This is a genomic window from Micromonospora sediminicola (assembly GCF_900089585.1).
Taxonomy (GTDB): Bacteria; Actinomycetota; Actinomycetes; order Mycobacteriales; family Micromonosporaceae; genus Micromonospora; species Micromonospora sediminicola.
This window is the reverse complement of record NZ_FLRH01000004.1, coordinates 225,367-1,131,310: the sequence shown is the minus strand read 5'-3', so window position 1 is coordinate 1,131,310 and position 905,944 is coordinate 225,367. Positions and strand designations below refer to the sequence as shown.

Sequence of the window (905,944 nt, the reverse complement as noted above, 5' to 3'; positions counted from 1 at the left end):
CGCGATGTACCACCTGTTGCAGGGCGGCCGGTTCGACGGTTACGGGATCATGGCCGGCAGCGTCGAGGGGTTCGCGCTGGTGGCCCGGCAGTACCTGGCCCTCAACGACGTCCGCGGCTACGCCGTCCGGCTGGCCGAGCGGGAGGCGCACTTCCGCGAGCTGGCGCACACCGACCCGCTCACCGGCCTGGCCAACCGGCGCGGGCTGCTGCGCGCCCTGCACCGCTGCGCCGAGGCGGGCACGCCCTGCGTGCTGCTCGGGCTCGACCTGGACGGCTTCAAGAACGTCAACGACATGCGCGGGCACGACGTCGGCGACGCGGTGCTGGCCGAGGTGGGCCGGCGGCTGCGCGGCAACCTGCGCCCGGGTGATCTGGCCGCCCGGCTCGGCGGGGACGAGTTCGCGGTGCTGATGCACGGGTCGGCCGAGCCCGGGCCGGTGGCGGACCGCCTGCTCGGGGTGCTCGGCCGGCCGTACGAGGAGGCGGACGGGCCGGTCTTCCTGTCGGTCAGCATCGGTGTGGCCGGCAGTCGCGGCGACCACGACGTCGAGCTGCTGCTGCGCAACGCCGACCTGGCGCTGCGCTACGCCAAGCAGCGCGGCAAGAACCGGATCGAGCGCTACGACGCCACGTACGACCAGTTGCTGAGCCGGCGCACCCGGCTGGAGCACGAGTTGCGTGGCGCGATCGAGCGCGACGAGCTGCGGCTGGTCTTCCAGCCGGTGGCCTCGCTGCCCTCGGTGCGCCCGGTCGGCGCCGAGGCGCTGCTGCGCTGGCACCACCCGGAGCTGGGCAACGTGCGGCCGGACGAGTTCATCCCGCTCGCCGAGGAGTGCGGGATGATCGCCAAGCTCGGCGCCTGGGTGCTGCACCAGGCCTGCTACCAGCTCTCCCGGTGGCTGGCCGACGGGCACGACGTCTGGGTGTCGGTGAACGTCTCGCCGCGCGAGCTGCACGCCCCGGAATATGTCGTCCAGGTCGCCGACGCGCTGCGCGCGCACCACGTGCCGCCGCAGCGGCTGGTGCTGGAGGTGACCGAGCACGCGGTCGCCACCGACCTGGACGAGTTGATCCGGCGGCTGACCGCGCTGCGGCTGACCGGCGTACGGATCGCGTTGGACGACTTCGGCGCGGGCTACTCCTCGCTCGGGCAACTCCGCCGGCTGCCGATCGACATCCTCAAGATCGACCACAGTCTGGTCGCCGAGCACGAGCCGGTCCGGCCGATCGGCCGGGACGGGCCGGCGTTCGCCCCGATGGTCGACATCGTCATGCGCCTCGGCCACCAGCTCGGGTTGGAGGTGATCGCCGAGGGCGTCACCAACCCGACGGAGCTGGCCGCCGTGGTGGCCGCCGGCTGCCGGTTCGGCCAGGGCGCGCTCTTCGGCTGGGGCGTGCCCGCCGAGCACCTGGAGGCGATGCTGGAGGCGGCCACCGCGCCCGGCAACCGGCCCACCTCGGTCCCGCCCGCGCCGCCGCCCCCGCCGGTGCGGACCCCGTCGCCGTTGCTGCCCCGGCTGCGCAACAACCCGCCCGCCCCGCGTCCCTCGATGGAGGGATCACCGCAGGTGGCGAGCGGCGTGGAAGGGGTGCCGGCGGGCGACACGCCCACGTCCGTGAACCAGAATGTGGGATCAGTTGACTCATCGCGTGAGATGCGTCAGGCTTGACCGCATGTCGTCGAACCGGTCGCTGCGAGTACTTACCTGAGCGCACTCTCCCCCCGAGAGTGCGCTGGCCCCGTGCATCCTGCACGTGGGCTTTTTTGTTGCCGTCGGACCATCGCCGGGACGTCCGCGTCCCATCCTGACAACCGCGTCACCCACTCACAGCCGAAGGCCTGAACCGCCATGACGAGACCCACGCCAGAGACCCTCGCCCACTCCGCCCGACGAGCCCGCCCGGGCGCCGGCGCGGCCGGCGACCCCGACCACGCTCCCGCCCCGCGCGGTGCCGCCCCCGCCGGCAGCCGGGCCGTCCCGGCCGGCGCGGACACCCCCGCCGCGCCCGTACGGCAGCCCGCCACCGCGCAGGTCTCCGGCGCCGGCTCGCTGGTGCGGTCGCTGGAGGCGCTCGGCGTCGACGTGGTCTTCGGCATCCCCGGCGGCGCGATCCTGCCCGCGTACGACCCGCTCTACGACTCGACGGTCCGGCACATCCTGGTCCGCCACGAGCAGGGCGCCGGGCACGCGGCCACCGGCTACGCGCAGGCCACCGGCCGGGTCGGCGTCTGCATCGCCACCTCCGGTCCGGGCGCGACCAACCTGGTCACCCCGATCGCCGACGCCTACATGGACTCGGTGCCGATGGTGGCGATCACCGGTCAGGTGGCCCGGCCGTCGATCGGCACGGACGCCTTCCAGGAGGCCGACATCCAGGGCATCACGCTGCCGATCACCAAGCACAACTTCCTGGTGCAGACCCCGGACGAGATCCCCCGGGTGCTGGCCGAGGCGTTCCACCTGGCCTCGACCGGCCGGCCCGGCCCGGTGCTGGTCGACATCCCGAAGGACGTGCTCCAGGCGCCGGCCACCTTCGCCTGGCCGCCCACCCTGGACCTGCCCGGCTACCGGCCCACGCTGCACCCGCACGGCAAGCAGATCCGCGAGGCGGCCCGGCTGATGACCTCGGCCCGCCGCCCGGTGCTCTACGTCGGCGGCGGCGTGCTCAAGGCCGGCGCCACCGAGGGGCTGCGCCGGCTGGCCGAGCTGACCGGGATCCCGGTGGTCACCACGCTGATGGCGCTCGGCGCGTTCCCCGACTCGCACCGCCAGCACCTGGGCATGCCCGGCATGCACGGCACCGTCGCCGCGGTCTACGGCCTGCAGAAGGCGGACCTGATCGTGGCGCTGGGCGCGCGCTTCGACGACCGGGTGACCGGCAAGCTGGACTCGTTCGCGCCGGACGCCGCGGTGGTGCACGCCGACATCGACCCGGCCGAGATCGGCAAGAACCGGCACGCCGACGTCCCGATCGTGGGCGACGCGCGGCACGTCATCGACGAGCTGATCGCGGCCGTCACCGCCGAGCACGCCGCCCACCCGGCCGCCGACCTGGCGGACTGGTGGACCCAGCTCGACGACCTGCGCGAGCGCTACCCGCTCGGGTTCGAGGAGCCGGCCGACGGCACGCTCTCCCCGCAGTACGTGATCAAGCGGCTGGGGGAGATCGTCGGCCCGGACGCGGTCTACGTGGCCGGCGTCGGCCAGCACCAGATGTGGGCCAGCCAGTTCATCTCGTACGAGAAGCCGAACACCTGGCTCAACTCCGGCGGCCTGGGCACCATGGGCTACGCCGTCCCGGCGGCGATGGGGGCGAAGGTCGGCCGACCCGACACCACGGTGTGGGCGGTGGACGGTGACGGCTGCTTCCAGATGACCAACCAGGAGTTGGCGACCTGCGCGCTGGAGGGCATCCCAATCAAGATCGCCGTGATCAACAACGGCAACCTCGGCATGGTGCGGCAGTGGCAGACCCTGTTCTACGGGGAGCGCTACTCCAACACCGAGCTGGGCACCCACAAGCACCGCATCCCGGACTTCGTCAAGCTCGCCGAGGCGCTCGGCTGCGTCGGGCTGCGCTGCGAGAACGCCGCCGACGTGGACAAGACCATCGAGGCGGCCATGGCGATCACCGACGCGCCGGTGGTCGTCGACTTCGTGGTCGGCAAGGACGCGATGGTCTGGCCGATGGTGGCCGCCGGCACGAGCAACGACGAGATCATGTTCGCTCGGGGTGTTCGCCCCGCGTTCGACGAGGACGAACTCTGATGACGATGCACACCCTGTCCGTGCTGGTGGAGAACAAGCCGGGTGTCCTGGCGCGGGTCTCCGGGCTGTTCTCCCGGCGCGGCTTCAACATCGACAGCCTCGCCGTGGGCGAGACCGAGAACCCGGACGTCTCCCGCATCACCATCGTGGTCAACGCCGAGTCCTCGCCGCTGGAGCAGGTGACCAAGCAGCTCAACAAGCTGGTCAACGTCCTCAAGATCGTGGAGCTGGACCCGCAGGTCTCGGTGGCCCGGGAGCTGCTGCTGGTCAAGGTCCGCGCGGACCGCTCCGCCCGGGCCCAGGTGCTGGAGACGGTCGGCCTGTTCCGCGCCCGGGTGGTCGACGTCGCGCCGGACACGCTGACCATCGAGGCCACCGGCACGCCGGACAAGCTCGACGCGCTGCTGCGCGACCTGGAGCCGTTCGGCATCAAGGAGATGGTCCAGTCCGGCACCGTCGCGATCGGGCGCGGCTCCCGCTCCATCACCGCCGGCCCGGCGCTGCGCGCCGCCTGATCCGTACCCACCAGTTTTTCGACGGGCCGACGGGCACCGCCGTACGAAAGGGAAGTCAATGAGCGTTGAGGTGTTCTACGACGACGACGCCGACCTGGGCCTGATCCAGGGCCGCAAGGTCGCCGTGATCGGGTACGGCAGCCAGGGGCACGCGCACGCGCTGTCGCTGCGCGACTCCGGCGTCGACGTGGTGATCGGCCTGCCCGCCGGGTCGAAGAGCCGGCCCAAGGCCGAGGAGCAGGGCCTGCGGGTGCTCAGCCCGGCCGAGGCGGCGGCCGAGGCCGACGTGATCATGATCCTGGCGCCGGACACCGCCCAGCGTGGTCTCTACGCCGACGCCATCGCGCCGAACCTGGCGCCGGGCAAGGCGCTGTTCTTCGGCCACGGCTTCAACATCCGGTACGGCCTGATCACGCCGCCGGCCGACGTGGACGTGGCGATGGTCGCCCCGAAGGGCCCCGGCCACCTGGTCCGCCGCCAGTACGTCGACGGCAAGGGCGTGCCCTGCCTGGTCGCCGTCGAGCAGGACGCCAGCGGCAACGCCTTCGCCCTGGCGCTGGCGTACGCCAAGGCGATCGGCGGCACCCGGGCCGGCGCGATCCGGACCACGTTCACCGAGGAGACCGAGACCGACCTCTTCGGCGAGCAGGCGGTGCTCTGCGGCGGCGCGGCGGCGCTGGTGCAGACCGGTTTCGAGGTGCTCACCGAGGCCGGCTACGCGCCCGAGGTGGCCTACTTCGAGTGCCTGCACGAGCTGAAGCTCATCGTCGACCTGATGTACGAGGGCGGCATCGCCCGGATGCGCTACAGCATCTCCGACACCGCCGAGTACGGCGACCTGTCCCGCGGCCCGCGCGTCGTCGACTCCCGGGTCAAGGAGGAGATGCGCAAGATCCTCGGCGAGATCCAGTCCGGCGAGTTCGCCCGCGAGTGGGTGGCCGAGGACGAGGCCGGCCGGCCGAACTTCGCCAAGTGGCGGGCCGAGGGTGCGGCGCACCCGATCGAGGAGACCGGCCAGAAGCTGCGGGCCATGATGAGCTGGGTCGACCGGCCCATCACCGAGACCGCCTGAGCCAACTCTCCACGCGGCCCGCGACCCGACGCTCTCCCCGGCGTCGGGCCGCGGGCCGCAGCCGTTCACGTGCTGGGACGCGGTGAGCAACGCCTCGTCCCGTCCCGCCCCGGTGAACGGCGGATGTCGGGCGTGCGACGGGCCTGTGTGAGGGCGCTCACCCCGCGGTCCGGGACGCGGAGGGCGGGCCGCCCCCTACCATCCTTGGTGTGGTGCCCCGGCGCACCCGACGGCCATGGCACGGCTCGGCGCAGGGCGCAGCGCGGCGTCCCGACGCCCCCAGGCCGAACCGATACCGAGCGTCTACGAGGACCGATGAATCCTGTCGTACTGATCGCCGAAGAACTCGCACCCGCCGCCATCGAGGTGCTCGCGCACGACTTCGACGTGCGTCACGTGGACGGCACCGACCGACCGGCACTGCTCTCCGCCCTCTCCGAGGCCGACGCGGTGATCGTACGCAGCGCCACCCAGATCGACGCCGAGGCGATCGCCGCCGCGCCGCGCCTGAAGGTGGTCGCCCGGGCCGGCGTCGGCCTGGACAACGTCGAGGTGCCCGCCGCCACCGCGCGGGGCGTCATGGTGGTCAACGCTCCCACCTCCAACATCGTCTCCGCCGCCGAGCAGGCCGTCGCGCTGCTGCTCGCGGTCGCCCGCAACACCGCCAGCGCCAGCGCCGCGCTCAAGGCCGGCGAGTGGAAGCGGTCCAAGTACACCGGCGTGGAGATCCAGGGCAAGACCGTGGGCGTGGTCGGGCTCGGCCGCATCGGCGTCCTCTTCGCCCAGCGCATCGCCGCCTTCGGGACCCGGATGATCGCGTACGACCCGTACATCCAGCCGGCCCGCGCCGCGCAGCTCGGCGTCCGCCTGGTCGGGCTGGAGGAGCTGCTGCGCGAGAGCGACTTCATCTCGATCCACCTGCCGAAGACGCCGGAGACGGTCGGCCTGATCGGCGAGAAGGAGCTGGCGATCGTCAAGCCGGGCGTCCGGATCGTCAACGCGGCCCGCGGCGGTCTGGTCGACGAGCAGGCCCTGGCCGACGCGATCGCGGAGGGCCGGGTCGCCGGCGCCGGCGTCGACGTGTACGCGAAGGAGCCGTGCACCTCCTCGCCGCTGTTCGCCTTCGACAACGTGGTCGCCACCCCGCACCTGGGCGCCTCCACCAACGAGGCGCAGGACAAGGCCGGCCTGGCGGTGGCGAAGAGCGTCAAGCTGGCGCTCCAGGGCGAGTTCGTGCCGGACGCGGTCAACGTGCAGGCCGGCGGCGTGGTCGCCGAGGACGTCCGCCCGCTGCTGCCGCTGGCCGAGAAGCTGGGCCGGGCCTTCACCGCCCTGGCCGGCGGCGTGGCCGCCAGCGTCACCGTCGAGGTGCGCGGCGAGATCGCCACCCACGACGTGTCGGTGCTCAAGCTCGCCGCCACCAAGGGACTGTTCAGCTCCGTGGTGGAGGAGCAGGTCACCTACGTCAACGCGCCGCACCTGGCCGCCGAGCGGGGTGTCGAGGTCACGCTCGCCACGCCGGCCGAGACGATCGACCACCCGAACCTGGTGACCGTGCGCGGCGCGCTGCCGGACGGGCGGACCGTGCGGGTCTCCGGCACGGTGACCCACACCGGCGCCCGCGACGTGCTCAAGCTGACCGAGGTGGACGGCTTCGACGTCGAGATCGGCGCGGAGGGCATCCTGGTCTTCCTGCGCTATGTCGACCGGCCCGGCGTGGTCGGCACGGTCGGCACGCTGCTCGGCGAGGCCGGCGTCAACATCGCCGCCATGCAGGTGGCCCGGCGGGAGGCCGGCGGTGAGACGCTGATGACGCTCACCGTCGACCAGGCGCTCGGCGCCGACCTGCTCACCTCCGCGGCCGACTCGATCGGTGCGGTCGCGGCCAGCGCCGCCGACCTGCGCGACGAGTAGTCCGGACGCAGACGGAACGGGGCCCGGCCGAAACGGCCGGGCCCTTCGTCGTTCCCGGGATCAGGAGCGGACGCGGGCCGGGGGCGGGTAGACCGAGCCGTCCTGCGCGTCGAACAGCATCAGGTCGTGCTCACCGGCCAGCCGCTCGATGTCCAGCAGCACCTGATCCGGGCAGGTGGGGTACAGGTTCATCTCGACGTGGTCGGCGGCCGCGTGCAGCGGCGCGACCTCCCACGGCGTGCCCGGCCGGGCGGGACGGTCGGGATAGCTCGCCGTGATCGCCCGGTAGAAGCCGACCACCCGCGGGTCCGGGTGCTGCTCGCCGTGCCGGCCCTCGCGGCACCGCTGCACCGCCGCCCGCACCTGCTCCGGTGTCGCCCCGTTCGGCAGGGCCCACACGCTCAGATCGAAACTCACGGCGGACAGCGTGCCATCCCGGGCGGCCCACGTCACTTCTGCCCCGCCCCGCCGGTCCACCTGCTGATTGCCGACACGGTGACGGAGGGTCCGCTGTGGAGACTCTTGCGTCGAGTTGCGTCGATTCGCTAGCGTACCGGTGCGGTTTCCGGCTGAGTCGATTTCCGGCCCGTCTTCGGGTGGCGTGGTCGGGCGTCCGGCCTGTCGGCCCGCACCCCTCGAATGCGCGAGCCACGCGCACTCGTCGCTGACCGGCCCCCACGGTCGTTGCCGAGACCGTGGGGGCCGATCGCGGCCCGCACCCCGGATGCGAGAACGGGGCGCGGTGGCGCCTCAGCGCCGGTGGTGCGCGAAGAGCGGGCGGTAGTCCGATCCGGTGCGGAACCAGGCCAGGCCGGCCGGGCCGGCGGCGTACAGGGCGGTGGCGTAGGCGTCGGCGACGGCCAGGTCCGGGCCCACCACGGTGGCCGCCGCGAGGCGGTCGGTCGGCTCGCCGGTGTGCGGGTCGACGACGTGCCCGCGCCGGCCGGTGACCCCGGACGTGCCGACCGCGCCGGCGGTCATCTCCAGCACCAGCGGCGCCCGGCGGGTGTCCGTGGGGTGGTGCACCGCGACCCGCCACGGTCCGCCGTGCGCGGCGTGACCGCGTACCGTCAGGTCGGCGCCGCTGAGCACGGCGTAGTCGTGGATGCCGGCGGCGCGCAACCGCGCCGCGGCCCGCTCCACCGCCCAGCCGCCGAGCAGGCCGCCGGGATCGAAGCCGCCCGGCACCGCCCAGGCGTCGAACCAGCCGTCGGTCGCCGCCCGCATCGCGGCGCAGCGGTCCACCAGATCGGCCAACGGCGGGTACGAGTCGGGGCTGATCTCGTCCCGGCGCAGCCGCGAGACCAGGCTGTCCGGCTGGTTCGGACCGTAGGTGAGGTCGACGGCGCGCAGTTCCGCGACGGCGTCCCGGAGCGCCTCGCCGACGATCCGGTGGCCCAGCCAGTCGGGCGCGTTGAGCAGCAGGGTGTACTCGGCGGTGGAGGTGTGCACGGTGTGCCGGACGCTGATCCGGTCGTACGCGCCGCCGCCGGCCCGCTCCACCCGGTGGCGGCGCGCCCCCAGGCGCAGGTCCGGGCGGGGGTGGTGGAACGCGGTCTGGTCGACCCAGCGGGTCCGGGGTTGCTCGTCCGCCCAGTGGGCCCGCCGCTGGTCGATCCGCATGACACCCGCCCCCTCGCTGGCCGCCGCCGCGGTGCGGCGATGCCGGTCCCGGACCCCCGTCGACCCGGTCGACCTGACCATAGGTAGTGGAGATGACCGCACCATGAATGCCGGCTGGGAGCCTGCTGTGCATCGGCTCGTCCCGGATGGTGGAAGACTCGTACCGGGGGCCGGGACGCCGACGTACGGTTGCGCAGAACGTCGAGGTGAGGAGCGTCAGGTGGCACGCATCGCGGTGGTGGCCGGCGACGGCATCGGTCCCGAGGTGGTCGGGCAGGCCCGCAAGGTCCTCGACGCGGTGCTGCCCGGGATCGAGGCGACCGAGTACGACCTGGGCGCCGCCCGCTGGCACCGCACCGGCGAGGTGCTCCCCGACGCGGTCCTCGACGAGTTGGCCGGGCACGACGCCATCCTGCTCGGCGCGGTCGGCGACCCGACCGTGCCGCCGGGCGTGCTGGAGCGGGGGCTGCTGCTCAAGCTCCGCTTCGCCTTCGACCAGTACGTCAACCTCCGCCCGTCCCGGCTCTGGCCCGGCGTGACCGGCCCGCTGGCCGCGGTCAAGCCCGGCGAGGTCGACCTCGTGGTGGTCCGCGAGGGCACCGAGGGGCTGTACGCGGGCGCCGGCGGCACGCTGCACCGGGACACCCCCGCCGAGGTGGCCACCGAGGAGAGCCTGAACACCCGGCACGGCGTCGAGCGGGTGATCCGGGACGCGTTCGCCCGGGCCGGCCGTCGCGAGCGCCGCAAGGTCACCCTGGTGCACAAGACCAACGTGCTCACCCACGCCGGCTCGCTCTGGTCGCGGGCCTTCGCCCAGGTGGCCGCCGAGCACCCCGACGTGGCCACGGAGTACCAGCACGTCGACGCCGCCGCGATGTTCCTGGTGACCAACCCGTCCCGCTACGACGTGGTGGTGACCGACAACCTGTTCGGCGACATCCTCACCGACATCGCCGCCGCCGTGACCGGCGGCATCGGGCTGGCCGCCAGCGGCTGCATCAACCCGGAGGGGCGCTACCCGTCGATGTTCGAGCCGGTGCACGGCTCCGCGCCGGACATCGCCGGCAAGGGTGTCGCCGACCCGGTGGCCGCCGTGCTCTCCGCCGCGCTGCTGCTCGACCAGCTCGGCCACGCCGACGCCGCCGCGCGGGTCACCGCCGCCGTCGCCACCGAGCTGGCCGGGCGCACGCCCGGCGCGCCACTGCGCACCGAGGAGGTCGGCGACCGGCTCGCCGGGTACGCCGTAGCCTGACCGGGCCGTTCCCGTGGCGGCCCGGTTCCGGGCCGCCAGACCCGTTTCCGGGCCAGCTCCGGCCGATTGGCATCGTCGATGTGCCGGGGCGGAACTATCCGCTGAACGACCGTTCGGGGTAAGTTTCTGGCACCAGTGACGGCGGCGTGCGATCCCGTACGCCGTGGGACCCGCAGGGAGGTCAGCGCGATGAGCGGTGGTGACAAGCTCGATTTCGAGATCCGTCCGAATCCCGCGCCGGTATCCGCCGCCGACCGGGCCGCCCTGCTGGCGAACCCGGGCTTCGGCCGGGTGTTCACCGACCACATGGTGATCGTGCGCTACGCCGAGGGCAAGGGCTGGTACGACGCCCGCATCGAGGCGCGGGCGCCGATCCCCATGGACCCGGCCGCCGCGGTGCTGCACTACGCGCAGGAGATCTTCGAGGGCCTGAAGGCCTACCGGACCGGCGACGGCGCGGTGACGATGTTCCGTCCGGAGGCCAACGCGGCCCGGTTCGCCGCCTCCGCCCGCCGCCTCGCCATGCCGGAACTGCCGCCGGAGACGTTCGTCGAGTCGCTGCGCCGGCTGGTCGAGATCGACCAGGAGTGGATCCCGGAGCACGAGGACGCCAGCCTCTACCTGCGCCCGTTCATGTTCGCCAGCGAGGTCTTCCTCGGGGTGCGCCCGGCCAACGAATACCTCTACTGCGTCATCGCCTCGCCGGCCGGCGCCTACTTCGCCGGCGGGGTGAAGCCGGTGACGGTGTGGGTTTCCCCGGACTACACCCGGGCGGCGCCCGGTGGCACCGGCGCGGCCAAGTGCGGCGGCAACTACGCCGCCTCGCTGGCGGCCCAGGCCGAGGCGATCGAGGCCGGCTGCGACCAGGTGGTCTTCCTGGACGCGGTGGAGCGGCGGTTCGTCGACGAGCTGGGCGGCATGAACGTCTTCTTCGTCTACGACGACGGCACGCTGGTCACGCCGCCGCTGGGCGGCACGATCCTGCCGGGCATCACCCGCGACGCGGTCCTGACCCTGGCCGCCGAGGCCGGGCACGAGGTGCGGGAGCAGCCGGTCAGCTTCGCCGACTGGCAGGCGGACGCCGCCAGCGGCCGGCTGCGCGAGGTCTTCGCCTGCGGCACCGCCGCGGTGATCACCCCGATCGGTGGCGTGCGCTTCCCGGACGGCGAGTTCCTCATCGGCGGCGGTGAGCCGGGCCGGACCACCATGGCGCTGCGGCAGAAGCTTGTCGACATCCAGCGCGGCCGCGCCGAGGACCGCCACGGCTGGGTCACCCGGGTCCTCTGACCCACCCACCGCCCGACCCACCACCACGGCCGGCCCCGTCCCCCGACGGGTGCCGGCCGTTCCCCTTCCTACCGGGCGGGGAGGGTCACTCCAGGAGGTGGGTGCGGAGGGCGGCCAGTTGGGCCTCGGTGACGCCGGCGTGGGTCAGGTAGCCCTCGATCGAGCCGTAGCCGGCGCGCAGCTCGGCCAGGAACAGCTCCATCGCCTCGGCCGGGGAGGCCAGGAACGGCGGCGGGACCTCCTCCGCGTCCGGCAGGGTGGCCCGCACCCAGGCGCTGAACCGCTCGGACGCGGCGGTGCTCAACGCGTAGTCCGCGACGACGTCGTCGTCCGGCACGCCCAGCACGGCGAGCGTCAGCGCGCAGACGATGCCGGTGCGGTCCTTGCCGGCGACGCAGTGCACCACCACCGGCGCGTTGGCGCTGTCGGCGATCAGGCCGATCGCCTCGGCCAGCCCGGCGGTGCCGGTGCGGGCCAGGTCGGCGTAGCGGTCGGCCAGGTAGCGGGCCAGGCTGACGCCGGAGGACTCGAACTGCCGCGCGGCCCAGTCCTCGTGCTCGGGGTGGATGTGCCGGTAGGCGAGCCCGTCGTAGGCCGGCACCCGGCCGTCGCGTTCCACCTCCGTCGGGCGGCGCAGGTCGATCACCGTGCGGATGCCGAGCGCGGTGAACGCGGCCCGGTCGGTCTCGTCGATGCGGTGCAGCGAGTCGGAGCGGTAGAGCCGGCGGCGCCGGACGGTGCGACCGTCGCGGGCGCGGTAGCCGCCGACGTCGCGGAAGTTGAACAACGCGGGGAAGGGTGTCTCCGGGGCATCCACCCCTGACACGGTAACGGCCGGCGGGGCGTCTGGGAGCCCCCGCCGGCCGTGCACCGGATGTCAGATCCGGGCCGGGCCGTCCGGCGGCAGCGCGGAGTGGTTCTCGCCGTAGTAGCCGCCGAGCCTGTCCCGGTAGGCGGGGTCGGCGTGGTTGGTCTCGTCGTACTCCGGGGCGGCCTTGATCTGGTCCTTGTCCCGGTCGACGTGGACCTTCCGCTCGTCGTGGTCGACGTGGTTCACGGTGCCGGCCGGCAGCATGACCTTCTTGCCGAAGATCCACGGGCCGGTGTCGACCACCAGGTAGCTGTCGTCCACCTCGTGGCTGGCCTTGTCGATCTTGCCGATGCTGCCGTCGGTGGCCTCCACCTTGTAGCCGGTGAGGTCCGCGCTGGCCACCCCGGCCTCGTCGCGGTAGCGCCACGGGTCGAACGCGCCGGCGGGCGCGCCGCCGGCGTGGGCGCCCTGGCCGCCGTCGAGGACCGGGTCGGTGGCGCCGTGCGTGGTGTGCGGGTCGAGCCTGTCCATAGGGGTAACTCCTGTCCCGACTGTCCCAGTCGTCAAGGGAGTGAAAGTCACGGTGTCCCGCGAATTCCTACCCGTTGGCCGGCTTGCCAACCCTCCGGAACCGCCGAGGGCCGGCGCCGCGGCTCGCGGCACCGGCCCGCTCGCGGCGGTCGTACGGCCGGTCAGGCCAGCGCGGCCTCCGCGTCGAGGGTCACCGCGGCGGCGTGCACGACGGCGGCGATCCGCAGCCCCTCGTGCACCTGGTCGCGGCTGAAGCCGGCCGCGCGCAGCGTCTTCTCGTGCGACTCCAGGCAGACGCCGCAGCCGGTGATCGCGGAGACGGCCAGGCACCACAGCTCGAAGTCGGTCTTCTCCACGCCCGGGCGGGCGATGATCTGCATCCGCAGCCGGGCCGGCAGCGACGCGTACTGGTCGTCGCCGATCAGGTGCTTGGCCCGGTAGTAGACGTTGTTCATGGCCATGACCGCCGCCGCGCCCTTGGCGGCCTCGACCGCCTCGGGCGTGAGGTGACCGGCCGCCTCGGCGGCGATCTCCCGCAGCACCACCGGGTTGCGGGACGCCACCGCGCAGGCCAGGGCCGTGCCCCAGGCCTGTTCCGGCTTGAGCGTCGAGGTGGTGATGGTGGAGCTCAGGTTGAGCCGGATGTCCTTGGCGTAGTCGGGCAGGGCCGCCTTGACCGCGTCCAGACCCATCGTCAGGCCCCGGCGCCGGCGAGGAGCGCGTTGGCGTCCAGCGTCGCGCCGCCGGAGTTCCAGTTGCACGGGCACAGCTCGTCGGTCTGCAGCGCGTCGAGCACCCGCAGCACCTCGGAGACGTTGCGGCCGACCGAACCGGCGGTCACCATGGCGAACTGGATCTCGTTGTTCGGGTCCACGATGAAGGTGGCCCGCTGCGCGACGCCGTCGGCGCCGAGCACGCCGCAGGCCTCGGTCAGCTCGCGCTTGATGTCGCTCACCATCGGGAAGGGCAGCTCGCGCAGGTCCGGGTGGTCCTTGCGCCACGCGTAGTGGACGAACTCGTTGTCCACGGAGACGCCGAGCACCTGGGCGTCCCGGTCGGCGAACTCGCCGTTGAGGCGGCCGAACTCGGCGATCTCGGTCGGGCAGATGAAGGTGAAGTCCTTCGGCCAGAAGAAGACGACGCGCCACTGGCCCTCGTGGGACTTGTGGTGGATCGTCTCGAACGCCTTGTCGGCGTCGAGCGAGACGCAGGCGGTGAGTTCGTACTCGGGGAAGTGGTCACCGACAGTGAGCACGGGTCCTCCTTGACAGCGGCCGGGTACGGGTGGCCCGGCCAGTAACTGGATCAGTTCCAGATACTTCCGTAGCGCCGTTTCCGCTCGTGGGCGGTGGTCACCCGTGTGAAGACGATCACCAGCGACGCGGCCGTCCCGGGATGTGGATTTCGCCTCCCAAAAACCGGCGGAGGTGGCAGAGTGCTCGTCGTGACCAGCTCTGTCCTGATCATTGGCAGCTAGCGCGCCGGCCTTCCCCTCCGCCGAGCGCGCAGACCTCCCGCATCCGCGGGGGGTCTTTTTGTTGCTCCCCCAGGCACGAGAAGAGGACTCCGATGACCTTCCAGGTGTACGACACGACGCTGCGCGACGGCGCCCAGCGTGAAGGGCTCAGCTACTCGGTGGTCGACAAGCTGGCGGTGGCCCGCCTGCTCGACGACCTCGGGGTCGGCTTCATCGAGGGCGGCTGGCCGGGGGCGGTACCCAAGGACACCGAGTTCTTCCGCCGGGCCCGCACCGAGCTGGACCTGCGGCACGCGGTCCTGGTCGCCTTCGGCGCCACCCGCAAGGCCGGCCTGGCGGTCGAGGACGACCCGCAGGTGCGCGGGCTGCTCGACGCCCGGACCCCGGCCGTGGCGCTGGTCGCCAAGGCGGACCTGCGGCACGTCGAGCGGGCGCTGCGCACCACCGCCGAGGAGAACCTGGCGATGGTCCGCGACACCGTGGCGTACCTGGTGGCGCAGGGACGGCGCGTCTTCGTCGACGGGGAGCACACGTTCGACGGCTTCCGCCACGACCCCGGCTACACCGCCGCGGTGGTGCAGGCCGCGCTGGCCGCCGGCGCCGAGCGGTTCGTGCTGTGCGACACCAACGGCGGCATGCTGCCCTCCCAGGTCACCGCCGCGATCGAGGAGTTGGTCGCGCGCACCGGCGTCGCGCCCGAGCAGCTCGGCATGCACGCCCAGAACGACACCGCGTGCGCGGTGGCGAACACCATCGCGGCGGTCGAGGCCGGCGTCCGGCACGTGCAGGGCACCGCCAACGGTTACGGCGAGCGCCCCGGCAACGCGGACCTGTTCGCGATCGTCGCCAACCTCCAGCTCAAGCTCGGCATGCCCGTCCTACCCGAGGGCTGCCTGGAACAGATGGTGCGGGTCTCGCACGCCATCGCCGAGATCGCCAACATCGCCCCCGACACCCACCAGGCCTACGTCGGGGCCGCCGCCTTCGCCCACAAGGCGGGGCTGCACGCGAGCGCGATCAAGGTCGACCCGTTGCTCTACAACCACGTCGACCCGGCCGTGGTGGGCAACGACATGCGGATCCTGGTGACCGAGATGGCCGGCCGGGCCAGCATCGAGCTCAAGAGTCGCGAGCTCGGCCTGGACCTGGCCGGCCATCCGGACGCGCTGTCGTCGGTCACCGCCCGGGTCAAGGAACTGGAGGCGGGCGGCTGGTCGTTCGAAGCCGCCGACGCGTCGTTCGAGCTGCTGGTCCGCTCGGAGCTGCCGGACGCCGCGCCGGCCCGGCCGTTCGCGCTGGAGTCGTACCGGGTGCTGGTCGAGCACCGCGAGGACGGGGCGGTGGTCTCCGAGGCAACCGTCAAGATCCGGGTACGCGGTGAGCGCGTGATCGCCACCGCCGAGGGCAACGGCCCGGTCAACGCGCTGGACGAGGCGCTGCGGGTGGGGCTGGCCCGGCACTACCCGGAGCTGCGCGAGTTCGAGCTGGCCGACTACAAGGTCCGCATCCTGGAGGGCAGCCACGGCACCGGCGCGGTGACCCGGGTGCTGGTGGAGACCGCCGGCGCCGGCCGCGACTGGACCACCGTCGGCGTGCACCCCAACGTGGTCGAGGCCAGCTGGCACGCCCTGGTCGACGCGCTCACCTACGGCCTGGACCGGGCCCGGGCGCAGGACGGGGCACCCGCCTGAGACGGAGGGCTCACGCCGCCGGCAGGCGCAGCTCGGCCAGCAGCGCCCGGTGGTCGCTGCCGGGCACCGGCCAGGTGCCGGCGGCGCGGACCGCGATCCGCCGGTCGACCAGCACGTGGTCGATGGTGACCGGTGGGATCGGATCCCCGTCGTACGGGCCCCACGTGCCACCGAGGCCGGTGCCGGTCGCATCGGCCGCGTCGGTGTAGCCGGTCGCGATCAGGTCGCGCAGCGCCGCGTGGTCCAGGGTGGCGTTGAAGTCCCCGGCCAGCACGGTGAGCCCGCCGGTCGGCGTGGCCGGCGGCTGCGCCCGCTGGTCGGTCCACCAGTCCGGCACCACGTCGACCGCGTACGGCGCGGCCGGATGCGCCGACTCCACCCGCAGCGGCGGCGCGCCCGGCACCGCCACCGTCCCGTACGCCTGGGTGAAGAAGAAGCCCCGGTTGCGCCGGTGGCCGGTGTCGCTCAGCGGCTCGCGGGCGTACAGGCCGGATCCGGTGGCGCCCACCTCAGGGCTCAGCGACCGGTGCGGCAGCAGCGTGGCCAGGCCGAGCCGGTCCAGGTCGGCGGCGAGCCGCGGGGTCAGTTCCTGCACGGTGAGCACGTCCACCCGCCGGGCGCGGACCAGCTCCACCAGGCCCGCCGGGTCGGCGGAGCCTAGGCGCAGGTTGGCGGTGAGCAGCCGCAGCGTCGGGCCGGCGGCCGGGGGCCGGTCGTCGGGCAGCACGCGCGGGGCCACCGCGCCGAGCAGCGCCAGCGCGGCGAGCGCCGCCACCGCCGCGGGCGCCCGGCGCCGCAGCGCGAGCGCCGGCACCACCACGACCCAGGCCAGGGCCGCGACGTACGGCGTGAAGGCGGTGGTCAGCACCAGCGGACCCCGCTCCAGCCCGGCCAGGCGCAGCACCGCCCAGGCGGCCACCGGCGCGGCGGCCGACCAGCACGCCGCCGTCACCCATCGCCCGCCCCGGGCGTCACCGCGTGTCGGCGCTTCCGTCGTGATCACGACGGTCAGGCTACCGGCCGCCGTGCCGCATCCCGTGAAGCAATTTCGTGAATGGTCGAGCGCTACTCACTCACAATTTAGGCGGGTCGCGGACACGCAATGAGAACTATTGACCCGTCGCATTTTCCGGTGCTAGGTTCCAACCTGGTTGAGACGTCGCGACTCTCTGTAGTAAGGCCAGTTCAGCAGCGGTGCGCTCCCGACGCGGACACCCGATGGTCCGCAATTGTTCGCGCCCGATCGCCCGTGCTCGAAAGCATCCGTCCCGCGCGGCAATTCGCGGGTCGGCCGTATCACCACGGTCCACAAAAGGGAGATCTGTCATGGCCACATTCTTCAAGCGAAAGGCGACGGTGGTGGCACTCGCCGCCCTGTCCCTCACCGTGGCGGGCGGAGGCGTCGCGATCGCCGCCCAGCCGCAGGCGAAGGCCCCGCAGCCCGCCGTCCGGCACGCCACGCAGCAGCCGCCGGTGACCGCCGCCGAGCAGCGGGCCGCCAAGGCGGCCCTGCGGGCCACCCTGGCCCCGCCGGCGCCGGGCACGGTGGCCTGGGCGGTCGTCGCCCAGAACGGGACGCTGCTCCAGCACTCCGGCAACGTCGTCTCCTCGTCCAAGTTCGCGCCCGGGCCGGGTGTCTTCGCCGGCCAGTACCTGGTGCTGCTGGACTACAACGTGTCCGCGAAGTCGTACCACGTGTCCCTCGGCACGAACGACTCGGCGAACGTGCCCCCGGCCGGTGAGGTCGCGGCCGCGCCGCGGACGCTGACGCCCACCGGGGTCTTCGTGCAGACCCGCAGCTCCTCCGGCGGCTACTCGGACCGGCCGTTCCACATCGTGATCGCCAACTGACCCACCCGCCCGCGCGTCGACCCCCGCTCCGGCGGGGGTCGATGTCGTGTTCCGTGTCGATCCGGGCGTCCCACCGCCGGTTCGCGCCGTTGCCGCCCGATCGGGGAGGTCCTCCCGGTCCGGCCCGCCGACGGCCGGACAGGGGCCGATAATCCGACGTTTGTCGCGCGTCCGGCCCGGGAAGCAAGCACCGTGACGGACATCTCGGACACCCTGGCCAGCGTGCCCAGCCCGGTCGATGCCGATGCGAGCGGCGTCGAGCTGGAACAGACCCTCTTCGAGGTCAAACGCGTGATCGTCGGGCAGGATCGGCTCGTCGACCGCCTGCTCACCGCCCTGATCGCCGACGGTCACTGCCTGCTGGAGGGCGTGCCGGGGGTGGCCAAGACGCTGGCCGCGCAGACGCTGGCCACGGTGGTCGGCGGGACCTTCGCCCGGATCCAGTTCACGCCCGACCTGGTCCCGTCGGACATCGTCGGCACCCGGATCTACCGCGCCTCCACCGAGACGTTCGACGTGGAGCTGGGACCGATCATGTCGAACCTGGTCCTCGCCGACGAGATCAACCGGGCCCCGGCCAAGGTCCAGTCGGCCCTGCTGGAGGCGATGGCCGACCGGCAGGTCTCGATCGCCGGGCGGAGCTGGCCGGTGCCCGACCCGTTCCTGGTGCTGGCCACCCAGAACCCGATCGAGTCGGAGGGGGTCTACCAACTCCCCGAGGCGCAGCGCGACCGGTTCCTCATGAAGGTCGTGGTCGACTACCCCAGCGACGCCGACGAGCTGGCCATCCTCTACCGGATGAGCACCGAGCGGCCCACCCCGCGCCCGGTCCTCGACCCGGCCCGGCTGCGCGAACTCCAGCGCCGCGCGACCGACGTCTTCGTCCACCACGCGCTGGCCGAGTACGTGGTCCGGCTCATCCTCGCCACCCGCGACCCCGGGCGGTTCGGGCTGCCCGACGTCGCCCCGCTGCTGGCGTACGGCGCGAGTCCCCGGGCCACGCTCGGTCTGGTCGCGGCGGCCCGGGCACAGGCCCTGATCCACGGCCGGGACTACGTGCTGCCCGAGGACATCCGGGACCTGGCGGTGGACGTCCTGGCACACCGGCTGGTGCTCTCCTTCGACGCGGTCGCCGACGGCATCTCCGGCGAGGACGTGGTGCGCCGGCTGGTCGAGGCGGTGCCCCCGCCCCGGCTGGTGACCGGGCCCGCGGAGGCGGCGCCGGACCTGGCGGCGGCATGACCCGCCGGGCCGTCCCCGCCCCGCCCACGCCCGCCCGGCCCGATCTCGGCGCCGCCGCTCCCGGCCTCGCCGACCTCGCTCCCGACCAGCGGGTACGCCGACTGGAGCTGACCGTGACCCGGCGGCTGGACGGTCTGCTGCACGGCCGGTACCGGGGGCTGCTGCCCGGGCCCGGCAGTGAGGCGGCCGGCAGTCGCGAGTACCGCCCCGGCGAGGACGAGGTCCGGCGGATGGACTGGGCGGTCACCGCGCGCACCACCGTCCCGCACGTGCGTGAGGTCGACGCCGACCGGGAGCTGACCACCTGGATGGTCGTCGACGCCAGCGCCAGCATGGAGTACGGAACCGCCGCGCTGGACAAGCGGGAACTCGCGGTGGCGGCGGTGGCCTGCGTCGGCTTCCTCACCGCCGGGGTCGGCAACCGGCTCGGCGCCCAGGTGCTCGCCCCGGACGGGCTGCGCCGGTTCCCAGCCCGCAGCGGGCGTACCCATCTGCTCGGGCTGCTCCGCGCGCTGCTCGGCGCCCCGCGTACCGACGACGGGCCGGACCCGCGCGCGGCCGGTCCGGCCGGCGCCCGGGCGGACGCCGCGCCGGGCCTCGCCGACGGGCTGGACGGCCTGCACCGGGTCGCCACCGGCCGGGGCCTCGTGGTGGTCGTCTCCGACTTCCTCGACGAACTGCCCGAGGACCCGGACGGCCCGCCGCCGCCCTGGGCCGCCGCGCTGCGCCGGCTGGCGGTCCGGCACCAGGTGCTCGCCGTGGAGGTGACCGACCCGCGCGAGCTGGAGCTGCCCGACGTCGGGTTGATCACCCTGGTCGACCCGGAGAGCGGTCGCCACCGCGAGGTATGGACCGGCGACCCGGCCCTGCGCGAGCGGTTCGCGCGGGCCGCCGCCGAGCAGCGCGACCAGGTCCGCCGCACGCTGCGCCGGGCCGGCGCGACCCACCTGGAGCTGCGCACCGACCGGGACTGGTGCGCGGACGTCGTCCGGCACGTACACGAGCAGCGCCGGCTGGCGACGGCGCCGGCCGGCGCCCGGGGAGGTGCCGCATGACCTGGCAGTCGCCCGCCCGCCTGTGGCTGCTGCTCGCCGTCGCCGCGTTGGTCGCCGGCTATCTCGTGCTGCAACGCCGGCAGAGCCGCTACGCGGTCCGGTTCACCAACCTGCGCCTGCTGGACCGGGTGGCCCCGCGCCGGCCGGCCTGGCGACGACACGTCCCGGCCGGACTCTTCCTCGCCATGCTGGCGCTGCTGGTGGTCGGCTTCGCCCGGCCGGAGGCGGAGGTGCGGGTGCCCCGGGAGCGGGCCACCGTGATGGTCGCGGTGGACGTCTCCACCTCGATGCTCGCCTCCGACGTGGACCCGGACCGGCTGACCGCGGCCAAGGAGGCCGGCCGGAAGTTCGTCGACGGGCTGCCCGACGAGTTCAACGTCGGCCTGGTCGCGTTCGCCGGCAGCGCGGCGGTGCTGGTGCCCCCGAGCACCGACCGGGAGGCGCTGCACGAGGGGATCGAACGGCTCGCCGAGGGGATCACCGGCGTGCAGGGGACCGCGATCGGCGAGGCGATCAGCACGTCGCTGGGCGCGGTGAAGAGCCTGGACGCCACCGCCGCGAAGGACCCGCCGCCGGCCCGGATCATCATCCTCTCCGACGGCGCCAACACCTCCGGGATGGACCCGATGGAGGCCGCCGACCAGGCGGTCGCCGCGAAGGTGCCGGTGCACACCATCTCCTTCGGCACACCCGGCGGCTCGGTCGACCGGGGCGGCCGGGCGATCCAGGTGCCGGTGGACGGGCAGACGCTCAAGGCGGTGGCCGACCAGACCGGCGGCGGTTTCCACGAGGCGTCCACCAGCGCCGAGCTGAAGGACGTCTACGAGGACATCGGCACGTCGGTCGGCTACCGCACGGAACGGCAGGACGTCTCGGCCCGCTTCATCGGGCTCGGGCTGGTCCTGGCCATGGGCGCCGCCGCCGGGTCGCTGCGGTGGTTCTCCCGGCTGCCCTGATCCGCACACCACGACCGGACGACGGCACGACACGTGAGGAGCCAGGCATGGCAGTGCAGACCGGACTCGGCGAGCCGCGCGGTCCGTGGTTCGTCTCGCCGGAGCTGGACCCGGACGGGCGCGGGCGCCGGGACGGGGCCGGCCCCGACCAGGGGGCGGGGCGGCGGAGCTGGCAGAGCCGGCTGCTGGGCGCGGCGGCGGTGGTGGCGCTCTCCACCGTCTCCGGCGCGGCGGCCGGCACCTGGGCCGCCGACCGGGGCGCGCCCGGCCCGTCCGCGGCCTCGGCCGCGCCGGTGCCGGCGGAGCTGGTCACCGCCGCCGGGCGGACGGTGCCCGGGGTGGTGTCGGTGATGGTCGCCGGGAAGTCCGGCGCCGGGGCCTCCGGGTCCGGCTTCGCCATCGACAACGAACAGCACATCGTCACCAACGACCACATCCTCGCCCGGGGTGGCTCCGGGCCGGTGACGGTGGAGACCTCGGACGGGCGTCGGTTCCCCGCCGAGGTGGTGGGCCGGGAGCCGGGCAGCGACCTCGCGGTGCTCAAGGTGCCGGCGTCCGCCGGGCTGCCCCCGCTGCCGCTGGCGAAGGCGAACTCGACCCGGGTGGGGGAGCCGGTGCTCGCGGTCGGCTCGCCGCTCGGGCTGGCCGGCACCGTCACCGCCGGTATCGTCAGCGCGCTCAACCGGCAGGTGCGGATCGGCAACGGCCGGCACACGGCGGTGCAGACCGACGCCTCGATCAACCCGGGCAACTCCGGTGGGCCGCTGGTGAACGCGCGCGGCGAGGTGGTCGGGGTCAACACCGCCATCGCCACCATCGACGGGAACGGCTCGATCGGCATCGGCTTCGCCATCCCGATCGACCAGGTCCAGCAGACCGCCGACACCATCATCGGTCGGGGCGGCTGAGCTGCGCAGACGCCGCGGAACTGTCGGATATCCGGCGTGGGAGCATCGGACAATGGAAATATTACGCTGAGTATGGATACTGGCGGAGGTGGAGCAAGCTGTCATCGCGGCCCTCCTCGTGGTGGGCCTGGTCATCGGCGCCGGTGTCGGCGCGTCGTACGCCCGTGCCCAGCGCGGCTGGAAGGACTACCAGACGATCCGGACCAGCGTGCCCGGCGCCCGGCGCAACGCCTGGACCGCGATCCGTGGCGTGATCGTCAAGATCGCTGTGATCGCCCTGCTGACGGTCGGCGCGGCGGCGTACGCGGCGTCCGGCTCGGACGAGGAGCGGGCCAGTCCCACCCCGACCGGAACCCCCACCCCGAGCCACCGTCCGGGGCGCTAGCCTCGGGGGCGTGGACGACGGACTGCGGGTGACCGACCGGCTCGTGGTGCCCGCCGCCGAGCTGCGGGAGCGGTTCTCCCGGTCGTCCGGGCCGGGCGGGCAGGGGGTCAACACCACCGACTCGCGGGTCGAGCTGAGCTTCGACCTGGCCGGCTCGCCGAGCGTGCCCGAGTCGCTGCGGGAACGGGCCCTGACCCGGCTCGCCGGGCGGCTGGTCGACGGCGTGCTGACCGTCGCGGCCAGCGAGCACCGCGCGCAACTGGCCAACCGGGAGGCGGCCCGGGAGCGGATGGCCGCCCTGCTGCGCGAGGCGGTCGCCCCGCCGCCGAAGCCGCGCCGCCCGACCCGACCGTCACGGGGCGCCAAGGAGCGCCGGTTGGCCGAGAAGAAGCGGCAGTCGCAGCGCAAGCGCGACCGTCGGGTCGACGGTGACTGACCCGAAACCCGGTTGATCAGCCGGCCGGCCGGCCAGGAGAATTTCCCGCGTGCCGACCGGTTTCTCCGTCAAGCCCACGCTCACCGGCGAGCGTGTGCTGCTGCGCCCGTTCCACGACGACGACCTGCCCGCGCTGGCGGAGATCCTGGCCGACCCGGAGGTGGCCCGGCTGACCGGGAGCCCGCCCGGGGAGGACTTCCCCGACACCCGGCTGCGGGCCTGGTACGGCACCCGCAACAGCCAGACCGACCGGCTCGACCTGGCCGTGGTCGACCGCGCCAGTGGGCGCTGCGTCGGCGAGGTGGTGCTGAACGAGTGGGACCGCGCCAACGCGAGCTGCAACTTCCGCACCCTGATCGGGCCGGCCGGCCGGGACCGGGGCCTCGGCACCGAGGCGGTCCGGCTGATCGTCGGCTACGGCTTCGAGCAGCTCGGCCTGCACCGCGTCGGGCTGGAGGTGTTCGCGTTCAACCCGCGCGCCCGGCGGGCCTACGAGAAGGTCGGCTTCGTGGCCGAGGGGACGCTGCGGCAGGTGCTGCGCGACGGCGACGGCTGGGTGGACGCCACCGTCATGTCGATCCTCGCGCCGGAGTGGGCCCGACACCGGGGGCATCCGGAGGGTTGAGTCCGAGGCGTCGAAGCGCCGGCGCCGCCCCGACCCCGGCGGGTGCCGCCCGGTCCAGCGCGGCCAGCAGGCGGGACCGCAGCCCGGCGGCCCGCTCGGCGAAGCCGCGCTGGGCGGCGGCGTACTCGGACCGGCCCTCCGGGGTCTCCACCGGCACCGGCGGGTGGCCCAGGTCCGCCAGGTCGTACGGGCTGGCCCGCATGTCCAGCACGCGGATCTCCCGGGCCAGCGCGAACGCGTCCGCGACCAGCTCCGACGGCACCAGCGGCGAGAGCTTGTACGCCCACTTGTAGAGATCCATGTTGGCGTGCAGGCAGCCCGGCTGCTCCAGCGCGTGCTGACTCTCCCGGGTCGGTTGGAGCACGTTGAGCGGCCGGGCCGGGCCGGTGAAGAACCGGAACGCGTCGAAGTGGCTGCACCGCACGCCACGCTCCTCGACCACCGCCGCGGTCGCCTCCGGGCTCAGCCGCAACGGCCAGGCGTTGTGCCGCACCTGCTCCTGCGTCTGCCGGTAGACCATCGCCCACTCGTGCATGCCGAAGCAGCCCAGGTGCGCCGGGCGACCGGCGGTCGCCGCCAGCAGCGTACGGATCCAGTCGATCGACTCGGCGCGCCGCGCGCGTACCCGCTCGGTGTCGAGGGTGAGCCCGGCGGCGCCGGCGGTGTAGTCCGGGCCGAACCCGGCCGGGTCGGCGTCGCGCAGCGCCACGCCCGCACCCGGGTGCCAGCGGCGCAACTGCGCCGGGCGGTGCGAGTAGTAGGTGAACAGGAAGTCCTCCACCGGATGCTTCACCCCGGTGCGGCGGCGCGCCAGGTGCGGCGCCAGCCAGGCGTCGACCCGCTCCTCGTGGGCGCGCCGGCGGGCCTGCCAGTCGGCCGCGTCGAGCACGGCGGCGGGGGCGAGGGCGGCGGTCACGGACCCCAGGGTACGACCGCCGCCCGCACCCCGGTCAGTCCACGTCCACCCGCACGCCGGCGGAGAACACCCCGCTGCGCAGCTCCAACTGCTTCGGCGGCTCGCCGCCGTGCACGGTGAACACCAGCGGCAGCAGCACCCGCCGCCCGGCGGCCACCGGTTGGGCGAACACGTCCCGGCCGAGGTTCGCCACCCGCGTGGCGTTCTCGTCCGCGGCCACCCAGTTGCCGCCGGGCAGGTACGCGCGCTGCAACTGACCGTGCCACGTCTGCTGCTCGGACGTGAGGTTGCGCACGCCCACGGTGGCCAGGCACGGCCGCCCGCCGCCGGGCGCCGCCGGGAGCACCCCCGTGCCGCAGCTCATCCGGTAGACGGTGAACTCGAACGCGGTCTCCCGCAACGGCACCCCCAGCGCGCCGGTGACGCTGCTGCCCACCCAGGCGCCGCTGGTCGGCTGCTTGGTGGTGTCCATCGCGGCGACCCGCTGCGTGGCCGTCCACGCCGCCGCCCCGACCACGCCGGCCAGCACCGCGGCGGCCACGCCGACCACCAGCCAGACCGGCGGCCGGCGACGTCGGACGGCGGGCGTGGGCAGCGCCGGGCGCGGGTAGACGGTGCCCCGGTCCTCCGGGCCGCCCGCCCCGACCGGTTCGGCCGGTCGGGGCCCGGTCGTGCCCGACGCCCCGACCGTGCCCTCGCTCGTCGCGGCGGGCCGGCGGCGTCGCCGGGCCGCCACCCACCAGAGCAGGCCGCCGGTGAGCACCAGCAGCGCCGCGAACGCGGCGAGCAGCACCGGCGGACGACGCCAGGCCGGGGCCGCCGTCACCTGCGCCGCCGGCGCCGTGGCCGCGCCCACCCAGGTCGCCGTGGCGCAGTCGTACGGGCGGGTGCCGTCGGTGCCGTAGACGCAGGTGGGGGCCGTCACCGAACGGCCCGGACCGGTGACCGTGAGCGCGGTGTGCAGCGTGGTGGTGCTCCGCGCCGGCAGCCGCAGCCGCCAGGTGACCTCGCCGGCGGTCGCCCCGACCGGTCCGGTGGCCCGGCCCCCGCCGGTCACGGTGGTGGCGCGGGAGCCGGTCGGCAGCTCCTGCCGCACCAGCGTCTCGACCGGTGTCGTAGCGGCGTTGCGCACCTCGATCCGGTAACCCGGCGTCGGCGTGCCGGCCGCGCCCACCGCCACGCTCACCGGTGGCATCGACGCCGGGACCGGAGCCGGGCCGGTGGTCGGCACCGCGGGCGGCACCGCCGGGACGCCGGTCGGGATCGGGGTGGCCGCCGCGGCCGGGCGGGCCGGCGCCGCGACCGCGGCCGGCGGTGGGGCCGGTCGGGCGGGAGCGGCGGTCGCCCGGGGCGCCGCCGGGGGCAGCGCGGGCACGGCGGCGATGACGCCGAGGCAGTTCACCAGCACTGCCAGGGTCCTGTGGTGTCGTCTCGATGCAGGCATACCAACGAACCTCCGGACCCGAAGCTATGGTCCGGGGCCCGCCGGGCGGGTACGAAGCCGGCAATCCCGCCCCGGCCGGTGTGATCCGGCGTACCCTGGCCGGCCGCGCCGGGCCGGACCGGCCGCCACCCGCCGGTGTCGGGGATAGATTGGCCAGGTGCGTATCGCTCGTTTCGCTCATGCCAAGGGAATGTCGTTCGGAGTCGTCGAGGGCGAACCGGAGGCCGGGCCGCAGGGCCTGACCATCGCCGAGATCGAGGGCCACCCGTTCGGGCAGATCCAGTTCTCCGGCGCCCGCTGGGCGCTCTCCGACGTCCGGCTCCTGTCGCCGATCCTGCCCAGCAAGGTGGTCTGTGTCGGCCGTAACTACGCCGAGCACGCCGCCGAGCACGGCAGCGAGGTGCCCAAGGAGCCGCTGCTCTTCCTCAAGCCGTCCACCTCGGTGATCGGTCCGCGGGACGCCATCCGCCTGCCGATCTTCTCGAAGCAGGTGGAGCACGAGGCGGAGCTGGCCGTGGTGATCGGGGCGCCGGGCGCCCGCCGGGCCGACCGGGCCGCCGCCGAGCGGGCCATCTTCGGCTACACCTGCGCCAACGACGTCACCGCGCGGGACCTCCAGCGGTCCGACGGCCAGTGGACCCGGGCCAAGGGCTTCGACTCGTTCTGCCCCATCGGTCCGTGGATCACCACCGGGCTGGACGTGGCCGACCTGGAGATCCGGTGCGAGGTGGGCCGCAACCCGGAGGAGATGGAGGTACGCCAGCTCGGCCGGACCAAGGACATGGTCTTCGACGTGCCGGGCCTGGTGTCCTACATCTCGCACGTGATGACGCTGCTTCCCGGCGACGTGGTGCTCACCGGCACGCCGGCGGGGGTTAGCCCGCTCACCGACGGGGATACGGTCACCGTGCGGATCGAGGGGATCGGGGAACTCAGCAACCCCGTGGTCCCCGTCGCCTGATCCGTCCGACGCCCCGTTTCCGCAGGTCAAGGGTGGTTCGGGGGGTTGGATTTGGCCTGTCGGCACCGGGAGGGTAAAGTTCATTCCCGGCGCCGCAAGGGGCCAATGGGGTATGGGGTAATTGGCAGCCCGACTGATTCTGGTTCAGTTAGTCTAGGTTCGAGTCCTGGTACCCCAGCGCAGCCGCGGGTTCGCAAGAACCCCGGTCGCTGGATTCCGGCAGTTCACCACTGCCGGAGTGCAAGAAGGTTCTGGCCCCGTCGTCTAGCGGCCCAGGACGCCGCCCTCTCAAGGCGGTAGCGCCGGTTCGAATCCGGTCGGGGCTACAGCACCGTCAGCCCGTCCCACTTCCCGGGGGCGGGCTGTTCTGCTGTTCGGTGCGCAGCGCAGGGGGTGACCCCCCGCGGCGGTGCCGAACGCGGTGCGGCTAGACTACTGCCACACCGCCCGGCAGGGTGGTGAAGCAGGAAAAGTGCCTGGCCCCGTCGTCTAGCGGCCCAGGACGCCGCCCTCTCAAGGCGGTAGCGCCGGTTCGAATCCGGTCGGGGCTACGTCATCGAACGGCCCGTCTCGCTCCCGCGAGACGGGCCGTTCGCCATTCTGTCTACCCTCCGGCCCGGTCCCTCCTCGTTGATCAAGGAGTTTGCGTCACCCGGGCTGCCCCGATCCGAAGCAAACTCCTTGATCGACGGGCGGGACGGCTGCCGCCGCCGGGAACAGCGAAGATCTTGGTAGGAAACGGCCCCTCCAGGGGCCCTTTCGTGCCAAGATCTTGCAGCCGGGCAGCCGGGCAGCCGGGCAGCCGGGCAGCCGGGCAGCCGGGCAGCCGGGCAGCCGGGCAGCCGGGCAGCCGGGCAGCCGGGCAGCCGGGCAGCCGGGCAGCCGGGCAGCCGGGCAGCCGGGCAGCCGGGCAGCCGGGCAGCCGGGCAGCCGGGCAGCCGGGGGTCAGAGGCCGGAGAGGCGTTGGCCGGCGCGGACGACGGCCATGGCGTGGCGTTCGCCGGGGCGGCGGCCGAGGCGTTCGATCGGGCCGGAGATGCTGATCGCGGCGATCACCCGTCCGGTGCGGTCCCGGATCGGGGCGGAGACGCTCGCCACGCCGGCCTCCCGCTCCGCGACGCTCTGCGCCCAGCCGCGCCGGCGCACCTCGGCCAGCGTGCGGCCGGTGAACTTGGAGCGGGGGAGCAGCGGCATGACCGCTTCCGGTGGCTCCCAGGCGAGCAGGATCTGGGCCGCCGAGCCGGCGGTCATCGGCAGCACCGAGCCGACCGGGACGGTGTCCCGCAGGCCGCTGGCGCGCTCGGCGGCGGCCACGCAGATGCGCTCGTCGGCGCGGCGCAGGTAGAGCTGGGCGCTCTCGCCGGTGGCGTCGCGCAGCGCCGCGAGCAGCGGCTCGGCGGCGGTGAGCAGCACGTCCGGGGCCGCGTTGGCCAGCTCGCCCAGGCGCGGACCCGGGCGCCATCGGCCCTGGGTGTCCCGGACCAGCATCCGGTGGATCTCCAGCGCCTGTGCCAGCCGGTGCGCGGTGGCCCGGGGCAGCTTGGTGCGTTCAACGAGTTCGGCCAGGCTGGCGCCGTCGACACAGGCGGCCAGGATGACCACCGCCTTGTCGAGAACGCCGACACCGCTCATACTGTGTCCCACAAGCCGAAATTTACCTCCCAGAATTTAGGATGTCCAGATGGTGGGAGTCACTCAACCGAGGACCCTGGCCGAGAAGGTCTGGGACGCGCACGTGGTCCGCTCCGCCGCCGGCGAGCCGGACCTGCTCTTCATCGACCTGCACCTGCTGCACGAGGTGACCAGCCCGCAGGCGTTCGACGGGCTGCGCCTGGCCGGGCGCGGGGTGCGCCGGACCGATCTGACGATCGCGACCGAGGACCACAACACCCCGACCGGGTACGACGACCCGGCCTTCCGCTCCCGGCGCGGCGACCTGCTCACGATCGCGGACCCCACCTCCCGCACCCAGATCGAGACGCTGCGCCGCAACTGCGCCGAGTTCGGGGTGCGGCTGCACCCGCTGGGCGACGAGAACCAGGGCATCGTGCACGTCATCGGCCCGCAGCTGGGTCTCACCCAGCCCGGTATGACGATCGTCTGCGGCGACTCGCACACCGCCACCCACGGCGCGTTCGGCGCGCTCGCGTTCGGCATCGGCACCAGCGAGGTCGAGCACGTGCTCGCCACCCAGACGTTGCCGCAGGCCCGCCCGCGCACCATGGCGGTCAACGTGGTCGGCGAACTGGCGCCCGGCGTCACCGCCAAGGACCTGGTGCTCGCGCTGATCGCGCAGGTGGGCACCGGCGGCGGTCGCGGCCACATCGTCGAGTACCGGGGCGAGGCCATCCGCGACCTCTCGATGGAGGGGCGGATGACGATCGCCAACATGTCCATCGAGTGGGGCGCCAAGGCCGGCATGATCGCGCCGGACGAGACCACGTTCGCGTACCTGAAGGGGCGGCCGAACGCGCCCCAGGGGGCCGACTGGGACGCGGCGCTGGAATACTGGCGGACGTTGCCCACCGACGAGGGCGCGACGTTCGACACCGAGGTCACGCTGGACGCGAGCCGGATCACGCCGTTCGTCACCTGGGGCACCAACCCCGGTCAGGGCGTGCCGCTGGGCGCGACCGTGCCGGACCCGGAGGCGTTCGACACCGAGCCGGAGCGGGTCGCCGCCCGGCGGGCGTTGGAATACATGGACCTCACCCCCGGCACCCCGCTGCGCGACCTCGCCGTCGACGTGGTCTTCGTCGGCTCCTGCACCAACGGCCGGTTGGAGGACCTGCGGGCCGCCGCCGACGTGCTGCGCGGGCGGCGGGTCGCCGACGGCGTACGCATGCTCGTGGTCCCCGGCTCCGCCGCGGTCCGGGAGGCGGCCGAGATCGAGGGGCTGGACCAGGTCTTCACCGACGCGGGAGCCGAGTGGCGGTTCGCCGGCTGCTCCATGTGTCTGGGGATGAACCCCGACACGCTCAGGCCCGGGGAGCGCTCCGCCTCGACCTCCAACCGCAACTTCGAGGGCCGCCAGGGCCGGGGCGGGCGTACCCACCTGGTGTCCCCGCCGGTCGCCGCCGCCACCGCCGTGGTCGGCCGGCTGGCCGCCCCCGCCGACCTGTAGAAGGGCAGCCGAGAGATGGACAAGTTCACCACCCACACCGGCACCGTGGTGCCGCTGCGGCGGTCCAATGTGGACACCGACCAGATCATCCCCGCCGTGTACCTCAAGCGGGTGACCCGGACCGGTTTCGCCGACGGCCTGTTCAATGCGTGGCGGGAGGACCCGTCATTCGTTCTCAACGATCCCGCTTATTCGGGAGCGTCGATTCTTGTGGCCGGTCCGGAGTTCGGCACCGGATCGTCCCGGGAGCATGCCGTCTGGGCGCTGCGGGACTGGGGCTTCCGGGCCGTCGTGTCGCCCCGCTTCGGCGACATCTTCCGCGGCAACGCGCTGAAGGAAGGGCTCCTTCCGGTCGAGCTGGAATTGAGTGCCGTGGAGCAACTCTGGGCGCTCGCGGAATCCGATCCGACCACTCCGGTCACCGTTGATCTCGACGCCCGCGAGGTCCGCGCCGGGGATGCCACCTGGGCCTTCCCGCTGGACGACCACAGTCGGTGGCGGCTGATGGAGGGCTTGGACGACATTGGACTCACCCTCCGGCACGAGGCCGACATCGCCACGTACGAGGCCTCCCGGCCGGTGTTCCTGCCCTCGATCGCCTGACCCGTACCCCCTTTTCGCCCCCACCGGCCCGGCCGGTGGGGGCGAATCCGTTGCGACACAAGGGCTTTTTTCCACCGAATGTTTGTGTCCAGGCAGCACAGGGCATACCGTGCGCGCAGAATGGCTCGCGTCGAGTCAGTTGCACAATCGGGAGGAAGTCGTGAACAAGGCCGAGCTCATCGAGGCGCTCGCCGTTCGCCTGGGGGACCGGAAGACGGCGACGGCCGCGCTCGACGCGGTTCTCGCTGAGGTCCAGGCGGCGGTCACCAAGGGCGAGAAGGTGGCGATCACCGGTTTCGGAGCGTTCGAGAAGCGCGTCCGGGGAGCCCGAACAGCGCGCAACCCGCGGACCGGCGAGGCGGTGAAGGTCAAGAAGACCTCCGTCCCGACCTTCCGGGCGGGCGCGGGCTTCAAGGAGATGGTGGCCAGCGGCAAGGTGCCGAAGGACACCGCCGCCGCGAAGAAGACCACCGGGGCCGCCAAGACCACGGCGGCGGCGAAGAAGACCACGGCGGCGAAGACCACCGGGGCCGCGAAGAAGACCACGGCGGCGAAGGCCACCAAGACCACCGCCGCGAGCAAGAAGGCCGCACCGGCCAAGAAGGCCACCGCGACCAAGACCGCGGCGGCGAAGAAGACGACCGCGGCGAAGTCCGCCACGGCCAAGAAGACCACCGCGGCCAAGAAGACGACCGCGGCCAAGTCGGCCACGGCCAAGAAGACCGCGGCGGCGAAGAAGGCGCCCGCGAAGAAGGCGCCGGCCAAGAAGGCCGCCACCCGGCGCTGACCGGACCGTCCCACCGAGGGCGCCCACCGTTCGCGGTGGGCGCCCTCGTCCGTGGGTACGCGTTGACCGCCCGCCGCGCCGCCGCGCAGAATCGCCGTGCCGAAACCCCCGTCGGTCACGAGAAGAGGCGCCCGTGCGGCACCGTCACCTCTGCACCCTCGCGCTCGCCCTGGGCGTCACGGTCCTGCTGGACGTGCTTCGGGTCTGGCTCCCGTCGGTCATCACGCTCTTCGGCCGCGCCGCCGAGACGCCCGCCGAGCTGCTCGGCGCGTTCGCGCTCGGCTGGTTCGTGCTCGCGCTGGCCGCGCCCGGCCTGGTACGCCGGCTCGGCGTCCGCCCGGTCGGCCTCGCGGCGGCCGGCGTGCTGGCCGTCGTGCGCCTGCTCCTGACCGCCGGTCCCGGTGGCACGGCCCAGCTCTGGCTGGCGTGCGCCGGGCTGCTCGCCGGACTGGTCTGGCTCGCCGCGGCCGCCGCGCTCGTCGACCGGCCGGTCGCCGGGCTGGCGCTCGGCCTGGCCGGCAACGCGGTCGGGCACGCCCTGCTCGGCACCGAGGACCTGGTCTGGCGCGGCGGTGTGCTCGGGTGGAGCCTGAGCGTCCCGCTGGTGCTGGCGTTCCTCGCCGCGGCCGGGCTCGCCGCGGCACGACGGCCGGGGATGCCGTCCGCCGCGCCGACGCCCGGGCCGGTGTCGCCGGACCGGTTCGGGGCGGCATCGGAACCGGTGCGGGAGACGCCACCGGTGGCGGCCGGGCGGCGGGCCTGGTTGCTCTGCGGTCCGGCGCTGCTGCTGGCCAACCAGATCGCGCTCGCCCCGGCGGTCTGGAGCGCCGCCGCCGGCACCGGTTCCCCCGACTTCCCCGGCCTCGCCCGTCCCGCCGTCCCGGTGCTGGGCGGGTACGCGGTCCTGCTGTTCCTGGCGGGCGTGCTGCTCCGGATGCCGACCCGACTCGCCCGGGTGCTCTGGCCGGTCGCGCTGGTCGCCGGCGCGGTGCTGTTCGCGACCGGGCGGTTGGTCCCGGCGTACCTGCTCACCGCCGCCGGGCTCGGCGGTTGCCTGGCGCTGACCGACTCGGCGACCGACGACGCGGTGGCCGGCGCCGACCCGGACGGACGGGCGGCGGCGCGGCGCGGTCGGGCCGCCGTCGTCGGAATGCTGGTCTTCGCGGTGGCCACGGTGGCCTACTACGCCGCCTACGACCTCGGGTACCCCAACGGGTGGGTGCCGGTCGCCGCGGCCGTCCTGGTCGCTCTGGTGGCGTTCACCGGGCCACCGTGGTCCGCCCCGACCCTGCCCGATCCGGCGCGGACCTGGCTCCTCCTCGGCCTGACGGCGTCGGCCGGGCTCGGCACCCACCTGCACGTCCCGCCGTCGGACCCCCGGCCGGGCGGCCCGCCGGGGACGGTGCGGGTCACCGCCTACAACATCCGGATGGGCTTCGGCATCGACGGCCGGCTGGACCTCGACGCGGTCGCCCGACAGCTGCGCGGGGCGGACGTGGTGCTGCTCAGCGAGGTGGACCGGGGCTGGTGGCTCAACGGCGGGCACGACACGGTGGCGCTGCTGGCCGGTCGGCTGGGGATGCCGTACGTCTTCGCGCCCGCCGCCGACCCGGTGTGGGGCGACGCGGTGCTCACCCGATTCCCGGTGCGCACGGGCCGGACCCGGCCGTTGACCGCGCACGGCGCGCCGACCGGGGCGCAGGCGCTCGGCGTGACGCTCGACCTCGGTGGCCGCGAGCTGGCCGTGGTCGCCACCCACCTGCAACCGCCGCCCGGCCGGGATCCGGTGGAACAGGCCCGCGAGGTGGCCGCGTTCGCCAGCGAATACGCGGCCGGCCGGCCGCTGGTGCTCGGCGGCGACCTCAACACCGAGCCGGACGATCCGGCGTTCGCCGAGTTCACCCGGGCCGGTCTGGTGGACGCGCTGGCCGCCGCCCGGCCGCTGCGGACCAGCCCCGCCGACGACCCGCGCGCCCAGATCGACCACGTCCTCGTCTCGCCGGGGCTGACCGCCGCCGAGGTGCGCGCCCCCCGAACCGAGGCCAGCGACCACCTCCCGGTGACGCTCACCGTCACGCTGCCCTGAGCCGGGAGCCGACTCACAATCGGTCGGGGGCCACCAGGCGGTCGCCGGCGAACGGAAGGAGCCAGCCGCCGCCCTTGGCGGTGGTGAAGTCGTCGGCGCGACCGGTGAGCCGTTCCAGCGCGCCCGGGATCACCTTGCCCTGGCTGCACACCGCGACCGGCTCGCCGGCCCCGGCCAGCGCGGTCAGCCGCGCCGCGGCGGCCAACGCGCACTCCTCGGCCTGCTGCCCCGGCACCGGCTCGTCGAGGTCGCCGCAGATCTCGATCGGCAGGTCCAGCCGGGCCGCCGCCGGGTCCAGCGTCTGCACGCAGCGGCGGGCCGAGGCGGAGAGCAGGCGCACCGGGCGGACCAGGGACACCAGCGGGACCAGCGCCTGCGCCTGGGCCCACCCCTCGGCGTCCAGCGGGCGGCCGGTGTCCGGGCCGGTCCACGTGCCCCGCTTGCCGGCGTGCGCGTGCCGGACCAGCAGCAGCGTCGCGGTGACCGGCGGCAACGCCGCGAACGCGGCGATCACCTCGGCGTCGTGCGGATAGCTGACCCGGCGGGCGGCGTCGTCCACCGCGTACCAGGCCACCTCGTCGACCTCGGTGCCGGGCTGGAAGCCGCCGGCGCCGACGGCCCGCATCGACCACCAGTCGACCGCCTTGGCCCGGCCCTCGCTGCGGTAGCGGACCGTGGGCAGGCGGACCTGCGGCACGGCCCGCACGTCGGTCTCCTCGGCCACCTCCCGCACGGCGGCGACCAGCGGGTGCTCGCCGGCGTCCAGCTTGCCCTTGGGCAGTGACCAGTCGCCGTAGCGGGGGCGGTGCACCAGGCAGATCTCGACGCCGGTGGGACCCGGACGCCAGACGACGCCACCCGCCGCCCGGATCCGCACCGGTTCGTCGTCGCTCATCCGCTCACCGTATGCCCGCCCGTCGCCCGGCACGGCCCGCTCAGTCCGCCCGACCGCCGACCCGGCGCAACAGCAGGTCCTGCAGGTGGGTCAGCGGCGCGTCGTCGGTGCCGGTACGCCGGTGCCAGGTGCCGTCCGCGGCCAGCTCGAACGCGTCCACGTCGCTGTCGAACGCGGTGGCCAGGACGTGGTCCAGCTCGGCCCGGGCCACCGGGTCGCTCACCTGCACCAGCGCCTCCACCCGGCGGTCCAGGTTGCGGTGCATCAGGTCGGCCGAGCCCATCCAGAACTCCGCGTCGCCGTTGTTGCCGAACCGGAAGACGCGCGAGTGCTCCAGGAACCGGCCGAGGATCGAGCGGACCCGGATGTTCTCCGACAGCCCGGGCACGCCCGGGCGCAGCGTGCACATTCCCCGGATCAGCAGGTCGACGTGGACGCCGGCCCGCGACGCCCGGTAGAGCGCGTCGGTGATCTCCTCGTCGACGAGGGAGTTCACCTTGAACTGCACCAGCCCCGGCATGCCGAGCCGGACGTGCTCGATCTCCCGGTCGATCCGCTCGATCAGGCCGCTGCGGATGCCCTGCGGGGCGACCAGCAGCCGGCGGAACGCGGTCTGCCGGCTGTAGCCGGTGAGCACGTTGAACAGGTCGGTCAGGTCGGCGCCGATCTCGGGGTCGGCGGTGAGCATGCCGAAGTCCTCGTAGAGCCGGGCGGTCTTCGGGTGGTAGTTGCCGGTGCCGATGTGGCAGTAGCGCCGGATCTGGTTGCCCTCCTGGCGCACCACCAGCGCGGTCTTGCAGTGCGTCTTGAGCCCCACCAGGCCGTAGACCACGTGGCAGCCGGCCCGCTCCAGGGTGCGCGCCCAGCCGATGTTGGCCACCTCGTCGAAGCGCGCCTTCAGCTCCACCAGCACCACCACCTGCTTGCCGGCGGCGGCCGCGTCGACCAGCGCGTCGACGATCGGGGAGTCGCCGCTGGTGCGGTAGAGCGTCTGCTTGATGGCCAGCACGTTCGGGTCGGCCGCGGCCTGCTCCACGAAGCGCTGCACGCTGGTCGCGAACGAGTGGTAGGGGTGGTGCACCAGCACGTCGCCGTCGCGCAGCGTGGCGAACACGCTGCGCGGCACCTCGCCCTCGGCCAGGCGCGGGTGGGTGGCCGGCACGAACGGCGGGTCCTTGAGGTCGGGTCGGTCGGCCTCGCCGTAGACCTGCCACAGGGCGGACAGGTCGAGCAGACCGCGGACCCGCAGCACGTCGTGCCCGTCCATGTCCAGCTCGCGGACGAGCAGCTCCAGCATGTGGTCGGAGATGGAGGCGGCCACCTCCAGCCGCACCGGCGGGCCGAACCGGCGCCGGGCCAGCTCCCGTTCGAGGGCCTGGAGCAGGTCCTCGTCGCGGTCCTCGTCGACCTCCACCTCGGCGTTGCGGGTGACCCGGAACAGGTGGCACTCGACCACCTGCATGCCGGAGAAGAGCTGGCCGAGGTGGACGGAGATGAGGTCCTCCACCGGCAGGAAACGCACCCCGGGCCGGTCCTTCGCCACCCGGACGAACCGGGGGACGTTGTTCGGCACCTTGACCCGGGCGAACAGCTCCGAACCGCCGTCCGGGTCGCGGACCGAGACGGCCAGGTTCAGCGACCGGCCGGAGATGTAGGGGAACGGGTGCGCCGGGTCGACCGCGAGCGGCGTGAGCACCGGGAAGATGTGCTCGCGGAACCAGGTGCGCAGCCGCTCCCGCTCGGCGTCGTCCAGGTCGCTCCACCGCAGGACCCGGATGTCCTCCTCGGCGAGCCGGGGCAGCACGTCGTCGACGAAGCAGGCGGCGTGCCGGGCGACCAGGTCGGCGGTCTTCTCGGTGATCAGTTCGAGCTGGGTGCGCAGCGGCAGCCGGTCACCGCCGCGCACCGGCAGGCCGGCGGAGAGCCGGCGCTTGAGCCCGGCCACCCGGACCATGAAGAACTCGTCCAGGTTGCTGGCGAAGATCGCCAGGAACTTCGCGCGCTCCAGCAGCGGCGTGCGCGGGTCCTCGGCGAGCGCCAGCACCCGGGCGTTGAAGTCGAGCCAGGACAGCTCGCGGTTGAGGAAGCGGTCCTCGGGCAGCGGCTGCGCGGTCGGCGGGCCGGCGTCGGGGTCGGTCCCGTCGGCCGGGCCGGGCCCCTCCACCGGGTCGAGCGGCTCGTCCAGCCCGGTCGCGCCGGCCGCGTCCGGGTCGGCGCCGAGACGCTCCTCGGGCGGCCGGGTCTGCCGGAACCGCCCGTCGGGGCCGCGCGTGGGGCGGCCGTTGCGGGGCGTGCCGGGGTCGAGGAGGGGCGGCGGGTCGGAGTGCTCGCGAGGGGTGCTCACCACCTCATGATTCCCTGACGAGGGTGAACAGAAAATGAACTCCGGCCAGGTTGTTCACGCCATGGTCGGCAAGGTCACCCGGACCACCTCGCCGGCCGCGTCGCGTTCCACGCGCACCCGCTGGCCGAGCCGCAGCAGCCGCAGCCCGGACGCGTCGAACGCGCGGGCCGGGAAGGCCAGCTCGGTGCCGTCGTCGAGCAGCAGCACCCCGCTGCGGGTCGACGCGTCGTAGGTGGCCACCGTGCCCTGCATGCCAGCACCGTACCGGACCGGACCGGCGACCCGGGCCAGCAGCGCCCCGGTGCGGGGGCCCACGCCCAGGCCGGCGGCGGCGGCCAGGTCGGGCGGGGTGTCCACGTCCCGGCGCAGGCTGGGCCAGTCGCCGACCAGCGGCAGCGCGCCGCCGGCGGCGTGCGCGCCGGCCGAGCCGGGGCCGAAGCGGGGGGCCAGCGGCACCCCGGCCGGCACGGCGAGCAGCACCGTGCCCCCGCCCGGGGCGTCGGCCACGAACCCGCGTACCCCCTCGGTCGCGCGCAGGGCCGCGGCCAGCTCGGCCGGGCGCAGCGCCGGCAGGTCGGCGGTGAGGGCGGCCACCGCCTCCCCGGGCCCGGCGAGGGCCGCGCCGTGCCGGAAGGCCGCGTTCAGCCCGCCGCCCGGGTCGGCAACGACCCGGGCGCCCGCGGCGGTCGCCGCCGCGCCCACCCGGGGATCGTCGGTGACCACCAGCACCCGGGCGACCGCCGGGCACGCCCGCACCGCGCGCAGCGTGTCGGCCGCCAGGGCCAGCGCCAGCTCCTCGTGGGGTACGCCGGGCAGCGCGCCCCGCAACCGGCTCTTCGCGGCGCCGAGGCGCTTCACCGGCATCACCACGGTCCAGCTCGGCTCAGGCACGCCGACCATCCTGCCAGCGCCGGTGGCGGTACCCGCACTGGCCGGACCGGGGGCGAGCAGGCATGATTCTCTCCCGGGGCGCGTGGGGCGGAACGAGGAGGCACTGTGGCACCGCGGAGGCTGGGATTCTGGCAACGGTTCGCCGTGGTGCTGGTGAAGCCGGTGTTGACGGTGTGGACCAGGCGCACCTGGCGGGGGATGGAGCACCTGCGCCGCGACGGCGGGATCATCATCGTGCCCAACCACATCTCGCACGCCGACCCGCTGGTCTCCGCGCACTTCATCTACGACGCCGGGCGCTGGCCGCAGTTCCTGGGCAAGGCCAGCGTCTTCCGGGTCCCGGTGATCGGCTGGATCCTGCACCGGTGCAGGCAGATCCCGGTCGAGCGGGGCAGCGTCGAGGCGGTCAAGTCGCTGGACAAGCTGATCGCCGCGCTGGACGAGGGGGGCGCCGTGGTGATCTACCCGGAGGGCACCACGACCCGGGAGCCGCAGCTGTGGCCGATGAAGGGCAAGACCGGCGCGGCCCGGCTGGCGTTGGCCACCGGCGCCCCGGTGATCCCGGTGGCCATGGTCGGCCCGGAGCGGATGTTCGACCCCCGGACGGCGCGGATCGGGCTGCGCCCGCGTACCCCGGTGACGGTGGTGGCCGGGCCGCCGGTCGACCTGAGCCGGTGGGCCGGCGCCACGCCGACCCGGGCGATCCTGGAGGAGATGACGGACACCATCATGCTGCGGATCCGTGACCTGGTCGCCGAGATCCGCGGTGGCACCCCGCCACCGCTCTGGCAGCGGCCGGCCCGCAGCGGCACCCCGGAGGTCTCCGAATGAGCGGGCACGTCGCGGTCCTCGGCGCCGGGTCCTGGGGAACCGCGTTCGCCAAGATCCTCGCCGACGCCGGGCGGGACGTCACCGTCCTGGCCCGCCGCGCCGCCGTGGCCGAGGCGATCCGGACCGGACGGCACAACCCGGACTACCTGCCGGACGTGCGCCTGCCCGAGCGGGTCACCGCCACCGGCGACGCCGCCGAGGCGATCGAGGGCGCCGAGGTGGTGGTGCTCTCGGTGCCGTCGCAGACGCTGCGCGGAAACCTGGCCGACTGGACGCCCCACCTGGCCCCCGACGCCACGCTGGTGTCCCTGATGAAGGGCATCGAGCTGGGCACCACCAAGCGGATGAGCCAGGTGATCACCGAGACGGCCGGGGTGCCGGCCGACCGGGTGGTGGTCGTCTCCGGGCCCAACCTGGCCCCGGAGATCGCCGCCGAGCAGCCGGCCGCCACCGTGGTCGCCGGCACCGACAGCCGCCGCACCGCGCTGGTGCAGGCCTCGATCCGGACGCCCTACTTCCGCCCGTACACCAACGACGACGTGATCGGGTGCGAGCTGGGCGGGGCGGTGAAGAACGTGATCGCGCTGGCGTACGGGATCGCCACCGCGATGGGCTTCGGCGACAACACCAGGGCCATGCTGATGACCCGTGGCCTGGCCGAGACCGCCCGGCTGGGCGTGGCGCTCGGCGCCGACCCGATCACCTTCGCCGGCCTGGCCGGCATGGGTGACCTGGTCGCCTCCTGCTCGTCCCCGCTGGCCCGCAACCGCACCTTCGGCGAGCACCTGGGCCGGGGCGAGACGCTGGAGCAGGCGCAGGCGGCCACCCGGCAGACCGCCGAGGGCGTGAAGAGCTGCCTGGCCATCCGCGACCTGGCCCGGGCGCACGGGGTGGAGATGCCGATCACCGAGCAGATCGAGCGGATCTGTCACGAGGGGATGGACCCCCGCCTCGCCGTGGACGCGCTGATGAGCCGGACCGCCAAGCCGGAGTCGTACGAGTGAGCGGGTGGGCATGACGTCGCCGCACTGGGGAGACGGCACGCGCAGCGTGCACGCCGGGCTGCCGGACGCCGTACCCGGGCAGCCGTTCCTGCCCGGTCCGGTGTTCGCCGCGCCGTACCACCTCGACCCGTCGCGCGGCCCGTCGGCCGCCCGGGACGGGTACGGGCGGCCGGACAACCCCACCCGGCGGCTGCTGGAGACGGCGATCGGCGAGTTGGAGGGCGGCGACTGCCTGGTCTTCGCCAGCGGTCAGGCGGCCATCACCGGGCTGCTGCTGACCGTGCTGCGTCCCGGGGACACCGTGGCGCTGCCGGCCGACGGCTACTTCTCGGTGCGGGCGTTCGCCACCGACACCCTGGAGCAGCTCGGGGTGCGGGTGGTGCTCGTGCCGACCGCCGGGCCGTACCCGTCGTTCGACGGTGTCCGGCTGGTCCTGCTGGAAACCCCGGCGAACCCCGGCCTCGACGTCGCCGACGTGCGGGCGGTGGCCGCCGCCGCGCGTGCCGCCGGGGCGCTGGTGGCGGTGGACAACACCACCGCCACGCCGCTCGGGCAGCGCCCGCTGGACCTCGGCGCGGACGTGGTGGTCGCCTCCGGCACCAAGGCGCTGACCGGCCACTCCGACCTGCTGCTGGGCTACCTGGCGACGCGCGACGCCGGGCTGCGGGACGCGGCGACCACCTGGCGCAACGCCACCGGCGGGGTGCCGGGCGCCTTCGACTGCTGGTTGGCCCACCGCTCGCTGGCCACCGTCGACCTGCGACTGGCGCGGCAGAGCGCCAACGCCGAGGCGCTCGTCGCCCTGCTCGCCGGCCGGGCGGACGTCACCGGCCTGCGCTGGCCCGGGTGGCCGGAGGACCCGGCGTACCCGGTCGCGTCGGCGCAGATGCGGCGCATCCCGGGGGTGCTCTCGTTCGACCTCGGCGACGCCGACCGGGTGGCCCGGTTCCTCGACGCGTCCCGCCTGGTGGCCGCCGCCACCTCGTTCGGCGGGGTGCACACCACGGCCGACCGGCGGGCCCAGTGGGGCGACGACACGGCGCCGGGCTTCGTCCGGTTCTCCTGCGGCATCGAGGACAGCGCCGACCTGGTCGCCGACGTGGCCTCGGCCCTGGACGCCGCGGGCTGACGGCGCACCGGCCGCTGGGCTATCGTGACGGCAGCCACGGCCCGTGCGGCCCCGACCCGAGGAGGTGAGTCCGATCCACCAGCAGAGGACCGGCGCTCCCTCCGAGTCCGTGTCGCCCCGGGGCTGAGGCGACGCCGGGGGCGCCGACGAGCGTTCCCCGAAAGGCTTGCCATGGCACCCACCGTGTTCACTCCCGACCGTCCCGCCCTCGTCCGCCGGCTGCGTGCCGCCGGTTGCGTCTTCGCCGAGGACGAGGCGGACCTGTTGATCGCCGCCGCCGACTCGGCCGACGCGCTGACCCGCCTGGTCGACCGCCGTGTCGCCGGTCTGCCGTTGGAGCACCTGCTCGGCTGGGCCGAGTTCTGCGGCCGGCGGGTCGCCGTGCACCCGGGCGTCTTCGTGCCCCGGGCGCGTACCGCGCTGCTGGTCGACGTCGCGGCGTCGGTGGCCGGGCCGACCCCGGCCGTGCTCGACCTGTGTTGCGGCTCCGGCGCCGCCGCGCTGGTGCTGCACGACCGGTTGTCGCCCCGCTGGCTGGCCGCCGCCGACATCGACCCGGTCGCGGTGGCCTGCGCCCGGCGCAACCTCGACCCGCTGGGGGTGCCGGTCTACCAGGGCGACCTGTTCGATGCGGTGCCCGCCGGCTGGCGCGGCCGGCTGGACCTGGTGGTGGCGAACGCTCCGTACGTGCCGAGCGGTGCGGTGGCCATGCTGCCGGCCGAGGCCCGGTTGCACGAGGCGCCGGTGGCGCTGGACGGTGGCGCGGACGGGCTCGCGGTGCTGCGCCGGGTGGCCGCCGGGGCGGCCGAGTGGCTGGCGCCGGGCGGACACGTCGCGGTCGAGGTGAGCGCCGCGCAGGCGCCGGTGCTCTGCGCGGTGTTCGCCGCCGCCGGCCTCGACCCGACAGCGGTGCGGGACGAGGAGTGGGAGGCGACCGCGGTGACCGCCCGCCGTCCCGGCTGACACGCGTGGCGGGTGGGCCCGCCGAGAACTAACCTCAGGTCAGGCTCGGCGGGAGGCGGTGGCGGGTGGGCAGCGCAGGGGTGCCGGTGGTGGTGGGGCTGGACAACGGCGGCACGAGCAACAACGCCACCGTGCTGACCGTCGACGGCCGGTTCCTGGTGGACGGGCTGCTGGAGATCCCCAGTGAGGTCGGCGCCGGCCCGGAGGCGGCGGTCGAGGCGCTCGCCCGGGCGTTCGACGGCGTGCTGGCGCACACCGGGGCGCCCCGGGAGTCGGTGCGCGCGGTCGGGCTGGACACGCCCGGCCCGGCCAGCGCCACCGGGGTGATCTCCTCGCGCGGCTCGACCAACTTCTCCCAGCCGGCCTGGCGGGGCTTCGACGTGCGCGGCGCGCTGGAACGACGGCTCGGCCTGCCGGTGGTCTACGCCAACGACGGCAACGCCGCCGCGCTCTACGCCCACCACGTGCACTTCGGCGCGGACGCGGCGGCCCGGTCGTCGGTGTCCGCCATCGTCGGCACCGGTCTCGGCGGGGGTGTGGTGGAGAGCGGCCGGGTGGTGGGCGGCGCGGCCGGCATGGCGGGGGAGTTCGGGCACGTGCACATCCCGCTGGACGGGCTGGTCGAGCCGGACCAGCCCGCGCCGGTCTGCGCCTGCGGCTTCACCGGCGACGCCGAGAGTCTCGCCTCGCTCACCGCCATCCGGCGCAACCTGCTGCCCTACTGGCTGGCCCGCTATCCGGGGCACCCGCTGGCCGCCGAGGAGCCGGCCCGGGCGGCGAAGCTGGTCCGCGGCTACGGCGAGCGGGGCGACCCGTTGGCCCGTCAGGTGTTCGGCCAGCAGGCGGCGGCGTTGGGACGGCTGTTCACCATCGCGGCCAACTTCACCGACCCGCACGCGTACTTCGTCGGTGGCGGCGTGGTGGAGGCCGCGCCGGAGTTCCGGGACTGGTTCCTCGCCACCGTCGCCGGGCACACGGTGCTCCGCGACGAGCAGCGCGCGGTGGCCACCTTCGCGCTGGTGCCGGACCGGGACATGGCCGGCGCCCGCGGGGTGGCCATCGCGGCGCTGGAGGCGGTCCGCGGCGCCACCGCGCCACTCGCGCGGGGCGGGGCCCCCGCCTGACGTCTTCGGCAGAGCGGGGGCCCCTGCTCGACGCTTCCGGCGCGTGCGGTCAGGCGCGCGGCGGCGCGGCGGTGAAGGCGGCCCAGGCGGCCGGCGGGAAGACCAGCACCGGGCCGGCCGGGTCCTTGGAGTCGCGGACCGCGACCGCCTCCGGCAGCGGGGCCATCTCCACGCACGCGCCCTCGTCGCCGCTGTGGCTGCTCTTGCGCCAGCCGGCCGGCGTCGGGTGGGGGCGGTTCGTGCCGTTCATGCGGTCACCTCTCGTTCAGCAGATTGAGGAGCTGGTCCCGACTGGCCGCCGGGCTCAGCGCCACGGTCCGCAGGTGCTCCATGATCTTGGTGCAGGTACGCAGGTCGCCCGGCCGGTCGAGGACCATCTGCCCGGCGACCGTCTCCACCGAGGCGATGATCGGGTCCTCGGGGTCGGCGAACTCCAGGATGTGCAGCGATCCCCGGGTGCCCCGGTGGTAGCCGGCGGCGAGCGGGATGACCTGCACGGTGATGTTCGGCAGCTCGGCCATCTTGAGCAGGTGCTGAAGCTGGCCGGCCATCACCGAACGGTCACCGACGGGGCGCAGCAGCGCGCCCTCGTCGATGATGGCGTCGAGGATCGGCGGGTCCTGCCCGGAGATCCGCTGCTGGCGGTCCAGCCGTAGCTGGACGCGTTGCTCCACCTGCTCGTCGCTGAGCGTGTGCGGCCCTCCGCGCATGACGCCGCGGATGTAGTCGGCGGTCTGCAGCAGCCCGGGCACCACCGACGGCTCGAAGTTCGCGATGCCGGTGGCCTCGGCCTCCAACGCGATGAAGTCGATGGTGCGCCGGTCCAGCAGGTAGGAGTAGGACACCCACCAGCCCGGCTTGCGCGCGTCCTTGGCCAGCTGGACCGCCGCCGCGATCTCGTCGGGACCCACGCCGTAGCTGGTCAGCAACGCGCGCACGGTGGCCGGGTTGATCAGCGTCTGCGCGTTCTCGTAACGGGACAGGGTGCTGCGGGTGCTGTTGATCTCGTCGGCCGCGGTCTCCAGGGTGAAGCCGGCGGCCTCCCGGTGGGTCCGCAGGGCGATGCCGAGCCGTCGGGCCCGGGCGGTCTTCGGCGCCATGCATCGATGGTCGCACATCGAGTGGGAGAATGGGCATGAGAGAAAGTCGATGAGAGTTGCATTCACGCGTGTCCACCTGTCAATCTGTGACGGCGTCCTCACCGCCGGTTGTCGTGGCGACGGTGGTGGTGAGCGACCGGAGGGGATGGGGCGCGCGGCGATCGGGTTTTTCTCCCCCACGACCCGATCGCCGCGTGCCCGTACCGGTCCACCAGACGGGGAGGGATCTCGCGATGACGGTGACGACCTGCCACTCCGGGAACGGGGGTGGCCGGGAATGACCCGGTTCCTCGTGGTCCTCACCGACGTGCGCCCGGGCGACGGCGCCGAGCGCGACGAGCGGACCAGCCCCGAGCGGCGCCGGCAAGTCGTCGGCGCGAGCAGCCGGGAGGCGGCCGACCGGATCGCCGGCGCCTTCATGGCGCTGGGCATGGTGCGGGCCGGCCGGCAACGGGTCAAGGTCATCGCGGTCGGTCGCCGACCCCGGCACCCGGCCTTCTGAGCCATACCGGGCCCGACCTCGCGGACGCGGCGGCGAGGGCGGGGAGCCGGGCGGCCGGCGGCAGGTCCCGCCGCCGGCCGCCCGGGCTCGACCCTGGCACGCCGCGCCGTTACTCCCCGTATATGTCACCTTGACCGGTTGCCATGCTCCGCCGCGTCTCCCCGGGTATCGGCCACCCCCGCCGACGACGCACAGTAAGGTCAACCGGGTGAGCGCCACCGGCGAGCACGGCCAGCCGCAGTCGCGAACGATGAGGTGACCATGACCACCCCAGGCAAGACCCGTGTGGCGATCGTCTTCGGCGGCCGCAGCCCCGAGCACGGCATCTCCTGCGTCAGCGCCGGCAGCGTGCTCGGCGCGCTCGACCCCGACGAGTTCGAGGTCGTCCCGGTCGGCATCACCCGACAGGGCCAGTGGGTGCTCGCCAGCGGCGACCCGAGCGGGCTCGCCATCGCCGACCGCAAGCTGCCGGAGATCACCGCCGGCTCCGGCGCCGAGCTGGTGCTGCGCGCCGACCCGGCCGTCGGCGGCCTGATGGTGCTCGACCCGGCCCAGGGCCCGGTGGCGCTGGCCGACGTGGACGTGGTCTTCCCGGTCCTGCACGGCGCGTACGGGGAGGACGGCACCATCCAGGGGATGCTGGAGATGGCCGACATCCCCTACGTCGGAGCCAACGTGTTCGCCTCCGCGGCGGCCATGGACAAGGAGTTCACCAAGAAGCTCTGCGCGGCCGAGGGCATCCCGGTCGGCCCGTACGCGGTGCTGCGCGCCGGCATGTCGCTGAGCGAGGAGGACAAGGAGCGCCTCGGGCTGCCCGTCTTCGTCAAGCCGTCGCGGGCCGGCTCCTCGTTCGGCATCACCAAGGTCGACGACTGGGCCCAGCTGGACGCCGCCCTCGCCACCGCGCGCGAGATCGACAGCAAGGTGCTCGTCGAGGGCGCCGTGGTCGGGCGCGAGATCGAGTGCGGCGTGCTGGAGGGCGAGGCCGGCGGCGCGCCGGAGGCCTCGGTGCTCGCCGAGGTGCGGATGATCGGCGACCGCGACTGGTACGACTTCGAGGCCAAGTACATCTTCGCCGACGAGGTCTGCGAGTACGACGTCCCGGCGAACCTGCCCGAGACGGTGACCCGGCAGGTGCGCGACTACGCCACCCGCGCGTTCACCGCGCTGGACTGCTCCGGCCTGGCCCGGGTCGACTTCTTCGTCACCCCGCAGATGGACGTCTACCTCAACGAGATCAACACGATGCCGGGCTTCACCCCGACCTCGATGTTCCCGCGCATGTGGGCGGCCAGCGGGCTGGAGTATCCGAAGCTGGTCAACCGCCTGATCCGGACCGCCCTGCACCGCGGCGCCGGCCGCTGACCGGCCGGCGCGGACGTCACGCGGAGCAGCCCGAGGGCGCCGTCTTCGCCGAGGGCACCGCGCTGACGATCGCGTCGGAGATCGGCGTCACCCACTGCAACGGCTGCTCGTAGGTCCGCGGCACGCGGACCCGCACCGGGGTCTCCCGGTCGACCGTGGTCAACACCGTGGCGTCGGCCTCCTGCACCGGGTGCCAGCAGACCTTGTTCACCGTCCACACCTCGTCGGTGGGCTGCACCAGCGGGGCGCTCCCACCGCAGGACACGGTCAGGGCCGGGTGGCCGTACGCGGCGTTCTGCTCCGGGCCCGCGGTGACCGGGCGCTGCCGCAGGTCACGCACGCTGTCCGGGAGCTGCGACACCAGCGCGCGGCAGAGCACCGCCGGGCGCTCGGCCAGGGCCGGGGCCGGCAGCTCGACCGGCGCGCTCGACTGCGCCCGGGGGCTGGCCGACGCGCTCGGCGCGGCCTCGGGGGAGTCCGGGGCGAGCTTGGCGAACGTGAACCCGGCCACGGCCAGCGTCACCGGCACCGCGATCAGTGTCGCCCAGAGCGCGGCGCGCCGGGTGGAGCCGTCCGCGCGCGGGGAGCTGTCCTTCTCTTCCACTTACAGCCGCACCACCGAACACGTGAGGGTGCGGGTGATGCCGGGCACCATCTGCACCTTGCTGACGATGAGTTTGCCGAGCTCGTCGACGGTGTTCGCCTCGGTGAGCACGACCACGTCGTACGGCCCGGTGACGGCGTCGACCCGTACCACGCCGGCAAGGTCCGCGATCAGACCGGCCACGTCACGCGCCCGGCCGACCTCGGTCTGGATGAGGATGTACGCCTGTACCACGACTCGACCTCCGTCCGTCGCCGCCTGGGGCGGCCCGAAGGGTGAAACTACCGTACTGAGCGGCCGTGATCCCTATCGGTCGCCGGGCGGACGCGGTGAGCGAGCACACGTGGGCGCGGGGAGGGGTCGGGACGTGCGGGACGACGGAGCGGGACGAGGGGACGGCATGACGGTCGCGGGTGTCGGGGAGTTCGGGCTGATCGACCGGGTGACCGCCCGGCTGTCGTACGGGGAGAGCTGCCTGCTCGGCCCCGGCGACGACGCCGCGGTGGTGGCGGCGCCGGACCGGCGGGTGGTCGCCTCCACCGACGTGCTGGTCGAGGGACGGCACTTCCGGCGGGACTGGTCCGGGGCGCGGGACGTGGGACACCGGGCGGCGGCGGCCAACCTGGCCGACATCGCCGCCATGGGCGCCACGCCGACCGCCCTGCTGGTGGCCCTGTGCATGCCGACCGAGCTGGACCCGGCCTGGGCCGAGGAACTGGCCGACGGGCTGGGCGCGGAGGCGGCGCTGGTCGGCGCGAGCGTGGTCGGTGGGGACATGTCGGCCAGCCCGACGCTGACCGTCGCGGTGACCGCGCTCGGCGACCTGGCCGGGCGGGCCCCGGTGGTCCGGTCGGGCGCCCGCCCGGGCGACGTGGTGGCGCTCGCCGGGCGCACCGGCTGGGCGGCGGCCGGCTACACGGTCCTGTCCCGGGGCTTCCGGACGCCCCGCCTGCTGGTCGAGGCGTTCCGTCGCCCCGAGGTGCCGTACGCGGCGGGGCCGGCGGCCGCCCAGGCCGGCGCGACCGCCATGATCGACGTGTCGGACGGGCTGCTCGCCGACCTCGGACACGTGGCGGCGGCCAGCGGGGTGGCGATCGACCTGACCCGGGACGCGTTCGAGGTGCCCCGACAGATGCGCGACGCGGCGCAGGCGCTCGGCGTGGACCCGTACTCGTGGATCCTGGCCGGCGGGGACGACCACGCGTTGGCGGCCACGTTCCCGGACGGGGTCGCGCTGCCCGCCGGCTGGCGTCCGGTGGGGCGGGTGGGCGACGGCGCCGGGGTCACCGTCGACGGCGCCGACCACGAGGGCCCGCGCGGGTGGGACCACTTCCGCTGACCTCGCCGGACCGACGGAGTGATCTGCGTCCGACCCCGGCCGCCGGGGCGGGGCGGGGTCGGGCCCGGTCGTAACCTGGGCACCGTGAGCGAGATCGAGATCCGGGAACGGCGCTTCGACGCGCCCGAGTCACAGGCGTTGATCCGGGCGGCGCTGGCCGACCTCGGGCAGCGGTACGGCGGCAGTGGCGACGAGACGCCCGTCGACGCGGCCGAGTTCGCCCCGCCGGCCGGCGCCTTCCTGGTCGCCTACCTGGACGGGCGGCCGGTGGGCTGCGGCGGCTGGCGCAGTCACGGCGAGGACGGCGACACGGCGGAGCTGAAGCGGATGTACACCGCGCCGGCCGCCCGCGGGCGGGGCGTGGCCCGCTCGGTGCTCGCCGCCGTCGAGCGGTCCGCCCGCGACCACGGCCGCAAGCGGATCGTGCTGGAGTGCGGCGACAGGCAGCCCGAGGCGATCGCCATGTACACCTCGGCCGGCTACGAGCCGATCCCGAACTTCGGCTTCTACAAGGACGAGCCCGGCTGCCTGTCGTTCGGCCGTACCCTCTGAGCGCCGGTCACCGCCGCCGGCCCGCGCGGGCCGGCGGGCACGACAGAAGCCGGCGGACCCGATGGGTCCGCCGGCGACCGACGATGTTCCGGTGGCGCTGCCGCGTCAGGCGCGGGTGACCTTGCCGGCCTTGATGCACGAGGTGCAGACCTGCAACTTCTTGGTGGTGCCGCCACCGGCCGGGGTCCGCACCGACTGGATGTTCGGGTTCCAGCGGCGGTTGGTCCGCCGGTGCGAGTGGGACACGTTGTGGCCGAAGCCCGGTCCCTTGCCACAGACGTCGCACACGCTAGCCACGGGATACTCCTGGGATTGAAACGTTCATGAGGTCGCCGCCAGGCGCTGCCCGGGCAACCTGGTCAGGTTACCCGATGACGGCCGGGCATGCCCAACCGGCCCTTCGCGGGCCGGGCCAGCGTACCGGCCGCGCCGGGCCGGGGACACGCCGGGCGGACCCGGACGACCCCGGCGCGTGTCGGTGTGCGCCAGTAGGCTTCCCGACGTGCTGGACACCCTCGACGCCGCCGCGGTGCGCCGCTGGTGCGCGAGCGGCCTCGCCACGCTCCAGCGGCACCAGGGCGAGATCGACGGCCTCAACGTCTACCCGGTGCCCGACGGCGACACCGGCACCAACCTGGTGCTGACGCTCACCTCGGCCCAGCAGGCCCTGGCCATGGACCTCGGCACCCTGCCCGACGACGGGCACACCCCGCACGGGCACGCGCTGCGGTTGATGGCCCGGGGTGCCCTGCTCGGCGCGCGGGGCAACTCCGGGGTGATCGTGTCGCAGATCCTGCGCGGCCTCGCCGACGCGCTCGCCGCCGCGCCGGCGGTCCGGGGCCGGCAGCTCGCCGCCGGGCTGGCCGACGCCACCGCCGCCGCCTACGCCGCGGTCGCCCGGCCGGTCGAGGGCACCCTGCTCAGCGTGGTCTCGGCGGCGGCCCGGGCGGCCGAGCGGGCGGACAGCGACGACCTGCGCACGGTGGCCCGGGCCGCCGCCGAGGCCGCCGCCCGCGCGCTGGCCCGCACCCCGGAGCAACTGCCGGAGCTGGCCCGCGCCGGCGTGGTCGACGCCGGCGGGCGCGGGCTGTGCCTGCTGCTCGACGCGCTGGTCGAGGTGATCACCGGGGAGAGCCCCGGCCAGCCGGCGCCCGCGCCGCCCGTCCGCCGCCCGACCGCCACCGCCGCGCGGGAGACCGGCTCCGACGCGTACGCCTACGAGGTGCAGTACCTGCTCGACGCCACCGACGAGGCGGTGACCCGGCTGCGCGCCGAGCTGGCCGCGCTCGGCGACTCGCTGGCGGTCGTCGGCGACGGCTCGGGCACCTGGAACGTGCACGTGCACGTCAACGACGTCGGAGCGGCGGTCGAGGCGGGCGTCGTCGCCGGCCGGCCGCACCGGATCACCGTGACCCGGTTCGCCGACCAGACCGCCCCGGCGCCCGCGCCGGCGGTGGCCCTGCCCGACGGCCGGGCCGCCGTGGTGGTGGCCACCGGCGCCGGCATCGCCGAGCTGTTCGCCGCCGAGGGCGCCGTCGTCGTGCCGGCCAACCCGTCCACCGGCGAGCTGCTCGACGCGATCCGGGCCACCGGCGCGGCCCGGGTGGTGGTGCTGCCGAACGACCCCAACACCCAGTCGGTGGCGAGCGCGGCGGCCAAGGAGGCGCACGGCCTCGGCGTCAAGGTCAGCGTGGTGCCCACCCGCTCCCCGGTGCAGGCGCTCGCGGCGCTCGCCGTCCGCGACCCGAAGCGGCGCTTCGAGGACGACGTGATCGCGATGGCCGAGGCGGCCGGCGCGTGCCGCTACGCCGAGGTCTGCCACGCCGGCCGGGAGGCGCTCACCGTCGCCGGTCCGTGCCGCCCGGGTGACGTGCTGGCCCTGGTCGAGGGCGAGGTGCACCTGATCGGGCAGGATCTCACCGACACCTGCACCGCCGTGGTCGACCGGATGCTCGGTGGCGGCGGGGAGCTGGTCACCCTGCTCTGCGGGGCGGACGCCCCGGCCGGGCTGGCCGACCGGGTGCGCGCGCACGTCGAGCGGTCGTGGCCGTTCGTCGAGGTGCAGGCGTACGAGGGCGGGCAGCCGCACTATCCGCTCCTGGTGGGGGTCGAATGACGAGCGAACCGACCACGGTGGACACGCCGCTGAAGAAGCTGGTCGGCGAGCGCACCGCGAAGGCGCTGGTCGGCCACCTCGACCTGCACACCGCCGGCGACCTGATCTACCACTTCCCGCGCCGCTACGACGAGCGTGGCGAGCACACCGACATCCGCTCGCTGGACGTGGGGGAGCAGGTCACCGTGCTCGCCCAGGTGCAGCGCACCGCCGTGCGGCCGATGCGGCAGCGCCGGGGCAACCTGCTGGAGGTCACCGTCGGCGACGGCTCCGGCGGCGTGCTCACCTGCACCTTCTTCGGCAACCAGGCGTGGCGGGAGCGGGAGCTGCGCCCGGGGCGGTGGGGGCTGTTCGCCGGCAAGGTGACCGAGTTCCGGGGCAAGCGGCAGCTCAACGGCCCGGAATACGTCCTGCTCGGCGAGGGCGGTGAGGGCGAGGCGGCGGCCAACGAGGAGGTCGAGGAGTTCGCCGGGGCGCTGATCCCGGTCTACCCGGCCGCGGCGGCGGTGCCGACCTGGGTGATCGCCCGCTGCGTCCGGGTGGTGCTGGACACGTTCACCCCGCCGGAGGACCCGCTGCCGGCCACCGTGCGGGCCACCCGCAACCTGGCCGACATCGGCACCGCCCTGCGGGAGATCCACCGTCCGTCCAGCAAGGAGGCGCTCTACCGGGCCCGCCGGCGGCTGAAGTGGGACGAGGCCTTCGCCGTGCAGCTCACCCTGGTGCAGCGCAAGCACCGGGCGGCGGCGTCGCCGGCCCGGGCCCGGCCGGCGAAGGCCGGTGGCCTGCTCGACGCGTTCGACGCCCGGCTGCCCTACGAGCTGACCCCCGGCCAGCAGGTCGTCGGGCGGGAGATCGCCGCCGACCTGGCCACCGCGCACCCGATGCACCGGCTGCTCCAGGGCGAGGTGGGCTCCGGCAAGACCGTGGTGGCGCTGCGCGCCATGCTCCAGGTGGTCGACGCCGGCGGGCAGGCCGCGTTGCTCGCGCCGACCGAGGTGCTCGCCGCGCAGCACCACCGGGGCATCCTCGACCTGCTCGGCCCGCTCGGCCGGGCCGGTGAGCTGGACGCCGCCGACGACGCCACCCGGGTGGAGCTGGTCACCGGCTCGCTGGGCGCGGCGGCGCGGCGACGGGCGCTGGCCGAGGTGGCGCAGGGGCGGGCCGGCATCGTGCTGGGCACCCACGCGTTGCTCTACGAAGGGGTCGACTTCGCCGACCTGGGCCTGGTGGTCGTCGACGAGCAGCACCGCTTCGGGGTGGAGCAGCGGGACGCGCTGCGGGCCAAGGCCGAGCAGCCGCCGCACGTGCTGGTGATGACGGCCACCCCGATCCCGCGCACGGTCGCCATGACGGTCTACGGCGACCTGGAGACCTCCACGCTGTCCCAGTTGCCGCAGGGTCGGTCGCCGATCGCCTCGCACGTGGTCCCGGCCGCCGAGAAGCCGGCCTTCCTCGACCGGGCCTGGCGCCGGCTGCGCGAGGAGGTCACCAAGGGCCACCAGGCGTACGTGGTGTGCCCGCGGATCGGTGAGGGCCCGGTGTCGGACGAGGAGGCGCCGCGGGAGGACGACAACGGCCGCCGGCCGCCGCTGGCGGTGACCGAGGTGGCCCCGCTGCTCGCCGAGGGGCCGTTGCACGGGCTGCGGATCGGGGTGCTGCACGGCCGGTTGCCGGCCGACGAGAAGGACGCGGTGATGCGCGCGTTCGCCGACGGCGACCTGGACGTGCTGGTCGCGACCACGGTGGTGGAGGTGGGCGTCAACGTGCCCAACGCGACCGTGATGATCGTGCTGGACGCCGACCGGTTCGGTGTCTCCCAGCTGCACCAGCTGCGCGGCCGGGTGGGTCGGGGTTCGGCGGCCGGGCTGTGCCTGCTGGTCAGCGAGGCGGCCGAGGGGTCGTCGGCGCGGGAGCGACTGGACGCGGTCGCCTCCACCACCGACGGGTTCAAGCTGGCCGAGCTCGACCTGGAGCAGCGCCGGGAGGGCGACGTGCTCGGCGCCACCCAGTCCGGCCGGCGCTCCCACCTGCGGCTGCTCTCGCTGCTGCGGGACACCGACCTGATCCGGGACGCGCGGGCCGAGGCGATCGAGCTGGTCGGGGACGACCCGGAGCTGGCCCGGCACCCGGCGCTGGCCGCCTCGGTCGCCGCCCTGGTCGACGAGGAACGGGCCGAATATCTGGAGAAGGGCTGACGCCCGCGCGGGTCGCGGGGCTGCGGCACGCGGGTCGCGTGCCTAGGCTCGCGCAGATGTCGACACCATCACTCGAACGCGGTGTGCTGCTGCTGACCCGGGGTGACGAACTCCTGGTGGACCGGGTCGTCGGGGCTGCCGACGAGACGTCCGGCCGACCGTGCACCCCGGCGACGCGGTTCCAGATCGCCTCGATCAGCAAGCAGATGGCGGCCGCGGCGGTGCTGCTGCTCGCCGAGCGCGGCGTGCTGCGCCTGACCGACCCCGTCAGCCGGTGGCTGCCCGACCCGCCGCCACAGTGGTCCGGCATCACGCTGCACCACCTGCTCACCCACACCTCGGGCCTGGGCCACTGGGAGGAGTATCCAGCGGTCGACATCTGCGGGCCGGCCGAGCCGGACGATCTGCTCGGCCGGTTCGCCGCGGTGCCGCCGCTGTTCCCGCCCGGGGCCGGGTGGCACTACAGCAGCCCGGGCTACGTGCTGCTGGCCCGCGCGGTCGAGCGGGCCGCCGACCGGCCGTACGCCGGGTTCCTCGCCGAGGAGGTCTTCGCGCCGCTGGGCATGACCGGCAGTTTCGCCGGCGCGGGCGACGGGCGGCCGGACCTGGCGGTCGGACACGAGGGCAGCCGGACCGTGCCGTCCTGGGACCTGGCGACGGTGAGCATGGGCGCGGGTGACATCTGGTGCACCGCGGCGGACCTGCTGACCTGGCTGGACGTGCCGCGCCGCAGCCGGTTGCTCACCCCGGCCTCGGTGGCGGCCATGACCGCGCCGCACGCGCCCACCGGCCGGCCCGGCGAGGCGTACGGGTACGGGTGGTTCGTCGGCCCGCTGGCCGGCCGGCGGGCGGTCCACCACTCCGGGGACAACGGGGGCTACAAGGCGTTCGCGGCCTGGCTGCCCGACTCCGACCAGCGGCTCGTGCTGTTGGCCAACCAGGCCGAGGTCGACCCGGTCGCCGTCACGTCGCTGCTCGGGAGCGACCGCGCCGTCTGATCCGCACCAGCTCGGCGAGGTGGTGCGTTCCGGGTGGGACGATCCCGTCCCGGCGGCGTGCCGGAGTGGACCACGAGCGGCGAGGGCGCGCCGACCGGCTGGTCGACGCGCCCTCGGGCGATCAGCGGGATCAGGCGGTGAAGCTGATCCGGCGACGGCGGGCCACCACGTAGAGCACCGCGCCCGCGGCCAGCAGCAGCACCGCGCCGCCGGCGATGGCGCCCGCTGCCGGACCGGTCACCGGCAGGCCGCCGCCCTGGCCGGAGCAGTCCTCGGGCTGGGTGTACGGGATGGTCTCGGAGTCCTCGACCACGTCGTACTTCACGGTGACCTTGAGGCCCTCGTAGGCGTCGAAGGTGACCGAGGCGGTCTTGCCCGGCTCGGAGACGAGCTTCTTGGTGACGCCCTTCTCGGTGGTCATCGTGGCGGTGAAGGGGACGCCCTTCGCCGGGTTCTCCACCGTGAAGGTCATCGAGTCGCAGTCCTGGTCCAGCTTGAAGATCGGCTCGGCCGGCTCCGCCGGGGCGGACGGCGTCGCGGACGGGCTCGGCGGCGTGGAGGCGGACGGCGTCGGGGTGGGCGTGGCCGGCTGGCTCGGCTCCGGCGTCGCGCTCGGCGTCGGCGTGGGGGAGCTCGGCGACGGCGACGGGCTCGACTCCACCTCGCAGTTCCGGCTGGGCTGGGCCACGACGGTGCGCTCACCGTCGTGCGACTGCCGGCCCCGCTCCCAGTGCGCCCCGACGGTGAGCTTCAGCTCGGGGACGGCTCCGGTGAAGGTGTGGGTCTGCGAGCCGGTCAGCGGGCCCTGACCCGCCGGCTTCAGCTCCGCGCCGACGGAGAGGCCACCGGTGATGTCACCGGGCACGGTGGACTCGAGCTTGGTGATCCGGCCGGAGATGTCGGTCTCGCTGCTGATGACCGACCAGGTGACGGTGACCTTGCCGTCCTTGGTGGCGCAGTAGCTGCCGGAGGGCTCGGGGTGGTGGGCCGCGGCCGGGCCGGCCACGGTGGCCACGCCGGCGAGGCCGATCAGCGCGCCGGCGGTGAGGACGGCGGCGCGCCGGAGGTGGAGACGGTTCACGTCTTCTCCTGGTGAGGGGAGGATGGGAGAGGGATGCGGCGGACGGACCGGAGCCACGCGTCCGCACGACAATCGGGCAGACCCTAGCGAGATCGACACGACGGGCGTTACCGCGATCGACGGGTCGTAAAGGGTCCGTTATGAACTTGAGATCATTGATGTACGTCGGGTCATGGGGCGGTGCACCGGGTGCTCCGCCGGGCCGTTCCGGGCGTCGCGTAGCGTCGGGGCATGCGCAGGGAGCGACGGTGACCCGGATCGTGGCGGGCACGCTCGGCGGGCGGCGGATCGCCGCGCCGCCCGGCGCCGGCACCCGGCCGACCTCGGACCGGGTGCGGGAGGCGCTGTTCAGCGCGGTGCAGGCCGATCTCGACCTGGACGGGGCGCGCTTCGCGGACCTCTACGCCGGCTCCGGCGCGGTCGGTCTGGAGGCGCTGTCCCGGGGGGCGGCGCACGTGTTGCTGGTGGAGTCCGACGCCCGGGCCGCCCGGGTCGTCCGGGAGAACATCGCCGCCCTGCGGGCCGCCCCGGCCGCCCGGCTGGTCACCGGCAGGGTGGCCACCGTGCTCGCCGCCGGGCCGGACGACGGGCCGTACGACGTGGTCTTCGCCGATCCCCCGTACGCGGTGCCGGGCGCGGAGATCACCGCGATGCTGGCCGCGCTGGTCGACGGCGGCTGGCTGGCCCCGGACGCGCTGGTGATCGTCGAGCGGTCCAGCCGTTCCGGCCCGGTCGAGTGGGTGGAGGGCGTCACGCCGGAGCGCAGTCGGCGCTACGGCGAGACCACCCTTTGGTACGGTCGCCGATCATGAGACGTGCGGTCTGCCCGGGCTCGTTCGACCCGGTCACCAACGGTCACCTCGACATCATCGGCCGGGCCAGCCGGCTCTTCGACGAGGTGATCGTCGGCGTGCTGGTCAACCAGTCGAAGCAGGGGTTGTTCACGGTCGAGGAGCGGATCACGATGCTCCGCGAGGTGACCTCCTCGTACGACAACGTGCGGGTGGAGTCGTTCCGCGGCCTGCTCGTCGACTTCTGCCGGGACCAGCAGGCGAGCGTGCTGATCAAGGGCCTGCGCGCGGTCAGCGACTTCGACTACGAGCTGCAGATGGCCCAGATGAACATCGGCCTGGCCGGGGTGGAGACGCTCTTCATGCCGACCAATCCGCTCTACTCGTTCCTCTCCTCCAGCCTGGTCAAGGACGTGGCGAAGTGGGGTGGCGACATCTCCGCCCACGTCCCCGACCTCGTCCGCGACCAACTCCAGACCCGCCTCCGCCCCTAACCCCCACCCCACCCCCCCAGCCCGCCGATCTTGCGGTTGCGGCCCGGTTCTCGTCCTTTCCGCGAGGAATGCCGGGGCGGAAAGTGCAAGATCGACGGGCGTCGAGGGGTGGGGCGACGCGCCGGGTGGGGGCGGGTGGGGCGGCGGTGGCCGGCGCGCGACATGATGTGTGCAGCGCCGAAACCGGGCGCAGGCCGCATCATGGAGGGCGGCCGACGAAGACAGGAGTGAGGTACCGGTGGACCCGCTCGATCGCATCGACGAACTGATCGCCATGGTGGAGCAGGCCCGCTCCGTCCCGATGTCGCGCAACAACTGCATGGTCGACCGGGGCGAGATGATCGCCGCGCTGGACGAGTTGCGCGTCGAGCTTCCCGCGGACCTGCGTCGGGCCGCCGCGCTCCTGGAGGAGCGGGACAAGATCATGGAGGCCGGCAAGCGGGAGGCCGACCGGATCATCAGCGAGGGTGAGGCGGAACACGCCCGGCTGGTCTCGGTGAACGAGATCACCGTCTCGGCGGAGCACGAGGGCGCCCGGATCATCGCCGAGGCGCGGGCCGAGGCGCAGCGCCTCCGCGAGGAGGTGGACGACTACGTCGACACCGCGCTGGCCAACTTCGAGCAGTTCCTCACCCGGGCGCTGGCCTCGATAGAGCGTGGCCGGGACAAGATGCACGCGCTGCGCGAGATCGGCACCTTCGCGGGGGACGAGGCGGAGCGCCCGCTACCCTTCTAGGACCACGCGCGGGCCGGTCGCCGACAGCCGGCCGCCGTCGGGTGCGCCCCCGGTTCGACGGTCCGCCCGTCTCCCAGGTAACCTTTTTTGTCGGCCTCTCACCGGCCGGAGTCTGACTATGCCCAAACACTCGCCACGCTCACTCGACCCCAGGTCGCCGCTGGTCCTCGACACGAGGGACCTGCCGCGCCGGCCTGGCGCGTTGCGTACGCACAAGCGGGTCGTGCCGGCACCGGCGGACCTCGGCGTGGAGTTGATCGGCGTGCCGGAGGGTGCGGACCTCGACCTCGACCTGAGGTTGGAGTCGGTGTCCGAGGGCGTGCTCGTCTCCGGGACCATCTCCGGTCCCGTCAAGGGCGAGTGCGGCCGCTGCCTGCGCGAGATCGACGACTCGGTGGTCGTGAACGTCCAGGAGCTGTACGCGTACGAGAACAGCGCCACGGACACCACGACCGACGAGGACGAGGTGGGCCGGATGCAGGACGATCTGATCGACCTGGAGCCGGCGCTGCGGGACGCGGTGGTGCTCATGCTGCCGACGAACCCGCTCTGCCGGGAGGACTGCCCAGGCCTGTGCCCCGAGTGTGGGGTGCACTGGGACGATCTGCCGGCCGACCACAGTCACCAGCAGATCGACCCGCGTTGGGCGGGCCTGTCGCAACTGACCCGTACAGAGGAGTAAGAACCGTGGCCGTCCCCAAGCGCAAGATGTCGCGCAGCAACACCCGCGCCCGCCGGGCGAACTGGAAGGCCTCGGTGGTCGCGACCGTGGCCTGCCCGCAGTGCAAGTCGCCGAAGCTGCCGCACGCCGCCTGCTCCGTCTGCGGCACCTACAACGGCCGTCAGGTCCTCGAGGTCTGACCCGGACGCCGAGTGACGCCCTCGACCACCGGTCGGGCGGCGCGCGCACCAAGGCTCTCGCCCGGTGCCCCGGCTCCCTCCCACGCCGGCCGCTCATCGGCCGGCGTGCCGTCGGAGCCGGGCACCGCGCGGATCGCCGTCGACCTCCTCGGCGGGGACGATGCTCCCGCCGTCGTGGTTGACGGCGCTCTGCGGGCGTTGCGCGCCGACCCTGACCTGCACCTGCTGCTCGTCGGTCCGACCGAGGTCGCCGACGGGCTGACCGGTGCCCTCGACCCGGCGCAGCGCGCCCGGGTCACGGTCCGCCCGGTGCGGGCCGCCGTCGGCATGGCCGACCATCCCACCGCCGCCCGCGGCGACAGCACCGTGCGCACCGCGGTGCAGGCCGTCCACGACGGGCTCGCCGACGCGGTCGTCTCCGCCGGCTCCACCGGCGCCACCGTCACCGCCGCCGCGCTCGGCCTCGGTCGCTGGACCGGGGTACGCCGACCCGCGCTGGTCGCCACGATCCCCGCCGTCGAGGGACCGGTGGTACTGCTGGACGTCGGCGGCACGCTCGAACCCGGCCCCGCCACGCTGGCCCGGCACGCCGTCCTCGGCGCCGCCTACGCGGCCGTGGCCCACGCCGTCCACGCCCCCCGGGTGGGGCTGCTCTCCGTCGGCCACGAAGCGGGCAAGGGCGACCGGCTGCGCCGCTCCGCCGACCCCGCGCTCGCCGCCGTGCCGCTGCCCTGCGGTGCCCGCTACGTCGGTCTGGTCGAGGGCTACGACATCTCCCTCGGCGCCCGCGCCGACGTGGTGGTCACCGACGGCTTCACCGGCAATGTCCTGCTCAAGGCCATCGAGGGCGCGTACGCCATGGCCGGTGGACCCCCGGCCAACGGCGGGGCGCCCCGCGCGGCCGCGCTGCTCGGGGTGGCCGGCACCGTGGTGGTGTGCCACGGCGCGGCCGGGCCGGACGACGTGGCCTCGGGCATCGCCCTGGCCGCCCACCTCTGGCGTCGCGACGCCGCCGGGACGGTCCGCGCCCTGCTCGCCGAGATCCCGCACGAACCCGCACCTGACCGCAACGACACCGAGGTAGCACCATGACCAACGACAAGCGGCGGCGCGCTCCCGTCGGCCACCTCGAGACGGCCTTCGGGGTGTCGCTCGACCCGGAGCTGCTGGAACGCGCGTTGACCCACCGCTCGTACGCGTACGAGAACGGCGGGCTGCCCACCAACGAGCGGCTGGAGTTCCTGGGCGACTCGGTCCTCGGCGTGGTGATCACCACGGCGCTCTTCCACAACCACCCGGACCTGCCCGAGGGGCAGTTGGCCAAGCTGCGGGCCAGTGTGGTCAACATGCGCGCCCTGGCCGACGTGGCGCGCGGCCTGGGCCCGGACGGGCTGGGCGCCTACCTGCTGCTCGGCAAGGGCGAGGAGGCCACCGGCGGGCGGGACAAGGCGAGCATTCTCGCCGACACCCTGGAGGCGCTGCTCGGCGCCATCTACCTCCAGTACGGCCTGGACACCGCGGCCATCGTGATCCACCGGCTCTTCGACCCGCTGATGGCCGAGTCGGCCGGGCGGGGCGCGGCGCTGGACTGGAAGACCAGCCTCCAGGAGCTGACCGCCGCGCTGGGGCTGGGCGTGCCGGAGTACCGGATCGAGGGCACCGGGCCGGACCACCTCAAGACGTTCACCGCCTGGGTCGTGGTGGCCGGCAACCGCTACGGCGGCGCGGAGGGGCGCAGCAAGAAGGAGGCCGAGCAGCGGGCCGCCGAGTCGGCCTGGCGGACGCTGACCGAGCAGGCCGAGGCGCGGGCCGCGGCCGAGGCGGAGGTCGCCGAGGCGGAGGTCGCCGACCCGGCGGACGCCGAGGCGGGCGCCGGCCGTGCCTGAGCTGCCCGAGGTGGAGACGGTCCGGCAGGGGCTGGCCCAGTGGGTCGTCGGCCGCCGGATCGCCGCCGTCGAGGTGCGCCACCCCCGCGCGGTACGCCGGCACGCGCCCGGCGGCGCGCACTTCGCCGACGTGCTGGCCGGCCGCACGATCACCGACGTCCGCCGCCGGGGCAAATACCTCTGGTTGCCGCTGGACAGCGGCGACGCGGTGATCGGCCACCTCGGCATGTCCGGGCAGCTGCTGCTGCAACCGCCCGGCGCGGCCGACGAGCTGCACCTGCGGGTGCGGTTCCGGTTCGCCGACGACGGGCCGGAGCTGCGCTTCGTCGACCAGCGCACGTTCGGCGGGCTGTCGGTGTCCGACGGCGGGGCGGAGCTGCCGGCCGAGATCGCGCACATCGCCCGTGACCCGATGGACCCGGAGTTCTCCGACGAGGCGTTCGTGGCGGCGCTGCGCCGCAAGCGCACGGAGGTCAAACGGGCGCTGCTGGACCAGACGCTGATCTCCGGGGTGGGCAACATCTACGCCGACGAGGCGCTCTGGCGGGCGAAGCTGCACGGCGCCCGCCCGGCGGACGCGCTGACCCGTCCGGCGGCGCTGCGGCTGCTCGGCCACGTGCGGGACGTGCTCGGCGAGGCGATCAAGCAGGGTGGCACCAGCTTCGACGAGCTGTACGTCAACGTCAACGGCGAGAGCGGCTACTTCGACCGGTCGCTGAACGCGTACGGCCGGGAGGGGGAGCCCTGCCCGCGCTGCGGCGCGCCGATCCGGCGTGAGGGATTCATGAACCGCTCCTCCTACAGTTGCCCGCGGTGCCAGCCGCGGCCCCGGGGCAGCCTCCGGGGATGACCCCGAGTCGGCTCGGGGTTGCGCCGGTGTGCATCGCCGGCGGGCGCCCGGGGGCGCGCCGGACCGTACCCTGAAATGCCCTTTCCGCCCGATCGGCGCGGCCGGTTCCGGCCGTCCGGCCCCACCTTCGGCGATCGGGGAGGAGCCGGGGCCGTTCCCCGATGTCCGGGCCGCGCCCGCTGCCTAGCGTCACCAGAGGTCGGCACGGGGCCGACGTCTGGAGGGGGACCCGGATATGGGCAGGCGACCGGTGACCGTGCGGTTGGCGCGGTGGAGTGCGGAGCATCCGTGGCGGGCCATCGCGCTGTGGGTGGTCTTCGTGGCGGTGTGCTTCGTCGGCGGCACCGCCGCCGGGTTGAACGAGGCCACCGACGCCGACCAGGCGATCGGTGAGTTCGGGCAGGCCGAGCTGATCGTGGACAGCGGCGGGTTCCACCAGCCGGCCACCGAGAACGTGCTGATCACGGCCCGCTCGGGCGCGCTCGACCCGGCCGCCGCGAAGGCCGCCGCGCAGGACGCGACGGACCGGCTGCGGCAGGTCGACGGCGTCGCCTCGGTCGGTACGCCGCTGCCGTCGCGCGACGGCGGCGCGTTGCTGGTGCCGATCACCATGGCCGGCGACCCGGAGACCGCGGGGGACCGGGTCCAGCCGCTGCGGGACACCACCGCGCGGGTGCAGGAGGCGCACCCGCAGCTACGGGTGGAGCAGGTCGGCGGCCCGTCCATCGACAAGGCGCTCGACGACACCCTCGGCAAGGACTTCAAGCGGGCGGAGCTGCTCAGCCTGCCGGTTACCCTGGCGATCCTGATCATCGCGTTCGGCGCGCTGATCGCCGCCGGCGTGCCGGTGCTGCTCGCGCTCTCCTCGGTGGCCGCCGCGATGGGGCTCTCCACGCTCGCCTCGCACCTGGTGCCCGCCACCGACACCACGGCCAGCGTCATCCTGCTCATCGGCATGGCGGTCGGCGTGGACTACTCGCTGTTCTACGTGCGGCGGGAACGGGAGGAACGGGCCAAGGGGCGGTCCGGCCTGGACGCGGTGGAGATCGCGGCGGAGACCTCCGGGCACGCCGTGGTGGTCTCCGGCACCGCCGTGATCATCTCCATGGGCGGCCTGCTGCTGGCCCAGGACGCGATCTTCTCGTCGCTGGCCGTCGGCTCGATCCTTGTGGTGGCGGTCGCGGTGATCGGCTCGCTGACCGTGCTGCCGGCGCTGCTGGCCAAGCTCGGCCGCTGGGTGGACCGGCCCCGGGTGCCGCTGCTGTGGCGGCTCACCGCCCCGCGTACCGGGCGGCACGGGCAGCCGGCCGCGCCCCGGTTCTGGCCGGCCGTGCTCCGGCCCGCGCTGCGCGCGCCGGTGGCCACCCTGCTGGTCTCGGTCGCCCTGCTGCTCGCCCTGGCCGCGCCGGCGCTCGGCATGAAGCTGAAGTTCCCCGGCGCCGAGGACGTGCCCCGCACCACCGCCGCGATGCAGGCGTACGACCGGCTGACCGCCGCGTACCCGAGCAACGGCACCAACCACACGGTGGCCGTGCGCGCGCCCGCCGACCAGGCCGACCGGGTGCGCGCCGCGCTGACCGGCCTCGCCGGCCGGACCGCCACCGACCCGCTCTTCGCGCCGGCCGAGGGGGACGGCCCGGAGATCAGGGTGTCGGCGGACCGGCGGGTGTCGGTGCTGGACGTGGCCACTCCGTACGCCAGCCGGTCCGCCGAGGCGTCCCGGTCCCTGCACGAGCTGCGCGACGACCTGGTCCCGGCCGCGCTGGGCGGCATCCCCGGCGTGGAGTACGCGGTCGGCGGCGGGGTGGCCGCCAGCGAGGACTACGCCGACCACATCTGGGCGAAGCTGCCGGTGGTCGCGGCGTTCGTGCTGGCGCTGACGTTCCTGGTGATGGCGTGGACGTTCCGGTCGGTGGTGGTGGCGCTCACCTCGATCCTGCTGAACCTGCTCTCCGCCGGCGCCGCGTACGGGCTGCTGGTGCTGGTCTTCCAGGGCGAGTGGGCGGAGGGGCTGCTCGGCTTCACCTCGATGGACGCGATCGTCACCTGGCTGCCGCTGTTCCTGTTCGTGGTGCTGTTCGGGTTGTCGATGGACTACCACGTCTTCGTGGTCAGCCGGATCCGTGAGGCGGTCGACCGCGGGATGCCCAACCGGGAGGCGGTCGCACACGGGATCACCTCCTCGGCCGGGGTGGTGACCAGTGCGGCGGTCGTGATGGTCGGGGTCTTCTCGATCTTCGCGACGCTCAGCATGATCGACTTCAAGCAGCTCGGCATCGGGCTGGCGGCGGCGATCCTGCTGGACGCCACGATCATCCGGGCGGTGGTGCTGCCGTCGCTGATGACGCTGCTGGGCGACGCGAACTGGTGGGCGCCGCGCTTCCTGCGCCGCAGGCCGACCGTCCCGCCGGCCGAGCCGCCGCCCGCGCCGGCCCCGGAACTGGTCGGCGCCCGCTGAGCCGACCAACCCAGCGCCCCGGCCGGTCTCGGCCGGGGCGCTGTCCCTGGGCCTGCCCCTGCCCCCGTCGTGGCTCCGCCCCCGTCGTGCCTCCAGCCCTTGTCCTGCCTCCCCGTCCTCCGCCCCCAGCCCTTGGCTTCGCGGCCCTTGGCTTCGCGGCCCTTGGCTTCGCGGCCCTTGGCTCCCCGGCCCTTGGCTCCCCGAACCCAGCCCTCGGCCCAGGCCCTCAGCCCCCTGCCCAGGCCCTCAGCCCAGCCCTCTGCCCCCAGCCCTCTGCCCCCAGCCCCCAGCCAAGCCCCCAGCCCCCAGCCAAGCCCTCAGTCTTCGGCCCTGGCCCTCAGTCTTCGGCCCTGGCCCTCAGTCTTCGGCCCTGGCCTCTGGCCCTTAGCTCCTGGCCCTCGGCTGGCGGCTCGCGGTCCTGGCCTTGATCCGGCCGTGGTCCTGATCGGCTCCGGTCGTTTGCCGACTCGATCTCCGCTTCTCCGGTGCCAGCCACGAAGGCACATCGGCTTTGGGTGATATACCTCAGAGTCATAATTATGACTCTGAGGTATATCGCTCTCTTCTTCCCTCTTGTCGGGAGGTCACGGCGAGTGCCGGTGGCCTCATGACTTCGGCGGCGGTCGGCCGGGACGACTGCCGGGAAGCTGTGGAGAGTGTCGACCGCCTCGTGATCGTGCCAGGCGCCCGTGAGCCGGGACGACTGCCGGGAAGTTGCGGAGAGTGTCGGCGGCGAACCGTGCCGGGGGTCCGTCGGTCGGGACGACTGCCGGGGAGTCGCGCAGAGCCGTCTCGCGACCGTGCCGGCCGTCCGTCGCCGGGACGACTGCCGGGAGGTCACGGCGCCGGGCGGCGGCCGGCCGGGACGACTGCCGGGGAGCTGCGGAGAGCGTTGGCCGCCTCGTGATCCCGTCGGCCGTCGGACGGCCGGGACCAGCTGCGGGAGTCGTGACCGAGGGCGGGAGCGGACAGGATTAACGCCGCGGGCAGCGGGGCATGTGGGCCGCCATGGACGAACAGCTCACGCCGGCGGCCCGTCGTCGCGCCCCGGCTTCCTCCTCCTCCCGGAGCGCGTCATGAGCACCGACGTGTCGACCGGCACCGTACGGACCAACGTCCCGGCCCGCCTCGACCGGCTGCCGTGGTCCCGCTGGCACTGGATGATCGTGATCGGTCTGGGCACGGTGTGGATCCTCGACGGCCTCGAGGTGACCATCGTCGGCAACCTCTCCGGCAAGCTGGCCGAGCCCGGCAGCGGCCTGAGCATCACGCAGAGTCAGGTCACCGGCCTCGCCGCCGCCCTCTACGTGGCCGGCGCCTGCACCGGTGCGCTGTTCTTCGGGTGGCTCACCGACCGGTTCGGCCGCAAGAAGCTGTTCCTGCTGACCCTCGGGCTCTACCTGGTCGCCACCGCGCTGACCGCGCTCTCGTTCGACACCTGGTGGTTCTTCCTGTTCCGGTTCCTCACCGGCATGGGCATCGGCGGTGAGTACGCCGCCATCAACTCGGCGATCGACGAGCTGATCCCGGCCCGTCACCGCGGCCGGATCGACATCATCATCAACGGCACGTTCTGGCTCGGCGCCGCGCTCGGCGCGCTGCTGACCGTACCGCTGCTCAACGGCCTGCCGACCAACCTCGGCTGGCGGGTGGCGTTCGGCCTGGGCGCGGTGCTCGGCGTGGTGATCCTGCTGGTCCGCCGGCACGTGCCGGAGAGTCCGCGCTGGTTGTTCATCCACGGCCGGGCGGACGAGGCGAACCACCTCGTCGACTCGGTCGAGGCCGAGGTGAAGCGGGAGACCGGCAAGGACCTCGCCGAGGCCGACAACTACATCGAGATCCGGCAGCGGAAGAGCACGAACTTCCTGGAGATCGCCAAGACGCTGTTCCGTCGCTATCCGAAGCGGGCCACGCTGGGCTTCTCGCTCTTCATCGGCCAGGCGTTCCTCTACAACGCGATCACGTTCGGCTTCGCCCAGATCCTGCAGACCTTCTTCGACGTCCCGCCGGGCAACAGCGGCTACTACTTCGCGGTGATCGCGGTCGGCAACCTGCTCGGGCCGCTGCTGCTGGGCCGACTCTTCGACACCGTCGGTCGGGTGCCGATGATCGCCGGCTCGTACATCGGCTCGGGCGTGCTGCTGCTCGGCACCGCCTGGCTGTTCCACTCCGGTGTGCTCACCGCGGTGACCATGACCGCCTGCTGGTGCGTGGTGCTCTTCTTCGCCTCGGCCGGCGCCAGCGCCGCCTACCTGACGGTCAGCGAGATCTTCCCGATGGAGACCCGGGCCATGGCGATCGCGTTCTTCTACGCGATCGGCACCGCCGCCGGCGGCATCACCGGTCCGCTGCTCTTCGCCAAGCTGGTCGGCAGTGGCCAGGTCGGCGACACCGTGCTGGCCTTCGTCATCGGCGCCAGCATCATGATCATCGGTGGTCTGGTGGAGCTGGGCCTCGGCGTCAAGGCCGAGGGCAGGTCCCTGGAGGACCTGGCCACCCCGCTCAGCGCCGAACACCCCGATCTGCCGTCGCAGCGCGGCGCGGGCACGCCCACCCCGGCCACCGGCGCGACCGCCGGCTGACCCCGTCACGGCAGACGCCGCCCCCGCCCACCTTGGCGGGGGCGGCGTCGTGTCACGGCAGCGGGCAGGGCTCGCGCCAGGCGTCGAGCGTGCGGTCCTTGCGGATCGAGGCGAAGCCGTAGCCGACCGTGGTCACGCAGAAGTCGACCGGGTCGCCGGTGTACTCGACGTGGAACACCGGCTTGTGCGCGTCGGCGAACGGCAGCAGCTTCGCGCACTCGCGGCGGCGTACGCACTCCTGGTTGACCGCGAAGTCGAAGTCGGGGGCCAGCGCGGCCACCTGCGCCAGATCGTCGACCAGGCCGGGGGAGAGGTCGAGCTGCCGGGCCAGCCCGGCCAGGCGGCGGTTGAACAGCAACTGGTCGTCGAAGCCGAGCGGGAAGCCGCTGCGGTGCCGGTAGCCGTCCGCGTCCGCAAGCGCCACCGCGCCGAAGCCCTTGCCCCGGCAGAGGCGGAACCGGTCGGCCAGCACGGGCGCGAGCGAGTCCCACCGCCGGACGTCCAGGAACCGGCTCCCGGCCCGCCCCGGCACCGCCGCGCCGCGCACGGCGGCGGGGAAGCGGGTGGCGTCCGGGTCGCCGGTCGCGTACGTGCCGACGCGGACCTGGCAGACGAGCCGGCGACCCTTGGCCCGCAGCGCGGCGGTCTCGGTCGAGGTGGTGGCGACCGGGTCGAGGAGGAAGACGTCGGCGTCCACGGTCACGTCCACCGGCGCGGTGAGCTGCCACTGCCACCGCCACCGGTCGGCCAGCGCGGCCGGCCAGGGGGTGGGGGCGCCGGGCGGGACGGTGACCGCCTCGCGGCACGCCGGGACCGGGGCGAGGAGCAGCGCGGTCAGCGCCAGCGCCACGCCCCGGCGCGGTCCACGTCGGCGGACGCGGGCCGGCCGGGAGCGCGGCACGGCACACACCGGCCGGATCCGCATCGACAGCTCCCCGGACGCGGGCGGCCCGACGCCGCCCCCGACCGGTCAACGAGCGCCGACCCGGTCACGACGCGACCGCTCAACGCGGGGTGCCGAAGTCCTGCGTCCAGTACGGTCCGTTGCTGCGCGCCACGCCCACCCCGATCTCGGTGAACGAGCAGTTCAGGATGTTCGCCCGGTGGCCCGGGGAGTTCATCCAGGCGTCCATCACCGCGGCCGGGCTCTGCTGGTTCCAGGCCACGTTCTCGCCGTACGCCCGCCAGGCGTAGCCGGCCCGGTCGAGCCGGGCGCCCACGTCGCTGCCGTCGCTGCCGTCGTGCGACATCTTCTTGTGGTCGGCCTGGTCCTGGCTGTGCCGCTGGGCGGCGAGCGTCAGCTTGGAGTCGACGCTCAGCGCCTTGCAGCCGGCCTTGGCCCGCTCCTGGTTGACCAGGGTGACGACCTGCTGGAGCTCGGCACTGAGGTTGCCCGAGGAAGTGGTGCGGGCGGTGGTGCCGCTCGGCGTGCTGCTGCGCTCCAGCTGCCGCGACGGGGCAGTGGACCGGTTCGGCTTCGGCGTGACCTTCTTCGTCGGACTCGGCTTGACCGTGGTCGGCGAGGCCGAAGGGCTGGCCGAGGGCACGAGCGCGTCAGCCGAGGGCGCGCCCTCGGTCTCCTCGGTCAGCGAGGGGGCCGCGGCCACCGGCGCGTCCGCGGAGGTCCGCTCGGCCGGCCCGTCGCCGCCGGGCAGCAGGACCGCGCCCACGCCCAGGCTCACCACGAGGGTCGCCGCGGCGGCGGCCCCACCGATCACGAACGGACGGCTCAGCCGCCGCCTCGGGCGGTGCCGGCCGTCGTCGTCGGCGGGGGTGTCGGTGACCGGCTGCCAGGCAGCGGTGGGCTGCTCCCAGGCGCCGGCCGGCTGCTCCTCGCCGTTCCACCGGTCGCGGGGTGCGGCGTACGGGCCGGTCGGCTCGAACGGCGTGCCCGGGTGGGCCTCCGTGCCGTACCCGGGCTGCGCGGCGGGGCCGTACCCGGGCTGGGCGGTGGGGCCGTACCCGGGCTGGGCCGCGGGGCCGTACCCGGGCTGGGCCGCGGGGCCGTATCCGGCATGGGCGGCGGTGCCGTAGCCGGGCTGGGTGGCGGGGCCGTACCCGGGCTGGGCCTGGTCGGCGTGTCCCGGCTGCACGGCGGGGCCGTAGCCGGGTCGCACGGTGGTGGGGTCGGCGTCGCCGGGGAAGCCGGTCGGGCCGTGGCCGGGCCGGGCGGTGTCGCCGTAGCGGCCGGCGTCGAGGGTGGGCGGCAGGTGGCCGGCGGGCGGCTGCCCCGGCTCGTCCCCGAAGAGGTACGACGACCGCGGCTCGGGCCGGTCGGAGAGCCACGCCGGACCCTCGTCGGTCGGCGGCTCGGGGCGCCGGGAGGCGTCCTCCGGTTCGATCGGGTCGGTCCAGCGATACACGCCTGTCCCCTCCACGGGTCGGGTTGCGGGCCGGGGTGACGCTACGGGGGCGGTGCGAGCTGCGGCAACGTGGCTAAGAAAGAGTTAAGGCGAACCCGACGCCAAGGGTGAGCCGTTCACACATTCCCGGGCGTACAGTAAAGGCGTCCGGACAGAGCGTGTCCGCGCCTTCTGGCAGCCCCCCGGCGAGTGGACCGGCCGACGTGGAGATGATCTACGGCCTGCGTCAACTTGACGAAGGAGGGGGGTTCGGCTCAATATATAGGTGTCGCCAGTCGCGCCCAGCCATGCCCCGATACACCGGGAATGGCAGCCGCGAACATCATGGGCGCGCGTTGGCCGGCCTTTCCGGCAGCGCATATCAAGGAGTCAGCATGGCGAAGGCCCTCTACGGCCACGTAGGTGCAGCGCCCGACCGGCGTCTGCTCGACGAGGTCACCCGACTGCGGTCCAGGGTTCAGGCACTGGAGTTCGAGATCACGCGTCTGCGCGCCGAGAACGATCGGCTTGCGGCGGCCGCGGCGGAGGCGGACGACCTCCTCCGTCTGGCCGAGCCCGCACTGACCTGATCTCCAGTTGTCGAAAAACTGAATCGCACCACACCGAAAAGCGCGCCGACACACCTGTGCCGGCGCGCAGCCATGTGCGTACCCCTTTTGCCGTTCCCCGCAATTATCGATCTTGCGGATCCGGCCCGGAATTGCGTCCGGGCATATGATCTTGCCGTTTCCGCCGCATCGTGCCCGCGGGCCGGAAAGCGGACACCCCGGCCGCCGGGTGGGTCGCGTGCCGGCCGCGTCCCGGCGGCGGGTTAGTCTGCGGGTTCACCAGGTCCGCGCAGCCGGCGACGGTACGGCGGCCACCGGACGAGGATCGAGAAGGTGCATCTCAAGAGCCTGACGGTGAAGGGCTTCAAGTCCTTCGCCTCCGCCACGACGCTGAAGCTGGAGCCCGGGATCACCTGTGTGGTGGGCCCGAACGGCTCCGGCAAGTCCAACGTCGTCGACGCGATCGCCTGGGTGCTCGGCGAGCAGGGCGCGAAGGCGCTGCGCGGCGGCAAGATGGAGGACGTCATCTTCGCCGGCACCGCCGGGCGGGCACCGCTCGGCCGGGCCGAGGTCACCCTCACCATCGACAACACCGACGGCGCGCTGCCGATCGAGTACACCGAGGTCTCCATCACCCGCCGGATGTTCCGTTCCGGCGAGAGCGAGTACGAGATCAACGGCGACTCCTGCCGCCTGCTCGACATCCAGGAGCTGCTCTCCGACTCCGGCATCGGCCGGGAGATGCACATCATCGTCGGGCAGGGCCGGCTCGACGGCATGCTGCACGCCAAGCCGGAGGACCGGCGGTCCTTCATCGAGGAGGCGGCCGGCGTCCTCAAGCACCGCAAGCGCAAGGAGAAGGCGCTGCGGAAGCTCGACGCGATGCAGACCAATCTCAACCGCCTCACCGACCTCACCGCCGAGCTGCGCCGCCAGCTCAAGCCGCTGGGTCGGCAGGCCGAGGTGGCCCGGCGCGCCGCCGCCATCCAGGCCAACCTGCGCGACGCCCGGCTCCGGCTGCTCGCCGACGACCTGCACACGCTGCGGACCACCCTGGACCGGGAGATCGCCGACGAGACCGCGCTGCGGGAGCGGCGGGAGCAGATCGAGGCCGAGCACGGCGAGGTGCAGGGCCGGCTCGGTGAGCTGGAGGCGGCCCTGGCCGAGGACGCCCCGCTGCTCGCGGCGGCCCAGGACACCTGGTACCGCCTCTCCGCCCTGCAGGAGCGGTTCCGCTCCATCGAGCAGCTCGCCCGGGAGCGGCTGCGCCACCTCAGCGCCAGCGGTGACGACGAGCGCCCCGGCCGCGACCCCGAGCAGTTGGAGGCGGAGTCGCGGCGGGTCCGCGAGCAGGAGGAGGAGCTGCGCGCCGCGCTCACCGACGACCAGGTCCGCCTGGCCGAGGCGGTCGAGCACCGGCAGGAGCTGGAACGGCAGCTCGCCGCCGCCGAGCGGGAGCTGGTCACCGCCGCCAAGGCCATCGCCGACCGGCGCGAGGGGCTGGCCCGGCTGACCGGTCAGGTCAACTCCGCCCGGGCGCGGACCACCAGTGCCGGCGAGGAGATCGAGCGGCTCGCCGCCGCGCACACCGACGCGCTGGGCCGCGCCGAGAAGGCGCAGGCCGACCTGGACGCGGTCGCCGAGCAGTCCACCGAGGCCGACCGGGACAACGCCGACCTGGACGCCCGGCACGCCGAGGCGGTGGCGGTGCACGAGCAGGCCCAGGCCGCCGTGCGCAGCCTCGCCGACGGCGAGCGCGCGGCGGAGAAGGACGCGGCCACCTGGAAGGCCCGCGAGGAGGCCCTCTCGCTCGGCCTGCGCCGCAAGGACGGCGCCGGCGCGCTGCTGGCCCGCGCCGACCAGGTGCCCGGCCTGCTCGGCAGCCTCGCCGGGCTGCTCACCGTCGCCCCCGGTGACGAGGCGGCCCTCGCCGCCGCGCTGGGCGGGCTGGCCGACGCGGTGGCGGTCAGCGGCGTGGACGAGGCCGTCGAGGCGATGCGGCTGCTCAAGATCTCCGACGCCGGACGGGCCGGACTGCTGGTCGGCAGCCCCGCCGGTCCGGGCATGGACGGCTCCGCCGACGCGCTGCGCCCGAAGCTGCCCGAGGGCGCCCGGTGGGCGCCCGACCTGGTGGAGTGCGCCGCCGGGATCCGGCCCGCCGTGCACCGGGCGCTGCGCGACGTGGCGCTGGTCGACGACCTCGCCGCCGCGGCCGAGCTGGTCGCGGTGAACCCGGAGCTGCGCGCGGTCACCCCGGACGGCGACGTCGTCGGGGCGTACGCGGCGGCCGGCGGGTCGGCCAAGGCGCCCAGCTTCATCGAGGTGCAGGCCGCGGTCGAGGAGGCCCGGACCAACCGGGCCACCGCCGAACGCGCCGCCGCCGAGCTGCGCGAGCAGCTGGCCGAGGCGCGGGCCGAGGTGGCCGCCGCCAAGGAGGCCGTGCAGCACGCCGCCGCCGCCAAGCGGGAGGCGGAGAGCCACCGCAACGCCGCCGCGCGCCGCCTCGCCGAGCTGGGCGCGGCCGCCCGCTCGGCGAAGGCCGAGACCGACCGGCTCGGCGAGTCCCGGGCGCGCGCCGAGGCGGCCCGGGAGCGGGACCTGACGGCGCTGGCCGAGTTGGCGGAGCGGCTGCGGCTGGCCGAGGCCACGCCGATCGACGCCGAACCGTCCACCGAGGAGCGCGACCAGCTCGCCGCCATGGTGCCGCCGGCCCGGCAGAACGAGATGGAGGTACGGCTCGCCGTCCGTACCGCCGAGGAACGGGTGGCGTCGATCGCCGGCCGGGCCGACTCGCTGGCCCGGCAGGCCACCGCCGAGCGGGCCGCGCGGGAGCGCGCGGCCGCCCGGCGCGCGGCCCGCACCCGGGGTGCGGAGATCGCCCGGGCCGTGGTCGGCGGCGCCCGGGAGGCGCTCACCCGCCTCGCCGTCTCCATCGCGCGGGCCGAGGAGCACCGCGACGCCGTCGCCCGCGAGCGCGCCGCGCGCGAGGCCGAGCTGTCCGAGGTACGCGGCGCGGCCAAGCGCCTCGCCGCCGAACTGGAGCGGCTCACCAGCCAGGTGCACCGGGACGAGGTGGCCCGCGCCGAGCAGCGGATGCGGATCGAGCAGCTGGAGGCGAAGGCCGCCGAGGACTTCGGCCTGGACGTGTCCACCCTGGTCGCCGAGTACGGCCCGGACCAGCTCGTCCCGCCCACCGACGCGGACGTCGCGCTGGCCGAGAAGGACGGCCGGCCGGTGCCGGAACCGGTCCGCTACGAGCGGCCGGTGCAGGAGAAGCGGGCCGCCAAGGCCGAGCGGGAGCTGACCCTGCTGGGCAAGGTGAACCCGCTCGCGCTGGAGGAGTTCGCCGCGCTGGAGGAGCGTTTCAAGTTCCTCTCCGAGCAGCTGGAGGACCTCAAGGCCACCCGGCGGGACCTGCTCACCGTGGTCAAGGACGTGGACGACCGGATCCTGGAGGTCTTCGCCAGCGCGTTCGCCGACACCGCGCGGGAGTTCGAGCAGGTCTTCACCGTGCTCTTCCCCGGCGGCGAGGGCCGGCTGGTGCTCACCGACCCGGAGGACCTGCTCACCACCGGTGTCGAGGTGGAGGCCCGGCCGCCGGGCAAGAAGATCAAGCGGCTCTCGCTGCTCTCCGGCGGCGAGCGGTCGCTGACCGCGGTGGCCATGCTGGTGGCGATCTTCCGCGCCCGGCCCAGCCCGTTCTACATCATGGACGAGGTCGAGGCGGCGCTCGACGACGTGAACCTGGGCCGCCTGATCACGTTGCTGGCACAGTTGCGGGAGAAGAGCCAGCTGATCGTGATCACCCACCAGAAGCGGACCATGGAGATCGCCGACGCGCTCTACGGCGTGACCATGCGCAGCGGCGTGACCCAGGTGATCAGCCAGCGGCTCAACCGGGCCGACGACGAGGAACAGGTGACAGACGAGTGAGTCGGGAACGCGCCACGGCGCTCCTGGTGGACTTCGACGGCGTGCTGCGCCGCTGGGACCCGGCGGTCGCCGCCGGCGTCGAGCGGGAGTACGGGCTGCCCGAGGGCGTCCTCGGTGAGATCGCGATGTCGTGGGGGCTGCTCCAGCCGGTGCTCACCGGCCAGGTCAGCCACGCCCGGTGGATGGCGAGCGTCGCCGACGCGCTGATCCCGACGATCGGTGACCCCGAGCGGGCCCGGGCGGCCGTGGAGCAGTGGCAGAGCTACCGCGGCGAGGTCGACCCGGAGGTGCTGGCGTTCGTCCGCGAGGTGCGGGCGGCCGGCATCCGGGTCGGGCTGGGCACCAACGCCACCGACCTGCTCGACGCCGACCTGGCCGCGCTGGACCTGACCGACGAGCTGGACGTGGTGGTCAACTCGTCGGTCGTCGGCGTGCACAAGCCGGCCAAGGAATACTTCCAGGCCGCCTGCGCGGCGTTGGACACCCCGCCGGCCCGGGTGCTCTTCGTCGACGACCAGGACCGCGCGGTGGCGGGCGCCCGGGTGGCCGGCCTGTCCGCGCACCGGTGGAGCGGGCCGGCCGACCTGCGTTACCTGCGCGCGGCGCTGGCGTGCTGAGCCGGACGGGCCCCGTGTCCCGCCCGGCTCGTGCGCCGCTCACCGCAGGCCCGGCACCTCGGCGACCGTGAACGGCGGGGTGGGCACGGTCGCGAAGAGCTGGCTGTCCACCCAGAGCAGTCGCCCGGCGTCGCGTGCCACCGAGGTCGGCGACCGCTGGATGCCGACCGGACGGGACCGGTCGACCACCCGGGCGGTCCGCAACCCGGCGTCGAGCCGGGCCAGGTTCACCAGGAAACGGGTGCCGCCGACGCCGTCCGGTTCGTTGACCACCCCGTAGAGCCGGTTCCCCTCCAGCAGCAGACCGTCCGCGCCCATCCGGCCGCCGCTCACCTCGACCTCGGTCACCGACCGGTCGGCCAGGTCGACCCGGAACAGGCGCTCGCCACCCTGCTCCGCGACCAGGGCGACCCGGCCCGACGGGTCGACCACGACGCCGTTGAGGAAGACCGGCGCGGCCGGGAAGTCGTCCGGGCCCACCCAGGGGACCAGGGCGCCGACGCGCCCGCCGTCGAGTGCGGCGCGCCACAGGGTGCCGGTGGCGGAGTCCGTGACGTAGACGGCGTCGCCGGTGACCGCCAGGTCGTTGAGGGCCGCGCCGGGTGCGGCGGCGCGGCGGGCCAGCAGGGCGCCGTCCGGCGCGTACACGAAGAGGGTGCCGGTGGTCCAGCCGGCGACGAGGACGCGCCCCCGGTGGTCCACCCGGACCCCGGCGGCGCTGGTCCGGCCGTCGGCGCCGGGGGCGAGGAACGGGCGCAGCCCGGCCCGTCGGGTGTCGCCCCGGTAGACCGCGCCGGTGGCCGAACTCGTGACGTACATCGTGCCGGCGGGGGTGACCGCGAGCCCTTCGGGCAGCACGCCCGGCGCGCGGGAGACGACGTAGGTGTCGGGACGAACGCTGGTGGGGGCGGGCCGGTGTGCGCCGACGGTCACCGCCGTCAGGACCGCGGTGGCCGCCGCGAGGAGTGTCTTCATGCGACGCAGCGTCCGGCGGCGCCGACCCGCCCGGTAGCCCCTTTCGGTACGGGCCGAAAGGTGGCTACCGTGCGCCGGTGACCACAGTGCGGCTCAACGCCACCGACCTGAGCCGCACGGTCCTGCGGTCCGATCCGGCGGTGCTGGTCGAGCTGGCGATGGCCGCCCAGCGGCTGGTCCTGGCGGACGTGCCGGAGCATCTCGCCGGCTGGCGGTCCCGGACCCGGGCGGCGTTGCGCCCCGAGATGCGGCCCTACCTGGACCTGTGCCGGACGCCCCATCTGGTGCCGGACCTGGTGACCCCGCCGGTGTTCGACGGCGACCTCGACGCCCTGCTGGATCGGGTCGCCGGCGTCCCGGACGAGGTGCTCGCCGCCGAACTGGGCCCGCTGGTGGCGTCCGGCGCGCTGCCCGCCCGGGTGGCGCCGCTGGCCGCCGGGGAGCCCGCCGCCCGGGCCCGGCTGCGGGCCGCGATGCGCGCCTTCCACGGCGTGGCGCTCGCGCCCTACTGGGCGGAGATCGAGGCGGCGGTACGCGCCGACCGGGCGGTACGCGGCCACACGCTGGCGGCCGGCGGCCTCGACCGGGTGCTGCGCGACCTCAGCCCGTACCTGGCCTGGGCCGAGACGGGCGAGCGGTACGCGTTGTCCTACCGGTGCGCGGTCGCCGACGACGTCGAGGTGGCCGCGGGCGGCCGGGGCCTGACCCTGCTGCCCTGCCACCTCGCCCCGCAGCCCTACCTGCTGGCGGACCCGGGCGGCCCGCTGGTGCTGGTGTATCCGATCCGGCCGGGGCGGCGTGAGCTGGGGCCCGGGGCGCCGCTGGCGGACCTGCTCGGGCGCACCCGGGCGGCCGTGTTGGCGGCGACCGCCGACGCACCGGGCACCTCCCAGCTCGCCCGTCGCGTCGGCGTCTCCGCCGCCACGGCCAGCGAGCACGCGGCGACCCTGCGGGCCGCCGGGCTGATCACCACGCGGCGGGACGGCTCTGCGGTGCGGCACTGCCTCACCCCGCTGGGCGAGCAGGTGCTGCGGGCGGGCGCCCCGGCCGGGGTCAGGCCCCGGTGACGCCGTCGATGCGCTCGCGGATCAGGTCGGCGTGGCCGTTGTGCCGGGCGTACTCCTCGATCATGTGCACATAGACCCAGCGGAGGTTCATCTCGTCGCTGCCGCCGTCGCGCCGGGCGCGCCGGAACGTGTGCTCCAGCGGCAGGTCGGCCACCGCCCGGTCGGCCGCGTCGATCTCGGCCTCCAGCGTGGCGAGCGCCTCGGCCGGGTCGGCGTCGGCGATGTCGTTGAGGTCGGCGTCCGGGTCCTTGTCGTAGTCGTACATGTCGGGCAGCTCCAGGCCGGCGGCGCGGACGCGGAACCACCAGCGCTCCACGTCGGCCATGTGCCGCACCAGGCCGAGCAGGGTCAGCCCGGAGGGCTCGACGCTGCGGGTGCGCAGTTGCTCGGCGGTGAGCCCGGCGCACTTGTGCCGCAGGGTGTCGCGGTGCAGGTCCAGCCAGCCTTGCAGCATGGCGCGCTCGTCGGCGACGTAGGGCTCGTGGCGGCGGTCGACATCAGGTGCGGTCCAGGTTGTCATCCCGGCGATGGTAAGAGGGGGCCCCGGTACAGCGCGAGGCGTTAAAAGGGGGCCCTTCCTTACCCCTCAGGGCACCACGACGACCGGCCACCGTCCGGCGCGCACCAGCCGGGTGGCGACCGAGCCGACCAACCGGTGGCCGGCCTGCTCGGAGGAGCCGACCACGACCAGGTCCGCGCGGTGCTCGTCGGCCGCCCGGCACAGCTCGGTGTACGCGTCGCCGCGCCGGCTCAGGAACGTCACCGGCAGGTCCAGCTCCTCGGCCCCGCGCCGGCACTCGGCCCGCAGCTCGTCGGCCAGTTCGTCGTGGGTCTGCTGGACCGCGCCGGCCACCACGCCGGACATGATCCCGCTGTACGGCGCGGGCGAGCTGACGAACACCACCACCAGTCCGGCGCCCTGCCGGCGGGCCAGCCCGGCGGCGTAGGAGGCGGCCCGCAGTGAGGTGCGGCTGCCGTCCACGCCGACGAGCACCACCCGGGGCCCGTCGGTGCCCCGCTCGAAGGGCAGCGGACGGGTCTGCGGCCCGTACCGCTCACGCTCCGGTGCGTCCATCGTCAGTCCCGTCCTCCGGTGCGGACCACCGCGGCGGCGCCGGCGGCGACCGTCGACTCCCGGTCGACAGCGGTCGCGACCGGGTCGTTGCTGCGGCGCAGCGGCACCTCCCGGATCAGCACCACGGCGATCAGGGCGAGCAGCCCGAACGGGGCGGCGGCCAGGAAGATGTCGCCCGCGCCGTGCCCGTACGCGGACTCGACCACGGCGCGGATCGGGGCGGGCAGGGTGTGCACGTCCGGCAGCGCGCCGCCGCTGCCCGAGCCGGAGGCCGGCACGCCCAGCCGGCTCAGGCCGTCGGCCAGGTAGTCCTTGACCCGGTGGCCGAGCACCGCGCCGAGCGCACTCACGCCGACCGCGCCGCCGAGGCTGCGGAAGAAGGCCACCACCGAGCTGGCCGCGCCGAGTTCGTGCGCGCCGACCGTGTTCTGCACGGCCAGCACCAGGTTCTGCATGGTCATGCCGAGCCCCAGCCCGATCAGCGCCATGAAGACCGCGAGCCGCCAGTACGGCGTGTCCGCGCGCATGCTGCCCATCAGCGCGAAGCCGGCGGTGAGCAGCACCGAGCCGGTCACCAGCCAGCGCTTCCAGCGGCCGGTGCTGGTGATGATCCGGCCGACCACGGTCGAGGCGACCAGCAGGCCGCCGATCATCGGCAGCGTCATCAGGCCGGACATGGTCGGGCTCTCGCCGCGGGCGATCTGGAAGTACTGGCCGAGGAAGACCGAGGCGCCGAACATGCCGACGCCGACCGCGACGCTGGCGACCACGGCGAGGGTGATGGTGCGGTTGCGGAACAGCCGGGGCGGGATCATCGGCTCGGCGGCGCGCTGTTCGACCCGGACGGCGAGCGCCCCGAGCAGCACCGCTCCGGCCACCAGGACCGCGCTCTGCCAGGAGATCCAGTCGTACCGGTCGCCGGCCAGGGTGATCCAGACGAGCAGCAGCGAGACGGCGGCGGTGATCAGGGTGGCGCCCCACCAGTCGATGGTGACCTTGCGCTTGACCACTGGTAGGTGCAGCGTCTTCTGGAGCACGACCAGCGCGAGTACGGCGAAGGGCACGCCGACGTAGAAGCACCAGCGCCAGCCGAGCCAGTCGGTGTCGACGATCACGCCGCCGATCAGCGGGCCGCCGATGGTGCCGACGGCCATGACCGCGCCGAGGTAGCCGCTGTACCGGCCGCGCTCCCGCGGGGCGATCATCGTCGCCATGATCACCTGGGCCAGCGCGGTGAGGCCGCCGGCGCCGACGCCCTGCACCACGCGGCAGGCGATCAGCTCGCCGGTGGTCTGGGCCTGTCCGGCGAGCACCGAGCCGAGCACGAACACCGTCAGGGCGAGCTGGACCAGGACCTTCTTGCTGGTCAGGTCCGCGAGCTTGCCCCAGATCGGGGTGGTGGCGGTGGTGGCCAGCAGGGTGGAGGTGACCACCCAGGTGTACGCGGACTGGCTGCCGTGCAGGTCGGTGATGATCCGCGGCAGCGCGTTCGAGACGACCGTGGAGGAGAGGATCGCGACGAACATGCCCAGCAGCAGGCCGGAGAGGGCCTCCAGGATCTGCCGGTGGGACATGTCGACGGCGGTCGCCGGGCGGGGCGCTGTCGCCTGCGTCATCGTGGAGTGCCTCCGGGGAAGGAGAGGGAACGGGGGGTTGCCTCGGGCAACCGTATGGCTTGGTTGCCTCAAGCAACAACCGCGAGTGGCGCGGCTCCTATTCCCCGGACGGGCGGGTCAGAACGTCTCGTTGAACCGGTGCATCAACCGGGCGAAGTCCGCCACATCCTCTTTCGGCCAGTTCTCCAGCGAACGCCGGATCTGCCCGAGTCGGGCCGCCCGGGCCGCGTCGAACCGCCGGGTGCCCTCCTCGGTGAGGCTGAGCTGGGCGGCCCGCCGATCGGTCGGGTCCGGGTCGCGGCGGACCAGGCCCAACGCCTCCAGGCCACCGATCTGCCGGCTCAACGTGCCCTTGCCGATGCCCAGCTTCACCGCCAGGTCGGTGAGCCGGATCGAGCCCGAGCGGCGCAACCAGAGCAGCAGGCCGTAGGCGTTCGGCTCCAGGTTCGGGTGGACCTCGCGGGCGATCTCCCAGGACAGCGCCCGGCCCCGACGCAGCAACGCGGTCAACTCGTGTTCCACGGCGCGCAGCGTCTCGTCCACGCTCAGAGGGTACTCACTCGCCGTCGCTGAGCTGTTGGCGTGCCACCGGTCGCAACTCGCCCTCGCTGGTGGTGCCCTCGATCACCACGGCGGCCGACCGGCCCGAGTGGGTGAGCGTGGCCACCGCGTTGCCGAAGTAGGGCCCGGCCAGCTTCCGCCACCGCACCAGCGGCCGGCGTACCCCGGCCGAGCGGGCCAGCGCCCGGGCCGCCCCGGACGGCCCCGGGTTCCAGCCGAGCGTCATCAGCGGACGCATCGCGGCCGGCACCTGGTTGTGGATCGGTGAGCAGGTGAGCTGGTGCACCGGCGTCTTCACCGACCGGTCGGCGAACCGGGCCCGGGCCACGTACGAGTGGTGCACGTCGCCGGAGAGCACGCTGATCGAGGCCGGTCGGGCGTACGCCGGCCCGGCGCCCACCCGCGCCCCGGTGCGCGGCGCGGTGCCGCTGCCCAGCCGGGCGAACAGCTCGCCGAGCGCCTCGAAGGAGCGCCGGAACGCGCCCCAGTGCTCCAGGTCCCAGGCCCGGCGCATCTGCTCGGCCAGCCGGGCCACCCAGGGACGGCCGGAGTCGGCCAGACGCTCGTTCCACGTCTCCACGTGGTGGATGCCCGGCGGCAGCAGCCAGGGCAGGGAGCTGCCCACCACCAGGTGGTCGTAGACGCCGTGCGCCTGGTCGAGGAACCACGACCACTCGCCCGGCGGCAGCATCGCCCGGTTGCCCGGCTGGAGCACCCGGCTGGACCGGTTGTCCAGCATGACCAGCCGGGTCCGGCCCAGGTCCAGCGCGTAGCTCCACTGGTACTGCACGGCCCGCCAGCGCTCGGTGTCGTGCGCCAGGTCGGCCTCCTTGTCGACCCGCTCGCCGAACTCGTGCAGCACGCTCGTGGCGTCCTCGGCGGCGACCACCTTCGCGTACACCGGGTCGGCGGCGATCTCGTCCGGGCTGAGGTTGCCCAGGTGCTGGTAGACCCAGTAGGAGGCGAGGCCGCTGCGGATCCGCTCGGCCCACCACGGCTCCTCGCGCATGTCCGCGCGCCAGGACTGCGAGGTGTTCCAGTCGTCGATCACCTCGTGGTCGTCGAAGATCATCACGCTCGGCACGGTGGAGAGCAGCCAGCGGATCTCCGGGTCGCGCCACGACTCCAGGTAGAGCTTGGTGTACTCGTCGAAGCTGACCACCTGGGTAGCCGGGGCGTCCTTCGGCCGCCGCCGGCGCCGCTTGAGCAGCTTGCGCACCGTCGGCGACGTCTCGTCGGCGTAGACCTGGTCGCCGAGCAGCACCAGCAGGTCGGGCAGCGCGGCCTCGTCGGGCGCGGCCATCACCCGCCGGGCGTACGCGTCCAGCGCGTCCGGCGGCAGCTTGCGCGCGGTGGAGTGCTGGGTGGTCTCCCGGCAGGAGCCGAAGAGCAGACTGACCGGCTGGTCGGCGTCGTCGGCCGCGCGGGTGCGGATCACGCTGGGCGGGAACGCGTCACCCGGCAGCGGCCAGGCCACCTCGTCGTCGACGAGCACCTCATACTCCGTGACGCTGTCCGGGGTGAGCCCGGTCACCACGACGATCGCGTAGTGGTGGTCGTACGCGGAGAAGGTGGGGGCGCTGCCGGTGGCGCCGTCGCCCGTGCGGACGGTGACCACCGCGGGCGCGCTCGTCTCCACCCAGATCGTCGCCCGCGTGTCCACGACCCGTCGCAGCAGTGGGCCGATGAGCAGGCGGGAACCGGGCACGACGTTACCTCCGACAAGATCGTTTCGCTCTTCCTACCCGGCCGGCGGTTGCGGTACGCCTTCCAGCCGCGAGCGTACCCGCAGGTTGTTCGCGTGCCGAGGCGGTGAGTGGGACGCCGTCGCCGGCATCTGACAGGATTTCGGGCATGAAGGAATACCTCCTCGTCGCTCTCGCCCTGCTCGGCGTGCTGATCATCGGCGGCCTGAGCCTCGTGGTGCCCCGGTTGCGCCGGCGCCCGCAGCCGCCGCTGCCCGAGACGGAGGTCGACACCCGCGCCGAGGAGGATCTGGCCGGCCCGCCGGTCGAGGCCCCGGAGTCGGAACTCACCACCGGTGTGGTGGTCGAGGCCCCGCCGGTGCAGGCGCCCCCGGTCGAGGTGCCCGAACCCACCGCCGGCCGGCTGGTCCGGCTGCGCTCCCGGCTGTCCCGCTCGCAGAACGCCTTCGGCAAGGGCCTGCTCGGCCTGCTCAGCCGGGACCGGCTCGACGAGGACACCTGGGAGGAGATCGAGGACAGCCTGATCACCGCCGACGTCGGCGTCGACTCCACCCGCGAGATCGTCGACCGGCTGCGGGAGCGGACCCGGGTGCTCGGCACCCGCACCACCGACGAACTGCGGACGCTGCTCGCCGCCGAGCTGGTCAACGCGCTCGACCCGAGCCTGGACCGGTCGCTGCGCACCGCGCCGAAGGAGGGCGTCCCGGCGGTCGTGCTGGTGGTCGGCGTGAACGGCGCCGGCAAGACCACCACCTGCGGCAAGATCGCCCGGGTGCTGGTGGCGGACGGCCGCACCGTGCTGCTCGGCGCCGCCGACACGTTCCGGGCCGCCGCCGCCGACCAGCTGGAGACCTGGGGCGGCCGGGTCGGCGCCGAGACGGTCCGCGGCCCGGAGGCCGCCGACCCGGCGAGCGTCGCGTTCGACGCGGTCAGGCGCGGCATCGACACCGGCGTGGACACGGTGCTCATCGACACCGCCGGCCGGCTGCAGAACAAGGTCGGCCTGATGGACGAGCTGGGCAAGGTCAAGCGGGTGGTGGAGAAGCACGGCCCGATCGACGAGACGCTGCTGATCCTCGACGCCACCACCGGCCAGAACGGCCTGGAGCAGGCGCGGGTCTTCACCGAGGCGGTGAACGTCACGGGCGTGGTGCTGACCAAGCTCGACGGCACCGCCAAGGGCGGCATCGTGATCGCCGTGCAGCGCAAGCTCGGCATCCCGGTCAAGCTCGTCGGCCTCGGCGAGGGCAAGGACGACCTGGCCCCGTTCGACCCGGCGCAGTTCGTCGACGCGCTGCTCGGGACCGAGCCGCTCGCCCGGGACGCGTAGCCTCTCCCGTGACGACTGACGATCGCGCCTACGCGGGGTGGCGCGACCCCAGCCACCCGTCGCCACGCCTCGGGAGACCGTACGTGACTTCGCAGGAGATCCCGCTGCACGGCGGGAACGTGAGCACCGTGGTCCGCGTGGGCGACACGGTCCGGCGCAACGCGGGCCCGTGGACCCCCTCGGTGCACGCGTTGCTGCGCCACCTGGAATACGTCGGCTTCACCGGCGCGCCCCGCGCGCTCGGCATGGACGAGCGCAACCGGGAGGTCCTGTCGTACCTGGAGGGGGAGTGCGGGGAATACCCGCTCGCCCCGCACTGGGTCACCGACGAGGCCCTGGTCACCGTGGCCACCATGCTGCGGATGTTCCACGACGCCCAGTACGGCTTCACCCCGCCGCCCGGCGCGGTCTGGCGCTCGTTCGGGCCGCCCCCGCCGGACACCGAGGTCATCTGCCACCACGACGCCGCGCCGCACAACGTGATCTGGCGGCCCGACGGCACGCTCGGGCTGATCGACTTCGACCTGGCCTCGCCCGGCGCCCGGATCTACGACGTGGCGTACGCGGCGTGGACCTGGGTGCCGATCTTCTCCGACCGCGACTCGATCACGCTCGGCTGGAAGCGCCCGGACCGGCCGCGCCGGCTGCGTCTGTTCGCCGACGCGTACGGGCTGATCCCGCGCGACCGGCACCGGCTCATCCGCACCATCCGCAAGCGCATCGTCGACCACGTCGAGGGCATCCGGCGGATGGCCGCCGCCGGTGAACCGGCGTTCGTCCGGATCGTGCACAAGGGCCACCTGCGCCGGCCGATGCGGGACCTGCGCCTGCTCGACTACGAGCGGCACCACCTGGAGTACGCGCTGCGCTGAGCAAGATCGGCGTTCGTCACACGCCGGAAACAACCCGTCACGTGTCGGAAATCGAGCGGTGTCGGTGAAGGAAACAGCGGCCGACAAAGCTTCCGCGCAACCGGCGTACGGGCGACGCTGCCCCGGAAGCCGCGAAGGAGGGAACTTCACCTTTAGGAGGCCAGCGTGCCTGAAGCACCGACGATCGACGGCGGCAACACCGTTTGGCTGCTGGTTTCGACCGCTCTCGTGCTGCTCATGACCCCCGGGCTGGCGCTGTTCTATGGCGGTCTGAACCGGTCCAAGGGCGTGCTCAACATGATGATGATGAGCTTCTCGGCCATCGGGCTCATCTCTGTTCTGTGGTGGTTCTACGGTTTCAGCGTCGCGTTCGGCAGCGACGTCAACGGGCTCTGGGGTGACCCCGGCGCCTACCTCGGCACCAAGACGTTCCTGGCCGAGACCGACCTCTGGGGCGCCACGGCGGAGAACCCCAGCGGCATCGGCGTTCCGCTCTACGTGTTCATGGCGTTCCAGATGGTCTTCGCGGTGATCACCGTCGCGCTGATCAGCGGCGCGATCTCCGACCGGGCCAAGTTCGCCGGCTGGCTGCTCTTCGCGTTCGGCTGGGCCACCCTGGTCTACTTCCCGGTCGCGCACTGGGTGTGGGGCGGCGGCATCATCGGCGCCAAGCTGCACGCGCTGGACTTCGCCGGCGGCACCGCGGTGCACATCAACGCCGGTGCGGCGGCGCTCGGCGTGGCCCTGGTGCTCGGCAAGCGGATCGGCTGGCCCCGCGAGGGCATGAAGCCGCACAACATCCCGCTGGTCGCGCTCGGCGCCGGTCTGCTCTGGTTCGGCTGGTTCGGCTTCAACGCCGGCTCCGAGCTGACCGTCGACTCGGTGGCCGGCCTGGCGTTCCTCAACACCCAGCTCGCCACCGCCGCGGCGGTGCTCGGCTGGCTGCTGGTCGAGCGGATCAAGGACGGCCGCCCGACCATGGTCGGCGCTTCGTCCGGCGCGGTCGCCGGCCTGGTCGCCATCACCCCGGCCTGCGGCTTCATCGCCCCCTGGGCGGCGGTCCTGCTGGGTCTCGTCGCCGGCGCGGTCTGCGCGCTCGCGATCAGCCTGAAGTACAAGCTCGGCTACGACGACTCCCTCGACGTGGTCGGCGTGCACTTCGTCGGCGGCTGGATCGGGTCGCTCTGGCTCGGCCTCTTCGCCACCAACTCCGTCAACGGCGCGATCAGCGACGTGGTCGGCGCCTCCGACGGCCTGTTCTACGGCGGCGGCCTGACCCAGCTCGGCCGGCAGGCGCTGGCCGGTCTGATCGTCACCGTCTGGTCGGCCGGGGTCGCCTGGCTGCTCGCCTTCGCCATCGAGAAGACGATCGGCTTCCGGGTGTCGGCCGAGGCCGAGGTCGACGGCATCGACGTCGCCGAGCACGCGGAGAGCGCGTACGACCTGTCGCCCACCACGGGCAGCAGCGGCGGCGCGTTCGCCATGGCCGGGATCGGCGGCGCCAAGCCGACCCCGGAGCCCGCCGACGAGGCGGACGAGTCCGCCGCGCCGGTCAGCGAGAAGGTCGCCGGTTAACGTTCCTGGGATGGAGGGGTTGGACATGAAGCTGGTGACCGCGGTCATCAAGCCGTACCAGCTGGACGCGGTGAAGGAAGCCCTGCACGCCCTCGGCGTGGCCGGGCTGACCGTCAGCGAGGTCCAGGGCTACGGCCGGCAGAAGGGGCACACCGAGGTCTACCGGGGTGCCGAGTACACGGTCGAGTTCCTGCCCAAGATCCGGGTCGAGGTGCTCACCGACGAGATGGACGTCGACAAGATCGTGGACGCGATCGTCGGCGCCGCCCGGACCGGCAAGATCGGCGACGGCAAGGTCTGGGTGACCGGCGTCGAGGAGGTCGTCCGGGTGCGTACCGGCGAGCGCGGGCTCGACGCCCTCTGACGACGGGACCCACCGACGTGACCTCGTTGACCACGGAGACCGGCCCCACCGGGGGCGGCCCGCCCGTGGTCAACGAGGTCGCCGGCGTACCCGCAGGCATCGGCGCGGCGGCCCGGTCCGCCCGCGCCGACGCGCTCGACACCTGGCTGCGCCGGATCTTCCCGGAGCGGCCCGGCGTCGCGCTGGTCGCGGTGGGCGGGCTGGGCCGCCGCCAGTGCGCCCCCTACGGCGACCTCGACCTGGTGCTGCTGCACGCCGGGGTGCCCGGCATCGACGAGCTGGCCGCCTCGCTCTGGTATCCGGTCTGGGACGCCGGGCTGCGGCTGGACCACTCGGTGCGCACGGTCGCCGAGGCGCTGTCGGTGGCCCAGGACGACGTCAAGGTCGCCCTCGGCCTGCTCGACGCCCGACACGTGGCCGGCGACCCGGCGCTGACCGACCAGCTCGCCCGCACCGCCACCGACCACTGGCGGCGCACCGCGATCCGACACCTGCCCGGCCTGCGGGAGATCACCACGGCCCGCTGGGAGGCCCACGGCGAGCTGGCGTTCCTGCTGGAGGGCGACCTCAAGGAGGCCGCCGGCGGGCTGCGCGACGTCGGCATCCTGCGGGCCATCGCCACCGCCGGCGTCACCGACGCGCTCCGCCCGGCCGTGCACGCCGCGCACCGGCGACTGCTGGACACCCGCGACGCCCTGCACCACCAGGTCGGCCGCCGGGTCGACCGCCTGGTCGCCCAGGAACGGGACGGCGTGGCGAAGCTCCTCGGCGTCGACGAGGGCGACGCGCTGCTGCGGCTGGTCGCCGGCGACGCGCGGACCGTCAGCCACGCGCTCGACGACGCCTGGCGGGCCGCCGACCGGCTCCGGTCCGGCCGGCACCGGGCCGCGCCCGGCCGACCGCTGCGCCGCCCGGTCGCCCGCGACGTGGTGGAGCAGGACGGCGAGCTGGTGCTGGCCCGCACCGCGATCGGCGCCCGCCCCGACCCGAGCCTGTCGCTGCGGGTCGCCGCCGCGGCGGCCACCACCCGGCTGCCCATCGCCCGGGCCACCTGCGAGTGGCTGGCGGCGTACTGCCCGCCGCTGCCCGCGCCCTGGCCGCCGGCCGCCCGGGCCGCGCTGATCACCCTGCTCGGCGCCGGTCCCGGCCTGGTGCCCACCTGGGAGACCTGCGACCGGTACGGGCTGGTCGACGGTTGGCTGCCCGAGTGGACCCGGCTGCGCAGCCTGCCCCAGCACAACCCGGTGCACCGGTTCACCCTGGACCGGCACCTGGTGCAGGCCGCGTACGAGGCGAGCCGGCACACCCGCGACGTGGAGCGCCCCGATCTGCTGCTGCTCGGCGCGTTCCTGCACGACATCGGCAAGGGACTGCCCGGAGACCACTCGACCGTCGGGGCGCCGCTCGCGGAGGCGGTGGCCACCCGGATCGGGCTGCCCGCGCCCGAGGCGGCGCTGATCGGCACCCTGGTCCGGCTGCACCTGCTGCTGCCCGACGTGGCCACCCGACGGGACCTGTCCGACCCGAAGACAGTCGCCGGGGTCGCCGAGCGGGTCGGCGACACCACCACCCTGGAGTTGCTGCACGCGCTGGTGCGGGCGGACGCCGCCGCCACCGGCCCGGCCGCCTGGTCCGGCTGGAAGGGCCGGCTGATCGCGGAGCTGGTCGCCCGGGTGCGGACCACCCTGGACACCGGGGTGGTGCCGGCCCCGCCGGCCCCCGACCCGGCGCTGCTGGCGGGGCCGCTGCCGGTCGTACACCTGGGGGAGGACCGGGTGTCGGTGGCCGCGGCCGACCGGCGGGGGCTGCTCGCCACGGTGGCCGGATGCCTGGCCCTGCACCGGCTGGAGGTGATCTCGGCGGACGCCGCCACGGTCGACGACCGCGCGCTGGTCGAGTGCCGGGTGCAGCCGCGCTACGGGCTGGCCCCCGACCCGATCGCGCTCAGCGCCGACCTGCGCCGCGCGGTCACCGGCGACGTCTCGGTCACCCAACGGCTACGCGGCCGGGCCCTGGCGGCGCGGAGCCGGGGGGCGGCGCCCCGGGTCGTCTGGCACCGGGAGGCGGCCACCGACGCGGTGCTGCTGGAGCTGCGCGCCGCCGACGCGGCCGGGCTGCTCTACCGGGTCGCCTGCGCGCTGGACGAGGCCGGGGCCCAGGTGCGCGCCGCCCGGATCTCCACCCTGGGCGGCGACGTGGTGGACGTGTTCTATCTGGTCGGCGGCTGGCCACCGGACGAGGAACGGGCCCGCGTCGAGGCCGCGGTGCTGGCCGCCGTCTGAGCGGCTACGTCCGCTGACGTACGCGGGGATCGGCCCGGTGGCCGACGCGTCGCGCCCGGGCGGGGGACACTCTGGTCAGCATGCACCTGGCACCGGACCGTGACGCGTGGCGCAGGCTCGTCGCCGACGGGCTCGTCGCGGCGGTCCTGTTGGCGATCGGGCTGGTCGGGACCGCGGCGGCCGGCGCGGTCCAGGGCGTCGATCCCGGCCCGGCCGCGTACCCGCTGGTCGTGGTGGCGGCGGTCGCGGTGGCGGGCCGCCGTCGTTGGCCGCTCACGACGTTGGCCGTGGTCACCGCCGTGACCACGGCGTATCTGGTGCTCGGGTACCCGTACGGCCCGGTCCTGCTGTCGTTGTTCGTCGCGGTCTACACGGTGGCCGCGCACCGCGCGACCCGGACCGCGGCGGTGGCCGGCGGGGCCGCGTTGCTGGCGCTGCTCGCCGACGCGCTGGTCGGCGCCCACCGGGCCGGCCCGCTCGGGGTGATGCCCGCCGCCGCCTGGGTGGTGGTGCCGTTCGCGGTCGGGGTCACCGTGCGGTTGAGCCGGGAGGCCACCGCGCGCGCCCGGGGCGACGAGGCCCGCCGGCTGGCCGACGCGGAGCGGCTGCGGGTGGCCCGCGAGGTGCACGACGTGGTGGGCCACGGGCTCGCCGCGATCCACCTCCAGGCCGAGATCGCGCTGCACCTGCTGGGCCGCAGGCCGGAACAGGCCGAGGCGGCGCTCACCGCGATCAGCCGGACCAGCAAGGAGGCGCTGGACGAGCTGCGGGTCACGCTCACCGTGGTCCGGCGCGAGGAGAGCGCCGACCCGCGCGCGCCGGCGCCGGGGCTGGGTCAGCTACCGCAGCTGCGCGATCGGCTGGCCGGCGCCGGGGTGCCGGTCACCGTCGAGGTGAGCGGGACGCCGCGCCCGCTGTCGGTGGCGGTGGACCTGGCCGCGTACCGGGTGGTGCAGGAGGCGCTGACGAACGTCCTGCGGCACGCGGGCCCGGCCACCGCCGCAGTCCGCGTCGGGTACGCCTCGGACGAGGTCACCGTGGAGGTCACCGACACCGGCCGGGGCGGAACGACTCCGCCCGAGCGGTCGGGCGGCTTCGGCCTGGCCGGGATGCGCGAGCGGGTCACCGCGCTGGGCGGTACCTTCAGCGCCGGGCCGGCCCCGCCCGGTGGCTTCCGGGTGCACGCCAGGCTGCCGCTCCGGGAGGTCGCATGATCCGCGTACTGCTCGCCGACGACCAGGACCTGGTCCGGATCGGCCTGCGGGCCCTGGTGGAGAGCGAGGACGACCTGTCCGTGGTCGGCGAGGCCGCCGACGGGCTCGCCGCCGTGGAGGCGGCCCGTCGGGAACGCCCCGACGTGGTGCTGATGGACGTGCGGATGCCCGGCGTCGACGGCATCGAGGCCACCCGCCGGATCGTCGGCGACCCGGCCCTGGCCGGCACCCGGGTGATCGTGCTGACCACGTTCGAGTTGGACGAGTACGTCTTCGACGCGCTCCGGCACGGCGCCAGCGGCTTCCTCACCAAGGACACCCGCCCGGTCGACCTGCTGCGGGCGATCCGCCTGGTCGCCGAGGGGGAGGCGCTGCTGTCCCCGTCGGTGACCCGCCGGGTGGTCCGAGAGTTCGCCACCCGCCCGGCCCGGGTGCCGCGCCCGCACCCCCGGCTCGGGTCGCTCACCGACCGGGAACGGGAGGTGGTGGCCCTGGTCGGCGAGGGGTTGAGCAACGCCGAGATCGCCGACCGGTTGGTGGTCAGCCCGGCGACGGCGCGGACCCACGTCAGCCGGGCCATGGTCAAGCTCGGCGCCCGTGACCGGGCCCAGTTGGTGGTCTTCGCGTACCAGTCGGGCCTGGTCGTCTCCTGACCCGGCCCTGCGGCCCTGCGGTCCTGCGGCCCTGCGGCCCTGCGGCCGAAGGCCGCCGGCGGTGGGCGGATCTCGTCGTCACCCTGCTGGGCGCGGGGCGGGTGTGGGGTTCCCGGTGCCTTTGGAGCTGATAGCAGGAACGACTCAGTAGCGGGGCGACGGCGAGTGGGCGTGAGTCGTTCCCGCTATCAGCTCGACAGGGTGTTGGGGTTGTCGTGCCCCGGGCGGGTGCTCCTCGGGCGCTGTGGTCGACGGCTGTCGGCGGGGTCCGGACGGGGTCGGCGGTTGGCAGGTCCCGTCGTGCCCGCCCGCTTCGGCGGTGGGCGGATCTCGTCGTCGTCACTTTGTTGAGTGCGGTGCGGGTGTGGGGTTCTCGGTGCCTTTGGAGCTGATAGCAGGAACGACTCAGTGGCGGGGTGACGGCGAGTGGACGTGAGTTGTTGGTGTTATCAGCTCGACAGGGTGTGCGGGGGCTTATCGTCCGTCGGCGCGGGGCGCGGGGCGCGGGGCGCGGGGCGCGGGGCGCGGGGCGCGGGGCGCGGGGCGCGGGGCGCGGGGCGCGGGGCGCGGGGCGCGGGGCGGCCGGGTCGGAGCGGGGGTGCGGGCGGCGGGCTACCCTAACGGTGGGCTGGACAGCCGGCCCGGCCGCTGTGCCCGCCGAAAACGACAAACGGGATGTTCGCGTGTTTGACACCTTGAGTGACCGCCTGTCCGGGATCTTCACCAAGCTCCGCGGCAAGGGTCGGCTCACCGACGCCGACATCGACGCCACCGCGCGCGAGATCCGGATGGCGCTGCTGGAGGCCGACGTCGCCCTGCCGGTGGTCAAGGGCTTCATCGCGAACGTCAAGGAGCGGGCCCGCGGGGCCGAGGTCTCCCAGGCGCTCAACCCGGCCCAGCAGATCGTCAAGATCGTCAACGAAGAGCTGATCAACATCCTCGGTGGCGAGGGCCGGCGGCTGCAGTTCGCCAAGAACCCGCCGACCGTGATCATGCTGGCCGGCCTCCAGGGTTCCGGCAAGACCACTCTCGCCGGCAAGCTGGCCCGCTGGCTCAAGGCCCAGGGGCACCAGCCGTTGCTGGTCGCCGCCGACCTCCAGCGCCCGAACGCCGTCGGGCAGCTCCAGGTGCTCGGTGGCCGGGCCGGCGTCGAGGTGTACGCCCCGGCGCCCGGCAACGGCGTCGGCGACCCGGTGCAGGTGGCCCGCGACTCGATCGAGCACGCCCGCCGGGCCGCCCGCGACATCGTCATCGTGGACACCGCCGGCCGGCTCGGCATCGACGCCGAGATGATGCAGCAGGCCGCGGACATCCGGGACGCGGTCCAGCCCGACGAGGTCGTCTTCGTCATCGACGCCATGGTCGGTCAGGACGCGGTCCGCACCGCCGAGGCGTTCCGCGACGGCGTCGGCATCACCGGCGTGGTGCTCTCCAAGCTCGACGGTGACGCCCGCGGTGGCGCCGCGCTCTCCGTCCGGGAGGTCACCGGCCAGCCGATCCTCTTCGCCTCCACCGGCGAGAAGCTGGAGGACTTCGACGTCTTCCACCCCGACCGGATGGCCAGCCGGATCCTCGGCATGGGCGACGTCCTCACTCTGATCGAGCAGGCCGAGGCGGCCTTCGACTCCGATCAGAAGGAGAAGATGACCGCCAAGCTGATGGGTGGGGAGACCTTCACGCTGGAGGACTTCCTCGATCAGCTCATCGCGGTCCGGCGGATGGGTCCGATCGCCAACGTGCTGGCCATGATGCCCGGCATGGGGCAGATGAAGGACCAGATCGCCGAGCTGGACGACAAGCACTTCGACCGGGTCACCGCGATCATCCGGTCGATGACCCCGACCGAGCGCACCAACCCGAAGATCATCAACGGTTCCCGGCGCGCCCGCATCGCCAGCGGCTCCGGCGTCACCGTGATGGACGTCAACCAGCTGCTCAACCGCTTCGCCGACGCGCAGAAGATGATGAAGCAGATGGGCGGCATGATGGGCCTGCCCGGCGGCGGCCGGCGCAAGGCGACCAAGTCGCCGAAGAACAAGCGCAAGGGCACCAAGGGCGGCGGTCGGCCGCGTACCGGCGCCGGTGTGCCGGGCGGTTTCCCGGGCGGCATGCCGCAGCTGCCGCCGGGCCTGGACCCGGGCGACCTGGCCGGTGGGCAGGGCCTGCCGCCCGGCTTCAAGCTGCCGAAGATCGACTTCAACAAGCTCGGCAAGGGCGGCGACAACGGCCCGCGCTGACGTGTGTCGGTGACGGTGGGCGACGTCATCCTTTCCTAGGGTGATGTCGCCCCCCTGGAAGGAGATGTCAATGACCGCGGCCCCGATCCTGCCGGAGCGGCCCGAGTGGACGGTCGACGACCTGGGCGACCTGCCCAAGGACCTTCCGTACGAACTGATCAACGGAAGGTTGATCGTGCCGTCGCCCACCGCCATGCACCAGGACCTGTGCGTCCGCCTGCTGCTCGCGCTCGAAGTCAACTGCCCGCCGGAGTTCCTGGCGACCATCGACCTGTCCATGCGGGTCGACCGCCGCAACGAGCCGCGCCCGGACGTGGTGGTGATCCGGCGCAAGCACGCCGGCCGCTCGCCCGTCCCGGTGGAGGACGCGTTGCTCGCCGTGGAGGTCGTCTCGCCGACCTCGCACTTCCGCGACCTGTACGACAAGGCGAAGGTCTACGCGCACTCCGGGGTCCGCTCCTACTGGGTGGTGGACCCGCAGCACGAGCGGATCGCGCTCACCGAATACACGCTCGGCGGCGGCACCCGCGAGTACGAGCAGGTGACCCACACCGAGGACCTGTTCGTCACGGAGCGGCCGTGGAAGGTCTCGGTCGACCTGCCGGCGCTGACCGCGCGGCGCAACGACCTGCTCGCGGCCGAGGAGGGCTGATCGGGTAGGACTGTGCACATGGCTCTGCACGTGCGCGGTGTGTTCCTTCCCGACGACGAGGTCCGGGACGTCTGGCTGGTCGACGACCGGGTCACCTTCGAACCGGTGCCGGGCGCCGAGACGGTGGCCGACGGCGGCTACGTGCTGCCCGGCCTGACCGACGCGCACTGCCACATCGGCATCGCCCGGGGCGGCGCCCCGATCACCTCCCTCGACCAGGCGCGGGAGCTGGCCCGGATCGACCGGGACGCCGGCGTGCTGGCGATCCGCGACGCCGGCTCGCCGTACCCGTATCCCGAGTTGGAGGACGAGCCGGGACTGCCGCGACTGGCCCGCGCCGGTCGGCACGTCGCGCCGCCGAAGCGCTACCTGCGCGACATCGGCGTGGAGGTCGGCGCCGCCGAGGTGGCCGCGACCGTGGCCGCGCAGGCCGCCGCCGGCAACGGCTGGGTCAAGCTGGTCGGCGACTGGATCGACCGGGGGGTGGGCGACCTCGCCCCGGCCTGGGACGCCGACACGATGACCGCGGCGGTCGCCGCCGCGCACGCCGCCGGGGTACGCGCAGCGGTGCACACGTTCTCCGAGTCGGCCGTGGAGATCATGGTGCGGGCCGGGGTGGACTCGGTGGAGCACGGCACCGGGCTGAGCGTCGACCTGATCGACCTGATGGCCCGGCAGGGCACCGCGCTGGTCCCCACCATGATCAACATTCGGACGTTCGGCCACATCGCGGAGCAGGCCCGACCGAAGTTCCCCGGGTACGCCGACCACATGCTCGCCCTGCGCGACCGCTTCCCCGACGTGGTCCGCGCCGCACACGAGGCCGGGGTACCGATCTACGTGGGCACCGACGCGGGCGGCGGCATCGACCACGGGCTGGCGGCCGAGGAGATGCTGCTGCTGCACGAGCAGGCCGGTATGGCGGCCGAGGACGTGCTCGCCGCCGCCTCCTGGCGGGCCCGGGAGTGGCTCGGCTTCCCCGGCCTGGTCGAGGGCGGCCTCGCCGACCTGGTGGTCTATCCCGAGGACCCGCGCCGCGACCTGCGCGTGGTCCGGTCGCCCAGCCGCATCGTGCTGCGCGGCCGGGTGGTCCGCTGACCGCGACGGCTCAGCGTGGCGAGGCGGCGGCGAGGAAGAGGAGCACGGCCAGGTCGGCCAACTTCCCGGCGGTCTCGTCCACCGGCGCCTGGGGCAGCACGATGTGGCTCACAACCAGGCGGACGATGCTGTCGGCCGCGAAGGTCAGCGCCGCCGGGTCGGCGTCGGGCAGGTGGCACCCCGCCCACTCCAGCAGCGCGGTGGTCGACTCGGTGAGGACCAGCTCGGAGCGGGTGGTCAGGTAGGGCAGCAGCTCGTCCGAACCGCCCCGGGCGCTGGTCAGGATCGCCTTGACCAGGGGATTGTCGGCGGCGGAGGCGAGTGTGCGGCGGATCGCGGCGTACGCGGCGGCGTGGACGTCGGCGCCGTGCTCGGCGAGCGCGGCCCGCACCTCACCGACGAACCGGTCCACCTCGCGCCGGGCCAGTGCCTCGGCCAGACCCGCCTTGGTGCCGAACTCGTTGTAGACCGTCTGCCGGCTGACCCCGGCGGCCTCGGCCACCGCGCCCATCCGCACGCCGTCCCAGCCGCAGGCCACGGTCTGGGCCCGGGCGGCGTCGACGATCGCGTCCCGTGCCTCACCCATCGTCGTCGAAGTCTACGGCCGGCGGGCCCGACACGGCGCCCGCCGGCTCCCCGACGCAGCGGCGGCTCGCCCGGCGCATAGGATGTGCGGTCATGGCACGCGTGCTCACTCCCCGTGCGGAGGACTTTCCCCGCTGGTACCAGGACCTGATCGCCAAGGCGAAGCTGGCCGACAACGGACCGGTGCGGGGCACCATGGTCATCCGGCCGGCCGGCTACGCCATCTGGGAGCGGATGCAGGCCGAGATGGACGCCCGGATCAAGGCGGCCGGCGCGGAGAACGCCTACTTCCCGCTCTTCATCCCGGAGAGCTACCTCAAGCGGGAGGCCGAGCACGTCGAGGGCTTCTCGCCGGAGCTGGCCGTGGTCACCCACGGCGGCGGCAAGCAGCTCGCCGAGCCGGTGGTGGTGCGTCCCACCAGCGAGACGGTCATCGGCGAGTTCATGGCCAAGTGGATCGACTCCTACCGGGACCTGCCGCTGCTGCTCAACCAGTGGGCCAACGTGGTCCGCTGGGAGCTGCGCCCGCGGATCTTCCTGCGCACCAGCGAGTTCCTCTGGCAGGAGGGGCACACCGCGCACGCCACCCGGGAGGACGCGCGGGCCTACGCCCGGCGGATCCTGCACGAGGCGTACGAGGACCTGATGGTCAACGTGCTGGGCATCCCGGTGGTGGTCGGCCTGAAGACCGCCCGGGAACGCTTCGCCGGCGCCACCGCCACGTACACGTGCGAGGGCATGATGGGCGACGGCAAGGCGCTCCAGCTCGGCACCAGCCACGAGCTGGGCCAGAACTTCGCCAAGGCGTTCGACATCAGCTACTCCTCGGCCGAGGGCGGCCGGGAGCACGCCTGGACCACCTCCTGGGGCACCTCCACCCGGATGCTCGGCGGCCTGATCATGTGCCACGGCGACGACAACGGGCTGCGGGTGCCGCCGAAGCTGGCGCCGGTCCAGGCGTACGTGATGATCGTCAAGGACGGCGAGGGCGTGAGCGAGGCGGCGGCCAAGCTGCGCGACGCGCTGCGCGACGCCGGGGTCCGGGTCGCGCTGGACGACCGGACCGACACCGCGTTCGGCCGCCGCGCCGTCGACGCCGAGCTGCGCGGCTACCCCGTCCGTGTCGAGGTCGGCCCCCGTGACCTGGCCGCCGGCAACGCGGTGGTGGTCCGGCGCACGGACGGCTCGAAGGCCCCGACGCCGGTGGCCGACGTGGTCGGCGCGGTCCTGGCCGCGCTGGAGGCCGACCAGCGGGCGCTGCACGACCAGGCGCTGGAGTTCCGCCGGTCCCGCACCGTCGAGGTGTCGACGCTGGCCGAGGCGATCGAGGCGTCCGCCACCGGCTGGGCCATGGTGCCGTGGTCGGCGGTCGGCGTGCCCGGTGAGGCCGAGGCGAACGCGCAGGGTGTGACGGTCCGCTGCCTGCTGCGGGCCGACGGCTCGGTGCCCGACTCCGAGGACGAGCCCGACCTGGTCGCCATCCTGGCCCGCGCCTACTGAGATGCAAGGAAGGGCCCCTTGTTAACGCCTCCGGTAGAGCAAGGGGCCCCTCTTAACACGTCAGGGATGGTGAGCGTGCGCTTCGAACCCGGCCGCCTGGTTCTGCACCGCAACGTGCGGCGTGGGCGGATCGGATGGGTCCGCGCGGCGCGTGTGGTCTCCGACGACGAGCGAGGGCTGCTGCTGTGGGTGGCGCGGCAGGCGCCCGTCGCGCACGAGGTGACCGCCGCCGGGCTCGGGATGCGTGCGGTGCCGTTCACCGAGTGGATCACCTCCGGGTACGCCCTGGCGCGCGGTACGTGGAACGGCCCGCCGGTGCTGAAGTTCCTGCCCACCGGCGCCGCCCACTCGGTCTGGTGGTTCCGCGACGCCGGGGACCGGTTCCAGAGCTGGTACGTCAACCTGGAGGAGCCCGGGGTCCGCTGGGACGACGGGGCGGTGGCCGGGGTCGACGTGGTGGACCAGGACCTCGACGTGGTGGTGCGTCCCGACCTGAGCTGGGAGTGGAAGGACGAGGACGAGTTCGCAGAGCGGCTCGCCTTCCCGGAGCACTACTGGGTGGCCGACGAGAAGGCGGTCCGCGCGGAGGGGGAGCGGGTGATCCGCCTGGCCGAGGCGGGGGCGTTCCCGTTCGACGGCACGTGGTGCGACTTCACCCCACCCGCCGAGTGGGACGTACCGGACGAACTGCCGCCCGGATGGGACCGGCCACCGGTCCGCTGAGCACGTGTCGTTCGTCACGGACGACCGCTGGAGGGCGTACGGTCCGGGTCCGGTGCGAGAGATCCGGTACGGATCTGGCAGAATGGTCCGCTGGTATCCGGCGCGCGTCCGGCGCCCTCTAACCCGGGCGCGTCGTCAGTTCACCGAGCAGTCTCCGGCCCAAACCCCACTGTGCCGGTCGGCGCTCACCCGCCACACCGCCCGTACGGGCCGGTGAGATCGCAACAGGAGCGAAACAACTGTGGCCGTAAAGATCCGGCTCCTGCGGATGGGCAAGATCCGCAACCCGCAGTACCGCATCGTCATCGCCGACTCGCGCACCAAGCGTGACGGTCGCGCGATCGAGTTCGTCGGTGTGTACCAGCCGAAGGAAGACCCTTCGGTGATCGAGGTCAAGTCGGAGCGGGTCCAGTACTGGCTGTCGGTCGGCGCTCAGCCGAGCGAGGCCGTGCAGCGCCTGCTGGAGCTGACCGGTGACTGGCAGAAGTTCAAGGGCCTGCCGGCCCCGCCGCCGCTGAAGGTCGCCCCGGAGCGGGCCGACCGCAAGGCGGCGTACGAGGCCGAGGCGAAGGCCGCCGCCGGCGTGGCGGAGACCCCGGCCAAGCCGGCCAAGAAGGCCGCCAAGGCCGAGGAGCCGAAGGCCGCCGAGCCCAAGGCCGAGGAGCAGACCGGTGCAGAGTCCGGCGAGCAGGCCTGACATGGCGCTGCGTCCCGCCCTGGAGCACCTGGTCAAGGGGATCGTCGACCACCCGGACGACGTCCGGGTGCGGATGGTCGATTCCCGTCGGGGCAAGCGGCTCGAGGTCCGCGTGCACCCGGAGGATCTCGGCACGGTGATCGGGCGGTCCGGCCGGACCGCCAAGGCGCTGCGCCAGGTGATCGGCTCCATCGGCGGGCGTGGGGTACGCGTCGACATCGTCGACTCGTACTGATGCTTCTCGTCGTCGGCCGGATCGGCAAACCGCACGGCATCCGCGGAGAGGTCACCGTGGAGGTGCGGACCGATGAGCCCGAAGCACGGTTCGCGCCCGGTTCAGTGCTGCGCACTGAACCGGGCGCGGTTCCGGCCGAGCCCGGCGCCTGGCGGGTGCCGCCGGAGCTGACCGTCGAGTCGGCCCGTTGGCACCAGGGTCGGCTGCTGGTCGTCTTCGAGGGCGTGCTCGGCCGCGACGTGGCCGAGGCGCTGCGTAACACGCTGGTCGGTGTCGACAGCGCCGACGTGGCCCCGCCGGAGGACCCGGAGGAGTTCCACGACCACCAGCTGGTCGGGCTCGCCGTGGTCACCCGGGACGGCGAGCGGCTCGGCGAGGTGGCCCGGATCGACCACGCCCCCGCCTCCGACCTGCTGGTACTGCGGCGGCCCGAAGGGCCGCCCGCGCTCATCCCGTTCGTCAAGGCGATCGTGCCCGAGGTGGACCTCGCCGGCGGTCGCGTCGTCGTCGACCTGCCCAGTGGCCTGCTCGACCTGTAGCTGGAGCCACCGCATGCGCGTCGACATCGTGTCGATCTTCCCGGAGTACTTCGCCCCGCTGGACCTGTCGTTGATCGGCAAGGCCCGCGCGAACGGGCTGCTGCGGCTGGCCGTACACGATCTGCGGACCTGGACCCACGACGTGCACCGCACGGTCGACGACACGCCGTACGGCGGCGGTCCGGGCATGGTCATGCGGCCGGAACCGTGGGGTGAGGCGCTGGACTCGCTGGCCCCCGACGAGCTGAGCCCGGACGGGCACACCCTGCCCCGGCTGCTCGTCCCGTCGCCGGCCGGCGTCCCGTTCACCCAGGCCGTGGCGCACGAGCTGGCCGCCGAGTCGCATCTGCTCTTCGCCTGCGGCCGGTACGAGGGCATCGACCAGCGGGTGCTGGAGCACGCGGCGACCCGGATGCGGGTGACCGAGGTCTCCCTCGGTGACTACGTGCTCTTCGGCGGCGAGGTGGCCGTGCTGGTGATCCTGGAGGCGGTCACCCGGCTGCTGCCCGGGGTGCTCGGCAACGCCGGCTCGCTGGACGAGGAGTCGCACGCCCACGGGCTGCTGGAGGCCCCGCTCTACACCAAGCCGGCGACCTGGCGCGGGCTGGACGTGCCCGAGGTGCTCCGCTCCGGCGACCACGCCCGGATCGCCCGCTGGCGGCGCGACGAGGCGCTGCGGCGGACCGCGACCCGCCGCCCCGACATGATCGACGCGCTGCCCCCGGAGACGCTCGACGAGCGCGACCGGGCGGCGCTGGACCGGGGCGGATTTTCCTCGTCGTCGGGGGATGTGGCAAAGTAGAGGGGTTGCCGCATCCGTCCACGCCGTGGGCGGCTGCGAGGACCTCCGACCGGGACCGGTTCACGCCGGCCGCCACCCGGGGGTCAGAATCACCCGTTCGCGCATCGACTGACGATGCGCCGTGAGCCTCACGAGGACGCAGCGATGAACATCCTGGACGCCCTTGACGCCCAGTCGAAGCGCACCGACCTGCCCGACTTCCGCGCCGGTGACACCGTCAAGGTGCACGCGCGAGTCGTCGAGGGCAACCGGTCCCGGGTCCAGATCTTCCAGGGCGTCGTCATCCGCCGCCAGGGTGACGGTCTGCGCGAGACCTTCTCGGTCCGCAAGGTCAGCTTCGGTGTCGGCGTGGAGCGCACCTACCCGCTCAACGGCCCGGGCATCGACCGGATCGAGGTCGTGACCCGCGGTGACGTGCGGCGCGCCAAGCTCTACTACCTGCGCGAGCTGCGCGGCAAGAAGGCCAAGATCAAGGAGCTGCGGGAGAAGCAGCCGGCGAGCTGAATTCCCGCTCGCCACGCCGCCCGAACTGCGCGGATGTCGTATCGACCGGATCGCATTACCCTGGTCGGTACGGGCGCAGCCGGACGGCGGGAAGCAGTCCACTGCCGCCCGTGGGGTCTCCGAGGAGACTCCCGGGCGGTAGTGTCGTTTCGGCGGACCGGAGAGTGGCATGGTGCAGATGCTGGACGAGGACGGCACCGTCGATCCCTGGCGCCGGCGAGCCCGGCGCGGCCGCCGGCAGATGCCGCTCTGGCAGGAACTGCCGCTGCTGCTCATCGTGGCGTTCTGCCTGGCGGTGCTGATCCGCACGTTCCTGCTCCAGGCCTTCTTCATCCCCTCCGGGTCGATGGAGAACACGCTGCTCATCGGCGACCGGGTGCTGGTCAACAAGGTCGTCTACGACGTCCGTGACCCGGTCCGGGGCGAGGTCGTGGTGTTCCGGGGCACCGACCGCTGGGTCGCCCAGGAGGCGCCCGCGCCGCCGACCAACCTCGCCGGCAAGGTCGGCCGGACGCTCGGTGACCTCGTCGGCGTCAGCCGGCCCGGCGAGAAGGACTTCATCAAGCGCGTCATCGGCGTGCCCGGCGACAAGGTCTGGTGCTGCGACGACGGCCGCGTGGTGGTCAACGGCGTGCCGCTGGACGAGCAGGCCTACGTCTCAGAGGACTCCCCGGTCGAGCTTCCGCCCAATCCCAAGGAGTGCCGCTCCCGGCAGTTCACCGAGGTGGTGGTGCCACCGGGGCAGATCTTCGTGATGGGCGACCACCGGCTGGTGTCGCAGGACGCCCGCTGTCAGGGCCCGGTGCCGATCGACAACGTCGTCGGCCGGGCGTTCATGATCGTCTGGCCGTCCCAGCGCTGGACCTCGTTGCCCGTGCCGAAGACGTTCTCCGACCTGCCCCGTCCGGACGCCGCGCCGGCGCGCCCGGCCCCGGTCGACCCGGATCCGGTGGGTGGGGTCGTCCTGATTCTCCCGGTCGCGGCGGCGCTGACTGTTCTCGCGGGTTCGGGGCGACCGCGCCGTACCGGGGGACGTAGGCTCCTCCCGTGATTGACGAGCAGACCGAGAAGCCGCGCAGCTCCTTCTGGAAGGAACTGCCCATCCTCCTGGGCGTGGCGATCCTGGTCGCAGTGCTGGTTCGTGCCTTCGTGCTGCAGACCTTCTTCATCCCGTCCCCGTCCATGGAGAACACTCTCAAGATCGACGATCGGGTGCTGGTCAACAAGCTGGTCTACGACTTCCGCTCGCCGCACCGGGGCGAGGTGATCGTGTTCAAGGCGCCCACCGAGTGGAGCGGCAACCCCAACGGTGAGGACTTCATCAAGCGCGTGATCGGGGTCGGCGGCGACCACGTGGTCTGCTGCGACCGCACCGGCCCGCAGGAGCGGCTGATCATCAACGGCAAGCCGATCGACGAGCCGTTCATCTTCCCCGGCAACAAGCCGGCCGACCAGGACTTCGACATCACCGTGCCGAAGGGCCGGCTCTGGGTGATGGGCGACCACCGGGAGGCCTCCGGCGACTCGCTGGAGCACTGGCAGCAGTCCGGCGAGGACATCACCGAGGCCACCATCCCGGAGGGCGAGGTCGTCGGCCGGGCCTTCACCATCTTCTGGCCGGTCGGGCGGGCGACCTGGCTCACCGTGCCCGAGCAGTTCGACGGCATCCCCAACCCCTGACCCGCCACGGGTGGGAGGGCGTGGTCGTTCGTCACAGGCGTCTGGCAGGCTGGTCCGGTGACCGTCTACACCCCTCGTCGCGCCGCCCGGGTCCTCCTGGTCGACGCGTCCGACCGGGTGCTGCTCTTCCAGGGCAGTGATCCGGCCCGGCCGGACCACCGCTACTGGTTCACCCCGGGCGGCGGGCTCGATCCCGGCGAGACCCCGGCCGAGGGCGCGGCGCGCGAGTTGGCCGAGGAGACCGGCCTGCGGCTCGCCCCGGCCGAGCTGGGCGCGCCGGTCTGGTCCGAGACGGTCGAGTTCCCGTTCGACGGGGTCTGGTACCGCCAGGAGCAGGAGTTCTTTCTCGCCCGGGTGTCCGGCTGGGAGGTCGACACCGCCGGTTTCGACGCGGTCGAGCGCGCCAGTGTGCACGGGCACCGCTGGTGGACCGTCGGCGAGCTGACCGCGACCGCCGACCGCTACTACCCGCCGGACCTGGCCGACCGCCTCGGCCGGGTGCTGACCGGGAGCGGCCCGTGCTGACCCCGCCGCGCACCGTGGTGCGCCGCGACGGCGGGCTCTACGCGCTGGAGCGGGCGCTGCAACGGCGGGGCTTCCGGCACGTGGCGGGCGCCGACGAGGCGGGCCGGGGCGCCTGCGCGGGTCCGCTGGTGGCCGCCGCCGCGGTGCTGCCCGAGGGGCGGCGTGGCGAGATCGACGAGCTGGCCGACTCGAAGCTGCTCACCCCGGCGGCCCGTGAGCGGGTCTACGACGAGGTGGTGGCGCGCGCTGTGGCGTACGCCGTGGTGGTCATCCCGGCCGAGGAGGTCGACGCCCGCGGTCTGCACGTGTGCAACCTGGCCGCGATGCGCCGGGCCCTGGCCTCGCTCACCACCCGGCCGGAATACGTGTTGACCGACGGCTTCGGCGTCGACGGGCTCGACGTGCCGGGGCTGGCGGTCTGGAAGGGCGACCGGGTGGCCGCCTGCGTCGCGGCGGCGAGCGTGCTGGCCAAGGTCACCCGGGACCGGATCATGGTGGAACTGGACGGGCGGTTCCCCGGCTACGGCTTCGCCGAGCACAAGGGCTACATCACCGCGGAGCACAGCGCCGCGCTGCGCGAGCGGGGGCCGTGCCGGGAACACCGTTTCTCGTACGTGAACGTCGCCGCCGTGTCCGGGCGGGACGGGCGGCCGCCCCGGGCCCGGCGTCCGGCCGCCGGGGGGCCGGACCCGGTGCTTCCCGGCCGGGTGGGTGGACGGCCGGACGAGCCGATGGAGCGCTCCGGCGCGCCAGGGGGTACCGTCGGCGTGGCGTTGGGCGAGCAGCCGCGACCTCCGGCGTCGGTGGGGGAAGATGTGGTCATGGAAGGCGGAGTGCGATGAGCGCGGAAGATCTCGAGAAGTACGAGACCGAGATGGAGCTGCAGCTCTACCGGGAGTACCGCGACATTGTCCGCCAGTTCTCCTACGTGGTGGAGACCGAGCGCCGGTTCTACCTGGCCAACCAGGTTGACCTGCACGTCCGCAACTCGGACGGCGAGGTCTACTTCGAGGTCGAGATGCACGACGCCTGGGTGTGGGACATGTACCGTCCTGCCCGTTTCGTCAAGAACGTCCGAGTAATGACGTTCAAGGACGTCAATGTGGAAGAGCTCGAAAAGCCCGACATCTCGCTTCCCGCAGATTCCGGTTTCGGCAGCTGACCGCGGCGGGCCCGGACGGCCCGCCGCGAGCGCGGATCACTCCGCCGGCACGACCACCTCGACCCGCTGCACCAGGTTGTTCGCGAACCCGCCCCGGTTCCACGGCTGCTCGACCGGCTGGGTCCGCCCCGAGGCGTCCGTGGCCCGGGCGCCCAGCACGTACCGGCCCGGCGTCGCCGTCCAGCGCACCGACCACCGGCGCCACGCCCACTCGCCCCCGGAGGGCGCGTCCAGGTCCGCCGGCGTCCACGTCTGGCCACCGTCGACGGTCACCTCGACCGACGTCACCGGCGCATGCCCCGACCAGGCCCGACCGTCCACCGTGCACGGCCCCGGGCGCAGGACCCGGGTGCGGGACATGAAGTCCGGGAAGCCGGGCGGGCGCACCAGCGCGCGGGGTTCGATCCGGGTCACCGGCACCCCCGGGTCGTCGGCGTCGCGCCGCAGCCGGTAGGCCACCGCGTTCTGATAGCCGTCGAACGGCTCGGTCGTCACCCGGATGTCGCGCAGCCACTTGACGTGCGCCATGCCGTACCAGCCCGGCACGATCAGTCGCACCGGCGCGCCGTGCTGCGGCAGCAGGGGAGCGCCGTTCATCTCGTACGCCAGCAGCACCTCCTCGCGCAGCGCGTCGGCCAGCGGCAGCGCCCGCTGGTAGTCCTGCTCGACGCCACGCTCCACCCCGTGGTCGGCGCCGGTGAACACCACGTCCACCGCGTCGTCCGCCAGGCCGGCCTCGCGCAGCAGCGGGGCCAGCGGGGTGCCCGTCCACTCGGCGTTGCCCACGGCCTCCACCAGCCACGGCTGGCTGACCGGACGGGGGTGCAGCAGCGCCCGGCCGTTGCCCGCGCACTCCAGCGTGACCCGGTGGGTGACCCGGGGGAGCGCCCGCAGTGCCGCCAGGTCGAGCCGCAGCGGCCGCCGTACCGCCCCGGACACGGTGAGCGCGTGCGTGTCCGGGTCGACGTCCGGGATGTCGTAGTGGATGAGCAGGTAGTGCAGGCCGGCCGGGGTCACGTCGTAGCGCAACGCCTCCAGCGGGATGCCGTGATTGCGCGCCGCCAGCTGGAGTTCCTCGGCGCTGATCGCCTCGTCCGGCCCGGCGACCCGGGACGGCCGGCTCACGTCGTCCACTGTGGTCATGACTGCTCCAGCCGGTCGTAGCCGACGAACTCGAACATCCGCGCGCCGGCCGCCAGCGGGCGGGGAGCGCCGGTGAAGCGGTGCGCGCCGACGCCCACGCCGTCGGCCGGGCTGCTCACCGCGACCGGTTCAAAGCCCTCCTCGGCGAACCAGTCGCAGATCGTGGGCACCAGGTCCGGCTCCCGCCGGTGCCGCGTCCACAGCACCGTGCCGCCGGTGGCGCAGAGCGACGCGCAGTGCCGCACGGTCGCCCGGATGTCGTCGTCGCCGATGTTGCCGAAGATGCCGCAGACCAGCACCAGGTCCGCCGGCGCCAGGTCGGCGTAGCGGTCGGTCACCGCCGCGTCCCCGGTGACCACCTCCACGCCGGTCAGCCCCGCGTCGGCGGCGGCCCGGCGGGCCAGCTCGGTGTTGCGCGGGTCCAGCTCGACCAGGCGGGCGGTCACATCCCCGCCCCGGGGGTGGGTGGCGAGCACGGGGATCAGGTCGCGTCCCTGGCCGGCGCAGAGGCTGACCGCGCGCAGCGGACCGGGCGGCGCCGCGTCCAACGCCTCGGTGACCCGGCGGCGCACCTCGACGAGTCGTCTCGACAGCGCCGAGTCGGGCTGGTCGTAGTCGCGGTGCCAGGCGTACCAGTCCTTCGTCACGCGGTCAGCATAGGCGGCCCGGCGCTAACAGATCCGCCCCGAGATCGGGCGGCCGTCCACAACCCCGGCGTTGTCCACAGCGGCGACCACGCCGAGGTGACGACGGCCGCGCGGGGCGGGCAGAGTGCGCGGTGTGTGGACCTCGACCGGTCGCGTCGGCGCGGCCCTGCTGCTGACGCTGATCCTCACCCCGACCGTGCCGACGGGTGCGCCAGGGGCCGTGCCGGCGGGCTCGGAACCGGTGGCGGCGGGAGGCCGGACCGGCGCCCGCGCCGCCGGGCCGTTCGGGTGGCCGCTGGCCGGCCGGGCCCTGGTGGTCCGCCGGTTCGATCCGCCGCCGCAGCCGTGGCGGGCCGGGCACCGCGGCGTGGACCTGGCCGGGGACCCGGGCGCCGAGGTACGCGCGGCCGGCCCCGGGACGGTCCTGTTCGCCGGTCCGGTCGCCGGCCGACCGGTGGTCACCGTCGGGCACCGCGACGGGCTGCGCACCACCTACGAGCCGGTCCGGTCCCGCCTCGCCGCCGGCGCCGCCGTCGACGCCGGCACGCCGATCGGTGAGCTGCGCGGCGGCCACCCGGGCTGCCCCGTCACGGCCTGCCTGCACTGGGGGCTGCGCCGGGGTGCCGACTACCTGGACCCGCTCGCGCTGCTCGGCTTCGGTCGCGCCCGGCTGCTCCCGCTCGACCCGACCCCGCCCGGCCCGTGAGCGGGCCGCCCGGTCAGCCCTGGGCGAGCAGCGTGGGCAGGCGCACGGCCAGCCGGTCGTACTCCTCCGGGGTGTTGTAGACCTGGCCGCACAGGCGCAGGTAACCCCGCCCGTTCCAGCCGGCGACCGACACCTCCGCGCCGATCCGGTCCGCGATCCGGGCCCGCAGCTCCCGGGCCGTGTCCAGGGTGGTCGCGACGCCGGGCGGCAACGGGACGAGCCGCATGGCGACCGCCGGTCCGCCGGGCTCCGGCAGCCGTTCCGGCGCCACCCCGAGCGCGTCCCCGACGACCCGTTGCCCGTACGCGGCCAGTGCCGCGTTGTGCGCCCGGACCCGGTCCACGCCGAGGCTGCGCAGCGTGAACAGGCCGACCGGGGCGGCCAGCCAGCCGGTGTAGTCGAGGGTGGCCTGCCACTCGACCCGGGTCGGGAACCCGGCGTCCTGCTCCCACGAGACCACGAGCGGCTGGATGCGCTCACGCCACCGCTCGGCGACCACCAGCGCGGCGGTGCCGCGCGGCGCGTACGCCCACTTGTGCAGGTTGCCGACCCAGAAGTCGGCGCCGACCGAGGCGACCGTGGTGGGCAGCATGCCCGGCGCGTGCGCCGCGTCCACCAGCACGGGCACGCCCTGCTCCCGGGCCACCGCGACCAGCGCCGAGGTCGGGAACAGCCGGGCGGTCGGCGAGGTGAGCTGGTCGACGATCAGCAGCCGGGTGCGCCCGGGGCGCAGCCCGTCGCGGACGATCTCGACCAGTTCCTCGTCGGTGGCCGACAACGGCACCGGCAGGGTCCGGGACACCGCACCGGTCCGCGCGCACTCCCGCGCCACCGACAGGGCCACCGCCCCGTACCCGTGGTCGGTGGTCACCACCTCGTCGCCCGGGCGCAGCGCGAGCGACTGGAGCACGACGGCCGCGCCGGCGGTGACGTTGCCGACCAGGGTGGTGCCGTCGGGGTCGGCCCCGATGAAGGTGGCCAGGTGCCGCCGGGCGTGCGCGATCCGGTCCACCAGGCCCTGGGTGAAGAACCGCAGCGGGTTCGACTCCATCTCGTCGCGCAGCCGTTGCTGGGCGCGCTGCACAGGGATCGGCACGGCGCCGAACGCGCCGTGGTTGAGGTGGCTGACGGACGGGTCGAGGGAGAAGAGCAGCCGAGCCCCCGGGATCGGCTCGGGTGGCCGCGGCACCGTCATCCGTCGATCGTAGCCCGTGGTGGATCATCGCCCGACCGCTTCCGCGTCCGCGGGCCCGGCGGGCGGCGGCCGGTGCGGTGCGACGGCGGGTCAGGCCCGGGGGTGTGCCTGCCGGTAGGCCGCCCGCAGCCGCTCGACCGAGACGTGGGTGTAGATCTGGGTGCTGGCGAGCGACGAGTGCCCCAGCAGCTCCTGCACGGCCCGCAGGTCGGCGCCCCCTTCGAGCAGGTGGGTGGCGGCCGAGTGGCGCAGCCCGTGCGGGGTCACCCTCGGTAGCCCGGCCGCGCCGGACCAGCCGGCCACGATCCGCCGGGCGGTGGTCGGGTTGAGCCGCCCGCCCCGGGCGCCGAGCAGCAGCGCGCGGCCCGATCCCGGTGTCGCCAGACGCGGGCGGCCGTGCCGCAGCCATGCGTCCAGAGCCCGCTGCGCCGGCACGCCGTACGGCACCGCGCGCTCGCGGCCGCCCTTGCCGAGCACGCGCACCACGCGGCGGGCCTGGTCGACGTCGGCCACGTCCAGACCGCAGGCTTCGCTGACGCGTACCCCCGTGCCGTAGAGCAGTTCGAGCAACAGCCGGTCCCGCAGCAGCGCCGCACCGGTCGCGCCCTCCGGGGCCGCCGCCTCGCTTTGCTCGGCCGTGTCGCCCGGGTCCGCCGTGTTGCCGGCGGGAGCCGGGGTGGCCGTGCGACCGTCGGCAGGAGCCGTGTCGGCCGGGGTGGGGGCGTCCGCCGCGCGCAGCGGGGCGTCCATCAGGGCGGCTGCCTGGTCGGCGCGCAGGACGGTGGGCAGCTCCCGGCCGGCCCGGGGGCTGGCGAGCGGCGCGGCGACGTCGTGGGGGAGCAGCCCGGCCCGGTGCGCCCAGGCGCTGAAGGTGCGCGCGGCCGCCACCCGCCGGGCCATGGTCGTCCGGGCGGCCCCCATGGTCCGCTGCTTGGCCAGCCAGCTGCGCAGCATCGCGAGATCCAGCCCCGCCAGGTCGGCACAACCCATCCGGACCGCGTGGTCGAGCAGCGAGACGAGATCGGTCACGTAGGCCCGGACGGTGTGCGCCGAACGGTCACGGACCCGCGACAGGTGGTCGGCGAAGTCGTCCACCGCCTCGCGCATCGGCGCCGGCAGCTCCTCGTGCGTGGCCCGGGTGCCGCGCCGCCGCTCACCCACCGACGGCCCCGGCCGCTTCGGACCGGCGGTCGTGGTCGGAGTCGGATCCGATCGTGCGGGTGCGGACGGCCAACACCACCCCAGCGTACGGCCGGCACGCCCCGGCCCGCCGCCTCGGTCCCGCCCCACGACGATCGACTCCACCCCGCCCGGGTGGCGGTGTCGGTGCCCGGGACACCGCCACCTCGGCGAGACGGCCCGCGCCGGCGACACCTGGTCGTGGCGGCGCGCCGGGCGGGGTGGCAGAAGCGGCGCTGGACAGGGGAAACTCGTGTGGCGAGAAGGTGGTGCGGGGAACCGGCCACCGGTTCCCCGCCGTCGCCGACGGGTGGGGCGGGCCCTCCCTGGCGTCGGCGGGCGGCGGGGGTGGTGGGCGCCGGGCGGCAGGGTCGGGTCGGCGGCGATCGGCAGGGCGTCCCGCGACGGTGACGCCGGCACGAGGAGGGACCGGGCGTGGGAGTGGATGCCGTCCTCTACCGGCGGGTGCGGGCCGGCGCGGCCCGCCGCCCGCCCGCGTACGTCTCGATCGAGGTCGTCGCGGATCCGCGGGACGTGCTGCTCGACCTGCTCAAGCGGGTACGCGGCGGCGGTCGCACCCCGCTGCTGGACCGGGTCGACCCGCTCGGTGAGCTGGTCGTCGACGCCGGCCAGGTGCCGCAGCTGCTCACCGAGCTGCGTGGTCTGGCCGAGGCGGCCGCGGCGCCGGCGGAGGTCGACCAGGTCCGCCGGCTGGCCCGGCTCGCCCGCCGCTGCCAGGAGAGCCGCGACGTCGAGATCCGGTTCGAGGGCGACTGACGTCACGACGGCCGCCGTCCCCGCTCGGCGGCGTCGGGGGGCGTGAGCGCGTATCCGCCGTCGCTCCGGCGCACCACCAGCTCCAGCTCCTCCAGCATGGACAGTTTTCGCATCGCGGTGCGCAGGTCCACGCCGGCCCGCGCCGCGACGCTCTCCAGGTCGAGGGCCCGGCGGCGGGGCAGCGCCTCCAACACCTGGGTGGCCTCGTCGTCGAGCCGGTCCCTCGGCCGCTCGGCCGCCCGGGCCGGCGGCGCCAGGTCGTACCCGATCCGCCCGACCTCCTCCAGCACGTGCGCGACACCGGTGACCAGCCGGGCGTACGGCCGTTCCCGGAGCACCTCGTGCCCGCCCACCGACATGGCCGAGGTGACCGGCCCCGGCACCACCATGGCAGGTCGGCCGAGCCCGAGCGCCCGGTTGAGCGTCTGGGTGGCGCCGCTGCGGGCGGCGGCCTCGACCAGCACCGTGCCCCTGGTGGCCGCCGCGATGACCCGGTTGCGGATGAGGAACCGGGGACGCAACGGTTCGGCGCCGGGCATCCACTCGCTCACCAGGAGGCCGGTCTCGGCGATCCGGTCGAAGAGCGCCGCGTTGCCCATCGGGTACGGGCGGTCCAGGCCGCAGGCCAGCACCGCGACGGTGCGCCCGCCGGCGGTCAACGCCCCGCGGTGGGCCGCCGAGTCGATGCCGAACGCCCCGCCGGAGACGACCGTCCACTCCCGGTCGGCCAGTCCGTAGCCCAGCTCCGTGGCGACGTGCGAGCCGTAGGGGGTGGCCGCCCGCGCGCCGACCACGGCCACCGAACGCGCCAGTGTCTCGTCGAGCGGCCAGCCGCCGCGTACCCAGAAGCAGAGCGGCGGATCGGTTTCCACGTCGACCCGCCGGGCGGCGTCGGGCAGCACCAGCCGGCGCAGCTCGCCGACCGGCGCCGGCCACTCGTCGTCCTCCGGCGTGACCAGCCGCGCCCCGAGCCGTTCGGCCCGGGCCAGGGCCTCGGCGGCCACCCGGCGCGCGTCACCGGCCGCCGTGCGGGCCGCGACGGCCGACCGGAGCGTCCGCTCCGGCGCGTCGCCGGCCAGCAGCAGGTCGAGCGTCGCCGCCGGGCCGATCCGCTCGACCAGGGCGTGGACCGACCGCGTGCCGGGCTCGGCGAGCCAGGTCAGCGCGACCCGGGCCAGCCGCTGCTCGTCGGTGGCGGTCACGCGCCCTCTCCCGTCCTGAGGTGGATGGCCTCCGCGACGTCCCCCTGGTCGGGGCGGTCCCGGCCGTCCAGGTCGGCGACCGTCCACGCGAGCCGGAGCACCCGGTCGTACCCGCGCGCCGAGAGCGAGCCGGTGTCGAGGCGGCGACGCAGCTCGCGGGTCACCCGCGCCGGCAGGTGCCACGGCGGCCGGCGCAGGTAGGGGCCGGGAACCTCGGCGTTCACCCGGTGCCCGGTGGCCGCCCAGCGATCGGCGGCGGCTCGCCGGGCCACGGCCACCCGGGCGGCCACGGTCGCCGAGGACTCGTGCGGCGTGTCGGTGTGCAACAGCTCCGCCGCGCGCATCGCCGGCAGCGTGACCAGCACGTCGACGCGGTCGAGCAGCGGGCCGGAGAGCCGTCCCAGGTAGCGTCGCCGGGCCAGCGGCGCGCACTCGCAGTCGACGTCGCCGGACGGTTTCGCGCAGGGGCAGGGGTTGGCGGCCAGCACCAGCTGCGTCCGGGCCGGGTATTCGACGACGCCCCGGGTGCGTGCCACCCGGACCAGACCACTCTCCAGCGGCTGGCGCAACGCCTCCAGGGCGCCCTTGCCGAACTCGGGCGCCTCGTCAAGAAATTCCGACGCACACCAACGGAATAGCCCCGGCAGCGCTGCAACGCTCCGGGGCACGGACGGGAGAGGACCCCGCCATGCGCCAGCCTACCGCCTATATCGCCGCCCCGGCCCGTTCCGCCGCGCTCGCCGCCGCGACCGCCGCCCTGATCGCCGCCGGCTTCCTGGTCACCTCGGCGACCGCCGCCGACACGATCGACGCTGACGACCTGGTCTCGGTCGTCGCGGACGACCTGGACGCCGTCGCCGCCGCCGACGCGCTGGTGACCGTCGGCGACTGCTCGGCGTTGTTCGAGCCGGTCATTGCCGACCTGTACGGCGTTCCGGTCGTGACCCTCGCCGCCGCCCTGGCCGGTGCCCGATGAGCATCGAAGCCGTCTCCTGGGCGCTGAACGACGCCCCCGACGTTCCGCCGACTGCCCTCGTGACCCTCCTTGGCCTGGCGAATCACGCTCACCCGGACGGCCGGGCCGCGTGGCCGTCTCAGGGCCGCCTCGCGCACTACGGCCGCAAGGGCATCCGGGCCGTTCAGCGCGACCTCGCCGAGCTGGAGCGCCGGGGGCTGATCCGGCGTGGCAACCAGCGGCACGTGCAGCACATGCCGACTGATCGGCGGCCCGTCGTGTGGGACCTGGCGGTCGAGCGCCGCCGGGAGACGCCAGCCGAGTTGAGCAACCTCGCCGAGCCGCAGTCGGGCCGCCCGGCCGAGCTTGTCGAGCCTGTGGATAACCGTGGCGTCGTGAGCGTCGCCCCGGTCGACCGGGGCGTCGTCGGCGACCGACCGGGGCGTCGTCTACGACCGACCGGGGCGTCGCCCACGACGTACGAACCGTCCTTAACCATCAAAGAACCGTCCCCGCGCGCCCGCTCCCTTCGGGGCGGCGTCGCGCTACCGACCGACCCCCGCGCCGGTCAGTGCCCGAAGCATCGGGGAAGCCCTGCCGGCAACTGCGGCCCCTGCCGCGCCGAGGCCCTGGGCGGTGTCGCGTGAACGCCCGCCGGGTTGCGTCTCTGGCTGGCACGGTCGCCGTGACCGTCATCGCGGCCGTTGCTTCGTATGACCACATGCGGGAGCTGGCCGAGCGCGCGGGACAGCCGCCGCTACTGGCCGCGCTGCTGCCGCTGTCCGTGGACGGCATGATCCTTGTTGCGACGCTGGCGCTCGGCGACGGCCGCCGGTCGCGCTGGTCGGCATGGCTGGCGTTCGTGCTCGGCGTGGCGGCGTCGCTTGCCGCGAACGTGATCGTCGCACCGCCGGACGCGACCGCCCGTGTCGTGTCGGCGTGGCCCGCCGTCGCGCTGCTGCTGACGGTCGAGGTACTGGCTAGGTCGGGGCGTGCGCCCGAGGCTGTCGCCGACGCGGCCCCGGTGTCGCCCGTCCTCGCCCCTGTGCTGGTCGCTCCGTCTGTCGCCGACGACGGCCGGGCGGACGCCGGGCGGGGCGACGTGTCGGCCGCCCCGGTTGCCGACGTCACGGCCGAGCCTGTCGTGACGCCCCGGGCGAAGGCGACGCCTCGCCCGCCGTCGCGTCAGTCGGCCGCCGCCGCGATCCGAGCCGCCGCCCGTGACGCTGGCGCGACTCCCGGCAGTGTCGCCGCCGCCCTGGGCGTAAGTGTCAGGACCGCTCAGCGACACTGGCCCCGGCCCGCTACCGCGACGGCCGCCGCTGCCGCCTGAGCAACCCTCTGGGGCCGCCGGCCGTGTCGCTGGCGGCCCCCGCCGTACCCGAACCCGCTACCGAAGGAGGCCGCGCCGTGCCTTGGCGACCCGCCCCGATGGACCCCGTTTACACGCCTGCGAGCTACCCCGGCCACGACTACCTCGGTCCCGGCGAAATCGTCACCGTCCGCGCCGGCCGCGAGGTCGTTGGGCACCTGACCCGGCAGGGCGCCAGGCTCGGTTGGCTTCCGCGTCCGGCGCTGTCCGAGGCCGCGGGAGCGGTCCGGCTGATCGTGGAGGACGTCCTATGTAGCTTCGCCCGCGACGGTCGGCCGCTGGTCGACGCCTGGGCGGAATGCCTGCGGCTGACACAGCATGACTCGCCCGTTGTCGCCCCGCTGGACGGCTTCCGGCATCCGCTCGCCGACGACTGAGCTACAACGCGAAGCGCCCGCCCCAACTGAGGGACGGGCGCTTTCGCGTGTCTGCGGTCAGTCGCGCTCGGCGACCTGGGCGAGGAAGGCCCGCCAGGACTCCGGGGCGAAAACCAGCGCCGGCCCGGTCGGGTCCTTGGAGTCCCGGACGCCGACGACGCCGGGAAGGTTGTCGGCGACCTCTACGCAGTCGCCGCCGTTGCTGCCGCTCTTCGTGCTCTTGCGCCAACGCGCACCGATCATGTCCATGATCTTGCCGCTTCTCTCAGAAAGTCCATCGATCGCCCCCGGGGTAGAGCCTCACTCCGGATGCGTTCCCACCGTCGTTCGAGCGTAGCAAGCTCCGATGCCTGCTCAACGATCTGCGCGCGGGCTTGACTGTCGACATGCGCCACCCGCGCCCCGTCCGGAAGATCGGCGATGGTGAACGGCCCGTTCAACCCGGGGTACGCTCTCGTCTCGCCGGGCACGATGTGCAGCTCAACACTCGGCAGTTCGGCCCACCGTACGAGGTGCGCGAGCTGGGCACCCATTACCGCGGGGTCCGCCGTGATGGGACGCTCAAGTACGGCTTGGTCCATGACCGCCACGAACAGTGGCCCCCGTTCCTTCGAGAGGACGGCTTGCCGAGCGATACGAGCGGAAACCAGCTCCTCGACTTCCGCCGGCGTCAGCGCCTCCCACGCGAGGGTTGCCCGCGCGTACTCCTCGGTCTGTAGCAAGCCGGGTACCCACGCGAGCTGAAACGCTCGTAGCGCGACCGCTTCCCGCTCGACATCGACCCACCGCCGGAACCACGCCGGTTCCCGCCGCTTCAGTACGTCTGGCCATAGGTGCTCTGCCTCGCGGCCGAGAAGTTCCGCGACCCGGTTCCGATGGCGAGTCTGAGGGATCCGTCCGGGGTTCGCCCACTTGGCCGCGGTTTTCGGATCAACACCGATTTGAGCTGCGAGGCTGTCAGCCGTCTCACCCGAAGCGGCCATCGCCTCAATTACTGCGTGGTTCATTCCTTGCTCCCTCGGAACGTCCCGAACGTCTACAGACGATAGTGCAACGCTGTGTGATGGTTCCGCAACGGGGCGCAGGGTGAGGGTAGACGGCGCGGCCGGTGGAGGCGAATAGCCCGGCGGTCGTGTACGTGCCGGGGCCGTTCCGAGGGTGAGCGGAGCGGCCCCACATAAGGCCACCGCGAAGGAGACACCACCATGCGACTTCGGTTCTGGCGCTGTGACCCCGATTCGCCGAAGCCCGGCCCGCGTTCGGTACCGCAACGCCCGGCGTGGGCGACCGCCCCCACCGATGTTTTCCCGACAACCAACCCCGGCCGCGCGGGCAACCTGACGCCGGCTCAGACGTTCCGCGCGAACGGGGGCCGGTGGTGATCTCGTCCATGCTCCCGGTCCCGTCCGCAGGCCCCACGCCGGATCGACCCCGCTACCGCACCGAGACGGTCCCGCCGCACACGCCGCTACGCCCGACGTGGGCCTGCCGAGCCTGCGGCCAGCCGTGGCCGTGCTCTCACGCCCGGATGCTGCTGAAGGTCGACTACGAGACCAACATGCCTGGCCTGACGATCTACCTCGCCGGCCTCATGTACGAGGCGATGCGCGACCTCTATCACCTGAACCCGCACGACGGGCTGAGCCCGCCCGAGATGTTCGACCGCTTCGTTGCTTGGGGCCCGTTCCGGCGTTCGATCGTGAGCCGGTCCTGATGGCGCAACCGATTCTTCCGAGGGAGCGCGGTCCGCCTGCCTCAGCCTCGCACGCCGGGCTCCCAGGCCAACACTCACGCATCGCGAACAAGAATCCTCCATACGCAGCGAGAGCACAGAAGGGCTTTCTATGCACCCCCACAGCACACCCCGCACGTTCGCGCGACTGATGCGAGCCGCCGTCACCGGCATGGCCGTCTGCATCGCCGCACTGGCGCTGATGACCGGATCGGCCGGGGCCGCCGTCAAGCCGTCGCCGTTCTCCACCTGGCCGCCGCCGGCTGCCGGGAACGTGCGAGGCACGATCTACCAGGGCACGCCCTCTTGCGCCATCCAGAGCGGCGTGAAGATCTGCGACGCCACGGTCTACACCACCGGCCTGATGAGCGGGTGGGCGACCAGCAACCAGGCGTACCGGAAGCTCAACCTGGAGTGGAAGATCCGCGACAACGGCGGATCGGTCGTCAAGACCGGCAGCAACTCGTGCACGGGCGCAACGGGCGCGATCAGCAGTTGCGACCGGACCGGCCCTAGCTACGGCGTGCGGTGGCCCGCCACCAGCACCGTGAAGTACTGCGTGGACACGATCGGCTTCGCCTACTACTACGTCTCGTCCAACGGCAACACCGCGAAGGTGACCGCCAGTCACTACGCCTGCGTCACCCTGTCCGCCTCGGGCGGCGGCGGAGGACTCCGCCAGCGGTAACCCCCGCCAGCGCGCAGCGAGGCCCGGTCACGTCAGCGGCCGGGCCTCGTCGGGGTGCACCATCTCCCCCAGCGCCAGCCGCAAGCGGGGGCCCAAGCGCTCTAGCCCCTGAATCAACCGGGCAGAGTCCGATTCCGCCGACGACAGCTCATCGAAGCCGTCAAAGGAGTTGGCCAGGTGGCGGACGGACTCGTCCCCCAGAAGCTTCAGCATCACCTCACCTTGAAGTCTCACCACCAGTTGAAGCAGCGTAAGCAGCTCTTCCCGGGTTAGCTCGCTCATACCGCCAGCATGGCACCCGGCCCCGCGCCACGTCGACACTGACCCACGCCCCCCTGTCGCCCGCCCTGGCGCCCTTCTCCTTCCCCCGTGGGAGACGGCCCGGGGCGGGTCTCTTTGCGTGCTGAGACAGCGCGGGGAAGCGCCGCGAAGGGCAGAGCGAGTTACGGAAGGCGTCACGAGTGACGTTCCGAGGTCTCTTCCCATAGTCCTGTTAGACGACGACGCCGCCGCCTTGAAGAAGTAATAAGAGGTGACGTCAGAACGTCACGTGTGACGCCTTCCGTAACTCGCGCGCGAGCCGCCTCCGGCCGCGCCCTGGCCGCCGCCGGCTGCCCGGCGAAGGGCACGCCGGCCCGCTGAACACTGCGGGGCCCGCTGGCCGACTTACCTAGTGAACACCTAGAAGCGCTGAGGCCCACTAACACGAAGCCACCACCACGAACACCGCCCCGCGGAGGCCAGAGATGGACGAAATCCGAGGCCCACCAACGAATTCCGCCGTCCGCCGGCTGCGCCATCCCCGGCGCTGACCATGAGGAGTTGACCGTGTCCGAAGGCCCACCGCCCCCACCAGGTAGCCCAGGCGACGCCTTGGCCGCTCTTCGCGACGGGGGCCGTGCACCATCCCGCGCTGACGCCCCGCGCCGGAAGAGAGTTGCCGCCGGCTACTGGCTTGAGTTTCCCTCGCCTCGGGTTCTGGCGCGTGTGTTCGCCGCGCCGGTCCTGGCTGACGGCTGCGAGGTGTACGCCGACGGGGCCGCTATACGCCGCCGCCGTGTGGGCGATCCCCGCGACCCGGGCCCTGAGAGTTTCGACGTCCTGGCCGAGGAGCTACGTGCCGCGCTGGACGTCCTTCCCGACCGTGCCGACGCTGGCCGCCCGTATGTCGACCTGCGGCGGTATCTGCTAGACGGTGATCATGGCGAGGTAATCGGGTACCTCCGTGACGCCGTCCGCGCCGTCCGGGTCGCTGCGCCTCGCTGGCGGCCCCGGGTTGAGCGCCGGGAGCGTCCGGTCCCGACGTCCGCGACCGAACGTCAGCGCGTGAGCCGAGAGCGCCGCCAGGCCGCCGAGGTCGAGTCCGCTCGCGTCTGGGTGGCCCAGTGGTCCGAGGAAACCGAGCCCGGAACCTACGTGCCCGCGCCGGAGCTGCACGCCCTGGCCGCCGCCGACATCGGCGAATGGGTGGAGACCTACCGCGACGATCCCGCGAGCTGGGCCGAGTGCGAAGCCGAGGACGGCTTCCCCGCTATCCCGGCGGTGCCCGGTCCGCGCAGGTTCTACGCCGTCGCTGACGCTGCCCTCGGGGGCCGGAGACGCGGCACCGGAAACGTTCGCCTGTACGTGGCCCGTGCGACCGCCGCCGAGCTACTGAACCGCGTCGCCGAGCTGTACGACCTGGAGGGACGGAGAGCCGCATGACTCAGGACCAGGCCGACAGGTTCGCGGACGCTGTTGTCCAACGAGCCGCAGAGATGCTGCTTGCCGAGCTGCGCCCGAAAATCGACGCCGCTTCCGCTTTTCATCAACGGCGCCGCAAGTCCGCAGCGACGCCCCGTCCGGCAGCCCGACCTTCCGGCGGGACCGTCGTCAGCCTGAACGCCTGGCGGATCCGCAAAAGCGCTGCCTGAGTCCTACCCCCTTCGCGCACGCCCCCGGGCCGTGCGTCTTCCCCGCGTCGGCCCCTTGGGCGGTTCAGCCGACGCGGCCAGCGCGCCCGGAGTCACCCGGGCCGTGCTCCCCGCGGCTGGGGCCCGTCGCGTCTCTCCCGGCGGGCCCTGGCCCGGGTCGACCCGCCCTATCCGCCCGCCCTACCCGACCGGAGACCGCCTGTGACCCGACGTCTTCGCCCCCGCCCACAACCCCACCCGCGCGCCGTCGCCCGCGTCCTCAGCCCCGTGCCCTCACCTTTCGACGGTCCGACCGTCGCCCAGGTGATCGCCGAGGCGGTCCTAGACGGGCGGGGCTACTTCACCGCGACGCCCGCCGCTCTGTTGGCCCTCTTCCGCGAGCGGAACCCGGACAGCCGCGCCACCGAGGACGAAGCCGCCGCCGTTTCGCATGTCGGCCGAGCCCGAGCCGAGCTGTGGAACTCCTTTGGGATCGCCATTTACCCACCGCGCGTCGGCCGGCGCGAGTGGAGCTTCCGCCTGGTCGCCGTTCCCGGCGAGGAGGCCGCGTGATCGAGGCGAATTGGGAGGTCATCTACCAGCGCATGACTGGCCGTGACCGCCGTGACGAGGACCCGATTTTGGGCGCGCTTCGCCGCCGGGACCGCGAGGCCGTCGCCCGGCATCACGCCGAAGAGGCCGCCCGCCAGGCCGCCGAAGAGACCCCGGAGACAAGCCCCGAGAGCGCCTGATCCGTCTACCCCCAACCGATCTACCAACCCGCCCCGATCGCCCGGCAGAGCCCGTCTGCCAGGGGTCGCAACCGCCCAAGGAGAGCACATGCCCACCTCTACCGGTGACCTGGTCCACCCCGACTGGGGCGTTCCCGCCTGGGTCCTCGGCCACCCCGACTGCCCGACCGCCGTCCGGTCCGCTTACGACGCGCTGGAAACCGCGAACGCTGCGACGAGCGCTGAGCGGGACGAGGTCGACGCGATCCGCGACGCCTTCGAGGACAACCGCGCTGCGATCACCGCCGCGATCCGGGCGGGTAAGAACCCTCCCGCCCCGGTCAGCCAGGAGATCACCGACGAGCATATCCGCCAAGGTGAGATCAAGATCCGAACTGCGATGAGCCGCGCGTACGCCGCTGCGAGGGCATACGAGAACAGCGTCCCGGCGAATCACGAGGGGCTGCGGCCGATCCTCGCGGCGCGTCTGCCCGAGCTGGCCGCGACCTCGGCCCGCGCGATCCGCGAGGCCCGCGCGGCCTACGAGGAGGCCGAGGGCGTGTCGTCTGCGATCGCCGGGCTGGACAACCTCCGGGCCGCGCGCCGGCCGACCACCGTCGAGCAACACGCCGCCCTGGCCCTGCACTACAAGGCCGTACACCAGGCCAACCCCCGGAACTTCCCCGGTCGCCTGGCACGACTGGGCATGGCCTGGGAGGACCTGACCGTCTGCGCGACCGGCATCCCGGCCGACCTGATCGCCGCCGACCCCTTCGAGGAGGTCTGATCGTGGCGGGCATGGACCACATCAGCGACAAGGTGAGTCGCGCCCTGGCCGCCGCCGAGGAGGCCCAGCGGGCGAGGGACGCGCAGCGAGCGCAGCGCGCCGACCGGGCTTACCTCGTTCGAGACGCCGCGGATCGGTATGGCCTGTCGGACGCCCTGGCTGCCCGGATTACGGCGGACGGGCCGACTGCGATTCAGGACGAGGCTCGCCGCCTGGCCGTTTGAGTACGCCCAGCTCATCGCCGCCGAGGCCAAGGCGGAAACCACCGCCACCGACTGACAACGCTGCAACGGCCCTCGGGGGAACTCGGGGGCCGTCGCCGTATCCAATCCCCAGCGAAGGGCACCCGCGTGACTGACGTCCTCACCGTGACGAGCCAGCCCGACCCCCGCGCCCGCCGAGCCGTCCGGCTGGCCCTGCACACCGCTGGGTACCGCTGCCACGCCGCAACCATGCTCGGCGTTGAGTGCGGCGCACTCACGGACACCGCCGTCCGCAGCGCCCGCGGCCCGGCCACCGACCCGACCGGATGGGAACCGCTGTGCGATCGGTGCGCAGCGCGGCGTGCGGCGACCCGGCTACGCCACGCAGGCGGCCCAGGCACGCCGGCCACGGCCACGCCGAGAGCGTGAGTCCGAGCGTCATCCTGGCTCGCTGTGACTCAGCGTGAATGTGACTGAGTGTCACGGCCCCTGGGGGGTGGCCCCCTCCCCGACCCGCCCCGTCACCTAAGCGGCATAGCGCCTCGCCCTCTGTACGGGCATAGAGGTCGCGGAGTGAGGGTCGCGAGCGCTCACGCGTCACGCTGAGTGACGTCCGGCCGAGCGTGTTGGAGAGTGCCGCCGATCACTGCGCAAACCGGTAGCTCGCGCTGAAGTTGGAAGCCCCCGGCCATCGGAGTTCGTCTCTTGGTCGGGGGCTTCTGTGCGTTCGCATCCGGGCTGATCAGTCCTCGTCCCGGTCCCGGCTCACAAGCTGGTTGAGCACCGTGAGCGCCCCGATCCCCACAAGCGCCGGAGGGGCTGCCTGGGGGTGCTGAAAGGCTAGGTAGACCACGAAGGCGGTTGCGACCAGGAGCGCGAGGCCCCGAGGCGACATGTCGCGGTTTCCCAGGGGCTTCTTACCTCGGCCTGCCGGCCGTCGTACAGTGGCCATAGCGAGTGGCTTCCTTTCACTTGTCGCAGAGGGTCTGGAGATTGCTCGTTCGTTGCACCCGCGCCAACGGGTGTTGTTCGCGACGGCACCCGCGCCAACGGGTGCCGTCGTTGTTTTTGCCGGCCTCGGCGAGCGAACGAGGCGTACGCCTGGCCGCCGTCGGCGTCCATGGACCCCCGCGCGTACGTCTGCGCCTGGAACTAGGTCCACGCATCAGCTTGACCTGGGGCTGTACCTGAATAAGCACGCTTCGAATGTAGTGGCCGATTAACCGGTGGGGAAATCGGCCGCGCGAAGGCGGCGCGCCGCGAAGCTCATCGAACATGTGTTCGACTGGCGCGCGTCTGGGATCCCTCCCGCTCAGCCCGCCGCGGGCCGCAGGTGGCAGGCTTACATCTCCGCACACGAAGGCCCCTCACTCCGGTCCGCGCCCGGGGTGAGGGGCCTTTCTGTGTTCGGGGCGTTTACACGCCTACGCCGTCGCCTCCTCGGCCGCGATCTCGGCGAGGCGCTGGGCCTCGGGGTCGTCAAACTCGCCCATAGTGAAGCGGACGTCTGCCGGGGTTCCTCGCCGACGAGGCTCGCGGGACACGAAGGCCCGCACGCCGGCCGTGCGAAGGAGGTCGTTCCGGCCCTCGGGGTCCCGGTCCCAGACCTGGCGGAAGGTCTCGCCCGTCGGGACGTCCTCCCACCGGTCCGGCGTCTCGGGCAACGCGGCGAGCTTTGCTAGGTGCTCTTCGTGCTCCCTCATCCGAGCCAGGACGGCACGCTCTGACGCGCCGCCGCTCGGGATCTTCTCCAGCCGCTCGACAAGGCGGCCGAGCGCGGCTTCCGTCTCGGCGCGCTCCTCGGCGTGCGACTCGCCGGGTACGAAGACCCGGTGCATGACCTCGAAGTGACCGGCCCGGCTCAGGAACTCCTCTGCGACCCGAGCCTCTAGCCAATCGGCGGGCGTGCTGCCGTTCCCGCAACCCGTCCCGCCGACTGACTTCGAGGAACACCGGTAGTAGTTCCGTCCGCGACCTGGGTAGACGTACATCGGCCGCAGGTCTTCGCACACGCCGCAGAACGCGACCCGGCGCAGCACCGAGGCGTTTACACGCGGGCGGGGCTTCCTGTTGTTCGCCCGGTCGCTGATCTCACTCTGAAGCTTGCGCCACACGCCGTCGTCTAGAAGGGCATCGGCCCGGCGGACGCGCCGCCCGGCGTCGTTCACGATCGGTGACCCGTCAGCGGTTACGAGGTAGCCGCGGAGGGTCTCAGACCGTAGGAGGTTCGCTAGATTGCCGACGCGCCAGGTAGTCCCGCGCGGTTCCTTCCCTGCCCGAATCCGCTGGACGTCGAGTGAAGTCGGCACGCCGCGCCGGTTGAGGTCCGAGACGATCGCGTTGATGGACTCGCCGCCGATGACCCGCGCCGCGACGTCGCGGAGGATGGCCGCCGGCTCGGGGTCGATCTCCAACACGTAGCCGCGTCCGTCGAGGGCAGGGATAGGCCGGTACCCGTAGGGCACGAAACCGCCCCGGTGCCGGCCCACCTTCGTCAGGTGGTCGTAACTGCCCTTCGTCCGCTCCTTGATTGCGGCAAGCTCACCTTGGGCGAGCGCCGCGATGATCGTTGCGATGGTCTCGCCCATCGGCGTTGAGAGGTCGAAGCCCTCGGTGACGCTGACCAGCGTCCGGCCGTTGCCGCGAAGGTGCTCGATCAGCTTCGAGAAGTGGAGCACTCGCCGCGCAACCCGGTCCGTTCGCCAGCAAGTGAGGATGTCAAACGACCCCCGCTCGCCGCGCAGCCACGGGCCCAGGCCGGGCCGGTCCCACGGGTCTACGCTGGCCGACACGCCCAGGTCTTCGGCCCATCCCACGATGCGATGCCCGTTGGCCGAGGCCCAGCCTTCTTGAATCTCTTTCTGCCGCGCCGGGCTGGTTGTCGCCTCAGTCTCGCGGGAGAGCCTGACCGCTCCTAGAACGTCCATGGGTTGAGCGTAGCCGTTGGCGTGTTATCGTCCTACTCGCGTCGTCGAGGAAGAGCACGCCCCGGTGGGCCAGCGAGACCGCTCCGGGCCTCGCCAGCGGCGAACCGCCGCCGACCAGCGCGGGCACCGTGGCGGTGTGGTGCGGCGCCTGGAACGGGGGACGGCGCAGCAGGCCACCGCCGGGCGGCAGCAGCCCGGCGATCGAGTGCAGCGCGGTCACCTCCAGGGCGGCCTCGTCGTCCAGCTCGGGCAGGACCGACGGCAGCCGCTCGGCCAGCATGGTCTTGCCGGCGCCGGGCGGGCCGAGCAGGGCGAGGTGGTGGCCACCGGCGGCGGCGATCTCCAGGGCCCGGCGGCCGAGGGGCTGCCCGGCGACGTCGCTGAGGTCGGGCCCGACCGGGACGTCGGCCGGTGGCCGCGCGGCCGGGGCGAGCAGTGGCGTGCCGTTGCGGACGTGGGCGACGAGCCGGTGCAGGGTGTCGACCGCGTGGACCAGGACGCCGGGGATGACGGCCGCCTCGGCGGCGTTGCCGGCGGGCACGACCACGCGGGTGTATCCGGCCCGGGCGGCGGCGGCGACCATGGGCAGGGTGCCGCGCACCGGACGGACCGTGCCGTCGAGCCCGAGTTCGCCGAGGACGACGGTGCCGTCGAGGGCGACCGGGGGCAGCTCGCCGGAGCCGGCGAGGACCGCCACGGCGATGGCCAGGTCGAAGGCGGAGCCGTACTTGGGCAGCGTGGCGGGCAGCAGGTTGAGGGTGATCCGCCGGTTGGGCCACTTCTGGCCGGAGTTGACGATGGCGGCGCGGACCCGGTCGCGGGCCTCGTGCAACGCGGTGTCGGGCAGGCCGGAGATGACCACGGCGGGCAGGCCGGGGGCGAGGTCGGCCTCGACCGCCACGACGTGCCCGGCGACCCCGGCGAGGCCGACGCTGAGAATCTTTGCGTAGCCCATGTCAGAACGCGCCCCGCAGGTGTTCGACCTGGGCCCGGCCGGTGACCGGCAGCCGGACCGAGAGCACGTCGAAGCGGACCTCGTCGGCGGTGGTGCCGGTCTCGGCGAGCCAGCGGACGGCCAGGCCACGCAGCCGGCGGGCCTTGGCCCGGACCACGGCCTCGACGGGGGCGCCGTACCGCTCGGTGCGCCGGGTCTTCACCTCGCAGAAGGCGAGGACCGGCCCCTCCCAGGCGATGATGTCGATCTCCCCGTCGGGGCGGCGCCAGTTGCGGGCGACCGGCCGCAGGCCGCTCTCGATCAGGTGCCGCAACGCGCACCGCTCGCCGTACGCCCCGACGGCCTGGTTCCGGTTCGTCATGCCGGTCAGGTTGCGACCGGCGGCCGGGCGGCGCGTGCCGCCGGCGTCCGACCTGTGGACGAGATCCGACTTGTGGACGGGACCACGATCTTCCGGCCGATGTGCCACCGAATCACCCCACGGCGGCTCGGAGCCGGCCGGGGCCGCCCCGAGCTGGCGCGATGTTCCGGTCGGCCCGAATGGCGCGGCTGGTGCCGGTCGCATACCGTGCCCGTCGTGGACGGACGACGGAGCTATCCCGAGGATCAGCAGGGGTCGCGTTGGGGCGAGCGCGGGTACGAGTCGGAGTGGCGCGCCGCGGGCGAGCCGCGCTACCGCGACGACGACTACCGCGCCCCGGAGCAGCGCGCCGGTGAGAGCCGGTACGGGGGTTACTCCACCGCCGACCCGCTGGTCGACGACACCAGCGGCTGGCGGTCGCAGCGTCCGGACGACCCGGAGGTCTCCGGCGAGCTGCCCGGCCGGGCCGGCCGGCGGGCGGCGCGCGAGGCGCAGGGCGGTGAGGATGCGCTCTCCCGCAGCGGCGTCGACGCGCTCGGCACCGCGTCGCACGGCACGTCGACCCCGCTCGGCGGCGCCTCGGCCCCGGTCGCCGACCCGCTCGGCGGCGGGTCGCGCGGCGCCGACGCGTTCGGCGCGCGCGGCGGTGACGGTCTCGTGGGCGGGGTCGACCCGGCGCGACCCGGGCCGCTGGGCGGCTACCCGATCGTCGACACCGGCGCGACCGGCGGCACCCAGATGTCGCTGGGCGGCCGGCCGGGTCCGGGCTCGGCCACCCCGCTGACCATCGGTGAGCGTCCCGGCGGGCCGGCGGAGTCGGCGGCGCCGCCGAACCCGCTGGAGATGCCGACCGGCCCGATGCCGTCGGTGGTGCCCCGGACGGACGGGCCGCCGCCGGGTGACGGCGTCTACCGGACCCGGCGCCCGGCGCTCGCGGTGCTGCTGGCGGCGCTGGTGCTGGTGCTGGAGGTGCCGGCGTTGCGGGTGCTGCTGCACGGGCTGGTGGGCGACCCGGTGTCCACGTCGCACGTGGTGGTGGGGACGTTCCTGGTGGTCGGGCTGCCGATCTTCGGCGCCGGCCTGTACGGGCTGCGCACCGGCGGGCTGGCGCTCGCCGACGGCAGTCGGGGTTGGCTCCGCCCGCCGACGGCGTACCTGACCGTCGGCCTGGTGCTCTTCCTGGCCGCGGCCCTCGCCGCCCGCTGACCCGGGCGGGGAGGAAACGCACCCCGGGGCCGGGGTGCGGAGAAGGCGCGTACACTGGTCGACTGGCGACCGCCTCGCGCGGTCGACCTCGCGCGCCCTCTCCACGGTCCTCCCGTGGGGCGACGGCCTCCCTGGTCCCGGTTCCGCACCGGGCCCACCCTGGCCGGCGACCGGGCGCCAGGCGTCCGGTCGCCGACCGGACGGACAACCAGGGACAAAGTAGGAGTACCCACCATGGCCGTCGTGACCATGCGTCAGCTGCTGGAGAGCGGTGTGCACTTCGGGCACCAGACCCGGCGCTGGAACCCGAAGATGAAGCGCTTCATCTTCACCGAGCGCAACGGTATCTACATCATCGACCTGCGCCAGACGCTCGACTACATCGAGAAGGCGTACGAGTTCGTGCGCACCACCGTCGCGGGCGGCGGCAGCATCCTGTTCGTCGGCACCAAGAAGCAGGCCCAGGAGGCCATCGCCGAGCAGGCGACCCGGGTCGGCCAGCCGTACGTCAACCACCGCTGGCTCGGTGGCATGCTGACCAACTTCCAGACCGTGTACAAGCGGCTGCAGCGGATGAAGGAGCTCGAGGCCCTGGGTGACCTGAGCGGCACCGCCGCCGGTTACACCAAGAAGGAGACCCTCCAGCTCTCCCGCGAGAAGATCAAGCTCACCAAGACCCTCGGTGGTCTGCGGGACATGCAGAAGCTCCCGGCCGCGGTCTGGATCGTCGACACCAAGAAGGAGCACATCGCCGTCGACGAGGCCCGCAAGCTGGGCATCCCGGTGATCGCGGTGCTCGACACCAACTGCGACCCGGACGAGGTCGACTTCCCGATCCCGGGCAACGACGACGCCATCCGCTCGGCCGAGCTGCTGACCAAGGTCGTCGCCGCCGCCGTCGCCGACGGTCTGATCGCCCGCTCCGGCCGCAACCGGGGCGCCGACGAGAAGCCCGAGGCGGGCCAGGTCGGCGCCGACGAGCCGCTGGCCGAGTGGGAGCGCGAGCTGCTCGAGGAGCCGAAGAAGGCCGACGAGCAGCCCGCCGCCGCCGAGCCGGCCGCGCCGGCCGCCGAGCAGCCGGCGACCGCCGCCGCGGAGTGATCTCGCCGTCGCGTCCCCGCCGTCCGGTTTCCCGGGCGGTTGGGGACGCGACGGGTACGCCGGGCAGAACCGGCCCGGATCCGGGTAACCGGGCACCCAGACCATCTCACTGACACCGAAGAGAGAGTCATGTCCAACTTCACCGCCGCGGACGTCAAGAAGCTCCGCGACCTCACCGGCGCCGGCATGATGGACTCCAAGAAGGCGCTGACCGAGGCCGAGGGCGACTTCGACAAGGCCGTCGAGATCCTGCGCGTCAAGGGCGCGAAGGACGTCGGCAAGCGGGCCGGCCGCACCGCCGCCAACGGTCTCATCGCCCACTCCGGCCAGGCGCTGCTGGAGCTCAACTGCGAGACCGACTTCGTCGCCAAGAACGACGCCTTCATCGCGCTGGCCCAGCAGCTGGTCGAGCACGGTGTGGCCAGCGGCGCCACCAACGCCGAGGAGCTGCTCGCCAGCACCATCGACGGCAAGAGCGTGGCCGACCTGATCCAGGAGCAGTCCGCCAAGATCGGCGAGAAGCTGGTGCTGAACCGCTTCGCCAAGCTCGACGGCACCACCGCGGTCTACCTGCACCGCAAGAGCCAGGACCTGCCCCCGGCGGTCGGCGTGCTGGTGCAGTTCTCCGGCAAGACCGACGAGGCGGCCGACGCCGACGCGCGTGGCGTGGCCATGCAGATCGCCGCGATGCGGCCGAAGTACCTCACCCGCGACGAGGTGCCGGCCGAGACCGTCGAGTCCGAGCGGCGGATCGCCGAGCAGACCGCCCGCGAGGAGAACAAGCCCGAGGCGGCGCTGCCGAAGATCGTCGAGGGTCGGGTCAACGCCTTCTTCAAGGACTTCGTCCTGCTGGAGCAGGCCGCGGTCGCCGACAACAAGAAGACCGTCAAGCAGGTGCTGGCCGACGCCGGCATCGAGGTGACCCGCTTCGTGCGGTTCGAGGTCGGCCAGGCCTGAGCCGCCGCTCCGGGCCGCTGAGCCCGGGCGCAGGGAGAACGTCGACGAGGAGGCCGCCGGTGTACGCGACAGGCACCGCGGCCTCCTCGTCACATAGGGTCTGCAGGGGCACGTACGCGAGGCCCGCGCGGCGCGCGGGGAGAAGGGGCGGGGCGGATGACGCAGGTTGTGAGTGACCGGAGCCTGGCGGCGGACGATCCGACCGCCCCTCCGCCCGGTCGGTCCCGTCGGGTGGTGCTGAAGCTCTCCGGTGAGGTCTTCGGCGGCGGCGCGATCGGCGTCGACCCGGACGTCGTGCAGGGCATCGCCCGGCAGATCGCCACCGTGGTCCGCCGCGGCGTGCAGGTCTCCGTGGTGGTCGGCGGCGGCAACTTCTTCCGCGGCGCCGAGCTGCAGAAGCGGGGCATGGACCGGGCCCGCGCCGACTACATGGGCATGCTCGGCACGGTGATGAACTGCCTCGCGCTCCAGGACTTCCTGGAGAAGGAGGGCATCGAGACCCGGGTGCAGAGCGCCATCACCATGGCCCAGGTCGCCGAGCCGTACATCCCGCTGCGCGCGATCCGGCACCTGGAGAAGGGCCGCGTGGTGATCTTCGGCGCGGGCGCCGGGATGCCCTACTTCTCCACCGACACGGTGGCCGCCCAGCGGGCGCTGGAGATCCGCGCGGACGTGGTGCTGATGAGCAAGAACGGCGTGGACGCGGTCTACACCGCCGACCCCCGGATCGACCCGACGGCGAGCAAGCTCGACTCGATCACCTTCTCCGAGGTGCTGCGCCGTAACCTGCGGGTGGCCGACGCCGCCGCGTTCAGCCTCTGCATGGAGAACGGCCTGCCGATGCTGGTCTTCGGCGCCCAGGGCGACGACACGATCGTCCGTGCCGTCGGCGGTGAGAAGATCGGCACGCTGATCACCGCCTGACCGGCCCGCCGGACCGGCAGCGGTCCTCTGCCACTGCAGCACCAGCACAGCCCACGACGAGCGACAGAAGGAGGCGAGGAGACCGGTGATCGACGACACCCTCCTCGAGGCGGAGGAGAAGATGGAGCGTGCGATCGAGCACGCCAAGGAGGAGTTCGGCGGGATCCGCACCGGTCGCGCCAACGCCGCCATGTTCTCCCGGATCCTCATCGACTACTACGGCAGCCCCACCCCGCTGCCGCAGATGGCGTCCATCGCGGTGCCCGAGCCGCGCATGGTGATCATCAAGCCGTACGACAACTCGCAGACCAACGCGATGGAAAAGGCGATCCGCGACTCGGACCTCGGGGTCAACCCGAACAACGAGGGCAACCAGCTGCGCATCGTGCTCCCGCAGATGACCGAGGAGCGCCGCCGCGAGATGATCAAGGTCGCCCGGCACAAGGGCGAGGAGGCCAAGGTGGCCGTCCGCAACACCCGCCGCAAGGCCAAGGAGGAGCTGGACCGCCTGGTCAAGGACGGCGAGGTCGGCGAGGACGAGGGCCGGCGCGCGGAGAAGGAGCTGGACGACCTGACCCAGCGCTTCGTCGGCACCGTCGACGAACTGGTCAAGCACAAGGAGAGCGAGCTGCTCGAGGTCTGAGCGGCCCGCGTACCGTGACGGCACCGCGCCGCCGCCGCCCGACCCCGGGCGGCGGCCCGGTGCCGTCGTCGTGCCCGGCGGCGTCCACCCTCGGCGCTTCCCGGGTGCAGTAGGCTCGGCACGATTCCCGACCACCACCGGGTGAACGGCGGGAGTCGCCCGGCCGTCGGTCGGTCAACAGGAAGTCTCACGCCGGTAGGGGATGGTTTTGGTCTTGCGTCATGTGGTGGCTTTCGTACCGTCTGCCGGTGCGTGATGTCCCACCCCGACCCCTACGGCGGCGCCGAGCCGCGCGGCTGGGACCGCCCGGCGCCCGCGCTGCCCTGGCCGGAGACCGATCTCGAACCCGGCCCGTGGCAGCGCCCCGGCCCGGGCACCCGTCCGCACCCCGCCGACGCGGGCGCCTACGCGCGCCCGGAGACGTACGCGCGCCCGGTCGCCGACCCGTACCCGGGGACGACCCGACGCCACGACGCCGCGCCGCCGTACGACGAACCCCGGGCCGCGGGGCGCGACCGCCGGGACGAGCCGGCGCCCGGCGGGCGCGGCGCGTGGGGTGGGGACCGGCCGGACGACGAGTACCCGACCGCCCAGATCCCCCCGGTGCGTGACGAGCCGGTACGCGACGAGACGGCGCCCGAGCCACCGGCCGGCCGCCGGGCCCGGGGCCGTCGACGGGCGAGCGCGGAGCGGCCCCCGACCGCCGTGCCCGGGGCGTCGCGGGCCGGCCGTAACCTGCCGGCCGCGATCGGCGTCGGGGTGGCCCTCGGCGCGGCGATCGTGGTGCCGCTGTTCTTCTTCCTGCCGGCGTTCCTCGCCGTGCTGGCCGCCGCCGTGGCCATCGGCATCGGGGAGATGGCCCGGGCGGTCCGCCGCAGCGGCGCCCACCCGCCGCTGGTGCCGCTGGTCGCCGGCGGCGTGCTCACGGTCGGGCTGGCCTGGTTCGCCGGCCCGGACGCGCTCTGCCTCGGGCTGCTGGTCACCGTGCTGGGCACGATGATCTGGCGGTTGGGTGACGGGCCCGGCAACTACCAGCGCGACCTGACCGCGGCCACCCTGATCGCGGTGTACGTGCCCTTCCTGGCCGGCTTCGCGGCCCTGCTCGCGGCGGCGCCCGACGACGGGCACCTGCGGGTGCTGGTCACGCTGGTGGCGGTGGTGCTCTCCGACACCGGCGGGTACGCCGCCGGGGTGGCGTTCGGCAAGCACCCGATGGCGCCGACGATCAGCCCGAAGAAGTCCTGGGAGGGCTTCGCCGGCTCGGTCACGGCCGCGGCGGCGGGCAGCGCCGTGCTGCTGTGGCTGCTGTTCGACGTGGCCCCCTGGTGGGGCGCCCTGTTCGGAATGGCGATCTCCTGCGCGGCGGTGCTCGGCGACCTCGCCGAGTCGATGATCAAGCGGGATCTCGGGGTCAAGGACATGAGCAACCTGCTGCCCGGGCACGGCGGCCTGATGGACCGGCTCGACTCGATCCTGTTCGCGGTGCCGACGGCGTATCTGCTGCTGGCGGTCTTCGTGCCGGTGGTGGGCTGAGGGATGGATCACGGCGGCGTCGCGGGCCGGACCGGCCGGACGGGGACGATTCGGCACCCACGGACGGGTGCGTCCGGTCGGACGCGTGTCAGACTGGACGCGCCATGACGAGCCTCCCGCTGATCTCCGTAGACCCCGACGCCCGCGGCCGCAAGCCCGCGATGCCTCCCCGCCACCTCGCCGACCTGGACCTGCCGGGCCGGCAGGCGCTCGTCACCGAGCTGGGCGAACCGGCGTTCCGCGCCAAGCAGGTCTCCAACCACTACTTCGGGCGCCTGGTGCGCGACCCGGAGCGGATGACCGACCTGCCGGCGGCGACCCGCGAGCGGCTGGCCGGCACGCTGCTGCCCACGCTGCTCACCCCGGTCCGCGAGCTGGCCTGCGACGACGGCGCGACCCGCAAGGCGCTCTGGCGGCTGCACGACGGCTCGCTGGTGGAGAGCGTGCTGATGGGTTACCCGGACCGGGTCACCGTCTGCATCTCCAGCCAGGCCGGCTGCGGCATGGCCTGCCCGTTCTGCGCCACCGGCCAGGCCGGGCTGACCCGCAACCTGTCCACCGCGGAGATCGTCGACCAGGCCGTCTACCTGGCCGGGGTGGCCGCCTCCGGGGTGGTGGCCGGCTCACCGCCGCGGCTGTCGCACGTGGTGTTCATGGGCATGGGCGAGCCGCTGGCCAACTACGCGCGGGTGGTCGCGGCGATCCGCCGCCTGGTCGCGCCGGCGCCCGAGGGGCTCGGCCTGTCCCAGCGGCACATCACCGTTTCCACGGTCGGGCTGGTCCCGGCCATCCGCCGACTGGCCAGCGAAGACCTCTCGGTGACCCTTGCGTTGTCGCTGCACGCCCCCGATGATGAGCTGCGCGACGAACTCGTCCCGGTCAACCAGCGCTGGAAGGTGTCCGAGGTGCTGGACGCGGCGTGGGACTACGCGGCCACGACGGGGCGTCGCGTGTCCATCGAGTACGCGATGATCAAGGACGTGAACGACCAGCCGTGGAGAGCCGATCTGCTCGGGCGGCTGCTGGCCGGCAAGTTGGCCCACGTGAACCTGATCCCGCTCAACCCGACTCCGGGCAGCCGCTGGGACGCCAGCCCGAAGCCGGTCGAGCGGGAGTTCGTCCGGCGGTTGCGCGACGCCGGGGTGTCCACGACGGTGCGGGACACCCGGGGGCGCGAGATCGACGGGGCGTGTGGGCAGCTCGCCGCCGCCGAGGACACGGACAGCGACTCACGCGCGGCAACGGCGTAGCGGTACGAGACCAGGAGACATAGTGGCGAGTCAGGGTCAGCGTTTCCGGCGTAAGGCGCTCCGCCGGGGATACAAGGTCGACGAGGTGGACGCCTTCCTGGACCGGGTCGAGGCGACCCTCGCCGGCCAGCCGGTGGGCGCGCCCGTGGCCTCCCAGGAGGTCCACGACGTCGTCTTCCGGGTCCGGTTCAACGGCTACGACGAGTGGCAGGTCGACCTGCACCTCGACCGGGTGGAGCGGCAGCTCGCCGAGCTGGAGGAGCGCTCCGGCGTCCCCGGCGGGCGCGGTGGCGACCCCCGGATGGCCGACCGGCTCGGCCCGCCGATGCGCGACGACCGCGGCCTGTCCCCGGTGCCCCAGCCGCCGATGCCGCCCCGGCAGATGCCGGCCCAGGCCGGCCCGCCCGCCGACCGCTACGGCAACCGGTACGACGAGCCGACCGGCGCGTTCGCCGGCGGGTACGACGCCCCGCGCGGCGGCTACGACGCGCCTCGCGGCCCGGGTGGCCCCGGTCCGATGGGCCCGGGTGCCCCGCTCGGCCACGGTGGCCCGCCGCCGCGTGGCCTCCCGCCCGGCCCCGGTGGCTACGGCGGCCCGGACAACGGCCCGGGTGGCTACGGCGCTCCGGACAACGGTCCGGGTGGCTACGGCGGCCCGGACAACGGTCCGGGTGGCTACGGCGGCCCGGACAACGGTCCGGGTGGCTACGGCGGCCCGGACGAGCGGTTCGACGGTTTCGAGGCGGGGCGGCACGGCCGCGCCGACATGACCGCCGAGATCCGCATGCCCGAGCGTGACCTGCGTGACCTGCGCGGTCGCGGACCGGCCGGTCCGCCGGCGCTGCCGCAGCAGGGCTACGGCGCCCCCGAGCCGGGCTACGGCCCGCCGGACCAGGGCTACGGTCCGGGCCCGTCGATGACCGGCCCGCCGCTGGTCGGCCCGCCGGCCGCCGGTCCGCCGATGGTGGGTCCGCCGATGGCCGGCCCGCCCGGCAGCGACCTCTACCGCGTCGACCAGATCCGGCGCAGCTTCCAGGTCCGCCGGTTCGGCAGTGGGTACGACCCGGACCAGGTCGACCGGTTCTTCGAGACGCTGCTCGGCGGCATGCAGGGGCGCAACCCGATGCCGGTGAACCCGAAGGACCTCGACACGCTGCGCTTCGGGCTGGTGCCCGGCGGCTACTTCGAGGCCGAGGTCGACGCCGCGCTCAAGGACGTGCAGGACATCCTGCTCGGCCGCTGAGCCGTCCACGACGACGAAAGGGCCCGCCCCCGACGAGGGGCGGGCCCTTTCGCGTACCGCTGGCGCCGCGCGTCAGGACCGCAGGCCGTTGCGGCGCAGCACGGCGTCGCCGATGACGATGGCGAGCAGCAGCGCGGCGATCCCGAACAGCCAGATGTCCTCCACCCGGCCCTCCTCGGTGCCGCAGAACGCCATCAACACCAGGGCCACCGCCGACACCACCGCACCGATCCGCCCGGACTTGCGGTGCCCGGGCTTGTGCTGATCTGGCGCGGTTACCGGCTCGTCTCCTGCCACTGTCGGTCCTTCCCTCGCGATCGGATCTCCGATCAGTCTGGCACGCGCCCCGCCGGGCCCGGCGCAGGGTCCGACCTCACGGTGCCGGGATGACCCGCGTGGGCGACCGGCGGCCCGGACGCCGCCGACCGGCCCGGGCCGTTGGACCCGATCCGACCGGGGCGCAACGGCACTACCGGCGTCGCGGAACGGCGACCACACTGCCTCCGGTAGCGTTCCTGACGTACGCCTGATGTCTTGTCGAGGGGGATTGCGGTGCGAGTGACCGGTACGGGCCATGCCAGCATGCGGATCGACACGCCCGCGGGCAGCATCCTGTGCGACCCGTGGGTCAATCCCGCCTACTTCGCCTCGTGGTTCCCGTTCCCCGACAACTCCCAGCTCGACTGGGCGACCCTGGGCCAGGTCGACTACCTGTACGTGTCGCACCTGCACCGGGACCACTTCGACGCCAAGCACCTGCGTGACGTCATCTCCAAGGACGCCACCGTCCTGCTGCCCGAGTTCCCCACCTCGGAGATGGAGGACGAGCTGCGGGCGCTGGGCTTCACGAAGTTCCTCAAGGCGCCGAACGAGCAGGTGGTGGAGCTGCCCGGCGGGCTGAAGATCATGATCCAGGCGTTGACCAGCCCGACCGACGGCCCGATCGGCGACTCGTCGCTGTGGGTGGAGTACGACGGCGTCCGGCTGCTCAACCAGAACGACGCCCGCCCGACCGACCTGACCGTCTTCGCCGAGCTGGGCCACGTGCACGCGCACATGCTCCAGTTCTCCGGCGCGATCTGGTACCCGATGGTCTACGAGCTGCCGCAGGCGGCGAAGACCGCGTTCGGCAAGCAGAAGCGGGACCGGCAGTTCGACCGCACCTGGCGCTACATCGACGACCTGAAGGCCGACCACGTCTTCCCGATCGCCGGCCCGCCCTGCTTCCTCGACGACGAGCTGTGGCAGTTCAACGACATCTTCGGCGACGAGGGCAACATCTTCCCCGACCAGTCGGTCTTCCTGGCCGAGTACGCCAAGGTCGGCGGCACCAACGGCATCGTGCTCCTGCCGGGCAGCGTCACGGAGATCACCACCGAGGGCGCGACCACCACCCACCCGGTGCCGGTGGAGGAGTTCTTCGCGAACAAGGTCGCGCACCTGGAGGAGATGCGGGAGCGCAAGCGCCCGATCATCGAGGCCGAGAAGGCGTCCTGGCGGCATCCCGAGATCGACGTGCTCGGCCAGATGAAGCGCCGGATCGAGCCGCTGCTGGACGAGTCGATCTATCTGGCCAAGGGCGTCGGCGGTCCGGTCCGCTTCGACCTGGTCGGCTACGACGGTGCCGAGGTCGAGTCGATCGTGGTGGACTTCCCGGGCAAGGAGGTCCGGCCGTACGCGGACGAGAAGGTCCGCTACCGGTTCCGCACCGAGCGCGCCCTGATCGAGCACCTGCTGCACATCGACGAGGTGGACTGGGTCAACTCGCTCTTCCTGTCCTGCCGGTTCTCGGCGGCCCGGATCGGCCAGTACAACGAGTTCGTCTACGCCTTCTTCAAGTGCCTCTCCGAGGAACGCCTCCAGTACGCCGAGGGCTGGTACGACGAGCACGAGCGGGCGGTCGACGCCGAGGACATCACGCTCGACGGCTGGGTGGTGCAGCGGCGCTGCCCGCACCTGAAGGCGGACCTGAGCCGGTTCGGCATCGTCGACGGCGACCAGCTCACCTGTCAGCTGCACGGCTGGAAGTTCGACCTGGCCAGCGGCCGCTGCCTGACCAGCGTCGGGCACAAGATCCGCGCGCACCGCGCCGACGCGGAGACCCCGGCGCCGGCCGGGGAAGCGGTCATCTGACGCTTTCCGCCCCGCCCGCCGCCCCGGCACGCGACCATCGTGGTGTGGGGGCGGCGTGACGGGCGCGGACCGGGAACCGGGGTACCGGTTCGGGCGCAGCAGCGAGATGGCACGGGACGCCTCGCGGGTGGAGGCGTTCAGCGACGCGGTCATCGCCATCGTGCTCACCCTGATGGCGGTCGAACTGCTCCAGTTCGGTCCGGACACGCCGGGTGACCGGGGACTGCCGGCCGCGTTGGCGCACGAGTGGCGGGCCTACCTGGCGTACGTGATCACGTTCGCCGTGGTCGGCCAGGTCTGGCTGACCCACCACAACATGTGGCGCTACGTCTGCCGGGTCGACCAGATGCTGCTGGTGCTCAACCTGCTGCTGCTGATGTTCGTGGCGGCCATCCCGTTCACCGCGAACCTGCTCGCGGACCACCTGCGCGGCACCACCGGCGACCAGCGGCTCACCGCCGCCCTGTACGTGGGCACGGTGCTCGGCGAGGCGCTGTTCTTCAACCTGAGCTGGTGGTGGGCCCGCCCGCCGGGGTCTGCTGCACCCGGACCTCGACCCGCGGCTGGCCCGGGCGGTGGCCCGCCGGTTCCGGCTCGGCCCGCTGCTCTACCTGGTCGCGTTCGCGGTCGTGTTCGTCGACCCGATCCTCAGCCTGCTGGCCTACCTGCTGCTGGTCGGCCTCTACGTGATCCGCGGCCCCGGCGACCTCCCGCGCGCCGGGCAGGAGGCCGCCGAGACGCCGTGAGGTGTTAAGAGGGGACCCCTGCTCTACCGGAGGCGTTAACAGGGGGCCCCTCCTTACAGGTCGGCGAGGATGCGGCGGGCCGCGTTGTGGCCGGCGGCGCCGATCACGCTGCCCGCCGGGTGGCAGCCGGCGCTGCCCGCGTAGACGCCGTCCACGCCGGTCGCGTACGGCATCCGGTCGGTGAACGAGACCGTGTTGTCGACGTGGTGGATGTGCCCACCGGTGATGCCGAAGTGGGCCTCGATGCCGGGCGGGGGCAGTGGCACCGCGTCCGCGATCAGGTCACCGGCGCCCGGGGCGTACCGCTCGCAGATCGCGATCAGCCGCTCCACATAGCCGGGCAGCGCCGCGTCCCAGGTGGTGCCGGCCAGCTCGTAGGGGACCGACTGGACGAACAGCGCCGACGAGTGGTGCCCGGCCCCGTCGGACAGCGACGGGTCGACCGTCGTGTGCAGGTACCACTCGATGGTCGGCTCGTCCGGCAGCCGCCCCGCCCGGACGTCCGCCCACATGCCGCGCAGCGCGGCCATCGGCGACTCGCCGCCCGCGCCGACCAGCGAGGCCGAGCCGGGGAGCAGGTGGATGGTCGACCCGAACGGGCTCGGCGCGTCCGCCGGCAGGCAGGAGAAACGGGGCAGCCCGGTGAGCGCCAGGTTGAGCTTGAGCGTGGTGCCGGGGCGGCGGACCGCCGCCATCCGCGCGCCCAGCTCCGCCGGGAGCGCGCCGTCGGGCAGCAGCTCCATCAGCCGGTACGGGTCACAGGCCCCCAGCACCACGGACGCGCCGACCTCCCGACCGTCGGCCAGCACCACCCCGGAGGCGGCGCCGGCGTCGAGCGTGATCGCGGTGACCGGCGTACCGGTGACGATCCGCGCCCCGGCGCGCCGGGCGGCCTCGGCGAAGGTACGCGAGACGGTGCCCATGCCGCCCTCGGCGATCATCCAGGTGCCGTCCGACCCGGGAAGTCGGCACATGTTGTGCACCAGGAAGTTGTGCCCGGTGCCGGGGTCGTCCGGGCCGGCGTTGAGCCCGGAGAGGCCGTCGGTGACCGCGTACATGCTGACCAGCAGCTCGGAGCGGAAGTCGAAGCGGGCCAGGTGGTCGGCGACCGAGCCGCGCACCAGGTCGACGAAGACCTGCCGCAGGGCCGGCCGGACGTAGCGCTCGGCGGTCTCCTCGACCGGCAGCGGCTCGGCCAGCCAGGCCGGCGCGAGGTCCTCCCGCAACTGGGCCAGCTCGGCCTGGAGCGCGTCGTCGGCGGCCACGTCGGCCGCCGAGAACATGTCGGTGAGCTGCCGCCGGGTGGCCGCGGTGTCGCTGCCGAACAGCAGGTACGGCGAGCCGAGCCCGCCCGGGGTGGGCAGGAAGTAGTGCGGGTCGCGGCGCAGCACCGGAATGGTCACGTCCAGCGTGGCCAGCAGCTCCGGCGGCATCAGCCCCAGCAGGTAGGACCCGGTGGAGTGACGCAGGCCGGGCACCTTGGGGAACGGATTCTCGGTACGGGTGGCCCCGCCGATCACCTCGGCGGCCTCCAGCACCAGCACGTCGAGGCCGGCGCGGGCCAGCAGGATCGCCGAGACCAGGCCGTTGTGCCCGGAGCCGACCACGACGACGTCGGCGCGGGACGGCAGCTCACTCGCTTCGCTCATGCCGTGCCGGCTGGGCATGCGCTCATGGCCCTCGCTGCGCTCGGTGCGTTCGCTCATGCCGTGCCGGCTCGGCATGTGCTCATGGCCCTCGCTGCGCTCGGTGCGTTCGCTCATGCCCGGGCAGCCTAGTGCGGGCACGTCACCGGTGGGAGGGTTCGCGGCGGGCGGCTACCGTGGCGGCCATGTCCGAGGCTGTCCCGGTCGCCCTCGTGGTGGCGCTGGTCGTGGTGGTGCTGGTACTGCTCGTGGTGCGGCGCGGCCGTCCCCGGGACCTGGTCGCCCCGGACCGCCCCGCCGCTGACGGGCAGGCCGAGGTGCTTCGGCTGGCCCGCGCCGGGCGCACGGTCGAGGCGGTCAAGGTGCTGCGTGCGCAGACCGGGCTGTCGCTGCTGGACGCGAAGCGCGTGGTGGACCTGCTGGCGGCGGGCGGGACCTGGTCACCGGGCGTCCCGGTGCCGGGCGCGAACGTCGACGACGCGGTGCGGGCCGAGGCCGCGCGGCTGCTGCACCGGGGCAGGAAGATCCAGGCGATCAAGGTGGTGCGGGAGCACACGAACCTGTCGCTCGCCGACGCCAAGCGGTACGTCGAACGCCTCTGACGCCGAGCGGCCGTCACCCCGCGTTCACCGGACAGCGGCAGCGGTCGATGGATTCGTGTTCTACCGTCGACAGGACACCCACCGCCTCCGGGAAGGTCACCCCGATGGATCGTCGTACCGTCCTGCGTGCCACCGCCGTCGGCGGCGCGGCCGCCTTCGCCGGCAGTCTCTGGGCCGGCGCCGCGCCCGCCGACCCCGCCCAACCCGGCCCCGGCCCGTACGGGGACCTGCTGCCCGCCGACGCCAACGGCCTCCAGTTGCCGGCCGGCTTCACCAGCCGGGTGATCGCCCGCTCGGGGCAGCGGGTCGCCGGCACCTCGTACTCCTGGCACTGGGCGCCGGACGGCGGCGCCTGCTTCCCGGCCGGCGACGGCTGGATCTACGTCTCCAACTCGGAGGTCCCGCTGGTCGGCGGCGCCTCGGCGGTGCGGTTCGCGGCCGACGGCGCGGTCGTCGCCGCGTACCGGATCCTCGGCGGCACCAACACCAACTGCGCCGGCGGGGCGACCCCGTGGGGCACGTGGCTCTCCTGCGAGGAGGTGCCGCTGGGCCGGGTCTTCGAGACCTGGCCCGACGGCGGCCGGGGTGGCGAGGAGCGGACCCGGATGGGTCGGTTCAAGCACGAGGCGGCGGCCTGCGACCCGGTGCGGCGGGTGGTCTACCTGACCGAGGACGAACCGGACGGCTGCTTCTACCGGTTCGTGCCGGACACCTGGGGCGACCTGCGCACCGGCCGGGTGCAGGTGCTCTGCGCCCCGGACGGCCAGGTCACCGGCCCGGTCACCTGGCGGGACCTGCCGGACCGGGACGGGTTCCCGGTCCCGACCCGCTACCAGGTGGGCGCGGCGCAGTCGTTCACCGGCGGCGAGGGCTGCTGGTACGCCGACGACACCTGCTGGTTCACCACCAAGGGCGACAACCGGGTGTGGGCGTACGACGCGGTGCACCAGCGGCTCGACCTCGCGTACGACGACTCGCTGGTGCCGGCCGGCGCCGCGCCGCTGACCGGTGTCGACAACCTCACCGGCACGCCGGGCGGCGACCTCTACGTGGCCGAGGACGGCGGCAACATGGAGATCAACGTGATCACGCCGGCCGGCGTGGTCTCGCCGTTCCTGCGGCTCCTCGGGCAGGCGAAGTCGGAGATCACCGGGCCGGCGTTCGCCCCGGACGGCAGCCGGCTCTACTTCTCCTCGCAGCGCGGCACCAGCGGTGCCACCGCCGGCAGCGGCGGCATCACCTACGAGGTGCGCGGCCCGTTCCGGCGCTGACGCGGCTCACCGGTCAGGCGCGGGCCGCCACCCGGGCGGCCCGCCACCGGCTCAGCGCCAGGGTGGCCGAGTATCCGGCCAGCACGATCACGTGGAACAGGTAGAGCCAGAGCAGCACCGCCACCCCGCCGCCGATCTCGTCGAACCCGCCGAACGGCACGCCCAGATTCAGCGGCAGCGAGCAGAACAGCACGAAGCCGTGCAGGAAGCCGGAGAGGTTCGCGGCGGTGAACGAGCCCATGCCGAGCGTGGAGAGCCAGTCCGGGGAGGCCGGTCCGACCACCCGGAACACCCACACCAGCACCGGCGTGAGCACCAGCCACACGGCCAGGAACGACAGCACCACGCCCAGCGCGCCGATCCAGCCGCCCTGGCGGACCAGCCGGGTGGTCAGCGGCAGCGCCAGCAGGATCGACAGCAGCAGCGCCGGGGCCGGCGCGAGCAGCGGGAGCAGCAGCAGCCGGCCGCGCCAGCCGACCAGCGCGCCGGACTCGCCGCGCGGCTCGGCCACCGAGACGAACGCCCGGCGCAGCCCTTCGCCGTAGAGCGAGGCCGGCAGCAGCGAGGCCAGGGCCAGCAGCGGCGTCAGCGTCACCCCGGCCTCGACCAGCGCGGCCACCGCCCGGTCCGCGCCGATCTGGGTGGGCAGGGTGTCGATCGCGTACCCGGTGAGCCGGCGCACCCGGTCGGCCCCGGCGACCAGCCCGGTGAGCCAGATCGCCAGCAGCGCCACCGGCACCACGGCGATCGCGCCGTAGAAGGTGATCGCGGCGGCGTGCAGCGACAGATCCCGGCCCCGGACCGGCCGGAACGCCGCAGCCGTGATCCGCTTGGTCCGCTCCCACCCGTCGCCCATCGCCCCCTCGTTCCCCGTACGCCCGTCCGGCACGCATTACGATCCGGCGTCATGATGATCGCCTCGACCCAGCGGCTCGTGGTCCGGGACTGGACGGAATCACCGCACGACCTGGCCCGCGTCTACGACATCTACTCCCGCGAGGAGGTCATGCGCTGGCTCGGGGGCGGGGCGGGGCGGATGACCGACCCGGCGGAGGCGCGCGACCGGGTGCGTCTGTGGCGCGACCGCTGGGCGCCGTACGCCGGCAGGTGGGGCCTGTGGGCGATCGAACCCCGAGACCGGTGGTGATGGCCGGCAACGAGCCGTCCATGGCGGTGGCCCGGCGGCTCGGGATGACCCACGTCGGCGTGCGCGGCGACTGGTACGGCGGCGCCGCCCTGGAGACGTTCGTCCTGGACCGCCCCGCCTAGCGGTGTTCCTCGTCTCGCCCGCGCCCGCACGTTGGCAGTTCGTCGCCGGCCTCCTACGGTGGTGGGGACACGGGGGGAGGTGGTGGTGTGGTCGACGGTGGCGACGCGGCGCGTTGGCTGCACCTCAACGCCCCCCGAGGTGGGCCGGACGAGCTGTCGCTCCTGGTGAGCGGGGCCGCGCCCGCGATCGGGGCCACCGACATCGTGATCTACCTGGCCGACTACACGCAGTCCTCGCTCGTACCCCTGGTCGGCGCCGGCGGGCCTCGGGACGAGCTGACGATCGAGACGACGCTGGCCGGCCGGGCGTTCACCGGCCTCCAGGTGCAGCGCGCCCCCGACCACCCGGACCGGCTCTGGGTGCCGCTGCTGCTCGGCTGTGAGCGGCTGGGGTGCTGGAGATCGTGTCGCCCGGGGCCGGCGATCCCGCGCTGGACCGGCCGGCCTGGGAGGTGGCGGTCGCCGTCGCCCAGGTCCTGGTGAACCGCCGGCTCTACGGCGACGTCGTGGAACGGATCCGCCGCCGCCTTCCGATGCAGGTCGCCGCCGAGACCGTGTGGGGGCTGCTGCCGCCGCTGACCTTCGCGACCGACGACCTGGTGATCACCGCCATTCTCGAACCGTGTTACGACGTCGGCGGGGACATCTTCGACTACGCGCTCAACGGCGATGTGCTCAGCGTCGGGCTCTTCGACACCTGCGGGCACGGGATCAAGGCGAGCGCGCTGGCCTCGCTCGTGGTCAGCGCGTACCGCAACGCCCGGCGCACCGGCCTCGACCTGGTCGACACGGCGATCAGCATCGACCGGTGGGTCCGCTCCGAGCATCCCGGCCTGTTCGCGACCGCGCTGCTCGCCGAGCTGGACCGGCGGACCGGCCTGCTGAGGATCATCAACGCCGGCCACCCCGGGGCCATGCTGCTGCGCGACGGCAAGGCCGTCCGGGCGCTGCCCGGGCCGACCGCGCTGCCGCTCGGGCTGGGCAACCTGTCGGCCAGGCGCCCCCGGGTGCACGAGGAGGCGCTGCACCCGGGCGACCGCGTCCTCGCCTACACCGACGGCATCACCGACGCGCGCGGCGACGACGGGGAACGGTTCGGGCTGGACCGGCTGGTCGACTTCGTCGAGCGTGCCCTCAACGACCGGCTGCCCAGCCCGGAGACGATGCGCCGGCTGGTCCGCGCCGTCCTCGCCTACCAGCGGGACCAGCTCGACGACGACGCCACCGCGCTGTTCCTGGAGTGGCAGCCACCGCATCTGCCGTTGGGGCACCTGGAGCACCTCACCGCGCGGGTTGAGGGATCTCGGTAGCGACGGACACCGTGTGCGAGCAGGGCTCGGCGGGGCAGCGCCGCTAGGGTGGGCGGTAGCACGATTACCCGCGGAGGGGGTGAGCCCGATGGCCCAGGCCGCATTCGCGCCCGAGCCGGCGCCGCAGCCCGCCGAGCCGTCGTTCGACGTGCTCCGCTGGCACGACGAACCGTGGACCGCGCAGCTCGCTCTCGATCTCCTACCGGAGACCAACGGCCCGAAGGTCGAGGTCCTGAGCGGAAGCGTGATCGTGACACCACATGCCGGCATCGACCACCAGTCGGTCGAACGCGAATTGCCCTACCTCCTGCACCGGGCCGCCCGCCGGGAGGGACTCTGGGTCTATCCGGAGATCAACCTGGTCTGCGGCAAGGACATGTTCATCCCTGACATCGCCGTGCTCCGCTCCTCGGGCGGCGGCCGGTCCGCGGTCGACATCGGTGAGGCCGTCCTCCTCGGCGAGATCGTGTCGCCCGGCAACCGGCGCAAGGACGTGATCGACCGGCCGCGGGAGTACGCCGCCGCCGGCGTGCCGTATTTCCTCCGGGTCGACCTGCGTAACCGGGTGCCGGCGCTCGCGCTCTACGAGCTGGTCGACGGTGAGTACCGGCCGCTGTCCGCCGCGGCTGCGGGAACCACGTTCGTGATGCGGCAGCCGTTCGACTTCAGCGTCGATCCGGCCGACCTGCTCGACGAGGAGGCCCCCGGGTCCGGGACCTCGGTGTGATCCACACCGGTTCGGCGAGGTGGCGGCATCGGTCGGGCCGGGAGGGCGCCACCTCGGGGAAGCGGAGTCGATCAAGCAGTGGGGGGACGCCGGGGCGGGACGGGTGAGGCGCTGGGGAACAATGGGTGGGTGACCACTCCCCGAGACCTCGTGCTGCTCGGCTCGACCGGCTCCATCGGCACCCAGGCCATCGACATCGTCAAGCGCAACCCGGACCGGTTCCGGGTGGTCGCGCTCGGCGCCGGCGGCGGCAACGTGGAGCTGCTCGCGACCCAGGCGCTGGAGCTGGGCGTGGAGGCGGTCGGCGTGGCCCGCGCCTCCACCGCGCAGGACCTCCAGTTGGCGTTCTACGCCGAGGCGAGCCGGCGCGGCTGGGCCACCGGCGACTTCAAGCTGCCCAAGATCGTGGCCGGTCCGGACGCGATGACCGAGCTGGCGCAGTGGCCGTGCGACGTGGTGCTCAACGGCGTGGTCGGCTCGCTCGGGCTCGCGCCGACCCTGGCCGCGCTGCGCGCCGGGCGCACCCTCGCGCTGGCCAACAAGGAGTCCCTGGTCGCCGGTGGTTCGCTGGTGCGGGCCGCGGTGACGCGCCCGGAGCAGATCGTGCCCGTCGACTCGGAGCACTCGGCGCTGGCCCAGTGCCTGCGCGGCGGTGCCCGCGACGAGGTGCGGCGGCTGGTGGTCACCGCCAGCGGCGGCCCGTTCCGGGGCCGGCGGCGCGACGAGTTGACCCAGGTCACACCGGAGCAGGCCCTCGCGCACCCGACCTGGAACATGGGGCCGGTCGTGACGATCAACTCGGCCACGATGGTCAACAAGGCGCTGGAGGTGATCGAGGCGCACGAGCTGTTCGACGTGCCGTACGCCGACATCACGGTCATGGTCCACCCGCAGTCGGTGATCCACTCGATGGTCGAGTTCGTCGACGGCTCCACCCTCGCCCAGGCCAGCCCGCCGGACATGCGGCTGCCCATCGCGCTCGGGATCGGCTGGCCGGACCGGGTCCCCGGGGCCGCCGCGGCGGTCGACTGGACCTCGGCGCACACCTGGGAGTTCTTCCCGCTCGACGACACCGCGTTCCCGGCGGTCGCGCTGGCCAAGGCGGCCGGCGAGGCCGGGCGGTGCCGGCCGGCGATCTACAACGCGGCGAACGAGGAGTGCGTGGCGGCGTTCGTGGCCGGGCGGCTGCCCTTCCTCGGCATCGTCGACACCCTCCAGCGGGTGCTGGAGGACGCTCCCGACTTCGACGAACCAGGTACCGTCGAGGACGTGCTCGCCGCCGAGTCGTGGGCACGGGCGCACGCCCAGGAGATCATCGTCGGGTCGGTGGAAGGAGCTCGATGAGCTATCTGCTCGGGGTGGTGCTGTTCGCCCTGGCGATCCTCATCTCGGTGAGCCTGCACGAGGCGGGGCACATGCTGACCGCCAAGGCGTTCGGGATGAAGGTCACCCGCTACTTCGTCGGCTTCGGCCCGACGCTCTGGTCGTTCAAGCGGGGCGAGACGGAGTACGGCGTCAAGGGCATCCCGCTCGGCGGCTTCTGCAAGATCGTCGGCATGACGCCGCAGGACGACGACGTGGAGCCGGGGGACGAGAAGCGCGCCATGTGGCGCTACCCGGTGTGGAAGCGGACGATCGTGATGTCCGCCGGCTCCGCGATGCACTTCGCCATCGCGCTGGTGGCGCTCTGGATCATCGCGGTCTCCGCCGGCCTGCCGAACCCGAAGTTCCCCACCACCGAGGCCGGCTTCCGGGCCGAGCCGGCGGTGGTCGCCATCGCCCCGTGCGTGGTCGTGGAGAACGCGGCCCGCGCCTGCCAGAGCGGCGACCCGGCCAGCCCGGCCGCCCAGGCCCAGCTCAAGGACGGCGACCGGATCACCGCGGTGAACGGCCGTCCGGTCTCCACCTGGGGCGACATGCTCGACGTGGTCCGGGGCACCAAGCCCGGCACCGCCACCGTCTCCTACCTGCGCGACGGCACCCCCGCCACGGCCACGGTCGACCTGGCCGCGGTGCAGCGACCGCCGCTGGGCGACCCGAAGGGCGCCACCTCGGCGGTCTCCGCGCTCGGCGTGGCGCTCCAGCCGAGCACCCCCACCCGGGTGGAGTACGGCCCGGTCGCCGCATTCGGCGCCACCGCCGACTTCACCGGCAACATGGCGGTGCAGACCGCGCACGCCATGCAGCGCATCCCGCAGAAGGTCCCGGCGCTCTGGAACGCGATCACCGGTGAAGAGCGCGACATGGACACCCCGATCAGCGTGGTCGGCGCCAGCCGGCTCGGCGGCGAGGCCGTGGAGAACAACGCCTGGCTGGTGTTCTTCATGCTCTTCGTGTCGCTCAACTTCTTCATCGGCGTGTTCAACCTGCTCCCGCTGCTCCCGCTGGACGGCGGCCACATCGCCATCGCCTGGTTCGAGCGCGCCCGCTCCTGGCTCTACGCCCGGATCGGCCGCAGCGACCCGGGGCGCGTCGACTACCTGAAGCTCATGCCCCTCACGTACGCGGTGATCCTGGTCGGTGGCGTGTTCACGCTGCTGACCGTCACCGCGGACGTCGTCAACCCGATCACGCTCTTCTCAAGGTGAGTGCCTGAAGTGACCGCTGTCAGTCTCGGTATGCCCCCCGTACCGCCGCCGCCGCTGGCCCCGCGCCGGGCCAGCCGCCAGATCATGGTCGGCTCGGTGCCGGTCGGTGGGGGCGCGCCGGTCTCGGTGCAGTCCATGACCACCACCCTCACCGCCGACGTCAACGCCACGCTCCAGCAGATCGCCGAGCTGACCGCGTCCGGCTGTCAGATCGTCCGGGTCGCCGTTCCCTCGCAGGACGACGTCGAGGCGCTGCCGGCGATCGCGCGCAAGTCGCAGATCCCGGTGATCGCCGACATCCACTTCCAGCCGAAGTACGTCTTCGCCGCGATCGACGCCGGCTGCGCCGCGGTCCGGGTGAACCCGGGCAACATCCGGCAGTTCGACGACAAGGTCAAGGAGATCGCCAAGGCGGCCGGCGACGCCGGTGTGCCGATCCGGATCGGCGTGAACGCCGGCTCGCTGGACAAGCGCCTGCTGGCCAAGTACGGCCGGGCCACCGCCGAGGCGCTCGTCGAGTCGGCGCTCTGGGAGTGCTCGCTGTTCGAGGAGCACGGCTTCCGGGACATCAAGATCTCGGTCAAGCACAACGACCCGGTGGTGATGATTCGCGCCTACCGGCTGCTCGCCGAGAAGTGCGACTACCCGCTGCACCTGGGCGTCACCGAGGCCGGCCCGGCGTTCCAGGGCACGATCAAGTCGGCGGTGGCGTTCGGCGCGCTGCTGGCCGAGGGCATCGGCGACACCATCCGGGTCTCCCTCTCCGCCCCGCCGGTCGAGGAGATCAAGGTCGGCGCCGCGATCCTGGAGTCGCTGGGCCTGCGCGAGCGCGGCCTGGAGATCGTCTCCTGCCCGTCCTGCGGTCGGGCCCAGGTCGACGTCTACAAGCTCGCCGAGGAGGTCACCGCCGGCCTGGAGGGGCTGCCGGTGCCGCTGCGCGTCGCGGTCATGGGCTGCGTGGTGAACGGTCCGGGCGAGGCCCGCGAGGCCGACCTGGGTGTCGCCTCCGGCAACGGCAAGGGCCAGATCTTCGTCAAGGGCAAGGTCGTCAAGACCGTGCCGGAGGCGCAGATCGTGGAGACGCTGATCGAGGAGGCGCTGCGGATCGCCGACGAGATGGGCGCCGAGATCCCCGAGGAGCTGCGGGACCTGGTGCCGGGTGGCGCCACGGTCACCGTGCACTGACCCGCTTTCCGCGTCGCCGTGCGGCCGTCCCCTCCCGGGGGCGGCCGCACGCGCCGTCTCAGGGCCGGGGCACGGCGGCGAAGGGGGAGAGGGTGAACCAGCCGGGCGCGGCGCGCCGTAGCGCCTCCGGTCCGGCGACCTCCACCGCGCCGCCGCGCAGCGCCGCGGCCCACTCCAGGTCGCCCAGCCAGACCTGGACCAGGGCGCCCAGGTCCGCGGTGACGGTCACCGCCACGTCGTGCCCGGGGTCGATGTCGCAGACGTCGGCTTCGCCCGCGGCGATCACCATCCACCAGTCGCGCTGCGTCGTGGGCACGTCCCGGAAGCGGAACCGCACGACGGTACGCCCCGGCGGAACCGCGTCGTGGTCGACGTGCCGGTGCATGTCCCACAGCAGCAGCTTCGGGTCGAGGTCGGCGTCGCCCAGCTCGCCGATCCAGCGCACGCCCCAGGCGCCGAGCGCCTCCAGCACGGGCCGCAGCTCGCGCCCGGCGGCGGTCGGGACGTAGCGCACGTCGCCGCCCTCGACGCGCCGCTCCACGACGCCGGCCCGGACGAGCTGGTGCAGTCGGCGGGACAGCAGCGTGGGCGACATCCGGGGCAGGCCGCGGCGCAGCTCGTTGAAGCGTTCCGAGCCGCTGACCAACTCCCGGACGACGAGCAGCGTCCACCGCTCGTCGAGCAGCTCCATGGCCTTCGCCACGGGGCAGAACTGGTGGTAGGAGGCCCCCATGGCGGGCACGCTACGCCCGGCCCGGCAGCCCGGACAGCGACCTGTCGGGAGCGGTACAGATCTCGTACTGGGGGCCGGGTCGCCCGATGCCTAGCGTCGCTGGCAGGGACGACAGGTGAGGAGCGAGGCGATGATCGAGGAACAGGAGCGGGACGCGGCCGTGAAGGCCGGGCACCGCCGGATGTGGGCGCTGGGTGACTACGCCGCCGTGGCCGCGCAGGTGATCCCGCAGTTGGGGGCGACGCTGGTCCGGGCGGCCCGGGTGGGGCCGGGCGACCGGGTGCTGGACGTGGCCGCCGGCACCGGCAACGCGGCCCTGCCGGCGGCCCGGACCGGGGCGGAGGTGGTGGCCGGCGACCTGACCCCGGAGCTGCTGGCGATCGGCCGGGCGTCGGCCGAGCGGGAGGGATTGACGCTGACCTGGCAGGAGGCCGACGTCGAGGCGCTGCCGTACGCCGACGGCGAGTTCGACGCCGTGCTCTCCTGCGTCGGCGTGATGTTCGCACCCCGGCACCGGGTCGCCGCCGACGAGCTGCTGCGGGTCTGCCGGCCGGGCGGGACGATCGGACTGGTCAACTGGACGCCGCAGGGCTTCGTGGGCCAGTTGTTCGCGGCCATGCGGCCGTACGCGCCCCCGCCGCCGCCGGGCGCGCAGCCGCCCCCGCTCTGGGGCGACGAGGACCACGTCCGGGAGTTGTTCGGCGACCGGGTCTCCTCGCTCACGCTGGGACGGGACGCGGTGGTCGTGAACCGGTTCGCCTCGCCGGAGCAGTTCCGGGACTTCTTCGCCACCCACTACGGGCCGACGGTGGCGGTCTACCGGGCGAACGCCGGCGACCCGGAGCGGACCGCCGGGCTCGACCGCGCGTTGACCGACCTGGCCGCCCGGCACCTGGAGGGCGGCGTGATGCGGTGGGAGTACCTGCTGGTCACCGCGCGCCGCGCCTGACGGCACGCCGGTCGTCGCCCGGCCGGCGTGCCGTCCCGGCGGCGGTGTTCACTCGGACTCGGCGAGGATGGCGTACAGCTTGCGCCGGGTCTCGTCGAGCACCTGGGCGGCCCGGGCGCGCTGGTCGTCGGTGCCGGTGGTCATAACCTGGCGCAACGCGTTCATGGCCTGCGCGCCGGCGTCGCGGATGTCGTGCCAGCTGTTGACGGTCTGCTCGGCGAACTCCGCCCAGGGCGGGGTCTGCGCCGCCTCGGTCGCCTCGGCCTGTCCCTGCTCGGTGAGGGCGAACCGCTTGCGCCCGCCGTCCGAGTCGGCGGCCGTGGCGATGACGCCCTCGTCCTCCAGCAGTTGCAGGGTCGGATAGATCGAGCCGGGGCTGGGCCGCCAGGCCCCGCCGGTGCGGGAGTCGATCTCCTGGATCATCTCGTAGCCGTGCATCGGCCGCTCGGTGAGCAGCGCCAGCACGGCGCCGCGCACGTTCGGCCGCCGGCCGCGTCCGCGGCCCCGGCCACCCCGGCCCCGCCCGTGACCGTGCGGTCCGGGCGGGAACGGCGGCGGTCCCGGGGGTACGGGCGGGAAGCCGAAGCCGCCGTGGCGGTGCATCTCGTCGTGCATGGTGTGCGCGTGTCGACGGAAACCCATCGGGCTCTCCTTCTGTCGTCATATCACTGATGCATCAACGATATATCGGCAATGCATCGGCGACAAGACGCTGAAGCAAATCGGGGCTGCAAACCGTACGTACGTCTTGTTAAAGTGCCGGAGTGCGCCTGCTACCCGAACCCGGGCCGTCCCGGACCCTCGCCCTGTCCATGCTGATCAACACCGTCGGTCGAGGCACCTGGCTCACCGCCAGCGCGCTCTTCCTCACCCGCTCGGTCGGGCTCACCGTGGCCCAGGTCGGCGTGGCGCTCACGCTCACCGCACTGGTCAGCCTGGTGGCCAGCGCACCGATGGGCTACCTGGCCGACCGGCTCGGCCCGCGCGGTCTCCAGCTGGCGGCGCTGATCGCCTCGGCCGGCTGCACCGCCGCCCTGGTCGCGGTGCGCTCGTTCGCCGGGTTCCTGGTGGTCGGCGTGCTCATGGCCGTCGCCGACTCGGCCAGCCGGGGCGCGCGGGGGGCGCTGATCGCCGGCGTCGTCCCCGCCGACCAGCGGGTCCGCACGCGGGCCTACCTGCGCGCGGTCACCAACGTCGGGATCTCGGTGGGCGCCGTCCTGGCCGGGTTCGCGCTGGCCGCCGACACCCGCGGCGCGTACGTGACACTGATCCTGCTCGACTGCCTCACCTACCTGCTGGCGGCGGCGGTGCTGCTCCGGCTGCCGGCCGTGCCGCCGGTGCCGGCGCCCACGCACGGACCCCGGCTGATCGCCCTGCGGGACCGGCCGTTCCTGGCCTTCACCGTTCTCGACGGGCTGATGTCCATGCACTTCTCGCTGACCAACATCGCCCTGCCGCTCTGGATCGCCGGGCACACTAACGCGCCGCGCTGGCTGGTCTCCGCCTGCCTGCTGGTCAACACCGTGGTGGTGGTGCTCTTCCAGGTCCGCGCCTCGCGGGGCACCGAGGAGCTGACCGGCGCCGGCCGGGCCGCCCGCCGGGCGGGCGCGTTCATCGGGGTGGCCTGCGTGCTGTTCGCGGCCGCGGGTGGCGTACCGGCGGCGGTGGCGGTGCCGCTGCTGCTGGTCGGCGCGCTGGTGCACGTGGTGGGGGAGCTGTGGCACGCGGCGGCCGGCTGGGGCGTCTCGTTCGGCCTCGCCCCGGCCCACGCCCACGGTCAGTACCAGGGGGCGTACGGGATGGGCATGCAGCTCGGGTCGATGGTCGCCCCGGTGGTGGTGACCACGCTCGCGATCGGCTGGGGCGTGCCCGGCTGGCTGCTGCTCGGCGGGTCGTTCCTGCTGCTCGGCGTGCTGGTACCGCCGGTGGTGCGGTGGGCCGCGCGCACCCGGCCGCCGGCGGCGGCGCCGGAACCGGTTCCGGCCGGCTGAGCCGCCGCTCACCGGCCGGTCGCCGGGGTGTCCGGTCGGCCCGCGCGCTCCCGGGTCCATCTGGCAGGCTGGTAACCGTGCTCACGGTGCCGGTACGCCAACTGGGGGAGTCGGAGCGCCGCGCGGTCGAGCGGCTGCTCGACCTCGACCCGTACGCGGGCGCGCAGGTCGCCGAGCGGGTGGCGGCGCGCGGGCTGGCCTGGTGGCGGGCCGAGGCGCGGATCCTCGGCTACGGCTCCCGCCGCAACCTGGAGTCGATCTGCTGGTTGGGCGGCAACCTCACCCCGGTGCTCGCGTCGGAGCCGGCGGTGGCCGCGTTCGCCGAGCAGTTGGGCGCGGAGGAGCGGCTCTGCTCCTCGATCGTGGGGCGCGCCGACGCGGTGCTCGGGCTCTGGGACCGCCTCTCCGCGCACTGGGGGCCGGCCCGGGACGTACGCCCGAACCAGCCGCTGCTGGCCACGGACGCCCTGCCCGCCGTGGGGCCCGACCCGCAGGTGCGCCGGGTGCGCAGCAGCGAGGTCGACCGGCTCTTCCCGGCGGCGGTGGCGATGTACACCGAGGAGGTCGGGGTCTCGCCGCTGGCCGAGGACGGCGGGCGCGGCTACCGGCGGCGGGTGACCGAGCTGGTGCGCGCCGGCCGGGCCTACGCCCGCTTCGTCGACGGCCGGGTGGTCTTCAAGGCCGAGTTGGCCGTGGTGACCCGCCGCACCGCGCAGGTGCAGGGCGTCTGGGTGGCGCCCGAGTGGCGGGGCCGGGGCATCGCCGCCGCCGCCATGGCCGCGGTGGTGCGCGACACGTTGGAGCGGGTCGCGCCGACGGTCAGCCTCTACGTCAACGACTTCAACCTGCCGGCCCGGCGGGTCTACGAGCGCTGCGGCTTCCGCCCGGTCGGCACGCTCGCCACCGTGCTGTTCTGAGGATCACCCTCTCCTCGCGTTGCGTCGAACCGGACACCCGGCGCTATGCTGGTCATGTTTTTGTACTGACCAGTCAGTTTAGTTTCGGGAACGGGTGTCATGACGATCGTCGAGGCCAGCGGGCTCGGGCTGCGGACCCGCCGCGGATGGGTCTACCGGGACGTCGACCTCACCGCCGCCGCCGGTGAGCTGCACGCGGTGACCGGGCCGCCCGGCAGCGGGCGCACCTCGCTGCTGCTCGCCCTGGCCGGACGCTTCCCGCACAGCCACGGCGAGCTGCGCCGCCGGGGACCGGCCGCGCTCGGCCAGGTGGCCGGCGTGCACGAGCCCGACCCGACGCTCACCGTCGCCGAGCACATCACCGAACGGCTGCTGCTGCTCGGCCCGGTCCCGCGCCGCCGCCGCCAGCTCGTCCCGGTCGCCGCCGTGCGGGCGCGCCGGGCCTACCGCCGCGACGCCTACGCCGCCGCCATCGCCGGCGCCGGCTTCACCGACGCCCCGCTCGACCCCGACCGGTACGGCCGCGACCTCACCCCGGTCGAGCGGCAGGTGCTCGGGCTGGTGCTGGCCAGCCTCGGCGGCCCCCGCCTGATCGTCGCCGACGACGTGGACGCCGGCGCCGACCGCCCCGAACGGGAGTGGATGTGGGCCGCCCTGGAACGCCTCGCCGACCAGGGGTACGCGGTGGTCGTCAGCGCCCGCGCCGTCGAACCCGGGGTGTCCGCCACCGCGCACCGCATCGGTGACCCCGCGCTGCCCGCGCCCGCCCTGACCGGTCCCGCCCCGGCCGGTTCCGCCCCGACCGCTTCCGTTCCGACCGCCGAGGTGCCCGCATGAGCGTGCTGCGACTGGCCCTGTTCGAGCTGCGCCGGATGACCCGCGGCCGGCTGCCGCGCGCCGCGCTCGCCGTGCTCACCGTGGTGCCGCTGCTCTACGGCGCGCTCTACCTCTACGCCTTCTGGGACCCGTACGGGAACCTCGACCGGATCCCGGTCGCCCTGGTCAACGCCGACCGGCCGGCCCGGGCCGGCGACGGCACCGAGGTGCACGCCGGGCGGGACCTCGCTGACGAACTGTTCGACCGCAAGGTCTTCGGCTGGACCGTGACCGACCAGGCCGACGCCACGAAGGGCCTGCGCGACGGCCGCTACCACCTGGTCTTCTCCATCCCCGCCGACTTCTCCGCCACGCTGGCCGCCAGCCCCGAGCCGGACCGCCCGGCCCGGCAGGGCGAGCTGAAGGTGGTGAACGACGACGCCACCAACTACCTCTCCGGGCTGCTCGCCCGCTCGGCGTTCAGCGAGATCCGGGCCGCCGCCGCGGAGAGCACCGCCGCCTCGTACTTCGACAAGATGCTCATCGGCTTCACCGACGCCAAGGCCGAGACCGGCCGGGCCGCCGACGGGGCGGGGAAGATCTCCGACGGGCTCGGCACGTCGCAGCGCGGCGCCGGTCAGCTCGCCGACGGGCTGGGGAGCGCCGAGAACGGGGCCGGGCAGCTCGCCGGCGGCCTGAACCAGGCGGTGCAGGGCGCCGACAAGCTGGCCCGGGGCCTCGACCAGTTGCAGACCGGCGCGGCCCAGCTCGCCGACGGCGCCGGCCGGGCCGCCACCGAGACGAGGGCCGCCGCCGCGAAGGTCGACGCCGCGGCCGACCGGTACGAACCGGTGCTGCGCCGCAACGCCGAGAAGATCCAGCGGGCGGCCACCGCCGTCGCCACCGGCGCGCAGCAGCTCGCCGACGGCCTGGACGCGCTACCCGCCAAGGCCGACGAGGTGGTGCGGACGGCGCAGGAGATCTCCGACCGGCTCGACGCGGTCGCGAAGGAACACCCCGAACTCGCCGACGACAGCGACTTCGCCGCCGCCCGCACGGCCGCCGACCGGGCCGTCACCCAGGCGAAGGCGTTGGGTTCCGCGCTGGACCGGACCGACCTGGCCGCGTTGAGGAAGCAGATGACCGACGTCGCGAAGACCGCCCGCGAGGTGGCCGCCGCCGCGCCGCACCTGGCCGACGACGTCGCCTCCGCCCGGGCCAAGGTCGACGAGCTGGCCGGCGGGCTCACCACGCTGGCCCAGGGCAGCGCCAAGCTCCGCGACGGGCTCGGCGACGCGTCCACCGGCGCCGACCAGTTGCGCGGCGGGCTCTACCGGCTCGCCACCGGCGCCCGGGCGCTCGACGGCGGCCTGGCCCAGCTCGGCACCGGCAGCACCAAGCTGGTCGACGGGCTGACCCGGCTGGAGGGCGGCGCCGGCGACCTCGCCGACGGGCTCGCCGCCGGGGAGAAGAAACTGCCCGGGTACGACGACGCGAGCAGTCGCGCCGACGTGCTCGGCGACCCCGTCGGCCTGATCCGCGACTCGCGACACCCGGCCGGCTCCTACGGCGTGGGCTTCGCGCCCTACTTCCTGGCGCTGGCGCTCTGGGTCGGCGCGATGATCACGTACATGCTGTTGCGGCCGGTCAACCGGCGACACGTGATGTCCGGCGCGCCCGGCTGGCGGGTCGTGCTCGCCGGCTGGCTGCCGGCCGCCGCGATCGGCCTGGCCCAGGTCGCGGTGCTCTACACGGTGGTGACGCTCGCGCTCGGACTGCACCCGGAGCACGGCGCGGCGACGTTCGGGCTGCTCGCGCTCACCTCGCTGGCGTTCACCGCGATCATGCAGCTGGTCGGCGTCGCGCTCGGCCCGGCCGGCCGGCTGGCCGCGCTGGCCCTGCTGATGCTCCAGCTCACCTCCTCCGGCGGCACCTACCCGGTGCAGACCTCACCCGGCTTCTTCCAGGCGATCCACCCCTGGCTGCCGATGACGTACGTGGTGGCCGGCCTGCGGCACACCATCAACGGCGGGCCGGCCGGCCCGGTGGTCAACGGGGCGCTGGTCCTGCTCGCCTTCGGACTCGGCGCCATGGTGCTCACCGTCGGGGCGGCGCGCCGGTCCCGCCGGCTGACCCCGGCCAAACTGCACCCCGAACTGACCATGTGAGGATGGGCCGGTGACGGACGGTCGGTCGCGCCGGCGGGAGGACACCCGCCAGCGTCTCTTCGTGGCGGCGGTGGAGCTCATCGCCGAGCAGGGTTTCTCGGCCACCACGGTGGACGACATCGCGGCCCGGGCCGGGGTGGCCAAGGGGACCGTCTACTACAACTTCGAGTCCAAGACGGTCCTCTTCGAGGAGCTGCTGCGGCACGGCATCGGCCTGCTCACCGCCGAGTTCCGGGCCGCCGTCGACGGGCTGCCGCCGCGCGAGGCGCTCGCCGCCCTGGTCCGGGCCGAGCTGGACTACATCCGCCGCTACCGGGCCTTCGCCCAGCTCCTGCTCTCGGAGATGTGGCGCACCAACCGGGAGTGGCAGCAGACGCTGCGGCTGCTGCGCGGCGAGGCCATCGAGGTGATCGCCGAGACGGTCCGGGCCGGCGTGGACAGCGGCGACCTCCCCGCCGACCTGGACGTGCGGACCGCCAGCTCGGCGCTGTTCGGCGTCGGGCTCGTGGTGGCCGTGGACTGGCTGGTCTTCCAGCCCGATCGGCCGATCGCCGACGTGCAGGAGGCACTGCTCGGCATCGTCCGCCGGGTCGCCCACACCTGACCGGAACGCGGTAATTCGTTTGATCCGCACCGGCCGGACGGGAAGGCTGGGTTCACCGCCCCCACCCGTCCGAGTCCGGAGGACTGTCCTATGCGCCTGCTCCGAGATCTCTGGACCACCGCACCCCGGCGGATGGCGGCCGTCCTGCTGCTGATCGTGCTGGGCGCCGGTGGTCAGGCCGCCGCCTCCGCGCTCGCCGGGCCGGTGCTGGTGCACCGCTCGTCCGGCTGGTTCGTCGCGCTCGCCGTGGCGCTCGTCGCCGCCGTCGTGACCGACCTGCTGATCGGGCTGATCATGGCCCGGCTCACCGCCGACTGGTCCGCCGACGTCCGCCGCCGGCTCTGCCGCGTCGCGCTCGGGCAGGACCTGCCGGCCCTGGAGACCACCCCGGTCGGCGAGCTGCTCGACCGGATCGACAACGACGTCTACCAGGTCGCCGCCGAGATGCGGAACACCGGCGTACGCCTGGCGCAGGGCCTCGCCGTGTGCGCGCTCGCCACGGTCAGCGCGCTGGTCGTCTGGTGGCCCGCCGGCGTCGGGATGGTGCTGCTGACCGTGCTGCTCGCGGCCACGCTGCGCCGCCCCACCGCCCGGATCGCCCCGGCCCGGATGGCCGAGGAGGAGGCGTGGTCCGACCTCGCCGCCGTGATGGAGGAGGCGGTGCACGGCCAGGACGACGTGCGCACCAGCCTCGCCCGCCCGTACGTGCTGCGCCTGTACGCCCGCCGGGCGGCCGAGGTGATCGCCCGCTGCGGCCGGGTCTTCCGGCTCTCCGCCCGGGTCACCGCGGTGGCCACCGGCGGGGTCCGGGTCGGCATCGCGGCGGTGGTGCTGGCCGGCGCGTGGGCGCTCGCCACCGGCCGGGTGGACGCCGCCCGGCTCACCGCCATCTGGCTGCTGGCGATCGCGTTCGGCGCGACCGTCGAGCACATCGCCCGCTGGGTGCCGCACCTGCAACAGGCGTTCGGCGCCTGGGGGCGGGTGCAACTGCTGGCCGGCGCGCCGCAGGAACCGGTCGGCGGCGTCGCCCCGGCCGACGGCGACCTGACCGTCCGCGGGCTCACCTTCCGCTACCCGGCCGCCGGGGACGAGCGCGGCCCGGCGCTGCGCGACGTGCGGCTCGACTTCGCCCGCGGCCGCTCGTACGCGCTGGTCGGCCGCACCGGATCGGGCAAGTCGACGCTGGCCAAGGTGCTCACCCGGGCCGTGGAGGTGCCGCGCGGCACCGTCTTCCTGGGCGACACCGACGTGGTCGACCTGGACGTCGAGGAGCTGCGCCGGTGGATCGCCGTGGTGCCCCAGCGCACCGAGATCCTGGCCGGCACGCTCGCCGAGAACGTCGCCCTCTTCGACCCGGAACTGCTCGGCGCCGCCGAGCGGGCGCTCGCCGAACTCGGCCTTGCCGGGTGGATCGCCGAGCTGCCCGACGGCGTGCACACCCGCCTAGGAGATGGCGGCCACGTGCTCTCCGCCGGGCAGGAGCAACTGGTGGCGTTCGCCCGGATCCTGGTCCGGGACCCGCACGTGGTGATCCTCGACGAGGCCACCGCGCGGCTCGACCCGGTCACCGAGAACCGGGTGCGCCAGGCCACCGAGCGGCTGCTCACCGACCGCATCGGCATCGTCATCGCGCACCGGCTCTCCTCGGTGCGGCGCTGCGACGAGGTCGTGGTGATGGCCGACGGCGCGGTGCTGGAGGCCGGTCCGCTGCGCGAGTCCGCCCGCTTCGCCGAGCTGCTCGCCACCAGCCACGCCGGCGCGTACGCGGGCGCCGGCGCCCGCCGCGGCGGCGTGGACCTGCTCGACGCGCCCGACGAGTGGGTCGACGACGCGCCGGTGCTGCCGGCCGACGAGCCGCGCCGCGTCGCCGTGCCGCGCGCCGAACCGCCGCCGGCGCCGCCCGCGCCGCCCGCCCGGACCATGCGGGAGATCCTGCGGCTGGGCATCAACGACCCCCGGTACGGCCTGGTGTCGGTCGCCCTGTTCGTGGTGATGACCCTGCTCGGGCTGGACGGCGCGGTGCTGCCCTGGCTCTGGGCCGACCTGGTCGCCGGCGGCGACCCGTGGCTGCCGGCGCTCGGCATCGCCGCCGCGCTGCTGCTGGTGCTGCCGCTGCCCTACCTGACCAACCTGTGGTTCCCGCAGTGGTGGATCCGCCAGATGCTGCGGATCAGCGCCCGGCTGGTGCACGGGCAGACCGGCGCGCGCCGGGTCAGCGGGCACACCCCGGCCGAGGTGGTGGCCCAGGGCGGCGACACCGACCGGGTGGTGCAGCTCGCCGACAACCTGATGGACCAGTTCATCTCGGTGGCCATCGTGCTCACCATGACGCTGGTCACCGGCAGTGTCGTACCGGCGCTGTTCTTCGTCGGCACGATGGTGGCCTCCGGCCTGGCGGCCACGCTGTTCGGGCCGAAGCTGGAACGCACCGCCGCCGGCACCGTCAAGGCGCGGGCCGCGTTCGCCACCGCGTTGGTCTCCGCGCTCTCCGCCGCCCGGACGGTGAAGCTGGCCGGCGCCACCCGCCCGGTGCTGCGCCACCTCGCCGGGCTGGACGCGGTGCGCAGCGAGCGGCAGCGGCGGGAGATCGCCATGCAGGTGTGGGCCCGGTCCACCCCGTCCGTCGCCAGTGGACTGCTGCCGATCGGGGCCTGGGCGCTCTACCTGGCCGGTGAGTTGTCCGCCGGCGCCACGCTGGTCGCCGTCTCCACCCTCGGCGCGGCCCGCTGGTTCGCCTGGACCACCGCGGCGCTGGTCTCGCAGTACCCGTCGGCGCGGGTGTGGACCCGGCGCACGGTGGCGATGACCGGGACGGCCACCTACTCCGCGGAGGTGCCCGGGCTCGACCTCGCCGCCGGCACCGCGCCGGCGCCCGAGCCGCCGCCCCGGCACCCGCTGCGTCGGCTGGAGCTGGCCGGCTTCGGCGCGCTGCACTCCGACGGCACGCTGGCCGTCCGCGACGTCGACCTGGTGGTCGAGCGCGGGCAGCTGGTGCTGGTGGTCGGGCCGGTCGGCGCCGGCAAGTCCTCGCTGCTGCGCGCGCTCGCCGGCATCGTGCACCACGTCGGCGCGCTGCGCTGGAACGGCGAGCCGGTCACCGAGCCGGAGATGTTCCTGCGCCCCAACCAGGTCGGCTACGTGGGGCAGCTGCCCCGGGTGCTCTCCGGCACCGTGGCCGAGAACATCGCGCTCGGCCACCAGGTCGACGCCGCCGGCGCGGTCTCCACCGCCCAGCTGGAACACGACCTGGCCGCCGCCGGGGGCGGGCTCGGGCTGCTCATCGGGCACAAGGGGACCCGGCTCTCCGGCGGGCAGCTCCAGCGGCTGGCGCTGGCCCGGGCGCTCGCCCCGCGTACCGAGCTGCTGGTCGCCGACGACGTGTCGTCGGCGCTGGACGTGACCACGGAGCTGGCGCTCTGGGCGGCGTTGCGCGAGCACGGGGTGACAGTGGTCGGCTCGACCGCCAAGCGGGCCGCGCTGGTCCGCGCGGACCACGTGGTGGTGCTGGTCGACGGCGTGGTCGCGGCCCAGGGCGCCTGGTCCGACCTGGAGGCCCGCTGGTCGCACCTGGCCGGCTGACCACCGTCCGCCCCGCCCGTCGCGGCGGGGCGGACGGGTGGCGTCAGAAGGCCCGGGCGTACTGGTCGGGCCAGGCCGGGGTGGCGCCCAGTTTGGCGGCGGCGCGGCGCGGCCAGTACGGGTCGCGGAGCAGTTCCCGGCCCAGCAGCACCAGGTCCGCCTCACCGCCGGCGACGATCTGCTCGGCCTGCTCGGGCTCCACGATCAGGCCCACCGCGCCGGTGGGCACGCCGGCGTCGCGGCGGATCCGGGCGGCCAGCGGCACCTGGTAGCCGGGGCCGACGGGCACGGACGCCCGGGCCGCCGCGCCACCGGAGGAGGTGTCGACCAGGTCCACGCCGGCCGCCGCCAGCTCGCCGGCGAGCACCACGCTGTCCTCGACGGTCCAGCCGCCGTCGGTCCAGTCGGTGGCGGAGATTCGGGTCAGCACCGGCACGGCCTCGCCGACCTCGGCGCGGACCGCGCGGGCCACCTCCAGGGTGAACCGCATCCGGGCGGCCCGGTCTCCGCCGTAGCCGTCGGCGCGCCGGTTGGTCAGCGGGGAGAGGAACTCGTGCAGCAGGTAGCCGTGCGCCGCGTGGATCTCCACCGCGGCGAAGCCGGCGTCCAGCGCCCGCCTCGCGGCGGCGGCGAAGGCGGCCACCACGGCGGCGATGCCGGCCTCGTCGAGCGCGGCCGGTGTGCGGTAGTCGGGGACGAACGGGTCGCCGCCCGGGCCGACCGGCGTCCAACCGCCCTCGGCGTCCGGCACGCCGCCGTGGCGCGGGGCCCACGGCCGGTACGTGGAGGCCTTGAACCCTGCGTGTGCGAGCTGCACCGCCGGCACCGCGCCCTGGCCGGCGACGAACGCGGTGACCGGCCGCCACGCGTCGACGTGCGCGTCGGACCAGAGCCCGACGTCCTGCGGGGTGATCCGCCCCTCGGGGACCACGGCGGTCGCCTCGCTGAGCACCAGCCCGGCGCCGCCGACGGCCCGGGAGCCGAGGTGGACGCGGTGCCAGTCGGTGGGCAGCCCGTCCGGGCCGGCGCTGTACTGGCACATCGGCGCCATCGCGATCCGGTTGGGCAGCGTGACGCCGCGCAGGGCGAGCGGCGTGAACAGGGTGCTCATGCGGTTCTCCTCGGGTCATGGAACCGGGTGCGTCCCTCGTCGCCGCGGCGACCAGGAACGCACCCGGATCAGGATGCTCAGGCGGGTACGGGGGCGAGGCGCTCGGCGGCCGGCTCGACGGGCTCGACCAGGTCCCGCTTGCCGGCGGAGTCGTACGCGGCCCGGTCGAGCGTGCCCTCGCGGGCGGCCACGATGGTCGGCACCACGGCCTGCCCGGCCACGTTGGTGGCGGTCCGCATCATGTCCAGGATCGGGTCGATGGCCAGCAGCAGGCCGGCGCCAGCCAGCGGCAGGCCCAGCGTGCTCAGGGTCAGCGTGAGCATGACGATCGCACCGGTCAGGCCGGCGGTGGCGGCCGAGCCGACCACCGAGACGAACGCGATCAGCAGGTAGTCGGTGACGCCGAGGTCGACGCCGAACACCTGCGCCACGAAGATCGCGGCCAGCGCCGGGTAGATGGCGGCGCAGCCGTCCATCTTCGTGGTGGCGCCGAACGGCACGGCGAAGGAGGCGTACTCGCGGGGGACGCCGAGGCGCTCGACCGAGCGCTGGGTCACCGGCATGGTGCCCACCGAGGAGCGGGACACGAAGGCCAGCTGGATGGCGGGCCAGGCGCCGGCGAAGAAGCGCAGCGGGTTGAGTCGGCCGGCCGCGGCGAGCAGCGCCGGGTAGACGACGAACAGCACCAAGGCGCAGCCGACGTAGACGGCGGTGGTGAACTTCGCGAGCGGGGCCAGCAGGTCCCAGCCGTACGAGGCGACGGCGTTGCCGATCAGGCCGAGGGTGCCGAGCGGGGCGAGCCGGATGACCCACCAGAGCGCCTTCTGCACGATGGTGAGCACCGCGCGGTTGAGCGACACGAACGGCTCGGCGGCGTCCCCGACGAGCAACGCGGCCGCGCCCACCACCAGGGCGAGGAAGACGATCTGCAGGACGTTGCCCTCGACGAAGGCGCCGACCGGGTTGGTCGGCACGATGCCGGTGAGGAAGTCGATCCAGGAGCCGGTGGTCTTCGGCGCGCTGGCGCCGGCCGGGTCCAGGTTGACGCCCCGGCCGGGGTTGGTGAGCAGGCCGAGGCCGATGCCGAGGCTCACCGCGATCAGCGCGGTGACGCCGAACCAGAGCAGCGTCTTGACGGCCAGCCGGGCGGCGTTGGCCACACCGCGCAGGCTGACCACGCTGACCACGATGGCGGTGAAGACCAGCGGCGGCACGGCCAGCTTGAGGAGCTGGACGAAGAGGCCGCCGACGGTGTCGAGGGTGCTGGTCAGCCAGGCGAGGTCGTTGGCGCGGGCGAGGAAGCCGAGCGCCACGCCGAGGACGAGGCCGAGCAGGATCTGCACGGAGAAGGGAATTTTGCGCAGGGCGGAAGCCATGAGATGCGTCCAAGGAGTCCGGGGCGGGTAGGGGGTCGTCGCGGGAGCGGAGCTACGCCGGACAGACGCCGCTGGCCTGCCGTCGGAGGTCGACGTACAGGCGCTCGGTGAGGCACCAGACATTGGTCATCGCCGGCCGACGTTACTCCCGTCGCGCCGTGGATGGAAGGACCGCTCCCCGTGAGGCCCCTTACACACGCAGAGGATCGCGGTGCCCAGACCCCACGCCGCGACCACCCCCAGCAGCACCCGCTCCAGCACCCCCACCAGCGCGCCCCGCCCGACCAGGAGCATGGCCAGCCCGACCGCGCCGGACAGCGGCAGCGCCAGCGCCGCGCCGAGCGCCGCGACCCGCCGCAACGCCGTACCGGCCGCCGGGGAGAGCAGCACCGCCAGCATGGCGAAGACCACCGCGGCGGTCGCCGCGATGCTGGCCCCGCCGTGCACCAGGTCGGCCACCGTGGCGGCCTCGAACGGTGGTAGCGGGCAGCCGGTGCTGCACGTGACCGCGCCGGAGAGCACCGTGGCGACGGCGCCGGTGCCGAGCAGCCCGGGCGCCGCGCGCACCGCCGGCGGCAGCGCCGCGGCGAGCAGCAGCAGCGCCGCGGCCAGGGCGAAGACCCCGATCCGGTACGTCCCGGCGTACCCGCTGTCGGTGACACCGGCCTCGCTGACGTACCCGGTCAGGCCCGGACCGGGGCCGGCGACCAGCGCGACCGTGACCGCGACCACGCCGGCCACCAGGCAGGCGGCGGCGGACCCGGCGGCGACCCGGCGCGAGGTGCGGTCAGCCACGCCCGTGCGGCGTGGTCCAGCCGGACAGGTCGGGACCGAGCGGCACGATCCGGGTGGGGTTGATCATGTCGTGGGTGGCGTAGTAGTGCCGCTTGATGTGGTCGAAGTCCACCGTCTCGCCGAAGCCGGGGGTCTGGAACAGGTCCCGGGCGTAGGCCCAGAGCACCGGCATCTCGGTCAGCTTCTGCCGGTTGCACTTGAAGTGCCCGTGGTAGGCCACGTCGAAGCGGACCAGCGTGGTGAACAGCCGGACGTCCGCCTCGGTGATCGCGTCCCCCATCAGGTAGCGCCGCCCGGCCAGCCGCTCGCCCAACGCGTCCAGCCGGGCGAACAGGGCCGTGAACGCCTCGTCGTACGCCTCCTGCGAGGTGGCGAAGCCGCACCGGTAGACGCCGTTGTTGACGTCCCGGTGGATCTCCGCCATCAGCGCGTCCATCTCCGGGCGCAGCTCGACCGGGTAGAGGTCCGGCGCGTCCGGGGCGTGGAACCGTCGCCACTCGGTGGAGAGGTCGAGCGTGAGCTGCGGGTAGTCGTTGGTGACGATCCGCCCGGTGAGCGTGTCGACCAGCGCCGGCACGGTCACCCGGCCGGTGTAGTCGGGATCGGTGGCGAGGTAGGCGTCGGAGAGGAAACCGATGCCCAGCACCGGGTCGAAGCCGTCCGGGTCGAGGGCGAACCGCCACCCGCGCTCGTCCCGGATCGGGTCGACGGTGCCCAGCGAGATCACCTCGTCCAGGCCGAGCAGGCTGCGCACGATCCGGGCCCGGTGCGCCCACGGGCAGGCCCGGCACCAGACCAGCCGGTACCGGCCGGCCTCCAGCGGCCACCGCCCCTGCTCGTCCGGCCCGCCGCCCTCCGGCGAGGTGGAGTGCGGAGTGACCCGCCCGGTGAACCGGTTGGGTTGGCGGACGAACGCGCCGCCGCCGCTGGTCTCTGCGCTGAACTGGGCCCCGGCCATGCCGCCAACCTATCCGCTGCGGGCGCGGATATCCTGGCGCCGGGTGCCCCCGTGACCCGGCGGGCGACCCGCCGACCGACCCCTTCCCACCCCCGAAGGACGTGCGCGCGATGACCGTGGCCTACCTCGTTGCCGGAGTTCGCACCCCGATCGGCCGGTACGCCGGCGCCCTCGCCGGGGTCCGCCCCGACGACCTGGCCGCGCACGTCATCCGCGAGCTGGTGACGCGCCACCCGTCCGTCGACTGGGCCCGCACCGACGACGTGATCCTCGGCTGCGCCAACCAGGCCGGCGAGGACAACCGCAACGTGGCCCGGATGGCCGCGCTGCTCGGCGGCCTGCCGCCGGAGGTGCCGGGCAGCACCGTGAACCGGCTCTGCGGGTCCGGCCTGGACGCGCTCGCCACCGCCGCCCGGGCGATCGTGGCCGGCGAGGCCGACCTGCTGGTGGCCGGCGGCGTGGAGAGCATGAGCCGCGCGCCGTTCGTGATGCCGAAGGCGGCCACGCCGTTCGCCCGCACCGCCGAGGTCTACGACACCACCATCGGCTGGCGGCTGGTGAACCCGCTGATGGAACGCGGCTGGGGCATCGACTCGATGCCGGAGACGGCGGAGAACGTGGCCGCCGAGTACGGCGTGGACCGGGCGGCGCAGGACGCGTTCGCGTACCGCTCGCAGCAGCGGGCCGCGAAGGCGCAGGCCGACGGCCGGCTGGCCGAGGAGATCGTGCCGGTGACCGTGCCGGCCGGCAGGCGGGAGACGAAGCTGGTCGAGGTCGACGAGCACCCGCGGGAGACGTCGCTGGAGAAGCTGGCCGCGCTGCCCACCCCGTTCCGGTCCGGTGGCACGGTGACCGCCGGCAACTCCTCCGGCGTCAACGACGGCGCGGTCGCGCTGCTGGTCGCCTCCGCGGCCGCCGTCGAGCGCTACGGCCTCACCCCGCTGGCCCGGGTACGCGGCGCGGCGGCGGCCGGCGTGCCGCCGCGGATCATGGGGATCGGCCCGGTCCCGGCCACCCGGAAGCTGCTCGACCGCCACGGCGTGGACCTCGCCGACGTCGACGTGGTGGAACTGAACGAGGCGTTCGCCGCGCAGTCCGTGGCCGTGCTGCGGGAGCTGGGCCTGCCCGAGGACGCCGAGCACGTCAACCCGAACGGCGGGGCGATCGCGCTGGGTCACCCGCTGGGCGCCAGCGGCGCCCGGCTGGCGTTGACCGCCGCGCTGGAGCTGCGGCGTCGGGGTGGCCGGCGGGCGCTGGCGACCATGTGCGTCGGCGTCGGGCAGGGCATCTCGATGCTGCTGGAGTCGGCCGACTGAGCCCGACCGGCGGCATCGCCGCCGGTGGATCTCCCGTTGCTGGTCGTCCGCGCCTAGAGTGGGCTGGACCACATGATCCGCCTCGTGGCGGCGAACGACCTGGGGGACCGAGCGATGCAGACGCCGGACGGACTTCCCGCCGAGATCGACCTGACCCGGCCGAGCGCCGCCCGGGTCTACGACTACTTCCTCGGCGGCGCGCACAACTTCGAGATCGACCGGCAGCTCGCCGAGCAGATCGCGGCCATGACGCCCAACCTGGCGGCCACCATGCGCTCCGGGCGGGAGTTCCTGCGCCGGGCCGTCCGGGTGCTGCTCGACGCCGGCATCGACCAGTTCCTCGACATCGGTTCCGGCATTCCCACCGTGGGCAACGTGCACGAGGTCGCCCAGGCCGCCAACACGCAGGCCCGCATCGTCTACGTGGACATCGACCCGGTCGCGGTGGCGCACAGCCACGAGCTGCTGGCCGGCAACGACCGGGCCACCGCGATCCTGGCCGACCTGCGGGAGCCGAAGCTGATCCTGGACCAGGCCCGGGCCAGCGGCCTGATCGACTTCGACCGGCCGCTGGGCATCCTGCTCGCCGGCGTGGTGCACTTCATCCCGGACGCGGACCGTCCGGCCGACATCCTGGCCACCCTGCGGGCCGCCGCCGCACCGGGCAGCTTCCTGGTCGTGTCGCACTCCACCTTCGAGGACCAGCCGCAGGAGATGCTGGACGCGCAGCGGCTGTCGGCGCGTACCGCCACCGAGATCACGCTCCGCTCGCGGGCCGAGATCACCGGCTTCTTCGGCGACTGGACGATCCTCGAACCGGGCGTGGTGCACATGCCGCTGTGGCGGCCCGACTCGCCGTCCGACGTGGACGAGCACCCGGAACGCTTCGGGGCGTTCGGTGGCGTGGCCCGGCACGACCGCGCTGCCGGCTGAGCCGACATGCGCACCCCGGAGAACGACGGGGGTGACGTCAGCCGTCCCGGCGCCGCCGCGTACGCCGCGGAATGGGCCCGGGCGGTGCGACGCATCGGGTTCGTGCCGCTGAGCGCGGTCGAGACCGAGCGTCTGCTGGTGCCGCTCACCGAGCGGCTGGGCCGGGCGTTGCTCGCCCCGACCTTCTCCGCCCGGCCGGCGGAGGAGGTCGGGCGTGCCCTGGTCGAGGCGCACCTCACCGAGCCCGGCGTGCTCGACTGGTCGGTGCAGGCCCTCGGCGACCGGTTCCTGCCCTGGGTGCTGCCGGCCCGGGAGGAGTCGCCCGAGCTGCGGGAACGGGTCGCGCTGTTGCAGGGCGCGCTCGCCGCCGGGTTCGCCCGGGCCCTGCGCGACCGGGTGTTCAGCCAGCAGGAGCGGATCGCCCGTTCCGCCTGGCAGGCCCGGGACACCGTGGAGCAGGCGCTGCGCGACAGCGAGGCACGCTTCCGGGCGGTCTTCACCGGCGCGGCCATCGGCATCGGCATCGCCGGCGTCGACGGGCAGATCATCGAGGTGAACCAGTCCTTCGCGGACATGCTCGGCTACACCGTCGGCGAGCTGCGGCGGATCAACGTGGCCGCGTTGTTCCACGCCGACGACGCGGCCGGCATGTGGGAGGTCTACCAGGAGCTGATCGAGGGCAAGCGGGACAGCGCCCGGGTGGAGAAGCGCTACTACCGCAAGGACGGCAGCGTGGTCTGGACCGACCTGGCCGTCTCGCTCATCCGCTACGACGACGGCCGTCCCCGCTTCACCGTCGCCATGATCGAGGACATCACCCAGCGGTACGAGCTGCAGCAACGACTGCGCTTCCAGGCGTTGCACGACCCGCTGACCGGGCTGCCCAACCGGACGCTGTTCTTCGAGACGTTGGGCGACGTCTTCGACGCGGCCGGGCCGGAGCAGCGCGTCGGGCTCTGCTTCATCGACCTGGACGGCTTCAAGGCGGTCAACGACAGCCTCGGCCACGACCTGGGCGACCGGCTGCTCAAGGTGATCGCCCGGCGGCTGAGCGACTGCGTGGCCGGTCGGGGGCACCTGGTGGCCCGGATGGGCGGGGACGAGTTCGTCATCCTGGTCGACTCCGACGGCGGCATCGACGACGCGGTGGAGGTGGCCGAGCTGGCCCTGGCCGCGGTCTCCGCGCCGGTGCACGTGGGTGACCAGCAGCTCGCCGTCTCGGCCAGCATCGGCATCGTGGAGTGCCCGGCGGCGGAGACCAGCGTCGCGGAGCTGATGAAGGCCGCGGACACCACGCTCTACTGGGCCAAGGCCGAGGGGCGGGGCCGCTGGGCGGTGTACGACCCGGAGCGCAGCGCCGCCGACATCGCCCGCTCCTCGCTGGCGTCGAACCTGCCGGCCGCGCTGGACCGGGGCGAGTTCGTGCTGCACTACCAGCCGATCGTGTCCCTGCTGGACGGCACGATGGTGGCGGTCGAGGCGCTGGTCCGCTGGCAGCACCCGGAGCTGGGGCTGCTCGGGCCGGACCGGTTCATCGGGCTGGCCGAGGAGACCGGCCTGATCGTCCGGCTCGGCGCCTGGGTGCTGCGCCAGGCCTGCCGGGACGCGGAGGGCTGGCGGCGGGCGTTCCCGTCGACCACGCCGGTGGTGAGCGTCAACCTGGCCGCCCGGCAGGCCGACGACCCGGCCATCGTGGAGACCGTGGCCGAGGCGTTGCAGCACACCGGGCTGCCCGCCGCGCTGCTCCAGCTGGAGCTGACCGAGAGCGCGGTGATGGGCAGCGCGGGCGAGCCGCTGCGTGCCCTGCACCAGCTCGCCGACCTCGGGCTGCGGCTGGCCATCGACGACTTCGGCACCGGCTACTCGAACCTGGCGTACCTGCGCCGGCTGCCGATCCACTGCGTGAAGCTGGCCGGCCCGTTCGTCGAGGGGATCCGGGGCGACGGCGCGGACGCGGTCGCCGACCACCGGGACGAGCGGATCGTCGACGCGCTGGTCCGGCTGGCCCACGCGCTGGAGCTGTCGGTGACGGCCGAGGCGGTGGAGACCGAGGTGCAGGCCGAACGGTTGCGGGCGCTGCGCTGCGACACCGGGCAGGGCCGCCTGTTCGGCGCCCCCATGCCCGCCGACGGCATCCGCGCCCGCCTGGAGGGGTAAGGAAGGGCCCCCTGTTAACGCTTCCGGTAGAGGCGGGGGCCCCGCTTAACACCTCGATCACGCAGCGCCTGTGCAGAGAAGAGAGAGAACTCGTGAGTCTGAGCGATTCGCAGGCAGTGGTGTCGGTGGTGGCCGCGCTGGCGATCCTGGCCGGCCTGGCCGGGGTGGTGGTGCCGGGGCTGCCGGCGCTGCCGCTGTGCTGGGGCGGCGTGCTGGTCTGGGCGATCTTCGCCGACGCCGGCCCGGGCCGCTGGGCGGTGCTCGCCGCCGCCACCGTGGTCGCCGCCGGCGGCACCGTGGTCAAGTACCTCTGGCCGGGGCGGAACCTCAAGCGCACCGGCGTACCCACGTCGTCGCTGCTGGCCGGGGGACTGCTCGGCCTGGTCGGGTTCTTCGTGATCCCGGTGGTCGGTCTGCCGATCGGCTTCATCGGCGGCATCTGGGGCGCGGAGCGGCTGCGGCTGGGCAGCAACCAGCTGGCCTGGCCGGCGACGGTGCAGGCGCTCAAGGCGGCCGGGTTGTCCATGCTCGTCGAGTTCTCCGCCGGCCTGGTGATCGCCGCGCTCTGGGTGGCGGGCCTGCTGTTCGCCTGACCCGCGGTTCCCCGTCGCGGGGGAGCGCCCTGGCTCGCCGGCGGGAGGCCGTCGGCCGGGCGGATTCCTAGCGTCGGTGGCATGGTTCTCCTCCGCCCCGCCGCCGACGCGCGGACGGCCCGGGTCCGGGCGCTGCTGCTCCTGTCGCGTCCGTGGTTCTGGCCGCTCGGCTGGGCCGCCGCGTACGCCGGCTCGGTGCTCGCCACCCACCGCTGGCTGCCGCCGGCGGCGACGCTGCCGCGCTCGCTGGCCGCCCTGGTGGTGCTCGGGCCGTTGCTCTGGACCGCCGTGCTCGCCGTCAACGACCGGTACGACCTGCCCAGCGACCGGCGGAACCGGCGCAAGGCCAGCGCCCCACTGGTCACCGGCCTGCTCACCGCGGCCGATCTGATGCGCTGGCACCACGGGGCCGCCCTCGCGGCGCTCGTGCTCGCCGCCACGGCGGTCGGACCGGCCTTCGCCCTCGGCACGGCGGTCGTGCTGCTGCTCGGGTGGCTCTACAGCGCGCCGCCGGTGCGACTGAAGACCCGGCCGGGCCTGGACGTCGCCGCCAACGCCCTCGCCGTCGGGGTCCTCGCGCCACTGGCCGGCTGGTCCCTGCACCGGCCGGTCACCGGCTACCCGCTCCTCGTGGCGCTGCTGGGCCTGTTCCTGGTCGCCGCGCTCTACCTGCCGACGACCGTGCTGGACGTCGCCGCCGACCGCGTCGCCGGGGACGTCACCGCGGCGGTGCGCTGGGGTACGCGGGCGTGTCGACGCGCCGGCCTGGTCCTCTGGTCGGCGGCGACCGTGGTGTGGCTCGCGGTCTGCCACCTCGACCTGCTGGTCCGGCGGGAGTCGTGGCTGCTTCAGGACCTGTGGGCGCCGGTGCTGGTCGCCGGCTACGCCGTCGCCGTCCGTCGGCCCACCATCGCCCGGCTGGCCGGGGTCTGCCTGCTCTTCGCGGTGCCGGCCGCCGACTTCCTCACCGCCTGGATCACCGTCGGCCGGACGTGAGAGTGCGGCGGCGCGGGGCGTCCGGGGGTACGGCGGATCGCCGTACATCAGTGAGAGAGAGGTGGACGCCGCGCGCCGCCGCGGACCGGGCGTTGCCGAGCGCCCGGCGCCGGCCCGTCGGGTCGGGCCTGGTCACGGCTTCAAGCATGCCCCGGGCGGGAAGCGGGGACAACGCAATTACCCGGGACGCGTATTGACCACCTTGATCGGCGGGAGCAGACTGCGAGCACTCGTACGGGGACTTCGCCTCGAGGAGGTGTGCAGTGGCCACGACGCCCGCGCCGACCGCCGAGCAGCCGATGGACGACGACGCCCGACGACTCGCCGAACTCGGCTACAAGCAGGAGTTGCGCCGCAAGTGGAGCGGCTTCTCCAACTTCGCCATCTCGTTCTCCATCATCTCGATCCTGGCCGGCTGCTTCACCACGTTCGGCCAGGCGTGGAACAACGGCGGCCCGGTGGCGATCTCCTGGGGCTGGCCGCTGATCTCGCTGTTCATCCTGATCATCGGGTTCTGCCTGGCCGAGCTGGTCTCGGCGTATCCCACGGCGGGCGGGATCTACTGGTGGGCGGCGACCATGGGCCGGCCGGTGCACGGCTGGTTCACCGGCTGGCTCAACCTGATCGGGCTGGTCGCGGTGACCGCGTCGGTCGACTACGGCTGCGCCACGTTCCTCAACCTGACGCTGTCGGCGCTGTTCGACGGCTGGGCCGGCACCGGCCACCAGACGTTCGGGCTGTTCGTGGTGATCCTCGCCCTGCACGGGCTGATCAACATCTACGGGCACCGGATCATCGACGTACTCCAGAACGTCTCGGTCTGGTGGCACGTGGCCGGCGCGGCCGCGGTGGTGCTGATCCTGGTCCTGGTCCCGGACGACCACCAGAGCTTCCGCTTCGTGTTCACCGAGCGGTTCAACAACTCCGGCTTCGGCGACGGGGACACCGGCGGGCTGGCGTTCTGGTTCTACATCCTGCCGCTGGGCTTCCTGCTCACGCAGTACACGATCACCGGCTTCGACGCCTGCGCGCACGTCTCCGAGGAGACCCGGGGCGCGTCCAAGGCCGCCGCGCAGGGGCTGTGGCGGTCGATCTTCTATTCCGCCGTCGGCGGCTGGATCCTGCTGCTCGCGTTCCTGTTCGCGGCCACCGACGTGGACGCGATCAACTCCGCGGGCGGGTTCTCCGGGGCGATCTTCGAGACCGCGCTGACGCCGTTCTTCTTCAAGGCCGTCATCATCATCTCCACCATCGGGCAGTTCTTCTGCGGGATGAGCTGCGTGACCTCGATGTCGCGGATGGCGTACGCGTTCAGCCGGGACCGGGCGGTGCCCGGCTGGCGGCTGTGGTCGAAGGTCAACCGCAACGGCACGCCGGTCAACGCCATCATCGGCGCCACGCTGGCCGGGCTGGTGCTCACCCTGCCCGCGCTCTACCAGCGCGGCGGCATCCCGGTCGCGTTCTACGCGGTGGTGTCGGTGGCGGTGATCGGGCTCTACCTCTCCTTCATCATCCCGATCTTCCTGCGGCTGCGGATGGGGGACCGGTTCACCCCGGGGCCGTGGACGCTCGGCCGGCGCTACCGGCTGCTCGGCTGGATCGCGGTGGTGGAGATCGCGATCATCTCGGTCTACTTCGTCCTGCCGATCGTCCCGGCCGGCGTGCCGGGTCACCCCGACTTCTCCTGGACCGCGGTGAACTACGCCCCACTGGCGATCGGTGGCGTGCTGCTCGGCGTCGCGATCTGGTGGTACGCCTCGGCCCGCAGGTGGTTCACCGGCCCCCGTCGTACGGTCGAGGAGCAGGCTCCCACCCCGCCGGCCTGACCCCGACGCGCGCGGGTCGTGCGGCGGCGGTCGGTGGACGGGACCGCCGGGCCGACAGGTTGCCTTCGAGTGCGCTCGAACTCGTAACGTCGGGTTCGACGACCGGAGCCGGAGGCGGCCCGCACCGACCGGGGCGTGAACCTGAGGAGAGACGGATGACCACCGACACCATTCCCACCCGGCAGCTCTGGACCGACGGGCCCACCGTCGGCGCCGTCGGACTCGGCTGCATGGGTATGACCTGGGCCTACGGTGACGACCCCGGGGCGGAGGACCCGGACCAGGTCATCGGCCACGCTCTCGACCTCGGGGTCACCTTCCTCGACACCGCCGACATGTACGGCCCCTTCACCAACGAGGAGGTCGTCGGCAGGGCCGTCGCCGGCCGGCGCGACGAGGTCGTCCTCGCCACCAAGGGCGGCAACGTCGTCACCGACACCGACGGGGACAACTTCCCCATCGTGCAGGACGGCCGGCCCGAACACCTGCGGCAGGCCATCGACGCGTCCCTGCGCCGGCTCGGAGTCGACCACGTCGACCTGTACTACCTGCACCGGCCCGACCCGAACGTCCCCGTCGAGGACAGCATCGGCGCCATGGCCGAGATGGTCGCCGCCGGCAAGGCCCGTGCCCTCGGGGTTTCCGAGTTCACCGTCGACCAGCTCGACCGCGCCCACGCCGTACACCCGATCAGCGCCGTCCAGTCGGAACTGTCCCTGTGGACCCGCGACCACCTCACCACCAGCCTCGACTGGTGCGTCCGCCACGGTGCCGCGTTCGTGCCGTTCTCCCCGCTCGGCCGCGGATTCCTCACCGGCCGATACCGGGACACCGTCTTCGCCGCCGACGACTTCCGCGGCCGCCTGCCCCGTTTCCACCAGGACAACCGCGCCGCCAACCTCGCCCTCGTCGACCGGGTCGAAGCCATCGCCGCCCGGCACCACGCCACCGCCGGACAGGTGGCCCTCGCCTGGACCCTGGCCCAGGGCGACCACGTCGTGCCGATCCCCGGTACCCGTCGCCGCGCCCGGCTCGACGAGAACGCCGCCGCCGCCCGGCTCCGGCTCACCGACACCGACCTGGCGGAACTCGACGCTCTGCCGGCACCCGCCGGCACCCGCTACTGACCTGGGCGCCACCGGCGACCGACGGGCTGTCCGCGTACCCCAGGGGTCTCAGGCCGAGGGCTGGCGGTGGGTGGGCGGGAAGCGGAGGACGCGGTCGTCGTCGGCCGCCGGCGGGACGCCGCGCGGCTCGCGGTTGCTGGTGGTCACCCAGAGCGCGCCGTCCGGGGCGACCGCCACGGTACGCAGGCGGCCGTACGTCCCGACCAGTTCCGCCACCGGTACGCCGACGTTGCCGGCGGCGTCGACCGGGATCGCCCAGAGCCGGGTGCCGCGCAGCGCGGCCACATAGAGCGTGCCCCGGCTGAACGCGGCGCCGCTCGGTGAGGCCTGGGCGGGCGGCCAGACGACCACCGGGTCCCGGAACCGGGGGTCGCCGGCGACGCCCTCCACGATCGGCCAGCCGTAGTTGCCGCCCGGCACGATCCGGTTCACCTCGTCCCAGGTGCTCTGGCCGAACTCGGTGGCGAACAGCCGGCCGCCGCGGTCCCAGGCGAGCCCCTGCACGTTGCGGTGGCCGTAGCTGTAGACCGGCGAGCCGGGGAACGGGTTGTCCGCCGGCACGCCGCCGTCCGGGCGGATCCGCAGGATCTTGCCGTTGCGGCTGGTCAGGTCCTGGGAGCGGGCGGGCACCCCGGCGTCGCCGACACCGGCGTAGAGCATGCCGTCGGGGCCGAACGCGATCCGCCCGCCGTCGTGGGAGGTGGCCCGAGGGATGCCACTGACCAGCACCTGCGGGGCCCGGTCCGACCGGAGCCGGAACCGGACGACCCGGATGTCGGTGGCGGTGGTGTAGCAGGCGTAGACCCAGCGGTCCCGGCGGTAGGTGGGGGAGACCGCGAGCCCGAGCAGGCCCGCCTCGCCGCCGGCCACCACGTCGGGGATCCGGGCGACCTGCCGGGCCGGGCGGCCGGGACGGATCCGCAGGATCGTGCCCTGGTTCCGCTGCGCCACCAGCGCGCTGCCGTCGGGCAGGAAGCCCAGGCCCCACGGCACCTCCAGCCCGGTGGCGACCACCCGGGGACGGGTCAGGTCGGGCCCGGATCCGACGGTCCGCCGACCGACGGCGCGCAGGTCGAACGGGACCGGCCGCCGGTCGACCGCGCCGGCGGCGGTGGCGGAGCGCTCAGGTGCGGCGGCGGGTTGCCGGTCGGCTCGGGCGTCGGTGGCGCCCAGTGCGATCACGAGGACGGCGGCGACGGCCGCGACGATCCGACGACGCATGTGCACTCCTGGCGTTTCGCCCCCGACCTCGTCGGGGCATTGACGGTGATCCGGTTTGCCAGTAGACCTTGGTGATGGAGGCCCCCTGATGAAGAGAACGCCGCTCTCGCTGGAACAGTTGCGGGTCGCCGTCACTGAGGGTGAGATCGACACGGTGGTGCTCGCCCTCACCGACATGCAGGGCCGGTTGCAGGGCAAGCGGTTCCACGCGCCGTTCTTCCTCGACCAGGTGGTCACGAACGGCAGCGAGGGATGCAACTACCTGCTCGCCGTGGACGTGGACATGAACACCGTCGACGGGTACGCGATGTCGAGCTGGGAACGCGGCTACGGCGACTTCGCCATGCGCCCCGACCTGGACACGCTGCGCCGGATGCCCTGGCAGCCCGGCTCCGCGCTGCTGCTGGCCGACCTGGAGTGGCTGGACGGCTCCGGCCCGGTGGTCGCCTCGCCCCGGCAGATCCTGCGCCGGCAGCTCGACCGGCTGGCCGCGCACGGGCTGACCGCGTACGCCGGCACCGAGCTGGAGTTCGTGCTCTACCGCGACTCGTACGAGCAGGCGTGGTCGCGCGGCTACCGCGACCTGACCCCGGCCAACCAGTACAACGTGGACTACTCGCTGCTCGGCACCGCGCGGGTGGAGCCGCTGCTGCGCCGCATCCGCACCGAGATGGCCGCCGCCGGGCTCACCCCGGAGAGCGCCAAGGGCGAGTGCAACCTCGGCCAGCACGAGATCGCCTTCCGCTACGACGAGGCGGTGCGCTGCGCCGACCACCATGTCATCTACAAGAACGGCGCCAAGGAGATCGCCGCCCAGGAGGGCATGGCGATCACGTTCATGGCCAAGCCGAACGAGCGGGAGGGCAACTCCTGCCACATCCACTTCTCGCTGCGCGACGCCGCCGGCAAGTCGGCGATGCTGGGCGACGGGCCGGCACACCTGAGTGTGACCGGGCAGCGGGTGCTGGCCGGGCTGCTCGCCACCATGCGCGAGTTCAGCCTGCTGTTCGCGCCGAACATCAACTCCTACAAGCGTTACCAGCCGGGCTCCTTCGCGCCGACCGCGCTGCGCTGGGGCACCGACAACCGCACCTGCGCGCTGCGGCTGGTCGGGCACGGGCAGGGGATGCGGGTGGAGAACCGGGTGCCGGGGGCGGACGTCAACCCGTACCTGGCGATCGCCGCGCTGGTGGCCGGCGCGGTGCACGGCATCGAGAACGAGCTGGAGCTGGCGGACGAGTGCACCGGCAACGCGTACGACGACCCGGAGGCCGAGCGGGTCCCCGGCACGCTGCGCGACGCGCTCGACCTGTGGCAGCGCTCGGAGGTGGCCCGGGCGGCGTTCGGCGACGAGGTGGCAGACCACTACGCCAACCAGGCGAAGGTCGAGCTGACCGCCTTCGACGCCGCCGTCACGGACTGGGAGCTGCGGCGTGGCTTCGAACGCCTCTGACCCCGCCGCCCCGCTCTCCGCGATCTTGCACTTGTGGCCCGTAACTCGCGGCATGGGTGGCTTTTGTCCGGGCACCAACTGCAAGATCGCCGAAGAGGGGGGCGGGCGTGGGTGAGGTGATTTCGCCGGTTGACGGGGGGCGGATCGGGGAGGTCGCGTCCGCGACCGTGGCGGACGTGGATGCCGCCATCGCGCGGGCGGCTGCCGCGTTCGAGACGTGGCGTCGGGTGGCGCCGGGCGACCGGGGGCGGCTGCTGCGGAGGTTCGCCGCCCAGGTCGACGCGCATCTGGAGGAGTTGGCCCTCCTGGAGGTGCGCAACGCCGGGCACACCATCGGCAACGCGCGTTGGGAGGCCGGCAACGTCCGTGACGTGCTCGACTACTACGCGGGCGCGCCGGAACGGCTGACCGGCCAGCAGATCCCGGTGCCCGGCGGGCTCGACGTCACGTTCCACGAGCCGCTCGGCGTGGTCGGCGTGATCGTGCCGTGGAACTTCCCGATGCCGATCGCCGGCTGGGGATTCGCCCCCGCGCTCGCGGCCGGCAACACGGTGGTGCTCAAGCCGGCCGAGCTGACCCCGCTGACCGCGCTGCGCCTGGCCGAGCTGGCCCGCGACGCCGGGCTGCCCGACGGCGTGTTCACCGTGCTGCCCGGGCCGGGCGGCGTGGTCGGCGAACGGTTCGTCACCCACCCGGCCGTCCGCAAGATCTGCTTCACCGGCTCCACCGAGGTCGGCACCCGGATCATGGCCGGCTGCGCCGCCCAGGTGAAGCGGGTGACGCTGGAACTGGGCGGCAAGTCGGCGAACATCGTCTTCGCCGACGCCGACCTGGCGAAGGCGGCGGCCACCGCCCCGTCCGCGGTCTTCGACAACGCCGGCCAGGACTGCTGCGCCCGCTCCCGGATCCTGGTCCAACGCCCGGTGTACGACCGCTTCCTGGAACTGCTCGAACCGGCCGTGCGGGCGTTCCGGGTGGAGGACCCGGCCCGCGAGACCGCCGAGATGGGCCCGCTGATCTCCGCCGGGCACCGGGACCGGGTCGCCGGGTACGTCGACGACGCGGACGTGGCCTTCACCGGCTCGTGCCCCGACGGCCCCGGCTTCTGGCACGCCCCGACCGTGCTGCTCGCCGGCTCCCCGGCGGACCGGCACTGGCGGGAGGAGATCTTCGGCCCGGTCGTCTCGGTGCTCCCGTTCGACGACGAGGCGGACGCGATCCGGCTCGCCAACGACACCGAGTACGGCCTCTCCGGCTCGATCTGGACCCGGGACGTGGGCCGTGCCGTCCGGGTGGCCCGGGCGGTGGAGTCGGGCAATCTGAGCGTCAACTCGCACTCCTCGGTGCGTTACTGGACCCCGTTCGGCGGGATGAAACGCTCCGGCCTCGGCCGCGAGCTGGGCCCGGACGCGCTGCACGCCTTCACCGACGTCAAGAACGTGTTCATCGGCACCGAGGAGTGATCACAGTGCAGGGACGGCTTCAGGACCGGGTGGCCGTGGTGACCGGCGCGGGCAGCGGCATCGGGCTGGCCACCGTGCGGCGCTTCGCCGCCGAGGGGGCCCGGGTGGTCTGCGTGGACATCGACGCCGACGCCGGCACCCGGGCGGCGCGGGAGGTGAACGGGGAGTTCGTCGCCGCGGACGTGGCCGACGAGACGGCGGTCCGTGACCTCTTCGACGGCGTGGTGGACCGGCACGGCCGGGTGGACGTCGCCTTCAACAACGCCGGCATCTCCCCGCCCGACGACGACTCCATCCTGGAGACCGGGCTGGACGCCTGGGAGCGGGTGCTGCGGGTCAACACCACGAGCGTCTACCTGTGCTGCAAGCACGTCATCCCGCACATGCGCCGGCAGGGCAAGGGCTCGATCATCAACACCGCCTCGTTCGTGGCGCTGATGGGCGCCGCCACGTCGCAGATCGCGTACACGGCGAGCAAGGGCGGGGTGCTGGCGATGACCAGGGAGTTGGGCGTGCAGTTCGCCCGCGAGGGCATCCGGGTCAACGCGCTCTGCCCCGGGCCGGTGGCCACCCCGCTGCTGCTGGACCTGTTCGCCAAGGACCCGGAGCGGGCCGCCCGGCGTCTCGTGCACGTGCCGATGGGCCGGTTCGGGGACCCGACCGAGATCGCCGCCGCGGTGGCGTTCCTGGCCAGCGACGACGCCTCGTTCATGACCGCCGCGCAGTTCGTGGTCGACGGCGGCATCACCGGCGCGTACGTGACGCCACTGTGAGCGCGAGGAGTGAGCCGGGGTTGCGAGCCCCGCAGTCGCGATCCGGGCCAGCGCTGTGAGCGCGAGGAGTGAGCCGGGGTTGCGAGCCCCGCAGTCGCGATCCGGGCCAGCGCTGTGAGCGCGAGGAGTGAGCCGGGGTTGCGAGCCCCGCAGTCGCGATCCGGGCCAGCGCTGTGAGCGCGAGGAGTGAGCCGGGGTTGCGAGCCCCGCAGTCGCGAACCGGGCCAGCACTGTGAGGCGACGGCCGGTCATCGGCGTCACCGCGTACGTCGAGCCGGCCGGCTGGGCGGTGTGGCGGGACGTGCCGGCGACGCTGGTGCCGCACGCGTACGTACGGGCGGTGACCGCGGCGGGCGGCCGGGCGGTGGTGCTGCCCCCGGACGACGTCGACGCCGACGTGCTCGGGCTGCTGGACGGGCTGCTGCTGGCCGGCGGCGCGGACGTCGGCCCGGAGCGCTACGGGCAGCCGCCCGACCCGCGCACCGAGAGCCGGCCGGACCGCGACGCCGGCGAGGTGGCGCTGCTGACCGCCGCGCTCGCCGCCGACCTGCCGGTGCTGGGCGTGTGCCGGGGGATGCAGCTGCTGGCCGTCGCGTACGGCGGCAGCCTGCACCAGCACCTGCCGGACGTGGTCGGGCACGACGGGCACCGGCCGGCCCCCGGGGTCTACGGGTCGCACCCGGTGCGCTTCGCCCCGGGCAGCCGGGCCGGGACGGTGATGGCCGGTGTGGACCGGGTCAACTCGTACCATCACCAGGCGGTGGCCGACCCCGGCGGCCTGGCGGTCACCGGCTGGGCCGACGACGGGGTGGTGGAGGCGCTGGAGGATCCGGCGCGGCGCTTCGTGCTCGGCGTGCAGTGGCATCCGGAGAACGAGGCCGATCCTCGGCCGGTCACGGCGCTGGTCCAGGCCGCGGTGTCGCGCAGATCACAGCCGGCCGGCCCGGGGCCCCGCCCGACTCGCCCCCGCCCGCCGGTTACGTCAGGATGAGGCGGAGGTAACCAGCGTCCGCCGGTGCCGGTGCGTTACGTTGCTCCTCCGCCGGGGTAGTAGGCGGGGACGGTCGGCGTAACCACGCCGGCCGTCGTGGACATGGCCGGAGCGGGAGGCTGCATGGGCTCGGCCCAGGGGGGCGGGGACGTCGGTCGATCGTCCCCGGCGGCCGGCGAGGCGTCTTTCCCACCGTTGCTGACCGCGGCGTTCGCCGCCGGCGGCGAGATGGGCGAGCGGCTGCGCGGCTTCGACTGGGCCACCACCCCGCTCGGCACCCCGGACCGCTGGCCGGCCGCGCTCTGCCACGCGGTGAGCACCATGCTGGCGTCCCGCGCCCAGATGGTGGTCTTCTGGGGTGCGGAGCACCGGGCCTTCTACAACGACGCCTACCGGCCCACCATCGGCGACAAGCACCCGGCGGTGATCGGGCAGTCCGCCCGGCTGCACTGGGCCGAGACCTGGGACGTCCTCGGCCCGCTGCTCGACGGGGTGCGCGGCACCGGCGTGCCCTACCGGGGCGAGAACCATCCCTTCGTGATCAACCGGCACGGCTTCCTGGAGGACGTCTACTTCGACGTCTCGTACGACCCGATCCGGGACGCCGACGGCACCGTCGAGGGGATCTTCTGCTTCGTCAACGAGACCACCGGCCGGGTGCTCGGCGAGCGCCGGCTGCGGGCCCTGGCCGAGCTGGGCAACGAGCTGGGCGACGTGCCGAGCACGCTCGAACTGGGCCGGGCCGTCGCCCGGGTGCTCGACGCCCACCGGGACGACGTGCCGTTCAGCGCGCTCTGGCTCACTGAGCCCGGCGGCGCCGCCGTGCTCGCCGGCTGCACCGGCATGGACCCGGCCACGGTCGCCGGGCCGCCCCCGGGAATGAGCGCCGGCGAGGAGCTGACCGCGCCGCGCTGGATCGCCACCGCCGACCTGCCCGCCGCCGTCCCGGCCGACGCCGCCGACCAGGCGCTGCTGCTGCCGCTGACCGCCACCAACGAGCCGGCCGGAGTGCTGCTGCTCGGGGTGTCCCGCCGGCTCCCGTTCACCGACGACTACCGCGACTTCGTCGACCTGGTCGCCGCGCAGGTCTCCCGGGCGGTCGGCAAGCAGCGGGCGTACGAGCAGGAGCGGGCCCGGGCCGCCGAGCTGGCCGCGCTCGACCGCGCCAAGACCAACTTCTTCGCCAACGTGAGCCACGAGTTCCGCACCCCGCTCACCCTGGTCCTCGGTCCGCTGGAGGACATGCTCGCCGACCGGGAGCTGCCCGACCGCTACCTCGATCGCCTGACCATGATGCACCGCAACGGGCTGCGCCTGCTCAAGCTGGTCAACACCGTGCTCGACTTCTCCCGGCTGGAGTCCGGCCGGCTGGCCGCCCGCTACCAGCCCACCGACCTGGCCGACTACACGTCAAGGCTGGCCAGCACGTTCCGCTCGGCCACCGAACGGGCCGGACTGCGCCTGGTGGTCGACTGCCCGCCGCTGCGCGCGCCGGTCTACGTGGACCGGGACATGTGGGAGAAGATCGTCCTCAACCTGATCTCGAACGCGGTCAAGTTCACCTTCGACGGCGAGATCCGGGTCCGGGTCCGTTCCGGCGACGGGGCCGCCGTGCTGGAGGTGACCGACACCGGCGTCGGCATCGCGCCGCAGGAGCTGCCGCAGGTCTTCGAGCGGTTCCACCGGGTGGCGGGTGCCCGCTCCCGTACCCACGAGGGCACCGGCATCGGGCTCGCCCTGGTCCGTGAGCTGGTCGAGATGCACGGCGGCACGGTGACCGCGAGCAGCGTCGTCGACCGGGGCACCACCTTCACGGTGACCGTGCCGTTCGGCTACGCGCACCTGCCCGCCGACCGGGTGTCCGCGCTGTCCCCGGTGCCGCTGAGCGAGCCGGAGCAGGCCCGGCTCCACGTCGCCGAGACGGCGCTCTGGACCGACGAGGTGGCCCGACCGGCCGGGCTGCCCGAGCCGTCCGGGACGCCGGGCGCCGCCGGCCGGATCCTGGTCGCCGACGACAACCCCGACCTGCGCGAGCACGTCGGCCGGCTGCTCTCCCCGGCCTACGGGGTGGTGGCCGTGCCGGACGGCGTGGAGGCGCTGCGACTGGCCGTCGACACCCCGTTCGACCTGGTGCTCAGCGACGTGATGATGCCCCGGCTGGACGGCTTCGGGCTGGTCGCCGCGCTGCGCGCCAACCCGGTCACCCGGCACGTGCCGATTGTGCTGCTCTCCGCGCGGGCCGGCGCCGCCGAGGAGGTCGCCGGCCTCTCGGCCGGCGCGGACGACTACCTGACCAAGCCCTTCTCCAGCCAGGAACTGGTCGCCCGGGTCCGGGCCAACGTCGAGCTGGGACAGTTGCGCGGGCAGATCATCCGCCGGCTGCGGGCGCTCGCCGACGCCGCGGTGGCGATCAACACCGCCCGGTCCACCGCCGAGGTGGTCCGGGTCGCCGCCCGGCACGCGCTCACCCTGGCCGAGGCGGACCGGGTGCTGGTCACCGCGACGGGCGCCCGCCACGAGGAGGACGCCGGCGGCGACCTGCCCGCCGAGCCGTCAGTGGTGCTGCCGCTGACCGGGACCACCGGCGAGCAGCTCGGCGAGCTGCGGGTGTGGCGGGGCGAGGGCGGCGGCGCCGAGCAGGCGGCGCTGACCGAGCTGGCCCGGCTGGTCGGCGTACGGCTGGAGAACGCCCAGCTCTACGAGGCCGAGCACCGGATCGCCACCACGCTCCAGCACAGCCTGCTGCCGCGTACGCTGCCGCAGCTGCCCGGCGCGGTGGTGGCCAGCCGTTACCTGCCCGGCAGCGCGGACGTCGAGGTCGGCGGCGACTGGTACGACGTGATGGGCGCGCCCGACGACGAGATGGTGCTCGTCATCGGCGACGTGGTCGGCAAGGGCGTGCGGGCCGCCGCCGCGATGGGCCAGCTCCGCAACGCGCTGCGGGCGTACGTCCTGGAGGGCTACGACCCGGGCGAGGCGCTGACCCGGCTCAACCAGCTGGTCCACTCCACCGGCAGCGGCTCCTTCGCCACGGTGGTCTGCCTCAGCTTCTCCCCGCGCGACGGCCGGCTGCGGTACGCCAGCGCGGGTCACCCCTCGCCCCTGCTGATCCGAGGAGACGACGTGGCGTTCCTGCACGATCGGGCCCTCGGACCGCCGGTCGGGGCGATCCCCGGCACCACCTACCGGACCGTCGAGGGCGAACTCGCCCCCGGCGGCCGGTTGCTGCTCTACACCGACGGTCTGATCGAGGACCGGACGGCCGGCATCGACGCCGGGCTCGGGCAGCTGCGGCGCGACGCGACCGCGCGCGGCGAGCACGTAGCCGACCTGGTGGACGCGGTGGTGGAACGGGTCGCGGGGCGGACCCGGCACGACGACGTGGCGGTGCTCGCGCTGGAGGCGGCCGAGTTGAACCGCTTCGCGCTGCGCCTGCCCGCCGACCCGACCCGACTCAGCGTGCTGCGCAAGCGGCTGGAGGACTTCCTCGTCGCCCACCAGGTCGGCGAGACGGACCTGTTCGACCTCACCGTGGCGATCTCCGAGGCCGCGGCGAACGCGATCGAGCACCCGATCGACCCGGTCGACCCGTCGATCGAGGTGGAGGTGACCATCGCGGACCGCACGGTCACGGCGACGATCCGGGACAGCGGGCGGTGGCGCGAGTCCAGCGGGTCGAGCTTCCGCGGGCGCGGGCTGGCGCTGATCCAGGCGCTCGGGGAGATGAGCGTGACCCGCACCGAGGACGGCACCGAGCTGACGCTGCGCCGCCGGCTGACCGGGACGGACTGAGCGTCGGCCTCCCCGTCGGTCACCTTCGGGGCAGGCGGGTGGCGAGATCCCGCACCGCCGCGCGGTACGTCTCGTCGAACCGGAACAGGTGGCGTTCGATCGGTGGAGGCACGGTGTCGCCGGGCGCGATGGTCAGCGCCGCCGGGTCGCGTACCAGTCGATCGACGCCGGCGGCGGGATCGTCCGACGCCCTCCGGTCCGAGGGGAAGACCGGACCGCCGACCGGGTCGGTGCGGCGCCACAGGTTGGTCCAGCGCCAGTCGAGGTCGGCGCCGATCCGCCGCAGCATCACGTCGTTGATGTAGGCGGGGAACACGCGGGCGTAGAGCCGCTGCAGCGGGGACGCGAAGGTGAGCAGCGCGAGCCGGGAGCGCGTGGCCGGGGGAAGTTGCAGGGCGGTCACGGCCGCGAGGACGCTGCCGTGACTCTGCCCGGCGAGGACGACGGTGTCCCCGGTGGCGATCAGGTGGCGGACCCGGCGGGTCAGGTCGGGCACGGCCCGTTCGGAGTAGCAGGGCGCGGCGAGCGGGTGGGCGCCCCGCGGCCAGAAGGTCGCCAGTTCCCACAGGATGCCGATCAGGCGGATGCCCCTGGACCGGTAGGCGAACAGGCCGAGAACGCCCAGCAGGAGGGCGAAGGTGCCGATCAGGTAGGCGCCGACGTCGGTGACGAAGACGACCGGCCGCGCCAGTGGTTCACCGCCGAGCAGACGGGCCAGGTCACCGGGGCCGTCGTGCACGATCGCCGATCCCGCGGCACCGAGCGCGATGGTCGCCAGCGCGGCGTACGCGGCCGGCGCCAGCGGCCCGAGCTTGTCCGCCAACTGTGCCGAGACGACCGCGTCGCGTACGGCGTGCACGCGTGCGGGAGGCACCCGGTCCAGGTCGGCGTACTCGGCCCGCAGGGTCCGCATGACCGCGGCCCGGCGCGCCGACCGTCGCCAGAGTCTGCGGGTCAGGACGACGACCGCCGCGAGGACCACCGCCAGGAAGAACCCCAGGGCAGCCCAGCGGAAGGCCACGGGTGGAGTGAGCGGCGGAGCCCCTGGTGGAGTGGGACGCGCCGGAGTGGGGCTGGATCCGCGGTCGAGGTAGTCGGCGGAGAGATAGACCAGGCCGGAGGAGTAGGAGACGGCGAACCCGATCGCGACGAGGATGAGCACCGGCGCCGCGAGCCCGCGCAGCACGGCGGACCCGTTGACATGGTGCCGCCGGGCCGAGACGACCAGGGCGGCCAGCGCGGTCAGCAGCGCCATCTGACTGACGTACACGGTCGCCACGAGCACGTCGTAGCCGGGCAGGTTGTCCGCGGCGTTCCAGGAGTCCCGCGGGACGAGCGAGTAGGCGAGAACGGCTGCGGTCAGGATGCCCGAGGTGCGAGCCAGCGCCCGGGTCACGGCGGTGGTGCGGGCGGTGCTGGTGCGACGCTCGATGCCCGGCAGGCAGCAGATGGCCATCGCCGCCGCGGTGACGAGCAGCACGGCGGCGAACAGGAGGTAACCGGCGAACCGTCGGTCGTGCGGCACCAGCGCGCTGAGGACGGCAGTGTCGAGCGTGCCCAGGGCCGCCACCAGGTGAACGGCGCGGAGATGTCGGACCAGACTGCGGTTGTCCCAGAACGCGGGGTCGTCCAGGCCCTCGATCTCGGTGTCCCCGCCGTCGGGCGCCCCGGTCTCGGGCAGTTGCCAGGTCCGGCTACCCAGGCGCCACAGCGCGGTGATCGCCGCCAGCGGGAGCAGGGCGAGGATGGCGAGTTCCCAGCCGGCGGGCAGCCCGGCCAGCCAGGAGACGAAACGGCGGTCCTGGTAGCAGCGCGGATAACTCAGGCACTGCCAGGCGAGCAGATCGAGAGCCACGCCGACGACCGCCAGCACGTACATCATGGTCAGCGAGACGCACAGGAGCCGGACCACCGCACGGGCCGGCGCTCCGGCACGACCGGTCAACGGCAGGGCCCAGAGCGCGATGTTGCCGAGCATGAAGGGCAGCAGCAACACCAGGGAGAACGTCCGACCCGCCGTTCCGCCGGTCAGGCCGTTCCACCGGTAGGCCTCCAGACGCACGTTCCCGGCCGGCTGCTGGTCCTCCGGGCCGGCGCCAGGACGGTAGAAGCCCGCCTCCACGTCACCGGCGACGAGATGGGCGGGCCGCTCGCCCAGGATCCGGTCGGAGCTGTAACCACCCACGCCGTGCACCCGCAACTCGATCAGACCCACCCAGCCACCGCTTCCGCGTCGAGGACGCGGGTGCCTACCCCTTCACCACCGGGACATGCGCGGGTGATCCCGCCGTCCAGCCTCGGTTTCCGCCCGGACCGGAGTGACGGAAGCCGTAGCGTGGTGGTGGTGAGACGAGGGGATCCGGCGGGCCCGCGCGCGACCCACGACCCGGTCGTAGCGGCGTGGGGCGCGGTGCGGCGGACCGGCTCCGCCACGGCCCGCGACCGACTGGTACGGCTGCGACTGAGCCTGCTCGTGGCGGTCCAGTCGGGCGTGGCCGCGGCCGGCGCGTGGTGGATCGCCAACGACGTGTTGGACAATCCCCAGCCCCTGTTCGCGCCCGCCGTGGCGGTGGGCACCATCGCCAGTTCGGTGGGTCAGCGCTTCCGCCGGACCCTGTTCCTGGTCGCCGGTGTCGCGGTCGGCATCACCCTCGGCGACCTGTTGGTCTCCTGGGTGGGGCAGGGCCACGTGCAGATCGGTGTCATCGTGGCGGCATCGATCCTGTTCGCCGTGCTGCTGAGCGGCGAGGGGTCGTTCGTGACCCAGGTCGGTGGCAGCGCCATGGTGATCGCGGTGCTGGCCCCGGCCAACACGAATTTGGCGGTGCCGCGCTTCGTCGACGGCATCGTCGGCGGGGTGGTGGGCATCCTCGTCGCGCTGGTGGTGCTCCCCCTGCACCCGATCCACCGGATCCGGCGCGCCGGTCGACCGTTGCTCGACCGCATCGCCACCGAACTGGACCGGGTGGCCGAGGCCGCCCGGAATCGGGACGCCGAGCTGGCCAAGCGGGCCCTCGACACACTGCGCGGCGTCGACACCTCGGACCTGGACACGGCGCTGTCGGCGGCCGTCGAGGTCGTCCGCATCTCACCGCTGCGGTGGCACAACCACAACTCGCTGGAGGGCTGGAGGCACGGCGCCGCACTGATGATGCGCTCCCTGCTGCAGAGTCGTGACCTCGCGCTCAACCTGGAGAGCGCGCTCCGTAGCGACGAGCCGGTACCGCCCCGGCTCGCGGACGCCGTCGACAGCCTCGCCGAGGCCGTCCGGCACGTGGCCGTGGAGTGGTCGCCGTCGGCCAACCGGCCGTCCCGGTCCCAACGAGCCGCGATGACGGCCATCCGTCAGGCTCAGGAGGCACTCACCAGCGGGCTGCGGATCGGTGGCGTCAACCTGGCTAACGACATCAGCATCATCGCCGTGAACACCATCCGCGCGAGCGGTGTGAGCAAGCACGACGCCGAGACGCTACGGCGCGACCTCGCCCCCGACACCGCCACGGACCCCGGCGAGCGGAAGCCGGCAGCGGATCGCCCGCAGGCCGGGCCGGCCGGCCCGCTGACGCACGGTGCGGAAGATCCGCCCTGAACCGGCAGCCGGCTCAGGTGTCCGCCAGCCAGTCCTGATCGCCCAGGCCGGAGATCTCCAGCACGCGTCGGACCTGCCGGGACGGCAGGACGACGAGCGCGCCCGGGAAGCGCTGGGACAGCCGCACCACCGCGTGGATGGCGGCCGAGTCGAAGAAGGTGACCGCGCGCAGGTCGAGCGTGAGCAGCTTGGCGGGCTCGCGGAGCGCGCTCTGGAACATGGTGTCCGCGGTCGCCATGTCGACCTCGCCGGTCACCAGGACACGGAGGTGGTCGCCCTCGCCCTCCGCCGTCACGGTGAAGACGGGCGGTGCACCCCCTTGATCCACGCAGCAACAATGGCACAGCGTTTGCGGCACGGCAACAACCTGGTGGGCGGGGCCGTGGCGGGGGTCACGGGGGTGCCGGCGATAGTCTGAGGACATGACCGTCCGTGCGCCGCTGACCCCCGGCACGCTCTCCCCGTGGCGAGCGGTCCCCGCCCACATTCCGCGCCCCGAGTACGTGGGGAAGAAGCGCCCGCAGGAGTGGCGCGGGTCCCACGTGCAGACGCCGGAGACCATCGAGAAGATGCGGGTGGCCGGTCGGCTCGCGGCCCGGGCCACCCAGCTCGCGGGTGAGCACTGCAAGCCGGGGGTGACCACCGATGAGATCGACCAGGTGGTGCACGAGTTCCTCTGCGACCACGGCGCCTACCCGTCGACGCTGGGCTACAAGGGCTTTCCCAAGTCCTGCTGCACCAGCGTCAACGAGGTGATCTGCCACGGCATCCCCGACTCGACGGTGCTCCAGGACGGCGACATCGTCAACGTCGACGTCACGGCCTACCTGAACGGGGTGCACGGCGACACCGACGCGACCTTCTGCGTCGGTGAGGTGGGCGAGGAGGCCCGCCTGCTGGTCGAGCGGACCCACGCGGCGATGATGCGCGGCATCAAGGCGGTCGCGCCGGGCCGGCAGATCAACGTCATCGGCCGGGTGATCGAGTCCTACGCCAAGCGCTTCGGCTACGGCGTGGTGCGCGACTTCACCGGCCACGGCATCGGCGAGGCCTTCCACAGCGGCCTCTACGTCCCGCACTACGACAGCCCGCGCCCCACCGACCTGATGGAACCTGGGATGACCTTCACCATCGAGCCGATGATCACCCTCGGCACCCACCAGTACGACATGTGGGACGACGGCTGGACGGTGGTCACCAAGGACCGGAGGTGGACGGCGCAGTTCGAGCACACCATCGTCGTGACCGACGACGGCTACGAGATCCTGACCCTGCCGTGACCGACACCCCGGCGGCGCTGCGCGAGGCGCACCACGCGGACGTGTCCGGCGGCTGGCTGCGGCCGGCGGTCTTCGGCGCCATGGACGGTCTGGTCACCAACATCGCGCTGATCGCCGGTGTCGGTGGCGGCGGGGTGTCCCCGCGCAGCGTCGTGCTCACCGGCACGGCCGGCCTGGTGGCCGGCGCCATCTCGATGGGTCTGGGCGAGTACACGAGCGTCCGGTCCGCCAACGAGCAGGTGGCCGCCGAGGTGGCCAAGGAGCGGCGGGAGCTGGAACGGCACCCGGAGGCGGAGGCCCGCGAGCTGGCCGACGCGTGGGTGGCCCGCGGGCTGCCCCGCGACCTGGCCACCCAGGTCGCCGAGGCGGTGCGCGCCAACCCGGAGGAGGCGCTGCGCGTCCACGTCCGGGAGGAGTTGGGCGTCGACCCCGACGACCAGCCCAGCCCGTGGGCGGCGGCGATCTCGTCGTTCATCTGCTTCTCGATCGGCGCCCTGGTGCCGCTGCTGCCGTACCTGCTCGGCTTCACCAGCCTGTGGCTGGCCCTCGGCGTCGGCGGCGTGGGGCTCTTCCTCGCCGGGGCGATCGTGGCCCGGTTCACCTACCGCGCCTGGTGGAGCGGCGGCCTGCGGCAGCTGCTGCTCGGCGCGCTGGCAGCCGGCGCGACCTATCTGATCGGCGCGCTGATCGGGGTTGGTGGCGGTATCGGCTGACGGCCCCGCGCTCAGCCGTCCAGCAGGTCGTCGACGGTGCCGTCGACCGGCCGGCCCCGGGCGGCCAGTTCCTCGGCCTGCCGGGTCAACACCGCGCCCACCTCGGTCATGTCCGCCCCGGCCAGCCCGGTCCGCCGCACCGCGTCCCCCGGATCGCGGAAGTAGGTGCGACTGAACAGCCCCTGCACGGTCGCGGCGGCCAGCCGGGCCTCACCGAGCACGAGCAGCGCCTGGTCGGTCTCGTACCACTCGGCCAGCCGCAGCGCGCGGGCGTGCGCCGCGCTGCCCCGGTACCAGGCCTGCCGCGCGGCGGTGGTGAACTCGGCCGGTCGGGCCCGGGCCAGCCGGGCGAGGTGCTCGTCGCGCAGCTTCGGCAGCCAGCCGGTCGGATCGTGCAGGGCGCGGGTGGTGACGTACCGGTCAGCCGCCAGCGGCCAGCCCGCCGTGATCGTGGTCGCCCGCCGCAGGTAGTCGTCCGCCCCGGCCACGGTCAGGTCGACCAGCACCCCGTCGACGCGGCGGGTGGACGGCCTCGGCCCGGCACCCGGTCGGTAGGTGGCGACGAGCAGCCCCACCTCGCTGTCCCCGCCGCCGTCGTCGTCGCCGTGCGCGAGCGGGCCGTGCACCGCGACCGCGAGCACGTCGGCCGGGAAGCGGCGGAGGACGGCGTCCCCTACCCGCTCGGCCACCCGCCACCGCGGGTCGTCCAGACTCCGTTCGGCGGTCAACGTCCACCTCCATCCGGCGAACAACGCGGCGGCCTCCAGCCACCCCAGTCAGGTCGGCCCGCGCACCCACCTCGCCGCGACCCCGGTGGCAAGGGGGCACCGCGAGGAGGCTCAGACCCGTGCCGTCCGCCGGACCCCTAGGACCGGTTGGCGGTTGGGGCCAGGCGGAAGACCTTGATCTCGCGGCCACCGGCCCGCTCGACGTACGTGCGGTACGCGGGCCACTCCTGCACCAGCCGCTGGAACAGCCGTTCCCGTTCCTCGCCGGTGACCTGCTCGGCGGTGACCGGGATCCGGCGGCCCTTGACGTCCACCTCGGCGCCCGGGTGGGCCATCAGGTTGAACGTCCAGGACGGTTGGTGTCGTTGCCCCCAGTTCGAGCCGATCACCACGTAGGCGTCGCCGTCGGGGACGTAGACCAGGGGGTTGCTGCGGGGCTTGCCGGAGCGGCGGCCGGTGGAGGTGAGCACCAGTGTGGGCACCAGCCCGAAGGCGACCACGCGACCCTTCGTCAGCCGGCCGACGAGCCGGTCGGCGGGGACGAGCAGACGCATGGTGGTGGCGAACCACTGCTGGTGACCGAGGCGGCGGGTGAGGGATCCCAGAGCGGTCACCCGTCCAGTCTGCCGCCCCCGCCGCGCCCCGTCACCCCCCTGCGGACCCCGGTCAGTCGAGGCGACGTTCGACCGGCAGGCGGGAGCGGGTGAGCAGCGCCGCGCCCAGCATCGCCACCACCGGCACCACCACCAGCACCGTCATGGTCTGGCCGGGCACGGTCAGCGGGTACGGCGGCTGCACCGGCCAGGACTGCGCGTACCGCTGGTTGAGCGCGGCCAGGATGACGGCGGCCGAGCCGAGCCCCGCCACGATGCCCAGCGCCGAGCCGATGCCCGCGATCACCCCGGCCTGCCAGAGCGACAGCACCCGGCGTACCCGGGGGTCGGCGCCGACCGCGGCGAGCGTGGACAGGTCCCGGCGGCCCTCGGCGGCGGCCAGGCCGGTGGCGACCGCGGCGGCGCCGAGCGTGATCACCCCCGACGCGGCGGCCAGCAGGAGCAGCAACGGCCGCTGGTTCGACGGCGGTTGTGCGGTCGCCATCTGGGCGGACAGCTCGACGACCGCGGCCAGTTCCTCGGTCAGCCGCTCACGCTGCCGCTCGGTGGGCGGGCCGGTGGTGTCCACCAGGTAGCCCAGCGGCTCGGCGGCCAGGCCGAGCGTGGTCGCGGCGGCGGGGGAGAGCACCAGCCGGTCGACCGGGAGGCCGCCGCGCAGGACGTACCCGGGCAGGTGCCGGACCGTCGTCCGGCTGTCCGAGGTGCGGTTGACCTCCAGTCGCACCTGCCCGTCCACCAGGTGCCGGGGGTCGGTGACCACGACGCCACCGGCGGCCAGGGCGCGGCGCGCGGCGGCCAGCTCGTCGGCCGGGGCGCCGGTGAGCGCGGCCAGCGCGCCGCCGTCGTCCACCAGCGTCGGCAGCGAGACGTCGTCCGGCTCCCGGAACGGCTGGACGCAGCGGGGGTCGTGCCGGGTCGAGGCGGGACCCTCCTCGTACGGCCCGTACGGGCACCGTTCCGTCGGCGGACGCACGGCGACGGCCATGCAGTAGTCGTCCGGGCCGGCGGGGCGGGCGCACACCGCGCCGGCCACCGTGCTGACGGTGGCGCCCGGCAGCACCGTCCGCACCCGCTCGGCGACCGCGCCGGCCGCCGGCGGCGAACCGGTCACCGGCCCGCCGGCGGGCATGAGGATCATGTTGCCCGGTGGCAGGCCGGGCTGCCAGAGCGCCTGGCTGCGGGCGTCGTCGCTGGCCAGGTAGACGCCGAGCGCCACGCTGCCGGCGACCGCCGCCATCACGGCCGAGATGGCCGGCGCGGCCGACGACCGGTTGCGGCTGGCGTCGCGCAGCGCGAGCCGGGGCGTCAGCGGCAGCAGTCGCCCGGCCCGGGCGAGCAACCCGACCAGCATGGGCGTGCAGAAGACCAGCCCCAGCTCGCCGAGGGCCACGCCGGCCAGCACCCCGGTGGGCGAGGTCCGGGAGGCGGCGTACGCGGCCAGCGCGGTGCCGGCGGCGGTCAGCAGGAGACCGATCAGCAACCACCGGCGGCCCGGCCGGGGTGGTTCGCGCCGCCCGGCCAGGCCGGCCACCACGTCCTGCCGGGACGCGGCCCAGGCCGGCGCGAGCGCCGCGAGCACCCCGGCCAGCACCGCCACCGCGGCGATCGCGGCCAGCGCGGTCGGGAAGACCCGGTACGCGGCCATCCGCTCCTGGAGCAGGTACTGCTCGACCAGCGGTCGCGCGGCGATCGCCGTCCCGACGCCGAGCAGCAGGCCGAGGGCGGCCCCGCCGGCGCCGAGCACCACCCCGTCGGCGAGCACGATCCGGCGCAGGTGCGCGGCGTCGCCACCGGCCACCGCGACCAGCGCGAGGTCCCGTCGCCGGCGGCGGACGCCGACCGCGAAGGCCGGTCCGACGAGCAGCACCACCTCCAGCAGGCCCAGCCCGCCGACCAGCGCCACGCTGCCGGTCTGCTCGACGTCGGGGATGGACGGACCGCGGGCCAGTTCCTGCCGCCCCGGCAGCCTGGTACGGGTGGTCACCTGGACGCCCTGCGCGTTCAGCCGGTCGACGAGCGCGGGGTCCACCGAGCCGGGCAGGTCCACCAGCCAGCTCGACTCGGCCGGTGGACTGTCCGGGGCAAGGTCGGCCAGCGTGACCATCTCGCGCAGGTTGTCGGGGAACTCGACCACGCCGACCACCCGGTAGGTGGTGCCGTCGGTCGTGCGCACCGGCGCGCCGACGCGGGTGTCCAGCCGGCGCAGCGCGGCCGCGTTGACCGCGATCTCGTCCGGGCGCGTCGGGGGGCGGCCCTCGCGTACCCGGGCCAGCGGCCGGGCGAGCGGATCGGTCAAGTCGACGGCCCGGGCGTCCATCGACCTGACCTTGCGCCCGATCCGGGTCTCGAACGACAGCCACCAGCGGACCCGGGTGACCCGGCTGCCGGCGGGCAGGAGCGCCCGCAACTCGTCGGCGGTGACCGGGCGGGTCCGGGGGACCGGGTCGTCCCCGACCGACCAGGCCGACTCGCCCCAGGCATCCTGCGTGACCGGGGACAGGTCGGTCCAGCGCAGCTCGGCGTCGGCGCCGCCGAGCCGGCGGTCGAGCCGTTCCGCCCGGGTCAGGTCCGACATGTCGTAGCTGGCGGCGGTGAAGCTGAGGCCGAGGACCGGCAGCGCGATCATCGCCAGCACCAGCAGCGTGCGCCGCCGGGACCGCAGCGCCTCGCGCCGGGCGATCCGCAGCGCGGGCCGCCACGACCGGAGCGCGGCGGCGAACCGCCCGCGGTTCACCGGCTGCTGCCGCTGAGCAGGTGCTCGACCCCGACCAGCGGGGCGGTCGAGTCGACCAGCACCCCGTCGCGCAGGAACACCACCCGGTCGGCCCAGCCGGCGTGGCGGGCCTCGTGCGTGACCAGCACGCCGGCCGCGCCGGCGTCCACCCGGCGGCGCAGCAGGTGCAGCACCGCCTCGCCGGCCTGGGAGTCCAGCGCCCCGGTCGGTTCGTCGGCCAGCACCAGCCGGCGCTCGCCGACCAGCGCCCGGGCGATCGCCACCCGCTGCTGCTGGCCGCCGGACATCTGGTCCGGGAAGCGGTCGGCCAGGCCGGCGACGTCCACCTCGCGCAGCGCGGCCAGGGCGAGCCGGCGGGCCGCCCGCACCCCGGTGCCGTCCAGCTCCAGGGGGAGGGCCACGTTCTCCACCGCGGTCAGGCTGCCGAGCAGGTTCAGGTCCTGGAAGACGTACCCGATCCGGCGCCGGCGCAGGCGGGCCAGCTCGCGGGCGGCGAGCCCGCCGAGCGCCTCGCCCTCGACCAGCACCTCACCGGCCGTGGGCCGGTCCAGGCCGCCGGCCAGCGCCAGCAGGGTGGACTTGCCGGAGCCGGAGGGGCCCATCACGGCCACCATCTCGCCGGCGGCCACGGTGAGGCTGACGCCGCGCAGCGCGTGCACGGCGGCCTCGCCGCCACCGTGCGTGCGGTGCACCGCACGCAGCTCCAGCACCCCGTCGGTCGGGTTCATCCGCGCCTCCCGTGCCGCCTCACCGGCGGGCTTCGTCGCCGGCCCGGTCCACCGCCTCGGGGTGGTCCGCCGGTCGGGCCGGCGCCGGGCGGTGCCGGACCAGGCTGGTCTCGCAGTGGTCGAGCCAGCGCACCTCGGCCTCGGCCTGGAAGATCATCGCGTCCAGCACCAACCGCCAGGGCAGATCCTCCGGCTTGTCGCTGGCGTACTTCAACCGGGTGAACTCCTGCAGGGCACGCATGGTGGCGCTGCGCTGGGTCTGCACCACCGCGCGGACGTCCACCCCGGGGGTGGTCAGCGCCAACGCCAGCTTGATCGACAGCTCGTCCCGGGGCCGGTCCGCGCGGCTGATCGGCGTGGCGAACCAGAGCGCCAGGTCCGCGCGCCCGGCGTCGGTGATCTCGTACGGCCGCTGCCCGCCCTCGTTCTCCGGCAGTGGGCGGACCAGTCCGTCGCGTTCCAGCCGCGCGAGCGTGGTGTAGACCTGCCCGATGTTCAGCGGCCAGGTCGACCCGGTCGACTCCTCGAACGCGGCGCGCAGCTGGTAGCCGTACATCTGGCCGCGTTCGAGCAGGGCGAGCAGGCCGTGACGGATGGACATGGCGTGGAGTATGCATACCTGGTATGCGGCCCGCAACCGCAGGGCTCCGCCGGGTGACCGGGCCCGCGCTCAGGCCGTGCGGCCCGGGAAGGCGACGGTGACCGGAGTCACCCCCGCCGTACGCCGCCAGCGGGTGGCCCGCAACGCGCAGTCGGTGAGCGCGGCGAGTGCGGTGTTGCGGTCGGGGCCGGTGGTGTGCGGCAGCGCGGCCCGCCAGTGCCCGGCGGTCCGCTCCTCGATCTCCACCGCCAGCCGCAGCGCGCCGGCCCGGTCGGTCACCGGGAAGGGCAGCGCGTAGCCGGCCCGGTCGGCGGGCACCTGGCCGGAGCCCTCGGCGAGTTGGAGGAGCAACGCGTCGCGGCGGGACCGGTGGGCCGCCTCGGCGGCGCGGGCGGCCGTGCGGGCCGCGTCGGTGAGGTGCACGCCGATCACCCCGTACGCCCAGATCGCCGCGTACTCGGCGGCGAGCGCGTCGGCGAGGGCCTGGGTCGGGCCGCTGGTCGGGCTCGGGGCGTACCGGCCGGGCAGGGCCTGGCGGCCCTCGCTGCGCTCGGTGCGTTCGCTCACGCTGTGCAAGCCGGGCGTGCGCTCACGGCCCTCGCTGCGCTCGGTGCGTTCGCTCACGCTGTGCAAGCCGGGCGTGCGCTCACGGCCCTCGCTGCGCTCGGTGCGTTCGCTCACTTCAGGGCCTCCACGTGGGTGGCCCGGGCGGCGGCGATCGAGCCGAGCAGCGCGGCCCGCTCGGCCGGCGCGGCGGCGCACGCCTTCGCGGCGTTGGTCCGGCCCTGCTGCTCGGCCCGGCGCAGGTCGGTCAGCACCCCGTCCGGCTCGGTGACCGGCGCGCCCGACGGGTCGGCCGCCGGCGTGCCGGAGGGCGCCGGCCGACCGATCACCCGGCGCAGTTCGTCGGCGTGCGCCCGGTGCGCGTCGGCGATCGGGGTCAGCCGCGCGGCGAGCGCTGGCGCGGCGGTCGCCGCCGCCCGGTAGCGGGCCTCCAGGGCGAGCGCCTCGGCCGCCAACGGCTCCAACGCGTCCGGCGGCGACGGCTCGTCGTCACGGTCGAAAAGATCACAACCAGTCAGCGGCGCGGTCGCGCCACCCAGCGCCACGAGCGCGCCCGCGCGCAGCAGGCGACGCCGGGAATGCCCCGCTCTGACCTGGTCGGATGGTGTTCTGCCGGTCCCCACCGCACAAGTCAACACCATCTCCGCCGCCCCGTGGGGCAGGGTCGTCGGTGCGCCGCCCGGGCCGCCGCCGCGCCCAAGCGTTACGCTCTGCGCAGCCACCGGGCGCGGACGCCCCGGTGGCGTACCGGCATGGCGGGACGACCGCCCGCGCCGGCGCGGGACCAACACGGCCCGGTGGGCCGTGGCAACAGCAGAGAGGTACGCGGAATGACGCAGCGTGGCCGTGCCACCCGGCCGACGGGGCCCAGCGGACGGCCTCGCCGGTCCGACGGCCCCCGCGGCGCGGACCGGGGCGGCGCACCCCGCGGCGACCTCGCCGCGCGCCGGACCCGGCTGCGCGAGGTGATCGAGCCGGTGGTCACCGCTGCCGGCTACGACCTGGAGGACCTCTCCGTCTCCCGGGCCGGCCGGCGGCACGTGGTCCGGGTGATCGTGGACGCCGACGGCGGGATCAACCTGGACGCCGTCGCGGACGTGTCCCGGGCGGTCTCCGCGGCGCTGGACGCGGCCGAGGAGGCCGGCGGCGACATCGTCGCCGGCGAGTACCAGCTGGAGGTCAGCTCCCCCGGTGTGGACCGTCCGCTCACCCTGCCCCGGCACTGGCGACGCAACGTCGGCCGGCTGGTCAAGGTCACCGTGCGCGGCGGGGCCGGCGACCGGCAGCTCACCGGCCGGGTGACGGCCGCCGACGACGAGCGGGTGGAGCTGGAGAGCGACGCCGGGCCCGTCACGCACGCGTACGCCGAACTGGGCCCCGGCCGGGTCCAGGTGGAGTTCTCCCGCCTGGACGACGAGGACCTCGGTGACGACACCGACATCGACGACGACGACGAAGATCTGGAGGACGAGGAGAGGTGAACATCGACCTCGCGGCGCTGCGCGCCCTGGAGCGCGAGCGGGAGATCCCGTTCGACACGATCCTCGCGGCGATCGAGACCGCGCTGCTGACCGCCTACCGGCACACCGACGGCGCCGAGGCGCACGCCCGGGTGGAGATCGACCGCAAGAGCGGGGCCGCCTCGGTCTACGCGCAGGAGCTGGACGCCGACGGCACGGTGACCCGGGAGTGGGACGACACCCCGCACGACTTCGGTCGGATCGCCGCCATGACCGCGAAGCAGGTGATCCTCCAGCGGCTGCGGGAGGCCACCGACGAGGTGCACTTCGGCGAGTACGTCGGCCGCGACGGTGACCTGGTCACCGGCGTGGTGCAGGCGCACGAGACCCGCCGGGAGAAGGGCATCGTCAGCGTCGACCTGGGCAAGCTGGAGGGCGTCCTGCCCCAGTCCGAGCAGGTCCCCGGCGAGCGGTACGAGCACGGCGAGCGGATCCGCTGCGTCGTGGTGCACGTCGCCAAGGGAATGCGCGGGCCGCAGATCACGCTGTCCCGTTCGCACCCGGCGCTGGTGAAGAAGCTGTTCGCGCTGGAGGTGCCGGAGATCGCCGACGGTACGGTGGAGATCGGCGCGATCGCCCGTGAGGCAGGTCACCGCACGAAGATCGCCGTCCGGTCGACCGCTTCCGGCGTCAACGCCAAGGGCGCCTGCATCGGCCCGATGGGCCAGCGGGTCCGCGCGGTGATGAGCGAGCTGCACGGCGAGAAGATCGACATCATCGACTGGTCGGACGACCCGGCCACCTTCGTCGGCAACGCCCTCTCGCCGGCCAAGGCCCTGCGGGTCGAGGTGGTCGACCTGGCCAGCCGTACCGCCCGGGTCACCGTTCCGGACTTCCAGCTCTCGCTCGCGATCGGCCGGGAAGGGCAGAACGCCCGCCTCGCGGCCCGCCTGACCGGTTGGCGGATCGACATCCGCTCCGACGCGGAGACCGCCGGCCCGTCCGCGCGGGGCGGAGCTGATCACGTCCCGGAGCCGGGCGGCGCGATCTCGAGCAGCTAGGGGTAGACTTGCTCAGTGGCACGACGCGCGCTGCCGGAGCGCACCTGTGTGGGCTGCCGGAAACGAGCGCCGGCCAGCGAGTTGCTGCGGGTCGTCGCGGTCGGTGACAAGGCTGGTCAGACCAGTCTTCGGCCCGATCCGGTCCGCAGACTGCCGGGTCGGGGAGCGAACATGCACCCCAATCCGGCCTGCTTCGCGCAAGCGGTGCGGCGCCGCGCCTTCGGGCGGGCGCTGCGCGTCACCGGGGTCCCCGACCACGGTGCGCTCGCGGAGCACGTCGACGCGCAACCCCCGACGACCGGTCAAGCCCGTCCGGTCGAGGGTCGCTAGCAAGGTAGGACGACCGACATGAGCACACGATGAAGTCCCTGAAATGACCAGGCTTCAAGTGCACGAGTGAGGTCGCTGCGGGTGCTGCCCGCACGACCTCGGAGTGAGGAGTGCAGTGGCAGGAAAGGCCCGCGTACACGAGCTTGCCAAGGAGCTCGGGGTCGAAAGCAAGACCGTTCTCGCCAAACTCAAGGAGATGGGCGAGTTCGTGAAGTCCGCGTCCAGCACCGTCGAGGCGCCTGTCGCCCGACGGCTGCGGAGCGCGTTCGTAGCCGGTTCCTCGGCGCCCGCCGCCCCGCCGGCGGCCGCGCCCAGCGGACCGGCACCGACCCCGACGCCCACCCCGACCCCGGGCGCTCCCCGGGTCTCGGCCCGGCCGACGCCGCCCCGGCGTCCGGCCGCGCCGGCTCCAGGACCGAAGCCCAAGGGCCCGGTCCCCGGCCCGCCGCAGCCGGCGACCCCGGTCGCCAAGCCGGCGAGCGCGCACGACATCGAAGTGGCGGCCGCCGAGGCGCGTGCCGCCGCGCTGAAGGCTGAGCAGGAGGCCGCGGTCAAGGCCGCGCAGGCCGCCCGCCAGCAGCAGCGTGAGACCGTTCGCCGGGAGCCTCCGGCCGAGGGCGGTCCCCGCCCCGGTCCGCGTCCCGGCCCGAACGCCATGCCGCCGCGTCCGGGTTCCCCGGCCGCCGGTCGGCCCGGTGGCCCGGGCCAGGGTCCGGGTGCCCGGCCCGGTGGTCGTCCGCCGGCGCGGGGCGCCGGTAACAACCCGTTCGGCATCCAGGGTGGCCAGCAGCAGCGGCCGCCGGCCGCGGGTGCGGGCGGTCCCCGTCCCAGCCCGGCCGGGATGCCGCCGCGGCCGAGCCCGGCGTCCATGCCGCCGCGGCCCAGCCCGGCGTCCATGCCGAGCCAGCGCCCGACCACGGGTCGCCCCGGCGGCCCCGGTGGCGGTCGTGGCGGTCCCGGTGGCGGCGCGGGTCGTCCCGGTGGCGGCGGCGGTGGCTACCGCGGCGGTCCCGGTGGCGGCGGCGGTGGCGGTGGCTACCGCGGCGGTCCCGGTGGCGGCGGCGGTGGCGGTGGCTACCGCGGTGGCCCCGGTGGCGGTGGCGGCGCACCCGGTGGCGGTTTCCGTCCGCCGGCCGGCGGCGGTGGCCGTCCGGGTGGCGGCGGTCGTGGCCGTGGCGGCGGCGCCGCGGGTGCCTTCGGGCGTCCGGGTGGTCGGCCGACCCGTGGTCGCAAGTCCAAGAAGCAGCGCAGACAGGAGTTCGACAACCTGTCGGCCCCGACCATGTCCTCGGGTGCTCCCCGTGGCCAGGGTCAGGTCGTCCGGCTGTCCCGTGGCGCCTCGCTGTCGGACTTCGCCGACAAGATCAACGCCAACCCGGGTTCGCTGGTCCAGGAGATGTTCAACCTGGGCGAGATGGTGACCGCGACGCAGTCGTGTTCCGACGAGACCCTGCTGCTGCTGGGTGAGCACCTCGGCTTCGACGTGCAGATCGTCAGCCCGGAGGACGAGGACCGCGAGCTGCTCGCGCAGTTCAACATCGACCTCGACGCCGAGGTCGCGGCGGACCGCCTGGTCAGCCGTGCGCCGGTGGTGACCGTCATGGGTCACGTCGACCACGGTAAGACCAAGCTGCTCGACGCGATCCGCAAGGCGAACGTGGTGGCCGGCGAGGCGGGTGGCATCACCCAGCACATCGGCGCCTACCAGGTGCACGTCCCGCACGAGGGCGAGGACCGCGCGGTGACCTTCATCGACACCCCGGGTCACGAGGCGTTCACCGCCATGCGTGCCCGTGGTGCGCAGGTCACCGACATCGTGATCCTCGTGGTCGCGGCGGACGACGGCGTGATGCCGCAGACCATCGAGGCGCTCAACCACGCCAAGGCGGCGGACGTGCCGATCGTGGTCGCGGTCAACAAGGTCGACAAGCCCGAGGCGAACCCGGACAAGGTCCGCCAGCAGCTGACCGAGTACGGCCTGGTCGCCGAGGAGTACGGCGGCGACACGATGTTCGTCAACGTGGCCGCGAAGCCCGGTATCGGCATCGAGGAGCTGCTCGAGGCCGTCCTGCTGACCGCCGACGCGTCACTGGAGCTGACCGCTCCGATCGACGGGCCGGCGCAGGGTGTGGCCATCGAGGCGCACCTGGACAAGGGCCGGGGCGCGGTGGCGACCGTGCTCGTGCAGAAGGGCACCCTGCGTGCCGGCGACTCCATCGTCGCCGGTGGGGCGCACGGCCGGGTCCGGGCCATGCTGGACGAGAACGGCAAGCCGGTCGACGAGGCCGGGCCGGCGCGTCCGGTCATGGTGCTCGGTCTGACCACGGTGCCGGGTGCGGGTGACACCTTCCTGGCCGCCGAGGACGACCGGACCGTTCGGCAGATCGCCGAGCAGCGGCAGGCGCGGCGGCGGGCGGCGTCGTTCGCCAACTCCCGTGGCCGGGCCACTCTCGAGACGCTCATGGAGCAGCTCAAGGAGGGCGAGAAGACCTCGCTCAACCTGGTGCTCAAGGGCGACGGCTCCGGTTCCGTGGAGGCGCTCGAGGACGCGCTGTTCAACCTCGACATCCCCGAGGAGGTCCAGCTCCGGATCATCCACCGGGGCGTGGGCGCGATCACCGAGAGCGACGTCATGCTCGCGAGCGCCTCGAACGAGGCGGTCACGATCATCGGCTTCAACGTGCGGGCCGCCAACAAGGTCCGCGAGATCGCCGACCGCGAGGGCGTGGAGATCCGGTACTACACGGTCATCTACCAGGCCATCGAGGAGATCGACGCCGCGCTCAAGGGTCTGCTCAAGCCGGAGTACGAGGAGGTCGAGCTGGGCACCGCGGAGATCCGCGACGTCTTCCGCTCGTCCAAGATCGGCAACATCTCCGGCTGTATCGTCCGGTCCGGTCTCATCCGCCGCAACGCCAAGGCGCGGCTGCTGCGGGACGGGGCGGTCGTGGCGGACAACCTCACGATCAGCTCCTTGAAGCGGTTCAAGGACGACGCGACCGAGGTCCGCGAAGGCTTCGAGTGTGGTCTGACGCTGGGCGGTTACAACAACGTCCAGGTCGGCGACATCATCGAGACCTTCGAGATGCGGGAGAAGCCGCGCGCCTGAGCGGTGTGACATGACGACGGCCGGGGCCCCAGGGCCCCGGCCGTCGCCGTTTCCGCAGGCTGGAACAATCTCCGGCGTGCCCAGGTACGCGCTGCTGCTCGCCCCGTCCGCCAACCGCGTCTACGCCGACGCCGCCGGCCGGCTGACCCGCGCCGAATTGGAGATCTTCGCCGGCTCCGGGATGCTCGACGCGGCCCCCGCCGACGTCGCGGCGGAGCGGATCGGCGGGGTGGAGTACCTGACCTTCACCGCCCCCGAGCCCGGGCTCGGCACCCGCGACCTGGCCCACCTGGCGAACCTGTCGGCGGCGTACGCGCTCTTCGAGCGGGTCGGCGACGACCTGCTCCGGCCGGTGCCGCTGCACCCGCTGGCGCACTACGACTCCGACCTGATCACCATCCAGAAGTACGCCGGCAAGACCAACGAGCAGTTCACCCGGCTGCTGCTCAACGTCACGCTGCTCGCCTCGGCCGCCGCGCCCCGGATGCTCGACGGCGGGCTGGTGGTGCTGGACCCGCTCTGCGGCCGGGGCACCACGCTCAACCAGGCGCTCATGTACGGCCACGACGGCATCGGGGTCGAACGCGACCTCCAGGACGTGGAGGCGTACACGGCGTTCCTGCGTACCTGGTTGCGCCGCAAGCGGCTCAAGCACACGGCGGAGACCACGTCGGTGCGCCGGGACCGCAAGCTGGTCGCCCGCCGCTTCGAGGCGGTGCTCTCCCCGTCCCGGGACGCGCACCGGGCCGGCGTCACCCAGCGGGTCGTCGTGCTGAACACCGACACCACCCGGTCCCGCGAGGTGCTGCGGCCCCGCTGCGCCGACGTGATCGTTACCGACGCGCCGTACGGGGTGGCCCACGGCAGCCGCACCGGGCAAGGGTTGTCCCGCAGCCCGCTGGAACTGCTCAGCGCCGCCGTACCGGTGTGGCGGGAGCTGCTGCGGCCGGGCGGCGCGGTGGGGTTGTCCTGGAACACCCACGTGGCGCCGCGCGCGGCGGCGGAGGCGGTGCTGACCGACGCCGGTCTGCGGGTGGTCGACGGGCCCGGCTGGCGGGACCTCGCCCACCGGGTCGACCAGGCGATCGAGCGGGACGTGCTGGTGGCGGTCGCCCCTTAATCGCGTGCCGGGCGGTGCCCGCCCGCGTACCGTTGCTCGCCGTGTATACCGGAACCGCGCTGTTCGACCTGTTGCTCTCGGGCGACTCCCGCTCCCTGAAGGCCAAGCGGTCCTACGTCCGGCCGATCGTCGCCGCGCTGCGCAAGTTCGAGGTCTCCGCCGCCGAGGTGGGCGCGCTCGACCTGCACGGCCGGGCCGAGATCGGGGTGGCCGTGGTGGCCGCCGAGCCGGCCCACGTCCGCGAGGTGCTCGACTCCTGCGAGCGGCTGGTCGCCGCCCGTCCGGAGACCGAACTGCTGTCGGTACGCCGCCGCCTGCACGGCGCGGACGACTGACGCCGTCGGCGCGTCGCGCGGCAGCCCGGCCGTGCCGCGCGACGCCCGACCGGACGCGGGTAATGTTCTTCGACGTTGGGCGGTCGGACCCGGCGGCGCCCGGCGTCGTCCGTCTCCGGCCGACGGCTCCCGATCACGGCACGGCGCCCGACGCGCCGGGCACGGGGTCGGGGCCGGTGAACCGTGATCGTGGAGGTGGGGACATGTCGGATCCGGCCAAGGTACGCCGGCACGCGGAGCGCATCCGTGAACTGGTCGCGTCGCTGGTGCGGAGCCAGATCAAGGACCCCCGGCTCGGCATGATCACGATCACCGACGCCCGGATCACCGCCGACCTGCGCGACGCCACCGTCTTCTACACCGTGCTCGGCGACGCGGCGGCCCAGGCGAGCACCGCCGCCGCGCTGGAGAGCGCCAAGGGCATGCTGCGCAGCACCGTCGGCAAGGCCCTCGGGCTGCGACACTCGCCGACGCTGACCTTCGTCCTCGACGACGTGCAGGACCAGGTCAAGCACATCGACGACCTGCTCGCGGCCGCGCGCAACGCCGACGCCGAGGTGCAGCGGCTGGCCGCCACGTCCTCCTACGCGGGCGAGGCCCAGCCGTACCGGGTCGAGGACGAGGACGAGGACTCGCCGGCCGGGAACGCCGCGGCCGGGGACGAGCCGACCGGGGACGACGAACCGCGCGGCGGCGACCGCCGGTGACCGGGGCCGGCCCTGGTCCCACCGACGCCGAGTGGGCGGCCGCCGTCGAGGCGGTACGCGGGCTCCCCGCCGACGCGCGGGTGCTCCTGATCTGCCACGTCAACCCGGACGGGGACGCGCTCGGCAGCATGCTCGGCTTCGGGCTGGGGCTGCGCCGGCTCGGCGTACGCCATCTCCAGGCGACCTTCCCCGGCCCACCCGGCGTCCCCGAGCCGTTCCGCTGGCTGCCCGGCGTCGAGCTGCTGGTGCCGCAGGACGACGCGTACCCGGATCCGGACCTGGTGATCTGTTTCGACGCGGCCGGCGACTCCCGGCTGGGCGACCTGGTCGACCGGCTGGGCCGGGCGGGCACGTCGCTGGTGCTCGACCACCACGCCTCGAACACCGGCTTCGGCCGGATCAACCTGGTCGACCCGCACGCCGCGGCCACCTCCGTGGTCGCGCTGGGCCTGCTGGACCGGCTCGGCGTCCCGCTGGACGCGGAGATGGCGACCGGGCTCTACGTGGCGCTGACCACCGACACCGGCTCGTTCCGCTTCGAGGCGACCACCCCGGCGGTGCACGAGATGGCCGCCCGCCTGCTCGCCACCGGCATCCGCCCCGGCGACATCTCCCGGCGGATCTTCGACACCCGCCCGTTCGGCGCCGTGCGGCTCTTCGGCGAGGTGCTCGGCCGGGCCACGCTGGAACCCGCCGCCGCCGCCGGGCACGGCCTGGTCTGGACGTACGCGACCCACGACGACCTGGCCCGCCACGACCAGCCGGCGTACGTGCTGGAGGCGCTGATCGACTCGGTGCGCTGCACCGCCGAGGCGGACGTGAGCTGCGTGGTCAAGCAGTCCGGCGACGCCGAGTGGGCGGTCTCGCTGCGCAGCAAGGGCGCGGTGGACGTGAGCCGGGTGGCGGTGGCGCTCGGCGGCGGCGGGCACCGGTTCGCGGCCGGCTTCACCGGCCGGGGCCCGCTCGACGAGGTGGTCGGGAACATCCGCGCCGCGCTCGGCGCCGAGGTGCTCACCCCGCACTCCTGACCGGCCCGCCTCCCGCCTGCTTCTCCGACACCGTCGCCCGGTCCTGCCGTGTTTGTCGTGGCGGCGTCTCCGCCCGCCGGATGCCGCCGCCATGCCGCTCCCGGTCCTGGCGTGTGTTTCGTGGCGGCGTCTCCGCCCGCCGGATGCCGCCGCCACCTGCCGCTCCCGGTCCTGGCGTCGGGTTGATCGGCCCCCGTCGCGGGCTCGGCCCCGACCCCGCCAGCTCCCCGACGTCGTGGCTTTCAGTCGGGCGTAAGCGCGGATTGCGTCGGCTGTCCGCTTCTGGGGGAGATCTTGGAAGTTCGGGGTCCCTCTGGGGGCCGTTTGCTTCCAAGATCTCGGCGAGCGGGCGAGCGGGCGAGCGGGCGGGCGAGCGGGCGAGCGGGCGAGCGGTGGGGAGGGAAGGGAGCGCACAGGCAGTGCGTCCGTGTTCCGGAGACGTCCCGGCGCCGGTGGTACGTGAGGGGTGTCTGCGAGGTCGGGAGGCACCCATGGCGTTCCACTGACGGGGTTGGCGGGCGCTGGGTGGAACGTGGTGGGTGTCTCCGCGGCCGGGAGGCACCCATGGTGTTCCACTCGCGGGGTTGGCGGCCGGTGGGTGGAACGTCATGGGTGTCTGCGGGGTCGGGATGCGCGCGGTCTCCACCCGCCCGGGTGCGTGGACTGGGGTGGCTTGTCCGGTTCAGCGGTGGTGGGCGGCACCCCGGGCGTGGAATCGGCGGCGGGTCGGCGGCGTTGTAGACGGGTGAACGACCGAGCAGGCAGCGAACCCCTGAGCCGCCACCCCCGTCCCCGGGGAATGACGGCAGGCCGCCGGTCGTTACACATCATCCCGGCGCCGCGTGCAGGCCCCCCGCCCCGCGAGCCAGCCGGACATCCCCGGCCCCGTGAGCTGGCCCCCCGGCTCCACGAGCGTGCCGGATCCCCCTTCAAGGCTTTTCGCGCGCCTGACGGTGCCCGCACCCCCCCGGGTGTGTTGACCCCCGAATGGAGCCCCCTCATGAACACGATCCTGCGCAAGAGCATTCTCGGTATCGCTGGTCTGGCCTTCACCGGTGGCGTGTTCGCCGGTCCGGTCGCCGCCCACGCCGACACCCCCGCCCACGCCGCCGCCAAGCCCGTCGCGGTCGCGTCCGTGCAGGGCGAGCAGTCGCGCATCACCCTGAACGACGAGCAGACCGCCAACGCCAAGGCGATCATCGCCGTCACGAAGAAGGCCGGCCTGCCGGAGCGGGCCGCGGTCATCTCGATCGCCACCGCCCTGCAGGAGTCGAAGCTGGAGAACCTCGGCCACCTCGGCGACAAGAATGACCACGACTCGCTGGGCCTGTTCCAGCAGCGCCCCTCCTCCGGTTGGGGCACGCCGGAGCAGATCACCGACCCCGAGTACTCCACCCTGGCCTTCCTCAAGGGCCTGAAGCAGGTCGACGGCTGGGACAAGATGCCCCTGACCGACGCCGCCCAGACCGTCCAGGTCTCCGCCTACCCCGACGCCTACGCCCAGTGGGAGAAGCAGGCCACCGACATCGTGAACCAGCACTGGACCAAGTGACACCGAAGGCCGGCACCCCGAAACCGGGGTGCCGGCCTTCGTCGTATTCGACGGAATCACGAGGCGTGCCGGTCTTCCCGCGTTACGTCACGCTGGGGACAATCGGGTGATGGATCATCCCCGCGAGCTCACCGTCGATGCGCCCCGGGTCTGGGACCGGCCGGTCGTCTCCGTACCGGTGCTGATCTGCCTCTCCCTGGTCGGTGGTCAACTGCCGTCGTTCTCGACCGCGGCGAACCTCTACATCCTCGGTACGGGCGGGGGGTTGATCTGGGTCGGGCTGAACAACCGGGTGCCGAGGCGTCCGGCCCCACGTCGGTTGCCGTCCGGCGCGCTGTGGTGGCTGCTGCCGGTCACCGTCTTCGGGGTCTTCGAGGGGGCGACGTTCGTGCTGTCCGTGGGCGACGACTTCCCGACGTTCTCCCGCCTGGCCGATCCGCTGCTGGAGGATCACCTGGCCCGCTCGGCCGCCTGGTTCGCCTGGCTGGCCGCGTTCTGGGGACTGGTCCGCCGATGATGCGCGCTCTGGCGATCGGCGGGTTCCTGGCCGCGCTGCTGCTGTTCGCGGCCGTCGAGTGGGCGGCCCGTCGGGAGGGTTCCCGGATCCCGTCGCTGGCCGACGTGTGCGCCTTCGTCATGCGGTACGAGGTGGGCCCGGTCCCGGTCGGCCGGATCGGCCTGTTCGGCTTCTGGTGGTGGCTCGGCTGGCACTTCCTGGCCCGCTGACGGGTGTCCGCATTGCGGGAACAGTGGGCAACATCTGGAAAGTGAACGTTAATTTGGGTGAGGGCCGGCGCTTCGCGGCGCTGGTCACGGGCGGTGGTGCCACACCCGGCATCGCCTCCCTCCAGGGTCAGACCGACCCGGGCTCACGCTGCCAGGCGAGCCGCTCCGGTGATCCCGGACCGCTGCCGGCGCTCAGCAGGCCGACGACTCCCGGTCGCGGCGCGACGGTCGTCGCGTCCGGTCGGAGCGCCGGACGCCCGTAGGGCCGCCGCGCCTCGGTGGTCCGCACCCTGGAAGGACTCGATTCCATGCCGAGCAAGCGCAAGCCGCAGACCGAGACCACCACCGACGAGGCGCGCGAGCAGATGCGCCGCGCGCTGCAGACCTCGATGGACACCCGTCAGTGACGCAGGTCGTCCGGCGGTGACGTCGGCCGGGCCGGGCACCCGCACCGTTCGCCCGGGCCGAGGCCGACGTCACCGCCGTACGCGACCGGAGGCCCGCGGGCCGCGACGGCGCCGCACCGGTCAGCGGATACCGCACGGCGGCGCTACCGTCTCCCGGTGCGCCGCATCCTCGTCGTCGGCAGTTCCGGCGCCGGCAAGAGCACGCTCGCCGGTGAGTTGGCCCGGCGTCTCGACCTGCCCCTGATCCACCTCGACCGGCACTACTGGCGGCCCGGCTGGACCGCGCCGGCACCGGCCGACTTCCGTGCCGAGGTGGCGTCGCTGGCCGCCCGCCCCGCCTGGGTGATGGACGGCAACTACGCGGGCACCCTCGACCTCCGGCTGCCCCGCGCCGACGCCCTGATGCTCTGCGACCCCTCCCGCATCCTCTGCCTGACCCGGGTGCTGCGCCGCCGCTGGACCGGCCGCGCGGTCTCCGACCCCCGCGCCGACCTTCCCGACGGCTGCCCGGAGCGGATCGACCTCGACCTCCTGCGCCACGTCTGGCGCTATCCCCGTGACTCCCGCCCCCGGGTGCTCGCGGCCGTCGCCGCGTACGCGCCCACGATCCCGGTGCACCGGCTGCGCGGGCCGCGCGACGTCGCGCGCCTCCTGGACCGCCTCGCGTAAGTGATCGCTTGCCTTGCACACCTTACCGAAGGCGTGCCAGGATCGGCGGCGATGAGCACCACCGCCGCCCTCGCCACCGCCGCCTCGCCCCGGCGGATCGCCGCCCTCGCGCTGCCCGCCCTGGTGGTGCTGGCCGCCGAGCCGCTCTACGTCCTGGTCGACACCGCCGTGGTGGGTCACCTGGGCCGGGTGCCGCTCGCCGCGCTCGCCGTGGGCGGCACCGTGATGACCCTGACCGCCTGGATCGGCACGGTCGTCGCGTACGGCACCACGGGCCGCTCGGCCCGCCGGTTCGGGGCGGGGGACCGGGCCGCGGCGGTGGCCGAGGGCGTCCAGGCGTCGTGGCTCGCGCTCGCCACCGGAGTGCTGGTGGCGGTCGCCATCGGCATCGGCGGCGGCGCGCTGGCGCGTACCCTCGTCGGCGGCCCGGGCGAGGTGGCCGACGCCGCCGCCGGATGGCTGCGGATCGCGGCGCTCGGCGCGCCCGGCCTGCTGCTCGCCGCCGCCGGCAACGGCTGGCTGCGCGGCATCCAGGACACCCGGCGCCCGCTGCTGTTCGTGCTCGGCCCGAACCTGCTCTCCGCGGTGCTCTGCCCGCTGCTGGTCTATCCGGCCGGGCTGGGCCTGGTCGGCTCCGCGGTGGCGAACGCGATCGCGCAGACGCTCTCCGGGGTGCTGTTCGCGGCGGCGCTCGTGCGCGAGCGGGTCTCGCTGCGGCCCCGGCCCCGGGTGATCGGGCAGCAGCTCGTGCTCAGCCGGGACCTGCTCGTGCGGGGCGTCGCGTTCCAGGCCAGCTTCCTGTCCGCCACAGCCGTCGCGGCCCGCTTCGGCGCCGCCGCGGTCGGCGCGCACCAGATCGCCGTACAGCTGTGGTTCTTCACCGCGCTGGTGCTCGACGCGCTGGCCATCGCCGCGCAGTCACTGGTCGGCGCCGCGCTCGGCGCCGGCGACGCGGCGGGCGCGCGGTTCCTGGCCCGCCGCGTCGCGCTGCTCGGCGGCCTGTGCGGCGTGGCCTTCGCGGTGCTGATCGCCGCCGGCGCCGGCGTGGTGCCGTCGTGGTTCAGCTCCGATCCGCAGGTACGCGAGCAGGCCATGACGGCCTGGCCCTGGTTCGTCGCGCTCCAGCCGATCGGCGGCGTGGTGTTCGCGCTCGACGGGGTGCTGATCGGCGCGGGCGACGTGCGCTACCTGCGCAACCTCACGATCGTGTGTGCGTTCGGCGGGTTCCTGCCGGCGATCTGGCTGGCCTACGGGTTCGACCTCGGGCTGGGCGGGATCTGGGCCGGGCTGACGCTGTTCGTGGTGCTGCGGCTGGTCGGCCTGCTGCTGCGGATGCGCTCGGGCGCGTGGGCGGTGGTCGGCGCGGTCCGCTGACGCCGGTCAGCAGGAGACCGGCAGCTCGATCGGGTGCTCCGGGTCGTACAGCGCGTCGGGGTCCTCGGGGGAGCCGATGCCGGCCGGGTCCAGGCCGCCGGGGCGGATCAGCCCGAGCTTCACGGCGTCGCAGTCCACGCCCGACCCGTAGCTCGACATCCGGTGCAACCAGAGCCCCCGGTCCGCCCGTGCCACCTCGCCGGCGTGCGGCAGCCGCCAGACGATCTCGTCGTGCAGCACGACCACCGAGTGACCGGATCGGGAGGCGAGGTCGCGGAACCCGTAGACCCAGACGAAGTTGCTGGTCACCTCCAGCATCCGTACGCCGTCGGCCTGCCGGACGGCGCGGTAGGTGAACCGGCCCTTCGTCCGCGGCTGGTCCGGGGTGAGCCGGGCGTCCGGGGCCAGCCGGGTCGCGTACGTGCCGATCGTCTCGGTCGACCAGTCCTTGCGCACCGACTCGCGGGCGGCCGGGGCGAAGTGGCGCAGCAGCGGGGTCGGGTTGTCGCCGGTCATGAACGCGCGGTCCAGGCGGGCGGTCAGCATCGCGGCGCGGACCCGGTCGAGCCCGGCGGCCACCTCGGCGGCGGTGAGGCCGCCGGTCGGGCGGGCCGGGGGCAGCACGATCCCCGCCGCCCCCGCCGGCCAGTGCGCCGCCGGGGTGTCGGCGAAGACGTCCGGTGGCGTCGTCGGTCCCGCCGTGGCCGCAGCCCCGGTGGCCGCAGGCGGCGGCGTGGACGCCGGACGTCGGAGCTGTCGGTAGCCGTAACCGGCGGCGCCGGCGGTCGCGGCGAGCAGCAGCACCACGCCGAGCGCCGCCGCGAGCCGGCGGGCGCGCCGCCGGCACCAGATCCGCAGGCGTACGAGGAGACTCGGCCGGATCTCCCGCTCCAACCGGTCCAGCCAGTCGGGGTGGCCGTCGCGCTCGGAGCCCGGTCGGCTCAGCACTGTTCCGCGACCTTGAGCGAGCGGTCCAGGTCGTACGCGGCGTCCGGGTGCTCCCCGTCGCCGGAGCCGCCGTAGCTCGGCGTGATCTCCAGCTCGAGCAGGCCCTTGTTTAGGCTGGCGCACTCCACGTTCGTCGCGTAGGACTCCGCGTCCTGCATCCACAGGCCACGGGAGGCGGCGATGACGTCGCCCGGGTGAGGCACCTGCCAGACCACGGTGTCGTGCACCAGGATGACCTCGGGGTCCGCCAGGGTGCGCACGCTCTGGACGGCGTAGACCCAGACGAAGTTGGTGGTGACCTCCAGCACCCGGATGCCGTCGGAGTCCCGCGTGGCGCGGTACGAGATCCGCCCCCGCACCCGGGGTTGGTCGGTCGTCAACCGGGTGCTCGGCCCGAACCGGGTGGCGTAGTTGGCGGCGCCGCCGCTGGCGAAGTCCGCCCGCACGGTGGCGCGGTCGTCCGGGGCGAACTGTCGCACCAGCCGCTCCGGATCCTTCGCGGTGAGGAACGCGCGGTCCAGCCGGCCGGTGACCAGCGCCTTGCGGACCTTGGCCAGCGCGTCGGTCACCTGCTTCTCGGTGAACGCGCCGGTTCGTCGGGCGCGGGGCAGGGCGATGCCGGCCGCGCCCTCGGCGAAGTCGGCGGCGGGGGTGCCGTCGAACGGCCCGGCGGCCGGCGGGGGCGACGCCGAGCTGACCGCCTGCTCGCCGCTCGGCGGGCTGACCGTGGGGTACGCCACCGGGACCTCGCGCCAACGCTGGAGTCCCTGGTAGCCGGCCGCCGCGACCGAGCCCGCGCAGACCAGCAGGAGCAGCGCGGCCGCGCCGCCGAGCAGCTTCGCGGAGTGCCGGCTCAGGCCGATCCGCCACCGGTCGGCCCGGCCCGGCGCGACCTCCGGGGTGGGTTGGCGGAGCCAGTCGGGAACCGGCCCCAGGGCCTCGTGGGAAGGGTGGGGGTCGGGTGCGGAACGGGGATCGGTCATCGGGCTTCCCGGGCAGGCGCGGCGGACGGCGGCTGATCTTGACACCCCCGGTGACCCGGGCGGTATCCCCCGCGGGGCCGATCACCGCCGTCTGGCAGGCTTGGCGGTCGTGAGCGCAGACGGTCTGATCGTGGTCGACAAGCCCGGCGGCATGACGTCGCACGACGTGGTGGCCCGCGTGCGGCGACTGGCCCGCACCCGCCGGGTGGGCCACGGCGGCACCCTGGACCCGATGGCCACCGGCGTGCTGGTGATCGGGGTGGGCCGGGCGACCCGGCTGCTGACCTACGTGATCGGCGCCGGCAAGAGCTACACCGCGACGATCCGGCTGGGGCAGTCCACGGTCACCGACGACGCCGAGGGCGAGGTGGTCGCGAGCACCCCGGCCGGCGCGGTCACCGACGAGGCGGTACGCGCCGCGCTGGCCGTGCTCACCGGCGAGATCGACCAGGTGCCCAGCGCGGTCAGCGCCATCAAGATCGACGGACAGCGGGCGTACAAGCGGGTCCGCGACGGGGAGACCGTCGAGCTGCCCGCCCGCCGGGTGACCGTCTCCCGGCTGGACGTGCGGGCGATCCGCCGGGACACCCCGGACGTGGTCGACGTGGACGTCGACGTCACCTGCTCGTCCGGGACGTACATCCGGGCCCTGGCCCGCGACGCGGGCGTGGCGCTCGGGGTCGGCGGGCACCTCACCGCGCTGCGCCGCACCTCGGTCGGCGCGTTCACGCTGGCCGAGGCGGCCACGCTCGACCAGCTGGAGGAGCGCGCCCCGGAGGTGGTGAACCTGTCGCTGGACGCGGCGGCCGACCGCTACTTCCCGCGCCGGGACGCCACCGCCGAGGAGGCCCGGGTGCTCTCCCACGGCGGGCCGCTGGCCCCGGTGGGGATCGCCGGGCCGTACGCGGTCTTCGGCCCGGCCGGCGGGCTGATCGCTATCGTCAGCGAGCGGGACGGACGGGCCCGCGCGGAGATCGTGCTGGCCCCGGCCTGACGGCGCGCGGGCGGACAGGGGAGGAGCGGCATGCAGCGGTGGCGGGGGTACGAGGCGGCGCCCGGCGGCTGGGGGCGCTCGGTGGTGACCATCGGCGTCTTCGACGGCGTGCACAAGGGGCACCAGGCCACCATCGGTCATGCCGTGGCGCGCGCCCGTGAGCTGGGCGTCAAGTCGGTGGTGGTGACGTTCGACCCGCACCCGGCCGAGGTGGTCCGCCCCGGCTCGCACCCGGCGGTGCTCACCGAGCCGGCCCGCAAGGCGGAGCTGATCGAGGCGCTCGGCGCGGACGTGCTCTGCGTGGTGCCGTTCACCCCGGAGTTCTCCCGGCTGCCGGCCGAGGCGTTCGTGCACGACATCCTGGTCGAGCACCTGCACGCCGCGCTGGTGGTGGTCGGCGACAACTTCCGGTTCGGGCACCGGGCGGCCGGCGACGTGGCCCTGCTGGAGCGGTTGGGCCGCACCTTCGGCTTCGCCGTGGAGGGGGCGCCGCTGGTCGCCGAGGCGGGCACGGTCTTCTCCTCCACGTACATCCGGTCCTGCGTCGACGCGGGCGACGTGCGCGCGGCGGCGGCGGCGCTGGGCCGTCCGCACCGGGTCGAGGGCGTGGTGGTCCGCGGCGACCAGCGCGGGCGTGAGCTGGGTTACCCGACCGCCAACCTGCTGACCCACCGGTACGCGGCGGTGCCCGCCGACGGGGTGTACGCGGCCCGGCTGGTGCGCCGCGGCGGCGACCCGCTCGCGGCGGCGGTCTCGATCGGCACGAACCCGACGTTCTCCGGGCGGGAGCGTCGGGTCGAGGCGTACGCGCTGGACTTCAGCGGCGACCTGTACGGCGAGCGGCTGGCGCTGGACTTCGTGGCCCACCTGCGCGAGCAACGGACGTACGACGCGATCGAGCCGTTGGTCGCCCAGATCGCCGAGGACGTGGAGCGGACCCGCCGGGCGGTGTCCTGACCCGCTCGGCGGACCTTGACCGGCCGGTCCGGGTCGGGGCTGGTAAGGTGGGGAAGACGTCGGCTGACCGACGGGGGCCTCGCGTGCCTGCACGACGCCGCGGGTGCGAGGAACCGGGCCGTCGCACCGGTCACCACGACCGCTCCGACGGACCTCATCGAACGACCCACGAAACAGGGAGAACATGGCGCTCGACCAGGAAGCCAAGGCCAAGATCCGCCAGGAGTACGCGACCGCCGAGGGCGACACCGGTTCGCCGGAGGTGCAGGTCGCGGTCCTGACCAAGCGGATCGCGGAGCTGACCGAGCACCTGAAGGTGCACAAGCACGACCACCACAGCCGCCGCGGGCTGCTGCTGCTGGTCGGCCGGCGCCGTCGGCTGCTCAACTACGTCCAGAAGAAGGACATCAACCGCTACCGGTCGCTCATCGAGCGGCTCGGCCTGCGCCGATGACGTGACGGGGGAGTGGCCGCTCGGCCGCTCCCCCGTTCCCGTACCACCAGAAGAAACCGGCCGCGCGACGACCCGAGAGGGAGCCGGTCAGCACCGGTCTCCGGTAGTGGCCCCCGGGAGCCCCGGCACCAAGCCGGCCCACCCGGGCGCTTCGATCGAAGACCGGCCGCCTGAGCAGTTCCCGTGTCGTCGGCCGACGACGCGAAGGAGCACCACAGCACATGACCGAGACCAACCTCGGCACCGAATCCCGCACCGCCGTGATCGACAACGGGTCCTTCGGCACCCGTGAGATCACCTTCTCCACCGGCCGGCTGGCCCGGCAGGCCGCCGGCTCCGTCGTCGCCCAGCTCGGCGAGACGGTCGTCCTCTCCGCCACCACGGCGGGCAAGCAGCCGCGTGAGTCGTTCGACTTCTTCCCGCTGACCGTCGACGTCGAGGAGCGGATGTACGCCGCGGGCCGGATCCCCGGCTCGTTCTTCCGCCGTGAGGGTCGGCCCAGCGAGGACGCGATCCTCACCTGCCGCCTGATCGACCGGCCGCTGCGCCCCTCGTTCGTCAAGGGCCTGCGCAACGAGGTCCAGGTCGTCGAGACCGTGCTCGCGCTCGACCCGCAGCACCCGTACGACGTGGTGGCCATCAACGCCGCCTCCATGTCGACCAAGCTCTCCGGCCTGCCGTTCTCCGGCCCGATCGGCGCGACCCGGGTCGCGCACGTCGAGGGCCAGTGGGTCGCCTTCCCGACCCTGGAGGAGCTGGAGCGCGCCACCTTCGACATGGTCGTCGCCGGTCGCACCCTGCCCGACGGCGAGGTCGCGATCATGATGGTCGAGGCCGAGGCCACCCCGCACGCGGTGACCCTGATCTCGGGCGGCGCCACCGCGCCGACCGAGGAGATCGTGGCCAGTGGCCTGGAGGCCGCCAAGCCGGCCATCCGCGAGCTGTGCCGCGCGCAGAGCGAGCTGGCCGAGGTGGCCGCCAAGCCGGTCAGCGAGTTCCCGGTGTTCCTGGACTACCAGGACGACGTGTACGACGCGGTGGCCGACGTGGCCCGCGCCGACGTCACCGAGGCCCTGAAGATCGCCGGCAAGGCCGACCGCGAGGAGGCCCTGGACCGGATCAAGGCCAAGGTCGCCGAGGAGCTGGGCGGTCGGTTCGAGGGCCGCGAGAAGGAGCTGTCCGCCGCGTTCCGCTCGCTGACCAAGTCCGAGGTCCGCAACCGGGTGCTGCGTGAGCAGGTCCGCATCGACGGCCGCGGCCCGCGCGACATCCGCCCGCTGACCGCCGAGGTCGGCGTGCTGCCGCGGGTGCACGGCTCGGCGCTGTTCGAGCGCGGCGAGACCCAGATCCTGGGTGTCACCACGCTGAACATGCTGCGCATGGAGCAGATGGTGGACACGCTGTCCCCCGAGAACCGCAAGCGCTACATGCACAACTACAACTTCCCGCCCTACTCCACCGGTGAGACCGGCCGGGTGGGCTCGCCGAAGCGCCGCGAGATCGGCCACGGCGCGCTGGCCGAGCGGGCGCTGATCCCGGTGCTGCCGTCGCGCGAGGAGTTCCCGTACGCCATCCGGCAGGTCTCCGAGGCGCTCGGCTCCAACGGCTCCACCTCGATGGGTTCGGTCTGCGCCTCGACGCTGGGCCTGCTCTCGGCCGGTGTGCCGCTGAAGGCGCCGGTCGCCGGCATCGCCATGGGCCTCATCTCCGACGAGGTCGACGGCAAGACCCAGTACGTGACGCTGACCGACATCCTCGGCGCCGAGGACGCGTTCGGTGACATGGACTTCAAGGTCGCCGGCACGCGTGACTTCGTCACCGCGCTGCAGCTCGACACCAAGCTCGACGGCATCCCGTCGGACGTGCTGGCCGCCGCGCTCCAGCAGGCGCACGAGGCCCGGCAGACCATCCTCGACGTGATGCAGCGGGCCATCGAGGCCCCGGCCGAGATGTCGGACTACGCGCCGCGCGTCACCACCGTCAAGATCCCGGTCGACAAGATCGGCATGGTGATCGGCCCGAAGGGCCAGACCATCAACGCGATCCAGGACGAGACCGGCGCCGAGATCTCCATCGAGGACGACGGCACGATCTACGTCGGCGCGACCAACGGCCCGTCGGCCCAGGCCGCGGTGGACCGGATCAACGGCATCGCCAACCCGACCCTGCCGAAGGTGGGGGAGCGGTTCCTCGGCACCGTGGTGAAGACGGCCGCGTTCGGCGCCTTCATCTCGCTCCTGCCGGGCCGCGACGGCCTGCTGCACATCTCCAAGGTGGGCGACGGCAAGCGGGTCGAGAAGGTCGAGGACTTCCTCAACGTCGGCGACAAGGTCGAGGTCGAGATCGCCGACATCGACGCGCGCGGCAAGATCTACCTGGACAAGATCCGTCCGGAGGGCGCCGAGGCGCCGGCCGCCGGTGAGGCCGCCGGTGGCGAGCGTCCGGCCGGCCGGGACCGTGGCGGCGACCGCGGCCCGCGTGACCGGGGCGACCGCGGCGGCGAGCGCGGCGGTGACCGGGGCGGCGAGCGTCGCTCCGAGGGTGGCGAGGGCGGCGACCGTCCGCGTCGCCGGACCCGGCACAGCTGATCGACCGACCGGCCCGGGCGACGTGCGTCGCCCGGGCCGGCCCACGGCTCCAGGTCGCGCACGCGGGCTGGAGCCGTCGTTCGTTCCCCACCCCTCGTGGTACGGAGAGCAGGTTCCCGTGAGTTCGTCTTCCCCCGCGCCGGGACGGGCGGTCACCCGCACCCTCAGCGACGACCCACTCGGCGGCACCGTCCGGCGTACCGTGCTGCCCAGCGGGCTGCGCGTGCTCACCGAGGCGATCCCGGCGATGCGCAGCGTCTCGTTCGGCATCTGGGTGGCGGTCGGCTCACGGGACGAGACCGGCCCGCAGGCCGGCGCCGCGCACTTCCTGGAGCACCTGCTCTTCAAGGGCACCCGCAAGCGCACCGCGCTGGAGATCTCGTCCGAGATCGAGGCGGTGGGCGGCGAGACCAACGCCTTCACCACGAAGGAATACACCTGCTACTACGCCCGCGTGCTGGACGAGGACCTGCCGCTGGCCATCGACGTGATGTGCGACGCGGTGGCCGACTCGGTGCTGGCCGAGCCGGACGTGGAGACCGAACGCGGGGTCATCCTCGAAGAGATCGCCATGCACGACGACGAGCCCGGCGACGAGGTGCACGACCTGTTCGCCCGCGCGATCTACGGCGATCACCCGCTCGGCCGGCTCATCTCCGGCACCGAGGAGACGGTCACCCCGATGACCCGCCGGCAGATCCAGGGCTTCTACCGCAAGCGGTACGTCCCGCCGCAGATCGTGATCGCCGCCGCCGGGAACCTCGACCACGCCGCCGTGGTCAAGCTGGTCCGGCAGGCGCTGCGCGACACGCCGCTGGACACCGACCCGGCCGCGCCGGCGACGCACCGGTCGACCTCCCCGGCGGTACGCACGAAGCCGGCCACCACGCTCGTCGAGCCGAAGGAGACCGAGCAGGCCCACGTCATCCTGGGCTGCCCCGCCATCGACCGCACCGACGACCGGCGGTTCGCGCTCGGCGTGCTCAACAACGTGCTCGGCGGCGGCATGTCCAGCCGGCTGTTCCAGGAGATCCGGGAGCAGCGCGGCCTCGCGTACTCGGTCTACTCCTACGCCAGCCAGTACGCCGACAGCGGCGTCTTCGCCGTCTACGCCGGCTGCGCGCCCGGCAAGGTGGACGAGGTGCTCGACCTGACCCGGGCCGAGCTGGCCCGGGTGGCCGCCGAGGGCATCACCGAGGCGGAACTGGCCCGGGGCAAGGGGATGAGCAAGGGCTCGTTCGTGCTCGGGCTGGAGGACACCGGCTCCCGGATGAGCCGGCTGGCCAAGGGCGAGCTGCTCTACGGCAACCTGATGCCGGTGGACGAACTGCTGGCCCGGGTGGACGCGGTCAGCCTGGCCGACGTGAACGAGCTCGCCGCCGAGCTGCTCGCCCGGCCGATGTCGCTGGCCGTGGTCGGCCCGTTCGACGAGGGCGCCTTCACGCGCTGACCGGCGTCCCGCTGGTCGGTCCGCGGCGTGGGCGGCGTCCCGATTGGGATAGGTTGTGCCCCGTGACTGACGTGCGGGAGAAGGGCCCGGCCGAGGCGGCCCGGGTCGGCGTGCTGGGTGCCCGGGGCCGGATGGGCATGGAGGTCTGCAAGGCGGTCGACTCCGCCCCCGACCTGGACCTGGTCGCGGCCGTCGACCAGGGTGACGACCTGATCGCGGTCGCGGACGCCGGGGCCGGGGTGGTCGTCGACTTCACCACCCCCGACGCGGTCATGGACAACCTGCGCTTCTGCGTCGAGCGCGGCATCCACGCCGTGGTCGGCACCACCGGCTTCACCGAGCAGCGCCTGGCGCAGGTGCGCGACTGGCTCGCCGACCGGCCCGGGGTGGGCGTGGTGATCGCCCCGAACTTCGGCATCGGCGCGGTCCTGATGATGCAGTTCGCGGCGCGCGCCGCCCGGCACTTCGAGTCGGTCGAGATCGTCGAGCAGCACCACCCGCGCAAGCTGGACGCGCCCAGCGGCACCGCCACCCACACCGCCCGGCTGATCGCGGCGGCCCGCGCCGAGGCCGGCCTCGGCCCGGCCCCGGACGCCACCCGCGACGAGGTGGCCGGGGCCCGCGGCGCCGACATCGACGGGGTACGCGTCCACGCGGTCCGCGCCACCGGCCTGGTCGCCCACCAGGAGGTGCTGTTCGGCACCACCGGGGAGACGCTGACCATCCGGCACGACTCGTACGACCGGGCCTCGTTCATGCCCGGCGTGCTGCTGGCCGTACGCGAGGTGGTCCGCCGGCCGGGCCTCACCGTCGGCCTGGACGCCCTGCTGGACTGAGCGCGCGCCGCGCCGGCGTCGGCCGCCGGCCCGCGGGTGCGCAACGGCGATCAAGCGGTGCCGCGCGCGGCGGGTGCAGGCTGAGCGCATGAACCGGAACGACGGACTCACCGGCCTCCTGGACGTCCTCCAGGCCGCGCTCGACGATCCGGCGGCGAGCCCGGGCGGCCTGGCCGCTCGGGCCCACCTGTCCCGGTTCCACTTCGACCGGCTGGTCGCCGCGGCCACCGGGGAACCGCCGGGCGCGCTGCGCCGCCGGCTGCTCCTGGAACGCGCGGCGCACCGACTCACCACCAGCGGCCGGACCGTCCTCGACATCGCCGTCGAGGCCGGGTACGGCTCGCACGAGGCGTTCACCCGCGCCTTCCAGCGGTCGTACGGCCTCGCCCCGACCGCCGTCCGGCGGCGCCCGCCGCTGACCTTCCGCGAGCTGGAGCTGCCCTGCCCCAGCGGCGTCCACTTCCAACCGCCCGGCGGCCTGCGGCTGCCGGCGGCACGTCAGGAGACCCCGATGAACGTTTTCCAACACCTGGTCGACCACCACGTCGAGACACTCGGCGCCATCATCGACCGCGCCGGCCGCCTGGACGACCGGGTGCTCGACCGCCCCGTCACCGTGTCCGTGGAGACCATCGACGAGCAGCCGACGCTCCGCTCGCTGATCAACGCGATGGTCACCCAGGAGGAGCACTGGCTCTCGGCGCTGCGCGGCGGCGAGTGGCCCGACGAGAGCGACACGTCGGTGAGCGGCCTGGCCGCCCGGCACGCGGTCGCCGGGCGGGACTGGCGGGACTTCGTTGCCCGGACACTGGCCGCCGGCACCCTGGCGGACACCTTCGTCGACACCACCTGCACGCCCCCGACCACCCACACGCTGGGCGGCACCATCGGCCACGTGATCACCTTCGCCGCGGTACGCCGCACCCTGGCCATCGGCGCCCTGCACAGCGCCGGCGTCACCGAACTCGGCGCCGGCGACCCGCGACCGTACCTCGACCGCGCCGCACTCGCCCCGACCGACTGACCGTCCCGACCCGGGGCCGGTGGGTCGACCGCCGCCGGTCCCCCGGCATGCCGGTCGGGGCGTGATATCGGCGAAACCGATGGCCGGCGGGTGGGACCGACCCTAGGCTGACCGCCATGATCGACTCTGGAGAGCACGACCGGCTCGGCCGCCGGGTGAGCCTGCGACCGGTGGACGACGACAACTGGCGGGCGGTGGCGGACGTGGCGCCCCGTGACGACCAGCGCGCCTTCGTCGCGGCGTTGGCCGCCCGCTACCTGCTGCTCACCATGCACTCGGACGTGTGGAACTCGCTCGCCGTGTGTGCCGACGACGTCGTGGTGGGACACGTCATGTGGGGCGTGGACGACGACGGCTCGCGGTGGATCGGCGGCATGGTGATCGACGCCGCCGAGCAGGGCCGGGGGCTGGGCCGCGCCACGGTGCGGACGCTCACGGCCTGGTTGGCCGAGGCCGGCCAGCCGATCCGCCTCAGTTACCACCCGGACAACGCCCCCGCCGCCGCCCTCTACACCTCCCTGGGCTTCCACCCCACCGGCGACATGGAGGACGACGAACTGGTAGCCGAACTCCCCACCCCCTGACCTCCCCGAACCCACCCCACCCCACACCGCCCGACGCAAACCCCTTGATCACCGCCCCTCCCTGCCGGGCGGGCGGGGCGAGCCGGTTGATCATGAAGTTGGCGGCGGTGAGGGAGATCGAAACTGCCGCCAACTTCATGATCAACGAAGTGAGGTGGGCGCGGCGCGGCGCGGTTGCTGGGGGATCAGGGGCGGGGGAGAGGGGTTTCGGCGGGTGGGCGGGGGGTGGGGATGTGCAGGGCGGCGGGGAGGTCGGTCAGGGTGGGGTGGCCGGTGTGGTCGACCGAGACTGTGACCGGGGAGCCGGCGATCCGCAGGCCGGCCGCGCTCAGCGCGCCCAGCTCGGGCCCGGCCAACGGGCGCAGGTCGACGCGGCCGTTCGGCACGTCCGGGTAGACGCCCAGGCCGGCTTGGAGCAGCAGCACGGCCGCCGCCGCCGACCAGGCCTGCGGACGGCAGGCCGCCGGGTACGGCACGGGCCGACCGAGGGCCGACCGGTCGTCCCCGCCGTACAGCTCGGGGAGGCGGTAGTCGAACGCCTCGGCGGCGGCGAGCAGACCGTCGGCGAGCCGCAGCGCGGCCGCGCGGTGCCCGGCGCGGGCCAGCCCGGCGAGCACGATCGCGGTGTCGTGGGCCCAGATCGACCCGCAGTGGTAGGACAGCGGGCTGAACCCGGCGTCGTCGGTGGACATGGTGCGCAGGCCGAAGCCGCCGGCCAGCGCCTCGGTGGAGAGCAGCGCCGCGACCTGCGTCGACTCGGCGTCCGACAGCAGGCCGGTGCCGAGCAGGTGCCCGATGTTGCTGGTCAGTGAGTCCACCGGGCGCTTGTCCCGGTCCAGCGCCAGCGCCGGCTGCGGACCGTGGCGACCGTCCACCCAGAACGCGGCGCGGAACCGCTCGGCGAGCCGGTCGGCGTAGGCGCGCCAGCGGTCCGCGCCCGGGCGGCCGAACGCGTCCAGCAGGTCGGCGCCGTTGGTCGCGGCCTGGTGCGCGTACCCCTGCACCTCGGCCAGCACGATCGGCGGCGCGGCGAGTCGGGCGTCCCGGAAGCGCACCGCGTCGCCGGAGTCCTTCCAGCCCTGGTTGGCCAGGCCGTGGCCGGTGGTGTCGATGTACTCGACGAAGCCGTCGCCGTCGGCGTCTGCGTGTTCGTCGAGCCAGCGCAGCGCCGCCTCCAGATGCGGCAGCAGCGGCTCGACCTGGTCGGCGGGCAGGCCCCAGCGCCAGGCGTCGTGCAGCAGCCCGACCCAGAGCATGGTCGCGTCGACGGTGCCGTAGTAGGCGGGCGGCAGCCGCATCCCGTTGTCGAAGGACAGCTCGTGGCGGCGCAGCTCGTGCAGGATCTTGCCGGGCTGCTCGCCGGTGGCCGGGTCGACCCGGGTGCCCTGCCGTCGGGCCAGCACCCGCAGCGTGCCGGCGGCCAGGTCGGTGCCGAGCGGCAGCATCATCCGGGCGGCCCAGAGGCTGTCCCGGCCGAACAGGGTGAGGAACCAGGGCACGCCGGCGCCGAGGAAGACGTCCTCCGGGTGTGCCGGCTCGGCCAGCCGCAGCCCGCGCAGGTCGGCCAGGGACCGGTCGAGCAGCCGCAGCAGGCGGCGGTCGTCGGCGTCGACCCGTGGCTCGGCCCAGCTCGCGGCGGCCGGCGCGGCGCTCACCACGGCCCGTGGGTCGGCGACGTCGAGCCGCCAGCGCAGCGTGACCGAGGCGCCCGGGTCGACGGTGACCGGCCAGCTCAGGCGCGGCGCGACGGCGCGTTCGCCGGCGGCGTCCACGGTGGCGTCCGCGCCGGTCACGGTCACGGTGAGGCCGTCGGCGGCCCACTGCACCCGGCCCGGCTCCCCGGCCTTGGCCTCCAGCGGCTGGCCGGCGTGGCCGGCCTTGACCTGCTCGACCGGGGCGAGGTCGCAGGCCAGGTCGACGGTGACCGTGGTGCGCACCGGCTCGGCGGCGGTGGACGTCACGACGATCTCCTCGGTCAGCCCGCGCGCGCCGGCCTGCCGGATGCGGTCGACACGGACGGTGGGGTCGGGGGTGGGGTCGCCGAGCCAGCGGGCCAGGCCGACGAAGCGGGCGCCGTGCGGGCCGACCGCGCCGCCGCCGATCGACTCCGGCTCGCGGTCGTCGAGGCGCAGCTCGGCGCGGGAGAGCACCCGGGCGTCGGCGTGGAAGACGCCCTGGACGCCGTGCGGCCGGAGCTGACCGGCCGCGTCGCCGAGCGCGCTCGTGGGGGCGTGCACCACGCCGACCAGGTCGTGCAGCAGCGGTTGGAGGTGGCGTTCGGTCACGAGGGGACTCCTGGTGCTGATCGGTGGCGACGGACGTCTTGACAGATGACCGCGGCCGGTGCAAAGTGCGAAACATTCCAGAAACTTTGAACGTTCTAATCCTGCCCCATCGGGATTGGATCGTTCAAGGCGGCGAGAGGGATTTCGTGGGAGAAAAGGTAACCATCGCGACGGTGGCCCGGCACGCCCAGGTCAGCCGGCAGACCGTCTCCAACGTGCTCAACGCGCCGCACATCGTCCGCGAGGACACCCGGCAGCGGGTACGGGAGGCGATCACGGCGCTCGGCTACCGGGCCAACCAGGCCGCCCGGCAGATGCGGACCGGCCGGTCCCGGCTCATCGCCGTCCGCATCGAACCCACCCGGGACGGCATCAACGGCTCGGTGCTCGACCGCTTCCTGCACGGCCTCACCGAGACCGCCGACGCCGGCGGCTACCGGGTCCTGCTCTACACCGCCCGCGACGACGACCAGGAGATCGCCACCTACGACGCCCTGCTCGGCGCGTACGACCTGGACGCGTTCGTGCTCACCGGCACCAAGCACGGTGACCCGCGCACCGCGTGGCTGGCCGAGCGCGAGGTGCCGTTCGTGACCTTCGGCCGGCCCTGGGACGCACCGGACGCCCACCCCTGGGTCGACGTGGACGGCGCCGCCGGCACCGCCCAGGCCACCCGGCACCTGCTCACCGCCGGTCACCGCCGGATCGCCTTCCTCGGCTGGCCCGCCGGCTCCGGCGTCGGCGACGACCGGCGCGCCGGCTGGCGTACCACGATGGCGGAGGTCGGCCTGGACGGCGCCGCGGCGGACCGCGCCACCGAGGACGGCATCGCCGAGGGGGCGCGCGAGTTGCGCGCGTTGCTCGCCCTCGACGCGCCGCCGACCGCCGTGGTCTGCGCCAGCGACTCGCTGGCGCTCGGCGCGTGGCAGGCCGCGCGCGAGACGGCGACCGACGTCGCCGTCGTCGGCTTCGACGACACCCCGGTGGCCGCCGCGGTCGGGCTGAGCAGCGTCAGCCAACCGCTCGGTGAGGCCGCCGCCCGCTGCGTCGAGCTGCTCACCGGGCTGCTCGACGGGCAGCAGCGCGACCCCCAGCTGCTGCTGAGTCCCTCGCTGGTGCTGCGGCACTCGGCGTGATCCCATCCCCCACCAGGAGAATCAGATGACACCTCGCACGATCACCCGGGCCGCGTTGGCGGGCGTCGCCGCCGTCGCGCTGCTCGGCTCCGCCGCCTGCGGCAGCGGCTTCGACGACTCGGCCGGCGACACCAAGCAGTCCAGCGGCCCGGCCAGCCTGCAGATCCTGATCGGCTCCTCCGGCGACGCCGAGACCAAGGCCGTGCAGGAGGCCGCCGCGAAGTGGGCCGGCTCCTCCGGCAACACCGCCACCGTCACCCCGGCCCAGGACCTCACCCAGCAGCTCGGCCAGGCGCTGGCCGGCGGCACCCCGCCGGACGTCTTCTACGTCGACGCGGCCCGGTTCGCGGACTTCGCCAGCGTCGGGGCGCTGGAGCCGTACGGCGACAAGGTGAGCAACACCGGTGACTTCTACGAGAGCCTGCGCACCGCGTTCACCTACGACGGCAAGCTCTACTGCGCGCCCAAGGACTTCTCCACCCTGGCGCTCCAGATCAACACCGACCTGTGGACCAAGGCCGGCCTGACCGACGCGGACGTGCCGACCACCTGGGACCAGCTCACCGCCGTCAGCCAGAAGATCAAGGCGAAGGGCCAGGTGGCGCTCGCGCTCGGCGACACCCGGGACCGCATCGGCGCGTTCCTGGTGCAGAACGGCGGCTGGCTGATGAGCGCCGACGGCAAGCAGCCGACCGCCGACACCCCGGAGAACCTCCAGGCCCTCCAGTACGTCAAGTCGCTGCTCACCAACGGCTACGCGAAGTTCCCCAAGCAGCTCGACTCCGGCTGGTCCGGTGAGGCGTTCGGCAAGGGCAAGGCCGTGATGACCATCGAGGGCAACTGGATCAAGGGCGCCCTGCAGAACGACTTCCCGAAGGTGAAGTACAAGGTCGTCCCGCTGCCGGCCGGTCCCAAGGGCCAGGGGACGCTCTCCTTCACCCAGTGCTGGGGCATCGCCGCCAAGTCCAAGTACAAGGAGCAGGCGATCAAGTTCGTCGAGGCGATGACCGCCGGCGAGCAGCAGATGGCGTTCGCCAAGGCGTTCGGCGTGATGCCGTCCCGCCAGTCCGTCAGCGGCCAGTACACCAGCGCCTTCCCGGCCGACAAGCCGTTCATCGACGGCGCCGCGTACGCCCAGGGTCCGGTGAACGCGCCGAAGATGGACAGCGTGCTGCGTGACCTGGAGGCCGGCCTCCAGGGCCTGGCCACCGGCGACCCGAAGACCATCCTGGCCAACTTCGACAAGAACGCCAAGGCGGCGCTCGGCGGCTGAGGTGTAAGGAGGGGCCCCTTGTTAACAGACGGGTGTTAAGAGGGGGCCCTTCCTTTCACCTCCCCCGGGAAGGGAGAGGGAGTGGCAACGGACACGCTCGCCGCGCCGGGCACCGCCTCGGCCGGCCCGCCGCGCCGCCGCCGCGGCGGTATCCGCGGCAACGAGAACCTCGCCGGCTGGCTCTTCGTCGCGCCGGTGATCGTGATCCTCGGGCTCTTCCTGCTGCTGCCGATCCTGATGGCGCTCTGGGTGAGCCTCACCGACTGGAACGGCCAGGGCAGCCCGTTCACCGGCGACGTGCCGTTCGTCGGCGGCGACAACTACTCGCGGCTGTTCACCGAGGACGGACTCGCCCGCCGCGACTTCATGACCGCCATCCGCAACAACATCTACTACGTCGGGATCGTCGTGCCGGTGCAGACCGTGCTCGCTCTCGGTCTCGCCCTGGTGGTGAACAACCGGCTGCTCAAGGGGAAGGGCTTCTTCCGCAGCGCCTTCTACTTCCCGTCGGTCACCAGCTCGGTGGCGATCAGCGTGGTGTTCCTCTTCCTGTTCGCCAACTCCGGCGCGGTCAACCGGCTGCTCGGCCTGCTCGGTCTCGACGGCCCCGAGTGGTTCGCCGACGGTCGGGGCGTGCTGCACCTGCTGTTCGGCGCGTTCGGGATGAACGAGCCGCCGGCCGCGCTCACCTCCGGCGGCCCGCTCGGGCTGACCTGGTGGGACTGGCTCTCCGGGCCGAGCGTCGCCATGACGTCGATCATCTGCCTGGTCATCTGGACCACCTCGGGCACGTTCATGCTGATGTACCTGGCCGCCCTGCAGAACGTGCCAGTGGCGCTGGACGAGGCCAGCACGCTCGACGGCGCCAGCCGCTGGCAGCGCTTCCGCTACGTCACCCTGCCGCTGATCAAGCCCACCACGTTCCTCGTGGTCACCCTGGGACTGATCGGCTCCTGGCAGGTCTTCGACCAGGTGTACGTGATGAGCCAGGGCGACCCGGCCAAGACCACGCTCACCCCGGCGTACCTTTCGTACCGGACCGCGTTCCGGGACTTCGACTACGGGTCCGGCGCGGCCATCTCGTTCGTGCTGTTCCTGATCATCATCCTGCTCACCCTGTTCCAGCGCCGGCTGATGGCCGACCGGGACGGTCCCCGGCGCGGCCGGTGGTGGCGTCGACGCGTACCGGAGGGGTCCTGACATGGCCGTGCTGACCGACCGGCCGGCGCCCGTCGCCCGCCGCGGCGACCGCGGGACGCGCGCCCGGGTCAATCGCGTCCTCGGGTACGCGGTTCTGATCTTCTTCGGGCTGGTCTTCCTCTACCCGTTCGTGATCCAGCTCGGCAACTCGCTCAAGACCGAGCCGGACGCGGCGGCCAACCCGCTGTCGCCGTTCCCCGACCCGCTCACGCTGGCCGGCTTCGAGCGGATCTTCTCCGGCACCAACTTCCCGCTCTGGCTCGGCAACTCGCTGCTGGTCACCGTGCTGGTCACGCTCGGCCGGGTGTTCTTCGACTCGCTCGCCGGCTACGCGCTGGCCCGGCTGCGGTTCCGGGGCCGGGCCGGGCTGTTCGCCGCCGTCATCGCGGTGATGGCGGTGCCGGGCGTGGTGCTGCTGATCCCGAAGTTCCTGGTGCTCAAGCAGATCGGCCTCTACGACAGTTACGCCGGCCTGATCGTGCCGCTGCTCGCCGACGCGGCGGGCGTGTTCATCATGAAGCAGTTCTTCGAGTCGATCCCGGTCAGCGTCGAGGAGGCGGCCCGGATCGACGGCGCCGGGGTCTTCCGCACGTTCTGGTCGGTGGTGCTGCCGATGGCCCGGCCGGCGCTGATCACGCTGACCATCCTGTCGTTCCAGGGATCCTGGAACGAGTTCCCGCACAGCCTCGTCTCGGTCCAGGACCCGGATCTGTTCACGCTGCCGCGCGGACTGGCCGACCTGGTCAGCGGCTCGCTCGGCAAGGGCACCCAGTATCCGCTGAAGCTCGGCGCGGCGCTGCTGGCCACCATCCCGGTGGCGGTGCTCTTCGTCATCTTCCAGCGCTACTTCGTGCGCGGCGCCAACGAGGGCGCGGACAAGGGCTGATCCGCGCTGGCGGTCCCGCCCCGTGCCGGGACCGCCAGCGCGCCGGCTCAGCTCTCCTCGATGACCGACATGACGTTGCCGGCGGGATCGGTGAACCAGGCGATGGTTGGCCCGTTGCCGCGCATGATCCCCTTGTCGTCCTGCGGCATGCCGTCGTACCGCTCCAGCCGTACGCCGCGCGCGACCAACCCGTCGACCGCCCGGTCGACGTCCGGGACGGGGAAGTTGAGCACGGTGTAGCTCGCCGGGCGGTGGTCGGGCTTCGGGTAGACGAGCACCGGCCGGTCGCCGGCCAGATGCAGCGTCAGGATCCCGCCCATGTCGTCGTCCCGGGAGACCCGCAGCCCCAGCACGTCGGCGTAGAAGCGCTGCGCCCGGTCCGGGTCGTCCACCGAGAACCCGCTGAACGCCTTCGTGTCGCCGAACATGATCCGCTCCTCACTCTGGCCTGTGTCGTGCCTACCAGGGTCGGACCGGTGCCGGGGCGGAAACTCATCGGTCGGCGGGAGACCCCTCCGGGTCCGTCGCCGCCTCGTCGGGAACGGCCACGTGCAGCCGGAGCTGGGGAACCAGCATGTCGTCCACGTCCAGCGCCCGGGTCGCGCCGTCCGGCTCCCAGCCGGTCGAGCCGAGGAACGCCCGGGTCGCCGCGTCGGCGTCGAACGCCCAGGCCACCGCCCGGGTGAAGCGGTCGGTACGCCAGTGCTCGACGGCGGCGGCGAGCAGCCGGCTGCCGTGCCCCCGCCGGCCCCATCGGGGCTCGACCAGCAGGTCGGTCACCGCCACCACGCCCGAGGCGAGGGCGTCGGCCGGCTCGCCCGGGGCGAGCGCCTCGGCGTCGGCCGGACCGGAGGCGGCGAACCCCACCAGATAGGATTGCGCGGCCTGTTCGACGGCGACCAGCACCCGGTGCGCGCCCGAGGGCGGCTCCTGCACCGCCGCGCTCCACCGCCGGGCCAGGTAGGCCTCGTCCAGGTTGTCGAGCACGTGCCGGGGCAGGATCCGGCGGTACGCGACCCGCCAGGTCGCGAGCTGGATGCGTGCGATCTCGGCGACGTCCTCGGGACGCGCGGGGCGGACGTAGCCTGCAGCCATGGCACGTGAGCCTACGCAGGGCGAGGAGGGTGACGGTGGCGCAGGGTGCCGGGCGGACGATCGCGCAGGTCGCCGCCGTGGCGGCGCTCGCCGCGGCGGTCACCGTGTTCCTCTCCGTGGCGGCGGTGCGGCACGGCTTCTTCGACCTCAACGTCTACTACGGGGCGTTGACCTTCTGGGTGCACGACGGCGGGGAGATCTACGACTTCCTCAAGGCCGGCACCCAGTACGGCTTCACCTACCCGCCGTTCGCCGCGCTGGTCATGCTGCCCATGGCGTACCTGCCGTGGAACGCCGCGATCGTGGTGAGCGTGACCGCGACGGTGCTGGTCAGCGCCGTGGTCATCTGGTGGCTGCTGGACCCGGTGGCCCGCCGGTCCGGCTGGACCCGCTGGTTCACCCTCGCGGTGGCGCTCTGCCTGGCCGCCGCGTACGAGCCGATGCGCGAGACGGTCAACTTCGGCCAGGTCAACATGCTGCTGCTCTTCCTGGTGGCGGTGGACCTGCTGTGGCTGTTGCCGGCGCGCAACCGCTGGGCCGGCGTGGGCATCGGACTGGCCACCGCGATCAAGCTGACGCCGGGCATCTTCATCGTCTACCTGCTGGTCACCGGCCGCTGGCGGGCCGCCGCGACCGCGGTGGGCACCGCCGCCGTGGCCACGCTGGTGGCCGCCGGTCTGTTCCCGGACGCCTCCCGGGAGTTCTGGACCGAGGCGCTGTGGAACACCGACCGGGTCGGTGAGCTGGCCTTCGTCTCCAACCAGTCGCTGCGTGGGGTGGTCGCCCGGCTGGACCCGCAGCACCCGAGCACGATCGCCTGGCTGCTGCTCGTACTCGTGACGCTGGTGATCTGGGGTTGGCGGTGCCGGCGGGCGGTGGCCGCCGGCGACGAGGCCACCGGGCTGGCCCTGACCGGCGCGGTGATGTGCCTGGTCAGCCCGGTGACCTGGGTGCACCACCTGGTCTGGCTGCTGCCGGGGCTGATCCTGCTGGTCGACAACGGCATGGCCGCGCGCGGCCGACGCCGCCGTCTGCTGCTGGCCGCCGCCCTGGTCGGCTACGCGCTGCTGTGCAGCCGGATCGTCTGGTCCTGGGAGAAGGACTTCACCGGGGTGGACGGCTTCCTGGGCAGCAACACGTACGTCTGGATCAGCCTGGCGCTGCTGCTCGGCCTGCCGATCCGGCGTTGGGCGACGCCGGTGCGTTCCGACGGGCCGGCGGGGTCAGTCGTCGAGCCGGGCGGTGTAGCGCAGCTCGCGGAGCAGGACCGGGGTGCGTCCGCCGGCCAGCGGCACCGGATAGGCGGACTCCTCGCCGTCCGGTGAGTGCCCGGCCCGCTCGTAGAAGCGGCGGGCCCGCGCGTTGTCGGCGAGCACCCAGAGCCGGTAGCCGGTCCAGCCCCGCTCGGCCAGGCCGGCGCGTGCCGCGGTGAGCAGCGTCCGACCGACGCCCGAACCCCAGTACGCCGGCTCCAGGTAGATCGCCAGCAGCTCGCCGTGCGCCGGGTCCAGGTCGCCGCGGTCCTGGTTGTTCCGGTACGGCCCGAACGTGGTGAACCCGGCGACCAGGCCGTCGTCCTCGGCGACCAGCGTGGTGAACGGGTGGTCCGGGTCGGCGGTGCCGAGGTCGCGACGCCGCTGCGCCCAGGCGCGCGGGTTGAGTCGGTTCAGCACCTCGTCGGGCATGATCCCGGCGTAGCCGGCCTGCCAGCCGTGGATGTGCACCCGGGCGATCGCCTCGGCGTCGTCCGGCTCCTCCCGGCGAATGGTGAGCACCTGTCCGTTCTATGCCCCGACGGGCGAACAGTCCAGCCGCCGCTCCCGGGTGATGTCGGAGGGCTGGATTAGGGTCGCCCACGATGGCCGTACCGGAATCGCTCTCCCTCGCCCAGGCCCGGCGGATCGCCCTGGCCGCCCAGGGCTTCGCCGACCCGGCGCCCGCCGGCGTGCCCACCCGACGACACCTGCGCCGGGTGCTCGACCGGGTCGGGTTGATCCAGATGGACTCGGTCAACGTGCTGCAACGCGCGCACTACCTGCCGCTCTACAGTCGCCTCGGCCCCTACCCGACCGCCCTGCTCGACACCGCGGCCTACCGCCGTCCGCGGGAGCTGTTCGAATACTGGGCGCACGAGGCGTCGCTGGTCCCGGTGCGGCTGCACCCGGCGCTGCGCTGGCGGATGGCCAAGGCGCGCGACGAGGCCTGGGGCGGCATGCGCCGGATCGCCGAGGAGCAGCCCGAGCTGGTGGCATGGGTGCGCGACGAGGTGGCCGCCCGAGGGCCGCTCACCGCCGCCGAGATCGAGCACGACGCGCCGCGTGAGACCGGCAACTGGGGCTGGAACTGGTCCGCCGTGAAACGGGCGTTGGAGTTTCTCTTCTGGGCCGGCGAGGTCACCGCGGCCGACCGCACCAACTCCTTCGCCCGCCGCTACGACCTGCCCGAGCGGGTGTTGCCGGCCGCCGTGCTGGACGCGCCCACCCCCGCCGACGCCGACGCGCACCGCACCCTGGTGTCGATCGCGGCCCGGTCGCTCGGCGTCGCCGCCGAGCCGGAGCTGCGCGACTACTTCCGGCTGCCGGTCGCCGGCGCCCGGCGCGCGGTCGCCGAGCTGGTCGAGGCGGGCGAGCTGACCCCGGTCACGGTCCAGGGCTGGCGGCAGCCGGCCTACCTGCACGCCGACGCCCGGCTGCCCCGCTGGGTGCGGGGCAACACGCTGGTCAGCCCGTTCGACCCGCTGGTCTGGGAGCGGGGCCGCACCGAGCGGCTGTTCGGCTTCACCTACCGGATCGAGATCTACGTGCCGGCGCCGCAGCGGGTCCACGGCTACTACGTGCTGCCGTTCCGCCAGGGTGAGCGCTTCACCGCACGGGTCGACCTCAAGGCCGACCGGAAGGCCGGCGCGCTGCTGGTGCCGGCCGCCTGGGTGGAGCCGGGCGCCGACCCGGGGGAGACGGCGGTGGCGCTCGCCGCCGAGCTCTACCGGCTCGCCGGCTGGCTCGGCCTGGACGCGGTCGCCCCGCCGGCCGCCGGTGACCTGGCCGCGCCGCTGGCCGCCGCGTTGGTGGGCGTGGCGGGTGTACGGTGAGCGCGTGACGAGCGTTGACCGGCCTGCCACCGTGACCGACCCGCACCCGGAGACGCACCCGCACCACCCCTATCCGCCGGTCGAGCCCGACCGGTTCACCCGGATGGTGCTGCGCCTGCACGCCCGCGCCCCGCGCTGGGCGGTGCCGCTGGCGGCGCTGGGCTGCGTCGGCCTCGGCATGGCATACGCGCTGATCAGTGACCCGACCCAGAGCGACCCGGACGCCCGGCCGACCTGCCTGCTCAAGCTCACCACCGGGCTGGACTGCCCGGGGTGCGGCGGCACCCGCGCCCTCTGGTACGTGCTGCACGGCGACCTGCCGGCCGCCGCCCGGCACCACTTCCTCTTCGTCTTCGCGCTGCCGTTCCTGGCCTGGCTCTTCGCCGCCTGGGCCGGCAACCGGGCGTTCGGGTGGCGGCTGCCCGAGCCGCGCTTCAGCCCCAAGGTGATCGGTGGTTTCCTGGCCGCCTGGGCGGTCTTCTCGGTGGTCCGCAACCTGCCGTGGGCGCCGTTCCCCTCGCTCTACGTCTGACGGGCTCGCCCGCGCGGCCGGCTCGCGCGGTGCCGCCGAGCCACCTGGGCCGCCGGGCGCGCACCCGGGGCGACGGCGGTGGCTGGGTTGGCGACGGCGGTGGCTGGGGTGACGGCGGTGCCGGGGTGACGGCGGTGCTGGGGGCGACGGCGGTGCTGTGGGGGACGGCGGTGCTGTGGGGGACGGCGGTGCTGGGATGACAGCGATGCTGGCTCCGGAGTGCCTTTCGAGCTGAGTCGTTGGTGATATCGCCGATGCCGATGCCGATGCCGATGCCGATGCCGATGCCGATGCCGCGCCGGGAGGTGCAACGTTGCAACGGGCCGTGCCTAACTTGCGCCGGACCCGTGCCGACGTTACGCCGGGCCTACGTTGCGCCGGGCCCTACGTTGCGCCGGGCCGTGCCGACGTCGCGCGTCGCGATGCCGATGTCGGGGTCGGCCATTCCCGAGGTCGCGCTCGGCGGTGCCGATGTCGTGGTCGGCCGTTCGTCCGTCGTGCTCCGCCGTACCGACGTCGGTGCTGTCGTCCGGTGCCCGACCTTCCGGAGGGAGCGGCGCCGGGCCCGGCGGAGCGGTGGAGACAACGGTCCGGACAGGCCGCCGCCGCGTAACGGGGGCGGGCCGGCGATATCACCGACGACTCAGCTCGAAAGGCACTCTGCCGAGGAGTCCGGCCCGGGCGGGACGCCGGGGCGAGAGCTTGGACACGCGTGGGCGGAGTGCCTCCTGGTCGACCGCGTGGCCGATTTCCCCCGCCGGGCCGGGGGCAACTACAGTCCTCGGCATGCCGGAGATGGTGCAGCCCCAGGTCAAGCTGATCGCGTGGACCCAGTTCCAGGCGCCGGACGACGTGCCGTGGTCGACCGACGCCGACGGCGGTCAGGCCCTCGCCGAGTTCGCCGGCCGGGCCTGCTACCAGAGCTGGAAGAAGCCAAACCCGGCGACCGCGACGAACGCCGGCTACCTGGCACACATCCTGGACGTCGGCCACCTGAGCGTGCTGGAGCACGGCTCGGTGAGCTTCTACTTCAGCGGCGTCTCCCGCTCGTTCACCCACGAGCTGATCCGGCACCGGCACTTCTCCTACTCGCAGCTCTCCCAGCGCTACGTCCCCGAGCGGGACGCGGCGATGGTCGAGCCGGCGGTGATCGCCGACGACCCCGAGCTGCACAAGAAGTTCGTCGAGGCGTCCGAGGCGGCGGTGCGGGCGTACACCGAGTTGCTGGAGGGGCTGGAGGCCCGCTTCACCGACGAGCCCAACCCGACGCTGCGCCGTAAGCAGGCCCGCCAGGCGGCCCGGGCCGTGCTGCCGAACGCGACCGAGACCCGGATCGTGGTGACCGGCAACTACCGGGCCTGGCGGCACTTCGTCAAGATGCGCGCCACCGAGCACGCCGACGTGGAGATCCGCGAGCTGGCGGTCGAGTGCCTGCGGCAGCTCCAGGGCGTCGCGCCGAACGTCTTCGCCGACTTCGTGATCTCCACGCTGCCGGACGGCACCGAGGTGGCGGCGTCGCCGCACGCCGAGTGACTCGTCGCCCTTCGCCGCCGGGCCACCGGTGGTCGTCCGCTAGGTTGTGAACATGACGCACGACCACCCTGCCGCCCCGGAGCGGGGCCCGTCGCGCCCGTTCGGGCGAGTGATCACGGCCATGGTGACCCCGTTCACCCCGGACGGGGCGCTCGACCTCGACGGCGCCGCCCGGCTGGCCCGCTATCTCGTCGACGAGCAGGGCAACGACGCGCTGGTGCTCAACGGCACCACGGGCGAGTCCCCGACCACGACCGACGCGGAGAAGGAGACGCTGATCCGCGCGGTCGTCGAGGCGGTCGGTGACCGGGCCCGCATCGTCGCCGGGGTGGGCACCAACGACACCCGGCACACCGTCGAGCTGGCCGCGCAGGCCGAGAAGGCCGGCGCGCACGGTCTGCTCGTGGTCACGCCCTACTACAACAAGCCGCCGCAGGCCGGGCTGCTGCGCCACTTCACCACCGTCGCGGACGCCATCGGGCTCCCGGTCATGCTCTACGACATCCCGCACCGCTCCGGTGTCGCGATCGCCACCGACACGCTGGTGAAGCTGTCCGAACACGGCCGGATCGTGGCGGTCAAGGACGCCAAGGGCGACCTCACCGCCACCTCCTGGGTGCTGGCCCGCAGCGACCTCGCGTTCTACAGCGGCGAGGACGCGCTCACCCTGCCGATGCTGTCGATCGGCGCGGTCGGCGTGGTCGGCACCTCCACCCACTTCACCGGGGTGGGGACGAAGCAGATGATCGAGGCGTTCGAGGCCGGCGACACGGCCGGGGCGCTCGCCCTGCACCGGCGGCTCCTGCCGCTCTACACCGGCATCTTCCGCACCCAGGGCACCATCCTGGTCAAGGCCGGACTGGCGACCCAGGGTCTGCCGTCCGGCCCGGTACGACCGCCGCTGGTCGAGGCCACCGGCGACGAACTGGCCCAGCTGCGCGCCGACTGCGCCGCGGCGGGCCTGCCCCTGCCCGAATGATTCAACGACACGACGGACGCCGCGCGACGGCGTCGCAGAATGAGGTGACGCGTGACCGAGGCGCACATCGAGGGTGAGCTGCCCCCGCCGCTGCCGGAGGGCGGCCTGCGGATCATCCCGCTCGGCGGACTCGGCGCCATCGGCCGGAACATGACCGTCTTCGAGTACGACGGCAAGCTGCTCATCGTCGACTGCGGGGTGCTCTTCCCCGACGTCGAGCAGCCCGGCGTGGACCTGATCCTGCCCGACTTCGGGCCGATCCTGGACCGGCTGGCCGACGTGCAGGCGATCGTGCTCACGCACGGCCACGAGGACCACATCGGCGCGGTGCCGTACCTGCTCGCCCACAAGCCGGACATCCCGCTGGTGGGTTCCCAGTTCACCCTCGCGCTGGTCGAGGCGAAGCTGGCCGAGCGGCGGATCCAGCCGTACACGCTGACCGTGCGGGAGGGCGGCCGGGAACGGCTGGGCCCGTTCGAGTGCGAGTTCTTCGCGGTGAACCACTCGATCCCGGACGCGCTGGCGGTGGCCATCCGCACCCCGGCCGGCCTGGTGCTGCACACCGGCGACTTCAAGATGGACCAGCTCCCGCTGGACGGGCGGATCACCGACCTGGCCGGTTTCGCCCGGCTCGGCGCCGAGGGCGTCGACCTGCTGCTCTCCGACTCGACGAACGCGGAGATCCCGGGGTTCGTCACGCCGGAGCGGGAGATCGGGCCGGTGCTCGACTCGATCTTCGCGAAGGCCAAGGGGCGGATCATCGTCGCCTCGTTCGCCTCGCACGTGCACCGGGTGCAGCAGGTCTTCGACTCGGCCATCGAGCACGGCCGCAAGGTCGCGCTGATCGGCCGGTCCATGGTCCGCAACATGGGCATCGCCCGCGACCTGGGCCTGCTCAACATCCCGCCCGGCCTGGTGGTCGGCATCGAGGAGGCCACCAACCTGCCGCCCGAGCAGATCGTGCTCATGTCCACCGGCTCGCAGGGCGAGCCGATGAGCGCGCTGGGCCGGATGGCCAGCGGCGACCACCGGCACATCACCATCGCGCCCGGCGACACCGTGGTGCTGGCCTCGTCGCTGGTGCCGGGCAACGAGACCTCGGTCTACCGGGTGATCAACCGGCTGGCCCGGGCCGGCGCCGTGGTGGTGCACAAGGACGTGGCCAAGGTGCACGTCTCCGGCCACGCCCCGGCGGGCGAGCTGCTCTACCTGCTCAACGTCGTCCGCCCGAGCAACCTGATGCCGGTGCACGGCGAGTGGCGGCACCTGCGCGCGCACGCCCGGCTCGGCATCGAGTCCGGCGTCGCGCCGGACCGGGTCGTGCTCTGCGAGGACGGCGACGTGGTCGACCTGGTCGAGGGTCGGGCCAGCCTGGTCGGGCGGGTGAAGAGCCGCTACGTCTACGTCGACGGCCTCGCCGTGGGCGACGTCAGCGAGTCGCTGCTGACCGAGCGGCGGATCCTCGGCGACGGCGGCTTCATCGCCACCACCGTGGTGGTCGACTCGGTCACCGGCAAGGTGGTCGCCGGGCCGACCGTCTCGGCGAAGGGCTTCTCCGAGGACCCGGCCGCGTTCAACCCGGTGATCCCGCTGGTCACCGAGGCGCTGAACCGGGCCGCCGCGGACGGCATCACCGACCCGCACCAGCTCCAGCAGATCGTCCGCCGCACGGTGGGCCGCTGGGTCAACGACGCGTACCGGCGCCGCCCGATGATCGTCCCGACCGTCGTCGAGGTCTGACCGACCGCGCCCGAGCGCCGGCCCACCGTCCGCGGTGGGCCGGCGTCGTCGCTTTCCGGGTACGCCCGGACACGCTGCGTCGAAACCGCTTGCCCCTGCTCAACCGATCGGCGTCCGTCTCCGTACTCCCGGTCGGCCGGCGTGCCCCTGCGCCGGTCGGGAGGAGCGTGGCGGATGGACCGCAGACGGATGACAGCCATCGGCGTACTGGTGGCGGCGGCCGGGTTGACGGCGGCGGTGACCCTGCCGTCGTTCGCCGGTGAGGGACCCCGGAGGGCCGCCCCGGCCGCCGACGGCGTGGCCCCGGAGGTCCTGGACGCGCTGGGCCGCGACCTCTCGCTCACCCGCGACCAGGCGGTACGCCGGCTGCGCACCGAACGCTGGGCGGCCGGCACGGTCACCCGGCTGCGCACCGAACTCGGCGCTGACTACGGCGGTAGCTGGCTCAGCGCCGACGGCGCCACGCTCACCGTGGCGGTGGCCGACCCGGCCGCCGAGGCCCGGGTGACGGCGGCCGGCGCGGTGCCGAAGCGGGTCGCGCGTGGCGTCGCCGAGCTGGACGCGGTGAAGACCCGCCTCGACGCGGCCGGCGCGGACGCCGGCCCGGACATCGCCGGCTGGTACGTCGACGTGGCCAGCAACTCCGTCGTGGTGGTCGCCCGACCGGGCGCGGAGGCGGCCGGCCGCCGGCTCGCCGCCGCCGGCGGGGCGGACGGCGGCACGGTCCGGGTGCGGACCGCCGACGAGGCCCCCCGGCCGTTGTTCGACGTGCGGGGCGGCGACGCGTTCTTCATCAACAACGCCGGCCGCTGCTCGGTCGGGTTCTCGGTGGTCGGCGGTTTCGTCACCGCCGGGCACTGCGGCCGGCCGGGGGACCGCACCACCGGGTCGAACCGGGTCGCCCAGGGCACGTTCGCGGCGTCCTCGTTCCCGGGTGACGACTGGGCGGTGGTCGAGGTCAACGGCGACTGGACGCCGCAGGGCGTGGTGAACGACTTCAACGGCGGCACGGTGGCGGTGAACGGCTCCACCGAGGCCCCGGTCGGCGCCTCGATCTGCCGGTCCGGCTCCACCACCGGCACCCGCTGCGGTGTGGTCCAGGCCAAGAACGCCACGGTCAACTACCCGGAGGGGACGGTCACCGGGCTGACCCGGACGAACGTCTGCGCCGAACCGGGCGACTCCGGGGGCGCGTGGCTCTCCGGAGACCAGGCGCAGGGCGTCACCTCCGGGGGGTCCGGCGACTGCACCCGGGGCGGGGTCACGTTCTTCCAGCCGGTCAACGAGATCCTCCAGCGCAACAACCTGACCCTGGTCACCGCCGGCGGCCAGCAGGCGCCCGCCGAGCCGCCGGCCGGTGGCGGGCAGACCGCGCCGCCGGTGAGCACGCCGCCCGCGCCGCCGGCCGCCGACACCGAGTGCACCGGCCAGGTGAGCCGGACCGGCCGGATCACCGCCGGGCGCGCCCAGGTGCAGCCGGACGGCCGCTTCTTCCGGGTGGCCGGTGGCGCGCAGGAGGCCTGCGTCGCCGCGCCGGACGGCGCCCGGGTGGTGTTGGAGCTGCAACGCTTCACCGGCGGCGCGTTCCGCACCGTGGCCCGCGCGGACGGCGCGGACGGGATCGCCCGGCTGACCGCCGACACCCCGGCCGGCGCCTACCGCTACCGGGTCGTCGGGTTGTCCGGCTCCGGCGCGTACACCCTGGCGTTCTCCGCCCGCTGACGCCGCCGTCGGCCCCGGGACCGCGACCCCCGACCACCACCGCCCGGTGGTCGGGGGTCGCGCCGCGTCAGGGGCGCAACGCGGCGACCGCGTCGGCGTACGCGGCGCCGGTGCGGATCGTGGCGGCCACCAGCACGGCGAGCTGGGCCGGGGCCACGCCGCAGGACAGGTCGGTGGAGACGCCGGCGGCCAGCACCAGCGTCCCGTCGCCGGGCTCGTGCACGTAGGCGGCGGGCAGCAGCCGGTCGTGGTTCCAGGCGTTGCAGAACGCGTACGCCTCGGCCCGACGGTCGGCCGGCAGCCGGCGGGCCGCCACCACCCGGGCGTGCAGCACGTCGCCGAGCCGGCGGAACTGGATCGTCGCCTCACCCCAGCGTCCGGCCAGGGCGCCGTCCGGTTCCACCGTGTACGGCTCGCCCCGCGCGTCGAGCGCGCCGGTCAGCAGCGCCGCGTCCAGCGGGGCCGGCTCCTCGGGCCCGGGCGGCCCCGGCTCGGCCGGGTCGGTCTCCGGGTCCTCGTCGAACTCGCTCTCGGCGGGCAGCGGCACCGGCGCGGCGAGCGGCCGCTCGGCCAGCCAGGAGGCGATCCGGCCGGACTGGTGCCCGGTGCCGTTGCGGGCGTCGAAGCTGCCGGCCAACGCGGTGGCCAACGCCTGGAGTTGCCCGCCCAACGTCGCCACGTCCACCTCGGCGGCCGGTCGGGAACCGTGCCCGGGGCGGTGGATCCGCCGCCCGCCGAGGCCGGCCTCGGCGGCCAGCCCGCAGAGCAACGCGCCGGCCGCCGCGAACTCCATCGCGGACAGGTCGTCCGCGGGCCGGTCCAGCCGGGGCAGCTGCTCGGCCAGCACCTCCAGTCCCCGGTGCAGGTGCCCGCCGAGCGCGCAGAACCGCAGGTGCGTGGCGAGCAGCGGGAACGCGGCCCGCTCCCGGCGGTGCCGACGGTAGGAGCGCACGTGCGCCCGGCCCGCCCGCACCTGCGCGCCGGTGCGCAGCCACGGCAACAGGCCCGCGACGAGACCCCGTTCGGGCTGGTCGGTGCAGTCCGGCGCGAAGGCCGGACCGAGCGCCGCGAGAGCCGCGTCCGGCTCGCCCCAACCGGCCAGCAGCTCGGCCCGCCGGGCCGGGGCGCAGCCGGGGCAGCCAGCCACCGGGTCCGCGCCGTCACCGGCCGACCAGCGTGCGTAGGCGCGTCGGGCGGCCGGCTCGTCGCCGAGGTGGTCGGCGAGCCGGCAGCGCAGCTCGGCGACCGCCTCCGCGTCCTCACCCACCTCGGCGGCGAGCGTGTCCAGCAGGGACCGGGCCTGGTCCAGGCCGACCCGGGGGGTGCCGAAGAGCGCCTCCACCGCCTGCCGCTGGTGCCGGCGCAACCGGGTCGCCTCGTCCGGGCGGGCGTCGAGCAGCCCGGGGTGCCGGGCCAGCGTGGCCCGCATGCGGCGCACCGGCTCCACCGTCCGCCACCGCTCGCCCAGGTGCAGGTACGCCTCGACCAGCGCGAACCGGGCCGACAGGGCGGTACGCGGGTCGCCGGTGGCGTCGGCCCGGGCGGCGATCCGCTCCAGCTCGGCGCAGCGTTCCGCACCGTCGGGCCGGTCCCGGGCGTCGGCGAGCGCGGCGGCCAGCCCCCGGTCGCGGGCGGTCGTCACCGGACCGACCCGCCGGGCAGCGCGGCGACCGCGTCGGCGAGCTGGCAGCCGGTGGTGACGCCGCACTCGACGAGCCGGTCGAGCTGGTGCGGGGTGACCCCGCGTTCCAGGTCGGTGGTGACCTCGCCGCAGACCTGGGCCGACCCGTCGTCGGCGACGTGCACGTACGCCTTCGGCCACAGCCGGTCGTGGTTCCAGGTGTTGCAGAACGCGTGCAGGTCGGGCACCCGCTCGATGCCGAACCGGTACGCGGCCACGGTGCGGACCTGGAGCAGCTCACCGGCCCCGCCCCGGCGGTGGAACCAGATCAGGGCCCGCTCCCAGCGACCGGCCAGCGCGCCGTCGGGCTCCTCGGCCACCGCGTACCCCCGGTGGGTCAGCACGGCGGCGATCAGTTCGCCGGTCAACGGCCGCAACGCCTGCGGGTGTCCGGCCAGGGGACCGTCCGGACCGTCCTCGATCTCCGGCGACGCCATCGGGCATCCCTTCTGAGGCGAATAACACAAACGACGGTCCGATCCGTGCTGCGACGCGCGGACACGACCCGGAAAAGCGGCGTTCCGCCGGGTACCGCCGTTACCGTGACTCTATGGCGGGCCGTACCTCTCAGGCGAGCCGGCGGCGCGGCGCGTCGCCGCGCGGCACCACGAACAACCGTGCGCGCCAACCGGCGAAGAAGACGGCGCGCAAGCCCGTGCGCCGGCGCCCGGCGTCCGGGCCGAGCCCGGCCGCGTTCGTCGGCCGCGCCGTCAACGCGATGTGGATGGGGCTGGCGCACACGGTCGGCTGGGGCTTCCGGGCGGCCGGCCGGCAGGCCGCGTCCACCCGGGACCTGGACCCGGAGCACCGCCGCGACGGCGGCGGCCTGCTCCTGTTCGGCCTGGCCATCCTCAGCGCGGTGGGGATCTGGGGCGGTGGCGCCGGGCCGGTCGGCCGGCACCTGGCCGACACCGTGCGTCTCTTCGTCGGGGCCATCTCCATCGTGCTGCCGGTGCTGTTCATGGTCGGCGCGTGGCGGCTGATGCGCACGCCCGCCGACCCGGAGCACCGCGGCCGTGGCCTGGTCGGCTGGGGTTCGATGCTGCTGGCCACCGCCGCGATGCTGCACATCGGCCAGAACCCGGTGGACGAGGTGCAGCGCGACTTCGCCGGCGGCCTGCTCGGCGCCGGCGTGGGCGACCTGCTGAAGTCGGCGGTGACCGCCTGGGTGGCCATGCCGCTGCTGCTCCTGCTGCTGGTGTTCGGCCTGCTGGTGGTCACCGCGACCCCGATCAACAAGATCCCGGAGCGGCTGGGGCTGCGCGCCGACCCGGACGCGCCCGTAGTCGAGGAGGAGGCCGAGGTCGAGGCGCCGGCGAAGCCGGCCCGCAGGCGGCCGGCGAAGCGGCTCCCGCCGCCGACGGACCCGCTGGACCCGGACGACGAGCTGGCCGGCGTGGACCTCCAGGACACCATCGTGCTGCCGCGCAAGATGAAGGTGCCGGCGAACCGCAAGCCGGTGGAGCCGCCGGAGCACTCCCCGCTGCCGACCCGCGCCGAGCAGCTCGCGCTCACCGGGCTGGCCGGCGACTACACGCTGCCGCCGGCCAACATGCTCGGCAGCGGCGCCGCGCCGAAGACCCGGAGCAAGGCCAACGACGAGGTGATCGCCGCGTTGACCGGCGTCTTCGAGCAGTTCGACGTGGACGCCGCGGTCACCGGCTTCACCCGCGGCCCGACCGTCACCCGCTACGAGGTGGAGCTGGGCCCGGGCGTCAAGGTCGAGCGGATCACCCAGCTGTCCCGCAACATCGCGTACGCGGTGAAATCGCCGGACGTGCGGATCCTCAGCCCGATCCCGGGCAAGAGCGCGGTCGGCGTGGAGATCCCGAACACCGACCCGGAGAACGTGTCGCTCGGCGACGTGCTGCGGTCGCGGGCCGCGACCAGCGACCACCACCCGATGGTGGTGGCGCTCGGCAAGGACATCGAGGGCGGCTACGTGGTGGCCAACCTGGCGAAGATGCCGCACATCCTGATCGCGGGCGCCACCGGCGCCGGGAAGTCGAGCTGCCTGAACAGTCTGCTTGTGTCCATCTTGACCAGAGCCACGCCCGACGAGGTGCGGCTGCTGCTGATCGACCCGAAGCGGGTCGAGATGACCGGCTACGAGGGCATCCCGCACCTGGTCACGCCGATCGTGACCAACCCGAAGAAGGCGGCCGACTCGCTGGAGTGGGTCGTGCGTGAGATGGACATGCGCTACGACGACCTCGCCGCCAACGGGGTCCGGCACATCGACGACTTCAACCGTAAGGTGCGCAACGGCGAGATCAAGGCGCCGCCGGGCAGCGAGCGGGAGATGCGGCCGTACCCGTACCTGCTGGTCATCGTGGACGAGTTGGCCGACCTGATGATGGTCGCGCCCCGCGACGTGGAGGATTCGGTCGTCCGGATCACCCAGCTGGCCCGGGCCGCCGGCATCCACCTGGTGCTGGCCACCCAGCGGCCCTCGGTGGACGTGGTCACCGGTCTGATCAAGGCGAACGTGCCGTCCCGGCTCGCGTTCGCCACGTCCTCGCTGGCCGACTCCCGGGTCATCCTCGACCAGCCGGGCGCGGAGAAGCTGCTCGGCCGGGGTGACGGCCTGTTCCTGCCGATGGGCGCGTCGAAGCCGGTGCGCATCCAGGGCGCCTGGGTGACCGAGCGCGAGATCGCCGACGTGGTCAAGTTCTGCAAGGACCAGCGGGAGCCGGAGTTCCGCCCGGACGTGCTGGCCCCGGCGCAGGACAGCAAGAAGAAGATCGACGAGGACATCGGCGACGACCTCGACCTGCTGGTGCAGGCGGTCGAGCTGGTGGTCACCTCGCAGTTCGGCTCGACCTCGATGCTCCAGCGCAAGCTGCGGGTCGGCTTCGCCAAGGCGGGCCGGCTGATGGACCTCATGGAGACCCGGGGCGTGGTCGGCCCGTCCGAGGGCTCCAAGGCCCGCGACGTGCTGGTCAAACCGGACGAGTTGGAGGAGGTCCTGGTCGGCCTGCGCGGCGGCGAGGAGTAGACGGGTCCACGACGAGGGCCCGCCGGATCACCGGCGGGCCCTCGTGGTGCTGACGGACGTGCTCAGGCGTTCAGGATGGCGGCGGCGAGGATGAAGCCGAGGACGGCGCCGGCGACGCTCGCCGCGGCGGCGTACCAGCCCAGCGGCTTGTCGCCGAGCACCGCGCCGACGATGCCGAGGATCAGACCGACCAGGCCGAGGAACGGCACGAAGATCGCGATGGCCGCGAAGACGAACGCGATGATGGTGCAGATCCGGGCGGCGTTGCTGCGCGGGCGGGCGGTGGCGTGGATGTCGGCCATGGTGTCCTCCGTGGGTGATCTCTGCCGGTGAGCTGGGGATCACCTACCCCGCCGCCACCGCCGTCCAAACCGGATCACCCATCGATCAGTGGAAGAGCTTCAGTCCGACCACGCCGGCCACCACGAGCAGCAGGCAGGCGATCCGGGGCAGGTTGGCCGGCTCGCCGAGCGCGAACATGCCGACGAGCGCGGTGCCCACCGCGCCGATGCCGACCCACACCGCGTAGCCGGTGCCGACCGGGATGTCGCGCAGCGCGTACGCCAGGCCGGCCATGCTGCCGACCAGCGTGACGGCGAAGACGGCGGAGGGGAGCGGGCGGGTGAAGCCGGCGCTGCGGTCCAGCGCGATCGCCCACGCGGTCTCCAGCAGTCCGGAGAGCACCAACACGATCCAGGCCATGACGATTCACCTCTGACGGGCGGGCCCGGCGCGGTCGGCCGGGCGGCGGTCGGTTCACGCGGGGCGTCTTGGCCTGACCGGGTACGCCCACCACTCGTCCGGGACGGCCCACGGGCCGTCGTGGCCGACGCTAGCACCGCCCGGGGCGAACCGGAGGCGGGGTGAGAAAGCCCACCATCGCTGGAGTTCACGCGAACTTCAGGTTGCAGGATGGCTGCCATGACCGTGCTCTTCTCCGACGAGGACGTCGCGGCGGCCGTGGACGCCCCGCTCACCGTGGCCGCCATGCGCGACGCGCTGCTGGCCGCGTACGCCGGGCGGCTGATCGCCCCGCCCCGGGCGTCCGCGCCGCTGGGCGGGGGCCGGATGGTGCTCACCGCCGGCCACCTCACCGGCGAGTGGTACGGCTTCCGCTCCTACGACACGTTCGGGCACCCGGAGAGCGGGCAGCTCGTCGTGCTGCACGACGCCACCACCGGCGCGGTGCGCGCCATCGCCGTCGGCGAGGAGCTGGGCTCCCGGCGTACCGGCGGGCTGGGCGGCGTGGCCGTGGACGCACTCGCCCGCGCGGACGCCGCCACGCTCGGCGTGGTGGGTTCCGGCCGCCAGGCGTGGACCCAGGTGTGGGCCGCCGCGGCGGTCCGGCCACTGCGCGAGGTGACCGTGCACAGCCGCTCGGCCGCCCGGCGGGAGGCGTTCGCCGCCCGGGTCCGGGCCGAGCTGGGCGTGCCGGCCCGGGCCGTCGGATCGGCCGCCGCCGCGGTCCGTGACCGGGATCTAGTGGTGCTCGCCACCACCAGCACCACCCCGGTGCTGGCCGCCGCCGACCTGGCCCCGGGCACGCACGTCAACACCGTCGGCTTCAAGCAGGTCGACCGGCACGAGTTCGGCCCGGACCTGCTCGACGCCGCCGACCTGCTGGTCACCGACTCGCCCGGGCAGGCCGCCGCGTACGCGCCGCCGATGCTCGCCGCGGTCGAGCCGTACGCCGGCCGGCTGCGCGACCTGGGCGCGGTGCTGGCCGGCGCGGTCCCCGGCCGGACCGGCGCGGACCAGATCTCGGTGTTCTGCTCCACCGGCCTGGCCGGCACCGAGGTGTTCCTGCTGGACCGCCTGGCCCGGGTGGCCGTCCCGACCCGTTGACCGCCCGGGCGGGTGGCGTGGCGGTCCGGAACCGGCCCGGTACCCTCGGATGGTGTCTGCCACCTCCTCCTCCCCGCAATCCGACGGGCGCCGGGTCGCCCTGCTGACCCTGGGCTGCGCCCGCAACGAGGTCGACTCGGAGGAGTTGGCCGCCCGGCTGCATGCCGACGGATGGCAGGTGACCACCGACGGCGAGGGTGCCGACGTGGTGGTGGTGAACACCTGCGGCTTCGTGGAGAAGGCCAAGCAGGACTCGATCCAGACGCTGCTGGCCGCCGCCGACACCGGCGCCAAGGTGGTCGCCGCCGGCTGCATGGCCGAGCGCTACGGCCGTGAGCTTGCCGACAGCCTGCCCGAGGCGCAGGCGGTGCTGAGCTTCGACGACTACCCGGACATCGCGGCCCGGCTCGACGCGGTGGTGGCCGGGCAGGCGATCGACGCGCACACCCCGCGCGACCGGCGCGAGCTGCTCCCGCTCACCCCGGTCAAGCGCCGCGAGGCGGCGGTGTCGCTGCCCGGGCACGGCACCCCGACCCGGGTCGCCCCGGAGACCGACGCGCACACCCCGGCGCACCTGCGCCAGGTGCTGCGGCACCGGCTCGACACCGGCCCGGTGGCCTCGCTGAAGCTGGCCAGCGGCTGCGACCGCCGGTGCGCGTTCTGTGCCATCCCGGCGTTCCGTGGGGCGTTCGTCTCGCGTACCCCGGACGAGCTGCTCGCCGAGGCCGAGTGGCTGGCCAAGACCGGCGTCCGCGAGCTGGTGCTGGTGAGCGAGAACTCGACCTCCTACGGCAAGGACCTGGGCGACCCGCGCGCGCTGGAGAAGCTGCTGCCGCAGCTCGCCGCGATCGACGGGATCGTCCGGGTCCGGGCCAGCTACCTCCAGCCCGCCGAGACCCGGCCCGGGCTGGTCGAGGTGATCGCCACCACGCCCGGCGTGGCCGCCTACTTCGACCTGTCGTTCCAGCACTCCAGCGAGCCGGTGCTGCGCCGGATGCGCCGGTTCGGCTCCACCGACCGGTTCCTGGAGCTGCTGGCGTCGGCCCGCGCGCTGGCCCCGGAGGCGGGCGCGCGGAGCAACTTCATCGTCGGCTTCCCCGGCGAGACGAAGCAGGACGTGGCCGAGCTGGTCCGGTTCCTGACCGAGGCCCGACTGGACGCGATCGGCATGTTCGACTACAGCGACGAGGACGGCACCGAGGCCGCCGGCCTGCCCGGCAAGGTCTCCGCGGCCACGGTCAAGCGGCGGTACGACCGGCTCAGCGCGCTCGCCGACGAGCTGTGCTCGCAGCGGGCCGAGGAGCGGCTCGGCTCGACGGTGGAGGTGCTGGTGGACTCGGTCGCCGACGGCGTGGTGGAGGGACGGGCCGCGCACCAGGCGCCCGAGGTCGACGGCTCGACCACCCTGGTCGCGCCGGACGCCGGCGGGGTCGACCTGACCGCGCTGCGCCCGGGCGACCTGGTCCGGGCCACGGTGACCGCGACCGAGGGCGTCGATCTCGTCGCCGTGCCGGATGAGATGATCTCGGCGGCGCCCGGCGCGGCACGGTGACGGCGGGCCCGGACGGAGCGGGGAAGCCACGGGGGGCGGTGCCGGACATGACCGGGGCGGAGTCGACGGTGGCGGCACCCGTACCGCTGCTCAACGCGGCGAACCTGCTGACCGGCGCGCGGCTGGTGCTGGTGCCGGTCTTCGCGGCCACCGTGGTGGCGTCCGGGATGACCCACGCCGGCTGGCGGACGGTGGCCTGTCTGATCTTCGTGGTGGCCTCCGCGACCGACCTGGTCGACGGGTGGATCGCCCGCCGGTTCCAGCTGGTCACCTCGCTGGGCAAGGTCGCCGACCCGATCGCCGACAAGGCGCTCACCGGCGCCGCGCTGGTGCTGCTCTCCTGGTACGACCGGCTGCCCTGGTGGGTGACGGTGGTGATCCTGGCCCGGGAGCTGGGCATCACCGCGCTGCGCTTCTGGGTGATCCGGCACGGGGTGATCGCGGCAAGCCGGGGCGGGAAGATCAAGACGGCGCTGCAGATCCTCGCGATCACCTGGTACCTCTGGCCGATGCCGGACGCGCTGGCCCCGGTCGGCCCGTGGATCATGGGTGCCGCCGTCGTCGTCACCGTGGTCACCGGGTTCGACTACATCGCCCAGGCGTTGCGGCTGCGGCGTCCCACCCGTTGATCCGGACGGCCGACGAGTAAGCCGGCGCCGGGCGGGAAGAAGGGGCGGTCATGGACACCGACGCGAGACACCAGCGACCCGCCGGCAGCCCGGCGGCCGCCGTCGTGCACCGCCTGCACGAGTGCGGCGAGACGCTGGCCACCGTCGAGTCGCTGACCGGCGGCCTGCTCGCCGCCGCGATCGTGGAGATCGCCGGCGTCAGTTCGATCTACCGGGGCGGTCTGGTGGTCTACGCCACCGAGCTCAAGGCGACGCTGGCCGGCGTACCCGAGGATCTGCTGGCCGCGCGCGGGCCGGTCGACCCGGACGTGGCCGCCGCCCTCGCCGAGGGCGGGCGGCGGCGCTGCGGCGCGGTCTGGGGGCTGGCCACCACCGGCGTCGCCGGGCCGGAACCCCAGGACGGCAAGCCGGTCGGGCTGGTCTACGTGGCGGTCGCCGGCCCCGCCGGCACCGAGGTCCGCCGGCTCGACCTCGACGGTGGCCGCGACCACATCCGCTCGGCCGCGGTGATCGAGGCGCTGCGCCTGCTCGCCGAGCGGATCCAGGTCGCCACCGACGTCGACCCGGCCGGCGCCGGCCGGCGATGACCGCCCCGCCCGGATGCGCCGGCCCGTCGCCGGACGGGATTGGACAGGCGGGGTGGGATGTCGTCGTGGCGGTCAACGGGTACGGTTGCGGGAAGGCTCCGGCGGACGACGTCGGCGCCCCGGGTGGTCCGCCGCCCCGGGCGCGGCAGGGTCGGTCGGGGAAGGTGGTTCCCGTTCAGGGGGAGGTGCGATGGTCCTGCTACGCCGGGTGATCGGTGACGCGCTGCGGGCACGCCGGCAGGGGCAGCACCGCACCCTCCGCGAGGTGTCGTCCGCCGCCAACGTCAGCCTCGGTTACCTCTCCGAGATCGAGCGCGGCCAGAAGGAGCCCTCCAGCGAGCTGCTGGCCGCCATCTGCGACGCGCTCGGCGCCCGCCTGTCGGAGCTGCTGCGCGAGGTCAGCGACACGGTCGCACTGGCCGAGCAGATGCCCGGCGTGCTGGTGCCGGTGGTCGACGAGCCGGTCGAGCCGACGCCGGTGGCCGCGGCCGCGGTGCGCAAGGCGACCAACCGGGGGGTCCGTCAGGTCACCTCCGACGGCTCGGTGGCCGTCCAGGTCCGCCAGGACTCGCCGCTCAAGGCGACGCTGCGCAGCACCCGGGTCCGCCCCGCCGAGCGGGACGTGGTCTGCGCCGCCTGACCCCGCCGTCGCGCCGTGGGCACCGGTGGCGCCCGCGTCGTAATGTTGATCAGGAGCGTACGGGTGCCGGAGTGGCGTCCGGCTGGGACGATGTAGGCGCGACGCTACTGAGGGGACGAGGCGGAGATGGCTAACCCGTTCGTCAAGGGTTGGAAATACCTGATGGCGCTCTTCGGCGCGAAGATCGACGAGCACGCCGATCCGAAGGTGCAGATCCAGCAGGCCGTCGAGGAGGCCCAGCGGCAGCACCAGGCGCTGGTCCAGCAGGCGGCGGCGGTGATCGGCAACCAGCGCCAGCTGGAGATGAAGCTGTCCCGGCAGATGACCGAGGTGGAACAGCTCCAGGGCAACGCCCGGCAGGCGCTCGCGCTGGCCGACCAGGCCCGGGGCCGGGGCGACGAGACCGAGGCCGGGCGCTACGAACAGTCCGCCCAGCTGCTCGCCACCCAGCTCGTCTCCGGCGAGCAGGCGCTGGAGGACCTCAAGACGCTGCACGACCAGGCGCTCGGCGCGGCCGCGCAGGCACGCAAGGCGGTCGAGAACAACTCGATGATCCTCCAGCAGAAGCTGGCCGAGCGCACCAAGCTGCTCAGCCAGCTGGAGCAGGCGAAGATGCAGGAGAGCGTCGCCAAGTCGCTGGAGTCGATGTCGTCGCTCACCGCGCCCGCCAGCACCCCGTCGCTGGACGAGGTGCGCGATCGGATCGAGCGCCGCTACGCCACCGCCATGGGCCGGGCCGAGCTGGCCGGCAACTCGGTCGAGGGCCGGATGCTGGAGATCCAGAAGGCGACGCTCGACTCGGCCGGATCGGCGAGACTGGAGCAGATCCGGTCGAGCATGGCCGGTGAGCAGCTCGGCGGTCGGCAGGAGCGCCCCGCCGTGGGGCAGCCGACCGACCCGGCGGCCGCCGCCCGGCTGGACGAGATCCGGGCCAGCATGAGCCGGGAGCGGAGCACCGGGGAGAGCACCACCGGCTGACGGACGGGGAGGGACCCATGGTGGACGAGCGGGCGCGACACTTCCGCCGACTGCGCAGACTGCGAGGCTCGGCGCGCCGGTGGAGCGTCCTGGCCGGAGGGCTCGGCGGTGCCGCCGCGGTGCTCACCCCGTACGCCGGGCTGGGCCTGGCGGACGCGGCCTGGGCCGGCGCCGCGGGCAGCGCGATCGCGGTGGCCGCCTGGCGCTGGGTCGACCACCGGGCCCTCGCCGCCGTGCCGCCACCACCCGCCCTCGACCCGGCCGAGGCCGCCGCCCGCTCCCGCGCCCGGCTGGTCGCCGCCGTGGAGCGGCTGCCCGTCGGGCCGGGCGTCCTGGCCGAGGTACGCCGCGTCCGCTCCCGCCTCGCGCTGCGCGGCACCGCCGCGGCCGAGCCGTGGGCCCGCCTCGATCGGGCCGCGCTCACCCTGGCCGGGCTGACCGGCCGGATGACCGGGCTGGCCGAGCCGGCGGTCCGGGAGGCGGCCGAGGCCGACCGGTCCCTGCGGGAGCTGGCGACCCGGGTGGCCGGGGTGGAACGCGCGCTGAACATGGCTCCGCGCGGCCCGCTCGCCGAGGTGCACGCCACGCTGGTCACCCAGTTGACGGACGGGGTGGCCGCCTACGAGCGGCTGGTGGTGGCCGCCGCCGGTTACGTGGCCGAGGACGCCCGACCGAACACCGAGCACCCGGCCGCCGCCCGCCTCACCGAGGCCACCGACCTCCTGCACGGCGTGGCCTCCGCCCTCGCCGAACTCCGCACCCCCCTGCGCACCCCCTGACGGGCCCGCCCCGGGCCGACCATTCCTCGTTGACCATGAAGTTGGCGGCGGTGTTGATCTCGGATTCCGCCGCTAACCTCATGATCGACCGATGCTGACTTCATCAGCGGGGGGGGGTCAGGTGGGGGTGGTGATCTGGATCGGGGGGGTCCAGGGGGAGGTGCCGACGACGTTCGTCGCGCGTACCCGGTAGTGGTAGGTGACGCCTCGGGCCAGGCCGGTGTTGGTGAAGCCGCGACCGGTCACGCTGAACGTGGCCGGCTCCCGGGTGAAGGCGGGGTCGGTCGCGCGCTGCACCACGAACCCGGCCCCCGGTCCGGCCATGCTCTCCGCCGACCAGGTCAGGGTGACCGTGGCGGTGTCCGGGGCGGGCGCGCCGGCGGTGGCGGACACCGTGGTGGGCGTGGCGGGCCGGGGTGGCGTGGTCACCGCCGCCACCGTGGACCAGGGTGACGCCGCGCCCAGGTAGGTGGTGCGGACCCGGTAGTAGTACGTGGTGTCCGGCGCGACCGCCGGGTCCAGGTGGGCCTCGCCGACGGCGATGGCGGTGGTGCCCGGCCCGCTGGTGAACGTCGGGTTGGTGGCCCGCTGCACGTCCACCCCGGTGGCGAACGAGCGGTTCGTCCAGCGCAGCGACACCCGCAGCGGCGCGGCCGGCGGCACCACCGCGGCCAGCCGCTCCGGGGCGGCCAGCCGGACCGTGGCCGGCACGCTGTTCGACCAGGCCGAGCAGCTCACCGCGTTCTCGGCGCGGATGCGGTAGTGGTAGGAGACGCCGGGGGTGACGGTGGCGTCGGTGTAGCGGGTCGCGGTGGCGGCCACGGTGATCTCGGTCAGCCCGGCCGTGAAGGCGCTGTCGGTGGCGCGTTGCAACCGGTGTCTGGTGGCCGGCGGGCGACTGCCGTTGCCGGTCCAGGCCAGCGCGATGGCGGGCAGCGCGGTGGCCGAGCCGGGCGCCGGGGTCGCGGTCAGCCCGGTCGGTGCCGTCGGCGCCACGCGCAGCACCAGGGGACGGCTCATGCCCTGGTCGCGCAGCCCCGCCGAGCGGGTCTGCCAGCGATACTCCCAACCCAGGTTGACCAGCTGGTTGACCACCACCGCGGGTCGGCCGTCGACCGGGCTGACCGGGCTGGCGTCGAGCCGCGCGCCGGCCGGCCGGGTCGGGTCGAGCAGCCGTACGCTGTCGCCGATCGTGAACGGCAGGGCGGGCACGACGGGGCGCAGCGCCACCACCACGTCCTCGTGCGGGTCGACCCGGACGGTGTCCTTCCAGCCCAGCTCGCCCGGGTCCGGTGGGCGGACGGTGCCGTCCCAGCCGACCCGGTTGACCAGCTGCATGTCGCAGCCCTCGACGTGCACCGGGTGGGTGCGCTCGGCGTCGCCGACGATCCGCCACAGCTGGGTGCCGTCGGCCGCCGCGCCGATCGGCACGGCCGGGTCGGTCACGTGCAGCACCTCGGTGGCCGGGTCGACCGGGCCGAGCGGCAGTGTGGCCGGGGTGAGCGGCCCGGCGACCGGGTGGCCGACCCCGAGCCGCCCGACCGCCCGACCGTGCCGGGGCTCGAACACCTGCCCCACCGACTTGACCGCCAGCGGCAGCGTGACCGGCGCGGACGCGCCGGTCGGGGTGAACGTGACCGTGTCGGCCCGCGCCGGGACCAGCGTCGGCCGGGCGGTCCGGGTGCCCGTCGCCGCGTCGTACGCCGGTTGCGGCACGATCGGCGGCGGCTGGCTCTGCGCGTACGCGCCGGGCAGCCGCGCGGCGAGTCGGCGCACGTCGTACCGCTCGGCCGGGTCGCCGGTCACCCGGATCTGGAGCAGGGTACGGGTGTTCGGGCCGTAGCCGGGGCGGGCCGGGGGCAGGCCGCCGGCGGCGGCGTGGTCCGGCGCGCCGGTGTGGTGGTCGTAGCGGGGGTCGAACCGGGGCAGCGGCGCCGGGCAGTCGTTGTAGAGGATCAGCGTGCTGCCCGGTGGCACGGTGGAGAAGTCGACCACCACGTCGGCGCGCTCCCCGGGGGCGAGCAGGAGCGTGTGCCCGTCCACGTTGAGCACGGTGGGGTCCTGCCGGTCGTAGCGGTAGCCGACCGGGCGGTTGGGCCGCACCACGGGGGCCGGGAGCAGGCCGCCCTCGTTGCCGATCTGGATCATCTCCGGCCCGGCCGCCGCCGGGTCGGGCACGCCGCCGTCGCGTCCGTCCACCGGCCAGTACGCGGGGCGGCCGGGCGCCCGGACCGCCTCGACCATCGGCACCTCCCCGGACCGGGGGTCGGCCGGCGTGCCGTCGTCGGTCCACATCGGCCCGTCCGAGGCGGCCCGGTAGAGCTGGAGGTTGAGCGTCCGGTCCGCGCAGGCGTTGAGGATCCGGAACCGGTAGGCCCGCGGGGCCACCTCCAGGTACGGGTAGGCCACGCCGTTGACCAGCGGGGTGTCCCCGTACGCCTCCGGCACGGCCGACGGGTGCGGCACGCCCGGGACCAGCGGCGGCTCGTCCGGGTCGGTGACCGGGTCGTGGTGCGGGTTCGGCACCGGGGCGACCCACGGGCTGGCCCCGCCGTCCGGGTCGTGGGTCCACGGTCCGTAGTCCCAGCGGCCGGTGGGGTTGCCGCCGCCGAGCCGGTACGGGTTCTGTCGTGGTTGGTAGACGTGCGGGTGCCACAGGCTGCCCTTGGCGCCCCAGCGCTCCCGGTCCCAGGTCGGGTCCTGGGCGGCGAGCTGGGCGTCGTCGGGCACGAACGTCTTGTCCTCGATCACCAGCGGGAGCTGGTCGGCGGGGAGCACGCCGTCGTCGACGAGCCGTTCCTCGGCCGGGTCGGTGAGCAGGTAGAGCGCGAGCTGCCCGGAGTAGACGGTGAGCCGGGACAGGCCGAGCGTGTTGTCGTGCAGCCACATCAGCCGGCCGCTCTGCTCGTTCGGGAAGTAGAGCGTGGTGGCGCCGGCGCCCGGGGGTGGCATGTCCGGCACCGGGACGACGCCCACCCCGACCGGGTACGGGGTGATCTCGCCGGCCGGGGTGACCCACTGCCACGGGTTGCCGGCGCTGATCCAGGCGGTCTGCGCGCCGGCCAGGTGCGGCACCGCCCGGTTCTGCGGGTAGGGCGCGGGACCGTCCAGCGGGCCGGGGCCGGCCCCGTCGACGGTCTCGTCGACCGGCAGGAACAGTTCGCCGGCCCGCCCGGTGGGGAGCTGGTTGATGAACTTGATCCGTACCGGCCGGCCCCGTCGGGCCACGATCATCGGGCCGAGGTGCCACGGCCGGTCCGGCGGGCTCACCGTGTTGTGGCCGGTGGCGTCGGTGCCGAGGTTGAGCTGGCGGTAGCCGCGTAGCCGGGTGGCGGGCAGGTCCCGGTGCAGGCGTTGCGCGTACTCCTGGAGGCCGATCTCGTAGTAGTCGCAGCCCGGCCAGGTGATGGTGTCGGGCACCGCGACCGGCAGCCGGGCGCCGAGCCCGGCGGTGGCCGGCCGGCCGGGGACCGGCAGCGGGTCGACGAACTTGCGGATGCCGGTGCCGGGCACCGGTCGGCCGTCGGCGTCGAGCGTGGGCAGCGGGCTGCCGGCGGTGTTCGGCACCGGGCCGAACAGGCGCGGCACGGCGGCCGGGTCCAGGCTGGCCGGCGCCGGTCCGGCCGGTTCCGGCTCGGCGCCGCGGGCGGTCGGGACGGTGGGCGCGGTCTCCTCGGCTACCGTGGCGGCCCGGTCCGGCCGGCCGGGCCGGAGTCTGCGGAACAGCACCATGGCTCTCCCCGGGATCGGGGCGCGCCGGCCGTCACCCCGGCGTGGCGGGCGTACGCGCTGCTGACGATCGGTGAGCGGTCCACCGCAGCATGCGATGCCGAAGGTGCGGGAGGGAAGTACCCAATCGTCCGTATCTCGGGGGATCTTCGACGGTTCGTGGAAGTTCCACGTCACTCGCGTTCAGGTTGGCAGGCCGGACACCAGTAGGTGACCCGGTCGCCCAGCTCCTCCTTGCGGATCGCGGTCCCGCAGCGCCGGCACGGCTGGGCCCGCCGGCCGTAGACGTAACTGGTCCCGCCCCGGCGCAGCACGCCGGTGGTGCTCTGCGTCCAGCGCCCCCGGTTGGCGGCCAGCAGTCGCTGGGCCAGCGTGACCGCGCCGGCCAGGTCCGGCACCGCGCGCACCGGCGTCCACGGGGACACGCCGCGCAGGAACAGCACCTCGCACTTGTAGAGGTTGCCCACCCCGGCCAGGTTGCGCTGGTCGAGCAGCGCCTCGCCGATGCTGAGGTCCGGGTGCGCGGACAGCCGGCGGACCGCCTCGTCCGGGTCCCAGTCCGCCCCGAGCAGGTCCGGCCCGAGGTGACCGACCAGCGACTCCTCCTCGCCGGTCGGCACGAGCGCCAGCTCGTGCAGGTGGTAGCCGACCGCCACCGCGCCGGGGGAGCGGAGCACCACCCGGATCAGGTGGGCCGGCCGGGCCGCCCAGCGTTCGCCCGGCGCGTACGCCCGCCACGCGCCGTCCATCCGCAGGTGCGAGTGCAGCGTCCAGGGCGTGGCGTCGGTGTCGTCGAGACGCAGCAGCAGGTGCTTGCCGCGGCTCGCCGACTCGCGCACGGTCCAGCCGGTCAGGTCGGTGGCGGCCAGCTGCGGCACGCGGAAGTCGGACCCGGTGAGCCGGGCCCCGGCCAGCGCGCGTTGCAGGACGCGCGCGGTGTTCCAGACGGTGTCGCCTTCGGGCACCCGCCCATTGTCCCCCGGCCGAGTGGAATTCGCATGTGTCGCTATTTGTACTGAGGTTCCACTTGATCTGCGGAAACGCAACGATCAGGAGGTTCTGAGGAGAATGACATGGCCTGTGCCCGACGACGTACCCTCGTCGCCCTGACCACCCTGCTCACCGTCACCGCCGGACTGCCCGGCGCCCCCGCGACGGCCGCGCCGCCACCCGCCGCCGCCCCGGACCGCCCCGCCGCCGAGCGCTGGACCGTCGACCTCGCCGTGCGCGGCGGCGACGACGTCAACGTCGCCTGGCGGTCCGGCCGCCTGCGGCTGGCCGACCCCCGGCCCGGCGCCCGCACCCGACCCGCCGCGGCGGGCGGCCCGGTCGCCGAGGGCATCCTGCTCGTCGCGCCGCGCGCGCTGGACCGGCCCGCCACCCGGGTCCGCGCCCGGCTCGCCGCCCGCACCGCCGACGGCGGCGGCGCGACGGCCCAGGTACGCGGCTGGCGCGCCCGGGGCTGGACCGAGTGGCGCGACGCCACCGAGGCGGTCTTCGACCAGCCGGTCACCCGGGTGCAGGCACGCGTGGTGCTGACCACCCGCGACGCCGCCTCCGAGGCCGCCGTGACCGGCCTGACCCTCACCGCCGACCAGGTCGCGGCCACCGCGGCCCAGCCGGCCGCCGCGCGCACCTACCGGGTGTACGCGACCCGGATCGGTCTCGTCGGCGGCGTCACCGCCAACGGGCACACCGTCGCCACCCGGGACCACTTCGCGGCACTGCCCACCCGGCGGGGTCTCTCCCCCCGGGACACCGGCGACTACACGGTCAAGGTCTGCACCACCACCGGCAGCCGCTGCGAGTACGCCCCGGTCTGGGACGTCGGCCCGTGGAACACCCGGGACGACTGGTGGAACCCGGCGGCGGTCCGGGAGAACTGGAAGGACCTGCCGCAGGGGCTGCCCGAGGCGCAGGCCGCCTACCAGAACGGCTACAACGGCGGACGCGACCAGTTCGGGCGGACCGTGCGCAACCCCGCCGGGCTGGACCTGGCCGACGGCACGTTCTGGGACGGGCTGCGGCTGCGCGACAACGCGTGGGTGGACGTGACGCTGCTGTGGACCGGCGGCGGCGCGCGGGCGGTGGTCGGCTCCGGGCCGCTGAACCTGCGCACCGGCGCGAGCACCACGTACGCCAGCCGGGGCCTGGCCGCCACCCACGCCCACGTGCCGGTCCAGTGCTACGTGACCGGCCAGCGGATCGCCGGCACCTACCGCACCACGACGAGGTGGTACCGCCTGGTCGGCGGCACCTACGTCAGCCACGCGTACCTGTCCTCGGTCTACGGCGGCACCGTCCCCCGCTGCTGACCCTCCGACCCCCCGTCGATCTTGCAGTTACGGCCCTCTCTCCGGGGCTTTCGTCCCTTGTGTCGGGGCGTCAACCGCACGATCGCCGGGGCGGGGGGTGGTGATGGTGAGCACGTCGCCCGGGGTGGCGCGGAGGGCGTCGGCGGCTCGGCCGGTGTTCACCGCGACGGCCACCCGGGCGGCCGAGTCGACGTGGACCACCAGGGCGCCGGGCGGGGCGTCGCCGAACGTGCGGCCGTGCACGGCCTCGTGCCCGTTCACCAGCACCCGGGACGGCAGGCCGTCGAGCAGCGCGCCGGGCGCAGCGAGCTGCACGTTGCCGAAGTGGTCGACGGTCAGCACCTCGGCGCTGAGGCCGCCGGGCTCGGCGCGGACCACCGGTTCCGGCAGCCGGACCAGGGTGCCCGGATCCACGGCCGGCCCGGCCTCGGCGAGCGGCGCGCCGAGCGCCAGCCGGGCGGCCACCGGCGCGAACACGTCCCGCCCGTGGAACGTGCGGAAGACGACCGGGCCCAACCAGTCGGGGTTGGTCAGCTCCACCGCGTCGGTCACCCCGCCGAGCGCCTCCGCCGCCGGAACCAGCAGCCCGTTGTCCGGCCCGACCAGCAACCCGCCGGGCGTGGCCAGCGCGATCCCACGCCGCTCGGTGCCGACCCCCGGGTCGACCACCGCGACGTGCACCCCCCACGGCAGGTACGGCACGGTCTGCGCGAGCACCGCCGCGCCCCGGCGTACGTCGGCCGGCGGCACCAGGTGCGTCACGTCGATCACCCGGGCGGTGGGCGCGAGCCGGGCCAGCACGCCGTGGCAGGCCGCCACGAACCCGTCGGCGAGCCCGTAGTCGGTGGTCAGCGAGACGCAGGGCAGGGTGCCGACGCCGTCCGCGTCAGGGCCACCCGGTGTGGTGGGCCGGATCATCGCCGGCCCGCCGGTGCGGGGCACCGGGAGCGGTGTCGTCGGGTGTACGACGTGATGTCGTCGGGTTGGGCGGGAGTCGCCATCTGCCCTCCTCGTGATCTCCGAACGGGTCTCGACGGGTTCCACCTTTAGAACGGGGGCGGACAGGGCAGGTCAGCCGCGCAGGCGCAGGCCGCGGGGGGTGGCCCGGAAACCGGCGGCGGTGAGCGCGTCGCGCAGCGGGGAGGTGTGCACCGCCTCGCCGTCCGCGCGCTCCACCGAGATCGCGCCGAGCGCGCCGGAGTGCACCGCGTCGGCGAGTGCCTTGCCCGCCGCGCCGAGCGTGTCGGTGTCGTCGGTGAACGACAGGATCGTGCGCCCGCCCCGCTCGACGTAGAGCACCAGGTCGCCGCCGACCAGCACGACCAGCGCACCCGCCTTGCGGCCGGCCCGGTGGCCGGTGGCCGGGGCCGTCCCGTCGCCGGAGTCGACCACGCGTTCCGGCCAGGGCAGCGCCGCGCCGTACGGGTTCGCCGGGTCGGTGGCGGCCAGCACCACGGCCGGGCCGCCCCGGTCCCGGGTGTCGTCGGTCAGCGCGCGGATGCGGTCGACCGCGCCGGGGACCGCGAACTGGGCCGCGCCCAGGCCCTCGACGAAGTAGCCGCGCCGGGCGGCCCCGCGCTCCTCCAGCGCGGACAGCACCGGGTAGACCGCGGCGAAACCGCCGGTCACCTGCTCCGCCACGACCGCGCCCCGGGTCACCACGCCGTGCCGTTCGAGCAGCAGGTCGGCCAGGGCGGCGGCCCGCCGGGTCGGGTCGAGGTCGCGTTCGGGCAGTCGGGACCAGCGGCCGGCCATGGTGGGCGGGCCGCCGCGGCTGGGCAGCGCGACCCGGCCGGGGCGGCGGTAGCGGGTGCGCGGCGCCGACGGCCGGGACCGGTGCGCCCCGCCGGCGCCCAGGGCGGCCCGCAGCGGGGCGAGCGTGTCGTTGGTGAGGTGACCGGCCCAGACCAGGTCCCACACCGCGCCCGACAGCGCGGCGTCGTCGGTGGAGCCGACCCGGTCGGCGAGCGAGCGGAAGAAGAGCGCCTGCCCGTCGCCGAGCGCGTCCAGCACGGACTCGTGCAGCGGGGTGAGCGTCAGCGCCTCGTCCGGCGGCGGCAGCAGCAGCGGCGCGACGTCGGCGTACGCGAGCGCCACCCACCCGTCGCCGCCGGAGATGGCACCCGCGCCGGCCCACACCACCTCGCCGCTCGCGCACAGCTCGTCGAGCTGGGCGGGGGAGTAGTCGGCCACCCGGGCGGGCAGCACCAGACGCTCCAGCGCGGACGCCGGCACCGTCGCGCCCTGCAACTGCTCGACGGTCGCGGCGAGCGCCTCGACCCCTCGGGCCGACGAGCCGACCTGCTGCCAGCGGGGCAGGAACGCGGCCAGTGCCCGGGGCGGCACCGGCTCGATCTCCCGCCGCAGCGCCGCGAGGGAGCGGCGGCGCAGCAGCCGCAGCACCTCGGCGTCGCACCACTGCGTGCCGACGCTGTCCGGCGCGAACTCGCCGGAGACCACCCGGCCGTTGCCGGCGAGCCGGCGCAGCGCCTGCTCGACCACGAACACGCCGAGGCCGAACCGGGCCGCGCAGGTGGCCGCCGCGAACGGGCCGTGGGTGCGGGCGTACCGGGCGACCAGGTCGCCGAGCGGGTCGGCCACCGGGGTCAGGTAGGCCTCGGCCACGCCGACGGGCAGCGCCACACCCAACGCGTCGCGAAGCCGGGCCGCGTCCTCGACGACCACCCAGCGGTCCTCGCCGGCGATCCGGACGCGCAGCACGCGGCGGGCCGCGGCCAGCTCCTCGGGCCAGGCGTCCGGCACCCCCCGCTCGGCCAGCTCGGCGGTGCTCAGGTCACCGACCACGCGGAGCAGTTCGACCACGTCCTCGGCGTCGCGGGGCCGGCGCTGCTCGGTGCGCCACCGCAGCTGGCGTTCGGTCTCGGCGAGCACCGCCGGGTCGAGCAGCTCCCGCAGGTCGACGCGGCCGAGCAGCTCCCCGAGCAGCCCGGAGTCGAGGGCCAGCGCGGCGGCACGCCGCTCGGCCAGGGGCGCGTCGCCCTCGTAGAGGAACGCCCCGACGTAGCCGAAGAGCAGCGACCGCGCGAAGGGGGACGGGCGCTCGGACTCCACCTCGACCAGGCGCACCTTGCGGGCGGCCAGGTCACGCATCAGCTCGGCCAGCGCCGGCTGGTCGAAGACGTCCTGGAGGCACTCCCGGGCCGCCTCCAGGGTGACCGGGAAGTCGGCGTACTCGCGGGCCACGTCGAGCAGTTGCGCGGCGCGCTGACGCTGCTGCCAGAGCGGCTGACGGCGACGCGGGTCGCGGCGGGGCAGCAGCAGCGACCGGGCCGCGCACTCGCGGAACCGGGAGGCGAACAGCGCCGAGGTGCCGACGGACTCCTCGACCAGCTGGGCGATCTCGTCCGGCTCGAAGACCACCACGTCGGCGCCGGGCGGCTCGTCGGCGGTGTCCGGCAGCCGGACCACGATGCCGTCGTCGGAGGGCATGACCTGGGCGTCCACGCCGTAGCGCTCGGCCAGGCGGCGGCCGATGGCCAGCGCCCACGGGCCGTTGACCCGGGCGCCGAGCACCGAGTGCACGGCGAACCGCCAGTCGCCCAGCTCGTCGCGGAAGCGCTCGACCACCACCGTCCGGTCGTCGGGCAGCGAGCGGGTGGCCGCCTTCTGCTCGCGCAGGTAGGTCATCAGGTTGCCGGCGGCCCAGTCGTCCAGCCCGCCGGCGCGCAGCGCCGCCATCGCGTCGGTGTCGGACTGCCGCAGCAGCGCGCGGACCCGGGCGCCGATCGCCCGCCCCAGCTCCACCGGGCGGCCGAGCTGGTCGCCCTTCCAGAACGGCATCCGGGCGGCCTGGCCGGGCGCGGGGGAGACCAGCACCCGGTCGGGGGTGATCTCCTCGATCCGCCAGGACGACGAGCCGAGCAGGAACACATCGCCGACCCGGGACTCGTAGACCATCTCCTCGTCCAGCTCGCCCACCCGGGCCGCCCGTTCGGCGCCGGCCAGGAAGACGCCGAACAGACCCCGGTCGGGGATGGTGCCGCCGCTGGTCACGGCGAGCCGCTGGGCGCCGGGCCGGCCGGTCAGCACGTCGGTGGCCCGGTCCCAGACCAGGCGGGGTCGCAGCTCGGCGAACGCGGTCGACGGGTAGCGCCCGGAGAGCATGTCGAGCACCGCGTGCAGCGCCGAGTCGGGCAGCTCGGCGAAGGGCGCCGCGCGGCGCACCAGCACGGCCAGGTCACCGAGCTGCCACGGCTCCAGCGCCACCATGGCGACGATCTGCTGGGCCAGCACGTCGAGCGGGTTGCGCGGGTAGTGCAACTCCTCGATCGCGCCCTCGCCCATCCGCTCGGCCACGACGGTGCAGGAGAGCAGGTCGCCGCGGTGCTTGGGGAAGACCACGCCGCGCGACACCGCGCCGACCTGGTGCCCGGCCCGGCCCACCCGTTGCAGGCCGGCGGCGACGCTCGGCGGCGCCTCGATCTGCACCACCAGGTCGACCGCGCCCATGTCGATGCCCAGCTCCAGGCTGGAGGTGGCGACCACGGCGGGGAGCTGGCCGGACTTGAGCGCCTCCTCGATGTGCTTGCGCTCCTCCCGGGAGACGCTGCCGTGGTGCGCCCGAGCGATCACCGGGGGCGCGCCGGCCGCCGCGCCGGACTGCGCCATCACCTCCGGCGGCTGCCGCGGCGCGCGCACCGGCCCGACCGGCCCGCCGAACGCCTCGGCCCCGCTCCGGCCGCCGGCCCTGTCGGCCGCGTCCCGGCCACCGGCCGCGGCGGCCCCGTCCCGGCCGCCTGCCGCGTCCGCCGGACCGTCGCCGTCCGCCGGCCCGCCGGCACCGGCCGGCGGGCCGTCGCCGGTCGGCAACAGATCGGATACGCGCACCGGCTCACCGCCCCGGGCCACGCGGCTGCCCCCGGGCGGGGTCGACGCCTCCAACTCCTCGGCGGCCAGCTCGTTGAGGCGGGCGCAGAGCCGCTCGGCGCTGCGCCGGGAGTTGGTGAAGACGATGGTGGACCGGTGCGCCCGGATCAGCCCGAGCACGCGCTCCTCCACGGCCGGCCAGATCGAGGGCCGGCGCGGGCCGAGGCCGCCGAGCTCGTCCTCCGGGGGCTCCTGCTCGTCGAGGCGGGTCATGTCCTCCACCGGAACCTGGACACTGACCTCGATGGTCTTGTCGGCCGGCGGCTGCACCACGTCGACCGGGCGGGCGCCGCCGAGGAACCGGGCGCACACGTCGATCGGGCGGACCGTGGCGGACAACCCGATCCGCTGGGCCGGGCGTTCCAGCAGCGCGTCGAGGCGCTCCAGGGAGAGCGCCAGGTGCGCGCCGCGCTTGGTGCCGGCCACCGCGTGCACCTCGTCGACGATCACCGTGTCCACCCCGCGCAGCGAGTCGCGGGCGGCAGAGGTGAGCAGTAGGAACAGTGACTCGGGGTGGTGATGAGGATGTCCGGCGGGGTGCGGGCGAAGGCCCGCCGTTCGTCGGCCGGGGTGTCGCCGGTGCGCATGCCGACGGTGATGTCGGGCGGGACGAGGTCGAGCCGGGTGGCGGCCTGGCGGATGCCGGTGAGCGGGGCGCGCAGGTTGCGCTCCACGTCGACGGCGAGCGCCTTGAGCGGGCTGACGTAGAGCACCCGGCAGCGCCGCCTCGGGTCGGCGGGTGGTGGTTCCTTGGCCAGCCGGTCGAGCGACCAGAGGAACGCCGCCAGGGTCTTGCCGGAACCGGTGGGCGCGACGACCAGGGCGTTGCGCCCGGCGGCCACCGAGTGCCAGGCGCCCCGCTGGGCGGGCGTGGGCGCGGCGAAGGCCGCGGCGAACCAGTCCCGCGTCGCCGCGCCGAATTCCGCCAGCACCCCGTCGGCCGGGGCCACGTCGTCCGCCACGCCCACCATCCTGCCGCGCCGGTGTGACATCCGGCCGGACGTGGGACCGGTTCTGTCCCGGGCACACATTCCACGCGAGTAATGGGCGGTTAATCCGTTAAGTCTTACTTAACTGCTTGCTTGCAGGGTGCAACATAAAGTAACTTCACTCGCAACGCGGCGTGGCTGGAGGCGTGGATGACCGTCGAGGAACGAGGCTCCAGGCCCGGCACCGACGTGCTCATCCGCAAGGTCGACAGCCGGCTCGCCGCGCTCCGCGCCAACCTGCGCGGCTCCGACCTGGAGCTGGCCGAGGAACTGGCCCGGCGCCTGCGCGAGCTGGTCGTCGCCACCGCCTTCTCCAGCGCAGCCGACCGGGCCCTGGTCCGGGCCGCGGTGCACTACTTCGTCCTGCGTCGGGAGACCCGCGACGCCCGGCTGCCGGTCCGCTCCCTCGCGGCCGCGCAACGCGTCGTCGACAAGGCGGCCCGCCAGCTCGGCCACCCGGCTGCCTCGGCGGACCTCCGCCCCACCCCCACCCCGGCCCCCCTCCCCTGAACCCGGTTCCACAGCACCCCTCGGGGGTGGGTGGGTTTTCGGAAAACGGCGCGGGTGGGTGCGGAAGTGGCGTCTGATCGGTCGTACCCGCAGCGTGCCCCCGCGCGCTGTCGCCTCGACCGGGAGTGCGTGTGCTCGTCCTGCTGATCCTGCACCTGGTGGCGGCGCTGCTCGCCCCGCTGCTGGTTCGCACCTGGGGGCCGCGCGCCTGCCTGCTGCTCGCGCTCGCCCCGGCCGCCACGGCCGGCTGGGCGGTGGCCCACACCGGGGCGGTACGCGACGGCGGCGCGGTGGTCGAGACCTACCCCTGGATCGCGCAACTCAACCTCGACCTGGCGCTGCGGGTGACCACGCTGTCCTGGGTGATGCTGCTGCTGGTCGGCGGCGTCGGCGCGCTGGTGCTGGTCTACTCCGCCCGCTACTTCGAGGCCGGCTCCGTCGGGCTGGCCCGGTTCGCCGCCGTCATGGTCGCCTTCGCCGGGGCGATGGTCGGTCTGGTCGTCTCCGACGACCTGCTGCTGCTCTACGTGTTCTGGGAGCTGACCACGGTCTTCTCCTACCTGCTGATCGGGCACAGCACCGAGCGCCGGTCCAGCCGGTGGGCCGCCGCCCAGGCGCTCACCGTCACCACGCTCGGCGGGCTGGCCATGCTGGTCGGGTTCCTGCTGCTCGGCCACCACGCCGGGGGCTACCGCTGGTCGGTGGTGGCCGCCGCGCCGCTGCCCGGCGGCGGCTACCTGGTCACGGCGGTGCTGCTCGTCCTCGCCGGCGCGCTGGCCAAGTCCGCGATCTTCCCGTTCAACGCCTGGCTGCCGGTGGCGATGGCCGCGCCCACGCCGGTGAGCGCGTACCTGCACGCCGCCGCGATGGTGAAGGCCGGCGTCTTCCTCCTGGGGCTGCTCGGCCCGGCGCTCGCGCCGGCCGGGCCGTGGCGGCCGGTCACCGTGGTCGCCGGGCTGGTCACGCTGGCGATCGGCGGGTGGGCGGCGTTGCGGCAGACCGACCTCAAGCTGCTGCTGGCGTACGGGACGGTCAGCCAGCTCGGCCTGCTCGCGGTGATGTTCGGGGCGGGTACCCCGAAGGCGGCGCTGGCCGGCGTGGCGATGCTGGCGGCGCACGCGTTGTTCAAGGCTGCGCTCTTCCTCGTCGTGGGCATCCTCGACCACGAGGCCGGCACCCGGGACCTGCGGGACCTGTCCGGGGTGGGCAGGGCCGCCCCGGTGCTGGCCACGGTCGCCGGGCTGGCCGCCGCCTCGATGGCCGGGCTGCCGCCGCTGCTCGGGTTCGTGGGCAAGGAGGCGGTGCTCGCCGCGTTCACCGGAGACCCGCTGGTGCTGGCCGTGCTGGTGGCCGGCAGCGCGCTGACCGTCGCCTACAGCATCCGCTTCCTGTGGGGCGCGTTCGGCACCCGGCCGGGCGTGCCGGACACCGAGATGGCGCGGCCCCCGGCCGCGATGCTCGTGCCGCCCGCGGTGCTCGCCGTGGCCGGGTTCGTCGCCGGCCCGGCCGCCGGCTGGTTGAGCGACCTGTTCGAGCCGTACGCGGAGCTGTTCGGCCCGGTCGAGGAGCACCTGGCGCTGTGGCACGGGCCCACCGCGGCGCTCGGCCTCTCCGCCCTGGTGCTGGCCGGCGGCGTGGTGCTGCAACTGGTCCGCGGCCCGCTCACCCCGGTGCTGGCCCGGCTGCGGTCGCCGGTCGGCGGCAACCAGGGGTACGAGTGGGTGACGCACCGGTTCGACCTGCTCGCCATCGAGGTCACCGGCGCCACCCAGCGCGGCTCGCTGCCGCAGTACCTCGGCACCGTGCTGGTCGCCCTGGTGCTCGTGCCGGGCACGGCGATGCTGGCCACCGCGCCCTGGCGGGTCCACCTGGCGCCCTGGGACAACCCCGCCCAGTTGGTGGTCTGCGTGGTGATCGCGGTCGCCGCGGTGCTCGCGGTGGGCGCGCGTCGCCGGCTCACCGCGATGCTGCTGGTCGGCGTGACCGGCTACGGCACCGCGATGATGTTCGTCCTCTACGGCGCGCCGGACCTGGCCCTCACCCAGTTCCTGGTGGAGACCGCCACCATCGCCGTGTTCGTGCTGGTGCTGCGCCGGCTGCCGGAACGCTTCTCGGCCCGGCCGCTGCGCCGCAGCCGCTGGGTACGCCGGTGCGTCGGGCTCGCCGCCGGCCTGGTGATGGCCGGCCTGGCGCTGGCCGCGTCCGGCGCGCGGCGGGCGCCGTCTATCTCCGCGGCGTTCCCGGACCTCAGCGTCGCCGAGGGGTACGGCCGCAACGTGGTCAACGTGACCCTGGTCGACATCCGGGCCTGGGACACGATGGGGGAGCTGGCGGTGCTCGTGGTGACCGCGACCGGGGTGGCCAGCCTGATCTTCGAGCGCTCCCGCACCGGGCCCCGGCCACGCCGGCCCCAGCCGGCCGGGCTGCGCCCCGGTGACCGGCGCACGGTCTGGTTGCGCGGCGGGCAGACGCTGCGCGAGCGGCGACGCTCGATCGTGTTCGAGGTGGTCACCCGGCTGATCTTCCACACCATGCTGCTCTTCTCGCTGTTCCTGCTCTTCTCCGGGCACAACGCGCCGGGCGGCGGGTTCTCCGGCGGGCTCGTCGCCGGCCTCGCGCTGGCCCTGCGTTACCTGGCCGGCGGGCGGTACGAGCTGGCCGAGGCCGCGCCGGTCGGCGCCGGGATGGTGCTCGGCGCCGGGCTGGCCGTCTCGGTCGGCAGCGGGGTGGTCGGCCTGGCGCTGACCGGCGACGTGCTGCAGAGCGTGAAGGTGGACCTGTGGCTGCCCCTGGTCGGCCACTTCTACCTGGTCACGTCGCTCTTCTTCGACATCGGCGTCTACCTGGTGGTGGTGGGGCTGGTACTGGACATCCTGCGCAGCCTGGGCGCCGAGGTGGACCGGCACGTGGAGGCCGCCGGCGAACCGGGTCGCGGCCTGACCGTCCAGCGCGAGGGCGGGACCCCGTGAGCGCGAGGAGTGAGCCGGGGTTGCGAGCCCCGCAGTCGCGATCATGGGAGGTTCCGTGACGCGGGGGGCGGCCGGGCCGACGTTGGTGCTGGTGCTGGCGGTCGGGGTGCTCGTGGCCACCGGCGTCACGCTGCTGCTGGAGCGCAGCCTGACCCGGATCCTGCTCGGCGTGATCCTGCTCGGCAACGGGGTGAACCTGCTCATCCTGCTGGGCGGGCGGTCCGGCGAGGCGCCGCTGGTCGGCAGCGCGCCGGCCGGTGCGATGAGCGACGCGCTGCCGCAGGCGATGGTGTTGACCGCCGTGGTGATCACGTTCGGGTTGACCGCGTTCCTGCTCGCGGTCGCGTACCGCAGCTGGTACACCAGCGGCGACGACGAGGTGCAGGACGACCTGGAGGACCGGCAGATCGTCCGGCTCGCCGAGCGCAACGAGGTGTCCACCGCCGACCTGGGGGGCGAGGGCCCGGACGACGACCCGGAGCAGGTCGACCCGGAGCCCGCCCGCCGCCGCCTGCGCCGGGACGGCACATGAGCGCGCTGGTGCCGCTGCCGGTGGTGGTGCCGCTGCTCGGCGCCGCGCTCACCCTGATCCTGGCCGGACGGCCCCGGTTGCAGCGGTCGATCAGCGTGCTGTGCCTGAGCAGCGTGCTGGTGGTCGCGGCGGTGCTGCTCGTGCAGGCGTACCGGCAGGGGCCGGTGGTGGTGCGGGTGGGCGGCTGGCCGCCGCCGGTCGGCATCGTGCTGGTGGCCGACCAGTTGGCGGCGCTGATGCTGGTGGTCTCCTCGGCGGTCACGCTCTGCGTGCTGCTCTACTCGATCGGCCAGGGGCGGGGGGAGACCAGCGAGACGGCGCCGGTGAGCATCTTCCACCCCACCTATCTGGTGCTCACCGCGGGCGTGACGAACGCCTTCCTGGCCGGCGACCTGTTCAACCTGTTCGTCGGCTTCGAGATCCTGCTCGCCGCGAGCTTCGTGCTGATCACGCTCGGCGGCACCGAGGCCCGACTGCGCACCGGCTCCACGTACGTGGTGGTCAGCATCCTGTCGTCGATGCTGTTCCTGTCCGCCGTGGGGCTGGTCTACGCGGCCACCGGCACCCTGAACATGGCGCAGCTCGCCGGCCGGCTGGACGCGCTGCCCTCCGGCGTACGCCTGACTTTGCAGCTCATGCTGCTGCTCGCGTTCGGCATCAAGGCGGCGGTCTTCCCGGTCTCCGCCTGGCTGCCGGACAGCTACCCGACCGCGCCCGCGCCGGTCACCGCCGTCTTCGCCGGCCTGCTCACCAAGGTCGGCGTGTACGCGATCATCCGCACCGAGACGCTGCTGTTCCCGGGCGGCCAGGTGGACGGCCTGCTGATGGTGGTGGCCGGCCTGACCATGGTGGTCGGCATCCTCGGCGCGGTCGCCCAGTCGGACATGAAGCGGCTCTTCTCCTTCACCCTGGTCAGCCACATCGGCTACATGATCTTCGGGGTGGCGCTGAGCAGCGTCGCCGGCCTGTCCGGGGCGATCTTCTACGTGGTGCACCACATCACCATCCAGACCACGCTCTTCCTGGTCGCCGGCCTGGTCGAGGAGCGGGCCGGCAGCACCGACCTGCGCCGGCTGGGCGGGCTGGCCCGGATCACCCCGCTGCTCGCCGTGCTCTTCTTCGTGCCGGCGATGAACCTCGCCGGCATCCCGCCGTTCTCCGGCTTCCTGGGCAAGCTGGGCCTGCTCCAGGCCGGCGTGTCGGCCGGCGGTCCGCTGCCCTTCGTGCTGGTCGTGGCCGGGACGGCGACCAGCCTGCTCACCCTCTACGCCGCGTCCCGGGTGTGGAACATCGCGTTCTGGCGGGCGCCCCGGCTGGCCACCGACACGCCGATCGTGCGGCTGCCCGGCCTGATGGTCGGGGCCACCACCGCGCTGGTCGCGATCGGCGTGCTGCTCACCCTGGCGGCCGGGCCGCTGTTCCAGGTCACCGCCGACGCCGCCACCGACCTGCGCCAGCGCACCCCGTACGTGCGGGCCGTGCTGCCCCGGGACGTGCCGTGACCGACGACCTGCCCCCGGGTCGGGGCCCCGTGGGGGAGCCGACCGGCGACGTACCCCAGGCCACGCCGCGGCCGGACCCGCCCGCGCCGGCGGTGGGCCGGGGCGGGCGGCGGCGCGACCAGGCGCTGGCGCTCGGCTGGCTGGTCGTCGCCTGGCTGCTGCTCTGGGGCGACGTGTCCTGGGGCAACCTGCTCGCCGGCCTGGTGCTCGGCACGGCCGTGCTGGTCTTCTTCCCGCTGCCGCCGGTCACGTTCGGCGGCCGGCTGCGCCCGGGCGCGCTGCTGGTGCTGGCCGGCACGTTCGTGGCGGAGCTGGTCAGCGCCAGCCTGCACGTCGCCGCCGTCGCGGTACGCCCCGGCTACCGCCCGCGCGGTGGGATCATCGCGGTGCCGCTGCGGGTCCGCACCGACCTCAACCTGGCGCTCACCGCCGAGGTGATCTCGCTGGTGCCGGGCACCCTGATCCTCGACATCGACCGCGCGCGGGGCGTGCTCTACGTGCACGTGCTCGACGTCCGCGGCCCCGAAGACCTGGCCGGCAGCCGCGAGCGCGTGCTCTCCGTCGAACGGCGCATCGTCCGCGCCGTCGGCTCTCCCACCGAGGTACGGCAGCTCGACCTCGAACCCGTCGAACGGAGGAACCACCCGTGACCGTTCTGCTCGCCGTCGCGCTGACCGTGCTGCTCTCGGCCACCGCGCTGCTCGCCCTGGCCCGGATCTACCGCGGCCCGTCCCTGCTCGACCGGGTCGTCGGCGCCGACCTGCTGCTGGCGGCCATGCTCGGCGCGGTGGGGGCGGAGGCGGCGGTCAACCGGCACGCCAGCACGCTGCCGATCCTGGTGGTGCTCTCCCTGCTCGGGTTCGTCGGGTCGGTGTCGCTGGTCCGCTTCGCCGTCCGGGCCGAATCGTGAGCGCGAGGAGTGAGCCGGGCCTGCGAGCCCCGCAGTCGCGAACAGACGGGGGGTCAGCGTGAGCGTGAGCGGGGTCGCGGACTGGGCCGGGGGGATCCTGCTGCTGGCCGGGGCGCTGCTCAGCCTGGTCGCCGGGATCGGGCTGGTGCGCTTCCCGGACACGCTGGACCGGATGCACGCGGCCACCAAGCCGCAGGTGCTCGGCGTGCTGCTGCTCCTGGCCGGCCTGGCGCTGCGCCTGCGTACGCCGTCGGACCTGGGCATGCTGGCGCTGGTGGCGATCTTCCAGCTCTCCACCGCGCCGGTCGCCGCGCAGATGATCGGCCGGGCCGCCTACCGGTCAGGGCGGGTCGACCGGACGCTGCTGGACGTCGACGAGCTGGCCGAACGGTGAGGAACCGGACGTGGGGGAGGCTTTTCGGCACCTTCAGCGGGCGTCCAGCGAGCACCGATAAAATGGCGGCATGATCGACTCTCCTGCCCCGGAGGGCAGCAGTAGCCGGCCGGGTCGTACCCGGCATCTTCCCGACCCGACGACCCCGGGAGCCCTGAACCTCCCGTGCTGATCCTCGTCGGCCTTCTTCTCATCATCGTGCTCACCGCCGCCACCGGTTACTTCGTGGCCCAGGAGTTCGGTTACGTCGCCGTGGACCGGGGCAAGCTCAAGCAGCTCGCCGACGGTGGCGACCGTGCCGCGGCCCGGGCCCTGGAGGTCACCGGGCGGCTCTCCTTCATGCTCTCCGGCGCCCAGCTCGGCATCACCGTGACCGCCCTGCTGGTCGGTTACGTCGCCGAGCCGTTCCTGGGCGCCGGGCTGGCCGAGCTGCTCGGCCTCACCGGCGTGTCCAGCGCCGTGGCGCTGCCGCTGTCGGTGGTGCTCGCCCTGGTCATCGCCACCGTGGTGCAGATGGTCCTGGGCGAGCTGGCCCCGAAGAACCTGGCCATCGCCCGGGCCGAGCCGCTGGCCCGGGCGCTGTCCCGCTCCACCCTGATGTACCTGCGGATCGCCGGACCGCTGATCACGCTCTTCGACCGGGCCGCCGTACGGCTGCTCCGGCGGGTCGGCATCGAGCCGATCGAGGAGCTGCCCAGCGGCGCGACCCCGGAGGACCTGGAACAGATCATCGCCGAGTCCCGGGAGGAGGGGCACCTCGACGCGACCATGTCCGACCTGCTCGACCGGGGCCTCGACTTCCGGGAGCTGACCGCGGGTGAGGCCATGGTGCCCCGGGTGGACGTGCACACCGTCCGCGCCGACGAGCCGGTCAGCCGGATCGTGGAGATGCTCGACACCGGCCACTCCCGGTTCCCGGTGCGCGGCGCCGAGGGCGTCGACGACCTGGTCGGCATCGTCGGCATCGCCGACGTGCTGGGGGTGCCCCCGGCCGAGCGCGCGACCACCCGGGTCGACGCGGTGGCCGTACCCCCGTTGTTGGTGCCCGAGACGCTGCCCCTGCCGACGGTGCTGGACCGGCTCCGGTCCGGGCACCGGCAGCTCGCCTGCGTGGTCGACGAGTACGGCGGCTTCGCCGGCGTGATCACGCTGGAGGACCTGGCGGAGGAGCTGGTCGGGCCGATCCGGGACGAGGACGACCCGCCGGAGCGCGCTCCGGCGAGGCAGGAGGACGGCTCGTGGGTGGTGCCGGCGCGTTGGCGGATCGACGAGGTCGCCGACAGCACCGGCATCGAGCTGCCCGAGGCGCCGGAGTACGACACGCTCTCCGGGCTGGTCATGCGGGAGCTGGGCCGGGTGCCCGAGGTCGGTGACCGGTTGGAGATCGCGCAGGTGGTCGACGGCGACGAGTCGGCGTCCGGGCCCCGGGTGCTGGTCGAGGTGCTGGCCGTGGACCGGCACGTGGCCGACTCGGTGCGGCTGCGCCCGACCGCCGACGTGCCCGGGGAGGGAGCGGCATGACCCCCGGTTTCGCGCTCATCTTCTCCGGAGTGCTGCTGGCGCTCAACGGGTTCTTCGTGGCGGCCGAGTTCGCGCTGGTCGCCTCCAAGCGGTACCGGCTGGAACAGTCGGCGGCCGGTGGTGGCCGGGCGGCCCGCGCGGCGCTGGACGGCGTCCGCGAGCTGAGCCTGATGCTGGCCGGCGCCCAGCTCGGCATCACGCTGTGCACGCTGGGCCTCGGTGCGCTGGCCGAGCCGGCCATCGAGCACCTGCTCAGTCCGCTGCTGCACGCGGTCGGCCTGCCGGACGCGGCCAGCCACGTGGTGGCCCTGGTGTTCGCGCTGGGGCTCGTCACGTTCCTGCACCTGGTGGTCGGCGAGATGGCCCCGAAGTCCTGGGCGATCACCGACGCGGAGCGCTCGGCGATGCTGCTGGCGCTGCCGTTCCGGGCCTTCGCCCGGATCGCCCGCCCGGTCCTCTCCCTGCTCAACGGGCTGGCCAACGCGATGCTGCGACTGGTCGGCGTGCAGCAGCAGGACCAGCTCGCCCAGGTGCACGGCCCGGACGAGCTGCGCATCCTGCTGGAGCAGTCCCGGGAGCACGGCCTGCTCGGCGCCGAGCAGCACCAGCTGCTGACCAGCATGCTGGAGTTGCAGGGCACCACCGTGGCCCAGGTGATGGAACCGTTCGACCGGATCGTCACGGTCCGCCGGGACGACACCGCCGAGCGGATCGAGCACGTCTCCCGGGACAGCGGCCGGTCCCGCCTGGCCGTGGTCGACGCCGGCGGCGAGGTGTGCGGCCTGGTCCACGTGCGGGAGGCGGTGCGCGCGGTCACCACCGGGCGCCCGGCGACCGCCGAGGAGCTGATGACGAACGCGTTCACGCTGCCCGCCGAGGCATCGGTTACCGAGGCGGTGGCCGCGATGCGCGGCCGGCAGGCCCAGCTCGCGCTGGTGCGCAACGGCGGCGGGCCGACCCGGCCGATCGGCTTCGTCGCGCTGGAGGACCTGCTGGAGGAGGTCATCGGCGAGTTCGACGACGAGACCGACCCGGTGCCGCGGGGCCGACGGATGCGCTGATCCCCACCCTCGTGTCGAGGTGGCGGTGTCCGGGTCGCCCGGATGCCGCCACCTCGCCGATCCGGCCCCGGCGGAGGGCGCATGCGGGGGCGGGCAGCGGGAATGCCACCGCATGCGGCTGACCGGGGTGTCGCGGGGGTCGGCCTGGACCGGGCTCTCGGTGAGCACCACGCTGCCGAACCCGAGCACCCGGCCGGGACTGCGCCTGCCGGGGCGGGTGATCCTGCGCGCCGACGGCGAGGACGTCCCGGTCCGGCACATCCGGCTGGGGCTGGTCACATCCGTCGAACCGGAGGACCCGGGGTCGCCGCGCCGGCTCGTGCAGTACCACCGGTGGCCGATCGCCGGGCGGTTCGTGGTGCCGGCCGGCAGACGGCGGGCGGTCGACTTCGCGGTGCCGCTGCCGTGGGAGACGCCGGTCACCATGTTCGGCGGGGTGCCGCTGCTGAGTCTGCGTACCGGGCTGCGCACCGAGGTGTCCGTCGACCCGGACCTGGACCAGGGCGAGATGGTGCCGGTGCTGATCCATCCGCTGCCCACCCAGCAGCACCTGCTCGCCGCGCTGGACACGCTCGGCTTCGTGATGCGCCAGGCCGGGTTCCAGCAGGGCCGGCTGCCCGGGGTGGAGCAGACGTTGCCGTTCCAGCAGCGGCTGGGCTTCTGGGCCGCTCCGCTCTACGCCGGCCCGATGACCGAACTCGAAGTGATCATGGTGACCACCTCGGTCGGCATGGAGGTGTTGTTCTGGCTGGACCGGCGGCTCTCCCTGGCCGGCGTCACCCACCAGAGCATCAGCCGGTTCCGGGTCTGGCACGCCGGCGCCGACCAGCGGGACTGGGTGGCGACAGTGGACGGCTGGCTGCGGCAGGCCATCGACCGGCACGCGGCGGCCGCCTCGCACGCCGACTGGTCGGCCACGATCCGCGAGTCGGCGCACGTCAGCCGCCACCCCGACCAGCCCGTCGCCCCCGGCTACGGCCTGGGCGGCACGGCCGGCGGCGCCGGCGTCGGTGGCGGCGGGAGCGGCGGCGACGGCACCTGAGCGCCGTCCCCGCCCCGCGCGCGGGTGTTAAGAAGGGGCCCTTCCTCTACCGATCGCGTTAAGAGGGGGCCCTTCCTTTCAACCCGCCGCGAGCTTGAGGCTGAACCCGAGGAACAGCATCGCCACGGCGGTGGTGCCGGTCGCGGCGAGTCGCCGACGCCGCTGGAACTGGGCGGCCAGGAACGTGCCGGTGAAGATCAACGCGGTCAGGTAGAGCACGCTGGTCACCTGCGCGATCAACCCGAGCAGCAGGAACGACAGCGCCGGCCACGCGTAGCCGGGGTCGACGAACTGGATGAAGAACGACACGAAGAAGAGGATCGCCTTCGGGTTGAGCAGGCTGATCGTCAGTGCCCGCCGGAACGGGTCGTGCCGCCGGCTCGACCTCGTCGATCAGGCGCGGCGTGGCCGGGTCGTTGCGGTCGCGCCAGCGCCGCCACGCGCCGCGCAGCATGGCCAGCCCCAACCACCCGAGGTACGCCGCGCCGGCGTACTTGATCACGAGGAACAGCGGCGGGTACGCCCGGAGCAGCGAGGCCACCCCGGCGGCGGAGAGGACCATCAGCGCGGCGTCGCCGACGAGGACCCCGGCCGCGGCCCGGTAGCCGGTGGCCACGCCGCGGCGGGCGGCGGTGGCGAGCACGAAGAGCGAGTTCGGGCCGGGCAGCAGCACGATCGCCACCGTGCCCAGCACGTACGTCCCGATGTCGGTGATCCCCAGCACGCCGGACATCATGACCCGGCCGGCACCGCCGGGCGAAGCCGTTCCCGCAGCCTGAGCTGTGCGTTCGGCCACTCCTGCGCGAGCATCGAGTACTGCACGGTGTCCCGCCAGGAGCCGTCGGGCCGCTGCTTGTGCTGCCGCAGCACACCCTCGCGCGCAGCGCCGAGCCGTTCGATCGCGCGCTGCGAGCGCTCGTTGCGGATGTCGGTGTGCCAGACCACGCGGACCGCGTCCAGCTCCTCGAACGCCCGGGTGAGCAGCAGCAGCTTCGCCTCGGTGTTGACGCCGGTCCGCCACCAGGGCCGGCCCAGCCAGGTGTAGCCGATCGCCAGCGACCGGCGGGCCGGGTCGATCTCGTACCAGGAGGTGGTGCCGACCACGGCGCCCGTCGGGGCGCACCGCTGCACCCAGCACACCTGCTCGCCGCGCTGCTGCGCGTCCAGGTAGGCGGCGAGCACCCGACGCATCTCGGCGACGTCGGCCGGCTGCGGACCGCCGAGGTGCCGCCACACCTCGGGATCCTCGGTGGCGGCGTGCAGCTCCTCGGCGTGGGAGAGGTCCAGCGGCTCCAGCACCACGTGCTCGCCGCGCAGCACCACCGGGTCCCGCCACGGCGACCCCGCCGGTCGCAGGTAGGCCGGAACCGGCGCGGTGACGCCCGGGGCCGGCTCGGGCCGCCCGGGCGTGAGGCGCAGCGGCAGCACGCCGGCCCAGTACGGCAGGCTCTCGTCCGCCGGCTCGTCGTTGACCCCACCGGTGCGGGTGCGCACCGACACCTCGCGCAGCGGCAGCGCGAGCACCGCCGTCTCGGCCAGCTCGCGCCGGTTCGGCGGCCGGCTCTCGGCGGACCGGCCGGTCGCCACCTTCTCCACCAGCGCGGTCAGCACGGCGGCCTTCTCGGCGGCGTCATCGACCAGCCGGGCGGTGCCGTGCACGACCACGGACCGGTAGTTGGCGCTGTGGTGGAACTGGGAGCGGGCGTAGACCAGCCCGTCGAGGTGGGTGACCGCGACGCAGACCGGCAGCCCGGCGTCGCCCCGGGCGGCCAGCAGCGGCCGGCTGCCGGTCGAGCCGTGCAGGTAGAGGGTGTCGTCGACGCGGACGTGCAGGGTCGGCAGGACCCGCGGCTCACCGTCCACGGTGAACGCCAGCGCGCAGTGGTACGCCTCGTCCAGCAGCGCGTGGGCGGTGTTCCGGTCGTAGCGCATCCGGTCCCGCGTGCGGGTGGCGGTGGTGCGTGCGGTCGGGGGGTACATGCGGCATCCCACCTTTTGTTCTAGTACAATGCTCGAACTGTGGCAGCACGTTATCAGATCAGCGGTTCCACGTCGGCGGCCATTTCGGCGAGCGTGGAATCCGGCATCCGCGCCGGCGCGCTCGCCCCGGGCGACGCCCTGCCGGCGGTCCGCACGCTCGCCGGCGAGCTGGGCGTCAGCCCGGCCACGGTCGCGAAGGCCTACCAGGACCTGCGGCAGCGCGGCCTGGTCGCCACCGCAGGCCGGCACGGCACGACGGTCCGGCCCCGCCCGCCGGTGGCCACCCGCCGGGCCGCGCTGGCACCGCCTCCGCGACCCGGCACCCGGAACCTCTCCGCCGGGCACCCCGACCCCCGGCTGCTGCCCCCGCTCGGGCCGCACCTGGCCGCGCTCGCCGCCGAGGCCGGGACCCCGACCGGGTACGCGGACGCCGCCGTCCTGCCCGAACTGGCCGCCGTCGCCCGGGACCGGTTCGCGGCCGACGGGGTGCCGGCCGCCGACCTGACCGTCACCGGGGGCGCGCTGGACGGCATCGAACGGCTGCTCGCCGCGCACCTGCGCCCCGGCGACGCGGTGGCGGTGGAGGACCCGGGCTGGGCCAACCTGCTCGACCTGGTCGCCGCGCTCGGGCTGCGCACCGTCGGGGTGCCGGTGGACGACGAGGGCCCGACCGAGCCCGGGGTGCGGGCCGCGCTGGCCGCCGGGGTGCGCGCGCTGGTCGTCACCAGCCGGGCCCAGAACCCGACCGGTGCGGCGGTCTCCGCCGACCGGGCGGCGGCCCTGCGGACGCTGCTCGCCGGCCGGGTCGACCTGCTGCTGATCGAGGACGACCACGCGGCCGAGCTGGCCCGCGTACCCCTGCACCCGCTCGCCGGGGCGACAGCGACGTGGGCCTTCGTCCGGTCGGTGAGCAAGCCCTACGGACCCGACCTGCGGCTCGCCGTGCTGGCCGGGGACGAGGCCACCGTCGCCCGGGTGGCCGGCCGGACGCGGGTCGGCGCCGGCTGGGTCTCCACCGTGCTGCAACGCCTGGTCCTGTCGCTCTGGCGCGACCCGGCCACCGCCGACCTGGTGCGACGCGCGGCGGACAGCTACGACCGCCGGCGCGACGGGCTGGTGGCCGCGCTCGCCGCGCGTGGGGTGGCCGCGCACGGACGCACCGGGATCAACGTCTGGGTGACGGTGCCCGACGAGACGGTCGCGGTCACCGCCCTGCGCGACGCCGGCTGGTCGGTCGCCCCCGGCAGCCCCTACCGGATCGCCGCCGCCCCCGCCGTCCGCGTCACCGTCAGCTCCCTCGACGAGGGTGAGCTCTCCGTGCTGGCCGACGCGCTCGTCGGCGCGTTGCGTCCCGGCCCCACCTTCACCACCTGACCGGCGGGGGCCCCGCTCGGCGACCTCGCGGCAGGGCGGTCGCGTGGGGCGCGGCGGACGGGGTAGAACGGTCGGCATGGCCGAGACCGACAGCGCGCCCGGAGCGCAGGAGTTCATCCCGCCACGGGCGGACACCATCGACGAGCTGCGCGCCGCGGCGGCCGGCTGCCGGGGCTGCGAGCTGTACCGGGACGCGTCGCAGACCGTCTTCGGGCGCGGTGACGAGCACGCCCGGGTGGTCTTCGTCGGCGAGCAGCCCGGCGACGTCGAGGACCAGAAGGGACTGCCGTTCGTCGGCCCCGCCGGCCGCCTGCTGCGCCGGGCCGTCGACGACGCCGGCCTCGACCCCGGCCAGATCTACCTGACCAACGCGGTGAAGCACTTCCGCTTCGAGCGGCGCGGCACGCGACGCGTCCACCAGACGCCGGACCGGGTGCACATCACCGCCTGCCGGCCCTGGCTGGTCGCCGAGTTCGCCCGGCTGCACCCGGACGTCGTGGTGGTGCTCGGCGCCACCGCCGCCAAGGCGCTGCTCGGCCCCACGTTCCGGGTGACCCGGCAACGCGGCGAGCTGCTGCCGTGGCCGGCGGCCGCCCAGCACCCGGAGGACTTCGCCCGGGTGCCGGTGGACCGGACCGGAGCGGTCGCCGACGCGCCGGCGACCCGGCTGCTGGCGACCATCCACCCCTCCGCCGTGCTGCGCGCCGACAACCAGGACGTCGCGTACGAAGGGCTGGTCGCCGACCTGAGGGTGGCCGCCGGGGCGCTCAAGAAGTGATCTTGCCGAACACGTCCTTGGCGACGATCCGCCCGTCGCGGACCCGGTAGACGTCCAGCCCACGCAGCACCGTGCCGTCCTCGGCCGGAGGCCACGCCCACTCGCAGACCGCACGGTCGTCGGTGGCCCAGACCGCGCCGAGCGCCGGACCCTCGCCCGAACCCGACTGCCCGGCGAGGACGGCGACGACGGCGGCCCGCCCGCGTACCGTGCCGGCCGGCCCGTCCCAGGCGTTCGGGCAGTAGCTCACGTCCTCGGCCAGGCAGCCGGACATCGCCGCCAGGTCACCCCGCGACCAGGCGGCGTTGAACTCCTCGATCAGCGCGCGTGCGTCCACACCGGCACGCTAGCGTCGCCTCGCCCGGCCGTCGCCCCGGTTTCTCAGTCGCGTCCCTGCCAGGTGCAGAGACAGACCCGGTTGCCGTCCGGGTCCGCCAGCACCCAGAAGTGCGGGGCCTCCGCGTCGCTGACCAGCGTGCCGCCCGCCGCCAGCGCGGCCTCCATCCGCGGCCGGACCTCGGCCGGGTCGACCCAGACGTCCGGGTGCCAGCGCTGCCGGGGCTCGTCGCGCCCGGAGGACTGGAACCAGACGGTGGGCAGCGCGCCGGCCGGGTCGCGCACCTCGTCGTCGGCAGGACCGCTTGGGCGCTCCCCGGCCAGGACCGCCCGCCAGAACGGCAGCACGGCCGCGTACTCCGGGCTGTCCAGCGCGAGTTCCAGCCGGGACAGCCCGGCGTACGACACCGACAGGCCGGCGTCCGCGGCGAGCGCCGAGATCGTCCGGGCCAGCCGCAGGTCACGGCCCGTCACCCCGCCCGCGTCGTGCGACCACAGCCGCACGTCGACGTGGGTGTAGCGCAGGTCCAGGTCGGGATGGTGGTCGACCCGCTCGGCCTCCGCGCCGACGGCGGCCACCAGCGCCAGGCCGGCGGCGAAGTCCGGGGTACGGATGCGGGTGTGCAGCGCGCCCAGCAGGAAGGTCCACCCGTCCAGCCCCGCGTCGGCGACCTGCTTCCCGGTCAGTGTGCTCATCCGGGCATCCTAGGCACGTCGGACCCGCCGCCGGATGTCCACAAGGGATTGCCGGATGCCGCGCGCGGGTAGGGCCCCGTCATGTCCGTCACCCCCCGCCGTGGGTCACCGGTCCGGCTCGGCCCGCCCGGCTCGTACGTGATGTTCATGCTGATCGCCGGGCTGTGCTGGCTGCCGCTGCGACTCTGGGACGAGCGTGACGGCTCCGCGCTGGTCGCCGTGGTCCGAGCCGGCCTGGGCGGGGTGATCTGGGGTTTCCTGTTCCTCTTCATCCTCGGTCGCTGGGGGGAGCCGCGCACCCCCGCCGAGGCGGAGCGGAACGCCGGCTGGCGGCTGACCATGGCCGCGCTGCGCCGGGGCGAGCCGCCGACCGACGAGGCGGATCTCGCGGCGGTCACCGACAACCTGCCCGCCGTGCGCCGGGGCGCGCTGCTCGGCGCCGTCGGGGGCACCGTGCTGCTCGGCGTGCTGATCGTGATCGCGCTGCACGTGGGGTGGACGGGCAGCGCGATCGGGTTCGGGGTGGTGCTGGTCGCGGTGCTGGCCCAGGCCGCCCGGACCAGGCACCGGGAACGCCGGCTGCGAGCGCGGCTCGCCTCTGTCCAGGGCGGGTGAGCGGTGCCAGACTGGCCGCCATGGAGCAGCATCTCTACGAGCCCGTCCACGAGGAGTTCCGGGACCTGTGCCGCCGGTTCCTGACCCGGGAGGCGGTGCCGCACCACGAGCGCTGGGAGGCCGACGGGATCGTCGACCGGGAGGTGTGGCGGGCCGCCGGCGCGGCCGGGCTGCTCGGCCCCGACGTCGACCCCGAGTACGGCGGCGGCGGGCAGCGCGACTTCCGGTTCAACGCGGTGCTGGACGAGGAGATCGTCGCGTCCGGGTGCTCGGGCCTCGGGTTCGGGTTGCACAACGACGTGGTCGCGCCGTACCTGACCGAGCTGACCACCGACGACCAGCGCAAGCGCTGGCTGCCCGGCTTCTGCTCCGGCGACCTGGTCACCGCGATCGCGATGAGCGAGCCGGGCGCGGGCAGCGACCTGGCCGGCATCCGCACCAGCGCGGTGCGCGACGGCGACAGCCTGGTCCTCAACGGGCAGAAGACGTTCATCACCAACGGCGAGCTGGCCGACCTGGTGGTCGTGGTGGTCAAGACCGCGCCGGAGCAGGGCGCGCACGGGGTCAGCCTGGTCGTGGTGGAGAGCGGCACGCCGGGCTTCGGTCGGGGCCGGCGGCTGGCCAAGGTCGGCCTGAAGGCCAACGACACCGCCGAGTTGTTCTTCGACGACTGCCGGGTGCCGGCGGAGAACCTGATCGGCACCGAGAACCACGGCTTCTACCACCTGATGGCCAACCTGCCCCGGGAGCGGCTGAGCATCGCCGTCGCCGCGGTGGCCGCCTGCGAGAAGCTGCTCGCGCTCACGCTGGAACACGCCCGGTCCCGGGAGGCGTTCGGTCGCCCGATCGGCCGGTTCCAGCACAACCGGTTCCTCCTGGCCGAGCTGGACACCGAGATCACCATCGCGCGCACCTTCGTGAACCACTGCGTCGCCGAGTTCAACGCGGGCCGGCTCTCGGTGACCGACGCGGCCAAGGCCAAGTGGTGGACCACCGAGCTGCAGACGAAGGTCGCCGACCGGTGCGTGCAGCTGCACGGCGGCTACGGCTTCATGCTGGAGTACCCGGTGGCGAAGGCCTGGCTGGACAGCCGGGTGCAGACGATCTACGGCGGCACCACCGAGATCATGAAGGAGATCATCGGCCGCGGCCTCGGTCTCTAGGGCCGGGCCAAACCGGGTGCCGGTCGGCCGGTCCGGTGCGGGAGGATGGGGGCCCGTCACCTCCAGGAGCGTCCGCCATGGCCACCGACCTGACCGCGCCGGCCCCACCCCGGACCGACGTCGCCGGCATTCAGCGACGTACCCTCCGCCTGCTCTTCCTCACCCAGATCATCGGCGGCACCGGCGTCGCCATCGGCATCTCGGTCGGCGCGCTGCTCGCCGCCCGGGTCGCCGGCACCGCCCTGGCCGGGGTGGCGCAGAGCGCCGGGGTGGTCGGGGCCGCGCTGCTCGCCGTACCGGTCACCCGGCTCATGACCGCCCGTGGACGCCGGCCCGGCCTGGTCGCCGCGTACCTGGTCGGCGCGGTCGGTGGTGTGCTGGTGGTGGTCGCGACCGCGACCCGGGTGGTGCCGTTGCTCTTCGTCGGCATGCTGCTGTTCGGCGGCGGCACGGCGGCCAACCTCCAGGCCCGCTACACGGCGGTCGACCTGGCCGAGCCGCAGCGCCGGGGTCGCCAGCTCTCGCTGGTCGTCTGGGCCACCACCATCGGCTCGGTGGCCGCGCCGAACTTCGCCGCGCTCGCCGACGACACCACCCAGGGCTGGGGGCTGCCGACACTGGCCGGCCCGTTCGCCTTCAGCGCCGTCGCGTTCACGCTGGCCGCCGCCGTGCTCCTGGTCCTGCTCCGGCCGGACCCGCTGCTCACCGCGCGCCGGCTGGCGGCGCCCGAGGCCGGCGCCGCCCCGCCGGTCGCCCGTCGCGGTGGCATGGTCGCCGCGTGGCGCACGGTACGCCGACGGCCGGCCGCCCGCCTCGGCATCGCCGCGGTCGCGGTGGGGCACCTGGTGATGGTCGCGGTGATGTCGATGACCCCGGTGCACCTCGGTGAGTGGCACTCCGACGCGGACGTGCTGTCGGTGGTCGGCATCGTGCTCAGCCTGCACATCGCCGGGATGTACGCGCTCTCGCCGGTGACGGGCTGGCTCACCGACCGGCTGGGTCGGCGGCCGGTGATCCTCGGCGGGGTCGCGCTGCTGCTGGCGGCGTGCGCGGTCGCCGGCACCGCCGGGCACCACACGCCGCCGCTCGCGGTGGGGCTGGCGCTGCTCGGGCTGGGCTGGTCGGGCACCATGGTGGCGGGCTCGACGCTGCTGTCGGAGTCGGTGCCCACCGCCGACCGGCCCGGCGTGCAGGGCCTGTCCGACCTGCTCATGGGGCTGGCCGGGGCGGGCGCGGCGGCGGTCAGCGGGTTCGTCATGCAGGCGGTGGGGTACCCGACGCTCACCGTGCTGGCAGCCATCGCGGTGGTGCCGCTGGCGGCGCTGGCGCTGCGGGGCACCGGCGGGGACGACACACTCGACGAGGGGGACTGAACAGGTGCGGCTGACCGACTTCTGGGCGCGGCTGGAGGAGGCGTTCGGGCCGGGGTACGCGGCCAGCCTCGCCAGCGACCAGGTGCTGTCCCAGCTCGGCGGGCGGACCGTCGAGCAGGCCCTCGCCGCCGGTGAGGAAACGCACGTGGTGTGGCGCGCCGTGGTGGCCGCCTATCCCGACCGGGTGCCCGCGCGACTACGCTGAGCAGCCTTTTCGTCGGTTCCGCGTGTCGCTTGCCCAGTCGTACACCTGTTCGGCTATTGTCCACAGCGGGGTGCTCGTCCACAGCTCACGGCCCGTCGGCTGGTTTTCTGTCGGACCCAGCGCCTAGCGTGTCCCGCGTGACGCGAAGCTCAGGAAAGACGCCGGCGAAGGCAGGGGTGGCAACCATGGCAGCAGGGCCTGACCGGGAGAAGGCGCTCGACCTTGCTCTCGCTCAGATCGACAAGCAGTTCGGCAAGGGTTCGGTGATGCGGCTGGGGGAGCGGCCCGTCGTGCAGACGGCCGTCATCCCGACCGGCTCCATCGCGCTCGACGTGGCGCTCGGCGTGGGCGGTCTACCGCGCGGCCGGGTCGTCGAGATCTACGGTCCGGAGTCCAGCGGTAAGACCACGGTCGCGCTGCACGCGGTGGCCAACGCCCAGCGGGCCGGCGGCATCGCCGCGTTCATCGACGCCGAGCACGCGCTCGACCCGGAGTACGCACGCGCCCTCGGCGTCGACACCGACGCCCTGCTGGTCTCCCAGCCGGACACCGGCGAGCAGGCGCTGGAGATCGCCGACATGCTGGTCCGCTCCGGCGCGATCGACATCATCGTGATCGACTCGGTCGCCGCCCTGGTGCCGCGCGCCGAGATCGAGGGCGAGATGGGCGACAGCCACGTCGGCCTCCAGGCCCGGCTGATGAGCCAGGCGCTGCGGAAGATCACCGGTGTGCTCAACAACACCGGCACCACCGCGATCTTCATCAACCAGCTCCGCGAGAAGATCGGCGTGATGTTCGGCAGCCCGGAGACCACCACCGGTGGTCGGGCGCTGAAGTTCTACGCCTCGGTCCGGCTCGACGTGCGCCGCATCGAGAGCCTCAAGGACGGCACCGACGTGGTCGGCAACCGCACCCGCGTCAAGGTCGTGAAGAACAAGGTCGCGGCGCCGTTCAAGCAGGCCGAGTTCGACATCATGTACGGCAAGGGCATCTCCCGCGAGGGCTCGCTGATCGACGTCGGCGTGGAGCAGGCGATCATCCGCAAGTCCGGCGCCTGGTACACCTACGACGGTGACCAGCTGGGCCAGGGCAAGGAGAAGGCTCGCGAGTTCCTCCGCGAGAACCCGGACGTGGCGGCCGAGATCGAGAAGAAGATCCTGGAGAAGCTCGGCGTCGGCACCGGTGGTGCGGGCGACGCCGCCGGCGGCCCGGAGCTGCCGCCGGTCGACTTCTGATCCGCTGACCCGTGGCAGGACGACGCGCCCGCACGGGGCGGGGCTGGGATGCCAGCCCACCCCGTGCGGGTGACGACACCGGCACGCCCCGGCCGCGCCGTGGGCGCCGTGGTCGCACGGCGGAGCCCGAATCCGGGGAGGCTCCGGCTCCGCCGCGCGACGAGGCGGAGCTGGCCCGCGAGATCTGCCTGCGGCAGCTCGCGGTGCGGCCCCGCACCCGGGCCGAGCTGGCCGGCGCGCTGGCCCGCAAGGGCATCTCCGAGGAGACCGCCGAGCAGGTGCTCGACCGCTACGACGAGGTCGGCATCGTGGACGACGCCGCCTTCGCCCGGGCCTGGGTGAGCAGTCGGCACGCCGGGCGGGGGCTGGCCCGCCGGGCGCTCGCCAACGAGCTGCGGCAGCGAGGCGTCGACGGCGAGGTGGCCGGCGAGGCGCTCGACGGGATCGACGAGGAGACCGAGGCGGACACCGCCCGTGCCCTCGTCGATCGGAAGCTGCGTACCGCCCGGGGCGAGCCCGACGCGGTGTTCCGGCGCCTGGTCGGGATGCTGGCCCGCAAGGGTTACCCGGCGGGGGTGGCGATCCGGGCGGTGAAGGACGCGCTCGCCGCGCAGAGCGCCGAGGCGGCCGAGTTCGCCGAGCACATCGACGCCGACGCGCTGGCCGACGCCGAGAACGACCTCGACACCCGCCGGCCCGACTGAGGGCACTGCGGCCCTCGGGGGAAGGGAGCGTGCGCCGTGCTGAAGGCGTGTCTGAACGGCGGACGGCGGCGGGACGAGCACCCGGCGGTGCCGCTCACCCCCACCGAGCTGGCGGACGACGCCGTCCGCTGCGCGAGCGCGGGGGTGGCGGCGGTGCACATCCATCCTCGGGACGACGCCGGTGCCGAGTCGCTCGATCCGGCCGTGATCGGCGCGGCGGTCAGCGCCGTCCGGGCGGCCCGGCCCGGCCTGCCGGTCGGGGTGAGCACCGGCGCGTGGATCGTTCCCGACCCGGTGGAACGGGTGGCCGCCGTCCGGGCCTGGACGGTTCTGCCCGACTTCGCCTCGGTCAACGCCCACGAGCCCGGCGCGGCGGAGGTCGCGGCGGCCCTGCACGAGCGCGGCGTGATGGTCGAGGCCGGGATCTGGACGCAGGAGGCGGTCGACGCCTGGCGCCGCTGGCCGACGCCGACCGGGCGGATCCTGGTCGAGTGCATGGCCGAACGGGTGGAGAGGGCACTCGCCGACGCGGCCGCGATCCTCGCCGCCCTGCCCGGCGAGGGTCCGCCGGTGCTGCTGCACGGCGAGGGGCCGGCGACCTGGCCGGTGTTCGGCGAGGCCGTGCGCCGGGGTCTGCACACCCGGATCGGCCTGGAGGACACGCTCCTGCTGCCCGACGGCAGCCCCGCCCCGGACAACGCGGCCCTGGTCGCCACCGCCCGGTCGCTCACCCGCTGACCTCTGCGCTACCCCCGACCCCTCCCGGCCCGCTCCTCCCGCCGGGCCGGCTCGCCCCGTCCCCTCCCGTCCCGGGCCGGAACCTGTCGTTTCTGATCAAGGAGTTGGCGTCGCCGGGGCAGACGCCAACTCCTTGGTCACCGAAGTGGAGCGTGGGCTCGGGAGGCGGCCGGCCGGATGCGGGTTGAGCAGGACGGGAAGGTCACGGTGAGGTGACGGGGGGCGGGTTTTGTCCGCGCGTGTCCGGCATCTGATCGACGCCGCGTGACCAGGCAACTTCTCTCCGTCCGGGTGGTTTGATCATGACTTCTTGACCGGAGGGCCCCTCGCGACCTAGCCTCGCCATACAGGCTCACTTTGCCCGACCAGCGCAGGCTAAGCGCACAACATAGATCGCGTAACAGAACAGCATCACTTTGGCCAGCTTCACCGGCCCCTTGACGGCCGCTCCGGACCCGGTCCGGAGCGTCCGACAACTGCAACCGGCCGCCGGCGGTTCCCGTGAGGGGCACCGCCGACGGAAAGCTACCCACAGCCAGCCGCTCCGGTCGGGCGTCCAGAGCCGCAGGTGCGTGCCCCTTCGCGCGCGTCCTGCGGCGCCGACGTTCAGGGGAGGCGGCCATGGCGGGGCGGCACAGGTTCACCGGCGGTCTGCCACACGGTCCCGGCCGTTCCTCGCCGGGCGACCGCGCACGACAGGCTGGTGAGCCACCCCAGGCTGGTGAGCCACCCCAGGCCGGTGAGCCACGACAGGCCGGTGAGCCACGACGCGCCGGTGAACCACGGCCTGTGGGCGAGGCGCGGCGGGTCGGCGGCGGGGCGACGTACCGGTGCGGAGCGACGGCATGAGCGCCTTCGACGTCGTCCTGCTCGTGGTGGTCCTGCTGCTCGTCGTGGTGGTGGTCGGCGCCGTGCTGTTCGGCGTGCGTACGCTCCAGCGGCTCAGCCTGGCCCCGGCGCCGGAGGACCCGGCGTTCATCGCGGAGAAGGACCGGCAGGAGCAGTCCCTGGCGGCGTTGCGCAGCGCGGCCGACGAGGCGAACAGCACCATCGACGTGGCGAAGTCCGCCGCCGCGGCGGCGCGTACCGAGGCGGCGGCGGCGAACGCCGAGGCGAAGGCGGCGCGGGCCGAGGCGCGGCGGGTGCTCGACGACGCCCGGGCCGAGGCCGACACCGTGCTGGAGCGGGCCCACAAGCAGGCCGAGGCGGACGCCGAGCAGTTGCGCGCCACGGCGCGACGCAGCGGTGAGCGCGAGGTGGCGGTGCTCGCCGCCACCACCCGGGAGCAGGCGGCCGAGGTCGAGCGGCGGGCCGCCCGGATGGACGAGCGGGAGCGGCTGCACACCGAGGAGGTGGAGCGGCTGGCCGAGCGGGAGCGGCAGCTCACCGCGGCCACCGCGGCGCTCGCCGCCCGGGAGGCGGCGCTGGCGGAGCGCGAGCGGGCGCTGACCGAGGTGGAGGAGCAGCGTCGCCGCGAGCTGGAGCGGGTGGCCGGGCTGACCGCGGAGTCGGCCCGCGCCGAGCTGGTCGAGTCGATCGAGGGGCAGGCGAAGCGGGAGGCGGCGCTGCTGGTCCGGGAGATCGAGTCGGACGCCCGGGGCACCGCCGAGCAGCGCGCGCGGCACATCGTCGTGGACGCCATCCAGCGGGTCGCCAGCGAGCAGACCGCGGAGAGCGTGGTCAGTGTCCTGCACCTGCCCGGGGACGAGATGAAGGGGCGCATCATCGGCCGGGAGGGGCGCAACATCCGCGCCTTCGAGTCGGTCACGGGCGTCAACCTGATCATCGACGACACGCCCGAGGCGGTGCTGCTCTCCTGCTTCGACCCGGTCCGCCGGGAGGTCGGCCGGCTCACCCTGGAGAAGCTGGTGCTGGACGGGCGCATCCACCCGCACCGGATCGAGGAGGTCTACGACCTGGCCCGGCAGGAGGTGGAGGAGCTGTGCCACCGGGCCGCCGAGGACGCGCTGGTCGAGGTCGGGATCACCGAGATCCACCCGGAGCTGGTCACCCTCCTGGGCCGGTTGCGCTACCGGACCTCGTACGGGCAGAACGTGCTCAAGCACCTGGTCGAGACCGCGCACATCGCCGGCATCATGGCCGCCGAGCTGCGGCTGGACGTCCCGACGATCAAGCGCTGCGCGTTCCTGCACGACATCGGCAAGGCGCTCACCCACGAGGTGGAGGGCAGCCACGCCATCATCGGCGCGGACCTGGCCCGCAAGTACGGCGAGACCGAGGACGTGGTGCACGCCATCGAGGCGCACCACAACGAGGTGCCGCCGCAGACCATCGAGGCGGTCCTCACCCAGGCCTCCGACGCCTGCTCGGGCGGGCGGCCCGGGGCGCGGCGGGAGAGCCTGGAGGCGTACGTCAAGCGCCTGGAGCGGATCGAGGAGATCGCGGCCGGCAAGCTCGGCGTGGAGAAGGTCTTCGCCATGCAGGCGGGCCGGGAGATCCGGGTGATGGTCAAGCCGGACGACGTGGACGACATCGGCGCGGCGGTGCTGGCCCGGGACGTGGCCAAGCAGATCGAGGAGGAGCTGACCTACCCGGGTCAGATCCGGGTGACGGTGGTGCGCGAGTCCCGGGTCACCGAGATCGCCCGCTGAGCGGCAGGGCAACGGAGAGCGGGCGGGTGGGGGAGTCCCCCACCCGCCCGCTTCGGGTCCGCCGGTCTCAGACCAGCTGGGTGGCGCCGGTGCCGCCGTCGGTCTGCGTCGACGGGAGCGGCTTGGCCGCGCTGCGCGGCAGCCGGGTCAGCCGCTTCTGCAGCCACCAGGCCAGGACCGACAGCAGGCCACAGATGCTGATGTAGATGGCCGCGACGATCAGGTACGTCGGGACGTACGGCAGGCCGAACGCCAGCCGGCCGCCGATCTGCTTGCCCGCGAAGAGCAGCTCCGGGTACGTGATGATGAAGCCGAGCGCGGTGTCCTTGAGCAGCACGACGAGCTGGCTCACGATCGCCGGCAGCATCGCGCGGAACGCCTGCGGCAGCAGGATCAGCCGCAGCACCTGGTTCTTGCGCAGGCCCACCGCGTACGCGCCCTCGGTCTGCCCGTACGGCACGGCGTTGATGCCGGCGCGGAAGATCTCCGCGAGCACCGAGCCGTTGTAGAGCGTCAGGCCGATGACCAGCGCCCAGAACTTGTCGATCGGCCAGCCGTACTGCAACGGCACGTAGTAGCCGAAGAAGATCAGGATCAGCAGCGGGATGGCCCGGAACAGCTCCACCACGAAGGTGGCCGGCGCCCGGAACGCCCACTTGTCACTGAGCCGGGCGCTGGCGAAGAACGCACCGAACAGCAGTGCCAGCACGGTGGCGACGGCGGCGGCCTTCAGCGTGGCCAACAGGCCGTTGAGCAGTTCCCGCTGCACCGCGGCGTACTGGAACTGCTCCCACCTGCGGGCCTCGAACTGGCCGGTCTGGTCGAACTTGTAGATCACGAACGCGATCAGGGCGAGGATCGCGGCGATCGAGACGACGCCGAGGATCCGGTTGCGCAGCCGGGCCTTCGGGCCGGGAAGGTCGTAGAGGACGCTGCTGCTGCTCATCGGGCCACCGCCCACTTACGCTCGAGGAACCGCTGGAGCACCACCAGCGGGATGATCAGGATGAGGAAGCCGATCACGATCCAGGTGAGCACGGCGAACTGCGGCTCACCCCGTTCGGCCATGTACGCCGGGATGGCGCCGGCCTCCAGCACGGAGAAACCGGCGGCGATCGTGGTGTTCTTCAACATGGCGATGAGCACGCTCATCAGCGGCGGGACCATGGCCCGCAGCGCCTGCGGCAGCACGATCAGCGTGAGCACCTGCCCGAACGTCATGCCCAGCGCCCGGGCGGCCTCGGCCTGGCCGGTCGCGACCGTGTTGACGCCCGAGCGGACCACCTCGCAGATGAACGCCGAGGTGTAGGCGATCAGCGCGATGCAGGCGCTCGGGAAGTAGTCGATGTTGACGTCCAGCTTCGGCACCGCGAAGACGAGGAACGCGAACACCAGCGTCAGCGGGGTGTTGCGGATCAGGTTGACGTAGGTGGCGCCGAAGGCCCGTAGGGCGGGGACCGGCGACACCCGCATCGCGCCGAGCAGCGTGCCGAGGACGAGGCTGCCGACGGCGGCGATCAGGAACAGCTCGACGGTGGTGAGGAACCCGTCGCGGAACAGGCTCGCGTTGTCCGTGAGGACGCGGAAGAACTCGCCCATGCCTCGCTCTCAGACTGTCAGACGGGGCCGGGCGGGGAGGAGGACCTCCCCGCCCGGCGCGACGTCGGGTGGCGGACCGTCAGTACCGCTCGAGCTGCGGCGGGGTGGCCGGCGAGCCGGACTTGCCCAGCGTGCCGTCGTAGATCTTCTTCCAGGTGCCGTCGGTGAACGCCGCCTCGATCTGGTCGTTCACGTAGTCGCGCATCGCCTTGTCGTCCTTGGGCAGGCCGATGCCGTACTTCTCGGTGCTGAACGGCTGGCCGACGACCTTGAGCTCGTCCGGGTTCTGCGCGGCGTAGCCCTTGAGGATGGCGTCGTCGGTGGTGACCGCGTCGACCTTCTTGTCGAGCAGCTGGGAGACGCACTCGGAGTAGGTCTTGAACTCGACGATGTTCTCCGGCTCGGTCATGCCCTCGTCCCGGACCTTCTGGATCGGGGTGGAGCCGGTGGCCGAGCAGACCTTCTTGCCCTTGAGCGCGTCCTTGCCGGTGATCGAGGAGTCGTCCTTGCGGACCAGCAGGTCCTGGCCGGCGACGAAGTACGGGCCGGCGAAGGAGACGTCGTTCTTGCGCTTGTCGGTGATCGAGTAGGTGCCGACGTAGTAGTCGATCTCGCCGCCCTTGATCGCGGTCTCCCGGTTGGCGGAGGCGATCTCCTTGTACTCGATCTTCGCCGGGTCGACGCCGAGCGTGCTGGCGACGTACTGGGCGATCTCGATGTCGAAGCCGCAGCGCTTGCCCTGGGCGTCCTTGTAGCCGAGGTTCGGCTGGTCGAACTTGACGCCGACGACGACCTTGCCGGCCGTCTTGATCTTCTGGAAGGCCGGGCTGCCGGCGACGTTGGCGTCCGTCTTGGGGGTGAAGGTGGCGCCCGAGGTGGTGCAGTTGTCGGACTGCGCACCGCCGCTGGCGTTGCCGCCGCCGCTCGGGGTGGGGTTCCCCTCCTTGCCGCAGGCGGCCGCGGACAGGGCGAGCGAGGCCATCATGGCCACCGCCGCCACGCGCTTGTAACGCATACTCATCTCCTTCTTCGACGGAGCCGCCCGGGGACGACTCCACTACGGACGCTCAGTGCGTGAGGATCTTGGAGAGGAAGTCCTTGGCCCGCTCGCTGCGCGGGTTCGCGAAGAACTCGGCCGGCGGGGCGTCCTCGACCAGCTTGCCGTCGGCCATGAAGATGACCCGGTTCGCCGCGTGCCGGGCGAAGCCCATCTCGTGGGTGACCACGACCATGGTCATGCCGTCGCGGGCCAACGACGTCATCACGTCGAGAACCTCGCCGACCATCTCCGGGTCCAGCGCGCTGGTCGGCTCGTCGAAGAGCATCGCCTTGGGCTGCATGGCCAGCGCGCGGGCGATGGCCGCCCGCTGCTGCTGGCCGCCGGAGAGCTGGGCCGGGTACTTGTCCGCCTGGTTGGCGATGCCGACGCGGTCGAGCAGGGCCAGCCCGCGCTCGCGGGCGGCGGCCGGCTTCTCCTTGCGCACCTTGACCGGTCCGAGCGTGACGTTCTCCAGGATGGTCTTGTGCGCGAAGAGGTTGAACGACTGGAACACCATGCCGACCTCGCTGCGCAGCTTGGCCAGGGGCTTGCCCTCGGCCGGCAGCGGCTGCCCGTCGAACGTGATGGTGCCCTCGTTGATCGGCTCCAGCCGGTTGATGGCGCGGCACAGCGTCGACTTGCCGGAGCCGGACGGGCCGATCACGACGACCACCTCGCCCCGGCCGACGGAGAGGGACACGTCGTCGAGCACGTGCAGCGGCCCGAACCACTTGTTGACCCCGTCGAGCACGATCAGCGGGTCGCCCGTCGTCACGTCGTCCACCGTCCCTGTCGTCCGTGCCGGAACGGGGGGTCGGTCGACCCCCCGGTTGGGCAACTGTAGGCGGCCTGATGTGGCAGAACGCAACCCAGATGGTCACGGAGCGGTAACACCGGTCACCGGCGTGCCGGCGCGTCCGAATTCCGTCACCGACCGGTGCGTCCGAGTGGCGGCGGTGCCGTGTCGCGGAGATCATGAGGCGATGACCGATGCGATCCGGCTGACCGACTACGCCCGCGGCGGCGGCTGCGCCTGCAAGATCCCGCCGGGGGAGCTGGAGGCGATGGTCGCCGGGCTCGGCGCCACCGGCGGCTCGACCGACCTGCTGGTCGGCCTGGAGAACGGCGACGACGCCGCGGTGGTCCGGCTGGACGAGCGGACCGGCCTGGTCAGCACCGCCGACTTCTTCACCCCGGTGGTCGACGACGCGTACGACTGGGGGCGGATCGCCGCGGCCAACGCGCTCTCCGACGTGTACGCGATGGGCGGCACCCCGCTCGTCGCGCTCAACCTGCTCTGCTGGCCGCGTGGCGTGCTCCCGCCGGAGCTGGCGCGCGAGGTGCTGCGTGGCGGCCTGGACGTGGCCCGGGAGGCGAACTGCCACCTGGCCGGCGGGCACAGCGTGGACGACGACGGCCCGAAGTACGGCCTGGCGGTCACCGGTGTGGTCCGGCCGGAGCAGCTGATCACGCTGGACGCGGGCCGGGCCGGCCTGCCGCTGTCGTTGACCAAGCCGCTCGGCGTCGGCGTGCTCAACACCCGGCACAAGCAGACCGGCGAACGGTTCGCTGAGGCGGTGGCGTCGATGGCCCGGCTGAACCGGGACGCGGCCCGGGCGGCGGTGGACGCCGGCATCCGCTGCGGCACCGACGTGACCGGCTTCGGCCTGCTCGGGCACGCCTCGAAGCTGGCCCGCGCCAGTCGGCTCACGGTGGCGATCGACATGGCGGCCGTGCCGTACCTGGCGGGCGCGCGGGAGGCGCTGCGGGACGGTTACGTCAGCGGCGGCACCCGGCGCAACCTGGACTGGGTCACCCCGTGGACCGATTTCGGCGCCGCCGGCGAGTCCGAGCGGCTGCTGCTGGCCGACGCGCAGACCTCCGGCGGCCTGCTGGTCGCGGGGGAGGTGCCGGGCGGCACGGTGATCGGCGAGCTGCTGCCGGCCTCGGACCACCTGGTCCGGCTCCGCTGAGCGTCGCCGCCTCGGCGCGGCAGGACGCGAACGCGGCACGATACCCGATAAACTGTCATCTTCCCGCTACTCAGGGCAACGTCGCCCGGGGAAATTTTGCCCGGAATGGTCACAGACCGGTAACTTGCCCCCGGCTGAGGTCAAATGCACCCCACCATCGATACAGAGGCCCGATCCGGAGGCCGGTGGAACGAGCGCAGCGAGGAGGCGGCATGACCGAGCTGTGGAACTGGAGAATCGACGGCGGTACGCCGGTGGAGGTCTACCCGGCGTTGGCCGAGGCACTCGGCCGGGTGGTGATGCCCCTGGCCGTCGCCGACCCGGTCCGGCTCCCCGCGTACGCGGTGGTCTGCGACGTGTGGGAGGCGCCCGGGGTGTACGGCACCGTGGTCGACTGTTACGGCGTGCCCGAGCGCCTGCCCGAGCTGCCCGCCCTCGCGGCGCTGGCCCGGGTGCTGGGCCGCAACTGCCTGATGCGCGACGACACGCTCGACGCCGGCCGGCACCTGCTCGTCGCCCCGGACGGCACGATTCGCCCGGTGCACTTCGACGTGGCCGACACCGACGACGGGGAGGTGCTCAGCCACCACCGGCTCTGCACGGTCGCCGACGCGCGCTGCCGGGGCTGGTCGCAGTGCCACCGCTCCCGCTGGGCCCCCGACTCGATTGCCCCGGCGCTCGCCGCCGCCTGAACCCGGCCGCTCGCCGCCGCGTGGACCGGCGGCGAGCGACACCCCCATCCGGGCTCAGCCCCGGGCCGCCGGCTGCTGGCCGCGGACCACGAGCTGGTCGAGCAGGGTGGCGGTCGCGGCGGCCACGGCGTCCACCGCGGCGTCGAACGCGGCCGCGTTGTGGGCCGCCGGGGTGCGGAAACCGGAGATCTTCCGGACGTACTGCAACGCGGCCGCCCGCACGTCCTCCTCGGTCACCACCGGGACGTACGGCTCACGCAGGGTCTTGATGCTCCGGCACACGGCTCCTCCTCGTTCGATCCGACCAGCTCCACCCGGATAGTCTGTCCGGGTCATGACTACCGCAGCCGCGGGCAGCCCGCGCACCTACCAGGTGCGCACGTACGGCTGCCAGATGAACGTGCACGACTCCGAGCGCATCTCCGGCCTCCTCGAGGATGCCGGCTACGTGCGTGCCGCCGAGGCCGACGAGCAGCCCGACGTGGTGGTGTTCAACACCTGCGCGGTCCGGGAGAACGCCGACAACCGGCTCTACGGCAACCTGGGTCATCTGCGCCCCGTGAAGGCGAAGCACCCCGGGATGCAGATCGCCGTCGGCGGCTGCCTGGCCCAGAAGGACCGCGGCGAGATCGTCCGCAGGGCGCCCTGGGTGGACGTGGTCTTCGGCACGCACAACATCGGCTCGCTGCCGGTGCTGTTGGACCGGGCCCGGCACAACACCACCGCCGAGGTGGAGATCCTGGAGTCGCTGGAGGTCTTCCCCTCCACGCTGCCGACCCGGCGCGAGTCGACGTACGCCGGGTGGGTCTCCATCTCCGTCGGCTGCAACAACACCTGCACGTTCTGCATCGTGCCCTCCCTGCGCGGCAAGGAGAAGGACCGCCGCCCCGGCGACGTGCTCTCCGAGGTGCGCGCGCTGGTCGACGAGGGCGTGCTGGAGGTGACCCTGCTCGGGCAGAACGTCAACTCCTACGGCGTCGAGTTCGGCGACCGGTACGCCTTCGGCAAGCTGCTGCGCGCCTGCGGCGACATCGACGGGCTGGAGCGGGTCCGGTTCACCAGCCCGCACCCGAAGGACTTCACCGACGACGTGATCGCCGCGATGGCCGAGACGCCGAACGTCTGCCACTCGCTGCACATGCCGTTGCAGTCCGGCTCCGACGACGTGCTGCGGGCCATGCGCCGCTCGTACCGGTCGGAGCGCTACCTGGGGATCATCGAGAAGGTCCGGGCGGCGATGCCGGACGCGGCGATCACCACCGACATCATCGTCGGCTTCCCCGGCGAGACCGAGGCCGACTTCGCGCGCACGCTCGACGTGGTCCGCGAGGCGCGGTTCTCCTCGGCGTTCACGTTCCAGTACTCCAAGCGCCCCGGCACCCCGGCCGCGACCATGGACGACCAACTGCCCAAGCAGGTCGTGCAGGAGCGGTACGAGCGGTTGATCGCCTGCGTCGAGGAGATCACCTGGGCGGAGAACAGGAAGCTGGTCGGGGAGACCGTCGAGGTGCTGGTCGCCGTCGGCGAGGGGCGCAAGGACGAGCGCACCGGCCGGATGTCCGGCCGGGCCCGCGACGGCCGGCTGGTGCACTTCGCCACCGGTGAGCTGGCCGGGCAGATCCGCCCCGGCGACATCGTGCACACCACCGTCACGTACGCGGCCCCGCACCACCTCAACGCCGACGGGGCGCCGCTGGCGCACCGGCGTACCCGGGCCGGCGACGCGGCCGAGGCGGGACGTGCCCCGCGTACGCCGGGGGTGCTGCTCGGGCTGCCGACGATCGGCGCGCCGGCCGCGGCGCCCGCCCCCACCGGCGGCTGCGCCGCAACCTGACCCCCGCCTGTGTAAGGAAGGGCCCCCTTTTAACACTTGGTGTTAAGAGGGGGCCCTTCCTCTACCTGAGGCGTTAAGAAGGGGCCCTTCCTTACACCCTCAGCAGGCGGTGCCGTTGAGCTTCACGGTGGCGGGGGTGGCGGCGGTGCCGTTGGCGGTGAAGCCGACGGTCACCGAGGCCCCCGGCGCCAGCGACGACGCCCACGCGGGCGCGGCGGCCGTGACCGTGGTGCCGGACTGCGTGACGGTCGCGTTCCAGCCGCTGGCGAGAGTCACCCCGGACGGCCAGGTCCAGGTGGCCGACCACGGGTTCACCGCGGCGGTGCCGGTGTTCTTCACGGTCAGCTCGCCCTGGAAGCCGCCCGCCCAGGCGTTGACCTGCTTGTAGCTGGCCGTGCAGCCACCGCTGGGCGCCGGCGTGGTCGGCGTCGGGGTGGGCGTGCCGGTGGGCGTCGGCGTGGGGGAGCCGGTGCCGGTCGGCGTCGGGGTCGGGTTGCCGCCCCCACCGGTCGGTGGGATCAGGTAGGGCTGGAGGATGTCCTGCTTCGGCTGGTTGATGGTGGTCCAGTCGTCGTTGGCGATGCCGCCGGTGTCACCCGAGTTCGGGTTCCACGACCAGTACGTGAACGACATGCCGTTCACGCCGGTGCCGGTGTACGCCATCAGGTTCTGCAGCCAGATCTTGTCCTTGGGGTCCTGGAGCGTGGTGCCGAACTCGCCCATCATGATCGGCGCGATGTTCTGCTTGTAGAGGTAGCCCCAGTACTTGTCCCAGATGGCCGGCATGTTCGCCGGGTAGGTCGGGTCGTCGAACCAGGCCTGGCGGTAGACCGAGGTGGCGTACTCGTGCGGCGAGTAGACCAGCCGGTTCGCCACGTTCAGCCGCACCGGGAACTGCCCGGCCTTGGACAGGTTGCCGCCCCACCAGCCGCAGTCCTCGTCGTTGCTGGGGTCGTTGTCCCAGACGTTCGACAGGCCGCCGCTGGGGCAGCTCACCCCCTCCACGAAGATCAGCCAGTTCGGCTGCACCCCGAGGATCGCGTTGCCGGCCCGCTCGGCGGCGAGCCGCCAGTCCCGGGCGGTGTCGCCGCAGCCCCAGCAGGCGCCGGTGGCGGCCGGGTTGGTCCCCTCGGCGTGCGGCTCGTTGTGCAGGTCCGCGCCGATCACCGTGGGGTTGTTCGCGTACCGCTGGGCCAGCGTCTTCCAGTCGTTGATCCAGGTCGCCTCGGAGACCGTCGAGGTGTACCAGAGCGGCGACTGCCCGGCCGAGGTCGGCCGGTGCCGGTCCAGGATGACCCGCATCCCCTTGCTGCCCGCGTAGTCGATGACCTTGTCCAGGATCTGCAACGGGGAGAGCCCGACCAGGTCCGGGTTGACGAAGTCGTTGATCCCGGTCGCCGTCGCACCGGGCTTGAGCGCGTCGTTCGAGTACGGGATGCGCAGCGTGTTGTAGCCCAGCCGGGCCATGGTGTCGAGCTGGGACCGCCACGGGTTGCTCGACCACAGGCCGTGGAAGGTCTTGTTGTCGGTCTCCATGCCGAACCAGTTGATACCGGTCAGCCGGACGGTCGTACCCGTACTGTCGACGATCTTGTTGCCGCTGGTGTGCAGGTAACCGGTGCCGGTGCCACCGGCCGCCGCGGCGGCCGGGGTGGTGGCGACGGCGGCGGCGACGAGAACGCCGGCCGCGGCGGTGGCGAGCGCCGTCAGGGCGCCGCCGAGGGCGGTGCGTCGGTGCATGGAAGCTCCACTTCGGATGCCCGCGCCGCGCAGGCGCCGCGGGCGGCAGGACCAGGAGGCACGTCCCGCTCGTCATCGAGTACGCGCGCAGCGCGCGCCGGGCCGTGTCGTGTGGACGGCCACCCGCGAGATGTCACACCGGCGATCGTCGACGGCGAGATCAGCCGTCGGTGCCCTCGTGCCGGTGCCTGAACCTGGCTCCGCCGCTCATTCTGATCAGCCCGCCTCGATGCGTCAACCCGGCCCGGACGCAGGTGAGCCCCCGGCCGACCCGGCCGGGGGCTCACCTGATGTGTCTGTCCGCCGGCCTGCCGGGCCGGGTGCTTGCGTCAGCCGGCCTGCTCGGCCAGCTGGAGGAACTGCCGCTTCGAGGCGAGCGCCTGCTCGGCCTCCTTGACCCGGCGGGCGTCGCCGGCGGCCTGGGCCCGGGCCAGCCGGTCCTCGGCCTCGGCGACCTGCGCGCGCATCTGGGCGAGCAGCGGGTTGTCCTCCTTGGAGGTACGCCGCCACGCCGAGTCCATGACCTCGCGGACCTTGTCGTCCACCGCCCGCAGCCGGCGCTCCAGCCCGGCGGCGGCCTCGCGGGGCACCCGGCCGGCCTCGTGCCACTGCGCCTGGATCTCCCGCAGCTTCGCCTGGGCGCCCTTCGGGTCACCGTCGACGTCGAGCGCCTCGGCCTCGGCCAGCAGCGCCTGCTTGCGCTCCAGGTTGGCGCGCTGCTCGTTGTCCCGCGCGGAGAAGACCTCGCTGCGCCGGGTGAAGAACTCGTCCTGCGCGGCCCGGAACCGCTCCCAGAGCTTCTGCTCGGCCTCCTTGGCGGCGCGCGGCGCGGCCTTCCACTGGGCCATCAGGTCCTTGAGCTGGCCGGCGGTGGCGCCCCAGTCGGTCGACTCCTTGAGCTTCTCGGCCTCGGCGACCAGCTCCTCCTTGACCGTCTGAGCCTGCTTGCGCTGCTGGTCGAGGGAGGCGAAGTGGGCGCCCCGGCGGCGGGTGAAGCCGTCCCGCGCCGCGGCGAACCGCTTCCACAGCTCACCGTCGGCCTTCTTGTCGACGCCGCGGATGGTCTTCCACTCGTCGAGGATCTCCTTGAGCCGGTCGCCGGCGGTCTTCCAGCCGGTCGACTCGGCGGCCAGCTTCTCGGCCTCCTCGACCAGGGCGGTCTTGCGCGCCAGGGCCTCGCCCCGGGCCGCCTCGCGAGCGGCCTTGGCCTCGCCGGCCTTCTCCTCGGCGACCGCGGCCAGCTTGTCTAGGCGGGCGGCCAGGGCGTCGATGTCCCCGACCACGTGCGCCTCGGCCAGCGACCCACGGATCCGCCGGATCGTGGTCAGCGAGTGGCCGGCGTCCGCCGCGCCCGAGTTGAGCCGGGCCTCGGTCAGGTCCACCTCGGTCACCAGGTCGGCGAAGCGGCGGGCGAAGTGGGCGAGCCCTTCCTCCGGGGCTCCCGCCTGCCAGGATCCGACCACCCGCTCGCCCTCGGCGGTCTTGACGTAGACGGTGCCGTCCTCGTCCACCCGTCCGAAGGCAGTCCAGTCGCTCATGTGCCCATCCTCGTTCTCCCGGCGTCGAGGGACCGGCCCCCGGTCGCCGCCACGGCGCAGCAAACTTTCTCCCGGCATTGTCACAGGTCCGCCCCCGTCCGTGTCGAGCGCCTGTCGTCGACCGTGACCATACGGTGTCGTACGCCCTCGATGACCGGATCGGCGCGGGGACGCACCGGGGGATCCCGATAGGTTTGGGGGCGTGCCCCTGGTCGCCGCCGCCGTCTGCCCCCACCCGCCGCTGATCGTGCCCGAGCTGGCCGGCGCCGCCGCGCCCGAGCTGGACGACCTGCGCGCCGCCGCCGACGCCGCGGTCGCCCGGCTGCTCGCCTCTGGAGCGCGCACCGTCGTGGTGGTCGGTGGTGGGAACCGGACCGCCGAGCTGTCCTACCCGTATCGCGGGAGCTTCGCGCCCTGGGGAGCGCCGTTGGAGGTGCGACTGGGACGGCACCCCGACGGGATCGTCGGCACCGACGGACTGCCGCTGAGCCTCCTCGTCGGTGCCTGGCTGCTGAACCGGGTGCGGCCGCAGGCCCCGACGACCTGGCGGATGATCTCCGTGTCGGCCGACGAGCCGGTCGAGCGGTGCGCCGCCGGTGGCGGCCGGCTGGGTTCCCGGGCGCAGCCGTGGGCGCTGCTGGCGATGGGGGACGGGTCGGCGTGCCACGGCGTCGGGGCGCCCGGCTACGACGACCCGCGCGCCGAGGCGTACGACGAGGGGGTCGCCTCGGCCCTGGCCTGCGCGGACGCCGACGCCCTGCTCGGCCTGGACCCGGGGCTGTCGGCGGAGCTGAGGGTCGCGGGGCGGGCGCCGTGGCAGGTGCTGGCCGGTGCGGCCCGGGCGGCGGGCGGCGACTGGCGCGGCGAGGTCAGCTACCAGGAGGCCCCGTACGGCGTTGCCTACTTCGTGGCGAACTGGGAGCGGTCATGACCGTGGTGGCGGTGGTGGGGCCGACCGCGGCCGGCAAGTCGGCGTTGAGCATCGCGTTGGCGCACGCGCTGGGCGGCGAGGTGGTCAACGCCGACTCGATGCAGCTCTACCGGGGGATGGACGTCGGCACCGCCAAGCTGACCCCGGCCGAGCGGGAGGGCGTGCCGCACCACCTGCTCGACATCTGGCCGGTGACCGAGCCGGCCAGCGTCGCGGAATACCAGAAGCTGGCCCGCGCGGCGGTCGACGACATCCTGGCCCGGGGGCGGGTGCCGCTGCTGGTGGGCGGCTCCGGGCTCTACGTGCGGGCGGTGCTGGAGCAGTTCGAGTTCCCCGGCACCGATCCGGCGCTGCGGGAACGGCTGGAGGCCGAGTTGGCCGAGCGCGGGCCGGCCCCGCTGCACGCCCGGCTGGCCGAGGCCGACCCGCAGGCCGCGGCCGGCATCCTGCCCACCAACGGCCGGCGGATCGTCCGGGCGCTGGAGGTGGTCGAGCTGACCGGCGCGCCGTTCACCGCGTCGCTGCCGGCGCCCACGCCCTACTACCCGTCGGTGCAGCTCGGGGTGGACCTGGACACCGCGCTCCTGGACGAGCGGATCGCGCTGCGGGTGGACCGGATGTGGGCCGACGGCCTGGTCGACGAGGTGCGCACGCTCGTCGACGCGGGGCTGCCCGGGGGGCGTACGGCCAGCCGGGCGCTCGGCTACCAGCAGGTGCTGCGCTTCCTGGCCGGCGAGCTGACCGAGACGCAGGCGTACGAGGAGACGATCCGGGCGACCCGCCGCTTCGTCCGCCGGCAACGTTCGTGGTTCCGGCGCGACCCGCGCGTCCACTGGCTGGACTCGGCCTCGCCCGCGTTTCTCGACACTGCCCTTCGGGTGGTCGCCGAGCATCGGCGATGATGGGACCGTGGAGTTCACCAAAGGCCACGGCACCGGCAACGACTTCGTCATCCTGCCCGACCCGGACGGCGCGCTCGACCTGACACCCGGTCTGGTCGCCGCGCTCTGCGACCGGCGGCGCGGGCTCGGCGGCGACGGCGTGCTGCGCGTGGTACGCGCCGCCAAGCACCCGGAGGGTGTCGCGCTGGCCGGCGAGGCCGAGTGGTTCATGGACTACTGGAACTCCGACGGCTCGTTCGCCGAGATGTGCGGCAACGGCGCCCGGGTGTTCGTGCGCTATCTGCTGGAGCGGTCGCTTGCCGTCGCCCCGTCGGGCGGGACGCTGCCGATCGCGACCCGCGCCGGTCTGGTGCGGGCCCGGGTCGAGGGCGCCGACGTGGCGGTCGAGATGCGCCGCCCCCGCCTGTACGACACCGCCACCGCCACCCTCGGCGGGTTGACCCTGCCCGGCGCGGCAGTGGACGTCGGCAACCCGCACCTGGTGTGCGCGCTGCCCGCCGCGCTGGACCTCACCGGCCTCGACCTGACCCGCGCGCCCGAGGTCGACGCCGCGGTCTTCCCGTCCGGGGTGAACGTCGAGTTCACCACGCCCGGTGAGCCGGTCGACGGCGCCGACGGGCACGTGCTGATGCGGGTCTACGAGCGAGGTTCGGCCGAGACGCTCTCCTGCGGCACCGGCGCCTGCGCGGTGGCGGCGGTGGCGCTGCGGGACGGCGACCGGGAGACCGGCACGGTGGCGGTGGACGTGCCGGGTGGCCGGCTCACCGTCACGGTCACCGCCGACTCGTGCTGGCTGGCCGGCCCAGCCGTTCTGGTCGCCACCGGCACGCTGGCCTCCGCAGCCCTGCTTCCCTGAGCTTCGACGCCCCGCTTCCCCGGACGCCCGCCGCCCTGCTTGCCGGCTCGGGGCTCGCCGGGCTCGCGGCGCGGGCTCGGGCTTGCCTGGCTCGAGGCTCGCCGGGCCGCGGCTTGCCGGGCCGCGGCTTGCCGGGCTCGCGGCGTGCCGGGCCCGCGGCTTGCCGGGCTCGCGGCTTGCCGGGCCCGCGGCTTGCCGGGCTCGGGCTCGCCGGGCCCGCGGCTTGCCTGGCCGTGGCGCTCCTGGACTCACCTTCCGGGCCTCGGGGAGCTGCCACCTTTCCTACCTGCCCCTCGGCCCGGCACGGCTCGTCCCGGGCGTCGCCGCTTCGGGCGCGGTGGTGACGTCGTGTAACGGCCGGCGGGGGAGGGATGACTGAGAAGCGATATACCGCCTGGTCATATTCATGACTCAGCGGTATATCGCTCCTCGGTCTTCACCTCTCTCGACCGCGACACGCCGGGTGGGGTGCGCCGGGCGAGGGCGAGGGCGAGGTGCGGGCCGACCCGCCGGGCAGGGGCAGGGTGCGGCCGACACGCCGGGTGGGGTGCGCCGGGCGGGGGCGGGGTGCGGACCGACCCGCCGGGCGGGGGCGGGGTGCGGCCGACACGCCCGGGCGGGGAGGGCGGAGCGGGTGCGGCGGGGGGCGGGGGCGACTCCGTCAGGGGGTGGCGCTGGCGTTGGCGGCGATCTCGGGGAGGTCGGCCGGACCGGGGTCGGCCGCCGGCGGCGGCGTCACGGCCGGGTTCTGCGCGGCGGCGCGTACCGCTGCGGCCACGGCCGGGGCGACCCGCGAGTCGAAGACGCTGGGCACGATCACGGTGGGGTTGATCTTGTCCTCGCCGACCACGTCGGCGATGGCCCGGGCGGCCGCGATCGCCATCTCCTCGGTGAACTCCTCGGCGTGCGCGTCGAGCATGCCGCGGAACACGCCGGGGAAGGCGAGCACGTTGTTGATCTGGTTCGGCTGGTCGGAGCGGCCGGTGGCGACCACGGCGGCGTGCTTGCGCGCCTCCCGCGGGTCGACCTCCGGGTCCGGGTTGGCCAGCGCGAACACGATCGCGTCCTTCGCCATCGCGGCGACGTCGTCGCCGGTGAGCAGGTTCGGCGCGCTCACCCCGATGAACACGTCCGCGCCGCGCACCGCCCCGGCCAGGTCGCCGGAGTAGTTCTCCTTGTTGGTGTTCTCGGCCAGCCACTGCCAGGCCGGGTTGAGGTCGGGCAGCCCGCGGTGCAGGGCGCCCTGCCGGTCGTACGCGATGATGTCGCCCACGCCCTGGCGCAGCAGCAGCTTCATGATCGCGGTGCCGGCCGCGCCGGCGCCGGAGACCACGACCCGCACGTCCGCGAGCTGCTTGCCCACGACGCGCAGCGCGTTGGTGAGCGCGGCCAGCACGCAGATCGCGGTGCCGTGCTGGTCGTCGTGGAAGACCGGGATGTCCAGGGCCTCGCGCAGCCGGGCCTCGATCTCGAAGCAGCGCGGCGCGGCGATGTCCTCCAGGTTGATCCCGCCGTACGCCGGCGCGATGGCCTTGACGATGGCCACGATCTCGTCGGTGTCCTGGGTGTCCAGCACCACCGGCCAGGCGTCCACCCCGCCGAAGCGCTTGAACAGCGCGGCCTTGCCCTCCATCACCGGCAGCGAGGCGGCCGGGCCGAGGTTGCCCAGGCCGAGCACCGCGGAGCCGTCGCTGACCACGGCGACCGTGTTGCGCTTGATGGTGAGCCGGCGGGCGTCGGCCGGGTTCTCCGCGATCGCCATGCAGACCCGGGCCACCCCAGGGGTGTACGCGCGGGACAGCTCGTCCCGGGTGCGCAGCGCGACCTTCGGGGTGACCTCGATCTTGCCGCCGAGGTGCAGCAGGAACGTGCGGTCGGAGACCTTGCGCACGTCCACCCCGTCGAGCGCGGTGAGCGCGTCGACGACCTGGTCGGCGTGGCCGGCGTCGGCGGTGTCGCAGGTGAGGTCGACGATCACGTTGGTCGGGTCGGAGTCGACCACGTCCAGCGCGGTGACGATGGCGCCGGCCTCGCCCGCCGCGGTGGTCAGGCGGCCGATGGAGGAGGCGTCGGCGGGCACCGCGATCCGGATGGTGATGGAGAATCCCGCACTCGGCAGTCGGGTGATGGCCACGAGAAAACACTCCTCCGTCGACGCTGAGCGGCTCGACTGGCATTTCTACCCGCCCGGCCAGGTCGGCCGGCATCCGGCCCCGCTACCGGTGGGTAGCGCCACGGGCATAACACGGGTGCGTCCCGCGTTGTCACATGTCAGGATTGCTGTCACGCGCCGAAAATTCTCGGCGATGCACATAACGGACAGGAGACGCAGTTTGCGCGAGCAGCAGGAGACCTTCCACCCCTACGAGGACGACGCGCTCGACGCCACCACCGGCGAGTACGAGCTGTCGGAGCGGCAGGCGCTGCGGCGGGTCCCCGGCCTCTCCACCGAGCTGACCGACATCACCGAGGTCGAATACCGCCAGCTGCGGCTGGAGCGGGTCGTCCTGGTGGGGGTCTGGACCGAGGGCACCCAGTCCGACGCCGACAACAGCCTCACCGAGCTGGCGGCGCTGGCCGAGACGGCCGGCTCGCAGGTGCTCGAGGGGCTGATCCAGCGCCGCAACCGACCCGACCCGGCGACCTACATCGGTCGGGGCAAGGTCGACGACCTGGGCGCGGTGGTGCTCGCCACCGGCGCCGACACGGTCATCTGCGACGGTGAGCTGTCCCCGTCGCAGCTTCGTAACCTCGAGCAGCGCACCAAGGTCAAGGTGGTCGACCGCACCGCCCTGATCCTCGACATCTTCGCCCAGCACGCCAAGAGCAAGGAGGGCAAGGCGCAGGTCGAGCTGGCCCAGCTCGAATACCTGCTGCCGCGCCTGCGTGGTTGGGGTGAGACGCTCTCCCGGCAGACCGGTGGTAGCGGTCGCGGCGGCGGCGCCGGCGGCGGCGTGGGCCTGCGTGGTCCCGGTGAGACCAAGCTGGAGACCGACCGGCGTCGGATCCGGCACCGCATCGCGCGGCTGCGCCGCGAGATCAAGAGCATGACCACCGTACGCCAGACCAAGCGCGCCCGGCGGTCCCGTAACGCGGTGCCGGCGGTGGCCATCGCCGGCTACACCAACGCCGGCAAGTCCAGCCTGCTCAACCGCCTCACCGGGGCGGGCGTGCTGGTGGAGAACGCGCTGTTCGCCACGCTGGACCCGACCACCCGCCGGGCGACCACCTCCGACGGGCGGCTCTACACGCTCTCCGACACGGTCGGGTTCGTCCGGCACCTGCCGCACCAGATCGTCGAGGCGTTCCGCTCGACGCTGGAGGAGGTCGGCGACGCCGACCTGGTGGTGCACGTGGTCGACGGCACCCACCCGGATCCGGAGGAGCAGGTCCGGGCGGTCCGCGAGGTGCTCGCCGAGGTGGGCGCCGACCGGCTGCCGGAACTGCTGGCGGTCAACAAGACCGACGCCACCGACGAGGAGACGATGCTGCGGCTCAAGCGGCTCTGGCCGGAGGCGGTGTTCGTCTCGGCGCACACCGGGCGCGGGGTCGACGAGCTGCGCGAGGCGATCGAGCGCCGCCTGCCCCGGCCGGCCGTCGAGGTCCGGGCGGTGCTCCCGTACGACCGGGGTGACCTGGTTGCCCGGGTGCACCGGCAGGGTGAGGTGCTGAGCACCGCGCACCTGCCCGAGGGCACGCTGCTGCACGTGCGGGTGGGGCAGGCGCTCGCCGCCGAGCTGGCCCCGTACCGCGCGGGGGACCGGCTCACCAGCGAGGAGCGGGTGGGCGCCGGGCGGTGAGCCGTCCGGCGTCACCCGCCCGAAACCCGGGTCGTGCGACACTGAGCGCCATGCGGCACGTTGTCTCCTCGGTCACGCTCGCGCTCGGCCTGGTCGGCGCGGTAGTGGCGCCGGCCGGGCCGGCCCCGGCGGCCCCCGCCGCGGCCCCGGTGCTGGCCGCGGCTCCCAAGAAGAAGTGCACGGTCACCGACGAGCGTCTGCGCGAGCTGTCCGGCCTGGTCGCCACCGCCAACGGCTACGTCGTCGTCAACGACGGCACCGAGGACGACAGTCGCAAGCGGGTCTTCTACCTCGACGCCAAGTGCAAGATCGACAAGGATCCGGTCCGCTACTCCGGCGACGGCCCCTTCGACACCGAGGACCTGGCCCTCGGGCCGGACCGCAAGACGCTCTGGATCGCCGACACCGGCGACAACGTCGAGAAGAAGACCCGGCGGGAGCGCGTCGCGGTCTGGACGATGCCGATCAGCGGCGCCAAGCAGCCGGTGCTGCACCGACTCAGCTACCCGGGCAAGGAGCCGCACGACGCCGAGGCGCTGCTCATCGGCGACGACAACCTGCCGCTGGTGATCACGAAGGAACTCTCCGGCAAGTCGGAGATCTTCACGCCGACGGTGAAACTGAAGGCGGGCCCCGACACCGAACCGATCCCGATGAAGAAGGTCGGCGAGGTCACGCTCCCCCGGACGAACACCGAGAACAAGCTCGGTTCGCCGGGGCGCGCGCTGGTCACCGGCGCGGCCCGGTCGCCGGACGGCGCCCGGGTGGTGCTGCGCACGTACGCCGACGCGTTCGAGTTCGACGTGACCGGCGGTGACATCGTCAAGGCGCTCACCTCCGGCAAGCCCCGGGTCACCCCGCTCGCCGACCCGTTCGGCGAGGCCATCTCCTACACCCCCGACGGGAAGTCGTTCGTCACCGTCTCCGACGGCGGGTCGCTGGACCCGTCCGACCCGATCGACATCCTCGGCTACACGCCGGCCACCACCGGCGTGGAGGCGCTGCCCAACGGCGGCAAGGTCGAGACCAAGGCGGCCGCCCAGAAGTCCTGGCTCGAAGGGCTCTCGCTCGACGAGATCACGTACCTGATCGCCGCGGTCGGGGTGCTCGGCGCGCTGCTGGTCGGCGCGGGTGTCTTCGGCATCCTGCGGGCGCGGCGCAAGCCGGCGCCCGCCGAGGCGGCCGACGAGCCCGAGCGCAGCGGCGAGTTCCCGGTGAACAACGGCTTCCCGTCCGGCAGCCGGCCCGACGCGCCGCCGCGCGGCGGCGTCTACGGCGGTGGCCAGGGCGGTGGCGTCTACGGCGGCGCCGCGAACGGCGAACGCCCACCGGCCGGCGGGGTCTACGGCGGTGGCCGGCCCCCGGGCGGCGGCGTCTACGGCGGGCAGCAGGGTGGCCGTCCGCAGGGCGGCGGGGTCTACGGCGGTGGCGGCCGGCCGGCCGGTGGCGCCAACGGGGCCCGGCCCGGCCCCGGCGGTGGGGTCTACGGCGGTGGCGGGCCCGGCGGCCCGGGTCAGGGCGGCGGCCGGGGCGGCTACGGCCCCGGGCCGGACAGCGCGGGGCGCCGCGGGCAGCCGCCGGGCGGTGGGGGTCGGCCGGGTGGCCGGGCCGAGCCGCCGCGTCGTGAGCCGGACCCGCGGGATCCGCGCGGCGGCCGTCGCGACGACCGGGGCGGCCAGTACGGGCCCGTCTCGGGCAGCCGGGACTACCGGGGCGACCGCTACTGAGACGACGGACGTGAGAGGAGGGGGTGACCGGTGCCGGTCGCCCCCTCCTCTCGTCGGCGCGTCAGATCCGGCGCAGCACCGCGACCACGCGGCCCATGATGGTGGCGTCGTCACCGGGGATCGGGTCGAACGCGGGGTTCTGCGGCATCAGCCAGACGTGGCCGTCCCGTCGCCGGTAGGTCTTCACCGTCGCCTCGCCGTCGAGCATGGCCGCCACGATGTCACCCACCTCGGCGTTGGGCTGCTGGCGGACGACCACCCAGTCGCCGTCGCAGATCGCCGCGTCGAGCATCGAGTCGCCCTTGACCTGGAGCATGAAGACCTCGCCCTCACCGACCAGCTCGCGGGGGAGGGGGAAGATGTCCTCCACCGCCTGCTCGGCGAGGATCGGCCCACCGGCGGCGATCCGGCCCAGCATCGGCACGTACGCCGGGGCGGGGCGCTGGGCGCGGGCGGCCTCGTCGTCGGCGTCGCTCGGCGCGCGGACGTCGACGGCGCGCGGCCGGTTCGGGTCGCGGCGCAGGAAGCCCTTCTTCTCCAGCTCCTTGAGCTGGTACGCGACGCTGGACGGGGAGACCAGGCCGACCGCCTCGCCGATCTCACGCACGCTCGGCGGGTAGCCGTGGCGCTCCACCCAGGTGCGGATGAACTCCAGGATCCGGCGCTGCCGGGCGGTCAGGTCGACCGTCGCCGGGTCGGGGAAGCTGCTGACCACCGGCGTCACCGGTCGCACCGCCGGCTGGGCGGCGCGGCTGCGAGCGGTGCGGGGGCGACGGGTCGCCGGCGGCCCCGCCCCGTCGATCGGCTGCGGGTTCTTCTGCCGGCTGGCCCGGTCCTCGGTCACGTCCGTCCTCCCTGGTCGGCGCTGGGTGCCTCGTCGGCTCGTGGTGCGTGTGGATCTGACCGTATAGGTGAGATCGGCCATTTTCAAACATCTGTACGACGTGGTGTCGGCGTGTCGCGTCGAAATCCTGGATTTCCGAACGGCTGTTCTGATAAATGGTACGTCGCACTCGAACGGATGTTCTATCCCGGCGGCCCGTGACCGGGGGCGGGTGCCCGCCGTTGGGCTCCTCGGCGAGGTCGCGGCGGACGTGATCCTGATGACGCGCCGAACACGCCGGCCAACTTGACCTCGCTAGTGGGACGACATACGGTCAACCCCTAGATGTAGTAGTCACATGGGCGTAAGTTGCCTACAGGTTGGGTTCAACTACCGAACGCACTCCCGCATCGCGCACCCGGCGACGGTCATCGACCGATGGCTCCGCCGTGTCGACGCGTGCCCGGGGGTCGGTGGGTGCGCCCGTGGTCGATGGAGGAGGTCGGGCGATGCGGTGTCCGTACTGCCGGCACGCCGACTCCCGGGTGGTCGACTCGCGGGAGGCCGACGACGGCCAGCTCATCCGGCGGCGGCGGTCCTGCCCGGAGTGCGGCAAGCGGTTCACCACCGTCGAGGAGGCGGTGCTCGCGGTGGTCAAGCGCAGCGGGGTGACCGAGCCGTTCAGCCGCACGAAGATCATCGGCGGGGTGCGCAAGGCGTGCCAGGGGCGGCCGGTCGACGACGACTCGATCGCGCTGCTGGCACAGAAGGTCGAGGAGACCGTCCGCGCCAGGGGGGCCGCCGAGATCCCCAGCCACGACGTGGGCCTTGCCATCCTCGGCCCGTTGCGTGACCTGGACGAGGTGGCCTACCTGCGGTTCGCCAGCGTCTACCGGTCCTTCGACTCGCTCGCCGACTTCGAGCGGGAGATCGAGACGCTGCGGTCCGCCGCGCGCGCCCGGGAGGGCGCCGGTGCCGGAGCGGCCGAGGCCGCCGGCGCGATCAGCTGACATTTTCGAGTTTCTGACAGGTTGTAGACGAGGCGCGGTGGGTGACCGTGCCGACGAGGGGGGCGAGGGCGTGACGACCAGCAAGTCACGGAACAAGGCCGGGGCGGGGCTGAAGATCGAGCGCGTCTGGACGACCGAGGGGGTGCATCCCTACGACGAGGTCGCCTGGGAGCGCCGCGACGTCGTGATGACGAACTGGCGGGACGGCTCGATCAACTTCGAGCAGCGTGGGGTGGAGTTCCCCGAGTCCTGGTCGGTCAACGCGGCCAACATCGTGACCACCAAGTACTTCCGGGGCGCGGTGGGGACTCCGGAGCGCGAGTGGTCGCTGCGGCAGCTCATCGACCGGGTGGTCGACACCTACCGCACCGCCGGCGAGGAGTACGGCTACTTCGCCGGCCCGGCCGACGCCGAGGTGTTCGCACACGAGCTGACCTGGATGCTGCTGCACCAGGTGTTCAGCTTCAACTCGCCGGTCTGGTTCAACGTCGGCACGCCGTCGCCGCAGCAGGTCAGCGCCTGCTTCATCCTGGCCGTCGACGACTCGATGGACTCCATCCTCGACTGGTACAAGGAGGAGGGGCGGATCTTCCAGGGCGGCTCGGGCGCCGGGGTCAACCTCTCCCGGATCCGGTCCTCGAAGGAGCTGCTCTCCTCCGGCGGCACCGCCTCCGGCCCGGTCAGCTTCATGCGCGGCGCGGACGCCTCCGCCGGCACCATCAAGTCCGGTGGCGCCACCCGGCGCGCGGCCAAGATGGTCATCCTCGACGTCGACCACCCGGACATCGAGGAGTTCGTGGCGACCAAGGCGCGCGAGGAGGACAAGATCCGCGCGCTGCGCGACGCCGGCTTCGACATGGACCTGGGCGGCGCGGACATCGTCAGCGTGCAGTACCAGAACGCCAACAACTCGGTCCGCGTCTCCGACGAGTTCATGACCGCGGTGGAGAACGGCGGCGGCTTCGACCTGCGCGGCCGGCTCGACGGGCAGACCATCGAGACGATCGACGCGAAGAAGCTGTTCCACACCATCTCCCAGGCCGCCTGGGAGTGCGCCGACCCGGGTCTGCAGTACGACGACACGATCAACGACTGGCACACCTGCCCGGAGACCGGGCGGATCACCGCGTCGAACCCGTGCTCGGAATACCTGCACCTGGACAACTCCTCGTGCAACCTGGCCTCGCTGAACCTGATGAAGTTCCTCCGCGCCGACGGCGGCTTCGAGGTGGAGAAGTTCGTCAAGTCGGTCGAGTTCGTCATCACCGCGATGGACATCTCGATCTGCTTCGCCGACTTCCCGACCGAGAAGATCGGTGAGACCACCCGCGCCTACCGGCAGCTCGGCATCGGGTACGCCAACCTGGGCGCCCTGCTGATGGCCTCCGGCCTGCCCTACGACTCGGAGCAGGGGCGGGAGGTGTCCGCGGCGATCACCTCGCTGATGACCGGCACCGCCTACCGCCGTTCCGCCGAGCTGGCCGGCATCGTCGGCGCGTACGACGGCTACGCCCGCAACGCCGAGCCGCACAAGCGGGTCATGCGCAAGCACGCCGCCGCCAACGACGCGATCAAGCCGACCGGCACCGTGGCCACCGCCCTGCAGCGCGAGGCGACCAAGCAGTGGACGCTGGGCAACAAGCTCGGTGACAAGTTCGGTTGGCGCAACTCGCAGGCCAGCGTGCTCGCCCCGACCGGCACCATCGGCCTGATGATGGACTGCGACACCACCGGCGTCGAGCCGGACCTGGCGCTGGTGAAGTTCAAGAAGCTGGTCGGCGGCGGCTCGATGCAGATCGTCAACCAGACCGTCCCGCGCGCCCTGCGCAGCCTCGGCTACCCCGAGGAGCAGGTCGAGGCGATCGTCGAGCACATCGCCGACCACGGGCACGTGGTGGACGCCCCCGGTCTGAAGCCGGAGCACTACCCGGTCTTCGACTGCGCCATGGGCGAGCGTTCGATCGCGCCGATGGGCCACGTGCGGATGATGGCGGCGGTCCAGCCGTTCATCTCCGGCGCCATCTCCAAGACGGTCAACATGCCGGAGCAGGCGACCGTCGAGGACGTCGAGAAGATCTACTTCGAGGGCTGGAAGCTCGGCCTGAAGGCGCTGGCGATCTACCGGGACAACTGCAAGGTGGGACAGCCGCTGTCGGTCGCCAAGCCGAACAAGGCCACCGCCGACACGCAGGCCCCGGCCGCCGAGGTCGAGAAGGTCGTGGAGAAGGTCGTCGAGTACCGCCCGGTGCGCAAGCGGCTGCCGAAGAAGCGCCCGTCGCAGACGGTCTCCTTCTCGGTCGGCGGCGCGGAGGGCTACCTCACCGCCTCGTCCTACCCGGACGACGGCCTCGGCGAGGTCTTCCTCAAGATGTCGAAGCAGGGCTCGACCCTGGCCGGTGTGATGGACGCCTTCTCGGTGGCCATCTCCATCGGTCTCCAGTACGGCGTTCCGCTGGAGACGTACGTCAGCAAGTTCACCAACATGCGCTTCGAGCCGGCCGGCATGACCGACGACCCGGACGTGCGGATGGCCGCCTCGGTGATGGACTACATCTTCCGTCGCCTGGCGCTGGACTTCCTGCCGTACGACCGCCGTGCGGAGCTGGGCATCTTCACCGCCAAGGAGCGGGCCGCCCAGCTCCGGGCCGAGGCGGAGGCGGAGGCGAGCGGTGCGGACCTCACCGCGATGGCCGCCTCCGCCCCGGTCGAGGCGCCCGAGCCGAAGACCGGCCCGGTCGCCCAGCCGGCGCAGGAGTTGGCCGACGCCGCGGCCGTCAAGCCCGCCCCGGCGGTGGGTTCCAGCACCGAGCTGCTGGAGGCCGTGATCGGCAAGGCCGCCGACGCGCCGCTCTGCTTCACCTGCGGCACGAAGATGCGGCCGGCCGGTAGCTGCTACGTCTGCGAGGGCTGCGGCTCCACCAGCGGTTGCAGCTGACGCTCCACCGTGGCGCGAGCGCGGCAGGGATCTCCCTGCCGCGCTCGCGGCGTCTCACGGTCCGCCCCGTGGTCCGGCCCATCGTCCGGCCCATCGTCCGCCGGTTCCCGGGACCGGCACGATGGCCCGGGGTTCGTCCGGCCGAGGCGGATGGTGACCCGTGGTCGCCTGTCGAGCTGATATCAGAAACGACTCAGGTGCCCGGACACCGACGAACCGGCCCGGTCGTTCGGCACCGACGAACGTGATGACGCGGACGAACGTGATGACGCGGACGGGTCGCGGGCCGGAGCCGATCGTGCGTGGTCGACCCGGCAGCTGGCGTACGCGGACGGGTCGCGGCCCGATCGTGCGCCTGGCCGACCCGGGACGGGGGCGCACCGCGCGGAGGGGTTCCTGCCGCGGCTGCCGGTCGACGCGGAGAACCGCGCCGACGCGTCCCGGCCGTCGTGCCGGAGGGCTTCGGCCCCACGGCCGGAGCGGCAACAGGTGTGGACGGTCACAGACCACGACGCCCGGGAACTGGAATGCTCGCGGGATGACCACGGCCGACATCTATCTGGCATTCGCCGACCGCGAGGCGCGCGGCGTGTCCCCGGCGTACGAACGCCTGTCCCGTGCGGTGGCCCGCGACGCGGAGCTGCTCGCCCTGCTCGACACGCTGCCGCCGGCCAAGCGCCAGCCGAATCTGCTGTTCGGCGTGGTACGGCTGGGCGGCGGGCCGGTGGACGACCCGGCGGCGTTCCGGGCGTACGTGTCGGCGGGCTGGCCGGAGATCGCGGCGCAGATGCGGGTCCGGGCGACGCAGACGAACGAGGCCGGCCGGTGCGCCGCGCTGCTACCGGTGCTCGCCGCACTGCCGCAGCCGTTGGCGCTGCTGGAGGTGGGCGCCTCCGCCGGCCTGTGCCTCTACCCCGACCGGTACGCCTACCGCTACGGCGACCGGCTGGTCGGCGACGGGGAGCCTGTGCTCGACTGCGTGCTCACCGGGGTCGCCCCGCCCGCGCGACGACCGGAGGTGGTGTGGCGGGCCGGGCTGGACGTGAACCCGCTCGACGTCACCGACCCGGCGGACCTGGCCTGGCTGGACGCGTTGATCTGGCCGGAGCACCGGCACCGCCGGGAGCGGCTGCGCGCCGCGGCGGCGGTCGCCGGGTCCGATCCGCCGCTGCTGCTCCGGGGCGACCTGGTCGACGACCTGCCGGCGCTGGCGGCGCGCGCCCCGGCGGACGCGACGCTCGTCGTCTTCCACAGCTCGGTGCTCTACCAGGTGCCGCCGGCGCGCCGGGCGGCCTTCACCGCGCTGGTCGGGACGCTGCCCGGGCACTGGGTCGCCAACGAGGACCCGGCCGTGCTGCCGCACACCACGCTGCCCGAGCCGCCGGCCGGCGGGTTCCACAACGTCCTCGCCCTGGACGGCCGCCCGCTCGCCTGGACCCGCGGCCACGGCCAGGCAGCCACCTGGTTCGCCTGACCCACCACCCCGTCGATCACGAAGGTGGCGGCACGACACACGGACGGATCGGCCGGCCAACTTCATGATCGACGGGGTGGCGGGGTCAGTCGGGGAGGGACCGGATCGCCTGGTCGAGCACCTCGCGCAGGTCCGCCTCGGCGTCGGGGGGCAGCGTCTGGGGCTGCACCACCTGGTAGGCGACCCGCACCTGGTAGCGGTCGCCGCGCCAGGCCCAGGCGTCGAACCGGGTCTCGCCGCCGTCCCAGGGGCGCACCGCCGCGCACGACCTGTCGCCGGGGCCCGCCGTGGTCTCCTCGGCGGCGATCCGCGCGCACCGGTCCTGCCGCCACGCGTCGTCGTACATGCCCTCGGCGTCGACGGACACGGTGACCACCAGATCACCCCGCATCGAGGTGCCGCTGGTCAGGTCGACCGCGCACTCCCGGGAGCCGCTGCGGTCGCCGAGGTTCGCCGACGCGCTGGGCCGGGCGCCGGGCGCGAGCCGGCCCAGCAGGTCGGCGGGGAGCAGCGCGCACGGATCGCGGAGCTGGTCCGGCAGGGCGGTCTCGTCGGCGGAACAGCCGCTCGTGGCCATCACGAGCGCACCGGCGCACAGGATCATCGCGGTCGATCTCACCATGGGTCCTCTCTGGACGGTCGCGGGAGACCGTAGCAACGACGGTCAATATCAACTCCGGGTGGTCGGGGGCCTACCGAAAGGCGGGAACTAGGGTTGACCGTCGTGACCGAACCGCACTGGCTGACCGAGACCCGGGCCGCCTACGACACCGTCGCCGAGGACTACGCGCGGCTGCTGCCCGACGTGGTCGAGCCGCCGCTGGACCGGGCCGTGCTGGCCGCGTTCGCCGAGACGGTCGGGCCGGACCGGCCGGTGCTGGAGGTCGGCTGCGGCACCGGCCGGGTCACCGCCCACCTGCGTCGCCTCGGGGTCGACGTGAGCGGCGTCGACCTCTCGCCCGGCATGGTGGCGGTGGCCCGCCGGGCGTACCCGGAGCTGCGCTTCGCGGTCGGCTCGATGACCGAACCGATCGCCGCGGACGGGTCGCTGGCCGGGCTGGTCGCCTGGTACTCGGTGATCCACCTGCCGCCGGAGCTGCTGCCCGAGGTGTTCGCCGGCTTCCACCGGGCGCTCGCGCCCGGCGGGCACCTGCTGCTCGCCGTCAAGGCCGGCGACCGGCTCGACCGGCGGGAGCGGGCGTACGGCCACCGGGTCAGCTACGACGTGCACTGGCTGCCGCCGCAGCGGTTGTCCGCGCAGCTCGCCGCCGCCGGGTTCGTCGTCACGGCCACGGTCCTGCGTGAGCCGGTCGACGGCGAGCGGCAGCCCCAGGCGTTCCTGCTCGCGCGGCGGGGCGTCCGGTGACCGTCGCGCTGTTCACCCTCGGCGGGACCATCGCGATGGCCGGCGCCGGCGCCGGTGGAGTGGTCGCCCGGCTCACCGGCGCCGACCTCACCGCCGCCGTACCCGGGCTCGCCGACATCCCGCTCGACGTGCGCGACGTCGAGGCGGTGCCCAGCGCCGCGCTCGCGTACCGACAGATCCTCGACCTGGTGGACGCGGCGGCCGGGGCGGTCGCCGGCGGGGCGACCGGCGTGGTGGTCACCCAGGGCACCGACACGCTGGAGGAGACCGCGTGGCTGGCCGATCTGGTCTGGCCGCACGCCGCGCCGCTGGTGTTCACCGGCGCCATGCGCAACCCCACGCTGGCCGGCCCGGACGGGCCGGCGAACCTGCTCGCGGCCGTCCGGGTGGCGGCCGCACCGGCCGCGCGGGACCTCGGCGTCCTGGTCGCGTTCGCCGACGAGATCCACGCCGCGCGGTTCGTCCGCAAGACCCACAGCACGAGTACGGGCACCTTCGTCTCGCCCAACGCCGGGCCGCTCGGGCACGTGGTCGAGGGGCGGGTACGGGTGCTGACCCGGCCGCCCCGCCACGCGCCCCTGCCCGCGGTGGACCGCGAGCGGCTGGCCGCCACCCGGGTCGCGCTGCACACCGTGACGCTCGACGACGACGTGGCGGTGCTCGACGCCGTGGCCGCCGGCCGGGACGGGCTGGTGGTGGCCGGCTTCGGGGTGGGACACGTGCCGCCCGCGTTCGCCCCGGCGCTGGGCGCGCTCGCCGGGCGGATGCCGGTGGTGCTGACCTCGCGCACCGGCGCCGGGTCGGTGCTGCGGGACACCTACGGCGCGGTCGGCTCGGAACGGGACCTGCGGCGGCGCGGGCTGGTCGACGGCGGGCTGCTCGACCCGTACAAGGCGAAGGTGCTGCTGCGGCTGCTGCTCGCCACCGACGTCGACCCCACCGCCATCACGGAGGCGTTCACGCGCCACGGGTGAGCGTGTTAAAAGGGGGCCCCGCCTATGCGCGAGACGTTAAGAAGGGGCCCTTCCTTACACTCCAGCGGTGAGTGACGAGCTGGCGGACCGCCCGCTGACCGAGCCGCACCCGTCGCGCCTGTCGCCGACGCACCCCGACCGGCAGCGGATCCTGGCCGCGCACGCCGCCGCGCTGGCCGCCGGGGAAGCCGGCTACCTGGACCCGGAGACGGGGCTGTTCGTGCTCAGCGCCGGCTTCCTGGCCCGGCGCGGCACGTGCTGCGGGCGAGGGTGCCGGCACTGTCCGTACGTGGCCGATTAGGGGGCTTCCGTCCCCGCCGGGCGGCCCGTACGGTGTCCGACGGAACTCCGGCGGGTCCGACCCGCCGCCGACCGCGGAGGTCTCCCGTGCGCGCCCGTACCTGGCTGGCCGCCTCGGCCGTCCTGCTCGCCACCGGCTGCGCCGACGAGGCCCCGGAGGTCGCCGTGCCGGCGGACCGGCCCCCGGTGGCGGTCGCCGCGGCGTCCTCCGGCGGGGCGTGCCGGCTGCTCGACTTCGCGGTGATCGCCGAGCACACCGGCGCCACCTTCGACGTGGCCGCCGCCACCGAGCGGGGGGACACCCACACCTGCGTGCTCCGCGCCCAGGCGGCCGTGCTGCCGGAACTGACGCTCTCGGTGACCGACACGTCGATCGACACGTCGACGTTCACGCTGGACGTGCAGCCGCGCGGGGCGGCCAAGGTCACCAAGCTCGGGAAGATCGCCTACCGGCGGACGCTGCCGAAGAGCGCGAAGGCCGGACCGGTCGCCGAGGTGGGCTGGCTGGCCGACGAGGGCCGGCTGGCCAGCCTGCGCTGGGCGACGCCGAAGGGCACCGCCACGGCCGAGGTCGAGAAGACCACCGGCAAGCTGGTCGCGCTGGCGAAGGTCCTCGACACCCGGAAGCTCTGAGCGCCGGGCGTCAGCGGGCCGCCACGAACACCCGGGAGGCCACCTCGCGGGGCAGCCGCACCCGGTCGCCGGAACGGTCGATGGAGACGCCGTCGCGTTCCTGCGCCACCGTCACGGTCGCACCCGGGTCGACACCCGCGGCGTGCAGCTGCCGCAGCACGTCGGCGTCGGTCTGCACGCTCTCGCAGATCCGCCGCACCACGACCGGGCCGGACAGGCCCGGGAACGCCAGGTTCCGCTCGCCCTCGACCGTCTCGACCGCCGGCTGGCCCGGGTCGCCCAGCTCCTCCAGGCCCGGGATCGGGTTGCCGTAGGGCGAGCGGGTCGGCCGGTTGAGCAGGTCGTAGACCCGCTTCTCCACCGCGTCGCTCATCACGTGCTCCCACCGGCAGGCCTCCTCGTGGGCCTCCTCGTAGGGCATCCCGATCACGTTGACCAGCAGCAGCTCGGCCAGCCGGTGCTTGCGCATCACGGACACGGCGGTGTTGCGGCCCAGCGGGGTGAGGGCCAGGTGCCGGTCGCCCTCGACGGTGAGCAGACCGTCGCGCTCCATCCGGGCGACGGTCTGGCTGACGGTCGGTCCGCTCTGCCTCAACCGCTCGGCGATGCGGGCACGCAGCGGCGGCACACCCTCCTCCTCCAGTTCGAGGATGGTGCGCAGGTACATCTCGGTCGTGTCAACCAGGTCGTGCTTCACGTCAGCGGCCTCCCGGCGTCCGATGCTACCCGTAACCACCGACCGTCGACCGCAGGCGAACCCGGAGGTCGCGGCCCGGATGGTGTTGACTGGACCGCATGTCCGGAACCGCAGAGCTTTTGGTCGAGCCGGACCGGCTCGCCGCCGAGATCGACCGCGCCGACCCACCCACCGTGCTCGACGTCCGCTGGCGGCTGGCCGGCCCGCCCGGCCGCGACGACTACGCCCTCGGCCACCTCCCCGGCGCCGTCTTCGTCGACCTGGACACCGAGCTGTGCGGGCGGCCCGGGGCCGCGGGCCGGCACCCGCTGCCCGACCCGGCCGCGTTGCAGGCGGCGCTGCGGGCCGCCGGCGTCCGCGCCGGTCACCCCGTGGTGGTGTACGACGGCGGCGACGGGATGTCCGCCGCGCGGGCCTGGTGGACGCTGCGCTGGGCGGGTCACCGGGAGGTGCGGGTGCTGCACGGCGGCTGGCCGGCCTGGACCGCCGCCGGCCTGCCGGTGGACACCGGGACGCCGGAGCCGACGCCCGGCGACGTGACGGTCGCCCCGGGCGGGCTGCCGGTGCTCGACGCCGCGGGGGCCGCCCGGCTCGCCGCCGCCGACTCCGGCGTGCTGCTCGACGTGCGGGCCGCGCCGCGTTACCTCGGCGAGCACGAGCCGGTCGACCCGGTCGCCGGGCACGTGCCCGGCGCGGTCAACCTGCCCGCCCCGGACTACGTCACGCGGGGCAGGTTCCCCGCCGCCGAGGCGCTGCGCGAGCGCTTCGCGGCCGCCGGGGTCGGCGGGGACGCGCCGGTCGGGGCCTACTGCGGCTCGGGGGTGACCGCCGCGCAGGCGGTGCTGGCGCTGCACCTGGCCGGCCGGCCGGACGCCGCCCTCTACGTCGGCTCGTGGAGCGAGTGGGTGGCCGACCCGGACCGTCCGGTGGCGACGGGCGGCACGTCCGGTCGGTGAACGGGCGGCTGGTGGGCGTGCCCGGGCCCGCGTGCGACGATGGCCGCATGGCCGACGACACGGTGGTGGTGTGGGACGAGGCCCTCCTCGCCTACGACATGGGCGACCATCCGCTCGACCCGGTCCGGGTCGAGCTGACCATGGCGCTCGCCCGGGAGCTGGGCGTGCTGGACCGGCCCGGGGTGCGGCTGGTCAAGCCCGAGCCGGCCGACGACGCGCTGCTGACCCGGGTGCACGAGCCGGCCTATCTGGACGCGGTCCGCGCCGCGCCGCGCGACCCGCTCTTCGCCGGCTTCGGCCTGGGCACCTCCGACAATCCGGTCTTCGACGGGATGCACGAGTCGAGTGCGCTGATCGCGGGCGCGACCGTGGCCGCGGCCGAGGCGGTGTGGCGTGGCGACGCCCGGCGCGCGGTCAACGTGGCCGGTGGGCTGCACCACGCCATGCCGGCGCGGGCGGCCGGGTTCTGCGTCTACAACGACCCGGCGGTGGCCATCGCCCGTCTGCTCGACCTCGGCGCGGAGCGGATCGCGTACGTGGACGTGGACGTGCACCACGGCGACGGGGTGCAGGAGATCTTCTACCACGACCCGCGGGTGCTCACGGTCAGCCTGCACGAGACGCCGCTCGCGTTGTTCCCCGGCACCGGGTTCCCGGACGAGACCGGCGGGCCGGGCGCGGAGGGCACCGCGGTCAACGTGCCGCTGCCGCCCGGGGTCGGTGACGCCGGCTGGCAGCGGGCGTTCCACGCGGTGGTGCCGTCGGTGCTGCGGGCGTACCGGCCCCAGCTGCTGGTCACCCAGTGCGGCGCGGACGGGCACCGCAGCGATCCGCTGGCCGACCTGCACCTGTCCGTGGACGGGCAGCGGGCCACCTACCGGGCGTTGCGGGCGCTCGCCGACGAGCTGTGCGACGGCCGCTGGGTGGCCACCGGCGGCGGCGGGTACGCGCTGGTCGAGGTGGTGCCCCGGGCCTGGACGCACCTGCTCGCGATCGCCACCGGCGAGCCGATCGACCCGGCCACGCTCACCCCGCCCGGCTGGCGGGAGCTGGCCGCGCGCCGGCGGCCCGGCCACGACGTCCCGCTGCGGATGACCGACGACGTGGACCCGGACTATCAGCCGTGGCAGCCGAGCGGCGAGCCGAACGCGGTGGACCGGGCGGTCGCGGCCACCCGCAAGGCGGTCTTCCCGCTGCTCGGGCTCGACCCGCACGATCCGCGCGACTGATCCGGTGACCACCGTCGAGCAACCGGTGGACGTGCTGCTCAGCGACGGCACGACCGTCCAGCTGCGACAGATCCGCCCGGACGACGCGCCGGAGATCGTGGCGATGCACGCGCGCTTCTCCGAGCGCACCCGCTACCTGCGCTACTTCTCGCCGTACCCGCGCATCCCGGAGCGGGACCTGAAGCGCTTCGTCACCGTCGACCACCGCGACCGGGAGGCGTTCGTGGTGCTGGCCGGCGAGCGGATCGTCGCGGTCGGCCGGTACGAGCGGCTCGGTCCCGCCTCGCCGGAGGCCGAGGTGGCGTTCGTGGTGGAGGACGCCTACCAGGGTCGGGGCATCGGCTCCGTGCTGTTGGAGCACCTGGCCGACGCGGCCGGTCGGCACGGCATCGTGCACTTCGTCGCCGAGGTGCTCCCGGCGAACGGGACCATGCTGCGGGTCTTCGCCGACTTCGGCTACCAGGTGCAGCGCCAGTACGCCGACGGCGTGGTGCACCTGACCTTCCCGATCGCGGCGACCGAGGCGACGCTCGCGGTGCAGCGTGGCCGGGAGCACCGCACCGAGGCGCGTTCGATCGCCCGGTTGCTCGCCCCGCGCGGCATCGCCGTCTACGGCGCCAGCGCCACCGGCCAGGGTGTCGGCGCGGCGCTGCTCGGTCATCTGCGCGACGGCGGGTTCGCCGGCGCGATCGTGCCGGTGCACCCGAGCGCGGCGACGGTGGCCGGGTTGCCCGCGTACCCGTCGGCCGCCGACGCCGGCCTGGACGTCGACCTGGCCGTGGTGGCGGTCGCGCCGGAGGCGGTGACGGAGGTGGTCCAGGACGCGGCCCGGGCGGGCGCGCACGGGCTGGTGGTGGTCTCGGCCGGGTTCGCCGAGTCCGGTCCGGCCGGGGCGGCGGCGCAGCGGGCCCTGGTCCGTGCCGCGCACCTGGCCGGCATGCGGGTGGTCGGCCCGAACTGCCTCGGCGTCGCCAACACCGACCCGGCGGTACGCCTCAACGCCACGCTCGCCCCGGTGTTGCCGGCGCCCGGGCGGGTCGGCGTGTTCAGCCAGTCCGGCGCGTTCGGGGTGGCCCTGCTGGCCGAGGCGTCGCGGCGCGGGCTGGGGCTGTCCAGTTTCGTGTCGGCCGGCAACCGGGCCGATGTCTCCGGCAACGACCTGTTGCAGTACTGGCAGGACGATCCGGCCACCGACGTCATCACGCTCTATCTGGAGACGTTCGGCAACCCGCGCAAGTTCGCCCGGTTGGCCCGGCGCATCGGCCGGAGCAAGCCGGTGGTGGCACTGGCGTCCCTGGCCCGGCCGCCGGGGGTGGGCGAGGCGCCCGCGCTGGACACCGCCGCGGTCAGCGCGCTCTTCGCCCAGTCCGGCGTGATCCGGGTGGACACCGTCGCCGAGCTGCTCGACGTGGGTGTGCTCCTGGCCCACCAGCCGCTGCCGGCCGGTCGGCGGGTGGCCGTGGTGGGTAACTCCTCGGCGCTGACCGGGCTGGCCGCGACCGCGTGCGCCGGGCAGGGGCTGGTCGTGGCGGACGGGTACCCGGAGGACGTCGGGCCGACCGGCGGCGCCGCCGCGTACGCCGCCGCGCTCGCCGCCGCCGTGGCCGACGAGCGGGTGGACGCCGTGGTGGCGGTCTTCGCCCCGCCGCTGCCCGGTCAGCTCACCGATCCGGAGGCCGACTTCGCCGCGGCGCTGCCCGACGCGCGGGCCACCGGCAAGCCGGTGGTGGCGACGTTCCTGGCCGGGCGGGTGCCGGCCGGGGTGCCGGCGTATCCGAGCGTGGAGGAGGCGGTGCGGGCGTTGGCCCGGGTCACCACGTACGCGGACTGGCTGCGCCGGCCGCCCGGCGTGCTGCCCGAGCTGCCCCGGGTCGACCGGGTGGCGGGGCAGGCCGCGATGCGGCCCGACGGGGCGGATCCGGCGGCGCTGCTGGGCGCGTACGGGATCGACGTGGTGCGGTCCGTGCCGGCCGGTTCGGCCGACGAGGTGGTGGCGGCGGGGGAGCGGCTCGGCTGGCCGGTGGCGTTGAAGGCGGCCGCGCCGGGGCTGCGGCACCGGCTCGACCTGGGCGCGGTCCGGCTCGACCTGGCCGACGCCGGCGCGTTGCGCCGCGCGTACGCCGAGATGGCCCCGGTGTTCGGTCCGGAGGTGCTGGTGCAGCCGATGGTCGCGCCGGGGGTGGCGTGCGTGGTGGAGCTGGTGGAGGATCCGGCGTTCGGGCCGGTGGTCGGGTTCGGCCTGGGTGGCGTGGCGACCGAGCTGCTCGGCGACCGGGCCTGGCGGGCGGTGCCGTTGACCGACCGGGACGCCGCCGAGCTGGTGGACGAGCCGCGGGCCGCGCCGCTGCTGCGGGGGCACCGGGGTGCCGCGCCGGTGGACCGGGCGGCCCTGGTGGACCTGCTGCTGCGGGTGGGCCGGCTCGCGGACGAGCAGCCCCGGGTGCGGTCGCTCACGCTCAACCCGGTGCTGGCCCGCCCGGACGGCATCTCGGTGTTGCACGCCACGGTGCGTACCGGCGCCGAGGCGGCGCGCCCCGACACCGGCCCGCGCCGGTTGTAAGGAAGGGCCCCTTCTTAACGCCTCCGGTAGAGAAAGGGCCCCTTCTTAACACCGTCAGGCGCGGGAGGAGATCTGCTGCACCGACCACTCGTTGCCGTCGGGGTCGCGGAAGAAGACGAAGCCGACGTTGTCCAGCGGGTGCGGCACCGGTCGGGGGTTCCGGCCGACGACCTGGATGTCGCCGACCTCCACACCCCGCTCGACCAGCTCCGCCCGGGCCTTCTCCAGGTCGGACACGACCAGTTGCAGCCCCTTGAGCGAGCCGGGCGGCATCTCCGGCACGACGCCTTGGCCGAGGACGATCGAGCATCCGGAGCCCGGGGGCGTGAGTTGCACGATGCGTCCGACCCCGCCCAGGTCGGTGTCGTGGTCGACGTTGAAGCCAACCCGCTCGGCGTAGAACTCCTTGGCCCGGTCGATGTCGGAGACCGGCACGATGATCACTTCCAGGGTCCAGTTCACGGGGTCACTCCCTCTGTCGTCGGGTGCAGCAGGTCCGTGAGCCGGTCGAACGCCTCGGCCAGGCCACGGGTCATGGGATAGCGCAGCGCGGTGTCGCGGCCCCGCCGGGTGGCGAACCGCAGGGTGGTGACGACCGTGGTCCGTCCCACCGACTCGGTGAAGTCGTGGCGGACCAGCGTCTCGCCCGGGTAGGACTGGTCGTCGAAGAGTTCGGTGCACACCAGCCGGGCCGGCGGGTCGATCTCCCGGTAGGTGCCGCCCTGACCCATCAGCGTGCCGTCGGGGCCCCGGGAGACGAAGCGCCAGCGCCCGTCCACCCGCAGGTCCACCTCGCACTCGATCAGGTGCCAGCCCCGCGCGCCCCACCAGCGGACCAGCAGGTCGGGGCGGGTGAAGGCGGCGAACACCAGGTGTCGGGGGGCGGCGAAGTCGCGACTCAGCCGGATCTCCCGGTCACCGTGGAGGGTCACGGTCAGGTCCGGCGGAGCGGCGCTCACCGCTGGTCCCCGGCGGTCAGTTCGGCGAGCACCTCGTCGAGGCGCGCGTAGCTCTCGGCCCAGTAGTCCCGGTAGTCGGCCAGCCACGCGACGGCCGCCCGCAGCGGCCGCGCGTCCAGCCGGCAGGGGCGTCGCTGGGCGTCGCGGCCCCGGGTGACCAGGCCGGCGCGTTCGAGCACCCGGAGGTGCTTGGAGACGGCCGGTTGGCTCATCGCGAACGGCGCGGCCAGCTCGGTGACGGTCGCCTCGCCGGCGGCCAGCCGGGTGAGGATGGCCCGTCGGGTGGGGTCGGCCAGTGCGGCGAAGGTCGCGTCGAGCAGGTCGGCGGTCACGTTCATAACCTCCCGGTTTGATAACCAGTTGGTTTTATCCGCTGCGAGCGGCCGCGTCAAGCACCGGACACGCGACAGGCCCCGGCGAACCGCCGGGGCCTGTCGGTGGGGCGTCGGGTCAGCAGGCGTACGCCTCCAGCCGGTTCGCCCGCTCCGGGTCACGCAGCTTGAGCAGCGTCACCTTCTCGATCTGCCGGATCCGCTCCCGGGACAGCCCGAACTCGCGGCCCACCTCGTCCAGCGTGCGCTGGCGGCCGTCGTCCAGGCCGAAGCGCAGCCGGATCACCGCCTGCTCCCGCTGGGACAGCGTGGCCAGCACGATCCGCACCTCGTTGCGCAGCTCGCCGTTGGTGGCGGCGTCGCCCGGCTCCGCGCGCGGGTCCACCGCGGCGACGAAGTCGCCGAGGGCGCTCTCCCCGTCCTCGCCGACCGCCTGGTCCAGGCTCACCGGCTCCCGGTCGTACGAGATCAGCTCGATCACCTGGAACTCGGGGATCTCCAGCGCGGTGGCCACCTCGGCCACGGTGGGCTCGCGACCCAGCGCCACGGACAGCTCGCGGCGCACCCGGACCATCCGGTTGACCTGCTCGACCATGTGCACCGGGATGCGGATGGTGCGGGCCTGGTCGGCCATGGCGCGGGTGATGGCCTGGCGGATCCACCAGGTGGCGTACGTGGAGAACTTGTAGCCCTTGGTGTAGTCGAACTTCTCGACCGCGCGGATCAGGCCGAGGTTGCCCTCCTGGATCAGGTCGAGGAACGCCATGCCGCGTCCGGTGTAGCGCTTGGCGATGCTCACCACCAGCCGCAGGTTCGCCTCCAGCAGGTGGTCCTTGGCGGCGCGCCCCTCGGCGGCGACCAGCGCCAGGTCCGCGCGCAGCTCGGCGGAGACCGGCGTGCAGGTGGCCAGCTTCTCCTCGGCGAAGAGCCCGGCCTCGATCCGCTTGCTCAGCTCCACCTCCTGCGCCGCGGTGAGCAGCTTGGTGCGGCCGATCCCGTTCAGGTACGCCCGGACCAGGTCGGTGGAGACGCCGCGCTCGTCGGTGGCGTCCAGGTCGGTGAGGGTGACGTCCATGTCCTGGTGCTCGATCATTCGCTGGGTCATCTCTGTTCTCCCCGTGTCCTACGTGCCGTACCGGTCCCCGTGCCGCCGGCGCGGTGGGCCGGTGACAACAAGCTTGGCGGTCGGGGCGTGAGACGGGAGTGAGGCGATCGGGGACCCGACACGAATCCGGGCGGAAGTCCGGCTGTCGCTTGCCCGACCCGGATACCGTGCCAGCGTCCGGCCGGTGGGGCCGGGAACGAACCGGCGATCGGAGAACGTGGTGGTCTTCAAGCGGCTCATGCAGGCGATGGGTGTGGGCGGTCCGTCGGTGGAGACGGTGCTGGCCAACCCGAACTGCCGCCCGGGCGGTCAGCTGGAGGGCCGCGTCCACGTGGTCGGCGGCGACCACCCGGTGGATGTGAGCTGGGTCGCGCTCGGCCTGGTGACCCGGGTCGAGGTGGAGAGCGGCGACTCGGAGTACGACACCACCCAGGAGTTCGGCCGGGCCCAGGTGACCGGCCCGTTCCGCCTGGACCCGGGGCAGCGCTACGACGTGCCGTTCCGTTTCCAGGTGCCCTGGGAGACCCCGCTCACCGACCTCTACGGCCAGCACCTGCACGGGATGACGATGGGTCTGCGGACCGAGCTGGAGGTGGCCCGGGCGGTGGACAAGGGCGACCTGGACGCGGTCGCGGTGCACCCGCTGCCCGCCCAGGAGCGCCTGCTGGAGGCGTTGCTGCGGCTGGGCTTCCGGTTCGCCCGCGCCGACGTCGAGCGCGGCCACATCTACGGCGTACGCCAGCAGCTGCCGTTCTACCAGGAGATCGAGTTCTACCCGGCGCCCCAGTACGCCGGCGCGATGAACCAGCTGGAGGTCACCTTCGTCACCGACCCGCAGCAGGTGCAGGTGGTGCTGGAGATGGACAAGCGGGGCGGCCTGTTCACCGAGGGGCGGGACGCGTTCGGCCGGTTCACTGTGGACCACGCCACCGCCGATCGCACCGACTGGGCCGCCCAGCTCGACGGCTGGCTGCGCCAGTCGCTGTCCCGTCGGGGTCTGTTCTTCTAGGCCGTCAGAGGTCCAGCAGGAGGGTGCGGGGACCGACGTTGACGCTCTCCACCAGCATGTGGGTGCGGAAGCGGCCGGTCTCCACCTTCGCGCCCCGGGCGCGCAGCTCCTCGACGACGGTGTCCACCAGGGGTTCGGCCACCTCGGCCGGGGCGGCGGCGGTCCAGCTCGGCCGCCGCCCCTTGCGGGCGTCGCCGTAGAGCGTGAACTGACTGACCACGAGCAGCGGCGCGCCGGTGTCGGCGGCGCTGCGGTCGTCGTCGAGGATGCGCAGCTCGTGCAGCTTGCGGGCCATGGTGGCGGCGACCTGCGGGGTGTCGGTGTGGGTGACGCCGAGCAGCACCAGCAGCCCGTCGGCGATCTCGCCGACCACCGCGCCGTCGACGGTGACCGACGCCCGGCCGACGGTCTGCACCAGCGCCCGCATCAGTCGGTCACCGGTTCGACGAGGCCACGCTCGACCAGGTGCGCCACGATCGGTCCGGCCGCCTCGGCCAGCTCGTCCGGTGCCACGTCGTGCGCGGCGGCGAGCAGGGCGAGCTGGTCGCGCAGCGGCAGCCGGCCGTCCGCGCCGCCGACCAGGGCGAGCACCAGCGGGTCGACCTCCTCCGACCAGCGCAGGCCGCGCGGCATGGCCAGGACCTGCCGGTCCACCGCCCAGCCGTCGTCGCCCATGGTGGCCTCCTGGCGCAGCTGGAGCCCGTCGGCGGCCCGGTAGCGGGCGGCGAGCAGGCCGTCGGTGTCCCGGGCGCGCAGCCAGTCCTGCCGGTCGAACCACTCGCCGATCCGGTCGCCGAGCGGCGGTTCGACCCGCTGGCGCAGGTCCTCGACCCGGACGATCGGCTGGTCGTGCCCGGCCCGGCGCAGCGAGACGATGCCGAACCCGATCGCCTCGACCTTGTGCGCGTCGAACCAGTCCAGCCAGGCCTCCATCCGCGCCGGGTCGGCGCGCTCGCCGACGTCGGTCAGCCAGAGGTTCACGTACGCCATCGGGTCGGCCACCTCGCGCTGGATCACCCAGGCGTCCAGGCCGGTGCCGGCGAACCAGCCGGTGACCCGCTCGGCCCAGTCCTCGCCGGTGACGTGCACCCAGTTCGCCAGGTACTGCATGGTGCCGCCCTCGGTGAGCAGGTCCGGCGCGGCGGCGGCCAGCTCGGCGCCGATCGCGTCGCCGACCCGGCCGGAGTCGCGGTAGACGTGCGTGGTGGTGCCGGGGCCGACCACGAACGGCGGGTTGCTGACCACCAGGTCGAAGCGGCGTCCGGCCACCGGGGCGACCATGTCCCCGCGCAGCAGCTCCCAGTCCTGTCCGTTGAGCGCGGCGGTGGTGGCGGCGAAGCGCAGCGCCCGCTCGGAGACGTCGGTGGCGGTGACGTGGCGGGCGTGGGTGCCCAGGTGCAGCGCCTGCACGCCGGAGCCGGTGCCGAGGTCGAGCGCGGTGTCGACCGTGCGGCGCACGGCGGCGCCGATCAGCGTCTGGGTGGCGCCGCCGACGCCCAGCACGTGCTCGGCGTGCAGCGGCCGGCCCGGCCGGGCGCTGGCCGGCACGTCGGCGAGCACCCACCAGTCGTCGCCGTACGGCTCCAGGTCGACGCCGGCGCGCAGCCCGTCGCCGTGGCGCTCGACGATGCCCCCGGCCAGCGCCTCGTCCACGGTCAGCGGGGCGAGCGCCTCGGCCACGACCGGCTCGGGCTCGGTCTGGTCGCAGATGAAGACCCGGATCAGGGTGGCCAGCCGGTCGCGGTCCTCGGTGGCGCGCAGCGCGGCCCGGTGGTCGTTGCGGGCCACGCCGCCGGTGGCCTGCGGACCGAGCCGGTCGGCGATTCCGTTCGCGGTGAAGCGGGCCAGCGTCAGCGCGGTGCGCAGCGCGTCCACCCCGGCGGGGGAGAGCAGCATGTCGTGACGGTTCACACCGGCCATCCTGCCTCGCCCGGCGGCCGGCGTGGCGCGCACCCGCCGGAACCGGACCGCAGACCGTATCAATCGGCCACTATCTCTTTCACGAGCATCGATGTATGGCTAGCATTCCCTCCAACATCCGTCGATGGGCGGTCCGCCGGCCACGAACCGGCCCGCCCGGTAGGGAGCCAGACGATGCCCGACGTGTCCGTTCCCCGGCGGCGTGCGCTGCGCGCGCTCGCCGTCACGGCCGCCGCCGCGGCCCTCACCGCCGCCGCCTCCACCCCGGCCCTCGCCGCGCCGACCGGCGAGATCCGGTACGCCGGCGCCGCCGACGCCGTCAGCGGCAGCTACGTGGTCGTGCTCAAGGGCGACGCGGTCGGCACCGCGAACAGCCGCACCGCCCGCACCGCCGTGCCGGACCGGGCCGCCGGCCTGGCCAAGCGCTACGGCGGCGCCGTCGGCACGGTGTGGAGCGCCGCCCTCACCGGCTACAACGCCACGATGAGCGCCGCGCAGGCCCGTCGGCTGGCCGCCGACCCGGCCGTCGCCTACGTCGAGCAGGACCGCCGGGTGACCGTCCAGGGCACCCAGACCGGCGCCACCTGGGGCCTGGACCGGATCGACCAGCGCAACCTGCCGCTCAACAGCACCTACACCTACCCGAACACGGCCAGCAACGTGCGGGCCTACATCATCGACACCGGCATCCGGACCACCCACACCGACTTCGGCGGCCGGGCGACCTGGGGCACCAACACGGTGGACAGCAACAACACCGACTGCAACGGCCACGGCACGCACGTCGCCGGCACGGTCGGCGGCACCCGGTACGGCGTGGCCAAGGGCGTCCGCCTGGTCGCCGTGAAGGTGCTCAACTGCTCCGGCAGCGGCACCACCGCCGGCGTGATCAGCGGCGTCAACTGGGTCACCTCGAACGCGGTGAAGCCGGCCGTGGCCAACATGAGCCTCGGTGGCGGCGCCAGCAGCACGCTGGACAACGCGGTGGCCAACTCGATCAGCTCCGGCATCACGTACGCCGTCGCGGCCGGCAACTCCAGCGCCAACGCCTGCAACTCCTCGCCGGCCCGGGTCGCCTCGGCGCTCACCGTCGGCTCCACCACCAGCAGCGACGCGCGGTCGTCCTTCTCCAACTACGGCTCCTGCGTGGACATCTTCGCCCCGGGCTCGTCGATCACCTCGGCCTGGCGCACCAGCGACACCGCGACCAACACGATCAGCGGCACGTCGATGGCGTCCCCGCACGTGGCCGGCGCCGCGGCGCTCGTGCTCGGCGCCAACCCGTCCTACACCCCCTCCCAGGTGGCCAGCTACCTGACCAGCAACGCCACCACCGGCAAGGTGACCAACCCGGGCTCGGGCTCGCCGAACCGGCTGCTCTTCGTGGTGAACTGACCGCACCGTGAGCCGCGCGGCCCGGTGGACCCCAGCCCGGTCCACCGGGCCGCGTCGCGCTCGTCGGGGAGTCGCCCCCGCGACCGGTGGCCGGGGCGGCAGGATGGGGGCATGACGCTCTCCCTGCCCATCGACCCGCAGGCCAACGAGCTGCTCGGGCGCAGCCCGCTGGCGTTGCTCCTCGGCATGGTGCTGGACCAGCAGGTGCCGATGGAGAAGGCGTTCTCCTCGCCGTACGTGCTGACCCAGCGGCTCGGCCACGAGCCGGACGCCCGGGAACTGGCCGGGTACGACCCGGAGGCTCTGGTGGAGCTGTTCGCCCGGCCCCCGGCGCTGCACCGCTTCCCCAAGGCGATGGCCGCCCGCACCCAGGAGGTCTGCCGGGCGCTGGTCGAGCGCTACGACGGCGACCCGGCCCGGCTCTGGTCCGACGCGGCCGACGGCCGGGAGCTGCTGCGCCGGGTGGGTGAGCTGCCCGGCTTCGGCCGGCAGAAGGCGCAGATCTTCGTCGCCCTGCTCGGCAAGCGGTTCGGGGTCACCCCGGCGGGCTGGCGCGAGGCGGCCGGCGACTACGGCGACCCGGCGGCGCACCGGTCGGTGGCCGACGTGACCGACCCCGAGTCGCTGCGCCGGGTACGCGAGTTCAAGCAGCGGATGAAGGCGGAGGCGAAGGCCGCGAAGGGCTGACCATGAGCGAGCAGCGGGGCGGGGCGCTGCTGCGCACCATGGCCAGTTCGGAGCGGGCGACGTTCCTGGAGCTCTTCTTCGACCTGGTCTTCGTCTTCGCGCTGACCCGGGTGTCGCAGCGACTGATCACCGACCTCGACGGCTCCGGCGAGACGATGGTCGCCGGTGTCGGCCGGACGCTGCTGCTCTTCCTGGTCCTCTGGCACGTCTGGACCATCACCACCTGGGTGACCAGCCGCTACGAGCCGGAGCGGATCGTGATCCAGGCGCTCGTGGTCGGCACCGCGTTCGGCAGCCTGGTGCTCGGGGTGACGCTGCCCCGCGCGCTGGAGGAGCGGGCGCTGCCGTTCGTGCTCGCGTACGTGGTGATGATGGTCGGCCGGCCACTGGTGATCGTGGCGGCGCTGCGCGGCCACCCGCGGCGGACGGTTCCGCTGCGGCTCGCCGCCTGGGCCGGCACCAGCGCGCCGCTCTGGCTGGCCGGCGCGCTGCTGCCCGGGGCGCGCCTGCCGCTGTGGGTGGTGGCGCTGGCGGTGGACTACCTCGGCACGTACCTGGGGTGGCCGCTGCCCCGGCTCGGGCGGTCCCGCATCCGGAGCTGGCTGGTGGCCGGGGAACACCTGGCCGAGCGCTACCAGCAGATCTTCCTCATCGCGCTCGGCGAGTCGGTCCTGGTGATCGGGGTGGCCTACAGCGGCGAGCGGTTCTCCCGGCAGGGCGCGGCGGCGTTCACGCTCGCGTTCCTGGTCACCGCGCTGCTCTGGCGGATCTACTTCCACCGGGCCGGGTTCCTGCTCGCCGAGGCGCTGCGCCGGGCCGGCTCCCCGGGGCGGCTGGCCGAGTCGGCCGCGCAGACGCACCTGTTCATGGTGCTCGGGGTGCTCGCCGCCGCGGTCGGCTACGAGCTGGTCATCGCCCACCCGTTCGACCCGGCCGAGCCGCGCTGGCTCGTCTTCGTGGCCGGCGGCCCGGTCCTGTTCCTGGCCGCCCGGTCCCGCTTCGAGTACGAGATCTTCGGCCGGATCTCCCGCTCCCGGCTGGCCGGTCTGCTGGCCCTGGTGCTGCTCGCGCCCGTGCTGACGGCCGGCCCGGCGCTGCTGGCGCTGGGCACGGTGGCCGGCGTGCTGGCGCTGGTCGCGCTCGCCGACGCCCGGCACGCCCGGGGTCGGCCGCCGGAGTCCTCCGCCTCGCCCCTGGGCCGGGAGATGCGCGGTGAGGCCGGCCCCGAGGCGTGAGGGCTCAGGCGGCGGTCGGGCGGGACAGCGAGGCCAACGCGCGGCGTACGTCGGCCAGCGAGACGGTGGCCGAGTCGTCCAGGTCGGCCAGGCCGGCCTCGATCCACTGCCGCATCAGGGTGGTCACGCCGATGCCGCGCGCCTCGGCGGCGGCCCGGACCCGGTCGTAGGTCTCCAACGGCAGCCGCACCGAGCGGCTCACCATCGGCACGTCGCTGTCGGGGGTGGGTAGCTGCGCCGGCGACGTCTCGTCGATCAGGTCGGCGAACGCGTCGCCGCCGGCGTGGAACCGCTTGGTCGCCTCGTCACGGTGCATGGTGACCGCCTCCTCGTCGGCGTGACCTCCGCACCGCCTCGTCGTAGCGCTTGGCCTCGACGTCGCTCAGCTCGCGGGCGGAGAGGATGTCCCAGTCGTTGTCGGTGCCGTCGGCCTCGGCCAGCAGCACGGCGAGTCGTCGGCCCCGGTGGTCGGTGGCGTAGACCACCATGACGTCGTCGCCGAGGTGCCGGATGACCCGACGGGTGCTGTGCAGGGCCTCCCAGACTTCCCCGGGTGTGACGTCGTAGACCCGCAGGTTCGCCAGCGCCTCGTCGGTGAAGCTGAACCGGTTGGCCACGAATCGGAGCGTACCACGCACGTAACACGAGCCGGGTCGGTCGAAGTTCGCCGATCATCCGCCCCGAGTGACAGGATGGGCCGTATCCCCTCGTAGGAGGTCCGTGGTGAAGCGTCAGGCTTACCAGCCGATCCTGATCACCGACGCCCCGCGCAGCCAGGACGACCAGCTCACCAGTCGGCAGAAGCGCTACGTGCTGATGATGGGCGTCCGGGTCGCGTGCCTGGTCGCGGGCGCGATCCTGGTCGGCGTCAAGGCCCCGCTGCTCTGGCTCTGGCTGCCGCTGTGCGGGCTCGGCATGGTGCTCATCCCGTGGCTCGCGGTGCTCCTGGCGAACGACCGCCCGCCCAAGGAGGAGCACCGCCTGTCCACCAGGTTCCAGCAGCGCCACCGCGACGAGACGCCGCCGATGGCGCTCCCGGCCGAGGAGCGCCCGCACAGGGTCATCGACGCCGAACCCTGACCGGCCCGGGCCGACGCGCCCGGGCCGGCCCGCGGATCAGCGGGTGGGACGGGCGCCCACCGTGGTCACGGCCAGCGCGCCGAGGTCGCCCGCGCGGGCCAGGGCCGCGCGCGGGTCGGCGCCGGCCAGCCAGGCGGTGAGCAGACCGGCGGCGAACGCGTCCCCGGCCCCGGTGACGTCCACCACGGCCACCCCGGGCGCCGGCGCCGTCTCCACCCGGCCCCCGCGCTCCACCCAGACCGCGCCGGCCGCGCCGCGCTTGACCACCACCCGGTGCGCCACCGACGTCAGCGCCCGCGCCTGGGCCGCCGGATCCAGGCCGCCGGTCAGCACGGTCGCCTCATCCGTGTTGACCAGCAGCAGGTCGACGTCGCGTACCCAGGTCAGGAACGACCCGCCGACGCGCCGCAACGGCGCCGCGGAGGCCGCGTCGACGCTGACGGTCAGCCCGCGCTCGCGGGCCGCGGCCAGCGCGCGCAGGCCCGCTCCGCGCGACCCGACGTCCAACAGGGTGTACGCGGACAGGTGCAGGTGCCCGACGTCGGGCGCCGCCGCCAGGGCCGCGTCCACGTGGCCGGCGGTCAGACGCAGGTTGGCGCCCCGCTGGCTGACCATGGTCCGCTCGCCGCCGTGGGTGAGCACGATGACGGTGCCGGTGGGGTAGCCCTCGTGCCGCTCCACCACGCAGTCCACGCCGGCCCGGGTCAGCTCGGCCACCCGCTCCCGGCCGGTCTCGTCGTCGCCGACGGCGGCGACCAGCGTCACGGCCGCGCCCTGCCCGGCGAGCCAGGCCGCCGTGTTGGCCGCCTGGCCGCCGCCGCTGAAGCGGATCCCGGCCGCCGTGTCCGAGCCGGTGGCCAGCGGGCCGGACAGCACCGCGAGCACGTCCGTGATCACGTCGCCCACGACGACGACGCGCGGCACCCCGCTCATGCCGTGCTGGCCGGTCATGTTCTCCCGGCCCTCGCTGCGCTCGGTGCGTTCGCTCATGCTGTGCTGGCCGGTCATGTTCTCCCGGCCCTCGCTGCGCTCGGTGCGTTCGCTCATGCTGTGCTGGCTGGGCATGTTCTCACGGCCCTCGCTGCGCTCGGTGCATTCGCTCATGCTGTGCTGGCTGGGCATGTTCTCACGGCCCTCGCTGCGCTCGGTGCATTCGCTCATGCTGTGCTGGCTGGGCATGTTCTCACGGCCCTCGCTGCGCTCGGTGCGTTCGCTCATGCCGGGCGACGCTTCGCGGCGGCGACCGCGATCCGGGCCGCCAGGTCGGCGTTGCGCAGGATGATGCGGACGTTCACCGCCAGGCTGGCGCCCTCGGTGGCGGCGTGGAAGTGGGCCAGCAGGAACGGCGTCACCGCCTTGCCGGTGATCCCCTCGCGGGCCAGCGCGGCCAGGCCCTCGGCCAGTGTCCGGTCGTGCAGCGCCGGGTCGAGCTGCTCGTCGACCGGCAGCGGGTTGGCCACGACCAGCCCTCCGTGGTGCACGCCCTGCGCCGCGCGGGCGGCCAGCACGTCGGCCACCTGCTCCGGGGACTCCACCGACCAGTCCAGGTCGAACCCGGCGTCGGTCAGGTAGAACCCGGGGAAGCGGCGGGTGTGGTAGCCCACCACGCCCACCCCGAGCGTCTCCAGCCGTTCCAGCGTCGCGCCCACGTCGAGGATCGACTTCACCCCGGCGCAGACCACGGCGATCGGCGTACGGGCCAGGGTGACCAGGTCCGCCGACTCGTCGAACGTCTGCGCCGCCTCGCGGTGCACGCCGCCGAGCCCGCCGGTGGCGAACACCCCGATCCCGGCGGCCGCCGCGACCGCGCTGGTGGCCGCCACCGTGGTGGCCCCGTCCGCGCCGGTCGCCGCGGCCGGCGCCAGGTCGCGGACCGAGAGCTTGCTCACGCCGTCGACGGTGGCGAGCCGGGTGAGCTGGGCGTCGTCCAGCCCGACCCGCAGCTCACCGGCGACCATGCCGATGGTGGCCGGCACCGCGCCCGCGTCCCGGACCGCCTGCTCGATCTCGCGCGCCACACGCAGGTTGTCCGGCCGGGGGAGGCCGTGCGAGACGATCGTGCTCTCCAGCGCCACGACCGGGCGCCCGTCGCGCAGGGCGTCGGCCACGTCACTGCCGAGGCTGATGTGAAAGTTGGTCACTTCGGCTACGGTACGGGCCGCTCCCGGGGCGGGCCCAGCTGGACCGGCCCGGGCGGACCTGCAAAACTGGAAGGTCGGAGGTGCAGACGTGAGCACAGAGGTTCTCGAGCGTCCCGAGCTGAAGGACGCCGACACTGGTCCCGAGATGTTCCACTACGTCCGCAAGGAGAAGATCGCCGAGAGTGCCGTCATGGGCACCTACGTGGTCGCGCTCTGCGGTGAGACGTTCCCGGTCACCAAGGCCGCCAAGCCCGGCTCCCCGGTGTGCCCGAAGTGCAAGGAGATCTACGACTCCTACTCGGAGTGATCGCGGGCGGCGCCGCCGCCCGCCCACGTAACCTGCGGCGGTGACCACCTCCACCGCGCTGCTCCTCGCCGACCTCACCGGCGTGGCGGTGTTCGCCGCCTCCGGCGCCTCCGCGGCGGTGGCGAAGCGACTCGACCTGTTCGGGGTGGTCTTCGTCGGTGTGGTCGCCGCCCTCGGCGGCGGCATCTTCCGCGACCTCGTGATCGACGAGGTCCCCCCGCTGGCGTTCGCCGACTGGCGGTACGCGGTCACCGCCGCCGTCACCGCCGCCGCGGTGTTCCGGCTGCACCCGCAGCTCGCCCGGCTGCGCACCACCGTGCTGGTGCTCGACGCGGCCGGCCTCGCCCTGTTCACCGTCACCGGCACGCTCAAGGCGCTCGACGCGCACGTGCCCGCTGTCGGCGCCTGCATGATCGGCATGCTCACCGCGATCGGCGGTGGGCTGGGCCGCGACCTGCTCACCGGCGAGATCCCGGTGGTGCTGCGTTCGGAGATCTACGCGGTCGCCGCGCTCGCCGGCTCGGTCGTGGTGGCGTTGCTGTCGACCTACGGACACGCCACCGCACTGCCGCTGACCGGCGCGGCGGTCTTCGTGTTCGGGCTGCGCCTGATCGCGCTGCGGCGACGCTGGTCGGCGCCGGTGCCCACGCTGCGCCCGCCCCGCACCGGGACCCGCTGGCCGTAGCCGCGACCGTCGCGCACCGGGGTGGGCGGATGTGACCAGCGTGGCGTCGAGTGGGGCGGGACGCCCCCGCTGGTTATGCTGAGTCGGCCTTCGCGGCACCGGATGCGCGAGGGCCTTTTCATGGGCGGCGGCTCCCGTGGCCCCCGGTCGGGCCCGCCGCCGTCCGCGGCGGAGAGGAGCCACGCGTGCCACCGCGGATGCCCGCGCTCGACACGTTCCCGCCCCTGCGTGCCTGGCAACGCAAGGCGATGGTGGAGTACCTGCGCCGGCGGGCCGAGGACTTCACCGCGGTCGCCACGCCCGGCGCCGGAAAGACCACCTTCGCGCTGCGGATCGCCGCCGAACTGCTCGCCGACGGCACCGTCGAGGCGGTCACCGTGGTCGCGCCGACCGAGCACCTGAAGACCCAGTGGGCGCAGGCCGCGGCCCGGGTCGGCATCCAGCTCGACGCCGCGTTCCGCAACGCCGACCTGCACTCCGCCGCCGACTTCCACGGCGCCGTGGTCACCTACGCCCAGGTCGGCATGGCGCCGCAGGTGCACCGGCGGCGCACCATGACCCGGCGGACGCTGGTGATCCTCGACGAGATCCACCACGCCGGCGACGCGCGCACCTGGGGCGACGGCGTCAAGGCCGCGTTCGAGCCCGCCGTACGCCGGCTGATGCTCACCGGCACGCCGTTCCGCTCCGACGACAACCCGATCCCGTTCATCAGCTACGAACGCGGCGGGGACGGGCTGCTGCGCTCCCGCGCCGACTCGGTCTACGGCTACTCCGACGCGCTGCGCGACGGCGTGGTCCGGCCGGTGCTGTTCCTGGCCTACTCGGGGGAGACCCGGTGGCGCACCAATGCCGGCGACGAGTTGGCCGCGCGGCTGGGCGAGCCGATGACGCAGGACCTGATCGCCCAGGCGTGGCGGACCGCGCTGGACCCGGCCGGCGACTGGATGCCGCAGGTGCTGCGCGCCGCCGACGCCCGGCTCAGCGTGCTGCGGGCCAACGGCATGCCCGACGCGGGCGGCCTGGTCATCGCCAGCGACCAGCAGGTGGCCCGCGCGTACGCGAAGCTGCTGGAGCAGGTGACCGGTGAGAAGGCCGCCGTGGTGCTCTCCGACGACCAGGGCGCCTCGGCGCGGATCGCGACGTTCGCGGCCTCCGAGCAGCGGTGGCTGGTCGCGGTGCGGATGGTCTCCGAGGGCGTGGACATCCCCCGGCTGGCCGTCGGGGTGTACGCGACCAGCGCCAGCACCCCGCTCTACTTCGCGCAGGCGATCGGCCGGTTCGTCCGGGCCCGCCGGTCCGGCGAGACCGCGTCGGTCTTCCTGCCCAGCGTGCCGCACCTGCTCGGGCTGGCCAGCGAGATGGAGGCCGAGCGGGACCACGTGCTCGGCAAGCCGAAGGACCGCGAGGGCTTCGAGGACGACCTGTTGGAGCGCGCCCAGCGCGACGACGGAGCCAGCGGCGAGCTGGAGAAGCGGTTCGCGGCGCTCTCCGCCACCGCCGAGCTGGACCAGGTGATCTTCGACGGCGCCTCCTTCGGCACCGCCGCCCAGGCCGGCACCCCGGAGGAGGAGGAATACCTCGGCCTGCCCGGGTTGCTCACCGCCGACCAGGTCTCGCTGCTGCTGACCAAGCGGCAGGCCGAGCAGCTCGCCGCGCAGAAGCTTCGAGCCGCCCTACGGACCGCTGAGCCGGCCGCTGCCGCCCCGGCGGCGGTGCCCCCACCGATGAGTGCGGCCCAGCGTCGGGTGGCGCTACGGCGGCAGCTGAACGCCCTGGTGGCCGCGCGGCACCACCGCACCGGCCAGCCGCACGGCAAGATCCACGCCGAGTTGCGCCGGATCTGCGGTGGCCCGCCCAGCGCCCAGGCCACGATCGAGCAGCTCGAGGAGCGCATCGCCACCGTGCAGACCCTGTAAGGAAGGGCCCCTTCTTAACGCCTCCGGTAGTGCAGGGGCCCCTTGTTAACACCTTGCGCGCGCGGGTACGAAAAACCGACCGGAGGCGACCCGTGTGGGTGCCTCCGGTCGGTTATGTCGAGTTGCGGATTTCCTGTCGGACCTCAGTTCGCCATCAGATCGGCGCCACGCCAGCTGAACTCCGGGTCCGACGCGTAGCGCACGGTGATCTTCACGAGATCCTCCGCGTACTTGTTCGCGTGGTGCCCACAGAACACCAGCTCGCTCCCACCCGCCAGAGTGATCCGGAGCTTGCCGGCAGCATTGCAGCGGTCGCACCGTTCATCGGCGGCCGGGGGGCTCACCGTCTCGGGCGGCGGCGTGAGGGTCGGGGTCATCGCCTTCCTCCTCTGGTCGTCACCGATGAACACTCTCTTCGGTTGCTCACCTATCGTGCAACACCCATCTCGGGCCCTGCCTTCCCTGTGTGCCCGCGGGGGACCGAGGTCACACCTGGCGTGGAAGACAGTGTGCCGTGCACCAAGGGTGCCACGTCAACGATCACAAACAGGCAACCGACCGATCACCGATGAGTGTTCTACGGCTGGTGATCAAACCGGCACGACGAGTTGACGTGCGGTGGTCAGTCCAGGTAGTCGCGGAGCACCTGGGAACGCGAGGGGTGCCGCAACTTGGACATCGTCTTGGATTCGATCTGCCGGATGCGTTCCCGGGTCACGCCGTACACCTGGCCGATCTCGTCCAGGGTGCGCGGCTGACCGTCGGTCAGGCCGAACCGCAGGCGTACCACGCCCGCCTCGCGCTCGGACAGCGTCTGCAGGACCTGCTGGAGCTGGTCCTGCAGCAGCGAGAACGACACCGCGTCGACCGCCACCACGGCCTCGGAGTCCTCGATGAAGTCGCCGAGCTGGCTGTCACCCTCGTCACCGATGGTCTGGTCGAGCGAGATGGGCTCCCGGGCGTACTGCTGGATCTCCAGCACCTTCTCCGGTGTGATGTCCATCTCCTTGGCCAGCTCCTCCGGAGTGGGCTCGCGGCCCAGGTCCTGGAGCAGCTCGCGCTGGATCCGGCCGAGCTTGTTGATCACCTCGACCATGTGCACCGGGATGCGGATGGTGCGGGCCTGGTCGGCCATGGCGCGGGTGATGGCCTGGCGGATCCACCAGGTGGCGTACGTGGAGAACTTGTAGCCCTTGGTGTAGTCGAACTTCTCGACCGCGCGGATCAGGCCGAGGTTGCCCTCCTGGATCAGGTCGAGGAAGGCCATGCCGCGTCCGGTGTAGCGCTTGGCCAGCGAGACCACCAGGCGGAGGTTGGCCTCCAGCAGGTGGTTCTTGGCCCGCTCACCGTCCCGGGAGATCCACATCAGGTCGCGCTGCAGGTCGCGGACCAGCTTCTCCTCGCCCTCGTCGGCGGCGCGCAGCCGCTCGGCGGCGTAGAGGCCGGCCTCGATCCGCTTGGCGAGCTCGACCTCCTGCTCGGCGTTGAGCAGCGGCACCTTGCCGATCTGCTTGAGGTAGGCCCGGACCGAGTCGGCGGAGGCGGTCAGCTCGGCGTCCCGGCGCGCCTGCTTGAGCGCCTCGGACTCCTCGTCGTCCCACTCGAAGTCGTTGTCGGTGGCGGAGCTGGCGGCGTCGGCCTCGGCGGCCTGGGTCAGCTCGGCCGGCTCCTCGACCACGACGTCCTCGATCTCGGCGGCCAGCTCCTCCGGGTCGATCTCGCCCTCGGCGCCCTCGCCCTTGGCGCCGGCCTTGCCGGACTTCGCCGCGGCGGTCTTGGCGGCCACGGTGGCCTTGGTGGCCCGGGTCGCCTTGGTGGCCTTCGCCGGGGCGGCGGCCTTGGCGGCCACGTCGGCGGTGGTGCCGGCGGCCTTGCGCGCCGTCGCCTTCCGCGGGGCCGGCGCCGGGGACTCCTCGGCGGCGGGCGCCTGCTTCGGGGCGGGCGCGGCGGCCTTCTTGGTGGTCTTGGCGGTGGTCGCCCGGGAGGCCGGGGTGGCGGACCGGGCCGCGGCGACCCGCGGGCGGCGGGTGCTCGCCGAGCCGTCCACGACCACCGTCACGCCCGCCTCGGAGAGCGCACGGAGAATCTTCTTGGCCTGGGCCGGGGTCACCTCAGCGGACTCGACGGTGCGCGCGAGCTGGGCCGACGTGAGCTGGCCGCCGGCGCTCTGCGCGTGGGCGATCAGGGTGTCGGTGAGCGAGCGAACGTCGGCGCCGGTCTGGCGGGGTTCTGTCACGAATGACCTTCCGGAGGCGAAAGAGCGAGCACGGCCGGGTCGTCCGGCGCAGCACGAACGGCCGTGCCGGGCGAGTCGTTGAGGGACCCCCGTGTCCCGGGCCGTCCGGTCGGTGGCGGTCCGTGGCGCGTGGGCAGGGTGAATTGTAACGCCGTCTGCCGCGATCATCCTGCGCCGCACGGCTACCGGTGGTCCGGGACCGCCGAATCAGCGCAGATGTGGACTTTGTAAGGATGATACCCACGCGCGACGCGGGCGGTCCCGATCGTGCGGGAAGGGGACCAACATGATCACCTCGGCGCCCACGCCGCGGGAGTTGCTCACGATCGCCGTCGAGGTGGCCCGCGACGCCGCCGCCACCGCGCACCGGATGCGGGCCGAGGGCGTGTCGGTGGCCGCGACCAAGAGCACGGCGACCGACGTGGTCACCGCCGCCGACCGCGCGGTCGAGCGGCAGGTGCTGGCGGCGCTGCGGGAGCGCCGCCCCGGCGACGCGGTGCTCGGTGAGGAGTACGGCACGGGGGACACCGGCCCGGCCGCCGAGGACGGCGTGCGCTGGGTCGTCGACCCGATCGACGGCACCGTCAACTACCTCTACGGGCTGCCCTACTGCGCGGTGTCGCTCGCCGCCGAGGTGGCCGGCGAGGTCGTGGCCGGGGTGGTGCGCAACGTGGCCACCGGCGAGGAGTGGACCGCCACCGCCGGCGGCGGGGCCTGGCGCGACGGCGAGCGGCTGCGCTGCTCCGCCGAGACCGACCTGGGGCAGGCGCTGGTCGCCACCGGATTCGGGTACGACGCCGGCCGCCGGGCGCACCAGGCCCGCGTGGTCGCCGAGCTGATCCCGCACGTGCGGGACATCCGCCGGATGGGCGCGGCCGCGCTCGACCTCTGCCTGGCCGCCGAGGGGCGGGTGGACGCCTACTACGAGAAGGGGCTCGCCGCCTGGGACCTCGCCGCCGGCGGGCTGGTCGCCCGCGAGGCCGGGCTGCTGGTGACCGGGCTGTCCGGTCGGGCGGCCGGGCCGGACCTGGTGCTCGCCGCGCCGCCGGCGCTGCACGGGCCGCTGCACACCCGCCTCGCCGACCTGGACGCCTCCGGCGGGCCGTGACCGGCACGCGCCCTCGTACGCGTCAGGGCGGCCTCCCGAACCGCGGAGGCCGCCCTGCGTCGTCGTCGGGTCGGGCCGGGTGACCGGCCCACCGGTCACTTGTCGAACGGCATCGGGCACGTCTCCGGCGGCGCCTCGGGCGCGCCCAGGTCGCCGAGCGACTGGTTCACCTCGGTGGTGGTGGCCAACTGCTGGAAGCCGTTGCCCAGGACCACGTCGACGCTGTCGTCCTTGCGGTTCGGGTCGAACTTCCGCTCGGCCTCGTTGAGGAAGTACGCCCGCAGCAGGTGCGCCGAGCCGACGCCCTTCGGGCCGTAGCGCAGCACGGCCACGCCGTCGAACGCCTTCTTCTCGTTGCCGACCTTCTTGACCTGGAACTTGCGGTTGCGGAAGTCGTCCGCGACCAGGCCGGCCCGGCCGGCCTCGTCGGTGGCGTTGTAGACGTTGAGCTTCACGTCCTTCTGCTCCCGCAGCCGCAGGTCGACCAGCTGCCAGCCGTCCGGGCACCCGGCGGCCGTGCCCGCCTTGCTCTGGGTGTCGCGCACCACGGCGACGACCACGATGACCAGGGCGATGACCGCCAGCAGTCCGACGACAACGAGTGCCCGCACTCGCGCAAAACTCATCCTGGGCGCTCCCCCGGACAGTGATTGGGTGGCGGCGGCCGCCGCGGTCGGGCCGCGTCTGTGGCCGTCCAGTACGCCGCTGAGGTTAACCCTTGTCCGGCTCCCGCGTGGAAACAGTCCGACATGCCGGCGCGCCACCGGGGGAACGGGTAGGACTACCCCTATCTTCGTGTCGCCTGAGTCACATTGGGAACAACTTCGGGCGCAGGGGCGTACATCTCTCCCGCGAGGGCGGTATACATGCCTCGCCCAAAGGGGGGGTAAGGTTCCGCGCTCGCCGGGGGGTTCCGCTCCGGCGAGCCCGACCCAACGGTCGTCGGGTCGGGTGCCCGACACAGATGGTGGCCGACCAGGGGAACCGAAACGGCGTCGTCCGGCGTTACAACCGGCAGCGACCATATCGATATTGGAGAGTGAAACCGATGGCCACCGACTACGACGCCCCGCGTCGCGACGAGGTCGACCTCGGCGAGGACAGCCTGGAAGAGCTCAAGGCCCGGCGGGTCGACTCACAGTCGGGCGCCGTGGACGTCGACGAGGCCGAGGTGGCCGAGAGCTTCGAGCTGCCCGGCGCCGATCTGGCCGACGAGGAGCTCACGGTCAAGGTCCTCCCGATGCAGCAGGACGAGTTCCGGTGCGCGCGCTGCTTCCTGGTCCACCACCGCAGCCAGCTGGCGGTCGAGCGCAACGGCGACCTGATCTGCCGCGAGTGCGTCTGATCCCGTCCGGGGAAACCGGCGGCGGCCCCGGTGCGGGGCCGCCGCTGTTCGAGCCGCCGTGCGCGGGTGGCCGGAAGCTGCTTGACTCGTAGCGGCGGCTGCCACGCCGCACGGAGCAGGAGGGCGGACGGGTGAGCGAGCGCAGCGAGCGTGCGGACGGGACCGACCGGACGCCGGCCCCGGAGCCGGGACCGGCGCCGACCACCCCCGACGCGGCCACCGCTCCGGCGGAGCCGGGCCGGGCGCCGTCCGGTGCGGACGGTGACGAGCTGGGCGCGACCGTCGCCGCCCTGACCGCCGACGACATCGCGCCGGCCCGCCGCCGGCAACTGCTGGTCCGGATGGTCGGCCAGGCCCGGGCCCGCGGCATCACCGACCTGTTCAAGCCGAAGGCGGCGCTGCGCTGGATGACGGACACCGTCGCCGAGGTCGCCCCGCACGTGCCGATCCGGGACCTGGCCACGCTCCGGCGGCACTTCCCGGGGCTGGACGACGACGCGCTGGCCGACCGGCTGGTCCGCAACGCCTCCCGGGCCACGGCCGGGGTGGGCGCGGCCGGCGGCGGGGTCGCCGCGGTCGAGTGGGCGGTCACGCCCACGCTGCTCTCCGCCCCCGTCCTGCTGGCCGCCGAGACGGTCGCGGTGGTGGCGATCGAACTGAAGCTGATCGGCGAGCTGCACGAGATCCACCGGATGCCGCTGCCCACCGGCGGCACCGCCCGCGCCGTGGCGCTGGTGCAGTCCTGGGCCGGGCAGCGGGGGATCAACCCGATGATGCCGGGCGTCGGGGTGAGCGCGGTGCTGGGCACCGCCGCCCGCCGCGAGCTGCGCGACAGCCTGCTGCGCCGGTTCGGTCGCAACCTCACCACGCTCGGGCCGTTCCTGACCGGCGCCGCGGTGGCCGGCTACCTCAACCGGCGGGCCACCCGCGCGCTCGGCGAGCAGCTCCGCAAGGATCTCCGGCACACGGCCCGCGGCCTGCCGCACAAGCGGGGCTGAGGGCCCGGCGGGGGACGGTCAGGCCGCGTCGCGGGCGGCCAGCAGGGCCGCCGCCAGCTCCACCGGACGCCGGGTGCTGACCACCCAGAACGGGGTCGGGTCCGCCGGGTCGTCCAGCACCACCTGGACCGCGCCGCCGACCCAGGGACGCTGGACCACGAAGGCGAGCGGGTCGGCGCCGACGCCGAGCACCTCGCGCCGGCCGGCCGCGTCCAGCGGCACCACGTCCGCGACGTGCCGCACCGGCAGGTGGGCGTCGTCGACCCGCAGTTCGCCGTCGCGCACCTCGACCCGGATCCGGCCCAGCCACCACAGGGCGGCCACCGTGCCGGGGATCAGCAGCACGAACGGCAGCCAGGCGCGGACCCCGGTCGCGCCCAGCCACAGCTCGGCGGCGAGCAGCCCGGCCACCGCCAGGCCCACCGGCCAGGCCCACCAGGGCAGCCCGAGGCGCTCCGCGTACGACGCGGGGGTGGCCGTCGGGGCGGCCGGGGATGACGACTGACGCACACTGCGAGGGTACGGCGCGCGGCGGGTCGGCCAACCGGCAGGATGGCAGGGTCACCCCGCGAGGACCGGACGGAAGAGGATGACCGTGACAGACGTCGTACCCGTGCCCGTACGGCAGCTCGACCCGGAGCTGCCGCTGCCGGCGTACGCCCATCCCGGCGACGCCGGCGCGGACCTGGTGTCCGCCGTGGACGTGGAGCTGCCGCCCGGCGGCCGGGCCCTGGTGCCCACCGGCGTCGCGGTGGCGCTGCCGGAGGGGTACGTGGGACTGGTCCACCCCCGATCGGGGTTGGCCGCGAGGCTCGGCGTGACGGTGCTCAACGCGCCCGGTACGGTCGACGCCGGCTACCGGGGTGAGATCCTGGTCAACCTGATCAACCATGATCGGGACACGCCGGCCACGATCAGCCGGGGCGACCGGATCGCCCAGCTGGTGGTGCAGCGGGTCGCCCGGGCCGAGTTCCGGCCGGTCGCCGAGCTGCCCGGGTCGCGGCGCGGTACCGGTGGGCACGGATCCACCGGCGGGCACGCCGGGCTGGTTCCGGCTCCGGCCGGTGGGCAGGACGAAGAGGTGGCAGGGTGAGTGCGAACAGCGGAGGGTGGGCGCAGTGATCTTCTCCCGGAAGCGGGCCGACGAGACGCGTGACGACGCGGTCCTCGACGTCGAGGAGGCCGCCGGGCCGTCCCGCGGCCCGTACGACGTCAGTGAGGCGCCCGACGCGCCCCGGCTGGACCTGGGCAGCCTCCAGATCCCGGCGGTGCCGGACGTGGAGGTGCGGGTGCAGGCCGACCCGCAGGGGGTGATCCAGCAGGTGGTGCTGGTGCACGGGCAGAACGCGCTCCAGCTCGGCGTCTTCGCCGCGCCCCGGTCCGACGGCATCTGGGACGAGGTGCGCGAGGAGATCCGCCAGTCGCTGTTCAACGACGGCGCCGCGGCCCAGGAGGTCGAGGGCGAGTACGGCACCGAGCTGCGCGCCCGGCTGCGCACCCCGGACGGCATGACCGACCTGCGGTTCGTCGGCATCGACGGGCCGCGCTGGATGGTCCGCGGCGTCTTCCAGGGCCAGGCGGCCACCGACCCGACCGCCGCCGGCCCGCTGGCGGCCTGCCTGGACGGCCTGGTGGTCGACCGCGGGCAGGAGGCCAAGCCGGTGCGGGAGCCGCTGCCGCTGCGGCTGCCCCGCGAGGTCGCCGAGCAGCAGGCCGCCCAGGAGCAGGCCGCCGCCGGTCCGCAGGAGGTCTGACGCACCGTGCCGGGCCCGGTCCCGTCGGCCTCCGGGCCGGCGGCGCCGGGCCCGTCGCGTGCGCGCCCACGCCGGTCCCGCCGGCGCGCCGGATCGGCGTACGCTGGCGGGACGGTTCCGCCGTCCGCGGAGCCCCGGCGTGGAGAGGGTGACGCGGAGGTCATGACGACCGACCAGGGCCGGGTGTCGCTGCGGCGGCTCCTGCAACGGCTCACCGCGAGCGAGGCCGAGATCGAGGCGCAGGAGCTGCGCCGCGAGAGCGCCGAGTCCGGCGGCACGCCGACCCACCAGTGCAACCGGGGCCAGGTCGTCTCGGTGGCCGGGCGGCTGCGCACGGTGGTCTACACGCCGCGCACCAACCTGCCCACGCTGGAGGCCGACCTCTACGACGGCAACGACGTGGTCACCCTGGTGTGGCTGGGCCGGCGGCACATCGCCGGGATCGAGCCGGGCCGGCACCTCACCGCCCGCGGCCGGGTGGCCGTGCGGGACGACCGCAAGGTGATCTACAACCCGTACTACGAGCTGGAGTCGCCGAAGTGACGACCGGACAGCAGCACACCCCGTCGGGGCTCGACCCGCAGGACGACGAGCGGCTGCCCAGCATCGCCGAGCAGATGGCCGACCAGCTGGGCGGCTGGCGCGGCCTGGTCGAGTCGAGCATCCCGGTGGTGGTCTTCGTGATCGCCAATGTGGTGGGCGAGCTGCGTCCCGCGGTGATCGCCTCGGTCGCGGTGGCGCTGCTGATCGCCGTGCTCCGGCTGGTGCAGCGGCGGCCGGTGCGGCACGCGGTGAACGGGCTCTTCGGCGTCGGCATCGGCGCGGCCATCGCCTGGCGCACCGGCAACGAGCGCGACTTCTACCTGCCCGGCATCCTCTACGGGATCGGCTACGGGCTGGCGCTGCTGCTGTCGGCCGCGATCCGGCAGCCGCTGGTCGGCTGGATCTGGTCGGTGCTGGTGGCCAAGGGCCGCTCCGAGTGGCGCGACGACCCGAGGCTGGTGCGCACCTTCACCCAGCTCACCGTGCTCTGGGGCGTGGTGTGGCTGGCCAAGGTCGGCGTGCAGGCCGGGCTCTACCTGGCCCACCAGGACACCGCGCTCGGCGTGGCCCGGCTCGCCCTGGGTTACCCGCCGTACGCGCTGCTGCTGCTGATCACGGTCTGGGTGGTGCGCCGGGTCACCCGGGAGGGCGCACCCGCCCCGCTGCCCGGCGCCTGAGGGTCCTCCCGCCCGTCAGGGGCGGCCGCGGTGCCGCTCGGTGCTCTCCGGGCCCAGGATGACGCCGCGCACCTCGTCCTCCACCTCCGCCGTGCACACGAACACCAGCTCGTCGCCGGCCTCGATCGGGTCGTCCGGGGTGGGCACCAGCACCCGCTTGCCGCGCAGGATCGCCACCAGCGCCGCGTCCCGGGGGAGCGGCACCGCGTGGATCGGCTGCCCGACGTAGGGCGCGGTCGGCGGCAGCGTGATCTCGACCAGGTTCGCCTCGCCCTGCCGGAACGTCATCAGCCGGACCAGGTCGCCGACGGTGACCGCCTCCTCGACCAGCGCCGCCATCACCCGCGGCTTGCTGACCGCGACGTCCACGCCCCACTGGTCGGTGAAGAGCCACTCGTTCTCCGCCCGGTTGACCCGGGCGACCACGCGGGGCACCGCGAACTCGGTCTTGGCCAGCAGCGAGACCACCAGGTTGACCTTGTCGTCGCCGGTGGCCGCCACCACCACGTCGCAGCCGGCCACGTTGGCCTCCTCGAGGCTGGCCAGCTCGCACGCGTCGGCGAGCACCCAGTCGGCGGCCGGGACGCGGTCCGGCCGCAGCATCTTGGGCTGCCGCTCGATCAGCATCACCTGGTGGCCGTTGTCGATCAGCTCCTGGGCGATCGAGCGGCCCACGTTGCCGGCGCCGGCGATGGCGATCCGCATGGCTCAGTGCCCCCCTTCCGGCGGCGTCGCCGCCACCGACGTGACCGACGCGGTGATGTCGTCGGTCACCAACATGAAGACCTGGTCGCCCTCCTGCACCACGGTGGAGGCGGTGGGCAGGGTGCCGATCCCGAACCGGGTCAGGTAGGCCACCCGGGCGCCGACGGCCTCCTCCAGCTGCCGCAGCGACCGGCCGATCCAGTCCTTGTGCACCGGCACCTCGATGATCGACACGGTGCTGGTCGGGTCGCGGAAGATCTCCACGTTGCCCTCGGGGACCAGGTGCCGCAGCATCCGGTCGGCGGTCCACCGGACCGTCGCCACGGTGGGGATGCCGAGGCGCTCGTAGACCTGGGCGCGGCGCTGGTCGTAGATCCGGGCCGCGACCCGGGAGACGCCGAACGTCTCCCGGGCCAGCCGGGCCGAGATGATGTTGGAGTTGTCGCCGCTGGAGACCGCGGCGAACGCGTCGGCCCGCTCGATGCCGGCCTGACGCAGCACCTCGCCGTCGAAGCCGGCGCCGGTGACCGTGATGCCCGCGAAGTCCGGCCCGAGCCGGCGGAACGCGTCCGCGTCCTGGTCGATCACCGCCACCGAGTGCCCCCGGGACTCCAGGCTGTGTGCCAGGGTCGACCCGACCCGGCCGCAGCCCATGATCACGACATGCACGGTGTCCGCTCCTCCCACGGTGCCGCCCGCCGACCCGTCGTCTGCGAGCCTGCCACGTCCCCGCCCGCGACGGGGCACCGAACCGTACCGCGCGGTCGCGCGCGGGGGTGATCAGCCACCCCACCGTCCCGAGCCGGCTGGCCGTACGCTTGGCGGTTGTGGCCCGACCCACCTCGCTGCTGAAGCGACTCCTCCTCGGTCGACCGTTCCGGTCCGACCGCCTGCAGCACACCCTGCTGCCGAAGCGCATCGCGCTGCCGGTCTTCGCGTCCGACGCGCTCTCCTCCGTGGCGTACGCCCCGGACGAGATCCTGCTGACGCTCTCCATCGCGGGCGCCTCGGCGTTCTTCTTCTCGCCGTGGATCGCGCTCGCCGTCGTCGTGGTGATGCTCACCGTGGTGGCGAGCTACCGGCAGAACGTGCACGCGTACCCCTCGGGCGGCGGCGACTACGAGGTGGCCACCGTCAACCTGGGGCCGCGCGCCGGCCTCGCGGTGGCCAGCGCGCTGCTCGTCGACTACGTGCTCACGGTCGCCGTGTCGGTCTCCTCCGGCGTGGCCAACCTCGGCTCGGTGGTGCCGTTCGTGGCCACCCACAAGGTGCTCATCGCGGTCAGCGCGGTCGTGCTGCTCACCGCGATGAACCTGCGCGGCCTGCGCGAGTCCGGCACCGCGTTCGCGATCCCCACCTACGGCTTCGTCATCGTCATCGGCGGCATGCTGCTGACCGGGTTCGTGCGGATCTTCGTGCTCGGCGACGACCTGCAGGCTCCCAGCGCCGGCCTGGAGATCCACGCCGAGCACAGCGTGACCGGCTTCGCGCTGATCTTCCTGCTGCTGCGCACGTTCTCCTCCGGCTGCGCCGCGCTCACCGGCGTCGAGGCCATCTCCAACGGCGTACCGGCGTTCAAGTCGCCCAAGTCCAAGAACGCGGCGACCACGTTGCTGCTGCTCGGCACCATCGCGGTCACCATGCTGGTCGGCATCATCCTGCTGGCCCGCAAGACCGGCCTGCAGTTCGTCGAGGACCCGACCACGCAGATCGTCGGCGGCCCGGCCGGGTACGTGCAGAAGACGGTCACCGCGCAGCTCGGCGAGACCGTGTTCGGCAGCGGTTCGGTGCTGCTCTACGTGGTCGCCGGCATGACCGCGCTGATCCTGTTCCTGGCCGCCAACACCGCGTTCAACGGCTTCCCGGTGCTCGGCTCGATCCTGGCCCAGGACCGCTACCTGCCGCGCCAGCTGCACACCCGGGGCGACCGGCTGGCGTTCTCCAACGGCATCGTCTTCCTCGCCGTCTTCGCGGTGGTGCTGATCGTCGGCTTCCAGGCCGAGGTGACCCGGCTCATCCAGCTCTACATCGTCGGCGTCTTCGTCTCGTTCACGCTCTCCCAGGCCGGCATGATCCGACACTGGAACCGGCACCTGCGCACCGAGCGCGACCCGGAGGCGCGGCGGCGGATGATCCGCTCCCGGGCGATCAACACGTTCGGCATGGCCATGACCGGCATCGTGCTGATCATCGTGCTGGTCACGAAGTTCCTGCTCGGCGCGTGGATCGCGATCGTCGCCATGGCGGTGATGTACGTGGTCATGCTCGCCATCCGCCGGCACTACGACCGGGTCGCGGCCGAGCTGGAGCCGACCGAGCAACGGGCCGTGCTGCCCGCCCGCAACCACGCCATCGTGCTGGTCAGCAAGCTGCACCAGCCGACCCTGCGGGCCGTCGCGTACGCCCGGGCGACCCGGCCGGACACGCTGACCGCGGTGACCGTCAACGTGGACGAGAAGGACACCCGGGACCTCCAGGCCGACTGGGAGCGCCGGGAGCTGCCGGTGCCGCTGACCGTGATCGACTCGCCGTACCGGGAGATCACCCGGCCGATCCTCAACTTCGTCGCCTCGGTCCGCCGCGAGTCGCCCCGCGACGTGGTCACCGTCTTCATCCCCGAGTACGTGGTCGGGCGCTGGTGGGAGAACCTGCTGCACAACCAGAGCGCGCTGCGGCTCAAGGGCCGGCTGCTGTTCGAGCCGGGCGTGATGGTGACCAGCGTGCCCTGGCAGCTCGCCTCCACCGCCAGCAAGAACCTGGACCGCCTCGACGCCACGCTCAGCCGTGGTCCGGCCCGCGGCCCCCGGGTGGCGCCGCAGAGCACGCTGCCGCCGACCGTGCCACCGGTCGCTCCGGCGCCCTCCGACGAGCCGGGAGGCCGCTCGTGAGCGCGAGGAGTGAGCCGGTGTTGCGAGCCTCGCAGTCGCGAACGAAGGAGGACGCCGTGAGCGCGAGGAGTGAGCCGGTGTTGCGAGCCTCGCAGTCGCGAACGAAGGAGGACGCCGTGAGCGCGAGGAGTGAGCCGGTGTTGCGAGCCTCGCAGTCGCGAACGAAGGAGGACGCCGTGAGCGCCGCGCCGGAACGCCCCGGGCTGGAGGAGGCCGACCGGGTCGAGCTGACCGTCGACGCGGTCGCGCCGGGCGGGCACTGCGTGGCCCGGGTCGGCGGCCAGGTGGTCTTCGTCCGGCACGCGCTGCCCGGCGAGCGGGTGGTGGCCGAGGTGACCGAGCTGCACCGTGGCTTCGCCCGCGCCGACGCGGTGGAGATCCTCGACGCCTCCCCGGACCGGGTCGTCCCGCCCTGCCCGTACGCCCGGCCCGGCGCGTGCGGCGGCTGCGACCTCCAGCACGTCGCCCCGGCGGCCCAGCTCGACTGGAAGGTCGCCGTGGTGCGCGAGCAGCTCACCCGGCTGGGTCGGCTCACCGACGCCCAGGTGGACGCGCTCGGCGTCCGGGTCGAGGCGCTGCCCGGCGGGCCGCTGGGCTGGCGCTCCCGGGTCCGCTACGCGGTCGACGCGACCGGCCGGGCCGGGCTGCTCAAGCACCGCTCGCACGAGGTGGTGCCGATCGACAGGTGCCTGATCGCCCACCCGGCGATCCAGGAGCTGCCGGTGCTGCCGCCCACCGGGGCGCGCTGGCCGCACGCCGACGCCGTGGAGACGGTCGCCAGCACCGGCGGGGACGTCGCCGTGGTCGCGTACGCCGAGGGGGTCGCCACGGCCGTGAGCGGGCCGGAGCGGGTCCGGGAGACGGCGGCCGGGCGGTCCTTCACGCTGCCCGCCTCCGGCTTCTGGCAGGTGCACCCGGCGGCGGCGGATGCCCTGGTCGGCGCCGTGCTCGATCTGCTCGACCCGCGTCCGGGCGAGAGCGCCTGGGACCTGTACGGCGGGGCCGGGCTGTTCGCCGCCGCGCTCGCCGGCCGGGTCGACGGGGCCCGGGTGACGGTGGTCGAGTCGGCGCCCGACGGGGTGGCCGCCGCCCGCACCAACCTGGCCGACCTGCCCGCCGTCGAGGTGGTCGCGGCCCGGGTCGAGACCGCGCTGGCCCGGCGCCGGATCACCGGCCCGGTCGACCTGGTGGTGCTCGACCCGCCGCGCTCCGGCGCGGGCGCCCCGGTGGTACGCGGCGTGGTGGCCGCCGGGCCGCGCGCGGTCGCGTACGTGGCCTGCGACCCGGCCGCCTTCGCCCGGGACGTGCGCACGTTCGCCGAGGCGGGCTGGCGGCTGGCCGCGCTGCGCGGGTTCGACCTGTTCCCGATGACCCAGCACGTCGAGCTGGTCGGCCTGTTCCTGCCCCCGGCGCGTTAAGCGGGGGCCCTTCCTCTACCGGATCCGTTAAAAGGGGGCCCTTCCTTGCGCATCGTCGGGCTGATGTCGGGCACCTCGTACGACGGGGTGGACGTGGCGGCGGGCGAGTTCACCCTCGACGGGGACACGTTGCGGCTGCGTCCGCTCGGGCACCGCGAGCTGGCCTACCCGGACGACCTGCGGGCGCAGATCGGCGCGCTGCTGCCGCCGGCCGCGACCACGATCGAGGCGGTGTGCCGGCTGGACAACCGGCTCGGTGAGGTGTTCGCCGAGGCGGCGGCCGTCGGTGTCGAGCTGGCCGGGGGCGCCGTCGACGCGGTCGTCTCCCACGGCCAGACCGTCTTCCACTGGGTCGAGGCCGGCCGGGTGCGCGGCACCCTCCAGCTCGGCGCGCCGGCCCGGGTCGCCGCCCGGGTGGGCGTGCCGGTGCTGCACGACCTGCGCTCGGCGGACGTGGCGGCCGGCGGGCAGGGCGCGCCGCTGGTCCCGGCGTTCGACGCGTTGCTGCTCGACGGGAGCGCCGGGGCCCGCGCGGCGCTGAACCTGGGCGGCATCGCGAACCTCACCGTGGTCGCGCCCGGGGCGCCGGTCCTCGGGTACGACGTGGGCCCGGCCAACGCGCTGCTGGACGCCGCCGCCCGCCGCTTCCTCGACCGCCCCTGCGACGTCGACGGGGCGCGGGCCGCCGCCGGCCGGGTGCACGGCGCGCTGCTGGCCCGGCTGCTCGCCGAGCCCTACTACGCCGCGCCGCCGCCCAGGTCGACGGGCAAGGAGCTGTTCCACGGCGGCTACCTGGACGCCGCGCTGGCCGCCCTGGGCGAGCCGGTGGCCGCCGACGACGTGCTGGCCACGCTCACCGAGCTGACCGCCCGCACGGTCGCCGACGCCTGCGACCGGCACGGGGTGACCGAGGTGGTCGCCGCCGGCGGGGGAGTGCGCAATCCCACACTCCGGGCCCGGCTGGCCGCGCTTGGCGCCGGGCGGTGGCGGCTGCGCACCACCGACGAGCTGGGCGTGCCGGCCCAGGCCAAGGAGGCGTACGCGTTCGCGCTGCTGGGGTGGCTGAGCTGGCACGGGCTGCCCGGCGCGGTCCCGTCGGTCACCGGCGCCTCCCGGGCCGCCGTGCTCGGCTCCTGGACCCCCGCCGGCCCGCCGTTCGGGGCGGCCCGGGCGACGCCGCCGCGCCGGCTGGTGGTCGCCGCCTGATCCACGGCTCGGCTGCGGACTGTGGCGCGGCCGATAGACTCTCCGGTCATGAGTGTTGAAGAGGGCACGGCCAACCACGGTCGGCTGCTGGGCACCGTCCGCGGCCCGCAGGACGTGAAGCGGATGACCGCCGAGCAGCTGGACATCCTCGCCGCCGAGATCCGTGACTTCCTGATCGCGAAGGTCTCCCGCACCGGCGGGCACATCGGTCCCAACCTCGGTGTGGTCGAGCTGACCCTGGCGATGCACCGGGTCTTCGACTCCCCCCGCGACCGGCTCCTCTTCGACACCGGCCACCAGGCGTACGTACACAAGATCCTCACCGGCCGGCAGGAGGGCTTCGACAAGCTCCGCCAGCGCGGTGGCCTCTCCGGCTACCCCAGCCAGGCGGAGAGCGAGCACGACCTGATCGAGAACTCGCACGCCTCCACCGCCCTGTCCTACGCCGACGGCCTGGCCAAGGCGTACGCGCTGCGCGGCGAGAAGCGGGCCGTGGTGGCCGTGGTCGGCGACGGCGCGCTCACCGGCGGCATGTGCTGGGAGGCGCTGAACAACATCGCCACCGCCGGCAACCCGCTGGTCATCGTGGTCAACGACAACGGCCGGTCCTACTCGCCGACCATCGGCGGCCTCGCCGACCACCTGTCGTCGCTGCGGCTCAACCCCGGCTACGAGAAGGTGCTCGACACGGTCAAGGACGCGCTGGGCAACACCCCGTTCGTCGGCAAGCCGATGTTCGAGGTGCTGCACGCGGTCAAGAAGGGCATCAAGGACGCGGTCGCCCCGCAGGCGATGTTCGAGGACCTGGGCATCAAGTACGTCGGCCCGGTCGACGGCCACGACGTGCCGGCGGTCGAGGCGGCGCTGCGCGCGGCGAAGAACTTCGGCGGCCCGGTGATCGTGCACGCGGTCACCCGCAAGGGCTACGGCTACCGTCCGGCCGAGGACGACGAGGCGGACTGCCTGCACGGCCCCGGCGGCGCCTTCGACGTCGAGACCGGCCAGCTGGTCGCCGCGCCGTCGGTGAAGTGGACCCACGTCTTCGCCAACGAGCTGGTGAGCATCGCCGACGAGCGTCCGGACGTGGTCGGCATCACCGCCGCCATGGCCGAGCCCACCGGCATCGCCACGCTGGCCCGCAAGTACCCGGAGCGGGTCTACGACGTGGGCATCGCCGAGCAGCACGCGGCCACCTCCGCCGCCGGCCTGGCCATGGGCGGCCTGCACCCGGTGGTCGCGGTCTACGCCACCTTCCTCAACCGGGCGTTCGACCAGGTCCTGCTGGACGTGGCCATGCACAAGCTGCCGGTCACGTTCGTGCTGGACCGGGCCGGCATCACCGGCCCCGACGGGCCGAGCCACTACGGCGTCTGGGACATGTCGGTCTTCGGCGTGGTGCCCGGTCTGCGGATCGCCGCGCCCCGCGACTCGGCGACGCTGCGCGAGGAGCTGCGCGAGGCGATCGCCGTGGACGACGGCCCGACCATCCTGCGCTTCCCGACCGGCACCGTCGCCGCTGACCTGCCGGCCGTGCGCCGGGTCGGCCCGGTGGACGTGCTGGCCGAATCGGCGCGTACCGACGTGCTGCTGGTCGCGGTCGGCTCCTTCGGCGCCCTGGGCATGGAGGTCGCCACCCGGGTCGCCGAGCAGGGCTACGGCGTCACCGTGGTCGACCCGCGCTGGGTCCGCCCGGTCCCGGCCGAGCTGGTCGAGCTGGCCGCCGGGCACCGCCTCGTGGTCACCGTCGAGGACGGCGTCCGGGTCGGTGGCGTCGGCTCCGCGCTGGCCCAGGCGATGCGCGACGCCGACGTCCGGGTGCCGGTCAAGGACCTGGGCGTACCGGCCGACTGGCACCCGCACGGCACCCGCGCGCAGATCCTGGCCGACCTGCGGCTGACCGCGCAGGACGTGGCGCGTGACGTCACCGGCTGGATCTCCGGCCTGGACGCCGCGCCGGTCGACCCGGCCACCGACGGGGCCACGGCGCAGAACTGATCCGGATACGGTGCTCGGGCGGTCCCGCTTTCCCGCGGGGCCGCCCGAGCGCTGTTCCGTAGGTGTCCCGGCCGCGGCGTGCCGCCAGTTCGCCGTAGTGGCGGCGTCGAGGTAGCCGGGACGCCACCACGTCGGCGACGTGGAGTGGATCATGGGAGGCTGCGCGATGGACGTGCGTGCCGCCACGCCGGCCGACCTCGATGACATCGTCGACCTGCACACCCGGGCCCGGATCACCTACTACGGCGCTGGTGGGCTGCCCCTCGGCGAGATCGTCGACCCGGAACTCGCCCGGGAACAACGGGACGGCTGGACGGCGGCGATCGCCGCGCCGCACAAGCACGTGCGCGTGGCCGTCATCGAGGGGCGGGTGGTCGGCCTGCTGGCCATGGGCCCGCCGCACTCGTCCGAGGTGAATGCCGCGCAGCTCTACCAGATCCACGTGGACCCGGAGTGCTGGGGCCGTGGCGTCGGCAGCACGTTGCACGGGCTCTTCCTGCGCCACCTGGAGGCCGAAGGGCTGGCGGTGGGGGTGCTGGAGGTGTGGGAGCGCAACACCCGGGCCCGCGCCTTCTACACCCGGCACGGCTGGCGCCCCGACGGCACCACCCGCCCCGGCCCCGCCGCCGCCCCCTACCTGGGCATGCGCCTCCACCACCCCTGATTTCCGCCCGGCCCGGCTCGCCCTCGCGCCGCTCGCACTGCCCCGCCGCCCCGGCGATCTTGCGATTGTGGCCCAGAATTCGCCCTTTATGCCCTGATTGCGTGGGCCGAAACTGCAAGATCGACGGTGGGGAGGGGTGGGGGCGAGGGGAGGCGGGAACGGTGGCTAGTGGGGGCGGGCGGTGCGGGTGGCGTAGGTGCGCAGGGCCCGGAGGAAGTCGACCTCGCGGAAGCCGGGCCAGTACACGTCGCAGAAGTACAGCTCCGAGTGGACGGCCTGCCAGAGCAGGAAGCCGGACATCCGCCGTTCCCCGCTGGTCCGGATGACGAGGTCGGGGGCCGGTCGGTCCCCGGTGTAGAGGTGCGCGCCGATCGCCTCGGCGGTGAGGCGGGCCGCCGCCTCGGTGAGGGTGGCCCCGGCCTCCGCCTCATGGTGCAGCAGGCGCCGGACCGCGTCGGCGATCTCGGTGCGACCGTCGTAGCCGATCGCGACGGTGAGGTCGAAGCCGCCGGCCCGGTCCTGGGTGTCCTCCTCGGCCAGCTTCAACGCGTGCCGGGTCGAGTCGGGCAGGACGTCGGTCCGGCCGGCCACGTGCAGCCGCCACGGGCTGTCCGGTCGCCGCAGCGGCTCGGCGATGACCTCCTCGACCAGCCGCATCAGGTGCGCCACCTCGGCGGAGCCGCGCTTACGCACGTTGTCGACCGAGGCGACGAACAGGGTGATCTGCCGGATGCCCAGCTCGGCGCACCAGCCGGCCACCTCGTGCAGGTGCGCGGCGCCGTACCGGTGGCCCACCGAGGGATCGTCGAACCCCATCTGCCGCGCCCAGCGACGGTTGCCGTCCATCACCATCGCGACGTGCCGGGGCAGCGTCGCGTCGACGAGTCCGGCCCGCAGGCGACGGGCGTAGAGCCGACGGATCATCTCGACCATGGCGTCTCCTCCGACGCGGCGCGCGGGTGCTCGCCGTCAGCGGGGGGCGGACAGGGAGCGGTACCAGGTCTTCTCGGTGCCGGCCAGGCTGAACGTCTGCTTGGCGTCGGTCTGTTCGACCACCACCAGGCCGGGCCGGTCGACCAGGCGGGTGGTGCCGGGCGGGGCGGCGAACGACGCGTCCCGGGTACGCCAGGTCAGCACCGCGAGCGGCTGCCCGGGCACCGGCAGGTGGTAGGCCTGCAGCGTGGTGGACCGGTCGGCGGGGGAGACCACCGGGGTGCCGCCGCCGGCCGGGCGGTAGACCACCGCGGTCATGGTGCCGGTGGCCGTCTCCCAGCTGAGCTGCTCCAGGTCGCCCGGCTCCCCACCGCCCAGGGCCACCTCGCCCAGCGACCGGGTCGCGATCTTCGCCATCGGCCAGGACTCGGGCGCCGAACGGGGCGCCTCGCGGTCGCCGAGGCGGCGGGGGAGGCTGCCGAACGGGCCCCGCTCACCGGCCAGCGCGCAGGTGTCCAGCCCGGTCAGGGCCCGCTTGCCGGCGCCGGTCTCGTCGCGCACCAGCGGGTAGCGGGGCGCCTCGGTGGCCGTACCCAGGTCGAGGACGCGGTCCGCGGCCCGGCCGCGCGGCAGCGACGGGGTGGGCCGCAGCGTCGCGGTCAGCTCGACGGCCCGGCAGGCCGGCACGGCGACCGGGTCGGTCACGCCGTCGGCGCCGCCCAGTACCCGGCCGTCGGGGCCGAGCAGGCGTTCCACCCGGGCGGAGGTGAGGTAGCGGCGGCCCTCGGGCTGGCGCACCGGCAGCACGTCGGAGTAGACCAGGTAGCCGGGGTCGGTGTACTCGGTGGCGTGCGCCACCCGCCAGCGCTGCCCGTCCCGGTCGAGTTGCAGCAGCCAGGAGGCGGCCTCGCCGGGCACGTCCGCGGCGACCAGCGCCAGCGCGGAACCGGCGACCTGGCCGGAGAAGAGAATGCCGGAGGAGGGCACGTGCACCCGGTCGTCCACCGGGGACCGCCAGTCCCGTACCGCCTCGGTGATCCCGGCGGTGGCGGCGGCGTCGCGGGCCAGGCTGCCGCGCGGCGGCCAGACCGCCAGGGTGCCGTCCAGGCTGTCGTAGCCGACCCGCAGGTCCTTCGGCTGCCGGTCGGCGACCGGTCCGCAACCGACCGTGACCAGCAGCAGCGCGGCCAGCGCGGTGCCCGTCGTAGCGCCTCGGCGGGCTGAAACCACCCTGATCCCCTCGCCGGTCGTCGGTCGGAAGCCCACATGGTACGAGACGACCGGTCGCCCGGCCGAGCCCGGCTCACCCGTTCGTCGCGGAACGTGACGCGCGATTCGTGCGCCAATATCCGGCTCCGGTAGACTCCGCCGACTGTGACGCCTGCCGAGACCCGCGGCGCCTCGACGCCGGCCGCCGACGCCCCGACGGGACCCCGCTCCGTCACCCTCGACCGGCCTCCGGTCACCCGGCCGGCCCCGCCGGCCCCCGCCGATGTGCCGCCCCCCGCCGACCCGGCGGACGAGGCCGCGCCCGCCGCGCGTCGCCGGTGGCGGTGGCGCTGGACGCGCCGCCGGATCGACCTCGTCGTGTACGGCGGTTTCCTGCTCGCCGCGATCTGGGTGACCAGCGGCATCTGGGCCGACCCCGCCGGCCGGGTGGCCGCGCTCTACAGCAGCGACCCGGCGCAGGTGCAGTTCTTCCTCGCCCACTCGGTGCGGGTGGTGCTGCACGGCGAGTTCCCGTTCTTCACCGAGCAGTTCAACTACCCCGACGGGGTCAACCTGATGGCGAACACCGCCATCCTGGCGCTCGGCATCCCGATGGTGCCGGTGACCCTCCTGTTCGGACCGGCGGTCTCCTTCGTCACGCTGGTCACGCTCGGCCTGGCCGGCACCGCCGCCGCCTGGTACCGGGTGCTCTCCCGGCACCTGGTGCGCCACCGGCCGGCCGCCGCCGTCGGCGCCTGGTTCTGCGGGTTCTCACCGGCCATGCTGTCGCACGCCAACTGGCACCCGAACATCATCAGCCAGTTCCTGCTGCCGTTCATCGTCTGGCGGGTGCTGGTGCTGACCCGGTCGACCCGCCCGGTCCGCGACGGCGCGCTGCTCGCGCTCCTGGTCACCGCGCAGGCGTTCATCAACGAGGAGATCCTGCTCTTCACCGCCATGGCGCTGGGCGTGTTCCTGCTCGCCGTGCTGGCGCAGCAGCGTGCGCGGTGGGCCGCCGCCTGGCGACCGCTCGGCGCCGGGCTCGCGGTCTGCGCGCTGCTCGCCGGCGCGCTGCTGGCGTACCCGCTCTGGGTGCAGTTCGCCGGGCCGATGGCGTACCACGGGCTCAGCGACACGGTGCGTGACTACGGCAACGACATCGCCGCGTTCTTCGCCCCCGGCTCGCCCACCTTCGGCGGCAACGAGCGGGCCAACGTCAACCTCGCCCCGAACTACTCGGAGGAGAACGCCTTCTTCGGCTGGAGCCTGTCGCTGCTCGCCGTGGGCATCGTGGTCTGGCTGCGCCGGGACGTGGTGGTCCGGGCGCTGGCCGCGACCGGGCTGTTCTTCGCCGTGCTCTCGCTCGGCGAGCGGATCTCCTGGTGGGACCGGGAGCTGGTCACCGGGCCGTGGGAGCTGCTGGTGCGGCTGCCGCTGCTGGACGCCGTGGTGCCGACCCGGTTCGGCATGATCACCGGCGTGACGGTCGCGGTGCTGCTCGCGTACGCGGTGCGCAGCGCCTGGGTGCTGCGGGGCGTGGACCGGCGTACCGCCCGCACGCTGACCGCCGCCGGCCTGGTCTTCGCGCTGCTGCCGATCGCGCCGATGCCGCTGCGGGTCACCACCCGGCCGCCGGTGCCGGAGTTCATCACCGCCGACCGGTGGCGGCAGTACGTCGGGCCGGACCAGACACTGGTCTCCGTGCCGGTGCCGGCGATGGGCAACACCGACCCGATGCGCTGGGCCGCCAGCACCGACCTCGACTTCAAGATCCCCGGCGGCTACTTCCTCGCCCCGCGCAACGGCGTCACCGGCGACCCGGGCCGCTTCGGCGGCCGGCCCAGCGGCATCGGGGAGATGCTGGAGGAGGTGGCGTCCACCGGGCGTACGCCGAAGCTCGACGACCGGCAGCGCCGCCGCTTCCTCGACGAGCTGCGGCACTGGAACGCGGCGGTGGTGGTGCTGCCGCTCAACGAGCAGAACGCCGAGCCGCTGCGCCGGACCGTGGAGCAGCTGGTCGGCCCCGGCCGGCAGGAGCTGGACGTGTGGTTGTGGGACGTCCGGACACTGACCAGCCGCTCCGTCTGACCGGGGCGGACCGCCCCGGCCGCGCGCCCCGGCGCCGGTGGCGGCCCCGCCCGGTCGACGCGCTCGTGGTGGCCGGCTACCTCGGTCTGGCCGTGCTGCTCACCACCGACCAGTGGCGCCGGCCGGAACGGCTGTTCCACCAGGCCGGCGACCAGATGCTGTTCGAGTGGATGCTGGCCCGGGCGGCCCGCGCGGTGACCGGCGGGGAGAACCCGCTTTGGAGCGCCGCGCTGAACGCCCCGGACGGCGTGAACCTGATGGCGAACACCTCGGTGCTGGGGCTGGGCGTGCCGCTCACCCCGGTCACCGTGGCGTTCGGCTCGCAGGTGGCGTTCCTCGTCGCGGTGACGCTCAGCCTCGCCGGCACGGCCACCGCCTGGTACGCGCTGCTCGCCCGCCGGCTGGTCCGCTCCCGGTCCGCCGCCGCGGTGGGCGGCCTGGTCTGCGGCTTCGCCCCCGGCATGGTGGCCCAGGCCGGCGCGCACCTGCACATGGCCGCCCAGTTCCTGGTGCCGGTGATCCTGGCGCTGGTGTTCCGGCCGGCCACCGACCGGGTCCGCCGCGACGGCGTGCTGCTCGGGCTGGCGGTCGCCTACCAGGTCTTCCTCGGCGAGGAGGTGCTGGTCTTCCTGGCCCTCGCGGCCGGGGTGCTGGCCGGGGCGTACGCGCTGGCCGACCGGGCCGCCGCCCGCCGGCTGGTCCCGGTGGTGGCCCGTCGGCTGGGTATCGGCGCGCTGGTCGCCGGCGTGCTGCTGGCGTACCCGTTGTGGTTCCAGTTCTTCGGGCCGGGCCACTACAGCGGGATGCCGTTCCACACCCTGGGGTACCGGCTGGACCTGGCCTCGTTCACCGCCACCGCGCGGCAGACCGTCGCCGGGGACGCCCACCGCGCCGGGCTGCTGTCGCCGAACCCGACCGAGCAGAACTCGTTCTTCGGGCCGTTCCTGCCGCTGCTGGCGCTGCTCGTGGTGGTGCGGCTGTGGCGCCGGCCGCTGGTGCGCGCGCTCGCCGCGTGCGGGCTGCTGTTCGCGCTGCTGTCGCTCGGCGCGAGCGTGGTGCTGAACCGGCACGACACCGGGGTGCCCGGCCCCTACCGCCTGCTCGCCGGGGTGCCGCTGCTCGACCTGGTCGTGCCGGCGCGGTTCGCCCTGGTGTGCGTACCGGTGTGCGGGGTGCTGCTGGCGTTGGCCCTGGACCGGGTCCGGCGCTCCGGCACGCGCGCCTGGGCGCCGTGGGCCGGCGCGGTCGCCGCCGCGCTGCTGCCGCTCACCCCGACGCCGATCCGCACGGTGCCGGTGACGCCGGTGCCGGCCGTGGTGTCCGGCGGCGGCTGGCAGGCGTACGTCCCGCCGGGCCGGACGCTGGTGCCGGTGCCGCCGGTGACCGGGGCGGCGGTCAGCCCGGCCATGTTCTGGTCGGCGCGCACCGGGCTGGCGTTCGACGCGCCCGGCGGCTACTTCATCGGCCCGCACTCGGCGACCGACCCGACCGCCCGCTGGGGCGCGCCGGACCGGCCCACCTCGCTGCTGCTGCGCCGGGCCGCCGAGACCGGCCAGGTGCCGCCGGTCGGCGACGTGGAGCGCCGGCAGGCGGTCGAGGACCTGCGACACTGGCGGGCGGCGGCGCTGGTGCAGGCCGACTCGTCGCCGGCCGACCCGGTACGCGCCACCGTGGACGCCCTGGTCGGCCCGGGCCGGGACGTGCCCGGCGGGCACCTGTGGGACGTCCGCCCCCTGCTCGGCTGACGCACCCGGTGCCGTGCAAGGAGGGGCCCCCTTTTAACGCCCCGTGTTAAAAGGGGGCCCCTCCTCTACCGAATACGTTAAGAAGGGGCCCTTCCTTACACGCGGTCGCGCACGTCCCAGAGCCAGACGTCGTCGACCCGCTGGGCGGGGCCGAGCAGCGCCGTCATCAGGTCGCGCAGTACCGCCTCGCGCGGGTTCGCCCCGAGCACCACCACCGACGCCCGCCAGAAGCGCAGGTCCTCGACGGCCTGCCGGCGGTTCTCCTCGGTGATCTCCGGGACCCGGTCGGCGTCCATGGTGGAGTAGATCAACGTGCTGGTGGGGCGGTTCGGGGCGCCGAAGACGCCCTCACCCCGCTCGTTCGGGCCGATGAAGTAGCCACCCGGGATCGGGAACTCCTGCCCGGTCAGCGCGCTCCAGCGCAGCGTCGGCAGCCCGTGCACGTTGCTCGGGATCGGCACCGGCACCAGCGTCCGGCCGTCCGGCACGTAGGGGCGCCAGCCGCCCGAGGTGACGAAGTGCGGCGGCGGGTCGATCTGCTGCGCCGGCAGCGGGCGCGGGAACAGCGGCAGCAGGGCGGCCGCGATCGCGGCGTACCCGACCAGGCGCAGCCCGCGCCGCCGACGGGGCCCGGCGCCCGGCGCGGAGGCGCCGTCGCCGGCGCGCGGGGCGGGCACCGGGGCCCGGCCGTCGCGGGCCAGGGCGTCCCAGGCCAGCGCCAGCAGCACGCCGACCGCGCCGACCACCACCAGGCTCAGCCGGGTCGGCATCATCATCTCGACCAGTGGCAGGTCGTCCGGCACGTACGCCCACGGGCCGTCGACCCCGGTCTCCACCCCGTCGAAGCGCACCTTCGGCCCGATCGAGGCGACCGTGAACACGACCACCAGCACGGCCAGGATCCGGGCCGGCACCGACCGGCGCGCCAGCAGGACCAGCGCGACCAGCCCGACCAGCACCAGCGGCCAGCCGAACCAGGTGTTCTGCTCGGTCAGCCCGATGGTCTTCTCCACCGCCTCGTCGCCGGCCACGGTGTCCCGGGCGAAGGTGACGAAGGCCATCAGGTCCTCGCCCCAGTTGTGGAAGACCCCGCCCTGCAGGCCGCGGTAGGACTGCGGGCCGTTGAACTGGAACCAGATCGGGTACGCGGTGAGCAGCAGCGCCACCCCGCCACCGACCCCGATCGCGGCCAGGAACGCGCCCGCCCGCTCCCGCGTGGCGCGCGGGCGTTGCACCGCGTACGCCACCACGACGACCAGGCAGGCCAGCGCGGTGAGCAGCAGCATCTCCTCGTTGATGAAGATCTGGTACGCCACCAGCAGCCCGAGCGCCACGCCGTTGCGCCGCCAGCGGCCCGGCTCGCCGAGGCGCAGCACGCGGGAGACGATCAGCGGGAGCAGGAAGTTCGACACGAAGTTGGGCTGCCCGTTGGCGTGGTGCACGATGCCCGGGGCGAAGCCGAGGAACGCCCCGCCGACGAAGGCCGCGCCGCGGGAGCGGACCAGGTGCCGCGACAGCACCCAGTACGACGTGGCGGCGGTCGCCGACAGCGCCGCGCCGAGGTAGAGCGCGTACATCACCTGCGGGCCGAGCAGCATGGTCAGCGGCGCCAGCGGCAGCGTCACCCCGAGCAGCGAGGTATTCGCCATCATGTTCACCCCGTCCGGCGCGTTCTGCCGGGCGGTGAACAGCGGGTTCTCCAGGTGTCGCACCGAGTAGGCGCCGTGCGCGAAAAGCCACTCGAACCAGCTGTGGTCGGTCGGCAGGTGCGAGGAGACCCGGTGCTGCACGTCGCCCCAGTAGTTGAGGCAGACGAGAACACCGAGCAGCGCATAGGCTCCGATGGCCAGCACGTCGGCACGGGCCGGTCGGCGACGCGGCCGACGCGGCGGGTCGGACACGCCGGTGTCGACCTCGACGGACGAGGAGTTCAGCGAGGGGTCCACCACCGGCACGGCCACGACGGGCCATCGTACAGGCGGTCCGGGCGCGGTCCGGTCACGACCGGGCGACGGTCCGGCGGCGCGGAGAGGGGTGCTCGTGACCGTCATCGACCTGGGTGAGCTGCGGGACGGCGCGGTGTCCGACGTGCCGGGCCGGGCGCCGCGTGCGGTCGGCCGGCCGTTCCGCGTGCTGGTGGTGCTGCTGGTGGCGCTGGTCACGCTCGCGTCCGCGACGCCACCGGCGCGTCCCGCGCAGTGGACGGTGCCGGGTGGCACCGGGGCGTCCGCGTTCGTCGCCGGTGACCGGGTGTACGTGGTCCGGCCGTTGGACTGGCGGCCCGGCGCGCTCCGGGAGGTGGTCGCCTACCGGGACGGGCGGGAACGCTGGCGCAGCCGGCTGCCGACCCCGGGCGAGGTGGTCTCGGTGTGGGAGATGGGCGACCGGGTGCTGGCCGCCGGGCCGAACGGGCCCGACCAGGCGTGGCAGACGGTGGCCCTGGAGGCGGCCACCGGCCGGCTCAGCTGGCGGCAGCCCGCGCTCGGCTACCCGGCCGGTGACGCGCTCCTGCTCCAACCGACGACCGCGTCGGGCCCGCAGGAGGTACGCAGGGTGGCGGTCGCCGACGGCCGCACGTTGTGGACCGCCCCCGCGACGCCGGATCTGCGTTTCGTCCTCGGGCCGGCGGGGGTCGAGGGGCTGCTGGTGGTGCCGGAGAGCGGCGAGACCGTGGTGCTGGACGCGGTCACCGGTGAGCGGCTGGCCGCCCGTGACCTGCATCCGGGGGAGCTGCCCACCCAGCGGCGGGTGCTGACCGCCGGCGACCTGGTGCTGGAGATCCGGGAGGACGGCGTCGCGGCCTACCAGCGGGAGACGCTGCGCTCGCGGTGGACCGCCGACCTGCCGCTGCTGGACTACGTGGACACCTGCGGCGACGTGCTCTGCGCCAGCCGGCAGACCGGCGGCATGTGGGGGCTCGACCCGGCCACCGGCGCGGTCCGGTGGGCCACCGACCGGTGGTTCGGCGTGATCCGGGTGGACGGCGGGCGGCTGCTCGTCGGGGCCGGCGACGGCGACGGCGGTGGCGGTGGCGGGGACCGCCTGGCGATGCTGGACGCCGACGACGGGCGGCTGGTCGCTGACCTTCCCGGTTGGGCGGTGGTCGCTCCGAACGAGTTCGGCGACCGGCTGTTCCTGACCCGGCCGCTGGGCGGCGGGCGGCTGCTCCTCGCCGAGCTGGACCTGCCCGCCGGCCGGCTCCCGGTCCGGGGCGTGCTGTCCGGCGTCGACTGCTCGGCCGGGCGCGTGCTGGTGGTGTGCCGGGACCGCGACGGCGACTTCACGGTGCGGCGGCTGCCATGAGCGCGCTCATCGACCTGGGTGAGATGCGGCACGGCGGGGACGGCGACGAGCCGCTTCCCGCGTCGCCCCGGCGTCCTCCGGGTCGGGTCGCGCGGGTGGTGGCGCTGGGCTGCCTGGCGCTGCTCGCGGTGACCGGCGCGGTCGCGCCGGCCCGGCGCCCGGCGCCGGTGCGGGTGCCCGCACCGCAGGGGGCCGCGTTCGTGGTCCTCGCCGACCGGCTGATGGTGGCCGACGGGCCGGGGACGGTCGGCCGGGGCGGCCGGGTGGTCACCGGGCACCGGCTGCCCGGCGGGGAGCCGCTCTGGCGGTTCAGCCTGCCCGCCGGCGACCACGTGCTCGGGCTGGGCGTCGCCGCCGGTGGGCTCCTGGTCACGAGCAGCCCGGCCGGCGCCGGCGACACGCTCTCCACGCTGCTCGACCCGGCCACCGGCGCGTCGCGCTGGCGGCAGCCCGGCTACCCGGTCGCGACCGCGTCCGGCGGCCTGCTGCTGGAGAGTCCCCGGGCGGCCGGCGCGGGCAGCGTGCTGGCCGTCGACCCGGGCTCCGGGGCGGTGCGGTGGACGCTGCCGATACCGGCCCAGGGGGTGGCGTACCGGACGGACGGCCACGGGGTGACCCAGCTCGTGCTGGTGACGCCGGACGGGCGGGTGGCCGTGCACGACGCGGACACCGGCGCGCTGGCGCACACCGGGCGGGTGCCGGCCGCGCCGGACGGCGTCTCCTACCGGTACGCGCAGGTGGTGGCCGATCTGCTGCTGGTCGACGGCGGTCCGGGCACGGTCACCGCGTACGGGCTGGACCGGCTCGACGCCCGCTGGACCGTGCCGGTGCAGGAACGCGCCGGGCTCTGGTTCACCGACTGCGCCGGCATGGTCTGCCTGCGTGACCAGGTCGGCGGCGCCCGGACGCTCGACCCGGCGACCGGGCGGCCGGCGTGGACCGACGAGCGGTGGCTCGGGGTGTACCCGGTCGGCGGCCGCCTGCTCGCGGCCACGCCCGGGATCGGCCTGGAGCTGGACCGGTGGGTGCTGGAGCCGACCACCGGACGGGTGCTCGGCCGGCTCGGGCGCTGGCGGATCACCGGCACGGACCGGGAGGCCGGCCGGCTGCTCGGGCTGCGTCACCTCAGCGCGGACCGGACGCTCGTCGGCGTGCTGGACGTCCCGGCCGCGGAGGCGCGGATCCGGGCGGTGCTGCCCGGCTCGTGGGACGAGTGCGCCGACTCGGGCACCGTGCTGGTGTGCCTGCGCCCGGACGGCGGGCTGACGCTCTGGCCGGTCGGCCGCTGATCACCAGTTGCGCTGCGCGGGCGGCGCCGGCAGCGGCACCGACTCCGGGCGCACCACGTACGCGATCCCGCCGCTGCCGCCCTGCCAGGCCGCCTCGAACGGCGCCCGGGGCACGGTCCGGCGGACCCGCTCGTCGTCCGGCGCGTACGGGTCGTTGAGGACCGGGTCGCCGTCGTCGGTGAAGCCGACCAGCACGACGAGGTGCCCGCGGGTGTCGTAGTCCAGCCCGGGGACCTGCCCGGCGGTGAACGCCGCCGAGACGATCAGCGGGATGCCGGCGGCGACGAACCGTTCCGCCTCGGCCAGCGACCGCAGCCGGGTGACGAACGCGTCCACCCCGTGCGTCGCCGCGTACGCGGTGTTGAACGGCCAGTTCCCCGCCCCGGCGTACGCGTGGTCGTAACAGTGCCGGGCGGCGTGCACCACCACCGGGCGCGGGCCGGGCGGGTCGACCCAGGCGTAGCGCTCCGGGGCGGGGCCGGCGCCCCAGAAGTCGAGCACCATCGACACACAGGTGGGGCTGCACCAGGAGTCCCCGCCGCCGCCCCAGCGGGTCTCCCCGCCGGCGTGCAGCCGCTGCGCGTACCGCGGCACGTCCAGCACCCGACCCCGGGCGCCGGTCTCCTCCGCCGCGCCACCGTCGACCCCGGTGTCGGTGTCGGCGTCGGCGGACGCGACCACGCCGACCGTGCGCAGCACCGGGCCGGCGGGCGCGTCGGGCCGCCGGAACAGGGTCACCCGGGCCTGCCAGCCGGTCACCGTCGCGTCGGTGACGCGGAGCGTGTCGGCCAGCACCCGGGCGTGGCCGTCGGCCTGGCCGGGCACGGACGAGCGGTGCACCGCGCTGTCGTCGGCCGCCCAGCGGCCCAGCTCGTACCAGCCGGTGGTGGCGGCGTCACCGGCCCAGCCGCGCAGCTCCACCCGCAGCCAGCAGCCGGGGGGCGTGTCCGCGGTCCAGGAGGGCACCAGCTCGGCGGCGGCGAAGCCGACCGGCACCACCGGGGAGGTCCACGTCCCCGCGGCGTAGTCGACCGTGGTGCCGGAGTGCGGATCGGTGTGCGTGACCGGCTCCGCGGTCCCGTCGGGAGTCAGCCCGCCCGGCTCGGCGCGCAGCCCGTCCACGCGGCCCCGGTCCCGGTCCGCCGGGAAGCGGAACCGGTGGTGTGCCACGTCGCGGCCGGGGTGGACGGCGGTCATCGGGGCTCCGCTCGGCTCGGGTCCGGCCGTCGGCCGGCGCGCTGGTCGATTCTTGTCGGGGAGCATCGCGTACCCGAAGGTTTTCTGCAACGGCGGCGCGTGCCGGCCGTTTGGTCCCCGCCAGTAGGTTGTGGGAGGTCACGAGGCGGGAGGCCGGGATGCGGGTACTGGTGGTCGAGGACGAGCGGAACCTCGCCGACGCGATCGCGCGCGGGCTGCGCAAGCGCGGGATGGCGGTGGACGTCGCCTACGACGGGAACGCCGGACACGAGGCGGCGTTCGTGACCCGCTACGACGTGGTGATCCTGGACCGCGACCTGCCCGGCGTGCACGGCGACCGGATCTGCGCGGACCTGGCCGCCTCCGGCGCGCTGACCCGGGTGCTCATGCTCACCGCCAGCGGGACCGTCGCCGACCGGGTCGAGGGGTTGCAGCTCGGCGCCGACGACTACCTGGCCAAGCCGTTCGCCTTCGACGAGCTGGTGGCCCGGGTGCAGGCGCTGGGCCGGCGCGCCACCCCGGCCGCGCCCCCGGTGCTGGCCGTCGCCGACCTGGAACTCGACCCGGCGCGCCGGGTGGTGAGCCGCGGCGGGATGCCGCTGGAACTCACCAACAAGGAGTTCGGCGTGCTCGCCGAGCTGCTCAAGGCGCGCGGCGCGGTGGTGTCCAGCGAGGAACTGCTGGAACGGGTCTGGGACGCCAACACCGACCCGTTCACCACCATCGTCCGGGTCACCGTGATGACCCTGCGCAAGAAGCTCGGCGACCCGCCGCTGATCGACACCGTGGTCGGCGCCGGCTACCGCGTCGGCGGGGTCTCCTGACATGGGTACGCGGCGGGTGCGACCCACGCTGCGGCTGCGACTGACCCTGCTCAACGGCGTGCTGCTGGTCGGCGCCGGGGCGATCCTGGTCCTGCTGGCCTGGCTGCTGGTCCGGGACGCGTTGCGTCCCACCGACGAGCTGCTGCCCGGCACCACCGTGGTGCTCACCGACGGCCGCACCCTCAACGCCGGGCAGTGGCAGCGGCAACTGGTCGACGCCGCCTCCCGGGAGCTGCTGGTCAAGGGGCTGCTGGCGCTGCTGGCCGTCGGCGTGGTCGGGGTGGCCGGGGCGTACCTGGTGGCCGGGCGCGCGCTGCGCCCGCTGCACCAGGTCACGGCCACCGCCCGCCGGCTCGGCGAGACCACGCTGGACGAGCGGATCGGCTGGTCCGGCGCGGACGACGAGGTGGCCGAGCTGGCCGAGACGTTCGACGCGATGCTGGACCGGATCACCGCCGCGTTCGAGGCGCAGAAGCGGTTCGTCGCGAACGCCTCGCACGAGCTGCGCACACCGCTCGCGGTGATGCGTACCGAGATCGACGTGACGCTCAGCGACGACGACGCCGACCTGGCCGAGTACCGGCGGATGGCCGGCGTGGTGCGGGAGGCGTCGGAACGGGCCAACGGCCTGGTCGACGCGCTGCTGGTGCTGGCCCGCAGCGAGGCGCAGACCGGCCGGCGGCTGGCCCGGCGCGCGGAGAGCGACCTCGCCGTGGGCGCCGCCAACGCGCTCTCCGCGGTCGCCCGGGAGGTCGAGCGGATCGGCCTGCGGGTGCAGACCTCGCTGCGGCCGGCGCCGGTGGTCGGCGACCCGGGGCTGCTCGACCGGCTGGCCGGGAACCTGGTGGAGAACGCGGTCCGCTACAACCACCTGCACGGGCGGATGTGGGTGCGCACCGGCACCGACGGGCAGCGGTCCTGGCTGGTGGTGGGGAACACCGGCTTCGAGGTCGCCCCGGCCGAGGTGCCCGGGCTGTTCGAGCCGTTCCGGCGGGGCGGCCAGGAACGCACCGGCGCCCGTGGCTCCGGCCTCGGCCTGTCCATCGTGCGGGCCGTCTGCGACGCGCACGGCGGCACGGTGACGGCGGTCGCCCAGTCCGGCGGCGGCCTGGAGGTGACGGTCACCCTTCCGTCGGCCGACCCGCCCGCGGCCACCTGACCGCCGATCCCGCGCCGCCCGGCCGGCCACGGGTCCCCACCTTTTCGTGCGGCCCGGCCCGGCTGTCCCGCCCGCCCGCGACGGGTGCTCGGCCGTGGCGACGCGGTGGTCGGTCAGAAAGCTTGCCCGGCGCTGGACGGCGGCTGAGCGGTGGCCCAGGGTGAGCGGAGCGACACGCCTCACCCCGCTCACCTCACGGAGCTGCCAGTGACCCACCCCTCCGCCCCGCGCCGCCGGGCCCTCGCGGCCCTCGCCGCGGTCGCGCTCACCGCCGCCGGCCTGGCCCCGTCCGCCCCCGCGAACGCCGCGCCCGACCACACCGCCGTGGTCAAGGCCGTCCCCTCCACCGCCTCGCCGGACATCGTGGACGGCAGCGTCGACGCGATCCACGACGCCGGTACGAAGATCATCGCGGCCGGCTCGTTCACCACGGTGCAGAACCGCGGGTCCGACGTCGACATCACCCGCAACTACCTGCTCGCCTTCGACAAGGCCACCGGCGCCGTGGACACCGCGTTCGTACCCGTGGTCGACAACGAGGTGTACGCGGTCGTCGCCGGCCCGACCGCCGGCACGGTCTACGTCGCCGGCAAGTTCAACACCGTCAACGGCGTCACCCGGCGCAAGGTGGCCCTGCTCGACGTGGCCACCGGCGCGCTGGTCACCAGCTTCACCGGCCCGGCGTTCAACGGGTTGGTCAACGACATCGCCCTGGTCGGAAACCGGCTGCTGGTCGGCGGCATCTTCACCACGGCCGGCAACAGCAACCCGCGCGGCGGCCTGGCCTCGCTCAACGCCACCACCGGCGCGCTCGACAGCTACCTCACCACCGCGCTGACCGAGCACCACAACTACGACGGGGTCAGCGGGTCCAACGCCGGGGTCGGCCCGGAGAAGCTGGCGGTCTCCCCGGACGGCACGACGCTCGTGGTGATCGGCAACTTCAAGAAGGCCGACGGGGTGCTGCACGACCAGATCGTCAAGCTGGACCTGGGCGCCACCGCCGCCACCGTGGCCGACTGGAACACCAGCCGCTACACGCCGCGCTGCAAGTGGCAGGCGTTCGACTCGTACATGCGGGACATCGCGTTCGCCCCGGACAGCAGCTACTTCGTGGTGGTCACCACCGGCTCGCCGTACGCCGGCACGCTCTGTGACGCCGCGGCGCGGTGGGAGGCCGCCGCGACCGGCCCGGACCAGCAACCGACCTGGGTGGACTACACCGGCGGCGACACGTTCCTGTCGGTCGGCGTCAGCGAGCAGGCGGTCTACGTCGGCGGGCACTTCCGCTGGCTGAACAACAGCACCGGCGCCGACAACGCCCGGGCCGGCGCGGTCGGCCGGGCCAGCATCGCCGCGCTGGACCCGCGTACCGGCCTGCCGCTGTCCTGGAACCCGGGCCGGCACCCGCGCGGCGTCGGGGCCACCGAGATGCTGGTGACCCCGACCGGGCTCTGGATCGGCGGGGACACCTCGTGGATCGGCAACTTCCAGTACCGACGGGAGCGGATCGCGTTCTTCCCGCTGGCCGGCGGCGCGGCCCCGCACCCGACCACCTCGGCTACCCTGCCGGGCCGGGTCTACCAGGCCGGCGTGCCGAAGCCGACGAACGTGCTCTACCGAATCAACGCCGGCGGCCCCGCGGTCGCCGCCACCGACGGTGGACCGGACTGGGCGGCCGACGACGGCGGCAACCCGAGCCCGTACCACAACAGTGGCAGCGCCACCGCCGGCTTCGCGCCGGTCGGCACGCTGGACGCGACCGTGCCGGCCGGTACCCCGGCCGCGCTCTACAGCGACGAGCGGTACGACCCGGCCGGCGCACCGGAGATGACCTGGCAGTTCCCGGTGCCCGCCGGAACCGAGGTAAAGGTACGGCTCTACCTGGCCAACCGGTACGACGGCACCGGCACCGCCGGCAAGCGCGTGTTCGACGTGGCGCTGGATGGCGCCACCGTCCTCGACGACCTGGACCTGTCCGCGAGCGTCGGGCACAACGTCGGCACCATGCGTGAGTTCACCGTGGTCAGCGACGGCACGGTGGACCTGGAGTTCCGGCACGTGGTGGAGAACCCGCTGGTCGACGGCGTCGAGATCGTCAAGACCGGGGCGCCGCCGGCCGGCACCGGCGACGAGGTCCAGGCCCGGCCGTACGACGGCGCCACCACCGTCGGTGCGGCGACGCCGGTGACGAACCCGGACGGCACCGCCTGGTCCACCGTGAAGGGCGCGTTCTGGGTCGGCGGCACGCTCTTCTACGGCCTGAACGGCGCGCTCTGGCGACGCACGTTCGACGGGACCACGTTCGGCGCGCCGGCGCTGGTCGACCCGTACCACGACGCCTACTGGGACGCGGTGGAGACCGACTCCGGCCCGGCCGGGCAGACGTACGTCGGGGTGACCACCGGCTTCTACGCGGAGATCCCCAACGTGACCGGGATGTTCCACCTCGACGGGCGGCTCTACTACACGCTCGCCGGGCAGAGCGGCCTGTTCTGGCGCTGGTTTACCCCGGACAGCGGCGTGGTCGGCGCGGACCGGTTCACGGTGGCCGGGTCGGGCGGCCTCGCCGACGCCGGCGCGGTCTTCGTCTCGGGCAGCACCCTCTACAAGGTCAACCGCAACACCGGCGACCTGTCGGCCACCGACTGGGCGAACGGTGCGCCGACCGCGACGTTCACGGTGCGCAGCGGTCCGGCGGTCGACGGCGTCGACTGGCGGGCCAAGGCGGTCTTCGTCGGCCCGTAAGGAAGGGCCCCCTGTTAACGCCTCCGGTAGAGGAGGGGCCCCTTGTTAACACCCGGGTGTTAACAAGGGGCCCCTCCTTGTCAGGGGGCGGTGGAGGGTGGAAGGATCATGGCGTCAGCCGAGTGTGGAAGGGGGTGTGGTGATGTCCGTTCCGAACCGTCCCGCGCCCCGCGTTCCCCGCTGACCTCGCACTCCGGCGGGGCGCACTCCCCATTGGAGGATGCACCGTGAGCGCACGGATGCACTGCATGACCGTCGAATCCGACGACCCGTACACGCTGGCCAGCTGGTGGGGCCGCGTGCTCGACCGCGAGCTGCACGACGACGACCACCCCGGCGACCCGGAGGCGGTCCTCGTGGCGCCCGACGGGCACGGCACCGACCTGCTCTTCGTCCGGGCCGAGGAGCGCCACGGCAAGGGCGCGTTCCACCTCGACCTGCACGCGGCCGAGGGCACCCGGGACGAGGAGGTCGTGCGGCTGCGCGACCTCGGCGCCACGGTGGTCGCCGACCGCCGGCGACCGGACGGCACCGGCTGGGTCGTGCTCGCCGACCCGGAGGGCAACGAGTTCTGCGTCTGCCGCAGCCCGGCGGAGCGGGCCGCGTCGGCCTGACCCGGAAACGGCACCGGGCCCCCGCCGTCGGCGGGGGCCCGGTGTGCGAGCGGTGTCAGTCCTGCTTCTCGATCTCGCCGCGCAGCGAGACGAACTCCGACTGGAGTTCGGCGGCGGACTTGAAGTAGATCACCACCATGCCCAGGCTGCCCTTGTCGACCCAGATGCAGACGCCGACCGGGATGCCCTCGGTCTTGCCGTCGCCGCACTTGGCGTCGCCGCCCAGCGGGCCGGCGTCGACCGTCTTGAACTCCTTGGCGCCCAGCTCGGGGGTGATCGCCGTGATGGCGTCCGCCATCTCCTTCTTCGGGTCGGCGATGACGCCGGAGACGCCGGCGATCATGACCAGGTCCTTCTTGGCCGGGTCGCCGTAGAACGCGCCGGCCGTGCTGGTCGCGTTCGGCACGTCCTTGCTGAACTCGGACTTCATCTGCAGCGCGGCGCTCTGCAGCTCGGGCTGGCTCACCTTCGGCCGGCCGCCCAGCGTCGTCGGCTCGACGACCCGGGTCTTGGTGGCGGTGACGACGTCCTTGACGTCGTCACCCGCGGCGAGCCAGAAGGCGACGCCACCGCCGACGCAGAGCACCAGGACGACGGCGAGGACGATCAGCAGGATCTTGCCGACCCCGGACTTCTTCTTCGGCGGCACCGGGGCGCCGAGCTGGTCGCCGCCGTACTGCGGCTGCTGCGGGACCTGCGGGTAGTCACCGCCGTACTGCGGCTGCTGCTGCGGAGCAGGCGGGTAGCCGCCGCCGTACTGCTGCTGCTGCTGCTGCGGCTGGTAGCCGCCGGGCTGCTGCGGGGAAGGGGGGTAGTTGCCGGGGTAGGGATTGGACGGCGGCTGGGACATGAAGGCAGCTCCTGTGAAGATTCTGGACGCGTGATGGTAGCCATGACCACCGACGTGCCGCTGTCCGCCCAAGGCCGGTGTGACAAAACCGGGACCCAGCCGTGACCGGGCCCGCAACGCCGATCGCGGTGGCCGGAGCCGCCCCGAGGGGCGGACCGACCACCGCGATCGATGTCCCGGTCGGTCAGCGCAGGCTGGCCGCGCCGCGCGGCAGGAACCGCTTGCCGGTCACCCGCTCGGAGGTGCCGGTCCGGTCCAGGTACGGCGTGACGCCGCCCAGGTGGAACGGCCAGCCGGCGCCGAGGATCATGCACAGGTCGATGTCCTGCGCCTCGGCGACGACGCCCTCGTCGAGCATGAGCCGGATCTCCTGCGCCAGCGCGTCGAGCGCGTTCTGCCGGACCTGCTCGGCGGTGAGCGGCTGGTCGCCGACCACCAGCAGCTTCGCCACCTCGTCGTTGATCTGGTCGTCGACCACGATCGGCTGGCCCGAGTCGGCGATCCGCTTGAGGTTCTCGCTGACACCGAACCGGTCCGGGAACGCCGCGTGCAGCGTGCCGCCCACGTGGTAGGCCACGGCCGGGCCGACCAGCTGGAGCAGCGCCAGCGGACGCATCGGCAGACCCAACGGGTCCAGCGCGCTGTTGGCCACGTCCAGCGGGGTGCCGGCGTCGACGGCGGCGAAGACGGTGCCGAGGAAGCGGGTCAGCAGCCGGTTGACCACGAACGCCGGGGCGTCCTTGACCAGCACGCTGGACTTCTTCAGCTGCTTGCCGACCGCGAACGCGGTCGCGAGGGTGGCGTCGTCGGTCCGCTCGCCGCGGACGATCTCCAGCAGCGGCAGCACCGCGACCGGGTTGAAGAAGTGGAAGCCGACGACCCGCTCCGGGTGCTCCAGCTCGGCGGCCATCTCCGTGATCGACAGCGAGCTGGTGTTGGTGGCGAGCACCGCCTCCGGCTTGACGATCTTCTCCAGCTCGGCCCAGACCTGCTTCTTGACGCCCAGGTCCTCGAACACGGCCTCGATGACGAAGTCGGCGTCGGCGAACACCGACTTGTCGACCGAGCCGCTGACCAGGCCGTAGAGCTTGGCGGCCGTGCCCTTGTCCATCCGGCCCTTGCTCGCGGCCTTCTCGATCTGGCTGTGCACGTAGCCGACACCCTTGTCCACCCGGGACTGGTCCAGGTCGGTCAGCACGACCGGCACCTGGAGCCGCCGGGCGAACAGCAGCGCGAGCTGGCTGGCCATCAGGCCGGCGCCGACGATGCCCACCTTGGTGACCGGCCGGGCCAGGCCCTTGTCCGGCGCGCCGGCCGGGCGCTTGGCCCGCCGCTGCACCAGGTCGAAGGCGTACAGGCCGCTGCGCAGCTCCTCGGAGAAGACCAGGTCCGCGAGGGCCTCGTCCTCGGCGGCGGTGCCGGTGGCGAAGTCGGCGTCCTTCGCGGTCTCCAGCAGGTCCAGCGCCTTGTACGCGGCCGGGACCGCGCCGTGCAGCCGCTGGTCGAGGGTCTGCCGGGCGAAGTAGAGCACGCCCGCCCACATGTCCTTGTCGACCTCGGGCCGGGTGACGGTGACCTCGCCCCGGACCACGCCGGCGGCCCACTCCAGGGACCGCTCCAGGAAGTCGGCCGGCTCCAGCAGCACGTCCGCGATGCCCATCTCGGCCGCCTGCTTCGGCTTGAGCATCTTGTTCTGCATCAGCGGGTTCTGCAGGATCACCTGCGTGGCGGCCGGGATGCCGATCAGGTTCGGCAGCAGCTGGGTGCCGCCCCAGCCGGGCACCAGGCCGAGCGAGACCTCGGGCAGCGCCAGCGCCGCCGCGCCCGCGGACAGCGTCCGGTAGTGGCAGTGCAGCGCCAGCTCCAGGCCACCGCCCATCGCCGCGCCGTTGACGAACGCGAAGGTGGGCACGGCGCTGTCCTTGAGCCGGGCGAAGACCCGGTGGCCGAGCCGGCCGACCTCCAGCGCCTGCTCGCGGTCCGCCAGCTGGGGGAGGCTGGTGATGTCCGCGCCGACACAGAAGATGTACGGCTTGCCGGTGACCGCGATGAACGACGGCTCCGCCGCGAGCGCGGCGGTGATCGCCTCGTCCAGGCTGGTCAGGCCGCCCGGGCCGAAGCTGTTCGGCTTGGTGTGGTCGAACCCGTTGTCCAGGGTGATCAGGGCGGCGGGCCGGTCCAGTCCCGGTACGTTCACCGCGCGCAGCAGCGCCTTGGTGACGACCTCGTTCGGTGCGGCGAGGCTCACTTGTCTCCACCCTCCCAGTTCGGGTTCTCCCAGATCACGGTGCCGCCCATGCCGATGCCGATGCACATGGCGGTGAGGCCGTAGCGGACCTCGGGGTGCTCGGCGAACTGGCGGGCGAGCTGGGTCATCAGCCGGACGCCGGAGGACGCGAGCGGGTGACCGATGGCGATCGCGCCGCCCCACGGGTTGACCCGTGGGTCGTCGTCGGCGATGCCGAAGTGGTCGAGGAACGCGAGCACCTGCACCGCGAACGCCTCGTTCAGCTCGAACAGGCCGATGTCGTCGATGCTCAGGCCGGCGATGCGCAGCGCCTTCTCGGTCGACGGGATCGGGCCGACGCCCATCACCTCCGGCTCCACGCCGACGAAGCCGTACGACACCAGCCGCATGCCGATCGGCAGGCCCAGCTCGCGGGCGGTCTCCTCGGCGACCAGCAGCGCGGCGGTGGCGCCGTCGTTCAGGCCGGCCGCGTTGCCCGCGGTGACCTTGCCGTGCGGCCGGAACGGGGTCTTCAGGCCGGCCAGCTTCTCCAGCGAGGTGTCCCGGGGCGCCTCGTCCACGGTGGCCAGGCCCCAGCCGCCCTCGGCGTCGCGCACGGCCACCGGCACCAGGTCGCCCTGGAGCTTGCCGTTGGCGTACGCCTTGGCGGTCTTCTGCTGGGAGGCGAGCGCGAACGCGTCGGTGCGCTCCTTGGTGATGTGCGGGACCCGGTCGTGCAGGTTCTCCGCGGTGGAGCCCATCACCAGGGCGGACGGGTCGACCAGCTTCTCCGCGACGATCCGCGGGTTCGGGTCGACGCCCTCGCCCATCGGGTGGCGGCCCATGTGCTCGACGCCGCCGGCGATGGCCACGTCGTAGGCGCCCATGGCGATGCCGCCGGCCACCGTGGTGACGGCGGTCATCGCGCCGGCACACATGCGGTCGATGGCGAAGCCGGGCACGGTCTTGGGCAGGCCGGACAGCAGGGCGGCGGTGCGGCCGATGGTCAGGCCCTGGTCGCCGATCTGGGTGGTGGCGGCGATGGCCACCTCCTCGACCTTCTCCGGCGGCAGCTGCGGGTTGCGGCGCATCAGCTCACGGATGCATCGGATCACCAGGTCGTCGGCGCGGGTGTTGGTGTACATCCCACCCGCCTTGCCGAACGGGGTACGGACGCCGTCGACGAAGACGACATCCCGAACTTCACGGGGCACTTGGAGCCTCCTGACCGGCACTGGCATTTCCCCGGATGCTACTCGCCAGTAACCAAGCGCGTCACCACCCCCCGTGTGGCCCGTCCCACACCCGGCCGGGCCGCACGGGGGGTGAACGTCAGGACGACGGGACGCGCAGCGCCTCGGTCAGCGCGGGCAGAAGCAGGCCGAGCTGCCACTCCCGGGCGCCGAACGTCCGCAGCGTCTCCGCCACGGTCGCGTCGGTGATCTCCTCCGGCGGCTGCCACGCCAACCGGCGGATCGAGTCGGGCGCGACCAGGTTCTCCGCCGGCAGCCGATGCGCCGACGCGGTGCCGACCACCACCTCCCGGCAGCGGGCCAACCGGCCCGCCGCGACCGGGTCGCGCTCCGCCCACCGGTGGGGCGGGGGCGGGCCCTCGACCGCCGGGCTCACCGGCAACGCGTCGTCCGGCAGCTGGCGTGCGTCGTCCAACGCCGCCAACCAGGTACGCGCCAGCCGGCGCACCGACCGCCCGCCGAAGCCGGGGAGCGTCAGCAGCGTCTTCTCGTCCTTCGGGTCCAGTTCGGCGGCGGCCACGATGGCCGAGTCGGGGAGCACCCGGCCCGGGGCGGCGTCCCGCCGGGCGGCGATCTGGTCCCGGGCGTACCAGAGGGACCGCACCCGCGCCTGGGCGCGGGCGCCGCGGACCCGGTGGATGCCCGACGTGCGGCGCCACGGTTCGGCGCGGACCCGGGCCGGGCGGGCGCCGCCCCGCACCAGCGCGGCGAACTCCTCCGCCGCCCAGCCGGACTTGCCCTGTCGGTCCAGTTCCGCGTCGAGCGCGTCGCGCAGGTCGACCAGCAGCTCCACGTCCAACGCCGCGTACGTCAACCAGGACTCCGGCAGCGGCCGGCTGGACCAGTCCGCGGCGGAGTGGTGCTTCTCCAGGCTGAAACCGAGCAGCTGTTCGGTCAGCGCGGCCAGGCCGACCCGCTCGAACCCGGCCAGCCGGGCGGCCAGTTCCGTGTCGAACAACCGGCGCGGGCGCAGCCCCACCTCGGCCAGGCAGGCGAGGTCCTGGCTGGCCGCGTGCAACACCCACTCGGCCTCGGCGATGGCCGCGTCGAGCGCGGACAGGTCGGGCAGCGGCAGCGGGTCGACCAGCGCGGTGCCGGCCCCCTCGCGGCGCAACTGCACCAGGTAGGCCCGCTGGCTGTAGCGGTATCCGGAGGCGCGCTCGGCGTCCAGGGCCACCGGGCCGGTGCCCGCCGCGAAGCGGGCCACGACCTCGTCGAGCTCGGCCGGGGTGGCCACCGGGGCGGGCGTGCCCTCACGCGGGGCGGTCAGCGGGACGGCTGCGCCCGTGTCGGTCTCGGTCCCCGCGTCCGCCGGCTCCGGCACGGCCGACGACGGATGTGGGGACACCTCTCCCGTACGGCTTTCGGCGGCCCGACGGCGCAGGGGTGGTTCGTCGGTCACCTGACAACCCTAGTGGGCCGGACGATCCGGTGTGCGCAGCCGGTCGGGCGCGTGTCGGCGGGATGTCCGTCAGGTGTCCGGAACGGGCCGCCTTGCGCGCACGTGAGAGGGTCGGACAACGGGGGAGACAAACCCCGTTCCCGCCGGTACGGTCCATCGGGCCGTGAGCGGCGCATGGCCGCCGGACGGGCGGTCGGGGGTCGTCGGCGGAGCCGACGGGGAGGACGGACGATCATGGCAGGCGGGTACGGAACCGGCGAGCCGGGGTGGGACGGTGACGGCACGGCCGACCGGCCGGGGCCGCTGCCCCCGCGGATGGCCCCGCCCGGCGCGGCGGCCCCGTTCCCCGGACCTCCGGCCCCGCATCCCGCGCCCGCCGGTCCCGATCCGGCCCGGGACGCGGCCGCCGGATACCGGCCGGCGTCCGGCGCCACCTACCCGGACCCGGCGGGCCAGCCCGGACACGACGCCGGTCACCGGCCCGCCGGCGGGACGTATCCCGGCCGGCCCGACCTGATGGGTCCGGCCCACCCGTCGGCCCGCGCGGCGGCCTCCGTCGTGCCGGTCCAACCGACCCCGGCCTCGCCCCACCCGACCGCCGGCGCCTCCTACCCGGGGCAGCCGACGTCGGGCCCGGTGTATCCGGGGCAGTCGGGGTCGGGTTCGGCGTATCCGGCGCAGCCGACCTCGGGCCCGGCGTATCCGGGCCAGCCCGCCTCCGGGCCGGCGTATCCGGGGCAGCCGGCGTCGGGGCCGGGGTACGCGGCGTACCCGGGTCAGGCGCCCGGCGGGTTCGGCGTGCCGCCCGTCGCGCACCCGGACCGGTCCGGCCGGCGCGGCCGGCTGCCGGTGGTGGCGCTGGTCCTGGCCGGCGTGCTGGCCGTGGTCACCGGCGTGCAGGCGTACCAGATCCACCGGCTCGACGACCGGCTCGCCGCCGCCGACCGGCGGACGGCCGAGGCGCAGGGGGCCGACGCCCGCCGGCTGGACGGGCTGGAGCAGCGCGCCGGAAGCCTGGAGAAGCAGGCCGGCGCCGCCTTCAACCCGGAGGCGGTGGCGAGCGCTGTGCTGCCCAGCGTGTTCCGGGTCCGGGCCGGGCAGTTCACCGGCACCGCGTTCGCGGTCGGCAAGGCGCCGGCCGGCGGCGGCACCACGCTGCTCACCAACTTCCACGTGGTGGAGGCCGTCTTCACCGCCGGCGAGCGCAAGGTGTTCCTGGAGCGCACCGACCAGCGGTTCGAGGCGACCATCGTCGCCACGGACAAGGAGAAGGACCTGGCGCAGCTGCGGACCACCGCGAAGTTCAGCGGTCTGGTCGCGGCGCGGACGCCGGTCAAGTCCGGCCAGCAGATCGTCGTGGTCGGCGCGCCGCTCGGTCTGCAGGACAGCGTCACCACCGGCGTGGTGAGCGCGTTCCGCAAGGACGAGGGCGGCTCCGGTCCGGTGATCCAGTTCGACGCGCCGATCAACCCCGGCAACTCCGGCGGTCCGGTGATCAACGGCTCCAAGGAGGTCGTGGGCATCGCCACGGCCAAGGCCCGCGACGCCGAGGGCATCGGTCTGGCGGTGCCGATCAAGACCGCCTGCGACCGGTTCAAGCTCTGCTGACCGATCGGTCCGGGTCGCCCCACGGGGGGCTCAGCACATCTGGAGGAACGACATGTCCCAGCCACCGATCGGAGCGGGGGACAACCCGCCCCCGCCGCCGGGCGGCACGGTCTACGGCAACCCGTACGGGGGCCAGGCCACGCCCCCGTCGTACGGGCCGGCCCAGCCCGACCCGACCCGACCCCAGCCGCCCGTGCCGGGCCAGTACGCGCCGGAGGTCGCGCCGGGCCGGTACGCGCCGGGCGCCGCCCCGGTCCCGGCCCCCGGCCAGCCGATGTCGGCGCCGCCGGTCTCGGGCCCCGGATACGGGCCGCAGCCGATGTCCGCGCCGCCGGTCTCCGGCCCGGGCTACCCGCCGATGTCGGCCCCGCCGGTCTCCGGACCCGGGTACGGGCCGCAGCCGATGTCCGGGCCGCCCGGCGCCGTGCCGCCGTACGCCCCGACCGGGTTCGGTCCGCCGGCGGGCGCGCCGGCCGGCGGGGGCCGGGGACGGACGGCGCTGATCCTGGGGATCGTCGCCGGCCTGCTTCTGGTCCTCGGCGGCGTGATGACCGGCCTCTACGTCACCACCAACGGCAAGCTGGACAAGGCCGAGCGGCAGGTCAGCCAGCGCGACGGCACGATCGCGGCCAACTCGCAGGAGATCGAGAAGCTCAAGGGTGAGCTGAAGACGGTGCAGGAGCGCCTCGCCGACACCGAGCAGGACCTCACCGGCACCAAGAACGACCGGGACGAGCAGGCCCGGCAGAAGAAGGTCATCGCCAACTGCCTGGACAAGCTGACCACCGCGATCACGGCGGCGTCCCGCGGCGACAAGGCCGGCTTCGAGGCGGCCAACAAGGGCCTCGACAAGGTCTGCGACGAGGCCGAGAACTACCTCTGACAGCGCTTCACCCGGTCGACCACGAGGTGGGCGGCGTTCCGGATCTCCGGGACCGCCGTCGACCCCGCGGTCGACGGGTCAGGCGGCGCCGGCGCGGCGGGGCAGCGCCGTGACGCCGGGCGGCGGCAGGCCGGCGGTGGAGGCCAGCAGGGTGCACCAGCCGAGCAGGTGCGGGGCCAGGTCGGCGCGCAGCGGCGTCCAGGAGGCGCGGATCTCGATGTCGCCGGCGGCGGGCGGCCCGGCCAGCTCGCCGAACCGGGTGGAGAGCGTCTGCGTGACCGTGCCGCCGATCGCCCGGTGGCCGGCGCCCTGCGCGTCCAGCGCGTCGGTCAGCCAGGTCCAGCCCACGCTCGGCAGCAGCGGGTCGCTGGCCAGGTCGACCTCCAACTCGGCGGTGACGTAGGTGACCAGCCGCAGCGTGCCCTGCCAGGCCTCATGCCCGGCCGGGTCGTGCAGCAGGATCAGCCGGCCGGTGGCCACCTCGTCGTCGTCGCGCAGCACCGCGGCGGAGAGCGCGAACGCGTACGGGGCCAGGCGCTGCGGGGCGCCGACCTCCTCCAGCACGATCTCCGGGCGGGGTGTCGCCGACCGCAGCCCCGCGACCGCGCGAGCGAACGTTTCCGGGAGCGCGATCGGGGGGGCCATGCGGGCAGCCTATGCCGCCCCCGCCGTGCCGCGCGTGACGGCGCGCCGGGTGATCGACGGTTAAGAAGGGGCCCTTCCTCTACCGCAGGCGTTAAGCGGGGGCCCTTCCTTCTACGTCACAAATGCGGACGGTGAGCGTGGGCGCCGACGGGGCGCGTGGCACGATTGCCGCGATGACCACCGACACCACGGGCACTGCCGCCCGAGACGGAGAACCCCGCCGCGGCGGGCCGGCCGACTCGCCCTTCGTGCGCGCCTGCCGGCGCGAGCCGGGCCCGCACACCCCGGTCTGGTTCATGCGCCAGGCCGGCCGGTCGTTGCCGGAGTACCGGGAGATCCGGGCCAGCGTGCCGATGCTGGAGTCGTGCCGCCGGCCCGAACTGGTCACCGAGATCACGCTCCAGCCGGTCCGCCGGCACGGGGTGGACGCGGCGATCCTGTTCAGCGACATCGTGGTGCCGGTGGCGGCGGCCGGGATCGACCTGGACATCGTGCCCGGAACCGGGCCGGTGGTGGCCGAGCCGGTGCGGACCGCCGCCGACGTCGAACGGATCTCCCCGATCGGCCGCGACGAGGTGTCCTACGTGGACGAGGCGGTCCGGCAACTCGTCGTCGAGCTGGGCGACACCCCGTTGATCGGCTTCGCCGGGGCGCCGTTCACGCTGGCCAGCTACCTGGTCGAGGGCGGGCCGTCGCGGACCCACGCGAAGACCAAGGCGCTGATGTACGGCGACCCGGAGCTGTGGCACGCGCTCTGCGCCCGGCTGGCCGAGGTGACGCTGTCGTTCCTGCGGGTCCAGATCGACGCCGGCGTCTCCGCGGTGCAGCTCTTCGACTCCTGGGCCGGCGCGCTGTCCGAGGCCGACTACCGCCGCTTCGTGCTGCCGCACTCGACGTACGTGCTGGGCGGGCTCGCCGACGCCGGCGTGCCCCGGATCCACTTCGGGGTGGGCACCGGCGAGCTGCTCGGCGCCATGGGCGAGGCCGGCGCCGACGTGGTCGGCGTGGACTGGCGTACCCCGCTGGACGTGGCCACCCGCCGGATCGGGTCGGACAAGGCGGTGCAGGGCAACCTCGACCCGACCGTGCTGCTCGCCCCGTGGCCGGTGGTGGAGGCCGAGGTGCGGCGCATCGTCGAGCAGGGCCGGGCCGCCCCCGGCCACGTGTTCAACCTCGGCCACGGCGTCCTGCCGGAGACCGACCCCGACGTGCTGACCCGGGTGGTCGCGCTGGTGCACGAGCTGTCCGCGCGACCGGCCCGCTAGGAGGAGTCGTGGCGCGACCGTGGCGGGTGGCGATCGTCGGTGGCGGGATCACCGGGTTGGCCGCCGCCGTCCGGTTGCGCGACCGCGCGCCCGCCGGCACCGAGATCACCGTGTACGAGCAGTCCGGTCGGCTCGGCGGCAAGCTGCGCACCGGTGAGCTGGCCGGTGGTCCGGTCGAGTTCGGGGCCGAGTCGTTCCTGATGCGGGACCCGGCCGGCGGCGAGTCGGCGGCGGTCACCCTGGCCCGCCGGCTCGGGCTGGACGCCTCGATCGTGCACCCGACCGTCGGGCAGGCCGCCCTGCTGGTCGACGGCGGGCTGCGCCCGGTGCCGGGCGGCACGCTGGTCGGCGTACCCGGGGATCTGGAGAAGGTGGCGGCGGTGGCGCGGCCGGCGGACGCCGACCGCGACGCGGGCTGCCCGCTGCTGGCGCCGGACGAGGACGTCGCGGTCGGGGCGCTGGTCCGCCAGCGGCTCGGCGACGCGGTGGTGGACCGGCTGGTCGACCCGATGCTCGGCGGCGTCTACGCCGGCCGGGCCGACGACCTCTCCCTGGTCACCACCATGCCGGCGCTGGCCCGCGCGGCCCGCGCCGAGCACACGCTCGTCGGTGCGGTACGCGCGGCGCAGGCCGCCGCGCCACGCGCCCCCGGCGCTCCCGTCTTCGGCACCCTCGCCGGCGGGCTGAGCACGCTGGTCGAGGCCGCGGCGCGGGCGAGCGGGGCGACGATCCGCCGGGACGCGGCGGTACGCGAGCTGCGCCGCACCCCGACCGGCTGGCAACTCACCGTCGGGCCGACCCGCGACGCCGAACAGGTGGACGCCGACGCGGTGCTGCTCGCGGTGCCGGCCCGACCGGCCGCCCGGCTGCTCGCCGGCGCGGCGCCGGCGGAGGCGGACACCGTCGGCGCGTTGGACTACGCCAGCGTCGCCCTGGTCACCCTCGCGCTGCCCGGCCCGGACCTGCCGGAGCTGTCCGGCTTCCTGGTGCCGGCCGCCGAGGGCCTGCTGATCAAGGCGTCCACGTTCTTCACCACCAAGTGGGGGCACCTGCGCCGGCCGGACGGGCTGGCGCTGGTGCGCGCCTCGGTGGGCCGCTACGGCGACGAGACGTCGCTCCAGCTCACCGACGACGACCTGGCCGCGACCGTGCACCGGGAGCTGTCGGCGGTGCTGGGCGCGCCGCTGCCCACCCCGGTGGCCCGGCACGTGCAGCGGTGGGGCGGGGCGCTGCCGCAGTACACCCCCGGGCACGCCGACCGGGTGGCGGCGGTCCGGACGGCGCTGCGCGGCGCCCACCCGACGTTGGCAGTGGCCGGCGCCGGTTACGACGGCGTCGGCATCCCGGTCTGCGTCCGCTCCGGCGAGACGGCGGCCGAAGAGATCATCACGGCACTGGGAGGATCGGCAGCATGACCGAGCAGACCAACGCGGCGCGGCTGCGGGAGCTCAACGAGACCATCCGCTACACCATGTGGTCGGTGTACCGGGCCACCAGCCCGCTGCCCTCGTTGCGGGAGAACGTCGTCGACGAGGTCGAGTCGCTCTTCGCGGAGCTGGCCGGCAAGGACGTGACGATCCGGGGCACCTACGACGTCGCCGGCCTGCGCGCCGACGCGGACCTGATGATCTGGTGGCATTCGTCGTCCAGCGACGCGCTCCAGGACGCGTACCTGCGGTTCCGTCGCACCACGCTGGGGCGGGCGCTCACCCCGGTCTGGTCGCAGATGGCGCTGCACCGGCCCGCCGAGTTCAACAAGAGCCACATCCCGGCGTTCCTGGCCGACGAGGAGCCCCGCGCCTACCTGTGCGTCTACCCGTTCGTCCGCTCCTACGAGTGGTACCTGCTGCCCGACGCCGAGCGGCGCGAGCTGCTGGCCGAGCACGGCAAGATGGCCCGGGGCTACCCGGACGTGCGGGCCAACACGGTCGCGTCGTTCGCGCTCGGCGACTACGAGTGGATGCTCGCGTTCGAGGCCGACGAGCTGCACCGGATCGTGGACCTGATGCGCGACCTGCGGGCCTCGGGGGCCCGCCGGCACGTGCGGGAGGAGATTCCCTTCTACACCGGCCGGCGCCGCCCGGTCGCCGACATCGTCACCTGCCTGGTGTGAAAGGAAGGGCCCCCTTTTAACGCCTCCGGTAGAGGAAGGGCCCCCTCTTAACACCGACGTGTTAAGAGGGGGCCCTTCCTTACTGCGGGGTGGTCAGGCGGCCGTGGTGCAGGAGAGGATGCCCGGCACCGGGTTGGTGCCGGTCGTGGTGCCGGTGAAGCCGAACGAGGTGCTCGCCCCCGGCGCCAGCGCACCGTTGTAGGACACGTTGCGGGCCGTGACCAGGGTCCCGCTCGTGGTCACCGTGGCGTTCCACGCCGAGCTGACCTGCTGCCCGTTCTGGTAGTTCCAGCTCACCGACCAGCCGCGGATCGGCGACCCGCCGCCGTTGGTCACCTTCACCTCGGCCTGGAAGCCGCCGCCCCACTGACCGGTGATCTGGTAGGTCGCGGTGCAGCCCCCGGCCGGGTTCGGCGTGCTCGGCGGCGTGGTCGGGCCGCCCGTCGGCGAGGTGGTCGGCGATGCGGTGGGCGATGCGGTCGGCGTGGTGGTCGGCGACGGGCCGGCCCCGCCGAAGTCCACGTCACTGCAGAGGTAGTAGGACTGGTCCAGGTGGCTGGCCTGCCAGATGGTGTAGACGATGTGCCGGCCGGTGCGGCCCGGCGCGTTCGCCGGCACCTGGATGGACACGCCCGAGGTCTCGGGCGTCCACTGGCTGGCCGGGGTGTTGCCGATCTGGCCGACCTGCTCCAGGTCGCTCCAGCGCAGCGGCGTGGTCAACGCGTTGAAGCCCTGCTTGGTCACGTACACCCGGATGTAGTCGGCGCCGTGGCTGGCCTGGTCGAACAGCTTGATCCGGAAGTTGTTGGAGATGGACGTGGTCTTCCAGGCGCCGACCGTGTCGAGCGCGTTGTAGCGGCCGGCGGAGGTGCGCCCGCCGCTGCACAGCTGGCCGTCCGGGATGGCGCCCTGGTGGTTGCCGGCGACGCCCTCGCGGAACAGGCCGTTCCAGTTCCACATGGCGCTCGGGTCGGCCTGCCAGGCCTGCCAGCACATCGGGTCCTGGGTGGCCATCGCCGGGTTCTGGAAGTCGCCGCCCCAGCGCTGCCAGCAGCCGTAGTTGCGCGACGCCGGGTCGACCACCGACCCGTGCGCCGAGGCCGGGCCGGAGAACGCGGTGGTGAGCAGCGCCGCGACGACCGCGCAGACGCCGAGGATCGCCGCCGCGAGCGGGACGCGACGGCGGTACGGAGTGGACATGTGAAGCCTCCGGGGTGGGGATGTCGGTGCACGACGCCCGGACTGTCGGGAGTTGCCCTCTCCCGCGTGGCGGCTCCGTCCGCACGCTGCCACAGAAAGCGACAGGCGTCAATTAGTTGGGATTCCGGCGCATCGGGGTGTGCGGGATGCCGTCCTCCACGTAGCCGGGGCCGTCGACCGCGAAGCCGTGCCCGGCGTAGAACGCCACCAGGTGCGTCTGCGCCTCCAGCACGCACGGCCGCTCGCCCACCTCGGCCAGCGCCTCGGTCATCAGCGCGCCGGCCAGGCCCGCGCCGCGGGCGGCCGGCGCCACCACCACCCGCCCGATCCGGGCCACGCCGTCGGGGTCGGCCAGGATCCGCAGGTACGCCAGCACGGCGCCGTCGCGGGTCAGCCAGAGGTGGCGGGTGCCGGGCTCGACGTCCCGGCCGTCGAGTTCCGGGTACGGGCAGGACTGCTCGACCACGAACACGTCGATGCGCAGCCGGAGCAGGTCGTGGAAGGTGCGGGCGTCCAGTTCGGTGAACGCCGCGACGTGTGAGTCGACGGACGGCGGCATCCCGCGATGTTAGGACGCGTCCACCTCGGCGGTGGACTCGACGTCGGGCCGCGCCGGCGCGGCGACCCCGGCGGAGCGCGCGGCGCCGACGCGGCGGGCCACCGTGCCGACCACGCCCACCGCCACCAGGGCGGCGACCACGGTGGCCACCCCCCACGGTCCGAGGCGGGCCAACCCGTCGCTCACCCAACCCTGCACCCGGCCGGCCACGGCGATCACCGGGTCGTCCGCGCCGCCGCCGGCGAACAGGCGCACCTCGTACCAGCCGTACCAGGCCACGTAGCCGCCGGTGAGCACGAGCAGCACGCCGGCGAGCCGGCCGAGCAGCGGCGCCGCGCGGCGGGTGCGCCGGACCAGCGACTCCCGGGCCAGCGCCACGGCGAGCGCGGCGGCGCCGACCGCCAACCCCATGCCCAGGGCGTACGCCACGAAGAGGCCCATGCCGGCGAGCGGACTGCCGGCCCGGAAGCCGGCGACCACCACGGCCAGGAACGGGCCGATCGTGCACCCGAGCGACGCGACCGCGTACGCCGCGCCGAAGAGGGCCATCGGGCCGAACCGGGCCCGTACCGCGGGACCGGCCGCCGGGCGCGGGGTGAACGCCGGCAGTTGCCGGCCCGTGACCAGCCAGACGCCGGCCGCCACCAGCGCCACCCCGATCAGCACCGACACCCAGGGCAGGCGACGCGCCACCGCGTCCGCGGCCGGGCCGGCGAGCAGGCCGAACGTGCCGAAGACCGCGACGAAGCCGACGGTCATCGCGGCGGTCAGGGCCAGCGCCCGGCCCACCGGCGCGAGCGGCCCCCGGGCGGCCGCCGGGCCCTCGCCCGACACCAGCACCGACAGGTACGCGGGCAGCAGCGCGAAGCCGCACGGGTTCACCGCGGCGAGCAGGCCGGCGGCCAGGGCCAGGCCGTACGGGGCGTCGGGCATGTCAGGTCAGCCCGGCGACGCGACGGCGCAGCTCCGCCTGGGACAGGGCGCCGGAGTGCGTCACCCGGCCGGCGGAGTCCAGCAGCACGTACCACTCCTGGCTGCGGACGCCGAACCGGCGCCACACCTCGCCCTCGTCGTCGGCCAGGTTGGGGAACTCCGCGATGCCGGTGTCGCCGGCGAACCGCCGCATCGCCTCGTCGCCGCTGCCCAGCCCGGCCACCCCGATGAGGTTGACCCGGTCGGCGTGGTCCCGGCGCAGCGCGGCCACGTCCCCGGCGACGCCCCGGCAGCGGCCGCACCAGGCCGCCCAGAACCACAGCACGGCCGGCTTCCCGGCCAGGGCGCTGCCGGCGAAGGGCTTCCCGTCGATCGTGCGTACCGTGAAGTCCAGCACGGCGGGGACCGGCGCGGCGGCGGAGCCGGTGGGCGCGGCGGTCGTCCCGGCGGGTGTCGTGGGCGCCGACGTCGGGGTGCCCGGGGCCGACTCGGCGGCCGGGCGGTCGGCCCCGGCGCAGCCGGCGAGGGCGAGCACGGCGGTCAGTGTCAGTGTCAGTGGCAGCAGCGACGATCCGGTGGCGGGCATGGCCGGATGCTAACCAGGCCCGACCGGCGGCAACCCTTACTGCTCACTTACGGTTCGTCTAGGCGGGGCGGGCGCCGACCGCGTCGCGGATCTCGGCGCCCTGGTCGCCCTCGACCGCCCGCGCGCAGTGGGCGCAGCAGAAGAAGCGGCCGGAGACCTCGACGCCGTGCCCGACGATCTTGATCTGGCAGTGCTCGCACACCGGCGCCATCTTGTGCACCGCGCACTCGAAGCAGTCGAACGTGTGCCGGGACCCGTCGACCGTGCGCACCTCGAACGCCATCCAGTAGTCGTTGCCGCAAACTTCACAGGTAGCCATGCGAAACCCCCCGAAAACGGACCTGTCACCCCAGGGTCGCGTGCTCGACACACCAGGGCAACCGGAACGGGCGAACCTGGTCCGGCCCGACGGCGAGTCGCTCCCGGCGTGTCGTGCGTTGACTGTGGTGACCGCTGCAAATCCGGAGGATCCGTGATCAAGCGCAACAAGCTCTTCGGCAACCAGACCCGGGTGACCTTCTCCCTCCCGCGGGACGCCCCGGCCGGCACCGTCAGCGTGGTCGGCTGCTTCAACGGGTGGGAGCCGGGCCGGCACGAGCTGGTGCCGCGCCGCGACGGCACCCGGACCGTGACCGTACGGCTCGGCCCGGGGGAGTACCGCTTCCGCTACCTCGCCACCGGTGGCGTCTGGCTCGACGACGAGGCCGCCGACCAGGTGGACGAGGCCGGCGGCCTGCTGCGGCTCTGAGCGCGGTCAGCCGCCGGTCGGCTCCAACCGCACCGAGATCGAGTTGACGCAGTGCCGGGTGTCCTTCGGGGTGAAGCCCTCACCCTCGAAGACGTGCCCCAGGTGACTGTCGCACCGGGCGCAGCGGATCTCCGTGCGCCGCATGCCGAGCGTGTTGTCGGGGATCTCCTTGACCGCACCCGGGATGGCGTCGTCGAAGCTCGGCCAGCCGCAGTGCGAGTCGAACTTGTCCTGGCTGCGGAACAGCTCCAGCCCGCAGGCCCGGCAGTGGTAGACGCCGGGGGTCTTGGTGTCGACGTACTCGCCGGTCCAGGGCGCCTCGGTGCCGGCCTCCCGGAGCACCCGGAACTCCTCCGGGCTCAGGCGGACGCGCCACTCGTCCTCGGTGCGGGGCAGTTCGTTGTCGGAAAGACTCACCCGTCAACGGTACGTCGGCCGTCGGTGCCATCGCATAGGGTCGCCTGATGGCGGGCAGCAGAAGCGCCGTCGAGGAGATCGAGGTCGCCGGGCGGGCCGTGCGGCTCAGCAGCCCCGACCGGGTGATCTTCCCGCAGCGCGGCTTCACCAAGGCGGACGTCTTCCACTACTACCTGGCGGTCGGCGACGGGATCACCCGGGCCCTGCGGGACCGGCCCACCACCCTGCAACGCTTCCCCGAGGGCGTCGAGGGGGAGATGTTCTTCCAGAAGCGGGTGCCGACGCGCGGCGTACCCCCGTGGATCCGCACCGCGGAGATCAGCTTCCCCAGCGGCCGCAAGGCCGACGAGCTCTGCCCGGCCGACCTCGCGCACGTCGCCTGGGCGGCGCAGATGGGCACGGTCGTGTTCCACCCGTGGCCGGTGCGCGCCGCCGACACCGACCGGCCGGACGAGCTGCGCGTCGACCTCGACCCGCAGCCCGGCACCGACTTCGCCGACGCGGTGACCGCCGCCGGGGAGCTGCGCGGGCTGCTCGACGAGCTGGGGGTGCCCGGCTGGCCGAAGACCTCCGGTGGTCGGGGCGTGCACGTCTACCTGCGCATCCAGCCGCGCTGGACGTTCGTGGAGGTGCGCCGGGCCACCATCGCGCTGGCCCGCGAGCTGGAACGACGCCGACCCGAGCTGGTCACCACCGCCTGGTGGAAGGAGGAGCGGGGCCGGCGCGTCTTCGTCGACTTCAACCAGACCGCCCGCGACCGCACCATCGCCTGCGCGTACTCGCTGCGGGCCAACGCCCGCGCCACCGTCTCCACCCCGGTCGAGTGGGACGAACTGCCCGAGGTCGACCCGGACGACTTCCACCTGGGCACCGTGCCGGCCCGGTTCGCCGAGCGGGGCGACCCGCACGCCGGCATCGACGACGCGCCGTGGGACATCACCCCGCTGCTGGAGTGGGCCGAGCGGGACGCCGCCGACGGCCTCGGCGACCTGCCCTACCCTCCGGAATACCCCAAGATGCCCGGCGAGCCGAAACGGGTCCAGCCCTCCAAGGACCGCGACCGCCCGCGCCCCTGAGCCGCCCGTCGACGAGGGAGGCCGCCGATGAGAGCCGTGGGACCGCGAGCGCCGGGCCGACGACGGCGACGCTGGCCGTGGGCCCTGGCCGGGGTGGTCGTCCTGCTGCTCGTCGCGGGCGCGGTGCTGGTCCGGGCCTACCCCTCGGTCGCCGCGACGACCTGCCCCCGCTGCTACGGGATGGTGCCGGTGCGGGACCGCCTCTATGTCGAACCCGGCCGGTCGGACGCCGACCGGCAGCGGCTCGTCGACGTGTACGACGCGGCGACCCGGCGGGTCGACGACTTCTACCGGGGGCGCCGGAGCGACCCGACGGTGCTCGCCTGCTTCACCCCCGGTTGCTACGAGCGGATCGGTGGCGGTGGCGAGCGGGGGGGTCGCCATCCTCGACCAGGCGCTGATGCTCTCCCCCCGCGGCATCGATCCGGTGATCGCCGCGCACGAACTGTCACACGTCGAGTTCCACGTACGGCTCGGCGCCCGTGCCGGCGACGTTCCCCAGTGGTTCGACGAGGGTCTCGCCGTCCTCGTCGCCGACGACCGGCGCTACCTGTTGCCGCCCACCGAGCCGGACCGCTGCCGCGACGCCTCGCCGGGGCCGCTGCCGGAGACGCTGGACGCCTGGTTGCGGGCCGCCGGGGCGGACGAGCAGGTGTACGCCCGAGCCGCCTGCCGGGTCCACCGGTGGGTGGACGGGCACGGCGGGCCGCGGGCCGTGCTCGACCTGATCGACCGGGTCCGCGCCGGGGACGACATCGCCACGCTCGTCACCGACTGACCGGACCCGACCGACCGGCGGCCCACCCGTACGACGGGTGACCCGCCTTCCCCGCCCCGGTCGTCGATCTTGGAGTTGTGGCGCCTTTAATGCCCCTTCTACGACTTTTCTGAGGTGCCATAACTCCAAGGTCGACAAAGGGGCGGGAGCGGATCGAGTGCGACCGGCGGGGTTGTCCACAGGGGCGGACGGGGGCGGGGCCGGGGCGGGACAGTGTCCGTGTGTGGGGGTACGGGGAGTTGCTGGCGGGTGGGCTGAGTCGGGGCGCGATCCGCCACCGGGTGGAGGCTGAGCGGCTGAGCCGGCTCGCGCGGGGTGTCTACGGCTACGCCGACGACGAGACGAGCCGGCTGCGGGCGCTGTTCCGGCGGTTGCCCCCGGACGCCGTGGCGGGTTTCCACACCGGCGCCGGGCTGCACCGCTTCGGGGCGGTGCGCAGCGAGCGGGTGCACGTCATCGTGCCGGCGGGCGGTGCGGTGCCGACCATCCGGGGCGTGGCGGTGCACCAGAGCGTCCTGCCGATCGGCGAGGTCGTGGAGATGGCCGGGATACCGTGCGCGTCGGCCGCCCGCTGCGCCGTCGATCTGGCCCGGGTGACGCGCCGGGCGGACGCGCTACCGACGCTGGATCTCTGCCTGCGGGTGGGCGCCTGCGGTCGTGACGAGCTGCGGAGGGAGGTGGCGTCCCATGTCGGCCTGCGCGGGGTGCGCCAGGCGGGCCGACTGGTCGAGTTGGCCGATCCGCGCGCGGAGTGCCGGCAGGAGAGCCAGTTGCGGCTGCTGCTGATCGACGGCGGGCTCCCGCCGCCGGAGCCGCAACTCTGGGTACCCGACGACGTCATGGGGATCTACCGTCTGGACCTGGGCTACCGCAGGCAGCGGGTCGGCGTGGAGTACGACGGTCGCTCCCACTTCGACCCGGACCGCCTGCACCACGACCGCGCCCGTCTCAACTGGCTGGCCGAGCAGGGCTGGCGCATGCGCGTCTACACCGCCGCCGACCTCTACCGTCGACCGGAGCGGATCCTGGGCGCCGTCCGCACCCTCCTTCTCGCCGCTCCGTGATCCGCCCCGCACTGCCGCACGCCCTAGGCGACGGAAGGGGCTGGGACGGCGGGAGGTGGCGGGGATAACGATCATGTAACGGGCGCGAACCTTTTCCGGCCCTTCACCGCTCTTCCTGGTCATCGGCCCGTCGGGGGCCACGGGAGGGGTCGGATGAGACTGGTATGGAGGCGGGCCAGGGCGGCGCGAGGGCTGCTGGTGGCCGCGATCGCCGCGGCGCTGGTCGCGATCGCCCTGGTGGCCGGTCTCACCGAGTACAACCGCAGGGCGGTCGAGGCCGGCCAGCAGGCGTTGCTCAACGGCGCCCCGCTGGAGGAGCGCAGCCTGCTGCTGACCGGCCCCGCCGGAGGCGACGCCGCGGAGGCGGCGGAGCGCGACCGGAAGGTCCGTGACGGCTTCGCCGACGGTTTCGGTGGCGCCCGGGTCGACGTGTACGGGGCCCGGTACGGCTCGGGGCGGCAACTCACCGGCGATCTCGGGCCGAGGCCCCAGGACGACGATCTCGTCTTCGCCAACCTGGCCACCCTCGACGACCTCGCGGCGCACGCCGAGCTGACCGCCGGGGCCTGGCCGGTGGCCGGCGCCCGCCCGCTCCAGGTCACGCTGCCGGAGAAGGTCGCCGGCGCGCTCGGCATGGCCGTCGGTGACCGGGTGCCGATGCTCGACCGGAGCACCGACCGGGCCGGCGAGGTGGTGCTCGTCGGCACCTGGCGGCCCCGCGACGCCACGGAGGCCTACTGGCAGTTGGCGCCCGGTGTCGGCGCCGGCAGCGCCCCGGCCTCGGACACCTCGTACGGCCCGTTCGTGCTGGACCCGGCGGACTTCAGCAGGACCTTTCCGAGCCTGGTGTCCGCGTGGTGGGTGGTGCGGCCCGACCTCCCCGCGGTGGCCGGACAGGGCCGGCTGCTGGACGTCCGGGACGCGCTACCGGCGGCCGTCACCGGAGTGCCGGCGGCGGCCGGGCTCGGCGACTCCGCCCAGGTCGTTACCGCGATGGACCGGCTGCTCGGGCGGGCGGCCGGCGCCGACCTGGTGGGCCGGTCCTCGCTGGCCACGCCGGTCCTGCTGATCGTGGTGCTCGGCGGGTACGCCTTGATCCTGGTGGCCGCGCTCCTGCACGCCGACCGGCGCAACCAGACCGCCCTGCTCCGGGCCCGTGGCGCCGCCCGACACCAGTTGGCCGGCTTCGCGGCCCGGGAGGCGGCGCTCGTCGTGCTGCCGGCGGCCGTGGTCGGCCCGTTGGTCGCCGACGCCGCCCTGCGGCGGGTCGGCGCGTCCGCCGACGGCGGCCTCACGGCGCTCTGGCTGGCGGCCGCGCTGACCGGGGCCGGATGCCTGGTCGCGATGGTCGCCCCGACGCTGCGGAGCACCGGCACCTACGTCGCCGACATGGCGGCCCGGTCGCGGCCCACCCGGTCCGCCGCCGTGCAGCGGGCCAGCCTCGATCTGGTGCTGGTGGGCTTCGCGGTGCTCGCCTGGACCCAGCTGCGGCAGTACTCCTCGCCGATCTCGGGCGCGGCCGGCCGGCTGGGCATGGATCCGCTGCTGGTCGCCGCGCCGACGCTCGGCGTCCTGGCCGGCGCCGTGGTGGCGCTGCGGCTGCTGCCACCCGCGACCCGCTTCGCCGAACGGTTCGTCGACCGCCGGCTGTGGACCGCGACGATCCTGGGCATGTGGCAGGCGGGCCGCCGCCCGCACGCCGGTCCGGTGCTGCTGCTCGCCCTCGCGGTCGGCGGCAGCACACTGGCCTGGTCGCTGGTGGCCACCGGCGAGCGTTCCCAGGTCGACCAGGCCGACCACGTGGTCGGCGCCGATCTGCGGCTGACCGAGCGCGGCGGGGTCGCTCCGCCCGGTCGGCCGGCGGAGGTCGCGGCGCTGCCGGGCGTGCGGGCGGCCCTTCCCGGGTGGCGGGACGAGATCCGGGTCGGCCGGGCGGACCTGCCCGCCACGGTGGTCAGCCTCGACGCGGCGGGCGCCGCGGGCGTGGTGCGCCTGGACGACCGGCTGGCCACCGAGCCGGGGCCGGCGTTGTTCGACCGGATGGTCCGGTCGCGCGGCCCGGCTGCCGGCGTCGTGCTGCCCGAGGGCGCGCGGTCGATCACCGGCTCCGTCCGCACCTGGGTACGCGACGCGGTCGCCCCCCAGCGGGTGCAGGTCTGGCTGCTCGTGACCCGCGCGGACGGACTCGCCCTGCGGCTGCCGGTGGGCACCGGGGACGAGTCGGGTCGACGGGTGCCGTTCCGCATCCCGCTCCCCGTCGCCGGTGAGCTGCGGCTGGCCGGTTTCGAGGTCGACGGCGGGGACGTGGCCGGGACCGCGTACCGACTCGGGGTGAACGACCTGCGCGTGGTCGACGCCGCCGGCACGGCCCGGCCGCTGTCCCTGGGCGCCGACTGGAAGGCGATCGGGGCGGCGGCCGGCCCGAGGACCAGGGTCGACGCCACGGCTACCGGCCTCACCGTCGAGAACGACGTCGTGCTGGTGGCCGGCGGACAGTTCGCGTACCAGGAGTCCTCACGCTTCGCCGTGGTGCCGACGGGTGAGGCTCGTCCGGTTCCCGCGCTGTTGACCCCCGGGGTGCGCGAGGCACTCAGCCTACGCCCCGGAGAGACGGTCACCCTCTCGCTGTCGGGGGTGTCGCTGCCGGTGACCGTGGCCGGCGAGGTGGACGCCGTGCCGTCCGCCACCGGCGAGGGCGTGCTGCTGGACATGCCGGCGGCGACCGACTGGCTGATCCGCGAGAGCGGCGCCGTGCGGCCGGTGCAGGAGTGGTGGCTCGGCGCCGCCGACGACGGCGCCCGGCAGGCGGCCGGGGAACTGGACGGCGTGAGCGTCCTCGACCGGCGCCAGACGGCCGACCGGGCCGCGGCCGATCCGTACTGGCAGGGGGCCCGCACGGGGTTGCTCGTCGCGGCGCTGGGCGCGGTGCTGCTGGCGCTCGTCGGGCTGCTCGTGGACGTGTGGGCCACCGCCCGGCGTCGCCTGGGCGAGTTCGCCGTCCTGCACACGCTCGGCGCCACGCCCCGCCTGCTGGCCCGGGCGCTGCTGGCCGAGCAGACCTTCCTGGCGGGCATCGGGGTGGGCGTCGGGCTGCTGCTCGGGGCCGGTGTCGGCGTGACGATGGCCCCGCTGGTCATCCTCACCCCGTCGGCCACCCGGCCGGTGCCCGAGGCGGCCTTCGTCCTGCCGTGGCTGCCGGTCGGGCTCACCGCGGCGGGCCTCCTGCTCGCGGCGCTGGCCTTCAGCGCGTTCATCGCCTTCGGCATCCGGCAGCGGGTGGCGGCGGCACAGCTGCGAATCGGGGGAGACCAGTGACCGGTTGGAGCAGGGCGGCCCGCGACGTGGAGGAGGCACGATGAGCATCGGCGCGGTCGCCCGCCGGGTCCGTGCGTACGGCGGACAGTTCCTGTTGCTCGCCGCCCTGGCGGCGGTCACGTTGGCGCTGATCGCCGGCGTGCCGCGGTTGGTGAACGGACGCACCGAGGCGGGCCTGCAGAGTTTCCTGCGGAGCCAGCCGGCCACCGTCCGCGACGTGACGTACGCGACCGACACGATCTTCAACGCGGGTAACGGCACGTCCCTGATGGAGGCGTTCGCGGCCGACCTGCCGCGCCTGCAGGACGAGATGCCGCCGCCGGTGCGGGCGCTGGTCGACCAGCGGTGGTTCACCGCGGAGACCGATCCGGGCCGGCTGACCGGACCGGACCTCGCCGCGCGGAACCTCCTGGTCGATCTGGGCCTGCGGAGCATGCCGGGCGTCGCCGAGGCGGGCCGCCTGACCGGCGGGCGCTGGCCGGACCCGACGGCGACCGCCGAGGACCCGGTGGAGATCGCGCTGGCCGCCGAGGTGGCCGGCAAGCTGAACCTGCGGGTCGGCAGCAAACTCACCCTCGCCGGGCCCCAGTCGGCGACCCCCGAGGGCGCCCCGGATCCGGTCCGGGCGCTCGTGGTGGGCGTCTTCGAGCCCCGCGACCGCGCCGGGGGGTTCTGGGACGGGCTGCCCCAGGCACTTCGCGTCATCGAGCCGATCGGCGACGCGCAACCGTTCGTCGCGCTCGGCGTGGTCGACCCGGCGACGCTGGACCGGCTCTCCGCCGACGGGTGGGGCCTGCGGTTCGCCTGGCGCTACCGGATGGGCGCGAGCGGGATCCACGCCGTGGACGCGGACCGGCTCATCGGCGACGTCGACCGGATGGGCCGGCAGGCCCAGGGCCGCGCGTTCACCCAGGGGCTCGACATCCCGCTGCGGCAGTTCCAGGACCAGGTGGCCTCCGTCCGTACGGTCCTCGCGGTGTCCGCCACCGGCGCGCTGGGTGCGCTGGCCGGCCTGGTGATCCTGGCGGCCGGGCTGACCGTACGCCGCCGGCGTACCGAGTTCACCCTGCTGCGGGCGCGCGGCGGCGCCGCCCTCGTCGGAGCCCGGCGCAGTCTGTCCGAGTCGTTGCTGGTGCTGCTGCCGGCAGCCGGCGCCGGTTTCGCGCTCGGGAACCTCGCGCCCGGCCCGGCCGCGGAGTCGGCGTCCGCCGCCGCCGTGGCCGCCACCCTGCTGATCGTCCTGGCGCTGCCGCTGGCGACCCTCGCCCTGCCGACCGGCGTCGCGCAGCGGCGGGACCTGGTGACGATGCGTCCGTCGGCGCGACGGATCACCATGGAGGCCGGGCTGGTGCTGCTCGCCGTGATCGGCGTGCTGCTGCTGCGCCGGCGTGGTCTGGTGCCCGGCGTGGTGGACCCGCTCCTGGTGTCGGTTCCGGTGCTGCTCGCGGTCGCCGCGGCGGTGCTGACGATCCGGCTGTACCCGTGGCCGCTGCGACTGCTCGGCCGACTGGCCGCCCGGACCCGGGGCAGCGTCGCCTTCCTCGGCTCCGCGCGCGGCGCCCGCGCCGTGGTCACCACACCGCTGGTGGTCGTGGTGCTGGCGGTCGCCAGCGCCGCGTTCTGCGGTGTGGTCGCCGCCGGGGTGGAGGCGAGCCGGGACCGGGTGGCCGCGCGGCAGGTGCCGGCCGACGGGCTGATCCGGGGTGAGCGGCTCGCCCCGGACACCGGTGCGGAGCTGGCGCGGCTGCCGGGCGTACGGCGGGCCTCGCCGTTCCTGCAGGAGGCGGGCCAGCGGCTCGCCACCGACGAGGACGGCACCGACCTGCGGGTCGGTGAGGTGAGCGTGCTGCTGGTGAACGGGCCGGAGCTGGACGCCCTGGTCCGGGACGCCGACGTGCCGGTCGGGGTGCCGGACGCGCTGCTCGGCAGCGGCGACGCGGGACCGCTGCCGGCGGTCGTGTCGCCGGCGGTCGCGGCGGATCTGGCCGCCGCCGGCCGCGACGGCTCCGCCTTCGTCGGTGTGCAGGGGCAGCGGTACGAGTTCCGGGTGGCCGCGCGGGCGGACAGCTTCCCGCTGCTGCGCGGCGAGACGACCCGGTTCGTCGTCCTGCCGTGGCAGCAGCTGCCCCGCCGGACGACCGACGTGACACCGACCGGCTTCCTGGTGGCCGGCGACCGGCTCGACGTGTCGGAGCTGCGCCGGGTCGGCAACGAGGGGCAGCGCCGCTTCGCGCGGGGCGGGACGATCGTCGGACGGGAACAACCGCTCGACGTCGAGGTGACCACCTGGACGCAGGCGCGTCGGCAGGTCGGCGAGGGCGGGGTGAACGCGGTCCTCGGCTTCGGCTTCACCGCCGGCGCCGTCGTCGGAACGGCGTTGGGCCTGCTGGCCGTCGCGTTCGTGGTGCTGGCCGGCGCCCGCGCCCGGGGGCAGGCGCTGTCCCAGCTGCGCACGCTGGGCCTGTCCCGGGGCCAGTCGCGTGGGCTGCTGCTGGTGGAGCTCGGTCCGTTGGTCGGCGTGGCGGTGGTCACCGGCGCGGTGGTCGGGGCGCTGCTGCCGCTCCTGCTCAATCCGGTGCTCGGCCTGTCCGCCTTCACCGGCGGCGCACCCGTCGAGGTGGCGTTCGAACCACGCCTGGTCGTCGGCGTCGTCGTGCTCGGTGCGGTCGCCCTCGGCTTCGCGATCGTCGTCGAGGCCCTGAACAACCGTCGGACCCGCCTCGGCGAGGCGCTCCGGCTCGGAGAGGAGAGCTGATGACCACTACCGCGAGCACCGCGGCGGTGCCGGACCTGGCCGCGCTCCAGCGGCAGGCCGCCCGCCGGGCGGCCGAGCGAGCCGGCGGAGAGGACCGCCTGCGCGGGCACATCGTCTGCGACGGCCTGGTCCGCATCTTCAAGACCGAGGGCGTGGAGGTCGTCGCCCTGCAGGGACTCGACCTGGTCATCGACCGGGGTGAGCTGGTCGCGATCGTCGGCGCCTCCGGCTCCGGCAAGTCCACCCTGCTGAACATCCTGTCCGGGTTGGACACGCCGACCGCCGGCATCGCCCGGGTCGCCGACTACGACCTGCTCGCGCTGTCGCACAAGAAGCGGCTGGCGTACCGGCGGGAGATGGTCGGCTTCATCTGGCAGCAGACCGGCCGCAACCTGCTGCCGTACCTGAGCGCGGTGGAGAACGTGGAACTGCCGATGAAGCTGGCCGGGCGGCACGGCGGCCGGCGGGAGCGGCGGGAGCGGGCACGCCGGCTGCTCGACTTGGTCGGGGTCGGCTACTGCGCGGACCGTCGACCGGGTCAGATGAGCGGCGGCGAGCAGCAGCGGTGCGCGGTGGCCGTGGCGGTGGCCAACGACCCGGAGATCCTCTTCGCCGACGAGCCGACCGGCGAGCTGGACGAGGCCACCGGCGCGGAGGTGTTCGCCGCGCTGCGCACCATCAACGCCGAGCTGGGGGTGACCATCGTGGTGGTCACCCACGACCACGCCGTGGCCGGGCAGGTCCGCCGGACCGTCGCCATCCGCGACGGGCGGACCGCCTCCGAGGTACGCCGGACCGCGCGGGCCACCGCCGACGGCGGCACCGAGCTGGTCAGCGAGGAGTACGCGGTGCTCGACCGGACCGGCCGGATGCAGTTGCCGGCGCCGTTCGTGGAGGCGCTGTCGCTGCGGGACCGGGTCCGGCTCAACCTGGAACCCGACCACGTCGAGGTGCGGCCCGGCGACCGGACGCACGCCGAGGAGAGTGAGTGATGACCGAGCGGACCGTGGTGCTGCCGGCGACGGGTGTCGAGGACGTGGTGCGGGTCGAGGGGGTGAGTCGCACCTTCGGCCGGGGCGAGCACGCGGTGCACGCCGTGCGGGACGTGTCGTTCACCGCCCGGCGCGGCGAGCTGGTCGCGGTGCGCGGCCGCTCCGGCGCCGGCAAGACCACGCTGCTGAACCTGATCGGTGGCCTGGACCGGCCGGACGCCGGGCGGATCGAGGTGGCCGGGCACGAGGTCACCGCCGCCGGGGAGAAGGAGCTGCTGGCGCTGCGCCGGGGCACCGTCGGCTTCGTCTTCCAGACGTTCGGGCTGGTGCCGATCCTGTCCGCGGCCGAGAACGTCGGGGTGCCGTTGCGGCTGGCCAAGGTGCCGGCGGCCGAGCGGGAGCAGCGGGTGGCGGTGCTGCTGGAGCTGGTCGGGCTGGGCGGGCACGCCGCGCAGCGCCCGTACGAGCTGTCCGGCGGGCAGCAGCAGCGGGTGGCGGTCGCCCGGGCGCTGGCCAACGAGCCGGACCTGCTCATCGCCGACGAGCCGACCGGCCAGCTCGACTCCGAGACCGGCCGATCGATCATGGACCTGCTCCGGGCCGTGGTGCACGCCCGGGGCATGACCGCGCTGGTCGCCACGCACGACCCGGCGCTGATCGAGATGGCCGACCGGACCCTCACGCTGCGCGACGGCCAGCTGGTGGTCGACTGATCCGTCCCGCCGGGCGGGTCAGAGCGCCAGCTTCATGCCCTCGTGGCTGGCGACGAAGCCGAGGCCGCGATAGAACCGGTGCGCGTCGGCGCGCTGCTTGTCGGTGGTGAGCTGCACCAACGCGCAGCCGCGCGCCCGAGCCTGGTCGATCGCCCAGCGCATCATGTCCCGGCCCAGCCCCCGGCCGCGCAGGTCGGAGCGGACCCGCACGGACTCGATCAGGCACCGTTCCGCGCCGTGCCGGCCCAGCCCGGGGATGTACGTGAGCTGGAAACAGCCGGCCGGCTCGCCGTCGACCTCGGCGACGACCAGGTGGTTGCGGGGGTCGGCGTCGAGGTCGGCGAAGGCCCGCTCGTAGGCGGCGTCCACCTCGGGCAGGTCGCGGTCGCGGCCCAGCACGTCGTCGGCGAGCAGGGCGAGCACGGCCGGCAGGTCGGCCCGGGTGGCCTCCCGGAAGATCACATCGGTCACCCCGGCAGCCTGGCACAGCGACACCGGGCGATGGGAATGCGGCGCTTGCCGGCACCGGGCAGCATGACGCCATGGACCTCCTGCTGCCGTTCCGCTGGATCTACCGAGGCCTGGTCTGGTTCGCCAACTCGCCGCGCACGCTGATCACGTCGTACCTGCTGATGATCGTGGTGGCGGGCGTGCTCTACAGCCACTTCGAGCACAAGAGCGCCCCGGACTCGGTCTGGTGGGCGGTGGTGACCGCGTCGACCGTCGGGTACGGCGACATCTCCCCGACCACGTTCGGCGGCCGGCTCCTGGCCGCGCTGCTCATCTCCACCATGGTGCTGCTGGTGATCCCGCTGATCACCGCGCACTTCGCCAGCCGGCTGATCGTCGACGACGACGCGTTCGAGCACGCCGAGCAGGAGGAGCTGAAGGCGGACGTGCGGCGGCTGCGGGTCCTGGTCGAGGAGATGGCCGCCCGGCAGGGCGTCGTGCTGCCCGAACCGCCCCGTCCGGTGCCCGAGGTCGCGCCCGGCGACCGCCGCCGGCGCCGCCGCCGGTGAGGCGGGGTCCTCAGCACCCGTCCAGCCAGCTGCGCAGCGCCCACCACCAGTGCACGGTCTGCGGCACCGTGCACCGCGCCCCCTCCTCGACCGGTGGTCCACCGGTCACCTCCCGGAGCCGGCGCAACCGGTAGCGCACCGTGTTCGGGTGCACGTGCAGCGCGGCGGCGGTCTGGTCCAGCCGCTGGCCGTGGTCCAGCCAGGCGAGCGCGGTGGTGGCCAGCTCCCGGTGGAACTCGTCGGCCGGGTCGAGCGGGCCGAGCAGCGTCGCCCGCAGCAGCTCGGCCAGGGCCGGCTGGGCGGCCAGGGCGGTCTCCCCGGCCAGGTCGGTCACCTGGCGCAGCCCGCGAAGCCGCCGGTGCGTGGCGGTGCGCAGCGCCGCCCGGCAGAGCGCGTACATCGCCGGGGCGCGGGCCAGCGGCTGCGCCGGCGTCACCAGCGCGAGCAGATCGGCCGGCGCGTCGCCGGGCAGGCGGGGGAGCAGGCCGGCCAGCCGGTCCTCGACGGCGCCGAGCAGACCGCCGTGCCGGGCGAGCTGCCGGTGCAACGTGTGCGCGCGGACCGGATCCGGCGCGGCGGCGACGAGGCAGTGGTAGCGCCCGTCCGGTCGTAGCCCGAACCGGGCCAGCTCCGCCGCCGGCGTGTCGTCGGGTCCGTCGATCAGCAACCGGCGCAGCAGGTGCGCCCGGGCGGCCGGGCCGCTGCGGACCAGCTCCCGTTCGGCCTCCCGGTGCCCGTCGACCACGGCCCGCTCCACCGCGGCGGCGTACCGGCCGATGGTGAGCAGCCCCTCGACGAGCACCTCGTCGGGGATGCCGGCGTCGCGGCCGTGCCGGACCACGAGTTCCACCGCCCGGTCCCGCCCGGCCTGCACGCCGCGCAGCAGGCCGGCGACGGAGACGCCCTGCGCCGCCCGGTCGGCGCCGAGCCGGCGGGCCTCGGTGAAGTCCCGGCCGGCGGGGTCCTCGCGGCGCTCCAACGCGCCCAATCCGCTGGTCAGCAGCAGCACGACCTGCCGGCGGACCTCGGCGGCCGGGAGGCGGGCCACCTCCGGGGAGTTCGCCCGGGCGGCCCGGGCCACCTCGTCCACGGCGGCGGCGTCGGCGGCCAGGTGGCGCAGGAGCGCGCCGAACGCGGGGGCGCTTCCGGTCCGGGTCATCGGCGCCCGCCGCCCTCCCGTTGTCGTCGCGGCACAACCGGGCCGGTCGGGCGTTGGCGTCCGGTGCCTAGCCGGGCCGGCCGTCCGGTTGCTCTCCTGGTTGTTACCGAAAGGTAACACCGATCGAGCCGTTGAGAAACGTCGATGTCGCACCGGCTGCCAGGAGGCGTCCATGACCCCCGCGTCACCCCGCCCGTCCCGATCCCGCCGCCGCGCCGCCCTCGCCGCGCTGGCCGTCCTCGCCCTCGTCGCGCCCACCCCGCTGGTGGCGTCGCCCACGCCCGCCGCCGCTGCCGCCGCGCTCCAGGAGGTGATGTTCGTCGGCAACAACTGGGACGGCACCGCCGACGTCATCCGGTCCCGGGGCGACTACGCCAGGCTCGGCCGGATCAACGTGATCCCGGACCGGGCCGCGCGGCTGCGCGAGATCTACCTCAACCCGATCCGGCTGGCGTTCTTCCTCGGCATCCGGCAGGGACCGGGGGAGGGGCACGACCAGTTCGTCGACGACATGTACACCACCCCGGACGGCACCGCCCTGGTGGTGTCCCGGCCCAGCTTCGCCGACGTGGTCTCGATCGACCTGGCCACGGGCGCGATCCGCTGGCGGTTCCCGGTCTCCGGCTACCGCGCCGACCACATGGCCGTCTCGCCCGACGGCACCCGGGTCGCGGTCTCCGCCTCCACCTCGAACACGGTGCACGTGCTGGACATCCGCACCGGGGCGCAGCTCGGCTCGTTCGGCACCGGCGACAAGCCGCACGAGAACGTCTTCACCCGCGACGGGCGGCTGTGGAACATGTCCATCGGCGAGGTCAACACCGACCTGGACGCGCCCTGGCTCGACTGGACCAAGGGCGACCGGCGGATCACCGTCGCCGACGCCACCACGTACCAGGTGGTCAAGGTGATCGACATGCGTGACCGGCTGGACGCCGCGGGCCGCCGGGACCTCTCCGACGCGGTCCGCCCGGCGGTGTTCACCCCGGACGGCGGCACGCTCTACTTCCAGGTCTCGTTCTTCAACGGCCTGGTCGAGTACGACGTTGCCACCGACCGGATCACCCGGGTCACCACGCTGCCGAAGAACCCGGCGACCAGCGACGACCGCACCACCTGGGTGAACGACTCGCGGCACCACGGCCTGTCGGTCAGCCCCGACGGCACGCGGCTCTGCGTCGCCGGCACCATGGACGACTACGCGATGGTGGTGGACCGGGCCACGCTGCGGGAGGGCCCGCTGGTGCCGGCCAGCAAGCCGTACTGGGCCACGGTCAGCGGCGACGGCCGGGACTGCGTGATCTCCGAGTCCGGCGCGGACCGGGTCACCGCGATCACCTTCGCCACCGGGCAGAAGGTGGCCAGCGTCCCGGTCGGCGACCACCCGCAGCGGGTCCGCATCGGGCACCTGCCGGAGGGCTGGACCCCGCCGGTGACCGGCTGACCGGCCGCCACGCCGTCACCGGGCGGGGCAGCGCAGCCCCTCCCGGGGGACGGTGAGCGAGATCAGGTACGCGTCGACGGCCGCGGTCACGCACGAGGTCTGCGGGTAGGCGGTGTGCCCCTCGCCCTCCCAGGTGAGCACCCGACCGACGCCCAGCATCGAGGCCAGCGCGGCGGTCTGCTCATAGGGCGTGGCCGGGTCGCCGGTGGTGCCGACCACCAGGATCGGCGGCGCGCCGGTCGCCCGCCCGGTCGGGTAGGGGTCGCGCCCGCCGGGCCACTCCACACAGCCGAGCATCCCCACGGCCAGCGCCGGACCGAACAGCGGGTATTTCTGCCGCCACTGCGACTGCAACGACCGCACCTGCTCCCGGGTCGGCTTCTCGGTCTCGTCCGCGCAGTTGACCGCCATGTTGGCGTCGAACAGGTTGGAGTAGTGGCCGTCGTCCTCGCGACCCGCGTACGCGTCGGCCAGCTTGAACACCCCGTCCGGGTCGCCGCCCTGCAGGTCGTCGATCGCCCGGGCCAGCTCCTGCCAACCCTGCTCCGTGTAGAGGGAGGAGATCACCGCGTAGAACACCCAGCCGGCGGTGGCCTCCCGGCCGCCCTGGCCGCGTACCGGGGAGGTGGTGGCCTTGTCGATCGCGGCGGTGACCGCGCCGCGGGCGTCCGGCGCGATCGGGCAGCGGCCGGCGTTCGCCGCGCACCACCGGGAGAAGTTGTCGAACGCCCGCTCGAAGCCCTTCGCCTGGCTCTCCGACCCGGCGATCAGCTTCTGCCGGGGGTCGACCGCGCCGTCGAGCACCAGGGCCCGGACCCGCTGCGGGTAGAGCTGGGCGTAGGTGGCGCCGAGCAGGGTGCCGTAGGAGTAGCCGAGGTAGGTGAGCTTGTCGTCGCCGACCGCCGCGCGCACCGCGTCCATGTCCCGCGCGGCCTGCTCGGTGCCGTAGAGCGGGAGCTGGTCGCCGTACTTGGCGCCGCACCGCTGACCGATGCGCCGGTTGAGGTCGACGAAGCCGTCGAAGGACGCCTGGCTCTCCGGATCGGGGTCGTAGCCGAAGCTGGCGTCCAGGTCGGCGTCGGGGATGCACTTCACCGGGCTGGACCGGGCCACCCCGCGCGGGTCGAAGCCGACGATGTCGAACCGGTCGGTGACCGCCGCCGGCAGACCGCCGAACGCCGGGCCGAAGGAGAGGTAGACCGCCGTGTCGACGCCGGACGCGCCGGGGCCGCCCGGGTTCACCACCAGCGACCCGATCCGGTCGCGCTGCTTGGTGGAGCGGATCCGGATCAGCGCGATCTCGAACGTCTCGCCGGTGCCCGGCCCGGCGGTGGCGCCGGTCGTCGCCCCGGTGCCCCAGTTGCGGGGCACGGCGATCCGGGCGCACTCGTAGCGCATGTCGGCCGCGCCCCGGCCGACCAGCTCGTCGGGCACCTCCGGGCAGGACCGCCAGGTGGGCGTGCTGCCCGGCGGGGCCGCCTCGCCCTCGCTCTCGGCGCGCGGGGCGAACGCCGGCAGCGTGCAGCCGGCGGTGAGGACGACCGCAGCCACGAACGCGGCCACTGTGGGCCGGAACCGGCGGGTCCGGTCGGGGAAGCCTGTCACGTGGGCGCCTTCCATGATCGTGTCGACCGCCAGGCTACGCCCGGCCGTGGGCGTCGCTGACCGTCGCCGCCGGATCCCCGCGCAGCACCTCGTCGACGTCGTAGCGGATCGGCCGGTCGAGCTGGCCGTAGTCGCAGGAGCGCGGGTCGCGGTCGGGCCGCCAGCGCAGGAACCGCGCGGTGTGCCGCAGCCGATCGCCCTCCATCGCGTCGTAGGCCACCTCCACCACCAGCTCGGGGCGCAACGGCTCCCACTCCAGGTTCTTGCCGCCGGTCCACCGGCTCACCCCGCCCGGGATGCGTTGCCCCCGCTCGTGGTCGCCGTGCACCCAAGGGTGGCCGCCGCCCACCTCGCGGTAGGGCTCCAACTCGTCGAGCAGCTCCTGGCGGCGGGCCATGGTGAACGAGGAGCTGACGCCGATGTGGTGCAGCACCCCGTCGTCGTCGTGGAGGCCGAGCAGCAGCGAGCCCACCACCGGACCGGACTTGTGCCAGCGGAAGCCGGCCACCACCGCGTCCATGGTGCGCGCGTGCTTGACCTTGGCCATCAACCGCTTGCCCGGCTCGTAGGGCAGGTCGGCCGGTTTGACGATGAGACCGTCCAGCCCGGCGCCCTCGAACACCTCGAACCAGCGCCGGGCCGTCTCCGGGTCGGTGGTCACCTGCGTCACGTGCACCGGCGGGCGGACCCCGGCCAGGGCCCGCTCCAACCGCTCCCGGCGCCGCGGGTAGGGCCGGTCGGTGAGCAGCTCGTCGTCCAGGGCGAGCAGGTCGAACGCGACGAAGTCGGCCGGGGTGGTCTCGGCGAGCAGCTTCACCCGGGAGGCGGCGGGGTGGATCCGCTGGGCCAGCAGCTCGAAGTCGAGCCGTGGCTGCCCGCCGGGGCCGTCCCGGCGGATCACGATCAGCTCGCCGTCGACCGCGCACCGGGGCGGGAGCTGACGGAGCGCCTGCTCGACCACCTCGGGGAAGTAGCGGGTCATCGACTTCCCGCCCCGGCTGGCCAGCTCGACCTCGTCGCCGTCGCGGAAGATGATGCAGCGGAAGCCGTCCCACTTCGGCTCGTACGTCAGACCGGGATCGGTGGGCAGCTCGGCCACGCTCTTGGCCAGCATCGGCTCGACCGGCGGGTTGATCGGCAGGTCCACGGCGACCAGTCAACCAGACCCCACCGACGCTGGTGAGCCAGATCACCGCCCGGGCCGGGCGGCGTGTCCCGCCCCGGCCCCCTTCGTCCCCGCCGACCGGATGATGAAACCGCAGGTCAGAGCTACCGTCGCGGCGTGCCGGAGTGGAGTTGCGGATGCTGCGGGCGCTGGCGGGTCAGCGTCGAGCTGGTGCGCGGGCGCTACCGCTACCGGCTGGCGCACCGCTACCCGCCGGAGCACGGCGGCGGCGCGAACGTCGTCGGCGAGGTCGGCTCGGTGGCCGAGCTGGAACGGCTGCTCCGCCGGTACGCCCCGGTCGGCCTGGCCGACCTCCACGAGGCCGCCTGACCCGCCCGCCGCCCCGGGCTGTCGCCGCGCGCTCCCGCCGTCGGCCGTGCGGGATACGTCGTGCGAGTGGGCGGCGTAGGGTGGGGTGGACTGTCCATGGGGGAGGGACGCCATGCGGTTCGTCGAGTCCGTCGAGATCGCCGCCGACGTCGACCAGGTCTGGGCGGTGCAGAGCGACGTCGAGCGCTGGCCGGAGTGGACGCCCTCGGTCACCGCCGCCCGGCGCCTGGAGCCCGGCCCGCTCGCCCTCGGTGCGACCGCCCGGTTGACCCAGCCCCGGCTGCGGCCGGCGGTCTGGCGGGTCACCGAGATCGACCCGCCGTACGCGTTCGTCTGGGAGTCCGCGAGCCCGGGCGTGCGCAGTCGGGGCGAGCACCGCCTGGTGCGCCTCGACGACGGACGGACCCGGGCCGAGCTGACGCTGACGCAGAGCGGCCCGCTGGCCGCGCTGGTCGGGCTGCTCGGCGGCTCGACGATGCGCCGCTACCTGCGGCAGGAGGCGGACGGGCTCAGGCGTCGCTGCGAGCGGGGCTGAGCTTCTCCAGCACCGCCAGGCGGTTGCCGTTCTCGTCCGGGCGGTGCGTCACCACCCGGTAGCCGCGCCGGGTGTACAGCCCCAGGTTCTCCGCGCTCTGCGCGCCGGTGAACAGCGCGAACCGGGCCACCCGGCCGGCGCAGGCCTGCTCGACCGCGGCGAGCAGCCGGCCGCCGACGCCGTGCCCCTGCTGGTCCGGGGCCACCGAGAGGCGGCCGACGTGGGCGGTGTCCCCGTCGATGCGGGCCCGCACCGAGCCGACCAGGCGCGGGCCGCGGCGGGCGGCGAGCACCACGTCCGGGCCGGTCAGCGCCGCCCGGACCTCGTCCAGCGTCTCGGTGAGCGGGGGCAGGAACACGTCCCGGTAGCGCTGCGCCTCGACCAGGTAGGCGGCGCGTTGCACGGTGAGGATCTCGCCGGCGTCGGCGACGACGGCGGGGGCGATGGTCACGTCGGTCACCGGCTCAGCTCACCACAACCGGCCCGGACGGTCGTACCCTGGCGGGTGTGCAGAGGCCCGAACTGACGTACGCCGAGGTGGGTGCGACCCGCGGCGGCGACCTGCCGGCCGGTTACCACCACCTGCGCCACCGGGTCCGGCTGCCCGATGGCGGCTTCCCGCTCGCGGCGGACGCGGTGCTCGGCTGGCGGCTGCACCGCGCCGCCGGCGTGGTGATGCGCACCGACGCCCCGCGCGCCGCCCCCGGCGTCCGGGTCACCCCGGGGCTGGGCGTCGGCCCGGCGCGGGTCTGGGGGCCGACCGAGGTGGTCTGGACGGTGGACGAGCCGGACCGGGCCGGGTTCGGCTACGGCACCCTGCCCGGGCACCCGGAGGTCGGCGAGGAGGCGTTCGTGGTCACCCGGGGCCCCGACGGCACTTGGTTCGAGGTGACCGCGTTCAGCCGGCCGGCCCGGTGGTACGTGCGCGCCGCCGGCCCGGTCACCCGGGGCTTCCAGCTGGGGTACGCCTGGTGGCTGGGGCGCACGCTGCGCCGGCTGTGCGCCCGCCGGTGAGCGGTCAGTAGCGGGCGAAGGAGCGGATCGGGGCGCGTGGGCCGTACTTCGGCGCCTGGATCCCGGCCGCCTCCAGCAGCACGCACACCCGACCCCGGTGCCCCCGGAACGGCTCCAGCAGCGCCAGCATCCGGGCGTCGTCGCCGCGCGGTTCCCCGGCCAGCGCCCAGGCCACCGTGTTCGGCACGTGGTAGTCGCCGACGCTGACCGCGTCCGGGTCCCCGTACGCGATCCGCACCACCTCGGCGGCGGTCCACGGGCCGATGCCGGGGACGGCGGTGAGCCGGCGGGTGGCCTCGGCCGCGTCGGCGCAGCGTTCGAGCCGGTCCGCGACGGCGGCGGCGCGGCGCAGCGTGTCCGCCCGCCGCTGCTCCACCCCGAACGGGTGGAAGACCCAGTACGGCGTGGCCGCCACCGCGGCCGGCTCGGGCGGCAGCAGCAGTGGTTGCAGCGGGCCGGGCGCCGCCTCGCGGAAGTGCCGCACGGTCGCCGCGTACGCCCGGTAGGCCTCCTTGCCGGTGACCTTCTGCTCGAACACCGCCCGCAGCAGCCGGGGGAAGACCTGGCCGGTGGCGGGCATCCGCAGCCCGTGGTGCTCGTGGGCCAGCCGGGCGACCAGCGGGTGCGCGGCGGCCAGCGCGGCGAACCCGGTCAGGTCGTCGCGCAGCCCGGCCACCCGGTCGGCCCGCTCGAGGACCCACGCCGCGCCCGGCCCGTACCCCTCGGCGACCAGGTCGCCGGCCTCCGGACGCAGCGCCAGGGTGGCCGGCCCGTCCGGGGTGCGGGTGGCCCACCAGAAGCTCCCGGCGGCGATCCGCGCGCACGGGTCGTACGGGCTGAAGGTCAGCGCGCGCACCGAGGCGGCCAGTCGGTAGCCGGCCGGAGGGCGCAGCGTCCGGCGGGCGGCGGGCGAGGTCACTACGCCACTCTGCCACGCGGCCCCGTCGTGACGGCCGACACCGCCGCGCGGGGCGCGGCGGTGCTCGTGCCGGAAGGCGGGGCGATGCCGGTACGCCCCACCTTCCGGGTCCACGACGGTGACCGGCCGCGCCCTCCCCGGCGGCGACCGGTCACCGTGACCAGGTGCGTCAGTACGAGTAGGTCGACCCGCCGCCCGAGTCGCCGCCGCCCGACGCCGGCGGGGCGACCGCCTTCGGCGTGCCGGTCGGCAGGCAGGTCAGGTTCTTCTTGCCGTTCGGGTCGACCACGAACCAGGTGCCACCGACGCCCTGACCCTTCCACTGGCCCGGCTTCTTGTCCCCGATGTAGCGGTAGACCGGCCAGCCCCCGATGGTGATCTGCCGGGTGCCGTCCTGCCGGGTGACCGTGCCGACCTTGTCGTCCGAGACGCCCTGCAGCTGCGGGTTGCCGTCGGTCAGCGCCGGCGGCCACACCTCGGCGCACTTGTCCACGCAGTTGGACTGCGGCGGGGTGGCCGTGTCCTTGTCGAACCGGTACAGCACCCAGCCGTCCTGGTCGGTGACGACCTTGCCCATCCGGGGCAGCTTCTTGCCGACCAGCTCGTCGGTGAGCTTCACGTCGGACGGGGGCGCCTGGTCGGCGGTGGGCTCCTCCGGTGCCGCCGACGCCTCCGGTTCGGCCGCCGCGGTCGGTTCGGCCGCGGCGACGGCCACCGGCTCCGCCGCGCCCGAGTTCGCGCCGTTGTAGCCCGCGGGGGCGCAGGCCGTCAGTGCGACCATCGCGCTCGCGACGATGACGGTCGTCCGCTTGTGGTGTGCCACGTGCCCTCCTCGATTCTGGCAGTTCGTCGAGTAGTACGGGCGGCGGCGCTGTCAAGGTTGAAGTCGAAAGGGTGGTCCATTTCACAGTGGACCGGTTGAACCGTTCCGCGCCGCCGCGCGTGCGGCACCGCGAGGGCCGGTGGCGGAAACGACGCGACGGCGCCGGGCGGCCAGGCCGCCCGGCGCCGTCGGCGCGGTCACCTCAGAGGTCGGAGACGGTCACCAGCGGGCTCGCCACCCCGTTGACGTCGACCGACTGCACCTGGACCTTCTCGATGTCGCCGAGCGGGGCCGAGGTGGACGCGCTCAGCTGCAGCGTGAGCGGGTTCTGGTTGGTGCCGTAGCCGTTGCCCGGCACCGACCAGGTGCTCACCACCTCACTGGTGGCGTTCTTGCGCCACACCACCAGCCGGCAGGTGCGCGGCCCGGGCAGGCGGCCGAGCTGCACCGCGATCTGCGTGCCGTACTCCTTCTTCGCCAGCCACATGGTGGTCTGCACGCCGGTGCCGGGGTCGGTCGCGCGGTGCTCGTCGCCCTCGATCTCCTTGTCGCCGCCGACGCCCGGGGCGTTCGGGTCGGCCGGACCGCTGCTCGGCGCCGAGGTCGGCACGGGCGGCGTCGGCTCGGCCTGCGGCACGGACGGCGAGTCGTCGCCGAGCATCCCGGCCGCGACACCGCTCAGGCCGCCGAACACCACCACGGCCGCCGCCGTGGCCAGCAACTGCCGGACCCGGGTACGCCGGCGGTCCCGTCGCACCGCGACCAGCGTCCGGTCCAGCAGCGCCGGGTCGGTGTGGGTCTGCTCCAACGCGGCCATCGCCTCGCCGTCGATGCCGGAGAGCAGCCCCACCACGGGGACCATCGTCTCCAGCTCCGCCGCGCACGCCCAGCAGGTGGCCAGGTGCTCCTCGAACCGCTCCGTGTCCTGCGGGTCCAGCACGCCGAGCGCGTACGCGGCGACGTCCATGTGGTCGGCCCGGCTCATTCCGTCACCCCCCTCTCCTGCAGAGCCGTGCGCAGCGCGCGCAGCGCGTAGTAGACCCGTGACTTCGCGGTGCCGAGCGGAAGGCCCAGCTCCTCGGCCGCCTCGGGCACGGTACGACCCCGGAAGTACGTCGCCACCAGGATCTCCCGGTGGGACTGGCTCAGCGTACGCAGCGCGTCCGCCACGGTCATCGTGCGCAACACCCGGTCGGTGCTGTCCGCCTCCGCGAACGCGGTCAGGTCCCGGTCGTACGTCTCCGCCGGCCGGGCCTGCTCGCTGCGGTGCTCGTCGATCGCGATCCGCCGGGCCACCGTCACCAGCCACGGCCGCAGCGAGCCCTGACCACCCTGCACGCCGAGGCGGTGCGCGTTGCGCCAGGCCCGCAGCAGCGTCTCCTGCACGATGTCCTCGGCGCGCTGCCGGTCCCCGCCGGTCAGCCGCATCACGAACATCAGCAGCGGCCCGGCGTGCTCCGCGTAGAGCAGCCGGATCAGCTGGTCCGAGTGGCTGGCCTCGGCGGAGGTCGCCTGGTGGCGTCCGGGGGCGGGTCGCGGCGGCACCGGGTCATTCTGGCGATCCGCGGGGCGGGCGTCGACCCCCCGTCCCGAGCGCGACGCGCGCGAGTGTGGCTGCGCCCGGGCGAACATCCACTCGGGCCTCGCCACCTCGCCGTGCCAGCCGGCCGCCACCGCATGCATGCAGACCTCCGGTGTCCAATGACATCAGCCGGCCCCCCACGGGCATGGCCGCCCGGTGATACGCAGCGACCCGCCGATCGGATCAACGATCGACCGAAAAAATTCCCGGCGGGGGCGGAGTGGAGTCGACGGCGTCCGCGTCGCGCACCACCGCGACACCGCCGGCGAACCGGTCCAGGTCCGCGCCGGCCACCACCCGACCGGGGAACCAGTCGCCGGCCGCGCGTCGGGTCAGCTCCGGCACCGGCGGCTCCACCCGGGACGCCACCAGCACCAGGTTGCCGTACCTCCGGCCGCGCAGCACCGCCGCGTCGGCCACCAGGCAGGCCCGGGGCAACACGGTACGCACGGTGGCGACCTGGCCACGGGCGTGCCGCAGCGGCGGCCCGTCGGCGATGTTCGCCAGGTAGCAGCCGTCGGGCGCGAGCACCCGGGCCACCTGCGCGGCGAACTCGACGGAGGTCAGGTGCGCCGGGGTGCGGGCGCCGGCGAACACGTCCGCCACGATCACGTCGTACGCCCCGTCCCGGCTGGACGTCAGCGTCGCGCGGGCGTCCGCCACCCGCACCTTCAGGCGGGGGTCGGACGGCCAGGGCAGGGCGCGGCGGACCAGGTCCACCAACGCGCCGTCCACCTCGGACACACGTTGCGTCGAGCCGGGCCGGGTGGCCTGCACGTACCGGGGCAGGGTGAGCGCGCCGCCGCCCAGGTGCAGCACCCGCAGCGGCGCGCCCGCCGGCGCCACCACGTCGAGCGCGGCGGCCAGTCGCCGGACGTACTCGAACTCCAGGTGGGTCGGGTCACCCAGGTCCACGTGGGACTGCGGCGCGCCGTCCAGCAGCAGCGTCCAGGAGCCCGGGCGGTCCCGGTCCGGCACCAGGTCGGCCCGGCCGGTGTCGACGTCGGCCACCACCCGGTCGTCGTCGCGTCGCCGGCCCATCAGCGCCGGATCCCGCGCGCCGCCGCGGTGAGCACCCGGTGCAGCAGCCGGGCGTCGCCGAGCATCCCGCGCAGCCGGCGCTCCAGCCCGGCGATCGGCACCAGGTTCTGCGGGGCGCGCGGGTCCTTGTACGGGGTGGACGCGAACCGGGGCAGCGTGACCAGCGACAGGTCGGCCAGCGCGACCGCCTCCGGGACGGTCAGGTCGGCCGAGCACTCCATCCGCACGATGCCCGCCCACGGTGCCCCGGCGGACACCGGCAGTCGCAGGTACCAGGACCAGCCGCCCCACGCCGTGCCCAGCCGGAACACCGGGCAGCGCTGGCCCGGCGCCAGCCCGGTCACCACCGCGGTGAGCCGGGCGTCCAGGTACTGGCTGTGCTGGGTCTTGATGTAGCCGAGCGTGCGCGGCAGGTTGCGCCGGCTGCGCAGCGGGCCGTCCACCACCAGCAGGTCGCCGTCGGTGCGGACCGCGTCCGAGACGGCCACCTCCAGCGCGGTGAGCGGGGCCTGCACCGCCGCGGGCAACTTGCTCAGCTCGCCGGTGCCGGAGACCCGGTGCACCGGGTAGCGGATCGCCCCGGCCACCACGTCCTGCGCCGACGGGCTGGCCGTGAACAGCCCTCGGCCCACCCGGGCGCCGGCCAGCTCGGCGGCGCCCCGGTCCAGGTCGCAGCGGACCACCCCGGCGGCGTACGAGGCGGCGATGCCGGGGAACGAGCCGCCGTCCTCCTCGGCGGTCCACACGCTGGCGTCGATCCGGCGCACGCCGTCGACCAGCAGCACCACGTCCGGCGCGCGCACGTCCGGGCGGGCGTCGATCGCCCGCCAGTCCGTCGCCGGCAGCTCGACCTCCGCGTCGACCTGGGCGCTGCTCGGCGCGGCCGGACCGGACCCACCCGCCGCCTCGAACGACGCGCCGTACGCCGGGTCCCACGTGTCGACGAAGAACTTCGGGGTCACAGGCCGGTCCGCTCGACGCGGGCCGTGCGCGCGTCCTTGCGGACCTCGAAGCGGACCGGGATCCGCTCCGCCAGGGCCGGCACGTGGGTGACCACACCCACCATCCGGTCACCCCGGGCGGCCAGGTTCTCCAGCGTGGCCGCGACCGTGTCCAGCGTCGCCGCGTCCAACGTGCCGAAGCCCTCGTCCAGGACGATGGACTCCAGGCTCGCGGCGCTCGTCGACATGCCGGCCAGTTGCTCCGACAGCGCCAGCGCCAGGGCCAGCGACGCCTGGAACGTCTCCCCGCCGGACAGCGTCCGCACGCCCCGGCGCAGCCCGGCGTCGTGATGGTCGACCACGAAGAACTCGCCCTTGTCGTGGACCAGGTCGTACTGCCCGCCGGACAGCTCCCGCAGGATCCGCGACGCGCCGTCGACCAGCAGGTCCAGCGCCTCGGTGAGCAGCCACCGCTCGAAGTTGTTGGCCCGCAGGTGCCCGGCGAGCGCGCGGGCCACCCGCGCCTGGCGCTCGTGGCCGGCCCGCTGCTCCCGCAGGTCGGCGGCCTGCTCGCGGCGCTCGTCGAGGCGGCGCAGCTCCGCCTCGGCCCGCTCCACGGCCACCGCCACGTCGCGCGGCGCGTCCTGCGGCGCGTCCAGCCCGGCGGCGGTGAACAACGCGGCGATCCCGTCGGCGACCTCGGTCGCGGCCCGCTGCGCCGCCTCCACCGAGTCGGCCAGCCCGTCGCGGTCCGCGCGCCGCGCCTGCGCCTGCTCACCCGCCCAGCCGGCCAGCGCTGCCCAGGCCGCCGCCACGTCGTCCCGGTCGGCGGCCGGCGGACCGAACCGGGCCAGCCCGTCGCGTACCGCGTCGAAGTCACGCCAGGCCCGACGCAGCCGCTCCTGCGCGGCGTCGAGTGCGCCCCGCGCCCGCCGGGCCGCCTCCCGGCCGGCCCGCACCGCACCGGCCGCCTCCTCCAACGCGGTCCGCAGCCGCGCGTGCTCGGCCAGCGACTCGCGCAGCCGCTCCGGCGCCGGCGCGTCCGCGAGCTGCTCGTCCAGCTCGGCCAGGCGCGCGCCGAGCTGGTCGTGCTGGGTCCGGGCACGCAGCAGCACCCGATCCAGATCACGCGCCGTGGTGTCGCGGTCCTGCACGACCCGCTTGGCCACCTCGCTCGCCGCCCGCGCCGCCTTGCCCGCCTCGATCGCCCGGCTCACCGCCGAACCCTTCGGCACCGCCGGCACCGTGGTGACCGTCTGCTCGCACACCGGGCACGGCGCGCCGCCGACCAGGTGCGCTCGCAGCGCCACCGCCTGGTCGGCGGCCTTCGCCTCCTCGTGCGCGCGGAACGCCGACTCCAGCTCCGTCTCGGCCCGCTGCGCGTCCGCCCGCGCCGCCGCCAGCGCCGCCACCGCCGCGTCGTGCTCGGTCCGCGCCGCGTCCACCGCCGCGCGGACCGTCGCCGCCTCCGCGGTCAGCCGGTCCCGGTCCGCGTACGCCTTCAGGTGCAGCCGCAGCGCGCTCTCGTCACCGGCGGCGGCCAGCTCCCCGCGCAGCTTCTCCTCGCGCTCCTCGGCCAGCCCGACCGCGGTTGCCGCCTCGTCGGCGGCGACCCGGGCCTGCGCCACCGCCCGCGCCAGCTCGGCGGTGCCCTCCGGCGGCCGCACCCCGGCCAGCACACCCAGCTCGGCGTCGAGGTCGGCCAGCGCCGCGGCCCGCTCACCCGCCGTGGCCCGGGCCTGCTCCCATTCGGGTACGGCGGCAGCGACCGCGGCGGCCAGCTCCCGCATCGCGTCCACCCGCTCCCGGGCGGCGGTCAGACTCTCGTCGTCGACGTCGGCGAGCCCGCCGAGCATCTTGTCGACCGCCTCCAGCTTCGCCTCGGCCTGCCCGGCGCGTTCGACCGCCTTCTTCTGGACCTCCTCGTAGACGCCCAGGCCCAGCAGGTTGACCAGGATCTGCTGACGGGTGGCCGGCTTGGCGTGCAGGAAGTCGGCGAACTGCCCCTGCGGCAGCACCACGCAGGAGGTGAACTGCTCGTACGGCAGCCCGACCGCGTCCAGCACCGCCTGCTCCATCTCGGCCGGGGTGCCGGCCACCACCTCGCCCAGGTCCTCCGGGCTGAGCCCGGTGTCGAGCTTGGTGACGTCGAACCCCGGCGGCATGAGCTGGAGCCCGGCGTTGGCCGTCTTCACCGTGCCCCGGCCGTCGCGACGGACCACCCGGGTGGCGACGTAACGGTCGCCGGCGGACTCGAAGACCAGCCGGACCCGCGCCTCGGTCGCCGACGGCGCCAGCGCGTTGGCCAGCCCTCGCGCGCCGCCCCAGCGGGGGACCGTGCCGTAGAGGGCGAAACAGATCGCGTCGAGCACCGTGGACTTGCCGGAGCCGGTCGGGCCGACCAGCGCGAAGAAGTCGGCGTCGGTGAAGTCGACGGTGGTCTCGTCGCGGAAGACGGTGAAGCCGGCCATGTCCAGTCGCATCGGCCGCATCAGTGGTCGACCTCCTCGAGCAGCTCGTCGAAGAGTTCCCGGACGTCCTCGTCGGCGTGCCCGCGGCTGCCCAGGTAGTCGGCGAACAGGTCGCGCGGCGAGCGGCCGGCCCGCTGGGCGGTGCGGGTGCCGCTGCCCGGCGTCGGCACCAGCTCCGGGTCGATCCGGATCTCCAGCGCCCGGGGCAGCAGCTCCTGCACCTCCTCGCGCAGCCCGGCCCGGGGCTGCTCCCGGACGTAGACGCGCAGCCAGCCCTCCGGCGGCTCGATCTCGGCGAGCTGGGCGAGGGTGCCGCGCACCGTGCGCAGCGGCACCGCGCCGGGCACCGGCACCTCCCGGATCCGGGCGGCCGTCGTCGCGGTCACCTCCACGATCGTCACCGAGCCGACGTTCTCCTGCTCACCGAAGTCGACAGCGAGCGGGCTGCCGCTGTAGCGGATCGGGCAGGGCCCGACGACCCGCTGCGAGCGGTGCAGGTGGCCCAGGGCCACGTAGTGCGCGTTGCCGGGGAACACGGTGGCCGGCACCGCGTAGCCGAGCACGGTGTGCGCGTCCCGCTCGCCACCGCCGGTGCTCGCCCCGACCACGGTGAGGTGGGCGGTGACCAGGTGCACCCGGTCCGGCTCGGTGAACCCCTCGGCCAGCTTGCCGAGCACCCGGCCGAGGTGGTCGGCGTAGGTCTGGTTGGCCTCGGCGGGGGTGAGCGAGTACATCTCCACCGCGCGGACGGCGTAGCGCTGGGACAGGAACGGCAGCGCGGCGACCTGCCACCGCTCGCCGTCGCGGGTCACCCCGTCGACGACGTGCTCGGCCGGGTTCTCCCGGACGCTGCCGCGCAGCGTGATGCCGGCGGCGTCGGCCCACGGCCGCAACGCGTCCAGCGCCGCGCCGTTGTCGTGGTTGCCGCCGATCACCACCACGTCGGCCCCGGTGCGCCGCAGCGCGGTCAGCGCCCGGGTCACCAGTCGGGTCGCCTCCGGCGTCGGCGCGGCGGTGTCGTAGAGGTCACCGGCGACGATGACCAGGTCGGGCCGCTCGTCCCGGGCGATGTCGATCACCTGGGCGAGGACCTGTGTGTGCTCCTCGGTCCGGGACTGCCCCTTCAGGACCTTGCCGACGTGCCAGTCCGAGGTGTGCAGGATCTTCATGGTGGGTGCCGCCTAGAACGGGATGTCGTCGTCGGAGGAGCCGGAACCGACCACCGCGAACGGGTCGGCGGCCTGGGTGATCGACCGTAGCGTCTCCGACGGCGCGCGGCCCGCCTCGGAGACCCGGGTGGCCCAGGCCGGGAACGGGAACTCCAGGCAGAGCGGCACCGGGATGTCGGGCTGGTTGACGAACATTGTGCCCGGCTTGGCCAGCAGCGCCCGCTGCCGCTGGGCGGGCGGGAGGAAGCCGTATTCCGGGCGGGACGCCTCGGCCGGGTCGAGCCGACCGACCACCCGGATCGCCGAGTTGGTGACGATCCGCCGCTCGACCTCGCTGGCGGTCTGCTGCGCGCCGACCAGGATCACGCCCAGCGAGCGGCCCCGCTCGGCGATGTCGAGCAGCACCTCCTTGATCGGTGACGAGCCCTCGCGCGGGGCGTACTTGTTCAGCTCGTCGAGCACGACGAAGAGCAACGGCTTGGCGGTGCCGGCCTTCTCCTTGCGCTCGAACTCACTCTTGAGCGTCACGCCGACCACGAAGCGCTGCGCGCGGTCCGGCAGGTTGTGCAGGTCGACCACGGTGACCTGGGCGCTCTCCGCGGTGTTGATCGAGTGCGGGCGGCGGGTGGCCAGATCGCCCCGGATCAGCCGGCCCAGGTCCTTCTTGCTGCCGATCAACCGGCGGGCGAACGCGTTGACGGTGCCCAGCCCGACCGCGCTGCCGGCCCAGTCGCCCCGGGTCTCGTCGTCGTTGAGCTGCTCGACCACGTGGTCGACCAGATCCGCGTAGGAGCCGAGCCGCACCCCGTCGATGCTCACCCCGCCGTCGGCCGGCTGGGCGTACCGGGCCAGGTGGGCGGCGACCGAGTGGACCACCATCGTGTACTGCTGGCGCTCGTCGTCGGCGTCGGCGAACACGTAGGGCAGCAGGCGGTCGGCGCAGAACTCGGTCAGCGTCCAGTAGAAGCTGTCCACCCCGGTGAGCCGGCTGCTCACGTCGGGGGTGCCGGAGGAGTCGCCGACCCGGGGCGGCGCGTAGACCCGCACGTCCGGGAACGCGCCGGCGTCGAGGCCGAGCTTCGCGTACGCCGCCCGGGTCGGGTCGTCGAGCCGGCTGTTCGGGTGGTCGAGGAAGAGCAGGTCCTCGCCCTTGACGTTGAAGATCAGCGCCTTGGCGTTGACCGCGTCGCCGCCGAGCACACCGGAGCGGAACACCGAGTAGAGCAGGAAGGTGGCGAAGCTGGTCTTGGTGGCGACACCGGAGATGCCGGAGATCGAGACGTGCGCGCCCCGGGTGCCGTCGAGGAAGTCGGCGTTGAGGTAGACCGGCACCCCGTCGCGGCCCATCCCCATCGGGATCCGCCGCTCCATCCGGTCGAAGTGCAGCGCCCGGGCCCGGGCGTCACCCTCGGCCCGGTGCACCACCGCGCCGGGGGTCGGCGGGACGTAGAACTCGGGGTCGACCCGGGTGGTGGTGACCTCGGCGGCCTCCTGCACCTGGGCCGGCAGCGTGCCGTCGGCGATGGCGAAGACGTCGGAGTCGAACTGCGCGCCCTCGTGCCGGGCGCGCACCTGGGTCACCACGCCGGCGATGGTCACCGGCTCGCGGTCGGGCAGCTCGCGGCGGGTCACCACCACGTCGTCGAGTTGCAGGTAGCTGCCGGGGGCGACGGCCGTCCAGAAGGTGAGCGGGGTGGCGTCGGCGGTGCCGAGCACCCGGCCGACCCCCTCGCCGGGCCCGTCGAGCTGGTCGTCGGTCATCGGCTGTCTCCGGTCGGCTGGTCGTACCGTTGGCGGTGCACGTCGTGCATCCTGCCCGAGGGATGCGACAGGTTGCCACGCGACGCGGCGGACGCCACGCCGGTCGTGCGCCCGGCGGTCGCCCCCCGGATCCGACCGACCACGGTGCGTGCCGTCTGGTCCGCCTCGGCGGCGTCCCGGGCGAACGGGCTCGACTGTTCTCCGCCCGGTCGGGTCGCTGCGGTGGCTACCCGCCCTGGACGTGCCCGGCCGCTCATCGACGTGGTCGACGGGGCCGCCTGCCACGGGTGGCGTTGGCCACGGAGGTCATCAGTTGCGGCGGTCCCGCCATGGCGACCACGTGCCCCGCAGGCGCCCGGGGCTGCGCCTGTCGAACCGCCCGGTCCGGGATTGCCGTTTCGTCGGCGAGAGGTTTCCGAACTTCGAGAAGAATGTCCCGCCTATTGGGAAGCGCGGAGATCTTGGTACGAAACGGCCCTCAGAGGGGCCCTTTCGTACCAAGATCTCGCCAGCCGCCAGCCGCCAGCCGCCAGCCGCCAGCCGCCAGCCGCCAGCCGCCAGCCGCCAGCCGCCAGCCGCCAGCCGCCAGCCGCCAGCCGCCAGCCGCCAGCCGGCGGAGGGCTGCTCAGGCGGCGGGTGCGGCCCCGGCGGGCGGCGGGTCGCCCGGGTCGCGGGCGTAGCGCAGCATCAGCGTGCCGTCGCCGGCGGCCAACACGTGGCGCAGCGGCAGGTGGCGCGGGACGCTGCCGTCCCCGGCGGTGATCCGCCCGGGCCCGGCGCCGGCGAGCAGCGGCGCCACGGTCAGGCACAGCTCGTCGACCAGGTCGGCCGCGGTGAGCGCGCCGAACAGGTGCGGGCCGCCCTCGCAGAGCACCTGCCCCAGCCCGCGACGGCGCAGCTCGGCCAGGCCGGCGGCCAGGTCGACGCGCTCGTCGCCGTACCGGAGCAGGTCGGCCACCTCGGTCAGTCCGGCCGGTGCCTCCGCGCCGGAGCGGGTGAGCACCAGCGGCCGGACCGGGGCGTCGGCGAAGCAGGCCTGGGCCGGGTCGAGGTCGAGCGACCCGGAGACCACCACCAGGGTGGGGAACTCGGCCAGCCCCCGCTCGCGACGCCAGGCCCGTCGCTCGGCGCTCAGCCGGACCGCGCGGTAGCCCTCGTGGCGCAGCGTGCCGGCGGCCACCAGGAGGCCGTCGCAGAGCATCCGCAGCAGCCCGAACACGCGCTTGTCCGGCTCGCCGGAGAGCCCGGCCGAGTAGCCCTCCAGGGTGACCGCTCCGTCCGCGCTGGCGACGAAGTTGACCCGCAGGCGCGGGTGGTCGGCGCGGCCGTAGAGCGCGGTGAGCTGTGGGTCGGTCAGCGCGCCGGTGACGGGTGCGGGCCAGATCCGTTCGATCGGGCTTCCGACGCTCATTCGCCGGCCGGACCGGTGACCGGAGGGGTGGGTTCGGCGGTACGGTGCTGGCAGTCGCACCACTTCCGGCCAGGACAGTCGTCGTGCCGCCGCTCCCGGCAGGCTCGGCAGATCATGCCGGCAGCCTATGCCGAGGAAGGATGGGACCGCGTGTCGCGTCAGATCTTCCAGCTGATGGTGTCGCTGGCCGGGGTCCGGCCGCGGGTGTGGCGGCGGGTGCTGGTGCCCGGCGGCTACACCCTGGACCGGCTGCACCGGGTGCTCCAGCACGCGATGGGCTGGCGCGACTGCCACCTGCACTCGTTCGACGTCGACGGGCGGCAGTACGGCGAGCCCGATCCGGACGGCGAGCTGGCGCTGCGCGACGAGTTGGACGTCCGGCTGGACGCGGTGGTGGGCAAGGGCGACCGGTTCCGCTACACCTACGACTTCGGCGACTGGTGGGAGCACGACCTGGTGGTGGAGGACGTCTGCGCCGCCGACCCGGACGAGCGTTACCCGCTGTGCCTGGACGGCGAGCGGGCCTGCCCGCCGGAGGACGTGGGCGGCCCGGGCGGATACGCCGTCCTGCTGGCCGCGCTCGCCGACCCGGCGCACCCCGAGCACGCGGCCATGCGCGAATGGGCCGGTCCGGCGTTCGACCCGGCCGGGTTCGACCCGGACCGCGCGACCGTCCTGCTGCGCCGCTGCTGCTGACCGCGCGCCCCCTGGGATTCCCGTCCCGGGAGATGGCGCGGTAACGAAATGGGAACGCTCCCACCGGTCTATTGACACCCCTGACACCTGCCGGCAATCTCATGGGAGCGCTCCCGAGAGTGGCGTCGGTCTCATCCCTGCCTCCTCCGGTTCGCGCGACACGCACCCCCCACCACACAGATATCGCCTCACCACCGAAAGAGGGGTCTCGGATGAGCGTCCCAATCCGCCGTCGGCAGCTCGCGGCCATCGCGCTCGCGTCCGCCATGGTGCTCGCCACCGCCACCGCCTGCGGCAGCGACGACGACTCGTCGGGCAGCGGCGACAGCAGCGGTCCGGTGACCCTGGTCGTCGACGTCTTCGGCGACCAGGGCTTCGGCTACGAAGAGCTGTACAAGCAGTACGAAGCCGACCACCCGAACGTCAAGATCCAGGAGCGCGGCAAGGGTCTCGGCCTGGGTGACTACAACACCCGCCTGACCCAGCAGATCACCGCCGGGTCGGGCGCCGGCGACGTGGTGGCCCTGGAGGAGGGCACCATCGTCCAGTTCTACGCGCAGGCCGACAAGTTCGTGAACCTCGCCGACCACGGCGCGAACGACCTCAAGGGCAACTTCCTGCCGTGGAAGTGGGAGCAGGGCACCACCCCCGACGGCAAGGTGCTGGGCCTCGGCACCGACGTCGGCTCGATGGCGCTGTGCTACCGCAGCGACCTGTTCAAGGCCGCCGGCCTGCCCACCGACCGCGAGCAGGTCGGCGCGCTCTGGCCCACCTGGGACCAGTTCATCGCCACCGGCCAGAAGTTCGCCGCCGCCGACAAGAAGCACAAGTTCGTCGACTCGGCGACCAACTTCTACAACGTGGTGCTGATGCAGATCGCGGGCCAGGGCACCGGCTACACGTACTACGACAAGAGCAACAAGATGGTCATCGACCAGAACCCGGACGTGCAGGCGGCCTACCAGCTGACCACCAAGATGATCGCCGCCGGGCTGTCGAACAACCTGCAGTCCTTCTCCAACGAGTGGAACGCCGGGTTCAAGAACGGCACCTTCGCCACCATCGCCTGCCCGGCGTGGATGACCGGTGTCATCAAGGGCCAGGCCGGTGACGCGGCGGCCGGCAAGTGGGACGTCGCCAAGGCCCCGGGCAACGGCGGCAACTGGGGCGGTTCGTTCCTCGGCGTGCCGAAGTCGAGCAAGCACCAGAAGGAGGCCGCCGAGCTGGCCAAGTTCCTGACCAGCGCGCAGGGCCAGATCGGCGCGTTCAAGGCGGTCGGCAACCTGCCGTCGAACCCGCAGGCGCTGACCGACCCGGCCGTGGCCGACTCGACCAACGACTACTTCAGCAAGGCCCCGGTCGGCAAGATCTTCGCCGCCGGCGCCACCGACCTGAAGCCGGTCTACCTCGGCCCGAAGAACAACGCGGTCCGCACCGCCGTGGAGAACACGCTGCGCGCCGTCGAGCAGGGCAAGTCGGCCGACGAGCAGTGGCAGGCGGCCCTGAAGAACGGTGCGGCCGCCGGTAAGTGACCCGGCTGAGCCGCCCGCGGGTGGCGCCGGCAGCCCCGCGCTGCCGGCGCCACCCGCGGTGCCCGCAGAGCCCGGCGTCGCCCGTGTGGCGGGTGACGCCGGCCGAGGAGAAGGACTCCCCATGAGCCTCGACCTGCACGCCACGGCGCCGCCCGAGCCCGGTCCGCCGCGCGCCGCCCGTCCCGCGCACCGTCGCGCCGCCTCCGCGACCAAGCTGGACCTGAAGTACTCGCCCTACCTGTACGTCCTGCCGTTCTTCCTGATCTTCGCGGTGTTCAGCGCGTATCCCATCGCGTACACGGTCTGGATCGCGTTGACCGACCGGTCCCCGCTGAACCCGACGATCTCGTTCGTCGGGCTGGACAACTTCGTCGAACTGATCACCGACGACCCGCAGTTCTGGAACGCGGTGGTGAACACGTTCGGCATGTTCGTGCTCTCCACCGTGCCCCAGCTGCTGCTGGCGCTGATGCTGGCCAACGCGCTGAACCGGAAGCTGCGCGCGCAGACGTTCTTCCGGATGGCCATCGCGATGCCGATCATCACCTCGACCGCGGTGGTGGCGCTGATCTTCTCGATGATCTACGCCAAGGACTTCGGCCTGGTCAACTGGCTGCTCGACAGCATCGGCCTGGACCCGATCGACTGGCGGGCGAACCGCTTCGCCTCCTGGTTCGCCATCTCCACCATGGTCGACTGGCGCTGGGTCGGCTACAACGCGCTGATCTACCTGGCCGCCATGCAGTCGATCAGCAAGGACATGTACGAGGCCGCGGCGCTGGACGGGGCCTCCCGGCGGCGCCAGTTCTGGTCGATCACCGTCCCGCAGCTGCGTCCGACGATCATCTTCACGCTGATCATCTCGACCATCGGCGGGCTCCAGCTCTTCACCGAGCCGTTGCTGTTCACCAGCGGCTCGGGCGGCCTCTCCGGCGGCTCGGAGGGGCAGTTCCAGACCATCACGATGTACCTGCTCGACGTGATGAACCAGCGCTTCCGGTGGGGGTACGCCGGGGCGGTCGCGCTCGTGCTCTTCGTGCTCATCGCGCTGATGTCGACGGTCAACTACCTGCTGGCCCGCCGCATCAGCTCCGACAAGTGAGGTGACGAGATGACGACCACCACGCTTCGCCCACCCACCCGGCCGACCGCGCCGGCGAAGGCCACCCACCAGGCCGAGCGGCTCTGGAAGGCCAGCCCGCTCACCTGGTTCGGCCTGGTCCTCGGCGTGATCCTGTCGCTGTTCCCGTTCTACTGGATGATCGTGATCGCCTCCCGGACGAACGACGCGGCCAACTCCTGGCCGCCGCCGTTCCTGCCCGGCGGAAAGCTCGGCGAGAACGTCGAGCGGGTGCTCGCCAACGGCGACGCCAACATCGTCAAGGGGCTGCTGAACTCGTTCCTGGTCTCCGGGACGATCACCGTCGCCACGGTCTTCTTCGGCTCGCTGGCCGGCTTCGCGTTCGCCAAGCTCCGCTTCCGGGGCAAGAACGCGCTGCTGCTGATCATCCTCGCCTCGATGATGGTGCCGATCCAGCTCGGCGTGCTCCCGCTCTACATCCTGATGGCCAAGCTCGAGTGGCTGAACACCATGCCGTCGGTGACCGTGCCGTTCCTCATCGGCGGCTTCGGGATCTTCATGATGCGCCAGTACGCCGAACAGGCGGTCCCGAACGAGCTGATCGAGGCCGCCCGGGTGGACGGCTGCTCCACCTGGCGGGTCTACTGGCACGTGGTGGCGCCCGCGCTGCGGCCCGCCGCCGCGGTGCTCGGCCTGCTCACCTTCATGGAACAGTGGAACCAGTTCTTCTGGCCGTTCGTGGTGTTGGCCGACCCGTCCAACCCCACCGTCCAGATCTCGCTGCGCAGCCTCAACACCGCCTACTTCGCCGACAACTCGCAGATCTTCGCCGGTACGTTGATCGCGACCCTGCCCCTGTTCGTCGTGTTCGTTCTGTTCGGCCGCCAGATCATCGGCGGCATCATGGAAGGCGCCGTCAAGTCGTGAGCAACCCAGCCAGCCCGCCCGCCGTCGGCGTCCTCGACGGGGGCCCGGCCCTGACCTTCCCGCCCGGTTTCCTCTGGGGCGCGGCCACCGCCGCGTACCAGATCGAGGGCGCCGCGGCGGAGGGTGGCCGTACGCCGTCGATCTGGGACACCTTCAGCCACACCGAGGGCCGGACGGTGGCCGGGCACACCGGCGACGTGGCCTGCGACCACTACCACCGGATGCCGGACGACGTGCGGCTGATGGCCGACCTGGGGCTGCGGTCCTACCGCTTCTCCGTGTCCTGGCCCCGGGTGCAGCCGGGCGGCGTCGGCGGGGTCAACCAGGAGGGGATGGACTTCTACCACCGCCTGGTCGACGAGCTGCTCGGCCACGGCATCGAGCCGTGGGTGACGCTCTACCACTGGGACCTGCCCCAGCCGCTGGAGGACGCCGGCGGCTGGCCGGCCCGCGACACCGCCGGCCGGTTCGCCGAGTACGCGCAGCTGGTCGCCGACGCGCTCGGCGACCGGGTGACGTACTTCACCACGCTGAACGAGCCGTGGTGCTCGGCGTTCCTCGGCTACGGCTCCGGCGTGCACGCGCCGGGCCGCAGCGACGGCGCGGACGCGGTCCGGGCCGGGCACCACCTGATGCTCGGGCACGGCCTGGCCGTGCAGGCGGTGCGGGCGTCCCGCCCGCAGGCGCAGCTCGGCATCACGGTGAACCTCTACCCGGTCACCCCGGCCTCCGGGTCGGCGGCGGACGCCGACGCGGCCCGCCGGATCGACGCGCTGGCGAACCGGTTCTTCCTGGACCCGGTGCTGCGCGGCGCGTACCCGGCGGACCTGGTCGCCGACCTGCGCGGGATCACCGACCTCGGGCACGTCCGCGACGGCGACCTGGCGACCATCTCGACCCCGCTGGACATGGTCGGCGTCAACTACTACAGCCGGCACGTGGTCGCCGCGCCGGTCGAGGGCGCGGAGCCGGAGCCCTACTGGCGGGCGCCGTCCTGCTGGCCGGGCAGCGAGGACGTGCGGTTCGTCACCCGCGGCGTGCCGGTCACCGACATGGACTGGGAGATCGACGCCCCGGGCCTGGTGGAGACGTTGGAGCGGGTGCACCGGGAATACACCGACCTGCCGCTCTACGTCACCGAGAACGGGTCGGCGTTCGTCGACACGGTGGTCGACGGCCGGGTGGACGACCCGGACCGGCTGGCCTACTTCGCCTCGCACCTGCGCGCGGCGCACGCCGCGATCGAGGCCGGGGTGCCGCTCAAGGGCTACTTCGCCTGGTCACTGATGGACAACTTCGAGTGGGCCTGGGGCTACACGAAGCGGTTCGGCATGGTCTACGTCGACTACGACAACCAGGCCCGGATCGCGAAGTCCAGCGCCAGGTGGTACGCCGACGTGATCCGACGCAACGGCCTGGCCGCACAATAAGCTGGGCCAGCCAGTAACGGGCGGCCCGGCACCGACGCCTCAATCGGTGCCGGGCCCGCCCGACCGTCGGAGGAGCACAGACGATGACAACGCAGCGCACCCGCTCGCTCGGGCGCCCGACCCTCGACGCGGTCGCGGCCCGCGCCGGCGTCGGGCGCGGCACGGTATCCCGCGTGGTCAACGGCTCGCCGCAGGTCAGCCCGGAGGCCCGGGCCGCCGTCCAGCAGGCCATCGCCGAGCTGGGATACGTGCCCAACCGGGCCGCCCGGGCGTTGGTCACCCAGCGGACCGACTCGGTGGCGCTGGTGGTCTCCGAGTCCGGGGAGCGGGTCTTCACCGAGCCGTTCTTCGCGGCCATCGTCCGGGGCGTCAGCTCCGGGCTGGTGGAGACGCCCATGCAGCTCTGGCTGGCCATGGTGCAGTCGCCGATCGAGCGGGAGCGGGTCGAGCACCACCTCACCAACCAGCACGTCGACGGCGTGCTGCTGCTCTCCCTGCACGACTCCGACCCGCTGCCCACGCTGCTGGAGGAGCGTGGCCTGCCCGCGGTGCTCGGCGGCCGGCCGGCCCGGATGCTGCACCCGAACGCGCAGCCGGCGTGGTTCGTCGACGTGGACAACGTCGGCGGGGCCCGGCAGGCGGTGGAGCACCTGTTCGCCCAGGGGCGCCGCCGGGTCGCCACCATCGCCGGCCCGCAGGACATGGGCGCCGGCCTGGCGCGGCTCTCCGGCTACCAGGAGGCGGTGCGGGCCGCCGGGGGCACCGTCGACCCCGGCCTGATCGGGTACGGGGACTTCAGCGAGGGCAGCGGCACCGCCGCCATGCGCCGGCTGCTGGAGACGTGCCCGGATCTGGACGCCGTCTTCGTCGCCTCCGACCTGATGGCGTTCGGCGCGTTGCGCGCGCTGCGCGAGGCCGGCCGGCGGGTCCCCGAGGACGTGGCGGTGATCGGCTTCGACGACGCCCCGATCGCGCGCCAGGCCGAGCCGCCGCTGACCACGGTGTTCCAGCCGGTGGAGGAGATGGGCCGGCAGATGGCCCGCCTGCTGGTCTCCCGCATCCGGGGCGACGAGGTGCCCTCGCCGCACGTGCTGCTGGACACCAAGCTCATCCACCGCGCCTCCGCCTGACCCCGACCGCCGCGCGGGCGGCCGGCGTGGTCAGGACCAGCGACGCAGTTCGCGGCGGGCCAGGGACGCCCGGTGGACCTCGTCGGGGCCGTCGGCCAGGCGCAGCGTCCGGGCCTGGGCCCAGAGCGCGGCGAGCGGGGTGTCCTGGCTGACGCCGGCCCCGCCGTACGCCTGGATCGCCTTGTCGATCACCCACTCGGCCATGGCCGGGGTGGCGATCTTGATGGCCTGGATCTCGGTGTGCGCGCCCTTGTTGCCGACGGTGTCCATCAGCCAGGCGGTCTTGAGCACCAGCAGGCGGGCCTGCTCGATCCGGACCCGGGACTCGGCGATCCACTCCCGCACCACGCCCTGCTCGGCGAGCGGACGGCCGAACGCCACCCGGTCGAGAGCGCGCCGGCAGAGCAGCTCCAGGGCCCGCTCGGCCATGCCGACCAGCCGCATGCAGTGGTGGATCCGGCCGGGACCGAGGCGGGCCTGGGCGATGGCGAAACCGGCGCCCTCGGCCCCGACCAGGTTCTCCGCCGGCACCCGGACGCCGGAAAAGTCGATCTCGGCGTGCCCGCCGTGCGGGGCGTCGCTGTAGCCGAAGACCGTCATCCCGCGCCGTACCGTCACGCCCGGGGTGTCCCGGGGGACCAGGATCATGCTCTGCTGGCGGTGCCGGTCGGCGTCCGGGTCGGTCTTGCCCATCACGATGAAGATCTCGCAGCGCGGGTCCATCGCACCGGAGGACCACCACTTGCGGCCGTCGACCACGTAGTCGTCGCCGTCGCGGGTGATCCGGGTGGCGATGTTCGTCGCGTCCGAGGAGGCGACCTCCGGCTCGGTCATGCAGAACGCGGAGCGGATCTCGCCGGCCAGCAGCGGCGCGAGCCAGCGTTCCCGCTGCGCGTCCGAGCCGAACTCGGCGAGCAGCTCCATGTTGCCGGTGTCCGGCGCGGCGCAGTTGAGCGCCTCCGGGGCCAGGTGCGGGCTGCGGCCGGTCAGTTCGGCCAGCGGCGCGTACTGGAGGTTGGTCAGGCCGGCGCCGTAGCGGGCGTCGGGCAGGAACAGGTTCCACAGGCCCCGGGCCCGCGCCTCGGCCTTCAGCTCGTCCATCACCGGCGGGCGGGCCCACGGGTCGCCGGCCGCGAGCACCTGCTCGTGGTGCACCGGCTCGGCCGGGTGGACGCACTCGGTGAGGAACGCCTCCAGCCGCTGCCGCAGCTCGACCGTCCGGTCGTCGTACGCGAACTCCATCTACTTCTCCCTCACCGCGTGCAGACCGTGCGCGACCAGCGGCGCCACCATCTCGCCGATCCGGTCGAACCCCTCGCCGAGCGTCTGCCCGAGGGTGTGCCGGTAGTGGATGCCCTCGCAGATCACCGCCAGCTTGAAACAGCCGAGCGCCACGTGCCAGTGCAGCGGGCCGACGTCCACGTCGCTGCGCCCGGCGTAGCGTTCGATCAGCTCGGCGCCGGTGGGGAAGCCAGCCCGGGGGCCGATGCCGTCGGCCACCGGGTTGCCCTCGGCCTGGTCGCTGTCGCCGAGCACCTCCCAGTAGGTCAGCAGCAGGCCGAGGTCGGCGAGCGGGTCGCCGAGCGTGGCCATCTCCCAGTCGAGCACGGCCCGCACCGCCACCGGGTCGACCGTGGCGAGCAGGTTGTCCAGCCGGTAGTCGCCGTGCACGATCCGACCCGCGTTCGCGCCCTCCGGCACGCTGCCGGCCAGCGCGTCGCGCAGCTCGTCGATGCCGGGCAGCGGGCGGCTGCGGGAGCGGTCGAGCTGGCCGGCCCAGCGGCGCACCTGCCGGGCCAGGTAGCCCTCCGGTCGGCCGAAGTCGGCCAGCCCGACCTCGGCCGGCTCCACCCGGTGCAGGGTGGCGAGCGTGTCCATCATCGCCATGGCCAGGTCACGCCGCTGGTCGGCGGTGAGCGCGTCGGTCTGCTCCCGCCGCCGGTAGACCTCACCGTCGACCTTCGCCATCAGGTAGAACGGCGCGCCGATCACGCTGTCGTCCGGGCAGAGCAGCAGCGCCTCGGGGACCGGCACCCCGGTCGGGGCGAGCGCCGAGATCACCCGGTGCTCGCGGGCCATGTCGTGCGCGGTGGCCAGCACGTGCCCGAGTGGCGGCCGGCGCAGCACGACCTCGCGGTCACCGGCGCGCAGCAGGTAGGTGAGGTTGGACTTGCCACCGGCGATCAGCCGCGCCGACAGCGGCCCGGCCAGATCCGGCCGGTGCGTGGCGAGGTGGGTGGCGAGCCGGTCGAGGTCGAGCCCGCGTGGGGCCGGACCGGTCGGGGGCCGGGCAGCGTCGACGGCCGGATCGGTCATCCGAATAGTTGATGGCAGCTCAGCTTTCTTGTCAAGGTCGGATTTTCCCGCCGGGACATGCCGCTGCAACGGGGGCGAAATGGTCAGCCGGCAGGCTGGGCCCCAGCCTGCCGGCCGTCGGGCCGGCCCGCCGAGCGGAGGGGATCAGACATGCTGCTGAGAGTTCGGGTGACCCTGCCGGACCGACCGGGCACGCTCGGCCAGGTGGCCCGGACGCTCGGCGTCTCCGGCGCCGACATCGTGCAGGTGGTGGTCCTGGAACGGCTCGGCGGGCGGGCGGTCGACGACTTCACCGTGGTCTGGCCGGGCGCGGCGCGGGTGGAGCGGCTGCTCGCCGGGCTGGCCGCGATCCCCGGTGTCCGGGTGGACGGGGTGTGGCGGGCGATCGGCGCGCCCACCACCACCGGCCAGGACGCCGAGCTGCTCGCCCAGGTGGCGGCCAACCCGACCGACGGGGTGGCCACGCTCGTCGACGCCGTGCCCGGGCTGCTCGCGGCGGACTGGGCGGTGGCCGCCGTGGTCCCGCTGGACTGGGCCTCGCGCAGCGGCGGGTGCGGCACGGCCGCGGTCGGGCACGCGAGCTGGCGGGCCCCGAGCCCGCCCCGGCTGCCCGAGGTGACCCCGCTGCGGGCCCGCGCCCTGACCGCGCCGGACGGGCACCACTACGCGGTCGCGCCGTTCGGTCGGGCCGGCCTGGTGCTGGTGGTCGCCCGCGACCACAGCGAACCGCTCGCGGCCGCCGGGTTCCACTCCACCGAGGTGGACCGGCTCGCCCAGCTGGTCCGGGCCAGCGCGGTGATCCTCGGCGACCGGCTGGACCTGGTCGGCGCGCCACCGGTGACCACCATCACCTGACCGGTCGCGCCGCGTCACCCCGGGGCAACGGGGGCGCAACAGGCGGCCGGCATGGTCGGGGGTGAGGAAGGGAGACAACCATGGCGCTCTGGCGGATCCGAGCCACCGTGGACGACCGGCCGGGTTACCTGTCGGTGCTCACGGCGAGCCTCGCGTTGCGCGGGGTCAACATCCTCACCGTGCAGGTGCACACCACCGAGGTCGGCGCGGTCGACGACTTCCTGGTCGACGCGCCCGAGCAGGTCACCGAGGCCGAGCTGCGGGCCGCCGTGGCGCGCGGGCGGGGCCGGGACTGCTGGGTGGCGCGCAGCGAGGCGCGCGGGCTGGCCGACGAGCCGACCCGGGTGCTCGGCCTGGCCGGCCGGCTGGTGCGCGACCCGGAGGCGGCCGGCGCGACACTGCGGACGCTGCTCGGCGCCGACGCGGTGACCTGGCGCCCGACCCCGGCCGCCGCGCCCGGCGGCGTGGGCGGCACCACCATGCTGCTCACCGACCCGGCCGGCGGCGGCTACGAGCTGCGCCGGCGGGAGCCGAGCTTCACCCCGGCCGAGTACGCCCGGGCGCAGGCCCTGGTCGAGCTGGCGGCGACGCTGGCCCGCCGGGACGTCGACCGGGTCACGCTGGTGCTGCCGGACGGCGCGGAGGTGACGGTGCGGCCGGCCACCGTCGAGGACGTGCCGGCCGTACGCGAGCTGCACGTGGCCTGCTCGGCGCGAAGCCGGCAGCGGCGCTACCTGAGCGGGGCGGCGGACCCGTCGCCGGCGCGGCTGCGCCGACTGCTGGAGCCGGCCCGGGGGGTGACAGTGCTCGCCACGGCGGGCTCCGGCGGGGCGGCGGAGCCGGTCGTGGCCATGGCCAACCTGCTCGGCGAGGGGGACGAGGCCGAGGCGGCGCTGCTGGTCCGCGACGACTGGCAGCGCCGGGGTCTCGGCTCGGCGCTGCTGCGCCGCCTGGTCGGGCACGCCGACCGGGCCGGCTACGCCGCCGTGCTGCTGCACGTGCAGGCGGAGAACACCCCGATGCTGCGGACGCTGCGCCGGCTGGACCGGCCGGTGGCGGTGGAGCGCGACGGCGCGGTGCTGACCGCGACGCTCCCGCTGGTCCCGGCGACGGCCGGGTGGCCGGCGGCCGGCGGTGCGGCGGGCGCGGTGACCGGCGGACCGGCGACGGCCGGTCGCGGCGCGGGTGCCGGCGCGGTCGTGCCGGCGCAGCGGTCGGATTGAGCTGACGGTCGTCCGGTCCGACCACGGAGGTGAGCCGCAACGGCGCGGCGCGCCCGAGGGGCACGACCGGACGGCCGCAACCGGCGCCCGGCGCGCCACCCGGACCGACTCCCGATGCGGGGGGCGGTGACACGGCGGGGCCCCCCGGTGCGGGGGCCCCGTTCGTGTGTCGGGACGGTTCAGGTGGCCGGGTAGCTGCTGTAGTCCGGGAAGTTGCCGTAGAGGCGTCGGTCGCCGCCCACGGTGACCGCCTGGACCAGCAGGTCGCCGCCGACGAACGCGCCCTTCCAGGACGCGCCCCGGCCGCCGAACGCCTCGTCCCGGTCGCCCCGGGAGCGGGGCTTGTTGATGCCCACCTTGAAGGCCTGCAGGTCGACCGCCAGCTTGCCGGCCAGCTCCTCGTCGTCGCAGGCCAGCGACGCGACCAGCGCGCCGTTGGAGGCGTTCATCTGGGCCAGCAGCTCGTCGGTGGTGTCCACCACGACGATGGTGTCCACCGGGCCGAACGGCTCGGCGTGCATCAGGCGGGACCGGCCGGGCGGGGCCAGCAGCACGGCGGGGGCCACGTACGCCGAGGTGTCCTGCCCGTCGAGGAACGGCGCCCCGTCGAGCTTGCCCCGGTGCAGCGGCACGGCGCCGCCGCGTACCGCCTCGTCGACCTTGCGCCGCAGCTCGTCGGCCTTGGCCGCGCTGATCAGCGGGCCGAAGTCCAACTCCGGCAGCGGGTCGCCGGCCGACCAGTCGTCGCCGACGGCGAGCGGGTGGCCGAAGCGGACCGAGCGGACGACCGGCAGGTACATGTCGAGGAACTCGTCGACCAGGTCCCGCTGGACCACGAACCGGGGGTACGCGGTGCAGCGCTGCTTGCCGTACTCGAAGCCCTTCTTCAGGTGCGCCGCGAGCGTGTCCCACTGGGAGAAGTTCCAGATGCCCCAGGCGTTGAGGCCCTCCTGCTCGATGAAGTGCCGCTTGTCGGAGTCGAGCAGTGCCGCGGCGACCTTGCCGCCGTTGGAGCGCCCGCCGACGAACGCCACCGCGCCGATCTCGGGCGCGCGGACCAGCACCTCGGACAGTTCCTCGCCGCTGCCGGAGACCAGCGTGGCGGGCAGCCCGGCCCGGCGCATCAGCGCGTGCGCGACGGTGAGGCAGACCGCGCCGCCCTGGGACGGGGTCTTGGCGATGACCGCGTTGCCGGCCAGGAGCTGCACCAGTTCGGCGTGCACGAGCACGCTCATCGGGTAGTTCCAGGAGGCGATGTTGCTGACCGGGCCGGGCAGCGGCTCGCGGCCGTCGGCGAGCATCCGCTCTATCTCACCGACGTACCAGCGCACGCCGTCGAGCGCCCGGTCCACGTCGGCGCAGGCGAGCCGCCACGGCTTGCCGATCTCCCAGACCAGCAGCAGGGCGAGCAGGTCGCGGTGCGCGGTGAGCGCGTCCAGCGCGTCGGTGACCCGGGCGGTGCGCTCGGCCAGCGGGGTCCGGGCCCACTCCCGGTGCGCGGCGGCGGCGTGGGCGACCGCGGCCCGGGCGGCGTCGGCGTCGAGCCGGGCCAGGTTCACCAGCGTGGTGTTGTCGACCGGGCTGCGGACCGCGGTGGGCGTGCCGAGCGCCCGCCACTGGCCCTCCACGAGGTTGTGCAGCGTGGCGCCGCCGTCGGCGCTCGTGTCGAAGGCCTCGGGGGTGGCGGCCACGGCCCGGGCGAGGGTGTCGGACCAGGAGGTGCCGTCGGCGAGTCGAAGGGCCATCGCGATCTCCTCAGGTTGTCCGGGGGAGCGGCGGCGTCGATGGCACCGCTGGTGACGCGTACTGTCCCGCGGGGCCGATCGGACGGGCAACCGTACGCTCGTATGCCAGGACGCGAGGCCCCTTCCCGTCGGCCTCCCCGCGCGGCGCGGGCGTTGCCGGCCCGGGCCTGAGCTGCGGATACGCTTCATTTGTATTAATGAACATCGATGATGTGATTCATCTCCATCGGGGTTACCGATGGGTAGGGCGACCCGGGTGCGCCGCCGCCGTCTTCCCAAACCGTCGCGCGCGCCGTTACATTGTCGCTTATCCATGGGAGCGCTCCCGCGCCTCCGCGGTCCACCCCACCACCACCGCCGCGTCGGCGGCCCGGGCGGCGCGTCCCCGCCGGTCCGGGCCGCCACGCGGCACCCTCCACAGGAGCTCGCCATGCTTCGACCGACCCCGCCGCCGCGCGGTCGCCCGTCCCGCCGGTGGCTCGCCGCCGGCGCCGCGCTGGTGGCCGCGCTGGCCACCGTCGCCCCGCTCCCGGCCGCCGCCGCGCCCGCCGCCGCGCAGGCCGCGCCCGCGTTCAACTACGCCGAGGCGTTGCAGAAGTCGCTGTTCTTCTACGAGGCGCAGCAGTCCGGCCGCAAGCCCTCCTGGAACCGGGTGTCCTGGCGGGGCGACTCGGCGCTCACCGACGGCGCCGACGTCGGCGTCGACCTGACCGGCGGCTGGTACGACGCCGGCGACCACGTGAAGTTCGGCTTCCCGATGGCGTTCAGCGCCACCATGCTCGCCTGGGGCGCGGTCGAGTACCGCGACGGGTACGTCGCCTCGGGCCAGCTGACGCACCTGCTCAACAACCTGCGCTTCGTCAACGACTACTTCGTCAAGGCGCACCCCGCGCCGAACGTCCTCTACGGACAGGTGGGCAAGGGCGACGACGACCACAAGTGGTGGGGTCCGGCCGAGGTGATGCCGATGGCGCGGCCCGCGTACAAGATCGACGCGAGCTGCGGCGGCGCGGACCTGGCGGGGGAGACGGCGGCCGCGATGGCCGCCTCGTCCCTGGTGTTCCGCCCCACCGACGCGGCCTACGCGGACAAGCTGCTCGGCCACGCCAAGCAGCTCTACACGTTCGCCGACACGGTGCGGAAGAGCTACCACGAGTGCATCACCGACGCGACGAGCTTCTACCGGTCGTGGAGCGGCTACCAGGACGAGCTGGTCTGGGGCGCGATCTGGCTCTACCGGGCCTCCGGTGACGCCACCTACCTGGCCAAGGCGGAGAGCGAGTACGACAAGCTCGGCACCGAGCCGCAGTCCACCACCCGCTCCTACAAGTGGACCATCGCCTGGGACAACAAGCAGTTCGGCGCGTACGTGCTGCTGGCGAACCTGACCGGCAAGCAGAAGTACGTCGACGACGCCAACCGGTGGCTCGACTACTGGACCGTCGGCGTCAACGGGCAGAAGGTGCCGTACTCGCCGGGCGGGATGGCGGTGCTCGACTCCTGGGGCGCGCTGCGCTACGCCGCCAACACCGCGTTCGCCGCGCTGGTCTACAGCGACCGGACCACCGACACCACGCGCAAGGCGCGCTACCACGACTTCGCCGTCCGGCAGGTCGACTACGCGCTCGGCGCCAACCCGCGCAACTCCAGCTACATGATCGGGTTCGGGGCGAACTCGCCGAAGAACCCGCACCACCGCACCGCGCACGGCTCCTGGTGGGACAGCCAGACCGTGCCCGCCGAGACCCGGCACGTGCTCTACGGCGCGCTGGTCGGCGGCCCGTCGGCGGCCAACGACGCGTACACCGACAGCCGGTCGGACTACGTGATGAACGAGGTGGCCACCGACTACAACGCCGGCTTCACCTCCGCGCTGGCCCGGCTCACCAACGAGTACGGCGGCAGCCCGCGCGCCGGCTTCCCGGTCGCCGAGACACCCGACATGGACGAGCTGACCGTGGAGACCACGGTGATGCAGGCCGAGCCGCGGGCCACCGGGCTGAAGGCGATCGTCTACAACAAGTCGGCGTTCCCGGCCCGGGCGCTGACCACCGGAAAGTTCCGCTACTACTTCCGGCCCGACGGCACCGGTCCGGTGACCGTGACGCCCGGCTACACCCAGGGCTGCCCGTCGCCGTCGACCGCGAAGCAGTTCTCCGGCGCCATCTGGTACGTCGAGGTCGACTGCACCGGCTGGACCATCGCGCCGGCCGGGCAGTCGCAGCACCGGATGGAGGTCCAGTTCAAGATCGGCGTGCCGGAGGGCGGCACCTGGGACCCGACGAACGACCCGTCGTACCAGGCCAGCGCCGGGCCGAACCGCAAGGTGCCGCTCTGGTCCGGCGGCGTGCGGGTCTGGGGTGACGAGCCCGGCCCGGCCACTCCGGACACCACCGCGCCGAGCGTCCCCGGCACCCCGGTCGCCTCCGCCGTCACGTCCACCGGCCTCACCCTGACCTGGCCCGCCTCCACCGACACCGGTGGCAGCGGCCTGGCCGGCTACGAGGTCACCCAGGCCCAGACCGGCAGCGACGCGCTGGTGCTGCGCACCGCCACCACGAACACCCTGGCCGTGACCGGGCTGCTGCCGGAGCGGACGTACCAGTTCACCGTGCGGGCCCTCGACGGCGCCGGCAACCGGTCCGCGTCGTCGGCGGCGCTGGCCGTCACCACGCCGGCCGCCCCGGCGCCGGACACCACCCCGCCGACCGCGCCCGGCACGCCCACCGCCTCCGCGGTCGGCCCGACCGGCCTGACGCTGACCTGGGGCCCGGCCACCGACGCCGTCGGCGTCACCGGCTACCGCGTCTACCGGGGCGGGACCGTCCTGGTCGGCTCCGCCACCGGCACCACGCTGGCGGTGACCGGGTTGACCGCCTCCACCGCGTACACCTTCACCGTGGTCGCGGTGGACGCGGCGGGCAACGTCTCGCCGGCCTCGCCACCGGTCACGGTCACCACCACGGCGCCGCCGACCGGCGGCGGCTGCGCGGTGACCTGGACGGCGAACACCTGGGACACCGGGTTCACCGCGAACATCACCGTTGCCAACACCGGCACCACCGCGATCAACGGCTGGACGCTGGCCTTCACGTTCCCGAGCGCCGGGCAGAAGGTCGGGCAGGCCTGGTCGGCGAACGTCACCCAGACCGGGGCGGCCGTGACGGCGTCGAACCTGTCCTACAACGGAACCCTCGCGCCGGGTGCGTCGACGAGCTTCGGCTTCAACGGCACCCACACCGGCACCAACCCGAGGCCGTCGGCCTTCACCCTGAACGGGGTCGCCTGCGCCGTGTCCTGAGCGCCGGCCCGGCGGGCGTGGTCGGTCACCGTACCCGGGTGGCCGACCACGCCACGCCGCCTCTTCCGCAGCGCGGGACGGGAGGCTCGGCGCACACGTTTCCGAAACTTTTCCGAAACCTGTTGTCCCGGACCGGGACTCGATGTAAGCATCGACAATGATCGATTTTTAACCAGGGCGTCCGGTCGTAGGCACTCCGACGGCCCGGGTGCGGGCCAGTGAGGAGGCCAAGGTGGCAATCAGCCCATCCGTTCCCCGTGGCGGGAACAGGCGGCGGCGGTCGCCCGCCGTCAGAGCGCTGCTCGCCGGCGTGGTCGGCGTCGTGACAACCGCCGCGGTCGCGGTCGTGATGCCGTCGGCGAACGCCGCGGCGAGCACGCTGGGCGCGGCGGCGGCGCAGTCGGGCCGCTACTTCGGCACCGCGATCGCGGCGGGCCGGCTCGGTGACTCGACGTACAGCACGATCGCGGGTCGTGAGTTCAACATGATCACGGCCGAGAACGAGATGAAGCCGGACGCGACGCAGCCCCAGCGGGGTCAGTTCAACTTCAACTCCGGGGACCAGATCTACAACTGGGCGACCCAGCGTGGCCTGAAGGTCCGTGGTCACACCCTCGCATGGCACGCGCAGCAGCCGGGTTGGATGCAGAGCCTGAGCGGTGGCAACCTGCGTCAGGCGATGATCGACCACATCAACGGGGTGATGGCCCACTACAAGGGCAAGCTCGCCGCGTGGGACGTGGTCAACGAGGCGTTCAACGAGGACGGCAGTCGGCGTAACTCGAACCTGCAGGGCACCGGCAACGACTGGATCGAGGTGGCGTTCCGCACCGCGCGGGCGGCCGATCCGTCGGCGAAGCTGTGTTACAACGACTACAACATCGAGAACTGGTCGTACGGCAAGACGCAGGGTGTCTACCGGATGGTCCAGGACTTCAAGTCCCGGGGTGTGCCGATCGACTGTGTGGGGTTGCAGACCCACTTCACCGGCGGTAGTTCCCTGCCGGGCAACTTCCAGACCACGCTGTCGAGCTTCGCCGCGCTCGGTGTGGACGTGGCGTTGACCGAGGTGGACGTCACCAACGCCTCCACCTCGCAGTACGCCGGGTTGACCCAGGCGTGTCTGAACGTGCCGCGCTGCATCGGCATCACCGTGTGGGGCGTGCGGGACAGCGATTCCTGGCGCTCGGGCGAGAACCCGCTGCTGTTCGACGGCGGGGGCAACAAGAAGGCCGCGTACACCTCGGTCCTCAACGCCCTCAACGCCGCCGCCCCGACCTCGGGGCCGACCACGACCCCGACCACCGGGCCACCGCCCAGCGGTGGCGCCGGCCGGATCGTCGGAGCGCAGTCGGGCCGGTGCGTCGACGTGCCCAACGCCACCCAGACCAACGGCACCCGCGTCCAGCTCTGGGACTGCAACGGTCAGTCCAACCAGCAGTGGACGTACACCTCCGGCAAGCAGCTGATGGTCTACGGCAGCAAGTGCCTCGACGCGAACGGCGCGGCCACCGGGAACGGCACCGCCATCATCATCTGGGACTGCAACGGCCAGTCGAACCAGCAGTGGAACGTCAACGCCAACGGCACCATCAGCGGGGTGCAGTCCGGCCGGTGTCTGGACGTCTGGGGCACCGGCAACGGCCAGCAGATCCAGCTCTACGACTGCCACGGGCAGGCCAACCAGCAGTGGCGGACCGACTTCGGCGGCACCACGCCGCCGCCGTCCTCGCCGCCGCCGTCCTCGCCCCCGCCGGGCGGCTGCGCGCTCCCGTCGACCTACCGGTGGTCGTCGACCGGCGCGCTGACCAACCCGCAGAACGGCTGGGTCTCGCTCAAGGACTTCACCAACGTGGTCTACAACGGCAAGCACCTGGTCTACGGGTCGAACGTCAACAGCAGCGGCCAGTACGGCTCGATGAACTTCAGCCTGTTCACGAACTGGTCCGACATGGCCTCGGCCAGCCAGACCGGAATGAGCCAGGGCACGGTGGCGCCCACGCTGCTCTACTTCGCGCCGAAGAACATCTGGGTGCTGGCGTACCAGTGGGGACCGACCTCGTTCAGCTACAGGACGTCGAGCGACCCGACCAACGCCAACGGCTGGTCCTCGGCGCAGACGCTCTCCACCGCCACCCTCTCCGACGCCCCGTACGGCGTGATCGACCAGACGCTCATCGGCGACGACCAGAACATGTACCTGTTCTTCGCCGGGGACAACGGCAAGATCTACCGGTCGAGCATGCCGCTCGGTAACTTCCCGGGCAGCTTCGGTTCGAGCTACACGACGATCATGACCGACTCGACGAACAACCTGTTCGAGGGCGTCGAGGTCTACAAGGTGGCGGGCCAGAACCAGTACCTCATGATCGTCGAGGCGATCGGGAGCCAGGGACGCTACTTCCGGTCGTTCACGTCCAGCAGCCTGAACGGCACGTGGACCCCGCAGGCGGCCAGCGAGAGCAACCCCTTCGCCGGCAAGGCCAACAGCGGCGCGACGTGGACCAACGACATCAGCCACGGTGACCTGGTCCGCACCAACCCCGACCAGACCAAGACCGTCGACGCCTGCAACCTGCAGTTCCTGTACCAGGGCAAGAACCCGAGTGCGGGAGGCGACTACAACCTGCTGCCGTGGCGGCCGGCGGTGCTGACCCTCCAGCGCTAGGCGCCACACCGTTCGAGGACAGCGTGCCCGGCACCCGTGCGGTGCCGGGCACGCCTGGCGACGAGTGACGTCCCGGCCGGACGGCCGAATTCGGGGCGACCGCCGACCGGCCACCCCGGTAGCCTCCCGGCATGCCCGAGCTGATCACCCCGACCACCCGCCTGCACCGGTCCTGGCTGGCCGCCCGGGACGAGTGGGGGCGTGGCGTGCACCAGGACGGCGCGGGGCTGCGCCCCACCGACGACGTCGACACCCCGGCCGGCTTCGCCGCCTGGGTGGACGGGCTGCGCGCCGGGGAGGACGAGTCCCGACTGCCCGAGGGCATGGTGCCGGCGCTGTACTGGTGGATCGTCGAGGAGGACGAGGTGCTCGGGGCGATCTCGCTGCGGCTGCGCCTCAACGACTTCCTGCGCGAGGCCGGCGGCCACATCGGCTACGGGGTGCGCCCCTCGGCCCGGCGGCGTGGGCTGGCCACCTTCGCGCTCGGCGCCGCGCTCGCCGAGGCGGCCCGGCGCGGCATCGACCCGGTGCTGGTCACCTGCGACGTGGAGAACACCGCCTCGGCGCGGACCATCGAGCGGCACGGCGGGGTGCTGGAGGACGTCCGCGACACCGAACTGGGCCGGCTGCGCCGGTACTGGATCGCCACCCGCTGACTCAGCCGGGCAGGTCCTCCGCGAGCAGGTCCATCAGCAGCGCGTCGTGCCAGCGCCCGTCCGCCCCGCGCTCGTAGCGGCGCATGATGCCCACCGGACGGAACCCCACCTTCGCGTACGCCCGGATCGCCGCCGTGTTCGCCGCCGCCGGGTCGATGGTGAACCGGTGGTGGCCGTACTCGTCGACCAGGTGCCGGGCCAGCGTGCGCACGGCGTCCCCGCCCAGCCCGGCGCCGCGCGCCGCCGGGTCGAGGAAGATGTCCAGGCTGGCGTGGCGGTAGTCCGGGTCGGTCTCGGCGTACCACTGGATCGCGCCGACCAGCCGGCCGGAGTGCTCGATCGCGTAGACGGTCAGCGCCTCGTCGGCCAGGTCGGCGCGGACCGCCTCGACCAGGTCGTCCCCGCCGCGCCACCAGCGGCGCACCTCCGGGGTGGCCCGGATCGCGGCCAGCGCGGGCACGTCGTCGTCCGTCGCCGGTCGCAGCGTCACCGCCCGTCCCCGCAGCACGCCTCAGCCCCGCCGCTCGCCGTGCTCGACGCAGACCGCCGACCAGCCGGTCGGCACGACCTGCACCTTCATCCGCCGCCGGCAGGACGCGCACCAGCGCGGCGGCTCCAGCGCCCGGGCCGCCGCGCACGCCGGGTGCGGGCCGGCCGCCACCGACTCGCCGCACCTGTCGCACCAGAGCGCGGCGGGGAGGGCCGTGGCGGGGGAGAGTTCGGTCACCGCTGCCTCACAGGGTCGCCGAGAGCGCCTTCACCGGCATCTTCAGGTCTTCCAGCAGCTTCAGGTCGTCGGTCGCCGGCCGACCGAGCGTGGTCAGGTAGTTGCCGACGATGACCGCGTTGATGCCGCCGAGCAGGCCCTCGCGGGTGCCGAGGTCACCGAGGGTCAGTTCGCGGCCGCCCGCGTAGCGCAGGATGGTGCGGGGCATGGCCAGCCGGAACGCGGCGATGGCCCGCAGCGCGTCCTTGCCCTCGACCGTCGGGCGGTCACCCAGCGGCGTGCCCGGACGCGGGTTGAGGAAGTTCAGCGGCACCTCGTGCGGGTCCAGCTCGGCGAGCTGGGCGGCGAACTCGGCGCGCTGCTCGACCGTCTCGCCGAGCCCGAGGATGCCGCCGCAGCAGACCTCCATGCCGGACTCGCGGACCATCCGCAGCGTCTCCCAGCGCTCCTCCCAGGAGTGCGTGGTGACCACGTTGGGGAAGTAGGAGCGGCAGGTCTCCAGGTTGTGGTTGTAGCGGTGCACGCCCATCTCGACCAGCTCGTCGACCTGCTCCTGGGTGAGCATGCCGAGCGAGGCGGCGACCTGGATGTCGACGGCGGCGCGGATGGCGGCCACGCCCTCGCGCATCTGGGTCATCAGCCGGGCGTCGGGGCCCCGCACGGCGGCCACGATGCAGAACTCGGTCGCCCCGGTCGCCGCGGTCTGCTTCGCGGCCTCGACCAGTGCCGGGATGTCCAGCCAGACCGAGCGCACCGGCGAGGTGAACAGGCCGGACTGGGAGCAGAAGTGGCAGTCCTCCGGGCAGCCGCCGGTCTTGAGCGAGACGATGCCCTCGACCTCGACCTCCGGGCCGCACCACCGCATCCGGACCTCGTGGGCGAGCTGGAGGGCGGCGGGCAGGTGCTCGTCGGGCAGGTTCAGCACGGCGAGGATGCCGGCCTCGTCGAGGCCGACGCCGTTCTCCAGCACCCGGGTCCGGGCCTGGTCGAGGATCTCTGGCATGGCTCGTAACCTAACAGGCCGCCGAGACACCGGGAAACCGCTGGCGAGCCGGGACCGCGCCACGCCGGGGCGGTCCGCCCGGGTGGTAACTTCGCCCCGCGGAAGCGCCCGGCGGGGCGGGGAGTCGGCGGGAGGGGACGGCAGGTGGCGGACTGGCTGGCGGCCCTGGACCGCCGGGCCGAGCTGCGGGCCCGGGCCGGTCTGACCCGCACGCTGCGCCCGCGGGCCGCCGACGACGCCGTGGTCGACCTGGCCGGCAACGACTACCTCGGCCTGGCCACCCACCCGCAGGTCACCGCCGCCGCCGCGCGGGCCCTGTCCGGGTACGGGCTGGGCGCCACCGGGTCGCGCCTGGTGCGCGGCTCCACCGACCTGCACCACGCGCTGGAGGACGACCTGGCCGGCTGGCTCGGTGTCGACCGGGCGCTGGTGTTCTCCTCCGGCTACCTGGCCAACCTCGCCGCGGTCCGGGGCCTGACGCAGCCGCGCACGCTGCTCGTCTCCGACGCCCACAACCACGCCTCGCTGATCGACGGCTGCCGCATCTCCGGCGCGGAGACCGTGGTGACGCCGCACGCGGACGTGGCGGCGGTGGAGGCGGCGCTGGCCGCCGCGCCGGGTCGGCCGGCGGTGGTGGTGACCGAGTCGGTCTTCTCGGTCGACGGCGACCTGGCCCCGCTCGCGCGGCTGCACGCGGTGGCCCGCCGGCACGGCGCGCTGCTGCTGGTCGACGACGCGCACGCGCTGGGCGTCACCGGTCCGGCGGGGGCCGGTGGGGTGGCCGCCGCCGGGCTGGCCGGCGCGCCGGACGTGGTGGTCACGGCGACGCTGTCCAAGGCGCTCGGCGGGGCGGGCGGCGTGGTCGCCGGGCCGGCCGAGTTCGTCCGGCACCTGGTGGAGACCGGGCGCACGTTCATCTTCGACACCGCGTTGCCGCCGGCGGTGGCGGCCGGGGTACGCGCCGCGGTGCGGCTGGCCCGCGCCGGGGACGCGCTCCGCGCCGAGCTGGCCGACCGGGCCGCGCTCGCGGTGCGGGTGCTGGGCGAGGCGGGGCTGTCGGTCTCCGCCCCGGACGCGGCGGTGGTGTCGGTGACCGCGCCCGGCCCGGAGGCGGCCACCGCCTGGGCCGCCGCCTGCCGCGCCCGGGGGGTGGCGGTCGGCTGCTTCCGACCCCCGTCCACGCCGGACAGCCGGTCCCGGCTGCGGCTGACCATCGGCGCCGGGGTGGACCGGGCCGAATTCGCCCGGGCCCTGGACGTGATCGTGGCGTGTGCGCGGGAGGTCTCATGAGCGACGGCTGGACCGGACCGGTGCTGGTGACCGGCACGGACACCGAGATCGGCAAGACCGTGGTGACCGCGGCCGTCGCCGCCGCCGCGCAGGCGGCCGGCCTGCGGGTCGCGGTGGTCAAACCCGGCCAGACCGGTACGGCCACCGGTGAGCCCGGCGACGTCGACTCGGTGACCCGGCTGGCCGCCCCGCTCACCGGCCGGACGCTGGCCAGCTACCCGGACCCGCTCGCCCCGCTCGCCGCCGCCCGGGTCGCCGAGCTGCCGCCGCTGGAGCTCTACACCGCCGTCGACGCGATCCGCGAGGAGGCCGACAAGCACGACCTGGTGCTGGTCGAGGGCGCCGGCGGGCTGCTCGTACCGATGGGGTTGCGTCCGTCCGGCGAGCCCTGGACGGTGGCCGACCTGGCCGTGTCCCTGGGCGCGCCGGCGGTGGTGGTGACCCGGGCCGGGCTGGGCACGCTCAACCACACCGCGTTGACGCTGGAGGCGCTGGAGCGACGGGCGGTCCCGGCCGGCGTGGTGATCGGCGCCTGGCCGGCGGAGCCGGAGCTGGTGCACTGGCTCAACCTGTCCGAGCTGGTGCCGAACCTGCTCGGCGCGGTCCCGGCCGGCGCCGGCGGCATGGACCCGGGCGTGTTCCGCCGGTCCGCCCCCGGGTGGCTCACGCCCGCCCTCTACGGGGTGCTCGACGACTGGCGGGCGTGGGCCGAGGAGACCTGACCTTCGTCGGTGTCCGGGCCTCCCGCCGGTGGGTAGCGTGACCGCCGTGGAACCGCGCCCGCTGTCGCCCGTGGCCCGACGCCGGGCCGGTGACCTGCTGCTCCTGGCCGTTCTCGCCGCGCCGGCGACGTCGGCCCGGCTCAGCCCGCCATGGCAGCCGTACGACGTGCCGCTGTTGGCCGTCGTGCTGGCGCTGCTCGGCGGCTCGGTCGTGGTGGCTCGCCGGTGGCCGCTCGTGGCGGTGCTGGCGGTGGTGGCCGGCTCGCTGGTCGACGGCAACATGGTGTTCGCCATCCCGGTCTTCGGCTACCTGGCCGGGCTGCGCAGCGCCCGGGCGGCCCCGGCGGCGGTCGTGTTCGCCGCCATCGCGGTCACCGGCACCGGGCTCAACCTCGGGCTGCTCGGCACCGAGCCGGCGGTCTGGTTCCAGCTCGCCTCGGTGCTGCTCTTCGCCGGCGTGTTCCCCTGGCTGCTGGGTCGGCTGCGACGGCAGCACCGGGCGCTCGCCGACGCCGGGCGGCGGCACGCCGAGGCCGAGCGGCGCAGCGTGGTGGAGCGGGTACGCCTGCGCGAGCGGGCCCGGATCGCCCAGGACATGCACGACTCGCTCGGGCACGACCTGAGCCTCATCGCGCTGCGGGCCGGCGCGTTGGAACTGGCGCCCGAGCTGTCCCCGGCCCACCGCACGGCGGCCGGGGAGCTACGGGCCAGCGTCGCCGCCGCCACCGAGCGACTGCACGAGGTGATCGGCGTGCTGCGCGAGGAACGCCCCCGGCGACCGCCGGGGGAGACGGTCGCCGACCTGGTCTCCGGCGCCCGCGACGCCGGCATGGCGATCGACCTGCGTCCCGGGGACGCGGGCACGGAGGCCGGTCTGCCGCCGCTCGTCGCGCACGCCGTGCACCGAGTGGTGCGGGAGGCGCTGACCAACGCCGCCCGCTACGCCCCGGGCGCCCCGGTCACGGTCGCGGTGCGGCGGGCGGCCGGCGCGGTCACCGTCACGGTGGTCAACCCGCCGTCCCCGGCCGGCCCGCTGCCCGGCCCGGTGTCGCACGGCTCGGGGCTGCTGGCGCTGCGCGAGCGGGTACGCCTGGCCGGCGGCACCCTGGACGCCGGCGCCCGGGACGGCGGCGGCTGGGCGGTCACGGCCCACCTGCCGCTGACCGGCGTCGCTGCCGCTCCGGCCCTCGGCCGCCGCCCGACGGCGGCCGTTCCGCCGGACGGCGCTCGGCGCGACAGCGGAACGGACGCGGCCCTGGTGCCGGTCGGCGGGGAAACGGACGCCGCCCCGGTGCCGGTCGACGGCATCGGCGAGCCGCACGACGCCGACCGGTCCGGCGTCGAGGCGCGGCGGCTGCGGGAGGCGCGCCGGCGGCTGCGGCGCAGCCTGCTCGTCGCGTTCGGCGCGCCGGCCGGGCTGGCCCTGGCGCTCGCGCTGGTCTACTACCCGATGGCCACGGCCGGCGCGGTGCTGGACCGGTCCGGCTACGACCGGCTGCGGCTGGGCGAGCAGCGCGACACGCTCGGGCTGCCCCGCCGGCAGGCCGACCCGCCGGCGTCCGGCGCCGCACCGGGCTGCGAGTTCTACACCGACGGTAACTTCCCGTTCGCCGAGGCGACCTGGCGGCTCTGCTTCACCGACGGACGGTTGACCAGCAAGGAGCGGATCGAGGAATGAGCGACGACCACGGGCGCCCGCTGCGGGTGGTGCTCGCCGACGACGAGGCGATGGTCCGGGCCGGGGTCCGGGCGATCCTGGCCGCCGACCCGGGCATCGAGGTGGTCGGCGAGGCGGGCGACGGCCACGCCGCGGTCGAGCTGGTCCGCGCGCACCGCCCCCGGGTGGCGCTGCTGGACGTCCGGATGCCCCGCTGTGACGGGCTGAGCGCGGCGGCGCAGATCCGCCGGCTGGTGCCGGAGACCGCCGCGGTCATGCTCACCACGTTCGGCGACGACGACCTGATCGCCCGGGCGCTCGGCCACGGCGCCGCCGGGTTCCTGCTGAAGTCCGGCGACCCGAGGGAGCTGCTGGCCGGCGTCCGGGCGGTCGCCGACGGCGGGGCGTACCTGTCGCCGCGGGTGGCCCGCCGGGTGATCGAGCTGAGCGGCGGCCGGCTCGCCCGCGGCCCGTACGCGCGGGACCGCCTGGCCGGGTTGACCGACCGGGAACGGGAGGTGCTCGCGCTGGTCGGGGCGGGGCTGTCCAACGCCGAGATCGCCCGTCGGCTGCACCTGGTCGAGGGCACCGTGAAGAGCTACCTGACCAGCGTCTTCACCCGGCTGGACGTGCGCAACCGGGTGCAGGCGGCGATCCTCGCGTACGAGGCGGGGCTGGTCCCGCCGTCCGGCTGACCAGCCCCGCCCCGCTCAGGCGTCGCGCCGGGCCAGTGCCCACCGGCCCAGCGCCAGCGCGGCGGCGGCCCAGCCGGCGAGCAGCAGCAGCCCCACGGCCGCCGGGTAGGGCTCGGTGTCCCCGGCCAGGAAGTGGTTGCCCGCGACGCCGGGGAACGCGTCGGCGATCCGGGTGAGCACGGTGATGTCCGGCTCCTGCAACGACAGCGGCACGATCATCAGCGCGGCGAACAGCACGGTCAGGGTCAGCACCGCGCCGCGCAGCGCCGCGGCCAGCCCGAGCGCCAGCACGCCCAGCAGCGCCAGGTACGCGGCGCAGGCGAACACGTCCGCCACGGTGCCGCCCAGCGGGGCCCGGCCCCATCCGCCCAGCACCGGCCGGGCCACCACCGCGCCCAGGGCACCGAGCAGCAGCCCCACCCCGAACGTCACCGCGCCGACCACGAGCGCCTTGGCCGCGAGCACCCGGCCCCGGGACGGGGTGCAGCGCAGCGTGGTGCGGATGGTGCCGGTGGCGAACTCGCTGGTGATCGTGAACAGGCCCAGGGCCAGCACGACGTACTGGGTCAGCTCCAGCGAGCCGGCCACCACCTCGCCGACGTCGAGCACCCCCGGGTTCACCGTCGGGTCGTCGTCGGTGTTGGCGTTGACCGCGTAGATGGCGAGCTGGGCGCTGGTGGCCGCCATGGTCAGCGCCGCCGCGAGCAGGGTCCACCAGGTGGAGCGGACCGACCAGAGCTTCGTCCACTCGGCGGCCACCGCGCCGGCGAGCGGGTGGCCGGCCGGGGCCGGTCGGGACGCCGGGCGGGTCGGGTCGAGCGTGGGCAGCGTGGTCATCGGGTTCCGCCTTCGGTCGGGCCGGCGGCGTACTCGACGCTGTCGGCGGTCAGCTCCAGGAACGCCTCCTCCAGGGAGGGCGCGATCGGGGTCAGCTCGTGCAGCCGCACCCCCCGCTCGTACGCGAGGTCGCCGACCCGGCCGGCGGTGCTGCCGACCACGGTCAGCGTGTCCCCGTCGGCGGTGACCGTGGCGCCCTCGGCGGCCAGCCGGTCGCCCAGCGCGGCGAGCGCGGCCGGCTCGGGCCCGCGTACCCGGACCGAGGCGGCGGGTCGCGCGGCGATCAGCTCGGCCAGCGGCGCGTCCGCGACCAGCCGGCCCCGGCCGAGCACCACCACCCGGTCGGCGGTCTGCTGCATCTCGCTCATCAGGTGGCTGGAGATCAGCACGGTGCGTCCCTCGTCGGCGAGGCGCCGGGTGAACCCGCGGATCCACCGCACGCCGTCCGGGTCGAGCCCGTTGACCGGCTCGTCGAGCAGCAGCACCGGCGGGTCGCCGAGCAACGCGCCGGCGATGCCGAGCCGCTGGCCCATGCCCAGCGACAGCGCCCGTCCCGGCTTGCCGGCGGCGCGGTCGTCCAGGCCCACCAGGTCGAGCACCTCGGCCACCCGCCGGGCCGGTACGCCGTTGCTGCGCGCCATCGCCCGCAGGTGCGCCACCCCGGAACGGGCCGGGTGCACGCCGGTGGCGTCGAGCAGCGCGCCGACCTCGTACAGCGGGTGCCGCAGGGTGCGGTAGTCCCGGCCGTTCACCAGCGCCGTCCCGGCGGTGGGCCGGTCCAGGCCGAGCACCATCCGCATGGTGGTGGACTTGCCGGCGCCGTTCGGGCCGAGGAACCCGGTGACCTGGCCGGGGCGGATCTCGACGGTCAGGTCGTCGACGGCGGTCACCCCGCCGAACCGTTTCGTCAACCCACGAAGTGTGATCATGCGGGGACGCTATGCGGCGGCGGCGGAGCGGCGCCGCTGCCGAAGGGCGGGCGCCCACCCTGACTTTTGTAAGGAAGGGCCCCTTCTTAACGCCTCCGGTAGAGGAAGGGCCCCCTCTTAACGCCGCAGGGTCAGGCGCGGAACGCCGCGGGGTCAGGCGCGGAACGCCGCGCGGTCAGGCGCGGCGGACCACGAACGCGTCCGGCATCCGGAAGGTGAGGTTGTCCGGGCACCACGGTGGACGGACCACTGTCACGCCGTCGAGCAGCGGCGTGGCCTCGGCGACCACCACGGCGGCCTCCATCCGGGCGAGTTGCGCGCCGACGCAGCGGTGCGGGCCGGCGCCGAAGGCCAGGTGCCGGCGGGAACCGGGCTGTCCCGGGCGGAACTCGCCCGGCGCGGCGACCACGGCCGGGTCCCGGCCGGCGCGGGCCAGCCAGGCCACCACGCTGGTGCCCGCCGCCACCGGCGTCTCGCCCAGCGAGGTGTCGACGGCGGCCACCCGCCGCCAGGTGACGATCGGCGGCTCCAGCCGCAGCCCCTCCTCGACCACGTCGTCCACGCCGATCTCGCCGGCGCGCAGCCCGGCCCGTACCGCCGGTTCGCCGGCGAGCCGGTGCAGCAGCAGGGTGAGGAACTGCGAGGTGGTCTCCTGGCCGGCGACGAGCAGGAAGAACAGCGCGCCGACCACCACGTCGGGGGAGTGCCCGGCGGTACGCAGCCGCGCGGCGAGCCCGCCTCCGGTGGCGGCGAACCCGCGCAGCACGGTGTGGAACCGGCCCACCTCGGCGGCCAGCGCGAGCTGCCGGGAGGCGTCCAGCGGCGCCCAGAACAGCTCCAGCGCGGCCCGGGCGAAGTCCTTGACCGCGCCGACCGGCGCGTCCGGCAGCTCGACCAGCCGGGCCAGCACCAGCAGCGGCAGGTCGGCGGCGAGGTCGGCGTACAGGTCGACCGGCCGGCCGGCGTCGAGCGCGGCCGTCAGCCCGGCCACCCGCTCGCGGACCAGCGCGGTCAGCCACTGACGTTGGGCGGCCACCCGGTGCGGGTGCAGCGCGTCGGCGACGATGCCCCGGATCTCCGGATGGCTGGCGCCGCCGTTGTTCGCCAGCGTCGGCGGCAACCGGAACCGGTGCCCGGCGAGCACCCGCAGCGCGGCCACCGGGATCGGGGTCACCGCGTCGAGCGCGTTGTCCGGCCGGAACGTCACCGGGTCGGCGAGCACCCGGCGCACCAGCGCGTGCCGGGTCACCACCAGGTGCGGCACGCCGACGTGGTCGACCACCGTGGCCAGGTCCGGCCACGGTCCGTCGACGGACCTCCCCCAGCCCCGGAACAGCACGCGCCGACGCTACCGGCGCGCTCCCGGCGGGTTCGGGTCCAGCTCCCAGACGGTGGTGCGCTTCACCCGCACGCTCTCCAGCGCCTCCGACACCGGCACGTCGTACGCGGCCAGTTCGTGGAAACGCTCGCGGGGCAGGACCGCCCGGCCCGGGTCGCCCACCAGCACCCGCGCTCCGGCCCGGGCGGCCCGGAGCAGGAAGCGCAGCATCCGACGGGCCATCGCCTCGCTGTAGAAGACGTCCCCGGCCAGCACCACCTCGGCGTCGCCGGCGTCGGAGTCGAGGATGTCGCCGAGTTCGGCGTCGACGCGTACCCCGTTGGCCTCGGCGTTGAGCGCGACCGCCGCGACGGCCCGCTCGTCCACCTCGACCGCCCGGACGGCGGCCGCGCCGGCCCGGGCGGCGGCGATGGCGACCAGGCCGGAGCCGGAGGCCAGGTCGAGGACCCGGCGGCCGGCGACCAGCTCGGGGTGGTCGGTCACATAGCGGGCCAGGCCCTGGCCGCCGGCCCAGGCGAAGGCCCAGAACGGCGGCGGCTGGGCGCTGCGGAACTCGCCCTCGGTCAGCTCCCAGAGGCCGATCGGCTCGTCGGCCTGGTGCAACCGCACCTCGGGGACGAAGGCGACCGGGGCCAGGCGGGCGTGCAGCCGGACGAACGCGGCGGACAGTTCGGACACCGACCGATTGTGTCCCACCGCGGTCGACGCGCCGATCCCGGGCGTGTCGCCGGTCGGCGGTGACCGGTTCACCACCCTCGGTGAAAGGGACCCCCGATGTTGCCGACCGGTGCGAACACGCCCGTCTACCGGCCGGCCGGGGCCGCTCCTAGCGTTGCGGGTGGATACGACCGAGGTGAGGGAGGCGTGGTGAGCGGGTGGCGGCACGCGCTGCGGATCGGGCTGGTGCTGACCTGTCTGGCGGGAGCCGGCTACGGCGGGGCGGCGCCGGCACGGGCGGCGGCCGCGTTCTCCACGGAGTTGAGCGGCCTGCCCGACGAGTTCACCGCCGGCGACCGGGTGGAGACGCTCTCCGCGGTGGTGTCCCGGTCCGACCGGGGCGCCCGCTCGGAGTGCGTCAAGGTGCGCTGGTCGATGCTGCTGCGGGTGGACGGCCTGCGGCTGGACCAGGTGAAGGTGGACCGGGTCGAGGAGACCGGCTCGTTCCCGCTGGAGATCCGCGCCGACGGTGACACCGCCCGGCTGACCGACCGGGAGCTGGACCCGGGGGTGCTCTGTCCGGGGCGCACGGTGACCGCCCGCTACCGGGTGGCCTTCGCCGAGGACGTCGGGCGCGGCCGGGTCAGCTTCGCCGCGGAGGCGTACGACCCGCAGTCGCGGCTGCTGGCCCGGCGGACCGCCTCGCGCCAGGTGGTGGGCGAGGCGGCCGAGCCGACGCCGGAGCCGACCCCGACGAGCGCCGAGCCGACCGACCCGCCCAGCGAGGAACCGGCCACCGAGGACCCGGTGACGGAGGAGCCGACCGACGCGGCGGTGGTCGAGCCGCCACCGCCGGGCGCGGCCGGCCGTCCGGTCGCCGCCACCGGAGGGTTCGGCGTGGTGCAGGCCGCCTTCCTGCTCGGTGGCCTGCTGCTCTTCCTCGGGGCCGGACTCCTGCTGCGGATGCGCCGCCTGCTGCGTACCGCCGACGGGGTGGAGGAGGACCTGCCGCCGTCGTTCGAGCGGCGGCGGACCCGGCGACGCTGGCGCTGACCGGCCTCAGCCGGACGCCGCCGCCCCGGCGTACGCGGGCGCGCCGACGGTCGCCGCCGGCCGCAGCGACAGCACCGTGCCCAGCCCTTCGACCTCCTGCCGCTCGACGGCGAACTCCGCGGCCAGCGACCGACCGAGGTACGCCAGGGTGTCCGCGTCGGTGGCGCACATCTGCGGCGCGCTCGCGTCGGTGGCGACCAGGTGCACCTCGCCGGCCAGCAGCAGCGACGAGTTGACGAACTGGCACAGCTCCGGCCAGAGCAGGTAGCGCCAGAAGTCCACGCTGACCACCGCGTCGAGGCTGCCCGGCGCGAGCGGCGGCGCGAGGCCGATCAGGTGGAAGTTGGTCGGGCCGACCGGCGCGGCGTAGTCGAAGGTCACCGCGGACGCGCTCAGTCCGGCGTCGGCGGACCCGGTGCCCACCCAGAGCACCCGGGGGCCGGGGAGCCGGTCGGCGAGCCGGGCCACGGCGGGTCCGATCGCGCAGGTCGACCGTTCGACGCAGGCGCGCACCAGCGAGCGGAAGAGCAGGATCCGCTTGACCGCCTCGGGGCCGACGATGACGCTGAGGAACTCCCACTCCAGGCACGGGTAGAGCGCGGTGATCGAGCGCGTGTTCGCCATCATCTCGGCCCAGTTGCGACCCATGTTGCGGTGGTGCGGCAGGTGGACGACGCGGGCGTCGTCGTCGTACCCGAAGCTCGCCCCGGCCCGGTCCACCCGGTAGAACAGCTCGATGTCCTCCATGCCGTAGCTCAGCGCGAACTCCTCGCGGAAGCCGCCGACCCGGTCGAACAGCTCCCGGCTCAGCGAGATGTTGTGGGTGTACGCGACGGTCCAGCCCACCTCCAGCCAGTCCCGCCGCTGGTCCGGCACGCCGTCGGGAGGGAACCGCATGTCGCCGCCGTGCGGGGAGAGGCGGGGGATCGCGGCCGGGTCGTCGCGCAACACGGCGGGCAGGTGCGCCAGCCCGATGTCGTCCCGGCGTCCGATCAGCACCTCCGGGTGGCCCGGCTCCCGGTGGTGGGTCAGGTGCCGTTCCAGCAGGTCGGGCAGGGACCAGGAGTCGGCGTCGAGGAAGACGAGCAGCGGCGCGGCGGCGTGCCGGACGCCCTCGTTGCGCACGCCCGCGCGGCCGCGTCGCTCGGCGAGTTCCACCAGCCGCAGGCGCAGGCCCGCGCCGGCGGCCAGCGCCTCCGGGTAGCCGTCGGGGGATCCGCCGTCGCGCACCACGACGACCTCGAAGCGGTCCGGCGGAAGGGTCTGGCGGGCCAGCGCCCGCAGGGTCAGCTCCAGGCAGTGCGGGTCCTGGAAGGTCGGCATCACCACGCTCAGCTCGGGGGTGCCGGTGGTCTGCAGCGACATGCGTTCGGTCTCCGTTCGTCGGACCGCGGCGGGCGTGCGCCGCCGGGCCACGGGCGCGGCGGGTACGTTGCGGGCCGCCGGCGCGGGCGTGCGGGAAGGGCCGGCCGTGGGGTGGGGCCGGGAGCGCTCTCCGGGATGGTCCGACGATAACCGTACGCATAGTTAACCGTCACTGAAGGTAGGGGTCGCTAGGGGTGATCCGCTTTACAAAAAACTCGCCCTTGTAAAAATGCGTGACGGCTGCCACAGTCGGTTCAGGAGTCGACCGATCGGAGTCCGTTGATGCGCACCGACACCGTTCCGTGGCGGGACACCCGCAAACCGCTCTGGCCGCTCGCCCTGCTCGTCCCGGTGCTGCCGTTCGTGGCCTGGTCGGTCTGGCGCGCCACGGACGCGGGGTGGGCCTGGTGGCTAACCCCCGCCGTGGTCTTCGGCCTCATCCCCGTGATCGACCTGCTGATCGGCGACGACCGGGAGAACCCGCCGGACGAGGCGGTGCCGGCGTTGCAGGCGGACGGCTACTACCGCTGGCTCACCTACCTCTACCTGCCCGCCCAGTACGCCGCCCTGGTGCTGTGCTGCGCCGTGTGGGCCGCCGGCGGGCTCTCCTGGTGGGCGGCCGCCGGACTCGTCGCCACCGTCGGGGTGGTGGACGGCATCGCCATCAACACCGCGCACGAGCTGGGCCACAAGCGGGAGCGGGCGGAACGCTGGCTGTCCAAGATCGCCCTGGCGCCGACCGGGTACGGGCACTTCTACGTCGAGCACAACCGCGGCCACCACACCCGGGTCGCCACCCCCGAGGACCCGGCCAGCTCACGGCTGGGCGAGACGTTCTGGAGGTTCTGGCCGCGGACGGTCTGGGGCAGCCTGCGCTCGGCCTGGCGGCTGGAGACCGGGCGGTTTCGCCTGCGCGGCCGCAACCCGTGGACGTGGCGCAACGACGTGCTCAACGCCTGGGCCATGACCGTGCTGCTCTACGCCGCGCTGGCGGTGGCGTTCGGCCCCGGCGTGCTGGTGTTCCTCGTCCTCCAGGCGGTGGTCGGCTTCTCCCTGCTGGAGGTGGTCAACTACCTGGAGCACTACGGGCTGGCCCGACAGCGCACCGCCGCGGGTCGCTACGAGAAGGTGGATCCCCGGCACAGCTGGAACAGCGACCGGACGGTCACCAACGTCTTCCTCTTCCAGCTCCAGCGGCACAGCGACCACCACGCCAACCCGCTGCGCCGCTACCAGACGCTGCGCAGCTTCGACGCCTCGCCGCAGCTGCCCGCCGGCTACGCCACCATGGTGGTCGCCGCGCTGGTGCCCCCGGTCTGGCGTCGGATCATGGACCACCGCGTGCTGGCCCACTACGACGGCGACCTCTCCGCCGCCAACGTCCACCCGCCGGCCCGCGCCCGTCTCTCCCGGTCCCCGGCCCGCCCCGCGTTCCCCGAACCCCCCGCGCCCGCCCCGCGCTCCCAGGGGTGACCGGGGAGTTCGCGTCCGCGTTCCGGTGCGACGCGGACGCGGACTCGGGGTCGGGGCGGTTCAATCGAGCTGGCTGGGTTCCAGGCCCAGCTCGCGGGCGGCGACCAGGCGGATCCACTCGGCGATCTGCCGGCGGGTGATCACCCGCTCGTGCACCGCGAGCTGCACCGCCAGGCCGTCCATCACCGCGCTGATCCGCCAGGCGGCGCCGGCCGGGTCGGGGCAGTCGAAGGTGCCGTCGGCGACCCCGTCGCTGATCACCGACGCCAGGTCCTGCCGCCACCGCAGGTCCAGCCGGCGGGAGAGCTTCTCCAGCTCCGGCGTCCGCAGCGACTCGGACCAGCCGTCGATCCACATGGACCAGGAGGTGGAGCGGCCGGTCGGCGCGTAGAGCCGGAGCATCCGCCGCAGCTTCGCCAACGGCGGGGCGGAGGAGCGAAGCACCGCGTCCAGCCGGGCCAGGTCCTGCTCCACCGCGTACGCGAAGGCCTGCGCGAGCAGCCGGTCCTTCGTCGCGAAGTGGTAGAACACCAGCGCCTGGCTCACCCCGGCGGCCTCGGCCACGTCGGCGGTGCGGGTGTTGGCGAGCCCTCGTTCCGCGATCACCTCGCAGGCCGTGCGCAGCAGCGCGTCCAGGCGGATCTCGGCGGCACGTCTCGTCACGCGGTTACCGTAACCCATCCGAATGACCACGAGGAGTTACCGGAGCGGCCGGTCGGCGGTGGGACAGTCGGATGCCGGACACTCCACCCGCCGGTCTGGATCCGCAGGTGGACGCGCTTCCCGGCCGACTCGGCGGCGGCTTGCCCAGGCTCCTAGGAAGCCCTACGGGAGGTTCGACGTCACCGCCCCGGACGCGCCGGGAGGGGACCCGATTTGGCAACCGTTCCCGGGCTCGGCTAAAGTTCTCATCCGTCACCGGAAAACAACCGGGGGCGTGCGGACGTAGCGCAGCTGGTAGCGCATCACCTTGCCAAGGTGAGGGTCGCGGGTTCGAATCCCGTCGTCCGCTCGGAGATGCCGCCACGCATGTCGGGGGCAACCTCGGTGGAGTGGCCGAGAGGCGAGGCAACGGCCTGCAAAGCCGTGTACACGGGTTCAAATCCCGTCTCCACCTCGGCAGTTGACGAGGGCGATTGGCGCAGTGGGAGCGCGCTTCCTTGACACGGAAGAGGTCACTGGTTCAAACCCAGTATCGCCCACCATCGGAAAGGCCGTGTCGAACACTCGACACGGCCTTTCTCGTTCCCTCGGTCAGGCCGACGCGCCCAGCAACGCCTCCGCCACCGGGGTCCGACTGCTCAGCAGCGACCGGCCCTGGCGCCGGGTCACCACCAGGCCGGCGGCCCGCAGCGCGGTGAGGTGCTGCGACACCCCGGCCGGGGAGAGCCCGGTCCGTCGGGCCAGCTCCGTCGTCGACCGGGGCGCGTCCAGCGCCGCCAGCAGCCGCGCCCGGCCCCGGCCCAGCACCGCGCCCAGCGCGTCCGGCGCGCGCACCGGGGTCTCCCACAGCGTGCCGACACCGCGCGCCGGATAGGCCAGCTGGGAGACGTCCCCGGCCGCGATGCTCAGCACCGACGGCCAGACGAACACCGAGGGCACCAGGACCAGACCACCCCCCTCGGGTACGTCCGGCGCCGGGCAGTGCCGCTGGCTGACCAGCAGCGCGTCGCCCTCCCAGCGGACCAACTCGTGCAGGTCGTTGAGAAGGCCGGCGGTGCCGTCCTCGGCCATCCGGCGGGCCCGGTGGAAGACCTCCGCGTCGAGCACCGCCCGGATCCGGGGCCAGTCGTCGGCGACGGCCAGCCGCCAGTAGGCGTCGATCTCGGCGGCCAGCCGGGCCAGCCCGGCGACCGGATCGGCGTACAGGGCGGCCACCACCGCCGGGCGGGGACCGGGCAGCAGGTCCAGGTGGGCGCGGACCACCTCGGGGCGGGTGGCGCGCAGCGTGGCCAGTTCCTCGGCCAGGTCCGGGTCCAGGCCGGCCGGCGGCGGGGTGAGAAAGTCCGGCAGGTAGCCCGGGGCCGCCGGCACCAGACGCCACAGCAGGCCGGCCTCCGGGTCGAGCAGCCCCGCGTCGGCCAACCGCGGCCGGACCCGGGCGGCCCAGGGCAGGTGGATCGCGTGCCGGCCGGGATCGCGGAGCACCCGGACGCCGGCCATCACCTCCCACAGGCCGGACAGCGCGAACCGGACCCGCGCCACGGCGCCCGCCGACAGGCCGATCGCGACCACACCGCCCCCTTCGTTTCAGCCAGGACTGAAACAATACGGCGACCGGCCGACCCCCACCGAGACTGACCGGGTGAACGAACAGCACATCCGAGCCCGACAGTTCCGCGGCCTGCACGTGCCCGGCGAGCCGCTGGTCCTGGTCAACTCCTGGGACGCGGCGAGCGCCCGGATCGTGGCCGACGCCGGCGCCCGCGCGGTCGCCACCACCAGCGCCGGCGTGGCGTGGAGTCGCGGCGCGCCCGACGGCGACGCGCTCGCCCGGGAGACCGCCGTCGACGTGATCCGCCGGGTCGCCGCCGCGGTACGCCTGCCCGTCACCGCCGACATCGAGTCCGGCTACGGCGCCCGCCCCGACGACGTCGCCGAGACCGTCACCGCGGTGCTCGCGGCCGGCGCCGTCGGCGTCAACGTCGAGGACGCCCGACACGACGGCGGTGGGCCGCTGCGCCCGGTCGACGAGCAGTGCGCCCGGCTCGCCGCGGTCCGCGCCGCGGCCGACCGCGCCGGCGTTCCGCTGTACCTGAACGCGCGGGTGGACACCTTCCTCCGGGGCGTCGGCGGGGTGCCGGAGACCGTGGCGCGGGCCGACGCCTACCTGGCCGCCGGCGCGGACGGTGTCTTCGTGCCGGGGACGGTCGACCCGCAGACCGTGGCGGCGCTGGTGGCGGCGATCCCCGCGCCCCTGAACGTGCTGGCCGGGCCGGGCGCGCCGCCGGTGGCGGAGTTGGCGCGTCTCGGGGTGGCCCGGGTCAGCCTCGGCTCGGCGGTGGCCGAGGCGGCGTACGCGGTGGCCCGGCGCGCGGCCGTGGAGGCCCTCGGCGACGGCACGTACGGGGCGCTGGCCGACGCGCTCGACTACGGGACGATCAACGAGCTGATGCGGGACTGATCCCGGCACGCGGACGGGGGCGCCATCTGGCGCCCCCGTCCGGGCCGGTCCGGGGACCGATCAGCTCCGTCGGCCCCCGGCTCGCCTCACATCGGCGGGGCGACGTCCCGGCGCTCCTCGACCCGGCGGTACTCGACCGGCTGCTCGGTGGTGGTGACCACCTGGCGGCGCCGGCCCCAGACCAGCGTGGTCATGATGAGGCCGAGCACGCCGGCCGCCATCAGGATCCAACCGACGACGTCGAGGTCGACCCCGCCGACGTTGGCGTTGAGCGCGAAGGTGAGGATCGCGCCGACCGCGATCAGGAAGATGCTCGTACCGATACCCATGACAGCCTCCTTCGGGGGGATGGTTGTGCTGTCGCATCGCCCAGTACCCCGGGGTCGAGCAGCGCAATCACCGTGGCCGGGGGGCTGCCGCAGGGCGATCTTGGCATCGGGTAGAGTTTCCCCCGTCGCCGGCGCAGCCGGTGACGACGCGGACGTAGCGCAGCTGGTAGCGCATCACCTTGCCAAGGTGAGGGTCGCGGGTTCGAATCCCGTCGTCCGCTCGCGAACCGCCCGGGCGATTGGCGCAGTGGGAGCGCGCTTCCTTGACACGGAAGAGGTCACTGGTTCAAACCCAGTATCGCCCACTCGTTCTCCCCGACCGCCGCTCGACCGGCGGACATCTCCCACCGGCCGGACAAGACCGGCCACATCGGTCAGCCCAACCCACCGAGGACCCGGTACGGGTCCACCGTGCGGATTATGGAGCGCTCGACCGCCGCGTGTCAGGGTGAGGCCCGATACGCAGGGAGGCGGTCACATGGGGACGATCGGGCAGGGACGATGGCGGCGCACGGCCGCCCGGCTGGGCGTGGCGGTGGTCGTCGCGGCGGCCGGGGTGACGGTGGGGGCCGCGCCGGCGCAGGCCACCGCGACCCGCACCGTGGCGTTCTGGAGCATGGACGAGCCGGCGTCGTCGACCGTGCTGAGGGACAGCAGCGGCAACGGCCGGCACGGCGCGGTGGGCGGCGAGGTGGTCACCGGCGCGCTCTACGCCGGCGCCACCGCCCACCGGTTCGCCACCCACCTGCCGCCCGACCAGGAGTACGTGCCGGAGCACGTGGACCTGGTGCCGCACAGCACCGACTTCAACCCCGACGCCGGGGACTTCTCGGTGACCATCCGCTACCGCACCACCCACTCCTTCGGCAACATCCTCCAGAAGGGACAGGGCAACGCGGTCGGCGGCTACTGGAAGTTCGAGGCGCCCAGCGGCAAGCCGAGGTGCCTGTTCCGGGGCGGTGACGGCGCCTCGCGCGCCGGCTACACCGGAGTGTCGATCGCCGACGGCCAGTGGCACACGGTGACCTGCAACCGCACGTCCACGTACGTGGAGATGTACGTCGACGGTGTCCGGACCAGCCGGCTGACCGGGCCGACCGGCACCATCGCCAACACGTGGCAGGTCTCCGTCGGTGGCAAGAGCCAGTGCGACGGTACGAAGGTCACCTGCGACTACTTCGCCGGCGACATCGACTACATCAAGATCCTGAAGGGTTCCGGCGGTCCGGCCAACCAGGCGCCGGTGGCCGACCTGGCGCCGTCCTGCTCCGGGCTGGTGTGCACGTTCTCCGGCGCGGGCTCCACCGACGCAGACGGCGCGATCCAGGACCACCGCTGGGACTTCGGCGACGGCGGGACCGCCGACACCGTCTCCGTGCCGACCACCTCCCACACGTACGCGACGGCCGGCACCTACCCGGTCACGCTCACGGTCACCGACGACCGGGGCGCCACCGGCACGGCGACCGTCGATGTCACCGTCGCGCCGGTCGCCGAGCGGATCTCCTTCGTCGGCCAGGCCACCGCGAACACCAACTGGACCAGCCACACGGTGACCGTCCCGGCGTCCGTGCAGCCGGGTGACACGCTGCTGCTCCTGCTCAGCCAGAACACCCACACCGGCACCGGCGAGCCGACCGGCGTGACCGGCTGGACCCGTCTGGACCGGCTCGACGGCGGTTTCGCCACCACGACCGCCTGGTCGAAGACCGCGGTCGCCGGGGACGCGGGGACACCGGTCAAGGTGACCCTCGACGGCCAGGCGAAGGGCAACCTGGTGGTGGCCGCCTACCGGGGCGTCCGGCCGGGCGCGCCGGTCTTCGCCCGGGCCACCGACCCGGCCAGCAGCGCCAGCCGGATCACCCCGTACGCGCCGGTGACCGTCGCGCAGAGCTGGGCCGTGTCGTACTGGCTGCACGGTGACGGCACCTCCACCAGCCTCACCCCGCCGGCCGGCGTCGCGGTCCGCAGCAACAGCTCGCAGAGCGGCGGGGGCCGGGTGACCGGGCTGCTCGCCGACTCGGGCAGCAGCGTGCCGGTGGGCAGCTACGGCGGTCTGACCGCCACGGCCGCCGCCGCCAGCACGACCACCACCACGTGGACGTTCGTCCTGCCGCCGGCCTGACCCCTTTCCGGTACGCGTGAAGGCCGGCACCCCCGTTCGGGGTGCCGGCCTTTCGCGTTGGTCTTACTTGGTCCAGTGCTGGTTCACGATGTCGGTGGCCTGCTTCTCCCACTGCGCGTAGGCGTCGGGGTAGGCGGAGACCTGGACGGTCTGGGCGGCGTCGGTCAGGGGCATCTTCTCCCAGCCGTCGACCTGCTTCAGGCCCTTGAGGAACGCCAGGGTGGAGTACTCGGGGTCGGTGATCTGCTCCGGCGTGCCCCAACCGGAGGAGGGGCGCTGCTGGAACAGGCCCAGCGAGTCGTGGTCGTTGCGGTCGCCGAGGTGGCCGAGGTTTTCCAGCTTCGACTCCTGCAGGGCGGTGGCGATCGAGATGACCGCGGCCCGCTCGGGCAGGCCGGCCTTCTTCGTCGCGGCGATGATCGCCTTCGCGTTGGCCAGCTGCTCGTCGTTCAGGGTGATGCGCGACTGCTCACCCTGCACGGTGGCGACCGCGACGGGCTTGGCGGCGGCGTGGGCGGGGGTGTCGGTGTGGGCGGCGACCGGACCGGCGAACACGCCACCGGTGAAGGCCAGACCAGCGATACCGAGGATGCTCTTGCGCAGGATCGTGTTCATGAGGGGCTCCATTCGGGGGTCAACACACCCGGGGGGGTGTGGGCACCGTCAGGCGCGCGAAAAGTCTTGAAGGGGGATCCGGCACGCTCGTGAGGGCTGGGGGCCAGCTCACGGGGCCGGGGATGTCCGGCTGGCTCGCGGGGCGGGGGGCCTGCACGCGGCGCCGGGATGATGTGTAACGACCGGCGGCCTGCCGTCATTCCGCCGGGGACGGGGGTGGCGGCTCAGGGGTTCGCTGCCTGCTCGGTCGTTCACCCGTCTACAACGCCGCCGACCCGCCGCCAATTCCGCGCCCGGGGTGCCGCCCACCACCGCTGAACCGGACAAGCCACCCCAGTCCACGCACCCGGGCGGGTGGAGACCGCGCGCATCCCGACCCCGCAGACACCCATGACGTTCCACCCACCGGCCGCCAACCCCGCGAGTGGAACACCATGGGTGCCTCCCGGCCGCGGAGACACCCACCACGTTCCACCCAGCGCCCGCCAACCCCGTCAGTGGAACGCCATGGGTGCCTCCCGACCTGGCAGACACCCCTCACCTACCACCGGCGCCGGGACATCTCCGGAACACGGACGCACTGCCTGTGCGCTCCCTTCCCTCCCCACCGCTCGCCCGCTCGCCCGCTCGCCCGCTCGCCTGCCCGCTCGCCGAGATCTTGGAAGAAAACGGCCCCCAGAGGGACCCCGAACTTCCAAGATCTCCCACAGAAACGGACAGCCGCACACAAAATCTGCGCCCGCAGGCACGGATGGACCGCCAGGTCGGGGAGGTGGCGGGTCGGGCGGGGCCTTGATGTCGCCACCTCCCCGCGATGAAGTCGATCAACCCAACACCGGGCCCGGAAAGGGGCGTCGTCAGGAGACGGCAGGTCCCGGTGCCGCAGGTCCCCGGGATGCACGCCGCCCGGACAGGGAAGGTCACCGCCCGGTGGGCGTGGGTGGTGGGCGTGATCTCGTGTTCTGCCGTTGGCAGACGCGACTGTCCGGAACGGGGGACCGGCGGGCAGGCTGGGACGCATGCGACTGCTGATGCTGGGTGGTACGGGATTCGTCGGTGGAGCGGTGGTGGCCGAGGCGGTGCGCCGGGGCTGGTCGGTGACCGTGTTCAACCGGGGGATCCACGGGGACGTGCCGGCCGGCGTGCACCGGTTGCGGGGTGACCGCACCGCGCCGGACGGTCTGGCCGCGCTCGCCGGCGGCGAGTGGGACCTGGTGGTGGACACCTGGGACGGCGCGCCCCGGGCGGTCGGGGACGCGGCGCGGGCCCTGGTCGGGGCGGTGCCGCACTACGTCTACGTCTCCAGCGGCTCGGTGTACGCGCCGCCGGTCGGACTCGGCACCGGTGAGGAGGCGCCGACCGTCGCGGCCGAGCCGGACGCGGACGACGGTGACTACCCGCGGAACAAGGCCGGCGGGGAGCGGGCCGCGGTGCGGGTGTTCGGGGACCGGGCGCTGTTGGTGCGGGCCGGCCTGATCCTCGGGCCGGGGGAGGACATCGGGCGGCTGCCGTGGTGGCTGCACCGGGTGGCGCGGGGCGGCGACGTGCTGGCGCCGGGGCCGCGGGACCTCCCGGTGCAGTACGTCGACGTCCGCGACCTGGCGGTGTGGATGCTGGATCGGGGGGTCGAGGGCGTCGGCGGGGCGTACAACGTGGTCGGTCGCACCGGGCACGCGACGATGGGTGAGCTGCTCGACGCGGCGGTGGCGGTGACCGGGTCGGGGGCGACGTTGCGCTGGACGCAGCCGGAGCCGATCCTCGCGGCGGGCGTGGAGCCGTGGAACGACCTGCCGATCTGGGTGCCGCGCGGGCACGAGTACCGCTGGTTGCAGGAGCGCGACGTCGAGCGGTCGTACGCGGCGGGTCTGGTCTGCCGGCCGGTCACCGAGACCGTCGCCGACACCTGGCGGTGGCTGCGCGAGGTCGGCCGGGTCCCGGCTCGGGCGGGCCGGCCGGCGCGCGCACCGGTGGGTCTGGCACCCGAGCGGGAGGCGGCACTGCTGGCCACCCCGGCGGCCTGACGCACGCCTGCCGGTCACCTGGGTCGAGGGGCCGGGTGCGGCGGGGCCGGGTCCCGGCGGCCCCGCCGCTTCCCCGCACGCCGCCGTCGCACCCGGCGGCGCGCCCCGGGGTCCGTGTCATCGGATCCGGCCGGTCTGCGGCGCGGCCCGTGACACGGCCGCTAGGGGTGGGTGCCGATCTGGCTGGCCTCGGCCTCCCAGATGCCGTACTCCCGTTCGGCCGGGGGCAGGCCGTAGAAGCAGACGCTGTCCACCTGCCCGGACGTCTCGTTCGCCACGGACGAGCCGAAGTTGACGTAGCGGTAGCCGCGGTCGGACTTCGCCCCGTCGATGCCGGCCTCGGTGATCTTCATGCTGATGCCCGGGTTCCAGCCCCGGACGTAGTCGATCATCTTGTACGGGTTGCGTTCGCCGCCGCCGTCCGCGCCCCGGGTCAGATAGCTGGAGCTGTAGCAGTGCACGGTGGCCACGTCCGGGCGGTACGGGCCGGTGAGCAGCGCGCCCAGCCCGTCGCCGGTGTCCCGGACGAACGCGTCGAACCAGCGTCCGGAACTGCCGAAGGTGAACCCGGAGCCGTCGCCGTTCCAGCGCCCGGCCGGCATGTTGATCGCCCAGAGCAGGTTGCCCCGGTCCTGGGCCGGCTTGTTGTCGCGGATGGTCGCCAGCCGGTTCCACCGGGCCAGCCACGGGTTGTCCGGCTGGTGCCAGTCCGGCTCGTTGCCGATCTCCCAGACGAAGAGCGTGTCCGGGTGCGCGTCCACGTAGGGCAGCAGCAGGTCCAGCTGGCGGCGCGCCAGGCCCGGGTCGGGATCCTCCGAGGACTGGATGATCATTTCGGTGAGGCCGGTGCCCCGCAGCGCGTCGAGCTGCCCGTCGCTGAACTGGCGGCGGTTCGGGTCGCCCCAGAACATCGAGATCCGGGCGGTCTGGGGGCGCATCCGGCGCAGCAGGTCCACCTTGCGGGCGAAGTCGATGTTGTTGGTCGCGCTGCCCGGCGAGACCACCGCGCCCCACTTCATGTAGTAGGCGGCGGACGCCGGCGTGGCGGCGCCGAGCACGCCGCCGGCGCTCAGCGCGGCGGCGGACGCCCCGACGCCGCCGAGGAACCGACGACGGGACATCCCGGTCGCGTCGGCCGGTGCTGTGGTGGTGCGGTCGGTCATCGGGAGCCTCCCCTGGTCCGATGCGGTTCGGCCCTCACCGTGCCGTCCGCCGGCCGCCGGGTCCTCTCACCCCGCTCTCACCGCGCTCGCGCTCCGCTCCGCCTCGCCGTCCCCGGTTCGGGCCCCGGCCTCACCGAGCAGCCGCAGCGCCCGCTCGCGTTCCTGGTCCTCGCCGTGCTCGCAGCACAGGGCCAGGCAGCCGTGCAGCGCCGACCGGGCCGCCGGAAGCCGGCCCAGGGCGAGGTGGGCCGCCCCGAGGCGGCGCAGCGCGATCAGCTCGCCGATGCCGTCGCCGACCTCCCGGCTGCCGGCGACCGCCTCGGTCAGCTCGGTCACCGCGCGGTCGTACTCGCCGGTGCGCAGGTGCAGGTCGCCGAGGTGGCCCAGGGAGATGGCCGCGCCCCGCCGGTAGCCCAGCTCCCGGCAGAGCGCCAGCGCGCGGCGCAGCAGGCGGGCCGCGTCCGCGTCCGCGCCGTCGCGACCCAGGACCAGGGCCAGGCTGGTGGAGGTGTACGCCTCACCGAACCGGTCGTCGAGCCGGCGGAACAGCGCCAGCGCGGCACGGAAGGCGCTCTCGGCCGCGCCGGCGCGCCCGGCGACCCGGTGCGCGGCGCCGAGTCCGAACAGGACCTGCGCCTGCCCGGTCAGGTCGCCCAGCTCGACGGTGACCGTCTCGGCCCGGCCCAGCGCGGTCATCGCCGCCGCGTCGTCGTGACGCAGCCGGTGCGCGGTGCCGGCGGCGCGGAGCGCCAACGCCTGCCCGGCCCGTTCGTTGAGCCGTTCGAAGCCGGTCAGCGCCGCGTCGAGGCAGTCCAGCGCGTCGTCCAGCCGGTCGAGGTTGAGATGTCGCTCGCCGCGGGCGCGGAGCAGCCAGGCCCGTCCGGTCTCGTTGCCGGCGGCCTCGCACGCGTCGAGGGCCAGGCGGGTGGTGACGTCCCAGTCGTCCAGGTGCTCCCGCAGTTCGTGGAAGCGGCCGAGGGTGTTCGCCAGGTTCCAGGCGGCCTCGTCGAGCCCGGCGGACGCGGCCCGGCGGACCGCGCCGGTGAGGTGGCCGCGCGCCGCCTCGAACCAGGCCACCGGGTCGGCGAGCAACACCTCCAGGTCGGCCGGCGTCCATCCGGACCAGCGCGGGGCGGTGCCGGCCGCGCCGCGCCGGAAACCGCCAGGGGTACGCCGGTACGCCTCGTCGGTCAGCGTGAGCCAGCCGCCGACCAGCCGGCCCAGCGCCGCCCGGCGGGCCTCGGCCGGCTCCTCCACGGCGCCGAGTTCCCCGGCGTACGCCCGGACCAGGTCGTGCAGCCGGTAGCCGGTCGGGTCGACGTCGACCACCCGCGCCTCGACCAGCCGTTCGGTGAGTTCCTCGGCGGCGGCCGGCGGCAGGTCGAGCAGGGCGGCGGCGGCCCACGGTGGCACCCGGGGCAGGTTGACCGCGCCGAGCAGGCGCAGCAGCCGGCGTTCCTCGGCGGTCAGCTCCTGGTAGCTGGTGGCCAGGCTGGACCGGACGGCCAGGTCGCCGGTGCGCAGCACGTCCAGCCGGGCGCGTTCGTCGGCGAGCTGGTCGGCGAGCCGCCGTACCGGCCAGTGCGGGCGGGCGGCGAGCCGGGCGGCGGCGATGCGGATGGCCAGCGGCAGGTGGCCGCAGCGTTCGGCGACGCGCAGGCAGTCGGCGTGCTCGCCGGCCACCCGGGCCGGGCCGAGGGCGTGCCGGAGCAGGTCCACGGCCTGTTCGGGGGTGAAGATGCCCAGGTCGACGTGGACGGCGCCGGGCAGGGCGGTGAGCCGGCGCCGTGCGGTGATCAGCACCGCGCAGGCGGGTTCGGCGGGCAGCAGGTGGCGGACCTGGTTCTCGCCGGCCGCGTTGTCCAGCACCACCAGCAGTCGTCGCCCGGCGGTGCGGGCGCGGAACAGCGCGGCCCGGTCGTCCGTGCCGGCGGGCACGGCGCGGGGTTCCTCGCCGAGGGCCTGGAGGAACCGGCCGAGCACCGCGCCCGGGTCGAGAGGCTCGCCGCCGCCCCGCAGGTCGACGAAGAGCTGCCCGTCGGGGAAGGCCGCCCGGGCCCGGTGTCCCACGTGGACGGCGAGGGTGGTCTTGCCGCCGCCGGCGACGCCGGACACGGCGACGACCCGCGGCGCGGTGCCCGGCTCGGCGGTCAGCCGGGCCACCAGGCCGGCGGCCACCTCGCCCCGGTCGACGAAGTCGGGGGCGTCCATCGGCAGCTGGGCGGCGGGGGGTGGGGGCGGGCGGGCGTCGTCGAGCAGCGGGTCCCCGTCGAGGATGCGCCCGTGCAGCGCCCGCAACGACGGGCCGGGTTCCAGGCCCAGGGCGGCGACACCGGCGGCGCGACCCTGCCGGTAGACCTCCAGCGCCTCGGCCCGCCGACCGGCCAGGTGCAGCGCCCGCATCAGTCGTTCCCGCAGCTCCTCCCGGAGTGGTTCGTCGCGCACCATGCGGTACAGCCGGGGGATCAGCTCGACGTGCCGGCCGAGGCCGAACTCGACGTCGATCCGGTCCCGCTCGACGGCGAGTCGCTGCTCGGTCAGCTCGGCCACGGCGGCGTGGAAGCCCGCGACCCCCGGGTGGGCGGGCAGTCGCACGTCGGCCAGCACCGGCCCGCGCCAGGCGTCGAGCGCGTCGCCGTAGCGGCGGGACGCCTCGGCCGGTTGCCCGGCGGCGGCCAGCGCGGCGGCCTCGGCGGCGGTGGCGGTGAACACGGTGGCGTCGAGGTCGGCGGGGGCGACGGTGAGGCGGTAGCCGCCGGGTCGGGTGTCGATGGCGTCGCCGAGCGCGCCGCGTAACCGCCAGATCAGCGTCTGCACCTGGCCGACGGCGGTCTCCGGCGGGTCGTCGCCCCAGAGCGCGGCGAGCAGCACGTCCAACGAGGCGACGCGGCCGGCGTGCACCAGCAGGACGGCCAGGACCGCCCGCTGTCGGGGGCTGCGCAGCGGGACCGGCTGCCCGGCCCGGGTCACCTCGAGCGGGCCCAGGATCCGATAACTGACCATGCCGGCGTCACCGTACCACCGGATCGACCGCTGTCGCTGCGGTCGGGTGGCGCGGGTCAGGCCGGCACGACCGGCAGGTCGAGCACCTCCTCGACCGGGCGGCGCGGGGTGGCGCGGCCCGGCTGGCCGTACCCGACCCGCATCACCATCTGCGGGGTGCCGAAGCGGCCCAGGGACAGCCGCAGCGCCTCCCGCGCCGCCGGGACCTCGATCGGCTGGGAGAGCATCGAGGCGCTGAGCCCGGCGTCGGTGGCGGTGAGCAGCACCCGTTGCAACGCCTGCCCGGCGACGACCTGGTCGGTGGCGGTGTTGCCGGCGGTGCCGAGCACGGCGACCAGCGGCTCCGGCTCGAAGTCCCGCCCCGGGGCGCGGTTGCGGCCGCCGAATCCGCGTTGCGGCAGCAGGTCCTGCGGCTCGCTCTGCGGCCCGCCGGCCACGGCGGGCACCCCGTCGGGCGAGGGCTCCGAGCGGATCCACTCCACCCGCTCGGCGACGTACGCCGGGTCGCGTTCCAGCACCCGGTGCGCGCTGCGGGCCACCTCGGCGAGCGCGTTGACCGCGCTGGTGCCGATGACCAGTTCCAGCCAGCACTGCTCGGCCCGGGCCGCCTCGCCGAGGCGCCAGCGGGCCTCGGCCGGCACCGGGTCGGGCCAGAACGGGGCCCGGTTGCTGAACCGGCGGCCGATCGCCGCGTACAGGCTCTGCTCGGTCGGGGTGGGCCGGCGCGGCACGTCGGGCACCAGCCGGGCCACCACGTCCGGGTCGGCCGGGTACGGGCGCAGCCGGACCGTGGCCGGGGTGCCCGCCACGGCGAGCGCCAGCCGCAGGTTGAACAGGGCCGCCCCGCAGGCGATCCGCGCGCCCCAGCCGCTGGGGTCGGTGGCCGGCAGCCCGCGCAGCGGGTCGACCGCGACCTCGATGCCGCCGTCGTGCAGCCGGAACCGCCACGGCTGGGTGTTGTGCAGCGACGGCGCGCGTACCGCGTCGGCGACCGCGGCCCGCAGCTGCGGGACGGTGTATCCGGTCGTCATGGTCGTGCTCCCTCCGTGCGGTGCCCGGCCGGCCGGTCGGTCCACCCCCACGGTGCGTCACCGGCGTGCGCCGTGAGCAGGGCCGGAGGTCCCCACCTGGGGAGGTCCGACCGGCCCGGCGACGCGGGACGGTCGGGACCTTCGACCCGTGCGCCGCTGCGGGGGAGCCGGTAGAAAGGACGGATGATCCGGGTGTTCCTGCTCGACGACCACGAGGTCGTCCGTCGTGGCCTTGCCGACCTGCTGCAGAGCAGCGGCGACATCGAGGTGGTCGGCGAGTCCGGCCTCGCCCAGGAGGCGGCGCGGCGCATCCCCGCGCTCCGCCCCGACGTGGCGATCCTCGACGCCCGGCTGCCCGACGGCAACGGCATCGACGTCTGCCGGGACGTGCGGGCCGTCGACTCGTCGATCAAGGGGCTGATCCTCACCTCGTACGAGGACGACGAGGCGCTGTTCGCGGCGATCATGGCCGGTGCCGCCGGCTACGTGCTCAAGCAGATCCGCGGCACCGACCTGGTGGACGCCGTCCGCCGGGTGGCGGCCGGGCAGTCCCTGCTCGACCCGGCGATCACCACCCGGGTGCTGGAGCGCATCCGCAGCGGCGTGGAGCAGCCCCGGGAGCTGAAGTCGCTCACCGAGCAGGAGCGGCGGATCCTGGAGTACGTGGCGGAGGGGCTCACCAACCGGGAGATCGCCGGCAAGATGTTCCTGGCCGAGAAGACGGTGAAGAACTACGTCTCCAGCGTGCTGGCGAAGCTGGGTCTGGAGCGGCGCACCCAGGCGGCGGTGCTGGCCACCCGGCTGCTCGGCAAGACCCACTGACCCCCGGTCAGTCCAGCGGGACGCGCCAGCGCAGCTCGGTGCCGTGCGGCTCCACCCGGCGCAGCGTGAACTCCCCGCCCAGCCGCTCGGCCCGCTCCCGCAGGTTGACCAGGCCGCTGCGGGCCGCCTCCGGGTCGCAGCCGACCCCGTCGTCGGTGACCGTGACGTCGACCCGGCCGGCGTCCACCGCCACCCGCACCGCCACCCGGTCGGCGTGCGCGTGGCGTACGGCGTTGGACAGCGCCTCGCGCAGCACGGCGGTGAGTTCGGGGCGCAGCTCGTCCGGGACGGCGCTGTCGATCGGGCCGACCAGCTCCAGCTCGGGTCGCCACCCCAGCGACTCGGCGGCCACCTCGATCGCCTCGCGGATCTCGGTGCGCAGCGCCGCGCTCATCGGGGTCCGCAGCTCGAAGATGGTGCGGCGGATGTCGCGGATGGTGGCGTCCAGGTCGTCGACCGCCTGGTTGATCCGCTTGGCCGCCTCGGGGCGGGCGTTCATCGCCCCGCTCTGCAGTTGCAGGCCGGTGGCGAACAGCCGCTGGATGACCACGTCGTGCAGGTCACGGGCGATCCGCTCGCGGTCCTCCAGGACCACCAGCAGTTCCCGTTCCTCCTGCCCGCGGGCCCGTTCCATGGCCAGCGCGGCCTGCCCGGCGAAGCTGGCCAGCAGGGCGAGGTCGTCGTCGGCGGCCGGGCCGTGGTCGGGCCGGTGGGCGATCACCAGCACGCCGTGCAGCGTGTCGGCGGCGGCCAGCGGGGACACCACCGCCGGGCCGGCGATCACCGGTCGGGGCCAGGGCGCCGCGGCGGCCAGGTCGTCGACCTGCTCGTGCCGGCCCTCGGTGACCGCCCCGGCGAAGCTGGTCTCGTCGGCCGGCAGCACCGTGCCGACCAGTTCCCGGGCGACCGGGTCGGTGCCGTCGACCACCTCGACGGTGAACTGCGCCTCGTCCTCGTCGTAGAGCAGCACCAGGGCCAGCTCGGCCTCGGCGACCTCGCGGGCCCGCCGGGCGACCAGCGTCAGCGCGTCGGTGCGGCGCACCTCGCCGAGCAGCACCGAGGTGATCTCGGCGGCGGCGGCGAGCCAGCGTTCGCGGCGGTGCGCCAGCGCGTAGAGGCGGGCGTTCTCGATCGCCACGCCGGCCGCGGCGGCGAGCGCGACCACGATCTCCTCGTCGTCGTCGGTGAACTCGGCGGCGCCCTGCTTCTCGGCCAGGTAGAGGTTGCCCCAGACGTGGTCGCGGATGCGCACCGGGACGCCGAGGAAGCTGTGCATCGGCGGGTGGTGCGGGGGGAAGCCGTACGAGTTCGGGTGCTGGGTGATGTCCGGCATGCGCACCGGCTTCGGGTGGTCGATGAGCAGGCCCAGCACGCCCCGGCCGTGCGGCAGCTCGCCGATCTTCGCGTGCAGCTCGGGGCTGATCCCGTGGACGATGAAGTCGTGCAGCATCCGGTCGGGGCCGATCACCCCGAGCGCGCCGTAGCGGGCGCCGGCCAGGTCGCACGCGGACTGCACGATCCGTTGCAGGGTGCTGCGCAGGTCGAGGTCGGAGCCGATGCCGACCACCGCGTCGAGCAGCGCACGCAGGCGTTCCCGGCTGGTCATCACCTCGCCGACGCGGTCGAGCATCTCCTGGAGCAGCTCGTCGAGGCGGACCCGGGACAGCGGAGTCAGCCCGAGCGACGGCGTGACGTGCTCGTGCCGGGGGTTCGGTGCGGCGGTCACCGGGCGATGCTATCGCCCGGTGACGTACGCCGACGAGCCCGTCAGGACAGCTGGTCGCGTACCGCCGAGGTGTCGACGGTCTGCGCGGCCTCCAGGCGCGGGGTGTGCGGCGGGCCGGCGTGCGTCGGGTCGGCCACGCCGAGCCGCATGCTCAGGTAGGGGAAGCCGAGCCCGGCCAGCATCTGCCGGAGCACCTCGCGGGTGCCGTCGACCTCCACCACGCCGGACAGCGGCACCAGGGACACCCCGTGGCGGGTGGCGGCCAGCCAGGCGGCGGAGAGCGCCTCGCCGGCGCGCAACCAGCTCAGCGGCTCGTCCTCGGCGCCCCAGAGGATGGCGTAGACGGCGGCCTTGTCGTGGCCGGGGCCGATCGGCAGCGATCCGGGGTGGCCGAAGTCGCGGCCCGGCACGGTGGTCTGCGCCGGCTGGTCGGGCAGCACCTCCGGCGGCAGCCCGGTGCCGGTGCCGGCCCGGTTGACCCAGTAGGCCAGTTCCTCGCGCAGCTCCGGGCTGTCCGCCTCGACGGTGGCGGCCTGCTGGGCGGCGCCGGCCAGCTCGATCTTCTGCATGTCGTCGAGGAGTTGCAGGTTGACGCCCTCGGCGGTGGCGGCCCGGTCGATGTCGCCGAGCGCGGCGGTGGGGATCTGCTCGTCGCTGACCGGCCGCCGGTCGGTGTGCCGCACCCGCATGCACTGCACGAGGTGCATGGCGTCGGGGTCGGCGCCGGTGTGCCGCAGCCCGGTGATCCGGGCCAGCAGGTCGGGCTGGTTCGGGTCGGGCAGCCGCTCCACCACCGGGGTCCAGCCCTCGGCGGCCAGCGCCGTCCGGGCGTGGTGCAGCGCCGCGCCGCAGCTGACCACCAGCAGGCGGCCCTCCGGGTCCATGGCGCTGAGGTGCCGTTCCCGGACCACCCGCAACTCCAGCGCGTCGGGCAGGACCGTCCAGTGCCACGGCTGCGTGTTGTGCACCGAGGGGGCGTGGCCGGCCATTCCGGCGGCCTCCGCGAGCGCGGTGGTCAGCGGGCGATCGGTAGCCGGCGTCTCGTGGCTCATCGTCACGACCTTTCCTGTCTCTCCCCATCGTGCCTGACACCCGGGACGCCCGGGTGGGGTTGCCCGCTCCATCCTCGGTCATGCCCGGTCGGCCCGCACGGGGCCCTTCGACCTGTCGGATCGCCCGGTTCGCCCTACCTGGCCCGCGCCGACGCTGAGACGATCGGCACGTGGGGACCGAAGCGCCCGAGTGCGTACCCGAACGGCCGGCCCGGGCCCGGCGGCGGGCCTGGGTGCAGTGGGCCCCGCTGGCCCTGCTGACAGTGGCCGTGCTGGCCGGCGTCGCGCTCTGGTTCGCCGGGGCGCCCGGCGCGGCCCGGCTGGTGTGGGCGGCGGTCACCGTGGTCGCCCTGGTGCCGGCCGTCTGGACCACGCTGCGGCAGCTGTGGCGCCGGCAGTTCGGCGTCGACGTCATCGCCGTGCTGGCGCTGCTGGGCGCGTTGCTGGTGCGGGAGTACCTGGCCGGCGCGGTGATCGCCGTGATGGTCGCCACCGGGCAGGCGCTGGAGGAGTACGCCCGGCGCCGGGCCACCCGCGACCTGCGGGCGCTGCTGGAACGCGCGCCCCGGCAGGCCCGCCGCCGCACCGCCGACGGCGGGATCGAGGTGGTCCCGCTGGACGCGGTACGGGCCGGTGACCGCCTGGTGGTCGGCCCCGGCGACGTGGTGCCGGTGGACGGCACCGTGGAGGAGCCCGCCACGCTCGACGAGTCCGTGGTGACCGGCGAGTCGCGGCTGGTCGGTCGGGCGGCGGGCGAGCAGGTGGCCAGCGGCGTGGTCAACGCGGGCGCCGGCTTCGGGCTGCGGGCCCGTCGGAACGCGGCGGAGAGCACGTACGCCGGCATCGTCCGCCTGGCCGGTGAGGCGACCGCCCGCAAGGCTCCGATGGTGCGCCTCGCCGACCGGTACGCGGCGGCGTTCGTTCCGTTCACCCTGCTGCTGGCCGGCGCGGCGTGGCTGCTCTCCGGCGAGTTCGTCCGGGCGGTGGCGGTGCTGGTGGTGGCCACCCCGTGCCCCCTGCTGCTGGCCACCCCGATCGCGGTGGTCTCCGGGCTGTCCCGGGTGGCCCGCCGGGGCGTGCTGGTGCGCGACGGCGGCTCGCTGGAGCAGCTCGGTCGTGCCCGTACCCTGCTGCTGGACAAGACCGGCACGCTGACCGCGGGGCGGCCCCGGGCCGCGGAGACGGTGGTGGCGCCCGGCGGCGACCGGGACGAGGTGCTGCGGCTGGCCGCCTCGGTCGAGCAGCTCTCCCCGCACGTGCTGGCCGCCGCGCTGGTGCGGCAGGCCCGCGAGCGGGGGGTGCCGCTGGCCGAGCCGACCGGGGTGACCGAGGAACCGGGGCGCGGGGTGACCGGGCACGTCGACGGCCGCCTGGTCCGGGTGGGCCAGCTCGCCGGCGAGCCGCCGGAGTGGGCGGACCGGGCTCGGGAGCGGGCCGAGCGGGCCGGCCTGTCCACCGTCTGGGTCAGTGACGAGCACGGTCCGCTCGGCGCGATCCTGCTGGAGGACCCGGTCCGCCCGGACGCCCGGCGGACCGTGCGGCGGCTGCGCGAGGCGGGGCTGAGCCGGCTGGTCATGGTGACCGGCGACCGGCCGCGCACCGCGGCGCAGGTGGCGCAGGTCGTGGGCGTCGACGACGTGATCGCGCGCTGCTCGCCGGGGGAGAAGGCCCAACGGGTACGCGAGGAGTCCGCCCGGGCGGTGACCGTGATGGTCGGCGACGGCGTGAACGACGCCCCGGCGCTGGCCGAGGCGCACGTCGGGGTGGCGATGGGCGCGACCGGGGCCACCGCCTCCGCCGACGTGGCCGACGCGGTGCTCACCGTGGACCGGCTGGACCGGCTCGCCGACGCCGTGGAGATCGCCCGGTACGCCCGCCGCATCGCGGTGCAGAGCGCCACCGTCGGGATGGGGTTGGCCGTGCTGGCCATGCTGGTGGCCGCCGCCGGCCGGTTGCCCCCGGTCGCCGGCGCGTTCCTCCAGGAGGGCATCGACGTGCTGGTGATCCTCAACGCGCTGCGCGCCCTCGGTGGCGGCCTGCGGCGGCGCGAGGTCCCCCCGCACACCCGGGAGCTGCTCGACCGGTACTCCGGCGAGCACGGCGGCGTCCGGGACGTGCTGGCCCGGCTGCGGGACACCGCCGACCTGGTCGCCACCCGCCCGGACGACCCGGGGTGCGTGCCGGCGCTGCGGGACGTGCACCGGCGCCTGGTCGACGAGGTGCTGCCGCACGAGGCGGCGGAGGAACGGCAGCTCTACCCGGCCCTGGCCGGGCCGCTGGGCAGCGACGAGGCGACCTCGACGATGAGCCGCGCGCACGTCGAGATCGCCCGGCTGGTGGAGCGGATCGGCGGGCACCTCGCGGCGTCGCCGGACGGCCGGCTGCGCCGCGAGGAGGTGACCGACCTGCTGGCCGCGCTCTACGGCCTGGACGCGGTGCTGCGCCTGCACCTGGCCCAGGAGGAGGAGGACTACTTCTCCCTCAACCCGTCCGACGGTGAGGCGTCTCCCGACCGCTGACGGTCACCCCGGCGGTGCGGCGTGGTCGTCCCGGCACGCGGCCGTCCGCGCGGAGAGGGCACGCCCCGAGAGCGATATGACTGCTGGTCATATTTATGCCTCACAGTCATATCGCTGAGGACGGCCATCCCCCCGCTCGGGCCGCACGCACGGTGAGGACGGTGCCCACGGGCACCGTCCCGGGTCCGAGCACCGGCGGATCAGGGCTCGCGGACCACCGCCACCGGGCAGTGCGCGTGCTGGATGAGCTGCTGACTGACCGAGCCGAGCAGCATGCCGCGCAGCCCGCCCCGGCCCCGGCTGCCGACCACCACCAGCTGCGCCGACCGGCTCGCCTCCACCAGCAGCGCGGCCGCGCTGCCGGGCACCGCCTCGATCTCCACCGGCACGTCGGGGAAGCTCTCCCGCCACGGGGCCAGCTCCGCCTCGGCGGCGGCCCGTTCGGTCGCGGCGGTCTCCTGCGGGTCGAAGTCCGGCGGCACCCAGCGGTCGCCGGGCGGCTCCCAGGCCCGCAGCACCCGCAGCGGCACGTCGCGCTGGGCGGCCCGCTCGACGGCGAAGCCGAGCGCCCGCAGCGCCGAGGGGGAGCCGTCCGAGCCGACCACCACCGGCCCCGACGTGGCGGCCTGGCCGTCGCGCACCACCACCACCGGGCAGTGGGCGTGCGCGGTCACCGACACCGCGGTGGAGCCGGCGAGCAGCCCGCCGAATCCGCCGTGCCCCCGGCTGCCGAGCACCAGCATCCCCGCCCCGGCGGAGCGTTCCTGGAGCACCAGCGCGGGCGGCCCGTCGAAGACCTCGCCGTGCACGGTGAGGCCGGGCCGCTCGGCGGCGGCGTCCGCCGCCGCCTTGCGGACCAGTTCCTCGACCTGCCGGCGGGCCGTTTCGTCCGGCCAGACCCCGGGGGCCACGCCCGGACCGATCCACCCGGCCACGGTCAACCACTCGAAGACGTACGCCAACCGCACCGGCCGACCGGAGCGGCCCGCCTCGTCCAGCGCCCAGTCCAGCGCCACCGACGCGTCGGTGGACCCGTCGTAGCCGACCAGGATCTCGTCGTCACTCACTCGCTGTACCTGCCTTCGTTCGCGACTGCGGCTCTCGCAAGCTCACTCCTCGCGCTCACCGGTCCGGACAGCGGGATCGGTCTCGCGGATCCAGCGCCACTCGGCGACCCGCGGGTCGTCCTCGCCGTGCTCGCGGGTGTAGTCGCGGCAGGCCTGGCGGGTGTCCACCATCTCCTGGCGCAGGTGCGCGGCGCGCGAACGCAGCCCGGGCACCCGGTCGATGACGTCGATGACCAGGTGGAAGCGGTCCAGGTCGTTGAGCATCACCATGTCGAACGGGGTGGTGGTGGTGCCCTCCTCCTTGTAGCCGCGTACGTGCAGGTTCTCGTGGTTGGTCCGGCGGTAGGTGAGCCGGTGGATCAGCCACGGGTAGCCGTGGTAGGCGAAGATGACCGGCCGTTCGCGGGTGAAGATGGTGTCGAACTCGTTGTCGGGCAGCCCGTGCGGGTGCTCCGACGGCGGTTGCAGGCGCATCAGGTCGACCACGTTGACCACCCGGACCTTCAGGTCGGGCAGGTGGCGGCGCAGCAGGTCGGCCGCCGCGAGGGTCTCCAGCGTGGGCACGTCGCCGGCGCAGGCGAGCACCACGTCCGGCTCGGCGTCGTCGTCGGTGCTGGCCCAGTCCCAGATGCCCAGGCCCCGGCGGCAGTGCTGCACCGCCTCGTCCATGGTGAGCCAGTTCGGTGCCGGCTGCTTCCCGGCCACCACCACGTTGATGTAGTGCCGGCTGCGCAGGCAGTGGTCCATGGTGGAGAGCAGCGTGTTGGCGTCCGGCGGCAGGTAGACCCGGACCACCTCGGCCTTCTTGTTGACCACGTGGTCGATGAAGCCCGGGTCCTGGTGCGAGAAGCCGTTGTGGTCCTGCCGCCAGACGTGGCTGGAGAGCAGGTAGTTCAGCGATGCGATCGGCTCCCGCCAGGGGATGTGCCGGGTCACCTTGAGCCACTTGGCGTGCTGGTTGACCATCGAGTCGACGATGTGGATGAACGCCTCGTAGCTGGTGAACAGACCGTGCCGGCCGGTCAGCAGGTAGCCCTCCAGCCAACCCTCGCAGAGGTGCTCGGAGAGCACCTCCATCACCCGGCCGTCGGGGGAGAGGTGGTCGTCGGACGGCAGCCGCCGGCCGACGAACGCGCGGTCGGTGACCTCGAACGCGGCGCCGAGCCGGTTCGAGGCGACCTCGTCCGGGCCGAACAGGCGGAAGGTCTGCGGGTTGCGGACGATCACGTCGCGAACCCACGGGCCGAGCGCGCCGGCCGCCCCGGCCACCGTGCCGCCGGGCTCCTCGACCTCGACCGCGTAGTCCCGGAAGTCGGGCAGGTCCAGGTCGCGCAGCAGCTTGCCGCCGTTGGCCACCGGATTGGCGCTCATCCGCCGGTCACCGGTCGGGGGCAGCGCGGCCAGCTCGGCGACCGGGCCGCCGGTGGCGTCGAACAGCTCCTCCGGCCGGTAGCTGCGCAGCCAGCGCTCCAGCTCGGCCAGGTGCGCCGGGTTGTCGCGCACCTCCGCGATCGGCACCTGGTGGGCGCGGAACGTGCCCTCGACCTGCTTGCCGTCGACGTCCGTCGGGCCGGTCCAGCCCTTCGGCGTCCGCAGCACGATCATCGGCCAGCGGGGACGCTCGACCTCGCCGCCGGAGCGGGCCCGGCGCTGGATCTTGGCGATCTCGTCGACCGCCCGGTCCAGTGTCGCGGCGAGCAACTGGTGCACCGCCACCGGGTCGTCGCCCTCCACCACGTACGGCTGGTGGCCGTAGCCGCGCATCAGGTCGAGCAGGTCGTCGGTGGGGATCCGGTCCAGCACCGTCGGGTTGGCGATCTTGTAGCCGTTGAGGTGCAGGATCGGCAGCACCGCCCCGTCCCGGGCCGGGTTGAGGAACACGGTGGACAGCCAGCTGCCGGCGAGCGGGCCGGTCTCCGCCTCGCCGTCGCCGATCACGCAGGCGACCAGCAGGTCCGGGTTGTCGAACGCGGCGCCGTAGGCGTGGCTCAGCGCGTATCCCAGCTCGCCGCCCTCGTGGATCGAACCCGGCACCTCCGGCGCCACGTGGCTGGGGATGCCGCCGGGGAACGAGAACTGCCGGAACAGCCGCTGCATGCCGGCCTCGTCCCGGGGGATGTGGTGGTACAGCTCGCTGTAGGTGCCCTCCAGCCAGGTGTTGGCGACCAGCGCCGGGCCGCCGTGGCCGGGGCCGGTGACGAAGATGGCGGACAGGTCCCGGTCGACGATGACCCGGTTGAGGTGCGTGTAGAGCAGGTTGAGACCGGGGCTGGTGCCCCAGTGGCCCAGCAGGCGCGGCTTGATGTGCTCGGGCTTGAGCGGCTCGCGGAGCAGCGGGTTGTCGAGCAGGTAGATCTGCCCGACGGTGAGGTAGTTGGCCGCCCGCCAGTAGGCGTCGAGCCGGCGCAGCTCGTCTTCGGTCAGGGGGCTGTGCAGGTCGAGAGCGGTGTCCATGCTGCGTTAGCCTCTCGTGGCTCGGGGTCGTCTGCCACTCGGGGACGGGATCGTCGTCCCCGGCGGATCCAGCCTGGCCCTCCGCCGGGGTGGACGGTCAGGGCCGTTGGTCCCGCCTCGCGCGGGCGTCATGGCCCGTCCCCGGCGTCGTCACCGACGCCCCGTACGACGATCAGCGGGGCCGGCGAGTGGTAGAGCAGGGCCTGGCTGACCGCGCCCAGTGTGGACCGTACCGGCCCGTCGCCGCGCGCGCCGACCAGCGCGAGCTGCGCCGACCGGGACCGGTCGAGCAGGACCTCGCCCGGATCGCCGCGGACGGTCTGGCAGGCGGCGGCCACCCGGGGGTGCCGTACGGCGTGCCGGTTGACCGCCTCCTCCAGCAGGCCGTCGTCGCCGTCGTGCCGGTCCGTCTCGACCACCCGCACGGCGAGCAGCCGGGCCCCCCGGCGTTCGGCGCAGTCGAAGGCGTAGCGGAGCGTGGCCCGCGAGCCGGGGGAGCCGTCGTAGCCGACCAGCAGCGGCCCGGGCGGCGCCGCCCCGGTGCGCCCGACCAGCACCGGGCAGCCGGCCCGGGAGGCCAGTTCCACCGCCGGGGCGTCGGCCGGGACGCAGGTGGGGCAGCTGGCCATGCCGCCGTCACCGAGCGCCACCAGGAACGCGGCGTCGGCGGCCCGCAGCAGCGCCTCGACCGGCGAGCCCTCGACGATCTCGCCGCTGACCGGCACGTCCGGCGCGGCGTCCGCGGCCACCTGCCCGGCCTTCTCCAGCAGGTTCTCCGCGTCGACGCGGGTGCCGCCGGCCGGCGCCGGTCCAGGGGACGCGGCCCAGTTGAACGCGTGCACGAGGTGCAGCGGCCGGCCGTGGGCCGCGGCCTCGCCGGCGGCCGTCCGGACCACCGTCAGGTCCTCCGCCGACCGGCCGACGCCGACCACCACCGCGCCGTGGCTCGGTGCGGCCATCCCGGCTCACCTCCCGACCGCGCTTTTCACCCACCGTAGTCGCGGGGCCGGGTCGGCCGGACCGGGTCAGCGGAACTGGAGCCGGTTGACCGCGTCGAAGAGCCGGGCGCCGAGCAGCCGGCGGGTGTGCACCATCGCCCACGCGGCGGCGGTGACCAGGTAGCGGGTGCGCGGGCGGCGGGCGACGACGGACCGCTCGATCACCCGGGCCACCGCCTCCGGCGGCGCGGCGAGCAGCGGGTTGCGGTAGGACTTCGCCATCGCCGCGTCCACCGCGGCGACCATCCGACCGTACGGGCCGGTCGGGTCGGCGCCGGCGCCGAGCGAGGACGCGGCCACCGCGCCGAAGCCGGTGCGGATCAGACCCGGCTCGATGATCGCCACGTCCACGCCGAACGGGCGCACCTCCTGCCGCAGGGCGTCGGAGAGCGCCTCCACCGCGTACTTGCTGGCGTGGTAGTAGCCGCCGCCGGGGAAGACCAGCCGGCCGCCCATGGAGCTGACGTTGACGATCCGGCCCCGGCCGGCCCGGCGCATGCCGGGCAGCACGAGCTGGGTGAGCCGGGCGAGCCCGAAGACGTTGGTCTCGAACTGGGCGCGCACCCGGTCCATCGGGGTCTCCTCGACCGGGCCGTACTCGCCGTAGCCGGCGTTGTTGATCAGCACGTCGACCTGGCCGTGCGCGGCCTCCACCGCGGCCACGGCGGCGCGCATGGAGGCCTCGTCGGTGACGTCGAGGGGGAGGAGCCGGGCGCCGGCGTCGGCCAGGTCGGCGATCGCGTCGACCTTGCGCGCGGTCGCGTACACGGTGAGGTCGGGGCGGCGGGCGAGCCGGCGGACGGTGGCCCGGCCGATGCCGGAGGAGGTGCCGGTGATCAGGACGGCGGTCATCTGTGGTCTCCCTGAGGTCGGGGCAGGCCCGCGACGACCAGCGCGACGCCGTCGCGCAGCCGCCGTCGGGGCAGGTCGGGGTCGGTGAGGTCGGCCTCCAGGCCGCGGGTGAGCGCGACGAGCACGTCGGCCACCGCGCGGGCCCGCGGCCCGGCGGCGTCCGCCAGCGTGGCGGTCACCAGGTCGGTCAGCTCGGTGGTGTACGCGTCGACGAGGTCGCCGGTGAGCTTGCCGCTGGCGTCGAGCAGCTCGGTGGCGTGCCGGCTCTCCCGGTGCAGCGTGAGGGTGAGTTCCAGCTTGGCGGCGAGCACGTCGTGCACCCGCCCGGCCAGGTCCCCGCCGGGCGCGTCGGCCACCCGCCGGGCCCGGTCGAGCGAGTCGGCGAAGAGCCGCTCGGCCAGCCGCCGGTAGGCGTCGTCCTTGTTGCGCACGTACTGGTAGACCGCCGGCCGGGACATCCCGGCGGCCGCCGCGATGTCGTCCATGGTGGTGCGCCGCATCCCGTGCCGGGTGAAGCACTCGTACGCGGCGGTCAGGATCGTCTCCAGCCGGTCGTTCGACATGCTCACAAGTCTTGCACAGAATGTCAGGCCGTCACACGTGTCCCCGGTCACGCGGGGGTGCGGAGGCTCAGCGCGGCGCGGGCAGGGCGGGGTGGACGCGCAGCACCACGGCGGTGGCGTTGTCGTCGCCACCCGCGTCGAGGGTGGCGGCGAGCAGGGCGCGCACGGTCCGCGCCGGGTCCCGGCGGGCGGCGAGCAGGTCGCGCAGCCGGTGGTAGCCGAGCTGGTCGCTCACCCCGTCGGTGCAGAGCAACCAGGTGTCCCCCCGCCGCAGCGGCACGGCGAGCAGGTCCGGCTCCGGCCGGTCCGGGTGACCGACGTAGCGCAGAAGCTGGTAGCGGGCCCGCGCCGCCTCGGGGGAGTCCGCCGGCCACCACCCGTGCAGCAGGCCCAGCCAGGCCATCGTGTGGTCCACCGTGACCAGCTCCAGCAGCCCGTCGCGCAGCCGGTACGCCCGGGAGTCGCCGAGCTGCGCCAGCCAGCCCTGGTCGCCGTCCGGCTCGACCACCAGCGCGGTGAGCGTGCACCCGGTCAGCCCGGGTTGACCGGCCCCGGCCCGGCGTACCTGCCGCTGGGTCTCGGCGACGGCGGCGCGCAGCCCGGCGGCGTCGACGGCGGGCCACCCGGCGCGGACCTGGGCCACGAACGTCTCCGCCGCGGTCGTGCCGGCCACCCGGCTGCCCTCGCCCTCGCCCATGCCGTCGCAGACCACGGCCAGCGGCAGCTCCGGGTCGAGGTGCAGCACGTCGTAGTTCTCCGGGTAGCGGTGCCCGACCACGCTGCCCCCGGCGATCTCCAGGGTGAGCCGTCCGGCGGTGAGCCGGCGGGCGGCCTCGACCGGCCGGTCCAGTGGGCGGCGGCGGAACACCAGCGGACGGTAGCACCGGCCCGGGTCACGGATCGGCAGGTCGCGGCCGTGTCATCTGTCAACCGGGGTTGACGGGCGGCCGGTTGTCAACCTACATTGACAGCATGAGTCAGGCGACGGAACTCGCGGCGGCAGCCGGCAGCACCGACCCCAAGGTCGGTCTGCGGGCCGTGCTCGCCCTGCGCCGGCTGCTCGAGCGGCTCGAGGTGGTCCAGGTCGACAACGCCCGGCGACAGGGCTGGTCCTGGCAGGAGATCGCCGACGCCCTCGAGGTCAGCCGGCAGGCGGTCCACAAGAAGCACGCCGGTCGACCGGCGGTGCCCGGAAGCTGGGAGGCGTGATGTTCGAACGATTCACCGACCGGGCCCGCGCGGTCGTGCACCACGCGGTCGACGAGGCCCGGACCGAGGGCCGGCGCCCCGTCGGCACCGAGCACCTGCTGCTCGGGGTGTTGGCCGACCGCGACAACCTGGCGGTCCGGTTGCTCGCCGCCGCCGGCGTCACGGCCGACGACCTGCGCGCGGCCGTGGCCCGCCACGCGGCGCAGGGCGTCGACGGCCTCGGCGCGGCGGACGCGGCGGCGCTGCGCGAGATCGGCATCGACCTCGCCGCGATCGTGGCCCGGATCGAGGAGTCCTTCGGGCCCGACGCGCTGCGTGAGGCGGCCCCGCGCCCGCGCCGCTGGTGGCGGCGCCGGCCCCACGTCGGCACGTTCTCGCCCCGGGCGAAGAAGGTGCTGGAGCTGTCGTTGCGCGAGGCGCTGCGACTGCGCCACCGGCACATCGGCACCGAGCACATCCTGCTCGGCCTGCTCCGGGAGGGCGACGGACTGGCCGCGCTGACCCTGACCGAGGCCGGGGTCGACCTCGACGACCTGCGGCGACGGGTCGAGGCGGCGCTGCGCGAGGCGGCCTGAGGCCGGGCCGGATCCCAAACCTGTTTGCGGTCCTCGCAACGTCCGCCTCCGCCGGCTCGCCGCCGCGCCCCGCGTCCTGCACACTGACGCCGTGGACGGTGCAGACGACAAGCGCCCGGTGACCGCGGAGAACCGCACCCCGCGCTCGGCCGTGGTGGTCAACCCGGTGAAGGTGGCCGACCTGGACGAGTTCCGGCGGATCGTGGACGGCGCGCTCGACGCCGCCGGCTGGCCGGCGCCGACCTGGTACGAGACCACGGTCGAGGACCCGGGCCGGGGCCAGGCGGAGGAGGCGGTCAAGGCCGGGGCGGAGGTCGTCTTCGCCTGCGGCGGCGACGGCACCGTGATGGCCTGCGTGACCGCGCTCGCCGGCACCGACGTGGCGCTGGCCGTGCTGCCCCAGGGCACCGGCAACCTGCTCGCCGCCAACCTCGGGCTCTCCAACGACCTGGGCGCCGGGCTGGAGGTCGCCGTCGAGCGCGGGATGCGCCGCCTCGACGTCGGCGTGGTCGGCGACCAGTGCTTCGCGGTGATGGCCGGGATGGGCTTCGACGCCCAGATGCTCGACTCCACCTCCGAGACCACCAAGAAGCGGATCGGCTGGCCGGCCTACCTGGTCGGCGCCGCCCGACACCTGCGGGACCGGCCGATGCGGGTCTCCGTGCGCATCGACGGCCGCCCGCCGCTGCGCCGCCGGGCCCGCTCGGTCCTGGTCGCCAACGTCGGCCGCCTCCAGGGCGGCGTACGCCTGCTCACCGACGCCGAGCCGGACGACGGCTGGCTCGACGTGGCGGTGCTGACGCCGCGCACGCTCGGCCACTGGCTCGCCATGGGCTGGGCGCTGGTGCGCCGGCGGGGCAGCGTGCCCCGGATGGAGGTGTTCCGGGCCCGCACCGTCGAGATCGCCAGCAACCGTCCGCAGCCCCGGCAGCTCGACGGCGACCTGATCGAGCCGGGCCGTTCGCTGACGGCCACCATCCGGCCCGAGTCGCTCTGGCTCTGCGTGCCGCGCCCGGCGGACGACCCCGACCTGGCGGTGGACGCCGACGCGGCCGCGGAGCGCGGTGAGCAGCTGATCGAGGAGGCGCGCCGTGAGTAGCACCAAGCTCGTCCCCGAGACCCGGTTGATGACCGAGAACGAACTCTCCGCCGACGACGCCTGGCACACGCTGCGCCGGCACGGCGGCTGGTGCCTGCTGCGCGACGCCTTCATCCGGTTTCGCTACGGCGACGGCTTCAGCCACTCCCGCGCCCTGGGCCTGCAACTGTGTCTGGCCGTGGTGCCGTTCCTGATCGCGCTCACCGGCCTGATCACCGACCTGGGCGCGGACGAGGGCGGCAAGGTCGTCGCGGACACGGTCCTGGCGATCACGCCCGGCCAGAGCGAGTCGATGGTGCAGGAGCTGCTCTCCGACACCGACCGCACCGAGGACGCCGGCGAGCTGGCGCTGACGCTCGGTCTGATCACCGGGCTGGTCGCGTTGACCACCACCATGGCGCAGATCGAGCGCGGCGCGAACCGGATCTACGGCGTCGAGCGGGACCGCCCGGCCCTCCCCAAGTACGTGCGCGCCACGGTGCTCGCACTGCTCGCCGGCGTACCCGCGCTGTTCGGCTTCCTGATCCTGGTCGGCGGCGGTGCGTTGGGCGACTCCGTGCGCCGCCACTACGAGTGGGGCGACGTCGCCACCGTGGTGTGGGACGTGGTCCGGTGGCCGCTCAGCCTCGGCCTGACCGTGCTCGCCGTGGCGGTGCTGTTCCGGCACGCGCCCCGGCGCAAGCAGCCCGGCCTGTCCTGGCTCCTCTTCGGTGCCGGCATCGCCATCGCGCTGTGGTGGCTGGCCAGCCTGCTCCTCGCCGCCTACGTGAAGTACAGCGGCGGATTCGGCCAGACCTACGGTGCGTTGACCGGCATGATGGCTCTGCTGCTCTGGGCCAACCTCACCGGGATGGCGCTGTTCGGCGGGCTGGCCTTCGCCGCCCAGCTGGAGGCGATGCGGATCGGGGTCGAGGAGCCGGCCCAGCCGGACCTGTGGGAGCCGGAGGCGCAGCGTGAGGAGCTGCTCGACACCGGTGAGATGACCGCGCTCTGACGCCGCGCCGGTGCGGCGTGTACGAGACACGCGGATCGGGTACAGCGCGCCTCGCAGAAGAACGAGGGAGGTGCGGTGTGACCGCGGTCAAGGAAACCGGGCGCCGGCCGCTCGGCCACTTCGCCGAGCGGAGCCTGGTGGGCCTGCTCGCGGTGGCCGGCGCGGGAGTCGCATTCGGTGTGCTGCTCATGCTCGTCCGGTTCCGCTGGAGCCCGCTCCAGCAGGGCGACCACGAGGCGGCCGAGTGGTTCAACAACCTGGTGGCGCAGCACGGCCCGCTGGTCACCGTGCTCCAGGCGATCACCGACCTGGGCGGCCGGCCGGTGCTCATCTGGCTGATCACCATCGCCGTGGTGGGCCTGCTGATCCGTCGCCAGTCACGGCTGGCGGTCTACCTGATCGTCACCGGCGTGGGCGGCCTGATCCTCGACCCGTCGCTCAAGGCGCTGGTCGGGCGGCTGCGCCCGGTGGTGGACGTGCCGGTGGCCAGCGCCCCCGGCAACAGCTTCCCCAGCGGTCACGCGCTCGGCTCGTTCGTCGCGTACGGCGCGCTGCTGCTGGTGTTCCTGCCGGCCATGTCGCCGCGGTGGCGCAAGCCGGCCATCGCCATCGCCGCCGTGCTGATCTTCCTGGTCGGGCTGACCCGGATCGCGCTGGGCGTGCACTTCGTCTCGGACGTGCTCGGCGGCTGGCTGCTCGGCGCGGCCTGGCTGGGCGTCACCGCGTACGCGTTCCGGCTCTGGCGGCGCGAGCGCGGCCGGCCGGTCCCGCCGCTGACCGAGGGCCTGGAGCCGGAGGCCGGCGAGGAGATCGCGCCCGCCCCGGCCGAGGAGAAGGTGCTGGAGCACCCCCGCTCGGCGGTGGCCGAGCTGCTGGTCGGCTGGGTGATCGTCTTCGGCGCGCTGTACGCGTTCGGGATGTACGTCAGCTACCACGCCAAGGGCACCTTCTTCGCCACCCTCGACACCGAGGTGCCGCGCTGGTTCGCCGCCCGGCACACCGATGCGCTCACCGGGCTGAGCTGGTGGTGGAGCAAGTTCGGCGACACCCACGCCATCCTGCTGGTCTCGCTGGTGTTCTGCCCGATCGTGCTGGCCGTGTGGCGGCGCTGGCGACCGGTGCTCTTCGTGGTGCTGGCGATGTTCGGCGAGCTGAGCCTCTTCCTGGCCACCGCCCGGGTGGTCGAGCGCCCGCGCCCACCGGTGGAGAACCTGGACGGTCAGATGCCCACCTCGTCGTTCCCGTCCGGGCACATCGCGGCGACCATCTGTCTGTGGGCCGCCATGGCGATCATCGTGTTCCCGCGCACCGACCGGTGGTGGCGGTGGCTGTTCGTAGCGATGGCCGTGATCATGCCGGTCGGGGTGGCCACCTCCCGGATGTACCGGGGGATGCACCACCCGACGGACTTCATGGGCGCGATCCTGCTCGGCACGCTCTGGCTGTCGCTGCTCTACTGGGTGATCCGGCCGAACGCCGACGTGCACGAGGGCAACCGGCCGGCGATCGAGTCCGAGCAGGTGGACGAGCTGGACGACGAGCTGGCCAAGGCCAGCCGGCCGGACTGACCCGATGCTGCGGGTGATGACCTGGAACATCCGGACCGGTGGTCGGGACCGCGACGGCACCGACCGCCGGGACCGGATCGTCTCGGTCGTCACCGCGCAACGCCCGGACGTGCTGGCGTTGCAGGAGCTGCGCGGCATGGACGCCAGACTGGGCGGCCTGGCCGACCGGCTCGGGATGGAGGCGCACCTGGCCCGGTCCTGCTTCGGCCAGCCGGTGGCGGTGCTGGTCCGCCCGCCCCTGCGGGTGCTGCGCGCCGGGCGGGTCCGACGCCCGTTCCACCACGCCGCCGCCCGGGTCCAGATCGCCACCGGCGCGGGACCGCTGACCGTGTTCAGCACCCACCTGAACCCGTACTCGGGTGGGCGACGACGGATGGAGGCGGACTGGCTCGCCGCCGCGCTCCGGCGTACCGGGGGAGCGCTGGCCCTGCTGGCCGGTGACCTGAACACGTTGGAGCCCACCGCCGACCACACCGCACGGCTGGCCGGGCTCGCCACCCCGTACCGGCGGCGGCACCTGCGCCGCGACGGCCGGACGGTCGACACCCGGGCGGTGGGCCGGCTGCTCGACGGCGGTCTGGTCGACCTCTGGCCGCGATCCGGCGGCGACGAGCCGGGCGGGTGGACCGTGCCGACGCGCCACGGCGGCGCGGAGTTCGCCGGGATGCGGTTGGACTACCTGCTCGCCACGCCGGCGCTGGCCGGGCGCGTGCACGCGGTGCGGGTGGTGCGCGGCGGGGACGCCGACGCCGCCTCCGACCACTACCCGGTGGTGGTCGAGCTGGACCTCGACTCCTAGGCCAGGTCGGACCCGACGATCGCCACGAAGATCAGGATGACCAGCTCGCTGATGATCCAGGAGTGGGCGTCGGACCAGTCGCGGACCTTCGGCAGCATCCGTTCGGCGCGGCCGCCGAGCAGCACCAGCGCCAGCAGCGGCAGCGCCAGCAGCAGCACGGTCAGCACCAGGAACGGCAGCAGGTGCCACCACGGCCTGTCGTGCCCGGCCAGGCTGCCCGCTACCGAGGCCATGGTGACCTCGTCGCTGGGCATGGCGAGGAAGAGCACCACGCCCAGGCCGAACGCGAACGCGGGCTTCGGGTCCTCCAGCCTGCGCATCCAGCCGGGTGGCTGGTTCCGTTTCCGCCTGAGGAACGTGATCACCATGAGGACGAGCAGCAGCGCCAGCACGATCCAGTCGATGAGGTGCCGGCTGCCGTTGTCCCTGGTCCCGTTGCCGGCGCTGTGCCGCACCAGCCGGAACACGCCGTACCAGACGGTCAGCGCGACCAGCATGCCCAGCGTGGCGCCCGCCAGGTAGGCCACCGAGCTGCGGCGTGGGTCGCGGCTGGCGGCCAGGAAGATCGCGCTCACCACCTGCGGCCCGGCGACCATCACGAAGGCCAGCGGCAGCACGCTCAGCAGGTTCATGACCACATTCTGTGGCCGCCGCCGGAGCGGTGCGGGAGCTTCTACAGGACCAGGTTGAGCAGGACGGTGAGCACCACCGACGCGACGATCGAGAAGAGGATCATCAGGAGGCAGCCGAACCCGCCGCCGGCGGGTCGGATCTCGGTGTTTCCGATACGCATGACATCAGCTCCTCGCAGCAGGCTCGGGCGTTGCCGCGAGTGCCGCGGCAACGCCCGAGCGGGTCACAGCTCGCGCAGCCGGGGCAGCAGTTCCTCCTGCGCCCAGTCGAGGAACATCGGCTGGCTCTCGCCGCCCACCTGGACCAGCGCCACGTGGGTGAACCCGGCGTCGACGAACTTCTTGAACGCCTCGACGTGCCGGTCGACGTCCGGGCCGCAGGAGATGCCCTCGGCCACGTCCTCCTCGCGGACGAACTGGGTGGCCGCGGCGAACGCGTCCGGGCCGGGCAGGTCGGCGTTGACCTTCCAGCCCATGCCGAACCAGCGGAACTGGTCGTGCACGATCTTGCGGCACTCGGCTTCGTCCGGGCCGTAGCAGATGGCGACCTGTCCGTAGCGGGGACGGCCCGCGCCGCCGGCCTCGTCGTACATGTCGACGAGGTGGGACAGCGGGTCGGTGGCGATCATGGCGTCCGCGTACTCCGCGGCCAGCGTCGCCGACTGCCGACCGGACGCGGCCACCGCCATCGGCACCGGTCGCTCCGGCCGGTCCCAGACGTACGCGTCGGGCACGTCGAAGTGGTTGCCGGAGAACGTCAGCGTCTCGCCGTTGAGCAACGGCCGGATGATCTGGAGCGCCTCCTCGAACATCTCGTGCCGCTGCTGCACGTGCGGCCACCCGCCCACCACGTGCTCGTTGAGGTTCTCCCCGGCGCCGAGGCCGAGCGTGAACCGACCGTCCGAGAGCACCCCGATGGTGCTGGCCTTCTGCGCCACCACCGCCGGGTGGTAGCGCCGGATCGGGCAGGTGACGAACGACAGCAGCTCGGGTCGGCTGGTGGCGTGCGCGACCGCGCCGAGCACCGACCAGGCGTACGGCGAGTGGCCCTGCGACTCCAGCCAGGGGTAGTAGTGGTCGGACATGACCAGGTGGTCGAAGCCGGCGGCCTCGGCGCGGATGGCGTGGTCCACCAGCTCCTTCGGGCCGGCCTGCTCGCACATCAGGGTGTAGCCGACGTTCACCATGGCGCATCTCCTTCCGGGTGGATCGTCTCCGGATACCCCGCCTCAGGCGGATCAACCCGGGTGTCCGCTTCCCGGGCGATCGTCTTGACGCCGCGCCGGATGCTGCCTACAGTCCGGCTTAACCGGTTCAGACCGGGACGGCGCACCATCCTGTGGTGGGGATGACCGCCCCTGCGGCGGCCCGTGACGGCACGGGTCGCCGCAGGACTTAACCGGTTGCCTTCCGCGTCCCATCGGCCTACGCTGATGCCGGCGTCCGCCGGGAGTCACGGGCGCGGCTGTCGGGCTCAGCCGCCACCGCCTCGTCACCATCACCGCACCCCCGCTCGGGCACGGGGTGACACCTTCCCCTGAGGACAGCCATGAAGAAGATGCTCTCCGTCGCGGGCGCCGCCCTGCTGACGGCCCTCGCCGCCGTCTTCGCCTTCGGGCAGCCGGCGCACGCCGCCGCCGGTTTCTCCGTCTCGAACGGGCGGCTCTACGACGCCAACGGCACCGAGTTCGTCATGCGCGGGGTCAACCACGCGCACACCTGGTACCCGCAGCAGACCAGCTCGTTCGCCAACATCAAGGCGCTCGGCGCCAACACGGTCCGGGTGGTGCTGGGCAGCGGCGACCGCTGGACCAAGAACAGCGCCGCCGACGTGGCCAACGTGATCTCGCTGTGCAAGGCCAACCGGCTGATCTGCGTGCTGGAGGTGCACGACACCACCGGCTACGGCGAGGACGGCGCCGCCACCACGCTGGCCCGGGCCACCGACTACTGGCTGAGCATCGCCGACGTGCTTAAGGGCCAGGAGAAGTACGTCATCGTCAACATCGGCAACGAGCCGTTCGGCAACCAGGGCTACAGCGCCTGGACCACCGACACCTCGAACGCGATCAAGCGGCTGCGCGCCGGCGGCCTCACCCACACGATCATGGTGGACGGGCCGAACTGGGGCCAGGACTGGTCGTTCACCATGCGCGACAACGCCGGCACCGTGTTCAACGCCGACCCGCAGCGCAACACCGTCTTCTCCATCCACATGTACGGCGTCTTCGACACCGCCGCCGAGATCAGCGACTACCTGGGGCGGTTCCGCTCCGCCGGGCTGCCGATCGTGGTCGGTGAGTTCGGGTTCAACCACTCCGACGGCAACCCCGACGAGGACGCGATCATGTCCTACAGCCAGGCCAACGGCATCGGCTACCTGGGCTGGTCGTGGAGCGGCAACGGCGGCGGCGTCGAATACCTCGACATGACCACCGGCTTCAACCCGGCCCAGCTCACCAGCTGGGGCCAGCGCATCTTCAACGGGGCCAACGGCATCGCCGCGACCGCCCGGGAGGCGTCCGTCTTCGCCGGCAGCTCGCCCAGCCCCACCACCAGCCCGACCCCGACCACGAGCCCCAGCCCGACCACCAGCCCCAGCCCGACCACGCCGCCGACCACCACGCCCCCGCCGGCCGGTGGCTGCACCGCCACGTACACCGTCGTCAACTCGTGGCAGGGCGGTTTCCAGGGCGAGGTCAAGGTGACCGCGGGGTCCGCCGCGATCACCGGCTGGACCACGAAGTGGACGTTCACCAACGGCCAGGCCGTCAGCCAGTCGTGGAACGCCACGGTCAGCAACAGCGGGTCGGCGTACACCGCCCGCAACGTGGACTACAACGGCCGGCTGGGCGCCGGCGCCAGCACCAGCTTCGGCTTCATCGCCAGCTGGAACGGCACCAACGCCGTGCCGGCGGTGACCTGCGCCGCGAGCTGACCGACCGGGTACGCCGGTGGCCGGGTCCGCACGGGCCCGGCCACCGGTCCGGTCGGCGAGGGCGGCGCTAACGTCGCCCCAACCGGGTGAGCCGGCGACGAACCGTGCCGGTCAGGGGGTGGTCGTGTCCCAGGACGCGCTCGCAGTGCGCGAGCGTCTGCGCGTACAGGGCGACGGCGCGATCCACCTGGCCCGCCTTCTGGCAGGCGCTGGCGAGATTGCTGCGGGACTTCAGCGTGTCCGGGTGATCGGGTCCGAGGACCCGGACGCGGTCCGCGAGGGTCTGCTCGTGCAGGACGATCGCCTCCTCGGCGCGGCCCGCCGCCCGGTAGGCGTTGGCGAGGTTGTTGCGGGACTTCAGGGTGTCCGGGTGATCGGGTCCGAGGATCCGCTCGGCCTCGGCGAGGTTCCGCTCGTGCATCGCGACGGCCTGTTCGATGCGACCTGCCGATCCGTAGGCGTTGGCGAGGTTGCCCCGGGCCTTCAGGGTGTTCGGATGGTCGGGTCCGAGGATCCGGTCGAATTCGTCGAGAGTCTGTTCGAGCAGGGTGACGGCCTGTTCGGCGCGGCCGGCCAGGCGGTAGCTGACGGCGAGGTTGTTGCGGGAAGCCCAGGCCTCGGGGTGGTCCCGGCCGAGGATCCGCTCGACCTCGTCGAGGCTCCGCTCGTGCGCGGCGACGGCCAGGTCGATGCGGCCGGCCACCCGGTAGGCGATCGCGAGGCTGTTGCGGGACCTCAGGGTGTCCGGGTGTTCCGCGCCCAGAACGCGCTCGTGGTCGGCGAGCAGCTGCTCCGACAGCGTCACGGCGCGGACCAGGTCGCCGGCGGCCTGCAACGCACCGGCCGCCCAGCCGAGTTGACTCAGCGGCGGCACGTCGGTGGCGTGCTCGCGCAGCGCCAGGGTGTGCGCGACGAGCTCGTCGACCTCGGCCCGGCGGCGCGCGACCTGCACCGAGGGCAGGGCGCCGGTGAGCCGGTCCAGCAGGCCGGTCGCGGCGGCGACCGCGTCCGCCAGCGGTGGTGTGGCATCCGCCCTGCTGGCCAGCTCGCGGATCACCCGGGCGGTCAACCGGTGGACCGTCACGACCACGCGGTCGCGACCCCGCTCGTCCTCCACCACACCGCCGAGCGTGACGAGTGACGCGCCGGCGAGCAGGTCCAGGGCCCGCCCCACCCCTCCGGTCAGGCCCAGCCCGTCGGCGCCGGCGACGAGCATCTCCCGGCTGACGCCGTCCGGCGACAGCAGCGCCAGTACGGTCAACAGGCGTACCGCGTCTCCGTCGGGATCGTCGGCGGTCAGCCCGGCCACGCTCAACCGCGTGGCCTTGAGCACCCCGGGATGGTCGGTGCCAGCCTGACGGCGCAGCGTGGCGTCGAGGTTCTGCCCGTCCAACGCCGCCAGATAGCGGCGGTACGAGAGCCGGTTGCGCACGACGTACGCGGCGGCCTGCGCGAGGCCCAACGGCAGCCAGCCCAACTGCTCGCCGACCTCGCCGGCGTCCCCGCCGTCCGGCAGCCCGGTCGCCTCGTGCAGGAAACGCCGCCCCTGCTCCGGGCTGAACAGTCCCACCGGGACGACGGTCACGCCGGGCATGGCCGCGAACTCCTGCCGGTTGCTCGTGATCAACACCGTGGCACCGCCCGGTCCGGGCAGGAACGGCGCGACCGCGTCCGGGTCGTCGACGTTGTCGAACACCACGAGCCGGCGGGCCCGGCCGCCATCGCTGAGCCACCGGGTCACCGCCGTGGCCAACTCGGGCGGCGTCTGCTCGGCCCCGGTCCGGAGCCCGAGATGTTCGGCCAGCAGGGCCAGCTCGACCGTCGCGCCGCCCTCGGCGTTGAGCCACGCCACCAGGTCGTAGCCGTCCGCGACGCACTGCCGCGCGTACTCGGCGGCCAACTGGGACTTGCCCGCGCCGCGCTGCCCGGCCAACGCCACCAACGCGGCCCGGCCCTGGCTCTTCAGCGCCCGCCGCAACGCTTTGACCTCCGCCGGCCGGGGCTGGAAGTGCCACGCCACCCGAGGCACCGCGCCGAACACGCGCGCCGGCACGGGACCACTCCGGTGCGACGTCCTGCCCGGCCTCAGCGCCGTCACCACGGGCGGCACGAACATCGTCGCCAGCGCGGCCAGCGCACCGGAGACCACCGCGACCGGCGTCTTGCCGTCGGCCACCAGCGACCAGCCGATGAGCGCCGCCGTCGACCCGACCACCACGACCAGCAGCCCTCGCCGCAACCACCGTCCCCAGTGCATGGACACCACCGCACCGTACCCACCGCCCCCAAGCGGTGTGATCGAGGAGTTCGGGTCGCGGATGCGGGTGCGGGGCACGGCCTGCCGTACGATCTGCCGCGCGCCGGGCCGACCGGACGGCGCGATCGTCGGGAGGGGACACGATGAGCACGCCGGGGACCAGGGGACGACCGTCGGGGCTCGTGATCGGCTCGCTGGTGGCGATCTCGTTCGGGACCGTCTTCGTCCTGGTCAACAGCGGTGGTCTGCCCGCGCCGTGGCCGCTCGTGGTGCGGGTGGCCGGCCTGCTGGTGGCCGCGCTGCTCCTGGTCGGCCTGTTCCGGGTCGCCCGCCGGGAGACGCCCGCACCGGAGCGGGAGGCGGCGGCCTTCATGGACCGCCGCTACTGGCTCGTGGTGGCGCTGGAGGCGGTCGCCCTCTTCGGCGGCCTGTCCGTGATCAACAACGTGCTGGACCGGCCCGAGGTGGCGGTCGCGTGGGTCGCGGTGGTGGTGGGTGTGCACTTCTTCGGCCTCGCCGCGGTCTGGCGGATGCCGCGCTACCACTGGCTCGGCGCCGTGATGACCGCGCTCGGCATCGCCGGCTTCCTGGTCCACGCGCTCGGCGGCAGCGCCGCCACGGTCGCCCTGGTCTCCGGCGTCGGCTGCGGCGCGGCCCTGTTCGCCACCGTCGCCCTGGCCCTGCGCGGCGCCACCACCCCCCGCCCCACCGCCTGACGACTCAGGAGTCCGACGCAAACTCCTGGCTCAGGGCCGAGGGGGTGGTGTGGCCAGGTGGGCGGCGCGGAGCTGGAGATACTCCTGCTCGGGGCGGCTGGTGGTGCGCGCGGCGGCGGCCCGGTAGTGGGTCACCGCGGCGTCGCGATCGCCGGCCATCTCGTGGAGATGCGCGCGGGCCGCGTCGAGCCGGTGCGAGCCGGCCAGCCGGGAGTCACCGGCCAGGCCGGCGAGCGCGTCCAGGCCGGCGGCCGGGCCGTGCACCATGGCGGTGGCGACGGCCCGGTTGAGCGCCACCACCGGGCTTCCGGTGAGGCGCTCCAGCACGCCGTACAGCGCGAGGATCTGCGGCCAGTCGGTGTCCGCCGCGCTCGGCGCCTCGTCGTGCAGCGCGGCGACCGCGGCCTGGATCTGGTACGGCCCGACCGGCCCCCGGGCCATCGCGGCGGTGACCAGCGCCGTCCCCTCGGCGATCGCGGCGGCGTCCCAGCGGGAGCGGTCCTGCTCGGCCAGCGGGATCAACTCGCCCGACGGGCCGGTCCGGGCGGCGGCGCGCGCGTCGGTGAGCAGCATCAGGGCGAGCAGCCCGGCCACCTCGCTGTCGTCGGGCAGCAGCCGGCGCATCTCCCGGGTCAGTCGGACCGCCTCCTCGGAGAGGTCGACCCGGCGCAGGTCGTCGCCGAGGCTGGCGGTGTGCCCCTCGGTGAAGATCAGGTAGAGCACGTGCAGCACGGCGGCCAGGCGTGCCTGCCGGTCCGCCGGCTCGGGCATCCGGAAGGGCAGCCCGGAGTCGTGGATGCGCTGCTTGGCCCGGCTGATCCGCTGCGCCATGGTGGCCTCGGGGACGAGGAACGCACGAGCGATCTCGGCGGTGCTCAGGCCGCCCACCGCGCGCAGGGTCAACGCGATCGCCGACGGGGTGCTCAGCGTCGGGTGGCAGCAGAGGAACAGCAGCACCAGCGTGTCGTCCCGCTCGCCGGTCAGCGGCTCGTCGGCGGCCGGCGCGGTCCGCCGGTCGTCGCCGGAGCGCCGGGCCGCGCGTTCCTCCCGGTCGCGCCGGGCCGTCTCGGCCCGCACCAGCTCGATCATCCGCCGGTACGCGACCTGCGTGAGCCAGCCGCGCGGATGCTCCGGCACCCCCTCGGCGGGCCACTGCCGGGTCGCCGCCAGCAACGCCTCCTGCACCGCGTCCTCGGCGGTGGCGAAGTCACCGAAGCGGCGGGCGAGCACGCCGAGGACCTGCGGCGCCAGCTCGCGCAGCAGGTCCTCGACGGTGTGGTCGGTCAGCGTCACATCTCCTGCGGCGGGCCGGACATGACCGGGTGCACCTCGATCGGCATGTTCAGCGGCCGTCGGCCCGGGCCGGGCGCGGTGGAGATGAACGCGGCGATCTCGGCCGCCCGCTGCGGGGTCTCGCAGTCGACGATCCAGAAGCCGGCCAGGAACTCCTTGGTCTCCGCGAACGGGCCCTCGGTGACCACCGGCGCGCCGTTCGCGCCGGCCCGCACGATCCGGGCCTGCTGCGGCCCGCCCAGCCCCTCGCCCTGCACGAACTCCCCGTCGGCCACGAGCTTGGCGTTGACCTCGCCCATGAAGTCGATGTGGGCGCGGAACTCCTCCGGCGTCCAGGTGTCGACGGACGGGAACTCGGCCCCGGCGGCGCTGAACTGCATCAGCAGCATGTACTTCACGATTCGCTCCTCACGCCCGAGCACCGATTGTCGGTGCCTGCACCCTCCGGTAGAAGCCGCCACCCCGGTTCTCGACATCCGCCGGCGAAGAAAGTTCGGGGAGGTCCGGTCACCCCGTGATCGCGGTCGCCTCCAGTTCGACGAGCACGTCGGGCTCGAAGAGGTGCTCCACGCCGATCAGTGAGGCCGGCGGCAGCGGGCGGGGCAGACCCAGCTCCTCGGCGACCGACTCGATCCCGGCCATGAACGGCTCGATCCGCTCGGGCTTCCACCCGGTGACGTAGAAGGTCAGCCGCACCACGTCGTCGAAGGAGGCGTCGGCGCCGGCGAGGGCGAGGGCGGTGTTGCGCAGCACCTGCGCGACCTGTCCGCTCAGGTCGCCCGGCGCGACGGGCGTGCCGTCGCCGCGTCGGGCGATCTGGCCGCTGACATGGATGTGGCGTGACCCGGTGGACACCGCCACGTGGTCGTAGGGCGTGTGCGGCTGAAGGCCGTCGGGGCTGAAGCGGATGACCGGCATCATGTCTCCTCTGGTGGACGTGCTGAGGTTTACCATTGATACCTAGTTGACGAAGGACACTTCAAGGAGACCTGGTTTCATGCGCGATACCACCGCCCCTCGCGCCGGTGAGCTGCGGATCGACGCGCCCCACCGCGACCTGCTCGACCAGGTGCTGGACAAGTGGTCGCTCAGCATCCTCAACGAGCTGTGCGAGCGGCCGTGCCGCTTCAACGAGCTGCGCCGCGCCGTTCCGGCCGTGACCCAGAAGTCGCTGACCGCGACGCTGCGCCGACTCGAACGCAACGGCATCGTCGAACGCCGCGTCGTGGCCACCCGCCCGGTCGCGGTGGAATACCGGATCACCCCGCTGGGCAAGACGCTGCGCGGTCCCGTCGACGCCCTCCTCGAGTGGGCCGACGCGCACATGCCGCAGATCGAGAGGGCCCGTAAGGCGTTCGACGCCGCGGAGGACTGACGCTCAGGTTGCGACGGCCTCCAACAGCAGCGCCTGCTCCGGGTGCAGGGCGGGCAGTTGCAGACCGACCGACGCCAGCACCGACCCGCTCAGCGTCACCCCCGTCCCGGACGCCAGCCAGGCCGGGGGCGTCAGCTCCAGCAGCGCCGGCTCCGGCACCCCGGCCGGCGGGCGGACCCGGTAGCGCCGGTGCGGGTCCAGCCCCGGCAACCGCACCGCGCCCGGCACCTGGGCCGCGGAGGTGGCCACCCGGCTGACCGCGTACACCGCCGCGGAGCGGTCGTGGGCGACCACGCCGTGGGCCTGCACGGCCGGGTCGGGGTGGTCGACCCGGACCACCCGGCCGCCGTGCAGCAGCGGACGCAGCCGCTTGTGCAGCGCCACCCAGGCGGTGAGTTCGGCGCGGGTGGTCGCGTCGATCGCGGTGATGTCCCACTCGATGCCGTGGTGGCCGAAGAGTGCGGTGACCGCCCGGAAGCCCAGGTCGTGGACCCGGTGCGTGGTGTGCGAGCGCTCCGGCCCGATGTGCGTGCCGATCAGCTCCGGCGGGAGCAGCAGGCCGGTCCAGCGCTGGATGGACAGCCGTTCCAGCGCGTCGTTGCAGTCACTCGCCCAGACCCGGTCGGTGCGGCGCAGGATCTCCAGGTCGACCCGGGCGCCACCGGACGAACAGCTCTCGATCTCCAGGCCCGGATGACGGGCGCGCAGCTCGTCGAGCAGCCGGTAGACGGCCACGGTCTGCGCGTGCACCCCGGGCCGGCCGGCGTGCCCGGCCTCGGTGAGGTCCCGGTTGTGGTCCCACTTCAGGTACGCGATGCCGTCGTGCTCGCCCAGCACCGCGTCGAGCCGGCCGAGCACGTACGCGTACGCGTCCGGGTTGACCAGGTCGAGCACCTGCTGGTGCCGCCACTCCGGCGGCAGCCGGCCGGGCGTCTGGAGCAGCCAGTCCGGGTGGGCCCGGAACAGGTCGGAGTCGGGGTTGACCATCTCCGGCTCGACCCAGAGCCCGAACTGCATGCCGTGCACGCGGACGTGGTCGATCAGCGGTTGCAGCCCGTCCGGCCAGACCTCGCCGTCGACCCACCAGTCGCCGAGCCCGGCGAGGTCGTGGCGCCGGCCGCGGAACCAGCCGTCGTCGAGCACGAAGCGTTCCACCCCCACCTCGGCGGCCCGGTCGGCGAGCGTCCGCAGCCGGTCCAGGTCGTGGTCGAAGTAGACCGCCTCCCACACGTTCAACGTCACCGGTCGCGGCGTGCGCGGATGCTCCGGCCGGGCCCGCAGGTGCGTGTGCAGCACGTCGCTGAGCCCGTCCAGCCCGTCGGCCGAGTGCGCGGCGTGGAGCAGGGGAGAGGCGTACTCCTCGCCCGGCCCCAGCACGATCTCGCCGGGGGCCAGCAGCTCGCCGCCGCCGAGCGTGGCCTCACCGGTCGGGCGACGCTCGGCCACGGTGACGTGGTCGCCGCTCCAGGCGGTGTGCACCGCCCACACCTCGCCGTGCCCGAAGCCGAAGCCGGGAGTGCCGGCGACCAGCAGCAGCGTGGCGTCGTGCCCGGTACGTCCGTGCCGTCCCTCGCGGACCCAGGCGCCCATCGGCCACGGGTGCCGCTGCGGCGCGCGTTCCCGGCACCAGCGGCCGGTCAGGTCGAGCAGTTCGGTGGCGACCGCCGGCACCGGCAGCACCGGCGTCAGCTCGCGCAGCTCGTAGCGTCCGTCGCCGTCGTTGCGCAGCCGGTGTCGCAGCGTCAGCAGTCCCGCCGCGTCCAGCGCGATCTCGACGGTCAGGCGCAACCCCGCCCCCGGGTCCACCGCCCGCACCTCGACAGTGGAAAGGAAGGGCCACCTGTTAACGCCTGGTGCAGGTAAAGGGGCCCCTCCTAACAGCTCGGGCCCGACGGCCGCGGTGCCGTCGGGGGGTGACGTCGCGCGTTCGTCGCGTACGTCGAGGTCGACCAGGCGGAAGGAGGTGGACCAGTCCCGGCCGTCGCGGTGACCGGCCAGGCCGGGTCGGCCGCTCCAACCGGCGCTCGCCTCGGGCAGCAGCGACAGCACGGTGGGCGCGTCGAAGCTGCTCGGGACCACCGGTGGCACGGTGGCGTCGACCAGCGCGGGCAGGTCCTCGGCGGGCAGCGGCCCGAGGTCGGCGCCCCAGTGCACGACCCGGGGCAGGCCCGGTCCGCGCGCGTCGAGCACCAGGCTGGTCCGCGCGCGGCGCAGGTGGACGATCGTCATCCCTTGGAGGCTCCCAGTGTCAGGCCCCGGACGAACTGCCTCTGGAGCAGGAAGAAGATCACCAGGGTGGGGACCGCGACCAGCACCGAGCCGGCCGAGACCAGGTTGTTGTCGGTGAAGAACTCGCCGCGCAGGTTGTTCAGCGAACTGGTCACCGGGAACTTGTCGCCGGTACGCATGAGCACGGTGGCCCAGAAGAATTCGTTGTAGATCCAGGTCACCTCCAGCGTGGCCAACGCGGCCAGGGCCGGCCGGCACAGCGGCATGGTCACCTGCCAGTACTGCCGCCACACGCTCGCCCCGTCGACCATCGCGGCCTCGTACAGCTCGTGCGGCAGCGCCTTCATGTAGTTGCTCAGCACGAACACGCAGAAGCCGCACTGGAACGCGACGTTGACCAGGATCAGCCCCCAGTAGCTGTCGTAGAGCAGCTCCGAGTCGCTCATCCAGGCCGGCAGCGGGATCTCGGTGAACATCCGGAACAGCGGGATGAGCAGGGCCTGCTGCGGCAGCAGGTTCGCGGCGGTGAACAGGCCGAGCAGCGCGATGTTGAGCTTCCAGCTGAACCGGGCGATCACGAACGCCACGCACGAGGCGAGGAAGAGCGTGAGCAGCACCGCCGGGACGGTGATGTAGACCGAGTTGAGGAAGTGCTTGCCGAACTCGGCGGTCCGCCACGCGGTGACGTAGTTGTCGATCGTCCACCCGCCGAGCGAGACGTAGCCGTTGGCGGCGGTGTACTCGTAGGAACGGAACGACGTGAGCACCGCCCAGAGGATCGGGAACAGCCAGCCGATCGCGACCGTACCCAGGAAGAGGTGCAGGACTACCCGGGCCGGCCGCAGTGGCCGGCGGCGCCCGGTGGAGACGGCGGCGGTCATCGCTTGTCCTCCCGCATCACGGTCCAGAGGTAGATGGTGATGAAGACCAGGGAGACCATCAGCATGATCGTCGCCAGCGCGGAGCCGAAGCCGATCCGGCTCGCCTCGCCGACCACGTTCTGGGTGACCAGCGCGGAGATCAGCTCCAGCCCGTTGCGGCCCTTGTTGATGACCCAGACCAGGTCGAACGCGCGCAGCGACTCGATCACGGTGACCACCAGCACGATGATGTTGATCGGGCGCATCACCGGGAACACCACCCGGAAGAACGTGCTGGTCTCGGAGGAGCCGTCCACCGCGGCGGCCTCGCGCAGCGACGGGTCGACGCCCTTGAGCCCGGCCAGGTAGAGCAGCATGATGTAGCCGACGTGCCGCCAGCCGGCGGCCACCAGCACCGCCCAGATGTTGACGTTCGGGTCGCCGTACCAGTCGGTGTCGCCGCCGAACACGCCGTTGAGCAGGCCCTGGTCCCGGCTGTAGATGAGCTGCCAGACGAAGCCGATCAGCGCCAGCGACAGCACCACCGGCAGGTAGAGCGCGGTCTGGTAGAACCGGCTGCCGCGCAGCTCCTTGTCCAGCAGCACGGCGAGGAACATGCCGAACGGGGTGGCCACCACGAACAGCGCGGCCAGCCAGAGCAGGTTGTTCTGCACCGCGGGGACGAACGGCGGGTAGATGTTCACCACGTCGTCGTAGTTCTTCCACCCGACCCAGTCGATCTCGCCGATCGGGCCGATGCCGTCCCAGTCCGTGCCGGAGAGCAGCACGGTCGCCACGGCCGGCAGCCAGACCAGGGCGGTGACGAGCAGCAGGGGCACCAACACCATCAGCGTGATCACCACGCGGTCGGTGCGGGACAGGAGCCGTAGCCGGCGACCGCGACCACCGGTGGTGGTCGCGGCCGGCGGCGGCACGGCGCGATCCGCTTGGATCAGGGGCAGGTCGGACATGATGTCCTTCCCCCTTCCGCCGTCAGCTGGTGAAGATCGACTTTTTCTGGTTCTCGACGCTGGTGAGCAGCCCGCTGATGTCCTTCGGGTCCTTGATGAACTGCTGCAACGCCGGGATGATCACGGTGGAGGCGAAGTCCGGCCGGGTGTCCCGGTCGAGGAACTGGGCGATCTCGGTGGCCGAGCCGACCAGTTCGGCGGCCTTCTTCTGCAGCGCGGTGTAGCCGGCGGTGTCCGCGCCGCTGTTGGCGACCAGCGTGCTCGGGTCGTTCTTCACGGTGATGTTCGCGGCGTCCTTCGAACCCAGGTACGTCAGCAGCTTCTCCGCCGCGTCCTTGGACTTCGGCTTGCGCGCCATCATGTAGCCGTCGATCGGCGCGTCCAGGGCCTTCGCGCCGATCGTGGAGTCGATCTCGGGGAAGGTGAAGAAGTCCAGGTCCTCCAGGTCGGCGCCGCTGAACTGCTGGCCGACGAAGAGACCGAGCAGGTACATGCCGCTCTTCTTCTGCTGCAGCGACTGGGCGGCCTCCTGCCAGGTGCGGCCGAGCGAGTCCGGCTGGTGCAGGGGGAGCAGGCCGGCCCAGGTGTCGAAGACCTTCTTGACCCTGTCGGAGGTCCACGCCTCCTTGCCGGCCATCAGGTCGATGTGGAACTGGTAGCCGTTGATCCGCAGGTTGAGGACGTCGAACGTGCCCATCGCCGGCCAGCCGTCCTTGTCGGCGAAGGCGATCGGGTTCAGCCCGTCCTTCTTCATCTGCGCGCCGAGCGTGTTCAGGTCGTCCAGCGTCTTGGGCACCTGGTAACCGCGCTGCTGCCAGACCGACTTGCGGTAGAAGACCGCCCACGGGTAGTAGGACGCCGGCACGAAGTACTGCTTGCCGTCGTCGCCGGTCGACGCCTTCTTGAACGCGTCGGAGTAGCCGTCGAGCTTGCCCCACACGTCGCTGAGGTCACCGGCCAGGCCCTTGGCCGCGAAGAACCGCATCCGGTAGCCGGCGAACCAGGTGAAGACGTCGTCCGGCTTGCCCTGCAGATAGTTGTTGATGTTCTCCTGGAACGTGTTGTGGTCGACCGTGTTGACGGCGACGGTCACCCCGGAGGACGTCTTGAAGCCGTCCATCACCTTGGCGACGACGTCCTTGGGCTTCGGGTCCGACTGGTTCGAGCCGAGCGAGACGCTCTTGGCGTCCCCGCCGGAACCGGAGTCGGAGTCGCCGCAGCCGGCGAGCAGGCCGGTGCCGAGCAGCGCGCCCGCGCCGGCCGCGCCGGCCAGCAGGGAGCGCCGGTTCAGGCCGGCGACGGAGGGGGGTACGAGCCGGGCGAGGTACTCGGCCTGCGAGCGGGGACGGGACACTGTGCCTCCTGCGTGGAAGAGGTGCGCTACGAGATTCACCGAGAATCCACATGTCCGAACAGAAATAGCCGGTGGCGGTTGAAGCTACCCCTTGGTTCGGCGCTGTCAAGAGGGCGAACGGCCGGCGATAACCGAGCTGTGGCAGGGGAAAGGGCAGGTAAACGTTGTAACTTTTGTCGATGTTGGAAAGTGTTGACTTGAGTCGCGGCCGGGGGCACGCTCTGCTGTCATGCGGAACTGGCACGGCGAGGGCATCTGGTACGGCGCCGACTACAACCCGGAGCAGTGGCCCGAGGAGGTGTGGGCCGAGGACGTCGCGCTGATGCGCCAGGCCGGGGTCAACCTGGTGTCGGTCGGCATCTTCTCCTGGGCCCTGCTGGAGCCCGCCCCGGACCGGTACGAGTTCGGCTGGCTGGACCGCGCGCTCGACCTGCTGCACGCCGGCGGGATCCGCGTCGACCTGGCCACCGCCACCGCCAGCCCGCCACCGTGGCTGGCCCACCGGCACCCGGAGACGCTGCCCCGGCGTGCCGACGGCGCCGTGCTGTGGCCCGGCGGCCGGCAGGCGTACTGCCCCAGCTCACCGGTGTTCCGGGACCGCTCGCTCCGCCTGGTCGAGGCGGTGGCGCGGCGCTACGCGGCACACCCGTCGGTCGTCCTCTGGCACGTCTCCAACGAACTGGGCTGTCACAACGTGCACTGCTACTGCGACGTCAGCGCCGAGGCGTTCCGGCGCTGGCTGCGCGAGCGCTACGGCGACCTGGACGCGCTCAACGCCGCCTGGGGCACCGCGTTCTGGAGCCAGCGCTACCACGACTGGGCCGAGGTGAACCCGCCGCGCGCCGCGCCGACGTTCGCCAACCCGACGCAGCAACTGGACTTCCTGCGCTTCTCCTCCGACGAGCAACGCGCCCAGCTGCGCGCCGAGCGGGAGCTGCTGAACCGGCTCGTCCCGCAGCCGGTGACCACCAACTTCATGATCGGCACCGGCATCAAGTATCTGGACTACCACTCGTGGGCGTCGGACGTGGACGTGGTCGCCAACGACCACTACCTCACCGCCGCCGACCCGCGACCGCAGGTGAACCTCGCGCTCGCCGCCGACCAGACCCGGGGCGTGGCGGGCGGCGCGCCGTGGCTGCTGATGGAGCACTCCACCAGCGCGGTCAACTGGCAGCCCCGCAACATCGCCAAGACGCCCGGTCAGATGCGGCGCAACAGCCTCGCCCACGTGGCCCGTGGCGCCGACGGGGTGCTCTTCTTCCAGTGGCGCGCCTCCCGGGCCGGCGCGGAGAAGTTCCACTCCGCGCTGGTCCCGCACGCCGGGCCGGACACCAAGGTGTTCCGCGAGGTCCGCCGGCTCGGCGCCGACCTGCGGGCGCTGGCCGAGGTACGCGGCAGCCGGGTCGCCGCCGACGTCGCGCTGCTGTTCGACTACGAGGCCTGGTGGGGCGCGGAACTCGACTCCCACCCGAGCGTCGACGTCACCTACACCGACCGGCTCGCCGCGCTGCACGGCGCGCTCTGGCGGGCCGGGGTCACCGCCGACGTGGTGCACCCGTCGGCGGATCTGTCCCGCTACCGGCTCGTCCTGGCGCCCACGCTCTACCTGACCCGCGACGCCGACGCCGACGCGCTGCGCCGCTTCGTCGAGGCGGGCGGCACCGCGCTGGTCACCTACTTCAGCGGCATCGTCGACGAGCACGACCACATCCGGCTCGGCGGCTACCCCGGCGCGTTCCGCGACCTGCTCGGCGTACGCACCGAGGAGTTCTTCCCCCTGCGCGCCGGCGAGACGGTCCGCCTCGACGACGGCGCCCGCGCCGACGTGTGGACCGAGTGGCTGCACGCCGAGGGCGCCGAGGTGCTCGCCGCGTACGCCGACGGGCCCTTGCCCGGCGTGCCGGCGCTGACCCGCCACGCGGTCGGCGCGGGCGCCGCCTGGTACGTCGGTACCCGGCTCGACGACGCGGCCACCGACCGGCTGGTGGCCCGGCTGCTCGCCGAGGCCGGCGTGCGGCCGCCGGTGGCCGCGCCGGCCGGGGTGGAGGTGGTCCGCCGCCGCTCGGCCGAGCGGAGCTGGCTGTTCGTGGTCAACCACACCGACGGGTCGGCCCGGCTGCCGGCCACCGGCGTCGAGCTGCTCAGCGGCGAGCGGTGCGACGGCGAGCTGGTGGTGCCGGCGGGGGAGGTGGCGGTGGTCCGCGAGGTGGAGGTCTGATGCTGGCCCAGCAACGGCAGAGCGCCATCCTGGAACTGATCCGCCAGCGCGGCGGCGTCCGGGTCAGCCACCTGGTCAGCCGCTTCGGCGTGTCGGACATGACCATCCGGCGGGACCTGGAGGTGCTCGCCGAACGCGGCCTGGTCGACAAGGTGCACGGCGGGGCGACGCTGGCCGGCCCCGGCTCGACCGAGGAGCCCGGCTTCGCGGCCAAGTCGGCCCGGCAGCGGGCCGAGAAGCAGGCGATCGTGGAGCGGGCCGCCGGGCTGGTCGAGCCGGGCATGGCCGTGGCGCTCTCCGCCGGCACCACCACCGCCGCGCTGGCCGCCCGGCTCGCCGAGGTACGCGGGCTGACCGTGGTCACCAACTCGATCCCGGTCGCCGACGCGCTCTACCAGAATCCCCGCGCCGACCAGACCGTCGTGCTCACCGGCGGCATCCGGACCCCGTCGGACGCGCTGACCGGCCCGGTCGCCGAGGCCGCCATCGCCGCGCTCAACGTCGACCTGCTCTTCCTCGGCGTGCACGGGATGAGCCAGCGCACCGGCTTCACCACCCCCAACCTGTTGGAGGCGGCGGTGAACCGCCGTCTGATCGGGGCCGCCCGCCGGCTGGTCGTGCTCGCCGACCACACGAAGTGGGAGACCATCGGTATCGCCACCATCGCCCCGCTGGAGGAGGCCGACGTGCTCATCACCGACGGCGGCCTTCCGGTCGAGGCCCGCCGCCAGCTCGGCGAGCAGGTGGGCGAACTGATCGTCGTCCCCACCGACTGAGCGTCCCGTCCGCTTTCAGGCACTTCTCAGCCGTCCCATTTAGGGTGCCCTCACGGCCCGCGTGCTCCAGGGTGGAGCGCGCCTACGGCGGAAGCGGAGTTGCGATGGTCTTCAAGAAGATGCTCAGCGCGTTCGGCGTGGGTGGCCCGAGCGTCGACACCGTGCTGACCAACCCGAACACCCGGCCGGGCCTGGCCCTGGACGGGCACGTCAACCTGGTCGGCGGCGACGCTCCGGCGCGGATCGAGCAGATCACCCTCGGCCTGGTCACCCGGGTCGAGATCGAGGGCGGCGACACCGAGTACGCCGGCGTCATGGAGTTCCACCGGATGCCGGTCAGCGGCGCGTTCGAGCTGGCCCCGAAGCAGCAGCTCGCCATCCCGTTCCAGATGCCGGTGCCGTGGGAGACCCCGGTCACCGACGTCTACGGGCAGCGGCTGCGCGGCATGACCATGGGCCTGCGCACCGAGCTGGCGGTGGCCCGGGCGGTGGACAAGTCCGACCTGGACCAGGTGTCGGTGCACCCGCTGCCGATCCACGAGCGGATCCTGGACGCCTTCCAGGCGCTGGGCTTCCGGTTCAAGCACGCCGACCTGGAGCGCGGCCACATCTACGGGGTCCCGCAGACGTTGCCGTTCTACCAGGAGATCGAGTTCTTCGCCGCGCCGCAGTACGCGCAGACGGTCAACGAGGTCGAGCTGACGTTCGTGACCAGCCAGCAGGGTGTCGAGGTGATCCTGGAGTGCGACAAGCGCGGCGGCTTCCTCAGCGCCGGGCACGACGCCTTCGGCCGGTACTCCATCCCGCACAGCGACGCCGCGCGCACCGACTGGACCCAGGTGGTCGACGGCTGGCTGCGCGAGACCACGTCCCGCTACGGCGGCCTGCGCGCCCAGGGCTTCGGCGCGCCGCACGGCCACCCCGGCTACCCGGGACACCACGGTCACCGGGGCTCCGGGATGGGCGGCATGATGGCCGGCGCCGCGCTCGGTGTGGCCGGCGGTCTGGTCGCCGGCGAGATGCTCGAGGACGCCTTCGAGGGCGACGACGGCGGGGACTTCGGCGAGGAGTGACGGCACGCGACGACGCCCCCGGGACGCAGGTCCCGGGGGCGTCGCCGTTGGCGTGACCGTGAGGGTCAGTGCCGGCCTCGACGCTCCTTGCCGGAGCGACGCGCGCTGCCCGCCTTCGACAGGCCCCGGCTGACCAGGTACGCGCCGGTCAGCGCGGTCAGGTACCACCAGGCCTGGTTCGGGTTGTTGATGTTCAGGCCGTTGGTGGCGGCACCCCGCCAGAACGCGGCGATCACGACGACCGCGACGGCCGCGGCGTACACCCAGAACTCGGTGGTGAGGAACGCCTGCTTCGTCTCGGTGCCGGGGCTGGGCATCTGCTCCCGGTGGCCGTCGTGCATCGACGGCATCTGACGGGTCGACGTGTCCTGCATGCTCGCCCGGTTCTGGACGTCGGACATCGGCCGGTTCATCGGCCTGGTGGATGCAGCCTGCGTGCTCATCTGGTCCTCCTCAGGATTTGATGAGTCGTTACCTGCACACCCTCGCCCCGCTACCGCAGGTCGGCCACGGCACGGTTCGCGCTCTGTGGCGGGGGCACCCTCCGACTACCCGACCCCGGAGACAAGCTAACCGCCGGATGCCCGGCCGTCGCCGCCCCTGCGGGGAACCGGACAGCGGGGCGTATATCAGGCGTCACCGGGGGTGGGCCGGTTTCAGCCACCGGCCCTCGGGCACGCATCACTGACACCCGACACCGGAGCGACGAGGTGGTTGACGTGCGTGAGGACGACATGCGGCAGGACGCCGCCCGGCAGGCCGAGCAGCGGGTCGCCGGCGGCGTGTACGGCGAGGGCGCGCTCGACGAGGTCACCGTGCCGCAGACCGACGTGGAGCGGATGATCCAGGAGTCGGATCCGGACGACCCCGCGCACGTTCCGGTCGACCCGACCGTGCTGCGCGACGGCGGCCCCACCCGGGGCCAGGGCGCGGTCACCACGACCGGTGGCACCGCCGGCCCGGCCAGCGTGCGGCGGGTGGCCCGGCAGCCGGAGCGGCACCCGGGCAAGGTGGCGCCGACCACCACCGGGGACGCCACGACCGGTGGGATGAGCACCCCGTCCGGCGGTTCAACCAGTGACGCCTCGGCGAGCGGCGCCCAGGTCGGCAACTTCACCGACGAGGGCGCCAACCCGGGCTGACAGTGGTTAAGAAGGGGCCCCTCCTCTACCGGATGCGTTAAGGAGGGGCCCTTCCTTACACGCGGAGGATCCCGAGGCGCTGGGTGGCGCGGGTGAGCGCGACGTAGAGGTCGCTGTGCCCGCGCGGCGACTCGGACACGATCCGTTCCGGCTCCACCACCAGCACCGAGTCGAACTCCAGCCCCTTGGCCTGCTCGGTGGTCAGCACCACCACCCGGTTCGCCAGCTCCGGCTGCTCACCGACGGTCGCCTCGGGCAGCGCCGCGACGACGGCGGCGCCCAGCTCGGTCACCCGGCCGGTCGGCACGATCACGCCGAGCCGCCCGTCGCCGAGCCCGGCGGCCTCCCGCGCGGTCGCCTCGACCAGCGCGTCGACCAGCGAGGCCGCCGCGACGGTGCGGTCCCACGGCGGTACGCCGGTGGCGCGCACCGAGCGGGGCGGGCGCAGGGCCGGGTCGATCTCGGCGAGCACGTCGGCGGCGACCGCCATGATCTCGGCGGGGGTGCGGTAGCTGACGGTCAGCTCCTCCAACCGCCACCGGTCCGCCACGTACGGCGCCAGCGCCTCCCCCCAGGACGGGGTGCCGGCCAGCGCGCCGGTCTGCGCGACGTCCCCGACGACGGTCATCGACCGGCTCGGGCAGCGGCGCATCAGCAGCCGCCAGGCCATCGGCGAGAGCTCCTGCGCCTCGTCGACGATGACGTGCCCGAACGCCCACGTCCGGTCCGCGGCGGCGCGTTGCGCGGTGGTGAGCCGGTCGGACTCCTCCTGCCGCTCGGAGAGCCGGGCGGCGTCGATCAGGTCGGTCACGCCGAGGATCTCACCGCCGTCGGCCTCGTCCTCCACGTCGATCGAGCGGGAACCGCGCCAGATCTCCAGCACGCCCTCGGCGTACTCGCGCTCCATCGCGCGGATCCGTTCCCGGCGGGCGGCGGCGGCGCGTTCGTCCTCGCCGAGCAGTTCGGCGGCCTCGTCCAGCAGCGGCACGTCGGCCGGCGTCCAGCCACCGGGCTCCCGGTGCAGGGCGGCCCGCTCGGCGTCGGTGAGCATCGGCGCGGCGGCGGCGATCCGCTCCGGCGACGCGAACAGGTCGGCGAGCAGGCGCTGCGGGGTGAGCACCGGCCACAGCTCGTCCAGCGCGGCCCGGATCTCCGGCTCCTCGCGCAGCTCGCGGCGGATCTCGGCCCGGTCCGCCTCGGAGAGCAGGTTCTCCCCGCCCAGCGGGTCCGCGCCGATGCGCTCGGCCACCTGGTCGGCGAGCGCGTGCACGATCTCGATGTCGAACAGCGCGCGGGCCAGGTTGTGCGCCCGGCCGGTGCGGCGGACCCGGTCGCGGGCCTGGCGGACCGTCTCCGGGTCGAGCGTGAGCACCTCCCGCTGGGGCAGCTCGATCGCGATCGGTTCGGCCGGCACCCACTGCCGGTCCCGGACCGCCGCGGCGAGCACCTCGGTCAGCACGGCGCGGCCCTTGAGCGCGGCGGTGGTGGCCGGCTCGATGCGCCGGGCGTGCACCCCGGGAAAGAGGTCGGCCTGGGTACGCAGCAGCACGCCGGTCTCGGCCAGCGCCGGCAGCACCTGGGAGATGTAGCGCAGGAACGTGGCGTTCGGGCCGACCAGCAGCACGCCCCGGGTGGAGAGCTGCTGCCGGTGCGTGTAGAGCAGGTAGGCGGCCCGGTGCAGCGCCACCGCCGTCTTGCCGGTGCCCGGCCCGCCCTGCACCACCATCACGCCCGGCAGGTCGGCGCGGATGATCCGGTCCTGCTCGGCCTGGATCGTCTCGACGATGTCGCGCATCCGGCCGGTACGCCCGGCGTTGAGCGCGGCGAGCAGCGACGCCTCGCCGGTGACCTCCTCGTGGGCGGTGGGGGAGGCGGCGGTGATGTCCAGCACCTCGTCGTTGAGCCCGGTGACCTTGCGCTCGCGGGTACGCAGGTGCCGCCGCCGGCGTACGCCCTGCGGGTTGGCGGCGGTGGCCAGGTAGAACGGGCGGGCGGCGGGGGCGCGCCAGTCCATCAGCAGCGGGTCGTAGTCGCCGGAGGTGTCGAAGATGCCGATCCGCCCGATGTAGCGGGCGACGCCCTCGTCGCCGTCGAGGCGGCCGAAGCAGAGGCCGGACTCGACCGCGGAGAACTGCTCGACCTGGTCGGCGTACATCGCGACGGTGGCGTCGCGCTGCGACCGCGCCTGCTGGGTGCCGCCGGTGTGGCGCAACTCCTCGTCGAGTCGGCGGGCGGCCTGGTCCCGCATGCCGTCCAGCCGGTCGTAGAGCATCGAGACGTACTCCTGCTCGCGACCGATCTCGTCGTCCTGGTGCAGGTCACCCGCCACGTCGGAGTGCATTGACAAGCCGGCTCCTCATTGACTAAAATTGCCGCAGGAATGGCATTCAAAAGCCATTCCTTTTTTGTGCCTGAACTGAGAAAGATAGCGCGTCGCCCGCCACCCGACCAAGCCCGGACACGGCTCGGGGCCCGGTCGACGTCCGTCGACCGGGCCCCGAGCGCGGCGGTTCAGCCCTTGGCCGCCTGGTAGAGCCGCTCCGGCGTGACCAGCCCGGCGAGCACCCGGCCGTCGTCGGTCAGCAGCACGCTGAACAGCTTGCCGCTGAGCAGCCGGCCGCTTCCCCAGTCGCCGCTGACCTTCGGCAGGTCACCGAGCACCCGGCTCAGCATCTCCGCGTCCGGCGCGTCCTTGCCGGCCTTCGCGCCGCCGGCGCCCGCGCCGAGCGCCTCGTCGAGCTTGGCGACCACCACGGTGGTCCAGCCGGTGCCGACGGTACGCACGTCGGGGCGGTCGGCGTCCGCCCCGCCGGTGGCCTTGCCGGCGCCCGGCGCACCGGGCATCCGGCCGGCCGGCCCGGGCCGCTCGTCGGCCGGCGCCTCGGTGACCCTGACGCCGGGCGGCGGGTTGAAGCGGAACTGGTCGGCGTCCGGGGTCCGGAAGTCGACCTGGGTGAAGGCCACCTCGAACGCCGGCTCGTCGGCGCCGTCGGCGAGCACCTCGAAGCGCAGCGGCACGTGCTCCTTCGCGTCCAGCGCGATCCGCACCTGGTGCACCAGCGACGCCTTGTCGCGCGGCGTGAGCACCAGCTCGTACACGTCCCGACCGGCCACCGTGGCCGAGCGGCCCACGGTCACCGCCGTGGTCGGGTCGATCGCGGCCAGCGCCTGCTCGGTGGCGTCGGCCGGGGTGGCCGGCGCGGACGCCAGGTCCTTGCCGTCGGCCGGCAGCTTCCGGTGGACGGCGGTGTTCTCCCGGCTGTTCCAGGTCCAGACGTCGCGCCCGTTGCGCAGCACGTCCTGTTCGCCGAGCGTGTCGACCAGGGCGAGCCGCTGCCGGTCCTCGCCGCCGTACCAGACGCGCAGCGTGTGCGTGCCGGAGACCAGGCCGGCGAGCTGGTTGCCGGTGGCCTGGCCGGCGAGCGCGGCGATCGGCGGCAGACCGAGGTCGGCGCGCTGCACCACGGTGCCGGAGAGCCCGTCCAGGCGGGACGTACGCAGGTCTTCCAACAGCTGGGCCGCGCTGCGCGGCGGCAGGGCCGGGTCGGCGCCGGCGGCGAACGTGCCGACGGCGGCGCCACCACCGATCACGGCGACCCCCGCGGTCACCGGGACCAGCCAGCGCAGCACGGCGCGGTTCTTCATCACGGACATAGTGTGCACCTCCTGCGCTCCATGCTGCGCGATCGTCGCTGTGACGACGCTGAGGAGATCCCCTACGGGTGACCCCATGGTGGCACCCTGGACCGGTGCGGTTGCTGGTGGTGGAGGACGAGACGCGGCTCGCCGCGGCGCTGCGGCGGGGCCTGTCGGCGGAGGGCTTCGTGGTCGACGTGGCCGGCACCGGCCCGGAGGGGCTGGACGCGGCCCGGCACGGCGAGTACGACGCGATGATCCTCGACGTGATGCTGCCCGGCCTCTCCGGTTACGAGGTGGTGCGCCGGCTGCGCGCCGAGCAGCGCTGGCTGCCGGTGCTGATGCTCTCGGCCAAGGACGGCGAGTACGACCAGGCCGACGGGCTGGACTGCGGCGCCGACGACTACCTGACCAAGCCCTTCTCGTACGTGGTGCTGCTGGCCCGGCTGCGGGCGCTGCTGCGCCGCGGCGCGCCCCGGCGGCCGGCCGTGCTGACGGTCGGCGACCTGCGCCTGGACCCGGCCCGGCGACGGGTCACCCGGGACGACGTCGAGGTGGTGCTGACCAGCCGCGAGTACGCGCTGCTCGACTACCTGATGCGCCGGGCCGGCGAGGTGGTGTCGAAGACCGAGCTGCTGGACCACGTCTGGGACGCCTCGGTCGACACCGCGCCGAACGCGGTGGAGGTCTACGTCGGCTACCTGCGCCGCAAGATCGGCCGGGAGCGGCTGGAGACGGTCCGCGGCGCCGGCTACCGGTTGGCCACGTGATCCGCCCGCTGCGCCGCCTGGGGCTGCGGGCCCGGCTGCTGGCGCTGGGCGTGCTCGGGCTGGTGCTCGGCTTCGCGCTCGGTGGCGCGCTGCTGCTCGGCGCGCTCGGCTGGACGCTGCAACGGTCGGTGGACGAGGAGGCGCTGCGCACCGCCGACGCGGTCGCCCTGCTCACCGCCGAGGACGCGCTGCCGGACCCGTTGCCGGTGGCCGGCGGGCAGCTGCGGGTGCAGGTGGTCGACGGGCAGGCCCGGATCCGGGCCGCGTCGATCGACGCGGACCGCCTGGTGCCGATGCTCGGCCCGGACGAGCTGCGGCCCGGGCAGCGGCAGCGGCTGGTGGTGGACGGGCAGCGGGTCGGCATGTCCGGGCCGGTGCGGGTGGTGACGGTGCCGGCCGGCACGCCCCAGGAGCCGCGCACGGTGCTGGTGGCCAAGTCGCTCTCCGACGTCCGGCACAGCCTGCACGTGGTGCGCAACCTGCTGCTGGTCGGCTTCCCGCTGCTGGTGGCCGGGCTGGCGGTGGTGGCGTGGCGGGTGGTCGGCGCGACGCTGCGCCCGGTGGAGGAGCTGCGCAGCGGCGCCGCCGAGATCACCGGCCGGGCCGGCGCGGAACGCCTGCCGGTGCCGGCCGGGCAGGACGAGATCCACCGGCTCGCGGTGACGCTCAACGACATGCTGGACCGGTTGGCCGCGTCCCGGGACCGGCAGCGGGCGTTCGTCGCCGATGCCGCGCACGAGTTGCGCAGCCCGCTGACCAACATGCGGACCGAGCTGGAGGTGGCCCGCCGGCTCGGCGGCGACACCGACTGGCCGGCGGTGGCCGACGACCTGCTGGCCGACACCGAGCGGCTGGGCCGCCTGGTCGACGACCTGCTGCTGCTGGCCCGCCTGGACGAGCAGGCGGCGCGACCGTCGCCGGTGGGTCCGGTGGAGCTGGGTGGGCTGCTGCGCGCGGTGGCCGCCCGCTACCCGTCCCCGCCCGTGCGGCTGGTCGTGCCGAGCGGGGCGTGGTGGGTCGAGGGGGATCCGGGGGAGCTGCGCCGGGTGCTGGTCAACCTGGTGGACAACGCGCTGCGGCACGCGCACGGCGCGGTGGAGCTGGCCGTGACCGGCCCGGCCGGGGCGTACCACCTGGTCACCGTGACCGACGACGGGCCGGGCGTCCCGGCGGCGGATCGGGAGCGGGTGTTCGCCCGGTTCACCCGGCTGGACGACGCCCGGGCCCGGGACGCCGGCGGCGCGGGCCTCGGCCTGGCCATCGTGCGCGAGTTGGTGCGCCGGGCCGGTGGCACGGTGGAGCTGGCGGACGCGACGCCGGGCGCCGTCGCGCCCGGGCTGCGGGCGACGGTACGCCTGCCGGCGCTGGCCGAGCCGGACCCGGAGTGAGGTGTCAGCGGCGCCGTTTCGTGCAGACCGGCCCGGTCCGCGCGACGCTGTCGGTGGACCAGACGAGCGCCACGGTGAAGCAGTAGTCGGTGGTGCGGTCGAGGCCGTAGGCGATGTAGTCGGTGGAGCCGGCCGGCAGCGTGGCGAACGTGCCCTGCGGCTGGCCCGAGCGGCCCCCGGCGATCACCACCGGGCCCTCCGCGCCGGTCGGGTAGGTCCAGCTCAGCACGATGCTGTCGCGCCGGTCGGTCAGCGCGAGCCGCCCGGGCGGGGTGCCCGGGGAGGCGGCCGGCGGCGTGGTCGGGGCGGGACGCGTCGAGGCCGGCGGGCCGCTCGACGCCGGCGGCGGCGTGTCGCGGGCGTCGTCCACCCGGGACACCCCGGCGATCACCGCGATGGTGCCGAGCAGCAGCGCCACCACCACCCCGAGCACCGCCAGCGGCAGCCAGGGCCGGGCGCGCGGCTCGGCGGCGGGCGGCCGGGGCACGTGCACCGGCAGGTAGCGCGACGGTGGCCCGGGCGGGTCGGCCGGCGGCACCCGGCGTACGCCCGGCGGCGGGTCGTCGGTGAGCCCGACCACGGTCGGGGGCAGCGCGTCCTCGCCGGGCCGCCACGGCTGGTCGACCGGGTCGTCCGGCGGCCACGGGTAGTCGTCGAACGCGTCGCCGTCGGCCTCGGGCGGGGTGCGGGGCGTGGGCACGTGCGCCGCGTCGGTGCCCCGGCCCGGTGGGTGGTAGAGCGGCGTCCGGACCGGGTCGTCGAGCGCGGGTGGGGTGTAGGGCGGCAGGTCGGGGGGACCCTCGGCGGGCGGGGGGACGCGGGCGGCGGGCACCACCGGCGGCTCCGGGGCGGGCGGCTCGGGCGCGGGGCAGACGTGGTCCGGGTCGGCGGCGGCCCGGGCCAGCCCGGCCACCTGCACGGCGAGCGGGTCGTCGGAGTCCAGGTGGGCCCGGCACAGGTCCTCGGCGAGCGCCAGGTGCTCGTGCGCGTCGGCGTACCGGCCGCAGTCGCGTTCCATCGCGCCGAGCTTGGCCAGCATCTTGATGCCGCTGGGGTGGCCGTCGCCGTAGACCTCGCGGTGCAGCTCCCACGCGTCCTGGAGCCGGTCACGGGCCACCTCGCACTGGCCGCGCGCGTATTCCACCGTGGCCAGGTCGGCGTGGGCGGCCAGCACCCGCTGGGACTCCGGCCCGTCGCGGGCGGTCAGCTCGATGATGACGTCGGAGTAGAGCCGGGCCGCCCGGGCGTCGCTGCCGACCCGGTGCAGCACCGCGGCCAGGGTGGCGGCGGCGGTGACGGTGCGCTCGTCGGAGCGGCCGAACAGCCGGGTGGTCGCCGCGTACGCGAACGCGGCCCAGCCCCGGGCGGAGTGCGGCTCGCCGAGCGCGACCAGCAGCCGGGCCTGCAACCCGGCGGCCTCGGCCAGCTCGGGGGAGGCGTTGGCGGGGCGGGGGTCGGCGTCGCTGAGCGCGTCGGCGAGCAGCCGTTGCGCGCCGGTCAGGTCGCCTTCGGACACCAGGTGGTGCGCCTGGACGGTCAGGTCAGCGAAGCCGGAGGACACGCCCCATCGTGCTCATCCGGCGACGGTAAGTACAACCCCCGGAGTGGATCAGTTTGGTCCCGATCCGGTCAGGTGCGCGGCGAGCGTCTCGCTGATCCGACGCAGCTGGTCGACCTGGGCCGGGCTGAGCGCGTCGAACAGGTGCCTGCGTACCCCCTCGACGTGGCCGGGGGCGGCGGCGGCCAGGGTGGCGAAGCCGTCGTCGGTGAGCACGGCGAGCTGGCCGCGCCGGTCGGTGGGGCAGTCCTCCCGGCGGATCCAGCCGGCGGCCTCCAGGCGGGCGGCGGCGTGCGAGAGCCGGCTGCGCGAGGAGCCGGTGGCGTCGGCCAGGTCGCTCATCCGCAGCCGCCGGTCGGGGGCCTCGGAGAGCCTTACCAGGATCTCGTAGTAGGCGTGCGGCATGCCGGCGTCGCGTTGCAGCTCGCGGTCGAGCGTCTCCATCAGCGCCCGGGAGGCGGTGAGGAAGGCGCGCCAGGTCCGCTGCTCGTCGGGTTCCAGCCACCGGGTCATGACGACCATCATAACGCCGGTTGTTGAACGCTCAACCAAACCGGGGTACCGTCGGAGCCATGGGAATCCACCGGCTCAACCACGCCGTCCTCTACGTCAGTGACCTGGAGCGCAGCGTCGCCTTCTACCGCGACGTGCTGGGCTTCCGCCGGGTCCCGATGACGCCGGACGGCTTCCGCGGCGCCGCCTTCCTCCAGGCGCCCGACTCCACCAACGACCACGACCTCGGGCTGTTCGAGATCGGCGCGGCGGCCGGGGCGTCGCAGGCCGGCCGGGCCACCGTCGGCCTCTACCACCTGGCCTGGGAGCTGGACACGCTCGACGAGCTGGGCGCCACCGCCGAGCGGCTGGCCGCCGCCGGCGCGCTGGTCGGCACGTCGGACCACGGCACCACCAAGAGCCTCTACGGTCGCGACCCGGACGGGCTGGAGTTCGAGATCGTCTGGATCGTCCCGGCCGCCCTGCTCGACGACGCCGCGCTCGCCGCCCGCAAGCGGATCGGCCGGCTCGACCTGGACCGCGAGAGGCAGCGCTACGGCGGCCAGACCCGCGGCGGCGTGGGCATCTCCGTCCCGGCCTGACCGGGGTACGCGGCCACGACGCCGCCCGGGTGCGGTAGAAACGGCACCATGTCGACCGACGCCGTCCTGCGCGAGCTGCTCGTCCGCCAGCTCGACCACTGGCTCCCCGCGGCGCTGCACCGGGCCCGGCGGGCCACGCTCGCGCTCGCGTACGCCGGGGGCGCCGCCGTCGGCGCGGAGGCGGCGCTGCGGGTGGTGGCCGAGTTCGCCGACCGGCTGCGCGGGCGGCGGCTGACCGTGCTGGTGCTGGCGGACGCCGACCCGGACCTGCCGGCGCGCCTCGGCGCGGCCGAGGCCGACCTGCCGGGCGACGTCGCCGTGCACGTGGTGCCCGGCTCGCCGGACCGGCTGCCGGTGGCGCTCAAGGCGGCCGGGGCGGCCGGCGCGCCGCTGTTCACCCTCGTCGACGGCGCCGAGCCGGACCCGGCCCTGCTGGCCGCCGCCGCGTCCGGCCGCCCGGCCGAGCTGCTGCTGGTCACCGCGCCCGGCCGGTCGCTGCGCCCGGCGCTGGCCGCGGCCGGCTTCCCGCTGGTCACCGAGGTCGAGCTGGTGGGGGACGGGCCGGCCCGGCTGCTCGGCTACGCCACCGGCTCCGACCGGGGTCTGGAGGCGGTCAAGGAGGCGCTCTGGGCGGTCGACGAATACGCCGGGGTGCGCTACCGCGACCCGGCCGATCCGCAGGGCCGGCTGCTCGACATCTCGCTGGAGCCCGAGCCCGGCCCGCTGCGGCGCGAGCTGCTGGCCGAGCTGGAGCGCTCCGGCCCGCGGACGGTCAGCGAGCTGCGCCGCTTCGCCGCGACGGACACGGTCTACCGGCCCGCCGACGCCAACCGCGCGCTGGCCTCGATGCTCGCCGCCGGCGCGGTGACCCGCGACCCGGAGCACGGCCGGCTCGGCGGCGACGTGCGGATCAGCGTCGCCCCGACCGCTGGGTCATCTGCCTGACCACCACGGACGCGCCGGTGGCGACCACGCCGATGCTGAAGACCATCTGGGCGCAGACGGCCACCCGGGCGATCTGCCCCTGGGCGTGCACGTCGCCGTAGCCGATCGTGGTGAGCGTCGCCAGGGCGAAGTAGAGCGCGTCGATCCGGGTGTGCAGCCCGACGAACTCACCGGGCCGGGTGTCCGCCACCACGTAGTCGGCCAACGCGAAGACCAGCAGCCCGGCGATCAGCGCGACGGCGAGCCGGGTGAGCGCCCGGTCCTCCTCCCGGCCGGTCGGCTGCTCGCGGGTGAGCTGGCGGCGGACCTGGCCGGTGACCAGGAACGCGACCACGGCGACCAGCAGCAGCGTGCCGGCGGACCGCAGGGCCAGCCGCAGCCCGTTCGGGTCCGCCTCGACCGGCACCAGGAAGTAGCCGACCAGCATCAGCACGCAGGCCGCGACGGCCCGCCGCCGCATCCGCCGCAGGGTCAGATCCGCCATGTCGAGATTGTTCCGTCGGGGGGGTCCTCGTCGGCGGCCGAACGGCGAACCCGGCCCGGACGACGAAGGGGACGACCGGCGAACCGCCGGCGTCCCCTTCGTCGTAACGGTCCGCGGACCGTCAGGCCTTGTCCTGCTTCCAGGAGAGCGGCCCCGGAAGGTCCACGCGGTGGGCGCGGGTGTTCGAGTTCCAGGACCAACGGCCGATCTTGATGCTCCACGAGGAGAACCCGTTCTGGGTGAAGTGGAGGATCAGCGGCCCGTACTTCTTGCGCTTGCGGAACTGGACGCCCATCGGGGGTGCCTCCTTCTTCGTCTCCCTGCCTCTGCGGCATCGAACATGCCCGGATCGACGTTTCGCGAAACCCGGTCGGATCCGCTCTGGACGGTGGGCCTACCGCCCGGCACAATCTCTATTCAACGGGTAGGTGTTAAGGGGTGGTAAATGCTGGTGGCGACGGCTCGTAACAAAGCCAGCGATGAAAGTCTCACTGATTGGAAGGGCGTTGACCGGCGGAGAGAACGGCCGGCAGCATGAGGACATGTCGCAGCGGAACGAGCTTCTCCTCACCGCTCGCGTGCACGTCGACCTGGTCCGGCACGCGAGCGCGCTCTGTTGAGCCGAGCGCTCGTCGTTCCCCCTCCGCCCGTCCGTTCCCCCCGCCGGCGCACCGTGGCCCGGCGCGGTACGGCGTGCGCTCCCGGCCCCCGTGGGCCCCCTCCACCGCATCGTGGACAGATCAGGAGACTCCGCCATGCCCTCCCTCCGAACGTTCCGGCGTGCCCTCGCCGCCGCCGTCGCCCTGCTCACCCTCGCCACCGCCGCCGGATGCGGCGCCGACGCCGCCGCCGACGGCGCCCGGACCACCGAACTGCGCTACCAGGGTTCGGTCGGCCAGGTGACGCTCCCCGAACTCGCCGCCGACCTCGGCTACCTCGGCGACGTGAAGCTCAACTGGATCGGCAACGTCACCGGCGGGCCGGCCGACATCCAGGCCACCGCCACCGGCCAGAGCGACTTCGGCGGCGCCTTCAACGGCGCGATCGTCAAGCTCCAGGCCGCCAACGCCCCGATCACCGCCGTGGTCAGCTACTACGGCTCCGACGCGCAGACCTTCCAGGGCTACTACGTGCTCGACGGCAGCCCGATCCGTGCCCCCCGCGACCTGATCGGCAAGCGGGTCGGCATGAACACGCTCGGCGCGCACGCCGAGGCCGTGCTGCGGACCTGGCTGGCCCGGGGCGGCCTCACCCCGGCCGAGATCGCCCGGGTCGAGCTGGTCGCGCTGCCCCCGGTCAACACCGAACAGTCGCTGCGCGCCCAGCAGATCGACGTGGCGGTGCTCGGCGGCGTGATCCGCGACAAGGCGGTCGCGGCCGGCGGCATCCGCACCGTCTTCACCGACTACGAGCTGCTCGGGGCGTTCAGCGCCGGCAGCTACGTCTTCCGCGACGACTTCATCGCCCGCAACCCGGACACCGTCCGCGCGTTCGTCACCGGTGTGGGCAAGGCCATCGAGTGGGCCCGGACCCAACCACGGGAGACGGTGGTGGCCCGGCTGAGGTCCATCATCGACAAGCGCGGCCGCAACGAGGACGCCACGCTGGTCGACTACTGGAAGTCCAGCGGCGTGGCGGAGACCGGCGGCGTCATCACCGACCGGGAGTTCGCCACCTGGATCGACTGGCTGGCCGACGCCGGCGAGCTCAAGGGCGCCCGGCCGAAGCCGGCCGACCTCTACACCAACCGGTTCAACGCGTTCGCCAACCCGGGCGGTGGCGCGTGAGCACCGACAAGATCCTCTTCGACCGGGTGCGCAAGGTCTTCCCCGGCCGGCGTGGCGGCGGCGGCGCGGTCATCGCGCTCGACGGCCTCACCCTCGGCGTACGCCCCGGTGAGTTCCTGGTCGTCGTCGGTCCCAGCGGCTGCGGCAAGTCCACCCTGCTCGACCTGCTCGGCGGGCTGGCCACCCCGACCGATGGGCAGGTGCTGGTCGACGGCCGCCCGGTCACCGGGCCCGGCCTGGACCGGGGCATCGTCTTCCAGCAGTACGCGCTGCTGCCCTGGCGCACCGCCGCCGGCAACGTGGCGTTCGGGCTGGAGGCCAAGGGCCTGCCCCGCACCGAGCGCGCCGACCTGGTCGCCCACCACCTCGACCTGGTCGGGCTCACCGGCTTCGCCGACCGCTACCCGCACGAGCTGTCCGGCGGCATGAAGCAGCGCGTCGCCATCGCCCGCAGCCTCGCGTACGACCCGGACGTGCTGCTCATGGACGAGCCGTTCGCCGCGCTCGACGCCCAGACCCGCGACTCGCTCCAGGACGAGCTGGTGCGGATCTGGCAGGCCACCGGCAAGACCGTCGTGTTCATCACGCACGGCATCGACGAGGCCGTGCACCTCGGCCAGCGGGTCGCCGTGATGACGTCGCGGCCCGGCCGGATCAAGCAGGTCATCGACATCGAGCTGGGCGACCGGGACGCGGAGGAGGACGTCCGGTCCACCGACGCGTTCCGGCACCACCGGCACCGGATCTGGACGCTGCTGCGCGACGAGGTACGGGCCGCGCAGTCCGCCGTACGCGAGGAGGCCCCCGTTGGTTGACGTCGCCGCGCCCCCGGCCCGCCCGACCGCGGCGCCCGCCGTCGCCCCGGCCGCCGTCGTGCGCCGGCCCGGCCGGCTGCTCGCCACCGGCGGCCGGGTCCTGCACCGCAGCGCCGCGCTGCTGGCGCTCGCCGCGATCTGGGAGGTCGTGCCCCGCACCGGCCTGGTCGACCGGGTCTTCCTGCCGCCGCTGTCCGAGGTGCTCGTCGCCTGGTGGGAGCTGCTGCGCAGCGGCCAGCTGGCCGAGCACGTGGGCGCCAGCCTGACCCGGTCGCTGACCGGCCTGGCGCTCGCCGTGGTCACCGCCATCCCGCTGGGCCTGCTGATCGGCTGGTACCGGCCCCTCGCCGACCTGCTCAGTCCGCTGCTGGAGGTGTTCCGCAACACCGCCGCGCTCGCGCTGCTGCCGGTCTTCGTGCTCATCCTCGGCCTCGGCGAGACCTCCAAGATCGCCCTGGTGGTCTACGCCTGCTCCTGGCCGATCCTGCTGAACACGATCGCCGGGGTGAAGGGGGTCGACCCGCTGCTGGTCCGCTCGGCCCGCTCGATGGGCCTGAACCACCTGCGGCTGTTCCAGAAGGTGATCCTGCCGGCGTCCGTGCCGACCCTGTTCACCGGCGTCCGGCTCGCCGGGGCGTACTCGATCCTGGTGCTGGTCGCCGCCGAGATGGTGGGTGCCAAGGCCGGGCTCGGCTACCTCGTGAACTACGCGCAGTACAACTTCGCGATACCCGACATGTACGCCGGGATCATCACCATCTCCGCCATCGGGCTGGTGGTCAACCAGCTCCTCGTCGCCGGGGAACGTCGCTTCTCCACCTGGCGCGTCGACGTCACCACCGCCTGAGAGGAACCGCCATGTCCCGGACCCTGCACCTCAACGCCTTCCTGATGGGTGTCGGCCACCACGAGGCCGCCTGGCGGCACCCGCGCACCGACCCGAGCCGCCTCGCCGACGTGCGGCACTTCCAGGAGCTGGCCCGCATCGCCGAGCGGGGCACGCTCGACTCGGTGTTCCTCGCCGACGGGCTGGCCGTCGGCCCGGCCGTGCGGCACAACATCCAGGCCGTCTTCGAACCGATCACGCTGCTCGCCGCGCTGGCCACGGCCACCGAGCACATCGGCCTGATCGCCACCGCCTCGACCACCTACACCGAGCCGTTCAACCTGGCCCGCGCCTTCGCCTCGCTCGACCACCTCAGCGGCGGCCGGGCCGGGTGGAACATCGTCACCTCCGCGCAGGCCCGCGAGGCCCGCAACTTCAACCTCGACGACCACCCCGCGCACGCCGACCGCTACCGCCGCGCCGCCGAGTACGTCGACGTGGCGATCAAGCTCTGGGACAGCTGGGAGGACGACGCGCTGGTGCTCGACACCGCGGCCGGCGTCTTCGCCGACACCGACCGGGTGCACGAGATCGCGCACACGGGCGAGCGGTTCCGGGTGCACGGGCCGCTCAACACGCCCCGCCCGCCGCAGGGCCGCCCGCTGCTGGTGCAGGCCGGCTCGTCCGCCGACGGCATCGCGTTCGCCGCCCGCTACGCCGAGGCCGTCTTCACCGCCCAGCAGACACTCGCCGACGGCCAGGCCTTCCACACCGCGCTGAAGCGGGCCACCGCCGACGCCGGCCGCGACCCGGATCTGGTGAAGGTCCTGCCGGGTATCGCGCCGGTGATCGGGGGTACGGAGTCCGAAGCCCGTGCCCTCGCCGACGAACTGGAGGCGCTGATCGTGCCCGAGCACGCCCTCGCCCAACTCTCCGGCATGACCGGGCTCGACCTGACCGGCCTGCCCCTGGACGGGCCGCTGCCGGACCTGCCCGACGCCGACGCGGTGCAGTCGCACCAGAGCCGCTACCAGCTCGTGGTCGACCTGGCCCGCCGGGAACGGCTCACCCTGCGCCAGCTCATCGGCCGGCTCGGCGGCGGGCGCGGGCACCGCGTCGTGGTCGGCACCCCGGAGCAGATCGCCGACCAGATCGAGCTCTGGTTCACCCAGGGCGCCGCCGACGGCTTCAACGTCATGCCACCGCTGCTACCTCACGGACTGGAGGCCTTCGTGGACCACGTCGTACCACTGCTGCGCCGACGCGGGCTGTTCCGGTCGGAATACACCGGGCGCACCCTGCGCGAGCACTACGGCCTGCCCCGACCGGCCAGCGTCTACGCCACCCGAGAGCTGGTGGCGTCGTGACCACCGTGGACCGCCCCGACGCCGGCACCGTCGAGCTGCGCCCGGTCGACGTCGACTCGTTCCGCGGCCTGCTGCGCCGGCAGGCGTCCACGGTCACCGTGGTCACCACGCCCGGCCTGCGTGGCAACCGGATGCGGGCGGACCTGCCGCCGGCCGGCTTCACCGCCACCTCGTTCACCTCGGTGTCGCTGGACCCGCCGCTGGTGTCGGTCTGCCTCGGCCGCGCCTCGTCGAGCTGGCCCACCGTCGAGCAGGCCGAGCACGTGGCCGTGCACCTGCTCGCCTCCGGGCAGCAGGAGATCGCGCAGATCTTCGCCACCAGCGGCATCGACCGGTTCACCGCCCACCCGGGCTGGACCACCGGGCCGTTCGGCGTGCCGCTGATCGGCGACGCGCTCGCCGTGCTGCTGTGCCGGGTGGTCCGCCGGATCGAGGCCGGCGACCACACCATCCTGCTCGGCGAACCGCTCGCGCTGGGCGCCGGCGAGGACGGCGACCCGCTGCTGCACCACCGGGGCCGCTACACCACCACGCTCGGCGACTGGCCCGGGTCCTGGTGACCACCGCCGCCGACGAACTGCTCGCGCTCGACCGGGCCGCCCAGGACCTGCTGTTCCGGGCGGCCCGGACGGCCAACGCGTTCACCGCCGAACCGGTCGACGACGCGCAGCTGCGCGCCGTCCACGACCTGGTCCGGTACGGCCCGACCGCGATGAACGCCCAACCGCTGCGGGTGCTGCTGCTGCGCTCCGCGGCGGCCCGGGCGCGGCTGCTGCCGTACGTCAGCGCCGGCAACCGGGACAAGACGGCGACCGCACCGCTGACCGCGGTGCTCGCCGCCGACGTGGACTGGCACGACCGGCTGCCCGAGCTGTTCCCGCACCGCCCCGGCGCCCGCGACTGGTTCACCGGCGACCCGGCCGGCCGGGAGGCGCAGGCCCGGTTCAACGCCGCGCTCCAGATCGGCTACCTGGTGGTCGGGGTCCGCGCCGCCGGGCTGGCCGCCGGCCCGATGGCCGGGTTCGACCCGGCCGGGGTGGAGCGCGAGTTCTTCCCGGATGGGCGGCACCGGGTGCTGCTGCTGATGAACATCGGCCGCCCGGCGCCGGACGCCTGGCGGGAACGGCTGCCCCGGCTGCCCTACGAGGAGGTGGTCAGCACGCTGTGATCAGCGGGGCTCCCACGCGTCCGGCTGGGCGGTCAGCTTGCGCACGTGCGCCGGCAGCCGGCCGCTGACCAGCTCGTTCAGGCTCACCTCGTCGACCACCCGGCGCACCGAGGCGCGCACCGCCACCCAGAGCCGGGGCAGGTTCTCCGCCGCTCCCTCGTACCGCGTCTCCTCCGGGCGCAGCCCGCGGACCCCGGCGAGCGGGCCGTCGACGGCGCGCAACACCTGCCCGATGGTGGTCTCGCGCGGCGGGCGGGCGAGGGTGTAGCCGCCCTCGGCGCCGCGCTGGGCTCGGACGATCCCGGCCCGGCGCAGGTCGGCCAGGACCGCCTCGAGGAACTTGCGGGGCATGTCCTGCTCCGCCGCGATGGCCTGGGTGGACAGCAGGGTGGGGTACGCGGTGGCCAGGCTCAGGGCTGCCCGGACCGCGTAGTCGCCGCGCGCGGAGATCTGCACAGTGCCATCATGCCCGGCCGGCCGGCGCGGGGGAGTCGGCGGGCGGGCGGGGACGCACCAGACGGACGGGCAGCGGCCGTTCCCGGCCGGCCCGGAACGCGCCCGGGCTCACCCCGACCTCGCGGGTGAAGAAGCGCCCGAAGTTGGTCGGCTCGGGAAAACCGAGCCGCCGGCCGATCCGGGCGATCGGCTCGTCGGTGGCGGCGAGCAGCCGGCAGGCCTGCAACGCGACCCGCTCGTCCACCACCTGCTTCGCGCTGCGGCCGGTCACCGCCAGGCAGGCCCGGGTCAGGGTACGCACCGAGCAGCCGATCCGGGCGGCGTAGTCCTCGACCCGGCGGGTGTCCCGGTAGCCGCTTTCCACCTCCCGACACAGCCGCCGGAACGTCTCCGCCTCGGCCCGTGGCGCGGGCGACCGGTCGGGGTGCGGCAGCAGGCTCAGCCGCAGCAGCAGCACGGCGAGCTGGTGGCGCAGCAGCGCCGCGGCGGCGGGCACCAGCGCGTGCCGGTCGGCGTCCACGGCCAGCTGGCTCACCTCGCCGATCACCGCGTCCTCGTCCTCGCCGGCGAGCTGCCGGTGGGTCGGCACCGCGTCCGGGTCGACGTCGAGGCCGCGCAGCGCGTCCGGCCCCCAGCTCACCACCGTCGCGTCCAGCTGCGTGCCGACGCAGCGCAGCGCCTGGCCGGGGTGGGCGCGCAGCAGCGTGCCCGGCCGGCAGGGCACGGCCCGGAAGTCCAGCTCGGCGGTGCCGTGTCCGTGGGTGACCAGGATCAACACGTCCCGGTCGAGCAGGACCGGCCGGGACCAGCCGCGGTCGGCCGTGAGGTCGTCGAGCGCGCCGGTGACGATCTCGTCGGTGCCGAGGCGGGGCTCCGACAGGCCGGTGCGGGTGGCCGGGGAGGGCTGACCGGTAGTGACCATCATCCCGACGGTAACCGGCCCGGCGGCACGTTGCATCTCGACGCTTTCGCCCCGCTCGGGCCGCTCTTGTCGGCGCGTACGCCCGGCGGTTAGGTTACCGATCGGTAAGGCCCGGGCCGGGGGACCGGTCCGCGGCCCGGGCGACGGCGATGGGATGCGCATGACGGATCTGTTCTCGGTCGACGGCAAGACGGTGGTGGTCACCGGCGGCTCGCGGGGGATCGGGCTGATGATCGCCCGCGGTTTCGTCCGGGCCGGCGCCCGGGTCGTCATCTCCTCGCGCAAGGCCGACGTGTGCGAGTCGGTGGCCAAGGAACTCTCCGCCGAGGGCCACTGCGAGGCCATCCCGGCGGACCTGGGCAGCGACGAGGGCGCGCTCGCCCTCGCCGAGGCAGTGCGGCAGCGCCACGACCGGGTGCACGTGCTGGTCAACAACGCCGGCGCCACCTGGGGCGCGCCGCTGGAGGAATACCCGGAGGGCGCGTTCGACAAGCTCTGGGCGGTCAACGTCAAGGCCGTCTTCCGGCTCACCACCGCGCTGCTGCCCGAACTGCGCGCCGCCGCCGCCGACGACGACCCGGCCCGCGTGATCAACATCGGGTCCATCGACGGCATCCGGGTGCCGTTCATGGAGGTGTACGCCTACTCGGCCACCAAGGCGGCCGTGCACATGCTCACCCGCAGCCTGGCCCACCAACTCGCCGGCGAGCGGATCACCGTCAACGCGATCGCGCCCGGCCCGTTCGAGAGCAAGATGATGGCGTTCGCGCTGGACGACCCGCAGTCGCGCGCGGCCATCGAGCAGCAGGTGCCGCTGGGCCGGATCGGGCGCCCCGAGGACATGGCCGGCACCGCGATCTACCTCGCGTCGCGCGCCGGCGCCTACCTGACCGGCGCGGTCATCCCGGTCGACGGCGGGATCACCACGCACGGCTGAGCGCGCGGCGGCGTACCCCCGGGGTGAGACGGCCCGGGGCCGCGCGGACTCGGCAGATCCGCGCGGCCCCGGGTGGTTGCCGTGTCAGCGCCCGGCGAGCAGCCGGGTCACCGCGGTGTCGACGTCCAGGTGCTCGGCCTCACGGCCGCGCGGGACGACGACGTAGGTCCGGCGCAGGAAGCGCACCAGCACGCTGCGCGGGACCTCGAACAGGGCGTTGCCGTCCGGGGACGACAGCGCGAGCGCGACGAAGTCGCCGCGCGGGGTGGCCCACGGCCAGACCCGGACGTCGCCGATGCCGGCCGGCTCGTCGAGCCCGGTGACCAGCAGTTCGCGGGCGAACGACCAGCTCACCGCCTCGCCGCCGGCGGACTCGGCATGGAACAGGACATGGACCGCATACGGGTCAGCAGGGTCGTAACGCAGGCTGGCACGCACCGGCAAGGCGGTGGCGTCAGGCGCGACGAGCCTTAGCGACGTCTCGACCTCTACGGTCGTCGGTCGGATGACACTCATGGACGTTCTCCCCCCGGCACCGCTGCGGAACGCGCGTGTCCCGCTTTTCCCATACTCAGGTGCTGCTCCTGGCTACGCTCCGCCATACGCTGACTTCACCCAGTGGTGGGAAGGGGGTCGGAAAGCCTTCGGGAACGTGAGAACCCTTGTAGGATTTCCGGTTCCGCCCACTCCGTCGTCCCGCCCGGCAACGGGTGGTTCAGTCGTCGACTTACTCCGGTAACGTCCAGTCGTCAGCAGGGGTGACGGTCCCGGGCGACACTGGGGGTGGAAATGGTCACGAGGGGATCCTCGGTGACGGCGCGGACCAGGGCCGAATCGCCGAAAGGTGCGGCCCGAGCAGCCAAAAGGCGGGGGTACGAGGTGCCGGTCGACGGGCGTTCGCGAGGCGCTCTGCTGGAGCGCAGGCGGGGCTGGCGAGGTCGCCTGCACACCACCCTGGACCTGATCCGCGCCAACCCCACCGGCCGCGTCGCCCTCAAGATCTTCATCGGCATCCTCGGCGCCCTCGTGGTCACCGTCGGTATCGCGCTCATCCCGCTGCCCGGCCCCGGCTGGCTGCTGGTCATCGCCGGCCTCGGCGTCTGGGCGGTCGAGTTCCACTGGGCCCGCCGGCTGCTCGCGTTCACCCGCCGACACGTCAACTCCTGGACGCGCTGGGTGACCAGCAGGTCGCTCGGCGTGCGCTTCGTGCTCGGTGCCGTCGGCCTGGTCTTCGTGTCGGTGGTGGTGTGGCTGTCGCTCAAGTACAGCCTCGGCATCGACGTGGTGGCGCGGGCGATGCACTACCTCGCGACGCACTGAGACCCGGTTTTTGGTCCGGGCCCTCGATCGGGTAGAGTCATGCGCGCTGAGGGCGATTAGCTCAGCGGGAGAGCGCTTCGTTCACACCGAAGAGGTCACTGGTTCGATCCCAGTATCGCCCACGCAGGTCAAAGGCCACTTCCCGGCTTCGGGAAGTGGCCTTTCTGCTGTCGTACAGCAGCTTTGTGCGGCAACGGTCGGCGGGCGGGTGACGACCGGACGAGGAGTTGTCCGGCTGGGCTGTTACCTTGCCGCCCGTGACTGATCAGCTGACGTGGATCGACCGGATCATCGATGTGACCGGATGGCGTCAGGAGCCTGAGGATGGTGTCGGCTGGGAGCAGGTGGAAGCCCAGCTGGGCGTTACGCTGCCGACGGACTTCAAGGAACTGTGCCGCCGGTTCGTTCCTGGGGCGTTCTACGCCTACCTGGACCTTTTCCGGCCGACCGACGATCATGCGCAACCGCTGTTCCGCGCGTGGGCCCATTCTCGGCAGTGGCCGAGTGAGCCTGACTTCGCGCGGTTGTGGGCCCCCTACGAGTTGTACGAGTCCGACAAGGGGACGGGGCTGATCCAATGGGGCAGCGATCAGACCGAAGGGGAGTACTACTGGCTGGCGGACCGCTCCGTGGAGCCCGACCGGTGGCCTGTGGTCGCGCGGTGGGACGGCATCGAGCCGTGGCACCAACTCGACATGTCGACGGCCGAGTTCGTCTACCGGGTGATCGCGGATCCGGAGTTCAAGCCGTTCACGGTGGCCGACCCGCCACGGCGGCCGTTCTACCTGCCGCACTGGGGGCCGTTCCCGATGAGCGCTGAGGACTGGAACGCCCTCACCGACCCGAACCGCGAGGGCTGAACCACCCCTTCCGGTGGCGGCCAGTCAGGGACGAGAGAGTCGCCAAGACGTTCGAGGGCTTCCCTTGTCGGCTTCGACGAGACCGGTACTGACACGTCAACCGCCGTGACCCCTGGCGCCAGGGCTGGGCGGACCGTAGGACCCTTGACGTCAGGACTGTGAGCCACGCACTGAACGCCACCAGGCGGTGTCGATGAGGATCTCTTCTGTCTCGAGGACATCACGCTCGAACGCTTCCACGTCAACGGGCGCCGGCGGCTGATCCATCAGTTCGGTGATCTCATCCGGTAGTCGCACGCCGTGCGCGTCGATGTAGTGCGCGAGTCCTTCTGGCCACACGAAGTACCTGCCGTCGGTCAGCTCAGTGGATCCGTTCCGGGTACCGCACAGTCGACACAATGAGTGGCCCGCTGTAGCCACGAACCACGTGCCACCACGCAGGTAGTCGCTCACCCGTCGCTGGACCACCGCATCGGCCTCGTGGTCCACGAACAGTGCGGGGTCGGGCCAGTGCTCCTCGCCTGGCGCACACCAGTAGCCAATCAGCCGCAAAGTCCGGGTGTTGTCTGCCTCGCTGCTCGACACGGGGATCATCATCGCAGGATCGGTGATGGCCCGGCCTTGCGTGTCCGCCTCAACCGGCGCGGGGTAGTCGGCCGCCGGCTTGTCCAGTCCCACCACATGCTTGACGAATCCGTCCCAGGACATGTTTGACGTTGGGTCTAGGTTGTTGACACGACTTTGCGGGGTCGCTGTTGCGGTGAGAGAAGACCTTTGATGGTTTCTGGCCCCCTGAAGGCCGCCACGCGGGAACTTCGCCGGGTGCGCTCGATGCGCCCTGCTGATCCTGCGGATCCCAGTGACCTGGCCGAGTGGCGGGAAGCCATGGCTGAGGCGTTGGACGGTCTGTCCCGGGTGCTGCTGTTCGAGGGGGATCGCGGTGATGCTCGCGCGGAGGCGGAAGCTGCCCGTGCTGAGGCAGCCCAGCTGCGCGCGGCGTGCGTGTTGCATCGCTGTTGATCTAGACATGGGATGCGGCCGTTCGGGGGCGGTGGGCATTGATGCGGGTGACGGGGCGCTGGTTAATGCGGCGGACGGTGCGTATGCCGTCGTCGCACTCGATCGCCAGCTCGGTGTCCGAGACGGTGATGGTGACGGTCCTGCCGGCGTGGACGCGCCCGAGGGCGATCTTCTGCCAGGCGACCATGACCACGCCGCTGCTGGAGGCACGGCAGTCAAGATCACCCTCATCGTTCTTGAGGCTGTGGAGGCAGGATCGATAACAGTTCCTCATCACCGTGAGACTGCGCTTCCGGCTGGGTGCCGGCGTCGTCGATAGTGTTAAGGCGTGCCTGCTCATGCGCGCCTTTCCCTCGTGATCGAAGCCGCGGAGTCGCTTGCTGCGGGACTGACGAACCCGACGCTGCTCGTCACACTGCACCGCGACATCGATGAGCTGAGCGGCCGCGACGGTCGCAGGCTGGGGCGTTCCACCAAGCAGTATGCGCTCCGCTGGGCGATCTTCACCATGTCCTATGCGGCCGTCGAAGCGTTCTTCAACGACGTCCTCCGCGATCCCACGAGTCCGCGCGCACTGCCGCTGAATCCGGACAAGCTTCACCAAGCTGGCGAACTATATGGCGTCAAGCTCTTCACGAACGACTGGGGTGTGCGGACGCGGGTCCAGGGAACCGGAGCTGGCAATCGATCCAGGTGGGCCGTGTTCGCCGGCAAGCAGTCCCTCGGTGCTTACCTGACGGACATGAAGAAACTCCGCGACCTGCTCAGCCACGGTCAGGATCCGCGGGCGGCGTCGAACGCTTCGGGCGCACTGTGGACGTTGGCGAACGGGGGCCATTCGATGCGGCTCATGGGCGCAGAAGGTTTCATCCAAGCCGCCTGCGATCTAGCTGCCCAGACGGTGTTGGCCTTCGGTGGTGACCTGAACGACCTCCCGGAGTGGCCCGAGCCAGCTCGATCAGGGCTCTCGGCGGAACCGCGCCCGGCGCTGAAGCTCTTGCCTGCCGACGCATAGACTTGCCCCCACGGCCGGCAGGTTGGACACCCTGACCGGCATGGGGTCCGGCGCGCCATGGGGGCGGATCGGGCGTTTGCCCATGCCCGGCCGCACGAGTTCAAGGTCATGCATCGCCGAACGTGGATTAGCGACTTTACATTGGCGGTATGAGAGGAAGCAGGCGGCCGGTTGAGTTGATGTTTGCCACGCTGGCTGTTGTGGTCGGCTTCAACATCGACTTCAACGCGTACGTCGGCAACGCGGCTGACTACCTGGGGCTCGCGCCTGATTCAGTGGGCCGGAAGATGCTGCTGGGTTTGAGCGTGCCAATTGCCGTGGTGGCGTTGACTTGGCTATCGATCTTCTTGTTCCACCGCCTGGTATGGCCCTTCTCGCCGAGGTCCGAGTGTCGCCGGGGCCTCTGGCTCTACTTCCTCCTTGCTCGCACCGATCAAGGGGATCTTCCTGTCACGGGTTGGTTTCGCATCCATCACACGCCCGATGAAATCAAGATCAACGAGGCTTTGGCTTACTACGTAGATGGATCAAAGCTGGTGTTTCGGGGGGAATGGCACAGTGAGACCGTTTGGACGAGTAACCGACGGCTTTCATTGATCTTTACGATGATTGCGCAAGGTGTGACACGTGAACCGCTACCCTCTCAATACCAAGGGCACATCCAACTGACGTCAAGATCTCGCGGTACTAACGGCGAGCGAGACCTCTGGACGGGGTATTTCCACGACCTCGGCGACCGTCGGGGCATCCACGGACCGGTCGCAGCCTTCCGGCTCCCTCTGTGGCAGATGTTCCAGCCACCGAGCCGTCTACTTGCCAAGAAAGTCGAAAGACTGCGTATCTCGGCGTACGAACTCGTCGGAGAGGTAGTTGACTTTCAGCGCAGCCGACAAGATCCGGAACATGCGCGGAACGATCGAGCGCGTCGCCAGGATGTCGCCTGGTGATCGTCCTGCTAGGAGATGAGCTGCACCAGCAGGCGCAACACCCTTCCTCAACCGTGTGTGCTAACGCCGGGGCGGCGGGTTCTGGCAGGCCAGTCTGGGGGACGCTGGGGGCACGAGACACCGTCAAACGTCGGCAAGCAGCCAGCAGCTACGGCAACCCAAGCCGGCGCGCGACCAGCGTGCTGACCAGGCCGCCGCAGGTCACGAGTGAGCCGGTCTAAGTTCCACTTCAACGTCTGAGTCAGGTTCTCCTGGCTCGGACGAAGTCCGCATAGTCCTCTCCGGCAACCCCGTGGTTGACCCAACGGTGCGGCGACGCCCCGGTCGTGCGCTCTGCCAGTTCCAGCGCGTCGGCCGGGTCCTGCACGTGCCCGATGACGTGGCCAGGTCCGGGGTCGTCTTCGCCTTCTGGGTCAAGCGGCGGGAACACCGACAGGTCCCGGGAGTCTTCGTCGTCTAGGTCCTGCACGTCATGGACTGACAGGTTGTAGCCGCCTTGCCACGGCCAGATCGAGACCCAGCGGATGCCTTCGATGCCCTTCAGCGTGGCGGGTCCGAGAAACTGCTCGACCTCCTTCCTGCGCTGGAGCGTGCCAAGGAGGACGGACCGGCTGAGGTATCGCACGCTCGGAGGCTACCGGCCGCAACAGCGGATGCCTTGTCGCGCTCGACAGCAACGGCGACAGCAACCGGGCCGGACGCAAAAGGGACTCAGCCGGACAGCGGCAGACTTCTGCCCGAGGTCACACACACGGACCAGCCCGGACGATGCGCCCGGAACTTACAAGCGAGGGGTCAACGGCTTCCGGACCAGCAGCGACCTACGCCGCCGACGTGTTGTAGCGATCAAGCGTCGCCTTGGACGTTGAGGCGTCGCGGAAGACGAGTTCCCATGGGCCGGTGTTCACGTCCATGTCCTTGCCGAAGCCGATCCATTTTCCGGCCATCCGTCGGCCGGTCGGCTCGGCGATGAGTTGGATTGCGCCGTGATATCGCGCGCCCCGGTAGTAGCCGGTGGGGTCGGTCTGCTCCACCCAGGTGCCGGTGACGACGGCACCGTCCACGGTCAGGTCCAGCGAGAGAGACGATGACGCCGAGCCAGGAAGGCTGCGTGCGGTGAGTCGATCGCCGTGCTGGAGCAGCACCACGAAGTGTTGTCCGGCGAAGGAGTCTCCCCGCCCGCTGGAGTAGTACTGGTAGCGGCTGAGCCACACGCCTTCGTATGACTGGTGAACCGCGGTGGGCTTGGACGTCGGTGTCGGTGTGGCCAGGTCGGACACGGGCGAGGTCAGATCGTGGCCGCCGTGTTCGTCGTCGGCGACATGCCCGCCGGGTACCGCGTCGAAGCCGAGCAGTGAGATGGGTAGCCCGGTGACCACCTCCAGGGCGCGGGCGTAGACGGGGCGGGGCGCGGCGATTGCGCCGGACTCCCATCGCTGGACGAGCCTCTTGTTGGCGTCGTTGGGTTCGCCGACGCGGTGGCCGGCGGCCTGGAGAGCGCGAGCGAAGTCGTCCTGGCTCATGCGCATTCCGGTGCGGACGGCCCGCAGGGCGGTGTTGGGGGCGGCCATGACTGCCACCATAGCGCTGTGTCGCCCTAATGTCGCCGGCTAAGTGACCTGATTGTCGGCCCTTGTGCCGTCGCAGTAGATGACATTCCGACGTCACTGTGGATCCGCGACGGTCCACGTGCCGCCGCTTCTACTGGCGGAGGTGTGGGGATGCCGCGTAAGGGCGATGAGTCGGCAGTGAGCCGCGGTGAGCAGATCCAGGCGGCCGAGCGCGAGGCGGCGAAGCGGCGGCTACTGGCTGAGGCGGAGGCGGACCGCACTCCGGTGGAGGAGACCACGGGAGCCGTACCGGATCGGCGGTGGCGTCGTGGGCAGCGGTGAGGTGTTGCCGGTCGGTCGGCGGGTGGCGTACTGGCGGAGTCGGCGGAAGTTGTCGCAGCAGGTGTTCGCCGACCGGCTTGGCAAGTCGAAGAGCTGGGTCGACAAGGTCGAGCGCGGCGTCCGGTCACTGGACAAGCTGTCCACGCTCCAGGAGATCGCCCGCGTGCTCCGCATCGACACCGCCGCGCTTGTCGGCCAGGACGCCGCCCCGGTCCAGGCAACGGGTCGCGGTGACGGCGTCGAGCGGATCAGGGCGGCGTTGTCCCGCTACGAGATCCCGTTGGGCAGGCCAGCGGGCGGCCCGGTGGTGGCGGTGGATCGGATGCTGCGGGATGTGGGATACGCGTGGACGACGTTTCAGTACGCCCGGTACCCGCAGGTGATCGACCTGGCGCCCACCTTGCTTGTCACCGCGCAGCGCACCCACGCCGAGGCCCCGGAAGCGGGCCGGGCATCGTTGGTGGAGGCGTATCGGGTCACCGCCGCGCTGCTGGTCAAACTCGGCGACGCTGAGCTGGCGTGGTTGGCCGTGGATCGGGCGATGCTTGCCGCCACCGGCGACCGGGAACTGGTAGCCGCCGCAGCCGTCCAGCTCGGCCAGGTGCTACGCGCGCTCGGTCGGGCGCGGGAGGCGAGGTCGGTGATGCTCACTGCCGCATACCGGATCGCTCCACCCGTAATCGAGTACGGCCCGCCAGCGGAGTTGTCCCTGTGCGGGACGCTGCTCATCCAGGCCAGTCTGGCGGCGGCGCAGGACGGCAACGAGTCCGCCGCCGGCGAACTGCTCGACGAGGCCGCCGGCATGGCGGAACAGGCCGGCGACGGGTACGACCATCACCGCACCGGGTTCGGGCCCACCGCCGTCGACCTGGCCCGCGCCGCCGTAGCTGTCGAGGTCGGCGACGCTCATGCAGCGATTGCCTGGCACGAGAAGGCCACCACGCGCTCCGGCTGGCGGTGGCTACCCGCCGAACACCGCGCCGCGCATCTGCTCGACGTCGCTCGCGCCCACCTGCATGCCGGGGACGTGGGCAACGCGGCTCGCATGCTGACCGAGGCCGAGCGCATCGCACCGGCCGAGGTCACGCTCCGACCTGTCGCTCGGGACATCCTTGCCGAGGTCGCCCGCGACCCGCGCGCTCCGACCATGATCGCCAAGCTCGCCGCCACGCTCGGAGTCGGCTGAGCGCCACACGCGGATGAGAAGTACAGCAGTGAAGTACAGCAACCGTGCCAGCCGAACCAGGCCGAGAAGTGCGCCACCAGGTGCTCTGACCTCGCACCGAGCCCGATCCGACCGCCTCGCCGAGAGTTCACACCGAAGAGATCACTGGTTCGATCCAAGTACCTGCTGTCATCGATGTAGGTAGGTAGCAAGCCCGTCTCCGTGATCACCGGTAACGGGCTTCTCCGCCCGACCCTCAATTGGTGGGTGCGCCGGCGCGTAGGCGTTCGATGGAGAGGTCGAGCGCGGCTTCGAGGTGGTCGGTCTTCCCGGTGTTGAGCAGCAGCAGTACACCGCCCTGGATGCCGGCGAGCAACGCTGCGGCGGACCGTTCGGCGTCGAGGTCCGGGGAGATGTCGCCGGTCGACTGCATGTGCCGGATGCCGTCGGTGATCGCCTTCTGCCAGCGCCACATGAGCCCGGTCACGATCGCCTGCGCGCCGGGCGCCCGCCGGCCGGTCTGGCCGAGCAGGCCGTTGAGGGGGCACTTCACCCCCTGCGCCTGGTACCGCTCGATGAGCCGGTCACGCCAGGCGAGCCAGGCCGGCCAGCTCGTCAGGTTGCTCAGCATCGGCTCCTGGTCGGTGAGGACCTGGTCGGCCTCGTGCTGCGCCACCGCGAGCAGCAGCTCCTCCTTCCCGTCCGGGAAGTAGTGGAAGAGCTGCCCCTTGCTGGTGCCGGTGTGGGCCATCACGTCTTCGAGGCGTACCTCGTCGACGCCGCGCTCCCGGATCTCGGCGGCCGCGCCGGCGACGATGCGGGCCCGGGTCGCCTCGCCCTTGCGGGTCAACGCCCGTGTCATGGGACCTCCTGATCTGGGTCTGCGGTCCGACCCTAGCTCAGTTTCTGGACTTGCAGGTCCATTTTTGGCGAGCAAAGGTCTGCGACACGCGGCTCGCACCGGGCCGAAAGATGATCGGGAGGACGCGACGATGAACCACTACTACCTGCTCGGGCGGTCCGGCCTGCGGGTGAGTCGGCTGGCGTTGGGCACCATGAACTTCGGCGTCGGCGGGTTCCACGCCGCCTACGGCCGGACCGAGGAGGAGGCGGAGCCGATCTTCCGCCGGTATCTCGAGGCGGGCGGGAATCTCATCGACACGGCGGACTTCTACACCGCCGGGGAGAGCGAGAAGATCCTCGGCCGCCTGATCGACCGGGCCGGCGTCCGCGAACGGCTCGTGCTCACCAGCAAGGCCACCAACACCGTCGACCCGAGCGACCCCAACGCCAGTGGAAACGGGCGCAAGCACCTCATGCGGGCGGTGGAGGCGTCACTGCGCCGGCTCGGCACCGACTACATCGACCTGTACCTGCTGCACACCTGGGACCGCATCACCCCGGTCGAGGAGGTCGTGCACACCCTCGACGACCTGGTGCGCTCCGGCAAGATCCGGTACGCCGGGCTTTCCGACGTGCCGGCCTGGTACGCGGCCCGGGCGCAGAGCTACGCCGAGGCGCACGGCCTCGCCCCGATGATCAACGTACAGCTTCCGTACTCCCTGGTCAGCCGGGGCATCGAGGCGGAGTTCGTGTCGATGTCGCAGACCCTGGGCATGGGGCTCACCGCATGGAGCCCGATCGGTGGCGGCCTGCTCAGCGGGAAGTACCGACGGACCGACGAGGGCGTGAGCGGGACGGGCCGGTTGACCAACCCCGACGCCGCGGGCCGGGCGATCAGCCCCAGCGACTGGCGGGTCATCGACGCCCTGGAGAGCGTGGCGGCCGACCTGGGCCGCAGCATGGCGCAGGTGGCGATCAACTGGGTGGCCACCCAGCCCGGCGTCGCCTCGGTGATCATCGGGGCGAGCAGCCCCGAACAGCTCGCCAGCAATGTCGGCGCGCTCGACTTCGAGATTCCGGCCGACGCCCGCCGTCGGCTCGACGAGGCCAGCGCCCCGGACCTGGGGATGCCGTACGGCATGTTCACCGCTCAGTACCAGTCCTGGGTGGTGAGCCCCGGCCTCGGTATCGGCGACAAGCCCGCCGGCTACGCCCCGCCGGTGTTCAACGGCGCCACCCACCCCACCAAGTAGCCAGCAAGCTCGTCAGCGGCTGACCCACCCACGTGCCCGTGGCCACGAACCCGCCGCCCGGGTCTCGTGGCCACGGGCCGGAACCTTCTGGGGGACGGACACGCGCAGGCTATGCCGTCGGCCTGGCGTCGTGCAGGATCTGGGCCAGCTCGGCCGGTCGGCTGAGCATCGGCCAGTGCCACGTCGGCAGTTCCTCGTAGCGCCACGAGTCGCCGGCCATGTGCCGGCACAGCGGCACGGTGGCGGCCATCCCGCGTGCCTGCTCGGCGGTGAAGCTCGACAGCACGCCGAGGCGGGGCAGCTTCTCCCACGCCCCGGTGAGCCGCACCGGGGTGGTGGCGGTCGCCCACGGTTGGGCCACCGACCGCTCGTCGAGCAGCGCGACGACCGAGTCGTCGACATCTGCTGCCGCCGCCAGTTCGGCCCACGGCGGGGGTGGCAGCCGCCAGCCGTCGCCGTGCTCGGCGACCAGCGCCGCGTTGCGGTCACGCTCCTGAGGTGGGTTGAAGTCGTCGTTCGTCGCCCCGTCGGGTAGCGGGCCGGTGTCGACGAAGACCAGTTGGGCGATGCGGTCGGTCATGCGGTCGGCGGCGGCGGTCGTCACGACCGCGCCGGCGTAGCTGTGCCCGACGAGGACCACGTCGTGCAGGTCCTCGTATCGCAGCAGGTTGACCACGTCGGTGACGTGGACGTCGAGGTCGGTGTCCGGGCGGGCCAGGTGGGCGCGCTCGCCCAGGCCGGTCAGGCTCAGCGGATACACCTCGTGGCCCTGCCCACGCAGGGCGGCGGCGACCGGGCGCCATGCCCACGCGCCGAGCCAGAACCCGGGAACCAGTACGAATGTCGTCATGCGTCCCACGCTACGATCAATACCGGACAGATTCCGCCCGGATGAGGAGTCGAACTTTGGCCCGGCCCACCGCGCGGGTGCTCGCGTTGCTGGAGATCCTCCAGGCCGGCGGCGGCTTCACCGTCGCTGACCTGGCCGGTCGGCTGGGCGTCGACGAGCGCACGGTCCGCCGCTACGCCGCGCACCTCGCCGACCTCGGCATCCCGGTCGAGGCCCGGCGCGGTCGCTACGGCGGGTACCGGCTCGCGCCCGGATACAAGCTGCCGCCCCTGATGCTCACCGACGAGGAGGCGGTCGCCGTCATGCTCGGGCTCGTCGCCGCCACCCGGGCGGGGCTGGTCACCACCGAGGGCGCGGCCGCCGAGAGCGCGACCGCGAAGATCCGCCGGGTGCTGCCGGCCGTCCTCGCCCGGCGGATCGATTCGCTGCTGGGCACCGTGGACTTCACCGCACCGATCCGCAAGTCCGCCCCGCCCGGCATCGAGGTGCTGCTGGTGCTCGCCGAAGCGGCCCGACACCAGCAACCGGTGAGCATCACCTACACCAGCTGGCGCGGCCGGTCCGGCGAGCGGCAGCTCGACCCGTACGGGCTGGTCTTCCACGCCGGCCGGTGGTACGTCACCGGTCACGACCACCACCGCGGGGCCGTGCGGACGTTCCGGCTCGACCGGATCGGGACGGCCCGCCCCACCCAGGGCAGGTTCGACATCCCGGCCGGCTTCGATCCCACCACCCAGGTACTCGCCGGTCTGGCGGCCGTGCCGTACGCACACGACATCTCCGTGGTCCTGCACACCAGCCTGGAGGAGGCGCGGCGACGGATCCCGCCGTCGGTCGGCGCGCTGACCGAGGTGCCCGGCGGAGTGCGCCTCACCACCCGGGCCGAACGGCTCGACGGGGCAGCACAGATGCTCGCCGGGCTCGGCTGGCCGTTCACGATCGACCGGCCGCAGGAACTCAGGGACGAGGTACGCGCCCTGGCCACCCGACTGCTCACCGACGCCGACAATGTGCGGGCCGGGGGCCGTTAGGCTGCCCATATGGTCCGGGATGAACTGCTGCGGCTGCGCGCCAGGGCGGAGGCCGAGGCGGCGACGCTGGCCCAGGACCTGCAGGCGCTGTTCCTGGCGTCGCGGGATTCGAATGCCGACGACGAGCACGACCCGGAGGGCGCCACCATCGGCTTCGAACGCGCCCAGTTGACCGCGCTGCTGGCCGGGGCGCGGAAGCGGATCGCCGACGTCGACGACGCGCTGCGTCGGGTGGACGCGGCGACCTACGGCGTCTGCGAACGATGCGGGCAGCCGATCGGCGAGGAACGGCTCGCCGCCCGGCCGTTCGCCCGCTTCTGCATCAAATGCGCGTAAGCCGTCAAGGGTCCGCGGATGCTGTCCGGCCTACAGGAAGCGCTCCGGGTCGAAGCTGTCCAGGTCGATAATGCGAACCCGGGGAAGGACGTTGGTGAAGCAGCCCGCGTCCTCCTCGATGTCGAACACCTGCAGGCCCGGCAGGTCGGCGAAGCCGGCGTTGAGGAACTCCTTGAACCCGACGACCGCGACCTGGTGATCACCTCGTAGGAGATCGTCGATCTGCGGCAGGAAGTCGCCGTCGTGGCTGGCGAGCATCACGTTGCCCGGGCGCCGGGCGATAGCCTCCAACGTCCGCTGGATGCCGATGTCCACCACCTTCTGATCCGCGGATCCCGCGAGCGGAACGGGCCGGTAGTCCAGGCTCAGGAGGGCCCGGACGAAGGGCATCGGCAGACCGCCGCCCGAGGCGTTGAGGAAGAACAGCGCCTTCACCGGTTGCTGCCACGTGTCCCGCGCGAAGTCCCGCAGACGCTCCCACCGGGGTCGCTCCGCCGGGGCCGGCCGGCGCTCCAGAACACTGTTGCCGAGAGTGGCATCGATGTTCTCCCCGTCCACGATGAGGTACGTGACGGGTGCGGTGGTGCCGGGCATGGTGTGCCTTTCGAGTCGAGCAACGAGCGCGGACCGGTCGAGCCCGAGCGTCTGACGTGCCGGAGGATGCCGTGCTCGTGGTCAAGGGTATGGCCTGCCGATCCGGCCGGCAGACAGCATCCGCCGATCCACTCGTTGCGCGCCGCAGGTTCGGCCCTCCTGGTCCGCGGTGCGGGTACGTTGCCTCCCCTTGACCTGCCATTTGCTGCTTTACTATGGTGCTAGTAAAGCAGTAGGGGGCTCCGTGTTCGTCTTCCGGCTCGACACCCACTCCGGCGTGCCGCCGTACCTGCAACTCGTCCAGCAGGTCCGCCAGGCGGTGCTGCTGGGCTTCCTCCAACCCGGTGACCGCCTCCCGCTCATCCGCGAGGTGGTCGAGGACCTGGCGATCAATCCGAACACCGTCGCCAAGGCCTACCGGCAGATGGAGCAGGAGAACCTGGTCACCGGCCGGCCCGGCCAGGGCACGTTCGTCAACGAGCAGCAGTCCGCCGCGATGCCCGCGTCGACGTACACGTCGTTGCGCCGTGGCCTGGCGGCCTGGCTGCGCCGCGCCTACGCCGCCGGCCTCGACGAACAGGCGGTCAACGCGATCTTCACCTCCGTCCACCAGCAGACCAGGAATGAGGACGTGGCGTGACGGCGACCGAGTTCGCGCTGCGCACCGACGGCGTGGGCAAGCGGTACCGGAAGGGCTGGGCGCTGCGCGACTGCACCCTGGACCTGCCGGCGGGTGGCGTGATCGCCCTGGTCGGGCCGAACGGCGCGGGCAAGACCACGCTGCTGCGCCTGGTCGTCGGGCTGCTGGCGCCGAGCACCGGCACGGTGGAGGTCCTCGGCCACGACGTCACCGCCAGCACCCCGCAGACGCTGTCCCGGGTCGGGTTCCTGGCCCAGGACCACCCGCTGTACAGGCGCTTCACCGTCGCCGAGCTGCTCCGCTTCGGCCGGGCCTGCAACCTGCGGTTCGACCAGGGGCTGGCCGAGCGCCGGCTGGCGAAGCTGGGCATCCCGCTCGACCGCCGGGCCGGCACGCTCTCCGGTGGGCAGCAGGCCCAGGTCGCGTTGGCCCTGGCCCTGGCGAAGCGGCCGGACCTGCTCGTCCTCGACGAGCCGGTGGCCAGCCTCGACCCGCTGGCCCGGCACGAGTTCCTCCAGGTCCTCATGGGCGCGGTGGCCGAAGGCGGGGTGACCGTCCTGTTCTCCTCCCACGTCGTGCACGAGCTGGAGCGCGTCTGCGACCACCTGGTGGTGCTCAACCAGGGTCGGGTCACGCTCACCGGTGACATCGACACCCTCCTCGCCGAGCACCGGCTGCTCGTCGGCCCCCGCACGGCCACCGACCCCGACCGGGCCGGCGCCGTCGTGGAGGCCGTCCACAGCGACCGGCACACGACCCTGCTGGTACGCGACGGCGGGCTCCCGACCGCGCCCGGGTGGCAGGCCCGACCGGTCGCGCTGGAGGACCTGGTGCTGGCGTACCTGCGCCGGCCGTCCGGGCCGAGCGCCGCGGTCACGTCGGAGGTGGCGGCGTGACGTGGTTGATCTGGCGCCAGCACCGGACCGAGGTCTGCGTCCTGGGTCTGCTCGTCGGCGTGTTCGGCATCGCCCTGCTCGTGCTCGGCACCCAGGCCCACGACCTGTTCCCCGGCGGTGCCGCCCGGTGTGCGGGACAGGCCGGTGGCACCGACGCCTGCGCGGCCTCCTTCCGCCGACTCGACGAGGAGTACGGCTACGTCGAGAACCTCCTGGCGGCGTTCTACCTGGTCCCCGTCGTCATCGGCGCGTTCCTCGGTGCGCCGCTGCTCGCGCGCGAGCTGGAGGACGGCACCTGGCAGCTCGCCTGGACGCAGGCCGTGCCGCGGATGCTCTGGCTGGCGGCCAAGCTCGCGGCACTGGCCGGCGTCACCGTCGCGCTCACCGGGATGTTCACCGCGGTGCTCACCTGGTTCCGTCAGCCGTTCGACGCGTGGGAAGGGCGGTTCCAGTACGACGCCTTCGACCTGGAGGGACTCGTCCCGGTGGCGTACGCGCTGTTCGCGTTCGGCGTCGCCACCGCCGCCGGGGCGATCCTGCGGCGCAGCCTGCCCGCGTTCGGCGTCGCGCTCGGAGCGTTCCTCGCCGCCCGGATGTCGGTGGCGCTGCTGGCCCGTCCCGCGTACGCCACACCGCTGACCAGCATGCAGCCGGTCCCCGTCGGCGGTTCACCGGACCAGGCGGGGCACCTGCCGAGCTTCGCCGACTGGACGATCGACCACGGCTACGCGGACGCGACCGGGCGCAGGCTGAGCGGCACCGAGTACGCCGAGCTGGAGGCGGCCGCCGACCGGGCCGGCACCAACCTCAACCAGTTCCTGCACGCGCGGGGCATCCAGCAGTTCGGGGTCTACCACCCGGCCGACCGGTTCTGGACGTTCCAGCTCATCGAGGCGGCCCTGTTTGTCGCCGTCGCCGCGGTCCTGATCGGGGTGGTGGTGTGGCGGGTGCGGCGCCGCATGGTCTAGTGCCCTGACCGAGGGTGGCTCCGGGGCAGCCTGATCCAGCGTCCGGGTGTCACGCCCGGCTCAGACCGAGCGCCTCGTCCACCCGGTCCAGCACCGTCGTGTCGTCGTGGCCGACGCCGCGCAGCAGGTCGATCGCGGTCGCCCGGATCTGCCCGACGATCATGGTGACCGGCAGCGGCGGGTCGGTCCGCAGCAGGCGCGCGGCGATCCGGACCGCCTCCAGGGCCGCCGCGTCGGCCTGCTGCGCGTGCCGGTCCGCGTCGGCGCCGCTGAGGTCGCGGGCCAGGGCCTCCCCGGCCGACCGTACGGCGGCGGTCAGCGCGCCGATCGCGGCGGCCAGCTCCGGCGGCGTGGCGGTGTGCCGGCGGGTCAGGGTCACGCCGGCCCGCGCCAGCACCCGGATGTTGCGGGCGGCGTAGTCGAGCTGCCGCAGCGTCGCCTCCACGTCGGCGAGCTTGCCCAGGTGCCGGCGGCGCAGTCCCAGCCGCAGCGTCTCACCGGTGGCGAGCACGGCGGACTGCAGGTGGGCGACGCAGTCGTCCACCTGCCGGGCCTGGTCCAGCGCGTCCCGGGCGGCTTCCTCGTCGCAGCTCCGCAGCGCCGCGTTCACCTGGTCGAGCAGGTCGGCCAGGTCGGTGTAGCTGCGCCGGGCCTGCGCCACCAGCGGCTCCAGCGGGTCACGGGCGGCCATCACCTGGCTGGCGGCCAGCGCCACCGCGCCGCCGATGAGCGCGTCGACGAAGCGGAACGGCATCAGCGTCCCGCTGGGCGCGGCGACCACGACCAGGTACATGGCCGAGACGCTGGCCTGCACGACCAGGGCACGTCGGGCCCCGATCACCACGAGCGTCGTGGTGGTCAGCACCAGCACCAGCAGGACCGTGCCGGTGCCCGGGCCCAGCGCGTACACCAGCAGCTCCGCGGCGAGTACGGCGGCGGCCACGGCGAGCAGGATCTCGACGGTCTGCCGCAGCCGTCGCCCGCGGGACTCGCCGAGCACGACGAGCGCGGCGGTCGGGGCGAAGAACGGGTCCGGGTGACGGATCACCACCGCCGCCACGATCCAGGCGACCACCGCGGCGCTGGTCAGCTCGATCACGGTCATCCCGTCGCCCCGCAACCGCGCGACGGCGTCGCGCCCCCACGTCCGCACCGGTGGTGGTCCTCTCGCCGGGCGGACCGGGACCGGCCGCCGATTGATCTTCTGCGAGGAAGGCCACTACCCCGCCCGTGACCTGCTCAATCGCTCCGGTGGCGGGCGGCCGACCGGCCGCGCACGCCGTGGTGGCGAACGCGCCGTGTTCGATCATGACGCGGTGGCGTTCTGCCGCGAGCGAACCCGCTTGTCCCGGCGCGGGGCGCTGGAGAGGATCGCTGGATGGATCTCCATGCTGCGGAACGGCAGCTGCAAGCCGCTCAGCGCGGCGGCGATGTCGAGTCCCTCGACGCGCTTCTGCACCCCCGGGTCGTGGCTGCGGGACCGGACGGGTCGATCTTCTCGAAGGAAGATGACCTGGAGAGCTATCGCTCGGGGGCCCTGCGCATCACCAACCTGGTGGAGGAGTCGCTCGACGTCCAGGAAGACGGTGAGACCGGGGTGACCCGCACGGTCGCTGTGGTCGATGCGGTGCAGGGCGGCGCCGTGGTGTCCGCGCGCTTGCTCTACACCCGGCTGTGGGTGCGTGAGGACGGCAACTGGCGGGTGCTGGCCGCCACCCTCGCCCCGGTCCGGTGAGCCTGTTCGGCAGGTATCCGGTGTGGCCACGGCGTTGCCCTCACCGGGCAGCGAATCACCCGAGGAGCGGTACCGTACGGCGGTGAGCTTTGCCGGGGAGCTTCGTCGAGTTCGAGACGAGTCGCAGCCGTCCGGCGAAAGCCGGGCACCCGCTTCCGGTCGGCCGGGGACCTGTGGAAGACGTGGCGATGACGGTTGACTGGAGTCGGCTCGGGCACGCGTACGGCCGAGCGACCGACACGCCGGGGCACGTGGCCGCGCTGGAGTTCGGTGACGCCGACGCCCGGCAGGCCGCGCTGGATCACCTCGACATCGCGGTACTGCATCAGGGTTTCCCGAGGACGGCGACCGCGCCGACGGTTCGGGCCGTGACCGCGCTGCTGGCCGAGGGGCGAGCACACCCGGACACCATCGAACCGCTTCTGGAGTTCCTCGGCGATGCGGCTACGAGCGTGACCGACCTCGCTGACAATCGCTACTTCGCCGGGATACTGCCGGATCTCGCCGATGCCGTGGCCCAGGCGTACCCGGTGGTGCTTCCGCTGCTCGCGGCGTCACCGCCGGACCGGGCGCTGCTCCGCGCGGAGAATCTCGTGGCGATCGCGCGGTTGCGGTCCGTCGCGGACCGACGCGAGGAACTGGCGGCGCTCGTCCTGGAGTGGTCGGAACGAGGCGCCGGGCCGCGGGCGGAGTGGCTGCGCTGCCTCGGCCAGCTCGGCGTCGACCTCCGCGACCGGCTCACCGACCCGGACCCGGCGATCCGGCTGCGGGCCGCGCTGGCTCACGAGGACGCCCCGGGTGCCCGTGAGCTGATCCTGGCCGCGCTGGCTGGGCCACCACCTCCGGGAGTGCACCAGTTCGCGCTCGTCGCCGCGGCGATCCGCGTCGCCGCCGACTTCGACGAGATCGCCACGGCCGCCTGCCAGGTGGCCGGTCGGGACAGTTGGGCCGGCTTCGATGACGGCTGGGGTGCGTTGGTGCGATTCGCGTTCCCCAAGCCGTACGCGCCGCACCGGCCCCTTACCGAACCGCAACGCGCGCTGGTTCGGGCGCTGGTGACCAACGACCAACTCTGGGACTCGACGAACGGGAGCTGCCGGCTCGTCTTCACGCGGGCCGGACTACCGAGCACCCGGAGTGCGTGCGGCCGGCTCGCGGGATGAGCGCCCGTGAAGATCCGACATCCGGATCTGCCGCCGTCCGACCGTCGCCTGGCCGCGTCCGGCGAAAAATCCCGCTTCAGCGGACTGGTCAGCCGCCTCGACCGCGCCGGATTCGGCCATCTCCTGCGCCCCGACGTCATCGACGCCGCCCGTCGGCGCCCCTGACACCGGCCGGCTAGCCGGTTGGCGGGTCAGTGGTCCGGCGGAAGCCGGTCGGTCCGCGCGAGCGCCCGTCGACGGGCCCACCGGGCGAACAGGTTCAACCCCAGGGCGTACGCGGCGGCGCTCACCAGCAGCGCGACGCCGGCGCCGCGCCCCCAGTCGCCCACCGCCACGGGCGGTACGGCCCAGACATCCGTTGACAGTCCGGCCAGTGCGACCGCCGTGCCGGCCGCGATCGGCGGGACGACCCACAACAGCCCGGACGGCGCGTCGAACCGGTCGTCCTGCAGCAGCCCCGTCAGGGTGGCGGCGAACCAGCCGAGCAGGAACAGGAGCACGAGCGGCCAGCGCGTCGCGGATCGCCGCAGGCGCGCCCCGAGCAGCGTGCCGAGGCCGACGCCGGCGGCGGCGTAGAGCGGGTACGCGGCCACCTCGCTCAGGAGGACCCGCACCAGGACCGGGTCGTCGAGCGCACCGGTCGTGAAGAAGATGCCCTCGCGGGCCCGGGCGAGCGGGTACGCGACCGCGACGGCCACCCCGGCCAGGAGCACCGCGAGCGGGACCGCCACCACCAGCGCTCTCGCCTGCGTGTTCCGGACGGCGAGGGCGGCGCCGGCCAGTAACGCCAACGCCTGCCCACACAGGACGCCGGAGGTGTATCGGAAGATGCGCGTGGTGTGGAGCAGCTCGTACTGCTGTGCGTCGCCCTGCGCGTCGTAGTTGACCCAGAAACTGTAGAACCCGTCGTTGAACGGCATCGCCACGAACACCAGCAGCGCCATCGCCGGCACCGACCAGACAGCCGGGTGCGTCACGGTGCGCCGGAGGGTCGGCAGACGGCGGCCTGCCATCACGGCGGACATCTGCCAAGCCTGCCGTCCCGGCCGGCGTGGGGCAAGGCGGTCGCCACGGTCGGGTCGGCTCCGTCGTCCGGACGGCTGCTGACGGACCTATCCGAGCATTGACGCCGCCGCGGCCAGGGTGGCCAGCGACAGCGTCGTGGTCACCACCACCGCCCGGTTGGCCACCGCCTCGCCGACGCCGTACTCCTGGCTGTAGATGAACGTGTTCTGCGCTGTCGGCAGGCCGGCGCACACCACGACGGCGAGCATCTGCGGCGCGGACAGGTGCAGGGCCAGTCCGGCCGCGTACGCGATGACCGGCTGGGCGACGAGCTTCAGCGCGGCGATCACGGCCAGCTCGGCCGGTTCGGCCGGCTCGGCTCGGCTCGCCGCCGGGCGGTGCAGCGACGCGCCGAGCGCGACCAGGGCAGCCGGGACCGCGGCGCCCGACAGCAGGGTCAGCGACGCGTCGGCCGCCGACGGCAGGCGCAGGCCGGCAGCCGAGCACACGACGCCGAGCAGCGACGCCAGGATCACCGGGTTGCGTACCGGCAGGGAGGCGATATGACGGACCCGTACCCGCCCGGCCGGGTCGCTGTGCCGGTCCAGGGCGACCAGGATCACCGGCGTCACCACCAGCACCTGCAGCAGCACCACCTCCGCCAGGAACGACACGCTGCCGACAACCTGCGTGGCGATCGGGATGCCGAGGTTCGCCGAGTTCACGTACCCGGCGGCCATGCCCCAGATCGGCCGTTCGCCGGGCGTGCGATCGAACAGCCGGCTCGCGCCGACCCACCCCAGCCCGACGACTGCGGCCGTGCTCACCGCGAAAGCGAGCAGCGAGCGGTTGGCGAACCCGGAGAGCGGCATCCGGGACAGCGCCAGGAACAGGGCGGACGGCATCGCCAGATGGAACACGAACCGGCCGAGCACCGACGCGGCCGCCTCGCCCAGCAGGCCCCACCGACAGGCCGCCCAGCCGATCGCGGTGAGGACCCAGATCGGTACGAACGCCGACACCAGGCTCATGCGGCGGTCACCGTCGGGCGCGCGACACGCGAGATGTCTCAGCGGTTCCGGTCGGGACGCCGTGCGCGGAGGAACGCCGTGGCCGCCGTGCGCCGCATCGGCGTGCCGGCCGCCGCCAGGGCGGTCATGCACGCGTCGAGGCGCTCGCGCTCGTCGTCGGTCAACGCGGCGGCAATGGCCTCGCCGTACGTCGGGGCCAGGGGGTTGGGGGCCGTCCGCTTGAGCGCCTCCCAGTCGCTGATCGGCTCGGCGGGAGCGTCGAGCCGGGCGCGGTAGTCCAGCTCGATCGCCTCGAAACCCGAAGCCTCCGCCCAGGCCATGAGGTCGCGTTCGTCGAAGTCGACCATCGGCCGCTCGACAGCTTCGGTTCGGTCCCGGTAGACGTCGCTGACCTTGGCCACCAGGTCGTCGACCGGCGTGCCTGCCCAGCCGAACAGATCGTCGGGGCGGTGCCGCAGCGCAAAGCGGTTGATCGGCTCGAAGAGCGAGAGCCTTCCGCCCGGCCGCAGCACCCGGAAGAACTCCGCGAACGCGGTGGCCTTGCGGTCGGAGTAGATGAGCACCGACCGGGTGGTGACGACGTCGACGGAGGCGTCGGCGACGCCGGCGAGGTCTTCGGCCGGCGCCCGGACGAAGCGGCACCGCTCGTCGCCGTCGGCGGTCCGCCGGCACTGGTCGAGCAGGTCCGGCGAGACGTCGCTGAAGATGACCCGGCCGTCCGGGCCGAGACGGTCGAGCGCGCCGAACCCGATCAGTCCGGTGCCGCATCCGACATCGAGGAGGACGTCGTCGGGCTTCAGATCGGCCCGGTCGAGAACGCCGTCGCGGAACCCGGCGAGGTCGGTGGCGTGCCGGGCGCGCAGGGTGGCGTCGCCGCCGTCTCGGCGCGCCGACAACCACCGGGCCCACCTGTCGGTCGTCATCGGGTCACGATAGTGCCGCGCCGCGTGTCGCACCGGCCCGTGCCCACCCGGCTGGCCGGGCGTGCGGACCGTTCTGGTGGGTCTCGGCCGCGACCTGGCGGTTGTGCCGATGACAGGGTGCCGGGCGCGTCGTCACGCGTCGGGATCGAGGCCGGCCAGACCCTGACCTGTCTCCGGGTCCCACGGAATCGACTCGTGGTCGTGGACGACGACCCACCGCCCGTCGCGCCTGTGGCACACGAGCGTGGCGCGTACCCACATGGAGACGTCCATGCCCGACCGCAACCGTCCCGTGACGTGGTAGAGGAAGGCGCAGTAGCCGAGGTCGCCGTCGGCGTCGACCTGGAGGTCCCGGACCTCGTAGCCCGGGCCGCTGGCGTACGCGTCGAACCACGCCCGGGTCTGGGGTGCCACCTGGTCGGCACCTCGTAGTCGCAGCGGGGGCAGGACGTTGAAGGCGAGCACGTCCGCGGCCTGGTGGGCGGCAAGCGTCTCGGCGTCGCGGCGCGCCACTGCCGCCACGCGCTCCTCGATCAGCTCCCGCAGCTCCTGCTTCGCCTGGTCGGTCGTCATTGATCCGTCCTACCCGGGCCGTGAGCGGCGCTAACGCGGTTCACGCGATCGTGGACGCAGCAGTCGATGTCGATCTCCGCCGGCCGCTCCCGGGGTGCTCGCGGCCGGGGCGCTGGACCTGTCCGACTCTGCTCCGCCGGTCCGTCCGGCGGAGCAGAGTCGTTTCAGGTCAGCCGCACCGTTGACCGTTGAGGGTGAAGGCGGCGGGCGCCGGGTTGGTGCCGCTCCAGGTGCCGTTGACGCCGATGCTGGTGGTGGCGCCGGGGGCGAGCCTGCCGTTCCAGGTCATGCTCTCGGCGGTGACGCTGGTGCCGTTCTGTTTCCAGGTGGCCGACCAGCCCTGGCCGATCTTCTGGCCGGCGGTGGGGAAGTCGAAGGCGAGTTTCCAGCCGTCGATGGCGGTGGCGCCGGTGTTTCTGATGGTGACGGTGGCGGTGAAGCCGCCGGGCCAGCTGTTCGCCGTCCAGCCGACCGTGCAGCGGCCGGTCGGGGCGGTGGGCGCGGTCCGCACGGTCAGGCCGGGCGAGGCCGTCGAGACGTTGCCCGCCGCGTCACGCGCGGTGACCACGAAGGTGTACGAGGTGTCCGGGGTCAACCCGCTCACGGTGTACGAGGTGCCGGTGGCGCCACCCACCTTCACCGTGCCGGTGGCGTCGACCCGGTGCACGTCGTAGCCGGTCACGCCGGTGTCGTCGGTGGACGGCGTCCAGGTCAGTGCGACGCTGTCGGCGGTGACCGTGCCGGCGGTCGGCCTGCCGGGGGCGGTCGGCGCCGTGGTGTCGCCGGGCGTGGTGCCGCGCGGCAGCACCAGGTGGGTGATCGAGTTGGCCGGGAAGGTGGCGGTGAGGCCGCCGGCGGTCACCGGCTGGTCGGCCTCCCGGACGACGCCGGCGAGGTTCGCCCCGCTGTAGCGGTAGACCTGGGCGGTGTCGGCGGAGACACCGGTGAGCGTGAGCGGGCTCGTCAGGTCGTCGCCGGTCTTGTTGACCACGACCAGGGTCAGTGCCTTGTCGGCGGCGCGCTCGGCGGCGTACACGGCCAGCTTGCCCTGGTCGGCGCTGGTCGCCTTGACGGAGGTCTCACCGAACGCGCCGCCCTTGCCGTCGTAGTCGCGGTAGATGCGGAAGGCGTTGGCCACCGGCTGGTCGGCCTGGGGTGCGGTCCAGAGGGTGGCCAGGTCGAGCCCTTCGCGGCCGAAGATGCCGAGCACGTCGGCCTGGGCCAGCGCGCCGTTGAGCGACCCGTGGCCGCCCCAGTTGTACTCGGTCATCGCGATCTTCGTGCCCGGGTAGTGCTGGTCGACCAGTTCCCGCATCCGGGGGATGAAGCGGACCGGCTGGTTGATCCAACTCTCGTCCACGTACGTCGGGTCCCAGAGCTGGCGGGTCGAGCGCAGCCGCAGCGCCTGGGTGTCGGCGTCGCCGGCGGCGTCACCGAACACACCCGACTGCTGCGGGTAGAGGTGAATGTCGAAGTAGTCGAGGATCCGGGTGCCGTGCTGCTGCTCGTACTCGCGCATCCGGTCCAGGTACCACGGGCCGAGGTCCTGGCCGCCGTGCGCGGCCTTGTCCGGCGGGTTCGACCAGCATCCGGTGCGCGAGCAGGTGTCCTGGTCCAGCCCCGAGTAGAAGATCGAGTTCAGGCCCCAACCGACCGGACCGAGTGTCTTCGCGCCGGGGTCGGCGGCCTTGATCGCGGCGGCGTACGCGTAGGTGCGGTCGCGCAGCTCGTCGTAGCCCAGGCCCGTCGGGCGGACGTCGCGGTGGGTGGAGTGCCACAGGTCCGGCTCGTTGTCCAGGTTGTAGAACTGGACGCCGCCGTCGGCGGCGGCGCCGAACTGCCCCTTGAGGTGGTTGACGAAGTCGGTCGCGTATTCCGGGCCGACCGCGACGCTGGTGTCCTCCGGGTCGTTGCCGGTGACCAGGCTCCCGTCGGGCTTCCTGCCGTTGCCGCAGTCCGGCGCCCAGGGGTCGGTGGACTGCTGCGGCCCGTACGTGGCCACGCTGAAGCCGCACGCCTTCGCCCGGTCCTTGGCGATCCACCCGAGCATCGGCACGGTCATGACCGTGGCGGCGCCGGTGGCCTTGTTCCGCTGCACGAACCGGTCGCTCTCCGAGCCCTTGGGCAGACTGCCCGGGTCCGGGTTGTCGTTCGGGATGTTCTCGAAGTACCAGTCCGAGGCCCGGTTGGTGGTGTCGTTGCGGAAGTTGTAGCGGGTGGTGGCGTTGCCGCCGTACCGGTGCACCGGCAGCCGCAGCTCCCGGGCGAGGGCCTCGTCGGCGAAGTTCATGCCGTAGACGTACGGACTGATCGGGTGCCGGTTGGCGGTGGTGTCGACGGCCAGTGCCGGGCCGGCCGCGGCCAGGGCGGGCTCCGGCAGGGCCAGGCCGCCGAGGGCCGTGGCCAGCACGACCGGGAGCAGTGCGGTGGTGGGACGCACGAGCATTCCTTCCCTCACGCGAATAGAAGCTCGACGATGGGAGCGCTTCCATAGGCTTGCGCCTTCCCGGCTCCGAGTCAATGCCGTGATCGAGCGCCCGGTCAGCTGGCTCGGGGCTGTCCCTGGTGGAGTGTCGTCAGAGCCCTGGTGAGCCACTCGCCCATCAACGCCCGCTCGGCGTCGGTGAGGCCGGGCAGGCCGGGTAGCGCGGTGGCGAAGGTGACCGCGATGGCGCCCACGTCGTTCGCCGGAGCCGCCGGGGCGGTGGTCAGGATGCCGGCGGCGACGGCGTCGAACATCTGGTCGGCCAGGCCGAGGTCGCGTCGGTCCGCTGGCATGCCGAGCAGTGCGCGTACGGTGCCGGTGCCCGCTGCGTGGATCATCGCGACCGCTCGCGGCTCGTCCACGCGCAGCAGCCCGGCTGCGGCGAGCCGGCGCACCTTCGCGCGCAGCACCTCGATGCCTTCCGTGGTGGCCGGGGACTGCTCCGCCCGCGCGGGGCTGGTCATCAGCTCGTACAGCCAGGGGTTGGCCAGCCCGAACTCGATCTGTGCCCGCCAGCCCGCGCGCAGGTCGACCACCGGGTCGGGGTGCGGCCCGCCGGTCGCCTTCGCCGCCACCCAGGTGGCCATCACGTGTTCGGCCACGGCATCGATCAGGCCGTCCTTGTCGCCGAACAGGCGGTAGATGGTCGGCGCCTGCACCTGCGCCGCCTGCGCGACGGCGCGCGTGGTCACGGCGCGGGCGCCCTGCTCCCGCAGGATCCGTGCGGCTGCGGTGACGATCCGGGACCGGGCGTCGGTCCTCTCGGCAAGCTCCACGTACCAATGGTAACAGCGACCTGTTAGCGATGAAGTTATCTCTGCTACCGTCATCATTGTTAGCAACGGAAACCCCTCCTGGGAGCAAGCATGATCGTCATCACGGGCGCCACCGGCCACCTGGGCTCACGAATCGTGGCGGAGGTCCTGCGGCGGGTTCCCGCCGCCGCCGTCGGGGTCAGCGTCACCGACGTCGCGAAGGCCACCGCGCTGCAGGCCCGCGGCGTCCGGGTGCGCCGCGGCGACTTCACCGACCCCGCCACCCTCGCGGACGCCTTCGAGGGCGCTGACCAGGTCCTGATCGTCAGTGCCGCGATCCGGGGGGCCGCCGCGACCGGGGCCAACATCGCCGCGATCGACGCCGCGACGGCGGCCGGAGCGCAGCGCATCCTCTACACCAGCCACCAGGGCGCGTCGACCGACTCGCTGTTCCCGCCGATGATCACCCACGCGCGCACCGAGGAGCACCTGGCCGCCACCGGCATCCCCCACGTCGCCCTGCGCAACGGCTTCTACTCCAGCACCCTCCGCTATTACCTCGACGAGGCGGCGGCCACCGGCCGACTGGCCCTCCCGGCCGACGGGCCCGTCTCCTGGACCGGCCACGACGACCTCGCGGCGGCGGCCGCCGTCCTGCTCACCGACGGCTCCGTCGCGGCCAGCCCCACCGCGCCGCTGACGGCCCCGTCGACGCTCGACTCCGCGGCGGTCGCCGCCGTCGCGAGCGAGGTCACCGGCCGGGAGGTGACCCGCGTCGTCGTGGACGACGAGGAATGGGTACGGGCGGCGGTCTCTCGGGGCATGCCGCGCGCCGCCGCCGAGTTCAACCTCGGCATGTTCCGGGCGGCGCGACGTGGCGAGTTCATGGTCACCGATCCCACGCTGGAGACGCTGATCGGCCGCCCGGCCGAGTCCGTCCGGACCGCGCTGCGGCGCATGCTCGCCGCTCGCCCCTGAGGGTTGGACGACCGGTCGGGTAGCGTTGGTGAACGGCGCCCGGGTGCCGTTGGCGCGTGCGCGCGACGAGGAGGTCCAGGATGGAATCCTTGCCGGAACTGACCTTCGGGCAGCGGTTGAAGGTCTACCGGGAGCGGTCCGGGAAGACCCGCGCGGTGCTCGGCGGCCTGGTGGGCCGCAGCGCCGAGTGGGTCAAGGCGGTGGAGACCGATCGCATCCTGCCGCCTCGCATCCACATGCTGGATCGCATCGCGCGCGCCCTGAAGGTCGAGGTGTCGGTGCTGGCCGGTGAGTTGAGCGACCGGTCCGCCGTGGTCAACGGGCCGGAGCATCCGGCGTTGGCCTCCGTTCGGGACGCGGTGAACCGCTTCGTGCTCTCCGGCGAGACGTCCGCGGAGTCGTTGACGAGCCTGCGGGACCGGCTTGCGACGGCATGGCGGGCCCGCCACCAGGCGTCCGATCACCGTACGGTGCTGGGCGGGTTGCTGCCGGGGCTGCTGCGCGACGTGCAGCGCGCCGCCCTGGCGTACGAGGGGGAGGAGCGTCGGCAGGCGCAGGCCCTGGTGGCGGAGACATTCGGGCTGACGCAGATGTTCCTCGCCTACCAGCCCGCTGCCGAGTTGCTGTGGCGGGTCGCGGACCGGTCGATGGTGGCGGCGCAGGAGTCCGGCGACCCGGAGGCGTTGGCTGTCGCGGGGTGGTTCCTGTGCCAGGTGCATCGGGACGCCGGGGACTGGGACACCGCGACGGCGGTGACGCTGGACGTCCTGTCGGCCCTGGAGCCGCGCATCGCCGACGGGAACACGAACCTGCTGGCTCTGTGGGGAGCGCTGAACTTCGAGGCGGCCTACACCGCCGCCCGAGCCGGCGAGGAGGGTCGGGCCTGGCGGTACTGGGATCGCGCCGACCGTGTGGCGCAACGCCTGCCGCAGGAGTTCTACCAGCCGCAGACCTCGTTCTCCCGGGTCATCATGGGCGCCCACGCGGTGACGGTCGCGGTGGAGCTGCAGAAGTCAGGCGAGGCGGTGCGGCAGGCCCGCCGCCATGACTCGTCGGCCATCCCGTCGCGGCCGCGACGGGCTCGCCACCTCATTGAGGTCGCGCGGGCGCACTACGGCAAGGGCGACCGGGAGACGGCCGTCGCGACGCTGCGGCGGGCGTACGAGTCGGCCCCGGAGACGATCCGCTTCAACGGGTACGCCCGCCAGATCACCGTGGACCTGCTCGACGGCCCGCGCCCTACCCGCGACGAGGCCCGCGATCTCGCAGTGAAGGTCGGGCTCCTGTCCTGACACAGGGGTACGAACCCTACCCGTTCCGCCCCGCCACACACCGTAGCTTGCTGCTCACGGGATGCGGCGGGCGGTGCGGGTGTCGCCTGGTCGCCGCGTCCCTCTCAGCTTCGAGGGCGGAGGGCCGCCCTCGTGACGACGGGGGAGGCTACGTGCGGCGCGTCTCGTACGACGAGTACCTCTCGGCAACGGCGTTGACCCTCGCGCGACGGCATCGGCCGGCGTGGTCGTGGCGGCGGTGGCGGTGGGTATGCCGCTGTGGCGGCGAGCTGCCGTGTCGAGTCCGGCACCGCGTTCCGATCGGTGTCGCGCACTGGCCGGGGGAGGAGCGGTGAGGGGTCAGGAGCAGCGCATCCTGCGCGTACACCTGCAGGGCCTGGAAATGACCAGCCGGCAGGCGCGGCTGCTCACCGCGACCCTGCTCGGAGGTCGCGGGTGAGCACCCACGGGCCGGTCCTGCCGGTGTGGAGTTGTGATGGGTGCGCGGCTCCCTGGCCGTGCGAGACGCGGCGGCGGGAACTGCGGGCGGAGTTCGCGGGCGCGCGGGTGTCGCTGGCGTTGTACATGGGTGCGCAGTTGGCCCGGGCGGCGCAGGACCTGCACTGGATGCCGGCCGGGCTGCTGCACCGCCGCTTCCTGGGGTGGCTGCGGTGAGCATCCTGGAAGTTGCCACGGGCGCGATCGTCCACGGCTCCGCCGACACCGGAGGCGCGGCACGCGGACAATGGCGACATGGCGATGCCCTTTCCCGCACCGACGACTCCCGCATCGGGACGCGACGAGGTCTTCCTGGGATACCTGGACTTCTTCCGGGAGACCCTCCTGTCCAAGGTGGACGCACTACCCGACGACGAGGTGCGGCGCAGCCGGCTTCCCTCCGGGTGGACCCCCCTCGAACTGCTCAAACACTTGCGCTACGTCGAGCTTCGCTGGATCGAGTGGGGCTTCGAGGGCACCCAGATCGCCGAACCCTGGGGCGACCGGCGCGGGGACCGGTGGCACGTGGCGCCCGACGAGACACGCGACAGCCTGACGGCGGCGCTCCGCGCCCAGGGCGCACACACCGCCTCCGTGGTCGCGAACAACGACCTGACGACGGTGGGCGCTCCCGGCCCGAGGTGGGACGAGGCGGCGCCGGCGACGCTGGAACGCGTGTTGTTCCACCTCGTGCAGGAGTACGCCCGTCACCTCGGGCACCTCGACGTCGTAGCCGAGCTCGCCGCTGGGCCGCTCGGCGAGTAGCGCGCTCAGTCGCCCCTGCTCGTGCCGGCGGCTGCATAGACTGCCGCGCCATGGGAGAGATTGTCACGCTCGGCGAGGTTCGGTGCCCGTCCGGCCAACTCGTCATCATCGACGGCGGGATGCTGGGCATGTGGTCGGGAAGCAGGCCGCCGAACGAGCTCGACCCGCGCGGTCTGGGATTCGAGGATCCGGACCTGCTGGCTGAGGTCGCCGGTTCCGCCGACTACGCGGTGGTCGGCCCGGACGCCGAGCCGGCGGGGGCGTCGTTCCCGGTACGGCCCGGGCGGTACCACTACGACATTCCCGCCTCACACGGCGACAGCTGGGCGCAACGGTTCGGCGATCACTGCCGGGAGCACGGGTGGACGGCTGCGGTGGAGCGCGCGCAACAGCAGGTGCCGCACCGGGAGCGGGCGCGGCGGTGCGCGGTGGAACGCCAGCCGGGGTTCAGGGTCTTCGGGATGCCCGCGGTGGCGGTGGACGGTCTTCCCGCCGGGACCGTCGCGGTGCAGGCGGAACGTTCCGACGGGCCGTGGGACGGCTGGTCCCAGATCATCGTCCGGGTCCGTGACGCGCCCGTCGCCACCACTGTCGACGTGGGCATGGTGGGTGTCGACGCGGCTCGGCCGGCCTTCGCCGACGCCGACGCACTCGCGTCGTGGCGCCACGAGGAGCCGTTGGACGGTCTCGCCGACGTCGCGTTCTGGGGTGTCGACGCCCCGACGGCGGCCCGGGAGTTCACCGCCGAACCGCTGGCCGCACCGGGTGACGAGGGGAGCTACGGCTGGACGGACCTGCCGCTGCGCTCGGCTCTGCGGCGGGCGACGACCGTGCAGGCCTGGCGCGACGCCGAGCCCGGTCGCAAGCTGGCCGTGGACTTCCGGCCGCACTCGCACCACTGGGAGGTGATGCGCCAGGTGCGGGCCAGCGACACGGAGAGCGGGACCCTGGCCCTCGGCGACGCGCAGATCCTGTTCGCGATGACCAGCTGGGGTGACGGGGTCTTCCCGGTCCAGGTCGATCGCGACGCCGCCGGGGACCTGCTCGCCGTCCGGGTCACCCTCGCCGAGAGGTGATCCACCGTCCGCGGCCCGCGACGACGTGCCCCGGCGGCGGCGCGGCTGGACCGCCCCGGCGCGCGATGTCGGCGATGCTGTGGGCGTGGAGTACGTGTCCCGAGTGCCGCGACCGCCGCTGAACGGGCTGATCGACGACCTCTACTACCTGGAGGGTGCGCCGCCGTACGCCCGGTTGACACTGCCGCCGATGCCGGCGGCGTTGCTCATCGTCAACCTCGGTGCGCCGTTCCGCATCCGCGCCGGCGCCGACCTCGGCGCGGCCGAGTACGCCGACGGCTGCGTGGTCACCACGCCCACCCGGGCGCTGGAGTTCAGCTATCCGCCGCGGACCCGGTCCGTCGGCGCGCACGTCAAGCCGTGGGGGTTGGCGCCGTTCCTGCCGATGCCCGCCGTCGAGCTGTGCGACCGGCCGGTGACGATCGAGCAGGTCTGGGGCCGGCCCGCCGTCGCGGAGCTGCGAGACCGGCTGGCCACGGCGGCCGGGCCGCAGCAGATGCTGACGCTGCTCGAGGAGGAGCTGACGCGACGGCTGGGCGAGACCGCCGGGCTGGGGCTGGTGCGCCGGACGAGCGGCGTCATCGCGGCGGCCGGCGGAGCGGTCGCCATCGGCGACCTGAGCGTGGCAGCCGGTGTCAGCAGCACCCATCTGGCGCAGCGGTTCAAGCACCTCGTCGGCGTCACGCCGAAGCGGCTGGCCCGCGCCCACCGTTTCGCCACCGCCGTGTTCTCGATCGACCCCGCCGAACCGGTCGACTGGGGCGACCTCGCCGGTCGCGCCGGCTACTTCGACCAGGCCCACTTCGGCCACGAGTTCCGAGCGTTCACCGGGCTCACGCCGACCCGGTACGTCGAGGTCCGGCGGCGGTTCCTGCGCGAACATCCCGGTCACGTGCTGGACGGCTGGCCGCTGCCGGCCGATTGATTTCCTACAAGAGCGGCAGCCCTCGACACGCTAGCTTGAGGCGTCCCCGAGCAGAGGAGACCCCCGTGGGCACAGTCGTCATGTACAGCTCGGTGTCGGTCGACGGCTTCGTCGCGGACGAGAACGACCAGCCCGGGCCGCTGTTCGAGTGGCTGACCAGTGGTGACGTCCCGTTGGACGCCGGCGGCGGGCTGACGGTGTCGCAGACGTCCTACGACTACACCCGGCCGTACTGGGACCGGATCGGGGTGACGGTCGTCGGCCGGCACGTCTTCGACCTGACGGACGGCTGGGACGGGAAGCCTCCGGGCGGGATCGACCACGTGGTCGTCGTGACGCACCGGCCGGCACCCGAGGGCTGGGACCGCGACGCGCCGTTCCACTTCGTCGACGGCGTGGAGGCGGCCGTAGCCAGGGCGCAGGAGCTGGCGGGGGAGCGCACGGTCGAGGTCGCCGCCGGTGACGTCGGTGGCCAGGTGCTCGCCGCGGGCCTGGTCGACGAGGTACGCATGGACGTCGTACCCGTCGTGTTCGGGTCCGGCAAACGCTTCTTCGGGTCGGTGGACGCGCAGCACCTGTTGGAAGGGCCGGACGAGGTGGTGCAGGGCAGCCGGGTGCTTCACCTGCGCTACCGGGTCCGCCGCTGACGACCCGAGCGGGTGGATCCTGACGGCAGCCACCGCAGATATGCGCGTAGCGAATATCCTTTGCCTTCCGCGGACGTCGGCCTTACCGTAAAACGGCAAGGTCAACCGGATCGAACCAGGGAGTTTCCCGTGCGGCAGTACGTCTCCACCGAAACCATGCGGCTCATGCCGCGCGGCGGTGTCGTGCTGCGTGCGATCGGGCGAGCCCACGATCTGTGCGCGAGCGAGCAGAACTGGAAGCCGGGGTGGCGGCGCGAATAGCGCCAGCGGAAGCTGACAAGCCGCCCACCCCGACCGGGACAGGGCGGCTTTTTCGTTACCCGGACAACCGCATAGGGGCGTAGCTCAACTGGTAGAGCACCGGTCTCCAAAACCGAAGGTCGCAGGTTCGAATCCTGTCGCCCCTGCTTTCGTCCCGGCCCCGGCCGGAGGCGTCGTTGGTTCTCAATTCCACAGTGGATGGCATGGAAAGACCCCGGCCGGCGCCCGCACGGGCCGGCCGGGGGCGATACCCTCCGGGACGAGGGAGACGGTAACCCGCCCGCTTTGGGAGCGGGAGAAACAGCGTTCGACTCGCTGGTCCCGGACCATGGGGTTGTAGCTCAGCTGGTAGAGCGCCGCCTCGGCAGGGCGGAGGTCAGGGGTTCGATTCCCCTCTTCTCCACGTTCGGATGCCCTTCTGACAACCGGGGAGGGCGTCTTCACGGGCCGTTGGAGCAATTGGCAGCTCATCCGGTTCTCAGCCGGACGGTTACGGGTTCGAGTCCCGTACGGCCTACGCAGGACATGCCATGCGGTCGTGGTGAAGTCGGCGGACACGTCGGTCTTCCAAACCGAAAAGCGGGTTCGATGCCCGCCGGCCGCTCGCCTTCCCGGGTCGTCTAGTCGGCAAGACGCCGCACTCTGGATGCGGAGAGCTGGGTTCGAATCCTGGCCCGGGAGCGCCACGCCCTCGTAGCCCAACGGCAGAGGCCCGACGTTGAGGACGTCGCCAGTGCGCGTTCGACTCGCGCCGAGGGCACCGCGCCGACGTAGCTCAGATGGCCAGAGCGCTCCGCTCATGACGGAGAGGCCCCCGGTTCGAGGCCGGGCGTCGGCACGCAGTACATGCCCGGGTAGCCCAACGGCAGGAGGCACCCCGTTCAGGGCGGGGACAGTGCGCGTTCGAATCGCGCTCCGGGTACGCATGGGGTCGTAGCTCAGGTGGTAGCAGCGCTTCGTTCGCACCGAAGAGGCCGGCGGTTCGACTCCGCCCGACTCCACCAGGTCCCGTTGGCTCAGTGGGAGAGCATCCGCCTGTCGAGCGGAGGGTCGCCGGTTCGATCCCGGCACGGGGCGCGCACGCAGAGGTGGCCGAGCCGCCAGGTCGTCGTAGCTCAGCTGGTCAGAGCGCTTCCCTGATGAGGAAGGGGCGGTTCGGGCCCGCCCGACGACACCATGCCCCCGTGGCTCAGCGGACAGAGCACTGGATTACGAATCCAGGGGTCGCGCGTTCGAATCGCGCCGGGGGCACGCATCGAGACGAGGCGCGGTCGGCGGCGTCCGGCTCCCTCCCTCACCGCACGCCTCCGTAGCTCAGAGGAAGAGCAGCCGGCTCTTAACCGGCGGGTCGGGATGTCGGAATTCCCCGGAGGCACGAAGTCGTGGTCCACGCCGCCCGGCCGTCGGTCGTGGGCCGGACATCCCGCCTCGCCCCGGTAGCTCAGCGGGAGAGCGTCGGCTCGACAAGCCGAAGGCCGCTGGTTCGACACCAGCTCGGGGCACACGGACGCGCGTTCGGTCATGGGTAGGCCCCCAGCCTTTCACGCTGGTGAAGCGGGTTCGAGTCCCGCACGCGCGACCATTCCGGCGTCGCCCAAACGGTAGGGCAGCGGATTGTTGATCCGTACAGGTACTGGTTCGAGTCCAGTCGCCGGAGCGATGGAGGGGGCTCGTCGGTTCGAATCCCACCCCTTCCGCGTACGCCCGCGTAGCTCAACGGAAGAGCACCTGGTTCACATCCAGGGGGTCGGAGGTTCGACACCTTCCGCGGGCACCGGCCTTCGGCCGAGGGAGCGCGCCACCGACGGTGAGGTGGGCCGGCCTGTAAAGCCGGTGCGTTCGCGCTGAGTGAGTTCGAATCTCTCCGCTCCCACGCCTTCGCGGGTGCTTCCACCCGGCCATCCACTGTTGGCACAACGACGCGCCACCTCCACGACGAGCGGCCGAAGCGCCGTATCCGGCGCCGACGGCTAGTCCGGCGGTGACGGCGGCTCGGGTGGTAGTCCGCGGGCACGGTGCGCGTCCGACAGGGCGATCCCGGTCAGCACGACGGCGGCGGCGGCCGCGACCACGACCGGCGGCACGAGGAGCATCGCCGGTGCCAGGACGGCCAGCGCGAGCACGCCGATCGGGCGGGATCGGGACACCCGGCCGAACACCGCGTGTTCGAAGCGGGCGCGCCCGGCCAGGTACAGCGCGGGTCCGCCGAGGAGGACGGCGATCCAGGCCGGTGGAGTGTGTCCCAGCGGATGCGCGATGACGAGTTCACCGCCGACGGCGGTGACGACCACGCCGGCCACCATGGTCAGGTGGGTGTAGGACGCCGACCGGGCGAGGCGGACCGGGTCGGCGGACGCGACGATCGCCTCCGCCAGGACCTCACCGGCGCGGTAGATGTAGATCCGCCACAGCAGCACGGTGGTCGCGATCGACACGGCGAACGCGGCAGCCCCGGCGGGTGCGAAGCCGCTGCCGTTCAGCGCCAGTCCGGTGACCAGGATCAGCTCGCCGAGAGCGATGATGAAGAACTGCCGGTAGCGCTCCGACAGGTGCTCGCCGGAGGTGACCAGGTCACGGCCGGGGATACGCCCCGCGCCGGGGGTGGGGAAGCCGATTCTGCCGGCCGTGTGGTCGAGGACCACCGCGAGTGCCCAGAGCGCGCCCCGCGCCGTGCCGTGCGTCAGCGCCCCCGCGATCCACGGCAGCGCCGACAGGCCGTACCAGAACAGCCCGCGCATGGCGTTGCGTTGCAGCTCGTGGCCGCGCAGCACGGCGGTGAGGACGATCCCGCGGCTGAGCTGGACGGCGACGTAGGCGCCCGCGAAGATCAGGCCGGTGTCGCCGAACGCCTCGGGGACCGCGGCCGCCATGACCAGGCTGCCGACCATGGTCGCGATGACCAGCGCCTGGATGACCGGTCGTTGCGGGTCGGTCCGGTCGGTCAGCCACGCGGTGCTCGACCAGACCCACCACATGGCGCCCAGCAGCACCAGTGCCCGGAAGGCGCCGCTCCACCCGAGATCCTCGCCCAGGCTGCGGGAGAGCAGGGCGAGCGCGAGCACGAACACCAGGTCGAAGAAGAGTTCCAGGAATGTGGCCCGCTGCGGACCCCCGGGTCTACGCAGCAGCTCGGCCGCCCTGCCTGTCGTCATCGGCTCGCCCGTTCTGCAGCTCTGCTCCAGTTTTGGGGGCATTCTGACATGCGGCAGCGGCCGCTGAGGGACTCCCGCCGGGTCGGGTGCGATCGGGCGATGGCTTCCGAGACGTGCCGGGCGGCGTCAGCCGATGCCGTCGACCGCCGCCCGGAGCGCGTTGATCGACGGATCCCAGGTGAAGTTCAGGACGGGGAGGCCGGAGGCGGCGGCGTTGCTGTCGCCACCGAGGACCACCGCCCGTGGCTTGGCGGTGCCCTGGGGGACGACGAGGTACCAGTTGCCTCGCACATTCGCGATGAACACGTCATCTACCTCCTGGTCGGGGGAACTCGGGTTGGCGGCGTCGCCGACGTGGTTCTCGAAATCCACCGTCGCGCCGAAGTTCGTCGGGCTGCCGGTGTTCAGCCAGAGACTGGTGTGCACGTGCGGGCCGACACCCGAGTCGCTGCCGTTGGCCGAGGCGCCGGAGTAGGCGATCGTCTGGCCTCGCGACACGCGTTGGCCGGGGGAGACGGCGATCGTCGACAGGTGCAGATGCCGGGTGTAGTTGCCGTCGTCGTGGGCCATCCCCACGACGCGCCCGGTCGCGGTGGAGGTGTCGGTCTTCACCAGGCGGATCGTGCCGTTCGCCGCGGCCCGGACGGGAGTGCCGGTGCCGACCGCGTAGTCGGTGCCCGGCTCACCCGAGGGCGGCGTCCGGTTCCGGTGGTCCTGCCATGAGCTCGATATCCGCACGTTGCCGCAGGGTCGCAGGTAGCTGCCGGCGGCCCGAGCGGAGTCGGGCAGCAGGACGAAGGCGGCCGACACCCCGGACGCCGCCAACGCGGCGCCGGTGAGGAAGCCCCGCCTCGACAGCCCGCGCAGGTAGGCGATGCCGCCGAGGTCCTCGGGCCGCAGATCGTCGTGACCGGCCTCTGGAGGAGGGCCGTGCGGTTGACTACCGATGACCATCAATGGAAGGTAAGGCTCCTCCCGACGAGGGGCAAGGGCTTCTCCCGGATCACTCCCGAAGCGGTCCCGACGCTCCACGGTGGCCCGAGCGGTGGAGGTGACGAGGGTGACGGCGACGCCCGGATCGGGGATCGTGGTGGCGTGACGAGCGCGGACGACATGAGTGACGACGAGAACTGGACGGGTGGCTTCTACGAACTCTGCCTGGTCCTCGGCGCGGCCGACGACGCCACCGTGGACCGGGCCCTCCGGTCGCTGTGGCGTGTCGCCGGCGTCCACGGCTGCCACGTCCGCCGGGCCGACGGGTCCGGGTTCGCGGCGGCCGAACCCGGCGTGGCCGCCCTCCACGAGCACGGTCACCTCCTCGCCACGCTGACGCTGCCCTCGGGTGCCCGGGTCGTCTGCGGCGGCTTCCTGTTCCGGTACGAGGACGTGGACACGCTGGAGTTCTACCTGCCGCTGGGCGCGTTGGCGCGCGTCGACGACCGCATCGGCGGCTACCCCTTCGACGAGTCCAGCGGCGCGGAGTCGTTGTCGTGGCGCGGTGCGCTCGACCGGTGGTTGGCGGCCGTGGCCGTGGCCGTGCACGGCGAGGTGCCGATCCACCGGGCGCTCATCGGCTTCGAGGTCGACGAGGGCCACGACGTCACCGCCGGCAGGCGGTACGCCGCGGTCGTCACGCCGGGAGTGGACGGCGTGGAGTACCGCCCGGCCGACGCCTGACGCGGGGCGGGTCCCGACGGTTACCGTGCCGGAATGGCCATGTCTCCGTATCTCGCCCGGCTGCGCGCCGTGATCGGCCATGAGCTGATCCAGATGCCGTCGGTGTCGGTCGTCGTCGTAGACGACGACGCACGGATCCTGCTGGTGCGTCATGCCGGGCACCACGACGGGTGGGCGGTGCCCGGCGGCGCGGTCGACGTCGGCGAACCGCCCGTCGAAGCGGCCGTGCGGGAGAGATCCGTGAGGAGATCAGCGAGCTGCGGTGGTTCGCCCCGGACGAGTTGCCCGGCGTGGAGCTCAGCCGGTTCACCAAGGCGCTGCTGAGGGCGACCGGCCACCTCGCCGGGTGACGGCCGCCCACGTCAGGGGTGCGGCGGGGCGAGCAGCAGGCGGGCGCCGTGGCGGACCGCCGCCCAGTCGGTCGTCGGGCGGCGCTCGAGGTTGCGGGAGAGCCAGTGCCGCCGGTCCTCGTGCTCGCGTCGTAACTGGACGGGGTCGAGGTCGACGCCCGGTAGCCCACCGCGGCGTTCCAGCTCCTCGACCCGCTGTCCCATGGCGTCCATCAGCTCGCGGTCGAGGGTGTGCACGGCGTCGAGGTACGCGGTGGTCGGAACGCGGAGCCGGACGGCGGGCCCTGCGCTGAAGCCGATCTCACCGTCGTCCTCGTGCCGCCAGTCCACGGTGACCTCGTCGCGGTCGTCCCGGAGGGTGCGCCAGAACCGGAGCCGGGGTGGGTTGCGCAGGTATCCGAGGTCCAGGTGGCGCTCGCCGTGCCAGATCGCCGCCGTGACGGCGGGGTGGTCGGGTCGGTCCAGGTCGCCGCCGATGGTCCGGTGGTCCTCCGGCTCGAACTCGAACGGGTCGCGGGTCCACTGCCCGCGACGGGACTCGACGAAGGACACCAGATCCGCGGGCACCGGCTCCCGTACCTCGGGGGTGAGGGCGATGACGTCCTCCCAGAGCCGGGCCAGGTAGTGGTCGACGTAGGGGAGCGGTCCCGGGTGCCGGGTGCGGCGCAGCAGCTCCCGTCCGCCGGCTTCGAGCCAGTACCAGCCCTCGGTGAGCCCGAACCAGTGGAGTGTCGGCCGGTCGCCGCCCCACGGCGACACCTCGTCCAGGGGGCACAGCGCGAACCGGAACCTGATCACCGAGGCAGTATGCACCGGCCGGCGTCGCGTCAGCCGCGACCGCGTACCAGGGGCAGGAACACCTCGTCGACGATGTCGACGAGCACCTCGTCGGGGACCGAGGGGATGCCCCGTATCGCGTACTCGGCGCGGAGCAGCATCATCGGCGTGGTCGCCACCCGGGGGCGGACGGCCGCCGCCGGCGCCTCGCCCCGGGCCACGGCCCGTTCGAGCATGGCGATCCAGGCCAGGTCCATGGCGTCGGCGCCGGACCGGGCGCGCATGAGGGTGAGCAGTTCCGGGTCGTCGGCCGCGGCGGCGAGCAGGCCGCGCAGGATGGCTCCGTGCGGCGACGACCACGTCTCGTTGGCCCGCCGCAGCATCTCCAGCGCGTCGCCGCGCAGCGTGCCGGTGTCCGGGTTCGGCAGGGCGGCGTCGGACAGGTGGCGGTACGCCGCGATGCCCAGCGCCGCCCGGTGCGGCCACCGGCGGTAGATGGCGTTCTTGTTGGTTCCGGCGCGGGCGGCGACGCGGTCCATCGTCATGCCCGCGTATCCGGACTCGCGCATCACCTCCGCGGCGGCCCGCAGGATCGCCTGTTCCAGTTCCTCACCCCGACGCCGCCTGCTCATGTCTTGTAGGGTACTCGCCGTACCTTGTAGGGTACGCAGCGTACCTTGGAGAGGGGTTGGCTGATGCGCGTCTTCGGCATGAACTACGACACCGGCTTCGTGAGCGCCGGGTCCACCACCCACGAGCCGTTCGACCCCGAGACCGTCCGGAGCGACCTGCGGGTCATCCGCGACGAGCTGCACTGCGACGCGGTACGGATCACCGGCGGCGTCCAGGACCGGCTGGAGCTGACCGCCCGGCTGGCGGCCGAGGCGGGGCTCGAGGTGTGGTACTGCCCGTTCACCAACGGGCTCGACCGCGACCAGCTCCTGGAGTTCCTGCTCGACGGCGCCGAGCGCGCCGAGCGGCTGCGGCGCGGCGGCGCCTCGGTCGTGTACCTCACCGGCTCCGAGATCTCCATGTTCACCGACGGCTTCCTCCCCGGCCGTGATCTGGCCGAGCGGATGGCGCTGTTCACCGACCCGATGCGGATGCGGGAGGCGGTCCCGGCCGCCCGGGCCGCGGTACGCCACTTCCTCGCGCGAGCGGTACCCGCGGTCCGCGAGCGCTTCGGCGGCCCCGTCGGCTACGCCTCGATCCCGCTGGAGGACGTCGACTGGGCGCCGTTCGACATCATCGCCAGCGACGCCGGCTACCGCGACGCGACCAACGCCGAGGCATTCCCGCAGAGCCTGGCGGCGGCCGTGGGGCAGGGCAAGCCGTACGCCGCGACGGAGTTCGGCTGCTGCACGTACCGGGGCGCGGCCGAGGTCGCGGGCGCGACGGAGCCGGTGACCTACGACGACCGCGGCCGAGCGGCGACGCTCACCCGGAAGCTGGAGCGCGACGAGGAGGGCCAGGCCCGCTACGTCGTCGACCTGCTGCGCGACTACGAGGCCGGCGGGGCGGAGGCGGCGTTCGTGTACACGTTCGCGAACCGGCACCTGCCGACGACCGGCGACCCCGAGCACGACTACGACCTGGCCGCGCGGGGGATCGTGCGGGTGCTGCCGGACGGCTCGTGGACCCCCAAGGCCGCGTTCCACGCCCTCGCCGAGTACGGACGCTCCCGTCGGGCGGCATGAGCGCGAGGGCACCCACCGGCCGCGGCGGTCGGTGAGCTGACCGAGGGGAGACTGCGGCAGGTGCTCGACCGCCCAACCCGCACGCACATCGTGGTCGTCCAGGCGCTGTGACGTATCGCCCACGCTCCGGGCCGGTGCATCCGACGGCCGGTGCCTACAGTCGGGCCATGAGCACCGACAGGGACGTGCGGGACTGGCTGCGCCGGCGCGGCGCCGACCGGATCGCGCATCCCGGGGGCACCCTCTATGCCCACCTGTGCCGGGTCGGCGAACGACTCGCCGTGCTCGGTTGCGGCAGTGAGGTCCAGGCCGCGGGCCTCACCCACGCCGCCTACGGCACCGACGGGTTCGACCTCGCCCTGCTCGATCGGGCCGACCGCGCGGTGCTGCGGGACCTGGTCGGCCCGGGTGCCGAGGAACTCGTCCACCTGTACGGCGCCTGTGACCGCAGCCGCAGCTGGCGGACGTTGGCCGAGACCGGCCAGGTGGTCGACCGCTTCACCGGGCAGGTGCGGACGCCGGCTCCGGATCGGCTCCGGGCGCTCGTGGATTTGAGCATCGTCAACGAACTGGACGTGATCGAGCAGGATCCGGGGATCGGCGAGCGGCACGGCGCCTACTTCCGCGACCTGTTCGCCTCCTGGGCTCCGCTGGCCTCGGCGCGGGTCATCGACGACGCGCGGCGGGTGCTGGGGTCGTGACGGCCGAACCGCATCCGGCGGCACCCGGCGTCGGTAGCGTACGGGTGCGTGCTGTCTACCCGGGCAGCTTCGATCCGGTCACCCCCGGGCATCTGGACGTGGTGCGCCGGGCGCGGGACCTCTTCGACGAGCTGGTGGTGCTCGTCGCGGTCAACAGCGCCAAGCAGCCGGGCCGGAGCGAGGAGGAACGCGCGGCCGCAGTCCGGGCCGCCCTGCCGGCCGGCTGGACCTCGGTCACCGTGGCGGCCTGGAGCGGGTTGACCGCCACCTACTGCCGGCGCCACGAGGTAGGGGTGATCGTTCGCGGCCTGCGCAACACCACCGACCTCCAGGCCGAGTACCGGCTCGCCGCGATGAACCAGTCGCTCGGCGTCCCCACGGTGTTCCTGCCCGCGCTGCCCGAACTGGTCGCGGTCTCGTCGACAGCGGTGCGGACGGTCGGCTGACCCGTGCGTGACCTGGGGGCGAGGGGTCGTCGGGGCCGCGAGCATGTCTGACTGATCCACTACGCTCGCGGAGCCAGGACACGCGAACGAAGGACGCATATGGCCCGCCCCTACAGTCCCGGACCGAAGCAGTTCGTCTTCGCCGCCGGTGACGGCGCCAGTCAACAGGTCTCGGTGGGCGACGCTCAGGAGGCCTACGAGGCGTTCGCCGCGTTCGTCCGGGAACGAGAGTCAGAGACCTACACCATCACTGACGAACCGGCGGGGCAGAGTCTGATACTCATGCCCGGACAGGGGGTGATCTCCCGGATCGAGGATGGACACCCACCTCGGTCGGAACACCTCCGGGAGGACAGGGGCAACCGTTACCTTTCGGGCGCGATGCTGTTCTTCGAGAACGGATACGCCGGCCTCGACTACTTCGGCCAGTGGCTCTCCGACCTCTCCGACCTCGACGCGTCACCCGAGGCCCGCGGCGCCGCCCGCGCTGCCATGATCACGACGGAAGCAGCAGCGATGGACGAGGTCTTCCGGATCTGGGCGGATTCGGGCTACGTCGACCCGACCGACCAGTTCTACATCTTCTTCGACTCGCACGGTCTCGACGAAGACCGCGCCGAACGGGCCGAACTGCTCCAGCTGATCGATTTCCTCGGTCTCGAACGGGTCGAGGCCCCGGCCGGGGCCACCGGCGGCGAGGTCTGGGTACGCGCCGAACCACGCCTCGACGCCGAATGCGCCCGGTGGGCGTGAACGGATCATGAGGGACATCGTCTTCACGCGCAGCAGCGGGTGGATCCCGAAGGTGATCCACGAGAACGGCCAGCTGAAGCTGATGCTCGCCGCCGGGGCCGACGCCAACCATGAACCTCGCGAGTTCACCTTCCCGATCGCCGAGGCCCATCTTGCGGTGATCCGCGAGGACCTGGCCCGGCACCTGCTGCTGTGGAGCGCGGTCCTTCCGCTGTGCGACACCGCCGGGACCCGCGGCCGGCTCGACGAGGACGCTGCCGTCGCCCTGTTGGACCCGGTCCTGCTCGCCCCGCCGGCGGACGTCGACGCGCTGTTCCGGCGTATCCCGTGGGACCGGAGTCGGCCGGTGGCCCATGGCGCCGACATCGCCCTGCTGGAACGCGGTCAGGTCTGCCAGGCGATGCGCGCGGCGACCGAGGAATCGAACGAGAGACGTGCCCAGGAATACCACGCGAACCGCCGTCGCGCCGCGCGCGGCACGGTCCTCGGGCCGCTCGACGCGGCGATCCTGAGATACACGGGCCAGTACCTGCACGGCGCGACGGTTCCACGGCGGATGCCCGATGCCGTCGACCCCGCACTGCTGCCCCAGGTCATGCGTGTGATCGCCACGGCTGAGCAGGCGTGCGCCGGGATGCGGATCGGCCTCGATCCGAGGCGGGGACACCGGGCCACGGACAAGCGCGACTGGGATCGGATGGCGGCGACGGTCGACGCGGCCGTGCGCCGGGCGCATCCCGGACTCGTCGACGACGCGGTGCGTACGGTGAGTTTTCTGATGTGCTCGGAGGCCGCGGACCGCTCCAGGAGCACCCCGGCGGACGACCCCGAGGAGCACACCGACCTCGGTGACGGCGCCAAGACGGCCCTGACGTTCACCGACGACAAGGGCGGCGAGCGGACGTGGCGACGGGACGGCCAGGGCACCGCCTCCGGCGAGTTCTGGGAGTTCGTCGCCGACCGCTCCGCGGGTGACAACGAGGTGTTCACCATCGAGGACGAGGAGATGGGCGAGGGGATCCAGCTGCACTTCTACGCGGACTCCGTCGCCCGGATCACGACCGTGCGACCCGGAGAGGCCGGGTCCGATCCGCAGTACCGGGTCGAGTACAGCCTGGTCGACGGGATCGGCGGATACCGGAACATGGTGAGCGCCTTCGTCCGCGGCGGCTGCGCCGCGCTCGACCAGCACGGGCCCTGGATGGCGGACGTCGCCGAGTTCGAGCGCGCGCGTCGTCGGCGCGACGCCCGGTAGCCCCGGAGACCGGCCGTCGCCACCGGTTGACCACCAGCACACCCCCACCGCCCGCCGGTGGGGCACTAGGCTACGGCCCTGACGCCGTGAGCCATTGGGGGAGAACGACATGTCGCAGGGGCGAGCCGACCAGCCCGTCGAGGAGCTGGCCTCCAAGCTGGACACGACGGTGCCCCACTCGGCGCGGGTGTGGAACTACTGGCTCGGCGGCAAGGACAACTTCGCGCCGGACCGGGCCGTCGGCGACCAGGTCCGAGCGGTCTTCCCCGAGATCGTGGAGGCGGCGCAATACTCGCGGGCGTTCCTGCGCCGCGCGGTGACGTACCTCGCCGGCGAGGCGGGGGTCCGCCAGTTCCTCGACGTCGGCACCGGTCTGCCCACGGCCGACAACACCCACCAGGTCGCCCAGGGAATCACGCCGCAGGCGCGCATCGTGTACGTCGACAACGACCCGATGGTCCTCGCCCATGCCCGGGTGTTGCTGACCAGCAGCCAGGAAGGCGCCACGCGGTACGTCGACGCCGACCTGCGCGACCCGGAGAAGATCGTCCAGGGCGCCTCCGAGACGCTGGACTTCACCGAGCCGATCGCGTTGATGATGCTCGGTGTCATGGGCCACGTGCGGGAACCGGCCGAGGCGCGGGCCATCGTCGACGCCCTGGTCTCCACCCTGCCGTCCGGCAGCTTCCTGGCGATGTCCGACGGCACGGCCACCAGCGAGCGGGTGATCGAGTCGCACCGGCAGTACAACGAGAGCGGCGCCGTGCCGTACCACCTGCGTGAGGTGACCGACTTCGCCGCGTTCTTCGACGGCCTCGACCTCGTCGAGCCGGGTGTCGTTCCGCTCGGCCGGTGGCGACCGGACAGCGAGCCGACCGCCGTCGTGGACGGCTACTGCGGGGTCGCCCGCAAGCCATGACCCCCGGACGACCGGTTCGCCGCAGCGGGAGGCCCACCGGGTCCGCGCGATGGCATGCGGCCGTGAACCTCGACGAGTCCCTCGATCTGGCCGAGGAAGTGGTTCGGCGGGACTATCCGTCGGCGCGGGTGGTACGGCACGTGGGGCAGGGCATTGATGTCGGCGGCCCCGGCTACCACATCGTGTCCGTGGCGGTGAGCGACGTGTTCTGGGACGAGCCGGCCGAGCGGTGGAACGAGGTGTGGGCGGAGCTTCCAGGCCGACCTGGAGCCGGGCCGTCCAGGGCGAGCGGCTACCTCCCGTCGCTGACGTCCCGGCCGAGTTCGTAGCGGAGGCAGACGGCTGGCACCGCCACGGTCGAAGCGTTTGCGTCGGTGTGGGCCAGTGGACAAGGAGTTCCCGGTCCAACTGGTCCTGGCCGTCGGCGAGATCTAGCGGGCCTGGGCTTGCCGTGCGGCGAGGCGACGGCCGACCGCGAACCCGAGCGCCGCGCCGAGGCAGGCCGGGACAGCGGCGACGGTCAGCACGACGACGTCCCCGGCGACGCTGTGGTGGGAAGAGCTCAGCCATGTGCCGGCGTGGAAGGAGCAGAGCAGCACCAGCACCGCGGGCCAGATCCGGTGGTTCCGGAGACCCGCTGCCGAGCCGACCAGCAGGCCGGCGACGGTGAGCCCGACCGCCATGACGAGAAGAGCGGTGGGGGCGCGTTGGACCGAACCGCCGGCGCTCGCCGCGAGCAAACCCGCCGGCACACCGAGCCCGATCGCGAGGATGCCGGCCTTTGGCGGGCCGCCGATTCGCACCACCGGACCCTAGAGCATCCGGCGGCCAGCCGTCGCCGTGTGCGCCGACCATCCGGCAGCACTCTGACCGTCCGAGGGCCCCGGGGGCGAAGGGGAGGTACGGTTCATCGCCATGAGCTATGACCTGATCTTCGTGCCCCGGGGCGATGACCAGTCCTGGGACGACGCGCTGGAGGCGGCCGAGGAGGCCGACGACGACGAGCGTCCGAGCGGGGAGACATGGGCCCGACTGGTGGCGGCGGTGCGGCAGGTGCTCGGCGAGGTGTCCGTCTTCGACGGCGCCCACAACTACGAGTTGACCCATGAGCCGACCGGCATCCAGGTCAGCTACTTCGCTGGCGAAGCGGCGATCACGGTCCCCTTCTGGTACCGGGGCGCGGACGCCCAAGCGGTCGTCACGGCGATGTACCGGCTCGGCGAGGCCGTCCAGATGGTCACGGGCCTCTCCGGGTACGACCCCCAGATGGAGCTGCCGATAGCGGATGCCGCCGCGCGGGCGGAGGATGCGGTCCGGATGTTCGACGAGGTGGCATCGTCCTTTGCGGCTCGAGGGATCTCCAGCCCCACGAACGGCTGAGCGAATGGCCTCCGACGGTCAGCTCGCCGGGTCGGGAACAACGGGCTGCCGGAGGATGGTGCGCTGCCTGTCGGGTGCGACCCTGCGGAAGTCGCTGAGATAGATCTCGTGGTGCTTCCCGGTCATGCGGAACCGGTTGCCGGGGACGTACTCGTGGTGCAGTCGGTCGAGCACCTCGGCCTCGTCGTCGAAGGACCCGACGTGCAGCGTCTGCACGCACCGTCCCTCGGACAGCGTCTCGAGGCGGACGTCGTCGAGACGGGCCGGTGGGTTCCTGGCGCCGGCCTGCTCGACGGCGTCGGTGACCATCTGTGGCGCGATCCAGTCGGGGACCATCAGCATCAGCGTCCAGTTCCACTGTGACTTCTGCCGTGCGGTGGTGAACGACGCCATGTCCTCGGCCCACCACAGACCTTCCAGGGGCGGGACGACGTAGTCGCGCCCGAGGCCGCGCCTGCTGGCGAACTTCAGCTTGTACGCCGTCGGGTAGAGCGCCTCGATCGCCTCGGTGAAGGCGGGTGACGTGTTGGGGTCGCCGTGGCCGTCGATCATGAGGTAGCGCATGTCCGGCACCTCGACCAGCCGGAACCGGCCCTGCTGTGCGCGGTAGGCGTCGAGCGTCTTCTTGAAGTCGATCTTCTCAGCGGTCGGGTTCGTCATGGGGCACCTGGACTCGGTGGGCGAGCCACTGCCTCTCTGCCTGCATCAGGCTCAGGGAGTAGGAGAAGACCTCGCGGGCCGCGTGCGGGAGGGAGCCTTGCGCGTGCTGCGCCGCCCGGATCGCGGCGATCCGGCCGTCGAGCTGCGTCAGCCGGGTGCGCAGCGCCTGCTCGTACTGCTGCGGGGTGAGCAGGGCCAGGTTGGCGACGCCGACCAGCAGGGGCTGCGGGTGCGGGCGTGCCTCGGCGATGACCGCCAGCGTGTTCTGCGCGGCGACCCGGCGGCCCTCGTCGGTGGGGTGGAAGACGCGGCGGGACCTGGCGGCGGCCGGTGCCTGCGGGACGTGGAGCAGACCGCGCTGTTCCAGCTTGGCGAGCAGGTAGTAGATCGAGGAGAACCCGATGTCGGTCCACTGCCGGATGCCCCGCTGCTCGATGACCCGCTCCAGGTCGTAGCCGTGCTGCGGCCGTTCGACCACCAGGCCCAGGACGGTCAGCTCGGCGGGGGTCAGCTCCACGCCTTACTCTAGCACTGGAATAAAGGTTCGCGTGCCACTCCAGGGGCATCGTCCGGAGTGGACGAGGGCGGAGAGGTCGGCCGGCGTCGTCAGTCGGTCGGGCGGCTCACGAGGTCCCGCACTGTGAGGAAGTCGGCGGTGTGGTCGGTCTGGGGCCTCGACGAGGTGAAGCTCACCACGCCGACGGTTTCCCGGTCCGCCCAGCCGCACGTGGTCAGGTAACTGCCATCCTCGGTTCGTCCGCGCCCACAGCGCGCCTCACCCCCGAGGGCGCCGGCATCGACGCTGGCGACCTTGGTGATGCGGTACGGCCTGAGCGCCCTTTCCAGGACGCCGGCCGGATCGGCGATCGATCCTGACGCCCCGCTGACAAAGACGACGTCTCCATCGGGCGTGCCGTCCTCGTATGCCTCGCCGATCGCGCTGGTCGCCTGGCCGACCTCGCGCTTGAGCTGCTCCAACTGCTGGATCGCAGCGCCGTACAGAACCCTGCTCGTCGTCTTGGGGAAACCGAGGAGCGTGGTCGGCGCGGACAGCTTCCGAGAGGGCGGGGCGCTCGCCGAGGCCGGTGGAGCGGAAGCCGACGACCCGACGTCCGTACCGGGCGCCGGCGACGTGCAGGCGGCGGCCAGCAGGAGTGCGGCGGCGAGCAGGGAGATGGTCACACCGGCGGCTCGCGCCGTCCCGGTTCGGTGAGTCGTCACGATGGTGCCCTCTCAGGAGGTGATCAAGGCGGAGCCTAGACGGGAGGATCGGTCGACATCGGAGCGGCCCGGGCCCGGAGGCGGGCAGCCGTCACGGGTCAGCGGGCGAGTGGCACGGGACGGCAGAATTCCGGAATGCGCCGAGACGCCAAGGGCCGGGACCATGCGGCCGGACGCCGTGTCGGCGGTGCCTCGGCGCCAGGTCCGGCGACCGGAGGGGGAAGCCCGGGCCGTCGCCTCGGCCACGCGTCGGCCGCGGTCGTCGCAGTCCTCGTCGTGGTGGGGCTGGTGATCCTGTCGCCCGTCGCGCTGAGAGCGGTGAGCAGGGGGACGGACGAGGACTGGAGCCGGTTGAGCGACATCGGGCAGACCTACGGGGCCACGTCGGCGGTCCTGTCGGCGCTCGCGCTCGGCGGCGTCGCGGTGTCGCTGCTGCTCCAGGCCCGCCAGGGCAGGGCGGACCGGATCCAGGCCATCTGCGGCTTCCACACCGACCTGATCACGATGCAGCTCGACGACCTGCCGGTCTACCTGCCCTGCTGGGGACCACTGGACCTGCCCGACGACACCGCCAAGCGGCAGCACATCTACACCAACCTCCTGGTGCAGTACGCCTGGATGGGCTACGAGATCGGCACCATCCCCGAACCGCTGCTGCGGGACATGCTGGCCGGCATGTTCCGGGCCGACGTCGCTCGGCGCTTCTGGCCGATGGCGCGGGCGTCCTGGGCGGCGGGCACGGCGGGGACGAGACGAGGACGGCGCTTCCTTCTCGTCGTCGACGAGGAGTACGCGAGATCGACGCCGGCCGAACCGGCGGCGCGCAGGGCGGTGTCCGACGAGCGTCCCGGTGCCGTCCGAGGTCCCGCTCCGGTGCTGAGCTACGTCGTCCTCGGAATGGCGGCGGGTTTCTCGGCGGGGCTGATGTGGCGCCGGCGACGATCAGCCCGTACCCGGGAGAATCGGCCGGGCACGTGACGACCGCGCGCTCTCCCGGGGCTGTCCGCGCGCGGGGAAGTGTTCCACGGCGAGCGGGATGCGCACCCCGAGGACTAAGGCGTGTGTCACAAGCTGGTCAGAGCCACTCGGTGATGATCGTGATGGTCAGGACGGCTTGAGAGCGGACCGCCAGATTGTGGTAGCGGGTGGCGACGCCGCGGTGGCGTTTGAGCCTGTTGATGCGGTTCTCGACGGCGTGGCGTAGCCGGTGGAGGTCCTTGTCGAACGCGGGTTGGTCACCGGGTCCACGCTCACTCTCCAGCCGATCCGGCCGGTCGCATCGCCATCCCCCTGCAACGCCGACAGGATCCTGTCCCAGGTCCCGTCGCGCTGCCAGCGACGGAACAGGCCGTAGACGGTAGGCCAGGAGCCAGAACAGCCCACTGCCCGTCGGTCAGGTCATGCCGCCTCGTCAGCCGACCTGGCGGCCTGCTCGATCTTCGCGCAGTAGGCCGCACGGGCTTCCTCGTCGATCTGGTTCTCGTGTTCGGCCCGCAACCCGGTCCGGCCGTCGAGGCCCTCGCGCAGGATGTCGGCGTGCCCGGCATGCCGGATGGATTCGCCGAGGACATGGACCATGATGGCGAACAGGTTCGTGTCGGCATGAGGCTCCGGCCACCACGGCACGTGGCCGGGGGCGTCGAGGGGAAGCGCGTTGATCGTCGCGTCCGAGTGTTCCCAGATACGCCGGTAGAACGCGATGATCTGATCGCGGGTCTCGTGCTCGGTCGCCCACAGATCGCTGCCGTTGGAGTCCTGCCACCGGGGCAGCGGTTCCGGGGAAGGGCGGTCGAAGACCTCGCCGAAGTACCTGGCCTCGACGGTGGCCACGTGTTTGACCAGGCCGAGGAGGTTGGTCCCGGTCGCTGTCAAAGGTCGGCGGGCGTCGTATTCGGACAAGCCGTCGAGTTTCCAGAGCAGCGCCTTGCGGTCCCGCCGCAGTCTCCCGTGCAGGTTGGCTTTCGCGAAATCATCGATCATGCGGCATGAGCCTGCCATGGGCCACTCGTGGTCTCAAGATCCCGTACGTGGTCCGCAACGACCGGCAGAGCCGTTGCCTGGCCATGGCCACCGCCCTGACCTGCTACAAGAAGTTCGCGAGACTTGCCACGTGAGACAACCTCGTACGAAACACGCCTTAGACGTCGGCCCGGCCGACGGGCTCACCCCGCAGCTCGGCGTGCGCCTCGGCGAGGAACCGGTCCCGGTCGTCCCCGTGGGCGATCGCCGCGTTGTAGAGGGCGTCGATCGCGGCGGCCAGCGGGTCGTCGTCGGCCAGGGCGGTCAGGGCGGGCAGCGCGGCGGCCTGCTGGAGCATCTCGGTGACACCCTGTGCGCCGAACGCCTTCGGGTTCGGCCGGAGCGGGACGGTGGTGCGGGGCGCCGCGGGGTCGGACAGCATGCGCCGGAACGCGGCGGCGCCGTGCTGCTCGGTGAACGCCGGGGGGAGCGGACGGCCGGCTTCGGCGGCGGCGAGCGCGTCGGCGATCCAGTCGAGCTGCTCCAGCCCGGCCACCCGCATCGCCCGGCGGGCCGCCCAGCAGGCCGCCCCCCGCTGGCGGGCGGCGGGCAGCGCGTCGAGGCGGTCGAGCAACCGGCGGTCCATCCGCGCCAGGGACTGCGTATGGCCGCGGAGCCGGCGGATTCGATCGGACGGCGGCGGCCCGCCCCACCGCTCGGCCTCCTGCGCGGCCCGCAACCGGCGGTGCTTCTCGGCGCGCGCGGTCGCCTCGGCGGCCCGCGCCCGCAGCGTCCCGACCCACGGATACGTCCCGTCGCCGTCGAGCAGGTGGTCCCAGATCAGGCCGAGGGCGGCGGCGTGCCGGCCCCGCACTCCCTCGTGCCGCAGCGTCACGCCGTCGGGGCCGGTCGTCAGCCGTACGGTGGTGGGCTCGTCGTCCGGCACCGTGGTCAGCGGTTCGGGGAAGATCGGCTCGTCGGCGGTCGCCCACGACCAGCGGAGGGTCTCCGCGTCGATCCGCTCCAGGCGCACCTCCAGGTCACCGACGGGGAGCACGCCGACCGGCAGGTCCACCGGGCCGGGGCGGTGGCGGACCACCGTCACCCGGGCCAGGCCGGTGTCGTCCTCGTAGGGGTCGGGTGGGAGCGTGGGCAGGATCGCCGGCCGGGTGGACGGGCGCGGCACCAGGGACAGCATCGCCCACTCGGCGGCCTTCGCCGGCTTCTGCTCCCAGGCGCGTCCCTCCGGGTCGGCCCGCACGGTGCGCCACGGGGTCTCCTCGCGCACCGCCCAGACGTGCAGTTCGTGCTGCTCGGGCGGGTCGTCGTCGGTGCGTACCGTCTCGTGCAGGCGGTGGCGGGCGTGTATGCGCACCCGGATCAGCCCGCGCGGAACGGCGACGTCGACGAGGGCGTCCGCGACACCGCCCATCAGGCCGACGACCGACAACCGGCCGCTCGGGCTCCAGAGCGTCGCCTCACTGACCGCGTCCCAACCGGCGTCGACCTGTGTCGGCGGCCCGGACAGGACACGCAGGCGTGCCTCGATCGGTGCGGTGTGGACGCCGCAGAAGCCGGTGACCTGATGCGGCCCGCCCACGTGCAGGAGATCGTCGCCGACGGTGTAGATCGGCGTACCGGGCGCACCCGGCACGGTGATCACCTGGTACTGGCAGTAGTCGACGTGCAGTCGCGCCCAGGCGGTCATGCGGCGAGCTGCCGCAGCACGGTGGGGTCGGTGATCGAGTCGTCGGCGGCGAGCATGATCGCCTTCGACAGGATCGTCGACAGCATCGGATCGTCCTCGAACGGCAGGTGCAGCCGCCCGGTCCCCCCGCGCGCGGGGACGATGCACAGGTAGGCGTCGTTCGGCTCCATCATGATGTTGCCCGAGCCGAGGTGGATCCGGTAGCCGCGCAGGTTCCCGCGTACGTGCAGGTAGCGGTCGGCGAGGGTGACCCGGCCGGCGATGGCCATGCGGGGGAGCAGTCGGGCCAGGGCGTCCCGGCGCACCTGTGCCGACGGGGTCAGTTCCCCGACGACGGTGCGGTGCCAGTAGTCCCGGAACCGGTCCGCGCCGCGGTCGGCCCACTGCGGGTCGGTGGCGATCGAGGTGACGCCGACGAACAGGTCCACGTCCCGCATCGCCTCGGTGAACACCAGCGGCGGAACGTCCGTGACCGGCGCGGGCTGCCAGGTCGTGCCGTCGTGGCGGGCGAAGCGCACCTGGTCGGTGGAGCAGTGGTGCACGTCGTGGTCGCGCGGACCGTCCGTCTCGACCAGCTGGTGGTGGAAGGACGCCCGCCACGCGCCGCCGCCGAAGGGCTTGGTGGCCTCGCTGTCGTAGCCGCCGTCCCACGTGCCCAGGTAGCCGGCCTGCCAGCCGCGGGCGCGCAACCGCACCAGCTCCCGCGCGGAGATGCGCTCCGGCAGGCCGGTCAACGGCCACTGGTCGATCGCCCTGCCCGTCGCTGTCTCGTCCCGAACCGTCACCGTGGCCATCGCGCCGTGCTCCTCGCCCTGGGGTGAGCGGCATCATGGCACGCCGGTCCGACGGAAACAGACGGTCAGCCGCCCGGGCAGCGGGTGTCGCCGCCGCTGTGTTCCACGCAGTGCCCGGGCGGGCCGGGCGTCGTCGCCGGGGCCGGATCGAGGTCCCGGCCGGCGAGCACGGCGAACGGTACGGCGGGCACGGCGATCACGAGCGTCAGCACCAGGAAGACGACAGCGGTGCGGACCAGCCGCAGGTGGTACGCGACGAGCGCGACGAGGGCCGGCCCGGCGGTCGCCACCAGCGCGCCGACCAGCAGGGCGAGGCTCGCCCGGCGCTGCAGGGCCTGGAACTCGCCGGGCTGGTCGCCGTAGCTGACGCTCCACTGCTCCAGGCCGATGCCCACCCACCACACGGCCGTCGCGATCAGCGCGCAGACCCAGAGCAGGACCAGGAACGCCACGACCGGACCACCACGTCGGCCCGTGCCGACCGCCTGCGAGGACATGCGGTCCAGCCTGGACGGTTCGGGTGCGACGGGCATGAGTCGGCGTACTCAGGACCGCCGGGCGAGGAAGCGCAGATACTCCACCCGGTCGAACGGGTTGCCGTCGGTGCGGGGCCGGCACGGCGGATCGCCGGACACCGGACGGTCGCCGCCGGACGTCGACGACCACAGTCCTTCCCCGCGGGACAGGTCCGGCAGCCGCCGCTGCGCCTCCGGTTCGAGCCGGGCCGGCAGCACCCCGCCGATCCGCCAGCCGGCCGCGGTCTCCTCGGCGCCGTCGACCCGGGCGCCGAGCCGACCCAGGTACGACGTGACCGGGCCGAGCCGGTCGGCCGGCACCTCCGCCTCGAACCGACGGCACGGCTCGAAGACCCGGGTGCCGGCCTCGGTCAGCGCCTGCATCAGGACGTACGGCGCGAGGTCCCGGAAGTGCCCGGCCGTGGTGATCGGCGACCAGTAGCCGCTGTGCGTGAGGGTGACCCGGACGTCGGTGACCGGCCAGCCGTACCGGCCCTGGTCGAGGGCGGCCCGGGTGGCCTCCTCGATGGCCTTGTGGAACGACAGCGGCAGCGAGCCGAGTTCCACCTCCAGCCGGTAGTCGACCCCGGCGCCCGGCTCGACCCGGAAGCCGACGGTGCCGAAGAAGCCGTTCCCGATGATCTCCACCGCCGTTCCGGTGCCGGTCGGCCGCTCGACGTGCACGATCCGGCCCGGTCCGAACTCCGCCTCGATCCCGTACGTCTCGGCCAGCGTGGCCTCCAGCACCTCGCGCTGCACCTCGCCGTAGAGGAGCACGCTCGTGCCGCCCTCCGGGGCCACCCGGGTGCGCAGGAACGGGTCGGTGTCCGCGAGGTCCAGCAACGCGGCGTGCAGTGCCACCGACCGGGCCGGGTCACGGGGTCGGACCACCGCCTCCACTGTCGGCGCGGGGAAGTGCGACCGGCCGTCCAGGCCGGCCGGGCTGCCGAGCTGGTCGCCGAGGCGTACCCCGGTCAGGCCGGTGACCCGGGCGATGTGCCCGGCGGTCAGCGTGGCCGGCCCGCTGTGGTCGGCGGTCGCGCCGGCCACGTCGAGCCGGGTGATCCGGGCGCGGGTCGCGGTGGTCCGGCCGTCCGGCTCCCGGCGGTACGCGACGACGCGCTGCCGCGCCCGCAGCTGCCCGCCGTAGGAGCGCAGGTAGGCCACCCGCTCACCGCCCGCGTCGTGTTCCACCGCGAAGACCCGGGCCCTCGGCGCGGGCTCGGCCGGCGGTGACGCCGGGAGCAGGGACGCGACGGCGTCCAGCAGCTCCGGTACGCCGGCGCCGGACAGCGCCGAGCCGAACAGCAGCGGGTGGACGAGCCCGGCGGCGGTCTGCGCCCGCAGCGCCTCGTCGATCCGGCCCGGGTCGGGTGGCAGGTCGTCCACCAGGGCGGCCAGCAGCTCGTCGTCGTGCTCGGCGAGGACCTCGGCGACGCGGTCGGCGTACCCCGGATCGTCGGGCCGGACGGTGGCCCCGGGAGTGCCGGGCGCGCGGACCGTGCCCAGCGGGGCGACGGCCGGGGTGAGCAGCCGGCGCACGTCCGCGACCAGCTCGTCGGTGCGCGCGCCCACCCGGTCGATCTTGTTCACGAAGATCAGCGTGGGCAGCCGGAGCGATCGAAGGATGCGCATGATCCGCCGGCTGTGCGGCTGCACCCCCTCCACGGCCGACAGCACCAGCACGGCCGCGTCGAGCACCCCGAGCGCGCGTTCGACCTCGGCGACGAAGTCGCTGTGCCCGGGGGTGTCGAGCAGGTTGACCTGGCGGTCGCGTACCCGGAAGGGGGCGACCGCGCTGCGGATGGTGATGCCCCGGCGGCGCTCGATCTCGCCGGTGTCGGTCCGGGTTGTGCCGGCATCGACGCTGCCGAGCCGGTCGACGGCGCCGGTGGCGTGCAGCAGGCGTTCGGTCAGGCTGGTCTTACCGGCGTCGACATGGGCGACGATGCCGAGGTTGACGGTCTGCATGGGTCGACGGGTCCTCGAAAGCTCGCGTCCGGATGGGCGGGAAGGTTTCGAGTCCTCGCATCGCCGTGCTCCCGTCGGTCGGTTCGGCCCGTCTCCGGGTCAGGCTGGCACGGCCGGACGGCGCCGGTCCACCGAAATAGCCGACCGCTTGATTCGATAGGTGTCGGTCAATAGATTGTGGGTGGGCGCCGCCGATGCCCGGGTGACCGGGCCGTCGGCGGCTGACAGGTCCACCCCGAGCCGGGCACGTCGGTCGCACGCACCGACCAGTCGCCGTGGCGCATCGCCGCGCCGCACCCAGGGCACGTCGTCGCGCCGCGTCCCCGCCGGACGCGCGCCGCCGCGCCGCCTCCGCCCGCTCGACGCAGAAGGACTTCCCATGACGATTCTCCGCGCCCGCCCCGCCCCGACCCTGGCGGTCGTCGCCGCACTGGCCGCCGCCGTGGCCGCGACCGGAACGGCGGTGCTCACCGGCCCGGCCTCGGCCGCGCCGGGCTGCCGGGTCGACTACACCCCCAACCGGTGGCCCGGTGGATTCACCGCCACCGTCAAGGTCTCCCCGGGCGACACCGCCGTGTCCGGGTGGACCGTCACCTGGACGTACGCCGGGGACGACCGGGTCACCAACGGCTGGAACGCCACGGTCAGCCAGTCCGGCGCCACGGTGACCGCCCGCAACCTGTCGTACAACGGCAGCATCCCGGCCGGCGGCTCCACCGAGTTCGGCGTGCAGGGCACGTACGGCACCGGCGGCGGCACGCCGACCGGGTTCACCCTCAACGGCGTGGCGTGCAACGGCGTCGGGCCCACGCCGACCGGAGCGCCCACCACGACGCTGCCCACCACCGCCCCGCCCACCAGCGCGCCGCCCACCAGCGCACCGCCCACGACCGTCCCGCCCACGACCGAGCCGCCCCCGCCGCCGACCGGGTGCGCCGGGGCGGTGCTCTGCGACGGATTCGAGACCCAGACCGGCTCGACGCCGTCCGGCGACTGGACCGTGGTCAACCCGGACTGCTCCGGCGCCGGCACGGCCACAGTCGACACGAGCACCACGCACAGCGGCAGCCGGGCGATCCGGATCACCGGCGCCGCGGGGTACTGCAACCACGTCTTCATCCGGTCGACGCGGAACCTCGCCGGCCTGGGCAGCGTGCGCTACGGCCGGATCTGGGTCCGGCACACCACCGCCCAACCCACCGACCACACCACGATGATCGCGATGACCGACGCCGCCGACGGCAACAAGGACCTGCGGATGGGCGGCCAGAACGGGGCCCTGCAGTGGAACCGCGCGTCCGATGACGCGACGCTGCCCGAGCAGAGCCCGGCCGGGGTGGCGCAGAGCGTGCCGCTGCCCACCAATCGGTGGGCCTGCCTGGAGTTCATGGTGGACGGCGCGGCCGGGCAGCTCCGTACCTGGCTGGACGGGGCCGCCGTCGCGGGGCTGACCGCCGACGGCGTACCGACGCACGACATCGACGGCCAGTGGTACGACCGCACCTGGCGGCCGCAGCTCACCGACCTGAAGCTGGGCTGGGAGAGCTACGGCGGCGGGGCCGACACCCTCTGGTACGACGACGTCGCGGTCGGGTCCAGCCGGATCGGCTGCTGAGGTGTCCGGGGTGTGGCCCGGTCACCCGGGTCACACCCCGGGCGAAGACGCCACCGGTTCCGGCGGGACGTTGTCAGGCGAGGCCGGGCAGGTATGCCACGGCCACGAACCTCGCCGCGCGACCGGCCAGGCAGATCGCGGTGAAGACGGTCACCCGCATCGCCGTCGCGCCGAAGTAGACCGTGGTGGCCAGCAGGGGAGGCAGGCCGGTGGTGGCGCTCACCGCGAGAAGGGCCGCGGCGGGCCACGGCCGGTCCGGTGGTGGGCGGCGGTGCCGACCGGTCCGGCGTACCGAAGCCAGCTTGCGTCGCAGCCAGGCGGACCGCACGGTGCCCCGGGAGGCCAGGAAGAGCGCGACCTTGCCGATCGTCTGACCGGCTGCGGCGGCCACTCCCAGGGGTATCGGGTGACCGTGCCCGGCGGCCGTGCTGGCGATCAGGTAGGGCTCGATCGGGACGAGCGGCAGGACGGCCGAGACGATCCCCACGCCCGCGGCCGCCAGGATCGCGATCACGGCGAGCCGCTGACCGGGGTGGGGAAGGCCGGCATCGGGGTCGTCAGCCGGGTCACGGCGACCAGCGACGCGACCTTGACGGCGGTGATCGTCAGCGCGAAGGTCAGTGGTAACCACGGTGACGGGCTGAGCACGACCAGGACGATGAGGGCGCCGGTGTTGGCGGCCTTGGCCGGCGGCGACCAGTTCCACCACCAGATCCGCCGGTCGACACGCGCGAAGTGGTTGGGGCTGAGCAGCGGCCAGCGCAGGAACGCCAAACTCAGCAGTTGGTCGACGACCATGAACTGGAAGAGGAACACGCCCACCGGCAGCGCGGTCTCCGGCCGCAGGACGATCAGGGCGGCGGCGCACGTGGCCGTGCAGGCGCGGTCGGCGACGATGTCGAAGACGGCGCCCACCCGGGTCTCCTGCCCGAGTGCGCGGGCGGCCGCGCCGTCGGCGATGTCGCCCACCCAGTAGGTCGCGTACGCGGCCACCAGCAGGGCCGGGCTGTGCTGTGCGAGGGCCGTCACCGCCAGCCCGACCGCGACCATGGTGCGAATCGCGGTGATCGTGTTGGGCACGTTCCTCATTCGGCGTCCTTGAGGATGCGTTCCACCTCGGCGGTGCGCCGGTTGAGCTCGGCGAGCTGGTCGCGGACCTCGCTCAAGGTGCGCTCGGTGCGCTCGGTGCGCTCGGTCAGGTCGACGTGACGCCGCTGCTGCTCGGTCATGGTGCGGGTGCCGAAAAGCCAGATGACCGCGATGGCCAGCGCGCCGGCGACGATGAGGAAGACGGAGGCGATGTCCATCACTGCTCCTTCGGATCGGTGGTCAGGGAGGCCGCCGCAGCGGCGATGATCTCGGGGGTGAGCACCAGTGAGAACGGTGCGGCCCGGTAGAACTTGAGTGCCTTGCCGTCGGGTGACAGCTCGAGGTCGGCGATCACCAGTCCGGCCCGTTCCAGCTTCTTCAGATGCACCTGGAGCAGTGCCCGGCTGATGCCGAGGTCGCGCGCGAGCTGCGACACGTACGCCCGGCCACCGGCCAGCGCCGCCACGACCCGCAGCCGGTGCGGGCTGGCGAGGGCGCCCAGGATGCCCATGAGCGCGTCTCCCGTCAGCTCCTGCTTGCTCATGCCAACAATTATTAGCAGGTGCCAACGAGATCGTCAAAGCAGTCAGGTGGACCCGCCGTGCCGTCACTGACCTCAGCGAGGGGATCTGGGGCGGCGTACTAGCCTCGGCTGATGGACGACGGGCTGCTTCGCCGGCTCCGGGTCGAACAGGCCCGCGCCCTGGTCCGGGACGCGGACCCGCGTCAGGCGGTGATGCTGGCCTGCGACCTCCTCGTGGTCGGGGTCGGCGGCGACGCCGTGGCGGCGCTCGCGGCGGAGTCGACCCGGACGCTGTCGGTGCACGAGGCGAACCGGCATCTGGCGGAGGTCGTCGCCGAGGTCGGGTTGCCGGAGCCCGACCTGCCGACCGCGGTGGAGCTGGTCACGGTCGACACCTGCGAGCGGATCCTCGAGGGCGGCATCCCCGTCGAGCGGGGGATCCACGATCTCCATCTGGTGGGCCACGACGGCAGTCGGCTGCGCGACCTGCTCCCGGCGGTCGCCGCCCTCGTCGAGCGTCTCGAGGGGAACCTCGGCGGACAGGCCGACGACGACCTGCGGACCGACCTCGCCGCCCTGGCCCGGACCGTCCTCGACCGCCGGTCAGCCGCAGCCGCCGGTTCCGCCCCGGCCATCGGCTGGGCGGACTGGACCGAGGAGGAGTACGTCCGGTACCTGCACGAGGAACGCCGGTGCTTCGCGTGGGTGATGCGGCGCTACGGCGACCTCGACGCCGATCAGGCGGAGGCGGCGGCGCTGCGGCGGTATCCGTTCGAGGAGCGAGACGCCCCCTACCGAGGGCTAGTCTTCCACGACGAGGCGTGGCACTGGGCGATGGTGGAGATCCACGGCCAGGGCTACTGGACGTCCCACCCGGAGCTGGTGCGCCCGCCGGCCGAGTACGAGGCGCTCGACGGGAACGCTCCGTGACGGGCGCGCGGGCTCTGTCGCCGGCGGACGAGTCGCGCTGTCGGATTGGCGACCGGCAGATCTGCGGCCGGATTGATCGATGGGCCTCCCGCTCCCGTTGAGGACGGAGATGGGCGCGGACACGCCCGCCCCGAACGGAGGAACGGCATGCTCAGTACGTCTCGTCCCCGCCTGCGGGCGCTCTCGGCCGTCGGCCTGGCCGGCGTCCTGGCGACGACCGGCGCGGTGGCCCCCCAGACCGCCGCCGCCGCGGCGACCCCGACGGCCACGGTCGCCGAGGCCCCCCTCATCGCCCCGGCGATCCGGCCGCCGGCGGGATCGCTCCTGGTCGGCGCGTACGTTGTCACGCAGGGAACGCAGACCTACACATGCGCCGGCGGCGTGTTCACCGGCGTGTCCGTGCCGGAGGCGCGGTTGCTCGGCACCGGCGGTCGGGTGCACCACTTCAGGGGCCCGAGCTGGCAGTCCGAGCGCGACGGTTCCCTGATCACCGCGAAGAAGACGGCCGAGAGCCCGCGTGCGGGCACCATCCCCGAACTGCTGCTCACCGTGGACTCGCACAGCGGCGCGGGTGTCCTCGGCGGCGTCGCGTACATCAACCGGTTGCTGACCTCGGGGGGTGTGGCGCCGGCCGGCAGCTGCGTCGACGGCACGACGGCGGCCGTGCCGTACGGCGCGGTCTACGTCTTCTGGGCGGCGAAGCCGTAGGTGACCCGTCCCCGGTGCCCGCAGGGCACCGGGGACGGCTCACGTTCAGGGGCTGGTGCAGGTCAGGCCGCTCGGCGCGGTGGCGCCGTCACCGGTTGCGGTGAATCCGAACGTCGTCGAGGCGTTCGGAGCGAGCGTGCCGTTGTAGGGCGCGTTCCGGACGGCGACGGTGCCGGTGGTGCCGGTGTTGACGCCGCTCCAGAGGCTGCTGATGGCCTGGCCGCCGGCCAGGTTCAGCCGGACCGTCCAGCCGTTGAGGGTGGCGGTACCGGTGTTGGCCACGGTGACCTCGCCCTGGAAGCCGCCCGGCCAGGTGTTGACGCTGCGGTACGTGGCCGCGCAGGGGCCGCCGGTCGGCGGGGGCGTCGTGGGCGGCGTGGTGGTCGGGGGAGTGGTGGTCGGCGGGGTGGTCGTCGGCGGGGTGGTGGTGGGCGGGGTGGTGGACTCGAACTGGGAGAAGAACCGCCAGATCTCCGCCGACGTCCAGGTCCGGGAGTCGTTCGGGCTGGACGAGCCGTCGACCGGGCTGGGCGTGTGGTCGCCGTCGAAGGCGGCCCACTGCACGGGGTATCCGGCCCGGCAGCCGGCGTAGGTGGTGGTGACGTGGGTGAGGCTGCCGCGGCTCGGCTCGCGCGGGCTCTGCGCGGTGCAGCCGTTGTTGCGGACGAACGTGTCGCGCAGGGACCGGCCCATCGAGATGTTCAGCACGCTGTCGTAGATGCCGTGGATGCCGAAGTAGGCGACGGGCTGGGTGCCGCCGTTGCAGCCGCTGAGGTTGGCGCCGGACAGCACGGTGACCGCGCGGACGACCGTCGGTCGGGCGCAGGCGACCGCGTAGCTCATCGCCCCGCCGTAGCTCCAGCCGAGCGCGAAGCGCTGGGTCGTGTCGACGCAGAGGTCGTTCTCGACCTGGCGGGAGATGTCGTCGAAGAGCGTCAGGTCCCGGCCGTTGGTGTTGGCCCAGCCGTTGTCGATGCCCTGCGGCGCCACGAAGATCGTGCTGTTGTTCGACAGCGGCAGGAGCCCGTAGTAGCCGGCGGAGGCGACGTTGTTCGCCGAGCCGTTCAGCCAGTGGAAACCGAAGATCAGCCGGTAGGGGCGGTTCCGGTCGTACCCGTCCGGGATCCGCAGGATGTAGCTGCGGTTCTGTCCGCTGCTGGTGATGGTGCGGGTGCCGCTGGTGAGCGTGGGGGCCTTGCCGCAGCCCGCGGTCGCCGCGAGCGTGCCGTTCGTCGCGGCCTCCGCCGCTCCGCCGAGGCCGCCGCTCAGCGCGCCGGCGGTCGCCGCGAGGAGGACGGCCGCCGCGGCCAGGGATGAGAGGAGCTGTGTACGTTTCACCATTGCTTGCCTCCGTGCCGTGGGTGGTGTGGTGCCGGCGGTGCGCGCAGGGGTGTCCGTCGCTGCCGGGATCGCCCGCGAGGTGGCGTGGAGGCGTGGGCGTGCGGCCGGGGCCTGACGCGTCCGGCGGTCACCTGTGGCGGCTGGCAACGGCGGATCGGCCCGGACTGGTCACCGGCCGGTCGGTCGGGCGGCGAGAGCAGGTGCCTCGAAGCGCCGTGCCGAATGGCGGGTGACCGGGAGCGTGCCCTGGCGCTCCCGCGCCAAAAGATAGCAGGTTATCGATAACATACTCAACCGCAGGGGCAGCGAGCAGTGCAGGTGTGAGCGATAACAGGGTGCGCCTGGCGGCCGGCGCGGCCCGCCGGGCGGTTATCGTTCGGGCGTGCACATTCGCTTCGCCGTCCCGGCCGACCCCGCCTATCCGGGCCGCGTGGCCGCCGTGCTCAGCGGCGTCCGGCTGCGCCGGTTCGGCTGGATCGGCGCCGTGCTGGCGGCGGTCGGGGCGCTCGGTCTCGTCGTCGCCCGGACGTCCGGGTGGGGCGGCCGGTTCACGACGCTCTGGCTGGCGCTGCTCGTCGGCGGCGTGCTGTCGATGCTCTACGCGCCGTGGGTGCGGTGGCGGGCCCGACGCCGCTCCGCCGGCTACGCCGTCGAGGGCGGCTACGACATCACCGACGACAACATCATGATGCGCAGCGGCTCGGAGTCCGGCGGCATCGCCTGGGACGGCGTGGCCCGGGTCGAGGAGACGCCGGAGTTCTGGATCGTCTACGTCGGCCGGATGCCGGCCACCGTGATCCCGCGCCGGCTGATGTCCGCCGGCGACGACGAGACGTTGCGCGCCTTCATGGCCGGACGAGGGCTCCTGACACCCCGCTGAGCGCGGGCGGGCACGGCCGGCGTGCCGGGCGGCCCGTCCCGCCGTAGAGGTGCACGCGGTGGTCGAGGTCGCGCTCCGGCTGGCCCCGCTCGAAGTGGTCACGGTGCACCCAGCCGTGGCTGACGTGCACGACCCAGTCCTCGAAGTACCAGCTCGGGCTGCACGAGCAGCCGGTGAACCGGAAGTTGGCCCGGTAGCGGCCCACCTGACCCGGCGCGAGCGCGAACAGGTGGGTCGACGCGCGGGGGTGCGGGTAGGCCGCCCAGGTGGGCAGCCGGTCGACGCCGACCGTCACCTCCCGGCGGCTGAGCCACAGACCGACGGCGTGCGCGCGACCCGGGCTGCCGGCCAGCACCTCGTGCCGGGGTGCGTAGCCGTCCGCCTCGTCGAGAAGGACGTCGTGGATCACCACCTCGGCCTCCGGCAGCTCCCGGGGCAGTGCCACCGGCTGGTTGAGGCCGCGCCGGGCGTTCGCGGCCGGCGCGCCGCGCGCCGCGGCCGGCCACCGGACCCGAACCCGCTGGATGAGGATCACCCCGCCAGAGTGACCCAGCCCCGCCGGGCACGCCAGCCGATTTCCTAGGCGAACCGGTCCGCCAGGGTGGTCAACCTGCCGACGTACGCGGGCCAGTCGTACTCGTCGGGGACGTTGGTGTTGGCCTCCCGCAGGCCGATCGCCGTGTCGAGCTGCTCCCGCAGGATGTCGGCGTGGCCGGCGTGCCGGGCGAGGTCCACGGTGACGTGGGTGATGATCCGGTGCAGCGTCACGGCCTGCCGGCCGGGTCGCCACCACGGCACCTGCCCCGGCGCGTCCAGCGGGAGCTGGCCGATCGTCTCGTCGGCGAACGCCGCGACCCGGCGGTAGAGGTCGATCAGACCGTCCTTGGTCTCGTCCTCCCGCGCGTACCAGTCGGCCTGCGGATCCGCGTCGTACGCCTCCATCGGGACCAGCTCGCCGGGGGTGGGGAACTGCCGGCCGAAGGTCGGCCCGAAGTAGCCGGCCTCCACGTTGAGGCAGTGCTTCACGATGCCCAGCAGGTTGTTGCCGGTCGCGGTGCGGGGGAGCCGGGCGTCGCGTTCGCTCAGCCCGTCGAGCTTCCAGATCAGATCCTCGCGGGTCTCCCGCAGGTAGAGGTGCAGTGCGTCCTTCACGTCGCCCAGGTCAGCCATGCCCGCCAGTGTTCCGCACCGGTCGGACATCCGGGGCTCAGCCGACCTGGCTGTTGTCCTTCAGCTCACCCCACCCGTGCCAGCGGTCGACCTCGATCAGCGCGCTGACCCGGGCCCGCTCACGACGCGGGTAGGGGTTGCCGGTGTAGTGCCGGGCGAGTCGGTCGATGTCCGCCAGGTCCGCGTCGTCGCGCAGCTCGGCCACGTGCCCGATGATGCTCAGGTGGGTGTACCAGCCCTGCTCGTCCAGCACGGTCAGGGTGACCCGGGGGTCGTTGCGCAGGTGGCCCAGCCGGCGACGGCCCTCGTCCATGTTCACCAGGATCCGGCCGTCGTCCCACAGGTACCAGGTGGCCGCGGAGACCGGTTGACCGTCGGGGCGCAGGGTGGCGATGACGGCGGGGTTCGGCTTGCGCAGCATGGCGACGGCGGGCTCGGGCAGCGGCGGCTTGGACATGGCTCTCCTCTTCGCGACGGTGCTGTCTTCGCACTGTACGGACCGGCCGGGCCCGCCGCCGGGGATGCGCGGCAGCCGCCCGTCCTGGCTCCGCCCATCCTGGGATCGGTGGTGCCTGGTTGCGCCGGCCGCCGGCGGGCACCGTTCGGGGTGCGGCCGGAGACTCCGGCGCGCGGAAGGGAACCCATGACCGGCGACAAGCTCCCCGGCGGCACCTACCAGGTCGGGGACCTCACCCTCACCCGGGTCGGCTACGGCGCCATGCAGTTGGCGGGCCCGGGCGTGTTCGGGCCACCCCGCGACCGCGACGCCGCCGTCGCCGTCCTGCGGACCGCCGTCGAGCTGGGCATCCGGCACATCGACACGGCGGACTTCTACGGCCCGCACGTCACCAACGAGATCATCCGGGAGGCGCTCGCGCCGTACCCCGACGACCTGCACATCGTCACCAAGGTCGGCGCCCGCCGGGACGAGCAGGGCGGATGGCCGCACGCCCGCACCCCGGCCGAGCTGACCCAACAGGTGCACGACAACCTGCGTCGCCTCGGCCTGCCGGCGCTGGACGTGGTGAACCTGCGGGTCGGTGGCCTCGACGCACCCGAGCCCGGCTCGATCGCCGAACAGTTCGGCGCGCTCGTCGAGCTGCGCGACCAGGGGCTGATCCGGCACCTGGGGTTGAGCACGGTCACCGCGGAGCAGCTGGCCGAGGCGCAGTCGATCGCCCCGGTGGTGTGCGTGCAGAACTTCTACAACCTGGCCCACCGCGACGACGACGAGGTGGTCGACAGCACCGCCCGGCAGGGCATCGCGTACGTGCCGTACTTCCCGCTGGGCGGCTTCTCGCCCTTGCAGTCGGATGTCCTGGACCGGGTCGCGAAGCGGTTGGGGAGCACGCCGATGGCCGTCGCGCTCGCCTGGCTGCTGCACCGGTCGCCGAACATCCTGCTCATCCCCGGCACGTCCTCGGTCGCGCACCTGCGCGAGAACGTCGCCGGCGCGGCGTTGGACCTGCCCGCCGACGCGCTCGCCGAGCTGGACGCGATCGGCGCACCGGCGGGCTGACCACCTCGGCGGCGCCGCGTGTCCGGTGCGCCACCCAGGGTAGACATTCATCGATAGAGTCGGGGCGGCCGCAGCGAGGTGACCGACCGGAGGAGGAGCCGTGAGATTCCTGCCGTCCCGATCTCGACCGATCCCCGCCGACCTGGAGCGGCGCGCGCGTTCCGGCCTGGCCCTCTTCGAGGCCGGCCAGTACGCGGCCGCCGAGCGCGCCTGGCGCACACTGTTCGCCGACTGCGAGCGGCAGCTCGGCCCGGCCCACCCCGAGACGCTGCGCACCCTGGACCGGTGGGGGTCGGCGCTGTTCCGCCTGCGTCGGCTCGGCGAGTCGGCGCAGCGGCACCGGGAGGCTCACCACCGGGCCGCGGCCGGCCTGGGCGCAGGCGACCCGGTCACGCTGGTCTACGCCTACAACCTCGGGTGCGCGCTGGTGGTCATGCACCAGTGGGGCGAGGGCCTGCCGGTGCTGGAGGACACGCTGCGCCGCCAGCGGCGCAGGCTCGGCCAGGACCACCCGCAGACCCTCGCCACCGCCAAGACGCTCGGCGTCTCGCTGTTCATGGCCGGCGACGCCGCAGCCGCGCTGGACCTGCTGCGGTCCAGCTACGAGCGGGCCGCCCGGGCGTTCGGCCCGGACGACCCGCTGACCCGCGACATCGGCGAGAACCTGCGGGTGGCGCTGCGCAACACCCAGCGGTTCTGACGCGTCAGGCGCGGATGCTCCACTGCTGGTTGGCGCCGCCGTGACAGTCCCAGAGGTTGATCCGCGTGCCGTTGGCGGTGCCGTAGTTGGCGGCGTCCAGGCAGCGCCCCGACTGGACCCCGCTGATCGTGCCGTTCGCGTTCAGGTTCCACTGCTGGTTGGCCTGACCGGTGCAGTCCCAGACGATCACGCTGGTGCCGTTGGCGGTGCCCCGCCCGCTGGCGTCCAGGCACTTGCCGCCCAGCACCTGCAACTGCTTGGCGGAGGTGTAGGTCCAGCGCTGCGGGGTGCCGCCCCAGCAGTCGTAGAGCTGCACCGCGGTGCCGTTGGTGGTGCTGCCGTTCGGCACGTCCAGACACCGGCCCGAGCCGGTGTTCACCACCTGCACGTTCTGGTAGGTGCTCCCGCCGCTGCCCGGCGTACCGATGCTGCCGGACACCGACTGGAGCGCGCGGTACCAGACGGCGGCCATCTTGTCGTAGCCGGTGGCGGTCGGGTGGACGCCGTCGATCAGGTCGGCGGTGGTCAGCGCCGAGTGCTGGTCGACCAGGTGGACGCGCCGGCCGGCGTTCACCTTGGCCTGGACGATGCCGGGGACGGCGGCGTTGAACGTGCGTACCGCCGACTCCTGGCCCGGGTTGGCCAGCGGGATGATCTGGGCCACGAAAACGTCGGCGTCGGGCGCGGTCGTGGTGATGCGGTCGATCAGCGCGGAGAGCCGGTTCGGCGCGCCGGCGACGTTGTAGTTCTGGAGGATGTCGTTGGTGCCGATGTGCAGCAACACGGTGCGCGGCCGGTAGTTGTTCAGCCAGCCGGTGATGTTCGCGTCGATCTGGTCGATCCGCCAGCCGGGGTGACCCTCGTGGTCGTGGTCGCCGAGGTTGCCCGGCCCGTTGAACTGGGAACCGACCAGGTCGACCCGGTAGCCGGCACCGGCGAGCCGCTGCCACAGTCCGATCCGGTAGCCGCCGGGGACCTGGGTGCCCTCGGTGATCGAGTCACCCAGCGGCATCACCCGGACCCCACCGTTGGACTCCGCGCCCGCCGGACCGGCCGGGACCAGCAGGCCGGCGACCATCATGGCCAGCGCGGCGAGCCACGCTCCTGCCCTCGTTCGCATGACTGTTCCTCCTCAGGGACTGGTGCAGGTCAGGGACGGCGTCGACGGGGAGCCGTTCGCCAGGAAGCCGAACGTGGTCGAGCCGGCGGCGGGCACGGAGCCGTTGTAGGACACGTTGCGCACGGTTGCGGCGGAGCCGCTGGTGCTCAACGTGCCGCCCCAGATCTGACTGACGCTCTGCCCGGCGGCCAGGCTCCAGCCCACGGTCCAACCGTTGATCGCCGCGGCGCCGGCCGTGACGGTCACCTCGCCCTGGAAGCCACCGGACCAGGTGCTGGTGGTGCGGTAGCTCGCGGTGCAGGCGTCGGTGGTCGGCGGCGGGGTGGTGGGCGGCGGGGTCGTCGGCGGTGGGCTGGTCGGCGTGCCGCCGCCGGTCGGGGTGAACCGCCAGTGGTCGAGGTTGAACAGCGAGCCGCTGCCGCCGGTGAACCGCAGGTAGAGGTCGTGGGTGCCGGTGGCGCCGCTGACCGCGCACGTGGTGTCGGTCCAGGTCTGCCACCCCCCGGTGCCGGACACCCGGCAGGTGCCCACCACGGTGCCGGTGGCGCTGTCGAGGCGGACCTCGATGGTGCCCCCGCCGGCGGCCGAGGCCACCCGGGCGGTGTACGAGGCCGCGCCGGTGCCGAAAGCCACGCCCTTGACCTTGATGTAGTCCCCGTTGTCGATCCACCCGACGTTCATCCCGCCGGCGCTGCTCGGCTCGGTCTCCACCCCGGAGCCCCAGGCGATCGTCTCGGCCTCCTGCCGGACGTACGGGTTCAGCGTGCCGACCTGCGGGGCACCGGCGGTGGACATGCTGATCGTCGGGATGGAACCGTCCGCGCCGTAGGAGAACTTCTCCACCGCCACGGAGCGGGTGAAGCCGCCCCCGCCCGGTAGTGCCCCGTTGTGGTAGAAGAAGTACGAACCGCCCTTGAAGTCGACGATCCCGGGGTGGTTGGTGAAGCTGCTGCCCTGGGTGGGCATCACCGTTCCGCGGTAGGTCCACGGCCCCAACGGGCCGGGCGCGGTGGAATAGGCGATGAACTCCGAGCAGCACTTGGCCGCGTAGACCAGGTAGTAGAGGCCGTTGCGCTTGTAGACCCAGGGCCCCTCCTCGAAGAGGGTCGGCCGGTTCGCGTCCCCGGTCCGGGTGCCGAAGCCCGCCGTGGTCAGCGGGATCTGCGTGGGGCTGCCCGAGTACGAGGTCATGTCCGCGTTCAGCTTCACGTACCACAGGCGCGGGTTGCCCCAGTAGAGGTACGCCTGGCCGTCGTCGTCGATGAACACGGTGGGGTCGATCTCGCCGTTGCTCACCAGCGGGCGTCCGATCGCGTCCCGGAACGGGCCGGTCGGGCTGTCCGAGACCGCCACGCCGATGCCCATCTGGCCGGTCGCCCGCACCGTCATCGGCACGTACCAGTAGAACTTGCCGTTGCGGTAGACCGCCTGGCCGGCCCACGCGTCGGACTTGGCCCAGCTGAAGCTGGCGATGTTGAGCGGGGAGCCGTGGTCGGTCCAGTTCACCATGTCGTCGGACGAGAAGACCCGCCACTCCTTCATGGTGAACCAGGTCGAGTTGTCCTCGTCGTGGCCGGTGTAGAGGTAGACCCGGCCGTTGTGGACCAGCGGTGCCGGATCGGCCGTGTAGATCGTCTGCACGATGGGGTTGTCGGCCCGGGCGATCGCCGGGAACAACCCCACCAGGGCGAGCAGGCTGGCGACCAGGGCGATCCGGCGCCTGGTCCGATGCCGGGACCGGGCTGACGTGGCTCTCCGTCGCCCCGGACCGCCGGCGGCCGGGTCGGCCGCGGCGGGCGCGGCGAGCGGATGGGAGCGTCCGGCCCGGCCGGGCCGGAGACGGGAGATGACCATGACGGCTCCTCGGGTACGCGGGGCTCCCGGACCGTCCGTGCCGGCGAGAAGCCTCGCGGGTGGTGGATTGCCGTCGATGGAAACGCTAACAGTCGCGGCGTCGACTCAACCGCTGGAACCACGATCTCGGGACGGAGATCGTGCAGGCGGTGGGGTCGGAAGTGCCGACGGTGGTGGCCTGCCGGTCACCGATGTTATCGCAAACATCGACGCCGGTAATTAGAGCACACTCCGGGAGGGACGGGGAGCCCTGACGGGCGGCGGCGCATGGCCGGGCGGGCCGGCCACCGGCCTGCGGCGGCCGGCGCACCGGCCGTCGAAGCGACCGCTGACCAGCGGTTTCGCTCAGCGCGCCTTTTTCGTCGCCCGCTTGCGGGGCGGAGTCAACAGGTCGGCGATCGCGGCGACCGCGGCGGGGACCACCCGGTAGTAGGCCCACACCCCGCGCTTCTCGCGCTCCAGCAGGCCGGCCTCGGTGAGGATCCGGAGGTGATGACTCACCGTCGGCTGGGACAGCCCGAGCGGGGCGGTCAGGTCACTCACCGACGCCTCGCCCTGCGGGGCGGACTGGATGAGGCTGAGCAGCCGCAGTCGGGCCGGGTCGGCGAACGCCTTCAGCACCCCCGCGAGCCGTTCGGCGTCGGCGCGCTTGATCGGCTCGCCGGACAGCGGCGAGATGGAAGGCATGGCGGTCTTGGCGGTTCCCACGCCGTCCATCGTCGCACCTGAACATCGACGACGCGGTGGAAACCGGGATCGGATCGACGTAACGGGCACATTCCTCGCCGGAGGTGAGCCGGCCTCAGGCGCGGCGCAGGACCAGGGTGGCGAAGCCCAACACGTCGCGGTATCCGCGCAGCCACTGGTCCCGGTGTTCGCGCGCGACCGCCAGCGCCTGCGCGGCGTCCGGGTGGCCCGGGTTGTCGAGCGCCCACTCGGTGAGCGACCCAACCCAGGACCACTCGTAGTGGTCCCACTCGGCGGCGTCGCTGACGTGCGCGTACACCGGGGTCCACCCGACCTCCTCGGCGACGTCCACCAGACCGGCGAGATCGGTGAAGTCCTCCGGCTTCGCGTCCAGTGCCGCCAGCGCCTGCGGGGTCGGCGGGGCCTGCCAGAAGCCCTCGCCGACCAGGAGGATCCCGTCCGGGTGCACGTGTCGCCCGGCCAGCCGCAGCGTCCCCGCGAATCCGTCGAAGACGTGCGTCGACCCGACACACATCACCAGGTCGTGGTCGCCGTCCGGCACGTACGCGCGGGCGTCGCGCTCGTGCAGCGTGAGCCGGTCGGCGAGGCCACGTTCGGCGGCGGCGGTCGCGGCGCGCTCCAGGGCGTACGGGTTGATGTCGACGCCGTCGGCGTGCCCGTCGGGGTGGTGGGCGAGGGCCTGCAGCGCCCAGGCCGCCTCGCCGCAGCCGAGGTCGAGGACGCGGGCGGACGGCCCCCGGCCGGCCCGGCGCAGGAGCCGGTTGACATTGACGCCGGAGATCGGCGCCGCGATCGGGTGGTGCGAGTGCGCGATGCTGCTGAGCCGTTGACGATCCACGGGGAGACAGTGAACACCACGACGGGACGGGCGGCATCCGGCTTTGCCCGCCGCCCGGTGGCCCTACCGCTTCACCAGGTTGCGCAGCGCGGCGAGCAGCGACCGGTCGCTGACCTCGGCGTAGATCTTCTTGTCCGCGCCGACCAGCACGACGTACGGGCAGGCCTGGTCGTCGCCGCCCAGGGTCTTGTCGAGCAGCCTCCGGCCGGTCGCCACCTCGTGGACCCGGAGGCGGTAGGTGGCCTTCAGCAGCGTCAACGTGTCCGGCTTCGGGTCGTCGTAGCGGCACTTGCGGATCGTCGCGCCGGTGCTCACCCGGTCGAGACAGGCGACCATCTGCACGGTCTTCGGATCCTCCGCCGCCCAGATCCGTTCCACCTGCTTGGACAGGCCCTCGTCGTAGTAGTAGCCGTTGTCCTGGCGGCGTTGCCCGCCCGGGGTGTCACCGATGAGCAGCGCCACCGGGTGCGGGGCCTTCCCGGCCCGCTTCGGCGACTGCGGGTAGTAGAGGACGCCGTCGCACACGTTGTTCAGGTCGGTGATCTCGGCGGCGGCGAAGTCGCTGGCCTGGGGTCCCTGCGGCGCCGGCTCCGCGCTCCCGGTCGGGTCGGGCGCCGGCGGACTGCCGGTCGTGGTCGACGGCCAGGTGGCCGGCACGGGCTCGGCCGGATCGTCGGCGCCGGCGCGCAGCAGGAAGGCGCCGCCGACCAGGCCGGTGCACGCCAGCAACAGCAGGACGCCCAGCGTGACCACGGCGATGATCAGGCCACGATGGGCCCGACCCGGTCCCGGCGGGCCGGCCCCGAACGGCGGCCCGTACGCAGGACCGCCATCGGCGGCCCGTACGGCTGGCCGGCCGGGGGTGGCGCGTGTGGTGGTGGCGCCGGCGGCGCCGTCGATGGCTCGGGTTGCTCCTCCGTCGATCCGAATTCCGATCCGGCCCCCGTGTCGGACATGCTCGATCCTCTTGTCGACGCTCGGCGAAGCGCGAATGTATCAACATCTCATCGACCGGGCGGCCCGTCGTCGTCCCGATTCCGATGACCCGCTTCACCCGCCGGTCGCGTGCTCCCGACGGTGATGACGACCTTCGCCCGCGCGTGCTCGCCCTCCAGGTAGCGGATGGCCTCCGGCACCTCGTCGAGCGGATAGGTGCGGTCGACCACCGGGGTGAGCCGGCCGGCCTCGACGTGGGCGCGCAGCAGGTCGAGATGGGGCCGGCTCGGCGTCGCGGTGAGCACGGCGACGCGGTGCCGGACCAGCGGCGCCGACAGGCGTCCGCGCGCGATCAGCCACACCGGGCCGACGATGGTGCCGCCGCGGTAGACGCCGCCACCGGAGAGCACCAGCGTCCCGGTGGGGGTCAGCGCCCGGCGGAGCGCACGGAGCGAGCGGTTGCCGACCAGATCGAGCAGGACGTCGTGGCGGCGCCCCTGGCGGGTGAAGTCCTCCCGGGTGTAGTCGACGACGTGATCGGCGCCGAGGGAGCGGACCAGGTCGACGTTGCGGGTGCTGCACACGCCGGTGACGGTGGCGCCGAACGCCTTGGCCAGCTGGACCGCCAGGGTGCCGACGCCGCCGGACGCTCCGTTGACGAGGACGCGGTGGCCCGGCTCGACCCGCCCGACGTCGCGCAGCCCCATCAGCGCGGTGGTGCCGGCCAGCGGCAGGGCGGCCGCCTGTGGCGGGGTGAGGTTCGTCGGCGACGGCGCGACCACGTCCTCGGGCACGCACGCGTACTCGGCGAACGCGCCGTTGGCGTCACCCAGGTCGGCGAAGACGGCGTCGCCCGGGCGGAACCTGCGCACCCGCGCGCCGACCGCCTCGACCCGGCCGGCGACGTCGCGGCCACGGATGCGGGCCCGGGGTCGGGCCGGTCCCATCGCCAGGCGTGCCAGCCACGGGTCGCCCCGCACGGCGTGCCAGTCGTAGGCGTTGAGCGCGGCGGCCTCGACCCGCACCAGCACCTCGTCGGGTGCGGGCGTCGGCGTGTCGACCTCCGCGAGCGTGAGGGTCTCCGGTGGGCCGTACCGGTCCTGGACGATCGCCTTCATCGTGACTCCTCCCCTGGTGTACGGCGTACACCTGCCTTGTCAGGATGGGTGTACGGCGTACACCTGTCAAGACGGTTAGGGTGCAGACACCGCCACCGGAGGACGGGGACGAGATGGCCGAGCAGGCAGAGGTGCTGCGCCGCACGCCGCTGAGCAGGGACCGGATCCTGCGCGCCGCCGTCGCGCTCGCCGACGGGGCCGGGATCGAGTCGCTCAGCATGCGCAACCTCGCCCAGGACCTGGGCGTCGTGCCGATGGCGCTCTACAAGCACGTGGCCAACAAGGATGAACTGCTCGACGGCATGATCGACGTCGTGGTCGGCGAGATCGCGCCGCCGGAGCCCGACACCGACTGGAAGCCCGCGCTGCGCCGCCGCGTCCTCGCGGCGCGGCAGGTGATGCGGCGCCACCCCTGGGCGCCCCTCGCGATCGAGGCACGGAACATGGCGACGGTCGCCGTCCTCGCGTACCTCGACTCGGTGGTCGGGACGCTGCGGGCCGGCGGCCTCTCGGTCGACCTCACCCACCACGTGATGCACGCGATGGGCAGCCGGGTCCTGGGCTTCAGCCAGGAACTGTTCGACGACGCCCGGCGCGCCGGGCGGTCCGGCGCCGTCGAGTCCGGCCCGCCGGCCGCCCTGCCCCCGGAGGCCGCCGCCCGCTTCCCGCACCTCGCCGCGGTCGCGGCGGCGGCGTCGCACGACGACGACTCCGTCGTGGGGTCGGGTTGCGACGACCAGTTCGAGTTCGAGTTCGCGCTGGACCTGCTGTTGGACGGCGTCGAACGGCTGCACCGGCGAGGATGGACGTCGCACGGCCACCGTTGAGCGACCCGGGGAGGGTGTGGTGACGCAGCCACGGCAGATCCTGTTCGTCCAGGGCGCCGGTGCCGGCACGCACGACGAGTGGGACGACAAGCTGGTCGACAGCCTGCGGCGGGAGCTGGGTCGGGGCTACGAGATCCGCTACCCCCGCATGCCCGACGAGGACGACCCGACGTACGCCGCGTGGAGCGCGGCCGTCCGGCGGGAGCTGACCACCCTGGACGACGGCGTGATCGTCGTCGGGCACTCGGTGGGCGGGACGATCCTGGTCAACACGCTCGCCGAGCGGGCGCCGGAGCGGGCACTCGGGGGAGTCGTGCTGATCGCCGCCCCGTTCGTCGGCCCGGGCGGCTGGCCCGGCGACGAGTTCACGCTGCCACCCGACCTCGGCGCGCGACTGCCACGCGACGTGCCGGTGCACGTCTTCCACGGGCTGCGCGACGAGACCGCCCCACCGTCGCACGCCGACCTCTGGGCCGGTGCCGTCCCGCAGGCCCGGGTGCACCTGCTGCCCGGGGCGGACCACCAGATGAACGACGACCTCGGCGCGGTGGCGGCGACGATCCGACGGTCCGACGTGGCCTGACGGGCGCCCGACGGGGCATCACCGACCGCCCCGGATCGCTAGCATCTGCGGCCATGCGCACCCCCAGGAGAACCCGGGCCTGCCTGGCCACCGCCGGCCTTGCCGTCCTGATCCTCACGCCCGTGCCGGCGTACGCGGCCGAGCCCGGCACGCTCACCCTGATCGACGTCGCGCCGGACGGCGCACCCGGCAACGGCGGGGTCGGCGGCTCCGACGTCTCCGACGATGGCCGATACGTGGCGTTCGCCTCCACCTCGGACAACCTGGTCCCCGGCGACGTCAACGACGCCACCGACATCTTCGTCCGGGACACGCTCTCCGGCACGACCACGCTGGTGAGCGGGGGTATGGGTGGGCAGCCGGCCGACGACTGGGCCGAGTACACGGCCGCCGTCTCCGGCAACGGCCGGTACGTGGCCTTCACCTCGTACGCGTCCAACCTGGTGCCCGGCGACACCAACAACCAGCGCGACGTCTTCGTCCACGACCGCGACACCGGCGTCACCACCCGGGCCAGCGTCTTCGCGGGCGGCCGGCAGATCCGGGGCCTGAGCAGCGCCGCCACGATCTCCGACAACGGTCGCTGGGTCGCGTTCACCACGACCGCGTACGGCGAGGTCGACGACGCGGGCGCCCCGCTGAACGGCCAGGCGGCGTTCGTCCACGACACGCGGACCGGCCGGACCACCCGGGTCAGCGTCCAGGCGGACGGCGGGACGGACCTGTCGGCGTTCCAGGTCGCCATCTCGGGCAGCGGCACCAGAGTCGTGTTCAGCGGCGCCGGTGACTGGGTCGGCGACGGCGGCACCAGCACCGGCGTCTTCGTCCACGACCTCGTCTCGGGTGCCACCGTCCGGGCGAACCGACCGGCCACGGGCGACGGCCTCCTGGACGCGACGAATCCGAGCATCAACCGGGACGGCACCCGGGTCTCCTGGGAGTCGTCCTCGCCGTACGTCGCGGCGGACACCAACGACCGGGGCGACGTCTACGTCCGCGACCTGATCGCCGACACCACCACGCTGGTGACCGCCAACCGCAGGGGCACCGGCGCGGGCGACAGCTTCAGCTACTCCGGTCGGCTCACCGCCGGCGGCCGGTACGTGACGTTCTACTCCGAGGCCACGGACCTGGTCGCCCGGGACGTCAACGGCAACACCAACGACGTGTTCGTGCGGGACCTCAGCACCGGCCGGACCACCGCGGTCAGCGCCGGCGCCGACGGCACGACCGGCAACCGCGCGAGCTTCGACGGGGTCGCCTCGGCCAACGGCAGCCGCGTGGTCTTCCGGTCCAGCGCCACCGACCTGGGCGTCGACCCGGGCGACGGTCACGAGCACCTCTTCGTGCGCTGCCTGCGAAACTGCTGAACCGGAACGCCGTCCGAGCGGCCCGTCACCCCGTGGTGGCGGGCCGCTCGGCGTCCACCGGCGTTCCGGTCACCGGCCGGCCCGTCAGGCGAGACGGTCGGCCTCCGCCCGCGGGTGGTCGACGAAACGCGTGACCGCCCGCTCGCCCCGTGGCTTCCCGCGACGGTGGTACGTGCCGCCGGACCAGGTCACCGCCACCGGCCGGCGTGGGCCTCCCGAACGGGTCGGCGGCGGCTCGTCGTCGGGCAGGCCGAGTAGCGCCAGCGCCGCACCGAGCCGCTCGCGCAGGGACGCCGGAGTGGCCGGGTCCAGCGATTTCGGCTCGCTCGCCGCTGTGCCGCAGGGGGCGGTGGACCCGTCGACCCGGGGAATCGTCTCCCGCAATTCCTATGGAAATTGCGGATTTTCAGCCGACTCCCAGGTTGTCGGGATTGACATTAATTGGACGGTCGGGGATATTCCTAGCGGCGCGTCGGGGCGCAGGCGGAGCAGGCGGGGACTGCGGATCCCACCTGCGCGACGCGCGCGGAAAACGCCGTGTTGCCCCTGCGCCGCAGGGTGCGGATTGGGTTTGGAAAAGTGATCAATCGCGCCGTCGAATTTGCCAAGCACAATACGCCGAATTCCATGCGCGTCGCGGCCCGGCGGGCGCAGATGGACGCGCGCAACGCGCGCATGCGGCTTTCCGTTCCGGTGGTCGCCCGAAATGAATTCGACAACATCTTCCACTGCACCGTGCGGAAGACCGGCAGTCAGTGGATCAAGGCGTTGTTCAGCGATCCGACCGTCTACCGGCACTCCGGTCTGCTGCCCTACGACCCGCGCTTCTACAAGGGCGGCGCGACCGCGCCCGTCCCGGCCGGCCGGGTGGGCCTGGCCATCTTCCTCTCCCACAAGCGTTTCGAGGCCGTCCCGAAGGCCGGCACGTACCGGGCGTTCTTCGTGATCCGCGACCCGCGCGACGTGGTGGTGTCGAGCTACTTCTCGCTGCGGAACTCGCACGCCCCGATGGGTGACATCCCGCAGGCCCGCAAGGCCCTGCAGGAACTGCCGAAGAAGGAGGGGATGCTGTACGTCATCGACCGCCTCCGGGACAAGAAGCAGTTCGGGCAGATGCGGTCCTGGGCGGTGGCGCCGCCGTCCGAGACGTTCCGTCTGTTCCGCTACGAGGACCTGACCGGCGAGGGGCAGGCGGAGGAGGTCGACCGCCTGATGCGCCACTGCGGGATCGTCCTACCGCCGTCCGAGCTGGAGGCGCTCCTCGCCCGCTACAGCTTCACGAAGATGAAGAAGGACAAGGAGACCCCCGGGCGCATCTCCCACTACCGCAAGGGCGCGGCCGGGGACTGGCGCAACCACTTCGACGACGACATCCACGCCGCCTACCTGCGGGCGGCGGGTGACCTCGCCGAGGTGCTCGGCTACCCGTCCCGGGACGGGGCGACCGACCGGCGCAACGGTCAGGAGTCGGCCGCCCGGTAGGGCGACGGCCGCCGTATCCTCCTGCCGTGGAGCTGCGGTTCACCACCCGGGCGTCCGACTCCGCGTGGGTCGACACCGTCTGGACCTGCGCGAGCGACCGGGTCGCGGAGATGACCTCGGTGGCGACCCCGTGCTGGGGGTTGGTCTTCTGGCAGCGCGACGGGCAGGCGTACGCGAGCGTCTCCGGCCCGGAGACCGGCACCGGCACGGCGCCGGTGCCGGAGGGGGCGACCTTCGTCGGCATCGAGTTCGCCGTGGGCACGGCGCTGCGGATCGTTCCCACGCCGGCCCTGGTGGACCGCGGCGCCGAGCTGCCCGACGTCACCCGCCACACGTTCCGGCTCGACGGCGTCCGGTGGGAGACGCCCGGCCCGGATGACGCGGAAGCCCTGGTCGACCGGCTCGTGCGCGCCGGCGCGGTGGTCCGGGACCCGCTGGTGGCCGAGGTGCGTCGGGGCGACCCGCCGTACGCCTCCCCGCGCACGGTGGAGCGCCGGTTCCGGGCCGCGACCGGACTGACCCAGGGCGCGGTCCGGCAGATCGAGCGGGCCCGCGCGGCCGCCGCGCTGCTGGCCGCCGGCATCCCGGTCGCCGAGGCGGTGGTGCGGCTCGCGTACGTCGACGAGCCGCACCTGGCCCGCGCGCTGCGCCGCTACGTGGGGCGCACGGCACGGCAGTTACGCGCGGGCGACGGCGGCGCGATCGCCCTGGACCTGGGTCAGCGGGTGACGTCGTAGATCAGCTTGACGATGCCGTTCGGGTAGGTGGCGGAGTCCCGCAGCCGCAGCAGCTGCTTGTCCCGGTCGGCCTGGTCGAACAGGCTCTTGCCGGCGCCGAGGAGCACCGGGAAGACGAGCAGGTGGTAGCGGTCGATCAGGCCGGCCTCGGACAGGCGGCGGGCGAGTTCCGCGCTGCCGTGGATGAAGATGGCGCCGCCCTCACCCCGCTTCAGCGCGGCGACGTCGTCGGTCGAGCGCAGGACCGTCGTCGGGCCCCAGCCGTCGACCAGGGCGTCCTCGGCCAGGCCGGTGGAGACCACGTACTTCGGCAGGTCCCGGTAGGGGGCGTGGTCCTCCGAGTCGCGCCAGGTCGGCGCGAACGCCTCGTAGCTGCGCCGGCCGAACATCAGCGCCGTGGTGTCCGCGAGCTCCTCACCCTTGAGCGAGAAGGCCTCCGGCGAGAACTCGATGTCCTTGACCACCCATCCGCCGCTGCGGTGGTCCTCGCCCGGCCCGCCGCCGGGGGAGTCCACGACGCCGTCCAGGGACATGAAACCGGTATACACAAGATCACGCATGCGGCCATGCTAGGAATCCGCGCACGCCCCTGTCTTGTACGGAAACGACAGTCGCGTGCCAGGATCCGTGGCGTGAAACGTGACCATCTCGCGCGTCAGGTCGTGGCCACCGCCCGACTCACCGGTGACTTCACCCTGCGGTCCGGCCGGATCGCCCACGAATACTTCGACAAGTATCAGTTCGAGGCGGACCCGGTGCTGCTCGACGCGCTCGCGGAGCAGATGGCCGACCTGGTGCCGGACGGGACCGAGGTGCTGGCCGGCCTGGAGATGGGCGGCATAGCGGTGGTGACCGCGCTGGGCCGCCACACCGGCCTGCCCTGCGCGTTCGTGCGCAAGACGGCGAAGTCCTACGGGACGGCCCGCCTGGCCGAGGGCGCGGCGGTGAACGGCCGGACGGTGCTCGTGGTGGAGGACGTGGTGACCTCGGGCGGGCAGGTCGTGCTCTCCACCCGGGACCTGCGCGACCTGGGCGCCCGGGTCGACGCCGCCGTCTGCGTGATCGATCGCCAGGAGGGCGGAGCGGAGGCGTTGGCCGCCGAGGGCGTCACGCTGCACGCGTTGTTCACCCGCGTGGATCTCGACCGGAGCGGGCGGACACCGGCGTCGTGACCACGGGCGGACGGTCGGGAGCGCCCGGCGAGGGGGGTGGCGGCCGGCGGCCGGCGTGGGCCGGTGGCTTCCGGGCGCTGGCCGGGGGTGGCATCGCTGTCGCGATCACGCTGGCGATCCTCGACCCGGTCCTCGACGCGCGGGACTGCCCCAACTACGGCGGGAGCGGGAACGCGAGCGCTTTCGGCGACGAGCGGTACGACCTCGCGTTCCTGCTGGTCCTCCTCGCCTGGCTGGCGGCGGTGCTGGTGGAGCAGGCGTTACCGGTGGCCTGGCGGAACCGGGGCGCGGGGGAGGTGGCGCTGCGGGCCGTCGCCGCCGTGCTGCTGGGCCTGACCGTTGCCTGTTGCCTCGCCGCGAGGCTGCTCACGGTCTGCCACTGAGGCGGCCCCGAACAGCCGGGCCGATGTGTCAGGGCAGCGGGACGACGTAGGAGTCGACGCGGGCGATGAGGCCGTCGCGGAAGGTGAACAGGTCGTTGAAGGCGAAGCGGAACGGTCCGTGGTCGACGCTGACCCCCCGACCCTCGCCGGTGGCCACGACGACCGGACCGTCCTCGTGCACCCGCTGCACGTCGAGTCGTGGGCTGCCGGTGAAGGCCGGGTTCTCGATCTCACCGTCGAACTCGGCCCGGCCCCGGGTGGTGCGGTGGCCGTGGATGACCCACTCCACGTCCTCGGTGAGCGTGGCGAGGATGCGTCGGTGGTCGCTCGCCCGGAAGCCGGCGAAATACTCGGCGACCAGGTCACGCTGGCTCGGTCGGGACATTCTCGTCACCTTTCTCGGATGGCTCGTCGTCGCGCAGGTGGGCGGCGAGGGCGTCCAGGATCGCGGCGAGCCCGCCGGCCGCCTGGTCGGTGCGGAGTGCGGGAGGTAGCCGTCGCTGGTGGACGGTGAGCTCCGTGCCGTCGCCGGCGGGCCGGATTGCGACCGTCGTGCGCAGGCCGGTGACCGGCTCGTCGAAGACGAGTTCGTGCGGTGCGGTGACGCTCACGTAGACGAAGCGGAGCCGTCGGGTCCGGCCGTCCGGCGCGCGGGTGTCCAGCGCGAACTCCCCGCCGGGACGCAGGTCGACGGTCACCGACCCGGGCGGCACGGTGGCGTGCGAGCCGCCCCAGAACGCCGCGATGCTCGCCGGCGAGGTGAAGGCCGCCCAGACCCGGTCGGGCCCGGCCGTGAGGCGGCGGTGGGCGATCAGCTCGTCGCCGTGCCGCTCGGCGCGGGCGGTCATCGCGGGTCCGTCCGTCCGCCCAGGTGGGCGTCGAGGGCGTCGAGCCGGTCGTTCCACGTCCGGCGCTGGTCGTCGATCCAGGTGCCGAGCAGCGTGAGCTGGTCGACCCGGAGCCGACACGGCCGCCGGGTGCCGTCGCGTCGTTGCTCGACCAGGCCGCAGCGCCGTAGCACCCCGACGTGGTGCGAGATCGCCTGCGGGGTCAGGTCGAACGGCTCGGCCAGCTCGCCCACGGTGGCCTCGCCGCGGGCGAGCCGGGTGACCAAGGCGCGACGCACCGGGTCGCCGAGGGCGGCGAAGGCGTGGTCGAGGTACGGATCCGAGGTGGCGGGGGAGGGCATGCCGTCACCGTACAGCAAGCGCCCGTTTGTGCAAGCATATGTTTTCCTATCGAGTTCGGCGTGGCGCCAGGTGCCGCCGGCGCGTTGGGACAGCAGGTGCCGGTTTCGCGCGCAGCGGCATCGGGCAGGTCGAGGGGACGGCGCGACACGGAGGTCGATGTGACGGAACCGGGACGGCGCAACCGACGACTGCTGGGTCTGCCGCTGCTCGCCACCGCGATGCTGGTCGGCGCGTGTGCCGACGGCGGGGGCGACGCGGGGCAGGGCCCGACCTCCACGCCTGCCCCGACACCGACGACCTCCGGCACGCCCTCGCCCTCGTCATCCGGCCGCGGGCCCGTGACGATTCCGCGGTCCGCGTTCGTCGACCTTCCCGGCGAACTGCGCAAGAGCGCCTCGCAGCCGATGGAGGTGACCGACGCCCTGCCCCGGTTGTGCGCCGAGGAGTTCGCCAGCGGCGGGCGTTCGGTCACCGCGAGCGCCGCCATGACCGCCATCTACAAGCAGCCGAAGGACCGGCCCGAGAACGTCCCCTACGGCACGCTCAACCAGACCGTCTTCGCGTTCGAGGACACCGGCGCCACGGACTATCTCCGCCGCGTCCGTGCGGCGGTGACGTCGTGCCGCAGCTTCCCGCAGTCGGAGATCACCGTCACCGTCCGGTCGGAGCCGATGGCGGGCGTGGGCGACGACGCCCTGCTGGTGACGCTGACCCGGCCGGCGACCGGCCTGGACGGCACCCGCACCGGCGGCACCACCACCAGCCAGATCACGGTGGTCCAGGTGGCGGACGCGGTGTCCGTCGTGCACGACCAGGGCTGGGAGGGCACCAGCAACAACCCCGACCTCACCGACGACTTCGCCCGCGCCACCGTCCGGAGCCTCGACTCCTGGCAGCGGTGAGACCGACCGGGCCCCAGCGACGCCGGCGCCGGCCACCCGGCGTACGAGCAGATACACGACGCCACCGGCGACCCCGACCGGAGGAGGGCCCACCGCGAGGATCGGGGGACAGACGGGTGGGCTCGCACCGGACAGAATGGGCGTCGCGGCCCGTGCCGCCGAGTGGATGGAGGACCGCCATGACCGTACGTCCGGACGTCGTCGTCCTCGGCTCCGGCGTGATCGGCCTCAGCACCGGCATCCGGCTGGCGGAGGGCGGCGCCCGGGTCCTCGTGCGCACCGCCGCGCCGCCCGCGCGGACGACCTCGGCGCTGGCCTCGGCGATGGTCGGGCCGAACCTGTCGCCGCCCGACGACCCGCAGCACGCGTGGACCGACGAGACGCTGCGGGTGCTGCGCGCCGAGCCGATGCCGGGTGTGGCGGTGCGGGACGGCACGCTCGCCGCCCGGCCCGCCGGGGCCACGCCCCCGTTCGCCGAGCGGACGCCGGGTTTCCGGCCGCTCGCCGACGACGAGCGGCCGGCCGGGTTCGGCACCGCGTTCGCCGTCCGGCTGCCCCTGGTCGACATGCCGGTCTACCTGGCATACCTCCTGGGCCGCCTCCGGGAGGCGGGCGGTGCGGTCCGCGAGGAGCCGGTCGGCTCGCTCGACGAGGCGGCGGCCCTGGCCCCGGTGGTGGTCAACTGCACCGGGCTGGCGGCGCGGGCCCTGACCGGCGATCCCGACCTGCACCCGGTGCGGGGCCCCCGGATCGTGGTGCGCAACCCCGGACTCGACCGGTTCTTCATGGAGGCGCCGATGGCGCCGACCTGGGCGTCGATCTTCCCGCACGGCGACCACGTGGTGCTCGGCGGCGCGCAGCGGCGCAGCGACGACACCACGCCCGACCCGGCCGAGGCGGCCGACATCCTCGCGCGGTGCGCCGCGATCGAGCCCGCCCTGGCCGGCGCCGAGGTGCTGGAGCACACGGTCGGGCTGCGCCCCGGCCGCGCGGCGCCCCGGGTGGAGGCGGAGCGGCGCGGCGGTGCGCTCGTCGTGCACAACTACGGTCACGCGGGCAACGGCGTGATGCTGTCCTGGGGCTGTGCCCGCGACGCCGCGGCGCTGGCCCTGGGCGCGCCGCCGGCCTAGCGGGGCGGCGGCGTCAGGAGACCGCCGCCCGCACCAGCTCCGCGAGCTTCTTCTCCACCTCCGGGCTCCACCTGGTCAGGGCGTACGCCACCGGCCAGAGGTCACCTTCGTCGAGGTTGGCCGCGTCCTGGAAACCCACGGTCGAGTAGCGGTAGTTGAACTTCCCCGAGTCCTGGAAGAAGACGACGATCTTGCCGGCCGCGTTGGCGTACGCGGGCATGCCGTACCAGGTCTTCGGCGACAGCTCCGGGGCGGCGGCGGTGATCGTCACGTGCACGCGCTCGGCCAGCTCGCGGTCGTCCGGCGCCATCTGCGCGATCCGGTCGAGCAGCGCCTGCAACTCGTCCGCCTTCTTGGCGCCCTTCTTCCCCTCGGCGCGCAGCTCGGCGGCGCGCTCCTTCATCGCGGCGCGCTCCTCGGCGCTGAAGCCCTCGGACATGTCGATTCCCCCTCGTCAACCGCGGTCCGCGTGGTGCCGACCGCTCGAGGGAAACGGTATGGCGTGGCGCCGGCCGGCCGCTTCTCGATTCCTGATCAGCTGCCCGCCCGCTGTGTCCAGCGGGCCCGCCAGGCCGGCGCGGGATCCGAACCCGGACAGGTCCAGTATTCCCGGCCGTCGATCACCCGGCCGGCCCGCACCGTCCAGAACGACGCCACGCGGTGCAGCCCCACGGCATCGTGCGGGACCTCGACCTCGGAGACCACCGAGCCCCCGTCGGCCACGATCCGGAGCACCCGGATCGACCAGCCCTCCGGATATTCCGCGTTGATCCGGACGTAGTTGTCCCGCCCCACGATCCGCTCGGCGCTGACCGGCCACTCCACCACCAGATCGTCGGCCAGCAACTCGCCGAGCCCGACCCAGTCACGGGCCTGCATCCGATCCCACAACTCCTGAACGACCTCCGTCGGCTCCATGCCGGCATCGTGGCAGGCCCCACCGACAGGCCCGCGTGCCGTCACCCGGCCGCGCGGGCCCGGGCGTGCGGCCACGGCGGCATCTCGCCCACGTCGTCGCCGTCCTCCGCGCGTACCCACCAGCCGGTGTCCTCCACGTAGTGGTCGAGCCACTGCGCCAGGCTCGGCGAATCCACCCACCAGGCCAGGTCCGGATCGCCGGGATTCGGCTCGAAGAGCAGCACCGTGCCCTCCTCGGTGCGGCAGTCGACGCACGCGTACATACCGCAACCCCAGTCGAGGATCGGCAGGACTCCCTCGGGCCAGGCCCAGTCGCTGCCCCCGTCAGCCGCGCGGGCCTCCAGATAGGAGTCGACCGCCTGCTCGTCGGTCGGTCCGTCGACGAGGCTCAGCAGCTGGTAGTCGGGCCCGAACCCGCCGTTGGCGAACTCCCGGTAGATCAGGGCCAGCAAGGGGTGCAGCGGAAATCCCAGCCTGCGCTCGGCCTCGGCGATCCGGGCGGCGGAGAGCGGCGGGGGCAGCGGCGACTCGGGCTCGTCCGCGCGAACCCGACGGGTCAGGCGGTCCAGCAGGAGCGAAGGGTCGGTCATGGTCGTCGATCATGCCGGACCGGTCCGACGGCTCGGGGCGGCACCCGGCGCCGACGTCCCCCATCGCGGGCGATGAGTTTGGCATGCTGCGGCGGTCTACCCGTCGACATCCCTGACGCGAAGGAGCACTGCGATGGCCAAGGTCATCTCCACGCTGTTCATCTCGGCCGACGGCGTCGCCGAGATCGACCCCGAGTGGCACTTCCCCTACTTCGACGACAACATGGGCCGCGCCGTGACGGAGGACTACGACACCTCCGACGTGCTGCTCATCGGGCGCGAAACCTACGACAGCTTCGCCGGCGCGTGGCCCGACCGGGAGGCCGCCGGCGGCGAGGACGCGCCGTTCGCCAAGCAGCTCGGCGACATGCGCAAGGTCGTCGTCTCCCGCCAGCCGCTGGAGTTCTCCTGGCGCAACTCGGAGCTGGTCGACGGCGACCTCGTCGACGCCGTGACCGCGCTGAAGGCCGACGCCGGCGTCAAGGGCATCCTGATCCCCGGCTCGATCTCGGTGGTGCAGCAGCTGCTCGCCGCCGGTCTGGTCGACGAACTGCGGCTGCTGATCCACCCGGTCGCGGCGCGCAAGGGCCGTCGGCTGTTCGACGAGGGCGACGGCGCCTACCACCTGCGGGTGACCGCGACCGAGGTGTTCCCGACCGGCGTGATCCGGGTGATCTACGCGCCGGCCGAGGCGCCCGGCGCGGTCGGCTACGACGACATCAAGGACCAGGTGCCGGCCGGCAGCTGACGGGTCGAGGGGGCAGCGGCCGACCGTCCCCTGTGACAAGATCCGCCGGGTGCGTCGCGGACCCCTGCTCCTGAGCGCCGCCGTGGTGTGCGTGGCCCTGCACGTCGTCGGTGTGCTGGTGGCCCGGCCGGTCTGGCGCGGCGCCGAGGTACTCGCCCTGGTGCTGCTCCTCGCGTACGCGGTCGTCGGCGGGCCCCCGGCCGGTCGGTGGCCGACGCGGACGGCGCTCGTGACGCCGGCGGCGCTGGCCCTGCTTGCCGCGGATGCGCTGCGGACCATGCCGCCGGAACCGGGTTCGGCCGACATCGGCTGGCAGGTGCTCCGGCCGGACGAGGTCCGGGTGGAGCTGACGGCCGGCTTCGACGCCGGGCTCACCGCCTGCTGGGCGATGCTTGGCGCGCTGGCCGTGCTGCTGCTCCGGTGGCGCGGCCCGGTCCCGCCCCGCTGGGTGGTCGCGGCCGGCGCGGCGGCCGCACCAGTCGTCGGGTACGCGGTCGTCCGGGTCGTCGACATCTGGCGCGACCTGGCCCCCGGCGACCCGGCCCACGCCCCCGACGTCGACGGTGCCGAACCGGTGTCCGCCGTGATCCTCGCGGTGGTGCCGTCGGTGGCCCTGGCCACCCTCGCGCTGACCCTGGCCGCCCTGCTGGCCGGGCACGGCCGGCTGTTGGCGGCGGCTGGCGCGGCCCTGCTGGCGGTGATCGCGCTGCCGTTGACCGACAGCAGCATCGGTGCCGTGCCGCTGTCCGGCTTCGCGGGCGAGGGAACCGAACTGTTCGCCTGGCACGCCATCACACCCACGTCGGCCATGCCGCAACCGGTGCCGGCGCTGACCGTGGCGGTGGAACTTACCGCGTACCTGCTGCTCGTCGTCGGCCTCCGCGGTGCGGACCGCGGCGAGCCGGCGGCGCCCTCCCTGCTGGTCGGACAGGCGGATTAGCACTGGCGGTCAGGCGGGCGCGCGGTTACGCTCCACCGCGATGACTCTCTCGTGCAGATTGGGGGCCCGGTTCGCGCAAGGTGAGTGCTGATGCGCTCCCCGGCCGCGAACGCGGAATCCCGTCTCTCCCTCTGGCTGCGGGTGCGTGAGTACGCCGTCCCGCCGTCGATGATCCAGACCGCGACCGAGCGTCGGCGGGTCGGTGACTGGGCCGGCGCCTGTGCGGCGGCGCGCGTCGACGTCGACCTGAGCCTGCACGCGGTGACCGACCGGCACGGTCGGGAGGTGGCCGCCCGGCTCCGTTCCGACCTGCGACATCTGGCGCCCGACCTGCTGCGCTGGCACCTGCCGAGGGTCGCCCCGGACGGGCTGTTGCGTCCCGGGCTGACCGTCTCGCTGGCGCGGTACGGTCCCGCCGGCGGGGCCGGCGCCGTCCACCTGGTCGCGCGGACACCGCCGTCCTGGGCGGACGCCGGGCAGCGGATCAGCCTGGCGGTGTGGAGCGGGCCCGGCGACGACGTCCGTGCCCACCCGCACCCCCGCCCCGACCGCCGCTACCGGCTGGACCTGCACCGCCACCTGTGGGACGCGCGCCGCGCCCCCGAGTTGCGGGCCCGGTCCGGCGCCGACCGGCCGGCCGACGAGGCGCCGGCGTTCGGCCCGCCGGTGCCGCCGCCGGGGTACGCGGTGCACCGGTGGCCGGACGAGGCGGCGAGGCTGCTGCGGACGGAGGACCCGGCGGGTCGGGCGGTGTCGGTGCGGCTCGGACCGCGTCGTCGGCTGCTCCTTGCCGCCGACGGAACCGGCGGATGGACCGCCCGACCGGTCCGGCCGGGCCGGGTCGCCGAGGTGCCGGCGCTGCCCGACGCGGCGACCTGGACGTCGCCCGACCTGGACCTGCTACGCCACGGGCTGATCGAGGCGGAGCGGCTGCACCCGTTGGTCGCGTCGGCGCTGGCCCCGGAGAGCCGACCCGTCCCCGCGGTCGCCGGTCCGCCCGCGGACCCGCCCGGCCTGGTGACCTGCCGAGGTGCCCGGCATCGGATAGCCCTGGTCGACGGGGTCCTCACGGCACTGGACCACGACCCGGCGGAGATCCGCCGGGAGGAACTGCTCGCCGCGCTGACCGGCACGCCGCTGCCCTGCCTGCGGGCCGTCGACGAGGCGCACCGCCGTCCCGGGTCCCTCCCGGAGATCCGGGCGCGCCTGGACCACGGCGACCTGGCCGGCGCGGTGGCGACCGTCGAGGCGCTGCTCGGGCCGGACGCGCTGCTGCGCCCCGGCGAGCTGAGGACCGAACTGGAGACCGCCGCGCTGCGGCGGATCACGCACGGGCTGTTCCGGGCCGGACTGGCCGGGCACTGCCCGCCGCCCTCCGCGCGGGACCGGCGGCGGACCGCCCCGGCGCGACGCTCCCGCCCCCGCCACGCCCACGCCCGCTGACCCCGGCCGCGACCCGGCCCCGACGACCCCGGTGATGCCCATGCCTGCTCGCTCCACCCTGCCCGCCCGTCCACAGTCGACGCAGCTCGACGTCGCCGCCGACCTGCTCACCCTGCTCGGTGACACCGCCACCGAGCCGCGCCCCGATCCGCAACTGGAGGCGCTGACCCTCGCCGTGGCGGCCGACCTGCCGGTGCTGCTCTGGGGCGCCCCCGGCATCGGCAAGACGGCCGCGCTGACCCAGCTCGCCGCCGCGCTGGACCTGCCGCTGACCACCGTCATCGCCAGCGTGCACGAGCCGTCCGACTTCGCCGGACTGCCGGTGGTCGGCGACGACCCGGCGACCCAGGGCGTGCCGATGGCGCCACCGGACTGGGCGGTCCGCCTGGTCCGCGCCGGCCGGGGGCTGCTGTTCCTGGACGAGCTGTCCACCGCCCCGCCGGCGGTGCAGGCGGCCCTGCTCCGCCTCGTCCTCGAACGGCGCGTCGGCAGCCTGCGCCTGCCACCGGAGGTCCGGATCGTGGCCGCCGCCAACCCCCGCAGCGCGGCCGCGGACGGCTGGGAACTGAGCCCGCCGCTGGCCAACCGCTTCGTGCACCTGCAGTGGAGCCACGACCACGAGGTCGTCGTCCGGGGTCTCGGCGGGACGTGGCCCCGCGCCACGATGCCCCGGCTCGACCCGGCGCGGCTGACCGACGCCGTCGGGTACGCCCGGCGGGCGGTGTGCGGTCTGTTGTCGACGCGCCCCACGCTGGTGCACCGGCTGCCCACCAGCGAGGCCGGGCGCGGCGGCGCGTGGCCGTCGCCGCGCAGTTGGGAGATGGCGCTGCGGTTGATCGCCTTCGCGGAGGCCGCGGGCACCTCCCGGGACGTGCTGTCCACCCTGGTCCGGGGTGCCGTCGGGGACGGTCCGGGGCTGGAGCTGCTGGCCAGCCTGGACCGGATGGACCTGCCCGACCCCGAGGAACTGCTGGCCGACCCCGCCGCCGCCGTCCTGCCCGAGCGGGGAGACCTGCGCCAGGCGGTGCTGGACGCCGTGGTGGAGGCGGTCCGCCGACGCCCGGACCGGTCCCGCTGGGACGCGGCCTGGACGGTGCTCGGCCGGGCGGTGGAGACCGGCGCGCCGGACCTGGTGGTCGTCCCGGCGACCACGCTGGCCAGGCTGCGCCGTGAGGACTGGGACGTGCCGGCGGTGATCGACCGGGTCATGCCCGTGGCGTCGCTGGCCCGACGGGCCGACGAGACGGCCGAGCGGGTCGCGGCGACCACCGGAGCCAGCCGATGACCGCCACGGCGACGGTCCTGGACCGGGACAAGCTGCTCACCGCGCGCCTCTACGCCGCGCGGGCCCGCCCCTACCTCGCGACGGCGCTGTTCGCGCTGCACGTGGTCGAGTCCCGACGCGTCCCCACCATGGCCGTGGACCGGCACTGGCGGTGCTACGTCTCACCGCTGTTCGTGGACCGGACGCCGGTCGAGGACCTCGCCGGCGTGTGGGTGCACGAGGTGTCCCACCTGCTGCGGGACCACCACGGTCGAGGCGACCGGGTGGTCCGGGAGCAGGGGCTGACCGGGCCGGCGGAGCGGCTGCGGATCAACATCGCCGCGGACTGCGAGATCAACGACGACGCGTACGGCGACGGGCTGGTCAAGCCCGAGGGCGCCGTCGAACCCCGCAGCCTGCGGCTGCCCGACGGCGAGCTGATGGAGGAGTACCTGCGGCAGTTCCGGCTCGGGCCGCTCACCCAGCACCTGGCCTGGTTGGACTGCGGCAGCGGCGCCGACGGTCTCGACCGGGAGTGGGACCTGGGGCCGGACGGCGCGCACGGGCTGACCGAGCAGGAACGGGACGCCGTGCGGTTTCGCGTCGCCGAGGGCATCACCGGCCGCCCCGGGACCGCGCCCCGGGGGTGGCGACGGTGGGCGGAGGAGGTGTTCCATCCGCCGCAGCCCTGGCGGGAGCTTCTGGGCGCCGCCGTCCGGTCGGCGGTCTCCGCCTCCGGCGCGGGCGACGACTACACCTACGGCCGCCCGTCGCGGCGGTCCACCGGCGTCAGCGGAGTTGTCCTGCCGGCGCTGCGCCGCCGACCGCCACGCGTCTGCGTCGTCGTCGACACCTCCGGTTCGGTCAGCGACAGCGAGCTGGGCAGCGCGCTGCTGGAGGTCACCGCGATCGCGCGCGCCGTCGGCGGCCGGCGGGACCTGGTGAGCGTGCTGCCCTGTGACGCCGCCGCCGACCGGGTGCTGGCGCTGTGCCGGGCCGAGGACCTTCCGCTGGTCGGTGGCGGGGGCACGGACCTGCGTGCCGGTTTCGCCCGGGCGCTGCGGGACAGCCGCCGCCCCGACGTCGTCGTCGTGCTGACCGACGGGCAGACGCCGTGGCCCGCCGCGCGGCCGGCCTGCCGGACGGTCGTGGGCCTGTTTCCCCGGCAGACGCGGTGGAGCGAACACACCGACCGGGTGCCGACGTCGCCGCCGGACTGGGCCCGGGTGGTCACCATCGGCGCGACGTCGCGGTGACGGCGCCGGTCAGGCGGTGGACTCCAGCTCGTCGAAGGCCATGTTCCACCAGGACTCCGGGTCGGCGAACGCCGCCGGGTCGACCGTGCGCAGGTCCTCCCGGATCGCCGCCGCCCGGGCGGCCCGCTCCCGCCCGCCCGGGTCGGTCGCGATGAGCTGCCCCAACCGGTAGAGGAACTCCACGAACGCGGCGAAGGTGCGGTTCACCGTCTCCAGGTTGGGCGTGTCCAGGTCGAGCAGGAGCACCTCGCCGGTGCCCGCGTCCAGGCAGAACAGCAGCGCGGGATCCTCCGGGGAGCAGCCCAGCACGACGTACGGGCGGGGGCCCTGGTCGCCCAGCTCGATCGCCAGGGTGGAGAACAGCTCGACGTCGGGGACCGTGACGTCCACGGTGAACAGGATCGGCACCTCGACCGGGAGCGCGCCGTCGGGCGGGAAGACCTCCGGGCCGAGCGGCCCGAGGACGGCGTCGAAGCGCTGGTCGGGGAAGTAGACGACGCCCCGCTCACCCCAGAGCGCGGTGAGCTGCTCGCGGGTGACGGTCACGGCTGTGCCCCGTCGTCCTCGTCCGCCTCGTCGAGCAGGCCCTGCCGGTGCAGGAACGCGTACCACTGGTCGTCGTCGGTGACCAGCTCGGCGTAGCCGGGGCCGAGGACGTAGTAGTGCACGAACGAGTCGAGGTCGGGGGCCAGCTCCGCGAAGGCGTCGCCCATGAACCACTCGGTGCCGGTCGGGGGGAAGTACCAGACCGCGCCGGTGGCGCGCTCCAGGAAGATCGGCTCGTCGCTGCGGGTGCCGACGACCAGCCAGCCGGCCTTGTCCTGGGGGATGGGGGAGAAGTCGGGCGCGTAGTCGAGGAAGTATTGCACCGCGGCCAGCCGGCCGGACGACGCCAGCTCGATCGCGCCGGCCCGCAGGCCGTCGGCGACGAGCAGGAACTCGCGCAGGCCGGTCGGCAGCTCCGCCGGCACCTCACCCTCGTCGGCCGGGTCGCCGATCTGCGCGTACGCGAGACTGGCCGGCTCCTCCTCGGCCAGGTCGGCGCGGAGTTCGTCGAGCAGCTGCGCAAGATCGGGAGTCAATCCACTACCTCTATTCGGATCGGGGTCCCGTCCGGCAGATTCTGGATCTGCCCCCAGATCTGGGAGCCGATGTCTGTGTTGGTTCTACCATGCAGCAGCTTGAGGTTGTCGACGGTGTCCGGCCCGCCGAGCTGCAGTTCCCACACGTGGTCGGGGTGGTAGTCGCTGAGTCGTTGGCTGAGCCGGTTGGCGAGGTCCTTGTCGTGCGGCCAGTACTTGTCCCAGATCTTCTGCCGGATCCGCTCCTTGTAGCCGTCGGTGATGCTCTTGTCCCGCTGGACCGGGTTGGTGGCCTTGTAGAGCTTGCCCTCGTCGCTGAGCTTCTTGAGCGCCGCCATCTTGCGCCGGAACTGGGCGGTGGCGTGGAAGTCGCGGCGCTCCACGCGCACGACCCTGGTGGGCAGGTTGTGGTTCGGCCCGGTGACCCGGACGATCGGCTTCTCCAGCTTCTCGACCGCCTTGCGGACGATCCTGCCGGCAGCCGGCTTCGCGGCGGCGCCCCGGCCGCGTCTCGGGCTAGGCATCGAGCAGCCGGCCGATGACCTGGTCGATCAGCGCGCCGACGATCTCCCGGGTGATCACCTGGAAGATCGGGATCTCGGCCAGCGACGCCCCGAACGTGACCACGGCGGTGGCGATCGCCTGGGCCACCTCGAAGGCGAGGATCGCCAGCTGCACGATCACCGCGATCTTCAACGCCAGCACGATCGCCGCGCAGATGATCAGCCCGGCGCCGAGCAGCACGGCCGCCGGCATGCTGTCGTGCAGCACCAGCGGCCCGTTCTGCTCGCCGCCCCACCACTTCTGGAACGCGGCCACCGCCGGCCCCACGTTCTGCGTCCACACCTGTGCCGCCGCCGCGTCCGCCTCACCGGCCGCCGCCCCGATCCGGCCGGCGAACTCGATCCACGCCTGGCCCATCTCGAAGAGCTTCACCTCGTCGGCCTCCGGCCAGGTGTAGCCGATCCAGCCGAGCGCGGTGATCAGCTCACCGGGCAGTTGCAGTCCCACCGGTCACCCCAACCCGTCGGCCAGCGACCGCATGGTGCCCGCGCCGTCGTCGTCGACCTTCTCGTACGCGTCGGCCATGCCGGTGATGTCGGCGCCGGCGGAGGTGAACTCGTCCGTCGCCATTCCCACGCAGTCGACGATGTAGTTGGCCACCTCGGTGTAGGCGATGCCGATGAGCGAGCCGATGTCGTCGGCGCCCCACGGCTCGCCGTAGCCCCGCATCCGCGCCTCGAACGCCTCCAGCTCGCCGGAGAAGCGGGTGGCGAGGTCGGCGACGCCCTTGCCGGCGGCCCGGATCAGCGGCGGGTGCACCTCGAACCCGTCGCCGCTCACCGCTGCGTCCCCCGCGCCAGCCGCTCCTGCGCCTCGGTGAGCGCGTCGAGGAACGACCCGAGTCGGGGCACCGCGGTGTCCCGCACCTCCCGCAACTGCTCGCGCAGCTGCGACATGTCCGCCACCTGCGGTGCCGGCGTGGTACGCAACCCGTCGATCGCCGCGTTGACCGCGGTGACGACGTGCGCGGTCAACTCCTCGGAGCCGAGCCGCATCAGCCGCGGCTCGACGTGCAGCGACCGGAGCCGGCCGTCCGGCCCCATCTCCGCGCGGACCTGGCCGTCGGCGGCCTCGCCGACGGCCGGTGTGTCCGCGTCGTCGCCGGGCGGCGGGCCGACCGTCCGAAGTGCCGCCATCGTCGCGTCGAGCATGCGGGTGAAGTCGCCGCTCATCGAAGGATCCGCAGTCATGAGCCCTCCCCAAGGCCGAACGTCCCGAGCGTAACCGAGGCGGACATACCGCTCGGTCCCGCGCGGTACCGGCCGTCCGTCCTACCGTCACCGGCGTGAACCCTCCGGCCCGCAGGAGCGGACAACAGGGTGACACGTCCCCACTCGCCGAGAGGCCGCACATGAGAAGACCGAGACGGTCGACCGAGGTCGACGTCGGTGCCATGACGGACGCGGCGGTCATCGCCCGGTCCGTGCGGGAGCCGGAGAGCTTCGGCGCGATCTTCGACCGGCACGCGCCGCACATCCACCGCTACCTGGCCCGCCGGCTCGGCGCGACGGCCGCCGACGACCTGGTCGGGGAGACGTTCCTGGCCGCCTTCCGCCGCCGGGACCGCTACGACACCGACTGCCCGAACGCCCGCCCCTGGCTCTACGGGATCGCCACCAACCTGGTCGCGCAGCAGCGGCGGACCGAGGAGCGCGAGTACCGGCTGTGGCAGGTGTACCCGCCGGCGTCGGCCGATGCGTCACCGGCCGACCGGATCGCCGTCGAGGTGAGCGCGCGGTCGTTGCGCCGCCGGCTCCTCGACGCGCTGGCCGCGCTCGCCGACGGGGACCGCGACGTGCTGCTGCTCGTCGCCTGGGAGGACCTGACGTACGAGGAGGTCGCCACCGCGCTGGCGATTCCGGTCGGGACCGTGCGGTCCCGACTCCACCGGGCCCGCCGGCTGCTCCGCGACCGGCTCGGCGGCGATCCGGCCGACACCATCGAGGAGGTACTGAGCAATGGATGAGATGCGACTGCTCCAGCGGCTCGGCGAGGAGACCGGGCTGCCCGGCGCGGACCGGCTCGGCGCCGCGCGTACCCGGCTGGTGGGCGCGATGACCGCGACGGAGGCCGTGCCCGCGCCGGCTCGCCGGAAGCGGCCGGCCTGGCGGCTGGTCCTCACCGGCGTGGCGACGGCGGGCGTCGCGGCCTCCCTGGCGGCGGTGCTGGTGCTGGCCCCCGAGGGGGTCGGCGGCGACACCCCGCCCGCCCGGGCCGAGGCCGGGCAGGTCCTGCGCAACGCGGCCGCCGCCGCGCTGCGGGTGCCCGATGTGGAACCCCGCCCGGACCAGTTCGTCTACCTGCGCAAGCAGGACGGCCCGGCCCTGTGGGAGAGCTGGGTGTCGGTGGACGGGACCCGGGACGGGTTGGCCGTCGAGTACCGGGGGACCGGCCGCGAGCAGTACGTGCTCCCGGGGTGCCGCGACGGCCGCGTGCAGATGTACAAGGGCGGCCGGCCCCTGCCAGGCACCGAGCGGTGCGTCCCGGCGCCCGCCTACGATCCGGCGATGCCGACCGACCCGGTGGCCATGCGGGCCTACCTGGAGAAGCACCGCAGCGGTGAGCCCGGTGACGTCAACGCCGCCGCCAAGGACGTGCTCGACCTGGCCGGGGGCCGCTACCTGCGACCGCGTTCCCGGGCCGCGCTCTTCGAGGCCGCCGCGGCGACGCCCGGGCTGGAGGTCGTGGCGGACGCCCGGGACGGTGCGGGCCGCACCGGCATCGGTGTGCGCTGGCCGTCGACGGGCCGCGTCCCGGCCTCGATGGTGCTGGTGTTCGACCCGCGGACCTACGCCTTCCTCGGCGTCGGTGGCGACGCCGGTACCTCCGCGACGCTGGCCGTCGCGGTGGTGGACCGGGTGGGTCAGAAGGGCTGAGCACCCCGGCGCCGGGCGGGCCGCGACGGCGGTCCGCCCGGCGCCGTGCCCGCTCAGTCGAGCAGCGCCAGGAGCGCGTGCAGGGCCGGGTTGGTGCTCTCCGCCGGCCAGGCCAATCCGACGTCCACAGTGGGCGTCGGGGCGGTGAACCGGCGCAGCCGCACGCCGGGCAGCCGCAACGCCCGGGCCCGACCGGCCGGCACGGCCGCGACCACGTCGCCCTGCGCCACCGCGCGCAGCAACTGCTCGTCGTCCGGCTCCTGCCGGACCAGCCGGAAGCCGCCGCGCGGCCACACCTGCGCGATGGTCCGGTCGAACATGCCCGGCCCGTTCTCCCGGGGCCACATCACCGCCGGCAGGTCGACCACCTCGGCGCGGCCGATCCGGCGGCGGCCGGCGGCCAGGGGATGACCGGCCGGCAGCGCCAGCACCAGTTCCTCGGTGTCGACCGTGCGGCAGGCCAGTGCCGGTTCGTCGACCGGGGGACGGACGAACGCCGCGTCCAGCCGGCCGGCGAGCAGCCCGGCGACGTTCGGGGCGGTCCAGGCCGTCTCGGCGACCACCTCGACGTCCGGGTGGGCGGCCCGGAAGCGGGCGACCAGCGCGTCCACCCGGCCGCCGCGCGCCGAACGGGTGTACGCCAGCCGCAGCCGCCCGCCCCGGCCGCGTACCAGGTCACGGATGCGGGCGGCGGCGGCGTCCACGTCGGCGAGCATCCGGGCGGCCTCGTCGGCGACCCGGGCGCCCACCTCGGTCAGCGTGCAGCCCCGGCTGGTGCGGTGCACCAGCGGCACGCCGAGCTGCCGCTCCAGGGCCCGGATCTGCTGGCTGAGCGCGGGCTGGGCGATGCCCAGCCGGGCCGCCGCGCGGGTGAAGTGCCGTTCGTCGGCGAGCACCACGAAGGAGCGCAGCCGGCGCAGGTCCGACCAGGCGCCCGGGGTCTCCGCCACGCCGCCAGCATAAGCGCCGCTTATCGCCGGCTCCCCGATTCGTCTTGGACCGGACGCCCACCGGGCGGTCACCATCGGCGGAACACCGACGGTACGGGCGACGGGAGCGGACGATGACGACAGCGGACGTGGTGGTGGTCGGCGGCGGGGTCGTCGGGATGACGACGGCGCTCACCCTTCAGCGGCGGGGCGCCCGGGTCACCGTGCTGACCGCGCACGACCCGGCGGACATCGTGTCCGCGGTGGCCGCCGCCGTCTGGTACCCGAGCCACACCGACGAGGACCCCCGGGTGCTGCGCTGGGCCCGTGACACCCACGCCGAGTTGCGCCGCCAGGCGGTCGACGGCGTGCCGGGGGTGGTCGACCGGCCCACCCGGATGTGGCTGCGCCACCCGTACGACGGGCCGCCGTGGTGGGCGGACGCCTGCGGTGACCTGGTGGCCGAGCCGGCCCGGCCCCCGTACACCACGCTGTTGCGCTTCACCGCCCCGACGGTGGAGATGAACCGATACCTGACCTGGCTGTACCGGCAGGTGGAGAACGGTGGCGGGCGGATCGTCCGCCGCCCGGTGGACACGCTCGCGGAGGCGTACGAGGTCGCGCCGGTGGTGGTCAACGCGACCGGCCTGGCCGCCGGCCGGCTCGCCGACGACCCGGCGGTCCATCCGGTCCGCGGGCACGTGCTGCTGGTGGCGAACCCCGGCCTGACCGTCTCGGTCCGCGACGAGGACGACCCGGCCGGCATCACCTACGTGCACCCGCGCCGCCACGACGTGGTGCTCGGCGGCACGTACGAACCCGGGGTGGCGCACACCCGGCCCGACCCGGGGACGGCGGCGGCGATCCGGCGTCGCTGCGTCGCGCTGGTGCCCCGGCTGGCCGACGCGCCGGTGCTGGGGGAGCGGATCGGGCTGCGGCCGGCGCGGCACGGCGGGCCACGGGTCGAGGTGGACCCGGCGGACGGGCGGCTGGTGCACGCCTACGGGCACGGCGGGGCGGGGGTGACGCTCTCCTGGGGGTGCGCGGCCGAGGTGGCGGACCTGGCCCTGTCGGCCGGAGCGGAAACGGGACCGGGGAGCGCCGACCGTCCGGCTCCCCGGCGCCAACCGGCTTGACGACGTCGGTGAGATCAGGTCAGCTGCTCGGCCAGCCCGACGACGATGCCGCTCGGCCCGCGCAGGTAGCAGAGCAGGAAGACGTCCTCGAAACGCGTCACCTCACCGACGAGTTCGGCGCCGTGCGGGCGGAGACGGGCGAGCGTTTCCTCGATGTCGTCGACGGCGAACATGACGCGGTGCAGGCCCAGCGTGTTCGCCGGGGCGACACTCGGCTCCGGGATGATCGCCGTCGGGGAGTGGTATCGCACCAGTTCGAGCTTGCCGGGCGCGTCCGGGATCCGCATCATCGCGATCTCGCTCCGCATGTCGTCGAGTCCGACGACCCGTCCCGCCCAGCTCCCGTCGATCGGCATCCGGCCTTCCAGCTCCATGCCGAGCGCGGTGAAGAAGGCGATCGCGGCGTCGAGGTCGTCCACGACGATGCCGACGTTGTCCATGCGCTGAATCGTCATGCCTGCGAGGGTAGGACGACGGGTGACCCGGGTTCGGGATGTGCACGCGCGCCGACCAGCCGTCGGACGGTGGTCACCGCTCCAGGACGGTGGGCCAGTCCGTGGCCGTGACCGCTCGCCGGTCGAGGACTGCCTGGCCAGATCCGGGGCACCATGGGTTGACGGAGCGGACGTTAACCTCAGCCGGTGTTCGCCCGCCGTGCCGCCCTGGCCGCCATCGCCGCCCTGACGACCGTCCACATCGCGTACACGGTCGTCGCGCTCTCGAACTACAGCTTCCGGATCGGCCTGGTCACCCACGACGGCGCCGGCTTCGTGGCGGAGTTGCTCGACCACCTGGTGCCGTTGCGTGAGCTGCTGCCCGCCATGGTCGGCCTGCTGCTGCTCACGCTGCTCGTCACGTTCGCCGCCGTCGGCACGTGGGCGGTCCGCCGGCCGGTCCGGACCGCCGGGGAGCGGTCGCCCGCGGCCGGGTGGACGGCCCTCGCCGCGGTGCTGCTCAACCCGCTCGCGCTCGGGTGGTACAGGTTCGCCCTGTCGAACGGCGCCGACTACATGCGTACCGTCCAGCCGGCGACGGTCCTGCTGATGGTCGCCGCCTGCGCGGCCACCGTCGTCGCTCTGGGGAACCTCGCCCGCACCGTCCGCCGGTGATGCCGGTGCGGTGGGCGCTCACCGCTCGAGAACGGTGAGCCATTCCGCGGCGCGTGGACGGTAGCCGTGCAGCTCGAAGAGCCCGCGCACGATCGCCGGCACGTGCCCGGCACCGTAGACGATCGCCACGTCGATGCGTTCCTCCGACCGGCTACGGATCAGCTCGGACAGGGCGGCGAGGAGCCGCTCGTCGCGTGCGCCGCCGAACGCGCGCTCGGCGTGTTCGGTGAACTCGTGGTCGGCGTACCGCTCGTCGGTGGGCGACGGCAGGTCACTCATCTCGATCTCGGGCGAGAGCAGCCGCCTGGTGCCGCCGAAGAACTGGATCACGGTCACCACCGGGATCATCAGCCACATCTGGAGGCGGTACCGCAGCGGCATCGCCCGCCAGCCCTGGGCGAACTCCGCCGCCGTCACGTCCGGGTTGAGCACCTCGACGCCGAGAGACGCGTACGGGATCGGGTCGGTCACCAGGCCGGAGCGCCGGTTGGCCGGCATGGCCCGGTAGGTGAGCGTCAACGCCGAGCCGAGAGCCGACCGGCCGCCGATGCCCTCGACGACGAGCAGGTCGCACCCGCGGAGCCGCTTCGTCACCGCCGCGTAGAACGCCGGACTCGCCACGTGGAGCATCGGGAACACCAGGAACTGCAACTGGCTGCCGGGACGGCGCAGACGGAGCACGGCGGACCGGGTGCCGACGACGCTGTGTTCGATGATCTGCATGCCTGCCCCCGTGGCGTCGGCTGCTGTTGTCGGCAGGGTAGGGCGGCCCGGCAACCCGTCGCGTGTGCGGCCGGCCGGCGGCGCGGCCTCGACCGGTCAGGAATCGAGAAGCCTCGGGCGGGTGGGCGGGCCTAGCGTTTCCGGCACGGGCGTCCCCGCCGGGGAGGCCACCGGCGAGAGGCCACCATCCATGGACACGCGCATCCGTCAGCTGCACCGCTGGTTCTCCGTCGCCTTCACCGTGACCGTCGTGATCACCTTCGTCGCGCTGGCCCGGAAGGACCCGATCGTGTGGGTCTCCTACGTGCCGCTGCTCCCGCTCGCCCTGCTTCTGGCCAGCGGCCTCTACCTGTTCGCGCTGCCGTACCTGCGGCGCCGCCGTACGGCCGCGCGTACGCGCTGACCTGGGGGGTTACCGAGGCCGGTCGGCGGGCATCACAGGCTGATGGACCAGAAGGTGATGGTGTTCGCCCCGGCCCCGCTGTTGACCGTGACCATCGAGCAGCAGGCCGGCGCGACCGAGCTGCATCTGCACCCGGGTGGGCAGGGGGTGTGGCAGACCCGGATGATCGCGGCGCTCGGCGTGCCGGTGACGATGTGCGTCGGTCTCGGCGGCGAGGTCGGCGACGCGGTCCGCAAGCTGCTCGACGACGAGGACGTGACGGTCCGCGTGGTCCGGCGGGAGTCGGGCACCGGCTGGTACGTGCACGACCGGCGCGACGGCGAGCGGACCGAGATCGCCGAGCACCCGGGAGCGCCGATGGTGCGCCACGACATCGACGAGCTGTACACCGTGACGCTGACCGAAGGGCTGCGCGCACCGGTCAGCGTGCTCAGCGGCCCCGCCGACCCGCAGGTGGTGGACCCGGACATCTACCGCCGGCTGGCCGCCGACCTGACCGCCAACGGTGGGACCGTGGTGGCGGACCTGTCCGGCCCGTACCTGGAGGCGGTGCTCGACGGCGGCGTGACCGTGCTCAAGGTCAGCCACGAGGAACTGCTCGACGACGGGCTGGCCACCGACGACAGCGTCGAGGCGCTGCGCGACGCCGGCCGCCGGTGCCAGGAGCGGGGCGCGAGGTTCGTCCTGATCAGTCGCGCCGGGGAACCGGCGCTGGCGCTGCTCGACGACGGCGAGGCGCTGCTGGTGCACGCGCCGCCGCTGGAGCTGGCCGACCACCGGGGCGCCGGCGACTCGATGACCGCCGGCGTGGCCGCGGTGCTGGCCCGCGGCGGTGACATGCGGGAGGCGCTGCCCGTCGGCGCCGCCGCCGGTGCGCTCAACGTGACCCGCCACGGACTGGGCACCGGCCGGGCCGAGGCGGTGCGGGAACTCGCCGGCCGGGTCCGGCTGACCCCGCTGGAGGGCGGCGACGATGACCGGTGACCGGCCGGCCCGGGTGCTGGTGACCAACGACGACGGCGTGCACGCCCCCGGCATCCGGGAACTGGCCCGGGCCGCCCACGAGCGCGGGCTCGACGTGGTGGTCGCCGCGCCGCAGGCCGAGGCGAGCGGGATGAGCGCGGCGCTGTCCGCGGTCACCGACGACGGGCGGCTGGTCTTCACCGGCACGGAGCTGGACGGGCTGCCCGACGTGCCGGCGTACGCGGTCGCCGCGTCCCCGGCGTACATCGCGGTGCTGGCCGGGCTCGGCGTGTTCGGGCCGGCCCCGGACGTGCTGCTGTCCGGCATCAACCGGGGCGCCAACGCGGGCCACGCGATCCTGCACTCGGGCACCGTCGGCGCGGCGCTGACCGCCGGCAACAGCGGCATCCGGGCGTTGGCCGTCTCGCTGGACGTGCTCACCCCGGCGGCGGCGAGCGCCGGCAGCGGCGGCGCGGCGATCGCGGTGCTCGACACCGTGGACGACGAGTCCCGGCACTGGTCCACCGCCGCCGAGCTGGCCGCCACGCTGCTGCCCTGGCTGCTCGACGCCGACCCCGGCACGGTGCTCAACCTGAACGTTCCCGACCTCCCGGCCGACCAGGTGGCCGGGCTGCGGCAGGCGACCCTGGCCCCGTTCGGCCAGGTGCAGGTGTCCGTCGCCGAGCGTGGCGAGGGCTTCGTGCGGACGGCGGTGGAGGAGAACGCGACGCGGGCCGTCCCGGGCACCGACCTGGCGTGGCTGGCCGACGGCTACGCCGCGGTGACCGCCGTGCGGGCGCTGGGCCACCTGCCCAAGGTGGAACTGCCGATCGACAGGTGAAAGGCCCCGCCACCGGTCGACGGTGGCGGGGCCAGGGGTCGGTCACTCGTCGGCGGCCCGCTCGCGGTCGGCCTCGGCGTCGGCGGCCCCGACCGGGGTGCCGTCGCTGTCCCGGGTGGCCGCGGACAGGTCCACGTCGGCGCCGGCCCGGGCGGCGTCGGCTGCCGCGTCGTCCGCGCCGACGACCTCGCCGCCGCCGGTCTCGCCGTCGTCGGGCACCAGCCGCCCGGCGGCGGCCAGCCCGATCGGTGCGTACCTGGGGTCGGTCATCTCGTCCTCCTCACCGGTGCTCCTGACTCTGCGGTACCCCGGGACGGGAGGTGGCACACCGTCCCGGCCGGGGCGGTGGCGTGGGTCAGGACGACGGCAGCCCGGACGTCTGGTCGGTGCCGGCCGACGGCTCCGGCGCACCTCGGCTGCTGCTGCCCGGCGCGGAGTCGCCGTCCCCGCTGACCTGACGGCCGGCCGCCAGCAGCAGCCCGGCCACGGCCAGGACCACCCCGGCGCCGGCCGCCCACCCGGGCAGGTCCACCGGGACGCCCAGGTAGACGGTGATGCCGAGGATCCGGGACAACCCCCACGGCAGCAGTGCAATCTGGTCGTTCCACACGGTCAGCGCCCGTTCCGCGCCGACCGACGCGACCAGCCCGGCGAGCACCGCCAGCGGCACCCCGGCGGCGGTGAGCGTCCGCCCCGCGGCGCGGCGGCGGGCCAGCCCGTAGCGGTCGCGCAGCACCACGGCGGTCGCCACGAACAGCCAGCAGAACGCCGCCACCGCCACGGTCAGGTAGACCGCGCGGCGGGCCGGCGCGGTCCAGAACACGAACCAGTAGCGGCCCGGTCCGCGCCCGGCCAGCACCGCCAGCAGCAGGGCGCTGCGCAGCACCGCCACCCCGCCGAGCACCGCCCACAGGTGGAAGGGGTCCCGCCGGCCCACCGCCAGCCGGGCGACCAGCGCGAACAGCGCCCACCCGCCGAGCGTGACCAGCAGGTGCGCGGGCGCGGCGAACCAGGTGAACGCCAGCCGGCTCCCCACCAGCACCACCGCCGGCGCGAGCCAGACCAGCACCCGGTCCAGCCGGGACGCCGGCGCCGGGAACGCGCCCAGCCGCCACGGGCGCAGCGCGCCGAGCAGCAGGGCCCGGGCCGCAACGCCGCCCGGCCCGCGCCCCCGCAGACCCCACCCCACCACGACCGCGACCAGGACCAGCAGCGCCCGCGCCACCCAGGCCATCGCCGGGTCGCGGTCCGCCCGCTGCGCGCCGAGGTCGGCCGCGGTGAAGCGGTACGCCGGCAGGTCGAGGTCCCCGCCGTAGCGCTGCCGGTGGTGGTCCCGCGCCTCCCGGTACGCGTCGGCGGCCGACCGCCAGCGCGCGTACGCGGCGTCGGCGCCGGTGTCCAGCCACTGCGCGTGCCGCAGCACCATGGCCCGGTACGCGCCGAGCGTGACGAACAGGTCCACCTGGTAGTCGAGCGTGTCGACGAACCGCTGCCGCAGGCCGGCGTCCCGCCACGTGGCCGGGTCGGTCGCGGCCACCAGGTCGCGCATCCGCCGGGCCGTGGCGACGGCCTCGTCGCCCTCGGCGACCGCCGCGTCGACCCGGTCGCGGGCGACCGCGTAGATGCTGTCCAGGGCGGCGGAGTCACCGGTCGGGATGTCCCACTCGAAGATCCACATCATCGGCGGCGGTTCCAGCCCGAGGGCCCGCACCGACGTGTCCGCGTACGGGCCGACGTAGAGGCCCGTGGTGACCGCGGCCCGCGACAGCGCCATCGCCTGCCCGATCGCCGCCACGGTGGCCGGGTCGGCGGAGAACGTCCGGTACGCCCACTCCGCGGTCACCTGGGCCGGGTCGGTGTCCGGGTCCCAGGCCAGCCGCGCCACCGCGTCCGTGTTCAGGTCGTAGAGCTGCCAGAAGCCGGTGCGCAGGTAGAGCGACATCGGCCCGGCGCGCAGCGGACCGCCGTCCTGGGTCCAGTTCCACACGCCCTCGACGCGCGGGTTCGCGGCGAGGAACGCGCGCAGCGCGTCGCGGTGCAGCGGGCCGAGGTCGTTGGGCAGCGCGCCGAACCCCTCGAACTCGCGCCGGGCCTGGAACTCCACGATCCGCCGGTGCGCGCCGCCGAGCAGCGTGGTGTTCAACGGCAGGTGGCTGTAGAAGTCCCCGAGCGTGTACTTGGTGGACACGATCAGGTGCGGGTCGTCGAACCCGCCCAGCACCTCGGCGTACGCGTCGGGGTTGGTGTGCAGGTCGCCGACCGCGCCGACGCCGACCGTCCAGGTCCGGAAGATGATCTCCTTGCCGGCCGGTCCCGCCGTGTCGAGCAGCGCCCGCAGCATGGCGCGGACGCCGGCGGGCGTGGTGACCGCGAGCTTCGACGTGTAGTCCCAGCCGCTGCCGGCGTAGACCTCGCCGCCCTCGCCGATGCGGACCATCAGGCCGGCGACGAACGGCATGCTCTCGAACAGCTCGGTCAGCCCGGCCCGGTAGACGTCCCAGAGTCGGGAGTCGGTGGTGTCCAGCCCGCCCACCGTCCTGCTCAGGTACGCCTCCAGTGGCGGCGAGACCGCGAGCATGTCGGTGAGCAGGAAGACCCGCAGCCCCATCTCGTCGGCGTACCGGAAGACCGGGCCGAACGCCGCGACCATGGCCCGGGCCCGGTCGACGTGCGGGTCCCCGGCCGGGTAGACGGCGTGCCCGTCGCCGACGCCGGCGAACGTGACGTACTCCAGGAAGCCCGGCACCACGACGCCGTTGTAGCCCCGCGCGACGGCGTGGTCGACGAACTGCCGGAACTGGGCGTCGATCCGGGCCACCGCGGCGGCGTCCACCCAGGGGGCCCGGGGCAGCAGTGCCGGGGCGACCACGTCGGTGTTCAGGCTGTAGTCGTCGCCGGCCGCGAACGCCGCCGGATCCGGTTCGCGGCCGACCGACCCGGCGTCGGTCAACCGCAGCCCCAGGCGGGGCGCGACCGGGCGGCCCGTCTCCGCCGCCGGCAGCACGTCAGCGCCGGAGCGGATCCGGTCGGCCAGCCGGTAGAGCCCGGCCGTGACGCCCGCGAGGTCGCCGGTGACGGTCAACTCCGCGCGCCGCACACCGATCCGGTACGACTCCGGCGCGTCGCCGGCACGCAGCTCCGCCCGGAGCGTGGTCACCGCCGACGTGTTCCTCGCGCCTGGGCCGGTGGTCGGCGCGGGCGGCGTGCTCGCCGGATCCGGGCGGGTACTCGGCCCGGTGGTCGGCGCGGGTGGCACGACCCGGTCCGGTGCGGTCCAGGTGACGGTGGGGCGGGGACGGCCCCGTGCGGACAGCGCGTCCGCCACGGCTGCGGCGGCCTTACGCGCGCGGACGTGGTCGGGCACCACGATCGAGGACAGCGGCGGCGGCGGCACGGCCGGCCGGAGCGGCGCTGCCACGACCGTCTCCCGTGGCACGTCGGCAGGGGTGTGGCTCAGCCCCAATGCGTCGTCGACACCCCAGGCCACGCCCGCGCCGAGCAGCACCGCCACAGCGGCGGCCACCAACGCGTACGGACTCCGAACCCGAGCCACGCTCGCATACTAGTGCCGACCGCCCGCGGTCCTCGCGCCCGAACTCGTCGATCTTGGACTTGTGGTGCCTCGGATGCCCCCTTCGCGGCCTTCGCGCGGTGCCACAACTCCATGATCGACGGAGTCGTCGGAAGGGCACGACGGCGGCGCGGCCGACCCGTGGCAACCCGGGGCGGTCAGCGGGGCTGGTCGAGGAAAGCCAGGGTGACGGCGGCGAACAGCGGCGACTGGTCGATGTCGTAGTGGGTCAGGCCGGGCAGGATCGCCAGCGCGTGCCCACCCGCCGGGCGGCCCTCGCCACCCCAGCCGCCGTCCCGCAGGCCGCCGTCGAGCAGCTTGAACACCTCGACGTAGTGGCTCGGCGGGGCCATGTCCGCGTCGGCGGCGACGATCAGCGTCGGCACCCGCAGGCCGCGTACCTGCTCGGTGAGGTCGAAGTCCTGCGCCATCGCCTCGCCGATCTTGTCGAGCAGCCGGGGGAAGTCCTCCGGGCGCGGCGCGACCCGCTGGTACAGCTCGTACATCGGGGTGTCCTTCATGAACTCGGCCGCCGCGCCGGTGACCTGACCCTGCTGCGCCAGCAGCTCCGGGTGGACGGCGTCCCGCCGGATGTGCGCCGACGCGGAGACCAGCCGGCCCACCTTCTCCGGGTGCCGGAACGCCACCTGCATCGCGACGCCGCCGCCGAGGGAGAAGCCGACCAGGTCCGGCCGGTCCAGCCCGAGGTGGTCGATGAGCGCGGCGATGTCGTCGGCCATCAGCGCCATGTCGAGCGGCCGGTCCACGTCGGCGGTGCGGCCGTGGCCCTGCAGGTCGACCAGGATCACCTGGTGCGTGGCGGTCAACGTGGGCAGGATCGGCGCGAACAGCTCGCCCGACATCAGGCCGCCGTGCAGCAGGATCATCGGGCGGCCCGCCCCGTGCGTCTCGTAGTAGAGGTGGACGCCGTTGACGTCGGCGTACCGTCCCGGGGCGGTGGTCTCGGCGGTGTGCTGCGTGGTGCTCATCTCGCGCTCCTCGTGTGTTCCGTGCTGACGAACTGTGGACCGGCCGGGACGGGCGGACTCATCGGTGCCCACGCCCCGGGTCTTCGGGTGTTCGCGTTCGCGCAGCATGTGGGCTAGTTTCGGCGGGGTGAGCGACGTGGCGAGCGTCCCTGTCGAGACGCAACTCGAGGCGTACCGGCCGGAGCTGACCGGCTACTGCTACCGGATGCTGGGCTCGGCCTTCGAGGCCGAGGACGCGGTGCAGGACACCTTCGTCCGGGCCTGGCGCAACTTCGACCGGTTCGAGGGGCGGTCCGCGCTGCGGACCTGGCTGTACCGGATCGCGACGAACGTCTGCCTGAACATGACCGCCAGCGCGCAGCGCCGGGTCCGCCCGATGGACCTCGGCCCGGCCGGCAGCGGCACCGCGACCCACCCCGGCGAGCCGCGACCGGAGCAGATCTGGCTCGGCCCGGTGCCGGACGACCGGGTCCTGCCCTCCGCCGGCGACCCGGCCGAGGTGGTCGCCGGGCGGGAGTCGGTCCGCCTGGCGTTCGTCGCGGCGTTGCAGCACCTGCCGCCGAAGCAGCGCGCCGTGCTCATCCTGCGGGAGGTGCTGGCCTGGTCGGCCCAGGAGGTCGCGGAGCTGCTCGACACCTCGGTGGCGAGCGTCAACAGCGCCCTGCAGCGGGCCCGGGCCACCATCGCGTCCGCCGACACCGGCGCCGAGGCGCGCCGCCCCCTCGACGAGGAGCAGCAGGCGCTGCTGGCCCGCTACGTGCGCGCGTTCGAGGCGTACGACCTGACGGCGCTCACCGCGCTGCTGCACGAGGACGCGACGCTGTCGATGCCGCCGGTGCCGCTGTGGCTGCGCGGTCCCGACGACATCACGGCCTGGATGACCGGTACGGGCAGCGGTTGCCGCGGCTCCCGCCTGGTGCCGGTGGCGGCCAACGGCATGCCGGCGTTCGGGCAGTACCGGCGCGACCCCGACTCAGGGCACGTGCCCTGGTCGCTGATCGTGTTGGGGCTCTCCGGCGGCCGGATCACGTCGCTCAACCACTTCCTCGACACCGACCGCCTGTTCCCGCTCTTCGGCCTGCCGGCCCGGCTCGAGGAGGGCGCCGGCCAGCCCGAGCAGGCCGGCCAGGTCGCATAGGTCCACGCTCGCGCCCCGGACCTCCAGCCGCCACCCGAACCGGCGGGCGGTCAGGCCCAGCCGCGCCAGCGCCTCGACCGTGACCAGGTCCGGCCGGGTGACGCCGGAGACGTCGCAGACCACCACGCCACGGCCCCGGCCCCGCAGCGCCTCGGCCAGCTCGGCACAACGGACGGCCACGTCCGCGCGGGTCAGCGTGCCGCCGGCCAGGACGAGCAGGAGCGTGGTCACCCGGATTGGACCGGGGTACGGCCCGGTTCTCATCGGTACCGCCCCGTCGGCTCCCCGACAGGCGGTGACGCAATTTCTTCCGGTCATCTTGCCGACCGCAGTTACATCGACGTTAACTGCTATACCAATCATCGGTGCACGGCTATATGATCCCCGGTAGCTCGCCCCGAAGCCTCACGAAACCGCAGCTCCAGCACGCCTCACGCCGTTCACCGCGCCCGGCCCCCCGCAACCGCCGCGCCCGGTGAACGGCTCGATCGCCGGCGCCGGAATGGGCGCGGGTAATTGCTCGGCGCTGCGCCACGGCCTGCCGGAAAGGTGGGAACGGATGACAGGGATACCGTCCTTGGTCATCGGCATCGCGTCCTCGTCGGCCGAGCGCCGGCAGCTCGCCCAACTGCTCGGCGGCACCGAGTCGTTCCTGATCGTCTCCAGCGCCAACCAGGCGCGCCGATTCCTCGACTTGGTCCGCCGGCCGCCGGCGCCGCTCGCCCCGGCCGGGGACGCCGAGCCCGCCGCACCGACGCCGGGGCTGGAACTGGCCGTGGACTCCGACCGGCGGGTGTTGCGCTGGCGGGAGCGGGAGGTCGGGCTGACGCCGCTGGAGCACGACCTGTTCGTCTGTCTCGCCGGGACCCCCGGCCAGGTCTGGACGTACGCCCGGCTGCACCGGGCCGTGTGGGGCAACGACCACCTCGGCCGGGGCTCCGACATGCACTCCGTGGTCCGCCGCATCCGGCACAAGCTCGGCCGCCTGGGCGCCCCCGCCACGATCCACGCCGTCCGAGGCGTCGGCTTCCGCCTCACCCCGTCCTGACCCCTGGCGCGGCGCTCCCGTGCACCGCCGGCCGTGCGCCCGCGTGCCGTGTCGCGCCGCCTCATTCCGTCGATCTTGGACTTGTGGCGCCTGATTCGCCCGGATTCGCGCGCCTTGTTAGGTGCCACAACTCCATGATCGCCGGGTCGGCGCTCGGGGCGCGGGTGAAGGGCGAGGTGCGGCGAGGGGTGAACGGGGGTGGGGGGATGTGGAGCGGCCCGCCCGGTGCGGGGCACCGGGCGGGCCGATCGGGTTGCCGCTGGGGTCAGCAGCGGGCGGGGGAGAGGGTGAAGTCCTCCACGGTGGGCGTGGCGGAGCTGATCTTCGTCTGGCGCGTCTGGGGCTTCCAGCCGTCCTTGGCGACGATCAGCGTGAGCGGGTTGTTGCGCCGGTCCATCCAGTAGGCGTACCGGCCGTCGGCGTCCGTCGTGAAGGTGTAGGAGTTCGCCCAGGAGTCGACCTGGACGGTCGCGCCCGGCAGCGCCGCCGTGGCGCCCTGGCAGCTCCTGCCGGAGACCGTCCCGGACAACTTGCCCCAGGTGGTCGGCGGCTGCGCGATCATGGTGACCGCCACCGGCGGCACCGTGTACGGCGTGTTCTCCTTGATCACCACGGACGCCGAGTAGGTGCCCGGCTGGTCGACGTTCGCGGTCATGCCGACCGTGACGGTGACCTTCTCACCGGGCGCCAGGGTGACCTTCGACGTGTCGACGGTCAGCCAGCTGACGTCGGCCGCACCCTCGGCGCACTCCGAGAAGCCGGGCAGGACCTCGCTGTCCTTGGTGGCCGTGAAGCCGCCCGACGAGCCGCCGACCTTGTAGAACCCGCAGGCCGCGCCGCCCCGGTAGCGGGGCGCGTTGGCGTTGGGCAGGTTGGCCCACGAGTCGGTCGCCGGGTCGAACGCGAAGCCGGCGTTGGTGATGGCCCCGCCCTGCGACCCGCCGACGACCAGGAGCTTGCCGTTCGCCACCGCGTACGAGGCGGCCCAGCTGTCGGCCGGCGCGTCCGGGATGGGGGTCCAGGCGTTGGCGCCCGGGTCGAACGCGTACCCGGCCTTCTGCGACACCGTCCCGTCGTTGCCGCCGGTGCAGTAGACGGTGCCGTCGATCCCGCCGCAGGACAGGAACGCCACCGACTTCGGGTAGGCGGGCAACGTCTCCCAGGTGTCCGCGCCCGGGTCGTAGCGGACCACCGAGTTGGACATCGGCAGGCAGCTGGCCGTGGTGCAGCCACCGATCGCGTACAGCTTGCCGCCCGCGACCGCCTGACCCGCCGCCGCCCGGGGCGCCGGGTTGCTCGCCCGCGCGGTCCAGGTGTTCGTCGCCGGGTCGTACGACCAGGTGGTGCCGTCGGGCCCGGAGGCGCCCCAGCCGCCGCTGACGATGATCTTGCCGTCGACCACACCGGCCGTCACGGCGTTGCGGGCGCCGGGCAGATCGGCGATGCCGGACCAGGTCTGCGCGACCGGGTCGTACCGGTAGTTCTTCGCGCTGGAGGTGGTGCCGTCGCCGCCGGCGATCGAGTAGATCTTGCCGTCGACGGTGACGACCCGGTTGTCCATCACGTTCGCCGGGTAGCCCGGGATGGCGGTCCAGGGGTCCGCCTGCGGGCCGGCCGCCGGGGTCACGCCCGTGGACGACTTGCCGGACGAGCGGGCGGCGAACGACGTGGCGGCGGTCAGCCGCTGCGCCGGTGCGCCGGTCGAGCCGAGCAGCGCCTGCTCGGACAGCTGGGAACCGTCGGCCCGTTGCAGGACGAACCCGCCGTCGCGTTCACCGAACTCGACGTCGACCGGCGCCCCGCCGGTGTTGGTCACGGTGAACGTCCTGCTGACCTTCCCGCTCGGCATCCGGGCCGTTCCGGTCAGCGAGGTCGGCTGCACCGACAGCCGGCCGGCGGCGAGTTGGAAGTTCGCCGCGGTGGCCCAGTCCGCCTCGACCGTGACCTGCTTGGTCTGGCTGACGTAGTTGCCCGCGCTGGCGGTGAACGGGTGCTTGCCGGTCAGCGACGAGAACATCCAGTAGAAGCCGTCCGGCAGCTCGGTGTCGTCCGGCGTGGCGACCGTGGTGGCCTTCTCCGCCGGGCGGTCCTTGCTGGTCACGGTGGCCCCGTTGACGTAGCCGTTGTCGTTCTTGTCGCGCACGTGGCCGAGCACCAGGCCGCCGGCGACCGGCTTGCAGACGAGCTTGCTGCCGATCAGGACGTTGTCGACCTCCCACCACCACTCCCAGCTGGCGTTGTAGTAGTGGAAGCGCACCTGCACCTGCGACTGGTTCGCCGCCTGCGGAATCGCTATCTCGGTCACCTTCGGGCCGCGCACGTCGGCCGCCTGCCGGAGCACGTTGCTCCAGGTGGCGCCGCCGTCGAGGCTCAGGTCCACGTCCGCGCGGTCGCTGTTCAGCCAGTTGTAGTCCTGGTTGAACCGGATCACCGGGGCGCTCACCCCGGTCAGGTCGACGACCGGGCTGACCAGCGAGGTGTCCTGCTGTCCGCCGCTGCCGTAGTTGTCGCTGTCGATGATGGCGAAGGTGCCGCTGCCGCCGGTCAGGTTGCCGCGCTCACCGCTGTCGGTGAACTCCCAGACCTGGCCGGTGCCGGCGTTGTCCACCACGGACCAGCCGTCCGGCACGCCGGTGCCGTCGAACGTCTCGTACTCGCCGTCCGAGCTGACGGTGTAGCCGGGCGCCGTGGTGCACGCCTCCGGGTCCGCCGGTACCTCGATGTTGGCGGTGAGGTTGCCGGCGCCGACCGTGACCTCCTTGGTGACGGTCAGGTAGCCGGCGTACTGCGGCTCGACGGTGAGCCGGTAGGTCGACCCGGACGGCAGCGTCAGGCTGTAGCGGCCGGTGGCGGGCGTGGTGTAGTCGGAGATCGGCGTGCCCTCGACGCTCACCTTCGCGTAGAGCGGCCAGCCGTGGCCGGACCCGTCGGTGACCTGCCCGCCGATCGTGACGCTCGGCACCGCGCTCAGCGCCACGTCGAGCGTGGTGGTCGTGTTCTTGGTGACGGTCGCGGAGAGGGTGCGGCTCGCGTAGCCGAACGCGGAGACGACCACCTGGTAGTCGCCGGCCGGCAGCAGCGAGGAGTACGTGCCGTCGGCGCCGGTGGTCAGCGTGCGGTCCGCCGCGCCGGTCAGGGTGACCGTCGCGCCGGCGATCGCGGCGCCGGTGGCCGCGTCGGTGACCGTGCCGGCCAGCGTGCCGTTGTCCCCGATCGGGGCGGCGGCGACGAGCGCGAGCGCGTCCAGCCGGCCCTCGCCGTAGACGTTGTTGTCGTCCGCGGTGCCGCCGCACTGGGTGTCGGCCTTGTCGGTCGCCGTGTCGTTGAGCAGGGCGCGCGTCGCCGCGACGTCACCGACCAGGGTGGGCGCCGCCGACCAGAGCAACGCGATCGCGCCGGCCAGGTGCGGCGCCGCCATCGAGGTGCCGCTGATGCTGGCGTACGAGTTGGTCGGCACGCTGGAGCGGACGTTCACGCCGGGGGCCGAGATGTTCGGCTTGATCTCGCCGTTCTGCCCGGTGCCCCGGGACGAGAAGCTGGCGATGTTGTTGTTGATGTCGTACGCCCCGGCCGAGTAGTTGCTGGCCAGGCTGCCCGGCGAGCCGCTGGTCTGGCAGGACGGGCCGTTGTTGCCGTTGGACCAGACGCCGAAGATGCCGGAGGCGGTCCACGCGTCGGTGACGTCCTCCATGAACGGCTCGTTGGACGGCGCCGTGGTGCCCCACGAGTTGTTGATGATGTTCGGCCGCTTGCTGGCGTCCGGGTTCTGGCCGCTGAGGTCGGTGGGCTCCAGCATCCACTGCCCGGAGGAGATCAGCGCCGCGTCGGTCGGGCAGCAGCCGTTCGCGGCGATCCACTTGACCTCGGGGGCGACGCCGATCTGGTTCGCGCCGTCCGCGCCGGCCATGGTGCCCATGGTGTGGGTGCCGTGGCCGTCGGAGTCGCACGGCGCGGTGGCGCACTCGCCGGCCGCGTCGAACCAGTTGTAGTCGTGGTCGAAGGTGCCGTCACCGTTGTTGCCCCGGTAGGAGTTCACCAGTGCCGGGTGGTCGAACTGGACCCCGCTGTCGATGCTGGCCACGGTGATGCCGGCGCCCTTCACGCCGTACTGGGACCAGACGTCGTCGGCGTTGATGTTGGCGATGCCCCACTCCAGGGCGTTCGGCGCCTTCTCGTCGGTGCCCGGAGTGGTCTCGGGCAGCTTGTACTCGACCGGGGCGTAGATGCCGTCCACCTCGGCGTGGGCGGCGAAGTTCTGCGCCATGGTCAGCGAGCCGCCGGTGACCTTGATGGCGTTGGTCGCCCAGAACGTCTGGTACTTCGTGCCGGAGCGGTCCAGCTCGGCGCGGATCTTCCCCTGGCTGTCGGCGGCGGTCTTGCGCAGCGCCGCCGCGACGGCGGCGCCGCGCTGGTTCCAGTCCTTGGTCGCGGCGGCCTTGCCCAGGTCGGCCCGGGCGGAGAAGTGGATCCAGAAGTCGCCCTCGCTCTTGCCCTGGAGTTGCCGGGTGAGTTCGGGGCGGATCTTGTCGCCGGCCGTGGCGCCGGCGCCCGTGCCGGCCTGCGCCTGTGCTCCGGTGCCGGTGGCGGCCAGTGCGGTCGCGGCGAGCACCAGGGCGGCCCCCGCGCTCACCAGCCGCCGGGCCAGGCCCCTTCGGTGTGGACGTCTCAGCATCGGTGCTGCCTCCTCCTCCGATGACCCGCGGATGTTCGAGCCATGACAGAAGGGCCAGGAGCTGCGCTCCCGACTGGTCACTCCGGTTTGAGACGAACCCCCCAGGCCCCCTAGGCGCCGTGCGGGTCTACGCCGGTCACCTGAATGGACACTATGATCGACACCGAAGGACGATCAATGACCGTACGTGAGCAACTTGTCACCAACAGGCCCTCCGATCGCGGACCGGTTGACAGTGACTGTCACGGTGGGGTGCGGTGACGACTGACGACACGAGCGCGACGACCGCCGGCGCCGACCCGGCGGAGCGTCCCTTCTCGCTGGTCATCGGCGTCACGCCGTCACCGGCGGAACGGTTGCGGCTCACCGAGCTGCTGGACGGCGTCGCGCCGTTGCTGATCGTCGCCGACCTGGACGAGCTGCGCGAGTTGATCAATCCCGGTGAGGGTGTCCGGCGGGGTCCACCGTTGACGCTCCCGGATGGGGCGGGGCCCTCAACCGACGCCCGGGAGTCCGCGCCCGACCGCGCGTTGGTGATCGACGTCGCCCGGTCCACCGCCCGGTGGGGTGACCGGGAGGTCGCGCTCACCCGGCTGGAGCGGGACCTGCTGACCTGCCTGACCGCCGAGCCGGTGCGGGTGTGGAGCTACGCCGAGCTGCACCGCGCGGTCTGGCACGACGCGGCGACGCAGCGCCGGGCCGACGTGCAGTCCCTGGTCAAGCGGCTGCGCCGCAAGCTCGACGGGTTGGGCACCGGGGTCACCGTCGTCGCGGTACGCGGCGTCGGCCTACGGTTGACCGATCACCGCCGCCCTCCGGTCCGGGGCGACTGACCCGCGATTCCGTCCGCACGATTCGTCGAGTCCGAAAGGGGCATCTCCCGGACATGTCACGCTGGCGCTGGCTTCTGGCGGACCAGGTGGGTCCCCACTTCCTCGACGACGACGCGCAACGCGTCCTGCTGGTGGAGACCCGGTCGCTGTTCGCCCACCGGCGGCTGCACCGCCAGAAGGCGCACCTGATCCTGTCCACGCTGCGACATCGCGCCGCCGAACTCGGCGACCGGGCCCGGCTGGTACGCGCCGACACGTTCCGGGAGGCGCTCGCCGGCCTGGGCGAGCCGGTCGAGGTGGTGCACCCGGCGTCGCGGGCGGCGCTGGCGTTCGCCCGTACCGTCGACGGGTTGACCGTGCTCCCGCCGCGCGGGTTCGTCACCGACCGTGCCGACTTCGCGGCCTGGGCCGACCGGCGGCGCGGCCAGCTGCGGATGGCCGACTTCTACCGGTACGCGCTGAACCGCCACGACCTGCTGCGCGACCTGCCGGTCCCGGCGCGCCGGCCCCGCCGGCGGCCACCGACCGACGTGCCGCCACCGCCGGCGATCGTCGAGGACGACATCGACGCGCAGGTCCGCCGTGACCTGGACCGGTGGGAGGCGGAGGGGATCCGGTTCGTCGGCCGGGACGCGCCGCGCCGCCACCCGGCCACGCACGCCGAGGCGCGGGCCCGGCTCACGCACTTCCTCGACCACCGGCTGCCCGCGTACGCCGACACCGACTGCCTGCTCGTCGACGGCGACGGCCGCCTCGCGTCCAGCGTGCTGTCGTCCTCGTTCAACCTCGGGCTGCTCGACCCGGCGCCGGCGATCCGGGCCGCCGAGCGCGCCGGCCGGGACGGCACGGCGCCGCCCGCGGCGGTGCACCGGTTCGTCCGTGGCCTGTTCGGGTGGCGCGAGTTCCTGTGGCAGCTCTACTGGTACTTCGCGCCGCGCTTCCGCGGCGTCGGCTGGCTCGCCGCCACCCGGCCGCTGCCGGACTGGTTCGACCGCCTCGACGCCGACGCGGTGGAGGCGCGCTGCCTGGCCGACGTGCTGGCCGGCGTCCGCGACACCGGCTGGGCGAGTCAGACCGCACGGCTGACCGTGCTCGGCAACTACGGCCTGCAACGCGGCTGGCGCCCCGCCGACCTGGCCGACTGGTTCCAGCGCAGCTTCGTCGACGGCGCCGACTGGGTCATGAACGCCACCGTCATCGGCATGAGCCAGTACGCCGACCTGGCCCGCATCGACACCCACCCCTGGGCGTTCGACGGCGCGCACGTCGACCGGATCAGCGACTACTGCGGCGGCTGCCGGTACGAGCCGGCGGTGGCGCTCGGCGACGACGCCTGCCCGTACACCGCCGGGTTCGACACGTTCCTGCACCGCAACCGGGAGCGGCTCTCCGCCGACCCGCGCCTCGCCGCCGCGCTGGCCGAGCGCACCGACCCGCAGCGCCGCGACGCGGTGCTGGCGCAGGAGGAGAAACGCGGCGACGAGGCACCCTGACCGGGGGTGCGGAAAACCCCAGGGCTGCGCTCCGGTCGACCCGCTCAGGCGTGCGTTCACCCTCATGGTCCGCGCCCCGCCGCGGCCATAGCGTCGGGACATGATCGATTCATGGCACCTCACGACCTCCGCCGCCGCGCCGACGCCCGGTGACACCGGCGGCCTGGCCGGATTCGCGGCCGACCTGGTCGAGCGCCTCGGCGCTCCCGGCGCCGGGCTGGCGGTGGCGCTGGAGAACCTGTTCCCGCCGATCCCGAGCGAGGTGATCCTGCCGTTGGCCGGCTTCGCCGCCAGCCAGGGTCGGATGAGCCTGGTCGCCGCGATCGCCTGGACCACGCTCGGCTCCGTGGTCGGCGCGGTGGTCCTCTACCAGGTCGGCGTGGTGCTCGGCCGGGACCGGGTACGGGCCATCGTCCGGCGACTCCCGCTGGTCAAGCTCAGCGACCTCGACCGGACCGAGGCGTGGTTCGCCCGGCACGGCACGGCGACCGTCTTCTTCGGGCGCATGATCCCGATCTTCCGGAGCCTGATCTCCGTTCCGGCCGGCGTGGAACGGATGCCGATCGGCAGGTTCCTGCTCTACACCACGCTCGGCAGCCTCGTCTGGAACACCGTGTTCGTGCTCGCCGGCTACCAGCTCGGCGCCAACTGGCACGTGGTCGAGGAATGGGCGGGGGCGTTCCAGAACGTCGTCATCGTCGTCTGCGTGCTCGTGCTCGGCGCGCTCGTGGTGGCCGGGCTGCTCCGGCAGCGGCGACGTCCGGTCGCCGCGGAGGTCGCCGGTGATCCGACTCCGCGTGGCGGACCGGGCCTGCCGGTGCGATCCGGCACCGTGTACCGCAGCCGGGGTCACCTGGGGGAGGATCGCTGAGCGGCGGCACCGGCAGGCCGGCGGGGAGGGGCGGATGGTGGTGACCGGAGGCGTGCGGATCGGCCGGTGGGCGCGGCCCGTGGCCGGCGTCGTCGCCGGTGTCGTCACCGCCGCCGTCGAGATGGCGATCCTGGTCGCGTCCGGCCTGCTGCTGACCCTGACCGTGCCGGCCCCGGCGCTGCGCCGCCGCGTCCTCGCCGCCGTCCTCCGGTACGCCCCGGTGGCCGCCCGGTGGGAGCGGCGGCGGCTGGCCTGGGCCGCGAACCGTCCGGCGCCCGCCCCGTTGCGCGCCACCGGCCGGCGGGCCGTCGGCTACCTCGCGCTGCGGGTCGTGCCGGGCCTGCTCGGCGCGCTCACCGTCGGGGTGCTGGCCGTGGGCGTGGTGCTCGCGGCCGTCCTCCTCCGTGCCGTCGTGACCGGCGGCGTCGCCGTGCCCGATCTGCTGCTGCAACTCGTGATCGGGGCGGGCCTGCTCCTGGTGAACCTCCAGGCGGTCGCCAGCGTCGGCGCGCTGGACCGGCATCTCGCGCGGCGCATGCTGGAGCCCGACGGCGAAGACGCGCTGCGGCGCCGGATCGACGAGCTGACCGAGAGCCGGGCCGGCGTCATGGCGGCGGTCGACGCGGAGCGCCGGCGGATCGAGCGGGACCTGCACGACGGCGTGCAGCAGCGTCTCGTCGCGCTCGGCATGCTCCTGGGTCGCGCGCGACGCAGCCGCGACCCGGACCGGGCGCGGGCCCTGCTGGACCAGGCGCACGCCGACGTGCAGTGGGCCCTCGACGAGCTGCGGGAGGTGGCCTGGCAGGTCTACCCGTCGGCGCTCGACCACAGCCCGCTGGACGAGGTGCTGACCATGGTGGCCCGGCGCACGCCGATCCCGGTGCGGATCAGCCACGCACTGCCCGACCGCCCGCCGCGTCCGGTCGAGGCCGTGCTCTACTTCATCGCCTGCGAGGCGATCACCAACGCGGCGAAGCACGCCGGCGCTACCGTGATCGACATCGAGATCAGGGCCGGGGACGGGGGAGTGGACATGTGGGTCCGTGACGACGGCCGGGGCGGGGCCGATCCCGCCGGCAGCGGGCTGCGTGGCCTCGCCCGGCGGGCCGCGGCTCTCGACGGCAACCTCGACGTGTCCAGTCCGCCGGGCGGTCCGACCACGATCCGGGCGACGCTCCCGTGCGGATAGTCCTGGCCGAGGACTCGACGCTGCTCCGCGACGGGCTCACCCGGTTGCTGGTCGACGAGGGGCACGAGGTGGTGGCCGCGGTGGGCGACGCCGACCACCTGGTCGCCGCCGTCGCGCGGCACCGTCCCGAGGTGGTGGTCACCGATGTGCGGATGCCGCCCACCAACAGCGACGACGGGTTGCGGGCCGCGCTGGAGATCCGCCGCGAGTTCCCCACCGTCGCGGTGCTGGTCCTGTCCCAGTACGTCGAGAAGCGCTACGCCGCCCAGTTGCTCGCCGACCGCTCCGAGGGCGTCGGGTACGTGTTGAAGGACCGCGTCGCCCAGGTCGAGGACTTCCTCGACGCGCTCGACCGGGTCGCCGCCGGCGCCACCGCGCTCGATCCGGAAGTGGTGCGGCAGCTCATGTCGGGCACGAGCCGCACCGATCCGCTCAGCCGTCTCACCCTACGAGAACGCGACGTGTTGCACCACATGGCGCAGGGCCACACCAACGCCGCCGTCGCCCAGCGGCTGCACGTCTCGCAGAGCGCGGTGGAGAAGCACGTCAACGCCATCTTCGACAAGCTCGACCTCTCCGACGCCACCGGGTACAGCCGCCGGGTGCTGGCGATCCTGCGGTATCTGGGCTCCTGAGCCGTCAGGCCGGCACCCCCTCCAACGCGGTCCGGAAGTCGGCCACCAGGTCGTCGGTGTCCTCGATGCCGGTGGAGACGCGGACCAGGCCCGCGCCGATGCCGGCGGCGGCGAGCTGCTCGGCGTCCACGATGCCGGCCCACATCGAGCGCGGGTGCACCACGAGCGTGCTGACGCTGCCGAGGCTGGCCGCCCGCTTGCCCAGGCGCAGCCCGGCCAGCAGCGCCGCCGCGCCGGCCCGCCCGGCCGCCAGCTCGACGCCGAGCACCCCGCCGAAGCCGGTCATCTGCCGGCGGGCCAGCGTGTGCTGGGGGTGCGAGGGCAGCCCCGGATAGCGGACCCGGGCCACCGCCGGGTGACCCTCCAGCGCCCCGGCCAGCGCGAGCGCGTTGGCGTTGTGCCGTTGCACCCGCAGCGCCAGCGTGCGCAGGCCGCGCAGCAGCAGCCAGGCGTCGACCGGGCCGAGCGTGGCGCCGGTGACGATCGCCGTGCGCCACACGCGCTCGATCAGCTCCGCGCCGCCGACCACCACCCCGGCGGACACGTCGGAGTGCCCGCCGAGGAACTTGGTGCCGCTGTGCCACACCAGGTCCGCCCCGGCGTCCAGCGGACGCTGGTTGACCGGGGTGGCGAACGTGTTGTCCACCACCACCAGCGCGCCGGCGGCGTGCGCGGTCGCCACCACGGCGGCCAGGTCGGTCAGCTCCAGCAGCGGGTTGCTCGGCGTCTCCACCAGCACCAGCCGGGTCTGCGGCCGCAGCGCCCGGGCGAACGCGTCCGCGTCCGTCTGGTCGACAGACGTGCACGTGACGCCGAAGCGGGCCAGCAGGCCGGTGGCCAGCGAGGTGGTGCCGCCGTAGGTGCTGCGCTGCACCACCACGTGGTCGCCGGCCGCGAGCAGGGCCAGCGCGACCGTGCTGATCGCGCCCATCCCGGACGCGGTGACCAACCCGGTCTCCGCGCCCTCCAGCTCGGCGACCACGGCGGCCACCTGGGCGTGGTTGGGGTTGCCGTAGCGGGTGTAGAACGCGCTGCCCCGCGCCTCGGTGGCGATCTCGGTGAACCGCTCGTCGGACTCGGCGCTGAACGTCGCGCTCTGCACGATCGGCGGGGCCACCGACCCGCCCGGAACCAGGCCGTCGTCACCGTGCACCGCGATCGTGCCGAACCCGGTCATCCGCGGGCCACCCGGTCGACCAGCGCCCGGTAGCTGCCCAGCGCGGTGAACTCGGGCAGCGTCAGGTCACTGCCGTGGCGCTGTCGCAGGACGGTGACCAGACGCAGCGCGCGCAGCGAGTCGCCGCCGGCGGTGACGAAGTCGGTCGCCGGGTCACGCGGCGCGGCGCCGAGCACCTCCTGCCAGGCCGCCGCCACCCGGTCCGCCCACCGCTGCCGCGCGTCCCCGCCGGCCGCCGGGGACGCCACCGCCGGCAGGGGCGCGGCCGGGTCGGCGGCCAGCAGCCGGCGGAAGCCGTCGGCAAGCGCGTCCACCCGCTCGGCCGGCACGTGCCGGTGGTCGTACTGGATCATCAGCCCGAGGCGACCGGCGTCCAGCTCGGCGTCGACGGCGAGGCTGAACGCCACGTCCACGGTGACGCCCCGGCTGTCCACGATGCGACTGCCGGCACCGGCCGGTCGCGCCGGGAAGTGCGTCCAGTTGAAGAAGTGGTCGAAGCGCGGGCCCGCGCCGCCGGCCCGGACGATCTCGGCCAGCGGGAAGCGGTGGTGGCCCATCAGTTCCCGCTCGGCCCGCCACGCCGCGGCGGCCAGCTCGGCCACCGACCGGGTGCCCAGCGCGACCCGCACCGGCAGCGTGTTGAGGAACAGCCCGAGCGTGGCGTCGCTGCCCTCCCCCTCGGGTCGGCCGCCGACCACCAGGCCGCTGACCACGTCGTCCCGGCCGGCCAGCTCGCCGAGCAGGCGCAGGTGCAGGGCGAACAGCCAGGACTTGACCGGCACCCCGGCGTCCCGGGCCACCTCGGCCACCCGCTCGGTGGTGCCGGCCCGCAGCGGCACCCGCTGGGTGGTGGTGGTCCTCGGCTGCGCCCTGCCGACCAGCAACGGCGGCGCGGCGCCGGCGCCGTCACGCCAGAACCGCCGGGTCGCCGGGTCGGCCAGGGCCGCCCGCTCGGCCGTCACGTACTCCCGGAACGGCAGACCCGGATCGGCGGCGGCCGGTGTGCCGGCCCGCTCCCGGTCGTACGCGCCGAGCAGGTCGGTGATGAACAGGTGCAGGCTCCAGCCGTCGAGGACGGCGTGGTGCTCGGCGACCAGCAGCGTGAACGTGTCCCCGTCGGCGCGCAGCGCGTGCAGCCGCAGCAGCGGCGGCCGGGTGAGATCGAACGGGCGGAGACGTTCCTCGGCGACCAGCGCGTCGATCCGGTCGCGGCGGGCCTGCGGGTCCAGGCCGGACAGGTCGGTCACCGGCAGGTCGACCGGCACCCGCTCGTGCACGAGTTGCAGCGGTTCGGCGTACGCGCCGAGCGCGAAGCCGGTGCGCAGCACCGGGTGGGCGTCGACCAGGACGGTCAGCGCGCGGCGCAGCGCCGCCGGGTCCAGCGGCGCGGCCACCTCGTGCGCGGTGACGTTGTGGTAGACGGCGGGGTCACCGGTCAACTCGCCGTGGTAGACCATGCCGAGCTGGAGCGCGGTCATCGGATACGCGTCCACCAGCCCGTCCGGCAGCAACTCCCGGTCGGCCACGCCGACGAGCGCAAATCTGTCGGCCGTGCCGACGAGGGAGATCCGGGCGGCCGGCTCGGGCACGAGGCCGTCCAGCGTGATCCGGCCGTGGGCGACCAGTTCCCGGATCGTCTGGTGGGTGAAGATGTCGTTGAGCTGGAACGACAACCCGCGTTTCTGCGCCGCGACCTGCATCTGGATGCTGCGGATGGAGTCGCCGCCGAGCGCGAAGAAGCTGTCGGTGACGCCGAACGACGCCACGCCGAGCACCTCACGCCACGCCTCGACCAGGATCTCCTCGGCCCGGTTGGCCGGGGCCGTCGCCGGGTCGTCGGCCGGCCGTTCCACCCGGGGCGCGGGCAGCGCCGCCCGGTCGAGCTTGCCGTTGCGGGTCAGCGGCAGCTCCTCGAGCACCACCACGGCGGCCGGCACCAGGTGCGCCGGCAGCCGCTGCGCGAGCCACTCCTGGACGGTGGGCGCCGGCCCGGCGTCGGCGGCGGGCGTCCCCTCCGACGCGGCGGCGTACTCGCGGCGGACCGCGTGCAGGGTGTGCCGGTCGGTGCCGGCGAGCAGGTCGTCCTGCCGGGTGACCACGGTGAACCCGCGCGCCTCCAGCAGCGCCACCAGCTCGGCCAGCCGGCCGGCGGTCGCGGTGCCGGGCGCGTCGTGCACCTCCATGGCGACCTGCGCGACCAGCGGCCAGTGCCGGTCGTCCAGCCCGGCGAGCACGTCCGCCTCGGCCCGCTGCACGTCGATCTTCAGCAGGTCGATCCGGTGCGGGGCCAGCTCGTCCAGGACGGCCGACAGCGGCCGGACCGGCACGGTCAGCTCCCGGCCGGCGAACCGCTCGGCGAGCAGCTCGTCGGCCCGGTCGAGCAGCACGTCCCGCTCACCGGCGCCGGCGTCGCGCTCGTTGGCCAGGTACCGCTTGATCACGCTGATCTCGGCGTCCGGGTCGGCGTACGCGGCGTGCCCGGACATCATCGAGTAGCCCGGGTAGTAGGTGAAGGAGACCTCGCCGTCGGCCCGGGACAGCCCGTGGGCGTGCACCGTGGCCGGCACGCCGAACTCGGCGACGTTGCGGCGCAACGCGTCGGCCACGGCCGGCACCGGCTCGAACGCGTGGATCGTCGCGTCCGGACAGACCTGGTGCACGAAGAGCGAGAACATGCCGATGTTCGCGCCCACGTCGAGCACCGTCGCGCCGGGGCGCAGCGTGATCCCGTCGCGCAGGTAGACCCGCTGGACGAAGATCTCGTCGTACAGGTAGCGGGTCTCGTGCGGGTTGATCCCGGTCACCCGCCCGAGGTCGAGCGGGGCGGACCCGGACCGCGGCCGGACGTAGGCGACCAGCCGGTCGCCGTACCCGTCGTCGTCGCGGGCGACCACGGCGGCGTCGGCCACCCCCGGGTGCTCACGCAGCACGGCGGCGACCTCGCCCGGCTCCACCCGGAAGCCGTGGATCTTCACCTGGTCGTCGAGCCGGCCCAGGTAGCGCAGCCGCCGCTCGGCGTCGAAGCGGACCCGGTCGCCGGTGCGGTAGACCCGCTCGGCGCCGCCGTCGGGCAGCGGCAGCGCGACGAACCGGCGGGCGGTCGCCTCCGGGTCGCCCGGGTATCCCTCGGCCAGCTGCGGACCGGCCACGCACAGTTCACCGGCCACCCCGGGCGGGACCGGGCGCAGCCGCTCGTCCAGCACCCGGACCGCGACGCCGGGCAGCGGCCGGCCGATCGTCGGCGGCTCGTCCGCGTGGATCTCCGCGACGGTGGTGTCCACCGTGCACTCGGTCGGGCCGTACAGGTTGACCGCGCGCACGCCGGGCAGTGTCGCCACCGCCGACCACAGGTCCTCCGGGACCGCCTCGCCGCCGAGCAGCAGCAGCCCGGGCAGCCGGGCGTCGCCCGCGCCGGCGAGCAGGATGCGCAGCTGGGAGGGGGTCAGGTCGAGCACGTCCACCCGGTGCTCGGCGAGCGCCCCGGCGAGCGCCGCGCCGTCGCGGCGCACGTCGTCGGGCACCAGGTGGAGGGAGCGGCCGTGGGCGAGCTGCACCAGCTGTTTCACCGAGGCGTCGAACGTCAGCGGCGCGTTCACCGCCACCCGCAGGCCCGGCGGGCTGCCCGCGTACACGGTCGCCTCCAGCGCGCCGGCCAGGTGCGCGGCGGCGGCGTGCGACACCCGCACCGGGCGGGGCGTGCCGGTGGAGCCGGAGGTGAAGATGACGTACGCCGGGTCGGTCGGGGCCGGCGCGGTCGCGGGCGTCGCGCCGCCGGCGGCGACCAGCTCCGCGACGGACACCGTCGCCGGGCCGCCGACGCCGACCACGCAGTCGGCGCCGACCGCGCGCAGCTGCGCGGCCAGGCGCGGCGCCGGGGCGTCCGGGTCGAGCGGCACGAACACCGCGCCGGCACGCAGCACGCCGAGGAACGCCACCACCGTGTCCCGGGAGCGGGCGGCGAGCACGCCCACCGGCGCGCCGGCCAGGCCGCGCGCGGCCAGCGCCGCGGCCACCCGCGCGGCGCGGCGGTCCAGCTCCTCGACCGGGTACGCGCCGTCGGCCGCCGACACCGCCGTGGCGCCCCGGTCCATCCCGGCCAGGCCCGCGTCGATCAGGTCGACGAGGGTACGCCCCGGCGTCGCGCCCACCGTGCCGCCGGCCTCGGCCAGCCACCCGGCCTCCCCGGCGCCGAGCACGGCGAGCGGGGCGTCGCCGGCCAACGCGGCCGGCAGGCTGCGCAGCACCGCCACCACCGAGTCGAGCAGCCACCGCCCCCCGGTCACCCGCAGTGTCACCTCGTCGCCGCCGGTGCGCACGGTGAGCCGCGGCCCGGCCGGCGCCGGCGGGACGGGCACGTCCGCCGAGGTGCCGCCCAGCCCGGCCACCACGGCCGGCGCGACGGCCGGTTCCAGCGCGAACCCGGCGACCGCGCCGGTGCTCTCGTCGACCGGGTCGACCAGGTGGAACGTCTCATCGGCGACCGTCTCGGCGGCGCGGACGGCGGCCAGCAGCGCGGCCGGTTCCGCCGGCAGCGGCAGGGCCAGTCGCAGCGGTCCGTAGCCGCCCAGCGGGCCGACCACGCCGGCGGTGCCCTCGGCGTGCCGGCCGTCGTGCCAGCGGGCCAGCACCAGGTCCGCCTCCTCGGCCCCGTCGGGCGCCTCGGCCCGCCGGGCCACCGCGAGCGCCCAGGCGGCGAGCAGCACCGTGCCGACGGGTGCGTCCGCGACGCGGGCGACCTCGGCCAGCTCGGCGGCGGGCAGCGTCGCGGTGACCGTGGCGCCCGGGTCGTCCCCGTGCGGCTCGACCAGCCGCGCGGCCGGCGCGCCCGGCGCGGCGGCCGGGGCCGCCTCCCGCTCCTCCACCTGCCACTCGGTGACGTCGAGGAACTGCAACGCCTCCTCATCGGCCGGCGGCAGGTCACCGGCGTAGGCGCGGGCCAGGTCGGCCAGGACCAGGCGCAGGCCGGCCGGGTCGGCGATCAGCGGGGTGGCGGCCAACTCCAACGCGTCGTCGGTGAGGGTGACCGACAGCTCGCCCTGCGCGCCGACCGTGACCGCGCGGTCGTCGTCCACGTCCTGCAACGGCACCCGCAGCCCGGGGTGGTGCACCAGGGTCAGCCGCAGCGCCTCGTGCCGGGCCACCACCGTGTCGACGGCGGCCTGCAACCGGGCCGGGTCGAGCGGCCGGTCCAGCTGGACCCGCGCCCGGACCAGGTCCTGCTTGCCGGACCAGGCCAGCCGCTGGACCGGGGACAGACGGTATCCGTTCACAGCACACTCCGGTTCACGTAGAGGTCGGACATGGCGACCAGGATCTGCCGGTCGCCGGTGAAGGGTTCCCGGCCGTGGGTGGCCAGGAAGTTGTCCACCACCAGCACGTCGCCGCGCCGCCAGGGCACGGAGAGGGCGTGCCGCCGGTACAGCTCGCGGATGCCGGTGACCACCTCGTCGGCGATCGGCTCGCCGTCGCCGTGGTAGGCGTTGCGGGGCAGCCCCTCCGGGCCGTACTCGCGCAGCAGCGCGCCGGCCACCTCGGGCGGCATGTTCGAGACGTGGAACAGGTGGGCGTGGTTGAACCACACCGTCTCCCCGGTACGCGGGTGCGTCGCCGTCGCCTGCCGGCGCGCCACGGTCCGCAGCCCGTCGGAGCCCAGCCAGGTGAACTCCGTCGCCGAGGCGGCGCAGTACGCCTCCACCTCCGCCCGGTCGGTGGTCTGGAACGCCTCCTGCCAGGGCAGGTCCAGGTGCGGCCCGTAGTTGCGTACGTAGCGGACGCCGTCGCGGCCGAACCGCTCCCGCACCTCGGCCGGGATCAGCGGGGTGATCACCCGCTCGGCGGCCAGCGGGGTCGCGCCGCCGTCGCCGGTGGCCGGCTGCGCGCAGTAGAAGAACAGGTGCGTCGGCCAGTTGTGCGAGTACGACATCTCGTGGTGCAGCGGGATCCACTGGGCGGCGTTGAACTCGGTCGAGGTGAACACCTTGTCCGCCACCTCGTGCCGGGGCGCGGCGCGCTCCAGGTAGCCCAGCAGCTCCGGGCCGATCTCCCGGGCCGCGCGTCCGAAGTCGTCGGCGCTGTGCACGTCGAACCCGCGGAAGAACACCGCCGCGTGCCGGTCCAGGTCGGCCAGCAGCTCGGCCCGCCGCCCGGCGAGCCAGCCGGCCAGGTCGAGGTCGGGCACGGCGGCCTCGACCAGCAGCACGAAGTCGTCAGCGCCGAGCGTGCGCCGGGTCACCGGTGCGGAGACGGTGCCACCACTGCCGCGCCGGCGCGGCCCCGGGGCGCTCACGCCGCGCCGCCCGTGACCGGTCCCGTCGTGGTCAGCTCCGGCGCGGCGACCGGGTCGGACATCGCGGTGAGGATCCGCCGGGGCGGGGTGAACGGCTCCCGGGCGTGCGCGGCGAGCATGTTCTCCACCAGCAGCACGTCTCCCTGTCGCCACGCGAAGGAGCGGGTCTCCGCGGCGTACGCGGCGCGCAGCTCGGCCAGCACGTCGTCCGGCAGCGGCGTGCCGTCCCCGTACGCGGTCTGGTAGGGCAGGTCCTCCTCGGCCAGCGCGGCCCGCAGCCCGGCGCTGACGTCCTCGGGCAGCGACGTGACGTGGAAGAACAGCGCGTGGTTGAACCAGGTCCGCTCGCCGGTGACCGGGTGCCGGCGTACCGCCGGGCGGACCTGCCGGGTCCGCAGCTGTGTCTCGCCCACCCACTCCACGTCGATCATGGCGCGGGCGCAGTACGCCTCGACCTCGGCGCGCGAGTCGGTCTGGAACGCGGTCTGCCAGCTCAGGCTGATCCCGGGCAGGTAGTTGCGCCGGTAGAGCACGCCACGGCGCTCGAACTCGGCGACCGTCTCCGGGCGCAGCCGGGCCAGCACCCGACGGCTGTCCGCCAGCGGCGTACGCCCACCGGCGGCCGGTTCGACCTCGCAGTGGAACACGATGCGCAGCGGCCAGGTGACCGTGTACGACTGCTCGTTGTGCAGCACGATCGGCTGGTCGGCCGGGTGCTCGGTGGAGGTGTAGACGCCCTCGGTGACCCGGCTGCGCGGCGAGGAACGCTCGCCGTAGGACAGCACGTCACCGGAGAGCGCCGCCATCACGGTGCGGAAGTCGTCGGCGCCGGCCACGGCGAAGCCGCGGAACAGCACCGCGCCGGCGCGGCGGGCCAGCTCGTCGACCTCGGCGCGGTGCCCGGCCAGCCAGCCGGCCAGGTCGACGTCGGGGACGTTGGCGCGGACCAGCGCCGGCAGCGGGCCGCCGGACCAGTCCGGCCGGACGTCCACCAGGTTCCGGTCCCGGCCGCGACGGGGGACGGGCCGTGCGACCCGGGTCTGATCGGTCATCTCTCACTCCCAGCGGTGTCGACGCAGTCGGCCAGACTGCGCCCGGGGTCGACGGCGGCGGCGCGCAGCAGCGCGGTGAGGCGGCGGTGCCACGTCGCCACCCCGTCGTGGTTGAACAGGTCGGTTCGGTAGGTCCAGAGCGCGTCCAGCCCGCCCCGGCGGTCGTCCAGCCAGAGCGTCAGGTCGAGGCGGGCCGCGTCCGGCGTCAGCTCCACGCCGGTGAACTCGCCGCCGACGGCGCTGCGGTGCCGGGCCGCCGGCGCGTTCTGCACCCCGAACGCGACCTGGACGAGCGGATTGCGGTGCGGCCGGCGGGCCGGGTTCAGCCGTTCCACCAGCAGGTCGAACGGGACGTCCTGGCGGGCGGCGGCGAACAGGGTGACCCGCCGTGCCTCGGCGAGCAGGTCGGCGAACGAACGGTCGAGGGCCGGTCGCAGGCGCAGCGGCAGCGTGTTGACGTGGCAGCCCACGCTCTGCTCGGCGGCCACGCTGGTGCGGCCGGCGAAGGCGACGCCGACCAGCAGGTCGTCCCGGCCGGTGGCGGCGCCGAGCAGGGCGGCGAACGCGGTCAGCCCGACCATGTGCAGGCTGGCCCGGTGGGCGCGGGCCAGCTCGCGTACCGCGGCCACGGTCGCCGGCTCCACTGTGGTCCGCAGCGCCCGACCGTCGAGCGGGGTCCCCGGACGCGTCGGGCGGCCCTTCCGCCGCGCCTCCAGGTCGAGCACGGTGGGGGCGCCGTGCAGCTCACGCACCAGCTCGTCGACGGCCCGCCGTCCGGCCGGCCCGGCCAGCCAGGCGCGCTGGGCGGCGGCGACGGCGGCCGGTCCGGGCGCCGGCTCACCGGGTGGCGCGTCGGGGTCGTCGTAGGCCGACGCCAGGTCGCGTACCAGCACCCCGAACGACCAGTCGTCGGCGACGGCGTGGTGCACGACCAGCAGCAACGCCTCGGCCCGGCCGGCGGCGTCGGGCAGCAGGCACGCGCGCAGCAGCGGCCCCACCGCCAGGTCCATCGGGGTACGGGTGACCTGGGCGGCGAGCCGGGCGAGCCGGTCGTCGAGCGGGGCGCCCGGGTCGGGCGGCGCGACGGTGGGAGCGGGGTGGGCGTCGGGCCGCACGACCTGCACCGGACCGTCCGGCCCGGCGGGCAGGACCGTGCGCAGCGCGGGATGCCGGTCGACCACCCGGTGCAGCGCCCGGGTCAGCCGCTCCGGGTCCAGCGGGGTGGCGAAGCGGACCGCGAACGCCAGCAGGTAGGACGTGTCGGCCGGGTCGAGCCGGTGCAGGAACCAGAACCGCCGCTGCGCGGGGGAGAGCGGCGCCGGCCCGCCGCCGTCCGGCCCGCCGTCGGCCGGGTCCGCGGGGACGGCGTCGGCCGGGTCCGCGGGGACGCCGTCGGCCGGGACTGCGGGGACGCCGTCGGCCGGGTCCGCGCCGCTGCCGTCGGGCGTACCCGTCGGGTCGGCGTCCGGGGTGGGCGGCGCGTCGAGGTGGGCGGCGAGCGCGGCGAGCGTCGGGTGGGCGAACAGGTCACCGGGGCGCACCGGGCGGCCGGTGGCGGCGGCCAGCCGGGTGGCGCAGCGGACCGCCAGCAGCGAGTCGCCGCCGAGCGCGAGGAAGTCGGCGTCCGGGCCGGTCACCGGCACCCCGAGCAGTTCCCGCCACACCGTCGCCACCGCGACGGCGGTCGGGCCGAGCGTCCCGTCGTCCGGACCGCTGCCGTCCGGGTCACCGCCGAGCGCCGGCGCGGGCAGGGCGGCCCGGTCGACCTTGCCGTTGGGCAGCGTGGGCAGCCGGTCCAGCCAGACCACGGCGGCCGGCACGAGCGGCCCCGGCAGCACCTCGGCCAGACGGGCCCGGACGTCGTCGCGCCGCTCGCCGACCAGGTAGCCGACCAGCAGCGGGTCCCCGCTCGGGCCGGGCCGGACGGCGGCGGTCGCCTCGCGTACGCCGAGCAGCGCGGCGAGCCGGGCGGCCACCTCGCCCAGCTCGATCCGGTAGCCGCGCAGCTTCACCTGGTCGTCCAACCGGCCGAGGTAGGCCAGTTGCCCGTCCGGGCGCAGCCGGACCCGGTCCCCGGTGCGGTACATCCGCTCGCCCGGGCGGAACGGGTCCGGCCGGAACCGGGCCTCGGTCTCCGCCGGCCGGTCCAGGTAGCCGCGGGCCAGTCCGGCGCCGGCCAGGTACAGCTCGCCCGCCTCGCCGGGCGGCAACGGCCGCCCGTCCGGGTCGAGCACGTACGCCCGGGTGCCCGGCAGCGGCCGGCCGATCGGCGGCTCCGTCTCGTCCGGCGGCACCTCGGCCCAGGTCGAGTACGTGGTGTCCTCGGACGGGCCGTAGAGGTTGCACAGCCGGCGGACGTGCGGGCGGGCCCACACCCGGGCGGCCAGCGCGGCGGTCAGCGGCTCGCCGGCCAGGCAGACCGTACGCACGCCCGGCGGCAGCGCCCCGGCGGTGAGCAGCTCGCCCATCGCCGCCGGCACGGTGTTGACCAGCGTCACCGGCAGCCGGTCCGCGTCGGGCGCGGCCAGCGCCAGCACGTCGTCGACCAGCACCACCCGGCCGCCCCAGGCCAGCGGGCCGAAGATCTCGAAGACGGACAGGTCGAAGCAGACCGAGGTGGCGGCGAGCATCCCGCCCAGCTCGGTGTCGTCGAAGGTCTGCCGGACCCAGTGCAGCAGCACCGACGCCGAGCGGTGCTCGATGGCGACGCCCTTGGGTCGCCCGGTGGATCCGGAGGTGTAGATGACGTACGCCAGATCCCCGGGTGTCACCGGCGTCGCCGGGTCGGTGCCGTCGCCGTCCGGGTCGAGCCGGTCGACGAGTACGGTCGGGCCGGCGAACCGGTCGGCCAGCCCGGCCCGGGTCAGCACCAGCCGCGCCCCGGAGTCGGCGGTCATGAACGCCACCCGGGCCGCCGGGTAGGCCGGGTCCAGCGGCACGTACGCGGCGCCGGCCTTGAGCACGGCCAGCAGCGCGACCACCAGTTCCGGCGTGCGCGGCAGGCAGACGCCGACCCGGTCGCCGACACCGACGCCGCGCGCCAGCAGCACCCGGGCCAGCCGGTTCGCCGCCTCGTCGAGGTCCCGGTAGGAGAGCGTGGTCTCGCCGCGCCGGACCGCCTCCGCGTCCGGGGTCCGGGCCGCCTGGGCGGCGACCATCCGGTGCAGACAGTCCACGGTGGTGCCGCCCCCGGCCCGCCGGGTGGCGGCGCGGCGGGTCGGTCCGGCGGGCCGGGCGGGCGCGCTCACCGGGAACCACCCACGGCGGCGAGGCGACGGTCCGCCTCCTCCTGGATGCGGTCCTTGTCGGTCAGCACGACGCTGCCCGGGTCGTTGTCCGGCAACTCGTCCTCCAGCCGCCGGATCCGCCGGTACGCGATGCCGCCCGCGGCCAGCGCCAGCGCGCAGAGGCCGGCCAGGATCGCGGCCAGGGCCATGCCGCGCCCCGGACCGGTGCCGACCAGCCCGGCGAGCGGGCCGTCCGGCCGGGCCAGCGGGGCGAGCACGTGCTCGGCCAGCGGGCCGGCGCTGAGGAACCCGGCCGGCACCATCAGCCAGGACAGCATCTGCGCCATGGCCAGCACCCGGCCCTGGAGTTCCAGGCCCACCTTGGCCTGCACGATCGCCAGCCAGTGCGTGTTCACCAGGGCGGTGGCCAGGCCCATGCCGAACAGCCCGAGGGCGGGGAAAAACGGGTCCGGCCGCAGCCCGACGGTGAGGAGTGAGACGCCGAGCAGCACGACGCTGGCCAGGATGCCGGTGGTCCGCCGGGCGGTGCCGCCCCAGACGCCCATCAGCACCGACCCGACCACCATGCCGACGCCGCTGGCGGCGAGCACCCGGCCGAGCACCGCCGGGTCGCCGAAGGAGAGCGTGAGCGGGGTGACCAGCACCTCGACCATGGCGAAGAAGTAGTTCAGCGACGCCACCAGGACGACCAGGGCGACCAGACCGTGCCGGCGGACGATGAACCGCCAGCCGCCCAGCACCTCACGGCGGAACGGCTCCTCCCGCCGGACGAAGAGCGTGTCGGGGAAGCGGACCGACAGCGTGACGGTCACCGCCACGACGAACGTGACCAGGTCGATCACCACGATGCCGCGCAGTCCGACGGCGAGGACCAGCGCGCCGCCGACCAGCGGCGCCAGCACGGTGCTGGTGGCGGTGCCGAGCGAGACGATGCCGTTGGCCCGCCCGTAGTAGCGCTTGGGCACCAGCTGGGTGACGGCCGCCTGGTAGGCGGGTTGCTGGAAGGCGGTGGCCACGGCGGTGACGGTGATCGCGGTGAGGATGTGCCAGAGGCGCAACTGGCCGAACCAGAGCAGCAACGCGAGACTGACCGTGCCGGTGGCGGCCAGGCAGTCGGCGAGGACCATGATTCTTCGGCGGTCCCACCGGTCGGCCAGCGCGCCGGCGATCGGGGAGAGCACCACGGCCGGCAGCAGCGCCAGCACGGTGGCGGTGGCGAACAGCGACACCGACCCGGTCCGCTGGTAGACCCACAGGCCCATGCCGAACGCGGTCAGGCCGCTGCCGATCAGCGAGACCAGTTGACCGATCGCGACCAGGTAGAACACCGCCAGGCTGGGGGTCGCCGTCCGCCGCGCCGGGACGTCCGCCGGGGCCGGGGCGGTCCGGGACGCCCGTGCCTCTGCGGGTCCGGCGGCGGGCCGGGCCGGGTCCGCCGGTGCGGGTCCGGCGGTGGCGGCGTCCGGCGCGGGTCCGGTGCTGGCGGCGTCCGGCGCGGTGGCGCAGTGCGTCAGGATGACGTCGGCCAGCTCGGCCGGCTGGTGCTTGGCGAAGTAGTGGCCGGCGCCCTCGATCACCTCCAGCGACACCTGGTCGGCGAAGAACTCCCACTCCAGGTAGCGCTCCTGGTAGAGCTCGGTGGCCCGGTCGCCGCTGCCGACCACGCAGACCAGCGGCGCGGACAGCTTGCGGGGCAGGCCCCGCGCGTACACGTCGGTGTAGTAGTCCTCGCCCCGGGCCGAGTCGGCCAGGACCACCCGCATCACGAAGTCCTTCTCGGCGGAGTCGAAGACCTCGGTGAAGAAACCCATCGCACGCAGCGACTCCAGCGTCCGCCGCTTCGACGCCCACCGCTCCACCGGGAACCACCGGCGCAGCCAGCCGAACACCCGGCCGGGCAGTCGGGGGGCGGGGAAGTGCGCGCCGATCACCACGCCGGTGACCTCGACGCCGGCCGCCTCCAGCCGGCGGGCCAGCTCGACCGCCTCGGCGCCGCCCACGCAGTGCCCGTACACGGCCACCGGGCCGGTGATCTGTCCGACCACCTCGGCCACGCAGCGGTCCACCAGCTCGTCCAGGTCGAGCATCGGCTCGTCCGGGCGGTTCAGGTCGTGCCCGGGGCGTTCCAGCGCGTACAGCGACACCCCGGCCGGCAGGGCGTCCGCGAGCGGCTGGAAGGTGATCGCGCTGCCGCCGCCGAACGGTACGCAGAGCAGCGTCAGCGTGGTCGGCGTGCCCGGCCGGGCCGGGGTCAGCTCGTGCAGCAGCCGGCCGGCCGAACCGCCGGTCTCGGCCAGGTGCGCGGTGAGCCCGCGGATGGTCGGGTGCCGGAACAGGTCGAGCACGCTGATCGCCGGGTCGGTGCCGGCCAGCGCCTTGATCGCGCGGAACGAGTCGCCGCCCAGGTCGAAGAAATCGTCGTCGATGCCGACGCGCTCGTAGCCGAGCACCTCCGCCCAGCGCCGCGCCAGCGCCTCCCGCAGCGGCGTGTCCGGCGTGCCTGCGCCGACCTCGGCGCGCTCGCGGCGGGGCGCGGGCAGGGCCGACCGGTCGACCTTGCCGTTGGCGTTGAGCGGCATCCGGTCCAGCGGCACGAACGCCGACGGCACCATGTAGTCCGGCAGCCAGGTGCGCACGAACGCCCGCCACGGCGCCGGGTCGGCGGCGAAGTCGGCGGTCACCTCGCCGGAGGTGTCCGGCTCCGGGCTGCCGGTCAGGGTCAGGTACGCCACCACGGCCTTCTCGCCCGCGTCCTCGCGGACCACCACGGCCGCGTCGCGGACCGCGTCGTGCCGGCGCAACGCCGCCTCGATCTCGCCCAGCTCGATCCGGAACCCGCGCACCTTGACCTGCGAGTCGCCCCGGCCGAGGAACTCGATCCGCCCGTCGGCCAGCCGGCGGCCGAGGTCGCCGGTGCGGTAGAGCCGCCCGTCGCCGTACGGGTCGGGGACGAAGCGCTGCGCGGTCAGCGTCGGGTCGTCGTGGTAGCCGCGGGCCAGCCCCGGCCCGCCCAGGTAGATCTCGCCCGGCACGCCGACCGGCACCGGAGCGAGCCGCGCGTCGAGCACGAGCGCCCGCATGTTGCCGATCGGACGGCCGATCGTGGGCCGGGTCTCGTCCGGCGTGATCCGGTCCATGGTGGCCCACACGGCGGCCTCGGTCGGCCCGTACAGGTTCCACAGCGCGTCGACCCGCTCGGCGAGCTGCCGGGCCAGCGGCGCGGGCACCGCCTCGCCGCCGCAGACGGCGGTCAGCCCGGGCGTGCCGGTCCACCCCGACTCGATCAGCAGTCGCCAGGTCGTCGGCGTGCCCTGGGCCAGCGTGACGCCCTCGGCGTCGAGCAGCGCGGCGAGGCGGGCCGCGTCGTAGGCGACGTCCCGGTCGACCAGCAGCATCCGGGCGCCGACCACCAGCGGCAGGAACAGCTCCGGCACGGACATGTCGAAGGCGAAGCTGGCCATCGCCAGCATGGTGCCGTCGCGGGTCAGACCGGGGCGCTCGCGCATCGCGGCGAGCGTGTTGACCACCGCGCCGTGGGTCACCCGGACGCCCTTGGGCCGGCCGGTCGATCCGGAGGTGTAGATCAGGTATGCCAGGTGGTCCGGCCCGGCCGTCACCGGGGGAGCGGTGTCCGGCCCGTCGGCCGTGCCGGCGGTCACCACCGCGCCGGCGAAGCCGGCGAACCGGTCGGCCAGCGCCGCGTCGGTGACCAGCACCGTGGCGCCGCTGTGGGTCAGCACGTACCGCTGCCGCTCCACCGGATACTCCGGATCGACCGGGACGTACGCGCCGCCCGCCTTCAGCACGCCCAGCAGCGCGACCGGCAGCTCGGCCGAGCGGGGCAGGCAGACCGCGACCGGCACGTCCGGCCCGACGCCGGCCCGGCGCAGCCGGTGCGCGAGCCGGTTGGCCCGGGCGTCGAGCGCGGCGTAGCTGAGCGTGGTCCCGCCGAACGTCACGGCCGGTCGGTCCGGGTTCGTGGCCACCTGGTGCGCGAACAGGTCGACCAGGGTCGGCACCCGGTCCGGCGCGGCGTCCCACGCCGTCGGCGTGGCGGTGTCGTTCCACTCGGCGAACCGGGCCAGCTCGGCGGCGGTCAGCACCGGCAGTTCCGCCAGCCGGGCGCCCGGGTCGGCGACCGCCGCGGCGAGCAGCGTGTCCAGGTGGCCGATCATCCGCTCGGCGGTGCCCGCGTCGAAGAGCGCGGTGTTGTACTCCAGCCGGAACCGCAGCCCCTCGGCCACCTCGTACGCGTACAGCGCCAGGTCCTGCTGGGCGATCCCGGGCTCCACCGCGAACGGGGTCATCCGCACGCCGGCCGCGTCCACGTCCCGCTGCTCCGGCACGTTGAGCAGGTTGAACATCACCTGGAACAGCGGGTTGCGGCTCAGGTCCCGGGGCGCGTCGACCAGGTCCACCAGCCGCTCGAACGGCACCTCCTGGTGGTCGTACGCGCCCAGCGCGGTGCGCCGGACCTGCCGGAGCAGCTCGGTGAAGGTCCACTCGCCGTCGAGCACGGTGCGCAGCGGCAGCATGGTGACGAAGAAGCCGACCATCGGCTCCAGCTCGGCCCGGACCCGGCCGGCGACCGGCATGCCGACGCAGACGTCGCGCTGGCCGGTCCAGCGCCACAGCACCGCCTTGAACGCGGCGAGCAGCGTCATCGCCAGCGTGGCGCCGTGCTCCTGGCTGAACCGGCGGAGCCGGTCGGCGGTCTCCCGGGGCAGGACCAGCGTGCGGACCGCGCCGTCGAACGTCTGCACCGGCGGGCGGGGCCGGTCGGTGGGCAGCTCCAGCACGGCGGCCACCCCGTCGAGCTGCGCGCGCCAGTACCGCAGGTCCGCGCTGTCCGGGTCGGCCAGCCGGTCGCGTTGCCAGCGCGCGTAGTCGCCGTACTGGACGGCCAGCTCGGGGAGCGGGTCGGGCCGTCCCGCGCGGGCGGCGGCGTACCCGGCGGCCACCTCCCGGGCCACCACGCCCAGCGACCAGCCGTCGGAGACCGCGTGGTGCATGGTCAGCGACAGCACGTGCTTCTCGTCGGCGACGCGCAGCAGCACGGCCCGGAACAGCGGGCCGGTGGCCAGGTCGAACGGTCGCCGCACGTCGGCGGCGAGGGCGGCGTGCACCCAGCGGGGGACCGCCTCGGCCACGGCCGGCTCGACGATGCTGACGGGCGCCGGCGCGTCCGGTTCCGCCGGGGCCTCGACGACCGGCAGCTCCACCGGCCCGGCCGGCAGCACCCGCTGCACCGGGTCGCCGTCCGGCCCGATCGGGAACACGGTCCGCAGCGCCTCGTGCCGGCGCACCAGCCCGGCCAGCGCCGTGCGCAGCGCGTCCCGGTCGAGCACGCCCTCCAGCAGCAGCGTGGTGCCGACGGTGTAGGCGTTCTGCGCGTACGCCTGGTCGAGGAACCACAGCCGGTGCTGCCCGGAGGAGAGCGGCGCGGGTCCGGCGTCCGGATCGGCGCGGGGGATGCGCGCGAGCGCCGTCGCCGCCGGGGCGACCGGCGCCGGTGGCGTTGCCGCGCCACCGGCCCCGGTCGCGGACCCGGCCGCGGCGCCGTCCTCGGTGGTCGCGGTGGGCGCGGGGGCGGTGCCGGCGGGCAACGCCGCGGCGAGACCGGCGACGGTGGGTCGGGCGAAGACCGTCTCCAGCGGCACCGCGACGCCGAGGCGGTCCCGCAGCCGCACCACCACCTGGGTGGCGAGCAGCGAGTGGCCGCCCAGCGCGAAGAAGTCGTCGTGCGCGCCGACCGGCCGGATGCCGAGCAGGTCCGACCAGATCTCCGCCACGCACTCCTGCGCGGGCGTGGCCGGCGGGACGTACGCGGTGCCCAGCTCCGGCCGGTTGCCGGTGTCCGCCGGCGCGGCCACCGGCGCCTCGGCCGGCGTCGCGAGCGGCGTCGGGGCGACCGCGCCGGGCCGGGGCGCCGGCGCGATCCAGTAGCGGTGTCGCTCGAACGGGTAGCCGGGCAACGGCAGCCGCCGGTCCCCGTCGCCGGGGAACCGTTCCAGGTCGACCGGCACCCCGGTCAGCCAGAGCCGGCCCACCGCGTCGAGCAGCGTGCCGACGTCGTCGGCCTCGGCGCGGGGGTGCCGCATCATCGCCACCGCCTGCGCCGGCCGCAGCCCGGCCAGCCGGACCAGGCCGCCGAGGGCGTTCCCGGGCCCCACCTCGGCCACCGTCGCGTCCTGCTCGGCGAGGAACGCGGCCGACGCGGCGAAGCGGACCGGCTCGCGCAGGTGCCGCACCCAGTACGCCGGGTCGGTGACCAGCCCCGGGGTGACCGGACCGCCGGTCAGGTTGCTCAGGTAGGGGCGCTCGGGTTCGGCGTACCGCACCCGGGCGGCGTGCGCGGCGAACTCGTCGAGCACCGGGTCGAGCAGCGCCGAGTGGTAGCCGCGGGCCACCCGCAGCGGGCGGCAGACGACACCGTCGGCGGTGAGCCGCTCCCGCACCCGGCCGACCGCCGCCGGGTCGCCGGAGACCACGCACAGCCGCGGGGCGTTCACCGCGGCCAGCGACACGCCCTCGTCGAGCAGCGCGGTCACCGCCGACTCGGGCAGCGCGACCGCCAGCATCGCGCCGACCGGCGTCCGCTCCACCAGCTCGCCCCGGACCCGTACCAGGCGCAGCGCGTCGTCCAGGGAGAACACCCCGGCGAGGCAGGCGGCCACGTACTCGCCGAGGCTGTGACCGACCATCACGTCCGGTGTGACGCCGCGCGCCAGCAGCGTCCGGGCCAGCGCGTAGCCGGTCACGAACAGCGCCGGTTGCACCAGGCGGGGGCGGGCCAGCAGTTCCTCCGCCACCGCGTGCCCGCCCGGCTCCGGGCACAGCACGGCCCGCAGGTCCCGGGCCAGGTCGCCGCCGAGCAGCTCGGCGCACTCGTCCACCACGGCCCGGTAGGTCGGCTCGGCCCGGTGGAGCCCGGCGCCCATCGCCACGTGCTGGGCGCCGTGGCCGGGGAAGGCGAACGCCAGCGTCCGCCGGCCACCCGGGTGGACGCCGGTGAACTGGCGCTGCGGGGCGTCGAGCGCGGCCACCGCGTCGGCGCGGTCCGCCGCGACCACGTACCGGCGGTGCGGCATCGCCGCCCGGCGGCCCAGCGCCGCCGCGACGTCCGCGAGCACCACCCGGGGGTGGGCGTCGAGGTGGTCGCGCAGCTGCCGGGTGGCGCTCTCCAGCGCGGCCGGGGTACGCGCCGACAGCGTCAGCAGCCGGGGCCCCGGCGCGGGCGGGGCCGGCGGCGCGACCGGCGACGCCGGCGGCTCCTCCAGGACGACGTGCGCGTTGGTGCCGCCCATGCCGAACGAGCTGACCCCGGCCCGGCGCGGACCGTCGCCGGGCCACGGCCGGGCCGCGCCGTCGAGCCGGAACGGGCCGGACGCGAAGTCGATGCCCGGGTGGGGACGCTCCACGTTGATCGTCGGCGGCAGCGTCCGCGTCCACAGCGCCATCACGGTCTTGATCAGGCCGGCCACCCCGGCCGCGGCGTCGGTGTGCCCGATGTTCGCCTTGACCGAGCCGAGCGCGCAGAAGCCACGCTCGTCGGTGCCGCGCCGGAACGCCTCGGTCAGCGCGGCCACCTCGATCGGGTCGCCGAGCGTGGTGCCGGTGCCGTGCGCCTCCACATAGCCCACCGAGCGCGGGTCCACCCGGGCGGCGGCCAGCGCGCTGCTGATCACCTCGACCTGCCCGGCGACGCCCGGCGCGGTGTAGCCCGTGCGGCGGGCCCCGTCGTTGTTGATCGCCGAGCCGCGGATCACCGCGTAGACCGTGTCGCCGGCGGCCAGCGCGTCGGCCAGCCGCTTGAGCACCACCACGCCCACGCCGCTGGACTCGATGCTGCCGCGCGCCTCGGCGCTGAACGGCCGGCAGTGCCCGTCGGGGGAGTAGATGCCCCCGTCGTGGTGCAGGTAGCCGCGCCGCTGGGCCGGGAAGACGCTGACGCCGCCGGCCAGGACCACGTCCGACTCGCCGGCCAGCAGGCTCTGCCGGCCCAGGTGCACGGCCACCAGCGAGGTGGAGCAGGCGGTGGCCACGGTGACCGCCGGACCGGTCAGGTCGAGCTGGTAGGCGACGCGGCTGAGCAGGAAGTCCTTGTCGTTGCCGAGGGAGATCTGGTGCTCGCTGAGCGCGCCGGTCAGCTCCGGCCGGCCGTTGAGGTGGTCGAGCAGGTAGGAGCTGCGGCCCGAGCCGGCGAACAGGCCGACCCGGCCGGGGTGGCGGGACGGGTCGTGCCCGGCGTGCTCCAGGGCGTGCCAGGCGCACTCCAGCAGCAGCCGGTGCTGCGGGTCGAGCGTCTCCGCCTCCCGGGGCGTGAAGCCGAAGAACGCCGCGTCGAACTCGTCGATGCCGGGCAGGTGGGTGCCGGCGCGCACGTACGCCGGGTCGTCGATCCGGGCCGGGTCCGCGCCGTCGGCGAGCATCTCCTCGACGGTGAACTCGCGGACCGACTCCACCCCGTCGCGGATGTTGGCCCAGAACTCGTCGACCGTGCGCGCCCCGGGGAACCGGCAGGCCATGCCGACGACGGCGACCAGCGCCTCCGCCGAACCGGCGGCCACCGCGGCGCCGGCGCGCGGCGGGGCCTGCGGCGCGGGTTCCGGCTCCGCCCCGGTCGTCGTCCCCGAGACCAGGTACGCGGCCAGCGACTCGACGGTGGGGTGGCGGAACAGGTCGGTGGCGGTGAGCACGTCACCGAGCCGGGCGCGCAGCCGGTCGAGCACGGCCAGCAGCCGCATCGAGTGCCCGCCGAGGTCGAAGAAGCTGTCCCGGACGCCGACCTCGTCGACGCCGAGCACCTCCCGCCACACCTCGGCGACCAGCCGTTCCAGGCGTACCCGGTCGCCGTCCCACCGGACGGGCGGGACCGGCGCGACGGTGCCGGCGGAGGGCGCGGGGCCGGCGGACGGCGAGGCCGCCGCCGGGCCGGGCGTGGAGGCGGGCGGGACGGCCGCCGCCGGGCCGGGCGCGGGCAGCGCGTCGGCGTCCACCTTGCCGTTGCCGGTCAGCGGCAGCGCGTCGAGCCGGACGAACGCGTCCGGCACCAGCCAGGACGGCAGCTCGGCGGCGAGCGCGGCCCGCAGCTCGGCCGGACCGGTCCCGCCGCCGGCCAGGTACGCGACCAGCCGGGGGTCGGCCGGGTCGTCGTGGCGCAGTTGGACGGTCACGTCGACGTCCGGCCGGTGCCGCCGGACCGCCGCCTCGATCTCGCCGCACTCCACCCGGTAGCCGCGCACCTTGACCTGCCGGTCGGTGCGGCCCAGGTACTCCAGGACGCCGTCGGGCCGGCGGCGGACCAGGTCGCCGGTGCGGTACAGCCGCGCGCCCGGCGTCCCGGCGAAGGGGTCGGGGAGGAACCGCTCGGCCGTGACGGTCGGCTGGCCGAGGTAGCCGCGCGCCACCCCGGCGCCGCCCACGTACAGCTCGCCGGCCACGCCCACCGGCGCCGGGTTGCCCCACGCGTCGAGCACGTGCAGCGCGGTGTTGGCGATCGGCCGGCCGATCGGCACCGAACCGTCAGCGGGCGTGCCGGGCTCCACCTCGTACGCGGCGCAGCCGACCACCGTCTCGGTCGGGCCGTACTCGTTGACCAGCGCGGTCTCCGGCGCGTGCCGCCGCCACGGCGCCACCTGGTCGGCGCGCAGGTTCTCGCCGCCGATCACGAAGCACCGGGTCCGCCCGGCCAGCTCGTCCGGGCGCAGCTGGTGGGTGACCAGCTCCAACTGGGCCGGAGTGATCTTGACCAGGCCGAACGGCGTGGCGGTGTCGCGCAGCGCCTCGCCCAGCGCCGCCGGGCCGAGGTGCTCGCCGATCATTCGGACCGTGGCGCCGGCGGCCAACGGCACCAGCAGGCTGGTCACGGTCAGGTCGAACCCGACCGAGGAGTGCAGCGGGACGACGTCGCCCGGCCGCAGCCGGTACGCCTGAGCGGCCCAGCGCACGTAGTTCGCCACACCCCGGTGGGTGACCATCACGCCCTTGGGGTGGCCGGTCGAACCGGAGGTGTGGATGACGTAGGCCAGCTCGTCGGCCGACGGCGTGGGCCGGCGACGCGCCCGCCGTCGTGGCCCGCCGCCGCGCGCCGGCCCGGCCCCCGTAGCCGGCGCTTCCGGCCCCGGCACCAGCAGCGCCCGGTCCCCGGGTACGAGGTGTGCCAGCTCGGCGCAGGTGAGCACCACCGGAGCGGCGGTGTCCCCGATCAGGTGGCGCAGCCGGGCGGGCGGGTTGGCCGGGTCCAGCGGCACGTAGGCGGCGCCGGCCCGCAGCACCGCCAGCACCGCCACGGTGAACGGCGCCGCGCGCGGCAGCAGCACCCCGACCAGGGCGCCGACGCCCACGCCCCGACCGCGCAGCGTCTCCGCCAGCGACTCGGCCCGGTCGTGCAGCTCCCGGTAGCTCAGCGCGGCCTCGCCGTCGGTCACCGCCACCCCGTCGGGGGTACGCCGGGCCTGCTCCTCGATCAGCGTGTGGACCAGCTCGTCCGGCTCGTCCGGCGTGGCGGTGCGGTTCCACTCCTCGACCAGCCGGCGGTGCTCCTCGACGGTGAGCATCGCGGCCGAGCCGACCGGCGCCCCCGGGTCGGCGAGCAGCGACGCCAGCAGCGTCTGGAAGTGCCCGGCGAGTCGGGCCATCGCGTCGTCGTCGAACAGCTCCGTGCGGTACTCCAGCACGGTCCGCAGACCCTGCTCGTTCTCCCGTACGGCCACGGTGAGGTCGAACTTCGCGGTGGCGGGCGGCACCTCCACGGCGCTGACCTCGAGACCGTCCAGGCGGGGCGGGGCCGCCTCCCGGCCGTGCACGAACATCACCTGGAACAGCGGGCTGAAGCCGGCCCGTCGGGGCGGGCGCAGCGTCTCCACCACGGTGGAGAAGGGAAGCTCCTCCCGGCTCAGCGCGTCCAGCACGGCGGTGCGTACCCGCTCCACCAGCGTGGCGAAGGACGGGTCGTCGTCCAGCCGGGCGCGGATCGCCACGGTGTTGAGCAGCAGGCCGACGAGCTGCCGCGTCTCCGGGCCGCGCCGGCCGGCCACCGGCGTGCCGACCACCACGTCCCGCTCGCCGGTCCACCGGGCCAGCAGGACGTGCAGCACGGTCAGCAACACCATGTACGGCGACACCCGCGCCTGCCGGCAGAACGCGGCCAGCGCCTCGGCCGGTACGTCCAGCGGCACGCTCAGCGAGGCGCCGGCGTCGGACGGCACCGCCGGGCGTGGCCCCCGGGTGGGCAGGTCGAGCGCCGCCGGAACGCCCGCGAGCTGCCCGCGCCAGTAGTCGAGCTGCTCGGCCGCCTCCGCCCCGGCGAGCCAGTCCCGCTGCCGCAGCGCGTGGTCGCGGCAGTCGTGCGTGACCGGGTCGAGCCCGGCCGGCACCCCGGCGCGGTGTGCGGCGTAGAGCCGTTCCCACTCCTCGTGGAGGATGCCCAGCGACCACTCGTCGACGGCGACGTGGTGGATCGTCAGCAGGAGCACGTGCTCCTCCGGCGCGCACCGCAGCAGGTCGGCCCGGAGCACCGGTCCGCGTACCAGGTCGAGCGGGTCACGCGCGGCGGCCCGGAGCCGGGCCCGGACCTCCCGGTCGCGTTGCCAGCTCGGCAGGCCGCTGAGGTCGTGCACCCGCAGCAGCCCGGGGCGCGGCGCGTGCACCACCTGGACGACCCGGGTCGGATCGTCGTCGCCCGGCCCGGTCGGCTGTCCGGCGGGTGCCTGCGGTCGGGCGAGCGTGGTGCGCAGCGCCGCGTGCCGGGCCACCAGGTCGTCGAGCGCGGCGGACAGGGCCGCCACGTCGAGCGGGCCGTGCAGCCGGTAGGCCAGCGGCACCAGGTAGGCGGCCGAGCCCGGGTCGAGTCGGTCCAACTGCCACATCTGGCGCTGGGCGGCCGTGGCCGGCGCGGGCCGGTCGGAGTCGGGCCGTGCCGGTGGGGCGGTCACCGGTCTCCGGGTCCGCAGGACGTCCGTCATCGCCTCCGCCTTCGTCGCTGCCCGGCCGTGAGGTGGCCGCATCCGGGCGCGGGCAGCCGCCGCGCCGGACCGTGCGGTCAGCCGGATAGTGGGAAAAGATCAGGATTCCTCGATGGGAACCTCGCCCATCATGTCACCGTCGATCTTCACCCGCCGATCCCCGAATCGTGTCGGCAGTCGGTGCGTTCGGTGACCGGGGCGGCACGTTCGGCCAATTCCCGCGCGCCGGTAAGAAATGCGATTGCGACCCGGCCCGGTCGCCACCCGTGTCGCCCACCGCCGTGATGTCGCCCGTGTCGGTCATCGCCTTTCCCGCCACCTCCACCGCACTGTGGAGGGATTTGCCTGATGCGTGCGGCGATGACGTCTATGTGGGCGCGTTGGCGGACGTTTCAGCAGCTCAGTCCGCGTCTGATGTGGATCGTTGACAGGGTGATCTTCGATGGCATACCGTCACGAGGAATCCTCGCGCCGGCCCGGCGGCCAGACCGGTGATCTGCGTGCCGGAGCCGATCACGCCGTTCTCCGGCGATTGTGTCGACAATTGCGCAGTCGCGCGCGCCGCCCGGTCGGATATCCGCGCCCTCTGCGGAGCACTTTCCGCCCCCGTTTTCGGTCGACATTTGACACTCCGTCAGTCGTCTGCCCGTCACCCCGCACGCCCCAGCTCCTCCTTCCCCCGGAGACCCCCCGACCCACGGTCGCGCCACCTCACCCGCCACCGTGGCGTCGATCATGAGGTTGGCGGCGACAAAACGGGCGGATCGAGCGGTCAACTTCATGATCGACGGGGTGGGTGGGGTGGGGTGGGGTGGCCGATCGGTGGAGGGGGGCCACCGGTGTGGGCGGAATTGATGTCTGGCGGTCGATTACCGGTGCGGCGGCGTATCGCGAGAAGTCCTTGCCTCCTACGGTGACGTCCGGCACGCGGACGGACGGACTCGGGAACCACCCGAGGGCGCCGTCCCGGCGGACAGGGAGAGTTGTCTCGATGCGAGTTTGGAGTCGCGCGGTCGCGGTGCTCGCCGCCGGCGCGGTCGTGGTGGCCGGAGTGCCGGCGATCGCCGGCACCGTCACCGTCCGGGACGCCGGCGCCACCGGGCGCGGCGGCGCGGAGACGTTGGGTGGCAGCGCGGCGATCGGCGCCGCCCGTACGGTCGCCACCAGGGCGCAGATCACCCCCGGGGACACCCGGCTGGTGCCGTCCACGCCCCGCACCGACACGCCGCAGATCACCAACGGCGAGATCACCGACATCGAGGTGATCGGCAACCGCGTCTTCATCGCGGGCACCTTCACCTCGATCGCGAACGTCGGCGGGACGGCGATCGCCCAGAAGTCGCTGGCCTCGTACAACCTGGACACCGGGAAGGTGGACACCGGCTTCCGGCCGACCATCGACGGCGCGGTCGCCGCCGTGGAGGCGTCGCCGGACGGGTCCTCGCTCTACATCACGGGCTCGTTCAACACGATCAACGGGGTCACCAAGCGCAAGATCGCCCGGCTCAACCCGACCACCGGCGCGCCGGTCGCGGCGTTCACCGCGAACGCGAGCGCGCGGGGGACCGCGCTGGCCGTCAGCCCCACCGCCGTCTACGTCGGTGGTCAGTTCGCCACCGTCAACGGCGTCGCCCGCAGCGGCCTGGTCGCGCTCAACCCCACCAGCGGCGCGGTCGACACCGCGTTCAACCTGCCGCTCACCGGCGGCATCGGGGTGGGCGGCATGCTCACCGTGCAGCAGCTCAAGCTCACCCACGACCGCAGCAAGCTGCTGGTCGTGCACACCGGGCGGCAGATCGCCGGGCAGGACCGCTACGGCGTGGCCCTGATCGGTACGGCCAGCAAGGCCCTGCTGCCCTGGCGTACCCGGCTGTGGGAGGACAACCTGTCCTTCGTCGGCGGGATCCAGCGGGTCTTCGGCGGCGACATCGCGCCGGACGACTCGTACTTCGTGGTCACCAGCGGCTCGGGCGGCGACCGTCCGCCGATCAACGACACCGCCATCGCGTACCCGTTGACCGGGAACGACCACGTCGAGCCGCTCTGGATCTCGCGGCACTTCGACAGCATCTACTCCGTCGCGATCACCGCCACCGCCGTTTACGTCGGCGGGCACTTCAGCTGGCAGGAGTCGCCCACCTCGAACGTGCCGTGGCCCGGCCTGGACAACGTCGGCTACGGCACCGGTCAGGGGCTCAGCGGCTACGGCCTCGGCGACCAGGTGGTGCGCCGCGACCACCTCGGCGCGCTGGACCCGATCACCGGCACGGCGTTGGAGTGGAACCCCGGCTCCAACTCGTACGAGGGGGAGAAGGCGATGCTGGCCACCTCGCGCGGCCTGCTCGTCGGCGGTGACGGCAACACCAAGGGTGGCAAGACCACCGGCCGGGTCGCGTTCTTCGACCTGTCCAGGGAGCCCGCGCCGGCGCCGCTGGACACCACCATCACCACGCCGATCGAGGGCGCGGTGAAGCAGGCCGGCGAGTCCTTCGCCATCGGCGGCCAGGCGCTCGCCCCGGCCGGCGTGGCCAAGGTCCAGGTGGAGATCCAGGACCGCAGGAGTCGCAAGTACCTCCAGGACGACCTGACCACCTGGGGCGCGTCGAACAGTGTCCTCGCGACGCTGGCCAGCCCGAACGCGACCTCCACCACGTGGACCCTGCCGGTGTCCCTGCCCGCCGGCGAATACCAGTTGCAGGCGAAGACGTTCGACCGGAACAAGGCCGGCGACACCACCAAGGCGATCAAGAAGATCGAGGCGTTCCGCTTCGACGACCTGCCGCCGTCGACCCGGATCAGCTCGCCGGTCGCCGGCCTGCTCGCGACGAAGAGCTTCGTCGCGACCGGCACCGCCACCGACGACAAGGGCGTCAACGCGCTGGTCTACTCGTTCCGCACCTCGGACAACCGCTACCTGCAGGACGACGGCACCGTCGCGCCGGTCTACAACACCTTCCGGGGTGAGCCGGACGTGATCGGCGCGGTCTCCACCACCTGGCAGTTCGAGGTGACGCTGCCGGCCGAGGGGCAGTGGCGGATGGCCGCCACCGCCGTCGACACCGCCGGGCAGAGCGACCTGCGCGGCGACACCCGGGACTGGACGGTCTCCGCGACCGGCGTCCCGCCTACCGTGGCGATCACCGCGCCGGTGGCGATGACGCCGCCGACCGCCGCCGCGCCGCTGACCGTCGCGCCGGGCGCCACGGTCACGTTCGCCGGCCGGGCGAGCGACGACGACGCCCTGAAGTCGGTCGAGATCTACCTGCGCAACAACACCACCCGCGAGGCGCTGGCGGCGGACGGCACCTGGGGGGCCGACTCGGTGGCCGCGTACCACCGGATCTCCCCGTTGAACCTCGACGCGGCGACGTTCGACTGGTCCTTCACCACCGTGCCGCTCACCCCGGGCGTCTACGACTTCCGGGTACGCGCCACCGACAAGCTGGGCCTGACCACGTCCACCGGCAACCTGGGCCGGCTCACCGTCACCGCCCAGGTGCCCGGCGACGCCTTCCCGAACGGGCTGCTCAGCTTCACCGGCGTGAACCAGGACGTCGACCGGCTGCACCTCGACCTGAGCGGCAGCGCCACCGACGACAAGGGCGTACGGGCGGTCCGGGTGGCGCTGCGCGACCTGGACACCGGCCGGTACGTGCAGCCCAACGGCACGATGGCGGCGGCGTTCGCCACCGTCGACGCGACGCTGGCCGCGCCCGGCGCGACGAGCACCGCGTTCACGCTCGCGATCGACCTGCCCACCAAGGGCACGTTCACCGTGGAGGCGTGGGCCGTGGACACGGCGGGGCAGCAGGACGGGTCGACCACCGGCGCCACCGCCCGGTACCTCGTCTACCCGGGTGACCTGGACCCGAGGCTGGAGCCGAGCGTCACCCCGGTCGAGGGGCAGGCCTACACCGGCGGCCGGATCGTGGTGAGCGGCCGGGCGGTCGACGACGTCGGGATGCAGCGGGTGGAGCTGCAGATCGCGAACACCGCCGGGCAGGGGATGAACGCGTCCGGCACGTTCAGCAAGCCGGGCACGGCGGGCAACTACCCGTGGATCGCGGCGTTCCTCACCAGCCCGGGCTCGCCGGGGTCGAACTTCGCGTACACGTCACCGGTCATCCCGGCCGGCACGTACACGGTGACGATCCGCGGCATGGACAACCACGGGCAGTACCAGCAGCCGCCCCGTACCGTCTCGGTGACCGTGACGGACTGAGCCGGTCGGTCGCGGGCCGGTCCGCGTCGGGGTTTCCCGACGTCGGGCCGGCCCGCGGTCGTGTCAGGGACGGATGAGGCACATCCCGGCGGCGGTCGGACGGTCCATGGTGGCCAACGCCTGCGGCGCCGCCGCGAGGTCGATGGTGCGGGTGACCAGCTCGCCGGGGCGCAGCACCCCGGCGGTGACCAGGCGCAGCATCTCCGGGTAGGCGTGCGCCGGCATGCCGTGGCTGCCGCGCAGCTCCAGTTCGTACGCGATCACCAGGTCCATCGGCAGGGCGGGCCGGCCCTGCGCCGCGGGCAGCAGCCCGACCTGCACGTGCCGACCCCGCCGGCGCAGGCTCTCGACGGAGGCGACGCAGGTGGCGTCGCTGCCCAGCGCGTCGAGCGAGAGGTGCGCGCCGCCGCCGGTCGCCTCGCGGACCGCGGCGGCCACCGCGCCGGGGCCGCCCAGCGCGGCGCCGTCGAGACAGACCGCGGCCCCGCAGCGCCGGGCCAGCTCCAGCGCGGCGGGCGCCACGTCGACCGCCACCACCCGGGCGCCGCTCGCCGCCGCGATCATCACCGCGGACAGGCCGACCCCACCGCACCCGTGTACGGCCACCCACTCCCCGGCGGCCACCCGGCCCTGCCCGACCACGGCCCGGAACGCGGTGGCGAACCGGCAGCCCAGCGCGGCGGCGGTGAGGTCGTCCAGGTCGTCCGGCAGCCGGACCAGATTGACGTCGGCGTCGCGCACGGCCACGTGTTCGGCGAACGACCCCCAGCCGGTGAAGCCGGGCTGGGTCTGCCGCTCGCAGACCTGCTGGTCGCCGGCGAGGCAGGAGGGGCAGCGTCCGCAGGCGCAGACGAACGGCGCGGTGACCCGGTCGCCGGGCCGCCAGCCGCGCACCTCCGCGCCGACGGCCACGACCACGCCGGCGAACTCGTGCCCGGGCACGTGCGGCAGGCGGATGTCCGGGTCGTGGCCCTGCCAGCCGTGCCAGTCGCTGCGGCAGAGCCCGGTCGCAGCGACCCGCACGACCACCCCGTCGGGCGTCGGCGCCGGATCCGGCACCTCCCGGACCTCCGGCGCCACCCCGAACTCCTCGATCACCACCGCGCGCACCTCCCGATCCTGCCACCCCCGCCCCTCACCGCCGGAAGGGAGGCGCAGGGGGCAAGGGGCGGGGTGCAGATTGCGCGGGAGCGGCAGAAATATATCGATGTCCACGGATGTTGACGCGTGTTCGTCCGATAGCGCACGGTAAGGAAAGTGACCGGTACGTCAGGAGGCGGCCATGCGACTGGATCCGTTCACGGGGGCCTATCTCACCGACCCGTCCGGCGTGTGGGCGCGACTGCTGGCCGACGGCGGCGGGGTGCACCACGACGACGAGCTGGGGCTGTGGCTGATCACCCGGCACGCCGACGTGCGGCGGGCGCTCGCCGACGCGCGTACGTTCGGCAACGCCCTCACGCTCGCCCCGGTCTACGACATGTGCCCCGAGGCGTTGGCGCTGGTCGCCGAGATCGACGCCCCGCCCACCACGGCCGCGGCGGACCCGCCGGTGCACCCGCGCACCCGTCGGGCGCTGCGCGTCACGTTCGCCAACACGACCGAGCGGGTCGAGCAGCGGTACGGGCGGATCGTCCGGCGCCGGGTGGACGAGCTGGTGGCGCGGCTGGCCGCGCGGGCCGGCGAGCGGGTGGACCTGGTCACCGGGTTCACCGCCGAGCTGCCGCTGCTGGTGCTGCTCGACATCCTCGGCGTGCCCGCCCGGGACGTGCCCCGGATCCGGGCCTGGGCGGACGGGCAGATCGCGTTGGTCTGGGGGCGGCCGGACCCGGCCGAGCAGGTCCGTCTGGCGGGCGGGCTGCTGGAGTTCTGGCGCTACTGCCAGGACCTGGTCCGGCGCCGGCTCGACGACCACGGCGCGAACGGTCGAGGCGGTGACGACTACGTGGACGAGCTGTTGGCGTACCGCGGTGGCGACGACGCGGTCCTCACCGTCGCCGAGGTGTCGAGCATCGTGTTCAACCTGCTGGTGGCCGGTCACGAGACCACCGCCGGGCTGCTCGCCCACGCCCTCGACCACGCGCTGGCCGACCCGGACCGGTGGCGGGCGCTCGCCGAGCGGCCCGACGAGGTCGCGGCCTTCCTCGCCGAGACGCTGCGCTTCGCGCCTGCCATCGACGGCTGGCTGCGGATCACGAACCGGCCGGTCACGCTCGGTGGCGTCACGATACCGGTCGGCGCGCGGTGCCTGTTGCTGATCGGCGCCGCCAACCGGGACCCGTCGGTGTTCCGGCACCCGGACCGGTTCGACCCGGGGCGGCCGGACGCGCACGACCACCTCTCGTTCGGGCACGGGCCGCACTTCTGCATCGGTGCGGCGCTGGCCCGGCTGGAGGCGGGTGTCGCCCTCACCCGCCTCGCCTCGGCGTTGCCCGGTCTGCGTCCGGCGCCTCGCGGTGACCGCGTCTTCCGGCCCAACCTGGCCTTCCGCGCGCACCGTGGCCTGCCCGTGGTGGTGGATCCGGCGGTGCGCTCCGAGTCGCGTCCGGCGGCGTGACCGCGCGCCGATGGGGACGTCGACCGGCCACCGTCGACGGACACGGAGCGCAGTCGTGTCTTCACACCCGCGCGTCCGTGGGTTAAGAATGACCCCCTGCGAACGCCCAGTCATCACCCGCCCTCGATCTGCTGCCGGCGCCGCTCCGGCGTCGCGAAGGTGAGCACATGGATCGCACGCCCGCGTCGAACGCCGATCCCGCCGCCGCCAGCCGGCAGTTCCGGGCCGAGCTGCGCCGCTGGCGGACGCGACGCGGCCTGACCCAGCGGACGCTGGCGGAGCGGGTGCGGTTCAGCCGGGAGACGGTCGCGGCGGTCGAGTCGGGCCGGCGCTTCGGCAGCCAGGAGTTCGCCGTCCGGTGCGACGAGGTGCTCGCCACCGGCGGTCGGCTGGCGGACCTGTGGCCGCGCGTCGCGGCGGAGCAGTTGGCCGCGGACGGGCGGCGGGGGCCGCGGTCGGCTGAGGTGGCGGGCTGGGAGCCGGCCGGTCCGCCGCCGGCTCCGCGGCGCGACCCCCGCGATCCGCAGGCCGTGGTGGCGGCCATCGACGAGCTGCGGGAGCTGATCGGCCAGGTGCTCGCACAACCCGGGTCGGAGGGCCAACCGCCGTCGGCGGCCGGCCGGCACTGACCTCCGCCGCCTCCGGATCCCCGGGTACGCCCCCGGCGTCGCCAACTCCGGGTACAGATGCTGGTACGGCCTGTTTGTACCACGAGCGGGTCTGGCCTCCGCGCACGTCGTCCGGCGCAATGGGACGTGCAATCCGCAAATGCAGATAGAACTTTGCCGATCAGTGCGGGGAGTCAGCAGTGGCGTCGAGCACGAGGTCCCACGCGGCCCGACCCTACCCGACCCGCCGCCGCCGGTGGCGGATCGGCGGCCGGATGCGCCTCATCGTGGCCGCGCCGCTCGTCGCCGTGATGGGCTTCGCCGGCCTGGCCCTCACCGAGAGCGCCCGGCAGACCTCCCGCGCCAGCGACCTCGGCCTGCTGGCCCAGCTCGGCGCCGAGGCCGGGGACCTGGCCCACCGGTTGCAGTACGAACGGATCGTCGCGGCCGACCTGCTGACCCGGGGCGCCCCGGAGCAGCAGGACGCCTTCGCCGACGCCACCACGGCCACCGACGCCGCGGTCGCCGGCTACCGTCGCCGGCGCGCCGAGGTGCCGTCCGGCGCCGCCGCCGAGCGGGCCGTGCTGCCGCGGATCGACGCGGCGCTGGACAGCCTCGCCCCGCTGCGCGCCCAGGTGCGCACCGCCGAGCGCGCCTCGGTGTCGGCCATGACGTTCAGCTACCGCATCGTCATCGCCGACCTGCTCGGCCTGCGCGAGAGCGTCACCCTCGGCGTGGTCAACCCGCGGATCGCGGACGGCATCCGGGCCTCGGCCGCGCTGTCCAAGGTGGCCGAGGCGGTCGGCCAGCAGCAGGTGGCGGTGCTGCGGGCGGTCACCGCCGGCCAGGTGACGCCCGCGTTGCAGCAGGACATCACCGCCGCCCGGACCGGTGTCACCGAGGCGAGCCTCGCGTTCCTGGCGTTGGCCCGGCCGGCCTGGCAGGGCTGGTGGGAGCAGGCCGGCAGCGGCGAGAGCGCGCTGCGGCTGCAACGGCTGCTGGACCAGGTGGCCCGCACGGCGGCGGGCGACCGCCTGGAGCTGGATCTGGGGACCTGGCTGACCGCCACCCAGCAGTGGGCGGTACGCCTGGCCGAGCTGCGCCTGCGGGTCGACGGGACGGTGCTCGACGACATCCGCGCGGCCCACACGGACCAGCGGCGGCGCACCGTCGTCGAGGCCGCGGCCACGGTGCTGGCCCTGCTGCTGACCGCGCTGGTGACCTGGGCGGTGGCCCGCCAGATCACCCGGCGGCTGCGGCGGCTGCGGGACGCGGCGAACGCGGTCGCGTTCGAGCGACTGCCCCAGGTGGTGGCCCGGCTCCAGGAACCGGACAGCGCCTCGGTCGACCCGGACGAGCTGGCCCGCCGGCAGGCCGTCGACACGCTGGAGGTCTCCGGCGACGACGAGATCGGCGAGGTCGGGCAGGCGTTCAGCGCGGTGCATCGGGCGGCCGTGCGGACGGCGGCGGAGCAGGCGGTGATGCGGGCCAACACCGCGGAGATCTTCATCCACCTCAGCCGCCGGGAGCAGCGTCTGGTCGACGCGGTGCTGGCCCAGGTGGACCGGGTCGAGCGGGACGAGACCGACCCCGACCGGCTGCACCAGCTCTACGCGCTGGACAACCTCGCCACCCGGATGGGCCGGATCAACGCCAGCCTGCTCGTACTGGGCGGTGTGGGCGTCGGCCGGGTACGCCACCACGACGTGCCGTTGCCCCAGGTGCTCCAGGCCGCGCAGAGCCAGATCGAGCACTACGCCCGGATCCGCCTCGGCCTGGTCGACGGCGACGTCGCGGTCGCCGCCGAGTCCGTCGACGAGGTGGTGCACCTGCTCGCCGAGCTGATGGAGAACGCCACCGGCTACTCCCCGCCGGCCACCGAGGCCTGGGTGACCGGCCGCAGCCTCGGCGACCGGGTGATCGTCCAGATCAGCGACGAGGGCGTCGGGCTGCCCCCGCACCGCCGGCAGCAGCTCAACGACCTGCTCGCCCGGCCGCCCGCCATCGACGTCGCCACCGTCCGGGCGATGGGGCTGGTCGTGGTGGGGCAGCTCGCCACCCGGCTGGGCGCGGCCGTCCAGCTCCGGTCCGGACCACGCCGCGGCACCATCGCCGAGGTGGCCCTCCCGGCCGCGTTGACCCGGCCGCTGCCGCCCGAGGAGTTCCTGCTCAGCCCCGAGCGGCCGTCCCGGCGGGCGGCACGCACCACGGTCGCGTACCCGCCCGGGCGGGCCACCGTCGCGCCCGTCGCCCCGCCGGCGCCGCAGCCGTGGGCCGGCGGACCGGCCGCCGAGCGGGCGCTCCCGGTCGCCCCGGTGTTCCGGGCCGCGCCCGGCGGCGGCGCCCCGCCGACCGAGGAGCCGGTGATCTTCGCGCAGGTCAACCACTGGTTCCAGGGCGACCGGCCGGGCGTCGACGGCACGCCGTGGTCCGGTCCCGCGGACGACGCCTGGCAGTCGGCGGCGCGGGTCGACGAGCCACGGGTCGCCGGCACCACCACCTCCGGGCTGCCCCGGCGGCAGCCGCAGGAGCACCTGGTGCCCGGCGGTGTCCCGGCGCCCCGGCCGGCCACCGACCACCGGGACCCGGCCCGGGTGGCCACCGCCATGGCCGCGTACGCCCGCGGCGTCGCCGGCCGCCGGGCCAACCTGATCACCCACTGACCCGACGAGGGAGTGCCCGTGACCGACCACCAGGATCTCGGCTGGCTGCTGGACGCGTTCGCCGAGCGCGCCACCGAGGTCAGCCATGCGATCGCCATCTCCAGCGACGGCCTGATGGTGGCCGCCACCCGCGGCCTCCCGCCGGACCGGGCCGACCAGCTGGCGGCGACCGGCAGCGGGCTGGTCAGCCTGCTGCGCGGGGCGGCGGCGTTCTTCGACGCCGGCGCGGTGATCTCCAACGTCACCCAGCTGGAGGGCGGCTTCATGTTCTCCATGGCTTTCAACGACGGCGCCTCGCTGCTCGTCCTCGCCGACCCGAGGTGCGACGTCGGCAAGGTCTCCTACGAGATGACCGAGCTGGCGAACCGCATCGGCGACGCGCTCACCCCCGCGGCCCGGGCGGCCCTGAGCCGCGGCCGCTGACCGCCGGCACCCCGCCGGATCCATCCCCCTCGCACAGGAGAGACACCATGTCCCTGACCCTGCCCCGGCGCAGCCGTGCCCGCACCGCGGCGCTGCTCGCCCTCGTCCTGCTCGCGGCGCCCGCCTGCGCCGAGGACCGGCCCGGCGGCGGCGCCGACGCCACCGTCCGGATCGGCCTGCTCGCGTCCCTGTCCGGCACGTACCAGGCGGTCGGCAAGGACATCCGCGACGGCTTCCAGCTCTACCTGTCCACCCACGACGGCAAGCTCGGCGGCAAGAAGGTGGAACTGGTCGTGGCGGACGAGGGCAACGGCGCGGCGACCGCCGTGCCGGCCGCCACCAAACTGCTCAAGCAGGACCGGGTGGTGGCGCTGACCGGCATCGTCGGCGGCGGCTCGGTGGCCGCGGTCTATCCGCTGCTCAACGAGACGAAGGTGCCGTTCGTCGGCTCCAACGGCCGGCCGGAGATCAAGGACGTGTCCCGGGTCTGGCACACCTCCTACCTCTCCGACGAGCCGGGCGAGGCGATCGCCCAGCACGTGCGCGACGACGTCAAGGGCAGCGTCTACGCCATCGGCCCGGACTACCAGGGCGGCTGGGACGAGCTGCGCGGCTTCACCGAGGCGTTCGCCAGGGCCGGCGGACGGCTCGCCAACCCGGACGGCAAGACCACGTTCACGCCGTTCCCGGCGACCACCAACTTCACCCCGTACTTCGCCCGGATCAAGGCGTCCGGCGCGGACGCGGTCTACACGTTCTACGCCGGCAGCGCCGCTGTCGACTTCGTCAAGCAGTACGCCCAGTCGGAGATCAGGGACGTGCCGCTCTACGCCGCCGGGTTCCTGACCGAGGGCGGCGTGCTCGACGCGCAGGGCGACGCGGCCCGGAACATCTACTCGGTGCTGAACTACTCGCCCGACCTCGACAACGCCGAGAACCGGGCGTTCGTGGCCGCCTGGAAGGCCGCGCACGACGGGTCCCCGACGACCTACGCGATGGCCTCCTACGACGCGGCGGCGGTGCTGGACCGGGCGGTCGCGGCGGCCGGCGACGACCCCACCCCGGAACGGGTCAACGCCGCGATCGGCCAGCTCGGACAGATCGCCAGCCCGCGCGGCACCTGGCAGTTCTCGCCGACCACGCACGCGCCGGTGCAGAAGTGGTATCTGCGCCAGGTCCGCCAGGACGGGCGGGCGCTGTCCAACACCGTGGTGGGCGACCTCGCCACCGTGGGCGGATGACCGGCGTGCCGGTCGACCCGTACGTGGTGCCGGCGCTGGACGGTGTCGCCTACGGGCTGCTGGTGTTCGTCGCCGCGGCCGGGCTGGTGCTCTGCTTCGGCGTGGCCGGCATCCTCAACCTGGCGCACGGCACGCTGTTCGCCGTCGGCGGCTACACCGCCGCCGCGCTGCTCGACGGCGGCTGGCCCAGCCTGGCGCTGGCGCTGCTCGTCGGCGTGGCCGCCGCGACCGCCGCCGGCGCGCTGGTCGCGGTGCTGCTCACCCGGGCGGCGGCGGCCGACCACCTGACCCAGGCGCTGCTGACGTTCGGCGTCGCGCTGGTCGGGGGGAGCCTGCTCGTCGGCGCGTTCGGCCCGGACGACCCACCGGTGCGGGTGCCCGCCGCGCTGGACGGGTCGGTGACGGTCGCGGGGCACCGCTACGCCGCGTACCGCCTGGTCTTCATCGTGGTGGCCACGCTGCTCGCGGTCCTGCTGCACCTGGTGGTGCGCCGGACCCGGGCCGGCATGCTGGTGCGGGCGGCGGTCGACGACGCGGAGATGGTCGCCGTGCTCGGGGTGAGCCCGACCGTGGTGCGGGTCGGCGTGCTCGCCGCCGCCGGGGCGCTGGCCGGGGCCGCGGGCGTGCTCGGCGCCCCGATCATCGGCCCGGGACCGGACACCGCCGACGGGGTGCTGCTGCTGTCGCTGGTCGTGGTGGTCCTCGGCGGCCTCGGGTCGATGACCGGCACGCTGCTCGCCGCGCTGGCGGTCGGCCAGATCCAGACGCTCGGCGTCGCGCTCGCCCCGTCGGCGGCCCCGTTCCTGCTGTTCGCCGCCATGGCGGTGGTGCTCGCCGCGCGGGCGCGCCGGCTGGCCACGGCCCGGCGGGCGACATGAGGGACCGGGCCGTACGGGCGCTGCGCGGGCTCGTCGGGGCGGCCGTCCTGGCCGGGCTGGTGGTCGCGCCGTGGGCGGTCGACGACTACACCGTCGCGCTGCTCGCCCGCACGCTGGCGCTCGGCCTGGTCGCGGTCGGCGTGGCGCTGCTGACCGGGGTCGCCGGGCTGCCCACGCTCGGGCAGACCGCGCCGTACGCGGCCGGCGCGTACACCGGCGTCGTGGTCGGCGGTCAGCTCTCCGACGTGGGGCCGGTGCAGCTCGTCGTGGCGGCGGCGGCCGGGGCCGCGCTGGCGGTGGCGACGCTGCCGCTGGTGGTCCCCGCCCGGGGCGTGGTGCTCCTGATGATCACGTTGGCGGTCGGCGAGCTGGCGGTGGTGCTCGCCGGTCGGTGGACCGCGGTGACCGGCGGCACCGACGGGCTCGCCGGCATCGCCCCGACCCGCCCGCTGTGGGGGCTGCCGCCGCTGGCCACCGACCGGGCCCGCTACCTCTACACGTTGGTGGTGGTGGCGGTGCTCGCCGGGCTGGTGCTGCTGGTGCTGCGGACCCGGGTGGGGCTGCTGCTGCGGGCCGGCCGGGACGACGAGGCGCGGCTGCGGGCCAGCGGGCACCGGGTGTCGGCGCACGTCGCGGGCGTGCACGTGGCCGCCGGGGCGATCGCCGGCGCGGCCGGCTCGCTGCTGGTCACCGCCCAGCAGTACGTCTCGCCGGCCGACTTCGGCTTCGACACCTCCGCGTTGCTGCTGCTCGGCGTGGTGGTCGGCGGCACCGCCTCGGTCGGCGGCGCGCTGGTCGGCGCGGTCCTCGTCGTCGCCGCCCGGGACTGGCTGTTCGGCGCGCTGCCGGGGCAGGCGCCGCTGGTGCTCGGGCTGGCGTTCGTCGCCGCCGCGTATCTGCTGCCCACGGCCCGCCGGCCGCGCCGGCGCCCGGCGGCGCCCGCACCGGGGGAGCCGCCCGCCGCCGGGACGCCCCGGCCGACCGTCACCACGGGGGTGGGCGCGTGACCCCGCTGCTCACCGCCGAGGCGGTCACCGTGCGCTACGGGTCGCTGGCCGCGCTGGACGGGGTCGACCTGCGCGTCGCGCTCGGCCAACGGCACGCGCTGATCGGGCCGAACGGCGCGGGCAAGACCACGCTGCTCGACGTGCTCGCCGGCGCCACCCGGCCGGCGGACGGCCGGGTGCGCCTGGCCGGGCGGGACGTCACCCGACTCGGGCTGGCGGCCCGGGCCCGGCGCGGCGTGGGCCGCATCCACCAGCGTCCCGCCGTCTGGGGTTCGCTGACCGCGCGGGAGAACGTGCTGGTCGCCGCGTTGCCCCGGGCCGTCCGCGCGGGGCGGTGGCATCCGGCGGCGCGGCGACGGGCGGCCGGGCGTACCGCGGACGCGCTGCTGGCGCGGGTGGGCCTCGGTGATCTCGCCGCCGTCCCGGCGGGGCAGCTCGCCCACGGGCAGCGCCGGCAGGTGGAGATCGCGGTGGCGCTGGCCGGGCGGCCCCGGCTGCTGCTGCTCGACGAGCCGGCCGCCGGACTGTCCGCGGTGGAGGTCGGCTGGCTGGCGGAGTTCCTGCGCGGGCTGCCCCGCGCGGTCGCGGTGCTGCTCGTCGAGCACCGGTTGGACCTGGTCTACGCGCTCTGCGACACGGTGACCGTGCTGCGCGACGGGCGGACGCTCGCCACCGGTTCGCCCGCCGAGATCCGCGCGTCCGGCCCGGTCCGGGAGGCGTACGCGGAGGGGGTGACGTGATGCTGCGCATCGACCGGCTCTGCGCCGGCTACGCGGGCGGCACCGTGCTGCACGAGGTGAGCCTCGACGTGCGACCCGGCGCGGTGCAGGCGGTGGTGGGCCGCAACGGCGCGGGCAAGAGCACGCTCGTGCACTGCGTGGCCGGGCTGGTCCGGCCGCAGGCCGGGCGGATCGAGATCGGTGGGGTGCCGGTGGCCGGCCGGCAGCCGCACCGGATCGCCCGCGCCGGCGTGGGGCTGGTGCCGCAGGGCCGACGGGTGTTCTCCCGGCTGACCGTGGCCGAGCACCTGGTCCTGGCGGCGGCGCCGTGGCGTGCGGCCACCCCCGGCGGCGAGGGTTGGACCGTGGCCCGGGTGCTGGACCTGCTGCCCCGCCTCGGCGCCCGGCTGCGTCACCGCGGCGACCAGCTCTCCGGTGGCGAGCAGCAGATGCTGGCGATCGCCCGGGCGCTGCTCGGCCAACCCCGCGTGCTGCTGCTCGACGAGCCGTGCGAGGGGCTCGCGCCGGACCTGGCGGCGCGGGTGCGGGAGCTGGTCGGGTCGCTGGCCCGGTCCGGGTTGACCGTGCTCCTGGTCGAGCAGCAGGTGCGGCACGCGGTCGCGGTCGCGGACCGGATCGCCGTGCTGGAGTACGGCCGGGTGGTCTACGACCGACCGGCCGACGAGGCCCGGGCCGACCCGGGCGCGGTGGCCGCGCTGCTCAGCGTCGCCACGGTCGCGGAGCCGCCGGCTCCCCGGCCCCGGTCCGGCTCCCTGGCGGCGCCGGGACCGCGAACCGACAACCCGGGACAGGAATGAGGAGCGATGCCGACCGACGCCCCCGAGACCGACTACGCCTTCGACACCGGTGCCGCCGACGCGGTGCCCCAACTGCGCGCCCTGGAGTCCTTCCTGGACCCGATCACCACCGACCGGATCGCGCCGCCGCTGCTCACGCCGGGCGCCCGGTGCTGGGAGGTCGGCGCCGGGGGCGGCTCGGTCGCCCGGGCCATGGCCGCCGCCGTCGGCCCGTCCGGCCGGGTGGTGGCGACCGACCTCGACCTGGCGCACCTGCGCCCGGCCGGGAACCTGGAGGTACGCCGGCACGACGTGCGCCACGAGCTGCCGCCGGGCGACCCGTTCGACCTGGTCCACGCCCGACTGGTGCTGCTGCACCTGCCGGAGCGGCGCCGGGTGCTGCGTACCCTGGCCGGCGCGTTGGCGCCGGGCGGATGGCTGGTGGTCGAGGAGTTCGACTGCACGGCGCCGCTGCGGGTGCTGACCGCGCCGAGCGACGACGCGGCGAAGCTGTTCGCCCAGGTGACCGACGCGATGCTCGGCATCCTCCAGGGTCACGGCGCGGACCTGGCCTGGGCGCAGGACGTGCACGCCCAGCTGACCGCCGCCGGGCTGGTCGACGTGGACACGGTCGTCCACGCGCGCAGCTGGCCCGGCGGCTCGCTCGGCGCGTCGCTGTACGGCACGAACTCCCGGCAGCTCGAACCGGAGCTGCTCGACGCCGGGCTGTCGCCGGGTCAGCTGGACGCGTTCCGCCGGCTGCTGCGCGACCCGGCCTTCGCGGTGATGTCCTACCAGCTCGTGTCGACGCGGGGGAGACGCGCCTGAGGGCCGCCGGTCACAGTCGCCGGCCCCGGGCGTCCCGCGCGACGATGCCGTCCAGCGGGGTGCCGGGGGCGAGCGACGCCGGGTCGAACCAGAAGATCACCACCCGCTGGTCCTCGCTCCACCGGGCCAGCCGCGCGTCGACCTGGCGGCCGTCGACGGTGCCGACGATCCGGGCGGCGGGGCCGACGAAGTAGCCGAACGTGGGCAGCGGCAGGTCGGCGGGCACCCGCCGCCGCTGGTCGTACCCGATCTCGTGAAACCCCGGCCGGCGGTCGCTGCCGGCCACGTCGTTGACCAGGTAGTCGGAGACCAGCTCGCCGGCGGGGCGGCGGCGGCCGGCGACCAGCCCGACCGTCACGCCGGGCACCCGGGGCACGTCGACCGGGACGAAGTAGAACACCCGTTCCTGGGTGCCGTACCGGAGGCCGCTGTCCACGACCGCCCCGACCGGGCGCACCGGCGCCGTCGTCGGTCCGGGGGTGGCCTCCGGGCTGGGCGTGGCGGCGGGCACCGGGGCGGCCGGCCGCGTCGGGGTCGGTGGCGGCGGGCCGGTCCGGGTGACGACGTCGGCCGCGCCGAGGACCACCGCGAGCACCGCGACCGCCGCCGCGCCGGCCCCGGCGACCCGCCGGCGACGGCGCAGCCGCCGGCCCCGGCGCATGATGTCGGCGAGGTCGGGACCGGTGCGGTCGGTCCGCTCGGTGGCCCGCAGGACCCGGCGCAGTTCCTCCACCTCGTTCACCGGCACGTCCCCTGCGGTTCCGGCGCGGTCAGGCCGGCGCCGCGCAGCTTCTCCAGCGCGCGGGAGCCGGTGCTCTTGACGGTGCCGACCGACACGTCGAGTTCGCGGGCCACCTGGGCCTCCGGCAGGTCGAAGTAGTGGCGCAGCACGACCACGGCGCGCTCGCGCGCGGTGAGCGTGCCCAGCGCGGTGAGCAGCCAGCGCCGGGTCGCGACCTCGTCCGCCACGTCGCCGCGGTGCTGCTCCGGCAGGTCCTCGGTGGGATATTCGCGAATCGGCCGCCGCCACGTGTCGACGAGGTGGTTCACCAGCACCGTGCGCGCGTAGCCGTACGCGTCGCCGTTGCGGATCCGGGCCCAGGACGCGTACGTGCGCACCAGCGCGGTCTGGGCCGCGTCCTCGGCCTGGTGGTGGTTGCCGGTCAGCAGGAAGGCGGCGTGCTCCAGCCGCGCCGAGGCCGCCCGGGCGAACTCGACGAACTCGGCGTCACCCCGGGCCATGCCCGACCTCTTCCCGTCCCACCCCGACAAGGACGGGCGAGGTGGGGAAAAGGTTGAGTTCCCGACGGATCAACTTCGGCACCGGACCACCCGTCCTCCTCCCTGCGCGCCGACCGGGCGCCGAGGGGGGACGAGATGACCAGGATCGTGGACCGGACGCGCGGCGGCGCAACGATCGTACTGCTGGCCGGGTTGCTGGCCGGCTGCGTGCCGTCCGACCGGCCGGCGACCGACCGCGCGGTGGTCGCGCCCGCCGGGCCGACCGCCGCGCCGGCGGCCCCGGCGCCCGCGCGTCACCGGCCGGCGGCGATCGGCTACCCCGCCGACGGCGGCAACCGGTGGCGGTTCGCCGCGGCCGAGCCGGCCAGCTCCCGGGGTACGGGCCGGACGCTGCGCTACCGGGTGGCGGTGGAGCGCGACATCCGGGGGGTGCCGGTGGACGCGTTCGCCGCGCGGGTCACCGGCATCCTCACCGGCCCGGGCGGCTGGACGACCGACGGGCGGGTCACCCTGCGCCGGGTCGGCCCGGACCGGGCCGCCGACTTCACCGTCCACCTGGCCACCCCGGGCACCCGGGACGAGTTGTGCCGGGACGGGCCGGACGGCTACACCTCCTGCCGGCGCGGTGACCGGGTGGTGCTGAACGTGGCCCGCTGGGCGCTCGGCGCGCCGCCCTTCGGGCGAGACCTCGACAGCTACCGCCGGTACATGGTCAACCACGAGGTCGGGCACCGGCTCGGCCACGGCCACGAACGCTGCCCGGGCCGGGGACGGCCGGCGCCGGTGATGCAACAGCAGACGCTGGGCCTGCACGGGTGCACGCCGAACCCGCTGCCGTTCCTCGACGGCGAGCGGTACGCCGGCCGGTCCGGGGCGTACGCCGACCCGGTGCCGCCCCCCGAACCCGGCCGTCCGGGCTGAGCCGGACCGGGCGGGTGGTGCGGGTCGGCCGCCGGTGGTGCTTAAGTGGGGGCCATGCCCAACCCCGCGATCCTCACCGTCGACGACGACCCGGCCGTCTCCCGGGCGGTCGCCCGCGACATCCGGCGCCGCTACGGCGACCGCTACCGGGTGGTCCGCGCCGACTCCGCCGAGGCGGCCCTGGACGCGCTGCGCGAGTTGAGGCTGCGCGGCGAACAGGTGGCGGTGCTGATCGCCGACTACCGGATGCCGCAGATGAACGGCATCGAGTTCCTCGAGGCCGCGATGGACCTCTTCCCCACCGCGCGCCGGGTGCTGCTCACCGCGTACGCCGACACCGACGCCGCGATCAACGCGATCAACGTGGTCGACCTCGATCACTACCTGCTCAAGCCGTGGCACCCGCCGGAGGAGAAGCTCTACCCGGTGCTGGACCAGCTGCTGGAGGCGTGGACGGCCGACGGCGCCACCACCACCCCCGAGCTGCGCGTCGTCGGGCACCGCTGGTCGGCGCCGTCGTTCACGGCCCGGGACTTCCTGGCCCGCAACCTGGTGCCGTTCCGCTGGGTGCCCGCCGACGAGCCGGAGGGCGCCGGGCTGCTCACCGCCGCGGGCGTCACCGCGAACGACGTACCCCTGGTGGTGACCGCGGACGGCAAGTCGCTGGTGCAGCCGTCGGCGGCCGACCTGGCCGCGCAGGTCGGGCTGGCCACCACGCCGGCGGCCGAGTTCTACGACCTGGTGGTGGTCGGCGCCGGCCCGGCCGGGCTCGGCGCCGCCGTCTACGGCGCCTCCGAGGGGCTGCGGACGGTGCTGATCGAGCGGCGGGCCACCGGCGGGCAGGCCGGGCAGAGCAGCCGGATCGAGAACTACCTCGGTTTCCCGGACGGGGTCTCCGGTGCCCAGCTCACCGACCGGGCCCGTCGGCAGGCGCTGCGGTTCGGCGCGGAGCTGCTCAGCGCGCGCGAGGTGGTGTCGCTGGAGGACGCGGGCGGGGCGCGGGTGCTGCGGTTCAGCGACGGCAGCAGCGTCGCCGCGCACACCGTGGTGCTCGCCACCGGTGTCTCCTACCGGATGCTGCCGGCGCCCGGGCTGGCCGAGCTGACCGGACGGGGCTGCTTCTACGGCTCGGTGGCCAGCGAGGCGCCGAGCTGCTCCGGGTCGGACGTCTACATCGTCGGCGGGGCGAACTCGGCCGGCCAGGCCGCCGTGCACTTCTCCCGCTACGCCCGCCGGGTGCATCTGCTGATCCGCGGCGAGGACCTGACCCGGTCGATGTCCAGCTACCTGATCGAGCAGATCGCCCGGATCGACACCATCGAGGTGCACCCGTGCACCGAGGTGGTCGGCGGCGCCGGCGGCGAGCACCTGGAACGGGTGACGCTGCGGGACGTGCGCACCGGCGCGACCCGCGAGGTGGAGACCTCGTGGCTGTTCGTGTTCATCGGCGCCGAGCCGCGCACCGACTGGCTCGGCGGCGCGGTCGCCCGCGACGGCCGGGGCTTCGTGCTCACCGGCCCGGACCTGACCCGGGGCGGGCGCCGGCCGCCGGGCTGGGCGTTGCCGCGCGACCCCTACCACCTGGAGTCCAGCATGCCGGGCGTGTTCGCCGCCGGGGACGTGCGGGCCGACTCGGTCAAGCGGGTGGCCTCGGCCGTGGGCGAGGGCGCGATGGCGGTCTCGCTGGTGCACCGCTACCTGGAGGCGCAGTGAGCGCGAGGAGTGAGCCGGGTTCGCGAGCCCCGCAGTCGCGAACGAAGGAGGCCCAGTGAGCGCGAGGAGTGAGCCGGGTTTGCGAGCCCCGCAGTCGCGGACGAAGGAGGCCCGATGACCATGGACCGGCTCACCGTCGACGAGCTGCGGCGGCTCTTCCTGTTCGAGTCGCTCACCCCGGAGCAGCTGTCCCACCTGGCCGAGCACGGCCGGGTGGAGCGGCGGCGCGCCGGCGAGCCGGTCTACGTCGAGGGCGAGCCGGCGAGCTGCTTCTACGTGCTGCTCGACGGCACGGTCGCCATGCACCGCCGGGTCCAGGGCGACGAGGTGGAGCTGAGCCGGACCAGCCAGCCCGGCGTCTACGGCGGCGCGATGCAGGCGTACGTCGGGGACCCGGCCGAGCAGCGCTACCTGAACAGCCTCCGCGCGGTGACCGACTGCGCGGTGTTCGCCCTGCCGGCGGCGGTCATCGCGGACGCCATGCGCGGCTGGTTCCCGATGGCCACCCACCTGCTGGAGGGACTGTTCGTCGGGATGCGCAACACGCAGACCATCGTCGGCGAACGGGAGCGGCTGCTGGCCCTGGGCGCGCTGTCGGCCGGGCTCACCCACGAGCTGAACAACCCGGCGGCGGCCGCCGTACGGGCCACCTCGGCGCTGCGCGGGCGGGTCGCGAAGATGCGGCACAAGCTCGCCATGATCGCCGACGGGCGGTTGGACGGGCGGCGGCTGCACGACCTGGTCGCCCTCCAGGAGGAGGCGGTGAAGCGGGCCGCCGCGACGCCGGGCCTGTCGCCGCTGGCGGCCAGCGACGCCGAGGACGAGCTGGCCGACTGGCTCGACGACCACGGCGTACGGGGGGCCTGGGAGCTGGCCCCGACGCTGGTCGCGGGCGGCATCGACAGCGGGTGGCTCGCCCAGGTCGACGCGGCGGTCGGCGGCGACGACCTGGAGTCGGCGGTCCACTGGATCACCTACACCATCGACACCGAGCTGCTGATGGGCGAGATCGACGACGCGGTGACCCGGGTCTCCGGGCTGGTCGGGGCCGCCAAGCAGTACTCCCAGCTCGACCGTGCGCCCTACCAGACGGTGGACGTGCACGACCTGCTCGACGCCACGCTGGTCATGCTCCAGGCGAAAGTGCCGGCGGGCGTGCGGGTGGTCAAGGAGTACGACCGGAGCCTGCCCGCCGTGCCGGCGTACGCCGCCGAACTCAACCAGGTGTGGACCAACCTGATCGACAACGCGCTCGCCGCGATGGCGGGCGAGGGCACGCTGACGGTCCGGACCGGGCGCACCGAGGACCGGCTGACCGTCGAGGTCCGGGACACCGGTCCGGGCATCCCGCCGGAGGTGCGGCCGCGCATCTTCGAGCCGTTCTTCACCACCAAGGCGGTCGGCGAGGGCACCGGTCTCGGCCTGGACATCTCGTACCGGATCGTGGTCAACAAGCACCACGGCGACATCCGGGTGCGGTCGGAGCCGGGGGACACCCGGTTCGAGGTGCTGCTGCCGCTGACGCCGGCCTGACCGGCCGGACAGTCAGAACAGCGTCGCCGGGCCGACCGGGGCCGGCTCGGGCAGCGGCGCCAGCTCGGGCACCCGGGCGCGCACCTGGTCGTGGAAGCGGCGGGCCAGTTCGGGGGCGTCCGCGTTGTCCGGCGTGTGCACGAACACGGTCGGCGAGCGGCCCTCGCGCAGCCAGGCGGCGACCACGTCGAGCCACGGCTGCCAGCCCTCGACCGTGGTGGCCGGGTCGTCACGGCCGAGGTAGCGCACGACCGGCCGGTCGGTCAGCGCGTGGGTCCGCAGCGGCAGCCGGGGTTTGCGGGTCCACGCCTCCCGCTCCGCGTCGCTGGTCGGTGGCGTGCGGAAGAAGGCGGTGGTGTCGAACGGGACCCACTCCGCGCCGTGCCGGCCGAGCGTGTCCTCCAGCGCCCGCACCGCGCCGGGGTCGGTGAAGAAGGCGGGGTGGCGAACCTCGACGGCGTACCGGTGGGTGGTGGGCAGGGTGCGCAGGAACCGGTCCAGGACGGGCACGTCCTCGGGGGCGAACCCGCCGGGCAGCTGCACCCAGAGCATGTGGGCCCGGGGGCCGAGCGGCTCGACCGCGTCCAGGAACGCCCGCAGGTCGCCCTCGCCGCCGGTGAGCCGGTGCCCGTGCGTGACCGCCTTCGGCAGCTTGGGCAGGAACCGGAAGTCGGGGTCGGTCTGCTCCGCCCAGGATGCCACGGTCTCCCGGCTCGGGGTCGCGTAGAACGTGGTGTTGCCCTCGACCGCGTCGCACCAGCCGGCGTACGCGCGTAGCCGCTCGTGGGCCGGCAGCGGGTGCGGCAGGAACCGTCCCGACCAGGACCGGTGCGTCCACATCGCACAGCCCACGTGCAGGCGCATCCGGTGTCCTCCCTCGCCGCGTCGCAGCCGCGCCCACCGTATCCGAGCGCCCGGCGGGCGGATTGGGCCGGGCCCGCCCGGGGCAGGAGGAGGTCCGGAGGTGGTGACGGTGACCGACGGACCGGGTCTGCGGCTGTGCCAGGTGGTGCTCGACTGCACCGACGCGCGGGCCCTGGCCGAGTTCTACCGCGCGCTGCTGGGCCTGGTCTACCGACCCGGGGACGAACCCCCGGCGGCCGGGGAGCCCGACGGGCGGGGCCGGGACTGGCTGGTGCTGCGGACCTCGGAGGGTGCCCCGCAGCTGGCGTTCCAGCAGGTCGAGCGGTTGCCGGCGGCGACCTGGCCGGAGGGGGAGGTGCCGCAGCAGCTGCACCTCGACCTGACCGTGCCGTCGGTGGCGGAACTGGACCGGCAGCACGAGCGGGTGCTCGCGCTCGGCGGCCGGCTGCTGCTGGACCGCGTCGACGACCCGGACGAGCCGTTGCGGGTCTACGCCGACCCGGCCGGTCACCCGTTCTGCGTCTTCGTCGCCTGACCCGGAGCCGTCCACCCGGCCGGTTCCGTCGCCGGGGCGTCTCCGGCCGGGGCGTGGTCAGCCGCGTCCGCCGCCGTCGGCGAGCAGCCGGCCGCCGGCGCGTCCGCGCTGCTGCTTCACCCGGTAGAGCCGCTGGTCGGCGGCGTGCAGGAGCCGGTCCAGGGTGTCGCCGTCAAAGGGCGCGGTGGCGGTGCCGACGCTGACCGAGGTGAGCGGGCGCAGCGTCGCCTCGATCCGCGCCGCCGTCGAGCGGGCCGCCTCCGTGTCGGCGTCGGCGAGCACCACCACGAACTCGTCGCCCCCGATGCGGGCGATGGCGTCCCCGCCGCGCAGCACCTCGCGCGTCGCGGCCACCACCCGACGCAGCAGGTCGTCCCCGGCGGCGTGCCCGAGACGGTCGTTGACCAGCTTGAAGTCGTCCAGGTCGAGGCAGAGCAGCGACGGGCCGGGCCGACAGCCCGCGCGGAACAGGAAGCGGGTCAGTTCGGCCAGGCCGCGCCGGTTCAGCGCGCCGGTGAGCGGGTCCAGCGACGCCAGCGCCCGCAGCTGGGACCGCTGCCGGGCCAGCGCCCTGGTCTGGGTGGAGCAGACCGAGACGAGCACCAGCATGCCGGCGAGGTAGACGAAGACGTGCCCGCGCGGCGCGGGTGGCCCGGCGACGGCGACCAGGAGGTAGGTGCCGAGGATGAGCACCTCGAAGCCGAGCATCAGGCGCAGCTGCGGGGTGTAGCTGGCGACGAAGACGGCGGTGGTGACGAAGCCCAGCGCCGCGGGGGAGGAGACCCCGCCGTCGCCGAGCGCGCCCACCGCGGCCACCACCAGCGTGATCAGCAGCAGCGTGGAGGAGACCCGGTAGCTCCAGGTCTTCGACGTCACCCGGGTCGCGACCCACGAGCCCGCGACGCCGGCGACCAGACCGCAGCCGTACGCCCCGAGCATCAGCGGCCGGTGCGGCTCGGCGAGCGTCGTCAGGCAGTAGACGACGGCGACGGCGTGCGACACGGCGTGCAGCGCCGCGCTGAGCAGCGTGCGTCGGCGTCGCTCGGTCATCGGACGGCCCGCCGGGGCGGGTGTCGCCCGGGCGCCCCGGTGCGGGCACGGGCTCGGGCGACCGGTCCGCCCCCGCTGACGGCCGGTGTGGACGACACGCGCGCGGGGCAGCTCGCCACGTCGAAATTCAATGACCGGGCCGCCCGGTCGTCAAGAGGCGAACCGTTCATCAGGCGTTCATCGGTGCGAAATGAGACGGCGTCGTGACCTGCGGGTCACCATGCGTGAGCGGCTCAGAGCACGGAGAGCGCCGCGGCGATGTTCCGGTCGGCCAGCTCGCGCATCCACCGCCGGTCCGGGAAGTCGGTCCCGGCGATCCGCAGTGGACCCTCGATCAACGACAGCACCTGCGCGTACCGGTAGAACTCCAGCCGGTCGACGTCGAGCGCGACCGGCCGCAGCGCCGGGTACGCGTCGCCGAAGCGCAGCCGGAGCCATGCGTGCTCCCACTCGACGTCGAACCAGGTCAGGCCCTCGAAGTCGATCATCACCGGTTCGCCGGCCGGGGTGACGAGGACGTGGTCCGGGCCCAGCTCGCCGTGCACCAGCGCGTACGTCCGTCGCGGCGTCACCCGCTCCCGCAGCTCGCGCAGGTGCGCGGCGATCCGGTCCCGCGCCGCCGCCGGCCGGGGGTCCCGCGCGGCGGCCCCGTCGAGGTGCGCCAACGCCCGGTCCAGGACGACGTCCTCGGCCGCCCGCGCGCCGGAGGCCCCCGGCGCGTCGGTGAGCCGGCCGTACCGAGGGCCGGCCGTGGTGTGCATCCGCCGCAGCGCGTCCCCGAGCCGGGCCAGTGGCGCGGCGGCCCGGACCGGGTCGCGGGCCAGCAACGCCTCCAGCGTCACCCCGCCGGCGTCCTCGACCAACGCGACGTCGGCGTCGAGGTGACGCCCGGCGCGGTCCACCGCGATCAGATGCGGTACGCGCACCCCGGCGGCGGTGAGCGCGGCGTGGTTGGTGGCGAACAGCTCCGCCCCCGACGCCTCGGTGAACGGATCGTCCGGGACCGTCGCCGACTCCGGCCAGTAGTTCTCCGCCGCCGACCAGACGTAGAGGACCACCGACCCGCCGTCGTCGAGCCCGATCCGGTACACGCCCTTGCGGGTCCCGCCGGTGAGCCGGTCCAGCGCGGTGACCCGCCGATCCGGGCCCAGCCGGTCGCGGACCAGGTCGCGGACGTCGTCGCGCCGCAGGAACGCCCGGGTCACGGTCGTTCCACCCGGACCGGGTCGCCCCGGACCAGCTCGTCGTGGATCCGCCAACGCGCCGTCGTGCCGGCGCGCCGGGCCGCGTCGTCGCCCTCGGCGATCCGCCGCCGCAGCAGGTCGACGGCGATCCGCCGGTTGAGGTGCAGGTGCCGTTCGGTGTCCACCACCACGGTCAGGCCGGACGGGCGGTGGGTCGCGCGGACGGCGGTGCTGGCCTTGTTCCGGTGCTGGCCGCCCGGTCCGCCGGTGCGGCACGGCACGATCGCGACGTCCGCCTCGCGGAACGGGGTCGCCGCCACGTCGGCCCGGTGCGGCCGGGCGGTGACGTACCAGTTCTTCCGCCCGTGCCCCGGACGGTAGGGGCTGGCCGCCTGCCAGCAGAGCGTGCCGGTCCAACCGGCGGCGAACTCCTCCGCGCCCGCGCCGGTGATCCGGACCAGCGCGGACCGGTGGGTGCCCGGGCGCTCACCGGGCACCGTCTCGACCCGGACCACGCGCAGGCCACGCCGGGTGGCGTCGGCCTCCAGGCGGGACAGCAGCCGGGCCAGCGCCCACGCGCACTCCTGCGGTCCGCGCCCGGCGGACAGGAACAGCTCCGTCACCGCCGGCTCCGGCGGCGACCCGCGCCGACGTCCGGGGTCTTGTAGGTGACCAGCGGCACCGTGGTGGTGACCGGCGTGGCCAGGTCGTGCGCCACCAGGTCCCCGATCACCTGCTCGATGCGCTTGTAGGCGGTCGGCGCCTCCTCGAACAGCAGCTGACGGTCGCCGCACACCACCAGCGACCCGACCGGTGTGCGGCGCAGCTCCTCGACGGTGTGCTTGGCCCGGCCGCGGCGCAGCGCGTCGGCCCGGGACATCTTCCGGCCGGCGCCGTGCGCGACCGAGTGGTTGGCGTCCGCGCCGGCGTGCGCGGCCACCAGGTAGGACGGTGTGCCCCGGGTGCCGGCGACCAGCACGTCCCGGCCGTCGCCCGGGGCCGCGCCCTTGCGGTGCAGGTAGCGCCCGTCGCGGATCTCGACCAGGTTGTGGCACTGGTCGACGACCGGCTCGGTCGGCTCGGCGCCCAGCGCGTACGCGACCCGGGCCGCGAGCAGCCGCCGGTTGAGCGAGCCCCACCGGACCGCCGCGTCGTGCCGGGCCAGGTAGGCGTCCGGGTCGGGCGCGGGGCCCGCCCCGTGCCGCTCGGTGTGCTCGCGCAGGATCCGCTCGCCCAGCCCGCGCGAACCGGAGTGCACCACCAGCACCAGGTCGCCGGTGGCCAGGCCGATCCGGTCGGCGTGCTCCGGCGCGAGGACCGGGCCGACGCGGGCCAGCTCGACGAAGTGGTTGCCGCGCCCGACCGTGCCGAGGCCGTCCAGGTGGCCGGCGGGCACGTCCCCGGCCAGCACCGACCAGGCCGGGTCGTCGGCGTCCCGCTGCGGGTCGAGGGCCCGGTCCAGGTCCGGGAACCGGGCGGCCAGCCGTTCGGGTACGGCCCGCCGCAGCGCGATCGGGAACACCGCGATGCCGCACCCGATGTCGGAGCCGACCAGGAACGGGTAGAGCACCGTCGACGCCATCGCGGCGCCGATCGGCGCGCCCTTGCCGGGGTGCAGGTCCGGCATGGCGGCGACGTGCGCCATGCCGTCCAGCGCGGCGACCTGGTGGCACTGGTCCAGCGCGGCGGACTCGATCCAGCTGCCGGGGGAGGAGAAGACGGAGACGGTGGCGGGCACGGCGGCCCGCCCGGAGGGGTGCACGGACACAGACGCTCGTTTCTGGGAAGGGCGGAGAGCGGCGAACGGCAGGCGGCGCGGCCTGCGGGCGGGGTGCGGTCCGTCAGAACGTCATGGCGGTCACCGTGCCCGACACCGCCGGGCGGGGCAAGCGAGTTTCCCCGCCGAGCACGCCGAAGGCCGGCCGGTCGTGACGACCGGCCGGCCTCCGGGGCGGGGTGTTACCGGCCCCTGCCCCTCAGGTAGACGACGGCGACGAGCACCACCGCTACCAGGACGAAGAATCCGACGAGCACCGGCCCCGGCAGGGGCGAGCGGGCGGCGAGCGTGACGGCGAGCAGATCCATGTCGGTCCTCACGTGGTCGGGTCAGGTCAGGTCAGAAGGCCACGGTTCCCTGGAATCCGGCCGAACAACCCGTGCCACCGCTGCTGACGCCGCCGTTGTAGTCCGACTCGCCCTCCCAGTCCACCTCGGCGCCGGCGCTGATCGCGCCCAGCGCGCACTGACCGTAGACACCGCCGCCGTCCTCCACGTTGCCGCTGCCCTTCTGGTAGGACACGGAGGCGCCGGCGCCGGTGCCGATGGACCCGGTGATGCCCTGGTTGCCTTCGTCGTCCCACTCGTAGGCGAGGCCGGCGCACAGGACGTAGCAGATCTCGAATCCGAAGCTCTCGGAGTCCTGGCCGGTCGGGTCGATGTTGCCGATCGGGTTGTCGGCGGCGTAGGCGTAGCGGTTGCCGTTGGCCGGGTTGCCGATGAAGCTGAGGTTGTCCTGCTGGGTGAACCGCCCGTGGTCCGGGTTGTACCAGCGCTGGCCGAACTTGGTGTACTTCGTCGCCGGGTCGTAGATGCCGCCGGCGTAGCGCAGGATGTTCGTCTGCCCGAGGTAGTACTCGTCGGAGCTGGTGACCACGCCGTACGGGTCGTAGCGGTAGGTGGCCACCGTGGTGCCGTCGGAGCTGACCACGGCGATCGGGGAGCCCTGCCCGTCGAGGACGTAGGCGTAGTCGCGGTTGTTGATGCGCAGGCCGAGCAGAGAACCGATGCCGTCGCGCTCGACGTAGACCGTCCCGGAGCCGTTGCGGTAGGACTGGAGGGCGGGCACGCCGTACTGGTCCTGCCGGCCGAACACCATCGCCGTGCCGTTGCCGGAGGTCAGCTCCACCTGGTCGGCGCCGGCGTAGGTGTAGCTGCCGCTCCCGGCGGTGGTCATCTGCTTCAGCCCGTTGTATCCCAGGGTGGTGACCGCGGGCGCGCTGCTCTTGGTCTGGCTGCCCCGGCCGTCGTAGGTGTTGTTGGTCGTGGTGATCTGGTTGGCCGAGTTGAACGTCAGCGACTGGGTGGTGCTGGCGTCGACCTTGACCGTGGTGCGGTTGCCGTTGGTGTCGTAGGCGTACTCGTAGGTCTTGCCGCCCACGTTGGTGGCCTTGGTCAGCCGGTTGCCCTTGTCGTAGCTGAACTGGGAGACCGTGCCGGTCGACTCGTCCTTCTGCCACTGGCGCAGGCCGGTGTCGTCGGTCTTGGCGGTCGAGCAGCCCTGGCCGGCCACGTACTTGGCGTAGCAGTAGGTGATGTCCGAGACGGTGGCCGGGCTGCTGGAGAAGCGCTTCGTGGTGACCCGCAGCGGCCGGTCCGACTTGTCGTACGTGGTGGTGGTCTTCATCGCCCAGACGCTGTTGGTGTTGTCCGTGGCGAAGTACGTCGTGGTCCGGTTGCCGTTGTTGTCGTAGAGGAAGTTGTAGCGGGTGCCCCCGGCGGTGTCCATCCGGACCAGCAGGTTCCGGGTGTTGTAGTAGTACTGCGTGGTGCCCCGGCCGTCGGTCAGCTTGACCAGGTTGCCGACGGCGTCCGGCGTGTAGGACAGCGTCTCGGTGCCGGCGGTACGTTCGCGGAGCCGGTTCAGCGTGTCGTAGAGGTACGTGGTGACCCCGCTGGCGTCGGTTCGCTTGATCAGGTTCCCGGAGCCGCCGTACTCGTAGACGACATCACCGGCGGCCGCGCAGCCGGAGTGCGAGATCTTCGTGACCCGGTCGTCCAGGCTGTACTCGTAGGTGGTGACGCAGCCGTCGCTGACGGTCTTGAGCCGGCCGAAGTTGTCGTAGCTGAACGTCTTCGCGACCAGGCCGTTGCCGGTCGGCGGCGTGAGCTTGATGACCTGCTTGTTGGCGTCGTAGCCGTAGGTGGTGGCGTTGGTGCCGTTGCCGGGGTCGGTGGACGACTTCACCGTGCCGTCGGTGTTGTAGTCGACCTTCGCGTCAGCGGCCAGGGCGTCCTTGGTGGAGGTCCGGTTCCCGACGCCGTTGTAGGTGTAGGTGGAGCTGTTGGCCTGCGTGTCGATCGATGAGCTGGGCTGGAAGTTGGCGGTGGGATTGGTCTGGCTGGCCACGCCGGTGTACGCCGCCGACGCGCTCGCGCCGGTGGGTGAGTCCGACTTGGTCAGCGACTCGCCGCCGTTGGCCCCGTAGGTGTTCGTGACGGTGCCGCCCTCCGGCGAGACGGTGCCCGCCACGTCGCCGAACGGTGTGTACGAGGTGCTGCGCTCGTTGCCCGCGGCGTCGGTGACCTTGGTGACCTTCTTGTCGCTGTTCAGGTCGTAGGTGCTGTGCGGCACCGCCGCTACCGACTGGCCGAGGTCCTGCCGCGCGTCCGCGACGAGCGTCTGCGAGGACGTCGGGTACGCGAACCGGGTGGTGGAGCCGGTCATCGTCGGCACGTTGGTGACCTGGGTGACCGAGGTGACCCGGTGTTGGCCGTCGTAGGTGAACGTGTGGAACGAGTTGTCCATCGCGGTGATCTTGACCAGGTCGCCGGCGCTGTTGTAGTCGAACAACGTCTTGCGCCAGGTGGCGGACTGGATGGTGGTGAGCCGGTTCGACGAGTCGTACTGGTACGACACCTCCCGCCAGGCGCCGTCGTCGGCGGTCTGCCGGTACTTGGTGATCTGGTTGCCGGTGTAGGTCGGGACCGCCGAGCGCACCGACCCGTTGCCCCGGTCCGAGGTGACCTTGCTGAGTTTGCCGCTGGCGTAGGTGTAGGTGGTGGCGTTGTCGCTGCGGTCCAGCGTCTTCGTCAGCAGGCCGGCGGAGTCGAAGTAGAGCCGCTTGCCGCCGTGCTCGGTCAGCTTCCAGCCGGTGCCGTCCTTGGCCAGGACGGCCTTGAACTCCACCGGGGTCTTGTAGCCGGACCCGAGCACGGTGAACTTCCCGACCACCCCGTCGGCGGCGGCGTAGGTCACCGACCCGTCGTCGGCCTTGACCAGCCGGACGTCCATCCCGGCCCGGGTACGCCAGCCGGGGCCGTGCGCGCCCTGGGGAAGGTCGGTGCCGAGCAGCAGGCTGTTGAACGCCGCGCCGATGGTGACGTTGGCCGCCACGCCGGGCAGGGTGAGTTCGGTGCTGGTGATCAGCAGGTTGCCCGACCCGACGTTGACCTTCGCCTGGATCCGGTCGCTGATCGAGAAGGGGATCTGGGTCGCGTTGCGGGCCGGTCCGGTGCCCTTCGGCACGGTGGGGGCGACCCCCTGTGCGACGACGGTCCGGCCGGCCGTGCGGTGCGGGGTGTCGAACAGCTTCACCGTGCCACCCGTACGCGGTGACACCACCGGGGTGAGGCCTCCGGACGCTGCGGGGGCGGCGCTCGCGGGGGCGGCGGGTGCCACCAGCCAAGCCGATGCCAGGGCGGTGACCACCGCCGTCGTCGACATGGCGCGACGTTTCTGCATGTATTCTCCTCGACGCAATCCGGCGGTCGCCGGGTGGGCACGGTGAAGAGCTGGTCCACCGAACGGCGAAACAGCAGGTAATTGCGCTGAAATGGGCGCACATAATTGCGCGCACATTTCAGCGGCGGTGTGGTGTGGAGGTGCGTCAGCCGCGCAGGCGCAGCCGTGGCGGCCTTCTGGCCAGGCGACAAGCGCCTGGCGGAGAGGGGTGTGACGCGGTCGTGACGGCCGGCGTCGCCCGGCTGTGGTGCCGGGCGGTCCGGTCGTGCGAGTTGACTCCGTCGTCCGGCTGGCGATTATCCCCGTTCTTTTCGCGCCGGTACTTGATGGATGTCAATTAACCTAGTGAGGTGATCGGATTGCTGTCAATGCCGATCACATTTGGTTGTCATCTATGCGGCGGATACGGGCACAAGGGCCGGCGCCCTCACGGAGCGTGAAACCCCCGCCACCGTCGACATCGGGCCACCGGATCCATAGACTCCGATCTTTCTGGTGCCACGAGTCCAGGGAGGACCCACGTGTCGAGCGAAACCCGACCGCACGTCGCCGTACCGCTGCTGGCCCGCCTCGCCGGGGTGGCGGTGACCGCCGCCGCGCTGGTCGCCGCCGGAGGTGTCGCCGCCGTCGCGGCCCCGGCTGCCGATCCCGCGCCGACCAAGGGGCCGTGCGCGTACACGCCGACGCCGGACGAGCCGGCCGCCCGGCCGGTGCCGCTGCCGCCCGACCCGCGGCGCACGCCGGACCGGGGGACGGTACGGGTGACCCTGCGCACCAACCAGGGCCCGATCGGGCTGACCCTGGACCGCGAGCAGGCCCCCTGCACGGTGCAGAGCTTCCTGCACCTGACCCGGCACAGGTTCTACGACCGGACGCCCTGCCACCGGCTCACCGCGTACCCGACGTTGAAGGTGTTGCAGTGCGGTGACCCGTCGGGAACCGGCGAGGGTGGCCCGGGCTACCGGTACCGCGACGAGCTGCCCACCGACCTGCCGCCGGCGCCGACCGACCCGACCGGGGTCCGCCGGCTCTACGCCCGCGGCACGCTGGCCATGGCGAACGCCGGCCCGGACACCAACGGCAGCCAGTTCTTCCTGGTCCAGTCCGACTCGGCGCTGCGGCCGAACTACACCGTCTTCGGCCAGATCGACGCGGCCGGGCTGGCCACGCTGGACCGGATCGCGGCCGGTGGGATCGCGGCCACCCCGGAGGACCCGGCACCGGTCGACGGCGCGCCCGCCCTGCCGGTGGAGATCTGCCGGGCCAAGCGGGGCCGCTGACCGCCGGCGGCCCGGCGGAACGGCCGACGCCGATCCGCCGGGCCGCCCGGTAGCCTGCGGCGATGACGCACGAGCGGGAGATCACCGAGCCGGTCGACCTGTGCCGGCCGGACGGCCGGCTGAACCCGGCGGCGGTCGGCTGGAGCCGGCGCCCCCTGCACCGGTCCCACCTGCGCGGCTGGGGTCGGGCCAAGCGGTGGGAGCACTGGGGCGTGGTCACTCCGACACACGTCCTCGGTCTGGTCGCGTCCTCGCTGGACTACGCCGGCGTGCAGAGCCTCTACCTGCTCGACCGGCGCACCCGCCGGGAGACCGTCGCCGAGGCGGTCGTGCCGTTCGCCCGGGGCACGGAGTTCCCGCCGGTCAGCGGCGCCGGCCGGATCCGGGCCCGCGGTGGCGGGCTGACCATCGGCATCGACCAGGGGGTCGACGGCAGCACCGTGCGGGCCACGGCCCCCGGCGTCGAGGTCGACCTGGTGGTGCCGCTGCCGCCGGGGCACGAGTCGCTCGGCGTGGTGGTGCCGTGGAGCACCCGCCGGTTCCAGTACACGGTCAAGGACGTCGGCCGTCCGGTGCGGGGCTCGATCCGCATCGACGGCACGGACCACCCGGTCGGCGCCGACTCGTTCGCGGTGCTCGACCACGGGCGCGGCAAGTGGCCGTACGCGGTGCGCTGGAACTGGGCGGCCGGCTGCGGCCCGGGTCGCGCGATCCAGCTCGGCGGGAAGTGGACCGACGGCACCGGTTCGACCGAGAACGCGGTCTTCGTCGACGGCCGGCTGCACAAGATCGGCGCCGATCTCACCTGGCGCTACGACCGGTCCGACTGGCTGCGGCCGTGGCGGATCACCGGCGACCGGGTGGACGTCACGTTCCACCCGTTCCACGAGCGGGTGGCGCGCACCAACCTGCTCGTGCTGGCCGGGGAGACGCACCAGTGCTTCGGGCACTTCACCGGCTGGGCGGCCACCGACGACGGCGAGCGCGTCGACCTCGACGGCCTGACCGGCTGGGCCGAGGAGGCGCGCAACCGCTGGTGACGGGCGTCCCCGCCGCACCGGCGCGGTGCGGAGGGGACGTGTCGGGCGGTCAGGCCGGCAGCCGCCAGACCTGGTTGGCGCCGCCGAAGCAGTCCCAGATCTGCAGCCGGGTGCCGTCGGCGGAGCTGTTGCCGGTGGCGTCCAGGCACCGGTTGGACACCGGGTTGCGCAGCGTGCCGTTGCTCTGCGCCTGCCAGACCTGGGCGGCGGTGCCGTTGCAGTCCCAGAGCTGGATCTTCGTGCCGTTCGCGGTGCCGGCGCTGGTCACGTCGAGGCACTTGCCCAGCGCCCGCAGCGTGCCGTCGCCGGCCACGGTCCAGTTCTGCGCGGCGGTGCCGTTGCAGCCGTAGAGCTGGATCGCGGTGCCGTTGGCGGTGCCCGCGGCGGCGACGTCGACGCACTTGCCGGCGATGCCGGTGATCGGCCCGGTGCGCCCGGACTCCGGTGGCGTGCCGCCGCCGGTGGCCGTGTCGTAGATCGCGCCGACCAGCGAGGTCGAGCCGGTGGTGTCCTGCGACAGCTCCCAGTTCATCATGCCGCCGGCGTTCGCCATGGCCCACTGCGTCTTGCGCCTGACGGTCGGTACGCCGTTGTAGCACTGCTGCGCGCCACCGGCGGTGGTGCAGTCCCGGTTGGCGTTGGCCGGGTCCATTCCGACCAGCGCGGCGTAGGTGTAGTAGCCGGGCCGGCTGTAGAACGGCACGCCGAGCACCGCCTTGGCCGCCGGCAGGCCGCGTGCCTTCCACCCGTTGACCGCGGCGATCGACCAGTCGTAGTTGGCGTGCGGGCTGCCGCCGTCGTACGCCATGATGTTGAGCCAGTCGACCGAGCCGAAGACGGCGGTCGGGACGCCGGTGACGTAGTAGCCCTCGGCGACCACCGCGGCGGTGAGCAGCTTGCCCCGGCTGTGCAGGGCGCTGCCGAGCTGTTGCATCAGCAGCGTGTAGTTGTTGGCCGACGTCCCCGGGTCGGGATACTCCCAGTCGATGTCGACGCCGTCGAGGTTGTACTGGTTGACGAAGGCGACCACGTTGTTCACGAACGCGCCGCGGGCGCCGGAGGTGGCGGCGAGCGCCTCGAACGCGGAGTCGTCGCCGTCGTTCCAGCCGCCGATCGCGATGGAGACCTTCACGTTGTTGGCGTGCCCGAGCGAGACCAGCGAGGAGAGCTTGCTCGGGTTCTCCACCGCGCGCAGGCTGCCGTCGCCGTTGGGCAGCACGAAGGCGTAGTTGACGTGGGTGAGCTTGCCGTACTGGACGGTGTTGACGCTGCCGCTCCACGACGGCAGGTAGCCGACACTCTTGAAGTTGTTCGGCAGCACGACCGCCTCGGCGGCGGACGGGGCGAGGGTGAGGGTGGCGGTGGTGGTGGCCAGCGCGAGCGCACCGGCGGCGAGGCGGCGCCGGAGGTGGGGTCTGGGCATCGAGGGGCCTTCCCGGGGGACGGGGGTGGACAGGGGGTCTTCCTCGAGGTGGATCAAATATTAAAGAGTATTAACTAAGCCGTCAACGATGTACGTCGATGAACTACCCGGCGTACGCGGACAGGCGCGCGAGCTGCCCCGCCGGCCAGCCGGTGTTGGCGGTGAACCGCACCCGCAGGTGGCGGACGGAGGTGGCGGAGAACGTCACCGTCGCCTCGTTGCCGGTCGCCGGGTCGAAGCGGACGCCGGTCGGCCCGGTGAGCGTGGCGAAGTCGGTGCCGTCGACGCTGCCCTGCACGGACAGCGTCTGGGTCCGGCTCTCCCACCCGGGCGGCAGCGCGAGCACCAGGCGGGTGACCGGGTGGCTCGCGCCCAGGTCGACCTGCCACCACTGGGGAAATGCGCCGTTCGCCGACTCCCAGTAGCTGCCCCGGTCGCCGTCGACGACGTTGCCGGCGCCGTACGGGCCGTTCTGCTGGCTGCTCGCGGTCGCCGGCCGGCCGGCCGCCAGGTCGCCGGCGGGTGGCTGCCCACCCCCGACCACCGGCGGGGTGGGGCGCGTCGCGGTGAGCGCCAACTGTCCCTTGAGCATCCGGCCACCGTCGGCGGTGATCCGCAGATAGTAGTCGGCCGAGCAGGCGGTGCCGTCCTCGTCGAGGGTCCGGATCCCCACACCCGCCGGGGTGGTCGCGCCGGTCTCGCTCGTCTTGGCGATCTGGTTGCCCTCGTTGAACTCGTCGAACATCGACACGTAGAGACCCTGGGCGCCCAGCCGCACCATGTTGTACAGGTGTCGCCAGTAGAAGTCGCCGTGCCGCCGGTGCCCGGCGGACAGGTCGCCGGGCATCACGCAGGGCTGGTAGTCGATGCCGTGGGCGGCGCAGTCGGCCAGGTCGGGGACGTTGACGTTGTCGTGGAACCAGTCCAGCCCGTCGAGCGTGCCGGTGCGCCCGACCATCCACGGCGACAGCATGTCGAACGCGCGGTAGACGTCGCCGAAGCCGGGCCGGGAGTCGTTGATCCCCTGCCGCCAGTAGGTGGGCACCCCGCCGATCACGTAGCAGCCCTGCGCCCTGAGCCACCGCACCACGTCCAGGCAGGCGGCGGGGGCGAAGGGGCGGCCGTCGTCGGCGAAGCCGAATCCCCACACGCAGACGACCGGCCGGCCGTTCTGCCGGGCGTACGCCGGTGACGCGGTGTGCGCCGACATCCGGGTGGCCCAGTCCTCCTTGAGCTGCGACTGCATGGCCGTCCAGCCGGTGACGTCGTACATGACGTAGAACGTGCGGCCGAAGCGTTCGGCCGCCGACCGGACCTTCGCCGCCATGGCGTCGCGGGTCGGCCCCTCGTCGCCGAACGGGTTGAACCGTTGCAGCGCGGCGGTGTCGCAGCCGTGCTCCCGCATCCAGCGGAAGTGGGTGTCCACGGTCTGCTGGTCGTAGGAGGAGAAGAGCGTGGCCGGTCGGCCGTCACCGCGGTTGGGGTACGCGGTGGCGTAGCCGCGGTCGTACTCGCGCATGTCCGGCCAGGAGACGATGGTCGTGTTGGCCGGTGAGGGGGACTGGAACCGGTCCCGACTCCAGTGCCACCAACCGCCGATCGGGGCGCCGTCACCCGGACAGGTGAACCAGCCCTGGTAGCCGACGGTGACCTTCCCGACCACGTCGCCCGGCGGGCTGGCGGCGGCGGCCGGAGCGGGGGAGAGCGCGAGGTCGGGGAGTGCGGCGAGCGCGGATCCGGCGAGCGCGGACCGGATCAGGGTGCGGCGGGAGGGCGCCATGGGACCGTTCCTTCGGAAGAGGGAAGAAATCGACGGTCATCATGGCAGTGAGCGATGTCATGCTGCAATACTGAGACAGGTCAATGAAAGAAACGGTGAGGGGCAGCCCGCCCGTGGCGGACCGCCCCTCGTCGCTGCGTCGGTCAGGCGACCGAGGCCGGGAACCGCTCCCAGACCCGGTGTGCCGCCATCAGCCCCTGCACGGCGGTGAGCACCTCCGCGCCGGAGCCCTCGGTGACCACGCCGGGCGAACCGGCCACGCCGGCCTGCCGCAGCGCCTCCGCGCCGGCGCCCCACGCGCCGATCGCCTTGGCGTGCCGCCACGCCTCCTCGACCAGCAGCAGCACCCGCGGGTCGACGGTGGATGAACCCGTCGCGCCGGCCTTGGCGTCGCGGGCCGGCAGCGCGTCCGGCGCCGGCGCCGGGGCGCCGGCCAGCAGGACCGCGTCGAACTCGACCGAGCGGGCGGTGGCGAACGTGCGCTGCACCGGCAGCCCGCCGACCGTGCCGCCGTGCGCGGCGATCAGCAGCGGCACCATGCCGGCGGCGAACACCGCACGCTGGACCTCGGCGACGTCGTCCAGGTCGCCGTCGGCGTCGACCACGATGCCGACCATCCGACCGTCGGCCGGCCACTCCCGGCCGACCTGGGACAGCGCCGGGCTGGGCTGCACCTCCGCCAGCGGCACGGTGGGCTGCGGCGCGGGCAGGCCCAGACCGGTGGCGACCTGCTCGCACAGCACCGGGTCGATGTTGGCCAGGCTCTGCAGCTGCCGCTCCTTGATCGCCTGGTGGTAGCACTTGCCCAGCTCGAACGTGTACGCCCGGACGATGTGCTCCTTCTCCACCGGCGACATGCTCGCCCAGAAGAGCCGGACCTGGCTGTAGTGGTCGTCGAAGGACGCCGGCGCGGCCCGGACCTTGGGCGCCTCGGCCACGGTCACCGGGACGTCCACGAACGCGTGCTCGCGGTCGCCGGCCGGGAACGGGTTGCCGCCGTCGAGCGAGTTCGGCCGGTACGGCGCCACCCCGGCGTGCACCGCCTGCTGGTGGAAACCGTCGCGGAGCATGTCGTTGACGTCGGCGTGCGGCCGGTTGATCGGGATCTGGGTGAAGTTCGGCCCGCCCAGCCGGGTCAGCTGCGTGTCCAGGTACGAGAAGAGCCGGCCCTGCAACAGCGGGTCGTTGGTGACGTCGATGCCGGGCGGCAGGTGGCCCACGTGGAACGCCACCTGCTCGGTCTCGGCGAAGAAGTTGCGCGGGGTCCGGTTGAGCGTGAGCCGGCCGATCGGCTGCACCGGCGCCAGCTCCTCCGGCACGATCTTCGTCGGGTCGAGCAGGTCGATCCCGGCGAACGTCTCCTCCGGGGTGTCCGGGAAGACCTGGATGCCCAGCTCCCACTCCGGGTACGCGCCGGCCTCGATGGCGTCGTAGAGGTCGCGGCGGTGGAAGTCCGGGTCGATCCCGTTGATCAGCTGCGCCTCCTCCCACTCCAGCGAGTGCACGCCGAGCTTCGGCTTCCAGTGGAACTTGACCAGCACCGTCGCGCCGGCTTCGTTCACCAGGCGGAAGGTGTGCACGCCGAAGCCCTCCATGGTCCGGTAGGACCGCGGGATGCCCCGGTCGGACATGTTCCAGATGGTGTGGTGCTGCGCCTCGGTGTGCAGCGAGACGAAGTCCCAGAACGTGTCGTGCGCGCTCTGCGCCTGTGGGATCTCCCGGTCCGGGTGCGGCTTGCCGGCGTGGATGATGTCCGGAAACTTGATCGCGTCCTGGATGAAGAAGACCGGCATGTTGTTGCCGACCAGGTCGAACGTGCCCTCGTCGGTGTAGAACTTGGTGGCGAAGCCCCGGGTGTCGCGCACCGTGTCGGCCGACCCGCGCGAGCCCAGCACGGTGGAGAAGCGGACGAAGACCGGCGTCTCCCGGCCCTTCTTCAGGAACCCGGCGCGGGTGACCTCCTCGGCGGCGCCGTTGGCGACGAAGACGCCGTGCGCGCCGGCGCCCCGGGCGTGCACCACCCGCTCCGGGATCCGCTCGTGGTCGAAGTGCATGATCTTTTCGCGCAGGTGGTGGTCCTGCAACAGCACCGGACCGCGGGGGCCGGCCTTCAGCGAGTGGTCGGTGTCGCGCAGTCGCGCGCCGTTGGCGGTGGTGAGATACGCCCCCTGCTGCCCCTTGGCGATCTTCGGGACGCCGGTCTCGGCGCCGGTCGGGGTGCGGGTGTCCGGTGCGCCCTGCTCGTCCTTGGGCGGCAGCGGGCCGTGCGGCGCGGTGGGCTCGTCGAGCGACGGCGGCGCGCTGCCCGGCGCGCCCGGCACGTCCGGGGTCAGCGCGTCGCCGACCTTCTCGACGGCGGCTTCGACGACACCCTTGACGACCTGGGCGGGCTTGCTGGAATCCATCAGGACCTGTCCTCCCTGCGGCGAAATGACCAGGTCCTCAGGGCCCTACCCCGGGTCGGGCCGGGCAAACAAGGACGAACCGGCGGACACCGCGACGGCGGTCACCACCAGTCCGCGCGCGACCAGCCAGCGACCGTGGAGCGCGTGCAGGGGCGGGCCGCCGTCGGTGCGGACGCCGTCGACCAGCACCCGGGCGACGAACCGGCCGGCCGGATCGATGGTCAGCTCCGCGTCCTCGAAGCCGAGCCAGCGCCCGGTCAACGGGTACCACGCCTTATAGACCGACTCCTTGGCGCTGAACAGCAGCCGGTCCCAGTGCACCGTCGGGTGGGCGGCCCACAGTCCGCCCAGGTGCTCCGGCTCGCCGGCGGCGGTGACCGCGCCCGCGACCCCGTCGGGCAGCGGCTCGTGCGGTTCGGCGTCGATGCCCAACCCGGCGAGCGAGGCGCCCGCGGCCACCGCCGCGGCCCGGTAGCCGGCGCAGTGGGTGATGCTGCCCACCACCCCGGCCGGCCAGATCGGCTCCCGTCGCGGGCCGGGGCGGATCGGCGCCGGCGCGTACCCGAGCTCGGCCAGCGCCTCCCGCGCGCAGCGCCGGGCGGTGACGAACTCCCGGCGGCGGCCGTCCACCGCGCGGGCGACCAGGTCCTCCTCGCCGGGGTACGGCGGCTCGCCGGGCACGTCGGCGTACGCCTCGACCGCGACGGTCCCCGCCGGCAGCAGCGCCTCGATCACGTGTCGTCGCCGAGGACGCGTCGCATCGGCCGGGGCTCGCCGCCCCGCCGCCCCCACTCGCGCGGGTAGCCCAGCGACACCTCCTCGAAGCGCACCCCGTCGTACCGGGTGGTGCGCGGGATGTGCAGGTGCCCGTAGACCGCGACGGCCGCCCGGTGCCGCACGTGCCAGTCGGCGGTGCGGTCGGTGCCGCACCACTGGGCGAACTCCGGGTACCAGAGCACCTCGGTGGGCTGGCGGACCAGCGGCCAGTGGCTGACCAGCACCGTCGGCAGCGTCGGGTCGGTGGCGGCCAGCCGCCGCTCGGTCACCGCCAGCCGGGCCCGGCACCAGGACTCCCGGTCCGGGTACGGGTCGGGGTGCAGCAGCATCTCGTCGGTGCACACCACGCCGGCGGCGTAGGCGGCGGCCAGCGAGTCCTCCTTCGTGGCGGTGCCGGGGGCGCGGAAGGAGTAGTCGTAGAGCACGAACAGCGGCGCCACGGTGACCGGCCCGCCGACGCCCCGGAACACCGGGAAGTCGTCCTCCGGGGTGAGCACGCCGAGGTCGCGGCACATCCCGACGAGCGCCTCGTAGCGCGCCACCCCGCGCAGCGTCACCGGGTCGGTGGGGTGGGTCCACAGCTCGTGGTTGCCGGGCGCCCAGATGACCGTGGCGAACCGGTCGCGCAGCAGCCGCAGCGTCCGCTCGACGTCGGCGAACACCTCGCCGACGTCACCGGCGACGATCAGCCAGTCGTCCGCCGTCTCCGGCCGCAGGCCGTCCACCACGGCCCGGTTCTCCGCGTACGACACGTGGAGGTCACTGACCGCGTAGAGCGCACCCGTCACCCGGTCGATCTTGCCAGCGGCACCGCCCGATGACCAGGCTCCGGGTGGCACGGTGTCGGGGGTCCGACGCACAATGGGCGGCATCGGTGTCGCGACCCCGGCGGCGTGCAGGGCCGAGCGGGATGAAACGTCGACTCTTCACGGAAGGGGCGACGGCATGCACCCGATGCTGCGTCGGCTCGACGACCTCGCCACCCACCTCGCCACCCGGCCGGACGCCGTGGCGCTGCTCGGCCTCGGCTCGGCCGGGGTGGACCACGACCGGCTCGACGACCACTCCGACCTCGACTTCTTCCTGGTCGTCGCGGACGGTGCGGTGGCCCGCTACGCCGAGGACACCGACTGGCTGAGCGCGCCCTGCCCGGTGGCGTACAGCTTCGCCAACGAGCGCAACGGCCGCAAGGCGCGCTACGCCGACGGCATCTTCGTCGAGTACGCGATCTTCACCGTGGCCGAGCTGGCCCGGCTCCCGTTCACCGGGGCGCGGGTGGTCTGGCAGCGCCCCGACGCGCCGCCCGGCCTCGCCGCCGCCGGCGCGCCGGCCGGCGCGCCCACCCCGTACGACACGGTCGAGTTCCACCTCAACGAGGCGCTCACCAACCTGTACGTCGGCCTGCACCGCGAACTGCGCGGCGAGCGGCTCACCGCGGCGCGGTTCATCCAGACGTACGCGGTGGACCGGGCGTTGGCCCTGCTGCGCCTCACCGCGCCGGCCGCGCATCGGCGGGACCCGTTCGACCCGAGCCGCCGGGTCGAGCAGGCGTACCCGCCGGAGGTGCTGCCCCTGGCCGAACTGGTGCCCGGCTACCGGCACAACCGCGCCGCCGCCCGGGCGATGCTCCACTGGCTGGAGTCCCGCTTCCCGGTCGATCCGGCCATCGGCGAGCCGATCCGCGACCTGCTGGCCCGATGACGTGCCGGCTCAGCCGACGAGGTCGGCGACCCGGTCGGTGGCGCGCAGCAGCTCCCGGGCGATGCCCGGCTCCGCCGCCGAGTGCCCGGCGTCCGGCACGATCCGCAGCTCCGCCTCCGGCCACCGCCGGGCCAGGTCGTACGCGGACACCGGCGGGCAGCACAGGTCGTACCGGCCGTTGACGATCACGGCGGGCAGGTGGCGGATCCGGTCCACCCCGTCGAGCAGTTGCCCCTCGGCGAGGAAGCCGCCGTGCAACGCGTAGTGGGACAGGATCCGGGCGATCGGCAGCGCCTGCCCGTCGGCGGTGAGGTGGGCGAGCAGCTCCGGGTCGGGCCGCAGCGACGAGTTGACCGCCTCCCACCGCCCCCAGGCCCGGGCGCAGGCCCGGCCCTGCGCCTGGTCCGGGCCGTGCAGCCGCCGGTGGTAGGCGGCCAGCACGTCGTCCCGCTCGGTCGGCGGGATCGGGGCGACGAACCGGTCCCACTCCTCGGGTTGCAGGTGGCGCAGGCCGCCCTGGTAGAACCACTCCCGCTCGCTACGGCGCAGCAGCAGCACGCCGCGCAGCACCAGACCGGTCACCCGCTCCGGGTGGGTCTGTGCGTAGGCCAGCCCGAGCGTGGCCCCCCACGACCCACCGAAGACCATCCAGGAGGCGATCCCGAGGTGCCGCCGGATCGTCTCCAGGTCGGCCACCAGGTGCCAGGTGGTGTTGGCCGCGAGCCCGCCGAACGGGGTGCTGCGACCCGCGCCGCGCTGGTCGAACAGGACCGCCCGGTAGCGCGCCGGGTCGAAGAACCGCCGGGCCGCCGGCACCAGGCCGCCGCCCGGCCCGCCGTGCAGGAAGACCACCGGTACGCCGTCCGGCCGCCCCACCTCCTCCACGTGCAGGACGTGGCCGTCACCGGCCGGCAGGCGGTGGGTGGCGTAGGGCTCGACGGGCGGGTGCAGGCCGACTCCGGTCATGCCCGCTGATTCTGCCCGCCCGGCCCGCGCCGCACGGACCGGTCAGCAGGCGACGTTGCCGCCGAGGTTGTCGAGCAGGGCATCGGCGACCCAGCCGGAGACGCCGGTGGTGGTGTCCCGCAGATAGGTCCAGGTGTAGGTGGTGTGACCGTTCGCGCTGACCCGGTCGCCGCTGGCGAAGCAGTGGAAGTCGACGCTGTGGCTCAGCTGGCCGTAGCCGAGGGAGCCGCAGGTGGTGTGCGGGCCGGTGCGGATGTTGACGTTGGTGGCGTTGAAGAGCTGGCCGAACTTCGGGTCGACGTTGGAGTGCGAGTGACTGCAACTCGCGCTGGCCGGTGCGGCGGCGCCGACCACCGCGACACCCGACGCGGCGACGGTCAAGACGACGGCCGCGCCGATCGAGGATGCTTTTCGCATGTCCACCAACCCCCGTGAAGGATCGAGTCCTGCCCTACACATCGATGCAGATATTTGCATATGGCAAAGGATGGTGGCAAGGTCCGGTGTCCCGCTCAGGCCGGGGCACGCACCCCGGTCTCCGGACCGGTGGTCTCCGCCTCCGGCACCGGGCGCGGCGCCGGCGTCCGCACCGCGAAGGCGTCGAAGCTCGGCCCGTCCAGCCGCTCGATGAAGGGCTCGGCGGTCGGCCGATCGGTGTCGCCCGGGTCCGTCTCGGCCCGATCGGCGTCGACGCGCGCCGCCGGCGCCGGCTCGGACGCCGCCGCCGGGGCGGCGGCCGGACGCGCGCCCACCTGCGGGTACTCGGCGGTCTCCCCGCCGCCCGCGGCGGCCGCCATCACCGCCGCCGCGGCCAGGTCGGCGACCCGCTTGGCCTCCCGCTGCACCCGGGCCCGGGTCTCCTTGGCGTGCTGCTCGGCCAGCTCCGCCGCGCGTCGCGCCTCGTCCAGCCGCTTGGTCTCGGCGGCCAGGTCCCGGCGTACGCCGACCAGCCGCTCCTCCAGCTCCGCGCCGGCCCGCTCGATCGCGGCGATCTCGCCGCGGGTCTCCTCCAACTGCGCGCCGACGGTCTCCAGCTCGGACGTGAGCCGGGCCAGCGCCTCCTGCCGCTGCTGGACCTCCCGCTGCACGGTGGCGAGCTGCTCCTGGTGCGCCGCGGTCTCCTCGTCGGCCCGCTCCCGCACCTCGGTGGCGTACTGCTGGGCCTCGGCGACCAGGGCGGCGATGTCCCGCTCGGCGGCGCTCGCCCGGTCGGCCAGCTCCTGTTCCGCCGCGGCCCGCCGCTCGTCCAGTTCCCGCGCCATGGTGGCCTGCCACTGGGCCAGCTCCTGCTGGGCCTTGCTGCGGGTGGCCTGCACCTCCTGCTGGATCTGGGTACGCGCGGCCTTCACCAGCGCCTCGGACGCGGACCGGGCCTGCTCGACCTGCTGGGCGCTCTGCTCGGTGAGCCGCTTCGCCTCCTGCTGGGCCCGGTCGTGCGCGGCCTGGCCCTCGGTGCGCAGCTTCTCCGCCAGCTCGCGCACGGCGGTCAGCTCCGCCTGCGCGGTGGCCCGCCGCTCCTCGTCCACCCGCTCCTGCTCGGCCCGGCGGGCGGACAGCTCCTCGTCCAGCTCGCGCCGTTCCCGGGCGGCCTGCTCCTGGGCGGCGGTCAGCACCTTCTCCGCCTGCGCCTGGTGGTCCTCCGCGCGTCGGGTGGCCATCTCGGTGATCTGGCCGGCCTGCTTCTCGGCCAGGTCGAGGATCTGGTCGACCATCGGCCCCAGGTCGCGGAACGAGGCCCGGTCCACCGCCGTCGGGCGGTCCCGCAGCTCGACCGCCTCGGCCTGCGCCCGCTGCACCTGCGCGGTCAGCTCCCGCACCTGCGCGTACGCCCGGTCCCGGGCGGCGGTCAGCGCGTTCACCTCGCCGTCCATCTGCTCGACGTACCGGTCCACCTGACGCTTGTCGTAGCCGCGCAGCGCCGGGTCGAACCGGGGGCGTGCGGACACGTCGTCGTGGGGTGCGAACGGTTCCTCACCGTTGGACATGCGCCATCCTCCGTCGGTTCGCCAGCGCCAGGCCGCAGGGCACGATGAGGCGCTACGGTACCGTGTCCGCGCGCGCGTCTCGCCCCGCCCCGCCCCCTGATCCGCGAGTCAGACCGGGAAGTGGGGATTCCCGACCGTCAGTCGGATGGTGAAACCGTCCGCGTCCCGGTGGTGCGTCACGTGGTCGCAGCTCTGGTGGGTGATCCACAGGCCCAGGCCGCCCTCGCTCCCGTCGCCCGCCGGCAGCAGCCCGGCGTACGGGTCCTTGGGGCCGGGACCACGGTCGTGCACGGCCACCACCAGCCGGTCGGGGGCGCGCCAGAGGCGCAGGCACACCGGCGTCGTGCCGTGCCGCAGCGCGTTGCACACCACCTCGCTGACGGCCATCACCAGGTCGTCGAGGTCGTCGGGCGGAAGCAGGCCCCGGTCGGCGGCGCGGACCGCCGCACGGGCCCGGGCGGGCGTCGGGTCGGACAGCTCGACCTCCGGCACCGTGTGCTGCACCGGGTCGAGCGGCGCGGGCCGGCACTCGGACAGGTAGGTCGCGGGCTCGGTGTAGACACCGGTCGGTTCGTGTCGACCGTCCGGGGTGGCGACCCGGGGATGCGTCCGCGCCACGTCGGCCAGCACGTGCGGCGGCGCGACCCGACGGTCGTAGGCGCACATGCTCCACAGCGGGAAGTCGTCGTAGGCGTGGTTGATCGCCGACTCGTAGCGCGCCCACGCGTCCCAGGTCGCCCCGAACAGAACCGCCGGCAGCTCGCCGACGATGCGGATCTGCGGGGCGCCGGCGGCCACGTGGGAGCCGAGCAGCTCGCGGTAGGCGCGGATCGCGCCGGTCGGCCGGGCGTAGACGTCCCCGCCGGGCAGGAACGTGACGTCGGCGCCGGTGGGCAACGCCCGACGGACCAGGTCGGCGTTGCGCCCACCCAGGCCCACCACCGTGGGTTCGCCCGCCTCGACGCCGCCCCGCAGGAACGGCAGGACGACGGCCAGCAACTCGTCGTCGGAGTCGTAGAGGAGCGCCTCGTGGAAGTAGCCGGTGTGACCGGCGGCCGCGCCGGTCCTCATCGGACCACCTCGACCCGGATCCCGGTCAGGCCCAGCAGCTCCACCAGCCGGGCCGGGGCCGTGCGGCGGGTGCGCAACACCGCGACGGCGTCGTGGCGGCGGGCGTGATCGCGCAGGCGCAGCAGGCTGCGGTGGTCGACGAAGTGCAGGTGGGACGCGTCGAACACCAGCCGGCCCGCCTCCGGACGCGGGTCGGCCCGCTCCAACGCGGTGGCGAAGAGCAGGTGGTTGGACGGGTCCAGCTCGCCCCCGAGCGCCACCGCCGCGTCGTCGCCGCCGGCGTGCAGCCGGAACAGCACCTCGGCGTTGGTCTGCGCGTGCAGGCAGGCCAGCTCGGCGATCGCCGCGTCGCCCAGCACCCGCCGGTCGTACGCGCAGACCGCCGACATCGGCCGGTGCCGCATCCAGTGGTCGATGCGGTGCTCGTAGCGGGCGAAGGCGTCCCGCTGGGCGGCGGTGCGCACCAGGCCGGTCGCCTCGGCCACCACCCGAAGGCCGGTGTAACCGGCGGTCAACGCCTCGGTGGTGGCCCGCACGTACGCCCGGACCTGCGTGCCGGGATCGACCACCTCGTCATGTCGGTAGGCCTGGCCGACGGCGAGCAGCCGCACGTCGCCGCGACGCCGCGCGGCGGTGAACCCGGGCACCGTCGTCAGCCGCCGGGCCGTCACCTCGGGCTCCTCCGGGCCGACCAGCCAGACCTGTTCGCCCGCGGCGAGCCCGGCGGTGACCTGGTCGACCTCCAGCGCGTGCAGCGCGGCCGGGTCGGCGTAGGCGAGGCAGCCGTGACCGTAGCCGGGTCCTGTCGCGTCCCCGCCGGTCACCGGCTCCACCTCATCCGCCCAGTCTAGGCCCCGTGCCGGACAGCCGGCCGTCGCGGTCAGGGCAGCGGGTGGGAGATGTCGCGGGCGTGGTCGGTCAACGCGGCGCCGACCACGGTGGCGGTCAGCGGCAGGATCTCCAGGCAGCGGCGCACCGCGGCGCCCATCAGCGGGTTCGGCACCCGCATGGAGAGCGTGCAGTGCGGCACCCAGCGACCCGGCCGGTAGTGCTCCACCACGCCGACCCCGGCCCGGGCCAGCCGCTCGTGCACGTCCGCGTGGTGGGCCAGCAGCTCCGGCGTGGGCGCCGGCCCGAGCCACAGCACGCGTCCGACGAACTGGCCGGCATGCTGGAACTCCAACCGCAGCGGCGCGGCGACCATCGTCCCGGCGAGCGCCTCGGCCACCTGCCGCGGGTCCAGGCGGGGCGCGACCGCCAGCGAGACGTGCGGGCGGTGCCGCTGGGCCAGCAGCGAGCGCATGCTCGGCACCCCCTCGGACTCCAGCAGGTCCCACAGCACCCGGACCCGCCGGGTGGCGTCGGTGTCGAGATACAGCTCCAGCGCCGCGACCACCCGATCACCCTAGAGCGGAGGTTTGCCCCGCCCGCTGGGCGGTACTGCCCGGGGGACGGTACGAGACGGTGGGGGAGTGAGGGCACGTGGACGTGAACGATCTGCTGACCGAGGGGTACGGGCGGCTGCCCGACCTGGTCGCCGGCGCGCTCGACGGGCTCGGCCCGGAGCAGTTGCGGCAGGCCCCGGTGGACGGGGCGAACCCGGTCGGCTGGCTGGTCTGGCACCTGACCCGGATCCAGGACCATCACGTCGCCGACGTGATGGGCAAGGAGCAGCTCTGGGTCGGCGGCGACTGGGCGCGGCGGTGCGGCCTGCGTCCCGACCCGGACGACACCGGCTACGGCCACGGCCCCGAGCAGATCGCGGCGGTCCGCCCGGACGACGGCGGCGTGCTGCGCGACTACCACCGCGCGGTGGTGGACCGCAGCCTGGCCTACCTGCGCGGGTTGGGGCCGGCCGACCTGGACCGGGTCGTGGACGACAACTGGGACCCGCCGGTCACCCTCGGCGTACGGCTGGTCAGCGTGCTCGACGACGACCTCCAGCACGTCGGTCAGGCCGCGTACGTGCGCGGGCTCATCCGGCGCTGACCGCGTCCCGGGCGCGGCGCAGCGCGGCGTGCCCGAGCAGGTGACAGGCCTGTGCCTCGGGGGAGGTGCCCGGCGCGGCGAAGTCCGGCGCCCCGCTGACCCCGGTCACCCGTCCGGGCCCGTCGACGCGGCGGGCGGCGGCGGCCAGCAGGTCCGCCCCCACGTCGAGCCACGAGCGGGACAGCCAGCCGTCGGCCACCCCGGTCAGTGCCGCGTACCCGAGCAGTTGGGCCGTGTTCGCCTCGCGGAACGTGCCGGGGTCGTCGAGCACGTCGGGGAAGAGCCCGTCGTCGGTCCGGTACGCCAGACAGGCGGTGAGCATCTCCTCGGCGTGCCCGGCCAGCTCGGCGCGGAGCCCGGCCGGCCAGACCGCCGCCGGGCGCAGCGCCCGGGCGATCCCGGCGACCACCCAGCCGTTGCCGGTGCCCCAGGGCTCCGGCCGGTCCAGCTCGCCCCGGTCCTCGTCCCAGCGGGCCGCGTACAGGCCGGTGCGGGGGTCGTGCAGTCGCCGGCGGTGCCCGGTGACCTGTGCGGCGGCCAGCTCCGTGTGGCCGGTCAGGGCCAGCAGCGGCACCGTCATGTAGACCGTGTCGGCCCACACCTGACGGCCGTCGAGCAGGTGGAACAGCGTGCCGTCGGCAGCCCGGGGCGCCCGGCGCGCGAGCCAGTCGAGCTGCGCGTCCAACGCGGCGGCGTACCTCGGGTCCCCGGTCGCGACGGCCGCGTGCCGGACCACCTCGCCGCACGCGGCGCCGTTCACCGCCCCCACCGAGCCGGCCCACTCGCCGAGCCGCCCGTCCGGCCGCCGGCGGGTCACCGCCGCGTCGGCGACCAGCACCGCCGCCTCCGGCAGCCCGAGGTCGAGCAGCGCCTGGCCGGTGATCCCCTGCTCCCAGGACTCCCGCTGCATGGTCAGCAGCGCGAGCAGCACCCGGTCGGCGGTGGCGTCCCCGGTCGTCCACATGCCCGTCCCGGTACCCCGCGCGGCCGCCCCACTCACCCGCACCGGGTGAGTTCGCCTCACCCGCCTCCCGGGGACGCTGCGGGAACGGCACGACGAGGAAGGGGACCGGATGAGCGCCTCCGCCGCGGAGCACCTGGCCCGAGGAGCGGCCGGCCGGCATCCGGAGCTGCCCGAGACCACCTCCGGCACGATCCGCCTGGACCTGCGGGACGGTGGGCACACCGAGCACTGGTATCTGACCATCGACCGGCAGGACGTCCAGGTGGCCCGGCTGGCCGAGGAGGCGGAACTGGTGGTCCGCGCCGACCGGGAGGTCTTCGACCGGATCGCGGCCGGACGGCTGCACCTGGCCGCCGCGCTGCTGCGCAACGACCTCACCGTGCAGGGCAACCTGAAGCTGCTCATGACGCTACGCCGGCTCTTCCCCGGCCCGCCCGACGCCCGGCACCCCCGGGACGTCGCCGGCTTTCCCTACCGGGTGGGCGCCCGATGAAACAGGAACTGGTCTCCGTCCTCAACGGCAACGCGTTCGCGATGGGCGACGCGCAGGGCGACATGGAGGCCGACCCGTGCGCCCCGATCGGGCTCTTCTCCTTCGACACCCGGTTCCTCTCGCACTGGGTGCTGACCGTCGACGGCGAGCGGTTGCAGGCGCTGTCCCGCGACGACCTGACCTACTTCGAGACCCGCTTCGTGCTGGTGCCCGGCACCGCGAGCCACTACGTCGACGCGGACGTCTCGGTCATCCGGCACCGCTCCATCGACGAGGCGTTCGACGAGCGGATCACGGTGTTGAACCACTCCGCCCGGCCGGCCGAGTTCACCGTGCGGATGGAGATCGGCAGCGACTTCGCCGACACCGCCGAGATCCTGCGACCCGTGCCGCGCGAACCGGTCGTCGTCGCCGACACCGACGGGCGCCAGCTGCGGATCCGCTACGAGCGGGGCCGGTTCACCCGGGAGACGTACGTCTCCAGCACCGCGCCGGTGGAGGTCGACGGGCGCGGCATGACGTTCCGGATCCGCATCGAGCCGGACGGCCAGTGGCAGACCGACCTGCACGTCGGCATGGTCATCCACGGCGCCGGGGGACGCGACCTGCGCGCCGACATCGAGTCCCACCGCCAGCACGTCCGCGAGGGCATGCGCGACGACCTGCGGCACTGGTTCGACCAGGCGCCGCACCTCGTCGCCGACCGGGCGGCCCTCGGCGCCGCCTACCGGCAGGCGTTGGCCGACCTGGCCGCGCTGCGCTACACGCCGCTGGCGTACACCGACCGGGTGCCGGTCGGCGGGTTGCCCTGGGCGATGACGCTCTACGGCCGCGACGCCCTGGTCACCTGCCTGGAGACGCTGGCGTTCACGCCCGAGCTGACGCCGGCCACGCTGCGCATGCTCGCGCTGTTGCAGGGCGGCCAGCTCGACGACTACCACGACGAGGAACCCGGCAAGATCCTCAGCGAGCTGCGGTACGGCGAGGCGGCCGCGTTCGACGAGCAGCCCACCGCCCTCTACTACGGTGCGGCCGACACCACCCCGCTCTTCGTCGTGCTGCTCGACGAGTACGAGCGGTGGACCGGCGACGCCGACCTGGTCCGGCAGCTGCGCCACCCGGCCCGGATGGCGCTGGACTGGCTGACCGACTACGGCGACCCGTACGGCGACGGCTACCTGCGCTACCAGCCGCGCAACACGGTCAACGGGGTGGCGAACCAGACCTGGCGGAACTCGCCGGACGCGATCGTCGACCGCACCGGCGTCGAGCCCCCGTTCCCCCGGGCCACGTGCGAACTCCAGGGCTACGCGTACGACGCGCGGGTCCGGGGCGCCCGGCTGGCCCGGGAGTTCTGGGACGACCCGGAGTACGCCGAGCAGCTGGAGGCCGACGCGGCGCGCCTGCGCGAGCGGTTCAACCGGGACTTCTGGCTGCCGCACCGGGGCTACTACGCGCTGGCCCTCACCCCGGACGGCGAGCCGGTCGACGCGCTCACCTCCGGTCTCGGACACCTGCTGTGGAGCGGCATCGTCGAGCCGGACCGGGCCGACGCGCTGGCCGCGCACCTGTGCGGGCCGGACCTCTTCTCCGGCTGGGGCGTACGCACCTACGCCGACGGCCAGCGGCCGTACAACCCGGTCGGCGCGCACCTCGGCGCGGTCTGGCCGTCGGACAACGCGCTCGTCGCGGCCGGCCTGCGCCGGTACGGCTTCGACGCGGAGGCGGCCCAGATCGCCGCCGGCGTGTTCGCCGCGGCCGAGACGCTCGGCGGATCGGTCCCGGAGGTGATCGCCGGCTACCCGCGCGCCCTCACCAAGTACCCGGTCCAGTTGCCGGCGGCGGGTCGCCCCCAGTCGTGGGCCTCCGGCGGCCTGCTGATGCTGCTGTCGACGATGCTCGGGCTGCGTCCGTGCGGGGAGAACCTGCTGGTCGACCCCGCGATCCCGACCGGCTACGGCCGGATCGAGCTGCTCGACGTGCCGGGCCGCTGGGGCCGGACCGACTCGTACGGCCGGGAGCGGGGCAGCGGACGGCGGGCCCGGGTCGGTGACCAGGCGGGCGTGCGGCGCGCCGCCTGACCCGTCGGAGTTCAGCCGGACGCGGTGGGCTGCCGTAGCGCCGGGTCTTCCCGCGTCGGCTGCTCCGGTGCGGCGCCCCGGCGTCGGACGAGCAGCCGGTCGACGCCCACGAAGAGCAGACCCAACAGCCAGAACACGACGGCGAACCCGACCGCGCTCACCCCGACGCCGTCGTAGCCGAGCTGCCCCGCGTCGAGGAACGGGTACGGGTAGCGGTGCACGACCAGCCCGCGCACCAGCGCGAAACCGAGGTACGCCAGCGGGAAGACCAGCCACCAGGCGGCGTACCGGGGACGCAGTCGGCCGCGCCGGTCGAACAGCGCCCAGTCGGCGATCGCGAGCAGCGGCACCACGGTGTGCAGGAACTGGTTGCCCCACCACTCGCCCGGCTCCCGGTGCGGCTGGACCATGGCGAACGGGCTGGCCGGGTTCGCCAGCACCAGGTGGTAGACCGTGCCCGTGATGGTGATGTAGAGCGTCACCGCGCCCTTGAGCACGCTCGGCGGCTCCGGCCGGTCGCGCAGCGCGCACCAGGCGGTGTAGCCGGCGAAGACGCCGACCGCCACGTTGCTCTGGATGGTGAAGTAGGGCAGCAGGCCGGTGATCGTGGCCGGGCCGAGCGCGGTCAGCACGATGCCGGCCACCACGCCGAGCACCACGGCCAGGCGCAGGAGGATCGCCAGTCGGCGACGCCGGGGGGTCACCGGGGCACGTTAGCAGCCGGTCGTCAGCCCGGGCGTCGGCCGGTCGGCGGGCCGGCCGGGCCGAGCGGGCGGCCGGAGCCGCCAGCGGTGGTCGGCTGCGGCGGCGGGCCCGAGCCGTCCGGTCCCGGGGGCCCGGAGCCCGCGGGACCCGGTGGTCCGGGGCCGACGGGCGGGCGGGATTCGTCGGGACCGGCCGCCCCGGGGAGCAGGTCGGCGCAGTAGCCGGGCACCCGGCGGGGGCCGCCGGCGGCGGCGACCAGGCCGGCGAACGCCGGGGTGTCCAGGGCGCGCTCGCGCTCCGGCTCCGCCAGCCGGTGGTAGGCGGTGCAGAGCCGGGCCGACGCGAGCGGGTCGGCCGCCGAGGGCGTCGGCTCGCCGGTCCGGTCGCCCGGGCTCGTCGTCGGGAGCGGTCCGGCGACGGGCCGGCTGCCGCCGGAGGCGTCGCCCGCCGGCGTCCGGTCGCCGGCGGGCCCGGGCAGGCTCCCGGTGGCGGCGGCCAGTGCCACGCCGCCGCCGAGGGACGCGAGCACGGCGGCGACCGCGAGCTTGCCGCCGAGCAACCCGGCGAACCGTCGTGCGGGCCGGCGCCCGGTGTCGCCCCGGGGGGCCGCCCGCCACCGGTCGCCCGGCCGGGACCCGCCGGTCGGCCGGGCCGCGCGCGGTACGCCGATCGGCTGCCGGTCGGCTGGTCGGGCCGCCACGACCGCGCCGGCCCGCGCCTCCCGGAACGCGGCGACCGCGGCGGTCTCACCGCTGACCTCGCCGGTGCCGGGCGGGACCCGGACGGCGTCGAGCAGACGGGTCAGCGCCAGCGGCCCGTCGGCGGAACCGACGAGCAGCCGCTCGACGGTTTCCTGGTCCAGGCGGGGTGCGTCCATCTCGTGACCCTCAGCGCCGCCACCTGGCCCGGTGTCACACGATCGCCCGTGCCACGACGGTGAGGTGGGTCACGTCGGCGGTCAACCCATCGTCTTCGCCCCGTCGATGGACTCCCGGATGATGTCGGCGTGGCCCGCGTGCTGGGCGATCTCGGCGACCAGGTGCAGCAGCACCCGGCGCACCGTCCACGCGGCGCCGCGCTCGAACCACGGCTGGTCGGGCAGGGCGTGCGCCGCGTCCAGGTCGAGCGTGGCGACCAGGGCGTCGGTCCCGGCGGCCACCCGGTCGAACTCGGCGAGCAGCCCGGCCAGCGTGTCGGTCGGATCCATCCGGAACTGGCCGGCCCAGTCGACCGGCTCGCTGCTCATGGCCTCGGCCCCGCCCACCGCGAAGCGGGCCCACATCCGCTCCGTGATCGCCACGTGCTTGACGATCCCGCCGAGGCACAGCGCGCTGACCGTGCTCCGGCGCGCCGCCTGCTCGTCGTCGAGCCCGGCCACCGTCTGCCGCAGGAAACCGCGGTGCCGGCGCAGGGCGGCGAGCAGATCCGCCCGCTCCCCGGTGAGAACCTCGTCGCTGACGTCCATGCCGCCCGCCCTTCCGATCGACGACCCGACGTCACCGTACGACCCCGCACCGACAGTTCCGAGGCTCCACACCGGAGCCTCCGGTTGCCGATCCGTCCGGGTGGCGGTGAACTGAATGACATGGGTGTCATCAAGGTGGGCACGTCCTCGTGGGCCGACCAGATGCTGGTCCGCTCCGGCTGGTACCCGCGCGGGGTCAACACGCCGGCCGGCCGGCTGGGCTGGTACGCGGAGCACTTCGGTCTGGTCGAGGTGGACACCTCGTACTACGCGGTGCCGGCCCCGGAGACGACCGCGGCGTGGGCCGCCGCCACCCCACCCGGGTTCACCTTCGACGTCAAGGCGTTCCGGCTCTTCACCGGCCACCACACCCCGGTCGACGCGCTGCCCCGGGATCTGCGGCCGGCCGGCGGGCCGAGCCGGGTCCGCTGGCGTGACCTGCCCGCCGGGGCGTACGACGAGCTGTGGGACCGGTTCCACGCGGCGCTGGCGCCGCTCGCGGCGGCCGACCGGCTCGGCGCGGTGCTGTTGCAGTTCCCGCCCTGGCTGGCCCGGGGCGAGGCGGCCCGGCGGCGGATCCTGGCCGCGGCGCGGCGGTGCCGGCCCTGGCCGGTCACCGTCGAGCTGCGACACTCCTCGTGGTTCAGCGAGGACGCCGTGGTGGACACCGTGACGTTCCTGCGCGAGAACGGGCTCGGGTACGCCTGTGTGGACATGCCGCAGGGGCACGCCTCCTCGGTGCCACCGATCCTCGTCGCCACCACCGACCTGGCCGTGATCCGCTTCCACGGGCACAGCACCGCCTGGGAGAGCGGCGACAAGCAGGACCGGTTCCGTTACGCCTACGGCGAGCGGGAGCTGCGGCACTGGTCGGTGCTGCTGCGCGAGCTGGCCGACCAGAGCGCCGAGCTGCACGTGCTGATGAACAACTGCTGCGGCGACCAGGCCCAACGGGACGCCGCCCGCCTCGCCGCCCTGCTCGACGTCGCCCCCGCCACGGCGCGGGCCTGAAGGTTTCCCCACCCCGACCCCGGGTACCGCCGCTGTCGCCGACGAACGAACGCGAGGGGGACACGTGGAGGAACGACGCGACGAGGCCGGCCGGGACCCCCGGGCGACCCGGGAGGCCGAGGAGGCGCACGGCGGCAGCATGGCGCCGGACCTGGTGGACGACACCGGGCACCGGGTGGCCGACCCGCCGGTGCCGGACAACGAGCCGTCGGCGCCGGGCCGGCCGGGTGAGGACGGCACCGGCTCCTGACGGTCACGCTCAGGGGCGGGTCTCCGGGCGCATCCCGGTCGCCTCCTCCAGCGCGTTGTCGCCGAGGTCGCCGTCCGCCCGGTCGTCCGGGAACGTCCGTCGCGACGGGGCCGGATCGGGCGGCGCGCCCGGCCCCGCCTCGGTCGTCCGGGTCGGTTCGACCGGTCCGAACCCGTGCCGGCCCGCCTTCGGGCCGCCCGGTCCGGCTCCGGCCGCGCGACGCTCACCGCGCCGGCCCTCGGGTACGGCGGTCTCCTCACTGCCCTCGTCCATCGGGTCGCGGTCACCCGCGCCCCACGGCGGGTCGGCGTCGAAGCCGTCGGTGGTGCCCCACGGCGCGGCCGACTCCGGCCCGCGCCCCTCGCCCGGGGCGTCCCTGTTCGTCATGGTCTCACCTCACCCTGCCTGGATCGCCCGGCGCCGGTCGTCCGGCACACGTCGGGTAGGGGCCCGCACCGCGCGGCCGGCGGCCCGCCCCGACGTGGGTCGCCGGCCGCGCGGTGGTCAGCGAGCCGCGCCGACCAGGGAACGCCCGGCCGCGCCCATGGCGGCCATCTTGCCGAGGTTCTTCGGCATCCCGCCGGCCCGGTTGAGCATGCCGCGGAACACCTGCCCCGGCTTCTGCTGCTCGCTCATGTACGCCGTCACCACGACCAGCGCGCCGGTCAGCGCCGGGATCGCCCACTGGAGCATCTTCATCTGCCGCTGGTTGGCCGCGACGTTCGCCGGGGTGTGGTGGTGCGGCTCGGTGGTCCCCATGACGGGCGGCCCGCCCGCCTTCTCCAGCTTCATGCCGACCAGCCGGCTGTAGCCGGTCACCGCCAGCGCGGCGACGGTCAGCCCGGTCTTCACCGCGCTGGCCTTTCCCACCCCCGCCTGTCGGGCCATCCGCGGGCTCTCGGTGACCAGTTCGCCGACCGCGCCGGCCAGGTGCGCGCCGATCGCCGCCGCGTTCACCGGCGTCCAGCGGGCCCACCCGGCCGAGGCCACCGGCAACCGCTGGGTCGAGTCGTCGATTCGTGCCGCCGCGCCGTTGACGCCGAGCGCTCCCATCAGGGAGCCCCCGAACCATGCCGCCAGGCCCAGGTCGTGCATCGAGCGCAGCGTGGTGTGCCGTTCGGACATCAGATCCCCCTCCGCCGTGTTCGGGCGGTGCGGCATACCCGTCCTCGGCGTGCTCACGCCCGCGAATCGCGGGCCGGCAGCGTGTCGACGAAGGCGGCGACCCGGCCGGCCAGCGGCGTGGCGGCACGAACCCAGGTGAAGTGGTCCAGCGCCGCGCCGGCCTCGGCGACCGTGTAGCGGTGCCGGGTCACCGGCGCGGCGGCCAGCTTGCCGCAGAGGTGGTCCAGCGTCTCGTGCGGCGTGTACTGGTCGTCGTCGACGCTGATCGCGAGCACCGGGGTGCGGATCCGTCGCACGGCGGCCTCCGTGTCGACGCCGTCCAGCGCCGGGAACCGGCCGGTGCGGGCGGTGTGCGCCCAGTCCCGGATCACGCCGCGCGCCTGCCGGCCGCCGAACCCCCAGCCGGGCCAGACGCCGAGCAGTCGGGCCGCCGCCGCGATGCCCTGGGTGTACGGCAGCACGCCCCAGCCGCGCAGCCCCGGATACCGGCGCCACCACGGGATGCCCACCGCGACCAGGGCCAGCCCGTCCACCCGGTCGGCGTCGTGCAGCGCCTGGTGCAGCACGGCGACCTGACCGCCCAGCGAGTGCCCGAGCAGCAGCCGGGTGCGGCCGTCCAGTCGGGGCTTGAGCGCGTCGAGTACCGCGCCGACGTCGGTGGCCAGGTCGGCGTAGCCGTACCGGCAGGTGCGGGCGGGGGCGGGGGTGCTCTCCCCGGTGCCGCGCAGGTCGGCCACGACCACGGCGAGCCCGGCGTCGCGCAGCGCGGTGACGAACGGCCGGTAGTAGCGGGCCCGCACACCCATGGCCGGCCAGATCAGCACCACCGGCGCGCCGGGCGGCCCGGCCGGCTCCGGGTAGATCTGCACGCCGAGGCGCGCCCCGTCGACGTCCACGTACTCCTGCGTGTACTCCCCGCTCACCGGCCCAGCGTACGGGCCGAAGCTACCGGCGGGTAGCAAGGGGTGGCGGGCCGGACGCCTGGACCGGCACCGCGCGGCGGGCGGCGGCCGCCTCCACCCGGCCCACGGCGGCCAGCACGTCCGGCACGTCCAGCGCGGCCAACGCCGGGTGCACCGCCGAACCGTCGGCGGGCGGGTGCGGGCCGGCCCAGAGCGCCTCGTGCCACGGCCGGTCCGGCGGCGGTCCCCACTGCGCCGGCGGCACCGGGCCGAACAGCAGCACCGACGCGGTGGCGTAGGCGGTGGCCAGGTGCCCCACACCGGTGTCGCCGCAGACCACCAGCCGGGCGTGCGCCACCAGCGAGGCCAGCTCGCCCACGTCGGTCGCGCCGGCCAGCACGGCGTCCGCCGGCATCCCCGCCGCCCGGGCCACCGCCGCGGCCAGGTCCCGCTCGCCGGGGCCGCCGGTGACCACCACCCGGTGCCCGCGCCCGGCCAGCTCCCGGGCCACCGCGGCGAAGCGGGGCACCGGCCAGCGCCGCCGCGCCGCCTTCGCGCCCGGGTGCACGACGGTGACGCCGACCGGCAGCGGGCCCGGGTCGGGGCGGCGCAGCGCCAGGTCCGACCGGTCGGCCGGCACGCCGTACCAGGCCAGCATCCGGCACCAGCGGTCCACCTCGTGCTCGTCGGCCCGCCACGGCGGCCCGTCGACCGTCCCGGCCTCGGGGTTGGCGAAGGCCAGCAGCCGCCCGGGCCGGAGCGCGGCCAGCATCCGGTGCGACTGCGGGCCGCGCCCGTGCAGGTTCACCGCCAGCTCCGGGGACGGGCCGGACCACCCGAGGTGGCCCAGCCCGTCCGCGTGGACCTGCCGGTCCACGCCGCCGACCAGGTCGACCAGCGGCGCCAGCCAGCGCGGCGCGACCAGCGCCAGCTCCTCCCGGGGGTACGCGGCACGCAGCGCGCGCAGCGCCGGCACCCCGGTGGCGAGGTCACCGACGCCGAGCGCCCGCAGCACGAGGATCACGGGTACGAGGACTCCTGCTCGGCGCAGACCACCAGCTCCCGCACCGCGCAGCCGGGCGGCTGGGACAGCGCGAACATGACCGCCTCGGCGGTGTCCGCCGGGTCGTTGAGGATCGCGTCCGGGCCCGGCTTGTACTTCTCGTCCCGGTCGTCGAAGAACGCGGTCCGCATGCCGCCCGGGATCAGCAGCGTCACCCCGACCCGGCCGGCCAGCTCGGCGGCGAGCGACCGGGTGAAGCCCACCACCCCGAACTTCGCCGCGCAGTACGCGGTCGCGTCGCCGACCGCCTTCACGCCGAGGGTCGAGGCCACGGTCACCACCGTGCCGTGCGTCCGCTCCAGCTCGGGCAGGGCGGCCCGGACCACCGCGGCGGTGCCGAGCAGGTTGATCGCCACGATCCGGTCCCAGGTGACGCCGTCGACGTCGGCCAGCCGGCCGGGCACGTCCATGCCGGCGGCGGTGACCACGCCGGTGAGCCCGCCGGCCTGCTCGGCGATCTGCCGGGTGGCCGCCTCGGCGGCGCGGGTGTCCGCCAGGTCGCACTCCACCCAGGGCACGCCGGCGGCCGGCGCCCGGCGGTCCAGCACGTACGGTCGACCGCCGGCCTTGGCCACGGCGGCGACCACCGCCGCGCCGAGCCCGCTCGACCCGCCCGTGACGAGGACGGTGCGGTCCTTCCACTGCCTGGTCATACGACTCCCCTGACGAGGTGCAGGCCGCGCTGGCGCGCGGCGGAGATGGTGCCGGTGGTGGACCGGCCGGCCAGATAGGGGACGGTGACCACCCGTCCGCCCCAGCGGCGGACCAGCTCCGCCTCGGGCAGCTCCCCGGCGTCGTAGTCGCCGCCCTTGACCCAGACGTCCGGGCGCAGCCGGGCCAGCACCTGGTGCGGGGTGGGCTCGTCGAAGACCACCACCGCGTCGACGCAGTCCAGCGCGGCCAGCAGCCGGGCCCGGTCCTCGGCCGGGTTGACCGGACGGTCCGGGCCCTTGAGTCCGCGGACGCTGCGGTCGGAGTTGAGGCAGACGATCAGGCAGTCGCCGAGGCGGCGGGCCGCCCGCAGGGTGGCCAGGTGTCCGGCGTGCAGGATGTCGAAGCAGCCGCCGGTGGCGACCACGGTGCCGCCGCCGGCGCGTACCGTGCCGGCCAGGTCCTCGGCGGTGCGCGCGGCGTCGGGCAGGGCCGTCGGCGCCGGTTCCCGGCCGAGTCCGGCCGCACCGCCGGCGGCCACGTACGCCGACGCCGCCTCGACCGCCGCGCGGACCGCCTCGGTGACCGACGCGCCGTCGCCGAGCGCCAGCGCGGCGGTGGCCGCGAACCGGTCCCCGGCGCCGCAGGTGTCCTCGACGTGGTCCGGCACGGACGTCGGTGGCACCACCACCGGGCTCCCGCCCCCGTGGCAGAGCACCGCCCCGTCCGGCCCGGTCGTCACCGCGACCGCGCCGACCCGCCATCGGCGGCGCAGCTCCTGCCCGGCGCGGGTCGCCGTGGAGAGCGGCGAGCCTCCGCCCGCGTCGCCGGTGAGCCGGCGCAGCTCGTCGAGGTTCGGCGTGGTCAGCCGGGTGCCCGGCACCGCCGCGGCGCCGCGCGGATGCGGGTCCCAGACCACCGGGGCGGTCGCCCGGGCCAGGGCGGCGCGCAGCGTCGGCTGCCGCAGCAGCCCTCGGCCGTAGTCGCTGACCAGGACCGCGCCCGCCCGGCCGAGCAGTTCGCGTACCGCCTCCGACGGCTCGCCGGGCGCCCGCGGATCGCCGCCCCGGTCGAGCCGCAGCAGCGTCTGCCCGCCGCAGCGGAGTCGGATCTTCTCGGCGGTGGCGCCGGGCAGGTGCACCGGGTAGACGTCGACGCCGGCACCGGCCAGCAGCTCGGCCAGGCGGGCGCCGCCGGCGTCGTCCGCGAGCGCGGTGACCAGCGCGACCTCGCCGGCCTGGGCGGCGGCGAGCAGGGCGGCCAGGCCGGCGCCGCCGGGCCGGTCGGTGGTGGTGCGTTCGTCGAGCACCGGCACGGGGGCGTCCGGGCAGACCCGGCTGACCGTGCCGTCGACGTCGCGGTCCAGCAGCGCGTCGCCGACCACCACCAGCGGGCCGCTCACGGCTCCACCCAACCGGTGCCGGTGCTGCCGCCGTTGCGGTGGTGCCCGTTCGCGCCGTGCCCGTTCGACCCGTGCCCGCCGCCGAGCGGCGCGACACCGTCGACCGAGGCCAGCACCAGGCCGTCCCGGCCGGCCCGGTCCCGCCCGCCCTCCGGTGACCGGCCGGCGCGCGCCGGCTCCCGCCAGGGCGCGCGGGGCAGCTGCCGGACCAGCGGCAACGCCTGGTCGACGTACTCGCAGAGCAGGTGCGTGGAGACCAGGTGCAGCTCCTGCACGACCTGGCTGTCGTCCGACGGCACGGCCAGCGCGTCGTGGCAGAGGTCGGCGAGAGGGTTGGGGGCGGGGCCGGTGAAGGCCCAGCAGCGTAGGCCGGTGTCGTGGGCGGCGTGGGCGGCGGTGAGGAGGTTGGGGCTGGTGCCGCTGGTGGACAGGAGCAGGAGGAGGTCGTCGGGTCGGCCGTGGGCGCGGACCTGGCGGGCGAAGATCTCGTCGTATCCGTAGTCGTTGCCGATGGCGGTGAGGGCGCTGGTTTCGGCGTGCAGGGCGATGGCGGACAGGGGTTGGCGGTCGTGGCGGAGTTTGCCGACGAGTTCGGCGGTGAGGTGTTGGGCTTCGGCGGCGCTGCCGCCGTTGCCGGCTACCAGCAACCGCCCGCCCCGGGCCAGCGTCCAGGCCAGCTCGCTGCCCCAGGACGCCAGCCGCTGCGCCTCCCGCCGGTACGGCAGCAGCGCCGCGGCCAGCCCGGACAGGTGCGCGTCGAGCGTGTCGAGCGGGGTCATCAGGCCACCGCCGACGCGGGACGGGTCGCGGCGGCCACCGAGGCGTAGACCGCGCCGAGCTGCTCGGCGCACCGCTTCCACGAGTACCGGCTGCGGATGCGGTCCAGCGCGGCGGTGGCGTACGCGAACCGGCGCACGTTGTCGGCGAGCAGCCGGCGCAGCGCGGCGCCCAGCGCGCGCGGGTCGCGCGGCGGCACCAGGTCACCGGTCAGCCCGTCCACCACGCTGTCGGCGATGCCGCCGACGTCGGTGCCGATCACCGGCACGCCGCAGGCCATCGCCTCCAGCGGGGTGAGCCCGAACGGCTCGTACCAGGGGGCGGCGACCAGCACGTCCGCCGAGCGGTACCAGGCGCCCATCTCCTCGCGCGGCACGCCGCCGAGCAGCCGGACCCGGTCGGCCACGCCGCACGACTCGGCCAGCGCGGACAGCCGGCGGGCGAACGTGTCCGCCGGGAGCAGGTCGGCCGGCGGCCCGCCGACCACCACGCACTCGGCGTCCGGGACGGCGGGCAACGCCCGGACCACGTCGAGGAAGCCCTTGCGCTCGACCATCCGGCCGACGGTGAGGATGCGGCGGCGGGCCGGGTCGCGCGGCGCGACCGGGCCGTCGGGCCGGAACACCGCCTCGTTGACGCCGGAGGGGACCAGCGCCATCCGTGACCTCGGCACCCCCATCCGGACCAGTTCGCGGACCTCGTCCTCGCACTGCACGACCACCCGGTCGACGGCCCGGCCGAGCGCCCGCTCGTAGCCGACCCGCCCCGGTGGACTGGTGTCCCGGGTGCCCTGGTGGCGGCGCTTGACGCTGCCGAGCGCGTGGTACGTCAGCACGGTCGGCACCCCGGTACGGCGACCGGCGTGCACGGTGGCGAGCCCGCTCATCCAGAAGTGCGCGTGGGCCACGTCCGGGGTCCAGCCGCCGTGGCGCCAGGTGTCCGCCAGCCAACTGCCGAACTCGCCCATGTACGGCAGCAGGTCGTCCTTGGGCACCCGTCGGGCCGGGCCGGCCGGCACGTGCCACACCTGGTAGCCGTCCGGCGCGGGGACCGCCTCGGGCAGCGCGGGGGAGTCGCGGCGGGTGTAGACGCGGACGTCGTGGCCGGCGTCGACCAGCGCGGACGCGAGTTCCGCCACGTGGGTGTTCTGCCCACCGGCGTCCTCCTCGCCGAGGACGGCGAGCGGGCTGGCGTGCTCGGAAATCATCGCGATGCGCATGTCTCCTCCTCCATGATCCGGTCCCAGTCGGCGAGGAACCGGTCCAGGCCGAACCGTTGCTTGGCCACGTCGCGGGCCCGCGTACCGAGCCGGTGCGCGGCGTCCCGGTCCTCGGTCAGCCAGCGCGCCGCCTCGACGAGCGTCTCCACCCGGGTGGAGAGCACCCCGGCGTCCGGCGGCACGGCGTCCACCGCCTCGGTGGTGGCCAGGGCCACCACCGGCATGCCCATGGTCATCGCCTCGATCAGGCTGAGCCCGAGTGAGGTCCAGCGGCACAGGTGCAGGTAGGCGCGGCGCCGGGCCAGTTCGGTGTGCATGGCGTGCTGCGGCAGGTCCTCGTGGCCGCTCACCGGCAGGCCGGGCGCGCCGGCCGAGGCGAGCGCCTCGGGCAGTCCGGCCACACCCATGCCGAACACGTCCAGCGGCGCGACCGCCGCGAAGCGCGGCATCAGGTCGGTGCCGGTGATCCGCCAGCGGCGTACCGGCTCGTTGGTCACCACGGCGAGGCGGTCGAGTTCGCCGGTCCATTCGGTGGTGGGGGGGACGACGCCGTGTTCGATGACGGTGGTGCGGGTGGTGCCGTTGTCGTAGAAGAGTTCGTTGAAGTGGGTGACGTGGGTGAGCAGGAGGTCGTCGCGGTCGGCCATGGGGTGGCGGGTGTGGGGCACGTCGCCCTTGGGGGTGTTGTGTTCGACGTAGATCGCGGGCAGGTCGCGTCCGGGGCGGCGGCGCAGCCATTCGGTGGCCAGGTCGAGTTCTTCGGGGCGTTGCAGGATGACCAGGTCGACGTCGGTGTGGGCGAGGTCCTCGGGGGTGATCTCGAGGGCGTTGTCGGGCCAGGGGTAGGTGCGGGCGCGGCCGAGTCCGTAGGGGCCGCGGTCGGGGGTGACGGGTACCAGGTAGCGGTGTTTGCCGTGGACGAACGACGTGGTCCACGAGCCGTGCACGTGCCACAGCAGAACGTTCATCTCTCTCCTCGTCGGCGACGGGGCGGTTGCGGTCGTGGTCGTGGTGGTGCGGGCGGGGTCAGCCGGGGGCCAGCGTGCGGACGGCGGCGACCACCCGGGCCGGGTCGAGTCCGCCCAGGCAGGGGTGTCCGGGGACCGGGCAGGCGGTGGCCCGGGTGTCGCGGCAGGGCGCGGCGGCGTCGCCGAGGCGGACGGTGGGCACCCGGTAGGGCCCCCACTGCCCGAACGGGACGGTCGGGGCGAAGAGGCTGACCACCGGGGTGCCGACGGCGGCGGCGAGGTGGGCCGGTCCGGTGTTGCCGACGACCACGCAGCGGGCGTCCGCCAGCAGCCGGGCGAGCCCGGCCAGGCCGGTCGTCCCGCCGAGGTCGACACCCCCGGCGGCGGCGACCCGGGCGGTCAGCTCCCGCTCGTCGGAACCGCCGGTGACCAGCACCCGGTGCCCGGCGGCGGCCAGCGCGGCCACGATCTCCGCGCAGTGCTGGGGCGGGCAGGCCCGGGCGGGCACCGACGCGCCCGGATGCACCACGACGTAGTCGCCGGCCGGCCGGTCCGGGACCGGCGCGTCCAGGTCGGTGCGCAGACGCAGTGCGGGTTGGTCGTCGGGGGGCAGGGGGTAGCCGGCGGCGGCGGCGAGGGAGAGGGCGCGTTCGGGTTCGGGTACGCCGGCGGGGACGCGGTGGCGGACGTCGAGCAGGGCGCCGGGGTAGTCGTCGCTGATGGCGCTGATGGCGCTGATGTGGGCGATGCCGGCGAGGCGCAGCAGCAGGGCCAGGGGCAGGGGTGACTGGTGGAAGCTGGTGAAGATGACGGCGTCGTCGGCGCCGACGGCGGCGAGCCGGGCGGTGAGGCGCCGCATGTCCTCCGGGTCCACCGGCTCGGGGGATCCGTCGATCCAGGGCAGCGCCCATTCGACGATCTCGTCGACGCCGGGCAGCAGCTCGGCGGCGGCCCGGCCACGGGGGCCGCACAGGAGCACCACCCGGTCCGCGCCGGCCGCGACCGCCCGGATCCCGGGGCCGGTGACCAGCACGTCCCCGGCGGAGTCGCTGCGGACCACGAGCACCGTGCCGGCCCGCGTGCTCCGGGGCGTCGCCGCCCGGACCGCCCGGACCCGGCGGAGGATCTCGTCCACCGCCCCGGTCAGGCTCGGGGCGACGGCCGGCGCCGCGGCCACCTCCTCCGGCCGGGTGACCGCTGTGGGCACCAGGACTCCGGCGGCGCCGGCGGCCAGCGCGGCCGTCATGTCCCGCCCGATGTCGCCGATGACCACGCAGCGGGTGGCGACGGTGCCGAGCGCGTCGGCCGCCTCGTGCACCAGGCCGGGCGCGGGCTTGCGGCAGGCGCAGCCGTCGCCGTCGTCGTGCGGGCAGATCGCCCAGTGGTCGAACGGACCGAGCAGCTCCTCCACCCGGGCGTGGACCCGACGCATCTCCGCGACGGTGAAGTATCCCCGCGCCAACCCCGACTGGTTCGTCACCACGGCCAACCGCAACCCGGCCGCCCGCAACCGGTCCAACGCCTCCCGCGCCCCCGGCACCGGCCGCACCTTCTCCGGATCCCCGTTGTACGGCACGTCCTCCACCAGCGTGCCGTCCCGATCCAGCAGCACCGCGTCGTACAGCGAGGGCCCGGTGGATGACATGGGCGAACAGTTGCCCTGGGACAAGGAGGTAAACATCAGCGCCCGGCCCCGACCGGCAGGGCGCGGGCGCGCCACCAGCCGCGTACCCAGTGGACGACCGCCAGCGGCGGGATCAGCGCGCTGGTCGCGACCATCGTGGCGACCTCGTCCGGGGTGCGCGGACCAGGCGCGATCCGGGCCCGGGCGAACTCGGCGGTGCCGGCCGCCCAGCCCAGCGCGGCGAGCCCGCCGAGCCCGCCGGACGCCCGCCGCGACCGGGACGACGGTCGGGTGACGGCACGGGCCGCGACGGCGGCCAGCGCCACCGCGCCGGCGGCGGTGACCGCCACGTGCCGGGGCCGTCGACCCGGCGGCAGGTCCAACTCGGTACGCCAGCGGCGGCCGTGGAGCCGGCGCAGCAGCGCGTCGTCGGCGTTGCCGCGCTGGGTGCGCAGGCTCACCCAGCGGCTCTCCGGGCGGACCGGGTGGGTCACCCGCCGTCGGCCCCGGACCAGCTCCCAGCCGGCGCGTCGGACCCGGTGGGCCAGCTCGGCGTCCTCCCGGTAGGCGCGCGGGAACCGCTCGTCGAACCCGCCGACGGCGGCGAGCGCGACCCGCCGGTACGCCATGTCGGCGGTGATCCACCGACCCTCGGCCAGGCCGGCGGTGCCGCGTTCCCAGTCGGTCGGTCGCCGGTGGGCCGGCAGCGGCACCTCCACCACGCCCTGCACACCCCCGACCCGGCCGGGCACCGCCAGGTCCGCGCGCAGCCGACGGATCCAGTCCGGCGCGGGCACCACGTCGTCGTCGAGGAAGACCACCCACTCGCCGCGGGCGGCCCGCCAGCCCAGGTTGCGGGCCGCCGCCGGGCCGGCGCCGCGTCCGGTGAGCACCTTCGCGTACGCGGTCAGCGCTCCCGGCACCGCCAGCTCGCCGGTGTCGTCGCGCCGGTCGTCGACCACCAGCAGTTCGACCTCGGCCGGTGCGTCGTCGCCGCCGAGCTGGGCGGCGAGCGCGTCCAGCAGGGTGGCCAGGCTGGGCCGGCCCAGCGTCGGCACCACCAGGCTGATCACCGGGCACCGCCGAGCGCCCGGCGGTGCACCGCGAACGGCCCCAGGGCGAGCAGGTCCACCGGCGCGGAACCGAACAGCTCCATGGCCTCGCGCGGGGTGTCCACCATGGGCCGTCCGGCGGTGTTGAGGGACGTGTTCACCACCACCGGCAGGCCGGTGCGCCGCTCGAACTCGGCGAGCAGCTCGGCCACCAGCGGCTCGGTCTCCGGGTGCACGGTCTGCACCCGGGCGGTGCCGTCGACGTGGGTCACCGCCGGGATCCGGTCCCGCCACGCCGGCTTCACCCGGTGCACGAAGAGCATGTAGGGGCTCGGGTAGGTCCCCTCGAAGAGGTCCGCGAAGCGCTCCGCGCGCACCATCGGCGCGATCGGGCGGAACTGCTCGCGGCCCTTGACGTCGTTCATCCGGCGGGTGGTGTCCCGGTCCCCGGGGTGGGCGAGCAGCGACCGGTGCCCCAGCGCCCGCGGGCCGTACTCGCTGCGCCCCTGGTACCAGGCGACGATGCCGTTGTCGGCGAGCACCCGGGCCGCCTCGGCGGCGATCGACGCCGGCCGGGTGTACGGCAGCGCGGCCCGACGCAGCTCCGCCTCCAACTCCTCGTCGGACCAGCCCCGGCCGAGGTCGGCCCCGGTCATCGGGGCGGACCGGTCGCCCAGCTCGCCGGCGACGTGCAGGGCCGCGCCGAGCGCGGTGCCCGCGTCGCCGGCCGCCGGCTGCACCCAGACGTCGCGGTACGGGCCCTCGGCCGCGATCCGGGCGTTGGCGACGCAGTTCAACGCCACCCCGCCGGCCATGGCCAGCGTGCCGGCGCCGCCGGAGGCGCCGTGGAGCCATCGGGCCAGGTCGAGGACGACCTCCTCCAGCCGCCGCTGGACGCTCGCGGCCAGGTCGGCGTGCTCCTCGCCCGGCTCCGTGCCGGGGGCGACCTCCTTGGCCAGGCTCGCCCAGTCGACCGGCTCGACCCGGAAGCCGCCGTCGTCGGTGGCCCGGACCGGCTCGCGCAGCGCGTCCAGGTGCTTCGGTGTGCCGTAGGAGGCCAGCGCCATCACCTTGTACTCGTCGCTGGAGTGCAGGAAGCCGAGGTGCCGGGTGAGGTCCTCGTAGAGCAGGCCGAGCGAGTGGGGCAGCTGCTGGGAGTGCAGCGGCGTCAGCCGGCCGTCCCGGTAGACGCCGGCCAGGTGGCTGGCGACCTCGCCCCGCCCGTCGAGCACGAGCACCGCGGTGTCGTCCCCGGCCGGCGGCGCGGCCAGCCCGGCGGAGGCGGCGTGCGCCACGTGGTGCGGCACGAAGCGCACCTTGTCCGGGTCGAGGCCGGGCAGCGCGGCGGCGAGGAACTGCGGGGCGCGACGTGCGTAGTCGACCCGCAGCCAGTCCCAGGGGTCGGCGAGGCCCAGGTCGGCGGCGTCGCGGCAGAGCCCGGGGTCGAACGAGTACGCGACCGCGTCCAGGCTGTCCACATCGACGTTCGCGCTGGCCAGGCACCAGGCGGCGGCCAGCTCGGGCAGCTCCCAGGCGGAGAAGGGCACGGGTCGCTTGCCGTGCTTGCGACGGCTGAACCGCTCCTCCTCGGCGGCGGCCACCACCCGGCCGTCGACGACCAGGGCGGCGGCCGGGTCGTGGAAGATCGCATTGATGCCGAGGACACGCATGGGAGGACCCCTACCCCGGCCGTCCGCCCCTAACCTGAAGGTCATCGACTTCTCCGCAACGTCGTATCTCCGCTGTGGAGATCAACGAATGCGCTGGTCGCGGCCGTGGCGGCCGTTCTCGCTGGAAAAGGGGCCCGTGGAGTCCTGTTTCGGGGTGCCGGCGGGACGGGCGCCGGTGGTGGCCCGTCCCGCCGGGTCGGTCAGGCCGGCAGCATCCCCGGGCCGAACACCTCGTAGGCGATCCGGTCGGCCGGCACTCCGCGCCGCAGCAGATCGGCGCGGACCGCGTTCATGAACGGGATCGGCCCGCACAGGTGCGCCGAGACTCCGGATACGGTCGGGATCCGCTCCGGCTCGACCAGACCGGGGGACACCTCCGCCTTCAGCCCGGGCAGGTCCGCGCCGACGGCGTCCTCGTACCAGAGCTGGACGGTGAGATTCGGCAGCCTTTCCTGGAGCGCGGGCAGCTCGTGGCGCAACGCGTGCGCGGCGGGGGTCCGGTCCGCGTGCGCCACCGTCACCTCGCGGGAGGGGTCGCGGTCGGCCAACCGGGCCAGCGCCGCCATCGCCGGGGTGAGCCCGATGCCGGCGCTGACCAGCAGCAGCGGTCCGCCGTCACCGGTGGCGTCGACCTCGCCGAAGGCCGGGCTCAACCGGAGCGTGTCGCCGACGGCCACCCGCTCGTGCAGGTGTCCGGACACCAGCCCGTCAGGCGTGCCGGCCGTGCCGCGTACCCGCTTCACGGTGATCCGCCACCGGTCGGCGCCGGGCCGGCCGGAGAGGCTGTACTGGCGGATCTGCCGACCCCGGCCACCGTCCAGGTCGACCGCCACCGAGACGTAGCTGCCGGGGATGAAGTCGGGCGCGACGCCGCCGTCGGCCGGCGCGAGGGTGAACGAGACGACGTCGGTGGTCTCCCGGGCCCGGCCGGTCACCCGCCAGTCCCGCCAGACCGGGCCGCCCTCGGGCACGCCGGCCCCGGCGTAGAGGCGCGCCTCGCGGGCGATCAGCTCGCACGCCAGCAGCCAGTAGACCTCGTCCCAGGCGGCGGCGACCGACGGGGTCACGGCATCGCCGAGCACCTCCCCGACCGCGGCCAGCAGGTGCCGGCCGACGATCGGGTACTGGGTGGCGGTGATCCCGAGCGAGGCGTGCTTGTGCGCGATCCGGTCCAGCACCGGCCCCCAGGGCGCGCCGGCGTCGCCGGTCAGGTGCCCGGCGTACGCGGCCACGGCGGCGGCGAGGGCGGCCTTCTGCTGCCCGTTCGCCTGGTTGCCCCGGTTGAACAGGTCGAGCAGCTCCGGGTGGGCGTCGAACATCCGCTGGTAGAACCGGCCGGTGATCGCCTCGCCGTGTGCCCGCACGGCGGGCAGGGTCGCCGTCACCACGGCGGCGGAGGATTCCGAGAGCACGACTGAGTCTCCTTCTGGCGTCGAACGGGTCGATCACCACGAAACAGGAATCCATGATTCCGCTTTAGGGTCGAAGGTCCCGGGGCCGACGTGGCGCCGGTCACCCCGACAGCGCGGCGATCTGCCCGTGTCGCGGACGGCGTCGACTGGCTAGGGTCGGGGACGTGAGGCTCAACCGGTCGACCGACATGGCGCTGCGCATCGCCATGCTGACCGCCGCGTCCCCGGTCCGCGCCACGGTGGACGAACTCGCCACCCGGCTCGCGCTGCCCCGCAGCCACGTCGCCAAGGTGGTGCAACGGTTGCAGCGGCTCGGCGTCCTGGTGACCATCCGGGGCCGCTCCGGCGGGGTGGCCTTCGCCGAGCACGCCGGCGAGCTGACCGTGGGCCAGGTGGTCCGGGCCTTCGAGGGCGACGACGAGGTGGTCAACTGTCACGAGCCGGCCTGCCCGCTGGTCGCCGGCTGCCGACTGCGCGGCGAGCTGCGCCGCGCCCAGGCCGCGTTCCTCGCCGTCCTCGACGGGGTGCGGCTCGGCGACCTGGTGGACGGCGCGGCCGGTCCGCTCCTGCTCAGCCTCGGCGCTCCGCCGGCGGGCCGCTGATGGGCGTCTCCCACCCGATCTTCGCCCGGCTCTTCGCCCGGGCCAGCGTCGCCCTGGACGAGGCCGGCGTCGCCGCGCACCGGCGGCGGCTGGTCGCCGGGCTGCGCGGTCGGGTGGTCGAGGTCGGCGCCGGCAACGGACGCAACCTGCCGCACTACCCGCCGGCCGTGACCGGGGTCCTCGCCGTCGAGCCGGAACCGCGCCTGCGCGCGTTGGCCCGCGCCGCCGCGCCCGCCGCCCGGGTGCCGGTGACCGTGGCCGCCGGCCTGGCCGAGGCGCTGCCGGTCGCCGACGGTGCCGCCGACGCGGTGGTGTTCTCCCTGGTCCTCTGCTCGGTGCCGGACCAGGCGGTGGCGCTGGCCGAGGCGCGCCGGGTGCTCCGGCTCGGCGGTGAGCTGCGCTTCTACGAGCACGTGGTGGCGCAGACACCGGGCCTGCGCCGGGCCCAACGCGTGGCCGACGCGACGCTCTGGCCGCTGTTCTGCGCCGGCTGCCACACCGCGCGGGACACCGTGGCGGCGATCGGTGCCGCCGGCTTCACCGTCACCGGGTTGGACCGGTTCCGCTTCCCCGAGGCCGGGCTTCCGGCGCCGGCCTCGCCGCACGTGCTCGGCACGGCGGTCCGGGCCTGACTCGCCGGCCTCGCCGCACGTGCTCGGCACGGCCGTCCGGGCCCGGTCGCCCGGCGCCCCGGGAAACGGGACGCCGGGCGACCGGGGTCAGCCGACGCTGACCGTGCCGTCCGGGGCGCGGACGCAGGAGACGCTGCGGGCGCCGGTCGCCGCCGCGCCGCTCAGGCACCGGCCGAGCACCTGGTGCCCGGCGGCACTCGGGTGCCACGACTCCTGGCAGGTCTGGAAGTAGGTGCCGCAGGCGTTCGCGATCCGCTGGATGTCGAGCTTGTCGTAGCCGGAGAGGCTGGTGACGAAGACGCCGGTCGGGCCGTCCATCAGGCGGATCGGGGTGGCCAGGGCGTTCGCCGGGCTCCCCGCCGACTCGCAGAGCCGGGCGCCGTCGAACGCGCGTTGCACGTTGAGGTAGACCAGGTCGTCGGTCGGGAACTCGGCGGCCAGCGTGCCACGCACCGAGCTGACCAGCGTGCCGAGCCCCTGGGAGAACCGCTGGCCGGGCGCCAGGCTGGCCCGGTGGATCGGGCAGCCGGCCGCGTACCGCTCGGCGCCCAGGGCGCGGAACTTGTCCCGGGTGTCGTCCCGGCTGTCCTCGCTCCAGTAGCTCTGGTCCAGCTCGTACGGCAGCGGGTTGGTGTAGTCCTGGAACACCACCCGGTGCTGGCCGTCGGCGTCGACCTGGTCGAGCGTGGTGAGCAGCTGCCGCAGCGCGGCGGTGGTCTCCGCGGTCGCGGCGGAGAACTGCGCGGCCGTGCCCAGGTCGGCGTCGCTGCACGGTTTCTGCTCCACCGGGCCGCCCAGGTACGCCCAGAACTCCCACCAGCCGGTCCACGCGTCGGCGATGAACCGGTTGGCGCACTTCTCCGCCACGCTGCCGAAGGTGAACGAGCTGTTGTTCGAGCCGAGGCCGACCAGCACCAGGTCGATGTCGTGGGTCTGCGCCACCGCCCGCAGCTGGTCGAGCTGGGCGGCCACCTGCCGACCCTTCGCCCGGGTGGCCGAGGCGTTGGCGATGTCGTACGGCTGCCCGCCCGAGCAGGCCAGGTTGAAGCGGGCGGCGATGCCCGGCAGCTCGGCTCGGAACAGTGAGGCGTTCGGCGAGCGGTGGCAGAAGTAGGCGTTGGCGTTCGCCGCCGACCAGCCGGGGAAGCCCTGAGCCACCCCGTTGACGTCGACCACCGGCGCGTACGCCCCGGCGCCCTCGCCGCTGATGAAGCTGTCACCCAACGCCACCGCGGCGGTGGGCAGCGCCGCGGCGGCGGGCGGGGCCGGCGCCACGGCGGCCGGCAGCGCCACCGCGGCGGCGGCCATCGCCGCCGCGAGCACGGTACGACGGAACACGGACATGCCCGACCTCCCCCTCACACATCGAAACGTGAAAGATTCTTCAAGGAGGCGATCAGATCACGGGCGTGTGACGGGCGTCAATGGCCCGACACCGGCTCAGGAACGGTGGAACTCCGCGCGCCACCGCAGCCCGCCGTCCGGCGCGGTGATCTCCTCGACCGGCCCCGGCGTGAGCCCCGCCGCGGCGAACGACTCGACCTCGGCGCGGGTCAGCGGCCACGGCGGACCGTCCACCGCGTCGCCGGGGCGCCGGCCCGCCGCGATCACCAGCAGCATCCCGCGCGGCGCCACCAGCCGCCCCACCGCGGCTGTGGCCCGCGCGCGCAGCCCGACCGGCAACGCCTGCACGTTCATGCTCTCCAGCACCAGGTCGAAGCCGCCCGCCCAGTCAGCCGGCGGGTCGAACAGGTCGGCCACCTCGTAGCGGACCGGCGATCCGGCGTGCCGCCGCCGCGCCGCCCGCACCGCGGTCGGGGAGACGTCGAAGGCCACCGTCGTGAACCCGAGGCCGGTCAGGTGCTCGGCGTCCCGGCCGAAGCCGCACCCGACCACCACCGCGCGGCGGCCGGACCCGTCCGGGCGCACCCGTGCGGTCCACTCCGCGAGCAGGGAATGCGGCGCCGCCAGGTCCCAGGGCACCTCGGCCGCACCCCGCTCGGCCTCCGCGTAGAGCCGCTCGAACCGGCCGATCGCGTCGTCCTCGGCCGACGGCCGGGAAGACGATCCCTGGCTCGTGTCGTTGACGTGCATGGACGCCTCCCCGCTCCGGGTGCCACCGGCTCAGGTGGCGGCACCGACCCGGCCCGCAGGGTAACCGGACAACGCACCGCACCCGGTGACACGGACCTGTCGGAGCGCCGGGCTAGGCTCGCTCCGGCGCGCCGCGCCCGGCGATCGCCGTGGGGGATCACACGGTGAACGGCACCACCACCGCCGAGACCTGGGAGTACGACCAGTTGACCGCACAGCCTGAGACGCTCTACGGCGCCGACGACCTCACCCACCTGGAGGGGCTCGACGCCGTCCGCAAACGCCCCGGCATGTACATCGGGTCGACCGACAGTCGTGGCGTGGGTCACCTCGTCAACGAAATCCTCGACAACTCGACCGACGAGGGTGTCGCGGGTCACGCCACGAAGGTCGACGTGATCCTGCACGCCGACGGCTCGGTCCAGGTCGACGACGACGGCCGGGGCATCCCCACCGACGTGCACGCCAAGTCCGGCATCTCCGGCGTCGAGCTGGTGCTGACCCGGCTGCACGCCGGCGGCAAGTTCGGCGGTTCGGGCTACAAGACCTCCGGCGGCCTGCACGGCGTGGGCGCCTCCGCGGTCAACGCGCTCTCCCGCCGGTTCGACGTCACCGTCCGCCGGGGCGGCAAGGTCCACGCCATGTCGTTCCGCCACGGCGTACCAGGGATCTTCGACGGCGACGGCCCCGACGCGCCGTTCACCCCCGGCCCCGGCCTGCAGATCGTCGGCGCGATGAAGCGCGGCCAGCGCACCGGCACGTCGATCCGCTGGTGGCACGACCCCCGCTACTTCGAGACCGGGGCCGCGCTCGACACCGAGGCGGTCCGGCTCAAGCTGCGCAACACCGCCTTCCTGGTCCCCGGCGTGGCCTACCGGCTGCGCGACGAGACCGGCGAGGAGGCGGTCGAGGAGCGCTTCCACTTCCCCGACGGCCTCACCGACATGGTGGAGTTCCTCTCCCCGGCCGGAGACCGCCCGGTCTCCGGCACGCTGCTGGTCACCGGCGAGGGCACCTACCGCGAGAACGCCGCCGACGCCAACGGCGTGATGCAGTCCAACGTGCAGCGCCGGGCCGAGGTCGAGATCGCGTTCCGCTGGGGCACCGGCTACGAACGCACCGTCGAGTGCTTCACCAACACCATCCGCAACGCCCACGGCGGCACCCACCGCAAGGGCTTCGAGCGGGCCCTGGCCCGCACCCTGGCCGACGCCGCCCGCGCCACCCGCGGCCTGCTCAAGCCCAAGGAGGACGCGCCCACCCTGGACGACGTCCTGGAGGGCATGACCGCGGTGGTGCACGTGCGCATCCCGGAGCCGCAGTTCACCTCGCAGACCAAGGACGAGCTGTCCACCGCCGGCATCACCAAGGTGCTCCAGGGCCTGGTCGAGGCGCACCTCAAGAGCTGGCTGGAGGACCGCCGCACCAAGGCCGAGGCCCGCACGGTGCTCCAGAAGATCGTCGACGCGGCCCGGGTCCGGCTCACCCAGAAGCAGCAGAAGGACGCCGCCCGCCGCAAGACCGCGCTGGAGGGCGCGGCGATGCCGGCGAAGCTGGTCGACTGCCGGGCCACCGGCGTCGAGCGCAGCGAGCTGTTCATCGTGGAGGGCGACAGCGCGTTGGGTACGAGCCGGATGGCCCGCTCCTCGGAATACCAGGCGCTGCTGCCCATCCGCGGCAAGATCCTCAACGTGCAGAAGGCCAACCTCCAGCAGGTGCTGGACAATGCCGAGTGCGCCGCGATCGTGCAGGTGCTGGGAGCCGGCTCCGGCCGCACGTTCGACTTGTCCACGATGCGCTACGGCCGGGTCCTGATCATGGCCGACGCGGACGTCGACGGCGCGCACATCCGGACGCTGCTGATCACGCTCTTCGCCCGCTACATGCGACCGTTGATCGAGGCCGGCCGGCTCTACGCGGCGATGCCGCCCCTGCACAAGATCACCACCAGGGGGCGCAACCCGCAGACCGTCTACACCTACACCCAGGCCGAGATGGAGGCGACGGTCCGCAAGCTGGAGAAGGCCGGCAAGCAGATCGTCACCCCGATCCCGCGCTTCAAGGGCCTCGGTGAGATGGACGCCGACGAGCTCTGGGACACCACCATGAACCCGGCCACCCGGGCGGTCCGGCGGATCACGCTCGACGACGTCGAGGCCGCCGAGCGGATCCTCGAACTGCTCATGGGGGAGAAGGTCGAGCCACGTCGCAACTGGCTGATCGACTCCGCCGACCGCGTCGACCGCGACGCCATCGACGCCTGACCCTCGGGTTCGTTTCGGAAGGAAGCTGCACCATGGCACGCCGCAAGGACGACCGCGCCAAGGCGGACCTCTCCGCCTTCGACCAGGCCGGCGCCCGGGTCTTCGACAACCCGTTGGTCACCGAGGTCTCGGACTCCTACCTGGAGTACGCGTTCTCGGTCATCCACTCCCGGGCTCTGCCGGACGCCCGGGACGGGCTCAAGCCGGTGCACCGGCGCATCCTCTGGTCGATGTACGAGCAGGGCCACCGCCCGGACCGGGGCCACGTCAAGAGCGCCCGGATCGTCGGTGACGTCATGGGCAAGTACCACCCGCACGGCGACACCGCGATCTACGACGCGATGGTGCGGCTGGCGCAGGACTTCTCGCTCAACGTCCCGCTCATCGACGGGCACGGCAACTTCGGGTCCCCGGACGACGGACCGGCGGCGGCGCGCTACACCGAGGCCCGGATGTCGCGGGAGGCGATGCTGCTCACCGGCGAGCTGGGTGAGGACACCGTCGACGTCGAGCCCAACTACGACGGTTCGCTGACCCAGCCCACCGTGCTGCCGGCGGCCTTCCCGAACCTGCTGGTCAACGGCGCGTCCGGGATCGCGGTCGGCATGGCGACCAACATGATCCCGCACAACCTGGGCGAGGTGGTGCAGGCCGCCCGCTGGCTGATCAACCACCCGGACGCCACGCTGGACAAGCTCATGGAGTTCGTGCCCGGGCCCGACCTGCCCACCGGCGGGCTGCTGCTCGGCCTGGACGAGGTGCGCCGGGCGTACGAGACCGGGCGCGGTGTGGTGCGGATGCGCGGCCGGGTGCAGATCGGCCCGCTGGAGGGCAGCCGCGGCCGGCAGGCCATCACCGTCACCGAGCTGCCCTACGGCGTGGGCGCCGAGAAGGTCATCGCGGCCATCACCAACGAGGTCAACAAGACCAAGCGGCTGACCGGCATCGCCGACGTCAAGGACCTGACCGACCGAGAGAACGGCACCCGCCTCGTCGTCGAGTGCAAGGTCGGCGTCAACCCGCAGGCGCTGCTGGCCGACCTCTACCGGCTCACCCCGCTGGAGCAGTCGTTCGGCGTGAACAACCTGGTGCTGGTGGACGGCCAGCCGCGCACGCTCGGGCTCAAGGAGCTGCTCGAGGTGTTCCTGTCGCACCGCTACGAGGTGGTGACCCGCCGCAGCTCCTACCGCAAGCGCAAGCGGGAGGAGCGGCTGCACCTGGTCGACGGCCTGCTGGTCGCGCTGCTCGACATCGACCGGGTGGTCAAGCTGATCCGGGCGAGCGAGGACGCCCAGGCGGCCAAGGACGGCCTGATGCAGAAGTTCAAGCTCTCCGAGATTCAGGCCGGCTACATCCTGGACACCCCGCTGCGTCGGCTCACCAGGTACGACCGGCTGGAGCTGGAGGCGGAGCAGGAGAAGCTGCGCGGCGAGATCGCCGAGCTGTCGAAGATCCTCGACGACCCGAAGGTGCTGCGGAAGCTGGTCTCGGACGAGCTGGCCGCGGTGGTCAAGCAGTTCGGCGCCGAGCGGCGCACCACGCTCGTCGACGGCGATCTCAAGGAGGTCCTCGCGGCATCGGTGCCGGCCGGCCCGCTGGAGGTCGCCGACGACCCGTGCCAGGTGATCCTCTCCGCCACCGGCCTGGTGGCCCGCACCGCGGCCGAGTCGGAGGAGGCCGCCGAGGCGCGCCGGCGCAGCGGCCGGGTCAAGCACGACGCGGTACGCGCCGTCGTCCACTCCACGGCCCGCGGCCGGGTGCTGGTGGTGACCAGCGCCGGCCGGGCGTTCAAGATCGACGTCCTGCCGTTGCCGGTGCTGCCGGAGCAGTCCGGCACCGTCTCGCTGCGCGGCGGCATGTCGGCCGCCGAGCTGGTGCCGTTGGAGCCGGGGGAGACGGTCGTCGGGCTGGCCCCGCTGGGTCCGTCCGCGCCGGGGTCACCCGGCCTGGCGCTCGGCACCCGGCAGGGCGTGGTGAAGGTCTGCGCGCCGGACTGGCCGGTCCGCTCGGACGAGTTCGAGGTGATCTCGCTGCGTGACGGCGACGAGGTGGTCGGGGCGACCTGGCTGACCGACGCCGCCGAGACGCTGGCGTTCGTCTCCTCGGAGGCGGCGCTGCTGCGTTTCCCGGCGTCCCTGGTCCGGCCGCAGGGTCTCAAGGGGGGCGGGATGGCCGGCATCAGCCTGCCGGCCGACGCTCGGGTGGTCTTCTTCGGCGCGGTCCGCACCGACGACGCGACGCACGGCGAGCCGATGGTGGTCACCTCGACCGGCGCCACGGTGAAGGTGACGCCGTTCAAGGCCTATCCGGCGAAGGGCCGGGCGACCGGCGGCGTACGGGCCCAGCGGTTCCTCAAGGGTGAGACGGACCTGTCGGTGGCCTGGATCGGCCCCCGCCCGGTGGGCGCCACGGCCAACGGCGACCCGGTGGAGCTGCCGCCGGCCGACCCGCGCCGCGACGGCTCCGGTTTCGCCGTGATGCTCGGCCCCACCGTGGTCGGCCACCACATCGACCGCGACTGACCCACACCCGCCCGCCCGGCGGGGCTCGGCCTCGCCGAGCAGCGGTTCAGCGCCATCCTCGACCGGCCGAACCGACCCGCGACCGGTGCCCGCATCGGGCACGGGCGGCAGCCGTCGGGCGGAATGCTCACCGTCGGTAGCCGCGCGGGCGAGCACACCACCAGAGAGCGATATACCGCTGGGTCATAAATATGACTCAGCGGTATATCGGCCGACGATGGTCAACCGTCCCGCGGGAGAAGCCGTGGGTGTCCCGGTCCCGGAGCACCTGTTCCTCGCGCAGGCGCGCCGCCGCGGCCCCGGCCCTGCGGAGCCGGCCCGGTCCGGCCCGGCCGACCCGCCTCGGCCCGGCCGACCCGCCTCGGCCCGGCCGACCCGCCTCGGCCCGGTCGACCCGCCTCGGCCCGGCCGACCCGCCTCGGCCCGGTCGACCCGCCTCGGCCCGGCCGACCCGGCCGGCTTCCGGTCAGAGTTCGGGTTCGGGGCCTCGGCGGGACTCCGGGGTGGTGCCGCGCAGGCGGGCGATCAGGCGCATGCCGTGATAGATCACCAGCGCGGCGGCGGTGCCCAGGGCGATGCCGTTGAAGGACAGGTCCCCGGCGGTGAGCGTGTAGTTGGCGGCGCCGACGATCACCGCGACCGCGGCGGTCAGCAGGTTGACCGGGTCGTGGAAGTCGACCCGCCCCTCGATCCAGATCCGGGCCCCCAGGATGGCGATCAGGCCGTACAACGCGGTGGTGGCCCCGCCGAGCACGCCGGCCGGCACGGTGAGGATCAGCGCGCCGAACTTCGGGCAGAGCCCGAGCAGGATCGCGGTGCCGCCGGCCACCCAGTAGGCGGCCGTCGAGTAGACCCGGGTGGCGGCCATCACGCCGATGTTCTCCGCGTACGTGGTGGTGCCGGAGCCGCCGCCGGAGCCGGCGAGCACGGTGGCGACGCCGTCGCCGAGGAAAGCGCGGCCCATGTCCCGGTCGAGGTTGCGGCCGGTCATCGCGGCGACCGCCTTGACGTGCCCCGCGTTCTCCGCGATCAGCACCAGGATCACCGGGATGACCAGGACCACGGCCCGGAGGCTGAAGCTCGGCGTGTGGAACTCCGGCAGCCCCACCCAGGCGGCCTGCTTCAGTCCGTTGACCGCCTGCTGGTCGAGCTGACCGGTCAGCGCGGCGAGCACCCAGCCGACCACCACGCCGAGCAGGATCGACAGCCGGGCCAGGAAACCGCGGAAGACGACGGTGGTGACCAGGATCGCGGCCAGGGTGACCAGGGCGATCAGCGGTTGCGCCTTGACGCCGGTGCCGGCGCCGCCGCCGTCCCAGGCGACCGGCGCGAGGTTCAGGCCGATCAGCGCGACGATCGCGCCGGTGACCACCGGGGGCATCAGCGCGTCGATCCAGCGGGCCCCGGCCAGGTGGACCACCACGCCGACCAGGGCGAGCGCGACGCCGGCGACGACGATGCCGCCGAGCGCGGCGCCGATCCCGCCGCCGGTCTTGGCCGCCAGGACCGGCGCGATGAACGCGAACGACGACCCGAGGTACGACGGCAGCCGGTTGCCGGTGATCAGCAGGAACAGCAGCGTGCCGATGCCGGAGAAGAAGAGCGTGGTGGCGGGCGGGAAGCCGGTGATCAGCGGAACCGTGAAGGTGGCGCCGAACATGGCGACCACGTGCTGCACGCCCACGCCGACGGTGCGCGGCCAGGAGAGCCGTTCGTCGGGGCGGACCACGTCGCCGGGGCGTACCGAGCGGCCGTCGCCGTGCAGGGCCCACGGGGACCGGCGGGTGGTGGGGGACTGGGTCATCGGTCGCCCTTTCCGTCGTCGGGTGACGGGGGCGTGATCGACCCTGGGAGTTGTTTCTAGCACGGAGTCGGCCCACGGGAGGTCCCGGGCCGGTGGTCAGGCCACCCCGGCGGGTCGGAACTGGACGCTGACCCGGGGGCCGACCGGGCGGGCGGTCTTCGGCACGGCGTGCTCCCAGGTGCGCTGGCAGGAGCCGCCCATCACCACCAGGTCGCCGTGACCGAGGGGGAAGCGCAGGCTGGTGCCACCGCCGCCGCGCGGACGCAGCAGCAACTGACGGGGGGAGCCGAACGAGACGATCGCCACCATCGTGTCGGTGTGCGCGGAGCGGCCCTGGGTGTCGCCGTGCCAGGCGACGCTGTCCCGGCCGTCGCGGTAGAGGCACATGCCGGCGGTGACGAACGGCTCGCCCAGTTCAGGCGCGTAGTGCCGGGTCAGGGCGTCGCGCGCGGCGGTGAGCACCGGGTGCGGCAGCGGGCGGCCGGCGGCATACCAGCAGAGCAGGCGTGGCACGTCGACCTCGGTGTCGTACATGGTGCGGCGCTCGGCCCGCCACGGGACATCGCGCCGCAGCGTGTCGAGCACCGCGTCGGAGCCGCGCACCCAGCCGGGCAGGTGGTCGACCCAGGCGCCTCGGCTCAGCTCGTGGCGGCGCGGCCCGGTCGGCCCGGCGAGCGGGCCCAGGGTCGGGCCCTGCTCGGCCAGGTCGAGCATCGAGGGCTGGTACGCGACGTCGGACACGCCGCCGATCGTACCCCGGAATCGAACAGGCGTACGACGGTCAGCGGCCCAGCATCCGGCGGACCGGGCCCGGTACGGCCTGCTTGATCCGCTCGCGCAGCCCCTGGGCGCGCAGCGCGTCGACGGTGTCGGCGAGCGCGCGGTTGTCGTCGCGCAGCCGCTCGATGCGGCTCAGCAGCTCCTCGCGCGGGGCGGCGCCGACCGGGCGGACCGCCGGCGGGAACACCGTCTCGCGGACCCGCTGGTCGAACCGGGCGGCGCTGTCGCCGTCGGCGAACGACGTGCCGAGGTCGTGCTTGGCCAGGAACGCGGTGATCGTCGCGAAGCGGGCCTTGTGGCCGGAGTTGAGCGCGGTGTAGTCGGCCTCCGCGTAGAGGTCGGCGGCGTCGACGTCGGCGGGCACGTCCCGCATGATCCGGTGCGGGATGTCGAAGTAGCGGGCCAGTTCCAGCGTGCGCGAGTCGTGCGCGAAGAGGTAGCCGGGGGTGCCGGAGATCAGCGCGGTGATGGTGCCGTGGATCCGGGTGCCGAAGGCGAAGTCGTAGTCGGCCAGGTGCGCCATCCAGGTCCACGGGTCGACGAACATCCGCACCTTGTCCTCGACGAAGAGGGGGTGCGAGGTGTGCAGCGGCATCTCGCCGCTCTTGCCCCGGTGTTCGGGCGCGTCGCCGTAGAGCAGGGTGCCCAGGGTGCGCAGGTCCTGCGGCACGTAGCAGAGGTTCGGGTAGCGCTCCCGGTGGTGGCGGACGACGGCGGCCATCGAGGCGACGTACGGGGAGATGGTCAGCGCGACCCGGTCGTCGGTGCTCAGCTCGGCCCGGGGCTTGTCCAGCCGGAACGCGTCGCCGTGCAGGAACATCGACGGGCAGCCGATCTGCTCCACCGCGGAGAAGCCGAGCGTCCGCAGGTAGCTCTCGGTCACCTCGCCGCGTACGCCGATGCTGTGCGACCGGTCGAGCACGGCCCGGCAGAACGCGCTGACCGGCTCGTCGATCTGCCGCAGGTACTCCCGGTCGCCGTCGACGTTCGTCTGCACGCCGACCCCGAGGACCACCACCGGGATCTTCAGGCGCTCGATCAGCCGGGTCATCGGGGTGAGGCGGTGCACGAAGCTGCGGCGGAAGGCGTTGGCCAGCGGGACCACGAACACGTCGTACCGTTCGTTGATCTCGTCGGCGAGGCGCGGGTCGGCCGGGCTGCGGGTCGCGGTGATCTCCGCCGTGGAGGTGGCCAGCAGCTTGTGCGCGGCGTGGCTGAAGACCAGGTTGCCCGTGTTGTCGCCGATCCAGTTGCCGGCGAACGTCTCCTCCGGCGTGAGGACGTCGAACGGGCCCTTGCGGGCGCGGAGCAGGATCCGCTGGTGCATCCGGTTGGTCACCTTCCGTACTGGCACGGCGTGTCCGGCGGGCCGGGTGGGCGTCCGCTCGGGCAGGAACGGAAATCCTATCCGCCGCCCGCCGGGGCCCGGCCGGGCCTCGGCACCCCGCTCCTCCCGGCGGGTAGGGTGCCCGGAATGACCAGTGCGCCGACCACCACCCGCGCTCCGCGCCTGCCGTCGCTGACCGGGTTGCGCTGGGTCGCCGCTCTGCTGGTCTTCGGCTTCCACGCGGGCACCATGCGGATCGTCGCCGAGCCGGATCTCAAGGCGGTGGTCGACAAGGCGTTCAGCCTGGGCCTGTCCGGGGTCGAGTTCTTCTTCATCCTCAGTGGATTCGTGCTGGTCTGGTCGTACCGCGACGGCGAGCCGGGGCGGACGTTCCTGTGGCGCCGGGTCGCCAAGATCTACCCGAACCACGTGGTCACCTTCCTGGCGGCGCTGGCCGTGGCGGCCTGGTTCGCCGACCCGGTGCCGCGGCTGGCCGCCCTCGGCAACCTCCTCCTGGTCCAGGCGTGGATCCCGTTCGGCGGCTACTTCTACAGCGTCAACAACGTGAGCTGGTCGCTCTCCTGCGAGCTGGCCTTCTACCTGTGCCTGCCGCTCGCGGTGCCGTGGCTGCGTCGGGCCCGTACCCGGGCGCTGCGGGTCGTGCTGGTCGCCGCGCCGCTGCTCATCCTCGCCCTGTGGCCCGGGCAGCAGTTGGTGCCCGAGGAGCAGCGGTGGTGGTTCACCCAGATCTTCCCGGTCACCCGGTCCTTCGAGTTCTGGATGGGCGCGGCCGCCGCCGAGCTGATGCGCCGCAACCGCTGGCGCGGCCCCGACCTGACCGTGGCCAGCCTGCTCTTCGTCGGCACCTGGGTGGTCGCCGCGTTCTGGGTCCGGGCCGAGTTCTGGGCGGCGCTGCTCGCGGTGGCGTACCTGCTGGTGATCACCGCGGCGGCGCAGGCCGACGTGCGGGGCCGGTGGACCCCCTGGCGGTCCCGCACGATGGTCTGGCTGGGCGAGGTCTCCTTCGCCTTCTACCTGGTCCACGTGCTGGTCATGGTGACCGTGCTGCGGCTCACCGGCGACTGGGGCACCGGGCTGCCCGGGTGGCGGGGCCCGCTCGCGGTGCTCGGCTTCCTGCTGCTCAACCTGGCGCTCGCCGCCGCCCTGCACCGCTGGGTGGAGGTGCCGATGATGCGGCGTCTCGGCCCGCGCCGGCCCCGCCCCACGCCGGCCGCCGCCGCGCCGGCGCGGTCCGTGCCGGCGCCGAGGTCACCCGCCGACGCCGGCGCCCCCACCCCGATCGAGTACGCCGGGCGGCGTGGCCCCGACTGAGGCGCGTCCACCCTGGTCGGTGGTGTCACGACACGCCGACCGAGAGTGCGCGGCGGTGGGATCGGCGGTAATTTGTACCCGTGCTTCCGATCGCGCTCACCTGTCCCGTGTGGTGGGTGGCGCGCTGGGCGGCACGCATGTTGGCCAGCCTGGCCGTGGTCGTCGCCTGCTCGCTCGGCGCTACGACACTGCCCGCCGGGGTCGCCACGGCCGTCCCGACGCCGGCCGGCCCGGCCGTCGGCCTGACGTCGCGTACCCCGACTGACACGCCGGTCGCCGCGCGGCCGGGCCGTGTCGACGTCGCCGAGCGGCCGGCCCCCTCCACCGGCGTCCCGGAGCCCGCGCCCCGGGACGCGGTCGCGCGGCCCGGCCACCGGGAGCCGGTCCCGGCCGGTCGGCACCCGGCGCCGGTCGGCCCCCGGGCCCCGCCCGCCCGCTGACCGCACGGGCGGTCCCCGGCCCGTCCCCGCACCCACCGAACCTCACCCCGCACCCGCCTCGGCGGCCCGGCGGCGCCCGTTCCGCGGCCGCGCCCCGCCCCGACCGGCGTGCGACCTTCCCGCCACGTCTTCTCCGTGAGGTGCCGACCATGTCGCAGACCGTTCTCTACCACTTCCTCACCGCCGTCCCCGAGGCCGCCGCGATCTGGTCGGCCCTGCTCGTGTCCGCCTTCGGCCTGCTCGCCGTGCTCGTCGCCCGCCCCGACCGCGACGGCGCGGCGGACCTCGAACCCGATCCGGTCGACGCGGAGGCGCTGCACCGGGCGGACCTCGCCCGCTACGCCGACGAGGTGGCGGTGGCCGCCGCCGGAGCCGCCCAGACCGCCCGCCGGCGACGCGAGCGGTGGCTGGCCGTCCAGGACGAGGCGGAGCGGGCCTGGGTGGCCTTCGACGAGGCGGAGGCGGCCGCCCGCCGCCTGGCCGGCGCCGCCGCGCTGCCCGCGCCGCGCACGCCACACACCCCGTCCGAGTACGCGGCGCGGGAGCGCTGGCTGCACCACGCCGCCATGGCGGCGCACTGGCGGGGCGACCTGACCGCCCGGCAGCTCGCGGACGTGCTGGCCCACCGCAACGGGTGGGACCCGCGTCGCCATCCGGCTGAGCAGGAGATCGTGCTGGCCCGGACGATCCGTGACGGCCGACGGGCGGCCTGGGAGGCGGCCGCCGAGCGGGAGCGACAGGCCTGGCGGGACGCGGAGCTCGCCGCCGACGCGGCGCGGACGCTGGCCGCCGAGACCTACGCGGCGGCCGCCGCGGTGCGGCCGTCGCCCGCCCCCCGCGTCGCGTCGGCCAGCCGAGTCCCGGTGCCCACCGTCGTCCGCGGCGCCCGCTGGCGGCCGGCCCGGGTCGGCTGAGTGGCGTCTCCGCCGAATCGTTACCCGAATGCGGTGAGCCCGCTCACGTGCGGCCCGGAAACGGGCGCTCGGCGCACAACCGGTCAGCGGACCCGACAATTGCGGGGCGTCGGCCGGTCGAATGCCCGCTTTTCGCCTTCCGATGCCGGCTCGAACCCTTGCCCCCATTGAGTGAAGTCAGTAACCGGCTGTTCCGATATCCGTAGTCGCGGACGATGTTTACGCAGGTGGGAGCGCTTGGCTTGAGGCGTACCCACCGGTAGTGTCGGCGCGTCCGGTGCGGTTTTCGATCGCAGACGGCGACGCCGCACCGACCCGCCTAATCGTGCATACGAACCGGGGACCCACAGCAACACCGGGGTGAATCCGCGAGCCACGGCCCGCGGTAGGGCGTACTTCCCGCCCGAATCCGTCAGCTAACCCGGTCGGCGGCCACGGAAGGAGTTCCATTCCTCGTGCGAACCACCCCCCGATCGTCCCCCCACCTCCACGGCCCGGTGGTGCCGGCGCTCGCCTGACGGCGACGCCCACCCGACCCCCCGTGTGCGCCCGGCTGTCCGGGTGCCCCGTCCCGCGGCCGTCCCGCCCCGTCGAACGCGCGTGAAGTCCTCCGCGCGGGGGCCGGCGTGTGCCGCTCACGCCCTGGAGGAACCCGTGAAGCACCACCTGAAGCGTCAGCTGCGGCGTCTCGCCACCGAGCGCCCGTACCAGATCATCGCCGGTTCGGCCGCCGCCCTCGTGTTGGCCGGCGGCACCGGTGTCGCCCTCGCCGCCACCGACGACACCGCGTCCCGGTCGGAGAACACCGTCGCGGTCGCCGAACTCGGCTCCCGCCTCGGCGAGGCCGCCAGCCGCGGTGAGGCCCGCATCGCCGTCCCCTCGCCGAGCGCCTCACCCAGCGCCGCACCCACCGCCTCGCCCTCGGCGAAGCCGGCGGCCAAGGCCACCACCGACCCGGACACCAAGCCGAAGCCCAAGCCGAAGCCGCCGGCGAGCAAGGTGCTCGACTACGACTACCAGGCGCAGACCACCTACTACTACTGCGGCCCGGCCGCGGTGCGCAACGCGCTCAGCGCCAACGGCATCGAGCGGAGCCAGGACACGCTCGCCGTCGCCCTCGGCACCACCGAGATGGGCACCAACTCGGCCGAGGACACCACGCGCGTGCTCAACCAGCAGGTCAAGGGCAACCCGTACCGGACCCGCATGATCCCGGGCGCGGCCACCCCGGCCCAGATGGACCGGCTCCAGGCCGACGTGGTCACGGCGGTCAGCAACGGCCGCGCGGTCGTCGCCAACGTCGCCGGCGACGCCACCGACACCAACGGCGGCTGGCACTCGTTCCCGGGCGGTCACTACATCGCGGTGGTCGGCTACAAGAACGACGGCCGGACCGTCCGGATCGCCGACTCGGCTGACCCGTCGCTGCCCTCGTACTGGGTCACCACCATCGATCTGGCGAACTGGATGGCGACGCGCGGCTACTCCGCCTGACGCCTTTTACGACGCGCGAAAGGCCGGCACCCTGTTGGGGGTGCCGGCCTTCGCGTGGGTCTTACTTGGTCCAGTGCTGGTTCACGATGTCGGTGGCCTGCTTCTCCCACTGGGCGTAGGCGTCGGGGTAGGCGGAGACCTGGACGGTCTGGGCGGCGTCGGTCAGGGGCATCTTGTCCCAGCCGTCGACCTGCTTCAGGCCCTTGAGGAAGGCCAGGGTGGAGTACTCGGGGTCGGTGATCTGCTCCGGCGTGCCCCAACCGGAGGAGGGGCGCTGCTGGAACAGGCCCAGCGAGTCGTGGTCATTCTTGTCGCCGAGGTGCCCGAGGTTCTCCAGCTTCGACTCCTGCAGGGCGGTGGCGATCGAGATGACCGCGGCCCGCTCGGGCAGGCCGGCCTTCTTCGTGGCGGCGATGATCGCCTTGGCGTTGGCGGTCTGCTCGTCGTTCAGGGTGATGCGGGACTGCTCACCCTGCACGGACGCGACCGCGACGGGCTTGGCGGCGGCGTGGGCGGGGGTGTCGGCGTGGGCGGCGACCGGACCGGCGAACACGCCACCGGTGAAGGCCAGACCAGCGATACCCAGGATGCTCTTGCGCAGGATCGTGTTCATGAGAGGGCTCCATTCGGGGGTCAACACACCGGGGGGGTGTGGGCACCGTCAGGCGCTCGAAAAGTCTTGAAGGGATCCGGCACGCTCGTGGAGCCGGGGGGCCAGCTCACGGGGCCGGGGATGTCCGGCTGGCTCGCGGAGCGGGGGGCCTCGTCGCGGCGCCGGGATGATGTGTAACGACCGTCCGCCCACCGTCATTCCCGTGGGCGGGGCGGCGGCTCGGGGGCTCGCTGCCTGCTCGGTCGTTCACCCGTCTACAACGCCGCCGACCCGGCGCCGATTCCACGCCCGGGGTGCCGCCCACCACCACCGAACCGGACACCCACCCGCACCCCACGCGCCCGGGTGAAAGCCCACGGGTGCATCCGGACACCCGCAGACACCCGTGACGCTCCACCCAGCGCCCGCCAACCCGGCCGGTGGAACGTCATGGGTGTATCCCGGCCGCGGAGACACCCATGGCGTTCCACCCAGCGGCCGCCAGCCCCGTCGGTGGAACGTCATGGGTGTATCCCGGCCGCGGAGACACCCATGGCGTTCCACCCAGCGGCCGCCAGCCCCGTCGGTGGAACGTCATGGGTGCATCCCGGCCGCGGAGACACCCATGACGTTCCACCCAGCGCCCGCCAGCCCCGTCGGTGGAACGTCATGGGTGCATCCCGGTCCGGTAGACACGCACCCCGTTCCACCCACCGTGAGCCGACGCCGCGAGTGGAACGCCATCGGTATGTCACGCCGTACCAGACGTCCGTTCCGTCCGAGGCCGGGCAACGCCCACGAAGCACGGCCCGCGTCCGTGGCCGTCTCCCGGCGGCGGGCCCGAGGCGAGGGCGCGATCGTCGACGAATCTCCGGAAGGCGTCCCGTGGTGACGGACGCGCCGGCGGCGGGTGCCACGGTTGCGGGAGGCGTCGGCTCTCGCGCGTCGTGTCCGTCCGGTGGCAGACTGCGCCGTATGGGCGATACGACGGGGACCCGTCACCTGGTGCTCCTGCACGGCATGGGTGCCACCGGCGAGGTGTGGCTGCCCTGGGCGCCGCTGCTGGAGCGGCGCTGGCCCGGCCGATGGCTCGCCCCCGACCTGGCCGGCCACGGCTGGTCGCCACCGCTGTCCGGCTACTCCTTCGCGGGCCTGGCGCAGCGCCTGGTGGAGGGGCTGGGGCCGGTCACCGAGCGATTCGGTCCGCGGGACCGGCTGGTGCTGCTCGGGCACTCGCTCGGGGGCGTGGTGGCGCTGGCGCTGGCCGCCCGGCAGCGGGGCCTGCCCGTCGACGCGGTGGTCGGCCTCGGCATCAAGGTGGTCTGGTCGCCGGCGGAGCTGGCGAAGTCGGCCGAGTTGGCCGCGCGGCCGGTGACCTGGTTCGCCAGCCGGGACGAGGCGGCCCGCCGCTACCTGCGCGTCTCCGGGCTCGCCGGACTGTTCGCCCCCGACCATCCGGTGGTCGACGCGGGGCTGCGCCGGGAGGACGGCCGCTGGCGGCTGGCGATGGACCCGGCCGCGTTCGCGGTGGGGGAGCCGCGGCTGCCCGCGTTGCTGGCCGCCACCGACGTACCGGTGCTGCTGGCCCGCGGCGAGCTGGACCCGATGGTGAGCGACGCGCAGCTCAAGGAGCTGGGTGTGCCGGTGGCGACACTGCCCGGGCTGGGCCACAATGCGCACGTGGAGGACCCGGCGGCGGTGCTCGCCCTGCTGGACGCCTACCTGTGAACCAGGGCGTCGCCGTCATCGACGACCGGCGGTACGCCTGGTTGGCGGCGCGCGACGGGCGTGGATGTGTGAACCGTCCGGGTCGTGGGTGTCGAGCCGGCGACGTCCGCCCGGGCCGACGCCGTCCTGGCTAGACTCGCCGGCCATGGGAGCGCTCATCTTCAGCCTCAACCTCACCCTGGACGGTTGCGTCGACCACCGGGAGGGGATCGCCGACGACGAGACGCACGCCTTCTTCACCCGTCTCATGGACGAGGCCGGGGCAATGCTGTGGGGGCGCGTCACCTACGAGATGATGGAGAGCTACTGGCCGGCCGTGGCCCGCGACGAGCAGGCGCCGCCCGCCGAGCGCGAGTGGGCGGTCAGGCTGGAGGCCAAACCCAAGTACGTGGTGTCGTCGACGCGCCGGGACTTCCCGTGGACCAACAGCCACCACATCGCCGGTGATCTGCGCGACGGGGTGCAGAGGCTCAAGGACCAGACCCCGGCCGGGGTCCTCCTCGGAAGCGGCAGGCTCGCGACCGAGCTCGACCGGCTGGACCTGATCGACGAGTATCAGATGCTCGTCCATCCCAGGATCGCCGGCCACGGCCCGACGCTGCACCAGGGCGGGCTGCCCGGCACGCGCCGGCTCGAGCTGCTCTCGGCGGAGCCGCTCCGTAACGGCGTGGTCGCCCTGCGCTACCGCCGCGCGCGCTGAATCACGGGCGGCCGTCGCCGGCGATCACCTGAGCGGGAACACCCCTCAGACGGCGGCGCGGGGGACCGGCACGGCCCAGTCGGGCTCCAGCTCGCGGCGGGCGGCGGCGAGGAACGTCTCGGCGTACCGGTCGGCCGGGAAGTCGCCGAGGTAGCGGGTGCGGGCCGCCCACCGCTCCGCGGCCTTCGGGTCGGTGTCGAGCAGCGCGCCCAGCACCTCGTCCACGTTGGACATGTCGCGACGCAGCACGTAGCCGGAGGCGGCCAGCGGGAACCGCTCGACGAAGTGCTCCCCGTCGGCGCCGGTGTCGGTGACCGCGTACGGCTTGCCGGAGTAGAGCCAGTCGGAGATGACCCCGGAGACGTCCGAGACCAGCGCGTCGGCGCGGTTGACGCACTCGGTCAGCGTCAGCTCCCGGGCCGCCGCCGCGCCCCACAGGTGGGACCGGCCGGTCCGCGCCCGGTCGGCGGCGAGCAGTTCGGTGAGCCGGGCGAGCTGCCGCGCCGAGGCGGGGTTCTTGTCGGTGTACGGGTGGGCGCGCAGGATCACCGTCGCCCCCCGGTCGAGCAGCCGGCGGATCAGCGTCTCGGCCACCGGCAGCGAGCAGTAGTTCGCGTCGGCGTGGTGTCCGGTCCAGGTGGGGGTGTAGAGGACGGTCGGGTGCGCGGAGGCGAGGACCGGCTCCCGGCGTACCTCGATGGCCTCGACCTGGGGGCGGCCGACCACGACGAACTTGTCGGCGGGGATGTCCACCCCGGCCCGGGCGTACCGGTCGATCGCCGCCTGCCCGGCCACGAAGATCTTGTCGAAGATCGCCGACACCGGGTTGGCGCTGGGGGCCTTGTCGCTGTCGCCGTGGTGCAGCTGCACATGGGTGAGCTGGTTGAACCGGATCACGTGGGCGTTCTTCGCGCCGTGGTTGACGTAGAACGCCACCCGCAGGCTGGGCACCAGCGCCTCGTCCAGCGCCTCCAGCGTGGGGCAGAGGACCACCGGGGCGCGGGTCGCGGCGGCCACCGTGGGCAGGAGCTCCGGTTCGCGCAGCACCACCAGGAACGGGCGGCCGATCCGTTCCAGGTACGGCAGCCACATGGTGACCTGGTACTCCGAGCCGGGCGGCGCGGAGAAGTGCAGCACGAACTCGGGTTGGTGGCGGCGCAACGCCCGGCCGACCGGCCCACCGCCGGCAGGCGGGCGGAACCGGCGCCGGGCGAGGTCCAACGCGACCGCTCCGCAGCCGGCGCCGACCAGCAGCGCGGCGGCCAACGCCGTCCAGGCCGGCATCGTCAGGGCGGCGGCGAGCGCCACCACGGCGAGCAGCACCAGCAGCGCGTCGCCGAGCCGGGCGGCGACCACTGGCGTCCAGGTGCGGACCGGGAGGTTCGCCGCCCGGATCTCCAGCGCGCCGGCCTGGCGCAGCGGTCCGACCAGCAGCACCAGGCCGAGCAGCACCAGCGCGGCGGCGGCCAGCGCGGGGTCGAAGCCGTCGTCGAGGCGCCGGGCGTAGCCGACCAGGATGCCGGCGGCGACGAGCACCGTCTCGGCGAGGCCGTCGGCGGACGGCCGCACCCGGCGCTCCCAGGCGGTGGCGGCGAGTGCCGCGCCGGCCAGGGCCAGACCCCAGCCGGTGGCGCCGGTGAGCGCCACGACGAGGAAGGCCAGCACCGCCAGCCCGGTGGTCAGCACCCGGGCGAGCAGCTTGCGAACCAGGTCACCACGCATCTGGCACGTCCTGTCGGGTTCAGGCGTCGGCGGACAGTTCGGACCGGTGCGGGCCCGGCTGGGCCGGTACGGCGGCGGCCACCTGCTCGCCGGGGGCCCGGCGCACGTCGACCACCTGGCCGGTCAGCTCGGAGATCAGCACGTCCAGGGAGGCCTGGGCGACCGCCTCGGAGGAGAGCAGCGTGTGCTCCGGCTCCTCGCCGAACGCCCGGGTCCGCATCGGGGTGGCGGTGCGCTCCGGGTTGACGCAGTTGACCCGTACGCCGAACTCCGCCCACTCGTCGGCGAGCGCCTGGGTCAGGTTGACCAGCGCGGCCTTGGTGGCCGAGTAGAGCGCGTAGCGCGCCCGGCCCCGGGTGTAGGAGCTGGACGTGTAGAGCAGCAGCTGGCCCTTGGTCTGCTGGAGGTAGGGCAGCGACTGGCGGGCGATGGTGACCGGACCGACGAAGTTGACGTGCAGGAGTCGGTCCATCGTCTCGTCGTCCATCTCGGCGAGCGCGCCCTTCTCCAGGATGCCGGCGGTGACCACCACGTAGTCGATCCGGCCGGTCGCCTCGAACGCGGTCTTCAGCGCGGCGGCCACGTCCTCGGCGCGCTCGACGTGGGTGCCGGTGGTGGAGCGGCTGAACGGGAACACCTGGGCGCCGTAGCGGCGGGCCAGCTCGGCCAGGTCGTGGCCGATGCCGTAGCTGCCGCCGAAGACCACGATGGTCCGGCCGGTCAGCTCCTCGGCGTAGCCGCCGTGGGTCAGCCGGGGGGCCTGGGCGGCGGCGAGCTGGAAGAGCTTGTCGGCCAGGTGCACGTCGACCGGGTGGGTGACCTTGATGTTCTCGTCCGAGCCGTCGATCACCTTGATCGGCGTGCCCGGCAGGTAGCGCAGCACCACGCCGCAGTCGTCGGTGGCGGCGAAGTCGGGGTCGCCCTCGGCGCGGCGGTACGCCTCCCGGATGGTGCCGGAGCGGAACGCCTGCGGGGTCTGGCCGCGGCGCAGGCGGGAGCGGACCGGGATGTCGGTGATGCAGTCGTCCGCGTCGACCTGGATGATCGTGTCGGCGGAGGGGATCGCCACGTCGACCGCGGCGTAGGACCAGAGCGCGTTCACGCACTCTCGCACGATGCGGGCGCTCACCAGCGGGCGGACCGCGTCGTGGAAGAGGATGTTGACGTCGCCCTCGCCGACCGCGTCGAGCGCGATCCGGGTGGTGTCGTTGCGGGTCTCGCCGCCCTCGATCACCTTGGTGACCTTGCGGAAGCCGGCGTCGGCCACGATCCGCTCCGCGTCGCCCACGTGGCCGGTGGCCATCAGCACGATGATCTCGTCGATCTCCGGCGCGGCCTCGAAGACGGCGAGGGTGTGCTCGATGATCGGTTTACCGGCGATCTTCAGCAGCTGCTTGGGGATGCCCAGGCCGAGGCGGGTCCCGGTGCCCCCGGCGAGGATCACGGCCACCGTACGCGTGGGGCGCCAGGGTGCCGGGTTCGCCGGCGCGGCGTCCGGTGCGGTGGTGTGGTCCTGCGTCATTGCCGTACCTCACTCTGGGTGAAAAGCGGATGGATCCGAAAACCTTAACGCGTACGGCGGAGCGCACCGCTCGGGCGGGAACCCGGGGCGGTGCGCTCCGTCCGGCTACTTCTGGTTCTCGTACGCGTCGCAGACCTCCTTGGTGGGGCCGTCCATCTTGAGGACGCCGCTCTCCAGCCAGATGGTCCGCTCGCAGGTGTCCCGGATCGAGCCGATGGAGTGGCTGACCAGGAAGACCGTGCCGGCGCTGTCGCGCAGCTCGCGGACCCGCTGCTCGCTGCGGGCGCGGAACTTGCGGTCGCCGGTGGCCAGGGCCTCGTCGATGAGCAGCACGTCGTGCTTCTTCGCCGAGGAGATGGCGAAGCGCAGCCGGGCGCCCATGCCGGAGGAGTAGGTGCGCATCGGCAGCGAGGCGAAGTCGCCGCGCTCGTTGATCCCGGAGAACTCGATGATCTCCGGGGCGATCCGCTTGACCTCCTCCGGCTGCATGCCCATGGCCAGGCAGCCGAGCACCACGTTGCGCTCACCGGACAGGTCGTTGAGCAGCGCGGCGTTCACGCCGAGCAGGGACGGCTGGCCCTGGGTGTAGACCGCGCCGCGGGCCGGCGGGAGCAGGCCGGCGATGGCCCGCAGCAGGGTCGACTTGCCGGAGCCGTTGCTGCCGATCAGGCCGATCGCCTCACCCTCGTACGCGGTGAAGCTCACCCCCTTGACGGCATGCACCTCGCGGATGTTCGGCACCTTGCTGCGGGAGACGATCCGCTTGAGCGCGGAGACCGGGGTGGTGCCGCCGGTCGCGCCCTTGTGGATCCGGTAGATCACGTGCACGTCGTCCACCACCACGGTGGGGACGCGGCCCGAGTCGGTCACGGTGCCGGCGTTCACCGGCAGGGTCTGCTCAGCCACGGCCGTACTCCTTCTCTCCGCGCCAGAAGTAGACGAACCCGCCGACGCCCATCACGACCGCCCAGAACAGACCGAGCGCCCAGAGCTTCAGGGGGCTGCTCACCAGGTTGGCCTGGTGCGAGTCGAGCAGCGCGTAGCGGGCCAGTTCGATGAAGACCAGCGGCGGGTTCCACTCCAGGATGTTGGCCGCCCACGGCGGCAGGTGCTCGCGGATGAGCGCCACCGGGTAGAGCACGCCGGAGGCGTACAGCCAGGTCCGCATCACGAACGGCATGATCTGCTTCAGGTCGGTGACCTTCGAGCCGAGGCGGGCCATGACCATGCTCAGCCCGACGTTGAAGATCGTCTGGAGCAGCAGCATCAGGGGGAGCAGCAGCCAGCGGAAGGTGATCGGCTCGCCGGTGATCAGCACGATGGCGGCCAGCACGACCATCGACATGAGCAGCTGCTGGAGCTGCACCAGCGTCACCGTGATCGGCAGCGCGGCCCGCGGGAACTGCAGCGCCCGGATCAGGCCCAGGTTGCCGGTGATCGCGCTGACGCCGTTCGTCGCCGCGGTCTGGGTGAAGATGAAGATGAACACACCGGTGCACAGGTACGCGATGAAGTTCGGCACGTTCTTGTGCTGGGCCAGGATCAGGCCGAAGATCAGGAAGTAGACCGCCGCGTTGGTCAGCGGCGTCAGCACCTGCCAGAGCTGACCGAGCTGGGTGTTGCTCAGCGAGGAGGCGACCTTCGCCCGCGAGTACGCGGTCATGAAGTGCCGGTACGCCCACAACCGTCGGGCGTACTCGCCCAGGGCTGGTCGTTCCCCGGCCACCCGCAGCCCGTACCGCCCGGCCAGTTCGGCCCGGGTCAGTCCGGATTCGGGGTCGGCCACCGCGGTGTTGGCCATGATCAGGCGCTCCGATCTTTCGTGCGTGATGGGGAGCAGTGCGGTGAAGACATCCAGCGTGGCCGGGCGGGGAGGAGCCGCCTCGCTGCTGCATGGAAGGTAGTCCACCGAACGTCGGGACGCAACCGTACCGTCGTTGCGCTACATTGTCCCACGTGACGACCGAGAAGAGGCGTGCCCCGGCCGGCGCGGCGGTGCTGCGTGGGGAGATCACCAGTGCCATCCGCGCCGCCGTGATGCAGGAGTTGGCCGAGGTCGGCTACGGCCGCCTCTCCATCGAGGCGGTGGCCCGGCGGGCGGGGGTGAGCAAGACCGCCATCTACCGTCGCTGGCGTTCCAAGCTCGACCTGGTGCTGGACATGGTCTCGGCGGTGGCGGGCCGGAACATCCCGCTGCTGGACACCGGCAGCCTCCTCGGTGACCTGGAGATCCTGCTGCACGTGATGGCGCGTGCGTTGCGTCACCGACTGGCCGCGCAGATCATCCCGGACCTGCTGGCCGAGGCGGCCCGCAACCCGCAGATCGCCGAGAAGTTGCAGGCCGCGCTGGACGACTACCAGCAGGCCGTGGGCCGGATCCTGATCGGTCGGGCGGTGGAGCGCGGCGAGCTCTCCCCGGACACCGACCGGCGGGTCGCGGTCGACCTGATCGTCGGGCCGGTCTACTGGCGGATGGCGATCTCCCGGGCCCCGCTGGAGCCCACGGAGGTGCCGCGCATGGCCGCCGCGATCGTCGCCGCGCTCCGGGTAGCATGCGTGGGGCCTGTCCGCGACGGGGTGGAAGTGTGACCCCGGCGCCCGCCGACGGGAGCGCCCGTCGATCATGAACAGCGCACGACATCCGGCCGGACAATGGCCGCGATCAACCGGTTTTCATCCCAAACCGCTACCATCCCCCAACGTCCCCCACATGAGTCACGCGTCGACAGGAGGAAGCCCCATGGTCGGGCCGCATCCAGAGTTCATTCCCCCAGCACGACCGATCATCGGCGAGGCCGAGATCGAGGCGGCTGTCCGGGTGCTGCGGAGCGGCCGGGTCGTCCAGGGCCCGGAGGTCGCGGCGTTCGAGGAGGAGTTCGGTGACCTGGTCGCCGGCCGGCACTGCGTCGCCGTCAACTCCGGCACCTCGGCCCTGCAGCTGACCCTGATGGCGCTCGGCTTCGGCCCGGGCGACGAGGTCATCGTGCCCTCGTTCTCCTTCGCCGCCAGCGGCAACGCGGTCCGGCTGGTCGGCGCCGAGCCGGTCTTCGTCGACATCGAGCCGGGCAGCTTCTGCGTCGACCCGGAGGCGGTCGCCGCGGCGATCACCCCGAAGACCGTCGCGATCATGCCGGTGCACCTCTACGGGCACCCCGCCGCGATGGACCGGATCATGGCGATCGCGCAGCAGCACGGCCTGGCCGTCGTCGAGGACGCCGCCCAGGCGCACGGCGCCGAGCTGAACGGCACCCCGGTCGGCGCCTTCGGCACCGCCGGCTGCTTCAGCTTCTACCCGACCAAGAACATGCACTCCCTCGAGGGCGGCATGATCACCACCGCCGACGCGGATCTCGCCCGCACCCTGCGGCTGCTGCGCAACCAGGGCATGGAGCAGCGGTACGCCAACGAGATCGTCGGCGCCAACATGCGGATGACCGACGTGGCCGCCGCCATCGGCCGGGTGCAGCTCGGCCAGCTCGACGGGTGGACCGAGCAGCGTCGCGCCAACGCCAAGTTCCTCGACTCCGCCATCACCGGCATGGTCACCCCGCCGGTCGCCGACGGCGCGAAGCACGTCTACCACCAGTACACGGTGCGGGTGCGGGGCGACCGGGACGCCGCCCAGGCCCGCCTCACCGAGCTGGGCATCGGCAACGCGGTCTACTACCCGACCCCGATCCACCGGCTCAAGCCGTACCTCGTCGACGGCAAGCCGGGCGCGTGGGACCTGCCGGAGACCGAGCGGGCCGCCGCCGAGGTGGTCTCGCTGCCGGTGCACCCGTCGCTGACCCAGGCCGAGCTGGAGCGGATCGCCGAGGGCGCGAACCTGGCCGGAGGTGCCCGATGAGTGGGCGCAAGCTGCGGGCCGGGCTGATCGGCCTCGGCGCCATGGGCCGCAACCACGCCCGGGTGCTGTCCAACCTCGACGGTGTCGAGCTGGTCGGCGTGGTCGACCCGGCCGGCGACGTGACCGGCACGCTGCGCGCGCCGGTCGTGCCCGAGCTGAGCGACCTGCTGGCGCTGGGCGTCGACTACGCGGTGGTCGCCTGCCCGACCGCGCTGCACGAGTCGATCGGCCTGGAACTGGCCGCCAACGGCGTCTGCGCGCTGATCGAGAAGCCCCTTGCCCAGTCGGTCGAGGCGGCCACGAAGCTGGTCGACGCGTTCGAGACCGCCGGCCTGGTCGCCGGCGTCGGTCACATCGAGCGCTACAACCCGGCGCTGCAGAGCCTGCGGACCCGGCTGGAGGCCGGCGAACTGGGCGAGGTCTTCCAGGTGGTCACCCGCCGCCAGGGCCCGTTCCCGCACCGCATCGCCGACGTCGGCGTGGTGATGGACCTGGCCACCCACGACATCGACCTGACCGCCTGGGTGACCGGCCGGGAATACACCTCGGTCTCCGCCCGCACCGTCTCGCGCAGCGGCCGGCTGCACGAGGACATGGTCGCCGTGGTCGGCCAGCTCTCCGACGGCACGATGGTGAACCACCTGGTCAACTGGCTGAGCCCGCTCAAGGAGCGGTCCACCGTGGTCACCGGCGACAAGGGCTGCTTCATCGCCGACACGCTCACCGCGGACCTCACCTTCTACGCCAACGCCGCCATCGACACCGAGTGGGAGGCGCTGCGCGCGTTCCGCGGCGTGGCCGAGGGCGACATGGTCCGCTACGCCATCCCGAAGCGCGAGCCGCTGCTGGTCGAGCACGAGCGCTTCCGGGACGCGGTGGAGGGCAAGCAGAGCGACATCGTCACCCTGCGACAGGGCCTGCGTACCGTGCAGGTCGCGGCGGCGCTGCTCGAGTCGGCCTCCGACGGCAAGGTCGTGTCCGTCGCGACCAGCGGCAGCGACGCGGAGCCGGCACTGCGATGAGCCCCGCGCCGGTGCGGCGGACGGTCTCGGCGGTGCGGCGGCGGATTCCCCGGCGGTGGCGCATCGCGCTCCGCCGGGCCGCCGCCGGCGCCCGGCCCTTCCAGACCCCTTCGGTACGTGAGCTGTGCGAGCTCCCCGCCGGCACACCCCTGCTGGTGCACGCCGGCGGGGTAACCGGCGACCGGGCGTTGGCCGGCGTGGTCCGCGCCCTGGCCCGGCTGCCCGAGTTCCACCTCGCGCTGGTCCGCGACGAGGCGGAGCGGGCGGCCACCCAGGACCTGATCCGCGGGGCCGGCAAGGCCCGGCGGCGGATCCACGAGGTACCGCGCCCGCGTACGGTGACCGCGGCGTTCCTCGCCTCGGCCGACGTGGGCGTGTTCGGGTTCGAGCCGGACGCCGGTCTCGCGCTGCTCGACACCTACCTCGCCGCCGGGCTGCGGGTCGTCGCGGCGGACAGCCGGGTGGTCCGCGAACACCTCGCTCCGCACCGGGCCGGTGACTTCTTCGCGCCCGGCTCGCTGCCCTCCTTCACCAGGGCGGTGGAGCGGGCCCGGCAGCGCGGCGACGAGCCGCCCACGCCGGAGGATCCCCCGGTCGCGCCGATCGAGGCCGGCACCCCGGGCCCCTGGCGGGCGCTCGGCGCCGGACCGGTCCGGTTGGGGCTGGGCACCGCGAACTACGCCGGGCAGCTCTCCGCCCTGGCGGTGGCCCTCACCGCCGCCCGCGCCGACGTCGGCGTCGAGCTGGTGATGGCCAAGCCGCCGGCCACCTACCGCTACCCGGCCGACCGCTACCTGAACTACCCCGGCGAGCACCGGCTCGACGTGCAGGTGGAGCAGGCCCGCCGGGTGCTCGGCTGGTACACGCACCTGATCGTGGACGCGTTCCGCCCGGTGCTCGGCCGGGGCAACGGCGACGACATCTCCGCCGACCTGCCCGCGCTGCGCCGGGCCCGGATCAAGGTCGCGCTGCTGGCGCACGGCAGCGAGATCCGCCACCCGGGCGCGCACCTGGAGCGGCACGCCGAGTCGGCGTTCCGGGACGCGGACGAGGACCTGCGCGAGCGGCTCACCACGGTGGCCGAACGGAACCGGCGCACCGCCGAGGAGAGCGGCCTGCCCTTCTTCGTGACCACCCCCGACCTGCTGGACGACGTGCCGTTCGCCACCTGGGCGCCGCTGATCGTCGACGTGGACGACTGGGCCTGCGACCGCCCGGTGCTGGAGCGCGCCCGGCCGGTGGTGCTGCACGCGCCGTCGAAGCGGTGGACCAAGGGCACCGACCGGCTCCTGCCGCGCTTGCAGGAGCTGGACGAGCGACGGATCATCGAACTGCGCCTGGTGGAGGGTCTGCCGCACCACGAGATGCGCCGCCTGGTGCAGGACTGCGACATCGTGGTCGACCAGCTGGTGATGGGCAGTTACGGCACGTTCTCCTGCGAGGGGATGGCAGCCGGCAAGGTCGTGGTGGCGTACGTCAGCGAGGGCCCGCACCGGGCGGCCGGCGTCGAGCCGCCGATCGCCAACGCCACGCCCAGCACCCTGGTGAAGACGATCGAGTCGCTGCTCGACGACAGAACCGCCGCCGTCGCCCTCGCCGCGGAGGGCGCGCGGTACGTCCGTGACCACCACGACGGGCGACGGACCGCCGAGGCCTTCGACGCCTTCCTCCGCTGACCCGCACCACCCCGCCGACGAGGAGAAGCACCCCATGCAAGCTGGCTCGAAGAGCGATGCCCGACCGACCCGGGGACGGGTGGTGATGCTGGTCGACAACGGGGTCCACGGCGACTCCCGGGTGCAGAAGGCCGCGCGTTCGGCGGCGGACGCCGGCTGGGACGTCGTCCTTCTCGGCATCCGCAACGCCCGCTCCGAGACGGACAACTGGCGGATCGGCGGCGCCGAGGTGCGACTGCTGCGCGTGCCCAAGCCGCTGCACCGGCTGCCCCGGGACTACCGTCGATCCCTGCGCCGGCCGCTGGCGTACGCGTCGACCACCGAGGCCGCCTACCGGGTCCAGGAGATCAAGGCCTGGCAGGCCGACCTCTACGAGCGCCGGGTCCGCGCCCGGGCCCTCGGCGGCGGGCTGCCCACCGCCGTGGGACAGGTGGCCCAGCTGCCGTCCCGGGCCACCGCTACGGCGCTGGCCCGGTGGGTCCGGTTCCGCAGTGGGGAGACCCGACGCCTGCGCAGGTCCCAGGCCGACCCGGAGGCGCTGTTCACCCGGCTGCCCGTCCGCATCTGGCAGGGCCTGCTGGGCAACCGCTCCTGGCGTCGGCTCGACCCCGGCCTGTGGGACTTCGAGCTGGCCTTCCGGAGCGCGCTCGACGAGCTGAAGCCGGACATCATCCACGCCAACGACTTCCGGATGCTCGGCATCGGCGCCCGGGCGGCGCTGCGGGCGCGGGCCGCCGGCCGGAACACCAAGCTGGTCTGGGACGCCCACGAGTTCGTCGGTGGCATCACCGGCCGGGCCGACAACCCGCGCTGGCTGCCGGCCCAGATCGCCTACACGGCCGAGTACGCGGCCTACCCGGACGCGGTGGTGACGGTCTCCGACACCCTCGCCGACCTGCTCCAGGAGACCCACGCCCTGCCCGAGCGGCCAGCCGTGGTGCTCAACGCGCCGATGGCCCCGCCGGCCGAGGCCGACGGCGACGTGCCCGACCTGCGCGCGCTGTGCGGTGTGGACGCCGCGACGCCGCTGCTCGTCTACTCGGGCGCGGTGAATCCGAGCCGGGGCTGCCAGATCATGGTGGAGGCGCTGCCGGAACTGCCCGGCGTGCACGTCGCGTTCGTGACGATGAACCCGAACGGCGACAACCAGTTCTCCGAGGCGTTGCGGGAGCGGGCCGTCGAGCTGGGTGTCGCGGACCGGGTGCACCTGCTGCCGTACGTCATGCACTGGCAGGTGGTGCCGTTCCTGTCCGGCGCGGACGCCGGGGTCATCCCGATCCACCACAAGCCCAACCACGAGCTGGCGCTGATCACGAAGTTCCTGGAATATTCGCACGCCCGCCTGCCCATCGTGGTCAGCGACGTGAAGACCATGGCGCAGACGGCGCGGGCCACCGGTCAGGGTGAGGTGTTCACCGCGGAGGACCTGGCCGACTACGCCCGGGCCGTGCGGGCCGTGCTCGGCGACCCGGAGCGCTACCGGGCCGCCTACGACAAGCCCGGTCTGCTGGAGGCCTGGACGTGGGAGGCTCAGGCCCGGATCCTCGACGAGGTGTACCGCTCGCTGCTGGGCACGGCCACCGCCGGCGGGGCCCGTCCTCCGTCGGCTCGCCGCGCCGAGGACGACGACCGGGCGTTCGCGGGCACCTCGGGCTGACCCGCGGACAGACGACTCGGCCGGCTCCCCCGAGGGGGAGCCGGCCGAATCGTTTCCGTCGGTGCGCCGGTCAGTCGGTGGTGGCCGGCGGCTCCAGCAGCAGCCGGTCGAAGTCCTTCTGCGTGACCGACCAGTCCCAGGTGCTCAGCACGTGCGCCGACGCCGCCGCGCCCGCCTCGCGCCAGACGTCCTCCGACGCGGTGAGGGCCAGGATCCGCTCGGCGGCCTCCTCCGGCGTGCCGACCACCCAGTCGCTGGGGAAGAGGCTCCGGGCGCTGTGCGGCCGGCCGGCGAAGAACGGCCAGTCGCGCACCACCGGCACGGCGCCACTGGCCGCGCCCTCGACGAGCGCGCAGTGGAAGCTCTCCCGCAGCGAGGTGCTGAGGATGACCCCGACGTCGGTGAGCGCGCCGGGGACGTCGTCGGTGCGGCCGGCCCGCACCACGGCGCCGGCGGACTCCAGCTCGGCCAGTTCGGCGTCGAGTTCCCGGACGTACGCCTTGATCGCCGGGCTGAGCTCCGGGTTGAGCGGGTCGCCGATCAGCTTGAGGCGGTATCGGTCGTCCCGCCGGCGCAGCTCCCGCAGCACGGCCAGGGCCCAGCGGGGGTCCTTGGCCAGCGAGCTCAGACCGACCAGCCCGAGGGTGAACCGGCTGTCGGCGTCGACCTTCGGCGCCACGTACCGGTGCAGCTCCATCGCGTTGCTGATCATGTGCGTGCGCGGCCCCTGCGGGGCGCGCAGCCGGGGCACCGCGGCCAGCGCCAGGTCGCGGAGATGCTCGGAGACGAAGACCACGTCGTCCACCCGGGACCAGTCGGTCAGGTGCGGCCACCAGCTGAACGCCTCGAAGCTGTGCAGGCGGACGATCACCCGGGTGGTGCCCGGGTCGATCATCGTCAGCATCGCGGCCCCCAGGTTGCACCAGTCCACGAAGACGGTGTCCGCCCACTCGAGGTGGGGCCCCCACGCCTCCTGGACCTCCCCGGCCCGCTTGGACGTGCCGGCGAGCATGTGCAGCGCCACGTTCGTGCGGCCGTTGCTGAGCACCGGGAGGATCGACTCCTCCATCAGGTTGAGCCGGCGGACCTCCACCCCGGGCATCGCCTCGTAGCGTTCGAGGATCGGGCCGAGGAAGTTGTCGTTCAGCCCGGTGAAGAAGAGCATCCGGTGCGGCCGGCCGGCCGGCGGGAACGCCGCCGGGCTCTGCCGGCCGCGCGGCGTCGCCATCGCCTGGCCGGCCTCGCTGGTGTGCAGCGGCGCGAGGAACTTCTCCGGATCCTCGGCCAGCGGCGAGGTGGTGCCGTCGAACTGCACGATCCGGTGGAACATCAGGTTGAACGCGCGCAGCACGTGGGGCGCGGCCTTGCCCGGGTTCCGGCGCTTGAGGAAGCCGTCGGCGAGCTTGAGCTGGCCCCGCACCACGGTCATCAGGTGCTCGGGAACCCTGCCCTGGCTCAGCTCCGCGTCGACGATCGGGCCGAGGAGCTGCCCCCGGGTCGTCGGGCTCTTCAGGCGACCCTGGGCCGCCAGTGCCAGCCGCTTCGCGCTGGCGCCGTGCCCGGACTTGAGCATGGTGCCCGTGACCCGCCGGGCGATCGTGCCCCGGTGCCGTTCCGGCAGGCCGGGCGCCGTGACGGCGCCCTGCCAGAACCAGCGCACCGGCCCGAGCTTCATGGCCCGCTTCCCGGTGCTGATCTCGAACACCCGCTTCGCCAGGTCGGCGGTCTGGCTGCGGGTGGCGCTGGCCAGCACGGCCGGGTTCGGGCCGACGGTGGTGAGCCGGGGACGCCGGTAGCGGGCCGGGTCGGCCGACCGCTTCTCCACCGCCCGCAGCGCCGGGGCGATGCCGTAGACGGCGTCGGCCCGCCGGTGTCGCTGGGCGAGCTGCCAGACGGTGTGCAGGGCCTGCGCGTCCAGGGCGACCAGGACGTCCGCCCGCTTGGCGTGCCGGCGGACCCACGGGTCGCGCTGTGCCCGCAGCCAGGGGCGGCGGGCCGGGCTCGCCCGCTTGACCATCCGGCCGAACTTGGGGCCCAGCTCGGCGGAGGTGGGCAGCAGGTGCACCTCGGCCAGCTCGGTCGCCGCCGGGATCTTCTCCACCGGGTCGAAGGTCGTGGCCACCCGGACGGTGACGCCCCGGGCGCGGAACTGCTCGAGCGCGTCGGTCAGGACCGCCACCCGTCCGGGGACGGCGCCCATAACCATCAGGACCTCGATCATGACCTACCTTCTCGGGCCAGGACGCGTGCGCCGGCGGGGGAGGGCTGCGGGGGGACCGGTCCGCCGGCGCCCAGCACCAGGTCGGTGACCTCCCGGACGGCGGGGATGAGCTGCTCCTCGCGGGCGTACTGCCGCGCCTCGGCGCGCGCCTGCTCCCGCTCCGTCGCGTCGGCGGTGCGGGCCATCGCGGCGGCCCGCCGGAACGCGCTCGCCAGCTCGGCCGGGTCCAGCCCGACCGCGCCGGTCCAGAGCGGGTACGTGGACAGCACGGTGGAGGCGTCGTGGTCGGCCTCGTGGGCGGAGACCACCGGCAGGCCGGTAGCCATGTACTCGTAGACCTTCCCGGAGGTCATGTAGCGGCCGCCGGTCACCATCAGCACCACCGCGTCCCAGCGGGAGTAGAGGTCGACCACCTCGGCCTTGGGCACCGAGCCGCCGACCAGCACGCCGTCGACGGCGGCGGCCCGGAGCAGCTCGGCGTGCGCGTTGTCGCCGCGCGCCCACGCGGCGCCGATGTGGCCCCGCACCTCGAAGCGGGCGTCGGCCAGCGCCGGGTCCTCCGCGCGTGCCGTCCGCCAGCCCTGCAGCACGGCGTCCAGCAGCGGCACGGGCAGGTTCAGCGCGCCGAGGTAGCCGAAGGTCAGCGGCCGGTCCGGCGGGGCGGGGCGCACCTGGGTCGGGATGCTGGCCGCGTCGTAGCCGTTGCGCACGATCCGCATCTTGTGCGCCAGCTCGGGGTAGCGCTCCCGGTACCAGCGGGAGATCGGCTCGTTCACGTTCCAGATGGCCACGGCGTCGGTGAGCAGCTTGATCTCCCACTGCCCGGAGACCGACTCCCGGGGGAACGCCTCACCGTTGTTGATCACGTCGACGGACCAGCCGTCGCGGAAGTCCACCACGTAGGGCACCCGGTGGGTCTCCCAGAGCTTCCAGGTCGCGGCCAGGTTGACGTACGGGGCGCAGGTGGTCACCAGCAGGTCGACGTGCCGCTCCCGGTGGATCTGGAGCAGCGCCTTCTCCAGCGCGGGACGCCAACCGCCGAAGACCGGCTCGGGGAAGACCTTGAGGTTCTGCTTGCGCAGGTCGGCCAGGTAGTCCTTGTGAGCCAGGGCACGCTGCTCGGTGAACGAGCGGATGTCGGTCTCCAGGTCGTCCCGGAACAGCGGCAGCTTGACCACCCGGACGTGGGGGTCGACCCCCTCGGAGAGCGTGTGGTCGAGGCCGTACTCGCGCTCCCAGGCCTCGTCCGCGATGGTGACCGCGGTCACGTCCCAGCCCGCGGCGGCGAACTGGTTCGCCGTCTCGCGCATGCGGTAGGCGCAGCTCTTGGCCGCCGGCGGGAAGCCGATCGCGAGGTAGATCATGTGCGGTCGGGACCCGGCCCGTCGGGGCCGGGGGAGCTTCAACGAGCCCCAGAGAGATCGCCCGTTGTTCATCGATTCCGATCCTGGGAAGGTGGGGAGAGCGGAACGGCCCTCGGACAGCGTGCGGACCCTACAATAACGTCGCCGCGCGCCTCGGACGTGCCGCCGCCCGGCGGGCCCGGGCCTCACCGTGCCCCGGGTCACGGTGTCCCAGCTCACGGCCGCTCGGCGCGACACCCGGTGATCCCCGCTCGACCGGTCCTCCTCCGCGGGCCACGGCTTTCGTAGACTCCTACGCCATGACCGCGCCCGCGCCCGACACCCGCGACCGTGAGCCCGTTCCCGCCGGGGACGCCGAGGCGACCGACGGCACCACGCCCGACCCCTCGGCCGCCGCCCCGGCGCGCGGGACGGCACCGGAGGATCCGGCCGGCCGGCCGGCGACCGGGGAGGTGGCGGAGCCGGGCCCGGAGCCGGCCGTCGAGGGCGGTCGCGCCCGCCGGTGGCGCCGTGCCGACGCGCTGGTCGCGCTGATCTACCTGGCGGGCGCGTTCTGGGTCACCGCCCGGGGCTGGCGGGACTTCGACGGGCGACTGCTCGGCAGTCGCCCCAACGACCAGGGCTTCAACGAGTGGATGCTGGCGTACGCGGCGCACGCGGTCACCCACCTGGAGAACCCGTTCTTCACCACGTTGCAGAACGCCCCGGCCGGGGTGAACCTGATGACCAACGTCGGGATGCAGCTTCCCGGCCTGGTGCTCACCCCGGTCACCCTGCTCTTCGGCGCGTCCTTCTCCTACCTGCTGTTCATCACGCTGAACCTGGTCGGCACCGGCTACGCCTGGTACCACGTGCTCTCCCGGCACGTGGTCGACTCCCGGGCGGCGGCCTTCGTCGGCGGCCTGTTCTGCGCCTTCGCTCCCGCGCTGATCTCGCACAGCAACGGCCACCCGCACATCACCGCGCAGTGGCTGGTGCCGTTCATCGTGTGGCGGGTGGTCGCGCTGTCCCGGGGCGGGCGCGTGGTGCGCGACGGCCTGGTGCTGGGCGCTCTGGTGGTGGCCCAGTTCTTCGTCAGCCTGGAGATCCTCTTCCTGACGGCGCTCGGCTGCCTGATGCTCGCCCTGGCCTATCTCGTCTTCCGGCCCCGCGACGCGGTGCGCCGGCTGCGGCCCCTGCTGTCCGGCCTGGCGATCACCGCCGTACTCGTGTCGGCCGCGGCGGCGTACCCGCTCTGGATGCAGTTCGCCGGGCCGCAGCACCGGGTCGGTCATCCGGGCACCCCGGACATCTACGCCCTCAAGCTCGGCTCGTTCGTCGAGTTCGCCACCAAGTCGGTCGCCGGCGGCCCGACCAGCGCGGTCGGATGGGCGCCGAACACCACCGAACAGGCCAGCTTCTACGGCTGGTCCCTGGTGGTGCTCGCGGCCGGAGCGCTCTGGTGGCTGCGCCGGGAGACCACGGTCCGGGTGCTCGGGGCGGTCGGCCTGGTGTCGGCGCTGTTCTCCATCGGCACCACCTGGACCGTCGGGACCCGTCGCACCGACATCCCGGCGCCGTTCGCGTTGGTGCAGAGCCTGCCGGTGTTCGACTCCGTGGTGGTGTCCCGGTTCGCGCTGATCACCACCGTGGCGCTCGGTGTGCTGCTCGCCGTCGCCGGTGACCGGCTCGCCGCCCGCCGGACGGAACCCGCCGGCCGGCTGGCCGCCCGCCTCGGGGCCGTCGCGGTGGCCGCCGCGCTGCTGCCGATCCTGCCGATGCCGCTGGACGCGAAGGGCCGCACCCCGGTGCCGGACTTCGTCACCGCGGGAGCCTGGCGGGACCACGTGGCCCCCGGCCGCACGCTGGTGCCGGTGCCGGTGAACGGCATGACGTCGCTGTACTGGAGTTCCGCCGCGGTGGCCGGCTTCGCCGTCCCCGAGGGCTACTTCCTCGCGCCGGTCTCCGCCACCGACAACACCGGCCGCTGGGGCGTCGACCCGCAGCCCACGGCGAAGCTGCTCACCGCCGTCTCGCTCGGGGAGCGGGACACCACCGTCGGCGAGGCGGACGTCGACCAGGCGCGGGCCGACGTGCGCCACTGGAAGGCCGACGCGGTGGTGCTGCCCGACCGTGGCGCCCGCCGCCACGACGACCTGAAGACCGTGCTGGACGCGCTGTACGGCCCGGGGGAGCGGGTCGAGGACGTCTGGGTGTGGGACGTCCGGCCGTTCACCCGCTGACCGGTTACGGCGACTTCGTCCAGATCAGCAGCAGGTAGCCGCCGAAGTAGGCGGAGAAGGCGACCAGGGTCACCAGCACCGTGACGGCCCGGGCCCATCCGGCCCGGGCCAGGCCCACGGCGGCGGGCAGCAGCAGCGGGAACGCCGGGAGCAGGAACCGTGCCTTGGAGTGGTAGTAGCCGGCGGCGCCGAGCGTGGTGACCAGAAGCAGGCCGCTGTAGAGCAACAGTTGCCACGGCTGCCGGTCGATCACGCTCAACACGAAGAACATGATCGACAGCAGCGCCACGACGGTGACCACCAACAGCGGCAACGCCGCCACCTGGACCAGGACCTGCTTCCCCCGGTCGACCGTGTAGACCCCGAAGTCGAAGGTGGTGCCCCAGCCCGCGGACTGGATGTGGAACCAGCCGTCCAGCCGCCCGGTCCGGTTGCCCACCCAGGCCAGGTAGCCCAGCCAACCGGCCGGGGCGAGCAGCAGCGCCGCCCACGGCCGCCAACCGTCCCGCCGCCGGACGACTGCCAGCAGCGCGGCCAGCCCCACCACCGGGATCAGGGACGAGGCGGTGGGCCGGGTCAGCCCGGCGAACAGGCACACCACCCCCGCGGTGACCCAGTGCCGGCGCAGCAGCGCGTACAGCGTCCAGGCGGCCAGGGCGGTGAACAGGCTCTCGCTGTAGCCCATCGACTCCACCACGGCGTGCGGCACCACGGCCCACAGCGCGGCGAGCAGGACGCCGGTGCGCCGGTCGTGCAGGTGCCGGCCGATCGCGAACAGGCCCCAGGCGGCGGCCAGCGCGGCCAGCCACGCCACGACCAGGGCCGACTCGCGCGGGCTGAACGGGGAGAGCCGCTCCACGGCCGCGGTCAGGCCCGGGTAGAGCGGGAAGAACGCCATGTTGCTCTGCGTCTTCTCGTACCCGTCGTAGCCGTGCTGGACGATGCCGAGATACCAGTTGCCGTCGGCCCGGGTGAGCCGCTCGGCCGGCGACACGTCCAGGCTGCGCGCCCACAGGTAGACGACGAGCACGCCGACCAGCCGGATCGCCGCGAACACCGCGAGCGCGGGCGCCGCGTCCCGGGCGGCGTCGCGCAGCCGCCGGGCGAGGCCGGGCCGGGCGGGGTCGGCGGTGGCCGGTCCGGTCGGCGGAGCTGGCGCGGGCCGGCTGGGTTCCTCGGTGGTCACCACGTCCATTGTGCGGTCCCGTTCACGCTGAGCTGCGGTTGTCCGGGGCCCGCGTGGCGCGGCCGGCGACCCGGCGAACGACCCGCAGCGGGCGCCGGTCGTTGAACAGGATGGAGGGTAGCAAGCGTCACAGCAGGTCGTGGGGCACCGGCGGCGGCGGGCGTTCCGGCCCGATCCGCTGTCGTAGACTCGCTCGGGTCCGCGGGCGCGGTGCTGGCGACGACGAAACGGGCAGGAATGGGATCTGACGGCACGACCGCAGCGGCGGCCACCCGGGGACGGGTCGTCATGCTGGTGGACAACGGGGTCATCGGTGACTCCCGGGTGCAGAAGGCGGCGCGCTCCGCCGCCGCGGCCGGCTGGGACGTCGTGCTGCTCGGCCGCGCGCCGGTCGGCCAGCCGCAGAGCTGGCGGCTCGGCGACGCCGAGGTGCGCCTGATCCCCATGCCCGAGCCGTTGGCCCGCCGCCGGCACGAGTTCCGCCGGGCCTGGCTGCGCCACCCGCTGGCCTATCCGCCCAGCGGCGTCGCGGCGCACCGTACCCAGGCGGTCAAGGCCTGGCGGGCGGACCTGGCGGTACGCCGGGCGGCGCTGACCACCGCGGCCCGGGGCGCCGGCGGCGGCCGGCCGGGCGGGCTGCCCTGGGTCGCGCTGCGGGCCGAGGAGAAGCTGTCCGGCCTGACCCGCAAGTGGGTCGGCTTCCGCAACCGCGAGCTGACCCGCGCCCGCAAGGGCCGCAAGCTGGACGGCCCCTGGGACCGGGCGTACACGCTGTTCTGGCAGCGGCTGCGCGGCGACGGCGCGTGGCGCCGGCTGGAGCCGGGCCTGTGGGACTACGAGCTGGCCTACGGTCCGGTCGTCGACGAGCTGGCGCCGGACCTGATCCACGCCAACGACTTCCGGATGCTCGGCGTCGGCGCCCGGGCGAAGATCCGGGCCGCCGCCGCGGGCCGGCGGATCGCGCTGGTGTGGGACGCCCACGAGTACCTGCCCGGCGTGCAGCCGTGGCGCGACAATGCCCGCTGGCTGCCCGGCAACGTGGCGCACGAACGGGAGTACGTGCCGTACGCGGACGCCACCACCACCGTCTCCGGCGGCCTGGCCGACCTGCTGCGCGACGAGCACGGCCTGACCGAGCGCCCGGCGGTCGTGCTCAACGCCCCCGCGGTCGACGAGCTGCCGACCGACCCGGAGGAGCCGGTGCCGGACATCCGGGCCCGGTGCGGTCTCGGACCGGACACGCCGCTGCTGGTCTACAGCGGGGTGGCCGCCGCCAAGCGCGGTCTCGGGGTGCTGGTCGAGGCGCTCCCCCGGCTGCCCGACGCGCACGTCGCCCTGGTGGTCAACAAGCCCGCCTCGGCGTACGTCCGCGGCCTGGTCACCCGCGCCGACGAGCTGGGCGTGGCGGACCGGCTGCACGTGCTGCCGTACGTGCCGCACCACCAGGTGGTCCGGTTCCTCGGCGGAGCGCAGGTCGGGGTCATCCCGATCCAGCACTGGCCGAACCACGAGATCGCGCTGATCACCAAGTTCTTCGAGTATTCACACGCCCGCCTGCCGCTGGTCGTCTCCGACGTGCGCACGATGGCCGAGACTGTCCGGGAGACCGGCCAGGGTGAGGTGTTCCGCGCCGAGGACGTGGCCGACTTCGTCCGGGCGGTGACCGCGGTGCTCGCCGATCCGGCGCGCTACCGTGCCGCGTACGACCGGCCCGGTCTGCTGGCCGGCTGGACCTGGGAGGCGCAGGCGCGCGTGCTCGACGACGTCTACTCCCGGCTGCTGCCCGACGCCCCGGCCCGCCCGACGGCGCCGGCGCCGACCCCGGTGGAGGTGGGCGCGTGAGCACGCCGGACGTGACCGTGGTGGTGGCGGTCTACAACACCATGCCCTACCTCACCACCTGCCTGGACTCGCTGCTCGCGCAGACCATCGGCCGGGACCGGCTCGAGGTGGTGGCCGTCGACGACGGCTCCACCGACGGCAGCGGCGCCGAGCTGGACCGCTACGCCGCGCGGCACCCGGAGACGGTCCGGGTGCTCCACCAGGCCAACTCCGGCGGCCCGGCGGCGCCGAGCAACCTGGCCCTCGACCACGCCCGCGGCCGTTACGTCTTCTTCATCGGCTCCGACGACCACCTCGGCCCGGAGGCCCTGGAACGTCTGGTCACCGCCGCCGACCGGTGGAACTCCGACGTGGTGCTCGGCCGGATGGTCGGCACCAACAAGCGCTACGTGCACCAGGCCGTCTACGCCAGCACCCAGGAGCGGCTCGACCTGTTCGACAGCGCCCTGCCGTGGTCGCTGTCGAACACCAAGCTGTTCCGCCGGGACCTGATCGAGCGCCACGGCCTGCGCTACCGCACCGACATGCCGATGGGCAGCGACCAGCCGTTCACGCTGGAGGCCTGCTTCCGGGCGACGAAGGTCTCGGTCCTGGCCGACTACGAGTTCTACTACGCGGTCAAGCGGGACAACGCCCAGAACATCACCTACGCCAGCCGGTTCGAGGAGCGGCTGCGCTGCGCCGAGGAGCTGGTCGGCTTCGTGGCCGGGCTGATCGAGCCCGGCCCACGCCGGGACGCGGTCCTGGTGCGCCACTTCACCTGGGAGGTGGCGAAGCTGCTCCGCACGGAGTTCCTCGCCCTCGCCCCGGACGTGCAGCAGCACGTCCACGACCGCGTCCGCAAGCTGACCGAGGCGTACCTGACCGAGGGCGTGCTCGCCCGGATGGCGTCCGAGGAGCGGCTGCGGCTGGCCGTGGCGCGCGACGGCGACCTGGCGGCGCTGCGCGAGCTGATCGAGCAGCAGGCGGACCGGACCATGCCCGAGGTCACCGTCGTCGACGACCGCTGGTACGCCCACCACGTCGGGTTCCGCGACCCCGCGTTCGGCTACCCCGACGAGTGGTACGACGTCACCGACCGGGCCGCCACCCTGCTGGCCAAGCTGACCGCGACCGGGCTGGCCTGGGGTCGGGACGCCGCCGGCGCCCGGGCGCTGGTGGTCACCGCCCGCAGCCGCTGGGCCGAGCTGGCCGAGCTGAGCGCCGAGGCGCTGCGGGTCAGCGTGGGCGACCTGACGGGTGTGACGTCGGCGACGCCGGACGCTCCCGGTACCGTCGTACGGACGGACTTCGCGGTGGACCGGCTGCTGGCGGTCGTCGCGGCGAACGGGGAACGGCGGACCGTGCGCGCCGAGGTGTCGACCCTGGGTGGGGCCGGCTCGGCGCCACTGCGCACCGACCGCCCGGTCGCCGCGCCCCGACGGCTGGCCCGGCGCGGCGTCCGGCTGCACCTCGTCACGCCCACCACGAACCACAAGGGCCAGGTGATCGTCGCGATCACGCCGGTGACACCCGGTCGGTTCCTTGCCCGCCTGCGCCGAATCTGGCCCTCTGGAGGAAAGTAGTTCATGAACATCTGCGTCGTCGCGCTCGGAAAGATCGGCCTGCCGCTCGCCGTGCAGTTCGCCTCGAAGGGGCACCGGGTGATCGGTGCCGACGTCTCCGAGCGGGTCGTCCAGCTGGTCAACGACGGTGCCGTGCCCTTCCCGGGCGAGGCCGACCTGGACGTCAAGCTGAAGGAGGCGGTGGCCGCCGGGCTGCTGTCGGCCACCACCGACACCGCCGCCGCGGTCGCCGAGTCGGAGGCGGTCGTGGTGGTCGTGCCGCTGTTCGTGGACGCCGAGGGCGTGCCGGACTTCGGCTGGATGGACGACGCCACCCGGGCCATCGCCCGTGGCCTGAAGCCGGGCACGCTGGTCAGCTACGAGACCACCCTGCCGGTCGGCACCACCCGCAGCCGGTGGGCGCCGATGCTCTCCGAGGGCTCCGGCCTCACCGCGGGCACCGACTTCCACCTGGTGTTCAGCCCGGAGCGGGTGCTCACCGGCCGGGTCTTCGCCGACCTGCGCCGCTACCCGAAGCTGGTCGGCGGCATCGACGAGGCGTCCGCCGCGCACGGCGTGCGGTTCTACGAGGCGGTGCTCGACTTCGACGAGCGCGCCGACCTGGACCGGCCCAACGGGGTGTGGGACCTGGGCTCGGCCGAGGCGTCCGAGCTGGCCAAGCTCGCCGAGACGACCTACCGGGACGTGAACATCGGCCTGGCGAACCAGTTCGCCCGCTTCGCCGACACGGTCGGCGTGGACGTCACCAAGGTCATCGAGGCCTGCAACACCCAGCCGTACAGCCACATCCACTCGCCGGGCATCGCGGTCGGTGGGCACTGCATCCCGATCTACCCGCGGATGTACCTGTGGAACGACCCGGCCGCCACCGTGGTCCGCTCGGCGCGCGAGGCCAACGCCGCCATGCCGGACTACGCGGTGGACCTGCTCGCCGCCGCGTACGGCGACCTGACCGGGGTGGGCGTGCTGGTGCTCGGCGCCGCCTACCGGGGTGGCGTCAAGGAGACCGCGTTCTCCGGCGTCTTCCCGACCGTGGAGGCGCTGCGCCGGCGGGGTGCGACCCCCTACGTCTCCGACCCGATGTACACCAACGAGGAACTGGCCGCGCACGGCCTGCCCGGCTACGACGGCGAGCCGGTCGGCGCCGCGGTGATCCAGGCCGACCACGCCGAGTACCGCAGCCTCGCCCCGGCCGACCTGCCGGGCGTGACGGTGCTGGTCGACGGCCGCCGGGTCACCGACCCGGCGCGCTGGACCGGCGTCCGCCGGGTGGTCATCGGCGGCTGATCCCGTCCGCGCAGCGGGCCCCGGCCGGTGACCGGCCGGGGCCCGCTGCGTGTCGTGGCCCGGCGCGCACCGATGGTGAAAGCCGTCGTCCGTCGTTCACCTGCCGGACACCCCGGCAATACTTGTGTCACTTGGCCCGTTTAGGGTCGCAGCCGTCCGGTATCGGGCCCCTTCGACACCGGCGGGCAGACAGGGAGCGTGTCGTTGTTCAGCAGAGTACGCAGCCAGCAGGGTCTCGCCGCGGTCGGCGCGACGCTCCTCGGCTACGCGGTCATGATCCTCTCCGGGGTCCTCGGCCTGGTGGTCCCGTACGCGGTGGCCGCCGTGGTCGCCCTGGCCGGTGAGGCGGCCCTGGCCACCCGGTACGCCGGGACCGCCGAGCTGCTCGACAAGGCCGGCCTCGGCGAGGTCTTCCGCCGCCTGGTCCGGGACCTGTCGGTGGTCCTGCTGGTGGTCGCCGCGGTCCGTCCCGGGGTGGCCGGCGACGTCGCGGTGCTGCTGCTGCCGGCCGCGCTCTGGACCGTGGCGGTGGCCACGTCGGCGGTGACCAAGGTGATCGACGGGCGGGTCGACCCGCCGGCCTACACCCGCAACATCGACCTCGGCGCGCTGCGCCGGGTGCCGGTGCCGCCGGCCTGGGCGCGCTGGCTGGCCGGGCTGCGGCTGCCGCTGCTCAACGTGCTGCTGGTGCCGGCCGCCGTGGTGGCCGCCGCCGTCGACCGGGTCGCCCCGGTCGTGGTCACCGCCACCGTCACGCTGCTCGCCGGCCTGGTCACCGCCGCGGTGCTGGCGCTGACCGCGCTGCGCGGCCGGGGCCGGGCCCCGGGGGTGCTGCCCGCCGTGCACGACTGGCTGGCCCGGGAGCGGCCCGAGGTGGCCCTCTACTTCGCCGGCCCGGCCAAGGACGTCTACCAGGCCAACATGTGGCTCGCGCCGGTGGAGGCGACCGGACGGCGGGCGGTGGTGCTGCTGCGGGCCGCGGACGCGTTCGGCGAGCTGGCCGACACCCGGCTGCCGGTGATCTGCGTGCCGGCCGGCGTCGACTTCATGAACCTCGACCTCGGCTCGCTGCGGGTCGCCCTCTACGCGGCCAACGTCGGGGCCAACATCCACCTGCTGCGCGAGCCGGGCGTGAAGCACGTCTTCGTCGGGCACGGCGACAGCGACAAGCAGGCCAGCGTCAACCCGTACAGCAAGGTGTACGACGAGGTGTGGGTGGCCGGTCCGGCCGGCCGGGAACGGTACGCCCGGGCCGCGGTGGGCGTGCTGGACCGCGACATCGTGGAGGTCGGCCGCCCGCAGCTGGCCGGCGTGCACACCTTCGGCTCCGGCGCCGCCGACCACCTCTTCACCGTGCTCTACGCCCCCACCTGGGAGGGCTGGCTGGACGACGACCCCTACCACACCTCACTGGTGCTGATGGGGGAGCGGATCGTGTCCGGGCTGCTGGCCGCCGGGAACCTGCGGGTGCTCTACAAGCCGCACCCGCTCACCGGCACCCGCTCGGCGAAGGCGCGGGCGGTCCACGAGCGGATCGTCGCCCGGATCCGGGCCGCCGGCGGTCAGACCGACCCCACCTCGCTCGACGGCACCGCGCACCTGGTGGTCACCGGTCGCACGCCGGCGCTGTTCGACTGCTTCAACGCCACCGACCTGCTGGTCAGCGACGTGTCGAGTGTGGTCTCGGACTTCGTGCAGAGTGAGCGGCCGTACGTGGTGGCCAACCCGGCCGGCCTGCCGGAGGACGAGTTCCGCCGGCAGTTCCCCACCGCCCGGGCGGCGTACCTGCTCTCGGCGGACTGCGGCGAGCTGCCGAAGATCCTCACCGTGACCCGGACCGGGGACGACCCGATGGCCGAGGCGCGGCGGGAGCTGAAGGAGTATCTGCTCGGCCCGGCCGGGTCCAACCCGATGGACCGGTTCCGGGACGAGATCGGCCGGCTCTGCGGCTGACCGACGCGCCGACGCGCGGGGGCGACGACCGATCGGCCGTCGCCCCCGCTGCGCGTTCAGCCCTGGTGCGGCGGGTTGTCGACGTCGCGGGAGACGACCTCGCCCTTCTCGTCGACCCAGCCCTTCGGCCGGGCCGGGTTGCCCGCCACCAGCTGGTACGGCTTGACGTCCTTGGTCACCACCGAGCCGGCCGCGATCATCGCGTACTCACCGACCTCGATGCCGCAGACCAGCGTCGCGTTGGCGCCGATCGAGGCGCCCCGGCGGACCAGCGTCGGCGTGATCGTCCAGTCCGGATTCTGGGCGCGCGGCCGGAAGTCGTTGGTGAACACCGCGCACGGGCCGACGAAGACCTCGTCCTCGATGGTCACGCCCTGGTAGACCGAGACGTTGTTCTGGATCTTCACCCGGTCGCCGACGGTGACCCCCGCGTCGACGTAGACGTTGCGGCCGATCACGCAGCCGGCGCCGACCTGGGCGCTCGACCGGATGTGCGCCAGGTGCCAGACCTTGGTGCCGTCACCGACCCGGGCGCCGTCCTCCACGTCGGCCGTCGGGTGGACGAAGACGGAGGCGGACCGGTCGTTGCTGTCAGTCATCTCAACTCGCATCGTGGCAGGGCGCTGCGTCGCGCCGTCGGGCGGGTTCGACGCAGCATAACGAGCCCCTAGTCGAGCAGTTCGGCCACCACGTCGGCGGCCGGCCGGTCCGCCGGCAGCGGGTGCGCCGCGACCACCGCGTCCACCGGCAGCGCCGCGTACAGGTGCGGGAACGCCGCGCCGCCGCGCGACACCTCCCACCGCAGCCCTTCGCCGAGCCGGCTCTCGTCCACCGCGAGCAGTGTCAGGCCGGTCACCCCGGCGAAATGCCGGCGTACGGTCTCCACCACCTGGTCGGCCGCGGACAGGTGGAGGTAGCCGTCCTGCCGGTCCAGCGCGGTGCCGGTGAACCGCCCGGCCGCCCGCGCCTGCCGCCACTCGTCGTCGGAGAGAATCTTGTAGATCACGACCGCAGCCTAGAGCGGCCTCGCGCCCCGGCGGCGCGTCTGCCACCATTTCGCGGGACGACGCGTCGAACGAGAGGGGGCACGGGTGCGAATCCTCCTGGTCGAGGACGACCGTCGGGTCGCCGCGGCCCTGTCGTCCGCGCTGACCCGGCGCGGCTACCAGGTGGAACACGCCGCCACCGTCGCCGCCGCGCTCTCCGCCGCCCCCTGCGACCTGGTCCTGCTCGACCTCACGCTGCCCGACGGCGACGGCACCGACCTGTGCCGGGAGCTGCGCCGGCGCAGCAGCCAGCTCGGCATCATCGCGGTCACCGCCCGGGGCGAGGAACGCGACCGGGTGCTCGGCCTGCGGCTGGGCGCCGACGACTACGTGGTCAAGCCGTTCTCGATGGTGGAGTTGCAGGCCCGGATCGAGGCGGTGCTGCGCCGGGCCGCGCACACCGTCCCGGAGCGTAACCTGATCGAGGCGGGCGAGGTCCGCATCGACGTGGGCGGCCGGACGGTCACCGTGTCCGGCCGGGCGGTGGCGTTGACCCGCAAGGAGTTCGACATCCTGCTCTCCCTGGCCCGGCAGCCCGGGGTGGCCGTGCCACGCGACCGCATCCTGCTCGACGTCTGGGGCACCACCTGGGCCGACCGGCACACCGTCGAGGTGCACGTCGGGTCGCTGCGCGGCAAGCTCGGCGACCCGACCCTGGTGGAGACCGTGCGCGGGGTCGGCTACCGGCTCCGCGGCGCGTGAGGAGGCCCCGGTGCGCCGCCGGCTGGTGATCAGCTACCTGCTGCTGATGGTGCTGGTGCTGTTCGCGCTGGAGACCCCGCTGGCGGTCACCCTGGCCTCCCGGGAGACCGACCGGGTACGCGCCGACCGGCTCGCCGACGCCACCCGCTTCGCGTCGCTGGCCGGTCCGGCGCTGCGCGGCGGCGGGCCCGGCCCGCTCGGTGGGGAGCTGGCCGCCTACGACGACCTCTACGGCATCGGCGCGGCGGTGGTGGACCGCGACCGGCGTACCGTCGCCGCCTCGCCCCGGTGGGAGCTGGGTGCGGGCACCGGCCCGGCGCTCGACACGGCGCTGTCCGGGCAGCAGTTCAGCGGCCCGGAGTCGGTCTGGCCCTGGGTGGACGGCCCGCTGGTGACGGCGGTCCCGATCAACGACGGCGGCGAGGTGCTCGGCGCCGTGGTCACCACCACCCCGGCGGACCCGGTGCGCCGCACCGTCACCGCGTGGTGGCTGCTGCTCGCCGGCATCGGCCTGCTCGCGGTGCTGGCCTGCGTCTCCACCGCGTTCGGGCTGGCCGGATGGGTGCTGCGCCCGGTCACCGAGCTGGACTCGGTGACCCACGAGATCGCCGAGGGCCGCCGCACCGCCCGGGTCCGGCCCCGGCTCGGCCCGCCGGAGCTGCGCCGGCTGGCGGCCAGCTTCAACCACATGGCCGACGCGGTCTCCGACGTGATGGACCGCCAGCGGGCCTTCGTCGCGCACGCCAGCCACCAGCTGCGCAACCCGCTGACCGCGTTGCGGCTGCGGGTGGAGGAGCTGGGACCCAGCCTCACCGACCCGGACGGCCGGGCCGAGCACCAACTGGCGCTGGAGGAGACCGACCGGCTGGCCACCGTCCTCGACGCGCTGCTCACCCTGGCCCGGGCCGAACGGGAGGAGAACCAGCGGGTCACCGTGGACGCCTCCGCGGCGGCCGCGTCCCGGGTGACGGCCTGGCTGCCACTGGCTCGACACCGGTCGGTCACCCTCCGCCTCGACCCGGGCGAGGCGCCGGCGTACGCCCGGACCGTGCCGACCGCGATCGACCAGGCACTCGACGCCCTGATCGACAACGCGGTCAAGTTCAGCGGCGCCGAGGGAGAGGTGACGGTGACCGTCCGACCGGCCGACGGCGGGACGGCGCTGACCGTGCGCGACACCGGTCCGGGCATGACGGCCAGCCAGCTGGACCAGGCCACGGAGCGGTTCTGGCGGGCGCCGGACGCGCAGAACGTGGACGGCGCCGGGCTCGGGCTGACCATCGCCGCGGTGCTCGTCGACGCGTCCGACGGCCGGCTCACCATGCGCCAGGGCGAGCCGCGCGGGCTGGTCGCCGAGCTGTGGTTCCCGGCGCCGCCCGACGACCCGGGCGGCGCGGTCGAACCGCCCGCCCCGCGGCGCGCCGAGGAACCGGTCGGCACCTGAGCCCGGTCAGGGCTTGGCCGCGCGGTACCACTGCGCCGCGCCCGGGTGCAGCGGCAACGGCGTGGTGACGATCGCCGACCGGGGGCTCATCCGCCCGGCGGCCGGGTGCGCGGCGGCCAGCTCCTCCCGCCGCTCCATCAGCAGCCGGGTCACCTCACGCACCAGCGTGGCGGGCAGCTCGGCGCTGACGATCAGGTAGTTCGGGTTCGCCACCGTGCTGACCGGATCCGCCTGGTAGACCGAGCGGGGGATGTCCCGGGTCACGTAGACCTCCCCGTACGCGCGCCGCAACGGCTCGGTCCAGTCGCCCAGGTCGACCATCCGCAGGGAGGTCTGTCGGGCCAGCTCCGCGACGCCGCGCACGGGCAGGCCGCCGGAGAAGAAGAAGGCGTCGATCCGGCCCTCGCGCAGGGCGGTCACCGAGTCGTCCAGCCCCAGGTGCTCCTGCCGGACCCGGTCGCCGTCGAGCTGCGCCACGTCCAGCAGCCGGGTGGCGGTCACCTCGGTGCCCGAGCCGTCGGCGCCCACCGACACCCGCCGGCCGCGCAGGTCGGCGAGCGTGCGCACCGGACCACCGGCGGTGGTCACCAGGTGCAGGAGGTCGTCGTAGACCCGCGCCACGGCGAGCACGCGGGGGTGCTCCGGCTCGCGGGGCGGCAGCACGTCGGCCTGGGTGAAGCCCAGCTCCGCCTCGCCGGAGCCGACCAGCCGGACGTTCTGCGCGGAGGCCGCGGTGACCACGACGTCCGCCCGCACCCCGGGCAGCTCCCGGTTGAGCAGGGCGGCCAGCGACTGGCCGAACGCGTGGTAGACCGCGGTCGGGCTGCCGGTGGCGATCCGGATCCGCACCGGCTCGGTGGGCTCGTCGCGGCAGCCGGCGACGGCGGTGACGAGCAGCAGCAACAGGGCCAGCGGGGCCGCGGTCCGGCGCCGGCCGCGCACAGACCAGTGTCGGCTCACGGGCTGCACTCTGCGCCGTGCACCCGCCGCCGCGCAAGCCCGCCCGCGCGGGCGCTGTCCTCAGCCCAGTTCGGCGCTCTCGGTGATCCGGGCCCGGTGCTTGCCGTTGGGCACGCTCACCAGGAAGCACCCCGAGCCGGGCCGCAGCGCCGCCGGCACCTCCAGCAGGGCCGCGCCGCGCACCAGCACCGCCGCCAGGTCGCGGTCGGCCAGCCGGATGCCGAGGCAGTGCCGGCGTACGTGCCGGCCGCCGGCGAGCAGCGCCGCCCGCCACGCCGCCGCCGCCAGGCGCGGACGCCAGATCCGGCGTGCCGTCGAGGCGCCGGGGGCCGGCCCGCCGAGCAGCTCGCGTCGGCCCTGCCGCCAGCCGGCCGCCAGCACGGCCGCGTACGCCGGCCGGTGCTCGACGGGCACCGACAGCCGGTGCAGCTCGAACCGCCGGCGCAGGCCGCCCGTGGTCAGCTCGTGCTCCACCGGCACGTCGAGGCGGCCCAGCAGCTGCCGCATCCGCTGCGCCGCGTCCTCCCGGTTGAACTCCGCGACCCCGCCCCGGTAGGGGTCGACGTCGAACCGGCGGACGTCCGCGGCCGGGGGTGGCGTGCACCGCACCATGCAGGCGACCTCGAACGCGTCGGCCAGGGTCAGCCAGTCCAGCGGTGGTGGCGGCGACGACGGGCGGGGCCGGTCGAGCAGCGTGGTGGGCTCGGAGAGCATCGGCACAGCTCCTTGGTCGGCGTCGGGGCCCCTCTACCGTGGCCTGCCCCGCCGGGTCGGGGAACCGCTGCGCCCGAGCCTTGAGCAAAATTTGCGCGAACGCCGGCCCTCAGAGATCGGCGACGACGAGGTCGAGCTGCCGGGGCCGGCCGATGGCCCGGGGACCCTCCTCGACCGTGTACTTCAGCTCGCGCAGCGCGCCCACCAGCGCGTCGGCGGTACGCGGGCGGGTGCCGGCGAGGAGCAGGTCCCGGACCAGCCGGCCCTTGGTCGCCTTGTTGAAGTGGCTCACCACCGAGCGCGTCGGCGTCCCGTCCACCACCCGCTCGTGCAGCACCCGCACCGTCACCGTGCGCTCGGCGAGCGGCCCGCGCGGGGTCCAGGTGGCCGCGTACGCGCCGGAGCGCAGGTCGAGCACCGGACCGGTGCCCGCGGCCGCCGTCATGACCGGCCCCATCGCGGACCGCCAGTACGCCGACAGCGCCCCGACGCCCGGCAGGCGCGCCCCGATCGGGCACCGGTACGGCGGGATCCGGTCGGCGAGGCGGACCGCGCCCCACAGGCCGGAGCTGATCAGCACCGACCGGCGGGCGGCCCGCTCCGCCGCCGGGGGCAGCGTGGCCAGGTCGAGCGCCTCGTAGAGCACCCCGGTGTACAGCCGGGCGGCCGGCGCGGTGGCCGCCGCCCGCAGCCGGGCGTTGCGCCGCAGCTCGCCGCGCTGGCCCTCACTCAGGCCCAGCGCGTCCCGGGCCGCCGCCTCGTCCGGGCCGGCGCAGAGGTCGACCAGTGCGGTCAGTACCGCCTCCCGGGCCGGGTTCAGCTCCGACAGGGACAGCCGCGACAGGTCCAGCCGCCGGCCGGTGCCGGCCTCGGCCTTGCCCTCGGACGGGGGGAGCAGGATGAGCACCGGCACAGCGTACGGGCCGGGCTCAGCGCCACGGTCGCACGGCGCGGTCCGGGTGGTAGACGCGACTGTCGCCGACCTCGGCCACCAGCGCCGCGTCGGCCCGGTCGCCGAGCAGCCGCCGCAGCCCGCGTTCCGCCGACGAGCCGACCGCCACCACGTACCCGGGCCGGTCCGCCCGCCCCACCCGCTGCCAGTACGCCGGGTAGCGGTTCTGCCCCGGCGTCAGGTTGCCGTCCAGCACCCCGCACGCCACCGCCTCGCCGGTGTTGAAGATCAGCCGGTTGCAGGTCCAGTAGTCGCCGTACACCTCGTGCAGGCTGGACCGCAGCACCGTGTCGGCCAGCCGGCGGGCGGACATCTCCTCGGCCCGTACCCCGGGGGCGTGGGCCAGGAACGCCGCCGTGCCGGCGACCGCCGCGGCGGTCAGCCCGGCCAGCACCGCGGCGGCCGTGACACCGCCCAGCCGGGCCACCCGGCCGGCGGTGGCGCGCAGCGCGTGCGCGGCGGCCAGCCAGAGCGGCCAGAGCACGGCCGGCAACGAGATCTGCAGCACCGAGAGGTAGCGGGCGTTGCCCAGCGGGTCGGTCGCGGCGAGCGGGCTGCGCACGTACACCAGCAGGGTCAACGCCGCGCCGACGACCAGCGCGAGGACCGCCGCGGCCCGGACCCGCGCGGCGTGGTCTCCGGCCCGGCGGTACGCGACCAGCCCGAGCCCGGCGGCGGCCACCAGCAGCACCGGGTAGAGCACGCCGAACCACTGTGCCCAGCGCGCGCAGCCGTCCATCGGGCACAGCCCGGAGGCCAACGGCACCCCCTCCAGCAGCCCGCCGCGCACCCGGTCGACGATCGTCGGCGCCACGCCCTCCTTCGTGCTGACCTCCCGCAGCACCGACAGCGAGTCCTGCCCCGGCGGCGCCACCAGGTTGTCCTTCACCACCGGCGCGATGCCGACCAGGAAACCCGCCACCAGCAGCACGCCGGGCCAGCCGACCAGCTCGCGGGGGACCGCCAGCACCAGCACCACGGCCGCCACCAGCAGGTAGGGCGCGATCAGCCAGTCCGACCACAGCGCCAGCCCGACGAGCAGCCCGAACCCGCCGGTGGCCAGCCAGCGGTGCCGGATCCGGTCCTCGCCGAGCGCGACCGCGATCAGCAGCAACGCCAGCACCGCCGGCTTGACCTCGGGCCGGCCGCCGACCACGGTGAGCTGGTCGCGGACCACCCGTTCCGACCCGAGTGCCAGCAGGCCCACCACGACCACGGCCAGCCAGGGGGAGAAGAGGTGGCGGGTCAGCCGGTACGCCAGCCACAGGAAGATCGCGTAGAGCGCCAGCAGCGGCAGCCGCAGCAGCGGCCAACTCGGTCCGGCCCAGCCCACCAGCGGCGCGGCCAGATACGACTCCAGCACGCCCATGTAGCGCTGCCCGTAGAGGAAGACCGGCCGTTCGTGGCCGCCGGCGATGTGCAGGGCGGCCAGGCCGAACGTGGCCTCGTCGCTGTTCGAGGCGGGCACCGTGAGCACCGTCAGCACCAGCCGGTAGCCGACCCCGACCGCGCCGAGCAGCAGCGCCACCAGCGCCGGCGCGTCCGGCCGGCCCATCGCGTCCCGCTTCACCTGCGACACGACGCAGTCTGGCACGCTGCCGGCCGGCGCCCGGGGCGGATCGGCGTAGATCACTCGCGTGGCCGGCCCCCGTCGGTTGTGGCAGTGTTGCTACGTGCCACCCACACCACCGGACCAGCTGGCCGTGCCGCAACTGCACCGCGCCGCCCGCATCGAGGACGCCCTGCACGGGCTCGTGGAACGCCGGCTGAAGCGCACCGGGTGGCAGCCCAACATCATCGCGTACGCGGGCTACGGCGCCCCCGGCTGGGCGCGGGTGCTCTGCCGCGTGCTGCTCGGCCGCCCGGACACCCGCCGGCGGGGCCGGCTGGACAAGGTGCGGGGCTGGCGCAGCTTCGCCACCCTGCCGGCCAAGCACGCCCGGGTGATGATCGAGGTCAACGGCGTGCGCCAGGAGGTGACCGCCGACCGCAGCGGCTTCGTCGACACCGTCGTCGAGGGCGACTTCACCCCCGGCTGGGGCTGCGTACGCCTCAGCGTCGCCGACGCCGAGCCGGTGGAGGCGCTGGTACGCATCCTCGACCCGAACGTCCGGTTCGGCATCCTCTCCGACATCGACGACACGGTCATGGTGACCGCGCTGCCCCGACCGCTGCTCGCCGCGTGGAACACGTTCGTCCTCGACGAGCACGCCCGCACCGCGGTCCCCGGCATGGCGGTGCTCTACGAGCGCCTGGCCACCGCCCACCCCGGCGCGCCGGTCTTCTACCTCTCCACCGGCGCCTGGAACGTCGCGCCGACGCTGACCCGGTTCCTCTCCCGCCACCTCTACCCGGCCGGCCCGCTGCTGCTCACCGACTGGGGGCCGACGGCCGACCGCTGGTTCCGCAGCGGGCGGGAGCACAAGCGGGCCACGCTGGCCCGGCTGGCCCGCGAGTTCCCCGAGGTGCGCTGGCTGCTCATCGGCGACGACGGCCAGCACGACCCGGAGATCTACCGGGAGTTCGCCGCCGCCCACCCGGACAACGTGGCCGGCGTGGCGATCCGGCGGCTGTCGCCGACCCAGTCGGTGCTGGCCGGCAGCCTGCCCGCGCCCGCGGGTCGCTCCTCGTCCGGCCCGGTGGGTCAGAAGTGGCTGAGCGCCCCCGACGGCGCCGGCCTGTGGAAACTCCTCCGCGAAGCCGACCTGGTCTGATCCGCCCCTTCCCTTGGCTGGTCGGCGGTGGCCGGACGGTCCGGGGCGGGGGTGGGGGTCGTCGGTGTGCCTCGGCGGGTCCGGGACCCGCGGTGGTCCTCCACGGGCTCGGGGTCCGCGGTGGTCCGCGGTGGTCCGCAGTGGTCCTCGGTGGTCCGCGGTGGTCCGCGTTGGTCCTCGGTGGCTCTCGCTGGGACGGGTGAGGCTCGCTGCGGTGGTGAGGCCCGGACCGCGCTCTCCGCGAGCCGGCCACTGCTCGTCCGACCCCACTGCACCCACCTATCGAGACCACCGATCCAAAATCTGAGAAGCCCCGAGATCTTGGTACGAAATGGCCCCCAGAGGGACCATTTCGTACCAAGATCGCAACCTCCGCCGCGTCGATCATGAGGTTGACGGCCTTGTGGATCTTCTAGAGTGCCGCCAACCTCATGATCGACGTCAGGGGTCAGCGGGTCAGCGGGTCGGCGGGGCGGATGCGGGGGTGACGGCGTCCGATCCGGGGTCGCCGGGGGCACAGCCGGGGACGCGTGGGTCGGCCACCTGATACACCTGGCCAGCCTGTCCCTGACCTGCCTGTCCTTGTTTCTGGCCTGCCTGGTCCTGGCCGCCCTCGTCTTGGCCGCCCTCGTCTTGGCCGCCCTGGTCCTGGCCGCCCTGGTCCTGGCCGCCCTGGTCCTGGCCGCCCTGGTCCTGGCCGCCCTGGTCCGCCGGGCTCTTGTCCGCCTGGCTCTGCTCGGCGCTCTGGTCCTGGCCCGGGGCGAGGCCGGCATCGGCGCCCGGCTGCCCGCCCGCCGCGTTCCCGTCCTGGTCTCCGGCTGCGCCTGCCGCGTCGCCCGGGTTCTGGTCCGCGCTTTGGTCCGCGCCCTGGTTCGGGTCTGCGCCCTGGTTCGGGCCCGCGCCCTGATCGCGGGCGGCCTGGCGGGCAGCGCGGATCTGCTGGATCAGAGCCCGTAGCTGCTGGATCCGCGCCCGGATCTGCTGGATCCGCTGCGCCACCCGGTCCCCGGCGTCGCCCGCCTGCTCACCGGCCGCGCCCTGCTGTCCGTCGTCACCGGCCGCGCCGGCCTGCTCACCCGCGCCGGCCTGCTCACCCGCGCCGGCCTGCTCACCCGCGCCGGCCTGCTCACCCGCGCCGGCCTGCTCACCCGCGCCGGCCTGCTCACCCGCGCCGGCCTGCTCACCCGCGTCGGCCTGCTCACCCGCGCCGGCCTGCTCACCCGCGCCGGCTTGGTCGTTCGCGCCGGCTTGGTCGTTCGCGCCGGCTTGGTCGTTCGCGCCGGCTTGGTCGTTCGCGCCGGCTTGGTCGTTCGCGCCGGTCTGGGGGTCGTCCTGGGCCGCGCCGCCCTGTTGCGCGCCGGCCTGGGCCGCGCCGCCCTGTTGACCGTCCTGTCCGGCGGCCTGCTGCTTCTGCTGGCGGGCGGCCCGGGCGGCCTGCACGATCCCGGCGATCTGGCCGATGAGGCCCCCGACGGCGTTGATGATGCCGGCGGCCCGTCCCGCACCACCCACCGCGCCAGCACCCGGGCCGGCCGCACCGGCACCGGCCGCACCGCCTCCGGTCGCGCCGGCGCCACCACCAGCGTCGGGACCGGCGGCGCCGGCGCCGGCCTGCGCCTGCTGGGCACCCCGCGCGATGCCCCGGATGCCGCCGAAGATGCCACCGAGCCGCTGGACCCGGGCCTGGGTCAGCTGCGGGTCGACCAGCTGCCCGGAGCGTTCGCCGCGCATCTGCTCGGTGACCGCCCAGGCCCGGTCGAGTTCGACCGCCATGGCCTGCTCCCAGGGCACGCCCGGGCAGGTGGCGCCGGCCACCTCGATCGTGCCGGCGCAGCCGGCCGCGGCACGCCGTTGCCGGATCAGGTCGACCACCGCCAGCCGGTTGGCGATCCGGTCGGCCGAGTTGGCGTCCGGGTCGCGGCGCTGGTCGGCGATGAAGGTGAGGTTGATGCGCAGCGCGCCGTCCAGGCCGGCGCAGCTCTCGGCCGCCTGGCCGGTGCCGGTGGCGACCGCGAACGCCGCCCCCGCCGTCAGCGCCAACGCCACCCCGCCGGCGATCTTCCGGTTGCGGGACGGGCCCGCCGTCGCCCTGCGCCGCCTGGTTGTGCCCCTGCTCCACGCCATCGAAGCTCCTCCGCCTCGTCGTCACGGGTGTCCGGCATCCGTACGGGGATACGGGGAGCCGGCCGGTGCCGGTTCAGGCGGGCGGATGGGGGAGCGTCCGATCTCGACCCGGAGTGATGCTGCGGCGCGGATTACGTCACTCATCGTGATGGACATCGACGAGGGATCACCTGGATCGGATATGACACTGAGTCATAATTATGACCCAGCGTCATATCGCGAAAAACGGGAGTCAGTCCCGCCGGAGCCAGAGCACGCCCAGCGGCGGCACCCGCAGCGCCGCCGACGCCGGCATCCCGTGCCACGGCACGTTCTCCGCGTGCACCGCGCCCAGGTTGCCCACCCCGGACCCGCCGTAGTGGTGCGCGTCGGTGTTGAGCGCCTCGGTCCACGTCCCACCGGCGGGCAGGCCGATCCGGTAGTCGTCCAGCGGCAGGGCGGAGAAGTTGGCCACGCAGACCAGGGTCTGGCCGTCCGGGGCGATCCGGATGAACGAGACCGCGTTGTTGGCCACGTCGTCGCCGGCGATCCAGCGGAAGCCGGCCGGGTCGGTGTCCTGCGCCCACAGCGCCGGCGTGGCCCGGTAGGCGCGGTTCAGGTCCGCGACCAGGCGCTGCACCCCGGCGCGTGCCGGGTCGTGCAGCAGGTACCAGTCGAGGCCGCGCTCCTCGCTCCACTCGCGGTCGTCGGCGAGTTCGCAGCCCATGAAGAGCAACTGCTTGCCGGGGTGCGCCCACATGTACGCCAGCAGCGCCCGCACGTTCGCCAGCCGCTGCCAGGTGTCGCCGGGCATCTTGCCGGTCAGCGACCCCTTGCCGTGCACCACCTCGTCGTGGCTGATCGGCAGCACGTAGTTCTCGCTCCAGGCGTAGGCGAGGGAGAACGTGAGCTGGTGGTGGTGGTGCTGCCGGTAGATCGGGTCCTTCGAGGTGTAGAGCAGGGTGTCGTGCATCCAGCCCATGTTCCACTTGAACCCGAACCCGAGCCCGCCGTCGGAGGTCGGCCTGGTGACGCCCGGCCACGCGGTGGACTCCTCGGCGATCATGAGCACGCCCGGGTGGTGCCGGTAGACCGTGGCGTTGACCTCCTGGAGGAACGCGATGGCCTCCAGGTTCTCCCGGCCCCCGTGCACGTTCGGGGCCCACTGCCCCTCCTCGCGGGAATAGTCGAGGTAGAGCATCGAGGCGACCGCGTCGACCCGGAGCCCGTCGACGTGGAACTCGTCGAGCCAGTAGAGCGCGTTGGCGACCAGGAAGTTGCGGACCTCGTTGCGACCGAAGTCGAAGACGTACGTACCCCAGTCGGGGTGTTCGCCGCGGCGCGGGTCGGGGTGCTCGTAGAGCGGGGTGCCGTCGAAGCGGGCCAGGGCCCACTCGTCCTTGGGGAAGTGCGCCGGCACCCAGTCGAGGATCACGCCGATGCCGGCGGCGTGCAGCCGGTCGACCAGGTGGCGGAAGTCGTCCGGGTCGCCGAACCGGGCGGTGGGCGCGTAGTAGCCGGTGACCTGGTAGCCCCACGAGCCGCCGAACGGGTGTTCCATCACCGGCAGGAACTCCACGTGGGTGAAGCCCGTCTCGAGCACGTACGCGGTGAGCTGCTCGGCCAGCTCCCGGTAGCTCAGGCCGGGGCGCCAGGAGCCCAGGTGCACCTCGTACACGCTCATCGGCTCCTGGTGCGGCTGCCGCCTCGCCCGCCGCTCCAGCCAGTCGGCGTCGTTCCACTCGTACCGTGACTCGTGGACCACCGACGCGGTGGCCGGCGGCACCTCGGTGCGGGCGGCCATCGGGTCGGCCTTGTCCCGCCACCGGCCGTCGGCGCCGAGCACGCGGTACTTGTACCGGCTGCCGGCCGGCATGCCGGGCACGAAGATCTCCCACACGCCGCTGGAGCCGAGCGAGCGCATCGGCCAGCCGTCGTCCGCGCCCCAGCCGGTGACGTCGCCGACGAGCCGCACGCCGCGGGCGTTGGGCGCCCAGACGGTGAACGCCACGCCCTCGTCGAAGACCCGGGCGCCGAGCGCCGCCCAGAGTCGCTCGTGCCGCCCCTCGCCGATCAGGTGCAGGTCCAGCTCGCCGAGCGTGGGCGGATACCGGTACGGGTCGTCGTGCGTGGTGCCGTCCACCTCGACCCGGTAGTCGAGCACCTCGCCGGGGAGCACCGCCTCGAAGACGCCGACGTCGTGCACCCGCTTCGTCGGGTGCCGCTCGCCGTCGACGAGCACCGTCACCTCGCCCGCGCCCCGGCGCAGCGTCCGGATCGTGGTGTTCCCGTCGGCCGGGTGCGCGCCGAGCACGGCGTGCGGGTCGTGTACCTCGCCGGCGATCAGCTGGTCCATCGTGCGTCGTCCTTCCCGGCCGGTGCGGTCGGTGCGGTGCCGCCGGAGAGGTCGGCGGGTACGTCTTCGACGGTCAGGTCCGGCGCGGCCGGGTGCTCCGGCTCGGCGGCGGCCGGTGGCGCCGGGCGGCGCACGGTGAGCACGTGTGCCGGTTGCAGGTACGGGTCGAGGCGCACCGCGTTGCGCTGCCCCCAGTCGTACCCGGCGCCGGTCAGCTCGTCGTGCACGGTGAACCGCTCGTGCCAGTCGAAGCCGAGCGCCGGCATGTCGAGCGTGGTGTTGCCCCACTGCACGGTGCGGGAGTCGAACGAGCAGACCACGATCACCGTGTTGCCGCTCTCCGGGTCGTGCTTGGACCAGCAGAGCAGCGCCGGGTTGTCGATGTCGTGGAAGCGCAGGTTGCGCAGCTGGTGCAGGGCGGGGTTGTCCCGGCGGACCCGGTTGAGCGTGCCGATGAACGGCGCCAGCGACCGCCCCTGCGCCAGCGCGCCGTCCCAGTCCCGGGGCCGCAGCTCGTACTTCTCGTTGTCCAGGTACTCCTCGGCGCCCGGGCGGGCGACGTGCTCGAACAGCTCGAAGCCGGCGTACATGCCCCAGGAGGGGGAGAGCAGTGCCGCCAGCACCGCCCGGATCTTGAACATCGGCGGCCCGCCGTGCTGCAACGACGAGTGCAGGATGTCCGGTGTGTTGGGCCAGAAGTTCGGGCGCATCCAGTCGGCGGAGGCGACCAGCTCCTCGCAGTACTCCCGCATCTCGGCCGCCGTCGTGCGCCAGGTGAAGTAGGTGTACGACTGGGTGAAGCCGATCTTGCCGAGCCCGTGCATGATCGCGGGCCGGGTGAACGCCTCGGCGAGGAAGAGCACGTCCGGGTCCACGCTCTTGACCTCGGCGATGAGCCAGTGCCAGAAGTCGAACGGCTTGGTGTGCGGGTTGTCGACCCGGAAGATCTTCACGCCCTCACCGACCCAGTGCAGCACCACCCGCAGCACCTCGGCCCGGATGCCCTCGGGGTCGTTGTCGAAGTTCAGCGGATAGATGTCCTGGTATTTCTTCGGCGGGTTCTCCGCGTAGGCGATGCTGCCGTCGGCCCGGGTGGTGAACCACTCCGGGTGTTCGGTGACCCACGGGTGGTCCGGCGCGCACTGCAACGCCAGGTCCATCGCCACCTCCAGGCCCTGCTCGGCGGCGGCCGCGACGAAGTCGCGGAAGTCCTCCGGCGTACCCAGGTCGGGGTGGATGGCGTCGTGGCCGCCCTCGGCCGCGCCGATCGCCCACGGCGAGCCGACGTCGTCCGGCCCGGCGGTGAGCGCGTTGTTGCGGCCCTTGCGGTTGACCCGGCCGATCGGGTGGATCGGCGGCAGGTAGAGCACGTCGAAGCCCATCGCCGCGACGCCGGGCAGGCGGTCGACGGCGGTGGCGAACGTGCCGGAGCGGGCGGGCGCGTCGGCGGTGGCCGGGATCGCGCCCTCGGAGCGGGGGAAGAACTCGTACCAGGCGGAGAAGAGCGCCCGGGGCCGGTCCACCCACAGGGTCCGCTCGTCGCCGGCGGTGACCAGCTCGCGGACCGGGTGCTCCCAGAGCAGGTCGGCCAGGTCGAGCGCCGGGCTCACCCGCCGCGGCAGCTCCAGGTCGTCGTCACCCAGCGTCGTCACGGCTTCGCGTACGCGGTCCCGGTCGGCCTTCGGCACCAGGTCGAGCGCGGCGGTCAGCACCCGGAGGCCCTCGGCCAGGTCGTTGGCCAGCTCGGCCGCGCCCTGGCCGGCGGCGAGCTTCTTGGTTACCGCGTTCTGCCAGGTCAGGTAGGGATCCTGGAACGCCTCCACGGTGAACCGCCACTCGCCGACCGCGTCCGGCCGGATGGTGGCGTGCCACCGGTCCTGGCCCGGCTCGCCGGGCCGCATCCGGGTGAACGGGCGGGCGTCGCCGTCCGGGCCGCGCCAGACCACGTTGCAGCCCAGCGCGTCGTGGCCCTCGCGGTAGGCCCGGGCCGACACCGGCACCAGCTCACCGACCACCGCCTTGGCCGGGTAGCGACCGCAGGAGACGACGGGGGAGACGTCTTCGATCGGGAACCGTCCAGTCACCCGCTCAACCTACTGCGCGAGATCCTCTCGCGCTCGGCTGCGCCCTGGATGCACCCCTTCCGCCGCCCTGTGCGTGGTGCTCGGCGGGTGCGACGGCACGGGTGTCAAACGGGCGCCGACCCACCCGTGGCGTTGCACCCGAGCGGCTGGTCCACACGGTGCGCGACGAACACGAACTCCCGGCCGGGGCGGTCGGGCGCCTCCCGCACGTCTGTCACCCGGTAGCCGGTCGAGGTCAGGCTCGCCTCGACCTCGTCGCGGTCGCGGAACCGCAGCGTGGAGTCCGACGTGAGGGTCACGCCGTCGGTCAGGAACCGGTACGTGTACCGGAAGGACACCAGCGGCAGGTCGACCACGGTGACCTCGAGGCGCTGTTCCACCGGCCCGACGCCCGGCACGTCCCGGGTGACGGGCGCGGTGTCCGCCCACTCCTCCCAGGCGCGGCGCCCCGGGCGGCGGGTCTCGAACACGAGGTGACCGCCGGGGCGCAGCGCGGCGTGCACGCCCCGCAGGGTCCGCTCCCAGTCGTCGTCGGTGCGGAAGACCTGCGCCACGTTCCCGGTCATCGTGGCCAGGTCGGCGCGCAGCGGCGGCAGCGTGGTGGCGTCGCCGCGGATCCAGCGGACCCGGTCCGCGCCGTCCTTCGCCCGCGCGACGTCCAGCGACGCCTCGGCCGGGTCGACGCCCACGACGGTACGGCCGTGCCGGGCGAGCAGGAGGGCCAGGTTCCCGGTGCCGCACCCGAGGTCGAGCACCACGCGGGCGTCCAGCTCGTCGGCGATGGCGAGGTACGCGTCCAGGTCGTCCCGGTCGCCGTCGAACGCGTCGTAGACCGGCGCGAGTCGAGGATGGGTGAAGATCGCATCCGACATCCCGGCGACTGTATCCGCCGCGGGCCGCGACCGGGCGACGTCCGCGGCGTGCCGCTGGCGGGCTGTTAAGAAGGGGCCCTTCCTCTACCGGAGGCGTTAAGAAGGGGCCCTTCCTTACGCCCCCACCGAGCGGTACACCTCGAGCGTCTGCCGGGCGACCGCGTCCCAGGAGAAGTGCTCGACCGCCCGCCGCCGCCCCGCCGCGCCGAACGCCGCGATCCGGTCCGGGTCGGCCAGCAGCTCGTTCATCCGCGCCGCCAGGTCGGCCACGAAGCGCTCCGGGTCCAGCGGGGTGCCCGAGCCGTCGCCGGCCTGCTCGATCGGCACCAGCAGCCCGGTCTCGCCGTCCGCGACCACCTCGGGGATGCCGCCGGTGGCGGTGGCCACCACGGCCGTCTCGCAGGCCATCGCCTCCAGGTTGACGATGCCCATCGGCTCGTAGACGGACGGGCAGACGAAGATCGTGGCGTGGGTGAGCACCTGGATCACCTCGTGCTTGGGCAGCATGGCCGCCACCCAGACCACCCCCGAGCGCGTCGCCCGCAGCTCGGCGGCCAGCTCCTCCACCTCGGCGCCGATCTCCGGCGTGTCCGGCGCGCCGGCCAGCAGCACCAGCTGCGTGTCGGCGGGCAGCTCCCGGGCCGCCCGCAGCAGGTACGGCAGGCCCTTCTGCCGGGTGATCCGCCCGACGTAGACCACGCTGGGCCTCCCCGGGTCGATGCCGAGCCGGTCGAGCACGTCCGTGCCGTGGTCCGGGGCGTACTGCGCGGTGTCGATGCCGTTGTAGACCACCCGCACCCGGTCCGGGTTCACCGCCGGGTACGCGGTGAGCACGTCCCGCCGCATCCCCGCGCTCACCGCGACGATCGCGTCGGCGGCCTCGAACGCGGTCCGCTCGCACCAGGACGACAGCGCGTACCCGCCGCCGAGCTGCTCGGCCTTCCACGGGCGCAGCGGCTCCAGGCTGTGCGCGGTCACCACGTGCGGCACCCCGTGCAGCAGCTTGGCGGTGTGCCCGGCCAGGTTGGCGTACCAGGTGTGGCTGTGCACCACGTCGGTGCCGGCGGCCCCGGCGGCCATCTCCAGGTCGACACCCATGACGCGCAGCGCCGCGTTCGCACCGGCCAGCGCGGCCGGCTCGGCGTACGCGGTGACGCCCGCCTCGTCCCGCGGCGCGCCGAAGCAGTGCACCCGCACGTCGGCGAGTCGGCGCAGCTCACGGGCCAGGTATTCCACGTGCACCCCGGCCCCGCCGTACACCTCCGGCGGGTATTCACGGGTGAGCAGGTCGACGCGCATCGGTGCCATGCCCGCACCCTAGTGCAGAGCGCCGGATCGCACCCGGTGCGCAAGTGTGGGCGTCCGAGTGGTGAAGTCGCGGCGGGGTGGATAGCGTCTGACCATGGCTGCCAAGGTGCTCGCGATCGTCCTGGCCGGCGGGGAGGGCAAGCGCCTGATGCCCCTGACCACCGACCGGGCGAAGCCGGCCGTCCCCTTCGGCGGGATGTACCGCATGGTCGACTTCGTCCTCTCCAACCTGGCGAACGCCGGCTTTCTCAAGATCGTCGTGCTGACCCAGTACAAGTCCCACTCGCTGGACCGTCACATCACCAAGACCTGGCGGATGTCGACGCTGCTCGGCAACTACGTCACCCCGGTGCCCGCCCAGCAGCGGCGCGGCCCGTGGTGGTTCGCCGGCTCGGCCGACGCCATCTACCAGAGTTTCAACCTGATCAACGACGAGCAGCCCGACCACGTGATCGTCTTCGGCGCCGACCACATCTACCGGATGGACCCCCGGCAGATGGTGGAGGACCACATCGCCTCCGGCGCCGGGGTGACAGTGGCCGGCATCCGCCAGCCGTTGTCGATGGCCGACCAGTTCGGCGTGATCGAGGTCGGCGAGGACGGCCGGCGGATCCGGGCGTTCCGCGAGAAGCCCACCGACGCGGTCGGGCTGCCCGACGCGCCGGACCAGATCTACGCCTCGATGGGCAACTACGTCTTCTCCACCCGGGCGCTCTGCGAGGCGGTCGAGCGCGACGCGGAGGACAAGACCAGCAAGCACGACATGGGCGGCAGCATCATCCCGATGCTGGTCGAGCGGGGCGAGGCCAACGTCTACGACTTCAAGGACAACGAGGTGCCGGGCAGCACCGACCGGGACCGCGGCTACTGGCGCGACGTCGGGACGCTCGACTCGTTCTACGACGCCCACATGGACCTGATCAACGTGCACCCGGTGTTCAACCTCTACAACTTCGACTGGCCGATCTACACCGAGCAGCCGCCGTACCCGCCGGCCAAGTTCGTGCACGCCTGGGGCGAGCGGGTCGGCCGGGCGGTCAGCTCGATGGTCTCGCCCGGCTCGGTGATCTCCGGCTCGCTGGTGGAGAACTCGATCGTGTCGCCGAAGGTGAAGGTCCACTCGTGGGCGCACGTGGACGGCGCCGTCCTGATGGAGGGTGTCGAGATCGGCCGGCACGCGGTCGTCCGCCGCGCGATCCTGGACAAGAACGTCTACGTTCCGGAAGGCGCCGAGATCGGCGTCGACCTGGAGAAGGACCGCCAGCGCTACACCGTGTCCGACAACGGCATCGTCGTCATCGGCAAGGGTCAGCGCGTCGAGCCCTGACCCGTCCCACCGGTCCCCGAGGAGGATCCCGTCGTGCCCCACCCCCGTGCCGGTAAGCCCGCCGAGCCCGCCGACCTGGTCGACGTGCCCCGGCTGGTCACCGCCTACTACGCCGAGCACCCCGACCCGAGCGACCCGGCGCAGCAGGTCTCCTTCGGCACGTCCGGGCACCGCGGGTCCAGCCTGCGCAACGCGTTCAACTCCGACCACATCCTCGCCGTGACCCAGGCGCTCTGCGACTACCGGCGGGAGCAGGGCCTCGACGGCCCGCTGTTCCTCGCCCGCGACACCCACGCGCTCTCCGCGCCCGCCGAGGCCGACGCGCTGGAGGTCCTCGCCGCCAACGAGGTCACCGTGCTGCGCGACAGCCGGGACGGCTACACGCCCACCCCGGCGCTGTCGCACGCCATCCTCACCCACAACCGGGGCCGCACCTCGGCCCTCGCCGACGGCATCGTCATCACCCCGTCGCACAACCCGCCGTCCGACGGCGGCTTCAAGTACAACCCCACCAACGGCGGCCCCGCCGACACCGACGTCACGAAGTGGATCCAGGACCGCGCGAACGCCATCCTCGCCGCCGGGCTCAAGGAGGTGAAGCGCATCCCGTACGCGCGGGCCCGCGCCGCCGACACCACCGGGGAGTACGACTTCCTCGCCCGCTACGTCGACGACCTGCCCGCCGCGCTGGACATCGACGCGATCCGGGACGCCGGGGTGCGCATCGGCGCCGACCCGATGGGCGGGGCGAGCGTCGCGTACTGGGGGGAGATCGCCGAGCGGCACCGCCTCGACCTCACCGTGATCAACCCGACCGTGGACCCCACCTGGCGGTTCATGACGTTGGACGGCGACGGCAAGATCCGGATGGACTGCTCGTCGCCGAACGCGATGGCCTCGCTGATCGCCGCCCGCGGCCGGTTCGCGGTCTCCACCGGCAACGACGCCGACGCCGACCGGCACGGCATCGTCACCCCGGACGGCGGGCTGATGAACCCCAACCACTACCTGGCGGTGGCGATCGGCCACCTGTTCCGTACCCGCGAGCAGTGGGGCCCGGCCGCGGCGGTGGGCAAGACGCTCGTCTCCTCCTCGATGATCGACCGGGTCGCGGCCGACCTGGGCCGGCCGCTGCTGGAGGTGCCGGTCGGCTTCAAGTGGTTCGTGCCCGGGCTGCTCGACGGCGCGGTCGGCTTCGGCGGCGAGGAGAGCGCCGGCGCGTCCTTCCTGCGCCGCGACGGCAGCACCTGGACCACCGACAAGGACGGCATCCTGCTCTGCCTGCTCGCCGCCGAGATCATCGCCACCACCGGGCGGACCCCGAGCGAGCACTGGGCCGACCTGGCCGACCGCTTCGGCGCCCCCGCGTACGCCCGGATCGACGCCCCGGCGGGCCGCGAGGAGAAGGCCGTCCTGGCCAAGCTCTCGCCGGAGCAGGTCACCGCCACCGAGCTGGCCGGCGAGCCGATCACCGCCGTCCTCACCACCGCGCCCGGCAACGGCGCCGCGATCGGCGGGCTGAAGGTGACCACCGAGTCGGGCTGGTTCGCCGCCCGGCCGTCGGGCACGGAGGACGTCTACAAGATCTACGCCGAGTCGTTCCAGGGCCCGGAGCACCTGGCCCGGATCCAGGAGGAGGCCAAGTCGCTGGTCGACGGCGTGCTCGGCGGCTGAGACGTCACCGGGGCGGGGGCAGCTCCCGGCGGTTGAGCTGCTCCCGCAACCCGTCCGGCAGCAGCTCGCGGAGCTGGTCGGGCAGCAGCGGCAGGTCCAGCAGGCTCAGTTTGAGCTGGTTACGCTCCTGATAGCGGCGCGGATCGAGGCGGACCACCCGACCGGCGTCCGGGACGTACCGGACGTGCACCGAACCCTCGGTCGCCGCCTCGCGGATCAGCAACCCGTCCATCTCCACCGCCACCGGCGCCGAGTCCGGCCGCAGCTCCAGGTGCACGCTCTCGTGCGGCGACAGCAGCACCGAGCGGGAGATCCCGGCCATCGGGGCCGACGGCGTCACCACCAGCGCCTCCGTCGCCGGCGAGATCAACGGCCCGCCGGCGGCGTAGCTGTACGCGGTCGAGCCGGTCGGCGTGCTCACCACCAGCGCGTCGCACCGGTAGTAGCCGTACCGCTGGCCGTCCACCGCCAGGGTGGCCGTGACGAAACCGGCGCCGGGCTGGCGGACCAGCGCGATGTCGTTGAACGCCACCACGTCGTCACCGCACACGTCGCAGGCCAGGCAGGCGTGCGACTCGATGGTGAAGTCGCGCGCGACCAGGCGTTCCAGCGCCCGGGGCAGGTCCGGCGGCTCCACCTCGACCAGGAAGCCCACCCGTCCCAGGTGCACCCCGAGCACCGGCTTCGGGTCGCGGACGGCCATCCGCAGCGCGCCCAGCATGGTGCCGTCGCCACCGATGCTGATCAGCGCGTCGCAGTGGTCGGCCAGGTCGCAGGCGGGCACCGCCTCCACCGAGGTCGGCACGCGGTGCCGGTCCTCGCAGCGGACGGCCAGGGTCTTGCCGTGCTGCGCCGCCCAGCGCGCGATCGTCCCCACCACCTCGGAGACGTCGCGGGTGGGGTGCAGCACCAGCCCGAACACATAGCCCGCCACCGGTACAGCTCACCACAGCGGCGCGTGGACCGTCGGGCTTACCGGACGGCACGACGCCGGGAAACGCCCCCCGAACAGGTGTTTTCCGTACCCAACCGTGGGCCAGGCTCGTTGGACGCGAGGTGGAGCGGGGGACGAGTGGAGAGTCGATGCATGTTGTGATCATGGCGGGCGGTGCGGGGGTTCGACTGCGTCCCTACACCTCCACGCTGCCGAAGCCACTCGTGCCGATCGGGGAGAGCTACGCGATCCTCGAGATCGTGCTGCGTCAGCTCGCCGACCGCGGCTTCAGCCACGTGACGCTGGCGATCAACCACCTCGGCGCGCTGATCCGGGCGTTCGTCGGCGACGGCTCCCGGTTCGGGCTGAACGTCGACTACGTCGAGGAGGACAAGCCGCTGTCGACCATCGGTCCGCTCTTCGGGATTCGGCACCGCCTGCCCGAGCACTTCCTGGTGATGAACGGCGACGTGCTCACCGATCTCGACTACGCCGACCTGCTGGCCACGCACGCCCGGTCGGGCGCGCCGCTGACGGTCGCCACCTACCGGCGCACCGTCAAGATCGACTTCGGGGTGCTGGAGCTGGCCGGCGACAAGATCACGTCGTTCGCCGAGAAGCCGGTCCTGCACTACCGGGTGAGCATGGGTGTCTACGGGCTCTCCCGGAGCACCATCGCCCACTACCCGGTGGGGCAGCCGTTCGGGTTCGACCAACTGGTGCTCGACCTGCTGGGCCGGGGGGAGCCGCCCGCCGGCTACGAGTTCGACGGCTACTGGCTCGACATCGGCCGCCCCGAGGACTACGACGAGGCCAACCGGTGCTTCGCCGACGTCCGGGACATGCTGCTGCCCGCCGGCGCGCCGACGCGGGCATGACCGGAGCACAGATGCCCGACCGCCGTTACCGGCCGGTGACGGGATCCCCGCACCCGGGCGGTGCGGCCGTGCCGGCCACGACGAGGCGGCAGCCGGCGGGCTCGGTCCCTGGTCGGACAACCGGCGTTGCCCGGAAGGAACGCGCGAGATGGTGATGATCGGCAGCCGTGGCCCGACGGCCGTGGGCGGGCCGGGCGGGCAGGAGCGGCCACGGCCCCAAGCCACCGTGGCCTCGGTCGTGGTGCGGGCCGTCGTCGTGGTGGCGCTTCTCAACTTCGACCTGTTTCCGCGGCTGGTCGGCCGCGGGCTCCTGATCACCGCGGTGGTCCTGGCGGTTCCGTTGCTCCTGCACGAGGTGCTCAGCCGGCCGTCCCGGGCGAGGGTGGTGCTGTTCTGGGTGTTGGCGACCTTCGGGATCCTGGCCCTGCCGCCGATCCTCGAGCCGCCTCAGACGGAGTACGGCCAGCAGAAGTTCGTCCTCCTGGTGACCCTGACGCTGTTCGCCGCGCTGGCGGTCGCGGTGCTGCGGGGGCGACGGGACGTCGACGCCTTCGCCGCGGTCTTCGTGGTGTCGGGTCTGGTGCTCGCGGTCGCCGCCCTGGTCGGTGATCCGGAGAACGGCCGGGCGACCGGGTTCGGTGCCAATCCGATCTGGGTCGCGCGGGCGATCGGTGGCGCCATCGTGGCGCTCACCTGGCTGTACCTGCAGAAACGTCTGTCCGTCTGGTGGGCCGCGGGCGCGGGGACGCTGCTCCTTCTCGGCCTGTTCGCGACCGGCTCCCGAGGGCCGCTGCTCGCGGCGGTGGTGGCCCTCTTCGTCCTCGTGCTCGCCGGGCTCCGGCTGAAGATCCGACGGACCCGACGCGAATGGGTCGGCCTGGCGCTGATGGGTGCTCTGGTGTTGACCGTGATCGCCCTGCCGTCGTTGCTGCCCCCGAGGGTGTACGCCTTCGTGGTCGACCCGAGCGAGGAGTTGCACGGCAGTGCGCGTGCTGCGATGCGCGACGTGACCCTACCGATGATCGCCGAGCACCCCGGCGGCGTCGGTTTCGGCAACTGGAGCTACTACGCCGACATGCCGGTGCACAACTACCCGCACAATCTGTGGCTCGAGCTACCGGCGGAGTCGGGTTGGTGGGTGGCCGGCGCCTTCGCCCTGGCCGTCGTGGTGGTGGCCGTCGGCCTCTGGCGGTCGAGCCGGCGGGACGCCGCGGCCGGGTTCGCCCTCGCCCTGGTGACGTTCTACGCGGTCGCGGTCTCGACGTCCGGCGACGTCAACGGCGACCGTCCCCTGTTCGCCGCGCTGGCCCTCGGAGTGCTCGTTCTGGCCGGAGCGACCCGGACGACCCCGTCCCGACGCGCCGGCGAGCAACCGGCCCGGCACTCGGCCACCGGTCGTGCCGACGCCTCGCGATTCCTCGTACCGACCTCGAGGGAGGCCGGGGCGCGTCCGCGGACCGGACCGTCGAAGGCCGCCGGGTGAGGTGGCGGACCTCCGCACGGCCGACGCTGTCGGCGGGCCGGCGCGGGGTCATCAGCGTCGCCGCCGGATCCGCGGGCGGGCAACTTCTCGCCCTGGCGGCTGCGCCGCTGCTGGCCCGGCTCTATCGCCCGGCTGACTTCGGCCACCTCACCGTCGTCACCGCGTTGGCGGTCACCGTCGGCACGGTGGCGGCGCTCCGGTTCGAGATGGCGATCCCGTTGGCCGAGCGGGATGGCGTCGCCCGCGCGCTGGTGACTCTCGGGCTCGTCGCGGTGTGCGCGACCGGGGGCCTGGGAGCGGTCCTGGTGCTGCTGGCGGGCGACGAGGTGGCCCGGTGGTTCGACCAGCCGGAGCTGGCGCCCTGGCTGTGGGTGGTCCCGCCCTCCGCCGCGGCGATGGGTGTGGTCCTCGTGCTCAACCAACTCGCCGTCCGGCATCGTCGGTACGGGGCGATCGGACGGCGCAACCTGTTCCAGTCAGCCGGGGTCGTGGTCACGCAGATCGTGGCCGGAGTGGCGGGTCTGCGTACCGGCGGACTGACACTCGGCTTCGGGTTCGGTCAGGTGGTGGCCGCCGTCGTCCTCCTCCGGGACGCCGGTCGGCGTGGCGCGGCGGCACCGGCGGACCACAGGCCGCGGCTGTTGGCGGTGGCCCGCCGGTATCGACGGTTTCCGCTTCTCATGGCTCCGTCCGGTCTGCTCAACATCCTCGGTACCCAGCTGCCCGTCCTGCTCATCGCGTTCTGGTACGGGAGCACCGTCGCCGGTTGGTTGGGGCTGACCCAGCGTGTGATCGCGATGCCCGCCGCCCTGGTGGCCTCTGCCGTCGCCCAGGTCTATCTGGCGGAGATCGCCCGGACCGCCCGCGAGGCACCCGCCGGGAGCCGGAGGGTCTTCGTGAGCGCGAGCCGGAAGCTGGCGCTGATCGCTGCCGTCAGCGCGCTCGCCGTCGTGGTCGGCGCGCCGATGGCGTTCTCCCTGATATTCGGGCCGCAGTGGCACAGCAGCGGCAGCTTCGCCCAGGCCATGGCCGTCTTCATGGCCGCTCAGTTCATCGCGTCCCCGCTCTCGCAGACGTTGGTCGTGTTCGAGCGTCAGGGGCTGCAACTCGCCTGGGACGTCGGTCGTCTGGTCGCGGTCGCGGGAACGGTTTCGTTGGTAGCGCTGCTCGGCGGCTCTCCGCTGACCGCGATCTGGGCGTTCGGCGTCGCCGGCGCCCTGGCGTACGGCGTCGGCTGGCTGATGTCGCTCCGGGTCGTGACGGTGGCCAGTCGGGCCGGGCGTGAGTCGCGTTCCGCGCCCCAGCTCGTGTCACAGGGTTGAGGTGTCTCGGCGCGGCAGCTTGACCTTCTTGCCATGTCTTCACCTGAGAAGGCTCGTTGATCCTTTGCACGACCAGAAAGGAGTGTGCCGAGATGCGGTGCTCTCACCATGACTTGTCGGAGTGCGGATCGTGACCGATACACACGCGGATTCCGGAACGACGCGGCGCCTGCTGATCGTGTCCTATCACTTTCCACCCGCGGAGACGGTCGGTGCCCGAAGGCCCGCGGCCCTGGCCGCCTTCGCTCACCAGCACGGTTGGGACGTGCGGGTGTTGACCGCCATCGGCGCGGACCAGGGTGGCGAACGGACCCCACTGCCCGAGGCGCAGGTGATCCGCGCTCTGCCCGCACCCCGGATTCCCCGACCCACCTCGACGGCGGCCGCACCGCCGGACGGCGGTTCCGCCGGACGCACGCCGCCACTGCGCCGGCTCCGGGCCGGAGTGAACCGCGCGCTCGTGCGGGCCGGTCTGGAGGTCCTCGTCCCCGACGCGCAGGTCAACTGGATCCGTCCGGCCGTGCGCGCGTTCCGTCAGGCCGCGGACGGGTGGCGGCCCGACGTCGTGCTGGTGTCGGGGCCGCCGTTCTCCGGCTTCCTGGTCGCGGCGTCGATCGCCCGGCGGTTGCGCGTGCCCTGGGTCGCCGACTACCGGGACCTCTGGTCCGTCGGGAACGAGTACTGGGTGCGGTCGGCGCCGCGCCGGGCGGTCGACGAGCGCCTGGAGCGACGCGTCCTGCGGTCGGTGACGACCTGCGTGACCGTGTCGGAGCCGCTGGCGGAGACGGTCCGGCGGACGTTCGGCGTGGACACCCGCGTGGTGATGAACGGCATCGACCGCAGGCCCGTGCCGGCGGAGTCCGCCCACGCCGGGGCGCTCGGTGACAGTCGGGGGCGCGCCACGTTGACGCTGGCGCACACCGGATACGTCTACCCGGGACGCCGTGACCCCGGTCCGCTGCTCGACGCGATCGCCCTGCTCGGGCCGGATGCCGCCCGGGTGCACGTGGTCTTCGCCGGGGTGGATCACGGGATCGTCCGCGCCGCCGTCGAGCGCGCCGGGGTGGCCGACTCGGTCACCCTCCTCGGGCAGGTCTCGCAGGAGAAGTCCTGGCGCGTCCAGGCGGACGCCGACGCGCTCGTCCTGCTCATGTGGAACGACCCCCGCGACGCAGGCACCGTCACCGGCAAGATCTTCGACTACCTCCAGGCCCGGCGTCCCATCCTGCTGCTCGGGTACGAGGGCGGGGTGGCGGCGAAGCTGCTGCGTGACCGGGGTGCCGGGGTCGTGCACAACGAACCGGCCATGATCGCGGCCCAGCTGCGGGAGTGGCTCGACGTCAAGGAGCGGACGGGCCGGTTGCCGGTCGTGCCGGCCACCGCGACCGACGGCCTGTTCCGCGAGGACCAGCTCGGCCCCTACCTGCAGATCCTCCGGGAGGCCGCGGACGGGAAGGCCCGCCGCCGGCAGCCCGTCTGATCCGCTGCGGCGCGAACGCTCCCCGCACCGCCACGGTGCGGGGAGCGTTCCTCTCGTCTTCCGGCGTCGTCGCGTCCGGGCGACCGTGGGCGGCGCGTTCGGGTCGCGCCCGGACGGTCAGCTCCGCGGGGCGCTCGGCAGGTTGTGTGCCGCCGGACCGACGGACCGGCCGGCGACCGCGAGCCAGGCCCGCCGTTCCGCGTCCAGGTCGACCGTCCGGGCCCGCGCGGTGGCCGAGGCGCCGGTGCCGACGAGCACCGCCCGGGCGGTGCGCAGGAGGATCCGCAGGTCCAGCCCGAGTGACCGCTCCCGGACGTAGCGGACGTCCAGCTCGAGCCGCTCATCCCAGGTCAGGCCGTTGCGCCCGCTGATCTGCACCAGACCGGTGAGGCCCGGACGGACCAGGAACCGCTGCCGTTCGCGCTCGGTGTACCAGGGGTCGTACTGGCGCACCAGGGGACGGGGGCCGACCAGGCTCAGGTCGCCGCGCAGCACGTTCCACAGCTGCGGCAGCTCGTCGATGCTGAGCCGTCGCAACAGCCGGCCCGTCGGTGGGCAGCGGACCGCGTCGGGCAGCAGCTCGCCGTCCGCGTCCCGGTCGTCGGTCATCGTGCGCAGCTTGTAGATCCGGAACGGTCGCCCGTGCCGCCCGGTGCGTTCCTGCACGAACAGGACCGGTGCGCCGATCCGGAGCAGCACCGCCAGCATGGCGGCCGCCAGGAGCGGCGCGGTCAGGACGAGCGCCAGGACGGCGACGGTCAGGTCGACGGCGCGCTTGGCCGCCTCGTCGCCGCGCGGACCGAGCAGGCGGGTGCGGCCCATGGCGCTCATCGTGTGACCCCCGTGCGTGTGGGCTCGCCGACCCGACCGCGTCGGGTGGCGGCGGCTCGCTCCAGGATGGAGACCACCTCACGGGCGGCCGGACGATGATCGAAGTGCCGGACGGCGAGTTCCCGGGCCCGGATGCCGCGGGACGCCAGCGTGCCGGCGCGGAACTCCGCGTACGCGGCGCTCAGGGCGGCGGCCAGCGCGGACGGGTCGTCGCGTGGCACCACCCAGCCCGAGTCTGCGGTCACCGTCTCCGGCAGTCCGCCCGCGTCGCTGACCACGCTCGGTACCGCCATCGCGCTCGCCTCCACCGAGGCGCCGTGTCCCTCCGACAGGGACGGACTGACGCTGAGGTCGGCCGCCTGGTAGTGCAGGCGGACGTCGTCGACGGAGTCGAACCAGGTGACGGTGGGGTCGTCGGCGACGCCGTACCGGTCGATCAGGTCTCGGCGCAGGCGCTGCGCCTCGTCGCCGAGGCCGCCCCCGACGAGCATGAGGTGGGCCTGGGGCGCGGCGGTCCGGAAGCGGCGCCAGGCCTCCAGCAGGACGTCGTGTCCCTTGATCGGTCGGCCGCGCGCCACCAGTCGCTTCACCGGATAGACGTAGGCGACCATGAGGACGAGCAGCACGTCCTCGGCGACGCCGAGGTCGGCCCGCGCCTTGGCGCGCTGCTCACGCCGCGCCCGCTCGACCGCCCGGGCGTTCACCACCGGTTCGTGGTCCTCGCCGGGCACCGGGCTGAGGCGGGAGGTGTCGATGCCGCAGGTGACCACGGGGCGGCGGGGCGTCGGTACGCCGAGGGCCGCGTAGCACCGCGAGGTGTAGGCGGTGCCGCAGACGATGACGTCGTCCAGCCGCCAGAGCCGGCGCTCGACCCGGCGGATCAGCGGGGACTCCAGGAACAGCGGGCCGACCACGGTGTGCACCCGGGTCAGCGGCAGGCCCAGACTGGCGAGTCGACCCGCCAGGGTGGCCGCGTACAGGTGGTAGTTGAGGACGTCCGGTCGCAGCCGACGGAGCAGTCGGCGCAGCTGCCACAGGCCGCGCAGGGTGGTGAGGTCGGGGCGGAACCGGAACGAGAACGGTGAGTCGACGGTCCGGATGCCGTGCTCGGCGAGGCGCCGGGTGAGCTTGCCGTCGCCGGGCGGGAGCACGACCACGACCTCGTGACCCCGCTCCGCCATGGCGCGGGCCGGCTGGACGATCCAGATCCCGCCCTCGTTCGTTTTGACCAGTATGACGATCCGCAGGGCAGGCGCGTCCTGCCTCGGGGAGGGCGGGTCGGCGTCAGGTCTGCTCACGTCACGGGCCTCCAGCCAGTCGATAAAACGGCCGATAACCGTTGTATCAGCATGTGTGGCGGCTATTCGGGATTTCCGGACTTTAACGGCCGGTCGACCCACGGGGGAGGAGACCGGACGGTCGTGACCGGGGAGGCGCGCGGCTATTTCGGCGAAAAACGCGCAACCGGACCATCTCGGCGGCGTTGACCTGGCGTACCGACTGTCGTCCGGCCACTCGACCGGACCGCTGTGAGCCGACCCGAGGGAGGCGCCCGTGGGCGAGTCGAACCGCGCCCCGATACTCCGCACGCCGTTGCCCCGCACGCCGCGGGTGCCGGCATGAGTACGGTCCTGCTGTTCGGAGCCAACGGATTCCTGGGTCGACACGTGCGGGCCGCGCTGGCGCCGCACGCGTCCCTCGTCTGTCCGGGCCGCGCCGACTGCGATCTGCTGACCACCGGAGTCGCGCCGCTCACCGACCTGGTCCGGGACGTGCGCCCGACCGTGGTGGTCAACTGCACCGGTCGTCTCGACGGCAGCGCGGAGCAGCTGCTCCAGGCGCACACCCTGGTCACGGCCCGGCTCGTCGACGCGGTGGCCCACGCCGCCCCCGGCGCCCGGCTGGTGCGACTCGGCTCCGCCGGCGAGTACGGGCAGGTGCCGGTCGGCCGGTCGGTGTCCGAGTCCGACCCGGCCCGACCGCTCGGCGCGTACGGACTCAGTCACCTCACCGCCACCCGGCTCATGGAGCTGGCGACCGACCGGCTCGATGCCGTGGTGCTGCGGGTGTTCAACCCGGTCGGCCCCGGCCTGCCGGCCACGGGTGTGCTCGGACGGGTGGCGCGGCTGCTCGCGGACGCGAGGCGGTCCGGAGCCCACCGGATCGAGGTGGGCCCGCTCGACGCGTACCGGGACTTCGTGGACGTGCGGGACGTCGCTCTCGCGGTCCGGGCCGCCGTGCTCGCCCCGACGCTGCCCCGGGTCGTCTACAACATCGGCAGCGGCGTCGCCGTGCCGGTCCGGGAGGTGGTGCACGCCCTCGCCGCCGAGGCGGGCTTCGCCGGCACGGTGTCGGAGACGTCACCTGCTACCGGCGCCGAGCGTTCGGCGGGCGTGCCCTGGATCCGGGCCGACGTCACCGCGGCCCGGCAGGACCTGGGCTGGTCGCCGCTGCTCGACCTCGCTGAGACCGTCCGTGGCGTCTGGACCGAGGCGTCGGACGACCTTTCTCTGACCTCCTCGAAGGGATGATCGTGTACCACAGAATCGGAATCGTCGGGCTTGGCTACGTCGGTGTGACGCTCGCCGCCGCGTTGGCGGACAAGGGTTACCGGGTGCACGGGGTGGACGCCCAGCCCCGGGTCCGGCAGGCGTTGCGCGCGGGGCGTCCGCATCTGTACGAGCCCGGCGTGGAGGAGGTGTTCGCCCGGCACGTGGGGCGGACCCTGCTGGTGGACGAGCACCTCCCGGCCGAGGTGGACGCCGTCGTGCTCTGTGTCTCCACCCCGGTCGACGAGGACACCCACGAGCCCCGGCTGGAGAACCTGGCCGAGGCGGCGGCGTACGTCGCACGGACCTGCCGGCCCGGCACCCTGGTCGTGGTGCGGAGCACCGTGCCGGTGGGCACCACCAGGCGGGTCGTGCTGCCCGTGCTGACCGAGGCGTGGGGTGCCGACGTCCGGCTGGTCATGGCGCCGGAGCGGACCATCCAGGGTCAGGCGTTGCGGGAACTGGTCGAGCTGCCGCAGGTGGTCGGTGGGCTGGACGACGCCAGCGCCGAGGCGGGACAGGCGTTCCTCGGCGGGCTCGTCCGCCAGCTCGTGCCGGTGTCCAGCCTCGAGGCGGCGGAGCTGGTGAAGCTCGCCAACAACTGCCACACGGATCTGATCTACTCGTTCGGCAACGAACTGGCGCTGATCGCCGGACGACACGGCCTCGATCCGCTGGAGGTGATCGCCGCCGCCAACGCCGACTACCCCCGACCCGACCTGGCCCGGCCGGGTTACGTCGGCGGCGGATGCCTGTCCAAGGACCCGTACCTGATGATCGCGAGCGCGCAGGCGGAGCCGCCGTTCCTGGTCGGCCCCGCGCGCCGGCTCAACGAGCACCTGCCGGCGCACGTCGCCGGCGAGGTCGTCGAGCTGGTCCGGCAGGCCCACGGCTCCACCCGGGACGTCAAGCTCGCCGTGCTGGGCTGGGCCTACAAGGGCTGGCCGCCCACCGACGACATGCGGGGCGCCCCGGTCGTCGCGATGCTCGGGACCTTCCGAGCGGCCGGAATGACCGTCCTCGGCCACGATCCGATGGTGGCGGCCGAGGTGATCCGCGATCTGGGCGCCGAGCCGATCAGCCTGGACAAGGCGTTCGCGGACGCGGACGCGGTGCTGGTCCTGACCGACCACCCGGACTACCGGGCCCTTCCGGTGGGGTCACTGCTCGCCGGCACGCCGGTGCGGCTGGTCTTCGACTCGTGGCGGATCCTCGACGAGGCGGCCGTCCGGACGGCCGGCGTCCGCTACGCCGGGATCGGCTACCGGGCGCCCGACTCGCCCGCCCGGCTGGAGCGGGAGGTGTCCGCCTGATGCGCGCACTGATTCTGGGCGGCGCCGGCTTCATCGGTCTGCACCTGGCGGAACGCCTGGTCGAGGACGGCCACCGCGTGGTCCTGGTCGACGACTTCTCCCGGGGCCGCGCCGACGAGCGGCTGTCCGCACTCGGCCGGAACCCGTCGGTCGAGGTCCGCTCGGCGGATCTGACCACCGAGTCGGCCTGGAAGACGCTGCCCCGGGACGTGGACCAGGTCTACCTGCTCGCCGCGGTGGTCGGGGTCCGCAACGTCGAGGCCGATCCCACCCGGGTGCTCCGGGTCAACACCCTGACCGCGCTTCACCTGGTCGACTGGGTGCGCCCCGGACACCAGATCTTCTTCAGTTCCACCAGCGAGGTGTACGCGGGCGGGGTGGACGCCGGCGTGGTCCCGGTTCCCACCGCCGAGGACGTGCCGCTGATGATCGCCGACGTGAAGTCACCCCGGTTGGCCTACGCGGTCAGCAAGCTCACCGGGGAGGCGTTGGTGCTGCACGGCGCCCGCGCCCGGGGCGCGACCGCCGTGGTCGGTCGATTCCACAACGTGTACGGGCCGCGGATGGGAAGCGACCACGTCATCCCCGAGATGGCCCTGCGGGCGCTCTCCGGCGAGGACCCCTTCCGGGTCTGGGGCGCCGACCAGTACCGCGCGTTCTGCCACGTGGACGACGCCGTCGAGGCGGTCGTCCGACTGATGGCGACCCCGGCGGCCGACGGCGAGATCGTGCATCTCGGCAACGACCGGGAGGAGACCAACATCGCCGACCTGGCCCGGCTCGTCCTCTCCATGGCCGACAGCACGGCGTCGATCCAGGTGCTGCCCGCGCCCGCGCGTTCCGTGCACCGGCGTCGGCCCGACCTCGGCAAACTGCGTCGACTCACCGGCTACGAACCCGCGGTGCCGCTCGTCGAGGGCGTCCGGCGGACCTTCGAGTGGTACCGGGACCAGCCGGCCACGACCGGCGCCGGCTCACCCCGCGCGGCCGCTCCGGCGAGCCGCTGACCGGCGACGCCCGGTTCAGGCGACGACGCCAGAACGGATGGTCCCCGTCGGTCCCTCGGGACCGACGGGGACCATCCGTCTGCGCGGCCCCCTGCCGCCGGCTCAGCGACGGTCGCCCAGCAGCGACCGCGGGCGCGTCCAGTCGGCGACCGACCGGTAGAACTCGGTTCGTCGGGCACCGAGGCGGTCCGCGCTGAACTCCCGCGCGCGGGTCAGGTTCCGACGGGAGTGCTCGGCCAGCCGATCCGGATCGGTCACCGTACGGCCGATCAGGGCGGCCAGGCCCGCCGCGTCCCCCGGCTGGAACATGGCGTCCGGGGCGAGAAGCTCGGGAATGCCGCCCGCGGTGGAGCCGATCGCCGGCAGGGCCCGGGCCATCGCCTCGATCAGCGCCCGCGGGAGCCCTTCCGTCCGCGAGGGCATGACGAACAGATCCGCCGAGTCCAGCTGATCACGCAGGGCGTCCACCCCGGGCAGCCACCCGACGAACCGGACCCGGTCGGCCACACCCGACCGCGCCGCGAGGTCCTCCAGGGCCGGACGGCTCCGGCCGACACCGACGTGCACCAGGTGAACCGGCGGTACGGTGGCGTCCAACCGCGCGATCGCCTCGATCAGGGTGTCGATGCCCTTGTAGAGCTGCTCCAACGAGCCCACCGACACCAGGGTCGGCCGCTGCGGGGCCGGCCCGGCCACCCGCGGGGAGGCGACGTAGGCGTCGTCCGGCAGGTCGACCGAGGAGATCCCCATCGCCGGCACGTCCGGCCGCGCGGGATAGCGGGCCTGGAGCGTACGGGTGGTCTCGTAGCTGACCGCGACCGCGCTGCGACACTGTCGGCGCATGGCGCCGGTGCACCAGCGGCGCAGCACGGGGCGCAGCGGATGGTCGACGACGCCGGGAGCGAACACGTCGTACGGGTCGCCGATCACCTCGAGGGCGTAGGGCCGGCCCCGCCGGTCCAGCCAGTTGCTGAGCATGGTGGCCATCGGCGACGGCACCCGGAGGATCACCGCGTCGGCGCCGTCGGTGGCGCCGATCACCGCCCGGCGGATGCCGGGCAGGTTGCGGACGTAGCCGGCCGGCCCGACGTAGTGCGGCAGGGCCCAGACGTGGACACCCGGGCCGTCGACCCGGTTGGCGCCGGCCGGGGCTTCGGGCACGTCGAGGACGCGGGCGACGACCCGCACCTCGTCGAACGCGGCGAGGTACCGCGTCCAGATCGCGTGGTCGGGGCCGATCTCGATCCACACCCGACCGTCCGGGGTGCGGAGGAACCGCGACTCCGCGGTGACCGTGACCCTCATCGGGTCATCTCCGCCAGCTGCCGAACCACTCCGGCGCCGGCGTCGGCCGGCCGGTGGGGCGCGCCGCAGACCCGCTCGACGTACTCGGCGGAGTCGGGCAGCTCGTCGAACTCCGACCGCAGGATCGCCACCCGGAGCAGGTCGCGCCATTCGCCACGGCGGAACACGGCCTGCCGCTCCCGGCCCTCGATGCGCCAGCCGCACCGGCGGACGTACGCGCCGAGGCTGGCCGCGTTGAAGTCCAGGATGGTGCTGTGCAGGCGTCGCAGGCCCACCTCGTAGAAGCTCCACGCCATCATCAACATGATCGAGTCGGTGCCCGCGCCCTTCGGGGCGCGTCCCGGCATCAGCTTGACGGCGCTGAGCGCCGAGCGGTTGTGCCAGTCGATCTCCCACAGGCCGGTCATCCCGATCGGCTCGTCGGTCGCCGCGTCGGTGACGGTGAGCCGACGGTTCCGCCCGTCGCGGTGGGTCTGGGCGAGCCACTCGCGTTGGGCGTCCGCCGCCACCGGCCAGTCCCAGCCGACGACGTGGGTGCGTACCGGGCCGGCATTGGTGAGGTCGGCCAGGAACTCGAGGTCGGCGGCGGCCATCGGCCTCAGCGCCACCAGTCGGCCAGTCAGCATTCCATCACCTCTCGCGAATCTGTCGGATCGGGCGTCGGTCCTGCTGTCCGCGGCCGCCCGGGATGTCACCGGCGTCGGCACGTCTCGGCCCCGTCGCCGGGGCCAGGACGTCGCGGATCCGGGCGGCGACCCGGAGCATGTCCTCCGCGCCCCAGCGGTGGTCGGTGTGCAGGTGCACCATGCGGCGGGAGTAGTCCAGGTGCCGCCTCGGCGCGTCCGGCGGCTGTGGCCACAGGACAGCCGGATAGACGCGGCGGGTGACCAGGGCCGCCCGCAGCGCGTCACGTCGCTCGGCGGAGTCGCACTCCACGACGACGCCGAACGGGTGGACATGTGCTCGCAACCCGACGACGTCGGCCAGCGCGTCACCGAGAACCACGGCGTTGGCCATCCGTTGCCGGCGCCACCGGTCCACCGGCATGGCCGGCAACACCTCGCGGGTGTAGTCGCTGGGCCCGCTGATCGCGGTCGACCCGTACGCCGCCTCGCCGGCGGCGAAGGCGGACAGGAAGGCGCTCTTCTCGACCGGGGCCCCGGACAGGTACGCCGCCTTCAGGCACATGGCGGCCAGGACCTGCCCGGCCGCCGCCCGGTGCCGGAGCGAGGGCGCGGGCTGCGCGGGCAGGCGGTGACCCGCCGGCGACCACAGCGCGCCCCCGTCGGGCAGGGGCAGGGTCTTGCGCAGGGCGGCCAGCACGTAGTCGGCGGCGGCCGAGGGCAGCCAGGGCGCGAACGGGTCGTGGGTGCTGTCGACGACCAGCGCGGCGCCCCGGGTGGCCGGCGCCGCCGGGGGATCACCGAAGTACGACACCGCGACGACCACCTCGGTCGGACCAGGGCGGGCGGGCTCCACGTGCCCTCGCGGACCGGCGTCGTACCGTCGCACCGGGAGCACGGTCGCGGCGGCGTCCGCCACCGGCGGGCAGTAGTAGGCGGGCAGGTGCACCGCGGTCCAGCCCAGATCCGTCCGCCCCATGCGCAGGAGGGCCAGCAGCGCCTGCCGGCCGGTGCCGTACAGCCGGAGCGGGCTCGGCAGCCGCGTCGTGCCGGGGCCGGACGCCGGCATGAGGGGGAACGACGACCCGACCTCCCACCGGTCGTCGGCGGCGATCCGTGGCCGTGCCGTCAGCCGTTGGTCGCTGCGGGGCACCTCAGGCCCCGCCGAACCGGTAGGCCGGGAAGTAGCCGCTCTGCCGCAGGTGCGCCGCCGGCAGGCCGACCCGGGCGGCGCGCTCCTCGGTGAGCCGCTCGTACCGCTCGGGATCGAGGACCACCGCGCCGGTCCAGAACGGTGTGCGCAGCCCACCGAACGCGCGCTTGAAGCGGAAGAGGTTGTCGTCCGCCTGCAACCCGCCCCCGAGGTGGACGACGTCCGCCCCGGTCTCCGCCGCCCACTCCAGGATCGTCCACACGAGCATGTTGTTGGCGCCCTCGCGAGCGGCCTCCGGTCGTGACCCGGCAAGGTGGTAGTGCACCCGGCCGCCGTGCCGCAGCACCAGGGCGGCCGCGACCACGGCGGAACTGCCGTCGCGCACCTCCGCAAGCGACAGTGACGGACCGAGCCCGGTCAGCAGGCGCTGGTAGTAGACCTCCGGGAAAAAGTAGCCGGCCGTGCTGCCGACGCGGGTCATGGTGGACTCGTACAGCCGGCGGAAGGGGGACCCGGCATCCACGTCCTCGGCTCCCGCCGGTCGCACGGTGCCGTGCATGCCGCCGCGCCGCGCCTTGCGGATCGCGGTTCGGGATCGACCCTCCATGCCGTCCCAGATGTCCGCCGACGCCGTCCGCACCGGCACGGTGACGGTGTCCGCGCGCCTGGTCAGGGACATCCCGTCCAGGTCGCGAACCGCGTCGACCGATGCCGGGTCGAGCGGCGAGAACCGGAGGAAGAGACTGACCACGCCCTCCGCGCGCCACCGGTCGCCCAGCGCCGACCAGAACGCGACCAGTTCGCTCGCGGGACACTCCGGGGCGACGTGGATGCCGCAGTAACCGTAGGGACTCACGGCGTCGGCCGCGTCGTCGGCCACCGGCCGGAGCAGGTACGGCAGCAGCACCAGGTCGTCGTCGTGGTGGGCCAGGCGCCACGAACCCGAGCCGTCGGCGGCTACCGCCTCGCCGTAGCCGCTGGTGAAGTACACGTCGGGGCGGCGGGCGTCGGTGGCCGGGTCGATCGGGCCGGCGTCGGTGACGTCGACGGTGACGGTCATCTGTTCTCCAGGAATCGGACGACGGCCCCCTCGACGCGGTCCACCTCGGCGTCGGTGAGAGCCGAACCGCTCGGCAGGTTGAGCCCGTGGGCGAAGAGGTGCTGGGCGGCTCCGGTGACGAACCGGGTGGCCCGGGCGAAGACCGGTTGCAGGTGCATCGGCTTCCAGACCGGACGGGTCTCGATGTCGACGGACGCGAGCCGGCGACTCAGGTCGGTGGCGGACCACCCGGCCCGCTCCGGATCCACCACCACCGTGGTCAGCCAGCAGTTCGAACCGGTGTCGGCCTCGTTGAGCAGCCGTACGCCGGGGACCGGCGCGAAGAGCTTGGCGTACCGCTCGCGCAGGCGACGGCGACGAGCGATCATGGCGTCGAGCCGACTCAGCTGGGCCCGCCCGAGCGCGGCGAGCAGGTTGCTGAGTCGGTAGTTGTAACCGATCTCGACGTGTTCGTAGTGCGGGACCGGCTCGCGCGCCTGAGTCGCCAGATGACGGCACCGGCCGATCAGACCGACGTCGTCGGAGACGATCATGCCGCCGCCGGAGGTGGTCATGATCTTGTTGCCGTTGAAGGAGAACGCGGCGACCCGGCCGAACGAACCGGCGGGCCGCTCGTGGTGGGTCGCGCCCAACGCCTCGGCGGCGTCCTCGACGACCGGCACGCCGGCGGCGGCGCACGCCGGCAGCAGGGCGGTGTAGTCGACGCAGCCTCCGAACAGGTCCACCGCCATGACGGCGCCGACCCGGCGGCCCTGCGCGCCCAACCGGTCGAGGGTGTCGAGGAGCAGCGGGACGTCGAGGTTCCCGGTCTCCGGGTCGCAGTCGACGAAGACGGGCTCGGCGCCGGTGTAGACGACCGCGTTGGCGGATGCGGCGAAGGTCAGGGTGGGAACGACGACCACCTGTCCCGGGCCGACGCCCAGCGCGAGCAGCGCCAGATGCAGGGCGGCCGTGCCGCTGCTCACCCCGACCGCCGCGGCCACACCGGCCCGCGCCGCGACCTCGCGCTCGAAGGCGTCCAGGTCCGGCCCGACCGGTGCCACCCAGCCGGAACGCAGCGCGTCGAGCAGGTAGGACTCCTCCAGCGTGCCGACGTCCGGGGAGGACAGGAAGATGCGGCCGGCCATGCGGCTCCAATCACACGCCTGCGGTGGACTCTAGCGTTTTACCAGAGATAGGCCGTTAGAGGCGCTTATGTCGGTATTTAGAGTTGCCGGTGTCATCGTCCTCAACGCACCGTTCCCCCTGCGGACACGCTCGCTCCGTGACGGCGGTCGGGAGCGACGACCCCCGGAGTAGAGTGCGTCGGCCACGTCCGAACGTCCCCGAGCCCAGGAGCCCCGATTGCTGCACCTCCGAGTGATCGCTCCCAGCGACCGGTCGTCGGCCGTCGTCGAACTGCTGGCGGCTGACCCAGGAGTGACCCACCTCGTGGTGCTCCCCGGGGCGGCACGCCAGCCGGCCGGCGACTACGTCACCTGTGACGTCGTCCGGGAAAGCGCGGACAACGTGCTGCGCGAGCTCCAGGACCTCGGCGTCGAGACGCACGGGGCGATCGCCGCCGACGACGTGGAGCTGACGCTCTCGGAGGCGGCCGACCGGGCCGCCGAGGAGGCGCCCGGGCACGGCGAGGACGCGGTGGTCTGGGACGAGATCGCCGCGAAGACCGGAGAGCAGACCGTGCTCACCGGCACGTTCCTCGCCCTGATCGTGGTCGCGACCATGATCGCCGGCATCGGTGTGTTGCTCGACCAGCCCATCCTGATCGTCGGCGCGATGGTGGTCGGCCCCGAGTTCGGGCCGCTCGCCGCGCTCTGCGTGGCGCTGCTGCGGCGTCAGCCGCCGGTCATCGGTCGGTCGGTGCAGGCCCTGACGGTCGGCTTCCTCACCGCCATGGTCGCCACCGTGCTCAGCACCTGGGCGCTCACCGCGGCCGGCCTGGTCAGCCGGGAGATGCTGCTGGACGAGCGGCCGCTGACCGACTTCATCTGGCGCCCGGACGCGCTCTCCTGGGTGGTCGGGCTGCTCGCCGGCGTCGCCGGCATGCTCTCGCTGACCTCGAAGAAGTCCGGTTCGCTGGTCGGCGTGCTGATCTCGGTGACCACCGTTCCGGCAGCCGCCAACGTGGCCGTCGCGACCGCGTACGGGGTGTGGCCCGAGGCGGCCGGCTCCGCCCTGCAACTGGTGATCAACCTGGCCGCCATCGTGCTGGCCGGCCTGCTCACCCTGGTCGTCCAGCTCTGCTGGTGGCGGCACGTCGCGCGGCGGGCCGCGCACGCGGTGCCGCGGCAGCGGGCCGACGGTGGCCCGTCCCCGGTCAGCGCCGGTCGTCGCCCGCCTCGAGACGCCGGCTGAGCAGCGTCGCCAGCGGTACCGACTCGCCGTCCCGGCCACCCCGACCGACGACCAGGGGCGGTGCGCTGGGCTGGGGCGCGGCGCCGAGCAGCCGGGACCGCAGGCTCGGCGGCACCGTCAGCAGATAGAACCGCCCCTCGGTGTCCACCGCCCGGCTGCCCGCCCGATCCACGTACCACCCGGTGAGCCGGGTGCGGTAACGACCGCGCCCGTCGTGGCCGGTCGCCGTCAACCGGTCGGTGGGCAACCCGCGCCGCAGTGCCTCGGCGGCGAACCGGGCCACCAGCTCCGCGGCCTCTGCCTGCTCCACCTCGCGTTCCCGGGCGGCCGCCTCCGCGTGCGCCCGCACCGCGTGACGTTGCCGCTCCCGCCACCGCACGTCGTCGTCCCCGCTCACACCGGCGAGGGTACGCCGACATCCGCGCCACCCAGACCCGCCCGGCCCGGCCCCACGCCCTGGTCCCACGCCGGACCTGCGCCCGGTCCCGCGCCGGACCTGGTCCCGCGCCAGACCCGGTCCCGCGCCAGACCCGGTCCCGCGCCAGACCCGGTCCCGCGCCAGACCCGGTCCCGCGCCAGACCCGGTCCCGCGCACCGGCGCGGGAGCGGGCATCCGTGTACCGCATTCGCGCCGCACCGGTTCGCCATCGACGGGCCGGCCGGCAGCTCCCCTCCGGCGACGCTGTCGGGCTGAGGCGTTCGTGATATCAGCTCGACAGGCCGCGACGAGGTCAGGCCAGGCCGGCCCGGCGCAGCGCCTCCGCCATGGCGTCGTTGACCGGTGCGGGCGCCCCGCCGCCGCGCCCCTGCCGCTGCTGCGGACCACCGCGCGAGCCGCCCCGGTCGCCACGCTGACCGCCACCCTGGCCGCCGCCACCCTGACTGCCGCCGCGCGGGCCGCCGCCACCCTGGCCGCCGCCGCTCTGACCGCCGCCGCTCTGACCGCCGCCGCTCTGACCGCCGCCGCGCGGGCCGCCGCTGCGCGGACCGCCGCCCTGGCCGCCCCGGCTCTGGCCGCCGCCGCGCGGACCGCCGCCCTGGCCGCCGCGCTCCCGCCGGCCGTCGCCGCCCGCGGGGCGCCCGCCCCCGGCCGGCGCCTCGTCCTCCAGCCGCAGCGTCAGCGAGATCCGCTTGCGCGGCACGTCCACGTCGAGCACCCGGACCTTGACCACGTCACCGGACTTCACCACGTCGCGCGGGTCCTTCACGAACGTGTGCGACATGGCCGAGACGTGCACCAGGCCGTCCTGGTGCACGCCGACGTCGACGAACGCGCCGAACGCGGCCACGTTCGTCACCACGCCCTCCAGCACCATGCCCGGGGTCAGGTCGCCGATCTTCTCGACGCCCTCGACGAACGTGGCCGTGCGGAACTCCGGGCGCGGGTCGCGGCCGGGCTTCTCCAGCTCGGCCAGGATGTCGGTGACGGTGGGCAGACCGAACGTGTCGTCGACGAAGTCGGTCGCCCGCAGGCCGCGCAGGATGGCCGACTTCCCGATCAGCGCGCGCACATCCTGCCCGGTGGAGGCGAGGATCCGGCGGACCACCGGGTACGCCTCCGGGTGCACGCTGGACGAGTCGAGCGGGTCGTCCCCGCCGGGGATGCGCAGGAAGCCGGCGCACTGCTCGAACGCCTTCGGCCCGAGCCGGGCCACCTTCTTCAGCTCGGCCCGGGTGCGGAACGGCCCGTTGGCGTCGCGGTGCAACACGATGTTCTCGGCAAGGCCGGCGCCGATGCCGGAGACCCGGGTGAGCAGCGGCGCGGAGGCGGTGTTGACGTCCACGCCGACCGCGTTGACGCAGTCCTCCACCACCGCGTCGAGGGAGCGGGACAGCTTCACCTCGGACAGGTCGTGCTGGTACTGCCCGACCCCGATCGAGCGCGGGTCGATCTTCACCAGCTCGGCGAGCGGGTCCTGGAGGCGGCGGGCGATGGAGACCGCCCCGCGCAGCGACACGTCGAGACCGGGCAGCTCCTGCGAGGCGTACGCGGAGGCCGAGTAGACCGACGCGCCGGCCTCCGAGACCACCACCTTGGTCAGCTTCAGCTCGGGGTGCTGCTTGATCAGGTCACCGGCCAGCTTGTCGGTCTCCCGGCTGGCCGTGCCGTTGCCGATCGCCACCAGCTCGACCCCGTGCGCGGCGGCCAGTGTGGCGAGCGTGTGCAGGGAGGCGTCCCACTGCCGGCGCGGCTCGTGCGGGTAGATCGTGTCGGTGGCGACCACCTTGCCGGTGGCGTCGACCACGGCCACCTTCACGCCGGTGCGCAGGCCCGGATCGAGGCCCATGGTGGGGCGGGCGCCGGCGGGCGCGGCCAGCAGCAGGTCGCGCAGATTGGTGGCGAAGACGCGGACCGCCTCCTCCTCGGCCGCCTGCCACAGCCGCATCCGCAGGTCCGCGCCGAGGTGGATGAGGATCCGGGTACGCCAGGCCCAGCGCACCGTGTCGGCCAGCCAGCGGTCGGCGGGCCGCCCCTGGTCGCTGACGCCGAACCGGCCGGCGACGGCGGCCTCGTAGCGGCTGGGCCCGGTGGCCGCGTCGGCGTCGCCCTCGGCCTCCGGGTCCATGGTCAGCTCCAGCACGCCCTCCTTCTCGCCCCGGAGCATGGCGAGGATCCGGTGCGAGGGCAGCTTCGGGTACGGCTCGGCGAAGTCGAAGTAGTCGGCGAACTTCGCGCCGGCCGTCTCCTGGCCCTCGCGTACCCGGGAGACCAGCCGGCCCCGCGACCACATCTGCTCGCGCAGCGTGCCGATCAGGTCGGCGTCCTCGGCGAAGCGCTCGATCAGGATGGCCCGCGCCCCGTCCAGCGCGGCAGCGGCGTCCGCGACGCCCTTGTCCGGGTCGGCGAACCCGGCGGCGACCGTCCTCGGGTCCTGCGTCGGGTCGGCGAGGAGCGTGTCCGCGAGCGGCTCCAGCCCGGCCTCGCGGGCGATCTGCGCCCGGGTCCGCCGCTTCGGCTTGTAGGGCAGGTAGATGTCCTCCAGGCGGGACTTCGAGTCGGCGGCGAGGATCTGCGCCTCCAGGGCCTCGTCGAGCTTGCCCTGGCTCCGGATCGACTCCAGCACGGCGGCGCGCCGCTCGTCCAGCTCGCGCAGGTAGCGCAGCCGCTCCTCCAGCGTGCGCAGCTGCGCGTCGTCGAGCAGGCCGGTGGCCTCCTTGCGGTAGCGGGCGATGAACGGCACGGTGGCGCCGCCGTCGAGCAGCTCGACGGCCGCGCGCACCTGACGTTCGGCGACGCCGAGTTCCTCGGCGATCCGCTGGTGCACAGACTGGGTCACGATTGTCATCCGCCTTCTCGGGTGGGTTCCGCCCTGCATTGTGCCGTTCGCCTCCGACCGGCTGTGCCCGGCCCGCCGCGAGCTGCGCTAGCGTGGCGATCATGGAGGTACCTGCGGATCCGCGGGCCCGGCGGCTCTTCGGGGGCAGCGCCCGGGCGCTCGGCGACCTGGCCGCCGGCCCGTTCCGGGCCGACCGGGACCGGATCGTCGGCTCGCCGTTCTTCGCCCGGCTCAACGGCGTCACCCAGGTGATCAGCCCGGGCGGATCCGGGCTGCTGGTGCACAACCGGCTCACCCACAGCCTCAAGGTGGCGCAGGTGGCCCGGGCGGTCGCCGAGCGGCTGACCGCCGACCCGGCCCACCGGGACCTGCTGGAGAAGCTCGGCGGCTGCGACCCGGACGTGGTGGAGGCCGCCGCGCTCGCCCACGACCTCGGGCACCCGCCGTTCGGGCACCTGGGGGAGCGGGTCCTGGACCGGCTGGCCCGGCAGCGGCTCGGGCTCGCCGACGGCTTCGAGGGCAACGCCCAGTCGTACCGGATCGTCACCAGCACCGAGATCCGCGGCGCGGCGACCACCGGGCTCGACCTGACCGCCGCCGTCCGCGCGGCGATGCTGAAGTACCCGTGGACCCGGCTGGACCACCCCGACCCGCATCCGCGGCACCTCGACCCGGCGCCCCGGGGCGCGGCGGCGCCGCCGGACGACCCGGAGAGCGGGTCGGTCAAGTTCGGGGCGTACCGCACCGAGCTGGACGACCTGCGGCAGGCCCGGGAGCCGTTCGCCGGACGCATCCCGGACTGGCAGCAGACACCGGAGGCGTCCGTCATGGACACCGCCGACGACATCGCGTACGCCATCCACGACGTGGAGGACTTCTATCGCGTGGGGGTGCTCCAGCAGGGGGCGGTGGCCGCCGAGCTGATGGCCTGGCAGCGCGAGTACGGGCACCTGCGTTCGATCACCGCCTCGGCGCTGGAGGCCGCCGGCCGGCGACCGGGGGCGGCGATCGAACGACTGCGCCGCCAACTGCACCGCAAGGACGCCTGGATCGCCGACGACGACGCGTTCGCCGCCGCGGTCGAGCACGTCCGGGAGGAACTGGTGGAAGGGCTGCTGGCGCTGCCCTTCGACGGCTCGATCGAGGCGGAGCAGTACGTCGCGCGGTTCTCCGCCCGCTGGTCGACCCGCTTCGTGGAGGCGATCACGGTGACCCCCGAGCCGGACGTGCGCTCCGGCTACGTCCAGCTCGACCGGGCGCAGTGGCACGAGGTGCAGGTGCTCAAGTTCGTCCATCACCGGTTCGTGCTGGCCCGCCCCGACCTGGCCCTGCACCAGCGCGGCCAGGCACGGCTGCTGGGCACGCTGGTGGAGGCGCTCTGGGAGTGGCTGCTGGACCCGGAGGAGGAGTCCCGGTTGCCCCGCCGCCTGCACGACCTGGTCGAACTGGCCGAGGCGGAGCTGCACCCGCGCACCCCGGACCGGATCGGCCGGGCCCGGGGGCGGGCGATCGTCGACTTCGTCGCGCAGCTCACCGACGGTCAGGCGGTGGCGATGCTGGATGCGCTCTCCGGCCGCTCCGGCGCCCTGTGGACCGACGCGTTCGTGCTCTGACGCGTCAGGCGATCGCCTGCCACCAGCCGTCCACCGTCGGCGGCTCGTCGACCATTACCCGCTCGCCCGGGCGCGGCACGGCCAGCCGGACGTCCCGGGCCTTCGCCTCGGCCCACAGTCGGTCCACCGGCTCGGACCAGTCGTGCAGGGCCAGGTTGAAGGTGCCCCAGTGCACCGGAACCAGCAGTTCGCCGCGGACGTCGAGGTGGGCGGCGACGGCCTCCTCGGGGAACATGTGGATGTTCGGCCAGGCCCGGTCGTACGCCCCGATCTGCATGAGCGTGAGGTCGAACGGGCCGTGCTCGGCGCCGATCGCGGCGTAGCCGTCGAAGTAGCCGGAGTCACCGGTGTAGAAGACCTTCCGGTGCGCGCCGGCCACCACCCAGGAACTCCAGAGCGTGCCGTCGCGGCGCAGCCCGCGCCCGGAGAAGTGCTGGGCGGCGGTGGCGGTGACGGTGAGCCCGCCGACCCGGTGGCTCTCCGACCAGTCCAGCTCGACGATGCGCTCCTCCGGCACGCCCCACCGGTCCAGGTGGGCGCCGACGCCGAGCGGCACCAGGAAGGGCGCGGACTGGTGGGCGAGCAGCCCGCGCACGGTGTCCATGTCGAGGTGGTCGTAGTGGTCGTGGGAGATAAGCACGGCGTCCAGCGGGGGCAGTTCGTCCAGCCGGACCGGCGGCTCGTGGATGCGCCGCGGGCCGACCAGCGCCGACGGCGAGCACCTGTCGCTCCAGACCGGGTCGAGCAGCACCCGGTGCCCCTCGATCTCCACCAGCGTCGACGCGTGCCCGTACCAGATCGCGTTCAGCTCGCGGGCCGGGTCACCCGGCGCCGGATCGGCCGGGCGCAGCAGCGGCACGGCGCTGTCGGGCCGCCGCTTCTGCTTGCCGAAGATCAGCTCCCGGACCAGGTTGCGGCCCGGGTCGGCGACCATGGTGGCGCTGGTGCCGGCCGGGTTGTGGAACGTGCCGTCGCGGAACCGCGGCGACCGGGCCGCCCGCTCCGCCCGCGCGCCGCTGAGCCGGCCACCGAGCTGGGCCGGGATGTCCCGCGCCGCCCAGGCCAGGCCGGCGACGGCCGCCAGCCCGGCGATCCGCCAGGCCCGCCCGCCGCTCGCCCGCTCCGGTGCCCGCTCCGCTGGTGTGCGCATGGTCGTCCCCTCCGCCGTGTCCCGCAGTACACGGTATCCACCCCCGCGCCGGTCCGTGCGGACGACCGACCCGCCGCGGCTCAGCGCAGCCGCCGACGGACGGCCGAGCCGACAGTGGCGGTGGCGTCGCCGACGGACCGCACCACCCGCGACACGTCGGGCAGCCAGCCGCCCCGGACCGCCTCACCGGCCGGGTTCGGTGCGAACACCACCCCGTCCGTCGGCGGCACCGGGCGTCCGGTGAGCCCGCCGATCCGCATCAGCGGCCCGACCAGCACGTCGTAGACGGCCGGCAGCGCGGTGAAGCCGAACCGCATGACCAGGTTGACCCGGCCCACCGAGATCTCCCGGCGGGGCTTGTCGGCGCAGTGCGCGATGGCCCGGGCCACCCGCTCCGGGGTGGTGATCGGCAGCGGGGGCCGGCCGATCCGGCCGAGGTAGTTCGCCGCCTGCTGGTAGACGGGCGTGTCGACGCTGCCCGGCGTGACCAGGCAGACGTGCACCCCGTCCAGGTCCCGCGACTCCTGCTGCAACGCCCGGGCCAGGCCGTGCAGCCCCCACTTGCTGGTCACGTACCCGCTCATGTAGGGCGCCGTGATGTGTCCCAGCACCGATCCGGTGAGGATCAGCGTGCCGCCCCCGGTCGCCCGGAAGTGCCGCAACGCCACCCGGGCGACCCCGGCGGCGGCCAGCAGGTCGGTCCGGACCACCTGGTCGAAGACCTCCGCCGGGATCTCCTCGAAGCGCCCGTACGCCATCACGGCCGCGGTGTGCACCCAGACGTCGATCCGGCCGAACTCGGCGATCGCGGTGGCGGCAAGGGTGCCGAGCGCGTCCGGGGCGGTCACGTCGGTCGGCACGATCCGGACGTCCGCGGCGCCCGCGTCGGCGCACTCCCGGCGTACCTGTTCCAGGGTTTCGGGGGAGCGGGCCGCGAGGACCAGACGGTCCCCGCGGCCCGCGAGCTCCCGGGCCGCCGCCCGGCCGATCCCGCTGGTCGCGCCGGTGACGACCACGGTTCGGGTCACGGTGCGAGCACGACCTTGACGCAGCCGTCCTCCTTCTTCTGGAACATCTCGTACGCCTGCGGCGCCTGGGCCAGCGGCAGCCGGTGGGTCCGCAGGTCCTCGACGCCCAGCGGGTCGTCGTCGCCCTCCAACAGCGGGATGATCTCGTCGACCCAGCGCCGCACGTGGCACTGCCCCATGCGCAGCTGGATTCCCCGGTCGAACATCTCCATCAGCGGCATCGGGTCCTGCTCGCCGCCGTACACCCCGGAGATCGAGACGGTGCCGCCGCGCCGGACCGCCTTGAGCGCGGCGTGCAGCACCACGAGCCGGTCCACGCCGGCCTTGTCGGTCATGGCCTGGGCCAGCTTGTCCGGCAGCAGCCCGGCGGCGGTCTGGGCGACCTTGCCCAGCGGCGCGCCGTGCGCCTCCATGCCGACCGCGTCGATCACCGCGTCCGGACCGCGCCCGTCGACCAGGTCGATGAGCGCGCCGGGCACGTCGTCGAGCTGGCTGACGTCGAGCACCTCGATGCCGTGGCGGCGGGCCATCTCCAGCCGCTCCGGCACCAGGTCCAGGCCGATCACGCGGCCGGCGCCGAGGTGGCGGCCGATCCGGGCGCTGAACTGCCCGACCGGGCCGAGACCGAACACGGCCAGGGTGCCGCCGGGCGGGGTGTCCGCGTACTTCACCGCCTGCCAGGCGGTGGGCAGGATGTCGGACAGGTAGAGCCACCGCTCGTCGGCCCCGGTGTCCGGGATCTTGATCGGGCCGAACTGGGCCTGCGGCACGCGCAGGTACTCGGCCTGGCCGCCCGGGACCGAGCCGTAGAGCGACGTGTAGCCGAACAGCGAGGCGCCCTTGCCCTGGCTGGTCACCTGGGTGGTCTCGCACTGCGCGTAGAGCTGCCGCTCGCACATCCAGCACGAGCCGCAGGAGATGTTGAACGGGACGACCACCCGGTCGCCCCTCTTGAGCCGGGTCACGCCCGGGCCGACCTCCTCGACGATGCCCATCGGCTCGTGCCCGAGCACGTCGCCGGGCTTCAGGTACGGCCCGAGCACCTCGTACAGGTGCAGGTCGGAGCCGCAGATGGCGGTCGAGGTGATCCGGACGATCGCGTCGGTCGGCTCCTCGATCCGGGGATCCGGAACGTCCTCCACGCGAACGTCCCGCTTGCCGTGCCAGGTGAGTGCCTTCATGCCTGAATGTCCCCTCTCGGTGCCGTCCATGGGACTGCTACCCGAGAGGAGCGACTTGAACCGGCGCCGTCGGGAGGGGTCGGGTGTGGCGTGCCACGCGGGCGCCGGGGGTGTGGGTCGCGCTGCCTTTCGAGCTGATATCAGAAACGACTCACCGCCGGTGCGCCGACCGACTGGCGCGTCGGGCTCGCCGGGCAGACCTGTCGGTGGGCGATATCAGAAACCACTCAGCTCGAAAGGCAGTCGAAGGGGGACCGCGGGGGACCCGGGTAAACGCCGACCGCCGCGCCCCTCGGTGCGGAGCGCGGCGGTCGGGTGGAGCGTCGGGTCAGGAGCCGGGCGTGCCGGCTCGCTTCGTGGTCGCCTTGAGGAAGTCCCGGTTGAGCCGGCCGATGGTGTTCAGCGGGATGCCCTTCGGGCAGGCCGCGGCGCACTCGCCGATGTTGGTGCAGCCGCCGAAACCGGCCTCGTCGTGCGCGTCCACCATGCCGATCACCCGGGTGTAGCGCTCGGGCTGGCCCTGCGGCAGCAGCGAGAGCTGGGTGATCTTGGCGGCGGTGAAGAGCATGCCGGAGCCGTTCGGGCAGGCCGCCACGCAGGCGCCGCAGCCGATGCAGGCGGCCGACTCGAAGGCGGCGTCCGCGTTGGCCTTGGCCACCGGGGTGGAGTGCGCCTCCGGGGCGCTGCCGGTCGGCGCGGTCACGTAGCCGCCGGCAGCGATGATCTTGTCGAAGGCGTTGCGGTTCACCACCAGGTCCTTGACGACCGGGAAGGCCCGGGCCCGCCAGGGCTCGATGTCGATCGTGTCGCCGTCGGAGAACTGCCGCATGTGCAGCTGACAGGCGGTGGTGCCGCGCTGCGGGCCGTGCGCCTCACCGTTGATCATGAGGCTGCACGCGCCGCAGATACCCTCGCGGCAGTCGTGGTCGAACGCGACCGGCTCCTCGCCGTCGAGGATCAGCCGCTCGTTGAGCACGTCGAGCATCTCCAGGAAGGACATGTCGGGGGACACGTCCTGCACCGGGTAGCTCACCATCCGACCCTTGTCCTCGGGGCCCGTCTGGCGCCAGATGCGCAGGGTCAGGTTCACTTGTAGCTCCGCTGCGTGGGGTGGACGTATTCGAAGGTCAGGTCTTCCTTGTGCAGCACGGGCTCACCGGTGCCGGTGTACTCCCAGGCCGCCACGTAGGCGAAGCGGTCGTCGTCGCGCTGCGCCTCGCCGTCCGGGGTCTGGTACTCGGCCCGGAAGTGGCCGCCGCACGACTCCTCGCGGTGCAGCGCGTCGATGCACATGAGCTCGGCCAGCTCGAAGAAGTCGGCCACCCGGCCGGCCTTCTCCAGCGACTGGTTGAGCCCCTCGCCGTCGCCCGGCACGCGTACCCGCTGCCAGAACTGTTCGCGCAGCGCGCGGATCTCGTCGATCGCCTTGCGCAGCCCGGCCTCGGAGCGCTCCATGCCGCAGTGCTCCCACATGATCTGGCCCAGCTCCCGGTGGAACGAGTCCACCGTGCGGTCGCCGTTGACCGCGAGCAGCCGGCTCAGCCGCTCCTCGACCTCGGTGCGCGCCGCGACCGCCTCGGGGTGGCTGGCGTCGATCTTCTCGACCGGGTTCGCGGCCAGGTAGTTGGCCAGCGTGTTCGGCAGCACGAAGTAGCCGTCGGCCAGGCCCTGCATCAGCGCCGAGGCGCCGAGCCGGTTCGCGCCGTGGTCGGAGAAGTTGGCCTCGCCGATCACGAACAGGCCCGGGATGCTCGACTGGAGGTCGTAGTCGACCCAGAGGCCGCCCATCGTGTAGTGCACGGCGGGGTAGATCCGCATCGGCACCTGGTACGGGTCCTCGCCGGTGATCCGCTCGTACATCTCGAACAGGTTGCCGTACTTGGCCTCGATGGCCTTGCGGCCGAGCCGATCGATGGCGTCGGCGAAGTCCAGGTAGACGCCGAGCCCGGTCGGGCCGACGCCGCGTCCCTCGTCGCAGACGTTCTTCGCGGCGCGGGAGGCGATGTCGCGGGGGACCAGGTTGCCGAAGGAGGGGTAGATCCGCTCCAGGTAGTAGTCCCGCTCGTCCTCCGGGATGTCCCGCGGGCTGCGGTCGTCGCCCTTGGCCTTGGGCACCCACACCCGGCCGTCGTTGCGCAGCGACTCGCTCATCAGGGTCAGCTTCGACTGGTGGTCGCCGGAGACCGGGATGCAGGTCGGGTGGATCTGGGTGTAGCAGGGGTTGGCGAAGTACGCGCCCTTGCGGTGCGCCCGCCAGGAGGCGGTGACGTTGCAGCCCTTGGCGTTGGTGGAGAGGTAGAAGACGTTGCCGTAACCGCCGGAGGCGAGCACGACCGCGTCCGCCATCTCGGTGCTGATCTCGCCGGTGACCAGGTCGCGGACCACGATGCCGCGGGCCCGGCCCTCGACGATGACCAGCTCGAGCATCTCGTGGCGGGAGTTCATCTCCACGTTGCCCAGGCCGATCTGCCGCTCCAGCGCCTGGTACGCGCCAAGCAGCAGCTGCTGGCCCGTCTGCCCCCGGGCGTAGAAGGTGCGCTGCACCTGCGCGCCGCCGAACGAGCGGGTGTCGAGCAGGCCGCCGTACTCGCGGGCGAACGGGACGCCCTGGGCGACGCACTGGTCGATGATGTTGACCGACACCTCGGCCAGCCGGTGCACGTTCGACTCGCGGGAGCGGAAGTCGCCGCCCTTGACCGTGTCGTAGAAGAGCCGGTGCACCGAGTCGCCGTCGTTGCGGTAGTTCTTGGCGGCGTTGATGCCGCCCTGAGCGGCGATCGAGTGGGCCCGGCGCGGGCTGTCCTGGTAGCAGTAGGACCTGACGTGGTAACCCTGCTCGGCCAGGGTCGCCGCGGCGGAGCCGCCGGCCAGGCCGGTGCCGACCACGATCACGGTCAGCTTCCGGCGGTTGGCCGGGTTGACCAGCTTCATCTCGAACCGGTGGCGGTCCCACCGGGTCTCGATCGGGCCGTCCGGGGCGCGGGTGTCGGCGATCGGGTCGCCCTCGGTGTACAGATCCATGTCAGTCCACCAATCCGGTGAGTACGGCGAACGGGACCACCAGGTAGCCGGCGCAGAGCAGCACCGCGAAGACGAGCGCGGCGGCGCGGGCCCGGCGCTCGCCCCTCGGCGTCTGCTGGCCGAGGCTGCGGAACGCGCTGAAGGCGCCGTGGCGCAGGTGGAAGCCGAGCGTCACGATGGCGAGCGTGTAGAAGAGCGTGACGTACCAGCGGCCCGGGGCGAAGTCGGCGACCACGTTGCCGTACGGGTTGGACGAGTCGCCCTGCGGGTTCAGGTGACCGGTGGTCAGGTCCAGGATGTGGTAGATCACGAAGAGCAGGATGATCACACCACCCCAGCGCATCGTGCGGGCCGCGTAGTTCACGTGGATCTTGCGGCGGTGCGCGTACGCCACCGGTCGGGCGGCACGGGCCCGCATCGCGAGCACGGTGGCCGCCCCGATGTGCGCCAGCACCGCCACCGTGAGGACCGTGCGCTGGATCCACAGGAACCAGGTGGTCGGCAGCAGCGGCGTGCCGATGTCCCGGAGCCAGTGCGCGTAGTGGTCGAACGAGGTCTCGCCCGTGAAGATCTTCAGGTTGCCGAGCATGTGCAGGATCAGGAACAGCACCAGGATGATGCCCGTCACCGCCATGACGGCCTTGAGGCCGACGTTCGAGCGGATGGGCGACCGAGTTTTCGTGATTACCACACGACCGACGCTAGGAGCACTTCGATCAGGCGTCCAATGCATCGAAATCGCAGTCTTGATAGCCGTAAGCTATGTAGATGCAGCTCCATCAGCTCCGGTACTTCGTAGCGGTCGCAGAAGTACGACATTTCACCCAAGCGGCCGATCTGGTCGGCATAACCCAGCCCTCGTTGAGTAAGCAAATTCACGCCCTGGAGACCGACCTGGGGGCCCCGCTCTTCGAGCGGGTAAGGGGCAACATCACGCTCACCGCGGCCGGGGACGTCCTGCTGCCGCTGGCCAAGCGGATCCTCGCCGACGTCGACACGGCGACCCGCGAGGTGCAGGAGCTGGTGGGGTTGCGCCGGGGTCGGGTCCGCCTGGGCGCCACGCCCAGTCTGGCCACCTCGCTGGCGCCCCCGGTGCTGCGCCGGTTCCGCGACGCCCACCCCACCGTCGACCTGCGGGTCGAGGAGGGCGGCTCCCAGGACCTGGTCCGCGACCTGCTGCGCGGCGACCTCGACCTGGCGTTGATCATCATGCCGGCCGCCGGCACCGACCCGGGGCTGCGCGCCGACCCGATCCTGCGGGAGAGTCTGGTGGTCGCCTCGGTGGACCCGCTCCCGGGTGCCTCGCCCGCCGGCGAGCTGCGCATCACCGACCTGCGCGACCAGCCCCTGGTGATGTTCCGCGAGGGCTACGACCTGCGCGACGCCACGCTCCAGGCGTGCCGGGCGGCCGGCTTCGAGCCCACCCTCTCGGTGGACGGCGGGGAGATGGACGCCGTGCTCAGCTTCGTCGAGGCCGGCCTCGGCGTCGCGCTGGTCCCCGGCATCGTGGTGGCCCGCCGGCCCGGCATCCGGGTGACCCGGCTCGTCCCACCCGGCGTCCGCCGGACCATCGCGGTGGCCCGCCGCCGCGACGTGGTGCCCACCCACGCCGGTCGCGAGCTGCGTCGCATCCTGCTGGAGTACGTCCACGACGCCACCGCCACCGACGAACTCCCGCCCGGCGTGGAGCCGCTGGCCTAGGTGGCGTCCGTCGTGGGCCAGGTGCGCAGCAGGGCGTCGACGGCGTCCAGCACCCGCTCCCAGCTCTCCGGCGGAGCGGGGGCGCTGTGGTCGAAGCCGCCCCCCATCTCCAAGCCGACGAAACCCTGGAAGACGCTGCCGAGCAGGCGGACGGCGTGCGTCTGGTCCGGCTCGGGCAGGTGGTAGCCGCGCAGGATCGCCCGCATCATCGCCGAGTGCCGGAAGCCGGCGCTGCCGGCGGCGGTCTCCGGATCGAGCCGGAGCTGGGCCGCGGTCCAGCGGCCCGGATGTCGGTGGGCGTAGTCGCGGTAGACGTTCGCGAAGGCGGTCAGCGCCTCCTTGCCGGCCCGCCCGGCGAGCGCGTCGGTGGCCTCGTCGGCGAGTTCACCCAGCGCGAGCAGCGCGATCCCGACCCGCAGGTCGTGCGAGTTGCGCACGTGCGAGTAGAGGCTGGCGACCGTGACGCCGAACCGTCTGGCCAGCGCCGAGACGGTCACCTGGTCGAAGCCGACCTCGTCGGCCAGCTCCGCCCCGGCCTGGATCAGTCGCCCTCGATTGAGTCCCGCACGGGCCATGAGTCTCCTCTCACCACGACTCATTATGCCTTTGCCTAATACCTTTAGGAAAATTACCCTCGGTTGTATGACCCCGTTGACCGAACCCGAGATCCGTGCCGCCTTCGTGAACTGCACCAAGGGCGAGGCGAAGCGACTGCACGTCCCGCGCGACCTCGGCACCCGCCCCTGGGACGACCTCGACTTCCTCGGCTGGCGAGATCCGCAGGCGCTCGACCGCGCCTACCTCGTCGCCGTCCCGGACGGCCGCCCGGTCGCCCTCGCCCTGCGTCGCCCGAGCCCCGGGCCCGGGCGGCAACGCCGCACCATGTGCTCGGTGTGCCTGACCAACCCGGTCGGCGGCGTGAGCCTGATGGTCGCGCGCAAGGCGGGCAAGGCCGGGCAGCAGGGCAACTCGGTGGGCATCTACCTCTGCGACGACCTCGCCTGCTCCCTGTACGTGCGGGGCCGCAAGGACGCCGGCCCCGGCGCCCGCCTACCCGAGTCCCTGACCCTGGAGGAGAAGGTCGAGAGAACCCGCTCACACCTCACCGCCTTCATCACCCGCGTCACCACCTGACCCCTTCCCGGGGCCCCGGCGCGCGCGTCCCTGCCCGCGTCGATCTTGCACTTGCTGACCCGGCAAAGGGTGCGAATGACCCGGTATCGGGGGCACCAAGTGCAAGATCGACGAAGCGGGCGGGCGGGCGGGCGGGGGAGCGGGGGAGCGGGGTCAGCGGGCTTCGGCGTCGTCCATGGCGCGGTAGATGCGCTGTTCCGAGACGGGGTAGGGGGTGCCGAGGGCCTGGGCGAAGACGTTCACCCGCAGCTCCTCGATCATCCAGCGGATCTGCCGCGCGGCCGTCGAGCCGCGCCGGGCCGGGGGCAGCGCCGCGAGCATGTCCTGGTACTCCTTCTGCACCACGGCGATCCGGTCCTGTTGCTGTTTGTCCCGCTGCGGGTTGCCGGGCAGCCGCTCCATCCGGCGCTCGATCGCGGTCAGGTAGCGCAGCAGGTCGGGTAGGCGCGCGTAGCCGGCCTCGGTGACGAAGCCGGCGTGCACCAGGCCGCCGAGCTGCTGGCGGATGTCGGCCAGCGCGGCCACCACGGCCAGGTTGCGCGTCGCCCCGAGCCGCTGCTCGACCGCGTACGCGGCGGCGAGCACCTGCCGGACCCGGTTCATCACCTCGACCACGGTGTCGACCAGGTCGGCGCGGACCCGCTCGCGCAGCGCCGCGAAGCCGCCGGCGTCCCAGGCGGGGCCGCCCGCGTCCGCCATGAGCTTGTCGATGGCGGCGCCGGTGGCGTCCTCGATCAGCGCCGGCACCCCGCCGTGCGGGTTGCGGGACAGCGCCAGTTTCGCCTCGTTGCTCAGCCGTCCCTGGAGGAACTTCGCCGGGGACGGCAGCGTCAGCCGCAGCAGTCGCCGCGTGCCCGCCCAGTGCGCGGCCTCCTGCTCGCCGGCGGAGTCGAACACCTTGACCCCGACCGTCGCGCCCTCGTCCACGAGCGCGGGGTACGCGGTGACGGCGAAGCCGGCGCGGACCTGCTCGACGGTGCGCGGCAGCGTGCCGATCGTCCACCCGGTGAGCCCGCTGCGGGCCACGTCCGGCGCGGCGGCGGCGACCACCTGGCGTACCTTGGGCCGCAGTTCGCGTTGCAGTGCCGGCAGGTCCTTGCCCTCGGCGACCGGTTTGTCGTCCTCGCCGAGCACCCGGAAGGTGACCCGCAGGTGCGCCGGCAGCCGGCTCAGGTCCCACGCGTCCGGCGGGACGGTCACCCCGGTCATCCGGCGCAGCTGCCGGGTCAGCGCGGCCAGCAGCGGCTCCTCGCCCGGGGTGATCGCGGCGAGCGCGGCCCGCGCGTAGTCGGGCACCGGAACGAAGTTGCGCCGGACCGGCTTGGGCAGCGAGCGGATCAGCGCGATGACCAGTTCCTCGCGCAGCCCCGGCACCTGCCAGTCGAAGCTCTCCGCCGGCACCTGGTTGAGCAGCGGCAGCGGGATGTCCACGGTGACGCCGTCGGTGGGCGCGGTCGGGTCGAACGTGTACGTCAGCGGCAGCGTGACGCCGTCGGCCCGCCACTCGTCCGGGTAGTCCTCCTCGTCCACCCCGCCCCGGCCGTCGTTGACGAGCAGGTCGCGGGTGAACGTGAGCAGGTCGGGCTGCTCCCGGCGGGTCTTCTTCCACCACGAGTCGAAGTGCCGGCCGGAGACCACGTCGGCGGGGATCCGCTGGTCGTAGAAGGCGAAGATGGTCTCGTCGTCGACCAGGATGTCGCGGCGCCGGGCCCGGTTCTCCAGCTCCTCGATCTCGGTCAGCAGCTTCTGGTTGTCCCGCCAGAACTGGTGGTGGGTCTGCCAGTCGCCCTCGACCAGGGCGTGCCGGATGAACAGCTCCCGGCTCAGCACCGGGTCGATCCGCCCGAAGTTCACCTTGCGGGAGGTGACGAGCGGGATGCCGTACAGCGTGACCTTCTCGTAGGCCATCACCGCGGCCTGCTTCTTCTCCCAGTGCGGCTCGCTGTAGCTGCGCTTGACCAGGTGCTGTGCGAGGGGCCCGACCCACTCCGGCTCGACCCGCCCGGCCACCCGGCCCCAGAGCCGGGACGTCTCCACCAGCTCGGCGGCCATCACCCAGCGCGGCGGCTTCTTGAACAACGCCGACCCGGGGAAGATGGCGAACTTCGCGCCCCGCGCCCCCAGGTACTCGTGCTTCTGCGCGTCCTTGAGGCCGAGGTGCGACAGCAGGCCGGGCAGCAGCGACTGGTGCACCTTCGGGGTGTCGATCTCCTCCGGCAGGTCGGCGCCGGCGCCGCGCCGGCCCTCACCCTTGTCGGAGGTACGCAGGACCTGCCGCAGCTGGCTGACGATGTCCTGCCACTCGCGTACCCGAAGGTAGTTGAGGTATTCGGCCTTGCACATCCGGCGGAACGCGCTGGAGGACAGCTCCCGCTGCTTCTCCCGCAGGTGCCGCCACAGGTTCAGGTACGCGACGAAGTCGGACTCCTTGTCGGCGAACCGGGCGTGCGCCTGGTCGGCCTGGGCCTGCTTGTCGGCCGGGCGTTCGCGCGGGTCCTGGATGGAGAGCGCGGCGGCGATCACCACCACCTCGGTGGCGCAGCCGTTGCGTTCCCCTTCGATCACCATCCGGGCCAGCCGGGGGTCGACCGGCAGTTGGGCCAGCCGCCGGCCCAGCGGCGTGAGCCGCTTCGCCGGGTCGGTCTCGGCCGGGTCGAGCGCGCCGAGCTCGTGCAGCAGGTTGACGCCGTCGGTGACGTTGCGCCGGTCCGGCGGGTCGATGAACGGGAACGCCGCGACGTCGCCGAGCCCGATCGACGTCATCTGGAGGATGACCGAGGCCAGGTTGGTGCGCAGGATCTCCGGGTCGGTGAACTCGGGGCGGGAGTCGAAGTCGGACTCGTCGTAGAGGCGGATGCAGATGCCGTCCGAGGTACGCCCGCAGCGGCCCTTGCGCTGGTTGGCGCTGGCCTGCGAGACCGGTTCGATCGGCAACCGCTGCACCTTGAGCCGGCTGGAGTAGCGGGAGATCCGGGCGGTGCCCGGGTCGACCACGTACTTGATGCCGGGCACGGTCAGCGAGGTCTCCGCGACGTTGGTGGCCAGCACCACCCGGCGGTTGCTGTGCGCGGCGAAGACCCGGTGCTGCTCGGCGGTGGAGAGCCGGGCGTAGAGCGGCAGGATCTCGGTGCCGAGCAGCGACCGCTTGGACTGCACCAGCTTGCCCAGCGCGTCGGCGGTGTCCCGGATCTCCCGCTCGCCGCTGAGGAACACCAGGATGTCGCCGGGCCCCTCGGCGGCCAGCTCCTCGACCGCGTCGCCGATGGCCTGGATCTGGTCCCGGACGTTCTCCTCGTCGGCCTCGTCCTCCTCGGCCTCGGTGACCTCGACCAGCGGCCGGTAGCGGACCTCCACCGGGTAGGTGCGCCCGGACACCTCGACCACCGGCGCCGGGTTGCCGTCGGCGTCGGCGAAGTGCTTCGCGAACCGGTCGGTCTCGATGGTGGCCGAGGTGATGACCACCTTGAGGTCGGGCCGGCGGGGCAGGAGCTGCCGCAGGTACCCGAGGATGAAGTCGATGTTGAGGCTGCGCTCGTGCGCCTCGTCGATGATCAGCGTGTCGTACTGCCGCAGCATCCGGTCGGTCTGCAACTCGGCCAGCAGGATGCCGTCGGTCATCAGCTTGACCAGGCTGTTGTCGCCCACCTGGTCGGTGAAGCGCACCTTGTAGCCGACCACGTCGCCCAGCTCGGTGCCGAGTTCGTCGGCGATCCGGTCGGCGACGGTGCGGGCCGCCAGCCGCCGGGGCTGGGTGTGCCCGATCAGGCCGGTGACGCCGCGCCCCAGCTCCAGGCAGATCTTGGGCAGCTGGGTGGTCTTGCCGGAGCCGGTCTCGCCGGCCACGATCACCACCTGGTGGTCGCGGATCGCGGCGGCGATGTCGTCCCTGCGCTCGCTGACCGGCAGCTGCGGCGGATAGGTGATCGTCGGCACGGCCGCACGGCGTGCCTGGAGCCGCGCCTCGGCCCGGGTGACCTCGGTCGCGATCTCGGCCAGCGCCGCCTCCCGCCGCTGCGGGTCGCGCAGCCGCCGTACGCCGTCGAGCCGCCGCTGGAGCCGGCGCTGGTCGCGGAACATCAGGGGGGTGAGGCGACGGTGCAGGTCGCGAGCGGTCTCGGGGGCGGCGGGTACGGCTGGATTCTGCATGACGTCGCCAAGGATAGGCAGCCGCGCGGCGTACCGCCCCCGGGTTACCGGCGGTGGGCGCGCCATCCCGGATCGAGCGGTCGCCGCCGGATAGGGTTGCCGCCGACGCAGCCGACGAGGGGCGGGGATGATCATGCGGGACACCGACCGGGCGCTCGTGCAGGCCGCCACCGCCGTCGCGAAGCTCCGCTGCCGCAGCGACAACCACAGCGTCGCCGCCGCCGTGCGCAGCACCGACGGCCGCGTGTTCAGCGGCGTGAACGTCTACCACTTCACCGGCGGCCCGTGCGCCGAGGTGGTGGCGCTGGGCGCCGCCGCGACCCAGGGCGCCGGCGAGCTGGAGGCGATCGTCGCGGTGGGGGACCGGGGGCGCGGTGTCATCGCGCCCTGCGGGCGCTGCCGGCAGGTGCTGCTCGACTACTTCCCGTCGATCCGGGTGATCGTCGGGCCGCCGGACGGGCTGCGCGCCGTCCCGATCGCCGACCTGCTGCCCGAGACGTACGTCTGGGCCGACCAGCAGGTCGAGGTGCCGGCCGCCGTGCCGCGCACCGGGGTGTGGCCGATGCCGGTGGTGCCCGGCGTCCGCCAGTCCGCCGAGGACTGACCGGTCAGTCGCCGGCCGCGGCCTCCAGCATCGACCGGGGGACCGGCACCTGCTCGAAGCGGACCTGGCCCTCCGGCACCATCCAGCTCGTCACCCGCGCGACCAGACGCCCGGCGCTGACCGCCGGGTCGTTGGCGTAGAGGTTGCGCGCCGTGTCCGGATCCACCGACAGCACCACGAAGCCGCGGATCCGCTCGTCGTCGCCGTCGAGGAACGGCCCGGCCGCGAGCACCGCGCCCTGCTCCACCAGCCCGGCCTGGTGCGCCAGGTGCGCGTCCTGGATTCGGTCGAGGGCATCCTGCGGCAGGTCGGGCGCGTCGTCCGGGCGGACCAGGAGCACCACGGTGTGCCTGTCGAATCGCATGCCCTCAGGGTAGGGGCTGCCGGGCGCGCAGCGCCCGGATCGACCAGTCCAGCACCGGCGTCAGGCTCTCGGCCGGCGGCCAGCCGTTGACCACGGAGAGCAGCTCCAGGTAGCGCTCCCGGCGCGGGTCGTGCGCGGTCTCCAACCGCGTCAGCATCCGCCGGCGCAGGTCGGCGTCGTCCGGGCGGCCGCAGAGCCGCGCGTACCGGGCCGTCGCCCGGGAGAGGACCGGGTCGGCGTCGGGCGAGGCCGGGTCGACCCCGGCGGCCAGCGCCGGGGCCGCCTCCTCCCGGACCACCGCGACCACGTCCCGGCGTACGCCCTCCGCGCCGGCCCGGTCGGCCGCGTGCTGCTCGGCCAGCCGCCGCAGCCCGGCCCGGAAGGAGGGGTCCAGCGTCAGCTCGGCCAACTCCACCCACGCCTCGATCTGGCCGTCGTCCGGGTCGTCGGGCAGCTCTGGGGTGAGTGACCGGCGAATCCCCGCGAACCCCGGATCGGTCAGGTCGCCGAACGTGGCGTCGAGCAGGTCGTCGACCAACCGCCGCCGCTCGCGCGCGGCCAGGCCGGCCAGCCGGTGCAGCAGGTCGGCCCCCTCCGGCGTGGCACCCCTCCGGGCGATCACCGTCAACACCGCGCGGCGTGACCGCAGCAGGCGGATCTGGGCGGTCAACGCGTCCGCGTGCGCCGAGGCGACCTCGGGCAGGGTGATCTCCCGGGCCACCACCCGGCGCACGGTGGGCAGGTCCACGCCCAGCTCCCGCAACGTCCGCACCAGGTCGAGCCGGGTCACCGCCTCCGGGCCGTAGCGGCGGTGGCCGGTCGGCCCGCGGTCGGTGGGCGGCACGACGCCCCGGTCGGACCAGAACCGGATGGTCTTCACCGGCACCCCGGTCCGCCGGGCCAGGTCGCCGATCGAGTAGCGCTCGCCATCGTCCATGCCGCCCAGCCTCGCGCCTCCCCCCGGTGGAGGCGCAAGCCCATCGACAGTTCCCGGTTAGGCGTGCCTTACCAGGTCAGTTAAGGTAAGGCGTACCTAATCCGAGAGGCGAACACCCCCGTGACCACCGTCGCCGTCCGGCCCGCGCGGGCCGACGCCCCCGCCCGCCGCGGTGCCCCCCGCCGCGTCGCGGTCACCCTGGCGGCGGCGCTCCTGCTCCTCGTCGCCCTGCTGGCCAGCCTGGCGCTCGGCAGCCGCCACCTCCCGGTGGACCAGGTGTGGCACGCGCTGGTGGCCCCGGACGACGGCGACGCGACCACGGTGGTCCGCGAGCTGCGGCTGCCGCGTACCGCGCTCGGCCTGGTCGTCGGCCTGGCCCTGGCGCTGGCCGGCGTGCTGTTCCAGGCGGTCACCCGCAACCCGCTCGCCGAGCCGCGCATCCTCGGCGTCAGCGCCGGGGCCTCCTTCGGGGTGGTGCTGGCCATCGCCGTGTTCGGCGTGAGCACGCTCACCGGCTACGTCTGGTTCGGCATCGCCGGCGCGCTGCTCGCCGGGCTGCTCGTCTTCGCCGTCGCCAACCGCACCCGTGAGGGCGCCAGCCCGGTCACCCTCGCGCTGGTCGGCGCCGCGCTCGACGCCGGTCTCGGCGCGGTCGTGTACGCGCTGCTCAGCATCGACGCCCGCACGTTCGAGGAGTACCGCTTCTGGGTGGTCGGCGGGCTCACCGGGCGGGACGTGGGCGTGGCCGGGCAGGTGCTCCCGTTCGTGCTGGCCGGGGTGCTGCTCGCCGCGCTGGCCGCCCGTGGGCTGGACGCGCTCGCCCTCGGCGACGACGTCGCCCGGGGGCTGGGGCACCGGGTCGCCCTGGTCCGGCTGGCCGCCGGCGGGGGCGGTGTGCTGCTCACCGGCGCCGCGGTGGCCGCCGCCGGCCCGATCGCGTTCGTCGGGCTGGCCGTGCCGCACCTGGCCCGGGCGCTGGTCGGCGCCGACCACCGGTGGACGCTGCTGGTCGCCGCGCTGCTCGGTCCCGCCCTGGTGCTGGCCGCCGACGTGACCGGTCGCCTGGTCTCCCCGCCCGGCGAGATCCCCGCCGGCATCATCACCGCCCTCCTGGGCGCCCCCCTGCTGGCGATCCTGGTCCGCCGCGCCAAGGTCGTGACCGCATGACCGCCCCCCACCCCCGCCCCCCTCTCCGCGATCTTGCGGTTGCTGCCCCGGCGAAGCGGGCGAATCGCCCGCCCGAGGGGTCGCAAGTGCAAGATCGCCCGGAGCGGGGTGGGGCGCTCGCGGGGAAGGCGCTGCTGCGGGTTCGGGGGGTGGCGGTGCCGTTCCGGTGGCGGCCGGTGGTCGTGGCGGGGGTGCTTCTCCTGCTGCTCGGCGGTGCGGTGGTGCTCAGCCTGTCGCTGGGGACGCCGTACGTGGCGCCGGGCGACGTGGTCCGCTCGCTGTCCGGTGCGGGCACCCCGTACGACCTCGTGGTGCGCGACCTGCGACTGCCCCGCGCGGTGCTCGCGGCCCTGGCCGGCGCGGCGTTCGGCGTGGCCGGCACCCTGATCCAGAGCGTGGCCCGCAACCCGCTGGCCAGCCCCGACGTCATCGGCGTCACCCAGGGCGCCGGGCTGGCCGCCACCGTGGCGCTGACCGGCGGGGCGGCGGCGGTCCTGGTGGCACCGGCGGCGCTGGTCGGCGGGCTGGCCGCGGCCGTCCTGGTGTTCGCGCTCGGCGCCCGGCACGGCCTGGCCGCGCAGCGGTTCGTGCTGGCCGGCGTGGCGGTGGCGTTCGCGTTCCGGGCGCTCACCGAGGTGGTGATGCTCACCGCCGACCCGATCGACGGCCTGCGCGCCCAGCTCTGGCTGATCGGCACCCTGGCCGGCAAGGGCTGGACCGAGGCCGGCTGGATCGCCGGCACCCTCCTGGTGCTGCTGCCGGTGCTGCTCTGGGCCGGTTGGGCGCTGCGCAGCTCGGCCCTGGACGACGACACGGCGCGGGGGATCGGGCTGCGCCCGGTGGCCCGCCGGATCGGGTTGGCCGGCACCGGCGTGCTGGCCGCCGCCGCCGTCACCGCCCAGGTCGGCGCCGTGGACTTCGTGGCGCTGGTCGCCCCGCAGGTGGCCCGCCGGCTGATCCGCGCGGAACGGCCGCCACTGGTGTGCGCCGCCCTGGTGGGCGCGCTGCTGCTGGTCCTCGCCGACCTGGCCGGGCGCCGGCTGTTCGCGCCCACCCAACTGCCGGCCGGTGTGCTGACCGCCGCCATCGGCGGCCCGTACCTGATCTTCGTGCTGCTGCGCACCCGAGGGAGGCGGTCGTGACCGCGCTGCTGTCCACCCGCGACCTGGTCGTCGGCTACGAGGGTCGGACCGTGCTGGACGGGCTGGAGCTCGACCTGCCGGCCGACGCGTTCACGGTGATCGTCGGGCCGAACGCCTGCGGCAAGTCGACCCTGCTGCGCACCATGGCCCGGCTGCTCACGCCGCGACGCGGCGCGGTGCTGCTCGACGGCGCGGCGATCCGCGACCTGCCCACCCGGGACGTGGCCCGGCGGCTCGGCGTGCTGCCGCAGAGCCCGCTGGTGCCCGAGGGGATCACCGTGGCCGACCTGGTCGGGCGTGGGCGGCAGCCGTACCAGCGCTGGTGGCGGCAGTGGTCGACCGAGGACGGCCGGGCCGTCGACGAGGCGATGCGCCTGGCCGACGTGACCGGGCTCGCGGACCGCCCGGTGGACACGCTCTCCGGCGGCCAGCGCCAGCGGGTCTGGATCGCGATGACGCTGGCCCAGGACACCGACGCGCTGCTGCTGGACGAGCCGACCACCTTCCTCGACCTGGCCCACCAGGTGGAGGTGCTGGACCTGCTGCACCGGCTGCGCGCCGAGCGGGGCCGGACCGTGGTGGCCGTGCTGCACGACCTCAACCAGGCCGCCCGCTACGCCGACCACCTCGTCGCCATGCGCGACGGCGCGGTGGTGGCCGCCGGCCCGCCGCGCGAGATCCTCACCGCCGACCTGGTCCGCGACGTCTTCGGGCTCGACTGCGTGGTCGTGCCCTGCCCGGTCACCGGCGCCCCGCTGGTGGTGCCCGCCCTCACCCAGACCTCGGCCGCTCCGGCCGGCACGCCGGCCGCGGCCGGCGCCCCCGTCGGCGACGCCTGAGCGCGCCGGCCCGCACCCGCACCACGGAAAGGAACCTGATGCGTCGTCTCGCCGCCGCACTCACCGCCGCCCTCGCCCTCGGGGTGGGCCTCACCGCCTGCGGGGAGAGCGACCCCGTCGCCGGCACCGGCTCCGGGGAGACCCGGGAGATCACCCACGCCATGGGCACCACCAAGGTGCCCACCGAGCCCAAGCGCGTGGTGGTGCTCGACACCGACAAGATCGACACCGCACTGTCCCTGGGCGTCACCCCGGTCGGCGCGGCCACCGCCGGTGAGGCGAAGAGCTGGCCCACCTACTTCGGCGCGGACAAGCTCGCCGGCATCAAGGAGGTCGGCGTGCTCACCGAGCCCGACCTGGAGGCGATCAACGCGCTCAAGCCGGACCTCATCCTCGGCAGCAAGTTCCGCCAGGAGAAGTTCTACGACGAGCTGTCCGCCATCGCCCCGACCGTGTTCACGGAGAAGGTCGGGATCACCTGGAAGGAGAACTTCCTCCTCGACGGCCAGGCGCTCGGCCGGGAGCAGCAGGCCAAGGACCTGCTGGCCACGTACGAGAAGCGGGCGAAGGACTTCGGCGCGACGCTCGGCGACGCCCCGTCGCGGAAGATCTCCATCGTGCGCTTCATCCCGGGCAACATCCGGGTGTACGGCCCGGACTCGTTCTCCGGCATCGTGGTCGGCGACACCGGCCTCGGCCGCCCGCAGCGTCAGCTGCTGGAGGGCAAGGAGGACCGGCGCTTCGACCTGGTCAGCGCCGAGCGGGTCAACGAGGTCGACGGCGACGTGGTGTTCGTGACGGCGTACGGCGAGAAGGCCGCCGCCGAGCAGGCCAAGGTCACCACCGGCAGCCTCTGGCAGGGCCTGTCCGCGGTCAAGGCGGGCAAGGCGCACGTGGTCTCCGACGAGGTGTGGATGACCGGCATCGGCGTCGGCGCCGCCAACAAGATCCTGGACGACCTGGAGAAGTACCTGGCCGCCTGAGGACCTCGCGCCACCACCGCGCCCGCCCGGGATCCGTCCCGGGCGGGCGCGGTCGCGTTCAGGCGACCAGCTGCCAGAGCAGGAACGCGTTGAGCGCCACCACGAGCGCGGTGATCAGCACCGCGACGGCCGTGGTGGCCGGGCGGTTGACCAGGCTGCCCATCAGGTCGCGGCGGCGGGTGAAGGCCACCACCGGGATCAGCGCGAACGGGATGCCGAAGCTCAGCACCACCTGGGACAGCACCAGCGCCCGGGTCGGGTCGACGCCGATCGCGAGCACGGCCAGCGCGGGCAGCAGCGTCACCGTCCGGCGCACCAGCAGCGGGATCCGGCGGCGCAGGAAACCCTGCATGATCACCTCGCCGGCGTACGTCCCGACGCTGGTCGAGGCGAGGCCGGACAGCAGCAGGGCCACGGCGAAGCCGACCGCCGCGGTGGCGCCGAGCGTGCCGGCCAGCCCGGCGTGCACGCCCTCCAGCGTGTCGGTGCCGGGAATGCCGCTGCCGTGGAAGCTGGTGGCCGCGACCAGCAGCATGGCCAGGTTGACCCCGCCGGCGATGCCGAGCGCGACCAGCACGTCGATCCGCAGGCCCCTCGCCACCGTCCGCCGTTGCGCCTCGCCGCTGGTGGGGATGCGGTTCGGGGTCAGCGCCGAGTGCACGTAGATCACGTGCGGCATCACGGTCGCGCCGAGGATCCCGGCGGCGAGCAGCATGCTGTCGGTGCCCGCCGTGCGGGGCAGCAGCCCGCCGGCGGTGGCGGACAGGTCCGGCCCGGCGGTGACCAGGTTGACCGCGAACGCCAGCACGATCACGCCGAGCAGCACCGCGATGGCGATCTCGAACGTGCGGAAGCCGCGGGACCGCAGCGCCAGCACGGCGAACGCGGCGGTGCCGACGATCACGCCGCCGGGCAGCAGCGGGATGCCGAAGAGCAGGTGCAGGGCCACCGCACCGCCGATCACCTCGGCCAGGTCGGTGGCCATGGCGACCAGCTCGGCCTGGGCCCACATGGCCCGGTTGAGCGGCCGGGGCAGGTGGTCCCGGCACAGCTCGGGCAGGCTGCGGCCGGTGGCCAGGCCGAGCTTGGCGGTGAGCGTCTGCACCAGCATGGCGGCCAGGTTCGCCGCCACGACGACCCACACCAGCAGGTAGCCGTAGCGGGCGCCGGCGGTGGAGTTGGTGGCGAAGTTGCCCGGGTCGACGTAGGCGACCGCGGCCACGAACGCCGGCCCGAGCAGGATGAGCCGGCCGCGCGTGGCCGCCGGTCGCGACGGCAGATCCCGCGCGGGGCCCCGCGGCGCGTGGCGCACCGGCGGAGCCGGCAGCCGCCGCGCAAGACGATCGGGCAGTGTCATGAGCCGAGCTTCGCGACCCTGCCTCGCGAATGCCCCAGATATTCCCGAAAGGGGAGCAACGGGGCGACCACTCGGAGAAGTGGCCGCCCCGCCGGCGACCGTCGCTCAGGCGGCGGTGGACCAGATCGCCCGGAACGCGGCGGCCTCGCCGGCCAGCCACTGCTCGATCTGCTCGGGCTTGACGTCGGTGGGCATCCGGTGCGCCTCGCCACGACGCACGTCGACCAGCACCGGCTCGGCGTGCGGCAGCACCGCGTCCATGTGCCGGGCCATCAGGTGCAGCGTGGCCAGCGTCGCCTCCTCACTCGGCGGCGCCTCGTCGAAGTGCAGCCGGACCGCCTCGGCCCGGCCGTCGGCGAAGCGTACGCCGAACTGGGGGTTGATCTTGACGGGTAGGTCGCCCAGCATGGCCAGGGCGTCGCGGGTCTGGGCCAGGTCGACGCCGGCCGGCTCGCCGAGCGAGTGCAGCCAGCGGGTCGCGCCGGGCGTGAGCGCCTCGTAGAGCGGGCGCCAGCGCGGCTTGACCAGGTCGACCACCTGGGCGAGGTGGGTGCCGCCGGTGTGGAACGCGACGTCGGCCTTGAGCGCCTTGACGAACTGGCCGTGCGGGTTGAACCCGTGCCGGCTCGCTCGCTGGCGACGCAGGCCGCCGACGAAGGTGGCCTTCGTGGGGCCGGTACGGTCCACGTAGCGGGTGAACCCGAGGAGGGTGGCGTAGGGGGTGACAGGGGCGGCGGAGGTGGGCGCGGTCACGAGCATCCTCCCAGGTCAACAGCTCGATTAGTACATACATTCTAATCGACGGGGCTGACATCGCCCAGGGTACGAAAAGGGCCGCCCGGACATCCCGGGCGGCCCTTTTTCGCGGAGTCCTACAGTTGCCCGACGTCGGTGATCCGGACCACCGCCACGCCGGTCTCGTCCGAGGCGGCGAGGTCGATCTCGGCGCTGATGCCCCAGTCGTGGTCGCCGTCCGGGTCGTCCAGGATCTGCCGCACGGTCCACCGCTCCCGACCCTGCTCGATCATGAGCAGCGCCGGCCCGCGCGCGTCCGGCCCCACCCCGATCCCGTCGTACGTCTCGAAGTACGGCTCCAGCGCGTCCGCCCACGCGTCGGCGTTCCAGCCGTCGCCCGCGTCCAGCTCGCCGAGCAGGTCCCAGCGGCGCAGCGCGGCCAGCTCGACCCGGCGGAACAGCGCGTTGCGCACCAGCACCCGGAACGCCCGCGCGTTGCGGGTCACCGCCGGCGGCCGGTCGTCCAGCGAGGCGGCCACCTCGGCCACGTCGGACGGGTTGCGCAACCGCTCCCACTCGTCGATCAGGCTGGAGTCGACCTGGCGGACCAGCTCACCCAGCCACTCGATGAGGTCGACCAGCTCCTCGGTCTTGGCGTCCTCCGGCACGGTCTGCCGCAGCGTCTTGTACGCGTCGGCGAGGTAGCGCAGGACGAGGCCCTCGGACCGGGACAGGCCGTAGAACTGGACGTACTCGGGGAACGTCATGGCCCGCTCGTACATGTCCCGGACCACGGACTTGGGGGAGAGCTGGTGGTCGGCCACCCAGGGGTGGCCCTGCCGGTACATCTCGTACGCGGCCTCCAGCAGCTCGGCCAGGGGCTTGGGCCAGGTCACCTCGTCGAGCAGTTCGAGGCGGGCCTCGTACTCGATGCCCTCGGCCTTCATCGCGGCGACCGCCTCGCCGCGGGCCTTGAACTGCTGCGCGGAGAGGATCTGCCGCGGGTCGTCGAGGATCGCCTCGATCACGCTGAGCACGTCCAGCGCGTACGACGGGGACTCCCGGTCGAGCAGCTCGACGGTGGCCAGCGCCAGCGGGGACAGCGGCTGGTTGAGCGCGAAGTCGAGCTGGAGGTCGACGGTGAGCCGCACCCGCCGGCCGGTCTCGTCCGGCTCGGGCAGCTCCTCGACCACGCCGCCGGCCCGCAGCGCCCGGTAGATGGCGATGGCCCGGCGGATGTGCCGGCGCTGGGCGGCCGGGTCCTCGTGGTTGTCGGTGAGCAGGTGCCGCATCGAGGCGAACGCGTCGCCGGGGCGGCCGATCACGTTGAGCAGCATCGAGTGGCTGACCTGGAAGCTGGACGTCAGCGGCTCCGGCTCGGCCTCGACCAGGCGCTGGAACGTCGGCTCGCCCCAGCCGATCGAGCCCTCCGGCGGCTTCTTCTTCACCACCTTGCGGCGCTTCTTCGGGTCGTCGCCGGCCTTGGCGAGCGCCTTCTCGTTCTCGATCACGTGCTCGGGCGCCTGCACCACCACCCGGCCCAGCGTGTCGAACCCGGCCCGCCCGGCCCGGCCGGCGATCTGGTGGAACTCGCGGGCCTTGAGCAGGCGCGTCCGCACCCCGTCGTACTTCGACAGGCCGGTGAACAGCACGGTGCGGATCGGCACGTTGATGCCGACGCCGAGCGTGTCCGTGCCGCAGATGACCTTGAGCAGCCCGGCCTGGGCGAGCGTCTCCACCAGGCGGCGGTATTTCGGCAGCATGCCGGCGTGGTGCACGCCGATGCCGTGGCGGACCAGCCGGGACAGCGTCTTGCCGAAGCCGGAGGTGAACCGGAAGTTGCCGATCGCCTGGGCGATCATGTCCTTCTCGGCGCGGGTGCAGACGTTCACGCTCATCAGCGCCTGCGCGCGTTCCAGCGCGGCGGCCTGGGTGAAGTGCACCACGTACACCGGGGCCTGCTTGGTCTCCAGCAGCTCCTCGAGGGTCTCGTGCAGCGGCGTGGTCGCGTACGAGAACAGCAGCGGGACCGGCCGCTCGGCCGAGCGGACGACGGCGGTCGGCCGGCCGGTGCGCCGGGTCAGGTCGTCGACGAAGCGGGTGGTGTCGCCGAGCGTGGCGGACATCAGCACGAACTGGGCCTGCGGCAGCTCGATCAGCGGCACCTGCCAGGCCCAGCCCCGGTCCGGCTCGGCGTAGAAGTGGAACTCGTCCATGATCACCTGGCCGACGTCGGCCCGGCGACCCTCGCGCAGCGCCAGGTTGGCCAGGATCTCCGCGGTGCAGCAGATGATCGGGGCGTCGGCGTTCACACTGGCGTCGCCGGTGAGCATGCCGACGTTCTCCGCGCCGAACACCTCGCAGAGCGCGAAGAACTTCTCCGAGACCAGCGCCTTGATCGGCGCGGTGTAGAAGGTCGTCCGGTCGTCGGCGAGGGCCGCGAAGTGCGCCGCGATCGCCACCAGGCTCTTGCCCGAGCCGGTCGGCGTATTCATGATCACGTTCGCGCCGGAGACGATCTCGATGACCGCCTCCTCCTGGTGCGGATAGAGGTCGAGGCCGCGCTCGGACGCCCAGGAGGCGAACGCGTCGTAGAGGGTGTCGGGGTCGGCGGTCTTCGGCAGCGCGGCGGTGAGAGTCATGGCGGCTCCCATCGTGCCTGGGTCACACCGCGCCGCGCCAACCGGGCTCAGCGCCGCCGGTGGATCAGGTCGAAGACCTCCCGGCCGGCGGTCAGCGCGCGCCGCTCGAACTTCGTCACCGGCCGGTGCGCCGGACGCGGCGCGTAGCCGCCGTGCACGTCGACCAGCTCCGGGTCGGCGGTGAGCGTCTCGCGCATCGACTCGGCGTACTCGGCCCAGTCGGTGGCGCAGTGCAGCGTGCCGCCCGGCGCCAGCCGGGACCGCAGCAGCGCCACGTGCGCCGGCGCGATGATCCGCCGCTTGTGGTGGCGGGTCTTCGGCCACGGGTCCGGGAAGTAGACGTGCACCGCGTCCAGACAGCCCTCCGGCATGGCCCGGACCAGGTCCAACGCGTCACCCTCGGCCACCCGGACGTTGTCCAGGCCGTGCCGCTCGACCAGCTCCAGCAGGTTGGCGATTCCCGGCGTGTGGACCTCGACCGCCAGATAGTGTCGGTCCCGGTCGGCCGCCGCCATCGCGGCGGTGGCGTCGCCCATGCCGGAGCCGATCTCCAGCACCAGCGGCGCCCGCCGCCCGAACAGCGTCGTCGGATCGCACGGCCCGTCGAGGGCGGCGATCTGGAGGCCGTACGCGGGCCAGAGCCGGGTCAGCGCGTCGCGCTGCCGGTCGCTCATCCGCCCGCGACGCGGGTGGAAGGTCCGGATGCGGGCGGTGGCGGTGTCGGTGGTGGTCACAGCGACCCGAGCCTACGCGACCGGCGGCCCGGATCGGATGTGATGTGCGGCCGGGGGTGAGAGGATTCATCCCGTACGCCGGGAGGGTTCATGGGGTCAGTCAGGGGACGTGCGGCGCTGCTGGTCGCGGTCGCCGCGTGCGCCGCCCCGCTGGTCGGCGCGGCGTCCGCCCAGGCCGCGCCGCGCGCCGCCGAGCCGGTGCCGGGACAGCCGCCCCCGGCCGACGTGATCTTCGTCGAGGTGACGCCCGGCACCGTCCAGCCGGGCTACCTGGTCGGCATCCGGGCGAGCTGCCGCGACAGCTCGGTGCCGGCGATCGTGGTCTCCGACGCCTTCGGCCGGATCCAGGTGCAGCCGCAACGCGGCCTGCTCACCGCCTCGCCGATGGTCAACGAGCGCACCCGGCCCGGCAACTACCGGGTCAAGCTGGAGTGCCCGGGCGGGGAGACGGCGTCCACCATGCTCCAGGTGGTCAAGCGGGCCGAGCCGACCCGCCGGCCCACGCACCAGCCCAGCCACGTCCCCAGCCGCGGCCCGGCGACCGGTTTCGGCGGCACCGCCGGCCCTGGCCTCGGCGGCCTGCTGGTGCCGATCGGGCTGGCCGTGACCATGGTCGGCGCCGGGCTCGGCGTGGCCGCGTCCCGCCGGCAGGCCCGCGGCGCCGCCGGGCGCTGAGTCCGATGGACGAGCACACCGTCCCGCCGCCCGGCCGCTCCCGGCTGTCCGGCTGGGCGCTGTTCGCCCTGCCACCGGCCGCCGCGCCGCCCGCCACCGGCCGGGGTTCCGGCCTCGGTCCGCCCGCGGCCGGCCCCGCCCAGCCCGCCGGTGGCCCGGGTGCCGTCGGTGCGCGGGCGGTCGGCGGTCCGGCGGCCCCTGCTCGGCCGTGGAGCCCCCCGCCGGCCGCGTCACCGCCGTGGAACCCGCCCCCCGACGGGTCGCAGCCGTGGAATCCGCCACCGGCGGAAGGCCGACCAGGGCCCGCGCCTCTCACCGGGCCGCGCCCCTGGACCCCACCGCCGGCCGACCCGCCGCCCGGACGCGGCCGGCCCTCCGGCCCGCCGGTCTCCGGTCCGCCGGCCTCCGGCCCGCCGGCCTCCGGCCCGCCGGTCTCCGCTGCGCCGGCCCCGCCGCCGGGGCGGGACCGGGGTCGCGGTCCCTGGTCGAAGCCGCTGGCCGTGGTGCTGGTGCTGGTCGGCGTGTTCGCCACCGGCGCCGGTCTCGGCCGGACCGCCGGGCCGTTCGACTGGACCGACGCGTCGGCCGGGTCGAGCCAACCGCCGCCCGCGCCGGCGCCGGTCCGGAAACCGGCCAGCCTGCCGGTCCGCCTGGCCGTGCCGGCCATCAAGGTCACCGCGCCGGTCACCCCGGTCGGCCAGGCGCGGGACGGTTCGGTGGACGTGCCGCCGCTGACCGAGCACAACCAGACCGGCTGGTACGACCGGGGCGCGGTCCCGGGCGAGCCGGGCCGGGCGATCATCGTCGGTCACGTCGACACCAAGAGCGGTCCGGCCGTGTTCTACCGGCTGCACAGCCTGAAGCCGGGCGCCCGGATCCAGGTGACCCGGTCGGACCGCACGGTGGTGACCTTCAAGGTCGACAGCGTCGAGTACTTCGACAAGGCGAACCTGCCGGCCGCCCGCGTGTACGGCGACTCGGGCCCGTCGGAGTTGCGCCTGATCACCTGCGGCGGGGAGTGGGTCGGCGGCCGCACCGGCTACGAGGACAACGTGATCGTCTTCGCCTCCCGCGTTCCCTGACCGCCTCGCCACCCGCAGCGGTTTCCCGGCGGGACGACGGTGTGACCGAGCGCGATATACCGCTGAGTCATATTTATGACCAGGCGGTATATCACCACGGAGTCGAACCGTCGGCGCAGCCTGATGTGGAGCCGGAGCCGGAGCCGGAGCCGGAGCCGGAGCGGTTGTCGCTGCGCCTCGGAGACGTGATGAGGCCGGGAGGTGCTGGGTCCGCCAGGCCGGGGGACCTGGGTGGGTCAGGGGGTCGGGGGGACCTGGTGGACGACCTCGAACTCCAGGAGGGTGGCGCCGGTGGCGACCGGCTTGCGGGGCTCGGCGCCCTCGGGGGCGGCGTGCGCGGCCCGCGCCGGTCCCTGGGCCCAGGCCTGGTAGTCCTCCTCCGTCTCCCACCTGGTGTAGACGAAGTAGCGGCTCTCCCCGGCCACCGGGCGCAGCAGCTCGAAGCCCAGGAAACCGGGGGAGTTCTCCACCGCGCCGGCCCGGGCCGCGAACCGCTTCTCCAGCTCCGCGCCGGCGCCCGGCGGGACGTCGATCGCGTTGATCTTCACGACTGCCATGCGTCCACCCTAGCGAGCGGCCCGCCGGTCAGAACGCCTCGACCGCGGGCACCAGGTCGGCGTCGACCACGATCGGGGCGTGGTCGGAGGGGCCCTTGCCCTTACGGGCCTCCCGGTCCACGTACGCCGAGCGGACCGCGCGGGCGAACGGCGCGGTCGCGTACACCAGGTCGATCCGCATGCCCTTGTTCTGGTGGAACATCCCGGCCCGGTAGTCCCAGTAGGTGAACGGGTGCGGGCCCTTCATCGGGGTCGGCACCACGTCCTCCAGGCCCAGGTCGCGTAGCGCCGCCAGGGCGGCCCGCTCGGCCGGCGTGACGTGGGTGGAGGTGGCGAACAGGGCCGGGTCCCACACGTCGGCGTCGGTCGGGGCGACGTTGAAGTCGCCGCAGACGGCGAGCGGGAGGGCGGCGGCCACCTCCGCCTCCAGGGCGTCGCGCAGCGCGGCGAACCAGGCCAGCTTGTACGTGTAGTGCGGGTCGTCCGGGGTGCGGCCGTTGGGCACGTACACCGACCAGACCCGCAGGCCGTCGCAGGTGGCGGAGATGGCCCGGGCCTCCGGCTCGGGGAAGCCGGGCTCGCCGGGGAACCCGACCGCCACGTCGGCCAGCCCGACCCGGGACAGCACGGCCACCCCGTTCCACCGGCCGTCGCTGTGGCTGGCCACCTCGTAGCCCAGCTCGCCCACCTCGGCGACGGGGAACGCCCCGTCCGGGCACTTCGTCTCCTGCAGGCAGACGACGTCGGGCTTCGTGGTGGCCAGCCAGTCGAGCAGCCGGGGCAGGCGGGCCTTCACCGAGTTGACGTTCCAGGTCGCCAGGCGCATGTCCCCAGCCTGCCGCATCCCCGGCCGCCCCGCCGGGTCAGCGCTCCGGGGTGTCGCCCGGGTGGGTCTGCTCGGCGAGGAAGCGCTCCAGCTCGGCGCCCAGCTCGTCGGCCGTGGGCAGCGGCCCGGTCTCGGCGGCGAGCAGGCTCTTCTCGCCGCGCCCCCGGGCGAACGTGTCGTACTGCTCCTCGAGGGCCTGGACCAGCGTGGCGGCCTCCTCGGTCTGGGCGACCTGGCGGTCGATCTCCACCCGGACCACCTCGGCGGCGGTCCGCAGGCCGTCGCGGGGCAGCAGCAGGCCGGTGCCCCGGGACACGGCGGCGAGCAGCGCCTCGGCGGCGGCCGGGTACTCGGTCTGGGCGACGTAGTGCGGCACGTGCGCGGCGAAGCCGAGGGCGTCGCGGCCCTGCTCACCGAGGCGGTATTCCAGCAGGTGGCCGACGCTGGCCGGTACCTGCACCTTCTGCAACCACGGCTCGTGTCCGGAGATCAGCTCCGGCCGGGTGGCGTGCGCGGTGACGCCGCTGGGCCGGGTGTGCGGTACGGCCATCGGGATCGAGTTGAGCCCGACCGTGAGCCGGACGTCGAGGCGGGCCGACAGGCCGGCGACGGCGGCCACGAAGCGCTCCCACTGCAGGTCCGGCTCGGGGCCGGTGAGCAGGAGGAACGGCGTCTCGTCGTCGTCGTGCAGCAGGTGCAGCTCCAGCGCCGGGGCGTCGTAGTCGGCCCAGTGGTCCTCGACGAAGGTCATCACAGGCCGGCGGGAGCGGTAGTCGAAGAGCTGGTCGACGTCGAAGCGGGCGATCACCCGGGTGTCCAGCGAGGTGAGCAGCTGCTCCCGGGCCAGCCGGGAGGCGCTGCCGGCGTCGACGAAGCCGGTGAGCGCCTGGATCAGCACCGGCTGGCCGAGGTCGGGCAGCTCGTCGGTGAGTTCGTAGAGCTCGTGTGGGTCGAGCACCGGTGGGGTCCTCCCTGTCGACGCGTACGGAAGCGCCGTGCGCACGGCGCCCCCGGTTCGGCCAACGTACCGGGGGGTGTGGTCCATTCCGTTACGGACCGGTCCGCTGCCCGTTTGGTGATCACAATTCGGCCACGCCCCGGATCGGCCGGCCCACCGCCGTATCGTCCGAACGGACGAGTTAGTGGATCATCGGCCGGGAGGTGGGCGGCTGCGAGGTTCCTGCCCGCGCCGCCCGGGCTCTCGGCGGACCGGAGGTTGGTCCGGTTCGCCGGTTCTGACCCTGCTCCAGGCGTGGTGTGGGGCAATGTCGGGCAGGTCCGGACCAAAGTGTGGCGAGGGCCACCCATTAGGCCTGGGTGATCCCGGTTTGCCCTGCCTAGCCTCGTCGGATGCGTGACGACGGCACCCTCGACGACCCGAACGGCCCCGGCCGCCCGGCTGACCGTTCGGACGATACCCCCTCGACCGATCCGACAACCGCTTGTCCGCCGGAGGCCACCGGCAGCTGGCGTACCCGTTTCCGGGCCCTGCGCACCCCCGTGGCCCCCCGGCCCGGCCGGACCAGGCTCGCGGTCGCCACCGGCGCGGCCTGCTGCCTCGGCCTGGTCGGCGTCAGCCAGGTGGGCTTCGGCGCCCCCGAGCGCGCCGCGTCCCCGGCCCCCACCGCCGAGGCCGCCGAGCGGGCGGCGGTGGACGCCGCCTCGCGCGGCATGGCCCGCCCGAGCACCGCGCCGACCACACCGAGCGCCACCCCTTCCCCGACCGTCACGGCCAAGGCGAAGCCGAAGGCCAAGCCGAAGCCGAAGCCGCGGCGGATCGTTCCGGTCGCCGGCCTGACCCGCGCCCAGATGGACAACGCCACCCAGATCGTGCGGGCCGGCCGGGAGATGGGCGTGCCGCGCCGGGCGCTGGTCATCGCGGTGGCCACCGCCATGCAGGAGAGCACCCTGCTGAACTACGCCAGCGGTGTGCTGCCCGAGTCGCAGGAGTACCCGCACCAGGCCATCGGCTGGGACCACGACTCGGTCGGGCTGTTCCAGCAGCGGCCGAGCAGCGGCTGGGGCACCGTCGCCGAGCTGATGGACCCCGAGTACGCGACCAAGGCGTTCCTCTCCGCCCTGGAGGAGATCCCGGGCTGGCAGGACCTGCCGCTCTCGGTCGCCGCCCAGGCGGTCCAGATCTCCGCGTTCCCCGACGCGTACGCGCAGCACGAGTGGCGGGCCGGCGAGGTGGTGGCGGAGATCCTGGGCTGACCGGTGTGGACGGTTGCCGGACGGCCGGTCCGGGTATCAGGGACTTGCCGGTTCCAGGTACACATGATGGGGACCGCGGACAGGAGGACGTCATGTCGCTGATGCAACGGATCACCGCCTTCCTGCGGTCGCCGCGCGGCCAGCAGCTGGTCGACCGCGGCCGGCGTGAGATGGCCAAGCCGGAGAACCAGGCCCGGCTGCGGCAGATCGCCACCCGGCTGTCGTCGACGCGCCGGCGCTGACCCGCCCACCCCCGCCCGACGAGCCTCGGAGCCCCCCGTGACCGACCCCGCCCCCGTCGACGGGCAGCACAACGCCGCCCCAGGCCCGCCCGTGGACGCGCCCGAGGCGCCCCCGGCCCCGCTCTGGGACCGGATGCGCGAGGACCCGCAGTACGCGCCGGAGCACCTGGCCCTGGAGGCGGTGCGCCGGCTCGGCCCGGAGGCCGCGCAGTGGGCCGCCCGGGAGCGGGCGCTGCGGCCGGACGTGCCGGCCGAGCACCTGGCCGACCAGGCGGTCCGCCGGTTCGTCAACCACGCCCGGCTCTCCGGCGCGGTCTCCGGCGCCGCCGGGCTGCCCGGCGCCGTCATCGACGTCGGCGTGCTGGCCTGGACCCAGGCCCGGCTGGTGCTGCACGTGGCCGCCGCCTACGGCGCCGACCCGACGCACACCGACCGGGCGACGGACCTGCTGGTGCTCCAGCGTGTGCACAAGGTCGCCGCGACCGCCCGGCTGGCGCTCGGCGTGGCCGCCGGCCGGGAGCGGGCCGGCGCGTTGTTCGGCTCGGCCGGCGACCGGGCGCTGGGCCGGGTGATGCTCCAGCTCGGGGTGCGGCTGGCCCGGATGGCCGGGGTGCGCGCCGCCAAGCGGATGTTCGCCAAGGTCGTCCCGGGCGCCGCCATCGTGCTCGGCACCTGGGCCAACTCCTCGGCCACCAGGGAACTCGCCGACCGGGCCCGGGCGCTCTACCGCGACGCCGGGCCCCGCCAACTGCCCGGCCCGCGCCAACCCTGACCGACGGTCGGACCGCCCGTCGGGCCGGTCAGTCGTTCCAGCGGGAGGCGTTCCAGGCCACCTCCGCCAGCCGGCCCTGCCCGGCGGCGTTGGGGTGGAACCAGTCCAGCGCGTTGACCTGGTCCAGGTCGAACCGGTGCCGGTGGACCGCGCCGCCGTCCCAGCGGCAGCGCGAACCGTAGGCCCGGCAGGCGGCGCGCAGCTGCGCGTCGTACGCCTCGAGCCGCTCCCGGACCCGGGCCCGGCGGGCGACCACGGCGGGCGCGGTCGACGTGGCGTCGGCCAGCAGCGCCGGGCAGACGCCCCGCGACCAGGCCCGCACCGCGCGGGGCTCGGTGTGCCCGAGCTGCCAGAGCCGGTGCAGGTCCGGGATGCTGACCACCAGCACCCGCGCCTTCGGCCGGCCCTTGCGCAGCACGGCCAGCGCGGTGTCGACCTGGTTCCGGAAGGTGGCGGTCGGCGTCATCGCGTCGACGTCGTCCCGGCAGGCGTCGTTCGCCCCGATCAACACGGTGACCAGGTCGGCCTTGTCGCGTACCGCGGCCCGGGCCTGGTCGGCCAGCCCCGCCGCGCGGGCGCCGGGCACCGCCCGGTTGTACGCCCGCAGCGCCGGCGCGTCGGCCCGCAGCCGCCGGTAGACGCTCTCCACCCGCAGGCTGTCCCCGGTCGACCAGGAGTGGCGTTCGCAGCTCACCAGCACCAGGCAGGAACCGAAGCCGGTGCTGATCGAGTCGCCGAGCGCGGTCAGCACCCGGGGGTCGCCGGGGCGGGGCGTGTCGGTCGGGCGGGGCGACGCCGAGCCGGAGCCGTCGCAGGCCAGCGCGACCAGCGCCGCGAGGCAGGCCAGCGCGGCGATCCAACGTCGAGGCATTCAGGTCCCCCGTCCGGCGGCACCAACGGGCCCGTCGACCCTATGCGCCTCGACCGTCCGTCCGGGGGCTCTGTCGCCTTTCTGCCATCGACGACCGTCGTTCACATGGGTGTGGTGTGACCCGATCGTGAACTCACCGGCGCCACGGCGTGGGCAGGCCGTGCAGCCACCAGTGCAGCGCCCGGGTGATGCGCGGCAGCACCAGGTACGTCATCAGCGGGGTCAGCACCAGCGTCATCAGCAGCGTCCGCCCGGCCAGCGGCACGTCGGCGAGGAACCGCGCGGTCAGCAGCGTGGCGGTGAGGCTGAGCGGGAAGAACGCCAGCCAGATGGTGACCGCCTGCTTCCAGCGCGGAGGCGCGGCCGGCACGACCGGCTCGGCCTCGCCGAACGTCTCCACCACGTGGTCCACCGGCGGGTCGAACCAGCCCTCGATGCCGGTGCGGCGTTCCACCCGGGTGTGCTCGACGATGCCCTGGGCCGAACTCAACCACCAGTGCCGCTGCGGCGAGTCCTCCCAGCCGCGCAGCGTGTCGGCGTCGGCGAAGCGGTACATCACGTGCCACTCGGCGGAACCGGGCGCGCTGCGGACGAAGCCGGCGCCGAGGAAACCGGGGAAACTCTCCGCGAGCGCCGTGCCGGCCCGCATCCACGCCACCATCTCACCGGTCCGCGCCGGGTCGGCGCGCCGGGAGACCGCGACGGTCACGGGTACGGCCTGCGTCGTGGTCATGCCCATCCTCTCCACCGCCGCGGGATCTCCGTCGGTACCGGCAGACCGATGTAACGCACCCGACCGGTGGCGCCATCCACCGCGTACCCGCCGGGTGTCCCGGATCACCGGCCCGGCGGCGCCACCACGCGCCCCACCGGTTAACCCCGGCCGAGCCGGGGTAGCCGGGAGGAATGACCCGATCACAGCCCCGCCGCGCCCGAGGCACGGTCGGCCACGCGAACAGCGCGCTCAACCTGCGCCTCGTGCTGGCCCTGTTCGGTCTGGTGGTGATGGCCGTCTTCGCGGTGCTCGCGTTCGCCGCCGACGTGGCCTGGCTGGGCGTCGTCTGCGCGCTCCTCGCCGTGGTGGCCGTGGTCGACCTGGTCGTGATCCAGCGCCGCCGCGCCGCCCGCCGCCGGGAGGAGCCGGGCGTGCGGCACTCACTGTTCGAGTGACAGGAGTACGAGATGCCCATCGCCACCACCAATCCCGCCACCGGACAGGTGCTCAAGACGTACGACGCGATGTCGGACGAACAGATCGACGCCGCCATCGAGCGCGCCCACCTCGCGTACCGGCAGTTGCGGGACACCACGATCGCGCAGCGCGCCCGGTGGCTGCTGGCCGCCGCCGACCTGCTCGACGCCGAGCGGGACGAAACCGCCCGGCTGATGACCACCGAGATGGGCAAGACGTACGCCGCCGCGAAGGCGGAGGTGACCAAGTGCGCCACCGCCTGCCGCTTCTACGCCGAGAACGCGCCGAGGATGCTCGCCGACGAGCCGGCCGACGCCGCCGCGGTCAAGGCGAAGCGGGCGTACGTGCGCTACCAGCCGATCGGCCCGGTGCTCGCGGTGATGCCGTGGAACTTCCCGCTCTGGCAGGTGATGCGCTTCGCCGCGCCGGCCCTGATGGCCGGCAACACCGGCCTGCTCAAGCACGCCTCCAACGTGCCGCAGACCGCCCTCTACCTGGAGGACGTGTTCCGCCGGGCCGGTTTCCCCGAGGGTGCGTTCACCACCCTGCTCGTCGGCTCCGACGCGGTGGACCGGATCCTCAGCGACCCGCGGGTGCGCGCCGCCACGCTCACCGGCAGCGAGCCGGCCGGCCGGTCCATCGCCCAGATCGCCGGCCGGGAGATCAAGAAGACCGTGCTGGAACTGGGCGGCAGCGACCCGTTCGTGGTGATGCCCTCGGCCGACCTGGACAAGGCGGCCGAGGTGGCCACCACCGCCCGCTGCCAGAACAACGGCCAGTCCTGCATCGCCGCCAAGCGGTTCATCGTGCACACCGACGTCTTCGACGCGTTCGCCGAGAAGTTCGCCGCCCGGATGGCGGCGCTGCGGGTCGGCGACCCGATGGACGACCACACCGACGTCGGCCCGCTGGCCAGCGAGCGCGGCCGGGACGAGGTGCACGCGCAGGTGACCGACGCCGTCGACCAGGGCGCCACCGTGCTGTGCGGCGGCGAGAAGCCGGCCGGGGACGGCTGGTTCTACCCGCCGACCGTGGTCACCGACCTGCGGCCCGAGATGCGGATGTGGGGCGAGGAGGTGTTCGGGCCGGTGGCCGGCCTCTACCGGGTCGGCTCGTACGACGAGGCGATCGAGGTGGCCAACGGCACCAGCTTCGGCCTCGGCTCCAACGCCTGGACCACGGACCCGGCCGAACAGGAACGCTTCGCCGAGGACCTGGACGCCGGCAACGTCTTCATCAACGGCATGACCACGTCCTACCCGGAGCTGCCGTTCGGCGGCGTGAAGAACTCCGGCTACGGCCGCGAGCTGTCCGCCCTGGGCATGCGGGAGTTCTGCAACACCAAGACGGTCTGGATCGGCGAGGGGGAGGCCGGCGCGGGCGCCGGCGCGCACGCCGAGTAGTCACGGTTGGCCGGACGCCGTCATGGGTAGGAGTGCTGCCCATGACGGCGTTCGGCTTTCACGCATCCCACGAGCAGATCCACCCGGCGAAGCTGCTGGAGGCGGTGATCCACGCCGAGCGCGCCGGCTTCGACGCCGCGATGTGCTCCGACCACTTCTCGCCCTGGAGCGAGCGGCAGGGCCAGTCCGGCTTCGCCTGGTCCTGGCTCGGCGCCGCGCTCCAGGCCACGAACCTGTCGTTCGGCGTGGTCAACGCGCCGGGCCAGCGCTACCACCCGGCCATCATCGCGCAGGCCATCGGCACGCTCGGCGCCATGTACCCGGGCCGCTTCTGGGCCGCCCTGGGCACCGGCGAGGCCAGCAACGAGCACATCACCGGCGACGTGTGGCCGCGCAAGGAGCTGCGCAGCGCGCGGCTGCGCGAGTGCGTCGACGTGATCCGGGCGTTGCTGGCCGGCGAGGAGGTCAGCCACGACGGGCTGGTCACGGTGGACCGGGCGAAGCTGTGGACCCGGCCCGAGGAGCCGCCCGCGCTGGTCGGGGCCGCGGTCAGCGTCGCCACCGCCCGCTGGTGCGCCCAGTGGGCCGACGGCCTGATCACCGTCAACGCGCCGGTGGACCACCTGCGCCAGATGATCGACGCCTACCGGGACGCCGGCGGGCGCGGACCGCTGCACCTGCAGGTGCACGTCAGCTGGGCGCCCGAGCAGGCCGAGGCCGAGGCGATCGCGTACGAGCAGTGGCGCAGCAACGTCTTCGCCCCGCCGGTCTGCTGGGACCTGGAGACCGCCGAGCACTTCGACGTGGCCAGCGCCGACGTGCCGATGGCGAAGGTCACCGAGACCGTCAACGTCTCCGCCGACCTGGGCCGGCACGTCGGCTGGCTGGAGGAGTACGTGGCGCTGGGCTTCGACCAGATCGCCCTGCACCACGTCGGGCAGGAGCAGCGGGCGTTCGTCGACGCGTTCGGCGCGGAGGTGCTGCCGAAGGTGCGCGGGGGCGCGTGATCACGGTCCGGCCGCCGGACGCCTAGGCTCTGACCCCATGGAAGCTCTGTTCGAGGTCGTGGTCTTCCTGGCGATCGCGACCTTCGGCGCGGCGCTGGCCCGACGACTCGGGCTGCTCGCACCGATCCTGCTGGTCGTGCTCGGTCTCGCGCTGTCCTTCCTGCCGTTCGTCCCGCACGTGCGGCTGGACCCGGACCTGGTGCTGGTCGGCATCCTGCCGCCGCTGCTCTACGTGGCGGCGGTGAACACGTCGGTGCCGGCGTTCCGGCTCAACCTGCGGCCGATCCTGCTGCTCGCCGTCGGACTGGTGATCTTCACCGCGTTCGTGGTGGGCACCGTGGTGCACCTGTTCCTGCCCGACCTGCCGTACGCGATCTGCCTGGCCCTCGGCGCGGTGGTGGCGCCGCCCGACGCGGTGGCCGCCACCGCGGTGGCCCGGCGGGTCGGCCTGCCCCGGCGGGTCGTCACCATCCTGGAGGGCGAGAGCCTGGTCAACGACGCCACCGCGCTGGTGCTGCTGCGGGTGGCGATCGTCGCCGCCACCGCCAGTGCCGGCGGGGTCAGCTTCGGCTACGTGGCCCGGGAGGTGGTGGTCGCCACCGGCGGCGGTGTCCTGGTCGGGCTGCTCGGCGTGGTGGTCTTCGGCTACCTGCACAAACGCATCACCGACCCGGTGCTGGACAACGCGCTGTCGCTGATCATCCCATTCGCGGTGGTGTTCGCCGCCGAGGAGATCCACGCCTCCGGCGTGGTCGCGGTGGTGGTCACCGGCCTGGGCATCGGGCACAAGCTGCCGCTGCTCATGTCGGCCGCCTCCCGGCTCCAGGTGACCGCGTTCTGGCGGCTGATCCAGTTCCTGCTGGAAGGGCTGGTGTTCCTGCTGGTCGGCCTGCAACTGCCCGAGGTGCTGCGCGACCTCGACGAGCCGGTCGGCTCGCTGGCGGCGATCACCGTCGCGGTGCTGGCGGCCGTGTTCCTGGCCCGGTTCGTCTGGGTCTTCCCGGCCACCTACCTGGCCCGGCTGGTGCCCCGGGTACGGCGGCGCGACCCGGCGCCCCCGGTGCGGTTCCCGATCGTCATCGGCTGGGCCGGCATGCGCGGCGTGGTGACGCTGGCCGCCGCGCTGGGCCTGCCGCTCACCCTCGCTGACGACCGGCCCTACCCGCGGGCGCTGTTGATCTGGCTGGCGTTCGCGGTGATCGTGGCCACCCTGGTCGGCCAGGGCGCCACGCTGCCGTGGCTGGCCCGGCGGCTGCGGCTGCCGCCGGACGACCCGGTGCAGGACGCGCTCTCCGCCGCCGGGGTGCAGCAGCAGGCCAGCCGGGCGGCCCGGGAACGGCTGGACGCGCTGGCCGGGGGCGCGCCGGAGGCCGTGGTGGAACGCCTGCGCGGGCTGACCACGTCCCGCGCCAACGTGGCCTGGGAACGGCTCGGCGGCACCGAGCGGGAGACCCCCTCCCAGGCGTACGCGCGGCTGCGACAGGAGATGATCGACGCCGAGCGGGAGGTGTTCCGCGCCGCCCGCGACTCCGGCCGGATCCCGGAGGAGGTGCTCACCCGCGCCTATCGTGATCTGGATCTGGAAGAGTCCCTGCTGCGACAGGAGGTCGACGAATGAGCTGCCAGCACCTGACCGAGCCGGGCGGGGCCGAGCCGGGCACCACCACCGAGTGCCCCGACTGCGTCGCCATCGGCAACGACGACTGGGTGCACCTGCGGGCCTGCCTGAGCTGCGGGCACGTGGGTTGCTGCGACTCGTCGCCCTACCAGCACGCCTCGAAGCACTTCGAGAGCAGCGGGCACCCGGTGATGCGGTCGGTGCAGCCGGGCGAGTCGTGGCGCTGGTGCTTCGTCGACGAGGAGATCGGCTGACTCAGCCGACCCGGCGGGCCAGCACCTGCCCGGGCCACGGCGCCCGCCCCGGCCGCTCGACCGTGAACGGGTCGGTGGCGGTGAAGCCGCACCCCTCGTAGAAGCGCACCAGCGCCCGGTCCGGGCTCCGGAAGCAGTCCACCCGCAGCAGGCCGACCCCACGGTCGCGGGCCAGCTCCGCCGCGTGCGCCAGCAGCCGCGCGCCGACCCCGCGACCGGCGTACGCCCGGTCGGTGACCAGCAGGTTCACGTACAGCTCCGGCTCGGTGGGCGGCGGCACGTACTCCGTCGCCGCGCCCACCACCAGCGCGCCGGCCGCCGTGCCGTCGATCTCGGCGAGGTGCAGGCCGCCCCCGCCGGCCCACGCGGCGGCCTGGTCGATCCGGCGGGGGTCGGTCGAGGCCGGCGTGGTGCCCCACTGGTCGGTGCGGCCCCGCTCCACCAGCCACGCGGTGGCGCTGTCGAGCAGGCGCAGCACGGTGGGGGCGTCGTCCGGCCCGCCGGGACGGATGGTGATGCTCCGCTGGTCGGTCATCCCGCCATGCTGCTACACGGGTGCGACCGGCTGCCCGGCGGCGGCCGGCTCCCCGGTGGGCGCCGGCCGGCTCGCCACCGCGCGTCGGGCCAGCGCCGGGGCGGTCAGCCCGACTGCGGCGAACAGCGCGCCGAGCACCAGCCAGCCCGCCGCGCCGCCACCGAGCACGAGCAGCGTGAGCAGGCCACGGCCGAGCGCCTGGGCCAGCCCGGCGAGCAGCCCGTCCGCCCCCTGGTAGGCGCCGATCGCGTGCGGCGGCGCGAGGTCGTAGGCGAGCCCCGCGCCGGCCGCGCCCTGCCACAGGTCGCCCACCGTCCACACCGCGGTGGCCACCAGCAGCAGCCCGACCGCCGGCAGCACCGGCAGACCGGCGGTCGCCGCGTAGAGCGGGGTCGCCGCGGCCAGCACCAGCCCGGCCCGGCGCAGCTTCCGGGCGGCCGGGGCGGCGGTGTCGGCGCCCCGGCTGAGCCGGACCGCCACCAGCACGGTGAGCAGCGTGTTGATCAGCAGCACCGCCGACACCACCGGGGGCGGCGCGCCGGCCCGGCCGACCGTCCACAACGGCACGACCAGGGTGAGCACGGTCAGGTGCGTACCGAGCACCGCCGACGCGCCGCTCACCGCGAGAAAGCGGCCGTCCCGCAACGGCCCGCCGCGCCGTGCCGCGTCGGTGACCCGCCGCGCACCGCCGCCGGCCCGCTGCCGTGGCACCCGCAGCAACAGCGCCGCCGAGAGCAGATAGGTGGCGACGTTGCCGACCACCAGGACCTGGTACGCCCGGTGGGTGTCCACGGCCAGCGCGATCCCGGCCAGCGCGGTGCCGGCGGTGATGCCCAGGTTGGCCACCGCGCGCAGCGTGGCGAAGGCGTGCACCCGTCCGGCCGGGCCGCCGACGGCGGCGACGAGCGCCGCCCGCACCGCCAGGTTCCCGGCCGACAGCAGCGCCTCCGGCACCGCCACCACCAGGAACATCGCGAGCGAGTCGACCAGCAGGTACGCGGCCGCGGCGAACGCCTGGCAGACCTGGAGCACGGCCCGCAGCGTACGCGGGTCCCAGCGGTCCGCCAGGCCGCCCAGCGGCACGCTGGCGGTCAGCCCGACCAGGCCGGCGACGGTCAGACCCGCACCCACCGACGTCGGGGAGAGCCCCACGTCCCGGGTCAGGTAGAGCGCCCCGCCGGCCAGCCACAGCCCGGTGCCGACCGTGTTGGCCAGCGTGGCGAGCGCGAGAGTGCGCAGCGGCCCGGGCGGCGGGAACGGGGAGACCCGTCCCATCAGTGCCCGACGGGCGCTGCCGCGCGGGATTCGGTGGCCGGGTGGCGTCGACTGCGGGTCATGGGCCCGACGCTAGACACGAAGACGCGGCGTCGGAGTCCCGCCCGAGGCGAGGTCGGTCACACCGTGCGCGTGCTGGCCGGCCGCCGTCGGAACGCCCGGGCGGGGCGGGTGTCCTCCCAGCCGCGACGCACCTATGGCGTTCCGTCGATCGGCGTTGCTGGGCGGTGGGTGGAGCGCGGTGGGCGTGTCCCGGGCCGTAATGCACCCGTGGCGTTCCACTGATGGCGTTGACGGGCGGTGGGTGGAACACCGCGTCGGGGCAGGGACGACGATGCCGCAGAGTGCGATATACCGCTGAGTCATAATTATGACCAGGCGGTATATCGCCCAACAATCATCGCTGCCCGCTGCCCGCTGCCCGCTGCCCGCTGCCCGCTGCCCGCTGCCCGCTGCCCGCTGCCCGCTGCCCGCTGCCCGCTGCCCGCTGCCCGCTGCCCGCTGCCCGCTGCCCGCTGCCCGCTGCCCGCTGCCCGCTGCCCGGCCGGCTCCGGAGAGGTCCGTGGTGTGCCGGTGCGCAGGTCGCGCTCGGGCCATAGCGCGGCACGATGGCATGTCCGGAGAAATCTGGTCGCCTCGGCCGGCCCGCTCTGCCAGGGTCGGCCCGTGGACGTGAGCAGGACCGCCCGGGCCGACGAGCTGGCCGAGGTGCAGCGGATCGAGGTGGCCTCGGGCGCACCGTTCCGCGAGATCGGCATGACCCGGGTGGCCGACATGCCGCCGCTGCCGCTGGACGCGCTCGCCACCGGGCAACGCGCCGGCCGGCTGCGGGTCGCGGTCGACGCGGCGGACCGCCCGATCGCGTTCGCGCTGGTCGACCTCGTCGACGGCGCGGCGCACGTGCAGCAGCTCAGCGTCGACCCGGCCTACGCCCGGCGCGGGATCGGCCGGGGCCTGCTCGACGACGTGGCGCGGTGGGCGGCGGCGGAGCGGCTGCCGGCACTGACGTTGACCACGTTCCGGTCGGTGCCGTGGAACGGGCCGTACTACGCGCGCTGCGGATTCCGCGAGCTGGACGCCTCCGCACTGACGCCGGGGCTGGTCGGGGCTGCTGGTCGTCGAGGCGGCGCTCGGGCTCGATCCGGCCGACCGGGTCGCGATGCGCCGGACGGTCGGCTGACCCGGTGGCCGCGGGCAGCGGGCAACGATGATTGTTGTGCGATATACCGCCTGGTCATATTTATGACTCAGCGGTATATCGCGCTCTGCGGCATCGTCGTCCCTGCCGCGACGCGGTGTTCCACCCACCGTCCGTCAACGCCGTCGGTGGAATGCCATGGGCGCATCCCGGTCCGGGACACACACCGTCCGGAGCGGGGTGGCGCTGGTGGCGCGGGAGCGGGTCGGACGCCGGGTGCCGCCGGCCGGCCGGGCAGGCCGCGCTGCGCGCCGTCGCGCCAGAGCTGGCGGAGTTCGAGCGGAGCCGACGGGACGACCTGGCGGCGGTCGCCCGCCAGTGGGACGACATGGTCCGGCGGGCCGCCGCCCACCCCGAGTTCCCGGACGGTTAACCGGTCGACCGGCGACCCCGGTCGTGCCACCATCGCCCGGTGTCCGTCCCCACCGATCCGGCCCTGCCGCGCTGGCAGTTCGACCTGACCTGGGCGCTTGTCGAATACCACCTCGACCGGCTCGACCCGGCGGACTTCCTCTGGGAGCCGGCTCCGCTGTGCTGGACGATGCGGGCCGACCCGGCCGGTGGATGGTCTCCGGACTGGGCGGACACCGAGCCGGATCCGGTGCCCGTGCCGACCATCGCCTGGCTCACCTGGCACATCGGCTGGTGGTGGTCGGTGGCCGTCGACAATCTGCGGCAGCGACCGGCACGGGAACGGGCGGACGTGCGGTGGCCGGGGCCCGGCGCGGCGACGGTCTCCTGGCTGGGCGGGCTGCGGGCGGAGTGGGCGGACATCCTCGACGGCCTCACCGAGGCCGACCTGGCCCGCCCGTCCGCGTACCCCTGGCCGGCCGACGCCGGGCTCACGGTGGCGCACCTGGTGGCCTGGGTCAACGCCGAGTTGATGAAGAACGCCGCCGAGATCGGCCAGCTCCGGCTGCTCCGCGCGGCCGGAGGCTGAACCCGGCCCGCACCTAGTGCGCGCCGCCGAGGTTGAGCACCACCACGCCGGCGATGACCAGACCGGCCCCGACCACCTTCGTCACGCTGAGCGGCTCGCCCAGGAACGCCGCCCCGACCGCCATGATCGCGGCGGTGCCCAGCCCGGACCAGATCGCGTACGCCACGCCGACCGGGACGTCCCGGACCACGAGGGCGAGCAGCCCGAACGCGGCCAGGTAGCAGGCCACCAGGCCGACCGTGGGCCAGAGTCGGGTGAACCCGTCGCTCGCCTTGAGCAGGCTGGTGCCGACCACCTCGGCCGTGATCGCCAGCGCCAGGAGCAGATACGCCATGCCGGGACCGTACCCGGCGGTTCGCCGGCCGTGCGGTGGTGACGCCGGGCAGGCGCCACCACCGCACGGGCGTCGGTCAGGAGACGGTGCAGGCCCTGCCGTTCAGGGTGACCAGGGTGGGGTCGGGGTTGGGGGTCGCGGAACCCGTGCCGTTCAGGCCGAACGTGGTGGACGCCCCGGGCGCGAGCTTCCCGTTCCACGACAGGTTCTTCGCGGTGACCGTGGCGCCGGTCTGGGCGACCTCCGCCGACCAGGCGTGGCTGACCTTCTGGCCGCCGGTGAAGGCCCACCGCAGCGTCCACCCGTTCACCGCCGTCGTGCCGGTGTTGCGCACCGTCACCTGGGTGGTGAAGCCGGACGGCCAGCTGCCGTGGGTGCTGTAGGTGACCGCGCAGGTGGGCGCCGGCACGGCCGAGGCGTCACCCTGGTCCGCCAGGAACGACGCGAGCCAGGCCAGCGCCGAGTTCCAGTTGATCGCCACCTCGTTGGTCGCGTACGAGTTGATGTCGTCGACGTAGCAGAACATCGGCGCGCACCCGGCGAGCAGGTTCGCCGCGTACGGGTCCTGGAGGGCGGCGTTCGGGCCGCCGGCGAGCGAGCCGGCCGGCGGGTTCGGCAGGTCCGGGTTCAACTGGTTGGCGAAGATCCGGCTGTGCTGGTTGTGGGCGTTCTGCTCACCCCATCCGGTCACGTAGGACATGTTCAGCGCGTTGCGGCCGAACAGGTAGTCGGCGCTCTGCACCGCGCCGTCCCGGTACTTCGCGTCCCGGCTCAGGTCGAACGCGGTGGCCAGCACGATCGCGTTGTTCACCACGTTGCTGTTGCTGCCCCAGACGTACGCGTCGGCGGTGCCGGGCAGCGGCAGCCCGTACGCCTGGTCGGCGAGCGCGGCCAGGTAGCGGTCCGCGGCGGCGGTCACCGAGGCGCGGATCCGGGTCTTCTCGGCGGCCGGCAGCGTGTTCGGCACGGTGGCCAGCTCGAGCCGGCCCAGCGCGGCCACGCTCTGCCAGCCGAACGCGCCGTTCGGGGTGAAGACGTCGGCGGTGTGCAGCGGCGAGGCGGTGACGTCGGCCAGGTACGCCTTGTCGCCGGTGCTCAGCCACAGCTCGACCGCGGCCCAGTAGAACTCGTCGGTGACGTTCGTGTCGTCGTACGCGCCGCCGCCGGTGCCGTCGCTGGCCGAGGCGTAGATCGCCGGGTGCGCCTTCGCCGCCGCGTACGCGGTCTTCGCGGCCGTGGCGCAGCGGGCCGCGTAGGTGGCGTCGTACGGGGCGAACAGCCGGGCGCACTGCGCGGCCACGGCGGCCAGGTTGAGCGTGGCGGCGGTGGACGGCGGGTGCAGCTCGCGCGGCTGCGGGTCGTCCTGCGGGGCCAGCGGCAGGCCGGTCCAGTTCTTGTCGTGGATCTTGTGGTGCACCATCCCGGCCAGCGGCTTGCCGGCCGGCACCTGCATGCGCAGCAGGAAGTCGAGCTCCCAGCGGGCCTCGTCGAGCACGTCCGGCACGGCGTTGCCCCGCTCGGGCACCCGCAGCGTGGCGTCACCGAGGGCCGCGCCGCCGTCGGCGGTCTCCGCGGTCTTGGTCCGCTCGAACGCGTTGAGCAGCTGGTAGGTGGCGATGCCGCCGTTGACCACGTACTTGCCGTGGTCGCCGGCGTCGTACCAGCCGCCGCGCACGTCCAGCGTGTAGTCGCAGACGCCGGGCTGGCAGGGCACGTCGGTGTCGCCCTGGTTGGGCGCGACGTCGAGGTGGCCGGCGGGGCGGGCGTACTCGGCGCCGATCAGGTCGCCGTCGATCGCGATGCCGCTGCGCTGGGCGTAGAAGAACTGGAGCGAGTCGGCGCGCAGCCGGTCGTAGAGCGTGCCGGAGATGTCGAACGGGTGGCTGGTCTCGCCGTCGACGGTGAGCGTGTAGCCGGTGCCCGGCGTGCGGTACGCGGAGAAGTCGACGGTCTGCACGTTCTGCGCCGAGGCGGCGTCGGTGCCGCGCGGCGTGGTCTCGCCGCTGGCCACCACCGCACCGCCGGCCGACCTCAGCTGCCAGGGAAGCGCCCCGGTGGCCTCGGTGACCACGGTGGCGTGCTTCGGCCCGCCGGGCAGGTAGCCGACCTGGTTCACCCGGACCCGCGGCCCGGTGTCCGGCTCGTACGGCGGGGCCGCCTCGCCGCCACGCAGCGAGACGTTGTCGAGGCAGAACGTCTGCGCCTGCGCGCTGCCGCCGATCTGGAAGATGAGCTGGGCGCCGGCGTTGTCGGCGGGGGAGGTGAAGGTGGTGGTGACGTGCCGCGCGGTGCCGGTGGCGGTGGCGTCGACGCTGGCGTACGTGGTGTAGGGGGCGCTGCCGAGCTGGAGCACCGCCTTGACGGCCGCGCCGGGGGTCGCGGAGACGTCGAAGGACAGCTCGTACTCGGCGCCGGAGATCAGCGGCACCGCGTCCTGGCCGATGCCGGCGTCCCAGGGGTTGGCCGTGCCGGCGGCGACGGTGGTGCAGAGCCGGCCGTCGGTGACCGCCAGGTCGCCGGTGCCGTAGGAGAACCAGGGGGACACGCCGGCGCTGAAGTCGCCGTTGCGCAGTTGTTCGGGGGCGTCCGGCGGCACCTCGGCGGAGGCCGGGCCGGCGGTGGCGGCGAGCGCCAGGGTGGTGGCCGCGGCGAGCGCGACCAGCCGACGACGGGATCGGGTCACGGAGGGTTCCTTCCGTGCTCGGGGGTGGTGGAGGAGAGCACGGGAGCTGGGAGCGCTCCCACTATCAGGGCGATGTTTCCATCGCGTTCCGCCCCTGTCAATCGATCCGACCCGATGGCACGCGCGCGCCCGTGCGCAGGGGGGTCCTCCACGCCACGTACGATGGTGGTGATCTCCTAGAGACAACCGAGCCCTCGACCTGGCAGGCTGCGACCCATGACCCTGAAGCTTCGTTCCGTCGGAGCGAGCGACCGTGGGCTGATCCGCAGCGGCAACCAGGACGCGCAGCACGCGGGCGCCTGGCTGGTCGCTGTCGCCGACGGCATGGGCGGCATGGCGGCCGGCGACCTGGCCAGCCGCATCGCGATCGACGCGATCGCCCCGCTGGACGTGGAGACGCCGGAGGACGCGCTGGTCGCCGCGCTCCAGGGGGCCATCGAACGGGCCACCGAGGGGATCCGCCGGGCCGTCGAGGAGGACCCGGAGCGTCAGGGCATGGGCACCACGCTGACCGCGCTGCTGTTCGCCCGCACCGGTAGCTGCCTGGCGCTGGCGCACGTCGGTGACTCCCGGGCCTACCTGTTCCGCGAGGGCGTGCTCAAGCAGGTCACCCGCGACGACACGTTCGTGCAGATGCTCGTCGACCAGGGTGTGATCACCGCCGAGCAGGCGAGCAGCCACCCCCGGCGCGCCGTGGTGACCCAGGCGTTGCAGGGCGACCAGGTCTCCCCGACGTACGCGACCATGGTGCCCCGAGCCGGCGACCGCTGGCTGCTGTGCAGCGACGGCCTCTCCAACGTGGTTCGCGCCGACACGCTCACCGAGGTGCTCGGCGAGGGCCTGGACCGGGACGCCTGCGCGGCCCGGCTCATCGACCTCGCGCTGCGCGCCGGCGGTCCGGACAACATCACCGTGGTGATCGCCGACGTCGTCGAGGAGTGACCGCGCCTAGCGCCGGCGCGGGCTGGCCCGCCGGGTCGGCTCCGCCGTGGTCGGGTCCTCCGGCCACGGGTGACGCGGGTAGCGTCCGCGCAGTTCCGCCCGCACCTGCGGATACCCGGTCCGCCAGAACGAGGCCAGGTCCGCGGTGACCGCCACCGGCCGCCCGGCGGGGGAGAGCAGGTGCAGCAGCACCGGCACCCGGCCGTCGGCGATCCGGGGCGCGTCCCGCCAGCCGAACGTCTCCTGCAGCTTCACCGCCAGCACCGGGGCGGCCGGATCGGTGTAGTCGACCCGGATCCGCGAGCCGCTGGGCACCGGCAGCCGTTCCGGCGCCAGCTCGTCCAGCCGGGCCGCCTGACGCCAGTCGAGCAGCCGACGCAGCGCCGCCGCCACGTCGACCCGCACGAGGTCGCCCCGGCGGCGGACCCGGCCCAGTTCCGGCCCGAGCCAGAGCGGCGCGGCGTCGAGCAGCGCGACGTCGGAGACGTCCGGCCAGTCGTCGCCGAGCGCCGACCGGCAGAAGGCCAGCCGGCGGCGCAGCGCCGTCGCCTCGGGCGACCAGCCGAGCAGGTCGAGGCCCTCCTGCCGCAGGCCGTCGCGCACCGCCGCGGTGACCAGCTCCGGGTCCGGCGCGGTCAGCGGCCGCTCGACCAGCTCGACGGCGCCGAGGCGGACGACCTCCCGGGCCACCACGTCCCCGGCGGACCAGACGACCTCCCGGTCGGTGCGCAGCAGCCCCGCGCCGGCCTCCCGCGCGGTCGCCTCGTCGATCGGCGCGGCCAGCCGTACCCGCGCGGTCGGCGCGCCGGGGGAGCGGTCGGCCACCGCGACGGCGAGCCACGACGACCCGGTCAGCCCCGACCCGGCCGCCAGCTCCGCGGCGGTCCCGCCGGCCATCAGGTACGCGGTCCCGCCGGCCCGCCGCGCCCGGGCCAGCCGTTCCGGGTACGCCAGACCGGCCAGCAGCCCCGCGGCCAGATCGTCGGGCAGCCGTTCGCGTTGCGGACCGCCGGCGGGCAGGGCGGCGCGCAGCCGGCGTACCTCGGTCCGCCAGCGGGCGGTGGCGGCCGGGTCCGCGCCGGCGCGCAGCCGGCGCCACCGGGCCGGCAGGTCGTCACCCGCGCCGCCCAGGGTCTCCTCGGCGAGCACCGCCACCACCTCGGCGGCCCGGTCCGCGCCGACCCGGGACGCGCCGTCCAGCAGCGCCCGCGCCAGCCGGGGATGGGTGCCGACCGCCGCGACCGCCCGGCCCCGCGCGGTGATCCGGCCGTCGGCGTCCACCGCGCCGAGCGTGGTCAGCGTCTCCCGCGCCACGGTGAGCGCGGCCGGCGGCGGGGGGTCGGGCAGCGCCAGACCGGTGCCGTCCGGCGCGCCCCAGGCTGCCAGCTCCAGCGCGAACCCGGTCAGGTCGGCGGTGGCGATCTCCGGCTCCGGCTGCGGGGCGAGCCGGGCGTGCGTCGCCTCCGACCAGCAGCGGTAGACCGCGCCCGGTGCCTCCCGCCCGGCCCGTCCGGCACGCTGGGTGGCGGCCGCCCGGGACACCGGCACGGTGACCAGCGCGCCCAGCCCACGGGCCAGATCGGTGCGGGGCACCCGGCTCAGCCCGGCGTCCACCACCACCCGTACCCCGGGCACGGTCAGGCTGCTCTCCGCCACCGCGGTGGACAGCACCACCCGGCGGCGGTCCGGGGCCGGGGCGAGCGCGGCGTCCTGGGCGGATCCGGGCAGCCGGCCGTGCAGTGGCAGGACGACGGTGTCGGGCAGGCCGCCCAGCCGGCCCGCGACCGCCGCGATCTCGCCCGCGCCGGGCAGGAAGACCAGCACGTCGCCGTCCCGCTCGCGTAACGCCCGGCGGACCGTGGCGGCCACGTGGTCCAGCAGCATCGGGTCCACCCGGCCGGCGCCGGGCGGGGTCACCGGACGCGGCGGCGGCGCCCAGACCCGTTCCACCGGGTGCAGCGCGGCCCGCGCCCGTACCACGGGCGCGGGGGCGTCCCCGCCGAGCAGTGCCGCGAACCGGTCGGCCCGCGGCGTCGCCGACATCGCGAGGAGCCAGAGGTCGGGGCGGAGCGTGGCCCGGGCCTCCACGGTGAACGCCAGCGCCAGGTCGGCGTCGAGCTGCCGCTCGTGGCACTCGTCGAGCAGCACCGCGCCCACCCCCGGCAGCTCCGGGTCGTGGTGGAGCCGGCGTACCAGCAGGCCGGTGGTGACGACCTCGACCCGGGTACGCGGGCCGCCCCGGCGCTCGCCGCGCACGGCGTAGCCGATCCGGTCGCCGACCCGCTCGCCGAGCAGCGCGGCCATCCGGTGCGCGGCGGCGCGCGCGGCCACCCGCCGGGGTTGCGCGATCACCACCCGACCGGCGACCGCGTCCGCGACCGCGAGCGGCGCGGTGGTGGTCTTGCCGGTGCCCGGCGGCGCGACCAGGACGCCGGCGCCCCGCTCCCGTAGCGCCTCGACCAACGCCGGCAGCACCGGTCGGACCGGCAGGTCGAGCGGTACGTCGGCGAGCACGGCCCCACTCTCGCACCCCGCCGCCGGACGGTCCGCGCTGCCCCGCCCCGACACCGTCGGCCGTGTCCGGTCCCCGGTCACCGACCGTCACTCCGTCGCCGGCGCGGTCATCTGTCGACAGGTCGCGCCGATCATGGAGTTGTGGCTCCCGGTTCGCCCGGATTGACGGGCATTGTCAGGTGCCACAACTCCATGATCGACGGAGGGCGCGGAGGCGGCTGGTGGCCGCGCGCGATGTGGCGGCTGGCGATATCACGAACGACTCAGCTCGACAGGCGGCGTGCGCTGGTGCCCCGGGCGCCGCTCCGTCGACCGGGGAGTTGCGGACAGACACGGCGCCGTCGGCGCCGGGACATGCCTCGGGGCCCGGGCCCGGCTCGGCCCGGACGCGGAACGGCTCGGCTCGGACGCGGGAACGGCCCGGCTCGGCTCGGACGCGGGAACGGCCCGGTCCGGCTCGGCCCGGACGCGGAACGGCCCGGTCGGCGCATCGCCGACCGGGCCGGGTGGCTCGCGACGCCGGGCCCGCCGACCCGGCCGCCGCCACCCCCCTAGTACGTTCCGTCGAGCTGCCCGCGCAGCTTGGTCAGCGCCCGGGCCAGCAGCCGGGACACGTGCATCTGCGAGACGCCGATCTGCTCGGCGATCTGCGACTGGGTCAGGTTGCCGTAGAAGCGCAGCGTGAGGATCTTCTGCTCGCGCTGGTCGAGGGTGGCCAACGCCGGGCCGAGGGCGACCCGCATCTCGGCCAGCTCGAACTCGCCGTCCTCGCCGCCGAGCAGGTCGCCCAGCTCGGTGGCGCGCTCGCCGTCCCCGGTCGGGGTGGACAGCGACACCGCGTTGTAGGCGCGGGCGCCCTCCAGGCCCTCCAGCACCTCTTCCTCGGTGAGCTTGAGGTGGGCGGCGATGTCGGTGACCGTGGGCGAGCGGCCGAGGGTCTGCAGCAGCGTGCTGTTGGCGTCGGAGATCGCCAACCGCAGCTCCTGGAGCCGGCGCGGCACCCGGATGTCCCAGGTGCGGTCGCGGAAGTGCCGCTTCAGCTCGCCGATGATGGTCGGGATGGCGTAACCGGCGAAGTCGACGCCGCGGGACGGGTCGAACTTGTCGATCGCCTTGATCAGGCCGATCGCGGCGGTCTGCGCCAGGTCGTCGTTGGGCTCGCCCCGCCCGCTGTAGCGGTGGGCGAGGTGGTTGGCCAGCGGCAGCCAGGCCTCGATGGCGCGGTCGCGCAGGGCCGGTCGCGACGGGTGGTTCGCGGGCAGCGCGGCCATCGCGGCGAGCAGGTCGGCGGCGCTGTCGGTGAGCGCACGGGGGTCGAGCTTCGCGGAGCCGGCCGGCGCGGATGTCGCCGGAGCACTGATCGTGTGGGCGGTCATGGTGGTCCTCCCTGCACCTCGTCCGCGGGAAAAAAGAAGAGACGCTTAGGTTTAGCTTCAATTGGTCCGTTCGGAAGCCACCTTAGCCTGACCGGCGGACAGAAATCTAGCCGAAAGTATGATGTACTTAAGGCTTATCGGGGTATCAACGGCCTGGATCGGGGCATATCGCGCACCGGCGGCCCATGTCCGGTCGGTCGGCCCGCTCGATCCGACCGGTCAACGCAGAACCCGACAGTCGGTCGAAGTGTCGCCTTTCCGTCGTTGTCCCACCAACGGGACCGCCCGTAGCGTCCGTAGGTACACGTCTACGGAGGCACCGTGCTCGATCCCGCCGCGCCGCAACTCGTCATCAACGCCCCGACGCTGCTGTTCAGCTGGATCCCGGCGGACCCCGGCGCGGCGGAGGCGCTGGTGCCGGCCGGCCTCCGGGCGCACCCGCAGCGGGAGGTCTTCCTCTGTCAGTACGTGGTCGACGACGGGACCCAGACCTCCGGCTTCGGCGCCTACTCGCTCACCTTCCTCGGTGTCTCGCTGGCGGACATGGACGCGCCGGACGGCGAGACCCCCGGCGGCTGGTGGACGCACTACCTGGCCTCCAGCCCCCGGGTCCGGCAGTACGCCGCCGCCCGCGGCGCCCCGGCCACCGACGGCGAGACCCACCTGGAGGTGCGCGGCGGACGGCTCACCGCGGAGACCCGGGCCGACGGCCGGCCGCTGATCCGGGTCACCGCCCGCGTCGGGCACACCGGAACCGAGGCGCACAACGGCCACCACCGCTACCTCACCCGCCGCGACGGCGAGCTGATCGTGACCGACTACCCCTACGTGGCCGAGCCGGTGTCACCGTTCGAGGTCGAGTCGGTGGAGTTCCTGGCGCCGGAGCACCCGGTCTACGCGCTCCGGCCGGCCAACCCGCTGCACGTCTGCTGGGGCTTCTACTCGCCCCGGGTGTCGTTCGCCTATCCCGCCCGCCCGAAGGTGCCGGACGAGGCGGGGGACCTTCACCAGGTGCCGGCGCGCCGGGCGCGCAGCGGCCTGCCGTCCGGGTCGTAGACCAGCCGGTACGCCGGCAGCGCCCAGAGGCGCGTACGCCAGGGCAGCCGCTCCGGTCGGTGCGGGCGCAACCGGCCGGGCGGTCGGGGGCCGACCCGCCCACCGGCGTGCCAGCGGTCCAGCTCCTCGGCCGCGGCGGTGATCGCCGCCACCGCCTCCGCCGGGTCCAGCAGGTCGTCGTCCTGCGCGCCGTCGGGGTCGCGGTCCAGGTGCTCCCGCCAGAGCCGCAGCCGCAGGTCGCGGGCGAAGACCCGGGCGCCGTCGCCCAGCCCGGCCGGGTCGGCCGGCGACCGCTCGTCGTGGGTGTCGTCCAGCACCGCGCAGGACAGCTCGCTGTCGTGGGTCCAGGAGCGGCGGTTGAAGTTGTCGCTGCCCACGCTGGCCCAGACGTCGTCCACCACGCAGACCTTGGCGTGCACGTAGACCGGGGTGCCCTCGTGGTTCTCGACGTCGAACACGTGCACCCGGTCGGGGGCGGCCCGGTGGCAGAGCGACAGCGCCTGCTCCCGGCCCACCATGTTCGGCGGCAGCGCGAGCCGGCCGTCGACGTCCGGGTGCCGGGGAACCACCGCCACCAGGTGCAGGTCCGGGTGCTCGCGCAGCGCCTGGGCGAACAGCTCAGCCACCTCGTTCGACCAGAGGTACTGGTCCTCCAGGTAGATCAGCCGGCGCGCCCGGCGTACCGCCTTGGTGTAGCCGCGGGCGACGGTGCGCTCGCCGTCCGGGGCGAAGGAGTAGCGCGGACGCACCGCCGGGTAGGTGCGCAGCACCTGCACGTGGTGCGGCCCGCAGGGCGGCGGGTCGGCGGGCTGGTCGGGCAGCGGGTCCGGGCGCAGGTCCGAGCCGCGCAGCCGGTCCCGCAGGTAGGCCATCGGGTTCTCCGAGTCCAGCGGCATCGGGTCGGTCCAGCGCTCGCGGAACGTGGTGTCCAGCGCGCCGACCACCGGCCCGCGCAGCGCGAGCTGCACGTCGTGCCAGGGCGGCGTCGTGCCGTAGCGCGGGGACATGGCCACCGGCTGCGGATCGCCGGCGTGGGTCGCGTCGTCGCGCCGGCTGTGGCACAGGTCGATGCCGCCGGCGAACGCGATGTCGCGTCCCGGGTCGTCGGGATGGCGCAGCACGACGAGCTTCTGGTGGTGCGAGCCGCCGCGTCGGACCCGCTGGTCGAGCAGCACCTCGCCGCCGGCCGCGCAGACGGCCTCGCTGAGGTCGCGGTTCTCCTCCTCGCTGTAGGAGAGCGCGTCGAGGTGGGAGCGCCACAGCAGGCCCTTGACGACCACCCCGCGCTGGGCGGCCTGCGCGAACAGTTGCACCACCGTGGGGCCGTCCGGGCGCATCCGCTCGTCCGGGTCGCCCCGCCAGTCGGTGAAGAACAGGTGGTCACCGGCCGTCAGCGCCTCCACCTCCCGGACCAGCCGGTCGAAGTACGCGGCACCGTGAATCAACGGCTCGGCGAGGTTTCCGCTCGTCCAGACGGGTAATTCTGAGCCTGGGTTGGCGCGTTCCTGTGCGGTGAGGAACCAGTCCCGCAGGGTCACGTTCCAGCCTCCCGAGGTCGACGACGTCCTCACACGGTAGGACCCCCGGTCGGGCCCCGCACCACGACGCAGCAGGTCGGCGGCGGTGGCACGCGCCTGGGGTACCCCGGACCCCTGGAACGCGAAACCGAGGAGGCACCGACATGCCCGCCGAGACGACGAACACCGTGACCGACGACCGCGACCAGGCGGTGGAGGGGGAGCGGGGTGCGCTGGTGGCGGTGCTGTTGATGGTGATCCTCGGCGTGGCCGGGATCTTCGCCGTCTCCTGAGACCGCACCCGGGCGCCCCGGTGGACCGGGGCGCCCGTCGCAGGTCAGGGCCGGTCGCCCTGCCCGTCGCTGTGCGGCACCCGCCCGGTCGGGATCACCCCGAGCCGGCCGGCCTGGAAGTCCTCGACCGCCTGGATCAGCTCGGCCCGGGTGTTCATCACGAACGGGCCGTAGTGGGCCACCGGCTCGCGGATCGGCTGCCCGCCCATCAGGTAGAGCTCCAGCGCCGGGGTGTTGCCGTCCTGCGTCCGGTCGGCGGTGATCCGCAGCGCGTCGCCGGGCCCGTGCACGGCGAGCTGGCCGAGGTGGATCGGCCGCCGGTCGGTGCCGACCGTGCCGCGGCCGGCCAGCACGTAGACCAGCGCGTTGAAGTCCGGCCGCCAGGGCAGGCTCAGCTCCGCGCCGGGCTGCAACGTGACGTGCGCGATGGTGATCGGCGTGTGCGTCGAGCCCGGGCCGCGGTGCCCGGCGACCTCGCCGGCGATGACCCGGATCAGGCCGCCGCCGTCGGGCGTGGTCAGCAGCGCCGACTCCCGGCCGCGGATGTCCTGGTAGCGGGGCGCGCTCATCTTGGCCACCCGGGGCAGGTTGACCCAGAGCTGAAGGCCGTGGAACAGCCCGCCGCTCATCACCAGGTGCTCCGGCGGCGCCTCGATGTGCAACAGGCCGCTGCCGGCCGTCATCCATTGGGTGTCGCCGTCGGTGATGGTGCCGCCGCCACCGGTCGAGTCCTGGTGGTCCATGATCCCGTCGATCATGTAGGTCACCGTCTCGAAGCCCCGGTGCGGGTGCCACGAGGTGCCCTTCGGCTCGCCCGGCGCGTAGTCGACCTCGCCCATCTGGTCGAGGTGGATGAACGGGTCCAGGTCGGTCATCGCGACCCCGGCGAAGGCCCGGCGGACCGGGAAGCCCTCGCCCTCGTAGCCGCTGGGCGCGGTGGTGACCCGGCGCACCGGGCGGTAGGTGGTGGACTCGTCCAGCTTCGGCAGGCGGGGCAGGACGAGGACGTCGTCGACGGTGATCGCGGGCATCGCGGGCTCCCTAGTTGTCGGCCGGGGTGGACGACGCGGTGCGGTCGGCGCGCAGGCGCCGGCCGAGCCGCTCGAAGACCCGGGTGAGGCAGGCGACCTCGGCGTCGTCGAGGTCGTCGATCAGGTGGGTGCGCACGGAGCGCAGGTGGTGCGGCGCGGCCTCGCGCAGGGCCAGCAGCCCGGTCGCGGTGAGGACGGCCTCGCTGCCGCGCCGGTCGGCCGGGCAGGACTCCTTGGCCACCAGGCCGCGCTTCTGCATCGTGGTGATCTGGTAGGTCAGCCGGCTCGGCGAGAAGACCAGCCGGTCGGCCAGCTCACCCATGCGCAGGCGCTGCCCGGGCGCCTCGGAGAGCAGCACCAGCACGTGGTAGTCGGCGAAGCTGAGGTCGCTGTCCGTGCGCAGGTCGTCCTCGAGCTGGGTGAACAGCCGCTGGCTCGACTCGATGTACGCGCGCCAGCAGGCCGTCCGCTCCGCGTCCAGGCTCTCCGTCATGCCGCAACAGTAGCACTATTTAAAATTTAAACAAGTGCCCTCCACGGTCGGCGGGGCGTGCGTCAGAGAGCTGGCATGAGGTATCCGTCGAAATTTGAACTGACCACCCGGCTAGGGTTCGGGGTATGGACGATCTCGACGTGCTCGACTGGCGGGAGCGGGTGGCCCGGCTCTACCTCTCGGACCTGGACCTGGACGGCTTCCGGGCGGCCCGGGACGAGCTGTTCCGCACCCACCCGAGCAGCCCGGTGCCGCCGGACGACCGGCCCGGCTTCACCGGGCTGCGCTGGTTCCCGCCCGAGCCGGACGCCGTGGTCGAGGCGCCGCTGCGGCCCGCCTCGGGCGAGCTGAGCATCGACACCGGCGGCCCCGACGGGGTGGTCTCCTACCGTCGGGTGGCGGTCGCCGAGACCCCCTGGGGGCCGCTGACGCTGTGGTGGATCGAGGCGTACGGGGGTGGGCTGTTCCTACCGGTGCGCGACGCCACCTGCGGCGACGGGGCGTACGGCGGGGGCCGGTACCTCACCGACACGGTCAAGGGCACGTTCGGTCGCGGCCTGACGGTGCTGCCCGGCGGCCGGGTGCGGTTGGACGCGAACTACCTCTACAACCCCAGCTGCGCCTACGACGACCGGTGGGCCTGCCCGCTCGCCCCGCCGGAGAACCGCGTCGACGTGCCGCTGCGCGCCGGCGAGCGGGCGTACCACGCCTGACGCGAGAGGGAGGACCCGCAGCGGGCCCTCCCTCGCCGTGTCGCGCCGCTCAGCGGGCGGTGGCGCCGGTCGGCGTGAGGTGCATCCGGCCCAGCAGCTGCCGCGCCTGCTCCGCCACCTCCGCCTCCACGGTGACCGCGTACTGGCCGGCCCGCAGCGAGCTGGCCGAGGTGAAGTCGCGCTGCCCACCGGTCATGGCGTGCGCGACCGCGCCGAACACGGCGCCCCAGATCGCGCCGATGACCAGCCCGACCAGGATCACCGCCAACCAGTTGCCCGCGGTGAAGATGCCGAACAGCAACCCGATGAACAGGCCGAACCAGGCGCCGGTGCCGGCGCCCAGCAGGGCCGCCCGCCCCGTGGTGAGCCGCCCCATCACGGTCTCCACCAGCGTCAGGTTCGTGCCGACGATCGAGGTCCGTTCCACCGGGAACCGGTTGTCGGCCAGATAGTCCACCACGCGCTGGGCGGACGGATAGTCCGGGTACGAGCCGATCGTGACGGTCGGCGCACCGGCCTGCGGCCCGTGCCCGTCCCCGCTCGGCGGCGTCGGGCGACCGCCCGGGCCGGACGGGAGGTTGTCGCCGCCCGGCATTCCGGGTCGCCAGGCCGCGGTCGGAGTCGAGGGTCTGGTCATGAGCATCCTCCTTCGTCAACCCGCCGCGTTCCCGTCGGCGGCGGGCGGTAACGCGGTCGACGGCACGGATGCGGCCAGGCATGGCTCCGGCCCGGGCGGGTAGCCACGACCGTGCGGACCGGACGGATCAGCGAGCACGGCTTCCTCGCCGACGGGTGCAGCGCGGCGCTGGTGGACCGGGCCGGCGCGATCAACTGGTGGTGCCCGCACCGGTTCGACGCGCCGTCGGTCTTCGGCCGGCTGCTCGGCAGCGACGCGGGGTACTGGAGCGTCCGCCCCGAGGGCGAGTTCACCAGCACCCGCTCCTATCTGGACGACACGCTGGTCCTGCGTACCGTGTTCAGCACCTCGACCGGCGCGGTGGCCGTCACCGACACGCTGGCGCTGGAGCCCGGCGCGCGCGGCCACGAGATCGGGCTGCGACCGCCACGCGTGCTCGCCCGCGTGGTCGAGGGGCTCAGCGGCGAGGTGCCGATGCGGACCGACTACGTGCCGCGTTTCGAGTACGGCCGGGTCCGCGCCTACCTCGTCGAACGCGACGGGGTGATCAGCGCGGCGGCCGGCGTGTGCCGCCTGGACCTGCGCGCCGACGTTCCGCTGAGCCTCACCGACGCGGCCGCCGTCGGGCGGTTCACCGCCCGCGCCGGCAGCACCCACCGGTTCACCCTGGGGTACGCCCCGACGTACTCCGGCACCGACCCGCAGCTGCCCGACGCGGCGCGGGTCGTGGCCGACGCGGTCACGGGCTGGCGCTCCTGGGCGGACCTGCACGACTACCGGGGCGAGTACCGCGACCAGGTCCGGCGCAGCGCGATGGTGGTGCAGGGCATGACGTACGGGCCGAGCGGGGCGGTCGTCGCGGCGGCCACCGCCTCGCTGCCGGAGCAGATCGGCGGGGACCGCAACTACGACTACCGCTTCGTCTGGCTCCGCGACTTCAGCCTCACCCTCCAGGCGCTCTGGCGGGCCGCCTGCCCGGACGAGGCGGACCGGCAGTTCACCTGGGTGGCCCGGGCGATGGGCCGGATCGGCGACGCCCCGGTGCCGATCATGTACGGCGTCGAGGGGGAGCGGGACCTCACCGAGCACGACCTCGACCATCTCGCCGGCTACGACGGCAGCCGGCCGGTGCTGGTCGGCAACGACGCCTGGCGGCAGCGGCAGAACGACGTGCTGGGCGAGGTGCTCGACGCGGCCTGGTTGATGCGCCACTACCTCGACCCGATGTCGCCCGAGGTCCGCCACCTGCTGCACACCCTCGCCGACCAGGCGGTACGCGACTGGCACCGGCCCGACGCCGGCATGTGGGAGGCGCGCGACGCGGAGCGGCACTACGTCTCGTCGAAGGTCGAGTGCTGGACCGCGCTGGACCGGGCCGTCCGGTTCGGGCCGCGCATCGGCGAGCCCGCCGACGTGGCGCGGTGGGCCGCCGCCCGCGACGAGGTGCGCGCGGTGGTGCTCGACCGGGGCTGGAACGAGCGGGTCGGCGCGTTCACCGGCGCGTTCGACTCCGACGACCTGGACGCCTCGGTGCTGATCATGCCGTTGGTCGGCTTCCTGCCCGCCGACGACCCGCGGATGCGCGCCACCATGGACGTGGTGGAGCGCCGGTTGTCCCGGGACGGGCTGCTGCGTCGCTGGGACGACGACCCGGCCGGCTTCGTGATCTGCTCGTTCTGGCTGGCCGCCTGCCGGGCCGAGGCGGGCGAGATCGACCGGGCCCGGCAGATGTTCGAGCAGCTCACCGCCCGCGCCAACGATCTCGGCCTCTACGCCGAGCAGATCGACCAGGCGACCGGCGAGCAGGTCGGCAACTTCCCGCAGGCGTTCTCGCACATCGGCCTGATCATCGCCGCGGGCCGGATCACCGACGCCGTGGCGCGACGCGCCGGCGAACGAGCGGCCGTGCCGACCGGCGCGGCCCACACGGAGGGAGCAACCGGATGACCGGACGGCTGGCGGGGAAGACCGCCCTGATCACCGGCTCGGACTCGGGCATCGGGCAGGCCACCGCGATCGAGTTCGGCCGGGAGGGCGCCGACGTGGTGGTGCACTACCTGCACGACCACGCCGGGGCCAACCACACCCGGGCCGAGATCGAGAAGGTCGGTCGCCGGGCCGTGGTGGTGCAGGGCGACATCAGCGTCGAGCACCAGGTCGAGGCCATGTTCGACGAGGCGCTGGCCGAGTTCGACCGGTTGGACGTGCTGATGAACGACGCCGGTGTGGACGCCTCCGGCATCCCGGTCGCCGACCTGGACACCGAGACGTGGGACCGGTGCATCCGGACCAACGTCTACGGGACGTTCTTCTGCTCGCGGCGCTTCGTGCGCCACCGCAAGGAGCAGGGCGGCGGCGGTCGGATCATCAACATCACCTCGATCCACCAGGAGGTGGCCCGGGCCGGCGGCGCCGACTACGACACCAGCAAGGGCGCGATGCTGGAGTTCGCCAAGAGCCTGGCGCTGGAGGTCGCGCCGATGCGGATGAACGTCAACAACATCGGTCCGGGCATGGTGCTCACCCCGTTCAACCAGGAGGCGATCGACGATCCGAAGTATCTGGAGGAGCAGGTGCAGAGCATCCCCTGGAAGCGGGCCGCGCAACCGTCCGAGATCGCCAAGCTGGCCGTCTTCCTCGCCAGCGACGACGCCGACTACGTCACCGGGTCGACGTACTTCATGGACGGTGGCCTGATGCAGAACCAGGGTCAGGGCGCCTGAGCGGCGCTCCGCCCGGCGTCGCGGCGCGCAACGCGGCGGCGGTGGCGTCGTCGCCGGGCAGGAACGTCTCGATGGACAGCTCCTCCACGGTGACGTCGAGCGGGGTGCCGAACGTGGACACCGTGCTGAGCAGGGTCAACTCGCCGTCGCCGTGCCGCAGCCGCAGCGGCACCACCACGTCGCCCGGCCCCGGCTCGACCGGCTCCGGGTCGGTCCCGCCCGGGTATCCGCGCAGCTCGTCGAGGAGCGCGGTGAGGTCGGGGTCGGCGGTGAGCTGCGCCTGCCGGCGCAGCCGGGCCAGCAGGTGCGCCCGCCACTGCCCGAGGTTGAGCACCCGGGGCGCCAGCCCGTCCGGGTGCAGGGTCAGCCGCAGCGCGTTCACCGGCGGCCGCAGCAGGTGCGGCGCCGCGCCGGCGGTGAGCACCGGCACCGCCGCGTTGCCGTCGACCAGCCGCCACCGTCGGTCCACCGCCACCGCGGGCCAGGGTTCGTGCGCCCGCAGCACCAGCCGGACCGCCGCGCGGACCCGGCTCAGCTCGGGGGAGTCGAGGGCGCGTCGGGGGTAGACCGGCGCGTAGCCGGCGGCGAGCAGCAGCTGATCGCGGTCGCGCAGCGGCACGTCCAGGTGCTCGGCCAGCCGGAGCACCATCTCCCGGCTGGGCGCGGAGCGCCCGGTCTCCAGAAAGCTCAGGTGCCGGGGGGAGATCTCCGCCTCGTGGGCGAGCGCGAGCTGACTGAGCCGCCGCCGGGTCCGCCACTCCCGCAGCAGCCCGCCGACCTCGCCCACCCCGTCATCCTAGGCCCACCGGCCCCGGGGTTTGATCAACGACTTCGCGTCGTCGCACTCCTTGATCGCGGCCCGGCGGCGAGGGGTGGGGGAGGATGGGGGGATGGAGCTGGTGATCATGGCGGACACCCACGTGCCGAAGCGGGCGAAGGACCTGCCGGCCGCGCTGTGGGCGGCGGTCGACGCGGCCGACGTGGTGCTGCACGCCGGCGACTGGGTGGACGAGTCGCTGCTGGACGACCTGGAGGCGCGGTCCCGCCGGCTGGTCGGCGTGTACGGCAACAACGACGGCCCGCCGCTGCGCGCCCGGCTGCCCGAGGTGGCCCGGGTCGAGCTGGACGGGCTGCGGGTCGCGGTGGTGCACGAGACCGGCCCGAAGACCCGCCGCGAGGAGCGCTGCGCCGCCGCGTACGGCGACCGCGACGTGCTGGTGTTCGGCCACTCGCACATCCCGTGGGACAGCGTCGCGCCGGGCGGGCTGCGTCTGCTCAACCCGGGCTCGCCGACCGACCGGCGGGCCCAGCCGTACGCGACCTATCTGACCGCGCGGGTGGCGGCGGGGCGGCTCGACCGGGTCGAGCTGCACCGCCTGCCCCCGCGCTGACCTCAGCGGCCCCGGCCGGTCTCCGCCTGGAGCTCGTCGATCCGGCGCGACGCCTCGGCCTTGGTCAGCCCGTCCGGCACCTGCTCGCCCGCCTCCTGGGCCAGGGTGTGCAGGTAGGACTCCTGGGCCGCGGTCGGCGGCTCGTCGCCGGTCACCCAGTCGTCCGGGTCCTTGACGGCGGCGTCCGGGTTGTTGTTGCGGTCGGTCATGCTGATCACCTCTCCTCGAACAGGTGTTCCACTACCCCCGTGCCGGCCGGTTCATGCCGTTCGCCGCCTACGATCACGACATGACGGCGGACCGGGCGGGTGTGGTGGTGGTCGGCGCGGGGATCGCCGGGGTGGCGTGCGCGACCGAGCTGGTCCGCGCCGGCGTGCCGGTGGAGGTCCGGGAGCGCGGTCGGGTGACCGGCGGGCGGATGGCCAGCAGGCGCTTCGACGGCCGCCCCGCCGACCTGGGCGCCGCATACTTCACCGTCGACGACCCGGACTTCGCCGCCGTGGTCGCCGACTGGCAGGCCGCCGGGCTGGTGCGGGAGTGGACCGACACCCTGGTCGCGTACGGGCCGCGCGGGCGCGAGGAGGTGACCGGCCCGGTGCGCTGGGCCGCCCCGCGCGGGCTGCGCTCGCTCGTCGAACACCTGGCCGCCGGCCTTCCGGTGACCCACGACCGGCTGGTCATGACCGTCGAGCCGGGGCCCCGGGTGGACGGGCGGGCGGCCGAGGCGGTGGTGCTCGCCATGCCCGGGCCGCAGGCCGCCCTGCTGCTGGACCCGGCGTTCGCCGAGGCCACCCGGGCGGTGGCGGCGCAACGCTGGGCGTCCACGCTCTCCGCCGTGCTGCACTTCCCGTCCCGCCGCTGGCCCGACTTCCGGGGCGCGTTCGTCAACGACCACCCGGTGCTGAGCCTGGTCTGCGACGACGGCGACCGGCGCGGCGACGGGGCCCCGGTGCTGGTCGCGCACACCACCGCCGAGTTCGCCGCCGGGCACCTGCTCCAACCCACCGCCGCCCGGCCGGCCGTCGAACAGGCGGTGCGCGACCTGCTCGGCCTGCCGGAGCCGGCCACGTCGACCCACGTGCACCGGTGGACGTACGCCCGGCCGGTGCGGGTGGCCGAGGGCGGGACGTACCACCTGGACGCCGACGGGATCGGTCTGGCCGGCGACGCGTTCGGGCGGCCCCGGGTGCAGAGCGCCTGGCGGTCCGGCCGGGACCTGGGTCGCGCGCTCGCCGACCGGTTGTGCGCCGGCTGATGCGGGCGGGTCAGCCCCGGGCGCCGTCGAGCACCGGCTGCGCGGCCCGGCCCTCCTCCGCGCCGTCGCGGGTACGCTCGCCGGCCCGGTCCAGCAGCTGCATCACCGGGGTCGCGGCGACGCCGTGCACCACCACCGAGACCACCACCACCAGGCCGACGGTGGCCCAGAGCAGTTCCGCCTGCGGGAAGTCGGTCTTGCTGGTGGCGTACGCCAGGTAGTAGAACGACCCGACGCCGCGGATGCCGAACAGCGAGATCACCCAGTGCTCGGTGGCGCAGCCCGGGGCGCCCCGCAGCGACAGCCAGCCGGCCAGCGGCCGGATCACCAGCACCAGGGCCAGCCCGACCAGCGCCGCCGGCCAGGTGAGCGGGGCGAGCAGACCGGTGACCACGGCGCCGCCGAAGAGCAGCAGCAACAACACGGTGAGCAGTCGTTCCACCTGCTCCGCGAAGTCGTGCAGCACGGAGTGGAACTCGTGGGTGCGCTCGGCGGCCCGGATCGCCCGCGCGGCCACGAACACGGCCAGGAAGCCGTAGCCGCCGACCACCTCGACCAGCCCGTACGCGAGGAACGTCGCGGCCAGGGCGAGGAAGCCCTCGGAGTGCCGGGCCAGCCGCAGCGTGCTCGGGGCGCGGAAGAACAGCTTGCCGAGCAACCAGCCGACCAGCAGCCCGCCGCCCACGCCGACGGCGAGCTTGTAGACCACGTCGACACTCAGCCAGTGGACCAGCCAGTCCGAGGGGGCGAGGCTGGTGGTGGCGATCGCGATGGCGGCGTAGACGAATGGGAAGGCCAGGCCGTCGTTGAGGCCCGCCTCCGAGGTGAGCGCGAAGCGCACCTCGTCCTCCGAGTCCTCCGCGTCGGTCGGCTCGCCCACCTGCACGTCCGAGGCGAGCACCGGGTCGGTCGGGGCGAGCGCCGCGCCGAGCAGCAGCGCCGCCGCGGGCACCAGGCCGGCCCACCACCAGCCGAGCAGCGCGACGGCGGCGATGCACAGCGGCATGGCGATGGCCAGCAGCCGCCAGGTCGACGACCAGCGGGCCCAGCTCAACGGCCGGTCGATCTTCAGGCCGGCGCCCATCAGAGCGACGATCACCCCCACCTCGGTGAGGTGGGTGGTCAACTCCGGCGAGCGCAGCGGATCCGGCGTGGGCAGCCCGGTCGGCAGCAGGAAGACCAGCATGCCCAGCCCGAGGAACGCGATCGGCATGGACAGTGGCCGCTTCTCCAGCATCCGGGGCAGGATCCCCGCCAGCAGCGCACCGACGCCCAGCAGAGCGAACGCGACATCGACCGGTTCCACGGCACCACCCTTCCGTCGCCCGTGGGCCGGGCGGTGGTGCCAGCAGTGCCCCGTCGGGGGTCGGGCTAAGCCTGGCGGTGCGGTCGAGTTCGGCGGTGGTTCAGCCGAGGGTGCCGATCGCGCTGTCGGGCAGGGCGTCCAGCAGGTCCGCCGGGTCCTCGTACACCGCCACCGCCCCGGCGCCGGCCAGCTCGGCGCGGCCGGTGCCGCCGCAGGTCAGGCCGATGCAGGGGATGTCCAGCTTGCCGGCGGCGGCCACGTCCCAGACCGAGTCGCCGACGAAGACCACCCGGTCGGCGGTCAGCCCCGACTGGTCCAGCGCCGCCTCCAGGATGTCCGGCGCCGGCTTGCTCTCCTGCGCGTCGGCGGAGGACGTGACCGTGTCGATCACGTCGTCGGCGTCCAGCGCGGCGCGCAACGCGGTCACCTCGTGCGCGGCCGCCGAGGTGGCCAGCACCACCCGCAACCCGCGTTCCGCGCAGGCGTGCAGCAGCTCCCGCGCCCGGGGCAACGGCGCCAGCCGCTCCCAGTACTCGGCGTAGAGCGCGTCGTGCGCGTCGCGCAGGCGGCCGTCGGCGTCGCGGTCCCGTTCGGCGCCGAGCAGGTGGTCGAGGAGCTTGTCCGAGCCCATGCCGATGGACCGGTGGATCCGGGCCATCGGCACCCGGTGGTCGGCCTGACGCAGCGCCTCCCACCAGCTCACCGTGTGCAGGTAGGTGGAGTCGATCAGGGTGCCGTCCACGTCGAAGAGGACGCCGCGGCGCGTGTCGTCGGCCATGGGGTGCCTCCTACCCCGCCGCGGGGGCGTCGACGCGTGACCCGCTCCCGGGGATGAGGATCTCGAACCAGACCGTCGAACCCCGCACCGTCGGGTCGGTGCCCCAGGCGTCGCTCAGCTCCTCGATCAGGCCGAGCCCACGGCCACGGCTGCTCAGCGTGTCGGTCTGGGCCCGGGTGACCTGCCCCCGGGTGCCGGAATCGGCGACCGAGACCAGCAGGCGTTCCGCGCTGAGGTCGATCTCCACCCGGGCGGCGGTGCCGGCGTGCAGCAGCGCGTTGGTGGTCAGCTCGCTGGTGCAGAGCACGGCCGCGCCGACCACCGCCTCGGGGACCTGCCACTCGGTGAGCTGGGCGGTCAGCCAGTGCCGGACCCGGCTCGGCGCGGTCGGCTCGGCCGGCACCTCCATGCCGGCCGACCGGCTGGGCCGGACCGCGTGCTCCACCGCCAGCACGGCCACGTCGTCCTCGGTCGCGCCCGGCACGGCGGCGGTCGCGACCGCGCACAGCGCGCGGGGGTCGCCACTGCTCGCGGCGCTCACCGCCGCGCCCAGCCCGGCCAGCCCGCTCGCCAGGTCCTGCCAGCGTCGTTCCACCACCCCGTCGCTGTAGAGCAGCAGCGTGTCGCCGGGACGGAACGGCACGGTGACCGTCCGGGCCCGGCCGCCGAGGCCCAGCGGCGGTCCGGGTGGCACCTCGACGAACTCGGCGTCGGCGTCGGGGCCGCCGCGCCGGATCAGCGGCGCGGGATGACCGGCGCTGCTCAGCGTGAGCACCTCGCGGTCCACGTCGACCACGCCGAACACCACGGTCACGAAGAGTTCGTGCGTGCCGCCCTCGGTGCCGAGACTCCCGACCAGCCGGTCCAGCCCGCCGAGCACCGCGTCCGGGCGGGAGTCGGACAGGGCGAGCGCGCGCAGCGCGGCGCGTACCTGACCCATCCGGGCGGCGGCCTGCACGTCGTGACCGGCCACGTCGCCGAGGACCACGCCCAGCGCGCCGGAGGGCAGCAGGAACGCGTCGTAGAAGTCGCCGCCGGCGGCGTTGCCGTCGACGCCCGGCTCGTAGCGGGCGGCGATGCGCAGCCGGGGCAGGTCGGGCAGCTGCTCGGGCAGCATGCTGCGCTGCAACAGTTGGGCGGTGCCGTGCTGGGTCTCGAACCGGCGGGCCCGTTCGGCGGCCTGGCCGATCAGCTCGGCCGACGCGGCGAGCAGCGCCCGCTCCGCCGGGGACCAGGGCCGCGGCGCCTGGTAGCCCACGGTGAGCGCGCCCCGGATCACCGAGGAGCGCAGGGGCAGCGCGGCGAGCGCCCGGATCTTCTCGTCGTGCCGGTCCGCCGCGACGTCGCGCAGGGGCTGCCCGTCGGCGGCGAACGAGGGCACGCCGCTGCGCGCCGTCACCACCGCCGGCAGCGCCGAGTCGGCGCCGATCCGACGCCACAGCGGGGGGAGTCGCTCGTCGGCCTCGTCGAGCAGCTCACCCCGGATGCGCCGGACCATCCGCCACGCGGCGCCCTCGTCCACCGCGAGGGAGACCCGGTCGGCGTCGAACGAGTGCAGGCAGTAGCGCAGCGTCACCCGGGCCACGTCGTCCAACGTGAGCGTGCCGGAGAGCGCCGCGGCGAAGTCGCTCAGGCTCTGCAGCTGCTGGGTGAGCTGGGTGGTCTGCGCCGACACGGTGAGCACGCCGACGATGCGGCCGGTGGAGTCGCGGACCGGGGAGTGGCCGCGGGTGAACACGGCCGGCTCGGCCGGGCCCCCGCCCCGCCGGTCGGCCGGCAGCACCGCCTCCCGCTCCAGGAAGGGTTCGCCCCGCCGGTAGACGCGTTCCAGCGCCTCACCGGCGCCGGCCTCCCGCCACACCTCGGCGAACACCTCCGCCGCCGGCCGGCCGAGCGCGCCCGGGTGGCGGTCGCCGATCAGCTCCGCGTACCCCTCGTTGTAGTGCAGGACGAGGTCGTCGCCGAGAAGCAGCGCCATCGGCACCGGCGAGTCCAGCACCACGTCCATCACGGCGCGTACGGCCGGGTCCCAGTTCTCCGGCGCGCCCAGCGGCGTGGCGGCCCACGGGTGGGCGGTCGCGGCGGCCGGCCCGGTGGCGACCGGGCCGGCGGGCGCTCCCGGAGTGGGGACGGAGGGCGTGGGAACCCGACCGACGGTGCCTGGCATGACCGCAGCCTAACCGGAGCGTGGCGGTCCGGTTCCGATCATGTGGCCCGAGCTGCCCCCGGCCCTCGGGTGGTCGGACGTTAGTGCAGGTCAGGGCCGGTTCGGCAAGGCATGTCGGGAAATTGGCCGGGTCCGGCTCGGCGTGCTGCCGAGGTCATCGGGTATGCGGGCGGCGCAGTTCACGCGACAGGAGGGACATCATGCCGAAAACCCTCGCGGTCGGTCAGGTCGACATCGGTGCGGCCTGGACCGACTTCTGGAGGTCGGTGCTGCTCTTCGTACCGAGGGCCATCGCGTTCATCGCGATCCTCGTGGTGGGTTGGCTCATCGCCCGAGCCGTCCTCAAAATCGTGGACGCGGCACTGGAACGGGTCGGGTTCGACCGCGCCGTGGAACGCGGCGGGATCAAACGCGCCCTCGAACGCACCAGGTACGACGCCAGCGACATCCTGGCCAGACTGGCCTACTACGCGGTCCTGCTGTTCACCCTGCAGTTCGCCTTCGGGGTGTGGGGGCCCAACGCGATCAGCGACCTGATCCGTGGGGTGGTGTCCTGGCTGCCGCGGGCCTTCGTGGCGATCGTCATCGTGGTGATCGCCGCCGCCATCGCCAACGCCGTCCGGGACCTGGTCTCCGGCGCGCTCGGCGGGCTCTCGTACGGCCGGGTGCTGGCCGACGTGACCGCGGTCTTCATCCTGGCGCTCGGCATCATCGCCGCGCTCAACCAGGTGGGCATCGCGACCACGGTGACCACGCCGGTGCTCGTGGCCTTCCTCGCCACCGTGGCGGGCATCCTGATCGTGGGTGTCGGCGGTGGTCTGATCAAGCCGATGCAGGACCGCTGGGACGGCTGGCTGCACCGGGCCGCCGAGGAGTCCCGGGCGTTCCGGGAGCAGCGGCAGGCGCAGCAGGCGGGTCGCGGCGACTACGAGCGGCAGATGGCCGACCGGGGCGGACAGCCGACCCCGACCGGGCCGGAGTCGATGTCGGGGGCGGGCACCTACCGCTCCGGGCAGTCGGGTGACCAGACGCAGCAGTTCCGCCGGCCCAACGGCTGACGGAGGCGGATGACCGGGGTGTTCGCGGGGCGATCGCGGACACCCCGTCGCCGTGCCTCAGGCCAGGTGTCGCGGGTCCAACCCGCGGGCCAGCAGGCAGACCGCGAGCAGACGGGTGAGCAGCCAGCCCGGCGCCGACCAGTCGACCGGCCCCTCCGGGGGCGTCCAGCCGTGCTCCGTCGCCGCGTCGCGCAGCCCCTCGGCATAGCCGGCGAGCGCCGCCACGCTCAGCGGCCGGCGGTCGCCGTGCAGGCTGTCGCGTACGCCGGCGGCGTGCTGGTCGACCTCGGCGAGCAGCCCGGGGTTCGCGAAGGCCGCGGCGAGCCCGGCGGTGCCGACGGCGGTGGTCAGCGTGGTGAGGGTCGACCGTGCGGCCACCGCCGCGGAGGGGGTCGCGACCCGGTTGTTCGGCACGCGCATGGTGACCGAGGCTAGCCCCGGCGGGAGCGGGGTGACCTCGGCCGACCGGCCGATGCCCGGATCGGCCGGGTGACCGGCGGTGTCGTCCGGCGGGATTGAGCCGCCCGTCCCGGGGCAAGGAAACCGCGCGGACGGCGCAGCGAGCCCGTGGAGGAACAGGATGGGACAGCCGCACGACGGACCGGACCGGGCGCACCGCCGCCCCGACGGGGTGAGTGACGCCACGGTCGAGGCGCTGGGCAAGCTCAGCGAGGCCCTGGAGTGCGTCGAGCGGGCCCGCGGCCACCTCTACGAACTGCACCAGCTGATCGGCCACGCCGACCTGATGCTGGACGACGCGGTGGAGCTGTTCCGCTCCGCCGGGCACCCGGCCCTCGCCGAGCGGATCGACCGCGACCTGCTCGGTCGCAACGTCATCGCCGGGCGGTGGACCTTCCAGATCGTCGAGGATTTCGACGACGGCTACTACGCGCTGTTCCGGGAGATGGACCGGCAGGCCCGGGACGACCTGGTCGGCGGCCGGCGGCACCTCTACGAGGCGGAGATGAAGGAGCGCCGCCGTAGCCGGGGCCGGCCGGGGCACGAGGCGCGCCCGGCGTGACGAGGAGTCAGTCCGAGGAGCGCGCGTCGGCCGGACGGCGGCGCGCGCCGTCGTCGGCGATGATCACGGTCGCGACCATCAACGCGACCACCAGGCTGAAGAGCCAGGAGCTGTCGTCGGTGAACTTCGCGGCGACCGGAGCCTGGACGGCGGCGAGCAGGAAGCCCAACCAGGCGAGGCGGCGCTGACGGGTGGAGAGGAAAGCGGAGCCCTGATCCATCCCGAAAGTCTTACGCGCCACGGGGGGAGTGCCGTCAGCCGTTCGGCCGATTCTGGATGGGCTGTCCGTTTTCCCGACCGCCCGTACCTCACTTTTTGTCGTTTCGGTCGAGCGTAGGGTGACCGGCTCCGGGTAGCTTCCGGCCCCCGGAGCCGGCGCCTCACATGGTGTCCGGCCCGGTCCGGCCGGTGGTCGACGGCCGGTACGCCCGGTCCGCGTCGGTCATCTCCCGCCGCTCGGCCTCCGGGCCGGCGCCCCGGTCCACCGCCTCGGGACCGTGGCCGAACGCGGCCTCCTCGCCGGCGTCGTTGCCGGTGGCGTCGTCGGCCTGGCCGTCCAGCGTCGACCGGGCGATCGCCTGGTCCAGCTCGTGCAGGGGAGTGCGGTCCTCGTCGCGCCACACGTGGCGGTCGTTGTCGGTCATTCCCCTGCGGTACCCGGGCGGAATGATCGCAAACGGCCGCCGGACAGCGTGATGGCCGCCGGGCGAGCCGGCGGCCATCGAAGCTTCGGTACGGGGGGGAAGCGGGGACTCAGGGAGTCGGCCGGTCGACCTCACCGCGCCAGGCGCCGGTCTCCTGACCGCGCCGCTCGATGAACGTCTTGAACCGCGCCAGGTCGCCCTTGGCCCGGCGGTCGACCACGCCCAGCTTGTCGCCGGCCTGCTCGACCACGCCGTGCGGCTCGAACTCCATCTGCAGCGTGACCCGGGTGTGCCCCTCGTCCAGGCGGTGGAAGGTCACCACGCCGGCCTGCTGGGTGCCCCCGGTGGAGCGCCAGGCGACCCGCTCGTCCGGCAGCTGCTCGGTGATCTCGGCGTCGAACTCGCGCTTGACCCCCGCGATCTCCACGGTCCAGTGCGTCATCGTGTCGGAGAGCTGCCGGACCTCCTGCACGCCCTCCATGAAGTGCGGGAACTCCTCGAACTGGGTCCACTGGTCGTACGCGGTCCGGATCGGGACGTCCACATCCACGTGTTCCATAACGCCGCTCATGTCGGGGTTCCTCCTGTTCCGCCGGTGTCGTGGTGCGGACCGTGGGCCGGTCCGCTCACCAGCGCGTCGTCTCGTTCTTGTGCCCGAGTGCGGCCCACACCTCGGAAACCGTCTGGTAACGCGTGCCCTCCGGCAGGCTCTCCAGCGCCGCGACGACGTCCGCGGGCGCCTCGTTCTCCCGGGCGTTGGCCACCAGCGTGTCGCGGTCGCCGGGCAGCGCCGCCATGGCGATGAACCGGCCGAGGCGGCTGCGCGCCTCCACGTCCGTGGAGCTCATCCCCTGCGGAGAGCCGGTGCGCAGCTCTCCGGCCGGGGCCGTGGTGGCCTCGGGCTGGTCCTCGCCGGCCGGCTCGGGGACGCGGAACTCGTCGACCCGCGAGCCCCCGGTGCCCGGCCCCTGGACGAGACCGCTGACCTCGCTGCTCATCTGATCGTCGACCCTGGGCGAGTGCTTGCTGCTGCCACGTTCCATGCCCACAGACATGCCCCGGGGGATCGCCGGTAAACCGGCGCGGGTCGGGGGACCCGGTCACCCGGGGCGGAACCGGGCGGCCGGTCTCAGTCGGCCGGCGCGCGCGGCGGCAGCACCGGCTCGTCCGGCTCGTCCACCCCGGCCTGCATCGCCCGGCCCCGTTGCAGCTCCGCGTTGACCTGCACGCCGAGCATCAACGCGCAGTTCGACAGATAGAGCCAGACCAGGAACGCGATCACCGCGCCGAGGCTGCCGTAGGTGACGTCGTAGGAGCCGAAGTTGGCCACGTAGAGACCGAAGCCGAAGGAGGACGCCACCCACACCAGCAGCGCCAGCGCGCCGCCGGGGGTGAGCCAGCGGAAGCGGGGCTGCCGCACGTTCGGCGCGATCCAGAACAGCAGCGACAGCAACGTCATCGCGACCAGGGCCAGCAGCGGCCACTTCGTCACCGACCACAGGGTCCGGGCCAGGGCGCCGGCGTGCAGCAGGTCGCCCACCGCGTCGGTGACCGGGCCGCTGACGATCAGCCCGGTGGCCACCACCGCGAGCAGCAGCAGCGTGATCGCGGCCATGCCGATCTGCAGCGGACGCAGGCGGTAGAACGGCCGCCCCTCCTCGACCCCGTAGATCGCGTTGGAGGCCCGGGTGAACGCGCCGATGAAGCCCGAGGCGGACCAGAGCGCACCGAGCAGACCGAAGCTCAGCAGCACCTTCGCCGACCCCTGCTGCTCGACCACGTTGCGCACCACGCCGACGAACGCGTCGTTGCCGACCACCGAGCCGGCCCCGATCTCGCGCGCCAGGTCGATCACGGTGTCCACCGTGCGCGGACCGTCGGAGACCAGCCCGACCAACGCCACCACCACGACCGTGGACGGGAAGAGCGCCAGCACCCCGTAGTAGGTGAGCGCGGCCGCCCAGTCGGCGCAGTTGTCCTTGACGAAGCCCTGGCCGCTGCGCACCAGCACACCCCGCCAGGTGCGCCAGTTCAGTTGACGGATGCGTCGCGGGAAGCGGGACCGGGGCCGGTCACCGACCGCGGGTGGTGTCGTCGCCGTCATGACCGCCTCCTCCACGCGCCGGCCGCGCCACCGGACGTGGCCCGGCGGTACCCCACCGCGGAAATCGACAAACCGCGCGCCGGTTTGTCCCCGGAGCGGGAGGGAACGACAGGGGACACCCGATCGAGACGGAGGTGGACGAGATGCCCGGGCGTGAGGTGCTGCCCAGCACGCTGAAGCGGTCCCCGGCCAAGGCGCAGCGGACCTGGGAGAAGACGCACGACTCGGCGGTCGAGACGTACGGCGAGGGGGAGCGGGCGCACCGCGCCGCCTTCGCCGCGGTCAAGCACGAGTTCGAGAAGGTCGGCGACCACTGGGAGCCGAAGGGCCGCAAGGGGCCGAGCGACAAGCAGGCCGCCGGCGGTGGACCGGCCCGCCGCGCGCCCACGGCCGGCGGTGTGGACGCCAACGCCACCAAGGACCACCTCATGGAGGTGGCGAAGAAGCTGGACGTGCGGGGCCGGTCGCGGATGACCAAGCCGGAGCTGGTGAAGGCGATCGAGAAGGCCAACGACACCGCCACCCGCAAGGCGCGCGGCGGTCGCTGAACCGCCACCGTACGACGTCGAGCCCGGGACCGCGCAGGTCCCGGGCTCGTCGGTGTCGGCTCACCAGTGGCCGCCGCCCGGCGCCTCCAGGTGCACCACCTTCACCGTGCTGAACTCGTCGAGCAGCTCCGGGCCGTACCCGAAGCCCTGGCCGCTGCCCCGGCGCGGCTGGGCCGCGCCGCCCGGCGCGCCGCCGAACACCGCGTTGACCTTGACGGTGCCGACCGGCAGTTCCCGCCAGGCCCGCTGGGCGTGGCTCATCGAGCCGGTCAGCACGGTGGCCGCCAGACCGTACGGGGAGTCGGCCGCGCAGCGCAGGCCCTCGCTGAACGAGTCGACCACCACCACCGGGGCGACCGGGCCGAACGTCTCCTCGCGGACCAGCGCCATCTCGTGGCGGCAGCCCTCCACCACCGTGGCCGGGTAGAACGCGCCCGGCCCGTCCGGGATCGTGCCGCCGGTGCGCACCCGGGCGCCCTCGGCCACCGCGGCGGTGACCTGCCCGTGCACGTGGTCCCGGTGCCGCCGGTCCACGAGCGGGCCGAGCTGCGTGTCCGGGTCACGGCCCGGTCCGGTGGCGAGCGCCTCGGCGCGGGCCACCAGCGCGTCGACGAAGTCCTCGGCGACGTCGCGGTGCACGTAGATCCGCTCCACCGCGACGCAGATCTGGCCGGCGTTGGCGAAGCAGCCCAGCGCCGCCTGCTCGGCCGCCCAGACCGGGTCGACGTCCGCGTCCACCACCAGCGGGTCGCTGCCGCCGTTCTCCAGCAGCACCTTCGCGCCGGTGCGCGCGCCCGCCGCGGCGATCGCCCGGCCGGTCGCGGTGGACCCGACGTGGGCCACCACGTCCAGCTCCTGACCGGCCAGCGCGGCGCCCACCTCCGCGCCGCCGGTGAGCAGCGACAGCACCCCGGCCGGCAACGCCGAGTCCAACGCCCGGGCCAGCAGCCACCCGGTGGCCGGGGTGCGTTCGCTCGGCTTGTGCAGCACCACGTTTCCGGTCACCAGGGCCGCGCCGAGCAGTCCGCAGGAGACCGCCACCGGGTCGTTCCAGGGGGTGATCGCGGCGACCACGCCGCGCGGCTCGGGAGCCATGAAGTCCAGCGCCGGGTGGCTGCCGTGCAGGGTCCGTCCGCCCCGCACCGGCGCCAGCTCGGCGTACTGTCGCAGCGTGCCGACGCCCGCCGCCACGCCGCCCCGCGCGTCGTCCAGGGGCTTGCCCATCTCCGCGGTGGTCGCCTCGGCGAGTTCCGCCGCGGCGGCCTCGACCGCGTCCGCCGCCCGGTGCAGCGCGGCGGCCCGTTCCGCCGGCGCGGTGGCCGCCCACTCCGCGGCGGCGCCCCGGGCGGCCTCGACCGCCTTGGCCACCTCGTCCGCCGTGGCCACCGGCGCCCGGGTCACGGGCGATCCGTCGGCCGGGTCGTGGACGACTAGTTCGCCGCCCTCGCCACCGGCGCCCCACACCCCACCTATGAGCTGCGCAACCGTGTACATGCGGCCATGGATGCCCCGGTCCGGGCGAGGCAAACGCGTTTCGCCCGGTGACCGGCCGGGTAGGCGGATCGGATGATTTCGACCGCCGACGCCGTCGTCATCGGGGCCGGGCACAACGGTCTGGTGGCCGCGAATCTGTTGGCCGACGCGGGCTGGGACGTCCTCGTGCTGGAGGCCACCGAGGCGCCCGGCGGAGCGGTGCGCTCGGCGCAGGTGACCGCACCCGGCTACCTGAGCGACCTCTACAGCTCGTTCTATCCGCTCGGCTACGCCTCCCCGGTGCTGGGCGGGCTCGACCTGGAGCGCCACGGCCTGTCCTGGACCAACGCGCCGGACGTGCTGGCGCATCTGCTCCCGGACGGCCGGGCCGCGGTGGTCAACCGCGATCTCGACCGCACGGCCGCGTCGATGGAGACGTTCGCCGCAGGCGACGGGGAGCGCTGGCGGCACGCGTACGCGGACTGGTGCCAGGTGGCCGAGCCGATGCTGGACGCCATCACCAGCCCGTTCCCGCCGGTGCGCGGCGGGCTGGGCCTGCTGCGCCGGCTCCGGGTCGCCGGCGCGCTGCGGCTGGCCCGACGGCTCGTGCTCCCGGTACGCAAGCTCGGCGCGGAGCTCTTCGACGGCGAGGGCGGGCCGGCGCTGCTGGCCGGTTGCGCCCTGCACACCGACCTGTCCCCGGAGGAGGCCGGCTCGGGGGTGTACGGCTGGTTGCTCGCCATGCTCGGCCAGCAGGTCGGCTGGCCGGTGCCGGTGGGCGGCGCGCAGCGGATCACCGACGCGTTGGTCGACCGGCTCGTCGCCCGTGGCGGTCGGATCGAGTACGGCGCCTGGGTCGAGCGGGTGCTCACCGCGCGGGGGCGGGCGATGGGCGTGCGGACCGCCGGCGGGACCGACTGGCGCGCCCGACGTGCCGTGCTCGCCGACGTCCCCGCCCCGGCGCTCTACCTGGACCTGGTGGGCGCGGCGGCGCTGCCGCCCCGGCTGGTGGAGGACCTGGCGCACTTCCGGTGGGACGGCTCCACGCTCAAGGTCGACTGGGCGCTGTCGGCGCCGATGCCGTGGCAGAACCGCGAGCTGGCCGGCGCCGGCACCGTGCATCTCGGCGCGGACCTGGACGGGCTCACCACGTACGCCGCCGCGCTGGCCCGCGGTGAGGTGCCGACGGACCCGTTCCTGCTGGTCGGCCAGATGACGGTGGCCGACCCGAGCCACTCACCGCCGGGCACCGAGTCGCTCTGGTCCTACACCCACCTGCCGTTCCGACGGAACTGGCGGGCCGAGGACGTCGCCGGGCACGTGGACCGGATGGAGGAGGTGCTGGAGGCGGCCGCGCCGGGTTTCCGCGCGTCCGTCGTCGGGCGGCACGTGGCCGGTCCGGCCGACCTGGAGGAGGCCGAGCCGAGCCTGGTCGGCGGCGCGCTGGGCGGCGGCACCGCGGCGGCGTACCAGCAGCTCTTCCTGCGGCCGATCCCCGGCCTGGGCCGGGCGGACACCCCGGTGGACCGGCTCTACCTGGCCAGCGCCTCGGCGCACCCGGGCGGCGGCGTGCACGGCGCGCCGGGCGCGAACGCGGCCCGCGCGGCCCTGGCCCGCGACCGGGCCGTCACCGGCGGCGTGTACGCCCGGGCGATCGCCGCGGCCCACCGCTCGGTCTACCGCTGACCCGCGCAGGCGCCGGTCCACCCGAGATACGAAGATGCACGCCGCGTCACGGTGACGCGGCGTGCATCTGTCGGCGAGCGAGGGCCGGAGGGCCGGTCAGGAGTCGAGGTTGCGGTGCCGGCTGCGCAGCTTGAACGGCATCAACGCGCTCTCGATCTTGGTGGCGGTGGTCATCTTCGAGTCGCCCTCGCGGCGCTCCTCGAAGCGGATCGGCACCTCCAGGATGGTGTGGCCGAGCTTCGTGGCGAGGTAGTGCATCTCCACCTGGAAGCTGTAGCCGTTGGACTGCACCCGGTCCAGCCCGATGGCGCGCAGCGCGTCCGCCCGCCAGATCTTGAAACCGGCGGTCAGGTCCCGGATCCGCACCCGCAGCAGCGTGTGCACGTAGAGGTTCGCCCAGCCGCTGAGCGCGCGGCGGTAGAGCGGCCAGTTCTCGTCCAGCTCGCCGCCGGGCACGTAGCGGGAGCCGATGACCACGGCCGCCTGGGTGGAGAGCAGCGCGCCGAGCATGCCGGGCAACGCCTCCGGCGGGTGCGACAGGTCGGCGTCCATCTGGGCGACGAACTCCGCGCCGTCCTCGATCGCGCGGCTGATCCCGTCCACGTACGCCCGGCCGAGGCCCTCCTTGCCCGGACGGTGCACCACCAGGATCCGGTCGGGGTGCTCGATGGCCAGCTTGTCGGCCACCTCGCCGGTGCCGTCGGGGGAGTTGTCGTCCGCGACGAGCACCTTCAGCCCCGGCAGCGGCAGCGCGAGGAGGCGCTCGACCAGCACCGGGAGGTTGCCCGCCTCGTTGTAGGTCGGAACGACGACGGTCAGGCGCGCGTCCGCCCACGGGGAGGGCAACTGCACGGGTTCGATCATCACGGACTTCCTCGGTCGGCCGACAGGTTCACCAGAGAGGGTAGCCAGTCCACCTGACCGGCTCCGCACAGACGCCCCGCGACCGTCCGATCACCGGTCCGGCCGCTGTCGCGTGGCGATGTCCGACAGCCGGGCCAGCGTCTCCTTGTTCCGCTGGTGCAGCACCAGATCGTTCAGCTTGGTGCGCACCCAGCGCAGCGGACCGGCGGCGAAGTCCTCGCCGATCGTCACCCGGGTCCGCCCGTCGTCCAGCGGCTCCAGGACGAACGCCACGATCGCCTCACCCGCCGGCCAGAGCCCGGCCCGCAGCACGAGCCGGTGCGGCGCGCGGCACTCCAGCACGGTGGAGGCGTCCTGCAGCGAGAACGGCCAGGGGCCGGCCCGGTGGTGCAACCGGCTGCCGACCCGCGGCCAGTCGTCGTCCACGTCCCGCACGTGCGCGGTGCCGACCACCCAGTCGCTGTACGTCCATCCGTCGGCGAGCACCTCGAAGACCTGGTCCGGGGGTGCGTCGATCACTTTCTCCACAACTGCCACCACTGTCCGGTACCCCTGCCGGGGCCGCCGCTAACGGCGGACGGGTTAGCTTCTCCGGGGCGGCGGGTATCGCCGCACCGGGCCGGGGCGTGGCAGGCGTGGACCGGCCGTGCGGCGCCGCGGGGGTGGGCTCCGCCGAAGGTGACGTTTACTCCTCGGGGGCTCGGGAACCCGCCGCCCGTGCAACCGGACCACGAGCGGGATCAGTGCAGGTCAGCCGGGTTTGGCCCGGGTTCTGGCCGGCCCCCGTCCGGCCTGTACGACGCGGTGCTGCTGGATCGGGACGGCACGCTGGTGGAGGACGTGCCGTACAACGGGGATCCGGAGAAGGTGCGGCCGGTGCCGGGGGCGCGGGAGGCGTTGGACCGGTTGCGGGCGGCCGGGTTGCGGTTGGCCGTGGTGACGAACCAGTCCGGGTTGGCGCGGGGGTGTTTCACCGCCGAGGACATGCGTCGGGTCCACGCCCGGGTCGAGGAGCTGCTCGGTCCGTTCGACCACTGGGCGATCTGCCCGCACGCGGAGGCGGACCGCTGCGCCTGCCGCAAGCCCGCGCCCGGCCTGGTGCATGACGCCGCCCGGGCGCTCGGCACCGTGCCGACCCGCTGCGTGCTGATCGGGGACATCGGCGCCGACATGTCCGCCGCCGCCGCGGCCGGCGCCGCCGGCGTCCTGGTGCCCACGCCGGCCACCCGGGCGGCCGAGGTGGCCGCCGCGCCGACGGTCGCCGCCGACCTGCCGGACGCGGTGGACACCGTGCTGGCCCGGATGCGACTGGTGGCCGCCCCGGCGCCCGCGCGTCGGGCGGCCCGGGGGACCGTGCTGGTGGTCCGCAGCGACGCGGCCGGGGACGTGCTGGTCACCGGCCCCGGGATCCGCGCGGTCGCGGCCGGCGCGGACCGGGTGGTGCTCCTGTGCGGCCCCCGTGGCCGCGCCGCCGCCGAGCTGCTGCCCGGCGTCGACGAGATCATCGAATGGCCACTGCCGTGGATCGACGCCCCCGCCCCACCCGTCGACCCCGACGCCATCCAGGCCCTCACCGCCCGGCTCGCCGCCGTCGGCGCCGACGACGCCGTCATCTTCACCAGCTTCCACCAGTCACCCCTGCCCCTGGCCCTGCTGCTGCGCCTCGCCGGCATCGCCCACATCAGCGCCATCAGCGACGACTACCCCGGCGCCCTGCTCGACGTCCGCCACCGCGTCCCCGCCGGCGTCCCCGAACCCGAACGCGCCCTCTCCCTCGCCGCCGCCGCCGGCTACCCCCTGCCCCCCGACGACCAACCCGGCCTCCGGCTGCGCACCGACCGGCTGCCGCCGGCGCCGGCCGCCGCCGGGCCGCCCGGCTACGTGGTGCTGCACCCGGGGTCCTCGGTGGAGACCCGCGCCTGCCCGGTGGAACTCGCCACCCGGGTGGTCCGGGTGCTCGGCGCGGCCGGGCACCGGGTGCTGGTCACCGGCGGGCCGGACGAACGCGAGCTGACCGCCCGGGTCGCCGCGGCCGGCGGGGTCGACCTGGGTGGGCGTACCGGACTCGGCGAGCTGGCCGGCGTGATCGCCGGGGCCGGCGCGCTGGTGGTCGGCAACACCGGCCCGGCGCACCTGGCCGCGGCGCTGGGCGTGCCGGTGGTCAGCCTCTTCGCGCCGACCGTCCCGTTCGGGCAGTGGGGGCCCTACCGGGTGCCCACGGTCCGCCTCGGCGACGCCGCCGCGCCCTGCCGCGACACCCGGGCCACCGCCTGCCCGGTGCCCGGGCACCCGTGTCTGTCGGCGGTCGAGCCGGGCCGGGTGCTGGAGGCGTTGCGACTGCTCGGCGTGCCCGCCGCCGTGCCGGCGCCCGTCCCCGGCGGGGTGGTCGGATGAACATCCTGCTGTGGCACGTGCACGGCTCGTGGACCACGTCGTTCGTCCACGGCAAACACCGCTACCTGGTACCCGTCACCCCCGACCGCGGCCCCTACGGACTCGGCCGCGCCCGCACCTACCCCTGGCCCGACAACGCCCTCGAGATCACCCCCGAGGACCTCGCCCACACCGACGTCGACCTGGTCATCCTGCAACGCCCCGAAGAACTCGACCTGGCCACCGAATGGCTGCGCCGCCGCCCCGGACGCGACCTGCCCGCGATCTACGTCGAACACAACACCCCCAAGGGCGACGTGCCCCACACCCGCCACCCCATGGCCGACCGCGACGACCTCCTGCTCACCCACGTCACCCACTTCAACGAACTCTTCTACGACAACGGCACCACCCGCACCACCGTCATCGAACACGGCGTCGTCCCCCCCACCACCGAATGGACCGGCGAACTCGACCGCCTCGCCGTGGTCATCAACGAGCCGGTACGCCGCTGGCGGGTCACCGGCACCGACCTGCTCGCCCGGTTCGCCGCACTGGCGCCGCTGGACGTCTACGGCATGAAGGTGGCCGGGCTCGCCGCCCACCTCGGGCTGCCCGAGGACCGCCTGACCAGCCACGACGACGTGCCGCAGCACGCCATGCACGCCGAACTGGCCCGGCGCCGCGCCTACCTGCACCTGTGCCGCTGGACCTCACTCGGGCTCAGCCTGATCGAGGCGATGACCATGGGCATGCCGGTGGTGGCCCTGGCCACCACCGAGGCGGTGGACGCCGTGCCGCCGGACGCCGGCGCGCTCTCCACCCGGGTCGACGTGCTGGTCGACGCCGCCCGGGGCCTGCTGGACGACCCGGCGGCCGCCCGCCGGGCGGGCGCCGCGGCCCGGGCCGCCGCCCGCGACCGCTACGGCCTGGAGCGATTCCTCGCCGACTGGGACCGGCTGCTGGAGGAGGAAGTATGCGCATCGCGATGATCTCGGAACACGCCAGCCCGCTCGCCGTCCTCGGCGGGGAGGACGCCGGTGGCCAGAACACGCATGTCGCCGAGCTCTCCGCCGCGCTCGCGGCCGCCGGTCACGACGTCCGGGTCTACACCCGGCTCGACGCGGTGGACCTGCCGGTGACCGTCCGCGCCCCGGACGGGTACGAGGTGGTGCACGTGCCCGCCGGCCCGGCCGAGCCGGTGGCCAAGGACGACCTGCTGCCGTACATGCCGGCGTTCTCCGACTGGCTGACCGACCGGTGGCGCAGCGGCGACTGGCAGCCCGAGGTCGTGCACGCGCACTTCTGGATGAGCGGACTGGCCGGGCTCGCCGCGGCCCGGCGCACCGGCGTGCCGGTGGTGCAGACCTACCACGCGCTGGGCACCGTCAAGCGCCGCCACCAGGGCGCCCAGGACACCAGCCCGCCGGGGCGGATCGACCACGAACGGGACCTGGGCCGCGCGGTGGACCGGGTGGTCGCCCAGTGCCAGGACGAGGTCGCCGAGCTGGTCCGGATGGGCGTGCCCCGCTCCCGGATGACCGTCGTGCCGTCGGGGGTGAACCTGTCCACCTTCGGTCCGCTCGGCCCGGTCGCCGAGCGGGACGGCGGCCGGGCCCGCATCCTCACCGTCGGCCGACTGGTCGAACGCAAGGGCTTCCAGGACGTCGTCCAGGCCGTCGCGTCGGTCCCCGACGCCGAGTGCGTGGTGGTCGGCGGACCACCGGCCGGCCTGCTGGAGACCGACCCGTACGCGTTGCGACTGCGGGCGCTCGCCGACTCGCTCGGCCTCGCCGACCGGGTCCGCCTCGTCGGCGCGGTGCCCCGGGAGGAGATGGGGCGCTGGTACCGCTCGGCGGACGTGCTGGTCGCCGCCCCCTGGTACGAGCCGTTCGGGCTCACCCCGCTGGAGGCGATGGCGTGCGGCGTGCCGGTGGTCGGCACCGCGGTCGGCGGGCTGATCGACACGGTGGTGCCGGGACGTACCGGCGACCTGGTGCCGGCCCGCGACCCGGCGGCGCTCGGCGCGGCGATCCGCGGCCTGCTCGGCGACCGGATCCGCCGCTTCGCCTACGCCACCGCGGCGCTGGAGCGGGCCCGGGCCCGCTACTCCTGGGCCACCGCCGCCGACCGGCTGGGCGAGCTGTACGGCGAGGTGGCCACCGTGCGCCGGCCGACCCGGGTGGTCGCCTGATGGCGGCCGCGCCGGCTGCCGGCGGGACGGTGCTGGAGGACCACCTGACCCGGCTGGCCGCCGCGCTGCTGCCGCTGCGGGACGCGGAGCACCTGCTGGCCCGCTGGGGTCAGGAGGTGGCGCACCGGCTCGCCGCCGGCGGGCGGTTGCTGGTGGCCGGCAACGGCGGCAGCGCCGCCGAAGCCCAACACCTCACCGCCGAACTCGTCGGCAAACTCCGCCACGACCGCCAACCCCTGTCCGCCATCGCCCTGCACGCCGAAACCAGCGCCCTCACCGCCATCGGCAACGACTACGGATACGACGAGATCTTCGCCCGCCAGGTCCGCGCCCACGGCCGACCCGACGACCTCCTCCTGCTCCTGTCCACCAGCGGCACCAGCCCCAACCTCCTCACCGCCGCCCACGCCGCCCACGACACCGGCCTACGCTGCTGGGCCTTCACCGGCCCCGCCCCCAACCCCCTCGCCGACCTCTGCCACGAACGGCTCGCGATCGACTCGCCGGACGGGCAGGTGGTGCAGGAGCTGCACCTGGTGGCCGTGCACGTGCTCTGCGAGTACGTCGACCGGGCGCTGCCCGCGGCGCTCGCCGCCCGCGCCCCGGCCGGACCGGTGCGCGCCGGCGTCGAGGTGGTGCTCGACGACCCGGATCCGGAGGTGCAGGCCCGATGAGGAGGTCGAGCATGGCGGGACCCGTGGTGGTGCTCGGTGACACGCTGCTGGACCGGGACGTCGAGGGGCTGGTGAACCGGCTCTGCCCGGACTCCCCGGTGCCGGTGCTGGACGAGACCACGTCCGTGGACCGCCCCGGCGGCGCCGGCCTGGCCGCGGTCTTCGCGGCCGCGCAGGGCGCCGAGGTCGCGCTGGTCACCGCCGTCGCCGACGACGCCGGCGGGGCGCGGCTGGGAACCCTGCTCGCCGCCGCCGGGGTGCGGCTGTACGCGCTCCCGCTGGCCGGCGCGACGCCGGAGAAGATCCGGCTGCGGGCCCGGGGGCGGGTGCTCCTGCGGCACGACCGGGGCGGGGTGACCGGCGTGCCGGGGGAGCCGAGCGAGGCCGTCCTGCGGCTGCTCGCCGCCGCGTCCGCGGTGCTGGTCAGCGACTACGGCCGGGGGGTCGCCGGGCTACCGGCGCTGCGCGCCGCGCTCGCCGCCACCCGGGCGCCGGTGGTCTGGGACCCGCACCCGCGCGGCCCGGCGGCGGTGCCGGGCGTGCACCTGGCCACCCCGAACGAGCCGGAGGCCCGCGACCTGGCCAAGGTCCCGCCGGGCGGCTCCCGCCTGTCCACCGCGTCCCGCAGCGCGCAGGCGTTGCGCCGGCGCTGGCAGGCGGGCGCGGTCGCGGTGACGTTGGGCGGGGACGGCGCGCTGCTGTGCCACGCCGGCTCCACCCCGCTGGTGGTGCCGGCGCCGGCCGCCGAGGGGGACACCTGCGGCGCCGGGGACCGGTTCGCGGCCACCGCCACGCTGGCGCTCGCCCGGGGCGCGCTGGTGTCCGAGGCGGTGCAGGAGGCGGTCGCCGAGGCGTCCGCGTACGTGGCCGACGGGGGAGTGGCGACGGCGCTGCCGGCGCCGGTCCGAACCGCCGCCCCGGCGGTGGTCACCGTGGGCGGGGAGCGGATCGGCGCCCGCGCGGCCGGCGAGGTGGTGTCCCGGGTACGCGCGGCCGGCGGCACCGTGGTCGCCACCGGCGGCTGCTTCGACCTGCTGCACGCCGGGCACGTGGCGACCCTCCAGGCGGCCCGGCAGCTCGGCGACTGCCTGGTGGTCTGCCTGAACTCCGACGCCAGCGTGGCCCGGCTCAAGGGGCCGGAGCGCCCGGTCGTGCCGCAGGGCGACCGGGGTCGGCTGCTGGCCGCGCTGGGCTGCGTGGACGCGGTGCTGATCTTCGACGAGTCGACGCCGCAGGCGGCGCTGTCCTGGCTGCGCCCGGACATCTGGGTCAAGGGCGGCGACTACGCCAGCGGCGGCGGCACCGAGACGCTGCCCGAGGCGGAGGTCCTCGCCCGCTGGGGCGGGCACACGGTGGTCGTGCCGTACCTGGACGGGCGCTCCACCACCGACATGATCGCGGCGGCCCGCGCGGGCCGCGGGCACGGCGGCTGGCCGGCCGCGACGGTGACCCCGGCGGAGGCCGTCGCGGAGACGACCGTCCGGTCCACGGCGAAGGGAGCACGATGAGCGAGCGAGGCATCCGGTCCGGCACCACCGGACGGCGGGCGGCGGCATGAGCGCCGGCCAGCCCGGAGCCGGTCCCACCGTCCTGGTCACCGGCGGGTCCAGCGGGCTCGGCGCGGCCGTCGTCGCCGCCGTGGCCCGCTCCGGCGGCCGGCCGCTCGTGCTGGACCGGCAGCGTCCCGCCGACGGGGTGCCGTGGGCCGAGTGCGACCTGGCCGACACCCGCGCCGCCGAGGCCGCCACGCGGGACCTCGCGGAACGCTCCGGCGGACTGGACGCGGTGGTCACCGCGGCCGGGATGGACGTGCCCGGGAAGCTGATCGACGTGCCGGCCGAGACCTGGGAGCGGATCGTCACGGTGGACCTGCTCGCCACGGCGGCGGTGATCCGGGCGGCGCTGCCCTACCTGGAGGCGTCCCGGGGCAGCATCGTCACGGTCGCCTCCACCCTCGGCGTCAAGGCGGTCAGTGACGCCACCGCCTACTGCGCGGCGAAGTTCGGGGTGGTCGGCTTCACCCGCGCCCTCGCCGCCGAGCTGGCCGGCGCGGTCGGGGTGACCCTGCTGATCCCCGGTGGCATGCGCACCGCCTTCTTCGACGAGCGGGACGCCCAGTACCGTCCCGGCCCGGACGCCGTGCTGAACGAACCCGCCGACACCGCCGCCGCGGTCATGTTCGCGCTGTCCCAGCCGGCCGGCTGCGCGGTCCGGGAGATGGTGGTCTGCGCCGCGCAGGAGTCGTCGTACCCGTGATCCTGGTGCTGCGGGCGCTCGGCGTCGGCGACCTGGCCACCGCCGTCCCGGCGCTGCGCGGCCTGCGCGCCGGGCTGCCCGGACGGGAGCTGGTGCTCGCCGCGCCGGCCTGGCTGGCGCCGCTGGCCGCGTTGACCGGGGCGGTCGACCGGGTGCTGCCCACCGACGGGCCGGACCGGGTCGACTGGACCGGACCACCGCCGGAGGTGGCGGTGAACCTGCACGGCCGGGGCCCCGAGTCGCACCGGGCACTGGCCACCGTCCGGCCCACCCGGTTGCTCGCCTACCGCAACCCGGCCGGCGGCCACCCGGACGGCCCGGCCTGGGACGACGACGAGCACGAGGTACGCCGCTGGTGCCGGCTGCTGCACGCGTACGGGCTGCCGGCCGACCCGGGTGACCTGGCGCTGCGCCGGCCGGCCGGACCCGGCGTACCGGCCGGGGTGACGGTGCTGCACCCGGGCAGCAAGGTCCCGGCGAAGCGGTGGCCGGCGGACCGGTTCGCCGGGCTGGCCCGGACGCTGACCGCGCGCGGGCACCGGGTGGTGCTCACCGGTTCGGCGGACGAGCGGGCGCTGGCCGCCCGGGTGGCCCGCGACGCGGGGCTGCCGCCGGAGGCGGTGCTGGCCGGCCGTACCGGCCTGGCCGAACTGGCCGCGCTGGTGGCCGACGCGCGGCTGGTGGTCAGCGGCGACACCGGCGTGGCCCACCTCGCCACCGGATACGGGACCGCGTCGGTGGTGCTGTTCGGTCCGGTGCCGGCGGAGCGCTGGGGTCCGCCGGCCGACCGGCCCCGGCACCGGGTGCTCGGCGGCACGCGGGCTGCCGGACCCGACCGGGATTCAGCGGGTTTCGCCGGGGTAGGAACCCACCCGACATTGGGTGCCATCGGGATCGACGAGGTGGTGGCGGCGGTGGCCGAGGTGGAACGGGTCTCCGGTGCGGTTGCGGCGTAGCGACCCGGGCCGGGCGGGCTACGGGCGCCGGCGTCGCGGCCAGGGTTGGCTCTTCCTGGACGCGAAGGGCGAGCCGGTGCGCGACGAGGCGGAGCTGGCGCGCCTGCGCGAGCTGGTCGTCCCGCCCGCCTGGCGGGACGTGTGGATCTCGCCGTTCCCGAACGGACACATCCAGGCCACCGGCATCGACGCGGCCGGCCGCAAGCAGTACGTCTACCACCCGCAGTGGCGTCGCAAGCGGGACGAGGCGAAGTTCGACCACGTGCTGGAGGTGGCCCACCGGCTGCCCGCGCTGCGCGACCGGGTCGCGCACGACCTGGCGCTGCGTGGGCTGCGGCGGGAGCGGGTGCTGGCCACCGTGGCCCGGCTGCTCGACATGGGGGCGTTCCGGGTGGGCAGCGACCAGTACGCCACCGGCGACGACCCGACGTTCGGCGTGGCCACGCTGCGCCCCGAGCACGCCCGCTCGCGCGGCGGGTGCGTGGTCTTCGAGTTCCCGGCGAAGGGCGGCATCGAGCAGGTCCGCCGGATCGAGGACGCCGAGCTGTGCCAGGTGCTGCTCAACCTGCGCCGGCGGCGGCGCGCCCAGGAACGGCTCTTCGGCTACTGGGACGGGCGGTCCTGGCGGGACGTGCGCAGCGACGAGGTCAACGACTACCTGCGTGACGCCAGCGGCGGGGAGATGACCGCGAAGGACTTCCGTACCTGGCACGCCACCGTCCTGGCCGCCGCCGAACTGGCCACGGTGGGCCCGCAGCGGTCCGTCACCGGCCGCCGGCGGGCGGTCGCCGCGGTCATGCGGTCGGTCGCCGAGCTGCTCGGCAACACCCCGACGGTGGCCCGGACGTCCTACGTGGACCCTCGCGTGGTCGACCTCTACCACGACGGGGTGCTGGCGCCGGTGCAGCCGGAGATGCCGCGGGAGGCGGTGGAGAAGTCCGTCCTGGCGTTGCTGGAGGAGGAGGCGGACTGAACGGTGGCGGGCGACCACCGGGGGCGGTCGCCCGCGGCGGGACCCACCGCGGGCGCCGCGCCACGGCCCCCCGTTACCAGTGGGCTGACGCCGGTTGCCGGCGTCGGCCCGTCCTCAGTCTGCCCGGGCCGGGTTGACTTCGGACGCCGTGGTGTTGACGATCCGTGCCCGTTCCAGGTGGCGGGCCCGGTACGCCTGCGGTGTCTCCGCCTGCGCGGCCCGGAAGGCGCGGCTGAAGTGGGCCTTGTCCCGGAACCCCCACCGGCCGGCGATGACCTGGATCGGCCGGTCCCCCAGGCCCGGGTCGGCGAGGTCGCGGCGGCACCGGGCCAGCCGCTCGTCCCGGACGAACGCCGCGACCGTGGTCTCCTCGGCCTCGAAGAGCCGGTGCAGGGAGCGCACCGAGAGGTGGTGCGCCTCGGCGATGCGCCGGGGGTCCAGCGTGGCGTCGCCGAGGTGCTGCCGCACGTACGCGCGCACCTGGTTGAGCAGGGCGCGGCGGCGGATCTCGGTGGGCACGGCGTCCTCGGAGACGAGGTTCCGGCCGAGCAGCGTGGCGACCAGGTCGAGGGCGACGCCGCCCAGGCGTTCGGCGTCGGCGGCGTGGTACTGCTCGGGGTGGCCGGTGATGCGGATGAGGTAGTCGGCCAGCAGCGCGCCGATCCCTTCGGCGCCGGACATCCGACCGGCGAACAGGGGCGCGAGCCGGCGGTGCGGCAGCGGCAGCGCGTCGTACGGGATGAGCGCGACGATCGACGCGGCCCGCTCGTCCTCGTCGGCGTGGTGGATCAGCTCCTGCGGTCGGGCGCAGTCGTAGAAGGTGAAGTCGCCCCGTGGACAGATGCCGCGCTGCCCGTCCTGGTTCGCGACGCCGGTGCCGCGCAGCGTCAACGCGAGCAGGTAGCAGTCCCCTTCGGAGCGCTGGATCAGCTTGCGGGTCCGCACGCCGTGCAGCGAGGGGTAGCGGTGCCGGATGAGCTGCATCGGGCCCAGTTCGAGGAACTCCGCCCGCGCCGTGAAGTCGTCCGCGTGCGCGGTACGGACCCGCATCAGCGTCGGTGTCCGGGCGAGCATCTCCAGCCACAGCCCGAACCGGTCGGCGGCCGGCACCTGCTCGGTGTCGAAGACCTGCCGTGTCAACGCCGTGTCCATGAGCGACCCCCGGGGTTCGTCGTATCTCATGAAGCACGACGCCCCGCGGGCCGGGCAAGGCGGCAACCGCGGGGCGTGACCTCCGTCACTCAGTCGTTGAGCACGTGCGACAGCCGGTCCCGGAACCGGCGCTCGGAGTCGCTGACCACGTCGCCGCCGATCCCCAGGATCCCGCCGGTGGAGGCGGCGCCCACCACCTGCTCGGCGATCTCCACCAGCCAGTGCCGGTAGGCGCCGGCCTGCCCCTCGTCCACCCGGCCGGCGAGCAGGGCGGACGCCTGGCCGGCCCGGGCGAGCACGTCCTCGATCATGGCCTTCGGGTCGTCCGGCGTGATGACCGGCAGCTCCGCGCCGGTCTCCGGGTCGCCCACCCGCGAGACGACCTCGCCGGCCACGGCGGCCACCAGCGGGCTCGCCGACTCGCGCCCCGCGGCGATGGTCTCCAACCCGGCGGCGTTCTCCGCCATGGTGCGCCGGGTGCCGTCGGACTCCGCCGCGGCGGCCGCGGTGAGCACCGCCTGCGGCAGACCGACCAGCAGCCCCCACTCCTCGTCGGAGACACCGAACCGGGTGTACGCCGGCTGCTCGATCACGATCAGGCCCCTTTCGCCATGGTCGTCGTTGTCACGGGCACCACGCGGTGCCCGGGTCAGGCTAGTCCAGCTCCAGCAGGCCCTGTTCGGACACCACGCGCACGGACAGCGTCTTGTAGCCCACCTCGTCGAAGAGCACCGTCATCCGGTCGTCCTCGTAGTTGAGCACCAGTCCGGATCCCCACTCCGGGTGGCGCACCTGGCTGTGCACCGGGAACGGGCCGACCGCGCCGTCGTTGGCCACACTGGTGCCGGCGTGGCAGTTGTCGCAGTGGGCGCAGACCTCGGTCATCTGCTCGCCGAAGTAGGCCAGCAGCACCTGCCCCCGGCAGCCGGTGGTCTCGGCGAAGGCGCGCATCATGTCGGTCCGCGACCGGGTCACGGTCTGCTGCCGCTCGGCCTCGGCCAGCGCGGCCCGACCGGACTCGGCGGCGTCCGGGGCGTACCGGGGGGCGCCGACGCGCTGCTTGGCGCGCGGTTCGGCGGCGCCGATCTGCTCCAGCAGGGACAGGTACTGGCCGAGCTTGCGCGGGCCGAGCCCGGTCAGCTCGCGCAGCTCCTTGCGGGTGCGGGGCTTGCTCCGCAGCACCGCGGCCAACTCGCACAGTTCCTTCTCGTCCGGCAGCCCGCCGCTGAAGTAGCGCTGGAGTCCGACGTCCTCGGCGCGCCAGAGCAGCAGGACCCGCGACGGCGAGCCGTCCCGGCCGGCCCGGCCGATCTCCTGGAAGTAGCTGTCCGGCGAGTCGGGCAGCGCCATGTGCACCACCCAGGCGATGTTCGGCTTGTCGATGCCCATGCCGAACGCCGAGGTCGCCACCATGATCGGCACCCGGTCGGCGAGGAACGCCTCGTGCAGTTCGTGGCGTGCGGCGGTGGGCATGCCGCCGTGGTAGAACTCGGCCGGGAAACCGGCGTCGGTCAGCCGTCCGGCCAGCTCCTCGGCCGCCCGCCGGGTCGGCACGTAGATGATCCCGGGCCGCTCGTCGTCGCGCAGCAGCGCGACCAGCCGCCGCCACCGGTAGTCGTCGGTGGGGCAGTAGGCCACCTCGAGGAACAGGTTGGGCCGGTCCAGCCCGGAGACCACCACCTCGGGCTCGCGCAGCCGCAGCCGGGCGATGATGTCGTCGCGGACCGGCGGGGAGGCGGTGGCGGTCAGCGCCACCACCGGCGGTCGGCCCAGGCCGTCGATCAGGTGGCCGAGCGCCAGGTAGTCCGGCCGGAAGTCGTGGCCCCAGGCCGAGATGCAGTGCGCCTCGTCGATCGCGACCAGGGCCGGCCCGAGCGAGCGGACCTCGGCGAGCCGGTCCGGGTTGCTCAGCGCCTCGGGCGTGATGAAGAGGAACTCGGCCCGCCCGGCCCGGATCTCCTCGATCGCCTGCGCCTGCTGGGTCGCGCTCTCGTCGGAGCTGATCCGCACCGCGCGCAGCTCCGGGCGCTGCCGCTCGTTGAGCGCGGCGATCTGGTCCTGCTGGAGCGCGAGCAGCGGCGAGATGACCACTGTCGGGCCGGGGATCAGGCTGGCCGGGATCTGGTAGATCGCCGACTTGCCGGCGCCGGTGGGCAGCACCACCAGGGCGTCACGGCGCTTCATCACGGCGCGCATGGCGGCCAGCTGGTTGGGCCGCAGCGCGGTCCAGCCGAACAGGTTCCTCGCCGCCCGGCGCAGGCTGGTGGAGTGCGTGGTCAGTTTCATCAAGCGCCTCAGCTACCCCCGGCGTCCGGACCCGAAACCGGCGCCGCGATCAACGCAGCCGGGGCAGGACCTCGCGCTGGTAGAGGTCGAACAACCCCTGCCAGTGCGGGCCGGTGTTGGCCACGTAGACCTCGTCGTACCCGGCCTTGGCGTAGCGGTCGATCATCTCCAGGTGGGCGTCGGCGTCCCGCCCGCAGACGAACGCCTCACGCACCTGCTCCGGCCGGACCAGCTGCGCGGCCTGCTCGAAGTGGCGCGGCGAGGGGAGCACCTGGGACAGCTCGCCGGGCACGCCCGCGTTCGGCCAACGCTCGTACGCGATCCGCGCGCCCTCGTCGACGGTGTCGGCGTAGGCGGCCTTGAAGCCGGCCTGGCACGGCTTGTCGCCGCCGCCGGCCTCGCGGAACCGGCGGACCATGTCGGCGTCGGGCATGGTGCTGACGTAGCCGTCGCCGATCCGGGCGGCCAGCTCGATCGACTTCGGACCGAAGCCGGACACGTAGATCGACGGGGGCGTCTCGGGCCGGGTGTAGATCCGGGCGTGCTCGACCGTGTAGTGCCGGCCGTGGTGGTTGACGAAGTCGCCGCGCCACAGCTCGCGGATCACCTCGACCGCCTCCTCCAGCATCGCCAGCCGGACGTCGGCCTGCGGCCAGGCGTCGCCGAAGATGTGCTCGTTGAGCGCCTCCCCGGTGCCCACGCCGAGCACGAACCGCCCCTCGTGCAGCACCGCGCTGGTGGCCGCCGCCTGGGCGATCACCGCGGGGTGGATCCGCACGGTGGGGCAGGTGACCGCGGTGGTCACGGGCAGCCGGCAGACCTGGCTGAGCGCGCCGATGGTGGACCAGACGAACGGGCTCTGCCCCTGCGCGTCGACCCACGGGTGGTAGTGGTCGGAGATCCACAGTGCCTCGAAGCCGGCCTGCTCGGCGCCGCGCGCCTGGGCCAGCAGCTCCGCCGGTGTGTACTCCTCGCTGGACAGGAAATAGCCGATCTTCATGGTGCCCCCTCCGCCGGGTCCGGACACCGCAAGCCCTACCCCCGCGCGGGGCGTCCAACCCGGTGGGGTCAGCGGCGGAACATGGCCCGGATCGCGATCAGCAGGAACAGGGCGCCGACCACCAGGCCGAGCAGGCGTACGCCGGGGATGTCCGCCGCGCTGGTGGCGTCGGCGAGCGGCAGGGCGGGCATGGACGCACTCTCCCACGGGTGTCCGTCGATCGCCACCGCCTAACAGTAAGGATTGTTGACTATTTCGCTGCGCGGTGTGACCATGACAGCACCCGCCGGCCCCGGCGGGTCCGTGGGGGAGACGGGGGTACGACAGCGCATGAGCGAGCGGACCGTGGGATCGACCGGAGACCTGGCGGCGCTCGCCGCCGCCGTCCTGCAACCCGGCTTCGTCGGCACCACGCCGCCGCCGTGGGTCTGCCGCTGGCTCGGCGAGGGGCTCGGTTCGGTGGTCCTGTTCGCCCGTAACGTCGTCGACCACGAGCAGGTGGCCACGCTGACGGCGAACCTGCGGGCGGAGCGGCCCGACGTGATCGTGGCGATCGACGAGGAGGCCGGCGACGTCACCCGGATCGAGTCGGCCCGGGGCAGCTCCCGGCCCGGCAACTTCGCCCTCGGAGCGGTCGACGACCCGGCGCTGACCGAGGAGGTCGCCCGCGACCTCGGCGTCGAGCTGGCCGCGGTCGGCGTCACGCTCGACTACGCCCCGGACGCCGACGTCAACTCCAACCCGGCCAACCCGGTCATCGGGGTGCGCTCGTTCGGCGCCGACCCGGACCTGGTCGCCCGCCACACCGCGGCCTGGGTCCGCGGCCTGCAGGCCGGCGGCGTCGCCGCCTGCGCCAAGCACTTCCCCGGGCACGGCGACACCCGGGTCGACTCGCACCACGACCTGCCCCGCATCGGCGGCGACCGGGCCCGGCTCGACGCGGTCGAGCTGGCCCCGTTCCGGGCCGCGGTGGCGGCCGGCGTGCAGGCGGTGATGACCGGCCACCTGCTGGTGCCCGCGCTGGACCCGGAGCTACCGGCCACCCTGAGCACCCGCATCCTGAGCGGCCTGCTCCGCGAGGAGCTGGGCTTCGGTGGCGTGGTGGTGACCGACGCGGTGGAGATGCGGGCGGTCTCCGACCGGTACGGCTTCGCCGGCGCCGCGGTGCGCGCGCTGGCCGCCGGGGCGGACGCGATCTGCGTGGGCGGGGAGCGGGCCACCGAGGCCGACGCCCGCGAGCTGCGCGACGCGATCGTCGCCGCCGTGGTCAGCGGCGAGCTGCCGGAGGAGCGCCTGGCCGAGGCCGCGAAGCGGGTCGGTCAGCTGGCCGCCTGGAGCGTCGCCGCCCGGGCCCAGCGGGTCGCCGGCCCGCCGTGGCGCGGCGACTCGCCGGTCGGGCTGGCCGCCGCCCGCCGGGCGGTGCGGGTCAGCGGCGATCCCGGGCTGCTGCCGCTGGCCGGGCCGGCGCACGTGGTGGAGTTCGCGCCGCCGCGCAACATCGCCATCGGCGAGGAGACGCCCTGGGGCATCGCCGGGCCCCTGACCCGTCTCGCGCCCGGCACCACCACCGCCCGGTACGCCGCCGACGCGCTCCCCGCCGACCCGGCCGCCGGACCGGCCGGCCGTCCACTGGTGCTGGTCGTGCGCGACCTGCACCGGCACGACTGGATGCGGGACGCGGTCGACCGGGCCCTGACCGCCCGCCCGGACGCGGTGGTGGTCGAGCTGGGCGTGCCCGAGCTGGTCACCGGCGCGGTGCACCTCGCCACCCACGGCGCCACCGCGGCGGCGGCCCGGGCCGCCGCCGAGCTGCTGGCCGGCGCTCGCTGAACCCCCGGCCCGACCGGGCGGGGAGGTCCCCCGGTCGGGCCGGGTCTCAGGGCGCGTCGACGACCAGGTCGGCGTAGTCGGGGTGACGTTCGATGAACGCGGCCATGAACGGGCACCGGGGCACCACCCGGCCGCCCCGGGCCCGGACCTGGTCCAGCGTGCCCTTGATCAGCGCCGCGCCCACGCCCTGCCCCTGGTAGCGGTCGTCGACCTCGGTGTGCGTGAAGACCAGCACCTCTCCCCGGGGCAGGTAGGCCGTGAACCCGGCCAGCGCGTCGTCGACCAGGATCTCGAAGCGGTGCTTGGCGGCGTTCTCCTCGACCAGGTAGCTCACCGGACCATTGTCCCCTCGGTCTCGGCCAGCCGGTCCAGTTCGGCCAGCAGCCGGTCCACCTCGTCGACCGTGTTGTAGTGGTAGACGCTGGCCCGCACCGCGCCGCCGGTGTCGCGCAGGCCCATGGCCTGGAAGTACTCGTAGGCGTAGTAGTCGCCGGAGGACAGGCAGAGCCCGGCCCCGCCCAACGCCGCCGCGGTCCGCGCCGGCGTCCACCCGGCCACCCGGAACGACACCGTGGGACAGCGGCGGGCCGGCGCGCCGTACACGGTCACGAAGGGGCGCGCGGTCAGCCCGGCGAGCAGCCGGTCGAAGACCGCCTCCTCGTGCGCCTGGGCGGCGGCGAGGCCGGCGCGTACCCGCTCCCGCCGGTCACCGCCGGCGGCCGGGTCGAGCGACGCCAGGTGGTCCACCGCGGCGGTCACGCCGGCCAGCAGCGGGAAGCTGGGCGTGCCGTACTCGAACCGGTCGGGGACCGCGTCGGCCGACGGGATCAGCTTCGCCGGGCGCAACGACTCCCAGCGGGCCGGGTCGGCGACCATCGCCGCCAGGTGCGGCCCGGACCACTTGTACGCGCTGGTGACCAGGAAGTCCGCGCCGAGCGAGGACAGGTCGGTGGGACCGTGGGGGACCGAGTGCACCCCGTCCACGCAGACCAGCGCGCCGGCCGCGTGCGCGGTCTTGGCGATCGTCGCCACGTCCGGCGCGGTGCCGGTCGCGTTGCTGCCGGCGGTCACCGCCACCAGCCGGGTGCGCTCGGTGACCAGGTCGGCGTACTGGCCGGCGGGCAGTTCGGCGGTGGTCCGGTCGAACTCGGCCCAGCGCACCGTCGCGCCGGCCGCCTCGGCGGCCTGCACCCACGGGCGGACGTTGGCGTCGTGGTCGAGCCGGGAGACCACCACCTCGTCGCCCGGCCGCCAGGCCGCGCCCAGCGTCCGGGCCAACGTGTACGTCAGCGCGGTGGCGCTCGGCCCGAGCACCACCCCCGACGGGTCCGCCCCGAGCATGTCGGCGACCGCGGCCCGGGCCCCGGCGACCAGGTCCAGCGCGCGTCGGCCGGGGGCGAACGCGGTGCTCCGGTTGCCCGTCGCGGCGCGCATGGCGTCGGCCACCGCCTCGATCACCGGGGCGGCGGTCTGGGTGCCGCCGGCGCCGTCGAAGTGGACGAACCCCTCGCCCAGCGCGGGGTAGAGCCCCCGCACCCGGGCCACGTCGAATGCCATTCGGGCACCCTAGCGCGCACCCGACCGGGTGGTGGTGGGAGCCACGTACCCTTGGGGAGGTGACGAACCGACGCGCCACTTCCGCCCTGACCCCCGCCCGACGCGCCGCCGGGATGCTCGCCGGTCTCGCCCTCGGCGCCGCGCTGCTCGCCGGTTGCAGCTCGAACGGCGCCGACACCGACTGCGGCCTGGACGCCTGCACCATCACCTTCGACCGGGGCGTGGACGCCAGCGCCACCATCCTCGGCGTCGAGGCCAAGCTCATCGGCACCCAGGACGACCAGGTCACCGTCGAGGTGGCCGGTGAGCAGCTCTCGCTCACCACCGGCCAGCAGGCCACCGAGGTCGGCGGCTTCCAGGTCAGCCTGGACAGCGTCACCGACCAGAACGTCGTGCTGCGGGTCGCGCGCAACCCCAACGGCTGATCGCTATCGGCCTGCGCCGGCGGGCGGCCACGTTTGGAAAACCGCCCGCCGGGAGATTGAGGGCGCATGTCTCTCACCCGGAACGCCGGAGCCACCGCCGCCCAGGCCAAGAACAGCAGGTGGCTCGAACTGTTGACCCGCGCCGGTTTCATCGGCTACGGGATCGTGCACCTCCTCTTCGGCTGGTTGGCGTTGCAGATCGCCTTCGGCAACTCCGGCGAGGAGGGCAACCAGAACGGTGCCCTGCGCACCCTCGGCGAGCAGCCGCTCGGCAAGTTCCTCCTGGTCGTGATCGCGATCGGCCTCTTCGCCATGGCGATCTGGCAGGCCTCCGAGGCGCTGGTCGGGCACCAGTCCAGGACCGGCAAGGAGCGGACCTTCGAGCGGATCGCCTCGGTCGTCCGCGTGATCCTCTTCGTCTGGCTGGGCTGGACCTCGATCAAGGTCGTGCAGGACGCCAGCTCCAACTCCTCCAACCAGCAGCAGCAGCTCACCGAGAAGCTGATGGCCTCCGACGGCGGCCGCTGGCTGGTCGGCCTGGCCGGTCTGGTGCTCGCCGCGGTCGGCATCGGCATGGTGATCTACGGCCTGAAGAAGAAGTTCGAGCGCAACCTCAAGACCGGCGAGATGAGCCCGAAGACCCGCCAGCTGACCCGCCGCCTCGGCATGGTCGGCTACGCCGCCCGGGGCGCGGTCTTCGCCATCGCCGGCCTGCTCATCGTGGTCGCCGCCGTGAAGTACGACCCGGAGAAGGCGCGCGGCCTCGACGCCGCCCTGCGGACGCTGCGCGACCAGCCGTACGGGCCGTGGCTGCTGGCGCTGATGGCGCTCGGCATCGCCGCGTTCGGCGTCTACTGCTTCTTCCAGTCCCGGTATCGCAAGGTCTGAACCTGGTCGATATCCGGACCGCCGGGCACCATTGGGCCTTTGCCCGATTCCCGCCCGGGCGGAGGGAGAGAGATCCGTGCAGAGTTATCTCGTGACCGTCGCCGCCGCGCTCGCCGCGGCGGCGGTCGCGTTGGTGCTGGTCCAGGTGGTGCACCGGGTCACCCGGCGGCTCGGCCGCCGGTCGCTGCTGATGACCGAGCTGACCGAGCACTCGCACCGCTCGTTCCAGGTCGCCGCGACAGTGGTCGCCGTGCAGATCGCGGTCCGGTTCTCCACGCTCTACGCGGTGGGCAGCCCGTGGCGGCAGTTCGTCCTGCACACCCTGGTCCTGGCCATGATCGCGGCCACCGCCTGGCTGGTGGCCTCGCTGCTCGTGGTGGCCGAGGACACCGCGCTGGCCCGGTTCCGGGTGGACGTGCCGAACAACCGGCACGCCCGGCGGGTCCGCACCCAGGTGGTGCTGCTACGCCGGCTCACCATCGCGGTGATCGTGATCCTCGCGGTCGGCGTGATGCTGATGACCTTCCCGGCCGTACGCGGTGTCGGCGCGGGCGTGCTGACCTCCGCCGGTGTGGTCGGTGTCGTCGCCGCGCTGGCCGCGCAGAGCCTGCTCGGCAACGTCTTCGCCGGCCTGCAGCTCGCGTTCAGCGACGCGGTCCGCCTCGACGACGTGGTGGTGGTCGAGGGGGAGTGGGGCCGGATCGAGGAGCTGACGCTCAGCTACGTGGTGGTGCAGATCTGGGACGACCGCCGGCTGATCCTGCCCACCTCCTACTTCACCAGCAAGCCGTTCCAGAACTGGACCCGCACCGAGGCGGCGGTGCTCGGCACCGCCGAGTTCGACCTCGACTGGGCCGTTCCGGTGCAGGCCATGCGGGAGGAGCTGCGGCGGCTCTGCGAGGGCACCGAGCTGTGGGACGGCCGGGTCTGCGTGCTCCAGGTGACCGACGCCACCGGCGGGACGGTGAAGGTCCGGGCGCTGGTCAGCGCCGCCGACGCCGGCAGCCTCTGGGACCTGCGCTGCCTGGTCCGCGAGCACCTGGTGACCTGGGTACGCGACCACCGCCCGACCGCCCTGCCCCGGCTGCGCACCGAGGTGGGCGACGCCACCGGCCCGCTTCCCTGGCAGTCGGTGCAGCCGCGCCGCCCGGTGCGCCGCACGGCCGACACCGAGGCCCCCGACGACGCGCGCGTCTTCGGCGGCAGCGACGACGGCGAGGCCCGCAGCGAGGTGTTCGTGGGTCGGGAGGACCACGCCGAGGCGCGTCGCTGACCGCGTACCCGATCGGAGCCCCCGGCCGCCCTCCGGCGTGGCCGGGGGCTCCGCGCGTCGGCGGGTCGTGACCCCGGCGCGGCACGGCGCGTTGTGCCTGCCGGACGGGTTCACCACCGGTGCCGGGTTTGACCGGCCCGTTCCGGGGGACCTGCTGCGCACGCCCCGGACTCCGGCCACGCCGGGCCCGGTGGCGGGCGGCCGGGCCGACCGGCCGCCCCGCGCAGGATTGACGGGCGGCGACTCCGGGCATACAGCGCGGTGATGATGAAAGGAGGACAGCATGGCTGACGTCGCGAGTCGCAGCACGTCCCGGACCGGGAACGAGCCGTCCACCGCGGAACTGGTGCAACGGGCCACCGAGCAGGTCACCCGCCTGGTACGGGACGAACTGGCGCTGGCCCGCGCGGAGCTGACCCAGAAGGGCAAGCACGCCGGGATCGGGATCGGTCTGTTCGGCGGCGGCGGGGTGATGGCCCTCTACGGCGCCGGCGCGCTGGTCGCCACCGTGATCCTGCTGCTGGCGCTGGTCATGCCGGCGTGGCTGGCCGCCCTGATCGTGGCGGTGGCGCTGTTCCTGCTCGCCGGGATCCTGGCGCTCGTGGGCAAGAAGCAGGTCAGCCGTGCCGTCCCGCCGGTGCCGGAGGCGGCGGTCCGCAGTGTTCGGGCCGACGTCGACACGGTCACCGCCGCGGTGAAGGACGGGAGGCGGGCATGACCGGCAACGGGACCGGGGACGTGGCGGCGCTCCGTGAGGAGATCCGCCGGACCCGGGTGGAACTCGGTGAGACGATGGAGCTGCTCGCCGCCAGGGCCGATCCGAAGGCGCTGGTGCGGCACTCCGCCGAGCAGGCGAAGGCGCGGATGCGCGAGCAGGCGGCGCTGACCGCGGCCCGGGTGCGCGGGCGCGCGGCGGAGCGGGCCCGGCTGGTCCGGGCGCAGGCGTACGAGAAGGGTGGGGCGGTCGGGCGCAACCCGTTGCCGTGGGCGGCCATCGCGGCCGGCGCCGTGGTGACCGTGGTGGTGCTGGCGATCGTCCGAGGGAGGCGCAGGTGAGCGGCAAGATCGGCAAGGCGGCGTACAAGCCGGTGGGGGTCCTGCTCGGCCTGGCCGCCGGTGCGGTCGCCGGCATGGTCTTCCGGCAGGTGTGGAAGCTGGCGGCGGGCGACGACGACGCCCCCAGCGCCACCGACGAGGAGCGCGGCTGGGGCGAGGTCCTGGCCGCCGCGGCCCTGCAGGGCGCGATCTTCTCGGCGGTCCGGGCGGCGGTGGACCGCGGCGGCGCGGTCGGCGTCCGTCGGCTGACCGGCCACTGGCCGGACTGACCCTGAGCAGCTGAAGGCCCCTTTCCCGGGTGTGGGAAAGGGGCCTTTCGCGTATGCGTGGCGGGCCGCCCGGGCGGTCTGCGCGCAACCTTCAGGTCACATGTCGGAGAATTTCGTCGGTTAGGCTGTGCAGAGTTTTTGCGTACGTGGTTTGCTTTCTCACGCTGTTGAGAGACGCGTGGGTTGAGAGAAGTCTCCTCCGTGGGGGCCGCCTCAGGCGCCGCTGCTCGAAAACGGCCAATCGGCCGCACGGCGTGCTCGGCCGCCAGTTTTAGAAGGAGATACACATGGCGCAGGGAACCGTGAAGTGGTTCAACGCTGACAAGGGCTTCGGCTTCATCACCGTCGACGGCGGGGGTGCTGACGTGTTCGTCCACTTCTCGGCCATCCAGACCAGCGGCTACCGCACGCTGGAGGAGAACCAGCGGGTGGAGTTCGAGATCGCCCAGGGTCAGAAGGGTCCGCAGGCCGAGCAGGTCCGCCCCATCTGAGCTGACACCGCACCGGCCACGCCGGTCGGCGCGCGAAGCCCCGCATCCCGCACGGGAGGCGGGGCTTCTCCCTTTCCCGACCGGGGACTCAGCGGCGCCGGGCCCGCATGCCGAACCAGAGCGCGACGAGTCCGACCAGGACGGTCGCCGGCCCGACCAGCGCCCAGACCCGCTGGTCGGACAGCGCGCTGCCCTCGACGTAGCCGAGGCCCAGCACGGTCCAGAGCGCGCCGAGCACCACGGCCAGCAGCCCCATGGTGAGCCGGAACCAACCCCTCATCGCGCCCCCTCCGACGTCCGCCCCGGTCCAGCATGCCCGGTGACGCCGACCATCGACGGCGCCGCGCCGGCCGGGCCCGCCGTCGGGGTCACCACCGGTCGTGCACCTGCGGCCGGATCAGCTCGTCGTAGGTGGCCCGCACGGCCGCGAGCTCCACGTCGGTCAGTGCCGGCTGGCCGGCGGCCTCGGCGTTGCGCCGCGCCTGCTCGGCCGAGCGGGCGCCGGGGATCACCACGGTCACGCCGGGCTGGTCGAGGACCCAGCGCAGGGCGAACTGGGCCATCGTCCGGTCGTCGCCGACCAGCGGCGCGAGCCGGCGTACGGCGGCGAGGCCGCTGTCGTAGTCGACGCCGGAGAACGTCTCGCCGACGTCGAAGGCCTCGCCGTGCCGGTTGAAGGTCCGGTGGTCGTTCTCCGGGAACGTGGTCTGCTCGTCGTACCGGCCGGAGAGCAGGCCGCTGGCCAGCGGCACCCGGGCGATGATGCCCACCCCGGCCGCTGCGGCGGCCGGCAGCACCCGCTCCAGCGGCTTGTGCCGGACCGCGTTGAGGATGATCTGCACACTGGCCACGCCGGGCCGGGCGATCGCGGTGAGCGCCTGTTCGGAGGTCTCCACGCTGACCCCGTAGCCGGCGACGCGCCCCTCGGCGACCAGCGTGTCCAGCGCGTCGAAGACGCGGTCGTCGGCGAAGACCGCGGTGGGCGGGCAGTGCAGCTGCACCAGGTCGAGCGTGTCGACGCCCAGGTTGGCCCGGGACCGGTCGGTCCACGCCCGGAAGTTGTCCACTGTGTACGCCTCCGGCGTCTGCGGCACCCGCCGGCCCATCTTGGTGGCCACGGTCAGCCCGTGCCCGGGCCGGGAGCGCAGGAACCGGCCGATCAACTGCTCGCTGCGGCCGTCGCCGTAGACGTCGGCGGTGTCCAGGAAGGTGACGCCGGCGTCGACCGCGGCGGTCAGCACGTCGAGCGCCGCGCCCTCGCTGACCTCGCCCCAGTCGGCGCCGAGCTGCCAGGCGCCGAGTCCGATGATGCCGACGTGCCGGCCGAGCCGGTCGAAGCTGCGCTGTTCCACCCGGTCGAGCCTAGTCAGCGGGTTGCCGTCGCGCCCGTCGGGCCGTACCGTCAAACAAGACGTACGTACGGTTTAGGAGGCTGCCATGTGGGATCCGCGCACCTACCTGCGCTACGGCGACGAACGCTCCCGTCCCTTCCACGACCTGCTGGCCCGGGTCGGCGCGGAGCGCCCCCGCGCGGTCGTCGACCTCGGCTGCGGTCCCGGCACGCTCACCGCCACGCTCGCCGACCGCTGGTCCGGCAGCCGGCTGGCCGGCCTGGACTCGTCGCCCGAGATGATCGACCGGGCCGGGTCCCTGGGCGCCCCGGTCGCCTTCGCGGTGGGCGACGTCCGCGACTGGCGGCCGGAGCCGGACGTGGACGTGCTGGTCGCCAACGCGGTGCTCCAGTGGGTGCCCGGCCACCGCGAGCTGCTCACCCGGTGGGCCGCCGACCTGCCGTCGGGCGCGTGGCTGGCGTTCCAGGTGCCGGGCAACTTCGCCGCGCCGTCGCACCGGGCGTTGCGCGAGGTCGCCGGCCGGGACCGGTGGCGCGACCGGCTCGCCGGGCTGCTGCGGGAGGCTCCGGTGGGCGACCCGGTCGACTACGCCACGCTGCTGACCGGCGCGGGCTGCGCGGTGGACGCCTGGGAGACTACCTACGTGCACCTGCTGCCGGCCGACGGCGCGGACCACCCGGTGTTGGCCTGGATGGAGGGCACGGCACTGCGTCCGGTCCGCGCCGCCCTGGCCGCCGCCGACTGGGCCGACTTCCGCACCGAGCTGGGGGTACGCCTCGCCGAGGCGTACCCGGTACGGCAGGGTCAGGTGTACTTCCCGTTCCGCCGGATCTTCGTGGTGGCCCGCACCGGCGCCCGCGCAGAGGAGAACCCGTGACCGACCTGCCCACCTTCATCGCCGGACTGCCCAAGGTGGAGCTGCACGTGCACCACGTCGGCTCCGCCTCGCCCCGGATCGTGGCCGAGCTGGCCGCCCGCCACGAGGGGCGCAGCCCCGTCCCGGCCGACCCGGAGGCGCTCGCCGACTACTTCGCGTTCCGCGACTTCGCCCACTTCATCGAGGTCTACCTGAGCGTGGTGGACCTGATCCGCGACGCCGACGACGTCTGGCTGCTCACCCACGAGGTGGCCCGGGAGCTGGCCCGCCAGCAGGTCCGGTACGCGGAGCTGACCGTCACCCCCTATTCGCACGTGCACCGGGGCATCCCGGCGGAGGCGTTCTGCGAGGCGATCGAGGACGCCCGCAAGCGGGCCGAGGCCGACTTCGGCATCGCGCTGCGCTGGTGCTTCGACATCCCCGGCGAGGCCGGGCTGCCCGCCGCCGAGCAGACCCTGCGGATCGCCCTCGACCAGCGGCCGGACGGGCTGATCAGCTTCGGCCTCGGCGGCCCCGAGATCGGCGTGCCCCGGCCCCAGTTCAAGCCGTACTTCGACCAGGCCCGCGCGGCCGGGCTGCGGTCGGTGCCGCACGCCGGCGAGACCACCGGCCCGGAGACGATCTGGGACGCGCTGCGCGAGCTGGGCGCCGAGCGGATCGGCCACGGCATCTCCGCCGTGCTCGACCCGGCGCTGCTGGCCCACCTCGCCGAGCGGCGGATCCCGCTGGAGGTCTGCCCCACCTCCAACGTGCGGACCCGGGCGGTGGCCAGCCTCGACGAGCACCCGCTGCCGCAGCTGGTCGCCGCCGGCGTGCCGGTCAGCATCAACTCCGACGACCCGCCGATGTTCGGCACCACGCTCAACGACGAGTACGCGGTGGCCGCCCGCCTGCTGAGGCTCGACCCGGACGGGGTCGCCGCGCTGGCCCGCGACGCGGTCGCCGCCGCGTTCCTCGCCCCGGCCGAGCAGGCCCGGATCAACGCCGAGATCGACGCGTACCGGGTGAGCGCGGCGCGCTGAGCGGTCGCGCGGGCGCCGGCCGCCGGGACAGGCGGGGCGGTCGGCGTCGGGCGGCCAGGACCAGCCCGGGTCCGGCCGGCGTCCCGCGCCGGGAGAACCGGCGGGCCGTCGGTGCGAGCGCGAGCGCGGTCAGGACGGCCAGCGCGGCGGCGGGTCC

General features: G+C 74.0%; 833 protein-coding genes, 27 tRNA genes, 14 pseudogenes and 2 riboswitches (2 of these 876 running past the window's edge). Of the genes and pseudogenes, 500 read left to right on the top strand and 374 right to left on the bottom strand.

The window, feature by feature from the left end; genetic code table 11:
- The 5 genes from GA0070622_RS26765 to serA all read left to right on the top strand — a co-directional run.
- Positions 1–1,672 carry the 3' portion of a putative bifunctional diguanylate cyclase/phosphodiesterase gene (locus GA0070622_RS26765; protein WP_091580586.1) on the top strand. Its footprint begins 764 nt before the window's first position, so only the last 1,672 of its 2,436 coding nucleotides appear in the window; its start codon lies off the left edge, out of view; it ends in the stop codon at positions 1,670–1,672.
- Positions 1,673–1,852: 180 nt separating this feature from the next.
- Entirely contained in the window at positions 1,853–3,772 is a 1,920-nt protein-coding gene (locus GA0070622_RS26760; protein ID WP_091580581.1) for an acetolactate synthase large subunit, read from the top strand.
- Positions 3,772–4,287, top strand: coding sequence for an acetolactate synthase small subunit (ilvN, locus tag GA0070622_RS26755; protein ID WP_091580577.1), 516 nt, complete (start codon positions 3,772–3,774; stop codon positions 4,285–4,287). Before GA0070622_RS26760 ends, ilvN begins: the two co-directional genes overlap by 1 nt.
- 58 nt (positions 4,288–4,345) lie before the next feature.
- On the top strand, positions 4,346–5,359 hold the full coding sequence (gene ilvC, locus GA0070622_RS26750) for a ketol-acid reductoisomerase (protein WP_091580573.1): 1,014 nt from the start codon (positions 4,346–4,348) through the stop codon (positions 5,357–5,359).
- Positions 5,360–5,674: 315 nt separating this feature from the next.
- Entirely contained in the window at positions 5,675–7,273 is a 1,599-nt protein-coding gene (gene serA, locus GA0070622_RS26745; protein ID WP_091580569.1) for a phosphoglycerate dehydrogenase, read from the top strand.
- 60 nt (positions 7,274–7,333) lie between these two features.
- Here the strand turns inward: serA and GA0070622_RS26740 are convergent, their stop codons facing one another.
- The gene (locus tag GA0070622_RS26740; protein ID WP_172967839.1) at positions 7,334–7,690 is read right to left on the bottom strand and encodes a hypothetical protein; all 357 of its coding nucleotides are present in this window, start codon (positions 7,688–7,690) and stop codon (positions 7,334–7,336) included.
- 333 nt (positions 7,691–8,023) lie between these two features.
- Positions 8,024–8,896, bottom strand: coding sequence for an FAD:protein FMN transferase (locus GA0070622_RS26735; protein WP_091584041.1), 873 nt, complete (start codon positions 8,894–8,896; stop codon positions 8,024–8,026).
- Between the two features lie 220 nt (positions 8,897–9,116).
- On the opposite strand from GA0070622_RS26735, the gene GA0070622_RS26730 reads away from it, so the two are divergent.
- Entirely contained in the window at positions 9,117–10,148 is a 1,032-nt protein-coding gene (locus GA0070622_RS26730) for a 3-isopropylmalate dehydrogenase (RefSeq protein WP_091580562.1), read from the top strand.
- Between the two features lie 189 nt (positions 10,149–10,337).
- Complete coding sequence (locus tag GA0070622_RS26725) at positions 10,338–11,435, top strand: branched-chain amino acid aminotransferase (protein ID WP_091580556.1); 1,098 nt, start codon at positions 10,338–10,340, stop codon at positions 11,433–11,435.
- An 85-nt stretch (positions 11,436–11,520) separates the two neighbouring features.
- On the opposite strand, the gene GA0070622_RS26720 is transcribed toward GA0070622_RS26725, so the two are convergent.
- The 4 genes from GA0070622_RS26720 to GA0070622_RS26705 form a co-directional block, all read right to left on the bottom strand.
- Positions 11,521–12,252 (bottom strand): tyrosine-protein phosphatase, encoded by a 732-nt coding sequence (locus GA0070622_RS26720; protein WP_172967838.1) that lies wholly within the window; start codon positions 12,250–12,252, stop codon positions 11,521–11,523.
- Between the two features lie 60 nt (positions 12,253–12,312).
- Positions 12,313–12,777, bottom strand: coding sequence for a PRC-barrel domain-containing protein (locus tag GA0070622_RS26715; RefSeq protein ID WP_091580548.1), 465 nt, complete (start codon positions 12,775–12,777; stop codon positions 12,313–12,315).
- Between the two features lie 161 nt (positions 12,778–12,938).
- On the bottom strand, positions 12,939–13,469 hold the full coding sequence (ahpD, locus tag GA0070622_RS26710) for an alkylhydroperoxidase, AhpD family (protein ID WP_091580544.1): 531 nt from the start codon (positions 13,467–13,469) through the stop codon (positions 12,939–12,941).
- A 2-nt stretch (positions 13,470–13,471) separates the two neighbouring features.
- Entirely contained in the window at positions 13,472–14,032 is a 561-nt protein-coding gene (locus tag GA0070622_RS26705) for a peroxiredoxin (RefSeq protein ID WP_091580540.1), read from the bottom strand.
- Positions 14,033–14,346: 314 nt separating this feature from the next.
- Here GA0070622_RS26705 and cimA point away from each other — a divergent pair, with 314 nt between their 5' ends.
- Positions 14,347–15,945, top strand: coding sequence for a citramalate synthase (cimA, locus tag GA0070622_RS26700; protein WP_091580536.1), 1,599 nt, complete (start codon positions 14,347–14,349; stop codon positions 15,943–15,945).
- 10 nt (positions 15,946–15,955) lie between these two features.
- Here the strand turns inward: cimA and GA0070622_RS26695 are convergent, their stop codons facing one another.
- Positions 15,956–16,948 carry an endonuclease/exonuclease/phosphatase family protein gene (locus GA0070622_RS26695; protein ID WP_369700162.1) on the bottom strand — a complete coding sequence of 331 codons (993 nt, stop codon included), beginning with the start codon at positions 16,946–16,948 and terminating at the stop codon, positions 15,956–15,958.
- A 323-nt stretch (positions 16,949–17,271) separates the two neighbouring features.
- On the opposite strand from GA0070622_RS26695, the gene GA0070622_RS26690 reads away from it, so the two are divergent.
- The 8 genes from GA0070622_RS26690 to GA0070622_RS26655 all read left to right on the top strand — a co-directional run bounded on the left by GA0070622_RS26690 (position 17,272) and on the right by GA0070622_RS26655 (position 23,403).
- The gene (locus tag GA0070622_RS26690) at positions 17,272–17,796 is read left to right on the top strand and encodes a hypothetical protein (RefSeq protein WP_091580532.1); all 525 of its coding nucleotides are present in this window, start codon (positions 17,272–17,274) and stop codon (positions 17,794–17,796) included.
- Between the two features lie 192 nt (positions 17,797–17,988).
- Positions 17,989–19,038 (top strand): AAA family ATPase, encoded by a 1,050-nt coding sequence (locus tag GA0070622_RS26685; RefSeq protein WP_091580527.1) that lies wholly within the window; start codon positions 17,989–17,991, stop codon positions 19,036–19,038.
- Positions 19,035–20,093 carry a DUF58 domain-containing protein gene (locus GA0070622_RS26680; protein ID WP_091580523.1) on the top strand — a complete coding sequence of 353 codons (1,059 nt, stop codon included), beginning with the start codon at positions 19,035–19,037 and terminating at the stop codon, positions 20,091–20,093. Before GA0070622_RS26685 ends, GA0070622_RS26680 begins: the two co-directional genes overlap by 4 nt.
- Positions 20,090–21,049 carry a VWA domain-containing protein gene (locus GA0070622_RS26675; protein WP_091580518.1) on the top strand — a complete coding sequence of 320 codons (960 nt, stop codon included), beginning with the start codon at positions 20,090–20,092 and terminating at the stop codon, positions 21,047–21,049. The genes GA0070622_RS26680 and GA0070622_RS26675 overlap by 4 nt, the downstream gene beginning before the upstream one ends.
- Before the next feature lie 47 nt (positions 21,050–21,096).
- Positions 21,097–21,957: a S1C family serine protease gene (locus GA0070622_RS26670; RefSeq protein WP_091580515.1), complete on the top strand. Its 861-nt coding sequence runs from the start codon at positions 21,097–21,099 to the stop codon at positions 21,955–21,957.
- 88 nt (positions 21,958–22,045) lie between these two features.
- Entirely contained in the window at positions 22,046–22,342 is a 297-nt protein-coding gene (locus GA0070622_RS26665; protein ID WP_091580512.1) for a hypothetical protein, read from the top strand.
- A 10-nt stretch (positions 22,343–22,352) separates the two neighbouring features.
- A complete protein-coding gene (gene arfB, locus GA0070622_RS26660; protein ID WP_091580508.1) occupies positions 22,353–22,778 on the top strand; it encodes an alternative ribosome rescue aminoacyl-tRNA hydrolase ArfB in 426 nt (141 codons plus the stop codon).
- 49 nt (positions 22,779–22,827) lie between these two features.
- Positions 22,828–23,403: a GNAT family N-acetyltransferase gene (locus GA0070622_RS26655; RefSeq protein WP_091580503.1), complete on the top strand. Its 576-nt coding sequence runs from the start codon at positions 22,828–22,830 to the stop codon at positions 23,401–23,403.
- Here GA0070622_RS26655 and GA0070622_RS26650 read toward each other — a convergent pair.
- Together GA0070622_RS26650 and GA0070622_RS26645 are read right to left on the bottom strand one after the other, a co-directional pair.
- Positions 23,348–24,319 (bottom strand): 3-methyladenine DNA glycosylase, encoded by a 972-nt coding sequence (locus tag GA0070622_RS26650; RefSeq protein ID WP_245666835.1) that lies wholly within the window; start codon positions 24,317–24,319, stop codon positions 23,348–23,350. The genes GA0070622_RS26655 and GA0070622_RS26650 overlap by 56 nt on opposite strands.
- 34 nt (positions 24,320–24,353) lie before the next feature.
- Positions 24,354–25,763 carry a hypothetical protein gene (locus GA0070622_RS26645; RefSeq protein WP_091580499.1) on the bottom strand — a complete coding sequence of 470 codons (1,410 nt, stop codon included), beginning with the start codon at positions 25,761–25,763 and terminating at the stop codon, positions 24,354–24,356.
- Positions 25,764–25,920: 157 nt separating this feature from the next.
- On the opposite strand from GA0070622_RS26645, the gene GA0070622_RS26640 reads away from it, so the two are divergent.
- The 4 genes from GA0070622_RS26640 to GA0070622_RS26625 all read left to right on the top strand — a co-directional run bounded on the left by GA0070622_RS26640 (position 25,921) and on the right by GA0070622_RS26625 (position 27,275).
- Entirely contained in the window at positions 25,921–26,724 is an 804-nt protein-coding gene (locus GA0070622_RS26640; RefSeq protein ID WP_091580496.1) for a fumarylacetoacetate hydrolase family protein, read from the top strand.
- Between the two features lie 106 nt (positions 26,725–26,830).
- Positions 26,831–26,902, top strand: a tRNA-Gln gene (locus GA0070622_RS26635).
- A 75-nt stretch (positions 26,903–26,977) separates the two neighbouring features.
- Positions 26,978–27,050, top strand: a tRNA-Glu gene (locus GA0070622_RS26630).
- 152 nt (positions 27,051–27,202) lie between these two features.
- Positions 27,203–27,275: transfer RNA gene (locus tag GA0070622_RS26625), tRNA-Glu, on the top strand.
- Between the two features lie 394 nt (positions 27,276–27,669).
- Here GA0070622_RS26625 and GA0070622_RS26620 read toward each other — a convergent pair.
- Complete coding sequence (locus GA0070622_RS26620; protein ID WP_013284529.1) at positions 27,670–28,356, bottom strand: IclR family transcriptional regulator; 687 nt, start codon at positions 28,354–28,356, stop codon at positions 27,670–27,672.
- Positions 28,357–28,405: 49 nt separating this feature from the next.
- On the opposite strand from GA0070622_RS26620, the gene leuC reads away from it, so the two are divergent.
- From leuC to GA0070622_RS26600, 4 genes are all read left to right on the top strand, one after another.
- Entirely contained in the window at positions 28,406–29,848 is a 1,443-nt protein-coding gene (gene leuC / locus GA0070622_RS26615) for a 3-isopropylmalate dehydratase large subunit (RefSeq protein WP_091580492.1), read from the top strand.
- Positions 29,849–29,863: 15 nt separating this feature from the next.
- Positions 29,864–30,451: a 3-isopropylmalate dehydratase small subunit gene (gene leuD, locus GA0070622_RS26610; protein WP_091580488.1), complete on the top strand. Its 588-nt coding sequence runs from the start codon at positions 29,864–29,866 to the stop codon at positions 30,449–30,451.
- Between the two features lie 160 nt (positions 30,452–30,611).
- On the top strand, positions 30,612–31,238 hold the full coding sequence (locus tag GA0070622_RS26605; RefSeq protein ID WP_091580483.1) for an HU family DNA-binding protein: 627 nt from the start codon (positions 30,612–30,614) through the stop codon (positions 31,236–31,238).
- 133 nt (positions 31,239–31,371) lie between these two features.
- Positions 31,372–33,324, top strand: coding sequence for an endonuclease/exonuclease/phosphatase family protein (locus GA0070622_RS26600; RefSeq protein WP_091580479.1), 1,953 nt, complete (start codon positions 31,372–31,374; stop codon positions 33,322–33,324).
- Positions 33,325–33,337: 13 nt separating this feature from the next.
- Here the strand turns inward: GA0070622_RS26600 and GA0070622_RS26595 are convergent, their stop codons facing one another.
- The 3 genes and pseudogenes from GA0070622_RS26595 to cofC all read right to left on the bottom strand — a co-directional run.
- On the bottom strand, positions 33,338–34,219 hold the full coding sequence (locus GA0070622_RS26595) for an NUDIX hydrolase (RefSeq protein ID WP_176558709.1): 882 nt from the start codon (positions 34,217–34,219) through the stop codon (positions 33,338–33,340).
- Between the two features lie 40 nt (positions 34,220–34,259).
- On the bottom strand, positions 34,260–36,563 hold the full coding sequence (locus GA0070622_RS26590; RefSeq protein WP_176558708.1) for an RNA degradosome polyphosphate kinase: 2,304 nt from the start codon (positions 36,561–36,563) through the stop codon (positions 34,260–34,262).
- A 270-nt stretch (positions 36,564–36,833) separates the two neighbouring features.
- Positions 36,834–37,463, bottom strand: a pseudogene (gene cofC / locus GA0070622_RS33295) (2-phospho-L-lactate guanylyltransferase); the annotation flags it as partial.
- Positions 37,464–37,559: 96 nt separating this feature from the next.
- Between cofC and GA0070622_RS26580 the strand changes: the two are divergent.
- The 5 genes from GA0070622_RS26580 to GA0070622_RS26560 all read left to right on the top strand — a co-directional run bounded on the left by GA0070622_RS26580 (position 37,560) and on the right by GA0070622_RS26560 (position 42,505).
- Positions 37,560–38,285, top strand: a complete 726-nt coding sequence (locus GA0070622_RS26580; RefSeq protein WP_091580463.1) for a lysophospholipid acyltransferase family protein — start codon at positions 37,560–37,562, stop codon at positions 38,283–38,285.
- Complete coding sequence (locus GA0070622_RS26575; RefSeq protein ID WP_091580459.1) at positions 38,282–39,289, top strand: NAD(P)H-dependent glycerol-3-phosphate dehydrogenase; 1,008 nt, start codon at positions 38,282–38,284, stop codon at positions 39,287–39,289. The genes GA0070622_RS26580 and GA0070622_RS26575 overlap by 4 nt, the downstream gene beginning before the upstream one ends.
- Before the next feature lie 10 nt (positions 39,290–39,299).
- A complete protein-coding gene (locus tag GA0070622_RS26570) occupies positions 39,300–40,418 on the top strand; it encodes a cystathionine gamma-lyase (RefSeq protein ID WP_091580455.1) in 1,119 nt (372 codons plus the stop codon).
- Between the two features lie 171 nt (positions 40,419–40,589).
- Entirely contained in the window at positions 40,590–41,381 is a 792-nt protein-coding gene (locus GA0070622_RS26565; protein ID WP_091580451.1) for a putative protein N(5)-glutamine methyltransferase, read from the top strand.
- 65 nt (positions 41,382–41,446) lie between these two features.
- A complete protein-coding gene (locus tag GA0070622_RS26560; protein WP_091580448.1) occupies positions 41,447–42,505 on the top strand; it encodes an ROK family protein in 1,059 nt (352 codons plus the stop codon).
- 49 nt (positions 42,506–42,554) lie between these two features.
- Here GA0070622_RS26560 and GA0070622_RS26555 read toward each other — a convergent pair whose 3' ends face one another.
- Positions 42,555–42,755: a DUF397 domain-containing protein gene (locus GA0070622_RS26555; protein WP_091580445.1), complete on the bottom strand. Its 201-nt coding sequence runs from the start codon at positions 42,753–42,755 to the stop codon at positions 42,555–42,557.
- A 4-nt stretch (positions 42,756–42,759) separates the two neighbouring features.
- Entirely contained in the window at positions 42,760–43,605 is an 846-nt protein-coding gene (locus GA0070622_RS26550) for a helix-turn-helix domain-containing protein (RefSeq protein WP_091580442.1), read from the bottom strand.
- Positions 43,606–43,882: 277 nt separating this feature from the next.
- Here GA0070622_RS26550 and GA0070622_RS26545 point away from each other — a divergent pair, with 277 nt between their 5' ends.
- Together GA0070622_RS26545 and GA0070622_RS26540 are read left to right on the top strand one after the other, a co-directional pair.
- Entirely contained in the window at positions 43,883–44,107 is a 225-nt protein-coding gene (locus GA0070622_RS26545; RefSeq protein ID WP_091580438.1) for a hypothetical protein, read from the top strand.
- Between the two features lie 261 nt (positions 44,108–44,368).
- A complete protein-coding gene (locus tag GA0070622_RS26540; RefSeq protein WP_091580434.1) occupies positions 44,369–45,472 on the top strand; it encodes a D-alanine--D-alanine ligase family protein in 1,104 nt (367 codons plus the stop codon).
- A gap of 16 nt (positions 45,473–45,488) precedes the next feature.
- Here the strand turns inward: GA0070622_RS26540 and GA0070622_RS26535 are convergent, their stop codons facing one another.
- Both GA0070622_RS26535 and GA0070622_RS26530 read right to left on the bottom strand, forming a co-directional pair.
- Entirely contained in the window at positions 45,489–46,076 is a 588-nt protein-coding gene (locus GA0070622_RS26535; RefSeq protein WP_091580430.1) for a DUF3515 family protein, read from the bottom strand.
- Positions 46,077–46,310, bottom strand: a complete 234-nt coding sequence (locus GA0070622_RS26530; RefSeq protein ID WP_013284547.1) for an Lrp/AsnC ligand binding domain-containing protein — start codon at positions 46,308–46,310, stop codon at positions 46,077–46,079.
- Between the two features lie 166 nt (positions 46,311–46,476).
- On the opposite strand from GA0070622_RS26530, the gene GA0070622_RS26525 reads away from it, so the two are divergent.
- Positions 46,477–47,415: a thiamine-phosphate kinase gene (locus GA0070622_RS26525; RefSeq protein WP_091580427.1), complete on the top strand. Its 939-nt coding sequence runs from the start codon at positions 46,477–46,479 to the stop codon at positions 47,413–47,415.
- Between the two features lie 84 nt (positions 47,416–47,499).
- Complete coding sequence (locus GA0070622_RS26520) at positions 47,500–47,967, top strand: GNAT family N-acetyltransferase (protein ID WP_091580425.1); 468 nt, start codon at positions 47,500–47,502, stop codon at positions 47,965–47,967.
- A gap of 105 nt (positions 47,968–48,072) precedes the next feature.
- Here GA0070622_RS26520 and rpmB read toward each other — a convergent pair whose 3' ends face one another.
- The gene (gene rpmB / locus GA0070622_RS26515; RefSeq protein ID WP_013284551.1) at positions 48,073–48,264 is read right to left on the bottom strand and encodes a 50S ribosomal protein L28; all 192 of its coding nucleotides are present in this window, start codon (positions 48,262–48,264) and stop codon (positions 48,073–48,075) included.
- Positions 48,265–48,469: 205 nt separating this feature from the next.
- On the opposite strand from rpmB, the gene GA0070622_RS26510 reads away from it, so the two are divergent.
- Genes GA0070622_RS26510 through GA0070622_RS26500 form a run of 3 tightly spaced genes read left to right on the top strand, consistent with a single transcriptional unit; the run spans position 48,470 to position 53,279 of the window.
- A complete protein-coding gene (locus tag GA0070622_RS26510; protein WP_091580421.1) occupies positions 48,470–50,083 on the top strand; it encodes a DAK2 domain-containing protein in 1,614 nt (537 codons plus the stop codon).
- Positions 50,080–52,281, top strand: a complete 2,202-nt coding sequence (recG, locus tag GA0070622_RS26505; RefSeq protein ID WP_091580418.1) for an ATP-dependent DNA helicase RecG — start codon at positions 50,080–50,082, stop codon at positions 52,279–52,281. Before GA0070622_RS26510 ends, recG begins: the two co-directional genes overlap by 4 nt.
- A 56-nt stretch (positions 52,282–52,337) precedes the next feature.
- Positions 52,338–53,279: a serine hydrolase domain-containing protein gene (locus GA0070622_RS26500; protein WP_091580413.1), complete on the top strand. Its 942-nt coding sequence runs from the start codon at positions 52,338–52,340 to the stop codon at positions 53,277–53,279.
- A 130-nt stretch (positions 53,280–53,409) separates the two neighbouring features.
- Here the strand turns inward: GA0070622_RS26500 and GA0070622_RS32730 are convergent, their stop codons facing one another.
- Complete coding sequence (locus tag GA0070622_RS32730; RefSeq protein WP_091580410.1) at positions 53,410–54,360, bottom strand: cell wall anchor protein; 951 nt, start codon at positions 54,358–54,360, stop codon at positions 53,410–53,412.
- A gap of 248 nt (positions 54,361–54,608) precedes the next feature.
- Between GA0070622_RS32730 and rsmD the strand changes: the two genes are divergently transcribed.
- The 10 genes from rsmD to GA0070622_RS26445 all read left to right on the top strand — a co-directional run bounded on the left by rsmD (position 54,609) and on the right by GA0070622_RS26445 (position 65,018).
- The gene (gene rsmD / locus GA0070622_RS26490; RefSeq protein ID WP_091580407.1) at positions 54,609–55,172 is read left to right on the top strand and encodes a 16S rRNA (guanine(966)-N(2))-methyltransferase RsmD; all 564 of its coding nucleotides are present in this window, start codon (positions 54,609–54,611) and stop codon (positions 55,170–55,172) included.
- Entirely contained in the window at positions 55,169–55,645 is a 477-nt protein-coding gene (coaD, locus tag GA0070622_RS26485) for a pantetheine-phosphate adenylyltransferase (RefSeq protein WP_091580402.1), read from the top strand. Before rsmD ends, coaD (GA0070622_RS26485) begins: the two co-directional genes overlap by 4 nt.
- 238 nt (positions 55,646–55,883) lie before the next feature.
- Positions 55,884–56,381 carry an SPFH domain-containing protein gene (locus GA0070622_RS26480; protein WP_091580397.1) on the top strand — a complete coding sequence of 166 codons (498 nt, stop codon included), beginning with the start codon at positions 55,884–55,886 and terminating at the stop codon, positions 56,379–56,381.
- A gap of 118 nt (positions 56,382–56,499) precedes the next feature.
- Complete coding sequence (locus tag GA0070622_RS26475; protein WP_091580392.1) at positions 56,500–57,063, top strand: YceD family protein; 564 nt, start codon at positions 56,500–56,502, stop codon at positions 57,061–57,063.
- A gap of 5 nt (positions 57,064–57,068) precedes the next feature.
- Positions 57,069–57,242: a 50S ribosomal protein L32 gene (rpmF, locus tag GA0070622_RS26470; RefSeq protein ID WP_089156974.1), complete on the top strand. Its 174-nt coding sequence runs from the start codon at positions 57,069–57,071 to the stop codon at positions 57,240–57,242.
- A gap of 105 nt (positions 57,243–57,347) precedes the next feature.
- Positions 57,348–58,334, top strand: a complete 987-nt coding sequence (locus GA0070622_RS26465; protein WP_245666833.1) for a phosphate acyltransferase PlsX — start codon at positions 57,348–57,350, stop codon at positions 58,332–58,334.
- Positions 58,331–59,128: a ribonuclease III gene (gene rnc, locus GA0070622_RS26460; RefSeq protein WP_091580384.1), complete on the top strand. Its 798-nt coding sequence runs from the start codon at positions 58,331–58,333 to the stop codon at positions 59,126–59,128. Before GA0070622_RS26465 ends, rnc begins: the two co-directional genes overlap by 4 nt.
- Positions 59,121–59,978, top strand: a complete 858-nt coding sequence (gene mutM, locus GA0070622_RS26455) for a bifunctional DNA-formamidopyrimidine glycosylase/DNA-(apurinic or apyrimidinic site) lyase (RefSeq protein WP_091580381.1) — start codon at positions 59,121–59,123, stop codon at positions 59,976–59,978. The genes rnc and mutM overlap by 8 nt, the downstream gene beginning before the upstream one ends.
- A gap of 235 nt (positions 59,979–60,213) precedes the next feature.
- Positions 60,214–62,436 (top strand): MMPL family transporter, encoded by a 2,223-nt coding sequence (locus GA0070622_RS26450; RefSeq protein WP_091580378.1) that lies wholly within the window; start codon positions 60,214–60,216, stop codon positions 62,434–62,436.
- A gap of 1,076 nt (positions 62,437–63,512) precedes the next feature.
- Positions 63,513–65,018, top strand: coding sequence for an MFS transporter (locus tag GA0070622_RS26445; RefSeq protein WP_091580373.1), 1,506 nt, complete (start codon positions 63,513–63,515; stop codon positions 65,016–65,018).
- A 52-nt stretch (positions 65,019–65,070) separates the two neighbouring features.
- Here GA0070622_RS26445 and GA0070622_RS26440 read toward each other — a convergent pair whose 3' ends face one another.
- On the bottom strand, positions 65,071–65,943 hold the full coding sequence (locus GA0070622_RS26440; protein ID WP_091580368.1) for an endo alpha-1,4 polygalactosaminidase: 873 nt from the start codon (positions 65,941–65,943) through the stop codon (positions 65,071–65,073).
- A 79-nt stretch (positions 65,944–66,022) separates the two neighbouring features.
- On the bottom strand, positions 66,023–67,381 hold the full coding sequence (locus tag GA0070622_RS26435; protein WP_091580365.1) for a CAP domain-containing protein: 1,359 nt from the start codon (positions 67,379–67,381) through the stop codon (positions 66,023–66,025).
- Positions 67,382–67,755: 374 nt separating this feature from the next.
- Here GA0070622_RS26435 and GA0070622_RS26430 point away from each other — a divergent pair, with 374 nt between their 5' ends.
- The 3 genes from GA0070622_RS26430 to GA0070622_RS26420 all read left to right on the top strand — a co-directional run bounded on the left by GA0070622_RS26430 (position 67,756) and on the right by GA0070622_RS26420 (position 72,479).
- Positions 67,756–67,950: a hypothetical protein gene (locus tag GA0070622_RS26430; RefSeq protein WP_036374707.1), complete on the top strand. Its 195-nt coding sequence runs from the start codon at positions 67,756–67,758 to the stop codon at positions 67,948–67,950.
- A gap of 312 nt (positions 67,951–68,262) precedes the next feature.
- Positions 68,263–71,862: a chromosome segregation protein SMC gene (smc, locus tag GA0070622_RS26425; protein WP_091580357.1), complete on the top strand. Its 3,600-nt coding sequence runs from the start codon at positions 68,263–68,265 to the stop codon at positions 71,860–71,862.
- Positions 71,859–72,479, top strand: a complete 621-nt coding sequence (locus GA0070622_RS26420) for an HAD-IA family hydrolase (RefSeq protein ID WP_091580355.1) — start codon at positions 71,859–71,861, stop codon at positions 72,477–72,479. Before smc ends, GA0070622_RS26420 begins: the two co-directional genes overlap by 4 nt.
- A 39-nt stretch (positions 72,480–72,518) precedes the next feature.
- Here GA0070622_RS26420 and GA0070622_RS26415 read toward each other — a convergent pair whose 3' ends face one another.
- Positions 72,519–73,454, bottom strand: a complete 936-nt coding sequence (locus GA0070622_RS26415) for an SMP-30/gluconolactonase/LRE family protein (RefSeq protein ID WP_091580352.1) — start codon at positions 73,452–73,454, stop codon at positions 72,519–72,521.
- Positions 73,455–73,531: 77 nt separating this feature from the next.
- Between GA0070622_RS26415 and GA0070622_RS26410 the strand changes: the two genes are divergently transcribed.
- The gene (locus tag GA0070622_RS26410; protein WP_091580349.1) at positions 73,532–74,521 is read left to right on the top strand and encodes a helix-turn-helix domain-containing protein; all 990 of its coding nucleotides are present in this window, start codon (positions 73,532–73,534) and stop codon (positions 74,519–74,521) included.
- Here GA0070622_RS26410 and GA0070622_RS26405 read toward each other — a convergent pair.
- The 5 genes from GA0070622_RS26405 to GA0070622_RS26385 all read right to left on the bottom strand — a co-directional run bounded on the left by GA0070622_RS26405 (position 74,508) and on the right by GA0070622_RS26385 (position 79,481).
- Positions 74,508–75,041 carry a DinB family protein gene (locus GA0070622_RS26405; protein WP_091580347.1) on the bottom strand — a complete coding sequence of 178 codons (534 nt, stop codon included), beginning with the start codon at positions 75,039–75,041 and terminating at the stop codon, positions 74,508–74,510. The genes GA0070622_RS26410 and GA0070622_RS26405 overlap by 14 nt on opposite strands.
- 66 nt (positions 75,042–75,107) lie before the next feature.
- Positions 75,108–75,596: a universal stress protein gene (locus GA0070622_RS26400; RefSeq protein WP_091580344.1), complete on the bottom strand. Its 489-nt coding sequence runs from the start codon at positions 75,594–75,596 to the stop codon at positions 75,108–75,110.
- Between the two features lie 2 nt (positions 75,597–75,598).
- Positions 75,599–77,212 carry an MDR family MFS transporter gene (locus tag GA0070622_RS26395; protein ID WP_091580341.1) on the bottom strand — a complete coding sequence of 538 codons (1,614 nt, stop codon included), beginning with the start codon at positions 77,210–77,212 and terminating at the stop codon, positions 75,599–75,601.
- A 117-nt stretch (positions 77,213–77,329) separates the two neighbouring features.
- Complete coding sequence (locus tag GA0070622_RS26390; protein WP_091580338.1) at positions 77,330–77,755, bottom strand: MarR family winged helix-turn-helix transcriptional regulator; 426 nt, start codon at positions 77,753–77,755, stop codon at positions 77,330–77,332.
- A 13-nt stretch (positions 77,756–77,768) separates the two neighbouring features.
- Positions 77,769–79,481: an alkaline phosphatase D family protein gene (locus GA0070622_RS26385; RefSeq protein WP_091580335.1), complete on the bottom strand. Its 1,713-nt coding sequence runs from the start codon at positions 79,479–79,481 to the stop codon at positions 77,769–77,771.
- 146 nt (positions 79,482–79,627) lie between these two features.
- On the opposite strand from GA0070622_RS26385, the gene ftsY reads away from it, so the two are divergent.
- The 10 genes from ftsY (at position 79,628) to GA0070622_RS26330 (ending at position 91,756) form a co-directional block, all read left to right on the top strand.
- Positions 79,628–80,809, top strand: a complete 1,182-nt coding sequence (ftsY, locus tag GA0070622_RS26380; RefSeq protein ID WP_091580331.1) for a signal recognition particle-docking protein FtsY — start codon at positions 79,628–79,630, stop codon at positions 80,807–80,809.
- Positions 80,810–80,817: 8 nt separating this feature from the next.
- A complete protein-coding gene (locus GA0070622_RS26375) occupies positions 80,818–81,681 on the top strand; it encodes an aminoglycoside phosphotransferase family protein (RefSeq protein WP_172967835.1) in 864 nt (287 codons plus the stop codon).
- Between the two features lie 165 nt (positions 81,682–81,846).
- The gene (locus GA0070622_RS26370; protein WP_091580329.1) at positions 81,847–83,256 is read left to right on the top strand and encodes an ammonium transporter; all 1,410 of its coding nucleotides are present in this window, start codon (positions 81,847–81,849) and stop codon (positions 83,254–83,256) included.
- A 25-nt stretch (positions 83,257–83,281) separates the two neighbouring features.
- Positions 83,282–83,620 carry a P-II family nitrogen regulator gene (locus GA0070622_RS26365; protein ID WP_013284578.1) on the top strand — a complete coding sequence of 113 codons (339 nt, stop codon included), beginning with the start codon at positions 83,282–83,284 and terminating at the stop codon, positions 83,618–83,620.
- Positions 83,621–83,646: 26 nt separating this feature from the next.
- Positions 83,647–85,902, top strand: coding sequence for a [protein-PII] uridylyltransferase (locus tag GA0070622_RS26360; RefSeq protein ID WP_425412782.1), 2,256 nt, complete (start codon positions 83,647–83,649; stop codon positions 85,900–85,902).
- 80 nt (positions 85,903–85,982) lie between these two features.
- Positions 85,983–87,116, top strand: coding sequence for a sensor histidine kinase (locus tag GA0070622_RS26355; protein WP_091580323.1), 1,134 nt, complete (start codon positions 85,983–85,985; stop codon positions 87,114–87,116).
- Positions 87,113–87,769 (top strand): response regulator transcription factor, encoded by a 657-nt coding sequence (locus tag GA0070622_RS26350; protein ID WP_091580320.1) that lies wholly within the window; start codon positions 87,113–87,115, stop codon positions 87,767–87,769. Before GA0070622_RS26355 ends, GA0070622_RS26350 begins: the two co-directional genes overlap by 4 nt.
- 683 nt (positions 87,770–88,452) lie before the next feature.
- The gene (ffh, locus tag GA0070622_RS26340) at positions 88,453–90,006 is read left to right on the top strand and encodes a signal recognition particle protein (RefSeq protein ID WP_091580312.1); all 1,554 of its coding nucleotides are present in this window, start codon (positions 88,453–88,455) and stop codon (positions 90,004–90,006) included.
- Positions 90,007–90,076: 70 nt separating this feature from the next.
- Entirely contained in the window at positions 90,077–90,658 is a 582-nt protein-coding gene (locus GA0070622_RS26335; RefSeq protein WP_091580308.1) for a Uma2 family endonuclease, read from the top strand.
- An 18-nt stretch (positions 90,659–90,676) separates the two neighbouring features.
- Complete coding sequence (locus GA0070622_RS26330) at positions 90,677–91,756, top strand: amidohydrolase family protein (RefSeq protein ID WP_091580303.1); 1,080 nt, start codon at positions 90,677–90,679, stop codon at positions 91,754–91,756.
- Between the two features lie 10 nt (positions 91,757–91,766).
- Here GA0070622_RS26330 and GA0070622_RS26325 read toward each other — a convergent pair whose 3' ends face one another.
- Positions 91,767–92,342, bottom strand: coding sequence for a TetR/AcrR family transcriptional regulator (locus GA0070622_RS26325; RefSeq protein WP_091580300.1), 576 nt, complete (start codon positions 92,340–92,342; stop codon positions 91,767–91,769).
- A 92-nt stretch (positions 92,343–92,434) separates the two neighbouring features.
- Between GA0070622_RS26325 and proS the strand changes: the two genes are divergently transcribed.
- The 12 genes from proS (at position 92,435) to GA0070622_RS26265 (ending at position 100,708) form a co-directional block, all read left to right on the top strand.
- Positions 92,435–93,841, top strand: coding sequence for a proline--tRNA ligase (gene proS / locus GA0070622_RS26320; RefSeq protein ID WP_091580296.1), 1,407 nt, complete (start codon positions 92,435–92,437; stop codon positions 93,839–93,841).
- Positions 93,842–93,916: 75 nt separating this feature from the next.
- Positions 93,917–94,564, top strand: coding sequence for a ribonuclease FAU-1 family protein (locus GA0070622_RS26315; protein ID WP_091584034.1), 648 nt, complete (start codon positions 93,917–93,919; stop codon positions 94,562–94,564).
- A gap of 241 nt (positions 94,565–94,805) precedes the next feature.
- Positions 94,806–95,261: a 30S ribosomal protein S16 gene (rpsP, locus tag GA0070622_RS26310; RefSeq protein ID WP_091580292.1), complete on the top strand. Its 456-nt coding sequence runs from the start codon at positions 94,806–94,808 to the stop codon at positions 95,259–95,261.
- Complete coding sequence (locus GA0070622_RS26305) at positions 95,236–95,496, top strand: RNA-binding protein (protein ID WP_172967834.1); 261 nt, start codon at positions 95,236–95,238, stop codon at positions 95,494–95,496. The genes rpsP and GA0070622_RS26305 overlap by 26 nt, the downstream gene beginning before the upstream one ends.
- A complete protein-coding gene (gene rimM / locus GA0070622_RS26300; RefSeq protein ID WP_091580288.1) occupies positions 95,496–96,035 on the top strand; it encodes a ribosome maturation factor RimM in 540 nt (179 codons plus the stop codon). Before GA0070622_RS26305 ends, rimM begins: the two co-directional genes overlap by 1 nt.
- Before the next feature lie 13 nt (positions 96,036–96,048).
- Positions 96,049–96,837, top strand: coding sequence for a tRNA (guanosine(37)-N1)-methyltransferase TrmD (gene trmD, locus GA0070622_RS26295; protein ID WP_091580285.1), 789 nt, complete (start codon positions 96,049–96,051; stop codon positions 96,835–96,837).
- Between the two features lie 144 nt (positions 96,838–96,981).
- Positions 96,982–97,341, top strand: coding sequence for a 50S ribosomal protein L19 (gene rplS, locus GA0070622_RS26290; RefSeq protein WP_018786333.1), 360 nt, complete (start codon positions 96,982–96,984; stop codon positions 97,339–97,341).
- Positions 97,342–97,510: 169 nt separating this feature from the next.
- The gene (gene lepB / locus GA0070622_RS26285; protein WP_091580281.1) at positions 97,511–98,392 is read left to right on the top strand and encodes a signal peptidase I; all 882 of its coding nucleotides are present in this window, start codon (positions 97,511–97,513) and stop codon (positions 98,390–98,392) included.
- Positions 98,389–99,021 carry a signal peptidase I gene (lepB, locus tag GA0070622_RS26280; protein ID WP_091580276.1) on the top strand — a complete coding sequence of 211 codons (633 nt, stop codon included), beginning with the start codon at positions 98,389–98,391 and terminating at the stop codon, positions 99,019–99,021. The genes lepB (GA0070622_RS26285) and lepB (GA0070622_RS26280) overlap by 4 nt, the downstream gene beginning before the upstream one ends.
- Before the next feature lie 57 nt (positions 99,022–99,078).
- Positions 99,079–99,546 carry an NUDIX hydrolase gene (locus tag GA0070622_RS26275; RefSeq protein ID WP_091580271.1) on the top strand — a complete coding sequence of 156 codons (468 nt, stop codon included), beginning with the start codon at positions 99,079–99,081 and terminating at the stop codon, positions 99,544–99,546.
- Positions 99,540–100,388 carry a ribonuclease HII gene (locus tag GA0070622_RS26270; RefSeq protein WP_091580267.1) on the top strand — a complete coding sequence of 283 codons (849 nt, stop codon included), beginning with the start codon at positions 99,540–99,542 and terminating at the stop codon, positions 100,386–100,388. The genes GA0070622_RS26275 and GA0070622_RS26270 overlap by 7 nt, the downstream gene beginning before the upstream one ends.
- Positions 100,385–100,708, top strand: coding sequence for a DUF2469 domain-containing protein (locus GA0070622_RS26265; RefSeq protein WP_011905215.1), 324 nt, complete (start codon positions 100,385–100,387; stop codon positions 100,706–100,708). The genes GA0070622_RS26270 and GA0070622_RS26265 overlap by 4 nt, the downstream gene beginning before the upstream one ends.
- A gap of 36 nt (positions 100,709–100,744) precedes the next feature.
- On the opposite strand, the gene GA0070622_RS26260 is transcribed toward GA0070622_RS26265, so the two are convergent.
- A complete protein-coding gene (locus tag GA0070622_RS26260; RefSeq protein WP_091580263.1) occupies positions 100,745–101,851 on the bottom strand; it encodes a sulfite oxidase in 1,107 nt (368 codons plus the stop codon).
- Positions 101,848–102,498, bottom strand: a complete 651-nt coding sequence (locus GA0070622_RS26255) for a class I SAM-dependent methyltransferase (RefSeq protein ID WP_091580258.1) — start codon at positions 102,496–102,498, stop codon at positions 101,848–101,850. Before GA0070622_RS26255 ends, GA0070622_RS26260 begins: the two co-directional genes overlap by 4 nt.
- 133 nt (positions 102,499–102,631) lie before the next feature.
- On the opposite strand from GA0070622_RS26255, the gene GA0070622_RS26250 reads away from it, so the two are divergent.
- A complete protein-coding gene (locus tag GA0070622_RS26250; protein WP_245666831.1) occupies positions 102,632–103,204 on the top strand; it encodes a murein hydrolase activator EnvC family protein in 573 nt (190 codons plus the stop codon).
- A gap of 13 nt (positions 103,205–103,217) precedes the next feature.
- On the opposite strand, the gene GA0070622_RS26245 is transcribed toward GA0070622_RS26250, so the two are convergent.
- Positions 103,218–104,399, bottom strand: coding sequence for an aminotransferase class V-fold PLP-dependent enzyme (locus GA0070622_RS26245; RefSeq protein WP_091580249.1), 1,182 nt, complete (start codon positions 104,397–104,399; stop codon positions 103,218–103,220).
- Between the two features lie 90 nt (positions 104,400–104,489).
- Positions 104,490–105,506, bottom strand: a complete 1,017-nt coding sequence (locus tag GA0070622_RS26240; protein WP_176710609.1) for a tyrosine recombinase XerC — start codon at positions 105,504–105,506, stop codon at positions 104,490–104,492.
- 507 nt (positions 105,507–106,013) lie between these two features.
- On the opposite strand from GA0070622_RS26240, the gene GA0070622_RS26235 reads away from it, so the two are divergent.
- Positions 106,014–106,355 (top strand): hypothetical protein, encoded by a 342-nt coding sequence (locus tag GA0070622_RS26235; protein WP_091580240.1) that lies wholly within the window; start codon positions 106,014–106,016, stop codon positions 106,353–106,355.
- 2 nt (positions 106,356–106,357) lie between these two features.
- On the opposite strand, the gene GA0070622_RS26230 is transcribed toward GA0070622_RS26235, so the two are convergent.
- Complete coding sequence (locus tag GA0070622_RS26230; protein ID WP_176558840.1) at positions 106,358–107,557, bottom strand: DNA-processing protein DprA; 1,200 nt, start codon at positions 107,555–107,557, stop codon at positions 106,358–106,360.
- Positions 107,554–108,168 (bottom strand): annotated as a pseudogene (locus tag GA0070622_RS26225) (ATP-binding protein); the annotation flags it as partial. The gene GA0070622_RS26230 and the pseudogene GA0070622_RS26225, both read right to left, overlap by 4 nt.
- Positions 108,169–108,245: 77 nt before the next feature.
- Between GA0070622_RS26225 and GA0070622_RS26220 the strand changes: the two are divergent.
- The 4 genes from GA0070622_RS26220 (at position 108,246) to GA0070622_RS26205 (ending at position 110,261) form a co-directional block, all read left to right on the top strand.
- The gene (locus GA0070622_RS26220) at positions 108,246–108,533 is read left to right on the top strand and encodes a hypothetical protein (protein ID WP_091580233.1); all 288 of its coding nucleotides are present in this window, start codon (positions 108,246–108,248) and stop codon (positions 108,531–108,533) included.
- Complete coding sequence (locus GA0070622_RS26215) at positions 108,530–109,159, top strand: helix-turn-helix domain-containing protein (protein ID WP_091580230.1); 630 nt, start codon at positions 108,530–108,532, stop codon at positions 109,157–109,159. Before GA0070622_RS26220 ends, GA0070622_RS26215 begins: the two co-directional genes overlap by 4 nt.
- Positions 109,084–109,845, top strand: coding sequence for a DUF2637 domain-containing protein (locus GA0070622_RS26210; RefSeq protein WP_091580225.1), 762 nt, complete (start codon positions 109,084–109,086; stop codon positions 109,843–109,845). The genes GA0070622_RS26215 and GA0070622_RS26210 overlap by 76 nt, the downstream gene beginning before the upstream one ends.
- Before the next feature lie 77 nt (positions 109,846–109,922).
- The gene (locus tag GA0070622_RS26205) at positions 109,923–110,261 is read left to right on the top strand and encodes a hypothetical protein (protein WP_141684636.1); all 339 of its coding nucleotides are present in this window, start codon (positions 109,923–109,925) and stop codon (positions 110,259–110,261) included.
- A 57-nt stretch (positions 110,262–110,318) separates the two neighbouring features.
- On the opposite strand, the gene GA0070622_RS26200 is transcribed toward GA0070622_RS26205, so the two are convergent.
- Both GA0070622_RS26200 and GA0070622_RS26195 read right to left on the bottom strand, forming a co-directional pair.
- On the bottom strand, positions 110,319–110,510 hold the full coding sequence (locus GA0070622_RS26200; protein WP_091580216.1) for a DUF397 domain-containing protein: 192 nt from the start codon (positions 110,508–110,510) through the stop codon (positions 110,319–110,321).
- Complete coding sequence (locus GA0070622_RS26195; RefSeq protein WP_091580212.1) at positions 110,501–111,268, bottom strand: DUF5753 domain-containing protein; 768 nt, start codon at positions 111,266–111,268, stop codon at positions 110,501–110,503. Before GA0070622_RS26195 ends, GA0070622_RS26200 begins: the two co-directional genes overlap by 10 nt.
- 383 nt (positions 111,269–111,651) lie before the next feature.
- On the opposite strand from GA0070622_RS26195, the gene GA0070622_RS26190 reads away from it, so the two are divergent.
- A complete protein-coding gene (locus tag GA0070622_RS26190; RefSeq protein ID WP_091584031.1) occupies positions 111,652–111,975 on the top strand; it encodes a hypothetical protein in 324 nt (107 codons plus the stop codon).
- Between the two features lie 169 nt (positions 111,976–112,144).
- On the top strand, positions 112,145–112,681 hold the full coding sequence (locus tag GA0070622_RS26185; RefSeq protein ID WP_091580208.1) for a hypothetical protein: 537 nt from the start codon (positions 112,145–112,147) through the stop codon (positions 112,679–112,681).
- 27 nt (positions 112,682–112,708) lie between these two features.
- Here GA0070622_RS26185 and GA0070622_RS26180 read toward each other — a convergent pair whose 3' ends face one another.
- The gene (locus GA0070622_RS26180) at positions 112,709–112,963 is read right to left on the bottom strand and encodes a hypothetical protein (RefSeq protein WP_091580204.1); all 255 of its coding nucleotides are present in this window, start codon (positions 112,961–112,963) and stop codon (positions 112,709–112,711) included.
- Positions 112,964–114,007: 1,044 nt separating this feature from the next.
- Between GA0070622_RS26180 and GA0070622_RS32200 the strand changes: the two genes are divergently transcribed.
- The 6 genes from GA0070622_RS32200 to GA0070622_RS26155 all read left to right on the top strand — a co-directional run bounded on the left by GA0070622_RS32200 (position 114,008) and on the right by GA0070622_RS26155 (position 116,315).
- Positions 114,008–114,385: a hypothetical protein gene (locus tag GA0070622_RS32200; RefSeq protein WP_141684635.1), complete on the top strand. Its 378-nt coding sequence runs from the start codon at positions 114,008–114,010 to the stop codon at positions 114,383–114,385.
- Positions 114,382–114,594, top strand: coding sequence for a hypothetical protein (locus tag GA0070622_RS32195; protein ID WP_141684634.1), 213 nt, complete (start codon positions 114,382–114,384; stop codon positions 114,592–114,594). Before GA0070622_RS32200 ends, GA0070622_RS32195 begins: the two co-directional genes overlap by 4 nt.
- A gap of 303 nt (positions 114,595–114,897) precedes the next feature.
- A complete protein-coding gene (locus GA0070622_RS26170; RefSeq protein ID WP_091580196.1) occupies positions 114,898–115,146 on the top strand; it encodes a hypothetical protein in 249 nt (82 codons plus the stop codon).
- Complete coding sequence (locus GA0070622_RS26165; RefSeq protein ID WP_091580192.1) at positions 115,143–115,325, top strand: hypothetical protein; 183 nt, start codon at positions 115,143–115,145, stop codon at positions 115,323–115,325. Before GA0070622_RS26170 ends, GA0070622_RS26165 begins: the two co-directional genes overlap by 4 nt.
- 88 nt (positions 115,326–115,413) lie before the next feature.
- Positions 115,414–116,091 (top strand): hypothetical protein, encoded by a 678-nt coding sequence (locus tag GA0070622_RS26160; protein WP_091580188.1) that lies wholly within the window; start codon positions 115,414–115,416, stop codon positions 116,089–116,091.
- Between the two features lie 11 nt (positions 116,092–116,102).
- Positions 116,103–116,315: a hypothetical protein gene (locus GA0070622_RS26155; RefSeq protein WP_218060638.1), complete on the top strand. Its 213-nt coding sequence runs from the start codon at positions 116,103–116,105 to the stop codon at positions 116,313–116,315.
- A gap of 1,403 nt (positions 116,316–117,718) precedes the next feature.
- On the opposite strand, the gene GA0070622_RS32725 is transcribed toward GA0070622_RS26155, so the two are convergent.
- From GA0070622_RS32725 to GA0070622_RS26135, 3 genes and pseudogenes are all read right to left on the bottom strand, one after another.
- On the bottom strand, positions 117,719–119,221 hold the full coding sequence (locus GA0070622_RS32725; RefSeq protein WP_176710575.1) for a recombinase family protein: 1,503 nt from the start codon (positions 119,219–119,221) through the stop codon (positions 117,719–117,721).
- Positions 119,208–120,176, bottom strand: a pseudogene (locus GA0070622_RS26140) (YifB family Mg chelatase-like AAA ATPase); the annotation flags it as partial. The pseudogene GA0070622_RS26140 and the gene GA0070622_RS32725, both read right to left, overlap by 14 nt.
- Before the next feature lies 1 nt (position 120,177).
- The gene (locus GA0070622_RS26135; RefSeq protein WP_091580180.1) at positions 120,178–120,537 is read right to left on the bottom strand and encodes a YraN family protein; all 360 of its coding nucleotides are present in this window, start codon (positions 120,535–120,537) and stop codon (positions 120,178–120,180) included.
- 207 nt (positions 120,538–120,744) lie between these two features.
- On the opposite strand from GA0070622_RS26135, the gene GA0070622_RS26130 reads away from it, so the two are divergent.
- From GA0070622_RS26130 to GA0070622_RS26095, 8 genes are all read left to right on the top strand, one after another.
- Positions 120,745–121,743: a hypothetical protein gene (locus tag GA0070622_RS26130; RefSeq protein WP_091580176.1), complete on the top strand. Its 999-nt coding sequence runs from the start codon at positions 120,745–120,747 to the stop codon at positions 121,741–121,743.
- Positions 121,744–121,977: 234 nt separating this feature from the next.
- Positions 121,978–122,844 (top strand): 30S ribosomal protein S2, encoded by an 867-nt coding sequence (gene rpsB, locus GA0070622_RS26125; RefSeq protein ID WP_091580171.1) that lies wholly within the window; start codon positions 121,978–121,980, stop codon positions 122,842–122,844.
- Positions 122,845–122,973: 129 nt separating this feature from the next.
- Entirely contained in the window at positions 122,974–123,801 is an 828-nt protein-coding gene (gene tsf, locus GA0070622_RS26120) for a translation elongation factor Ts (RefSeq protein ID WP_091580167.1), read from the top strand.
- Between the two features lie 156 nt (positions 123,802–123,957).
- Complete coding sequence (gene pyrH / locus GA0070622_RS26115) at positions 123,958–124,725, top strand: UMP kinase (protein ID WP_036345766.1); 768 nt, start codon at positions 123,958–123,960, stop codon at positions 124,723–124,725.
- A gap of 85 nt (positions 124,726–124,810) precedes the next feature.
- Positions 124,811–125,368 carry a ribosome recycling factor gene (gene frr, locus GA0070622_RS26110; RefSeq protein ID WP_091580162.1) on the top strand — a complete coding sequence of 186 codons (558 nt, stop codon included), beginning with the start codon at positions 124,811–124,813 and terminating at the stop codon, positions 125,366–125,368.
- Positions 125,369–125,623: 255 nt separating this feature from the next.
- The gene (locus tag GA0070622_RS26105; protein ID WP_091580158.1) at positions 125,624–126,901 is read left to right on the top strand and encodes a phosphatidate cytidylyltransferase; all 1,278 of its coding nucleotides are present in this window, start codon (positions 125,624–125,626) and stop codon (positions 126,899–126,901) included.
- Positions 126,902–127,005: 104 nt separating this feature from the next.
- Positions 127,006–128,151: a dual-specificity RNA methyltransferase RlmN gene (gene rlmN, locus GA0070622_RS26100; protein WP_091580154.1), complete on the top strand. Its 1,146-nt coding sequence runs from the start codon at positions 127,006–127,008 to the stop codon at positions 128,149–128,151.
- 22 nt (positions 128,152–128,173) lie between these two features.
- Positions 128,174–129,394 (top strand): DivIVA domain-containing protein, encoded by a 1,221-nt coding sequence (locus GA0070622_RS26095; protein ID WP_091580149.1) that lies wholly within the window; start codon positions 128,174–128,176, stop codon positions 129,392–129,394.
- A gap of 72 nt (positions 129,395–129,466) precedes the next feature.
- Here GA0070622_RS26095 and GA0070622_RS26090 read toward each other — a convergent pair whose 3' ends face one another.
- On the bottom strand, positions 129,467–129,691 hold the full coding sequence (locus GA0070622_RS26090) for a DUF2631 domain-containing protein (protein WP_091580146.1): 225 nt from the start codon (positions 129,689–129,691) through the stop codon (positions 129,467–129,469).
- Positions 129,692–129,946: 255 nt separating this feature from the next.
- Between GA0070622_RS26090 and GA0070622_RS26085 the strand changes: the two genes are divergently transcribed.
- The gene (locus GA0070622_RS26085; protein ID WP_091580142.1) at positions 129,947–131,527 is read left to right on the top strand and encodes a Rieske 2Fe-2S domain-containing protein; all 1,581 of its coding nucleotides are present in this window, start codon (positions 129,947–129,949) and stop codon (positions 131,525–131,527) included.
- Between the two features lie 106 nt (positions 131,528–131,633).
- Positions 131,634–132,273: pseudogene (locus GA0070622_RS26080) on the top strand (TMEM175 family protein).
- A gap of 53 nt (positions 132,274–132,326) precedes the next feature.
- Here GA0070622_RS26080 and GA0070622_RS26075 read toward each other — a convergent pair.
- Entirely contained in the window at positions 132,327–133,922 is a 1,596-nt protein-coding gene (locus GA0070622_RS26075; protein WP_091584026.1) for a phytoene desaturase family protein, read from the bottom strand.
- Between the two features lie 182 nt (positions 133,923–134,104).
- Here GA0070622_RS26075 and GA0070622_RS26070 point away from each other — a divergent pair, with 182 nt between their 5' ends.
- Both GA0070622_RS26070 and GA0070622_RS26065 read left to right on the top strand, forming a co-directional pair.
- On the top strand, positions 134,105–134,521 hold the full coding sequence (locus GA0070622_RS26070) for a ribosomal protein L7/L12 (RefSeq protein WP_091584022.1): 417 nt from the start codon (positions 134,105–134,107) through the stop codon (positions 134,519–134,521).
- 104 nt (positions 134,522–134,625) lie between these two features.
- Positions 134,626–135,792 (top strand): alkaline phosphatase PhoX, encoded by a 1,167-nt coding sequence (locus tag GA0070622_RS26065; RefSeq protein WP_091580139.1) that lies wholly within the window; start codon positions 134,626–134,628, stop codon positions 135,790–135,792.
- Between the two features lie 13 nt (positions 135,793–135,805).
- On the opposite strand, the gene GA0070622_RS26060 is transcribed toward GA0070622_RS26065, so the two are convergent.
- Positions 135,806–136,648: a YhjD/YihY/BrkB family envelope integrity protein gene (locus GA0070622_RS26060; RefSeq protein WP_091580136.1), complete on the bottom strand. Its 843-nt coding sequence runs from the start codon at positions 136,646–136,648 to the stop codon at positions 135,806–135,808.
- 51 nt (positions 136,649–136,699) lie between these two features.
- On the opposite strand from GA0070622_RS26060, the gene GA0070622_RS26055 reads away from it, so the two are divergent.
- The 8 genes from GA0070622_RS26055 to ispG all read left to right on the top strand — a co-directional run bounded on the left by GA0070622_RS26055 (position 136,700) and on the right by ispG (position 142,871).
- Entirely contained in the window at positions 136,700–136,939 is a 240-nt protein-coding gene (locus GA0070622_RS26055) for a GNAT family N-acetyltransferase (RefSeq protein WP_245666826.1), read from the top strand.
- Positions 136,939–137,061 carry a hypothetical protein gene (locus GA0070622_RS33525; RefSeq protein WP_281187052.1) on the top strand — a complete coding sequence of 41 codons (123 nt, stop codon included), beginning with the start codon at positions 136,939–136,941 and terminating at the stop codon, positions 137,059–137,061. The genes GA0070622_RS26055 and GA0070622_RS33525 overlap by 1 nt, the downstream gene beginning before the upstream one ends.
- A gap of 87 nt (positions 137,062–137,148) precedes the next feature.
- The gene (locus GA0070622_RS33290) at positions 137,149–137,544 is read left to right on the top strand and encodes a hypothetical protein (RefSeq protein WP_245666824.1); all 396 of its coding nucleotides are present in this window, start codon (positions 137,149–137,151) and stop codon (positions 137,542–137,544) included.
- Positions 137,454–138,371 carry a PP2C family protein-serine/threonine phosphatase gene (locus GA0070622_RS26050; RefSeq protein WP_245666822.1) on the top strand — a complete coding sequence of 306 codons (918 nt, stop codon included), beginning with the start codon at positions 137,454–137,456 and terminating at the stop codon, positions 138,369–138,371. Before GA0070622_RS33290 ends, GA0070622_RS26050 begins: the two co-directional genes overlap by 91 nt.
- An 88-nt stretch (positions 138,372–138,459) precedes the next feature.
- Positions 138,460–139,098: a Uma2 family endonuclease gene (locus tag GA0070622_RS26045; RefSeq protein ID WP_091580133.1), complete on the top strand. Its 639-nt coding sequence runs from the start codon at positions 138,460–138,462 to the stop codon at positions 139,096–139,098.
- A gap of 129 nt (positions 139,099–139,227) precedes the next feature.
- Positions 139,228–140,442 carry a 1-deoxy-D-xylulose-5-phosphate reductoisomerase gene (gene dxr, locus GA0070622_RS26040; protein WP_091580129.1) on the top strand — a complete coding sequence of 405 codons (1,215 nt, stop codon included), beginning with the start codon at positions 139,228–139,230 and terminating at the stop codon, positions 140,440–140,442.
- Entirely contained in the window at positions 140,439–141,686 is a 1,248-nt protein-coding gene (locus GA0070622_RS26035; RefSeq protein WP_091580125.1) for a M50 family metallopeptidase, read from the top strand. The genes dxr and GA0070622_RS26035 overlap by 4 nt, the downstream gene beginning before the upstream one ends.
- Before the next feature lie 9 nt (positions 141,687–141,695).
- On the top strand, positions 141,696–142,871 hold the full coding sequence (gene ispG, locus GA0070622_RS26030; RefSeq protein ID WP_091580121.1) for a flavodoxin-dependent (E)-4-hydroxy-3-methylbut-2-enyl-diphosphate synthase: 1,176 nt from the start codon (positions 141,696–141,698) through the stop codon (positions 142,869–142,871).
- A 58-nt stretch (positions 142,872–142,929) separates the two neighbouring features.
- On the opposite strand, the gene GA0070622_RS26025 is transcribed toward ispG, so the two are convergent.
- Complete coding sequence (locus GA0070622_RS26025; protein WP_091580118.1) at positions 142,930–143,604, bottom strand: winged helix-turn-helix transcriptional regulator; 675 nt, start codon at positions 143,602–143,604, stop codon at positions 142,930–142,932.
- Positions 143,605–143,734: 130 nt separating this feature from the next.
- Between GA0070622_RS26025 and GA0070622_RS26020 the strand changes: the two genes are divergently transcribed.
- Positions 143,735–144,553: a class I SAM-dependent methyltransferase gene (locus tag GA0070622_RS26020; protein ID WP_091580114.1), complete on the top strand. Its 819-nt coding sequence runs from the start codon at positions 143,735–143,737 to the stop codon at positions 144,551–144,553.
- 48 nt (positions 144,554–144,601) lie between these two features.
- On the opposite strand, the gene GA0070622_RS26015 is transcribed toward GA0070622_RS26020, so the two are convergent.
- A complete protein-coding gene (locus GA0070622_RS26015) occupies positions 144,602–145,195 on the bottom strand; it encodes a PadR family transcriptional regulator (RefSeq protein WP_091580111.1) in 594 nt (197 codons plus the stop codon).
- A 122-nt stretch (positions 145,196–145,317) separates the two neighbouring features.
- Here GA0070622_RS26015 and GA0070622_RS26010 point away from each other — a divergent pair, with 122 nt between their 5' ends.
- The 6 genes from GA0070622_RS26010 (at position 145,318) to GA0070622_RS25985 (ending at position 154,628) form a co-directional block, all read left to right on the top strand.
- Complete coding sequence (locus GA0070622_RS26010; RefSeq protein WP_091580107.1) at positions 145,318–146,544, top strand: MFS transporter; 1,227 nt, start codon at positions 145,318–145,320, stop codon at positions 146,542–146,544.
- 77 nt (positions 146,545–146,621) lie between these two features.
- Positions 146,622–147,461, top strand: a complete 840-nt coding sequence (locus GA0070622_RS26005; protein WP_091584017.1) for a GNAT family N-acetyltransferase — start codon at positions 146,622–146,624, stop codon at positions 147,459–147,461.
- Between the two features lie 99 nt (positions 147,462–147,560).
- Entirely contained in the window at positions 147,561–148,298 is a 738-nt protein-coding gene (locus GA0070622_RS26000) for an ATP-binding cassette domain-containing protein (RefSeq protein WP_091580103.1), read from the top strand.
- Positions 148,295–150,445: a YhgE/Pip family protein gene (locus GA0070622_RS25995; protein WP_091580099.1), complete on the top strand. Its 2,151-nt coding sequence runs from the start codon at positions 148,295–148,297 to the stop codon at positions 150,443–150,445. Before GA0070622_RS26000 ends, GA0070622_RS25995 begins: the two co-directional genes overlap by 4 nt.
- 10 nt (positions 150,446–150,455) lie before the next feature.
- Complete coding sequence (locus tag GA0070622_RS25990; protein ID WP_091580095.1) at positions 150,456–151,049, top strand: TetR/AcrR family transcriptional regulator; 594 nt, start codon at positions 150,456–150,458, stop codon at positions 151,047–151,049.
- 90 nt (positions 151,050–151,139) lie between these two features.
- Entirely contained in the window at positions 151,140–154,628 is a 3,489-nt protein-coding gene (locus tag GA0070622_RS25985) for an ABC transporter ATP-binding protein/permease (protein WP_091580090.1), read from the top strand.
- Positions 154,629–154,671: 43 nt separating this feature from the next.
- Here the strand turns inward: GA0070622_RS25985 and GA0070622_RS25980 are convergent, their stop codons facing one another.
- The 4 genes from GA0070622_RS25980 to GA0070622_RS25965 all read right to left on the bottom strand — a co-directional run bounded on the left by GA0070622_RS25980 (position 154,672) and on the right by GA0070622_RS25965 (position 158,868).
- Positions 154,672–155,739 (bottom strand): NADH:flavin oxidoreductase/NADH oxidase, encoded by a 1,068-nt coding sequence (locus GA0070622_RS25980; protein ID WP_091580087.1) that lies wholly within the window; start codon positions 155,737–155,739, stop codon positions 154,672–154,674.
- Positions 155,740–155,816: 77 nt separating this feature from the next.
- On the bottom strand, positions 155,817–157,103 hold the full coding sequence (locus tag GA0070622_RS25975; protein WP_176558896.1) for a dicarboxylate/amino acid:cation symporter: 1,287 nt from the start codon (positions 157,101–157,103) through the stop codon (positions 155,817–155,819).
- Positions 157,104–157,241: 138 nt separating this feature from the next.
- Positions 157,242–157,910: a DUF998 domain-containing protein gene (locus GA0070622_RS25970; protein WP_091580078.1), complete on the bottom strand. Its 669-nt coding sequence runs from the start codon at positions 157,908–157,910 to the stop codon at positions 157,242–157,244.
- Positions 157,903–158,868 carry a glutathione S-transferase family protein gene (locus GA0070622_RS25965; RefSeq protein ID WP_091580074.1) on the bottom strand — a complete coding sequence of 322 codons (966 nt, stop codon included), beginning with the start codon at positions 158,866–158,868 and terminating at the stop codon, positions 157,903–157,905. Before GA0070622_RS25965 ends, GA0070622_RS25970 begins: the two co-directional genes overlap by 8 nt.
- Positions 158,869–158,978: 110 nt before the next feature.
- On the opposite strand from GA0070622_RS25965, the gene pcaF reads away from it, so the two are divergent.
- The 7 genes from pcaF to GA0070622_RS25930 all read left to right on the top strand — a co-directional run bounded on the left by pcaF (position 158,979) and on the right by GA0070622_RS25930 (position 167,816).
- A complete protein-coding gene (gene pcaF / locus GA0070622_RS25960; RefSeq protein ID WP_091580068.1) occupies positions 158,979–160,184 on the top strand; it encodes a 3-oxoadipyl-CoA thiolase in 1,206 nt (401 codons plus the stop codon).
- Positions 160,185–160,298: 114 nt separating this feature from the next.
- On the top strand, positions 160,299–161,117 hold the full coding sequence (locus GA0070622_RS25955) for an SAM-dependent methyltransferase (RefSeq protein ID WP_091584013.1): 819 nt from the start codon (positions 160,299–160,301) through the stop codon (positions 161,115–161,117).
- A gap of 6 nt (positions 161,118–161,123) precedes the next feature.
- Positions 161,124–163,274 (top strand): putative bifunctional diguanylate cyclase/phosphodiesterase, encoded by a 2,151-nt coding sequence (locus GA0070622_RS25950; protein WP_091580065.1) that lies wholly within the window; start codon positions 161,124–161,126, stop codon positions 163,272–163,274.
- 92 nt (positions 163,275–163,366) lie between these two features.
- Positions 163,367–163,867, top strand: coding sequence for a DUF456 domain-containing protein (locus tag GA0070622_RS25945; protein WP_091580062.1), 501 nt, complete (start codon positions 163,367–163,369; stop codon positions 163,865–163,867).
- An 81-nt stretch (positions 163,868–163,948) separates the two neighbouring features.
- Positions 163,949–164,863, top strand: a complete 915-nt coding sequence (locus tag GA0070622_RS25940) for a UbiA family prenyltransferase (RefSeq protein WP_091580058.1) — start codon at positions 163,949–163,951, stop codon at positions 164,861–164,863.
- 263 nt (positions 164,864–165,126) lie between these two features.
- Positions 165,127–166,689 carry an amino acid permease gene (locus GA0070622_RS25935; RefSeq protein ID WP_091580053.1) on the top strand — a complete coding sequence of 521 codons (1,563 nt, stop codon included), beginning with the start codon at positions 165,127–165,129 and terminating at the stop codon, positions 166,687–166,689.
- Positions 166,690–166,844: 155 nt separating this feature from the next.
- Positions 166,845–167,816 (top strand): aldo/keto reductase, encoded by a 972-nt coding sequence (locus GA0070622_RS25930; RefSeq protein WP_091580050.1) that lies wholly within the window; start codon positions 166,845–166,847, stop codon positions 167,814–167,816.
- A 48-nt stretch (positions 167,817–167,864) separates the two neighbouring features.
- Here the strand turns inward: GA0070622_RS25930 and GA0070622_RS25925 are convergent, their stop codons facing one another.
- On the bottom strand, positions 167,865–169,037 hold the full coding sequence (locus tag GA0070622_RS25925) for a PQQ-dependent sugar dehydrogenase (RefSeq protein WP_091580047.1): 1,173 nt from the start codon (positions 169,035–169,037) through the stop codon (positions 167,865–167,867).
- Positions 169,038–169,125: 88 nt separating this feature from the next.
- Between GA0070622_RS25925 and GA0070622_RS25920 the strand changes: the two genes are divergently transcribed.
- The 5 genes from GA0070622_RS25920 (at position 169,126) to GA0070622_RS25900 (ending at position 177,509) form a co-directional block, all read left to right on the top strand.
- Positions 169,126–170,490: a glutamine synthetase family protein gene (locus GA0070622_RS25920; RefSeq protein WP_091580044.1), complete on the top strand. Its 1,365-nt coding sequence runs from the start codon at positions 169,126–169,128 to the stop codon at positions 170,488–170,490.
- Between the two features lie 107 nt (positions 170,491–170,597).
- Positions 170,598–171,953, top strand: a complete 1,356-nt coding sequence (locus GA0070622_RS25915; RefSeq protein WP_091580041.1) for an aldehyde dehydrogenase family protein — start codon at positions 170,598–170,600, stop codon at positions 171,951–171,953.
- A 5-nt stretch (positions 171,954–171,958) separates the two neighbouring features.
- Positions 171,959–172,726, top strand: a complete 768-nt coding sequence (locus tag GA0070622_RS25910) for a 3-oxoacyl-ACP reductase (RefSeq protein WP_091584009.1) — start codon at positions 171,959–171,961, stop codon at positions 172,724–172,726.
- 232 nt (positions 172,727–172,958) lie between these two features.
- Positions 172,959–173,717, top strand: coding sequence for a gamma-glutamyl-gamma-aminobutyrate hydrolase family protein (locus tag GA0070622_RS25905; RefSeq protein WP_091580038.1), 759 nt, complete (start codon positions 172,959–172,961; stop codon positions 173,715–173,717).
- A gap of 123 nt (positions 173,718–173,840) precedes the next feature.
- Positions 173,841–177,509, top strand: a complete 3,669-nt coding sequence (locus GA0070622_RS25900; protein ID WP_091580033.1) for a SpoIIE family protein phosphatase — start codon at positions 173,841–173,843, stop codon at positions 177,507–177,509.
- Positions 177,510–177,528: 19 nt separating this feature from the next.
- On the opposite strand, the gene GA0070622_RS32715 is transcribed toward GA0070622_RS25900, so the two are convergent.
- The gene (locus tag GA0070622_RS32715; protein WP_176558839.1) at positions 177,529–179,724 is read right to left on the bottom strand and encodes a hypothetical protein; all 2,196 of its coding nucleotides are present in this window, start codon (positions 179,722–179,724) and stop codon (positions 177,529–177,531) included.
- Positions 179,725–179,853: 129 nt separating this feature from the next.
- On the opposite strand from GA0070622_RS32715, the gene GA0070622_RS32710 reads away from it, so the two are divergent.
- Complete coding sequence (locus GA0070622_RS32710; RefSeq protein WP_176710573.1) at positions 179,854–181,098, top strand: FUSC family protein; 1,245 nt, start codon at positions 179,854–179,856, stop codon at positions 181,096–181,098.
- A 13-nt stretch (positions 181,099–181,111) separates the two neighbouring features.
- On the opposite strand, the gene GA0070622_RS25885 is transcribed toward GA0070622_RS32710, so the two are convergent.
- Positions 181,112–181,426 (bottom strand): STAS domain-containing protein, encoded by a 315-nt coding sequence (locus GA0070622_RS25885; RefSeq protein WP_245666820.1) that lies wholly within the window; start codon positions 181,424–181,426, stop codon positions 181,112–181,114.
- Positions 181,427–181,520: 94 nt separating this feature from the next.
- Between GA0070622_RS25885 and map the strand changes: the two genes are divergently transcribed.
- Both map and GA0070622_RS25875 read left to right on the top strand, forming a co-directional pair.
- Positions 181,521–182,378 carry a type I methionyl aminopeptidase gene (gene map, locus GA0070622_RS25880; RefSeq protein ID WP_091580016.1) on the top strand — a complete coding sequence of 286 codons (858 nt, stop codon included), beginning with the start codon at positions 181,521–181,523 and terminating at the stop codon, positions 182,376–182,378.
- Complete coding sequence (locus tag GA0070622_RS25875; protein ID WP_091580011.1) at positions 182,375–183,091, top strand: VIT1/CCC1 transporter family protein; 717 nt, start codon at positions 182,375–182,377, stop codon at positions 183,089–183,091. Before map ends, GA0070622_RS25875 begins: the two co-directional genes overlap by 4 nt.
- A gap of 11 nt (positions 183,092–183,102) precedes the next feature.
- On the opposite strand, the gene GA0070622_RS25870 is transcribed toward GA0070622_RS25875, so the two are convergent.
- The 7 genes from GA0070622_RS25870 to GA0070622_RS25840 form a co-directional block, all read right to left on the bottom strand.
- The gene (locus tag GA0070622_RS25870) at positions 183,103–183,819 is read right to left on the bottom strand and encodes a hypothetical protein (RefSeq protein WP_091580008.1); all 717 of its coding nucleotides are present in this window, start codon (positions 183,817–183,819) and stop codon (positions 183,103–183,105) included.
- A 137-nt stretch (positions 183,820–183,956) separates the two neighbouring features.
- Positions 183,957–184,433, bottom strand: coding sequence for a nitroreductase family deazaflavin-dependent oxidoreductase (locus GA0070622_RS25865; RefSeq protein ID WP_091580004.1), 477 nt, complete (start codon positions 184,431–184,433; stop codon positions 183,957–183,959).
- 52 nt (positions 184,434–184,485) lie between these two features.
- A complete protein-coding gene (locus GA0070622_RS25860; protein ID WP_091580000.1) occupies positions 184,486–187,167 on the bottom strand; it encodes an FtsX-like permease family protein in 2,682 nt (893 codons plus the stop codon).
- Positions 187,164–187,895, bottom strand: a complete 732-nt coding sequence (locus GA0070622_RS25855; RefSeq protein WP_091579995.1) for an ABC transporter ATP-binding protein — start codon at positions 187,893–187,895, stop codon at positions 187,164–187,166. Before GA0070622_RS25855 ends, GA0070622_RS25860 begins: the two co-directional genes overlap by 4 nt.
- Before the next feature lie 19 nt (positions 187,896–187,914).
- Positions 187,915–188,496, bottom strand: coding sequence for a PadR family transcriptional regulator (locus GA0070622_RS25850; protein WP_091579992.1), 582 nt, complete (start codon positions 188,494–188,496; stop codon positions 187,915–187,917).
- A gap of 69 nt (positions 188,497–188,565) precedes the next feature.
- Positions 188,566–189,024 carry a ferritin-like domain-containing protein gene (locus tag GA0070622_RS25845; RefSeq protein WP_091584005.1) on the bottom strand — a complete coding sequence of 153 codons (459 nt, stop codon included), beginning with the start codon at positions 189,022–189,024 and terminating at the stop codon, positions 188,566–188,568.
- Between the two features lie 149 nt (positions 189,025–189,173).
- Entirely contained in the window at positions 189,174–189,626 is a 453-nt protein-coding gene (locus GA0070622_RS25840) for a hypothetical protein (protein ID WP_176558895.1), read from the bottom strand.
- Between the two features lie 264 nt (positions 189,627–189,890).
- Here GA0070622_RS25840 and rimP point away from each other — a divergent pair, with 264 nt between their 5' ends.
- From rimP to GA0070622_RS25775, 13 genes and pseudogenes are all read left to right on the top strand, one after another.
- Positions 189,891–190,541, top strand: a complete 651-nt coding sequence (rimP, locus tag GA0070622_RS25835; protein ID WP_091579984.1) for a ribosome maturation factor RimP — start codon at positions 189,891–189,893, stop codon at positions 190,539–190,541.
- A complete protein-coding gene (gene nusA / locus GA0070622_RS25830; protein WP_091579980.1) occupies positions 190,538–191,581 on the top strand; it encodes a transcription termination factor NusA in 1,044 nt (347 codons plus the stop codon). Before rimP ends, nusA begins: the two co-directional genes overlap by 4 nt.
- Positions 191,582–191,596: 15 nt before the next feature.
- A pseudogene (locus tag GA0070622_RS25825) lies at positions 191,597–191,933 on the top strand (YlxR family protein).
- A 93-nt stretch (positions 191,934–192,026) separates the two neighbouring features.
- Positions 192,027–195,020, top strand: a complete 2,994-nt coding sequence (gene infB, locus GA0070622_RS25820; protein ID WP_091579975.1) for a translation initiation factor IF-2 — start codon at positions 192,027–192,029, stop codon at positions 195,018–195,020.
- A gap of 76 nt (positions 195,021–195,096) precedes the next feature.
- Positions 195,097–196,140 (top strand): TRM11 family SAM-dependent methyltransferase, encoded by a 1,044-nt coding sequence (locus GA0070622_RS25815; protein WP_091579972.1) that lies wholly within the window; start codon positions 195,097–195,099, stop codon positions 196,138–196,140.
- 41 nt (positions 196,141–196,181) lie between these two features.
- Positions 196,182–196,475 carry a DUF503 domain-containing protein gene (locus tag GA0070622_RS25810; protein WP_091584000.1) on the top strand — a complete coding sequence of 98 codons (294 nt, stop codon included), beginning with the start codon at positions 196,182–196,184 and terminating at the stop codon, positions 196,473–196,475.
- Between the two features lie 203 nt (positions 196,476–196,678).
- The gene (gene rbfA, locus GA0070622_RS25805) at positions 196,679–197,182 is read left to right on the top strand and encodes a 30S ribosome-binding factor RbfA (protein WP_091579967.1); all 504 of its coding nucleotides are present in this window, start codon (positions 196,679–196,681) and stop codon (positions 197,180–197,182) included.
- Complete coding sequence (locus GA0070622_RS25800) at positions 197,179–198,210, top strand: DHH family phosphoesterase (RefSeq protein WP_091579962.1); 1,032 nt, start codon at positions 197,179–197,181, stop codon at positions 198,208–198,210. The genes rbfA and GA0070622_RS25800 overlap by 4 nt, the downstream gene beginning before the upstream one ends.
- Positions 198,211–199,210: 1,000 nt before the next feature.
- Entirely contained in the window at positions 199,211–199,762 is a 552-nt protein-coding gene (locus tag GA0070622_RS25795) for a hypothetical protein (protein ID WP_091579957.1), read from the top strand.
- Positions 199,763–199,871: 109 nt separating this feature from the next.
- On the top strand, positions 199,872–200,279 hold the full coding sequence (locus GA0070622_RS25790) for a hypothetical protein (RefSeq protein WP_091579953.1): 408 nt from the start codon (positions 199,872–199,874) through the stop codon (positions 200,277–200,279).
- Positions 200,279–200,488 (top strand): DUF6186 family protein, encoded by a 210-nt coding sequence (locus GA0070622_RS25785; RefSeq protein WP_172968016.1) that lies wholly within the window; start codon positions 200,279–200,281, stop codon positions 200,486–200,488. Before GA0070622_RS25790 ends, GA0070622_RS25785 begins: the two co-directional genes overlap by 1 nt.
- A 563-nt stretch (positions 200,489–201,051) precedes the next feature.
- The gene (locus tag GA0070622_RS25780; protein WP_091579949.1) at positions 201,052–201,564 is read left to right on the top strand and encodes a P-loop NTPase family protein; all 513 of its coding nucleotides are present in this window, start codon (positions 201,052–201,054) and stop codon (positions 201,562–201,564) included.
- A 51-nt stretch (positions 201,565–201,615) separates the two neighbouring features.
- Positions 201,616–202,938 carry an MATE family efflux transporter gene (locus GA0070622_RS25775; protein WP_091579945.1) on the top strand — a complete coding sequence of 441 codons (1,323 nt, stop codon included), beginning with the start codon at positions 201,616–201,618 and terminating at the stop codon, positions 202,936–202,938.
- Between the two features lie 6 nt (positions 202,939–202,944).
- Here the strand turns inward: GA0070622_RS25775 and GA0070622_RS25770 are convergent, their stop codons facing one another.
- Complete coding sequence (locus tag GA0070622_RS25770) at positions 202,945–203,886, bottom strand: hypothetical protein (RefSeq protein WP_091579940.1); 942 nt, start codon at positions 203,884–203,886, stop codon at positions 202,945–202,947.
- Positions 203,880–204,869 carry a hypothetical protein gene (locus tag GA0070622_RS25765; RefSeq protein WP_091579936.1) on the bottom strand — a complete coding sequence of 330 codons (990 nt, stop codon included), beginning with the start codon at positions 204,867–204,869 and terminating at the stop codon, positions 203,880–203,882. Before GA0070622_RS25765 ends, GA0070622_RS25770 begins: the two co-directional genes overlap by 7 nt.
- A gap of 109 nt (positions 204,870–204,978) precedes the next feature.
- Between GA0070622_RS25765 and truB the strand changes: the two genes are divergently transcribed.
- The 8 genes from truB (at position 204,979) to GA0070622_RS25725 (ending at position 213,756) form a co-directional block, all read left to right on the top strand.
- A complete protein-coding gene (gene truB / locus GA0070622_RS25760; protein ID WP_091579932.1) occupies positions 204,979–205,863 on the top strand; it encodes a tRNA pseudouridine(55) synthase TruB in 885 nt (294 codons plus the stop codon).
- A 30-nt stretch (positions 205,864–205,893) separates the two neighbouring features.
- Positions 205,894–206,820: a bifunctional riboflavin kinase/FAD synthetase gene (locus tag GA0070622_RS25755; RefSeq protein WP_091579929.1), complete on the top strand. Its 927-nt coding sequence runs from the start codon at positions 205,894–205,896 to the stop codon at positions 206,818–206,820.
- A gap of 184 nt (positions 206,821–207,004) precedes the next feature.
- On the top strand, positions 207,005–207,274 hold the full coding sequence (gene rpsO, locus GA0070622_RS25750) for a 30S ribosomal protein S15 (protein ID WP_013284678.1): 270 nt from the start codon (positions 207,005–207,007) through the stop codon (positions 207,272–207,274).
- 221 nt (positions 207,275–207,495) lie between these two features.
- Positions 207,496–209,862: a polyribonucleotide nucleotidyltransferase gene (locus tag GA0070622_RS25745; RefSeq protein WP_091579925.1), complete on the top strand. Its 2,367-nt coding sequence runs from the start codon at positions 207,496–207,498 to the stop codon at positions 209,860–209,862.
- 118 nt (positions 209,863–209,980) lie between these two features.
- A complete protein-coding gene (locus tag GA0070622_RS25740; RefSeq protein WP_091583997.1) occupies positions 209,981–211,312 on the top strand; it encodes a M16 family metallopeptidase in 1,332 nt (443 codons plus the stop codon).
- A gap of 62 nt (positions 211,313–211,374) precedes the next feature.
- The gene (dapB, locus tag GA0070622_RS25735; RefSeq protein ID WP_091579922.1) at positions 211,375–212,148 is read left to right on the top strand and encodes a 4-hydroxy-tetrahydrodipicolinate reductase; all 774 of its coding nucleotides are present in this window, start codon (positions 211,375–211,377) and stop codon (positions 212,146–212,148) included.
- An 88-nt stretch (positions 212,149–212,236) separates the two neighbouring features.
- The gene (locus tag GA0070622_RS25730) at positions 212,237–213,172 is read left to right on the top strand and encodes a helix-turn-helix domain-containing protein (RefSeq protein WP_091579918.1); all 936 of its coding nucleotides are present in this window, start codon (positions 212,237–212,239) and stop codon (positions 213,170–213,172) included.
- Positions 213,173–213,288: 116 nt separating this feature from the next.
- Positions 213,289–213,756, top strand: coding sequence for a GNAT family N-acetyltransferase (locus GA0070622_RS25725; protein WP_091579915.1), 468 nt, complete (start codon positions 213,289–213,291; stop codon positions 213,754–213,756).
- A 185-nt stretch (positions 213,757–213,941) separates the two neighbouring features.
- Here the strand turns inward: GA0070622_RS25725 and GA0070622_RS25720 are convergent, their stop codons facing one another.
- A complete protein-coding gene (locus GA0070622_RS25720; protein WP_091579912.1) occupies positions 213,942–216,041 on the bottom strand; it encodes an amylo-alpha-1,6-glucosidase in 2,100 nt (699 codons plus the stop codon).
- A 146-nt stretch (positions 216,042–216,187) separates the two neighbouring features.
- On the opposite strand from GA0070622_RS25720, the gene GA0070622_RS25715 reads away from it, so the two are divergent.
- The 4 genes from GA0070622_RS25715 to GA0070622_RS25700 all read left to right on the top strand — a co-directional run bounded on the left by GA0070622_RS25715 (position 216,188) and on the right by GA0070622_RS25700 (position 220,536).
- A complete protein-coding gene (locus tag GA0070622_RS25715; RefSeq protein WP_091579907.1) occupies positions 216,188–217,177 on the top strand; it encodes a LacI family DNA-binding transcriptional regulator in 990 nt (329 codons plus the stop codon).
- A 25-nt stretch (positions 217,178–217,202) separates the two neighbouring features.
- Positions 217,203–218,450 carry a sugar ABC transporter substrate-binding protein gene (locus tag GA0070622_RS25710; RefSeq protein ID WP_091579903.1) on the top strand — a complete coding sequence of 416 codons (1,248 nt, stop codon included), beginning with the start codon at positions 217,203–217,205 and terminating at the stop codon, positions 218,448–218,450.
- Positions 218,451–218,531: 81 nt separating this feature from the next.
- Positions 218,532–219,650: a carbohydrate ABC transporter permease gene (locus GA0070622_RS25705; RefSeq protein ID WP_091579899.1), complete on the top strand. Its 1,119-nt coding sequence runs from the start codon at positions 218,532–218,534 to the stop codon at positions 219,648–219,650.
- A gap of 1 nt (position 219,651) precedes the next feature.
- Positions 219,652–220,536, top strand: coding sequence for a carbohydrate ABC transporter permease (locus GA0070622_RS25700; protein WP_091579895.1), 885 nt, complete (start codon positions 219,652–219,654; stop codon positions 220,534–220,536).
- Positions 220,537–220,583: 47 nt separating this feature from the next.
- Here GA0070622_RS25700 and GA0070622_RS25695 read toward each other — a convergent pair whose 3' ends face one another.
- The gene (locus tag GA0070622_RS25695) at positions 220,584–220,964 is read right to left on the bottom strand and encodes a VOC family protein (RefSeq protein ID WP_091579890.1); all 381 of its coding nucleotides are present in this window, start codon (positions 220,962–220,964) and stop codon (positions 220,584–220,586) included.
- 64 nt (positions 220,965–221,028) lie between these two features.
- Positions 221,029–221,631 (bottom strand): GNAT family N-acetyltransferase, encoded by a 603-nt coding sequence (locus GA0070622_RS25690; RefSeq protein ID WP_091579886.1) that lies wholly within the window; start codon positions 221,629–221,631, stop codon positions 221,029–221,031.
- 35 nt (positions 221,632–221,666) lie between these two features.
- Here GA0070622_RS25690 and GA0070622_RS25685 point away from each other — a divergent pair, with 35 nt between their 5' ends.
- Positions 221,667–222,956: a glycosyltransferase family 87 protein gene (locus GA0070622_RS25685; RefSeq protein ID WP_091583993.1), complete on the top strand. Its 1,290-nt coding sequence runs from the start codon at positions 221,667–221,669 to the stop codon at positions 222,954–222,956.
- Here GA0070622_RS25685 and GA0070622_RS25680 read toward each other — a convergent pair.
- Positions 222,855–223,406, bottom strand: coding sequence for a GNAT family N-acetyltransferase (locus tag GA0070622_RS25680; RefSeq protein WP_091579882.1), 552 nt, complete (start codon positions 223,404–223,406; stop codon positions 222,855–222,857). The two genes, GA0070622_RS25685 and GA0070622_RS25680, sit on opposite strands and share 102 nt — an antisense overlap.
- An 83-nt stretch (positions 223,407–223,489) precedes the next feature.
- On the opposite strand from GA0070622_RS25680, the gene GA0070622_RS25675 reads away from it, so the two are divergent.
- The 7 genes from GA0070622_RS25675 to GA0070622_RS25650 all read left to right on the top strand — a co-directional run bounded on the left by GA0070622_RS25675 (position 223,490) and on the right by GA0070622_RS25650 (position 231,225).
- On the top strand, positions 223,490–224,719 hold the full coding sequence (locus GA0070622_RS25675) for a winged helix-turn-helix domain-containing protein (RefSeq protein ID WP_091579878.1): 1,230 nt from the start codon (positions 223,490–223,492) through the stop codon (positions 224,717–224,719).
- On the top strand, positions 224,709–225,251 hold the full coding sequence (locus GA0070622_RS25670) for a DUF2752 domain-containing protein (RefSeq protein ID WP_091583990.1): 543 nt from the start codon (positions 224,709–224,711) through the stop codon (positions 225,249–225,251). Before GA0070622_RS25675 ends, GA0070622_RS25670 begins: the two co-directional genes overlap by 11 nt.
- 29 nt (positions 225,252–225,280) lie before the next feature.
- Positions 225,281–225,451 (top strand): hypothetical protein, encoded by a 171-nt coding sequence (locus tag GA0070622_RS32700; protein WP_176710572.1) that lies wholly within the window; start codon positions 225,281–225,283, stop codon positions 225,449–225,451.
- A gap of 595 nt (positions 225,452–226,046) precedes the next feature.
- On the top strand, positions 226,047–226,784 hold the full coding sequence (gene thyX / locus GA0070622_RS25665; protein ID WP_091579874.1) for an FAD-dependent thymidylate synthase: 738 nt from the start codon (positions 226,047–226,049) through the stop codon (positions 226,782–226,784).
- A 52-nt stretch (positions 226,785–226,836) separates the two neighbouring features.
- Positions 226,837–227,763 carry a 4-hydroxy-tetrahydrodipicolinate synthase gene (gene dapA / locus GA0070622_RS25660; protein ID WP_091579870.1) on the top strand — a complete coding sequence of 309 codons (927 nt, stop codon included), beginning with the start codon at positions 226,837–226,839 and terminating at the stop codon, positions 227,761–227,763.
- 51 nt (positions 227,764–227,814) lie between these two features.
- Positions 227,815–229,503, top strand: coding sequence for a ribonuclease J (locus GA0070622_RS25655; RefSeq protein WP_091579866.1), 1,689 nt, complete (start codon positions 227,815–227,817; stop codon positions 229,501–229,503).
- A gap of 174 nt (positions 229,504–229,677) precedes the next feature.
- On the top strand, positions 229,678–231,225 hold the full coding sequence (locus GA0070622_RS25650; protein WP_091579863.1) for a S1 family peptidase: 1,548 nt from the start codon (positions 229,678–229,680) through the stop codon (positions 231,223–231,225).
- Between the two features lie 67 nt (positions 231,226–231,292).
- On the opposite strand, the gene GA0070622_RS25645 is transcribed toward GA0070622_RS25650, so the two are convergent.
- The gene (locus GA0070622_RS25645; protein ID WP_091579859.1) at positions 231,293–232,867 is read right to left on the bottom strand and encodes a type III secretion system chaperone family protein; all 1,575 of its coding nucleotides are present in this window, start codon (positions 232,865–232,867) and stop codon (positions 231,293–231,295) included.
- A complete protein-coding gene (locus GA0070622_RS25640; protein ID WP_091579857.1) occupies positions 232,864–233,343 on the bottom strand; it encodes a type III secretion system chaperone family protein in 480 nt (159 codons plus the stop codon). Before GA0070622_RS25640 ends, GA0070622_RS25645 begins: the two co-directional genes overlap by 4 nt.
- Positions 233,344–233,456: 113 nt before the next feature.
- Here GA0070622_RS25640 and GA0070622_RS25635 point away from each other — a divergent pair, with 113 nt between their 5' ends.
- Positions 233,457–235,904 carry a DNA translocase FtsK gene (locus tag GA0070622_RS25635; protein WP_091579853.1) on the top strand — a complete coding sequence of 816 codons (2,448 nt, stop codon included), beginning with the start codon at positions 233,457–233,459 and terminating at the stop codon, positions 235,902–235,904.
- A 62-nt stretch (positions 235,905–235,966) separates the two neighbouring features.
- Here GA0070622_RS25635 and GA0070622_RS25630 read toward each other — a convergent pair whose 3' ends face one another.
- Positions 235,967–236,206 carry a hypothetical protein gene (locus tag GA0070622_RS25630; RefSeq protein ID WP_091579848.1) on the bottom strand — a complete coding sequence of 80 codons (240 nt, stop codon included), beginning with the start codon at positions 236,204–236,206 and terminating at the stop codon, positions 235,967–235,969.
- Between the two features lie 85 nt (positions 236,207–236,291).
- Complete coding sequence (locus GA0070622_RS25625) at positions 236,292–236,606, bottom strand: DMT family transporter (RefSeq protein ID WP_091579845.1); 315 nt, start codon at positions 236,604–236,606, stop codon at positions 236,292–236,294.
- 57 nt (positions 236,607–236,663) lie between these two features.
- Positions 236,664–236,729: riboswitch (guanidine-III (ykkC-III) riboswitch) on the bottom strand.
- Positions 236,730–236,825: 96 nt separating this feature from the next.
- On the opposite strand from GA0070622_RS25625, the gene GA0070622_RS25620 reads away from it, so the two are divergent.
- From GA0070622_RS25620 to pspM, 7 genes are all read left to right on the top strand, one after another.
- Positions 236,826–237,749, top strand: a complete 924-nt coding sequence (locus GA0070622_RS25620; protein WP_176558894.1) for an ornithine cyclodeaminase family protein — start codon at positions 236,826–236,828, stop codon at positions 237,747–237,749.
- 49 nt (positions 237,750–237,798) lie between these two features.
- On the top strand, positions 237,799–239,301 hold the full coding sequence (gene rimO / locus GA0070622_RS25615) for a 30S ribosomal protein S12 methylthiotransferase RimO (protein WP_091579837.1): 1,503 nt from the start codon (positions 237,799–237,801) through the stop codon (positions 239,299–239,301).
- 47 nt (positions 239,302–239,348) lie between these two features.
- Positions 239,349–239,930, top strand: a complete 582-nt coding sequence (pgsA, locus tag GA0070622_RS25610) for a CDP-diacylglycerol--glycerol-3-phosphate 3-phosphatidyltransferase (protein ID WP_172967830.1) — start codon at positions 239,349–239,351, stop codon at positions 239,928–239,930.
- A gap of 50 nt (positions 239,931–239,980) precedes the next feature.
- Complete coding sequence (locus GA0070622_RS25605) at positions 239,981–240,517, top strand: CinA family protein (RefSeq protein WP_091579831.1); 537 nt, start codon at positions 239,981–239,983, stop codon at positions 240,515–240,517.
- 190 nt (positions 240,518–240,707) lie between these two features.
- Positions 240,708–241,157 carry a helix-turn-helix domain-containing protein gene (locus tag GA0070622_RS25600; RefSeq protein WP_091579827.1) on the top strand — a complete coding sequence of 150 codons (450 nt, stop codon included), beginning with the start codon at positions 240,708–240,710 and terminating at the stop codon, positions 241,155–241,157.
- A 126-nt stretch (positions 241,158–241,283) separates the two neighbouring features.
- The gene (locus GA0070622_RS25595; RefSeq protein ID WP_091579823.1) at positions 241,284–242,135 is read left to right on the top strand and encodes a PspA/IM30 family protein; all 852 of its coding nucleotides are present in this window, start codon (positions 241,284–241,286) and stop codon (positions 242,133–242,135) included.
- 17 nt (positions 242,136–242,152) lie between these two features.
- On the top strand, positions 242,153–242,914 hold the full coding sequence (pspM, locus tag GA0070622_RS25590) for a phage shock envelope stress response protein PspM (RefSeq protein WP_091579818.1): 762 nt from the start codon (positions 242,153–242,155) through the stop codon (positions 242,912–242,914).
- Between the two features lie 117 nt (positions 242,915–243,031).
- Here pspM and GA0070622_RS25585 read toward each other — a convergent pair whose 3' ends face one another.
- Positions 243,032–246,646, bottom strand: coding sequence for a fibronectin type III domain-containing protein (locus tag GA0070622_RS25585; protein ID WP_091579813.1), 3,615 nt, complete (start codon positions 246,644–246,646; stop codon positions 243,032–243,034).
- Between the two features lie 170 nt (positions 246,647–246,816).
- Positions 246,817–247,608, bottom strand: coding sequence for a DNA-formamidopyrimidine glycosylase family protein (locus GA0070622_RS25580; protein WP_091579808.1), 792 nt, complete (start codon positions 247,606–247,608; stop codon positions 246,817–246,819).
- A 108-nt stretch (positions 247,609–247,716) separates the two neighbouring features.
- Between GA0070622_RS25580 and GA0070622_RS25575 the strand changes: the two genes are divergently transcribed.
- The gene (locus GA0070622_RS25575) at positions 247,717–248,958 is read left to right on the top strand and encodes a hypothetical protein (RefSeq protein ID WP_091579805.1); all 1,242 of its coding nucleotides are present in this window, start codon (positions 247,717–247,719) and stop codon (positions 248,956–248,958) included.
- A gap of 27 nt (positions 248,959–248,985) precedes the next feature.
- Here the strand turns inward: GA0070622_RS25575 and GA0070622_RS25570 are convergent, their stop codons facing one another.
- Positions 248,986–249,876: an SAM hydrolase/SAM-dependent halogenase family protein gene (locus GA0070622_RS25570; RefSeq protein WP_245666959.1), complete on the bottom strand. Its 891-nt coding sequence runs from the start codon at positions 249,874–249,876 to the stop codon at positions 248,986–248,988.
- Positions 249,877–250,029: 153 nt separating this feature from the next.
- Positions 250,030–254,816: pseudogene (locus GA0070622_RS25565) on the bottom strand (Lhr family helicase).
- A gap of 168 nt (positions 254,817–254,984) precedes the next feature.
- Here GA0070622_RS25565 and GA0070622_RS25560 point away from each other — a divergent pair.
- From GA0070622_RS25560 to GA0070622_RS25515, 10 genes are all read left to right on the top strand, one after another.
- Positions 254,985–255,344, top strand: a complete 360-nt coding sequence (locus tag GA0070622_RS25560; protein WP_091579801.1) for a hypothetical protein — start codon at positions 254,985–254,987, stop codon at positions 255,342–255,344.
- Positions 255,345–255,475: 131 nt separating this feature from the next.
- Positions 255,476–258,313 (top strand): Na+/H+ antiporter subunit A, encoded by a 2,838-nt coding sequence (locus GA0070622_RS25555; RefSeq protein WP_091583987.1) that lies wholly within the window; start codon positions 255,476–255,478, stop codon positions 258,311–258,313.
- Positions 258,314–258,368: 55 nt separating this feature from the next.
- Positions 258,369–258,845 (top strand): Na(+)/H(+) antiporter subunit C, encoded by a 477-nt coding sequence (locus tag GA0070622_RS25550; RefSeq protein ID WP_091579797.1) that lies wholly within the window; start codon positions 258,369–258,371, stop codon positions 258,843–258,845.
- A complete protein-coding gene (locus GA0070622_RS25545) occupies positions 258,842–260,347 on the top strand; it encodes a Na+/H+ antiporter subunit D (protein WP_091579794.1) in 1,506 nt (501 codons plus the stop codon). The genes GA0070622_RS25550 and GA0070622_RS25545 overlap by 4 nt, the downstream gene beginning before the upstream one ends.
- Entirely contained in the window at positions 260,344–260,997 is a 654-nt protein-coding gene (locus GA0070622_RS25540; RefSeq protein WP_091579789.1) for a Na+/H+ antiporter subunit E, read from the top strand. Before GA0070622_RS25545 ends, GA0070622_RS25540 begins: the two co-directional genes overlap by 4 nt.
- Complete coding sequence (locus GA0070622_RS25535; RefSeq protein WP_091579786.1) at positions 260,994–261,257, top strand: MrpF/PhaF family protein; 264 nt, start codon at positions 260,994–260,996, stop codon at positions 261,255–261,257. The genes GA0070622_RS25540 and GA0070622_RS25535 overlap by 4 nt, the downstream gene beginning before the upstream one ends.
- Before the next feature lie 64 nt (positions 261,258–261,321).
- Complete coding sequence (mnhG, locus tag GA0070622_RS25530) at positions 261,322–261,651, top strand: monovalent cation/H(+) antiporter subunit G (RefSeq protein WP_091579782.1); 330 nt, start codon at positions 261,322–261,324, stop codon at positions 261,649–261,651.
- A 165-nt stretch (positions 261,652–261,816) separates the two neighbouring features.
- Positions 261,817–263,172 (top strand): hemolysin family protein, encoded by a 1,356-nt coding sequence (locus GA0070622_RS25525; protein ID WP_091579778.1) that lies wholly within the window; start codon positions 261,817–261,819, stop codon positions 263,170–263,172.
- Positions 263,169–264,233 (top strand): hemolysin family protein, encoded by a 1,065-nt coding sequence (locus tag GA0070622_RS25520; protein ID WP_091579773.1) that lies wholly within the window; start codon positions 263,169–263,171, stop codon positions 264,231–264,233. The genes GA0070622_RS25525 and GA0070622_RS25520 overlap by 4 nt, the downstream gene beginning before the upstream one ends.
- A gap of 112 nt (positions 264,234–264,345) precedes the next feature.
- Positions 264,346–265,275: a sporulation protein gene (locus GA0070622_RS25515; RefSeq protein WP_091579768.1), complete on the top strand. Its 930-nt coding sequence runs from the start codon at positions 264,346–264,348 to the stop codon at positions 265,273–265,275.
- Between the two features lie 78 nt (positions 265,276–265,353).
- On the opposite strand, the pseudogene leuE reads toward GA0070622_RS25515, so the two are convergent.
- Positions 265,354–266,011, bottom strand: a pseudogene (gene leuE, locus GA0070622_RS25510) (leucine efflux protein LeuE).
- A complete protein-coding gene (locus tag GA0070622_RS25505) occupies positions 266,008–267,255 on the bottom strand; it encodes a bifunctional pyridoxamine 5'-phosphate oxidase family protein/GNAT family N-acetyltransferase (protein ID WP_091579764.1) in 1,248 nt (415 codons plus the stop codon). The pseudogene leuE and the gene GA0070622_RS25505 overlap by 4 nt, the downstream one beginning before the upstream one ends.
- Before the next feature lie 39 nt (positions 267,256–267,294).
- On the opposite strand from GA0070622_RS25505, the gene GA0070622_RS25500 reads away from it, so the two are divergent.
- Positions 267,295–268,629: an aminotransferase class I/II-fold pyridoxal phosphate-dependent enzyme gene (locus tag GA0070622_RS25500; protein ID WP_091579759.1), complete on the top strand. Its 1,335-nt coding sequence runs from the start codon at positions 267,295–267,297 to the stop codon at positions 268,627–268,629.
- A 76-nt stretch (positions 268,630–268,705) separates the two neighbouring features.
- The gene (locus tag GA0070622_RS25495) at positions 268,706–269,407 is read left to right on the top strand and encodes a UdgX family uracil-DNA binding protein (RefSeq protein WP_091579754.1); all 702 of its coding nucleotides are present in this window, start codon (positions 268,706–268,708) and stop codon (positions 269,405–269,407) included.
- Here the strand turns inward: GA0070622_RS25495 and GA0070622_RS25490 are convergent.
- A complete protein-coding gene (locus GA0070622_RS25490; protein WP_091579749.1) occupies positions 269,397–269,744 on the bottom strand; it encodes a nuclear transport factor 2 family protein in 348 nt (115 codons plus the stop codon). The genes GA0070622_RS25495 and GA0070622_RS25490 overlap by 11 nt on opposite strands.
- 44 nt (positions 269,745–269,788) lie before the next feature.
- Complete coding sequence (locus tag GA0070622_RS25485) at positions 269,789–270,439, bottom strand: 4a-hydroxytetrahydrobiopterin dehydratase (protein ID WP_091579744.1); 651 nt, start codon at positions 270,437–270,439, stop codon at positions 269,789–269,791.
- 81 nt (positions 270,440–270,520) lie between these two features.
- On the opposite strand from GA0070622_RS25485, the gene GA0070622_RS25480 reads away from it, so the two are divergent.
- From GA0070622_RS25480 to rny, 8 genes are all read left to right on the top strand, one after another.
- Positions 270,521–271,054 carry a hypothetical protein gene (locus GA0070622_RS25480; protein WP_091579740.1) on the top strand — a complete coding sequence of 178 codons (534 nt, stop codon included), beginning with the start codon at positions 270,521–270,523 and terminating at the stop codon, positions 271,052–271,054.
- A gap of 20 nt (positions 271,055–271,074) precedes the next feature.
- Positions 271,075–272,217 (top strand): acyl-CoA dehydrogenase family protein, encoded by a 1,143-nt coding sequence (locus GA0070622_RS25475; RefSeq protein ID WP_091579735.1) that lies wholly within the window; start codon positions 271,075–271,077, stop codon positions 272,215–272,217.
- 77 nt (positions 272,218–272,294) lie between these two features.
- Positions 272,295–273,590, top strand: coding sequence for an MFS transporter (locus tag GA0070622_RS25470; protein WP_091579732.1), 1,296 nt, complete (start codon positions 272,295–272,297; stop codon positions 273,588–273,590).
- Between the two features lie 4 nt (positions 273,591–273,594).
- Entirely contained in the window at positions 273,595–273,795 is a 201-nt protein-coding gene (locus GA0070622_RS25465) for a DUF3046 domain-containing protein (protein ID WP_091579728.1), read from the top strand.
- A gap of 185 nt (positions 273,796–273,980) precedes the next feature.
- Positions 273,981–275,030: a recombinase RecA gene (gene recA, locus GA0070622_RS25460; protein WP_013284729.1), complete on the top strand. Its 1,050-nt coding sequence runs from the start codon at positions 273,981–273,983 to the stop codon at positions 275,028–275,030.
- An 11-nt stretch (positions 275,031–275,041) separates the two neighbouring features.
- Positions 275,042–275,734: a regulatory protein RecX gene (locus tag GA0070622_RS25455; protein ID WP_091579723.1), complete on the top strand. Its 693-nt coding sequence runs from the start codon at positions 275,042–275,044 to the stop codon at positions 275,732–275,734.
- A gap of 36 nt (positions 275,735–275,770) precedes the next feature.
- A complete protein-coding gene (locus GA0070622_RS25450; RefSeq protein ID WP_091579720.1) occupies positions 275,771–276,472 on the top strand; it encodes a 3-keto-5-aminohexanoate cleavage protein in 702 nt (233 codons plus the stop codon).
- Between the two features lie 845 nt (positions 276,473–277,317).
- Positions 277,318–279,084 (top strand): ribonuclease Y, encoded by a 1,767-nt coding sequence (gene rny / locus GA0070622_RS25445; protein ID WP_091583983.1) that lies wholly within the window; start codon positions 277,318–277,320, stop codon positions 279,082–279,084.
- 67 nt (positions 279,085–279,151) lie between these two features.
- On the opposite strand, the gene GA0070622_RS25440 is transcribed toward rny, so the two are convergent.
- The 4 genes from GA0070622_RS25440 to GA0070622_RS25425 form a co-directional block, all read right to left on the bottom strand.
- A complete protein-coding gene (locus GA0070622_RS25440) occupies positions 279,152–280,030 on the bottom strand; it encodes an amino acid ABC transporter permease (protein WP_091583979.1) in 879 nt (292 codons plus the stop codon).
- Positions 280,027–280,683: an amino acid ABC transporter permease gene (locus GA0070622_RS25435; protein WP_091579716.1), complete on the bottom strand. Its 657-nt coding sequence runs from the start codon at positions 280,681–280,683 to the stop codon at positions 280,027–280,029. Before GA0070622_RS25435 ends, GA0070622_RS25440 begins: the two co-directional genes overlap by 4 nt.
- A 79-nt stretch (positions 280,684–280,762) precedes the next feature.
- Positions 280,763–281,698, bottom strand: coding sequence for a glutamate ABC transporter substrate-binding protein (locus GA0070622_RS25430; protein ID WP_091579711.1), 936 nt, complete (start codon positions 281,696–281,698; stop codon positions 280,763–280,765).
- A 52-nt stretch (positions 281,699–281,750) separates the two neighbouring features.
- A complete protein-coding gene (locus tag GA0070622_RS25425; protein WP_091579707.1) occupies positions 281,751–282,506 on the bottom strand; it encodes an amino acid ABC transporter ATP-binding protein in 756 nt (251 codons plus the stop codon).
- A 199-nt stretch (positions 282,507–282,705) separates the two neighbouring features.
- Between GA0070622_RS25425 and selD the strand changes: the two genes are divergently transcribed.
- Together selD and GA0070622_RS25415 are read left to right on the top strand one after the other, a co-directional pair.
- Complete coding sequence (gene selD, locus GA0070622_RS25420; RefSeq protein ID WP_091579704.1) at positions 282,706–283,695, top strand: selenide, water dikinase SelD; 990 nt, start codon at positions 282,706–282,708, stop codon at positions 283,693–283,695.
- A gap of 212 nt (positions 283,696–283,907) precedes the next feature.
- A complete protein-coding gene (locus GA0070622_RS25415; RefSeq protein WP_091579700.1) occupies positions 283,908–284,387 on the top strand; it encodes a hypothetical protein in 480 nt (159 codons plus the stop codon).
- A 54-nt stretch (positions 284,388–284,441) separates the two neighbouring features.
- On the opposite strand, the gene GA0070622_RS25410 is transcribed toward GA0070622_RS25415, so the two are convergent.
- Positions 284,442–284,669 (bottom strand): DUF2277 family protein, encoded by a 228-nt coding sequence (locus GA0070622_RS25410; RefSeq protein ID WP_091579696.1) that lies wholly within the window; start codon positions 284,667–284,669, stop codon positions 284,442–284,444.
- A 52-nt stretch (positions 284,670–284,721) separates the two neighbouring features.
- On the opposite strand from GA0070622_RS25410, the gene miaB reads away from it, so the two are divergent.
- Complete coding sequence (gene miaB / locus GA0070622_RS25405; RefSeq protein WP_091579693.1) at positions 284,722–286,221, top strand: tRNA (N6-isopentenyl adenosine(37)-C2)-methylthiotransferase MiaB; 1,500 nt, start codon at positions 284,722–284,724, stop codon at positions 286,219–286,221.
- 99 nt (positions 286,222–286,320) lie between these two features.
- Here the strand turns inward: miaB and GA0070622_RS25400 are convergent, their stop codons facing one another.
- A complete protein-coding gene (locus GA0070622_RS25400; RefSeq protein ID WP_091579689.1) occupies positions 286,321–287,961 on the bottom strand; it encodes a cellulase family glycosylhydrolase in 1,641 nt (546 codons plus the stop codon).
- Positions 287,962–288,290: 329 nt separating this feature from the next.
- Positions 288,291–289,499 carry a DUF349 domain-containing protein gene (locus tag GA0070622_RS25395; RefSeq protein ID WP_091579685.1) on the bottom strand — a complete coding sequence of 403 codons (1,209 nt, stop codon included), beginning with the start codon at positions 289,497–289,499 and terminating at the stop codon, positions 288,291–288,293.
- 202 nt (positions 289,500–289,701) lie between these two features.
- Here GA0070622_RS25395 and GA0070622_RS25390 point away from each other — a divergent pair, with 202 nt between their 5' ends.
- From GA0070622_RS25390 to dapF, 3 genes are read left to right on the top strand one after another with little or no spacing between them, the layout of a single operon-like run.
- Positions 289,702–290,430, top strand: coding sequence for a class III extradiol ring-cleavage dioxygenase family protein (locus GA0070622_RS25390; RefSeq protein WP_091579682.1), 729 nt, complete (start codon positions 289,702–289,704; stop codon positions 290,428–290,430).
- Complete coding sequence (miaA, locus tag GA0070622_RS25385) at positions 290,427–291,332, top strand: tRNA (adenosine(37)-N6)-dimethylallyltransferase MiaA (protein ID WP_091579678.1); 906 nt, start codon at positions 290,427–290,429, stop codon at positions 291,330–291,332. The genes GA0070622_RS25390 and miaA overlap by 4 nt, the downstream gene beginning before the upstream one ends.
- Before the next feature lie 7 nt (positions 291,333–291,339).
- Positions 291,340–292,188 carry a diaminopimelate epimerase gene (gene dapF / locus GA0070622_RS25380; protein ID WP_091579674.1) on the top strand — a complete coding sequence of 283 codons (849 nt, stop codon included), beginning with the start codon at positions 291,340–291,342 and terminating at the stop codon, positions 292,186–292,188.
- Between the two features lie 661 nt (positions 292,189–292,849).
- Here the strand turns inward: dapF and GA0070622_RS25375 are convergent.
- Positions 292,850–294,322, bottom strand: coding sequence for an NAD-dependent malic enzyme (locus GA0070622_RS25375; protein WP_091579670.1), 1,473 nt, complete (start codon positions 294,320–294,322; stop codon positions 292,850–292,852).
- 172 nt (positions 294,323–294,494) lie between these two features.
- On the opposite strand from GA0070622_RS25375, the gene hflX reads away from it, so the two are divergent.
- Positions 294,495–295,988, top strand: a complete 1,494-nt coding sequence (hflX, locus tag GA0070622_RS25370; protein ID WP_091579667.1) for a GTPase HflX — start codon at positions 294,495–294,497, stop codon at positions 295,986–295,988.
- A 50-nt stretch (positions 295,989–296,038) separates the two neighbouring features.
- Positions 296,039–297,715 (top strand): hypothetical protein, encoded by a 1,677-nt coding sequence (locus GA0070622_RS32695; protein WP_091579664.1) that lies wholly within the window; start codon positions 296,039–296,041, stop codon positions 297,713–297,715.
- Positions 297,716–297,776: 61 nt separating this feature from the next.
- Here GA0070622_RS32695 and lexA read toward each other — a convergent pair whose 3' ends face one another.
- Positions 297,777–298,559: a transcriptional repressor LexA gene (gene lexA, locus GA0070622_RS25360; RefSeq protein WP_091579660.1), complete on the bottom strand. Its 783-nt coding sequence runs from the start codon at positions 298,557–298,559 to the stop codon at positions 297,777–297,779.
- A 488-nt stretch (positions 298,560–299,047) separates the two neighbouring features.
- Here lexA and nrdR point away from each other — a divergent pair, with 488 nt between their 5' ends.
- The 3 genes from nrdR to GA0070622_RS25345 all read left to right on the top strand — a co-directional run bounded on the left by nrdR (position 299,048) and on the right by GA0070622_RS25345 (position 303,957).
- Entirely contained in the window at positions 299,048–299,548 is a 501-nt protein-coding gene (gene nrdR / locus GA0070622_RS25355) for a transcriptional regulator NrdR (RefSeq protein WP_091579656.1), read from the top strand.
- A gap of 37 nt (positions 299,549–299,585) precedes the next feature.
- The gene (locus GA0070622_RS25350; protein ID WP_091579652.1) at positions 299,586–302,483 is read left to right on the top strand and encodes a vitamin B12-dependent ribonucleotide reductase; all 2,898 of its coding nucleotides are present in this window, start codon (positions 299,586–299,588) and stop codon (positions 302,481–302,483) included.
- A 538-nt stretch (positions 302,484–303,021) separates the two neighbouring features.
- A complete protein-coding gene (locus GA0070622_RS25345; RefSeq protein ID WP_091579648.1) occupies positions 303,022–303,957 on the top strand; it encodes a DUF2332 domain-containing protein in 936 nt (311 codons plus the stop codon).
- Positions 303,958–304,042: 85 nt separating this feature from the next.
- Here GA0070622_RS25345 and GA0070622_RS25340 read toward each other — a convergent pair whose 3' ends face one another.
- On the bottom strand, positions 304,043–304,579 hold the full coding sequence (locus tag GA0070622_RS25340; protein WP_141561921.1) for a hypothetical protein: 537 nt from the start codon (positions 304,577–304,579) through the stop codon (positions 304,043–304,045).
- A gap of 102 nt (positions 304,580–304,681) precedes the next feature.
- Here GA0070622_RS25340 and GA0070622_RS25335 point away from each other — a divergent pair, with 102 nt between their 5' ends.
- The 4 genes from GA0070622_RS25335 (at position 304,682) to GA0070622_RS25320 (ending at position 307,230) form a co-directional block, all read left to right on the top strand.
- Positions 304,682–305,323: a class I SAM-dependent DNA methyltransferase gene (locus GA0070622_RS25335; RefSeq protein ID WP_091579642.1), complete on the top strand. Its 642-nt coding sequence runs from the start codon at positions 304,682–304,684 to the stop codon at positions 305,321–305,323.
- Entirely contained in the window at positions 305,320–306,297 is a 978-nt protein-coding gene (locus GA0070622_RS25330) for an asparaginase (protein WP_091579637.1), read from the top strand. Before GA0070622_RS25335 ends, GA0070622_RS25330 begins: the two co-directional genes overlap by 4 nt.
- Positions 306,298–306,364: 67 nt before the next feature.
- Complete coding sequence (locus GA0070622_RS25325; RefSeq protein WP_091579633.1) at positions 306,365–306,598, top strand: DUF5522 domain-containing protein; 234 nt, start codon at positions 306,365–306,367, stop codon at positions 306,596–306,598.
- Between the two features lie 86 nt (positions 306,599–306,684).
- Positions 306,685–307,230: a hypothetical protein gene (locus GA0070622_RS25320; protein ID WP_091579628.1), complete on the top strand. Its 546-nt coding sequence runs from the start codon at positions 306,685–306,687 to the stop codon at positions 307,228–307,230.
- A 10-nt stretch (positions 307,231–307,240) separates the two neighbouring features.
- Here GA0070622_RS25320 and GA0070622_RS25315 read toward each other — a convergent pair whose 3' ends face one another.
- On the bottom strand, positions 307,241–307,927 hold the full coding sequence (locus GA0070622_RS25315; RefSeq protein ID WP_091579623.1) for an iron-dependent transcriptional repressor DtxR: 687 nt from the start codon (positions 307,925–307,927) through the stop codon (positions 307,241–307,243).
- Positions 307,928–308,025: 98 nt separating this feature from the next.
- On the opposite strand from GA0070622_RS25315, the gene GA0070622_RS25310 reads away from it, so the two are divergent.
- The 3 genes from GA0070622_RS25310 to GA0070622_RS25300 are packed head-to-tail and all read left to right on the top strand — an operon-like array spanning position 308,026 to position 312,672.
- Entirely contained in the window at positions 308,026–308,883 is an 858-nt protein-coding gene (locus tag GA0070622_RS25310; RefSeq protein WP_091579618.1) for a sulfurtransferase, read from the top strand.
- A gap of 47 nt (positions 308,884–308,930) precedes the next feature.
- On the top strand, positions 308,931–310,112 hold the full coding sequence (locus tag GA0070622_RS25305; RefSeq protein ID WP_091583974.1) for an acetoin utilization protein AcuC: 1,182 nt from the start codon (positions 308,931–308,933) through the stop codon (positions 310,110–310,112).
- 4 nt (positions 310,113–310,116) lie between these two features.
- On the top strand, positions 310,117–312,672 hold the full coding sequence (locus GA0070622_RS25300) for a bifunctional acetate--CoA ligase family protein/GNAT family N-acetyltransferase (protein ID WP_091579614.1): 2,556 nt from the start codon (positions 310,117–310,119) through the stop codon (positions 312,670–312,672).
- A 54-nt stretch (positions 312,673–312,726) separates the two neighbouring features.
- Here the strand turns inward: GA0070622_RS25300 and GA0070622_RS25295 are convergent, their stop codons facing one another.
- From GA0070622_RS25295 to sigB, 4 genes and pseudogenes are all read right to left on the bottom strand, one after another.
- On the bottom strand, positions 312,727–313,134 hold the full coding sequence (locus tag GA0070622_RS25295; protein WP_091579609.1) for a VOC family protein: 408 nt from the start codon (positions 313,132–313,134) through the stop codon (positions 312,727–312,729).
- Positions 313,131–313,631 (bottom strand): SRPBCC family protein, encoded by a 501-nt coding sequence (locus tag GA0070622_RS25290; protein ID WP_245666817.1) that lies wholly within the window; start codon positions 313,629–313,631, stop codon positions 313,131–313,133. The genes GA0070622_RS25295 and GA0070622_RS25290 overlap by 4 nt, the downstream gene beginning before the upstream one ends.
- Positions 313,628–313,985, bottom strand: a pseudogene (locus tag GA0070622_RS25285) (ArsR/SmtB family transcription factor). Before GA0070622_RS25285 ends, GA0070622_RS25290 begins: the two are co-directional and overlap by 4 nt.
- Positions 313,986–314,081: 96 nt before the next feature.
- Positions 314,082–315,068: an RNA polymerase sigma factor SigB gene (gene sigB, locus GA0070622_RS25280; protein WP_091579604.1), complete on the bottom strand. Its 987-nt coding sequence runs from the start codon at positions 315,066–315,068 to the stop codon at positions 314,082–314,084.
- 220 nt (positions 315,069–315,288) lie between these two features.
- Here sigB and GA0070622_RS25275 point away from each other — a divergent pair, with 220 nt between their 5' ends.
- Positions 315,289–316,077, top strand: a complete 789-nt coding sequence (locus GA0070622_RS25275) for a sporulation protein (protein ID WP_091583963.1) — start codon at positions 315,289–315,291, stop codon at positions 316,075–316,077.
- A 4-nt stretch (positions 316,078–316,081) separates the two neighbouring features.
- Here the strand turns inward: GA0070622_RS25275 and dtd are convergent, their stop codons facing one another.
- Both dtd and GA0070622_RS25265 read right to left on the bottom strand, forming a co-directional pair.
- The gene (gene dtd / locus GA0070622_RS25270; protein ID WP_091579600.1) at positions 316,082–316,504 is read right to left on the bottom strand and encodes a D-aminoacyl-tRNA deacylase; all 423 of its coding nucleotides are present in this window, start codon (positions 316,502–316,504) and stop codon (positions 316,082–316,084) included.
- On the bottom strand, positions 316,504–317,988 hold the full coding sequence (locus tag GA0070622_RS25265; RefSeq protein ID WP_176558836.1) for a DUF7782 domain-containing protein: 1,485 nt from the start codon (positions 317,986–317,988) through the stop codon (positions 316,504–316,506). The genes dtd and GA0070622_RS25265 overlap by 1 nt, the downstream gene beginning before the upstream one ends.
- Positions 317,989–318,171: 183 nt before the next feature.
- On the opposite strand from GA0070622_RS25265, the gene GA0070622_RS25260 reads away from it, so the two are divergent.
- The 3 genes from GA0070622_RS25260 to GA0070622_RS25250 all read left to right on the top strand — a co-directional run bounded on the left by GA0070622_RS25260 (position 318,172) and on the right by GA0070622_RS25250 (position 321,314).
- Positions 318,172–319,392, top strand: a complete 1,221-nt coding sequence (locus GA0070622_RS25260) for a S8 family peptidase (RefSeq protein WP_091579596.1) — start codon at positions 318,172–318,174, stop codon at positions 319,390–319,392.
- Positions 319,393–319,503: 111 nt separating this feature from the next.
- On the top strand, positions 319,504–320,079 hold the full coding sequence (locus tag GA0070622_RS25255) for an HhH-GPD-type base excision DNA repair protein (RefSeq protein WP_091579592.1): 576 nt from the start codon (positions 319,504–319,506) through the stop codon (positions 320,077–320,079).
- 2 nt (positions 320,080–320,081) lie between these two features.
- Entirely contained in the window at positions 320,082–321,314 is a 1,233-nt protein-coding gene (locus tag GA0070622_RS25250) for a low temperature requirement protein A (protein WP_091579587.1), read from the top strand.
- A gap of 4 nt (positions 321,315–321,318) precedes the next feature.
- Here the strand turns inward: GA0070622_RS25250 and GA0070622_RS25245 are convergent, their stop codons facing one another.
- Both GA0070622_RS25245 and GA0070622_RS25240 read right to left on the bottom strand, forming a co-directional pair.
- Entirely contained in the window at positions 321,319–321,630 is a 312-nt protein-coding gene (locus tag GA0070622_RS25245) for a hypothetical protein (RefSeq protein ID WP_091579582.1), read from the bottom strand.
- A complete protein-coding gene (locus tag GA0070622_RS25240; RefSeq protein WP_245666815.1) occupies positions 321,620–321,931 on the bottom strand; it encodes a hypothetical protein in 312 nt (103 codons plus the stop codon). Before GA0070622_RS25240 ends, GA0070622_RS25245 begins: the two co-directional genes overlap by 11 nt.
- A 106-nt stretch (positions 321,932–322,037) precedes the next feature.
- Here GA0070622_RS25240 and GA0070622_RS25235 point away from each other — a divergent pair, with 106 nt between their 5' ends.
- Positions 322,038–322,394: a DUF3099 domain-containing protein gene (locus tag GA0070622_RS25235; protein ID WP_091583956.1), complete on the top strand. Its 357-nt coding sequence runs from the start codon at positions 322,038–322,040 to the stop codon at positions 322,392–322,394.
- 36 nt (positions 322,395–322,430) lie between these two features.
- Here GA0070622_RS25235 and GA0070622_RS25230 read toward each other — a convergent pair whose 3' ends face one another.
- Both GA0070622_RS25230 and GA0070622_RS25225 read right to left on the bottom strand, forming a co-directional pair.
- Entirely contained in the window at positions 322,431–323,327 is an 897-nt protein-coding gene (locus tag GA0070622_RS25230) for a carbohydrate kinase family protein (RefSeq protein WP_091583953.1), read from the bottom strand.
- A gap of 281 nt (positions 323,328–323,608) precedes the next feature.
- Entirely contained in the window at positions 323,609–324,535 is a 927-nt protein-coding gene (locus GA0070622_RS25225; protein WP_091579578.1) for a pseudouridine-5'-phosphate glycosidase, read from the bottom strand.
- 88 nt (positions 324,536–324,623) lie between these two features.
- On the opposite strand from GA0070622_RS25225, the gene GA0070622_RS25220 reads away from it, so the two are divergent.
- The 3 genes from GA0070622_RS25220 (at position 324,624) to GA0070622_RS25210 (ending at position 327,446) form a co-directional block, all read left to right on the top strand.
- Complete coding sequence (locus GA0070622_RS25220; protein ID WP_091579574.1) at positions 324,624–324,842, top strand: DUF3039 domain-containing protein; 219 nt, start codon at positions 324,624–324,626, stop codon at positions 324,840–324,842.
- A 40-nt stretch (positions 324,843–324,882) separates the two neighbouring features.
- Positions 324,883–325,527 carry a trimeric intracellular cation channel family protein gene (locus tag GA0070622_RS25215; RefSeq protein ID WP_091579571.1) on the top strand — a complete coding sequence of 215 codons (645 nt, stop codon included), beginning with the start codon at positions 324,883–324,885 and terminating at the stop codon, positions 325,525–325,527.
- A 197-nt stretch (positions 325,528–325,724) separates the two neighbouring features.
- On the top strand, positions 325,725–327,446 hold the full coding sequence (locus GA0070622_RS25210; RefSeq protein ID WP_091579568.1) for a DEAD/DEAH box helicase: 1,722 nt from the start codon (positions 325,725–325,727) through the stop codon (positions 327,444–327,446).
- Positions 327,447–327,589: 143 nt separating this feature from the next.
- Here the strand turns inward: GA0070622_RS25210 and GA0070622_RS25205 are convergent, their stop codons facing one another.
- Positions 327,590–327,823 carry a DUF7455 domain-containing protein gene (locus GA0070622_RS25205; protein WP_013284786.1) on the bottom strand — a complete coding sequence of 78 codons (234 nt, stop codon included), beginning with the start codon at positions 327,821–327,823 and terminating at the stop codon, positions 327,590–327,592.
- Positions 327,824–328,068: 245 nt separating this feature from the next.
- A complete protein-coding gene (locus GA0070622_RS25200; protein WP_091579563.1) occupies positions 328,069–329,682 on the bottom strand; it encodes an RNA polymerase sigma factor in 1,614 nt (537 codons plus the stop codon).
- Between the two features lie 286 nt (positions 329,683–329,968).
- Between GA0070622_RS25200 and GA0070622_RS25195 the strand changes: the two genes are divergently transcribed.
- Positions 329,969–330,790, top strand: a complete 822-nt coding sequence (locus GA0070622_RS25195) for an inositol monophosphatase family protein (RefSeq protein WP_091579559.1) — start codon at positions 329,969–329,971, stop codon at positions 330,788–330,790.
- A gap of 95 nt (positions 330,791–330,885) precedes the next feature.
- Here the strand turns inward: GA0070622_RS25195 and GA0070622_RS25190 are convergent, their stop codons facing one another.
- Positions 330,886–331,401: a LytR C-terminal domain-containing protein gene (locus GA0070622_RS25190; RefSeq protein ID WP_176558891.1), complete on the bottom strand. Its 516-nt coding sequence runs from the start codon at positions 331,399–331,401 to the stop codon at positions 330,886–330,888.
- Positions 331,402–331,838: 437 nt separating this feature from the next.
- Here GA0070622_RS25190 and GA0070622_RS25185 point away from each other — a divergent pair, with 437 nt between their 5' ends.
- Together GA0070622_RS25185 and GA0070622_RS25180 are read left to right on the top strand one after the other, a co-directional pair.
- Positions 331,839–332,135 carry a DUF4193 domain-containing protein gene (locus tag GA0070622_RS25185; protein ID WP_013284790.1) on the top strand — a complete coding sequence of 99 codons (297 nt, stop codon included), beginning with the start codon at positions 331,839–331,841 and terminating at the stop codon, positions 332,133–332,135.
- A 269-nt stretch (positions 332,136–332,404) separates the two neighbouring features.
- Positions 332,405–333,133 carry a hypothetical protein gene (locus tag GA0070622_RS25180; RefSeq protein WP_172968012.1) on the top strand — a complete coding sequence of 243 codons (729 nt, stop codon included), beginning with the start codon at positions 332,405–332,407 and terminating at the stop codon, positions 333,131–333,133.
- An 18-nt stretch (positions 333,134–333,151) separates the two neighbouring features.
- Here GA0070622_RS25180 and GA0070622_RS25175 read toward each other — a convergent pair whose 3' ends face one another.
- On the bottom strand, positions 333,152–333,643 hold the full coding sequence (locus tag GA0070622_RS25175) for a DUF3093 domain-containing protein (RefSeq protein WP_091579546.1): 492 nt from the start codon (positions 333,641–333,643) through the stop codon (positions 333,152–333,154).
- 85 nt (positions 333,644–333,728) lie between these two features.
- Between GA0070622_RS25175 and dut the strand changes: the two genes are divergently transcribed.
- The 4 genes from dut to GA0070622_RS25155 all read left to right on the top strand — a co-directional run bounded on the left by dut (position 333,729) and on the right by GA0070622_RS25155 (position 336,107).
- Complete coding sequence (gene dut / locus GA0070622_RS25170) at positions 333,729–334,226, top strand: dUTP diphosphatase (RefSeq protein ID WP_172968011.1); 498 nt, start codon at positions 333,729–333,731, stop codon at positions 334,224–334,226.
- Between the two features lie 25 nt (positions 334,227–334,251).
- Positions 334,252–334,887 carry a DUF3710 domain-containing protein gene (locus GA0070622_RS25165; RefSeq protein WP_091579538.1) on the top strand — a complete coding sequence of 212 codons (636 nt, stop codon included), beginning with the start codon at positions 334,252–334,254 and terminating at the stop codon, positions 334,885–334,887.
- A gap of 162 nt (positions 334,888–335,049) precedes the next feature.
- The gene (locus GA0070622_RS25160; RefSeq protein ID WP_091579534.1) at positions 335,050–335,430 is read left to right on the top strand and encodes an OB-fold nucleic acid binding domain-containing protein; all 381 of its coding nucleotides are present in this window, start codon (positions 335,050–335,052) and stop codon (positions 335,428–335,430) included.
- Positions 335,427–336,107: a DUF3159 domain-containing protein gene (locus tag GA0070622_RS25155; protein ID WP_091579530.1), complete on the top strand. Its 681-nt coding sequence runs from the start codon at positions 335,427–335,429 to the stop codon at positions 336,105–336,107. Before GA0070622_RS25160 ends, GA0070622_RS25155 begins: the two co-directional genes overlap by 4 nt.
- Positions 336,108–336,122: 15 nt before the next feature.
- Here the strand turns inward: GA0070622_RS25155 and GA0070622_RS25150 are convergent, their stop codons facing one another.
- Both GA0070622_RS25150 and GA0070622_RS25145 read right to left on the bottom strand, forming a co-directional pair.
- Positions 336,123–336,812: a potassium channel family protein gene (locus tag GA0070622_RS25150; protein ID WP_091579526.1), complete on the bottom strand. Its 690-nt coding sequence runs from the start codon at positions 336,810–336,812 to the stop codon at positions 336,123–336,125.
- A gap of 3 nt (positions 336,813–336,815) precedes the next feature.
- Positions 336,816–337,481 (bottom strand): potassium channel family protein, encoded by a 666-nt coding sequence (locus GA0070622_RS25145; protein ID WP_091579521.1) that lies wholly within the window; start codon positions 337,479–337,481, stop codon positions 336,816–336,818.
- A 158-nt stretch (positions 337,482–337,639) separates the two neighbouring features.
- On the opposite strand from GA0070622_RS25145, the gene GA0070622_RS25140 reads away from it, so the two are divergent.
- The 5 genes from GA0070622_RS25140 (at position 337,640) to GA0070622_RS25120 (ending at position 344,983) form a co-directional block, all read left to right on the top strand.
- Entirely contained in the window at positions 337,640–339,700 is a 2,061-nt protein-coding gene (locus GA0070622_RS25140) for an APC family permease (protein ID WP_091583949.1), read from the top strand.
- Positions 339,701–339,876: 176 nt separating this feature from the next.
- Positions 339,877–341,118, top strand: a complete 1,242-nt coding sequence (locus GA0070622_RS25135; protein ID WP_245666813.1) for a class I SAM-dependent RNA methyltransferase — start codon at positions 339,877–339,879, stop codon at positions 341,116–341,118.
- 63 nt (positions 341,119–341,181) lie between these two features.
- On the top strand, positions 341,182–342,324 hold the full coding sequence (locus tag GA0070622_RS25130; protein WP_245666811.1) for an anhydro-N-acetylmuramic acid kinase: 1,143 nt from the start codon (positions 341,182–341,184) through the stop codon (positions 342,322–342,324).
- A gap of 48 nt (positions 342,325–342,372) precedes the next feature.
- Complete coding sequence (dxs, locus tag GA0070622_RS25125) at positions 342,373–344,319, top strand: 1-deoxy-D-xylulose-5-phosphate synthase (protein ID WP_091579513.1); 1,947 nt, start codon at positions 342,373–342,375, stop codon at positions 344,317–344,319.
- 166 nt (positions 344,320–344,485) lie between these two features.
- Positions 344,486–344,983, top strand: a complete 498-nt coding sequence (locus tag GA0070622_RS25120) for a GNAT family N-acetyltransferase (RefSeq protein ID WP_245666809.1) — start codon at positions 344,486–344,488, stop codon at positions 344,981–344,983.
- Between the two features lie 165 nt (positions 344,984–345,148).
- On the opposite strand, the gene uppS is transcribed toward GA0070622_RS25120, so the two are convergent.
- Together uppS and GA0070622_RS25110 are read right to left on the bottom strand one after the other, a co-directional pair.
- Positions 345,149–345,916 carry a polyprenyl diphosphate synthase gene (gene uppS, locus GA0070622_RS25115; protein ID WP_091579507.1) on the bottom strand — a complete coding sequence of 256 codons (768 nt, stop codon included), beginning with the start codon at positions 345,914–345,916 and terminating at the stop codon, positions 345,149–345,151.
- Between the two features lie 36 nt (positions 345,917–345,952).
- Positions 345,953–347,146, bottom strand: coding sequence for a hypothetical protein (locus GA0070622_RS25110; RefSeq protein ID WP_091583941.1), 1,194 nt, complete (start codon positions 347,144–347,146; stop codon positions 345,953–345,955).
- A 264-nt stretch (positions 347,147–347,410) separates the two neighbouring features.
- Between GA0070622_RS25110 and GA0070622_RS25105 the strand changes: the two genes are divergently transcribed.
- Positions 347,411–349,213: a DUF6311 domain-containing protein gene (locus GA0070622_RS25105; protein ID WP_425412791.1), complete on the top strand. Its 1,803-nt coding sequence runs from the start codon at positions 347,411–347,413 to the stop codon at positions 349,211–349,213.
- On the top strand, positions 349,171–350,958 hold the full coding sequence (locus GA0070622_RS25100) for a DUF6311 domain-containing protein (RefSeq protein WP_091579500.1): 1,788 nt from the start codon (positions 349,171–349,173) through the stop codon (positions 350,956–350,958). Before GA0070622_RS25105 ends, GA0070622_RS25100 begins: the two co-directional genes overlap by 43 nt.
- A 95-nt stretch (positions 350,959–351,053) precedes the next feature.
- On the opposite strand, the gene GA0070622_RS25095 is transcribed toward GA0070622_RS25100, so the two are convergent.
- Positions 351,054–352,919 carry a DUF6311 domain-containing protein gene (locus GA0070622_RS25095; RefSeq protein WP_091579497.1) on the bottom strand — a complete coding sequence of 622 codons (1,866 nt, stop codon included), beginning with the start codon at positions 352,917–352,919 and terminating at the stop codon, positions 351,054–351,056.
- A gap of 79 nt (positions 352,920–352,998) precedes the next feature.
- Between GA0070622_RS25095 and GA0070622_RS25090 the strand changes: the two genes are divergently transcribed.
- Entirely contained in the window at positions 352,999–354,261 is a 1,263-nt protein-coding gene (locus tag GA0070622_RS25090; RefSeq protein WP_091583937.1) for an outer membrane protein assembly factor BamB family protein, read from the top strand.
- Entirely contained in the window at positions 354,258–355,550 is a 1,293-nt protein-coding gene (locus GA0070622_RS25085) for an outer membrane protein assembly factor BamB family protein (protein WP_091579493.1), read from the top strand. Before GA0070622_RS25090 ends, GA0070622_RS25085 begins: the two co-directional genes overlap by 4 nt.
- On the opposite strand, the gene GA0070622_RS25080 is transcribed toward GA0070622_RS25085, so the two are convergent.
- Complete coding sequence (locus GA0070622_RS25080; protein WP_245666805.1) at positions 355,551–356,747, bottom strand: peptidase C39 family protein; 1,197 nt, start codon at positions 356,745–356,747, stop codon at positions 355,551–355,553.
- A 158-nt stretch (positions 356,748–356,905) separates the two neighbouring features.
- Between GA0070622_RS25080 and GA0070622_RS25075 the strand changes: the two genes are divergently transcribed.
- The 4 genes from GA0070622_RS25075 to GA0070622_RS25060 all read left to right on the top strand — a co-directional run bounded on the left by GA0070622_RS25075 (position 356,906) and on the right by GA0070622_RS25060 (position 362,092).
- Entirely contained in the window at positions 356,906–357,571 is a 666-nt protein-coding gene (locus GA0070622_RS25075; protein ID WP_091579487.1) for a response regulator transcription factor, read from the top strand.
- Between the two features lies 1 nt (position 357,572).
- A complete protein-coding gene (locus tag GA0070622_RS25070; RefSeq protein WP_176558835.1) occupies positions 357,573–358,730 on the top strand; it encodes a sensor histidine kinase in 1,158 nt (385 codons plus the stop codon).
- Between the two features lie 207 nt (positions 358,731–358,937).
- Positions 358,938–361,478: a malectin domain-containing carbohydrate-binding protein gene (locus GA0070622_RS25065; RefSeq protein WP_091579484.1), complete on the top strand. Its 2,541-nt coding sequence runs from the start codon at positions 358,938–358,940 to the stop codon at positions 361,476–361,478.
- A 227-nt stretch (positions 361,479–361,705) separates the two neighbouring features.
- Entirely contained in the window at positions 361,706–362,092 is a 387-nt protein-coding gene (locus GA0070622_RS25060) for a VOC family protein (protein ID WP_091579480.1), read from the top strand.
- A 55-nt stretch (positions 362,093–362,147) separates the two neighbouring features.
- Here GA0070622_RS25060 and GA0070622_RS25055 read toward each other — a convergent pair whose 3' ends face one another.
- From GA0070622_RS25055 to GA0070622_RS25040, 4 genes are all read right to left on the bottom strand, one after another.
- On the bottom strand, positions 362,148–362,942 hold the full coding sequence (locus GA0070622_RS25055; protein ID WP_091579477.1) for a hypothetical protein: 795 nt from the start codon (positions 362,940–362,942) through the stop codon (positions 362,148–362,150).
- Between the two features lie 184 nt (positions 362,943–363,126).
- Complete coding sequence (locus tag GA0070622_RS25050) at positions 363,127–365,190, bottom strand: 3-hydroxyacyl-CoA dehydrogenase NAD-binding domain-containing protein (RefSeq protein WP_091579474.1); 2,064 nt, start codon at positions 365,188–365,190, stop codon at positions 363,127–363,129.
- Positions 365,187–366,383 carry a thiolase family protein gene (locus GA0070622_RS25045; protein ID WP_091579470.1) on the bottom strand — a complete coding sequence of 399 codons (1,197 nt, stop codon included), beginning with the start codon at positions 366,381–366,383 and terminating at the stop codon, positions 365,187–365,189. The genes GA0070622_RS25050 and GA0070622_RS25045 overlap by 4 nt, the downstream gene beginning before the upstream one ends.
- A 118-nt stretch (positions 366,384–366,501) precedes the next feature.
- Positions 366,502–367,824, bottom strand: coding sequence for a ribonuclease D (locus GA0070622_RS25040; protein WP_091579467.1), 1,323 nt, complete (start codon positions 367,822–367,824; stop codon positions 366,502–366,504).
- A 234-nt stretch (positions 367,825–368,058) separates the two neighbouring features.
- On the opposite strand from GA0070622_RS25040, the gene GA0070622_RS25035 reads away from it, so the two are divergent.
- Positions 368,059–369,432 carry a S1C family serine protease gene (locus GA0070622_RS25035; protein WP_091579462.1) on the top strand — a complete coding sequence of 458 codons (1,374 nt, stop codon included), beginning with the start codon at positions 368,059–368,061 and terminating at the stop codon, positions 369,430–369,432.
- A 52-nt stretch (positions 369,433–369,484) separates the two neighbouring features.
- The gene (locus tag GA0070622_RS25030) at positions 369,485–370,315 is read left to right on the top strand and encodes a hypothetical protein (protein ID WP_091579459.1); all 831 of its coding nucleotides are present in this window, start codon (positions 369,485–369,487) and stop codon (positions 370,313–370,315) included.
- A 78-nt stretch (positions 370,316–370,393) separates the two neighbouring features.
- Here the strand turns inward: GA0070622_RS25030 and GA0070622_RS25025 are convergent, their stop codons facing one another.
- Entirely contained in the window at positions 370,394–370,960 is a 567-nt protein-coding gene (locus GA0070622_RS25025) for a DUF3000 domain-containing protein (protein ID WP_091579455.1), read from the bottom strand.
- A gap of 173 nt (positions 370,961–371,133) precedes the next feature.
- On the opposite strand from GA0070622_RS25025, the gene hemE reads away from it, so the two are divergent.
- From hemE to hemQ, 3 genes are read left to right on the top strand one after another with little or no spacing between them, the layout of a single operon-like run.
- Positions 371,134–372,225 (top strand): uroporphyrinogen decarboxylase, encoded by a 1,092-nt coding sequence (gene hemE, locus GA0070622_RS25020; RefSeq protein WP_176558834.1) that lies wholly within the window; start codon positions 371,134–371,136, stop codon positions 372,223–372,225.
- A gap of 8 nt (positions 372,226–372,233) precedes the next feature.
- Complete coding sequence (gene hemG, locus GA0070622_RS25015; protein WP_091579447.1) at positions 372,234–373,640, top strand: protoporphyrinogen oxidase; 1,407 nt, start codon at positions 372,234–372,236, stop codon at positions 373,638–373,640.
- A complete protein-coding gene (hemQ, locus tag GA0070622_RS25010; RefSeq protein ID WP_091579442.1) occupies positions 373,637–374,338 on the top strand; it encodes a hydrogen peroxide-dependent heme synthase in 702 nt (233 codons plus the stop codon). Before hemG ends, hemQ begins: the two co-directional genes overlap by 4 nt.
- 93 nt (positions 374,339–374,431) lie before the next feature.
- Here the strand turns inward: hemQ and GA0070622_RS25005 are convergent, their stop codons facing one another.
- From GA0070622_RS25005 to GA0070622_RS24985, 5 genes are all read right to left on the bottom strand, one after another.
- Entirely contained in the window at positions 374,432–375,538 is a 1,107-nt protein-coding gene (locus GA0070622_RS25005) for a lytic polysaccharide monooxygenase auxiliary activity family 9 protein (protein ID WP_091579439.1), read from the bottom strand.
- A gap of 112 nt (positions 375,539–375,650) precedes the next feature.
- Positions 375,651–376,097: a GNAT family N-acetyltransferase gene (locus GA0070622_RS25000; protein ID WP_091579436.1), complete on the bottom strand. Its 447-nt coding sequence runs from the start codon at positions 376,095–376,097 to the stop codon at positions 375,651–375,653.
- Positions 376,098–376,106: 9 nt separating this feature from the next.
- Complete coding sequence (locus GA0070622_RS24995; RefSeq protein ID WP_091579432.1) at positions 376,107–377,030, bottom strand: cytochrome c biogenesis CcdA family protein; 924 nt, start codon at positions 377,028–377,030, stop codon at positions 376,107–376,109.
- Between the two features lies 1 nt (position 377,031).
- Positions 377,032–377,616 carry a TlpA family protein disulfide reductase gene (locus GA0070622_RS24990; protein WP_091579429.1) on the bottom strand — a complete coding sequence of 195 codons (585 nt, stop codon included), beginning with the start codon at positions 377,614–377,616 and terminating at the stop codon, positions 377,032–377,034.
- Positions 377,617–377,674: 58 nt separating this feature from the next.
- Positions 377,675–377,935 (bottom strand): Prokaryotic metallothionein, encoded by a 261-nt coding sequence (locus tag GA0070622_RS24985; protein ID WP_091579424.1) that lies wholly within the window; start codon positions 377,933–377,935, stop codon positions 377,675–377,677.
- Between the two features lie 153 nt (positions 377,936–378,088).
- Between GA0070622_RS24985 and GA0070622_RS24980 the strand changes: the two genes are divergently transcribed.
- Positions 378,089–378,364, top strand: a complete 276-nt coding sequence (locus tag GA0070622_RS24980; protein WP_091579420.1) for an isoamylase early set domain-containing protein — start codon at positions 378,089–378,091, stop codon at positions 378,362–378,364.
- A gap of 6 nt (positions 378,365–378,370) precedes the next feature.
- Here GA0070622_RS24980 and msrB read toward each other — a convergent pair whose 3' ends face one another.
- Entirely contained in the window at positions 378,371–378,781 is a 411-nt protein-coding gene (gene msrB, locus GA0070622_RS24975) for a peptide-methionine (R)-S-oxide reductase MsrB (RefSeq protein WP_091579416.1), read from the bottom strand.
- Between the two features lie 47 nt (positions 378,782–378,828).
- Here msrB and ligD point away from each other — a divergent pair, with 47 nt between their 5' ends.
- The 7 genes from ligD to GA0070622_RS24940 all read left to right on the top strand — a co-directional run bounded on the left by ligD (position 378,829) and on the right by GA0070622_RS24940 (position 389,474).
- Entirely contained in the window at positions 378,829–379,857 is a 1,029-nt protein-coding gene (gene ligD / locus GA0070622_RS24970) for a non-homologous end-joining DNA ligase (protein ID WP_091579411.1), read from the top strand.
- A 361-nt stretch (positions 379,858–380,218) separates the two neighbouring features.
- The gene (locus GA0070622_RS24965; RefSeq protein WP_141684631.1) at positions 380,219–380,635 is read left to right on the top strand and encodes a hypothetical protein; all 417 of its coding nucleotides are present in this window, start codon (positions 380,219–380,221) and stop codon (positions 380,633–380,635) included.
- Positions 380,636–380,856: 221 nt separating this feature from the next.
- Entirely contained in the window at positions 380,857–381,699 is an 843-nt protein-coding gene (locus GA0070622_RS24960; RefSeq protein WP_091579403.1) for an endonuclease domain-containing protein, read from the top strand.
- 153 nt (positions 381,700–381,852) lie between these two features.
- Positions 381,853–385,014, top strand: a complete 3,162-nt coding sequence (locus GA0070622_RS24955) for an ABC transporter permease (RefSeq protein WP_091579399.1) — start codon at positions 381,853–381,855, stop codon at positions 385,012–385,014.
- Positions 385,015–385,054: 40 nt separating this feature from the next.
- A complete protein-coding gene (locus tag GA0070622_RS24950) occupies positions 385,055–387,769 on the top strand; it encodes an FtsX-like permease family protein (protein ID WP_091579396.1) in 2,715 nt (904 codons plus the stop codon).
- Positions 387,769–388,761, top strand: a complete 993-nt coding sequence (locus tag GA0070622_RS24945; protein WP_091579393.1) for an ABC transporter ATP-binding protein — start codon at positions 387,769–387,771, stop codon at positions 388,759–388,761. The genes GA0070622_RS24950 and GA0070622_RS24945 overlap by 1 nt, the downstream gene beginning before the upstream one ends.
- The gene (locus GA0070622_RS24940; protein ID WP_091579390.1) at positions 388,761–389,474 is read left to right on the top strand and encodes an ABC transporter ATP-binding protein; all 714 of its coding nucleotides are present in this window, start codon (positions 388,761–388,763) and stop codon (positions 389,472–389,474) included. The genes GA0070622_RS24945 and GA0070622_RS24940 overlap by 1 nt, the downstream gene beginning before the upstream one ends.
- Before the next feature lie 18 nt (positions 389,475–389,492).
- Here the strand turns inward: GA0070622_RS24940 and GA0070622_RS24935 are convergent, their stop codons facing one another.
- Positions 389,493–389,945, bottom strand: a complete 453-nt coding sequence (locus GA0070622_RS24935) for a GNAT family N-acetyltransferase (RefSeq protein WP_091579385.1) — start codon at positions 389,943–389,945, stop codon at positions 389,493–389,495.
- A gap of 71 nt (positions 389,946–390,016) precedes the next feature.
- Here GA0070622_RS24935 and GA0070622_RS24930 point away from each other — a divergent pair, with 71 nt between their 5' ends.
- Positions 390,017–390,493, top strand: coding sequence for a potassium channel family protein (locus GA0070622_RS24930; RefSeq protein ID WP_091579381.1), 477 nt, complete (start codon positions 390,017–390,019; stop codon positions 390,491–390,493).
- 10 nt (positions 390,494–390,503) lie between these two features.
- Here the strand turns inward: GA0070622_RS24930 and GA0070622_RS24925 are convergent, their stop codons facing one another.
- On the bottom strand, positions 390,504–391,652 hold the full coding sequence (locus GA0070622_RS24925) for a PucR family transcriptional regulator (protein WP_091579376.1): 1,149 nt from the start codon (positions 391,650–391,652) through the stop codon (positions 390,504–390,506).
- 172 nt (positions 391,653–391,824) lie between these two features.
- Between GA0070622_RS24925 and GA0070622_RS24920 the strand changes: the two genes are divergently transcribed.
- A complete protein-coding gene (locus GA0070622_RS24920; protein WP_091579372.1) occupies positions 391,825–393,096 on the top strand; it encodes a YncE family protein in 1,272 nt (423 codons plus the stop codon).
- A 15-nt stretch (positions 393,097–393,111) separates the two neighbouring features.
- Here GA0070622_RS24920 and GA0070622_RS24915 read toward each other — a convergent pair whose 3' ends face one another.
- A complete protein-coding gene (locus GA0070622_RS24915; protein ID WP_176558831.1) occupies positions 393,112–394,716 on the bottom strand; it encodes an alpha/beta hydrolase in 1,605 nt (534 codons plus the stop codon).
- Between the two features lie 19 nt (positions 394,717–394,735).
- Positions 394,736–395,848 carry an ATP-dependent DNA ligase gene (locus GA0070622_RS24910; protein ID WP_091579366.1) on the bottom strand — a complete coding sequence of 371 codons (1,113 nt, stop codon included), beginning with the start codon at positions 395,846–395,848 and terminating at the stop codon, positions 394,736–394,738.
- A 135-nt stretch (positions 395,849–395,983) separates the two neighbouring features.
- On the opposite strand from GA0070622_RS24910, the gene GA0070622_RS24905 reads away from it, so the two are divergent.
- Positions 395,984–396,196, top strand: coding sequence for a hypothetical protein (locus GA0070622_RS24905; RefSeq protein ID WP_091579363.1), 213 nt, complete (start codon positions 395,984–395,986; stop codon positions 396,194–396,196).
- Between the two features lie 112 nt (positions 396,197–396,308).
- Positions 396,309–396,731: an SRPBCC family protein gene (locus GA0070622_RS24900; RefSeq protein WP_091579359.1), complete on the top strand. Its 423-nt coding sequence runs from the start codon at positions 396,309–396,311 to the stop codon at positions 396,729–396,731.
- Here GA0070622_RS24900 and GA0070622_RS24895 read toward each other — a convergent pair.
- A complete protein-coding gene (locus GA0070622_RS24895; RefSeq protein WP_091579354.1) occupies positions 396,706–397,191 on the bottom strand; it encodes a GNAT family N-acetyltransferase in 486 nt (161 codons plus the stop codon). The genes GA0070622_RS24900 and GA0070622_RS24895 overlap by 26 nt on opposite strands.
- A 47-nt stretch (positions 397,192–397,238) precedes the next feature.
- On the opposite strand from GA0070622_RS24895, the gene GA0070622_RS24890 reads away from it, so the two are divergent.
- Complete coding sequence (locus GA0070622_RS24890; protein WP_176710570.1) at positions 397,239–397,745, top strand: DUF1990 domain-containing protein; 507 nt, start codon at positions 397,239–397,241, stop codon at positions 397,743–397,745.
- 4 nt (positions 397,746–397,749) lie between these two features.
- On the opposite strand, the gene GA0070622_RS24885 is transcribed toward GA0070622_RS24890, so the two are convergent.
- The 10 genes from GA0070622_RS24885 to GA0070622_RS24835 form a co-directional block, all read right to left on the bottom strand.
- The gene (locus GA0070622_RS24885; protein WP_091579346.1) at positions 397,750–398,664 is read right to left on the bottom strand and encodes a DNA-3-methyladenine glycosylase family protein; all 915 of its coding nucleotides are present in this window, start codon (positions 398,662–398,664) and stop codon (positions 397,750–397,752) included.
- Positions 398,665–398,833: 169 nt separating this feature from the next.
- The gene (locus tag GA0070622_RS24880; RefSeq protein ID WP_091579342.1) at positions 398,834–399,487 is read right to left on the bottom strand and encodes a hypothetical protein; all 654 of its coding nucleotides are present in this window, start codon (positions 399,485–399,487) and stop codon (positions 398,834–398,836) included.
- Positions 399,488–399,689: 202 nt separating this feature from the next.
- Positions 399,690–400,472: an anti-sigma factor family protein gene (locus GA0070622_RS24875; RefSeq protein ID WP_091579337.1), complete on the bottom strand. Its 783-nt coding sequence runs from the start codon at positions 400,470–400,472 to the stop codon at positions 399,690–399,692.
- Positions 400,469–401,170 (bottom strand): sigma-70 family RNA polymerase sigma factor, encoded by a 702-nt coding sequence (locus tag GA0070622_RS24870; protein ID WP_091579334.1) that lies wholly within the window; start codon positions 401,168–401,170, stop codon positions 400,469–400,471. The genes GA0070622_RS24875 and GA0070622_RS24870 overlap by 4 nt, the downstream gene beginning before the upstream one ends.
- A gap of 82 nt (positions 401,171–401,252) precedes the next feature.
- Positions 401,253–402,110 (bottom strand): spermidine synthase, encoded by an 858-nt coding sequence (locus tag GA0070622_RS24865; protein WP_091579331.1) that lies wholly within the window; start codon positions 402,108–402,110, stop codon positions 401,253–401,255.
- A complete protein-coding gene (locus GA0070622_RS24860) occupies positions 402,110–403,072 on the bottom strand; it encodes a hypothetical protein (protein WP_091579328.1) in 963 nt (320 codons plus the stop codon). The genes GA0070622_RS24865 and GA0070622_RS24860 overlap by 1 nt, the downstream gene beginning before the upstream one ends.
- On the bottom strand, positions 403,069–405,543 hold the full coding sequence (locus GA0070622_RS24855; protein WP_091579324.1) for an AAA family ATPase: 2,475 nt from the start codon (positions 405,541–405,543) through the stop codon (positions 403,069–403,071). Before GA0070622_RS24855 ends, GA0070622_RS24860 begins: the two co-directional genes overlap by 4 nt.
- A complete protein-coding gene (locus GA0070622_RS24850) occupies positions 405,543–406,691 on the bottom strand; it encodes an exonuclease SbcCD subunit D (protein WP_091579320.1) in 1,149 nt (382 codons plus the stop codon). Before GA0070622_RS24850 ends, GA0070622_RS24855 begins: the two co-directional genes overlap by 1 nt.
- A 12-nt stretch (positions 406,692–406,703) precedes the next feature.
- Positions 406,704–408,452 (bottom strand): ATP-binding protein, encoded by a 1,749-nt coding sequence (locus GA0070622_RS24845; protein WP_091579317.1) that lies wholly within the window; start codon positions 408,450–408,452, stop codon positions 406,704–406,706.
- Between the two features lie 625 nt (positions 408,453–409,077).
- Positions 409,078–409,863 carry a pyrimidine reductase family protein gene (locus tag GA0070622_RS24835; protein ID WP_091579314.1) on the bottom strand — a complete coding sequence of 262 codons (786 nt, stop codon included), beginning with the start codon at positions 409,861–409,863 and terminating at the stop codon, positions 409,078–409,080.
- Between the two features lie 150 nt (positions 409,864–410,013).
- Between GA0070622_RS24835 and GA0070622_RS24830 the strand changes: the two genes are divergently transcribed.
- The 6 genes from GA0070622_RS24830 (at position 410,014) to GA0070622_RS24805 (ending at position 416,659) form a co-directional block, all read left to right on the top strand.
- The gene (locus tag GA0070622_RS24830) at positions 410,014–410,559 is read left to right on the top strand and encodes a plasmid pRiA4b ORF-3 family protein (RefSeq protein ID WP_176558829.1); all 546 of its coding nucleotides are present in this window, start codon (positions 410,014–410,016) and stop codon (positions 410,557–410,559) included.
- Between the two features lie 212 nt (positions 410,560–410,771).
- Positions 410,772–412,091 carry an ABC transporter substrate-binding protein gene (locus GA0070622_RS24825; protein WP_091579307.1) on the top strand — a complete coding sequence of 440 codons (1,320 nt, stop codon included), beginning with the start codon at positions 410,772–410,774 and terminating at the stop codon, positions 412,089–412,091.
- A gap of 121 nt (positions 412,092–412,212) precedes the next feature.
- On the top strand, positions 412,213–413,193 hold the full coding sequence (locus tag GA0070622_RS24820) for a carbohydrate ABC transporter permease (RefSeq protein WP_091579303.1): 981 nt from the start codon (positions 412,213–412,215) through the stop codon (positions 413,191–413,193).
- A gap of 9 nt (positions 413,194–413,202) precedes the next feature.
- Positions 413,203–414,099, top strand: coding sequence for a carbohydrate ABC transporter permease (locus GA0070622_RS24815; RefSeq protein ID WP_091579299.1), 897 nt, complete (start codon positions 413,203–413,205; stop codon positions 414,097–414,099).
- Positions 414,096–415,529, top strand: a complete 1,434-nt coding sequence (locus GA0070622_RS24810; protein WP_091579295.1) for a GH1 family beta-glucosidase — start codon at positions 414,096–414,098, stop codon at positions 415,527–415,529. The genes GA0070622_RS24815 and GA0070622_RS24810 overlap by 4 nt, the downstream gene beginning before the upstream one ends.
- An 83-nt stretch (positions 415,530–415,612) precedes the next feature.
- Positions 415,613–416,659, top strand: a complete 1,047-nt coding sequence (locus GA0070622_RS24805) for a LacI family DNA-binding transcriptional regulator (protein ID WP_091579292.1) — start codon at positions 415,613–415,615, stop codon at positions 416,657–416,659.
- Positions 416,660–416,689: 30 nt separating this feature from the next.
- Here the strand turns inward: GA0070622_RS24805 and GA0070622_RS24800 are convergent, their stop codons facing one another.
- The gene (locus tag GA0070622_RS24800; protein WP_091579287.1) at positions 416,690–417,901 is read right to left on the bottom strand and encodes an acyl-CoA dehydrogenase family protein; all 1,212 of its coding nucleotides are present in this window, start codon (positions 417,899–417,901) and stop codon (positions 416,690–416,692) included.
- Positions 417,902–418,975, bottom strand: coding sequence for a phosphotransferase family protein (locus GA0070622_RS24795; RefSeq protein WP_091579283.1), 1,074 nt, complete (start codon positions 418,973–418,975; stop codon positions 417,902–417,904).
- A 150-nt stretch (positions 418,976–419,125) separates the two neighbouring features.
- Here GA0070622_RS24795 and GA0070622_RS24790 point away from each other — a divergent pair, with 150 nt between their 5' ends.
- Together GA0070622_RS24790 and GA0070622_RS24785 are read left to right on the top strand one after the other, a co-directional pair.
- Entirely contained in the window at positions 419,126–419,830 is a 705-nt protein-coding gene (locus GA0070622_RS24790; protein WP_091579278.1) for an ACT domain-containing protein, read from the top strand.
- A gap of 80 nt (positions 419,831–419,910) precedes the next feature.
- Positions 419,911–421,053: a GNAT family N-acetyltransferase gene (locus GA0070622_RS24785; RefSeq protein ID WP_245666802.1), complete on the top strand. Its 1,143-nt coding sequence runs from the start codon at positions 419,911–419,913 to the stop codon at positions 421,051–421,053.
- 179 nt (positions 421,054–421,232) lie between these two features.
- On the opposite strand, the gene GA0070622_RS24780 is transcribed toward GA0070622_RS24785, so the two are convergent.
- Complete coding sequence (locus GA0070622_RS24780) at positions 421,233–422,798, bottom strand: aldehyde dehydrogenase family protein (RefSeq protein ID WP_091579276.1); 1,566 nt, start codon at positions 422,796–422,798, stop codon at positions 421,233–421,235.
- 430 nt (positions 422,799–423,228) lie between these two features.
- Here GA0070622_RS24780 and GA0070622_RS24775 point away from each other — a divergent pair, with 430 nt between their 5' ends.
- The 3 genes from GA0070622_RS24775 (at position 423,229) to GA0070622_RS24765 (ending at position 429,423) form a co-directional block, all read left to right on the top strand.
- On the top strand, positions 423,229–426,099 hold the full coding sequence (locus GA0070622_RS24775; protein WP_091579272.1) for a glycoside hydrolase family 9 protein: 2,871 nt from the start codon (positions 423,229–423,231) through the stop codon (positions 426,097–426,099).
- 232 nt (positions 426,100–426,331) lie between these two features.
- Positions 426,332–428,767, top strand: coding sequence for a non-reducing end alpha-L-arabinofuranosidase family hydrolase (locus GA0070622_RS24770; protein WP_091583924.1), 2,436 nt, complete (start codon positions 426,332–426,334; stop codon positions 428,765–428,767).
- 131 nt (positions 428,768–428,898) lie between these two features.
- A complete protein-coding gene (locus GA0070622_RS24765) occupies positions 428,899–429,423 on the top strand; it encodes a GNAT family N-acetyltransferase (protein ID WP_091579268.1) in 525 nt (174 codons plus the stop codon).
- 1 nt (position 429,424) lies between these two features.
- Here the strand turns inward: GA0070622_RS24765 and GA0070622_RS24760 are convergent, their stop codons facing one another.
- Genes GA0070622_RS24760 through bioB form a run of 3 tightly spaced genes read right to left on the bottom strand, consistent with a single transcriptional unit; the run spans position 429,425 to position 431,153 of the window.
- Positions 429,425–429,931 carry a GNAT family N-acetyltransferase gene (locus GA0070622_RS24760; RefSeq protein WP_091579264.1) on the bottom strand — a complete coding sequence of 169 codons (507 nt, stop codon included), beginning with the start codon at positions 429,929–429,931 and terminating at the stop codon, positions 429,425–429,427.
- A 3-nt stretch (positions 429,932–429,934) separates the two neighbouring features.
- Positions 429,935–430,150, bottom strand: coding sequence for a biotin synthase auxiliary protein BsaP (bsaP, locus tag GA0070622_RS24755; RefSeq protein WP_091579261.1), 216 nt, complete (start codon positions 430,148–430,150; stop codon positions 429,935–429,937).
- Between the two features lie 7 nt (positions 430,151–430,157).
- On the bottom strand, positions 430,158–431,153 hold the full coding sequence (bioB, locus tag GA0070622_RS24750; protein WP_091579258.1) for a biotin synthase BioB: 996 nt from the start codon (positions 431,151–431,153) through the stop codon (positions 430,158–430,160).
- Between the two features lie 144 nt (positions 431,154–431,297).
- On the opposite strand from bioB, the gene GA0070622_RS24745 reads away from it, so the two are divergent.
- Genes GA0070622_RS24745 through GA0070622_RS24730 form a run of 4 tightly spaced genes read left to right on the top strand, consistent with a single transcriptional unit; the run spans position 431,298 to position 435,517 of the window.
- The gene (locus tag GA0070622_RS24745) at positions 431,298–432,443 is read left to right on the top strand and encodes an 8-amino-7-oxononanoate synthase (protein ID WP_091579253.1); all 1,146 of its coding nucleotides are present in this window, start codon (positions 431,298–431,300) and stop codon (positions 432,441–432,443) included.
- Positions 432,440–433,165: a dethiobiotin synthase gene (bioD, locus tag GA0070622_RS24740; RefSeq protein WP_091579249.1), complete on the top strand. Its 726-nt coding sequence runs from the start codon at positions 432,440–432,442 to the stop codon at positions 433,163–433,165. The genes GA0070622_RS24745 and bioD overlap by 4 nt, the downstream gene beginning before the upstream one ends.
- Positions 433,166–433,211: 46 nt before the next feature.
- On the top strand, positions 433,212–434,843 hold the full coding sequence (locus GA0070622_RS24735; protein WP_245666800.1) for a sensor histidine kinase: 1,632 nt from the start codon (positions 433,212–433,214) through the stop codon (positions 434,841–434,843).
- Complete coding sequence (locus GA0070622_RS24730; RefSeq protein WP_091579239.1) at positions 434,840–435,517, top strand: response regulator; 678 nt, start codon at positions 434,840–434,842, stop codon at positions 435,515–435,517. Before GA0070622_RS24735 ends, GA0070622_RS24730 begins: the two co-directional genes overlap by 4 nt.
- 15 nt (positions 435,518–435,532) lie before the next feature.
- Here the strand turns inward: GA0070622_RS24730 and GA0070622_RS24725 are convergent, their stop codons facing one another.
- The 4 genes from GA0070622_RS24725 to GA0070622_RS24710 form a co-directional block, all read right to left on the bottom strand.
- Positions 435,533–436,354 carry an ABC transporter permease gene (locus GA0070622_RS24725; protein ID WP_091579235.1) on the bottom strand — a complete coding sequence of 274 codons (822 nt, stop codon included), beginning with the start codon at positions 436,352–436,354 and terminating at the stop codon, positions 435,533–435,535.
- Positions 436,351–437,283: an ABC transporter ATP-binding protein gene (locus GA0070622_RS24720; RefSeq protein ID WP_091579232.1), complete on the bottom strand. Its 933-nt coding sequence runs from the start codon at positions 437,281–437,283 to the stop codon at positions 436,351–436,353. Before GA0070622_RS24720 ends, GA0070622_RS24725 begins: the two co-directional genes overlap by 4 nt.
- Positions 437,284–437,458: 175 nt before the next feature.
- Positions 437,459–438,622, bottom strand: a complete 1,164-nt coding sequence (locus tag GA0070622_RS24715) for a cytochrome P450 (RefSeq protein WP_091579228.1) — start codon at positions 438,620–438,622, stop codon at positions 437,459–437,461.
- A gap of 9 nt (positions 438,623–438,631) precedes the next feature.
- Positions 438,632–439,300 (bottom strand): class I SAM-dependent methyltransferase, encoded by a 669-nt coding sequence (locus GA0070622_RS24710; protein WP_091583921.1) that lies wholly within the window; start codon positions 439,298–439,300, stop codon positions 438,632–438,634.
- A 189-nt stretch (positions 439,301–439,489) separates the two neighbouring features.
- Between GA0070622_RS24710 and GA0070622_RS24705 the strand changes: the two genes are divergently transcribed.
- Positions 439,490–440,332 carry a hypothetical protein gene (locus tag GA0070622_RS24705; RefSeq protein WP_091583917.1) on the top strand — a complete coding sequence of 281 codons (843 nt, stop codon included), beginning with the start codon at positions 439,490–439,492 and terminating at the stop codon, positions 440,330–440,332.
- 6 nt (positions 440,333–440,338) lie between these two features.
- Here the strand turns inward: GA0070622_RS24705 and GA0070622_RS24700 are convergent, their stop codons facing one another.
- The gene (locus GA0070622_RS24700; RefSeq protein WP_091579225.1) at positions 440,339–441,697 is read right to left on the bottom strand and encodes a glycosyltransferase family 2 protein; all 1,359 of its coding nucleotides are present in this window, start codon (positions 441,695–441,697) and stop codon (positions 440,339–440,341) included.
- A gap of 282 nt (positions 441,698–441,979) precedes the next feature.
- On the opposite strand from GA0070622_RS24700, the gene GA0070622_RS24695 reads away from it, so the two are divergent.
- On the top strand, positions 441,980–443,170 hold the full coding sequence (locus GA0070622_RS24695; protein ID WP_091579221.1) for an alkane 1-monooxygenase: 1,191 nt from the start codon (positions 441,980–441,982) through the stop codon (positions 443,168–443,170).
- Positions 443,171–443,230: 60 nt separating this feature from the next.
- Here the strand turns inward: GA0070622_RS24695 and GA0070622_RS24690 are convergent, their stop codons facing one another.
- Positions 443,231–443,833 (bottom strand): TetR/AcrR family transcriptional regulator, encoded by a 603-nt coding sequence (locus GA0070622_RS24690; protein WP_091583912.1) that lies wholly within the window; start codon positions 443,831–443,833, stop codon positions 443,231–443,233.
- Between the two features lie 276 nt (positions 443,834–444,109).
- On the opposite strand from GA0070622_RS24690, the gene GA0070622_RS24685 reads away from it, so the two are divergent.
- The 3 genes from GA0070622_RS24685 to GA0070622_RS24675 all read left to right on the top strand — a co-directional run bounded on the left by GA0070622_RS24685 (position 444,110) and on the right by GA0070622_RS24675 (position 444,375).
- Positions 444,110–444,182 (top strand) — tRNA-Gly (locus tag GA0070622_RS24685).
- 34 nt (positions 444,183–444,216) lie between these two features.
- A tRNA-Cys gene (locus tag GA0070622_RS24680) sits at positions 444,217–444,287 on the top strand.
- A 13-nt stretch (positions 444,288–444,300) separates the two neighbouring features.
- A tRNA-Val gene (locus GA0070622_RS24675) sits at positions 444,301–444,375 on the top strand.
- 49 nt (positions 444,376–444,424) lie between these two features.
- On the opposite strand, the gene GA0070622_RS24670 is transcribed toward GA0070622_RS24675, so the two are convergent.
- Complete coding sequence (locus GA0070622_RS24670; protein ID WP_216642360.1) at positions 444,425–445,405, bottom strand: ArsR/SmtB family transcription factor; 981 nt, start codon at positions 445,403–445,405, stop codon at positions 444,425–444,427.
- Positions 445,406–445,475: 70 nt separating this feature from the next.
- Between GA0070622_RS24670 and GA0070622_RS24665 the strand changes: the two genes are divergently transcribed.
- Positions 445,476–446,294 (top strand): isocitrate lyase/PEP mutase family protein, encoded by an 819-nt coding sequence (locus tag GA0070622_RS24665; RefSeq protein WP_091579217.1) that lies wholly within the window; start codon positions 445,476–445,478, stop codon positions 446,292–446,294.
- A gap of 86 nt (positions 446,295–446,380) precedes the next feature.
- On the opposite strand, the gene GA0070622_RS24660 is transcribed toward GA0070622_RS24665, so the two are convergent.
- Positions 446,381–446,623, bottom strand: coding sequence for a DUF6458 family protein (locus tag GA0070622_RS24660; RefSeq protein ID WP_091579214.1), 243 nt, complete (start codon positions 446,621–446,623; stop codon positions 446,381–446,383).
- 148 nt (positions 446,624–446,771) lie between these two features.
- Here GA0070622_RS24660 and GA0070622_RS24655 point away from each other — a divergent pair.
- The 3 genes from GA0070622_RS24655 to GA0070622_RS24645 all read left to right on the top strand — a co-directional run bounded on the left by GA0070622_RS24655 (position 446,772) and on the right by GA0070622_RS24645 (position 448,748).
- Positions 446,772–446,844: transfer RNA gene (locus GA0070622_RS24655), tRNA-Gly, on the top strand.
- Positions 446,845–446,856: 12 nt separating this feature from the next.
- Positions 446,857–446,928 (top strand) — tRNA-Val (locus GA0070622_RS24650).
- A 173-nt stretch (positions 446,929–447,101) separates the two neighbouring features.
- A complete protein-coding gene (locus GA0070622_RS24645; protein ID WP_091579210.1) occupies positions 447,102–448,748 on the top strand; it encodes a PKD domain-containing protein in 1,647 nt (548 codons plus the stop codon).
- 63 nt (positions 448,749–448,811) lie between these two features.
- Here GA0070622_RS24645 and GA0070622_RS24640 read toward each other — a convergent pair whose 3' ends face one another.
- The gene (locus tag GA0070622_RS24640; protein ID WP_091583904.1) at positions 448,812–449,363 is read right to left on the bottom strand and encodes a hypothetical protein; all 552 of its coding nucleotides are present in this window, start codon (positions 449,361–449,363) and stop codon (positions 448,812–448,814) included.
- Between the two features lie 1,019 nt (positions 449,364–450,382).
- Between GA0070622_RS24640 and GA0070622_RS24635 the strand changes: the two genes are divergently transcribed.
- Positions 450,383–451,384 (top strand): NAD-dependent epimerase/dehydratase family protein, encoded by a 1,002-nt coding sequence (locus GA0070622_RS24635; RefSeq protein ID WP_091579205.1) that lies wholly within the window; start codon positions 450,383–450,385, stop codon positions 451,382–451,384.
- A 161-nt stretch (positions 451,385–451,545) separates the two neighbouring features.
- Here the strand turns inward: GA0070622_RS24635 and GA0070622_RS24630 are convergent, their stop codons facing one another.
- From GA0070622_RS24630 to GA0070622_RS24620, 3 genes are all read right to left on the bottom strand, one after another.
- The gene (locus GA0070622_RS24630) at positions 451,546–452,547 is read right to left on the bottom strand and encodes a hypothetical protein (RefSeq protein WP_091579201.1); all 1,002 of its coding nucleotides are present in this window, start codon (positions 452,545–452,547) and stop codon (positions 451,546–451,548) included.
- A gap of 66 nt (positions 452,548–452,613) precedes the next feature.
- Complete coding sequence (locus GA0070622_RS24625; protein WP_091579197.1) at positions 452,614–455,550, bottom strand: AfsR/SARP family transcriptional regulator; 2,937 nt, start codon at positions 455,548–455,550, stop codon at positions 452,614–452,616.
- A gap of 56 nt (positions 455,551–455,606) precedes the next feature.
- Positions 455,607–456,581 carry an Acg family FMN-binding oxidoreductase gene (locus tag GA0070622_RS24620; protein WP_091579194.1) on the bottom strand — a complete coding sequence of 325 codons (975 nt, stop codon included), beginning with the start codon at positions 456,579–456,581 and terminating at the stop codon, positions 455,607–455,609.
- Positions 456,582–456,764: 183 nt separating this feature from the next.
- Between GA0070622_RS24620 and GA0070622_RS24615 the strand changes: the two genes are divergently transcribed.
- Entirely contained in the window at positions 456,765–457,403 is a 639-nt protein-coding gene (locus GA0070622_RS24615; protein WP_091096280.1) for a response regulator, read from the top strand.
- Between the two features lie 7 nt (positions 457,404–457,410).
- On the opposite strand, the gene GA0070622_RS24610 is transcribed toward GA0070622_RS24615, so the two are convergent.
- Together GA0070622_RS24610 and GA0070622_RS24605 are read right to left on the bottom strand one after the other, a co-directional pair.
- Positions 457,411–459,078, bottom strand: coding sequence for a sensor histidine kinase (locus GA0070622_RS24610; RefSeq protein ID WP_176710607.1), 1,668 nt, complete (start codon positions 459,076–459,078; stop codon positions 457,411–457,413).
- Between the two features lie 92 nt (positions 459,079–459,170).
- Positions 459,171–460,181: an Acg family FMN-binding oxidoreductase gene (locus GA0070622_RS24605; protein ID WP_091579185.1), complete on the bottom strand. Its 1,011-nt coding sequence runs from the start codon at positions 460,179–460,181 to the stop codon at positions 459,171–459,173.
- A 170-nt stretch (positions 460,182–460,351) separates the two neighbouring features.
- Here GA0070622_RS24605 and GA0070622_RS24600 point away from each other — a divergent pair, with 170 nt between their 5' ends.
- On the top strand, positions 460,352–462,700 hold the full coding sequence (locus GA0070622_RS24600; protein WP_091579182.1) for a heavy metal translocating P-type ATPase: 2,349 nt from the start codon (positions 460,352–460,354) through the stop codon (positions 462,698–462,700).
- A gap of 200 nt (positions 462,701–462,900) precedes the next feature.
- On the opposite strand, the gene GA0070622_RS24595 is transcribed toward GA0070622_RS24600, so the two are convergent.
- From GA0070622_RS24595 to GA0070622_RS24570, 6 genes are all read right to left on the bottom strand, one after another.
- On the bottom strand, positions 462,901–463,767 hold the full coding sequence (locus GA0070622_RS24595) for a universal stress protein (RefSeq protein WP_091579179.1): 867 nt from the start codon (positions 463,765–463,767) through the stop codon (positions 462,901–462,903).
- A 42-nt stretch (positions 463,768–463,809) separates the two neighbouring features.
- Entirely contained in the window at positions 463,810–466,221 is a 2,412-nt protein-coding gene (locus GA0070622_RS24590; protein WP_091579176.1) for a phosphoketolase family protein, read from the bottom strand.
- A gap of 128 nt (positions 466,222–466,349) precedes the next feature.
- A complete protein-coding gene (locus GA0070622_RS24585) occupies positions 466,350–467,180 on the bottom strand; it encodes a universal stress protein (RefSeq protein ID WP_091579174.1) in 831 nt (276 codons plus the stop codon).
- 66 nt (positions 467,181–467,246) lie between these two features.
- Complete coding sequence (locus GA0070622_RS24580) at positions 467,247–468,071, bottom strand: oxidoreductase (protein WP_091579171.1); 825 nt, start codon at positions 468,069–468,071, stop codon at positions 467,247–467,249.
- Complete coding sequence (locus GA0070622_RS24575) at positions 468,068–468,634, bottom strand: TetR/AcrR family transcriptional regulator (protein ID WP_091579168.1); 567 nt, start codon at positions 468,632–468,634, stop codon at positions 468,068–468,070. Before GA0070622_RS24575 ends, GA0070622_RS24580 begins: the two co-directional genes overlap by 4 nt.
- 67 nt (positions 468,635–468,701) lie before the next feature.
- Positions 468,702–469,502, bottom strand: coding sequence for a PP2C family protein-serine/threonine phosphatase (locus tag GA0070622_RS24570; RefSeq protein ID WP_091579165.1), 801 nt, complete (start codon positions 469,500–469,502; stop codon positions 468,702–468,704).
- A 104-nt stretch (positions 469,503–469,606) separates the two neighbouring features.
- On the opposite strand from GA0070622_RS24570, the gene GA0070622_RS24565 reads away from it, so the two are divergent.
- From GA0070622_RS24565 to GA0070622_RS24540, 7 genes and pseudogenes are all read left to right on the top strand, one after another.
- Entirely contained in the window at positions 469,607–469,843 is a 237-nt protein-coding gene (locus GA0070622_RS24565) for an HTH domain-containing protein (protein WP_073836364.1), read from the top strand.
- Positions 469,843–470,043, top strand: a pseudogene (locus tag GA0070622_RS33750) (Clp protease N-terminal domain-containing protein); the annotation flags it as partial. The gene GA0070622_RS24565 and the pseudogene GA0070622_RS33750, both read left to right, overlap by 1 nt.
- Before the next feature lie 171 nt (positions 470,044–470,214).
- A pseudogene (locus tag GA0070622_RS33745) lies at positions 470,215–470,418 on the top strand (Clp protease N-terminal domain-containing protein); the annotation flags it as partial.
- Between the two features lie 91 nt (positions 470,419–470,509).
- Positions 470,510–471,517, top strand: coding sequence for a diacylglycerol/lipid kinase family protein (locus tag GA0070622_RS24555; RefSeq protein ID WP_091579161.1), 1,008 nt, complete (start codon positions 470,510–470,512; stop codon positions 471,515–471,517).
- Complete coding sequence (locus tag GA0070622_RS24550) at positions 471,510–472,511, top strand: YihY/virulence factor BrkB family protein (protein WP_091579159.1); 1,002 nt, start codon at positions 471,510–471,512, stop codon at positions 472,509–472,511. Before GA0070622_RS24555 ends, GA0070622_RS24550 begins: the two co-directional genes overlap by 8 nt.
- A gap of 77 nt (positions 472,512–472,588) precedes the next feature.
- The gene (locus GA0070622_RS24545) at positions 472,589–474,079 is read left to right on the top strand and encodes a phosphatase PAP2 family protein (protein WP_091579157.1); all 1,491 of its coding nucleotides are present in this window, start codon (positions 472,589–472,591) and stop codon (positions 474,077–474,079) included.
- A gap of 4 nt (positions 474,080–474,083) precedes the next feature.
- Positions 474,084–474,878: an endonuclease/exonuclease/phosphatase family protein gene (locus GA0070622_RS24540; RefSeq protein ID WP_091579154.1), complete on the top strand. Its 795-nt coding sequence runs from the start codon at positions 474,084–474,086 to the stop codon at positions 474,876–474,878.
- Here GA0070622_RS24540 and GA0070622_RS24535 read toward each other — a convergent pair.
- A complete protein-coding gene (locus tag GA0070622_RS24535; RefSeq protein ID WP_091579152.1) occupies positions 474,875–475,510 on the bottom strand; it encodes a GAP family protein in 636 nt (211 codons plus the stop codon). The two genes, GA0070622_RS24540 and GA0070622_RS24535, sit on opposite strands and share 4 nt — an antisense overlap.
- A 224-nt stretch (positions 475,511–475,734) precedes the next feature.
- On the bottom strand, positions 475,735–476,697 hold the full coding sequence (locus tag GA0070622_RS24530) for a TIGR03557 family F420-dependent LLM class oxidoreductase (RefSeq protein ID WP_091579149.1): 963 nt from the start codon (positions 476,695–476,697) through the stop codon (positions 475,735–475,737).
- Between the two features lie 362 nt (positions 476,698–477,059).
- Here GA0070622_RS24530 and GA0070622_RS24525 point away from each other — a divergent pair, with 362 nt between their 5' ends.
- Positions 477,060–478,448: a cellulase family glycosylhydrolase gene (locus GA0070622_RS24525; RefSeq protein ID WP_091579146.1), complete on the top strand. Its 1,389-nt coding sequence runs from the start codon at positions 477,060–477,062 to the stop codon at positions 478,446–478,448.
- A gap of 67 nt (positions 478,449–478,515) precedes the next feature.
- On the opposite strand, the gene GA0070622_RS24520 is transcribed toward GA0070622_RS24525, so the two are convergent.
- Positions 478,516–480,705, bottom strand: a complete 2,190-nt coding sequence (locus GA0070622_RS24520) for a tetratricopeptide repeat protein (protein ID WP_245666953.1) — start codon at positions 480,703–480,705, stop codon at positions 478,516–478,518.
- 143 nt (positions 480,706–480,848) lie between these two features.
- Here GA0070622_RS24520 and GA0070622_RS32690 point away from each other — a divergent pair, with 143 nt between their 5' ends.
- The gene (locus GA0070622_RS32690) at positions 480,849–481,421 is read left to right on the top strand and encodes a hypothetical protein (protein WP_091579141.1); all 573 of its coding nucleotides are present in this window, start codon (positions 480,849–480,851) and stop codon (positions 481,419–481,421) included.
- Positions 481,422–481,451: 30 nt separating this feature from the next.
- Here the strand turns inward: GA0070622_RS32690 and GA0070622_RS24510 are convergent, their stop codons facing one another.
- The 3 genes from GA0070622_RS24510 to GA0070622_RS24500 form a co-directional block, all read right to left on the bottom strand.
- Positions 481,452–482,708: an RNA polymerase sigma factor gene (locus GA0070622_RS24510; protein WP_176710606.1), complete on the bottom strand. Its 1,257-nt coding sequence runs from the start codon at positions 482,706–482,708 to the stop codon at positions 481,452–481,454.
- 2 nt (positions 482,709–482,710) lie between these two features.
- The gene (locus GA0070622_RS24505; RefSeq protein WP_245666951.1) at positions 482,711–483,103 is read right to left on the bottom strand and encodes a YciI family protein; all 393 of its coding nucleotides are present in this window, start codon (positions 483,101–483,103) and stop codon (positions 482,711–482,713) included.
- A 118-nt stretch (positions 483,104–483,221) separates the two neighbouring features.
- Entirely contained in the window at positions 483,222–483,632 is a 411-nt protein-coding gene (locus GA0070622_RS24500; RefSeq protein ID WP_091583896.1) for a RidA family protein, read from the bottom strand.
- Between the two features lie 79 nt (positions 483,633–483,711).
- On the opposite strand from GA0070622_RS24500, the gene GA0070622_RS24495 reads away from it, so the two are divergent.
- The gene (locus GA0070622_RS24495) at positions 483,712–484,089 is read left to right on the top strand and encodes a winged helix-turn-helix transcriptional regulator (protein WP_091579135.1); all 378 of its coding nucleotides are present in this window, start codon (positions 483,712–483,714) and stop codon (positions 484,087–484,089) included.
- A gap of 3 nt (positions 484,090–484,092) precedes the next feature.
- On the opposite strand, the gene GA0070622_RS24490 is transcribed toward GA0070622_RS24495, so the two are convergent.
- From GA0070622_RS24490 to GA0070622_RS24475, 4 genes are read right to left on the bottom strand one after another with little or no spacing between them, the layout of a single operon-like run.
- The gene (locus GA0070622_RS24490; protein WP_091579133.1) at positions 484,093–486,318 is read right to left on the bottom strand and encodes an alpha-galactosidase; all 2,226 of its coding nucleotides are present in this window, start codon (positions 486,316–486,318) and stop codon (positions 484,093–484,095) included.
- Positions 486,315–487,199, bottom strand: coding sequence for a carbohydrate ABC transporter permease (locus tag GA0070622_RS24485; protein WP_091579130.1), 885 nt, complete (start codon positions 487,197–487,199; stop codon positions 486,315–486,317). The genes GA0070622_RS24490 and GA0070622_RS24485 overlap by 4 nt, the downstream gene beginning before the upstream one ends.
- Positions 487,196–488,149, bottom strand: a complete 954-nt coding sequence (locus GA0070622_RS24480) for a carbohydrate ABC transporter permease (RefSeq protein WP_091579127.1) — start codon at positions 488,147–488,149, stop codon at positions 487,196–487,198. Before GA0070622_RS24480 ends, GA0070622_RS24485 begins: the two co-directional genes overlap by 4 nt.
- 22 nt (positions 488,150–488,171) lie before the next feature.
- Entirely contained in the window at positions 488,172–489,503 is a 1,332-nt protein-coding gene (locus GA0070622_RS24475) for an ABC transporter substrate-binding protein (RefSeq protein WP_091579125.1), read from the bottom strand.
- Between the two features lie 229 nt (positions 489,504–489,732).
- On the opposite strand from GA0070622_RS24475, the gene GA0070622_RS24470 reads away from it, so the two are divergent.
- The 3 genes from GA0070622_RS24470 to GA0070622_RS24460 all read left to right on the top strand — a co-directional run bounded on the left by GA0070622_RS24470 (position 489,733) and on the right by GA0070622_RS24460 (position 493,573).
- The gene (locus GA0070622_RS24470; RefSeq protein WP_091579123.1) at positions 489,733–491,724 is read left to right on the top strand and encodes a beta-galactosidase; all 1,992 of its coding nucleotides are present in this window, start codon (positions 489,733–489,735) and stop codon (positions 491,722–491,724) included.
- Positions 491,724–492,500: a DeoR/GlpR family DNA-binding transcription regulator gene (locus GA0070622_RS24465; RefSeq protein WP_091579120.1), complete on the top strand. Its 777-nt coding sequence runs from the start codon at positions 491,724–491,726 to the stop codon at positions 492,498–492,500. Before GA0070622_RS24470 ends, GA0070622_RS24465 begins: the two co-directional genes overlap by 1 nt.
- Positions 492,501–492,604: 104 nt before the next feature.
- Complete coding sequence (locus GA0070622_RS24460; protein WP_091579118.1) at positions 492,605–493,573, top strand: sporulation protein; 969 nt, start codon at positions 492,605–492,607, stop codon at positions 493,571–493,573.
- 65 nt (positions 493,574–493,638) lie between these two features.
- Here the strand turns inward: GA0070622_RS24460 and GA0070622_RS24455 are convergent, their stop codons facing one another.
- The gene (locus GA0070622_RS24455; protein WP_176710605.1) at positions 493,639–493,974 is read right to left on the bottom strand and encodes a hypothetical protein; all 336 of its coding nucleotides are present in this window, start codon (positions 493,972–493,974) and stop codon (positions 493,639–493,641) included.
- Positions 493,975–494,292: 318 nt separating this feature from the next.
- Between GA0070622_RS24455 and GA0070622_RS24445 the strand changes: the two genes are divergently transcribed.
- Positions 494,293–494,715, top strand: coding sequence for a hypothetical protein (locus tag GA0070622_RS24445; RefSeq protein WP_172967824.1), 423 nt, complete (start codon positions 494,293–494,295; stop codon positions 494,713–494,715).
- 55 nt (positions 494,716–494,770) lie between these two features.
- Here GA0070622_RS24445 and GA0070622_RS24440 read toward each other — a convergent pair whose 3' ends face one another.
- The gene (locus GA0070622_RS24440) at positions 494,771–497,056 is read right to left on the bottom strand and encodes a HelD family protein (protein WP_176710604.1); all 2,286 of its coding nucleotides are present in this window, start codon (positions 497,054–497,056) and stop codon (positions 494,771–494,773) included.
- A 170-nt stretch (positions 497,057–497,226) separates the two neighbouring features.
- Positions 497,227–498,369 carry a LolA family protein gene (locus GA0070622_RS24435; protein ID WP_091579109.1) on the bottom strand — a complete coding sequence of 381 codons (1,143 nt, stop codon included), beginning with the start codon at positions 498,367–498,369 and terminating at the stop codon, positions 497,227–497,229.
- A gap of 95 nt (positions 498,370–498,464) precedes the next feature.
- Between GA0070622_RS24435 and GA0070622_RS24430 the strand changes: the two genes are divergently transcribed.
- The gene (locus GA0070622_RS24430; RefSeq protein ID WP_091579106.1) at positions 498,465–499,121 is read left to right on the top strand and encodes a response regulator transcription factor; all 657 of its coding nucleotides are present in this window, start codon (positions 498,465–498,467) and stop codon (positions 499,119–499,121) included.
- A gap of 38 nt (positions 499,122–499,159) precedes the next feature.
- A complete protein-coding gene (locus tag GA0070622_RS24425; RefSeq protein ID WP_091583887.1) occupies positions 499,160–500,509 on the top strand; it encodes a sensor histidine kinase in 1,350 nt (449 codons plus the stop codon).
- A gap of 4 nt (positions 500,510–500,513) precedes the next feature.
- Here the strand turns inward: GA0070622_RS24425 and GA0070622_RS24420 are convergent, their stop codons facing one another.
- Together GA0070622_RS24420 and GA0070622_RS24415 are read right to left on the bottom strand one after the other, a co-directional pair.
- Positions 500,514–502,070 carry a tetratricopeptide repeat protein gene (locus tag GA0070622_RS24420; protein ID WP_091579104.1) on the bottom strand — a complete coding sequence of 519 codons (1,557 nt, stop codon included), beginning with the start codon at positions 502,068–502,070 and terminating at the stop codon, positions 500,514–500,516.
- Between the two features lie 48 nt (positions 502,071–502,118).
- The gene (locus GA0070622_RS24415) at positions 502,119–502,589 is read right to left on the bottom strand and encodes a MarR family winged helix-turn-helix transcriptional regulator (RefSeq protein ID WP_091583884.1); all 471 of its coding nucleotides are present in this window, start codon (positions 502,587–502,589) and stop codon (positions 502,119–502,121) included.
- A gap of 50 nt (positions 502,590–502,639) precedes the next feature.
- On the opposite strand from GA0070622_RS24415, the gene GA0070622_RS24410 reads away from it, so the two are divergent.
- The gene (locus GA0070622_RS24410) at positions 502,640–503,161 is read left to right on the top strand and encodes a VOC family protein (RefSeq protein WP_091579101.1); all 522 of its coding nucleotides are present in this window, start codon (positions 502,640–502,642) and stop codon (positions 503,159–503,161) included.
- Positions 503,162–503,209: 48 nt separating this feature from the next.
- Positions 503,210–504,106, top strand: a complete 897-nt coding sequence (locus GA0070622_RS24405) for a hypothetical protein (protein WP_091579099.1) — start codon at positions 503,210–503,212, stop codon at positions 504,104–504,106.
- On the opposite strand, the gene GA0070622_RS24400 is transcribed toward GA0070622_RS24405, so the two are convergent.
- A complete protein-coding gene (locus GA0070622_RS24400) occupies positions 504,072–504,590 on the bottom strand; it encodes a potassium channel family protein (RefSeq protein ID WP_091579097.1) in 519 nt (172 codons plus the stop codon). The two genes, GA0070622_RS24405 and GA0070622_RS24400, sit on opposite strands and share 35 nt — an antisense overlap.
- Before the next feature lie 121 nt (positions 504,591–504,711).
- Complete coding sequence (locus tag GA0070622_RS24395) at positions 504,712–504,885, bottom strand: DUF4236 domain-containing protein (protein WP_064498970.1); 174 nt, start codon at positions 504,883–504,885, stop codon at positions 504,712–504,714.
- Positions 504,886–505,069: 184 nt separating this feature from the next.
- On the opposite strand from GA0070622_RS24395, the gene GA0070622_RS33740 reads away from it, so the two are divergent.
- The 7 genes from GA0070622_RS33740 (at position 505,070) to GA0070622_RS24365 (ending at position 510,553) form a co-directional block, all read left to right on the top strand.
- Positions 505,070–505,210: a putative leader peptide gene (locus GA0070622_RS33740; RefSeq protein ID WP_369700186.1), complete on the top strand. Its 141-nt coding sequence runs from the start codon at positions 505,070–505,072 to the stop codon at positions 505,208–505,210.
- Between the two features lie 135 nt (positions 505,211–505,345).
- Entirely contained in the window at positions 505,346–506,377 is a 1,032-nt protein-coding gene (locus tag GA0070622_RS24390) for an ABC transporter substrate-binding protein (protein WP_091579094.1), read from the top strand.
- Positions 506,374–507,192, top strand: coding sequence for an ABC transporter ATP-binding protein (locus GA0070622_RS24385; RefSeq protein WP_091579092.1), 819 nt, complete (start codon positions 506,374–506,376; stop codon positions 507,190–507,192). The genes GA0070622_RS24390 and GA0070622_RS24385 overlap by 4 nt, the downstream gene beginning before the upstream one ends.
- On the top strand, positions 507,185–508,039 hold the full coding sequence (locus GA0070622_RS24380) for an ABC transporter permease (RefSeq protein WP_091579089.1): 855 nt from the start codon (positions 507,185–507,187) through the stop codon (positions 508,037–508,039). The genes GA0070622_RS24385 and GA0070622_RS24380 overlap by 8 nt, the downstream gene beginning before the upstream one ends.
- 11 nt (positions 508,040–508,050) lie before the next feature.
- On the top strand, positions 508,051–509,385 hold the full coding sequence (locus tag GA0070622_RS24375) for an LLM class flavin-dependent oxidoreductase (protein ID WP_091579086.1): 1,335 nt from the start codon (positions 508,051–508,053) through the stop codon (positions 509,383–509,385).
- A complete protein-coding gene (locus GA0070622_RS24370) occupies positions 509,382–509,945 on the top strand; it encodes a flavin reductase family protein (RefSeq protein ID WP_091579083.1) in 564 nt (187 codons plus the stop codon). The genes GA0070622_RS24375 and GA0070622_RS24370 overlap by 4 nt, the downstream gene beginning before the upstream one ends.
- Positions 509,942–510,553, top strand: a complete 612-nt coding sequence (locus GA0070622_RS24365; RefSeq protein ID WP_091579081.1) for a malonic semialdehyde reductase — start codon at positions 509,942–509,944, stop codon at positions 510,551–510,553. Before GA0070622_RS24370 ends, GA0070622_RS24365 begins: the two co-directional genes overlap by 4 nt.
- Here the strand turns inward: GA0070622_RS24365 and GA0070622_RS24360 are convergent, their stop codons facing one another.
- On the bottom strand, positions 510,554–511,009 hold the full coding sequence (locus tag GA0070622_RS24360) for an RrF2 family transcriptional regulator (protein WP_091579078.1): 456 nt from the start codon (positions 511,007–511,009) through the stop codon (positions 510,554–510,556).
- Between the two features lie 7 nt (positions 511,010–511,016).
- Positions 511,017–511,934 (bottom strand): helix-turn-helix transcriptional regulator, encoded by a 918-nt coding sequence (locus GA0070622_RS24355; protein ID WP_091579076.1) that lies wholly within the window; start codon positions 511,932–511,934, stop codon positions 511,017–511,019.
- A gap of 157 nt (positions 511,935–512,091) precedes the next feature.
- On the opposite strand from GA0070622_RS24355, the gene GA0070622_RS24350 reads away from it, so the two are divergent.
- Entirely contained in the window at positions 512,092–512,868 is a 777-nt protein-coding gene (locus GA0070622_RS24350) for a glucose 1-dehydrogenase (protein ID WP_091579073.1), read from the top strand.
- Positions 512,869–512,952: 84 nt separating this feature from the next.
- Here the strand turns inward: GA0070622_RS24350 and GA0070622_RS24345 are convergent, their stop codons facing one another.
- The gene (locus GA0070622_RS24345) at positions 512,953–513,384 is read right to left on the bottom strand and encodes an SsgA family sporulation/cell division regulator (RefSeq protein WP_053653619.1); all 432 of its coding nucleotides are present in this window, start codon (positions 513,382–513,384) and stop codon (positions 512,953–512,955) included.
- Between the two features lie 273 nt (positions 513,385–513,657).
- Between GA0070622_RS24345 and GA0070622_RS24340 the strand changes: the two genes are divergently transcribed.
- The 3 genes from GA0070622_RS24340 to GA0070622_RS24330 all read left to right on the top strand — a co-directional run bounded on the left by GA0070622_RS24340 (position 513,658) and on the right by GA0070622_RS24330 (position 515,048).
- A complete protein-coding gene (locus GA0070622_RS24340; protein WP_369700185.1) occupies positions 513,658–514,188 on the top strand; it encodes a TIGR02611 family protein in 531 nt (176 codons plus the stop codon).
- Positions 514,189–514,238: 50 nt separating this feature from the next.
- Positions 514,239–514,310, top strand: a tRNA-Val gene (locus tag GA0070622_RS24335).
- 135 nt (positions 514,311–514,445) lie between these two features.
- Positions 514,446–515,048, top strand: a complete 603-nt coding sequence (locus GA0070622_RS24330) for a hypothetical protein (protein ID WP_091579070.1) — start codon at positions 514,446–514,448, stop codon at positions 515,046–515,048.
- A gap of 150 nt (positions 515,049–515,198) precedes the next feature.
- Here the strand turns inward: GA0070622_RS24330 and GA0070622_RS24325 are convergent, their stop codons facing one another.
- Both GA0070622_RS24325 and GA0070622_RS24315 read right to left on the bottom strand, forming a co-directional pair.
- On the bottom strand, positions 515,199–515,756 hold the full coding sequence (locus tag GA0070622_RS24325) for a hypothetical protein (RefSeq protein ID WP_218060637.1): 558 nt from the start codon (positions 515,754–515,756) through the stop codon (positions 515,199–515,201).
- A 313-nt stretch (positions 515,757–516,069) separates the two neighbouring features.
- Complete coding sequence (locus tag GA0070622_RS24315) at positions 516,070–516,255, bottom strand: hypothetical protein (protein ID WP_141684628.1); 186 nt, start codon at positions 516,253–516,255, stop codon at positions 516,070–516,072.
- A gap of 141 nt (positions 516,256–516,396) precedes the next feature.
- Between GA0070622_RS24315 and GA0070622_RS24310 the strand changes: the two genes are divergently transcribed.
- Positions 516,397–517,083, top strand: a complete 687-nt coding sequence (locus GA0070622_RS24310) for a hypothetical protein (RefSeq protein ID WP_141684627.1) — start codon at positions 516,397–516,399, stop codon at positions 517,081–517,083.
- 149 nt (positions 517,084–517,232) lie between these two features.
- Entirely contained in the window at positions 517,233–518,030 is a 798-nt protein-coding gene (locus tag GA0070622_RS32180) for a hypothetical protein (protein ID WP_141684626.1), read from the top strand.
- 241 nt (positions 518,031–518,271) lie between these two features.
- Here GA0070622_RS32180 and GA0070622_RS24305 read toward each other — a convergent pair whose 3' ends face one another.
- Positions 518,272–518,655 (bottom strand): hypothetical protein, encoded by a 384-nt coding sequence (locus GA0070622_RS24305; protein ID WP_091579059.1) that lies wholly within the window; start codon positions 518,653–518,655, stop codon positions 518,272–518,274.
- 196 nt (positions 518,656–518,851) lie between these two features.
- A complete protein-coding gene (locus GA0070622_RS24300; RefSeq protein WP_425412781.1) occupies positions 518,852–519,613 on the bottom strand; it encodes a helix-turn-helix domain-containing protein in 762 nt (253 codons plus the stop codon).
- Between the two features lie 370 nt (positions 519,614–519,983).
- Here GA0070622_RS24300 and GA0070622_RS24295 point away from each other — a divergent pair, with 370 nt between their 5' ends.
- Positions 519,984–521,108 (top strand): helix-turn-helix domain-containing protein, encoded by a 1,125-nt coding sequence (locus GA0070622_RS24295; RefSeq protein WP_245666796.1) that lies wholly within the window; start codon positions 519,984–519,986, stop codon positions 521,106–521,108.
- 235 nt (positions 521,109–521,343) lie between these two features.
- Here the strand turns inward: GA0070622_RS24295 and GA0070622_RS24290 are convergent, their stop codons facing one another.
- Complete coding sequence (locus GA0070622_RS24290) at positions 521,344–521,949, bottom strand: TetR/AcrR family transcriptional regulator (protein ID WP_091579055.1); 606 nt, start codon at positions 521,947–521,949, stop codon at positions 521,344–521,346.
- A gap of 130 nt (positions 521,950–522,079) precedes the next feature.
- Between GA0070622_RS24290 and GA0070622_RS24285 the strand changes: the two genes are divergently transcribed.
- A complete protein-coding gene (locus tag GA0070622_RS24285) occupies positions 522,080–523,183 on the top strand; it encodes an aldo/keto reductase (protein ID WP_091579053.1) in 1,104 nt (367 codons plus the stop codon).
- 109 nt (positions 523,184–523,292) lie between these two features.
- Here GA0070622_RS24285 and GA0070622_RS24280 read toward each other — a convergent pair whose 3' ends face one another.
- Positions 523,293–524,033 carry an alpha/beta fold hydrolase gene (locus GA0070622_RS24280; RefSeq protein ID WP_091579050.1) on the bottom strand — a complete coding sequence of 247 codons (741 nt, stop codon included), beginning with the start codon at positions 524,031–524,033 and terminating at the stop codon, positions 523,293–523,295.
- A gap of 56 nt (positions 524,034–524,089) precedes the next feature.
- Here GA0070622_RS24280 and GA0070622_RS24275 point away from each other — a divergent pair, with 56 nt between their 5' ends.
- Both GA0070622_RS24275 and GA0070622_RS24270 read left to right on the top strand, forming a co-directional pair.
- Positions 524,090–525,064: a helix-turn-helix transcriptional regulator gene (locus tag GA0070622_RS24275; RefSeq protein WP_091579047.1), complete on the top strand. Its 975-nt coding sequence runs from the start codon at positions 524,090–524,092 to the stop codon at positions 525,062–525,064.
- A gap of 9 nt (positions 525,065–525,073) precedes the next feature.
- Positions 525,074–525,400: a TraR/DksA family transcriptional regulator gene (locus tag GA0070622_RS24270; protein WP_091579045.1), complete on the top strand. Its 327-nt coding sequence runs from the start codon at positions 525,074–525,076 to the stop codon at positions 525,398–525,400.
- A 30-nt stretch (positions 525,401–525,430) separates the two neighbouring features.
- Here GA0070622_RS24270 and GA0070622_RS24265 read toward each other — a convergent pair whose 3' ends face one another.
- Entirely contained in the window at positions 525,431–525,994 is a 564-nt protein-coding gene (locus tag GA0070622_RS24265) for an NYN domain-containing protein (protein WP_091579042.1), read from the bottom strand.
- 244 nt (positions 525,995–526,238) lie between these two features.
- Between GA0070622_RS24265 and GA0070622_RS24260 the strand changes: the two genes are divergently transcribed.
- From GA0070622_RS24260 to GA0070622_RS24250, 3 genes are read left to right on the top strand one after another with little or no spacing between them, the layout of a single operon-like run.
- Positions 526,239–526,634 carry a GntR family transcriptional regulator gene (locus GA0070622_RS24260; RefSeq protein ID WP_091579039.1) on the top strand — a complete coding sequence of 132 codons (396 nt, stop codon included), beginning with the start codon at positions 526,239–526,241 and terminating at the stop codon, positions 526,632–526,634.
- Positions 526,631–527,530, top strand: coding sequence for an ABC transporter ATP-binding protein (locus tag GA0070622_RS24255; RefSeq protein WP_091579036.1), 900 nt, complete (start codon positions 526,631–526,633; stop codon positions 527,528–527,530). The genes GA0070622_RS24260 and GA0070622_RS24255 overlap by 4 nt, the downstream gene beginning before the upstream one ends.
- Positions 527,527–528,498 (top strand): ABC transporter permease subunit, encoded by a 972-nt coding sequence (locus tag GA0070622_RS24250; protein WP_091579033.1) that lies wholly within the window; start codon positions 527,527–527,529, stop codon positions 528,496–528,498. The genes GA0070622_RS24255 and GA0070622_RS24250 overlap by 4 nt, the downstream gene beginning before the upstream one ends.
- A 49-nt stretch (positions 528,499–528,547) precedes the next feature.
- On the opposite strand, the gene GA0070622_RS24245 is transcribed toward GA0070622_RS24250, so the two are convergent.
- Positions 528,548–529,651, bottom strand: a complete 1,104-nt coding sequence (locus tag GA0070622_RS24245; protein ID WP_091579030.1) for an FUSC family protein — start codon at positions 529,649–529,651, stop codon at positions 528,548–528,550.
- A gap of 225 nt (positions 529,652–529,876) precedes the next feature.
- On the opposite strand from GA0070622_RS24245, the gene GA0070622_RS24240 reads away from it, so the two are divergent.
- The 3 genes from GA0070622_RS24240 to GA0070622_RS32685 all read left to right on the top strand — a co-directional run bounded on the left by GA0070622_RS24240 (position 529,877) and on the right by GA0070622_RS32685 (position 531,561).
- On the top strand, positions 529,877–530,233 hold the full coding sequence (locus GA0070622_RS24240) for a nuclear transport factor 2 family protein (RefSeq protein WP_091579027.1): 357 nt from the start codon (positions 529,877–529,879) through the stop codon (positions 530,231–530,233).
- Positions 530,234–530,421: 188 nt separating this feature from the next.
- Positions 530,422–531,396 (top strand): hypothetical protein, encoded by a 975-nt coding sequence (locus GA0070622_RS24235; RefSeq protein ID WP_091579024.1) that lies wholly within the window; start codon positions 530,422–530,424, stop codon positions 531,394–531,396.
- Positions 531,397–531,402: 6 nt separating this feature from the next.
- A complete protein-coding gene (locus GA0070622_RS32685) occupies positions 531,403–531,561 on the top strand; it encodes a hypothetical protein (RefSeq protein ID WP_176710569.1) in 159 nt (52 codons plus the stop codon).
- Positions 531,562–531,587: 26 nt separating this feature from the next.
- Here the strand turns inward: GA0070622_RS32685 and GA0070622_RS24230 are convergent, their stop codons facing one another.
- The 6 genes from GA0070622_RS24230 to GA0070622_RS24205 form a co-directional block, all read right to left on the bottom strand.
- Positions 531,588–532,373: a hypothetical protein gene (locus GA0070622_RS24230; protein ID WP_141684625.1), complete on the bottom strand. Its 786-nt coding sequence runs from the start codon at positions 532,371–532,373 to the stop codon at positions 531,588–531,590.
- Between the two features lie 135 nt (positions 532,374–532,508).
- Positions 532,509–533,432 carry an AEC family transporter gene (locus GA0070622_RS24225; RefSeq protein ID WP_091579019.1) on the bottom strand — a complete coding sequence of 308 codons (924 nt, stop codon included), beginning with the start codon at positions 533,430–533,432 and terminating at the stop codon, positions 532,509–532,511.
- A 38-nt stretch (positions 533,433–533,470) separates the two neighbouring features.
- Positions 533,471–534,355 (bottom strand): class I SAM-dependent methyltransferase, encoded by an 885-nt coding sequence (locus tag GA0070622_RS24220; RefSeq protein ID WP_091579016.1) that lies wholly within the window; start codon positions 534,353–534,355, stop codon positions 533,471–533,473.
- Between the two features lie 132 nt (positions 534,356–534,487).
- Complete coding sequence (locus GA0070622_RS24215; RefSeq protein ID WP_091579013.1) at positions 534,488–534,928, bottom strand: YybH family protein; 441 nt, start codon at positions 534,926–534,928, stop codon at positions 534,488–534,490.
- A gap of 169 nt (positions 534,929–535,097) precedes the next feature.
- Positions 535,098–537,374, bottom strand: coding sequence for a glycoside hydrolase family 44 protein (locus GA0070622_RS24210; RefSeq protein WP_245666794.1), 2,277 nt, complete (start codon positions 537,372–537,374; stop codon positions 535,098–535,100).
- A 95-nt stretch (positions 537,375–537,469) separates the two neighbouring features.
- Positions 537,470–538,189, bottom strand: coding sequence for a TetR/AcrR family transcriptional regulator (locus GA0070622_RS24205; protein WP_245666792.1), 720 nt, complete (start codon positions 538,187–538,189; stop codon positions 537,470–537,472).
- A 90-nt stretch (positions 538,190–538,279) separates the two neighbouring features.
- Between GA0070622_RS24205 and GA0070622_RS24200 the strand changes: the two genes are divergently transcribed.
- The 26 genes from GA0070622_RS24200 (at position 538,280) to GA0070622_RS32675 (ending at position 546,462) form a co-directional block, all read left to right on the top strand.
- Positions 538,280–539,146 carry an NmrA family NAD(P)-binding protein gene (locus GA0070622_RS24200; protein ID WP_091579010.1) on the top strand — a complete coding sequence of 289 codons (867 nt, stop codon included), beginning with the start codon at positions 538,280–538,282 and terminating at the stop codon, positions 539,144–539,146.
- A gap of 80 nt (positions 539,147–539,226) precedes the next feature.
- Positions 539,227–540,438, top strand: a complete 1,212-nt coding sequence (locus GA0070622_RS24195) for a helix-turn-helix domain-containing protein (RefSeq protein ID WP_091579008.1) — start codon at positions 539,227–539,229, stop codon at positions 540,436–540,438.
- A 435-nt stretch (positions 540,439–540,873) separates the two neighbouring features.
- Complete coding sequence (locus tag GA0070622_RS33610; protein ID WP_091579003.1) at positions 540,874–541,092, top strand: hypothetical protein; 219 nt, start codon at positions 540,874–540,876, stop codon at positions 541,090–541,092.
- Positions 541,093–541,170: 78 nt separating this feature from the next.
- Complete coding sequence (locus GA0070622_RS24180; RefSeq protein ID WP_091579000.1) at positions 541,171–541,680, top strand: mycothiol transferase; 510 nt, start codon at positions 541,171–541,173, stop codon at positions 541,678–541,680.
- A 50-nt stretch (positions 541,681–541,730) separates the two neighbouring features.
- Positions 541,731–542,756 (top strand): hypothetical protein, encoded by a 1,026-nt coding sequence (locus tag GA0070622_RS24175; protein WP_141684624.1) that lies wholly within the window; start codon positions 541,731–541,733, stop codon positions 542,754–542,756.
- Between the two features lie 85 nt (positions 542,757–542,841).
- On the top strand, positions 542,842–543,681 hold the full coding sequence (locus tag GA0070622_RS24170) for a helix-turn-helix domain-containing protein (RefSeq protein ID WP_245666790.1): 840 nt from the start codon (positions 542,842–542,844) through the stop codon (positions 543,679–543,681).
- A gap of 65 nt (positions 543,682–543,746) precedes the next feature.
- Complete coding sequence (locus tag GA0070622_RS24165) at positions 543,747–544,328, top strand: dihydrofolate reductase family protein (protein ID WP_091578995.1); 582 nt, start codon at positions 543,747–543,749, stop codon at positions 544,326–544,328.
- A gap of 129 nt (positions 544,329–544,457) precedes the next feature.
- A complete protein-coding gene (locus GA0070622_RS33520; protein ID WP_255292647.1) occupies positions 544,458–544,589 on the top strand; it encodes a hypothetical protein in 132 nt (43 codons plus the stop codon).
- 73 nt (positions 544,590–544,662) lie between these two features.
- Positions 544,663–544,735, top strand: a tRNA-Trp gene (locus tag GA0070622_RS24160).
- A gap of 184 nt (positions 544,736–544,919) precedes the next feature.
- Positions 544,920–544,992: transfer RNA gene (locus tag GA0070622_RS24155), tRNA-Ala, on the top strand.
- Positions 544,993–545,033: 41 nt separating this feature from the next.
- Positions 545,034–545,106, top strand: a tRNA-Glu gene (locus tag GA0070622_RS24150).
- A 15-nt stretch (positions 545,107–545,121) separates the two neighbouring features.
- A tRNA-Gly gene (locus GA0070622_RS24145) sits at positions 545,122–545,193 on the top strand.
- Between the two features lie 5 nt (positions 545,194–545,198).
- Positions 545,199–545,270: transfer RNA gene (locus GA0070622_RS24140), tRNA-Gln, on the top strand.
- Positions 545,271–545,276: 6 nt separating this feature from the next.
- Positions 545,277–545,349 (top strand) — tRNA-Leu (locus GA0070622_RS32680).
- A gap of 4 nt (positions 545,350–545,353) precedes the next feature.
- A tRNA-Met gene (locus GA0070622_RS24135) sits at positions 545,354–545,427 on the top strand.
- A 10-nt stretch (positions 545,428–545,437) separates the two neighbouring features.
- Positions 545,438–545,511: transfer RNA gene (locus GA0070622_RS24130), tRNA-Leu, on the top strand.
- 5 nt (positions 545,512–545,516) lie between these two features.
- Positions 545,517–545,593 (top strand) — tRNA-Ala (locus GA0070622_RS24125).
- A 1-nt stretch (position 545,594) separates the two neighbouring features.
- Positions 545,595–545,666: transfer RNA gene (locus GA0070622_RS24120), tRNA-Asp, on the top strand.
- Between the two features lie 27 nt (positions 545,667–545,693).
- Positions 545,694–545,766, top strand: a tRNA-Ile gene (locus GA0070622_RS24115).
- 1 nt (position 545,767) lies between these two features.
- A tRNA-Arg gene (locus tag GA0070622_RS24110) sits at positions 545,768–545,840 on the top strand.
- A 52-nt stretch (positions 545,841–545,892) separates the two neighbouring features.
- A tRNA-Lys gene (locus tag GA0070622_RS24105) sits at positions 545,893–545,964 on the top strand.
- Between the two features lie 55 nt (positions 545,965–546,019).
- A tRNA-Val gene (locus tag GA0070622_RS24100) sits at positions 546,020–546,091 on the top strand.
- 6 nt (positions 546,092–546,097) lie between these two features.
- Positions 546,098–546,171: transfer RNA gene (locus tag GA0070622_RS24095), tRNA-Glu, on the top strand.
- Between the two features lies 1 nt (position 546,172).
- Positions 546,173–546,246: transfer RNA gene (locus GA0070622_RS24090), tRNA-Asn, on the top strand.
- Positions 546,247–546,291: 45 nt separating this feature from the next.
- Positions 546,292–546,363: transfer RNA gene (locus tag GA0070622_RS24085), tRNA-Val, on the top strand.
- A 15-nt stretch (positions 546,364–546,378) separates the two neighbouring features.
- A tRNA-Tyr gene (locus GA0070622_RS32675) sits at positions 546,379–546,462 on the top strand.
- A 97-nt stretch (positions 546,463–546,559) separates the two neighbouring features.
- Here GA0070622_RS32675 and GA0070622_RS24080 read toward each other — a convergent pair.
- Together GA0070622_RS24080 and GA0070622_RS32175 are read right to left on the bottom strand one after the other, a co-directional pair.
- Entirely contained in the window at positions 546,560–547,741 is a 1,182-nt protein-coding gene (locus GA0070622_RS24080; protein WP_091578992.1) for a low temperature requirement protein A, read from the bottom strand.
- 126 nt (positions 547,742–547,867) lie between these two features.
- Complete coding sequence (locus tag GA0070622_RS32175) at positions 547,868–548,695, bottom strand: M23 family metallopeptidase (RefSeq protein ID WP_141684623.1); 828 nt, start codon at positions 548,693–548,695, stop codon at positions 547,868–547,870.
- 141 nt (positions 548,696–548,836) lie between these two features.
- Between GA0070622_RS32175 and GA0070622_RS32170 the strand changes: the two genes are divergently transcribed.
- Both GA0070622_RS32170 and GA0070622_RS24070 read left to right on the top strand, forming a co-directional pair.
- Positions 548,837–549,418 (top strand): hypothetical protein, encoded by a 582-nt coding sequence (locus GA0070622_RS32170; RefSeq protein ID WP_141684622.1) that lies wholly within the window; start codon positions 548,837–548,839, stop codon positions 549,416–549,418.
- A gap of 33 nt (positions 549,419–549,451) precedes the next feature.
- Entirely contained in the window at positions 549,452–549,742 is a 291-nt protein-coding gene (locus tag GA0070622_RS24070; protein WP_245666789.1) for an NUDIX domain-containing protein, read from the top strand.
- Positions 549,743–549,780: 38 nt separating this feature from the next.
- On the opposite strand, the gene GA0070622_RS24065 is transcribed toward GA0070622_RS24070, so the two are convergent.
- Positions 549,781–550,566, bottom strand: a complete 786-nt coding sequence (locus GA0070622_RS24065) for a DUF5984 family protein (protein ID WP_091578988.1) — start codon at positions 550,564–550,566, stop codon at positions 549,781–549,783.
- Between the two features lie 29 nt (positions 550,567–550,595).
- Entirely contained in the window at positions 550,596–551,177 is a 582-nt protein-coding gene (locus tag GA0070622_RS24060) for a TetR/AcrR family transcriptional regulator (protein WP_091578986.1), read from the bottom strand.
- A 63-nt stretch (positions 551,178–551,240) separates the two neighbouring features.
- Between GA0070622_RS24060 and GA0070622_RS24055 the strand changes: the two genes are divergently transcribed.
- From GA0070622_RS24055 to GA0070622_RS24025, 7 genes are all read left to right on the top strand, one after another.
- Positions 551,241–552,242: a glycoside hydrolase family 113 protein gene (locus tag GA0070622_RS24055; protein WP_091578984.1), complete on the top strand. Its 1,002-nt coding sequence runs from the start codon at positions 551,241–551,243 to the stop codon at positions 552,240–552,242.
- Between the two features lie 167 nt (positions 552,243–552,409).
- On the top strand, positions 552,410–552,943 hold the full coding sequence (locus GA0070622_RS24050; RefSeq protein WP_091578981.1) for a DUF6817 domain-containing protein: 534 nt from the start codon (positions 552,410–552,412) through the stop codon (positions 552,941–552,943).
- 44 nt (positions 552,944–552,987) lie between these two features.
- Positions 552,988–553,389 carry a pantetheine-phosphate adenylyltransferase gene (gene coaD / locus GA0070622_RS24045; protein WP_245666787.1) on the top strand — a complete coding sequence of 134 codons (402 nt, stop codon included), beginning with the start codon at positions 552,988–552,990 and terminating at the stop codon, positions 553,387–553,389.
- Between the two features lie 99 nt (positions 553,390–553,488).
- The gene (locus GA0070622_RS24040; RefSeq protein WP_091578976.1) at positions 553,489–554,142 is read left to right on the top strand and encodes a hypothetical protein; all 654 of its coding nucleotides are present in this window, start codon (positions 553,489–553,491) and stop codon (positions 554,140–554,142) included.
- Between the two features lie 7 nt (positions 554,143–554,149).
- Positions 554,150–555,397: a DUF6357 family protein gene (locus GA0070622_RS24035; RefSeq protein WP_091578974.1), complete on the top strand. Its 1,248-nt coding sequence runs from the start codon at positions 554,150–554,152 to the stop codon at positions 555,395–555,397.
- A 109-nt stretch (positions 555,398–555,506) separates the two neighbouring features.
- Positions 555,507–556,316, top strand: coding sequence for an SAM-dependent methyltransferase (locus GA0070622_RS24030; RefSeq protein ID WP_091578971.1), 810 nt, complete (start codon positions 555,507–555,509; stop codon positions 556,314–556,316).
- A 62-nt stretch (positions 556,317–556,378) separates the two neighbouring features.
- On the top strand, positions 556,379–556,645 hold the full coding sequence (locus GA0070622_RS24025; RefSeq protein WP_091578969.1) for a hypothetical protein: 267 nt from the start codon (positions 556,379–556,381) through the stop codon (positions 556,643–556,645).
- A gap of 102 nt (positions 556,646–556,747) precedes the next feature.
- Here the strand turns inward: GA0070622_RS24025 and GA0070622_RS24020 are convergent, their stop codons facing one another.
- Complete coding sequence (locus tag GA0070622_RS24020; RefSeq protein ID WP_141684621.1) at positions 556,748–557,119, bottom strand: hypothetical protein; 372 nt, start codon at positions 557,117–557,119, stop codon at positions 556,748–556,750.
- Between the two features lie 112 nt (positions 557,120–557,231).
- Between GA0070622_RS24020 and GA0070622_RS24015 the strand changes: the two genes are divergently transcribed.
- Complete coding sequence (locus tag GA0070622_RS24015; RefSeq protein WP_091578964.1) at positions 557,232–557,696, top strand: hypothetical protein; 465 nt, start codon at positions 557,232–557,234, stop codon at positions 557,694–557,696.
- A gap of 18 nt (positions 557,697–557,714) precedes the next feature.
- Here the strand turns inward: GA0070622_RS24015 and GA0070622_RS24010 are convergent, their stop codons facing one another.
- The 3 genes from GA0070622_RS24010 to GA0070622_RS24000 all read right to left on the bottom strand — a co-directional run bounded on the left by GA0070622_RS24010 (position 557,715) and on the right by GA0070622_RS24000 (position 559,538).
- Entirely contained in the window at positions 557,715–558,356 is a 642-nt protein-coding gene (locus tag GA0070622_RS24010; RefSeq protein ID WP_091578963.1) for a GyrI-like domain-containing protein, read from the bottom strand.
- Positions 558,337–558,873: a PadR family transcriptional regulator gene (locus GA0070622_RS24005; protein WP_091578962.1), complete on the bottom strand. Its 537-nt coding sequence runs from the start codon at positions 558,871–558,873 to the stop codon at positions 558,337–558,339. The genes GA0070622_RS24010 and GA0070622_RS24005 overlap by 20 nt, the downstream gene beginning before the upstream one ends.
- An 89-nt stretch (positions 558,874–558,962) precedes the next feature.
- Complete coding sequence (locus GA0070622_RS24000; RefSeq protein ID WP_091578960.1) at positions 558,963–559,538, bottom strand: hypothetical protein; 576 nt, start codon at positions 559,536–559,538, stop codon at positions 558,963–558,965.
- Positions 559,539–559,865: 327 nt separating this feature from the next.
- On the opposite strand from GA0070622_RS24000, the gene GA0070622_RS23995 reads away from it, so the two are divergent.
- Positions 559,866–560,555 (top strand): DUF6082 family protein, encoded by a 690-nt coding sequence (locus tag GA0070622_RS23995; protein WP_141684620.1) that lies wholly within the window; start codon positions 559,866–559,868, stop codon positions 560,553–560,555.
- Between the two features lie 97 nt (positions 560,556–560,652).
- Here GA0070622_RS23995 and GA0070622_RS33735 read toward each other — a convergent pair.
- Both GA0070622_RS33735 and GA0070622_RS23985 read right to left on the bottom strand, forming a co-directional pair.
- Positions 560,653–560,948, bottom strand: a pseudogene (locus GA0070622_RS33735) (hypothetical protein); the annotation flags it as partial.
- A 27-nt stretch (positions 560,949–560,975) separates the two neighbouring features.
- The gene (locus tag GA0070622_RS23985) at positions 560,976–561,557 is read right to left on the bottom strand and encodes a DinB family protein (RefSeq protein ID WP_091578955.1); all 582 of its coding nucleotides are present in this window, start codon (positions 561,555–561,557) and stop codon (positions 560,976–560,978) included.
- A gap of 5 nt (positions 561,558–561,562) precedes the next feature.
- On the opposite strand from GA0070622_RS23985, the gene GA0070622_RS33515 reads away from it, so the two are divergent.
- Positions 561,563–561,691, top strand: coding sequence for a hypothetical protein (locus tag GA0070622_RS33515; protein ID WP_281187048.1), 129 nt, complete (start codon positions 561,563–561,565; stop codon positions 561,689–561,691).
- 23 nt (positions 561,692–561,714) lie between these two features.
- Here the strand turns inward: GA0070622_RS33515 and GA0070622_RS23980 are convergent, their stop codons facing one another.
- The 4 genes from GA0070622_RS23980 to GA0070622_RS23965 all read right to left on the bottom strand — a co-directional run bounded on the left by GA0070622_RS23980 (position 561,715) and on the right by GA0070622_RS23965 (position 566,524).
- The gene (locus tag GA0070622_RS23980; protein WP_091578952.1) at positions 561,715–563,244 is read right to left on the bottom strand and encodes a hypothetical protein; all 1,530 of its coding nucleotides are present in this window, start codon (positions 563,242–563,244) and stop codon (positions 561,715–561,717) included.
- Positions 563,241–564,038 (bottom strand): DUF7737 domain-containing protein, encoded by a 798-nt coding sequence (locus GA0070622_RS23975; RefSeq protein ID WP_091578949.1) that lies wholly within the window; start codon positions 564,036–564,038, stop codon positions 563,241–563,243. Before GA0070622_RS23975 ends, GA0070622_RS23980 begins: the two co-directional genes overlap by 4 nt.
- 65 nt (positions 564,039–564,103) lie before the next feature.
- A complete protein-coding gene (locus GA0070622_RS23970; RefSeq protein ID WP_091578947.1) occupies positions 564,104–564,535 on the bottom strand; it encodes a hypothetical protein in 432 nt (143 codons plus the stop codon).
- A 48-nt stretch (positions 564,536–564,583) separates the two neighbouring features.
- Positions 564,584–566,524 carry a GTP-binding protein gene (locus tag GA0070622_RS23965; RefSeq protein WP_091578945.1) on the bottom strand — a complete coding sequence of 647 codons (1,941 nt, stop codon included), beginning with the start codon at positions 566,522–566,524 and terminating at the stop codon, positions 564,584–564,586.
- Positions 566,525–566,903: 379 nt separating this feature from the next.
- On the opposite strand from GA0070622_RS23965, the gene GA0070622_RS23960 reads away from it, so the two are divergent.
- On the top strand, positions 566,904–568,139 hold the full coding sequence (locus tag GA0070622_RS23960) for a cellulose binding domain-containing protein (RefSeq protein WP_091578943.1): 1,236 nt from the start codon (positions 566,904–566,906) through the stop codon (positions 568,137–568,139).
- A 73-nt stretch (positions 568,140–568,212) separates the two neighbouring features.
- On the opposite strand, the gene GA0070622_RS23955 is transcribed toward GA0070622_RS23960, so the two are convergent.
- The 4 genes from GA0070622_RS23955 to GA0070622_RS23940 are packed head-to-tail and all read right to left on the bottom strand — an operon-like array spanning position 568,213 to position 569,772.
- The gene (locus GA0070622_RS23955; protein WP_091578940.1) at positions 568,213–568,653 is read right to left on the bottom strand and encodes a hypothetical protein; all 441 of its coding nucleotides are present in this window, start codon (positions 568,651–568,653) and stop codon (positions 568,213–568,215) included.
- On the bottom strand, positions 568,650–569,228 hold the full coding sequence (locus GA0070622_RS23950; protein ID WP_091578937.1) for a CDP-alcohol phosphatidyltransferase family protein: 579 nt from the start codon (positions 569,226–569,228) through the stop codon (positions 568,650–568,652). Before GA0070622_RS23950 ends, GA0070622_RS23955 begins: the two co-directional genes overlap by 4 nt.
- Entirely contained in the window at positions 569,225–569,446 is a 222-nt protein-coding gene (locus GA0070622_RS23945; protein ID WP_091578934.1) for a hypothetical protein, read from the bottom strand. Before GA0070622_RS23945 ends, GA0070622_RS23950 begins: the two co-directional genes overlap by 4 nt.
- Positions 569,446–569,772 (bottom strand): ArsR/SmtB family transcription factor, encoded by a 327-nt coding sequence (locus GA0070622_RS23940; protein ID WP_091578932.1) that lies wholly within the window; start codon positions 569,770–569,772, stop codon positions 569,446–569,448. Before GA0070622_RS23940 ends, GA0070622_RS23945 begins: the two co-directional genes overlap by 1 nt.
- Positions 569,773–569,883: 111 nt before the next feature.
- Here GA0070622_RS23940 and GA0070622_RS32905 point away from each other — a divergent pair, with 111 nt between their 5' ends.
- A complete protein-coding gene (locus GA0070622_RS32905; RefSeq protein WP_218012362.1) occupies positions 569,884–570,681 on the top strand; it encodes a hypothetical protein in 798 nt (265 codons plus the stop codon).
- 147 nt (positions 570,682–570,828) lie between these two features.
- Positions 570,829–571,389, top strand: coding sequence for a DUF3455 domain-containing protein (locus GA0070622_RS23925; RefSeq protein WP_091578929.1), 561 nt, complete (start codon positions 570,829–570,831; stop codon positions 571,387–571,389).
- Positions 571,390–571,434: 45 nt separating this feature from the next.
- Here the strand turns inward: GA0070622_RS23925 and GA0070622_RS23920 are convergent, their stop codons facing one another.
- Positions 571,435–572,730, bottom strand: a complete 1,296-nt coding sequence (locus GA0070622_RS23920; RefSeq protein ID WP_091578926.1) for a CE1 family esterase — start codon at positions 572,728–572,730, stop codon at positions 571,435–571,437.
- Between the two features lie 382 nt (positions 572,731–573,112).
- Between GA0070622_RS23920 and GA0070622_RS23915 the strand changes: the two genes are divergently transcribed.
- Entirely contained in the window at positions 573,113–573,610 is a 498-nt protein-coding gene (locus tag GA0070622_RS23915) for a YcxB family protein (protein WP_091578923.1), read from the top strand.
- On the opposite strand, the gene GA0070622_RS23910 is transcribed toward GA0070622_RS23915, so the two are convergent.
- Genes GA0070622_RS23910 through GA0070622_RS23900 form a run of 3 tightly spaced genes read right to left on the bottom strand, consistent with a single transcriptional unit; the run spans position 573,576 to position 575,237 of the window.
- Positions 573,576–574,145: a hypothetical protein gene (locus GA0070622_RS23910; protein WP_245666785.1), complete on the bottom strand. Its 570-nt coding sequence runs from the start codon at positions 574,143–574,145 to the stop codon at positions 573,576–573,578. The genes GA0070622_RS23915 and GA0070622_RS23910 overlap by 35 nt on opposite strands.
- Before the next feature lie 44 nt (positions 574,146–574,189).
- Complete coding sequence (locus GA0070622_RS23905) at positions 574,190–574,780, bottom strand: DinB family protein (RefSeq protein ID WP_091583850.1); 591 nt, start codon at positions 574,778–574,780, stop codon at positions 574,190–574,192.
- Positions 574,781–574,817: 37 nt separating this feature from the next.
- Positions 574,818–575,237, bottom strand: a complete 420-nt coding sequence (locus GA0070622_RS23900; RefSeq protein ID WP_091578920.1) for a PPOX class F420-dependent oxidoreductase — start codon at positions 575,235–575,237, stop codon at positions 574,818–574,820.
- A gap of 186 nt (positions 575,238–575,423) precedes the next feature.
- On the opposite strand from GA0070622_RS23900, the gene GA0070622_RS23895 reads away from it, so the two are divergent.
- Together GA0070622_RS23895 and GA0070622_RS23890 are read left to right on the top strand one after the other, a co-directional pair.
- Complete coding sequence (locus GA0070622_RS23895) at positions 575,424–576,299, top strand: aldo/keto reductase family oxidoreductase (protein WP_091578917.1); 876 nt, start codon at positions 575,424–575,426, stop codon at positions 576,297–576,299.
- A gap of 100 nt (positions 576,300–576,399) precedes the next feature.
- Positions 576,400–576,999, top strand: coding sequence for a tetratricopeptide repeat protein (locus GA0070622_RS23890; RefSeq protein ID WP_091578914.1), 600 nt, complete (start codon positions 576,400–576,402; stop codon positions 576,997–576,999).
- Between the two features lie 4 nt (positions 577,000–577,003).
- On the opposite strand, the gene GA0070622_RS23885 is transcribed toward GA0070622_RS23890, so the two are convergent.
- The 6 genes and pseudogenes from GA0070622_RS23885 to GA0070622_RS23860 all read right to left on the bottom strand — a co-directional run.
- Positions 577,004–578,119: an RICIN domain-containing protein gene (locus tag GA0070622_RS23885; RefSeq protein ID WP_091578911.1), complete on the bottom strand. Its 1,116-nt coding sequence runs from the start codon at positions 578,117–578,119 to the stop codon at positions 577,004–577,006.
- Positions 578,120–578,131: 12 nt separating this feature from the next.
- Entirely contained in the window at positions 578,132–579,973 is a 1,842-nt protein-coding gene (locus GA0070622_RS23880; RefSeq protein WP_091578908.1) for a family 43 glycosylhydrolase, read from the bottom strand.
- A 345-nt stretch (positions 579,974–580,318) separates the two neighbouring features.
- Positions 580,319–580,690 carry an ArsR/SmtB family transcription factor gene (locus GA0070622_RS23875; RefSeq protein ID WP_091578905.1) on the bottom strand — a complete coding sequence of 124 codons (372 nt, stop codon included), beginning with the start codon at positions 580,688–580,690 and terminating at the stop codon, positions 580,319–580,321.
- Between the two features lie 85 nt (positions 580,691–580,775).
- A complete protein-coding gene (locus tag GA0070622_RS23870; protein WP_091578902.1) occupies positions 580,776–581,519 on the bottom strand; it encodes an SAM-dependent methyltransferase in 744 nt (247 codons plus the stop codon).
- A gap of 63 nt (positions 581,520–581,582) precedes the next feature.
- Positions 581,583–582,272 (bottom strand): hypothetical protein, encoded by a 690-nt coding sequence (locus GA0070622_RS23865; RefSeq protein ID WP_245666784.1) that lies wholly within the window; start codon positions 582,270–582,272, stop codon positions 581,583–581,585.
- 320 nt (positions 582,273–582,592) lie between these two features.
- Positions 582,593–583,573, bottom strand: a pseudogene (locus tag GA0070622_RS23860) (NAD(P)-dependent alcohol dehydrogenase); the annotation flags it as partial.
- A gap of 113 nt (positions 583,574–583,686) precedes the next feature.
- Between GA0070622_RS23860 and GA0070622_RS23855 the strand changes: the two are divergent.
- From GA0070622_RS23855 to GA0070622_RS23830, 5 genes are all read left to right on the top strand, one after another.
- Positions 583,687–584,400, top strand: a complete 714-nt coding sequence (locus GA0070622_RS23855; RefSeq protein ID WP_091583847.1) for a TetR/AcrR family transcriptional regulator — start codon at positions 583,687–583,689, stop codon at positions 584,398–584,400.
- A gap of 19 nt (positions 584,401–584,419) precedes the next feature.
- Complete coding sequence (locus GA0070622_RS23850) at positions 584,420–584,983, top strand: alpha/beta fold hydrolase (protein WP_091583844.1); 564 nt, start codon at positions 584,420–584,422, stop codon at positions 584,981–584,983.
- Between the two features lie 53 nt (positions 584,984–585,036).
- Complete coding sequence (locus GA0070622_RS23845; RefSeq protein ID WP_141684619.1) at positions 585,037–586,353, top strand: TolB-like translocation protein; 1,317 nt, start codon at positions 585,037–585,039, stop codon at positions 586,351–586,353.
- Positions 586,354–586,932: 579 nt separating this feature from the next.
- Positions 586,933–587,835: a sulfotransferase domain-containing protein gene (locus tag GA0070622_RS23835; protein WP_091578892.1), complete on the top strand. Its 903-nt coding sequence runs from the start codon at positions 586,933–586,935 to the stop codon at positions 587,833–587,835.
- Positions 587,836–587,861: 26 nt separating this feature from the next.
- Entirely contained in the window at positions 587,862–588,572 is a 711-nt protein-coding gene (locus GA0070622_RS23830) for a helix-turn-helix domain-containing protein (RefSeq protein WP_091578890.1), read from the top strand.
- On the opposite strand, the gene GA0070622_RS23825 is transcribed toward GA0070622_RS23830, so the two are convergent.
- Positions 588,554–589,132 carry a dihydrofolate reductase family protein gene (locus GA0070622_RS23825; RefSeq protein ID WP_091578888.1) on the bottom strand — a complete coding sequence of 193 codons (579 nt, stop codon included), beginning with the start codon at positions 589,130–589,132 and terminating at the stop codon, positions 588,554–588,556. The genes GA0070622_RS23830 and GA0070622_RS23825 overlap by 19 nt on opposite strands.
- Before the next feature lie 72 nt (positions 589,133–589,204).
- On the opposite strand from GA0070622_RS23825, the gene pyrE reads away from it, so the two are divergent.
- Together pyrE and GA0070622_RS23815 are read left to right on the top strand one after the other, a co-directional pair.
- Positions 589,205–589,744 (top strand): orotate phosphoribosyltransferase, encoded by a 540-nt coding sequence (gene pyrE / locus GA0070622_RS23820; protein WP_245666776.1) that lies wholly within the window; start codon positions 589,205–589,207, stop codon positions 589,742–589,744.
- Positions 589,741–590,127: a hypothetical protein gene (locus GA0070622_RS23815; protein WP_091578883.1), complete on the top strand. Its 387-nt coding sequence runs from the start codon at positions 589,741–589,743 to the stop codon at positions 590,125–590,127. Before pyrE ends, GA0070622_RS23815 begins: the two co-directional genes overlap by 4 nt.
- A gap of 28 nt (positions 590,128–590,155) precedes the next feature.
- Here GA0070622_RS23815 and GA0070622_RS23810 read toward each other — a convergent pair whose 3' ends face one another.
- The 3 genes from GA0070622_RS23810 to GA0070622_RS23800 are packed head-to-tail and all read right to left on the bottom strand — an operon-like array spanning position 590,156 to position 591,316.
- Positions 590,156–590,512, bottom strand: coding sequence for a nuclear transport factor 2 family protein (locus tag GA0070622_RS23810; protein ID WP_091578880.1), 357 nt, complete (start codon positions 590,510–590,512; stop codon positions 590,156–590,158).
- On the bottom strand, positions 590,490–590,975 hold the full coding sequence (locus tag GA0070622_RS23805) for an SRPBCC family protein (RefSeq protein ID WP_091578878.1): 486 nt from the start codon (positions 590,973–590,975) through the stop codon (positions 590,490–590,492). Before GA0070622_RS23805 ends, GA0070622_RS23810 begins: the two co-directional genes overlap by 23 nt.
- Positions 590,972–591,316 carry an ArsR/SmtB family transcription factor gene (locus GA0070622_RS23800; RefSeq protein ID WP_091583841.1) on the bottom strand — a complete coding sequence of 115 codons (345 nt, stop codon included), beginning with the start codon at positions 591,314–591,316 and terminating at the stop codon, positions 590,972–590,974. The genes GA0070622_RS23805 and GA0070622_RS23800 overlap by 4 nt, the downstream gene beginning before the upstream one ends.
- A 159-nt stretch (positions 591,317–591,475) precedes the next feature.
- On the opposite strand from GA0070622_RS23800, the gene GA0070622_RS23795 reads away from it, so the two are divergent.
- Both GA0070622_RS23795 and GA0070622_RS23790 read left to right on the top strand, forming a co-directional pair.
- Entirely contained in the window at positions 591,476–592,219 is a 744-nt protein-coding gene (locus tag GA0070622_RS23795; protein WP_245666774.1) for a hypothetical protein, read from the top strand.
- Between the two features lie 179 nt (positions 592,220–592,398).
- On the top strand, positions 592,399–593,349 hold the full coding sequence (locus tag GA0070622_RS23790) for an FAD-dependent oxidoreductase (RefSeq protein ID WP_091578875.1): 951 nt from the start codon (positions 592,399–592,401) through the stop codon (positions 593,347–593,349).
- Positions 593,350–593,362: 13 nt separating this feature from the next.
- Here GA0070622_RS23790 and GA0070622_RS23785 read toward each other — a convergent pair whose 3' ends face one another.
- The 3 genes from GA0070622_RS23785 to GA0070622_RS23775 all read right to left on the bottom strand — a co-directional run bounded on the left by GA0070622_RS23785 (position 593,363) and on the right by GA0070622_RS23775 (position 594,857).
- The gene (locus tag GA0070622_RS23785) at positions 593,363–593,788 is read right to left on the bottom strand and encodes an iron chaperone (protein WP_091578872.1); all 426 of its coding nucleotides are present in this window, start codon (positions 593,786–593,788) and stop codon (positions 593,363–593,365) included.
- 95 nt (positions 593,789–593,883) lie between these two features.
- Positions 593,884–594,267: a nuclear transport factor 2 family protein gene (locus GA0070622_RS23780; RefSeq protein WP_091578869.1), complete on the bottom strand. Its 384-nt coding sequence runs from the start codon at positions 594,265–594,267 to the stop codon at positions 593,884–593,886.
- 41 nt (positions 594,268–594,308) lie between these two features.
- The gene (locus GA0070622_RS23775) at positions 594,309–594,857 is read right to left on the bottom strand and encodes an SMI1/KNR4 family protein (protein WP_091578866.1); all 549 of its coding nucleotides are present in this window, start codon (positions 594,855–594,857) and stop codon (positions 594,309–594,311) included.
- A 133-nt stretch (positions 594,858–594,990) separates the two neighbouring features.
- On the opposite strand from GA0070622_RS23775, the gene GA0070622_RS23770 reads away from it, so the two are divergent.
- The 5 genes from GA0070622_RS23770 to GA0070622_RS23750 all read left to right on the top strand — a co-directional run bounded on the left by GA0070622_RS23770 (position 594,991) and on the right by GA0070622_RS23750 (position 600,508).
- Positions 594,991–595,605, top strand: coding sequence for a dihydrofolate reductase family protein (locus tag GA0070622_RS23770; RefSeq protein ID WP_091578864.1), 615 nt, complete (start codon positions 594,991–594,993; stop codon positions 595,603–595,605).
- Positions 595,606–595,654: 49 nt separating this feature from the next.
- On the top strand, positions 595,655–596,545 hold the full coding sequence (locus GA0070622_RS23765) for a hypothetical protein (RefSeq protein WP_091578861.1): 891 nt from the start codon (positions 595,655–595,657) through the stop codon (positions 596,543–596,545).
- A 90-nt stretch (positions 596,546–596,635) separates the two neighbouring features.
- Complete coding sequence (locus tag GA0070622_RS23760) at positions 596,636–597,988, top strand: hypothetical protein (protein WP_091583835.1); 1,353 nt, start codon at positions 596,636–596,638, stop codon at positions 597,986–597,988.
- Positions 597,989–598,028: 40 nt separating this feature from the next.
- Positions 598,029–599,273: an AAA family ATPase gene (locus GA0070622_RS23755; protein ID WP_218060636.1), complete on the top strand. Its 1,245-nt coding sequence runs from the start codon at positions 598,029–598,031 to the stop codon at positions 599,271–599,273.
- Positions 599,270–600,508 carry a vWA domain-containing protein gene (locus GA0070622_RS23750; RefSeq protein ID WP_091578855.1) on the top strand — a complete coding sequence of 413 codons (1,239 nt, stop codon included), beginning with the start codon at positions 599,270–599,272 and terminating at the stop codon, positions 600,506–600,508. Before GA0070622_RS23755 ends, GA0070622_RS23750 begins: the two co-directional genes overlap by 4 nt.
- Before the next feature lie 9 nt (positions 600,509–600,517).
- Here the strand turns inward: GA0070622_RS23750 and GA0070622_RS23745 are convergent, their stop codons facing one another.
- Genes GA0070622_RS23745 through GA0070622_RS23720 form a run of 6 tightly spaced genes read right to left on the bottom strand, consistent with a single transcriptional unit; the run spans position 600,518 to position 603,344 of the window.
- Positions 600,518–601,054 (bottom strand): SUKH-4 family immunity protein, encoded by a 537-nt coding sequence (locus GA0070622_RS23745; RefSeq protein ID WP_091578852.1) that lies wholly within the window; start codon positions 601,052–601,054, stop codon positions 600,518–600,520.
- Entirely contained in the window at positions 601,051–601,590 is a 540-nt protein-coding gene (locus GA0070622_RS23740; protein WP_091578850.1) for an SUKH-4 family immunity protein, read from the bottom strand. Before GA0070622_RS23740 ends, GA0070622_RS23745 begins: the two co-directional genes overlap by 4 nt.
- The gene (locus GA0070622_RS23735; RefSeq protein WP_091578848.1) at positions 601,587–602,114 is read right to left on the bottom strand and encodes an endonuclease; all 528 of its coding nucleotides are present in this window, start codon (positions 602,112–602,114) and stop codon (positions 601,587–601,589) included. Before GA0070622_RS23735 ends, GA0070622_RS23740 begins: the two co-directional genes overlap by 4 nt.
- Positions 602,107–602,601: a WXG100-like domain-containing protein gene (locus GA0070622_RS23730; RefSeq protein WP_091578845.1), complete on the bottom strand. Its 495-nt coding sequence runs from the start codon at positions 602,599–602,601 to the stop codon at positions 602,107–602,109. Before GA0070622_RS23730 ends, GA0070622_RS23735 begins: the two co-directional genes overlap by 8 nt.
- Positions 602,602–602,604: 3 nt before the next feature.
- Positions 602,605–602,934, bottom strand: coding sequence for a hypothetical protein (locus tag GA0070622_RS23725; RefSeq protein WP_091578842.1), 330 nt, complete (start codon positions 602,932–602,934; stop codon positions 602,605–602,607).
- The gene (locus GA0070622_RS23720; protein ID WP_091578840.1) at positions 602,931–603,344 is read right to left on the bottom strand and encodes a YbaB/EbfC family nucleoid-associated protein; all 414 of its coding nucleotides are present in this window, start codon (positions 603,342–603,344) and stop codon (positions 602,931–602,933) included. Before GA0070622_RS23720 ends, GA0070622_RS23725 begins: the two co-directional genes overlap by 4 nt.
- A 161-nt stretch (positions 603,345–603,505) precedes the next feature.
- Between GA0070622_RS23720 and GA0070622_RS23715 the strand changes: the two genes are divergently transcribed.
- A complete protein-coding gene (locus tag GA0070622_RS23715; RefSeq protein ID WP_091578837.1) occupies positions 603,506–604,120 on the top strand; it encodes an RNA polymerase sigma factor in 615 nt (204 codons plus the stop codon).
- A complete protein-coding gene (locus GA0070622_RS23710; protein ID WP_091578834.1) occupies positions 604,113–605,030 on the top strand; it encodes a CU044_5270 family protein in 918 nt (305 codons plus the stop codon). The genes GA0070622_RS23715 and GA0070622_RS23710 overlap by 8 nt, the downstream gene beginning before the upstream one ends.
- 53 nt (positions 605,031–605,083) lie before the next feature.
- Here GA0070622_RS23710 and GA0070622_RS23705 read toward each other — a convergent pair whose 3' ends face one another.
- The gene (locus tag GA0070622_RS23705; RefSeq protein ID WP_245666772.1) at positions 605,084–605,980 is read right to left on the bottom strand and encodes a LysR family transcriptional regulator; all 897 of its coding nucleotides are present in this window, start codon (positions 605,978–605,980) and stop codon (positions 605,084–605,086) included.
- A 113-nt stretch (positions 605,981–606,093) separates the two neighbouring features.
- Here GA0070622_RS23705 and GA0070622_RS23700 point away from each other — a divergent pair, with 113 nt between their 5' ends.
- Positions 606,094–607,095, top strand: a complete 1,002-nt coding sequence (locus GA0070622_RS23700; protein ID WP_091578830.1) for an FAD-dependent oxidoreductase — start codon at positions 606,094–606,096, stop codon at positions 607,093–607,095.
- A gap of 14 nt (positions 607,096–607,109) precedes the next feature.
- Here the strand turns inward: GA0070622_RS23700 and GA0070622_RS23695 are convergent, their stop codons facing one another.
- Positions 607,110–607,550, bottom strand: coding sequence for a VOC family protein (locus GA0070622_RS23695; protein ID WP_091578827.1), 441 nt, complete (start codon positions 607,548–607,550; stop codon positions 607,110–607,112).
- A gap of 186 nt (positions 607,551–607,736) precedes the next feature.
- Here GA0070622_RS23695 and GA0070622_RS23690 point away from each other — a divergent pair, with 186 nt between their 5' ends.
- Positions 607,737–608,204, top strand: coding sequence for a hypothetical protein (locus tag GA0070622_RS23690; protein ID WP_091578824.1), 468 nt, complete (start codon positions 607,737–607,739; stop codon positions 608,202–608,204).
- 18 nt (positions 608,205–608,222) lie between these two features.
- On the opposite strand, the gene GA0070622_RS23685 is transcribed toward GA0070622_RS23690, so the two are convergent.
- A complete protein-coding gene (locus GA0070622_RS23685; RefSeq protein WP_091578822.1) occupies positions 608,223–608,927 on the bottom strand; it encodes a hypothetical protein in 705 nt (234 codons plus the stop codon).
- Positions 608,928–609,117: 190 nt separating this feature from the next.
- Between GA0070622_RS23685 and GA0070622_RS23680 the strand changes: the two genes are divergently transcribed.
- From GA0070622_RS23680 to surE, 3 genes are read left to right on the top strand one after another with little or no spacing between them, the layout of a single operon-like run.
- Positions 609,118–609,330: a hypothetical protein gene (locus GA0070622_RS23680; protein ID WP_091578819.1), complete on the top strand. Its 213-nt coding sequence runs from the start codon at positions 609,118–609,120 to the stop codon at positions 609,328–609,330.
- Positions 609,331–609,372: 42 nt separating this feature from the next.
- Positions 609,373–610,314 carry a 1-phosphofructokinase family hexose kinase gene (locus GA0070622_RS23675; RefSeq protein WP_245666770.1) on the top strand — a complete coding sequence of 314 codons (942 nt, stop codon included), beginning with the start codon at positions 609,373–609,375 and terminating at the stop codon, positions 610,312–610,314.
- Positions 610,304–611,134 (top strand): 5'/3'-nucleotidase SurE, encoded by an 831-nt coding sequence (gene surE, locus GA0070622_RS23670; RefSeq protein ID WP_091578817.1) that lies wholly within the window; start codon positions 610,304–610,306, stop codon positions 611,132–611,134. The genes GA0070622_RS23675 and surE overlap by 11 nt, the downstream gene beginning before the upstream one ends.
- Positions 611,135–611,176: 42 nt before the next feature.
- Here the strand turns inward: surE and GA0070622_RS23665 are convergent, their stop codons facing one another.
- The 3 genes from GA0070622_RS23665 to GA0070622_RS23655 all read right to left on the bottom strand — a co-directional run bounded on the left by GA0070622_RS23665 (position 611,177) and on the right by GA0070622_RS23655 (position 615,694).
- Complete coding sequence (locus tag GA0070622_RS23665; RefSeq protein ID WP_091578815.1) at positions 611,177–611,404, bottom strand: hypothetical protein; 228 nt, start codon at positions 611,402–611,404, stop codon at positions 611,177–611,179.
- A gap of 85 nt (positions 611,405–611,489) precedes the next feature.
- Positions 611,490–614,687 carry a hypothetical protein gene (locus tag GA0070622_RS23660; protein WP_141684618.1) on the bottom strand — a complete coding sequence of 1,066 codons (3,198 nt, stop codon included), beginning with the start codon at positions 614,685–614,687 and terminating at the stop codon, positions 611,490–611,492.
- 176 nt (positions 614,688–614,863) lie between these two features.
- Positions 614,864–615,694 carry an alpha/beta fold hydrolase gene (locus GA0070622_RS23655; protein ID WP_091578813.1) on the bottom strand — a complete coding sequence of 277 codons (831 nt, stop codon included), beginning with the start codon at positions 615,692–615,694 and terminating at the stop codon, positions 614,864–614,866.
- A 106-nt stretch (positions 615,695–615,800) separates the two neighbouring features.
- Between GA0070622_RS23655 and GA0070622_RS23650 the strand changes: the two genes are divergently transcribed.
- The gene (locus tag GA0070622_RS23650) at positions 615,801–616,832 is read left to right on the top strand and encodes a sigma-70 family RNA polymerase sigma factor (RefSeq protein WP_091578811.1); all 1,032 of its coding nucleotides are present in this window, start codon (positions 615,801–615,803) and stop codon (positions 616,830–616,832) included.
- Positions 616,833–616,862: 30 nt separating this feature from the next.
- On the opposite strand, the pseudogene GA0070622_RS33730 reads toward GA0070622_RS23650, so the two are convergent.
- Positions 616,863–617,096, bottom strand: a pseudogene (locus GA0070622_RS33730) (hypothetical protein); the annotation flags it as partial.
- A gap of 295 nt (positions 617,097–617,391) precedes the next feature.
- On the opposite strand from GA0070622_RS33730, the gene GA0070622_RS23640 reads away from it, so the two are divergent.
- The gene (locus GA0070622_RS23640; protein WP_091578809.1) at positions 617,392–617,880 is read left to right on the top strand and encodes a winged helix-turn-helix domain-containing protein; all 489 of its coding nucleotides are present in this window, start codon (positions 617,392–617,394) and stop codon (positions 617,878–617,880) included.
- A 265-nt stretch (positions 617,881–618,145) separates the two neighbouring features.
- On the opposite strand, the gene GA0070622_RS23635 is transcribed toward GA0070622_RS23640, so the two are convergent.
- Positions 618,146–622,552: a S8 family serine peptidase gene (locus tag GA0070622_RS23635; protein WP_091578807.1), complete on the bottom strand. Its 4,407-nt coding sequence runs from the start codon at positions 622,550–622,552 to the stop codon at positions 618,146–618,148.
- A gap of 257 nt (positions 622,553–622,809) precedes the next feature.
- On the opposite strand from GA0070622_RS23635, the gene GA0070622_RS23630 reads away from it, so the two are divergent.
- The 5 genes from GA0070622_RS23630 (at position 622,810) to GA0070622_RS23610 (ending at position 627,573) form a co-directional block, all read left to right on the top strand.
- Positions 622,810–623,385 carry a winged helix-turn-helix domain-containing protein gene (locus tag GA0070622_RS23630; protein WP_091578805.1) on the top strand — a complete coding sequence of 192 codons (576 nt, stop codon included), beginning with the start codon at positions 622,810–622,812 and terminating at the stop codon, positions 623,383–623,385.
- Between the two features lie 53 nt (positions 623,386–623,438).
- Complete coding sequence (locus GA0070622_RS23625; protein WP_091578803.1) at positions 623,439–624,878, top strand: cryptochrome/photolyase family protein; 1,440 nt, start codon at positions 623,439–623,441, stop codon at positions 624,876–624,878.
- A 100-nt stretch (positions 624,879–624,978) separates the two neighbouring features.
- A complete protein-coding gene (locus tag GA0070622_RS23620; protein ID WP_091578801.1) occupies positions 624,979–625,749 on the top strand; it encodes a DedA family protein in 771 nt (256 codons plus the stop codon).
- Positions 625,750–625,783: 34 nt separating this feature from the next.
- On the top strand, positions 625,784–626,938 hold the full coding sequence (locus GA0070622_RS23615; RefSeq protein ID WP_091578799.1) for a sensor histidine kinase: 1,155 nt from the start codon (positions 625,784–625,786) through the stop codon (positions 626,936–626,938).
- The gene (locus GA0070622_RS23610) at positions 626,929–627,573 is read left to right on the top strand and encodes a response regulator (protein WP_091578797.1); all 645 of its coding nucleotides are present in this window, start codon (positions 626,929–626,931) and stop codon (positions 627,571–627,573) included. The genes GA0070622_RS23615 and GA0070622_RS23610 overlap by 10 nt, the downstream gene beginning before the upstream one ends.
- Positions 627,574–627,577: 4 nt before the next feature.
- Here GA0070622_RS23610 and GA0070622_RS23605 read toward each other — a convergent pair whose 3' ends face one another.
- From GA0070622_RS23605 to GA0070622_RS23580, 6 genes are read right to left on the bottom strand one after another with little or no spacing between them, the layout of a single operon-like run.
- Positions 627,578–628,750 (bottom strand): trans-sulfuration enzyme family protein, encoded by a 1,173-nt coding sequence (locus tag GA0070622_RS23605; protein WP_091578794.1) that lies wholly within the window; start codon positions 628,748–628,750, stop codon positions 627,578–627,580.
- Complete coding sequence (locus tag GA0070622_RS23600; RefSeq protein WP_091578791.1) at positions 628,747–634,020, bottom strand: non-ribosomal peptide synthetase; 5,274 nt, start codon at positions 634,018–634,020, stop codon at positions 628,747–628,749. Before GA0070622_RS23600 ends, GA0070622_RS23605 begins: the two co-directional genes overlap by 4 nt.
- The gene (locus GA0070622_RS23595) at positions 634,017–634,982 is read right to left on the bottom strand and encodes a TauD/TfdA family dioxygenase (protein ID WP_176710568.1); all 966 of its coding nucleotides are present in this window, start codon (positions 634,980–634,982) and stop codon (positions 634,017–634,019) included. The genes GA0070622_RS23600 and GA0070622_RS23595 overlap by 4 nt, the downstream gene beginning before the upstream one ends.
- A gap of 50 nt (positions 634,983–635,032) precedes the next feature.
- Positions 635,033–636,088, bottom strand: a complete 1,056-nt coding sequence (locus tag GA0070622_RS23590) for a TauD/TfdA family dioxygenase (protein ID WP_091578786.1) — start codon at positions 636,086–636,088, stop codon at positions 635,033–635,035.
- Positions 636,085–639,336, bottom strand: a complete 3,252-nt coding sequence (locus tag GA0070622_RS23585; protein WP_091578783.1) for a non-ribosomal peptide synthetase — start codon at positions 639,334–639,336, stop codon at positions 636,085–636,087. Before GA0070622_RS23585 ends, GA0070622_RS23590 begins: the two co-directional genes overlap by 4 nt.
- Entirely contained in the window at positions 639,333–651,302 is an 11,970-nt protein-coding gene (locus GA0070622_RS23580; RefSeq protein WP_176710567.1) for a non-ribosomal peptide synthetase/type I polyketide synthase, read from the bottom strand. The genes GA0070622_RS23585 and GA0070622_RS23580 overlap by 4 nt, the downstream gene beginning before the upstream one ends.
- Before the next feature lie 991 nt (positions 651,303–652,293).
- On the opposite strand from GA0070622_RS23580, the gene GA0070622_RS23575 reads away from it, so the two are divergent.
- The gene (locus GA0070622_RS23575; RefSeq protein WP_091578776.1) at positions 652,294–655,524 is read left to right on the top strand and encodes an alpha-2-macroglobulin family protein; all 3,231 of its coding nucleotides are present in this window, start codon (positions 652,294–652,296) and stop codon (positions 655,522–655,524) included.
- Positions 655,525–655,587: 63 nt separating this feature from the next.
- Here GA0070622_RS23575 and GA0070622_RS23570 read toward each other — a convergent pair whose 3' ends face one another.
- Positions 655,588–656,634 (bottom strand): zinc-dependent alcohol dehydrogenase family protein, encoded by a 1,047-nt coding sequence (locus GA0070622_RS23570; RefSeq protein ID WP_091578773.1) that lies wholly within the window; start codon positions 656,632–656,634, stop codon positions 655,588–655,590.
- A gap of 172 nt (positions 656,635–656,806) precedes the next feature.
- Between GA0070622_RS23570 and GA0070622_RS23565 the strand changes: the two genes are divergently transcribed.
- The 10 genes from GA0070622_RS23565 (at position 656,807) to GA0070622_RS23520 (ending at position 667,245) form a co-directional block, all read left to right on the top strand.
- Positions 656,807–658,081 (top strand): cytochrome P450, encoded by a 1,275-nt coding sequence (locus tag GA0070622_RS23565; RefSeq protein WP_091578770.1) that lies wholly within the window; start codon positions 656,807–656,809, stop codon positions 658,079–658,081.
- 167 nt (positions 658,082–658,248) lie between these two features.
- A complete protein-coding gene (locus GA0070622_RS23560) occupies positions 658,249–658,710 on the top strand; it encodes a helix-turn-helix transcriptional regulator (protein WP_091578767.1) in 462 nt (153 codons plus the stop codon).
- A 179-nt stretch (positions 658,711–658,889) separates the two neighbouring features.
- Positions 658,890–661,352, top strand: coding sequence for a sensor histidine kinase (locus tag GA0070622_RS23555; protein ID WP_141561900.1), 2,463 nt, complete (start codon positions 658,890–658,892; stop codon positions 661,350–661,352).
- A gap of 18 nt (positions 661,353–661,370) precedes the next feature.
- On the top strand, positions 661,371–661,775 hold the full coding sequence (locus GA0070622_RS23550; protein WP_091578763.1) for a roadblock/LC7 domain-containing protein: 405 nt from the start codon (positions 661,371–661,373) through the stop codon (positions 661,773–661,775).
- Positions 661,776–661,822: 47 nt separating this feature from the next.
- Complete coding sequence (locus tag GA0070622_RS23545) at positions 661,823–663,016, top strand: ABC transporter substrate-binding protein (protein WP_091578761.1); 1,194 nt, start codon at positions 661,823–661,825, stop codon at positions 663,014–663,016.
- Entirely contained in the window at positions 663,013–663,894 is an 882-nt protein-coding gene (locus tag GA0070622_RS23540; protein ID WP_091578759.1) for a branched-chain amino acid ABC transporter permease, read from the top strand. The genes GA0070622_RS23545 and GA0070622_RS23540 overlap by 4 nt, the downstream gene beginning before the upstream one ends.
- On the top strand, positions 663,891–664,901 hold the full coding sequence (locus GA0070622_RS23535) for a branched-chain amino acid ABC transporter permease (protein ID WP_091578757.1): 1,011 nt from the start codon (positions 663,891–663,893) through the stop codon (positions 664,899–664,901). The genes GA0070622_RS23540 and GA0070622_RS23535 overlap by 4 nt, the downstream gene beginning before the upstream one ends.
- Positions 664,898–665,641: an ABC transporter ATP-binding protein gene (locus tag GA0070622_RS23530; RefSeq protein WP_091578755.1), complete on the top strand. Its 744-nt coding sequence runs from the start codon at positions 664,898–664,900 to the stop codon at positions 665,639–665,641. The genes GA0070622_RS23535 and GA0070622_RS23530 overlap by 4 nt, the downstream gene beginning before the upstream one ends.
- The gene (locus tag GA0070622_RS23525; protein WP_091583828.1) at positions 665,641–666,438 is read left to right on the top strand and encodes an ABC transporter ATP-binding protein; all 798 of its coding nucleotides are present in this window, start codon (positions 665,641–665,643) and stop codon (positions 666,436–666,438) included. The genes GA0070622_RS23530 and GA0070622_RS23525 overlap by 1 nt, the downstream gene beginning before the upstream one ends.
- Positions 666,439–666,444: 6 nt before the next feature.
- Positions 666,445–667,245 (top strand): class I SAM-dependent methyltransferase, encoded by an 801-nt coding sequence (locus tag GA0070622_RS23520; RefSeq protein WP_091578752.1) that lies wholly within the window; start codon positions 666,445–666,447, stop codon positions 667,243–667,245.
- Positions 667,246–667,255: 10 nt separating this feature from the next.
- Here GA0070622_RS23520 and GA0070622_RS23515 read toward each other — a convergent pair whose 3' ends face one another.
- On the bottom strand, positions 667,256–667,987 hold the full coding sequence (locus GA0070622_RS23515) for a hypothetical protein (RefSeq protein WP_091583825.1): 732 nt from the start codon (positions 667,985–667,987) through the stop codon (positions 667,256–667,258).
- Positions 667,984–668,487: a SigE family RNA polymerase sigma factor gene (locus GA0070622_RS23510; RefSeq protein WP_091578750.1), complete on the bottom strand. Its 504-nt coding sequence runs from the start codon at positions 668,485–668,487 to the stop codon at positions 667,984–667,986. Before GA0070622_RS23510 ends, GA0070622_RS23515 begins: the two co-directional genes overlap by 4 nt.
- A 135-nt stretch (positions 668,488–668,622) precedes the next feature.
- Here GA0070622_RS23510 and GA0070622_RS23505 point away from each other — a divergent pair, with 135 nt between their 5' ends.
- The 3 genes from GA0070622_RS23505 (at position 668,623) to GA0070622_RS23495 (ending at position 672,654) form a co-directional block, all read left to right on the top strand.
- On the top strand, positions 668,623–669,408 hold the full coding sequence (locus tag GA0070622_RS23505; RefSeq protein WP_091578747.1) for a DUF3152 domain-containing protein: 786 nt from the start codon (positions 668,623–668,625) through the stop codon (positions 669,406–669,408).
- 54 nt (positions 669,409–669,462) lie between these two features.
- Complete coding sequence (locus GA0070622_RS23500; protein ID WP_091578745.1) at positions 669,463–671,121, top strand: NAD(P)/FAD-dependent oxidoreductase; 1,659 nt, start codon at positions 669,463–669,465, stop codon at positions 671,119–671,121.
- A 114-nt stretch (positions 671,122–671,235) separates the two neighbouring features.
- Entirely contained in the window at positions 671,236–672,654 is a 1,419-nt protein-coding gene (locus GA0070622_RS23495; RefSeq protein WP_091578742.1) for an ATP-binding protein, read from the top strand.
- A gap of 12 nt (positions 672,655–672,666) precedes the next feature.
- Here GA0070622_RS23495 and GA0070622_RS23490 read toward each other — a convergent pair whose 3' ends face one another.
- Positions 672,667–673,494, bottom strand: coding sequence for a DUF72 domain-containing protein (locus GA0070622_RS23490; RefSeq protein WP_218060643.1), 828 nt, complete (start codon positions 673,492–673,494; stop codon positions 672,667–672,669).
- Positions 673,495–673,627: 133 nt separating this feature from the next.
- On the opposite strand from GA0070622_RS23490, the gene GA0070622_RS23485 reads away from it, so the two are divergent.
- A complete protein-coding gene (locus GA0070622_RS23485; protein ID WP_091583820.1) occupies positions 673,628–674,053 on the top strand; it encodes a VOC family protein in 426 nt (141 codons plus the stop codon).
- 57 nt (positions 674,054–674,110) lie between these two features.
- Here the strand turns inward: GA0070622_RS23485 and GA0070622_RS23480 are convergent, their stop codons facing one another.
- The 6 genes from GA0070622_RS23480 to GA0070622_RS23460 form a co-directional block, all read right to left on the bottom strand.
- A complete protein-coding gene (locus GA0070622_RS23480) occupies positions 674,111–675,103 on the bottom strand; it encodes a GGDEF domain-containing protein (protein ID WP_091578738.1) in 993 nt (330 codons plus the stop codon).
- Positions 675,104–675,336: 233 nt separating this feature from the next.
- Positions 675,337–676,308, bottom strand: coding sequence for a phosphotransferase family protein (locus GA0070622_RS23475; RefSeq protein ID WP_091578735.1), 972 nt, complete (start codon positions 676,306–676,308; stop codon positions 675,337–675,339).
- Positions 676,305–676,910 carry a peptide chain release factor H gene (gene prfH, locus GA0070622_RS23470; RefSeq protein WP_091578733.1) on the bottom strand — a complete coding sequence of 202 codons (606 nt, stop codon included), beginning with the start codon at positions 676,908–676,910 and terminating at the stop codon, positions 676,305–676,307. The genes GA0070622_RS23475 and prfH overlap by 4 nt, the downstream gene beginning before the upstream one ends.
- The gene (locus GA0070622_RS23465) at positions 676,907–678,055 is read right to left on the bottom strand and encodes an RNA ligase RtcB family protein (protein ID WP_091578731.1); all 1,149 of its coding nucleotides are present in this window, start codon (positions 678,053–678,055) and stop codon (positions 676,907–676,909) included. The genes prfH and GA0070622_RS23465 overlap by 4 nt, the downstream gene beginning before the upstream one ends.
- A gap of 191 nt (positions 678,056–678,246) precedes the next feature.
- Positions 678,247–678,372, bottom strand: coding sequence for a hypothetical protein (locus GA0070622_RS33510; protein ID WP_255292642.1), 126 nt, complete (start codon positions 678,370–678,372; stop codon positions 678,247–678,249).
- 31 nt (positions 678,373–678,403) lie between these two features.
- Positions 678,404–681,748, bottom strand: a complete 3,345-nt coding sequence (locus GA0070622_RS23460; RefSeq protein WP_245666768.1) for an RHS repeat-associated core domain-containing protein — start codon at positions 681,746–681,748, stop codon at positions 678,404–678,406.
- Between the two features lie 521 nt (positions 681,749–682,269).
- On the opposite strand from GA0070622_RS23460, the gene GA0070622_RS23455 reads away from it, so the two are divergent.
- On the top strand, positions 682,270–683,028 hold the full coding sequence (locus tag GA0070622_RS23455) for a peptidylprolyl isomerase (protein WP_091578725.1): 759 nt from the start codon (positions 682,270–682,272) through the stop codon (positions 683,026–683,028).
- 62 nt (positions 683,029–683,090) lie between these two features.
- A complete protein-coding gene (locus GA0070622_RS23450) occupies positions 683,091–684,068 on the top strand; it encodes a DUF2804 domain-containing protein (RefSeq protein ID WP_091578722.1) in 978 nt (325 codons plus the stop codon).
- 49 nt (positions 684,069–684,117) lie between these two features.
- Here GA0070622_RS23450 and GA0070622_RS23445 read toward each other — a convergent pair whose 3' ends face one another.
- The 5 genes from GA0070622_RS23445 to GA0070622_RS23425 form a co-directional block, all read right to left on the bottom strand.
- On the bottom strand, positions 684,118–685,491 hold the full coding sequence (locus tag GA0070622_RS23445) for a glycosyl hydrolase family 18 protein (RefSeq protein ID WP_091578720.1): 1,374 nt from the start codon (positions 685,489–685,491) through the stop codon (positions 684,118–684,120).
- Positions 685,492–685,594: 103 nt separating this feature from the next.
- Positions 685,595–687,271, bottom strand: coding sequence for a glycoside hydrolase family 99 protein (locus tag GA0070622_RS23440; protein WP_091578718.1), 1,677 nt, complete (start codon positions 687,269–687,271; stop codon positions 685,595–685,597).
- Between the two features lie 143 nt (positions 687,272–687,414).
- On the bottom strand, positions 687,415–689,676 hold the full coding sequence (locus tag GA0070622_RS23435) for a catalase (protein ID WP_091578716.1): 2,262 nt from the start codon (positions 689,674–689,676) through the stop codon (positions 687,415–687,417).
- 45 nt (positions 689,677–689,721) lie between these two features.
- Positions 689,722–690,411, bottom strand: a complete 690-nt coding sequence (locus GA0070622_RS23430) for a 4'-phosphopantetheinyl transferase family protein (RefSeq protein WP_091578713.1) — start codon at positions 690,409–690,411, stop codon at positions 689,722–689,724.
- Positions 690,408–691,241: a metallophosphoesterase family protein gene (locus GA0070622_RS23425; protein WP_091578711.1), complete on the bottom strand. Its 834-nt coding sequence runs from the start codon at positions 691,239–691,241 to the stop codon at positions 690,408–690,410. Before GA0070622_RS23425 ends, GA0070622_RS23430 begins: the two co-directional genes overlap by 4 nt.
- A 157-nt stretch (positions 691,242–691,398) precedes the next feature.
- Here GA0070622_RS23425 and GA0070622_RS23420 point away from each other — a divergent pair, with 157 nt between their 5' ends.
- Positions 691,399–692,154, top strand: a complete 756-nt coding sequence (locus GA0070622_RS23420) for a hypothetical protein (protein ID WP_091578708.1) — start codon at positions 691,399–691,401, stop codon at positions 692,152–692,154.
- A gap of 9 nt (positions 692,155–692,163) precedes the next feature.
- Here GA0070622_RS23420 and pip read toward each other — a convergent pair whose 3' ends face one another.
- From pip to GA0070622_RS23390, 6 genes are all read right to left on the bottom strand, one after another.
- Positions 692,164–693,120 (bottom strand): prolyl aminopeptidase, encoded by a 957-nt coding sequence (gene pip, locus GA0070622_RS23415; protein WP_091578705.1) that lies wholly within the window; start codon positions 693,118–693,120, stop codon positions 692,164–692,166.
- A gap of 42 nt (positions 693,121–693,162) precedes the next feature.
- Entirely contained in the window at positions 693,163–693,537 is a 375-nt protein-coding gene (locus GA0070622_RS23410; protein ID WP_091578702.1) for a hypothetical protein, read from the bottom strand.
- A 95-nt stretch (positions 693,538–693,632) separates the two neighbouring features.
- Complete coding sequence (locus GA0070622_RS23405) at positions 693,633–695,105, bottom strand: coiled-coil domain-containing protein (protein ID WP_091578699.1); 1,473 nt, start codon at positions 695,103–695,105, stop codon at positions 693,633–693,635.
- Between the two features lie 108 nt (positions 695,106–695,213).
- Positions 695,214–696,176 (bottom strand): anti-sigma factor RsbA family regulatory protein, encoded by a 963-nt coding sequence (locus tag GA0070622_RS23400; RefSeq protein ID WP_091578696.1) that lies wholly within the window; start codon positions 696,174–696,176, stop codon positions 695,214–695,216.
- Positions 696,173–697,000, bottom strand: a complete 828-nt coding sequence (locus GA0070622_RS23395) for an MEDS domain-containing protein (protein WP_091583817.1) — start codon at positions 696,998–697,000, stop codon at positions 696,173–696,175. The genes GA0070622_RS23400 and GA0070622_RS23395 overlap by 4 nt, the downstream gene beginning before the upstream one ends.
- Before the next feature lie 56 nt (positions 697,001–697,056).
- Positions 697,057–697,572, bottom strand: a complete 516-nt coding sequence (locus GA0070622_RS23390) for a 2'-5' RNA ligase family protein (RefSeq protein WP_091578693.1) — start codon at positions 697,570–697,572, stop codon at positions 697,057–697,059.
- A gap of 86 nt (positions 697,573–697,658) precedes the next feature.
- Here GA0070622_RS23390 and GA0070622_RS23385 point away from each other — a divergent pair, with 86 nt between their 5' ends.
- Entirely contained in the window at positions 697,659–698,165 is a 507-nt protein-coding gene (locus tag GA0070622_RS23385; protein ID WP_091578691.1) for a mycothiol transferase, read from the top strand.
- On the opposite strand, the gene GA0070622_RS23380 is transcribed toward GA0070622_RS23385, so the two are convergent.
- Positions 698,152–699,129, bottom strand: a complete 978-nt coding sequence (locus tag GA0070622_RS23380) for a glycoside hydrolase family 88 protein (RefSeq protein ID WP_091578688.1) — start codon at positions 699,127–699,129, stop codon at positions 698,152–698,154. The two genes, GA0070622_RS23385 and GA0070622_RS23380, sit on opposite strands and share 14 nt — an antisense overlap.
- Positions 699,130–699,238: 109 nt before the next feature.
- Here GA0070622_RS23380 and GA0070622_RS23375 point away from each other — a divergent pair, with 109 nt between their 5' ends.
- Positions 699,239–699,622 carry an SCP2 sterol-binding domain-containing protein gene (locus GA0070622_RS23375; RefSeq protein ID WP_091578685.1) on the top strand — a complete coding sequence of 128 codons (384 nt, stop codon included), beginning with the start codon at positions 699,239–699,241 and terminating at the stop codon, positions 699,620–699,622.
- Positions 699,619–701,703 carry an amylo-alpha-1,6-glucosidase gene (locus GA0070622_RS23370; RefSeq protein ID WP_091578682.1) on the top strand — a complete coding sequence of 695 codons (2,085 nt, stop codon included), beginning with the start codon at positions 699,619–699,621 and terminating at the stop codon, positions 701,701–701,703. Before GA0070622_RS23375 ends, GA0070622_RS23370 begins: the two co-directional genes overlap by 4 nt.
- Before the next feature lie 11 nt (positions 701,704–701,714).
- Here the strand turns inward: GA0070622_RS23370 and GA0070622_RS23365 are convergent, their stop codons facing one another.
- From GA0070622_RS23365 to GA0070622_RS23355, 3 genes are all read right to left on the bottom strand, one after another.
- On the bottom strand, positions 701,715–702,407 hold the full coding sequence (locus tag GA0070622_RS23365) for a Pr6Pr family membrane protein (RefSeq protein ID WP_091578680.1): 693 nt from the start codon (positions 702,405–702,407) through the stop codon (positions 701,715–701,717).
- 23 nt (positions 702,408–702,430) lie between these two features.
- A complete protein-coding gene (locus GA0070622_RS32670) occupies positions 702,431–703,285 on the bottom strand; it encodes a hypothetical protein (protein ID WP_091578677.1) in 855 nt (284 codons plus the stop codon).
- Between the two features lie 81 nt (positions 703,286–703,366).
- Entirely contained in the window at positions 703,367–703,873 is a 507-nt protein-coding gene (locus tag GA0070622_RS23355; RefSeq protein WP_091578675.1) for a DinB family protein, read from the bottom strand.
- Positions 703,874–703,993: 120 nt separating this feature from the next.
- On the opposite strand from GA0070622_RS23355, the gene GA0070622_RS23350 reads away from it, so the two are divergent.
- Both GA0070622_RS23350 and GA0070622_RS23345 read left to right on the top strand, forming a co-directional pair.
- Positions 703,994–704,884, top strand: a complete 891-nt coding sequence (locus GA0070622_RS23350) for a DUF72 domain-containing protein (protein ID WP_091578673.1) — start codon at positions 703,994–703,996, stop codon at positions 704,882–704,884.
- Between the two features lie 64 nt (positions 704,885–704,948).
- Positions 704,949–705,134, top strand: coding sequence for a GTPase activator (locus GA0070622_RS23345; RefSeq protein ID WP_091578670.1), 186 nt, complete (start codon positions 704,949–704,951; stop codon positions 705,132–705,134).
- 9 nt (positions 705,135–705,143) lie between these two features.
- Here the strand turns inward: GA0070622_RS23345 and GA0070622_RS23340 are convergent, their stop codons facing one another.
- The 13 genes from GA0070622_RS23340 to GA0070622_RS23280 form a co-directional block, all read right to left on the bottom strand.
- The gene (locus GA0070622_RS23340) at positions 705,144–705,521 is read right to left on the bottom strand and encodes a hypothetical protein (RefSeq protein ID WP_091578667.1); all 378 of its coding nucleotides are present in this window, start codon (positions 705,519–705,521) and stop codon (positions 705,144–705,146) included.
- Between the two features lie 117 nt (positions 705,522–705,638).
- Positions 705,639–706,259, bottom strand: coding sequence for a hypothetical protein (locus GA0070622_RS23335; RefSeq protein ID WP_091583812.1), 621 nt, complete (start codon positions 706,257–706,259; stop codon positions 705,639–705,641).
- A 53-nt stretch (positions 706,260–706,312) separates the two neighbouring features.
- Positions 706,313–707,182, bottom strand: coding sequence for an alpha/beta hydrolase family protein (locus GA0070622_RS23330; protein ID WP_091578665.1), 870 nt, complete (start codon positions 707,180–707,182; stop codon positions 706,313–706,315).
- Positions 707,183–707,204: 22 nt separating this feature from the next.
- The gene (locus GA0070622_RS23325) at positions 707,205–708,185 is read right to left on the bottom strand and encodes a glycosyltransferase family 9 protein (RefSeq protein WP_091578663.1); all 981 of its coding nucleotides are present in this window, start codon (positions 708,183–708,185) and stop codon (positions 707,205–707,207) included.
- The gene (locus GA0070622_RS23320) at positions 708,182–708,877 is read right to left on the bottom strand and encodes an SDR family oxidoreductase (RefSeq protein WP_091578660.1); all 696 of its coding nucleotides are present in this window, start codon (positions 708,875–708,877) and stop codon (positions 708,182–708,184) included. Before GA0070622_RS23320 ends, GA0070622_RS23325 begins: the two co-directional genes overlap by 4 nt.
- A complete protein-coding gene (gene rfaE2, locus GA0070622_RS23315; RefSeq protein ID WP_091578657.1) occupies positions 708,874–710,277 on the bottom strand; it encodes a D-glycero-beta-D-manno-heptose 1-phosphate adenylyltransferase in 1,404 nt (467 codons plus the stop codon). Before rfaE2 ends, GA0070622_RS23320 begins: the two co-directional genes overlap by 4 nt.
- The gene (locus tag GA0070622_RS23310) at positions 710,274–711,056 is read right to left on the bottom strand and encodes a D-sedoheptulose-7-phosphate isomerase (RefSeq protein ID WP_342672785.1); all 783 of its coding nucleotides are present in this window, start codon (positions 711,054–711,056) and stop codon (positions 710,274–710,276) included. Before GA0070622_RS23310 ends, rfaE2 begins: the two co-directional genes overlap by 4 nt.
- Positions 711,056–712,273 (bottom strand): glycosyltransferase, encoded by a 1,218-nt coding sequence (locus GA0070622_RS23305; RefSeq protein WP_091578654.1) that lies wholly within the window; start codon positions 712,271–712,273, stop codon positions 711,056–711,058. The genes GA0070622_RS23310 and GA0070622_RS23305 overlap by 1 nt, the downstream gene beginning before the upstream one ends.
- Positions 712,258–713,241, bottom strand: coding sequence for a glycosyltransferase (locus GA0070622_RS23300; protein ID WP_091578652.1), 984 nt, complete (start codon positions 713,239–713,241; stop codon positions 712,258–712,260). The genes GA0070622_RS23305 and GA0070622_RS23300 overlap by 16 nt, the downstream gene beginning before the upstream one ends.
- A 58-nt stretch (positions 713,242–713,299) precedes the next feature.
- Positions 713,300–714,886, bottom strand: coding sequence for an HAD-IIIA family hydrolase (locus GA0070622_RS23295; protein ID WP_245666765.1), 1,587 nt, complete (start codon positions 714,884–714,886; stop codon positions 713,300–713,302).
- A 35-nt stretch (positions 714,887–714,921) separates the two neighbouring features.
- Positions 714,922–715,938, bottom strand: a complete 1,017-nt coding sequence (locus GA0070622_RS23290; protein ID WP_091578649.1) for a glycosyltransferase family 2 protein — start codon at positions 715,936–715,938, stop codon at positions 714,922–714,924.
- Positions 715,935–717,587 (bottom strand): carbamoyltransferase family protein, encoded by a 1,653-nt coding sequence (locus GA0070622_RS23285; RefSeq protein ID WP_091578648.1) that lies wholly within the window; start codon positions 717,585–717,587, stop codon positions 715,935–715,937. Before GA0070622_RS23285 ends, GA0070622_RS23290 begins: the two co-directional genes overlap by 4 nt.
- A 200-nt stretch (positions 717,588–717,787) precedes the next feature.
- Positions 717,788–718,999 carry a globin domain-containing protein gene (locus GA0070622_RS23280; protein WP_091578645.1) on the bottom strand — a complete coding sequence of 404 codons (1,212 nt, stop codon included), beginning with the start codon at positions 718,997–718,999 and terminating at the stop codon, positions 717,788–717,790.
- A gap of 164 nt (positions 719,000–719,163) precedes the next feature.
- Between GA0070622_RS23280 and GA0070622_RS23275 the strand changes: the two genes are divergently transcribed.
- The gene (locus GA0070622_RS23275) at positions 719,164–719,601 is read left to right on the top strand and encodes an RrF2 family transcriptional regulator (RefSeq protein ID WP_091578643.1); all 438 of its coding nucleotides are present in this window, start codon (positions 719,164–719,166) and stop codon (positions 719,599–719,601) included.
- Entirely contained in the window at positions 719,601–720,233 is a 633-nt protein-coding gene (locus tag GA0070622_RS23270; RefSeq protein WP_091578640.1) for a class I SAM-dependent methyltransferase, read from the top strand. The genes GA0070622_RS23275 and GA0070622_RS23270 overlap by 1 nt, the downstream gene beginning before the upstream one ends.
- 87 nt (positions 720,234–720,320) lie before the next feature.
- Here GA0070622_RS23270 and GA0070622_RS23265 read toward each other — a convergent pair whose 3' ends face one another.
- Both GA0070622_RS23265 and GA0070622_RS23260 read right to left on the bottom strand, forming a co-directional pair.
- A complete protein-coding gene (locus tag GA0070622_RS23265; protein ID WP_091578637.1) occupies positions 720,321–721,577 on the bottom strand; it encodes an SGNH/GDSL hydrolase family protein in 1,257 nt (418 codons plus the stop codon).
- 96 nt (positions 721,578–721,673) lie between these two features.
- Positions 721,674–722,327 carry a class I SAM-dependent methyltransferase gene (locus GA0070622_RS23260; RefSeq protein WP_091578634.1) on the bottom strand — a complete coding sequence of 218 codons (654 nt, stop codon included), beginning with the start codon at positions 722,325–722,327 and terminating at the stop codon, positions 721,674–721,676.
- Between the two features lie 164 nt (positions 722,328–722,491).
- On the opposite strand from GA0070622_RS23260, the gene GA0070622_RS23255 reads away from it, so the two are divergent.
- Both GA0070622_RS23255 and GA0070622_RS23250 read left to right on the top strand, forming a co-directional pair.
- Positions 722,492–724,591, top strand: coding sequence for a DNA gyrase/topoisomerase IV subunit B (locus GA0070622_RS23255; RefSeq protein WP_172967818.1), 2,100 nt, complete (start codon positions 722,492–722,494; stop codon positions 724,589–724,591).
- Between the two features lie 32 nt (positions 724,592–724,623).
- Positions 724,624–727,113 (top strand): DNA gyrase/topoisomerase IV subunit A, encoded by a 2,490-nt coding sequence (locus GA0070622_RS23250; protein WP_091578632.1) that lies wholly within the window; start codon positions 724,624–724,626, stop codon positions 727,111–727,113.
- A 466-nt stretch (positions 727,114–727,579) separates the two neighbouring features.
- Here GA0070622_RS23250 and GA0070622_RS23245 read toward each other — a convergent pair whose 3' ends face one another.
- The 3 genes from GA0070622_RS23245 to GA0070622_RS23235 form a co-directional block, all read right to left on the bottom strand.
- A complete protein-coding gene (locus GA0070622_RS23245) occupies positions 727,580–728,917 on the bottom strand; it encodes a uracil-xanthine permease family protein (RefSeq protein WP_091578629.1) in 1,338 nt (445 codons plus the stop codon).
- 96 nt (positions 728,918–729,013) lie between these two features.
- Positions 729,014–729,658: an alpha-ketoglutarate-dependent dioxygenase AlkB gene (locus GA0070622_RS23240; protein ID WP_091578626.1), complete on the bottom strand. Its 645-nt coding sequence runs from the start codon at positions 729,656–729,658 to the stop codon at positions 729,014–729,016.
- A 40-nt stretch (positions 729,659–729,698) separates the two neighbouring features.
- The gene (locus tag GA0070622_RS23235; protein ID WP_091583800.1) at positions 729,699–731,024 is read right to left on the bottom strand and encodes a polysaccharide pyruvyl transferase family protein; all 1,326 of its coding nucleotides are present in this window, start codon (positions 731,022–731,024) and stop codon (positions 729,699–729,701) included.
- A 147-nt stretch (positions 731,025–731,171) separates the two neighbouring features.
- Between GA0070622_RS23235 and GA0070622_RS23230 the strand changes: the two genes are divergently transcribed.
- From GA0070622_RS23230 to GA0070622_RS23215, 4 genes are all read left to right on the top strand, one after another.
- Complete coding sequence (locus GA0070622_RS23230; RefSeq protein WP_091578623.1) at positions 731,172–732,356, top strand: acyltransferase family protein; 1,185 nt, start codon at positions 731,172–731,174, stop codon at positions 732,354–732,356.
- Positions 732,357–732,436: 80 nt separating this feature from the next.
- Positions 732,437–732,796, top strand: a complete 360-nt coding sequence (locus tag GA0070622_RS33505) for a hypothetical protein (protein WP_091578621.1) — start codon at positions 732,437–732,439, stop codon at positions 732,794–732,796.
- 149 nt (positions 732,797–732,945) lie between these two features.
- Positions 732,946–733,710, top strand: coding sequence for a hypothetical protein (locus GA0070622_RS23220; RefSeq protein WP_091578619.1), 765 nt, complete (start codon positions 732,946–732,948; stop codon positions 733,708–733,710).
- 306 nt (positions 733,711–734,016) lie between these two features.
- Positions 734,017–734,156: riboswitch (cyclic di-AMP (ydaO/yuaA leader) on the top strand.
- A gap of 196 nt (positions 734,157–734,352) precedes the next feature.
- Positions 734,353–735,204 (top strand): C39 family peptidase, encoded by an 852-nt coding sequence (locus GA0070622_RS23215; RefSeq protein WP_176710602.1) that lies wholly within the window; start codon positions 734,353–734,355, stop codon positions 735,202–735,204.
- A gap of 61 nt (positions 735,205–735,265) precedes the next feature.
- On the opposite strand, the gene GA0070622_RS23210 is transcribed toward GA0070622_RS23215, so the two are convergent.
- The gene (locus GA0070622_RS23210; protein WP_091578614.1) at positions 735,266–735,817 is read right to left on the bottom strand and encodes a hypothetical protein; all 552 of its coding nucleotides are present in this window, start codon (positions 735,815–735,817) and stop codon (positions 735,266–735,268) included.
- Positions 735,818–736,771: 954 nt separating this feature from the next.
- On the opposite strand from GA0070622_RS23210, the gene GA0070622_RS23205 reads away from it, so the two are divergent.
- Both GA0070622_RS23205 and GA0070622_RS23200 read left to right on the top strand, forming a co-directional pair.
- Positions 736,772–737,524, top strand: a complete 753-nt coding sequence (locus GA0070622_RS23205) for an alpha/beta fold hydrolase (RefSeq protein WP_091578611.1) — start codon at positions 736,772–736,774, stop codon at positions 737,522–737,524.
- 145 nt (positions 737,525–737,669) lie between these two features.
- Positions 737,670–738,224, top strand: coding sequence for a dihydrofolate reductase family protein (locus GA0070622_RS23200; protein WP_091578608.1), 555 nt, complete (start codon positions 737,670–737,672; stop codon positions 738,222–738,224).
- A 45-nt stretch (positions 738,225–738,269) separates the two neighbouring features.
- Here GA0070622_RS23200 and GA0070622_RS23195 read toward each other — a convergent pair whose 3' ends face one another.
- The 4 genes from GA0070622_RS23195 to GA0070622_RS23180 all read right to left on the bottom strand — a co-directional run bounded on the left by GA0070622_RS23195 (position 738,270) and on the right by GA0070622_RS23180 (position 743,269).
- On the bottom strand, positions 738,270–739,946 hold the full coding sequence (locus GA0070622_RS23195; RefSeq protein ID WP_091578605.1) for a CDP-glycerol glycerophosphotransferase family protein: 1,677 nt from the start codon (positions 739,944–739,946) through the stop codon (positions 738,270–738,272).
- A gap of 19 nt (positions 739,947–739,965) precedes the next feature.
- Entirely contained in the window at positions 739,966–741,468 is a 1,503-nt protein-coding gene (locus GA0070622_RS23190; RefSeq protein ID WP_091578603.1) for a bifunctional cytidylyltransferase/SDR family oxidoreductase, read from the bottom strand.
- A gap of 105 nt (positions 741,469–741,573) precedes the next feature.
- Complete coding sequence (locus tag GA0070622_RS23185; RefSeq protein ID WP_091578601.1) at positions 741,574–742,374, bottom strand: ABC transporter ATP-binding protein; 801 nt, start codon at positions 742,372–742,374, stop codon at positions 741,574–741,576.
- Positions 742,367–743,269 carry an ABC transporter permease gene (locus GA0070622_RS23180; RefSeq protein WP_091578599.1) on the bottom strand — a complete coding sequence of 301 codons (903 nt, stop codon included), beginning with the start codon at positions 743,267–743,269 and terminating at the stop codon, positions 742,367–742,369. Before GA0070622_RS23180 ends, GA0070622_RS23185 begins: the two co-directional genes overlap by 8 nt.
- Before the next feature lie 155 nt (positions 743,270–743,424).
- On the opposite strand from GA0070622_RS23180, the gene GA0070622_RS23175 reads away from it, so the two are divergent.
- The 5 genes from GA0070622_RS23175 to GA0070622_RS23155 all read left to right on the top strand — a co-directional run bounded on the left by GA0070622_RS23175 (position 743,425) and on the right by GA0070622_RS23155 (position 749,670).
- Complete coding sequence (locus GA0070622_RS23175) at positions 743,425–744,057, top strand: TetR/AcrR family transcriptional regulator (protein ID WP_091578596.1); 633 nt, start codon at positions 743,425–743,427, stop codon at positions 744,055–744,057.
- Positions 744,058–744,208: 151 nt separating this feature from the next.
- Positions 744,209–745,315, top strand: a complete 1,107-nt coding sequence (locus GA0070622_RS23170) for a DegT/DnrJ/EryC1/StrS family aminotransferase (RefSeq protein WP_091578593.1) — start codon at positions 744,209–744,211, stop codon at positions 745,313–745,315.
- Complete coding sequence (locus GA0070622_RS23165; protein ID WP_091578590.1) at positions 745,312–746,337, top strand: Gfo/Idh/MocA family protein; 1,026 nt, start codon at positions 745,312–745,314, stop codon at positions 746,335–746,337. The genes GA0070622_RS23170 and GA0070622_RS23165 overlap by 4 nt, the downstream gene beginning before the upstream one ends.
- Entirely contained in the window at positions 746,334–748,013 is a 1,680-nt protein-coding gene (locus tag GA0070622_RS23160; protein ID WP_091578587.1) for a glycosyltransferase, read from the top strand. The genes GA0070622_RS23165 and GA0070622_RS23160 overlap by 4 nt, the downstream gene beginning before the upstream one ends.
- Before the next feature lie 34 nt (positions 748,014–748,047).
- On the top strand, positions 748,048–749,670 hold the full coding sequence (locus tag GA0070622_RS23155) for a glycosyltransferase family 4 protein (RefSeq protein WP_091578585.1): 1,623 nt from the start codon (positions 748,048–748,050) through the stop codon (positions 749,668–749,670).
- Between the two features lie 70 nt (positions 749,671–749,740).
- Here the strand turns inward: GA0070622_RS23155 and GA0070622_RS23150 are convergent, their stop codons facing one another.
- Together GA0070622_RS23150 and GA0070622_RS23145 are read right to left on the bottom strand one after the other, a co-directional pair.
- Positions 749,741–751,891 (bottom strand): glycosyltransferase family protein, encoded by a 2,151-nt coding sequence (locus tag GA0070622_RS23150; protein ID WP_245666763.1) that lies wholly within the window; start codon positions 751,889–751,891, stop codon positions 749,741–749,743.
- Complete coding sequence (locus GA0070622_RS23145; RefSeq protein ID WP_245666761.1) at positions 751,888–753,255, bottom strand: glycosyltransferase; 1,368 nt, start codon at positions 753,253–753,255, stop codon at positions 751,888–751,890. The genes GA0070622_RS23150 and GA0070622_RS23145 overlap by 4 nt, the downstream gene beginning before the upstream one ends.
- Before the next feature lie 299 nt (positions 753,256–753,554).
- Here GA0070622_RS23145 and GA0070622_RS23140 point away from each other — a divergent pair, with 299 nt between their 5' ends.
- Complete coding sequence (locus GA0070622_RS23140) at positions 753,555–755,477, top strand: DUF6311 domain-containing protein (RefSeq protein WP_091578580.1); 1,923 nt, start codon at positions 753,555–753,557, stop codon at positions 755,475–755,477.
- 4 nt (positions 755,478–755,481) lie between these two features.
- On the opposite strand, the gene GA0070622_RS23135 is transcribed toward GA0070622_RS23140, so the two are convergent.
- Positions 755,482–756,672, bottom strand: a complete 1,191-nt coding sequence (locus GA0070622_RS23135; RefSeq protein WP_091578578.1) for a glycosyltransferase family protein — start codon at positions 756,670–756,672, stop codon at positions 755,482–755,484.
- Positions 756,673–756,900: 228 nt separating this feature from the next.
- On the opposite strand from GA0070622_RS23135, the gene GA0070622_RS23130 reads away from it, so the two are divergent.
- The 4 genes from GA0070622_RS23130 (at position 756,901) to GA0070622_RS23115 (ending at position 763,310) form a co-directional block, all read left to right on the top strand.
- Positions 756,901–758,505, top strand: a complete 1,605-nt coding sequence (locus GA0070622_RS23130) for a glycosyltransferase family 4 protein (protein ID WP_369700182.1) — start codon at positions 756,901–756,903, stop codon at positions 758,503–758,505.
- The gene (locus GA0070622_RS23125) at positions 758,502–760,070 is read left to right on the top strand and encodes a glycosyltransferase (protein ID WP_091578573.1); all 1,569 of its coding nucleotides are present in this window, start codon (positions 758,502–758,504) and stop codon (positions 760,068–760,070) included. Before GA0070622_RS23130 ends, GA0070622_RS23125 begins: the two co-directional genes overlap by 4 nt.
- 3 nt (positions 760,071–760,073) lie before the next feature.
- Positions 760,074–761,357, top strand: a complete 1,284-nt coding sequence (locus GA0070622_RS23120) for a nucleotide sugar dehydrogenase (protein WP_091578570.1) — start codon at positions 760,074–760,076, stop codon at positions 761,355–761,357.
- Positions 761,358–761,561: 204 nt separating this feature from the next.
- Entirely contained in the window at positions 761,562–763,310 is a 1,749-nt protein-coding gene (locus tag GA0070622_RS23115; protein WP_091583793.1) for a CDP-glycerol glycerophosphotransferase family protein, read from the top strand.
- A gap of 56 nt (positions 763,311–763,366) precedes the next feature.
- Here the strand turns inward: GA0070622_RS23115 and GA0070622_RS23110 are convergent, their stop codons facing one another.
- Positions 763,367–763,909, bottom strand: a complete 543-nt coding sequence (locus GA0070622_RS23110; RefSeq protein WP_091578568.1) for an acyltransferase — start codon at positions 763,907–763,909, stop codon at positions 763,367–763,369.
- A gap of 68 nt (positions 763,910–763,977) precedes the next feature.
- On the bottom strand, positions 763,978–764,316 hold the full coding sequence (locus GA0070622_RS23105; protein ID WP_091578566.1) for a DUF952 domain-containing protein: 339 nt from the start codon (positions 764,314–764,316) through the stop codon (positions 763,978–763,980).
- Positions 764,317–764,401: 85 nt separating this feature from the next.
- Between GA0070622_RS23105 and GA0070622_RS23100 the strand changes: the two genes are divergently transcribed.
- Both GA0070622_RS23100 and GA0070622_RS23095 read left to right on the top strand, forming a co-directional pair.
- Positions 764,402–765,058 (top strand): response regulator transcription factor, encoded by a 657-nt coding sequence (locus GA0070622_RS23100; protein WP_091578563.1) that lies wholly within the window; start codon positions 764,402–764,404, stop codon positions 765,056–765,058.
- Between the two features lie 10 nt (positions 765,059–765,068).
- Positions 765,069–766,502: a sensor histidine kinase gene (locus tag GA0070622_RS23095; protein ID WP_091578561.1), complete on the top strand. Its 1,434-nt coding sequence runs from the start codon at positions 765,069–765,071 to the stop codon at positions 766,500–766,502.
- Between the two features lie 6 nt (positions 766,503–766,508).
- On the opposite strand, the gene GA0070622_RS23090 is transcribed toward GA0070622_RS23095, so the two are convergent.
- The 4 genes from GA0070622_RS23090 to GA0070622_RS23075 all read right to left on the bottom strand — a co-directional run bounded on the left by GA0070622_RS23090 (position 766,509) and on the right by GA0070622_RS23075 (position 770,683).
- The gene (locus GA0070622_RS23090) at positions 766,509–767,462 is read right to left on the bottom strand and encodes a TAXI family TRAP transporter solute-binding subunit (RefSeq protein ID WP_091578558.1); all 954 of its coding nucleotides are present in this window, start codon (positions 767,460–767,462) and stop codon (positions 766,509–766,511) included.
- 60 nt (positions 767,463–767,522) lie between these two features.
- Positions 767,523–768,176: a hypothetical protein gene (locus GA0070622_RS23085; RefSeq protein WP_091578555.1), complete on the bottom strand. Its 654-nt coding sequence runs from the start codon at positions 768,174–768,176 to the stop codon at positions 767,523–767,525.
- A gap of 109 nt (positions 768,177–768,285) precedes the next feature.
- Complete coding sequence (gene yaaA / locus GA0070622_RS23080) at positions 768,286–769,089, bottom strand: peroxide stress protein YaaA (protein ID WP_091578552.1); 804 nt, start codon at positions 769,087–769,089, stop codon at positions 768,286–768,288.
- 16 nt (positions 769,090–769,105) lie between these two features.
- Complete coding sequence (locus GA0070622_RS23075) at positions 769,106–770,683, bottom strand: hypothetical protein (protein WP_176710601.1); 1,578 nt, start codon at positions 770,681–770,683, stop codon at positions 769,106–769,108.
- A gap of 118 nt (positions 770,684–770,801) precedes the next feature.
- Here GA0070622_RS23075 and GA0070622_RS23070 point away from each other — a divergent pair, with 118 nt between their 5' ends.
- The gene (locus tag GA0070622_RS23070; RefSeq protein ID WP_245666759.1) at positions 770,802–771,842 is read left to right on the top strand and encodes an App1 family protein phosphatidate phosphatase; all 1,041 of its coding nucleotides are present in this window, start codon (positions 770,802–770,804) and stop codon (positions 771,840–771,842) included.
- 456 nt (positions 771,843–772,298) lie between these two features.
- Here GA0070622_RS23070 and GA0070622_RS32665 read toward each other — a convergent pair whose 3' ends face one another.
- The 5 genes from GA0070622_RS32665 to glgA all read right to left on the bottom strand — a co-directional run bounded on the left by GA0070622_RS32665 (position 772,299) and on the right by glgA (position 780,565).
- A complete protein-coding gene (locus GA0070622_RS32665; RefSeq protein WP_176710565.1) occupies positions 772,299–773,966 on the bottom strand; it encodes a hypothetical protein in 1,668 nt (555 codons plus the stop codon).
- Between the two features lie 232 nt (positions 773,967–774,198).
- Complete coding sequence (gene glgB / locus GA0070622_RS23060) at positions 774,199–776,301, bottom strand: 1,4-alpha-glucan branching protein GlgB (RefSeq protein WP_091578546.1); 2,103 nt, start codon at positions 776,299–776,301, stop codon at positions 774,199–774,201.
- Complete coding sequence (locus tag GA0070622_RS23055; RefSeq protein ID WP_091578544.1) at positions 776,289–778,385, bottom strand: alpha-1,4-glucan--maltose-1-phosphate maltosyltransferase; 2,097 nt, start codon at positions 778,383–778,385, stop codon at positions 776,289–776,291. The genes glgB and GA0070622_RS23055 overlap by 13 nt, the downstream gene beginning before the upstream one ends.
- Before the next feature lie 104 nt (positions 778,386–778,489).
- Entirely contained in the window at positions 778,490–779,257 is a 768-nt protein-coding gene (locus GA0070622_RS23050; protein WP_091578541.1) for a class I SAM-dependent methyltransferase, read from the bottom strand.
- Between the two features lie 114 nt (positions 779,258–779,371).
- The gene (glgA, locus tag GA0070622_RS23045) at positions 779,372–780,565 is read right to left on the bottom strand and encodes a glycogen synthase (RefSeq protein WP_091578538.1); all 1,194 of its coding nucleotides are present in this window, start codon (positions 780,563–780,565) and stop codon (positions 779,372–779,374) included.
- 94 nt (positions 780,566–780,659) lie between these two features.
- Here glgA and glgC point away from each other — a divergent pair, with 94 nt between their 5' ends.
- Positions 780,660–781,892, top strand: a complete 1,233-nt coding sequence (gene glgC / locus GA0070622_RS23040) for a glucose-1-phosphate adenylyltransferase (RefSeq protein ID WP_091578535.1) — start codon at positions 780,660–780,662, stop codon at positions 781,890–781,892.
- Positions 781,893–781,925: 33 nt separating this feature from the next.
- Positions 781,926–783,566, top strand: a complete 1,641-nt coding sequence (pgm, locus tag GA0070622_RS23035) for a phosphoglucomutase (alpha-D-glucose-1,6-bisphosphate-dependent) (RefSeq protein ID WP_091578533.1) — start codon at positions 781,926–781,928, stop codon at positions 783,564–783,566.
- Positions 783,567–783,570: 4 nt separating this feature from the next.
- On the opposite strand, the gene GA0070622_RS23030 is transcribed toward pgm, so the two are convergent.
- Positions 783,571–784,500: an NAD(+)/NADH kinase gene (locus tag GA0070622_RS23030; RefSeq protein ID WP_091578530.1), complete on the bottom strand. Its 930-nt coding sequence runs from the start codon at positions 784,498–784,500 to the stop codon at positions 783,571–783,573.
- A gap of 149 nt (positions 784,501–784,649) precedes the next feature.
- Between GA0070622_RS23030 and GA0070622_RS23025 the strand changes: the two genes are divergently transcribed.
- From GA0070622_RS23025 to GA0070622_RS23010, 4 genes are all read left to right on the top strand, one after another.
- Complete coding sequence (locus tag GA0070622_RS23025; RefSeq protein ID WP_091578527.1) at positions 784,650–785,378, top strand: sugar phosphate nucleotidyltransferase; 729 nt, start codon at positions 784,650–784,652, stop codon at positions 785,376–785,378.
- A 148-nt stretch (positions 785,379–785,526) separates the two neighbouring features.
- Positions 785,527–786,861: an O-antigen ligase family protein gene (locus GA0070622_RS23020; protein WP_091578524.1), complete on the top strand. Its 1,335-nt coding sequence runs from the start codon at positions 785,527–785,529 to the stop codon at positions 786,859–786,861.
- Positions 786,858–788,183, top strand: coding sequence for a lipopolysaccharide biosynthesis protein (locus GA0070622_RS23015; RefSeq protein ID WP_176710564.1), 1,326 nt, complete (start codon positions 786,858–786,860; stop codon positions 788,181–788,183). The genes GA0070622_RS23020 and GA0070622_RS23015 overlap by 4 nt, the downstream gene beginning before the upstream one ends.
- A 121-nt stretch (positions 788,184–788,304) precedes the next feature.
- Complete coding sequence (locus GA0070622_RS23010) at positions 788,305–789,663, top strand: glycosyltransferase (protein ID WP_091578518.1); 1,359 nt, start codon at positions 788,305–788,307, stop codon at positions 789,661–789,663.
- Between the two features lie 117 nt (positions 789,664–789,780).
- On the opposite strand, the gene GA0070622_RS23005 is transcribed toward GA0070622_RS23010, so the two are convergent.
- Together GA0070622_RS23005 and GA0070622_RS23000 are read right to left on the bottom strand one after the other, a co-directional pair.
- Positions 789,781–790,485, bottom strand: a complete 705-nt coding sequence (locus GA0070622_RS23005; RefSeq protein ID WP_091578515.1) for a sugar transferase — start codon at positions 790,483–790,485, stop codon at positions 789,781–789,783.
- A 5-nt stretch (positions 790,486–790,490) separates the two neighbouring features.
- The gene (locus GA0070622_RS23000; protein WP_245666755.1) at positions 790,491–791,792 is read right to left on the bottom strand and encodes a glycosyltransferase; all 1,302 of its coding nucleotides are present in this window, start codon (positions 791,790–791,792) and stop codon (positions 790,491–790,493) included.
- A 321-nt stretch (positions 791,793–792,113) separates the two neighbouring features.
- On the opposite strand from GA0070622_RS23000, the gene GA0070622_RS22995 reads away from it, so the two are divergent.
- Genes GA0070622_RS22995 through GA0070622_RS22985 form a run of 3 tightly spaced genes read left to right on the top strand, consistent with a single transcriptional unit; the run spans position 792,114 to position 795,363 of the window.
- Positions 792,114–793,025, top strand: coding sequence for an NAD-dependent epimerase/dehydratase family protein (locus GA0070622_RS22995; protein ID WP_091578512.1), 912 nt, complete (start codon positions 792,114–792,116; stop codon positions 793,023–793,025).
- Between the two features lie 2 nt (positions 793,026–793,027).
- Complete coding sequence (locus GA0070622_RS22990) at positions 793,028–794,356, top strand: nucleotide sugar dehydrogenase (RefSeq protein WP_245666753.1); 1,329 nt, start codon at positions 793,028–793,030, stop codon at positions 794,354–794,356.
- Entirely contained in the window at positions 794,356–795,363 is a 1,008-nt protein-coding gene (locus GA0070622_RS22985; protein WP_091578507.1) for an NAD-dependent epimerase/dehydratase family protein, read from the top strand. Before GA0070622_RS22990 ends, GA0070622_RS22985 begins: the two co-directional genes overlap by 1 nt.
- 102 nt (positions 795,364–795,465) lie before the next feature.
- Here the strand turns inward: GA0070622_RS22985 and GA0070622_RS22980 are convergent, their stop codons facing one another.
- The 5 genes from GA0070622_RS22980 to GA0070622_RS22965 are packed head-to-tail and all read right to left on the bottom strand — an operon-like array spanning position 795,466 to position 800,631.
- Positions 795,466–796,668: a glycosyltransferase family 4 protein gene (locus GA0070622_RS22980; RefSeq protein ID WP_091578505.1), complete on the bottom strand. Its 1,203-nt coding sequence runs from the start codon at positions 796,666–796,668 to the stop codon at positions 795,466–795,468.
- Positions 796,665–797,294, bottom strand: coding sequence for a GNAT family N-acetyltransferase (locus GA0070622_RS22975; protein ID WP_176558818.1), 630 nt, complete (start codon positions 797,292–797,294; stop codon positions 796,665–796,667). The genes GA0070622_RS22980 and GA0070622_RS22975 overlap by 4 nt, the downstream gene beginning before the upstream one ends.
- Positions 797,295–797,298: 4 nt before the next feature.
- Positions 797,299–798,444: an aspartate aminotransferase family protein gene (locus GA0070622_RS32660; protein WP_176558817.1), complete on the bottom strand. Its 1,146-nt coding sequence runs from the start codon at positions 798,442–798,444 to the stop codon at positions 797,299–797,301.
- A gap of 1 nt (position 798,445) precedes the next feature.
- Positions 798,446–799,504 carry a lipid II:glycine glycyltransferase FemX gene (locus GA0070622_RS22970; protein WP_091578499.1) on the bottom strand — a complete coding sequence of 353 codons (1,059 nt, stop codon included), beginning with the start codon at positions 799,502–799,504 and terminating at the stop codon, positions 798,446–798,448.
- Positions 799,501–800,631: an aminotransferase class I/II-fold pyridoxal phosphate-dependent enzyme gene (locus tag GA0070622_RS22965; RefSeq protein ID WP_091578496.1), complete on the bottom strand. Its 1,131-nt coding sequence runs from the start codon at positions 800,629–800,631 to the stop codon at positions 799,501–799,503. The genes GA0070622_RS22970 and GA0070622_RS22965 overlap by 4 nt, the downstream gene beginning before the upstream one ends.
- A gap of 217 nt (positions 800,632–800,848) precedes the next feature.
- Here GA0070622_RS22965 and GA0070622_RS22960 point away from each other — a divergent pair, with 217 nt between their 5' ends.
- On the top strand, positions 800,849–801,859 hold the full coding sequence (locus GA0070622_RS22960) for a DUF389 domain-containing protein (RefSeq protein ID WP_091578494.1): 1,011 nt from the start codon (positions 800,849–800,851) through the stop codon (positions 801,857–801,859).
- On the opposite strand, the gene GA0070622_RS22955 is transcribed toward GA0070622_RS22960, so the two are convergent.
- Positions 801,822–802,256, bottom strand: a complete 435-nt coding sequence (locus tag GA0070622_RS22955) for a hypothetical protein (protein ID WP_091578491.1) — start codon at positions 802,254–802,256, stop codon at positions 801,822–801,824. The two genes, GA0070622_RS22960 and GA0070622_RS22955, sit on opposite strands and share 38 nt — an antisense overlap.
- A 334-nt stretch (positions 802,257–802,590) precedes the next feature.
- Entirely contained in the window at positions 802,591–805,137 is a 2,547-nt protein-coding gene (locus GA0070622_RS22950; protein WP_091578488.1) for a Tex family protein, read from the bottom strand.
- Positions 805,138–805,238: 101 nt separating this feature from the next.
- On the opposite strand from GA0070622_RS22950, the gene GA0070622_RS22945 reads away from it, so the two are divergent.
- Positions 805,239–806,750: a deoxyguanosinetriphosphate triphosphohydrolase family protein gene (locus GA0070622_RS22945; RefSeq protein ID WP_091583784.1), complete on the top strand. Its 1,512-nt coding sequence runs from the start codon at positions 805,239–805,241 to the stop codon at positions 806,748–806,750.
- A 4-nt stretch (positions 806,751–806,754) separates the two neighbouring features.
- Here GA0070622_RS22945 and GA0070622_RS22940 read toward each other — a convergent pair whose 3' ends face one another.
- The 6 genes from GA0070622_RS22940 to GA0070622_RS22915 all read right to left on the bottom strand — a co-directional run bounded on the left by GA0070622_RS22940 (position 806,755) and on the right by GA0070622_RS22915 (position 813,863).
- Positions 806,755–807,900: an MBL fold metallo-hydrolase gene (locus tag GA0070622_RS22940; protein WP_091578486.1), complete on the bottom strand. Its 1,146-nt coding sequence runs from the start codon at positions 807,898–807,900 to the stop codon at positions 806,755–806,757.
- An 80-nt stretch (positions 807,901–807,980) separates the two neighbouring features.
- A complete protein-coding gene (locus tag GA0070622_RS22935) occupies positions 807,981–808,928 on the bottom strand; it encodes an SDR family NAD(P)-dependent oxidoreductase (RefSeq protein ID WP_091578484.1) in 948 nt (315 codons plus the stop codon).
- Positions 808,925–810,109 (bottom strand): zinc-dependent alcohol dehydrogenase, encoded by a 1,185-nt coding sequence (locus GA0070622_RS22930; RefSeq protein ID WP_091578481.1) that lies wholly within the window; start codon positions 810,107–810,109, stop codon positions 808,925–808,927. Before GA0070622_RS22930 ends, GA0070622_RS22935 begins: the two co-directional genes overlap by 4 nt.
- Before the next feature lie 328 nt (positions 810,110–810,437).
- Positions 810,438–811,199, bottom strand: coding sequence for a succinate dehydrogenase/fumarate reductase iron-sulfur subunit (locus GA0070622_RS22925; RefSeq protein WP_091578479.1), 762 nt, complete (start codon positions 811,197–811,199; stop codon positions 810,438–810,440).
- Entirely contained in the window at positions 811,196–813,130 is a 1,935-nt protein-coding gene (locus tag GA0070622_RS22920; RefSeq protein ID WP_091578476.1) for a fumarate reductase/succinate dehydrogenase flavoprotein subunit, read from the bottom strand. Before GA0070622_RS22920 ends, GA0070622_RS22925 begins: the two co-directional genes overlap by 4 nt.
- A 1-nt stretch (position 813,131) precedes the next feature.
- Positions 813,132–813,863, bottom strand: a complete 732-nt coding sequence (locus GA0070622_RS22915) for a succinate dehydrogenase cytochrome b subunit (RefSeq protein WP_091578474.1) — start codon at positions 813,861–813,863, stop codon at positions 813,132–813,134.
- Positions 813,864–813,898: 35 nt separating this feature from the next.
- Here GA0070622_RS22915 and GA0070622_RS22910 point away from each other — a divergent pair, with 35 nt between their 5' ends.
- Complete coding sequence (locus tag GA0070622_RS22910; protein WP_091578472.1) at positions 813,899–814,831, top strand: LysR family transcriptional regulator; 933 nt, start codon at positions 813,899–813,901, stop codon at positions 814,829–814,831.
- Here GA0070622_RS22910 and GA0070622_RS22905 read toward each other — a convergent pair.
- On the bottom strand, positions 814,828–815,406 hold the full coding sequence (locus GA0070622_RS22905; protein WP_091578469.1) for a TetR/AcrR family transcriptional regulator: 579 nt from the start codon (positions 815,404–815,406) through the stop codon (positions 814,828–814,830). The genes GA0070622_RS22910 and GA0070622_RS22905 overlap by 4 nt on opposite strands.
- 67 nt (positions 815,407–815,473) lie before the next feature.
- On the opposite strand from GA0070622_RS22905, the gene GA0070622_RS22900 reads away from it, so the two are divergent.
- The gene (locus tag GA0070622_RS22900) at positions 815,474–815,965 is read left to right on the top strand and encodes an FBP domain-containing protein (RefSeq protein WP_091578466.1); all 492 of its coding nucleotides are present in this window, start codon (positions 815,474–815,476) and stop codon (positions 815,963–815,965) included.
- 153 nt (positions 815,966–816,118) lie between these two features.
- On the opposite strand, the gene hrpA is transcribed toward GA0070622_RS22900, so the two are convergent.
- The gene (hrpA, locus tag GA0070622_RS22895; RefSeq protein ID WP_091578463.1) at positions 816,119–820,111 is read right to left on the bottom strand and encodes an ATP-dependent RNA helicase HrpA; all 3,993 of its coding nucleotides are present in this window, start codon (positions 820,109–820,111) and stop codon (positions 816,119–816,121) included.
- A gap of 127 nt (positions 820,112–820,238) precedes the next feature.
- On the opposite strand from hrpA, the gene GA0070622_RS22890 reads away from it, so the two are divergent.
- Positions 820,239–820,715: a cytidine deaminase family protein gene (locus GA0070622_RS22890; protein WP_091578461.1), complete on the top strand. Its 477-nt coding sequence runs from the start codon at positions 820,239–820,241 to the stop codon at positions 820,713–820,715.
- A gap of 4 nt (positions 820,716–820,719) precedes the next feature.
- Here GA0070622_RS22890 and GA0070622_RS22885 read toward each other — a convergent pair whose 3' ends face one another.
- On the bottom strand, positions 820,720–821,079 hold the full coding sequence (locus GA0070622_RS22885) for a YciI family protein (protein WP_091578458.1): 360 nt from the start codon (positions 821,077–821,079) through the stop codon (positions 820,720–820,722).
- A 4-nt stretch (positions 821,080–821,083) separates the two neighbouring features.
- On the bottom strand, positions 821,084–822,016 hold the full coding sequence (locus tag GA0070622_RS22880) for a helix-turn-helix domain-containing protein (RefSeq protein WP_091578456.1): 933 nt from the start codon (positions 822,014–822,016) through the stop codon (positions 821,084–821,086).
- A 120-nt stretch (positions 822,017–822,136) separates the two neighbouring features.
- On the opposite strand from GA0070622_RS22880, the gene GA0070622_RS22875 reads away from it, so the two are divergent.
- From GA0070622_RS22875 to GA0070622_RS22860, 4 genes are all read left to right on the top strand, one after another.
- The gene (locus GA0070622_RS22875; RefSeq protein WP_091578453.1) at positions 822,137–823,183 is read left to right on the top strand and encodes a FecCD family ABC transporter permease; all 1,047 of its coding nucleotides are present in this window, start codon (positions 822,137–822,139) and stop codon (positions 823,181–823,183) included.
- 86 nt (positions 823,184–823,269) lie between these two features.
- Entirely contained in the window at positions 823,270–824,325 is a 1,056-nt protein-coding gene (locus tag GA0070622_RS22870; protein WP_245666739.1) for a FecCD family ABC transporter permease, read from the top strand.
- Positions 824,322–825,164, top strand: a complete 843-nt coding sequence (locus GA0070622_RS22865) for an ABC transporter ATP-binding protein (RefSeq protein ID WP_091578451.1) — start codon at positions 824,322–824,324, stop codon at positions 825,162–825,164. The genes GA0070622_RS22870 and GA0070622_RS22865 overlap by 4 nt, the downstream gene beginning before the upstream one ends.
- A 38-nt stretch (positions 825,165–825,202) precedes the next feature.
- Entirely contained in the window at positions 825,203–826,147 is a 945-nt protein-coding gene (locus GA0070622_RS22860; protein WP_091578449.1) for an ABC transporter substrate-binding protein, read from the top strand.
- Between the two features lie 58 nt (positions 826,148–826,205).
- On the opposite strand, the gene GA0070622_RS22855 is transcribed toward GA0070622_RS22860, so the two are convergent.
- From GA0070622_RS22855 to trmB, 4 genes are all read right to left on the bottom strand, one after another.
- Positions 826,206–827,504 carry an Nramp family divalent metal transporter gene (locus GA0070622_RS22855; RefSeq protein ID WP_091578447.1) on the bottom strand — a complete coding sequence of 433 codons (1,299 nt, stop codon included), beginning with the start codon at positions 827,502–827,504 and terminating at the stop codon, positions 826,206–826,208.
- A gap of 105 nt (positions 827,505–827,609) precedes the next feature.
- Positions 827,610–828,257: a hypothetical protein gene (locus tag GA0070622_RS22850; RefSeq protein ID WP_091583776.1), complete on the bottom strand. Its 648-nt coding sequence runs from the start codon at positions 828,255–828,257 to the stop codon at positions 827,610–827,612.
- A gap of 119 nt (positions 828,258–828,376) precedes the next feature.
- Positions 828,377–830,881: a DEAD/DEAH box helicase gene (locus GA0070622_RS22845; protein ID WP_091578445.1), complete on the bottom strand. Its 2,505-nt coding sequence runs from the start codon at positions 830,879–830,881 to the stop codon at positions 828,377–828,379.
- A gap of 47 nt (positions 830,882–830,928) precedes the next feature.
- Positions 830,929–831,615 (bottom strand): tRNA (guanosine(46)-N7)-methyltransferase TrmB, encoded by a 687-nt coding sequence (gene trmB / locus GA0070622_RS22840; protein WP_091578443.1) that lies wholly within the window; start codon positions 831,613–831,615, stop codon positions 830,929–830,931.
- Between the two features lie 90 nt (positions 831,616–831,705).
- Between trmB and GA0070622_RS22835 the strand changes: the two genes are divergently transcribed.
- Both GA0070622_RS22835 and GA0070622_RS33265 read left to right on the top strand, forming a co-directional pair.
- Complete coding sequence (locus GA0070622_RS22835; protein ID WP_091578440.1) at positions 831,706–832,290, top strand: hypothetical protein; 585 nt, start codon at positions 831,706–831,708, stop codon at positions 832,288–832,290.
- A gap of 452 nt (positions 832,291–832,742) precedes the next feature.
- Positions 832,743–833,372: pseudogene (locus tag GA0070622_RS33265) on the top strand (class F sortase); the annotation flags it as partial.
- A gap of 236 nt (positions 833,373–833,608) precedes the next feature.
- Here GA0070622_RS33265 and GA0070622_RS22825 read toward each other — a convergent pair.
- Genes GA0070622_RS22825 through GA0070622_RS22815 form a run of 3 tightly spaced genes read right to left on the bottom strand, consistent with a single transcriptional unit; the run spans position 833,609 to position 835,713 of the window.
- Positions 833,609–833,929, bottom strand: a complete 321-nt coding sequence (locus tag GA0070622_RS22825) for an antibiotic biosynthesis monooxygenase family protein (RefSeq protein ID WP_091578435.1) — start codon at positions 833,927–833,929, stop codon at positions 833,609–833,611.
- Positions 833,930–833,957: 28 nt separating this feature from the next.
- Positions 833,958–834,755 carry an exodeoxyribonuclease III gene (locus GA0070622_RS22820; protein WP_091578432.1) on the bottom strand — a complete coding sequence of 266 codons (798 nt, stop codon included), beginning with the start codon at positions 834,753–834,755 and terminating at the stop codon, positions 833,958–833,960.
- 37 nt (positions 834,756–834,792) lie between these two features.
- Positions 834,793–835,713 carry a proteasome assembly chaperone family protein gene (locus tag GA0070622_RS22815; protein WP_091578429.1) on the bottom strand — a complete coding sequence of 307 codons (921 nt, stop codon included), beginning with the start codon at positions 835,711–835,713 and terminating at the stop codon, positions 834,793–834,795.
- Between the two features lie 392 nt (positions 835,714–836,105).
- Here GA0070622_RS22815 and GA0070622_RS22810 point away from each other — a divergent pair, with 392 nt between their 5' ends.
- The 3 genes from GA0070622_RS22810 (at position 836,106) to GA0070622_RS22805 (ending at position 837,983) form a co-directional block, all read left to right on the top strand.
- Entirely contained in the window at positions 836,106–836,969 is an 864-nt protein-coding gene (locus GA0070622_RS22810) for a peptidase M23 (RefSeq protein ID WP_091578426.1), read from the top strand.
- A 92-nt stretch (positions 836,970–837,061) separates the two neighbouring features.
- Positions 837,062–837,211: a hypothetical protein gene (locus GA0070622_RS32655; protein WP_176558816.1), complete on the top strand. Its 150-nt coding sequence runs from the start codon at positions 837,062–837,064 to the stop codon at positions 837,209–837,211.
- Between the two features lie 37 nt (positions 837,212–837,248).
- Positions 837,249–837,983: an EcsC family protein gene (locus tag GA0070622_RS22805; RefSeq protein ID WP_091578423.1), complete on the top strand. Its 735-nt coding sequence runs from the start codon at positions 837,249–837,251 to the stop codon at positions 837,981–837,983.
- Between the two features lie 28 nt (positions 837,984–838,011).
- Here GA0070622_RS22805 and GA0070622_RS22800 read toward each other — a convergent pair whose 3' ends face one another.
- Together GA0070622_RS22800 and GA0070622_RS22795 are read right to left on the bottom strand one after the other, a co-directional pair.
- Positions 838,012–838,854 (bottom strand): GDSL-type esterase/lipase family protein, encoded by an 843-nt coding sequence (locus tag GA0070622_RS22800; protein WP_091578420.1) that lies wholly within the window; start codon positions 838,852–838,854, stop codon positions 838,012–838,014.
- 133 nt (positions 838,855–838,987) lie between these two features.
- Positions 838,988–839,587, bottom strand: a complete 600-nt coding sequence (locus tag GA0070622_RS22795; RefSeq protein ID WP_091578417.1) for an antibiotic biosynthesis monooxygenase — start codon at positions 839,585–839,587, stop codon at positions 838,988–838,990.
- 173 nt (positions 839,588–839,760) lie between these two features.
- On the opposite strand from GA0070622_RS22795, the gene GA0070622_RS22790 reads away from it, so the two are divergent.
- Genes GA0070622_RS22790 through GA0070622_RS22770 form a run of 5 tightly spaced genes read left to right on the top strand, consistent with a single transcriptional unit; the run spans position 839,761 to position 844,328 of the window.
- Positions 839,761–840,024: a DUF6343 family protein gene (locus tag GA0070622_RS22790; RefSeq protein ID WP_091578415.1), complete on the top strand. Its 264-nt coding sequence runs from the start codon at positions 839,761–839,763 to the stop codon at positions 840,022–840,024.
- A gap of 12 nt (positions 840,025–840,036) precedes the next feature.
- Positions 840,037–841,449, top strand: a complete 1,413-nt coding sequence (locus GA0070622_RS22785) for an NADP-dependent succinic semialdehyde dehydrogenase (RefSeq protein WP_091578413.1) — start codon at positions 840,037–840,039, stop codon at positions 841,447–841,449.
- 41 nt (positions 841,450–841,490) lie between these two features.
- Complete coding sequence (locus GA0070622_RS22780; protein WP_091578411.1) at positions 841,491–842,456, top strand: TIGR03885 family FMN-dependent LLM class oxidoreductase; 966 nt, start codon at positions 841,491–841,493, stop codon at positions 842,454–842,456.
- A gap of 37 nt (positions 842,457–842,493) precedes the next feature.
- Entirely contained in the window at positions 842,494–844,074 is a 1,581-nt protein-coding gene (locus tag GA0070622_RS22775) for a Na+/H+ antiporter (RefSeq protein WP_091578408.1), read from the top strand.
- Positions 844,071–844,328, top strand: coding sequence for a UBP-type zinc finger domain-containing protein (locus GA0070622_RS22770; protein ID WP_091578406.1), 258 nt, complete (start codon positions 844,071–844,073; stop codon positions 844,326–844,328). Before GA0070622_RS22775 ends, GA0070622_RS22770 begins: the two co-directional genes overlap by 4 nt.
- Position 844,329: 1 nt before the next feature.
- Here GA0070622_RS22770 and GA0070622_RS22765 read toward each other — a convergent pair whose 3' ends face one another.
- Together GA0070622_RS22765 and GA0070622_RS22760 are read right to left on the bottom strand one after the other, a co-directional pair.
- Positions 844,330–844,863: a GNAT family N-acetyltransferase gene (locus tag GA0070622_RS22765; RefSeq protein WP_091578403.1), complete on the bottom strand. Its 534-nt coding sequence runs from the start codon at positions 844,861–844,863 to the stop codon at positions 844,330–844,332.
- 12 nt (positions 844,864–844,875) lie between these two features.
- On the bottom strand, positions 844,876–846,138 hold the full coding sequence (locus tag GA0070622_RS22760; protein WP_091578401.1) for an MFS transporter: 1,263 nt from the start codon (positions 846,136–846,138) through the stop codon (positions 844,876–844,878).
- 666 nt (positions 846,139–846,804) lie between these two features.
- Here GA0070622_RS22760 and GA0070622_RS33260 point away from each other — a divergent pair.
- Positions 846,805–847,797: a GNAT family N-acetyltransferase gene (locus tag GA0070622_RS33260; protein WP_245666737.1), complete on the top strand. Its 993-nt coding sequence runs from the start codon at positions 846,805–846,807 to the stop codon at positions 847,795–847,797.
- Complete coding sequence (locus GA0070622_RS22740; protein WP_091578396.1) at positions 847,749–848,276, top strand: DinB family protein; 528 nt, start codon at positions 847,749–847,751, stop codon at positions 848,274–848,276. The genes GA0070622_RS33260 and GA0070622_RS22740 overlap by 49 nt, the downstream gene beginning before the upstream one ends.
- A gap of 13 nt (positions 848,277–848,289) precedes the next feature.
- Here the strand turns inward: GA0070622_RS22740 and GA0070622_RS22735 are convergent, their stop codons facing one another.
- Both GA0070622_RS22735 and GA0070622_RS22730 read right to left on the bottom strand, forming a co-directional pair.
- The gene (locus GA0070622_RS22735) at positions 848,290–848,610 is read right to left on the bottom strand and encodes a DMT family transporter (protein WP_091578394.1); all 321 of its coding nucleotides are present in this window, start codon (positions 848,608–848,610) and stop codon (positions 848,290–848,292) included.
- Between the two features lie 76 nt (positions 848,611–848,686).
- Positions 848,687–851,293 carry a glycoside hydrolase family 9 protein gene (locus GA0070622_RS22730; RefSeq protein ID WP_091578392.1) on the bottom strand — a complete coding sequence of 869 codons (2,607 nt, stop codon included), beginning with the start codon at positions 851,291–851,293 and terminating at the stop codon, positions 848,687–848,689.
- Between the two features lie 216 nt (positions 851,294–851,509).
- Between GA0070622_RS22730 and GA0070622_RS22725 the strand changes: the two genes are divergently transcribed.
- Positions 851,510–852,235 carry a PP2C family protein-serine/threonine phosphatase gene (locus GA0070622_RS22725; protein ID WP_091578389.1) on the top strand — a complete coding sequence of 242 codons (726 nt, stop codon included), beginning with the start codon at positions 851,510–851,512 and terminating at the stop codon, positions 852,233–852,235.
- Between the two features lie 6 nt (positions 852,236–852,241).
- Here the strand turns inward: GA0070622_RS22725 and hrpB are convergent, their stop codons facing one another.
- A complete protein-coding gene (gene hrpB, locus GA0070622_RS22720; RefSeq protein WP_091578386.1) occupies positions 852,242–854,749 on the bottom strand; it encodes an ATP-dependent helicase HrpB in 2,508 nt (835 codons plus the stop codon).
- Between the two features lie 551 nt (positions 854,750–855,300).
- Positions 855,301–856,125 carry a SigB/SigF/SigG family RNA polymerase sigma factor gene (locus tag GA0070622_RS22715; RefSeq protein WP_091578384.1) on the bottom strand — a complete coding sequence of 275 codons (825 nt, stop codon included), beginning with the start codon at positions 856,123–856,125 and terminating at the stop codon, positions 855,301–855,303.
- A 321-nt stretch (positions 856,126–856,446) separates the two neighbouring features.
- Here GA0070622_RS22715 and GA0070622_RS22710 point away from each other — a divergent pair, with 321 nt between their 5' ends.
- The gene (locus GA0070622_RS22710) at positions 856,447–857,181 is read left to right on the top strand and encodes a hypothetical protein (protein WP_091578382.1); all 735 of its coding nucleotides are present in this window, start codon (positions 856,447–856,449) and stop codon (positions 857,179–857,181) included.
- Here GA0070622_RS22710 and GA0070622_RS22705 read toward each other — a convergent pair.
- Positions 857,130–858,719, bottom strand: a complete 1,590-nt coding sequence (locus tag GA0070622_RS22705; RefSeq protein ID WP_091578379.1) for a phospholipase D family protein — start codon at positions 858,717–858,719, stop codon at positions 857,130–857,132. The genes GA0070622_RS22710 and GA0070622_RS22705 overlap by 52 nt on opposite strands.
- 143 nt (positions 858,720–858,862) lie before the next feature.
- On the opposite strand from GA0070622_RS22705, the gene GA0070622_RS33500 reads away from it, so the two are divergent.
- Positions 858,863–858,991, top strand: coding sequence for a hypothetical protein (locus GA0070622_RS33500; RefSeq protein ID WP_255292629.1), 129 nt, complete (start codon positions 858,863–858,865; stop codon positions 858,989–858,991).
- Between the two features lie 44 nt (positions 858,992–859,035).
- Here GA0070622_RS33500 and GA0070622_RS22700 read toward each other — a convergent pair whose 3' ends face one another.
- Together GA0070622_RS22700 and GA0070622_RS22695 are read right to left on the bottom strand one after the other, a co-directional pair.
- Entirely contained in the window at positions 859,036–860,022 is a 987-nt protein-coding gene (locus GA0070622_RS22700) for a pirin family protein (protein ID WP_091578377.1), read from the bottom strand.
- A 10-nt stretch (positions 860,023–860,032) separates the two neighbouring features.
- Positions 860,033–860,515 carry a MarR family winged helix-turn-helix transcriptional regulator gene (locus GA0070622_RS22695; RefSeq protein WP_091578374.1) on the bottom strand — a complete coding sequence of 161 codons (483 nt, stop codon included), beginning with the start codon at positions 860,513–860,515 and terminating at the stop codon, positions 860,033–860,035.
- 125 nt (positions 860,516–860,640) lie between these two features.
- Between GA0070622_RS22695 and GA0070622_RS22690 the strand changes: the two genes are divergently transcribed.
- A complete protein-coding gene (locus GA0070622_RS22690; protein WP_091578372.1) occupies positions 860,641–861,228 on the top strand; it encodes a DUF1684 domain-containing protein in 588 nt (195 codons plus the stop codon).
- A 49-nt stretch (positions 861,229–861,277) separates the two neighbouring features.
- On the opposite strand, the gene GA0070622_RS22685 is transcribed toward GA0070622_RS22690, so the two are convergent.
- The gene (locus GA0070622_RS22685) at positions 861,278–861,865 is read right to left on the bottom strand and encodes a general stress protein (RefSeq protein WP_091578369.1); all 588 of its coding nucleotides are present in this window, start codon (positions 861,863–861,865) and stop codon (positions 861,278–861,280) included.
- A gap of 111 nt (positions 861,866–861,976) precedes the next feature.
- Between GA0070622_RS22685 and GA0070622_RS22680 the strand changes: the two genes are divergently transcribed.
- Complete coding sequence (locus GA0070622_RS22680) at positions 861,977–863,812, top strand: glycoside hydrolase family 15 protein (protein WP_091578367.1); 1,836 nt, start codon at positions 861,977–861,979, stop codon at positions 863,810–863,812.
- A complete protein-coding gene (locus tag GA0070622_RS22675) occupies positions 863,809–864,588 on the top strand; it encodes a glucose 1-dehydrogenase (protein ID WP_091578364.1) in 780 nt (259 codons plus the stop codon). Before GA0070622_RS22680 ends, GA0070622_RS22675 begins: the two co-directional genes overlap by 4 nt.
- On the opposite strand, the gene GA0070622_RS22670 is transcribed toward GA0070622_RS22675, so the two are convergent.
- Positions 864,545–865,375, bottom strand: coding sequence for a helix-turn-helix transcriptional regulator (locus GA0070622_RS22670; RefSeq protein ID WP_091578361.1), 831 nt, complete (start codon positions 865,373–865,375; stop codon positions 864,545–864,547). The two genes, GA0070622_RS22675 and GA0070622_RS22670, sit on opposite strands and share 44 nt — an antisense overlap.
- 103 nt (positions 865,376–865,478) lie before the next feature.
- Here GA0070622_RS22670 and GA0070622_RS22665 point away from each other — a divergent pair, with 103 nt between their 5' ends.
- Positions 865,479–865,979, top strand: coding sequence for a metallophosphoesterase family protein (locus GA0070622_RS22665; protein WP_091578358.1), 501 nt, complete (start codon positions 865,479–865,481; stop codon positions 865,977–865,979).
- Between the two features lie 2 nt (positions 865,980–865,981).
- Here GA0070622_RS22665 and GA0070622_RS22660 read toward each other — a convergent pair whose 3' ends face one another.
- Positions 865,982–866,188 carry a DUF3072 domain-containing protein gene (locus GA0070622_RS22660; RefSeq protein ID WP_091583772.1) on the bottom strand — a complete coding sequence of 69 codons (207 nt, stop codon included), beginning with the start codon at positions 866,186–866,188 and terminating at the stop codon, positions 865,982–865,984.
- Between the two features lie 80 nt (positions 866,189–866,268).
- Here GA0070622_RS22660 and GA0070622_RS22655 point away from each other — a divergent pair, with 80 nt between their 5' ends.
- Positions 866,269–867,234, top strand: a complete 966-nt coding sequence (locus GA0070622_RS22655; RefSeq protein WP_176558815.1) for an NAD(P)/FAD-dependent oxidoreductase — start codon at positions 866,269–866,271, stop codon at positions 867,232–867,234.
- A 10-nt stretch (positions 867,235–867,244) separates the two neighbouring features.
- On the opposite strand, the gene GA0070622_RS22650 is transcribed toward GA0070622_RS22655, so the two are convergent.
- From GA0070622_RS22650 to GA0070622_RS22640, 3 genes are all read right to left on the bottom strand, one after another.
- Entirely contained in the window at positions 867,245–868,540 is a 1,296-nt protein-coding gene (locus tag GA0070622_RS22650; protein ID WP_091578353.1) for a cation:proton antiporter, read from the bottom strand.
- Positions 868,541–868,640: 100 nt separating this feature from the next.
- Positions 868,641–869,318 carry an HAD family hydrolase gene (locus GA0070622_RS22645; protein WP_091578350.1) on the bottom strand — a complete coding sequence of 226 codons (678 nt, stop codon included), beginning with the start codon at positions 869,316–869,318 and terminating at the stop codon, positions 868,641–868,643.
- Between the two features lie 10 nt (positions 869,319–869,328).
- Positions 869,329–871,485, bottom strand: a complete 2,157-nt coding sequence (locus GA0070622_RS22640; protein ID WP_091578347.1) for an ATP-binding SpoIIE family protein phosphatase — start codon at positions 871,483–871,485, stop codon at positions 869,329–869,331.
- A gap of 200 nt (positions 871,486–871,685) precedes the next feature.
- Here GA0070622_RS22640 and GA0070622_RS22635 point away from each other — a divergent pair, with 200 nt between their 5' ends.
- A complete protein-coding gene (locus tag GA0070622_RS22635; RefSeq protein ID WP_091578344.1) occupies positions 871,686–872,543 on the top strand; it encodes a mechanosensitive ion channel family protein in 858 nt (285 codons plus the stop codon).
- A 57-nt stretch (positions 872,544–872,600) separates the two neighbouring features.
- Here the strand turns inward: GA0070622_RS22635 and GA0070622_RS22630 are convergent, their stop codons facing one another.
- A complete protein-coding gene (locus GA0070622_RS22630) occupies positions 872,601–872,963 on the bottom strand; it encodes a DUF6401 family natural product biosynthesis protein (protein ID WP_091578342.1) in 363 nt (120 codons plus the stop codon).
- 160 nt (positions 872,964–873,123) lie between these two features.
- Here GA0070622_RS22630 and GA0070622_RS22625 point away from each other — a divergent pair, with 160 nt between their 5' ends.
- The gene (locus tag GA0070622_RS22625; RefSeq protein ID WP_091578340.1) at positions 873,124–873,564 is read left to right on the top strand and encodes a hypothetical protein; all 441 of its coding nucleotides are present in this window, start codon (positions 873,124–873,126) and stop codon (positions 873,562–873,564) included.
- 7 nt (positions 873,565–873,571) lie between these two features.
- Here the strand turns inward: GA0070622_RS22625 and GA0070622_RS22620 are convergent, their stop codons facing one another.
- The 5 genes from GA0070622_RS22620 to GA0070622_RS22600 form a co-directional block, all read right to left on the bottom strand.
- Positions 873,572–873,784, bottom strand: coding sequence for a hypothetical protein (locus tag GA0070622_RS22620; protein ID WP_091578338.1), 213 nt, complete (start codon positions 873,782–873,784; stop codon positions 873,572–873,574).
- A 160-nt stretch (positions 873,785–873,944) separates the two neighbouring features.
- Positions 873,945–874,208: a hypothetical protein gene (locus GA0070622_RS22615; protein WP_091578336.1), complete on the bottom strand. Its 264-nt coding sequence runs from the start codon at positions 874,206–874,208 to the stop codon at positions 873,945–873,947.
- A gap of 109 nt (positions 874,209–874,317) precedes the next feature.
- The gene (locus GA0070622_RS22610; protein WP_091578334.1) at positions 874,318–874,779 is read right to left on the bottom strand and encodes an SRPBCC family protein; all 462 of its coding nucleotides are present in this window, start codon (positions 874,777–874,779) and stop codon (positions 874,318–874,320) included.
- A gap of 55 nt (positions 874,780–874,834) precedes the next feature.
- A complete protein-coding gene (locus GA0070622_RS22605) occupies positions 874,835–875,251 on the bottom strand; it encodes a DUF2795 domain-containing protein (protein WP_091578331.1) in 417 nt (138 codons plus the stop codon).
- Positions 875,252–875,337: 86 nt separating this feature from the next.
- On the bottom strand, positions 875,338–876,312 hold the full coding sequence (locus tag GA0070622_RS22600) for a YihY/virulence factor BrkB family protein (RefSeq protein ID WP_091583769.1): 975 nt from the start codon (positions 876,310–876,312) through the stop codon (positions 875,338–875,340).
- A gap of 143 nt (positions 876,313–876,455) precedes the next feature.
- Here GA0070622_RS22600 and GA0070622_RS22595 point away from each other — a divergent pair, with 143 nt between their 5' ends.
- Positions 876,456–876,860, top strand: coding sequence for a ChaB family protein (locus GA0070622_RS22595; protein WP_091583766.1), 405 nt, complete (start codon positions 876,456–876,458; stop codon positions 876,858–876,860).
- Positions 876,861–876,920: 60 nt separating this feature from the next.
- Here the strand turns inward: GA0070622_RS22595 and GA0070622_RS22590 are convergent, their stop codons facing one another.
- Positions 876,921–878,354, bottom strand: coding sequence for an aldehyde dehydrogenase family protein (locus GA0070622_RS22590; RefSeq protein WP_091578328.1), 1,434 nt, complete (start codon positions 878,352–878,354; stop codon positions 876,921–876,923).
- 72 nt (positions 878,355–878,426) lie between these two features.
- Between GA0070622_RS22590 and GA0070622_RS22585 the strand changes: the two genes are divergently transcribed.
- On the top strand, positions 878,427–880,019 hold the full coding sequence (locus GA0070622_RS22585; RefSeq protein ID WP_091578325.1) for a phytoene desaturase family protein: 1,593 nt from the start codon (positions 878,427–878,429) through the stop codon (positions 880,017–880,019).
- 96 nt (positions 880,020–880,115) lie between these two features.
- Here GA0070622_RS22585 and GA0070622_RS22580 read toward each other — a convergent pair whose 3' ends face one another.
- A complete protein-coding gene (locus GA0070622_RS22580) occupies positions 880,116–880,883 on the bottom strand; it encodes a polyprenol monophosphomannose synthase (RefSeq protein ID WP_091578322.1) in 768 nt (255 codons plus the stop codon).
- Between the two features lie 90 nt (positions 880,884–880,973).
- The gene (locus tag GA0070622_RS22575; protein ID WP_091578319.1) at positions 880,974–881,420 is read right to left on the bottom strand and encodes an SRPBCC family protein; all 447 of its coding nucleotides are present in this window, start codon (positions 881,418–881,420) and stop codon (positions 880,974–880,976) included.
- A gap of 180 nt (positions 881,421–881,600) precedes the next feature.
- On the opposite strand from GA0070622_RS22575, the gene GA0070622_RS22570 reads away from it, so the two are divergent.
- From GA0070622_RS22570 to GA0070622_RS22535, 8 genes are read left to right on the top strand one after another with little or no spacing between them, the layout of a single operon-like run.
- The gene (locus GA0070622_RS22570; RefSeq protein WP_091578317.1) at positions 881,601–883,277 is read left to right on the top strand and encodes an HAD-IIIA family hydrolase; all 1,677 of its coding nucleotides are present in this window, start codon (positions 881,601–881,603) and stop codon (positions 883,275–883,277) included.
- A complete protein-coding gene (locus tag GA0070622_RS22565) occupies positions 883,274–884,248 on the top strand; it encodes a glycosyltransferase (protein WP_091578315.1) in 975 nt (324 codons plus the stop codon). The genes GA0070622_RS22570 and GA0070622_RS22565 overlap by 4 nt, the downstream gene beginning before the upstream one ends.
- Entirely contained in the window at positions 884,233–885,450 is a 1,218-nt protein-coding gene (locus GA0070622_RS22560) for a glycosyltransferase (protein WP_091578312.1), read from the top strand. Before GA0070622_RS22565 ends, GA0070622_RS22560 begins: the two co-directional genes overlap by 16 nt.
- Complete coding sequence (locus GA0070622_RS22555) at positions 885,450–886,124, top strand: D-sedoheptulose-7-phosphate isomerase (RefSeq protein ID WP_091578309.1); 675 nt, start codon at positions 885,450–885,452, stop codon at positions 886,122–886,124. The genes GA0070622_RS22560 and GA0070622_RS22555 overlap by 1 nt, the downstream gene beginning before the upstream one ends.
- A 26-nt stretch (positions 886,125–886,150) precedes the next feature.
- The gene (locus GA0070622_RS22550; RefSeq protein ID WP_425412790.1) at positions 886,151–887,632 is read left to right on the top strand and encodes a PfkB family carbohydrate kinase; all 1,482 of its coding nucleotides are present in this window, start codon (positions 886,151–886,153) and stop codon (positions 887,630–887,632) included.
- Between the two features lie 46 nt (positions 887,633–887,678).
- Positions 887,679–888,380, top strand: a complete 702-nt coding sequence (locus tag GA0070622_RS22545; protein ID WP_091578304.1) for an SDR family oxidoreductase — start codon at positions 887,679–887,681, stop codon at positions 888,378–888,380.
- Positions 888,377–889,336, top strand: coding sequence for a glycosyltransferase family 9 protein (locus GA0070622_RS22540; RefSeq protein ID WP_091578301.1), 960 nt, complete (start codon positions 888,377–888,379; stop codon positions 889,334–889,336). The genes GA0070622_RS22545 and GA0070622_RS22540 overlap by 4 nt, the downstream gene beginning before the upstream one ends.
- Positions 889,320–890,309, top strand: a complete 990-nt coding sequence (locus GA0070622_RS22535; RefSeq protein WP_091578298.1) for a DNA topoisomerase IB — start codon at positions 889,320–889,322, stop codon at positions 890,307–890,309. The genes GA0070622_RS22540 and GA0070622_RS22535 overlap by 17 nt, the downstream gene beginning before the upstream one ends.
- Before the next feature lie 114 nt (positions 890,310–890,423).
- Here the strand turns inward: GA0070622_RS22535 and GA0070622_RS22530 are convergent, their stop codons facing one another.
- From GA0070622_RS22530 to GA0070622_RS32650, 5 genes are all read right to left on the bottom strand, one after another.
- On the bottom strand, positions 890,424–891,491 hold the full coding sequence (locus GA0070622_RS22530; RefSeq protein ID WP_245666734.1) for an AraC-like ligand-binding domain-containing protein: 1,068 nt from the start codon (positions 891,489–891,491) through the stop codon (positions 890,424–890,426).
- Positions 891,492–891,550: 59 nt separating this feature from the next.
- A complete protein-coding gene (locus tag GA0070622_RS22525) occupies positions 891,551–892,054 on the bottom strand; it encodes a hypothetical protein (protein ID WP_091578293.1) in 504 nt (167 codons plus the stop codon).
- Between the two features lie 61 nt (positions 892,055–892,115).
- Entirely contained in the window at positions 892,116–893,747 is a 1,632-nt protein-coding gene (locus GA0070622_RS22520) for a RecQ family ATP-dependent DNA helicase (RefSeq protein ID WP_091578290.1), read from the bottom strand.
- A 49-nt stretch (positions 893,748–893,796) separates the two neighbouring features.
- Complete coding sequence (locus GA0070622_RS22515; RefSeq protein WP_091578288.1) at positions 893,797–894,747, bottom strand: TIGR03557 family F420-dependent LLM class oxidoreductase; 951 nt, start codon at positions 894,745–894,747, stop codon at positions 893,797–893,799.
- 68 nt (positions 894,748–894,815) lie between these two features.
- Positions 894,816–894,974: a hypothetical protein gene (locus GA0070622_RS32650; RefSeq protein ID WP_157779084.1), complete on the bottom strand. Its 159-nt coding sequence runs from the start codon at positions 894,972–894,974 to the stop codon at positions 894,816–894,818.
- 103 nt (positions 894,975–895,077) lie between these two features.
- Here GA0070622_RS32650 and GA0070622_RS22510 point away from each other — a divergent pair, with 103 nt between their 5' ends.
- Positions 895,078–896,577, top strand: coding sequence for a glycoside hydrolase family 3 protein (locus GA0070622_RS22510; protein ID WP_091578285.1), 1,500 nt, complete (start codon positions 895,078–895,080; stop codon positions 896,575–896,577).
- Between the two features lie 46 nt (positions 896,578–896,623).
- Here the strand turns inward: GA0070622_RS22510 and GA0070622_RS22505 are convergent, their stop codons facing one another.
- Together GA0070622_RS22505 and GA0070622_RS22500 are read right to left on the bottom strand one after the other, a co-directional pair.
- Positions 896,624–896,911, bottom strand: a complete 288-nt coding sequence (locus tag GA0070622_RS22505; RefSeq protein WP_091578283.1) for a GNAT family N-acetyltransferase — start codon at positions 896,909–896,911, stop codon at positions 896,624–896,626.
- Positions 896,908–898,134 (bottom strand): cysteine desulfurase-like protein, encoded by a 1,227-nt coding sequence (locus GA0070622_RS22500; RefSeq protein WP_091578281.1) that lies wholly within the window; start codon positions 898,132–898,134, stop codon positions 896,908–896,910. Before GA0070622_RS22500 ends, GA0070622_RS22505 begins: the two co-directional genes overlap by 4 nt.
- 59 nt (positions 898,135–898,193) lie before the next feature.
- On the opposite strand from GA0070622_RS22500, the gene GA0070622_RS22495 reads away from it, so the two are divergent.
- From GA0070622_RS22495 to GA0070622_RS22465, 7 genes are all read left to right on the top strand, one after another.
- Positions 898,194–898,559 (top strand): hypothetical protein, encoded by a 366-nt coding sequence (locus GA0070622_RS22495; protein ID WP_091578278.1) that lies wholly within the window; start codon positions 898,194–898,196, stop codon positions 898,557–898,559.
- Between the two features lie 66 nt (positions 898,560–898,625).
- Complete coding sequence (locus GA0070622_RS22490; protein ID WP_091578276.1) at positions 898,626–899,447, top strand: DUF1206 domain-containing protein; 822 nt, start codon at positions 898,626–898,628, stop codon at positions 899,445–899,447.
- A 76-nt stretch (positions 899,448–899,523) separates the two neighbouring features.
- Positions 899,524–900,720: a mechanosensitive ion channel family protein gene (locus GA0070622_RS22485; RefSeq protein ID WP_091578273.1), complete on the top strand. Its 1,197-nt coding sequence runs from the start codon at positions 899,524–899,526 to the stop codon at positions 900,718–900,720.
- 283 nt (positions 900,721–901,003) lie between these two features.
- Positions 901,004–901,438 carry a phage holin family protein gene (locus tag GA0070622_RS22480; protein ID WP_043325014.1) on the top strand — a complete coding sequence of 145 codons (435 nt, stop codon included), beginning with the start codon at positions 901,004–901,006 and terminating at the stop codon, positions 901,436–901,438.
- Positions 901,435–901,776: a DUF3618 domain-containing protein gene (locus GA0070622_RS22475; RefSeq protein ID WP_091578270.1), complete on the top strand. Its 342-nt coding sequence runs from the start codon at positions 901,435–901,437 to the stop codon at positions 901,774–901,776. Before GA0070622_RS22480 ends, GA0070622_RS22475 begins: the two co-directional genes overlap by 4 nt.
- Positions 901,773–902,045 (top strand): DUF4235 domain-containing protein, encoded by a 273-nt coding sequence (locus GA0070622_RS22470; RefSeq protein WP_091578268.1) that lies wholly within the window; start codon positions 901,773–901,775, stop codon positions 902,043–902,045. Before GA0070622_RS22475 ends, GA0070622_RS22470 begins: the two co-directional genes overlap by 4 nt.
- Positions 902,046–902,332: 287 nt before the next feature.
- Positions 902,333–902,536, top strand: coding sequence for a cold-shock protein (locus tag GA0070622_RS22465; RefSeq protein WP_007075740.1), 204 nt, complete (start codon positions 902,333–902,335; stop codon positions 902,534–902,536).
- 88 nt (positions 902,537–902,624) lie between these two features.
- On the opposite strand, the gene GA0070622_RS22460 is transcribed toward GA0070622_RS22465, so the two are convergent.
- Together GA0070622_RS22460 and GA0070622_RS22455 are read right to left on the bottom strand one after the other, a co-directional pair.
- Positions 902,625–902,816, bottom strand: a complete 192-nt coding sequence (locus GA0070622_RS22460) for a hypothetical protein (RefSeq protein WP_091578265.1) — start codon at positions 902,814–902,816, stop codon at positions 902,625–902,627.
- Positions 902,817–902,904: 88 nt separating this feature from the next.
- Positions 902,905–903,888 carry an aldo/keto reductase gene (locus GA0070622_RS22455; protein WP_091578262.1) on the bottom strand — a complete coding sequence of 328 codons (984 nt, stop codon included), beginning with the start codon at positions 903,886–903,888 and terminating at the stop codon, positions 902,905–902,907.
- An 85-nt stretch (positions 903,889–903,973) separates the two neighbouring features.
- Between GA0070622_RS22455 and GA0070622_RS22450 the strand changes: the two genes are divergently transcribed.
- The gene (locus GA0070622_RS22450) at positions 903,974–904,765 is read left to right on the top strand and encodes a trans-aconitate 2-methyltransferase (RefSeq protein ID WP_091578259.1); all 792 of its coding nucleotides are present in this window, start codon (positions 903,974–903,976) and stop codon (positions 904,763–904,765) included.
- Positions 904,762–905,787, top strand: a complete 1,026-nt coding sequence (locus tag GA0070622_RS22445) for an adenosine deaminase (RefSeq protein ID WP_091578256.1) — start codon at positions 904,762–904,764, stop codon at positions 905,785–905,787. Before GA0070622_RS22450 ends, GA0070622_RS22445 begins: the two co-directional genes overlap by 4 nt.
- Here GA0070622_RS22445 and GA0070622_RS22440 read toward each other — a convergent pair.
- Positions 905,744–905,944 carry the 3' portion of a hypothetical protein gene (locus GA0070622_RS22440; protein WP_141684614.1) on the bottom strand. The gene runs 129 nt beyond the window's last position, so only the last 201 of its 330 coding nucleotides appear in the window; its start codon lies beyond the right edge, outside the window — the gene reads right to left on this strand; its stop codon occupies positions 905,744–905,746. The two genes, GA0070622_RS22445 and GA0070622_RS22440, sit on opposite strands and share 44 nt — an antisense overlap.

Bases quoted from the DNA above. Each gene is read 5' to 3' on its own strand.
- GA0070622_RS25560 (WP_091579801.1), top strand. From the start codon at position 254,985: ATGACCGTCGAGGAACGAGGCTCCAGGCCCGGCACCGACGTGCTCATC.
- GA0070622_RS24815 (WP_091579299.1), top strand. From the start codon at position 413,203: ATGACGACCACCACGCTTCGCCCACCCACCCGGCCGACCGCGCCGGCG.
- GA0070622_RS24210 (WP_245666794.1), bottom strand. From the start codon at position 537,374: ATGCTCGTGCGTCCCACCACCGCACTGCTCCCGGTCGTGCTGGCCACG.
- GA0070622_RS26575 (WP_091580459.1), top strand. From the start codon at position 38,282: ATGAGCGGGCACGTCGCGGTCCTCGGCGCCGGGTCCTGGGGAACCGCG.
- GA0070622_RS22820 (WP_091578432.1), bottom strand. From the start codon at position 834,755: ATGCGCCTGGCGACCTGGAACGTCAACTCGGTGAAGGCCCGCCTGCCC.
- GA0070622_RS25245 (WP_091579582.1), bottom strand. From the start codon at position 321,630: ATGCACCGTGACGAGGCGACCAAGCGGTTCCACGCCGGCGGCGACGCG.
- GA0070622_RS24915 (WP_176558831.1), bottom strand. From the start codon at position 394,716: ATGGAAGGCGCCCACGTGACAGGCTTCCCCGACCGGACCCGCCGGTTC.
- cimA (WP_091580536.1), top strand. From the start codon at position 14,347: ATGACCTTCCAGGTGTACGACACGACGCTGCGCGACGGCGCCCAGCGT.
- surE (WP_091578817.1), top strand. From the start codon at position 610,304: ATGACCGGTGACCGGCCGGCCCGGGTGCTGGTGACCAACGACGACGGC.
- GA0070622_RS25515 (WP_091579768.1), top strand. From the start codon at position 264,346: ATGCGGCTGACCGGGGTGTCGCGGGGGTCGGCCTGGACCGGGCTCTCG.
- GA0070622_RS26135 (WP_091580180.1), bottom strand. From the start codon at position 120,537: ATGACGAACCGGAACCAGGCCGTCGGGGCGTACGGCGAGCGGTGCGCG.
- GA0070622_RS24620 (WP_091579194.1), bottom strand. From the start codon at position 456,581: ATGACGACCGGATACACCGTCCCGCAGCTGCGGGCCGCGGTCGCCGAC.
- GA0070622_RS24035 (WP_091578974.1), top strand. From the start codon at position 554,150: ATGAGGGACATCGTCTTCACGCGCAGCAGCGGGTGGATCCCGAAGGTG.
- GA0070622_RS24995 (WP_091579432.1), bottom strand. From the start codon at position 377,030: ATGCCCGACGCCCCGTACGGCCTGGCCCTGGCCGCCGGCCTGCTCGCC.
- GA0070622_RS26760 (WP_091580581.1), top strand. From the start codon at position 1,853: ATGACGAGACCCACGCCAGAGACCCTCGCCCACTCCGCCCGACGAGCC.
- GA0070622_RS23945 (WP_091578934.1), bottom strand. From the start codon at position 569,446: ATGGACATCGCCTCCGTCTTCCTCATCGTCGCCGGCGCGCTGGCCATC.
- GA0070622_RS24375 (WP_091579086.1), top strand. From the start codon at position 508,051: ATGTCCCGGACCCTGCACCTCAACGCCTTCCTGATGGGTGTCGGCCAC.
- GA0070622_RS23905 (WP_091583850.1), bottom strand. From the start codon at position 574,780: ATGGCTGACCTGGGCGACGTGAAGGACGCACTGCACCTCTACCTGCGG.
- GA0070622_RS25080 (WP_245666805.1), bottom strand. From the start codon at position 356,747: ATGACCGCCGTCCACCCCGGCCGCGACGTGGCACACCACCGGTTCCGC.
- GA0070622_RS24315 (WP_141684628.1), bottom strand. From the start codon at position 516,255: ATGGTCGCCTGGCAGAAGATCGCCCTCGGGCGCGTCCACGCCGGCAGG.
- dtd (WP_091579600.1), bottom strand. From the start codon at position 316,504: ATGCGGGCGCTGGTGCAGACCGTCGGCCGGGCGTCGGTCACCGTCGAC.
- GA0070622_RS23285 (WP_091578648.1), bottom strand. From the start codon at position 717,587: ATGCGTGTCCTCGGCATCAATGCGATCTTCCACGACCCGGCCGCCGCC.
- GA0070622_RS24040 (WP_091578976.1), top strand. From the start codon at position 553,489: ATGGCCCGCCCCTACAGTCCCGGACCGAAGCAGTTCGTCTTCGCCGCC.
- GA0070622_RS32670 (WP_091578677.1), bottom strand. From the start codon at position 703,285: ATGGACGCACCCCGCCTGGACCAGGAAACCGTCGAGCGGCTGCTCGTC.
- GA0070622_RS24660 (WP_091579214.1), bottom strand. From the start codon at position 446,623: ATGGGTATCGGTACGAGCATCTTCCTGATCGCGGTCGGCGCGATCCTC.
- GA0070622_RS24280 (WP_091579050.1), bottom strand. From the start codon at position 524,033: ATGACGACATTCGTACTGGTTCCCGGGTTCTGGCTCGGCGCGTGGGCA.
- GA0070622_RS23695 (WP_091578827.1), bottom strand. From the start codon at position 607,550: ATGACGATTCAGCGCATGGACAACGTCGGCATCGTCGTGGACGACCTC.
- GA0070622_RS23640 (WP_091578809.1), top strand. From the start codon at position 617,392: ATGACAGGGATACCGTCCTTGGTCATCGGCATCGCGTCCTCGTCGGCC.
- GA0070622_RS24080 (WP_091578992.1), bottom strand. From the start codon at position 547,741: ATGACGACAGGCAGGGCGGCCGAGCTGCTGCGTAGACCCGGGGGTCCG.
- GA0070622_RS22890 (WP_091578461.1), top strand. From the start codon at position 820,239: ATGATCATGCGGGACACCGACCGGGCGCTCGTGCAGGCCGCCACCGCC.
- GA0070622_RS24465 (WP_091579120.1), top strand. From the start codon at position 491,724: ATGCTGGCCCAGCAACGGCAGAGCGCCATCCTGGAACTGATCCGCCAG.
- GA0070622_RS23195 (WP_091578605.1), bottom strand. From the start codon at position 739,946: ATGCGTGGTGACCTGGTTCGCAAGCTGCTCGCCCGGGTGCTGACCACC.
- GA0070622_RS24540 (WP_091579154.1), top strand. From the start codon at position 474,084: ATGCTGCGGGTGATGACCTGGAACATCCGGACCGGTGGTCGGGACCGC.
- GA0070622_RS22655 (WP_176558815.1), top strand. From the start codon at position 866,269: ATGACGGCGGACCGGGCGGGTGTGGTGGTGGTCGGCGCGGGGATCGCC.
- GA0070622_RS23635 (WP_091578807.1), bottom strand. From the start codon at position 622,552: ATGCTGAGACGTCCACACCGAAGGGGCCTGGCCCGGCGGCTGGTGAGC.
- GA0070622_RS24485 (WP_091579130.1), bottom strand. From the start codon at position 487,199: ATGACCGCCGCCGTCTCCACCGGGCGCCGCCGGCCACTGCGGCCGGCC.
- GA0070622_RS24940 (WP_091579390.1), top strand. From the start codon at position 388,761: ATGACCGAGCGGACCGTGGTGCTGCCGGCGACGGGTGTCGAGGACGTG.
- GA0070622_RS26570 (WP_091580455.1), top strand. From the start codon at position 39,300: ATGACGTCGCCGCACTGGGGAGACGGCACGCGCAGCGTGCACGCCGGG.
- GA0070622_RS32905 (WP_218012362.1), top strand. From the start codon at position 569,884: ATGGACGACGGGCTGCTTCGCCGGCTCCGGGTCGAACAGGCCCGCGCC.
- GA0070622_RS22785 (WP_091578413.1), top strand. From the start codon at position 840,037: ATGCCCATCGCCACCACCAATCCCGCCACCGGACAGGTGCTCAAGACG.
- GA0070622_RS23605 (WP_091578794.1), bottom strand. From the start codon at position 628,750: ATGACCGGGTTCGGCACGATCGCGGTGCACGGTGACGACGGCCTGGTT.
- GA0070622_RS23495 (WP_091578742.1), top strand. From the start codon at position 671,236: ATGACCATGGACCGGCTCACCGTCGACGAGCTGCGGCGGCTCTTCCTG.
- hflX (WP_091579667.1), top strand. From the start codon at position 294,495: ATGCACATAACGGACAGGAGACGCAGTTTGCGCGAGCAGCAGGAGACC.
- GA0070622_RS22900 (WP_091578466.1), top strand. From the start codon at position 815,474: ATGACCCCGTTGACCGAACCCGAGATCCGTGCCGCCTTCGTGAACTGC.
- GA0070622_RS22565 (WP_091578315.1), top strand. From the start codon at position 883,274: ATGAACATCCTGCTGTGGCACGTGCACGGCTCGTGGACCACGTCGTTC.
- GA0070622_RS25625 (WP_091579845.1), bottom strand. From the start codon at position 236,606: ATGGCCTGGATCGTGTTGGTGCTCTCCGGACTGCTGGAGACCGCGTGG.
- GA0070622_RS24325 (WP_218060637.1), bottom strand. From the start codon at position 515,756: ATGTCCTGGGACGGATTCGTCAAGCATGTGGTGGGACTGGACAAGCCG.
- GA0070622_RS26200 (WP_091580216.1), bottom strand. From the start codon at position 110,510: ATGGACATGATCGGTGCGCGTTGGCGCAAGAGCACGAAGAGCGGCAGC.
- GA0070622_RS23085 (WP_091578555.1), bottom strand. From the start codon at position 768,176: ATGCTCTCCGAGCCCACCACGCTGCTCGACCGGCCCCGCCCGTCGTCG.
- GA0070622_RS25765 (WP_091579936.1), bottom strand. From the start codon at position 204,869: ATGACCGATCCCCGTTCCGCACCCGACCCCCACCCTTCCCACGAGGCC.
- GA0070622_RS24505 (WP_245666951.1), bottom strand. From the start codon at position 483,103: ATGCTGCTGATGCAGTTCAGCGCCGCCGGGGCCGAGTTCCCGTCCGTC.
- GA0070622_RS25205 (WP_013284786.1), bottom strand. From the start codon at position 327,823: ATGACCCCGACCCTCACGCCGCCGCCCGAGACGGTGAGCCCCCCGGCC.
- GA0070622_RS32665 (WP_176710565.1), bottom strand. From the start codon at position 773,966: ATGGCGTGGAGCAGGGGCACAACCAGGCGGCGCAGGGCGACGGCGGGC.
- GA0070622_RS23750 (WP_091578855.1), top strand. From the start codon at position 599,270: ATGACCGCCACGGCGACGGTCCTGGACCGGGACAAGCTGCTCACCGCG.
- recA (WP_013284729.1), top strand. From the start codon at position 273,981: ATGGCAGCAGGGCCTGACCGGGAGAAGGCGCTCGACCTTGCTCTCGCT.
- GA0070622_RS24480 (WP_091579127.1), bottom strand. From the start codon at position 488,149: ATGTCCGACCTGCCCCTGATCCAAGCGGATCGCGCCGTGCCGCCGCCG.
- GA0070622_RS24030 (WP_091578971.1), top strand. From the start codon at position 555,507: ATGTCGCAGGGGCGAGCCGACCAGCCCGTCGAGGAGCTGGCCTCCAAG.
- GA0070622_RS25545 (WP_091579794.1), top strand. From the start codon at position 258,842: ATGAGCGCGCTGGTGCCGCTGCCGGTGGTGGTGCCGCTGCTCGGCGCC.
- GA0070622_RS22610 (WP_091578334.1), bottom strand. From the start codon at position 874,779: ATGAGCGGCGTTATGGAACACGTGGATGTGGACGTCCCGATCCGGACC.
- GA0070622_RS23180 (WP_091578599.1), bottom strand. From the start codon at position 743,269: ATGGCCAACACCGCGGTGGCCGACCCCGAATCCGGACTGACCCGGGCC.
- GA0070622_RS26185 (WP_091580208.1), top strand. From the start codon at position 112,145: ATGCGAGCCGCCGTCACCGGCATGGCCGTCTGCATCGCCGCACTGGCG.
- GA0070622_RS23940 (WP_091578932.1), bottom strand. From the start codon at position 569,772: ATGAGCAAGCAGGAGCTGACGGGAGACGCGCTCATGGGCATCCTGGGC.
- GA0070622_RS24835 (WP_091579314.1), bottom strand. From the start codon at position 409,863: ATGAGCGTCGGAAGCCCGATCGAACGGATCTGGCCCGCACCCGTCACC.
- GA0070622_RS26365 (WP_013284578.1), top strand. From the start codon at position 83,282: ATGAAGCTGGTGACCGCGGTCATCAAGCCGTACCAGCTGGACGCGGTG.
- serA (WP_091580569.1), top strand. From the start codon at position 5,675: ATGAATCCTGTCGTACTGATCGCCGAAGAACTCGCACCCGCCGCCATC.
- GA0070622_RS22905 (WP_091578469.1), bottom strand. From the start codon at position 815,406: ATGGCCCGTGCGGGACTCAATCGAGGGCGACTGATCCAGGCCGGGGCG.
- GA0070622_RS26195 (WP_091580212.1), bottom strand. From the start codon at position 111,268: ATGAACCACGCAGTAATTGAGGCGATGGCCGCTTCGGGTGAGACGGCT.
- GA0070622_RS22595 (WP_091583766.1), top strand. From the start codon at position 876,456: ATGCCCGGGCGTGAGGTGCTGCCCAGCACGCTGAAGCGGTCCCCGGCC.
- GA0070622_RS26430 (WP_036374707.1), top strand. From the start codon at position 67,756: ATGGCGAAGGCCCTCTACGGCCACGTAGGTGCAGCGCCCGACCGGCGT.
- GA0070622_RS25305 (WP_091583974.1), top strand. From the start codon at position 308,931: ATGGCCGACGACACGGTGGTGGTGTGGGACGAGGCCCTCCTCGCCTAC.
- GA0070622_RS22970 (WP_091578499.1), bottom strand. From the start codon at position 799,504: ATGACCGTCACCGTCGACGTCACCGACGCCGGCCCGATCGACCCGGCC.
- GA0070622_RS23975 (WP_091578949.1), bottom strand. From the start codon at position 564,038: ATGGCCACGGTGACGGTTCGGGACGAGACAGCGACGGGCAGGGCGATC.
- GA0070622_RS23535 (WP_091578757.1), top strand. From the start codon at position 663,891: ATGAGGGACCGGGCCGTACGGGCGCTGCGCGGGCTCGTCGGGGCGGCC.
- GA0070622_RS25790 (WP_091579953.1), top strand. From the start codon at position 199,872: ATGGATCATCCCCGCGAGCTCACCGTCGATGCGCCCCGGGTCTGGGAC.
- GA0070622_RS25795 (WP_091579957.1), top strand. From the start codon at position 199,211: ATGAACACGATCCTGCGCAAGAGCATTCTCGGTATCGCTGGTCTGGCC.
- GA0070622_RS24290 (WP_091579055.1), bottom strand. From the start codon at position 521,949: ATGACACGGGCGTTGACCCGCAAGGGCGAGGCGACCCGGGCCCGCATC.
- GA0070622_RS24795 (WP_091579283.1), bottom strand. From the start codon at position 418,975: ATGACCGATCCGGCCGTCGACGCTGCCCGGCCCCCGACCGGTCCGGCC.
- GA0070622_RS32195 (WP_141684634.1), top strand. From the start codon at position 114,382: ATGACTCAGGACCAGGCCGACAGGTTCGCGGACGCTGTTGTCCAACGA.
- GA0070622_RS25435 (WP_091579716.1), bottom strand. From the start codon at position 280,683: ATGGGCGAGTTCTTCCGCGTCCTCACGGACAACGCGAGCCTGTTCCGC.
- GA0070622_RS24350 (WP_091579073.1), top strand. From the start codon at position 512,092: ATGACGGATCTGTTCTCGGTCGACGGCAAGACGGTGGTGGTCACCGGC.
- pip (WP_091578705.1), bottom strand. From the start codon at position 693,120: ATGACCGGAGTCGGCCTGCACCCGCCCGTCGAGCCCTACGCCACCCAC.
- GA0070622_RS23305 (WP_091578654.1), bottom strand. From the start codon at position 712,273: ATGCGCATCGCGATGATTTCCGAGCACGCCAGCCCGCTCGCCGTCCTC.
- GA0070622_RS25850 (WP_091579992.1), bottom strand. From the start codon at position 188,496: ATGTCCATCCGTCACGGCCTGCTCGCCCTGCTCGAACGCGGCCAGATG.
- GA0070622_RS25130 (WP_245666811.1), top strand. From the start codon at position 341,182: ATGTCGGGCACCTCGTACGACGGGGTGGACGTGGCGGCGGGCGAGTTC.
- rimM (WP_091580288.1), top strand. From the start codon at position 95,496: ATGCTTCTCGTCGTCGGCCGGATCGGCAAACCGCACGGCATCCGCGGA.
- GA0070622_RS25495 (WP_091579754.1), top strand. From the start codon at position 268,706: ATGGCCGAGACCGACAGCGCGCCCGGAGCGCAGGAGTTCATCCCGCCA.
- GA0070622_RS23435 (WP_091578716.1), bottom strand. From the start codon at position 689,676: ATGGATTCCAGCAAGCCCGCCCAGGTCGTCAAGGGTGTCGTCGAAGCC.
- GA0070622_RS23960 (WP_091578943.1), top strand. From the start codon at position 566,904: ATGACGATTCTCCGCGCCCGCCCCGCCCCGACCCTGGCGGTCGTCGCC.
- GA0070622_RS22530 (WP_245666734.1), bottom strand. From the start codon at position 891,491: ATGAGATACGACGAACCCCGGGGGTCGCTCATGGACACGGCGTTGACA.
- GA0070622_RS25075 (WP_091579487.1), top strand. From the start codon at position 356,906: ATGCGGGTACTGGTGGTCGAGGACGAGCGGAACCTCGCCGACGCGATC.
- GA0070622_RS25640 (WP_091579857.1), bottom strand. From the start codon at position 233,343: ATGGCGTCGCCGGAGATCGAGGACGGTCCGGACGGTCCCCTGGCCGGA.
- GA0070622_RS23050 (WP_091578541.1), bottom strand. From the start codon at position 779,257: ATGTCGGATGCGATCTTCACCCATCCTCGACTCGCGCCGGTCTACGAC.
- GA0070622_RS24700 (WP_091579225.1), bottom strand. From the start codon at position 441,697: ATGTCGCTGCAGACCACCGGCACCCCCGAGCTGAGCGTGGTGATGCCG.
- GA0070622_RS23460 (WP_245666768.1), bottom strand. From the start codon at position 681,748: ATGCAGAAACGTCGCGCCATGTCGACGACGGCGGTGGTCACCGCCCTG.
- GA0070622_RS24845 (WP_091579317.1), bottom strand. From the start codon at position 408,452: ATGACCGACGACCAGCTCGACGGGCCCGGCGAGGGGGTCGGCCGGGTG.
- GA0070622_RS25250 (WP_091579587.1), top strand. From the start codon at position 320,082: ATGAGCGAGCAGCGGGGCGGGGCGCTGCTGCGCACCATGGCCAGTTCG.
- GA0070622_RS23025 (WP_091578527.1), top strand. From the start codon at position 784,650: ATGCATGTTGTGATCATGGCGGGCGGTGCGGGGGTTCGACTGCGTCCC.
- GA0070622_RS23675 (WP_245666770.1), top strand. From the start codon at position 609,373: ATGGACCAGAAGGTGATGGTGTTCGCCCCGGCCCCGCTGTTGACCGTG.
- GA0070622_RS23350 (WP_091578673.1), top strand. From the start codon at position 703,994: ATGGGTGTCATCAAGGTGGGCACGTCCTCGTGGGCCGACCAGATGCTG.
- GA0070622_RS22590 (WP_091578328.1), bottom strand. From the start codon at position 878,354: ATGTACACGGTTGCGCAGCTCATAGGTGGGGTGTGGGGCGCCGGTGGC.
- GA0070622_RS25035 (WP_091579462.1), top strand. From the start codon at position 368,059: ATGGCAGGCGGGTACGGAACCGGCGAGCCGGGGTGGGACGGTGACGGC.
- GA0070622_RS23590 (WP_091578786.1), bottom strand. From the start codon at position 636,088: ATGACCGATCAGACCCGGGTCGCACGGCCCGTCCCCCGTCGCGGCCGG.
- GA0070622_RS23260 (WP_091578634.1), bottom strand. From the start codon at position 722,327: ATGCACGTCAACGACACGAGCCAGGGATCGTCTTCCCGGCCGTCGGCC.
- GA0070622_RS23265 (WP_091578637.1), bottom strand. From the start codon at position 721,577: ATGTCCGTGTTCCGTCGTACCGTGCTCGCGGCGGCGATGGCCGCCGCC.
- GA0070622_RS32175 (WP_141684623.1), bottom strand. From the start codon at position 548,695: ATGGTCATCGGTAGTCAACCGCACGGCCCTCCTCCAGAGGCCGGTCAC.
- GA0070622_RS23230 (WP_091578623.1), top strand. From the start codon at position 731,172: ATGACCAGTGCGCCGACCACCACCCGCGCTCCGCGCCTGCCGTCGCTG.
- GA0070622_RS24180 (WP_091579000.1), top strand. From the start codon at position 541,171: ATGGCGATGCCCTTTCCCGCACCGACGACTCCCGCATCGGGACGCGAC.
- GA0070622_RS23235 (WP_091583800.1), bottom strand. From the start codon at position 731,024: ATGCACCAGCGGATCCTGCTCCGCGCCCGCAAGGGCCCGTTCGACGTC.
- GA0070622_RS22860 (WP_091578449.1), top strand. From the start codon at position 825,203: ATGCGTCGTCTCGCCGCCGCACTCACCGCCGCCCTCGCCCTCGGGGTG.
- rnc (WP_091580384.1), top strand. From the start codon at position 58,331: ATGACCAACGACAAGCGGCGGCGCGCTCCCGTCGGCCACCTCGAGACG.
- GA0070622_RS22615 (WP_091578336.1), bottom strand. From the start codon at position 874,208: ATGACCGACAACGACCGCCACGTGTGGCGCGACGAGGACCGCACTCCC.
- GA0070622_RS23320 (WP_091578660.1), bottom strand. From the start codon at position 708,877: ATGACCAGGCAGTGGAAGGACCGCACCGTCCTCGTCACGGGCGGGTCG.
- GA0070622_RS25085 (WP_091579493.1), top strand. From the start codon at position 354,258: ATGAGCGCGCTCATCGACCTGGGTGAGATGCGGCACGGCGGGGACGGC.
- rplS (WP_018786333.1), top strand. From the start codon at position 96,982: ATGAACATCCTGGACGCCCTTGACGCCCAGTCGAAGCGCACCGACCTG.
- GA0070622_RS23270 (WP_091578640.1), top strand. From the start codon at position 719,601: ATGGGCGTCTCCCACCCGATCTTCGCCCGGCTCTTCGCCCGGGCCAGC.
- GA0070622_RS24605 (WP_091579185.1), bottom strand. From the start codon at position 460,181: ATGAGCCACGAGACGCCGGCTACCGATCGCCCGCTGACCACCGCGCTC.
- GA0070622_RS22580 (WP_091578322.1), bottom strand. From the start codon at position 880,883: ATGATCGAACCCGTGCAGTTGCCCTCCCCGTGGGCGGACGCGCGCCTG.
- GA0070622_RS26015 (WP_091580111.1), bottom strand. From the start codon at position 145,195: ATGGGTTTCCGTCGACACGCGCACACCATGCACGACGAGATGCACCGC.
- GA0070622_RS23220 (WP_091578619.1), top strand. From the start codon at position 732,946: ATGTCGCAGACCGTTCTCTACCACTTCCTCACCGCCGTCCCCGAGGCC.
- GA0070622_RS23135 (WP_091578578.1), bottom strand. From the start codon at position 756,672: ATGGACGTGGTGACCACCGAGGAACCCAGCCGGCCCGCGCCAGCTCCG.
- ligD (WP_091579411.1), top strand. From the start codon at position 378,829: ATGGCGGGCAGCAGAAGCGCCGTCGAGGAGATCGAGGTCGCCGGGCGG.
- GA0070622_RS25925 (WP_091580047.1), bottom strand. From the start codon at position 169,037: ATGCGTCGTCGGATCGTCGCGGCCGTCGCCGCCGTCCTCGTGATCGCA.
- GA0070622_RS24405 (WP_091579099.1), top strand. From the start codon at position 503,210: ATGTCGACCGACGCCGTCCTGCGCGAGCTGCTCGTCCGCCAGCTCGAC.
- GA0070622_RS23980 (WP_091578952.1), bottom strand. From the start codon at position 563,244: ATGACCGCCTGGGCGCGACTGCACGTCGACTACTGCCAGTACCAGGTG.
- GA0070622_RS26065 (WP_091580139.1), top strand. From the start codon at position 134,626: ATGGATCGTCGTACCGTCCTGCGTGCCACCGCCGTCGGCGGCGCGGCC.
- GA0070622_RS24340 (WP_369700185.1), top strand. From the start codon at position 513,658: ATGGTCACGAGGGGATCCTCGGTGACGGCGCGGACCAGGGCCGAATCG.
- ilvC (WP_091580573.1), top strand. From the start codon at position 4,346: ATGAGCGTTGAGGTGTTCTACGACGACGACGCCGACCTGGGCCTGATC.
- GA0070622_RS22555 (WP_091578309.1), top strand. From the start codon at position 885,450: ATGGCGGCCGCGCCGGCTGCCGGCGGGACGGTGCTGGAGGACCACCTG.
- GA0070622_RS26500 (WP_091580413.1), top strand. From the start codon at position 52,338: ATGTCGACACCATCACTCGAACGCGGTGTGCTGCTGCTGACCCGGGGT.
- GA0070622_RS26155 (WP_218060638.1), top strand. From the start codon at position 116,103: ATGGACCACATCAGCGACAAGGTGAGTCGCGCCCTGGCCGCCGCCGAG.
- GA0070622_RS24875 (WP_091579337.1), bottom strand. From the start codon at position 400,472: ATGAGCCGGGCCGACCACATGGACGTCGCCGCGTACGCGCTCGGCGTG.
- GA0070622_RS23780 (WP_091578869.1), bottom strand. From the start codon at position 594,267: ATGGAGCCGACGGAGGTCGTTCAGGAGTTGTGGGATCGGATGCAGGCC.
- GA0070622_RS26525 (WP_091580427.1), top strand. From the start codon at position 46,477: ATGACGGTCGCGGGTGTCGGGGAGTTCGGGCTGATCGACCGGGTGACC.
- GA0070622_RS24615 (WP_091096280.1), top strand. From the start codon at position 456,765: ATGATCCGGGTGTTCCTGCTCGACGACCACGAGGTCGTCCGTCGTGGC.
- GA0070622_RS23005 (WP_091578515.1), bottom strand. From the start codon at position 790,485: ATGGGCCGCACCCGCCTGCTCGGTCCGCGCGGCGACGAGGCGGCCAAG.
- GA0070622_RS25430 (WP_091579711.1), bottom strand. From the start codon at position 281,698: ATGCGTTACAAGCGCGTGGCGGCGGTGGCCATGATGGCCTCGCTCGCC.
- GA0070622_RS25345 (WP_091579648.1), top strand. From the start codon at position 303,022: ATGACCACGGCCGACATCTATCTGGCATTCGCCGACCGCGAGGCGCGC.
- GA0070622_RS26595 (WP_176558709.1), bottom strand. From the start codon at position 34,219: ATGAGCGACGACGAACCGGTGCGGATCCGGGCGGCGGGTGGCGTCGTC.
- GA0070622_RS24530 (WP_091579149.1), bottom strand. From the start codon at position 476,697: ATGGTGAACGTCGGCTACACCCTGATGTGCGAGCAGGCCGGCCCGAAG.
- GA0070622_RS22605 (WP_091578331.1), bottom strand. From the start codon at position 875,251: ATGGAACGTGGCAGCAGCAAGCACTCGCCCAGGGTCGACGATCAGATG.
- GA0070622_RS24870 (WP_091579334.1), bottom strand. From the start codon at position 401,170: ATGCATGCGGTGGCGGCCGGCTGGCACGGCGAGGTGGCGAGGCCCGAG.
- GA0070622_RS23445 (WP_091578720.1), bottom strand. From the start codon at position 685,491: ATGCCCAGACCCCACCTCCGGCGCCGCCTCGCCGCCGGTGCGCTCGCG.
- sigB (WP_091579604.1), bottom strand. From the start codon at position 315,068: ATGACCCAGCGAATGATCGAGCACCAGGACATGGACGTCACCCTCACC.
- GA0070622_RS23615 (WP_091578799.1), top strand. From the start codon at position 625,784: ATGGTGGTGACCGGAGGCGTGCGGATCGGCCGGTGGGCGCGGCCCGTG.
- selD (WP_091579704.1), top strand. From the start codon at position 282,706: ATGACCGATGCGATCCGGCTGACCGACTACGCCCGCGGCGGCGGCTGC.
- GA0070622_RS23210 (WP_091578614.1), bottom strand. From the start codon at position 735,817: ATGAACACGATCCTGCGCAAGAGCATCCTGGGTATCGCTGGTCTGGCC.
- GA0070622_RS32695 (WP_091579664.1), top strand. From the start codon at position 296,039: ATGCGGCACGTTGTCTCCTCGGTCACGCTCGCGCTCGGCCTGGTCGGC.
- GA0070622_RS23500 (WP_091578745.1), top strand. From the start codon at position 669,463: ATGCCCAACCCCGCGATCCTCACCGTCGACGACGACCCGGCCGTCTCC.
- GA0070622_RS26645 (WP_091580499.1), bottom strand. From the start codon at position 25,763: ATGCCTGCATCGAGACGACACCACAGGACCCTGGCAGTGCTGGTGAAC.
- GA0070622_RS22585 (WP_091578325.1), top strand. From the start codon at position 878,427: ATGATTTCGACCGCCGACGCCGTCGTCATCGGGGCCGGGCACAACGGT.
- hemQ (WP_091579442.1), top strand. From the start codon at position 373,637: ATGACCGAGCAGACCAACGCGGCGCGGCTGCGGGAGCTCAACGAGACC.
- GA0070622_RS23925 (WP_091578929.1), top strand. From the start codon at position 570,829: ATGCTCAGTACGTCTCGTCCCCGCCTGCGGGCGCTCTCGGCCGTCGGC.
- GA0070622_RS24850 (WP_091579320.1), bottom strand. From the start codon at position 406,691: ATGAAGATCCTGCACACCTCGGACTGGCACGTCGGCAAGGTCCTGAAG.
- GA0070622_RS22465 (WP_007075740.1), top strand. From the start codon at position 902,333: ATGGCGCAGGGAACCGTGAAGTGGTTCAACGCTGACAAGGGCTTCGGC.
- GA0070622_RS23920 (WP_091578926.1), bottom strand. From the start codon at position 572,730: ATGGTGAAACGTACACAGCTCCTCTCATCCCTGGCCGCGGCGGCCGTC.
- GA0070622_RS23620 (WP_091578801.1), top strand. From the start codon at position 624,979: ATGATCGATTCATGGCACCTCACGACCTCCGCCGCCGCGCCGACGCCC.
- GA0070622_RS26690 (WP_091580532.1), top strand. From the start codon at position 17,272: ATGGCCACATTCTTCAAGCGAAAGGCGACGGTGGTGGCACTCGCCGCC.
- GA0070622_RS25605 (WP_091579831.1), top strand. From the start codon at position 239,981: ATGGACACCGACGCGAGACACCAGCGACCCGCCGGCAGCCCGGCGGCC.
- GA0070622_RS23790 (WP_091578875.1), top strand. From the start codon at position 592,399: ATGACCGTACGTCCGGACGTCGTCGTCCTCGGCTCCGGCGTGATCGGC.
- GA0070622_RS25755 (WP_091579929.1), top strand. From the start codon at position 205,894: ATGCAGCGGTGGCGGGGGTACGAGGCGGCGCCCGGCGGCTGGGGGCGC.
- GA0070622_RS23140 (WP_091578580.1), top strand. From the start codon at position 753,555: ATGACCGCGCCCGCGCCCGACACCCGCGACCGTGAGCCCGTTCCCGCC.
- GA0070622_RS25675 (WP_091579878.1), top strand. From the start codon at position 223,490: ATGGCCGTACCGGAATCGCTCTCCCTCGCCCAGGCCCGGCGGATCGCC.
- GA0070622_RS26160 (WP_091580188.1), top strand. From the start codon at position 115,414: ATGCCCACCTCTACCGGTGACCTGGTCCACCCCGACTGGGGCGTTCCC.
- GA0070622_RS23380 (WP_091578688.1), bottom strand. From the start codon at position 699,129: ATGTGGACGACCGGGGACGCCACCGCCGACCGGGTGCTGCTCGCGCTG.
- GA0070622_RS22515 (WP_091578288.1), bottom strand. From the start codon at position 894,747: ATGAAGATCGGCTATTTCCTGTCCAGCGAGGAGTACACACCGGCGGAG.
- GA0070622_RS25310 (WP_091579618.1), top strand. From the start codon at position 308,026: ATGTCCGGAACCGCAGAGCTTTTGGTCGAGCCGGACCGGCTCGCCGCC.
- GA0070622_RS32180 (WP_141684626.1), top strand. From the start codon at position 517,233: ATGAGAGGAAGCAGGCGGCCGGTTGAGTTGATGTTTGCCACGCTGGCT.
- GA0070622_RS24900 (WP_091579359.1), top strand. From the start codon at position 396,309: ATGCGGTTCGTCGAGTCCGTCGAGATCGCCGCCGACGTCGACCAGGTC.
- GA0070622_RS23775 (WP_091578866.1), bottom strand. From the start codon at position 594,857: ATGACCGACCCTTCGCTCCTGCTGGACCGCCTGACCCGTCGGGTTCGC.
- GA0070622_RS24265 (WP_091579042.1), bottom strand. From the start codon at position 525,994: ATGCCCGGCACCACCGCACCCGTCACGTACCTCATCGTGGACGGGGAG.
- GA0070622_RS23685 (WP_091578822.1), bottom strand. From the start codon at position 608,927: ATGCAGATCATCGAACACAGCGTCGTCGGCACCCGGTCCGCCGTGCTC.
- GA0070622_RS26735 (WP_091584041.1), bottom strand. From the start codon at position 8,896: ATGCGGATCGACCAGCGGCGGGCCCACTGGGCGGACGAGCAACCCCGG.
- GA0070622_RS23655 (WP_091578813.1), bottom strand. From the start codon at position 615,694: ATGAGCACCACGCAGCACACCGCCGAGACCACCGCCCCGGGACGGTAC.
- GA0070622_RS26260 (WP_091580263.1), bottom strand. From the start codon at position 101,851: ATGACCACAGTGGACGACGTGAGCCGGCCGTCCCGGGTCGCCGGGCCG.
- GA0070622_RS25725 (WP_091579915.1), top strand. From the start codon at position 213,289: ATGATCGACTCTGGAGAGCACGACCGGCTCGGCCGCCGGGTGAGCCTG.
- GA0070622_RS33515 (WP_281187048.1), top strand. From the start codon at position 561,563: ATGAGCCTGCCATGGGCCACTCGTGGTCTCAAGATCCCGTACGTGGTC.
- leuC (WP_091580492.1), top strand. From the start codon at position 28,406: ATGGTGGGAGTCACTCAACCGAGGACCCTGGCCGAGAAGGTCTGGGAC.
- GA0070622_RS22795 (WP_091578417.1), bottom strand. From the start codon at position 839,587: ATGACCACGACGCAGGCCGTACCCGTGACCGTCGCGGTCTCCCGGCGC.
- GA0070622_RS25210 (WP_091579568.1), top strand. From the start codon at position 325,725: ATGCCCGCGCTCGACACGTTCCCGCCCCTGCGTGCCTGGCAACGCAAG.
- GA0070622_RS26450 (WP_091580378.1), top strand. From the start codon at position 60,214: ATGGGCAGGCGACCGGTGACCGTGCGGTTGGCGCGGTGGAGTGCGGAG.
- GA0070622_RS25000 (WP_091579436.1), bottom strand. From the start codon at position 376,097: ATGCCGCCGTCCGTCGACTCACACGTCGCGGCGTTCACCGAACTGGAC.
- GA0070622_RS22450 (WP_091578259.1), top strand. From the start codon at position 903,974: ATGTGGGATCCGCGCACCTACCTGCGCTACGGCGACGAACGCTCCCGT.
- GA0070622_RS23565 (WP_091578770.1), top strand. From the start codon at position 656,807: ATGCGACTGGATCCGTTCACGGGGGCCTATCTCACCGACCCGTCCGGC.
- GA0070622_RS33525 (WP_281187052.1), top strand. From the start codon at position 136,939: ATGGCCGGCAACGAGCCGTCCATGGCGGTGGCCCGGCGGCTCGGGATG.
- GA0070622_RS26545 (WP_091580438.1), top strand. From the start codon at position 43,883: ATGACCCGGTTCCTCGTGGTCCTCACCGACGTGCGCCCGGGCGACGGC.
- GA0070622_RS22480 (WP_043325014.1), top strand. From the start codon at position 901,004: ATGGCTGACGTCGCGAGTCGCAGCACGTCCCGGACCGGGAACGAGCCG.
- GA0070622_RS22780 (WP_091578411.1), top strand. From the start codon at position 841,491: ATGACGGCGTTCGGCTTTCACGCATCCCACGAGCAGATCCACCCGGCG.
- GA0070622_RS23170 (WP_091578593.1), top strand. From the start codon at position 744,209: ATGGTCGGGCCGCATCCAGAGTTCATTCCCCCAGCACGACCGATCATC.
- GA0070622_RS24625 (WP_091579197.1), bottom strand. From the start codon at position 455,550: ATGGTCAGTTATCGGATCCTGGGCCCGCTCGAGGTGACCCGGGCCGGG.
- GA0070622_RS26335 (WP_091580308.1), top strand. From the start codon at position 90,077: ATGACCGCGGCCCCGATCCTGCCGGAGCGGCCCGAGTGGACGGTCGAC.
- GA0070622_RS24070 (WP_245666789.1), top strand. From the start codon at position 549,452: ATGGCCATGTCTCCGTATCTCGCCCGGCTGCGCGCCGTGATCGGCCAT.
- map (WP_091580016.1), top strand. From the start codon at position 181,521: ATGACCGTCCGTGCGCCGCTGACCCCCGGCACGCTCTCCCCGTGGCGA.
- GA0070622_RS24355 (WP_091579076.1), bottom strand. From the start codon at position 511,934: ATGATGGTCACTACCGGTCAGCCCTCCCCGGCCACCCGCACCGGCCTG.
- GA0070622_RS23480 (WP_091578738.1), bottom strand. From the start codon at position 675,103: ATGACCGAGCGACGCCGACGCACGCTGCTCAGCGCGGCGCTGCACGCC.
- glgB (WP_091578546.1), bottom strand. From the start codon at position 776,301: ATGGACCAGCTGATCGCCGGCGAGGTACACGACCCGCACGCCGTGCTC.
- rpsO (WP_013284678.1), top strand. From the start codon at position 207,005: ATGGCGCTCGACCAGGAAGCCAAGGCCAAGATCCGCCAGGAGTACGCG.
- GA0070622_RS26355 (WP_091580323.1), top strand. From the start codon at position 85,983: ATGCACCTGGCACCGGACCGTGACGCGTGGCGCAGGCTCGTCGCCGAC.
- GA0070622_RS26020 (WP_091580114.1), top strand. From the start codon at position 143,735: ATGATCGAGGAACAGGAGCGGGACGCGGCCGTGAAGGCCGGGCACCGC.
- GA0070622_RS24640 (WP_091583904.1), bottom strand. From the start codon at position 449,363: ATGAACACGATCCTGCGCAAGAGCATCCTCGGTATCGCTGGTCTGGCC.
- GA0070622_RS25940 (WP_091580058.1), top strand. From the start codon at position 163,949: ATGGTTCTCCTCCGCCCCGCCGCCGACGCGCGGACGGCCCGGGTCCGG.
- GA0070622_RS23965 (WP_091578945.1), bottom strand. From the start codon at position 566,524: ATGCAGACCGTCAACCTCGGCATCGTCGCCCATGTCGACGCCGGTAAG.
- GA0070622_RS25575 (WP_091579805.1), top strand. From the start codon at position 247,717: ATGGCCTGTGCCCGACGACGTACCCTCGTCGCCCTGACCACCCTGCTC.
- GA0070622_RS22630 (WP_091578342.1), bottom strand. From the start codon at position 872,963: ATGCGCGTGCCGAACAACCGGGTCGCGACCCCCTCCGCGGCGGTGGCC.
- GA0070622_RS22635 (WP_091578344.1), top strand. From the start codon at position 871,686: ATGCCGAAAACCCTCGCGGTCGGTCAGGTCGACATCGGTGCGGCCTGG.
- GA0070622_RS23875 (WP_091578905.1), bottom strand. From the start codon at position 580,690: ATGGACGGCGTGGGAACCGCCAAGACCGCCATGCCTTCCATCTCGCCG.
- GA0070622_RS25070 (WP_176558835.1), top strand. From the start codon at position 357,573: ATGGGTACGCGGCGGGTGCGACCCACGCTGCGGCTGCGACTGACCCTG.
- GA0070622_RS25690 (WP_091579886.1), bottom strand. From the start codon at position 221,631: ATGGCTGCAGGCTACGTCCGCCCCGCGCGTCCCGAGGACGTCGCCGAG.
- GA0070622_RS26105 (WP_091580158.1), top strand. From the start codon at position 125,624: ATGTCCCACCCCGACCCCTACGGCGGCGCCGAGCCGCGCGGCTGGGAC.
- GA0070622_RS25230 (WP_091583953.1), bottom strand. From the start codon at position 323,327: ATGAGCGGGGTGCCGCGCGTCGTCGTCGTGGGCGACGTGATCACGGAC.
- GA0070622_RS25585 (WP_091579813.1), bottom strand. From the start codon at position 246,646: ATGGTGCTGTTCCGCAGACTCCGGCCCGGCCGGCCGGACCGGGCCGCC.
- GA0070622_RS26550 (WP_091580442.1), bottom strand. From the start codon at position 43,605: ATGGCGCCGAAGACCGCCCGGGCCCGACGGCTCGGCATCGCCCTGCGG.
- GA0070622_RS25485 (WP_091579744.1), bottom strand. From the start codon at position 270,439: ATGAGCACACTGACCGGGAAGCAGGTCGCCGACGCGGGGCTGGACGGG.
- rimO (WP_091579837.1), top strand. From the start codon at position 237,799: ATGGTGTCTGCCACCTCCTCCTCCCCGCAATCCGACGGGCGCCGGGTC.
- GA0070622_RS22790 (WP_091578415.1), top strand. From the start codon at position 839,761: ATGACCCGATCACAGCCCCGCCGCGCCCGAGGCACGGTCGGCCACGCG.
- GA0070622_RS25995 (WP_091580099.1), top strand. From the start codon at position 148,295: ATGAGCGTGCTGCGACTGGCCCTGTTCGAGCTGCGCCGGATGACCCGC.
- GA0070622_RS24925 (WP_091579376.1), bottom strand. From the start codon at position 391,652: ATGACCCGGACCGGAAGCGCCCCCGCGTTCGGCGCGCTCCTGCGCCAC.
- GA0070622_RS24010 (WP_091578963.1), bottom strand. From the start codon at position 558,356: ATGACGAACCCGACCGCTGAGAAGATCGACTTCAAGAAGACGCTCGAC.
- GA0070622_RS25985 (WP_091580090.1), top strand. From the start codon at position 151,140: ATGCGCCTGCTCCGAGATCTCTGGACCACCGCACCCCGGCGGATGGCG.
- GA0070622_RS23845 (WP_141684619.1), top strand. From the start codon at position 585,037: ATGCGCACCCCCAGGAGAACCCGGGCCTGCCTGGCCACCGCCGGCCTT.
- GA0070622_RS24270 (WP_091579045.1), top strand. From the start codon at position 525,074: ATGGTCCGGGATGAACTGCTGCGGCTGCGCGCCAGGGCGGAGGCCGAG.
- GA0070622_RS22545 (WP_091578304.1), top strand. From the start codon at position 887,679: ATGAGCGCCGGCCAGCCCGGAGCCGGTCCCACCGTCCTGGTCACCGGC.
- GA0070622_RS25120 (WP_245666809.1), top strand. From the start codon at position 344,486: ATGGACGTGCGTGCCGCCACGCCGGCCGACCTCGATGACATCGTCGAC.
- pcaF (WP_091580068.1), top strand. From the start codon at position 158,979: ATGACCGTGGCCTACCTCGTTGCCGGAGTTCGCACCCCGATCGGCCGG.
- GA0070622_RS23785 (WP_091578872.1), bottom strand. From the start codon at position 593,788: ATGTCCGAGGGCTTCAGCGCCGAGGAGCGCGCCGCGATGAAGGAGCGC.
- GA0070622_RS26395 (WP_091580341.1), bottom strand. From the start codon at position 77,212: ATGACGCAGGCGACAGCGCCCCGCCCGGCGACCGCCGTCGACATGTCC.
- GA0070622_RS24725 (WP_091579235.1), bottom strand. From the start codon at position 436,354: ATGACCACGCTGCCCACGCTCGACCCGACCCGCCCGGCGTCCCGACCG.
- GA0070622_RS24470 (WP_091579123.1), top strand. From the start codon at position 489,733: ATGCGGAACTGGCACGGCGAGGGCATCTGGTACGGCGCCGACTACAAC.
- GA0070622_RS33500 (WP_255292629.1), top strand. From the start codon at position 858,863: ATGCCCGCCGAGACGACGAACACCGTGACCGACGACCGCGACCAGGCG.
- GA0070622_RS22775 (WP_091578408.1), top strand. From the start codon at position 842,494: ATGGAAGCTCTGTTCGAGGTCGTGGTCTTCCTGGCGATCGCGACCTTC.
- GA0070622_RS25340 (WP_141561921.1), bottom strand. From the start codon at position 304,579: ATGGTGAGATCGACCGCGATGATCCTGTGCGCCGGTGCGCTCGTGATG.
- GA0070622_RS22885 (WP_091578458.1), bottom strand. From the start codon at position 821,079: ATGCGATTCGACAGGCACACCGTGGTGCTCCTGGTCCGCCCGGACGAC.
- GA0070622_RS26220 (WP_091580233.1), top strand. From the start codon at position 108,246: ATGCGCCAGCCTACCGCCTATATCGCCGCCCCGGCCCGTTCCGCCGCG.
- GA0070622_RS22965 (WP_091578496.1), bottom strand. From the start codon at position 800,631: ATGGCCGGCCGCATCTTCCTGTCCTCCCCGGACGTCGGCACGCTGGAG.
- GA0070622_RS26675 (WP_091580518.1), top strand. From the start codon at position 20,090: ATGACCTGGCAGTCGCCCGCCCGCCTGTGGCTGCTGCTCGCCGTCGCC.
- GA0070622_RS24765 (WP_091579268.1), top strand. From the start codon at position 428,899: ATGCCCGAGCTGATCACCCCGACCACCCGCCTGCACCGGTCCTGGCTG.
- GA0070622_RS24175 (WP_141684624.1), top strand. From the start codon at position 541,731: ATGGGAGAGATTGTCACGCTCGGCGAGGTTCGGTGCCCGTCCGGCCAA.
- GA0070622_RS23525 (WP_091583828.1), top strand. From the start codon at position 665,641: ATGCTGCGCATCGACCGGCTCTGCGCCGGCTACGCGGGCGGCACCGTG.
- GA0070622_RS26045 (WP_091580133.1), top strand. From the start codon at position 138,460: ATGGCCCAGGCCGCATTCGCGCCCGAGCCGGCGCCGCAGCCCGCCGAG.
- GA0070622_RS25030 (WP_091579459.1), top strand. From the start codon at position 369,485: ATGTCCCAGCCACCGATCGGAGCGGGGGACAACCCGCCCCCGCCGCCG.
- GA0070622_RS23575 (WP_091578776.1), top strand. From the start codon at position 652,294: ATGCGAGTTTGGAGTCGCGCGGTCGCGGTGCTCGCCGCCGGCGCGGTC.
- GA0070622_RS25195 (WP_091579559.1), top strand. From the start codon at position 329,969: ATGATCACCTCGGCGCCCACGCCGCGGGAGTTGCTCACGATCGCCGTC.
- GA0070622_RS24580 (WP_091579171.1), bottom strand. From the start codon at position 468,071: ATGACCGCCGTCCTGATCACCGGCACCTCCTCCGGCATCGGCCGGGCC.
- GA0070622_RS22640 (WP_091578347.1), bottom strand. From the start codon at position 871,485: ATGCCAGGCACCGTCGGTCGGGTTCCCACGCCCTCCGTCCCCACTCCG.
- GA0070622_RS24435 (WP_091579109.1), bottom strand. From the start codon at position 498,369: ATGTCCGTGATGAAGAACCGCGCCGTGCTGCGCTGGCTGGTCCCGGTG.
- GA0070622_RS22915 (WP_091578474.1), bottom strand. From the start codon at position 813,863: ATGCATTGGACGCCTGATCGAAGTGCTCCTAGCGTCGGTCGTGTGGTA.
- GA0070622_RS24455 (WP_176710605.1), bottom strand. From the start codon at position 493,974: ATGTCCGACGTCCAGAACCGGGCGAGCATGCAGGACACGTCGACCCGT.
- rlmN (WP_091580154.1), top strand. From the start codon at position 127,006: ATGACGAGCCTCCCGCTGATCTCCGTAGACCCCGACGCCCGCGGCCGC.
- ahpD (WP_091580544.1), bottom strand. From the start codon at position 13,469: ATGGGTCTGGACGCGGTCAAGGCGGCCCTGCCCGACTACGCCAAGGAC.
- GA0070622_RS22945 (WP_091583784.1), top strand. From the start codon at position 805,239: ATGGAGGTACCTGCGGATCCGCGGGCCCGGCGGCTCTTCGGGGGCAGC.
- GA0070622_RS26405 (WP_091580347.1), bottom strand. From the start codon at position 75,041: ATGACAACCTGGACCGCACCTGATGTCGACCGCCGCCACGAGCCCTAC.
- GA0070622_RS25400 (WP_091579689.1), bottom strand. From the start codon at position 287,961: ATGCACCGACGCACCGCCCTCGGCGGCGCCCTGACGGCGCTCGCCACC.
- GA0070622_RS23110 (WP_091578568.1), bottom strand. From the start codon at position 763,909: ATGACTGACAGCAACGACCGGTCCGCCTCCGTCTTCGTCCACCCGACG.
- GA0070622_RS23120 (WP_091578570.1), top strand. From the start codon at position 760,074: ATGAACATCTGCGTCGTCGCGCTCGGAAAGATCGGCCTGCCGCTCGCC.
- GA0070622_RS24865 (WP_091579331.1), bottom strand. From the start codon at position 402,110: ATGGGCCGGCGACGCGACGACGACCGGGTGGTGGCCGACGTCGACACC.
- GA0070622_RS22880 (WP_091578456.1), bottom strand. From the start codon at position 822,016: ATGGACGATGGCGAGCGCTACTCGATCGGCGACCTGGCCCGGCGGACC.
- GA0070622_RS25700 (WP_091579895.1), top strand. From the start codon at position 219,652: ATGGCCGTGCTGACCGACCGGCCGGCGCCCGTCGCCCGCCGCGGCGAC.
- GA0070622_RS22490 (WP_091578276.1), top strand. From the start codon at position 898,626: ATGTCTCTCACCCGGAACGCCGGAGCCACCGCCGCCCAGGCCAAGAAC.
- GA0070622_RS22995 (WP_091578512.1), top strand. From the start codon at position 792,114: ATGAGTACGGTCCTGCTGTTCGGAGCCAACGGATTCCTGGGTCGACAC.
- GA0070622_RS23405 (WP_091578699.1), bottom strand. From the start codon at position 695,105: ATGTCCAACGGTGAGGAACCGTTCGCACCCCACGACGACGTGTCCGCA.
- GA0070622_RS24535 (WP_091579152.1), bottom strand. From the start codon at position 475,510: ATGAACCTGCTGAGCGTGCTGCCGCTGGCCTTCGTGATGGTCGCCGGG.
- GA0070622_RS24490 (WP_091579133.1), bottom strand. From the start codon at position 486,318: ATGACGATCGTCCACCTGCGCCGCGCGCGGACCAGCCTGGTGCTCGAC.
- GA0070622_RS25955 (WP_091584013.1), top strand. From the start codon at position 160,299: ATGCAGACGCCGGACGGACTTCCCGCCGAGATCGACCTGACCCGGCCG.
- GA0070622_RS24220 (WP_091579016.1), bottom strand. From the start codon at position 534,355: ATGACGACCGACAGGTGGGCCCGGTGGTTGTCGGCGCGCCGAGACGGC.
- GA0070622_RS23200 (WP_091578608.1), top strand. From the start codon at position 737,670: ATGGGAGCGCTCATCTTCAGCCTCAACCTCACCCTGGACGGTTGCGTC.
- GA0070622_RS24820 (WP_091579303.1), top strand. From the start codon at position 412,213: ATGAGCCTCGACCTGCACGCCACGGCGCCGCCCGAGCCCGGTCCGCCG.
- thyX (WP_091579874.1), top strand. From the start codon at position 226,047: ATGGTGCAGCCCCAGGTCAAGCTGATCGCGTGGACCCAGTTCCAGGCG.
- GA0070622_RS23160 (WP_091578587.1), top strand. From the start codon at position 746,334: ATGAGCCCCGCGCCGGTGCGGCGGACGGTCTCGGCGGTGCGGCGGCGG.
- GA0070622_RS33510 (WP_255292642.1), bottom strand. From the start codon at position 678,372: ATGGATCTGCTCGCCGTCACGCTCGCCGCCCGCTCGCCCCTGCCGGGG.
- GA0070622_RS23770 (WP_091578864.1), top strand. From the start codon at position 594,991: ATGGCCAAGGTCATCTCCACGCTGTTCATCTCGGCCGACGGCGTCGCC.
- GA0070622_RS32690 (WP_091579141.1), top strand. From the start codon at position 480,849: ATGAGCACGCCGGGGACCAGGGGACGACCGTCGGGGCTCGTGATCGGC.
- GA0070622_RS23900 (WP_091578920.1), bottom strand. From the start codon at position 575,237: ATGTCCAAGCCGCCGCTGCCCGAGCCCGCCGTCGCCATGCTGCGCAAG.
- GA0070622_RS22715 (WP_091578384.1), bottom strand. From the start codon at position 856,125: ATGACCGCCCACACGATCAGTGCTCCGGCGACATCCGCGCCGGCCGGC.
- GA0070622_RS25900 (WP_091580033.1), top strand. From the start codon at position 173,841: ATGGGCTCGGCCCAGGGGGGCGGGGACGTCGGTCGATCGTCCCCGGCG.
- recG (WP_091580418.1), top strand. From the start codon at position 50,080: ATGACGAGCGAACCGACCACGGTGGACACGCCGCTGAAGAAGCTGGTC.
- GA0070622_RS25470 (WP_091579732.1), top strand. From the start codon at position 272,295: ATGGCCACCGACCTGACCGCGCCGGCCCCACCCCGGACCGACGTCGCC.
- GA0070622_RS24410 (WP_091579101.1), top strand. From the start codon at position 502,640: ATGGGAATCCACCGGCTCAACCACGCCGTCCTCTACGTCAGTGACCTG.
- rbfA (WP_091579967.1), top strand. From the start codon at position 196,679: ATGTCGGATCCGGCCAAGGTACGCCGGCACGCGGAGCGCATCCGTGAA.
- bioB (WP_091579258.1), bottom strand. From the start codon at position 431,153: ATGCCAGAGATCCTCGACCAGGCCCGGACCCGGGTGCTGGAGAACGGC.
- rimP (WP_091579984.1), top strand. From the start codon at position 189,891: ATGACGCAGCGTGGCCGTGCCACCCGGCCGACGGGGCCCAGCGGACGG.
- bioD (WP_091579249.1), top strand. From the start codon at position 432,440: ATGAGCGACGGCTGGACCGGACCGGTGCTGGTGACCGGCACGGACACC.
- GA0070622_RS23310 (WP_342672785.1), bottom strand. From the start codon at position 711,056: ATGACCCCGCTCGACACGCTCGACGCGCACCTGTCCGGGCTGGCCGCG.
- GA0070622_RS26240 (WP_176710609.1), bottom strand. From the start codon at position 105,506: ATGCGCGAGGCGGTGGACGACTTCGCCGACCACCTGTCGCGGGTCCGT.
- GA0070622_RS24525 (WP_091579146.1), top strand. From the start codon at position 477,060: ATGAAGAAGATGCTCTCCGTCGCGGGCGCCGCCCTGCTGACGGCCCTC.
- GA0070622_RS23450 (WP_091578722.1), top strand. From the start codon at position 683,091: ATGACGCACGAGCGGGAGATCACCGAGCCGGTCGACCTGTGCCGGCCG.
- GA0070622_RS24825 (WP_091579307.1), top strand. From the start codon at position 410,772: ATGAGCGTCCCAATCCGCCGTCGGCAGCTCGCGGCCATCGCGCTCGCG.
- GA0070622_RS26215 (WP_091580230.1), top strand. From the start codon at position 108,530: ATGAGCATCGAAGCCGTCTCCTGGGCGCTGAACGACGCCCCCGACGTT.
- GA0070622_RS24635 (WP_091579205.1), top strand. From the start codon at position 450,383: ATGCGACTGCTGATGCTGGGTGGTACGGGATTCGTCGGTGGAGCGGTG.
- GA0070622_RS23410 (WP_091578702.1), bottom strand. From the start codon at position 693,537: ATGCGAAAAGCATCCTCGATCGGCGCGGCCGTCGTCTTGACCGTCGCC.
- hrpA (WP_091578463.1), bottom strand. From the start codon at position 820,111: ATGCAGAATCCAGCCGTACCCGCCGCCCCCGAGACCGCTCGCGACCTG.
- GA0070622_RS22985 (WP_091578507.1), top strand. From the start codon at position 794,356: ATGCGCGCACTGATTCTGGGCGGCGCCGGCTTCATCGGTCTGCACCTG.
- GA0070622_RS23075 (WP_176710601.1), bottom strand. From the start codon at position 770,683: ATGGGCCGGCCGGACGCGCCGGCGCTGGTGGCGCTGCTGCTCGGCGCG.
- GA0070622_RS22600 (WP_091583769.1), bottom strand. From the start codon at position 876,312: ATGACGGCGACGACACCACCCGCGGTCGGTGACCGGCCCCGGTCCCGC.
- GA0070622_RS24985 (WP_091579424.1), bottom strand. From the start codon at position 377,935: ATGGCTACCTGTGAAGTTTGCGGCAACGACTACTGGATGGCGTTCGAG.
- GA0070622_RS23510 (WP_091578750.1), bottom strand. From the start codon at position 668,487: ATGGCCCGGGGTGACGCCGAGTTCGTCGAGTTCGCCCGGGCGGCCTCG.
- GA0070622_RS23880 (WP_091578908.1), bottom strand. From the start codon at position 579,973: ATGGTCATCTCCCGTCTCCGGCCCGGCCGGGCCGGACGCTCCCATCCG.
- GA0070622_RS22765 (WP_091578403.1), bottom strand. From the start codon at position 844,863: ATGACCGACCAGCGGAGCATCACCATCCGTCCCGGCGGGCCGGACGAC.
- GA0070622_RS24520 (WP_245666953.1), bottom strand. From the start codon at position 480,705: ATGCACTGGGGACGGTGGTTGCGGCGAGGGCTGCTGGTCGTGGTGGTC.
- GA0070622_RS22770 (WP_091578406.1), top strand. From the start codon at position 844,071: ATGAGCTGCCAGCACCTGACCGAGCCGGGCGGGGCCGAGCCGGGCACC.
- GA0070622_RS26670 (WP_091580515.1), top strand. From the start codon at position 21,097: ATGGCAGTGCAGACCGGACTCGGCGAGCCGCGCGGTCCGTGGTTCGTC.
- GA0070622_RS22835 (WP_091578440.1), top strand. From the start codon at position 831,706: ATGGGGTCAGTCAGGGGACGTGCGGCGCTGCTGGTCGCGGTCGCCGCG.
- GA0070622_RS22700 (WP_091578377.1), bottom strand. From the start codon at position 860,022: ATGCCCGCGATCACCGTCGACGACGTCCTCGTCCTGCCCCGCCTGCCG.
- GA0070622_RS26400 (WP_091580344.1), bottom strand. From the start codon at position 75,596: ATGGACGCACCGGAGCGTGAGCGGTACGGGCCGCAGACCCGTCCGCTG.
- GA0070622_RS23300 (WP_091578652.1), bottom strand. From the start codon at position 713,241: ATGAACGTTCTGCTGTGGCACGTGCACGGCTCGTGGACCACGTCGTTC.
- nrdR (WP_091579656.1), top strand. From the start codon at position 299,048: ATGCGGTGTCCGTACTGCCGGCACGCCGACTCCCGGGTGGTCGACTCG.
- GA0070622_RS25775 (WP_091579945.1), top strand. From the start codon at position 201,616: ATGAGCACCACCGCCGCCCTCGCCACCGCCGCCTCGCCCCGGCGGATC.
- GA0070622_RS26070 (WP_091584022.1), top strand. From the start codon at position 134,105: ATGTCCGAGGCTGTCCCGGTCGCCCTCGTGGTGGCGCTGGTCGTGGTG.
- GA0070622_RS22560 (WP_091578312.1), top strand. From the start codon at position 884,233: ATGCGCATCGCGATGATCTCGGAACACGCCAGCCCGCTCGCCGTCCTC.
- GA0070622_RS22855 (WP_091578447.1), bottom strand. From the start codon at position 827,504: ATGACACTGCCCGATCGTCTTGCGCGGCGGCTGCCGGCTCCGCCGGTG.
- GA0070622_RS23710 (WP_091578834.1), top strand. From the start codon at position 604,113: ATGGATGAGATGCGACTGCTCCAGCGGCTCGGCGAGGAGACCGGGCTG.
- GA0070622_RS24050 (WP_091578981.1), top strand. From the start codon at position 552,410: ATGAGCACCGACAGGGACGTGCGGGACTGGCTGCGCCGGCGCGGCGCC.
- trmD (WP_091580285.1), top strand. From the start codon at position 96,049: ATGCGCGTCGACATCGTGTCGATCTTCCCGGAGTACTTCGCCCCGCTG.
- GA0070622_RS26725 (WP_091580556.1), top strand. From the start codon at position 10,338: ATGAGCGGTGGTGACAAGCTCGATTTCGAGATCCGTCCGAATCCCGCG.
- GA0070622_RS22910 (WP_091578472.1), top strand. From the start codon at position 813,899: ATGCAGCTCCATCAGCTCCGGTACTTCGTAGCGGTCGCAGAAGTACGA.
- GA0070622_RS22825 (WP_091578435.1), bottom strand. From the start codon at position 833,929: ATGGCAGTCGTGAAGATCAACGCGATCGACGTCCCGCCGGGCGCCGGC.
- GA0070622_RS24730 (WP_091579239.1), top strand. From the start codon at position 434,840: ATGAGCGACGACCACGGGCGCCCGCTGCGGGTGGTGCTCGCCGACGAC.
- GA0070622_RS23020 (WP_091578524.1), top strand. From the start codon at position 785,527: ATGGTGATGATCGGCAGCCGTGGCCCGACGGCCGTGGGCGGGCCGGGC.
- GA0070622_RS24800 (WP_091579287.1), bottom strand. From the start codon at position 417,901: ATGGAGTTCGCGTACGACGACCGGACGGTCGAGCTGCGGCAGCGGCTG.
- ilvN (WP_091580577.1), top strand. From the start codon at position 3,772: ATGACGATGCACACCCTGTCCGTGCTGGTGGAGAACAAGCCGGGTGTC.
- GA0070622_RS26025 (WP_091580118.1), bottom strand. From the start codon at position 143,604: ATGGGGGCCTCCTACCACCAGTTCTGCCCCGTGGCGAAGGCCATGGAG.
- GA0070622_RS22460 (WP_091578265.1), bottom strand. From the start codon at position 902,816: ATGAGGGGTTGGTTCCGGCTCACCATGGGGCTGCTGGCCGTGGTGCTC.
- GA0070622_RS23755 (WP_218060636.1), top strand. From the start codon at position 598,029: ATGCCTGCTCGCTCCACCCTGCCCGCCCGTCCACAGTCGACGCAGCTC.
- coaD (WP_091580402.1), top strand. From the start codon at position 55,169: ATGAGACGTGCGGTCTGCCCGGGCTCGTTCGACCCGGTCACCAACGGT.
- GA0070622_RS23130 (WP_369700182.1), top strand. From the start codon at position 756,901: ATGGGATCTGACGGCACGACCGCAGCGGCGGCCACCCGGGGACGGGTC.
- GA0070622_RS24920 (WP_091579372.1), top strand. From the start codon at position 391,825: ATGACCCCCGCGTCACCCCGCCCGTCCCGATCCCGCCGCCGCGCCGCC.
- GA0070622_RS25025 (WP_091579455.1), bottom strand. From the start codon at position 370,960: ATGGCCCCCCCGATCGCGCTCCCGGAAACGTTCGCTCGCGCGGTCGCG.
- GA0070622_RS24015 (WP_091578964.1), top strand. From the start codon at position 557,232: ATGAGCTATGACCTGATCTTCGTGCCCCGGGGCGATGACCAGTCCTGG.
- miaA (WP_091579678.1), top strand. From the start codon at position 290,427: ATGACCGTGGTGGCGGTGGTGGGGCCGACCGCGGCCGGCAAGTCGGCG.
- GA0070622_RS23805 (WP_091578878.1), bottom strand. From the start codon at position 590,975: ATGACCGCCCGCGCCGAGCGGCACGGCGACGAGCTGATCGCCCACCGC.
- dapA (WP_091579870.1), top strand. From the start codon at position 226,837: ATGACGCACGACCACCCTGCCGCCCCGGAGCGGGGCCCGTCGCGCCCG.
- GA0070622_RS24720 (WP_091579232.1), bottom strand. From the start codon at position 437,283: ATGATCACACTTCGTGGGTTGACGAAACGGTTCGGCGGGGTGACCGCC.
- GA0070622_RS26035 (WP_091580125.1), top strand. From the start codon at position 140,439: ATGAGCTATCTGCTCGGGGTGGTGCTGTTCGCCCTGGCGATCCTCATC.
- GA0070622_RS24805 (WP_091579292.1), top strand. From the start codon at position 415,613: ATGACAACGCAGCGCACCCGCTCGCTCGGGCGCCCGACCCTCGACGCG.
- GA0070622_RS25930 (WP_091580050.1), top strand. From the start codon at position 166,845: ATGACCACCGACACCATTCCCACCCGGCAGCTCTGGACCGACGGGCCC.
- GA0070622_RS24345 (WP_053653619.1), bottom strand. From the start codon at position 513,384: ATGAGTGTCATCCGACCGACGACCGTAGAGGTCGAGACGTCGCTAAGG.
- GA0070622_RS25635 (WP_091579853.1), top strand. From the start codon at position 233,457: ATGGCGGGCCGTACCTCTCAGGCGAGCCGGCGGCGCGGCGCGTCGCCG.
- GA0070622_RS23985 (WP_091578955.1), bottom strand. From the start codon at position 561,557: ATGATCGATGATTTCGCGAAAGCCAACCTGCACGGGAGACTGCGGCGG.
- GA0070622_RS24585 (WP_091579174.1), bottom strand. From the start codon at position 467,180: ATGGCCGCACCGAGCCACGGCGCGGTGGTGGTCGGCGTCGGCCGGTCG.
- GA0070622_RS25595 (WP_091579823.1), top strand. From the start codon at position 241,284: ATGGCTAACCCGTTCGTCAAGGGTTGGAAATACCTGATGGCGCTCTTC.
- GA0070622_RS23375 (WP_091578685.1), top strand. From the start codon at position 699,239: ATGAGCGCCTCCGCCGCGGAGCACCTGGCCCGAGGAGCGGCCGGCCGG.
- GA0070622_RS25620 (WP_176558894.1), top strand. From the start codon at position 236,826: ATGACCGTGCTCTTCTCCGACGAGGACGTCGCGGCGGCCGTGGACGCC.
- GA0070622_RS23355 (WP_091578675.1), bottom strand. From the start codon at position 703,873: ATGGACGTCAGCGACGAGGTTCTCACCGGGGAGCGGGCGGATCTGCTC.
- rny (WP_091583983.1), top strand. From the start codon at position 277,318: ATGAGCGCCTTCGACGTCGTCCTGCTCGTGGTGGTCCTGCTGCTCGTC.
- GA0070622_RS23190 (WP_091578603.1), bottom strand. From the start codon at position 741,468: ATGACGCAGGACCACACCACCGCACCGGACGCCGCGCCGGCGAACCCG.
- GA0070622_RS24780 (WP_091579276.1), bottom strand. From the start codon at position 422,798: ATGGCCCTTCGACTCGCCGACGGCACCTCCTGGTCCGACACCCTCGCC.
- GA0070622_RS22665 (WP_091578358.1), top strand. From the start codon at position 865,479: ATGGAGCTGGTGATCATGGCGGACACCCACGTGCCGAAGCGGGCGAAG.
- GA0070622_RS22620 (WP_091578338.1), bottom strand. From the start codon at position 873,784: ATGGATCAGGGCTCCGCTTTCCTCTCCACCCGTCAGCGCCGCCTCGCC.
- GA0070622_RS22800 (WP_091578420.1), bottom strand. From the start codon at position 838,854: ATGCCTCGACGTTGGATCGCCGCGCTGGCCTGCCTCGCGGCGCTGGTC.
- GA0070622_RS24300 (WP_425412781.1), bottom strand. From the start codon at position 519,613: ATGGTGGCAGTCATGGCCGCCCCCAACACCGCCCTGCGGGCCGTCCGC.
- GA0070622_RS24460 (WP_091579118.1), top strand. From the start codon at position 492,605: ATGGTCTTCAAGAAGATGCTCAGCGCGTTCGGCGTGGGTGGCCCGAGC.
- GA0070622_RS23810 (WP_091578880.1), bottom strand. From the start codon at position 590,512: ATGTCCCGACCGAGCCAGCGTGACCTGGTCGCCGAGTATTTCGCCGGC.
- GA0070622_RS23650 (WP_091578811.1), top strand. From the start codon at position 615,801: ATGTGGGCTAGTTTCGGCGGGGTGAGCGACGTGGCGAGCGTCCCTGTC.
- GA0070622_RS26245 (WP_091580249.1), bottom strand. From the start codon at position 104,399: ATGACGGTGCCGCGGCCACCCGAGCCGATCCCGGGGGCTCGGCTGCTC.
- GA0070622_RS23335 (WP_091583812.1), bottom strand. From the start codon at position 706,259: ATGTCCGAACGGCACACCACGCTGCGCTCGATGCACGACCTGGGCCTG.
- GA0070622_RS23700 (WP_091578830.1), top strand. From the start codon at position 606,094: ATGACGACAGCGGACGTGGTGGTGGTCGGCGGCGGGGTCGTCGGGATG.
- GA0070622_RS22690 (WP_091578372.1), top strand. From the start codon at position 860,641: ATGGACGATCTCGACGTGCTCGACTGGCGGGAGCGGGTGGCCCGGCTC.
- GA0070622_RS24575 (WP_091579168.1), bottom strand. From the start codon at position 468,634: ATGTCGAACGACCGGCTGGAGACGATCCTGACCGCCGCGTACGAGTGC.
- GA0070622_RS33740 (WP_369700186.1), top strand. From the start codon at position 505,070: ATGAAAGTCTCACTGATTGGAAGGGCGTTGACCGGCGGAGAGAACGGC.
- GA0070622_RS25055 (WP_091579477.1), bottom strand. From the start codon at position 362,942: ATGTCCCAGCCGCCGTCCAATCCCTACCCCGGCAACTACCCCCCTTCC.
- GA0070622_RS23145 (WP_245666761.1), bottom strand. From the start codon at position 753,255: ATGATCTACCTCGCGATCGGCTTCCCGCCGGCGGCCAAGAGCTGCGCC.
- GA0070622_RS22975 (WP_176558818.1), bottom strand. From the start codon at position 797,294: ATGCTGACTGGCCGACTGGTGGCGCTGAGGCCGATGGCCGCCGCCGAC.
- GA0070622_RS23895 (WP_091578917.1), top strand. From the start codon at position 575,424: ATGACCGGCGACAAGCTCCCCGGCGGCACCTACCAGGTCGGGGACCTC.
- GA0070622_RS23950 (WP_091578937.1), bottom strand. From the start codon at position 569,228: ATGAGGAACGTGCCCAACACGATCACCGCGATTCGCACCATGGTCGCG.
- GA0070622_RS23825 (WP_091578888.1), bottom strand. From the start codon at position 589,132: ATGCGTGATCTTGTGTATACCGGTTTCATGTCCCTGGACGGCGTCGTG.
- GA0070622_RS32725 (WP_176710575.1), bottom strand. From the start codon at position 119,221: ATGGACGTTCTAGGAGCGGTCAGGCTCTCCCGCGAGACTGAGGCGACA.
- GA0070622_RS23490 (WP_218060643.1), bottom strand. From the start codon at position 673,494: ATGTGGACGCACCGGTCCTGGTCGGGACGGTTCCTGCCGCACCCGCTG.
- GA0070622_RS25730 (WP_091579918.1), top strand. From the start codon at position 212,237: ATGAACCGGAACGACGGACTCACCGGCCTCCTGGACGTCCTCCAGGCC.
- GA0070622_RS25160 (WP_091579534.1), top strand. From the start codon at position 335,050: ATGACGACCGACCAGGGCCGGGTGTCGCTGCGGCGGCTCCTGCAACGG.
- GA0070622_RS26060 (WP_091580136.1), bottom strand. From the start codon at position 136,648: ATGGGCGACGGGTGGGAGCGGACCAAGCGGATCACGGCTGCGGCGTTC.
- GA0070622_RS23760 (WP_091583835.1), top strand. From the start codon at position 596,636: ATGCGCTCCCCGGCCGCGAACGCGGAATCCCGTCTCTCCCTCTGGCTG.
- GA0070622_RS22940 (WP_091578486.1), bottom strand. From the start codon at position 807,900: ATGCGCACACCAGCGGAGCGGGCACCGGAGCGGGCGAGCGGCGGGCGG.
- GA0070622_RS22520 (WP_091578290.1), bottom strand. From the start codon at position 893,747: ATGAAACTGACCACGCACTCCACCAGCCTGCGCCGGGCGGCGAGGAAC.
- GA0070622_RS23205 (WP_091578611.1), top strand. From the start codon at position 736,772: ATGGGCGATACGACGGGGACCCGTCACCTGGTGCTCCTGCACGGCATG.
- GA0070622_RS24215 (WP_091579013.1), bottom strand. From the start codon at position 534,928: ATGACGACCGACCAGGCGAAGCAGGAGCTGCGGGAGCTGATCGAGGAG.
- GA0070622_RS25520 (WP_091579773.1), top strand. From the start codon at position 263,169: ATGACCCCCGGTTTCGCGCTCATCTTCTCCGGAGTGCTGCTGGCGCTC.
- tsf (WP_091580167.1), top strand. From the start codon at position 122,974: ATGTCCAACTTCACCGCCGCGGACGTCAAGAAGCTCCGCGACCTCACC.
- GA0070622_RS23505 (WP_091578747.1), top strand. From the start codon at position 668,623: ATGACCAGGATCGTGGACCGGACGCGCGGCGGCGCAACGATCGTACTG.
- GA0070622_RS23540 (WP_091578759.1), top strand. From the start codon at position 663,013: ATGACCGGCGTGCCGGTCGACCCGTACGTGGTGCCGGCGCTGGACGGT.
- GA0070622_RS23580 (WP_176710567.1), bottom strand. From the start codon at position 651,302: ATGACGGACGTCCTGCGGACCCGGAGACCGGTGACCGCCCCACCGGCA.
- GA0070622_RS22760 (WP_091578401.1), bottom strand. From the start codon at position 846,138: ATGGGACGGGTCTCCCCGTTCCCGCCGCCCGGGCCGCTGCGCACTCTC.
- GA0070622_RS24950 (WP_091579396.1), top strand. From the start codon at position 385,055: ATGAGCATCGGCGCGGTCGCCCGCCGGGTCCGTGCGTACGGCGGACAG.
- GA0070622_RS23560 (WP_091578767.1), top strand. From the start codon at position 658,249: ATGGATCGCACGCCCGCGTCGAACGCCGATCCCGCCGCCGCCAGCCGG.
- GA0070622_RS24195 (WP_091579008.1), top strand. From the start codon at position 539,227: ATGGAATCCTTGCCGGAACTGACCTTCGGGCAGCGGTTGAAGGTCTAC.
- GA0070622_RS24495 (WP_091579135.1), top strand. From the start codon at position 483,712: ATGCGCGATACCACCGCCCCTCGCGCCGGTGAGCTGCGGATCGACGCG.
- GA0070622_RS25650 (WP_091579863.1), top strand. From the start codon at position 229,678: ATGGACCGCAGACGGATGACAGCCATCGGCGTACTGGTGGCGGCGGCC.
- GA0070622_RS26330 (WP_091580303.1), top strand. From the start codon at position 90,677: ATGGCTCTGCACGTGCGCGGTGTGTTCCTTCCCGACGACGAGGTCCGG.
- GA0070622_RS24930 (WP_091579381.1), top strand. From the start codon at position 390,017: ATGGACCTCCTGCTGCCGTTCCGCTGGATCTACCGAGGCCTGGTCTGG.
- GA0070622_RS23545 (WP_091578761.1), top strand. From the start codon at position 661,823: ATGTCCCTGACCCTGCCCCGGCGCAGCCGTGCCCGCACCGCGGCGCTG.
- GA0070622_RS23250 (WP_091578632.1), top strand. From the start codon at position 724,624: ATGGCACGCCGCAAGGACGACCGCGCCAAGGCGGACCTCTCCGCCTTC.
- GA0070622_RS26620 (WP_013284529.1), bottom strand. From the start codon at position 28,356: ATGAGCGGTGTCGGCGTTCTCGACAAGGCGGTGGTCATCCTGGCCGCC.
- GA0070622_RS26000 (WP_091580103.1), top strand. From the start codon at position 147,561: ATGACGATCGTCGAGGCCAGCGGGCTCGGGCTGCGGACCCGCCGCGGA.
- GA0070622_RS26445 (WP_091580373.1), top strand. From the start codon at position 63,513: ATGAGCACCGACGTGTCGACCGGCACCGTACGGACCAACGTCCCGGCC.
- GA0070622_RS26440 (WP_091580368.1), bottom strand. From the start codon at position 65,943: ATGCGGATCCGGCCGGTGTGTGCCGTGCCGCGCTCCCGGCCGGCCCGC.
- GA0070622_RS25950 (WP_091580065.1), top strand. From the start codon at position 161,124: ATGCGCACCCCGGAGAACGACGGGGGTGACGTCAGCCGTCCCGGCGCC.
- GA0070622_RS23245 (WP_091578629.1), bottom strand. From the start codon at position 728,917: ATGACCCAGTCCCCCACCACCCGCCGGTCCCCGTGGGCCCTGCACGGC.
- GA0070622_RS24285 (WP_091579053.1), top strand. From the start codon at position 522,080: ATGAACCACTACTACCTGCTCGGGCGGTCCGGCCTGCGGGTGAGTCGG.
- GA0070622_RS22920 (WP_091578476.1), bottom strand. From the start codon at position 813,130: ATGGATCTGTACACCGAGGGCGACCCGATCGCCGACACCCGCGCCCCG.
- GA0070622_RS24945 (WP_091579393.1), top strand. From the start codon at position 387,769: ATGACCACTACCGCGAGCACCGCGGCGGTGCCGGACCTGGCCGCGCTC.
- GA0070622_RS22500 (WP_091578281.1), bottom strand. From the start codon at position 898,134: ATGGCATTCGACGTGGCCCGGGTGCGGGGGCTCTACCCCGCGCTGGGC.
- leuD (WP_091580488.1), top strand. From the start codon at position 29,864: ATGGACAAGTTCACCACCCACACCGGCACCGTGGTGCCGCTGCGGCGG.
- GA0070622_RS22685 (WP_091578369.1), bottom strand. From the start codon at position 861,865: ATGACCAGACCCTCGACTCCGACCGCGGCCTGGCGACCCGGAATGCCG.
- GA0070622_RS26325 (WP_091580300.1), bottom strand. From the start codon at position 92,342: ATGGGTGAGGCACGGGACGCGATCGTCGACGCCGCCCGGGCCCAGACC.
- GA0070622_RS25005 (WP_091579439.1), bottom strand. From the start codon at position 375,538: ATGTCCACTCCGTACCGCCGTCGCGTCCCGCTCGCGGCGGCGATCCTC.
- GA0070622_RS24440 (WP_176710604.1), bottom strand. From the start codon at position 497,056: ATGCACTCCGACGTGGCGGGTGACCTGCACCAGGACGACGAGATCGGT.
- GA0070622_RS24500 (WP_091583896.1), bottom strand. From the start codon at position 483,632: ATGCCGGTCATCCGCTTCAGCCCCGACGGCCTTCAGCCGCACACGCCC.
- GA0070622_RS23720 (WP_091578840.1), bottom strand. From the start codon at position 603,344: ATGACTGCGGATCCTTCGATGAGCGGCGACTTCACCCGCATGCTCGAC.
- GA0070622_RS26565 (WP_091580451.1), top strand. From the start codon at position 40,590: ATGGCACCCACCGTGTTCACTCCCGACCGTCCCGCCCTCGTCCGCCGG.
- GA0070622_RS25480 (WP_091579740.1), top strand. From the start codon at position 270,521: ATGTCCGTCACCCCCCGCCGTGGGTCACCGGTCCGGCTCGGCCCGCCC.
- GA0070622_RS25505 (WP_091579764.1), bottom strand. From the start codon at position 267,255: ATGTACCCCCCGACCGCACGCACCACCGCCACCCGCACGCGGGACCGG.
- uppS (WP_091579507.1), bottom strand. From the start codon at position 345,916: ATGGTCGAGATGATCCGTCGGCTCTACGCCCGTCGCCTGCGGGCCGGA.
- GA0070622_RS25920 (WP_091580044.1), top strand. From the start codon at position 169,126: ATGAAGAGAACGCCGCTCTCGCTGGAACAGTTGCGGGTCGCCGTCACT.
- GA0070622_RS23715 (WP_091578837.1), top strand. From the start codon at position 603,506: ATGAGAAGACCGAGACGGTCGACCGAGGTCGACGTCGGTGCCATGACG.
- GA0070622_RS24790 (WP_091579278.1), top strand. From the start codon at position 419,126: ATGCTGCTGAGAGTTCGGGTGACCCTGCCGGACCGACCGGGCACGCTC.
- GA0070622_RS25440 (WP_091583979.1), bottom strand. From the start codon at position 280,030: ATGAGCAGCAGCAGCGTCCTCTACGACCTTCCCGGCCCGAAGGCCCGG.
- GA0070622_RS24415 (WP_091583884.1), bottom strand. From the start codon at position 502,589: ATGGTCGTCATGACCCGGTGGCTGGAACCCGACGAGCAGCGGACCTGG.
- GA0070622_RS23665 (WP_091578815.1), bottom strand. From the start codon at position 611,404: ATGACCGACCCCAGGTACGCACCGATCGGGCTGGCCGCCGCCGGGCGG.
- GA0070622_RS23735 (WP_091578848.1), bottom strand. From the start codon at position 602,114: ATGCCTAGCCCGAGACGCGGCCGGGGCGCCGCCGCGAAGCCGGCTGCC.
- GA0070622_RS25570 (WP_245666959.1), bottom strand. From the start codon at position 249,876: ATGATCCGGCCCACCACACCGGGTGGCCCTGACGCGGACGGCGTCGGC.
- GA0070622_RS24855 (WP_091579324.1), bottom strand. From the start codon at position 405,543: ATGCGGCCGATGCGACTGGACATGGCCGGCTTCACCGTCTTCCGCGAC.
- GA0070622_RS25260 (WP_091579596.1), top strand. From the start codon at position 318,172: ATGCCCGACGTGTCCGTTCCCCGGCGGCGTGCGCTGCGCGCGCTCGCC.
- GA0070622_RS24785 (WP_245666802.1), top strand. From the start codon at position 419,911: ATGGCGCTCTGGCGGATCCGAGCCACCGTGGACGACCGGCCGGGTTAC.
- GA0070622_RS24235 (WP_091579024.1), top strand. From the start codon at position 530,422: ATGACGGTTGACTGGAGTCGGCTCGGGCACGCGTACGGCCGAGCGACC.
- GA0070622_RS24395 (WP_064498970.1), bottom strand. From the start codon at position 504,885: ATGGGCGTCCAGTTCCGCAAGCGCAAGAAGTACGGGCCGCTGATCCTC.
- glgA (WP_091578538.1), bottom strand. From the start codon at position 780,565: ATGGCACCGATGCGCGTCGACCTGCTCACCCGTGAATACCCGCCGGAG.
- GA0070622_RS25745 (WP_091579925.1), top strand. From the start codon at position 207,496: ATGACCGAGACCAACCTCGGCACCGAATCCCGCACCGCCGTGATCGAC.
- GA0070622_RS25185 (WP_013284790.1), top strand. From the start codon at position 331,839: ATGGCCACCGACTACGACGCCCCGCGTCGCGACGAGGTCGACCTCGGC.
- GA0070622_RS23970 (WP_091578947.1), bottom strand. From the start codon at position 564,535: ATGTCCTCGCAGGCGGTCGGCACGGGCCGACGTGGTGGTCCGGTCGTG.
- GA0070622_RS23400 (WP_091578696.1), bottom strand. From the start codon at position 696,176: ATGAGGACCGGCGCGGCCGCCGGTCACACCGGCTACTTCCACGAGGCG.
- GA0070622_RS25475 (WP_091579735.1), top strand. From the start codon at position 271,075: ATGGAGCAGCATCTCTACGAGCCCGTCCACGAGGAGTTCCGGGACCTG.
- proS (WP_091580296.1), top strand. From the start codon at position 92,435: ATGGCACGCGTGCTCACTCCCCGTGCGGAGGACTTTCCCCGCTGGTAC.
- GA0070622_RS23420 (WP_091578708.1), top strand. From the start codon at position 691,399: ATGCACCCGATGCTGCGTCGGCTCGACGACCTCGCCACCCACCTCGCC.
- GA0070622_RS25630 (WP_091579848.1), bottom strand. From the start codon at position 236,206: ATGGCCGACATCCACGCCACCGCCCGCCCGCGCAGCAACGCCGCCCGG.
- GA0070622_RS24225 (WP_091579019.1), bottom strand. From the start codon at position 533,432: ATGAGCCTGGTGTCGGCGTTCGTACCGATCTGGGTCCTCACCGCGATC.
- GA0070622_RS32655 (WP_176558816.1), top strand. From the start codon at position 837,062: ATGTCGCTGATGCAACGGATCACCGCCTTCCTGCGGTCGCCGCGCGGC.
- GA0070622_RS25150 (WP_091579526.1), bottom strand. From the start codon at position 336,812: ATGCGGATCGCCATCGCCGGCGCCGGCAACGTGGGCCGCTCGATCGCC.
- GA0070622_RS22845 (WP_091578445.1), bottom strand. From the start codon at position 830,881: ATGACTCTCACCGCCGCGCTGCCGAAGACCGCCGACCCCGACACCCTC.
- GA0070622_RS23340 (WP_091578667.1), bottom strand. From the start codon at position 705,521: ATGACGAACAGGGACGCCCCGGGCGAGGGGCGCGGGCCGGAGTCGGCC.
- glgC (WP_091578535.1), top strand. From the start codon at position 780,660: ATGGCTGCCAAGGTGCTCGCGATCGTCCTGGCCGGCGGGGAGGGCAAG.
- dxs (WP_091579513.1), top strand. From the start codon at position 342,373: ATGAGTGTTGAAGAGGGCACGGCCAACCACGGTCGGCTGCTGGGCACC.
- GA0070622_RS26555 (WP_091580445.1), bottom strand. From the start codon at position 42,755: ATGAACGGCACGAACCGCCCCCACCCGACGCCGGCCGGCTGGCGCAAG.
- GA0070622_RS25855 (WP_091579995.1), bottom strand. From the start codon at position 187,895: ATGAACCCGACCGACGGGGTGCTGGAGCTGCGTGCGGTGCACCGCACG.
- GA0070622_RS26680 (WP_091580523.1), top strand. From the start codon at position 19,035: ATGACCCGCCGGGCCGTCCCCGCCCCGCCCACGCCCGCCCGGCCCGAT.
- GA0070622_RS23885 (WP_091578911.1), bottom strand. From the start codon at position 578,119: ATGCGAACGAGGGCAGGAGCGTGGCTCGCCGCGCTGGCCATGATGGTC.
- pspM (WP_091579818.1), top strand. From the start codon at position 242,153: ATGGTGGACGAGCGGGCGCGACACTTCCGCCGACTGCGCAGACTGCGA.
- GA0070622_RS25415 (WP_091579700.1), top strand. From the start codon at position 283,908: ATGACCGAGCTGTGGAACTGGAGAATCGACGGCGGTACGCCGGTGGAG.
- GA0070622_RS26055 (WP_245666826.1), top strand. From the start codon at position 136,700: ATGATGATCGCCTCGACCCAGCGGCTCGTGGTCCGGGACTGGACGGAA.
- GA0070622_RS26715 (WP_091580548.1), bottom strand. From the start codon at position 12,777: ATGGACAGGCTCGACCCGCACACCACGCACGGCGCCACCGACCCGGTC.
- GA0070622_RS24200 (WP_091579010.1), top strand. From the start codon at position 538,280: ATGATCGTCATCACGGGCGCCACCGGCCACCTGGGCTCACGAATCGTG.
- GA0070622_RS22695 (WP_091578374.1), bottom strand. From the start codon at position 860,515: ATGACGGAGAGCCTGGACGCGGAGCGGACGGCCTGCTGGCGCGCGTAC.
- GA0070622_RS23680 (WP_091578819.1), top strand. From the start codon at position 609,118: ATGGACACGCGCATCCGTCAGCTGCACCGCTGGTTCTCCGTCGCCTTC.
- GA0070622_RS25785 (WP_172968016.1), top strand. From the start codon at position 200,279: ATGCGCGCTCTGGCGATCGGCGGGTTCCTGGCCGCGCTGCTGCTGTTC.
- GA0070622_RS23440 (WP_091578718.1), bottom strand. From the start codon at position 687,271: ATGGCGCCCTCCCGCCGCACCCTGATCCGGTCCGCGCTCGCCGGATCC.
- GA0070622_RS22675 (WP_091578364.1), top strand. From the start codon at position 863,809: ATGACCGGACGGCTGGCGGGGAAGACCGCCCTGATCACCGGCTCGGAC.
- GA0070622_RS22510 (WP_091578285.1), top strand. From the start codon at position 895,078: ATGAGCGAGCGGACCGTGGGATCGACCGGAGACCTGGCGGCGCTCGCC.
- GA0070622_RS24060 (WP_091578986.1), bottom strand. From the start codon at position 551,177: ATGAGCAGGCGGCGTCGGGGTGAGGAACTGGAACAGGCGATCCTGCGG.
- GA0070622_RS25255 (WP_091579592.1), top strand. From the start codon at position 319,504: ATGACGCTCTCCCTGCCCATCGACCCGCAGGCCAACGAGCTGCTCGGG.
- pyrH (WP_036345766.1), top strand. From the start codon at position 123,958: ATGACGCAGGTTGTGAGTGACCGGAGCCTGGCGGCGGACGATCCGACC.
- GA0070622_RS25965 (WP_091580074.1), bottom strand. From the start codon at position 158,868: ATGGCCGGGGCCCAGTTCAGCGCAGAGACCAGCGGCGGCGGCGCGTTC.
- GA0070622_RS25710 (WP_091579903.1), top strand. From the start codon at position 217,203: ATGACACCTCGCACGATCACCCGGGCCGCGTTGGCGGGCGTCGCCGCC.
- GA0070622_RS24630 (WP_091579201.1), bottom strand. From the start codon at position 452,547: ATGACCGACCGCACCACCACAGCACCGGCCGACGCGACCGGGATGTCC.
- GA0070622_RS24055 (WP_091578984.1), top strand. From the start codon at position 551,241: ATGCGCGTCTTCGGCATGAACTACGACACCGGCTTCGTGAGCGCCGGG.
- GA0070622_RS26540 (WP_091580434.1), top strand. From the start codon at position 44,369: ATGACCACCCCAGGCAAGACCCGTGTGGCGATCGTCTTCGGCGGCCGC.
- GA0070622_RS23150 (WP_245666763.1), bottom strand. From the start codon at position 751,891: ATGATCGAGGTCCTGATGGTTATGGGCGCCGTCCCCGGACGGGTGGCG.
- pgsA (WP_172967830.1), top strand. From the start codon at position 239,349: ATGACCGGGGCGGAGTCGACGGTGGCGGCACCCGTACCGCTGCTCAAC.
- GA0070622_RS22980 (WP_091578505.1), bottom strand. From the start codon at position 796,668: ATGAGGGTCACGGTCACCGCGGAGTCGCGGTTCCTCCGCACCCCGGAC.
- GA0070622_RS22645 (WP_091578350.1), bottom strand. From the start codon at position 869,318: ATGGCCGACGACACGCGCCGCGGCGTCCTCTTCGACGTGGACGGCACC.
- GA0070622_RS23625 (WP_091578803.1), top strand. From the start codon at position 623,439: ATGTCACGCTGGCGCTGGCTTCTGGCGGACCAGGTGGGTCCCCACTTC.
- GA0070622_RS22735 (WP_091578394.1), bottom strand. From the start codon at position 848,610: ATGGCGTATCTGCTCCTGGCGCTGGCGATCACGGCCGAGGTGGTCGGC.
- GA0070622_RS23520 (WP_091578752.1), top strand. From the start codon at position 666,445: ATGCCGACCGACGCCCCCGAGACCGACTACGCCTTCGACACCGGTGCC.
- GA0070622_RS26075 (WP_091584026.1), bottom strand. From the start codon at position 133,922: ATGAGCGAAGCGAGTGAGCTGCCGTCCCGCGCCGACGTCGTCGTGGTC.
- GA0070622_RS22660 (WP_091583772.1), bottom strand. From the start codon at position 866,188: ATGACCGACCGCAACAACAACCCGGACGCCGCCGTCAAGGACCCGGAC.
- GA0070622_RS25395 (WP_091579685.1), bottom strand. From the start codon at position 289,499: ATGAGCGACTGGACTGCCTTCGGACGGGTGGACGAGGACGGCACCGTC.
- GA0070622_RS25980 (WP_091580087.1), bottom strand. From the start codon at position 155,739: ATGAGCACCCTGTTCACGCCGCTCGCCCTGCGCGGCGTCACGCTGCCC.
- GA0070622_RS23295 (WP_245666765.1), bottom strand. From the start codon at position 714,886: ATGTCATCCACCGGGCCCTCGCTGTACGACGCGGTGCTGCTGGATCGG.
- GA0070622_RS23155 (WP_091578585.1), top strand. From the start codon at position 748,048: ATGCAAGCTGGCTCGAAGAGCGATGCCCGACCGACCCGGGGACGGGTG.
- GA0070622_RS23800 (WP_091583841.1), bottom strand. From the start codon at position 591,316: ATGCCCTCCCCCGCCACCTCGGATCCGTACCTCGACCACGCCTTCGCC.
- GA0070622_RS23370 (WP_091578682.1), top strand. From the start codon at position 699,619: ATGAAACAGGAACTGGTCTCCGTCCTCAACGGCAACGCGTTCGCGATG.
- hemE (WP_176558834.1), top strand. From the start codon at position 371,134: ATGACCACCGACACCACGGGCACTGCCGCCCGAGACGGAGAACCCCGC.
- GA0070622_RS24400 (WP_091579097.1), bottom strand. From the start codon at position 504,590: ATGGCGGATCTGACCCTGCGGCGGATGCGGCGGCGGGCCGTCGCGGCC.
- ftsY (WP_091580331.1), top strand. From the start codon at position 79,628: ATGAAGGAATACCTCCTCGTCGCTCTCGCCCTGCTCGGCGTGCTGATC.
- GA0070622_RS24990 (WP_091579429.1), bottom strand. From the start codon at position 377,616: ATGCCCGCCACCGGATCGTCGCTGCTGCCACTGACACTGACACTGACC.
- GA0070622_RS22725 (WP_091578389.1), top strand. From the start codon at position 851,510: ATGACCCTGAAGCTTCGTTCCGTCGGAGCGAGCGACCGTGGGCTGATC.
- rpsB (WP_091580171.1), top strand. From the start codon at position 121,978: ATGGCCGTCGTGACCATGCGTCAGCTGCTGGAGAGCGGTGTGCACTTC.
- GA0070622_RS25695 (WP_091579890.1), bottom strand. From the start codon at position 220,964: ATGTTCGGCGACACGAAGGCGTTCAGCGGGTTCTCGGTGGACGACCCG.
- GA0070622_RS24390 (WP_091579094.1), top strand. From the start codon at position 505,346: ATGCCCTCCCTCCGAACGTTCCGGCGTGCCCTCGCCGCCGCCGTCGCC.
- GA0070622_RS26265 (WP_011905215.1), top strand. From the start codon at position 100,385: ATGAGCGCGGAAGATCTCGAGAAGTACGAGACCGAGATGGAGCTGCAG.
- GA0070622_RS22930 (WP_091578481.1), bottom strand. From the start codon at position 810,109: ATGAAGGCACTCACCTGGCACGGCAAGCGGGACGTTCGCGTGGAGGAC.
- GA0070622_RS24645 (WP_091579210.1), top strand. From the start codon at position 447,102: ATGGGGACGATCGGGCAGGGACGATGGCGGCGCACGGCCGCCCGGCTG.
- GA0070622_RS22810 (WP_091578426.1), top strand. From the start codon at position 836,106: ATGCGTGACGACGGCACCCTCGACGACCCGAACGGCCCCGGCCGCCCG.
- GA0070622_RS24695 (WP_091579221.1), top strand. From the start codon at position 441,980: ATGCGCACCGACACCGTTCCGTGGCGGGACACCCGCAAACCGCTCTGG.
- lepB (WP_091580281.1), top strand. From the start codon at position 97,511: ATGGTGCAGATGCTGGACGAGGACGGCACCGTCGATCCCTGGCGCCGG.
- GA0070622_RS24590 (WP_091579176.1), bottom strand. From the start codon at position 466,221: ATGGACACCGCTCTCGACCTGCACAGCCCCCTGACCGAAGACGAGCTG.
- GA0070622_RS24565 (WP_073836364.1), top strand. From the start codon at position 469,607: ATGAGTCAGGCGACGGAACTCGCGGCGGCAGCCGGCAGCACCGACCCC.
- GA0070622_RS24955 (WP_091579399.1), top strand. From the start codon at position 381,853: ATGAGACTGGTATGGAGGCGGGCCAGGGCGGCGCGAGGGCTGCTGGTG.
- GA0070622_RS26190 (WP_091584031.1), top strand. From the start codon at position 111,652: ATGCTCCCGGTCCCGTCCGCAGGCCCCACGCCGGATCGACCCCGCTAC.
- GA0070622_RS24775 (WP_091579272.1), top strand. From the start codon at position 423,229: ATGCTTCGACCGACCCCGCCGCCGCGCGGTCGCCCGTCCCGCCGGTGG.
- GA0070622_RS26350 (WP_091580320.1), top strand. From the start codon at position 87,113: ATGATCCGCGTACTGCTCGCCGACGACCAGGACCTGGTCCGGATCGGC.
- GA0070622_RS23165 (WP_091578590.1), top strand. From the start codon at position 745,312: ATGAGTGGGCGCAAGCTGCGGGCCGGGCTGATCGGCCTCGGCGCCATG.
- GA0070622_RS25600 (WP_091579827.1), top strand. From the start codon at position 240,708: ATGGTCCTGCTACGCCGGGTGATCGGTGACGCGCTGCGGGCACGCCGG.
- GA0070622_RS26475 (WP_091580392.1), top strand. From the start codon at position 56,500: ATGCCCAAACACTCGCCACGCTCACTCGACCCCAGGTCGCCGCTGGTC.
- GA0070622_RS26180 (WP_091580204.1), bottom strand. From the start codon at position 112,963: ATGAGCGAGCTAACCCGGGAAGAGCTGCTTACGCTGCTTCAACTGGTG.
- GA0070622_RS23855 (WP_091583847.1), top strand. From the start codon at position 583,687: ATGGCCGAGCAGGCAGAGGTGCTGCGCCGCACGCCGCTGAGCAGGGAC.
- GA0070622_RS22475 (WP_091578270.1), top strand. From the start codon at position 901,435: ATGACCGGCAACGGGACCGGGGACGTGGCGGCGCTCCGTGAGGAGATC.
- GA0070622_RS26415 (WP_091580352.1), bottom strand. From the start codon at position 73,454: ATGAAGACACTCCTCGCGGCGGCCACCGCGGTCCTGACGGCGGTGACC.
- GA0070622_RS22625 (WP_091578340.1), top strand. From the start codon at position 873,124: ATGGGACAGCCGCACGACGGACCGGACCGGGCGCACCGCCGCCCCGAC.
- GA0070622_RS24240 (WP_091579027.1), top strand. From the start codon at position 529,877: ATGGATCTCCATGCTGCGGAACGGCAGCTGCAAGCCGCTCAGCGCGGC.
- miaB (WP_091579693.1), top strand. From the start codon at position 284,722: ATGACTACCGCAGCCGCGGGCAGCCCGCGCACCTACCAGGTGCGCACG.